The following is a 735,956-nucleotide window of genomic DNA, read 5'->3' as shown; positions in this document are numbered from 1 at the left end:
CTACTGGCGCACCACCTTTTAAAATCACAATCGTTGGCAAAGCTTGTAAACCAATTTGCTGAGCGAGTTGAGATGCCAGCGCTTGTTGGACATCACAATCAATAACGCCTACGGTTATATGCTCACTATAAGCTGCCGCTATCCTCTCCAATATTTGGTCTTGCTGAACACATTCAGGATTTTGATTGCTATAAAAGGTCAGCAATAACGCTTTCTCTGGATTTGGATCGGTTATTACTTGCTGAATGTTTTCAGGGGTTAGTTGGATTTTATTGCTCATATTCTATTTTCTGTCTGAGTAATTAATATGGTTGATATAGTGACACTATCTGAATTTACAACCAAGCCAAGAAAACAATTATGCAGAGCTTGGCTTTCTCTTTCGGGTAAATTTCCCCTTTCTTGCACCACGTTTTTTAAATGCAGGTACAGGAACACCTTTCAGTGCATTCGTATTGATAGACTGAGCGCTGTCAATAAATCCACCTAACTCATCACAAAGCGGTTGCATAAATTGATTATACGACGTTTCCTTATTGGCGATCTTTCCGAGCAATGACTCCCAGAGCGCAGTTCTATCTGGTAATGAAAGTGACTCAGGTAGGGTTTGAATAAATGCTTTTCCCAGCGCCGTAGAATATATCGTCTTACCTTCTCGTCTAAGAAACTGCCGTCTAAACAAAAGCTCAATAATTCCGGCCCGCGTCGCCTCAGTGCCAAGCCCATCAGTGTCTTTCAATACCTTTTTGATAGATTGATCGGAAACAAACCGTGCAATACCTGTCATCGCACCTAATAAGGTAGCTTCAGTGTAATGCTTTGGCGGCTGAGTTTGTTTTTCTTTAACTTCACCTTTCTCGCATAAAAGTTGCTCTCCCACCTGTAACTCCGGCAATAGGCTTTCTTTCTCGACCTCATGACCTTTAAACAGTATCTTGAATCCTTGATCTGTTATTTGCTTCGCTTGTGCTTTGAATTGACCACCACTAATCTCCAACTCCACTTTAGTTTCGTTGTAGCGGTAGGGGTGAAAGAATTGCGCAAGATACTGTACAGAGATGAGTTGATAGACCTGTAACTCTCTATGCCCAAGCTGAGCACTGCGGAGCTTTTTAGTGGTTGGAATGATAGCGTGATGCGCTTCTACCTTTTTATCATTCCAACACGCTCCTTTTAGATTCATGTCAGCTAACTTAATAAACTTACTTTCTATTCCCTGATTGTGCTCGGCAGCCGCAATGACTTGCTCTCTTTCAACAAAATGTTCTTGTGGTAGATAACGGTTATCTGATCTAGGGTAAGTGATCAATTTATGTTTCTCATAAAGTGCCTGACAAATATCCAACACTTGCTGAGCCGATAAACCGTAGCGCTTATTTGCGTCAATCTGCAAAGAAGAAAGGTTATAGGGTAACGGCGGGTTTATCTTTTTTGGTTTTGTTTCAACCTTATTTATTGTTGCTTGCTTTTGACTGATCCGATCCGCAACGTTTTCGGCTAAGGCCTTAACCAGAACACGCCCATCTTCGTCCATATAGGGCTTACATGCTTCACTTGGTACCCACTTAGCTTCAAAAACACCCCAATTTGGTTTATTGATATGTGCAATCACCTCATAAAATGGTTTAGATACAAAGTTCTCTATTTCTAGATCTCTTCTAACAACCAAACCAAGTACCGGAGTTTGCACTCTGCCAACCGACAAAACAGTATTCACTCCCGCTTTTTGCCCGGCCAACGTAAATGCTCTGGTTAAATTCATCCCAAATAGCCAATCCGCTCTAGCTCTTGCAAGTGCAGATACACTTAAAGGAACAAATTCTTGATTAGAACGTGTCGAAGCCAATGCCTTTTTCACAGCTTGTGGGTTTAAATCACTGATCAACAAGCGTCGGATCGTTGCTCTTTTCCGTTCAGGCAAGTTTACAAATTGAAATACTTCGTCCACGAGCAATTGCCCTTCTCTATCAGGATCTCCAGCATGGTAGATTTCATCGGCTTTTGTGAGTAACTTTTTTAAAGTGCTAAGCTGCTTTTTTGTTTTTGGCTTTGCTTTGAACTGCCATTGAGTCGGCACGATTGGTAGATCATGAAAGTGCCATTTTTTGTATTTGACGTCGTAGTCTTCAGGTTCTGCTTGTTCCAACAGGTGACCTATACACCAAGAAACCACATCACCATTCGCGACTTCTATATAACCATCTTGTTTTTTATGTGGTTTTGGTAAGACATCGGCGATTGCTCGGCCTAAAGAGGGTTTTTCTGCGATATAGAGTTTCATGATTAGCTTAACTGTATATAGATACAGTTATCATAGTGAATTTTGACGAAAAACACCATAGCTGCAAAGAGACTGTCTCCAGTCTCTTTGCAAACCAACAAACTTACGTTCTTAATAAGTTAAGTTGCTTGTGTTTTTGTTCGACTATCAGCGTCATTGAACTGGCTGCTTGCTCTACTTCATCTGCGAACTTCGAAAGCTCAGCAGCGGCATCTGAAATGCCCGTCGTATTCGTATTAATTTCTTCGGTAACCATACTTTGCTCTTCCGCAGCCGTAGCAATTTGTGTTACTTCGTTAGAAATGCTTGTCAGCTCAGCAACTAGCGTACTCATTAACCTAGCCGATTCTTGGCAATAACTCACTGCGTCTTCACCTAGCTGCACAGAGCTCTCAATGATCCGGCCTGAGTTCGCGACTTCACTCTGTAGGTTATCTATTAGTTTACTAATGTCGTCCGTCGATGCTTGTGTTTTTGACGCCAAAGCTCGAACTTCATCTGCAACAACCGCAAAACCACGCCCTTGCTCCCCTGCCCTTGCCGCTTCAATTGCTGCGTTTAAGGCCAGTAAATTAGTTTGCTCTGCAATAGCTCTGATCACTTCTAGTATTTTAGAAATATCATCACTGCGCTCAGATACCTTCACGACCGCTTGTTTTGCATCAATGACTTGATCCGCCATTGATTGCACCGTTTCGGTCGTTTTAATGATGCTTTGTTCGCTTTGCTGAACTTGATCTGCGGCCTGATTCGTACTTGCAGCCGCTTTTTCCGATGCCCGAGCCACCTCTGAAGCAGTTGCACTGAGTTCGTTAATTGCAGTAACTACGCTATCTATTTCTAAGTGCTGATTAGCGACTTTGTTTTTGATGTTTATCGCGGCTTCTGTTGTTCGATGCGACTGCTCGTAGGAAGATTCAGCAAGACCTTTGAGGTCATCAATCATCTTTCGTAGTTTATCAGTAAAGCGGTTAAAGCCATGTGCCAAGGCAATCAACTCAGCATGATGACTCACTTCTAGTTCATGCGTTAAATCGCCTTCGCTAGAAGCTAAGTTCTCTACCCGCTCCTGAATATGCGTAAGCGGGCCGATAATTGTGTTCACTAATACCACCGCAATGGCAATGCCAATAACAGCAATAACAATACCGATAATGAGCATCCAGCGACCAACGGAGTTTGTCGACTCCTCCAGCTGACTTTGCAGCGTTGTAGCAGAACTAAGTGCAATTGCCTTAGGTAGTTCGATTACTAGAGACCAAGTGGTGTTTGGTAACGCAATTTTAATCGGTACCGCTACGACTAAGTCTTCACCAAGCTCTTTAATCCCAGAACCTGTGTGCAGCGATTTTAACACCTCAGCCCTATCTGACTTTGTCGACTCAGCAAGTGGGCGGGCTAAATTCTTGTAGTGACTAGAACCCACAACAAGACCCAACTCACTTAACAAGGTTACCTTAGCGGCTCCTGAGTAAAGCGAGTTTGAGAGCTCGTCGACCATGGTTTGGAAAATCGGCAAATTTACATCCACGCCCACTAGGCCTCTAAATTGACGATTGACCACGACTGGTGTGGTCAATGAGGTCATCAGCATTTTGTTGCCCGGAGAAATTTCATATAAATAGGGCTCCATGATACACGGCGCCACTTTATCTTTTGCGCACAGATACCACTCGGCTTCTCGTAGGCCAAACTCATTGATTGCATCGGCATATTTTTCTTCTGCCGACTCAACTTTTTGTTGCATCGGACCATTGGCTTCTTGAGTAAAGTAGAGCTCTAAGGTACCAGCGCCCGGCACAGAGTGACTCGAACCACCTTGATTACTGGCATCATTGCCATCGTAACCATTCGGTTCAAACTGTGCATACATAGAAGACACAAAGCGATTTTGCTTTAGCGCACCATTGACAATTTCTTGCACTTGTTCACGGCTCAGAGGATCCTGCTCGGCGGTATGAGATAGTACACCCGCCAAAGTATAAGGAACACGATAGGCTTCATTGATAAAGCCAGCCACACGTTGCCCATATTGATTGCCTTTAGCGATAAGACCTTGGGATATTTCATCATAAATCGCTTGTTGGACCCCTTCACTTTGCTTGGTATTTTCTGCTGCAAGGTGAAACCACATTGTTGTCACTAATATAACAACCAAACTCGTTACTAATGCTGTTACAAAGAATAAGAGTTTGTTTTTAATCGAAGCTTGTTTCATAACATTCCCAGTTTTTAGACTTAGTATGCAAACAAATTGCACTGCACGTTCATCATCAACTTGATAAAACGAGTGACCCCTATTTTTATCGGCGACTATGAAGTCTTTTTTAACTGTAGCAAAAAATTTAATAACGTACTGAAATTTATGATGCTTGAGTGGGATTATTTAGGGAATAAATTATAAAGTGATGGGTAAAAAAAATAGCGCCGAAGCACTATTTTTTTATCTTGTCTTTGCCTGTCGTCTTTTCATTACTCGGCAAGCGGTGATGTATTGCTGACTTAATCAGCATATATCCAGAAATAGGGGCAGTGAGCAGCAAAAATATTGAAATCAAGATTTCCTTTACACTCACACCATCAGTCGTGGTACTAAAATACACCATTGCCGAGGTCAATAAGCACGCCATTCCAAGCGTTGTGGCCTTTGTAGGACCGTGGAGACGCATAAAAAAGTCAGGCATTTTCACAAGACCAATAGAGCCTATCAATACAAACGCACCACCTAACAGTAATAAAATGGAAATTATCCATTCCGACATATCGCTCTCCTATTCTATGATGTCGCCGCGTAGCAAATACTTACATACCGCAACCGTACTTACAAAACCAAGCATTGCTATTAATAATGCGGCTTCAAAGTACAATGCAGTTCCCATACTCATTCCGTAAAGAATAATAAGCGCAATGGTATTTATGTACATGGTATCGAGCGCTAAAATTCTATCTGGAATTGAAGGTCCAACAACCAAACGCCAAAGATTTAGCAAAAGTGATACACCTATCATCGCAAAGACAATAAGAATTACAGTTTCTAGCATTCAAAAATCTCCTTCAATGGCGCTTCATAACGAGATTTAATAGTATCAATCAACGCTTGCTCATCCGTAAGATCTAACACGTGGATCAATAAGTATTTACGCTCTGGTTTTTCGCCACTTTTTACAGACTCAGGCCAAGGGTATACCTCAGCACTTACGGTGCCAGGAGTTAAAGATACCGTGCTGGCTAAAATAGTGATTGGCATAGCTTGATCTATATCGAGCGGCACCAACACGAAACCGGGGCGCAATTTCTTCGTTGGTCCTAAGATCTTTATCGCAACCTCAACGTTGGCGGTAATGATATCGTAAAGTACCAAAAGCAAATGAGTAAACGCACGCCATGGCTTAATGATCAGTGGCTGCTTAGTTCTAAACCGATAGGTAATAAGCGGGATCACAATCGCTAGAATAGTCGCGAGAATAATATGCCCAGCTGACACACTATTATTCATCAATAACCACACAGTAAATAGCAGTAAGCTGCGAAATGGAGTTGGTAGCCATTTAAACCTTGCTTCTAAACGCATCTATTTCGCTCCTTTTAACACAGCATTCGTCATGCTAGAAAAGTCGTGCAAAGAGTCGGCTGCCGACAATGCGTAATCAGTCAATGGACCGGCAAAAATCACCATTAACGGCGCACAAGTTATCAAGGTAAGAATTGCGATAATTTGGGCTGGGTGCGCTTTTTCTGCCGATTGTGTATCAACCTTACCTGTATGATGCCAAAACACTGTGCTACCAGCTTTTGAGACACTTACTAATACCGCTAAGCTTACTAACAAATACACCGCCCAAAACCAATACGTGTGACTCGACTCGATGGTCGACTTTAAGATCCATACTTTGCCAATAAAGCCTGATAACGGCGGCATACCAATCACAGTGATTGCCGCAATCGCAAACATGATGCCAAGTAACATAGGTTGAACTACTGGGCGACCCGCGGTGATCCTATCAGCGACTTTCCCCCTTTGTTTCCCCACTAAATCAGCAAGTAAAAACAAAGCAGCAGACACTAATGTCGAGTGCACTAAATAGTAAATGGCTGCAGCGCTGCTATTTACCGTTTGTACGGCGACTAATGCCACTAGAGTGCCAACTGACACCACCACTAAATTTGCAGACAGCTTACGCAAATCTTGACTAGCAAGTACGCCAATCCCACCCATGACGATAGTCGCCAGAGCGAGCCACCATAGCCACTCTTGTGCCATATGACTTAATTCACCAGCTTGATCGCCAAAAATCAGTGTATACACACGCATCATAGAATACACACCCACTTTAGTCATGATTGCAAATAAAGCAGCTACAACAGGTAATGCGGTTGCATAGGTGTTTGGCAGCCATAGATGAAGCGGTAGCAAGGCACCTTTTAGCGCAAATACAACCAATAATAACAAGCCGCCAATTTTAGCAAGATAAACATCATCTCCTTGTAAGAAGGTGATCTTATATGCCATATCCGCCATGTTTAGGGTACCAAGCACACCGTACAAGATACCTAATGCAATCAAAAATACCGACGAACCTACTAGATTTAGGATCACGTATTGCAATGAAGCACGGGTATTATGCTTGTCACCACCATGCATTAACAACGCATAAGACGCTATCAACAAAATCTCAAAGAATACAAATAAGTTGAACGCGTCACCAGTTAAGAAGGCGCCGTTTACCCCCATCACCAAAAAGTGCAGTAACGGATGGAAGAAACTTCCTCGCTCGTCGTCTCCGGCACAGCTATACAGCGAACACACAAAACACAACAAAGCGGTTAAGCTTACTAACAGAGTAGAAAGTTGATCAGCAACTAACACAATACCAAACGGTGCTTGCCAGTTACCAATCGCATAAACCTGAATGCCAGACTGCTGAACATGTAGTAAAAGTGAGGCACAAACTGTAAACGTAATTAGCGACATAAGTACTGAAACTTTACGCCTAATCGCTAGGTTTTTACCACACGGTGGCATCAGCAGGATCACCCCTGCCAACATAGGTAATAAAATAGGTAAAGAAGTCATATGTTGGATCATGCTTTACCCTTTTTGTCAGGAACAATGCCATTTACATGGTCATTACCCAAATCAGAACGACCGCGAATAGCTAAGATCACGACAAATGCCGTCATCGCGAACCCGATAACAATTGCCGTCAATACCAAGGCTTGCGGCAGTGGATCTGCATACTCACTGCTATAACCAAGCACTGCTGCTTTGTTTAAGGTCAATCTACCCGATGCGAACAAAAACAAGTTGACCGCATAAGACAACATAGTTAAACCAAGAACAACAGGGAATGTTCTTGCTCGTAGAATCAAAAATACGCCACAGGCTACTAGCAAGCCCACGCACGATGCATAAAGCAATTCCATTAAATATTCACCTCTTCTTTGGGCGCATTTGCCGTTACTTTACCTAGGCTCGCCAAAATCATCAGCGTTGCACCTACCACGGTGATATAAACACCAAGGTCGAATGCGATGGCACTTGCCAACTCAGTTTTACCTACCAATGGGATATCAAAATAATCAAACCATGAGGTTAAGAATGGTTTGCCAAAGAACCAACTTCCCACACCGGTTGCTAGAGAAATAGCGATACCCGTTGCGATAATCTTGCGGTAATTGACATCAAAGCGCTCTGCAATCCAATTCGAACCATGAGCAATATATTGTAAAATAAAGGCTATCGCCGTGATTAGGCCCGCGATAAATCCACCACCTGGTAGATTGTGACCGCGCAAGAAAATATAAACCGAAACCAGCAATGCCAAAGGCAATAAGCTTTGTGAAATACTTGCCAGCAGTAGCGGATATCTCTCTTTTGCCCAAGGTCTGCCTTCACTGTCACTGCCAGGCATAAATAGTGGTAAGTTAATCAGTAACTTATAAATCCCAAGCGCCGCAATACCCAGTACGGTAATTTCACCTAGCGTATCAAAACCACGGAAATCCACTAAGATAACGTTAACGACATTCGTCCCGCCACCGCCAACTTTGGCGTTTGCAATAAAGAACTCAGAAATACTATCCAATGGCCTTGTGATCAAGGCGTAACTGATACTTCCGATGATCACACCAATTGCTGAAGCAATACCCATATCACGGAGTACGCGAATAGAACTAGACTCCTTCGGCGTTCTTTGCGGTAAGAAGAATAACGCAAGCATCAACAGAATAATGGTCACTACTTCTACCGTTAACTGAGTAAGCGCCAGATCCGGTGCTGAGAAGCGCGTAAAGGCAACCGACACCATGAGACCAACAACCGAAATCATTAGCAGTGCAACCATACGAGTACGATGCCAGATAACCGTGCCAATCGCTCCAATCATTAATAAACCAGCACCAATACCGTTATGTACGTCAATTGGCGTCGGCTCTAAATTACCCACTAACTGTGACATTTCAAACAATGGCCAGCCTGCACTCACCAGCACAACGATAAACATCAGCATCAGATAACGCTGTAACGAACCATTTTCTATTGCGTTTACACGCGCGCGACTCCAAGACACTATGTTGTACATAGTGCGTTCAAACGTTTTCTTAGCGTTCATCGGCGGTAATGAAGCTTGGAATTGGAATAGATATTTGCGCTGAGTATAAATTAATAAGCCACCACATACCGCAAGGCCACTCATGAGCAGTGGTAAGTTAAAGCCATGCCAAATAGCAACCTCAAAGGTTGGCGCAGCCTCCCCTAATACCGCACTTGATGCTGTCTTTAACATGCCATCAACGATAAAGTTAGGGAACATGCCGACTATCAAACATAAAGCGACCAAGATTTCGATTGGAAAACGCATATAGCGTGGCGCTTCATGCGGCTCCTTGGGTAAATCAATTGGATCTCCGTTGAAGAATACGTCATGAATAAATCGCGCCGAATACGCAACAGAGAATGCACCGGCGATTGTCGCCAAAATTGGAATCAACCACGACATAGAGCCCAGAAGTTGCTGGTGTAGCGTCTCGGCAAAGAACATTTCTTTTGACAAGAAACCATTAAGTAGCGGCACCCCAGCCATCGCAGAAGCGGCAACCATCGCAAGCGTTGCGGTATAGGGCATAAATCGCCACATACCGTTGAGTTTACGCATATCACGAGTGCCCGTTTCATGGTCGATGATCCCCGTCGCCATGAATAAAGAGGCCTTAAACGTTGCGTGGTTAATAATATGGAAAACCGCCGCAACAGTTGCAAGCTCAGTATCCAGACCAAGTAATAAAGTAATAAGGCCTAAATGACTGATCGTCGAAAACGCCAAAAGACCTTTTAGATCATGCTTAAATAACGCGATATAGGCACCAACGAGCAATGTCGCTAAGCCAGTTAACCCTACGAGGATAAACCACAGCTCTGTACCCGCCAGCGCAGGATAAAAGCGCGCCAGTAAAAATATTCCAGCTTTCACCATAGTCGCAGAGTGTAAGTACGCACTTACAGGCGTTGGTGCAGCCATCGCGTGCGGTAACCAGAAATGGAATGGAAATTGCGCGGACTTGGTAAATGCGCCCAGTAGCACAAGGATTAACGCCACTTCATATAACGCATGGGATTGAATAAGCTCACGACTCGATAAAATCACATCAAGGTTATAACTACCTACAATATCTCCTATCAACATCAAGCCAGCGAGCAGTGCTAAGCCGCCACCGCCAGTGATAGCAAGTGCCATTTTCGCCCCTTTGCGGGCCTCTGACTTATGCCACCAATAGCTAATAAGTAAAAATGAACTAATGCTGGTAAGCTCCCAGAATAACCACAGCTGTAATACGTTATTAGACATAACGATACCAAGCATAGCGGTCATAAAGAGCATTAAGTAAGCATAAAGTTTAGGCATGGAATCATTGGGGCTCAGGTAGTATCTGGCATAGAAGATAACCAGCATACCAATGCCCAAGATCATGAAAACGAACAGCAACGCAAGACCATCCAGTCTAAACGCGATGTTAATATCTAGAAGCGGGACCCATTCAAATGTGTACCGAATAGTCTCTCCTGCGAAAACGGCAGGAGCGAGATCAACAGCAAGTAAAATTGCCACTGCTGGCGCTACTAAGGTTATAGCAGTCGACTGATTACGAGAAAGCTTTCCCGTAAATGCAGAGATAAAACTGCCAATTAAGGATAGCAAGGGTATCCAAAATAAAGTCATAGATGAAACCTTTTATTTGCGTCGTTATGGCTCGTTTAGATTAATGTGACATTCCCCCTTCCAAGTTGGAGCGATCGGTACACATTAACCACACGTACATGAACCCTGTTATACTTGATTAGTGTTTGAGTTGTCTAGAGTTTCACTTTCTAGCTGATGCTATTTTAGCCAACCTTAACAAACTATTCAGAATAAGTTCAAAACTATTCAGCCGAATTAACCGCTATTTTATCTTCTAAACGTATTGAATTCAGTACTGCTAACCACCTTTGACGGTAATTTGCATCTAACTTAATTGATTGATATTCGAGCAAAGAGTGACTATTCGAGGGTTTATATGAGGAAAATTTACCTAACTCGCAAGTGCGACTTGGCACCCAATTGTTCGGTGCGTGGTCACCAACGTAAAGATTTGGTGCCTTTTGCCCTGAAGTCGCGCAAAGCCATTTTGCTTTTTTAGCTGGTACTGGGTATTCATCTTCAAAACCACTAAAGTGCATAAGCTCGTGTACCAGCGTGTTGTAAGTGCTGGCGCCGCTCAAAGTCATGTGCTTACCGCTGACATTAGCAAGCCCCTCCGTTGCCATAAACACCAAGTGATCGTATTTTGACAAGCCCTGCTCGTATCGTAAGTCGCACATTGCAAATCCCCTTTGCCTCTTACAACTAAGTTTGTTCGCCGCATATATCGGTTTAGATAAACAATATACGCCTTTGGCTGGCTCTGGTTGTTGCTCATAAGCATGTTTAAGCACTTGTAAACGCTGCAAACCATCTAAATTACTGGCGATTAATGCAAGATTAAACTGACAAGACGCACTTGAATGCTGACGCTCTGAGAGAGTCTGAAACAGTCTTAAATAGGGATTATTCAAAAATGTCGTAACAGGCTTTCCTTGCCACACCGCGAGCAACGAAGTGAGTTCTGGGTTTAACGCGTAGCGTTTTGAAAGCGCATAAAGCAAGTGATATCGGCCAAGTGATACTAACTGCTCGGACACTTGCTGACGCTGCTGACGATTTAAACGAGACCAAGTATCGAGTAAAAGCAGCTTAGTGCTATTTTTCTGTTGAGCACTCAAATCGCGCTGTAACCGTTCAAACTCCCAACTTGGTTGCTTTAGGCCTGCAATGGCTTTTACTAATTGTGCACTTGCTTGTGAGGGTAACACCTCAAGCGCCGGTGCAATGGCAAAATAGCTATTTGGATTGGCGACGACAAGTGCTGATTTTTGCGCGATAGAGAGGTGTGCATAATTAGGGCTGCTTGAAAACAGCAGCCCTATAAGCATAAAAATAAAAAGGTGTTTAGCTCGCGTCTTGTTCGTCATTCAACTGGGCAAGTAAATCAAGCTCAAGACGGGCGTATTTATGTTCTACAAACTCATATACATTGGTTGCCAATGCGAGCTTAAAATAGCTAATCGCAGAGGCTAAGTCCCCTTGCGTCTGATATTGCTTAGCCAGATAAAAATAGGCCTCACAGAGACGCTGCGCATACTCTTCTTGGGTGCTCACGCCCTCAGAGATCTGCGCAAGAAATGCTTCTTCAGATAAAGTCCCCAAATACAATGCAACTAACTGAGACGACCACTCGTCAGGGTCTAATGCTTGGCTATTTGCCGCCAATGTCTGCTTAGCAAGCGCATCGTCTACTTGCTGCTGAGCAATATACAGCCACATAGCACGGTACGCATCTTTTGGAGCACGCGCCAAAAAGGCTTCAAAATCTTTTACAGCTAAATCGGCTCTTTCACCGTAATACAATGCGATACCACGATTTAAATAGGCATATTCATGTTGCTCGTCGAGCTCTAGCACAGCATCAAACATTTCATATGCCCGGCCATAATTTTGCTCTAGCGTTTGATGAATACCTAGGAAGTTATATACTTCAGCGAGATCTGGCTTAATTTTTACGGCGCGATTGAAGTCAATACGAGCAAGGGTTTGCAAACCAATGCTATCGTACAGCATACCGCGATTGTATAGCAGCTGCGCGCGTTGCTCATTTGCCATATCCGGCTGCAAGAGTAACTCGTTAAATCGAGCAATGGCAATTTCATTACGGAAATTAGCTTGAAGTGGTACTGCAAGCGGAACATTTACAATGTTTTTAGTGGCCTCTGGCTGCGTGCTTTTACATCCTACCAGCCCCATTAGCACTAATGGCACAACTATTTTCGCTAACTTCATTTCCTTCCTCATTCAATGGCATTTGCCCGTTTAGAGTCTTTGCACAGGTATACCAACAATCTGATTATGTAACCTGAGGTTTGGATAAGGAATGTTCCAACTCATTGTTGCTAAAGCACAACTTAGTTTTCTCCTTGTCTAGCCAGAGAGTTTTAGGGAAAACAAGGCGAATTTACGCACCAATAGCTGGCTATTGGAAGTGAATTCAACGCAGTTAGCGCTAAAACTTTCTGCTAGAAAGGCATTAATTATCCGCAGCTCAGGTTATGTACTATAACTTTGCCTAGTTCTCTATTGACCAGATAAACTCAGTTTTGTTTCATCATTTTGAGTCAAACAGCATTAAAGCATAAAAAAAGGGGCTATTCAGCCCCTTTACACTTCTATTCTATGCAAAGCATTGCAAAGATTACTCAGCGCCTTCTTCTTTAGGCTGCTCAGCTTTTTTCTCTTGTGCTTCTTTGATACTTAAGCGAACACGGCCTTGGCGGTCAACTTCAAGTACTTTAACTTTAACTTCTTGACCAACAGTTAAGTGATCTGAAACGTTATTTACGCGCTCTTCACTGATTTGTGAGATGTGCACTAGGCCATCTTTACCAGGAAGTACGTTTACAAACGCGCCGAAGTCTACGATACGGATAACTTTACCAGTGTAAAGCGTACCAACTTCAAGCTCTGCTGTAAGCGCTTCGATACGTGAAATAGCAGCTTGTGCACTATTACCATTCGTTGCAGCGATCTTGATAGTACCGTCGTCTTCGATTTCAATCGTTGTATCTGTTTCTTCAGTAAGCTGGCGAATTGTTGCACCACCTTTACCAATAACTTCAGCAATCTTCTTCGCAGGGATCTTCATAGTGTAGATACGTGGAGCAAACTCAGATAGCTCTTCAGAAGGTGCAGAAATCGCTTGGTCCATCACACCTAGGATGTGTAGACGCGCAGCTTTCGCTTGGCGAAGCGCGATCTGCATGATTTCTTTGGTGATACCTTCAATCTTGATATCCATCTGTAGTGCAGTTACACCGTTTGCTGTACCCGCTACTTTAAAGTCCATATCACCTAAGTGATCTTCATCACCAAGAATGTCAGAAAGTACAACGAAATCTTCGCCTTCTTTCACTAGACCCATCGCGATACCAGCAACTGACGCTTTAACTGGAACACCAGCGTTCATTAGCGCAAGTGAAGTACCACATACTGATGCCATTGAAGATGAACCGTTTGATTCAGTGATTTCAGATACTACACGTACTGAATATGGGAATTCAGCCAGTGTTGGCATTACTGCCGCAATACCACGCTTAGCTAAGTTACCGTGGCCGATTTCACGACGCTTAGGAGACCCTACAAAACCCGTTTCACCTACACAGAATGGAGGGAAGTTATAGTGAAGCATAAAGTGATGCTTGTGAGTACCAGTTAGGTCATCTAGCATCTGCGCGTCACGCTCAGTACCAAGGGTTGCTGTTACAAGTGCCTGAGTTTCACCACGAGTAAAGATTGCAGAACCGTGAGTACGTGGCAGTACACCCGTCATCACGTCTAGCGCACGAACCATATCTGGTTCACGACCGTCGATACGTTTTTCGCCAGCAATGATACGGCTACGTACAATTTTCTTCTCAAGTGAGCTGAATGTTTTACCTACCACTTGCTCGTCTAGTGACTCGCCTTCAGCAACTTCAGCGCCTAGCTTTTCAATGACTTCCGCTTTTGCTTCAGAAAGTGCTTCTTTACGTGCAACTTTGTCAGTAATACGGTAAGCATCACCTACTTTTTGCTCTGCAATTGCAGCGACTTTTTCAGCTAGTGTTAAATCTTTTTCAGGTGCAGTCCAATCCCATGCCGCTTTACCAGCTTCAGCGCGGAATTCTTCGATTGCTTTGATGATAGCTTGTGATTGCTCGTGACCATATACAACAGCGCCAAGCATTTCTTCTTCAGTTAACACTTCAGCTTCTGATTCAACCATTAGTACTGCGTTTTCAGTACCAGCAACAACTAGGTCAAGCTTACTTGTCTCTAGCTCTTTTAACGTAGGGTTAAGTACGTATTGACCATCGATGAAACCAACGCGCGCGGCACCTAGCGGGCCATTGAATGGAATGCCAGAGATAGCTAGTGCTGCTGAAGTACCAATCAAAGCAACGATATCTGGTTGGATCTCAGGGTTTACAGAAACCACTGTCGCGATAACCTGAACTTCGTTTACAAAGCCGTCTGGGAATAGAGGACGAATTGGACGGTCGATTAGACGAGCGGTTAGTGTTTCACCGTCTGAAGGACGACCTTCACGCTTCAAGAAACCACCAGGGATACGACCCGCAGCGTACATTTTTTCTTGGTAGTTAACCGTTAGTGGGAAAAAGTCTTGGCCAGGAGCCGCTTCTCTTCTTCCTACAACAGTAACAAGTACCGAAGTATCGCCAATGCTTGCAAGTACTGCACCGTCAGCTTGACGTGCGATAGCACCTGTCTCTAGAGTCACCGTGTGTTGACCTAGTTGAAATTCTTTAATAATTGCTTGCACAATATTTTCCTTACTAAATTGTTTTCAACGTCAACGGGGACCAATCACAGTCTTAAATAAACTCACCATAATTTACTTAAGCACTACAATTGGAAATCCGATTGACGCTTGTTTAAAAGTATTTTTAAACGGCTGTAAGTATACTGATAGAACAGCCACAAAAAAAGGGGCTAATTAGCCCCTTTTTTACTGTTGGATAAATTTCCAACAAGAAATCAAAAATATTAGCGACGTAGGCCAAGCTCTTTGATTAGTGCAGCATAACGGTCAACGCTCTTGCCTTTTAGGTAGTCAAGAAGGTTACGACGTTGGCTAACTTTACGTAGAAGACCACGACGTGAGTGGAAATCTTGCTTGTGGTTAGCGAAGTGACCTTGTAGCTTGTTGATGTCAGCAGTTAGAAGTGCAACTTGTACTTCTGGTGAACCTGTATCACCTTCTGCGCGTGCGAACTTTGCTACGATTTCTGCTTTTTCTTGATTGCTTAGTGACATAATAACTCCAAAATAAGTTTAGTAATGCTTCAGCCGATCACTAATTCAGCCAAAGCGGAAGCTGGCGGATTATACCAGCATAAACTCCCCTTGCATAGGAAGATTTTATTGTGATTCCGGCTGAGCGGAAGATAGCGCGCGTTTTGCTTTCAATAATCCTTGTGGATTACGCTCGCCAATCCCAACAAACTTACCATCGGCAACCACTTTAACAATACCGTCTGGTAAATTTTCGACAGCAACGGTTTGCCCATGACCAAAAGCAACGCCTTGCTCAGCACTAATATCAACAACGCTCAAATCGACCAAAGCGGTATCCATCGGCAACAATAATTCGTCGAGATAAGTCGAAGGCGCAACTTCTTCCGCTTTTGCTTTCTCAAGTAACGCTTCTAACTCGACTAAGGTAATCATTTTGTCGCTAGGGTAATGACCAACTTCACTACGGTGTAACATAATGACATGCGCACCACAGCCAAGCTTTTCCCCCAAATCATCGACTATCGTACGAATATAAGTGCCCTTAGACACATGCACCGTCATTTGAATTTGTTGAGTTTGCTCGTCATATTCATCTAACGTAATACGATAAACATTAATCTTGCGACATTTTCGCGGTACTTCGATGCCTTCGCGGGCATATTTGTATAGCGGTTGGCCCTGATATTTGAGCGCCGAATACATCGAAGGGTACTGATCAGATTCCCCCAAGAAGCTGGCAATTTCTTGCTCTAGCTGCTCAAGTGTTACATTTACTGGTCGCGTTTCAACAATTTCACCATCAGAATCTGATGTCGTCGTGCGCTCACCCAGCTGCGCTCTCACCACGTAGGTTTTGTCAGTATCAAGCAAAAACTGGGTAAACTTAGTTGCTTCTCCAAAGCAAATTGGCAACATACCTGTTGCCAGCGGATCCAAAGCACCGGTGTGGCCCGCTTTTTGAGCGAAATAAATGCCCTTTGCTTGCTGTAGTGCTTTGTTAGAAGAAATACCTTGCGGTTTATTTAATAACAGAATGCCGTCGATCGCACGGCCTTTGGTGCGACGCGCCATTACTCTTCCTCTTGGTCTTTATCTCCAGACTCAGGACCACGCTTTGCGTTGTCTTCTCTGATCACAGAGTCAACCAAGTTAGAAATACGCATACCTTCCATTAGGGAGTTATCAATAACAAATTTAAGCTCAGGCATGATACGCGCACGGATACGCTTGCCAAGAAGCGAGCGGATATAACCGGTTGCTTCATTCAGAATAGCCGCACTTTGCTTAGTTTTGTCTTCATCACTCGTATTCAACACAGTAATGAATACTTTTGCATAAGAAAGATCGCGTGATACCTCAACAGCTGACACTGTTACCATACCCAATCTTGGATCTTTAATTTCGCGCTGTAGGATCACCGCAATTTCTTTTTGAATTTGCTGTGCTACGCGATCTGTACGAGAAAATTCTCTCATTTTCACCACTTAAAATTTCAAAATCTATGAGATCACAAATGGGGGCTAGTGCCCCCATCTCAAGTATTTTAATAACTTACAATTAAAGCGTACGCTCTACCTGTACAGTTTCAAATACTTCGATTTGGTCACCGACTTTAACGTCGTTGTAGTTCTTAACGCCGATACCACATTCCATACCGCTACGAACTTCAGCAACGTCATCTTTAAAGCGACGTAGTGACTCAAGCTCACCTTCGTAAATAACAACATTATCACGAAGTACACGGATTGGCGCACTACGTTTAACCACACCTTCAGTTACCATACAACCTGCAACAGCACCGATCTTAGGCGACTTGAACACGTCACGAACTTCAGCAAGACCAATGATCTCTTGCTTAAATTCTGGTGCAAGCATACCTGTCATTGCTTGTTTTACTTCTTCGATTAGGTTGTAGATAACGCTGTAGTAACGTAAGTCTAGGTTCTCAGTATCAATAACTTTACGTGCCGAAGCGTCCGCACGTACGTTAAAGCCAACCATAATAGCGTTAGAAGCCGCTGCAAGTGTTGCATCCGTTTCAGTAATACCACCAACACCAGAGCCTACGATCTTCACTTTAACTTCATCTGTAGACAGTTTAGTCAATGAATCAGCGATTGCTTCGATAGAACCTTGAACGTCTGCTTTCAGTACGATGTTCACTTCAGATACGTCGCCTTCAGTCATGTTAGAGAACATGTTCTCAAGCTTCGCTTTCTGCTGACGAGCAAGCTTCACTTCGCGGAACTTACCTTGACGGTATAGTGCCACTTCACGTGCTTTACGCTCATCACGAACTACTGTCGCTTCGTCACCAGCAGCTGGTACGCCAGAAAGACCTAAGATCTCTACTGGAATTGAAGGACCCGCTGATTTAATGTCTTTACCGTTTTCGTCTTTCATCGCGCGAACACGACCATATTCAAGACCGCAAAGTACGATATCACCTTGGTTTAGGGTACCTGATTGAACAAGTACAGAAGCGATTGGACCACGACCTTTATCAAGGCGAGATTCGATTACCACACCAGACGCCATGCCTTCTTTAGAAGCTTGTAATTCTAATAGCTCAGATTGCATTAAGATAGCTTCTAGTAGCTCATCAATACCAAGACCAGTCTTCGCTGAGATATGAACAAACTGCGTTTCACCACCCCAGTCTTCTGGGATTACATCTAGTTGAGCAAGCTCATTCTTAACGCGGTCAGGGTCAATACCCTCTTTATCCATTTTGTTCACAGCAACGATAAGTGGTACTTCGGCCGCTTTCGCGTGTTGTACCGCTTCTTTCGTCTGAGGCATTACACCATCGTCCGCTGCAACAACAAGTACAACGATGTCGGTTGCTTTCGCACCACGAGCACGCATCGACGTAAACGCCGCGTGTCCAGGAGTATCTAGGAAAGTGACCATGCCACTGTCCGTCTCAACATGGTAAGCACCGATATGCTGAGTAATACCACCGGCCTCGCCGTCAGCAACTTTTGCTTTACGAATGTAGTCAAGCGTTGACGTTTTACCGTGGTCAACGTGACCCATTACCGTTACTACCGGCGCTCGTGGCTCAAGAGAACCTTCTTCACTGCGGTCACTTAGTACTTTTTCTTCCAGCTCGTTTTCTTTCACTAGAATAACTTTGTGACCCATTTCTTCTGCCACTAGCTGCGCAGTTTCTTGATCGATAACTTGGTTAATGGTAACCATGTCACCCATCTTCATCATTGTCTTAACAACTTCAGCGCCTTTAACTGCCATACGAGAAGCAAGTTCTGCAACAGTGATAGTTTCACTGATACGTACTTCTTGTTTCACTTCTGCCGCTGGCTTTTGGAAACCATGCTGTAATGAAGTTGGCGCTTTTAAGCGACCTTTTTTGCCTTTCAGCCTCTTCGCATTCGCTTCTGCTGCTTCTTCTTTCGCACTTGGCTTTTTCTTCTTCTTACGACGTGCGCTTTTCTCTTCACGTGCGTCAGACTCATCTTCCGCTTCACGAGCGTAAGTAGAAGTTGTTAGGTGGTGATCAGCACTTTCTTCTCGACGAAGACGCTCTTCTTCTTCCGCCTTCCAACGTGCTTCGTTTTCTTCCGCTAGACGGCGAGCTTCTTCCGCTTGACGTTTCGCTTCTTCTTCTGCCTTTTTCAGGGCTGCTGCTTCTGCTTCTTGACGCAGACGCTCAGCTTCTTGACGTTCTTTAATTTGTTGCGCGCTATCCACTTCTTTACTCTGCTTATCTTTGGCTTGACGTTCAGCATCCGCTTGTCGCTTCGCCTCTTCTTTAGCTTTGCGCTCGGCTTCCTCATCGGCCTTGCGTTCCGCTTCTTCGCGCGCATTGCGCTCAGCTTCTACTTTGGCCTGTTGCTCTGCTTGTTGCTGAGCCATTAACTCTGCTTCTTTGCGCGCAGCTTCCTCTGCAGCTAAGCGTTCTTCCTCTCTCTGCTGCTCGATTGCGCTCTTTTTAACGTAAGTGCGCTTCTTACGGACTTCTACAGATACAGACTTTGCTTTACCAGATGAGTTAACACTTAACGTGCTTTTACTCTTACGCTGTAGAGTCATACGCTCAGGGCCGGTTGAACCAGTGCCACCGTGTTGCTTGCTTAGGTGATCAAGCAACGTCGCCTTTTCGGATTCAGTAACTTGGTCGCCCTCGGCTTTGGTGATCCCTGCATCTTTTAACTGTTGTAGTAATTTATCAACAGTTGTACCAATACTCTCGGCTAGTTTGTTAATGCTCACTTCTGCCATATGTGATGTTACCTCCGTTAATAAATTACTCTTCGCTGAACCAGCAAATGTTACGTGCGGCCATGATTAACTCACCAGCTTGCTCTTCTGATAACTCAGAAATTTCAACTAAGTCATCAATACCTTGCTCTGCAAGGTCTTCAAGTGTAACGATACCTTTGCTAGCAAAAACAAAAGCGGTATGACGCTCAAGTCCTTCAAGTGCTAGTAGGTCTTCTGCAGGTTCTGCATTTTCAAGACTTTCTTCATCGCGAAGTGCTTTCGTAGTCAGTGCATCTTTCGCACGGTTACGTAGCTCTTCAACGGTTTCTTCGTCTAGACCGTCGATTTCTAAAAATTCAGCTACTGGTACATAAGCCACCTCTTCAAGTGAAGAGAAACCTTCGTTAATCAGTAGTGTTGCAAAATCATCGTCGATGTCTAGATTTTCAGTGAATAGATTAACCAATTTATCTGATTCTTCCGAGCTCTTACGCTCCATCTCTTCCACTGTCATTACATTTAGTTCCCAACCAGTAAGTTGGCTAGCTAAACGTACGTTTTGACCATTACGACCAATCGCTTGCGCTAGGTTGTCAGCTTCAACTGCAATTTCCATCGTGCGCGTATCTTCATCCATTACGATTGAAGCTACTTCAGCCGGTGCCATTGCGTTGATTACGAACTGTGCTGGATTATCATCGTAAAGTACAATGTCAACACGCTCACCGCCAAGTTCTGAAGACACAGCTTGTACACGTGCGCCACGCATACCAACACATGCACCTACAGGGTCGATACGCTTGTCGTTTGATTTTACAGCGATTTTAGCACGAGAACCAGGGTCGCGTGCAGCACCTCTAAGTTCAATCATTTCTTCGCCGATTTCCGGAACTTCAATACGGAATAGTTCCATCAACATTTCAGGCTTAGAACGCGTAACAAATAGCTGAGCACCACGCGCTTCAGGCTTCACTTCGTAAAGTAGACCACGCACACGGTCGCCCGGACGGAAGCTTTCACGTGGTAGCATGTCTTCACGGTAAATTACCGCTTCAGCATTGTTACCAAGGTCGATAACGATAGCGTCACGCGTTGCTTTTTTAACAACACCTGTCACTAGCTCGCCTTTTTGATCTTTATATGCATCAACAACTAATGCGCGCTCAGCTTCACGTACTTTTTGTACGATTACCTGTTTCGCCATCTGTGTGGTGATACGGTCAAATTTAATTGATTCGATCTGCTCTTCAACGTAATCACCTAATTGAACGTCAGGCTCATCAACTTGCGCCGCTTCAATCGTGATTTCCGCATATGGATTTTCTAGTGAACCGTCTTCTTGTGGTTCAACCGCTTTCCAACGACGAAAAGTATCGTACTCGCCCGTTTTACGGTCGATAGTAACGCGTACTTCGATCTCACCGCCGTGCTTCTTTTTTGTTGCTGTCGCTAGTGCGAACTCTAATGCTTCAAAAATCTTTTCTCTTGGGACCGCTTTTTCATTGGAAACAGCTTCTGCCACCAACAATATTTCTTTTGCCATAGGTAATGCCTCGCTTGCCCTTGTCCTTCGCACTCAAAGTTAGAATTTTGCGATGATATTGGCACGCTCAATGTTGCTTAACATCAGGATAAATTCCTGAGCGTCAACTTTTAACGTGATCATATCGCCATTAACTGCTACTAAGTCGCCTTTAAAATTACGGCGACCTTCTTGCGGAAGTTTAGTACGCAAACGTACTTCCTCTCCCACTGCTGCTTCATAGTGAGCTTGTTTGAATAATGGTCTGTCAACACCAGGAGAAGATACTTCCAAACTATATTCGTTCGTAATCGGGTCTTCGACATCTAAAATTGCACTAACTTGACGACTCACTTCCGCACAGTCATCTACATTAATGCCGTTTTCATGATCGATATATACACGAAGTGTAGAATGACGACCAGCTTGCACAAACTCAAGACCGAGTAATTCAAAGCCACACGCAGCAACTGCAGGCTCCAACATTTCAGTCAAATCTTGCTCGAGTTTTGACACAGAACTCCTCCATACAAACAAAAAAAGGGCCTAAAGCCCCAAATCATAGCTGCTTGATCTTGGGCTCAGAATACACCTTGCGCCAGATACAACAACGCCCCGAACCAAGCGGGGCGTCACACGAATAACAAACTGTGTGGCCAAAGGCCGTGCTTGGTTTGCGAGCTATCTCAGCCAAATTAATCATCAACTTAAACAAAAAAGCCGATGCTTAAACGCAAAACGCGCATTACAAGGAATGCGCGAAATCAAAGAACTCAATCTTTAACTTGGTTGCGGGAGCCGGATTTGAACCGACGACCTTCGGGTTATGAGCCCGACGAGCTACCAGGCTGCTCCATCCCGCGCCAACACATAAAATTGTTTTACTTCTACTTTTCAAAGAAGTGGAAGTCGGATTTGAACCGACGACCTTCGGCACTTCACAAAATCAAGCGCCCGACCATCTATCAAGCAACTTCATTCTACACCGAAACATAAAATTGTTTTACTTCTACTTTTCAAAGAAGTGGCAATCGGATTTGAACCGACGACCTTCGGCACTTTACCAAATCAAGCGCCCGACCATCTATCGAGCAACTCAATTCTACACCGAAACATAAAATTGTTTTACTTCTACTTTTCAAAGAAGTGGTAATCGGATTTGAACCGACGACCTTCGGCACTTTACCAAATCAAGCGCCCGACCATCTATCGAGCAACTCCATTCTACACCGAAACATAAAATTGTTTTACTTCTACTTTTCAAAGAAATGGCATCTAAAAAATGCCATTTTAATGGGCGATGTATTGCCCATACTTAAAGCCAATTATACTGAAAAACGAAAGTTTCAGTCCGATTGACTAAATATGCTGCGTATTATAAAGACAGTATGCCTAGATAGCAACCTTGATTTAGAACTATCTTCTGACGTTTCAGCTCGTTGCTGAGATGTAATCAGGTATTTTACTTTTCACATACAACACCGTGATGCCCAACTCATCGGTCCAGTTTCGTCTCCTTTCATTTTTTGTAACAAAAAAGAAATATTTAATCCATAATTGGGGACAAGAAAATCACGAAAGAAAGGAAAACCAAATGAGAACGGTTATAAAACCAAGTAAATTGACAGCGCTGTCTATATTTAGCTTTGAAGCATTTGCAGCGCAATGCGAATCGGCAGGACCACAAACACCGAGAGATATTGATAGTTTGCAGGGTCACAACAAACGGGTTTTTGCTATGGCTCCACCAAAAGAAAAACTCAACCTATGTAACATCCATTTTCATAAAAATGCAGAACATAAAGCCAAAGACTTCTCTGTCGTTTCCAATGACCCAAAGTACGGCGGATTCCAATGTAATGCAACTGCAAGCCTCACCCCAGCAGAGCTTGATCCTGTAGAAGATAAAGTATGTAACAACGTAAAGCCCGGCGATACGATTGAAGTACACTGGGTTCATAGCTCTTGTGATGTAAAACCGGGCCCGACCCTCGGTGCTTGCTTAAATGACGGCTGCGCCAACCCCGATCTACGCGTCGAAACTCAGGTGTTTTTAGTGGTTAATGATGAAAATGCGCAAGACTTCACTGAGCTTGATTATCAAGGCCAAGTTGGCGGTTACCATCAAGCAGGTGTTTTACCAAGTAATACAGGCACACCAGTTGAGTTTTTAGGTTCGACGACTGGACCTAGCTATAACAACCAACAGTGCTCACCTTTACAGGTAAGTTGGAGTGTACGCCCAAGCTGTGCCAAAGTTGATATAAATAGTCTCGCGCGTTGGTGTAAAGACAATGCTTTTGAAGAGGACCATGCGCATGGCATTCGTAAACTCGTGACAGATCCACAGTTGCTTTCACCAATTAAGCACTAATATTTTTAAATCAATGTGGGCCGTTACTCAATCTCGGCCTACTATAGCTAGGTCCAGCATATTGAAATTCAATTGATTATTGCAACGTAAGAAAAAGCTCACAAAAAAAATATTAAAAAGTCTCGCATTTTAAAAAAACAGCTATACTCAGACTTAGGCTATTTGTTTTTGAGCAAAGGATCCGCTCTTCAATCAGTTTGAAGAGGCGTCTATGAGCATTACTCCCTATCAATATCAACTTTTAACTCAAACGCTTGCGAGTATTCGTCCGAATTTCCATGGCTTTTGCACTTCTTGGTACAACCAAATTCAACATTACGATTTGCGCATGCAAATTCCAACAAATGTGGGACAACTCATAATCTGGGAGCATCAAATATTTGATTTTGTTCAAAATTGTGTGATGCGTATCCCACAGCAGTCAAACTTATTACATTATCTGCAAAAACAACGCGGTACGCTGTTATTTATGGGAACGTCAGAAAAAGATATCAGTGTCTTGTTGTTTACCTTTACAGCAACGCTGAAAAATCATCTTGGCAGGCATTTTACCACAGCAGCAAAAAACGCTTGGAACAAAGCACTGTTACTCATCGAAAATATGCTGCGCTTTGAATTATTCAAAAAAACCAATATTGTTGGTCTACAAGAGTTCAAAAGAGCGCAGCAACAAGCAAACTAACTTGAGCTGCTAAACGAAGAGACAACGGTAGCCACTAAACATTACTCTAAGATCAAAGTCATGCAGAGCTTACAAAACCAAACTCTGCGTGACTTCTGGCTCTCAGCTCTTTAGACTTTCACAAAATCTTTATATAGGAAGTGATAAAATGCTAAGAGCGATTGCCTTTGCGTCTACTATGGTCGTTTCACTTACCGCATGCGATATGCTGGAAGACTCTAAAGCCCAAATCGAGGCACAATATTTATCTGAACATCAAGAACTACAACAAGTGGTTGAGCAGATCCGTGATAAAGGAATTGAGTCAGTGCAAGCATCAGCAGAGGCTGGCAGTGTTGCAGCTTGCGTTGCAAATAATCTAGATGCCGATCCGATGGGCGCGCTTATTGCGGTTGAAGGCGCATTGCAAGACAGTGCAAATTTAAGCGACCTACTCAACTCTATTTCTCGCCTAAGCCAACAGGAAGTTTCCATCGAACAATTTCCTGATTTGCTTCAGCAAGGTGCTGATACAGTTAGATATTTAAGAACTTTGCTCGAGCAGTATGATTTGGCGGAACTAAAACAGCAAGCGAGCCACTTACTTGAGCAAGGCCAAACCAAAACACAAGACGTTGGTGCTCACTTGCGTACACTTATAGAATCTTGCCAAACTAACTGAGCAATTTAGTTGATCGTTACGTATAGAGTCTTATTCGTTCATGACTGTTAAGAATAAACGTGAAAGTAGGACTCTATTTATTTGAAAACGACTGCCGCCTTAGTGATAACCCCGCACTTACAAAGCTGGCGTCTCTAGTTGATACACTTATCTGCATTTATCTACCCACTGTAAACCTTTGGACGGCTCGCAAAGCGCAGTGCTCAACTTCTTTTGCTGTCGAATGTTATCGCAATCAGACGCTCAACGCCTTGCATCAGTCACTAACGTCACAACAACAGAAGCTGTATATGCTAAGTAACACAGCTCAGCTCAAAGCACTGACTGAGATTATTCATACACAGCAGGTAACTCATATTGGCCGCGCAGCTCATCCAGGATTCGATGAACAAAAGCTTTGGTTAAAATTACAAGATAACTTTCCTTACATTCAATACGTTAGCGCTTATTCTAGTACGCTGTTTGAACCAGATACACTATCACTCAAAATCAGTGAGCTGCCACCGAGCTTTACGCCATTTCGCAAAGCTGTAGAGGAAATTGAACCTAAATCACCTATTGCAACCGCTACGCTTCCACCAAGACCGAATCGGGTTTTAGATTTAGCTGAATTTAAAGCAAACTCTTCATACAATATCAAAGTAGCCGCAGGCGAAGCGCAAGCCCAGCAACAGCTACAACAATACTTCCAAACGGATGCGGCTCTCACATACAAAGAAACTCGAAACGCCTTGTTCGGTGATCATTTTTCCACTCGGTTTAGTCCAATACTAGCCTCTGGCGCTATCAGCTCTAGACAGATCAAGCAAGCACTTACGCAATTTAAGCTACAAAGAGGCGCAAATGAATCAACCTATTGGATTTGGTTTGAACTGTTGTGGCGTGAGTACTTTCATTGGTATGCCCTCAAACATCAACACACGCTATTTTGCTTTTCAGGCGTCAAAGCCAAAACACCAAAAACCAGTTTCTATCCAGAGCGCTTTTTAAAGTGGTGCCAAGGCCGAACGCCCAGCGCGCTAGTCAATGCCATTATGCACGAATTGACTAAAACCGGCTGGATTTCCAACAGAGCGAGACAAATAGCTGCGAGCTACTGTGTTAATGAGCTACAGCTAGATTGGCGCTACGGCGCCGCTTTTTTCGAGCAACATCTTATCGATTACGACGTCGCAGCGAACTGGGGTAATTGGCAGTATATCGCTGGTGTTGGAGCAGATCCTCGTGGCGGTCGCCATTTCAATATCACAAAGCAACAAGCACTATTTGACCCAGATGGTGAATATATAAAATTATGGCAAGGAGAAACTACTCTACAACTCGACAGCCAAGATCATGTTGGTTGGCCTTTGGAGGATAACTAATGACACAACAAAAGCCTCAATATAAAGGCCTCAGATTAATTCTTGGCGACCAACTCAACGCCAAGCATAGTTGGTTTGCTGACGATAAAGCTGAGTACCTTTATCTGATTGCAGAACTCAAACAAGAGGCCGACTACACCAAACATCATATACAAAAAGTATGCGCATTCTTCAAAGCCATGGAAAATTTCGCCATCGCATTGAATAAGGTAGGCTTTCATGTGCTACATCTCACCCTCGATGAGACTCAGGACTATTCTGATCTCCCCGCTTTAATTGCTCATTTATGTGATAAATATCAAGTGTCGAGCTTTGACTATCAACGACCTGATGAATATCGCTTACTGAAGCAAATGATGGAATTAACACTCGACCAGTTACAGGTTCGTTGCTATGACACTGAGCATTTTCTAGTCCCTTACGAAGAGTTGGATGATTATTTAACGCCAGGAAAACACACCACAATGGAGTTTTTTTATCGCAAGCTCAGGCGCCGTTTTAATGTATTAATGGACGACGGTGAACCGCTTGGCAAGCAATGGAATTTCGACAGTAAAAACCGTAATAAGCTCAAGTCAAAAGACATCGACGCTATCCCACAGCCGCTTTGTTTTGCCAACGATGTTAGTGACATTTTAAAGCGGATAAAACGGCATAAAGTGAAGACCATTGGTAACAGCGAAGAATCATTGCTGTGGCCGGCTAACCGTGCGCAAGCTCACGATCTTTTGGCCTTTTTCTGTGAACACCTATTGCCTTTATTCGGTCAATTTCAAGATGCAATGACCTGTAAAAGTGTCGATAAATGGACACTGTATCACTCACGACTCTCTTTTGCGTTGAATACAAAAATGCTTCACCCCAAACACGTTATCGATAGCGCGATAGCGGCTTACCAAGACAACTCACAAATTGATATTGCACAGATTGAGGGATTTGTTAGGCAAATATTGGGCTGGCGAGAGTATATCCGAGCCGTCTATTGGCTCAATATGCCGGACTACCGTCATAAAAATTACTTGCTTGCTCAGCGCAATTTGCCAGGCTATTTTTGGCATGGAAAAACGAAGATGCGCTGTTTAAGTGAAGCTATCAATCAAAGCCTTGATTATGCCTACGCTCACCACATTCAAAGATTAATGGTCACGGGAAACTTTTGTCTGCTAACCGGAATACACCCTGATCAAGTGGATGAATGGTATTTAGGTATATACATCGACGCCATTGAATGGGTCGAAATGCCAAACACCAGAGGCATGACACAATTTGCAGACCACGGCATAGTGGCAACCAAACCCTACTCCGCAAGTGGTAACTACATACAAAAAATGAGTGATTATTGTCAGCACTGCCACTACGACGTCAAGCAAAAATCAAGCAATGATGCATGTCCCCTTAACAGCCTATATTGGCATTTTATGCACCGCCATGAGGATAAGTTTGCCAATAACCACCGTATTGGTATGATCTATCGAAATTGGCAAAAACAAGATGAGAAAACACGGCAAGAGGTGCTTGCAAGGGCTCAGTGGTGTTTAGATAACATCGAGCAACTTTAGGCTACGCTCGCACGCAGCCTTCGGATCAAAAGAGGCGCCAACGCCTTTTTTTTGTTTTTACTTTGTGAACCCAATTCACCTCAATAGTGGTCACAGCTAGCACATCTCGAGACTGCTTTGAGATAAGCTCATAGCTCAAACTTTCATCCGAACTAAAGTCTAGCTCATATTTAAAGGTATCCGCTTTGGCCCAACACTGCAGGATCTTCTTCGATAAACTTTCTCGAATGCAGTAATCCCCTTCGGAAGGCGCATTCACCGTTACTTTGACATCCGCATAGCAAGTTCGCCCTTGGTTCAGGGCTACACACTTGCTCGGCACGGCATGAAGTATTCCCACTGGATTAGTTTCAGCAGCACGGAGTTGTTGGCTCAGTGAAATACTCCAAAACAGCACTGTCCATGTGATTAATTTAGAAAACATATTTCACCCCAGTAAAGAATACTCTGGCGTGACGAGAGCGAACTAAGGGGCTATCTAACGTATCTTGAGAACCAACTAACCACGATGCACCTGCGCTAAACACCCAATCCTCTGCAATTGGGTAATTAAGTTGCATTTGCATAAACGCAGAAGCTGAAGCACCAGGTTTATAGGGGGTTAAATAATCATTGACTTCGGATTCTAAAACACCATAAAAGTAATTATGAAAATTACTAGAATAATAGTTAGCGCCAAAATTAAGCCATAAATCCCAGTTTCTCAGTTCAAAATTACGTGTCGCTTCGAGGTGAAAAACCCAACCGTTTGTTTCCCCAAAGACATCGTAAACAATCTCAGCAACAGCAAGAAATTCACCAACATGACGGTAATAGGAAAAGCCCAATGAATTATCTTGATCGCGTTTACGTATTCCTCTCAGTTCAGGCACGACATCATCAGTGTCATAGTAACCACGTTCAGAAAAAGGCAACATATAACTGCCATAGATAGCATCTATACCCCATTCTCCATTATTGATAATTTGGTAACCTATATCCGAGCCACCAAAAAAATCACCTGAATGGGTATTCAAGTAAAAGCTTTTATACTCTACCTTTGCATCGACTAAAAAAGTGCCATGTTTGAATGTCGAGTCCGTGCCAATTAAAGCAGGCATTGTCATATCAACGTAAAAGGCACCGACACTCAGCTGCCAAGCAAACTCGTCATCAAGTTCGTCACTTTGTTCTTCGCAAATTCCATAAAACGGTAACAATAAACTGATTATTATAAGTAGTTTTTTCATAGTTCCATTCGTTTAGCGCAGGTGTGCCTAAATTCTCCCCGAGATCATACCTGACCCATTTGTGACCAACAAGCATCTTCTTTGAATTTTAACACAATCAAAATTTAACTTTATTTTAATCAAAAATTCACATAAATTATTTTAAATAGCGCACTTCGTTTTTTAAGTAGAAAAATTGCGTTCACACAAATTAAAATTTATAGAGGCAACTCATGAAAAATTATTTACTTCCTATAGCCCTTTTAGTCGCAGCAGGGCAAAGCCACGCGTTTAGTCAAGAGACACATAAGCGCATCGTCATCGACGCCGTAAATTACATGGCACAGAATCCAACTACAACACAGTACGCAAAGTTACAAGCATATGCTCAAGCTAACGGCATGTCAGTTTCTCAACTAGCCAATTTACTGGGCCAAGCTGCGTATGATGTTGATGATTTTGAGGATACATTCTTCTGCGGCGCCATTACGGGTGACTGTGTACAAGCACCGCTTTGGGGTGCAGCTGAAAGCATCGTGAAATACACCAGTTACTGGCACTTCCAAAACCATACTCAAGGTGCTGATACTCACGGCAATGACTTCGGTGGTTATAATTATCAGAAACTTACCGTATCAGGCTCTGTTGATTCAATGGCTGCCACTTGGCTGAAAGGCGATTATTTAGACGATGGTCATGGCGGCGAAACAGGTTGGTTTAGCGCTGATGATACTGAATATGATAGTTATGGGATCACAGAAAAACACTATCGTATCGATAGCCACTCAACGTATAGCATGTACGATGATTTTGAAGAAATGCCTTTTCAGCCAATTGATAACTTAGGCCAGTACTGGTATCAAAGCTATGTACAGAGCGGTAACCCACAGGTACTAGGCTTTGTTTTTCACACTACAGATTTACTTCAACCGCATCATACTTGGACAACATCAGATTTGAATCATGCAGGTTGGGAGTCTTGGGTGAAAGACTACTATGACCAAGAATCATTGAACGATTTTACCTTAGTAAAGCAAGCGATGAATAGTTTCAGCGCTGTTGATAGCAACTCAACAGATATTCGCCCATTACTAACACAAGGCGGTTCTTTCTCTTATTCACAAGGTGGTATCGTGTTAAATTCAGAGGATCATTACGATCGTGTAAATACAGGTAAGCAAGTGATCCCTCACGCAATAGCCATGGTCGTTCATTTGATAAATCATGCGATGGACGTTAGGTAATGCGTCTAGTTCTATTTTTCTTGGTAAGTAGCTTTTGCTTACCAAGTTTTGCCTCACCGAGCATACCTAAATCTCTGACGCATTTAGTTCATCAACTCTATCTTGAGCAAGGCCGAGAGTTATCAAAAAAGCAAACTACTGCGCAATTGCTTGAAAATCAATTCTTGCTATTCCAAGCAAAGCAACTTAATCCAAGTATTTTAGAGCGCCAATCCAGAGTCGGTTTCAGCACCCAATATCATGTCGATAAGTTTCTCGCCAGTTCACTCCTTCACTGGTTTCCTGCACTTACTCAGCTTGAAAAGAAGCATTACCCTTTGGTATTTGATAAGGATCAGATGCTGTCTTTACTAGGACAGTACCCCGCTGACGGGCAATACACTGCTGAGCAATTACTCAAATGGCAACAGCTGCAACTAACAAAATCAGCGCCACTGACACTTGCTCAAGTATTACATAGCCAATCAATGCAAAACCGCTTTAAACTTCACCAAGGAGAGCTCTCGTTATTGCAAGCTATTGTCAATCAACATCTCAATCAACAGGCGCTATTTACCGCCGCAAAACCTTATGTGGCAAAGCAAGGTCTGACAATAGAACAGTTACGACAAGTGGTAACCGCAGAACTATTGAGGCCGAGCATGCTGGCATTTCTTGGTGTTAAGGAAGAGATGCATGGTGCAACGAGCCTCTATGTCGATACCCTAAAAAGTGAAATTCCTGATAGTGCCATCGCGAAGTATTATGAGCGTCATAAGAAGAGGTTTAAATACGTCAAGCAAGTGAGTGCGAGCGCAGCGAAATTTCCCGAACAAAAAACCGCACAGCAATTTAACGAATATGCAAATGCACACTCATGGCAACAAGCCGTCGCTAAATATACCCCTACATTAATATGGCAGACTGAATTAATTCCGCTGACACGCCAAAGCACGCCGAAATGGGAAACACAACTGGCATTTAGTAGTAAACAGGGCAAGATCACGCCTAGTATTCGCACGCCAAATGGCGAGTGGCTAGTATTGTATAGCCAGTCACCGGTATATGATTACTACGATGTGAAAAGTGAGACAGTACGCTACCAAGCGCTGCGAGCACTGACCCAAGAGTTTGCTCAGCACAAATTCGAGCGAGATTATATGGCTTGGAAAGCGGCAAACAACGGAGCGGTGATATGAAGTACTGGCAAGCATTGATTGTCATACTCCTTGGAGCAGTGATCGCTGTATTCACACTGCGTTTTGCCAACATAGGTTGGCAAAACCCCACATATAACGCCCCCTCGCAGGCTGAGCTTGAGCAAGAGGAAAAAGTTGTAGCATTAAGTCCCCCTATCAATACTTATACTGCTATCAAACCAAATGCCGAGACCTCACGCAAAGCCGTCAAGCCAATCACGAAACCTGAATATCTGCCGCCAATAAGCCAAGCCGAAAAGCAAATAGATGATTTTCAGGGCGATTTGTCGGATACCGAAGCTTACCAAGCATATTTGGATCAAAAAGACACCAAGCTAAAACAACAGTATATTGCGGCTGTTGATGGCAAAGTAGAACAAATAGAAACGCTGCTAGCACGTGGGATTAAAGAGGGATTACCACAGCAACAGTTACAAGAAGCAAGAGATAAAATCACAGCACTTAAAGACATGCAAAGTAAACTACGTACTGAATTGAGCGAACGTGATAACAAATAAAGTTAGGCAGTGGCTCCTCTCGCGTCTCCCATACGCTCAGTCATAGAACAAAACGATTAACGTACCTGCAGCTGAACCTTGCCGCTAGCCACATTAGGGTTTTTCATCACCGCATTGAGGACTACATCTTGTTGTCCTCCGTGATAATAGCTAATAATTTCTTCTAGCACTTTTTTGGGAGTACTTGGATTCATGGCAAGTGCTAAGTGCGTAGCAAAGTCTCGTTTTAGACTCAAGTAAGTTAGCGTGTTTGGTGCCGTCGCGGGATTTTGTGCAACAGCAAGATCTATCACATCACCACTTTCAGGCAGATAAGAAACCAACGCTTCAAGTTGCTGAGCTGAAGTGTGGCTGTCTTTGGCTTGTTTTAACACCAAAACATGTTGATTCATGTGTAATAAGATATAAATCGCAATGCTGACAACACCTCCCCAAAGTACTAAGTGTGTATACTTTATGCTCAGAACTAAGCCATCGACATGCATATCATGACGGGCAGCATGCATTTTCAAAAAGAAATAGCTAAAAATGGCACTAAATAGAAAAACCAAGAAGCTATAAATTAGCATCGCGTTTACGCCAATATCCTGCGAGAAGGGCGAAAATTGCACTTGGTGATGAAATTGTGCAGACATGTAAAACAACAAAGTATAAAATCCACCCGCGATGAGTAACGATAACCCACCTGATTTCAACAACAATATCAGCTTATCTTTTAATTCCATTCTTCATCTCAACGCAATATTTTTCTTCTACCATACAAGTAACTCGCTAAAAACACTACTTAGATAAAAACTAAACACAATGATCGAACCGTTAAACAAAGGTGCAATGAGAAAGTGCTGACTCGAATAACGATAGCCCGTCACTTTAAATCCAAGCGCAGTAGCCCCAAGTACAGCAAAGAATGGGGTAAATGTAAAAATCGCTTCTCCCACCACTAATCCAACAATAACGTCATGCAATGCGCCACTCACTATGAAAGTAAACCAATAGCCAAGTTTTTCCCCCACTTTCGCTGCGCATGGACGAAATACGAAGCGCGCCAAGTAATAACTCCAGATAGGATTCCAATACACCCAGAAACCATCGAAAGACCGAGCGCCGAAAGCCCGCCGAAACATGTTTCCTAGTGACTGATTATGACCCAGTGGTACACCATTTCGTCTTTTTACGTATTGTCTTAGTCCAAGTTTCATTTTCTGGGGGATAACGACTGAAGCATAACTTTACTAATAACAAATGCTTTGTATTTAGGCAAAAAAAAAGCCGCCTGACGGCGGCGGGTTGGAAATCAATAAATTAGATTGATATTACTTGCTTTCAAGCAAGTTGCCCGAGCCAATTTCTATTTTTCTTGGCTTCAGTGCTTCTGGGATCTCGCGTTCAAGGTCAATAACCAGTAAGCCGTGCGCTAAGTCTGCACCTAATACTTTGACGTGATCGCCAAGTTGGAATTTGCGCTCGAACCCGCGCTCGGCGATCCCTTGATGAATAAATTTACGCTCGTTGGCTTCTTCAGTTGCTTGCTTTTGTCCCTTTACGGTCAACGTATTGTTTTCTGATTCCAGCGTTAGCTCTTGCTCGGTAAACCCTGCAACAGCCATGGTAATTTGGTACTTGTCTTTACCTAGCGCTTCGATGTTGTATGGTGGATAGCTAGGTTGTTTATCTGTTCTTGCAGCAGCATCCATCATAGAAGCTAAATGATCAAAACCGATAAATGAACGATATAATGGTGATAAATCTACTGTACGCATAATTTTGTATCCTCTTAAAGCTATACATAGGTGCTCACTCTTCAAAAAAGAACCAATAAGCACTTTTAAAACAAATAGTTATTTAATTCATGAGGCCCTGTCGGCGTCCTCATAAAGCTATTTATGGTCAGCAAATCTATTTTCAAGAAAATTCTTTTAAAAATTTTCAACTTTTTTAAAAAACCTATTTAAAACAGATAAGTATATTTTTTCTATCGCATGTAGATCGCTGAGGGATAGATGTTCATTCACTTGATGAATTGAATCATTCTTTACCCCACATTCGATCACTTGCGTTTTTCCGGTCGCAAAGAAGCGACCATCGGAGGTGCCGCCTGCAGTACTTAAACTCGGATACTGCCCCGTTGTTTCCTGAATTGCTTGCTCTACCAGCGTTAAGAAACAGTTTTCTTGCCTCGCGCCGGTATAAAACGACTCACAAGGTCGCTCCCAACTGATCGCTAACATAGCACCGGATTTAGCCAGCGACTCTTGAATATAGTGCACAACTTCTTGGCTCTTATAGGCATGGCTGTAACGAATATTAAAGGTGATTTCACACTCTGCTGGTACTAAATTATCCACGATATTTGGAACTGTGATCCCAGTAACTTGCAGCGTGGTTTGCGATCCCGCTTCATCTTTCCACCAAGGTAAAAGCGCGAGTTGACTAACCAGCTGGCCTGCGATGTGAGCTGCATTAACCGTTTGTTCTGGATAAGCCACATGCCCCGTTCTTCCTTTAACCTGAATACGCCCAGAAATCGCACCGCGACGACCATTTTTAACCGTATCTCCCACTACTTGATGTGAAGTCGGTTCACCTACCAAACAAGCATCTAGCTCGATGCCATTTTCAGCTAATCGCTCTGCAATCAATTTGGAACCAAACTCCGCTTCACCTTCCTCGTCAGAAGTGAGTAACCAGTAAAAGCTTCCTCGTAATTTTTCACGATGCTGTAGTAATGTTTTGGTTGCAGCAAGCATTGCCGCAACGCCACCTTTCATATCAGCAGCACCACGTCCATACATCACGCCATCAATAATCTGCGCACTAAATGGCGGCACAATCCAGCCTTTATTATTTGCAGGCACGACATCCACATGACCAGAAAAAGCAAAAGTTGGTCCAAAAGAGAAACGATAACTTGCAATCAAGTTTTTTACTCCCTGCACCTCAAACTGCTCAATAGTAAAACCCAGCGCGGCGAGTTGCTCTGACATAAAAGCGATAGTGCCTGCATCACACGGTGTAACCGAAGGCGCTTGGATCAAATGCGTTAATATCTCGGTTGCGTGAGACGCGCTAAGATTTTGATTCTGTGTTGCTAATGACATAACTGAGAATGACTTGTAGGTGAAATCTAGCAATTATTTAAAGATGAAACTTTGACCACAGCATTGCAGTTTTAATGCAAATTAATGACATCGAGAAAACTTAATCTAAATCAAACTTTCAAAAATTTCTGAAATCTTACAATTTAAAAATTGATCTAGAACAGTTTTTCATTTTTTGAACCCTTTTAAGATGGCTTCATTGAAAACACACACTGTTTCACAGTTTAAAAATGTCCTCACATAGGGTTAGGAGAAGAAAATGAAAACTTTAAGCGCTGCACTTTTATCTACTCTGCTAGTTGCTGCTCCCTTCGCACACGCAAATTTCAGTGTTAATGTTGGTGCTATTAATGTAAACCCTGACAACACGGCTTCTGCCATTGATCAAGATAACTCGCTAGGCTTAGTCGCTGATTCAAACACCCAGCTTGGTATCACTCTTGATTACCACTACAGCGATAACATCGTATTTGAGCTAGTTGCGGCAACACCATTTTCTCACACCGTAGACGGTGCTGGTGGCTTAGCAGGGGCGGAAATCGCTGACATCAAACACTTGCCACCAACGCTACTTGCGCAGTATCACTTCTTTGATGCAAGCGCTAAGTTCCGCCCATTTATCGGCGCGGGTCTAAACTACACAGTATTCTTCGATGAAGAGCCAAGTGCTGCACTAAAAGCAACACTAAAGACTAACGATGTAGAAGTTGATTTGGATAGTTCTTTTGGTATCGCACTACAAGTCGGCTTTAACTACGACTTAAATGAAAAATGGGGTCTACATGGTATGATCTCTAAAATGGATATCAATACCGATGCAACAGTGTACGCAAACGGCGTAAAAGCATTAACTTCAGACGTAGAGCTTGACCCAATTGTGGCCATGTTCGGTGTGAAATATAAGTTCTAATACCTAAATGGTTTAAATCACAGATTTACTGTTACTTTCTCAATCCCCAAGGCCACAGATGTGGCCTTTATAGTTTATAGATTACTGTTTTTCTTTGCCTCTAACATGGCTTTCCAATGCATAATCTCAGGAGATAAAATAGGTGCTTCACCGTTAAACCCAGCTACTTCGAGCATTTCTTCGACCGCAACCACCCCACCCTTACGCTTGAATACCCCACGCACATAAGCAATTGCATGCAGCCCACGCTCTGAATGAAAACGCTGTTCAATGTAAAAGTATTTATGATCCCATCCCACCACCTTAGTGGTAATGGTAAATTTTTGCAGCGGCTTGATATCGCGAATATAGGTAATCGCTGTAGCGTTAACAATTGGGAACCAGCGGCGTTTCATCACAGCTGCAAATAACCCAACTCGCTCTGTCATCCAAGTACGCGCTAAATCCATAAATGCGAGATATCGTGAGTTGGTCAAGTGCATATTAATATCGCAATCGCTTGGCAGGGCGCGATACTCAATATCTATCGGAGACAAAATGGAATCTGCTGTTTGTTTATTCTGTCTTATTCTCCAAAACAACAGCAGTAAACGAAAATATAAATTCATAACAATGGTCTTACCAGTTAATAATTTTTCGATTCTAGCATAGCAATTCATATTCTAAAGTGATTATTTTGCTACGCTTACGTCTATAACTGATACATTACTTTGCCCTTAGTTGCAGTAATGCAGTCGGTAAACTAGATTAATAACCTGAGCTTCAAAAAATGAACGCCTTTCTAGCATGACCAAAAAGGCCTATAAAATGAGCTTAAAAACAATGAGTTCGGTTACTACATACGCGAACCTCAAATTAAGTAAAATAACTGAAGTGAAGTCGATGAAAAAATTATCCCTTGTTACCTGTTCCACCTTATTTGCCTTTTCCAGTATGTGCTACGCAGACTTTGACTTTAAAGGGGAAGGCACACTAACCTACCCAACCGGTGTAGAGAAAGCGTTTGAGTTTGGTTTTGCTTGGAACAAACAGACTGAACAGTTTCGCATCGGTGCAAATCATTATGATATGTCTGAACTACCAGAGTCTTACTCAGTTGCCATTACACTGAGTAAAGACGATACCCGCGTGTGGATCCAAGAATTCAATCAAGGTTTTATTTCTGAATTTAAGTGGCAAATTGCAGATCATCAAATCTCTCTTGTGAAAAAAGAGTTTAGCGACTCTGTAAAGGGTAATTACGTCTTGACGGTAAATGGGATAGATTACTTCTTTGCGCGAGATAACGTGAGCATCACACTCTCTTTTGAAGAAGATGGCGTTAAGAATATTAAGGTAGATGGCGTGACAAAAGACATGGGAACTAAATCATAAAGGCCACACTCATTGCGTAGCCTTATATATCATACTTTGACTGTTTTTCTATTTATCCCATACTCACGCAGCTTGTTGGCAACGGCTGTGTGGCTTAATCCCAAACGTTTAGCCAGTTGCCTTGAGCTTGGATAAGCGGGGTAAAGCTTGCGCAACAAGGTTGCTTCAAATCTCTTCACGGCTTGATCTAACGTCCCTTCAAAATCAGACTCCAAATAACCTAAGTCATGGGTAAAGGTCGGTAGGTTTAGATGCTCAGTACGAAGCTCTTTATCATCAAGCAACGAAACCGCACGATAAATAGCGTTTTCTAACTGCCTCACATTACCAGGCCACGGGTAATTCTCTAAAAATTCAATGCATTCTCTGGCAAATGTTGGCGCTGGATGACCATTTTGCTGGGCATATTTTTGCACAAAGTGTTCAGCCAAAGGACCGATATCCGCTTTTCTATCTCTCAGCGGTGAAATTTCGAGCGTTAGCACGTTAATACGATAGTAGAGATCTTCTCTAAATACACCTTCTTGAACCATTGCTGGCAAGTCTTTTTGCGTTGCAGCTATGATGCGAACATTGACCTTAACTTCATTCTCATCACCGACTTTTCGGAAAGTACCGTCTTGTAAGAAACGCAGTAACTTAGTCTGTAACTGGGTTGACATTTCACCCACTTCGTCGAGGAATACCGTGCCGCCATCCGCTTGCTCTAATACACCGCGTTTTGGCGCTGCATTTTCTTCATATCCTGCATACCCAAACAACTCGGACTCAGCAACGTCATCAGGCAGCGAAGCACAAGAAAGTGCGATAAAAGGCTTTAATGACCGGTTGGAAGCATAATGACATGCTCTGGCAAGCAGTTCCTTACCAGTACCTGTTTCACCTGTGATCAGAATTGGCGCTTCTAACTGCGCCATTTTTCTGGCTTCACGCACGACTCTACGCATGGCAGTGCTGTGATTATGGATGGTAGCAAAACTTTCTTGTCCATAACGACGAAATGCGCTGACTTGCTGTCCTAATCGCGACTGCGATTTAATGTTAATCACCGCACCGGCTAATACATCGCCTTCAATCCCTTGGGGCACCGAAATTGGCAAAATATCAGCAATAAAATCTTCCCCGCCCACTTCGACACGGGTTGTCTGGCCTAACACCTCTTTACCTTCTAACCAACGAGTAAAGTTAAACCCTTTCAAAAGGTTGTTAATGTTGGCACCGATCACTTCCTTTTCAACCATGTTAAGGTCGCGACAAGCTGCGTCATTGCAATGACGTACCCAGCCTTTAGCGTCGATAGAAATTACACCATCAGGCAACGCACTGAGCAAAGTATTCAGCTCATTATGTTCACGTTCTGACGGTAAAAACGCTGTAGTACGAACATCTTCAACGCCATCGATTAAGCGGATCTCAGGCATAATTTTCTGAAACTGTTCAAATTCGATGGGTGGAAAGCTCACGTACATTCGACAATTTACTGAATCGACTTCTATACCTTTCAAGTCGACACGGTAACTCACCAAGATATTGAGAATTTCTTGGGCAATACCAATACGGTCAGCGCAATGTATCTCTAGACGCATTTGTTCCTCAAAGCGGGTTTTCACAATTGACGAGATCATACTCTAAGAATAGCTGTCCGACTAGAAAAACGTAAAGAATATTGAACAGAATTTTAGCTATCTTCGTAAATTCTTGTCCTATACTAATGAAGAACTGAAAAAAGTTGTTTTTTAAGGCATTTTTCAGCGCTTGTTAAGTTTTTGATTTGGAAACTTACATTCCATTTCAAAGGATTGCAACACATAAAGAGTTACAGATATAATACTAAAGAATTAAATAATGTATCTTTTTTGAAAGCAGGCTGGCCACAATGAAAAAAATCTTAAATGTAGTATTGCTATTTGCACTCACAGCCTGCTCAGTTGAGGACCCAAATGAAACAGGTCCTTCACAAATAGATAAGGATGAAGATAAAAGCCAACAAGATAGGGATAGCGAGACGCCCAATTTAAGCATACTTTTGCACGACACAAATGCAACCCCCATTGCCAATGCTAGCCTCACGATAAATGATCAGTTATTTACCTCAAATAACAATGGTATCTTTGACCTGTCGGCTTTAGCATACGGCGCTTATGTCGCAGAAATATCCCACCCAGATTATTTGCCCTTAGTTTTTACCTTAGCGAATCAAAATAACAATGAGCAGCAGCTCACGCTTGAACTAAAAGCTAAGTCGAGCACGCTAAAAACCTTACTTTTTGCCGGTGATACCATGTTTGGGCGTCGTTATTTCAACCCTGCTCTCATTACTATGGGGAATTCATTGCCCAGCACCCCTGACGGACTTATCCAGCCCCAAAGCGCAGGACCTGATGCCCAAGCCCTAGTGCAGTTTATGCATCCTTTATTTAAACATGTCGATTTCGCTTCGGTTAACTTGGAATCTCCAATCCTAAAAAACCCAACCACGGTCCACCCAAGCAAAGAGTTCGCATTTTTTAGTCTGCCGGAGTCATTAATTGCCCTCAATGATTTGGGTATTGACTATGTAGCACTTGGCAATAACCACGTCTATGACTATCGAGCACCTGGACTGAACGATACCTTGAAGTATGTCGAGCAAGCGGGACTTAAACACAGTGGCGCAGGCACAAGTGCGGCAGAGGCATTTAAGCCCTACAGCCTAAGCCTTGGTGAAACAACGATAGACTTTGTGTCTGCGACTTCTATTACAGGCGATCAACATACCGTCACTTATGTGGCATCAGACGCTAAAGGGGGAGCTGCCGATCTAACAGATACCAATGGCATGAAAGAAACGGTGATGCAAGCCAGTACCAACGGCCGCTTTGTTGTGGCTCAGCTCCACGGTGGCGATGAGTATTCATACGCACCAACGGCGTATATTTCAAATCGCTTTGATTTACTTTCCAAAAATGGTGCTAACTTGATGATTGCGCATCATCCTCACGTTGCGCAAGGGTTTGGCTTATACAATGGCGTACCAAGCATACTTGGGCTAGGCAATTTTGTGTTTGAACAAAATCGTCTTGAAACCTTTTTAGGACTGATAGCTGTGGTAGAGTTAGAAACCGCAGGCACACCTAAAATCAGTGCATTAAAAGCCTATCCTGTTTATCTAGAAGACTATGTTCCTAAGTTTGTAAGTGGCGATCTTGCCAATGCCCTACTAAAACGCATCGCTGAATTTTCTTCACCCGAAGTTGGTATCTCATTGCGCTCGGGATTTGCAGAAGTCACCTTTGATAAACCGGTTCAAGCAAAAGCAACCGAGCAAAAAGTCATTACCTTGGAAGCTGGTGAGCATATTGTCGATTTACGCCAATATTCAAGCAGTGCTGAGTTCCTTAGCAAACTCACGGCTAGTGATGCTCAAGCAGAGATTGTGCTTGGACGGGACTTATTGTTCTTTGGGGATTTTGAAGACTGGGACAGCGATAACGAACAGGGGGAAGTCTCTCGTTGGTTAATTGAGGCCGACGATATCGCGCCCTGCTTAGTCGGCAAATATCGTGGCGTACAAGGGCTTTGTCTACAACGAACACAATTTAACGAAACGCCAACGCGTGTGCCGTTCAAACATACAATTCGTACCATGCCGATTACGCCAGCGCCGAGCACGGCACAGGCTTACCATGAGCTCTCGCTCTTTGGTTATGCCAAAGGAGAGAACGCTGGTGAGTTTAAGGCTGATATTCGTATCTTAACATCAGAAGATAGCCTTATCTTTTCTGAGTCAACGCCCCAATTAAAACCTGCAGGTAGTTATGAGTGGCAAACATTTAGACAAGATATTACCTTACCTGACGATTCCGTTGTGCTTGGCGAAGAAGGATTGCCCGCTCGTGGCGTCCAGTTTGGCCTCTCCATGGCGCCACCAAGTAGCGGTGAAAGTGCCTTATTTTTAGATGATATTGCGATGATTTCGTGGCAGCGTCCAGTGCAACTTCAGAGCGCTCAGTGGCAAAGCGAGCAAATTCATGGCTTAGAATTTATTAAAGTAAAAACAACGAAGACGACTGAGCTGACTCTCACTTTCAGCCAGCAATAAGAGAGTGAAAAAGCATGTCGATTTTTAGTCAATTAAACTTTATAAAACGCCAACGTGAGTTTTGGCTATTTATGAGTTTATTCGCTATTTTGTTGATCGCGTCAGCATCAGGCTTATATAAACAGGTAAACCTAATTGGGTTACAATGGTTTTCCAAGCTCAACACCACGCAAGCAACGCAAGTAGTCGTGATTGAAGCGGAAAACTTACAGCAACAACATCAGCAGTTAGCAAAAATACTCTCTGGCTATCAACCAAAAGCCGTTGTGTTCTTTGCAAATACCGAACTTTCGCCACAACAAAACAATGACTCAATTTACTATCCATTCAATACGCAATCGGTTTGTTTATTGGAGACAGAAAATTGGTACGGCAGCGCAATCAGCCTTGCACCACCTGCAGGTGCGTGTGACATATTGTGGGATAAAATATTTCCGCAGCATGGTGAATACCTCAACAAAATCATAGACTACTCGCTGCCTTATTATTCACTACCAAAATTTAGTGCGCAGAGAGTGCTTGATGGTGACTTATTCACCGCACAACTTAGCGAAAAGGTCATCTTAGTTGCTCAGCACTCAAAATTTTCACGCTTGAATAGTAATGCTTATTTTGGTGCGCAAGAACTTCCGCCTGTTTACCTACAAGCATTTATTGCCAATAGCTTTGCATCCGACAGTTTTATCCAACCTTTAAATAAAGTGACAATAATCGCAGTGATGGTACTGGCATCAATATTTTTCTTAGTGGGCTACCAAAGAAATGCGACAAAAACCAATGTAGTCATTGCAGTATTCACCAGCATGTTACTTATTATGTGTGGCATTGCTGCGCATCATTGGTATTCCGTGTTATTGCCGCTTGGTGAGTTGTTTTCCTTGATATGGCTATCGCTAATTTGGGTGTTTATTTCACTGAAGTGGTCAGAAGAGGAAAACTTAAAATCACTGATAGCCCTAATCCAGCAACGTATGATGGGTCGATACTTACCACGACATTTTCTTGAGCATAATGAACCTTGGGATGCAATCATCCAACTTGTAAATCAACAGCTCAACCTGAAAAGAAGTATCTTTCTCACCCGCTTAGAGGGGGACCACAGAGTAACTGAAATACGTGCAATACACTGTCAGCTCAGCGATATCTTAGAGATGCGGAGAGACTACGAGCGAGTACCCTATTCAGATGCAATCAAAGCGTTTGGTGCCATCAAAATTACCCGCCCTTTCTTCCAACATCTAGCGGAAGATGAGCAGCAGTACATCGCCCCCTTAATGTACGCAGGAGATGTTCGGGGTTTTTGGGCGCTAACCGTCACTCCTCAAGACAACTTTGATGAGCAAGCATTTATTAAAAATGTAAATCTCTTTGCGCATCAAATTGGTGAATTATTATTCCACTATAAGGTGTTTGCTGCTGAGCAAAAAAACCTCAAAAGCACACTGATTCGGGCGCTGACTTTTTCTCTAAAGGAGCCACTAAGTCATAAAATCAAAAATGCAATTAGTGAGATGGATCAAAAACTCACCTCACTGGAGCATGTCTTCAACCAGCTTCACAGTGCCAGTATTTTATATAACTTATTTGGCCAAATTGTGCAGGTAAATGAATCTCTTGAACGCTTTGCTAGAGAACATAAGCTGTCTATTTTCGACATGTCCGCCTTAGACTTACTTTGCCGCTGTACCGAGATGGATAGTGAACAAGCTAAAGGAAAGTTGCGCTATTTAACCCTAAAACGTGGCAAAATCGTATTACCTGTGTATTTAGACAATCGAACTTATTTACTAAGCATTCGCGCCTTACTCAAACAATCAACCAGCCTTAACACCAGTACCCCATTTGAAACCAGCGGGGTGTTGTTTGAATTTATCGACCTTGGCGAGCAATTATCTCAACTAGATGATAAAGAAGCTTTTTTAACACACTTGTCAGAGCAGCTTGCGGTTAACGAGCAACTTTTGCCTGAAAAGTGGGATGACGAATAAATGGACTGGACGCTAATGCTATTCCCAAGTGCGGGCGGACTTGGGCAATCCGTTATCACGTGTGTTTGGATAGGCATCGCGGTTGTTGCATTTTTCAATCTTAGGTTTGGCTTCCCGTTAACTGGTTTAGTGGTTCCAGGTTACCTAGTCCCTTTATTTATCGTGAGCCCAACATCGGCTTGGGTGATCATTGTTGAGGCCATTGTTGTTTATGGCTTAATGCGGTTTTTCGCCAAAACACTTGTTGAGCGACTGGGCTATGCAGAAATGTTTGGCCGTGACCGATTTTTTGCCATCGTTTTGTTAAGCATTATTGTTCGAGTTACCATGGATGTGCTGTTTTGGCCGCTGGTCGCCGCGTACTTAACACAATGGGACATCACTTTTGATTACGCCGCACAGCTGTATAGCCTCGGGCTGATTATCATCGCATTGACCGCCAATGTGATGTGGAATGGCGGCTTTAAATATGGCATAAAAGTCACCGCTATTCAGTTGGTTGTTACCTATATCATCATTCGTTTTGGATTAATGACGTTTACCAACTTTAGCATTGCCAATCTTGCCGTCATGTACGAAGCTGTTGCGGCCTCCATTATTGCAGCCCCTAAAGCTTATATTATCTTGGTGATCACTGCTTTTATCGCATCAAGGGCTAATTTAAAGTACGGCTGGGAATTTAATGGCATTATGCTGCCAGCGCTGCTAGCTCTGCAACTGATGCAACCCACAAAGCTGCTCACATCATTCGTAGAAACAGCGATTATTTTAGTCTTTGGATATGTAGTCTTAAACTTTACTCGTTTAAAACACGCCAATATCGAAGGCGCGCGACTCATGCTGCTGTTTTTTAATATCGGCTTTGTCTACAAACTGATTTTAAACTACGTTGTCGTCGGTTACTTCCCAACCTTAAAAGTGACCGATACCTTTGCTTTTGGCTACATGCTATCGACCTTACTCGCCCTTAAAATTTACCAAAAAAATGCGCTAGGCCTTGTGATCCGTGCAACTTTTCAAACTTCAATTGTTGGTGGCTTTATCGCCATCTGTATCGGTTTTGCAATTATGGTTATTCCAAGCCTATTCGTACAAAGTAATACATTAGCGATAAATGAAACAGCCAGCGATTTAACGCTCGGCCAAGTGATCAGTAATTACAAGAGCCAGCTGTATACTCAAAATGCGGCTAACGTTAATGTCAGCCAATATGTGACCGAGCAGCAACGTAGCCACTTTAAACAAGCAATTAGGTTGCTTAAGCAGGATAGTGAGTCACACTATGCCGAGGCCGCCACCTTACTGCGTCAAGCCGACTTTTCTTTGCAACGTACAACACAATTTTTAGTAATAAAAGACAATCAACAAGATCATAAACGCGGTCTGTTTATCATTAATTTAGCTGCTCAAAAAGCCCATATCATCAGCGTCCCCTACCCCACTGCAGAGCGGCTTGCCAGTGAGGCTGGTGGGATATTGTTTTCCTACTGGCAAAGCCAGGCAATGGCGTTTGGCAATGCGCGACCTAACCAAAGTGGCGATAAGAACGGTAAACAAAGCGAGTTCTACAGTGACTTTTTTATGGCGATGGATATTCCAGAGGTCGTCCAACTCAGAGAAATTAATCGGCAAGTAAGCCAATTGATGCACCAACACAGTTTAAAAGAAGACGCACAGATGTGGATATTTAACAGTGTGCCAAGCTCAGTGCAACAATCTGAACTTGCTACCTTGTTTAACATCAACGATGCACACTTTGGTCTCGCGGCAAATGCGCCTTTACCTTACAGCCAATTCCATGGACAGATGATTGAGGCGTATTTAAGCTCGGATAGCTATTCGTCGTTGCTAAGCGCATATGGCCTGCAACGCATCGACAAAGACATAGATAAAATAAGCACAAGCGATGAGAGCATACAGGCACTTATTGAAGCATTTTCAAGTCACATTAGCGCCAAAGGCAGCGGTGCATTTAGTGCACTGAGCGATACCAGTGCTGCATTATGGGAATATGAAGTGTTAAGGCCGTTATTTGCTATCACCCAAAACCTTGAGATAGTAACAACGCCAGAAACGCTTGAGGTAAGGCTGAGTCAGATAAATCGCGTAGCAAACCTATTACAGTACCAATTAACTTTAGTTGAAAATAATCAAGGGCAATTCGTTGCGCTTTCTCCTTTAGATACCAAATCTGCCTATGATTTGGGTCAAGGGGTGTACTTTATTGCCTTGCTGGCTAAACCATCCCTCACCATTGCGGTGCCTAGACCACTCTTTGAAAGTAACACGCTGGAGTTCTCTGGGCAGTTGTTTACGGCCACCCATGCAAAGTTACTGGCAATCGCTGGTGCTCATCCGTATACCAGCATAGATGCAAATGTAATGGCAGCCGACAACGTGCGGTCATTATTTAATGTGGTGTATCAAAGTGCACAGCGCTACTTTTATGACAACCCCTTACTTAATTTACAGATCCGCAGTCATAGCGCGCCTGCAAGCATCAGACCTTCAGCGCTTGCGTACCAATTTACAACGCCTAACCCTATTCATAATGACACCATTGCTACACTACAAAGGGTGCTAGCTGATCTTGGTGTTAATACTCAAACCGTTTCAGGACAACAAGCAACAAGAGGCTTAGAACTCGGTACCACACCACAGTCGGGATATCAGCTGTTCGCACCAAAAAGTGAGTTAGCGGCACTGTGGTTGGCATCGGATTTTAAATCGCACTTTGCCATTACCAACGATGCTTTATTGCAACGCCTTTTAGCCGTTGCACACACACCTAGGCTCAAAGTAATCGATTTGCTTACTCTCTCTCCAAATGATTGGCATGAAGCCAGTGCGCAATTTATTGACGCACTTAAAGTGGCCACAGGGCGCTATGCCACCACCCAACATTTACCTGTGCTCCAAGCACTTTGTCAGTTTGAAAGCCAGTGTAAAATAAGCGCCTTTAGCACGCATAGAAATGGTGAGCTGGGATTAATGTTTATCCGAGATAACGCACTGCTCGCGCTATACTTACCAAGAAGAAATCGCGTTATTGATTTAGCCACTTATGCAAAAGCGGTTCATGAGGGGCGTTATGTACTGGATTAAGCAGATATTACGATTTGCTATTTTTACGGCTTTGCTGCTACTTTTTGTTTGGTTCGCCGTCACTTTATTTGTGTGGGTAAAATCGGCGGAGCCTTCAAATACCTCGACCTTGTTTAATATTCGCTCCAATGTGCATTGGCTAAAAACCGACAGTGCACTGAAGTTTTCCTTTTCTGCGTCTCGGACCATGTCTCTCCGGGTGTTGTCTAATGGTATATTCGAATCGCAGCCGTTGGATGATCAGCCTGTCAACTATGCTATTGAATATCAGTTACTTGATGCAAAAGGAGCGATTATTTATCGCGGTACTTATCATCATGCAGCTAAAGCTGCCTCGAACGACTTTCAGCAACAGGTAAAACAGATCATTGAAAACCGTGAAGCGTTGGCCGTGGCGTCTGGACAATCCTTTTATTTAAATCGTGAAGAGTTACAACAGGCTGCAACCATCACGTTAAAGCTAATACCAGAAAATGCTCAGCTTAAAGGCGTGGTGGTACGTGTCCATGCTCAAACCAGTAACAGTATTGTCGACCCCGCCAAAGCATGGCTGAAAAGGCCAACCGAATGGCGTGAACGCATGACGAATTACCACACCATAGGTGAAAACGCCTTAACCAACGAAGAAAAATACAATTCGGTCATGTTAGATTGGCAAAAGCTAGCGCCACAGGGCGTGCCTAACATCGACTTTCGTGCTGACTTGTTATATGAGTCACTCCCCTACAATGTGCTTAATCATGATTTTTCGACCCAGCTAGACTTAGACAGTTTGTTGATTTCGGAGCCGCTAAGCGCCAGTTTTCGTGTCTATGAACACACTGAATATTTATTAAGCCATCCCGAAAATGCAAATCTTACTTTTGTTTGGCATGATTTACGCCAACTCAACGCGCCAAAGCGACTAACTCCTGAGACGCTAGCCACTACCCAATCTAGACTGAGCAACTTACCTACAGGCCTTGTTACCATTAGCGCAAACGCCCCCACCAGCATTCGGGTATTTAGCAATGGCGTCGACCCTATAGTCCCGCTGCATAGTTATTATTATATGCTCAACGCGCAAACGCCGGTTTACTATCAAGTCTCTCCTAAAAGCGATATCGCTTTAGAATGGCGCGCGCCCATGGGCAGCACTCTCTCTGTGAGCCTCTATAACAACAATGAGCGGATCAAGGACTACGTTTTTACCGCAACGGCGGAGCAAGCTTTGTTCGATAGACTGATAACTGAAACCACGGAGCGACAAACCTTACCAACCGCAGAGAAGCGTTATTTGGCAATACCAGATAACGTTAATCAAATCAAAATTGAAGCCGAAGATGCGATGGTGAAGCTGCAAGCCCGCAGCCCAACATTTAATTACCTGAGCCATCGTTGCTACCCAGTGTGTGACCCTGAAAGTCCAATTTATCAAGGTATTGATGCATGGTTTAGCCAAAAGGCCGACAACCATTACCTCTTTCACACACAAAAGCAGATAGCATCGGTGCGCTTATTTGAAGCGCCACCAGAAGTACCTGAGTTGCTGCCTCAATACCGCTCCAAAGACTTAGATCAGCTTTTAGCTGTATCGGATATCGCGTTGGTGCCCATTGAGCAAGCTTACTTTGATAACTCAGTACCGCAAATGGAGTTTGAATATCGTCAGGTAGCCAAATCTGCGCTCTTTAAGCTCGGTGAAGCAACAAGCTACCCAAGCAGTGTGATTGTGAAGCAAAAGCGTAAACCAACACTATTTGAAGTTCCGCTAAACAGCTTACAAATAGAGGAGTTAGCTAATACCCAAGCACTTTTCATCAATCAAGGGATCCCAAGAACCGTGCGGAAGATCCGCCTGTACAAAGTGGCAAAAACAACGCCACTTACCGTTGCTGTTAGTGAGAATAACTTGCAACCTAACGCTTTGGTCGTCAAAGTGTTTAGTGCCGAACCTCAAGCTGAAATCACGGTAGCAACCGCTCTGGATAGCACTAAGGTAATCACCCCAAGCGATGAATACACGATTTTAGCTAAACACTTTGTCTTACACCTAAACCCTGCACAAACGAGGATGTTTTTTAACCCTAATCACGCAGAGCTGTACGAGTACCCAAGTATTACTTTGCCACTGTTTCAAGACTTAACATCGCCTAAAACCATGACGCTTCGCTTTTCACATGATGTTTGGATAAGTGTATTAGAGGAACATGAACAGCCTGATGCAACATTAAACTGGTGGCAAGATGAAACACCTTAGTCGCTACGCACTTTACATGGCATTGTGCTTGTCATTGAATGTTAACGCTGCGGTTCCCGACAGCAGCAAAATGGCGCACTGGTTTAACCAACCTGTAGCACTTGATGGCTGGCAATTTACGCACCAAGCAGAGCAGTTTACATTGACGCCAAAGCCTCAAAGTGAAGCGCATGGCGAAGTCACGTATGCGCCTAAGCACCGGCCTTGCGTAGTGTCTGTTCCACATCGCTTTCATGATAAACATACACAGACCATTGGTGAGCACATTTTCCAGCACAGTTGCCAAGTGTTACTGAACAACACAAAACACAGATACGATAACAATGACACAACACAAAGCGCTGATTACGCCAAGCAACCTCACAATATTCACGCTTCAGCTATCGTAGCTTTTACATCTTTATACCCAACAGCAAAAGTGTTCCAAATACATGGGTTTAGTCAGAAGAAGCGAAAAACCGACGGCGGTAAACTAAGCGAAATAATTTTGAGCCAAGGCAAAACAAATGACGACACACTATGGAAGTTGAAGTCTTGTCTTGTTAAGCAAGGTTATCGGGCGCTGATTTACCCTCAAGAAGTGCAAGAACTTGGCGGGACGCAAAATATCATGCATCAGCTTGCGCTTCCTGAATATAGCTTTATCCATATTGAGCTAAGCTATCAAACAAGAAAGCAATTAATTAATAACAATCAACAACTAGAGCAGTTTACTAAATGCGTGCAATCACTTTTATAATGACACTACTGCTGTTTGCAACGATATCCCGAGCCAATGAGGTAGGGATACAAACGGCTGCCCAATGGGTTGATCTGTCACGTATGCAACTTATCCAAGCCAATGCTAACAAGCACTTTGCACCGCAGCAAAAAGCGTGGCTGTTTTTGCCAAGTCACGCGTGGTTAGTCACAACGCCAAGTGCCCTCGACACATTCGAATTTTTTGCGGGGCAAACCCCAGAGCTACGACGTGCCATTCCAACATCCGATTGGTTATGTATTCAATCCCGCTGCCAACTGAGTGCAATAGCACAAAACCGCTTAATTCAGGTTGCTTACACCGGTGATAACGCTCAATCTCTCGCGCTTTGGCAAGGCAGCATGCATAGCCACAGAGATCCGTATCGAAGAGCGCTCAGACTGCCAGGGCTTGACGACCAAACACTGCAATTAGCACAAGATACAGAGCGTTGGTTCCATCTACAACCTACACAAGTGACAAGCGTATTCTTTGAGCACGCCAAAAAGCTCAAACTAGAAGTTCGAAAAGATCTACACGCGATTGCGCAAAATGGTACTGTCACAATTAAAGTCAACGGTGAGGTTATAAGCACCATTGCAATATCAGACATCCAAGCGGATGAGTACCTTGAGCCTAAAGTCGGCTTGTCTAACCAAGATTATATTGCTATCCCGCAAGGTAGTTATCTCACTATCACAACATCGGTGCCTGCCTACCTTAACTTACTACAAATGCACCGTGGTATTTACGACGATAATGCAGGAATAAAGCAGCAAGAGTCGCTATTTAGTCCGTATTGGAATAAACAGCTGAACGAGCAGCTCAGCGCCCTTTACATGAATGGTGATACTTCTCCACTCACTTTTAACGCTTCTGACACGGCGCTAGCGGTCAAACGTAAGCAAATGCTTAACGATATTGCCTCTACGGTGTATTTTTTAACGCCAAGCTCCCCTCAACCGCTCACTCATCATGTTGCGATAAGTGGAGTAACACTGGGCAGCCGCAGCGCCGCTGGGCAAGTGCTGCTCACTTCAAGCGCCCAGCGAGTCAATTACATTACCTCGTCTCAACCACTGAAGTATCATCTTGAGAACATACTGAGAATTGATAATGCAATTACCTTGTATGTTCGAGCAAGAACGCCAGAACGCTTAACCATCACCAGCGAGCATGGCCAACATACGCTGCTTGTTGCGCCTAGCAGTCATTTTCAAAGACTTACCCTACACATGAATCCAGCATCCAAAGTTGTGATGATTGAAGGGGCTAAGCAAGCGCTTGATATCGCTGTAGCAATAAACCGCGTACAACCATTTCCCGACTTCTTAACCATGACGCAAGAAGCGCTAGGTCAAGGGTCATTGGTTCAAGGTCTGCTGGCAAGAAGCAAACAAAATCGAGCGGACACTTACTATTTATCTCTTAGCGGCCTGAGTGCACCGGAACTAAGTGTTAAGACAGACAGCCACGGCCAGTTTACCGCCACCAAAGTGCTTGCGGAGCTGCAAATCGTAGCAAAGACCAAACCACTCATGGCACTTGCGAAACTGAAGCCGTATTTGAGTGGGCATAGTGAGCAAGTTGCGTTAATGGCTTGGCAACTGAATATTACTATTTTGACTCAGCTAGAACGCAGTGGAAACGCCGAGGTATTACTAAAATCACTGCTAAAAAGCACCGCTCAATCTTTAAGAGAGTACGCTGCCAATGAACTACTCTCGAGATATTTAGCACAGAATGAATATATCCAAGCTAGCCTATTATGCGCTGCCCACGAAACTGATATCACGCAATATCAATGCGATGATATCCTGTTGACGTACCTGCTTGACTCTGGGCTTCAGCAAGAAGCGCTGTGGACAAGCCAGCAAATGGCATTAACACCAAAACAGGCCGAACAAGTCGCGGCAATTCAAACAAACGAACTGACCCAGCCTCAATACAGCCTTAATCACTATGGCCTACAAGCCGTGGAGTCACTGGATAATCAAACTGAGCTGTACCCGCTAGGTTCAGGTAAACCCATCAAACTGGTTGCTAAAACGCCTTTGACGGTCAAGCTAAGTGCACGTGCTGCGTACCAAGGACAAGAATACAAAAATACTCAATGGCTGCTATATGAACACAACGCCAAAACCCGGATTTTACCCATATTTAGTGATATTGCAGCAAACTTGCAATTGCAGCCACAAGCGACTCGATTATCTGTTGCATCGCAGCAATATATTCAATTAGCGGCAAATGAAAGCCTCACACTTTTCAGTAGTAATGAGTTGTTTGTAGAGATCCGGGTGCGACCAGAAACCGCTAACACTCCGGCTTTTGCAGATAAGTCTGCGCACTTGGTTAGTAGCACTGATGCGAACATAGCAGATGAACTCAGTGCTAAAGAAATTGCGATAAATGCCTTGTATCAATTGAGTCAGCAAACATTGTCTAACGAAAGCTACAACAGGGTCCTTCAACGTCTGCACCCCAGTTTATCGGATGATGCCGTTTTAACCGATTTATATGCCCGCTTGATGCGCTACGGTCAATGGCTTGCTGCGGAACAATACACAAGTTATGTGGGCACACAAAAGGTAAAAGTTGATACGCTTGCGGCGCAAAGCGTTGGTGACCAGATCACCGCACACCTCACAGAAAGTCAGCCGTCAGGCTTGCCACTCAGAGCAAACGAAATACTGACTATTGATTTTTCTGAGTATCAACAAGTTCAAGTAAGAGTAAAGTTTGCCTACTCTGCAGCCAAGCAAATCGTGGCACCGCCTGCTAATGTAGAGCTGGTGGGGCCAAGTCAAGGTGATGTGATCTCGCTGCAGCCAACGCAACCGCTCTATTACGGCATTAAACAAGTTGAGACGCGACAAGGACTATTGCAATTGCGTTGGCTCAACCCTTTATCGGGGCAAAGCGTTAGCGTACGTCCGCAATACTTTGGCCAAGGTCAATGGCATGATATCCCCTTGGATACGAGGCAGATTTTTTATCGCTCTGATAAAACAACCCCAATCACGGCGAAATTAACTAGAGATAGTCTGATTAAAATTGAAACCTTTGCCGATGGTATTAGAAATGAAGCCACCTATTTTCACCCAGCAGGACAAGTCTCACTAACCGGCCAACAACAGCAAACGTTAGCACGCATGTCTATCTGGGCGTTAAGTCCAACATTGCATCGCGTTAACCTAGTACCTGAAGTGCCAATGTTCTTAAAAGCCAAACAACAGTTAACACCAACAAATGCTGAGCCCAAATTTCAGCAAGCTCGCATTGAAACTGATGAAAGTCGCACTGGCGTCGAAGGATTCTTGAATATTGATAGCGACGACATTGTGCAAACAACGGAGCCTAGCCCTAGCCGTACTACACTCGATTTAGGTTTATCGTTGAGAGTGAAGGATGAGAATAACTGGTACCGCATCGATACTTTCTACACGATGGATAATCATCACCAAGACACCTTCTCTATCAATGGTCAATACGATTGGCTCTCGCAGCAGTCGAACTGGTTTGCAGAAGCGAGGGTGCGTAATCGTTGGCAGGATGCAACGGCTATCAGTGAAACCCATTTAAGCTCTAGTATTTCGGCAAAGTTTGGCCAAATTCACCGTTATAACAGCGGTTTTAGAAGCATTTGGTGGTGGCAGCCTTTTTACACTTACACCAGTATCAGCAAGGACGAATTTATTGCAGATGAGCAAATTGGCCCTGATATGTACACCTTTTACCGTAATAATCATAAGCACGGCTGGCAAGCGCATGCTGGGCTGCGCTATCAGCCTTGGGTTGATAGTTACTTCGGCTCCGGCGTTACACTGACGTCAAATCAAGATTGGCAAACGCTCGACAATGCACTGTTTTCATTTGATTGGTATCAATTTTATCAAGGCCATATTTTCCACGCAGGATTAACATCAAGCTATGTATTTGCCGATCAGAACCGTCCTAATCCAACATGGCAATACTTAACTCAATTGGGTTGGCAAACGGGTTTTGACTTTAGTCATAACACAGCGGGTTGGTTAGGTGTAACTTGGACTCAAGACTGGTTTAACAATACCCATCAGGTTGGGCTACAAGTACGTTTAGGCAATTTACAGCAAACCGCTTTTGCCCCCTATGCTCACGATGAAATTATTTTTGAATCGTTACAGCTAAGTCATTTATTAGAGCAAGATTTACATGAGCGTTGAAGCCTTAAAGAGTCAATTAGAAGCCCTATTTTTTGCCGAAACTGAAAAGTTTTGGCTGAACTTGTATCAACATAAATACAGTGCGTTGATCGACGAATTGTGCGCATGGGAACTCATTTACAATCGCCCTGAAAACGAGGATGAAACCGACTGGCTGGTACTTCAATCTATCGCCTTTTTGCGGCATAAAATTGAGACCCTACATGAGCAAATTTTGCTGCTCGAGGTATCCCACACCGGATTTGTACAGCGTATCGCTAAGTCTGAATTTGCCAGCGAAAAAGAGCTACATATTATCGCCTATGCTCAAGAACTTGGCACCACTAAAGTCGCGTTAGAACAAGATAAAAAAGCATTTTCGCGATGGTTTGACGAAGGCGCTGTAGTTGCTCGATATCAACATCAAGTTGCCACGATAGAACAGCAAATTAAGTTTTTAATTGCCAAACTTGGCGCCCTAACTAACCGATATTTACGTGCTCACCACGATACTCTAGAAAATGCTTGGCAACGTTTGGATTTGCAGCCATTTTGCTTAAATTTACTCGCCCATAGCCAAAATCAACATATTCGTCATGGCTTGATCCGCGCATTGGTGAATATGGTCGCAACCTTGAACAACTATGAGGTTGACTCGGAATTAGACGCAGAGCTTATCGCCAAACTTATTGAGTTGCTTGAGTCTGACAATATGCCCTATCAGGCCACCGTCGATATTTTAGAGATCTTAATACATCAACGCCCCACCTTTATTCGTGCCTACATGTGGGCTTTGCTTGAAGAAGCGAACGACATTGAAAATAGTCAGCAAGTTGATGCCGAAGTACTCTATATTTTGAGTATCTTTCCTAAAATTATTGTCAGCCAGCCAAAGCTTACAGAAAAAGATCTCAATATGCTTTGCGCACTCAGCGAGCACACCTTGCCCAGAGTGCGCCAGGTTACGCTAGAGTTTGTCGAGTTTTATCCCACATCCTTTGCACAAGAGTTAATCGCCAAACGGTTTGAGCAAGAAAGTGAAAATGCCGTACTTTTCACCTTGATAAAACAGTTATCCGCCGACCGGTTTTGCCAACAGGACTTTGCATTTTTACTGTGGCAACGCGTACTAACCAGCAACTTTAGTATGCAGCTAAAGCGCTTAGCGCTTGAGCAAAGCGCACGTATTATGCTGAATATGCAACTTGAATCAAATCAAGCCGAACTCTGCTTCAAACGGTTTATTGATACCTTAAATGACTGCTTATCGAACGAAACAAACATCGCCGTTTGCCGTTATATCACCAGAGCCAGGGAACAGCTAGGTAGCTTCTATCATCAAGCCATCATCGCGCAGCTCAATGCTTCTCTTGAAGCCAACGAACAAAGTGACGCACTGGCAACTTGGTCTCGTGATGAACTGGGCCGCTCACTTTCTTATATTGCACAGCGCGGTCAAAGTCTTAATGCCTCAAAAACAAAAGCTGGCTGGCGTATCCAACAAGGATATCGTCAAGCAAGAAGATTATGGCGAGTAATACACGAAATAAGACAACCAAGTACCGATAAACGTCAAAGCTATTCCCATACCAAAGCGAAAAAGCCCAGCGTATCGATCCACGTCCCTAGCTGCACTACCGCGGAAATTAGCGAAACAAAAGTGCCAGGGGAATTGCTCTTTAATATCGCCGAACAAACGAGTCGACCACATCTACCATTACTCGACTTTTTGCTAAGTGTACTGACTAATGACCACAGTAAAGAAGACGCCAAAACCTATACGCCGGATGGTATTTTAGCCGTTACTCCGCCATCGACTTTGTGGCGACGCCTTAAGGCGTACTGGACCATAACATGGCAGTTTGCAGAGCTAGACCGCTTACGAAAGGGCAACGAACTTGAGCAAGGTAAGTATTTGGATGCACTTAACACGCTGGGGTTTTCGCTACACTTTAGTGCCTATGGCGACATCGCAAAAACGCCATTTCCTGTCGCGAAAGACATTCAGCAACTTTATACTCGCTCTGGTGTCACCTCTGCGCTACTCACCATTTGGAGCAGTTTTAAAGAATACGTCGATGCCATTTATCAAAATAGTATTTCGCAGCTGGTTTTCTTTGTGCTTGCATTTATTAGCTACTTTTGGACTCGGCATATTTATGTCAGTAAAAGAATAAAACAAAATCGAAAACACATTCCGGTGTCCATTGGCGGCTGGGGAACACGAGGAAAATCAGGAACCGAGAGGCTGAAGTCGGCCTTATTTAGCAGTTTGGCGCTGAGAGTCGTGAGCAAGACCACGGGCTGTGAAGCAATGCTTATCTATTCAAAAATTTCTGGTGAGCAATATGAGATCCCACTATTTCGGCCTTTCGACAAAGCGAGTATTTGGGAGCAAGCTGATGTGCTACATTTTGCAAAGCAGGTAAAAGCGGACGTTTTCCTGTGGGAATGTATGGGCCTGACTCCGAGATATGTAAAAATTCTAGTGCGCTGGATGAAAGATAACTTCGCCACCATTACTAATGCCTACCCAGATCATGAAGATATTTTAGGCCCAACAGGCTTGGATGTAGCAAAAGAGATGTCTGCCTTTTTGGGTTACAACACCCAAGTGTTCACCGCCGAGCAGAATATGGCTTCAGTACTCAACTTGGCGGCGGAGCAAAAAAACACGTCACTCATTCAGATTCATTGGGGTGATGGATATCAAATAACGCCTGACATTCTCGCAAAATATCCCTATGTTGAGCATCCGGATAACATCGCCTTAGTCTGCAAAATGGCGCAATATATTGGCATCAATAAAGACTATGTGTTCAAAGAAACGGCCTCTAGGGTTATTCCCGATGTTGGCGTGCTTCAGCAGTTTACGACCGCAAAGATTGGTGCAATCAGTCAAAGCTTTATCAACAGCATGTCTGCCAACGAACGCCTAGCAACGATAGAAAATTGGAAACGCTTAAACATTGTCGAACAGGGAAAGCAGGGGCAAATTGTTGCACTAATTAATAATCGTAACGACCGTGTAGCGCGCTCGCAAGTATTTGCGAACATTCTGGCCAATGATCTGCATTTTGATGCCATTGTGGTGATCGGCACCAATATCGATGGCTTCTTTAAGTACTTTATGGTTGCACTGGAAAATCTCTTACACAGTATTTTCAGCAATAACGACCACAACGCACTGCGCGATTTACTCAGGCGCCTTAGGCTCACATTATCGCGAGATGCGCTGATCGCATCATTAAATACTACGACAGACAAGCTACCTGAGTCTGCGTTTTCAAGCCTCGACTCGCTGCAGTCGCAACTTAATAATGAGGACGACACACATCACCCTACTCTAAAGCGTTTTGAAGCGTGGACAATTGCCCAGTCGCTTTTGGAAGTTGAAGACCTGAGCACTAGGCTTTCGCAAACCGCAGCGCTTGCAGAGCAACTTGCCTCTCTCAAATGTACGTTAGTGCATGATAGCGACATCAAGCCTGATGCTTTAAACCAAATCATCGCAAAACAAGCACTGCCAAATGAACACCAAATTATCGTCGGAATGCAAAATATCAAAGGCGCGGGACTGGGCTATGTTTACATGTGGCAAAAGTGGCAGTTGTTTAATCAGCATTGCGAGCGCCTGAGCCACCGCAGCGTGACACAAACTGAGTTTAGAAATGGCTTAAGTAGAATTTTACAACAAGAGGAACTCAGCGCGATTGAATGCCAATACTTAGCTGACAAGCTCGACTTGTTCGAAGCGTTGCCCAATGCCCAAAGCGAATTTAGCCAAGCCGAATTAACGCAAATAAAGCGCAAACTAGAGCAACAAATACAACGCTTAGGAAGTAAAGATAATACCCGAGCTCGCTCGCCGCTAACACGCTTTTTGAATAAATTGGTCGAGTCATTTTTAGATGCCGGCGCGGCGGTAAAAAGAAAGAAAATAGCAGTTCAGGTATACAAAGATATCGCCGACTTTAGGATCACAATAGAAAAGGCAACCCTTATTTTAAGTGAATTAAATCGTTCGCAAAAACCAGGATGGTTGAAGTTACAAAATGGTAAGCGCCGCAAAAATAGCTCGGCGCTTGTTACCCGACTACCAAAACGTAGATAAGTTTAATGATCAGCGTCACCATTAATAAAGGCAGTACATATTTGGCATACTTTTGCATTTTATCTAGCCCTAAGCGCTGCTGATACTTTTCCAATAACGGTATCAAGACAACCAATGCGATGACTAAACTCACTAATAATATAACTACGTTCATCTTAGCTCCTCTTTCTAAACAGGTATCTTACAACCAGTATTCACTTCAAGCAAAATTCCAGCTATGCTCATAAACACATCTGACCAGTAGAATAACAATGATGAAAACTGCTATCACCGAATTATTTGGCATCGAAAAGCCTATTATATTACCCGGCATGAGCTGGATTTCTGTCCCTGAGCTTGTTGCGGCAGTGAGCAATGCTGGTGGCTTAGGTATTTTAGCCACGGGCCCGCTCAGTCAGGACGAGACACGTCAAGCAATACGAAAAATTCGTGCACTCACCGATAAGCCTTTTGGTATTGGTGTGACGTTAATGATGCCAGGCGCCAAAGAAAATGCCAAAGTCGCATTAGAAGAGCAAGTGCCTGTTATCAATTTTTCTTTAGGAAAAGGCGATTGGCTAGTACAAGCAGCTAAAGCCTACGGCGGAAAAGTCATTGCCACAGTGGTGACGCAAAAGCATGCATTAGCAGCACAAAAATCTGGCGTTGATGCGCTATTAGTTACAGGTCATGAGGCCGCAGCCCATGGTGGTGAAGTGACTTCACTGTGTTTAGTGCCGAGCATAATCGATATCGTCAATATACCTGTAATTGCCGCAGGGGGATTTGCCGATGGTCGAGGACTTATCGCCGCGCTAGCGCTTGGCGCAGAGGGCGTTGCGATGGGCTCTCGTTTTGCAACATCTAAAGAAAGCCCTTTGCATCAACATGTCAAAAATACCGTTGTGGAAAAAGACGTTGAACAGACGATTTATTCCAAAAACTTCGATGGTCTTTATGCTCGAGTAATGAAAACCCCCATGGCTGAAAAGGCAACGCGCCGCCCGATGAACTTTTTCATGGCCATCATAAAATCATTCAAGGCTGCAAAAATGGTCGACATGCCCTTATGGAAGCTACTACTAGGACTGTTATCTCAATTCGATAAAATTAAGATGCTGTCACTCTTTGGTGCCGCCACCGAAAAGCTTGAAGCCGCCACAATCCACGGAGATTTAGACCATGGCGTGCAATTTATTGGTCAATCTCAAGGCTTAATTCGAGAAATCGAATCAGTACAAACCTTAATGGATAACATGATGGCTCAAGCCACTGAGGTGCATTCACGTATCAGCAACAGTACAGCCAAGTAACGGATGTTTGGTATTGATGCGGTAAAAGCGGTATTATTTGCTTAATATCGCTCTGGCCCTAGCTGCGCCATTCAAGTGCTGGCCATAAACTCTGATTTTATAAGTGACTTTCAATGCCTAAACATTATCTTTTCTACATTGAGCAGCCATATAGCTTTGCCATTCTAAGACCCCTCCAAAATGCTATCCGTGCAAACGGTGATGTGGTGAAATGGTTTTTAAAAGGTAAAGATGTAAACTCAAGTTCACTTGCACCAGACGAATCAGAGTTACTGAGCGTAGAGGACGTCAAGGCGTTTAACCCCAGAGCAGTATTTGTACCTGGAAACGTTGTTCCTGACTTTTTTCCAGGCGCCAAAGTGCAAGTATTTCACGGATTGGAATATAAAAAGAAAGGTCACTTTGGGATCCGCGGTTTCTTCGATTTGTATTGTACTCACGGCCCAATTACCACCGTGCCATTTAACCAACTTGCACAAAAACATGGTTATTTCTCAGTGATTGAAACTGGCTGGCCAAAACTCGACCCTTATTTTGATTACACCAAGCAAGAGAATGAAAAGCCAGTCATACTGTACGCTCCCACTTTTTCACCCAATCTCACGTCGCTTGAAGCATTACATGCACAAATCAAACAGCTCGCAGAGTCAGGAAAATACAAAGTCCAACTTAAGTTTCATCCTAAGACGAAACAGCAGTGGCAACAGATGTACATAGAACTTGAAACCATCAGCGACTTTGAAATCGCCGGAAATGACAATCTTATTCCACTCATTCAGCAAGCCGATATGGTGATTTCTGATACCTCTAGCGCCGTTGATGAGTCACTATTAATTGGTAAACCGGTTATCACTTTTAATAATCACCAACCTCAAGATGCCTTAATCAATATTACCGACGCAGGCCAATTATCTGTAGCGGTTGAACAAGCACTCAACCTCTCCGACGCACAAAGTGAACGTATTGAGCAATATATTCAGCAAGTGCACCCTTACCGCGATGGTAAAAGCGCCGAGCGCATACTCGCTGCAACAGAGACCGTAATTGCTGCTGGATTAAAGCGTAAACCGCTTAACTTATTGAGGCGTTACAAAATACGTAAATCATTGAATTATATGAAAATAAAATAAACTGGTAACTTTCGGAAATAAAAAAGCTCACTTTACTGTGAGCTTATGCAAGTTAATTTATCACTAACCTTAACACTCACACTGCCAGTATTGGTTACCAGTTTCCGTCAAAGGCGGACGACAACGAATACCTGTCGCACCACCAGCGATGTTTGGTGTTTGCTCTTGAGGCAAACTTTGTTGTTTATCTAATTGTTTTAATGCTGTTTTTTTAAATTTCAATTTCATCTTCTTATCCTTGAGTTAATCTTAATTTATAAATTATGTTGTTTAAGGTTGATAGTCCAACAAGTAGATTCTCCACCTCATCAGGCTAACCTAAAACACTGCTCGACTATACTAACAACGGCACTGACCGTAATCCGTACCAGTCAACGTTTCTGTTAAACGGCATGGGATTCTAGTATTTGGCTCAGCACCGCCAGCTACTTGAGGCGTTTGCTGTAAAGGTAGGTTTTGGTTTTTATCTAGTTGCTTCAACGCTGATTTTTTTAATTTTAATTTCATTATCATTTCCTTGAAATAGTCGTTTAGTGATCAAAATTTATCACTAATTCTTAAGCTGCCATGAAAAAATAAAAAATTCAACATTATTAACAATAAAATCAACTTTAAAATTCACTCACCACAAATACAACACTTAACCACATGTTAAATAATAACTTCTAACCAAGCACCTCAAAGAAACGCACCATCAAAAACAAACAAAAAATTAATAAGTCTGCAATCTAATGAGATAAGCTTACCTCAACTAGGCATCTTGTTGCTTATCCATAAAATCAGCCATACGCGCGAGTAACTCGGTTTCTGTGAGATCTTCTTTATGCGTGCCAATCGTCCAGACATGACCAAATGGGTCTCGTAGCGTTCCCGCCCTATCACCATAAAACTGATCACAAACGGGCGTGACTTGCTGTGCCCCCAATTCAATTGCCCCCGCAAACACAGTGTCCACATCGTCAACATACAACATCAAGCTAACGGGCGTACCACCAAGCTCACTGGGATCTTTAAAGTGCATATCAGGGCACATATCTGAAAGCATCACATAAGAGTTACCAATCAGCAGCTCCGCATGTGCTATTCCTCCATCTGGTATAGGTAACTGAAGCTTTACGCTCGCGCCAAAAGCAGCTCGGTAAAATTCGATAGCTTTTGCTGCACCAGCCACAATGAGGTAAGGCGTGAGTGAATGATAACCGGAGGGAATTGAAGAAGTCGCCATGATATGGATCCTATAAAGTCCGTTAAATTCCCTCTAAACCTAGCCGATTATTTGAAATATGCGAATTAAAATTGCGATGCTCAGGTTATTGCAGCGATGAGATTTACTCATAACTCGAGTGTTGATTAACGAATTATTTACCTATATGCTAATTTGGTTTTGTTCATAAAACACACAACAACATGTAAGGGATCAGTATGAAACCAACTTCTATATTACGATTGGCTTGGACGAGTGGAGCTCTCATCCTCGCAGGCCAAGCAAACGCCTACGACTGTAGTAATTTAAGCCCTTGGTCTGAACAACAAGTCTACAGACAAGGGGATATCACACAGTCCCAAAACCAAGCATATGAAGCAAAGTGGTATAGTCAGAACGACAATCCAGCAGGCCACTCCGGTCCTTATGATGTCTGGCGGTCATTGGGGACTTGTGCAACGGGGTCAGGTCAAGCGCCGAGTGTCGTACTCACCAGCCCAAATAATGGCGCTGTGCTGGGCGAAAATGACAGCGCTGTTTTTTCCGCTAATGCCAATGATGTCGATGGTGACCTGGCTTATGTCGAATTCTTAGTAAATGGGCAAGTTATCGCTACGGACACTACCGCGCCATTTCAAACCACTTGGAACGCAGTACTTGGCGAATACGATATCAGTGCAATTGCCACCGATGCCCAAGGGCTAACCGGAAGTTCGCAATCAGCACGGATCACAGTAAAACCGGGCGGAGGAAATTTACCACCGAACGTATCCATTGTAGCGCCAGCCAGCGGTCAGCAGTTCTATCAAGGCGATATGGTAGGGGTCAGCATCACAGCTGAAGATAGCGACGGTACTATTGCGAGAGTGGAAATTAGCGTGAACAATCAGCTTGTCGCGAACCTAACAACCTCTCCTTTTGAGTTCCAATTCCAAGCGGAGCAAGTTGGCGTGAACCAACTAAATGTAAAAGCGATGGACAATCAAGGCTTGGTAAGTGAGGCAAACCTTGCCATCGATGTGCTAACAAAAGTGGGAGGTGGCTGCCTAGGCCTTAGAGCATACAGCGCTGGACAAAATTACCAGACTGGTGAACTGGTCGCTCATAATAATCATAAATATCGCTGTGATATTGCAGGTTGGTGTAGCTCAAACGCGCAATGGGCTTATGAGCCTGGTGCTGGCCAGTATTGGACCGATGCATGGAGCGATTTAGGGATCTGTGCAATCGCACCAACCGTAACGTTCGAAAGCCCGTCCAATAATGGTACTGTTTTGGTCAATGCGCCCACCACTATCTCTGTCAGTGCTCAAGATACAGACGGCAGTATTGCTACACTGTCACTCTATGCCGGCAACACACTCCTTGCCACAGCCAATCAAGGAACGCTTAGTCACAGCTGGACACCGACAGCCCTCAATCCGGTGAGTTTAAAAGCCATTGCCGTGGATAACGAAAGTAATCAAAGCGAGCAAACAATTACAGTGAATGTAACAGATAAACCGATTGCCGTTGATTTACTCGCCCCCACTAGCGGCAGCCAAATTACTTTGGGTAATTCCACTCAATTGATTGCACAAGCATCCTCTTTTGTTGGACAAATCACACAAGTGCAGTTTTATGCTGACGGCGTGTTACTCAATACAGACACAACGCCGCCCTACGAATATGGTTATGCACCGGCCTCAATCGGCACAAAAACACTTTATGCCACGGCCATCAACGACAATAATGATCTAGTGTCCAGTAGCGGCGTGACTGTTCAAGTCATCGACAAACCCATCGGTAAAAAGCACAAACTGATTGGCTATTGGCATAACTTTGTCAATCCAGCTGGTTGCCCTATTCCACTTGATCAGATGTCTACTGCTTGGGACATCATAGATATTGCCTTTGCTGAAAATGATAGAAACTCGAATGGCACAGTGCACTTCACACCATTTGAAAAAGACATTCGCTCTAACTGCCCGCCTATCGATCCGGTAAAATTCAAATCCGACATGCAGGCACTACAAACGCAAGGTAAAGTTTTTGTGCTAAGCCTTGGTGGTGCAGAAGGCACAATTACCCTCAATACGGATGCCGATGAAGCGGCATTTGTCAGTAGCCTCACCAATATTATTCAACAATGGGGATTTGACGGGCTCGATATCGACTTAGAGAGTGGCTCGAACCTTGTGCATGGCTCTCAGATCCAAGCTCGGCTGCCAAGAGCATTAAAGCAAATTGAACAAAATATTGGTGGCAATATGGTACTTACCATGGCCCCTGAACATCCCTATGTACATGGTGGCATGATTGCCTATTCAGGTATTTGGGGCGCTTATATTCCACTTATAAACGAGCTACGCGATACATTAGATTTACTTCACGTACAGCTATACAACAATGGCGGCCTACCTAACCCATACGAACCGGGAAGCGCCCCTGAGGGCTCAGTGAACATGATGGTTGCCCATGCAAAAATGTTGATTGAGGGATTTGATCTTGCTGATGGCACCCGCTTTGCACCACTTAGGGATGACCAAGTAGCCATCGGTCTACCTTCTGGTCCACAGTCGGCAAATTCAGGTCAAGCGCCTATCGGCAATATCATCAATGCCTTAGATTGTTTAACCAAAGGTACAGGATGTGGCACTATCCAACCAAGCAAGACTTATCCGAACTTTGGTGGCGTGATGACATGGTCGATTAACTGGGACAAATACGATGGCTATAACTTCTCTCAACCCATTGGTGATAAATTAACGCAGATGAATCAGGGGAATTAATACCAACTGCTCAGGGTGAGATGCCCTGATTGTGTGATTTTTTATACCAGCTATTTTAAGTATTGGAGTATTACTTCAATTGGTATTATTCCTCGAACAGGACTGATACTAAGCCACATAAATATCACTATTGTTTATGAACACAAGGAAGTGTTCATTTTCAAGCTGGCTTTTACAACAGTCCACTCAGCCCGGCAGGCTGGCAAAATGTAGAAATGCCAATCAAGCACAGCTCTTGAAATTTGCAAACTAGCCTGTCATCTTAAGCTAATTCAATACCGACTTTTTACGGTACTCTGTAGGCGTGCAACCCACTCGCTGCTTAAAAATATTATAGAAACAAGATTTAGAGTTAAACCCTGATTCATAAGCTATTGTTGTAACTTGTTGGGCTGGTGATCGCAGTAATAAACGCTTTGACTCTTCTACCCTAAGGTTGTTCATATAATCATAAAAGTTTGAATGATAGATCAGGTTTATCGCTTGAGACACTTCGTGGGTAGTCATCACACACGCATTGGCTAACTCGTTAAGCGTTAAACCGTTGCGCAGATACAATTTCTGCTTCTTAACTTCGCTATCTATTTTAGTAAACACCTTCTCAATGCCCTTTAACGCCTCCTTTTCTACCGTCACTTGAGTATCTAAAGGGGCAATTGCAGAAGGAGCAATAAAATCAACTTTGGTGCTTAGTAACAGAGCAAAAATAAACAACAGCCAATGTGTATCAAGCCAAAAGAGCTGAGGCATAAATGGCGATGTACAGACTAAAATCGCCATCGCCGTAATTAAGTAGAGCCACCACTTAAACCAGCTAACATCATGACGTTGCACGTTTGAGAAGTGTGCCTTAATAGAGTCGAGATATTCCTTCAATAGTGCAAACGTAAACATGAGATATGGCAATAAGCTTCCCAAAAAAAGTAAACTAAAAAAAGTGAGAAACAACCTATTTTGCTGTAATTCTGGATATATCTTTTGAGCGCAAATACTCAGTATGAAAAACATCATAATCGGACTTAAGTGCAGTAGCACTTTACTCCAACTAAAACGTTTACATAGTGCCGATGCATATAAATAGGTCAAAGGCCCGAGTACTAGGTTTAGGCTGGTAATAAGTAACGCCCAATAACCCTGACCTTCCGTCAAAAGTCTGTTTTGAACAAAAAACTCATCCGCCAACAAAGTAGCCAAAACAACAAACAGTCCAATCAGGTGACCCGAGGTATGCTCATCATCAAGCTGAGCATACCTCAATCGCATTAGTCGCACAGCAAGTAGTATGTATAAAATACTGGCAATAAATAGCGGCAAGGTCTTCCAATCTATCAATTTACTTCCTTATTCACTAACCAACGCTTGAGCACCGCTTCTTCCGATTTATAAAGGATCATCACGCCGTAAACAAACAGCGGAAAACACACAATGATAGCAGGAACGGTGGCAATAAAAGAGGCAGCTTCAGCCTTCGTAGGATCATGACCCATAAAGCTAAACCAATTAATGAGTATATGTATAACAATAAGCGGAATTAAGCTTCTAGTTCTTAGGTAACATGCCGCAAACCCCATACCAATAAAGGTCGCATAAATAACCTGTCCAATTATTACACCAATTGAATCCGGTTTTTCAAACACGTTCACCAAATGAACTATACCAAACGAAAGCGCAGAGAAGAATGCAGCTTTCAACACTGGACGCCGAGCGCCACCACTGACATAACAGCAAAGTAATATGTACACTACAATACCTCGGCATAACACCTCTTCTAAAATTCCAGTGAAAAGGGTTGAGATACTACCAATAGCAATTTCCGAAAACGAATGCGGGTACCACTGAGAAATATTGATTGATACGTATGCCAGTGGCAATACAAAAAGATACCAGTATTGTTTGGCATCTACGGTTAACCAATATATTTTTTCCCAGACTTTTAAGTATCTAGCAATCAAAATGACAAACACTACACCGAGTAAATTCTCAGTAAAGTTACGCCAATGTGGAGATCCACTAAACCATCCTGCTAACTCCCACCCTAGTCGCTGTACTAAAATAGCTCCAAGATATGCTAGAAAGACCTGAATATAAATTGCTCGCTGCGAAAAATTGAAACGCATTCTGTTACTCCTTTATAAACTTGAGCAATGAATCTACCGCACTAGCTCAGTTTATACGTCCTGCTAGTTAATTGGAGTAAATATAAAAAAGTAACTTTCTATTTCAATTAGTTAAAAGAGCTTTAACTCATACATTTTCTCCGCCTATGCACTCGTTACTTTGCTTTTTGAGCACAGTTATTTTTAAATGCTGGCCCTAAAGAAGGTTCACTCTCGTTATTCAACGCCTTATCAGATCCCCCAGCAACAAGCTGAAAACCTGAATAAAAATGTACTAGGTAGAACCTAAGCCAAACACCAAAGATTGCTTGGAAATAAACTATTTGTCCCCTACTATTATAGCGTTACACGCAAATCCATAATGAGTCCCAAGGTCGATATGAAATCTTTTCCATCGCTTTATTTAACAAATCTATTCTTAGTCGGTGGGACAGGCCTGCTGACTACTTACTTAGCGCTTTATTTAGGCCAGCACGGCGTCAGTACGTTTTGGATTGGCTTGCTTACCTCGTTTTATTACTTGGGTTTGTTGTTCGGTGCCAAACTAGGCTATCACCTGATCAAATCAGTTGGACATATTCGCGCGTTTGCGGCAAGCACAGCGGCAGTGACTGCCTGCGTAGCAATACATGGGGTGAGTGACAATATCTATCTTTGGCTTGGACTACGACTTGTGGTGGGTCTTGGCATGATGTGTAACTTTATGGTGCTCGAAAGCTGGCTAAATGAACAAGCAGCGCCTGAGCAGCGGGGACGAGTATTTTCTTTTTACATGCTCACCTCCTACCTCGGTATGGTAACAGGGCAATTTGCGCTTTCTAATTTTCCTGAGCTTGGCTATGCGCCGCTGTTTTTAATTGTTGTTGCCTTATCCTTTGGAATTATCCCTATTTCAACGACGAGGCGGATCCACCCTAAGCCACTTAAGCCTATTCAAGTAAGTCTGTTTACCTACTTCAAAAAAGTGCCTCAGTCTCTCACGGCGGTCTGTTTTGCCGGAGTGATTAATGGTAGTTTTTATGGCCTTGCCCCGACTTTTGCCAGCCAGTCAGGATTTAATGCCGAAGAAATTGCTATGTATATGTCGGTAACGATTTTTGCAGGTTTGCTTGCGCAGTGGCCAATGGGCATTATCTCTGACCGAGTTCGCAGAAGTATCTTACTGCGCAGTAACGCTGTTTTTATCGGTTTGATTTCTCTTTGTATATTTTTGCTTCCACTGAGTCCAAGCTACAGTCTCTGGCTGACTTTTGGTTTTGGGTTATTCGCATTTACCATGTATCCACTTTCTTCGGCACTAGCAAACTCCCGCGTTGATGATGAAGACCGTGTTGGCGTTTCTTCTGCACTGTTGGTGGCATTTGGGGGAGGTGCCTGTGTTGGCTCGGCCGCTATTGCACAGATCATGTCCCATTTTGGTCATCAAGCCCTATATGCTTCGTTAAGCGCACTAACCGTTGTCATGTTCTTACTGCTCCACTTTATCAACGCCAGACAAAAAGCTGAGCAACCAGAGCCTAGCGACTATGTTGCTGCGACTTCTGATATTACCAGCTCACCGCTCGCAGCCACCATGGACCCGCGTATCGAAGAAAAAACAGCACACGAACAGCTGCTTGTCGTTGACGAAGACACGCCTCGCGATAACGACGATGAACTCGACGACAATGAGCAAAATAGTGAGCCAACCGAGGAGCTGGACGAAATAACTAACAAACCTCAGCCATAGTCTGACTGATAAACGCTCGTAACCAACGAAGTGCAGGATATTGATGCTGTACTTCGTGCCACACCATAGCGACGTCAAAAGCACAGTCAGGTATCGGATTTTCAACGAGGGTAAAATCTGCTTCGAGTTTTGATGCCTGACGAGCCGGAATAAGTGCAACCAACTCGGTATTTCTCACCAGTTCCGGCACCAATAAAAATGAGGGCACTGACGTCATCACCTGCCTCGATACACCATATTGCTGCAAGATTGAATCAACGAATGTTGAGGTGCTATTTCCTTCAAAAGACACCACAATATGCTCAAGCTTTACATAATCTGCTATTGTCATTTCTGACGTTAGCTGTGGATGGTGTTTTCTGCCAATCAAGACATACTTCTCTTGATATAAGGTTTTAAATCTTAACGAATCAGGCCCACATTCCGGCGACATTAATGCCAAATCGAGTTCTGAGTGTTGTAGCTGGGCTGCAAGTGTTGCTATTGTTAAGTGGCAAAGCACGACCTTGATATTGGGTGCAGCTATTTTTAAACGCCGTATCACCTCTGTCATCACCACCAGCTGTAAATAGTCGGTACATGCCACTTTAAAGGTTAAATTGGCCGTTTCAGGGATAAAGTCTTGATGCTCTACTAACACGTTACTTACAAGCTTCATCGCAGCGCGAAGTTCCGGCAGCAAAGCAAGCGCTTTGGCAGTTGGTAGCATGCCTTTATGAATAGGGACTAATAACTGATCATCAAATAGCCCGCGCAGCCGACTTAGCTGAGTGCTTACTGCTGGCTGGCTGAGGTTCAGCCTATCTGCCGCTTTGGTCACATTGCACTCTTCCAGTAGCACCACCAAAGTCTGAAGCAGGTTTAAGTCCACCTTTTTGCTATCCATTTAATTTATACCTAGGGTAAAAATATTCAATTTCATTTATAGCAAGATTACAGAGATAGTAACAACTCCTATTCGTTACAGAGCACTTATCATGACCAAATCCGCACTAGTGGTATCGGCACATCCAGAGCCGATTTCCTTAACCCAGACACTCGCCAAAACAAGTGTCGAAACCTTAACGCGCATGGGCTTGCAAGTTCAAACTTCAGATCTATACCAAATGGACTGGAAGGCTGTGGTTGACGCAACCGACTTCCCGCAAGATGACTCTCAAGCACCACTTGCGATTATTGCAGCGTCTGGCAAGGCATATCACTCAAACACCCTAACCGAAGACGTTATTCAAGAGCAGCAAAAATTGCTGGCTGCCGACTTGGTTATTTTTCATTTTCCGCTTTGGTGGTACAGCGTGCCTGCCATACTTAAAGGCTGGTTCGATAGAGTCTATGCCTATGGCTTTGCTTACGGTTATCAAAATAAAGGGAACCAATTGCGCTACGGCGAGGGAGTTTTACAGGGAAAACGAGCGTTAATTTGTGTAACCACAGGTGGTGGATACGAGGATTACTCTCCTTTAGGGATAAACGGCACAATGGACGAATTACTATTTCCGATCACGCACGGGACTTTGTTTTTCCCAGGTATGGACGTTCTACAAAACCATGTTATTTTCGACGCAAAAGGCGAGCCTAATCAACGTATAGCTGATGAAATCGCTAATTGGTCAGAGCGCTTAGCACACGTATTTAGTGAACAGCCAATCCCCTATCGAAAGCAAAATAGTGGCGATTACATCAACGGCCAAGTACTAAAAGCCGAAGTCGCCATGGGAAAAGCGGGTATTGCTGCACATATTGCTTAATCAAGGTGTTATCAGCTATGTTTATAGGATGTAGCTGATGATTGATGAGTATTGTGATTTGCAAAACACTTGGATTGCCTTTTGTGGCGTTATGCTGCTCACGGCTTGTACCATAGCCAATAGCTGTGAGCTTGCTGTGCTTGATGGTAGTGTCGTGCTCAATTCCTCAAAGATACAGCCTAAATGTCGTTTTAAACAAGATCAAACCGGCCAATTGTCTGCTGTGGCTAAGTTCACCTCAGTGCTAACTCATCAAACGCCAAATTCTAAAATAAAGCCGCTATCACAGGAGCAAGCTCAGCAATCATGCAACATCGACACTACACTGGGCAGTTTGACTTGTACATTTAATGGTAAAAGCGACCACTTCACGCTGACTAACACCGTTAAACAGGGGAAAATCGCATCAACAAACTGGCAAGATGATGAATATGTTTACCTTGGCTGGATGACCAACACTGAGGTATTAATGGGCTATATTGCGTTTGGCGCGCTTAACAAGCACAGCGCTCCCTTTTTCATTCCCACCTCCCAGTTTTGCCAATATGGTCTAAGCTCGCATATTATCGACCTTGGTAAGGGCGACTTATTGTGCCAAAACCACGAGGGGCTTTGGTCTCATAGCCGTTTACTGCCCCTACCACAGCCCTGCCAACAACCACAACAAATGATCCAAGATAAAGGTGGGATTTGGGCGCTGGAGTTTATCGAAAGTAGCTATCAATGGCGGATCTGCAGATACAACGATAACGCAGGTAGCCTATTAGCCGCATACGAATACAGTATAGATTTAAAGGCAACGCTGGCTCGGTATGACTTACAGCCCAGTGATTACACCCAACTTACTTTTTTATCCAATGGCGATACTAACGCTATCGCGAATTCGGTGGAAATAGATAACGTCTTTCCTGTCAGTGATATTACGCCAGAGCTTGACCCACAGACGATAGAGCTGCCTATTCAGCAGCTACAATACAAACTGACTAAGCTAGATTAGGCCCTAATTGCCACTTACTCTTGTGCTTCACGTAGCACTTGCGTTTGACCATTTTGCTTTCTAAATTGATTTGGCGTGGTTCCAGTGGCGATTTTAAATGCTCTAGTAAATGGTCCAACCGACGCAAAACCACTTTCCAGTCCAACGACAAGTACTGGCCAATGCTGTTTAGCGGGGTCTTGTAACAGCACTTTGGCATGTTCAACCCGCAACTCATTGACCAATTGGCTGAAATTTCGCGCTTGCAGGTTTTGTCGTATCACTCGGCTTATCTTGTATTCAGGTTCATTAAATTGCTGAGCTAAGTCAGCGACTTTTAACCCTTCTTTGAGGAAACCTTTTTGCTCGATAAGAAAGTGTTCCACCTGTTGCTGGAGCGCAATATCATCCTCGGTTTGTGTTGGCTCGTTTGATTCAACGCACCTAACAGATGTAATTGTACGTTGAGATGAAAATCGCCAATACAGTAACACTTGCGCCGTCAATATGATGAGGATAGCTGCGCTTGTCACTGACCATTCTTGAACCTCACGATTATCGGCAAAGCGATTTTCGACTAATTTGGTGCCTGCGACGCAAATAAAATAAGCGGATAAGAATAGCACCCTTTGTGCTTTTTCCTGCCCTTGAGACTGCGAGAACCCTCGGCACCCTTCCCAAAATGCCAGCATGAGTACACTAGATGACAACAACAAAGTAAGCTCATACGCCGCAATGTTAAGCCACTCAACTAATCCGCTAGCAGCCATGTGTAATTGACTGTCGATAAACAAATAGCCTTGCCGCCACACGACTAAGGCAGCAATGGCGATTGCAAACACAATATGCCTTTTTAAAATGGCATGTTTTTCTCTAAATAATGCCCTTGCAAGCAACCAAAACCCATTACAGGTCACACAAGCGCCCATGCCAATTAAATACTGATATCCATTTAAGGAGTCCTGCGTCAGCTTTTTGGTGGTGGCCAAAGCTATTGAGCCACACACCAAAGCAAAGAGTAAATGTGCTGCTTTTTTCTCTTTTACAAAAAGCTGAGCAACAACCAAAGTGCAACATAGGCTAAGCAAAAGTAGGTAATAGTTTTCAATAGTCATGGCGATTGAAGGAATATTGATAGACGCAGAAACTCTAACAGCCACACCAAAAGCATTCAAATTAACTTTGTAAGTAAACTTAACACCAGCATTTTTAAAATTCGGCCTACTTTCTTTGCTTTGATTTTCAAAATCAAAGCGACGAGATAGCAAAACCTTGTCATTTTATATACCAAGTTTATTGATTTATAAGGATAAGTATTTTGTCTTCCCTCAATCTAACCAAAACAACAGGGGTTTTCTTTAGTCCCTTTAGCGTATTGAATGGTGCCGCAAAGAGCTGGGTGTGTGTCGCACTGCTCGGGCAATGGATGTTTGCTGTTTATATCTTAGGCCTATATGCCATCCCGCTTATCGTGGGACTCACAGAGCAAAGTGCAGCGGTTTCACCGGCGAGTGGACACACAAAAGATGCCAAGGTGTTTTTTAGCCATGTTTTACCCGCTGTGATTTTGGCCACCAACGGTTTATTACAGCTTATTCCTGCGGTGCGAAAACGCTTTCCACGCTTTCATCGCTACAACGGACGCGTATTTTTTATTCTCGGTATTTCGGGCGCACTCACAGGGTTATATCTCACTTGGGTAACCGGTCTTAGGCTAAGCGATGTTGGTGCCATTGGGATAACACTCAACGGTATATTAATTCCCATTGCGATATTTTTTGCTTGGCGCGCTGCCATACAAAAAAATATCGCCGCACATCAACGTTATGCCGCACATAGTTTTTTCTTGGTTAATGGGGTGTGGACGTTTCGTCTTTATTTGTTTGGTTGGTACATGGTCAATCAAGGCTTCAATGGCAATACCGCAACCTTAGATGGCCCTGTCGATATATTTATTTCGTTTGCCTGCTATCTGCTACCAATGGTACTCGCAGAGCTCTACTTTTGGGCAAAACGCCAAACCAACGTCAGCGCACCGGTGTGGATAATCGCGGTGATGATGAGCTTAGGTTTTGTGATCACCGCGATTGGTGTCTGCGCGGCCGCTGTCATGATGTGGTGGCCACGCATTTCAGCCGTCTTTTTTAGTTAAATTACAGTTTAATCAGTTAGGAGTAGAAACATGTTTTCAGTCAAAGCGAACAAAATCAACAAAGGCCTAATTACATCGGCAATTTTGCTCGTGATATTAACGCTGATGTGGCAACATTTAAATGGCGAAATAGTGAGTCACCACTTACTTCACAGAGCTGATTTTCCAGCAGTATCTAACGCATGGGGAATTATCATAATTCCCGTATTAGCTTGGCTTACTGCACTGCGGCTACATAAAGCAATTGGCACAGAGCGCATTAAAAAAACAGCACCCGTGGTTATTCCTACTGAGTTTTTGGTCGCATTCTTTGTGATGTTACTCTTTAGCTTGTTGCAATCAGCCCTTTGGGAGTTCGGTTATCAAAGCCTCACCATGTATACAGCCTTAGGACTTTTGATAGCTGGATTATTTTATCCAATCTACCGCGCAGAATGCATATTGGGACACGTGGTCGGTGCTAGTTTTACCTTTGGTTATGCTATTCCACTAGTTGGCATTTTAGTGATGGCAATCGTTTCAGTGTTTTCTCTTTTTTGCTTAAAACCTATCTTTTCTAAATTACTTAAGAAGACACAAACACCAATGAGAATGGAGTAATAGTGATCTTGCAAAGCTCAAGACAACACAAATAATTCCTAGGCGCTGCTATATAACTCGTTCCTTGTCGTTTTGACTCGTGTTAAATTAGTGATGATTTTTAAGCAAGGAACGAGCGGTTATGCAAGCTAGGTTAGTTACTCACATTGTTATCGTGGCTATTTTTACGTTGCTGTCAATTGGTAGCGCTATTGCTAATAAATCAGTAGATTCGAACTCGACACTGCAGCTTTCGTCCGCTTATTTTTCGCAAAAAAGAACGGTTCATATCGTCCTGCCACCAAGCTATGAGCAAGGCAATACAGGCTATCCAGTGTTATATCTAACTGATGGTCAGAGCAATCTTGAACATACCGCTTCAGCGGCTCGCTTCTTGGCACAACAACATAAAATACCGGAACTTATCATTGTTGCCATCGAAACCAACGAACACCGCACTCGAGATCTGACCCCGTCTTATCGCAAAGGTAGCCTTGCGGTACTGGGACATTTTGCAGGTCCAACACGGCAGCAAAATCCGGGCGGTGCAGAAATGCTACTGCAATTTATCGACAAAGAACTCATCCCTTACGTAGACAAGCATTATCGCACATCAGGCTATCGCGCGTTAGCAGGACACTCATTCGGTGGGCTGTTTGCAACCTATGCGCTACTTGAAAAACCCGATTTATTTAATGGTGTGATGTTGGCAAGTCCAAGCCTTTGGTGGGATAAAGAGCGATTATTAAATGACTTACTGGCAAAAGCGTTAATCAACAAGTGTATCTACATCAGCATGGCTGACGAAAGCGCAATCATAACGCAGCCATTTCAACGTCTTAATGATGCTTGGCGAAAGCCAAATGGAATTGACTTCAAAGCGCAGCACTTTAGCGGCGAATCCCATATGAGCGTCGTCTACCCAAGCTATTATCATGGTCTGCAGCACCTCTTTAACCATTATCAGCCATCCTTGAAGGTAGCGGCCGCGGGTGTCACTCAGCTGGAAAATCATGTTGCCATCGCTAAATCGCTATACGGACTCAAGACTTACCCCTACGACGCACTGACTTCGCTCGGGTATGGCGCCCTATTCGAACGTAACTTCACTGCGACCATCAACCTGTTCAGCTTTGTGAGCCAGCACAACTCAGCGTCCCTCAATGCACTGCAGCAATTGGCCATGGCTTATCACCAAAAAGGAGATAAGCCATCACTATTAAAGACCTACCAAGCCATGCTTAAGCTTGAAGGGCTAAGTGAAAGTGAACAAAAACATTTGCTCTCTGAAATCAAAGCATTGCAACACTTACATTAACTGATTTTTTCTAAAGTGATGATACTCACTCAAGGCAAGTGGCACGGAAACCACTGGATTTTGTGAATGCCCCGCGCCCTCGCTAATGCTGTGTCCCCAACGCACATTGGCAGGCGCATGCTGTTCAAGTGCCTCTAATAAACCGCGAAATGACCCCGTAATGATGTCATTCTCAGCACCGCCTATGGAGAGGTAAATATACTTAGGTTTGCCTTGAATATTGGCTAGGCTTTTTGCGAATTCTTTTACGACAACCGAGTCGTCATACCACGCAGCAGGACTAAAAGCAAAGTAGCCATCAAAAAGCGCAGGTTTAGTCACCATGGTATAAAGTACAAAACTTCCACCAGCAGAGAACCCACTTAACACACGGTTGTCGTTAATTGAGTAGTTAGCTTCTAAATAGGGTAACAGCTCGCTTTCAACAAATTGCAAAAAACGATCTGCACGACCAAAAATGGCAGGATCATTGTCACTCTCTGGACGAGCCTCAATCGCAACATCTTGTCGAGCATAAGGCGGTACTAAGTCGCGGTTGCGGGTCTGCGTCCAAAATTGATTGGGAATAGACACTAAAATGGCATCTTCTACCCTACCTTGTTCGGCAAGGCTGCTTAGTACCTCATCCCACCGCGCGAGATTAAAGTTGCCGTCGGTGCGAATAATGAGTGGATAACTATATGCCTTGTCATATCCTTTTGGGAGGCGAATAAAGACCTTTCGATCTTCGTTAAGCACTTGTGAAGACAACACTACATCAACATAATCTGAAGTGTAATGAGACTGGTACTGGGTAAACTTCCAACCAGCAGCGACGATTGCAATTAAACCTAAGAGAGAAAATAGATATCGCTTCATAAAACTTCCTGTCATTGTTTTTATTATTTCGTACTTTTGAATACAGTTTACTTCATCCTACTGTATATTTTTTAGAAACTAAATCGCAACCGCTATAATATCAAGCAGCTAAACATAACATACTGAAAACACTAAAATTCACTTCACAATTCAATGTAACATTATGTTTTAAAAATAAATTATCGCTGTAATGTGGTGTAATGGATAAAATCAGAATCTACCCTACCCTTACGCTGCGAAACAAATTTGCAACCAATTAAGTTCATTTTTTTTACTTTCGCAAATCATGTATCTGCATCAGCAGTACAGCCAGATACTTCTTACACCATTTGAACAATATCTTGTCGCAGCGGTGAGGTTTTCCGATTAGATAATGCAAATGGTATCTTTTGACATGGAGTTCACAATGATGAAAATCATAGTATCTGCCATTGCATTGGCAACCACAATGTCGAGTTTCAATTCGCTCGCTGCGCCTGAATCTTATGGCGTGCTTTTTTTAGACCGTAGTAGTTCAATGAACACGTTGCGCCCAGATGGACAAAGCCGATGTTCATTCTCAAAGCAACAGGCAGTGCAAAAAGTATCAAAGTTCTTTCTAGATGCCACAATTAATGGCCAGCAGCTAAATGTGAAAACGTTTGCTAGTGGCGGTCAAATTCAATCCCTAACTAACGGGTTTGTCGGTTTCAATGCGGCAATGATGGCGCTGATGAGTTGAGAGCAAACTACTCAACGGAAGCCGCTAATGGCGCACTGTTAAGAGTGTATGGCTCTACTGATGGCAGCGAAAATGACAGCCCAATCTCTAGCTGCGGTGGCTCAAATTGGCAAACAAGCGTAACCTCTAAATACCTGTTTGAGCTACCTCCAGTGCAATTCAATGCCACAATCTATACAGGTACAGTGCAAAATATTCTGGCTAATAAAGATAAGATGTATGTATTAGATGTTTCACCTGCATCTCAGTCGGTATCTAGTACCCCTACATTTCAGTTTCTTAAACAGCTGAGTATTGACACCGGCGGTACGTACGAAGAGATCAGCGACTCAGATGGCGGCGACCCAGGCGACTGGTAACTCACCAAATACCAAAGCATATGTAAAGGCCGATAAGGCCTTTTTTCTATTCGCCGTTGAGAAAATACAGAATGTTGTTTTTACACATTATTTAAAATAAAAAAACAATTAAATTACACAAAACGCAAATACCTAAGGATCTTCAACTACACTCTCCGTGGGCATTTGCCCTGTGCAAGTTAAAAGGAGATTGTAATGAAGATTAATGGCAAACAACCGAATTTTCTAATCATTACCACAGATGAAGAGCGTTTCCCTCCACCTTACGAAAATTCACAAGCAAAAGAGTATCGACTCAAGCACAGTGCGTGTATGGCAGAAATGCGCCGCTGTGGCATGGAATTTATGAATCATAATGCAGCAGCGACGGCATGCGCACCGAGTAGAACATCCATTTACACGGGACAATATCCATCCCTACACGGCGTGAGCCAAACTCCAGGAATTGGCAAGTCGTCATTTGATCAAAACATGTTCTGGCTGGCTCCCAATACTGTGCCAACCATGGGATCTTGGTTTCGCGAAGCGGGATATCAAACCTATTATCGTGGTAAATGGCACCTCTCCGATGAGGATATTATCGTGCCGGGAAGTCAGCAAGCGCTGTATAGTAACTCTGAAACTGGAGAGCCTTACCCAGCAAAACAAGCTCTCTATGAGCGCGCAGAGCGTCTAGATAAGTTTGGCTTTAGTCAATGGATAGGTCCTGAACCTCATGGCGCTGCAGAGAACAATTCAGGTACATCTCGAGATCCGGGATTTGCCAATCAAGTTTGTGAAACCCTTAAACAACTTGAAGAAAAGGCACAAAACGGCGACCAAACACCATTTTTACTGGTTTCTTCATTCGTAAACCCTCATGACATTGTATTAATGGGACAAAAAGATTGGTTTTCCAACTTTTATGCCGAAAAAGAAGCCGGTAACCTTCCAAGTGTTGCGCCAGCCCCAAGCCAAAATGAAAGCTTAATGGACAAGCCAAGATGCCAAAAAGACTATCAGCTTATGTACCCGCATATGTATCTACCACAGCCACCAGATGAAACCTATCGACAGTTTTATTACTACCTTATCGCAGAAGTGAACAAGCATATAGAACAGGTAGTTAACGTATTAAAGCAGTCATCATTTTATGAAAATACTATTGTCGTTTTTACCTCAGATCATGGTGAGCTATTGGGTGCTCACGGCGGTCTACATCAAAAGTGGTACACCGCGTATCAAGAAGTATTAAACGTGCCGTTTATTATTTCTAATCCTGTGCTTTTCAATCAACCTAAGCAGCTTGATATCACCACATCGCACATCGACTTACTGCCTACCCTGCTTGGTCTAGCGGATATAGATATTGAGCAAACTCGTACTCAGCTTGCTAAAGATCACAGCGAAGCACAGCCACTCGTTGGCAGAAACCTAGCTAACATCATTTTGGGTGAAGCGTCGCCCAAAGAAGAAGCCATTTACTTTATGACCGATGACAACATCGAAGTTGGTAGTGATATGACGAATATGCTTACCGGTAAAGCTTACAATAGTATTATCCAACCGAACCATATCGAAGCTGTGATAACGCAACTACCGGATATCAGCGGTGACACGAAATGGAAGTTTGTGCGTTATTTTGATAACGCTCGATTCTATGAGCAAGACCCGAACCAAGTTGATCTTGGTGGTAACGATGAGCCTACCACGCAAGCGTCTGTGAGTAATGTCGTTGGCGTCGGCAACCCAGACGGAATAACAACCACTCAGTTCATTCCCAGTGAATACGAGTGTTATAACTTGAGTGAAGATCCGACAGAGGAGAACAACCTGTTAAGCCCGTTTTGCGAAACGCCATTGGATGCGCGGATTTTAAAAGCGCTGCAATTTACGCTACGGGAGCAGCGTAAAGCCAAACGTTTATTACCACAAAACCTCAATGAAGCACCGCAAAAGCCAGTCAACCAGCAAGTGCCGATTAGAAGGTAATCGAAAGGCTCTGCAAGTAGCCCTGAAATATGCGGGCTACTTGCGATATAGATATTTATGCTTTTTTAAACACTACCAACAACTGACTTAGCACCGCCGCAATAATGACACCAATCACCGCACCCAATCCAAGCTTGGCGATAATACTCAAAAGCCAGCTCAATGCAGGGATCAGATTTTCAATAGCGTGAACAATTTCTTCAAGTAAGTGGAACTGGTGAGCCAAAATATCAACGCCAACTAAAAGCATTGCCAGCACACCGGCGACTGACAAAAACTTCATCAGACCGTTAGCAAAATAAAGCAGCCCTTTACCCACCCCACGTTTTATCGCTGCAAGTGTAGTCTTACCTACGTCCTTAATCATGGCTAAACCAATATCATCAAGCTTAACAATCAGGGCCACAATTCCGTAAACCCCGATTGTCAGTGCAAGCCCAATTAACGAAAGGACTATTGCTTGCTTTTCAAAAGGCTGATCAGCAATCGCCCCCAGCGCAATAATGATAATTTCCGCCGATAGAACAAAGTCGGTAACGATAGCGCCCTTGATTTTGTCTTTTTCAAACTCGACTAAGTCAACACGCTCATCCTCAAGCGCTTTGACAAACTCATCGGTTTCTTGCTGTTGCTCCCGACGGTGAAAAATAGCGTGGAGAATTTTTTCACCACCTTCAAACAGCAAGTACAGCGCCCCTAAAATTAGCATAATGGGGATCATAAACGGCGCAAAGTAACTGCAAGCCAAAGCAGCGGGCACTAAAATAAACTTGTTTAGCAAGGAGCCTTTAAACACCTTCCATACCACTGCAAGCTCCCGATCTGGTTTGATCCCGCCCGATAGTTGCTCTGCGTTGACGGCAAGATCGTCTCCTAACACCGGAGCGGTTTTGGTTGCGGCTAATTTTGTTAGCGCAGCGACATCATCGAGCAAGGCAAGTAAGTTTGCGGATGGCATAGCACACTCCTTTCGTTTAAGTTATTCATTAAGTGCGGTTGTCAAATAGCTGCTTATGTTAGCAACAGGCCCTAATACACAATATTTTTATCATAGGCCAAACATGATATTGCAGGCATGACCGCTTCAAGACAACTTAAATGTTGTTTTAATTCTCTCGGCTCGGTAATTTTTTATACCGGATCCAAGGGATCAAAGGCGTAGTGTCGCCCTGCTATGCCGTTAGATAAGCCTCATACCCTTTTATCCAATCACAACAACAGAAGCCGTTAGCAAAAGCAAATAAGGTCTAATTTCAACACTAAAGTTGCCATTAAAGATGCTGCTTTTTTGTTGATTAGACCTTGATAATATTTGCGCGGCAGCGGTTGGCTATATGCGCTCCCTTTTAGTACAACTATCAACAGTCTTAACGCATGCTAATTGACACCGAAATAGCGCAGTGATCACTGAGCATTTTCTCTTCAGACATATCCGCAAAAAAGTGTACGCTGGGGGCGAATTTTACCGTGTTTGCAAGTTTGTTGCTCAGTAATATATGGTCAATCGGCACAGGGTAACGAGGGTGACAACCTGTCAGCGTCTTAGTTGCATTTATCAAAGGTGTAGAGGCGTTATTTTGGTGCTTGGTTAACTGCTGCCAAAATTGATTGTCGCCATGGCTTAAACGATGATTAAAGTCGCCCAACACAATGGTGTTGCTATTTGCGTGTTTCTTCAACCAGGACTTGAGTACTGGTAATTGCTCTGCCAGCAATCGACAGGCTTTTTTATCCGATGTCGAGTAGTTATCAACAAAACAGCCGCTTTTAAGATGGACATTAAGCACTGAAAGCTCACCAAACTGAGTATCTAAGGTCACAACTAGACCATGTCTTAGCCCTTCAACATCCACGCTAAGTTCGCTCACGTTATCCACTTTGCTTGAGGCAAGGCTATTTTTAATTGCAAAAGCGGTTTTCTGCTGTGTAGAGACGTTGCCACTTCCTCTACAGTCGTACGTCGCGCTATCAGCTCTACTTGAAATCAGTAATTGCCATTCACTACTTGGAAAGACCTGCTCTAATGCTTTAACCGATGCGACTTCTTGCAGCGCAATAACGTCTGCATTAAGCCCTTTTGCATAATCGCGCAGTGCGCTTATCTCCTGCTCATCACGAGGCCTACATCCTGTGTTCGATGGATATGCTAAATGCTCCATGTTCCAAGTCGCGATTTTAAGCGGAGCGACGGTTGCTTGGCCACTTACCGCGGAGGTACCGATATTTGTAGGCTCTGACTGGCATCCCAAAAGCGAGAGGCTAAAAATAGCGCTAAATACAAATGCAGTTAATTTTGTTGTCATAATAAATCCAGTCTATGCGATAAAATCTAATGTCAGTAGCAATCGTTTTTCCCCTGTTACTACTGCTGGTGAGCGATGCACTAAGCCACGGCCTTCATTGCCTTCCCAACGCTCGCCTTTTAATAATGCCACATCCCCACAGGCTAGTGATATTGCGTCTGCTTCCGGGACAACAGTCAGTTTGTTGCCATCCCTTGATACATGCTGGTTTCTAAGCCACTCACTGCCAGCGCCTGCTAGTGTAGTCACCAGTCGTACAGGTACTTTATCAACATGAAATTTCGGGCACATTGCAGTCTCGAGCATTTTTAACCGTAAACCAACTATGCGAAGTTCAAATAAACAGCTAAACATATCTACTATTTCAATAATATGCGCCACCATCGCATCGCTAAAATTCAACCGCTTTAACGGCTCACTAACTTCGCAAGTGATATTGCTAGTCGCAATTTGTAGCGCTAATTCTATCTCTTTTGCTGTTTCTAAGTAGTGGCCAAACTCTGCTTTCAAAGCAGGTGATAATGCATGTTGCCAAATCACAATATTGGTGTTGGACTCATAAATCTTGGTTAACACAGTTGCATGTTCTGACTGCTCATGATGCAGAGAGTCCGCATCAAGCAAGGGCTCTATAGGCATAAGGCTATTCATATTAACTCCAAATAGGGTTTTATTTAGTGAAAATTGCGACGCAGCGCATAATTTCGAAGATGAGCGTAGGAGATGAGTATAGAGCCAAGCACTGTGAACAAGGTTTCTCCACCTTGTTCAGCTAAAATAGTTGCTAGCACCAAGAGTGTGCAGCCCACGAGCCCTAAACCCACAACAAGACCTGACTTATGCCGCACATAGCCAAACCCAAGGGCCAAAACGCTAATAGGTATTACTGCTATTAGTAACCACTCGTGAAAAGCTTCATCAGAGAGCGCTAATAAACCCGCGAAGGGAGGAAGTACAAGTAATAAAAAAGGTAATATTAAACAGTGGACTAAGCACAACATAGATAACCCAATTGCTGCTTTGTCTCCAAGCGACTGTACTTTTACGTTCACGCTTTCTCCTTTGTCATGCTCGCCCGCAATTGATACAATATAACATACCAATCAAAAAAGAGTAAAACGTTAAAAGCCATACTACAAAAGAGTGTTCGATACAAAGCCCAACATATAAAAGTGACGTATATTTAAAGCACTCAGAGAGTCAATCTCTACTTGTCGTGATTTTTCTGTGTTGTAGCAAGTACACGCAAAGGCACTTTGGAAGGTGTTTGATAAAATAGGAATGCACTGAATTACAATTCATAAGTTTGAGATTCAGAACAAACCTATGAATTGATGAGTAATCGCCAACTATGGAGCAAGGTTACGCGTTACACCCCATAGTTTCACACTCTGGATACGCAGATGGACAATGCGTTGTCCCACAAAAATAAAAGTCTGTATAACCTCGATTATAACCACCAGCAATTTGCAAAGTGACATTTTTAACAACGTGACTATTGTCTTTATTGAGTACTTTCATGTTCCTTTTCTTAAGGCTTAGTTTCATTTTATTTCCTTGATAATCATTGTTTAAAGTTTCCAAATCGGAAACTTACTAATGACTATACTGGCAGCGGAGAAACAAAAAATCAATATACAAAACATTTATTAAACATATTAATAACGTGATCTCCAAGCCTAAACAATGCTGTAATGTGGCAAGCGCTAAAAGCCCCATGTATGAGCACTTTTGACTCCCTATGAATTAAATAGCTGACACCCACCACTAATTTGCACCTTCTTAAGATTCCGCCTACGCTTTAATTTTGCACTCAAAGGATTGAGGAAACCAAACTATGGCAACTGCTCGTAAAAAACAAATCAGTTTAACCGACACCAAATATTATCACTGTATCTCCCGCTGCGTAAGGCGCGCCTTTCTGTGCGGTGAAGATAAATTTACTGGAAGATAATAAATAGCTGACACCCACCACTAATTTGCACCTTCTTAAGATTCCGCCTACGCTTTAATTTTGCACTCAAAGGATTGAGGAAACCAAACTATGGCAACTGCCCGTAAAAAACAAATCAGTTTAACCGACACCAAATACTATCACTGTATCTCCCGCTGTGTAAGGCGCGCCTTTTTATGCGGTGAAGATAAATTTACTGGAAAATCATACGAACACCGCCGTGATTGGGTTGAAGAAAAGCTCCTGATGCTGGGCTCCGTGTTTTGTATTGATATCTGTGCTTATGCCGTGATGAGTAATCACACCCACATTGTTTTATATGTTGATGATAAAAAGGCTAAGTGTCTGTCGGATAAAGCGATTGTGATACGGTGGCACAAGCTGTTTAAAGGCAATTGGATAACCCATAAGCTCGTTGAGGGAGAACCACTCAATGAATCGGAACAATTGATATTCGATGAGCATGTCGCCAAGTACAGGGAAAGGCTCGCAGATATTAGCTGGTTTATGCGAGTGCTTAACGAAGACATCGCCCGCCGAGCAAATAAAGAAGATAATTGTACAGGCCGTTTTTGGGAAGGACGGTTTAAATCCCAAGCATTACTGGATGAGGCCGCATTGGCAGCTTGTCTCGCTTACGTAGACTTAAACCCCATTAGAGCCAAAATCGCAGCAACGCCTGAGACCTCAGACTACACCAGCATCAAAAAACGCATCGACCACGCTAAGCTGGGCAAACAACCAAAAAGCCTACTACGCTTTGCTGGTAGCCCACGAAAACATATGCCTAAAGGCCTGCCCTTTGAATTCAAGTCCTATATTGAATTAGTTGAGCTCACGGGCAAATGTATTCGCGCCGATAAACGCGGTTATATCAACGAAGCGCAACCTATTCTTACTCGATTAAATATAGAACCTGAAAACTGGATAAAACTCACTACGCAGTTTTCTCGGGTATTCCACGGTGCTGTTGGTCGAGAGCGAACAATAACCGCTTACTGTGAAACACTGCAAAAACGACGACGGACAAACCTAACAAACTGTGAGCGCTTGTTGGCTTAGCAGAGCAAGCTTTTCAACTCTAGAATTTCTTACTGTTGTATTTACAGCGCCTTGTCGTGCGCGATAAACCTGTTTTGTTGAATAGATACGCCTGAGCGCTAAAAATTAGCCTATCTATAAACGTTTTTGACCAAAGTGGTTGAAGTATTTTTATACTTTTTTACTTCACTTCCTCAGCTTGGATATTAATAGTGATGGATGTCACTTATTTCTTACTTTCCTTATTTCTTACTTATTTCTTTTATCTATTTATTAGCTTTCATTGGCCAACTCAATTTGACCACTATTTTTAACCTCAGATGCAGCCTAAATTTGATAAGTCTTTAACTGGCTTTTTAAAGCCTTCAACTTTGCTTCTAGATCACCGTAGATATCCGCATCCTCATTAAAAAAAATAGTGTTACGCGTTAAATAGTCCACCGCGCCTTTGGATTGCTTGACGAGTTCTGAGCTAGCAATCGAGTTTGAATCCAGCTTCTCTTTGAGAAGGGATGCAAAACAGCTCGCTATCTCAGAAGCGTCGAATGGTTCATGATCTGTTTTCATTAGGAAGTCAATGAAGAAGTAAAAGTACGTATTAAATAACACATTAGGCATAACTCTTAGTTCATTTGCCCTTTCAATTACGCTGCGAGAAAATGCTGCTGAAATAGACTCGTTAGACTGGTTAAAAAACGTATTTTTGGCATAAGCTAAATCGGGATCACAGCCATAACCTGAAAGCTGCTCTTGCCATATACTTTCGATTGATTGTGTTTCTGTATTATTCATAAAACCTCTTAATAAAAAGAGTAGAAAGCCTACTCCTGCAGCAATTGATAATTAAGGCTAGTCAAACATGCAGCCGATTTATAGTGATGGGTGTCATTGATTTATTCTTTCTTGTTTTCTGTTTTTGATGCAAATAGTAGTGGGTGTCCCTTGTTTTTCCCTTGTTTTTTCCCTGATGAATCGTAGTGGGTGTCACATGTTTTTTCCTGTAGTGGGTGTCACTTGCTTTTTTGCTTTTCTGATGAATCGTAGTGGGTGTCACATGTTTCTCTTGTCACTGATGAATCGTAGTGGGTGTCACATGTTTTTTCCTGTAGTGGGTGTCACTTGCTTTTTCACTTGCTTTTTCGCTTGTTTTTTCGACACAGATATTGCACCTGACTATTGTGACGCAGTTATTGAGCTGTTTTTACTTGCGACGACTCCACTTCGATGTGACGGCCCATTTGATTTCGCTAATAGCCAACTGAGTAAAGGGCTCAGTGAAAAAGGGCTAGCGTTGAATGGCAGCTCTAACGAGTGGCATACTCCACCTGTAGATGCGTTGTTTATTCACCGCAAACTGGCGGGGTTATATTTAATCGCAGTAAAATTACAAGCTAAGGTAGACTTAACAGCACTGCAAGCATACTTATAATAACGGCCTGCCAGTAAGCAGGCCTTGGGTCATTACAACATGCTTTTTAGCACGCCATCTTTTCTTATAAAGTGATGATAAAGCGCCGCTCCAATATGAACTGCAAGTACTGCAATCAGTAGCAATACAGCAAAATCATGTCCTTCGCGAAATACAGCAAAGTATTCGATGTAAGGCACCATTGCGGCTGGAATGGTGAAAAAGTCGAACACCACTATTGGTCGCGCTGCATAATACTGCATCAACAGGCCGCTAGTCGGTATGATTAACATCAATGCGTAAAGCAGCCAGTGGCTGAATTTGGCCAGTTTGACTTGTATTGTCGACATCCCAGATGGCAAGCTAGGTGTCGATGACTTTATTCTAATAAGAAAGCGCAATAAAAGTAGCAAAAGTGCCAGCACACCAAATGATTTATGTAGCCCAAGTAAGGTAAGCTGCCAAGGCTCAAGCGCACGTACCATCGCAAGTCCGGCAAAAATCATGGCAAAGATAAGTAATGCCATAGACCAGTGAAGCACTCTCATCGCGAGATTAAATCGTGTTATTTGATTAATCATTCACTGTCTCCTCAAGTGCGCCCATCAATTGCTCCTTAGCCCTACGGCGATAAGACTCTGCATAGGCAGCAGAGCGCGCTCTTAGAATTGGATCTTCGGTTGCTTTAACACCGCTAGGTAATATCAAGGGATCAAAATTGAGCGCATGGCAGTTCCCCGATAATTGCGGTTGCCAATGCGTTATGAAGATCTCTCCTGCATCTACCTTCGCGCGGTTACTGGGCCAAAGTTTGGCTGGATTATTTTCATCATCTTCTTGCTTGGCAAATATAAACTGCCAATTGAAGCGTACAGCTCCTTTCTCTAATCGAGTTGCAAATTCTTGCTGTAGCGCGTCTTTGCCTGTGTAAGGATTTTTACTTTCTTCATTTAGTGGCAGCATTTTCCAGCGAATAGCCTGACGCTGCGCTTTTTCATCAACCAAATAAAACGCATTAATACTATGATAAGTCTCAAGGGCAAAACTCGAGCTTGGCGTGTAACTCGCTTTCCATGCCAAAAAATCCGCACTCTCAGGGTGCCCAGCAAAAAAGTCTTTTACTGCCTCTTTGCCCTGCTTCAGAGCAACAATTTGCTGATAAAAATCATGCGGATTCGTTACCGCCATCACTGGAGGCGTATTCATCGCAATATTCCAACGCTGAGCACCTGTTACGAAGCTCAGCGCAAAGCTCCTTACTGGTGCAGTCAACTCCGCAGCGTGCGGATTATTTCCAGCAATGGACAATCGACCAATAAATGGATGCGTGCCGGCTTTAAAAACGGTTGCGTCTGAGTACTGAGATAGCCGCCCATTCGATTTAAACTCTCCTGACACACAAATCCCTTTTGCGTGTGCCCTACGAAACCCAGGGAAGTGGTTTTGTCCTTGTTGCAAATCGACAAATTGCTGGGCGGTGACTTGCTCGGTTTGCGCTTGTGTTAATGGTGAAAGTGACAACGCAACAGCAAGGCTCGCAACATAAAACCCCTTTTCTAACAAGGATACAGATGTGTATTTCACAAAACGGCTCCTAAGTTAAGCCAGTTTGCCGAATTAGTGACTTATATACAGCGCAAACTGGTCGTGAATAACTAATGCCATCAATAGACCTCTAGTACGAACGTTTCCTTTCACTTATTTTGATTGTAATCCTGATGTTTACGCTATGCTTTGTTATCTACCCGCCTATCGTTATTTAACTCGGGGCAATTTAAAAACACGGCGAAATTGCTTAAGCGGAGTAAATACTGTACTCTTGCCCGCCGCCCAATACAGAGTACAAAATCATGAGCTTTAGCCACCTAGGTTTAGCCCCAGAAATAAATCAAGCCGTTGTCGAACAAGGTTACGACAAACCGACTCCCATTCAAGAGCAAGCCATTCCTGCTATTTTAGAAGGCAGAGACGTGATGGCTGCGGCGCAAACGGGAACGGGTAAAACAGCGGGCTTTACATTACCTTTGTTGCAAAAGCTGATTGCCGGTACTAAGCCACGTGCGAACAATGTACGCGCGTTAATTCTAACGCCAACCAGAGAGCTTGCTGACCAAGTATGGCAAAGTGTTTCGCTGTACAGTAAACACCTGCCTATCAGCTCTGAAGTTGTATACGGCGGTGTGAAGATCAATCCGCAAATGATGAAGCTGCGTAAAGGCATTGATGTTTTAGTGGCAACACCTGGGCGATTACTCGACCTTTACCAGCAAAATGCTGTCAAATTTGATGACCTTGAAGTATTGGTATTGGATGAAGCCGACCGTATGCTAGACATGGGCTTTATTCACGATATCAAGCGCATTATCAAAGTATTGCCAAGCCGCAGACAAAACTTGATGTTCTCTGCCACTTTCTCTGAAGAGATTAGAGCATTGGCAAAAGGGCTAATTCATGATCCAGTAGAGATTTCTGTGGCACCAGCAAACAGCACCGCAAAAAGCGTGACTCAATGGGTGTACCCGGTAGACAAAAGTAAACGTACGAGCTTACTCAAGCATTTAGTGCAAACGCATGATTGGCAACAAGTGTTGGTATTCACCCGCACAAAACACGGTGCCAACCGCTTGGTTAAGGATCTAGAAAAAGACAAGATCAATGCCGCAGCAATCCATGGTAATAAAAGCCAAAGCGCTCGCATGAAAGCCCTTGCTGGCTTTAAAAATGGTGAAGTACGTGTACTTGTTGCCACTGATATTGTGGCACGGGGCTTGGATATTCAAGAGTTGCCTCATGTCGTGAACTTTGACCTGCCAAATGTTTACGAAGATTATGTTCACCGTATCGGTAGAACAGGCCGCGCTGGTGCGACAGGTGAAGCTATTTCGTTTGTAACCCAAGAGACCGCAAGCGACTTATTTGGCATTGAGCGATTAATTCAACAGTTGGTGCCGCGTAAAGTGGAGCCTGGGTTTGAACCGCAACTTGCCGTACCTGAGTCAAAATTAGATACGCGCCCAATTAAGCCGAAAAAGCCAAAGAAACCGAAAAAACCAAAGGCGACAGACGCTGAGCAAGCACCTTCCGCTCAGCCGAAAAACAAACCTAAGCAAAATTCAGGTCCTCGCAACAATAAGCCGAGTGGCAACGGTAAACCTGCTGGTAATAACAATGGCAACCGTAGACGTCGCCCATCATCGTCTGCAAACAAGCCAAAGAGACAACACGCTGGAGAAAAACGTACACCACGCCAGAAGCCCACTTCTGGCAATTAATAATTAATGGTGTAAGCAGGTGTAATAGCATTTGCAACACCTTCTCCTAAGCTAAAAAGGCTGTTAATCGTAACAGCCTTTTTTCGTCAAAGGAGCTAGACAATGAATATCTTGAAATTGATACTGTTCACATTGTTTGGTAGTACATTTTTAGCGCACGCTGGTACGCAATATGTGACCCAAGCTGCGAGCAATATCACAGAAACCTCCGCTCAATTAAACGGCTACTCCGCCTCTACTATTGGTTTAAGTGGAGAAACGTTTGATTATGGCCCAACCACTAACTACGGCTACAGCGTACTCGCAACACCGGCTGGTGTGAATGGCCCGGTTAGCGCACAAATAGCGAACCTAGAGTGCGGCAGCGAATATCATTTCCGTTTTCGAGGAGATCCAAAGCCACCTCGCACCACCATTCAAGGGGAAGACTTAACCTTCACTACAGCCCCATGTGGCCCGACGATTTTTACTAATGTGTCGTTTGAAACCGGCGGACAATATTACTTCGTTGCAGAAAATAATGGCGGTAATACAGTAAACGCCAATCGTATTGCGATTGGCCCTTGGGAACGGTTTAATCTTATCGATGTCAACGGCGGTAACCTGTTTGATGGCGACACCATCCACATTCAAACAGCCACTGGCTATTACTTTGTTGCAGAGCAAGGTGGGGGCGCTGAGTTAAATGCCAACCGAACGGTGGCTTCTATTTGGGAAACCTTCACGATTGAGTTGCCGAATAACCCCGGCGCTTTGATCCAAAATGGCGATAAAGTGGCGCTGAAGTCAATCAATGGTCACTATATCCAAGCCGCAGGTAATGGTGGCGCGGGAGCCAATGTGCATCCTACCGTCATAGGCTGTAATGCCACTTATCCCTGTTCATGGGAAATGTTTAAGATTATTTTTTAACGCACTTGGCTGTGGTAAAAAATTTTATCACGGCCTTACACGCGCTATCCGTTCGAGCCATGTTATAATTGCTGTTTTAGAACTACAGAGACAGCGACTTTGACTCAGCCACTTTTTTCAAGTACCTCACTTTCCAGCGCCTTACTCGATAACCTCGCGTCATTGGGGTATCACACCATGACTGACATTCAAGCACAAACCTTACCGCTTATCTTAGCGGGTAAAGATGTCATTGGCCAAGGTAAAACAGGCTCAGGTAAAACCGCCGCTTTCTCTTTAGGACTATTACATAATTTAAACGTGAAACGCTTTCGCGTGCAGGCGCTCGTGGTATGCCCAACTCGAGAGCTTGCCGATCAGGTTGCGGTTGAAATTCGCAAGCTTGCCCGTGCAGTCCATAACATCAAAGTGTTAGCGCTGTGCGGTGGTGCACCTATGGGTCCGCAGATTGGCTCTCTTGAACACGGTGCGCACATCATTGTGGGCACGCCTGGGCGTATTGAAGAGCACCTGCGCAAAGGCCGTTTGTCGCTAGATGAAGTGAATACCTTTGTACTGGATGAAGCGGATCGCATGTTGGAGATGGGCTTTGAAGAGTCACTACAGTGCATCATAGATCACTGCCCTACAGCACGCCAAAACCTGTTATTTAGTGCTACCTACCCACCAAAAATAGAGCAGCTCGCGCAGCACATCATGAAAGATGCAGCCAAAGTCACAGTTGAAGCAACACATGACGATAGCTCAATTGAACAGTACTTTTACGAAGTCGACAATAACGATGCAAGATTGCCTGCGGTACAAAAGCTGTTAATGCAATTTCAACCAAACTCAGCGGTTATCTTCTGCAACACCAAGGCTGAGTGCCAGAACGTATGCGACAGCCTGTATAGCCTAGGTTTTGATGCGGCTGCACTTCATGGTGACTTAGAGCAAAAAGACCGTGATCGCACATTGGTTCGTTTTGCGAATAAGAGCGTGACCATTTTATTGGCAACGGATGTCGCAGCCCGGGGTATCGACGTCGATCACGTAGATATGGTGATCAACTACCATATCGCCCATGACCCAGAAGTACATGTTCACCGCGTTGGCAGAACCGGGCGCGCAGGCAATAAAGGGGTGGCATGCTCTTTGATGAGCTATAAGGAATCACATAAAGTAAACGCCCTCGAAGACTATTTAGGCAAGACCATTGAGCCCAATACCCTGCCAAGCGATCAAGTATTAAATAACAAAATTAACCGGGCACCGATGGTAACCATTCAAATCGACGGCGGTAAAAAAGCAAAATTAAGACCGGGTGATATCTTAGGTGCACTGACCTCAAATCAAGCGTTAAAAGGTGACCAAATCGGCAAAATAAAAGTCACCGCGATGTCATCATACGTTGCGGTTGAGCGCAGTGTTGCCAACGTGGCGCTTAAAACAATCTCAGAAGGAAAAATGAAAGGCCGTAACTTTAGAGCTCGTAAAGTGACAAAATAACAGATAACTTTCCTTTCCCTTCGGTGGTCAACTTTTCCCTGACCACCACGACTTTAGATTAGCTCAGCAATTACTCGCCTATTTATAACCTATTTCCACCACAGGGGTTTAAATCTGCACAATGACCCCAAGGTCTTAGTTAAGCAAACACTTTAAAGGAGTTTATCTATGAAGACCTTAATCATTGGTGCCAGTGGTCAAATTGGAAAAATGACGACAAAGAAAATGCTGGAACAAGGCCATGACGTCGTGGCGTTAGTGCGCAATAAAAGTAAACTAGCTGATCTTCAGTCTGAGCAACTCACTATCATAGAGCAAGACCTCGAAGGCGATTTTAGTTCAGCCTTTGACAACGTCGAGCAGGTAATATTTAGCGCAGGCTCTGGTGGAGAGACTGGAGCGGATAAAACCCTACTTATTGATTTGTGGGCCGCCATTAAAGCCATTAACTATGCTGTGAAAGCAAACGTTAAACATTTTATTATGGTCAGCTCTATTGGTGCTGACGATCCTGATTACATTGAAAGTGAAATCAAACCGTACTTGGTAGCCAAACACATGGCTGACCAACACCTACAGAAAAGTATTGTAAACTACACCATCGTCCGACCGGGTGCATTACAAAATGAGCCTGCAACTGGGGGATTCTCGACCGCACGCCCTGCAAATAGAGAAGATGCCGTAATAAGTCGAGAGAATGTCGCAGACGCGCTAGCTTACCTTGCCACTCAACATCCTCAGAACCTCACATTTGAGCTATTTAATGGCAAGCAGTCAGTCGAACAAACGCTGCGCTAATAGGGCAGCTATGTCTCGGGGTTTAACGCCTCGGGGCAAACTTAGGTGCTTTAATTTGGCTAAGTGTTGAAAATATTTATCGCTTCGCTGACATAAAAAGCTTGCTTTAAAAAATGCAATTCTATATTATCCCTCTCTTGCTTTAACTTCCTCTCAAAATAAAGCAAACCTCAAGTAATGCCTCCTTGCCTTGATCCAGTAAGTCCGCATAAAAAATACAAGTAGAGCTTAATATAGTCAGGCGAAATCAAGCCAATTAAAAAAATTGGTATAAGCTGTCATACCCATATCGGGTCGTTGCGAGGACAGTGTCTTCTGTTCGCTAAACTGTAATGAAGCTCATCTACTATCAAAAGCATCAGCTAATTTGCTGTGCATTATAAAAGTGAGTTTTATTATGTCATATACATATAACGGAACAGAGATCCGTGTTGAGCAACCAATTCGCTCAATTTCGGTGAACAAATCTAAAGTGATCTTTGCTGACGGCACAGGCCGTAAAATCACACAATTCGCCAATGGCGGCGAAGCACGTCAATTTCTGAGCTGGTTAACTTCAGCTCAGTAATCGCTAAAACGTCGAGCTTGCTCGACGTTTGCCATCCTAATAAAACAAATGAACTAAATACTCAGATTCGCAGCTGTTTAATCGCTTTGATTAGGTCTTTGTCGCTGATTCGCGTTGACTTTAATTTGCCGATTAACTTTTTAGCACCTAGGGTATTTCCTTGGAGCATATAGAGCTGGCTTAAACGTAACCGTGCCCAGTTTTTATCTGGACCATCTGTACTGAGCTCAAGTGTTAAATACGTTTGTAATGCTGCGATCCCCTCATCTACATTAACCTCTGAAAACACCGCCGTCCGACCAATTTGGTAAAGCCCCGCAGCGTAATGCTTTGCTTCCTTAATTACTATTAAAGTTCTAAAAAACGCAAATGCACCATCGTAATGTTTGATACTCTGCAGCGCTATTCCAGCTTTAAACAACACTGCTTCATCAATAGTTTTGCGTTCAAGCAAGGTGTTAGTATATGTTATCAACGCTTCATCATTGCCAGTCAGCAAATAAAAGTCGATCCATAGCTTCATTGCGGCATGGGAAGATAAGGCTTCTATCGCCCTTATCTGTCGCACCGCCTTGGCCTCAGAGCCACCTGCAATGCTTGGTGCTGAAAGGTAGAAATAGAACAACCCTTGCAGCGCTTTGATATGCGTTGCGTCTTTGTCTATTGCCGCTAAAAACGCATCTTCTGTGTTGCTGGCATAACTCAGTTTTGAAAATATAGAAGCATGCTTTATCTGCTCTGCATTTACCTTGGCGTACCAATAATACTCATCCGCACTGTTAGGCTCGAGACGCAGTGCTTTTTCAAGGTACTCTTCTGCTTCATCAAATTGATTCGACGCCAACTTAACTCTGCCAAGATAATAGAACGACTCATTTGGATGCGTTTCTTGCAGCGCCAGAAAAGCTTGCTCAGCATCCACTATCGCCTGTTGCTCAAATAGTATTTTGGCATGCTCCAATGCATCGGTAATATTCGGCATCGCAAACACTTTTGGAGTTACCACTAGTATCATCATTAAACAAAGTACTTTATTCATCTGAAACATTATTTGCTCCCCCTTGCTTGACAGTGATTAAGCTGTTTTTTGTAAAACAGGATGCCCAAGGTGCCAACCACAGCGGGTAACAACCATGGCACTAGCTGCCAAGCCCCAGGCATTAGCTGCGCTAACCAATGACGTCCACCCACCGCAAAAAATGCCGTATATACCGCAATCCCAGCGCCTAAAATGGTACTCATATGCTCCAGCACCCACTCTCGTGGTTTGAGTGTTGGTTTAAATATGTAGAACAACATAGTAGCGACAGTAGAGAGCACAATAAGTGAAAATATTAGATAGAGCGTACTGCCAAATGTAAGCGCAGTGTACAACACTCGCCCACCCGTTGCCGCTAAGAGCCCAATCAGCAATAAATGAGACCCGCTTCTTAATCGCTCTCGGTGCTGTTTAGCCGCTAAAACCAAGCTCGAATGACGAATATTTGCCAACACCAATACTGACAGCATCAGTAAAAATTCACTTAATTGACGTTGCTTCAATACCAGCTGTTGCCCTAGCGCCTGATCAATGTGTTGAGAGGGGTAACGGATCGCCAATGGGTCGTAGATCACAATTAGGCACATGACAATGCCACTGACGGAAACTAGCCACATACACCAAGTAAATATTTTTCCCCATAGTCTATGCTGTGGGCTGCCTTTTACGGTCACGACTGGAACCCAAAATACAATTAGCGCAATAGCACCAATAATTATGTGCAAATACAAAGCAAACTGATGAACAATAAGCATAACAATTTCTCTTTTACGATTTTGGTCTTTAGCTTAACGTCACTACATTTGGAGTGCCTGTCCCAGACGTCATGATGTAAAACCATGACTTTTGGCCTATAGGCACAACCTTGTTACTTTGTCATACTTAGTGAAGAAAACGGCACGAGGACATAAGCGTTGGCATTCAGCACATTAATCGCAAATCGAGATATGAGAGACCTACTGGCGCTGATGACTTGGGTTGCCCTTTTCGCTATTTCAGTTTACATAACGAATCAACAGCCTGAAGCGCCCGAAATATCTCTATTTAGCAGCTTCTTCTGTTTTTATGCGCTTGGCTATCTCATTGGCACATGTGAGCAATGTAAACACAAATTACGATGGCTTGCGCTAGTCCTTATGCTATTTTCAGCTTTTGCCTGTGGCTGGATCCTGCAATTTGGATACCTATCCATTCTTACCATTATCTGGGTTGCCGTTGTCGCTTATTTGCTCCCCATTCGCGTATCAGCTTGCTCCACTCTCATCATCGTATTGGCCTGGTTTACAATGCAGAGTGTAAAGCAACAGCATCTACTTTGGATTGAGGGATTACTATATGGCTTGTTTCACTTATTCGCCTTGCTATTAGCCACCACCCATCAACGAGAACAGCAAGCTAGGGTTGAGCTACAAAATCAACATGCTCAGTTGCAATCCACACAACACTTGCTTTCTGAGCTGTCGAAGCACTCTGAGCGCACCCGCATCGCGCGGGACTTACACGATCTGTTAGGTCATCACCTCACGGCACTCAGTATTAAGTTGCAAATAGCGCAAAGAATGACTGCCGACGCACCAGCCCAGCAGCAAATCCTAGAATGTCAAAGCGTAGCTAAGTTACTACTCAATGATGTACGAGATGCCGTGGATATGCTCAGACAGCACAGAGATATTGATTTTCATCAATCGCTTACCTTACTACTCCAACATACTCCTGAGCTAAAAGTGCATGCAACCATTCCACAACATATTGCTGTTGACGATAGCCATATAGCACAAGTGCTGCTGCGCTGTGTTCAAGAAGCAATAACCAACAGCCTAAGACACAGTCATGCGAAGCAATTTTGGATTGTAATGACGCAAGATGAAGAAAAGCTTTTCGTCAATATGCATGATGATGGCTATATCAGTGAACAATGGCAAAAAGGGAATGGTTTAACGGGGATGTCTGAACGCGTATCTGAGTGTGGTGGCCACTTGCATCTCTATGAGCACAATCGTGCCCTACACTATAAAATTGAACTCCCGTTAACTCCACAGTAAGGACGATATTGATGAAAGTAGTCGTGGTTGACGACCAGAAACTCGTAAGAGAAGGCATTGTCACTTTATTACAATTTAACGAAGAAGTTGAAGTGATTGCCCAGTACGACAATGGTCAGATGTTACTTGATGGGCTATCAGAGGTTTCACCTGATATTATTCTACTGGATCTATCCATGCCAATTATGAACGGTATCGCTACTTTGAAGCAGCTAAATAGTCGCGGTATAACGATCCCAGTATTAGTGCTAACAACCTTTGATGACCCCAAACTCGTTCTGGACAGCTTAAGTAATGGAGCCAAAGGCTTTGTACTCAAAGATATCGCTCTGGATTCGTTGGTGAATGCAATGAAAACCATCCTCAATGGTGAAACCTACTTTCAACCGGCAATTACAGAAACCCTATTAAAGTATGCACCAAAACTCGACAATGATTTTTCTGAGTTCAAAGCCACAGAGACGCTTAGCGTACGAGAAATAGAGGTATTGAGACTGGTTGCAAATGGTTATTCCAACAAGGAAATAGCCGAAGCCTTACACAAGTCAGAAGGCACAATCAAAAATCACGTCTCCAATTTACTTTCTAAACTGGGTGTGAGGGATAGAACCCGTGCGGTGCTATTAGCAATCGAGATGGGAATATTACAGTAGCTTAAACAAAGCGCACCAATTTACCCCTGAGCAGATTGGTGCATCGTCACGGCGCTTAGCAATAGTAAGCTTCAACCGTTCCTTTTGATTTAATTAGCAAAGGCTGACCTCGGCGATCTAGCGCTTTTGGCGCAGCGACTTTGATCCAGCCTTCACTAATGCAATACTCTTCAACATCGGTACGTTCTTTTCCATTAAAACGAATGCCAATGTGGTGCTCTAGTATTTCTTTAGCATAATGTGGGCTGCGAGGATTGATAGAAAGTCTATCTGGTAGTGCTGGTTTTTCGATTGAATCTGTCATCGTTTTTCTTCAATTATTTAAGCATGCTGTATTGTAGGTAATCCCACGCGTGCGCTCAATAGCTGAGCGTCTTATAATCGCAATTGAATTAAAAACTGTATCGATTTAAGAGCACTATGAGGCCTCTGAAGTTTAGCTAACGTTATTACTTAGAAATGCCTTGGCACATTCACCCACGTATCGACGGCCAGGATTATCTCCACTCAACCATTCTTCCACAGTAAACAGCTCAAATAGACCGATTTTACACAGCGTTGGGATTGCAAGCTTTAGCTCGTCCTCTACTTGTCCTCGCTCACCAGCATTGTAAAGGTCAATGTTATGCAACATAGTTGCTACTGTACCCGTTTGCACTCTACTACCATCTTTTAATTGTACCGATGGTAAGCACTCACCTTCTCTTACTACCTTTTGATTTACCGCAGCCAACTGCTCAGTGTTTTCTACATTTTTCATCAATATATGCTTCCTATAAATAAAATACCCATCCCCCTTGCACTCTCCACTTTTCTCGATAAGATAAACAATGAAGTTAACACAAGGAAACAAGTATGAAACTTAAATTAAACAAAAAGGCGATTAAGTCCCTTTCAAAAGATTTACAAGACTTACCAATGGCGCAAACCCCAAATATTGCAGGTGCTGGCAATCCACCTTTATACCCAGAAAGCAAGTTCGATCAAGGCTGTCCTTGGTTTACACACTTTCAGGTTCGAACTTGTCCAAATCCGTATTAATGCGCCATTGTGGGTAAGTACTCTTACCCACTAAACTTGTTATAACACCTTTACCATAAAATACTTACAGCCATCTTTAGGGTAATGTTCTTGGATCCATTGGGTCTCATAGCCATGCTTTTCATAAAATGGCATTGCCTGAAAATTTAAGGTATCGAGTAAGCATTTCACGCACCCTCTTTGTTTGGCTGCCGCTTCTAGGCTTTCTAGTATCTGTGAGCCGATATTTTGACCCCTTAGTGTCTCAGAAACCCACAAAGTATCAAGCAACAACCAGTTGCCAAAAGTACGCGCGGCTGCACCTGCAACAACCTCTCCAGACTCACCCTTTACTTCAACCGCCAATGGAAGACGCTCTGTGACCTCCCAATTAGCCCAGTTAAACTCGCTAATTTTACTACTTAAAAAATCGACAAATTGTTGCTCAGGATTTTCTACCACGGATATTTTCACTACTGCGCTCCGGTTGATATCGTTGAACTAAGGTAATTGTTGTTCGCTTTAGTATTGTCACCTATCATAGCGAACAAAGTACCTATAAAGGAATCATCTATGATGAAATCAAAATCTAGCATTGGAAGCTCAATTATATCTATTATCGTGATTGGCATTGTGTTACTTTTTTCCATCACATCTTGCACTAACCCCAGCACACCCGCAGGACATGAAGGCTATGTTTTTGAGCAACCTAGATTTTTTGGTTCTGGTGGTTACCAAGGTAGCTTAATCGGTCCGAGCAACTATGGTTTTTCCCCGCTTAGAAATCAAGTCGTCAATATCGATATGCGTCCAAACACGTATACCGAGCGCTTTGAGATCTTAGCCAAGGATGACTTGAATATCAGTTTTGATTTTCATGCCGTCATTGCAATTAAACCAGGTACAGTAAAAGATGTCGTCGAAAATTATGGTGCAGAGAACTGGTATCAGCGTTTTGTTCGCGAAACTTTCAGAACCTATGTTCGCGACGAAGTCCAACAATACGACAGCGGCGCATTAAAAAGCAAACGCGAACAAATTGCTGAAATCGTCACAAAACGTTTAAAAGGCTACCTACAGTTAGCGCCATTTGATATCAAGCAAGTGGTGATCGGTAACATTAATTATCCAGATATCGTAGCCAATGCTGTAGAAAAGAAACTCGCTGCGCAACAGCTGCTAGCAGAAAAAGAAACTCAAAAGGCCATTGCGAAAAAAGATGCGGAAATTCGGATTGAAGAAGCAAAAGGTATCGCTGAAGCGCAAAAGATCATCAACGCCACACTTACTGCAAACTACTTACAACATGAAGCGATAAATGCGCAGCTAAAAATGGCAGAATCTCCTAACCATACAACGGTTTATATTCCGGTTGGCACCAACGGCATTCCACTGGTTAAAGAGAGTCGATAACAAAGTACCAATAATTCGTTTGAGTTGGGAGTAACAATAGCGAGAAGGTCAGTTGTTGCTCTCAACCAGGGTTATTGAGTAAACTCTTTTTCTGTCGCATTTACCAGCTGTTGAAATGCGCGAGTACTGCCAAGTAGCTCTCGCTTTACCTTGTTCCACTGTGCATTGTGATGACCAAACTTTAATTGCCATTCGCGCTTTTCGTCCACACTTAAAGGGTGCAGCTTTGCGCCCAAGGCCATGAGCTCGCGCTCACAGCGTTTTTGCAGTTGCTCAATCTGCGCAATATGAGTATGAAATGTTTGCTTACTCGCGTCCTCGATTTCCCCTTTTAAGCGCAGTGGCAAACTATCTAACCAATGCTGATTTGCGACGGTCACCCAAGCATCGGGGACACTTTCGAGTAAAGCTACCTGCCCTATCTCGTTTTTAAGCAGATCAGGACCTGCGAACAAACCAATAACGCTAGGGTCAATAACCTCTATATGTTTTGTTCTTGCCATTTTGGCCACTTGCGCCCAAGGCACATCAATAACATTTGCCGACGTCATACTGTAAAAATGACTCAAAACCCTAGAAGCAGGTACTCTTAGCACCACTCCTTTGAGTTTTTCAGGCAAGTTAATTAAGCGGTTGAACTGCTTTGTGCTTGTTAATGTGCGACCCCCAACGAGATGATGCATTAAGATATTCAGTTTTCCTTGTTCACTAATAGGCTTAATAACAAGTGACTGCCATTGTGGCGAACAAATTAGATTGAGAAACGCGCGATTTGAGCTCGCCCAAAATGGGATATTAAGGATATCTAGCACAGGTAACGCCCGAGACAGATTTGACACAGAGATAAGTGCGGCCTCCACATGTCCACGAGTCACTGCCGCCATTAACTCGCGGCCACTTCCAAGCGCGCCACTATGGTGAACATCAACATAGATTTTACCGCGAGTCATAGACTCAACATTCTTCTTAAACACTTGATGCATGTGCGGGATAAAGTCACTTTGATCCGCAGGGTATGGGGAAGCTAATCTTAAAATATGGAGGGCAGCACTGCGCTTAGCCCTTTCTTGTTCTCGTTCATCTTCTGAGAGTAAATTTAGTGCAAGTACTTGGCTAACCGGAAATGAAGCACTCAAACATGCCGCTAGTGAAGCTTCAAGAAATTGACGTCTACTCTTGGACATGGCAGTACAACCTAAATTCCATACCTCAATTAAAGATAGCTGTTTGCTTTGCTGTTTCAACCTATAGTTACATAGCTTTAGCCGCACCTATCACAAAATTCATGCTCCTCTTGCAATTGCTAACAGCGCCAGTCTATCTTCTAATTTATAGAAAATGGAGCCTTATCTATGCGTATGCCTCTTTGCTTTTTTGCTGTTCATTGTGCTCTGAGCTTCAGTGTGCTGGGATGTGAATTAGCTGTTGTAGCAAAAACGATTGCCGTCATCCCTTCAGTTTCAAAACCTGATTGCTATTTTTCACAGGATAAAAATGCAAACCTGCGCCCAGTGCGACAATATGTAGAACCTCTAACGCCAAACTATCCAGATGCTGCAATACCTCTCAATTTCGATAAGGTTCAGTCAGCCTGTAAACTGAAGAGTGACACCATCCATTGCCAGTTTGCTGACCGACAAGGCGCTTTGCCTTTAGCTAGTCAATACCAACGAGGTCGGTTAAGCTATGATCAGTGGCGCGTAGACAACCACTATTTTATTGGATGGGCCTCGCACGACCCAGAAAGACCTGCCGGATTTATGGTATTATCCACCACCAAACCCGCTTATTGGTTACCAGTGGAAGATGCTTGTAAAGCAAGGCTCAGCACACGAGTAGTGACGCTTAATAGCAAAGAGAATCTCTGTCTGAATCATCAGGGTATTTGGCAGCGCAGTAACACACAGTCACTACCTGCGCCTTGTGAAAACCCATACTCTGTTGCTACCGATAAAAATGGGGTGTGGGCTTTGCAGCTAAACAATGAAAATCAAAGTTGGAATATTTGCCACTTTGATCACGCATTACAACTCGTGAAAGCATATCAATATCAACTTGATATACCGCAATCGCTAGCGCCATACAAGCTTGTACCTACGTCTTTTTCTCAGGTTACCGCCTTATTCGGCGAATATGACAATGCGCCAGCATACGCATTTGATATTAGCGCTGTTGAGCCGATGATTCTATCAGCCTTCCCAAGCTCAATACGTCGCATACAAATCCCACTTACACGAGCTAAATATCAATTAAGTGAATGACTCAATAAAATACGTGGTGAGACTTCTTTAGCTTTAATTAGGAAATATGAACAAGCCCAAACCAAACAAATTATATTCATTTCATTTACATATGTAAACAAGTGTGAAATGATACCAAACTTCTTTGTTCATATTTTAATTAAAGGACTTATACTATGAAAAATAAACATATCTTGCCGGTCGCGGCTTTATTACTCTCACCGTTAGTACAAGCAAATAACTCGGGTTACTATATTACTGATGTCGATGTATATAAGTATGGTGAACGTGCAACTATGGTTCCTGAGCAAAACCCAATCCCAATGTTAATTCCTGATCACGTTTTAGTTGGTATTGGTGCTCGAGCTGGAAACACAACGGTAACTACCGTCACCTTGTGGTATCGTCAAATATTAGGCAATGGTGAATTTAGTCCGATTTACAGCAAAAACTACGGCAGCAAACCAAGTCACGAGCTTGAATGTCAGTACGTAAATACATCCGACAATATCGCAATTACAGGTATGGAGTGGCGCATCAATGGTTCAGATGATATTGCAGCGCTGCGGGTGAGTTACCGAAAATTTGATAGTCAAGGAAATCTAGGCTCTGAGATATTCTACGGTACGGGAGTTAAATCAACGAACCAATCAAAAACTTGCTATGACCCTGGAAGTGGCGGTATTGAAGTTTCATATTTCCCACCAGCATCAGGTAATAACTCTGTTGTTACAGGTGTTGGTCTTGTTAATCACAATGAAAACATGGATTCAATGTGGCTATATCGCGGAAACTATGTAAACAGATAATAAAGTGTATTCTTTTCTGATTGAATAAGATCTTTACGCCACGAGCAAATTAATCATCATAAAGCGTTCGTGGCTTATGCTAACACAATGTTTGAACTAAAATTAAAACAACTAAAATACACATCAATTCTAAATATTTTACGTTCGATAACCCTTCATCCAAAACAAAAACTTCCATTTTCACATTCTCTGCACTTTTGCCTGCCAATTTAAAAACTCGAATCACAATAAGGTTTGGAATAACGATGAACAACGCGAACTTTCTACGTGCAATGGCACTTGTTACCGCGGTGGCAAGTTTACCAATAGCAGCACAACATAAGCCTCTACCACCTCCGCCTCCAGGCCAGCCACAACCAAACTCGGCGCTGGATGATGAACTCTCACAAATTATGCGTGCTCGCGGTATTACTGGCAGAGTTGCAGGTGCGCAACAACTGCCGAGGATCTCAGATCCCATTGCTCAGCTCGGCATGCAGTTATTTTTTAGCAAAGCCCTTGGGGGAGAAAAATCAGTCGCCTGTGCGAGCTGTCACGATCCAAGGCTCGGTGGTGCCGATGGCCTTTCGTTGCCAATAGGTACAAACGCAGTAGAAAGTGATGTGATAGGCCCTGGTCGCCAAGCAGTCGACGATGACATCAATATTCCACGTAACTCTCCCACCATTTTTAATACCGGATTTGCCAACAACGCTTTATTTTGGGACGGCCGTGTTCAACGTGTGACGATCACTGACGACCAAGGCAATGAAAGCAGTTTTATCAGTACGCCTGATTCAGGTTTTAACCAACCAGATGTAAACGCGGCAGATTCACTAGTTGCAACCCTGTCTCGCTTTCCTGTCACCTCTCGTGAAGAAATGCGTGGTGAGGCTTTCGAAAGTGCCGAAACCAATGAACAAGTCCGCTCACACTTAGCCCAGCGTATTGGCGATTACGGTGAAGAGGCTGGAGGTTTGGCCACCAATGATTGGCTTCAAGCCTTTAGAGAAGCATTCAACTCGCAAGCTGACGCGCAAACCTTAATTACCTTTGATAGTATCGCTTTTGCACTCGGCCAGTATCAAGCGTCATTTGTGATGGTGGATACCAATTGGCATCGCTATGCCCGAGGTGACCGTGGCGCACTCAGCGACAAACAAAAACGTGGTGCTAAACTCTTTTTTACTCCTATAGCTGAAGGCGGTGCAGGATGTGTTGGGTGCCACAGCGGTGAACGTTTCACTAACGATGGTTTCTTTAACCTCGCCTTTCCACAGTATGGTATTGGTACACAAGATAATCAGGCCGATATCGGACGCGCTGCAATTGACCCCTCGCCTCGCAACCAATTTGCGTTTAGAGTCCCAAGCTTAATAAATGTTACCCTGACTGCGCCATATGGTCACGCGGGAGCCTACGAGTCGTTAGAACAAGTGGTCAATCATTACTCAAACCCTGAGCAAACCGTCGAGCAATTTTTTCAACGTGGTGGTGCTTGTGGATTAAAGCAGTTTTCCTTAACCGCTCAGTGTGACACACTAAACCTACAAGCGAGAGAAAATAGTGAAGCGGCGTTAACGTTACTGCGCCAATCACCCTTTGTTGCCGCCAATTTAGCGCCACAACAAAAGCAGGATCTCGTTGCGTTTTTACATGCCTTGACAGACAAGTGTGCAAAAGACCAACGGTGCGTAAGAAAATGGATGCCAAACCGTCGCACACCAGACCCTGATAATTTACGCTTGCGTGCACAACGTTAACCGGTGGAATAACAACAACCATGAAAATGACCATTCGCGTCAAACTATTGCTGATAATTTTGATAGCCAACACCACATTGGTGCTGGCTATCTATGCCGCCAATAAATTAGCGTTTGAAAAAAGCTTTACGGCCTATCTTGAAAATACCTCTCGGGCGCAACTCAAAGAGGTGGTAACGCAAGTTGCCGAGACTTACGCACGCCATGGTTCATTGGACTGGGTGTATCGAGGCTCAGAGGATTGGGATAGCATAGTACGTAGCTTCTATGGTCTTTCTGAGGATGAGCGCCCACGAGATAGGCTACATTCTCGTCCACCACCAAGACATCGTGAAAGAGGCGAAGGAGGGCCACGAAGACGTGATGGCCCTCCACCGCGTTTGGACAATAAAAAACGCCTGCTGATCAAAGACACACAAGGCAATATTATTATGGGCACACCGAAAAGTAAGCAGACTTCGCTGTGGTTCCCAGTCTATCAAAGCGACCACTTGGCGCAGCCTAAACGCGAACAGATTATCGCCTACTTAGGTGTCGAGCAAAGTGGCTTGGTACGCAATGACTTCGACCAACTGTTTGCAGAGCAACAACGTAAACAGTTCATCATCATTGCGCTCGTCGCCCTGTTGGTTACTTTAGTGATTGCCGTGCCTTTTAGTAAATATATGGTCAACCCAATCGTTTTGTTGCGCCGCAATGCAAAAACACTGACACAAGGAAATTACGATGCTCGCGTCGATATCGCGAGTAAAGACGAACTCGGTTTGCTTGCCAGAGATATGAACCGTTTGGCAGACACATTAGCGCAGAACCAAATAGCTAGGCAGCAATGGATAGCGGATATTTCACACGAGCTACGCACGCCGATTGCTGTGATCCGCGCGGAACTTGAGGGCATGATTGATGGCATTATCGCAAGCAATCCCGAACAACTGATGTCGCTTAACGAAGAGATCCAACGATTGACTCGGCTGGTGGACGATTTACATCAACTATCGCTGTCAGACCGCGGTGCACTTACTTACAACATGGATAAAGAAAATCTTTACGACCTGCTCTCACGCACATTTGCAAAAAGTAGTCACCAAATTGAAAAGCACCATCTTGCTTATTCCTTGCAATGCGATGAGCATATTACCTTAGAATGTGACGAGCAGCGCCTTGGGCAGCTATTCGACAACTTACTACAAAACACCTTGCGTTACACAGACTCCTCAGTTGAACAGCCGGGAAATCTCGATGTAAAAGTCATACAACGACAAGATAAAACGATAATTTACTGGCAGGACAGCGCACCTTCTGTACCACAAGAACAGCTAAACAAACTCTTTGATAGGCTCTATCGAGTAGAGGAAGCGCGGAGTAGAAAAACGGGTGGCTCTGGCCTTGGTTTAGCCATTTGCCAAAGTATTGTTGCTGCCCACAACGGAAAAATCACTGCGGACTTGAGCGAACTGGGTGGTCTCGCTATTATTATTGAACTGAAAAGATAATGAGTTTCTCCCGTGCCAAACAAACATATTTTAATCGTCGAAGATGAACCAAAACTTGCCGATATTTTAAGTAAGTATTTGGCTCAAGCCGAGTATACCAGCCATTGTGTTCACGATGGCGCTTTGGCTGAAGAGGCTTTTAAACAACAGCAACCTGCCCTTATCTTACTCGACCTCATGCTGCCTAATCTTGACGGTATCGAAATTTGCAAGCGGATCAGAGCTTATTCAAACGTGCCAATTGTCATGATCACTGCCAAAGTAGAAGAAATCGATCGTCTTCTTGGTCTTGAAGTGGGTGCTGATGATTACGTGTGCAAACCCTATAGTCCAAAAGAAGTCGTCGCAAGAGTGAAGGCGATTTTAAGACGCGTGGCGCTAAACGAGCGCGGCACAGTGTCAGAAACAGAGAGCAAACTTAAACTAGACGAAGAGAGCTTGTTTGTCTCCTTCCTCGACGCGAGAGCGACGTTCACTTATGTCGAGTTTATGCTCTTAAAGGCAATGTACGGACACCCGTGCCGAATTTATAGCCGCGACTTATTGATGGATCACATCTACGATGACAGCCACATTGTTAGCGACAGAACCATAGATAGCCATATTAAAAATATTCGTAAAAAGTTGCAAAGCATCGCACCTAAATACGATTTTATCCACTCCATTTACGGAGCGGGGTATAAGTTTGAGGCGCAGGAACGTAATTCTTAATCTCTAACCTACAATGAGAGTTGGGTTATACACTAATCCAACGCTCACCTAAGGATTAATTCACCGCTACACCCCATTCCCTTTTATTGGTAAACTCCAAAAAATAACTAATAATTATAAAAAGGAATGGGCATGAAAAGACTTACTTTGGCAGTCATAATCACATTAACAGGCTGCAGTAATAGTAATGTTGTAGAGCGAATAAAATCAGAGTCTTCCGTGGTAAAACATAGCTCTGTAGAAGGGTATGAAGATAGATATTCCAACATCTACAATAAGTTTAAAGATTATCCCGTGACCTGCGAAGAAAACTGCTATCCAGTCACCCAACAAATTCAATGTCAGTCCGAAATGCAAGATTGCACTTACGTTGGCAACAACCCCACTCTCTCGCTCAATACCGGCTTTGCTATCCAATGGCTCGGACATGCGAGTTTTAAAGTCAACACCAAAGATGGGCAACAGTTTTTGTTTGACCCCGTCACGGCTCAATTTGACTGGCCTGTAAACTGGGCATTTCGCCTCTCAGAAGGGTTTAATCGCAAGCAACCTGCACAGCTCAGTCAAACAGAGTTACAACAAACCAATGCCGTAATGTACTCCCATATTCATTACGATCATTTTAACAAGAACGATATCGAAGCGATTGGTACTGGGCCTAATTATCTTACTCCACTAGGATTTGCTGAGCACTTTCCTGAAGATGGATACAAGGTTTCTGAAATGGAGTGGTATTCAAGCAAACAACTTGGTGAAGTAACCGCACACTTTGTGCCTGCAAATCACTTTAGCAGCCGTATTTGGGTGCCGTTTTTATACGAAGATCATGGCGCTGCACTATGGGGAGGCTGGATATTAGAACACCAAGGCAAGACTCTATTTTTTGCTGGAGATACTGGATATTCACCGCACTTTAAAGACATTCAAGAAAAATACGGTGATATTGATGTGTGCCTACTTCCAATTGCTTCATACTACAGCGAAGAACATCCTGATTGGTATCGTAAAGTACACACCACACCAGAAGATGCACTGACTGCCGCAAAAGATCTGGGCTGCAAGGTTATGATGCCTTGGGGCTATGGCAATGCTAGTTGGAAAATGGGAGATAAAACCTCACATTCAGCGCTGTTCCGCTTACTGCATATGCAACAAGTACTAAAAGCCCAAACGCCACTGTATATTTTAAATGAAGGCGAAAAAATCCATCTCTAATCCAAAAAGGCACCATAGTCAGATTACATAAAAATAACATTAAACTATAATTCTAAGTTGTCGATAAAAGATCGTTACCTATACGTAGATAAGGAAATATATGAAGATTATAAATCAACCAAGAGAAACGTTGGTAAACAGTCTATCAACTGTAAGCTCAGATACAGTTGCTCAGACTAAAGTCGAGAGATCCGGAGACGCACTGAAAAATGATACATTTTCTCAAACAGCTAAGCATGTGACCCCACCAGTTTATGAGCGACCAATAACGATAGGTGTATCAAAAGAGGTCGAGCAAACGATAAAAAGTGCAAGCGTTATGACTGGTGAAGCAATCGCCGAGCTTTATCTGGGTGGCAGCATGTTTAAATCGGCGGACAGCATGTCTAAAGAATATGACAAAACACTCTCGGATATTGCCACTGAACGACCTGAACTGACTGAAAATGAGTGGGGGTTTTCAGTCAACGAACAGGGCGAATTGAAGGTGACAGGTAATATCTCGGCTGAAGATATTACTTATTTAGAAGGAAAGCTCAATAGCAATAAGGCACTAGTCAACCTTGCAAATGAAGTAAAAGCCAACTTCTTACAATATACGCAGATGGAACGAGACGATAATGGCGGCACCAGTAAACTCTGGGGAAAGTATGATGTTACTAGCGAAAATTTCGCAGATATAATCGACTTCAAAGCACTGATGGATGGTCCTAGAGAAACACAACAAACGACTCTAGCACTAGGAAGACAATTGACTGGGCATGGGTTTATTCAAAATATTGCTGAGCAGCTGGGACAAAATGCAACGGTTAGGTATTCTTAATCTTTAATCAAGAGGCTCTAATATCCGTTAAAGCCTCTAATATACCTTTGGTCTATGAAGGCGTACTGGAAACTAACCTTTGGTAACATATATGTGCGAAATGTACCCATGGAAAGTTATCACCGCCAACACCTATCAAATCCACTTCTTCATCATCATTTAAGTCAACATTGGTAGGTATCTCGATTCGCCATGCACCTCGTTCAAATTGCGACTCCCAAGTATTTTTATAGCCCATACTATAGTCGACATGCCTAACTCGCGCTTCGTTTTCATCGCAGAGATTCAGATCAACTAGCCCGGAAATTATACCATCCAAATTAGAGGTTTGCTGATAACCTACCATACTGTCAACTGGGTTGTACCAATCCTTTACAAACTTCAATGTAGCCGTAGCTCCCTGAACCGGTGCTCCTGTAGAATCTTGTAGCACTAATGACCAATTCAGTTTGTGATAAGCTTGAGTTGTGAGGTATGGGTTACTAAATGCGGAATAAGGGATGCGAATTACACCATTTTCCCCAGAAACAACGTGATTGCTAAATGAGGTGATGATAGAAGCAACTTGCAAACTGTAGGTGTTACTCGGGTTAGCCGAAATAGCTGTGTTAGCCCTAACCCTGATGTTGATTGGTTGATTTTCCTGCAGACCTGTAACTGGGATATATTTACCTTTATCTATTGGCATCCACCCATTATTGTGAATCTCGAAAATATATTCATTAATGTTTGTACTTTCAAGCTTCAAAGAAAGATCTTGTCCTCGAACAGCTGTAAACTGAAAATAATCTATGTCCGTAATACTATCCATGTTCCCGACAATATTATTTTGTCTATCAGGTAAAATCGTTGATGAAGCGACTGTATCATTGAATTCATTTGCATCAAGCTCAGTCGCAACTGCAGCACCGAAGTTAAATGGTGTACCATCTGATTCCACAACTTCGATATACCAGTAATAATGCCCAGGTTCCGTCAATATAACAACTGATTCATCCTGATTTCCGGGATTTTTCGAAGAACCCAGTAACGTATATGTATCGTCATTGTTATGGCGTAGAATAGAAAGATCTACATTAGTAGCACCAACTTGATCCACTAAAATAGCAGTGGTCTTACTTCGTTCCGTAATTTCAAAATGGTAGCAATTTATATTCCCAGCCTGAGAATTTGTTAACGTATATAGGTTTCCAGTATGTAATGTTGGACATGCTGGTGTTATTTGCGCCACACTCTCTTTAATCGCAAATGATACTTTCTAAAGCGGCTTAACGTTTGATGGATTTGTAAATAGAGTTCGCATTCTTTCATCTACATTAAACTGTCCAATCTCTCCCATTGATGGGAGTTCATGCGCAGCAGCAACACAATTAAAACCCACACCAAAAGCCAAGAGACCAACTAGATGATATGATAATTTCATTTAACTTTCCTTTTAAATATAAGATTACATAAAATAAACAAAAGAACAGGTAATTACAATTTAATTACACTCATTTTATCTAATATTTTATGGTAATATTTAAGCGCACAATATCAGGAGGCACCATACCCGAGTGAGCAGAGCCAAACTAAGTCAAGACGAAAGCTTATCTTTTAAAATCAACTATCAACTCCTTCCCAAAGAGACAAACCAACTCGACCTGTATTTTTCAATCCCAACCGATATGGGGATTAATACCAACACATTGAACGAAGTAGACTACTTTAATGCCAATATAAAAAGTCACAGTGCATATTACTCGGAGCAGCTTCATCTCCCCTTGGTACGTAGCCGCTTTATCAGCCAAAGCAAAGGTCAAAAAACCGATTACCGCGTTAATCTAAACCTATTTTGCTACCAGATCCGCATTGCGCTAGATGCCGATGTAAAACAGACATTGAAGCTAAAAGAGGCTGATGAGTTTTATCCAGCCGCACAATTATTAGTGGAAGAAACCGAACGCCTATTGAAAAAACTCAGGCGTTACACGCCACCAGACAATAAGCTTAAGCCTTACTATCAAAACGCAGATAACTACCTCAGTTGGCATACTGAGCAAGCGTTTTTAAAACTCATCGCTAGCGGGCCTAAGTCAAGCGACTTTAGTCATGAGCGAAGCTGTATTGTTAGTTTCTGTCAACGAGAGAGCCAATACCGCGAGGAGCAGAGCTACAACTCGCAAGTCACGTTGGATGACCCAAACCGCATTACCAATAAAATGAAGTTGCTTGAAAGACTCATTGAATATGGTGTTGTTTTTAACAAACAAACCATCGACTTAAGTACCAACCTAAAGCGTTTAGTTCGCGGAGTGGTTACTGGTATTATCATGGCCTTTGTGATGTTTATTGTGCTCAACGCCCGCTCTAACTTTCAAGAAGTCACCGTCGCCCTTATTGCTTTGCTTGGCGTAATTTATGGCCTTAGAGAAACGTTCAAAGAAGACTTAACCCAGTGGGCATGGCGTCATATTCAACGCGGCCGGCCAAAGTGGCGCAACAAGTTTAAAAATTCAGTAACGGACGCCATCGTTTGTACACAAACGATATGGCTGGAACATATTCGCAAAAAAGACCTACCAGAAGACGTTGATAAGCTGCTAAAAAAACGTCGACAGCAAAATAAACAAGCTGCGCATCTACTGCATTTTTGCTGTAAAAACCAAGTACATATTGATGAGTTTTTACCCGGTTACGAAGAAGTACAGCAACGTATCACCTTTAACATGAGTTCGTTTGTACGCTATCTAAAAAAAGGCGCAGGAAAGCTTTATAGCCTTGAAGGGAAAAAGGTCTCGAAAAAGTCAGTTGAACGTCGCTATCAAATCAACTTGGTAATGCGGTTTAAATCTTCTCAAGGAATACAGTTAGAAAGGTATAAACTCACCATGAACCGCTCTGAAATCGTCGCCATAGAGCTTATGGCAAGCGATTCCGTCTATATTGAAAACGACGCTTAAGCACTGACGCAGCTTCGTATAACCACCGACAAAACGGATTGGAAGCAGGTTTATCCTGCACTCCAATCCCAAATCCAGTGATGCGGCTACTCAAAAGATATTAATGTGCTTTCTTTGGTCCGTAACGAACCATGTCTTTGCCGTTTTCGAACACGTCTTGAGATACCCAACGACCCAACAACAATTGGTGTTTATCATCCAAAATCGCAATAAATGGTCTACCATCGCTGTTGTTCGTTGCCAGCGCCACACCAGCCACGTTTTGTAAACCTAAGCCACCGTTATCAATTAGCAACAAAAAAGCTTCCAGCTCGTCCAAGGTTTCAATGATATCTTTATCGTTGATCATCTCTTCACTCTCACTTACTCAGTATGCCGCGTAGAATACCAGTTCTGCTGAAATGATTGAACCCAACACCAAATGGCGTTTAACCAGTTTGACCCATACTGAAATCCAAAACGAAGCGGGAATGAGCGAGCAACAAATAGCCGAGCTAAATGTAGGGTTGTCGTCGATTCCATTAGGGCGCATGTTACAAGCCACAGAAATACTAGGGCCTGTTGATCTTTCAAGTTTGTTTTTGCAGCAGTTTGATTGGTATTTATACAAGGCAGAGCCAGCGTAGCATAGTCATTCTATGTAAGTCTGGCGATAAAGACTTTGTGCTCCTGCAAAGTCACCTTACCCCACATCCTTGTGGGGCAACACAGAAGAAATGCTAATCAAGCGCTGCCCTTTGGGTTCATCTGAGTGCGCTTTGTTCATTGTTGCTCAACTTTTGCCTAGATTACTAGGCTGCAAGTCGAGCGTCGCGACCAAAACACACTCAGAAGAACAAAAATCAAACAGCAAAGGTCAACAGGCCCTAGCAAGCTTAGACTTTTTAACTGGTGAAGGGTCAACAGCAATGCGCGGCGCGCACATCACTGTTGACGGTGGTTACTGCTTGTAAAAATGTAAGGATCAGTCCGCCGTTGGTTTTACCTCTCTGGGCTGATCCTGCATTTTTTGAAACAGCCAACCAATTCCCACCAAACATAAGCCTAAACCGATAAAAGACAAGGCGCGCAGCAAGCCTTCGAGGTTTGCCATATCGACCACAAAAGCTTTTAAAATAACAATGGCTAGCCCTGCAAAACCGGCGTTAATCAGCACTTTATGCTCTATCCGCTTGGCAACAAAAATTAATACGGTTGAAATCAATAGCCAAACAATCGAATAGGTATATAACTCGGATTGCTCCATCGGCATCGACAGCACAAGGAAACCCTCATGAAATAACGCCCGAATTTCACCATTGATAAACAAGACCCCTAGCAAGGCTATCAGCCCGTATACCAACCGCTTAAATTGCGGTGGTATTAACTTAAACTGGAGCATGAAAGCGAATACGCATGCTGGTACCAACCACTGCAAAAGTAACCAATTAAACACGCCGTCTCCAATATATTGCCTGTCAAAAAACGGATTATTGGCAAACGAAATATCGGCGTGGAGCAACGCGCTTCCAAGTAATAGCAAGCTAGCTGCAAGCGGATAAAGTCTGTTGCCCTTGTCGCTGAGCTGCCCTCGCCACAGATATACAGCGCCAAGCACCAGCCAATTCAAAGCAAGCAACACGGATTCTTGGAAACCGAGATTAGTAAAATCAGGGTAGTCACCAATCAAGAGATAACTTGTTTCGGTCGTAACCAGAAGCGCCACAATATGCATTGCGACGCCCATAAACCAAGTGTTCAGGGCCTTTGAAGGGTTGTATTTGGTAGCAAACCAAATGATGCCCAGCACTAGCGGATAGACCACAAGTGTCCAATGTATAGTTAAAATCGTTTCGTGCTTGTAATCTGCAAGCCAAGGCGCAAAAGTAAGACGGGTAACAACGGCAATAAGTGCAGCCTTATACAACCAATCAGGTATACGCACTTTGTACTTCCAGCTCAAATAACTCATAGACGCTACCTGTGCCGCAATCGCTAAAGTCAACGAGCTTGCCGAGAGTAACATCGTAAAACACAAACTCAGCATGGCATTCGCCAAAATAAGGTAAGTGACCTGCTGAATATTAGTATCCGTTTTCATCGCACAATACGAAGCGAAGAGCCCGATGGCCAACATCTCAACCGCCCATACAGGATATAAAATTGCTTCTGCGACTCTAGGAGAAATAGCGTAGCTTACACCGTAAAGCGCAAGTGGTGCCACGTTCAACAGCATCAAATAAGCGAGTCTTGATGGATATCGCTTAATCATCATCATGCTAAATAACATCGTGATGACCACTGCTACTTGGATAAACAAATACTTACCGGTGAAAGGAAAAAGTACGTCGCCGTAAGTGCCCACTTTGGGCATCAAGTAGAATGAGAGAAGTACAAACAATAGTAAATAAAATGGCCAACTATCCAATGCACTATGTCTATAAGCCGCGCACAAAACCACGCTAGCAAATAAGACATTAGCCCAAATAAGCGTATCGATTTGGGTTTTTATTATTAGCGCACATGCGATAAGTAACAGTGGGAGTAAAATTCCCAATTGCTCTTTTCTTGGCATTAATAGATCTTTGACCGGCAACGGACTTATCATTGAATTCGTCAGCCGCCAACCCAGTACGTCTACCAACACATATAAGTACATAGAGATAAGCGCAAAAATCAGCAGCACCCAAAAGTCGCCGCTTCCACCAACCGCAACCGCGGTGCAAAACCATAAGAAATGCCCAACAAAGCTTTGCCACCACAGCCATTTGCGCTTCACATAATCCGCAACCCAAATCGCAGAGAGTGAAACAAAGCTGATATACAGCAGTAACGCACCGATATTATTTGAACCGGTCGATACCAAAGCAGGCACGACATACGCACCAACGATGCCGATACCTGCGAGCACAGGGCCAAATCTCAGTGCCAAAGAGGTCGCAGCCAATGAAATAATGGCGAGTAAAACAAAGGCCATATTAGCCGGTATAAAATGATAGAAATCAAAAGCAACCAATGTCATGGCAAAGCAAGTGATCACGCCACCACTGGCAAGTGCTGCAGAAATGTATGGCGTATTAATTTTTAGCTTTTCTTTGTAGCGATTTACAACTTCAGCGGCAGTAACCAAGCTAACTCCAAAAAGGGCCCCCAGTATCACTCGCACACTAGGGGGAAGAAGTCCGGCTTCAATAGAGTACTTAGCTAGAAAAACGCCGCCCAAGGCTAGCACTACGGCACCTATCCAAAAAAGTCCATTCCCTTTTAATAAAGAATCTAAAGTAAAGTCAAATTCAAAGGCTGGTTTACTCTTACTAGGCTTGGCTCTTGCGATAGTCACCATACTGTCGCTTTCAGGCTGCTGAGGTTGTGTAGGATTGGCTGTTGCAATGGAGCCACCCAATGCTGTTCGTGCAGTTAATGATGTGCTATCAGCTGTTTCGTCATTCCTTTGTCCACGCACAGAAAGCTTCTTCTCTGAACGTGCTTGATCTGAGAATTCACGACCTTCAAGTGTCGAGATCCGGCGACTTTGCTGCTCTATCGTATTTTGTAACTGATGTACTTTTTTGACAAGTTGCTTAAGCCTTTGTCTATCTTGTAGAGCAAATACAGCGCCAATAAATACAAAAAGATAAAAAATAAAAGAGATAAACTCCGTTTCCATACGATTCCTTATTTGTTTGCTAGACCCTAGCTAACCTGTATTAGAAACAGTATGAGATCAACCACACCAATAAATCAATCTCTCATGATAGGTGCCATAACTTTAGCAAGCCACATTGAAGTATGATGACTTGAAATTTTCTAACATTGGCCAAAAATGCACATGCGCCCCGTTGTCATATTACCTTCTTGTAAATAAACTAAAAAATTATATTTTAGGGACGTTGTTCTAAGGATTTTTCTATGCGTTTTTTATCACTTTTATTCGTTATTGCGGTTTCTGGCTGTAGCTATACTCAGCCGAACTTAAAGCCAAAACAATGGCGTTATGCGACCGATCCGCATGGCAGCCAAGCAATTCTGAACGGCCCGCTTGTTAATGAAGAGCAATTTGCTATTCAGTTTAAACGCGTGCCGCGAGTCGATAAACAAAACAACTCTTGGGTAGAGCTTATTTACGACTTGCCCACTAAACAGCTCCCCTCTCAATTCAACATTGCATTGACGTATAAAAGTGATAACGCTTTGATAGTTAAGTTATCGCAGCAGGAGTATGGCGGCTCAGGTGATAAAAGCTATGCGCACTACCAATCTAAATTACCAGCATCAGATACTTGGCAAACAATCAACGTAGCTCTGAATGATTTTGCCAGACCCAACTGGACACCTGCTTGGTCAAAAGACAAAGGGGTCATACTCAAGCATGTTTCCGCACTTTACTTTGTACCAGACTTGACAGACACAGAAGGTGGCGAAGCAAGCCTTGCAATAAAGAGTCTTCGAATTGAGTAATTTAGCCAATTAAATTGATGTGCATCTACATGTGGGGTATTCCACTTTACTAAACAATCGCTGCCAATTTAAGGTTAAAGCGAATAACGTAAACGCAATGATTTGAATGTGATTTTTCAATAAAGCATAGTGTAGCCAGCTCATATAATTGTTAAATTAATAGCGCTGGCTAATCAGGGAGTCATTAAGCGTTAGATTACGCACCTAACGCAGTTAGCTTTTCTTTTAATTCTTCTTTATTGATTAGACCCATTTCGTGCTGCTTTTTGGTTTTACGAATTTCATCGAAATTGTCTAGTTTCAAACGTGCTTTAGCCAGCTTAGTATCAAACTCGTCTTGCGAGATAACATCAAGCTTTAGCGCTTTTTCTAGCTTCTCTTTTTCACCATCAAATTCTTTTTGGAAAACCGCTTTTTCCTGGATAACTATCTGATCTTTTAGTTGCTTCTCAATAGCGATAACTTCCGCTTCCAGATCGTCTTTACGCTTAATTAACGGATCGATACGCTCGATAGTGTCTTGCAATACAGCTTCAAGATTTGCACCATCGTTTTTGATTAGGTTTTCAATATATTTGCGGCCAATATCTTGGTATGCAATATTAAGTTGACCATCGATTGACGCGATATCTGATTTCAAACCAGCAAGCTTTGCATTGTCTTTCGTTGAAGACACAATATCACCGCTTAGTTTACTGGTAGATTCACCAATACTACTGCCAATAGATTGCGCTTGAGTTTTGAATTTATTTAATAGACTCATGGTTATTTTTCCTTAAATAGATTGAGATTTTCAATTTATGTAATATCTAGTCCAGCAGACAAACAGACAAAATATATTTCAGATTAATTAAGTAATAGGTATTAAACCCAGAGTATCTTGATTTAACTTTAAGACACTCGTTTCTTGCGCTTCGACATGATGCGTTTAGTGCCACTCCACGCCATCCAACAGCCGAATAACACAGCTCCCACGACCAAAGAGTAAATGGCAAAAGAGGCAACTTTAATAATAAAAATGACGAGCAAGGTGATAAATAGCACAACAAACAGCAAAAGTTTTGGTGATTTAGCTAGTTGCTTGGCAATAAAAGAAGGTAAAAACGCACTTAATATGCGCTCCAATCTTTGAGCATTCATAACACTATAATCCTTGTGTTTAAGTGAGATTATTTTGAGACGGGCAATAGGTTATCAGCTTTATTTCTACCTGCCAAATTAATTATAGGTTAATTATCAAACTGAACAATCCCTTTTTTTAAACCAGTTATCAAATGAAACCAACCAAGAAAATAAAAATAAAAATTAAAAATTTACAATAACTTAAAGAAAGCCACCTATAAATTATGGGGTTTAAATCCTTTTCATTTATTCAACAGTCAATAGAATTGAACCACCTTACCCATGATTCAGGTTCTGATAAAATAAATTTGAACGTTTGATTACTCTTTAATGTAATTTGGATCGCTTGAGTTGTAAGAGGAAGCAGTCCTGCGCCTTTGCCAAGGCACTGTTCAACCTTAATCACATCAACGATATCAATTTGATATGGACCTAGCCCCAGCAAGGTATTGAAAGGAGTAAAATGCAGTGTATCTGCCGTCGCCCATAATCTTCCATCAGCACGAGCGACGCCACATTGAACAGTGGCCATTGAAGAAACCGTTGCCATATCCGTCATAAATAAGCCTCATATGAATTACCGATACCCATCACTATCTTAGTAAAGTGATGTCACGTCACCAGTGATAAATCTCATATTTTGACTATGACAATTATCACTGTTCTCACCATAGCGATTCTGTAATAATCGAAAATAAAAACTTTGCGCAGAAATGATGGACTCTCCTATCCGCCATACAACAGACTGGCGTTTTTCAACACTTGCTTCTTGGTTAGGTGTCACACTTGCATGTATGTATTACCGTAACTCTCAGCTCGCATTGGTCGGCCAGCTAATCATTAGCGGTGCCATTTTGACATTGCTGTTTTTTATCATTAACAACCCAAATAAGCGAGTCCATGCGGCAGCCTGTACCTACCTAGTATTGATAGCGCTACTTATGCAGGTATCAACAACTTCATTAGTTTTTATTCATTTGGTCATGTTTTCTGCAATTTTTAGTCCGCACTTTTCATTCCCTAAAGTTCTGTCTGCCGTGTTACTTGCTATGCTGGTATACGGATTTACACACTATACAATGTGGGAAGGTAGCGTACCTTGGATCATCTTTGCTGTTTGGCTATTTTTTTGTGCAATGAACTGGTTTGTCAGCAGACGCATAGTTGAGAGCCTCAATATGCACTACCAATCTCGGCAAAATTACAAAGAGCTTAAAGCCACGCAACACATGATGGAAGCCATATCAGCAGCGCAAGAAAGACTCAATATTTCCCGAGAATTGCATGATTCACTAGGCCATAAACTCACAGCACTGAGTATTAATCTTGATTTCGCAAAAAGAACGGCAAGCGAAGATATAGAGCCAACCCTAGCAAGTTGCCATCAACTAAGCCAAACTTTGCTTGAGGAAGTAAGAAGTATCGTATCCACTCAGCGCCACAATAAAACACTCTTGAAACAAGCACTAGAAGCAATTTTCACGGCTACACCCAATTTGCGCTACACCTTAGAGCTAGACCGTGGTTCAGAACAAATCTCGCAAGCGCATTCACTCTGCGTGATCCGTTTTTGTCAAGAAATGGTAAGCAATACGCTCAAACATACCAAAGCAAATCATATCAATTTTGAGGTCGTAATTGACACAGCAAACCATAATCTAAAAGCTAGCGCCTTTCACAACCAAAGCGAGTCTAGCTTGCCAAAACAAGGCAATGGCTTATCTGGGCTACATGAGCGACTAGCACTACTTAACGGCTCATTCACACAAAAAATTAAAAATCAAAAGCTCATCAGCTCGATAACCATACCTGTACCCGAACTTAACCTTTTATCCGAGAATATTACATGATCAATTGCCTACTCGTGGAAGACCAAACCTTGGTGAGGTTAGGCCTAGCCAACTTGCTTAACCTTGACGAAAACATTTGTATAAAAGGGCAAGCTGAAGACGGTATACAGGCACTTGAGTTACTCGCTTCACAACAATTTGACATCATCTTACTGGATATGCGCATGCCTAATTTAGATGGACTAGGTGTACTTAATGCATTGCGCACTAACGCAATACCCACTCCAGTTTTGATTATCACTACCTTTGAAGATTGCGATGTATTGGTAAAGGCCATTAATCTTGGTGCACGGGGCTATGTACTTAAAAATATTGAACTAGAGGCATTAATCGACGCCATCCAACAAGTGATTGCAGGGAAAAAAGTGCTACAAAGCGCTTTGACGACTTACCTTCTAGATCAGCAATTAGCACCACAAGAAAAATTGACTGAAAAAGAACAAGCAGTGTTGCGCTGTTTATCTCTCGGCATGTCAAACAAAATCATCGCCAACACCTTACACAATTCCGAAGGCACCATTCGCAACCATGTCTCTCAAATACTCGCAAAACTTGAAGTTAAAGACAGAACCCAAGCGGTCATAAAGGCGATTAACCAGAGTTTGATTTAAATGAAGCTTAACCGTGACGATAGCTGGTTATTGAAAGTGAGCTCAATCCGGTTAGCGCCAAAGCTGACGGCTAGGATGGCATTAACTATCCGAAGCTAAGGTTATTTATACAAAAAAGCATAAAACGTGATACGAACTAGGTCCGCATCACGAATCAATATTACATTTCCGTACAGGCAACTTTATCCGTAGGATAGCAAGTGCCGGTAACTAAACATTTTGGACCCATGCTGCACCACTCAGTTTGCTTCACGCCACCTGCAACTTGAGGAGTCGCTTGCGCATTGAGTTCGGTATTATTAGATAGAGATTTAAGTGGTTTTTTTTGTAATTTCAATTTCATTCTTTATTTTCCTTATTGATAATTTGTACCCTTTTTACAAGAGTACCCCAAAGTATCACCTTTAGAGATAAAGAACAATAATTCAGCAAATACTAAAATTGTAAATAATTCTTTCGCTCAGTTTTAACTAAGGGCTTAGCATGCAATCTTTACATATCGGATAATTTGTTGCGTGCAATGGACTGAGCTCAACCCAGTCCAATGCCTTTAAACTAGTATAGTGCTCGGTCTCTTTGCCCATACCCATAATATGGAAAAATATCCCAGCAAAATAAACCATCTTCTCCCACCGCACAGGTTGAGTCTTCCATTAATTTCGTCACATTTTGAATCGAAGGAAGCGTTATCCCCTTTCCTTCATTACTCCCTAAGGGCCAGCAAGATAGACCGTTATCATCTACTGCACAAGCTTGGTAAGTGTATACTTTGAGTTGCGTCGGATTAACGAGTGGTTTGCTATATACATCATTAGCGCGATTCCAGCACACCGCTCTATCAAGTTCTAAAACACATGTTTCTATAGCACCAACTGAGACACTTTTTGTAGTTAATAAGTCACCAGGAACAAACAGTTCTTCATGAGTTCCCTCCTTGATACATTGCACAAAGCGAGAATTAATCTGCTGATAACCTCTAACCATGCAAATACGGTCCTCACTTAAATCCAGAGATAATATGTTATCAAAATACATACTAGGATAACTCCAATCAGCCCCAGAGTTGTCGCTGTCACACAAAAAGCCGCCTGTGTATAAAGCGCATACGCTAATACCTTCCCAACTAAGGTAAGATTTTCTTGCTGCGCTTCCATTACTAATAGAATCTAAATTTGTTGGACGCGCTTGCAGTCGAATTTTAGGGTCTTCTTGGCTCCATTCTTTTACCAACTCGAAACACTCCAACTTACCATTTTCAACGATACATAAGTTGTCATCTCTCAAAGAAATGTCATCAGGATAGTATTGTTTATCAAACAAAACCTGACCGTAAGAATTACTTGAACACTCTAAGCCACTTTCATCAGCAAAGCAGCTAAGAGGATTCTCACCCGTAAAGCTATCAAATGCGACTTGTGTTGGATTAGTCAAATGAGGTAACTCATTGTATATATACTCTGTTCTTCCCCAACAATGTGAACCATTGTCATCAATTGCACAATTGTATTGATCATCGCTAAATATTGAACGAGGATTTGTTAGGTGAGGAACATTTTGGCCCGGATGTTGTTGGTCACCAATACATTTTACACCCGTATCATCTAGCACGCAGATACTTGCATTGTTTACTGTAACTTGACTCGGGTTTTTGAATATGCTCTCTAACTCAACAGGTGTACCGTTTTTCGTCCAACAAGCAACTTTATTGTCACTAATCGCACAAGCAAAGCGGTTACTAATCGTCAAAGAGTGCGAAGCTTTCAGCTCTGGTAATTTAAGTTTTACATTACCGTAATTGTCCCAACAAACTATACCGCTATCGTCTATCGCACAATTTTGAGAGAAGTCGTTCAATTTAACTTCTTTAGGGTTTTGTAATACGACCCTATTGTGAGCAGATGCGTTTTCACCCCAGCACTTCATTCCTTTACTATCTATAGCGCACGATGTTGAACCATCTATCGCGATGAAGCTGGGGTCTGATAATTCAGGAACAGCTAATCGTTCATCTTCACTATTTCCCCAGCATGTGACTCCAACCTTGCTTAAACTACACTGATGCACTGTACCAACTGCTAGCTGCTTAATTTCATCAACTATTTCAGGCTGTTGTGCAATAATTTTATGGCTTCGGTATCTAGTATCACCCCAACAGCTAATACTGCTCCCCTCAACTGCACATAGCCGGCCCCAGTTGCCCGCAATATGTTGGTGTGTTGTGGTGACTTCATTACTTAAACTTTTTACATGACCAACCACTTTTTCTGCAATAAAGTAGGTATTTTGAAAGTCGTTCCAAGCTGCAGGTAACTCAATTGGAAAATTCACGTTTTTGAGCACGTTACCTTTCCTCAAGTGTTGATAGTTTTCATTAGTAACTCCAGACTCCTTTGCATAATAAAGATTATAGATTGCAGTTTGATCGTGTTCCGCAAGATCGAGCTTAATTCTTCCAGGGTAACCTAACCGAACTACAGATAACTGCTCTTTCTTCTCTGGAGCCACTAAAGAAGCCACGGTCGTAACACTAATTGTACAGTTAGCATTTATAGGAGCTGTTTTATAGGTGGTGTTTGTTAGTGCACCACTGCATCCTTCTATCAGGTTAATTTGATACCCAGCATCAGCCGTTACCTCAAAGGTCGCTATTGCACCAGGTTTCACAATTGCGGTTTGAGGGTGAATGCGAACGTGCTTATCTATTTGAGTTGATATCGTAAAGTTGTTTTCACTCTTATTTTGTTGCGGCGACGTCGCTTTACTCTCCTCACTCTCACTGCCTCCACCACAAGCAGCTAAAAGTAGTCCAACTATTATTGTTATAATTATTTTTACATTTACCATACGATGTAGGCTCCTAATTAAGCTGGCATACCAAACTCATGTGTTTATTTTTGGAACGGAAGAATATCAAAATCGCTTTTTTAGTAAATAGATTATTGCAATATACTTCATATAAATTACTTTAAGTCACAATAATATGGTTGCTTTTCATGCAGAAAGGCGTAAGCAATCTCAGCTACTAATGAGGAAATGATTGACTACAAGTGCGGCTACTGTTGTCATATTCTGGCTTGCCATTCCCCCTCATTAACCAGCATCATAATGTGGTCCTAAAATGGAATACCCATTGAGCCGTAGAACAGGTTTGAGTTGAATGGATGAATAAGATATCCATGTTCGTAATGAGCTAATTTGCTCATCAAGTTGACTGCTTTTGTCCTAGCTATTGAATTTTCTTCATTCCTATACTGGAGAACATAATAATAACGACGAAAGGTTACTCAGCATGATTGCAGCAACTCAATCGCACAGAGTCAGTTCAACCAAAGGTATACCACGGCATACACTATCACTTCTGATAGCGGCTGTATTATCAGGCCATAGCTATGCCGAAGCGGAGTCCACGCTAAGCACTCAGCAAAGCAAAAAAATTGAGCGGATCAGCGTTACCGCAACGCGGCAAACCGAAAACCTACAAGATGTCGCGCTTGCGGTGACCGCCCTCTCCGCCTCAGAGCTTGAGAAGATGAATGTACAAGATCTCGGTGATCTGGCCTCTCACGTTCCGAACCTTAACCTGCACTCAGGTGATGCTTCCAACGCCGTCATTTATATTCGCGGAATTGGCCAAATTGACTCTATCTCCTTTAATGACCCTGGCGTTGGTGTGTATCTCGACGACGTATATCTTGGGCGCGTTCAAGGTGCCTTTTTAGATGTTGTCGACCCGGAACAAATCGAAGTATTACGCGGTCCACAAGGCACCCTTTACGGTCGCAACACCATAGGTGGCGCGGTGCGTTTCAGTAGTGCCAAACCTTCGCAAGACAACGAAGGATATGTCAGCGTGGCACTTGGAAATTATAATGCTCGGACGATAAAAGCTAGCGTCAACGGCGCATTGATTGAAGACACGCTCTCTGGACGTTTTGCGATTGCCAAAAGTAGTCGAGATGGTTTTAGTGAGAATCGCTATAACAATAGTGACGACCACGACAAAGACACCTTAGCGTGGCGCGGCAGTTTACTTTATCAACCAAGTGAGAATTTTTCGGCCTATTTAGTCGTCGACGGCTCGAACGCATCCCCCTCAAGCTCACGCACCCCACATAGAGAAACGCCTATCTATTCGGTGGTAAAAGAAGGCTACTATGCGCCCGAGGAAGACCCTTTTCTCGTTGACGTTAACTACAACGATTTAGAAGAGCTCGATACCTTGGGAGCGAGCTTAACGCTTGAATATCTCACGGGCCACTCGGTATTTAAATCCATCACTGCTCGACGCGAAATGGAATACCGCACGCACTTAGACTTAGATGCCACCCCCGATGCATCATTTGGTATTTTTAATTTCGAAGATCAACAGCAGATAAGCCAAGAATTTCAATGGTTATACAAAGACGACCAGTTCTCCTTGGTATCTGGGCTCTATTACTTTAATGAGGACGATCTGAGTTTTGGCGGCTCCGTCGCTCCGGACTTTTTCGTTATGGTAGCACCAGATGTTTACCTGCCTTGGCCTGTGATTAACGCAGGAGAACGCGATCAAGAAAATACCAGCTCAGCCCTCTACGCTAACCTCTCTTGGTCTTTGACTGAAAAGCTCGACGTCACGCTTGGCGCACGCTACACCATAGAGAAAAAAGAAGTCACGTCCAAAGGCGAGGAGTTTTTTGGCACCGGTGTAACAACGGCTGAGGAAATGGAAGCGGTATTCGGCACAGGCATTGGCTATAGCCCTACAGGCTACAGCGCATCCAAGGAGTGGAAAGAGTTTACCCCAAAAGTGGTGTTCGATTACACCATATCTGACGACAGCATGGTTTACCTGAGCGCCGGAAAAGGGTTTAAAAGTGGCGGTTTTAACGGCCGGATCACCTCATTTGCACAACCTTTTGAACCAGAAACCTTGTGGAGCTATGAAATTGGCTCTAAGTCTTTATTGAATAATCAGAATATTCGCTTAAATACCGCGGCTTTTTTCAATGACTACAAAAACTTTCAGCTCAGCCGCTTTTCTATCGACCCCGACACCGGCGCGTTTTTATCACTGTTTGAAAATGCAGGTAAAGCCACTATTTACGGCGCAGAAATGGAGCTCGAAGCCGTGGCTTCCGATAACCTCACTCTGAACCTCAATCTGGGCTATTTAGGGGGCGGCTACGATGAGCTTATCGGCGACTTTGGTAAAGAGGTCAGCGATGAAAGAGAGCTGGTTAATTCACCCAAATGGAATGGCCGTGCAGGCTTTGAATACTTCTTTAGCGCTTTTACGCAAGGCGAATTTTCGCTACGTGGTAGTGCCGCCTATCGCAGTAAAACCTATCTCACCGTGAGCAGTTCTGAGGTACTCGCACAGTCAGGCTACACCCTCTTTGATATGTCACTACACTACCGCTCCGCGGACGATACTTGGGAAGCCAGTTTATACGGTAAAAACTTAGGCGATAAACGCTATCGTCAACACGGCTTCGATCTTAGCGCAGCACCTGGGGTTCAACTTGGTTATTACGGCGCGCCTAGAACGTACGGTATCAACCTTAAATATAAGTTTTAATTATGAAATTAGACAAACAAACACAAGCACTGTTAGACGACCTCGCGGCTCAAGCTGGCGACATTCATGACATAGAAATCTCCATTGAGACCTCTCGACAAGGCGCAAGAGCGATGTTTTTAGGACTCGCGGGAGAGATTGAAGCACAAGTAAGTAGCCAAGACCTACACATTGAACACAATGGTATTCACGTGAGCGTTCGCTGTTACCGCCCAGGGCAGCCTTTGGCAAGCCCCAGTCCCGCGGTGGTGTTTGTCCACGGCGGCGGCTGGTCTTTAGGAGATGTCGACTGCTATGACGGTCTGGTAAAAGACTTATGCCAGCAATCCGGTGTCGTTTTTTTCAGTGTCGAATACAGCCTCGCGCCTGAGCATAAGTTTCCATGCGCCCTGCAGCAAGTGCTCGCCGTAGTAGATTGGCTGCAAGAAAACCACCAGCAGTTGGAGCTAGACCCCACTAAGATTTCACTGATGGGCGACAGTGCAGGTGGTAACTTAGCGCTTGTTGCAGCGCATAACTTACATCAACAACAGCCAAACACCCTAAGTAACTTATACCTAGTTTACCCTGTGGTTGACTCTTTTTCTCCCCATGAAACCTACCCGTCACGCATGCAGTATGGCGATGGAAACTTGTTGCTAACCAGAGAGGCAATTAAAGACACCTGCGACTGGTATCTCGCACCCGAGCAAAGCGCGGCGGACGTCAATGTCTCGCCATTATTTATTGAAGACATGACGCACCTTCCTGCCACTAGTGTGCTGCTTGCCGGCTGCGACCCACTTTACGACGAAGGAATACTGCTCGCCAAAAAACTAAAGCAAGCGGGTGTGCTTAATACCCTAACCTGCTTTGAAAATACCATACATGCGTTTTTCTCCTTTGCCGTGCTCGACGTCTGCAAGCTCGCGCGCAGTAATATCGCCAATCAGTTAAAACATGACTTGACCTAGGATAAAAATATGAAAAACACAAAAACAGCGTTGCGTACTCACACTTATGGATTGCTCGTTTTTATCTCACTTGCAGCTAGTGGTGTAGCGCACGCTTCAGCGACACTTGAAGCCACCTATACCACAGGTATTAACAATGGCTGGCAGAAGGTTGAAAGGTGGCGAGATAGCTCAGGGCATATCGGCAATGAAAGCTTTCCTGCCGACGGCCGTGGCGATCAATCAGGTCAGCGTGCTACTTTCTTTGCATCTAGCCAACCAAGCTCTGCGCAGTTTCTGCTTTATCATGCGCCGGGTTGGGATAGTAACAGCCGCCAAACACCGGTGTTGCTGATCCACGGTGCCAATCAAGATGCTGATTTGGCTTGGGCAAATCCAAACGAGGCCGGTAGTTACGGCTGTGGTCGACAAAACTGCCCTTCGCAAGGCTTAATGCAAGCGCTTGCCAATGATGATTACAAAGTCTTTGCCTTAAATCTGGCGCATAAAAATGGCGATGGCTTTATCTGGGCGGAGCAGATAGCCAATGCCATCGCTCAGGTTAAAAATAAGACGGGGGCAACGCAAGTCGATTTAGTCACTTGGTCAAAAAGCGCATTTAATGCCCGCATGTATATTTCTTCTTTGACCAATGCTTGGAGCACTAAATTCAACAGTGACGTACGCAAACTGGTGATGCTCGGTGCCCCCAACAACGGCATTGATTGGTCATTTCGTCACGGCGTTAATCATACCTATGGTGCTTATTCGCAATGTGGCGGTAGCATAAATGGGCCTACTGCGCATGATCAAATATTATGTTTTGGCCTATGGTATTCGAGTTCCGAGTGGGTTTACGACTCGCCTTACTTTCCCGGCTCCGCGCAGATGCTAAAAGCACTAGATGATAAATATGCACTCCCCACCACAGAGCAAGATTGGTACACCACTTACTACGGTGGCTTAGGGTTTGTGAGCAAAGGCCGAGGTATCGCAGCGTTTACGGTCAACTCACTGGTAGACCAAGTTCGTAGCGCTGGCACCGACAGCAGCGTTCAAGTTTATAATCTTTGTGGCGATCAGGCCGATATGGCATTTATTCACAATGAACATACCGGCCCTTCCGATGGCGTTGTATTTATCAGTAGCTGCATCGACAGCACAGGAATAAGTAACTTGGCGGGCTCAGCGGTTGTGACCACCAACCATCTAGAGCTTGGCTGGGAACCCAGTGCAATCAACCAAATCAAAAATTGGTTAAGTGCTCCCTAGCAGCCCCCTCGGCGGGTGGTGACAAAATACTGCACTAAAGTTGCAACGCAAAACTATTGCTATCTTGAGTTGATGTTGATTAACTGAATTGTTGAGAGTGACAGGATGAGCTTACGTATTTATGTCAAACACCGCTATTGCACCTTGCTACGTGCAATTGATGCAGCACACACTCACCGCAGCAAAACTGGAATTTGCTGCGGTCGCGCAGTATTTGGCTATCAATAAAGCCATTGACGCCCTAGATGCCATTGAGTTTATGCGCGTGATGGAACACTGTGCTGTCGAGCTCAATGACGAAAGTCTAAACCTCAACCGCAAAAAGCTTCTGCCTGGCACCAACGAATTTGTATTCAATAGCCTGCGCCATTGCCGCACCATTACTCAGCTCTTACAGGAGCTTGCCCGTGGCTATAACTTTATCCACGCGGGGACCTACAATTTCTGCGAGGTGTCACACTCTCAAGTGAGTTACATAATTGATGATGCAGCCTTTGACTACGCCACAGCCGCTGACGCACAATTTTCTCGCTGTATGTTAGATAGCATGCTGATATTGATCCATGGCCTCGTAAAATATGTGTGCGCCGAAACCACCCAAGTTCAACTCACACAAGTGCAGACCAAAAGTGACTCAAGCTCGCTGCTAAATTCGGTTATCACCCACATTCCCATTAAACCCGTAAGCAATCGCTACTTACTCACCTATCAATACCAAGAAACGAATCAATCATTGGATTTGGCGAAGCTAGAGCACTTAACGCTCAATACCATTTATCATTCGCTCGCACGTACACTCCATCACCAGCAGTCGATCAACGACCATGCTAACTTGCTCGATAAAGTCTATAGTGAGCTTAACGCGGGAACACTGTGCCAAGAACAAATGGCTGACAAGCTCAATATCAGTCCGGCAACATTAAGACGAAGGCTCGCTGAGTATCAAACCAGTTTTAGACAACTCAAAAATAACGTACAGAACAAGCAGGCCAAACTGCGACTGACTCAAGGCAGTAGTTTGTATGAGGTGGCGCACACGCTACAGTTTTCAGATGAGCGTAGCTTTATCCGTGCGTTTAAGTCGTGGAACGGCATAACGCCTATGCAATTTCTGCAGGGGTTGAGTTCAAAATCCTAACTATTAAATTTTGTTTAGAGCTGCTAATACAACTCATGTAAAAGTTGACGTTAAACAAAACAAAGCACAACAAAAGTGATATTGTGCAACAAGCAAACAGAGTAAAAATGTAATACGTGGAAGGAATATGGAAACACTTCAACTTGCAGGAACGCTACTCGGCGGTTTGGGGATATTTTTAGTTGCGATAAGCATGATGACAGACGGCCTGAAACTAGCGGCCGGTTCGTCACTGCGCCGAGTGCTTGGAGTGTGGACCAAAACCCCTCAGCGCGGTATTGCTGCTGGCTTTTGCATGACAGCCTTAGTGCAGTCGTCCAGCGCGGTTACCGTGGCCTCTTTGGGCTTTGTAAATGCAGGTCTTATTACCATGCATCAGGCGCTTGGTATTGTCTATGGCGCCAATGTTGGCACCACCATCACTGGCTGGTTGGTAGCCGCGGTTGGATTTAAATTTAATATCCAAGCTATCGCACTCCCCTTGATAGGCATTGGTGCCTTAATGAAGTTGCTACTTCCTCGCTCGCGACTGGCATCGGCAGGCATGGCCTTGGTTGGTTTTGGGCTATTTTTTATCGGTATTGATATTCTCAAAGGCGCATTTGAGCATATTGTCGCTGCGTTTGATTTAAGCCAATTTACCGCAGAGGGAATAAACGGCATGTTGACCTTTTTGCTGGTAGGTATGGTGATGACAACCCTTACTCAATCCTCCAGTGCTTCCATCGCCTTGACCATTACCGCCGCTGCTAGTGGCATGATTGGGTTATATGCCGCAGGCGCGATGGTCATCGGTGCAAACGTCGGCACCACGTCAACATCTATTCTGGCATCCATTGGCGCAACAGCTAATGCTAAACGCGTCGCGGCGGCTCAGGTCATATTTAATGTATTCACCGCGATGGTCGCTTTCGCGGTGTTACCTGTGCTGTTTTATCTCATCAACCATTTTACCGCGCTTTTCGGCGTCACTGCTGATCCTGCGTTGTCATTGGCACTTTTTCATACTTTGTTTAATATTTTGGGCGTGCTACTCATCTTTCCACTCAATGACAGGCTCGCGGGCTTTTTAATGAAACGCTTTTGCAATGCCGAGGAGACGGCTTCGAGGCCACGCTTTTTAGATAATACCATCGCCCAAACGCCAGAGCTTGCAATCAATGCGTTATTGCTTGAGTCCAAACTCGTTGCAGATAAGGTGTTGACCCAATTTGATAAATGCCTACTCCCGACCGATAAGCTCGCGGTTGAACAGGCACTTCATGCAGTTCAATCTCTGTGTCAGCAAATTAGCCTTTTTATTGTGTCAGTAGAGCAATCAGCATTATCATCACAGACCACCTCACTACTTGCTAAACTCATGCGTATTGAGCAGTATTTGTTTACTTGTAGCCACTGTGTAGAACAATTAACGGAACACGCTCCATATAAGCAACTCGCAGAGCATCATGACTTGCATGCACAATTGAATGAATACCAAGCCCAGCTTAGCCACTTCATGAAAACCAGCTTACATGGGCAAAGCGTAACACCTGCAGAGCTGTTGCAGGCGCAAGAGACATTGCAACGTTTACATGACGATGTGAAAGACGACTTAATTCTAGCAGGTACTCACGCATCACTGGCGATAGATAAGATGGTAAGCAATATCAATACTCTGGCGGAGATGTGGCAACTTTCACAGCAGTGGCATAAAGCGATGTTGCTGATCCACGCCATTGAAGCACAACTCTCTCCATCGCAAGCAGATTAAGTGTGAATCGATGTAAGCAGATCACGTTTTTTTAATCAGCACACATTCCTATTTTGACGACTTGATGATAAAACGTAATAAATAACTATAAAATAGGGACTAAGTTTTGAGAAAAAAAATTACAAATATTGCGACACTATGTATGCTCACCACCTTTGCTGGTAAATCGATAGCATTAGAAAAAGATCCATACCTATGGCTTGAAGAGATTGAAGGCAAACAAGCGCTAGAGTGGGTAACGGCACAAAACGATAGCTCACTAAAACAACTCAAAAGCCACAGCTAATATAATCATATCTTTCAAAATACATTAGATATTATCAATGATCGGTCTCGTATTCCGTACGCAACTGAACGTGCAGGTTATTACTATAATTTCTGGAGAGATGCGGAGCATGTAAGAGGCATATACCGCAGAACAACTCTTGAAGAGTATAAAAAAGCGGATCCTAAGTGGGAAACCATTCTCGACTTAGATGCGCTAGCAAAAGCTGAAGACGAAAACTGGGTTTATGGCGGAATGAACTGTCACTATCCAAAGTATGAACGCTGTTTGGTGTACTTATCCCGCGGTGGTGCTGATGCAAAAGTAGTGAGAGAGTTCGACATTCCAAGCAAATCTTTTGTAAAAAATGGGTTTTATTTACCTGAAGCAAAAACCTCAGTATCTTGGTTCAACGAGAATTCAATATTTGTTGCAACAGATTTTGGAGAAGGCTCATTAACTGACTCAGGTTATGCTGGAACGGTTAAAGTGTGGCAACGCGGTACGCTGCTGGACGACGCTAAAACGGTCTATCAGGCAAATAAAAGTTCTATCAGTGCCGGAGGCTTTACGGTATACGATCAAGGCAACACAAATCACTTTCTATACGATTCTACAAGCTTTTATACTCGCGATGTCTATAAACTCGAAGGTGATAAGCAGATAAAAATTCCAGTGCCTAGCGACGCAAGCCTCCTCGGATTAAACAATGGCATGCTCTTTATCCAGCTAAAATCTGCTTGGAAGCACTTTTCACAAGCAGAAGTAATATATGCCAACATTAACGATTTGGATTCTAAAAATATCCAGTTTACAAGCTTAATCAAGCCAACAGCAAATCGTTCAATAGAAAATTTGAGTTTTACCAAATCAGCTATACTAGTTACCGTGTTAGATGATGTAAAGAATAAGGTTTTCCGCTATATGCCTAAAGCTAATGGGCAGTGGAAAATAGACCCAGTGAACTTTCCTGATACCGGTTCATTATCCGTTTTTGATACTGATCCCAATAGAGACGACTTTTTTGTCACCTACACGGACTTTTTATCACCGACCAGTCTTTACTTAGTCGATGGTAAATCACTTAGAACAACAAAACTCAAAGGTAATAAATCACATTTCGACGCAGATAAGTTTGTTACCCAGCAAAAATTTGCGACATCAAAAGACGGTACAAAAGTGCCTTACTTTATTGTTCATAAGAAAGATATCAAGTTAGATGGTAGCAATCCTACTTTATTATATGCCTATGGTGGCTTTGAAGTTTCTATGCAGCCGTACTACTCGGCATCAACTGGTAAAAACTGGTTAGAACAAGGCGGTGTTTATGTGCTTGCGAATATTCGTGGCGGCGGTGAGTATGGACCAAGCTGGCACCAAGCAGCACTAAAAGAAAATCGCCACAAGGCGTATGAAGACTTTGAAGCCGTAGCAGAGCAGCTGATAGCAGATAAAGTAACCAAGCCTCAACATTTAGGTATTAAAGGTGGTAGTAACGGCGGATTGCTAGTGGGCGCCGCTTTCACTCGCAGGCCTGAACTTTACAACGCCGTTATTTGCCAAGTGCCATTACTCGATATGAAGCGTTTTAATAAGCTACTCGCTGGCGCAAGTTGGATGGGCGAATATGGTAATCCAGATGTTCCTGAAGAGTGGGAATACATTAAAACGTACTCGCCTTACCATAACCTAAGTAAAGACAAACAATATCCGAAAGTATTTTTCACAACCTCAACCCGAGATGACCGCGTTCACCCAGGCCATGCACGTAAAATGGTTGCTAAAATGAAAGATATGGGATTTGAAGTTCTGTATTTTGAGAATACCGAAGGTGGCCATGCAGGCGCTGCAAACAATGAACAGCGAGCGATGGTAAATAGCCTTGAGTTTGTTTACCTCATGGACAGACTCAAATAGCTTTAAATTTTACTATCTAACCTGAGGTTTGGATAAAGAATGTTCCAACTCATTGTTTCTAAAGCACAACTTAGTTTTTTCCTTGTCTAGCCAGAGAGTTTTAGGGAAAGCAAGGCGAATTTACGCACCAATAGCTGGCTATTGGAAGTGAATTCAACGCAGTTAGCGCTAAAACTGGCTGCTAGAAAGGCATTAATTATCCGCAGCTCAGGTTATCTAGTACGTTAAAAGCGCTCAAGCTCATATTGAGCGCTTTTCTCATTTCACCTACTCGGCAAAACTAAGCTCCTGAGATTCAAGCGAGAATTGCTCACCGGTATCCAGCGAAATTTCAATATAAAATACATGGTTCTGTTTGTAAGTAGGTTCACTGTTCAGTGCAAACTGGATAAATTCGCTCGTTTTTTTATCTTCCATATCTAAAAATTCGGATATTGAAAAGTAGTCTTTTTCACCATTATCCAGCCTACGATAATCAACCTGATTAGAGTAATCGGAACCGATATACACGATGTCGAACACCTCATTTAAGCTTGAACCTGCAGGTAACTCGTCACTAAACGCAGCGCTAGAGGTAATATTTATATCCGTGATTTTTTCATTGGTATACGGGGGAACAGGTGAGCAGGCATAAGCGGTGCTAATTAAAGAAAACTTAAAACTCGGTGCGCTTAACTGCGCTTAACTGCGCTACAGACTGCGTGTCAGCTTTAAACTGAAATACGAGCGTTTGATACGAAATAGGTTCAACGCCATCATATTCAGTGTTAACCCACTCATCTACCTGATCAGCGCTAAACTCACCGAGGTTAAAGCCGGTTATATCAAACCTTGAGTTACCAACACCACCACATTGACCATCATCAGGACCACTACTGTCGCTATTACACCCCACTAACCCTAATGCTAATGCTGCGCTTGCAAATATCAATTTTGCTTTCATTCTGGCTCCGTTTCCAGCAAGATAAAGTCTCTATTTTGAGTCCAAGTCAGGATAAAAATAAAGTCGGTCAGCCACTTTATTTGTTATTAAATGTTCTCGTAACAACGATTCAGCCTGAAGAGTCGCTTTTCTTCAATATTTTAGTAGGCAGAAAATATAGTATAACCACCTGATAAAGCATCCAATGTAGGGATAACAGAATGCACAATAACGCGCGGTTTCATTATATTGATAATATGCGAGGCTTGGCACTATTGCTTGGCGTTGTTTTTCATGCGGCCTTAGCTTACGGCCCATATTTTCATAACCTTTGGATCAGTGTCGATCCAGACAAAAATGTCTTTTTTAATTACCTCGCCATGTGGACGCACCTATTCAGGATGCCACTATTTTTTATCATCGCCGGCTTTTGTGCCGCCCTGCTTATTCAAAAGCGTGGTGGTAAAGCTTATATTCATAACAGGTTAAAACGACTACTCATTCCCTTTATTATTTTCCTACCGCTCACCTTACTGGTGTTATTACATGCGATGCATTGGGGCAGCAGCGTTGCCAGCACTCCACCACCGTTATTTGGTGTTATGCAGCAGATAAAAGAGCCACAGGTGACAAGCATGCATTTATGGTTCTTATGGTATTTAAGCCAGTTCTGTGTGTTATTTTGGCTGTTACACAAGTTTCCAAAGTTTTATCAACACACTCTCGCTATCGTTGTTAAACCAGTCTTTTTATGCGTTATATTGCCGGTTATCATCACGGCATCTATGTCCAATTTGATGGTGCCATTTCCAGCTCCTGATAAACTGCAACCTCATTGGTGGGTTTACGGGTTTTATGGCTCTTTATTTTTGTTGGGAGCAGGACTATTTCATCATCATGAAGTGGTAACTCGCTACTCAAAACAATTCAATTGGTTATTAATTACTGCCTGCACTTCATTGGTTGCATACTTTTACTTTTTGCCGCCATCACCGTCGCTTGAAAAAGTCATCATCGCGATCAAAACAGGCGACGCAACGCCTGAAAAAATCAATTTGATCAGCGTTGTAGTTCAAACCATCGCCATTCTCAGTTGGACTGCTGTCGCTTATTTAGCCGGGTTCAAATGGTTAAATCAATTTAACAAACAAAGTCGCTATATTTCAGACGCATCCTATTGGATTTATCTCATCCATATTCCGCTCCTTGTGTATATTCAACTTCCTCTTACGAACCTTGAAGTACCTGTCTTCATCAAGTTTATTATTGCTCTATCTCTGACGGTGACGATAGGCATTATTAGCTACCGTTATTTGGTTAGAAATACGGTGATTGGTATTTTATTAAACGGCCGAAAAGCCGAGCCAAAAAATGTAAAAGCAGGCATGTTGACGGAGTGAACTTTAGTAGAGGAAGTCGGCGTGCGAAAGTTACTTTCGCAAAAGCCAGAGCAAACCTCTGGCTTTTAAACAGCCTAACCGTAGCTGCGTGCAGCTTGATATGCGGCGCGAGCTTGCACTTTTTCAAGATAAGCCTTGATATTGCCATGCGCTGTGAGCAAACCGACTTTGTCTGCGATTTCTAGCATCACTGTCATCATAATATCGGCGGCGGTAAAGTCGTTGCCTGCGAAATAGCTTTGCTTGGCGAGTGTGGTATCTATATAAGAAAAGTCGACATTGACTTCTTTAGCAATGTAACCATCCATTGGTTTATCGCCTGCACGCTGCTCCATCTTCATCATCAAAGACGCGATCACCGGCAGTGCCAATGACCCCTCAGCAAAGTGCAACCATTCTTGATATTGATAGTACCCAGGAGTCCCCGCACTTGGTCGCAATCTACTGTCTTCTGCCTTATCTAGCAGATATTCCATGATGGCTCCAGACTCACATAAAACTAGGCTGTCATCGACCAACACGGGGGCTTTTCCAAGCGGATGCACCTGTTTTAGGCTTTCGGGCGCAAGGCGCGTTTCAGGATTGCGCTGATGCTTAACAAGGTCATAAGGCATATCGAGTTCATGTAAAAGCCAAAGTACTCTTGTCGAGCGTGATTCGTTTAAGTGGTGAACAGTTAACATCTAATTTTTCCTGATAAATCTAATTATACGAGTTCGTCTGGACCTAAGCGCACGACAAGTTTGCCGAAGTTTTTACCTTCCAATAAGCCAATAAATGCCTCCACTGTGTTATCCATCCCCTCGACTAAGTGCTCTTTGTACTTAATCTTGCCCGCGTTTAACCATGGCAGCATCGCTTCACTGAACTCGTTGTATCTATGTCCATAATCGTCGAATACAATAAAGCCTTGCATTTTCACTCGCTTAATCAGCAGTGTCGCCATCAGCATCGACATACGATCAGGCCCCGATGGCAACTCAGTGGCATTATATTGAGAGATCAACCCACAAAGTGGAACCCGAGCACTTGAGTTAAGCAATGGCATAACTGCATCGAACACCTTGCCACCCACATTTTCAAAATAGACGTCAATTCCCGATGGGCATGCCTGCGCTAACTGCTCAGCGAGATCATCCTTGCGGTGATCAAGACAGGCATCAAAGCCAAGTGTCTCGGTAGCGTAACTGCATTTTTCGGCGCCACCAGCAATGCCTATTACTCTACAGCCTTGTAGTTTTGCTATTTGTCCAACAAGGCTACCTACAGCACCGGTTGCTGCGGCAACGACTACCGTTTCTCCAGCTTTTGGCTGGCCGATATCCATCAGTCCCATGTAAGCGGTAAGGCCTGGCATCCCTAACACGCCCAAGCTATATGATGGGTTGGGTAAATTGTTGTCTAACTTAAGTAAGCCTGTACCATCCGAGACGCTATAATCTTGCCAGCCGCTCATCGCGAGTACCCAGTCACCTTTGGTAAATTTAGGGTTATTTGACGCTTCAACTCGGCATACTGTGCCACCCACCATCGCTTCACCAATAGCAACCGGCTCAGCATAAGATTTTGCATCGCTCATACGGCCACGCATGTATGGATCTAACGACAAAAAGACGGTACGAAGGAGCACCTCGCCCTCTTTTGGCGTTGGGATCTGTGCTTCTTCATAATTGAAATTTTCTTGCGTTGGTGCACCATGTGGGCGTGACGCCAAGGTAATGCGACGATTCGTTTGTGCGTTTTGAGCTTGGTTTATTGCGTTACTCATGATTTATTCCTTTTAATAAGCAGGTTACAGCTGGTTTAGGTACGTCAGCATTTTCTCAGCGACAAGTTCAGAGCTTGCTGGATTCTGCCCTGTAAAAATTAAGCCATCTCTAACAGCAAACACATTCCAATCATCGACTTTCTGGAAATCAGCACCTCGTTTAACCAGCTCATCTTCTAATAAAAATGGCACAACATCAGTCAGCCCAACTGCCGCCTCTTCACTATTCGTAAAGCCAGACACCACTTTGCCTTTTACCAGATACTCACCCGACGTGGTTTTTACATCCATCAGCACAGCGGTTGCATGGCATACCGTACCAACTGGTTTATCTGCTGCTAAAAAGGCGCTTATCAATTGGATTGAATTGGTATCTGTTGCTAAATCCCATAATGGTCCGTGACCGCCAGGATAAAACACAGCGTCAAAATCTGCCGCGCTCACCTCAGTTAGTGGTAGCGTATTTGCCACCAGTTCCCGCGTTTTTTGATCATCAAAATAGCGTTTAGTACTGTCGGTTTGGAAATCAGGCTGTTCACTTTTTGGGTCAATTGGCGGCTGACCACCTTTTGGTGAAGCAAGCGTTACTTCTACCCCTGCATCCACAAAGGCATAGTAAGGTGCGGCAAACTCTTCAATCCAAAACCCTGTCTTCTCACCTGTGTTGCCAAGTTCTGCATGTGACGTTAGCACCATTAAAATTTTCTTTGCTGTCATCAAAGTTACCTCTCATTCTTTCTTAAAACTTCAGGCTATTTAACCTGCGGATAAATATAAAAGTATGAGCTTAAGACAAGTTAAACAATGCAGACAAAAGCTAACTCTTTGTTCAAAAAATTGATACAATCAATTTATCTCAGCCAGTGGAGTAATGTGTGGACATTTCGTTTGAGCAACTCAAAAGCATGGTCGTTTTTGCCCAAGTTATTGAGCAAGGCACCTTAAGCGGCGCCGCCAGGCATTTAAACTTGTCTCGTGCAGTGGTGAGTTATCATGTCAAAAAACTGGAGTCACAGTTAGGCATAAAATTGCTCAATCGCTCGACCCGCACCATTTCACTTACAGAGGCAGGCCGCGAATATTATCAGCGCTGCCGTGTGATTGCAGAGCAAGCCTTTGCTGCAAACCAGCAAATTGAGAATTTAAAGAAAGAACCAATCGGTCTAATAAAGCTTACCTGCCCTGTGAATGTTGGCCTGCAAACCATAGTGCCTGCACTCAATGAATTTAGAGCTATGTATCCAAAAATTCAGCTCGATATCATGCTTACAGATGAAGTCGTCAATATCATCAAAGAAGGGATTGATCTGGCCATTCGAGGCGCCCCACTTCCCGATTCAGGTTTGCAAGCCAGTAAACTTTCAGTGCTAAAAACCTGTCTATGCGCATCGCCAGACTATTTGCAAAAGTATGGTGTCCCCAAACACCCTACCGATCTCTACCAACATCAATGGGTGATTTACAAGCTGACATCGGGGGCACTCACATTGAGTAAAGGGGCTCGAGCTTATAGCATCACGATGAAAGGCGATATAAGCACCAACAATGCCGCCGCACGCACTGCTTTTGTTGAGGGAGGTCACGGTCTTGGACGAATTCCGACTTACGATGCGTTACCAAAAATACAGGCCGGTACCTTGGTTCCCGTATTAGAAGATTACACACTGCCAGACATACATGTTTATGGCGTTTTCCCAGAAGGCAATGCTAACTCTAAAAAAGTGCGACTACTGCTCGATTTTCTAAAAGGGTATTTTCAGCGCCAATTGGTTGAAGCGTAAGCCTCAACCAATTGCATATTTAGCCTAGTAACTTTCAGTGGGTTTAAGCCCGTAGCGCTTTCCCAATTTGATAAGTCTGGGCTCTGCTACGCTTGGTTTTACCGTCAATACTTGGATAGGTAAATCATCTCCAACCTGCAACTTGTCATAAAAATCTTTGTTATCCAGAATAAACTCACCTTCACGACTGCCCTGAAATTGATAGCTGTACTCAACGAAATAGAAAGTCTCCTGATGCTCCACTTCTCGGTCATACTCGTCCCGGTGAACATACGTATTAGATTCAATTCTTTTGTTAGTAATGGTGCCGAAAAGGTGTTTACCAAACTCTTTCGTCAATTCTTTTTCGTAGTAGTAGCGAATACTTGATGGCAGGGAAAAAGCGTACATTCCAAGAGGTATCAAGATAAATATAGCGCCAAAAATAACAGCCCCAATACCTGCACCGTATTGCTCAGTTACCCCAATGTAAATAATGAATCCACCAACAATATAAAACGGAATGCCAACGGAGATAAAACCCAAATGCTTACCAATTGCAGCAAACAAAAACTTCAGCTTTGTAGAGAGTGATAACGATTTTTCCTTGGTCATAACAGACTATGCTCCTTGCATAAGATTTATACTGCCACGATAATAAAATATTTAGCCCTTTTGGTCGAGCAGTACCTCAGCTGCAGGATGAGATACTAATGTAAAGTGACCACACAATGATGAATAGGGATATGCAAGGAGGCTTTCATGAAATATTTGGCACTTATAGCAACGATCAGCATAAGTAATTTAGCGGCTGCACAAGGCGAAGTAGCAGCAGAGTGGCAACTGGGACAATACGCTGTATCCATTGGTGAAAAATGTGTTATTACCGTTTCAACCCCCGCTTCAAAAGAGATAATAGCAAACGGTTTCAATAACGATAAAGCCTGTAAAGTCGCCTATCTAGCCCAAACCAACATTCCCAACGCTTACGTGATAGGCGGTGCACATATTCTTATCGTCGAACAGCAAACTATCCAATCAAAGAGCTGCTGGCGTGTATCAAAGGCACTTTATTTACCAACCGATGGTCAAGCCGCATTGAGCACCACTCAAATAGAAAGCGGCAACTGCGACGGCCATATAGAGCCAAACGGAGCGATGTATTTAATTTCAGCTCTGCAAAACCCAATTTAAAAGACCTGCAGCGTTTAAGGTTTAGTAGACGCTTTAAGCGTCGCTCTAACCGACGAGACAAGCCGACGACTGACGGGAACACTTGCTCCATTGGTTAATTTCAAGTTGCTTTGATTATTATCACTTTCTAATGACACCACTTCATTTAGATTAGTTAAATAAGAACGATGTGTTTTTACAAAAATAGAGGGCAAAGTAAGTTCGAGTTGTTTTAATGAGCCTGTAAACAGCTTCTGCGTGGTGTCTTTCATATGCAGCTCAACGTAGTCCCCTGCGGCTTTGCAAAACGCAATATCCGTGAGCACAACATAGTCAGTTTTACCTGCAATACTGACTTCCAGCTTAGAAGGAGACTGAAGTTGTTTGTTCTGCGCGAGTTTAAACTCAAGCTTGGCGATATGAGCTTGATCACTACTCAACTGTACTTGCTGAGCACGATACTCTTTAGCTTGACGAATGAAAAGGTAGACTAGCAAGACGGCAATGATCACAAAGTGAGTAATTTCGTGGAAGCTTGATGCAACAAATAGCACGGTTGCAGCCACCAACAACTGCACCACAAACCAAGCCGCCAAATTATTGTTTTTCGCGCGTCGCCAACAATAGCCTAGCTGGACTAGGCTAACGAGTAATGGCACAAACACTCCGGCCGTGGTTTTAGAGTCAAAGCCTGGCGCAAAAATAATAACAATAAGCGTGATTAGTGTACCGATATAAATCCAGTGAAGCGCGTGCTTTTCTGCAACTTTTATGGAGCTATATACAAGCAACAAAGTGCCAAATAAAAACGATAAGCCCGTCACGGTCAACAGTCGAATATCATGCCACACATAGCCATAGTCAACTAACCCTCGCGATATTTCAGCACTGAGCTGCATTGCCGCGAGCAGGCACAGTGCGGCAAATATCTGAACGCTTGTATTGCCATAACGACCAAAGCTCAGACTTATAAAGTACAATGCGCCCAACAAAAAGGCACCAACCAGAATCAGGCCCAAACCACTAAATGATTGAATATACTGCTTAGGATCGCCAAATTGCCCTAGCCCAATAAAATGAATTGGGTATCCTAATGAAATAAGGCTATGCTGCGCAGACAGACTAAACACCAGTTGATTGCTTTTCTTTATAAGTGAGTCTGGCAAATAAAATACGCTGTCCATTTTGCCTATTTGCTCAGTTTTATCTACGGCAGGAAAGCCGCTGCTCCCCACCTTACTACCATTTAAAAAGACTTCGCTTGATGATTTAGCGAATAAATACAACCCTACGGGCCTTGGTATTGAGGCTAATTTCGCTCGCTCAAATTCGATTAACACCCAAACAGCCTGATTTTGCGGATCAACCTCAGATAACTTAGCTCGGTGACATTGCGGCTCAGTAAACTGTGGAATTTCTTTTGCCGAGACTGACCATGGGCAAACCGTCACGGCTTGCTCATAAGAAAATGGCAACAAAGGTTGACTGGCATAAGCCTTACCTAGAGCGCCCGAGCAACACACAGCCATCACTAAATAAAGTACAAGATTAATATTCACACTCTACCGCTTTTCCTTTTACCGTTCGTCGGCTTTTTACTACCGCTGAGCCTACAAGCCAATAAATATCGGCCTCTCATAGAAGTTCACTACCCCATAAAGTTGCCATGGTATTCAATAAAAACAAACTATTAAGGAGTAATACTATGCGATCAACACACACATTAATAGCCGCGTTAAGCTTATTCACTTGCTTATGCGTAAGCGCAGAGAAAGGTAGCGATAAGCAAGTGCTGTACAGCAATGAGCAACAAATCGAGTTTCAAGCCAACAGCGGAGAAACAACGGATGCCATAGCTGGGCACCTCTGGGTGCCTGAAAACAGGAATAACCCCAACAGCAACAAAATTAGAATTAACTATGTGCGCTTTCCTGCAACCGGCAGCAATAAAGGTTCCCCTATCGTATATTTATCTGGTGGCCCAGGCGGTTCAGGGATCGCGACTGCCAAGTGGCGAAGATTTCCGTTATTTCAAGCGCTAAGAGAGTTTGGTGATGTTATTGCGCTAGACCAAAGAGGCACGGGGCAATCAGAGCAAGCTGCTCCTTGCGTGTCTGGTGAACTCATTGCGCTTAACTCTGTTACCACTGAAGCGCAAATTGCAGACCGTTACCGCAAAGCCGCATTACAATGCTTTACTCAATGGAAGTCTCAACATATTGATATATATGGTTATAATACCGAGCAAAACGCGCTAGACATAAACGACTTACGAAAACACCTAAAAGCTGACAAAGTATCACTTTGGGGGATCTCTTACGGCAGCCATCTGGCACTCAGTGCCATAAAAGCGATGCCAGCGCATCTTGACAAAGTAATTATCGCCAGTGCTGAAGGGCTCAATCAGACCGTTAAACTACCTCACCAAACCGATCAATACTTTGAAAGAGTTCAAGGAATTATCAATCAGCAAGCACTTAAACAACAAGTTTCGGATCTACCCGCTTTGATGCGCCGAGTGCACAGTAATCTTGAGCAACAGCCTATTGCACTTCAAATTACACAAAAAGACGGCTCAAAAACACCCATGTTATTTCAAAAGCATCATATTCAGTCGTTAGCTAGCATGATGATTGCCGATCCTAACCAATATCTTGCCATGCTAATTCACGTTTATTTAGGTTTAGATAACGGCAATACTGAGCTGTTAAAACATGTTTTGCAGCGTGGAATGTTTACCGATGAGCCCATTACATTCAACTTGATGCCGCTGGCGATGGATGTCGCTTCAGGGATCACCGCTAAACGCCTTGCAAAAGTGACAAACCAATCGCCAACAGCCTTGCTTGGCGACAAGCTTAACTTTCCAATGCCAACACTTCACTTGATAGATAAAAAACTAGACTTAGGTGATGATTTTAGAACCGCTCCCCTATCCAACATCCCAACTTTATTGTTTACAGGTAGTCTAGACGGTAGAACGTATCCGGAAGAACAACTTGAAGCTGTGAGAGGACTTACAAATTTGACCCAGATTATGGTGAACAATGCGGGCCACAACCTTTATACAAGCTCACCCTTGGTGCTCGCCAGAATGCAAACATTCTTAAGCGGAAAACCCGTCAGTGCAGAAGCAATCCAACTACCGCTACCAAAACTTGCGCTGTCAGCACCGTAATTCGAAAAAACGACTCTAAGTGAATTGAAAAAGCAATTCACTTAGAGTGGGCTATCATCAACAAAGTTGTTGATAGCCCATAAGCTTGAGTATAATCAGGCTTTTGGCCTCTTACATCCATAGCATTATGAAAAAGCTCTCAAAAGTACAAGAAAAACAACAAGCCTTGGTACTGACCATTGCAGACAAACTCGAGGAACAAGCTCGTGCAGAAATTCCCGGCATGGTGCAATGTTGGTTTGATGTGGAATATCACTTGTTCCCCGGCTCATTAATACTCTTTTTCCAATTTGAGAATGAACAAGCATTGGAAGCCGCAAAGCCAGACCTTCTTAAATGGCAAAAGCGTTTAAGCGCCGCCATGCTGAAAAAAGGGGTGATTTTAAAGGATATGCGTAAACATTTAACCTTTACTTTGCTTGGTCCCGAGGATTAAAACTGGCGATAAAATCTAGCCGGACAACTGAACGCTATTCGGCTAGTCGATATTAACAGCTCTCATTCGCCATAGTGTTGACGCCACAATTGATTGCTAAAACGATGATTGGGAATGAGTTCTTGCTTTAAAGCAAAAAATGCTTTTGCATTTGGATTGGATTTTTTCAGCTTATTGACTGCAATCCTCCAGCTCCAAAGGTTCTTATCGATTGCAAATTCCATATTGCGTTATTTTCAAGTAAGCTGCTGAAGCTCCTTATAAATCTTAAAAAAGAGGAAAGTACGTTGGATAAGAGAATTGAACCTGAGCTTCCCAGTATTACGCCAGATTTAGATCAGGTTGAAGCCTATAAAAACTCCACCACCCAAGCGAGCCGTAAAACCTCAGCACCAAAAGAAAGTACCAAACAAACAAGCCAGCCCGCCAAAGGTATGGGGATGATGAATTGGTTGGGTGCAATCTCGATTATTGCGTTGGCTGCTGCGGCGTTTGCGCTCTACCAACAAAACTTAACAACCCAGGCACAATTACTCGAGTCAACAAATCGCATTGCCGAGCTTGAACATACCCTCACCGCCACAGATGAAGAGATGGACTTGTCCGCGGGTGCAATGCAAGCAAAATTGAACACACTAACCGAGCGCACAGACGAGCTTTGGTCACAGATGGATAAACTATGGGCGTCAGCGTGGCGAAGAAACCAATCAGACATCAAAAAGCTCGAAGAGCAAGCAAGTAATAACGCTAAAAACCAGACCAGTACGACTACCAAAGTAGAAACACTATCGCAGAGTCAAACAGAGCTTGCTTTAAAACTATCGCTATTAGAAGAACAACAGCAAGCCGCTAGTGTGCTAAAAAATCAAATTGCAGCCATTAATGGCGATGTTGATCAGTTAAAGTCTCAAGCGCAAAGCAGAGACTCTAAACAGATAGAGATCGGCGCAAGCCTTACCCAAATAGAGATGACACAAACCGCACTGGCAGAAAAATTAGAGCGTTTGGAGCGTAAATTGGCAGCAGCCCCCACAACTCAAACGCAACCAAAAGCGAATTAATCCGTCATTATCAATGGTACATTAGCAATATGAGTTGGTAGCGAACTCGCGCAACCAACTCAGCTTTTATTCTCTTCGGCATTCACAAAGTCCCTCGCCAGTTCACAAAATATAACGTAAAATATCCTATTACATTCCTGTATTTATTCGCGCGTAAGCTTTACGCTTAAATCAATACACATTATCTACTCAGGCATACTGTTTTGCCGATTGAGTATTTCTTGCTTGAAGGCAACTATGAAAAAGACATTTGAACTAATTCACCCTAAAATCAAACTTGAAAGACGCGTTGACGCGGTTAAGCATGAACTTAAAAAATACCTAAAGCGCGAGCGCAACAAAACTTTACCAGCGGGCGCTGATTATTGGGATTTTGATTGTAAGTTTGGTAACACAGAAGCTGAAGCCGAGCCGGTGCACCTATCACAACTAAACAAGTTGATTGATAAAACGCAAACTGAAAACCTCACTTCCTTTTATGTTGAGATTTTAGCAAAGCCAGGCTATAGAAAATCAAACGATTTATCTGACGATGAGTTAGAAGACTACTAAGCCCAACTTCTGTAGGTCGAGCTTTAGCTCGACAACATCACCTGCTCTCCCCCAACAATACCAACTGGCACAAAATCACGCGCATGATACAATCGCTCGTCGAATTTTTGGTGGCGCTACTGCCGGTATAGTGAGAATTAAAAAGTATGAGCGAGTCATTTGTAGCAATCGGATTAGTAAACCCTAAATCACCAACCAATGTGGGTGGCGTATTACGGGCCGCAGGTTGTTATGATGCGCAAGCCATCTACTTTAGCGGCAATCGTTACGCAAGAGCTGCAAAATATCATACGGATACAAAAAACGTTGCCGACAACATTCCCATCAAACAAGTTGATGATTTCATCAGTTTAAAAGTAGCAGGCCGTGCACTTGTCTGCGTTGAGCTGGTAGAGGGCGCAATCCCACTGCCACAGTTTGCTCACCCCGACAACGCGTTATACATTTTTGGTCCTGAAGATGGCAGCCTGCCACAAGAAATCGTGGATGCCGCTGATGCAGTGGTGTATGTACCAACCACAGGCTGCATGAACTTAGCCGCGACAGTCAACGTGTTGTTATACGACCGTATGGCAAAACGCTCAACGGGATTTGATGCTAGTCAGATACTCACCAGCCGTGATATCAATAACCGCCTAACAGTTGGATAAGTTTTTGCTGTAAGCATCTTTTTATTTTTGACTAACCCGCTCTTTGTCCGGGTAGTGATTTGCATTTTTTAGGCTTTGTAAGTCATCAAAACGTACTCCGTGCTGAGCCATAACTGGGCGTACTTTTTTACTTATCAATTGCCGAATATAAAACGGTTGATTAGGCACAAAGTGATGAATTGTGTGCGTGCGACCAAAGTCAAAACAAAACAGCTGAAACGGTAAAAACCAGCGACTGGTGATCACATGAGTCTGCTCCAGTATGTTACTCACACCACCATAATAATGCATTGAAGATGTGACGAGGTTCAAAGACGCTGAGCGGATCATATTAGGCACAATCAGCACCACCATTAAGAACTCAGCAACCGCTAGTAACTCTGCTCCCCACCTAGGTAATTCAAATGGTTGTATAAATTGCAGTACGTAATAAGTAATCACACCATATAAAGTCGCAAAATAAGCCGTGGCAAGCGGAAAACCAGCATTAAAGACCTGCAAAAACTTAAAACCCTTGATTTCTCGACTAAACCGCTTGGCATTCAATAATAAACCTAGCAACCCGTCTGTAACCACCACAGCTCGCAACCAAGGAGATTGGATACCATTACCCACCAAGCGCTCCTCTAAGTCTTGTTCAGTACCAGACATTTTATGGTGATGTAAATGAATTTGCCTGCGATACCAAGGGTTCACCGTATTTGGCCGCATAAGCCACACCGTCAACATCATGAAATGATATACAAATGGGCGGTCACTAAAATACTGCCTGTGGATCAAATCGTGCTCAAGTTCATGAGAAATAGAGGTAATAAAAGCCGCCAAGATAATACACAGCCATGCAGGAATAACGGCAAAATAGTAAAGCGAGGCAACACCAATTAGCGCACTTAACGACAACAGCAAAATCACCATAGCAATACCGTTTTGCTGATTTAAAATAGGATAACGCGTTCGAAGCGTTCGCTCTTCAGCTTGAATCGCGGAAACTATCGCTTTGATATTCTGCCTCGCCGTTAATGTTGGCATAGATAACTTAATTCACCTTTTGATATCAATATCATAACGAAAACTCCTACTACCGTAGCAGCGGCTTTACGCCGCGACAGTTTTAAAACTGCAACGAAACACCCAAACTCCGCGCTTCTATTGACTATCGTCCATCTCATATTGTCGTAGCAGCGGCTTTACGCCGCGACAGTTTTTCAAACATCGATACAAAGCAATACCTAAACTCTACACTTCTATTGATTATCGTCCATCTTATATTCCCGTAGCAGCGGCTTTATGCCGCGACAACTTTAAAACAGCAACGCAACACCTAAACTCCGCGCTTCTATTGACTATCGTCCATCTCACATTGTCGTAGCAGCGGCTTTACGCCGCGACAACTTTCAAACAGCAACGCAACACCTAAACTCCGCGCTTCTATTGACTATCGTCCATCTCACATTGTCGTAGCAGCGGCTTTACGCCGCGACAACTCTAAAACAGCAACGCGACACTTAAACTCCAAGCTTCTATTGACTATCGTCCATCTCACATTGTCGTAGCAGCGACTTTAAGCCGCGACAACTTTAAAACAGCAACGCAACGAAACACCCAAACTCCGCGCTTCTATTGACTATCGTCCATCTCACATTGTCGTAGCAGCGGCTTTACGCCGCGACAGTTTTTCAAACATCGATACAAAGCAATACCTAAACTCTACACTTCTATTGATTATCGTCCATCTCGTATTGCTTCAAAATGGCCAACATGCTCTCTGGAATTGGCGATTTATTCCCTGTTTTCATATTAAACATCACCACATTCGCATACCCCGTTGTGCATACTGCTTGTTGCGATTCGCTAAACGCCTCATAGCGCATGGTAAAGCGATCTTCTTTGATATCAGTGATATATGAACCAATATGCAAGGTATCTGGAAACGTAACTGGTCGTTTATATTGCGCGTACGTATCACGTAAAACCGGACTATGGGTAGGTTCTGATAATACAGAAAGTAAGCCCGTTTGAGTCAAAAAATCGATTCGCGCGGTTTCAAAATAGCGAAAATACGACACGTTATTCACATGCCCCAACGCATCCATTTCTCCCCACACCACATTCACTTTGGTGGTGATTGCAAACTTTTCTAAAAATTCCTGCATGATGTTGCCTTTAATTTTGTTTATTGAACTCGAGAGTAACAACTCATCGTACCAGCAACAAGGTTAACGAGATAGTTTAAGGCAACTTGTCAAAACAAAGAAAGCAAAGCCAGCATTTCGCAGTGCAACCTTACGCCCCCGTAGGTCGCCATTTATGGCGAAAAATAATGCCTCAGCTCCCTTCGTTTTCAGCGTAGCTTTAGATACAAACACAATTCAAGCGCAATCCCTATCATTCCATCTCACAAAAAATTGACGCCTTTTATAGGATCAACACCTAAGATAAATCACCAATGATTTTTCTCAATACTTTCAATATATAAGCAAACAGCAGAGCAATATTTATAAGCTTGGTTTAAAAAATGCATCTGAAATCAAAATCAGAATTAAACTTAAGCATGTCACCAATATGAACAAAAGCACAAATACAGTTTATGTGTTGAGCGGTTACGCTAAATGCGCCATCACTCAGCAAGGAAAATACAAACTCGGCAACAAACACTCAATCGGCCTGCTAACCACAGACGAAAACTATGAAGATAACATCAATAAACTTGAGGCCTTTATTAAAGATTTAGGTTGGGAGTCTATTACGTTTTGCATGGTCGAAACCGTTAACGACATCAGCACCCTATCCAACGACGTTTTGATATCAAGCTTTCTTCGAGCTCAGCAAAATGGCCAATCGTTAGTAGTAAACGACCTCCCTATTACCGTCCATTAAGGCGGTAAATGCACGCGTAGGAGCGGCTTCACGCCGCGATCTTTTGATAATCACCATTTGCGGCTACAAACAATTTGTAGTCGCGACTTGTTTTTTGACCCCGCCCTGCAATTTTACCTTTCGCCGCTTTGGCGATGAAAAGCAGCAGACTAATCTATTCAACGCCGAGCTGAATTTGACCGGGTGGGAGCGGCTTTACGCCGCGATCTTTCGTGATTGCCAGCGGCTACAAACAATTCGTAGCAGCGACCTTATGTCGCCTTGCCGACGATCAAAAAGAGAAGCTTAAATTACACGCAAATCACATAATTTAATTAAATTGAACATTTTGCATAGAAAACCACAATATTATCAATAAACTTAAACTTTGAACTCTAACATGTATACATTAAGGGCGAGTGATGCTAAACACAGTTTTGGTAAACTACTTCCAAGTGCTCAACGAGAGCCTAAAAAATTAACAAAAACGACGAAGATGCTGTTGTCCGTTTTCCCTCTCGTGACGCGCCTCCACTTTCTCACTTTGCATGTAAAGTGCAGTAGTTACCCCTACAAGAATATTTGTATTACGCTAAATTCATCATGGACATAGCAAGTTTACTTCTATTTAAGTCTTTCATACATCTTACTTCTTACCTTGTTCCCAATCGTCTACCAAGCCAACAGGTAAATTATTTACTCCATTTGAGCGATAATGTGCAATTTCAAATCCACTGTGTTTTTTAGCTACCTCTGGTGGTAAATCATTATCAACCAATATTATCTGGCAAAGCTTTCCTTTCTCTTCAAAACTCTCGGCTAAATCTAAAAGAGACTCAAACAGATTTTTATATTTATCAGGATCAGACACTCCTTCGTTTTCATCTGCTTTAAGATCCGTATCAAATGCTTCGTCTTCAGGCGTTTTTCCTAAGAACTTTCCGACCGTATCAATCATCATCAAACTAGGTAAGTTTGTGTTGGTATTTAATTTAGCTTCCATAATCGAAGCTAGATAGCCAATTGAAGTAATAGTTCTTAAACCACCAGAGTTAATATTTCTGTATTCAATATTTCTCACTATCGGTAAAAAGCTCTTCTCACTAATAGATACACCAAATTGATTATTAATTTTTACATTTTGTAAGAATAAATCTAAAGAAACTGCCAGTTCAGATAGAACAGAAGACATTGAAGGAGAGCTTTTTAACATTTCCTCCAATCGCTCTTTTAATTGAGTGATATTGGATTCGATACGACCAATATGCTCAGCGATACTTCGTTGTCTATTTCTAACTTTCAACGCGTTTACAAATTTATCTCTTCGCTCAACAAGCTTTGCACTTTCCTTTACCAATACATCTCTTTCAGCCAAAAACGGAGTAACAGCATTCGCTAACTCTTCATCTATGTATTCTTTCGCCTTTGACTTTTCTCTGTAAAGCTCGTTTAGGGTTTGCGTGGTCTCTTCAAGTTCCTTTCTATTTTCTGAAATTAAAGCAGTTACATCTTTAGACCGTCTTACTATAGAGTTTAACTCATGCTTGAGTTTGTTTTCTTCGGAGATATCAAACTCTTCAGAGACATCACTCAGATTTATTGTATTATAACAAATCGGGCAACTTGAAGTCGTATGTTCTTGTTTTCCAATTGCATTTCTTGCTTGTGACGCAGCTTTCAGCTTTTGAATATCGTTTTGATAATCGTTACTTAAACGCGAAAACCTTTCTATGTTTCTCTCAGCATGACTCTTAACATCTTCGAATCTCTTGATATCTAGATTAATAATATCTAATGCTTCTTTAAGTCCACCGTAAAGTTCATTATTGGATACCATTTTGTTGTTAAGTTCTTTTAGCTGCCTATCTAGATCTTCTTTTAACTCATCAATCAGCGTTATCTCTTCATCTATAGCCGATGTTTGCTCAAACTCTATTTCTGACAAAAATTTTGAAATGACCCTATACTGACTTTCCAGGTCCGACTTTTCCTTTGTCTTAGTCGATATATCAACCTCAAGATCTGAAATACTTGTGTCTAAAACATTAAATATGTACTTCAATACTTCCCTATTTTTCACTTCAACAACAGGATTGCCAATGTTAAGCATGTGAGTGCTACCGACATCATCTTGGTTTAAGTACATATATTTGAATAAGTCTAAAAAGCTTAATCTAGCAGTGTCTGAATTGTCTTTTGTAGGTGCTTGTTTTAATTTAACTACTGGAAAATTCAGTTCTTCTAGCAGAAAATCTGAAAGACTTTTCTTTTCATTTGTACTCCTAGAAACTGACGATACATATTTTTCCGGAAAGTTTTCTTCTAACTTGGTGTATCGACATGAATACACCTCGACATCTTTAGTCGAATTGTATAGGTCTCGAATAATACAATATGGCGTTCCATTAATTTCGACTTCTAATACAGCATATTTTACAGATGACGAAATCTCATGGTCTAACTTACTCTGTTTCCCACCTAGTAAATAATAAACAATTCTAAGAATACTAGATTTACCTGTATCAGCATCCCCATAAATTATGTTAACTCCCGGGTAAAAAGGAACTGTATAATTTTTTCTATGGCCAACTAACACTAGTTGCTTTAGTAATAATCCTTGCTGAGTAGTCATTTTTATCCTTGCTTCAAGACTGAATTAATATAAGTACTTATCTTGGATGAGTTTTCTGACTGCAATTTAGCCAAACTATCAATAAAACCATGAATTTTTTTGTAGTAACCATCAGTAAACTCTTCCAATATCGAGAGACCACTGTCATTTAATTCAAGCAAAAAGCCTTCTTTTTCATTAAATGAAACTTGAATATATCCTTTAACCGACAAAGCTTTTATCAACTTAGTAACTTTATCTCGGTTAAATAACTCATCTAGATTTGGTGCTATTGTATCAACAGTAAAGTAGTCAGTTTGTTCAATTAGAAACTGCTTTTTTCCTGCTTTCGATAACACTTTATTCAGGAAAACCGGTCGAGTGACCAAAAAATAAAACGTCTGAATTTTATCAATTGTTAAAACTGCTTTTCCACGCTTGGTTCGAGCTAATTTTCCGATAATTAGCATTAGAATTCCCGCATTGTAGTAAAAGTCTCGCTCTGGCTGCAAAAAAGGTAGGCTACTCATAGCCTTTTTCCTTTAAGTTCTCTTTCATTGACGCAATATTAGTATTTTTGTCCCACCAAATAGTTTCAGCTTCACTGTTAGCTAATTGATGCAGCATTCCTTGTTTATGAATTGCGTTTAAAAATGGAACTAGAGTTTTCAAAAACTCTTTATCTTCTTTCATTATTTGCTCATGAACATCAGCCAATAACAACCCTGAATTAGGAATTCCATCATGAACATATTTGGTATAACTATTTTGATAAACTTTCTTAATTTTCTTGTACAATTCAGCCAATCGTTTCTGATCTGAGGCACTGCTGAAGATTTTTCGAATGTACTCAGCATTTAAGAATACTTCTTTGGCATCGCGTATTGATGTTTTATGGACGTCAGCAGCCAATAGCTTCAATACGAAAAGCTCATCACTGTACTCATCGTCATTGCCTAGAGCCTGAATTTCAAAGCCACTTATTGCAGGATCACCATCTCGATAATCTAAAATCAGTTTTTTAACTGCAACAAAAATCGTAGAGTTTTCGTTATCTGGCTTAGTAATACTTGAGTGGTTTTCATCTACACTAATTACATCTGATACTTCTTTATCTGCAGGTACAGCGCTAGTTTTATCTACAATGCTGTCGCTTGTACCATAGAAGTACTTCGTTGTTGGCCTTAGAGAAGTTTTTAACCAGTAATCATTTAGTTTATGAATAAAGCCATTTAAAGGTTCCAACCCCTCTATTTGTAAATTATTACTTATTAAATTCCCATATGTAGCTAACTTAGCCCCTTGATGGGGTACAGCTAGTGATAGAAACATTTTAACCTTTGACACTGACTTTTCTTCTAGATCTTTAATAATTAGACTTTTAGTTACAAGGCCTCCCATACTGTGGGCGATGACAAACACGGATTCATATTTTTCTAACCTAAATCGAAACTCAGTGCGTAGTAAATTGGAAATTTCTTCTATGCTGGAGTTATTTCTTAATTTCCCATGTGATGTACCAAAAAGTTTTTTCAATAACTTAGATGTATTACTAACTTTAGCGAAAAGATTTGTTAATTTAGTGAAATAGGTGAACTGTGCAATATCAAAGTGATCAGATATTTCTTTGTCTTGAAGTAACAACGTAGGAAAAGAAACTTTACCGTTTAAACTCCATGTGTCAGAGCCTCCAGTGAAGCCATGAACGAACAATATAAGGTTGGAGCCACTACTCTTTTCGGAAATAAACTCGATCATTTTCACCTTCCTTAGTATTTAAGTTGGAACAACAACTCCCAACCTGATAATTTTGTTAACTTATGGTATACAAAACCAACTTTATGTAAAGATTAATAAGACCAAAAACATGAATTAACCTCTCTTAGGGGTCTTGTAAAGACTACCCAGTAAATCCTTCTCCTTATATCGCGCCAGAAAAAATTGATGATCAATATCAGCGTATAGCGAGATTTTATTCCCGACAAATTTCAAGTACTCAATTCCCTTAAGGAAATGCGCTGCAAGCCAGAATGACAAAGTGATCTGCCATTATGACGTTTACGTTTTTATTAATTTTCTGTTTGAAAATTAAGCGTAGCATTGGTGCCGTCGGGATGACTAGCGATCGATGCGTAACGTAGCAACGCAGCGCGAGGAAATGGAGGTATGGATGGCGACCTACGTAGAGATTTGGTGTGAAGTCTAAGTTATGCGTCGTTATAAGGGATCGCGGCGTGAAGCCGCTCCCACAAACCAAGAAAAGAGTCAAACATGAGCCACCACCAAATCCATATCCACATGTGATTAAGTATTTTAAAAATAGACATTTAAAAAATTAACCAACTGATTTTTATATATTTTTTAAAAGCCTATTCTAAGCGAGATAGTATTTAAATTTTAGACATTTTAAATAATTGAAAAATAAGAAAATTATTTCTTGGATTTTCTAGGCCAATAAATGGCTTTTACTCGTTCAGGAAGTAGCTGGTACAACAACTCTTTTTCATGCTTATACAGCCAATAATAGCTCGATTTGACTTTTTTTCTAATATCATTACGAGTAGCGTCTGGGTGTTCATCTATAAAATCCGAGACTCGTTTCGCATGAAACTTTTGCTTTTCAAAATACCAGATGCGCTTTCTTAGCTCTGGAAGCCAAACATGTTTAGTTAAAACTTTCTCAACTGCTCCTACTGACACATTGAACTCATCGGCTATATCCTGTGTTTTTACACCAACAACTAACTTGCGCCAAATGGCTCTCTCAATGAGTTCAGTGATTTTTGATGGCCTTAAATCAATGGCTAAGTTATTCTGCTGAGCTTTTATCTTTATGGTGCTTACTGTTGTTCCTATAAAAAGGGCAGTAGTTCTTAAACTTTTTCCTTCTGAAATCATTTTTAGCCCTTCGTACCAATTAACACTTTGTAGATGGTGTTGTTGTTCGGTAACTGGAGAGTCTTCTTTAATTTCTTCAATATTTGCACTTTGCTTAAAGTCATCCCAAGAATCAAAAAGTGCAGAGATAAAAACAAAGTGTTTTATTGGTTGATGGTTGCAAGCTGCTCTGTAGAACATACTTTCAGACAGTTTTCCATCCAATGCAGCATCGAAAACCTGAGGGTATGGATAGTCAAATTCAGACATACCATCCAAGTGTTGTATTAAATATTCCTTCAGCTGCTTTTGCTTTATTCTCCCTGATTGAGTTAATAATTCCATCTCACCGAGTCTATTAAAATAAGCTTGGTAAGTATCAACTTTGGACCACTGTGCATCATTATCAAATATCTCGCTTTTTATTAACTTGCTTAGCCTTATTTCAAACAAGGAAGATGGATGAATGCATCCAGATAAAGGCGGCATTCGTGGTGTTTTAGTATTACGTTTAACACTTAGTAAATGTATACAATGTGTTTCACATGCGGTAACACCCACAAGCTGATGACTTCTGTGCCAGTATGAAGTCCCAAACTGTTGAGCATCCTTTTCGGCACAAAGTGGACAATATTTTAGTAATTGACCGGGTGTTATTCTGTTGGCAACAGCGCCAATGCGGCTCTGTAAACTTGAAGTATCGCCTCTCTTAAGCTTTTCACAAATCTCACCGTACATGATTTGATCCATGAATGGTTGAAAGTAATGAGCGTTAGTGAAACAAAAAATAAGTTGATCCAAACTCACCCCAGATAGCTCGGATAACTTTTTTAAGTAAGGGGGAAATTCGTTAGCGGGGCGATTGTCCCTGATACCTAATTTTCTTAATGTATCTCTTTTAAAGTCAGCATGGGCTGCAAAAAAATGGAAGCGACAAACCCAGCTATAAACAGTCTCATCTGGAAATGGAGCAGGAAATAGCTGGTTCGTCATTTGAGGTTACACCTGTTAAGTTGTTAGTTCATCAGGAAATAGCCAATAACCAAGCAATATCCAGTGTATCGGAGATCTAATTTTGTATGGATTGTTGATCCCTCTATACAAGTTTCCTATTACCTTGGGAGTGCCTTTGTTTGAAGCTCTCGTATAATCAGTATACAAATAGGCCAGCAATTCGATATTTAACTCACTTTCAAACTTAAAAGTTAATTCATCAGTGTGTTTACTACATTGATGATTCGAAATGCTATCCATGCCCAAAGCAGTTGTAATGCGATTTTTAATTTCAATAAAAGGTAACGAGTTTTCCATCAATTTTTCTTGAACGGAATATAAAAAGTTTTGCCATTTACCTAGCTCTGGTGTTTCCGCCTCTAGCAACTTACACCACTTTTTCACTTGGTGCGGCAGAACTCCTGTTTTCAAATCTACAACAGGATACTTTGCCTTTTCTAACATTGTGTTGTGCTTGTAACACGAATACACGCTTGGGATTTGATGCTGTGTATGCCAATAGCTAGTACCAAAACTATCTATATCCTCCTTTCTACATGTCGGACAACTATGCCAACTTCGGTCAAACTGAAATAACGTTTTTTCTCCGTTACTGTGGTGTAAATCAAGAAACCTATTTTTAAGTAGCACTTTATGATCAAGCTCATGAGCAACAGATATTTGCCATAAAGGAAATAAAGTATGCTCTCTTAACAGGCTATCGCTTTGACCAAAACACTGTAAAAAATGGTTAACCGAAGGATGGATAACTTCATAAGCTTTAAATGTTTCAGAGTTTATCTGATTGCTAGTTAAGTAATGCTTAAATTCAGGGTAAGCACGAAATTGTGAATTCCTTACAAACCATGACATATAGTGTTCATTTGGGAAGATATTTAACGAGGCCAAACTCATATTGGCACCCTCAAATATCCATCTTCTTCGATTAAATCAGTTGCTTCTAACTCAGCCTTCTTGAATAGCTTATCCAGAATTTTTTCTTCTGCCTTGGTAGGTTTATATTCAGGCAAGTACTTTTCTACGTGTTCATAGAGAGACTTTGCTTCAGCCTTACTTAAATTTATGTTGTCGCCAATTTTAATAAGTTTTTTAACCAGCTTTTCTACTTCTTTATCAATATATTGACCTGCACTCATTAAATCATCGAATGCGGCAACATTCCCATGCCTCAACGCTATTATTCCTGTTTTCATAATTGAAAAGCGCTTTTCAAACACGATATCTAAAAGGTCCAAAGAAAATTTAGCTTCACCACTTCTCAATCCTAAAACATTAGCCTGTTCTATGAGGAAAAATAAGCAATGCGGTATTCCTCTCGTCAATTCATAAATTTTCTTTTTATATCGAACTGTTAAAGGTTCGAACTCTGGCAAAAGTTGATAACTCCATGCATATTCCACCAATGTAGTCCAATCGGTATCATTTATTGTATAGTTCTTCCAATCGTAAGGAATGCCTAAACGTCTAGCATTTGAAAACTCACTGTCAGTAAGTTTGTTTGCTTTTGAAGTACCAATTTTTAACGTAGGAACTTTGGCTTCGTTAGTCAGTTTGTCGAAAAACTTAAAAATTAGGTTTTTCTCATTTGCAACGGCGGTACATATATTTTGCATTTCATCAAAAATGATCATCCCAACCAAAAGGGTTGTGCAAATTTTAACCAACCCTTTGATGCAATCAGAGCGGCTTTTGTCACAATACATGGAGTGATAGCTGTCTTTCCCTTTCAATCCTAAAATCCCATCAATTTGCTCAAACAAATCCAAACAAATATCTTTGGTATTAGAATCACCGGGAATATTGACCTTAAGATATACAATTTGAACTCTTTCTTCATTCAGCGGACCATCAGATGGATGGATTAGAACTGGCTCGATTAAACCTAGAACTGAGTCTACAAGGGTCGTTTTTCCTAAGCCTGAATAACCTGTAAATTTTAGCGATGGTGCGGTAGTGCGAGTTCTTTTATATGTTGCCGTAGCTATCTTTTGTTGCCACTTTTTAACATCTTCATTTAAAGGGTTTCTGTTTTTGTAACCGACCTTAATGGTCCCCAATAAATCACAGTACACGTCATAATAAATGGACGTAGTACAAACGGACTCCATGATATTTGACGCCATACCCTCTAGTGTCTCTGTACTAAATTGAGATAAATCTTCAGGTGCATAAGCTTCGTCTTGGACTCTTTCCCAAAAATCATCAGGATTAAGCCTTAACGGCAAACTCTCAATGTATGGGTTACCTTTATAGTCTGGATTGTCCGACGGTGTATATTTTGCAATTTTGTATGTCATATCTTTATCCTCTTCTCCGTTTACTCAATTTTCTTTTTTCGGCAAATAAATTTGCCGTATCTTTAGTTAAGCTATTTTTGATCTGAACTTGCTTCGAAGAAGATTTGTCGTCTATATCTTTATCCTCGTGATAGTTCTGGTTAGTAAATTTATTTAACTGCTCTTGCGACCCTACAATCTCTCTGTCAATTGCCTGTGATCGATTAGATGACACGTCTTGGCTATTTGCCGCATTAACAGTTATTTGGGCTTGTTCTTTTTTTGCATCTTTAACTTTGGCCTTTGCATTTACCGCTGTTTTACTCTGCTCTTGATGGTACTGATCCATTTGCACTTCTTTTTCTGTCGCTTCTTCGATCTTTTTGTCTTGAATACACTCAGCACTCCACCATTCAAAACTCGCATCATTGGGGTGTAAAACGGCTTCCTGAAAACCAAAGTCAGTAACAATCCATATCCGACTCATTGAATAACGCATAAACTTACAGTCGTATGTCTTACCTACTTCCTTCTCATATAAGAAGTTCTTCAAGGCCCAGTCACAGGAGTATTGCAACCCCTGAGATGTTCTGCGCTTTTTAAAGGTTCTGATGTATCGCCCCTGTAGGAATAAACCGTCTCGCTTAACCGTTACTTGAGCACTTTCAAGTAGTTGCATGAATAGCTCATCTTCATCCACTGATTGTAAGTCACCAGCCCTATGAACTAAGCCCCAAAGCCATTTTTGGTTAGGAACATTCTTTACACCGTCTTCTTTCATCTCTTTACTTAGAGGCAACGTTCTTAGCGGGTAAAATTTATTAAAGCGTGTTATAAAATCTATTAGTATTTGATAAAGCTCTCTTATGTTAAGTACAGCGTTGCGTCTGACTCTTCTTGCTAGATAATTCTTTACATACTTTTTACTAATCGCCCCCGGAATTCGCCCAAATAAAAACTCTTCCAAGGTTTTGTGTCTGCGCTCTACTAGCCCTTTTTCCTGTGAATTACCTTCTTTGTTAAACAACACTTCGATATTTGCATCTGCGCTAAAAGCATCTGTTAAAGCAGAAGCAAACTCGGCATTATCTACTATGATCCTTGCAGGCTTGCCCTCAGGTAACCAAGGTTCATTTAGCTTTACACCGATTTCTTTGCAGAACACTTCTTTGTTTCTACAAGATATGAAAATTATTTCTCTTGCAGTGTGAGCCGATGGCTTCGCAAATGTCAGTAACAACCCCACCCACACCCTAGAGAACATATCAATTACAGAGTAACAAGTAGGTCTACCTAACCTTCTATTCCTGTCAAACTCATCAACAAGCTCTATAGCTAAAGGAGTTTCATCAACCTGATAATCACTCCCCGGCGCATCACCAAATATTTCGTGGATTTCACCGCTAAGTCCTTTAATATTTTTGTTATATTCGTCAAAAAGACCTTGCGCTTTCAGTACTCGATGACGGTTATCACTAGTCAAACTATATGCATATTCAAAAAACTGATATTTACTTATAAATAGTTCACCTTTTCTTTCCTCATATTTCAAAAACTCCCCCGTAAACTGGTCATATACGGGGTCACATTGATGCTTATTGTGATATTCAGTCCAACATTCAGTGACAGGAATGGGTGAGTCACACTCGTGAAATTCTCGAACAATTGACTTGATGTGCTTATTGTCTAGTTCCTCTCTCATCCTGCCGTTACAGACATTACCTTCTCGACGTTTAGGCCCTGTTTTATTTAAGTACTTTTTATTCGTACCTTTTCCTGTTCCCGGTTTTCTAAGAAAACAGTTTTTATTACTTCTGCACTTTAAATAACGATAGAGCCACTGATATACTTGATATCTAGTCGTTTGTTTTAAACCATTTTCTTTCGCAAATTCCAGACAATTTTTAACCAAACCTTTTCCATAACTCCCCTTACGTAAAAACAAGTCTAAGTTTTCAACCAACGGTTTGATCACCTCAAATTTTATGTCTCTCTTTGCACGAGCTTCATCATCAAGTAACTCCTCAACTTTTTTCCAATACTCTGTTTTTTCGAAAGATCCCTTTCTAATCTTCCCTTCAATTAGCTCTTCTAACAGCAGTCTATAAGGCATTGCTTTTGGTTTAGTATTGTCACTTAGGCCAATGACAAATACTTTATCTTCCTTGGAATCAATCAAGATAACGATAGAAGCATCTGTTAATTCAGAACCTTGCTCAGGCACAAGCAGATCTTTAACCATTATATTTTGAGTAAGTTCAGTCATGAGCAACCACCTGAATGTCAAAGTCAGACACCAAGTTCTCAAATCTAAGCGGGATATTTAAATTTGCTTTTATCAATTTATGCCAAAGACAATGATTGAATAACGAAACACTTTGATGGTACTCAATCCCCATAGATTCTGAGGTTGCGTTGAGCAAAAAGCTTAATCGTCTTTCACGAGTATTTCTTAGGTTAATTGAAAATGATTTCAACCAGCGTTTTCGAATTAGCTCTAGCTCAAATGAAATTGTTAAACTCTTGGCAAGCTTTACCAAATTTCTTGCAAAGATAGACTTTTTGTAAGTTGAGCTGTGAATTAAGTGATATTTAATCCCTAGCGATTCCCAGAAAGCTCTCTGGATCTTTTCTTTATTTTCTAGATTCTTTTTTTGGCGGTCAGTTAATGATTTAATTTTCTCATCATCTTTAATCGAGTAAACAACTTCATTGCCATCAAATTTTCCACAGTAAAAATCGGATGTCATAACGGCATCTACGTTTGTACCGGGATATTTGGGATGTCTGATCTTCAACCGCTTAGCAATCGCAATGGATCTTTCAATAGGTAAAAGCGGGTATTGCTCTTTCGACCATAGGATTCGGTCATCAAACATTAAAATATAAGCATACAAATTCTCATTGGTTGAGAGAACACGTTTATCTTGGCCTTTATTTTCATAATCAGGGACTCGACCTTTACTCCCATCCGACCTGATATCTCTGGGGTCAATAAAGGGGATGTACTTCGAGCCTTTTGCGTTGGCTGCTTCCCATTCCTTAATTCTTTTATTGCGCTTTGCAACAGTAATGTTTTTGGTGGATTTTCCTCGTGCCATATTAATAAACCATATAAATGAAAACTGCGTACAGTTTTCGCCCTTTGACACCTCTCACCCCCGCAGTGAGTTAATGCAAAATCAATTCTTGATCAATTTTACCGCTTTGTCAAATTCTCACTGCAAAAGTGAGTTTAAGATGGTAACATATAGATATTAAGCAAAGGAGCGTGTCGATGACTGAAGAAAAATCAATAATAAAAGTTAGAACGGGTTGGACTTTTAGTAAGGCAATAGAGAGTAGTGACAAGGGTGAATATCAAGTCATACAACTTAGAGATGTTCAAGATCTCACGCTTGCGGGACTAGGCTGGGCGAATATTACTAGAACCAATATTGAGTCAAGTCGCACAATAAAAACATTGCAAGATAATGAGATTTTACTTGTTGCCAAAGGACACATAAAAACTGCACTTCTGTTGAAAAACTTACCCGACAATGTTGTAGCTAATCAGCACTTTTTGATTATTACAGTTAATGACACTTCAAAACTGTTGCCAGAATATTTAGAAGTATTTTTAAACAGTACGTCTGTTCAAAATTGGTTTACGGTCAATAGCAGCGGAAGTTATCAGAGTACGCTTACCAAAAAAAGGCTTCTCGAACTAAAATTGCCAACTGAACTGCCAATTGAACATCAGCAGATGCTAGTTGATTTAGACACCAGTATTAAGAAAGAAAAGCATTTACAACAGTTACTGATAAAACAAAGAGAACAAGAGCTGGAGAAATTTTCAGAAGCTATCTGGAGTTCACTAAAATGAATAATGATGTAATCGAAAGCCTTGTATCTACCGTCATTCAGTCCTACAAGTATGTTGGGTTTACCAACGATACAATCCATGAACGAGATCTTTATCTTACTCTTCTTACTTGTGTATTAGTAAAATCTCCAAACTTGGATAACTTAATAACCGAATGCAAGCAGAAAAAGTCGAACCATGAGTTTTTGGCAACAGTTAAAAAGTATTCAACCAATGAGTTACTAACTCCTGCTCTAAGAGCTTTTTTAAATGAACTTGTAGAGTTAACCAATAACAGCGATGGAGCACTTGTATTTCACGAAGTTTTTCAATTAAGTGATAATTCAGACATCCAAAAGTTATCTCGGCAGGATCGTGTCACGCTTTACGATAGGGTTTTACAGCGCCTTCAGGCAATGAACTTACCAGATCAATTTGCAGCGGAATTTTCATATCAAGCACTGCCTTTTAATTTCGCCAAGATATATACAAAACTATTGCAACCAAAACCCAAAAGCCGTGTTTATGATCCATACGCAATAGCAGGAGAATCCATAGTTGATTTTGCTCTACAAAACCAGAATTTATCTATAACTACTGAAAGCGTTAATCAATCCTCACGCTATATCAGGCATCAACTGCTTATAGCGGGAGTTCAAAAACTAAACACCATAAACTCGTTTGCACTTACTCCTGTAGCCAACGTCAAAAAGGGTGAATTTGATTATGCGTTAACTTTGCTTCAACCAAGCATATATTCTGAAATAGAGGACATTACTGGTGATAGCAGCAAAAAACTAAAAGGAGACTATGAAGAAAACCGAATTCCTAAAGCTGTTTTGAAGTCTCGCTTTTGGGAGCACGCGTTAATTCATCACATGCTTTATTCGCTAAATGACTCTGGTAAGGCCGTTATTATTACTGCCAAAGGACCGCTTAGCAGGCACTCTGACTTTCATTCTAGAAAACAATTAGTCGATAACAATCAAATTGACGCTATTATTCAACTTCCACCTAAACTGCTTGATGCTCGAACAGTTCCTTTATTCGCTATTGTCCTTAATAAGAAAAGGTCTAACAAGGACAAAATTACCTTCATTGACGCTAGAAATTGCTATGTGCCAGATGCAGGGATAAACATTCTGACGTCCATTGACGAAATCGCCGAAGCCTATCGAAACCAAAACAGTCAATCAATAAAACTTGAATTAGTGACACCAGATATAGTTATCAAACATGGTTATTCTCTTAACGTTGATACCTATGTAGCTCATGACAAACGCGATTATGAAGATATTGATGTTGACGCTGTGCAGCAAGCGCTGTTGAAACAACAGCGACATACCGATCTGATCATCCGAAAACTAAACTCCGTCTTTGCAATTGGCTAAATCATTTTGCAAAGACGCAACTAGCTCAACTGCCAGAAGAATAGAGGAATACACCATTTGAAGGCTTATATTTTCACCTTCTTGATGCTGTCCAAAGTCTCCAAATGGATAAAGAGCATTTATTGCTACATAGGTTGATTTGGAAACTACTTTTGCAAGTGGGTTTGAACGCTCTGGTGTAGTAAGAGCTTTTAATAGTTTTAAGCGCTTAGCTCCTTGGGGAAAGCTAGTTTTAAACTCTTGCAGACTTTCATGTTCTTTATGGTAATTCCAAGTATCAAAATGACCATCGGGGACGACCTTCCCTCCAAATTCAGCATTCCAGATAATGTCAAAGCACTTATCTAAAATCCCCCTAATACCACTTAAACAAACGCTTGGATGGTTTGGTAAATCTTCCAAGCTTCTTTGTAAATACCTATTTAATTCATGATCGATGTTCGATATTTGTAAAAGTCGCTTAGATAAAACATGATTAAAGTTTTGGGCAAACGCTTCTTCACTGCTGAATAGACGGTCAATCGCCCCTTTTTCATTAGCTAAGCCATCTAGATAACTCTGCAATAAACGACTCGGCTTAATCAATTTGCTACCACTAGCCCTTGCAAATCCTTTTTCTACTATGCTCGTTTTATCGGATTGACAAGCTCCTTGAATTTCTGATTCTTCGACTAGTAACCTAATAATATCTTGTGTACTTGGCGAACAATCATGCCAAAGGTCATCTATAAAATTTTGATTTGATTCAAATGAACATGACACAGCTTCTTGTACTAATGCGTTAGTAATCTTATTTCCATCATGTTCATGTAACAAATAATTCAATACTTCTAGCAATACAACAGGGGTTCCATTTGTAGCGTTATACAATTCAGTTAACGCCCCCTTCTCAAACTCAACCAGACAGTAATTGGTTAATATGTCAGCAATCTCATTTTCATCAAAGCAATCAACACGTATTGGTGTCGATAGGAATATATTCCAAAAATCACTCGTTTGTGCATCAGGGTTTCGAATCAACTCCCTAAGAGTCTTTCTGCTAGCCGTGATTAGTGTCAATGATTTATTCTGCGCTAACTCTCGTAATTGGTCCCACAAGTTCCTTGTTAATTTGTCACTAGATAGAGCTTTATCAAACCCATCAAAAATCACTAGAACTTTTGTTTCATCGTTTAATGCATCTAAAACTTCAGCGATATCTTGCTGAAAAGTGTCTTTCGATGATTTTAAATGTTCTGCATAATCAGGAAATTTATCCTTTATTGCCTCAGATAAGTTTGAAGCAAACTGACTTAAAAACTCTAAGTCGTTTTTCGGTGTACTATGACCAAGATCCCATAAAAGTACACACGAATACTCAGTGCTACCTTCTGATGAAACAATTTCCTTTAGTTTTTCCAAAACCACTGTTTTACCTGAGTACCTTGGACCAACAACTTGAATGTGATCTGGCACAGGTTTATTAATTGCCGTTAATATTTCATCAAGAATATTTAAACGACCAATCAGCCTAGATTCATTACCTGTGACTGGAAACTTTCTATTTATCATTGTTAGATCCCTCTTCATTAAGCGCATTTTTTAGTACTACTTCGCTATCTTGATGATAACTAATCCACTTAGCCATCAGCGGCACTTCAATCGCGTAATAGCCAGTTCCATCATCACCAAAAAAATTAACTAATTCTAATTCTCTTAAGTAAGCAATATCAGCTTCTAACTCATCGTCTTTCACATCAACGCCGTTTTGCATTAAATATTCTTGCAGCATCCCAAACGTGCACAAAGGTTTGTTATTAAAATTACTAGATAATGTGCATAACAAAACTTGCCTTCTATATCCGCCGTTAACAGGCCCAAGGCGTGCATAATCCCATAAGCTTGCAAAGTGTTCGTCTGCTACAATTAGCTCATCTGCAATATGATTTACATCATAAGTTTTGATTGAGTGCTCAGCATTCCTAACAGCATAATCAAAAATACGATTACAGATTTTTTGAATAAGATAAGGTTGTCTCGCGGTTAAACTCAGTATCAATTCTACAGCTTCACCAGAATATGCTATGTAATCTTTAACTGGCTCTATTACAACTTTTTCCGCACTAGCTTTGTCCAAAGCACTCACTGTTAGATTCGTGCCTAGACCATATAATGCCGACCAATACTCTTCGCGAAGTCTCTTCAATCTCCGTGAACCTGTTAAAATAGCCGAAAACCTTGAGTAGTTTTGAATTAGATACCGAATATTTTCAGGGAGCTGAGGAGAAGTAACACCATTATCGATACCTTCTTGAAGCTTATCGAATTCATCCAACATCAAAACTATCCCAAGTTTTTTTTCTTCTAAAACAGCAAGCAATACTTCTAAATAATCTCTGAAATCAATAAATGGAGAATCTTCGCCGATGCCAGCTTTGCATGACCTTGCAATTCCGAGTGCTGGCTTTCCTGCTAATATTATTTTTCCATCCGGTAATGGAACATCAACGCCCGTTTTTGTAATAGCAGAAGCGATTGACCGCGCCATTTCACGAAAAACTTCTACTGTAGGAACACCTACTTTGTCTGTTGCACCTTCTGCTCCCTGTAGGCTTGAATATACAACCAACCAATTTGGTATAGTTTTACTTCCTTCTAAATGTTTTAAAATTGACGTTTTACCAGCTCTACGGTTGCCCTCTAATAAAATGACGTTTCCATTACTTTCAATTTGACGAACCACCTGCTGAATAAATGTTTCTCTACCGTAAAAGACTAATGCGCCATTCTCAGGCTCAAGAGGGCTACCAGTTACATATGGGTTACTAGCAGTTTCAAATGACTTAAACTCTTCACTAAGTTGCGTCAATTTTATTGCAAGCTCAGAGCTGCCACTTACCTGTTTCCCAGCAAGAGTTTCTGCTCGCCACATTACAGTAAAGCTAACCCTGTCAGCATCTGTAGTCTTACATGACAGTGAAACTTCCATCGAAGTGTGGTCTGCCAAATAATAGTTATCACCACTGCCAAAATTAGGAGATGTTTCTACCACTACATTCTTTAAAGGAAGAAAACCTTGGTTATCTAGTGAAATAAAAAACTCCACATCGGAATTCTTCTCTAACTCCTTTACTGATGACGACACTACAATGCTGACATTAGCTAATACCATCTCGATGCATCTAACTATCCGTCCTTGAATAAAAGCAAAAACCCGGAGCAACCTCTCCTCTATATTGTAATTTCCAGCGGTTATCTCACGTAGTTGAGCTAATTGCTCATTCGCATCTCGAAATATATTCAATAGAACAGGACCCGGAGGGATTTTGTTTATGTCCTTAAGAACATGCAATATATTCAAGACACCTAAATACCAACTTTTTTGCTGTGTATTTAGTTCATCCACTACTCCGTCAATGCTAAACGCTTTTAAAGAGATCTCACTCAACAAGTTGGTAGACTTTTCAATACTTGTATCATTGCCAACTATTCTCTTAGCTACCTCCGTTTCCATCACATCGACTAGATGATCCACAGCCTTTTCTTCAGACTGTTGACTGTTTTCTTTTAAAAACGCAATTACATCTGTTCCATGCTGTTCATACTGTGCCACAGCACGCTTCTGCATTTCTATTGACGGTAGCAAGATGGGTAACGTTTTTATTACGTCGGTATTTATGTGTTGCTGAACCGCACCTCTTTTTCTGCTATCTAGCCAATCCTGACAAAATGAAGTAGATAAATAGTAAAGCAAGTATTCAGGTAAAACTTTCGCTGAGTTTACTCGTAAAACGTAAAAATTATTACCTGCAAAAGCTCCATCGCCATTATCATCAACTAGCGCAAGCTTCCCTATAGTGCCCGTTTTCGATATTAGAATATTGCCTTTATTTAATCGGTTGCCTGAGTACGCGTGAGCTAAATCCTCCTGTAGCCAAGTAGTGATCTTCTGTATTTTAAAATTTTCAATATCTCGAATACGGATATAACCATATGGATTTTCTATATCAGTTTGTTCCGAACTTCTAACTGACTTGCCTGTATTTATTTGTGCAACTTTGGATAAGTTTTCAACTTTAACTTCATCCCCCACCAACTTTCTAAAGTCGGTTAACAAGAGAGTTAACGCATCATCTTCCTTACGAACAGGGTTTAAGTCCCAATCATTTGTGGCGATTTCATCAACAGATACATCCCAAAAAGCACGGGTTGAAGCTCCTGACCCAGCAGTTCCCTCTTTCACACCCGGAGGTAAAGGAATTGCTTCAGGTAACTTTTCGCGGAATAGCTTATCTAAAATATCATGCAGCAGAACCCTAGGCAGCAATTGAGATGTTTTACTATTCACATGTTGCAAATACGTAGAAAGATCTGCAAATCGAACTTTGTGAGTTCTCTTTTTACTAGAACTCAGTAGAAGTAAAGCTCCACGGATTCCAGAGTCTTCAATTAATGTCTTGGGTGGAATTCTTACTACAGCTTCTATGTAGCCGCGTTCAACCAAATACCTTCTTAATTCTATTTGAGATTTATTTTTACCGAATAACAACCCTTCAGGTACGGCTATTATTGCTCTGCCCCCCGGCTTCAATGAAAATATAGCCTGCTGTATGAACATTCCTACAATGTCGTTAGTGGTAACTGGAAACTGTTTTTCACGACATAAATAACGGTAATCTTCTCTTTTAACCCCAACTGGAGGCTGCGCTAAAACAACATCATACTTAGGGTGCCCGTCACGTCCATATGAATCATATAAACCACTTCTTCTGCTTAAATGAAAGTTAAACGTACCAGATAAAAAGAATCGCACCATCGCAATGAGAATGGCCTCTTCTGATAAATCATATCCAGTAAAAGAAGTATGCGACAAAAAGTCCGTGTCTGCGGCTTCAATAGCGTTGTGAGCAGCTATAAGGAAGTTACCTTCACCAGCGCAAGGGTCTAAGATGGTTTCTCCGCTTTTAGGGGCTGCGATAGCCACTGTCAGTTGTGACAGTAACTTGCTTGACGAAAATTGTGTTGTTTGAGGAGTTCTTGTTTCCTGTAATATTACCTCAAACAATTGTGAAATATCTTTTCTACGATCTAAACGAAGCCCTCCCCATTGGTTAAACCAATAAAGGGCCTCCATGACGACTCTTTTGTCTTTGAATAAGTGGTACTTTGACGAGAAATCGAGTTCACTTAACCCTTCAACTTTTACAGAGTGTCTAAGTAAACTTAGGCTTTCATCGATATGTTGATCGATTTCACGGAAGCTGATGTCTGAAGAAAATAACCTGTTCAACCTATCGGCAAGCTTCAAACTTTCACTTTCACCATTGTATTCAGCAAAACTAATCATCTCATCACGCAACCATCTCAAAAGAAATAGAAGCACTAATAAATTGCGTACATCCTCTTTGCTAACACCAAAAGAATGAAGGCGTGCTAAGATGCTTTTAACGGAACCAATTAATTCTTTATTATCCAAAACTTATACTCTTTCTGTTTTCTACTCTGTTAATTGCACATCCAATGCCAATTTAAAGAACAGGCTACAACCCTTTAATTTCAATAGGTTAATAAAACCAACCACTATCAAGATATAAAATTTAATACATATGTGTAATTTTATTTATTTTTACAATCTTCAAAACTAACAATATTTGCTTTAGCACCATCACCTAAAACAAGTCTCTGGCAATACGCCAGCAGCTTTTCCACCGGGATGACTTTCTCTTTACGCTTAGTTACTTTATTTGTAATCCGTTTTACCGAAGTGTTTAGGTAAGTTGCTAATTCAGTCGCTTGCTGAACTGATAACTCAGATACGCTTTGTTCTCTTAAAATTTGTTCAACCCAAAGCCCTGCATCGCTGATATGCCCATTTATACTTAAATCAGTGTTTTTAACCCACTCAACGTTAAATGCTGTATCTGATAAATCACTCAATAACATGGCTATTTCACTTCTAGGGATAAGTTGATAGCTTTCCAATGTTTCCGCCAACATTGCCTGCCACCCCATAGTGAGTAAGTTAGTTAACTCATCAAGAGTTAAGCTTGTAGTAACTGGGATGAAGAAATTGAAGCGACTATTGGCTTCACAAACAATAATGGTCTTTTCATAGGACTTATATTGGTTATCAATAATATGAGCTTGCCAGCACATAGTTGTGCTATCTAATTTCAATGTATTAACACCAGCTTGTTTACCTGCAAGTGTAGGCAATCTCGGCAGGTCTGCTTTTAGCCACTTTGCTAGAGAGTTTGACGCACCAAACAACAAAGATATTTTTCTACCCATTCGAAATTCCTAGCAACTCTAATTTAACTCTTTCCTTACTCTTATAGCCCACATCAAATGGCACGACTCTTAACTTCAATTTTCGTTCTTCGTCGTAATAAAAGTCGTTCGTTAAAGCTTGTTCAAAGATATCTGTTTTAGGGTAAATCAAAACTAGGTCACCTTGACCTTTCAAGTATTTATAGCCGTAACCGAGCATTTGATAGAAGTCATCTTGCGATAAACCAAACTTATCTTTGCCAGATTTTTTATTTTGATTGATTAACTTCCATTTGGTATCTAATACCGTATCCATGCCTATGAGATCTTTAAGATATAAATCAGGCTTGAGGCGGAAATAGCTCTTATCCCCATAAGTTACCAGTGATTTACTTTGTACTTGAGAAGATAGCTTTTGAGGACTGGAAACTCTTTTCTTCAGGTATTTAGCGACAAAGTTTTCAAACACGGCTTCCATTGGAAATAACAACGAATAAGCATTGTTTTCACCTAACATTGACTGAGGTGAATAGCCCTCCAATATTAACCTTGCCCAACTTAACGGCACATCATAATGCTGCATGCCTCTTTGCAGTTTCACACTAGAAAAGTCGTTCTTGTAATTTGTACTAAGAGGCACATCATCAAAGGCAAACAGCAATTCCTGAGATAGCTTCTTACTTTTATTCACATTGGTATACGAAGCGACAGATTTAAGTGCAGAATGAATAAGTCGGTTTTCTGCTCTATCCATCAAATAAGCATCGTATTCAACGTAAAACTTGTGGCGATTAATAAAATTGTGTTTTAGCTGTTGGCTATGAAGCAATTTACCTTTTAAAAAAGCGTTATTACTTTGCTCTCGAACATAGTCACTCCTAATTCCTTTCTTAACAAGAACATTTACCGCATTTAAAAACTGCGCGATAAAAATTTCCATCAAAGGCATTTTTTGCTTCTTTATGCTCGCAACCTCAGTCTCAATATGACGAAACAGCTTTAATGACTTAAGCATCATTAACAAGGACTTTTGCGCTTCTGTAGCCGCACTTTCCTGATTATTTGCTTTAGCAATTTTAGGAAGTATTTCTATTTGAGTTCCATCAGGGCAAAGAACCACACCAGCATAGTTTTGCACTTGCAGAACTTCCATGCCATGCGCAATTTTTAGCTTTAAAAAGCGTGATTCTGACTCATCACATAAACAGCACTTTTTTAGATATTCGAAAGCATCTTCTGGTATTGCCTCAACATTATCTTTTCTTAACGCCTTAGCGTTAGCACTTAACAGCCCATACTCAAATACGGTGATGTTTGTTGCTTGTCGTCGTTTTAATCCCTTAATCATGCCGAGCAATTTAACCTTTATCCTTTGGTAAGCTGTTAGCGCTATATATGCCTATATAGGTCAAAGGGTCAGTCCAAAGCTCAGAGTCAGCTTTAATCAATTTATAGTCTTGAACGTCATCGGCGATGTCACCAACATCATCACTATCACCAAATAGCTTCTCGTAATCTACATCTGACTGTTCAATGATTTGGTAGTTCTTTGCTTTTTTATTATCTGGCTTTTGATTGTCACCAAGCACTAAACAAATCTTTTGCCAATCTTCAAAAAAGTATTCGGCAAGCAATGGAATAACCTTGTTCTGAAAACAGCTCTTTAATTCGTAAAGCGCTTTATCGTCATTTCCAGCCTCAATTTCTTTCACAACTGACATTAAAAACGCATGGCCGAGCTGATGTTCCCTGTCATATAAAGCGGAAATTCGCTTATTCATTGTTTTAAGTAAACGAACTAAATCAATTTTATTATCGCCTACGCTAACACAGTAAGACTTACCTTGTTCATTACATAAAACAGGGTAATTTGGCATCATTTCTACAAAATCAAAACGGCGGCGAAGTGCTGTATCCATTAAAGCCAAAGATCTATCAGCAGTATTCATCGTGCCAATAATGTAGAGGTTATCCGGCACTGAAAATTTATCGCCGGAATACGGCAAGGCCACTTCGATAGCTTCCGATTTCCCTAAACGTTTTGATGGCTCAATCAATGTAATTAGCTCACCAAAAATTTTTGATATATTGCCCCGATTGATTTCATCGATTATCAGTACAAAGTTTTTACGCTCTTTTTTAGAAGCATCATTATGTGTTTTGAATTTATTAAGGTACTCAATCACAGCGCCGTAATAAGGTTGCAATCCACCTTTGATTTCTTTTTCACCGTTATGAACCGCTCGCAGTGTCTTAACACTTAACGAATGAACTGAGGCTCCTTTGCTTTTATCAAATCTAATTGTGTTATTAGTTATATCTGTAACGGTAAAGTATGTTTTCTTACTCAAAGTATCTATTTTTATTCCGTCATCAGCTTCGGCTAACTCTTCAGAAAACCCCTGCCATTTATCTTCAAAAGTACTTGCAACCGTTTTTGTTTTTGCAACTTGGTGTTCTTTGGCATCTAAACATAACGACTTAAACACACCATCCTTTTCAAAGTAACTAAGTTGATCACCTTCAGTTTTAGCGCTTAACCCCTCTACGAACTCCTCATAGCCATAACTTTGATGAAAAGTAACAAACCTTATGCGCCCTGCGTCATAAAGTCCCTTATAGAGCTTAGTTAACTCTTCACGCTGTAACTCTGTGGTGCCTTTCCGCTCATTTATACCTAGCTTGCTGTACGTTTCAGGTTCTGCCGCTTTAACCGCCGCTTGAATTGAGTGATAGGTTTTTCCTGTTCCCGGTGGACCATATAGAATTTGATTTAGAGGAGATTGATTCTTGCTACTGTTCAGATTGTCCATAACTTGATAACCATCCGCTTCTTTTTCTTTTAATTCACTTACTTCCGAAGAAGGTTGCGCTTCAATTTTTTGGGTGAAAACTTGATATAAGTGCCATATCAAAATATTGCGTTTGTATATGTCGGTATTTGGTTCTATGAATGGAGCAACTGCATCTAACAATGCCTGATTATCTTCAAACCAATGTTTAGTGTGATGAATTGACAACTCGAACTGCGTATTTAATCCTTTGATTATCTCGTTTAGATATTCCTTACCAACAACACTCGTAATATGTTCGGGATCAGCTAAAGAAAACACTCGATGCAACACAGAATATAATGTTCTTGAAAAGCCATCTTGACTTTTCCAATCCTCAAATGCTTTGTCAAATGCAGACTTTGTCGGGTTAGTTAAAATATCTAACGTCAGTTTCTGAAGAAATACTTTATTGTCATCTACTTCCCTTTGATACATAAAGCCATTGCCAACACTTGCAATGCCATTTGCTTTTTTCAGCCATATTCTGTGTAGTAAATCGTCAGTCACCGAATTGGCTGATGTGATATTATTTTTTAAATTACAAGTCGCTTGATAGTCTTGATACCAGCCATCTTCGTTAAAACTATTAGCGCTCAGCCATTTAAACAATATTCCTAAGCTATGCTCATTCTCACCCTGTAGCCAAAGATTATTAATTGTTTCTTCATATTCTGGCTTTATTGATATACCAGAACTTTGTGGACTCCATTGCTGTTCGGGGCAAGCTTTTAAAAGCAATACTTGAGGAACCAACCCTTCATTACAATTGTGTCTTATATCCTCAACTCGAAAATCAATATAAGTACGTTCTTTGGTTGCGTCTTTCCAACACTTATCTATATAACTGGCTTTTGTAACGATACCCTTTGCGATAATACCTCGTGAGCCTTTACCCAGCTTTATAAGGTAAACATGGTCACCCTCTGCTACTTGCCTGCTATGGCAGGACCAGCGAACAACCTCATCTTTTTGATAGTCTAATGTTCCTTGGTCTGAGCCTTCCCCACCTGTTGAGAAGTTTTTTGGATTCCAGCTTAATAAATAGGATGACATATCAACGTCCTTGTTATTCTTGTTTTAAAGTAAGAGTTATAATTCGCCAGCGAAAGATTTTTGGCTTAACGAGTTGAAAGCATTTAATGCTTCCACTGCTGATTTTTGCATTGCTAATTTAGACTTTCGTACTTTAACTACTGCGTCGTGATATTTTTCCACGAGCTTTTCATCAGGCACTAGTACATTAAAGTTTTTCAATTCCACAGGCGAAATATGTGGCACGGTTGTTTCCGTCGGGCAACAGTGTTTTTCAAAAGCCTTAGACAATATGCTGGCATACAAAAAGTCAGTGTATTTTGGGTTTTTGGGTCTTATTCTCGCTACACGCTGGACAAGATACGTATCCCTTTCATTTTCTGGGAATACACAAACTTTCAACCCACTAGAAATCCACGGACGATCCATTGCCAAAATGACATCTCCAGACTTTACTTTATAATTTTGAATTCCTGCTAATTTTTCTTTATTCCAGTATACCGTGTCTTTCCAATCGAAATACCCAGTCAAGGTATTGGCTCCACGACAAAGCCTTACCGAATCTTCACCATCGTCAATATATTCAGCACTTTTAAATGCATATCCAGAAATTACGTCTGAGAGTTCAGTTAACTTAACTTGAGGTAACCCCTTCGGATTTAAAAAAGGATCTCCGAACATATCTAGGAAGACGCTGCGGAGGAAGTCGTCGGCGAGATCGATGGCTTGTTGGCGTTTGCGGCGCACGTTGTCCGCTTTATCTAAAATCGCGGCGATACGTTTCTGTTCTTCGAGTGGTGGAAGAGGGATTTCGAATTCTTCAACTACTTTTTTTGATACTTCCTTAAAGGTTGCACCATTACCTAAAGCATCTAAATGCTTACTATGAGCTAGCATGCAATAGTATAAATACGTGCTATCAACACCTTCTCCAGCTACCAAACTCTTAAAGCCTTGATTAGTACACATATCTTTGCCAGCTATTGCCACATTTCCTATTGGTGCACGTGATGTAAGTAAGATACTTCCTTTTGGCAGTAAATAAGTTGCACATTTATCGAAACCAAGTTGAGATATATATTCTGGTGCGTCTAATAAAGTTTTATCAGTTAAATTAGAGACGTCTTTTGGTGTTACCCAAGGAACGTCATCAGATTCCCAGTACTCAGGCACATTCCTCTTAGGGGTAGCTCCACCAACGACTTTACAACAGTCTTTTAGCTTTACTTTCGGCCAACTCACAGCATCGCCTCCAGCTCTTTAAGGTCAGCTAAGATTTCATTTTCTAGTGATACTAGCTTGCCTAAGATTTCTTTTGGTGGATCGTATTGCTCTTCTTCATAAACCACTTCTTTGTAGCGGTTTATGGAAAGATCATATTTGTTTGAGGCGATGTCTTCTTTACTTACCCAAAATGCCTTTTGGGTTTTATCGTTTTCTTCGCTGGTTGCGATAGCTTTATCGCGAGCTTTAAATTGCGCAACTAAGTCTGGCAGGTCGTTACCTTTAATCGGAGTACGTTTATCATCTAATGAGAAGCCATCGGCTTGTACATCATAAAACCACACATGGTCTGTGGTGCCGCCTTTGGTGAAGATTAAAATCGCGGTTGATACACCCGCATACGGTTTAAATACACCGCTTGGCAGCGATATGACTGCTTCAAGCTGGTTGTTATCGACAAGTAATTTACGCAATTGTTGGTGCGCTTTTGATGAACCGAATAATACGCCATCGGGCACGATGGTCGCTGAGCGACCACCAACACGTAACATACGCTCAATTAGCGCAACAAAAAGCAGTTCGGTCTTTTTGGTTTTTACTTTACGTAAAATTTCTGGGCAAACATCTTCTTCATCCAATGAGCCTTTGAACGGCGGATTGGCGAGAATAATTTCCATGCCTTCTTTTGCTTCAGCAGGAAATTTTTCCAAGAAAGACTGGCTTAAGGTATCTTGGTAGTGGATATCGGGCCGTTTAATGCCGTGCATCACTAAGTTCATCGCCGCTACACGTAACATGGTGGCATCAAAATCGAAGCCGTGAAACATGTCAGTATCGATGTGTTTGCGTGCGTCTTCGTCAATTAAATCGCCTGAATACAAGACGTTTTCTAGCTGTTTACCGTTGCTGTCTAATAGTGGCTTGCCATCGATATCAAATAGTGGCTCGCGTTCAATAGCGTCAGTTGAGGTGTATTTCTCAAGTAAGTACTCGTAAGACACTGATAAGAAACCACCTGTGCCCGTTGATGGGTCGCAAATACGGCTATTTTTATCAGGGTCCATCATTTCCACCATTGCACGAATAATGTGGCGTGGCGTTCTAAACTGGCCGTTAATACCTGCCGTGGTGAGCTTACTTAATAAATATTCGTATAAGTCACCTTTGGTATCTGAGTTTTCTAGTGGTAAGTCGTTGACCATCTCTACCGCTTTCACTAATAGCGATTGCTTTTGGATCATCAACTGGGCGTCTTTCATAAACTCGTTGAAAATCGCGCCCTCAGTTGACTCATCATCATTGGCTTTAGAGAAATACGGAAATAACTCGTCTTTAACTACTTTATAAAGTTCTTCCGCGCCTAAATGACGCAGGTTTTGCCAACGCAAGTGCTGTTCGTTGTCATTAAAGCGGCGGGTAAACGGCTTTTTCGTTCTGGCGAAACGCTTTTCATCCGCTTGCTCATTCATATCAAGCATACGGGCATACATTAAAAAGGTAATTTGCTCAATTACCGTTAGCGGGTTAGTAATACCACCCGTCCAAAATTCTTCCCAAAGTTTGTCTATTTTGCTTTTAAGCTGACCTGTGATCATTTCTCTTTTCCTCGTGTCGAACTGTTTAATTTAACGCTCGACCTACAACTGAATTTCTTTATCTACTGATGTGGATTTTTGTCCAAGCTCCACATCAAACTGTTTAATAAACTGCTCTATCACATCGGCTTGCGCTTCACTGAACACGCCATCTAAGCCCATGTCATGCACTTGGGTAAATGGTGCATCGTAAAGCTGATCAATGTTGATAACGCCATAGCGCACTAGGTGATTTTTTAATAAACCAATAAAACGCTGTTGTTTGGCATTCATATGGGTATGGGTTTGCTGTACGAATTTAGTAAAGCTTTGCTCGATTGCCTCTTTATCCATACCAACAATAGTACGAAGAATTTTGTCTAAGCCTGCCGTTGAATCTGGGTAAAACTCTTTCAAGGTATTTAAATCAACATTCGGGTTTTGAATGTGAACTAAGGCATTTAAGCGAGCAATGTCATCCTCTGTTACTGGGCTACCTGCACGGATTTTTTGTAACACGCTGTCGGTTTCAAATAGTGGTGCTAAGGTTTTCTCCACTTCTTGGCGGAAGATTTGATAGTCAATCGACACTATCTTGGTAGGACGCTCTGTAACCTGATAGTCAGCTTCATCTTCTCTAATGTCTAAGATAACTTCTTGTGAAGGCGGTTGAATGCCTTTTTCTCTTAAGTGAATAACACTACGCAATGCCTTACGACTGGTTTCCAGTGTTTCAAAACCGTCTATTGATGCTGTTAGGTTCTGCCAGTATTCCTCTTTTTGAATATCTGCAATAAAACTTGCCTTTGCACGCACTTCATTTAAGTGCATTTGCAGCTTTTCAATCTTCACCATTAAAGCTTGCCTAGCTAAGTCGATTTGGCTTGGATCGGTGTATAGCAAGGTTTGGATAATGGCGATTTCATTATCAAATTTATACGCTTCTGACTGGCCCATAATGTTGCGCCATTGCATCAGCGGTGCAATATGCTCATAGAGACTTGCTTTAGTTTCTGGGGCAAACTGATTGAGGTATTTTTCGTCTTTGCACGCTTCAACTACCTGCCAATTGTCGCGCACCGCTATGGTATTCATATCAAGCGAACATACGTCCTGATGAATAAGTTTTATCACTTCATCAAACGTTGCGACATCAGCTTTTTTAAGTGAGGTTTCAGCCAATAACAAGCGTGATTCAAATAGCTTTTGAGTTAGCGATTTTGACTGTTTTACGTCCTCTTCTTCAGGGTCCATATCGAAGTATTCGAAGTTTTCCCAGTGATCGAAAATCAAGAAGTGAGTTTTATCTTTACCTGCACCGTAAAGATCTTTACACAAACGCGTACCGCGCCCAATCATTTGCCAGAACTTCACTTTCGACTTAATTGGTTTAGCAAATACGAGGTTTACACATTCAGGCACATCAATACCTGTGTCGAGCATGTCCACCGATACGGCAATACGAATGCTGTTTTCTTCTGTCGATTTAAAATCATCAATTAGCTCTTCAGCACGTTCATATTTCGAGTGAATTACTCGGCAAAAGTTATTGCCCAACTGCGGATACATTTCTGCAAATAGGTTAGCCATAAGTTCGGCGTGAGCGATATTCCGCGCAAAGACAATTGTTTTACCCGGTAATTGACCATCAACATCACGTAAACCTTTTTCCATCAGGTTACGCAGTATCACACGATTGGTATCTTTATTTTTAACAGCTTCATCGATTTGTTTAGCGTCGAAGTCTAACTCGTTAGGGTCAATGCCTTGTTCTTCTAGTTCAGCAATTTGCTCATCGGTGAGATTATCTTTGCTTATCCCTTCGCGCAGGAATTTAGTGGTAAAGCTTACGATTTTGTAGGGTACTAAGTTACCGTCTTCTATCGCTTGCTCTAGCGGGTAATTCGCCGTCGGCATTTTAAAATCGCAACCAAATAGCTGACAGGTTGAACGTGACACCATTTCAACTGGGGTTGCGGTTAAACCGACTTCTAGCGCGTCAAAGTATTTAAAAATATCGCCGTAGATATTGTAAATAGAACGGTGGGATTCATCAGCAACAATCAGATCAAAATAACCGACATCATACTTTTGGAATATACGCATCATGCCCGGATAGGTTGCGATAAAAACACGAGCGCTGCTTGCAGCTTCTTTTTTACTTTTGCCAACCACATATAGCGGCTCTTTGGTAAATTCGTTAAAGGCATTACCCGCTTGCTTACGTAACTCTTTACGGTCACATAGGAATAAAACACGCTTTGCCCAACCAGCATCCAACAGCCGTTTCGCCAGTGCGATAGATACTCGCGTTTTTCCCGTACCCGTTGCTTGTACGATAAGCGATTTACGGTGTTTGTTGGTGAAACGCTCACAGACACGCGATATAGTTTCCATTTGATACATACGACCAGCTACATCGGTATCGATAGGCGTTTGGTTGAGATCTTTTTTCAAAGTTCGTTGCTTAATAAGGTATTGCAACGAGTCTTTTGAGTAATACCCGTAAAGCTTGCGGCTGTTATAGCCTTGGGCATCGTCTAAAATACGAATGTCGTAGCCATTTGAATAGAATATTACAGGGCGCTGACCATATTCTTTTTCCAGTGCATCCGCATAGATTTTTGCTTGCTCGCGGCCTTTCTCAACTGATTCACGAGTACGCTTCGCTTCAATAACTGCCAAGGGCTTGCCATCGTCATCCCAAAGCACATAATCAACATAACCAATACCTGTAGGAGTTGGTTGATGAGCAACTTCTACTTCTTTGCCAATTTCATCTGTACTAGATTCGTCTAGTGATACATTCCAACCCGCTGCACGTAAATCCATATCAATAATGCGGGCGCGAGTTTCAGCTTCATCAAACTTAAAGCTTGATGTGATTTTCTTATTCAGTGATTGCACTTGGCTGACTTTTTCAGAATCAATTGCTTGTTTAAGCTTGGATGCTTCAATTTGTGCAAGTTTTTGCGCTTTTTCCGAGGCTTCCAGTTCCTCTAGTGCTTTCTTTAAACGTGCTTCATTTTCAGCTAGCTGTTTTTCAAGTTGTTTGTTCTTTTTAACAAATTCCGCCCCAGACTGATCAATAGGTTTTGTTTGTTCTGGGATCGTAAACTCAGGACATTCTTCTTGCTGGCCTCCCGCATAAGCCATAAAGAGGTAACTAGCGACAAAGTAACTTTCTTTTAATATCCAGATAGCTTGCTGTTGATCGACTTTGCCTTCATGCGCAGCTTGGTTACCGCTTTTACGGATCGCATGAAGTTTATCTGTTATTAAACTAGGTACGACACTTGTGAAGTCGTCTGAGGTTAACTTGTCATAGATGTTAGAATTGGGGAATACAGGTAGGCGAAGCTCCTTGTACAAATAGCCAACCACTCTCTCAGCAAAGCAACGTAACTTTACTAAAGCACTTTGTGGGTCACTTATTACATAGTCTTCTGCAAATGCAGCAAGCTGATGTAAGTCAGGCCATTTGGTTTGGATGTGTTCAAAATTCATTGATTGCTTCATTCCTGATTATTCCTTGTGTCCTATATCGCAAGCGCAATGCCAAATTCGAATTTATTGTTCTTTTTCATTTTGAATCCCCAATCGCTTCATCCAATTTGTTAGCGTTTGATGGTCTTTTAAGCCCAACATTTGGGTAGCGTGTTTCTTAACATTACCGCTTGCTTTCAATGCTGCTTCAACATACTTTTTTTGATAATTTTCAGTTAGTTGGACTATATCTATTTTATCATTAAAAGACAGTCTAACATCATTATTTTGCTCACCAAATCTTCTATTTATGATCGCGTCAGACAGTTCCTTTTCACCTACCAATTTTGCATCTGTCCAGAGAAAAGCCCTGTTCAATGTGCTCCATAATTCACGAATATTGCCTAGCCATGACTGCGATAAAATAAATTTAATTCCATTTTCGGAAACTTTTTTACTTATATAGTCAGGGTGTTTGGACCCCGACTCATTAATTTGGTCTGTCAGTTGTTCAACTATGACTGGAATATCTTCAAGTCGATCTCTAAGTGGTGGCATATTGATTATGCCAACAGCTAATCTATAAAAAAGATCTTCACGAAAATCCCCTTGTTCAATCAAGGTGGTCAAATCTTGGTGAGTAGCAGCAATAACGCGCACATCGACATTAATGGTTTTTGTATCACCAAGTCTGGTAATTTCACCTTGCTGTAATGCCCTTAGAAGCTTAACTTGTATATCTGGCTTTAATTCACCAACTTCATCTAAAAATAAGGTTCCACCGTTAGCTTGCTCAAATAGACCTGCATAATCTTTATCTGCGCCAGTAAACGCCCCTTTTTTATGACCAAACAGTGTTGAATCAACTAGATTTTCAGCAAGCGCACCACAGTTTACGACTCTTATAGGCTTGTTGCCTCTCAGACTACCTTTGTGAATAGCATTTGCCATTAGCTCTTTACCTGTACCAGTTTCACCTAAAATAAGTGCTGGAACTTCAGATGCCGCTATTCTTTTAGCTTTTTCAACCACATCAGCCATTGTTTTTGACTTGGCAGTTAATTCTGAAAATGCCTTTTGTACCTTAGGTAATGAGGTCGCTGTATGAGCAATGTTCTTTGACGCAGACTTTACGTATTCTTTACCGAAATTCAGTGGTATTTCGACTTCTTCAATAACGTTTTTCGGGGACGATTGCACAAAACGTGTATTGGACTTTCCCTTTCCATGAAGCACAGAAAGAGTTGTCATTGCAGGTGTACCAGAAGTTAGGTTAATTGAGAGAATGTCAGACTCTTCAGATAACTTTGTGATCCACTTTTCTGTTTCGATTGAAATAGATTGGTAGTCAATTGGACTTTGGATTTGCGCTAAGTGGATTTTAATATCTTCAGATGGTCGGCTTATCATCGCCATCCGCTTTTTCAGAAAGCGCTCAAACGAACCCCACTTAGCTTCATCTTTGTTGGAAAGAATGACTATTTTATCAAATGGAACTTCGGATTTTGTCGCAAGTGAAACAATAGCTGCATTCTGCTCCTGTTCCATGTTTTCAATATCGCGATTACCAAGCCACGTAAAAAGTGTATGCACTGTCCAATTGCTTATTTTTATTCATTTGTAAATCATCTTACCTGAAATAAAAATTTTTACCTAGCCGATAATCCCTTAATTTAAACTCGTTTAACTCAAACTTAACAGGTGTTTTGTCCATTCGGCTCTTTTTGAGCGATTACAGTTGTAAAGATCTTCTAAACTTTTGAAATACTCACTGAACACTTTCTTGTTTTTATACCAAATATCAATCATATAGCTTCTAGATCCCGGTAACGACTCCGCCTCAGAAAAAGGCGTCGTATAAACAATCAAAAAATCTCCTTTTTCCATTGTTTGAGCAACCCCCGGCATGTTTTCAACAACTAAATTCTCACCGTACATCTCAATCAGCTCGATAGCTTTTAACCCTAAATCTCGCACCTTTATCATATAAAGCTCTCTTTATTTTTTTCAAAAAATCTTAAGGTAAGAAGTATGTCATCCCTGAACTCATATCTAGTTTTCTATACGGCGTAATATAGACAATGGAATTTTTCTAGCTTCGGCCTTGTTTAGTTGCTTTTCAAACGTGATTTTGACTTTCAACTCAGTAAGCAAAGTCATAATTTCATGAATATATCTGCTAGAAATCGCTTCATTAGGGATAATTACTGTATCAACCTGATTTACCGTCAGCACTTTACTCAACTTATCTACTAATTTCCCAAAAGGTAAAAAGTCAGGGTCAACACACTGAGCGGACAAGTTAACTTGTAATTGCTTGTTGGTAAGAACGTCTTTACTAAATTGTTTGATACTTGAGAATGATTGAGTCTTGAATTTCAATGTTTTCATTTTATTCACCTATTAGTTTTATCACTTTAAAAGTGATAGAAGTTAAAATCACAAAAATCAAGTAGAAACTTTAACTAACCAGTTGTTTTTATTATTATTTAATAAACATTAAAATAAATATATATTTTGATATTTATTAAATCTCAATATTACTAACCCATTAATTTTAATGATTAACCTCATAGTAACGAAACAGTTAAACTTGGCAGCTTTTTACGAAAAAACAGCGGTTTTAAGCCATTTTTTAGTAATAACAAAGTCAATGGGAATTACTTACCCCAGAGTTTTCAGGGAAAAAATTAAAGTAGCTAATACAAATAGAGAGCGTTCAAGACGTCCTTGCTTCCTTCTATATGGCTACGTTTAATTAGCGCCTACCACAACCATAATCAGACATGTGATTTGAGTTGCTTGAATCTGCTATTAATGAAATTGGATGGACTCAATTTTGACTCACAGCTCGGATGTTCGCGGCAATCCATGTGACAGGAAAAATTTCATTTTAACAACTTAAACTAAAACAATTAGTTATGAACATTTAGGGTTAACTACTATAAAAACTCAAGATTACCTCCACGGTTTTGCCAAAGTTTTAAATTTTGTTCGGCTATCATTACCTCATCAACTCAAAGTCATGTGAGCTTTCAGTGAATACAATAGTAAAAGACTGGCACATCGTTTCTATTTTTGACGGTGAAAAACCGATTGGAAAAATTTTATGGGGTATCTGTGTTGATGACATGACATACCGATTCGCTACCAACGATTACATTAGTACATCAAAAATTGTAGAAATCTCTGCTCACAATCAATTAATCAAAACAGCGAGTGGTAGTATTTATCAAGTCATAGGTACAGGCCAAAAAGCTCAAGTGCAAATGAAAGACTTCGAACTACTTCGCCACGGCTTCAGTCCAGAGCAGATTAGCCACTTAAACTCCGCTGTTTGTAATTAAGCACCATTAGGACTTATCAGATTAGTTCCTAAAAGATTATCTGCACTTTATTTTAGGCAAAAAAATAGACAAACCGAAGTTTGTCTATTTTTAAATACAAATGTCTAATTTTTAAATACTAGACTACACACAAAAAAGCCGCTCTTTTTACAAAGGGCGGCTTTTCAATATTTGCTAAGTCGCGCTAAAGCGCGATTTACAAACCCTTACGCGTCGCGGTAAGTATCAACCGCTGGGCAAGAACAGATTAGGTTACGGTCGCCGTATACGTCGTCGATACGGGTTACCGTTGGCCAGAATTTGTCTTTTGCTACGCTTGGTACTGGGAATGCAGCTGCGAGGCGATCATATGCACGGTTCCAGTCGTTGCTTAGTACGTCTGCTTGCGTGTGTGGTGCGAATACTAATGGGTTGTCTTCGATAGACCATTCGCCTGATGCAATCTTGTCGATTTCACCTTTGATAGAAACCATAGCTTCGATAAAGCGGTCGATTTCTACCTTAGACTCAGATTCCGTTGGCTCAACCATTAGTGTGCCCGCTACTGGGAACGACATCGTTGGTGAGTGGAAGCCATAGTCTTGTAGACGCTTTGCAACGTCCATTTCGGTAATGCCTGTGGCTTCTTTCAGTGGGCGAAGGTCAACAATACATTCGTGAGCAACGCGGTCGTTACGGCCACGGTATAGAATTGGGTAGTGCTCGCTCAACTTAGCCGTTAGGTAGTTAGCGTTCACAATTGCCATTTCTGTTGCTTGTTTTAGGCCTTCGCTGCCCATCATCGCGATGTATGCCCACGAGATAGGTAGAATAGAAGCAGAGCCGTAAGGTGCCGCAGAAACCGCGCCGTTACCTACGTTTGTACCTTCTACGTTGATCACGCTGTGGTTAGGCATAAATGGCGCTAGGTGCGATTTAACACCGATAGGACCAACGCCTGGGCCACCGCCACCATGTGGAATACAGAATGTTTTGTGTAGGTTTAAGTGTGATACATCAGAGCCGATTGAACCTGGGCTAGTTACCCCAACCTGCGCGTTCATATTTGCGCCGTCCATGTATACTTGGCCGCCGTGCTGGTGCACGATGTCGCATACTTCACGGATAGATTCTTCGTACACACCGTGTGTAGACGGGTAAGTGACCATGATGCACGATAGGTTTTCAGCTACGTCTGCGGCTTTCGCGCGTAGGTCTTCCATATCGATGTTACCGTTTTTATCACAGTCAACCACAACCACTTTCATGCTTGCCATTTGTGCAGACGCTGGGTTTGTACCGTGCGCTGAACTTGGGATCAAACAGATATTACGGTGACCTTCACCGCGAGACTCATGGTACTTACGGATCGCGATAAGACCTGCGTATTCACCTTGTGCACCTGAGTTAGGCTGTAGTGATACTGCGTCGTAACCTGTGATGTTCACAAGCCAGTCGTGCAGCTCAGTCATCATGATCTTGTAACCTTGTGCTTGGTCGATTGGGCAGAACGGGTGTAGCTCTGCAAACTCAGGCCAAGTCACTGGGATCATTTCTGCGGTTGCGTTTAGCTTCATGGTACACGAGCCCAATGAGATCATTGAGTGGTTTAGTGCTAAATCTTTGTTTTCAAGACGCTTGATATAACGCAGCATCTCGGTTTCGCTGTGATAGCTGTTGAAGTTAGCATGCGTTAAAATTTCGTCGTCGCGCACTAGGCTTGCAGGAATACCTGTGATGTTCTCGCCTGATACTTGTGCGTCTAGCGCATCTACATTTAGGCCGTGGTCGTCGCCTAAAATGATGTCAAATAGCTCAGCTACGTCCGCACGCGTTGTGGTTTCGTTTACTGCAATTGAGTATTCGCCGTTGTGGTTAAGGGCAAAGTTCACGCCTTTTGCTACGGCACGCGCCACAACCGTTTGCTTGTCAGCGTCGTCCGCTTTAACAGTAATAGTGTCAAACCACGTATCGTGCTTAAGTGCCACGCCTTTTGCTTTAAGACCCGTTGCAAGAATGCTTGCAAGACGATTAATACGCTCAGCGATGATCTTAAGACCTTGAGGACCATGGTAAACCGCGTAAAACGCAGCCATGTTCGCAAGTAACACCTGTGCAGTACAGATGTTTGAGTTCGCTTTTTCACGGCGGATATGCTGTTCACGTGTTTGCATCGCCATACGTAGCGCGTCGTTACCTAAACGGTCTTTAGACACACCAATAATACGGCCTGGTAGTGAACGCTTGTAAGCATCACGCGTGGCAAAGAATGCCGCGTGTGGACCGCCGTAACCCATTGGTACACCAAAACGCTGTGCAGAACCAAGCACTACGTCTGCACCTAGTTTACCAGGTGCTTTAAGTAGCATTAAGCTCATGATGTCTGCGGCAACACAGGCAATCGCTTTTTTGTCTTGTACTTGTGCGATTAGGTCAGTAACGTCGACCACTTCACCTGATGTTGAAGGATACTGGAATAGCGCACCAAAAATCTCGTGGTTAGCAGCGTCGCTAGCAGGACCTACTACTACTTCAAAACCAAACTGCTCAGCACGCGTAGATACTACGTCGATAGTTTGTACGTGTACGTCGTCGGCAATAAAGAAGATGTTTGCTTTTTTCGCTTTAGATACACGTTTTGCAAGCGCCATTGCTTCTGCCGCTGCAGTGGATTCGTCAAGTAGTGATGCACTGGCTAAGTCTAGGCCGGTAATGTCCATAGTCAGCGTTTGGAAGTTAAGTAGTGATTCCAAGCGACCTTGCGCAATCTCTGGCTGATAAGGGGTGTAAGCCGTGTACCAACCCGGATTCTCAAGTACGTTACGTAGGATAACGTGAGGTACGTGCGTTGGGTGGTAGCCTTGACCGATATAAGATTTGAAAACCTTGTTTTTGCTTGCTACTGACTTCAGGTAGCTTAGGGTTTCCACTTCTGTGCGGCTTTCACCGATCTGTAAGCCCTCTTCTAAACGAATTGAAGCAGGTACAGTTTGACCGATCAGCTCTTCAACACTAGATACTCCAAGAGCGCTTAGCATCTCGCTCACCTGTGCTGGGCTTGGCCCGATATGGCGGCGGATAAAATCTTGCTTTTGCTCTAACTGTTCAAGAGATTTGGCGTTTGACATTAGTCCAGGTTCCTATGATCCAAATGAAAAAGGTGAATACTGTTTTTATCTAAATGAGATACCTTGGTAACGGCAGTATTCTAAAAACGTTGGCATGATCTCGTCATACCTTGAGCAAGTACCCTTGCCCAAAAAGCAACAATAAAAGCCCCTAAAAAGGGGCTTTTATTACTATCAACAAATTAGTCTTCGTCGATTGAATTTGCGTAGCCTTCAGCGTCTAGTAGGTTATCTAGCTCAGACTCATCAGACGCTTTAATACGGAACAACCAACCGTCGCCGTAAGCATCGTTGTTTACAGTTTCAGGCGCATCTTCTAGGTCTTCGTTTACCGCAATGATAGTACCGCCGATTGGTGCGTAGATGTCTGATGCTGCTTTTACAGACTCAGCAACTGCACAGTCTTCACCCGCGTCAACTTCATCGTCTACTTCTGGTAATTCAACGAATACCATGTCGCCTAGAAGTTCTTGTGCGTGCTCAGTGATACCTACTGTGTACTCGCCATTGCCTTCAGCGCGAACCCACTCGTGTGAAGTAGCGTACTTTAACTCGCTAGGAATGTTGCTCATTTTTTTGTTCCTTTGGTCGGTTGCGATGTCACCCCGTGAGCGACATCAATGTTATTCTATTTATTACCTATAAAAACTAGATAATTGACTTGCCGTTACGAACGAAGCTTGGCTTAACTACTTTAACATCAACTAGCTTCTTACGCATTTCAACTTGTGCAGTCTCGCCAATTGAACGAGGTACACGCGCAAGCGCTACACTGAAGCCTAAAGTTGGTGAGAATGTACCAGAAGTAATAACACCTTCGCCACCTTCTACGATAACTTTAGAACCACCACGTAATACGCCTTTGCTTTCTAGGACTAAACCTACCAGCTTATCAGTGCTTTGCTCTGCACGCTGTTTAGTGATAGCTGCACGACCGATAAAGTCACGCTCCTCTGGCTCCCATGCAATTGTCCATGCCATGTTCGCTGCAAGTGGAGACACCGTCTCGTCCATGTCTGAGCCGTAAAGGTTCATGCCCGCTTCTAAACGTAGCGTATCACGTGCACCTAGGCCAGCTGGACGCACACCTGCGTCTAATAATTTTTGCCATAAGTCCGCCGCACCATCGTTGTGTACTACGATCTCATAACCCTCTTCACCAGTGTAGCCCGTTGTTGCGATAAATAGGTCGCCAGCTTGCACACCAAAGAATGGCTTCATGCCTTCAACAGCCGCTTGTTGTTGTTCGTCTAGGATAGTTGCTGTTTTTGCTTTTGCGTTTGGACCTTGTACCGCAATCATCGCGTACTCAGGACGCTCAGTAACTGTCACTTCAAAATCTGCTGCTACCGCACCGATATGTGCAAGGTCTTTTTCGCGTGTTGCAGAGTTAACGACTAGGCGATATTGCGTTTCAGTGAAGAAGTAAATGATAAGGTCATCAATTACACCGCCCTGCTCGTTTAGCATGCCTGTGTATAGCGCCTTACCAGCCACAGTAAGCTTAGCTACATCGTTTGCAACAAGCTTTTGTAAAAATGCCTTTGCGTCTACACCTTCGATATCAACAATCGTCATGTGTGAAACGTCAAACATGCCCGCGTCAGTACGCACCGCGTGGTGCTCCTCAATTTGTGAGCCATAATTGATTGGCATTTCCCAACCGTGGAAGTCTACCATTTTCGCGCCAGCTTCTAGGTGCTTCGCGTGTAGTACTGTTTTAGAAGTCATACTTATCCTTCACTTTTTTACTCAGCCGCCATCGATTGGCGCTGAGGGGGTTATTGTTATCGCGCTTACGATAACTGCACGGAATTTATGAAACGAGTTTAAAACCAGCGTCAGTGAGCGTCGTTTGCCACTTATCTAACACAGCAGCTTGCGCAATCAACTGATACTGTTGCTGTTCGTCCACCAGCAAGGTCGTAATAAATACTTCACCGCTTTGCTTGCCATAGCAGGCATTTTTATCTGAGATCCTAAGGCCTGGCGTTAACGTAAAGTCACTGACTAAACGCTCAAACGCAAGCTCACCGCTTATGGTGGCGGCAACTAAATCATGACGGCGAACCAGTTCAATATCAAACTCGTCGGCATGGCTATCAATCAGTGTTGCCAGCTCAGCGGCTGCACTTTCACTTGCAACAAAACGGTAAGCCGTTTCACTAAAATAGTACACGGCGAAATTTTCGCCACTGTCTAGTTTGCCTTGAAAACCTAAGCCAGGTGCCATTAACTTATTCAAGTTAAGTGCAAGAATTTGGCTTAAGAAAGGCGTGGTCTCAAAGCCGCTGAAATCGAGTACAACAACAGCATCAGTTGGCATGTAATGGTTTTGCGCCGGAACACTGCCCTGACGGTGCTTTGCAAAGATAATTGGCGTGACGCTCATGGCACTACCTTAGTGAAATTTCGATGAGCAAAAGTATAAGGATGCGCAAACTCAACAACAAATTGTATTTACTTATCAATTGATAAATAATATTAATGTACTTGGGTTTTATAAATTGCATTTCCTTATATGAAAAACTTATCAATTGATGGATTAAGAACGTTGGTCACTGTGGTTGATGTCGGTGGCTTTGCCAAGGCCGGTGAGTTGCTTGGCTTATCTCAGCCAGCTGTTAGCTTGCAAATCAAACGTTTAGAAGACATGCTAGGTTGCAAGCTGTTTAAAAAGCAGGGCCAAAGACAGGTATTGAATCAATATGGTGAGCTACTTTTGCCCCTAGCCAAACAAATGTTGCAGCAGAACGATGCAATTATTCAACAATTTACCTCTGAGAGTGTGACAGGCCGAGTGCGTTTGGGCATTCCCAGCGAATTTGCAGCGAGGATCTTACCCTCGATTATTGGCGATTTCGTTTCTTTATATCCTGATGTGGCGCTGGAAGTTAAATCAAGATTGAGTAAACACTTACTTTCTGTAGTAAGGCAAGACCAGTTTGATTTGGTGCTAGCGCTCAATGAAGAGCTTAGCTCATCCAAGTACCCGGTGTTTATGCAAGACCAACTGGTCTGGGTTGGCGATTTATCGCTTGCGCAGCATTCGGTTGTCACTTTAGTCACCGCGCCGGAGGGCTGTATTTATCGCCGCCGCGCTATCGAGGCGTTGCAACAAGCTGGATTACAATACCGTATCGTATATAGCAACGCCGACTTAACTGGCCTTACCGCCGCTTTAAAAGAAGGACTCGGGATCACTGTGCTAGCCAAAAGCACCGTGCCAGCAGAGCTGCCTTATCAGACCCAAACCCAAATATTACCCGAACTCGGCCAAATCGGTATCAGCCTTGTCAAAAACACCCAAGAATCCGCCCACGCCGTAGATAAACTCGCAGAGTTTATTGCATTGAGGTTAGGTTAAAATATCGCGGGGTAAGCCCGCTCCTACCAACAACACAAAACCCTTGTGGGAGCCGCTTTATGCGGCGAGATTGTTGCAATGATCGCGGGGTGAACCCGCTCCTACCAGCAATATAAAATCTCTGTGGGAGCCGCTTTACGCGGCGAGATTGTTGAAATGATCGCGGGTAAGCCCGCTCCTACCAACAACACAAAACCTCTGTGGGAGCCGCTTTATGCGGCGATCTTGTCCTATATTTACGTGAACACTTATCAATGAACTCAAGGAGAGAGTCATGCCACATAGCTGCCGTTTAAGGAAAGGCCGAGTTTCATCAGCCGGTCAATATTATGCAATCACTATTTGCTGTAAAAACAAAACAGCTGTTTTTAATAACCTCGCAGTCAATCAAGTTGTTATTCATGAAATTTATCACCTTGAGCAGGATAACTTTATCAAATTAATTGCCTACACACTGATGCCAGATCATTTACATCTCCTGTTTCAACTAATGGATGTGTGTTCTTTGTCTGATGCCATTCGGTCTTTAAAAGGAAGAACGGCAACTAAGCTAAGAACAATGAACATTCGACAGCTATGGCAAAAGGATTTTTATGACACCTGTATTTTGCATAACACTATGTTAAAAAACCAAGCAAGATACATAGTTGCAAACCCGCTTCGGGCAGGGTTGGTAAAACAGATTGGTGATTATCCTTATTGGAATTGTATTTATTTAAGCAATGGGATTGGGGATTTATAAAGTTGGTGATACCTGTTTTAGGAAAAGATCGCGGGGTGAACCCGCTCCTACCAGCAACACAAAATCTCTGTGGGAGCCGCTTTACGCGGCGAGATTGTTGAAATGATCGCGATGTAAAATCGCTCCCACCAGCAGCATAAAATCTCTGTGGGAGCCGCTTTACGCGGCGAGATTGTTGAAATGATCGCGATGTAAAATCGCTCCCACCAGCAGCATAAAACCTCTGTGGGAGACACTTTACGCGGCGATCTTTTTATTTACCGCCTATCGCTTCTTTGGCGAACAGGTGTTTGATTGGGCCGAGGTTGTCGACCAAGCTCAGGCCCACACCACGTACTAGCTTTTTAAGCGGGTGACTGCCTTCAAACAGCTCTTTAAGTCCTTGCATCATGGCAATATGCTTTTGAGCATCTGCTTTTCTGCTGCGCTCATATTGGCGCAGTATCCGTGTGCTGGCAAATTGCTCTTGCGGTGCTGATAACAAGGTGATCAAATAGGCAGCGTCTTTTAGCCCTAAATTCATGCCAAGACCTGCAAGCGGGTGAATGGTATGTGCCGCGTCGCCCATTAAAACGATCCGCCCTTGCACCCATTGTTTTGCATAACGCATGGTCAATGGAAAAACATGTCTTTCGCTAATCAATTCACACACACCGCACTGCATATCAATTGCAGCACTCAACGCTTTATTAAACGCCTCGACCGGCATGGCTTGTAGCTGCTTTGCTTTATCCGGTGCGGTAGACCATACAATTGAATGAGTATGTGGATCATCAAGCGGCAAAAAGGCCAGCGGCCCATCAGGAAGGAACACTTGTCTTGCTGTTGCATCATGTGGCGCTGCGGTTTTTATCGTTGCAACCAGCGCATGGTGATCATAATCCCAATACGTGATTGGCATATTAAACTGCTGGCGAATAGCCGAACGTGCGCCATCAGCTGCCACCACTAGTTTCGCCATCACAGGTTCACCAGTCGCTAAGGTTAACAGCACATCGGTGTCTGTTTGGTGCAAGCTTTGGTATTTTGTGTTCCACATCAGCTTGGCCGATTGCTGTGCTTCAAGTGCTGTTAACAAGGCATAGCGAATGGCGTCGTTTTCAATGATGTGACCAAGCTCAGGTAAGTCTAACGAGACATTATCAAAGGCGATTTTACCAAAGCTGTCTTTATCGCGTACATCCATACGAGTATATGCCGCGGCGCGCTGCGCTTTAATATCAGGCCACACGCCCAAGCGCTCAAATAAAGCCTGACTTGCAGCGCTTATCGCGCTCACGCGTGCGCTGTATTCTTGTGCCAATGGTGTTGGCTTTTCACCACTGTCTAGCACTAATACCGAGATATTTTGCTGCGCAAGCCCTAGCGCCAGCGTTAAACCAACACATCCACCACCAACAATACAAACTTGAACTTGTTGCATGCCAACTCCTTTATCCTTTATATCCCATCAATTGCTTGGCCAGCGGCGCCCTTGCTGTTTTGGACAGCGCCATGGTGAGTAGACCTAAACTACGGCCTAAGGCTAAGGTTCTTGATGAGTTTGAAAATAGTCGAACGAGCGCATCGGTTAATGTCATCACCGTATTAATATCTTGCGCTCGCGCCAGTTGATAAGCACGCGTAAATTGAAAACTTCCCCACTCATCAAGCACGTTCGCCTGACATTGTGAGGTTAGGACTTGAATATCTCGTAGACCTAAATTAAAGCCCTGTCCTGCAATGGGATGAATGGCATGCGCCGCATTGCCAATCACCACCACCCGATGATGAGTGAGTTGCTCTACTCGCCCAAGCACTAGCGGGTAGCTTGCTCTCATACCCACTTGCACAAAGCGCCCAGCGCGATAACCAAAGGCTTGCTGCAATGCAGCTAAAAACTCGTGTGCTGTCATCGCTTCAAACTCGCTAAGGTGTTCATTTGGCATACACCACACCAGCGAATAACGATTATCACTCATTGGCAGAAGTGCCATTGGTCCATGCTCAGTAAAGCGTTCAAATGCCTGACCACCATGAGTTGAGTCAATCTGCACATTGGCAATCAACGCGCCTTGCTCATAGCCTATGCTATCAAAGCCGATATTGAGTTTAGTTCGCGTAGGAGAATTCGCGCCGTCAGCAACAACCAATAATCGACTTTGTAATTGCTCACCATTATCGAGGACCAGTTCAACCTGTTCAGGTTGTTGATGTATATGCGCCACTTGGTTTGGGCAAAACAGTGCAATATCAAGATTGCTCAGCTGCTCGTGTAAAAATCTGCCATAGGGATTGACTTCAACTACATAGCCCAACGCTTTTTGGTTGTAGTCTTCAGGGTTTATCCACGCTTTACCGAAGTGACCTCTGTCTGAAACATTCACTTGTGTGATTGGCTCAACGTACTGCCACTCGGGATTAAATAGATTTAGCTCGCCCAAAAATGCGACCGATTGCGCAGCAAGCGCAATACTACGGTCGTCAAAACTTGGATGCTGCTTACCTTTGGGCGCAAAGGCTTCAATAACCGCAATCTTTGCCTGCGGAGAGACTTTTTTTATGGCGATGGCGGCGCTGGCTCCTGCCATACCACCACCAACCACGACGACATCAAACTGTTGCACGCAAAGTGTCCACTAGTTATTCATTAATGCTTCTATTTCTGCGATGGTTTTTGGCACCAGTACGGTTAAGTTTTCATAGCCTGACTCAGTGACCAACAAATCATCTTCGATACGAATGCCAATTCCTTTATACTCATCAGGAACTTGCGCATCTTCGTCAAAATACAGACCCGGCTCAATGGTAAGTACCATGCCAGGTTCAAATGGACGATCTGCTTCATCTAACTTGTATTCACCGACATCGTGAACATCAAGACCTAGCCAATGACCTAAACCATGCATGTAAAAAGCTTTGCATGCCTGTGCTTCTACGAGTTCATTAACGTCGCCCGCAAGAATGCCTAAATCTACTAGCCCTTGAGTCAATACGGTCATCGCAATTTGATTGGCTTTGACTAATGTACCACCCGGTTTTACTTCACCAAAGGCGGCATTTTGCGCGGCCAATACCAACTCATAAATCTTGCGCTGCGCATCAGTAAACTGGCCGTTTACTGGGAAAGTACGAGTTATATCAGCCGCATAGCCTTCAAGCTCACAACCCGAATCAATCAGTACTAAGTCGCCGTCCAGTAGCGCATCACAGTTGTCGGTGTAGTGTAAAATCGTCGCATTGATGCCGCTGCCAACAATGGTGCCATAGGCTGGGTGACGCGCCCCATTCATTGCGTAATGATGATGAATTTCGGCTTCAAGCTGGTATTCCGTTGCGCCCGGCTTGGCAAACTGCATGGCGCGTTTGTGCGCCTCAGCACTGATCCTGCCCGCTTCGCGCATGATGGCGATTTCAGCAGCCGACTTAAATAAGCGCATTTCATGGACGAGTGGACGAATATCTTTGATGATCTCAGGTGCGCGATAGCCCTTTTTCGGTGCACCACGCAATGTGCTTAGTAGCTGCCAAACCTTATCATCAAAGGCGCTATATGTGCCTTGTCCGTAGAATAATACCTTGCGACCATTCACAAGATTTAATAGCTCGTCGTCTAAGTCACTCAGCGCAAAGGTTTGGTCAAGTTCAAGTTGCGATTTAGCTTGCTCATAGCCCATACGGCGACCATGCCAAATCTCAGCAACCTTATCTTTATTACGACAAAACAGCGTAGACTGCGCATTGCCGTCTCTGTCTTTCGTAAGCACCAAAACCGCATCCGGCTCTTTAAATCCAGTCAGGTAAAAAAAGTCGCTATCTTGGCGAAATGGAAATTCAGTGTCGCGGCTACGGGTTAACTCTACGGCCGCAGGAATAATCGCTACGGCGTTGTTATCTAATGCCGCAATAAGACGCGCACGACGTGCTACAAACTCGCTGTTTTTTATCATATTAATGTATCGTCTTTGATGTGCTAACGGACTGGGGTTCTTTACCCATCTCGGCAAAGCATAGCAGTGTAGAAACACGCACATATTCTACCACTTCGAGCAGTGCTTCTTTATCGTCATTGCTGTCTTCAAAACCAGTATCAAGCTTAGTTATTTCGCTAAAATCGTTAATCACTTCTTTAACATCAGCAGATAACTTACCGTAATCTTTTTGCTTTAAACCAAAGCCAAGTAAAAAGCCTGATACCCAAGCAATCAGTGCGTTAGCTTGGTCATGTAATGACTCATCTTCTGGCGGCAAATACAGTTCAAACTGAAACTCGCCGTCGTTGAAGTGCTCGGCAACTTGCTTATATAAATCGATGCAAAATTCTCTAATTGGCGCTGAAAATTTTTGACCGTCGTTAAATACGTCACTCAATAGCCCTAAATACTCTGAATCTTCGATATTCAGACCACAGGCCAATAGCCCAGAAATGGTGCCGTGAACTTCGGCGGGGGCAATAAATAATTCGTGTTTTTCTAATAGCAATTGAGCTTGCTGGTAGTCTTTGAATTCGCTCATAAATACATTCCCAAGCAATTGATACTCCAATGCTACCACCGCAGCCTTTGCAACTCCAACGAATTGTATGATCAACCTCAAGGCTGCTTTAGATTTCACCAATTTGGTAAAACTAATATTGCGAATGAGTGGGCTTATGAGAGATGAAGGGATTTAGGAGCAAGCCCAAAATCCCTTTAACCATGCTGGATTAGCTTTACTTACCGCTCGCGTTGATCTCGATAAGTTCCGACAGTGTTTCTGGATTTTGCGCCATAGCCATAGATAATTGCTGCCCCAGAGCCATCATACTTTGACTTTGTGGTATCGAAACAGATATAGAAAGTGACTCCATTCCATTGGCAAAGTCATTCACAGCCGTTTGAATTTCAGCAGGTAGCATCATCATTTGTAGTTGCTGGGCAACAATCGCCTGAAAGTCAGCCTTGCTCATACCCTGCTGAGCAATTTCAGACTCAAGTAACTGAGGTAAGCTGCCTGCATTGTCAATATTAACAGCCAGCGATTTTAATTCGAGCGATTGCATTGCCGCCATCATTTGCGACTGCACTTGAAGCTCTTGTTCAAGGTTTGGTGTATCACTTTGAATTTTTGATGCCGCTAATGAAGCATCCATAAGGGCCTTACTGTTTCCAAACGCAGCATTAAAAGAGCTCTTTGCAATGCCTTCTGCAGAAGATGCGAATGTAAACTCGCTGGCGCCAGATGCTTCATCATAAGCGAGACTTGTATTCAAATGGTACGTTGCATTCACCAGCTCCGGCGACATCCCTTGGGTAAACTCTTCAGCTTCTTTTGCTAATTTTAAACCGACTAGGTCAAGCTCGGTATAGGGGCTGATTTTGTCTTGCTCGTAACCCACAACATTTAACTTCTCAATGGTAAATATGGGAATATTTTCATCGACTTGTGAAATTGTTAGGTCGGTAATTTCTACACCACGGGTAAACAAATCAACAGAGCTGTTTGCAAAACTCACCGTAAGGCCACTGTCTTGTTCGAAGTTTTCTATTTGCTTGGTGATTTCTTGCTTCACTTGCTCATTTACATAATAGTTGGCGCCAACATACCCTGCGCCCGCTAGTACCACAACGGCAACTGCTAATGTGGACTTATTCATATTTCACTCCATTATTTAAAAAAGTGCCTCAAGCGCTTCGCTAAGGCTAGAGACGGCAACAATTTCCATCCCTTCAATATTTTCTTTTGGTTTATTTGCTTTTGGTACAATTGCTCTTGTAAATCCATGCTTAGATGCTTCACGCAATCGCTCTTGCCCACTTGGCACCGGGCGGATCTCACCTCCTAACCCCACCTCACCAAATACCACCAGCTGCCTGTCTAAGGTTTGGTTTTTAAAGCTTGAAACCAGTGCGGCTATCAAGGCTAAATCAGCACTGGTTTCGGTCACTTTGACACCGCCTACGACGTTTACAAACACATCTTGATCCGACACCTGCAAACCACCGTGACGATGCAGTACCGCAAGTAGCATGGCTAGGCGATTTTGTTCCAAACCAACAGTGACGCGACGCGGGTTGGCGAGCTGTGAATAGTCGACTAGCGCTTGAACTTCCACAAGGAGTGGCCGCGTGCCTTCCCAAATAACCATAACTAATGAGCCTGGTGTTTGCGCTTCACCACGATTTAAGAAAATGGCCGAAGGATTGTTTACTTCCTTTAGACCTTGGCTTGTCATCGCAAACACACCCAACTCGTTTACAGCACCAAAACGGTTTTTATTGCCACGCAATGTTCTAAAGCGGCTGTCGGCACTGCCTTCCAGTAAAATAGAGCAGTCAATACAATGCTCCAGCACCTTAGGGCCGGCAAGTGTGCCGTCTTTAGTTACGTGTCCCACCATGATAATGGCGACCTGATTGGTTTTGGCAAAACGCGTCAAATAGGCCGCGCTTTCACGTACTTGAGAAACCGACCCCGGTGCAGATTGAATATCACTCATATGCATTACTTGAATCGAATCGATGACCATAATGCTTGGTTTTTCACGAAGTGCGAGCTGGCAAATCGTCTCAACATTGGTTTCTGCGAGTGTTTTTAACTTATTTGTAGGCAGCCCCAATCGTGTCGCACGCATGGCAACTTGTTGCAGCGACTCTTCACCGGTGACATACAAAGTGTTCATGGTTTCGGCAAGGCGACACATGGTTTGCAGCAGCACCGTACTCTTACCAGCGCCGGGGCTACCACCGATTAATATTGCACTTCCCGGTACAACTCCACCACCAAGGACACGGTCAAACTCTTTAAAGCCAGTTGAAAATCGCGGTAACTGCTCTAGGTTAACTTCATCTAAGGTTTGTACTTTAGCTTCAACAAGGCCGGCATAGCCTGACGTTGAACCGCCTTGAGGGACCGATTTTGCTGACGGAACGCGAAACTCCGTTACGGTATTCCATGCCTTACACTCCGAGCATTGGCCTTGCCAACGCGCGAATTCGGCACCACAATCGCTACATACAAATGCTGTTTTCTTTTTTGCCATAAATTACAGGTATATATCTTGCTTAAACACAATAATAGGTTAAGAATAAACTAATAAAGCGCCAATGTTGACATAATATTGGCGGTGACCCAACTGGTCACATAAAATGAGCGCGTGTAAAACTGTTTATGCCTGAAGATAGATTACAAAAATATCAAAGCTTAATTGAGGATTTAAAACTGGATCTTGGCGATCCGGCTTTTGATCGCATATTTAAGCAACGTACTGCGGACCTGTCCAAGCCGGACCAATTTCTATTAAAAATGGAAATGTCGCGGCTATCTCAGCCCGTGGCACGATTTATTGACCTCAGAGGACAAGTCGCAGGTCAAGTTAAGCCTTATGAATATGAAGGCAAACAGCATTTTATGGATGACTTGGCCATTGAGGTATTCGAGCGAGAAGTCGCTAAACACGGGGGTTATACCCTTGCAGTTTACGAATCCGTAATGAGTACCGACAATAATTATAAGGTCATGCAAAAGCAGGCCCAAGCACGCGAAGAAGAGGTAGAAAAGGACGCGGTCAATCATAACTACACTAAACTCGTTCGTTTCGCGTCATACGAAAGTCGCTCTGAAGAGCGCATGAATTACTCCATTAAGATCACAGTGGAACTGGCAAAAAATCGTCCTAAGGTTTCCGCTACTACCTCCGATATTTCCCTCAGCGGCGCTAAAATAAAATTACCAACCAATCAGCAAGTAGATCCCGGACAAATCATTTCGATCCGCTTGGTGGGTCTCGAGCAAGACTTTGAACTTGGCTTGAAAGAAGGTATTCAGTATGAAGTTGTCGCCGTAGAACCGGGTACGATTGAATATAATCAAGTTCGCTTAAAACGTACATTTATCGAGAAAAACCAAGGGTTTGATGACTTTTTAAATAGCTTTATTCACGGTAATAAGCGCCGTTATAAAATAAATCTCGACAACACTCTGGACGCCGTTGTTTGTAAGGGCTATGAGCAATACTATCTACCACGGGTCTGCTCTTTGTTTGTTTTCATCAGTGAGAAACAAAAACAACTTTATCCAAGCATGGTGCTTACCAACGAAAATAACGCTTACATCAATTACTACTTTGAAGACGAAAGAAAGCAATCAAGCCTATATTCCGTCTTCAACCAAAAACGAATGCAGCGACTGCTAACGCTTTGTGGCGCGGTAAAAGAAGCGGTATGCCATGTGTTTACTCACTCTAGTCAAGGTAAAATGTACTTTTACTCAGCCTTTGACTTTGAGCTGGAAGAAATGCAGCAGCTAAACGATCTGTTTTTTGCCTTTGGCAGCCAAAAAGACAGCTGGCGCACGTTTAAAGTTCAGTTGATGCCAAGTCACCATGAAGACGCCTTTATCCCACTTTCGCTTCCTGCAAGTGCAGGTAAAAATGTCGAAAAGCTAAATAAACGCCCCACGCCAAGGGTGCAAGGCTTTATCCAAGACGTAAAATATCTCATGTTACTGACAGATATCGGAAACCCGTCTATCACTGAGCGATTCCAACGTCTGAGTTATGAACAAAGCTTAGTTAATCAATTAAAGAAGTTCGGTCACGGCAAATCAGCCACACCTCCTCCACTTGAGGTGGTTGCGTTAGAATACGTTAACTTACGTGCACACAGACGCTATCTTTATAAAACCAATGTCGTCGTTCATATTGATGGTCAAGGCACTTTCAACTGCGTTACCCGTGATTTTTCTGTCATGGGTTTACAAATAGAGTGCGGCCAAGAAATGCCGCTTAATAAAGGTGACTCGATACATTTGGACTTAGTTGATTTACAAAAATTGACAAAGCAGCATAATTTAACGAATTTGCGCTATGAAGTGATGATGGTCAATAAAACTAAAACTATCATTAACTTGAAAGTGCAGAAAATAGGTCAACTCGACCATTCTGCCATGGGGTTCTTTAAAGCCCTTATTGAGAGTAATAAAGACAAGCTAGTTGCTTGTGATGAAGCACCAAAGGTACCGGGACTATCACTTGCACTGCGTAACATGGTGACTAAATCCGTTTGTCAGTTTCCACTTTATTTACACAAAGAGACCTCACATAATGCGGTGGGAGCAATTGGACAGGGGCTTTACCCGACATCCCTTCACCACTTATTGCATTCGTTTAGTGATAATGACGATAACACTTTGGACGCCAAGGCGATTTTCCCCGAGCGTTTCGTCGAAGAAAAGCTAACAGAAATTCTAAAGGCGAAATCGCGACAAGATAAACCGCTTAAATACTTGGTGTTTATTAAGTTCAATCCAAGCCAAACCAATCAACATGAGGCGGTTGGTGCGCAAGTTATCGCTCATGATGAGTCTATTGACAGTTTGTACTTGTATGCTAAAAAAGCACTGCGCAATGACCTACTCTTTGTCTATCAGCTTTATGTATCAAAAACCGGCCGCCCAGATATGGATTACCTTGCGAATGAGCTGCGCTATGTAAGCCACTATGCAATCCACAAAGCAAAAGACCTAGAAGAAGCGCTTTGGTCAGTAACTGGGGTGTGTGATTTGATAGACGTTACGGATTATGTGATTCGGAATATGGGCTTTGATGCGCCGCTTGTTACCAAAATGGAAGAGCAGAAAAAACGCTGGTTAGAGACCAACTTTAAACACTGATTTCAAATGCTCCCTATACGCTTACGGTATATGGAGCATTGTTATAAAGGTAGGTGTGATTTGCAGCTAGGGCTACTCCACCCAACCAAATAGGGTTAATACTGCGATAATCACGAGATAAAACAAAATATTACGTTTCACGAGGCGCATCATACAGCTTGCTTCAAAAGTACAACCTAAAAACTGTTGCTCAATTTGCTCAGCCGCAAGTGCAGTGCTTGTGACGATTTGACGATTTGTGGTTTTAAAATCTAGCACATACTTCAACCAACTTGACGTGCCTTTACTGAAGTTACCGATGATCAAAAAACCAAAGCTTGCGATCCGAGCAGGAAGCCAATTTAGCCAATAAAATAACCGGCAAAACTGCTCAAACACATGCTGTAGTGGCGGATTTTCTTGCTCATGATGCCAATGCACAATCTGCCTTACCATCGCATATAGCACAGCGCCCGGCGCGCCCAACGCCACAAACCAAAAAATAACTCCGCAGTAATGTTGAAAGTTGATCCACGAAAGCGTCTGACCAAACGTCTCGCCGCCCGGCTCATCTTCTAATTTGTCTTGCCCCATTTGTAACGCATAAAGCGTAGCCGCTTCGTTATCACCTCTGGTCAGCGCATTTAAATAGCCTTTATAAAGCTTGCGATATTTTGCACAACCAAAACAGACTAAGAGCACACAGATATTGATTGCAAACTGCCAAAATATAAAGTCACTTAGACTGTAAATAAAAGCAACGACCAATGCAGGAATAACTAACCAAAGCATCACACCGAAATGCGAGCCCAACATGGCATTTGGCTGGGTCCAAGATTTGGTTTTCGCATAGTAACTTTGCAGGTAATAGTCGACTTGCCAGTAATTCGCCCGCGCGCCAAGTCGTTCAATAATAAGCGCGATGATGATAGAAATTAAGATCATGCTTGCCTAGCTCTCTTGGTTATTTAACAAGGTAAAATAATGCTGCCAATCAAATGCAGCCCCCGGATCTGTCTTTCTTCCAGGAGCAATATCATTGTGCCCTACAATACGATCATTCGTCAGCTTTGGATAGTGCTGCTGCAGCCAACGCGTTGTTTTTACTAAACTCGCATATTGTGCTTCGGTATATGGCGTGGTGTCTGTACCCTCCATTTCAATACCAATTGCAAAGTCATTACAACGCGTTCGACCTTGCCACTGCGACACTCCAGCATGCCAAGCCCGTTCAATGAAGGGAACGTATTGGGTGATGCTACCGTCACGACGTATAACGCAGTGCGCCGACACTCTTACTCCCTCTAAGTCAGAAAAAGTTGGATGTGCGCCGCAGTCCAGCGTGCCCATAAATAACTCTTCCACGTACGGCGTGCCAAAGCACCCTGCAGGCAGCGAGATATTGTGGACCACCAGTAAATCTATCTCACACGCTTGTGGTCTTTCATCGTAATGGGGGGATTGCTTGTGTTTAGCAAAAGGTAGCCAATTCAAAGTATTAGTTCCAAGCCTTGGTTTGCATTCGATTATAAAGACAAAATAAGACAAAAGGTAGGGATGGGTTTAGTATAACAATAGTGTCGCGACATCAAATCACAACAAACAACACCTAACCGTAGCAGCGGGTTTACCCCGCGACCTCCGTTTTGGCAGTCAACTCACTCCCTTCAAACACGGCTTTGTATTTCAAATACTCTGTCGCGACATAAAGTCGCTGCTACGAAAACACACAAGGGCTCAACAGTAAACAACACATAACCGTAGCAGCGGGTTTACCCCGCGACCTCCATTTTGGCCATCAACTCACTCTTTACAAACACGGCTTTGTATTTCAAATACTCTGTCGCGACATAAAGTCGCTGCTACGAAAACACACAAGGGCTCAACATCAAACCACAACACATAACCGTAGCAGCGGGTTTACCCCGCGAAATAAAAGCCACCCCGCCAAATTTCGTGATTTCTTCTCCATCAATTGTACTCCTAGGCAAACGCGCGTAAAATTCGGCCATTGCAGAAAAAATGAAAAGACAACCTATGATTGACCAAAACCTTATCAGCCAATTGGTAAAGCAGGCGCTAGACGAAGACCTTAATTATCAAACACCGAACGAAGGTGATATTACCGCAGCCCTTATCCCAGAAACGCAGCAAGCAAATGCCTATGTGATCACAAGGGAAGATTGTGTGTTCGTTGGCAAGGCGTTAATCGAAGAAGTTTTTCAACAAGTTGACCCAAGTGTTAGCGTCAACGTACTTGTGAACGACGGCGATTTTGTTGCCGCCAACACTCGCTTATTTACCGCAAGCGGCTCAGCAAGAGCGGTTCTAACCGCAGAGCGCACGGCGCTTAACTTTGTACAAACGCTATCGGGCACGGCAACCACCACAGCAAAATATGTTGAGATTTTAAGTGGTACGCAAACTAAACTGCTGGATACACGTAAAACCATCCCAGGATTAAGAGCACTACAAAAATACGCCGTTAAATGTGGCGGTGGTAAAAATCACAGAATTGGCCTCTTCGACGCGTATCTTATTAAAGAAAACCACATTGCCGCCTGTGGCAGTATCGCCAAAGCCGTTGCGACTGCGCGTAATAACCACCCAGACAAGCCGGTAGAAGTTGAAGTAGAAAACCTAGGCGAATTACAACAAGCCTTAGATGCTGGCAGCGATATTATTATGCTGGACAACTTCAGCGTAAGTGAAATTCAACAAGCGGTTGAAATCACCCAAGGCAAAGCCAAGCTGGAAGTCTCTGGTAATATGACCATTGAAATTTTGACGACTTACGCACAAGCCGGTGTTGATTTTATTTCAAGCGGCGCACTGACCAAACATGTACAAAGCATCGACCTGTCGATGCGCTTCGAATAACTTTCGCTAAATTTAAAAAAGCGCTCTGATAGGGCTCATTGCCGGGCCCTTTCTTTTTATAGTGCTATCAAGTAACCAGTAAATCACTCACCTCAGCTGATTTTTCCGCTCCTTAAGATATCGGATTTTCATTTTTAAAAAGAATACCACTTTGTACCAGCAAATAGTGTTGCACTCACTCTGTAACCCTCCGTAATAGAGAAAGTTTTCTATTTCGTTGACAAACCTACTTAAAACCCGTTAAATACGACAAAAGAACTAGAGTGTAACAAGATCTTAATGTTCAGTAACGATTAATTCCGTTCGTTTTTTGAACCGATATTAGGAAAGCTTGCGCTATCGCAAGAGAATCAATAATTTATTATTAAAATTTGATTGTAGGCATCAGCGTTTACTATTAAAGTAAATGTTAATTGTGATCGCTGAAACTAAATCGGTGCTACACTTCTAGTTGATTAGGGAACGGTCACAAACTTAACGGGTTTAGCTTTTAAGATTTTTGAATGATGAACTTGTTGCATCTTCTTGGTCACCGTTAAGTCAATTTGAGCACACCAGTTTGTTGATTCGATGGATTGGTAATTATTGCAAAGGTTTTAATAAACGCTTAACTTAAACCTATTATGGTTAAGTCACTTAAAATTTAGGAGACACATCATGACTCAAAAACAACAGGGTGGTTTTACCCTAATCGAACTAATGATTGTTATCGCAATCATCGGTATTCTTGCAGCTATTGCTTTACCTGCTTACACTGATTATGTGAACCGTGCGAAAGCTTCAGAATTACTGGCTGCAACTAGTATGCCGAAAGCATGTATTGAAGAAAGGGCACAGTTAGGCACAGCCCCAACTTCATGCTCTACAGGAGATGCTGCATCTCAATATGTCTCCGCAACGGCGGTAGATTCAGGAGGAGCGATTACAGTTACGGGTCAAGGTGATATGTCAGGTATTTCTCTAGTCCTAACACCATTGACCGCTGCAGATACCCCAGCTGACTCAGATTCATTTGCTACATCTTTTAGTGTATTTGGGTGGCGCTGTACAGCTACTGTTGATGCCGCAAACAAACTAAATTGGTTACCAGGTACTTGTACTGGAACAGTTTCTTAATATCTGTTATAGCGAGGTATAGCTAGACTTTTAAAGCTATACCTTCTTCAATTCTAATGAAATGAAATCAAAAAAAAACGAATCAAACCTTGATACCTTTATTTGGGCTGGCTTTAATAGTCGAGGCAAAAAGCTCAATGGCGAAATGACTGGACAGAGCGTGGCTCTAGTTAAAGCCCAATTACGTAAACAAGGAATCACACCTTCCAAAGTTAAACGCAAGCCTAAACCTCTCTTTGGCTTTTCTGGTACTCAAAAAATTAAAACTGTTGATATTGCAACGACAACTCGTCAAATTGCTACAATGTTAATGGCGGGTGTTTCTTTAGTACAAACATTGGATATGCTTGCTCGTGGCATAAAAAATAAAAGCTTATCTAAATTAATCAGCCATATTTGTGATGAAGTAAAGGCAGGCCAGCCACTTGCTAAATCACTAAGAGCTTACCCTAGATATTTTGATGAACTTTATTGTGATCTTGTCCATTCAGGTGAACAGTCTGGTGCACTTGATACCATATTTGACCGCATCGCACTCTATAAAGAAAAAACAGAAGCGTTAAAGTCTAAAATCAAAAAGGCGCTGTTTTATCCAATTGCTGTGATTGTTGTCGCGCTAATTGTTACTTCAATATTATTGATATTTGTTGTACCTCAATTTCAAGATATCTTTGCTGGTTTTGGTGCTGAACTCCCTGCCTTTACCCTAATGGTTATCGCGATTTCCGAATTTATGCAGGAATACTGGTGGGTATTTGTGCTTGGTATTGGCCTTTTTGGTTATACCTATAAAGAAATGCTTATTCGCAGTGCTGCGGTAAAGCATTTTAACGATCGTATGGTTTTACGTATTCCAGTGATTGGCGAGATCCTGAAAAAAGCGGCGGTGGCGCGTTATGCTCGTACGCTTTCTACCACCTTTGCAGCGGGTGTTCCCCTTGGCGATGCACTAGATTCTGCCGCAGGTGCGTCGGGCAATATTATTTACAAAAACGCAATTAAAGAAATAAAAGCAGAGGTTAACTCGGGTAACCAAATGCACTGGGCAATGCATAACACCAAAGTCTTTCCAGATATGGTAGTGCAAATGGTGTCTATTGGTGAAGAATCGGGTTCTTTAGACGGTATGCTGGCAAAGGTCGCTAACATTTATGAGCAAGAAGTCGATGATGCGGTGGATGGCCTATCTAGCCTATTAGAACCATTAATTATGGTGGTACTCGGCGTACTGATCGGTGGCCTGATTATCGCCATGTACTTACCGATATTCCAACTAGGTTCAGTTATTTAATTTTGTTCACAAAATTACACTATTAAGAGGTGCAGTGCTGTGCCTCTCAATAGTGCTATGTGGTAAACTGCAAAAATCCATACCGAGTATGCCTCGGTAATTTAAACAAAAAAATATAAGCAAGCGCCCAACTTATGCAAGATATTATCAACTTGATGCAAACCCAGTTATGGTATTGGTTACTCACCGTCGGACTCGTCAGCCTTTGCATCGGTAGCTTTCTCAATGTGGTTATTCTTCGCTTACCTAAAATGATGAAGCAGGGCTGGCAATCAGAATGTCGCGTGTTGCTTGCCGATGAGCTACCAACACAAACCACTGAAGCACCCGTATTTAATTTAGTAAAACCAAATTCTCATTGCCCGAGCTGCAAAACGCCGATTAAAGCGTGGCAAAACATTCCACTGATCAGCTGGCTATTATTAAAAGGCAAATGCAACCACTGCGACGCGTCAATCTCTGTCCGCTATCCTTTGGTAGAGCTAACAACCGCCCTACTCTCCACATGGGTTGCGTGGCATTTTGGTGCCACTTTAGAAGCCACTCTGTACATTTTGATTACTTGGGTATTAGTCGCACTTACGGTTATCGATATCGACGAAATGTTGCTGCCTGATCAGTTAACGCTACCAACCTTATGGTTAGTACTAGTTGCCAGTTGTTTTGGTGTTGGCATCGAACCCAATGATGCCATCATTGGTGCGGCGATAGGTTATTTGAGTTTATGGAGTGTGTATTGGCTCTTTAAATTACTCACAGGTAAAGAAGGCATGGGCTATGGCGACTTTAAACTGCTAGCCATCTTTGGTGCATTGATGGGCTGGCAAGCAATCTTAACCATAGTACTACTTTCAAGCCTAGTCGGCGCAATTATTGGTAGTATCCAGTTAAGTGTTCAAGGCCGAGATAAAGCCACCCCAATCCCATTTGGCCCTTACTTAGCCATCGCAGGCTGGATCACCCTAATGTACGGCGAGCAGCTACAGCTGTGGTACGTAAACTTAATAATGTAAAGTAAGACAATGCTAAAAACGAATAATTGGATTTTAGGGGTGACGGGCGGTATTGGTGCGGGTAAAACGGCCATCACTAATCACTTGCAGCAAAAAGGGATAGTGGTTGTTGACGCCGATATCGTTGCACGAGAAGTAGTCGCACTAGGCAGCACTGGGCTACAAGCAATTACTGATGAGTTTGGCAGTGCCATTTTACAGCCTGACGGCAACTTAGACAGGGCTAAGTTAAGAGCCATTATTTTTGCTGATGCCGATAAAAAACAGTGGCTTAATGAGCTACTTCACCCGCTTATCCGTAATGAAATACTCACGCAGTTAAACGCAGCGCAAAGCGATTACGTGGTTTTAGCGGCGCCCCTGCTGTTCGAAAATGGCTTAGAGCGCTATTGCGACGCCACTTTACTTGTTGATGTCGCCGTTGATACGCAAATCGCGAGAACAATTAGCCGTGATTCGGTAGATGCAGCGCAAGTAAACCGTATTATCGAGTCGCAGTTGCCGCGCTCAGATAAACAAGCAAAAGCGGACTACATACTAGACAACGACCGACCGCTAGTTGAAAGCCTGCAAGAGACAGATAGATTACACAATGAGTTTATCAATCTAGCAAAAGTGAAAGTAAGACTAAATAATTAGGCTAGACTTGGCTGTAAAACTTAATCTACACTCACAGTGATAGCTTGGCATTTTTCCAACTTAATGATAAATATTGAATATGCATTCAATGTGAAGGCAAAGAGGTACTATGGAACATCATTCCCCGCTACTGCGTAAATTTATTACCTTAGGGCGAGTTACTGCTGAGCAAATAAAGTCTCGCCAGTCAGAAGCAAACACCACCGCCGAGTTGATTTGCCTAAGTTCAGGAATGAGCTCCAAAGAGCTAGCTGAAGAATGCCTAGACTTATTTAAGGTGCCCTTTTTTAATCTTGATCACTTTAACGTTAGTGAAATTCCACCGGCGCTAGTCAAAGAAAAGCTGATCCGTAAGCACCATATTTTACCGCTGGTACAAAAAGGTAGAAAACTCTATGTAGCGGCCTCCGACCCTACTGATTTCGGCGCATTTGAAAACTTTGAGTTTAGTACTGGATTACAGTGTGAAGTCTTAGTCGCCGACTACAAAAAGCTCGAAGCAAAGATTGATCAGCTGTTTGATGCAACGGGCGGTCTCTCGATCTCTGAAGAAGAATTTAAAGAATTTGCCGACTTAGAAGTTGATGACGAGCCTAAACAGCAAAACACCAACGAAGATAAAGACGATGCGCCAATCATCGTTTATATCAATAAAATCTTAATGGACGCGATAAAAAAAGGCGCGTCGGATCTGCACTTTGAGCCCTACGAAAAAAAATACCGCGTGCGTTTTCGTATCGATGGCCTGCTGCATGAGATGGCAAGTCCACCAAACACACTGGCTACTCGCCTCGCCGCCCGTATCAAAGTGATGGCGCACTTAGACATAGCGGAAAAACGTAAACCGCAAGATGGCCGCATTAAATTAAAGATTTCCGAGCGCAAAAGTATCGACTTTCGTGTGAGTACGCTGCCTACCATGTGGGGCGAGAAAATCGTAATGCGTATTCTAGATTCGTCCAGCGCCATGCTCGGCATTGACGTGCTAGGTTATGAACCTGAGCAAAAGCAGCTTTACCTCGACGCACTAGAGCAGCCTCAAGGCATGATTTTGGTAACCGGCCCAACGGGTTCCGGTAAAACCGTGTCACTTTACACTGGCTTGAATATTCTTAATCAGCCAGAGCGCAATATCAGCACAGCGGAAGACCCTGTCGAAATAAACCTTGAGGGTATTAACCAAGTACAAATCAATACCAAAGCGGATATGACCTTCGCCAATGCCTTGAGAGCATTTTTGCGTCAGGATCCGGATGTCGTGATGGTTGGTGAGATCCGTGACCTTGAAACCGCTGAGATCTCGATAAAAGCCGCCCAAACCGGTCACTTAGTATTGAGTACGCTGCACACCAATTCTGCGCCTGAAACGCTCACCCGTCTATTAAACATGGGCGTGCCGGCATACAACGTAGCAAGCTCGGTGAGTTTGATTATTGCTCAGCGTCTCGCAAGACGCCTTTGCCCTAAGTGTAAAACACCTGAAACGCTGCCGGAAGAAGCCTTGCTAGGGCAAGGCTTTACAGCCGAGCAAATTAAAGAGATTACCCTTTTTGCGCCTAAAGGCTGTGAAAACTGCACCGATGGTTACAAAGGCCGTGTGGGTATATATGAAGTGGTAAAAATCACGCCAGAGCTTTCACACCTGATCATGGAAGGCGGCAATTCTCTTGAGATTGCCGAAAAAGCAGAGCAGTTAGGTTTTGATAACTTACGTAAGTCTGGCCTGAAAAAAGCCGCCGCAGGGGTGACATCGCTTACAGAAATCAACCGCGTAACAAGCTATTAAGACTGATTGATTAAGACAAAAAGATCGCGATGTGAAATCGCACCTACAACTAAGCTAACACCCGTGTGGGAGCCGCTTTATGCGGCGAGCTTGATGAAAAATATCGCGATGTAAAATCGCTCCCACAAATAAGATAGCGCCTGTGTGGGAGCCGCTTTACGCGGCGATCTTTATGTAAAATATCGCGATGTGAAATCGCTCCTACAAATCAGCTATACAAATTTTGCGGTACTTTAAGCACATTAATATGTACCGTGACTTCCTCACGGTCATGATATAGGTGCTTTGCTTGGATCTCATAATCCACATTGTACTTTTGCAGCTCTTCATGGATAAGCGTAAGACATTCATACACGCTATCGAAGCGTTTTTTCATCGGTAGCTTTAAGTTAAAGATCAGTTCTCGAGCGAACGCATTCACCACCCAGTCCACCATTAAATCTGCAACACGCGTTGGCTTTTCGACCATATCACACACCAGCCAATCAATATTGCGCTTTTCTGGGCGATATTTGAATCCATCTTCACGGTAGTGCTTCACTTGTCCCGTTTCCATCAGGTCATCATTCATCGGGCCATTATCGATTGAGGCGACAAACATGCCACGGCGTACGAGTTGGTATGTCCAACCACCAGGACAAGCACCTAAATCAACGGCTCGCATCCCCGCACGCACACGTGTCTCTTGCTGATCTTTAGGCACAAAGACATGGAATGCCTCGTCTAATTTTAGCGTCGAGCGGCTTGGTGCGTCCGATGGCATTCTCAGACGTGGGATCCCCATAAAGAATGGCGAATTGTTATCACTAAACGAATAACCGACATAAGCGGTGTTATTGGCAAGAAACAATACGTGTAATACAGGCTTGGTAGGTTTTAGCTCACGAGTCAGCTTGTTTTGTTTCTCGAGCGCCTTAGACAATGGGGTTGAAAACTTTTTACAGAATTTAGAAAGCTCTTTTCCTTCGTTAGTATCTGGCGTTTCAACGCGCAGCTCACCACACAAAGGAAAACCTTCCACAGCCGCTTTTATCACGCTCACTCTGTCTTCAATCGGCATATGGGTATGTAAAGTGCCAACAAACCACTGCCTTGCAAACACCAGTTTCTTAAAGTCGATTTTCTTCGCTAAGGTCTCAGCATCATTTGGCGAAAAGCACTCAAATGTTACAAAAGCAGTATTCGGCTTAGCTTTTACGTAGCCAGCAATTCCATGCTTTGCAGCATAATGATTAATTTCGGCTGCGGCGTCACTTTCAAAACCACCGCGACAATAGATAACGATACTCGACATTAGATTCTCTAGATTAAAAGGAAGATTTAGCAGCTTGAACTATCAATAAAATCCAAGCAATTAAAAAACAGGTACCACCGATTGGGGTGATTGGCCCTAGCCATTTCATACCGGTTAAGGCAAGTAAGTACAAACTACCACTAAATAGCAATACACCCGCAATAAAAAAGCCACCAGCAACTTGTACCTTGAGGCCCCATTTGATCAAAAACGCGGTGGCAATAATGGCAAGGCCGTGAGTCATTTGGTACTGTGCCGCCGTGTTAAAAATACCAATGGCATAGTCGCTCAAACGTCCTTTGAGACCGTGAGCGGCAAACGCGCCTAGAGCCACAGACAATAAACAAAACACGCTGCCAATAATCAAGTAGAGCTTAGCCATGACAGCGCTCCTTGATAAAATTCGCCGCAATCACGGCAGCATTCGCACGGCTCTCTAACTCGCTTACACCACTCACCTTACGTGGCTTTAGTGAATGGTCGCCATCTTTGAGCCATTTCACCATGACTTGCTCTGGAAAGCACATGGCATCAACCTCTGTACGATTGCCAAAGGTATCACGTTCGCCTTGTAAAATGAGCAGCGGACATTTCAGCTCAGGAAAATGGTCCACTCTGAGCTTTTCCGGCTTACCTGGCGGGTGGAATGGGTAACCAAACGCAAGTACCCCTTCCACTTTTACGGTGGTTTCACAGGCCAGCATAGATGCCATACGCCCGCCCATAGACTTACCACCAATAAAGAGCGGTAAACTTGGCTCTGCTGCTGCCAATACTTGCTGAAAATACGCAAGTAGCTTAGGGGCACGCTCTGGTGGGCGTTTTTTCCCTTCTTGTTTAGCTTGCTGCATATATTCAAAGTCAAAGAGTCCAACTTGAACGCTCTTAGAGGCAAGCAATTTAGCCATTTCTTGCATAAAATCGCTATCGCTTCCTGCGCCTGCACCATGGGCAAAAATAAACTGTGCAACTGGATTTTCAGCATAGTGCCATTCGATATTTACTGCGCTCATAAACTATTTAACTCTTGTTCGTGTTCTACCATATCAAGCATCCATTCCTTGAATGAAACTATTTTACCCAGCTCTGACTGCGACTCTCTAAATACCAAGTAATAGGCATTTTTACTTTCAAGGTGGTGGCTAAATGGAATAACCAGTCGCCCTGCATCTATATCCGGTCTTGCCAGTACGCTATTGCCCAGCGCCACACCTTGGCCGTGAATTGCTGCCTGTAACACCATAGAGGAGTGACTGAAGATAGGCCCAGTATTTACTGCCACATTTCTGACCCCAGCGGTTTTCATCCATGCCTTCCAAGCACGACGCGTGGTGTCATGAAGCAAAGTATGCTGGGCCAAATCGCTTGGCTGATTGAGCGGTTTGGGGCCAGTTAACAAAAATGGGCTACATAATGGCACAAAGTACTCGGTATGTAGCTTATGGGTTTGCACCCCATTCCAATTACCACGACCGTAGTAAATCGCGACATCAACGTCATCCGTTAACGAGTTGTCGTCGTGATCTTGGGCTTTGATCCGTACGTCGATTTCAGGGTGCAACTCGTTAAAGTTACTCAGCCTTGGTACCAACCATTGAATTGCAAAACTCGGCGTCAAACTCACCGTTAACGACCCTTTTGCGCCTCGCGCTAGGAGCTTTTCAGTCGCATCGATTAATTGTGAAAAAATATCTTTAATATCGAGGTAATAGCCCTGCCCTTCCTCAGTTAATAGTAAGGAGCGATTTTTGCGCAAAAACAGTTTTAAACCTAGATGTTCTTCTAAGATTTTAATTTGATGACTAACCGCAGCTTGAGTGACGTACAACTCCTCCGCCGCTTTGGTAAAGCTCAGGTGTCGTGCCGCCGCCTCAAAGGCTTTTAATGCATTTAATGGTGGAACTCGTCGTGACATTCATTCATGCCTATAAAAAACCCGCTAACCGCGGGCAAGTAAAATCCCCAAACAACATCTAATTATGAGGTCGCTTGGGTATAGATTATAAATCAGCTGCGCTGGTGTCCAGTGGCGCAAAACTCTTAACTAGCTCATCTACCGCTTTCATCTGTTGTAGGTAGCCTTCAAGTTTAGCCAATGGCAATGCACAAGGACCATCACACTTAGCTTCATTTGGATTCGGATGCGCTTCAATAAAAAGTCCAGCTAACCCAAGTGCCATACCGCTACGAGCAAGTTCAGCAGCCTGAGCACGGCGGCCATCGGCAGAGTCGCTACGACCACCTGGACGCTGTAGCGCATGTGTCGCATCAAAAATAACAGGAGCCATACGCTTCATATCATCCATGCCCAGCATATCTACGATCAGGTTGTTATAACCAAAGCTGCTGCCGCGTTCACAGAGGATAACTTTGTCATTGCCCGCTTCATTGATTTTCTTAATGATATGACGCATTTCATGTGGCGCTAAAAACTGTGGTTTTTTCACGTTGATCACCGCGCCAGTTTCTGCCATAGCGACAACTAAGTCAGTTTGACGGGCAAGAAACGCAGGTAACTGGATCACATCAGCAACTTCCGCAACGGGTTTTGCTTGGAATGGCTCATGCACATCGGTGATAACCGGTACATTAAAGGTCTTTTTGATTTCTTCAAAAATCTTTAAGCCTTCTTCCATGCCAGGGCCACGGTAAGAATTAATTGACGAGCGATTAGCCTTATCAAATGACGCTTTAAATACGTATGGGATCCCAAGTTTACTTGTGACCTCAACGTAATGCTCTGCGATTTGCATTGCTAAGTCACGAGACTCAAGCACATTCATTCCACCGAACAGGACAAACGGCTTATCGTTTGCGACTTCTCGTCCCGCAACGTTAATAATATCTGTATTCATTTTTTATCCTTTAGCTGCCTATTACACGAAGCAATTGTCCGCATAACCAAGCCATATAAGTACCAAGGGCATAACCGAGCACTGCCAGTAACACACCGACTGGAGCAAGTGCTGGGTGGAACGCCGAGGCCACCACCGGCGCAGATGCCGCACCACCAATGTTTGCTTTACTGCCAACAGCAACATAAAACACAGGTGCTTTAATTAATTTAGCAACGATAAATAACAAACCAACATGCACGGCCATCCAAATAACACCAATAACGACGTATTTAGGCGCCTCAACAATTTTGGTGATATCCATGTGTAGACCAATGGTTGCTACTAAAATATATAAAAAGCTCGAGCCAATTTTTGACGCGCCAACCGCTTCATATTGACGTGCTTTGGTAAACGAAAGTGCCAGACCAATGGTCGTAACGAGAACAATGATCCAAAACAGTTTGCTATGAAGAGAAAACTTCTTCAGCTCTGGGTAATTGCTACTAAAAAATGGCACCAGTAGATCCGCAGCAAAATGCGCAAGCCCCGTAGCACCAAAAGCAAAACCAACTAGGATCATCAAATCTTTGAGCTCGGGTTTTCTTGCGTGCTCGGCTTCAAATGCTTGTACTTTGTCAATTAGGCGATTGATTGAAGAAGTATCCGCCCCGGTTCGCGCATCAATTTCTTTATTACGCGCCGCCATATAGAGCAAGCACGCCATCCACAAGTTTGCGACAACAATATCAACCGTTACCATGATGGTGAAGATTTCTCCGCCTGCGCCGTAAATCTCTTTCATCGCCACCATATTGGCACCGCCACCAATCCAGCTTCCTGCAAGCGCGGCCATACCACGCCATACAGCTTCTGGGCCAGTTACACCTAGTAGCTCAGGCATAAAGGTAGCAGTAAGTAAAAGCGCAATTGGGCCACCAATCACCACACCCACCGTTCCCGTTAGGAACATGATAATCGCCTTTTTACCCAAAGCCGCTATCGATTTTAGGTCAATACTCAGTGTCAATAGCACCAAACAAGCGGGTAACAGATAATACTTTGCTACCGTGTAAACATCGTTATTGTTGCCATCAACGATACCAAAGGTATTTAACAGAGATGGTAAGAAATAACACATCAACAGCGCTGGCACGTACTTGTAAAACTTTGCCCAAACTCCGCTTTTTTGACTCGATGTGTAAAAAACAAATCCCAGAATAACGGCCAATAGGCCCATAATTACCGCGTTATTGGTAACGAGCGCAGCGCTTTGCTCCATAAATCCTCGCTGTTATTATTTTTTATATAACTATTTTTAATGCAAAATATTATTATGATCGGCCAACTCTTTGATCTGATGCTGGATCACTTCAATGGTTGGGTCGTCCGGACATTCATCAACAAAAAATTGTAAGTCGTCTTTTGCCATCTTCGGACAATTTAATTGGTTGAGTAGATAGCCTCTATCACGACGTTCATAAGGATCATCGCCTAAGATATCCATCAATTGCTCGACGCAACTTAGCGCGTGACCAAACTTTTCTGCCGCAATAAACGCCCATTTTTGCTGAGACAAATAAAGCTTTAACGACTCTTCGTTAAAAATAAGCTCCATCGGCTCTTGGTCTTTTTCTTGCTCTTTGTCTTGGTTGTTTTCGTTTTCTGGAATTATGTACCAGCTCTGATGGCCTGAGCTTGGCTCAATGACATAACCTTCTTCCTCGCTAAAAGCGACGTGTACGACAATCTCTCCTTGGCTTAGGGCAAGACTGGCCTCTAATTTCGCTCGTTCAAGCAGATGCACTAAAACAAGACCCAGTGCGGTATTGGTACCACTGCGCATAGAAAGTGCGTAACAAACGCTATTGAGCTTATATTCAGGCACCTTTTGACTGCTACCACTGAATAGCCACAAGGTATAAAAAGCGTCTAAGATTTCATCCAAACATTTATGATTGTTTGTATGCTTATGGCGAATTTCATCCACGGCAAATTCAAGCTCTGCTAACTGACACAAAGTTTCATTGGTGTCAGCTTGTGCATCCCAACTTTGCTCAGCCTTGATACAACGGATCAATGGCGGATAGGAAAATGCATCTGAATTGTCATCGAGAGATAAGTCATTCTCATCTAACCAGATATCATTCTTCATAGAATTCGGTTTCTCTTGAATTGCTTTCATTTAGAACGACTAGTTTACCACTTTTTGTCATATTCCCAAGGGGGGAAATTTAGTAATACCAATCTATCGTTCGCTGAAATAGTAAAAATGTTTACTTATTATGGAGATATAGGAGCGCTCGGTGATAAACCAAGCGCCAATTGAAATGGTTAAGCAAAGAAGCCTTGTTTGCTCACGGCGAGGTGCGCGATGGCCATTAGTACCAATGTTGCAGCGCCTAGCGCCAAATATTTGGTCTTTTTAACACTTGCTTTTGCAATTACAAAGCCCAATGCGATATAACCAAACACCAATACGATTTTTTGTAGTAGCCAAGGTTGTTGTGCAGGATTGAGCCCCGCAGTTACCGCCAAAATGACCGCTGTAACTAACAACAAAGTGTCTACGCTGTGGCTGGTAATAAACACGCCTTTGTTTGTTGCTAATTTACCTGAACCCAAACGCGAAAACGCGCGAGTGTAAAAAAGCACTATGCTCAATACCACAAATAGTAAGTGCGTATGTTTTAACGCCATGTAATCCATATTATTCTCTAATCAGGGAAACGTTGTAGGATCAATTCTAACTCATTAATACAACGGTTGAATACATCCACGAGTTTGGGGTCAAAGTGTTTTCCCTTTTGCGCAGTAATCTCTTTTTGTGCATCTTCTTGGCTCCATGCCTCTTTGTAGCAACGTTTATGGCGTAACGCATCATACACATCAGCTAGTGCTACGATGCGACCATAAAGGTGTATTTCATCGCCTTTTTTACCTTTCGGATAACCGCTGCCATCCCATTTTTCATGGTGGTCACGAGCGATTAGTGCGCCCGCACTGACAATCTCACGGCGAGAGTCTTTTAACAAGTCAAAGCCTTTGTCTGTATGGGTTTGCATGACTTTCCACTCTTCGTCATCCAGCTTGCTAGGCTTATTTAAAATCGCGTCAGGAATACCAACTTTACCCACGTCGTGCAGTGGTGACGCCATTTTCACCAGCTCAGCTTCTTTATCAGAAAGACCCATTTCTTTGGCAAGCGTATGACAAAGATATGCAACGCGCTTAACATGATTGCCGGTATTTGTGGAATGAAGCTCAAGCGCTTCACTTAAACGGATCACCAGTTCTTGCTGGGTATCTTCAATCTCGGCTTGTAGCTGTACATTTTCGTACGCCAATTGCATATTCTGGGCAAAAATATCGATTAAATGACGCTGAGTTTCGGTTAAGAATTCAGGAATACCAGACACAAATAGCATTGAGGCGTGGTTATAGTCACTGGAGCAATAGGCAAATAGATAATTGTCTTTATATACAATGTCTTTATCTTGTAGTGCTTTTAAGCAGGCATCCATTTGATCGCTGCTAAGCACTTCAGAAATCGGCTTACCTTCGCTACTTTCAAACTCTCCACGCCCTGCAAATACAACCAGTTGATCGTTCGTTTGGCCAGCTTCTTTACCGGCCGCAAGTGACGTTGCATACATAGCTTGGTCGACCGTACCTATCAGCGAAGTAAGTTGCTGTAACACCCCCTCAATAAAACTCTCAATTGAGTGAGTAGCAAAAATATCACGGGAGGCTTTAATGATTTTCTCAAGCCCTTGTCTTGATTGATCGATGGCGAGAATGTCACGATATGAACGTAAACTCGACATGACGACAGTAAAGAGCTTTTGCGCGGTGAGTTCTGTTTTTGACTTATAGTCGTTGATATCGTAGTTCACGATAACTTGGCGCTCAGGCGCTTGGCCCGGCTGACCAGTTCTTAAAATGATACGGATATGATTGTTTTTGGCGGTTTCACGAATGTATTTTGCGACCTGCAAGCCAGCATCGTCGGTTTCCATGACAACATCCAACAATACCACCGCAGCATCGGGATTGGCATCGACGATTTTCTTTGCTTCTTCACCCGAATAAGCGCTAATAAATTCCAGACGCTTTTTTTGAAACTCAAAGTCACTCAGTGCTAATTTTGTCACTGCATGCACTTCGGGCTCATCATCGACAATAATAACCTTCCAAGTGCCTACTTTTTCAGGTTCAACTACGTCAGCGGGTTCGTCTGAAAACAAAAAATCATCCATATTGCGGATCCTATTGAAGCGCCTAACTTTCGTGTGAGTTCGTGACTTTACGGCAACATTGCCAACGTCACTCTATCACACCCTGCCATATCTTTTATTGTAAGTATATTAATATACGCCATTTCTGCAAAAAACTGTTGGATCTTATCTGCTTGCTCAAAGCCATGTTCAAGTAGCAAATATCCCCCCGAGTTCAGATGTTGCTTAGCCGTCCTGATGATATGAAAAATATCCGCATAGCCATGGTCATCTGCGACCAGCGCGCTGAGCGGCTCAAATCTCACATCCCCTTGTGATAAGTGATGGTCGGCTTCATCAATATAAGGTGGATTACTCACAATCAAATCAAACTGTTGCTCTGCAACTGCGCTAAACCAATCACTTTGCAAAATCGACACGTTCTTAAAGCCCAACTGAGATTGATTAGACTTTGCAAGCGCCACGGCGTCTGCTGAAGCATCTACTGCGGTGATTTGCCAAGCTGGATATTCACTCGCCAACGCCAGTGCAATCGCGCCAGTACCTGTGCCTAAGTCTAGCACCTGAGCGTCATTTGGCATGCTGAGAGTTAAAACATGCTCAACCAGAGTCTCAGTATCAGGCCTTGGAATAAGCGTGCTGTTGTTCACTTTTAAAGGCAAGCTCCAGAATTCTCTTTGACCTGTGATGTGTGCGACAGGCTCTCCCGTAACACGGCGTGCAATACATTCTTCGAATTGCTGCTGCTCTAGTGCAGAAAGCTCAGCTTCGGGCCAAGTAAAGAGATAAGTGCGGTTTTTATCGATAACATGGAGTAATAACACTTCGCTATCGAGCTTTGCTGACTCGGAGTGTGGTAACAACTCAGAGGTTGCCCAAGCAACGGCTTGGGCAATGTTAAGTGTTGGCATTAATCGCTTTCGCTCATTGCTGCTAATAGATCAGCCTGATATTCAATAACCAGCGGATCGATAACAGCACCCAACTCACCGGAGATCACTTCATTAAGGCGATATAGCGTCAAGTTGATACGGTGATCGGTAATACGGCCCTGCGGGAAGTTGTAAGTACGAATACGCTCAGAGCGGTCACCGCTACCTACTAGATTACGACGTTCAGAAGCTTCTGCTGCTGCACGTTTTTCATCTTCTGCTTGCTGTAAGCGCGCACTTAGTACAGACAGCGCTTTCGCTCTATTTTTATGTTGTGAACGTTCGTCCTGACATTCAACCACAACGCCTGTCGGCAAGTGAGTGATACGAATAGCAGAATCGGTTTTGTTTACGTGCTGACCACCTGCGCCCGAAGCACGGAAAGTATCCACCTTTAGGTCAGATGGATTAATTTCAATTGCTTCTGCCTCTGGGATCTCTGCCATCACGGCAACCGTACATGCAGAGGTGTGAACACGGCCTTGAGATTCCGTTTCAGGCACACGTTGTACACGGTGAGCGCCAGATTCAAACTTAAGCTTGCCATAGACACCGTCGCCACTAATGTTAGCGATAACTTCTTTATAGCCACCGTGCTCGCCTTCGTTAGCGCTCACGATTTCAACGCGCCACTTTTGCGTTTCTGCATAGCGGCTATACATACGGAATAAATCACCAGCGAAAATCGCGGCTTCATCACCACCGGTTCCCGCACGCACTTCCAAGAATACGTTGTTATTGTCTTTTGGATCTTTGGGTAACATCAATACTTGAAGGTCATCTTCAAGCGCAGCAATGGCAGCTTTTGCTTCTTTATACTCTTCCTGTGCCATTTCACGCATGTCTGGATCTGAGTCTTTTAGCATTTCTTCAGCAGTTGCGACGTCTTCCTGAGCCTGTTGGTAGGCTGTAAACGCTTTAACTACGTCTTCCAATTCTGAAAACTCTTTTGACAAGGCGCGAAAGCGGTTCTGATCGCTAATCACCTCAGGCGAGCTTAGCATCGCTTGAACTTCTTCATAGCGCTCTACTAAGGTTTCTAACTTACGATATACAGACTCTTTCATTTACACGTTATTCCTGCTCAATACCTAATGTTTGCTTGAGTTGCGCTAACTTATCTATATCGCCTTCTTTCGCAGCCTCTTGAATGGCGCGTGTTGGTGCGTGTGTTAGTCGATTACTCAGCTTATTTGCTAATTCAATAATAATTTTATCTGCTTCTTTGCCCGATTGTAGCTGATTTATTGCTTTGTCCACGAGCTCATTTTTAATTTCTTGCGCGCTTTGGCGATACTGCCTAATCACATCCACTGAATGCAGCGAACGTTGCCACTCGGAAAACTCTTGCGTGCGTACATCGATGATCTGCTGCGCTTCAATGGCCGCTTGTTCACGACTGGCCAAGTTTTCATTGACTATCGCCTGAAGGTCATCAACTGAATAAAGATAAGCGGCATCCAACTCTGACACTTGGCTTTCGATATCGCGAGGCACCGCGATATCGATAAATAACATTGGTTTATGGCGACGTTTTTTAAGCGCTTGCTCGACCACTCCCTTACCGATAATTGGTAAGGTGCTCGCAGTTGAACTAATAACAATGTCTGCACTTGGTAGCGCATCTGGCAACTGTGCCAGTGAAATAACACTACCGCCAACTTCTTTTGCTAGGTTTTGTGCGCGCTCAATTGTGCGGTTCGCGACTGTGATTGACTTTGGATTATGCTGCGATAAGTGTTTAGCAACTAACTCTATTGTTTCACCGGCACCAATTAACAAGACCTGAGTTTTATCCAATTGACCATAAATATGCTTTGCTAAATTAACAGCGGCATACGCCACTGAGACAGCACTTGCACCAATATCGGTTTCGGTGCGCACTTGCTTCGCCACCGAAAAAGTTTTTTGGAATAAACGCTCAAATGTTGGCTGAATTGCATGGTGTTGTTTGGCCGTACTAAAAGCTTGTTTAATTTGGCCAAGAATTTGTGGCTCACCTAACACCAATGAATCAAGACCGCAGGCAACTCGCATTAAATGGTTCACCGCATCCTGATTCATATGCACATAGACATTTTCTGTTAAGTCTCGTTGCTCTATGTTATGAAAATCTGACAACCAACCGAGTAGTGCTTGGGGATCAGCAGACTCAAGGCTACAATAGATCTCGGTTCGATTGCAGGTCGACACAATCACAGATTCTTTAAACTGCGAAGAATGTTGGAGTTGGTGCAATGCTTCTGTAAGCTGTTCTGGAGAAAACGCCACTTTTTCACGTAATTCTACAGACGCGGTTTTGTGATTGATACCAAGTGCGATGATGGTCATAGATGCCAGTATTGCTCGAGCCCTGCTTTAAAGCCGGCAATTTTACCAAAAATCAATCGAATATGGAAAGTAAGGAAAGGCCTTTGAGACAACTTCATTTGATTTTACTCATATTTTTATTAATTTTAACCGGTTGTGCGCAACAATTACCTCAGCAAAACGTAGCACAAGACTGGCAATCTAGGCTAAAACAACAAAAAAATTGGCAAGCGAGAGGTAAACTTGCATTTATTGCCCCAGACAATCGTCAATCAGCTAACTTTAATTGGTATTTAAAAGAAGATAAACAAAATCTGATTTTAACCAGCTTTGTTGGCACCCGCATATTCGAACTAGAAGAATTAGACACACATTCGGAGCTGACCTTTGAAGACAATGTCCATAAAGGCATGGACAGTAGCGATTTGGTTAAGCGTTTAAGTGGTCTCTCTCTTCCGGTCAATCAAGCCCCTCAATGGCTAACGGGCTTAGTTGAAGCACCAGCCAGTGAACTTGATGATCTTGGCAGAATAAGCAATGCACAGTGGCAAAGCCCATCTGGCCGAGTGTGGCAAATCACCTATCAACAATATAAAATGCAAGACGGAATGTGGCTGCCTAGCCGCATGAAACTCTCGTCGACCAATATTGAGGTCAAAGTATTAATCACTTCATGGCAGTTTAAATGAAGACATTGACGCTAAGCGCTCCGGCAAAATTAAATCTTTTTTTGCATATCAATGGCCGTCGAGAAGACGGCTACCATGAACTAGAAACTTTATTTACTTTCTTAGATTTTGGTGATGAATTAGCATATACGCTAACCAGTAACCAGCAGGAAATCGTCATTTGTGGTGACACCGCAGGTATTCCACTTGAAGATAACCTCATTTATAAAGCCGCCAAAATTCTTGAGCCCTATAAAAAAATAACTGCTGGTGTCGATATTCAGTTAAATAAACGGCTTCCCATGGGTGGAGGTGTTGGTGGTGGCTCCTCCGATGCCGCGACAACTTTATTGGCACTCAATACGCTGTGGCAATGTCAGCTTACTATTCCAGAACTTGCAAAACTCGGCCTCCAACTAGGTGCCGATGTGCCTGTTTTTGTTGAAGGTAAAACAGCTGTAGCCCACGGCGTTGGCGAGCAACTTGAGCCAATTGACATCGCGCAAAAATGGTATTTGGTGGTTGCCCCACCCGTTCATGTCAGCACCGCGTTAGTCTTTACTCACCCAGATTTACCACGCAATACGCCTAAGCTAAAAAGCGGTTGGAAACTCTCGGATACGGGCAACGACTGTCAAACTCTTGTCAAAAAGCTTTACCCCGAGGTTGAAAAGACCCTCGCGTGGTTGCTAAAATATGCACCAACCAAAATGACTGGTACTGGAGCTTGTTGTTTCGCGGAGTTTGAAAATCGTGAGGCAGCGCTGCGTGTGCTCGAAACTCTACCTTCATCTTGGCAGGGCTTTATTGCCCAAAATACAAGTGAGTCAATTTGTCATCGACAATTGCGCGCTTGGCAAAACTAGAAGTAAATTGTTTAAGTTAGCTTGTTTTGACTTTTTTATTTCATGGTCATTGCATGTTAGTCCAAAAAATTCAGTGCCTGAGGAACCCTACCGTGCCCGACATGAAGCTCTTCGCTGGTAACGCAACACCTGAGCTAGCTCAAAAAGTTGCAAAACGTTTGTTTATTGAGTTAGGTGATGCCGTTGTTGGCCGTTTTAGCGACGGTGAAATTAGCGTTCAAATCAACGAAAACGTTCGTGGTTCAGATGTATTCATCATCCAATCAACATGTGCTCCTACAAATGATAATTTAATGGAGTTAATCGTCATGGTTGATGCGCTACGTCGTGCATCTGCTGGTCGTATCACAGCCGTTATTCCTTATTTCGGTTACGCACGTCAAGACCGCCGTGTGCGCTCTGCTCGTGTTCCAATTACTGCTAAAGTTGTTGCAGACTTCCTTTCAAGCGTAGGTGTTGACCGTGTTCTTACCGTTGACCTACACGCAGAACAAATCCAAGGCTTCTTCGACGTACCTGTTGACAATGTATTCGGTAGCCCAGTGCTAATCGAAGACATGAAAGAGCGTAAGTTCGAAGATGTAGTAGTAGTTTCACCTGATATCGGTGGTGTGGTTCGTGCTCGTGCGATTGCAAAACTGTTAGATGATAAAGACCTAGCGATCATTGATAAGCGTCGTCCACAGGCTAACGTTTCTCAAGTTATGCACATCATTGGTGATGTTGCTGGTCGTGACTGTATCATTGTCGATGACATGATAGATACAGGCGGTACTTTATGTAAAGCAGCAGCAGCACTTAAAGAGCATGGTGCAAAACGCGTATTCGCTTACGCAACCCACCCAGTACTTTCGGGCAATGCTGCGGAAAATCTACGCAACTCAGTTATCGATGAAGTTATCGTGACTGATTCAATTCCACTTTCTGATGAATTGAAAGCGCTTGATAACATCAAAGTACTAACACTTGCAGATATGATGGCCGAAACTATCCGCCGTATCAGCAACGAAGAGTCAATCTCTGCGATGTTTCAACACTAATCGGCACCAAAACTGATTAGCCAAAAAGCACCTCTGGTGCTTTTTTTGTTTTATAGGTTTCATTGCAGGTGCGTTAGTGGTATATTGGCGCGCCTTTTTTAGGCAGGGAGCTTGGTCGCGAGCTCTCTGACACATTAACTTAAATTATTTTGGAGACATCCATGTCTGTATACAAATTAGACGCTGAAGTACGTTCTGACCTAGGTACTGGTGCGAGCCGCCGCCTACGTCGCGCTGACAAAGTTCCTGCAATCCTATACGGTGCTGGTAAAGATGCAGTTTCACTAACTCTTGATCACAACAAAGTATTGAAAGCGCAAGAAGACGAAGGTTTCTACACTCACATCCTAACGCTAAACATTGGCGGTGAGTCTGTTGAAGCAATTCTTAAAGATATGCAACGTCACCCGTACAAGCCTAAGATCACTCACTTAGACTTCCAACGCGTTGATGCTTCTCAAAAGCTTCACACTAAAGTTCCTGTTCACTTCATCAACGAAGAGAAAGCAACTAAAGGTGGCAACACTATCGTTCACCAACTAACTGAAATTGAAATCACTTGTCTTCCAGCAAGACTTCCTGAGTTCATCGAAGTTGACGTAGCGACTCTAGCTGTTGGCGAAACTCTACACCTATCTGATATCAAGCTTCCAGCTGGCGTTGTTTCAGTTGAACTTGCTAAAGGTGCAGATCACGACCAAGCGGTTGTTTCAGTAAACGCTCCTAAAGCAGCTCCTGCTGAAGAGTCTGCTGAAGACGCAGCTGAGTAATTGTTCAGGTGTTAACACCTTGAATAATATTCAAATGCTTGTGGGCCTGGCAAATCCAGGCCCCGAATACGCAAACACCCGTCATAACGCTGGCGCTTGGTTTATCGAAGAACTAGCCAGAAGATACAACTGCCTCCTAAAACCAGACGCTAAACATCACGGCCTCACCGGCAAAGTGCTCATCAATAATCAAGAGTTTAAATTGCTGATCCCTACGACTTATATGAACTTAAGTGGTAAAGCGGTCGCGAGTCTTGCCAATTTTTATAAGATCCCCGTCGAGAGTATTCTTGTTGCTCACGATGAAATGGATTTAGAACCCGGTATCGCCAAACTCAAAAAAGGTGGTGGTCACGGTGGTCACAATGGCTTAAAAGACATAATCGCTAAAATGGCAAATAACAAAGAATTTATGCGATTGCGCGTTGGTATTGGTCACCCAGGACATAGAGACAAAGTCACGGGGTGGGTTTTAGGCAAAGCACCACAAGCTGATCAAGAGAAAATTGATGCCGCTGTGGATGAAGCAGTCCGATGTATGGAAATACTCGCAAAAGACGGTGTGTTAAAAGCGCAAAATCGACTACATTCATTTAAACCGTAACAGTTCACTGCTGCGATTGATTGAGTAATACCTAAGCTTCTCGTTCGCCATGATGCGTGCTTGAGATAATACGGTAGAAATTTAGGAATAAACACTATGGGTTTTAAATGTGGCATTGTTGGTTTACCTAACGTAGGTAAATCTACTTTATTTAATGCGTTGACTAAAGCGGGCATTGAGGCCGCAAACTTTCCTTTCTGTACTATCGAACCGAATACCGGTGTAGTACCAGTACCAGATGCTCGTCTTGACCAGCTAGCTGAAATTGTAAATCCTCAGCGTACTATCCCAACTTCAATGGAGTTTGTGGATATTGCCGGTTTGGTAAAAGGCGCTTCAAAAGGCGAAGGTTTAGGTAACCAATTTTTGGCAAACATCCGTGAAACGGATGCTATCGGTCACGTAGTTCGCTGTTTTGAAAATGAAAATATCGTTCACGTTGCTGGTCAAATCGATCCTGCTGAAGACATTGATGTTATCAACACTGAGCTGGTACTTGCAGACATGGATACTGCTGATCGCGCGGTTTTACGTAACGCGAAGAAAGCGAAAGGCGGCGATAAAGACGCGAAATTTGAACTTGTTGTACTTGAAAAAGTAAAAGCGCACTTGGACGAAGGCTTAACGCTTCGCTCACTTGAGCTAAATAAAGAAGAAGCGGCAGCAATAAGCTACCTAAACTTTTTAACGATCAAGCCAACTATGTACATCGCCAATGTTAACGAAGATGGCTTTGAAAACAACCCATTCCTAGACAAAGTACGTGAAATTGCAGCAGCAGAAGACGCGGTTGTGATCCCTGTATGTGCAGCAATTGAGGCTGAACTTTCTGAACTTGAAGAAGAAGATAAGAAAGAGTTTATGGATGACTTAGGCTTAGAAGAGCCGGGCCTGAACCGTGTGATCCGTGGTGGTTATGAGTTGTTGAAACTGCAAACTTACTTTACAGCTGGCGTAAAAGAAGTACGTGCATGGACTATCCCTGTTGGCGCGACAGCACCTCAAGCTGCTGGTAAAATCCACACAGACTTTGAGCGTGGTTTTATTCGTGCACAGACTATCGGCTTTGATGATTATATCGAGTTCCGTGGTGAATCTGGTGCGAAAGACGCAGGTAAAATGCGTCAAGAAGGTAAAGAATACATCGTAAAAGATGGCGATGTGATGAACTTCTTATTTAATGTGTAACTATAGTTACTACACGCTATTTCAATAAAAGGAGCTTCGGCTCCTTTTTAGTTTTATCAACTCTGCTTTTTAATCAAATAAGTACCTTGCTTCTTCAGAGTAAGTTATAGACTTCAAAGGAATAAAAATTCACAGGTTTTGTTAAAAATTTGCAATTGCCCCGCATGATTTGATATAAAAACAAGCCGTTTCGCTTAATTTATCTGCAAACAAACTGTGTTAGCAGATTTTTTGCAAAAAAGGTGTTGACGGCTTGGGGGCATATACGCATAATACGCCCCGCATCAGCGATGATGAGAAGTTAAAGAGATGGCTATGTAGCTCAGCTGGTTAGAGCACATCACTCATAATGATGGGGTCCCCTGTTCAAATCAGGGCATAGCCACCATGCTTTAACTACTACCAAAACTCATCGATTTGTTGTCGCAAAAAATATGCGTAAGTAATGGAATTGGCAGTTGTCTTAATATAGACGCTGGATTTAAGTTCCAATAACTAATGCTAAAAGATGTGCGGAAGTGGCGGAATTGGCAGTTGTCTTAATATAGACGCTGGATTTAGGTTCCAATAACTAATGCCAAAAGATGTGCGGAATTGGCAGTTGTCTTAATATAGACGCTGGATTTAGGTTCCAATAACTAATGCTAAAAGATGTGCGGAAGTGGCGGAATTGGTAGACGCGCTGGATTTAGGTTCCAGTATCTTCGGATGTGAGAGTTCAAGTCTCTCTTTCCGCACCATGTTCTCGATTGGAACTAAAACAATCAAATTTTCGTTGGAGTATCGCCTCGACACGAAGTGGAAGCGGTAAGGCAGAGAAGAGAGAGGTTTTGATCCCTCACTCATCCACCCCCAGATTCAAATCCTGGGTTCAACAATTTAAGTTAGATTTGAGTTTTCGTTGGAGTATCGCCAAGCGGTAAGGCAGCGGGTTTTGATCCCGCCATTCCCAGGTTCAAATCCTGGTACTCCAGCCATCTCTTTTTGAGATGTTAGCTACAAATAAAATATCTACTGTGCGGAAGTGGCGGAATTGGTAGACGCGCTGGATTTAGGTTCCAGTATCTTCGGATGTGAGAGTTCAAGTCTCTCTTTCCGCACCATGTTCTCGATTGGAACTAAAACAATCAAATTTTCGTTGGAGTATCGCCTCGACACGAAGTGGAAGCGGTAAGGCAGAGAAGAGAGAGGTTTTGATCCCTCACTCATCCACCCCCAGATTCAAATCCTGGGTTCAACAATTTAAGTTAGATTTGAGTTTTCGTTGGAGTATCGCCAAGCGGTAAGGCAGCGGGTTTTGATCCCGCCATTCCCAGGTTCAAATCCTGGTACTCCAGCCACATTTCTAAAGTTTCGGAATTGGCAGATGTCTTGAAATAGACGCTGGATTTAGGTTCCAATATACTCTAGATAATAAATGCGGAAGTGGCGGAATTGGTAGACGCGCTGGATTTAGGTTCCAGTATCTTCGGATGTGAGAGTTCAAGTCTCTCTTTCCGCACCATGTTCTTTTAAATCAGAACCCAAAAAGATTTTATTTCGTTGGAGTATCGCCAAGCGGTAAGGCAGAGAAGAGAGAGGTTTTGATCCCTCACTCATCCCCCAGATTCAAATCCTGGGTTCAACAATTTAAGTTAGATTTGAGTTTTCGTTGGAGTATCGCCAAGCGGTAAGGCAGCGGGTTTTGATCCCGCCATTCCCAGGTTCAAATCCTGGTACTCCAGCCAATGGCTATGTAGCTCAGCTGGTTAGAGCACATCACTCATAATGATGGGGTCCCCTGTTCAAATCAGGGCATAGCCACCATTTACAAATGCGGAAGTGGCGGAATTGGTAGACGCGCTGGATTTAGGTTCCAGTATCTTCGGATGTGAGAGTTCAAGTCTCTCTTTCCGCACCATGTTCTTTCAAGTAGAACTCAAACGCTTGAACTTACCTCTATTGCTGGGTATCGTCTCGACACGAAGTGGAAGCGGTAAGGTAGCCTAACTCAAATCTGGGCTAAATAAGATTTGAACTTACCTCTATTGCTGGAGTATCGCCAAGCGGTAAGGCAGCGGGTTTTGATCCCGCCATTCCCAGGTTCAAATCCTGGTACTCCAGCCATCTCTTTTTGAGATGTTAGCTAAAAATAAAATTTCTACTGTGCGGAAGTGGCGGAATTGGTAGACGCGCTGGATTTAGGTTCCAGTATCTTCGGATGTGAGAGTTCAAGTCTCTCTTTCCGCACCATTTAGTAACAGTTTCTTTCCTCTTTATTCATTCCTAGCTCATTTTTATAATGTTACTTTTAAACTTTCTTCATGTTAGGAAAGAAAGTGCTAAAGTCTTTATTTCTTTTATTTTCATTAATCATTTTCAGTATACCTAGCTTTGTAGAAGCGAGGGCTAGCTCAATTTGCTCTCCATCACACATAGAAATAGCACTCAAGCATTTTAGCTACTGTCAGCCCTCGGAGCAGGCAAATAAAGTTTCATTTCAAACTTTTATTAACGATACCTACTCAGTTGTGATTCGCGACAACTCTTCTGAACTAACGTTAAGCTGGATAACTGGCGCTACCGCGCTTGCTGGTCTACCTAACAAGTACGATTTAACACCTCTTGAGTTTATGACACGAGCTTTCAATGGTACGTTTGATATACAGAGTGAAGACATGCAGAAAGTCAGTGCTGAGCTTGGCGTTATAGACGAAGCAAATGTATTTACCGCTACTCACGGAGCAAAACATATTTTTTCTTCTATCAGACCTTCAGGGGTTCAAACTGCTTACATTTTGCAGCCCAACAGTGATTGGTTATTAAGGCTAGATGGAAAATTTGATATTAATACATTGATGTATGTGGTCGATAAGCTAACACTGATGAGATAATCTCGGCACTAAATAATGAAGCGTGCAGTAATACCAATTTATCTTAATACTTGCTCCTTCAAAAAGATCACTTAATTAAGTAACCTGAGCTGCGGATAATTAATGCCTTTCTAGCAGCCAGTTTTAGCGCTAACTGCGTTGAATTCACTTCCAATAGCCAGCTATTGGTGCGTAAATTCGCCTTGTTTTCCCTAAATCTTGCTGGCTAGACAAGGAAAAAACTAAGTTGTGCTTTAGCAACAATGAGTTGGAACATTCCTTATCCAAACCTCAGGTTAAGTAAATTGGTGTAACACGCTCAGTGTAGAGAACAAGGATTAAAAACCAACTCCTCCCATGGCGTGCTTAAGCACTTCTTTTTTCAGCGGCCCAGCTTTATTCGCCACATTCAGCGCCAGATTTCTCAAATGCTTTAACGGTGTTACTTGATTCGAAAAGCCAAAATAACACGCATCCATCATACTCATCATCAAAAGGTTGTCTTTTCTACGCTTTGACTCGTAATGATGTAGTGCACTGCTGTCACCAATATCTTCTTTTGCCTCAATCGCTTCGGCAAGTGCCGCTACGTCTTTAAAGCCAAGATTTACTCCCTGCCCTGCTAATGGATTAATGGTATGAGCTGCATCTCCTACTAATACCACTCGTTCGCTCACGTATTGGTTAGCATGTTGCCTTGCTAAAGGAAAAACCGCCACTTCTTCAATCTCAAAGTCACCGGGTAGCTCAAAAAATGCAGCTTTTACTTCTTGTTTTAGCGCCTGCTTATCTAGTTGCTTAAGTAAATTGAGTTTATTGCCGTTGTCATACCAAATCAGATTGGCATACGGATACTGCATAGGTAAAAAGGCAATGGGACCTGATGGCTTAAATTGCTGCCATGTTTTTTCTTGCTGCGGCGCGTCGAGTTTAATCAGCAGCCCCATACAATGTTGCTCATATTGCCACCCCGTCACGCCTATGCCACTCATTTGTCTGACGATAGAACGGCCACCATCAGCTGCAATTAACAAATCGGTGGTAAAGGATGCTGCTTGATACTCAATCGTCACGGAATCCTCATTATGAACAATGCGCTTTGGGATCCCCTCTGGTGAAACCACTTTGATATCAAATTCCTCAAACTGTTGCCACAATGCTGCTTGAATGAGGTTATTCTCAATTAAGTGGCCTAAGTGCGAGGCGTTTAGCGCTTCACAATCAAATATCAATTGCCCAGGCTTATCCTCATAGGCTTCTAGCTGCTTGTAAACCGCGGCTCTGGAGCTTCTTAACACAGGCATAGCACCGAGTTCATCCAATAACTGCTCGGAAAAGCGATTGATAGCAGAAACGCGAATATCTACCTTATCACTTGCGAGTATTGCATCAGGTGAGATGGGAGAATGTTCAATAATGGTTACGTCAACACCTTGCTTCGCTAGCTTAACAGCACACGCTGCACCAACCATGCCACCACCGACTATCAGAGCCTTGTTTTTCATGCCATATTCCACTTAATTGAGTCTTTGCGCATTGTAACGCATATAAAAACAGATGTTTGCTTAAAACACCCTGTATTGATCCACATTTTGAAAGTTAAAATCTATACTTGGCTAGACAAGATAGGTCATATAAAATACGCGTCCTTTAGGCATAATGATATCAATTCAGCATCGCCTGCACGAGAAACGCGTAGTGCTAAACACCGAGTTGTAAACGAGGCAATATTTAAATGAGTAAAAAACTGCATATTAAAACCTGGGGTTGTCAGATGAACGAGTATGACTCCCAGAAAATGGCGGATCTTTTGGATTCAACAAATGGCTATCAGCTTACAGAAGAAGCTGAGCAAGCTGATGTGATCCTACTCAATACTTGCTCGATTCGTGAGAAGGCACAGGAAAAAGTATTCCACCAACTTGGTCGTTGGAAACTACTAAAAGACACAAACCCTGATCTTGTTATCGGTGTTGGTGGCTGCGTAGCATCACAAGAAGGCGACACCATTCGTCAGCGCGCTCCATTTGTTGATATCGTGTTTGGCCCACAAACATTGCACCGCCTGCCAGAGATGATCAAACAGGTGCAAAGCAAAGAAGGTGCTGTCGTTGATATTTCATTCCCTGAAATTGAAAAATTTGACCGCCTCCCTGAGCCAAAGGCTGAAGGCCCGAGTGCATTTGTTTCAATTATGGAAGGTTGCTCTAAGTACTGTACTTTCTGTGTTGTACCGTACACGCGTGGCGAAGAAGTAAGCCGTCCTTTAGATGATGTGATCCTTGAAGTTGCTCAGCTTGCGGAGCAAGGTGTACGTGAAGTGAACTTACTCGGTCAAAACGTAAATGCTTACCGTGGTGAAATGCACGATGGTGAAATTTGTTACTTCTCTGATTTAATTCGCTACGTTGCAGCAATTGACGGTATTGACCGTATTCGTTATACAACATCTCACCCGGTTGAATTTACACCAGATATTATTGAAGCCTATGCGGATGTGCCAGAGCTTGTTGACCATTTACACCTACCGGTACAAAGTGGTTCAGACCGTATTCTAAACCTTATGAAACGCGGTCATACTGCGCTTGAGTACAAGTCAACGATCCGCAAGCTACGTAAGATCCGCCCGAACCTAAGCATGTCTTCAGATTTCATCATTGGTTTCCCAGGCGAATCAAACGCAGACTTTGAAGCAACGATGAACCTGATTAATGATATCGGCTTTGATATGAGCTTTAGTTTCATCTACTCAGCGCGACCTGGTACACCAGCAGCCGACTTACCTGATGATGTTGCAGAATCAGAAAAGAAAGAACGCCTGTATCTTCTACAGAACCGTATCAACCAAATGGCGCAGGATATCAGTCGCAAGATGCACGATACCGAGCAGCGTATTTTGGTTGAGGGCCCATCGAAGAAAAATCCAATGGAACTGCGTGGTAGAACCGAAAATAACCGCGTTGTAAACTTTGAAGGTCCACACTCAGTGATCGGCCAATTCGTCGATGTACGTATTACTGAGGCATTACCAAACTCGTTACGTGGTGAACTTATCCGTACTGAAGCAGAAATGGATTTACGTCGTGACGTAAAACCGTCGGATATCTTAAATAAAGCACCACAAGAACCTGAAATTAATGAATTAGGTGTTGGTACTTTTACCCCCTAGCATTTTTAAATTGTGCGCTAGCTTCGGCTAGCGTCATTTTTATAGGAAGACATTTTGAGTAATCAGATAAAGAATATAGAAATTTACTTAGAACCCGCAGATAATCACCGCCTTTCTTCACTTTGTGGTCCGTTCGACGAAAATCTAAAACAAATAGAACGTCGCCTTGGAGTTGAAATCGCGCACCGTGACAATTGGTTTAAAGTGACCGGACAAGCGGTAACGGCAAAAGCAGCTGTGGATATTCTAAAATCTCTATATGTTGATACTCAGCCTGTGAAAGGAAAAATGACAGAAATCGAACCGGATCAGGTTCATCTGGCCATCACAGAAGCGAGCGTACTCGAACAAGACGCCCCAACCGTATGGGACAAAGAAGTCTATATTAAGACTCGTCGCGGTGTAGTTAAGCCTCGTAACCCAAATCAGAGCCAATATGTCGCAAATATCTTAACTCACGATATTACCTTTGGTGTTGGTCCTGCAGGTACTGGTAAAACCTATCTTGCTGTTGCGGCAGCGGTTGATGCGCTAGAACGTCAAGAAATACGTCGCATCCTCCTCACTCGTCCAGCAGTTGAAGCTGGTGAAAAGCTGGGCTTCTTACCGGGTGATTTAACACAAAAAATCGACCCTTACCTTCGCCCTCTTTATGACGCCCTATTCGAGATGCTTGGTTTTGAAAAAGTTGAGCGCTTAATCGAAAAAAATGTCATCGAAGTTGCACCTTTGGCGTATATGCGTGGTCGAACACTCAATGACGCGTTTATTATCTTGGACGAGAGCCAAAATACCACGACTGAACAAATGAAGATGTTTCTTACCCGGATTGGCTTTAATTCAAAAGCGGTGATCACCGGTGATATCACCCAAATCGATTTACCTCGTGGTGCGCGCTCTGGACTTCGTCATGCGATAGAAGTACTCAATGATGTAGAAGAGATTTCATTTAACTTCTTTAAATCTCACGATGTAGTTAGACACCCTGTGGTTGCTCGTATCGTCGAAGCCTACGAGAAGAAAGAAGAACAAGAGCGTCTCGCTAAAGCTGAAAAGCATCAGGCGAAACAGCAACCTTCTGAGGAATAAACCATGGACTTAATGCTAGATTTGCAATTGGCTTGTGAGTTTGAAAACTTGCCATCCGAAGCACAATTTCAATTATGGGCAGAACATGCATTAACGCAATTTCGCGAAGAAGCGGAATTAACGATTCGCATCGCTGACGAGCACGAAAGCCAAGAGCTCAATAGCCAGTACAGGGGCAAAGACAAGCCAACCAACGTGTTGTCTTTCCCATTTGATGCGCCACCGGGGATTGAGTTGCCACTTATTGGTGATTTAATTATCTGTCCCCAAGTGGTATACCAAGAATCCATAGAGCAAGAAAAGACCTTTCATGACCACTTCGCCCATATGGTTATCCATGGTTGCTTGCATTTACTTGGATTTGACCATATAAATGAACAAGACGCGGTAGAAATGGAAACAATAGAGAAGCAAATTCTCGCTTCTTTGAATATCGCAGATCCTTACAGAGACGATTGTTAAATTAACGGAGCAGACACAACTAATGAGCGACGATAACTCGCAAAGTAGTCAGGGTTCTTCTAGCAAGACCTGGCTGGGACGCATCACACAGATGCTGCAAGGGGAACCCCAAAATAAAGAAGAATTGGCTGAAGTCATCGCTGATGCGCAAGAGCGCCAGCTGATTGACCCAGAAACCAAAGACATGATGGAAGGTGTACTCAGCGTTTCAGAGCTGAAAGTACGTGACATCATGATCCCACGTTCGCAAATGATTACACTTGATGTAGATGAGCCGCTCAGTGCTCAACTCCCTATGATGGTAGAATCTTCACACTCGCGTTTTCCTGTGATTTGTGAAGACAAAGACCACGTAGAAGGCATCTTACTTGCCAAAGATCTCTTACCTTTGATTTTGCGCGAAGAGCGCGATTTGCCAAGTATCCGCGAATATCTTCGTCCCGCTGTGGTCGTGCCTGAAAGTAAGCGTGTCGATACCCTGCTCAACGAATTCCGTCAAAAACGTTACCATATGGCTATCGTGATTGATGAATACGGCGGTGTATCTGGACTGGTTACTATCGAAGATATTCTCGAAACCATTGTTGGTGAAATCGAAGATGAACATGATGACGACGAAGAACAACAAGATATTCGTCAGCTGTCTAAACATGTTTATACCGTGCAAGCACTCACGCCCTTGGATGAATTTAACGAATTTTTCAAAACCAACTACGACACCCAAGAAGCCGATACCATTGGCGGTATTATTCTTCATGCATTTGGCCATATGCCAAGCCGTGGTGAAACCATAGACATAGATCCCCTTCAGTTTAAGGTAACTAACTCCGATAACCGGAGGATCTTACAAATTCAAGTAAGTGTACCTAAATCTGAACATGTTGAAGACTCTAGTATCTAACCTGAGTAACCTCGCAAAAGATAAGTTTGCATGGCTGGCACTCATTTCTGGCTGTGCACTTACTTTTGCTTATTCCCCTTTTGGTTTTTGGCCCATCGCGTTTGTCAGCTTGATTATAGCGACTTGGCTTACCGATAAACCCAGTCCAAAGCTCGCGGCTAAATATGGCTTTTTATTTGGCTTTGGCTGGTTTGCCCTTGGCATAAGCTGGGTGCATGTCTCTATCGCTGAATTTGGTGGTTTACCCTTACCTGTCTCAGTGCTGTTGATGGCATTACTATGTGCTTATCTTGCCATCTACCCGACATTGGCATTTGCTTTTGCCAGCTACTTTACTCGCACACCTTGGCAACGGGTGCTGGCACTTGTTGCGGGTTTTGCCATTACCGAGTGGCTGCGAGGCCATATGCTCACGGGCTTCCCTTGGCTTAGCTTCGGTTACACATTAACTGACTCGCCATTGGGCAGTTTAGCCCCTTGGATCGGTGAATTTGGCTTAACATTGTTAGTTATTTTAGCGACAACCAGCCTTTACTATCTACTTAAACAACGTGCGATTTATCTCACCATAGTCAGCTTTGCTGGCATTGCCGGTCTATACAGTGTGCCAATCATTCAAGGCCCACTGAAATACTCGGGTGATGAAATTACCACCTTACTTGTACAAGGTAATATCAAACAGAGTCTGCGCTGGGAGCCTGAACAGTTTTGGCCTACCATGTCTAAATATCGAGATATGACCAGACCTAACTGGCAAGGCGTTGATTTAGTGGTGTGGCCAGAAGCGGCTATTCCAGAATTTGAAGATATCGCCTACCCATTTTTAGAAGGGCTGGACAAAGCCGCCGCGTTTAATGGCACGGCGCTAATAACGGGTATTCCCGATTATCAGTTTGATACCAGAACCGCGTACAACACGCTGATCACGCTTGGTAAAAAAGAAAAAGAAGATAGCGAAGGGCAATATCACTATCTGCACAAAAACCGCTACCAGAAGCACCAATTGTTGCCTATTGGTGAGTTTGTGCCGTTCGAAGACCTATTGCGTCCTATTGCGCCTCTTTTTAACTTAGCGATGTCGTCATTTACTCGAGGTGATGCGGTACAACCAAACCTACTTGCAAATGGCTTGCATGTGTTACCCGCTATTTGCTACGAAATCGCGTTTAGCGAGCTTGTCAGAGGTAACTTTACCTCTGAGTCAGATATTCTTTTTACTGTGAGCAACGACGCTTGGTTTGGAGATTCCCACGGCCCGCATCAGCATATGCAGATCGCTCGCATGCGTGCCTTAGAATTACAGCGCCCATTAATTCGAGTAACGAATAATGGTATCACTGGTGTTTACGATCCACTTAGCAAAGTTCAGCATGCCATTCCACAATTCGAAGCCAATATACTGAAAAGTGATGTAAAACTCATTAGTGGAGTGAGCTGGTATGCAGAGCATGGTAATCGCCCCATCTGGTTTATTGTCGCTTTTATTTTGCTGATACTCACCGCCGCAAAGGCAAAGTCCATAGTGCTTAAGCGATTTGAACGCAACTTTTTGTAGTTGCGGTGTTGTACCTGTCGCGATGTAAAATCGTACCTACATACAATAAATAACCTCTGGTGGGAGCCGCTTTACGCGGCGATATCTAATACCATATCGCGATGTGAAATCGCTCCTACACGTAATATATAACGTCTGGTGGGAGCCGCTTTACGCGGCGATATCTAATGCCATATCGTGATGTGAAATCACTCCTACACAAAATATATAACGTCTCGTAGGAGCCGCTTTACGCGGCGATATCTAATGCCATATCGCGATGTAAAATCGCTCCTACATGCAATATATAACTCTGGCCAGAGCCGCTTTACGCGGCGAGCTTTTGCTATATCACAATGTGAAATCGCACTGAATATATTACCTCAGCTAAAAGCAGGTTTGTGTTATTACTCGCAAGGTATAATAACACTCACTTTCAACCCACCTAATTCGCTATGCGCAACGGCAATGCTGCCACCGTGCAATTCAACCAGTTTTTGACAAATAGATAAACCTAAGCCGGAGCCACCAAGATCTCGGCTACGTGATTTATCACAGCGGAACAAACGTTCAAACAATCTCCCTAAAGCTTCATCGCCCACACCTGGGCTTGAATCTTCAATAACACATTGGATCTGCTGGCTTTGATAGCTAATATCCACACAGACTTCTCCCGGCTTGTCAGTATAATTCACACTATTACGAGCCAAGTTATTAAATACCTGAGCGAACCGAGTTACGTCAATGTCGATTTCTAGCTCATCAGGTAGTTCAATATGGGCATTAAACTCAAGCCCTTCATCCGTCACAAAGTCATCAATATCTTCAACAAGACCAATAAAGGCTTGTTTGGCATTGACGCGCTCTAACGCCAAGTTAAGGCTGCCGGTATCTGCCTGCGCGAGTTCGTAGATATCTTTAATTAATGTGTTAAGAGTATCAAGACGGCGGTTAAGCACTTTGTAGCTCTGCTTTGGATTTTCCACCAAATTATGTTCAAGAGATTCAATATGTAGCTTAAGTACGGTAAGTGGTGTTCTTAATTCATGAGAAATATCTGCAAGTAGTTGCTGCTTTAAGTCCAAGGTTTTGTTGAGAAGCTGCTTCTCGAGTTCCAGTGAGCGACGTTTGTTTCTCGCAAGTAGTAAAAATGCGCTCAGTAGAACGACCAAAACTCCCACCACTGCTGCCGTTACTATTTGTTCTACGCGCTGTTCGGCCAGCTCTACATCACGCTGTGTTTTTAGACTTTGTAGCTCATATTGATTTTTCTGGTACTCGGTATCCATCTGATAGGCCAAGGCTTTTTGACTGGCTTCTTTTTCAAGCTGAGAAACCTTAGATTCCGCATATTGTAAGTGATAATTAAGCGCAGACTCAAAATCACCTTTCGCGCTGTAGGCGTCCTTTAACACTCGTAATGCGGTTTCCTTGAGGCCAAGATAAACCTCATCTTGAGCAATAATTTGCTCCATACTTTGAATAAAAAAATCAGCTCGTTCAGGTAAAACAATTTGCGCATAGGTAGTCATCGTCTCTTGATAAAGCACTTTACTTTGTACCGGATCAATTAACTCTAGCGCCTGTTCAACATACTCTTGAGCCTTAGCTTTTTCATTTGCTTTTAATTTAACTTCAGCCAAATTGCTCAGGGCCCAGCCCTGATTTCTGGTATGGTCATTCTCCTCGAAAATCGTAAATGCTTTTTCAAATGACGCTTGTGCATTGTCATATTGGCTGAGTTTCATTTGTTCACGACCAATGCGGATCAACGTGTAAGCTGAATAAACGACATTGCCCGCTTTAATGTCATAGTCATATGCGGTTTGATAGGCTTCAAGCGACTTTTCATGGTCGCCAATCACTTGATGTGCACCACCTAGGTTATAGTAAACTTGTCCAAGTAAAACAGTATTTTCCTGTTTTTGGCTTTTTAGTACAGCTATCGATTGCTGCAGTAATTCAAGTGCCTTGTCCGGTAATGAAAGATCCGAGTAAACATCTGCTAACTGAGTAATCGCAGACACTTGCAAATCTGGGAGTTCATACTTCTTTGCCACTTCAATTGAGAGTTCATAACTCTCTATCGAGTCTTTATAACTGCCATTGCTTTTGTAAGCAGCAGCCCGAAAGCGATAAGCGTGGCTTAACAATCGATGCATATCAAGCGCAGATAGCTGAGATACGGCTAGGTTTAAATAACTAATCGCGTCGCTAAATCTCCCCTCTTTGAGCATGAGGTCACCATACGTTAAAGAGTATTTAGCTTCATATTCGGGTAAATGATGCGAGAGTAATACCTGTTTAAAGCGCTCCGCCCATTTATATGCTTCTTCGAGCTGGAAACCGTTTTTTAATGCAACCGTGGTCTTATGGTGAACGTCTGCAATTTCTTCCGGCGTTAAGCCTGACTCTAATACTTGGTCGACTTTTTGAAGCGCGCTATCACGTGTTTCTTGTTGCTGAATTTCTTTTATAAAAGCATCATATAAACGCTCACTAGCGTGAACTAGTGGGCTTAGTAGTAGGCAACAAGTAAGCAGGATTATCTTAAAGTGCAACACGTTATCGTCTCTTTTTTATTATCATTATAAATTGAGCAAAACAGCAGGCGAATAGGCTATCATATTGCGTGAGCATTAAATAATAAATTGTGGTTCTATGTATGTCGAATAATTGTCTAACTCAGTTTTTGTTAGCGTTAAAAAGCGCGGATATAGAAAAAATAAAAGCCGTGTATGCACAGGTGACCAGAGACGAGCAGATTGAGGTCCTCAAGTTTCTTTTTCAAAGTGCGCAGAGTAACACTGTACTCTATGGCCACTATCAAGATATAGCGAGTGTTTGCTTACAAGCAGCACGCTTTCCAGAGGCGATGATAGCTGCGATTAACTCCTTGGAGAAGTTTGCCTTTTTTTCAACACCATTGATCCAAGCTGAGCAAATCAATAACCTTAACCCGCAAGGAAATAACATACTACATATCCTTTTATCGCAAATGTCCGCGAAAGATAACGGTCTAAATTACCTTAGGACCTTATTGCACTTTGAAAGCAAAGAGCTACTTCAAAATGCGCTGAGTCAAAGAAATGCAAAAAAGTTAACACCTCTAGAATGCTACTTAGCTTTTAATAGCCATACTGCGCCACTGAGCATTCAAGAATTAAGTGCGTTACTTGGCTTGATGGAAATCGAAAGGCGACATATAAGCGCAGTGGAACCCCACAACGCTAAAGTGATTGAATCACACCTCCAACAACAACACCGGCTCAGTGAATATAAACAATTTCTGCTAGCCACTTACTATCAAAGCAATGCAGGCTAACTTTCCTCAGGCTTTAAATTAAGAGGCAGGCAAACTGGCGATGTATTCACTTGCTGTCATGCGGTGATAGGTGACTTGTTTGTAAAGTAAGTGCGCTGGGTTTGGGTCAACCACTTCAATTGGAATTGCTTTGTGCCTTGCTATTTCCAAGGCCATTTGAGTGATATTGACACTAAAGGAAGTGCCCATAAAAATGATTCTATCCGCAGCATACATTCGTGACTGTGCTTCGCTAATACGATACAGATCGGTGTAGTATTCGTCGAATAACAATACATAGGGTTTAAGTGACACGCCTTTTTCTGGGCCTTGTCGCGCGATCTTGAAAAGTGCTAACAACGACTCGGCCAATCGACTTTCGTCTACCTCATCCCAAGGGGCAGTAAAACACGCTGTGGGCTCACCTTGGGTATGAAAGGGAGTCACCTGATCAACGCGTCCATGGATCGCAATAAAATGATTATTTCCCGCTTTACCATCTAAACCGTCGATATTTTGCGTGATCACATTTTTATCACTAAGCCATTGATGAACCTGATTGGGGCCGTGATTACGGTAAGCCACAAAACGATGGTAGTACCATTTTAAGAATTCTGCCGGTTGCGATTTATACATTGCGCGCGTTGCCATTTCTTGAGGAGTGTAATTAGCCGAACCTATCGTCCAAAAGCCATCCTCTCCCCGAAAAGTTGGAATACCACTTTCGGCACTCACCCCTGCACCTGTGATATACAACGTTTGCAACATGACACAACCTCAACTCAAGTAAATTTGACTCACGATAACGTAAAGTAGATACCCAAGGCTAGCAACACAAGTGCACCCGCAAGCCCAAACATAGGCAGTTTGCGACCAATAGATTCTGGTCTTTCGAACACTTCAGAAGGTGATTCAGTCACTACTGTTTCTTCTTCCACCGTTTTTACATCCGGTTTAGTCGACTCATGGGGAGTAGTCTGAGGTGAAGCCTGAGCTTCCGCAGTCCCTTCAAAGGCCGTACAAGGGATCTGCCATTGATACCCTTTTCGTGAAAAGGTTTTGATGGCATCATCACCAAACAAAGCACGTAAATGGCCAATATTTTGAAATACGACCTGATCGGTTACTTTTCTATCTGGCCATACCTTCTCTAAGATGTCTTCTTTACTGTGGATGGTTTGAGGAGCAGATAAAAATAGCTCCAATATCTGAGCAGGTTTTTGTTTTAAATTGAGCTTTCTGTCGTCTTTATAAAGCTTCAGTTCTTTGCTATCAAACAAAAAATCCTTAAAAGCGAATTTCATTTCCCTAGTTCCCAACTTGGTCTTAATTACTGTAATAGTTATTGTTTTATTCGAATTTACTACAACTTAACATTGCATTTATAACGAAACATGCCGCGAAAATATAGGGCAATGTTACATCGGTTTACAAACTATTGATAAAATCGGCTTTAGTATAGAGCGATCACTCAGAAAATCACTACCTAATCCTTAGAATAATTCGAATAGACTCAAAACCTAAGCATATATAAACTGCATTTTCTGTAATTGTTAGGCTGACTCATGTTACTTGCTTTTATCTACTCCATCGTGTTGATAAAAACCTCATTACTCGGGCTGGGACTTGTCAGTATTGTGCTCTCAACAATCTTTATTCTCGCGCTACATCTCAATATACCCACCCTCTCAACCAATGCAAAAAGCGAATTTATTAAATCCTTTAAGTTTGTGACCTTCTCGCACCTGCTCGGTTACTTGTTGTTATTGGGTAAACTTTTGTTTATTGATGGCTGGCAAGACGTACCTATGTTCATTGCAAGTCACTTGATCATGCATCACATATGGAGTGGGCTTATTGCTGCGATTTTGACATTGACAACCATACTAAAATACCAAACGCTCATTGCAAAATCTACGGCAGCTAAAAGTACTTAGCAAGTGCAACTATTTATATTTGTAAAATAAAGAGAACCAAACTAGACGCCTTCTTACACTTTATGACAGCCCCCCAACAGACCTTGACACCCCCGCTATTTATACTGTCCTCAAGTTAACCACAACGGACATTGATTATGAAAATTAAAGCGCTTTTATCTCTTGCATTACTCACAACAAGTTTATCGTCTTTTGCAGAACAAAATAACGAGACGCATCGCGTTGGTTTAGACATCTCTGGCGGCGGCGCTTCTTATAAAAGCTCAAGCAAAGATGGTGATGGTGTAGGCCAAGCATACCTGTATTACAACTATCACTTTACGCCAATTTTGGCGCTTGAATTAGGTTATAACAGCGGTGAAGACTTAGATGATTGGAAGTGTGAGGACGAAAATGATCGCAAGTTTACCTGTACGCAAAACAACAAAACTTTGTTTGGCCTTGGCGCTAACAATTTAGAATTTGATAACTTTGTTGTTGCCGCAAAAGGCTACTATCAAATTTCTGACAACAGCTATTTTTACGGCAAATTAGGTGCGAACTACTACGATTACGAAATCACTCGTGGCCGCACTAAATTAGTTACCGACGATGGCATCGGTTTTGTCGCTGAAGCGGGTTGGCAATATGACTGGGATAACGGCATGGCAGTTAACCTTGGCTATAAGTACCTTGATATGGGTGACTTGGATACATCGAGCCTATCTCTAGGTGTCAGCTACCGCTTCTAATACCCAACCAATAAAAAAGCATGTGAGTCTCACATGCTTTTTTATTCTTTAAAACCTAGGCTTTAATCAAACGCTTTTGTAAGATTTGAACTTGATCGCGCGCTTGAGCTGCTTTTTCAAACTCAAGCTCTTTAGCAAACTTCATCATTTGTGCTTCGAGTCGGTCTATTTCTTTAGCGATCTCTTTCGCATCCATTGCTGGCATACCTGGTTTAAATTTGGCATCGATATCAACCACTTTGTCATCAGCCACTTCCTCACCGAGATCCATCACATCCGTGATCTTCTTATTGAGTGCCGTTGGGGTAATGCCATTGGCCTCATTGTACGCCTCTTGCTTTTCTCTACGTCTTTGCGTTTCATCTATAGCTTGGCGCATTGAGTTCGTCACCCTATCACCATATAAAATCGCTTTACCATGTAAGTGACGTGCCGCGCGGCCAATTGTCTGAATAAGAGAGCGCGTCGAGCGTAAAAAGCCTTCTTTATCAGCATCAAGAATGGCAACCAAAGAAACTTCGGGCATATCCAAGCCCTCTCGTAACAAGTTAATGCCAACGAGTACATCAAAGACACCTTTGCGCAGGTCTCTAATGATCTCCATACGTTCAACGGTATCGATGTCAGAGTGTAAGTAACGTACCTTAACATTATGATCGTTAAGATAATCGGTCAGATCTTCTGACATGCGTTTTGTTAGCGTAGTAACCAGTACACGCTCATTCACTTCCACCCGTTTGTAGATCTCAGAGAGCAAATCGTCAACTTGAGTTGCAACTGGACGCACTTCTACTTCTGGATCTAATAGCCCTGTTGGACGGATCACTTGCTCGGCAACATCACCCGCAGATTTGTTCAATTCATAATCACCAGGAGTCGCCGAAACATAAATAGTTTGCGGCGAAATCGCTTCGAACTCTTCAAACTTTAGTGGCCTATTATCTAGCGCAGACGGTAATCTAAAACCATATTCAACCAAGTTTTCTTTACGACTGCGATCGCCTTTGTACATCGCCCCCACCTGCGAAACAGTAACGTGAGACTCGTCGATGATCATAAGCGCATCATCCGGCAAATAATCTAACAAAGTTGGTGGTGGCTCGCCAGGTGCACGTCCCGATAAATATCGGCTGTAATTCTCAATACCAGAGCAATAGCCAAGCTCGGTCATCATTTCAATGTCGTACTGTGTACGTTGAGCAATGCGCTGCTCTTCGACTAGGCGATTTTTATCCAATAATTGAGTACGGCGGTCTTTTAATTCCACCTTGATACGCTCAATGGCATCAAGGATCTTTTCTCTTGGCGTCACATAGTGGGTTTTTGGATAGATAGTTGCGCGAACTAGGTGTTTCTCAACGGCACCAGTCAAGGGATCAAACAAACTGATCCGCTCTATCTCATCGTCAAACATCTCAACCCGTACCGCAATGGTTTCCGATTCGGCAGGAAAAATATCAATAACTTCACCGCGAACTCGATAGGTACCACGGCTAAAATCCATGTCATTACGCGTGTATTGTAGTTCTGCCAAACGCCTTAACATGTCGCGCTGATCGATAGTTTCACCGACTTTCAGCAACAGCATCATCTTCATATAAGAGTCGGGATCGCCAAGGCCGTAAATCGCTGAAACGGAGGCGACGATGATAGTGTCTCTGCGCTCAAGCAAAGCTTTGGTCGCAGATAAACGCATTTGCTCAATGTGATCATTGATAGACGCGTCTTTCTCAATGAAAGTGTCGCTGGCAACGACATAGGCTTCGGGTTGATAATAGTCATAATAAGAGACGAAATACTCAACCGCATTATGAGGGAAAAACTCTTTCATTTCGCCGTACAATTGCGCCGCTAGTGTTTTGTTATGCGCCATAATGATTGTAGGACGGTTAAGATTATTAATGATGTTGGCCATGGTAAAGGTTTTACCTGTCCCCGTAGCCCCCAGCAAGGTTTGATGTGCAAGGCCCGATTCTAAACCATCACACAGCTGAGCAATCGCAGTTGGTTGATCTCCGTTTGGCTGAAACTCAGAAACTAGCTGAAACTTATCTTCCATTACGCCTCCTTTTGAACCTCGCTTGCTGCAATTTCATTAATTACTTTCTTAAACCAATTGAAGGCTATGGCTGCGGTAAATAAATTCCCCAAAGCAGCGCCTGCAAATAGCCCTGGTAATCCTGCCAACTGTGAGCCTATATAAGCAATAGGTACATAAAATATGAACAACCGGATCACACTTAGAATGAGCGCATTCATCGGTTTATGCAACGCATTAAATGACGAATTGGTTAATATGATCACGCCTTGAAGGCCGTATCCTAGCGGCATGATATAAATAAATAACTGTATGGTTTCAACGACAGCAGGTTCATTACCAAAAGTATGACTGATGTAGTAAGCGCTCAATACCAGTAATAGATAGACCGCAAATTGAAAAGCAAGCACAAATTTAAGTGTTTGGGTATAGGCATCAGACACACGCTGGTATTGTTTTGCACCAAAGTTCTGACTTACAAAAGGAGGCAAAGTCATAGAAAGCGCCAAAACCACGAGACTTGCGATAGACTCGATACGACTCCCAACGCCAAATGCGGCCACAGCTTCTGGTCCATAACTGGCAATAAGTGCGGTCATTACCGCCATTGCCAACGGCGTCAGCATATTTGCGCCAGCTGCAGGCAGGCCGATGGTGAGAATTTTTTTTGCCGCATTTGTGAAGCTGGTGTATTTTGCAGACAGTGAGATAAGACGTTTTTTAACTATCAGCAAATATAAAATAATAGTTACCCCAAGACTCCAAGATAACACACTGGCCACTGCTGCCCCTTTTACACCCATTGCATCAATTGGCCCAAATCCGAAGATTAATATCGGGTCCAGCACCGCATTTACTAATCCCCCGAGTCCCATGACTAAACTTGGCGTTTTGGTATCACCACTGGCACGCAGCACTGAATTACCAATCATCGGCGTTATCAATAAAATCGAGCCAATGAACCACACGGACATATAGTCGTGTATAAATGGCATAACCGCTTCACCTGCCCCGAGGAGAATAAAGATCTCATCGACAAAAATAAAACCAAGAATAGAAAGCAGCGAAACAAAAATGGCAGAGATAATAATAGCCACTGCGGCATCAAACTTAGCTTCGTCGAGCAAATTGCTACCCAAAGCCTTCGCGATAACGGCGGATGTGCCAATACCTAGCCCGATGGCTAAGCTAATTACAGTAAAGGTAACTGGAAAGGTGAAGCTGATTGCTGCGAGCGGCTCGGTGCCAAGCATACTAATAAAGAAAGTATCAACGAGATTAAACATCATCAGCGTGATCATCCCGAATATCATGGGGATCGTCATTCGCTTTAAAGTCGCCCCAATATCACCAAAAAGGATATCGTTGCCATTGGAATTTGACTTAGCTTGAGTCATAACAACCTATTTCTGATACTTTAAGCGGCTCATTGTATGCTATTCAAGATGTTGACGCTATGCGGGAAACGTTAAGAGTCGTTATAAAGTCTAAATTAGCAACAGTTACCTATAAAAAGCTTGTGTTACGTCACAGGATTAAGGTTTAGTGTTGAAAATAACGATTCAGTAAGTTTTGACAAAAAAGTTACAACCTCGCTTGCAAAGTAGCATGTTTTTTGCACAACCAAAAAGGTAAAAAGTTCATAAAAGCTTCACACTGAGCAACAAATAAACAAAAATAACCAATCAAATATAACCTATTGATATTGTTGAAATTAAATTTTTATCGAATTTTACTTGAAACGGCTGCAGCGCCCTAATTTCATAGTCTTGCAATACTTCTCAAATAATAATAAACAATGTTATCCACAGATTCCGTGGATAAGTCGCTCCAAGCCAATAGAATAAAGGTTTTCAGCTTGGAGTAATTTTGATCAACGGCGAGTTTAGTGTGATCATTCTTAAAACAACAACTGGATCAATTTAGATCTCTAGGCTAACCTTGCTTCTGGAAGTAAAAAGCATCTAGCTACTAAAAATAACGAGGATCACATATACAACTGTTTTAATTGAATTTTTTATTAATTTATTGATTCTCACTTTGACGATAGTAACTACTTACTGTTTGCTACACCGCGTTTAAATAGAGATTATCAATATCACACTATTCACCCTCATTGATCTCATTCACGTGACAATTGCAATGATTTAAAGATCTCAAGAAAACATCATAAAATGAGCAGTTAGGGATATAATTCAAACAAAACGTTCAAAAAATACATTAAACAGAATATATCACTGTATAGATAAACAGTAAACACTGTATATGTTAATTTTATTCGACATCCCCCTACATGATGATTTAGGAATTTTATACAACAGCTTCTATTTCATATTTTGCAGCTCTTCATGATATGAGGCTTTTGAAACCGAAACTCACTAAGAGTCATTATATTAACGATGATAAATTACCTATCACTCAACTTTTGCTTAGATTACTAGGCGGCAAGTCGAGCGCCGCGCTCAAAACCCACTCAGGGGAACAAAAATCAAACAGCAAAGGTCAACAGGACCTATATCAATAATACTAAACAAGCTAAAAAGCCAACAAATAGCGCATTAATTCATCGCTTAGTAGAGTTTTTTACGTTTCTGTGATTTTAGTGGTTGACACCTTGCAATGTCGTCATTAATATTTCGCCCCGTTGAGAGATACGCTTCCCCCTTAGCTCAGTTGGTTAGAGCGACGGACTGTTAATCCGCAGGTCCCCCGTTCGAGTCGGGGAGGGGGAGCCAAATTCTCACACTTGACTATTCCCCCTTAGCTCAGTTGGTTAGAGCGACGGACTGTTAATCCGCAGGTCCCCCGTTCGAGTCGGGGAGGGGGAGCCACTCCTTCACCGGAAAGTCAACATTTTATTGTAGTTCCCCCTTAGCTCAGTTGGTTAGAGCGACGGACTGTTAATCCGCAGGTCCCCCGTTCGAGTCGGGGAGGGGGAGCCAATCAATAAGATAGTGCTCAAAAGAGCATTCCTAAAGTTCCAAATTGTTCCCCCTTAGCTCAGTTGGTTAGAGCGACGGACTGTTAATCCGCAGGTCCCCCGTTCGAGTCGGGGAGGGGGAGCCAATTCCACGAAAGCATTAGACTTTTTCCAGCATTTACACTACTCTACAAGCAATATTCTCACTGCATTTGCCCAAATAACAACCTTCTCTGCAATTTATCGACCAGACAAAAATCAAACCGATGAATTTGATAAAGAAATTGGCAATGCACCCGATACTATGGAATAACTCTCTTTAAGAAGCGTACTATGGCTGGTTTTAAAAAACTTATCGTACTCCAAGTCACCTCTTGGCTATTATTCTCCTTGATTGGTAGCTTTTTTTTCGCAACAAGTTTTGACTCTGCAATCAACAAAGCACAACAAAGTGCCCATACCATGGTGACAGAGTATATAAAGGATAAGAAACTCACTGAAGTTACTCCTGAACATATCCGTCAGGCCTTAAATAGCGGGGATGTTTTCTCAACTTTTATCGTACGAGACTTTGACGGCCAAACTGTTTTGCAAGTCAACACACCAAGCAACCTCCCCTTTATCGCCGAACTCATAGAATCAAATATCAATGCTATTCGCCCCCAATTTGCTGTTAACGATACCAAAGACATCAAAATTGAATTCTTGATCAATGCACAAAGTCAGGCGCAATTACTACAACAAGCCCTACTGCTACTTATCGTTATTTCAGCGTTAGTTGCCTTTATTCCTGTTTTCTTTATGCAAGGCGTCTATAAGAAGCTCAATCGCAACGTCAGTATGACCGTGGCCAGTGCGGTAGATTCATACATCACACAAAACCAAGTTACCGACAATATTGAGTTTGATTTTAATGATGGTAAGGTCGCAGAACTCGGGCATGATTTAGTCCCCTCTTTTAAACGATTAGCTAGCTTTTTAAAGTCAAAGCAAGAAGACATTAAAAATGCCGCTCACACTATCAAGCAAGAAGCGTATAAAGATGTAGTCACAGATCTTGGCAACCGCAATATGTTCGTTGAACATTACGAGCAGTATATCGAGTCATCAGCTAAAAAGGCATTTGGCTCGTTGGCGATGATCCGCTGTTCTGAATTGCAGGTCATTAACCAAACTCGTGGTTATCAAAAAGGCGATGAATACATTAAGTCGGTATCGGATATCATCAAGCACGTCACCGGTACTTATGCCGGCAGCCAGGTGTTCCGTTTAAATAGTTCCGATTTTGCAGTGATCTTACCCAATGTGCCAAGTAAAGAAGCTGAAGAGTTTGGTGAAACACTGCAAGCGCGTTTTACTCAGTTCCAGCAAAACCAAGAGCTATCATCGGTTGCAAACACTGGGATTGTACCTTACGAGAACGGTAAACCACTTGGAGAGCTACTCTCGGTTGTTGATAATGCCATGAGTATGGCACAAAGCAAGCAAGCCAATGCTTGGCATATTCAGCGTGAATCTGACCTAGTGAATAACGTTAGTGCTGGATTTGGCAACCAAAACTGGCGTCGCGTGATCCGCGATGTGATCAACAGCAAACGTGTTAGCTTGATGATGCAAAATATCATGCCAATTGGTAAAAATTCTAAGGCCTATGCTGAGATCCAGTCTCGCTTCAAAACTGAAGAAGGACAGATGCTACCAACGGCTTCTTTCCTTGCCATGGCGGAAAAGCTGGAAATGGCCATCGAGATTGATCAGCTGATCATCGACACCTCGCTAGAACTTATCAAAACGCGTAACTTTAATGAAAAGTATTTTGGGATCAATGTCACCGCATCGAGCGCTCATAACGATCAATTTGTGATCTGGTTAGAGCGTCGTTTGTTAAAAGAAACCAATCTCGCCTCTAAACTGGTATTTGAAGTTAGCGAGTTTGGCTTACAGCAAAATATTAAAGCCAGTAAGCGCTTTATTGATATGGTGCATCGTGCCGGCGCTCGTATCACCGTTGAGCGTTTTGGTGTGGGTTTAACGTCGTTTAAGTTTTTTAGAGACTTAAAGCCTGACTATATCAAAATGGATGCAAGCTATACTCGTGGTCTTGAAGAAGACAAGAATAATCAATATTTTATGCGCTTAATGGTTGACCTTGCGCACCGTATCGGTGTCAACGTATTTGCCGAAGGTATCGAGAGCCAAGAAGAGAAACACATAGTCGAAACGCTTTGTTTGGACGGTGTACAAGGCTATTACATCGAAAAGCCGAAAGAAATCTAAGTAACCAGAGCTTGGATAATTCACCTATTATCCAAGCTCACAAAAAGCTCTAAGGGCAGCTTCTTTACCCCTCACTTTCCCGCTGCCATTACGCTGACTTTCGCACACTATCATTTGCCACACCAGTTACAATCTGTGTTACTATTGGCAGGAATTATCATTCAAGTTTGTCCATGGGATCTTAAGAAGTTCACAAAGATAAGCTTGAAGATTATTTCGGCGCTAGCGGTAATCCAATATCTAGCAATAAAATCACTCTATCACCATGATTTTATTGCTAAAAAATCATATATTTAGCCTGATAAGCAAACTCTGAATTAGGATTACTTGCTAATAACTGAATGAAAACTGTCAGCATTACATGACAAGCTACAGCCTCACACTATTTGAGAGGCTAGCTTAAATGATAGCAAAGCACATGTTTTCACTTAAAAAATTCAAAGCGGAACGGTGCTATCGGTTTAATTCTACTAAAAAGTATTTTTAGCAGAATTAAACCCAGTCAAAACTTGCACCTAGTAAGTTCTTTAATACAGTTAACTATCACCTCGATTTGACGGGAAAACCCGCATAAAGTGAATAAGTTATAGAGGCAGGAATGACCGAATACATTTTGTTGCTCATTGGCACCGTGCTGGTGAATAACTTCGTTTTAGTCCAATTTTTGGGCTTATGTCCATTTATGGGGGTATCTGGAAAATTGGATACCGCAGTGGGAATGTCGTTAGCGACCACCTTTGTTCTTACGCTAGCCTCAGTCACCAGCTATTTGGTCAATCAGTATATTTTATTGCCGCTCGATCTCACTTTTTTAAGAACGATGAGCTTTATTTTGGTTATCGCTGTGGTTGTGCAATTTACAGAGATGGTGGTACGTAAAACCAGTCCAACCTTGTATCGGTTACTGGGAATTTTCTTACCTTTGATCACCACCAACTGCGCTGTACTAGGCGTCGCACTACTTAATATCAAAAAAGACCACACCTTTTTAGAGTCTGCAGTCTATGGTTTTGGCGCTGCGGTTGGCTTTTCTATGGTTTTGGTGCTATTCGCCGCTTTGCGTGAGCGTTTGGCTGTCGCTGACGTGCCGACACCCTTTAAAGGCGCATCGATAGCGATGATCACCGCAGGACTTATGTCGCTTGCGTTTATGGGCTTTTCTGGATTGGTTAAGTTTTAGATATGACATTACTTTACGCATTACTTGCACTGGGTGCGCTGGCGCTTATTTTTGGTATTGTGCTTGGCTATGCAGCAGTGAAATACCGAGTTGAAAGCAACCCAATTGTTGAACAAATAGACGCTATTCTGCCACAAACTCAATGCGGCCAGTGTGGCTATCCCGGCTGTCGACCTTACGCTGAAGCGATTGCGAATGGCGATGATGTAAATAAATGCCCTCCCGGCGGTGAAGCTACAGTGAAAAAACTGGCGGACTTAATGGGCGTAGAAGCAAAGCCACTGGCTGGCGGAGAAGACGCAGAGCCGGTCAAGAAAGTGGCTTACATTCGTGAAGACGAATGTATTGGCTGTACCAAATGCATTCAAGCTTGCCCCGTGGATGCTATCGTTGGTGCAACCAGACAAATGCACACCGTGCTCATCGACGAGTGCACAGGCTGCGATCTGTGTGTCGAGCCCTGCCCGGTCGATTGTATTGATATGATCCCGGTTGCACAGACCAAGCAAACGTGGAAGTGGCAGCTAGACGCCATTCCTGTGACACAGATTGATTAAGAGGTTTAAGTGGAAACATTACTTGAACAAATAGAAAGCGGAAAACTGTGGCAGTTCCCAGGTGGCATCCATCCACCAGAGCAAAAGACATTATCCAACCAACAACCGATTGCTCGTTTACCTTTGCCTGATAAACTAATCCTGCCACTAAAGCAGCACATTGGTGCCAATGGTAGCCTGTTAGTTAACTCTGGCGATCACGTCCTTAAGGGTCAAGCATTGACGGCTCCAGGCACGAACTGGTCGCTGCCCATTCACGCCCCCACATCTGGCACCATTGAAGCGATAAAACCGATGCCGTCGGCGCATCCATCCGCGCTACCTGAGCTCAGTATTATTTTGCGCCCAGACGGTGAAGATAAGTGGACACCACTGAACCCAATTAGCGACATTAGCACGCTGGATAACAAACAGCTTATCGATATTATCCACCAAGCTGGTATTGCCGGTATGGGCGGTGCGGGATTCCCAACCTATGTCAAAGCAGACAGCCCAAAGCCCATTGAGTTTTTAGTCGTCAATGGCATTGAGTGCGAACCATATATTACAGCCGATGATCGTTTGATGCGTGAGCACGCCAAAGAAATCATCGCAGGCGTCGAAGTGCTACAAGGTATATTGAAGCCACAAAAAGTGTTGTTTGGCATTGAAGATAATAAACCAGAAGCCATTGTGGCGATCACCGCAGCGGCTCAGCATAATCAGGATATCTTAGTCCGTAGTGTGCCAACCAAATACCCCTCAGGTGGTGAAAAGCAACTGGTCAAGCTATTAACTTCCAAAGAAGTACCAAGTGCTGGAATACCAGCGGATATCGGCGTTCTAGTGCAGAACGTTGGAACACTGTTCGCAATTTGGCAAGCCATTTTTGAGGGTAAACCACTTATTGAGCGTGTAGTTACCGTGACCGGTAATACCATTACTCAGCCAAGCAACGTGTGGGCTTTACTCGGCACTGAAATAAAGCACCTGCTAGACTCACAAGGCTTTTCACCAGTAGAGGCGCAGCGCGTAGTCATGGGCGGTCCAATGATGGGCTTTACCTTGCCATCGGTTAGGATCCCAGTGGTCAAAACCACCAACTGTATACTCGCGCCAGACAACCAAGAACTTGCGATCCCGGGGACGAAAAGGCATGTATTCGCTGTAGTGCCTGTGCAGATGCCTGCCCTCAAAGCTTATTACCACAGCAGTTACAATGGTTTGCTAAAGGCAAAGAGTACCAAAAGTTAGAGGAATACAACCTCTTTGACTGTATCGAATGTGGTGCGTGCTCTTATGTTTGCCCGAGCGAAATTCCCTTGGTGCAATACTATCGTGTAGCCAAAGCCGATATTCGCGAACAAAAGCTCGAACAAGTCAAAGCAGAGCGTGCTAAAGAGCGTTTTGAGGCAAGAAAAGAGCGCTTAGAGCGCGAACAAGAAGAACGCCAAAATAAACATAAACGCCGTTCGGCGGGCGCTGCACCAAAAGCCGCAGATAAAGAAAAAGTACAAGAAGCACTCTCACGCGTTAAAGATAAGCTGTCAGATAAATCCGCGGTCCAAGCTGCGATTGCACGCGCCAAAGCCAAACGAGGTGAGAATGGCGAATTAGAGCCGGATAACAGCGCCATTGCTGAAGAGCGTGCAAAACGCAAAGCGCAGGCGCGTAAATATAAAGAAGAAAAAACTGATCAGCCTGAAAGCACAGATAAAAAAGATGCAGTAGCCGCCGCCATTGCCCGTGCAAAGGCGAAAAAGGCCGCAGCCCAAGCGTCACCTGAGTCTGAGCCAGCAGCAACAGACGATAAAAAGGCAGCCGTAGCTGCTGCAATCGCCCGGGCCAAAGCCAAAAAAGCAGCCGCAGAAGACACAGCTGAACCTGAAGCCAATGCAGCGCCAAGCGATAAAAAGGCCGCCGTTGCCGCCGCAATTGCCAGAGCTAAGGCCAAGAAAGCCGCTAAAGAAGCGGAAGAAGCAGGTGAAAGCATAAGCGAGCAAGCTGAAGCTTCACACAGTGCTCAAACCGATAACGCTGACGAAGATCCACGTAAAGCCGCCGTTGCTGCCGCAATCGCTAGAGCTAAGGCCAAGAAAGCAGCTAAAGAGGCTGAAGAAGCTGGCGAGAGCACAGTCGAACAAGCAGAAGCTGCTCCAACGGAAAGCGCTGAGGAAGATCCACGTAAAGCCGCCGTTGCTGCCGCAATTGCCAGAGCTAAGGCCAAGAAAGCAGCTAAAGAGGCTGAAGAAGCTGGCGAGAGCACAGTCGAACAAGCAGAAGCTGCTCCAACGGAAAGCGCTGAGGAAGATCCACGTAAAGCCGCCGTTGCTGCCGCAATTGCCAGAGCTAAGGCCAAGAAAGCAGCTAAAGAGGCTGAAGAAGCTGGCGCAAGCGTGAGCGAACAAGCAGAAGCCGCCTCAACGGAAAGTGCTGACGAAGATCCACGTAAAGCTGCCGTTGCCGCCGCAATTGCCAGAGCTAAGGCCAAAAAAGCCGCTAAAGAGGCACAAGAAGCTGGCGAAAGCGTGAGTGAGCAAGGCAAAGAAGCAAATGAGCCAACGGCGGGATCAGAAACAGACTCCAGCGGTACAGAGCAAGGTGCTGAGGGCACATCTGAGCAGCAACAAGCCAGCCCTGAAGCACGTAAAAAAGCCGCCGTTAAAGCCGCAATTGCGAGAGCAAAAGCGAAGAAGCAAGCGAAAGAACAAGAAGGAAATGAACCGTCATGAAACTAACCATGGCCTCATCCCCGCACAATCATAGCCATAAATCAGTCAACAAAATCATGATGACCGTCATGGCAGCCTGTATTCCCGGGATCTTAGTCCAAACCTACTATTTTGGTTTTGGTGTATTGATCCAGTTGGCTTTGGCGCTTATTACCGCAAGCCTTGCTGAAGCGCTAGTGCTAAAGCTAAGAGGTCGAGCGATATGGCACAGCCTCAGCGACGGTAGTGCTTGGCTCACTGCTGTGCTACTGGCCATCAGTATTCCGCCACTAGCCCCTTGGTGGATAACTGTCATTGGCGCATTTTTTGCCATCGCAATTGTAAAACAGCTATACGGTGGCCTAGGCTTTAACCTTTTCAACCCGGCCATGGCGGCCTATGTATTATTGCTGATCTCCTTCCCTGTACAAATGACTTCATGGTCACCTATTCAAGCGCTCACGCTAGAGTCGCTAAGCTTTGTCGACCAACTCGCGATGATCTTTACCGAGTCCACCAGCCAAGGTGTCTCACTTGACGTATGGCGTGCAGGGGTGATTGACGGTGCGACTGGTGCCACGCCATTAGACTCGGTAAAAACCGCAGTCTCGCAAGGCTTAACCGTTAATGAGGCGATGAGTAAGCAGGGTTTTGGAGCACTTGCGGGACTTGGTTGGCAATATGTTAACCTGGCCTTTTTGCTAGGTGGTCTTTATCTGCTAAAAGCCAAAGTGATCAACTGGCATATTCCTGTAGCCTTTATTGCCAGTCTTGGCCTTGCTAGCGCAATTGGCTATATCATTGCCCCTGAATCAGAGCCGGGCACCCTATTCCATTTGTTAAGTGGCGGCGCTATGCTTGGTGCCTTTTTTATAGCCACCGATCCGGTGTCGGCCTCTACCACTAACTTAGGTCGCCTGATTTACGGCGCGGCAATCGGCTTAACAGTCTATGTTATTCGTCAATTTGGTGGTTACCCAGACGCCGTTGCATTTGCAGTTGTGATCATGAATATGGCCGTACCACTTATCGATCATTACACTCAGCCTCGTACTTATGGTCATGGAGCAAAATCATGATAATTCAATCGATGCAGAAAAATGGCCTCATCCTCGCGGCATTTGCACTGGCAACAACAGGGGCGGTCGCACTGATTAATGACCTCACCAAAGATAAAATTGCCAGCCAAGAGCAGCAGCACCTGATGCAACTGCTTTCTCAGGTGATTGCAGCAGGTAAGTACGACAATACACTGTATTTGGATTGCACCACCAGCAACGCACTAGAACTCGGCCCTGGCGGCCCGCACACCATTTACAGAGCCAGACTCAATGGCGAACCCTCAGCCCTGTTAGTGAGACACATCACCCCCAAAGGCTACAGTGGCAATATTGATGTCTTAACCGCTATCGATAGACAAGGTCTGATCTCAGGTGTGCGTGTAACGCGCCATGAAGAAACCCCAGGCCTTGGTGATAAGGTCGAGCTGGCAAAATCGGCTTGGGTAACGACTTTCAACGGTGTTCAAGTTGAAGGTGAAGGTGAAGCAGATCCTAAAATGAATGTGAAAAAAGACGGCGGTCAATTTGATTCATTTACTGGCGCAACCATTACCCCACGTGCCGTGGTAACCTCGGTAAATCAGGCCGCATGGTTTGCCAAAACGCATTTTGATGCGCTATTTAACGCGCCTAATACTTGCGAGGTGTCGCAATGAGTCAGTTTAAATCGCTCTTTCAAGAAGGTACATGGCAAAATAACCCTGCACTGGTACAGCTTTTAGGGCTATGTCCGCTCCTTGCGGTGACTTCAACGGTAACCAATGCATTAGGGCTTGGTATCGCCACACTACTGGTACTGGTTGGTTCTAACTTTACCGTATCGGTGGTGAGAAACTGGGTGCCAAAAGACATTCGTATTCCCGTGTTTGTGATGATCATCGCCGCCTTTGTTACGGTTATTCAACTACTCATGAACGCTTATACCTTTGGTCTGTATCAATCCCTTGGTATATTTATTCCGTTGATCGTGACCAACTGCGCCATTATTGGTCGTGCCGAGGCATTCGCTTCGAAGAATAGTCCGCTGTTATCGGTTTGGGATGGTTTAATGATGGGACTGGGTTTTGCACTGGTGCTATTTGTACTGGGTGCAATGCGTGAACTCATTGGTCAAGGAACACTATTTGATGGTGCCGAGCTACTCCTTGGCAACTGGGCAAGTGTTTTGCGTATTGAGATCTTCTCATTCGATCATCAATTTTTAGTCGCAATCCTGCCACCGGGCGCCTTTTTAGGCCTTGGTTTTTTGATTGCCGCTAAAAACATTATCGACGCTCAGCTCAAAGCCAAAGCAGCGCCAACAACCGAAGAAGTAAAAGGCCCAAGAGCACGGGTCACTAACTTAAACTAATGTGGTAATAATAAAGCCAGTTTGCAGCGATACCGTCACTATCGCTGCTTAATGAAAATAACCGCATGCTACCGTCATTGAATTTAGCAAGTAAATCTTATGAATAAACAAAAACGTATAGAAATACTCACGCGACTCAGGGACGAAAATCCGCACCCTGAAACTGAGCTAGAATACTCGTCACCATTCGAGCTTTTAGTTGCCGTTACCCTCTCAGCACAAGCCACTGATGTTGGGGTAAACAAAGCGACACGCAAACTCTTCCCTGTTGCCAACACACCTGAGAAAATTCTGGAGCTTGGCCTTGAGGGCTTAAGAGACTATATCAAAACCATTGGTTTATTTAATTCAAAAGCCAATAACGTCTATAAAATGTGTCAGATCCTCGTTGACAAACACGGCTCCGAAGTTCCTGAAAACCGTGAAGCGCTAGAGGCACTGCCAGGCGTTGGTCGTAAAACCGCCAACGTGGTACTAAACTGCGCTTTTGGCTGGCCGACTATTGCCGTAGACACCCATATCTTCCGCGTCTCCAACCGCACCAAGTTTGCCATGGGTAAAGATGTGGTGGCTGTCGAGCAAAAGCTAGAAAAGGTTGTACCAAAAGAGTTCAAGGTAGATGTCCACCACTGGCTAATCCTTCATGGCCGCTATGTGTGTACTGCGCGTAAACCTAAATGCGGCAGCTGTTTGATTGAAGATTTGTGTGAGTTTAAAGAGAAGACTGAGTAATATTTAAGGTGATAACCTTGCTATGCATTTGTCACCTTACAATTTCATAACACTTTTGTTCATTTTTACTATCCATTTCTTCTCTATATAGCCCATAAAACCTTTGCGCATCTTTTTTCAAATCATATTTTTGGCAACATAATAAAAATCTAAAAATCGCAGCTTGCGAGTGGCGACCAAATCGATATTGTTTCTGCTGCACAAAATCGAAAAAGCGTTCGCATACTTGCTCTGGTTTTTTCTGGCTGGTCAATGCACCAATTAATTCAGCCATTGCAAAGCTATTTGTTGGCTCTATTTTTAATGCTTGCTCCGAAATGCTTTTTGCCATTTCAAACTTATTTTGACGTTGGTAGATTTTGGCTAGCTCCGTGCGAGGGTGTAATCCTTTAGGGTCTAATTCAATATATTCGAGCAACCTCTGTTCGGCCTTTTCAAACTTATTTTGACGTTGGTAGATTTTGGCTAGCTCCGTGCGAGGGTGTAATTGCTTACTGTCTATTTTTAGCGATTCGAGTAAGACCGCTTCCGCATCCCCTAACTTATTTTGACGTTGGTAGATTTTGGCTAGCTCCGTGCGAGGGTGTAATTGCTTACTGTCTATTTTTAGCGATTCGAGTAAGACCGCTTCCGCATCCCCTAACTTATTTTGACGTTGGTAGATTTTGGCTAGCTCCGTGCGAGGGTGTAATCCTTTAGGGTCTAATTCAATATATTCGAGCAACCTCTGTTCGGCCTTTTCAAACTTATTTTGACGTTGGTAGATTTTGGCTAGCTCCGTGCGAGGGTGTAATTGCTTACTGTCTATTTTTAGCGATTCGAGTAAGACCGCTTCCGCATCCCCTAACTTATTTTGACGTTGGTAGATTTTGGCTAGCTCCGTGCGAGGGTGTAATTGCTTACTGTCTATTTTTAGCGATTCGAGTAAGACCGCTTCCGCATCCCCTAACTTATTTTGACGTTGGTAGATTTTGGCTAGCTCCGTGCGAGGGTGTAATTGCTTACTGTCTATTTTTAGCGATTCGAGTAAGACCGCTTCCGCATCCCCTAACTTATTTTGACGTTGGTAGATTTTGGCTAGCTCCGTGCGAGGGTGTAATCCTTTAGGGTCTAATTCAATATATTCGAGCAACCTCTGTTCGGCCTTTTCAAACTTATTTTGACGTTGGTAGATTTTGGCTAGCTCCGTGCGAGGGTGTAATTGCTTACTGTCTATTTTTAGCGATTCGAGTAAGACCGCTTCCGCATCCCCTAACTTATTTTGACGTTGGTAGATTTTGGCTAGCTCCACGCGTGAATTTAAGTCTTTTGGACTAATGTTCAGTATTTCTTTCAATAAGGCTTCCGCATCCCCTAACTTATTTTGACGTTGGTAGATTTTGGCTAGCTCCGTGCGGGCCTGTAGGTTATTACTGTCTAACTTGAGTAACTCTAACAGTATTGCTTCCGCATCCTCTAACTTATTTTGACGTTGGTAGATTTTGGCTAGCTCCACGCGTGAATTGAAGTCTTTTAGACTAATTTTCAGTATTTCTTTCAATAAGACTTCCGCATCCTCTAACTTATTCTGACGTTGATAGATTTTGGCCAGTTCCACTCGTGAATTTAAGTCTTTTGGACTAATGTTCAGTATTTCTTTCAATAAGGCTTCCGCATCCCCTAACTTATTTTGACGTTGGTAGATTTTGGCTAGCTCCGTGCGAGGGTGTAATTGCTTACTGTCTATTTTTAGCGATTCGAGTAAGACCGCTTCCGCATCCCCTAACTTATTTTGACGTTGGTAGATTTTGGCTAGCTCCGTGCGAGGGTGTAATTGCTTACTGTCTATTTTTAGCGATTCGAGTAAGACCGCTTCCGCATCCCCTAACTTATTTTGACGTTGGTAGATTTTGGACAACTCTGTCCTTACATGAAGGCTATTTGTATTAACCGCTAAAAATGTTTCCAATAGTGAAAGAGCTTGATGTTCTTGCCCACTAGCTAGGAAACTCCAAGCGAGTCCTAGGTGCAAAGTCTGGTAGAATTTTGATGATAACTTCACTCGCTGAGCTAGCGGTTCTTTTAACAATAAGGCTGCTAGTTTCCCTAATTCAATATGTTGACTTTGTTCGATATAAACTTTTTTATTTCCGAAAATATTTACAAATGCTTGAACTACAAAAGGATCCGAAAAATCTGTACTACTTAGCAAATCTAACATTAATTCTGTTTTATCTAGATTTGGAAATTCACTAAAAAATATTTCAGATACGATTTCATGCTTGGTTCTAAGCGTTACGCGCTTTTGTAAATCAGCATCTCTGTAATGTTGGATCACTATGGGTTCATTATGCTCTCCTTGAATACGCTCTAGCAGCCAGTTAGTTTGTGACTTATCTGCACCACATACCTTTTCAAGTAAAGGCACAGGCAATTTAACCCCATAGAGGTAAAATAAAGCTATATACTTATAGGCACCTTTATAAGCAGGTATATCGCGAGTTAGTTTATCAAAATCACTCCAATCAAAAGCGTAATCTATTTTCCTCCGCTTTTTCAACTCAAGCAAAATTGAGTAAGTGGCATTCACATAACCAAGGTTGCTATTTAGTCCTTTTGGTATGAGTTCATTACTTACTTCACTATCAAGCGCTAATAACGAAAAAAGTTTTTGATAGACATTTTTCCTTTGTTGGTAAGAATTACGCACAACTATAGGCTCTAACTCTTCCTCTCCATGAAAATGTACCAATGTGTCATCCTGCTTCAAACTATTAAAACGGTGACCACGTTCAGCAAGTACTATATTTACTTGGCTATTATAAGCAGGTATTTGCCTGATAAGTGATTGCAACACATCTGGGTTAGCGGCCGGGTTATCAATACATAGCAGGCAAGGTTCATGCCCTACGGTATATTTTAGTAATGATAAAAGGGCTTTTTCATCATTGTTATTAAATCTATGTTCAAGATTTAAAATAAAAACATACGGATACGTTGAAACAGACTCGATTGCAATACGATTAAGTATGCTTGTTTTCCCAAACCCTCCATTTGCGACTAACCACAAGCTTCTTTGTTGATTAGCACTCTGCAACGTTTTGTGGACTAAATCTAAAATCGTATCGTTTCTGATATCAATGTCGTTACAAACAACTTTGAAAACCAACTCATCACTGTCATTAATTCGGTAGTAATCTAAAGCAAGTTTTTGGCACTCCTCACCACCTAACTTAGCTCGTTCAATCTCTGTGATAGTCACCTGTCTAAATCCAGAAATAGATACTATGGGCAAATAGGGATAATAAGTTGGAATAAACTCTGTCGCATACCGCCATATTTTTTCAGAAATTGTTTCCCAGCCCCAATATTCCACTTTTACAAATTCATTAGACAATTGTTGCGCCAAAAGTTGTAAATGAGCGTCATTTTTAAATGTAGATGCAAAAATAAAGCGACTAGGAGGAATAGGTAAGCTGCCTATGCTGGCAACTTCCTTCTCTAACTCATTCTTTAACACATTCACGATCTTTACATCGTTATTATGTTTAATGTCTTTCAACTTACACTGAAATGTGACAGAGCTATTACTTGGTGAAAACCCATCAATACCGTACTGCGTTTGCCCTCTTCGACCAAAGCATTCTATGCTGGGATCATCTAACTCTCTTCGTAAAAGATCTCTGACTAACTTTTCAAATTGATATTCATCGGCTAATGCTGGTAATTGATAACTCAATTTTAACTTCCTTTTACGAATACGCTGCTCAACGCTACTTATAATAGAATACGAGAAATAAAATAGAATCTAACGATATCAAGCTATTGATTATAATCAAAGTAAAATATCTTAGTATTTAGTCGACTCTGAAAACACTTAATTTCTTGATCTAAGTAGTGTTCTAAATTGTCCCGATATCCTAATTTTGCTAGGTTTCCTTTCTTACAAATTAAACCTTGAAAATAGTGATTAAAAGTAAAGCCAAAAGCGGTTCATGGGAGCACACCTTACTTTTTGCAGCTTTGAAAGCAAGACTAACAGACAACAATCTTTCCCTCTCTTATCACGCCTGAAAAATAATATGGATGAGTAATTTATTTCATGGATGATCTGTGCCGCCGTTTAGTTGCTGTCGCCAAGGTTTCAGATACAGCATTTAAAATCCGCTATAACTGAATGAAAATAAACTGAGATTCTAGCGATATCTGATTGGTCAGCAAATGTGGCTAAACCTATTTAAGTGCCCTATCGCTTGGTAAATTGATTCGGCTATATTGGACAAAGCAGTCTAATGTAATTAAATCTATTGATATCTACTTTCCTTATACTTCGGCGGACCGACTATTACTGTAGACACCCATATATTCCGCGTCTCCAACCGCACCAAGTTTGCTATGGATAAAAATGTGGTGGCAGTCGAGCAAAAGCTGGAAAAGGTTGTACCAAAAGAGTTCAAGGTAGATGTCCACCACTGGCTTATTCTCCATGGCCGCTATGTGTGTACTGCGCGTAAACCTAAATGCGGCAGCTGTATTATTGAAGACTTATGTGAGTTTAAAAAGAAGACTGATAGCTAATATTTGTTTTAGCATAAGCACAACTTTAATTTATGGGGATTGTAGCTACTTTTTTGTTTCGTTGAATTATCTGGAAACATAGATCGCTGCATAAAGCATCTCCTAGACACGATACATAACTTCTGGTGGGATCCGCTTAACGCGGAGAGCTTTTACTAAATCGCGATGTAAAATCGCCCTACATCCGTTTTACAATTTCTAGAACATTTTCAAAGTATTGATTTCACAAATCACTGCGCTTTCTTTATGCTAATGAAAGTCTTTAAATTTTAATGCGAATATCATTATGCTACCTGTCCTTCGTATCTTGTTAATAGAACAAGAGCCAGCCGTATTGCAAGCGCTCTCAAGCAATCTGTCAAAAACGATCCCTAATTTTGAGCGAGAGGATGTTCAAATCGATATTATTGAATGTCTCGAACTTTCAAAAGCCTTGGAGCATGTCACTGAAGATGGTGATATTCAAGCTGTCGTGCTGAGTTGGGATGTGCAACAGAAAAGTGGCGAACAAACCTATAGTCGCTTTATCGAGCAATTAAAAAGTATTCGTCTAGAATTACCGGTTTATGTTATTGGTGATGACACTAAAGGGCTTGAGATAGTCAACGAATCCGAGGAAATCGAGTCTTTCTTCTTTAAAGATGAAGTTATCTCAGATCCTGAAGCCATTTTAGGTTATATGATCAACGACTTTGATGACAGAGCCGAGACGCCATTTTGGACCGCGTATCGCAGTTATGTCGGCGAAGCGAACGACTCTTGGCATACTCCAGGTCACAGCGGCGGTTCGAGCTTTAGAAACTCTCCTTATATCAAAGATTTTTATCAATTCTATGGCCGTAATGTATTTGTCGGAGACTTGTCTGTATCGGTTGATTCGTTAGGTTCACTGTCAGACAGCACCAATACCATTGGCCGCGCTCAGGAATCCGCAGCAGCAACGTTTGAGGTTAAACGCACCTACTTCGTGACCAACGGTTCGTCCACCTCGAATAAAATTATTTTGCAAACCCTACTTCGCAAAGGTGATAAGGTGATCATCGACCGCAACTGTCATAAGTCTGTGCACTATGGCATTTTGCAATCGGCCAGTTTCCCAATCTATTTGTCGAGTATCTTAAATCCAAAATATGGCATATTTGCACCGCCTTCACTGGCCGATATTAAGCAAGCGATTGAACAAAATACCGATGCAAAACTACTGGTGCTCACCGGCTGTACCTATGATGGTTTGCTGAGCGACCTAAAACAAGTCGTAGAATTTGCCCATCAGCATGGCATCAAAGTCTTTATTGATGAAGCTTGGTTTGCTTACTCGCTATTTCACCCTAGCTTGCGCCATTACTCCGCCATTCATGCAGGTGCCGATTATGTCACCCATTCGGCGCATAAAGTCGTATCGGCATTTTCGCAGGCGTCTTATATCCATATTAACGACCCTGATTTTGATGCTGATTTCTTCCGTGAGATTTACAGTATCTACGCCAGCACCTCGCCAAAATACCAACTGATTGCGTCTTTGGATGTGTGCCAAAAGCAGTTAGAGATGGAAGGCTATAAATTACTCAATGCGCTGCTGAACCATGTTGCAGAGTTCAAACAGCAGATGGCCTCGCTCAAACATATAAAAGTGCTTGATAAGCAAGATTTTATGAACATATTCCCACATTTTAGTGGCGATAATATGGGTCATGATCCGCTTAAAATCCTCATCGATATTAGTGAACTGCCATACTCATTAAAGGATATTCATAAGTTTCTGCTAGACGAAATTGGGCTGGAGATTGAGAAATACACGCACAGTACCATCTTAGTCTTACTAACCTTGGGTGGTACACGCTCAAAGATCATTCGTTTATACAATGCCTTAAAGAAGCTCGATGGCGGCAAGGTAAAACTATCGAAGTCAACGCGACGCTCACGCTTACCTGAGAATTTACCCGCTATTGACCTTGCTTGTATTCCTAGTGATGCCTTCTACGGTGAACGTGAATCTGTGCCTATTAGCAAGAGCAACAACCGTATTTGTGCAGGTTTAGTCACCCCGTATCCTCCGGGTATTCCGCTTTTGGTGCCGGGTCAACATATTACCCAAGAGCATATTGAATATCTCAAGGAACTGGCAGGCCAAGGATTGACCATTCAAGGTAGTTTCGATGGTGAGATCTACGTGCTTAAGGAGCAAGAGGAAAAATAAAGCGAGCCACTATCGTTAGTTGACTCACTGAGCAGCGATGTCATTAGACATTGCTGCACCAGCATTATAAAGAGCTGTTAACTCACTGAGTATAGCCTTAACTGAGAAACAATTTGTTTATCAGGCTAATTACTACTAAGAATTATGATCCACCTGAGAACACATAAAAATTTAAAAATCAAATCGTTACCATCAAGTCCTGTATTATTACCCTTTAGCCTAAATTGACTAGCTCTACCCATCTAATCAATACACGCTGATAGAAAGGCACTATCTTTGGCTCAGCTTAAGATATTCCACTGATGATACAAAGTAATCAACCTGAGTCTTGGATAAGGAATAAGCTAACTTATTGTTTTTAAAGTTCACCTTAATTTCCCCCTTGTCCAGCCAGAGAGTTTTAGTGGTAACACTGCTTCCTGTAGGCAAGGCAAATTTACGCACCAATAGCTGGCATAGGGAGTGAATTCAATGCAGTTAGCGCTAATACTAATCCGATAAATAGTATTCTACGCTCGTGACCACACGTACAATTTTGATCTGCGGTGTATTACTGTCTCTATCGCGAATGCTAAATTGCCCTTGTCTTGCTGATTTTATTTTGCCAAGTACAGAGTCGGAATCTTTAGCAAATTTGACCGCCACTTCTCGTGCTTTTTGTGTGGCTTCTTGCACCATTTCAGGCTTAATATCATTAAGGCCAGTAAACAAATATTCAACTCGATTTTGATAATCATCTTTGGTGATGGCAATACCTTGTTTGGCCAGCTCACTTAACTGCCCTAGCGCTTGCGATACCTTATCTGGATTATTGGAGTACACTGTCACACCAGCTTTTGCCACATATCGAAATCCCTGATTATTTTGTCCGTACTCTTGGGCGTATTTATCTGTAATAGAAGGCGCTGATATCGAAAGCTCGGAAGCATCAAAGCCATGTAAGGTTAAGAACGCGCGGATAGCTGCGTTTTTCTTTTCAGTGCGCTCAACCAACGCTTCCAGATCGTTATCTGCATCACGATAAAATACAGGCCAAATCACCGTATCTGCCGTTACTTCCTTTTCCGATAACCCCTTTACACTTACCGTTCGCTCCATTCCTTTTACTTCTAGAATGGTCGATTTTACCATCCAGCCACTCACTATCACCGCCAGTGATAGCAAAGCCGCAGGAGCTAAATATTTACTCATAGTAGACATATCTTTGTCCTCAACGTTACGCCTCAGTCATGGTTTTCGTACAATTATTATAGGGATAGATCAAAGTCTACCTTGATTGCACTCGAAAACTGCGAGCAAAATGGTAGAGTGGTGCTTATGAGCTGCGGCTGAACTAGGAAACAGTATGAGCGTAAAGCGTATTAGCCAATTTTTTAACCCCCAATCTATTGCGGTGATTGGTGCTTCTAACAATCCAGATCGCGCCGGCTTTATTGTAATGCGTAACTTGCTGCAAGGCGGCTTTAAAGGGCCCATTATGCCCGTCAGCCCAAAACATACCGCAGTGCATGGAGTACTTGCTTACAATACTATTAGACAGTTACCCAAAGTCCCTGATCTCGCTGTTATTTGTACCAACAAACAAACCCTAGTGCAAATCATCAATGAGCTTGGCGAAATTGGTTGTCAGCATGCAATCATCATCGCAGCAGGTCTCGATAATCAGCATAAACAACTATTAAAAGAAGCCGCCAAAATAGCCAAAGTCACCTTGCTTGGTCCTAATTGCCTCGGTTTACTCATTCCTCACTTGGGTATTAATGCTAGTTTTTCTCATACGGTTGCAGCACCCGGTAAGCTTGCTTTTATTTCACAATCGGCGGCGGTATGTTCAACCATACTGGACTGGGCACAACATAAAAAAATCGGCTTTTCTTACTTTGTTTCCGTTGGGGATTGCCTTGATATCGATTTCGACGAACTACTCGATTTCCTCGGACGGGATCCAAAAACCCAAGCTATTTTGCTTTATATTGATAATATCGACGATGTTAGGCGCTTTATTTCCGCAGCTCGAGCCGCTGCATTTAGTAAGCCCGTCATCGCCATAAAAACCGGTAAAACCAAGGCTGGCGCAATCGCTGCGCTGAATCACACCGGCGGCAATACCTCCGATGACGCAGTTTATGATGCCATGTTCCAACGTGCAGGTATGCTGAGGGTAAACGATCTTAGGGAGCTATTTGCTGCCACTCAAACCCTTGCTTTACACCCCAAATTGCTTCAAGTAGAACAGCTGACCATTTTAACCAATGGTGGCGGCCCTGGCATTATGGCGGTCGATACCTTACTACAGAACTCAGGCAAACTGGCGGTGCTAAGCGAGCAGACCAAGCAAGCGCTCAGCGCCCTGATCCCACAAACGGATCATGCTTGTAACCCTATAGATATTTTTGGTGATTCCTCGCCAAAACGTTACCAACAAGCACTAGAAGTTCTGTTAAAAGCTGACGAAGTCAAAAACTTATTGATAATTCATACTCCTTCAGCGCTTGCGCCAAGTACCGCTTATGCCGAGATCATTGCACAGACCCTAGCCAAAATTCCAAAAATGGCACGCCCTTATGTGATGACAAACTTTATGGGTGAAGAAGCGGCATATGCTGCAAGGCTTGTATGCGCAAATGCTAAGATCCCAACTTATCGTACACCCGAAGGTGCAGTTGGTGCCTTTATGCACTTGGTGAGCTACCGCCGAAACCAAAAACATCTCACACAGACACCAGAATCCTACAGTGATGAAGACCAGCTGCAACACCTGCAAAGCAAACGTTTAATCAATGACTTTTTAAACTCTGGCGCCAATAAACTCGCGACCCATTTAGCTTCTCAAGTGCTGGCTAATTACGATATAGAATGTATAGAGACGCAAATCGCACTCACCCCCTCAGAAGCAAAAGAGCAAGCTCAGCAGCTTGGCTTTCCCGTTGCACTTAAGCTGATAAGTCATGACATCCCCTCTAAGTCGGAAGTGGGTGGGGTTGTGCTCAACCTCAATGATGCCGAAGAAGTAGAGCAAACCGCATTTTCGATGTTACTACGGATCCGTGAGGCGGCACCCGAAGCTGAAATAGAAGGCTTCTCTTTGCAACGCATGGCAAAACGCGCAGGAGGACAAGAATTACGGATCGCGGTAAAAACCGAACCTGGTGTTGGCCCTGTTATTTTACTGGGTGAAGCGGGCACCGGGCTTAATTTCTCGCAAGCTGCGGTGGCATTACCGCCACTGAATATGAACCTTGCAAAGTACCTGATTGCAGCCGCCCATGACAAAGGCTTTATCAAGGAGCGAGCACTGCCTGAAAAGGTCGATAAATACCGTCTGTGCGCCCTACTCACTCGTGTCTCTCAAATGGTAGTCGACCAACCCGATATTATTGATATGGAACTCAACCCTATTTTGGCCTGTTCGGGTCAGTTCCAAGTACTCGACGCCAGTATTACGCTAAGACGATACGAGCCAGTATCAGGCCGTAAACGCTTGGCCATCCGGCCTTACCCCCGAGAGTTGGTAAAAACCGTGACATTAAAAGATGGCCGCCCTGCAACCTTGAGACCTATTCGTCCTGAGGATGAAAGAGCGCACCAAGAATTTGACCAGTCTTTAAGTAAAGAAGATAGATACCGCCGCTTTTTTGGCGAGCTGCCGCAATTTAATCATGAGCAACTCGCCAAAATGACGCAAATTGACTACGACCGAGAAATGGCGTTTATCGTCACTGTGCCGAATAAATCTAGCTACCAAACGCTTGGGGTATCACGCGTATTGATGGACCCAGATAACCAAGTGGCTGAATTTGCCGTAGTGGTACGCTCAGACTGCCAAGGACTTGGGCTTGGACGAATACTCATGGAAGCTGCTATAAAACACTGTCGTAAACAAAACGTACAAAGTATAGAAGGGATCACTCTGCCAGAAAATAGCGGTATGATAGGTCTTGCAAAAAAGCTCGGATTCACCGTATCTCGAGATTTTGAGGAAGGCACCATTCAGATGGTGTTACACTTAAACTAAACACAAAAAAGATAAGGGATGCTGGCAACTTGATGCAACTTCACATCAGAGAAAAAACGGCTGCGGTGCTCGAGGCTACAGGGCAATACCGCCGACTCGGGCGGGCAGTTGATATCTTCCTCATCACCCTGATTTTAACCAATGTCGTTGCCATCGTGTTGGAATCTGAGCGCGACTTAGCAACTGTGTACCATCACTACTTTCTCACCCTAGAGTTAGTCAGTGTGACCATCTTCGCCATTGAATACTTACTGAGATTTTGGTGCTGTGTCGATAAGCTTGATTACCGCCATTTGGATATACCAAATTGGAAAAAGCGCCTAAAGTATCTGATATCACCGCTGGCGGTGATTGATCTCATCGCTATTTTGCCAACCATATTAATGGCCTTTATCACCTTTGATCTGCGTTTTTTACGTGTTATTCGATTACTCAGGATCTTTAAGCTGACGCGCTACTCTCGGGCCATGCAGTTGCTACTCGCAGCATTTAAAGAAGAATCGAGTTCATTACTTGCCGCCTTTTTTATCATGAGTGTGGTGCTAATCATGGCCTCTTGCGGAATTTATCTTATTGAACACGATGTGCAACCGGATAAATTTGGCTCCATTCCTAAAGCGATGTGGTGGGCGATGGCTACTCTAACCACCGTGGGTTATGGCGATGTTGTGCCTATCACCCCGCTTGGACAATTTTTTGGTGGCCTTATCACTTTACTCAGTATGGGCATGGTCGCGATCCCCACCGGCCTCTTGGCCTCAAGCTTTGCGGACCAAATGCGCAAACGTCGAGATGCATTCAATGAAGCGGTATTGCATGCGTTAGTCGATGGTGATGTCGACAAAAGTGAACAAGCCCATTTAGAAGCCCTTCGTATAGAGCTTGGCTTAAGTCAATTGGAAGCAAACCAAGCAATTAAACTAATGAGTAGTCAACGCGTCCATCATATGTACTGTCGTCACTGTGGTAAAAAGCTGTAGCCAAAGAGACTACAGCTATATTTCAGAGAGTAGCTGCGCGACTTGTTCGCCACTAATCGCCGAGCTGAAACGGTAACCTTGATAATAATCAACTTGCTCTGCTTTGATGCGTTGATACTGTAGATCGTTTTCCACCCCTTCTGCGACACATTTTAATCCCAATCCATGCGCTAAATTTACACATGAGCGAATAATTAAATAGCTTTCAGGATCCTCAGCAATTTGCTGTACAAAGCTTTTATCTATCTTGATGACATCAATAGGCAATTGTTGCAGATAGGTCAAAGAGGCATACCCCGTCCCAAAGTCATCCATATAGATACGACAGCCCAGTGCTTTTATTTCTTTCATCACTTTCACCGCGCTCTCAACGTTAGAAAGCAGAGCTGTTTCTGTTATCTCAAAGGCCACAGAATGACCCGACACTTTACTGCGGCACAGTGCTTGTTGAATATCCTCGACTAAGCTTGAGGATTCAAAATCAATGGCCGAGAGATTAATGGATATATATAGGTCTTGCTTCATGGTTTGCCAGTGTCTCAATTCAACTAATGCCCGAGAAAGGGTTTGTAAGGTAAGCTCGGTAACGACACCGGCATGTTCAGCAGCAAGCGCATACTCCTGCGCACAAAACTCGCTATTTTCAGGCCAGCGTAATAGCGCTTCAAAGCCAAGCAGAGTATCGCTTTCTACATCGACAATAGGCTGATAATGATTACTAAATTCACCATTTTTTAAGGCCCTCATAAGTGCTTGCTCGACTTCTCGTGAACGCCTAACCTTGCCATTCATTTCTTCGCGAAAAAACTGATAACTGGAAATTTGCTGTACATTAACATGCTCAAGCGCAGCCTTTGCTGCTTGGTTTAACTCAAAAGCGTCTGACGCATCGTCGGGATACATTGCAATACCAATGGCAGGTTGCATAAGTACGGTATGCCCTGCGGCTTCAATTGGAGTACTAAATGAGTGAACCAAACACTCAACATACTGATGAACCTGTTCAGGGTTGTCGAGGTGCTCCATCAACACATAAAACGACTTATCATGTCCCGTCGCTAAGCTATCTAACTCACGGAAGCAGCAGCGTAGCTTTGTTGCAAGCAGAGGAAGCAACTCAGCAACAAAGTCTGCACCATAGATATCGTATAGGTTCTGCAAACGGTTAAACTTTATGACCAAAAGTGCGAAATGTGTATGTTGCGAATGCACGATTGCGTGCTGCACTCTATCCATCAATAACGCTTTATTTGGTAACTTAGTTTGTAAATCATAGTTAGCAAGCTGGTATAGCTCTTTTTCTGTGCGCTTTTGCTGGCTAATATCGGTAAGCACCACCACATAACTGTATAGTTCACCATCGCTATTCGCCACGGCACTAATTTTTATAAGTACGTCTCTTTCGTCACCATTGGGCAAACTCACCACTTCCTCAGAGCTTAAATGCTGATGCACAGCCAGCGCCAACGTCTGACGTAGATACATCATACGTTTTTGTCTCGACATCCCAAGCTTCACCGCAGTGCTTGATGATGGGATAGAGTCAAGGTTAAAGGCATTTTGCATCGCCCGATTACAAGCCTGAATACGCAGTCTTTTGTCTAAGATCATTACCCAGTCACGGGTCTGCTCAAACGCCGCCCCAAATAATGCGGCTCGCTCTTCAAATAAACGCTCACGCGTTAAGTTGGTATAGGTGCCTGCCACCTGAGTTGGATTACCTTCATCCCACTCAAGTACCTTGCCAAAGTCCTTATACCAACGCCACTGACCTTTGCTGTCTTTTAATCGATAAGTACAGTCGATAAAGCCTTTGTTCGTTGTGACGAACTCAAGCCACTGTAAGCGAAACATGGCTCTATCCGAGGGATGTATCTTTTGCAGATAATCATCCAAGCCGACACTCTCAAGCTCGTAATCGAGCTCCGTAACTAATCGAGGCTGATAGATTAAGGTACTACCCGCATGCCACTCCCATACGCCGGAGTTACTTCCCTCTAGCGCCATTTTCAACCTAGCTTCGCGGTCTTGTGTTTCCTTATGAGCGGCAAGAATAAGTTGCTCGACGCGATACTTTCGATAGCTCCAAAGAGACAGTAGTAAGAGCGTAAGAAAAACATATCCGGCAATCGCAACAGGTGAGCGCCACGCGGGGTAATTTACATTAATGGTTAATTTTGCAGGCGGTGTATAATCTCCTGTTAACGGATCTTTAGCCCAAACTTTTAACGCATATTCACCGGGATTAAGTTTAGGAAATACCACGCGATTTTGATTACGACTCAGGATCTTCTGACCACCAGATATTTGATACTCATAAATAATCCGATCCTGATAACTAAATGCCATTGCAGAGAATGACACTTCGAGTCCAATGTCATCATGCTCAAGCTCGATGTGATCAAATTGCTTTAATCCGGCTTTTTGATTTGGGCGAGAAATTAAATCCACGCTGGTGATATTGACATGATCAAGTAATGGCTTTTTAGGTCTGTTGTCATCGGGAGAAAACACCACAAACCCTTTCAACATACCATAGGCTATGCGACCGTCTTCCAACATCACCGACGCGCCACCGTTAAACTCATTAGAAAGTATGCCATCTTCGGTCGTGAATTGTTGTAAATGCAAATTATCTGGGTCTAGACGCCAAATACCTTTATGAGATGACATCCAAATCATACCTTCCTTGTCTTGACGCATTTCATACATCAAAGTATCTATTTTATGGGCTTTTAAATCGATGTTATAAATTGGCTCGTAACCATCTAACGTCAGACCAATCAAACCAAAGGATGATAACGACAACCACAAGATATTATTTTTATCTATGGTGTAGGTAGTGATATCGACCGCTAAATGCTTATTTGCTTTCGGCGCTTTATAGATCTCAGTTAGCGTTTCCAACTGCGGATCATATTGCAGCAATACGCCAGCATAGTAGTAAAGGGGTTTAAGCGGCTCGTTTGGAAGTGGTGGGTAGAAGCCATAAGTAAGAAACGGATCGACATTTTCAAATGACTTCGTCAGGTGTGTCAGCTCTGCTGTATTAATATCGTAAACGAACATCCCAACGTCACTATTGACGAAATAAAACTTACCATCAGATAACAACTCCCCACCTTTCACAAAGGATGTCAATATCTCTTTATCTTCTGGATTGTTAGCCTTGGGCCTTGTTACTTCGTGAGTAATAGGGTCAAAGACAAACAGTCCTTTTACCGTCGTGAGCCAAAGCTTATTGTTATACTCCGCAATCTTCCAGATAATAAACTCTGAGAGAATTTCGTCACCCAAGTAACCCTTTAGAAACTGTTTAGTCTCTCTGGTTTTTGGATTGTATCGTGTTAGGCCGTCATTCGTTGCCAGCCACAAAAATTGATTAGATTCATGCATCGCCCAGACATTACTGTGAGAAAAACCTTCACCTTCAACGGTAAGATCACTAACATTATCAAACGCCAGCGTACTGTCTGGTAAGTAAAATGCACCGTCTTCTTTTGTGGCGACCCAAAGGCCACCATAGTTGTCTTTAACAATATCAATAATACTGGTATTTGACGGCAAAAATACGCTTGAAGACAAACGCCTATCTCGAACCGCATTACCATCTTCAATCGTGTAATAAACAAGACCTTTGTCAGTACCAAGCAGCAAGGTATGTTCATCATGCCTGAGCATTTTCCATATGTTTAGTTCGGGAAGCAGCGTTTTAAACGGTACCTCTGCGTCAAAATCTTTTAGTAGTTGAGAAATATCTAGCTCATACATCCCCTGAACCGCACCCACGAGCAAGGTATCCTGGTCTAAAATAAATAGTGATTTAGTATTTGTTTGATAAGGATGTTCAATGGGAGCAAGGTGATCGAGGGTTCTTAATTTTTTCGTTGTTAAATGATATGCAAACAAGCGCTCTGAAGTGGCGATAAACAAGATGTCTTGATGTTGATAAACAGCGCGTATAAAACCACTTTCTTCATCTAACGGTAAAGTCACCTCACTCTTGAGCTTACCTGAGTGGATATTGAGGGTCGCAACATCATTGGTACGCACAACCCACATATGATCATCATCTTTGGTCAAAACAATATTAACCAAATTAGAATAAAACTCGTCCTCTGTAGACGGTGGTTCTATATATTTTCTATACTCATCTTTCATCGGATCGTATCGCAGTAACCCTGCAATACCCGTCGTGATCCAAATCCCACCAAGGTTGTCCTGATAGATATAATTTACCTGCACTTTATCAAGTACGCCATCGGGTCCATTTACATCCAATACCTGATAGCCATCGTAACGGTTAAGCCCACCTTCAGTGGAAAGCCATAGATACCCTTGCTCGTCGATAAGCAGTGTATTGACGTAACTTTGTGATAACCCTTCAGCAGGTGAAAGTCGTGAAATTTGCGCGGCATTTACCAATGCAGTAAATAGGCAAATGCAAAATATAAAACACAGGCGAAACATAAAAGGCCGAGATTGTTAATTAGACGTAATACATTGCCACGAGTTGACGGTTTTGTCCAAGATAACTAGATAAGCGAGAAGCGAGTTCAGACGGTAATTGGCATGAGTTATTTTGAAACCCAAGTGCGGTATAAAAATGACAGAGGTGGCGATATGCAAAGGTATAAACTGTTTGCCCAGGGTTTACACTGCGAAAATGATAAACAGCTGATTCAATTAATTTTTTTGCAACACCTTTGCGTCTAAACTGCGGTGCAACATAAACGCCTACAAGTAACCAATAGCCATCTACAGGCTGTAAACGACAAGCCGCTATAATTTTACTATTATCTTTAACTGCCCAAACGTTGTCGTGTTTTGCAGCTCGTCCTCGTGCTTTTTGAGCATCATAAAACTTATTAACGAGCGGTGTCATTATCGCTGGGAGTAGTTCAACCGAATACATCAAGCAAGCATCAGGCTCAAGTAAAATTCAAACTTTTGCTTCAACGTATCCTGTTCAGAGAGTGGCCTTTGATTGATCGCATCATAGATTGCTTCTCTACTTTTTTTGCCTCGTTTTATTTGGTACGCCCAAAACGATGCTTCATACTCAAGTTGAATTTGGTATTTTTCTTGTCTAGGTAGCAAACATAGGTTGTGGCTCATTACACATCATTCAATTTTAAGTGAAGGGAACCACAAGTGTATCACAAGCCAACACACCTATTGCAGCAAAATCTAGTTTTGATTAAACCGAGATGCTGTGCACTTTTTTGTAAAAATTATGTATACTAATAGCCTCTACTTCTAAGTAAACAGTTGACGGAGTTGGATTGAAAACCGCATTACTATGTTTAATTATGATGATTTCAACGGCGACTCAAGCAGCCACAGATACGCCAAAAGTTATGCATTTCAATCAACCGCCAAAGACCCCGCAAGCACTCTATGTAATTGAACTTATGGGAATGGTTTATCAATCTCTCGACATAGAGCTACGCCTTGAAGAATTTAATCACAAAGGCTCTCTAATTGCAGCTAATGCAGGAAACCTAGATGGACAGTTAGCTCGAGTTGCGAGCGTGGAAAAGGAGTATCCAAACTTGCGTCGTGTTGATTACCCGTTATTTCAGTTTAACTTGCAGCTATTCACCCTTTGTGGCGATTGTAAACTTAGGGAGCTTCAATCCTTAACGGTTCGCAGCGGCTATCCTGTAGCGACCACATATTTGGCTGAGCACCAAATCCAAGCTTATGTTATCGGGGTGAAAAGCGCGGTCGCACAACTCAATTTAGTCATGCAGAAGCAAGTTGAAGGAGCACTTATTCTCGACTTTCACTTGAAACCACATTTAAAAAATATCAATGAAGAAACCCTACAAATAAAAAATTTAGCCGTCGTTGAGAGCTTTCACTTCGTGCATAAGCGCAATGAACACTTAATTCCACTGATTAAAGCAAAATTAGAGGAGTTTGAACGCGAAGGGGTGATACAAATGCTCAAAGCTAAATATCAAATTTAAAGTTTTCTCCTGTTTGCTCATCTGCTTGCTCCGTTTTTGATTTACGTTGTAAGTACCTTTTATATCGTTGCTGACACAGCGCAATAACTTTACGTTTTTGCTCGTTATTAAGATTATTCCACTCAAAGCGCTCTTCGCGACTGCGATAGCAACCTTTACAATAACCGCGATTATTTACCTGACAGATCCCCTTACACGGACTTGGGATCTCAAATATCTCAATTTGTTCCATGTACACTCAACACTTTTGCCCCTTTTCTAAGCATACTGTTTAGTAACTAGTCTGCCAAGGTTATAAAGAGCGAGTTACAACCTAGGGTCCCAAAAACAAAAAAACCCAGCACAAGGCTGGGTTTTTGAAAGCTCAGAAAAACTTACTTTTTCTTCACTGCTTTTTTGTTTGGAAGGTCAGTGATTGAACCTTCGAAGATTTCAGCAGCTAGACCGATTGACTCGTTCAACGTTGGGTGAGCGTGGATAGTAAGCGCTAGGTCTTCACCGTCAGCACCCATCTCTACTGCTAGGCCAATTTCACCAAGCATTTCACCTGCATTGATACCAACCATGGCACCACCGATCACACGACCTGACTCTTTATCAAAGATAAGCTTAGTAGAACCTTCAGTACGTGCAGAAGCGATTGCACGACCAGAAGCAGCCCACGGGAATACCGCAGTTTCAATGCTTAGACCTTGCTCTTTTGCTTCTTTCTCAGTCACACCAACCCAAGCGATTTCTGGATCTGTATATGCAATTGAAGGAATACACTTAGGATCGAAGTAATGCTTCTTACCAGAGATAACTTCAGCAGCAACGTGACCTTCATGAACCGCTTTGTGTGCAAGCATAGGTTGACCTACGATGTCACCGATAGCGAAGATGTGATCAACGTTGGTTTTCATTTGCTTGTCAGTGCTGATAAAGCCACGCTCATCAACATTTACGCCCGCTTTGTCAGCGTCGATTAGCTTACCATTTGGTGTACGACCAACAGCAACTAGTACTTTGTCATAACGAACTTGGCCTTCTGGTGCTTGCTTGCCTTCGAAAGATACGTAGATACCGTCTTCTTTCGCTTCAACAGCAACAACTTTAGTAGAAAGCATCACGTTAAACTTGTCTTTAACGTACTTTTGGTAAATCTTGATAACGTCTTTGTCAGCCGCTGGTACTAGTTGATCAGCAAACTCAACTACGTCAATCGCTGACCCTAGTGAACGGTAAACAGTACCCATCTCAAGACCAATGATACCACCACCTAGTACAAGTAGCTTTTCAGGCACGTCTTTAAGCTCAAGTGCACCTGTAGAGTCGATGATACGCTCGTCTTCAGGAATGAAAGGTAGGCTTACAGGCTGAGAACCCGCTGCAATGATTGCGTTATCAAAGGTCACTGTTTTTGCACCGTCAGCACCTTCAACAGCGATAGTGTTAGAACCTGTGAACTTACCGTAGCCGTTAACTACAGTTACTTTACGCATCTTAGCCATTCCGCCAAGACCACCTGTAAGTTGACCGATCACAGACTCTTTCCATGAACGGATTTTGTCTAGGTCAATTTGTGGAGCACCGAAAGAAACACCGTGAGAAGCCATTTCTGCTGCATCGTCAATTACCTTTGCAACGTGAAGAAGGGCTTTTGAAGGGATACAACCAACGTTCAAGCACACACCACCTAGCGTGTCGCGAGATTCGATTAGTGTAACGTCTAAACCTAAGTCTGCTGCACGGAATGCTGCAGAGTAACCACCAGGACCACCGCCTAGTACAACAACTTGAGTTTTGATTTCGTTGCTCATGTTATTACCTTAACTGTTATTTGAACGGGTTTACTCGTCGAGAGTAGCCGACCCAAAGTGCCTGCCAAACACCCGATTCGGGGCACAGGGCAGAGAGAGTTATTATTGCTCGAAAGTGTATCATTCACACTCTCTATTGTCCCGCCTAATTATCAAGCGGAACAATAAAATACAAGAAAACCGCATCACCTAAGTCATGCGGTTTCTATTCTTACATTACTAGCTGGCGAATATCGCTTAAGTAGTTTGCAAGTGTCACAGTAAAGCGAGCTGCTAGTGCGCCGTCAATGACACGATGGTCGTATGAACAGCTTAGCGGCACCATTAGGCGCGGCTCAAACTCTTTACCATTCCATTTCGGTTTGAAGTCTGACTTAGAAACACCAAGAATCGCAACTTCAGGAGCATTAACGATTGGCGTAAACGCCGTACCGCCGATACCGCCTAGGCTTGAGATAGTGAAACAGCCGCCCTGCATATCAGCAGACGTCAGTTTACCGTCACGTGCTTTCTTAGAAATTTCCATCAACTCGCGTGATATCTCAATGATGCCTTTCTTGTTCACGTCGCGAACAACAGGAACCACTAGACCATTTGGTGTATCAACCGCGATACCGATGTGAACATATTTCTTCAAGATTAAGCTCTCACCATCTTCAGATAGTGAAGAGTTAAACGTTGGGAACTCTTCAAGTGCTTTTGCAGCCGCTTTCATCACGAATACTAATGGCGTGATCTTCACACCCATTTTCTTCTTCTCAGCTAGCACATTCTGTTCTTTACGGAACGCTTCAAGCTCAGTGATATCTGCTTCGTCAAACTGCGTAACATGTGGGATTTGTACCCAGTTACGATGAAGGTTTGCACCCGATAGCTTATTGATGCGAGAAAGTTTCTTCTCTTCTATTTCACCAAACTTGCTGAAATCTACTTTTGGCCAAGGAATAAGACCAAGCTCACCGCCGCCAGTGTTGCCACCTTTTGCGATTTGACCAGATTCAACTTGCTTAACCAGCTCTTTCACGTAGTTTTGTACGTCTTCTTTTAGTACACGGTTCTTACGACCTGTACCTTTAACGCGAGCTAGGTTAACGCCAAACTCACGCGCTAAACGACGTACCACAGGTGAGGCGTGGGCATACTGATCATTGGCCACAAAATCATCTTTTTGTGCAGAGGCTTTTGGTGCTTCAGATTTTGCCGCTGAAGCCGCAGGCTGAGCTGGTTTTGCTTCAGTTTTAGCTGCTGCCTGAGGTGCTGGTACCGCGCCTTTCACTTCGAATACGAAGATTAAAGAACCCGTTGATACTTTGTCGCCGGCATTGACTTTGATCTCTTTAATCGTACCTGCAAACGGAGCTGGTACTTCCATTGAGGCTTTGTCGCCTTCAACCGTGATAAGCGATTGCTCTTCTTCAACGCTGTCGCCAACAGCAACCATGATTTCAGTAACTTCAACTTCGTCGCCACCGATATCTGGTACATGCACTTCTTTTTCAGCTGATGCAGCAGGTGCTTGCTCTTGAGCAGGCGCTTCTGCAGCTTCGTTAGTCGCAGGTGCGTCACCGCTACCTGCCACTTCGAAGATGAAGATCAATGAACCGGTTGACACTTTGTCACCCGCGTTGATTTTCACTTCTTTGATAGTACCTGCAAATGGTGCTGGTACTTCCATTGAAGCCTTGTCGCCTTCAACCGTGATAAGCGATTGCTCTTCTTCAACAACATCGCCCGCAGCTACTAAGATTTCAGTTACTTCAACTTCATCGCCACCAATATCTGGTACGTGAACTTCTTTCACTTCTGTCTTGCCAGAGGCGTTTGCTTCTGGCTTAGCTTCTTCTGCTGGTTGCTCTGCCGGTGCTTCTTCACCTGCCGCTTCAAAAACCATGATCAAAGAGCCAGTCGATACTTTATCGCCTTCCGCTATTTTGATTTCTTTAACTGTTCCCGCCACAGAGGCAGGTACTTCCATTGATGCTTTGTCGCCTTCAACAGTGATAAGCGATTGCTCTTCTGCAACCGTGTCACCTACGCTTACTAGGATCTCGGTTACTTCAACCTCATCGGCACCAATATCTGGAACATGAATTTCGATTGCCATCACTCGTCCTCTTATGCGTAAAGTGGGTTAGTTTTGGTGGTGTCGATATCAAATTTCTTGATAGCGTCAGTCACTACTGATTTTTCAACTTTGCCTTGCTTAACTAGCTCGCCAAGTGCAGCAACTACCACGTAACCGGCATTCACTTCAAAGTGACGACGTAGGTTTTCACGGCTGTCTGAACGACCGTAACCGTCTGTGCCAAGTACTTTGTAAGATGCGCTTGGCATAAATGCACGTACTTGATCAGCGTAGTTTTTCATGTAATCCGTAGCAGCAATTGCTGGCGCGTCACCAAGTACGCTGGTGATATAAGCCACTTTTTGCTCTGCTTCTGGGTTAAGCATGTTGAAACGCTCTGCATCTTGACCGTCACGAGCAAGCTCGTTAAAAGACGTTACAGAGAATACGTCTGAACCGATACCGTAGTCGTCGCTTAGGATCTGCGCCGCTTTACGTACTTCGTTCAGAATAGTACCCGAGCCCATTAGCTGAACCTGTGCTTTGTCGCCTGTGTAGCTTTCAAGCTTGTAAATACCCTTACGAATACCTTCTTCAGCGCCTTCAGGCATTGCTGGCATATGGTAGTTTTCGTTCATGAGCGTTAGGTAGTAGAACACGTTCTCTTGCTCTGGACCGTACATACGACGGATACCATCTTGTAGAATAACCGCTACTTCAAATGCAAACGTTGGGTCGTAAGAAATACAGTTAGGCACTGTACCTGCTTGAATGTGTGAGTGACCATCTTCGTGCTGTAGACCTTCACCATTTAGCGTTGTACGACCGGCAGTTGCCCCTAATAGGAAGCCACGCGCTTGTTGGTCGCCCGCCATCCACGCCATATCACCTACACGTTGGAAACCAAACATTGAGTAGTAGATATAGAACGGGATCATTGGTAGGTCGTTCGTGCTGTATGACGTTGCCGCTGCAACCCATGAAGACATCGCGCCTAGCTCATTGATACCTTCTTGTAGTACCTGACCTGACGTTGCTTCTTTGTAGTAAGAAACGATATCGCGGTCTTCTGGGCTGTAGTTTTGGCCGTGCGGGTTGTAAATACCGATTTGACGGAATAAACCTTCCATACCAAAGGTACGTGCTTCATCAGCAATAATTGGAACAATGCTCTTGCCGATATTCTTGTCTTTTAACAAGATATTAAGCGCACGAACGTATGCCATTGTGGTTGAGATATCACGCTTTTGTTCTTCTAGAAGCGGTTTAAATGCATCTAGTTCAGGTAGCGTAAGCGTTTCTGTGAAGTTAGGTAAACGCTTAGGTGTATAACCGTGAAGCGCGTTACGGCGGGCATGTAGATATTCGTGCTCTTTTGACCCTTCTTCTAGCGTCAAGTAAGGTAGCTCTTGTAATTGCTCATCAGATACCAAGTCATCTAGGCCTAGACGTGAACGTAGGTGTGCTACGTGTGTCATGTCCATTTTCTTAACTTGGTGAGCAATGTTTTTGCCTTCAGCCGCAGCGCCCATGCCGTAACCTTTTACCGTTTTAGCTAGGATAACCGTTGGACGACCTTTGGTTTCTTGTGCCGCTTTAAATGCAGCGAATAGTTTAGATGGCTCATGACCACCGCGCTTTAACGCGAAGATTTCATCGTCAGTCATATCAGCAACAAGCGCTGCTGTTTCTGGGTAACGACCGAAGAAGTGTTCACGTACGAAGGCACCATCTTTTGCTTTGTAAGTTTGGTAATCACCGTCAACTGTTTCATTCATCAGTTGCAGCAATTTACCCGTAGTATCTTTGGCAAGTAGCTTATCCCAACCAGAACCCCAAACGACTTTGATCACGTTCCAACCAGCACCTTTAAATAGGCCTTCTAGTTCTTGGATGATCTTACCGTTACCCATTACTGGGCCGTCAAGACGCTGTAGGTTACAGTTGATTAGGTAGCATAGGTTGTCTAGCTTTTCACGGGCAGCGAAAGAAATCGCACCACGTGATTCTGGCTCGTCCATTTCACCATCACCAAGGAAGGCGTAAACGCGTTGCTCAGACGTATCTTTTAGACCACGGCCATCTAGGTATTTAAGAAAACGCGCTTGGTAGATAGACGCGATTGGACCTAGACCCATAGAAACCGTTGGGAACTGCCAGAATTCAGGCATTAACTTAGGGTGTGGGTATGAAGAAATACCGTTACCATCTACTTCCTGACGGAAGTTATCTAGCTGCTCAGCGCTTAGGCGGCCTTCAACAAATGCACGAGCATAAATGCCCGGAGAGATGTGGCCTTGGTAATACACTAAGTCACCACCGTCTTTCTCGTTTGGTGCACGGAAGAAGTGGTTGAAACACATTTCATAGAATGCAGCTGACGACTGGTAAGAGGCCATATGCCCGCCCAGCTCAAGATCTTTCTTCGAAGCACGAAGTACGATCATAATAGCATTCCAACGGATGATAGAGCGAATACGACGCTCAAGGTTCACATCCCCTGGATACGCAGGTTCTTGATCTGCTGGGATAGTGTTGACATAGTTAGTCGTAGTGCCTGTTGGCATATCTACGCCATCAAGACGCGCTTGCTCTAATACTTGCTCTAACAAGAACTGAGCGCGCTCTACGCCTTCTTCTTTTACGACCGACTCAAGCGCCTGTAACCATTCTTGGGTTTCTAGCGCGTCTACGTCAATTTTATTGACTTCAGACATATGGAGTGTTCCTTATGTTTAAAATACGAATTTATTCTATTTGTGCCAATTCTTACTGAATCAAGTCCGATTACTGCTGTTTTGTTCTACGCAGTGAACGTTCTATTCGCGAACGCTCTTTACCGGCTTCTAATAACGCTTCTTCGATAAAGGCTAAGTGGGCGTTACTAGCAAGTCTTGCTTGTTCAGGGTTACCATTGATCACCGCATCTAATAACAACTTTCTGTGCTCACCGAGCTGCTCACTCACGTCTGATTTTTGCACCAAGACCGTTAAGTTTTGCAACACGTTTTGCTCAAGCAGTGACTGCATCCCTTTTACAAGATGAAGCAGGACGACGTTATGTGACGCTTCTGCAACGGCAAAGTGAAAAGCATTAATTGCCCTTGCCTTTTGCATCAAGTCATCACCTATCTCTGCAATACTGTCAAAGCTTTGTTGTACCTTTGCAAAGTCATTCTCTGTGCCCCTGAGTGCCGCATAATAGGCGGCGATGCCTTCTAATGCATGACGAAACTCAAGTAAATCAAACTGAGATTCTGGATGCTTACTGATCAAGTCGAATAACGGATCAGTCAGCCCTTCTTCTAGCTGATTTTTAACATACGTGCCACCACCTTGACGACGGGTAACAAGCCCCTTAGCTTCCAATTTCTGGATAGCCTCACGAAGTGATGGACGCGACACTTCAAACTGCTTAGCTAGTTCACGCTCAGGCGGCAACTTTGCACCGGGTAATAACGAGCCCTCGAGGATCATATTCTCAAGCTGTTCTAGTATTACGTCGGATAATTTTGCTGCTTTAATCTTTAAAGACATTGAAATAACGCCAATTTTTTATGATGTGACCTAGCCAGACCGCTGACTTATTTTAATCAATTTGGTAAGAATTAACTTCATAGGTAAATTGGTCATACCAAATTTGCACAATACGTTATCAAAATCCATGACAACTGTCAAAATTCAGCCCAATTCAATAATTAGCTGAGTGTAAAAACAACAGTTGGCGTGCATAAACTTTAACCAAGAATCGGGAAAATTTAAAAGACGATTTAAATGGTCAGACCAGATGGATATGTACCATTTAACGTAAAATCAAGCTGCCGGAAAGGTGGTTTGGATAAGGCAAGTCTAAATCTAAAGCAGCCAATGACGATTCAAGATAGTCTTTACGATTGTTGGCTGCAAAGCATGCTCTAAAATCCCACTGAATACACTATTAGGCTTTACGTGTAATAACATTCTTTATGCTTTATAACCGTCAAAATAGCCAACAGGCTATGAAAAACATTAAAAACAAATTTAGATTCTAACTTATGAATGATTTCGCAACGGATCAGGACATTATTTGGTTTTAGCAAAACCAAAAAGCAATCAATCGGTAAACACACGAGAGCAGCGAGCACGATACTGAGCAACATAGTCTTCATCCGCCCATAGTTTTTTAAGCCCTTCGTTATACAACTCGACATATTCACTATGATGCTTATTGATAAGCAAATAGCCTTTTTGGATAAAAGCAGGGATCGCTTGCGCAGCTAATAACTCCGCTTCTTCCGCAGGCAGTTCCTGCTGATAGGACTTCGCCGATTTTTCGTCCATAATCATAATATCTGCACGGTTTCGTAGGATCAGTGCCACATTTTTACTGGTATACGTGGCATATGAAGTTTTGATTTCAAGCGTCTCTATCGCCTCTAGCAGAGAAGGCGGATAAGTTAACCCTTGATTGAGCAACAATCTAAATGGCTTGAGATCTGCGTAACTCGTATAGGTAAACGCTAAATCTCGATGATGATAAAAGCGTGCTGTTTCTTCAGTGAGTGGGTATTGAGTGTAAATATAGTCTTTGCTCCTTTGCTCGCTGTAATACCAATAAGCACTACCAATGTAAGCCGCCTTCATTCCCTCTTGATAGGCGCGTTCCCAAGGCATAAATAAAAATCGGACTTTGATATCAGAGAGCGCAAAGACATCTCGGATCACAGCAGCCACACAGCCTTGATCTTGTTTCGCTTGATCTAAGTACGGCGGCCATTGCCCCGTCGTAATATTCACCTGAGTATCAAGCGCGCTCGCACTCCCGCTCACACAACACAGTAAAATCAACGGCCAAACTACTTTCATCTGTATGCTCTGTTATTTTTTCAAAAAGTATAGGCAACGAATTAGATTATGGGTACATTGTTGTAGAAAAAAGAATGGAAAATCATGCAAATGATATGCTATGACACACTAAAGTAGATGTTATTTAATGCCATGGGAGTAAGCCGATAATCAAATTACCCATTGCCAAGTTTACCGATAATCGAGTATAACCAGAGTCTCTGGGCATGTATTACACAAGGATATCACTTTGGTTTGGCGGGTCTTTGTCCTACTACTTATCATCACGCTGATATTGTTTGCGCTTTATTTTATCTACCCAAGTGCAGCAGCAAACTCGATGAGGTCTATCAAACCTTTATTGACTGAATTAGGCATACAGCTAGACACCCATACCGAAAAACGTTTAAGTCAGCCAGACACCACTCCTCACCTAACGGTTGCACCACCAAAAGTAACAAGACAGCAGCTACCTGAAATACCAGAAAAAACCTTTTATAACCTAAATGGGCACAGTGATCTTGTTAATATGTTCAGCGGTATCTCAACACCTACCTGCGGGGTACTAAAGCGCGAAGTATTTTCCTTGCAAACGCAATTCAACGACATTGAAAATTTTAAACTCAATCTAACGGGTGAACCCGTGAGCCCTCATGTTGAGTATCAGGCGCAGCAAGCCCTCAACGTGGTGTATATGATGTTTAAGCACTTTTTTAACCAGTTAGCGCATAAAAAAGCCTTATCTCCCATCCAGTTGAACATGCATATTGCCGCCAATGACGCTGACTACAATGAGCTAATCCTCTCTCGCGATGCCGAGCCCGCTGGCACCTTGGGCATGTACTTCTTGTTTCAAAACCAAGGCTTTATCAATGGCGGTCGCACTGAAGAAGAAACGCTAAGAACGCTCATTCACGAGTCCGTGCACGCCCTAGTTTTTTACTATTTCGGCGTAACCCCTCGATGGGTAACGGAAGGCTTAGCCGAGTATTTTGAGCACCTAAGAATTACCGAAACAGGTCAATTTTCAGTTTACCTCTCTGACGAAGATTGGTTAACGAAAGAAGGGATTTTGAAATCGCGCTTTGCCAAGCTTGATATTAACACCCTATTCAATAGCGAAAATCAGTGGCAAACCATGCAAAGTAACACCTTATATGCCAATAGTTATCTGTTTACGGGATTTATGGTCGAGCACAACAGCAACGCTTTTTTCGAGTATTTACGACAAGAAAGCAGCAATCCGTGCAATATTGTACCTGCACAAAACATCGAGCTACTCTTTCGTAATTTTAATGAAAATGTCGAATCACAATTTGAGGAATGGCGTAACACACCTCGCCAAATTCAACACGGCGCATGGCAATAACTCTCCCTGTGAGGGTATAGCAATTAAGCTGTTTGTAACAATGACAAAAACTATCAGCATAGCCTCCTAATTAGCATTGCAGATAGTTTTGTAGGGAGGCGGTTCACCCTCCGAGAAGTGTGCTTTTCGGGTAGTCGTAGCCCACGGATAGGCGTCGAAACCTGTCAGGAGGACGGGCTGAATTCACGATAAATTTCGAGAAATCAGCCGTTAGCAAAATAAACCTCCATGTTTAATATCAAAGCGCATCCATGTGCTCCTCGTTCATTCTTTTTAAACGACGAAAAAGAACGAACCAAGAAAACGTCGCCCCAACATCACACTTAATCCTCAAATCCTAAGCCGATATAGTGCAACCGTCTTGTAAGGCACGTCCCTGTACCAGACAAGACTTGGCCGACATCCTGTCGGCACATTGCATATCGGCTTATGCTTTTCGGGTGTGATGGAGGGGGAATAAAGTTGCTTGTGGAATTTCCACTTTCTCAGTAGCAATAGAGTAGTTTATAAGCTCAAAAGCGGCTCCAGCCTCACAGTGTAAATAGTGTTGTGGGAGGCGGTTTACCCGCCGAGAAGTTATGCTTTTCGGGTAGTCGTAGCCCATGAATGGGCTTCGAAACCTGCCAAAAGGACAGGCTGAATTCACGATAAATTTCGAGCAATCAGCCGTTAGCAAAATAAACCTCCATGTTTAATATCAAAACGCATCCATGCGCTCCTCGTTTATTTTTTTTAAACGACGAAAAAGAACGAACCAAGAAAACGTCGCCCCAGCATCACACTTAATCCTCAAATCCTAAGCCGATATAGTGCAACCGTCTTGTAAGGCACGTCCCTGTACCAGACAAGACTTGGCCGACATCCTGTCGGCACATTGCATATCGACTGATGCTTTTCGGGTGTGATGGAGGGGGAATAAAGTTGCTTGTGGAATTTCCACTTTCTCAGTAGCAATAGAGTAGTTTATAAGCTCAAAAGCGGCTCCAGCCTCACAGTGTAAATAGTGTTGTGGGAGGCGGTTTACCCGCCGAGAAGTTATGCTTTTCGGGTAGTCGTAGCCCATGAATGGGCTTCGAAACCTGCCAGAAGGACAGGCTGACTTCACGATAAATTTCGAGCAATCAGCCGTTAGCAAAATAAACCTCCATGTTTAATATCAAAGCGCATCCATGCGCTTCTCGTTCATTCTTTTTAAACGACGAAAAAGAACGAACCAAGAAAACGTCGCCCCAACATCACACTTAATCCTCAAATCCTAAGCCGATATAGTGCAACCGTCTTGTAAGGGTGAGGTTGCCAGAGCCACTGCCTTTAATCGTGATATTGCCTTGGCTTTGAATGAGTTGACTTCCCGCTGGGGCGGTGATGGTGAGATTGTTGTCTGCCTTGAGGTTGATATCACTTTGGATAACACTGCGATGGCTGCGACCCGCCTTAAGGGTGATATTTTGTGTGGCACTTAAGCCAAGGCTCTTGAATTTTGTGGTAAATATATCGAACAAAATATTGCACGATGTATATGCTAACTGTCATGTGCTGTCCTTTGCGTAGAACTGGTTTATAACTTGATTTCGGACTTTAAAAAGTCGTAATAAAAAAGCCCATCCTCTCCATGGTCTTCAAAAATTTCTTTCCCGGCTAACATATAGGCCTTAAGTAAAGCATTTTTACTGCGCTCTTTATCACCTAACTGATAATGACACTGGCCAGCTCTAAAGTGAATAAATGGGTTGTCGAGTGCTTCAGGGTAGTTTAATGCATCCAGCATTGAATCTAGGGATTGTTGATATTCATCAAGCATATAATAACTATCCCCAATAGATACTTTAAGCCAAACGGCTTGCTCCCAATCTTCATCTGGATCAGCGAGTAAATCGAAGGCTTTTTTCCAGAGTGTCATTGCGCCTTGAAAATCTTCTTCATCAAAAAGGTCATTGCCTTGCTCGCAATACTCTTCTATCTGGTCATGTACATTCATTGGTTATACTCATTAAAGAAGGTTTTGTATTTCTTAGGTTGTTCTACAAAGCATCTACCCCGTGAAATAGAATTGGCTTTAGCAAACCATTCATATGCTTGTTTAAACTCTCCTTGCTCAAAGTATAATGTACCTTTTAAAAATAATGGCCCATCATCATAGTCATTTAAATGGTCTGAGTCTAAAAGCTCATTAATAATATTATGGGCTTTTTCGTGTAAGCTTAATTCTCGATACATTTTACAAATTCCGGTAACAAAACTGAGAGTGACATCCCAATCAAATTTCGGTTCAGGTAATAACCTCCATGCTTCCTCAGCTTTTTCTTGGGCGATGTCAACATTTTTGACTTCTAATGCCTTGTATGCAGAAATGTAGAGAGCATCAATTTTATCGCGCAAGTCTATGGGTAAATTTTCCATTATCTTTCCTTATTTTTTAGGAGGTAAATATCTATCGTTAAGCTTAGCACCAGCAGAGCGGTTAATTGCGTAATGGTCGAGAGTATAATTATCAGGATCTAACATCCATTTTCGCACTTCCTTTGATTTTGCGCCGTATTGTCGGCCCGTAGTATTCCACCACTTTACTGCATCTGTCGGGTCATGAGCCATGTCTGCCTGAGATAGGGGGTACCATCTACCATTACTTGCTTTAAATTGAGTACCTTCGAATGATTCTCTTATTTTACCTTGCGCTTTCATTCTTGCAATGACTTCTTTACCGGTGCGAGATGTTTTACTTGGTGTTTTTCCAAGGTATTTCAAGCGGTTCGATATCTTACGAGCTTTCTTAGTTTTTGTATTATTTGAACTATTGTTTTTAGCCCCCGGTAACTCATTCCCTTTTGGTGGTTCCAACTCATCGGCTTTGGCTTTGGTGGGCTTATCGGTAACGCCTCGAATTGGTGGTTGACCTTGATATTCATCCAGTGCTTTATTAACTCGCTGCCCGATTTCTTGGGCGGCTTGTTGCATATGCTGGTCGATTTTGGGGGTGACCTCGTCTAGGCGTTTAACCGTGGCTTGCATGCCTTCGATGGCGGCGTCTGGGAGTAGTAGGTCGTAGTGCCAACTGCTAGACATTTCATCGAGTGAATCGCGCAGGCCTTTGACGATGTTTTTAACTTCCGTGGCGGATTGTTTTCCTAGGTCTTGCCAGCTAATGACTCATAGGTATTTAACAAAGTCGCCTTTACCAACTTTTCTTTGGGTAAAAAGCTGCATCGGCAATCTCCAGCTTTTAAGTGAATTATGGGCTAGTACATCGTCGTTATTGATAATCGATTACTTGGTCGATCATTTACTCCAAATGTAGCCAGTTTAAAAAGAACTGATCTGACTACAATATTCTATTCTTAGTCATTTAAAAGGAAAGGAAAGACTTATCTTCGTCTATTTTCGAGGCATGATCAGTTGCTTCATCTTCATCCGGCTGTAGCGCTTGAAAAAATGAAGATAGGTTCGTAGAAACCTCATAAAATTCCTGTTCGCTTTCACCACTTTCATGATCCCAGCAGTAGACTTTGAGATCTCTTTTTCCCAAACAAAGTTGATCGCCACCACAAGAGGAGCCAAAAATAAAATAGCCTTTTTGCTCAAGTTCTTCGTACATGGCATTTTTCTGGAGTATATTGTTATCTTGATTATCAATACCATAAAGAATTTCCACCGACTGATATCCATCATGATCAGTCAGTGGGGTGGCTTGATTAGGCTTAATTTTTGCACCAGAATCAAAAATAACTGATGAATTAAATAGTGAATAAAGTTCCTTTAGTTCATCTGGTATTTCGAACTTAAATCTATTTTCAAGCTCATTGATATCAATAACTTCATCGCTGCATTCATGCAAAGGTATCGCTCCAAGAGGGTCAAGAACATTCTTAATCATAACTTACTTTCCTTTTCTTAAATCAGAAGCTGATCCTATATGAGGTATATTACCATGCAATTTCGTAGGTATAAGCTGGATTATTGTAGCACTAGCGTGGTGTGGAGTTAAATCTAGCTTACTCAGCAATTGCCTAGCGGCATTTTTACTTTTCAGGCCTTTTTGATCAGCTATATATTTGTATACTTGACCAAAGTCTTGGCATGTACCATTTAATTCATTTGGTGCAAAGGCAATTTGGCCCTTAGACCATGGTGTAAAGTCAGGCCTACCATTTTTAAATATGATTGGCTGACCACCAGTAATTTCATTTACTTCTTTGAGTGTTGATTGCCACGTACCATCACCGTTTAACCATGAGTGGTGCACTTATTATCTGAATTTGGGGATCACTCCTCCATCAAGATCACAATAGATTTGTCTTGCTCTTTGGCATCTCGGAAAGTTCGGTAATAAGCATTTCGAACAATCTCATAAGCGTCTGGGTCTAAGTCGCCTTCGTTTTGCTCAACATATTTAACTAGCTGTTTACCATCATAAGAGTTAATATCGAAGTCTAGATTTTCTTCCATGACATCACTTAAATCGGTAATCATTTCTGAAGGAAAAAAGCCAAAAGAACCATTTATCTCGGCATCAGGAGCAATTAGGTGATTGGGAAAGTAGTGAAATGAACACGCCTCAATCAATTGGCTATTACCAGCAACTTTGTCCCACATGGAAATTGCAGGAATAAAGCCACGCATATTTAATTCAACCGTTTGCCAGCGAATTCCATTACTTAAAGTAATATCAATAAGTTGCTGGTATTTTTGCTGACTGCTTCCTGTTAGTGTTTTTGGAAAAACAGCTTCATCAATGAGATACAAATGAATTAGGCCACTCATTTTTTTCCTTACTAAATTAAATTTAAGAGGTTTAACGGTAAATAGATTGATTCACTAGTACATTCCCACCCATGCATGTCACGACCAAGCTTTGCAAGAGTTAAGGCATTCAAACAAATAACACCTTGCCGGATATCTCTATATTCACCCAATTTTGCTTCGTCAGCGTGCCATTGCAAAGCTTTGTCAATGCCAATTTGCCATTGGGATTTATCACTAGTAATTAGTCCTTTAATTGAGCGTAGTAAAGGCACGATAAATTGTTGAACATCTCTGTCTTTTTCTAATTCAGAAACGTTTAGAGCATTAATTAATGCTGCATCATCAACTTTGAATGTGGTACCAATTTGAATAAGTAGGCGGTCATACAAATAGGATGACTCGTTAATAATGTCCTCGCTCTCTAATTTCCAATTAGAGTCAATAAGTTCGGATTTCAACTCTTTCGTGCCGAAAAGTAAAATACAATTCAAAGTTTCCTGTATGCTCCAGCAGTTTTCTGGCTCTTTCCATAAAGCTTCGAATGCTAACTTAAACTTGTACGGCATAGCTTTTTGAAAGTGTACGATGCTCTTATTGTTTTCTTCAAGCATATAATACGCATAACCTAAATCAAGGTATTCTTCTGCGACAGTAAATAATGCTTCTTTACGCTGCTCCAATGATAATGTTTTATCATCTATTTGTGCCTTCCTATTTTCAATAATAATAGGTGAGTCAGCAATAAGCTCTTCAAAATCTTCTTCATATTGATTGATCTTTAACATTGTAATTCCTAAGGTAAAGGTTGAAGTTTTGATGATACAACAGAACCATTCTTTTCAACCGCCTCTATAACTAAACGACGAACAGGCGGAGTTCCACTTTTCATAGCTCTGAGTAAGTCACTTCCGAGTTGGTTTTTAGATTTGTATTTCTTCGAGTTTTTCATCTTTTTTGCGTTAGCTCTGAGCCAAAATAGAGACATCTGGGTTTGCATGGTTTTTGTTTTTTTCAGCGTAGCTCCAGGTCCTTTAGCTTCTACAGCGAAATATTCGATAATATTTCCTTTACCATCTCTCTTAACCCAAATCTGGTCAATTCCTGGTCCAGGCCCAAAACCCATCTCCATTTGCGCTGGTGGAGGTGGTTTGGAAAAGTGTTTTTCCATATGCATTGCAGCTGCTAACTCACCTTTTCCTTCGGTAATTTTAGCCTTAAAAGCACCGATTTTTCTGGAAGAATCACCATTTCTAATAGCTTGATCCATACGTGATTTATAGTGAGCCATATAAGCTGAAACATCTTTATAATGTTTCTGAAGTCTCGGATCTGTTAATTTGCTAACTTTAGTACCCGGCAGCTCATTCCCTTTTGGTGGTTCCAATTCATCGGCTTTGGCTTTGGTGGGCTTATCGGTAACGCCTCGAATTGGTGGTTGGCCTTGATATTCATCCAGTGCTTTATTAACTCGCTGTCCGATTTCTTGGGCGGCTTGTTGCATATGCTGGTCGATTTTGGGGGTGACCTCGTCTAGGCGCTTTACCGTGGCTTGCATGCCTTCGATGGCGGCGTCTGGAAGCAGTAGGTCGTAGTGCCAACTGGTAGACATTTCATCGAGTGAATCGCGCAGGCCTTTGACGATGTTGTTAACTTCCGTGGCGGATTGTTTTCCTAGGTCTTGCCAATTGATGTCTCTTAGGTATTTAACTGGGTCGCCTTTGCCGAGCTTGCGTAGTACGGCAAGCGCAGCCGAGAGCGATTCTCCAGTATTTTTTAAGATAACCTTGCCTACGCCTTTAACTGCTGAGCCCACAACTGGTACTAAACCAATACCCGTTAGGGTAAAGGCAAGCCAAGCGTCGGTGTCGTTGGCTTCATCATCGTCGGTCAGTAACATGACATTGGCAATGATATCTCGTAAATCCATGACTTGGTCGATAATCGGTATCATGGAAATCAAGGTACCTACCACGATTTGTGACGTAGAGGGGTTTTGATTAAAGTCGCCTTGCAGTGTGCCCCATAACCAATCACCTGCTTGGGTTGCGATGCCATTGGCTTCTATCAGTGGTGCGGTATTGCCGCTGCGTACCATTTCAGCGGCTTGCGCTGGGGTGATTTGTCCATACAGTGGGTTTTTAGGGCGATTATCTTCTGGCAGGTAATCGCGTTTATCCTCACCATATTGCACGGTGTATTGACCGGGTGGTGCATTCTCAATTTTCTATATAAATTCACTAGTGCTTGCTGGAGGTGGTAAACCAAAGGTATCTAATTTTTAAAAGAAGGAGCTTATATAACGCTCAAGGAAATGTAGATGCCGTGGGCTGTAAAAAAATTTGAGAGCTTACGTCATTTGCATATGAAGTAGCTCTCAAAATAAGTGCGCTATTTTACACTAAATTAGTACTTTAAGGCTAACTCAAGCCAGTGTCAGAATAGATATGCTAAACGCACAATAAAGTACTATTCGTCTTCTAATATGCCCAAAATAAAGTTATTAAACCCAACGTGATACTCTTGCTCTACAATTTTATCTAAATTGTTCCAAACTGTAATTACACACTCTCCATTACTGAGAGGTTTCGAGCAGTTGATACAGTAAAGAAACTCATTGTTCACGCTATGGAAAACTACAAGCTCTTTTGGGAGTTGGTCATTACTCCTCTTTTTAAGAGTAAACCAAACAAAATTCGGATATTCTGCATTTATAAAATTAGGTGTTTTAGTTAAACCTAAGATTTCAATCGGGCCTATCGCTATATTTCCCCAAGCTTTCAAGTAGTCTTTAAAACTTTCTGGGAGACGAAGGTTGAGCACTGACTCAGCTTCTTTTATTTCTAAGTCACTATGACTACCTTGATATTCAAATTCGTTTAGTGACTCTAATCTTTGCTTTAACTCATCATGTGTAAAGTTTTTCATAATTAAAATCCTTTGGCTCTATATTTCCAGTACTCCGAGCTCCACTTTATAAATATCTTCTCTGCCTCAGTTTTCTTGATATTACCAAACTGAGTGCTTGGCCATGTTGATTTCCTGCCGTTATGAGCCCTAAAGCTATAATTCTTCCTCTTAAGCCAAGCGCCATTTCTTTTTTCGTATTGAGGAATATGTAGTATTTTTGTCCGCTCTGAATGCAGTTTACCACCAACCTCTGCAATTGTACCAGGCTCCTTTTGAATCAAATGGTGGAGGTTTACCGGCTCACCGTCGAAACCAATAGGAGGTCGTCCTTTCATCATTCGTTCAAGGTTCGTCAAACCATTAAGGTCTTTCTTGTTGATATCGAATAAGTCATTACGCTGGTGTACAAGCCGCCCATCGAACATCGTTTTATGTTTCCACTGGCGAGTATTTAACCTTGAAGATGTCCTATGCTTTTCAGCTGTTATTCTTATTGATGGACCATGATTGATTTTTTTTACATCACGGATACTGGTGTCTAGTTTTCTAATCCGGTCTAGTTGTACCTTTTCAGTTGTACCCGAGCGAGTGTAATTTAAGCGTTTTAACTTGGTGGCTTGAGTGAGCTTTTCCAATGCGCGGGTTGCTTTAACAAAGTAATTGGATTTAGCAATAGCAGAAACTACTGCACCACTACCAAAGGTGGCAAGGGCAAGCAGTATTTCAAACGACAAGCGACCTGCCATTCTGGTGCGTTCAACACTGGAATGGGCGTTAAAGTAACGTGCTGGGAAATTTGCAAGTAAAGTACGCGCTTCTTCATCTTCTGCAATAATAACTAATGTCTCAAACGCTTCAACAATGCCATTAATGGACTCTGAGGCAGTTGACATAATTTGCTGTAACTCTGCCCGTATAGCTTCCACATCGCCAGTTGCAAGATGGCCCAAAATACGGAAAGTTGCTGCGCCAACATCATAAATTGCTCCAGCTGTGCCTTCTACTAAATCTGCGACTCCCGTTACAATGCTTTCTCCTTGCTGATAAAGCCCGTATAAGAATGCACCGCTATAGATAAGCCCTTGCATCCCAAGGTTTTCGTCATCAATCAGACGCTCTTGAATGTCAGCTTGCTTGCGGATTTCTGCAACCATTTGGTCAAGGGCCGTGCGAAGCTCTTGGCGTAACGAAATAATCTTCTCTTCGTCTTCGCCGATGTAACTCACGGTATAATTACCCGCAGGCACATCAATGACTTCTGCGATACCGCCACTAAGCTGGCCGGTGTATATTTTGCCGTTATCCATCACGACTTCGTAATCAATGTCTTCTACTGGTGTGCCATCGCTATAAAAATACGAAAGGTCAATGGTTTTATCAGCAAGTGATGCCGCGCCATCAGCGGTTAACGACAAGCGTTGATTTGCTGCTATCTGCGCTATTTGCGGTACACTCGGCATCGTGGCGCTTTGTTTACCACCAATATCTTGCTCCATGCTGCCGTCAAACACGGTCATGGCTTTGCCTTTTAAGGTCAGTAGCTTGTCTGCAAAGATGTTGACGTTACCACTTGAGTCAATGCTGATTTCACTGCCGCCATTGGCAAGGGTGAGGTTGCCAGAGCCACTGCCTTTTACTGTGATATTGCCTTGGCTTTGAATGAGTTGACTTCCCGCGGGAGCGGTGATGGTGAGATTGTTGTCTGCCTTGAGGTTTATATCACTTTGGATAACACTGCGATGGCTGCGACCCGCCTTAAGGGTGATATTTTGTGTGGCGCTGACGTCAATTTGATTGGCGGTGACGTCTAGGTTGGTTGCTGCATCAGCAATCACCGACTTTTTACTCTCCAGTGCCAATTGTTGTTTGGCGCTGGCAATAAAGGTTTTATTGGTGAGTAGTCGAATTGCACTTTTAACACTGCCAAGTTGTATGTCTTTGGCTGCAAAAATATTCATCGCGCCAAGTTGCGCAAGCCAGTGGATATAAGGCTGCTTTTTATCCCCATGTAACACCAAGTGCTGGTTGCCCGCTAGGGTTTGCAACACAATATGCGGGGTTTTTGGGGTGTCATCAAACATCAACAGGTTTTGGCCGCGAGAGCAGAGCACGTTTTGGGCGTTATTGGCGCTGGTAACAACAGATGGTTGGGTGTCATTAAGGGCAAACCCTAACAAGTAACTTTGGTCAGGGTCGTTGTTCATACAACCGATGAGCACATTACTGTCTGGCAGCAGTGGAAAGTGTAACCCTGTCGGTTGCTTTTGACCACGACAGGCATATTGTGTGAGGCGCTTTACCGATTCAGTCACCTGACTATCAAAATGTACTTGCGTGGCATATTGCCCTTGGGTATCTAGATGAGGATTGGTCTTTGACCCCGACAGTGAACGTACCGTGGCGGTAAACACCATCGGCTTGGGACTATGCTCTGGGGGCGCGATACGTATTGGCTCACCTCGTGGTACACAAACCGACTCGCTATGATATGCAACTTGCTTAGGGTCATTGGCACTGCCTTGCTTATACACCTGTTTACTGCGAATACAGGTATAATCGCCACCTTTTGCTGTGCCCAATTTACCATTTAACGAAAACGAATAACCGGCATTGGCTTCGGCTACGTTCCCTACCAGCGTGACTTCATTTTTACCTTGTTGATAGGCAAGCTCGAGATTGCCAGTGCGCTCAAATTGCTCAGCAGGATTTTGTGCAGCAGGCTCAAAATAACTGCGCTGGGCCGAGCTGACCGAGGTTGGTGGATGGGCATTCATGTGCACTTGTGAGCCACCCATTCTAAAACGATGGCGGCTTTGGCACTGCGTAAACCCAACAAAGCCGGTTTCATGTTCGTGCACCAGACCATCTTTATCCGTTACCGACAGCAAGCCTCGCTCAATATAGGGGCTTGCAAGATTCCCCTCGGCAATCACTATCGACTCAATAAAATCATGGCATTCAAACCAATAAATTAAGCCGTACTTTGCTAAGAGTCGAGTGAAAAAGGTGTAGTCGTTTTCTAGCGCTTGTACGCACTGCGGTAGCGTGGGTAAATCTTTAGTGACTCGCCATTTTATCCGGTCTTGTGAATAGCCGGCTTTTTGTATCAACTTATTGAGGACAGACTGAACATTGGCTTGTACAAAGATTTGGCTTTTTTCAGTTTGCTTAAGTAACTCAAGGCGAGGCTTTAATACCACCTCTGCACCACAGGTGTGCTCAGACACAAAACCAGATTGAATATCAAACAAAGTCCCAGTGAAATACGTCGATATTGCATCTGGTGACTCAATTTCAAACGTGAGCATATTGCCGACAAGTAATTCATCAGCCAGGTCAAATTGGGATTCTAGGTTCGCTTTGAGTAAAAAGCCGCTATTGATACAGGTCGTGAGTTCAAAATCGACGACATGTACAGGATGGTTAGTACCATACACCACAATCCTTGTTTGCATTTTTTATGTCCACTGTTGTTGGTTAAAGCCGTTCCACCAATACACAGTACTACTTCCTAGTGTGCTGCGATTGGTTTTTATTTGCGCGCTATTGTTACATAAAAGGCAAGCATTTTTAACTCATTTTTTTATTCAGCATTCGAATGCTTATCTTTTGGCATAACGATGGTTTTTAAATCTCAAGCCAAATAAAACGGTGTCAGCTTGCCCTCCTTGGCAGATATCAAAGCGCATCCATGCGCTCCTCGTTCATTCTTTTTAAACGACGAAAAAGAACGAACCAAGAAAACGTCGCCCCAGCATCACACTTAATCCTCAAATCCTAAGCCGATATAGTGCAACCGTCTTGTAAGGTACGTCCCTGTGCCTGACAAGACTTGGCCGACATCCTGTCGGCACATTGCATATCAGCTTACGCTTTTCGGGTGTGATGAAGGGGGAAATAAGTTGTCTGTTAGCTGTCCACAAAGCCATCAGAAACATAGTTGCTTGCAAGCACCAAACAAAACTATCAGCGCCTTGTATCTCCCTCATCACACCTGAAAGTAAATTGCCAATGAGTCATTTCAACGCATGGATGCGTGAAAAGCGGTGACAGGGCCAAGGATGGCCCTTACACCGCGGTGACGTTCATATTGGCAATTTACTTGAGGAGTCAGTGTGATGTTGGGAGTGCCCTTTCTTTTGCTTACTTGTTCTTTGGGCATCAAAGAAAAGTATGTCGTAGCCCATGGATGGGCGTCGAAATCCGTCAGGAGGACGGGCTGACTTTACGGTAAATTTCGAGCTACCAGTCGTTAGCAACATAAACCTCCATGTTTAATATCAAAGCGCATCCATGCGCTCCTCGTTCATTCTTTTTAAACGACGAAAAAGAACGAACCAAGAAAACGTCGCCCCAGCATCACACTTAATCCTCAAACCCTAAGCCGACATAGTGCAACCGTCTTGTAAGGTACGTCCCTGTGCCAGACAAGACTTGGCCGACATCCTGTCGGCACATTGCATATCGACTTATGATTTTCGGGTGTGATGGAGGGGGAATACGTTGCTTGTGAGATCTTCTACGATTTTTATGATTAAGTTGCTTGCAAGCATTGCAAAAACTATCAGCGTAGCCTTGTAAATAGTTTTGTGGGAGGCGGTTCACCCGCCGAGAAGTATGCTTTTCAGGTGAAGAAGAAGTGCCTTTTCTTTTGCGCAACGATTCTTTGGGCATCAAAGAAAAGTATGTCGTAGCCCATGGATGGGCGTCGAAATCCGTCAGGAGGACATATCAAGCATCCCTCCTTGGCTCGTATCGACTTAAGAATTGTCGCGTAGATAACGACTTGAACTAGTAGTAAAAAGAAGTAAGTCAGGCTTCAATTTGAAGTTTTAAAGCCTGACTATTTTAAGCATACGCCACTAAGCAGCAGCTTTTTTTCGAGAAAAGTTTTGTCTCGCAACCTTAGTTGTAATTGATAAGACAGCCAACAGTTCAAGACCTAACAGAATACTCTTCATTGAAGAGTAATTATAAAACACCCAATCCCAACCCCAAAACTGCTTGGCAAACTCTTCATTTACTCCTAAATAGTCTAGGTTTCGAATCAGATTTTCCACAAGAGCTAAAGAATCAACGCCAATAAATAACAAGAACAATGTCATCAATGCCATATCTGCGTTAGTCATTAAGACTTCTTTGGTTTCTTTGCCTTTTTTCGCCAACCAGTTTCGAGAAAGCATTGGACGGAAAGCTATTAGTAGAAATGAAGTTATATCTATTAATAGATGTATCAAAAATATGCGGTTATTTTTCCAGAGGTAGAGAGAATCATCATTTAATGAAAATAAGTTAAAATATATGATCGCAAAACCAACAATACGTGTAAAAAACAGTATAAAGCATATATGGCGAATATTAACATCTGAATAGTAAACGGCACCTATAAAAGCAATTGCAGTAAGCATTACTACTTGATCCAATTCAGAGTTAAAATAAAATATGCTAAATGGAATAAAAAGCAGCGCTAATAAATATTTCATACCTTAACCTAATTTGACCTAACCGTTACCTGAATCGTTATTGGCTTCCCTAGGCTTGTCAGCAGTACCCGTGCCACTACCACCTCCATTAACAACTTTAGCTTGGAGGTTAGTCAAAACAACTTCCGTTTGTGGCCTAACGCTAGAGTCAGTATGAGCCCCTTTAGGCTCATTACTATTATGTGCGCTACTTCCACCTGTAACGAGATTAACCTGTTCATTATCTAGTCTATTTGCGTCTTGCTGTTCCATCAGTGTGCTAACGGGCATAACTTCTTTTTTAGGACGTTTCGCATTTTCCGTACCACTCCCTCCAGAAACTTGTTTTGCGTCCATATAAGGCAGCAAACCTTGGAAAGCCTTATTATCTTTTTTTGAGTCAATACTTAAAAAACGAGCGATAAATTCCGACATCAAATTCTTCATCATTAATCTCTATTTTTTTATATCTTCTTGCTCTTTCTCACTCTGCTTAATTTGAGTGATAAGCCCTTTGATATCAACCGAACAATAAATACATATTTCTAAAAATTGGTTAATTCTTGGTTGTCCGACACCGGTTTCCCAATTTTCTATCGTCCTGAGAGACACACCAATTTTATCTGCCATTTGTTGCATGGTGACTCCCTTTCGTTTTCTAAGTGCGCGAAGGTCATCCCCTGAAATGCTATTTTTAAAGAAAAACAACGCAGTTATATCCTTAACATAATATCGTTACTATACGAATGTTAAAGAAGCAGTAAACGAGTCTTACTTTACACGCTTTGCTTCTCCGCCAACTCCGAACCCATTAACGGGAAATAGTAACAAAAAGAAACAAAAGCGCAACATTTTTGAGCTATGTTTTTCGTTAAGTAACAAAGCGTATATTATTTCGGCACACCTAGCAAATATAACAGTTGTAACAAAGATCCTTCACAAATCGCAGCGTCGGCACTTTCTACCACTTTTGGCTTACCATGGATTGCCACACCTAGCTGGGCGTTTGCCATCATCACTAAGTCATTTGCGCCATCACCAATGGCAACGGTTTGAGTCATTGGGATCGCATACTGGGTTGCAAGTTGACCTAGCACTTCCGCCTTTTTGTCGGCATCTACGATATCTCCTAGCACTTTGCCGGTGAGGTGCGCGTTTTCCACCTCTAGGGTATTGGCAAATACAGCGTCTAGCTGGAGTGGCTCTATCAATGATTCTGCAAACCATGTAAAGCCACCCGAGGCGATGGCAAGGTGCCAGTGATGCTGCTTGAGCGCCTGACACAACAGCTCTATACCGGGCATTAGCGGTAAGTTTTCTTTTAATGATTGAATTTGTGATAACGGTACGCCAGAGAGTGACGCAACGCGGCGGTGTAGACTTTCAGAAAAAGAGAGTGCCCCGCCATCGCCTGTGCGGTGACAGAAGCCACTTCATCATATCGGTCGGCCAATCGAGCAATTTCGTCAATACATTCAATTTGAATTGCGGTGGAGTCCATATCCATCACAAGTAGCCCCGGTTCTTCTAAAGTAGGTGCTTGCGTTATAATCGCACCTTGCGCATTAATGCTTTTTGCAAAATCTCTTACTTCAGCCTTGCTCGGCAATTGCGATGCGTTAAAACGCATACCCAATGCAACCGGGAGCTGTTCATGAGGTTGATATGCCGTAAAATAAGTTTGCTCGATAGCAAATGTTCGAAGAAATTTCGCGACTTCCACAAGGTGTTGCAATTGTATATTTGGGCCAAAAAAGCATATTGATTGGGTCGTCAGCTCAGGTAATTGATTTACTTGTGTGAGGCTTGTGTTACCTTGGCAACTATACCAATGATCCAGCGCCATATGTTCCTGAATTGGTGTGTTTAGTTCACGATTAGCGAATTGAATGATTGACGACATAAGTTGCTCCTTGATAGCGTTAAGCCGATTTTTAACATGATTGCGCTAAGCTGTCAGCACTGGACCTTAGCAAAAGCGGGCAATATGCGATAAATATGAAAAATTTACATGTATTAGAAGTGTTAAACTCGACCAGAGGGCGTAGATTATTTCGCCTGTGCATCGCCGCGACGTGTTTAATTATGGTGACTTGGCTTGCGTTTAATACCAGTTTTGAATCTCATCGTTTGCTCCATAATGGCGCAGACCTTACCGCAAGAAGTCTCACCAAGCAGCTCGCAAAAAATGTGGCATTACCCCTCTCTCGCAGTGATACGCCAAGGCTCAGCGCACTGGCAAATCACCTCGCTAGCGATGACTTTGTGCTTCAAGTCGCAATTTATGATTATCAAGGACGCTTTGTTGTTGGTAACGACGGTAATTCCTCGCCCACGGATTATCAGCAGCTACCTCAAACCTTACCTGGGCTCAGTAAAACCAAAAGCATTATTTCTGAACCAGTATATACGCCAACCGGACAGCCTCTTGGGTTCGTCAATATGGTCTATTTGACAGAAGCTGCTATGTCACAAAGCCACTCTCATTTCCACGAACTTGGACGAGTCGTTTTACTGATGCTGGTGATTACGATGGTATTCACATGGCAAATAGGTCGAGCATTAAAACGCTGGGAAGTAAAACGCAAAATTCGCAAGAAAGTAAAGATGCTTCCTGCGCCTGAAAAACGGGCAGAAGAATTAGAGCAGGGGTAAAGCTGTTAGCATTGTAATAAAGTTGATAACATAATAGTTAACCTAAAATAAAATCGAACAACAAAGGATATGAATAGTAAACTTTTTATTACCCCAAAACCCAATCCAAACGCTGAGTTGCGACTATTTTGCTTTCCCTACGCGGGTGGCTCCCCAGCAATATTTACGCCATGGATCGAAAAGGCAAGTGAATGTGTTGAGCTCGTTTTTGTGCAGCTTCCGGGGAGAGGGGCTAGACTGGTAGAGCCAGCAATAGACAACATGCCGGATATTATCTCTGAACTCATGGTACACCAAGACTATATGACCAGTAAGCCTTTCGCGTTTTTTGGACATAGTCTTGGTAGTCGCATTTCATATGAGCTTGCTTTTCAATTATTAGACGCTGGCTTACCTACTCCACGTAAAATATTTGCTTCTGCGAGTCGTGCACCGCATTGCACCTCAACTAAACGCCATTTACACGGTCTGCCACATGATGAATTTATTGCCGAGCTACGTGACTTAAATGGCACGCCAAAAGAGATTCTTGAAAATAAAGAACTAATGGAGTTACTGGTACCATTGCTTAGGGCCGACTTCAAAATAGCAGACACCTATGTCGCAGAGCAGCGAGCTTTACCCATCCCTATCCATGTTTTTCATGGTGTTGATGATGAGATCTTGAATGAACATGTCTCAGCATGGCAAGAGCTAACAGCACAACCATATCAGCTTACTGAGTTTTCTGGTGGGCACTTTTTTATTCACCAATACGCTGATGAGATGATCTCAATTATTAATCAGCAATTGGCTTGAGTATTGTTGGTGTTATGCCGGGAGAGCTTAAAGATCGCCGGGTGAACCGGCTCCTACACCTGCTTTTCTATTGCTGGTAAGTATGGTTTTATATCGCGGTAAAAGCGTAAAGATCGCCGGGTGAACCGGCTCCTACACTTGTTTTTCTATTGCTGGTAGGTATGGTTTTATATCGCGGTAAAAGCATCAAGATCGCCGGGTGAACCGGCATCTACTTTATAAGGTGAACAGCGATGCTACACATCCAAAATAAGCGAGGAGAGAATGCGATTTAACTGAGGTTGGTTAAACTCACCACTTATCTGATAGATAACATCGCTTCCTTTTTTATTAATGTAAACCCTATCGTAGTCTTGATTTTCTCCCATAACGACAAAAGCAAAAATATCGCCGTTTTGGTACACACTCATCGGATTATTTTCGTCTATGTCAAAAGCCGAGCGAAGCTTTGCTATGTTTTTTACTTTAGGATCTGAATGATACAGGGCATGAAAAAATTCGTTTACGCTCATATTCAACTTTTTATGCATATCACCAAGTGAGATTTCCGGTGGGTTTAACGCAATTGCCAACTCATTTTGATCTTGGCTAGTTATAACCGCAGTTTGGTTACTTAGCCCTAAAAAGTTAATTTTTGATAGTGTCGTGCTATCTACACAATAAATCAGATCAACAACTCTGATATGGACCTTATTACTACAAGATGCACTTGGAAAAGGGTTCGCTGTTTGTGACGCAATTACCAAGTTTGAGGTGAACATTAACGCGGCAAGTAAAATTATTTTAAACATAACAACTCAATCCCTGTTGTGATTAATTCTAGTTTTGTTCTGTAACTGTTGGTGATTTCTTAGTTCGGCCTGAGATTAACCCCGTACAAGCGAAAACCTCTTAATGGTATGTTTAAGCTTTTTCGTCCAAAAAATATGAGAATTCAAATTAAGTGTATAAGCATTAACCAGAAGTGAACACGTTAAGGTTATATTATGTTATGTCCTAGAGCGAGGGATGAGATTACTGATCTATATCGCGTTTAAAGCTTAAAGATCGCCGGGTGAACCGGCTCCTACCCTATTTTTCTATTGTTGGTAAGTATGGTTTTATATCGCAGTAAAAGCATCAAGATCGCCGGGTGAACCGGCTCCTACACGGGTTATCTATTGCTGATAGGTATGGTTTTATATCGCGGTAAAAGCATCAAGATCGCCGGATGAACCGGCTCCTACACGGGTTATCTATTGCTGATAGGTATGGTTTTATATCCCATTTGTGATATTGACTCGTAGGTCGAGATTTATCTCGACATCATCAATTTAGCCCAAGCCGAACAACTGTGTGGTATTTCGATAGAGCGCTGAGGCAAGCTCGCTTGGTGTTTCGCTTCGATATTCACAAAGCCTGTCAAATACTTGGACGACTCGCTTAGGAGAGTTCGGCTTCCCCTGATAACCATGTAACGGCATCGACGGCGAATCGGTTTCCAATACTAGGCTTTCAAGCGGCAGCTGTGATATTACCTGCGCTGTTTTTTCGCCTCTTGGATAGGTGATTGTGCCACCTACTCCTAGCTTAAAACCCTGAGCGATATAATATTCAGCCTGCTGTTTTGAACCTGAAAAGGCGTGGATCACCCCGCCATACTGTGGCTTAACACGTTTAAACGCGGCAGCAATTAGGTGATGACTTTTACGGTGATGGACGATTAGCGGAAGCTTTACCTGATTACTCAGTGCGATATGCGCTTCAAACAGTGCAATTTGCCGCTCAAGTGCATCGCAGGTTGTATCAATACCGCACTCTCCTATCGCACACAGTTGGGTACGATTGTGTATTACATACTCTACCAACGCGGTCATATCGTCGTCGCAATGTTCGCCAATAAAATAAGGGTGTAACCCCGCGGCGATTTCACATTGTGGATGATGTGCTTGAAAATCAACAAGCTGTTGAGACTGCTTAAGGGTAACGCCAGGCACCACAAAGCGTTCAACACCATTGCTGCGGGCAGCTTTGATATGCGTAGCTAGGTCATCTGCCAACTCGCTGAAATCGAGGTGACAGTGACTATCTATAAAGGCGAATTTATGGGTTGAGCCGCTCAATTTCCCAACTGCCATCGGCTTGCTTCACATACATAAAGCGGTCATGAAGACGGTGCTCTCCACCTTGCCAAAACTCAACTTTAGTGGGCTCCACGCAATAACCGCCCCAAAAATCAGGTAGTGGAATTTCGCCTTTAGCGAACTTGTCTTTCATGCTACTAAAGGTTTGCATCAAGGCTTGGCGAGATGACACGGGGCGCGATTGCTGAGACGCCCACGCTGCAAGCTGACTTTCTTTTGGTCGTGATAAGAAATACTTGGCAACGCGACTGGTTGGTAACGGGACTGCTTCACCATACACGATAACCTGACGCTCAATTTCATGCCACGGGAAGTGCAAGCATATCTTGTTGTTTTGCTTTAGTTCTTGCGCTTTGCGTGAACCGGTATTGGTAAAGAAGACAAAACCGTGCTGGTCTACATGCTTAAGTAAAACAATGCGTTGAGACGGCTGGCCGTGCTCGTCAACCGTAGCGACGACCATCGCTGTTGGGTCGGTAAACTTGGCATCAATCGCCTGCTGTAGCCAGGTTTCAAACTGCTCAACGGGTGTGTCTTTTAGCATCTCACGACGTAAACCGTCTTTGGTATATTCTCTGCGAATGTCTTCAAGTTTCATCACTATTTCCTTTACAAAAAAGCCGCTATAAAGCGGCTTCTAGTATACCTTAATGCAAGTTAAAACTAACTTACATTTGCTCCATCACTTCGATACCAAGCAAATCTAGACCGGTTTTCAGTGAGTTAGCAACCAGATTACATAACAAGAGACGACTTTCACGGACGTCTGCAGCTACATCATCTTTCAAAATTGGGCACGCTTCATAGAATGTCATATACAAGCTCGCGAGCTCATATAAATAACTACATAATACGTGTGGCGTTGCTTCGCTGATCATCAGATCAAGTACTTCTTCCAATTGCAGCAGTTTGAGCGCAAGTGCCTTTTCCTGTGGTGCTTGAATTTGAATGCGACCAGTTAGGCTAGCGCTATCCATGTTTGCTTTGCGGAAAATACTACGCACACGGGTATAGGCGTACTGCAAATATGGCGCTGTCGCCCCTTCAAAGCTCAGCATCGTATCCCAGTTAAAGATATAATCGCTGGTTCTGTGCTTTGACAGATCGGCGTACTTCACTGCACCAATACCCACTTTACGCGCGATTTCTTGGCGTGCTTCATCAGATAAGTCAGAAGCTCTGTCAGCAAGTTTTTCTGTCGCACGGCTCACCGCTTCGTCAAGTAAGTCTGATAGCTTCACCGTGCCGCCAGTACGAGTTTTAAACGGTTTGCCGTCGTTACCCATCATTGTACCGAACAGGCTCGGCTCGTAGCTGGTTTTGTCTTTTAAAAGACCCGCTTTACGTGCTGTGATCTCAACTTGGTTGAAGTGTAAGCCCTGACGCGCATCAACAAAAATTAGAATACGATCAACATCTAGCTCATTTGAGCGGTAATCACAGGCGGCTAAATCCGTCGTTGAATATAAGAAACCACCACCTGATTTTTGCACGATAAATACGGAAGGTTCACCGTCTTTATTTGCCAATTCGTCAAGGAATACGACTTGAGCGCCCTGATCTTCAACCGCAATGCCTTTCTCTTTTAATAGCTCAATTACACCGGCAAGACGGTCGTTGTAGGCACTTTCTGCCATGATATTATCACGCGTAAGCGTCACATTTAACTTGCCGTATACTTCTTCAGAATGTTTAACTGAGGTGTCGATAAACATTTGCCATAGCTTCTTACAATGCGCATCACCGCTTTGAAGTTTGACTACGTAATCACGGGCTTTATCGGCAAAACCGGCTTCGTCATCAAAGCGCTTTTTCGCATCACGATAAAAGCTTTCAAGATCCGCAAGTGCGACATTTTCAAGGTCAACACCTTGGTTTAGCAAATCTTCAAGGTGTGCTATCAACATACCAAACTGGGTACCCCAGTCGCCCATGTGGTTTTGGCGAATAACGGTATCACCACGGAACTCAAGGGCACGTACAACAGCATCACCAATGATAGTTGAGCGCAGGTGACCTACGTGCATCTCTTTAGCAAGGTTTGGCGAAGAAAAATCTACCACGACTTTGTGAGGCTTAGCATGTTCAGCAACACCTAGCTTGGCATCCGTATTTGCCGCCTCTAGGCTTGTGGCTAAAAACTCAGGCTTGAGGTGAATATTAATAAAACCTGGGCCTGCGATTTCCGTTTTTTCTGCAAGATCAGCAACATCTAGGTTGTCGATGATCTTCTGCGCCAACTCCCTTGGATTGGTTTTTAGTGCTTTGGCAGCCCCCATCGCACCGTTAATTTGGTAATCACCAAACTGAGGACGCGTGCTTTGTGTTACCGCTGGGTTTGTACCTTCAGGGATACCAGCCGCTTGCATCGCTGCATTGGCTTTTTCAATTAAAATACTTTTGATGTTCATCTGTTTTCCTTTAATGCGCAGCGATTAGTGTTCACGAGTTTCATGGAACTTCACGTCAGGGTAACGTTCCATAGATAAATTCAGGTTTACGCGACTTGGTGCGATGTAAGTTAGGTTATCACCACCATCTAGTGCCAAGTTTTGCTCACACTTACGGCGGAATTCAGCCATTTTCTTCTCGTCATCACAGCTTACCCAGCGTGCGGTCTGAACCGTTATACTCTCGTAAATCGCATCCACGTTGTATTCAGACTTTAAACGCGCCACAACCACATCAAACTGCAGCACACCGACCGCACCTACGATCAGGTCGTTGTTGATAAGCGGCCTAAATACCTGTACCGCACCTTCTTCAGAAAGTTGTACCAAACCTTTTAAAAGTTGCTTTTGCTTGAGTGGATCTTTTAGACGAATGCGACGGAATAGCTCAGGCGCAAAGTTTGGAATACCGCTAAATTTAAGCGTTTCACCTTGTGTGAAGGTATCACCGATTTGGATCGTACCATGGTTGTGTAGACCGATAATATCACCCGCAAACGCTTCTTGAGCGCGTTCACGATCACCGGCCATAAAGGTTACCGCATCTGCAATACTGACTTGTTTACCAAGACGCACATGGTTCATCTTCATGCCCTGGCTATATTTGCCAGAAACAATACGCATAAAGGCAATACGGTCGCGGTGTTTTGGATCCATGTTTGCTTGGATTTTAAACACGAAACCAGAGAACTTTTCTTCGTCGGCTGTTACTTCACGGTCATCGGTTTGGCGTGGTAGTGGTTTTGGTGCCCACTCAGTTAATCCATCAAGCATATGGTCAACGCCAAAGTTACCAAGTGCCGTACCAAAGAACACAGGAGTTAATTCGCCAGTTAAAAACAACTCACGGTCAAACTCGTGTGAGGCTCCAATTACCAACTCAAGCTCTTCACGTAGTTGCTCAGCTAAGCTTTCACCCACAGCGGCGTCAAGCTCGCTGTTATCTAGTCCTTTGATAATGCGTTTATCTTGAATAGTGTGACCTTGGCCTGTTTGGTACAAAATCGTTTCGTCACGATGGATGTGGTAAACGCCTTTAAATTCTTTACCACAGCCAATTGGCCAAGTAACCGGTGCACACATGATGTTGAGCTCGGTTTCGACTTCATCAAGTAGCTCCATTGGGTCACGAATATCACGGTCCAATTTGTTCATAAAGGTAACGATTGGCGTGTCACGTAATCGTGTTACTTCCATTAGTTTACGAGTACGATCTTCTACACCTTTTGCTGCATCAATCACCATCAAGCATGAGTCAACCGCGGTTAGCGTACGATAAGTATCTTCAGAGAAATCTTCGTGTCCTGGGGTATCAAGTAGGTTCACCAAAGCATCATTGTATGGAAACTGCATCACGGAAGTTGTTACCGAGATACCACGCTCTTTTTCCATTTCCATCCAGTCTGATTTAGCGTGTTGATTTGAGCCACGGCCTTTAACCGTACCGGCTTTTTGTAACGCCTTCCCGAATAAGAGTACTTTTTCAGTGATAGTGGTTTTACCCGCATCCGGGTGCGAGATGATAGCAAAGGTCCTTCGCTTATTGATTTCATTAAGAAAATCTTGGTTTGCCATGTATAAATTCTTTTAGTTTGTACACGGATTTGTACACACTTTTGGAAGTACTCTCTTTTCAGTTCTTCGCTTGTCAAATCCGTCGTGTTAATCGTAATTGGCCGCTATTTTCGCTGATCTTGACTTTATAAACAATCAATGGTTATCTAATCGGTTACCATTTACTCTCAGCGTGCACCAATGCTCAGTTGTAGCTGTTTGCAATCGTTGCTTCTTCAGCTAATGAACAACTGTGGCTAAACCACAAATTCCTTCGCTACCAGAAATCGATGATAGCTTGTCGTACTACACCGATGATGGTGCAGTTGCCGTTGATCGGTATTGCAGGGTATTGCGGGTTCAAAGGTTTTAGATACTTCTGTTCACCATCAATAACCAACTGCTTAAAGGTTGCTTCTTTCGAATCATCCAAACGCGCAACAACCAATGAACCTGAAGAGTAAGGTAACTCAGGATCAACAACGATCACTGCCCCCTCAGGTATGGATTTTTTTCCGCTTGGATTTTCCATACTGTCGCCTTTTACGCGAAGTGCGAAACAACCCTCATGTGCTTTCCCAGTGACTTCACGCCACTCCTCAGCATCTTCATGGGCAAATCCCTCCGCTATTTCAGTCCAATCACCGGCCTGAACCCAGTTAATGAGAGGAATTCTTCCCTTAATATCAGGCCCGACTTCTACATTACCGACCCCCAAGCCAATCTCGCCATCACCTGTGGCGAGCCAATGAGCATTCACGCGAAGCGCCTCCGCGATCTGCATGGTGTAACGAGACCTAGCCGATTTACCAGAGCAAATCTGGCTGATCGACTGCTGTTTGATACCAATGCGACGAGCCAACTCAGACTGAGTTACCCCAGTAAGCTGCAAGGCATGGTTTAGTCGTTCGGATAAAGTTTTCATAAGCCCGCATTCTACAAATAAAACTGTAGTCTTTCAACAATTTTAACTGTTGACTTATCTACAGTTTAAACTGTAACATTCAATCTTGTAACAGTTATTATTGTAATAGGAGACGGTATGGAAGTGTTCAAAACGACACAAAAACATCTCCGCCGTGCCATTGACTTGGTCGGCGGGCAATCAGCATTAGCAAGAGCCATCAACTCAAAACAGCAAAACGTCTGGTTTTGGTTGAATAAATCAGGGCGTGTTCCCGCTGAATTCGTTTTACCCATCGAACAAGCTACGCAAGGACAGGTAACCCGATCTCAGTTAAGACCGGACATCTATCCCGAATGCCCAAGCGAGCTGAAAGCCAGTAACCAGTAGGATTAAGGGCAAGTAATGGTCAGCATTTTACGTAAACACAGAAGCGAGTACCTCCATGCGTGATTATGGCAAGGTCTATACCCGCTTTTGGCTAAAGCAAAACGTTTTGTCCTGGAGTGACTCTGCGAAGTTGCTAGGACTGTATTTGCTTACATGCCCACATTGTAATTTGCTTGGCTGCTTTCGACTGCCGATTGGTTACGTTGCTTCTGACTTGAACTGGGATGAGCAACAGGTTGCCAAGGCGTTAAGTGAGTTAGAACAAGATCAGTTCCTGATTCGTTGCGAGGGATCTGGTTGGACTTTGATTCGAAGCTTTCTGAAGCACAACCCAATCGAAAACCCAAACCAAGGTAAGGCAGCCTTTCGGTTGCTTAAAGATGTACCTGCCGACTTCGTTGGTATGGCATCGCTTTTGAAATCTCTTGCCGCTTTTCAAGCTCGGCTTCCAGAAGAATTTTCATCATTGTTTATGCCTGATGGCAACCCGGTAAGGGACTCTCAACGGTCGGATGACTCTGAGAGAAGCAATAAACCAACAGTTAAAACTGTTGACCAGATACAGTTTGAAGACTTCTGGGATGTACAAATACGCAAAGAAAAAAAAGCGAAAGCCAAAGAAGAATGGCTACGCATGGGCCTCAATGAAGACCATGAACTCGCCTTGGAAGTGCTAACACGCTGGAAAGAGCAACGAGACAACCGATTGCAGTATCAAGATCGGACTAAGACCCCTATGCCACATAACTGGCTTTTAAACCGGCAATGGGAAGACGAGTACGTTCGCATTGATGAAGTACAGCAATCATCGACGAGCCTAAAGGGCAGCAATCACCAATTGAATATTGAAGAAAGCAATCGCCGCATTGCTGAAAGCTGGGCCGGACCAGGTATTCGGGAGGTTCGTTCAAGTGCAGGAGGTTGATAAACGCGAGTTTGCTGAAATTTGGGGAGCAGCTTGGGCCATGTATGGCAAAAGCGTATCACCGCAATTGCTATCCATCGCATTTGAAGCCCTTCGTGCTTATAGCATTGAAGAAGTGCGAATCGGTCTGACTCGGCATATTCAATCACCGGATACTGGGCAATTTTTTCCAAAGCCCGCTGACGTCATCAAGCATATCGACGGCAACTCAGGTTCAAGAGCCATGGTTGCTTGGAACAAAGTTGACAAGGCTGTTCGTCAGGTTGGCGCTTGGACATCCGTGATGTTTGACGATGCGCTTATCCACCGCGTGATTTCAGACATGGGTGGATGGGTTGAACTCTGCAAGGTTGATGACAGGGAATACCCCTTTAAGCAAAAAGAGTTTTTAACACGCTACCAGGCTTACTTGCTGCGGGACGAAGTGGGTGAATACCCAAGGCTATTACAGGGTATTGCAGACCATCAGAACCAGCAAAAAGGATTTGATATGCAAGCGCCGGTTGCCGTAGGCGACTGGTCAAAAGCGGCACAAGTTTATACGAGAGGCATCGCCGACTTTAGCGCAGTGCCATTAAAAAGAATAAGCCCGAAAGCCATTCAGGCGCTTCTCGGAAATCAATTAGAGGACAAAAATGAAAACGATTAAAGCAAAAACCATTGCCCTAGTGATAGCCATGTCCGCAAGCACTTCAGTCTATGCGTTTCCGGGCTATCAGTGGGAAAAAGCAGCACATAGCGTTGGTATTGATCCAGTCATGCTCTACGCCGTTGCCTTGGCTGAGTCGGCCTCACATCGTGGTCTCAACATGACCAGTCCATGGCCATACGCAATTCGCAATGGTTCAAACGCAACCTACGCCAAATCTAAGACAGAAGCAGAGCAACTGTTAAACCAGGCACTGCAAGAGACTGAAAAATATCAGCTCGATATTGGCCTTATGCAAATCAATTTGCATTGGCATGGGCATCGGGTGAGCTCAGCAGCGGAACTGCTAGACCCCATCACCAACCTTACGGTCGGCTCAAGTATTTTGGCCGAAGCAATCAAGTCTTCACCAAATGATTTAGAGCTTGGCATAGGCCGCTATCACAGTTGGAACGAAGAGCGTGCACGCTGGTATGGGCAAAGAGTGCTTTCTATCTATCGCAATATTTTACATGAACTGGAGGTCCGTCAATGACAACCAATCAACAAGACTTCTATCAATTAAATTTGGCGTACCTACACGCAGCACGAGAATTGGCGCGAATTGATCCGCAAGAGGCCGTCTTGCGCTTTGGACTTACACGCGACGTGGTTGATGCTCTGATTAATGCTGGTGTTGACGACCTGCAACGAGTGGCGACCTCATCATTCATGCTGTTTCAACCAAGGGGTAACCAAAGCCAACTGATTGAGATGGTGAAGAGCAAAGGCACAGGTATCCCAAGAATCGCTTATTTATTATCAACCCTAAACAACAAGGGGGATGCATGATTGATAACCTGTCCAAAAGTGAGCTATTTACCCGAGCCTCGCTGCTTATTAAATACGGATTTCGAACAACCATTATCGCGCTCGATACAGGTTTGCCAATCCACATTATCAGAAGGCTCCACAAAGAAGTGACTGGCAAGTCACCTTGTCCTGGTCAATTGCCAGAATCTGATGCCATCGTCAAAAGCAGAAGAGCATTAGTTGAAGGCTCCCTGCTTATGGCGCTTTATGTCAATATTGGTGGTGATAATGTCTACAAGCAATTAAATATCGATGCTTTGATGAAGGCTTACGATGCGTATTTGGTTGCAAGAAAAGAAGCAGATCTTCCAGCTGAGATCCCCTGGAAAAAACTGACCATCAATGAAGGTTGGGTTCTAGCTCGTGATTTAAGATCACAGCTTGCATCCTTACACCGGTGTCGATGCGGCAGTCTGTATTTGACGGTATCACAACAGCGCATTCAGCTTAAATGTCCTGTGTGTGAGATTATGGCCGAGCAAACCACTAGAGCACTTTTTGAGAACTAACATGCAGATGCATGATTTGATTGTGCACCTCCCGTGCACTTTGAGAGTACTAAGAAGATGACAAACTTACTTAAATCTTTACCAGCACGCTGCTGGTTTATATCACTGGGGCTTTTTCTGGCGACTTTGGCTGCGGCTCATTTCTTTCCTTCAGAAATATTAACGGCATCTGCCAAGTTAGCGGCTTTGCCATTTCTGTTCTGCACCGTCGTTTTTTTCAGCTACTTGGGTTTCAAAGCGACCTGTAATCCCATCGGACTTATAGCCATAATCACTATGCTTGTAGCAATCGCATATTGGCAAGCGAGTTGGACAATTGTTGGTTTGGGACTCTCTTTCTTAGCTATTTGTACTGGAATTAGATTCTTGAGTAGCCAAGTTAAAGATTCGGGTAGAACTTTGAGCATTGAAGAAAAATGGTATTGGTATAAGCTCCATTCGTTTTTTGATGGCTTTTATCCAAGGTATCCCAAAAAGCCAAAAAAATAGCCAGCCAACCACAAGCTGGCTACCTTCTATTTTCAGTTCCTTCCTGATGCCTGGTTATAAGCCCTAATATCGATCAAGTTGTTCTGAGCATAATCTCCCGCAAGCGATGCATTTGAGATCACCGCTATCTGCTTATCCACAAATGCTTTATCTTCTTCAGACACACTGTCAGGGATGTAAGCGCCACTCTCATCCTTTTGACGATACTCATTTAGCATTTGCTCCCTTAGACCTAGCATTTCAGGCGACCAACTCGATGAGTCTTCAGAGTTGAATACGCGTCCCGCCAAACCTTCATTGAAAGCTTGAGCGAACACTTGACTTTGAATCGGGGTCAATCCCATTCTCTGCCCTTCGCTGTATGCTTCCTGTTTGAAATCATCGGCATACTGTTCTAAGAACTCACCATATCGATTGTTAACTGCCGCACCAAATGCCCCCGCCAACATGGCTTCAGACTTAGTGCCCCAGTTTACTTCGGAGGCATACTGCGAACTCGATCCACTGTATGCATCATTAAACGCCGTCAATGGATTTTCCAAAGAGGTTCCGGCATCAACGGCGGCTTTTAACCCATCCCAGGTTGATTTGCTGGCCACCGTTGCGTTGTGCAAGAAACCTCGTGAGCCAGGATCTTCAAGCGCTTGTTCTTTGTAACTCTCATAGTCTTCGCCAAAGTGATTCAAGGTATGCAGAGCTGCATCAGTATGCTTGCCACTGAAATCACCAATAGCACTGGCGCTGTTGAAGAACATTTCAGCACCAGAAACTCCGCTATCATCAGCCATAATGCGTGATCGCCACTGAGATCCAGCTTCACTGTTTAGTCCAGATTGATAGGTACTTGTGTCAGTAGCTACGGCCTGCTGAGCTTGCTGCTGATGCGCATTCAACTGTCCATCTATACCAGACAGATTGGTTTGGTAAGCCGATTGAGCTGCGTTGAACTGAGTTTGAACTGTTGCTGCATCCTCGTAGCCGCCCAATACACCCGATTCAACTTGGCTTTGAGTACCACCAAAAGTAGGTGCAGTTGATGACAAGCCTTCATTTGAGCGCGGCTGAATTGATCGTAAATCGGCTCCGGTAGCCATGGCCATAACCGTCATTGCAGCTTGATAATCATTGTCGCGTTCAGCGGGCGTTGAAGAGTTGCTATAGGTTAAAGACTCCATAGCTGCCGCTACATACGCCTGATTATCATCAGGTAGCAAGCGCTGATACATTGGAAGGTTTTCACGTAAACGGTTACCTGCTTCAACATGCTGGTTCATATAGCGACCTAAATAATCCATGACTTCAGGATTGTCCGCCGCTAATCGGGTTAACGTCGCACCATCAGTATTTCTTTGTCCTGATAGACTGTAGCTGGCCTGATCAAGCTCACTAAAGCGATTTGATGCCGTGACAACGTCTTGTGCTGAACTCTGAAGTGACTGATAGTCTTGGTTAGACAACGACATTTCAACGCCAGAACGTCTTGAATCTGAAAGGTCCTTAACCATCGCATCGCGATACTCAGCACGTCGTGAATCACTTAATGCCAAGCTTTGCATCTCCCCAGTGAGCGTATTTGCGGTCGTAGATCGAGAACTGCCTTCTGACGACTCAACTTGGCCACTAAAGTTACCACCTAAATCCAGCCCTGCTCGTACCCTTGATAGTTTTGGTACACGAGATGAGTCTGGCTTATCGACTCCTGGCAAGTTGCCCTGTGGAGAATCATTGCCGCCAGTACCAAGAAGCCTTCCAAGAAAGCCCTTATCAGCAACTTCTTTCTCACCGGGATTAGTAATGGTTCCATCGCCACCGACCCTTAGGCCTCCCGATAGCACGCCCGATACCAAGCCACGTACAGCATCTTTTTTATCGTCTCCAAAACCATACCGAGTTTGCAGGTCATCAGTAACCTGATTAACAACGGCGCTAGATGCGGAGTTAGAAGAACCAATCTGACGTCCAACCGAAGAAAGGTTGTCGTAACTTAGCTTTTCACCAAAGGTTCGACTCATGGTATTGCCAACCTGACGGCTAAAGGCTTGAGTTGCCTGAGTCATGGATTCTTTTGCAGAGCCGACCATTGAACCCACTGCGTTTCCGACAGAGAAACTGCTTAGTAGGTTTGACGCGCCGGTCATAGCAGAACCAGTGAGGGCTGAATTTTGGAACATTGACTGTGATTGCATTACCGGGGCATTTTTCGCGACATCTGGACTTGCCAGCTTTTCATCAATGGCATCACCGTTTTGTAGACGCCCAGCCAAGTGGGTAGCGGTTATTGCTGAGCCATAAACGAGCATGAGCGAAATCGCCGGAACACTCGACGCCAACATGCCGCCAGTAGCTATCCAGGTTTGCAGCACTGAATCCATCTGCATCATCCCAGCAAAAGATGGCACTTCTGTACCTGCAAAGGCATCAAGAGCAGACATTTTCCCTGCAACGGTTAAATGAATATACAGGTTAATGATGGCCATGACAGGCATCCAAAGTTGAATCCAAAGCAGGATTAACAAGTACTTCCCAGCCATTCGCATCCCGATTTGGCCAAGGGCTATCACAAAGGCCATCAATGGGGTGATGGCGTAAATGAACCCCTCAAAAAACGTCATCATCGGACGAACGATACTCTGGAACAGGGTCTGCTCCGCCGCCCATTGCGTATTACGCTGCTCAATCGCTTGGTTAACCATAACGGCTGCGGTGAAAGCTTGATCATCCATATACTTGCCCGTCACGCTTTGCTCATAAATAGGCAAAAGCACTGACGCGGTCATATACTCTTGGGTGTTAACCGAAGCCAAACCAAGGTTATTCAGTGCATTTCGGATCACGTCATCAGTGTCCGTTGCTGACGAAGTCCCCAATGAGGCTGACAGAACCTGTTTAAGCCTTGGAATGAAGGTTGATTCTGTCATGAGTTTCAGTTGGCTATAGGCATCGGTGCAGTCCAGATCGCTACTGCTACCACTGAGCATGATTCGAGTGCCATAAATGCGCGAATCAAACCTAATCGCTGTCATCGGGTTAGGATCACTCAGCACCTGATCGAGGTTCTTTTGGCCGATGTCGATACCAATCAAGGTGCACTCTTTGATGTAGTTAAACCACGATTGCTCGATGTCCGAGCCGCCGACACGATTTGCATCACCCAACCCAGAGCGATCCATCACCTGTTTTCTCACTTTAATCAGTGACTGTAAACTGGATGCAAAGCCGTATTCCGTCATCGCGGGAGTTGAGAAGGCGGTTTCAAACAATCGCGTGATTTGAAAGCCAACAGTCGAAATCGTACTACCTGCGGCAGCAACACCGATGGGCACATTATCAACCACTCGAACTTGTCCGGTGTACGCATCCTCAATGCTCACTCGGGTACTGGGTCCAAACATGGTTGCAAAGACTAGCCATGAGACTAAAACGTGTTGAAAGTTAATCCCACGACCGCCTTGCATTAAGGCCTGGACAGAGACCATCAATACCCCAATGAGCAAGCCAATGCGAACCATTGAAGTAAAATCGCCTGTACCAGTGATCATCGCGACAGCGTTCAGGACCTGCTCTAAAAAAGCCGAATCCCCGATGGAATAGATTTCCCACATGACCTATTCCCCCAGCGCCGTAGATTTAACGGTGTAATAACGCTGTTTGCGAATGGTCTGTATCACCTGGTTAAAATGTGCCAGCAACTCTTGCTCTGAGCCGTATCTTCGCTGCAACGCGGCGTACTCCTCATTGATTTGGCGACGTGCACGTTCAAGGTCTTCCGTTAATAACTTCGCATAGGCATGATCTTCCACACCGGAGGTACTTCTAGCTGCATTGAGCATGTCTTCAACTAATGCTCGGGCCATCTCAACAGCAATAAATGGTGCCGCTCGTGAAGCAAACGACCTAGCGGCCCCTTCATTTAATGCAGAAAGAGTTCGAATCATGCCCCCAATGCTGGCAGGAGCCGAGGTCATAAAAGCCTTTTCGGTGGCGCTAGCAGCCCCTGTATTTCGAGCAAACTTAAAAATAATGCCGTTACTAGAACCTGTACCAAGAAGTAAATTTTCTACCTGAGTTGATAACCCGGTAAGAGTCACGTTAGTGATTATTGGGTTCAGACAACCGTCTTGCGTCACTGTGTCACATCGGTACATAGCGACGTTACCGCCATGAATTAGATGTTCAATAGTCACTTTATTGCCATTCAGTCTGGTCAGTTTCGGGGCTTTACCTTGACCATCAGCCGCATTCGCTAAATCACCAACGATGATCGAGCCCGTCACGGACATAACCGCTTCAAGAAAACGGTCATCCCCCGATGCAAACCAGCTTGATGCCGAATGACGTTTCAGTGCTCGCCAAACCAAATTACCTTTAATCGTTCTGTTTACATCAGATGCCGCGACACTCGAAGCGTTCTCATATGGGTTCTTACCATTGGACTCACTCCAACTGGTAAAAATGTCCCCAGCCCCTTTAAGTGAGCTCAACATGCTGGCTTCTGTTTGCCCCTTTTTACCAAAAGCAGCCAGGGTATCGTTCACGACTCCCTGAGCCATTTGACAGGAATTACCAAAATACTCGTTCAACTGCTGGATTTTCTTTTGCAGTGTCTCCATGTGCTGAGAGCATTTCTCACACATAGCACTGAGCGCCAATTGGAATGCATACCCCTTGGCGTTTGCAGCAACAGAGCGAAGTAATTGAACAAACTGATCCGCGTTAACAAATGACAAACTTCCCGCGAACATATCAATGCCGCCACAACCGGCTTGGAATGACGGTGGCACCATAGAGACGAGGTTCTCGTTCATGATCCTGTTACGAACAACAACGCTTCCTCCAGATATAACGCCACGCCGCTGACTCTCGAATACACCAGGCGCAGTGGTGTTGGTCATTGAACCAAACAACTGGTTCATCTCCTGTTGCAAGCTTGCTTGGCTCATAGATGAAAAACCAATCGCACAGGCGATTAGCGATACTCGGATTACTTTTTTCATTGTTATAACCCTCCTTGTGCACGCAGATAGCGAACAAGGAACTCAGGGTCCTGTAATATCTTTTCGTTAAGCTCTTGGGCTGACATCGCGAGTGACACGCCGGGTTGAACAGGTCTGGTGGCATAGTAAGTTTGATCGTCAATCCAACCGGCTTGATGGGCTGCGAGAATGATTCGATTATTGAGCTCATCAAGGCTCATTGCGCCTTGTCCAATCGGAGTAATAACGTTAGGCGGGTCAACTAAGAACACGGCAGGGACAGTCGTAACGGACAAGGATTGGGCTTGTCCTGAATCGACTTTGTAATTGGGAAACTCTCCACCGGGTAAAGGCAAGCCATCGACAGCAATAGCAAACACCTCGAACCCATAGTTCAAGGCCATAGATTCGATGATAGGCGCTTGAGCATGGCAATAAGGGCAATCCGAACGATAGAAAAAGAACAAACCAGCCCGCTTCGCTACTTCACCTAAAGCTACATCACGTTGAGTGCCAGCTTCTCGATCCATCCGATTGGCAGCATAGGTCGCCAAGGGTCTGCGACTGATTTCATCCAAAACAGGATCGCCCATGACCACCTGCTGACTAACATCAGCAAACTGTGAGCCCTTATCCATCATGACGCGCTGGAGATACAGATAGGCTCTGACGTTCTCATTCGTCGGCTCATCAATTGCCTTGTCCATGAACGACTGCATGTGCTCACGAAACCAGGCAGCACTGAAAGGCTTTAGCCCGTCCTTAGTGGGCTCCACAACACCAGATTTCGGCTTCATTAGGTCTTCAGACTCGGCTGGCTCGGGAATGACCTGATACCAAAACCAACCTTCCTGACCACGCTGATAGAATTGCCCATCACTAGCATAGGCGGGCAAGATGAATAGAAAGAAAATAATGATTGGGATGGTCACCCATAGGATGAACCAAGGTAACAAAGGCGTTCTCATTGTCAGCTCCAGAAATTTCACAGAGCTAACATGCTAAAGATCCCCGTAAGAGCGATTGGCCAGATAGATGAAGGAATCGTGTGTGTTTCTGACTATCTATTAAACACTGTTACTAACGTAAGTGCTTTGGCTGATGGCACCATCACAAAGTGCATACCAGAGCTCCCATGACACCAAAACTCTGCCTGTACGAAATATTTTTTTGCTTTCTTTGAAGCTATACATTCTGGCAATAAAGATTTTGCCAATTCTGTGCTACACAATTTAGCGCACAAAGCCTTCCAAGGATGCTTAGGTACACCGCCTGAAAGCCGTTCCACAAACCTTTCCAGTGCATGACGAGTCACCACGACAGGCCCAATGTTCGGAACGTTGATGACCTCATCGATTTCTCTCACGGTAGCATTATCGACGCTGTATTCTTCGAAGGAATATGAGAGCCAATCTTCCCGTTTCTCTACCGATATCTGTGCTTCCTGGTATCGAGTGAGCAAAAACCTAGTCAGGCTGTAAAGTGAATGCTGAGTTGAGCGTTGTTTCTGTAACTTTTTGATAGCTCCTTTACTGACCCGGATTTGAAGCCCATTACCGCTTCGGTTACTCCCCATCACCTCTTTCACTGACAGTAGGTGATGAATCGCATAGAGCTCAGCTGCAATTGGCTTTTGCTGCTCAGTTAGCTTGTCGTATTGCTCACCTAAATCGACCTTTAGTTCACCACCTCTTCGAAGGCCGGTCTTCCAGTAAACCGTAAACTCACCATCAATCTGCTTTGTTAACAGGGTTAATACCATCATGTTTGTTTCTCCTATTGGTTATCTATTTTTCATTCTCCATGATTTTTCAAATATGCAAGGCGCAAAAAAAGGGGCCGAAGCCCCTTAGATCAGATATGAACTTTCGGAAAGCCCATGGCTCCGTAAACATTCAGCACATCATTCCAATCCCAACTTTTCACGCCAAGTGACGTTGGTATCGGAGGGATCAGAACTTGTGTCAGAATGCCTTTTTGCCAGGCTTTTTTCTTGAGTTCATTCGCTGCATTCAGGCCGGTCTCAGAGAGATCGTGATCTGCCCAGATGTACAGCATTTTCACATTACTTGGTGGTTCAAACCTAGCCAGTAGCGTTGCATTCACAACCGACCAACATGTCTGTCCCGTAGCTCTGGTAACCGCTAAAGCTGTTTCGATGCCTTCAGAAACACCTAATACCTCACCAGGCTCACCTATCGGAATGGCACCACCAGTGATTGTTCTGTCACTTGGTATCGGCATCATCTTTTTAGGCTTTTCAACCGGCGCTTTGAATCCATCTTCACTTAGGTAGATCCGATGAAACGTGGCCGAACGCCCTTGCTGAGTAACGATTTTACCTAGCAGCGCTGGGTAGCTATCGATAAACAAGCCATCTTCATCATGGTAAGGCAAGTTTGGATGATACCTCAGCACCGAATCCCATTCAGGACGAAGCCGGGTAACAATGCCACGACGATGCATGTAGTTCCAAACTGGTTGCGCACGAGTATCTGCAAGAGAAAACGTTTCTCCCCAGGTTTGATTCAAGCGATGGATAATCGCTTTGTCCTCGTCCTGCTTTCTAGCCTTCCAATCAACTGCGTTACTCGGTATTGGCCGAATAGGCGCTTGTATTTGTCCGGGTTGAATACCAAGAACCTGGCCGATTGCTTCAATAGACTGAGCAAAGTTCCATCCATTAATCCAAGACAACAGTTCAAAACCATCATGAAAGATACCGCAGGTGTTACAAACGCCACCTCCGGTATATTCAGCATCTTTGAATAGCCTAAAGCCATCACGACCGCCATGAACAGGACAAGCCACATGACGGCCCTTTCGAGCAATGGCGGCATCAAGTTCTGGCACCAATACCGCTAATACTTGAAGCCATTGGCCATTAAGATATGGCCTTACTGTTTCAATTTGTAAAGGTAACGCCATATAACCTCCTTAAGTAAAAAGCCGACTCCTACCACTGGTGGTAAAAGTCAGCTTGGGTCCTGCATTGAGCCGTTTGGTTAATGCAGGAACGTTAGTCAAGCTGGATACCATGTCGTCTTAATAGCCACATGATGGAATCACGAAGCACATCAGGATCGACAACCGCAGCCATCGCGCAAACACGAAAGCAAAATGGCGTTAATTCGTCATTTTGAATCCACGACAACACATCCCTTCGCAATCGAGTACTGACACGACCGTCCAGCAATACACGGATCGCATCCAATAGAATGCCTTCGCGTAACTGCCAGATTTCCGTGTCAGACCAAGTGACTGGGGCATCATCAAACTCAAATAGAAATTCGAGCTGTGATGACGTGTGTTGATAGGACTGCTTTTGTGATGAAGGAGAATGGGCAATGCGCCCATTCATTAAAGATAACCGCGTTCGGCAAGCGAAACGCAGCCCTCGGATGCGACCACGACATGGTCAAGCGTTCGAATATCAACAAGTGACAAGGCGTCACGGAGTCGATGAGTGATGCGTTTATCAGCTTCACTGGGTTCAGGATCACCCGATGGATGGTTATGAACCAGTATCACTGCTGCCGCATTAAGTTCTAGCGCTCGTTTTGTTACTTCCCTTGGATAAACGCTCGCTGCATCTAAAGTGCCTTTGAACAGCTCTTCAAATCGAATAACGCGATGCTTTGTATCAAGAAACAGTACGCCAAAGACTTCGTGCTCATACTCGTGCATCAGTGTTTGCAGGTATGAGAACGCCGACGATGGCTGTTCAATTTTTCGACCTTTACTCAATCGACCACGGGCAAGCTTGAGCGCCATATCTAAGATATCCGCTTCAGTCACTTGCTCAGGAACGATGTAAGTACCGGCTTCTTCGCCAGCTAAGAACTTTCTGTTTTTCATAGGAGTCTCCAAAAAAAACGGAGACGAACCCATGCCCAGGCGGGGACGGAATCGTCCCCGCAGGGTGGTAAAATGGATGTGGTTACTGAATTATCAGTTGTTGTGTTACTTCGAATAACTCACGCTTCAGATCTTTGACGTCGTTAATCACGATGCTTCGAGGAAAGAATTTCTCAACACTGCGTGTTTGAATCCCGATCCCCAGCAGCTCAAAGCCACTGCGTCTGCACCGGTCAACAATGTCATGCGTGGCAGCCCAATCATCTGGGTCACCATCCGTTAGCACTATCATTAGCTTTCGCTTCTGTTTTTGTGCCAACAAACTGTTTGCCGCAAACCACATAGCTTGTGCCATAGGCGTACAACCTCTTGGTTTTTGGTCAAAACAGGCGGCCCGATGTCGAACCGATTGCTTGGGCAATAACGCGATAGAAACTTCCTGATGAATACCAGGAAAATAACTGACCGCAGGTACAACACCCGGTATACCTTCCAATGCCATGGCTAAAGCCAAAGCGGCTTCATTGGCAACATGAAAATACTTGCGATTACCTTCGCCAATGGGCTTACCCATTGAGCCCGATATATCGACAAGCAAGTGCACAGCAGCATTAGGCGCAATGCGGGGCTGCCTTTGAATAAACAATCTCGACTCACCTGCTTGTGAAGCGGCAAGACGATGAGTTGCCACTCGAAGACCGTACCGTTTGGCATGATTCCGATTGTCCTGACTGGACTGAACCATGCCCCTAAGTCGGGCTCGAATTTGAGCCGACTCAGACGCCGATAAGGTCAAGATAGCCTCATCACCCAACATAGCTTGCTCTGCTTGGGGCAAACTGAGTGGAGTGACGCCCTGATGTCCTTCTGCTTGTTCCGACAACACTTCTGCCACTTGTGCAAAGGTATCGGGTTCAAAGTGAGCGGCACTGGCCTCTAAGGCTTGTCGCAAATTATCAGCTTGATCAGAGTTATCTGAATCACTCGTTTCAGCAGCATCCCCTGTTGCAGACGAACTTGTTTCCGGGGTTTGACTGTCACTACTGCTATTGCTGTCATTACTCGCATCTTGTCCAATGTCATCACCGCCATCAGCATCAGACTCATCCTGTGGTGGACGAGATTCTTCTTCCAACATGGCAACGATGGCATCGACAAGTTTCAGCACTTCACCTGTAGATGCCAGGCTAGGCACTGCTGTCAGCATGGCGCTTAACCGGCTCATCGCTGCGGCAGGAAAGAGTTGTCTCACTCTTTCATCAACAGCTTGATACAAAGGCGTCAGCGCTTTCTGGCCCAGAAAATGGCATCTCAAGCGAAACAACAACCAGGCTTGCAAGTTAGATGCAGGCTCAGGCTGTTCAGGTACACACATTTGCTGTGTGTCCACCATGTACTCAATCACTTGCGAAATACTGCGCCGGGTTCCGGGGTAATCCTTTGCCAATTCGTTTTCAATGCGCACATCCTCAATAATATTGAGAAGTGCCTTACGGATCGGCTTAGACGACGCCTTCTTCACCATGTCAAAATTGGTATGCCGAATATGCGCCGCTTCATGAGCCAGATAACCCCAAGCTATTTGTTGATAGTGTGGGTCGTCTGGGTTTGCTGTTGGGATCACAATCCGCTCACCATCGGTAAACGCATCTTGTCCTTGAATAAGCACCTTCACACCAAACTTTTCGCCATAAGCGGCGGCAACGATTGGCAGTGCATTTTTTAATGGATGATTCATGGGAGTCTCCTAATCATTAGGGGAATACTCCCTCAGCGGGAGCGTTTCCCCGCTGGGAATGTAAGTGTTTAAACCTGTGCTTTTAGCTTAACCAGGTCGTATTTTTGACCTAACCAAGCCACCAATTGAGCGGTACTCTCGTGCTGCTCAAATGACGTTTTAAGCTGGTCTAAACTCAGGATGTCATCCAATGTCAGACCATACTGGTCTTGTAACTGAGTAGACACCTCGTGTTGATATTGCAGCCAGGCCCGCTCATGAGCGGTTTGCTGCAATGCCATGTTTGGAACAAACACCATGGCCGTTACCCAAACACCTTGCCCGTCCGCATCTGCGATCAATACAGGGTTCTTGGGGATCACGACACTATGTGTTGAGTACGATCGTTGTACTAACGTTCGACAACACGCCACTTCTGGTATCGATTCACTTTCAACCGCATCAGTCACACCACGAAAATGCGGTTCAAACTGGTTCAGTTGGCTGGGGTTATGGATGGTTGATTGCATAATTTCCTCTTACATAGTTCAGAGGACATGCGCCCTTAAGGGCAACATGCCCTCAAGGACGTTAGAAATAAAATGAGTTTGGTACAGTCGAACCAAGGTTTGGTCTGACGGTTGGTTGTGGTATTGCACGTAAGTTATCTGCCTGAGCAGATACTGGCTGTGCGGGTTTAGGTTCAGGTTTGGGCATCAGTTGTCTGATATCCAATTGACCTTCACCGTGCATTCTCATCTTGTCTGGATCAGACAAAATTAAAATGGTCGCCATCAGTTCGTGATAGAGATTGTCTGTCACAGGGCCGGTCTTCGGCAGACGAACAAATAAATTGTCCATCGCTTCAACCATCGGCTGAACTCGATGATCCAGGAATGACAAACCATCCAACTTGTCTCTTAATCGCTTGAGAGGATTAAGGGCACGCTGACTGATTTGATTCTTTCCTGCAACGGAACGCTCAAACAGTTCATTAGCATCACGAGCCACCTCCCTAAATAGGGTGTGTCCCATGCCATTGACCTTGTCATCTAAGCCACCAGCTTGTTCAGCCGGTTGCATTCGATAGATGGCATAATCGAACTGAAGCCGTTGTTCCACGTCTTCGATGGGTGACAGCGCACGCCGAATTGCATCTGCAAATTCCGGGTGTTTCGCAACCCAGTCAAACGTCACCTGATCATAGTTGTCCAAGAACAACTGCTTGCACTGCGCAAACTCCTGACCGATCCTGTCAAGCTCTGGAACAATCTGATCAATTCGGTCTTCAGGGACGGCATAGCCACCTAAAAACCGCACACCGACTTGCTCACACAAGCGCTGCGCTTCTTTCTTAAGCCTTTCAAAGTTCGCCAATGCCTCTGGGTCGCAAATTTTTTTACTCCCTAAGCTGGCAACATCCTTCGGTGGAAGTTGGCTGCCATTGGCTAATCTGAAATCTTCAGGCCTTAGCTTTTTTCTACCGCTCCAGATGGAACAGTCGATGTGACAAATCAACAGTTTGTCGAGGGTTTGAATACTCATAGTGCATCCTCATGCGAGATGGGGACGCACCACTCCCAACAGGAGCAATGGCCCCCGTTTGGGTGGTAGTAGTTGACGCGCTAATGGCAATACCACTATCAGAAATAGTAATTTTGCGAATCAGGCGACGATTGGTTGAGATCGATTTTCACAGGCATTAAGTCCAGTGCTTCAGCTATCGGGCGAACCCGCTCTAAATCACTGCCTAGCAACCGCAATACATCTTTTTCCAACTTCAGTTGGTCGGATACTTCTATCCCTTCAGGACTCGCTACTGTGAGCGAACACAGTGGTGGTAATTGACGCTTAAAAGCCAGTAACAGCAACAATGGCCACGGGCCATCATCAGTGTTAACAATGCCAGCGCCTTCACCTGACACCATGCTGATTTGATTGGTACTAGGTAATCCGCTTTTGCAAAACCCTAATGACCATTCTCCAATCCTGACTTGGTTATCATCAATAACAGCCAAGCCATAGGCTTCAAGCAGCTTTGCCATATCGAACAACGCTTTTTTCGCCAGCGATATTTGGCCATTGACGTCCTTGCGAGTACGAAACTCCCAACTGACGTTATTGACGCACGCGACACTATCTAGCGCATTTGAGAGTTCAAATGGCCGCCCTTGATGATCAATGCCGACTTGTCCAACCAATCGATAACCCTTGTTGATTTTCTCATTGATTCGTCGGTCTGCTTCAGCGTTAGGATCAGTCGAATCAATCAATCGCTGCTGCGACAATTGACCGGCTTTTCCAAACCGAACTTCAATCTCCTGGGTATCCGATCCAACGTAAATGGCCCATTCTTTGGCTGTCCCATCAGAATGACGGTAACGGTAAAGAGCAAAGCACTTATCCATCATCAATCCTCCCAATGGTCACCGAAGACATCAGCGGCAATACGGTGAATGGCTTCTCGTTGCTCCAACTCAGCACGAGCCGTCAAAGACCGAACCAGTGCATACTCCACTGCGTTAGGAGCGCCTTTAAAAGCAAGTGTTAACTTTGCCCAGCGCACCAAGGTCCGAGTGGACATAGTGATACTAAGCTCAGCACCACCATCCGCGCCCCCAATAAAGAGACGACGAATGTCACCAGCCACTTTCACCATTTTTTGGCGAAAGACTTCTGGCAAGCCCGGCGCAACGTTCTCCAGAATGGCTTCCTCTACAGAAGGCTCTGCATAGGTCGCTTCGATGATTCTAAAGCGATCAAGAAAAGCCAAATTCTGTTGGAGCACACCTTGATACAAGCCCGTTTGGTCACCGCTGCCCGCACTGTTGCCGGTAGCGATAAAACGAAACTTGGTATGTGGCATGATGATCTCACCGCCATTTTGTGCGATGACCAACGGGGCACCTTCCAAAATGTCATTGAGCCCAGCCAGTTCAGCAGGCTCAGCAAGATCCATTTCATTAATGATCAGCAAATGGCCATGCTTGACAGCCAGTGCCAGCGGCCCATACACAAAGGTCATGTTGCCATTAACCAGTGTGTGGTGACCGATAAGATCGGACAACTCCAATCGACCGTGCGCAGTAATTTGCTGAACAGGCCAATTCAATCGAGAAGCAACTTGGCAAATTAGCGAGGTCTTACCGCATCCAGTGGGGCCTGTAATATACAAACCGTCACCGTCTGGGTGAGACAAGAACGCCAATACGTCACGTAAGTCTTCTTTTCTAAAAACATACTCGTCCTTGCGAACGGGAATGTTTGGATGGGTAGTGTCGGCACTAAATCCTTCCAGAACGAAAGCATCAGGAGCCGGGACATTAAACGCTTGATTCACTTGAACCAAAAATGGGGATTGTTCTGTCATGGTAAACCTCATTAGTTTTAACGAGGCCCCATGCCCCAACAGGGAATGAAGTCCCCGTCGGGTGGTGTGTTGATTGTGGTATGGCTGTGTATGTAAGAGTTCAGCTCGCTCTATCATTCGTACCCAGCATTGGCTACGAGTGAAACTGCTTTCTGATGCACTCGATGTAAGCGCATGAGAAAGGAGCCGAAATCGGCTCCAAGTGAACGTTAAAAGTAAAATGAGCTCGGCGAGTCACCTGGCAGAACCAAGTTATCTTGCTCAAGACTGATTTTGATTGGTGTTTCAACGGGCTGCTCTGGCTTATTGGTGCTAATGCGCAACCGCTCTTGTGGCGCTTTTCGGTAAGCGGCTAAAACCTGTTCATCCAGCTCGCCTAACTTATCGGTGGCCAATTGCTTATAGTCCACCGTGCCCGCCATCATGTAGCGGCTGAGTTTGACCCCAGCATAGTCGGCATGAGCGTAGTTACCCATCATGGCGACCAATTTTGACTGGGCGTCTCGCATTTCCTCTTTCAAAGATTTAATGTGATTTTCCAGTCGGACCACTTCGGCATGTGCTGAGCAATACTGTCGAGACAGCGATGTCCAACGGTATTGGGCTTCACCCTTGGGAACAAAACAATCTTGCTCAGGGCATTTTGACGGCTCTTTTTTGGTCTGTACTAACTCCCAAAACTGAAGCGCTGTTTCTTGCAACTCAGTTAAGAACGCCGCGTCTCGCTGTATTTCAAACTCAATCAGTTGATCCTCAAAATAGAAAACCAACCAACCTCGCGTGCTATTGGCGACCAGTATTTGATGCTGTACTTGCACCCAATACAACTGGTACGCCTCGCTTTGTTCTCGGTGAGCTTGCACATCCTCAAAAACTGACTGGCAAGGACATTTCAGTTCAACGGGTTCGCCCGCATCGTTGATGCCATCAAAGCTGGCTCGAAAGATTGCGTTATGATCGGCTTCTGCACATGACGGCAGAAGAAAGTCATTATGCGCATTCTCAAATGCTCGCCTTGCTTGAGGCTCCAACCTTATACCACGAAGCACATTTGGATTATTCGACAGGTCTTCCGGTAATACGAATCCGGTTTTTTCTGCCCATAATCGCCAAGGTGTTTTGTAGGGTGAACGCCCCATAATAATTGGGGCTTCAGATGCCGTAACCCCTGCAATGCGCCACTGGTGCCATGCAGGAGTACGTTGTGATAGGTCGATAACCTTCATATTGCCTCCTTTGAAGGGAGACTCCCCTGAAGGAGAGAACTCCCCTTCAGGGTTAAGTGGTTACTTTGCAGCTTGTGCTAACGCTGTTTGGTGCTGAACAACACTTGCTTGAACCGAATCAATTGCCGCTTTACCGGCTTGAATCGAACCTAAGACAAGGGCAACAACCAATACCAAGCGAAAAAGTGAGGCTGATTTAGTCATGGAAGATCTCCAAAAAAAAGACGAGACCTTCCCCCTGACGGGAGAATAATCCCGCCAGGGTTAGTAAAATGAATGCGTGGCGCTAAGAAGCTAAAGGCTGTGTGAGCGCTTTGGCTGCTTGTTGCTGAGCATTAAAGATTTCTTGCTTCGCAAACGTCAGCTCAACACCTTGAAAATGTTCATTGGCATATTCCAATGCACTATTCCAAGCGTTTGAAGCTTCCGCCCGCTCGATAAGCTTGTAAACAAGCCCTCGGGTTCGATCATCAACTTGCTCGGGTGGAATCACAGATGGCTCAACAACGTGTGTTGCTTGGCCTTCGATAATTCGCTCCGCTTCGTCTTGATCGAAAATTCCCACAAAGCCAAACGCAATGCGGGAACACTGGATCATGGATTTATGTCTTAGCATTCGCTTAGTGTGCGTCTGCCATGGACCATCTACACGGTAAGGGCCATTTTTGCCATTACCTTCAAAAGGCGGTCGATAGACTTCATCCAGATACTCAGTGATTTTGACTGGGTGCGAACGGTCGCGCCGATAGATGATGCATTCCATCCATTCAGGGCATTCTTTCGCGCCATCCAGTGAGACTTTGTTTTCTGAAGTCTTGAACTCCATGCCATCAAACTGGTCGTGTTGATTGATGATGCGAGACCATCCATCGACACCTACCACTGGGATAATCCCAGCTTGTTTATCAGGGAACGCAAAAATCTCTTTGGTGAAAGGGTTCAAACCGTACTGATCTGCAACCACCAAGAGCGCCATCATCTGCTCATTGGTCGGTGCACTACCGTCACGTTGCTTGAATGCTGTTGCTTTTAGGGTATCGAACAACTTGTTTGGATCGACACTAAAGCGCTCAGCAAAGCGTTGGATTAGCTTTGGTTTTTCCATTATGGACTCCGACAATCAAAGTGGGAGTCTGCCCCTGACGGGAAAGTACTCCCGGCTGGGTTAAAGCGTTATCGCTCGGTTAAAAATCTGGTTCAGGATAAGTTTGTGCCCAATTAGCTTGGGAGCTCGCATCATCCGCCGGTGATGGCTCAGATGCTTTGTTCACACTATCAAGAAGCAGAAACTCATCCGCGTCCACTTCGGTCAATCGATGCTTAATGCCATCTTTCTCCCATGAGCGCGTGCGCTGAGGCCCTTGAACAAAAAGCTTCGCTCCTTTTTGGATCAAATCTTTTGCTCTTAGCCCTAACTTAAATCCACCACGATCTCGAAAAACGACCCGATGCCATTCCGTATGCTCTTTGAGCTCATTGGATTGACGGTCGCGCCATTTCTCAGAAGTGGCCAGTGAAATGCTGGTCACTAAATCACCTGATGGATAGGCTCGCGTCTCTGGCTCAGAGCCAACGTAGCCTATGAGTGTTACTTGGTTTTTCATGATGTTCTCCTCGTCTTAGTTGAACTCTGTGCACACAGTTGCTTCTACCCGACTGGGCAAAGAAGACTGACGACGCAGATAGGTTGGTATTTCGAGTAAAGCCATGTCGTACTGATGTGGCTCTTTGTAAAACGCAGATGTCAAACGGGGCATACCAGGAGCTTTAGGCACTGCCATTGGACGACGTTTTGATGTTGGTGTGAGCAATCGCTTGATTTGAGTAAGTACAAATCGAAACGGGCGCACGGTTTGACGAGCAAGTAATCGCAAAAGCGACCAGCTCAGTTTTGCAAGCAACATAATGCCTGCGATTTGGATAATAAATCCGAAGATATATTCCATTGGTGACTCCTTAATTTGGTTGTGAAGGAGTCACCCCAACTGGGGAAAACTCCCCCAGTTGGGTGGTGAAAAGGCGAACCGTAAGGAACGCATGGTTGCGCATGTAAAAACATGCAGGCTATTTGTTTAAGGAGGCTAGCTACCTCTTAGTACCACTGAGAAAACTCAGCGGCGGGCTTCCTTTGAGCTCATGCTCTCAGGCGCAGATATCACTGAAACAGATCAGCAATATTTGATAGTCAGTGTAACCGTCTTATCCAGACAGGATAGTTAGAAAGATGCTCAATTCTTCCACCTAGCTGAAAGGCCATTACCGCACAGAGGATTAGGCTAGGGACTGATTATTGTCATATCAGGAGCAAACTTATGGCCCAAGCAAGACCCAATTACTCAAAACCCATCTTTGAACAATCATTCACAATTAATAGCTTACAGGCGCAACGTGTCGTTGACCGTGTTTTTAGACGGACGGTCAGTGCGCTTTACGGAATCGATGTCATCCTGCGCATCATCGGCGATGAGAACGAAATTGATGAAGTGGAACAGATCATTAGCCAGTTGATCGAGGATTGCGCTAAGGCGGTAGACAACGAACAAGCTCGTTTAGACAAATTGATGGAGTCCAACGGTATCGATGAAGTACCTGACTACACCGACCCGATTACCTTCAACGCCAAAATAAGCTCGCCTCAGGTTGGCCAGTTTGTCGGCTTAGTGCGCAAACTCGATGCGTTAATGATCTCAATGGACACTCTCTGGTTGTCTAGCGTGCTTAGCAACAAGCAACGCGTTGATGGCAACTACGCATGGCAACAGCGCATTATCAAACTTGCACGACGCATTATTGATATCGAAATTCGAGCACGAAAATCAGCCCAAGCTAAGGGTAAAGAAGCAGAAGTTGAGCAAGCGGTGCCTTCAACCGATGACGATATCACTGAAGAGGAAACAGATAACCCCGCCAACTAGCCAACTAGGCTCCCATCAACCAGCCCCTCTCGAAGGGGCTCTTCATCTTGCTGTATTTTCTATCAAAATCATTAAAATGAATTTAACTGTCATTTTTGGCCAAGCTACATGAATAGAACTAATTTTTTCGTTACTTTCTTTAGGGTAAGCGGATTAAATGGTTGATCTTACCTTTGCATGAGAGTGAGACAGACCGGCATCTCATCGGATTATCTGGTTGATGCTTCACCTACTGCTGGTGCATGTTTCCTTCGCTAATTCCAGCAAGAACCCCACACGCCTCAACTTCCCGGTCATCGTTGCAACTCGCTCTCAGTGAAACGAGTTGTTTCTCAAGCGCTTGCAGAGCGGTTATCTGCGACCGCACATGAGAGATGTGATCATCGAGCAAGGCGTTGACGGCGGTACAAGGCTGATGAGGGTCGTCCTGATAGCTCTGTAGTTCGTGAATCTCAGCCAGTGACAGGCCCAGGATTCTGCAGCGACGGATGAAGGCCAGCCCCTCACCATGCTTCTCGGTATAGACACGGTAACCGTTGTCCTGCCGATCAGGCGGCGGCAACAAGCCCTGCTGTTCATAGAAGCGGATCGTCTGTGTTTCGACCCCTACCAACTGCGCCAACTGACCAATGCGCATCAGCCTCCTCCCCAACGGATTCTTTACTCTATTGACCTTATAGTAGCTTTATAGTTTTAAATGGTACCACAACATTGTTCAAGTGGAGTCGTATCATGAGCAAATCCTGTGGTGGCGCCTGTGGCGGTGATGCAACGTCCGCAGCGGATACCGATATACAGGCCTCCTCCGAGGCGCCAGGGAGATGGGTCAGTGTTTATGCCGTGCCGAAGATGGACTGTCCATCAGAAGAACGAATGATTCGCCTAGCCCTGAACGGCTTTGAGGAGATTCGGGCGCTGTCCTTCGACTTGTCGAACCGCCGGCTGAAGGTCGTGCATGACGGCGAGGTCGAGCCCGTCACCTCGAAACTGAAGACCTTGGGGCTAGGCGCCTCGCTTCAGGAAACCGTCGCTGCAAATCCGGAGACCATCAAGGCCGCCGAGTTTTCGGCAGCTTCTGCTAAGCAAGAATCCGGGACCCTGCGCTGGTTGCTCGGCATCAATGCACTTCTGTTCGTGGTGGAAATTACTGCCGGTCTGATGGCTCAGTCAACTGGCCTCATTGCAGAGTCCCTGGACAATTTTGCTGATGCGGCAGTGTACGGACTCGCTCTTTATGCGGTTGGGCATAGCGTGAAAAGGCAGGTCCGTGTTGCGCACGTTGCTGGTGTGGTCCAACTGGTTTTGGCTGTTGGCGTACTCGTAGAGGTCGTGAGGCGCTTTGTATTCGGTAGTGAGCCTGAATCGCTGGTGATGATGGCTATCGCATTCGTCGCATTGATTGCCAATACCAGTTGTCTGCTGCTCATATCCAAACATCGGGAAGGCGGGGCGCACATGAAGGCAAGCTGGATATTCTCGGCCAACGACGTGGTGATCAACCTGGGGGTCATCACCGCCGGCGCCCTGGTCGCGTGGACCGGGTCCAATTATCCGGATCTGATTATCGGCACCATCGCGGGGGCATTGTACTTAACGGTGCCAGACGCATTTTGGCGTTGAAGGGTTAAATAATGCTCATTATTGGCAAAAAGCTCTCGCCGTATGCCCTATTGTCCATATCGGGCCTGCTGGCAGCGTCTGATCAGGCTGTAAAGTGGCTGGTGCAGCAATCAATGGCCTATGGCGAGTATGTTTCGGTGACCCCGTTCTTTAACTGGGTGCACCTATGGAACACCGGTGCCGCATTCAGTCTTTTTGCGAATGGTGGAGGCTGGCAGCGCTACTTTTTTATCGGAATCGCGGTAGTGGTCTCGATTTTTCTGATCAAGCTGATCCTTGAAAATCGTCATAAAGGAGAAGCCATCGCTTACAGTCTTATCCTCGGTGGCGCCATGGGCAACCTGATTGACCGGGTCTTTCGCGGCTATGTTGTGGATTCCTTTGATTTCTATTGGCGAGACTGGCATTGGCCGGCCTTCAACCTGGCTGATATTGCAATTGTCCTCGGTGCCTTACTTTTCGTTTCCAGCAGCTTGTTGGGTAAAAAAGCAAACACCAATGCCGAGCCGGATGGATCTGACTGACACCTACGCCTATACAACACCATGACCGAACTTCCCGACAACATCCTTCACCTGCCGCAATACCAAGTACTGGGCTGCAAATCAACCGACGACGAAATGCACTTCCAGGTGGACGTGCCCGATCCCATCGCCTGCGAGGAATGCGGCGTGCAGGGTGAGTTCGTACGGTTCGGCAAGCGTGACGTTCCCTATCGTGATCTGCCCATCCACGGCAAGCGGGTCACTCTCTGGGTGGTCCGCCGCCGATACACCTGCCGGGCCTGCAAGACAACATTCAGGCCCCAGCTACCGGAGATGGTGGACGGATTCCGTATGACACTGCGGCTGCATGAGTACGTGGAGAAGGAATCCTTCAACCACCCCTACACCTTTGTGGCGGCACAGACCGGCCTGGACGAGAAGACGGTGCGCGACATCTTCAACGCCCGCGCCGAGTTCCTGGGGCGCTGGCACCGCTTCGAGACGCCCCGCATCCTGGGCATTGACGAGCTATACCTGAACAAGCGCTACCGCTGCATTCTGACCAACATTGAGGAGCGAACCCTGCTCGACCTGCTGGCCACCCGCCGCCAGGACGTGGTGACCAACTACCTGATGAAGCTGAAAGACCGGCAGAAGGTCGAGATCGTCAGCATGGACATGTGGAACCCCTACCGGGCAGCGGTCAAGGCTGTGCTGCCCCAGGCCCGTATCGTGGTCGATAAGTTCCATGTGGTGCGCATGGCCAACGATGCCCTAGAGAGAGTGCGCAAGGGCCTCAGAAAGGAGCTGAAACCGTCCCAGAGCCGGACTCTCAAGGGAGACCGGAAAATCCTGCTGAAACGCGCTCACGAAGTCTCAGACCGGGAGCGCCTCATCATGGAGACCTGGACAGGCGCGTTCCCGCAACTGCTGGCCGCCTACGAGCACAAGGAGCGCTTCTACGGCATCTGGGACGCCACCACACGGCTCCAGGCAGAAGCCGCCCTGGACGAGTGGATAGCCACCATCCCGAAGGGCCAAAAGGAAGTCTGGAGCGATCTGGTCAGGGCAGTGGGAAACTGGCGCGAAGAGACCATGACCTACTTCGAGACGGACATGCCCGTCACCAACGCTTACACGGAGTCCATCAACCGACTGGCCAAGGACAAGAACCGTGAAGGGCGCGGTTACTCCTTCGAGGTGATGCGGGCACGAATGCTCTACACCACGAAGCACAAGAAGAAGGCACCGACTGCGAAGGTCTCTCCTTTCTACAAGAAAACCATCGGTTACGGACTGCCGGACTTCGCAGAGGAACTCAACTACGGAGTGGATCTATCAACCATCTGAGGGTGGTATCAGATTGATGGGGTGAAGGTGCCCCATCAACCATTAAATCCGTATACCCAAAATAATAAAAGCAGACTTGACCTGATAGTTTGGCTGTGAGCAATTATGTGCTTAGTGCATCTAACGCCGGAGTTAAGCCGCCGCGCGTAGCGCGGTCGGCTTGAACGAATTGTTAGACATCATTTACCAACTGACTTGATGATCTCGCCTTTCACAAAGCGAATAAATTCTTCCAAGTGATCTGCGCGTGAGGCCAAGTGATCTTCTTTTTGTCCCAGATAAGCTTGCTTAGCTTCAAGTAAGACGGGCTGATACTGGGCAGGTAGGCGTTTTATTGCCCAGTCGGCAGCGACATCCTTCGGCGCGATTTTGCCGGTTATTGCGCTGTACCAAATGCGGGACAACGTAAGCACTACATTTCGCTCATCGCCGGCCCAGTCGGGCTGCGAGTTCCATAGCTTCAAGGTTTCCCTCAGCGCCTCGAATAGATCCTGTTCAGGAACCGGGTCAAAGAATTCCTCCGCTGCCGGACCTACCAAGGCAACGCTATGTTCTCTTGCTTTTGTAAGCAGGATAGCTAGATCAATGTCGATCATGGCTGGCTCGAAGATACCCGCAAGAATGTCATTGCGCTGCCATTCTCCAAATTGCAGCTCGCGCTTAGCCGGATAACGCCACGGGATGATGTCGTCATGCACGACAAGGGTGACTTCTATAGCGCGGAGCGTCTCGCTCTCGCCAGGGAAAGCCGAAGCCTCCATAAGGTCATTGAGCAATGCTCGCCGCGTCGTTTCATCAAGCTTTACGGCCACAGTAACCAACAAATCAATATCGCTGTATGGCTTCAGGCCGCCATCCACTGCGGAGCCGTACAAATGCACGGCCAGCAACGTTGATTCCAGATGGCGCTCAATGACGCTTAGCACCTCTGATAGTTGGTTCGAAATTTCGATGGTCACCGCTACCCTCATGATGTCTAACGCGCTGATCACCGGCGGTTGAAAACCGTCCGGTGGATTCGCAGGTTATGCTCCCTCATTTTCATTTCCGGTTTCCTATAGGGCAACTAGGCTGTCCTTGCCGGCGCTTGGAACACAGACGATGGCATCAAATGCCTCGCTCAATTTCGTTTTTACAGAGGCGCTTTGAGACCGCATTCGCTTTGCTTCCATGGGGGCATCTGTCAATGTCAGACATGAATTCTCCGTACCACAGGCGTCGATGACATACTGTTCCATACTATCCTCACGGATTGCATCGGCAGGCGTGGTCACAACAGAGAATCCAAGAGGACTGTCGGGCGATGGGAAATGCATTTCCGGCACGGTGGGTCCAAGATGGGTGAATGCAATCGCACGGTAATTCACCCTCTCTGCGAGGTGCTGCCCCATGGGAACAGCCGTAAGCTCGCCTGAAAAGGAGACTGGGGTTTTTTGTAAATGATTGTTGTGCGCCAGCAGAATTATCTTCACATCCGGATTCGCTCGAACCATTCCATCTACTACGCCCGCCATATACGAGTCACGTACGGAAGTATCTCCCTCAAGAGAGGTACCATCGAAGAAAGTTTTCATTATACGCAAGGTTTCCAACGTATACTCTATCGATTCTATTCGATCAGAGGCTTTTCGGAACAAATCGCTGTTGACGTGTTTTTTCAGTACAGGGGCAAGCGACGCCAAGCGGAGCTTCAATCTGGTTACCCCTGAGATAGCTTTCTCCTGCCGAGCCGTTTCTAGCTCCCCCCATTTTGCCGATGAAATAACCGCCGACTGGCCATCAATGGACGCCAACAAGTGAGTCAGCATATCAACGTGCGGTTTCATGAGGTGATCGATGAGCTGGATAATTTCGGCCAATTGCGCTAGGTCGTCCCTTGGGTTCAGGGTGTTGGGTAAGTCGATTCCGACTAACTGCAGTTTTCTTCCTGATTCGCGGAGATATGATTTCAGCCAGATCAGCACTGAGCCATACACAGAAAAGGTCAGGGTATCCGAAAATCGCTCAAGTTCATGAGCACCGGCTGTTGAGTTGAGCCATTCAGATAACCGGGATGCCTGAATCGCCCCACATTCCAAACCAATCGCATTAAAATCATGCCTTTCGACCAAATAGCGGATAAGACTTGCTCTAGCCAGTGAAAACTCCGCGACAAAATGAGCGCCCTCGCCAATGCCGACAATTCGGGCGCCCTCAATTACGGAAGTAAGAATCTCAAACTCATTGAAGTCCAGATTTTGAGGCTGTAAAAGTGTTCTGGTCGTTCTCCACGTCATTATTTTACCTTTGCGTTTATTACTTTAATCGCCATACGTTCGCTTCGCCAACAACCCGGGTCACAGCATAACGCCGAGTTCAGCGGCAGTTTTTAAGTTGTGGTTTTATGGAATATTTTTGCGCAGCAAAACCATAAAACCACAACTTAAAAACTGTCCAAGGAGCGGAGCGACTGGTGCTGCAACGACTTGTTAGCCTTTTTTCCAAATTTGATATGTATAATTTATATTAGACACAAAAAACTGTTCAAAAACCAAGTTGAAACCTTCAGGTAATATAGGGAATTTAATATCACCTTCAACCTCAACATGAATAGTAGATAGATGAATTATATCTGCTTTTTCAATAAGGCTTTCATAGATTTGCCCCCCACCCGAAATATATACATGATCTGTAATTTTAGATAGTTCTTGCAAAGCATTTTCTATTGAAGGAAAAACCAAGACGTTTTCATTTGACCCTGAAATTCCATTCTTTGACACTACTGCATATTTGCGATTTGGAAGAACTCCCATAGAGTCAAATGTTTTCCTTCCAACAAGAAGCCACTGATTGTATGTGAGCGCCTTAAAGATTAGCTGCTCACCTTTTGCTGACCACGGAATATCAGGACCACTACCGATTACGCCATTTTCTGACACTGCAGAAATCAATGAAATTTTCAATTTAACTCCCGATATGGCTAACTTTGTTTTAGGGCGACTGCCCTGCTGCGTAACATCGTTGCTGCTCCATAACATCAAACATCGACCCACGGCGTAACGCGCTTGCTGCTTGGATGCCCGAGGCATAGACTGTACAAAAAAACAGTCATAACAAGCCATGAAAACCGCCACTGCGCCGTTACCACCGCTGCGTTCGGTCAAGGTTCTGGACCAGTTGCGTGAGCGCATACGCTACTTGCATTACAGTTTACGAACCGAACAGGCTTATGTCCACTGGGTTCGTGCCTTCATCCGTTTCCACGGTGTGCGTCACCCGGCAACCTTGGGCAGCAGCGAAGTCGAGGCATTTCTGTCCTGGCTGGCGAACGAGCGCAAGGTTTCGGTCTCCACGCATCGTCAGGCATTGGCGGCCTTGCTGTTCTTCTACGGCAAGGTGCTGTGCACGGATCTGCCCTGGCTTCAGGAGATCGGAAGACCTCGGCCGTCGCGGCGCTTGCCGGTGGTGCTGACCCCGGATGAAGTGGTTCGCATCCTCGGTTTTCTGGAAGGCGAGCATCGTTTGTTCGCCCAGCTTCTGTATGGAACGGGCATGCGGATCAGTGAGGGTTTGCAACTGCGGGTCAAGGATCTGGATTTCGATCACGGCACGATCATCGTGCGGGAGGGCAAGGGCTCCAAGGATCGGGCCTTGATGTTACCCGAGAGCTTGGCACCCAGCCTGCGCGAGCAGCTGTCGCGTGCACGGGCATGGTGGCTGAAGGACCAGGCCGAGGGCCGCAGCGGCGTTGCGCTTCCCGACGCCCTTGAGCGGAAGTATCCGCGCGCCGGGCATTCCTGGCCGTGGTTCTGGGTTTTTGCGCAGCACACGCATTCGACCGATCCACGGAGCGGTGTCGTGCGTCGCCATCACATGTATGACCAGACCTTTCAGCGCGCCTTCAAACGTGCCGTAGAAGGCACTGTTGCAAAGTTAGCGATGAGGCAGCCTTTTGTCTTATTCAAAGGCCTTACATTTCAAAAACTCTGCTTACCAGGCGCATTTCGCCCAGGGGATCACCATAATAAAATGCTGAGGCCTGGCCTTTGCGTAGTGCACGCATCACCTCAATACCTTTGATGGTGGCGTAAGCCGTCTTCATGGATTTAAATCCCAGCGTGGCGCCGATTATCCGTTTCAGTTTGCCATGATCGCATTCAATCACGTTGTTCCGGTACTTAATCTGTCGGTGTTCAACGTCAGACGGGCACCGGCCTTCGCGTTTGAGCAGAGCAAGCGCGCGACCATAGGCGGGCGCTTTATCCGTGTTGATGAATCGCGGGATCTGCCACTTCTTCACGTTGTTGAGGATTTTACCCAGAAACCGGTATGCAGCTTTGCTGTTACGACGGGAGGAGAGATAAAAATCGACAGTGCGGCCCCGGCTGTCGACGGCCCGGTACAGATACGCCCAGCGGCCATTGACCTTCACGTAGGTTTCATCCATGTGCCACGGGCAAAGATCGGAAGGGTTACGCCAGTACCAGCGCAGCCGTTTTTCCATTTCAGGCGCATAACGCTGAACCCAGCGGTAAATCGTGGAGTGATCGACATTCACTCCGCGTTCAGCCAGCATCTCCTGCAGCTCACGGTAACTGATGCCGTATTTGCAGTACCAGCGTACGGCCCACAGAATGATGTCACGCTGAAAATGCCGGCCTTTGAATGGGTTCATGTGCAGCTCCATCAGCAAAAGGGGATGATAAGTTTATCACCACCGACTATTTGAAACAGTGCCGATAAAAATATATCATCATGAACAATAAAACTGTCTGCTTACATAAACAGTAATACAAGGGGTGTTATGAGCCATATTCAACGGGAAACGTCTTGCTCGAGGCCGCGATTAAATTCCAACATGGATGCTGATTTATATGGGTATAAATGGGCTCGCGATAATGTCGGGCAATCAGGTGCGACAATCTATCGATTGTATGGGAAGCCCGATGCGCCAGAGTTGTTTCTGAAACATGGCAAAGGTAGCGTTGCCAATGATGTTACAGATGAGATGGTCAGACTAAACTGGCTGACGGAATTTATGCCTCTTCCGACCATCAAGCATTTTATCCGTACTCCTGATGATGCATGGTTACTCACCACTGCGATCCCCGGGAAAACAGCATTCCAGGTATTAGAAGAATATCCTGATTCAGGTGAAAATATTGTTGATGCGCTGGCAGTGTTCCTGCGCCGGTTGCATTCGATTCCTGTTTGTAATTGTCCTTTTAACAGCGATCGCGTATTTCGTCTCGCTCAGGCGCAATCACGAATGAATAACGGTTTGGTTGATGCGAGTGATTTTGATGACGAGCGTAATGGCTGGCCTGTTGAACAAGTCTGGAAAGAAATGCATAAGCTTTTGCCATTCTCACCGGATTCAGTCGTCACTCATGGTGATTTCTCACTTGATAACCTTATTTTTGACGAGGGGAAATTAATAGGTTGTATTGATGTTGGACGAGTCGGAATCGCAGACCGATACCAGGATCTTGCCATCCTATGGAACTGCCTCGGTGAGTTTTCTCCTTCATTACAGAAACGGCTTTTTCAAAAATATGGTATTGATAATCCTGATATGAATAAATTGCAGTTTCATTTGATGCTCGATGAGTTTTTCTAATCAGAATTGGTTAATTGGTTGTAACACTGGCAGAGCATTACGCTGACTTGACGGGACGGCGCTTCCCTACCCTCATGGCCGCCTCCCAGGAATCGACCCAGGTGCTTATCGTGGACATAATCCTTTACTCATAAATTGGCACTGTTGCAAAGTTAGCGATGAGGCAGCCTTTTGTCTTATTCAAAGGCCTTACATTTCAAAAACTCTGCTTACCAGGCGCATTTCGCCCAGGGGATCACCATAATAAAATGCTGAGGCCTGGCCTTTGCGTAGTGCACGCATCACCTCAATACCTTTGATGGTGGCGTAAGCCGTCTTCATGGATTTAAATCCCAGCGTGGCGCCGATTATCCGTTTCAGTTTGCCATGATCGCATTCAATCACGTTGTTCCGGTACTTAATCTGTCGGTGTTCAACGTCAGACGGGCACCGGCCTTCGCGTTTGAGCAGAGCAAGCGCGCGACCATAGGCGGGCGCTTTATCCGTGTTGATGAATCGCGGGATCTGCCACTTCTTCACGTTGTTGAGGATTTTACCCAGAAACCGGTATGCAGCTTTGCTGTTACGACGGGAGGAGAGATAAAAATCGACAGTGCGGCCCCGGCTGTCGACGGCCCGGTACAGATACGCCCAGCGGCCATTGACCTTCACGTAGGTTTCATCCATGTGCCACGGGCAAAGATCGGAAGGGTTACGCCAGTACCAGCGCAGCCGTTTTTCCATTTCAGGCGCATAACGCTGAACCCAGCGGTAAATCGTGGAGTGATCGACATTCACTCCGCGTTCAGCCAGCATCTCCTGCAGCTCACGGTAACTGATGCCGTATTTGCAGTACCAGCGTACGGCCCACAGAATGATGTCACGCTGAAAATGCCGGCCTTTGAATGGGTTCATGTGCAGCTCCATCAGCAAAAGGGGATGATAAGTTTATCACCACCGACTATTTGCAACAGTGCCGTTGATCGTGCTATGATCGACTGATGTCATCAGCGGTGGAGTGCAATGTCGTGCAATACGAATGGCGAAAAGCCGAGCTCATCGGTCAGCTTCTCAACCTTGGGGTTACCCCCGGCGGTGTGCTGCTGGTCCACAGCTCCTTCCGTAGCGTCCGGCCCCTCGAAGATGGGCCACTTGGACTGATCGAGGCCCTGCGTGCTGCGCTGGGTCCGGGAGGGACGCTCGTCATGCCCTCGTGGTCAGGTCTGGACGACGAGCCGTTCGATCCTGCCACGTCGCCCGTTACACCGGACCTTGGAGTTGTCTCTGACACATTCTGGCGCCTGCCAAATGTAAAGCGCAGCGCCCATCCATTTGCCTTTGCGGCAGCGGGGCCACAGGCAGAGCAGATCATCTCTGATCCATTGCCCCTGCCACCTCACTCGCCTGCAAGCCCGGTCGCCCGTGTCCATGAACTCGATGGGCAGGTACTTCTCCTCGGCGTGGGACACGATGCCAACACGACGCTGCATCTTGCCGAGTTGATGGCAAAGGTTCCCTATGGGGTGCCGAGACACTGCACCATTCTTCAGGATGGCAAGTTGGTACGCGTCGATTATCTCGAGAATGACCACTGCTGTGAGCGCTTTGCCTTGGCGGACAGGTGGCTCAAGGAGAAGAGCCTTCAGAAGGAAGGTCCAGTCGGTCATGCCTTTGCTCGGTTGATCCGCTCCCGCGACATTGTGGCGACAGCCCTGGGTCAACTGGGCCGAGATCCGTTGATCTTCCTGCATCCGCCAGAGGCGGGATGCGAAGAATGCGATGCCGCTCGCCAGTCGATTGGCTGAGCTCATGAGCGGAGAACGAGATGACGTTGGAGGGGCAAGGTCGCGCTGATTGCTGGGGCAACACGGTTGCCTGATCCACACCCATTAATTCAGCTAGGTGACTTTGCTTCATATGACGAAGCAACCGCGCCCTCCGCACCTGCCGCCCCCTGTCATTCGTCAACATTCTTCAGCACCTCAATGTCGTTCGTAGTGAGCCTCATTTTTTCAAGACCGCCGATGATGAGAGCCAGGCCTCGCTCGAATGCCGCGTCCGGACCGCCTTCGTAGACGATTTTCATCGCGCTCTGTAGGCGCGCCGGCATCGTAGACGCTGAGGTGGTCAACTGATCTTCGCCCCGCTCCTCGGCGTCTGCCTCGCTAGCTTGCTGCTCAAGAACAGCGCCGACGGTGAAGTAGCTGATTGCCATCAACGCATAGGTCGCGTCACCTGCCGAAAAGCCAGCATCGCAAAGGAAGCGAAGCTGCGCGTCGGCTTTTTCCATCTGCGGCGCGGCTGGCCGCGTCCCGGCATGAATACGCGCGCCATCGCGATAAGCGAGCAACGCCCGTCGAAAACTGCATGCATTGCCCTTCAGGAACGAACGCCAGTCGTCGTCATCCCTTGGCGTCGAATGCGTGTGATTTATCGTCAGCATGGCTTCGGCAAGTGCGTCGAGCAACGCACGCTTGTTCTTGAAATGCCAGTAGAGCGCTGGCTGTTGCACCCCGAGGCGCTCAGCCAGTCGGCGCGTCGTTAGACCTTCCATGCCCACGTCGTTAAGCAGTTCGAGCGCGGTTCGGATCACGGCCTCGCGTTGGAGCTTGTTCATTCGCGAATTCTCATGTTTGACAGCTTATCATCGATAAGCTTTAATGCGGTAGTTTATCACAGTTAAATTGCTAACGCAGTCAGGCACCGTGTATGAAATCTAACAATGCGCTCATCGTCATCCTCGGCACCGTCACCCTGGATGCTGTAGGCATAGGCTTGGTTATGCCGGTACTGCCGGGCCTCTTGCGGGATATCGTCCATTCCGACAGCATCGCCAGTCACTATGGCGTGCTGCTAGCGCTATATGCGTTGATGCAATTTCTATGCGCACCCGTTCTCGGAGCACTGTCCGACCGCTTTGGCCGCCGCCCAGTCCTGCTCGCTTCGCTACTTGGAGCCACTATCGACTACGCGATCATGGCGACCACACCCGTCCTGTGGATCCTCTACGCCGGACGCATCGTGGCCGGCATCACCGGCGCCACAGGTGCGGTTGCTGGCGCCTATATCGCCGACATCACCGATGGGGAAGATCGGGCTCGCCACTTCGGTCTCATGAGCGCTTGTTTCGGCGTGGGTATGGTGGCAGGCCCCGTGGCCGGGGGACTGTTGGGCGCCATCTCCTTGCATGCACCATTCCTTGCGGCGGCGGTGCTCAACGGCCTCAACCTACTACTGGGCTGCTTCCTAATGCAGGAGTCGCATAAGGGAGAGCGTCGACCGATGCCCTTGAGAGCCTTCAACCCAGTCAGCTCCTTCCGGTGGGCGCGGGGCATGACTATCGTCGCCGCACTTATGACTGTCTTCTTTATCATGCAACTCGTAGGACAGGTGCCGGCAGCGCTCTGGGTCATTTTCGGCGAGGACCGCTTTCGCTGGAGCGCGACGATGATCGGCCTGTCGCTTGCGGTATTCGGAATCTTGCACGCCCTCGCTCAAGCCTTCGTCACTGGTCCCGCCACCAAACGTTTCGGCGAGAAGCAGGCCATTATCGCCGGCATGGCGGCCGACGCGCTGGGCTACGTCTTGCTGGCGTTCGCGACGCGAGACTGGATGGCCTTCCCCATTATGATTCTTCTCGCTTCCGGCGGCATCGGGATGCCCGCGTTGCAGGCCATGCTGTCCAGGCAGGTAGATGACGACCATCAGGGACAGCTTCAAGGATCGCTCGCGGCTCTTACCAGCCTAACTTCGATCATTGGACCGCTGATCTTCACGGCGATTTATGCCGCCTCGGCGAGCACATGGAACGGGTTGGCATGGATTGTAGGCGCCGCCCTATACCTTGTCTGCCTCCCCGCGTTGCGTCGCGGTGCATGGAGCCGGGCCACCTCGACCTGAATGGAAGCCGGCGGCACCTCGCTAACGGATTCACCACTCCAAGAATTGGAGCCAATCAATTCTTGCGGAGAACTGTGAATGCGCAAACCAACCCTTGGCAGAACATATCCATCGCGTCCGCCATCTCCAGCAGCCGCACGCGGCGCATCTCGGGCAGCGTTGGGTCCTGGCCACGGGTGCGCATGATCGTGCTCCTGTCGTTGAGGACCCGGCTAGGCTGGCGGGGTTGCCTTACTGGTTAGCAGAATGAATCACCGATACGCGAGCGAACGTGAAGCGACTGCTGCTGCAAAACGTCTGCGACCTGAGCAACAACATGAATGGTCTTCGGTTTCCGTGTTTCGTAAAGTCTGGAAACGCGGAAGTCCCCTACGTGCTGCTGAAGTTGCCCGCAACAGAGAGTGGAACCAACCGGTGATACCACGATACTATGACTGAGAGTCAACGCCATGAGCGGCCTCATTTCTTATTCTGAGTTACAACAGTCCGCACCGCTGCCGGTAGCTATTGACTATCCGGCTGCACTAGCCCTGCGTCAGATGGCTCTGATCCAAGGCAAACTGCCAAAATATCTGCTGGCACCGGAAGTCAGCGCCCTGCACCATTATGTTCCGGATCTGCATCGCAGGATGCTGCTGGCTACCCTGTGGAACACCTACATCTGTATTAACGAAGCGCTGGCATTGACCCTGAGTGATTTTTCTCTGGTGCCGCCTTATCACTGTTGAAGGCCACCGCTCATCACGCGTTTGCTGACATTGAGCCCTGCCGGCCGATCGGCCTGAGACTCTCAGCACAGGAGACGGCGGGTGACGAGCGTATACTTTTTCGACGCTTGGTTGCGGTCGCGCTAGGCGTGGCCGCCGACGAACCCGCTGGTGTCGCCCTTGCGGAGCAGCGCAAGGCGGACCTTGCCACGACATCCCCTCGCCCGCCGATCGTCTAAATTCGTCGAGGTTAAGAAATTCCCGCTCCGGCGAGGCCATCACCATCACCGGCGTCAGGTAGTGGACATGGCAGCAGCGCACGCAGGGGCACTGTTGCAAAGTTAGCGATGAGGCAGCCTTTTGTCTTATTCAAAGGCCTTACATTTCAGGGTAAGCGGATTAAATGGTTGATCTTACCTTTGCATGAGAGTGAGACAGACCGGCATCTCATCGGATTATCTGGTTGATGCTTCACCTACTGCTGGTGCATGTTTCCTTCGCTAATTCCAGCAAGAACCCCACACGCCTCAACTTCCCGGTCATCGTTGCAACTCGCTCTCAGTGAAACGAGTTGTTTCTCAAGCGCTTGCAGAGCGGTTATCTGCGACCGCACATGAGAGATGTGATCATCGAGCAAGGCGTTGACGGCGGTACAAGGCTGATGAGGGTCGTCCTGATAGCTCTGTAGTTCGTGAACCTCAGCCAGTGACAGGCCCAGGATTCTGCAGCGACGGATGAAGGCCAGCCCCTCACCATGCTTCTCGGTATAGACACGGTAACCGTTGTCCTGCCGATCAGGCGGCGGCAACAAGCCCTGCTGTTCATAGAAGCGGATCGTCTGTGTTTCGACCCCTACCAACTGCGCCAACTGACCAATGCGCATCAGCCTCCTCCCCAACGGATTCTTTACTCTATTGACCTTATAGTAGCTTTATAGTTTTAAATGGTACCACAACATTGTTCAAGTGGAGTCGTATCATGAGCAAATCCTGTGGTGGCGCCTGTGGCGGTGATGCAACGTCCGCAGCGGATACCGATATACAGGCCTCCTCCGAGGCGCCAGGGAGATGGGTCAGTGTTTATGCCGTGCCGAAGATGGACTGTCCATCAGAAGAACGAATGATTCGCCTAGCCCTGAACGGCTTTGAGGAGATTCGGGCGCTGTCCTTCGACTTGTCGAACCGCCGGCTGAAGGTCGTGCATGACGGCGAGGTCGAGCCCGTCACCTCGAAACTGAAGACCTTGGGGCTAGGCGCCTCGCTTCAGGAAACCGTCGCTGCAAATCCGGAGACCATCAAGGCCGCCGAGTTTTCGGCAGCTTCTGCTAAGCAAGAATCCGGGACCCTGCGCTGGTTGCTCGGCATCAATGCACTTCTGTTCGTGGTGGAAATGACTGCCGGTCTGATGGCTCAGTCAACTGGCCTCATTGCAGAGTCTCTGGACAATTTTGCTGATGCGGCAGTGTACGGACTCGCTCTTTATGCGGTTGGGCATAGCGTGAAAAGGCAGGTCCGTGTTGCGCACGTTGCTGGTGTGGTCCAACTGGTTTTGGCTGTTGGCGTACTCGTAGAGGTCGTGAGGCGCTTTGTATTCGGTAGTGAGCCTGAATCGCTGGTGATGATGGCTATCGCATTCGTCGCATTGATTGCCAATACCAGTTGTCTGCTGCTCATATCCAAACATCGGGAAGGCGGGGCGCACATGAAGGCAAGCTGGATATTCTCGGCCAACGACGTGGTGATCAACCTGGGGGTCATCACCGCCGGCGCCCTGGTCGCGTGGACCGGTTCCAATTATCCGGATCTGATTATCGGCACCATCGCGGGGGGCATTGTACTTAACGGTGCCAGACGCATTTTGGCGTTGAAGGGTTAAATAATGCTCATTATTGGCAAAAAGCTCTCGCCGTATGCCCTATTGTCCATATCGGGCCTGCTGGCAGCGTCTGATCAGGCTGTAAAGTGGCTGGTGCAGCAATCAATGGCCTATGGCGAGTATGTTTCGGTGACCCCGTTCTTTAACTGGGTGCACCTATGGAACACCGGTGCCGCATTCAGTCTTTTTGCGAATGGTGGAGGCTGGCAGCGCTACTTTTTTATCGGAATCGCGGTAGTGGTCTCGATTTTTCTGATCAAGCTGATCCTTGAAAATCGTCATAAAGGAGAAGCCATCGCTTACAGTCTTATCCTCGGTGGCGCCATGGGCAACCTGATTGACCGGGTCTTTCGCGGCTATGTTGTGGATTCCTTTGATTTCTATTGGCGAGACTGGCATTGGCCGGCCTTCAACCTGGCTGATATTGCAATTGTCCTCGGTGCCTTACTTTTCGTTTCCAGCAGCTTGTTGGGTAAAAAAGCAAACACCAATGCCGAGTCGGATGGATCTGACTGACACCTACGCCTATACAACACCATGACCGAACTTCCCGACAACATCCTTCACCTGCCGCAATACCAAGTACTGGGCTGCAAATCAACCGACGACGAAATGCACTTCCAGGTGGACGTGCCCGATCCCATCGCCTGCGAGGAATGCGGCGTGCAGGGTGAGTTCGTACGGTTCGGCAAGCGTGACGTTCCCTATCGTGATCTGCCCATCCACAGCAAGCGGGTCACTCTCTGGGTGGTCCGCCGCCGATACACCTGCCGGGCCTGCAAGACAACATTCAGGCCCTAGCTACCGGAGATGGTGGACGGATTCCGTATGACACTGCGGCTGCATGAGTACGTGGAGAAGGAATCCTTCAACCACCCCTACACCTTTGTGGCGGCACAGACCGGCCTGGACGAGAAGACGGTGCGCGACATCTTCAACGCCCGCGCCGAGTTCCTGGGGCGCTGGCACCGCTTCGAGACGCCCCGCATCCTGGGCATTGACGAGCTATACCTGAACAAGCGCTACCGCTGCATTCTGACCAACATTGAGGAGCGAACCCTGCTCGACCTGCTGGCCACCCGCCGCCAGGACGTGGTGACCAACTACCTGATGAAGCTGAAAGACCGGCAGAAGGTCGAGATCGTCAGCATGGACATGTGGAACCCCTACCGGGCAGCGGTCAAGGCTGTGCTGCCCCAGGCCCGTATCGTGGTCGATAAGTTCCATGTGGTGCGCATGGCCAACGATGCCCTAGAGAGTGCGCAAGGGCTCCAGAAAGGAGCTGAAACCGTCCCAGAGCCGGACTCTCAAGGGAGACCGGAAAATCCTGCTGAAACGCGCTCACGAAGTCTCAGACCGGGAACGCTTCATCATGGAGACCTGGACAGGCGCATTCCCGCAACTGCTGGCCGCCTACGAGCACAAGGAACGCTTTTACGGCATCTGGGACGCCACCACACGACCCCAGGCAGAAACCGCCCTGGACGACTGGATAGCCACCATTCCGAAGGGCCAGAAGGAAGTCTGGAGCGATCTGGTCAGGGCTGTGGGCAACTGGCGCGAAGAGATCATGACCTACTTCGAGACGGACATGCCCGTCACCAATGCTTACACGGAGTCCATCAACCGACTGGCCAAGGACAAGAACCGTGAAGGGCGAGGTTACTCCTTCGAGGTGATGCGGGCACGAATGCTCTACACTACGAAGCACAAGAAGAAGGCTCCGACTGCGAAGGTCTCTCCGTTCTACAAGAAAACCATCGGTTACGGACTGCCGGACTTCGCAGAGGAACTCAACTACGGGGTCGATCTATCAACCATCTGAGGGTGGTATCAGGTTGGTGGGGTGAAGGTGCCCCATCAACCATTAAATCCGTATACCCTTTCTTTATAGCGTTATTCGCTATACCTGCAATTGCAGAACACCCCACATCGTTCAGTCAGGCAAAACGATTTGCCCGAGAAATTTACCAAGACAACCAGAGTACGTTTTACTGTGGATGTAGCTATAGCAATGATGGTGCGATTGATGCTGCATCTTGCGGATATGAACCAAGAAAGCAACCGAAACGAGGTGAACGCTTAGAGTGGGAACATGTAGTCTCAGCTTGGGAAATTGGCCATCAACGCCAATGCTGGCAAAATGGTGGTCGTCGGAACTGCGAAAAGAATGATCCTGAGTTTTCTAAAATGGTTTCGGATCTCCATAACCTCGTACCATCTGTAGGAGAGCTCAATGGGGATAGGTCAAATTTTCGATTTGGCATGATTCCGAATGAACCAAGATCCTATGGTCAATGTGATTTCGAAGTTGATTTCAAAGACCGTCGAGCAGAACCACCAGCTAACCGTCAGGGTGATATTGCTAGAATTTATTTCTACATGCGAGATCAATACGGCCTAAGACTCAGTAGGCAACAAACTCAGCTATTTGAAGCTTGGTCAAGAATGGACCCTGTTGACGAATGGGAAAAAGTGCGTGATTTTAAGATTAAAACTATTCAAGGTAACTCTAACTGCCATGTGTCAAATAGCTGTTAATTGAAACTAGCTGAGACAAACTTGTTGGACAAGGTTCTTTTAGCGAAAATCAGATTAACATTACTAAAATTAATCTGATAGTCGGCAACTGCCAAAGTGGACGTTCGGATCTGACTCGCTTTTGAACCATCATCAGCTTTGTCGAATTAAGTCGAATTTTCAATCAATCGTAATTCCCCCAAATTTCTCTCGTATAGCGTCGTTAATATCTATGCATTTAATAAATTGTCAGAAAGGAACCCTAAGTCACTTTGGAAAGTACCCGTTTATCGAAATTAGCGTAATAGCCTATTGATTCGCACACCACTAATAGTTCACGCCACTCATCGCTTTGGAACAAATGCGCCATAGAAAGTTAATCTTATTCGTATTGTTAAGCATCTATTTGGCGCTAATTTGGCTGGTAAATTAATCTCTGTTTTGCCATTCTTCAACGATTGGCTGCCAGTTTACTTCACGAGGCTCACCTGTGGAGTTAGACCATACGTCCCAAAAGTCAGGATCATCAGACTGAGGCCTTTGCTCTTCACTAAGTTCTTTCATTCGAACTAACACCGGTAGTTCTGAAGCCCATCCGAGTAAAATTGCATGTCGAGATGGTAGCGATGGTAGCTCTCTTAATAGCCCCCTCATGTTATCGGGAACAAGCCTATGAACTTGTTCTTGGTCTCTATCATTGCTAATTCTGTGCAGTAAAAAAGTATTACATTGAGAAAGAACAGTAGGAGATAACTCAGAAGGTCGTTGGGATGATACTACTAGTCCCAAACCAAATTTACGCCCTTCGCGAGCGATTTTTTCAAATACTTTGCAGCACACATCAGAAACTGATTGACTCTCACTTTCTTCTTTGTATCGTTTGATAAATGTATGAGCTTCCTCTGCAACCATTACTGTTGGTAATGGTTTTCCATTCATCTTCCGATATCGTTGAAGAGCTTCAAAAGTCACTCTAGAGATTACTGCTGTTACAAGATGGATAATTTCATTGGGAACTAGTGATAGGTCGATAACAGTGATAGCACCATGAGTATCCTTCCCAAGAAAAGTATCTAGCCAATCAGTTAAACTTATTGGTTCCTCAGAATCTTTAGTAACTGCACTAATTCGGGTGTCACCTAGCATTGTGCGAATTCGAGTCAAAAGAAATTCCATGAACTGCTCAGTTCCCGTTTCTTGTGCTAAAGCTTCGAGATAGGCGACGAAGTCATCACCTTCAAAGCGAATAGGCGTATCTTCACTTTTCGGGAGAAGTTCTTGTTCATCACCACCAAGTGCAACATGAGCTTCTTTTAACTCAGAAATCAACTTATCAGTATCACTGACTTCAGGCTTAGCAGGCCACTGTGCTCCTCTTCTGGAAGATAGGTAAGTATTTATCGTGCTTATTACACTATTGAAAGGTTGGTTGTGGATTTTTTCGTTTAATGTTATGAGGCTAGTTTCCCATGACGTTAAACTTTCAACTAAGCCTTTGGCATGACCACCATTCACATATATCTGCCCTTGACTTGCTAGTTGCCTTATTGAAACTAAAAGTATTCCGCAAAAATGTTTTGCTTGAATTGTCACATCATCTTCTGACAACACATCATTTCTCATCGCCCTCAAAGCTCGTCGTAGTAATGGGAGTTGAACTTTTGAACTTGCCTGAGTGAACGCCCCCCATTCTGAACTGTTCCATAGCCATGATGGTACTTTAAGTTCTAACTCACCATAATCAGAGTTAGCCTCTACGCGCAATAAATTCCCCTTATATTTTGACTTTGGACCAAATGCTCGGCTGTACTCCCCGTTAGGATCAAGTATTATAAATCGAGCGTTCGGAGTTTGGCCCTGTTGTAAAACTGCGTCCAGTGACCATTGAATTAGTCCCGCCACAGAGCAAGATTTACCACTACCTGTGTTGCCTAAAACAGCTATATGTCGCCCAAAAAGCTTATCGGGGTCGATTTTTATTTCTGCATTGTTAGCTAGAGGACTATCTCCTATTTTAACCCTTCTGTTTTCACCTGATTCGATTATTGAGTTTAATTGTTGGTCAGTAGGTAAAAGCACTGAATCACCAACTGAAGGAAATGCATCTGTTCCTCTGGTGAATTTGAAACCATCGTTTTTTCTATCGCTTCTCAATGTACCAACGGGGTTGATACTGAGCTTTTTTAGAGGAAAAGGTAAGTCTATCAAGCCAAAATCTTGCAAGCCTCTTCTTTTGGGGTATGGCGAGTGTTCTACTGCGATCCACTCAACTTGACCAACTAGAAATCCATCATCACTGTTTATAAGCACATAACTGTTGATTCGAGGAAAGTTGCGAGGTGAGCCTCCTTGAAGAGAGACTGAGTCTGGGGAATCAATTTCTAAGGAAACTCTAATTTCACTAGGCGATACAAAACCAACGGTTCCGATTCGTAACTGTTCCAGTCTTTCTATAGGCAAGTAACTCATGATGTTACCTCGGTGGTAGTTGCATTACCTGAGTGTTCTGACTGGATAAAGCCTCGCTGTTTTAGTAATTCGGCCATCTTTATTGATGCTTTATCTATGGCTGGTTTAGGTAGATAGTTATCAACCAAAGTTTTTAGATCCCCCAAATGGTCACCCATTAGTAAAGTGATTTGAGCTTTTCTTCCACTTTTACCAATGAAGTTCATAATTCTTTCTAGCGGATCTCCGAAAGCAATGATGACTAGATGGGTAGATGGAACGGTAAGCATATCTTCAATTACTCTGTTTATATGCTCATCACCAAAGCTATAGCCATACGTGACTAATGTACTGTTTGGACGGCTAGTCGCTGCTGCTAAGTCTCTAAATAACTCTACATAGGGGTACTCAGCGGTTTCTCTATCTTTGACTGAATTAGGGTAAATCATAAGTTGTTCATAACTATCGCTTTCGTGCCCCTCTGCTTCTAGAAACGGTTCAACAGAGCGAGCTCCAAAAGGTAGGCCAAAGCGCCTAATCGCACCATCTTGTTCGTGCCAATCTAGAGAACCGTGAAGTTTGGTAAAACGTGCCACTCCTTCCAAATATCTTGGTTCACCACGTATTCCCGGAGGGTTATAGTGATAATCAACTTCTAATCTTGAGGATCTAAAAACGGGAGCAATACTTCCAACAAAACGGTCTATGAGTCTTAAACCAGCAAGTTCAGCACCAACCTCGATAATTCGGTCATAGTTCGTTGTAAAAATATGCAATCTGTCGCGTGTAGCGGTTCTACTTGCAAAGCTCATTAAGAAACTCACAAGATAATTGAAAGTTTCCTCTTTTCGTTTTTTTTCAGCACTTTTAATTAAGTGTTCTCCTGTACTGACAGATTTTGAAAACTCACCTAGACATCGAGACAATTCCCCCTTAATTGCAGCTAAATCAGCTTTTAGGTCTCTATAGGCTGCATATGGAGCCGGGGGGTTTTCAGGTTGCGGGCTATCCAACACTGTTAAAATTTCAAGACCTTTGATAAGTTCATTAATAGCTCTAATTTGATCTTCTATATTTCCTTGTGCGCGACCAGCCGATTTGGCAGCTTTTGTAGCGAATTCATTTATTTCGCTTTGACAGACCGCTAGATCACTGATCCACCCCATTCCAACGGGTGGCACGCCTGTAGCCGACATTTGAATAGACGTACTTAAACCCGCACCGATCAATAGATTTAAATGTTCGGATTGAAAAAGTGCTGTTAACCAAGGCTCAATATTTTGGCGTAATTTCTCTATTGATATTTTAGAACCCTGTTCTCCCCATGAAGTATTCGTTGATAGGATAAAAGGATAAGAATCACTTTGCTCATTGGAGTTTGGTGTTAGCTCAATAATATCAGGAACACTGCCAACTTTAATTTGCTGAATAGTCATAAATACACTTCTCATATTTGTGTGAAAGATATAGCGTTGGGGACACAAACGTCTGCCATGAATATTTACAACTTAAGCCGTTGGCATTGAATCATCCGTCACAACTATCTGAAATCCTTAGTACATCTTCAATCTCGACACCAAGGTGTTCAATCGTGCTTTCGAGCTTAGCATGACATTTTACAATACAGAACGTTTGCATACATATTTGAGGTATCCAAGCCCAAATATGTATGAATTAAAAATGAAGATATTGAGAAAAGTGGCTTAGCTGGGTTGGTCGATTTTGGTTGGCCACGTCAGTTCCTCGCTCATAGCTATCTGTCCGATGTCCAACTCTATTTATCGAAACTACTACAAACACATTTTTGCAAATTTGTCGCAGTTACATAAATGCATATTGATTATTTTTTCTGCTCCATTAGTCCTGCAAAACGGGGCTAACGGAGCAATTTATTCTAATTGTTCCCCGAGACTTCTTCCGTTGCCTCCTGGCGAAGTTTCTGGGCATCCATTCCGTTTAGCCGTTCAATGGCTCTATCTGCGGCACTCTGACGATTTCCATCAACGTTTAGCGTACTTCCTGAGCCTGTGAGTCGTTCCAGATCCAGTGACGGTACTTCGGGTAGGTTGCCTGTTATCGACAAGATACCTATCCATTCATCGAGATTGACTTGGCTCCAATCTACCTGGTTTAACTGACTCGCGGTCAAACCTTCACAGTTTGGTGACTTGGCACTGCCCCAACCAAGGCCCAATTGAGGGCGTACTTGTTCTTGAATGATCCGTGAAAGTGGCGAAGTAAAACAGCAATATGACTGCCGTTTTTCAACACAGGCACCTAAGAACTTAGACTTGCAGTAAGAGCCTACATAGTGGCAACTCTTCAATACCCGCTTGGCGTTCATTTCAAACTCGCTCTGCTCACATTTCCAGATAAGCTGAATGAGGATCATAGTGACTGAATAAATCATGTAGGCCGTCATAACCGTACTCAGAACCGCGCCCGCAGCGCCCCCCAGGGCAAAGTTACCACCCGAAACGACACCATCGGCTCCAACTGCGCCACCAACGTTACTAAACAGTGCCGATTGTGCCCCCGAACCAAAGGTCGTACCTACCCATTCAGCCGTTTTGTTGGTCAACACCTGCATAAAGCCAGTCGCAGCTTGCTCCGCTCCCGCGCCAGCAGCCGTTGATGGCCCAGCCCCCACTAAAGAGTCCCATGCAGACACAAAGGGCTCTTTGACCGCACTCCAGGTACTCGTGATCGGCTCTCTAAGCGTATTCCACGAACCATAGATTGCCGAAGACGGATTCATAGCCATGACTGCCGTATCAAGCTTGTTAACCGCCACTATCATCGTGATGTAGTCCGATAACGACACGCCACTTGGCTTTTCACAGCAATCCACTATACCGCCAACGGCTTTTTTGCACTGGCCAGCATTACCTTTAAAGACCGTACACTCGACGTTGTCTTGGCCATCAGCGCCCGTGCATGACATATCATTGGTCATAAACTGCGCCGCATTAAGCATCGCTGCGGCTTCTGCAAAGTTAGCCTGCTTGATTGACTCTGGCTCTAAACAATCTGTGCCCATGCAGCGAACTGGCCCCTCACAGTTGTATTGAGTTTCCATTCGTGCATTTTGCACTTCAACGCTTTGTCCGCAGTCATACACCAAACTTTGGATATAACAGAAGCCTTCATGACCAGCTCCGCCTTCAGTGCATTCGGTTCTGACATACTGGCAGGCCGGGTTTTGCTCTAGCGCGGCACACGTATTGGTGGTCGTGTTTTGTCCGTTATTGACGATGGTTTGCGTATTACCATTGGCATCTACCCAGCTATCTGAGCTGCCCATGTTGAACTCTGGATGAGCAGTCGAAGCATTGTAGGTCGCTCTTGCCCTCCAGCATGAGAGCCCCAGTCCATCAGAACTGCCGCGACTGGTTAAATGAGCAGGAGACGAAACAACAGCCGGATAAAGACTTCCAAGATTGGCCAACTCGCCACTACCAACCATTAATCCGTCGATTCGTTTTGTACCCGTATCCAAACACTGCCACTGCACCGCAGTGAACTGATCCGTTTGCATCAAGCATTGGTCTATGCCGGGATCACTTGATTGATGAACAATGTCCTGTTCTAAGTACTTGCCGGAGAAGGTCAATGAAGCGCTCAGTTTCGCAGGAACCAAACACTTCTGGACTTCTCGGCTGCAAGTGTCGAAATCGACTTTATTCCAGCCGGATTCACATCTGGAACGAGTGACTTCCTGAGGTTCATGCCACGAAATAATCGACCCATTAACGACCTTGCACAATGAGCCAACCAAGGTTCCTTTTGGACAGGTCATTTCAGGGTACTTAATGGACGGTTTCGTCTCAGTCACCGTCTCCTTGTTGCCCGTCAATGAGAGTGTCGTTTTCCAACCATTTGCCTTCGATGGCGACTCGGTGATTTGTATCTCAGTATTTTGATTATCAAAAATCCTCAGCGTCGCGTTTCCAGTTTGCATAGTACTGCTGTGCTGTGGAACAAAACTGAGCGTTTCGGAGCTAAAGCAACCGCGCTCAATGGACCAGCTTTGTTGATGGGTTTCAGCGGATACACGTCGCTCTAACTGACACTGAGTAAGCGTACTGATCTTCTCGCACACCTGGTAATCCGGTACATGCTTGGTTTCCGTAAATGGCGTAATCGTCTGAGTAGGCTCACAGGCCTCAAAACTACTTGGCATAAGGTTGGATACCACACACTTTGGATCGCTGGTTTGCAATCCACAGTCATAGGTATCGGTAAAACGAATGCATTCACCTTTATCATTGGTTTCGGCACATTCTGACGACATGAATCCACAGGAAGGATTCGCTTCAAGCACTTGGCAGGCCTGATTTTCAATCCCCTTATAGCTTTCATCATCCACACTAACTTGTACACGCCGACACAAAGGCGATATGCCAGCCACTGGGCTTGGGGCAAAATAGGATTCACAAACTGAAACACCATTGACCACCGTACATCCGTTGGTTGAAGACGGCTGATCCGTGCATTGAATGCTGTAGTCTGAAAACTTCGTCGGGATATCCGCTGCTTGTTCGATACAGGATTGTGGCGACCAACTATCATTCATCACCACCTTGGTTGGATCAAAGCGCACCTTGATGCGAGCATACCCCTCACCACTACCTGTAACCGATACGCGAATTTTTACCGGCACGTCTAAACCTGGCTCTACCGCTTTTAGCTTAGCGGTTAAGTCGGTATTTGGATTGCGCTCCCAACTGGTACTGAGCTCGCAGCGACCTGCCGTTTCTGGTGGAAAGTTATTGTTCGGCCCAGACCAGACTTTCTGATCGCCAAGCCACACTTGCATGTAGTCATCCCATTTTGCGTACTCAAGAACGGCAGAGGTAATCGCATCGGGATTCACGACTTTGAGTGTGATGGCCTGTTCAAATACTTTACAACGGCCACTCCAGTAGTTGTCACCAATTCGCCCTATCCAAACCTCAAGACAACCCTCACCACAAGAGCGAAGGTTCATCGGCCCTGAAACATGCTCAATAATGCCTGCCGTGTAATCGTGAGTAATAGTGCAGCTGTTAACCGCTGTATTGAGCCTGTCACATTGCTGGTAGTTTGGGCTGCCTTCACCTTGAGACTCACAGCCGGGGAAGCTTTGCGTTAATAGATTTGGGTCAGTTTGAACCGCATCAGTTAATGCCCAAAGCGGATCATTGACCATATTTGGCCGAGACCTGTCTTTGATTTGCTGTAGCGAACGAAATGCTTCACCCGTAGCGCCACTTTCGGATGCCATGCTCTCTTGGCGCTGTGTCCCCAATTGATTCATGCTGGCATCAGAGCCATAAACGCCCGTTAAGACATCCAATGAGCCTTGATCCATACCAGGGAAAAGCTCTTGCAGGTTAATGGACTCATTACCACTGCCATTCGGCACCGACAATGTATTGCCATTGAGTGCGGGCATCGTCCAGTTTTGCAGCAATTGCTTACCTTCTTGTTGTCCGCTTAGGCCGGATTGGCGCTGCACATCAGCGGCCACACCATGTAAGGGCAAGCACGCCATAGTGATAGATAAAATACCCGCTAACACTCGGGTAAAAAATGTTGGTTTCATAGCTAACCTCCCGAGTTACAGCAGTCTTGCCAGCGCCACAAAATGTAGAGCGCATCTTCTCCGGCACCGGGGATCGTTCGCCACTCTCCCCATTTCATGGTGCTTTCACCAATGACATGCGCACTTTCAGTTTCCGGTACTGGGAAGAACATACTCATCTTGTATTGAGATTTCGGCAGCATGGGTTCGATAACAGGACGGCATAGCGCACTGTTCCCCATTGTTCGTCTTGCAAGACCACGCCTGTGTTGAGCCGCGATTGCACGCGCCGCTAAATGACTGGTGTTTTCTGCTAATGAACCAAAGGCTAAGGTGTGGCCAGATAACGGATAGAGATGTCCCCAACTGCCAGCACACCAAAACAACTGGTCGATGGGTTTACCAAGCGTTGATGAGGCAGCGTCAGCGGTACAAGCAGAGATAGCTAATGGATTGGCAACGGCAGCCGCTTCAGGCTGAGTAAAAAAGGCCAGTTCATCGTTCAGCCATGTCGGGTCCAATTCCGACAAATACATCAAGTCAAAGTCCATGTAACCATCGGCATTGCAATTGCCATCCATGAACAAATCGAGCATGACCAAAAGCGGAAAGGCGTAATAATGGTAATGGTAGAAAGCGAGATCACCGGTATCGTATTCACCCTCACCATGACCACCTTGCAGTCGCCTATCACCTAACGGTAAGCGAATCCCTCCCAGGGAAGGCGAACAACCTGGCGTTCTGACCAGTTCAATCAAACGCGCTGGCTCCCACATGCTGGTAACAATACCTGGCCTTGGCACACCTAAGTTATCTTCACATAAGCAAAATGACTTGTTTGATGCGCCGCTTGGGACATTGCCAGAGCCAAGAGGAAGACCGGCAACCCGGATAGGAAAAATGCATGACCAGCAAACATCCGTCAGCAACTTGCCGGACAATAACCCCGCGTCTGGGCAGGTCAGTTCGGCTTTTGCAGGAATAGATGCGCTTAGGACAAACATGACAACGAGAGTCCACAACAGACGATACGTATTATTGAGCTTTTTCATGAACAAGCTCCTTTGCTGGAATTTCTTCTATTTCAAACGCGAGTCCCTTTGCTTGAACAAACGATGGGGTGACTTGCAGATCAAAGCGCTGCTTTAGCGAGGCATTGAGAAGGTAAACCGGACTATTCAATGTCTTTTCGAGCGCATTGAGGCGATTCCAGCCTTGTGCACGGTCGAGCTGCGTGGTGATAAGCGTAATGCGGCGCAGTGTCCTATCTTGGCCCTCAAGCCAATGCGCAACTGCGTCCACTTCTTCAGCGTTCGACGCATTAAACACCACAAGCTGCTGAGTAAATGGCAAGGCTTTTAGCGGGTTAATACGCGTTCCTGCTGGGATCAATGTTCGGCCATTGGCATCCAATAGTGGCCGCTGCATGACGATGGTTGGATCAACCGTTCTTATCCGATACTGCGTGGCTTTGGGTAAGTCAGTAAATGTTTGGCGAGACCAGAAACGTTCAATGGCTTTTTTCTTTAATGCGCCCAGGTCAAGCGACTGTAAACGCTGCGTCGCCACTTGCATCAAATCCGGTTCTAAAATCGAATGAATAGGACCGCGTTGACCCAATGATCCGGTATTGCCTGTTTCAATTTGACGTTGCAACCAGTCCTTGCTGTAAACCCCCAGTGCACTTGCAGTCACCTTGTCATCTTCTATGCGGAAAATGGCAGGCACGCTAGTCACCCGCCAGTGCACAAAGGCTTTCGGATCGATTCGAACCTGAGGAACAGGATCAAGTCCCACCATCAGCGTATGCCAATCACGGATAGCCGCCCCCAAGGTCTTTCCTTCAGGAATTCCCCGAAACAACACAATAGCGCCGGTAGCACTGGCCTCTTTAAATAGCTGCTTCAGTGAGGAATCCCCCAGTGAGGACGACGCAAATATCAACCATTCATCGCTGTGTTTGAGCGACGCAGGTTGTTCAATCGGTGAAAAAGGCTCGATAAATTCAGATGAACCATCCACAGCACTTTGTAAAATGCTGCGGCTCATTTCAACGATCTTTTTGTCCTCATCAGACAACGGATAAGGCTCTTGTGCCCAGGAAACTTGAACCCAAGCCAATGGAGCAACCAACAAAAATAAGAGGCATAGTCTTCTCATCATCCACCTCCTACCAAAGCGGCCAAGCGCGACCAACAATCTGCTCGCGCTTAACGGCATTCCAATAGCGGGAGTCAAAACTCGTTGCAGCCTCACCGGAAAACCAATATTCGTTTTCTTGCAGCGTCAATGAGCGGCTAAATTCTGTTTCCGCCACACCAAGACGCTGGGCTAATGCCATGCCGGTAGAGACTTCAGCACCGTTCACCAGCACATGCTCAGGCGTCACCTTGACTTCATCCCCAGGCATCCCTGTTAGGCGTTTCAGCATACGAGTACCGTCTTTATATAACGGAGCGAGTCCTTTTGAGTGGAAGGCATACAAACCATCCTTAACGGGCTCTTTATTCCATAGGTCAATCAGATACACCGTGGTATCAGGCAGGCAGCGCTCTTGCTGGGTATCAATACCTATTCGGTAGCGCATCATGGCGTAGGTGCCTACCAAGGCCATGATTAACGCAAGAACAGTCAACCGGATGAGATATGGCCGCCAAGGCATTCTTTTACGGAGTATCTTCATGAGACACCTCCTTTGAGCCTACTGGCACAAATACGGAATCATCAGCACCCACCACCGCTTGGGCATCCAGCACGATGAAACCGGCTGCTTTTAACTTTTCAATTTGCTGATTGGTCTGAAGCAACCTGGATTCGATGTCTTGTTCGCTGGCATTGGGGCCCAGTGACAACACCGCCTCCCCAAAATCCACGACTGCAATGGGCGTACTTAACGCCAACTGGCTGTGGATGGGTTCGAGTGTTTTCATTAAAAGCCAGCTGGTCATTAAACCGCTACCAGCAATAGACAAAGTAATAGAGGCCATAAATGGCCAAAGCGTGGTCTTATTCATAGCCTCGCTCCTTCAACAACTGAGAGATGGCATCAGCAACAGAAAGGCCTTTGCGCGTTAACTGCTTAATCGCGTTTACATCTTCTGCACGGGACGAGTACAACAGCTTGTGAAACGGATCGACGATAAGGCGGCCAATCCCGGTGCCCATTTCGGTAATAAAGAAAATTTCGGAATAGACACCCGTGACGGTATGAACGGTTTTCAGGTATTCGTAGCCGCCTTCACCTAGTGGCAAGCGACCTTCTTTTTTGAGTGCGTTGATGGTTTCAGCTTTTTGGCCAAGCAGGTACATATTGGCCGAGTTTTCAGCGATGGCTTTACCTGTAGGGCTGTCATACAAATCGTTGACCGACTGCGTTACCGTTACAGCACTGCCGCCATATTTTCGAAATCGACGGTAACCCGTCTCGATAAACTTACCGACATCACCTTGAGTCAGCAGATCCCACGCTTCGTCGATAAACACAATCTTGCGACGATCCCGCTCACCTAAGTACATCTCTTGTTGGATTTGGTAGATAAGCTGAAGCAACACCACTTGTTGCAGGTGCTTACGCCCCTTGAGTTCTTCTAACTCCAGAACGGTGAAACGGTTTTTGAAGCGAATATTGTTGTGGCCATTAAAGAAGCGGCCATATTCGCCCTGTGTCGTAAACGGATAGAGCTGCTCACCCACGTCTTGCACACGACGGTCATCGTGATTTTTCAAAGCCTCTGCCACATCATCAACCAACATGGCACGACCTTTTTTCTCCCACAGTTCACGGGTCTGACGCTTTAGGTTGGCCATCTGAAAATCGGTTAATGACTGCGTAGGTGCGGCCATTGCGGCCAATAACCCAACCAACACATCCGCTTCTTCGTCATAGTCCTCAACGATTTCAAACGGATTTAAGCAAATGCCACTGTCTCGCCCGAACTGTAAGAACTCACCGTCATAGACTTCACACAGCTTTTCATAAGAGCGGCCAACATCAATCACCCAGCATTGCCCGCCTTCAGATAAGTAGGAGGAGATGATTTCGTTCACCAGGAATGACTTACCCGATCCCGATTGCGCCGCGATGCAACAATTGTAATTACTGCCCGAGTCATAAAGGGACACACTCATGATCTGGCCATTACGGGAAACAAAGTTAATCACCGGCGTGCCAGTGCCTTTCCAATCCGCAAACAAAGGCAACAGAGGGATCACATGCCGTGTCGCCATGGTCTTGAATCGAAACAAGTCGTTCATCGCTTGGCGGTCAGCACCAAATGGCAAGGCATTCAGGAAAATGGGTAAACAGAAGTACTTGTCTTCCATCAGCTCAAATCCGAGTTCTTTGAAATAAGTTCGAGCATTTGAAACAGAGCTGATGGACGCTTCTTCCGTTGGTGAAAACAGCGTCAAAGTCATATTGGCCCGAATAGGACGATCACCTTCTTGCAAAGCTTCAAAAAGAACATCAAATCCCTTTTTCTTGGCTGCAAGCACCGGCACAAACTTGAGCATCGGGCCATAGGCCTGATTGACCGCCCACTGACGCTTCGTCTCTAAACGAGATCGCATCGCCTCAGCTGAGGGAAAGTGAATGGTGACATTTAGCAAAAAGCTGCCGCGTAAACCGCGACTGCCCGTCATCATATCGCCCGCAAAACTTGCGGCATGACCAAACCAGATCCGCTCAGGCAAGCGTTTAAACGATAAGGTTTTAACTCGGTAATCGCCCAGCATCAGACCTTGGCTATCCACCTTGATAGCTCGGTCATAATCCAACACTTGCTCCCGAAGTGGTTTATCTGCCTCACTGCGGATTGGTGATGGATTGCGCCAGGAAGCATCTTTTCCCCAGTTAAGCTGAGCACTTATTGCCGCGAGCCAGTTTCGGTCAGTCATCTCAGTGACGCGAAAACCAACCGTTGCCAGCGCTTGCGAGAAAGAAGCCCGAAGCGCGGATGCTCGACTCAACTCACGCTCCGTCGGTATAGGACTTTCCAAAGGCAATTTGCAGGTGACGATCAGTTGAAAGTTGCGAACCTGAGTCTGGGTCGATTCTTCTATCGGTTGAACCGTGCCCCCATCGAGAAAATCCGCACGTTTGCGTATCGACGCCCTGAGTAATGGATCGGATTGACGATGCCGTAAGCCCATCATGCGCTGAAGGTCGGTTTGAATATCAGGCGAGGCGTACAGGCCAAATTGCAGCAAAGTGTCTTTTGGCCAGTCGTTGTTGAGAAGAACATTAACCCTGTCTGCAACAGACTCATCACCACCCGGCAATGGGTCACATAGAAAACCAAAGCCAACACTCTGGTCTTCCATGAAAAACAGTTGCTCATCGTCTGAATAGGCCAATACTGGCAAGAGCTCTGAAGCGCGTTGCCCTGAATACAGAGAGGCTTTCATTAACGCCCCTCCAACCAAGCAGAAAGATCATAAGGACGGCCTCGACTGATGCGACCATCATTGGCGACGATGAAAGGCACACCTTGAATGCCCAGGATTTGAGCCGTCACCAAGGTACGCTGCATTGGCTCTAAGTTGCAGGCATCATCCTGTTCTAGGTTACCAATCCGGCCATTGAGCAATGCATCGGTGGCCGCTTTCTTGTCACGCGCACAGCCAAGCTGGCGAACCTGACGCTCTGAATCAGGACCAAGCACTGGTACAGGGAGTATTTGGAAGGTGTATTCTTTGGTTAACGGTAAGGCTTGTTTCAAAAGCTCATGGCAATGCGGGCACCGGGGGTCAACAAAGACCACCACTTTCTTTTTGCCTTCGCCCAGCGTCAGTGGGTTCAAATCATCCATTTTTAAGCCAAGACGACTTAAGTCCAGCGTGTTCCCCGCTTCACGAATTTCTTCAAGGCTGGTAAGCGGCTTTTTGGACCAGGCATCATAGAGCGTGCCATCAATGACGAACCGGCCACTGTCTGACATGAAAACAATGCGGCCATTGCTTTCGACCGCTTTCATACCCGTGACAGGTAAAGAAACCATGCCGTCAATTTTGCCAACGGGCGACACTTCAGACACAGGTTCAGCTTGAACCAAAGGAGACAGCGCAAGCGCCAGAATGATTGGAGATAGTTTTCGCATGAGGAGTCCTCGTTAATGTAAATCGAGGCTCCAGTCTATGCAGTTGTCCTATGTGGACTCGGTTAGATAGATTGAAGAAATCGCAATCTAACTAGGGGGCTTATAGCTCGTTGAGGTTTGTTATAAACGAATTACTCGGCGTTTGCGTTAACAAGCCAATCATCAAGCACTTGCTTCAATTTATCTAATTGCTCTTGATGTTTTGTTTGATTCTTTGCCAATTTGTTAATGTTCTGCAACTTCCAACGAATCGCTGGCAAGTCCGCTGCATTAGGATAGTCAAACAAAGCCCAGTCAGGTTGCCCTCTTTTGAATGACATAAGGAAAGCATGATCTCTTTCTGTGAAATGTTTTTGCAGTTCAATTAACATCATGGGCCTAACAGAGGCTAAGTCTTCGCATTCAACTTTTTCAAAAGTCATTCCGTCAAATTCTGCCTGAAATTTCTCATTCAGAGGCTGCCAGTTTGGCGACATGACTTCATTAATAGGCCGAGGGTGACTTAATGTATAGGTTAAAAAACCCACCAAAATCTCTCTCGAAATCCCTTCACTGCCAAGTAACATACGCACATCAAATAAGTCGCGAGGATGTTGGCGATCCATTGCAGCACACAATTTCCCACCATACAGATCGGGAAGACTGACTACCTGAATCTCAGCATAACCAAACTCGTCTTCAACAGACTCTTGAACTGGCATTATTTCTGCACTATGCAGTGTACCTCTGGCGACGGGCGACACTTCAATTTTGATCGTCGCAACCGGACTTGATACAACGATTCTCAGTTCATCAGCTTTATTATCCTGAAATGCCGCTCTGATATCTGGTTGAGTATTGATTCTGTCTGTAATGCGCTGCAATGCAGCCCTGACATTAATCAAAGCCTCATCTCTTGGTTCAAGTGGAAGATAAGCAAGATCAATATCTACAGATAGCCGAGGAAAATCTCTCACAAATAAATTAATAGCGGTGCCACCTTTAAGTGCAAAAACCGTCTCTGTTGCTACCACAGGAAGCATTCTTATGAGCAAGGAAACCTGTTTGTAATATGGGCTATCTTTATCCATTATGTTGTTCACCTTTTTTGACGCTTAATATCTCTGGCACTGTGATTTGATATCGCTCATCAAAACGTCCTTTTTCGACAACCTGCCGCTTTCCTGCACCCAATTTAATTCTTGTTTCATCTATGCGATTGACCCACTGGTGATCGTAGTATCGACCCAGAAATAGAAATATTCGGTTTGCCTGAACAGAGCTGCTTCGCTCAAGAATATCTTGTACTTTTCTAGGGCTAAGATTGACTAAACCCTGAAATAATTCTGCGACATGCTCAAATGAAATCAGCTTCCCAATAGCGTCTACCACTTCATAGGCAGCAAGTTCTGCACAGCTGACAGTGAGTTCTTTCTCTTTAACCGTGATCCTTTTCAAATCTTTCTCGGGATTCACTTCAAGCTTATGATTTCCACAGTAAAACCAATTCTGATAAGGGAATTCACGAAACCATTTTGGTAAGGACGACTTATTTTTAACGCAAATCCAAACTTGCTCTTTGTTCAGCTGTAAATAGTGACTCAGTCCTTGGTGAGTTAAGCTGCTCAATCCAGCCAAATGAACTGAAACGCCCAATTGCACATCTAATGCTTGAATGGCATCAACCCAAGTTGGCTTTATATCGCCCTGCGCATCTGGACGATAATACACGCCAGAACATAGCTTCTTTAGCCAACCGTTCTGCGCGTACTTTTGAGCCAAGGAATAGCTCACACCGTTTTCAGTCAGCCATTGCTGAAGTACTAGCGCACCAGGAGAAGTATGAGCAACAAGCCAGTTTATCTTAGATGACATTTTAACACCCAAAGTATGAATATCAAGAACAGTATAAACCATATAGTTTATTGTGACAGTGATTTTAACACTTTAGGTATTAATATACCAAATACTGTAAACCAAGCCCGCTAATGCGGCGTTGTTGAAATGAAAAGGTCTACACAACATCACCAATAACCCGATGTTGTGTAGACCTAGTTTGATTACCTTAAGTGAACTGCCTACTGTGGTTCACATTCAGGTGCCCAGTAAAACGGCGCTGATTGCTGGAACTGTTGTGCCAATGACTTCTTGAGTGCTGGCAACAACAGGTAAGGTTGCAGACATAACACTTTCAACGACTGTTGGTGTGTTGTAGAGACCCATACCGCCACCAATGCCCAAGGCAAAAGCCATCAAGCTTTGGCGAGCGATACCGCCCACAATACCCACCAGAACCATGGCTCCCGCTACGATCCGTCCCAAAGTACCTTGGGTCCAATCTTTTAGGGTATCCCACACATCAGTGAAAGCATCACCACCGGTGCCCGCAAATGAGGGCTCCGAAATCATTAACGCCATCAAACCAAGCGCACCAATGGTCATTAGGCGCTGAGTCTGAATGCTGCGAACTGCATTTGTCATTCGTTAGTTTCTCCGTAGATACTCAAGTTATCGCGCTTACCATCAGCTCCCGCTGAGGCTGAATCGCTTTGAGTCTGAAGTGGACGTAGCACTGGCGAAACCGTTCGAGGTGCGGACACCCCAATATCCCACCGGCGCGGTTCAATTTCGGTAAACACGTAGCTGGATAAATTCAGATCTCCACGGTCATCCTCCCAAGGCGCAATCCAAATTCGCATCACCCTTGAAGGAATGCGAATAGGTGCAGATTGCTGCGTCTCAGGTAATGCTGGATGGCTCAACAGTCCTGTTTCTAAATCAGATTGTGAATACCCAGAGGGAGAACCAATTCGAGTCGCCACAGCATCAATCGTCTTGGGTGCAGCGCCATTACTGGTAAGCTCATAGACTTCACGCGCGGATAAACAGCGCACACCGTCAGGCATACCTGGGCATCCATATTCACTACTCCCAAGACCCAATGAACTACAGCCAGACAATAAGGTTGAGCCGACTGCCAATAAAAGTAATCCAGCTTTAGACCACTGTTTTGACTGGTGCTTTGGGTTGTTCTGCATTGATGTCGTCATGGTTAACTCTCCTCTGGATACACATCTTATTGTCTGAAACGGACTTCGATCGGTTAGCAACATGCAGGATTTTTTCATCTTCTTGCACCTCCCCCTTGCGAAGTAGCCAACGACAACGAGGCACCACGAGTGACTATGACTTCAATTTTCCTCGCAGCGTCTACTTCTATGACTGGGAACATATTTTCAGCCATGTCCAAATAGAACTTGGCCACTCTATCCAATGCTTTACCGGTGCCTTTAATCGCAGCGCCTTGTAATGCTTCTTGGCTCATGACTTGTTGGTACAGCTGAGTATCACCGGCATTACCCGTCTGAATCGTCGGAACAGGATTTACATCAAATGCACCAGCCAACCCCTGAAGGAATCCGGCCATCATTGATTTGGCCACCAGCTGGCCTTGTTTCGACACTAATCGGCCACGAATACCGGCTTTGCCGTCTTCACCCACAGCATAAGAATCCAGTCGCGTTTCAATGACGCCACCATCTTCTCTCACACATGAAATGGTCTCGCCTCGCAAATAAGCACGCTCAGAGCTCAAATCACCGTAACCTGCGGCGATCAAGAAACACTCTTTGATATCCGCTCTAAATCGGTTGGGTAAAATGGCTTCCTTTTGAATTCTCAGCAATGCAGGAAAAGGTTCGCGTCTTGCGGACTCGTGAGTAGGTGCATCCAAACCCGTGATCAAAGTACCTGAGATGATGCTGCCTGCCGGTAGGTACAAAGGCGGCGCTTCTTGCACAACAACCTCTGGTTCAGCAACCACTTCAGGTTCAATCATACGAATCGTGATTGGCGGCAATGGAACATCCCGAGCTCGTGTACCTTGGCCATTGGCTGGCTGCTGATAGAGCGGATCAGGCAGCGGCGCATTGGCAAAATAGTCGTCTGGGTTAGACGGCAGTGGCCTTTCTTCATTAGGCAATTCCATGGCAGATAAAGACACTTCAAAACGGCTATTTGTGCCTTCAACTACTGAATCTCCCCCAGCGCGAACATCATCAAGTTCCGCTCTAAGCCGAGCCAACTCCGCATTGACCTCACTGGGTATAGAAGGCGAACCTGGGCTTAGCCGTCCTGAATCGACGTCACGACGCAAGCGCTCAACTTCACGACGTAACTGTTCATTGCGCTCACTGAGTAGTTTTACGTTCGCAGCCAAACTATCGACCCCAACATCACGAGTATTGGTATCCGTAAGAATGTGCCGGATCGTTTCCTGTCGGTTCCGACTGCTTGAGCCATCGTCAGGATTAGGTGAAAACACCATCACCATCAGGATGAGACCACCAGCAATACCGGCAACCGATAGGCCCCGCTTCATGTTCGGGCTCATTTGTTCCCATTGTGCTTTCATCGTTATTCACCTCCCACAAGAAGCGAAGGTCGCTGACTTTCTACCGCTTCTTCACGATGATTGCGAACAACCACATACAACTCAGTCTTTTCACCCGGTAACAAGATATTGCGAGGCCAGTAAGCGCTTGCCACTATATCTGGTGCATGACAGGCTATTTCACTGGCTTCTATCGGCTCATCGGCAAAGCTTTCAACCAGTCCTACATAGACGGTGAAGTAATGTCCCGTCACAATTTGCCCCTGCTTAAAACCAAACTTTAAGCCTGGCTGAAAACATTTAGGGCTTATGTCAGTTTGGACAGCCAAACGGATGTCATAGCCTTGTGGCAACTCATTTAATGCAAGGCGTCTGAGTAAGTCTCGTAGGTTATCAACGTATGGCTGAGCTGTTTCCCAAGTGGCGGCTTTGCGGTTCACGACGCCCTTAATAGGCCACTGCTGACCATCAATAGCTAAGGTAATTTCACGCGGTGGAATACGACGAGGCACTAAGGTGACAGATAATGCGGGCGCTTCCTGACCAGGCGGAGTGATGTAAAGTGAAACCGGTGATTCTTTGTCCGTGGCTACATATACAACATTCCCCTTGATTTGCGTCTGAGCATCACTGGTTGTTCTCACCTGAGGCGATTCAAACGGCGTCACAATTCGATTCAGATGACCAAGTGCTACAGGGATCAGTTCATTAACCCCCGGTGTCATCAGTAGCGTTGTTGGCGTATCCGCTGCAACCGAATTGCTTTGAACCGGTGGATTTGCAGTAGCAGACTGCTTCATCACACTAGCTGGCACAATCGGCAATTCCACGTCTGCATACGACGCTTGTGATAACAGAACGCCACTCAAGCTGATTGCGATTAAACTTGGTGTCATCCATCGACTAATTTTGGTTCGCATCATTCACCCTCCGGTTTTGCTCTTGGGTCAACTTTTCACGAACGCGCTTCGTTCTAGCTTGCCCCTCATACGTATCCATCCAGCTAAGTTTTGGACGGTATTGCTCAATATCGATGTCAAACTCATAGGTGCGAGTTTGGCGCTGTTCATCTCCAGATGGTCCAGAGACCAAGGAATAACCGGTCACAAAGACATGGCCGGTTTCATACTCATACTCCACTTGTCTGGGTTGGAATTTGAGCGTGACTCGGTCTTCCCGGATTTGTCTTGCCTGAATTTCCAGTGCATCGACCACTTGCTGGTACACCGCTGGAGAAAGCAGCGGCTCGATAGCAACCCGGATAAAGGACACATTGCCCGGCGTCACGTTACCCATAAGCTCTGCCAGGTAGAGTCCCCAGGATTCAAGGTAAGGTTGAGTGGCTTGGTTTCGTGACACTTCAGCCGTTTCAGACAAGGTTGGCGGTTGAATGGCTACCACGGTATTGCGAGAAAATGCCGCTACCGCAAGCAGCAAGTTAGATAGCACCAGCACCGCAATCAGAAACCGTTGCCATCGGTTCTCTAATTGCGTGCCTTGCCATGATTTTAAAAACACGTCGAACTTCACGGCAGATAGCTCCTGATAAATGGGTTAGGGATCGTCTTGGCTTTGGTTGGCAACAGTCCGGCCCAGTAGATGGCGTGAAGAATAAAACCATCCGGGCGACCATCACGAAAACGCCGATAGAGCTTGGTTGTCACCAACCCCAACAGGCATAAAACCAAGGCATTACCGGTAAAAATGCCGATCACTAGCCCCAACAGAATGGGAGCCATCTCGTCGGCACTCCAAAGCAGGAAGTGCGGCGGGTCATCGATATAGGACGGAATACTCACAGGTTCCATAGTCACTCCTCGTTGTTTGAATTGAGAAGTGAAGGATGCCTTGGGATTGGCAGGTTCAGTGGTCAGCTAGATGCCGAATTCTTGAAGGTTTTGAGGGTTCTACTCAGACAATACTAACAATTGATCTTTTTGATGCGGTTGATATGATGGGGATATTGGTCGTGTCGAGACCAGCTGCCCACTTTAGCAAACCCGGACGGGACGACATGCATATCAAATTTATTTTTGCTTAGGTTTTTTCTGCGACCTCGGCAGTGGGCACCGTATTCGCTAATAGGAGAAACTCAATGCAAATTATTAAAATCATTTCCTCTGACACGGTTGAACGTTTAAAGCAAAAAGCACGAAAGCTTAAACGTGAAAAATCCATTACACACACTCAAGCACTCGATGAAATTGCAGTATCTGCTGGTTTTAATCATTGGCATCAGGTTGTACAAGCTAATGACGCACTGAAACCATCAGAAGTGGCATTATCTTCAGGATGTATCATGGCTTTTGATGTCAAAGATGGTATGGATGTCGATACCAGTGATGGGATCTTAATTGAAGACCATTTCTTGGAGATGCTCACTGAAAAGCAGCTATTTGAAATTTATGTCAATTCCCCTGACGAGGACGACGAACAAAACAGGCCGCTAAAAGAAACACTATCGGATTCAGAGCTTCAGGAGTACTTTCGAGATTATTGCTCATTCATGTACTTCCGTCTTGCCGAACCTTACGCAAACAAACCGCTGAAAGAAGTATTGGCTCTTATACGACAGTACTCGTTTTGGATGCCGCAATATATTTGGCTTCAAGGTCACCTTATTGATACTTATCATTTGCCAGCTGAAGACGAGAACGGCAATACCGTAGGCGTAAGGTTTTAGCTCTACAAGATGAGGCCTAACTGGCCTCATATCTTCTTCTGCAAGTGACTTAACGCCAACCCCGCCATCAATGCCAAACCGATGATCAGCGACGGTAACACCACTGGAGGAATGGCCAGCGGGGCAAACAATCCCATAAACAGCAAAATGACGCCTGAGCCCAGGATAATCATGCTGTAGCGGTGAATGATAGGGCTCGAAAAATCAAAGGTTGTTTTCTTAATCTTCCAGGTCATCAAGCCGTCCCACAGCGCCGGTAACATGAGAATAAGCGCAAAGGGCAACCAGACCATCAGCAAAGCAAATCGAGTGAACACTTGGTACAACACATCAAAAAATGCTTGAATACGGTCTTCTACCCAGACAAACCAAAAGCCTCCCATGTTCTCCATCCCTTTAGAACGAAGCCGTTGTTCTTCTGTGGGGATTAAAAAATCACGCACAGATTGCTCCATCTGCGTATCCACAATCCATGATTGATACCAGCGATGGCTTGTTTGACCAATCCAATAGCTTGTTTGAACGCCCAATTGATTTTGGATCATCTGCTTCTCTTTACTAATGACCCGGCCAGTCCAATCACCGGGCACTAACACGCCAATGGCAATAATCTCCAGCATCAGTGCCAGACACAGCAGCCAAACCGACTTATGCTTGCTCATGCCAAACATCCTCTTCTACTCGCGCCAGCATGGCTGCAACGGTTGGCGTCATAATCCGGGCTTTAATCACTTGTTGAAGCCGCTTTGTCGATGTATGGCCACTGACATAACGCACATCGATGCGTCCTTCAGCCAAATACGCCATCCGATTTGGACGATTACGAATCCAGGAGTAGAAATACACACCATCCACGGCGGCCCACTCGAAATGGTCAGGATCACGCAGGCGAATTCCCGTTAAAGCACTGGCGGCAGTCCAGGTCAGCGCCTCAATGAAATGCCACAGGCGTACACTGTCATCATCACAACTGACTTCTTCATAACTACCCAAGCCATTACACAAACACAAATCAAAGATGGAATGGCCATCTAACGTGAACGCATCCGTTAAGTAGTCCGCCAAGCAATACACCGAGGCCAAAGCATGGGGCCAGTCGGTTTCAAGCAGTCTTAAGGTTTCCTTGAACTGGGGGTTATGTTGCTGCCACTGAGCGAGCATTTCTTTACTGGTAAGTGTTGTCATTTTCAGACAGACAGAATGATGCATACAGACTCCTTATGCTGCCTGTGTAGAGCTGGTTAAAATAGGAATGCGGCCTTTGATCACGCGGCCACCTGAAAGCTTGGCGATGTACTCTAGGTTGGGGAGCTGGCCTAATAACTGCGGTGGAAACATATCGCCTTCTTCCTCCATCAAGCGTTCGCCATGATTGCCGGTAAACAGTGCTGGGCTGTCCGAGTTGGACGACATACCTTGAGTTTGCATGATGTACTGCAACCGAGTCTTAGGCAGATTGTCGGTAATGTACTGCTGAGTTTCGGCATCCATCACCCGAAGGGCTATCAAGTTGTTGATGTTACCTAACACCTGGCGAGCCTTAGCTTCACTGCCTGTACGAGCTGCAAAGTCAGCAAAGGTCTGAGTAGCAATCACACAACGCATTTTTGCGCCACGGCCTTTGTTGAGCAGTTGAATGAAGGGATCGTTTACGACTTCAGCCGCCTCATCGATGAAGATATTTACGGGGCGATTTTCAACACCATAGTTATAGCGGTCACCGGCCACGGCGGTGAGATCGGATAAAAGCAACGAACCAATGGCGCTACCAACCATGGCGTCGGTTAATGAATCCAAGCCGATATAGGCCACTTGGGCATTGTTGATAATACGGCCAGAATCCGTAATTAACCGGCTGTCATCCACATCGTTTGCAATCGGTGATAACAATGGGCCTAGTTCACTTGATGTGAGCATATTGAGTACCGGCATCAATGAGGCCACCATCTTGGAATAGTGGGTTCTGTCATGCTCAAACATACTCAATAGCCCCTCTAAATCGGTATTGGCGGCAACGGGCTGAATGCGTTCGTAGTAAAAAAGCAGCATCGCCATAGCTTGTTTAGCTAAGGTATTGGCCTTTTCGGTAAAGCGCTTGATCTCAACACTAAAGTTCGGATACACCTGCTCACCCCAAGCCGTGACGGCTTTTACTACCAAGCCTTCTGGGCCACCTTCCAAGAATCGTCTCAGTGTTTTCAGATCAGGACGTTGTGACGTAAGCAACAGACCTTGCACTATGTTATTCAGTGCCATTTGACCAAAGGCTTTAAATGGATCAGCACCGGTTTCAGATGGGATTAATGCCGCAATTCGGCTGGCAATTTCAGTGCCTCGGTTAAAGTTTCTAAGGGGATTAAGCCGCACCGAATGCTCTGGAAACCCCGGATGAAAATACACAAAGCGCTCAGGACTACCGGCGGCAATACAGGCTCGCTGTGCATTATCCTTAAGTTCCTTGTCTCCCTTAGGGTCAATAATAATCACGGCTTCATTGCGTAAAATGGCCTGAGTGATCATCGCATCAAAGCATCGGGTTTTTCCGGCACCGGTCGTGCCGACAATTAAGGTATGCCCCTCAGTGTGACCAACTGGCTGGTACACATCTTCTTCTTTGGGCTCGACACCATGAATCCAAGTCGAGCCCATTTGCTTGCCGTGACCTTGGTTAAGCAAGGTTTGCTTATCCCGCTTTAGGATTTCATAAGCGCGTTGAGCATGACGTTGGTCCCACTCAAAGCCATACCCTAACCACAATTCATCAGGATGTTTTGCCATCACCTTTTGTAAATGCGACAGCTCCATAAAAGCCAATGGTTTGCCTTTTAGTCCCTTCTGTAACTTATGAAGACGGTAAGCCTCAGGCAGGCGGTACAACGCCATGCCCGAGGAAATCCCTGTCATCCACCAAAATGGCGCAGGTGGTAGCTCAGTCAGCATTTCTGCGGCAATTGCCCCAGTGGCACCAACCAGCCAACCTGCTGCTGCCATGGCTTCATAGTTCGTGCGCCAGGGCATCTCATATGCGTTTTCTTTCATTCATGCTCCGCAAGATAACCGTTTGCAATCGCTTAATTTCAAAAGGATTAACGTTTAGCGTGAGCGGTAAACAAAACCGTTTCCCCCTCATCAAACTGGCATTGGTCACTGGCCGAGATCCCCCGAAGCAATTGCCCGGCTGGAATACCATGCTCATTGGCGACTTGGCGTAAGGTTTGAATCGTGACGCGAATACCATCGGCACTATGATCCACGTCTGGGTAATTGCCATCGGTCAGTAAGATGGGCAAATCTTTCACAAAATTAACCATCTTTTGCCGCTGCGCGTGTTTGGGGTCAGTACTTGACTGCGCATTGGGCGCAATCGGCTTTTGATTACGCTCCGCTCTTGTGGCGGGCTCTTTTGCTTGGGCATTGGTTATCTTAGTTCGACTCGGACGCTGTGAAGCCTCTTCGTTCTGAATTGCTGCCGCTGATTCTGCGTCTTGTTTGGGAAGGTCAATCAGTGCAGTAAGCCCTTTAGAAATCGATACTTTCAGCAGCAACCCTTGCTCCTGAACGCCATCATTCGTAGTAATAGTTCTGGCCTTACGTGTCGGGTTTGCGGGATCTAGTTCAAGCCAATCTAATTGACTGAGTTCAGCAAGCAGTTTTCGGGGAGCACACCAAGGCCTTACGGCATCGGGATAGCGGATCAATATCTGTTCACCAACCATAACCAACGCACTGCTGGCCTCTGGGAGCCACGCCAAAGATTCAGGCAGATTCAATGCTTCTGCATCGTGCTGGTTTACGTTATTTGAGATAGCGCCATCATATGAATTGTTAGGCTTTTCACATCCATCACCTGGAGCATTTTCATTTGCCTGGGGGTTATTAACATCACTGGCATGACGAAGTTCATCATCTTGTTCGGACGAGTTTGTCGATGGTGACTCAGACGAATTGCCGTGTTCAATTGATGATGACCCTTCAGGCAAGTCTGAATGCTCACTGGAGCGACTCTGTGGCTCTTCTTGTGTTTTCTGTGTTGCTTCCCAATCAGATTTGTTAAACAGAGTCACACCACTTGGTACATTCGAGCTGAACAATAAATCGGCCTCAGATATATGCAGCATGGGTAGCCAGATTGGCTTGCCGTCTTTTAGCAGCACTTCAGGGGCAAGGCTTTCGTATCGCTCATTTGAGGCGGATTTAGTGGCTAGTCCTCGCTCAATGAGGATGTCCGCAAGGGTATCGGGATCTCTTGGGATGCCAGGTATCTTGTCTTTGGCCAACAGCTCAATGATGTCTTTAGCCGCGCTTTTCCAAACCAGGTAAAGATGGGTTGATTGATTCGATTTTCGTAACCAGACTCTGGCGTCTCGCTGATTGACCAGCCACTGCGAACCGGCAAGTAATCGCCTCATGGCATCAAGTAGATAGCGTTCGACTGGGACACCAAGGGCATTGTCGTCAACGGAAATGCGTTGAGCTTTCAGGTCTCGCTGGACACTGGTTTGGTCAGCTTCAATAACCAATTTAGACAGGACATGCTCGGGATCAGTATTGCCAATTGCTTCCAGCATGGCTTGCAAAATCTCAGGGCCTGGCTGGGTTAACCAGGCGAGCAACTCAGGTGTCATCACTCGGTTTAACACCAGAATTGAGAATTGCTCGTGCCGTTTGCACCGTCCGTCGCGCCAGCGAATGAAATAGCGTTCAATGCTGTTATTTGTCGTCCACTGAGATAATGTTTCTAAAAAAGGGTTCCACTGATAGCGTCCATCTTCGTCAGTGATGGACAAGTCTGAAACGGGCTTACCAATATCATGGAACAAACCGCCTAATGCCGCCGCAACACGCCACCTTGGCTCTAGCTCTTTTTTCTCAACCGGTGTGCCACTGGCAACAAAGATGATCCCTTCAGCTGCTTGTGCCGCCCAGAAAGCAACTTCCAACGAATGACGTAATAAACCACCAGCACCACTGTGATGATGATGCTCAGAAGCTGGCAACAAATGAACATAAGCAGCCAGATGATCAATGCAGGGCTGAATAAGCCTTTGAAACTCACGCTGATTAAAGCCAAGTACCTGGCGCAGTTTGGCAATTAACTCGTCTTGTGTGGACTGCAAATCTTCAGGTGACGCAGCTGGCAACCCCTTCAGGAATGGCGGATAGCGTGGAATTTCCGCATCCAGTTGCGATGACAGCTCTGGTAGTGCTTTGGTTTGAAAAAATAGGTTTTTGAACATAGTGAACCTCCGACACGATAGTGTGAAGGTTCATAAAATCACCGGCGGTGAATTAGATAAAAGAAATCCAGATCTATTGACACACAGATATTTTGAATAGCATTGCTAATTGATTACAAATGCCGCAGACTTTGTAAACTAACTAGTTACTCGGCTTCTGCTCGGCGCTCTATAAACTTCCGACTCTCCATCGTCTTTTAGATCTATTTCGTATCGACGCCTGTCTAGGACTTCCAAAAATCCCATAATCTGCGAGCTGTCTAAATTAATCTTCCCATCAACTATATTTGTGACAACATTAGTTTTTTCGCAGTAACGTTCTAGCTTATCTTGACTAATGTTTATTGCTTCTGATTGAGATTTAATGGAAGCAATATATCTTGCAGCTCTCGGGTGGTTTTGAGCGTACTGAGATATACTATCAAAGTTAACGAAATCAATTTCACTCGCAATACTCGCAATGTTGGCTGGAACTGCATCCATAATTGCCTTCTGAAGTTGAGCTGTAAACTCTAGGCCACTAGGGCGGAGAATATGAATTAAATCATTCTGAATAATAAAATCGAAGTCATTATCCAATTTGAAAACAGTTTCCTCTAACGACTTTAAAGTATTATCAACATACTGAACCAGCCTATGCCTTTTCTTTATTAAAGTTTTAAACTGAGTTGAACGACGTACAGCTGTTATTCTCTGTTGGTTGTTATCAGTGAGCTTTACAAAGTACGCGAAACATTGATTGATATTGTCAAAAGCACTGCAATCTTCTGGTACATTTTCGGACTCATGAAGAGTTTTAAGCTCTTGTACCAATGGGTCATTGATTGAAAAGGTAAGATATTCAATAGAAGAATATTTTTCTGATGGCTGATACGTAGCCATACTGCTCGCCTTATCCTGCATCTGTGTCTTTGTAAAACTAACCATTTCAACTAATGACTTCTGTACGACTTCATCAACAGGAACAAACACAAAACCTCGATTGGGACTATCCAGACCAAGACCAAACTCAGTTATATTTACATTTTCAAAATCAAAGTTAATAGGCATTATTCATCCTCTAAAAATACCGTTTGGCTAAGCCTGTAAGCTGAAATTTTCTCTCCTTTGACAATATGAGAGCGCTTTGTGATTAATACGACAGGAATTCTGCCACTAATAGAGTTATTTGCTGCATCAGGTTTCAACGTATATACCCTGAACCCCTTCATGGCCCAAAAAATGTTCATATAATGCATATTCAGATGCCAAAACAGAAATACAATGAACGTTATTGCCGCCACATGACCCGCTAAGTCTCTAATACTATCGATATTGACACTATAGAAAGGAAGTAACATAGCAAAAAGGTAAACAAGTAGATGATCTCTGTGATCCTCACAATCGCCAGCGCTCACTTCTCGCCGATCTTTTCTTTTTTTTACTAATATTACGCGGAACCACAAGAATAAATTTGGCACCGTAATAAAAAAAAGGCAGAAAGAAAGAAAATATACTTCCGAAATACCTTTTATTCCCCACCCCTTAATTGCCCAAAGAATGAATAGTGGGGACATACTGCTCAAGACCATTAGTAGTCTAGCTAGCGACAAACCTTCATTATTTCCTGTCATAAAACCACCCTTAAACCTAAATAAATGCTACTCACCAAAAGAATAGATTCTGTAAAATCTATACCATCGAGCAAGCGAGCGGCACTTAAATAGATCGTCATTTTTTATATCTGCCCACCCACACCTTTGAATTTTTCAACAAAAACGGCAATTTTCTGAAAAACCGTTTGCTTCTGGGTTCGGTACTGTGGGTTCAATGGGCTAAGTTTGGGCAGCGCCTCATTAAGAGCAGTGCCATTTTCAGAGGCGTACTCACGTTTGAGTGATGATGCAATATAACGTTTGGCAGCATCGATATTGAGCTTTTCAGAGGCAATAATGGCATCGGCTTCGCGCTTCTGCTCCGCCTGGGCGAATTTGAAGAAAGCGTCGATAATGCTGGCTTTGTCATTGATCTCATCTAGGTTTGTCTGGTTAATAAAATCAACCACTAAGCTCTCTTTCGCTCTATTACCAAGGCTACCACGAATCATACGGCGGACTTCTTCAATCAAGCCTTCTTTGCTCTTGCTCTTCTTATTGTGATCAAAAATCAGTTCCAGAATGTAATCGAGGTTGATTTCTTGCGATTTAAGCAAATCAATTTCAAAGACCACATCGTCCCAGTCTACCGTTGACTTATCTTTGTCCTGGCCTTCTTTGTCGCGGCGTAACCAATCGCGGGTATCGTTGTAGGTAGAGCGATAATCTTGAATAGCACGTTCGCTCGGCATATCGATGGTTTGCATTGCCTCGATGTCAGCATCGTCCAGATAGTACTTTGACTTGAACTCTTCAACAGCTTGTTCATCACTGATATCTAGGCTTTGCAGTGCTTTCAAGCCAGCAAATTCATCGTAGTTTTGTAAAATATTTTCTGCTTTGAGGTATTCACCAAATAGCTTGGCAAATTCCTTTTTATCTTGTTCTTTTTCAATATTTTCTGGGTTTGGAAAGCGTTCTTGCAGCTCTTTTACGATATCAACAAAACCTCGACGCGCCTGCCCAGTAGCAATATCGTTAAAACCTTCCATGTATTCTTTGTAGCTCTTCTCCAACACCACGTTTTTGGTGTTTTTGTCACCAAACAAGGTGATGGCATCAATGGTTGCCTGTTCCAAATCACGGAAGGTAACAATATTGCCAAAGGTCTTCGTCGCATCATAAATGCGATTAGTGCGAGAAAATGCCTGCATCAAGCCGTGATAGCGCAAATTCTTATCAACAAACAAGGTGTTAAGCGTAGGCGCATCAAAGCCCGTTAAAAACATACCGACCACTATGAGCAAATCTATTTCTTGATTCTTCACGCGCTGGGCAAGGTCACGGTAGTAGTTCTGAAAGCCATTACTGTCCACGCCATAGTTAGATTTAAACATGGCATTGTAATCAGTGATCGCGGCGCTCAAAAACTCTTTCGCGCTGCTGTTCATCGCGCTAACTTCAAAGCTCTCATCTAAAATATCACCAATGGCGTCCTGCTCTTCATTGGCAGCAAATGAGAAGATAGTCGCAATGCGTAGAGGTTTACTCGTGGGTCCATTCTCAGCCTCGGCCTGCAATGTCTTGAAGGTTTCATAGTACGCTTTCGCCGCATCAACACTACTTACCGCAAACATGGCATTAAACCCTTTGGCGCCAGAATAGGCTCGATGCGTTTTCTGGTTAAAATGGCTCAGAATATACTGCGAAATTTCACGAATGCGCATTGGATGTAAGAAGGCTTTCTTATTCTCAGCGGCACTAAGCTTCTTTTCATCCTGTTCAGTCTCAATGCTCTTAAACTGCGGACGAACATCGTTATAGTCCACTTTGAACTTGAGTACTTTTTCATCACGAATGGCGTCAGTGATCACATAAGTGTGCAACTGCTGGCCAAACACGCTGCCCGTGGTTTCAGCACCCAAGGCGTTTTCAGGGAAAATTGGCGTACCGGTAAAGCCAAACTGGTAGTACTTTTTGAATTTCTTCTTCAGGTTTTTCTGCGCTTCACCGAACTGGCTTCGATGACACTCATCAAAAATAAAGACAACTTGCTTGTTGTAGATACCTAAATCGCTTTCACTTTTGATTAAGTTATTGAGCTTTTGGATTGTGGTGACGACAATCTTGTTATCGTCTTTGTCCAGGTTACTCTTAAGCCCTGCGGTACTGTCTGAACCGTTCACACTATCAGGCGAGAAGCGCTGATACTCTTTCATCGTCTGATAGTCAAGGTCTTTTCTGTCCACCACAAAAAAGACTTTATCGATACAGTCTAAATCGGTGGCCAAACGTGCCGCTTTAAAGCTGGTTAGTGTTTTGCCTGAACCGGTAGTGTGCCAAATGTACCCGCCGCTCTCGGTGTTGCTCCAATTTTTAGCGTTAAATGCGCTCTTAATCTTCCATAATATGCGCTCTGTAGCGGCAATCTGGTAGGGGCGCATCACTAGCAAGGTATTGCTGACATCAAACACCGAGTAACGCAAGATCACTTCAAGCAACGTCTCTTTCTGGAAAAAAGTCGCTGTAAAGTCTTTTAAATCCTTGATCAGCGTATTGTCTGATTTCGCCCAGTTCATCGTAAAATCGAAGCTGTTTTTGTCGCGCTTGGTGGTATTGGCAAAATAACGCGTGTCGGTGCCATTCGAGATCACAAACAGCTGCAAGAACTTGTACAACGAGTTCTCAGCATTAAAGCTTTCTTTGCTGTACCTATGTATTTGGTTAAACGCCTCACGGATCGCCACACCACGCTTTTTCAGTTCGATTTGCACCAAAGGCAAACCATTGACCAAAATCGTCACATCGTAACGGTTGGCATGGCTTCCCGTTTGCTCAAACTGCTTAATGACCTGCACTTTGTTACGAGCAATGGTCTTTTTGTCGAATAGGTAGATATTTTCTATATGGCCATCATCAAAGACAAAATCAAAGATATAGTCGCTGTGCACCTTACGGGTTTTATCAAGAATATTGTCGCTTGGTGTGTTCAGGTATTGCTCGCAAAAGCGAGCCCACTCGGCATCGGTAAACTCGACCTTATTAAGGGCTCGTAGCTGCTTGCGCACATTCGCCAGCATGGCATCGGGTGTCGTTAGCGCAGGTAAATACTCATAGCCCTGGTTGCTTAGGTCCTGAATCAGTTCACGCTCTAAATCACCTTCGCTTTGATAGCCCTCAGCAATTTGGTCTTGTCGTGTATATTTATCTAAAACAATAAAGTTATTCGATTCTGCAATACTTTTATAGTTGGTCATTGTAATTCCTGCTTCTTGAATCCATAAGTGTTTATTAAGTAACCAACCAGGGCTTCTAATTTATCCTTGTCTTTATCTTCTAGATCCGAGATCTCGTCGCCAGCATGAGCAGAGTGGCTGGATAAATTAAGGATTCTATTGGCGAATGGATCTGGCTTTCCGTCTTGAGATTTTTGAAGAAGTGCAGGCCAATAGTTGTAACCTAGGAAAGTGGCCATTTTCTCAAGAACATTTCTCAGAAGACTAAAATGATACTTTCTGACTTGTCTATCATTAATGGCTTTCTGAAGCTCATTTAGAAGGAATAAGTGATAAGAAAACGGCGAGTCTGTCGGTTGTTCAGGTAGTTCAAAATCACCATCAGCCAGCTTTTCTAATCGGTATTTTTGGAATTCCTTATTTGGCTTATAGATTGGTTTGAAAGTACCATCGGCCTGCTTTTGATAAGCCTTATTATTGAGCTCATTGCAGAGCACATTATAAAAAAGGGGACTATGCGTTGTTATGATAAATTTTAAGTCTGACGAACTAGACTTGATCAAACCTGCTAAATCAACCGCTAATTCAATTAAATGACTATCATCCAATGAACTCACTGGATCATCAATAAATACGTATTCTAAAGCATCAAACTTATCAGTAATTCTATTAGTAGCATCTACCTCATTAAGGGTGGAAACAACTTGTTGTAAAAGAGTGTACATAACACTCCATACAAAGTTACTTTCCTCACCTTTTGAAATTTTTATTACTTCGTATTTACCCTGAACGACATTTTCGACAGCATCAGTCGCGGCAGTATCTAGCTCATAGTTGACAGGTTCATTTGCGGCTACTTGAAAAATGACCTCAGAAAACGCAGGTATCGTTACTTCCTTTTCATCAATTTTAGCTTTATATTTTTCATTAAATATTGGGGTAGCTTTGCTACCCGTATAACGTTGAAAGTTTGTAGCGATGTTGCCGTCTTCGCCCAACTCTTTTAACAAGTCTATCAACCAACCCGTAAAAGTATTTGGTTGTATTTTTAACTTTGGCCTTGAATCTACTTTTAAATCGTTATCCCAATAAAACAGGTCTTCCGTAAAGGCGTTGTAGTACAAGAACTTATCACGAGTTTTCTCTCCATCTCCTTCACTATCATCGTTCTGTGTAGAAGGAACGATTTCCTCCTTAAAAGCTCGTGACAATCGAGTTTTCCCTGTGCCATTAAAGGCATAGATCAACTGTACCTTTTTATTCTTGCTTTTTAAGTCTCTAGCTATGTCCTTTAGTTCCTTACCCATATTAAGCTGCCGCCTCTTCAGGTTTAGGAAAACTCAACAGTAGGTCACGATAATAATCGTATTGCTTTTGGCGCAGTTCAATTTCGCGTGGAAGCCCATCTTGAATTGAGTGACTCAATACATCAAATTTATCTAAAATGGAAACAATGCGATTCTGTTTTTCAATTGATGGTATAGGTATCTGGAACTTCGAAAACTCCGCCTTAGTAATCGTTTTCAAAGTGCTTCCTCTGGCGAATTCTTTTTCTTTATCAAATTTAGCCTTTAGCTGATGTGCAAAATATTTTTTATTTATGTCTGACTTATAATTGGTAAATATAGCTAAAGTTCTATCTACATAACAATCATATTGGGTGATGGCAACACGCCCAATCGTACCTTGCAAGGAAACTATAACAGTACCTTTTTCAACAAATACACTTTTAGGCTGAGCCAGTTTAGAAATTTTCTGTTTCGTTTTTGTATTAAGTTCGAAGCCAAAATCTGCCACATCTGCAACCTGAACAAAAGGCATACAGCCCTCTCCATCAAACCACTCACTGTTTCCATAGGGCTGAGGGAATGAACCGCGCCTAAAAGATGCAACATCCTCTAGGTTCTTCCACTCTACCTCCCCATCATCAAAACTTAACAACTGGTCGCGGTAAAAATTGTATTGTTGCTGCCGCATAATAAGCTCAGCGGTCAGCTCAGCGGTCAGCTCAGCGGTCATAGCGGTAAATACGTCAAGAATGCGCACAATTTCAGCTTGTATTGTCAGCGATTTTTCTGGGTTATCTGGGCATGGGATAGGGATACTAAAGTCTTTGACTTTGGCATCAGAAATAGCTGGATATGCAGATCCACTCTGATTCTCTTCAAGGTACTTTTTAAAATCATTTGAGGAAATCAAATGCAAAATCCACTTAGGTAGAGTCACATCCCTTTTCACTCGCAATACACAATATCCTGTGCTCGCGACTGCTCCATCATATTCCTCATCAATTAAGCAATAGCGCATTTGTGTCGGACGAGTTGTTGCAAATAATACATCGTCTTTTTTTACAAGCTTTTGAGCACGGCTGGGCGCATTGCTAGCTTTTACCTCTGTTGTTTCTATTATTTTTTTTGTATCAACGTTGACTGAAGTTAGATCAATATACTGATGGCTTTCAGAAGTTTCACGCCACTTTATATTCGTAGTTCGCTCAGTAACTTCGCTGATCGGAAGCCAAACCACTTCAACACCATCGAGTAGTTTCTCTACATAGCTAAAATCGTTCATGCCTCAACCTCCTCACCGTCAATTTCCGCAACTATGGCCTCAATATCACTGCGAAGTCGGTCTATTTTCGCAACGGTAATTTTAAGCTCAGCATTGAGCTTATTTATGTCTACTAACTCACGAGTATCTTCGGACTCTACATAACTGCTCACCGAAAGGTTGTAGCTATTGCCTGCTATGATTTCCAATTCAACAGATTTAGCAAAATGATCCACGTTCTCTTTGCTGGCAAACACTTTCATGATGTCTTCAATGTGCTGCTCAGTCAGTACGTTGTTATTGGTTTCTTTTTTAAACAAACCGCTGGCATCGATAAACTGGGTGGTGGTGTCAGTTTTGTGCTTAGACAGCACTAAAATATTCACGGAAATGGTGGTGCCAAAAAACAGGTTAGGTGCCAGTGAAATCACGGTTTCAACATAGTTGTTATCAACCAGATATTGACGAATTTTTTGCTCAGCACCGCCACGGTAAAAAATACCGGGGAAGCACACAATGGCTGCACGCCCTTTGCTTGATAGGTAACTCAGTGCATGCAGCACAAAGGCAAAGTCGGCTTTTGATTTAGGGGCCAGTACGCCAGCGGGCGCAAAGCGGTCGTCGTTGATTAGGGTTGGGTCGTCGCTACCAATCCATTTCACCGAATAAGGCGGGTTAGAGACAATCGCATCAAACGGCTTGTCGTCTAAAAAGTGCGGTTCGGTTAAGGTATCACCCAACTGAATATTGAACTTGTCGTAGTTAATGTTGTGCAAAAACATGTTCATACGCGCTAAGTTGTAGGTGGTGTGGTTGAGCTCTTGGCCAAAAAAACCATCTTCAATGATATGCGCATCAAAGTGCTTTTTAGCTTGTAACAGCAACGAGCCCGAGCCCGCCGCAGGGTCATAAATTTTATTCACACTGGTTTGGCCGTGCATGGCCAGCTGTGCGATCAATTTTGAGACGTGCTGAGGGGTGAAAAATTCACCACCGGATTTACCCGCATTCGCGGCATAGTTTGAAATCAGGAACTCGTAGGCATCACCGAATAAATCAATTTGGTTGTCTTCAAAATTACCGAAGGTTAAACCGGCCACGCCTTTTAACACCGCAGCTAGGCGTTTGTTTTTTGCCTCTACCGTATTACCCAGACGATTACTGGTGGTATCAAAATCCGCAAACAAGCCTTTGATGTCTTTTTCTGAATCATAGCCATTGGCTGAGTTTTCGATTGCCGCAAAAATTGCTGCCAAATCCGTATTTAAATTTTCGTTCTTATGTGCATTGGCCGCCACATTGCTAAACAACTGGCTAGGGTAAAGAAAATAGCCTTTGGTTTTAATGGCATCTTCTTTAGCAAACTTGATGTTTTCATCATCGTCAGACATGGCAGCATAATTAACGCTATCATCTCCGCCTGTGATGTAGTTGACAAAGTTTTCACTGATAAAACGGTAAAACAGCGTACCCAGTACATATTGCTTGAAATCCCAACCATCCACTGAGCCTCGCACATCGTTGGCAATCGCCCATATTTGGCGTTGAAGTTCGGCACGTTGTTGTAAACTTGTCATCTGTTAATTCCTGATTTTAATTCGTCATAATTCATTTATGGGTTGCGCAATGTTCACTGTCGTCGAACATCATTCGTTAAACCCTGGAGCTAAATTCAAATTTCCGACCCCGTAGAGTGTCGGAGTATTCTTTAACCAAAGTTGGTATTCAGTGCCTTGAAGGCTGTGTGCTTTGGAACAATCCACATGCCATTGGCGTAGCAAATACCCAGCGGTTGCTGCTCTAATCTCAACCTTTAGAACGCCACCCGTCATACCATAATCCAATTCAATCGCTTCGCTGTGCTCTATGCGTGGGTGCGGTACTAACTCAAGCTCTACAAATCGGTTCCATTGCCGATCTTGGGTTTCAAGCTCTGTTTCAGACAAAGTGGAATCTTCCAGCACAACCGCTGCTTTAATGCGGGTCAATACAAAGTCACGGAACTCACCATGCTTGCGGTCAAAACCACGAACATGCCAACGCAGGCCATTGTCCACCAGCGTATGCGGTACAATTTCACGCATTGTTTCACCGCTCGATAACGACACATAGGTAATGTTCAAGGCTTTGCCTTTGTGTATGGCCTCAGTAACTTTCGCTACTATCGATAAACTCGGCTTGTTAAGGTGATAAGGTGCTTCACAAGCCAGAGGTGGCTTTACCTTTCCGGTGAAGCCATCTCCGTACCCTTGGCTAATGGTTGCCAGTGTTCTCACAACGTCGTAGTCGAACAAGGGCTCAAAAGCTTCACCACGCTTATGCAACTTGAGCTTTTGGTCATACTCGATGTTGCCTGGTGCAAGCTCTCGGTACATTGTAAAGTCTTTCGTTGCTTGTGTTGGCGCTATACTGAAACGCTCAACCAAATCAGCGCGTACCGCTTCGCCCTTGAATAACAGGGTAAAGTCAATATGCGCAATACGATCACGGCTAGCTTGAGGTAGTTCTTCTAAAAGCGTTTTAGGCTTGCTTCCAGACAGATCATGTTTATTCAGCTTCATGCAACCTTCATCTATTCAACATCTAAGCATTGTGAAGACTTGAGCTTTCTGAGATAAGCTGCCGGATCATGCAAGCCTTGGCTGTCTGTTCCAAGTTCAAGTTTCTTTAATAACGCACTCTTGAGATCTCGACTATGCTCGCCAAAACAAGGGGCATTAGTTGTTTCGTCAATCTCCCGCAGCAAAGCCAATACACCCGAATACGCAAGATACTTTTCTGTTTTGGTTGCATTTTCATGGCTAACAACTTGGATCAGCTCTTCTAAAATAGTGAGCTTTGATAAAAGCTCCATTGATGTATTCATGCGCCCCCTCCAGAAACCAACTCCACCTTGTGTGGTTGCTCACAGCAAGAAAACAATTTGAGTTATACAGCCTAACTAAATTTATTAGGTATCATCCTATCACAAATTATTTTGTAGGGAAGACTAAGCGGCAACTTTTTGATCTGGATTGCAATTGCCGCTCAGGTATGGGCGTGAAGACCTTGTTTGGTGCCATCGATGATAGTTGCTATCAATCAATGCGCTACCCGAACCAGTGACACCACGATGTTACCGCGATGAGATCCCCCTTTGTCCGACTCTGTAGACATCGGGACTCGTTGCTCACTCTCTCGAACGCGCCTAGCAACTTCTGCCTGGGCAGGCAGCAATGGCAGCATCCCTTCAGCAATCGCGTCCGGTGCAGATTCTTGGCCACAGGACATCAAATGCTTCCATGGATCTTTAAGAAAGCGCTCGAACGTGATGCCAAATTCAATGATGCGGGCAGAGACGAAGATTTCGCCCCAGTATTCAATGTAGGTGTCTTGGTACATGGAAAGATTCCTCTTATTGGTTAAACCATGAGTTCACTTTCCATTTTCCAGAGATTTTCAAATATGCAAGGCTTACCTTGTAGAGAGCTACAAAGCTTTAAATCGATTGCGGGCATCTTTGTAGTCATAGTGGGCATGTTCTGAGCCACGATGATACAAATCATCTAGGTAAGTTTGTTCCTGCGGCAACTCGTCTTCGCTGATTTCGCGCCACCAATGTTTGTTGGCACCTTTTACACCGTCATGCCAGCGGTAACCGCGCTCTTTTAAATAGTCCTTTACGTCAAACGGCGCACCAAACGCACGAACTAACACAGTTCGCCTGTCTGCTTCAGACAACAAGTTTGCAACGGACTCGGGCAACAAATGAAACAACCAGGCCATCGCCAAACAATCGGTTGCAGCTCGGTGTCCTTCATAGAACCAACCTAAGCGAAGCAGCAGGTACTCAAGCTTTCGACTTTCAAAACCCAGCGCCTTCCAATCTATGCCACTGGCTGAACAGGCCCAAGATAGATGTCCTAATGCAGCAAACCGCTTTTCAAAGAAAGGACGATCAAACTGTGCATTGTGTGCAACCACCAGCGGATCATCGGATAACCAACTCGCTACCAGTGAATCATCAATGTGCTGGCCTTGCACCATCTCATCGGTGATGCCGGTTAACTCGGTAATCAGCTCGGGGATTGGCTTGCCGGGATCTTCATACAAGCTGATCACATCAACAATCGACACAATCCGCTGAGCAGAGGGGCTGTAAAGCACCTTAACCATACCAAGCTCAATAATGGACTCATCATCGGCAGACAGTCCGGTTGTCTCTGTATCGAGCAGCACCATTGGCTGTTCATCACCGACCACAGGAGAAAGTTCAAGTGGCCAAGACTGCGGCTCACGCGTTAATGGAATACGCTCCAGCAATCTAAAATCTTCTGGTCTTTCTGGGATATCCGCGAGGCGCTCTAGCGGAAATGGCGCAGGGGCTCTTGTCATTGATGGTTTCTCTTCAATTCTATTGTTCGCTTTGGGTTATTTCACTGTGCCACAGGTTTTTCAAAATGCACCTTGAATACCTCAGCGTTTTTTTAATCTTTCTACTGGGTGAACCCATGTATGAAGGCTTTGACTAAGCCTTTCAGAAAGCCTTAGCTAAACCGTTTAGGTAACCCTTACCGATACCCTTTACGTATGGCTTGGCCAACCCCTTTTCAAACGGTTGCAAAAGGTTTGAACTGAGTTCGACTGAGCATTTTAAAGATGCTCCTGACTTCGCTTTAAGCCAGTAAATTCAATACGAAGCAGAATTTTACTAACTGTTTTTAAACCCTTTGCAAAGGGTTCAACAATCCTTGTCTGACGGTTACTTGACCCATGCGTTAACCAGTAGCAGTAACAGGATCAGTAACAGAAACAAGAGCAGTAGGCAGAAGCAGTATTGTCCAAGCCTTGCAGGCTTTGACGAGGGCGAGCAAACCCACATCTAGTTTTCAACACAAAAAAGAAATCACCTACGACACAACGTCTTACTCGAACAACACCAGTTTTACCTACAATTTTACTTGTAGAAATCAGCATAGCATTAGATACTGTATAAACAAACAGTATCAGTTGTAATTTTTCGAGGTTCGTCATGAGTGTCTCGCTGATAGGCCGTAGCGGCGCACTTGCCTTCATCAAAGCCAAGCGCCTTCGTATTCCATTGTTCATGGAACGTGTTTCTGCTGGTTTTCCCTCACCAGCGCAGGATTATGTTGAGCAAACGCTCGACCTCAACGAGCTGTGCATCAAGCGACCGGCTGCAACGTTCTTTGTGCGTGTTGAAGGTGATTCAATGATTGATGCTGGGATTCACCCAGATGATATTTTGGTGGTTGATCGTTCTGTTCAAGCAGAACACGGTGACATTGTCATCGCTGGCATCCATGGAGAACTCACGGTAAAGGAGCTTCAACTAAGGCCGTGCGTCAAGCTGATCCCAAGAAACCAGGCGTATGAGCCCATTCATATTCCTGAAGGGGCAGAGTTAGAGATATTTGGTGTGGTCACCAATGTGGTGCGAAACATGCGCCGTAAGTCGTGACTGTCCCATGCCTGTATTTGCCTTGGTGGACTGCAACAACTTTTACGCCAGTTGTGAGAAGCTGTTTCGTCCTGATTTAAAAGATACGCCGGTTGTGGTGCTGTCCAACAATGACGGCTGCGTGGTTGCACGCTCGCGTGAAGCTAAGTTACTCGGTATTAAAATGGGCGTACCCGTCTTTCAGATCAAAGCCGAAATGCAGCGCCATGGCATTTTGGCATTCTCCTCTAACTATGCGCTTACAGTTGGGAAATACTTTAGACATCACATGTTGTAATGTTTCAGGTTGTATAAATTAGACGTCGAGATGAGGGGTGGTTACAATTTTTACTATTGGTTAAGAAATATCTTGAAAAAGTAGATGTATGAACGCGTAACCCCCTGGGGGAAGGCTTAGCAGTGTGAATAACGGATGATTTAGGTGTTAATGTGATTGAACAAAATAGGTCGTTTCCAGATGACTTCGGCTTTGACTATTGTCTTATGTGGATTAGTACGGAGAAATATCCCTCATTTATAAGTAGGCCACACCCTGACAGTGGCGAGATCATCCATGACGTTAGGGACAACTCAAAACCATTTGCTCATAAACTTCCAATTTTAATAGACCCCGATGGTATCAATGTGGTGCCAGTGAATCTATATCTTCACTCTTTGTTGGCAGATCCAGATATATCCTCCGATAAGACGATTCAATCCCATGCAGTTGCGTTATTGAGCTTCTATCGGTGGTTGAGCACGGAAATCCCCGAACATACACACCCAAGGACTGGCCTTCTGGTTGATGAAAAACCTCCGTTAACAATATATGACTGCACCGAGAAGGTAGAGGAAAGTCCAATCGTGAGATATCGAGACTATTTATTGGAAAACCTTTATACCAAGGATGAAACTGGAAAAGTCGGTGGTTCTCCAAGTACAGCCTCTTCAGTGGTCCACCGAATGCGATTTCCGTCTGCATCTGTTGAAGTTGGGCGACGACGGCTTCTGAGCCTTTACCGGCCTCACATTCAAGGCACAAGAACACCTGCCTTAACAGTTGCTCCAGGAGATTGCATTGTTCATCGTAATGTTGCCACTGGTACTCTTCCACGGTCCGTTTCTGTTTTTTCAGGTAAAGGCAGAGGGTCTGGATATCCCTGTCATTCATGACCTTCAATGCCTGTTGTCTGACTACTGAGAAGGGTTGATTATCATCAATGTTCTCATCCACAAACAGATGCAGTAACTCTGCCGCTTTCGTGACATTGTCCGCGGCTGACTGCCAGGACAGGAACACTGCTTGTTGTGCAAAGGTGTTGGCAGCTTCTTGTTGCTTGCGGATATGGTAAATGAACCCATCAGTTAACCGTTCCAGTGCCAGTTGTATCCGCTCTGTCAGGTGACATAGCAACCATAGATGCTGCTGTGCGCGTTTGAATCGTTTGAGTTTACTACCGTAATAGTTGATGAGCTCACCGAAGTGTTGTCGATTTTTAAGAGACAGATTAAGCCCATCGATAACGCCATTGATTTGCGTGCGCCATGGCGCTAACTGATGATAAAGGGCAAGCTCTTTTTTAAGTTCAGGTACGGTCAGACTTTTTGCACCGCCTCTGAGCTGGTTCAGGCTTAGTCCGTCATCAATGGCTGTTATGCTGTCCAGAAAGACGTGAAGTTCAGGACTGGTGAGTTGATTAAGTTGGTGCGCCAGGTCTTTTCTGACCTGCTGCATCGCTCTGCTTATCAGTCTCTGGAGTACGGTGTACCTAGGGATAGCAATGCTGTGACTGGTTAGGAATTCAATAGCAGTATCAAAGAGGTAACGCGGCTCCAGCCAGGCATTGCCCACCTGAACAAGGTGGTCGAAAAGAGAATTGAAGTGCTGACTTTCGTCCCATTTGTGATAACCAGCAAGGTCTAATACTTTTGCGTAGAGTCGATCTTTTTGTTTTTGTGAGGGAGTGAATGGTCTGAGCCCCTTGCCGCCAAGCAGCTCTTTACTGATGAACATTAAATCCTTAGAAACCTGCGAGTAAGCGATATCTAGGATGACGGGCTTTGATTTGAAGTATCCCAAAATCGCGACAAAGTAACATCTATGAGCTCTGAGACGAATTGACCGAAAAACTGCCAATTCCGCATCGTTCAGAGAAAAGTACAGACGTTGTTCTTCGATTGAAAAAATGGGTGGGGAATAAAGATCTGCCTGTTCTGCTCTCGTGAGAATAGTAATTTCGTTTTTGATGGCCATATCAGGGCTGTTCCGTATTAAATGTACGATATTTACCTAATTTGCCACACTTATAAGTAGTAACCCACCTCCGCAGCCATTTATTGGTGTGGTCTACAGAGGATTAAGTCTTTTTAGAGGGGAAAATCCCTAGAACCCCATCTCCAAACATATCAAGCGTGTCTGTATCCCACTCTATTGTAAACAAGACATTTTTATCTTTTATATTCAATGGCTTATTTTCCTGCTAATTGGTAATACCATGAAAAATACCATGCTCAGAAAAGGCTTAACAATATTTTGAAAAATTGCCTACTGAGCGCTGCCGCACAGCTCCATAGGCCGCTTTCCTGGCTTTGCTTCCAGATGTATGCTATTCTGCTCCTGCAGCTAATGGATCACCGCAAACAGGTTACTCGCCTGGGGATTCCCTTTCGACCCGAGCATCCGTATGAGACTCATGCTCGATTATTATTATTATAGAAGCCCCCATGAATAAATCGCTCATCATTTTCGGCATCGTCAACATAACCTCGGACAGTTTCTCCGATGGAGGCCGGTATCTGGCGCCAGACGCAGCCATTGCGCAGGCGCGTAAGCTGATGGCCGAGGGGGCAGATGTGATCGACCTCGGTCCGGCATCCAGCAATCCCGACGCCGCGCCTGTTTCGTCCGACACAGAAATCGCGCGTATCGCGCCGGTGCTGGACGCGCTCAAGGCAGATGGCATTCCCGTCTCGCTCGACAGTTATCAACCCGCGACGCAAGCCTATGCCTTGTCGCGTGGTGTGGCCTATCTCAATGATATTCGCGGTTTTCCAGACGCTGCGTTCTATCCGCAATTGGCGAAATCATCTGCCAAACTCGTCGTTATGCATTCGGTGCAAGACGGGCAGGCAGATCGGCGCGAGGCACCCGCTGGCGACATCATGGATCACATTGCGGCGTTCTTTGACGCGCGCATCGCGGCGCTGACGGGTGCCGGTATCAAACGCAACCGCCTTGTCCTTGATCCCGGCATGGGGTTTTTTCTGGGGGCTGCTCCCGAAACCTCGCTCTCGGTGCTGGCGCGGTTCGATGAATTGCGGCTGCGCTTCGATTTGCCGGTGCTTCTGTCTGTTTCGCGCAAATCCTTTCTGCGCGCGCTCACAGGCCGTGGTCCGGGGGATGTCGGGGCCGCGACACTCGCTGCAGAGCTTGCCGCCGCCGCAGGTGGAGCTGACTTCATCCGCACACACGAGCCGCGCCCCTTGCGCGACGGGCTGGCGGTATTGGCGGCGCTGAAAGAAACCGCAAGAATTCGTTAACTGCACATTCGGGATATTTCTCTATATTCGCGCTTCATCAGAAAACTGAAGGAACCTCCATTGAATCGAACTAATATTTTTTTTGGTGAATCGCATTCTGACTGGTTGCCTGTCAGAGGCGGAGAATCTGGTGATTTTGTTTTTCGACGTGGTGACGGGCATGCCTTCGCGAAAATCGCACCTGCTTCCCGCCGCGGTGAGCTCGCTGGAGAGCGTGACCGCCTCATTTGGCTCAAAGGTCGAGGTGTGGCTTGCCCCGAGGTCATCAACTGGCAGGAGGAACAGGAGGGTGCATGCTTGGTGATAACGGCAATTCCGGGAGTACCGGCGGCTGATCTGTCTGGAGCGGATTTGCTCAAAGCGTGGCCGTCAATGGGGCAGCAACTTGGCGCTGTTCACAGCCTATCGGTTGATCAATGTCCGTTTGAGCGCAGGCTGTCGCGAATGTTCGGACGCGCCGTTGATGTGGTGTCCCGCAATGCCGTCAATCCCGACTTCTTACCGGACGAGGACAAGAGTACGCCGCAGCTCGATCTTTTGGCTCGTGTCGAACGAGAGCTACCGGTGCGGCTCGACCAAGAGCGCACCGATATGGTTGTTTGCCATGGTGATCCCTGCATGCCGAACTTCATGGTGGACCCTAAAACTCTTCAATGCACGGGTCTGATCGACCTTGGGCGGCTCGGAACAGCAGATCGCTATGCCGATTTGGCACTCATGATTGCTAACGCCGAAGAGAACTGGGCAGCGCCAGATGAAGCAGAGCGCGCCTTCGCTGTCCTATTCAATGTATTGGGGATCGAAGCCCCCGACCGCGAACGCCTTGCCTTCTATCTGCGATTGGACCCTCTGACTTGGGGTTGATGTTCATGCCGCCTGTTTTTCCTGCTCATTGGCACGTTTCGCAACCTGTTCTCATTGCGGACACCTTTTCCAGCCTCGTTTGGAAAGTTTCATTGCCAGACGGGACTCCTGCAATCGTCAAGGGATTGAAACCTATAGAAGACATTGCTGATGAACTGCGCGGGGCCGACTATCTGGTATGGCGCAATGGGAGGGGAGCAGTCCGGTTGCTCGGTCGTGAGAACAATCTGATGTTGCTCGAATATGCCGGGGAGCGAATGCTCTCTCACATCGTTGCCGAGCACGGCGACTACCAGGCGACCGAAATTGCAGCGGAACTAATGGCGAAGCTGTATGCCGCATCTGAGGAACCCCTGCCTTCTGCCCTTCTCCCGATCCGGGATCGCTTTGCAGCTTTGTTTCAGCGGGCGCGCGATGATCAAAACGCAGGTTGTCAAACTGACTACGTCCACGCGGCGATTATAGCCGATCAAATGATGAGCAATGCCTCGGAACTGCGTGGGCTACATGGCGATCTGCATCATGAAAACATCATGTTCTCCAGTCGCGGCTGGCTGGTGATAGATCCCGTCGGTCTGGTCGGTGAAGTGGGCTTTGGCGCCGCCAATATGTTCTACGATCCGGCTGACAGAGACGACCTTTGTCTCGATCCTAGACGCATTGCACAGATGGCGGACGCATTCTCTCGTGCGCTGGACGTCGATCCGCGTCGCCTGCTCGACCAGGCGTACGCTTATGGGTGCCTTTCCGCAGCTTGGAACGCGGATGGAGAAGAGGAGCAACGCGATCTAGCTATCGCGGCCGCGATCAAGCAGGTGCGACAGACGTCATACTAGATATCAAGCGACTTCTCCTATCCCCTGGGAACACATCAATCTCACCGGAGAATATCGCTGGCCAAAGCCTTAGCGTAGGATTCCGCCCCTTCCCGCAAACGACCCCAAACAGGAAACGCAGCTGAAACGGGAAGCTCAACACCCACTGACGCATGGGTTGTTCAGGCAGTACTTCATCAACCAGCAAGGCGGCACTTTCGGCCATCCGCCGCGCCCCACAGCTCGGGCAGAAACCGCGACGCTTACAGCTGAAAGCGACCAGGTGCTCGGCGTGGCAAGACTCGCAGCGAACCCGTAGAAAGCCATGCTCCAGCCGCCCGCATTGGAGAAATTCTTCAAATTCCCGTTGCACATAGCCCGGCAATTCCTTTCCCTGCTCTGCCATAAGCGCAGCGAATGCCGGGTAATACTCGTCAACGATCTGATAGAGAAGGGTTTGCTCGGGTCGGTGGCTCTGGTAACGACCAGTATCCCGATCCCGGCTGGCCGTCCTGGCCGCCACATGAGGCATGTTCCGCGTCCTTGCAATACTGTGTTTACATACAGTCTATCGCTTAGCGGAAAGTTCTTTTACCCTCAGCCGAAATGCCTGCCGTTGCTAGACATTGCCAGCCAGTGCCCGTCACTCCGCGGTCTTCACTGCGTGATCGAGTTGATCGACACCCGCCGTGACACGCTCCATGAAGTGCCTGCCTGCGTCTGTTAGCCGAACGCCCCGCGCATGGCGCTCAAATAGCAGGACACCAAGGTTATCCTCCAGCGCTTTCACACGCGCGCTGACGCTCGACTGGCTGATACCAAGTGCCTTGGCCGCATGCCGAAAATTCAGATGCTCGGCGACGGCGATGAACTGAACAAGGGAAATGAGCGGTATCCTGCCAGACAGGATACCGACATTCACGAGGTTTCGATGGTTAGTGCGCCGCATCGGAGCGGGCCTGCTACCAGTCGTCGGTTAGACGACTGGCGACTTCTCGGTGGCAGCCCCACGGAGCCGAAGGAGCACCAGCCCCAACGAAACCAGTACCGCCATCGCCGTGGCGTAACAGATCACGGGCCACGCTGTGTCACCGTTTAAAAGTGCCACCGCCAATGTCCCGACAATGCTGACTATCAGGCTTTGAACGCAGAAGTAGAACGCGACCGCTGATCCCGCGATGTCGTCGAACTCTGCCAAAGCGCCGTTCGCGGTAACGGACACCGTGAAGACAATACCGACCGCGACAACCCACATCGGTAGGATGAAGGTGAGGAATGACGGCGAGCCGTAAAGTTCGCCGATCCCCAACAGGACCGCTCCGCAAACAAGCAACGCCATCCCACGCGCCACGCATCCTGCGATGCCCCATCTGGCGACAAAGGACTTCGCGAAACGGGTTGTCACGATCATTACAAGCCCGACAGTGGCGAAGGCAAAGCTGAATCCGATCTCGGAATATTCCGCTTGGCCTATGAGCACACGGGGAGCCGTCGAGAAGAAGACGAAGAAGGTGCCCATACCGGCGCTAAAGCCGACAGTGTAAACCCAAAAAGCCGGACTCGCGAAGATCGGCAAGACAGATCGGCGCGTCTTGACTTGATCCAGAGGGCGGGTTTCGTGCCACCTGAAACCCGCATTTAGGAGTGCGAGCATCGCCAGTATAGCCAAAGTAATGAATATCGCCTGCCATCCCAAGAACTCGCCGATCAATGCTCCGGCGATAGGGCCGAGCGCAGGCACGAACGCCAGCATCGAACTGAAAAGGCCGTAGATGACGACACCCTCAGGACGGTTGGCATAAACGTCGCGAACCGTCGCGAACGTCGCCACCAGCATGGCCGACGCGCCCACTGCTTGAAGTAGACGGAAAGCGACAAAGGCCGGTGCAGTTGAAGACCAAGCTGCTCCCAGAGACGCAATGACGAAAGCCGTTGCGCCCGCAAGTAGAATTGGCCGTCGCCCGATTCTGTCTGAGAGCGGACCAAAAATCACCTGGCCCACGCCGAGCATCACCATATAGAGGCTCAACGTGAGTTGGATCATAGCGGGCGTCGTGTTCAGGATGCCGGGCATCGCTGGAACGACAGGGAGATAAATATCCATCGCCAGTGAAGCGAGGATGTCGAAGGGTGCCATAAGCAGCAAAGCTGCCGGCAGGGTGTAGGCCCACGCGGGGCGTGTGTTGGTCATGACGAATCAACCTCTCGAATAGAAAAATACCGGGCGGCGTCTGCTCGTCAGCAATCAGACTAGGGATTGGGTCTTACAGAGCGCCGCAACAACAATACTGGTTGTTGCGGCTTACTTGTCTGCTGACTTGGAATTTCCCATCTGATTACTCCACGCTTACGAATATGAATTGCTACATTTTATCCGATTATCTTTTGCTTCGCAATGCGGCATGGGCGCACTCAGCGTTCCAGCCCCCTCTGCCGCCCTAACTGCCACGACACCGACCCGCCCTGCACGATGCCCATAACCTCGCGGCCGAGTTGGCGGTCGATGATCGGCCGCCACGGGACAAGGGTGAACTCATGGGATTTCTCGACCACGGCGAACTTGCCGCTCGATAGATGCACGGTTCCGGTAAACTTGCCGCTGACGCTCTCGCCGTCCGTGGCGGCGCGGAACGGCAGGCCCTTACTCAAAGCCATATCCGATCCGACGCCGGCTACCTCGCGCTCCCGCAGGATGGCGAGAAGGTTGCGCCGGTAGAAGACGCGGCTGTCCCGGCTGCGGGTGGCGTCGCCCTGTTCGATATGGTGCTCGCGGCGCTGGTCCATGGCTTCGCGGACTTGTTGCCCGAAGCCGGTTGGCGCAAGGTCGGCCGTCTCGCCGTGGATCAGCCGCCGGTCCAGCCAGGTCGCGCCGTCCGATCCGATCTGTTTGTTCAGATCGACCGGGGAAAGGACGCGAACGCTGGCCTGACTGTCTCGGCCGGCGTCATGGGCGGCGGCACGGCTGACCAGATCATCGGGGATGCGCCATTGGTCGGCGTCGATCCGCTCGACGATACCGGCCCGGCGTAGCGCCTCCAGCCGGCGCACATGGGCATCGACATAGCCCTCATAGTCGCCGCCTGGAACGCGGCACGTATAGGAAGAATAAACGCCCTTTTCACCCAAGTCCAACAGCTTTGGACCGCAGTTGACTCTTTCGACACCCCTGCGATGCAACCCAATCCGGCTGACGGGGAGCCAGCAACGCTGAAAATTTACCCTCCTCTTTCCCACTAGCGGCTCCTTTTCCGACAACCAGCACGGCGGATCCCTGCCGCGGCGCTGTGAACGCAGCATTTTGATTGGTATCGTTGGCCTTCAGGCTCGTCAGTCAAACAGACCCAGGAGCAGCTCAGCCGGTGGCGCCCGGCTTTCGGGTAACGCCCTGGTCCCGCTGGTTTCGGCTTTGTGCTTCAGGTGATCAAGGATCTGCTTGATCACTATAGGGTCTTCAATGCAGGCGATGACTTTCATGGCGCCGCCGCAGCCGCTGCAGGTCTCGATGTCGATATTGAAAACACGCTTGAGCCGTTGCGCCCATGTCATCGACGCTCGCCGTTGTGCTGGTGTTGCCGGTTCATCAGCCACCCTGACCTTGTTGCCCCTGCCCCGTTTTGCCGGCGTGACCAACGCCCGGTGCCGACTGTTGGGTGCGAACACCCCGTGGAAGCGGGTTAGGTTGACTCTGGGCTTCGGTACCAGGGCGGCCAGCCTTGCAATGAAATCCAATGGTTCGAAAATGACGTGCGTGGTGCCGTCCCGGTACGGCGTCTTGAGCTGGTAGCGCACGTTGCCGCCTCGTGTTAACGACAGCCGCTTCTCGGATACCGCCGGGCGGCTGATGTACCGGCACAGCCGTTCGAGCTTCTTGCGTTCATCGGCCCTGGCCGCCACGCCGGCGTGCAGGCTGGACCCGGCTACCTTGCCAATCCCGTCACCGAACGGATCACCACTGGTCGGCAGAGTTTGCAAAGTGAACACCTTTCGCCCCGCCTGTGAACCGACAGCGATACGGTAAGTGATCGAGTGCCCCAGCAGGGGTGTCATCGGGTCGTCATCCACCGCATCCGAGGCCAGATAGCTGTTTTCGACATCCCGTTCCAGCAGGCCTTGCCGTTCCAGATAGCGACCCACCCGGTGGGCGATGGTGTGCGTCAGCTGGGTGAGCTCTGGGCTGGTCGGCGCCTTGACCCAGCGGAAACGCGCTGAGCCGTGGGATTGCTCGACATACACACCGTCGAGAAACAGCATGTGGAAGTGAACATTCAGATTGAGCGCCGATCCAAAACGCTGGATCAGGGTGACCGCGCCCGTCTTGGCCACTTGGTGGGTATGGCCCGCTTTCTTGACCAGGTGCCAATACCCATCTTTGTATCAACTCCCCTTCCTGCCCGGCATCCCCGCAATTGATGACTTCAGAACAAGATGCTACCAATTTTTCAATAACAGCAAATTGCCTTTTTACTCCATCGTTATCAATTAGTTTAATGCCAAATTTTTTAGGTACAATTGGCAGATCTTCCAATTTCCAGTATTTCCAATTTTCTTTGTAATCATGGGGTTCATTCAATGTACACAGATGGCCAAAAGTCCAGGTTACCCAATAGCCATTTCCTTCATAAAAGCCGTTGTTGCGTTGTTTTGCACCAATTACTTCGGCAATATCTTTTGCCACAGAAGGTTTTTCAGCTATACATAAAATCATAAGGAGGCAAAGTTAGTAAGGTCGTTGAAGTTTTGAAACCGTTACATACAAAACATTTCAACAAAAACAGTAAGTTTTAGAGTTATTTACGTGTATATTTTTTTATTTCAAAAGCAAAAGCGTGTTTTTCATCAATACCCTGTTTCAGTACAGTTTCACTATTCCACTCAGATTCAGAAAATTTAGGAAAAAAAGTATCTGCGTCAAACACTCCATCTACTTGTGTGATATACATTTCTTGAAGGATGTTTCGCTGCATAACTTCTGCATAAATTTGTCCCCCACCAATGATGAAAACAGTTCTTTCGGTTTCATTTTTATAGAACTCTAAACATTCAGTAAGTGAAAAAAAGACATGAGCTCCTGGTGCTTGATAGCCGATTTGGTGAGTTAAAACGGCATTTTCACGATTTGGCAAGGGTCTAAATTTCTCAGGAATAGATTCATAATTTTTACGTCCGGTTATTACTACATGACCTGTTGAAGTTTCTTTAAAGAATTTCATATCAGCCGGCAATTTCCATAACAAATCGTTGTCTTTACCAATGCCAAAATTTTTATCCATGGCAACAATTAATGATAGTTTCATAATGATCGGTATTGAATAATTAATTTTTTATTTGAGGCATTAAGCACATGCAATAATTTCTCAATTGGTTTTTTCACCTTTTCTTTCAAATGTAACTCATCTGCAGTTTGAATCATACGTATAGGAAGAATAAACGCCCTTTTCACCCAAGTCCAACAGCTTTGGACCGCAGTTGACTCTTTCGACACCCCTGCGATGCAACCCAATCCGGCTGACGGGGAGCCAGCAACGCTGAAAATTTACCCTCCTCTTTCCCACTAGCGGCTCCTTTTCCGACAACCAGCACGGCGGATCCCTGCCGCGGCGCTGTGAACGCAGCATTTTGATTGGTATCGTTGGCCTTCAGGCTCGTCAGTCAAACAGACCCAGGAGCAGCTCAGCCGGTGGCGCCCGGCTTTCGGGTAACGCCCTGGTCCCGCTGGTTTCGGCTTTGTGCTTCAGGTGATCAAGGATCTGCTTGATCACTATAGGGTCTTCAATGCAGGCGATGACTTTCATGGCGCCGCCGCAGCCGCTGCAGGTCTCGATGTCGATATTGAAAACACGCTTGAGCCGTTGCGCCCATGTCATCGACGCTCGCCGTTGTGCTGGTGTTGCCGGTTCATCAGCCACCCTGACCTTGTTGCCCCTGCCCCGTTTTGCCGGCGTGACCAACGCCCGGTGCCGACTGTTGGGTGCGAACACCCCGTGGAAGCGGGTTAGGTTGACTCTGGGCTTCGGTACCAGGGCGGCCAGCCTTGCAATGAAATCCAATGGTTCGAAAATGACGTGCGTGGTGCCGTCCCGGTACGGCGTCTTGAGCTGGTAGCGCACGTTGCCGCCTCGTGTTAACGACAGCCGCTTCTCGGATACCGCCGGGCGGCTGATGTACCGGCACAGCCGTTCGAGCTTCTTGCGTTCATCGGCCCTGGCCGCCACGCCGGCGTGCAGGCTGGACCCGGCTACCTTGCCAATCCCGTCACCGAACGGATCACCACTGGTCGGCAGAGTTTGCAAAGTGAACACCTTTCGCCCCGCCTGTGAACCGACAGCGATACGGTAAGTGATCGAGTGCCCCAGCAGGGGTGTCATCGGGTCGTCATCCACCGCATCCGAGGCCAGATAGCTGTTTTCGACATCCCGTTCCAGCAGGCCTTGCCGTTCCAGATAGCGACCCACCCGGTGGGCGATGGTGTGCGTCAGCTGGGTGAGCTCTGGGCTGGTCGGCGCCTTGACCCAGCGGAAACGCGCTGAGCCGTGGGATTGCTCGACATACACACCGTCGAGAAACAGCATGTGGAAGTGAACATTCAGATTGAGCGCCGATCCAAAACGCTGGATCAGGGTGACCGCGCCCGTCTTGGCCACTTGGTGGGTATGGCCCGCTTTCTTGACCAGGTGCGTGGCAATGACGCGGTAAACGATGCCCAGCACCCACCCCATGATCTCGGGCCGGCTGGCAAACAGGAAACGCAGCTGAAACGGGAAGCTCAACACCCACTGACGCATGGGTTGTTCAGGCAGTACTTCATCAACCAGCAAGGCGGCACTTTCGGCCATCCGCCGCGCCCCACAGCTCGGGCAGAAACCGCGACGCTTACAGCTGAAAGCGACCAGGTGCTCGGCGTGGCAAGACTCGCAGCGAACCCGTAGAAAGCCATGCTCCAGCCGCCCGCATTGGAGAAATTCTTCAAATTCCCGTTGCACATAGCCCGGCAATTCCTTTCCCTGCTCTGCCATAAGCGCAGCGAATGCCGGGTAATACTCGTCAACGATCTGATAGAGAAGGGTTTGCTCGGGTCGGTGGCTCTGGTAACGACCAGTATCCCGATCCCGGCTGGCCGTCCTGGCCGCCACATGAGGCATGTTCCGCGTCCTTGCAATACTGTGTTTAGCAAAAATGCAAGCCGATGAACAACTCGCGATGGCAACAGCTAAAAAATTGGTAGAACAAAAACGCCAAATTGAAAAACAATGTTCTAAATAAATCCACCACTCGCACAAATCCCCCTATTGTGCGAGCCTAAAAACACAGACACCTTATCACTGCTTTTCGAAACCATTAATCAATGCTTCTAAACCAAATAAAAAAGCCTCTGTGCCATCATCTTGATCCATAATTTGCAAAGCATCTTTTAATAGTCGAGGCATCGTATCATCTGCTATTTGTTGCCTATCATTAAGTGCTGCGATATGTTCTTGCTGCTCTAACACAGAACCTAACGTAAAATGACCAACCGCGCTTATTGCATATAACCCACATTTTAATGAAAAACCATTGTCCACCATAAACTGCAACTGCATTTCTACGGTGTCATATTGGTCTGAACTCGGGCGAGTCCCTAAATGCACTTTTGCGCCATCACGGTAACTTAATAATGCATCACGAAAGCTCAATGCATTATTACGTAAAAATTGTTGCCACGTTTCCCCAACTGCGGGTAATGAATGACGATGATTACGCTTTAGCATTTCAACAGATAATGCATCCAACAATGTGCGCTTGTTCTTCACATGCCAATATAGTGTAGGCTGCTCTACGCCCAGTTTTTGAGCTAGTTTTCGCGTTGTCAGCCCTTCCATTCCCACTTCATTTAGCAACTCTAATGCCACTGTGATGATGGTTTCTTTATCTAATCGCGCCATACTGCCCTCTCTTTTTTTCTATTGACACTCTATCACTGATAGGGATATATTCCAACTCTATCAATGATAGAGAAAAAACGATGAATAAATTTGCGATCACCGCTTTAACGATCACCGCCCTAGATGCTATGGGGATCGGCTTGATCATGCCTGTATTGCCTACATTGTTACGTGAATACGTGTCGGCTGAAAATTTAGCAAATCATTACGGTATCCTGCTGGCACTGTATGCCATCATGCAGTTTTTTTTTGCTCCTCTACTTGGCAAATGGTCTGATAAATTCGGGCGCCGACCAATATTACTACTATCTCTTGCAGGCGCTGCTGTGGATTACACTTTGCTTGCATTATCTAGCTCACTTTGGATGCTATACGTTGGGCGATTAATTTCTGGAGTTACTGGCGCAACAGGTGCGGTCGCCGCTTCTGTTATTGCTGACAATACTGCTTCACAAGAGCGTACTAAGTGGTTTGGACGCTTAGGGGCGGCTTTTGGTGTCGGGTTAATCTCTGGCCCTGCAATTGGCGGCTTTACAGGGCAATTCTCAGCTCATCTTCCTTTTATTATTGCTGCCATTTTAAATGCGCTCTCTTTTTTAGTTATTATGTTGATATTTAAAGATAATAAAATCAAAAATACTGAAAAAAACACCACAGAAACAGCAGAAAATTCGCGACCTTTCCTGCAAGTGATCAAGCCAGTCATACTATTGTTATTTATCTTTTTTATGACTCAAATGATAGGGCAAATTCCAGCAACGACATGGGTGTTATTTACGGAACATCGTTTTCAATGGGGCAGTATGGAGATCGGCCTATCTTTAGCGGGGTTAGGCATCATGCATGCCTTGTTCCAAGCATTTGTAGCGGGCGCAATCGCCAAGAAATTCAATGAAAAAGTGACGATTATTGTGGGCTTTGTTGTTGATGGAGCAGCATTCATTATTTTGTCATTATTGACAAAGGGTTGGATGATTTACCCTACATTAATCTTACTCGCCGGCGGCAGTATTGCGCTACCAGCCTTACAGGGGTTAATGTCAGCTCAAGTCAATCAAACTAACCAAGGTAAGCTACAAGGCGTTCTAGTCAGCTTAACCAATACGACGGGGGTGATCGGCCCATTATTATTTAGCTTTATTTTTGGTCAAACACTGGCAAGTTGGGATGGCTGGATATGGATGATTGGTGCGATAATGTATGTTTTATTGATTGTATTTATTTTATCTTTTTATAGAAGCACCAAAAAGATAGTTAAAATAGCGAAGCTACCAGCGAGCTAAGTTTTAGCATATCAATATTAAGTGCTATGATACCCCTATCAGATTTGCTTTTAGCACAAGATATTAAGAGACAAACCCTATGACATTACCCCCTAAAAAACCAAGAACAAAACCTGCGGAAGAAAGGCTAGATGACCTAATGAACGTATAGGAAGAATAAACGCCCTTTTCACCCAAGTCCAACAGCTTTGGACCGCAGTTGACTCTTTCGACACCCCTGCGATGCAACCCAATCCGGCTGACGGGGAGCCAGCAACGCTGAAAATTTACCCTCCTCTTTCCCACTAGCGGCTCCTTTTCCGACAACCAGCACGGCGGATCCCTGCCGCGGCGCTGTGAACGCAGCATTTTGATTGGTATCGTTGGCCTTCAGGCTCGTCAGTCAAACAGACCCAGGAGCAGCTCAGCCGGTGGCGCCCGGCTTTCGGGTAACGCCCTGGTCCCGCTGGTTTCGGCTTTGTGCTTCAGGTGATCAAGGATCTGCTTGATCACTATAGGGTCTTCAATGCAGGCGATGACTTTCATGGCGCCGCCGCAGCCGCTGCAGGTCTCGATGTCGATATTGAAAACACGCTTGAGCCGTTGCGCCCATGTCATCGACGCTCGCCGTTGTGCTGGTGTTGCCGGTTCATCAGCCACCCTGACCTTGTTGCCCCTGCCCCGTTTTGCCGGCGTGACCAACGCCCGGTGCCGACTGTTGGGTGCGAACACCCCGTGGAAGCGGGTTAGGTTGACTCTGGGCTTCGGTACCAGGGCGGCCAGCCTTGCAATGAAATCCAATGGTTCGAAAATGACGTGCGTGGTGCCGTCCCGGTACGGCGTCTTGAGCTGGTAGCGCACGTTGCCGCCTCGTGTTAACGACAGCCGCTTCTCGGATACCGCCGGGCGGCTGATGTACCGGCACAGCCGTTCGAGCTTCTTGCGTTCATCGGCCCTGGCCGCCACGCCGGCGTGCAGGCTGGACCCGGCTACCTTGCCAATCCCGTCACCGAACGGATCACCACTGGTCGGCAGAGTTTGCAAAGTGAACACCTTTCGCCCCGCCTGTGAACCGACAGCGATACGGTAAGTGATCGAGTGCCCCAGCAGGGGTGTCATCGGGTCGTCATCCACCGCATCCGAGGCCAGATAGCTGTTTTCGACATCCCGTTCCAGCAGGCCTTGCCGTTCCAGATAGCGACCCACCCGGTGGGCGATGGTGTGCGTCAGCTGGGTGAGCTCTGGGCTGGTCGGCGCCTTGACCCAGCGGAAACGCGCTGAGCCGTGGGATTGCTCGACATACACACCGTCGAGAAACAGCATGTGGAAGTGAACATTCAGATTGAGCGCCGATCCAAAACGCTGGATCAGGGTGACCGCGCCCGTCTTGGCCACTTGGTGGGTATGGCCCGCTTTCTTGACCAGGTGCGTGGCAATGACGCGGTAAACGATGCCCAGCACCCACCCCATGATCTCGGGCCGGCTGGCAAACAGGAAACGCAGCTGAAACGGGAAGCTCAACACCCACTGACGCATGGGTTGTTCAGGCAGTACTTCATCAACCAGCAAGGCGGCACTTTCGGCCATCCGCCGCGCCCCACAGCTCGGGCAGAAACCGCGACGCTTACAGCTGAAAGCGACCAGGTGCTCGGCGTGGCAAGACTCGCAGCGAACCCGTAGAAAGCCATGCTCCAGCCGCCCGCATTGGAGAAATTCTTCAAATTCCCGTTGCACATAGCCCGGCAATTCCTTTCCCTGCTCTGCCATAAGCGCAGCGAATGCCGGGTAATACTCGTCAACGATCTGATAGAGAAGGGTTTGCTCGGGTCGGTGGCTCTGGTAACGACCAGTATCCCGATCCCGGCTGGCCGTCCTGGCCGCCACATGAGGCATGTTCCGCGTCCTTGCAATACTGTGTTTAGCAAAAATGCAAGCCGATGAACAACTCGCGATGGCAACAGCTAAAAAATTGGTAGAACAAAAACGCCAAATTGAAAAACAATGTTCTAAATAAATCCACCACTCGCACAAATCCCCCCTATTGTGCGAGCCTAAAAACACAGACACCTTATCACTGCTTTTCGAAACCATTAATCAATGCTTCTAAACCAAATAAAAAAGCCTCTGTGCCATCATCTTGATCCATAATTTGCAAAGCATCTTTTAATAGTCGAGGCATCGTATCATCTGCTATTTGTTGCCTATCATTAAGTGCTGCGATATGTTCTTGCTGCTCTAACACAGAACCTAACGTAAAATGACCAACCGCGCTTATTGCATATAACCCACATTTTAATGAAAAACCATTGTCCACCATAAACTGCAACTGCATTTCTACGGTGTCATATTGGTCTGAACTCGGGCGAGTCCCTAAATGCACTTTTGCGCCATCACGGTAACTTAATAATGCATCACGAAAGCTCAATGCATTATTACGTAAAAATTGTTGCCACGTTTCCCCAACTGCGGGTAATGAATGACGATGATTACGCTTTAGCATTTCAACAGATAATGCATCCAACAATGTGCGCTTGTTCTTCACATGCCAATATAGTGTAGGCTGCTCTACGCCCAGTTTTTGAGCTAGTTTTCGCGTTGTCAGCCCTTCCATTCCCACTTCATTTAGCAACTCTAATGCCACTGTGATGATGGTTTCTTTATCTAATCGCGCCATACTGCCCTCTCTTTTTTTCTATTGACACTCTATCACTGATAGGGATATATTCCAACTCTATCAATGATAGAGAAAAAACGATGAATAAATTTGCGATCACCGCTTTAACGATCACCGCCCTAGATGCTATGGGGATCGGCTTGATCATGCCTGTATTGCCTACATTGTTACGTGAATACGTGTCGGCTGAAAATTTAGCAAATCATTACGGTATCCTGCTGGCACTGTATGCCATCATGCAGTTTTTTTTTGCTCCTCTACTTGGCAAATGGTCTGATAAATTCGGGCGCCGACCAATATTACTACTATCTCTTGCAGGCGCTGCTGTGGATTACACTTTGCTTGCATTATCTAGCTCACTTTGGATGCTATACGTTGGGCGATTAATTTCTGGAGTTACTGGCGCAACAGGTGCGGTCGCCGCTTCTGTTATTGCTGACAATACTGCTTCACAAGAGCGTACTAAGTGGTTTGGACGCTTAGGGGCGGCTTTTGGTGTCGGGTTAATCTCTGGCCCTGCAATTGGCGGCTTTACAGGGCAATTCTCAGCTCATCTTCCTTTTATTATTGCTGCCATTTTAAATGCGCTCTCTTTTTTAGTTATTATGTTGATATTTAAAGATAATAAAATCAAAAATACTGAAAAAAACACCACAGAAACAGCAGAAAATTCGCGACCTTTCCTGCAAGTGATCAAGCCAGTCATACTATTGTTATTTATCTTTTTTATGACTCAAATGATAGGGCAAATTCCAGCAACGACATGGGTGTTATTTACGGAACATCGTTTTCAATGGGGCAGTATGGAGATCGGCCTATCTTTAGCGGGGTTAGGCATCATGCATGCCTTGTTCCAAGCATTTGTAGCGGGCGCAATCGCCAAGAAATTCAATGAAAAAGTGACGATTATTGTGGGCTTTGTTGTTGATGGAGCAGCATTCATTATTTTGTCATTATTGACAAAGGGTTGGATGATTTACCCTACATTAATCTTACTCGCCGGCGGCAGTATTGCGCTACCAGCCTTACAGGGGTTAATGTCAGCTCAAGTCAATCAAACTAACCAAGGTAAGCTACAAGGCGTTCTAGTCAGCTTAACCAATACGACGGGGGTGATCGGCCCATTATTATTTAGCTTTATTTTTGGTCAAACACTGGCAAGTTGGGATGGCTGGATATGGATGATTGGTGCGATAATGTATGTTTTATTGATTGTATTTATTTTATCTTTTTATAGAAGCACCAAAAAGATAGTTAAAATAGCGAAGCTACCAGCGAGCTAAGTTTTAGCATATCAATATTAAGTGCTATGATACCCCTATCAGATTTGCTTTTAGCACAAGATATTAAGAGACAAACCCTATGACATTACCCCCTAAAAAACCAAGAACAAAACCTGCGGAAGAAAGGCTAGATGACCTAATGAACGTATAGGAAGAATAAACGCCCTTTTCACCCAAGTCCAACAGCTTTGGACCGCAGTTGACTCTTTCGACACCCCTGCGATGCAACCCAATCCGGCTGACGGGGAGCCAGCAACGCTGAAAATTTACCCTCCTCTTTCCCACTAGCGGCTCCTTTTCCGACAACCAGCACGGCGGATCCCTGCCGCGGCGCTGTGAACGCAGCATTTTGATTGGTATCGTTGGCCTTCAGGCTCGTCAGTCAAACAGACCCAGGAGCAGCTCAGCCGGTGGCGCCCGGCTTTCGGGTAACGCCCTGGTCCCGCTGGTTTCGGCTTTGTGCTTCAGGTGATCAAGGATCTGCTTGATCACTATAGGGTCTTCAATGCAGGCGATGACTTTCATGGCGCCGCCGCAGCCGCTGCAGGTCTCGATGTCGATATTGAAAACACGCTTGAGCCGTTGCGCCCATGTCATCGACGCTCGCCGTTGTGCTGGTGTTGCCGGTTCATCAGCCACCCTGACCTTGTTGCCCCTGCCCCGTTTTGCCGGCGTGACCAACGCCCGGTGCCGACTGTTGGGTGCGAACACCCCGTGGAAGCGGGTTAGGTTGACTCTGGGCTTCGGTACCAGGGCGGCCAGCCTTGCAATGAAATCCAATGGTTCGAAAATGACGTGCGTGGTGCCGTCCCGGTACGGCGTCTTGAGCTGGTAGCGCACGTTGCCGCCTCGTGTTAACGACAGCCGCTTCTCGGATACCGCCGGGCGGCTGATGTACCGGCACAGCCGTTCGAGCTTCTTGCGTTCATCGGCCCTGGCCGCCACGCCGGCGTGCAGGCTGGACCCGGCTACCTTGCCAATCCCGTCACCGAACGGATCACCACTGGTCGGCAGAGTTTGCAAAGTGAACACCTTTCGCCCCGCCTGTGAACCGACAGCGATACGGTAAGTGATCGAGTGCCCCAGCAGGGGTGTCATCGGGTCGTCATCCACCGCATCCGAGGCCAGATAGCTGTTTTCGACATCCCGTTCCAGCAGGCCTTGCCGTTCCAGATAGCGACCCACCCGGTGGGCGATGGTGTGCGTCAGCTGGGTGAGCTCTGGGCTGGTCGGCGCCTTGACCCAGCGGAAACGCGCTGAGCCGTGGGATTGCTCGACATACACACCGTCGAGAAACAGCATGTGGAAGTGAACATTCAGATTGAGCGCCGATCCAAAACGCTGGATCAGGGTGACCGCGCCCGTCTTGGCCACTTGGTGGGTATGGCCCGCTTTCTTGACCAGGTGCGTGGCAATGACGCGGTAAACGATGCCCAGCACCCACCCCATGATCTCGGGCCGGCTGGCAAACAGGAAACGCAGCTGAAACGGGAAGCTCAACACCCACTGACGCATGGGTTGTTCAGGCAGTACTTCATCAACCAGCAAGGCGGCACTTTCGGCCATCCGCCGCGCCCCACAGCTCGGGCAGAAACCGCGACGCTTACAGCTGAAAGCGACCAGGTGCTCGGCGTGGCAAGACTCGCAGCGAACCCGTAGAAAGCCATGCTCCAGCCGCCCGCATTGGAGAAATTCTTCAAATTCCCGTTGCACATAGCCCGGCAATTCCTTTCCCTGCTCTGCCATAAGCGCAGCGAATGCCGGGTAATACTCGTCAACGATCTGATAGAGAAGGGTTTGCTCGGGTCGGTGGCTCTGGTAACGACCAGTATCCCGATCCCGGCTGGCCGTCCTGGCCGCCACATGAGGCATGTTCCGCGTCCTTGCAATACTGTGTTTACATACAGTCTATCGCTTAGCGGAAAGTTCTTTTACCCTCAGCCGAAATGCCTGCCGTTGCTAGACATTGCCAGCCAGTGCCCGTCACTCCCTGTCGTCTGGGCGTTCCTCTGGGCTAAACATCGACATGATCCGGCGCTTAATATCGCCGTCCTTGTTGACCAGCGTCTTGGTCACGAAGGCCGCGTATTCTTTGGCGTTGTCGTACCCTTTCCAGACCTCGTGGGGGTCAAGAGCGTAGGCGCAAACCCGCCCAGCGACTGGGATTCTGACCAAGGCGCGTTCTGTCTCAAGGTGGGGTTCTAGGGATTTTCCCCTCTAAAAAGACATAATCCTCTGTAGACCACACCAATAAATGGCTGCGGAGGTGGTTTACTTTCAGCTTGGAGCCTAATCATCCACTATCGGCCTTGTTATTTCGCCAATATTGGGCAATTTCCCAGTATTAGTGAAGTTATACGTTCCGCTTAAGTTGATATTTTGCCACGCAACGGGCGAAACAGCACGAGTGATACCCGCTTTCTCTTCATCTCCTCTCGCTTCAAAGTGTCCCAGAAGATGACTCAGTATCGCGGAGTTGAAGTAGATGATCGCGTTGGCAAGCAATCTTGCGCATTCATTCCAGATAGCGATTTCAGACTCGTTTTTGCCACGGAACTGATCACCATTCACCGACGCAATGGCTCGTCTAAGGAAGTGCCATGCTTCTCCCCGGTTCAGGGCACGTTGCACATACTGCCGCAAACTGGCATCGTCGATGTAGTCAAGTAAATATTGCGCTTTAACCAGTCGATTATACTCCGTCAGAGCCTGTAATATTGGGTGTCCAGAAGGGTAACCAGACAACTTTCTTACCAGCATTGCTTGTGTCGTCCGCTTTGTCTGAAGTGACAGAACAATACGCCTGATATCTTGCCATCCCGTTGTAATAACATTCGTTCTGATAGGCTTCTTTAGCGCCAGTATGGTGCTGCCTTGTTCACTTTCAGTCACATCAAACAGATCATTGATGACACTACTGAACTGCGCGTATCGCGGTGCAAAACTGTAACCGCATAGATCCAGTAAGGCGAAGTTAACATGATTGACACCGTGTGTATCTGTCGAGAGTACGTCAGGTTTGATTTCACTGCTGTTGGATTGTAACAGGTCATAAATATAGTGTGATTCGTGCTCGTTGGAACCGATGATCCGAGCATTGAGGGCGCTGTGGTTGGCCACCAGTGTCATGGCCGTGATCCCTTTGTTGGTGCCGAAATACTTAGAGGAGTACCGGGTTTTAAAGGTTTCCAGATGGGTTTCGAATTTCTGACCATCCGCACTGGCATGCAGCTGGTCCTCCTGAATATGGTAGTGGCGGAAGATGGGTAGCGCTGCAACCGCATTATTGATCACGTCGCTGGCGTCATGCAGCGTTTCAGGCCGGATATAGTTGGCCTGCACCGTACTCAGGTGTTCATAGCTTCGATCGGAGATCTGCGCCATGCCATACACACCACGGTGAGTGGCGTTGGCAATCAGAATGGCCAGTAAATCATCCTGATGAGTGAACCCTTGTTTTTGTATCGGAAGTACATGAGTCAGACATTTCATGAACCCGGTTTCGCGCTCTACATACCGCAGTACATCCGCGATACCGACCGGTTGCATTCGCTTAAAAAAGGGATTGTTGACCAGAGATGTAGCGCTTTTGGTCGGCAGACGCCAGCGGGTACCGGTACGATTTTTCATGATCACATTTCGATTGTCTCCCTCATCAATATGGAGAGCAACGTCTTTGAGTGCACTTTCCAGCCGGTGTTGTTTCTCCTGTAACAATAACTCTGCGGGCTGTTTTAGTCTGTCCAGTGTTGATGAGGCCAGCAAGGTATCCTGCGATGTCTGGGGGATCAGGTCGTCTTCCAGTGCGCGGTATTTGGTAACATTTGGCAAATAAATGCGTCCATTCAGTCGTGAGGTTAACTGCCGGTAGAGCAGCCATTCGTAACGTTGCGGGTTAACGTTATCCTGTTTAACCAACCATGGGAGGTGCTTTTTCGGGATGAGCGACGTATCCATCGTCTTCAGTGGTCCACCGAATGCGATTTCCGTCTGCATCTGTTGAAGTTGGGCGACGACGGCTTCTGAGCCTTTACCGGCCTCACATTCAAGGCACAAGAACACCTGCCTTAACAGTTGCTCCAGGAGATTGCATTGTTCATCGTAATGTTGCCACTGGTACTCTTCCACGGTCCGTTTCTGTTTTTTCAGGTAAAGGCAGAGGGTCTGGATATCCCTGTCATTCATGACCTTCAATGCCTGTTGTCTGACTACTGAGAAGGGTTGATTATCATCAATGTTCTCATCCACAAACAGATGCAGTAACTCTGCCGCTTTCGTGACATTGTCCGCGGCTGACTGCCAGGACAGGAACACTGCTTGTTGTGCAAAGGTGTTGGCAGCTTCTTGTTGCTTGCGGATATGGTAAATGAACCCATCAGTTAACCGTTCCAGTGCCAGTTGTATCCGCTCTGTCAGGTGACATAGCAACCATAGATGCTGCTGTGCGCGTTTGAATCGTTTGAGTTTACTACCGTAATAGTTGATGAGCTCACCGAAGTGTTGTCGATTTTTAAGAGACAGATTAAGCCCATCGATAACGCCATTGATTTGCGTGCGCCATGGCGCTAACTGATGATAAAGGGCAAGCTCTTTTTTAAGTTCAGGTACGGTCAGACTTTTTGCACCGCCTCTGAGCTGGTTCAGGCTTAGTCCGTCATCAATGGCTGTTATGCTGTCCAGAAAGACGTGAAGTTCAGGACTGGTGAGTTGATTAAGTTGGTGCGCCAGGTCTTTTCTGACCTGCTGCATCGCTCTGCTTATCAGTCTCTGGAGTACGGTGTACCTAGGGATAGCAATGCTGTGACTGGTTAGGAATTCAATAGCAGTATCAAAGAGGTAACGCGGCTCCAGCCAGGCATTGCCCACCTGAACAAGGTGGTCGAAAAGAGAATTGAAGTGCTGACTTTCGTCCCATTTGTGATAACCAGCAAGGTCTAATACTTTTGCGTAGAGTCGATCTTTTTGTTTTTGTGAGGGAGTGAATGGTCTGAGCCCCTTGCCGCCAAGCAGCTCTTTACTGATGAACATTAAATCCTTAGAAACCTGCGAGTAAGCGATATCTAGGATGACGGGCTTTGATTTGAAGTATCCCAAAATCGCGACAAAGTAACATCTATGAGCTCTGAGACGAATTGACCGAAAAACTGCCAATTCCGCATCGTTCAGAGAAAAGTACAGACGTTGTTCTTCGATTGAAAAAATGGGTGGGGAATAAAGATCTGCCTGTTCTGCTCTCGTGAGAATAGTAATTTCGTTTTTGATGGCCATATCAGGGCTGTTCCGTATTAAATGTACGATATTTACCTAATTTGCCACACTTATAAGTAGTAACCCACCTCCGCAGCCATTTATTGGTGTGGTCTACAGAGGATTAAGTCTTTTTAGAGGGGAAAATCCCTAGAACCCCATTGTGATACTTGGTAATCATTCCCCCCACGAAATTTATTGCCATTAACTGAAGTAATAGCACGTTTTAACTGATGGTATGCTTCACCTCTGTTCAAGGCTTGCTGGACGTAATGACGCAACGTTGAATTATCAACATACTCCAAAACATAAATAGATTTAATTAAACGGTCGTACTCATGCAATGCTGACAATCTTCGGCTCTTGCCGTTACTCAACTTTCTAATGATTGTGCTTTGAGTGGTGGTTTTACGACTCAATGAACAAACAATATGCTGAATATTGTCCCATTCTTCAGCAATTAGCTTATGATTAATATCTTTCTTTAATTGAATACGGCCTCCGTTCTCTTCAGTCACTTCAAATAGCTCAAAAAACACCTTTTTCATTTTCGCGTATCGAGGGGCGAATGTGTAACCAAAGAAATCTAATATAGCGAAGTTAACATTATTGGTACCATGCGTATCGGTCGATAAGGTATTAGGCTGTATATCTGAAGAGTTGTTATAGAGTAAGTCAAAAGCAAAGTGACCTTCATATTCGTTAGCGCCAATGACTTGCGTACTCACCGGAACATGACGTGGTCAACCAAAATTGACCAACCCAGTTAAGCTACTTTTTTCAATTTCTTCATGTCCGCCTCATATTGATTTGAAATTTCCATACTTTATCTAATTCATGTTTTTCTAAATTAGCTAAAATGCAACTCAGAAATGTCCAGAAGTGAGTTGTGTGGTGTCGAGTGGAGATTGTACGATTAAGCCCCTAAGTAATTAGTCCGTCAGTCTCCCTCGGTAATCAAATTAGTACATCTTAGCGATCAAATTGGTAAAAAATTAGACATGTAGATGAATGCCCACCTTAAAAAATAGACAGCGGGTTGGGCTGGGTGATTTTTCTGGTGTTAGACGCCAGCAACCCATGCGGCAGAATGGTTGCTCACTTACTCGTCTATTTTTAGCGGGAATTCTTAGCCAACTGTACGCGCTGTATGCAGATTTAAGCAGTCGAGTGATGCGCACTTTGGAGGAGATGGCACCACGAGTAGAGGTTTACTCTATTGACGAAGCGTTTTTGGACTTAACCGGTATTGAGTCTGCCCTATCCCTTGTCGAGTTCGGACAACAAGTGCGAGAGCGCATAGGCCACTGGATTGGGATCACCGTCTGTGTAGGCATTGCACCGACTAAAACACTCGCCAAGCTGGCTAACCATGCCGCCAAGAAATATCCTGCCACTCAGGGGGTTGTAGACCTGACCAATCTAGATCGGCAACGTCGATTGCTCGCATTAGTTCCGGTTGATGATGTTTGGGGCGTTGGTAGACGACTTTCTAAGCGTTTAAATGCGTTAGGTATCACCACAGCCTTAGATCTAGCCAATGCCTCTCCTAGAGCCATCAGAGACCAGTTTTCAGAGGTTTTAGAAAGAACCGTCAGAGAGCTCAATGGTGAGTCGTGCATTGAACTTGAAGAGATCCCGCCAACTAAGAAGCAAATCGTCTGTAGCCGTTCATTTGGCGTAAAAGTGACGCACTTTGAATTTTTAAGTGAAGCCGTATGCGAATACGCAACCCGCGCCACTGAGAAACTTCGCAAAGAACAGCAGCAAGCCAAAGTGCTGACCGTGTTCATACGTACCAGCCCCTTTAAGGACAACGAGCCGCAGTACAGCAACTCTGCATCGGGTGAATTGCTAATCCCCAGTTGCGACACGCGGGATTTTATCGAGCTGGCCAATCACTTACTCAAGCGGATATGGAAGGATGGTTTTCGTTATGCCAAAGCGGGCGTCATGCTGTCTGACTTTTACGATCCTGGCATGTTTCAACCAGGACTATTCGATGACGTATCGACCCGCTCTAATAGCCAGCAGCTAATGTCTGTATTGGACACCATTAACCAAAGCGGTGCCGGAAAGGTTTTCTTTGCTGGACAAGGACTCAAGAAAGATTGGTCGATGAAGCGAGAGCATTTGTCTCCCGCTTATACAACACGCTGGGACCAGTTACCGCGAGTGAAGTAGCGCAGTTGACTCAATACGCATTCACTCTGCGACGCAGCATGTTGAGCTTATCAACCTGGCGTCGAATATCACTGAAGAATTCCTCTTTCTCCATGGCCAGCGCTAGCTCCCATTCTTTGGCCAAACCTTGGCAGTCTAAAAATGCGTATCTCAGCTTCGTCTTTGAGATACGCAGCCCCTTGCTAAAGACCACGCGTTTGCCTCGTTGACCGTGAAAACTGTTGATATACCACTCTATGCCAAAGCCATACTTAAAGTCTCTGATACGGACACCAAGCAGACCCCAGTCTTTAAAGGGCTCATTCTCTCGAACCTTGTAATGGGTAACCCAAAAGTCATCAACTTCAGCTCGTGCCAGCGCTTTTAGCCTGTCCGTTTCTTGCTGAAGTAAATCTGATACATCTGCTTTCCATTGTTCATTGACGATTTCTACCAAACCAATTTCCCCATCCAATTAACCCCTAAAGCCAAAACCACTATCCGTTTGGCTTTTGGATCGAAACGCCAAACGTAAAACTGCCGTCACAATCACTGTTTGGCGTCTCGATATAAATCGACTCGCTCAATCCCATACCCGACAAGGGATACAGGCTGATTTCACTTAAAAACACCTAAAAAGACGTATCGCCATGAAGATACAAACCGTTTGGCAAGTTCAGGCCAGAATGCAAACGACGTTTGGCGTCTCAATTTTTTTGGCTAGGTCACCAGCCGCCAAACAGAGCCTATTCTCATACTTTTGCAAAAATGCAATAGGCAGATAGATGAAAGGATTTGTCACCTTTCTGCCCACCGCCAGTGCACCGAATCCTGATAATGACATTTGAGTAAACCGCCAGAGCACTTGGAAATGCCCAAGCGTGAACAGCGCGGTTGATTGAAAACCGTTAGAGCACTTTGAGTGCACAGGAGATAAGTATGTTTGTACTAGGCGTAGATATCGGTTACTCAAACCTGAAGCTGGCAATTGGCCAATCAGGTAGTGAACCGAAAACCATTATTCTACCTGCGGGTGCCGGTCCAGCGGATCGTATGCCGGAGCGTATCGGTGGAGGCGATGATGAAACTTGTTTGTATGTCTCTGTCGATAATGAGCGCTGGGCCGCTGGTGTTCCTGCTGGACGCCTTCAAGGCTGGGAACGAGAGCTTCACCCGGAATATCCCACCACAAAAACCTATAAGGCACTTTTTCATGCCGCCTTGTTAATGGCTGAAACAGAATCCATCGATTTGGTTGTCACTGGATTACCGGTTTCCCAGTTTCATGAACCACAACGTAAGTCTGACCTTGTGCAGCGTTTAAAAGGTGTCCATCAAGTGACGCCTAAGCGCAGCATCACCGTTCATGACGTCAAAGTACTACCACAGCCTGCCGGTGCCTATATGGATCTGGTTCAAACGGGTGGTGATCTGGGCTTGATTGAAGAAGGTCGTGTCGTCGTCATTGATCCCGGCTTCTTTTCTGTTGATTGGGTTGCCCTTGAGGCCGGAGAAATTCGCTACAGCTCATCAGGAACCAGTCTTCAGGCAATGTCCGTGCTACTGGAAACCATCGATAAGCTGATTTCGGAAGATCATGGTGCCAAAGTCGGAATGGATCGACTTGAAAAAGCCATGAGAACCGGCGACTTACAGGTCCTGCTATTTGGAGAAAAAGTCGATATTTCACCTTATCTGAATGCTGCCATGAAAAAGGTAGCGCCTGTTGCTCTTACAGCCATGCGTCAATCCATGCGTGACGAAAGCATTAATGCGGACTTGGTATTGATCGCCGGAGGTGGAGCCTTGGCTTATAAGGAAGCGGCCAAGGAGATTTTTTCACGAAGCAAGATCATCGTGCCTGAGCAGTCTGTTTTGGCGAACGTCCGAGGCTTCTGGTTTTATGGGGCATGATCATGAGAGTTGTCGTCAACATTCCCCCAGGGAGCCACCCAGAACTACTCAAAGAATTGGAAAAGACGCCACCACGGGAACGCGCTGAGCGTCTGCGGATGCTGGCAACCTTTGGGTTAATTCAAATGAGCCAACCCAATCTATCCACGACATCTGTACCGGTGGATGGCCTTGCACCAGATGGTGAAGTTACTTCTATGAGTACAGCGCCAGAACCCAAAGCAGAAACACGTAAACAATCATTAAAATCAAAACTAGGGCTGGGCTTATAACATGGCGTTATCAGTTAGCTGGCTCGATGCCAGGTTAAATAAAGAAGCAAAAGAAACCGTAGTAAAAGCCGACCGAGATGGGCTAAGTGCTCGGGTATCGCCCAAGGGCAAAATTGTTTTTCAGTTTCGTTATCGGTTCGATGGCAAGCAACAGCGGGTAGACATAGGTACTTACCCCCTTATGAAGCTGGCTGAAGCCAGGAATGAGCTGGATAGGTTAAGGGCAGTACTTGATCAAGGCCGAAACCCCAAGCTTTACCTACAGCAGGAACGGGCTAAGTATTCTGCTAATCAAAGCTTCGAATCGATTTTTCGAGACTGGATAGACTCTGCCGGTAAGCAAGGGCTAAAGGAGAAAACGTGGCACTACCAAAAACGCAGCAGTGAAATATATTTGCTGCCCCGACTTGGCAAGTATCCATTAACTGACATCACTGAATTGTCCTTGCGAAACTGTCTTCGTGAGGTTTCGGAATCGTCTCCGTCAAACACAGAGCGCCTAGTGTCTGTACTGCATAAGTTCTATGACTGGCTGATTGATGAACAAATTTTGGAAATTAACGCTGCCGCTGGGATCACAGCAAAAAAGGTTGGCGGTAAAAAAGGAAAACGAACTCGGGTGCTAAATGACAACGAGATCAGGATACTTTGGCGCTATTTGCATGAGTCAAAAATCACTGAGAAGAATCGCATCTACATAAAACTGCTTCTCTTATTGGGAGGGCGCAAGGGCGAACTCATTCAAGCTGAAAAGCATCACTTTGACTTGCAATCTGCAATGTGGACAGTGCCCATAGAGATCCGCAAACAAGGTGAGAAAATTGGAGCGCCGATCATGCGGCCATTGATTAAGCCAGCTATTGAGCTGATTGAACTGGCGATGCAGATGAGCAAATCAACCTACTTGTTTCCCGCGAACGGACAAGAAGAGCTTGCCACAAATGGCTTTGATACCACTATTCCTAACAATGTGAAAATTTGGGCTCGCAGGTCGCTTAGTGTCGAGATGGAACATTGGTCTATGCATGATCTTCGCAGAACTATGCGAACGCGAATGTCGGCCATCACGACGCAAGAAGTTGCCGAGTTGATGATTGGCCACAGCAAAAAAGGGTTGGATGCTATCTACAACCAATATCAGTACCTGGATGAAATGCGTCATGCTTACGACGTTTGGTATCAACAGCTAGAGACCATCATCGAGCCGACAGGCTTTCCGTTCAACTGGCGTTTCGGACAATAAAATAAAAGAAAGAGGCTCAGTCCTCTTTCTTCTCATACTCCTCCAAATCTTCAATGTGCCACAGCTTGTTTCGTGTATTTCGGTTGATACGAGGTTGCGGCAAGCTGCCATCTTTTATTCTTCGCCAGAGCGTCGTATAGCTAATGTGGTAACGAGCCATCACTTCGTAAGATGTTAGAAAAGGGGTTACCTGGTGCGCTACTGCTGTCATCTGCATTCTCCTGAAAATCAATGTAAAGCTATCATCGCCTGATTCATCACTTGTTGATGGTCAGAAAGATGCATGATTTGTTCAGAAGATCAGCCTTATCGAAACACGAATGTTGCTATTAGGTACTTTTCAGCTCAAACCTATGAATAACAAGGGCTACAAGGCGGTTTGTGTCATGAATAGCAATCAACACGCCTAACGAGAAAAATTTGTACACACTGTTTGTACACTCGCAACAATGACACATCAAAAACCACAATGACGAACCCTTTAAATTCATAAACTTATAAACAAAAAACTAGAGATGATCGCATTTATTCCGCTTTTGTAATGTCGAGACCAAAGTACCAAAAGCAGGAAGTACTTTCTTCATCAAACCCAGTAAACACAAGGCCTACAGCCAGATTTGTGTCATGGAATTTTCACCAAAGGCCTCTAAAACGGAATTTGTACTCAAGTTTGTACACATTTTCCGAGGTTACGCTTGAACATCATTGAAAAGCAAAGAAACGAGAAAAAGACAAAAAGCCTTTAAATTCAGTACGTAGAGATGTGATTGTGGTGTGCAATGAAAGGTGGTTTTAAGCGTTGAAAGGCTGGGCGGCATCAGGGTGCGAGATAATTGCAAAGGTCCTTCGCTTATTGATTTCATTAAGAAAATCTTGGGTAGCCATGTATAAATTCTTTTAGTTTGTACACGGATTTGTACATATTTTCGGAAGCACGCTCTTTCTTGCCCTTCGCTTGTCAAATCCGTCATGTTAATCGTAGTTGGCCGCTATTTTCGCTGATCTTGACTTTATAAACAATCAATGTTTGCTGAATCGCGTACTATTTAACCTGAACTTCGGATAATTAATGCCTTTCTAGCAGAAAGGCTATTTACGCTTATTGTACACCAACCTTGCTATTGAAACCGTCACTTACCTTTTTTGGTTAAACAACATAGCGAAATATTTGTGTAAAGTTAGGAGCTCAACTCCCGTTCCTTACTAGCGACAAGCTACCTATGCCCATATGAGTAAGGCAATAACCTTGCCCTTTAGTAGTTCCAAATAAATGAGAAATATTTAACGCAGTTAGCATCAGATTTGATTCTTCAAATTGAGCAAATAGTAAGACAAATTGGTATTAAACAGCACAGCTCAACTGGCGCTCGTACCAACATTTTAATCGACACCTTAAAAGGTGATGGAATACAACGCATGGGGAAAATTTGTTTTGCAGGACTCAAAAAGAAAGCAGCCCCGAAACACTTGCTTTGGGGCTGTTTCATAGGGGATTAGGCCAACTCTTCAGTTTTTTGTACTAAACGAATTGCTTCATTGATAAAAGATTGTAGTGGGTGTAAGTGAATATCTTCTTTCCAAATAGCCAATAGATCCTCAATAACGTGGTGTTCAGAAACTAGCTCCGTCCCTTGATACTCTCTAATTATTGGATGAAGAAATTGGCTGTGATCTGAAGCCGCGACATTTTCTCTATGGATCCGGTTGGCAGTAAACGGGTCAAAGTCCGCATCTATACCATATTCTAGTGTTACGGTGAAAAACTGTCTTTTCTCTTTTGCTAAAGATTCAAGCACATGATTTATGGGTAAAGAAAAACCATAATGTACTTTGTCACCATCTGGGTAAAAATAATCACCTATAAATCCAGGCTGCTGCCACATAGCACCGGACTCATTAACCTGATCAAGCACGAGTTGAGCAACATCTTCGTTGTTACAGGTAACTTCAGGGTAATGCTCGCCCTGCTTTTTGTTTAATATCGTATTCAATGCTCGACTATTATATCTAAACCCGTGAATAAATCCTGATGTCGCCATTTTATAATCTAACGAATGGGTCAAAGTACCCGCAAAATACATATTTTTTTGATTAACCGATTCAAAATCGTTATTTAATTTTGGATACTTATCTTTGATTGTGAGCTCTGGCTTCGTCTCTTCACTAAACAAACTAGTATCAATAGCAAACCCAGTACAACAAAGTACTTTGTCATACCATAGTTCTTCTAGCTCCCCTTCAGCATGCTTGTATTTAAATAATACTTTAAAGCGTTGATTTACGCATTCAATCGACATAATCTCTGCGTCCAAGACTGCATTTTGCGATTTGAGTTGATAGGTATCAAGCACGTTGTTATTCACCGCTCTCAAATGACCCACGTAGTGTGTTTTCCATGCAAAATTTACAGAATTAGGACTACAAAGGTGGATGATGGCTGCAGAGGAAACTAAGTGATCGGCAGTTTCAAAGGCTGAGTTACCTTTACCAATCACTAGTACTGTTTGGTTTTCATAATCCTTTGTGTCAATTGACATCTCAGTATAGTTTTCAGCTAACTCAATTCCTTTAATCTGTGGGATATGTGGTTTCAAAAAGCCACTTGCAACGATTAACTTCTTAGCAAGAAAAACGTTCCCATTTTGATCTGTTAGCCTATATAGTGCATCCTCCTTATCTATATTAACAACTCGAGTGTTACATCTCACTTTAATGTCAAAGTGATTTACATAATCTTGCATATACGTAACTAAGCTGTCTGCCTGAGGAAAAAACTCCTTATCATAATCTTTAAATAACAAAGAATAATCATCGGACAACAATGAATTCCAGTCATGCCTCATATTGAATTCAGGATTGTCGCTCCCAGTGAATCGCTTATTTATTGAAATTAATTTACGATGCCTCGGAAACTTTTTATAAAAATTCCCCGGTTGCTCACCGGCTTCCAAGATGAGGTAGTCTTTTTGGTCACGCTCAAAGTAATATCCTAATTGTACCCCTGCAGGTCCGGCCCCAATGATAATATGGTCGATATGTTGCGTGTTATGTTCAGTACTATTCACGGTTAAACTCCAAATTTTTGATGACGGTTGAGTCCAAGCAGTGATGCTTAAAAATCTCTACGAGTGAGCAGACTTAATGCATTGGTACGCATTATTTTTTGCAGTTGCACTTCACTCAATCCAGAGTGTAAATAGCGCTCAACTAATGCCTCATAATTGCCACATACAGGCCAGTCTGAGCCAAATAAAACTTTGTCTACTACTTTGGGGTTACTACGAACCAACTCAGTCACCACATCGATTGGTACTAACGCAGTATCAATAAATGCATTTGGGTACTTAGTAATTACTTCAACAGATTCTTTGTACCAGTGCGGCTTACCTGCATGGCACAATACGACTGCCAACTCAGGACATGCCTCAAAAATAGGAATAAAGTCCGCGGGGTTACAGTACATTTGTTCTGTATCTTTTTGAGCCGTAAACCCGGTATGAAACATGATCACCACTCCATGCTGTTCACAGAGTTTATAAATTTCCATCATGTCACTACTTAATGCATCAAAACCATGATCAGCAGGATAGAATTTAAACCCTCTGACTCCAGCCTCTATACTTTTATGAAATTCAGCTATCGGATCCTTGTGATAATTAGGATTAACACTACCAAAAGGCACTAAACTATTGTTATCTTTACAACGGTTAGCGATCATTTCACTGGTAATAGAATAGTTTGTACCCGGCCCACATTCAGCCAGAATAATCCCTGTGCTTACACCCGCGTTTTGAAGGTAGGCAGACATTGCCTCACCATTTGAAAATAGCTTCTTAACATCAGCCCCATCTTCTAACGGAATTTTTTGTATTAAATCTTGGATGTCTTCACGCAGTTGCGGGAAATCACCCGCATGGATATGAAAGTCGATAATATTATTCATGGTATTTCCTTTTGTATTTTTTTATAAACTACCGGTTACGATATGCCTGTCAGTCCCTGTTTCTATCAGCTCTACACAAGAGAAACCCGCCTGGTGTAAAAGAGATTTATACTGCTCAAAGCTACGATGTGCGCCTTCGGTATGGAGCATCATGTTTAAGTGCATTACAGCAGTTGAATAGCGACTTCCAGCAACATCAAAAAGTCTTTCCAAAATGAATACTTTACCGCCATTTCCGGCGGCCAACTGAGCGTGAATTTTAGTGAGGATGGCTACTGATGAATTCTCATTCCAATTAGATAAAACGTTGCTCAGCAAATAGTTATTGCCATTAGGTATCGAGTCTTCAAAAAAGCTGCCAGCTTTAAATCGAATGCGGTGAAAAAGGGGATTATCATTACAATACCTATCAAACTCAGAAGCAACCTCAGGAAGGTCAAATACTGTAACGCTTTGTGCCTTGTTTGCAGCGATCAGCATACTGGCTACTGCACCTGCACCACCACCAACGTCAACAACATCTCCGAGTGCGTCAGGTAAAAATGAGATTAAGGGTTGGCCTGAGCAGTGACTCAGCTCCCACATCGCAGCAGCAAAACTATAGCTTTTGTCTTGGCTGTATATATCATCATATGGCGAGCGAGGCTTTTCTTCACCAGTCAAAAGGTTTTCTAACTTAAATATGGACTTGCGACCTTGATCGCATACAAATTGAGTGAAGTTTCCTAAATAACGTATGTGGGTTTTATCGAAGAAGGGAAGATAATAATCCTCAACAGCGAAGCCATCACCACGTTCCGTGAGAATATCTAGTGCATTAAGCGTCAATAACATTCGATGCAGAGCTTCAGGTGCTAGGTTCAGCTCTTGCGCTAGCTGGCCGATATTTGTTCCTGGTGCCTGAACTAACCGTTCAAATATGTTGTATTTAAAACACAGAGCAAGTAATTCAGTAACGACATAACCATATAAATGCTTGTCGTACTCCTCAAGACTATACAATTCTTTCATTTTCCTTGCCTACCTATAGACAGTACTTGTAATTAATTCGCTAGGAATACTTGAACTGCAGTAAAGAGAAGTCGTTACATCAAGTACTTGGCTACATAGCTTGAAAGCAAGAAGGGCAGAAAACACTCGCCTGACTTTCAGCGTTTAGCTGTTCAATCATGATTAAAAATGTGTCAATAGTGACCAAAACTGAACACTTTGCGAACAGGTTAACATGTTAATTTAATTGATTTCAAGTAAATAAATAATTTACAAATGATACAAAATGGTTCAACTTTTCATATCTGCCATCGCCACTACAACTTTTCTATTGCCGTCGAATTCATCTCGACCATGCGCAATAATGCGGTTATCAACCATTACGACATCTCCTTGTTGCCACGTAAACCGCACAGCGCAGGATTCATAGGCCTCTGCAATCAGCTGCATTGTTTCATCAGAAATAACACTCCCGTCTGCAAATGTAACATTTCGTGGTAATCGATCTTGCCCCAACAACTCAAGCAAAACGGCCCTCACCTGAGGTTCTAGACAAAATGGGTGATGTAGTTGTACTTGGTTGAAAAAGCTTACTTCTTCTGGAGATAAGACCAGTACGCCAGCCGTTGTGAACTCTGTAGTTATCGTATCATCTGCGTCGTGACTAAATGTTAACCCTAGCCGTTCACAAATAGTTTTGACTTCATCAAGGCTGTCTGTTTTGAAATAGTCCTGCCAAGACACGTCGAACCCAGCAGAGAAGTTACGCGTATATTTCAATCCCTTTGCTGAAAAATCCTGCTTGATATGCTCCGGTAAAGCCTTGTATACAGCACGACAATCCACTAATGGCGTTGCCCCTCCAACAGCCGCTGGCTGTTCACAAAAAAAGAATTGTTTTGTTGGCCAAACCCCAGTATTCGAACTTTCATTATGGAAAAGTATTTTCATGTTATTAGGGTATGGTGTGGACTTGTATATTTTCTTACCAACCTCTTTTTTCGGTAAATCGCCATAGTTACCGTAAAGGTCAGGGCAAATGGCTGCGGCAAATGCTTCAAAGTGCTCAGGAGTTGGTAATGAGAAGTCTCTAAAAACCAGTGCAGCATCGCGTTGCAATAAATCTAAAATAGCTTCCCGATTTGTACTTGCCCATAAAACGGGATCTGCTATTGCGATACCGGACAAAAAAGTAGGGTTAGTGACCGAGGACGGCGTTAAGTTGGACTCAATCAACGTCGCGAATGACTTAATATCAGCACCATCTATTATTGTATCTACCATTACTCTCTCCTGAAGTTAGGCCATGCCTACAAGCACTTTCCTGGCACCTTCAAAAGGTTGCCGGCCATGGGTAAAACGTAAGTTATCTAGCAGTAAAACATCGCCTTTTTGCCAATTGAAATGGAACATTTCCTGTTCATAAATTTCCCGGATTTTTGCCAAATCAGCTTCCGGAATGTCACTGCCATCTCCAAAGTAGGTATTTCTTGGTAATCTTTCAGTGCCAAACATTGATAAAAAACTCTGTTTAGTTTCAGGGTCAAGGCTTGAAATGTGGAATAAATGAGCTTGATTAAACCAAACTTTAAAGCCATGTAGCGGGTGTTCAATTGCAGCTTGATTAACCTGCTTGGTCCGCAACTCATTATCAAACCATTCAAATTCAAAACCGTTTTCATGACAAAAACGTTCAACATCCTCTTTACTGTCGGTTTGAAATACTTCAGTCCAAGGCAGATCAATGTCGCTATAGTTTCGTACATACATGATTTGCTTAGATTCAAATTTGGCACGGATCTCCGCTGGTAATTTTTCATATACCGCACGACTGTCAGCCAACGGTGTCGCTCCGCCTTTTCCTGCCGGTAACATACAGAAAAAACCTAATTTTTGAGGCCACTTATTCGCATAAGAACATTCATTATGCTGCGGTATCACTTCGTCATGGTGATACTCAGTGGCAGTGTAAACATTTCCTCTAAGTTCGGTCCTAGGCGTCGAGCGGTATTGATACGAAGCTAACTCACAGCCAAACAACGTGCTAAGCGCTTGCCCAAACTGCTTACTACTCACAACGTTTAAACCTCGAATGAGCAGCATTCCGTGCTCATCTAACATGCCATTGAGTTGCTCCTTATGCTGTGTCACCCAATCGAGTGATTTCATACCTGACAACTCGACTTCAAGTAGTACTTCTCTATCTCGTGCTTCGGGTAGTGGTTTAGTCTTTAACATTATCCAGTTACTCCTTCATTTTTCTTATTCTTTCGCTTTAAACTCTGTTTTATTAGATCGGCTATCATGACTACAGCATCACCTTCGAGTAAACCGGCATGTGTGGTCTCAAATTCATGCACCTTCAGCGGCTGTTTAAAGGCCTGAGTAAATGACGCAGGCTCAATCACCCCGCCTTCTGAAGCAGTCGCTTTAAACAACTCAACGGCTAAATCTAATGGTTCTTGCATCGCCTGAGCAGTCGCCAAACTACGCCCTAAATCAACCCCAAATTGCAACGCTGCGGTTAGCACATCGCGTGAAAGTGGGAAATCAGGTTGTGAGGAAAATATTGACTCAATGATGGCTTGCATCAGCTCATCGTAGCTGTAGCTACAAGTTGGTGCTAATTTCGTGGCGATATGCTTATCAATATAGCGAGCGCTATTTAACAGATAATCATGGTTACTTTTCACTTTTCGAGATGTGCCTATCGGAAGTGAATCTATCATGCCTAAATAGGCAACATTCCGGCCTCGTTGCTGTAACGTAGCAGCAACCAAGTGCGCGAGTGTGCCACCAGCAGACCAACCTATGATCCTATAAGGCCCCTTTGGTTGCGTAACGAGGATTTCTTCTACATAACGCTCAGCTAGTTGCTTTGCAGAATCAAATCGATAGTCAGACTGGTAATTGTATGGCGCTTGTAACCCTAGTAGCTGATATTCAGGCTGCAATTTAGCTGCCAACTGGCGATAGTTATCAACACGCCCCCCATATGGGTGAATCGCGAAGATAACTTCTTCAGCTTGTTGCCCCAATAAAACAACTGACTCTGGCTGTTTCGGTGCTTGGCCTTGACCTTCAACCAATTCCACGACCCCAGCAATGGTATTGATTTTGCTCATTTGCTGAGCTGCTATTGTGATCCCTTGCTTCTTCAACAAGCCAATCACCAAAATCATTTTTACGGAGTCACCACCTAAATCATAAAAGTTTTCTTCGACTCCTATCGTTTCAGCATCGCAGCCCAAATATTGCGCCCAAGCTCGAGCAACGGTTAATTCCAAAGGCGTTTCAGCTCGTTTTTTCTCAACATTCTTTTGCACACTTGGCAATGCACTTTTATCTACTTTTCCGTTGCTTTTTAATGGGATATCTTCCACAAAGACAATCGCACTTGGTACCATGTAGTGAGGTAGCCATTGCTGGGCAAGATTTAATAGATTACTTTGTTGCTCCACAGCACCAGCTTTGAGCTTGATGTAGGCCACCAAAGTTTGCTCGCTGTTAAGTATGACAACGGCGGTACTAACACTAGGTGAGCGCAGTAAAGTTAGCTCGATCTCTTCCAGTTCAACGCGGAAACCACGAACTTTGATTTGATTATCTTTACGTCCGACATATACCAAATCTCCACTTTCATCTCTATATACCAAATCCCCCGTGGCGTAACGACGCGAACTATCGGACGCCCAAGGGTCAAGAGTGAAATACTGATCCGTTAACGACGACTGTCTGATGTATCCTAAAGCAACACCGCTTCCTGATAAGTACAGCTCACCTACGATGCCATCAGGCACCAACTCTTTGTTATCATCCAGCACACAAGCTCGCATTCCTGAAATAGGGCGACCTATCGCTATTGGCTTAGCATCCACATCATTAATAACCTGTGTACATGCCCCAATGGTAGTTTCTGTTGGACCGTAGTGATTAATTACTTCCACGCCATCATTAAGTAGCGTGCGAATGACTTGACGAGCATCGGATTGAATAGCTTCACCACCCACGAATACATGGTTTAGCGATGTCAATTTTCCATCATAATGCGTCAACAGTGCAGCCAATAGACTCGGAGTCAGCTTAATCACATTAATCTCACGTGCAAGGATATGCTGGGTAAAACTATCACCGCTTTGGATCAACTCTCGACTACCTATATCTACACTGCCTGCTGTCGCCAACGCTAGAAGTATCGAGGTGTAACCCAAATCTGTGGCAAATGAAGTAAGGAGAGCAAAGCGACTATGTTGGGCAATCGCGTGTCGAGATAACATGGCATCAACGTAATGGCTTATGTTGCCATGACTCACGGCCACTCCTTTAGGTTTACCAGTTGTGCCCGACGTGTAGATAATATAAGCGATATCATTAGCGTGAGGGATGTCCCCTCAAACTCGATATGTTCAGAAGCTAGTTTTGTTATGCATAGCTGTCGTTGAGACTTGGTCATTGCATGTTGAGTCGTGGGCTCAGTGAGCGTTAGGTCTAGCTGTGCATCTTGAGCAATGAAAGCTAGACGTTCTGTTGGCCATTCCTTTTCCAATGGCACAAATGCAGCGCCAACTTTAAATGTCGCTATAATTGAAGCTAAATAACCCACGCCCTTTTCGAGACAAATTCCAACCCGACTTTGTTTACCGATACCGTTTTCTGATAACTGTGTAGCGATTTGATTAGCAATTGTATTTAATGCTCGATAATTCGTACTTACCCCATGGCTATAAACAGCTTCAGCCTCTGGATAACTGGCAAATTGATGCTTTAAGGTAGCAATAAAGCTCGGGGAAGTTTGTGTTTGTCGGCCATAACCACTGTTCACTAAAACAGCTTGTTGCTGTGCTTTGGTTAGCCAAGCTAATGTCGATATTGGCTTATCTGATCCGTGTGACATGGCCGTAAGGATTTCGCCAAGGCAGCTACGAAGCTGTTCTATCCCGTGTTTTGAATAATGATTACTATGGTACTCGAACTTAATCTTGAGTACCTCGCCATGAGAGGCTATCAAAGAAAGAGGGAAATTGTTGCCTTGCTGCGATTCAATATTTTTGATTTGCAGTGACTGCTCTGTGTGCCTACTCGCATCGGATAAAGAGCGCGGATAGTTCTCAAATACTAATAGGCTATCAAAGAGGCCGCGACCGGCATGTTCACTAGATAACTTTTGAATTTTTGATAACGGAAAATAACTGTATTCATCTCTTTCAATATAATCTGATTGGAGCTGTAGTAACAGCTCAGATACGCTCTGCTCTGAGTCAAGAGAGATGACCGCGGGCACTGTGTTAATAAATAGCCCCACCATTGACTCTACCCCATTCAAATCTGCAGGGCGGCCGGATACGGTTGTACCAAACGTAACCTGTTTACTGCGGTTTGCTCGACTCAACAATAAAGCCCAAGCAGCTTGCAATACAACATTCAGGGTGGTGCGCGTTTGCTTTGCAAGTAGAGTTAACGCATTAGTTTGCTCGACTGTTAGTTGTAAATATTCCCTCGCAACCACATAGTCAGGCTGCTCTAGGTAACGAGAAAAAGGTAAATGACTTCGTTCAGTAATTTGACCCACTTGAGTACGCCAAAACTGCTCAGCTTTATCACTATCTTTACTTTGTAGCCAGGCGATGTAATTTTTGTAAGGCACGGCTGGCGATAGTTGTATATCTCGCTTGTTACTTAATGCATGATAAATCGCTAATAACTCGGAGAAAACAATACCAGAACACCAACCGTCGATTAATGCATGGTGCTGAGTCCACAAAAGCTGATAGTGTTGGGGCGCCAATTGCCAAACCGTTACTCGTACTAAAGGTGGCATATTGACATTAAAGCCTTCCGCCTTGTCTTCAGCACGCATTTGATTGACTATCGCTTGTTGTTCCGCCACATCTAGTTGACTTAAATCAAACTCTTGCCAAGGTAATGTCACCTGTTGATGGACAATCTGATTGATTATTCCTAGCTCTGACGTTCTAAATCCAGTTCGAAAAATGTCGTACCTATCTACCAGACACTGCCAAGCAGCACGCAGATGGCCGAGATCAACCTCACCAATCACTTCCATAAATAGCTGGTTGGCGTATGCACCACGCTCCAAGTTACTATGGTATAGCATCCCTTCTTGCATTGGCGTTGTCGCATAAATATCTTGAATAGCTTGGCCTTGCGTCCAGCTTTTTAGCTCTTGCGGCTGGACGGTTGCCAACGGAAAATCCGACGCCGTAAAAATACCGGCTTCAACATCACAGCAGTGCTGAATAATCTCTTCTAAACTTCTGACAATTAGCTGGTTTAACTTTTGGAGAGACTCGCAGGAGTAACCGTTTTTGTCATAGCTCAAGTTGAACTGTAATTGCTCGGCCAAAATTTTACCGTTGAAGCTAAGCCCGTGTGTTAACTTTCTATGAGGGCTGATAGCTCGCCCGGTACCTTCCTCTACAGCAAACAATAGCGATTGCTCATTGATCACCTGCTTAAATTGGCCTAGATAGTTGAATACAATTTCAGCGTGAGGTTCAACATTACTCCCCAACAGACCTGCCCGAGCTAATAACCCAAAGCCGAGTCCTTTATTTGGAATGGCACGGTATTGCTCTTTTACTGCACAAATTAGCGCTTCAAGATCTCCATCAGGCGCTTCTAATGTAAGTGGGTATGAGGTAGTAAACCAGCCGATAGTGCGACTGAGATCATGGCCGCTATCAAGCTCTTCGCGACCATGCCCCTCTAAATCTATGCGCATGATAGACTGTTCCGACCAAAGACTAAAACCACGTAATAGCGCTGCAATGAGTAGCTCATTTATTTGTGTTCTATAAGTGCTATTAGCTCGTTGCAACAACAAGCTTGTATAATCCTTATCCAATGCAAACTGTAAACTACCAACAAACTCATTACTTATGTATGCCTCACTCGTCTCACCGCGCCGATAACTAGGTACAGGTAGCGCTAACTGCTCTCGCCAATAAGCAATCTCGTTGGCATTCTGTTCTAGATTTGGCCATGAGTCTAAATACTCGCACCATGTTTGATAAGCGGTGGTCTTTTGCCCAAGCTCAAATAGAGCATGATGAGTGGGCTCTTGGCTCTTATCTAAACAGCGCTCAAAGTCTTCCAGCAGAATACGCCAAGAGACTCCATCTATAATAAGGTGATGGCAAATAATCAGCAGACGCTGCTGCTGTTTTGGATCAGTAAACAAGACCACTTTGAATAAGGGGCCAACTGTAATGTTGAGGCTTTGCTGTAACTCATCCGCAATACCTGTAATTGAATTTAAATTATCAACATTGATTACGCTTAGTACTGCGTCAATATCAAAACTTGAAGTGTCAGCAAACTCACCAACCCAACCAGTATCTTGATGTTTAAAACGCAACCTCAGTGCATCATGCTGGACCACTAAGCATGTAACAACTTGGGTCAGAAACTCTTTAGTTAACTGGATTTGGCAACCGAGCATAACAGCTTGATTAAAATGATTTAGTCCAGCCTCATCCATAAAAAAAGCTTGATGAATAGGCAGTAATGGTAAGGTTCCAGCACTTGGCTGCTGTGAGACCTGCTGTACTTGTGAAGTCGAAACATGGGCAGCCAGTGCAGCTATGGTTTGGTAGGAGAACAACTGCTTAACAGAAAAGTACAATCCAACCCTTGCGGCTCTCGACACTAGCTGTATAGACAAGATCGAATCACCACCCAGTTCAAAAAAGTTACTCGTAACACTTAGGTGTTGTGGTGAAAGTCCCAGCAACTGAGCATACAACTCAACCAGTTGATGCTCTATATCATTGCTTGGCGCTTGGTATGATTCTTGTTGCGCCAACATATCTATTTTGGGTAGCGCCTGTTTATCAACCTTGCCACTTTGGGTGACAGGCAGTGCATCAAGCACAGCAAAACCTGCAGGGATCATATAATTGGGCAAACGCTCATGCAGTTGTGCTTTCACCGATGCAATAAGTTCACCGTCAGAGCCAACTACCTCATTGCTCGCTACGATATAGGCTAGCAACCTACGCTGTCCTGCAGCCAATTCTTCAACAACTACTTCTGCCGCGGTTACACCAACAGCTAACAGTAGTTGCTGTTTAACTTCCTCAAGCTCAATCCGGAAGCCTTTAATACTCACTTGATCATCAATACGTCCCAGATATTCAAATTCTCCGCGGCTATTTTGCCGCGCAATATCTCCAGTAAAATACCACCGCCCCGCCCCAAAAGGGTTCGTGATAAATTTTTGCAAAGTCAGCTCTGATTTATTCAAATAACCTAAAGCCAACCCACTTCCCGCTATCACTAACTCTCCACACAAGCCTTTCGGTAAAGGTTGACCGTCGCGACTCGAGACAAATAGCTGGGTGAAATCTACAGGATTACCAATTGTGACCTGATGCTGGGGTTTTAGCTCAGCAATACTGGCACACACTGTAGACTCGGTGGGCCCATACGCATTAAACATAGGGTATCGCCCAGCCCACTGTTCGGCCAAACCTTCATCGCAAGCCTCGCCTCCGACCAACAGAGCTTTAAAATCATAATTATCATGATAAGGAAGGTGACGAAGAAGTGTTGGCGGCAACAGTGTGTGAGTAATACTTTGTTGCTGTAAAAACGAGCTTAGCTGTGCAGGATCGGTTTTACATTGCGGATCGCAAAAATGTAGACTGCCACCATTTAATAATGCCCATTGCCATTCCATGATAAAAGCATCAAAGCTAATAGTGGCAAATTGTAGTACTCGGCAATTAGAGTCAATTGCAAATCGCTGCCCCATATAGAGCCCAAATTGCAAAGCACTTTGCTGCGAAATGACAACGCCTTTGGGATTGCCTGTCGAACCCGAAGTGTAAATCACATAACTTGGTAGTGTAGATGGGTCACCTTGGTGGGGCTCAAAGCCTTCAGTAACATAATGATTTAATATTCGTTGCTCAAAATCATCATCGAAACATATGACCTTGAGGCCATCACGCTTGTCGAGCCCTATCTTTTCTTCCGATGTGATCACCAATGACACTGATGCATCATCAAAAATATACTGTAACCTCGCCTTAGGTAAATCAGGTGAGACAGGTAAATAGGCTGCTCCAAGCTTCATAATGCCCAAAATAGTATATATTAAGCGCTCATTCTGAATCATACTTACAGCCACAATATCGCCAGCACCTACCCCCAACTCTTGAAGATGTATAGCCATTTGTGTCGAGGCGCTATCAACTGTTTGATAGCTAATGTGGTTATTTTGCGATATTAACGCGGTTTGATTATGAAGCTTTTGGGCCTGCGCACTAAAATGAAGATGAACATGATCTGCTAGTGGCTGACCTTCAAACTGCGGTTGGTTGGGAGTAACTAGCTTCGTGCGCTCAGCATCAGTGATCATATTGATGCGACTTAAGGGCAAACTAAGATCATCGCAATTTAATAGGGAGATTAGGGTACATTCAAAAAATTCAGCAAATTGTGTTATCGTTTCAGGCTTAAAAATAGCACTATCATAAACCCATTTGATTTGGCCACCTTGCTCACCCAAAGCAACGTTAATATCTATATCAAATTTAGCTACCACCCCTTTGCGCTCAATAGGTAGTAACTCAAGGTGAGGTAGCTCTAATGCAGTGTTTTGACCGCTCGTTGTACTTAGCAGTACCTGAAATAATGGGGTGTATTGGGCGCTTCTGGCTGGCACGCAATGCTCAACTATCTGCTCGAAAGGAATATCTTGATTAGATTGAGCATCTAAATTAACTTCTTTAATGTGCTCAAGATATGCATTAATACTAGACGCATCGACATTTGCTTTTAAAACGAGAGTATTAACAAAAAAGCCAACCACTTGCTTCAACTCTGATTTCATTCGGTTAGCAGCTGGCGTTCCCACTACAAATTCAGCTTGGTTACTACAGCGTGCCATCATAAGATTCAGCACCGCATGAAATAACATGAATGGAGTCAGTCCATGCTCCTTTGCAAACATCAACGCTCGACGGCTTACGCTGCCTTCGAGTCGTCTGGAAAGTTTAAGGCCTTGATAGCGTTTAAAATCTGGCCGTGGATAATCCATGGGTAGACGATGAACGGCAGGCATTCCTTCAAGTTGATGCTGCCAATATTCAAGTTGCTTTTGCAACACTTGCTGATCCAAGTGTTGGCGTTGCCAAAGTGCAAAATCACCGTATTGTATCTCCGGTTCAACGACACTCGCTGGGCGGTCATCAAGTTGAGCCTGATATTCTGCCACAAATTCACGCGTGACAATTTCCATCGACCAACCATCAGAAGCAATATGATGCATACTAAACAGTAATACCCCAACAGCCCGTTCTTGCTCGCGTGGCAAAGAGATATAACTTGCTCGGAGCATCACATCGGTACTTAAATCGAACGGTTTTTCACATTCGCGCTGGAGTAACTCCTCCATCGTATTCGCATTTGGTGCACATTCGTCACGGCTCAAGTCGTAAACTGTCATTGCAAATTCAGGAGTCGCTTGAATAATCTGAATAGGCTCTCCGTCCTTGTCATCATATGTCGTTCGAAGCACTTCATGGCGAGTGATGATCTGTTGTATTGCCTGTTGGGCCGCCACAACGTTAAACTCTCCTCTAACGGTGAAGCCTCCGGAGATATTATATTCTGCGCCCTGGTCAGAAAGCTTATCGAGAAACCACAGGCGTTGCTGTGCAAACGATAAAGGCAAGGTGTTAGACCCTATTTGCCGAGCTGTAATTTTGCTTTGTTTCTTAGCCAACATCTGGGCGCGCTTTTGCTCTGCCAACTTTTTAATCAGCGCGGCTCGCTTGCGATTTGACTCTGCCACTGACTGTGTATTCTCAATATCCATTTTCGTTATACCTATTTTGTTATGCGCTATATCCGGAGGTGACGATAATTCAAAGTAGCCGTTACTCGTCACACAGCTCCTGATAAAGCTTTTCTATTTCTTCATCAGACATATCTGCTAGCTCAGCTTCAGCGGCCGCCAGCTCGTCTTCATCTAAATGAAGTAAAGCATCAACTTGGTCAGCCAAATCGCATAGTACGGGTGAGCTAAAAATTTCTTTTATAGATAAGTCAACAGGAAAGGTTTCATTAACTTTGGTCACTAGTTGTACCGCTAATAGCGAATGTCCACCCAGTTCAAAGAAGTCGGCATTGATGCTGATCTCCTCTGCCGATAAGTGCAGAAGTTCGGCCCAGATGGTCAGCAGCTTTTTCTGCGTATTATTTTGCGCAGGCGAATATTCACCGGTTAGTGCTGCAAGGTTAGGTTTAGGCAACGCCTTTCTATCTACCTTACCATTACGATTGACAGGTATATGACCAATACTCGTTATCGCATTGGGTTGCATGTAACTGGGTAGTGTTTGAGCCAGTTGTTTTTTAACTGCTGCAACAACCGCCTGTTCGGACTGTCGTTCGCGGATCTGTAAGTATGCAATAAGGAGCTTTTCTTCTCCCTGCTCCTGCCACACTTTTGTGACACAATCGAGTACATCAGGGTGGTGTAAGATCTGTTGCTCTATCTCACTTAGCTCGACACGGTAGCCACGTATTTTTACTTGGTTATCTTTACGACCTACAAACTCTATATCACCATGCTTGTTATAACGCACCACATCACCAGTTCGATATAGTCGCTCTGATTCTCCGCTGTAGAGTTGTCTTGAGAAAAAATGTCCATTGGTAAGCTCAGCATTGTCCATATAACCTTTTGCCACACCAACTCCACCAATGTGCAACTCCCCCTCACAACCTTGTGGTGTTAGGTGCCCATAATGATCCATTACGTAAAGGTTGACGTGACCCGCCGGACGACCAATAGGTGCAACCTGAAAGCTATCATCCGCTTTGATTTCATAGTGACTACTCCAAACTGTCGCCTCTGTTGGCCCATATTCGTTAAAAAATCGAGCCCCTGACTCCATTGGCTTTCAAAATGCAACTGTTGAAGATCTTGCTCTACTCCTTCTCCACCAGTGATCACTAATCTTAACTGGCTTGGTAGCGCAGCCATTAGGTTGGCATACTGTAATAACGCCCGATACATTGTCGGTAAAATCGCCAAGTGAGTAATATCACTTGCCATGATGTACCGGTAAACGGCTCCAATATCGACCACATCACTATCTTTGACGATATGTAGTTCAGCACCTTGTGCTAACACTGAAAAAATACCTAATAAACAAGAGTCAAAATAGATAGATGAAAGAGACAAGAAGCGCCCTGCTGGTACTCGATAAGCATCTAGACGACTCTGTGTTGCAGCGATGATTTGCCGATGCTCAATTTGTACACCTTTAGGTTCGCCACTTGAACCAGAGGTATACATGATATAAGCCAAATCCGTATTGTGACCTCCAATTTCTGGATTTATGTTTGAGCATTGTGTGATTAATTGATTGGTCGCAACACTATCAATATAGGCGACGGCCAGTGCAGGGATTTGTCGCAATATGGGCTCAAATTGCTGATGACTCAGCACTAAATGAACTTTTGCATTGCTAATAATAAATGCACGTCGCGCTTGTGGCTGTTCCGGATCCAAAGGCGTGAAAACTAAACCAGCTTTAGCAACTGCATACATTGCAATTACCATATCACTACATCTCTCCATGCAGATCCCAACCGTTGCTTGACGCGGTAACTCCAATTTGAGTAAGTAGTTGGATAGCTTGTTAACAGCTGAATTTAGCTCCTGATAATTATAGCTCTGTGTATCAGAAACCAGTGCAATCGCCTCTGGAGTTCGTGTTACCTGGTTCTCAAGAAACTGATGAACTTGTTGTATCCTTGTTGGTGCAAGCTCTGGCCCTCGGCTCATTGCCACTAATGCTTGCTGTGTTTGCTCATTGAGCAGATCGATATCACTTAATGCGATCCGTGGATTGTGTGCAACTTGATGAAGGATACGTATAAAGTAGCTCGAGAATCGCTCAATCGTATCTGCATCAAATAACGCAACATCATAGGTCCAGTTGATGACCCACTTTCCTCCAGCAAATACCACCCCAAGATTCAAGTCAGTTTTAGCAATCGTGCTTTGTTGTTCTAACGGGGTAAATTCCAGCCCTTCAATCCCCGCAACAGATTGGCCGATATTGTTCAAGTTCAAAACAACTTGTACTAGTGGCGTGTGACTGCTAGTGCGTAGTAACTTACATAAATCTACGAGTTGCTCAAATGGCACATCTTGATGTGCTTGAGCGTCCAAATTGACCGTACGAATATGCTCTAGAAGTCCATTAAAACTCTCTTGCTGTACTTGAGTTCGCAGAACCAGAGTATTTACAAATAGTCCTATTAGTGGCTCAACTTCAACATTCGTTCGATTGGCGATAGGGCAACCAATAACCACATCCTGCTGTCCACTTAATTTACTAACTAAAAATGCCAAGGCTGCATGAAATAGCATGTACATCGATACATTATGCTGACTCGCCACTTTCTCTAATTGCTGAACTATTTCGCCAGATAAACAACTCTCATAAATTGCTCCTTGCTGTGCTCTGACTGAAGGTCGAGGCCTATCCAATGGCAGGTTATGGATGCTTGGCACATCTTGTAGTTGTGTACGCCAATATGCTAATTGCTCAGCTAAAAATACATCATCCAATCGCTGTCGTTGCCAGTAAGCAAAATCACTATATTGAATACTCAATGCAGGTAACTGCGGATCAACTCCCGCCTCGATAGCCTGATAACAATGGATAAACTCAGACATCAAGATACCCATAGACCATGCATCTGCAGCTATATGATGGAGATTAAACAGCAGTATGCCCTGTTCGCTACTTTGGCAGATATAATGGATTTCAAATGGCGGTTGTTCTTCGAGTACGAATACTCGTTGATAAAAAGAACGTAGCAGATCAATAATGCTATCTTTTTGTTGTTGCTCAGATAAATGAGTTAGATCAGAAACCGTCAGCCTGACTTGCCAGTTTTCTTGCACTTCTTGATATGCCGTTTGGCCATCAAATTGATATTGAGTTCTAAGTACCGCGTGCCGATTTACTAAATACTGCAACGCTTGCTCTGCCACTTGCAGTGCAAACTTTCCTGTTACTTGATACGCTAGCGGCATATTGTACTGATTACTAGGACTTACTTGCTCTACAAACCATAGACGCTGTTGAGCATAACTAAGTGGGATCTGCTTTCCTTTAGGTGCCGGTGTTATTGCCCCCAGACTGGCTTTACCATGATTATCTATATGCTGCGCTAGCAATTGAATCGTGCTGTTTTCAAAAACTGCTTTCAACGCTATCGTCAAGCCAAAAGTCGCCTCAACTTGGCTAACCAAACGAGTTGCTAAAAGCGAATGTCCGCCCAACGCAAAAAAGCTATCTGTAACACCGATTGTTGTCACATTTAATAGACCTTGCCAGATTTCTAGGAGCTGATGCTCTGTCTCTGTACTCGGAACCACTTGCATCTGATCATTTTGGTAAGTGGGTTCAGGCAAGGCGCTGTATTGTAGTTTACCATTGATAGTGAGAGGCCAATTTTCGACGGTAACAAAGTGACTAGGAACCATATAATCAGGTAACTGATCACTTAAATAGACTTTAATCTGTTCAAGCTGTGACGGTTTAACAGCTCGACAACCAACATTAAGATAAGCAATCAACCGTTGTTGTAGTTCAGTGCCTTTGACCAGTACGATCGCATCATCAACTTCAGGGCGGTTGCGCAGTAGACTGGTGATTTCATCCACTTCAACTCGGAACCCACGAATCTTAACTTGCTTATCTTTACGTCCCAAACCAACCAAACGACCGTCAGCGAGATACTTTGCCAAGTCACCGGTTCGGTATGCGCGTTGACCATCATACTCCACAAACGCGGCTTTCGTTTGTTCTGGGCGTAACAAATACCCTGCTGCCACATTACTACCCACAACCAAAACCTCACCTACAGCTCCCGTAGGAACACGTTGTAGTTGCTCATCAACGAGTAATACGTGGTTGTTGGTTATCGCCTGTCCGAGTGTTATGACACCTCGTGCGACATCCTCTTTAATATTACTGTATAGAACATCGGACATAACCTCGGTGGAGCCGTAAAGGTTATAAAACTCCACTTCATCCAGCCATTTACAGCATCGCTCAGCAAGGCTCAAAGACAGTGCTTCACCACTAATAAACCAGTAGCGCAAACTGCTAAGCGTCGAGCGATACTGCGCTCCCGATATTACTAAACTCTGCAAATGAGAAGGCGTAGTAACTATTCTGGTGATTTTATGTTTTTCAATAGCTGCGACGAATAAATTGTTATCTTTCACCTGCTCTCGTGGCAATAAAACAACGGGTTTGATTGCAGCTAAGCTGACGTAAAACTCCCACATACCGCGTATAAACGCCATTGAGGTCATCATCACGGTTACTTCATTTGAGGCCAGTGGAAAACGCTGTAACATCCAACTGACTCTGTTAACTACAGCACCGTGAGTCCCTAACACCCCTTTGGGCTTACCCGTCGAGCCCGAGGTGTAGATTATGTGCGCAATATCATCACTAAAGACTTCAACGTCTGGATTTTCTCCGCTGTATTGGTCCAGCGTGCTTTCTCTCAATAGACTGCTACAGTCCAATGTTACGCGCTCAAAAAATGATGCCTCTGTTTGCTCATCATGTAATAGCAAAGTAATGTCTGCATCTTCTGCTTGCAACTTCAATCGTGATGCAGGCAGTTCAACAGACAATGGAACCAGTGTTGCTCCTGCCTTTAATACAGCAAGCATAGCGATTATCCGCGTGGCGTTTCGCTGGCAATGTATACCTACCGTTTGACCCTTACTGATAGCATGTTGCTTAATCAGATAATGAGCCAACTTGTTGGACTGTTCGTTTAACTCTTCAAATGACAGCTTTTGCTCTGCATAATGTAATGCACCACTAGCTGCGTGCTTACTCAAATTAAGTTCAAATAATTGATGAACTGAGCTGACTTCATGCTCACAAAGAGTAACTGCGGCATTCTCTTTTAGAGGTTGCGACCACTTAAGCTGTGCAACGTTAAGTTGTGGATTTGCTGCAACCTGATACAACGTACTACTAAATTCATTCGCCAAAGCAGTAATGGTTGAGCAGTCAAACAATGCCGCATTGTAAGCAAAAATAAACTTCAACCCTGAGTGAGTCGGTCGCAGATATAAAGTAATGTCGTACTTACTGTCAAACTCTTGCTGTGCGGAAAAAGCACTCACTTCGAGTTGGCTTTCTGTTGACAATGCTAGTTGTTCATTGGCCATATTGATAAACAACTGAAAGATAGGAGCATGTGTCAAGGAGCGCTCCGGATTCAATTGTTCGACTAGTAATTCAAACGGAACCTCACTGTGAGCATGTATCTCCATATGGGTTTGCTTGGCTTTGCGCAGCAATTCACTGATGGGTTGTTGTGTATCAAACTGAGTGCGCACGACTAGTGTATTTAGAAATAAGCCAATCATATTCTGACAGGACTTATTATTACGATTGACCGCAGGCATCCCCATTACAACATCCTGCTCACGACTGAATCTACCTACAGTAACCGCGAACATAGTCTGTAAGAGCATAAACAGAGTGCTTTGGTGCTGCTGAGCAAATAGCTCTAGTTCATTAACGATATCTGGTGCAATGGTTCCATCTACTCTTGCTCCACTGAACTGATCAGGAGCTCGATTACGGTCTAGGGGAATACTATGTAATGGCGGCGCTTGATCTAGATGACTCAGCCAAAAATCAAGTCCGTGTTGCAACCGCTCTCCACCTAGGTAACGACGTTGCCAACTTGCAAAGTCTGCATACTGTATCGTCAATGGCTCCAGAGTGGGTGCTTGCGCTGAGCTTATCGCGTCATAGAATGCCATGATATCGTTAAGAAGAATATTCAATGACCAACCGTCGCAAGCAATATGATGCACCACAATGGCCAATACATAATCATGCTTGCCAAGTTGCAACAACTGAACCTTTAACATGTGGTCACTTTGTAAGTTAAACGGCTGTAAGGCTTGGGCTGCAACATTAGCGTGTGCCTGATTAAGCTTTTCTTGCTCACTGCCATTTAACTCAAGCGTTGTTATCCGTGGCGCAAATGCTGGCAATATAACTTGTTGGGGTTCGCCATCCTGATCGAGCTGGTATACTGTTCTTAGTATCTCGTGACGCTTAATAACTGCTGCGATGGCCTGCTCAAGGGTATTAGTCTCTAATTGGCCACGGATTCTTAACGCCAATGGCATATTGAATTGTGCGTTTGGTTGAGTTGCTAATTGCTCAATAAACCAAAGACGCTGTTGTGCGTAAGATAGCGGTAGGGCTTGACCATCTCGAGGTAACGCTGGGATCTCTGGGTTGTTTTCTCCCAAACCAGATTGCTGCATAAGTACCGCTAAGCGGCGAATACTAGGATAACTAAAGAGTTCTTTGAGACCCAACTGCAGCTTGTAGCGAGCGTTAATCTCGCTGATTATTTTCACTGCTAACAGAGAATTTCCCCCTAACCTAAAGAAATCACCCGTTACACTTAACTCCTCTAGTGGTTGTCGCAGTACCTCTGCCCATATCTCTACCAGCGCTCGCTCTACACTATTCTCCGCCGCTTCATATTCCTGCCCTATCTCCCCAATCTCGCTCGGTAGCGCCCCCCTATCCAGCTTACCATTCGCCGTCAACGGCAAAGCATCTAGCAAACACCAACGACTCGGACACATATAACTGGCTAAACGCGCCGATAACGCACGCTCTAACTCCGCTATAAAAATGCCTTCATCTACTACCTCTCCCTCTGCAACAACATAACCCACCAACGTCGCATCCGCACCCTCTCCTTGCACCAACACCGCCGCCTGTTTCACCACTGCTTGCTGTGCCAAAACACTCCTTATCTCTCCAAGCTCTATACGATATCCCCGCAGCTTGACTTGCTCATCCTTCCTTCCCAAAAATACCAACGCTCCCGACTCCAAGCGCCGTACCCTGTCTCCTGTTCTATACAACCTCGTATCCGCCAACCAAGGAACATACACAAATGACGCCGCCGTCCTGTCCGGATCTCCAACATATCCTTTCGCTACGCAAGGCCCTCCAACATAAAGCTCTCCTACGCCTCCTTTCGCTTGCAGCTCACCCCCTGCATCAACGACATACAACCCTGTGTTCGCCATCGCATACCCTATCGGTATCTCTTCTCGCGTTGAATCCCCTGCCCTTAAATGCGCGCTTGCATCATATAAGCTACAACCTACCACCGTTTCCGTCGGACCATAGTGGTTATAAAGTTGACTTTCACTAAAGGTATCTTGCAACCGCGCAGCCAGCCCCTCCGTTAGCGTCTCCCCTCCTATCACCAGAACATGCCCTCCGCTGACCTTATCCCCATCCAGCAATTCAAGTAATGCCTCACAATGCATCGGCGTCAAACGATATAAACTCGCCTCTGAGCTCCCTCGTAACCGCTCGACTAATCCCTCCAACTCCTCTCCCCAAGGCGCTAAGTTCACGCACCCTCCCACCAAAAGAGGCAAATATAAACTCGGAACGCCTATATCAAATGCATGCGACGTCAACACATAGCTTCCTGTCAACTGCTCTTGATAGTACGCTTTTAAACCATAGCCACAGTAATCTATTAATCCTCTGTGACTTACCTCCACCCCCTTTGGCTTACCCGTCGACCCTGACGTATAAATCACATAGGCGCTATCCGCTAAGGTATGTGTCACTCCCACCGGATGGCTGTCATAACCCGATAAGCCCCACTCATCCTCATCCAGCATTAACACATCTACCCCTGAAACCGGTAAAATTTCTAATAAACATGTCGATACCAAGACCTGAGTCACATCCGCATCGTTAAATATATCTGCTAAACGTGCCGTCTGATTATCCGGGCTCAATGGGATATAGCTCGCACCCGTCGCCATCACCCCTAGCATCGCCACCAAGAGCGTGACATCTCGCGTCATCACCAACGCAACTCGCTCTCCCACCCCTATATCCTGCTCTTGAAGGTAATGTGCCAACTGATTCACGCGACTGTACAACTCTCCATAGCTCAGTGCGTGTGATTCATCCCGTACCGCTATTCTCTCCGGCGTCTGCTGGGCTTGTCTCGCAAACTGCTCTACTACACTTTCTCCCCGCCGATAATCACAGGCTGCACCTACGCTCTCTTCTATCAAGCTTTGACGCATTTCATCGTCATACAAGGCTAAACTTTTGCAGCTACCTTGGGCTCCCTTCGCGATACTCTCCAATAGATACTCAAAGCTACGGGCATACGCCGCTATCGTCGCTTCTGTAAACAAGCTCTGTTGATACCGCCAGTGGCATAGCAACTCGCCTTCTCCCTCCGAGCAAGTCAAATCCAAATCAAACCGTACCTGCTCTTGACTTTGTTGGAGTGGTTTCAGCCTCGCCTCTCCCAAACTCAACCCTTCATCGTCACTGCTGCGATGGTTCTGTAGCACCAACTTAACCTGACACAAGGGGTTATATGCTAAGCTTCTATCTGGGTTTAATGCCTCTACCAACAGCTCAAAAGGGAGCCCTTGATGCTGATAATCTGCCAGCGTATCTGCCTTTATCTGCGCCAATAGCGCCGTAAATGGCTGCGCTAAATCAACCTCTGTTCGACTCACCAAGGTATTGATAAAAAACCCTATTAATGGCGACAATTCACTCTCACTACGCCCCGCTGTCGGTACGCCTAAGACGATGTCCGACTCACCGCTTAAGCGGCTCAATAACACCGCAAAAGCACCTTGCAGTACCATAAATAACGTGACACCTGCGCTTTGCGTTAGCGCTTGTAACCCTGCCAATGTCTCTTTGCCTATCCGACTACGCACATATCCAGAGGTAAATTCTTGCTTGGCTGGTCGCGGCTTATCTAATGGCAATCCGTGTAAGCTCGGCATGCCCGACAACCTAGCCTGCCAATACCTTAACAACTGTGCTTTGTTTTGCTCCGTTAACTGTTGCTGTTGCCAGTACGCGTAATCTCCATATTGGACCGGTAATTCAGGCACATCCGCTTCCCCGCCTGTTATCGCAGCTTGGTAAAATGCATTAAACTCTTTTATTAATAGCTGCATTGACCAACCATCCGATGCGATGTGATGCAACGTGAACAACAAAATATGCCGTGTTTGAGACTGTTTGATGATTTTTGTACGCAACATTAAATCTTGGCTTAGGTCAAAAACTTCTCGTGCCGCATCATCCACTTGCCGCTGCACTTCATCTTCACCACAATCAACCAAATTCACCACTTCCACCGTCACCGCTCGGGCTGGCATTACCCGCTGCATACACACTCCATCGTGGGCTTCGAAACAGGTTCTTAACGCCTCGTGGCGGGCAACTATTTGGGTTAGACTGGCTTCTATGGCTGCAATATCCAGTACCCCATCACAGGCCAGTGCTGCTGCAACATTATAATGTTGACTGCCTTCTAGCTTATCGATTAACCACAGCCGTTGTTGTGAAAATGACGCTGGGATCGCACCACTGCGATCTATGGCACACAAGGGGATACTCGCCACTGACCTCCCTTGCTGCTTTCTCTCAAGAAAGTGCAATAACTGTTCTTTGTGCGTTTTTATTTGCTCTGCTAACTCAGCAGTCATGGCACCTTTTGGTGCTTTCACCTTTAAAGTACCGGAGTCAGAAGATAGCTGAATATTTTTTTGTTGTAGTTGATTAAGCAAATCAATCATTGGGTTAAAACTCCATTTCTTCAAAGGCCTCACTATCCGCCTCTAGCTCCTGCTGTTCTGAGCTATACTGGGACTGTGTTGCATCAATAAACTGTGCTAATTCTTTGATTGTTTGGAAGGCAAACAGGTCTGCAATTTCAAAAGGGTAATCCCAGTGCGATTGGACACGATCGAGGATACTCATGGCATGAAGCGAATTTCCGCCTAGAGCAAAGAAAGACTGCACGGTACTGAGAGGTTCTGTGATACCTAAACACTCTCGCCAGACTTCCTCTAGAGCAACTTCTGTTGCCGTATGTGCTGGAACATATTCAATCTGAGGCTGGGCCGTCACCATGCTGTATAGTGCTTTACGGTCAAGTTTGCCGTTAACAGTGACTGGTAATTCAGTCAATGCGATATAGGTTGCAGGTATCATGTAGTTCGGTAAGGTAGATGCCAGCAACTTAGGTATCACAGCTGAAAGTTCAGCACTGTCCAATGATGTAACACAGAATGCGATAAGCTGTTCACCAGCTTGTAACTCCTGCACACTGACAAATGCTTCTTCCACTTCATCACAGCCTGCAATCGCAGCTTGGATCTCTCCTAGCTCTACACGCAAACCACGGATTTTAACTTGATGATCTAAACGACCAAGGAACTCCAGAGCTCCACATTCTAAACGACGGACCAAATCGCCCGTGCGATAATATCTCTGCTGACAACGGTTTGCTAAGCTCACCGTAATAAATTTCTCCGCAGTGAGCTGTTCCTGCTGAAAGTAACCTCGAGCCAAGCCAATCCCAGATATGAGTAACTCTCCTGGAATACCGATAGGCTGCTCAGCAAAATCCGGACTCACTACTACACAGTTAATGTTATCAATAGCATAACCAATGGGAACACTCGGGGCCGAGGTGGTTTTACTACAATCCCAATAACTTACATCTATTGCTGCTTCTGTCGGGCCATATAAGTTATGTAACTGAGCGGATGACGCTCGTATAAACTGTTCTCGGTGATCGCGCGTTAATGCCTCACCGCTACAAAATACCTGTTTCAGTGTTTGGCATTGCGATAACTCTGCATGCTGCATAAATGCTTGCAGCATTGAAGGTACGAAGTGACAATGAGTAATGCCTTGTCGCTGTATCAACTCTGCTAGATACTTAGGCTCTTTGTGACCCTCGGGTTTAGCTAGAACAATACTTGCGCCAACGGTCCAAGGCCAAACAAACTCCCAGACCGAAACATCAAAACCATAAGGCGTCTTTTGCAGCACTTTATCACTGGCTTTCAGTCCATATTGCTTTTGCATCCACAGTACACGATTCAACAAGGCTTGATGCTCAACCATCACCCCTTTTGGTTGTCCTGTTGTACCTGACGTAAAAATCATATACGCAAGATTTGTCGCGCTTAATTCAAAGGTACTAGGAGTCGTTGCTCTATACTGGAAGAGAGTATCTAGCGTCGCTTCGCTATCGATCACAGTCACTTGATGTGATTGCAAACACTCAGCTTCCGCTAAGTGCTGTTGGGTCAATACTTGTACATCACCCAGCTGGTCTAAGATTGCACTACTGCGCGCGTCCGGCATACTCGGGTCAATAGGTACATAAGCGCCACCCGCCTTTAACACCGCCAAAATTGCAATAACCATGCTACAGTGACGTTCAAGATACAAAGCCACGAAGGATTCTTGCATTACTCCCTGAGCCTGTAGCAAACGAGCCAATCGGTTCGCTGCCTGATTTAACTGCTGATATGTCAACGTTTCTTGAGTATCAAGAACGGCGATGCTGTTAGGTGTTACCTGTGCAAAGTGGTCAACATATTGATGCGGTAGTAAAGCTAAATTGTGGGAACAGAAAGTATCATGTTGCTGCGCCAGTAAATGTTGCTCAGACGTCGATAACAGTGAAATTTCACCCACACCTTGACCATCCGCAAGCTGAGAAAAGATGGCATCAAGATGATGTTGCATTTGCGCTATGGTGTTATCGCTGAAACGCTCTTTACGATATCCCAATGTAAGCTGTAAGTGTTCACTATCATTCACAATAAAAGTCAACGGCACAGCACTATACTCTGCCGTCTCACTACTATTGATAACAACATCGCTGGTATTATTCGCTACACTGCTATTGCTCTCAGTAGGATAATTCTCAAACACTACGATACTATCGAACAACTCAATCTCAGCGGCAATCGCTGTTTGTTGCTGGATCTCTGGCAAAGTTAAAAAGCCGTGTTCTTGACTCTGCAACTGGCTTTCATGTAATTGCTTAAGCTGAGCTTTAAGATCCGTTGATGGAACAAAATCAGCTTTTACAGGTATGGTGTTTATGAATAACCCAACCATCTTTTCAATGTTTTGTACCTCAGATGGCCGACCTGAAATTACAGTACCAAACAATACCTTTTGGTCACCACTGTAACGCTGTAACAAGTATCCCCAAGCCCACTGTATGACCGCATTGAGAGTCACCTTGGCTTCACTGGCAAGTACTCGTAGCTTTTGCGACAGACTCGTACTTATTTGCCATTGTCGCTCAACATAGCCTGATTGAACGTCTAAATTTTGGCTTTCTAACAATGCGGTGGGCGAGTCAAAGTCATGTAAGTAAGTATGCCAATAGTCAAGAGCACTTTGCTTATCTTTACTCTGCAACCAATCATAGTAACCATCCAGTGGGATCGGTTTCGGTAACGATAAGGGTTGCGAGTTAGCAAAAGACAAATAGCTTTGCAATAGTTCTTGGTAAACGGTTTGCAGACACCAACCATCTAAAATTAGGTGATGATGTGTCCAAAGTAATTGATGCTGCATGGAGCCATAGCGCACGATAGTAACTCTATGCAAAGGCGCTTCATTGAGTGGCATTGCCATTTCTCGGTCTTGCTCACGCAACGTGATAAATGCGCTGTGGCGCTGCTCATCACTCAAGTCGCTCCAATCTAAAAAGCGCACAGGAACTTTAATATCTGGTGCAAGCACAAAGCGATAAAGGCTACTTTTTTCTATAGCAAAGCCGCTTCGCAATATTTCATGCCGATTAGTCACATATTGCCATGCTAGCTCCATCGCCTTGATGTTCAATTCGCCACTGATTTGATTTACAACTTGGGTTAAGTAGGCTTTTTTATCAATTTGACTTTGAAAGAATATTCCATGCTGTAATGGTGTTGCAGGAAAGATATTAATGAGTGTACCAAAGCGTTTCTGCCATTCATTAAGCTGAGATTGTTGTAATTCGACATGAGGGACATCAGAGGTTGTTAACATCGGCATTCGGCCTTCACAGTGATTAGCAATATCCTGCAACGCCATAGCTAAATTATTTTTAAGAGCAACCATAGTCTCTGGACTAAACTGCGCAACACTATAGTCAATCATCAAATGCAGTAAGCCTTCACTCACTTGGCCATTGATCGCAATAGCAAACTCCCGTAAAGCTTGCTCGTGTAGATTTGACCCCATACTTTCATTAGCGAGAGAAAAATCCCCATGCTCGTGCTCTGCATTTATCTCAATTTGTCCAAGATAGTTAAATAGCACAAAAGGATCCGCTTGCTCAAAATGCGAACACTCAGAAGTTTGGGAGTAGTATTTTAGTGTTCCAAAGCCAACGTTCGACTCAGAAATAACCCTACGCCGTTCTTTTACAGCAATAATTACTTCTGTAAGCCCTGTGCCCTCTGAACTAAGTAATAGTGGATAAAGTGAAGTAAACCAACCTACTGTTTCACTGAGATCCACATCATCAGAGATAGGATCCCGACCATGGCTTTCCAGTGCAACTGCGACTTGCGATACCGCAAATGTTTGCTGCAGCGCTAAATACAGCCCACTTAACAATAAATCCTCTACTTGCGTGCGATAAGCTTGGTTTGCACTTCCTAGGAGTTGACGAGTTACTGAGTGGGTAAGCTGTAGCTTAACGATTTCACTTTCACTGCGTAAACAGGGCTCTATTTCACTCTCAGATAAAGGCATCATGGTATTTTCAGCGGCTAATTGGGCAAGCCAAAAGACTTGTTGCGCTTGGAAATCGTCGTAATGAAGCGCTAAGGTATCACTCCACTGCCTTATAGATGAGGTTTTTGCTGGTAACCGAGGTATCTCTTGGCGTTGATGCTGACACCAAAGACGCTGTAAATCTTGTACCAAAATTCGCCAAGAAACACCATCTACGACCAGGTGATGCGCTACAAGTAACAACCGAGCTTCACTTTTACCTGAGATTAAGACTGCTTTAAATAACTCACCTTTTGAAATATTAAACCCAGACTGTGCTGCAGCAGCAATTTCAGTTACGGCCTCAGCCGACCAATCAGCAACGAAAACATTCTGTACAACCCGATTAATATCAATTTGTTCAAGCGCAATAAACTCGCCCATCCACCCTGTTGATTTGTGAGTAAACCGCAATCTCAACGCGTCATGCCTATCAAGTAAACATGAAACTGCTTGCCTTAGAAAATCTTGCGATAACTCAATAGGCACTTGCAATAAGATAGACTGATTATAATGATGTACAGCCGCCCCTTTTGAGCGTTGTAAGAATCTCAATTGAATAGGTAAAGGCCTAAATTCTCCGCTTAGGGGAGATTGTTCAGCACTCACTTCTTTACTTGCTTTAACCACCAATGCCTGATCAGCAACCGTAGGTAACTGCATAACTTCTTTTAAAGTTATATGGAGCCCCTCTTCCCGAGCCATAGCAACCAATTGAATTGCTATAATTGAATCCCCTCCTACGGTAAAAAAGTGGTCATTAATACCAATCGCGTCGTTTTTGAGCAATCGCTGCCAAATGAGTAATAACTGCTCCTCTGTGGCATTTCTTGGTGCTATAAAGGCCTCGAGCTCAGTGTTACTATGCAATTGTTTTAGCGCATTTTTGTCAATTTTACCGTTCGGGGACAGCGGCCACTGTGATACCGCAATGTAGCGACTTGGCAGCATGTACTCTGGTAGTAATGCCCGTAGATACTCACGTAGCTGCTGTGCCAACCCCGTCGCTTCTTCTGTTCGGACGTAAGCCTGTAACTGTGACTCTCCTGCCTCTTCTACCACTAACACTAGCGATTCTATTACTGCATCATGGCTATTTAGGTGATGCTCTATTTCCCCAAGCTCAATACGAAAACCTCGTAACTTCACCTGCTCGTCAACGCGCCCTATAAAACACAACTCTCCTTGTTGGTCATATCGAACTAAGTCTCCTGTACGATAAAGTCGTGCATCTGTGTTGTGACTAAAGCGGTCTGGAATAAAACGCTGTGCCGTTAGCTGTGGCTGATTAAGATAACCACAAGCCACGCCCGCACCACCTAAATACAACTCACCCGTTACTCCAAACGGTAACAGCTCTCCTTGTTCTCCCAGTACGTAAGCCTGCGTATTGGACACCGGACGACCTATTCTTGGGGCCTGCTCCGGTGCCGCTGTCATTTCATAGTAAGTGGAGTACGTCGTATCCTCTGACGGTCCATACAAGTTCACAACTCGCCGTAACTCTCGCCCACTAAATAACTTCTCTACTACTGTCTGTGCCAGTGGCTCTCCTGCCAAGTTGACACTCAGAACCGAGCTAGGAAGCCGCTGCGCCGCCAGCAATGCATCTATTCCCGACGGCACTGTATTAATTAGACTAATACCCGCTATGTCTTCGTTTAGCAGAGTCAGAATGTTTTCCACTAAGATTACTTTGCCACCAAAGCTCAGTGGAACGAATAACTCAAACACCGATAAGTCGAAGTTAAGTGACGTGCTTGCCAACACCCCCGCTAACTCTTCCGGCTGATAAAACTCTCCTGCCCACTGCACCATCGCCAACGCATTCCTGTGCGCTATCACTACCCCTTTTGGCTTACCTGTCGAGCCTGATGTATAAATAAGGTAACTTGGCTGGTCGCTCGTAGCTTGCGGATGACGGCCTAAGTTGTCTCTACACTGTTGTGCTAAGTCCTGCTGTAGTTTAGTGGCGTCTAGCTGCCACAGAGCGACACCTGCGATATCCAACAGCCCTTGAGTATGCTCGTTACAAATAACATGCTGCAACTGCGTATCTGCAACAATATACTCCAGTCGCTGTTTGGGATAATTAGGGTCCAGTGGGACATAGCGTCCTCCAGCTTTTAATACAGCCAACACTGCCACAACCATATTCACCGAGCGCGTTAGCAATATCCCTACCGCATCTCCTAGCTGCACTGCTTGATGCTGTAGTTGTCGTGCCAATTGGTTTGCACGTTGGTTGAGCTGACCATAGCTGATACTTTCATTGGCGGTTTCTACCGCCACCGCATCTGGTTGGCTCTTTGCTTGACGCTCAAACAACTCATGCAATAAACAGCTCGGCACCTCAACATCCTGAGCTGTACTATTCAACTCCGTGAGCAAATAAGACCGCTCTCGCTCACTTAAAAGCTCAACCTCCGCAACCTTCAAGGCCTTCGTCAACCCCAATAGCAAACGCTTATAATGTCCGCCTAAACGTGCCAAACTCGCCGAATTATAGTGCCCCGCCCCGCCTTCTAAGCGAATACTCAACCCTTCCGATACATGCGCCACTACCGTTAAGTCGTAGTTCGTCCCTTCCGTTGTCTCCGCTGTCGTAACCTCTAACCCCGACTGCTCATCCGCTTCACTTAACTGCGCATCAACCGGATAGTTCTCAAATACAAATACGCTATTAAACAGAGGCTCTCCCAACGGCGACTGTTTTTGTATTTCATACAACGGATAGTAGCTATGCCCTTCTCGTGCCACTTGCTGTTCGTGCTGCGCCTGCAATAGCCCAAGCACCGTCTCTTCTGCACCGCTCTCTACAACCACCGGTACTGTATTGATAAACAAACCTAATATCGACTCGACACCCGCAAGACTTGCCGGCCGCCCTGACGTCACTGAACCAAACACCACCGCACCTTGGTTGCCATAGCGCTGCAACAACACCCCCCATGCCGTTTGTACGACTATATTTAACGTCGTTCTCGCTTCCGCCGCCAACCGTTGTAACGCCGCCGTCTCTGATACACTAAACTCAATGCGATACTCGCCCTCTCCTGCTCCCACCTCTCCTTGCTCCGCTGGCAACTGAGTATGGCTACTCAGCGGCGCTAACGTGTCTCGCCAAAACGCTACCGTCTCCTCCTTGTCTTGCTCACTCAGCCACTGAGCATAATCTCTATAGCTGTATTCTGGCGCTCCACTTGCTAACGGTATACCCGCACACAGCGCTTCATAACATTGCTTTATCTCCTTAAATACCAACGGAATACACCACCCATCCAGTAGCGCATGGTGGTAACTCCAGAGCAACGTATGTTCATCTCCTACATTAAATAAGCTAAAGCGCATCAGTGGTGCTGCATCTATCGCAAAGGCTTTGCGCTTATCCATACGCTGATAATCGTCTAAATAATGTTGCTGCTGCGCCTGTGACATCTCCCTTAAATCTTCTTCCTTCCAAGGCAGTACCGCATGTGCGCTCACCCTTTGATGCGCATTCCCTTGCTCTATTCCTACAAATGCCGTTCTAAAAATATTGTGCCGCTCTATTACCGCTAACCATGCAGCTTTAAATGCGCTTGCATCCAAATCCTTGAAGCTTATCCGAGTCTGCGTGACATAACTCCCTGCTTCCAACAAACCATGGAATAACAGCCCCTGTTGCATCCCCGTCGCTGGATATAAATCTGCAATATCCGACCCAATATCCCATCGTTCTAACTCTTCCGTAGTCACCCTCGCCAATGGAAAATCACTCGGTGTATAAGGCCCAACGCCCACCGCCTTACAATGCGTAATAACGTCTCTTAAGGCCTGCTCATAAGCCTTCATCAACGTCGATAGCGCTCCCTCGCAATAACACCCTGTGTCATAATTCAGCGTAAAACCTAAACTGCCAAATACCACTTTCCCATTTAACACCAGCTCTTCTTGTGCTATCCGAGCTGCACTTATATGTTGCCCTCTATTTTCCTCTGCTATGTTAAAGGCGCCCGTCTGTTTTACCGTTTGGTCAAACTGTCCTAGGTAATTAAACTGCAAAGCCGGCATCGTCTTATCCGCAAGCTCACTATCACCGCAAAGGTACTTTAATACGCCATAGCCTATTCCCGTATCCGGAACCTGACGGTATTGCTCTTTTACCGCCATCAAAATACCACCGACATCCTCCGCCGCTTGTACGCTTAGCTGCAATGGATACATACTGGTAAACCAGCCTACGGTTTGACTTAAATCTATTACCCCCGTAACTCCCTCACGCCCATGCCCTTCTAGTGTCACCGATAGCGTTTGAGCACCACTACAACGTTGATGAGCTAACCACAAAGCCGCCAAGAGTACTTCATTCACCTGAGTTCGATAACTCTGTGGCACCATCGTGAGCAAAGCCTGTGTCTCATCCTCACTCAATTGGATTTGTAATTGTCGCCGTACACCTGCTTGTACCTGCTCATGACCATAATGCTGTTGCCAACTATTATCTGCCTCTAGTTCCCGCCAATATGAACGTTGCTGCTGAAGCCCTTCACTCTCGCTATAGCGCTGTAAGTGTCTTCCCCACTGTTGATAACTATGTGTCTTATCACCAAGCTGCAATGCTTCTCCCGCTTGGTATTGTTGATAGAGCTGTGCTATGTCTGACAGCAAAATACGCCAAGAAACCCCATCCACAACTAAGTGATGTATCACCAACAGCAAGCGTCCTGTACCCGCTTTGTTCGCCAAATAGACCAATCGTAATAACTCACCATCTATCGGTGATAAGCTGCGCTGCGCTCGCTCTGCAATAGCCGTTAAACTCTCTGCCTCTCCATCCCACTCATGCTGCTCTATGCAGTTTGATAGCGCCAATGCTTCCAAGGCTTGATACCAACCTCGCCACTGCCCCTGTGATTTATCAAAACTGAGCCTCAATGCGTCATGTCTCGTGACCAAAGCTTGCAACATCGGTATCAGGCATTGGGTGTCAAAATCCTCTGGGGTACTTAATAGAACCGACTGGTTAAAGTGGGCTAACGCCGTTTCGTTTTTGAAAAATGCCTGCTGAATAGGCAGCAATGGCATCTCTCCTATCACCGCCTCTTGTGCTATCGTGTATCCTTTGCTCTGCTTTACACACCGTGCTAATGCCACGATGTGTTGATGACGAAACAGGTCTTTAACACTAAAATACAGGCCTTGCTCCGCTGCCCGTGAAACTAGCTGAATTGATAATATTGAGTCGCCACCTAGGGCAAAGAAGTTTGCCTCACAGCTCAGTGACGCTTGCGGTATCTTTAATAAACTCGACCATAATTGCTGCAATTGCGCTTCTGTTTTATTTTGCGGTCCTCGGTAATGTGCTGTCGTCAACTCCGGTTGTGGCAAAGCGCGTTTATCAACCTTACCATTGACTGTAAGTGGAAATTGCTCCAACACCACAAACTGGCTCGGCACCATATATTCTGGTAATTGTTCGGCGAGGTAACGCTTCAACAATGAAGTCTGCTCATTGCCACACAAAGTTGGTTTTAACGTTATATAAAGTAATAACTGAGCACTGTTATTTTTTCCTTCAATAACATGGGCTACGGCTTGTTCAACGCCAGTAAACGCCACTGCAAGCGCCTCAATTTCAGCCAACTCAATACGATAGCCACGAATTTTTACCTGTTCATCGATCCGGCCTACGTAAACTAAGTTGCCATCTTTGCGTTGACGGACAAGATCCCCACTGCGATAGATCCGCTCCCCTTGCCAATTCAGAAACTTTTCGGCTGTGAGTTGGGGCTGCTGTAAATATCCTTTAGCAACTCCAAAGCCGGCAATACATAGCTCACCGACCCCACCTTTAGGTGCCACCTGAAGATATGGGTCAAGCACATAAAGTTGGGTATTTGCAATCGCACGACCTATTGAAACCGCTGCACTAGCGGGCTCTTTCTGGCCAGGAAGTACAACATAATCACAACAGCCAACGACGGTTTCCGAGGGGCCATATTCGTTCACAAAGGTCGCGCCATTGAGCCATCGCTGACACTGTCCCAACAGCTGGCCTGTAAACTGTTCCCCACCCACCACTATCGTATGAGGTGTTGTAATACTCTCACCATGGTGAATAGCGCAAAGCGCCTTCAGGTGGGATGGTGTAAGTTTAAACAAACTAGCAGGGCCACTGCGCAAACACTGATACAGATCAGCTAAAGTATCTTCTTCTGGCAGTATCGTGATGGTTTTAGCGCTGATAAGCGGTGCCAATAACGAAGTTAACGTTGCATCAAAACTCAGTGTTGAACTAACTACTGACCGTAATATACCTGCACAGAGATAATGCTTTGCTGCATAATCAAGATAGTTACTTAAGCCTTTATGTAGTACCTCAATTCCTTTCGGTGTGCCAGTTGAACCAGATGTATAAATAACATACGCGACAGGGTTGCTGTACACCTCAGCTAACTTAGTTTTAGCCGTTTTCTCATAGGTGTTGATATCGACGACAGTAGCAATTGAGACGCCTTGTAGCTTCGACTGCCACTCAGGCTTTGTTATAATGGCTGCCAGCTCCGCATGCTCGGCTATTCTTAACAAACGTTGCTCTGGGTGACTCGGATCCATAGGAACATAGGTCATATCAGCACGCAATATTGCTAGTACTGAAACCAACAAAGACTCACAACGGCCGAGACAAATACCAATTCGAGCATGAGGTGGGAAATGAGTTACTAAGTAGCAAGCGAGATCTTGAACTTGTGCTGCCAAATCCGCATAAGTCATCGTGCTGTTAGAAAACTGCAGTGCTGCCTGTTTTGGTTTTCTATTGACCTGCTGTTGAAACGACTCTTGTAACCTTAATTCTTGCGGTGCTTCTCGCCCAATATATCCCCGTTCTGATGAGGAAAGCGTAAGCTCACTAAGCATCGTCGTTTCAAAAGTACACTCACTTAAGCTTGTTAGCAATGCGGCGAAATCGGCCAGCATTAACTCCATACTACTGGGTAAAAATAAGCTAGTATCGTATTGCAACATCAACACAGGGCAACTGCTACTTAGCTGTACCGCAAACTCTAAGTCATATTTGCATCTATCAGCTGCCACTGGGATAAGATTTGCTTCTACACCACTAAGCGTGAAAGATGAAGACTCCGTATTATTCATGTTCAACATGATCTGAAATAGCGGTGTATATTGAGTTGTACGAGAGTTACAACAAGCATCTACCACTTGTTCAAACGGTACTTCCTGATGTTCTTGCGCTGCAAGGTTCACGTCGCGAATATGCTGAAAGAATGCAGATAAAGTACGCTCTTGAGTATCACTACGAAGCACTAGTGTGTTGACAAAGAAGCCGATCAACGGTTCCAGCTCTGTTTGACATCGATTTGCTACAGGGGTGCCAATCACAACGTCGTGTTCATAGCTATATTTTGATATTAATAGGCTTAATGCCCCATGGTAGAGCATAAAAGGGGTTATATTGGCAGCGGTAGCAAGCCTTTGTAATTTCTCAGCCAACGCTGAGGGTAATTTTCGTTGTAGGCGTTTACCATTACTTAACTTAGCACTCGGCCTAGCGTGATCTAACGGTATTTGGTGCACAGAGGGCAGCCCTTGCAACTGCTGCTGCCAATAATGCAACTGACTACTTATTCTCGCTTGGGTGTCACTCTGTTGCTGCCAATGTGCATAATCACTATATTGTATACTGAGAGGAGGTAAGTCTTGTGGCTGTTGAGTCACCTGCGCCTGATAGATACTACAAAATTCATTAACCAAGACCCCCATTGACCAAGCGTCAGAAGCAATATGATGTACTGTAAAAATAATCGCAAGCTCATCTTCCGCTAAACTTACCGCCGAAACACGTAGCATTTGGTCTAAACTCAGATCAAAAGGCTGACTGTTTTGCTCATGTATCAACCGTTCTAAAGCCAGCTTTTGCGCATCTCCCGTTAAGTGAGTCAATGATAAGTGCTTTATCTGAAAAGGCTTAGTATGATTAACTTTCTGCATCACAACGCCATCAGCCGATTTAATAAAGACGGTTCTTAACGTCTCATGACGCTCAATAAGCAAAGTAAAGGATTGCTGCGCGCTCGCTAAATCAAATTTCCCGCTTAGTTGTACCGCTGAAGTAATATGGTATTCAGAACTACCTTGATTCAGGTTATCTATAAACCACAGCCGCTTTTGTGCATAAGACAGCGGGTGTAATTGTGACTTATCTGCCTTAGCTTGAATCGTCGCGCCAAGAATATAGTCAGCTTGCTCATCAAGACAGTGAGCTATATTTCTAATGCTTTGGGCCTTAAAAATGGTTTGTAAGGACAGTGACTTTGCAAATTCTGCTTGTATTGCAGCTTGCATTTTTACCGCCCGTAGGGAATGCCCGCCTTGACTAAAAAAGCTACTATTTAGGTCTATTTCAGTAACCGGAGTATTTAATATGCTAGACCAAATACTTAACAACTTAACCTCAGTCTCTGACTGAGGCTGCATTATTTGTTCAGCTATAGGCTGATTAACTTTCGCTTTTAGCGCATTTTTGTCAATTTTACCGTTCGGGGATAGCGGCCACTGTGATACCGCAATGTAGCGACTTGGCAGCATGTACTCTGGTAGTGATACCCGTAGATACTCACGTAGCTGCTGTGCCAAACCCGTCGCTTCTTCTGTTCGGACGTAAGCCTGTAACTGTGACTCTCCTGCCTCTTCTACCACTAACACTAGCGATTCTATTACTGCATCATGGCTATTTAGGTGATGCTCTATTTCCCCAAGCTCAATACGAAAACCTCGTAACTTCACCTGCTCGTCAACGCGCCCTATAAAACACAACTCTCCTTGTTGGTCATATCGAACTAAGTCTCCTGTACGATAAAGTCGTGCATCTGTGTTGTGACTAAAGCGGTCTGGAATAAAACGCTGTGCCGTTAGCTGTGGCTGATTAAGATAACCACAAGCCACGCCCGCACCACCTAAATACAACTCACCCGTTACTCCAAACGGTAACAGCTCTCCTTGTTCTCCCAGTACGTAAGCCTGCGTATTGGACACCGGACGACCTATTCTCGGGGCCTGCTCCGGTGCCGCTGTCATTTCATAGTAAGTGGAGTACGTCGTATCCTCTGACGGTCCATACAAGTTCACAACTCGCCGTAACTCTCGCCCACTAAATAACTTCTCTACTACTGTCTGTGCCAGTGGCTCTCCTGCCAAGTTGACACTCAGAACCGAGCTAGGAAGCCGCTGCGCCGCCAGCAATGCATCTATTCCCGACGGCACTGTATTAATTAGACTAATACCCGCTATGTCTTCGTTTAGCAGAGTCAGAATGTTTTCCACTAAGATTACTTTGCCACCAAAGCTCAGTGGAACGAATAACTCAAACACCGATAAGTCGAAGTTAAGTGACGTGCTTGCCAACACCCCCGCTAACTCTTCCGGCTGATAAAACTCTCCTGCCCACTGCACCATCGCCAACGCATTCCTGTGCGCTATCACTACCCCTTTTGGCTTACCTGTCGAGCCTGATGTATAAATAAGGTAACTTGGCTGGTCGCTCGTAGCTTGCGGATGACGGCCTAAGTTGTCTCTACACTGTTGTGCTAAGTCCTGCTGTAGTTTAGTGGCGTCTAGCTGCCACAGAGTGACACCTGCGATATCCAATAGCCCTTGAGTATGCTCGTTACAAATAACATGCTGCAACTGCGTATCTGCAACAATATACTCTAGTCGCTGTTTGGGATAATTAGGGTCCAGTGGGACATAGCGTCCTCCAGCTTTTAATACTGCCAACACTGCCACAACCATATTCACCGAGCGCGTTAACAATATCCCTACCGCATCTCCTAGCTGCACTGCTTGATGCTGTAGTTGTCGTGCCAATTGGTTTGCACGTTGGTTGAGCTGACCATAGCTGATACTTTCATTGGCGGTTTCCACCGCCACCGCATCCGGTTGACTCTTTGCTTGACGCTCAAACAACTCATGCAATAAACAGCTCGGCACCTCAACATCCTGAGCTGTACTATTCAACTCCGTGAGCAAATAAGACCGCTCTCGCTCACTTAAGAGTTCCAACTCTACTAAGGACTGCTCCACAGGTTGTGTTAGAAGGTTGTCCAAAACATTACCGAAGTGCCTATCAAATTGAGTTATGGTTTCTTCATTAAATAACTCGGTATCATAGACCCAAGTGAGTTTGCAGCCAGATTCGGACAGGGAAATGCTGATGTCTAAGTCATACTTGGTAGTAATGTTATCTGATAAGACTTCCTCGAACTCCACTCCCTGAAGGGATAGGCTCGGCTTGCTTGACGACTCACCCTGAAACATACTCAGCATCACTTGGAAAATAGGAGTATGCTGCACGCTACGCTCAACTTGGCAATGCTCTACAATCTGCTCAAACGGTAAATCTTGATAGCTTTGCGCGGCTAAATTGGTATCACGAATATGAGTTAAAAATGCAGCGACAGTATCATGTTTGATAGATGACTTTAAAATTAGGGTATTGACAAAAAAGCCAATTAGCGGTGCCAGTGCTGTGTTTTGTCTATTTGCAAACGGAGTCCCAACAATAAACTCTGATTGGTTACTGTGACGGCAAAGTACAATACTCAGGGCTGCATGAAAAACCATAAAGGGGGTCATTCCATGGCGCATGGCAAAAGCCTCTATAGCCGAAGTAGAATAGCGACTGAACACTCTGGCACCCTCATTACCTTTGCGCTCTGGGCGAGGATAATCCAAAGGTAAACGATGCAATAACAGAGCACCTGATAACTGCTGTCGCCAGTAACGTAACTGCTCCGCTAAGCGACTTTCTGTTAGCCACTGCCGTTGCCACACAGCAAAGTCAATATATTGGATAGCCAATGGAGTAAGTCTGGTTTCTTGTCCCATTTGCAGCGCTTGATACTCAGCAACAAACTCACGTACAAATATATTCATCGACCAGCCGTCAGAGGCGATGTGATGCATATTAAATAACAGAGTATTTTGGTTATCTGGGCCAGCTATAATATAACTCACCCGTAGCATTAGCTCAGTTGCCAAGTCAAAACTCTTTTCTGCATCATATCGGATCAACTCAGCTAATTTACGTTGTTGATACTGTGCCTCAAGTGCAGAAAGATCAATGCGGTTGATCTGAAATTTGAATTCTTGATTTATCTGCTGAAAGGGTTCCCCTTCAACCTCTCCGTAAGTGGTTCGTAATACTTTATGCCGCCAAATCAATTTCTTAATGGCTCGTTCTGCAATATCAACCGAGAAATCACCTGCGACTTTAATCACCTTAGGTATGTTGTATTGTGCACTCTGCCCTTCAAAGCGATCGATAAACCACAGGCGCTGCTGAGCAAAAGAGAGAGGGAAATGACCGTCATGAGATGCCAGCGCAGATATAGTTGACTTAGGATTAGTCTCATTCTTTGTTAAAAAATGAATAATTTCTTGTTTGTTTGCCAGTATTTCTTGCTTGAGATTTTCAGGAAATGAAGCAACCGATAATTTATATTTCAGCTGCCCGCCTTCTGTATATAGGTACACACCTGAAGACGTGGCACTTGCAACTAGCTGACTGATACTCATAGATTATTTTCCCTAATAGGCTTTCATTCTTATTATTGAGCATCAAATAAGGCCTGTCTTACGCACGTGTGACTGCGCAGAAAATTTAGACAACCTCCACTACATGAGCTGTTTTCACACTTATTTTGGCGGCTACTCTGTCAACAAGGGGAATCCGGACAAAATATTAACTTTAATAACACTTAGATACTAACATGTTAATTTAAAACAACCAATATTTAACACAATATCATTATTTGGGCAAACTTTAACCCATTGCATTAGGGAAAGAGGGACGAATTACAACGTCCCTTCCTCTATCACAGTGGCTAAACTGGCTTGTCTGTTAAGGTCTCGTATCGTCAGAAGTTGCCGTACTTTCTCAGCTAATGTAGCGATCTCTGGATGAGCGATCAGCTCTGCTAAGCTTAATTCTAGTGACCAATAATCGTTGATTTCAGCCAGTAATTGGATCAGAAGTAATGAATGCCCTCCAAGCTCCATAAAGTGAGCATCAACACTAATTTGTTCGTAGGGAATACTCAAAAGACGTTGCCAAATACCAGCTAGCGCTTGCTCAATCTCATCACGGGGAGCTTTAACCGCAGATTCCACGTTATCAATTTCATAGCTCAGAGCTGCCTTATTAACTTTACCGCTTGGAAGTAACGGCCATTGCTCAACTGTAATGATGGCTGCTGGCACCATAAAAGCAGGTAAGTTAGTGCGTAATTGCGACTTAATGTGGCTAACAAAATCAGGGCCCACCGTTGTTATCGGCTCTATATAAGCAAGCATTCGATTGTGACCTTGACCATCTTTATCTATCTTGATCACCGCTTTGTTAACTTGCTCTAATAGCGCTAATTGACGTTCAACCTCTCTAGGCTCAATGCGATATCCTCGAATTTTTATTTGTTCGTCAGCTCGGCCTAAATATTCAAGCTCACCACTTTCAAGGTAACGCACTAAATCTCCAGTCCGGTAAAGACGTTTACAAGGGGCTAAGTTAGGCAATGTTACAAACCTTTCAGCAGTAAGCTCTGCTCTATTGATGTAACCTTTGGCTACACCATTACCACCAATGTACAACTCTCCTGCAACACCAAAAGGGCAAAGCTGCTGTGATTGATCCAAGATATATAGCTCAGTATTTGGCATTGCCCGCCCAATAGTGATCTGTTCGTTCTCATAAATTTCAGCAATACTGGCGCACACGGTGATTTCGGTTGGGCCGTAGAGATTAAAAACTGGATAATGACATGCCCAACGCCAGCCTAGCTCCTCATCACAAGCCTCTCCACCTACAGCCAAGGCTGCAAAGTTATAATCCTCTCGAAATGGTAGATGAGCAAGATAAGATGGAGTTAGTAATGTATGCGTAATTTTCTGCTGCACGAGATAGCGTGCCATAAGATCTGGGTTTGCTCTTTCCTGCTCGCCACAAATGTGAAGACTTGCGCCCTGCGTCAATGCCCACACCCACTCCAAAACAGAAGCGTCAAAACAGGGGGTTGAAAACTGCAATACACGAGCATTTCGACCTGTAGGTAAGCGTTTTTTCAAGGCTACCGCAAGTTCAGTCACACTTTGATGCGCAATAGCCACTCCTTTTGGATTGCCTGTCGTACCTGAGGTATAGATAATATAAGCTGTATCGCTTAACTTTCCTCTACTTTGACTACAACCCTCTCCCACGACTGTCTGTACAGCATTTGCAACACAAATACGTTCCAAGGCTAAATGCTTAAGATCAGACTCAAGGGGTGAGTCGGTAAGTACACAAGTCGCCTCCGAATCTTGCAACATGTACTCAGTTCGAGAAATTGGGTAGCTGGGCTCTAAAGGTAAGTACGTACCTCCCGCTTTTAAAATGGCCAGTATTGCCACCATCATATCTGTCGAACGCCCAACATATACGCCTACGGTATCCCCAACTTGGTATATTGAATTTGCGCACAAATGCTGGCTGACAGCTTCCGCACGTTGGTTGAGCTGACCATAGCTAATACTTTCACTGGCTGTTTCCACCGCCACCGCATCCGGTTGGCTCTTTGCTTGACGCTCAAACAACTCATGCAATAAACAGCTCGGCACCTCAACATCCTGAGCTGTACTATTCAACTCCGTGAGCAAATAAGACCGCTCTCGCTCACTTAAAAGCTCAACCTCCGCAACCTTCAAGGCCTTCGTCAACCCCAATAGCAAACGCTTATAATGTCCGCCTAAACGTGCCAAACTCGCCGAATTATAGTGCCCCGCCCCGCCTTCTAAGCGAATACTCAACCCTTCCGATACATGCGCCACTACCGTTAAGTCGTAGTTCGTCCCTTCCGTTGTCTCCGCTGTCGTAACCTCTAACCCCGACTGCTCATCCGCTTCACTTAACTGCGCATCAACCGGATAGTTCTCAAATACAAATACGCTATTAAACAGAGGCTCTCCCAACGGCGACTGTTTTTGTATTTCATACAACGGATAGTAGCTATGCCCTTCTCGTGCCACTTGCTGTTCGTGCTGCGCCTGCAATAGCCCAAGCACCGTCTCTTCTGCACCGCTCTCTACAACCACCGGTACTGTATTGATAAACAAACCTAATATCGACTCGACACCCGCAAGACTTGCCGGCCGCCCTGACGTCACTGAACCAAACACCACCGCACCTTGGTTGCCATAGCGCTGCAACAACACCCCCCATGCCGTTTGTACGACTATATTTAACGTCGTTCTCGCTTCCGCCGCCAACCGTTGTAACGCCGCCGTCTCTGATACACTAAACTCAATGCGATACTCGCCCTCTCCTGCTCCCACCTCTCCTTGCTCCGCTGGCAACTGAGTATGGCTACTCAGCGGCGCTAACGTGTCTCGCCAAAACGCTACCGTCTCCTCCTTGTCTTGCTCACTCAGCCACTGAGCATAATCTCTATAGCTGTATTCTGGCGCTCCACTTGCTAACGGTATACCCGCACACAGCGCTTCATAACATTGCTTTATCTCCTTAAATACCAACGGAATACACCACCCATCCAGTAGCGCATGGTGGTAACTCCAGAGCAACGTATGTTCATCTCCTACATTAAATAAGCTAAAGCGCATCAGTGGTGCTGCATCTATCGCAAAGGCTTTGCGCTTATCCATACGCTGATAATCGTCTAAATAATGTTGCTGCTGCGCCTGTGACATCTCCCTTAAATCTTCTTCCTTCCAAGGCAGTACCGCATGTGCGCTCACCCTTTGATGCGCATTCCCTTGCTCTATTCCTACAAATGCCGTTCTAAAAATATTGTGCCGCTCTATTACCGCTAACCATGCAGCTTTAAATGCGCTTGCATCCAAATCCTTGAAGCTTATCCGAGTCTGCGTGACATAACTCCCTGCTTCCAACAAACCATGGAATAACAGCCCCTGTTGCATCCCCGTCGCTGGATATAAATCTGCAATATCCGACCCAATATCCCATCGTTCTAACTCTTCCGTAGTCACCCTCGCCAATGGAAAATCACTCGGTGTATAAGGCCCAACGCCCACCGCCTTACAATGCGTAATAACGTCTCTTAAGGCCTGCTCATAAGCCTTCATCAACGTCGATAGCGCTCCCTCGCAATAACACCCTGTGTCATAATTCAGCGTAAAACCTAAACTGCCAAATACCACTTTCCCATTTAACACCAGCTCTTCTTGTGCTATCCGAGCTGCACTTATATGTTGCCCTCTATTTTCCTCTGCTATGTTAAAGGCGCCCGTCTGTTTTACCGTTTGGTCAAACTGTCCTAGGTAATTAAACTGCAAAGCCGGCATCGTCTTATCCGCAAGCTCACTATCACCACAAAGGTACTTTAATACGCCATAGCCTATTCCCGTATCCGGAACCTGACGGTATTGCTCTTTTACCGCCATCAAAATACCACCGACATCCTCCGCCGCTTGTACGCTTAGCTGCAATGGATACATACTGGTAAACCAGCCTACGGTTTGACTTAAATCTATTACCCCCGTAACTCCCTCACGCCCATGCCCTTCTAGTGTCACCGATAGCGTTTGAGCACCACTACAACGTTGATGAGCTAACCACAAAGCCGCCAAGAGTACTTCATTCACCTGAGTTCGATAACTCTGTGGCACCATCGTGAGCAAAGCCTGTGTCTCATCCTCACTCAATTGGATTTGTAATTGTCGCCGTACACCTGCTTGTACCTGCTCATGACCATAATGCTGTTGCCAACTATTATCTGCCTCTAGTTCCCGCCAATATGAGCGTTGCTGCTGAAGCCCTTCACTCTCGCTATAGCGCTGTAAGTGTCTTCCCCACTGTTGATAACTATGTGTCTTATCACCAAGCTGCAATGCTTCTCCCGCTTGGTATTGTTGATAGAGCTGTGCTATGTCTGACAGCAAAATACGCCAAGAAACCCCATCCACAACTAAGTGATGTATCACCAACAGCAAGCGTCCTGTACCCGCTTTGTTCGCCAAATAGACCAATCGTAATAACTCACCATCTATCGGTGATAAGCTGCGCTGCGCTCGCTCTGCAATAGCCGTTAAACTCTCTGCCTCTCCATCCCACTCATGCTGCTCTATGCAGTTTGATAGCGCCAATGCTTCCAAGGCTTGATACCAACCTCGCCACTGCCCCTGTGATTTATCAAAACTGAGCCTCAATGCGTCATGTCTCGTGACCAAAGCTTGCAACATCGGTATCAGGCATTGGGTGTCAAAATCCTCTGGGGTACTTAATAGAACCGACTGGTTAAAGTGGGCTAACGCCGTTTCGTTTTTGAAAAATGCCTGCTGAATAGGCAGCAATGGCATCTCTCCTATCACCGCCTCTTGTGCTATCGTGTATCCTTTGCTCTGCTTTACACACCGCGCTAATGCCACGATGTGTTGATGACGAAACAGGTCTTTAACACTAAAATACAGGCCTTGCTCCGCTGCCCGTGAGACTAGCTGAATTGATAATATTGAGTCGCCACCTAGGGCAAAGAAGTTTGCCTCACAGCTCAGTGACGCTTGCGGTATCTTTAATAAACTCGACCATAATTGCTGCAATTGCGCTTCTGTTTTATTTTGTGGTCCTCGGTAATGCGCTGTCGTCAATTCTGGTTGTGGCAAAGCGCGTTTATCAACCTTACCATTGACTGTAAGTGGAAATTGCTCCAACACCACAAACTGGCTCGGCACCATATATTCTGGTAATTGTTCGGCGAGCGCTTCGCTCAAAATACGAGTAGCGCTATCCTCAGACATCTCACCAGATAGCATCACGTAAGCAATCAGGTATTTTTGACTTCCTTCCCCCCAACACAATACTGCGGCTTGCTTAACACCGAAAGATTCATTCAACAATTGCTCAATTTCAGCCAACTCAATACGATAGCCACGAATTTTTACCTGTTCATCGATCCGGCCTAAGTAAACTAATTGGCCAGTATCAGATTGTCGTACAAGATCGCCTGTACGGTATAATTTCTCATGCTCATTCGTTACAAATGGGTTACTCACAAAACGTTCAGCATCTAGCTCTGGACGCTTGATATAACCTTGTGCCACACCTACTCCACCAATATATAACTCTCCAACCGCCCCCTCAGGCAGCAGTTGCTGCTGATCATCAAGAATATAAGTTGTAACATTATCAATAGCAGTGCCTATTGTTACAGACGTATCGGGATGGAGCTTAGCTACAGTGGCACAAATAGTGGCCTCTGAGGGACCGTAAGCGTTATACATTGGATAGTGCTTTGACCACTGCTGCGCCAGTGCGGTACTACAGGCTTCACCACCCACCAATAAAGCGCGAAAATGGTAGTTTTGATGACAAGGTAGATGCTGTAAGTATGCTGGGGTTATGAGTGCATGAGTGATACCTTGATCAACCAAGTAATCTGCCATTTGCTGAGGATGATATTTATCAGCTTCGCTACAGATACATAGCGATCCTCCGTTCGTCAACCCCCACATCCATTCTAGGGTAAAGGCATCAAAGCTAGTAGAAGCTAGTTGCAACACTTTACTACTGTTATCTACTTGGAATTGTCTCCCTAAGTATGCCGCAAAGTTGACAGCTCCTTTATGTGCTATTTTAACCCCTTTAGGTTTGCCACTGGTGCCAGACGTATACACTATATATGCACTTGCCACATCACTATTTAAAATAGGGCTTGGTGGATTGTCTTGGCTATAGTTTGTCAGCGAGGTGTCAGCCATAACACAGCTAAAAGTACCTCTGAGTTCCACAAGTCTTTTTTCAAATTCACTACTGGTGAGTAATAACGATGCTTCAGAATCATTAAGGATGTAAGACACCCTGCCATCGGGGTAACTTGGATCAATAGTCAGGTAAGCACCTCCTGCTTTTAATACCGCAAGAACACTCACAAGCAGTAGTTCAGAACGTGGTAAACAAATAGCGACTGTTTGTTCTGGCGTAAGCTGATATTGTTCGATTAAATACCAAGCCATTGCATTTGCTCGCGCATTTAATTGTGCATAACTTAAACTTCTTCCTGATGACGTAATAGCTAACGCTTCTGGCTGTCGTTCAACCTGTCGTTCGAACAATTCATGTAAACCGCAATTTGCAGCAGGGTAATTTGTATTACCTGCCGCCCTAGTGAGTAATCGAGTAAACTCTTGAGCATCTAGTATATTTAATTGCTTAATGGCAATATCTTGATCTTCATGATGAGCGGCTAACGTACTCAGTAAGTTACACAGATGTCGGTCTAGAGTAGTGATATGCTGGTGAGAAAATATTGCAGTGTCATAGGTCCAGTTGATTGTCACTTCATCTTTATTGATACAAATATTAATATCTAAATCGAACTTAGCTACTTTAACTTTTTGCTCCCGTCGCTCAACAATGAGAGCTTGATTTTGCGGTACAGGCTTCGATGAAAAGTCGTTTTGCGTTGCTAGTAAAATTTGAAATAACGGAGTATGTGAAGCAGAACGTTCACTTGCTAGTTTATCAACTAACTTTTCAAACGGCATATCCTGATGCTGCTGGGCTTCAAGGTGCACTTTCTTCACATGCTTAAAATAATCGCTCAGATCGTTGTAATTGGTATTTACTCTTAATACTAAAGTGTTCACGAACAGACCAACAACCCCATTCAACTCGCCTTGTAGTCGGTTGGCAATCGGCATACCCATCACGATGTCATGGCTACCACTGTGACGCGATAAAACTAAGGCACACAAGGCATGAGACAGCATAAACGGCGTCAAGGCATAATGCTTTGCCAAGCGACAAAGCTTACTCGCTACTTCACTGCTGAGTCGACTTGACACTTGCTCTCCCACGTAGTTCTTATCCGCTGGACGTTTAAAGTCTAACGGTAAGCTATGGACTTGTGGCATTGCAGCTAACTGTTGCTGCCAATACTGCCAATGCGTATCTAGAGTATCAGGCGTTAGCTGTTTACTTTGCCAAAGAGCGTAGTCCGCATATTGTAGGGGTAAAGCTGTAAGTGGGTTTTGTTGGCCTTGAGTAAAAGCTTCATAGAGTGCCCAACATTCGCGGGTCAAAATATCCATCGACCAACCGTCAGTGGCGATATGCGGCATATTAATTATTAAAATGCTCTTATCGACTTGGCATAGCAGTAGACTCACTTTAAGCATTACATCATCTGCAAGGTTAAATGTGTACTTCTGCTGCTCTTCAAGCCTCTGAGTGATTTCCGTCTCTTGTTCTTCACTCTCTAAATGCGTCAAATCTACCTGTTCGATGTTAAAATTGACTGTGTGTGCCGCGTGAATGATTTGCAGCGCTTGCTCATTGGCATGTGCTTGATATGTAGTTCTGAAAATTGCATGGCGCTCAATCAAAGCAACGAAAACACGTTGCAATGCTGAAATATCAACTTCACCACTTAACGTTAAAGCCCGAGTGATATTGTAGGCATATGTGCCACCTTGCAAAGCATCGATAAACCACAAACGCTGTTGTGCAAAAGTCAGTGGAGCACTGTCTAAATTATCTTGTGCCTTAATCTTCTCATATGTGTGTTTTGCTTGAATTTCCTGGTGGCTTTGCAACCACATACCAAACTGACGAATATTGGGATGTGAGAATAAATCACCCAAAGTTACTTCAATGTCGAAATGCCGCTTAATTAACGCACTAAGCTTCACCGCTAACAGAGAATTTCCCCCTAACCTAAAGAAGTCACCCGTTACACTTAACTCCTCTAGTGGTTGTCGCAGTACCTCTGCCCATATCTCTACCAGCGCTCGCTCTACACTATTCTCCGCCGCTTCATATTCCTGCCCTATCTCCCCAATCTCGCTCGGTAGCGCACCCCTATCCAACTTACCATTCGCCGTCAACGGCAAAGCATCTAGCAAACACCAACGACTCGGACACATATAACTGGCTAAACGCGCCGATAACGCACGCTCTAACTCCGCTATAAAAATACCTTCATCTACTACCTCTCCCTCTGCAACAACATAGCCCACCAACGTCGCATCCGCACCCTCTCCTTGCACCAACACCGCCGCCTGTTTCACCACTGCTTGCTGTGCCAAAACACTCCTTATCTCTCCAAGCTCTATACGATATCCCCGCAGCTTGACTTGCTCATCCTTCCTTCCCAAAAATACCAACGCTCCCGACTCCAAGCGCCGTACCCTGTCTCCTGTTCTATACAACCTCGTATCCGCCAACCAAGGAACATACACAAATGACGCCGCCGTCCTGTCCGGATCTCCAACATATCCTTTCGCTACGCAAGGCCCTCCAACATAAAGCTCTCCTACGCCTCCTTTCGCTTGCAGCTCACCCCCTGCATCAACGACATACAACCCTGTGTTCGCCATCGCATACCCTATCGGTATCTCTTCTCGCGTTGAATCCCCTGCCCTTAAATGCGCGCTTGCATCATATAAGCTACAACCTACCACCGTTTCCGTCGGACCATAGTGGTTATAAAGTTGACTTTCACTAAAGGTATCTTGCAACCGCGCAGCCAGCCCCTCCGTTAGCGTCTCCCCTCCTATCACCAGAACATGCGCTCCGCTGACCTTATCCCCATCCAGCAATTCAAGTAATGCCTCACAATGCATCGGCGTCAAACGATATAAACTCGCCTCTGAGCTCCCTCGTAACCGCTCGACTAATCCCTCCAACTCCTCTCCCCAAGGCGCTAAGTTCACGCACCCTCCCACCAAAAGAGGCAAATATAAACTCGGAACGCCTATATCAAATGCATGCGACGTCAACACATAGCTTCCTGTCAACTGCTCTTGATAGTACGCTTTTAGACCATAGCCACAGTAATCTATTAATCCTCTGTGACTTACCTCCACCCCCTTTGGCTTACCCGTCGACCCTGACGTATAAATCACATAGGCGCTATCCGCTAAGGTATGTGTCACTCCCACCGGATGGCTGTCATAACCCGATAAGCCCCACTCATCCTCATCCAGCATTAACACATCTACCCCTGAAACCGGTAAAATTTCTAATAAACATGTCGATACCAAGACCTGAGTCACATCCGCATCGTTAAATATATCTGCTAAACGTGCCGTCTGATTATCCGGGCTCAATGGGATATAGCTCGCACCCGTCGCCATCACCCCTAGCATCGCCACCAAGAGCGTGACATCTCGCGTCATCACCAACGCAACTCGCTCTCCTACCCCTATATCCTGCTCTTGAAGGTAATGTGCCAACTGATTCACGCGACTGTACAGCTCTCCATAGCTCAGTGCGTGTGATTCATCCCGTACCGCTATTCTCTCCGGCGTCTGCTGGGCTTGTCTCGCAAACTGCTCTACTACACTTTCTCCCCGCCGATAATCACAGGCCGCACCTACGCTCTCTTCTATCAAGCTTTGACGCATTTCATCGTCATACAAGGCTAAACTTTTGCAGCTACCTTGGGCTCCCTTCGCGATACTCTCCAATAGATACTCAAAGCTACGGGCATACGCCGCTATCGTCGCTTCTGTAAACAAGCTCTGTTGATACCGCCAATGGCATAGCAACTCGCCTTCTCCCTCCGAGCAAGTCAAATCCAAATCAAACCGTACCTGCTCTTGACTTTGTTGGAGTGGTTTCAGCCTCGCCTCTCCCAAACTCAACCCTTCATCGTCACTGCTGCGATGGTTCTGTAGCACCAACTTAACCTGACACAAGGGGTTATATGCTAAGCTTCTATCTGGGTTTAATGCCTCTACCAACAACTCAAAAGGGAGCCCTTGATGCTGATAATCTGCCAGCGTATCTGCCTTTATCTGCGCCAATAACGCCGTAAATGGCTGCGCTAAATCAACCTGTGTTCGACTCACCAAGGTATTGATAAAAAACCCTATTAATGGCGACAATTCACTCTCACTACGCCCCGCTGTCGGTACGCCTAAGACGATGTCCGACTCACCGCTTAAGCGGCTCAATAACACCGCAAAAGCACCTTGCAGTACCATAAATAACGTGACACCTGCGCTTTGCGTTAGCGCTTGTAACCCTGCCAATGTCTCTTTGCCTATCCGACTACGCACATATCCAGAGGTAAATTCTTGCTTGGCTGGTCGCGGCTTATCTAATGGCAATCCGTGTAAGCTCGGCATGCCCGACAACCTAGCCTGCCAATACCTTAACAACTGTGCTTTGTTTTGCTCCGTTAACTGTTGCTGTTGCCAGTACGCGTAATCTCCATATTGGACCGGTAATTCAGGCACATCCGCTTCCCCGCCTGTTATCGCAGCTTGGTAAAATGCATTAAACTCTTTTATTAATAGCTGCATTGACCAACCATCCGATGCGATGTGATGCAACGTGAACAACAAAATATGCCGTGTTTGAGACTGTTTGATGATTTTTGTACGCAACATTAAATCTTGGCTTAGGTCAAAAACTTCTCGTGCCGCATCATCCACTTGCCGCTGCACTTCATCTTCACCACAATCAACCAAATTCACCACTTCTACCGTCACCGCTCGGGCTGGCATTACCCGCTGCATACACACTCCATCGTGGGCTTCGAAACAGGTTCTTAACGCCTCGTGGCGGGCAACTATTTGGGTTAGACTGGCTTCTATGGCTGCAATATCCAGTACCCCATCACAGGCCAGTGCTGCTGCAACATTATAATGTTGACTGCCTTCTAGCTTATCGATTAACCACAGCCGTTGTTGTGAAAATGACGCTGGGATCGCACCACTGCGATCTATACTGGTAATAGCAACCAATTTCTCTTGTTGGGCACGGAGTAGCGCTATTAATTCTTGTTTGTTTGCTGTTAATTCAGCTTTTAACTCAGCACTTAACTTGCCTGACTTCTTTTTAAAACGCAGCTGTCCCTGCTCGTCGAGAAATAATGTGACACCTTGTAGGCGCGCTTTCTTTAGAATTTCTAGCACCATTATAATACTCCCTCATCTTCAAATTCGTCATTCTCTGCATCGACTGCTTGTAATGCGAATAGTTGCTCAATCAACTCTGCTTGTTGGCGGATAGTCTGATATTGAAATAATTGGTTCATTTGTGTTACGCACGCAAACTGCTTCTGTAGAGCAGCGCTTAATGACATGACAAGCAGAGAGTTACCTCCAGCTGCGAAAAAGTTACAATCTATACTCGGTGGTTGCTCAAGTCGAAGTACCTGTTGCCAGATAGCTACCAATTGCAATTCAAGATCGGTATTGGCCGCAACAAACTCTTTTGAGTCCTGCATGGGTGCCTCAGGTAGCGCTTTGACATTAATTTTACCGTTTGCACTCAATGGTAGCTCAGGCAAGTCAATCAATTGCGCAGGGCAAAGGTAACTAGGAAGGTTTTGTTGTAGCGTCAGCAATATCTGTGACAAAGTGATATCTGGGTCTATATTGGACTGGTTAAGCACAACATATGAGACTAAGCGCCTATGCTCTTCCTCTCCTGCCATTACGGTAACACCTGCCTTAACCTGAGGTAGCATAAGCAACTGCTGGTTTACTTCTCCCAATTCGATACGAAAACCATGTAATTTCACTTGATCATCAATGCGACCCACATAGTATAAGCTGCCGTCATACTGTTGCCGAACAAGATCACCGGTACGGTATAATCGCTCTCCAGGCTGAAATGGGTTGTGAACAAAACGCTGAGAAGTCAACTCCGGTTGGTTAAGATAGCCATTCGCGAGACAGCGCCCTCCAATGTGCAATTCACCTACAACACCAGTTGGTACTATCTGCATTGCTTTGTCTAATACATATAGCTGGGTATTTTCCATAGCGTAGCCAATAGGGAGCGAATCAGCCTGTCCTAGCTCAAAATCATTTAGCCGCGCGATACAACAACCCACAACGGCTTCGCTTGGTCCATAATGATTGTATATGGTGGCATTTGGAAAGGTATGAGTTAATTGGGCGAAAAGCGATACCGGAAACAACTCACCGCCAATCACAAAGACATGCTGACTTTGACATACCTCATCACCCATAATGAACATTAACGCTCTGGCATGCATAGGTGTTAATCGCAACAACAAAGGCTGAGTACTTGGTCGCGCAAGTCGCTTGGCAAGCTCGGTTAAAACCTCATCATGGTGACCACTTAGGTCGACCGTCCCACCGCATAATAATGGTAGAAGTAATGCAGGCAAACTAATATCAAAGCCGTAAGACGTCACCAAGAACGAGCCTACTAACTCAACGTCATAATAATTCTGCAGAGCAAACTGGCAGTAATCGAGCAATGCCCGGTGCGAAACCTCAACCCCTTTAGGTTTACCTGTCGAACCTGATGTATAAATAACATAAGCGGGGGTTTGAGCTTGGTAAACTAAACTGCTTGGCAGACTACTATACTCGTGAAACAACCAATCGCTAAGTGTTAGATCCGTCACCTGGCATGGTTGACTTTGCCAGCGCGCCCAATAGGCTTGTGAAATGAGTGCCATATCAAGCTTTGCATCGTTAACTATGCTATTGAGACGCTCCCCTCGGTTTGACAAATCAATCGGAACAAAACAAGCATTAATTTTCAAAGCAGCGAGAATTGCGACCAATATTTCAGGACCACGATCAAGGTATAAGCCAATTCGGCTACTTTCCCCGACTTGTTGTTGACGCAAGTAGTTGGCCAGCTGCTCTACTTTTTGGGCCAACACTTCATAACTGAACTCCTGCTCATTATAGCGCGTAGCGATAGCCTTAGGGTGAGCAGCTACTTGCTGATAAAATAATGCTAATAAAGATGTATCGCGACCTTTAAGGTTAACAACACCACACTGCTGCGAACGCTCACTTTGTTTCGTAGTTAACTGTAATTGCCCAAGTGCGACTTCAGGGTTGGTCAGCGTTTGAGCCAGTACGTGCTTTACGCTATTCACAACGTTTTGTATCGCTACCGCTTCAAATAGACTCGTATCATAATCAAACTGCAATAACAGCTTTCGCTCGTGCTCTATAACACGCAATGAAAATTCAAACTTACTTTGCTGATCACTAAACTCGATGGGCTTAAGGTGTTCGGTAAAGGTGCTTTCATCTGAGACTAGCGCCTTTTGATACGTAAACAGAACCTGCACCAAGGGGTTATAACTCGTAGTGCGCTGTGTCGTAAGCTGCTCAACTAGCCACTCAAAGGGCGTCTCTTGATTGTCTAAGGCGGCAACATCAGTACTTTTTACTTGTTGTAGGTAATCACTAAAGCAGCACTCAGATTGATAATGAGTACGCAGCACCAAGGTGTTAACAAATAAACCAACCACGCTGTCAAAATCTTTGTGCGGTCGATTAGCCACTGGCGTTGCAATAGCATAATCATCACTGTTGTTATAGCGGCATAGTACGATGCTCAAAACAGCATGTAAGTACATAAATGCTGTCGTATTAGTCGCTGATGTTGCTTTTTTCATTAATTCGAATAATTCACCCTCGACATCTATAGTCATGGTTTGGCTTTTATGTGCAGCAAACTTCCCACGGGGCTTATTCAGTGGCAATGAACTTAGCATGGGCATATCACTTAGCTGCTCTAACCAATATTGATTTTGTCGCGCTAACCGCTGCTGCTGAGCTTCACTGTGCTGCCATAATGCATAGTCAGCGTAATCGACTGTGGGTGCAACTAGTTGATGCGCTTTCCCCTGCTGATAAGCCTGATACAGCGAATAAAACTCTTGAGCAAGCACCTCCATAGACCAAGCATCTGTCGCAATATGGTGGACACAAATTAGCAAGTAACAACTTAGCCCTGTCGTAACATAAGTTGCTCTGATCGGAATGGATGTAGCAAGTTCGAAGGGAAGTTGCGCTAATGCTTTTAGTCGCTCGTCGACTGCGCTTTGGGCGCATAGCTGCTGTTCATTTAGCTCGGTAATAGTAAACTTAGGTCGTGAGACCACGACTTGCGTTATTTCTTCTTCCTGAGTACGGTAAATCGTGCGTAATGCTTGGTGACGCTCTATCAACTCATTCATAACTTGAGTAGCCAGCGCAAGGTTAAACTGTTTGCCAACTTGGAAAAGCAAATGCATGTTGTAGTGCGTACTTTTACCATCGTGAAGCTGATCGATAAACCATAAACGGCGCTGTTGTAATGATAATGGCAATGACTGTTGTGATTTTTTACGTCTCGGAATAACGTGCTGCTGACTTGTTTGCTTTTCATCAATCAACCGACTCAACGCCGCGATAGTATTATGTTCAAAAATATCTCGAAGCGACAAAGTGGAATTGAATTTAGCGTTTAATTCATTTACTAACCGTAAACTTAATAATGAGTGACCACCAATATTAAAAAAGCTGTCATGAACTGAAATATCAGAGTTAAGCCCGAGTATTTGTTGCCAACTCTCCATCACACTGTGTTCACTCTCCGACTCAGCTGGTACAAAATCAATATCTGCAACCACATTCAAGTTAGCTAGCGCTGACTTATCCACTTTGCCATTTGGAGTTAGAGGTAAAGCAGAGACACACTCTATACGGTCAGGGATAAGATAACTTGGGGCACGCATAGCGAGTATATGGCGCCACTGTGATACGCTCTGCTGTTTATCTTTGCATGTGGATGAACACACAACAAATGCGACCAATAATTCGGTTTGACTGCGACATTGTTTAACCACCGCCACTTGCTGACAATCCGCGAACTCGCGAATTAGTCGTTCAACTTCTCCAAGTTCAATACGATGTCCTTTTATTTTGACCTGATCGTCGTTACGGCCAACATAGATGAGCTCACCCGTGTCCTGCCAACGAACCAAATCGCCGGTTTTGTATGCCCTAATAGGTGTCGTTAAAAAGGACACTTCCACAAATCGTTGCTGCGTTAGCTCCGGACGATTTAAATAGCCTGGTGTCACTCCTTCACCAGCAATTAATAGTTCACCCACAGCACCATGTGGCATTAGCTGTTGAAATTCATCCACAACGTAAACTTGAGTGTTCGCGACAGGGGCACCTATCGTGACAGCTTGTGGTTTCACTTTAGCCGCACAAGACCACACCGTACATTCCGTTGGCCCGTACATATTAAACACTCGCTCAGGCAGAAGCGCACAAAGTTGCTGAGCAAGGTCATCACTCAGAGCCTCTCCACCAACCAGTAGCAATTCCAGCTGCTGTAATGCATCTCGACCCGAGTCACTGTGTAGTAATTCACGTATATAGCTAGGCGTCGCTTGAAAGTGTGAAACTTGGTGTTGAACGATTAACTGAGCAGGATCCCAATCGTTCTCAAAACGTTGTGCCAACATATTCGTTTGACAATCGTGCTGTATAAAGCGTTCTTGAATTGTTGCTACACAAGATAACTGCTGCGGTGTGATGGAGGCATGTTGTTGAGACGTGTAAATAACTACAACTGCATTAAAGCCCATCTTGCCAAAGAGAGCTAACTGCGCCAGAGCCATATCACTATCTTCAAGCGTGCAAAGCGCTCCCGTTTGTTCATTGCATTCGCTAACGGGCAGATAGAGTACTCTGCTGCTAGCCGCTTGCTGAATAGTGTTAAATGCCGCAACTTTTGTTGCTAGTTCTGAAAGCTCGCTTCCTTGATATAGCACCGAAAGTCCAGCTCCGCTTCGCGCCGCCTGCTCATATTCTTGCTCCGTGGCGCGACAGTTTAAGCCGAGATTTTCAGTATCAGAATGTAAGCAAGAAACTCGATCACCAACATAGCTTGAAAACTTCGCAACAGATAACTCTTTTGCATCGAGTAATGCCATATCTGATTTGCATAAATGCACCTGTGCGAGCTTTTCACTTGCGATACTCTGTGGTCGCTCTGGCTGGATGATTACCTTAGCTCCAGAGGCTAAGCTCCAGAATAGCTCGAGCACAGAAATATCAAAGCTAATACTCGTGCTAGCTAACCAGGTTATATCTGACGAGTTGCTTGGTAGCGATGTGCTCATCGCGGTAAAAAAGTTAAGTACGTTTCTGTGGCTCACTTTGACGCCCTTTGGCTTGCCCGTGGAGCCACTCGTATAGATCACATATGCCAAGCTATCTGAGGTGAGTTGATTAGTATAAGAAACGGGGTTTGTCGACGCCTGTAAGTCTAGGTATTCAACCAAGTGAAGTGCAGCTGATACATTGTTACTGAATAATGGTTGTAACGATTGCGTCAAAATTAAGTGCTTTAATTCGCTATCTTGAACAATATAATTCAGCCGCTGTGGTGGGTAGCTGGGATCTAAAGGCAAATAAGCACCACCAACTTTTAAAATAGCCAACATATTAATCAGCATAGATAAAGAGCGCGGTTGACAAATCCCAACTAAATCTCCAGGCCGGATCCCTCTTTGATACAACTGTTTAGCAACACATTCAGATTGCGCATTTAACTCTGCAAACGTTAAGTTTTCATTGTTAAAACAGACAGCTACTTTATCGGGCTGCGTAACACTTTGGTATTCGATGGCATGTTGCAGTAACCCCTCACTATCAAACGCTTGCGAGGTACAATTTAGCTGTTGCAACAAATAGTCACGTTGAGATTCTGGTAACAAGTTGTAGTGATAACAAGCTTGTTGTTCAGAATCGATGACGCCATCAACCAATTGTGCAAATTGCGCCATCATCTGCTCGATATATTGCTGATGAAACAACTCAGTACGGTATTCGACTGTAAGCTGCAGACCCTCTGATTGTTCACGTGCATGCCAAGTCAATTCATACTTAGCTACCGATTCTGAATGTAACTGTGGTGTCATGGAAAACGGCAAATCGCCAAGAGGTAACGCTTCGTTCGCCGTATTGTCCAGAATCAACATGATTTGAAACAACGGGGAATAATTCAAACTGCGTTCAGGAGCTAGCATTTCGACCAATTGTTCAAATGGCGTAGCTTGGCGGGACAATGCCTCTAGGTTAACTTGCTTTACTTGTTCTAAGAACGTCCCAAAACTCTGCTTAAGAGAGCACTCCACTTTTAACACTAGGTTATTTATAAAAAAGCCCACAACGTTATCCAACTGCGGGTGACTACGATTTGCAACCGGAGTTCCAATAACCACTTGCGAATGCTGAGTGTGACGGCAAATTAACAGACTCAATAAACCATGCAATACCATAAAAAGCGTCGCATTGTGTTTGCCCGCAAGTTGCTTTAAACCATTCAACTGCTTCTGATTCAATAGCCATTGCAGATTGTTTCCAGCAAACGTTTGCTGATTACTTCTCGCTTGATAAATGGGTAACTGATGGACAGCATCAATATTTGCCAGCTGTGTAAGCCAATAATCTAAGTGCGCTTTATGCTCATTCGACGCAAGTTGTTCATGGTGCCACGCGGCATAATCACTGTATTGAATATCGATCACAGGAAGCGCTTCAGTATCAACACCCAGCTTTTGTTTATAAATAGTAATAAAGTCGCGTAATAGAATATTCATCGACCAAGCATCTGTCGCGATGTGATGTGTAGTGAGGAGTAACGTGCCGTGCTGCTCACCTCGCTTGACATAAGTCCCGCGCAACAGACAATCTCGACTTAGATCGAATGGTATGGTTGCATTTTCTAATCGCACAGTCTCAAGTTGACACTGCTGCTCAGCGATAGACTTTCCAGTCACATCTAGTAATACTAGTTGAAAAGCTTCTTGCGTTAACTGTAGCTGTGGTTGAGCATCTATTGTGACAAAATTCATAAGTAATGCCTGATGACGCTCTAGTAACTGAGTCAAGGCATACTCAGCAATATCGACATCAAACTGGCCGCAGATATCCAACGCAAATGGCATATTATACTGAGCCTGGTTGCTTTCAATCTGCGACAGTAACCACAACCGCTGCTGCGCTACAGAAAGCGGTTTAACCATATCCGTCTCCAGTCGCTTAATTGGTTCAAGCGCTAGATCTTCACTTTTCTGTATAAACTTAGCCAAGTCACGAATAATAGGGTGATTAAAAATATCTTTTAACTGTAGTTTCTTACCCAGCTGTGTACTCACATGGTTGATCAACCTAACCGCTAACAGTGAATGCCCCCCCATTGCAAAAAAGTCACTGTTAGGCGCAATATCTGTTCGTGATAACAGCTGCGTGCAAATATCCAGCAACTGCATCTCAACCAAGCTCTCCGGAGCAAGTCGTGAAGTTTGTTGCAACGTTTTGGGATCAGGTAATGCCCGTCGGTTAACTTTGCCATTACGATTTAGCGGAAAGTCATCAAGCGCAATATAGCAATGTGGTCTCATGTACACAGGTAGCCTAGCAGCGGCAAGGCCTTCTAGCTGGTTGCGCACGGTCTCAACATCTTCATGTTGAGGCACGAAATAACACACAAGATACTCATTTTCTTGGCTTCTATTAACGTGTGCGATTAATCGTTGAACACCATCACAGCCCTCCAAAAGCGTTTCAATCTCGCCAAGTTCAACTCGATGCCCACGAATTTTAACTTGTTGATCATTACGACCAATAAACTCCAACCGCCCTTGACTATTCCAGCGAACTAAATCCCCTGTTTTGTAGTAACGTTCGGACGAGCCGCTCTTTAAAACATCTACAACAAAACACCTAGAGGTTAACTCTGGCCGTTGCCAATATCCCTTCGCCACACCGGTACCTGCAATCCACAATTCGCCGATGCCTCCGGGCACTTGAAGTTGCTGTTGTTCGTTTAATACCAGCAACTGAGTATTGGTCATTGGCAGACCTATCGGTACAGTGCCGTTTCCTAACAATGGTAAATCATTGAATGCATGTATGCAGCAACCCACGACAGTCTCTGTTGGACCGTAATGGTTATATAACAAACTGTTAGGAAACGTATCACCTAATGCTAAAGCTACTCTTTGCGATAGGGCCTCACCACCTATCACCAATACACAAGGGGCAGTGATCACTTGGCCCTTGAGCGCATCGAGTAAGGCCTGACAATGGCTAGGAGTTAATCGCAATAATACCCCTTCAAGCTCAAGTTGCTGTAATTCGTTCAGCAAAGCAAAAATCACATCATCTTGTGGCAATAATGTCACACATCCCCCATGTAATAAGGGTAAGTAAAGACTAGGTACACTGATGTCAAATGCCGGCTCAGTAACGAGTAGAGAGCCCACGAGATGGTCTTGGTAATAAAAATCACTGGCAAAGGCGCAATACTGCTGTAATCCCAAATGAGTAATTTCAACTCCCTTGGGTTGACCTGTAGAGCCTGATGTATAAATTAGATAAGCACTATCACTTAACTGAGTTGGCGGTAGCGAAGATGGTGTAAACTCACTTAGCCAGTCTGGCGTTAAGCAGTCATCCATCAACATTACATCATACCCTTCGCTAGATACTGTTTCGAGAAGTGCACTTTGGGTTATCAATAGTTCGGCATCAACATCTTTTAATACATATTCCAACCTTGTCTTACCACTCGATTTATCTAATGGGATATATACGGCTCCCGCCAGCTGTACTCCGATAAGGGCGACTAATAGCTCCACACTTTTAGGCAGTAATAGCGCAACATGATCACCATGACCTATTTCTTGTTCTGATAAACAGCCAGCTAAACTTTTCGCTTTGGCAATTAATTCGCCATAACTTAGTGTCGTATCACCTGCTCGAGCTGCGATTCGTTCCGGTGCACTCTGAGCCTGAATTAATATCTGCTGTACAATGGGAAGTTCTGTATCAGTAACTTGCTGCTCACCTGTTCCCATTGATAGGAGCGATTGTCTTGTTTCTTCACTCAACAACGAAGGTAATGATTGATTAGATTGGTGTTCAGGCAACGCAGTTAGCAATTGCACCATAGCTGTTGATAACCGCTCCACTGTCACTTGGTCGAATAATTCACTTTTATAATTCCAGTCAAGGATTAGGCTTCCTTGCTCTTCAAATATGCTAAGGTCCAAGTCATAACGCACAGCTCCCTCTCGCAACGGTAAAGCGCGAACAATCAAGTCCGTCAATTCAAATTGAGATTGTTGATAATTTTGTAGTACAAACTTGATTTGGGCTAAAGGGTTGTAGGCTAAATTGCGGGAAGGCTGCACAGCCTCTACGACTTGGTCAAAAGGTACCTCTTGATGACCAAAAGCCTGCTGTACTCGGCTTTTATTTTTAGCTAAAAATTGCCAAAAATCACCATCTTCAGGGATCTCCGAACGCAGCACTATTGTATTGAGAAAGCAGCCGATCAAGGACTGAACTTCCTCTCGTTCTCTTCCCGCCACAGGTGTCGCCATCACAATATCATCACTACCACTAAATCGGCCTAAAACAAAAGCAAATGCAGACTGCAATAAGGTAAAGAGCGTCACATTGTGGCTTTTTGCCAGCTTGACTAACTGCTCGCTCAGTTTCTTGCTCAAAGGAACTTGCATTTGTTTAGATGTAAAATTTTGCTGTTTAGGGCGTGGTCTATCGAGTGGTAGGCTATGTACCTCTGGAGCTTCGGCTAAATAGTCATGCCAAAACTCTAATTTCTGTTCAAGTACTGGCTGATCTAAATGTTGCTTTTGCCAATAGGCATAGTCAGCATACTGTATTGGTAAAGCAGTTAACTGCACTGACTGGCCAGTCGCTAACTGGTGATAACTGGTTACAAATTCTGATGACAGCACTTCCACTGACCAGCCGTCTGCTGCAATATGGTGAACAGCGAAAAGTAAGCAATGCTGTTTGGCATGACGTTTAACAAGCGTTACCCGCAATACTAATTCAGCACTCAAGTCGAATGAGTAACGTGACTCTTTAGTTATCAGCTGTTGTAGTTTAGTCTCATATTCTGCGGCAGAAAGCAGGCTATAGTCTTCTTGAAACAGAGGTATCTCAAAGTCTTGATGTAAAAACTGCAGCGTTTGATTTTGCTGCTCAACGTAACCACACCGGAGCACTTCGTGACGGTTGATTATTTCAGCCAAAGCCTGACTAACCTTATCAACTCGCAACTCACCTTCTAACTCGAATGCTGCAAAAATATTATATTCGCTACTCTCGCCACCACCAAGCTGGTGTATAAACCACAATCTCGCCTGCGCCAAAGACAAAGGTAGATACTTACTGTCAGGACGAGGAGTGATAGCACTAACTTTAGGACGTTGGATACTATGTTGTAGATACTGGATAATATCGTCTTTGTGTGCAGAAATTTCATTCTTTAGCTCAGAGGTCAACGCTCCTTTTGGCGCCGTAAATTTTAGCTTTTGCTCTTCAAGATAAAGTTCGATCCCTGCAGCTAGCGCTTTTTTTATTATTTTTTGAACCATTAAAATTCTCCAGATTCCATATCTTCCGCAAGCTCAGCCTCGGTACTTGCGCTAGTGTTTTTGTTAGCCAGTTCAACAGCTAATGCAATCTCAGCTACGGTTGGATACGTGAATAAAAACAGCAGTTCCAGCTGTACACCGAAACCGTTTTCTATCGCATTTTTAAACGCGACCAGTGAAATAGAACTACCTCCAAGCTCGAAGAAGCTATCATGCACTCCTGGGGAAGTTTGTAACCCCAAAGTCAGTTGCAATATATCCACAAGCTTCTCTTCTAGTTCATTGCTCGGCGCCATATAGCGACTATCACTATGCGCAATGGGGGTGGGTAAATTAGCTTTGTCAATTTTGCCATTATTTGTTAACGGCAATACGTTGAGCACAGCCCACCGACTAGGCTGCATATAATGAGGCAACCTATGCTTGAGCCACCCCTTCACATCACTGATAAGGTCACTATGATCTTGGCAACTGTGACTAACCAACCAAGCGTCAAGGTGCTGATGCTGTTTAGTGGTATTAAGCAGCACTACCGCGCTATCCAACCGCTCATGCTGAGCTAAGTTTTGCTCCACTTCAGGCAACTCAACACGGTAACCTTTATATTTGACTTGAGCGTCTCTGCGACCTAAAAACTCAATGTTTCCGTCATTACGATATCGAGCAATATCTCCAGTGCGATACATTCTTGAACCAAGATCTTGCTCCAGCAAATCTGCAAAAAATACCTTTGCCGTTAACTCATCTTTGTTCCAATAGCCTCGGCTGACTTGATTTCCACCAATATAAATCTCTCCTTTTACACCAGGAAGCTGTAGTTGTTGCTGATTATCGAGTATATAAATACGGTTATTCGCATCCGCTTTGCCAATAGCCAAAATTTCACCATAATAGCCATCAGGCTTTATCTCTAAGTGCGAAACAGTGACGGTGGTTTCAGTTGGACCATAAGAGTTAACTAACTTTGGAAGCTTCCCTTGATGTGCAAACCAGCGCTCAACACAGCCAGCCTGTAACCCTTCACCACCAATAATGACTGTTTCCAGCATATTAGGTAATGACATAGTAGGCGCCTGCATAAGTTGATGGAAAAATGCCGTTGGCAAAGTGATTAGATTGATACGTTGCTGTTCACAAAGCGCCCAAAATGTTGCCGTACTCGATAGCCAGGTATCGTCTCGTAGTACCAACGTCCCACCTGTCATTAAGCTGCCAAATATCTCCTCAATGGACATATCAAAATTTACAGCACTAAATTGCAGTATGCGTTTAGTCGAGTCGAGTCGGTAGCGGTCTATAAAGCCTTCGACAAAAGCAGCTAAATTTTGGTGCTCCACCATCACGCCTTTAGGGTTACCGGTGGATCCTGATGTATATATTAGGTACACCAGTTGCTGTGGGGCGATGCAGATTTGGGGCGCATTCGGTTCATGATCTTGGAATATTGCGTGATCTTCACTTAAATTCTGTATCACATAATCGGATTCTGCTTGTTTGTAACTCTCATGGTCATCACCCTCAGGTAATAACAAAAGCTTTGGTTTACTATCGGCCAAAACATAAAGAGACCTAGCTTTTGGCTGCGCTCTATCCAGCGGCACATATGTCGCACCGGCTTTCATAACCGCGAAAATAGCGACCATAAACATTGCCGATCTTGGCAGGCAGATTGCTACTCGATCTTCTGTTGTAATTCCCTCTTGTAAGAGATAATTTGCGAGCTGATTTGAGTGGGATTCTAACCAAGCATAAGTATACTCCTTGCCATTATCTACTATGGCAATATTATCGGGGAACCGAACAGCATTATTCGATAACCGCTGAGGCATCAACAAAGTTGGAGTAGCTTGCAATACGCTTTGAGGCCGACCGAGTAAACGCCTCTTATCATCATTAGACATAAGTGATAACTCGGCAATGGTTGCATAAGGTTGCGTTACAAAAGCCTTTAAGATCTTTAAGAAATACTCGCTCCATTTGGCAACATCACTAGAGTGGTAAAGCTCATTTAGAAACTCTATATGGCAATCTAAGCCATGTTCTGTTTGCTCTGCAGTTAGCACTAAATCAAATTCTGAATGACCATTCGTCCGTATCAGTTCATTCATTTCGAGAGCTGGTATCTGCGCAGCCTCATACTTATTGTGAAGTGCTAACAATGTTTGGAATACAGGATGCTGATATGAACTTCTTGGCGGGTTCAAACGCTCAATTATTTGCTCCAACGGAGCATCTTGATTGGCAAAAGCAGAAGTGCTTTTCTCACTCACATGAGAAAACAACTCGATAATAGTCATCTCCGACTGTAATTCAACTTTCAAGACAACGGTATTGACGAACAGTCCAATTAGATCAAAGCAAGCCGCATGCTGTCTCCCAGCAACAGGAAGTCCTATCTGTAATGACGAGCTGCCGGTAAGCTTAGCTAGCAAAATAGCCCATGCTGAACTTAACAGCATATTGAGTGTTATCTTTTGATCTTTTGCTATCAGTTCTAATTCAGAGCTAAAAGAAGGCAATAAAGAAAAACTGACTTTGCTGGTACTACCCCTAAGTTTTTCTATTGTCCCGGTGTCGCTAGGCAGTTTTAAATCTTCACCACGCTCGGCTAACTCAGTAACCCAGTAGTCTAGCTGTGACTTGAGCTTTTGTTGCTGCTGACTTGCCAGCTGCCAATCAGCATAATCACTATACTGAATAGCTAAAGGAGGAAGTACCGCAGCCTCCCCTCTTTGCAACCCTTGATAAAGTGCCGCAAACTCTCGATGCAATATCTCTACCGACCAACCATCTGCGATGATGTGATGAAGACTGATCATCAGCACCGCTTCCGTTGCACTTTGCCTGACCAAACTCGCTCTAAATAGTTGCCCTGCTGTTAGGTCAAAACCTCGCTGTCCTTCTTCTGCTTGTAGTGTCTGTATCTTATGCTGCTGTGTTGCAGGCGCTAGTGATGTTAAATCGTAATGCTGTAAGACAAACCTGACCTCACTTTCCACGACTTGCCGAGGCTCACCTTCATGGCTTATGAAACGGCTTCGCAATATATCATGCCGTGCAATAATGCCTTGTAATGCCTGTTCTATATAGTCAGCTGCTATTACTCCTCGCAGCTGTAATGTTGAACTCATCACATAATGCGCACTGCCAGGTTGCATCTGTTCAATAAACCACAAACGCTGTTGTGCATATGACAAAGCCGCCGGCTCTGAACTGCTTCGTTTTGTGATCAATGTTTGTTGTGAGTGTTCCGCTGCGTCTATTGTTGCCGCTAGGCTAACTAAGTCTGGCTGAGCAAATATGTCGCCTAAACCTAGCTCTACTGCAAACGTTGAGCGGATCTCAGCTTGTAGCTTTACACTTAATAAGGAATGCCCACCTAGCGCAAAAAAGTGTTGCTCTAGACCGATATCCCCCGCTTCTATCCCCAACAATTCAGCACATATTTGTACCAATCGTCGCTCTGTTTGACTTGTCGCAGTTATTCGTTTCGTTGCTTGCTGATGTGGACTAGGTAGCGCACTGCGGTCCACTTTACCGTTTGGCGTCAATGGTAAACGCGGTAATGTCACGACCTGTTTTGGTACCATGTATTCCGGTAAGACAGTCGCCAATTGCTGCTGTATGTCACCATGACTGTCTTCTTTGTCACTGACAATATAGGCAACTAAACGGCTCTGCTCCTCTTCGCCCACTACCAGCACCACCGCTTCTCTAACACTTGGTAGCGCTAATAATTGCTGCTCTATTTCCCCTAATTCAATGCGGTGACCACGCACTTTAACCTGGTGATCGGCCCGACCAATCACTTCAAACTCACCTGACACCGTCAATCTGGCCAAGTCTCCCGTCCGATATAATGGTCGTGCTGTGCCGTCTGGGGCAATTCCTGTAATAAAGCGAGTCGCAGTTAACGCCTCTTGGCCGAGATAACCTAAGCTGACTCCCTCTCCACCTATATATAATTCTCCAGTACAGCCATGCGGTTGTAGTTGATAACTATCACTCAGCACATAAAGTTGAGTGTTTGCAATTGCCCGACCAACTGTCACTTGCTCGGAAGTTACTTTACTGGCTGCTGACCAAACTGTCGTTTCCGTCGGCCCATATAAGTTCCATAAAACCTCACCTTGCGCCTGCAATGCTTTACTGAGGTGATTATCAAGTGCTTCCCCGCCACATAAAATTGTTAAACCTGATATGGGCTGCCAGCGCCCTTCCGCCAGTAACATTTTCCAGCTTGCGGGGGTTGCCTGCATCATATTGATATCACCTCGGTGTAAGCGTGAAATCAACGCTCCCGGGTCCCGCCGCATCGCATTATCCGCTAAGTGTACCGTCCCCCCAACTAACAAAGGTAGAAACAACTCTAGTACATGAATATCAAAGCTAATGGGAGTCACCGCAAGTAACTTAGTATCTGAACTCGCGTTCAATAACTCTGCCATTGCCGTTAAAAAATTCACGACATTATGATGGCTTACCATCACGCCTTTAGGTTGGCCTGTGGAGCCTGACGTATAAATAACATAAGCGCATGCTCCACTTTCAAGACGCTCCGCTTCCCACTCTAACGACCCTGCACAACTAAGTAGCTGTTCAACATCATAATATGGCACTGTGCTTGGCAGTTGTTCACAGACCGAAGACTCACTAATTACAAGGCATGCTCCGCTATCGTTAATCATGTGCGTTAAGCGTGCACTCGGATACTCTGGGTCTAATGGAACATAGGCTGCGCCAACTTGCCACACCCCAAGTAAAGTGGGCAATAACATGATGGTGCGTGGTAAACAAACCCCCACCCGTTGACCTCGTTTCACACCAACCTGCCGAAGCCCTTGTGCAATATGTTTCGCATGTTCAAACAATTGCTTATAGTCAAGCTGTTGCTCAAGGCAGCGTACCGCTATTGCATTCGGGTGGCATTGACCCGCCTGCTGTAGCAGGGTTATTACCGTCTGCTGTGGAATGTGACTATAAGGTCCTTGTCCTTGCCGGATAAGATCAGCTTGCTCGTGCTCTGTTAATAATGACAACAGGCCAATATTTTGCTCCACAGGGGCGTGGACTAAAGCCATGAGCAATCGCGCTAAGTGCACCAACAAGGTATTCGCACGTGACTCACTAAAGAGTTGTTGGTTATAAACAAGATTAATAACCAGTTCGGAGTCTTGCCAAAAGGCATTAAAGGTTAAATCATATTCACTAAAGAGTGCTTCTGGCTGGCACTCAGTTATAGTGATGTCAGCAAGATCCAAACTCGCCTGACGTTGGCTGTGTAAATTCAACATGATTTGGAACAACGGCGCGTGCGCTTGACTACGCTCAGTTTGCAATTGCTCAACCAACTTCTCAAAAGGCACAGCCTGATGTGCTTGTGCATCCTGATTTACGGCTCGGATTTGCTGACAAAAATCAGCTACCGACTGCTCCCCATGACAATCTAGCCGCAGAACAACATTATTAATAAAGCATCCAATTAATGGCTCTACTTGGGATGATAAACGATTGGCCACTGGGCTACCGATAACGATATCGCGATTGTTACTGTGGCGGCTCAATAGCATTCCCAAGGCGCCATGTAACAGCATAAATAGCGTCATTTCTTGCTGCTGTGCAAAGGTTTTGAGCTGCTCTGCCTGTTGTGCCAAAAGCACAGTGCCAACCTGTTTGCAGGCAAAGGATTGACTTGTCGGGCGTGCTCCGTCACAAGGTAAGTCATGGCGCTGGGGTAAGTCAGTTAATTGTTCCAACCAGTAATCGACACTGGGTTGTAGTACTTCTTTACCCTGTTGCTGCTGCCAATCAGCATAATCACTATACTGAATTGCTAAAGGAGGAAGTACCGCGGCCTCCCCTCTTTGCAATCCTTGATAAAGTGCCGCAAACTCTCGATGCAATATCTCTACCGACCAACCATCTGCGATGATGTGATGAAGACTGATCATCAGCACCGCTTCCGTTGCACTTTGCCTGACCAAACTCGCTCTAAATAGTTGCCCTGCTGTTAGGTCAAAACCTCGCTGTCCTTCTTCTGCTTGTAGTGTCTGTATCTTATGCTGCTGTGTTGCAGGCGCTAGTGATGTTAAATCGTAATGCTGTAAGACAAACCTGACCTCACTTTCCACGACTTGCCTAGGCTCACCTTCATGGCTTATGAAACGGCTTCGCAATATATCATGCCGTGCAATAATGCCTTGTAATGCCTGTTCTATATAGTCAGCTGCTATTACTCCTCGCAGCTGTAATGTTGAACTCATCACATAATGCGCACTGCCAGGTTGCATCTGTTCAATAAACCACAAACGCTGTTGTGCATATGACAAAGCCGCCGGCTCTGAACTGCTTCGTTTTGTGATCAATGTTTGTTGTGAGTGTTCCGCTGCGTCTATTGTTGCCGCTAGGCTAACTAAGTCTGGCTGAGCAAATATGTCGCCTAAACCTAGCTCTACTGCAAACGTTGAGCGGATCTCAGCTTGTAGCTTTACACTTAATAAGGAATGCCCACCTAGCGCAAAAAAGTGTTGCTCTAGACCGATATCCCCCGCTTCTATCCCCAACAATTCAGCACATATTTGTACCAATCGTCGCTCTGTTTGACTTGTCGCAGTTATTCGTTTCGTTGCTTGCTGATGTGGACTAGGTAGCGCACTGCGGTCCACTTTACCGTTTGGCGTCAATGGTAAACGCGGTAATGTCACGACCTGTTTTGGTACCATGTATTCCGGTAAGACAGTCGCCAATTGCTGCTGTATGTCACCATGACTGTCTTCTTTGTCACTGACAATATAGGCAACTAAACGGCTCTGCTCCTCTTCGCCCACTACCAGCACCACCGCTTCTCTAACACTTGGTAGCGCTAATAATTGCTGCTCTATTTCCCCTAATTCAATGCGGTGACCACGCACTTTAACCTGGTGATCGGCCCGACCAATCACTTCAAACTCACCTGACACCGTCAATCTGGCCAAGTCTCCCGTCCGATATAATGGTCGTGCTGTGCCGTCTGGGGCAATTCCTGTAATAAAGCGAGTCGCAGTTAACGCCTCTTGGCCGAGATAACCTAAGCTGACTCCCTCTCCACCTATATATAATTCTCCAGTACAGCCATGCGGTTGTAGTTGATAACTATCACTCAGCACATAAAGTTGAGTGTTTGCAATTGCCCGACCAACTGTCACTTGCTCGGAAGTTACTTTACTGGCTGCTGACCAAACTGTCGTTTCCGTCGGCCCATATAAGTTCCATAAAACCTCACCTTGCGCCTGCAATGCTTTACTGAGGTGATTATCAAGTGCTTCCCCGCCACATAAAATTGTTAAACCTGATATGGGCTGCCAGCGCCCTTCCGCCAGTAACATTTTCCAGCTTGCGGGGGTTGCCTGCATCATATTGATATCACCTCGGTGTAAGCGTGAAATCAACGCTCCCGGGTCCCGCCGCATCGCATTATCCGCTAAGTGTACCGTCCCCCCAACTAACAAAGGTAGAAACAACTCTAGTACATGAATATCAAAGCTAATGGGAGTCACCGCAAGTAACTTAGTATCTGAACTCGCGTTCAATAACTCTGCCATTGCCGTTAAAAAATTCACGACATTATGATGGCTTACCATCACGCCTTTAGGTTGGCCTGTGGAGCCTGACGTATAAATAACATAAGCGCATGCTCCACTTTCAAGACGCTCCGCTTCCCACTCTAACGACCCTGCACAACTAAGTAGCTGTTCAACATCATAATATGGCACTGTGCTTGGCAGTTGTTCACAGACCGAAGACTCACTAATTACAAGGCATGCTCCGCTATCGTTAATCATGTGCGTTAAGCGTGCACTCGGATACTCTGGGTCTAATGGAACATAGGCTGCGCCAACTTGCCACACCCCAAGTAAAGTGGGCAATAACATGATGGTGCGTGGTAAACAAACCCCCACCCGTTGACCTCGTTTCACACCAACCTGCCGAAGCCCTTGTGCAATATGTTTCGCATGTTCAAACAATTGCTTATAGTCAAGCTGTTGCTCAAGGCAGCGTACCGCTATTGCATTCGGGTGGCATTGACCCGCCTGCTGTAGCAGGGTTATTACCGTCTGCTGTGGAATGTGACTATAAGGTCCTTGTCCTTGCCGGATAAGATCAGCTTGCTCGTGCTCTGTTAATAATGACAACAGGCCAATATTTTGCTCCACAGGGGCGTGGACTAAAGCCATGAGCAATCGCGCTAAGTGCACCAACAAGGTATTCGCACGTGACTCACTAAAGAGTTGTTGGTTATAAACAAGATTAATAACCAGTTCGGAGTCTTGCCAAAAGGCATTAAAGGTTAAATCATATTCACTAAAGAGTGCTTCTGGCTGGCACTCAGTTATAGTGATGTCAGCAAGATCCAAACTCGCCTGACGTTGGCTGTGTAAATTCAACATGATTTGGAACAACGGCGCGTGCGCTTGACTACGCTCAGTTTGCAATTGCTCAACCAACTTCTCAAAAGGCACAGCCTGATGTGCTTGTGCATCCTGATTTACGGCTCGGATTTGCTGACAAAAATCAGCTACCGACTGCTCCCCATGACAATCTAGCCGCAGAACAACATTATTAATAAAGCATCCAATTAATGGCTCTACTTGGGATGATAAACGATTGGCCACTGGGCTACCGATAACGATATCGCGATTGTTACTGTGGCGGCTCAATAGCATTCCCAAGGCGCCATGTAACAGCATAAATAGCGTCATTTCTTGCTGCTGTGCAAAGGTTTTGAGCTGCTCTGCCTGTTGTGCCAAAAGCACAGTGCCAACCTGTTTGCAGGCAAAGGATTGACTTGTCGGGCGTGCTCCGTCACAAGGTAAGTCATGGCGCTGGGGTAAGTCAGTTAATTGTTCCAACCAGTAATCGACACTGGGTTGTAGTACTTCTTTACCCTGTTGCTGCTGCCAATCAGCATAATCACTATACTGAATTGCTAAAGGAGGAAGTACCGCGGCCTCCCCTCTTTGCAATCCTTGATAAAGTGCCGCAAACTCTCGATGCAATATCTCTACCGACCAACCATCTGCGATGATGTGATGAAGACTGATCATCAGCACCGCTTCCGTTGCACTTTGCCTGACCAAACTCGCTCTAAATAGTTGCCCTGCTGTTAGGTCAAAACCTCGCTGTCCTTCTTCTGCTTGTAGTGTCTGTATCTTATGCTGCTGTGTTGCAGGCGCTAGTGATGTTAAATCGTAATGCTGTAAGACAAACCTGACCTCACTTTCCACGACTTGCCTAGGCTCACCTTCATGGCTTATGAAACGGCTTCGCAATATATCATGCCGTGCAATAATGCCTTGTAATGCCTGCTCTATATAGTCAGCTGCTATTACTCCTCGCAGCTGTAATGTTGAACTCATCACATAATGCGCACTGCCAGGTTGCATCTGTTCAATAAACCACAAACGCTGTTGTGCATATGACAAAGCCGCCGGCTCTGAACTATCTCTGGGCTCAATTATTATGGCTTTATTAACACCAAGGGCTGCACTATCAATAAACTGGGCTAACGAGCTAAGCGTGCTGAATTGATATGCTTGAGCTGCAGAGAAGTCAATATTAAAGTAGGTAGCAACGGCTGTTGCCATTTTTATCAAAGAAAGTGAGTGCCCACCCAAACCGAAAAAGCTGCTATCTCGGCCAACAGCTTCACACACAATACCTAGCTTATCAGCCCATAATTCAGCTAACGCAATTTCTGTAGGTGTTATTGGCGGTTGTGTAGTCTGTATCTGTGGTTTTGGCTTTGGTAATCGCTCACGATCTATCTTGCCATTTTGAGTTAAAGGCCAATCAGCAACAATAACGATAGCTTCAGGCACCATATAACTGGGCAATTGTTGCTGCAAGTGTACCCGAAGTAACTCTACTAATTGTTTATCGGTGTCGTTGATGGGCTGAACATATGCAACAAGCTGTTTATCAATAGCGCCTTGCTGTAACACCACCAAACTACTCGCTACACCGTTGAATTGGTTAAGACAACTTCGGACTTCATCCAGCTCTACGCGGAATCCACGAATTTTAACTTGCTGATCTACACGCCCAATAAATGCCATTACGCCTGGGCTAATATAACGAACATAATCGCCCGTGCGGTAGATCATTCGTGGAAGAGTGCTACCCTCAGAATAAAATGGATTCTCCACAAACCGTTCACGAGTCATCTCATCCTGATTTAAGTATCCTAGCGCAAGTCCATGCCCACCAACACATAGTTCCCCTTCCGCACCAAAAGGAGCGAGTCTATCCCCCTGCAAAATATAGACATGATCTCCAGGTAATGCCTTGCCGATAGGAATTGAGGTAGGAGCTACTTCATTAATCAAATGACATGTTGTAAATGTCGTATTTTCCGTTGGGCCATAACCATTCCAGAGCTGAACTTCAGGCAACTTCTGTTGACATAACTTTACAGCAGCAACATCTAACACATCACCACCTGCGATGACATTCTCAAGAGTGTGATGTTCGGGAAGAGACTGAGCCCATTGGCTGAACAAACCAGCGGTCAACCACAAGGTATTGATCTGCCAAAGCGCTAACTGTTGATTTATTTGCTCAGGAGTGACAAATTTTTCAGGGTAAACAACGCAGGTTCCACCGTTAAGTAGCGGTCCCCAAATTTCGAATGTTGCTGCGTCAAAAGCAATGTTTGCACAGTGCAATACCTGTGTCATTGAATTAAGTGGAAAATACTCGGCGTCACAAACTAAGCGTAAAATCCCTTGCTGTGAGGTTAAAACACCTTTTGGCTTACCTGTCGACCCAGATGTGTAAATAACATAAGCTACTTGCTCAGGAGGAGTAGATATTGCGGGCTTGCTCAGCAGCTTAGCGGTATCAATCAATCTTTCCATATAACCATCACAGAGTAGCAGCTTAGTACCTTGGAAAAATGTGAGTGTACTGCTAAGACTTGGTTCAGTTATCACAAGCGACAACTGAGCATCAGTTACAATATTCTCAAGTCGCTGTTGTGGTTGATTACTATCAAGAGGTACATAGGCGCCTCCAACTTTCAGTATTGCCAACATCGAAACTAGCATTTCTACGCTACGAGATACATGTAAGCCAACTAGCATTCCTGATGTAACGTTATACTTTTCAACTAGAGTGTGAGCGAACTGATTTGCTAGGTGGTTTAACTCTTCATAACTATATTTTTTATTCTTTGCAATGACAGCCACTTTATCCGCATATTTCAGCGCAATGGATTCAAAGCGTTGTGATACTGATTGATTTATTGGGTAAGGGATTTGGGCTTGGTTTAAAGTATGGATTAAATAGTCTTGCTCGGACTGAGTTAACATCTCAAGCTGAGCAGTACTGCCCTCATGGTTGCTTAGCAGGCTTCTCAAAAGCTGCCAAAAGTGTTGATCTAAGCTCTCAATTAAGGCATGGTCAAAACAGTTCTGATCGTAATACCAATTAAGACATAGCGTTTTGTGATCAAAGCTAAACTCTAAGTGCAGATCAAACTTTGCTTTACTTTGATGTAGCTGAAGTAAGGATAAGTTTGTTCCAGATAAGAACAGCTGCTCAGGAGCAATCCCCTGCTCAAAATCTTGTTGTTGCGTCAGCATTATTTGAAATAAATTACGCCCTTGCTCTGGAGCTAAACGTCTCACCAGTTCCTCGTAAGAGGCCTCTTGGTTGGCTTGCGCTTGCCTGTTAACATCTTTTATTTGGGCGAAGAAATCGGTAAGTAGCGTATCCTCTACCTGAGTTCTCAACACCAAGATATTGACAAAGAAACCTATTAGACCTTGAGTTTCTAAGGTAAGACGATTTGCAGCCGCCGTACCCACAACAATGTCGGTACTATTGCTATGACGTGCTAATAACAAAGCCAGAACCCCATGAACTAGCATAAATGGGGTCATTTGATTATCTTTTAATTGCGCTTCCAAAGGTCGCTTTAAAGCGTCAGAAATACGACTAGAATATTGACCTTGCTGACCTCGTTGCTCTGCTCGTTTGGAAACGTTTAGATATGCAGTTGTTGGCAAGTGGGCAAGCTGGCTTTGCCAATAATTATATTGCTGAGCCAATTCGTCGCTATTTTCTCTATCTCGTTGCCACAATGCGTAATCTTTATATTGAATTGGCAGCTCTGGTAGTTTTACTTCTTTTTTCTGCAATGCTAACTGGTATGCAGTTGCAAGTGCTTGACAAAAAATCTCCACTGACCAACCGTCAGCGATAATGTGATGTAAATTTATCACTAAAGTGCCTGACTTTACTTTGTCATCACCAACACCACTTTGCAGCAATACATCCACGTTAAAAAGTGTGTCACGGCCGAGTTCAAAATTATATTCCTGTTGTTCTTGAATATACCTTTGTCGAGCTAATTGATAATCTCGCGCTGTAAGCTGGGAGTAATCAATCACTCTTATGTAGTCATCTCGGGGAGCAGAAATAACTTGAACTACAGAGGAGCCATCTTGAACTAGGTTAGTACGTAGGATCTCATGCTGCGTCGCCAAAGCAATCAAGGCTTTATTCAAGCTATGAATATCGATATGTTCAGAAAACTCAAAAGCAGCTAGCATGTTGTATTCACAACTACCACCTTGTAGCTGATCCAGTGACCACAGCCTTAACTGGGCCATTGACAGGGGGTAACGCTCAGCAGAAGGTTGAGGCAATATTGTTGTGAGGTTTTCAGTCGCTTGGCTCGCAGCATTTAGCTGCTCAGTTAAAGCGGCAATCGTTGAAGCTCTGAATAAAGTCGCCAAGTTAATATCAACTTTAAACTCGCGCTTTAATCCCGAGAGCATGCTGACCGCCAGCAAGGAATGCCCACCCAAAGCAAAAAAGTCGCTTTCTGGCGCTAACTTGGCAATAGAAACATTTAACAGCTTTGACCATATCGAAGCCACACGCAACTCCATTTCGCTCAGGCTCATCTTTGAGTTAACACCATCACACAAGGCGATTTGTGGGAGCGCTTTCAGATCTATTTTGCCATTTGCTGAAATCGGCCACTGTTCCAGCAACATAAAACCACTTGGTATCATATAGCTGGGTAGTTCCAATGCTAATGCGCGTTTAATCTGCGCCAATAATTCTTCGGTTTTGTTATCCACAGCTTTAACATAGGCATTAAGCTGAGCTTCAGAGGCTGAGGAATCGAGTACGACGATAACCGAGTCGACACCACTTATCTGTTTAATATGATTTTCAATTTCTCCAAGTTCAACTCGGTGACCACGGATTTTAACTTGCTTATTATTACGCCCTAAATATTCAATGTTCCCATCACTTCTAAAACGACCTATATCTCCGGATTTATACATTCTTGCGTCGAGTTGATTTTGCCAAGGATCTGCGAAAAACGTTCGTGCCGTTAGATCCGGACGTTGCCAGTATCCGCGCGTAACTTTACTTCCTCCAATGTATATTTCTCCAGGTACTCCAAATGGAAGCGGACGTTGCTTTGAGTCTAGAATGTACAGTTGAGTGTTGGGATCTGCACGACCTATTGGTACCCTATCTTGGATATCTCCATTTTTCTCAATCTCAAAACAACAGGCTGAAACCGTTGTTTCTGTGGGCCCATAGGAATTGATTAGCCGAGCTGTAGTATTCGTTTCATTTAGCCATTTTCTGACTTTATCTACCGCTAACGCTTCACCACCTAAAATAATAAGCTCAATACAACTCGGTATCTGACCATCAAGCTCGACTGCAAGTCGATGCCAAAACGCGGTCGGTAAACTAAGCAAGTTAATTTCGTACTTTTGACAAAATTGCCAAAAAGCATCAGCACTTCCCAAGCAGGTTTCACTACGTAACACTAAAGTTCCACCATGTACCAAGGCGACAAAGATTTCTTCTATTGCTGTATCAAAGCTCAATGAAGCAAATTGTAATACTCGCTTACCCGCAGTCATGGAATATTTGTGCTGTAATGGCAGGATAAATGCTGCTAGCTGGCGATATTCAACCATCACCCCTTTTGGTTTGCCGGTGGAGCCTGAGGTATACATGAGATAAGCTAAATCGTCTGACTTAGTAGGGATAGAGACTTGCTGATATTCGTATTGTTCAAGCGTCAGATCATCGCTGTTGATGACGGTGCAACCAAGGCTTTGGTTATTTTGATTTTTTAAGTTAGCAAGCCCTGCATTGTCGGATAAGCACAACACTGGGTCGGCATCAGCAACCATAACTTGAAGACGCGCTAGAGGAAGGGCCATATCACATGGTACATAGACAGCTGCCACCTTCATAATCGCCAGTATATTGACAATAAGTGCTATACTGCGTTGCTGGTAAACTAACACTCGGTCTTGTCTTTTCACACCTAACATTAACAAATGTTGGGCCATTGCATCTGCACGACGCTCAAGTTCGGCGTAGCTAATCGTTTGATCTGCTGCAATCACAGCCGTCCGCGCAGCAAGGTTGTTGCTATGCAAAGCGATTTGCTGATGTAGTAAGGCTTGCTCGGTATCTAACTCGTCAATCGGTGTATTTTTTAGCAGCGCGAACCTTTGCTGATCTTCAGCAGAGAGAATCTCAATATCAGAAACTGGAGTTTCAGCACTTTGTAAGGTGATCTCTTGCATCACGACCATTAGCCTTTCTAACAACTGAGTGCCTTCAATTTCATTGAAATAAGCAAGGTTATGATCAAGCATTAACGCTGGTGATAGTTCCTCACCATACTCCCAATAAGTCACCGTAACTGGAGTTATTTCATGTAGATGTGATACATACTCAAGAGACTCGGTACCATTTTCAAAATTCAGGGAGCTATCCAATTTTAAATAGTTAAAGGCAATATCAAATAGTTGATTTTCTTTGCCTGAACTACCCAATGCATTGACCAAGTGCCCGAAGGGAAAACGCTGATGTCGAAAGCACTTTTTCTGCCGATTTGCGATATCTTTGACTAACTCCAGCAACGACTTCTCACCTGCGCAATTAAGTGTTGTTGGACTGATACTGGTAAAAGCCCCCAGCATCCGCTTTTGTTTAGCACCGTTACGGTTATGAAAAGATAACCCTATGTTCAATTCCGTTAATTGGTAAGCTTTGGAAAAATAGATGCTTACTCCAGCTAATACCAATTGAGCAACACTCACTCCCCATGCTTTAGCTCGAGCAACCATGCTTTTGTGTAACTGCGTAGGAATATCAAGTTGTATTCGGTTACTCGGTGTATGTTGTTGACGCCAGCTTTCTTTATGAATACGGTTAAAAACTCGTGCTTGAGGCGTTATTCCCTGTTCAAGCCAAAATTCTCGATCTCTTTGATACTTTAAACTTGCTACATAATTTTCGTCGTCTGCGACAATTTCAGCCCAGAGCCCCATCTTTGATTGATGTTGTGGGTCTTGACCACGATAATACTGGCTCAATAAATCAGCCCAGTTTGCAAATCCCCAACCGTCCATCATGACATGATGAGCAATCGCTACATACCAGTATTCATTCACGGAAAGCTTGACCAAATAGGCATCGTATAACGGCTGCTCTTCAAGCTGAAACGCTTCTGCAAAACGCTGCTGCAGCCAAACTGTGGCATGCTCAAGAGGAGTTGAGTAGGCCGAAAAGTCGAGTACTTCTAAATTAGTAAATCTAGAGTCACTAAAATACTGAGATATGCCGCTTTCACTCTGGCGCACTCTCATTCCAAATATTTCATGATTTATGACTAGCTTTTCATGAGCTGCTTTAATCCGACTTTCGTCAATCGCTCCCAACTTAATATAGCCACCAACATTATATAGTGGGTGCTCAAGATACTGTTGTTGGTCCAAGTAAATGTCGCGCTGCGTTAAACTCAACGCTAAGTAGCAGGTTGAGCCTTGCTTTTGTCCATCCATCATCATCTTCCTAGCTCATTGGATTATCGCGTTCAACTGGCCACTTAGTTGTTTAAGTTCTGTTGTGGGAGAGGGGTCGGTAGCGATTGGTTGCAAGATTGATAGCTGACCTTGCTCCATTCGGATCACCTTATCAGCGATTTTGAAGTACCTGTCATCGTGGCTTATAACTACTACGGCTTTATTTGCTGACTTTAATTGCGGAAGAATTTCCGTATAAAATATTTCTTTAAACTCGGGGTCTTGATCGGCTGCCCATTCATCAAAAAGGTATAAGCTTTTATCTTCAAGGACACTAACCAAAAGTGCTAATCTCTTTCTCTGCCCATCCGATAACGAAGTCGTTGAAAATGCGTTATCTACAACCTTCACTTTTTCATTAAGATCCAATGCACGAAGCAATTGAGTAATTCTTTCCGGATCCACTTTCAAACCAAAAAGACGCTTAAATAAGTGATAATCAGAGTAAATGGCTGCAACTTCTTCACGGCAACTAGCTAGGCTTTCCATTGTTACTTTTGTGTCACCAAAGTAAATATCGCCTTCTGTTGCTTGATAATGCAGTGTCATCAATTTACTCAGCGTGGATTTCCCAGAACCATTCCCTCCGACAATAAAAACAACCTCACCTTTGCGAATTTCGAAACTCAACGGTCCTACTTTAAATCCGGGTTTATCATCAACACTCAAATATCGAAAACTTACGTCATCAAAACGAATACTTTGCCATTCTGGAAGTGGAGAAATTTTCTCGATAAATTGCTCTTCGGGTAATGTTTCTAGCAGGGTGTTAACTTTCCTAACTGAGACTTTAGCAATCGCAATCTGGGGAATAGCGTTCAAAATCACCGATACTGGACCTGCGATATACAACAACACCATCACTACACCAATCAACTCAGATGAAGATATTTGGTGATAATTGACAAAGACAAAGCTGATCATTCCAATCACCATAAAACTCAAAATATCACCGTAATTCACAGCAACTCGCAGTACGCTTTGCGCTATTTTATCGGAGGCTAGGATATGGCTTTCTTGCTGATGCAATGCATAATCAAAGTAATCGTCACTTTTGGCTCTGTTTAGTTTGAGCTCCTTCGCACCATTAATAATACCGCGGATACCTTCTTGTAAATTATCAACGTGCTTGCGGGACTTTGTTATATATACTCGGCTCACATACATGGGTAATTGATAAGTCACCACACCAAATACAATGCAGTAAGCGACAAACAGAAAAACATCTCTATTGAGATAGTAGAGAAAGATCATCATGCCCAGTAGCGTTACACCATTTGTTAATAAATCAGGTAGCACTCTCGCTCCCATCACGATCCTCTGAACATCCGTCGTTAGCGCTGCAATCAATTTAGCTGAACCTACTTTTTCCAACGCCACTATTGGTGCTTTACGGATGCGATCGTACATGTCCTTACGCATCTGCGTCGTGACCTCAAGCGCAACACGAGTCAGTAATACTTGTGAAAGTGAACGTGTTACAAAAATAAGGGCACATAAAATAGCAAACGCAATTGCAAATTTGGCACTGCTTACCTGCCAACCAAAGAGTTCTAATTGATCTGACTCTGTTGCCAACCCTCCCAACGACGGCTGAAGCGCTTTTAGGACCAATGGAATAAGAAGTGAATAAGCGATGCCCGCCAGCGCTCCGAGAAAGATGGCACAAAATACCTTGTTAGGCGCCTTTTTTGTAAATACATCAAACAGCTTCATAGTTATCCTTAGTTAGACTAATGCCAAGAAAATAGCGTCGTTTTTCATTTCCATGACGTGCCTAATCACCCGCAATCAATTCAACGTAAGCAAGCTGCGATGGTTCTGCATCAAACCTTTCGAACTCTACTCGACTAAACTTCATAACCATGTCATCGTAATGTTCACTGATCGGATTGCCAGACTGTCCAGTTGAGTTCATGTAGAAGTGCTGCTCAGGATCGCCCATCACTATGATTTGCCTCATACCAGCACCAAAGTTTTGCACAAACCCTTGTGATTTGTCGTAATATGAGGCTGCAACATTGACCGAATGTATTGAGCCGCCAGCAGGAGCCCTGCGCTCAAATAAGCCATCCAATACTCTTATATGACTAAAGGGAGTATGAGCATATTCAGTATGTTGCAACTCTCCCCAATTCCATCCAGCAATGTCTTCACCTAGTTGATTTGATAACACCTGCAAGGCTTTTTTAAACGCTTTATTTATAAGTTGTTGACAATTATCACTAGAGGAGTTTGTTGCACTATCCACACACCATTGCGGATGCTGCAGCAACTCAACAACAGTCGTCAGCGGTAAAGTAGATGCAATGTCCTGCAAAATATCTAGCTGCCCTTGCTGATTCCAAAAGCCAGCCAGCTCGTCCTTTAATAGCAACTTTCTTATCTCACGCTGCCACACAATAAAAATGCTTGGCGCCTGACTATCCGCTGACATATTGCCGGTCCAACTTTTCAGCAGCTCTAGCGCTTGACGTTGATGCTCATTCTGCGGTTGAATTTGCTGCGCCAGCGGCAGCAATTTTTTCACTTCAAGATCTAATGTGTCCCCTTGTATGCTCATCATGTCCTTTGCTGTGAGCAGCCTTTCTGGATTTTTTATTAAATCGCTAATCCGCTGACTGCGATAGCTAGGGGCAAATGCATGACTGATAAAATATGGATAAGAATCAAATAACAAACCATCATTGGCTGACACGATAATGCCACTTTCCGGGTTATATAGCTTAGGCATTTGTTGATACGGAATATAGCCAGCCCAATCGGTATTAACCCGACCAGCAGGCAAGGGGATTACCCCTTCACCAACAGCCCTTATAGGTATGCGTCCTGCTCCAGCGTAACCAATATTCCCTTCGGTATCGGCATAAAGCATATTCAGTGCTGGCGCGACTAAAAAGCTGAGGGCATTTTCAAATGATGACCAATTGTTGGCATAGTTAAGCTTAAAAAAAGCCTCATAAGACGTATCATCAGGGTCTAATCCCGTCCACTTTAGGGAAACAGGGTGCATCATTGACTGCTTGATATCACTGATCAAGGGACCACGCTCAGTAGTTCGAACATTGATTTTTACTGGCTTTATACGTTTATTCAGTAATTCTGGAGTGTCAGCTCTAACCTCTATGATCTCAATTCGCTCACTAAGTGGTTGCCATGAACTCCCAGACTCATATAAGCCTTTTTGGTTAATGTTTAAAGTTTCGAAATATAGGTCTTGCACATCAGCCATCATATTAGTCCCCCCCAGCTGATATGATCGTTTTGACCAAAAATAATCAACGGGGTACCAACCAAGCCCATTCCTTTAGCTGATAGATGCTCACCTTGTTGCGAAAGTGCATACCAATATGAGGGGATTTGCAGTCCTAAGTGCGGATCATTTGCCAGAATAGGCATATTATCTTTGCTATGCTTGCCACTTATAACCCACGCATTACTACCAACATATTGACCACCAAAGTTAAATTGTTTTTGTAACTGCGAGTTACGTCGCATCACATTTTCAAGTGCGACTAAAGTAGGTTGTTGATTAAATTCGGAGTATTGAGCAATACTAAACTTACTGGTGATGTCACCAAATAACTGAGTAAGTTGCTTTTCTGGCAAAGACTGAGCGGCAATATAGTTTCGAATCTCATCATTCATATTGCCAGCCAAATTTAGCGCAAACATTTTAACCCAAGCAATAGTATCTATTTCTTGCCATTGCTGTGGTTTTATATCTAGTAAAGTAAACTCAGCTGGATAAACAGTCTGTTGCGCAATCCAATAGTTAATCCCAGCAACATACGCTGTAACTGACTTTTTAGCTTCAGGAGAGAGGTTTTGCCAAGCTTGCTCTGCAGCGCCATAAATTCCAAGGCTTCGTATCCAAATGTCACTTCCTAGAGCATCTCGACCGAGTACTTCGCTCAAGCGTCCTTGAGCCATGCGTTTTTGAAGTTCAAGCTGCCACATTCTATCTTGAGCATGGACAACCCCTGTTGCAAAGAAAATATCTTGATCATCACTACCGTCGAGATAAACAACGCCATTTTGGTCACGATAAACTTTTACATTAGCGCTCAACCATGGAGCCTTTAGCTGCCCTTTGAGTGGCGGGAGGCTTGCCTGAAGATGGTTAACTCCGTATATCAGAATAACGAGTAAAGGTAGTAAGACCACTAAAATTACTCTTGAAATCAATGGGTAACTCTTAAACACGAGCGAACTAATCCTTTTTTATTATAATTTATTTCTAGCACCTGTACTGCTAAACCCAACAACCCCTAAGATCCCCTGAACTCCCAGTGACGACTGCCTCCAGTCACTCGGGCTGTTAAAACGAAATCGTGTTCATGAATGAGCGAGACTTAATCTGTTGAAATTGGCTAAGTCGCTGACTAGGGTAAAATATAACCACAATCAAACTTAACCTTTAGAAAACACAAAATCAACTAAGAAAACAAAAAAATAACACTTGCAACCATTCGTGAAACAAAACAAACTAATGGCTAATTTTTCATCTGTTTTAACATCAGCTTTATAAGTAAAGGAAAAACAGCTAGAGGGTATGTGGTCTTGCCAGTAGTGGTCTACTTCATAAAGCATGTAACCCAAGATGTTAATCGCGAGATATATCAATTCCGGAACAAAAAATTGCAAATGTATCGAAAGTGGGACTTTTGCCTGCTGTAAGTAAAGTCTTTTAAAAATACATAACCAATTGATTCCAATTGACAAATAAAACAAAAGTAGAAGTTGGTATTAAATCTGCTAACCAAGCTTACATCAGAAGATATACGGTAGAGTTCATGGATATAACTATTAATAAAAAGAGTAAGAAAAACGTCAGCAAAAAAATGTGGTTAATTATCACAGCCAGTGCAATGGTCATTATTGTGTTTTATTTATTCTTTAATAGCGGATACTCCAACGCTTCTTATATAGCCAATAATCGTAGTTTACTTTTTGCTAACGTTCAGCAAGGCCAATTCACTATTAACGTGAGAGGCTATGGTGCATTAGTCCCTAAAGAGATCCATTGGATTTCTACTGATATTAACGGCAGAGTTAAACAACTGTGGGTTAAACCTGGAGATAGCGTAAAGCGTGGTGACATTTTAGTTTCTTTGCAAAACCCCCAGTTAATACAAAAAAAGGAAGAAACCACATGGGAGCTCGAGGCATTGATTGCCGAGAAAAAGGCTGAACGCGTGGCATTAGAATCGCAATTATTCCAACTCAAAACAACGCTCCTGGAGACCGATGCCGAGTTTGAATCCACCAAACTGGTACTGGATGCCCAAGAAGCCCTTATAAAAGCTGGTAACTCAACTATTTCAGCACTTGACCACTCGAAAACTAAATTGACCATGAAAAACATTGAGCTGCGTCAAAACTTACAAGCTCAGCAATATAAAAAAATGGAAGAGAATCTCGAAGCTCATATTGCTGGTGCTAAAGCGCGCTTAAATAAAATGCGAAAGACATTACAACAAGTTCAAGGTCAAGTCGACGCATTAGATATAGTGGCGACCTCCGATGGTGTTGTACAAGAGATGGAGCTGGAACTCGGGCAACAATTGACTAGTGGCGATGGCGTAGCCAAGATAGCCCGCTTAAATGACTTTCAGGCCGAGTTAAAAGTACAAGAGCTTCAAGTACAAAATATTCAACAAGGACAAAAAGTAAAAATAGACACAAGGACTTCGACAGTTAATGGAGTTGTTGAACGGATCGATCCCAATGTTGTTGAAGGAACAGTTAAAGTGGAAGTCAATTTGCAAGGAGAACTTCCACCTGAGGCTCGACCAGACTTAAGTGTCGAAGGGACTATTGCGATCGCAGATAAAAAGGACACTCTATTTGTTAAACGCCCAGTATTTGCCTCAGAAAATACACAAGCATATGTCTATCGTGTAGATAACAATTCAAAAACAGCCCAGCGCGTTAAAGTTGAGTTTGGCCAAGTATCAACAAACACCGTTGAAATACTGTCTGGGCTCAAAGCAGGTGACAGAATTATCATTTCAGACCAATCTGCTTGGGAGCAGCATGCGGAAATTATCCTCAATTAGGGAAGCCTTATGACAAATAAAACAATTATTCAACTGGACAATATCGAGAAAAAATTCTCAACGGAAGATGTTGAAACTTATGCATTAAGCCAGATCAGTCTCACTATTAACTCTGGCGATTATATTGCAATTACAGGCCCTTCTGGTTGTGGTAAATCGACACTGCTATCGCTCATTGGCTTACTTGATGTGCCGTCAGCAGGTCAATACGTACTAAGTGGGCATGATGTCAGCCAAATCAGTCGAGATGAGCGAGCCGCCATCCGTAATGAGCATATTGGATTTGTATTTCAGTCTTTTAATTTAATTAGCGATATGACTGTTGAGGAAAATATTGCTCTACCACTAAGTTATCGAAACAACATCGACCAAAAACAGATTAGTCATCTTATTGACTTCGCACTAGAAAAGGTTGATATGCAACATCGCCGTAAGCATTTCCCAAGTCAGCTATCAGGGGGCCAGCAGCAACGTGTTGCCATTGCCCGAGCGATTGCAGGAAAGCCAGCTTTAATTTTAGCTGATGAACCAACTGGTAATCTTGATTCTAAAAACACTGATGCGGTTTTAGAATTACTAAAAAAGTTACACAATGAAGGTACGACGATTGTTATGGTGACACATGACCCGCGCTCAGCTGGACAAGCCAACCGCCAAGTTGAGATGTTTGATGGTAAAATCGTTGCGGATCAAGTCGTAAGCGCAAAAAACTCTGCCGCTTAAGGTGTGCACTATGAATTATTTATTAGATATAAAATACGCTTTTCGACTTTTGGCAAAGTCTCCGCTTTTTACTATTTTGACAACCATCGTATTGGCTGGCGGTCTTGCGGTCAGTATATTCAGCTACTCTTTTTTGCATACCTTCGTCTTTTCTGATTTACCATTACCCGAAGGCGAGTCGATAGTGAAGCTACAAGCGACAGAACAGGGCTATGACCGTATGTTTGATGCCGTTGACTTTGCTGCCATTCGGCCACAAATATCAACGCTAAGTGAATATGGCATGTATTATTCAACTTCAGTGCTGTTGGATATTAATGGTCAAGCTCAGTCTCACAATGCTACTTTTAGTGAATGGAACTTGTTCCAATTCTCCCGCGTCCAACCGCTAATGGGTCGAGCTTTTAGACCTGATGACAGCTCCCCCCGGTCAGAAAAAGTTGCCGTGATAGGCTATGACCTTTGGCAAAGTAAGTTCTTCGGCACGCCGGATATTCTTGACTCCACAATTAAAATCAATGGTAAAAATACCCGAGTCGTTGGCGTTATGCCTCAGGGATATGGTTTCCCTGTTGCTTCAAAATTATGGCTGCCGATTCCTGAGCCCTTGTTTACGACTCAAAATAGGGATCAAGTTTATGTAGATGTATACGCTCGGATAAAACCCGATATAGCACAAAACGTTGCCAATGACACACTATCTCGCATCGCCAAAAACACTTATGAGATGCGTCGTCAAAATAGTGATACTGCAATCGATGACATTTACATCACGACTTTTCAAGCCGCGCAAACCAATGGCGCTGATGGTATTATCGTTTTCACCATTCTAAACATAGTCACCGGATTTATTTTTCTGCTAGCAGCAATTAATGTGGGGAATCTACTGTTAGCCCGCATGAATGCAAGAACCAAAGAGATATCTATCCGAGTCGCCCTTGGTGCGCCGCAGAAACGGCTTATCGTCCAAATGATGTGGGAAAGTATTATTATCTGCGTAGCTGGTGGCGTTATTGCTTTACTTTTATCAGGCTGGGCACTGCAACAAGTTAATCAGTTTTGGATTAACATGAATCTAGCTGATGGATTGGCCTATTGGTGGCACTGGGGACTTGACCTGAATACTATCTTTGCGACTATCATCTTCATTTTTGTCGCTATTATCATGACGGGTGTATTACCTGCGCTACATGTAACAGGTGGCGACTTCAACGCCATTTTGCGAGGTGGTACCAGAGGCGCGGCTAGCAGCAAAGGAAACAAAGTTACTAGAATGCTACTCACTACCGAAATTACTGTTGTTACGGTATTAATGTACCTAGGTATTGTCTCTAGTTTTTTTGCCAATCAGCTGATCAATTTAGATATTGGCTTAAACACCAAAAACATCTTGTCTGCCCAAGTTTCTCTGCCAGCAGAACGTTACGACTCCCACCCTCGCCGCAATGCACTCTACCAAAATATCGCATCTAGGCTACAGCAACAGTCAAGTGTGTCTGATGCAGTTGTCACTACTAGCTTTGGTAAAAATACCTTCATGCAACAAGGTATAAAATACCAGCTGGAGCAAGATAAACCACAAGCTGTGATTAGAAGTGTATCAGGCAACATTCAATTCACAGGTGTCCAGCTACTCACAGGCCGCTATATAGATTCAAGGGACCAAGGGAACACCATGCCTGCAGCAATGATCAGTAAAACTTTAGCACAGACTTATTGGCCTGAAGGATCGGCCATAGGTAAACAACTTAAAATAAGTGACGAAGTAGAAACAGCTAGTACTTGGGCAACAATTGTCGGCGTAGTTTCAGATCGTGTTGAAGGCACTCCAGTTAGCGATCCTAAAAATCTAATGACAATTTATCGTCCAATAAGTCAACTAGATAGCGGTAATATCAATATAGAATACAAGTTTATTGGTTCAGAGCAACAAGCTCGCTCAGTGATTTATGAAACGCTATACGCAATAGACTCAGAAGTACGTATCAGTGCACTTAAAAGTATGGAAGAATTACTCGTAATGCTAAGGGATCTCACTCACTCTGCAACCCAACTATTTTTGAAATGCGGCTTATTTGCCTTGGCATTGGGAGTGACAGGTATTTATGGCCTCACGGCCAATTCAGTTACCCAACGCCAACATGAAATTGGGATCCGCAGGGCATTAGGTGCAAACGATCAAAACATCATCCGCTGGCTCGTTAAACTCGGAGCAAGACCGATGTTAAAGGGTCTAAGTATTGGTTTAGTTTTGTCAGCCATACTCAGCTTTGCCACTTGGCAGATCATCGCGTTAGATATCTATCTCTACGCGATTAGCGCCATGGTTGTAATTGTAATAACAAGCACGGCTGTGTTAAGCGCCATTTACCTTCCTGCGCGCCGCTCAATTCAATTAGAGCCGAGTGAAACACTGCGCTGTGAAGACTGATGTAGCAAACCTCCTAGCTGACGATCTTTGTCAGCTAGGTCCTAAAATCAGACCCTAAGGAGAAGGAAATGTTTACAACTACTGTCATACGCGTCGGCTTTACAGCACTTGTTATGCTCTGCGCGACGTCGCAAGCACAACAACCCGCCCCACAAACCACTTCGCTTGAATCGGCATTTTACAATCGACAATATGAGCAAGTCGCTGAAGCATTAGCGGCCCAAAAAAACAAAGATCTTAACTCGGAAATAATGGCTGTATCCGTTGCAGTAGCACAAGATAGCGACGATAAAGAAGCGATGCTAAATGCCTTGATCAAGCGGCATCCAGAAAATGCCGAAGTGCATTTTGTAGCTGGCGAATTATGGTATCAAATTAAGGAGCAATCGAACCTCTTTAATAAACTTGGTCTAGTGGAAAAATCTAATAAGCATTCAATTAGAGCTGCTGAGTTAGCACCAAACAATCCTAAATATTTAGTTGCTGCTGCAAAAGCTTTAGCTATTGAAAGCGGCTTTTGGGACTCAGAAAAGAAAGCATCGAAAGCCATCGTCGAACGACTGAAAGACATGGATAAACATTATTATTATTTGGCTCTCATGGATTACCTTCAAAACACTCAAAATGAAAGCCTCGCGTTACAAACTGTAGATTTTGTGAATCAACACTACCCTCATGATATTGCCTTAGTAAACCGAGCCGCTAATTTGCTTTGGACTTTTTCGGCCAAAGAACAAGCACAGAATCTGTTCGCTAAAGGGTGCCAAATTAATAATGTAGCCACTGGGTTGTTACCTACTTGGCGAGACACTTGTGTGTCTGCCGCTTATTTAGCATTACAGGAACACGGGGATAAGCAATTAGCAGTTGATGCCATGGAGCGCTTAATAAGCAAAGAACAAGTAGAAGATGAGCAGCACATAGAATACTTAATGCTGTTGGGTGAGCTAAGTCGAGCCGTAAAGGACAACAATAAAGCTAAAAGTGCTTATCAACAAGCGCTAACACTTAGCAATGACAGTTCAACAAAGCGAGATATTCGCCGTGCACTCGATAAAGTAAGCCAATAAGCGACATTAGTAATATAGAGAAGGTAAAAATTGACTTGAAAAAACACAAGTAATTCAGCAAGATGGAGTTATTGCTATTATTTATCCTAGCAAAGGTCATGAGTAAAGATTAAATTTTTATAATGTAAATCATATAGATAAAGATTTTTTCCTTGATACACATGATACCTCGAAGCAGCAAGCGTAATGTTTGTGAAGCAGTTGTTGTTGTAATATCAAATTACCGTTTTAATATAGCAGGCGTTAAATACTAATAACGCCGCTTCAGCTAAGCAAATATATGATATAGATAGTCTTACGGGTTGCATTGTCACCACCAGAGGAGTAGTAAAATGACAAAAATGGCAAGATATGCTCTACGAATTGCTGCCTGTTAATTAGGAAATCACGATGAGTGAATCGATTCTTGTAGCAGATGATAATCCAGACATCATCACCTCTGTACAACTACTGCTTGCTGAGTTTGACTATCAGGTATTCAGTGCTACTACCCCAACAGAGCTACTTAATGCACTGGAAACAAAGCACTTCGATCTAATACTCATGGACCTTAATTATCACTTAGACAGCACCTCAGGTATGGAAGGTCTAGAGTTATTAGCTAATATTCGAGCCAAATGGGACATCCCCGTAATAGTCATGACCGGATGGGCTACTGTAGAGTTAGCAATAACGGCTCTACAACAAGGTGCTAATGATTTTATCCAAAAACCTTGGCAGAACGAACACCTCGCAAACAGCATTAAAACCCAATTAGCCTTAAGCGATAGCCAAAGGTTAAGCAAAAAACTAAGTGCTGAAAACAATCAGTTACGTACGCAACTCAGTAATAATCACTGCACTCTAATCGCAGACTCACCTGCGATGCAGAAATTAATTGCAGAAATAGATCGATTACGAGAAAGCCAATCTAGCATTTTACTTACCGGTGAAAACGGCACAGGAAAAACGCTACTCGCTCGCTATATACATAATGACTCACAACGAAGTCAGCAGCCTTTTATCTCCGTAAATATGGGAGCTATCGCTGATGGTGTGTTTGAAAGTGAATTTTTTGGCCATAAAAAAGGAGCGTTTACAGGAGCAATTACTAGTCGAGAAGGTCTTGTCAAACAGGCTCAATGTGGCACATTATTTTTAGATGAAATAGGGAACACTCCCCTTTCTCAACAAGCTAAAATACTTAGCGTGATTGAAGAGAAAATGTATACACCGGTTGGGAGCACACAGGTATATCACGCTGACGTCAGAGTCATTAGCGCCACTAATATGGATTTAGTCAGAGCGATAATGGAAGGAACATTTCGCCAAGATCTATTTTATCGTCTAAACACTATCGAACTTCGTGTACCGTCACTTAGGGAGCGTTTGGAAGATATTCCTCTTTTAGTAGATCATATGTTAGATAAGCTCATCGCTGAGTATAGCTTCGCACCAATAAGGCTTACGAATTGCGCCATGGAGAAACTTAAAGCACATTCATGGCCAGGCAATATTCGAGAACTTAACCATTGTATTGAACGGGCAGTATTTATGTGTCAAAACGGTGTCATAGATGCACATCAGTTGCACTTAGTTACTGAGCCTGCAGCTACAACAGCAAACGCTGCGGTTACCGCAGCGGTACCATTAAATCTGACTTTGGATGAACTCGAACGACAAGCCATCATCGAAAGACTTGAACATTATGCAGGAAATGTGAAAAAGACAGCAGCATCATTAGGCCTTAGCCGAAGCGGCTACTATCGTAGAATTGAAAAGTACAACCTTTAAAACATAGCAGCTTTGACCTTGTCTACCACACTTAAAACCACAACTGGAATGCTCATAGTATTGAGTTTAGCCTTTTGTTATTTATTAAGCTTACTATCGGTATCTAAATATATCATAGCGTTGACAGGGCTATTTCTACTTCCAGCCTGCCTGTTTTTAACTAACCACATAAAAGCGAGCTATTACAACCAAACTAGAAACATTGCTGTATTACTAGAAGCACTGGTGGACGAAGACTACAACATACGGTCAGCCATCCGTGCTGAAGATGATGAGATGCTAGAAATAAAACAGCTCCTCAATACACTTTCACAAAGGCTAGCACAACAAAATGTTGCCATAAAAGAAAGCCAACTTTTACTGGAAAAAGTGATCACTCACATTGATGTAGGAATAATTGCCACGGATGTTAACTACGACATAACCTTTGCAAACCCCGCAGCTAATGAGCTACTAGGCCTTCAATCGTCACAACAAGGCGCAAACTTAAGCTGCACTACAATCCCTGTAGAACAAGTTACAAGACAGCCACAAAGCTTTACCATTAAAGATGGTGCTGTTAGTAAAACCTATCGAATTGCGGTAGTAAAATACATTCATCATCAGCAGCTCAACTATCTATTTTTTATCAGCGACGTACAATGGTTATTAATAGATAAAGAGCGAGAGAGTTGGCAACGCTTACATCGAGTACTCAGTCATGAAGTTAACAATAGTTTAGCTCCGATCTCTTCTATTAGTGCCACGTTACTGAAACAGCTTCAGAAACTAGAAAGTGCTACACCGGCTCTTGAGCAGGGTCTTACGGTGATCCATAATCGCTCAACTTCGCTCTACAAATTTATTAGCAACTTTCAGAAAATTAGTAAGCTACCTCAACCTAATAAGCAACCGCTCGACATCTGTGAACTTATCGAAAAATGTATTTTACTATTTCCCGATAGCAAAATATCACTACTAAATCCAACGAAATGCCAGCTATATGCTGATCCACACCAATTAGAACAAGTCTTTGTGAATCTTTTAAAAAACGCTCAAGAAGCCATGAGTACAACAACAGGAGAGATTACCATTGAGTTTGAACAAAGCGACAAATATTGCAGTATAAAGATAATTGATGAGGGTGTCGGCATTAGTAATACTGACAACCTCTTTATTCCGTTTTTTTCTACCAAAGTGTCTGGCAGCGGTATAGGTCTAGTGTTTAGCCGGCAAATACTTTTCAACCATTTAGGTGATTTACAAATTCAAAATAGAAACGATAAAAAAGGAGCTGTTGCAATAGTTTCTCTTCCAAGGTTGCAATCGTAACAATTGCTACAGCGTTATATTACTATTTTTAGGTATACACCTTATTGCAGTAGATGAATCATTCATAAACAAAATATCCATCAATTAGCGGGATCGTTCTTGTATTTTTGTAACAAACAAAATAAAGTAATAACGATTTGCATTTAAATTAGTAACGGATGTACGTAGTTGTGCCTACCTCACACACAAAAGCTTTGCGACAGCAAACCCCAGACGTCGCGTCCTTAAGTTCATGTTTCCTTGTTATTGCTATTCATATCGGAGGCATTGCTTTTGCGTGGACAACTACCTCAATACCGGAGCCAATGGAAATATCTTCTCAGCACTCTAGCATTAAGGGCAAGTTTATCAACTTACCATCCCAAACAGAGGTAACGACAGTTCAACAGCCTGAACCTATTGTAGAACCTGAACCTATTGTAGAACCTGAACCTGTTGTAGAGCCTGAACCTGTTGTGGAGCCTGAGCCTGTTGTAGAGCCTGAGCCTGTTGTAGAGCCTGAACCTGTTGTAGAGCCTGAACCTGTTGTAGAGCCTGAACCTGTTGTAGAGCCTGAACCTGTTGTAGAGCCTGAACCTGTTGTAGAGCCTGAACCTGTTGTAGAGCCTGAACCTGTCGTAGAGTCTGAACCTGTTGTAGAGCCTGAACCTATTGTAGAGCCTGAACCTATTGTAGAGCCTGAACCTATTGTAGAGCCTGAACCTATTGTAGAGCCAGCCCCAGTCAGCTCCACTGTTCAATCAGAACAAAGTGATGTTAGTAACACGACAGAGACGGCCACTACTTCTCAGGATCCGAGTTTACCGCCTGGGCTTGTATTACCGCACATGAGCGACGCTAATGCATTAAACAACCCGGCACCTATTTACCCAAGATTATCCCGTAAATTTAAAGAACAAGGGACAGTCTTATTAAAAATTTATATTGAAGCGAACGGCAGCGTCTCTGAGATAGAAATACATGAGTCGAGTGGCCACGGTCGCCTAGATCAGTCTGCAAAAGCAACTGTAAAACACTGGCAATACCAACCGGCAACTCAAGACGGACAAGCGATCGGTTATTGGTACCTACAGCCTGTCAATTTTGCATTAAATTAAATAAGGAACAGTCATGGAGAACCCATACGGAATCGCCGCCATGTGGGCACAAAGCGATATCGTCATTAAAGCAGTAGCGTTTAGTCTGCTGTTTATGTCAATCGCAACTTGGTGCGTCATATTAATTAAAGGCATTAAGCTTTATAAATTAAAACAGCCACTTGTTGGCTCTAAGCAGTTTTGGCACGCACAAGATGTGCAGTCAGGTATTTTATTGCTCGAAACTCCAACGGGCCAAGCGACGCCCTTTAGTTCACTGGTCAACGAAGGCATGCATGCCAAGGCGCATCATGAGCAACACAAAGAAGATTTGCATGGTAATTTACCTATCGCAGAATGGTTAACTGCCAGCTTACGAACTTCTATTGACGAAAGTAAATCGGAACTACAGAGTAACTTAGCGATACTCGCTTCCATTGGTGCCACTGCTCCTTTTATCGGCTTGTTTGGCACGGTATGGGGAATTTACCATGCCCTGATAAGCATTGGCGTTAGTGGCCAAGCAAGTATCGACAAAGTAGCTGGTCCTGTGGGTGAAGCATTAATTATGACTGCTTTTGGCCTTGCCGTCGCTATCCCCGCAGTACTGGGGTACAACGCACTCACTCGGGGAAACAAACGCGTTGTAAACCGCCTGAACCACTTTGCTCACGAATTACACGCATTCTTACTGATGGGCTCTGCACCAAGTGCAAACGCTAAGCGCCCAGTATTTAAATCGGTCGGAGGTAAATAATGGCGTTTGGCCAAGGATTTGAAGATGACGAAGAGGTCATGGCTGAAATAAACATGACACCACTTGTGGATGTGATGCTGGTATTGCTGATCATTTTTATTATCACCATGCCTGTGATCACTCAGTCCATTGAAGTAGAGCTGCCCAAAGCAGCCTTGCAAGAAACCAGCGCAGAGATATTGCCCGACAGCGTTTCTTTGATAGTACAAGCGAATGGTGATATTCAATGGCAGCAGCAAGCCATTACGCTCGCGCAACTTCAACAACGTTTAGTGGAAGTTGCCGCACAATCACCGCAGCCTCCGATCCAATTACAAGGGGCTGCCAAAGTTCCCTATGAAAAAATAGTCGAGGTTATGGCACTGGCACAACAATCAGGCGTTAACTCACTGAACTTTGTGACGCAAACCAAGTAATAAAAACCAAGATAGCGCTAAGCGGGGTGTCGCCTTGTTATAGCGCTATGAAGATAGATAAATAGACAGAACTTAGCTTTTTTAACACAGTGCAACGGGCAGAGATTAGGCACTAAACGACGAAGGATCTCGTTAGACAGTTTAAATACGAATTAATTTCATAAATATTTAAATAAATTAAATTCTCACTCGTCTAATCCAAAACATAATTTTAGTTGAGCTTCTGATAGTCATACCAATTCGCTTAATTAAGTGATCTATTTTGAGGCGAGAAAATCTTGTCGATAACAAGGCGAAAATTTTGCTATTTAGTTGTTCTAAATGAGAAATTTTTAACGCGGTTAGCGTCAGATTTGCTCCTTCAAATTGAGCAAGTATTAAGACTAATTGGTATTAATAGTGCCCTGTCGGTCTTGACGCTCAGCAGGCCCTAGGACAATAGCAGTAGCTAACCGTAACTGTGAGGATTAAGTATGAACAACACATCTCGCTTTTCATTAGTAGGTATTGGCTTCGGACCTTCTAATATTGCACTAGCAATCGCACTTCGCGAGCAAGGTCTAACAGATTGGGCTAACCATGCCTTGTTTATGGAACGTCAGCCGGAGTTTTCATGGCATAAAAATATGATGCTCGAAAACACGCACATGCAAATTTCCTTTTTGAAAGACCTTGTCACTATTCGTAATCCTAAAAGTGAATTTACGTTTATTAACTATTTACACCAAAAAAATCGCTTAGCAGACTTTATCAACCTTCAAACATTTTTCCCAAGCCGACATGAGTTTAACGACTACTTAGCATGGGCGGCTTCGCATTTTAAAGATCAAACCAGCTATGGCGAAACAGTATTTGATGTCCAACCGATTTTAGAAAACGAGCAAGTTGTTGCGCTACAAGTGCATTCCAGAGGTGTTGATGGCAGTGAAAAAGTCGTTGAAACAGATAACCTAGTCGTCAGTATTGGTGGTGGTGGATATATACCAAAACAATTTAGAAAACTGGCGGGCGACACCCGCGTATTCCACAGTAATGATTACAAAGTTGCTATTGAAGCAAATAACACAGCTAAGAAAATTGCCGTCATTGGCGCAGGCCAAAGTGCCGCCGAAATATTTATGGATTTACACGGCCGCGCAGATGATAACCAAGTCGATTTTGTTATTCGTGCAAACTCTATTAAGCCATCGGACGACAGTCCATTTGTAAATGAAATCTTCAATGCAGAATATACTGATAAGGTTTTCTCCAAATCCGATATCGAACGCGAAGCCTTCTTAAAAGAATACCGCCAGACCAACTACGCCTGTCCTGACTTACCCCTTATCGAACAAATTTACGGCGTATTTTACGAACAAAAAGTACGCAGCCACTATCGCCATCGCTTCCTTTCTAGCACAGAAGTCGCAGCGGTTGACGCGGACGAAAACGGTATTCATCTAACCCTCACAAACCGCAAAACTGGCGACACTAAAGTGTGTAGCTACGATGCGGTGGTGTTGGCAACAGGCTATGTACGAGATCAGCACAAAACGCTATTGGCGCCTTTATCAAAATACTTAGGTGACTTTACTGTGGGACGCGACTACCGCATTCAAAGCACGGAAGACTTTAAACCGAATATTTTCTTGCAAGGCGCATGCGAAAGCTCCCATGGACTAAGCGACACTTTATTATCAATTTTGGCAGTCCGTAGCCAAGAAATTGGCGAGGTACTTAAACAACTAAAACAAACATCAACGCCTCAAGTTACTGATAACACGGCGCTAGTGGACTAGCCTCGAACTAAAACGGGTGATTGAGAAAAGCTCTGCTCAATCACCAAATAATTAAATCTGCTTCTCAAAAATAATAAGGAGTCTTTGTGAAACAACAACGCTCAACCCCATTGTTAACCCTATCACCCATTGCTGCCGCCATTTTAGGTTTAACACTGGTATCAACTGCGCATGCTGAAGGTAACTCGCCAAGCAAACTAAAAGCGGTTACCGTTAATGCTGATGCCGACCAAGAAACGGCAACAGGTCCGGTTGAAGGTTACAATGCACGCCGCAGTGCAACTGGCTCAAAAATCGATGTTGCAATAATTGAAGTGCCACAAACCATCAATGTTGTCACCGCAGATAAAATTGAAGCCATTGGCGCAACGCGTGTAACAGAAGCATTATCATATACCGCAGGTGTGAATACCGCACCTTGGGGTGACTTACCACAATACGATTGGTTATACATTCGTGGTTTCGATGCTTATGCACCTGGTTTCTACCAAGATGGTCTTCAGATCCGTAACAGTGGTAACTGGGGTTTATGGCAGACCGAAAGCTACGGTATGGAGCGTATAGAAATTCTTAAAGGCCCCTCTTCGGTATTATATGGTCAAAATGGTCCGGGTGGCGTAGTAAACCTAGTTAGTAAAATGCCAACGCCATTTTCGCAAAATGAGCTGCAGATCAAGCTTGGCAATAACAGCCTCAAACAACTAGCCGTTGATATGTCAGGTCCAATTGACGACGACAGCGAGTATTTATATCGCGTGACAGGCTTAACCAAAAAATCTGATTTGAGTACCGATCCACTAGAAAACGATCGCGACTACCTAGCACTGTCAATGACTTGGCAACCAAGTAGCCAAGGGAAAATTACCTTTTACTCACAATACTACGACATTGAGTCTGGCGCTGCTTGGCACGCCTACCCAACAACAGGTACTATTTTGCCGAACCCTAACGGCCAAATCCCGTTTTCAACATTGATTGGTGAGCCTGATTTCAACCGCTACAACCAAGAGCAGTGGGTGGTAGGTTATAAAGGCGAATATCATTTCAATGACAACTGGCAAATCAAGCAACACGCGCGCTATGCGGAATTTGACGTTGACTATGGCGTCATTTGGGGTAAATGGGCGCAAAAAAATGCTGATAACCCAAGTGACCCTGAAAACTTCCGTTACTTAGCCCGTACTCCACTATCAAGTAAAGAGAAAGTCAGCGGCGCTACTATCGACACGCATTTGATCGGTCAGTTTTCACACGGCAACGTAGAACATACATTACTCATTGGTGCCGATTATCAAGATACAGAGATTGAAGTGAGAGCGCGCTACGGCGGTGTGTTAGCTGATCTTGATATCTTTAACCCGACTTACGGCTCAAGTGTGATCCAACCTGAACCTAATATCAAGGGTGTTTCCAAGCTAGAGCAATTTGGTATTTATATCCAAGACCAAATCAAAATTAATGAGAAGATCATCATTTCTTTGGCTGGTCGTTGGGATGAAGCAAAGCTAAAAAATGAGACGCTAGAAGGTCAAGTAGACCCGACATCAGTGCGTACAGACAGAGAATTTAGTGCTCGCGCCGGGGTTGTTTATTTAGCTGACAACGGCTTAGCACCTTACTTTAGCTACTCTGAATCTTTTGCACCGACAACCAATGTTGACCCTGCTACCGCTCGTCCTTTCTCACCTGAAACAGGTAAACAATACGAAACCGGTGTGCGCTATCAACCAAAGGACTCAACTTCAAGCTATAGTGCAGCGGTATTTGAGATTGAACGTAGTGACTTCACTCAGTGGGTATGGACAACCGAACCTGCTGGCTACAAACAAACGGGTGCCATCGTTGTACGCGGTTTAGAGTTTGATACCTTTGTACAACCAACTGAAAAAATGAACTTAACCGCTTCTTACGCTTATATTCCTAAAGCGGATGTCACTGAGAGTGGTCTTGATCCAAGACTTGCTGACGAAGTCGGCAAACAGGATAAAGCAGTTTCAAAGCATCAGTTTAATATCTGGAGTGACTATCAACTTACTGACGACTTCACTGTAGGTTTAGGCGCACGTTACACGGGTAGTAACAAAGGTACTGGTGAAAAAGCACCTAAAACCGTTGAGGGTTACACCCTGTTTGATGCCATGGCAAGCTATGATCTGGCACAATGGCGCTTTGCACTCAATGTGCGTAATCTAACCGACAAAAAGGTTATCGCTTCATGTGGTGAAACATCCTGCTCCTATGGCAGTCGCCGAAATATCGCATTAACTGCAACTTACCAATGGTAAGTGATAGCAACTAGAAATTAACTCTCACAAAAACGGCGCTACTCAGCGCCGTTTTTATTTCCAAAGACAAACCTTCCAAAGACAAACCTAAAGATAAAAATAAAGCGACCAGAGCCGCTCTATACTTTAACTTTAAACTTCGCTAGACACGTTCTAATACAGTGCGATCTTTAACCACCGCGAAATGTCCAACATCCAAGTCGTGAGACGAAACACTTTGGCTATTCAACCACTCGTACCACCATGCTTTATGCGCTTGCTCTCGACCTTTCATCCAAAATAGTTCAGCCTTACCGGTGTAAACAGGCAGCGTCTCAATATTGACAGCAGCCAAAAATAGCGGTTGGAAGGCCAGATATAAATGGTATAAGTCTTGAGCCGTTAACTGTCCGTAACCCGTCATAAACTCCGTCCTTGGGTGCTCAAACACTTGCTGCATCAACTTTTGAATGCCATCACTTGATATCTGCTGTTGAGCAGTACATTCAGTCAGCGTACTTTGTATTTCAACGTCTTGCATCAAGGCAAACCCACTTTCTTCGCTCAGTAATAAGCTGAAGAAGGTTTGTAGCTGCATCATTGGGCCTATTTGCTCTGCCAGTGTTGAGCGCTGTGCACTTGCATTAGGTGGCGAGTAAGGATCAAGTAAAAGCAGCTGCTCTACTTGCTCACCTTGTTGTTCTAACTCAGCGGCAATAGCGTGCGCCAACACGCCACCTAAAGACCAGCCACATAAACGGTAAGGTCCGCGAGCTTGCACTTTGCGAATTTCGCTCAGATGCGATGCCACCAGCGCAGATAAATCAGCAGCTTGCCCGGTTAAGGGATCAGGCTGATAGGTCAGTCCGTACACCGTGCGCTTGCCATCGAGATGCCTTGCCAAAGTAGTGTAGTCCAACACTTTACCAAAACCATCATGTAAGCAAAATAGCGCACTTGCAGCAGCTGATTTTTGATTCAGTGCGATAATAGGCTCGCTACAAAGTGTATTTCCAGAGCCGGTAGCGCCTTGCAATTCAGTCAACTGCAAGGCTAACTGACTCAGATCTGCGGTTTCAAACATGTGTTTTACCGCCATTTCAAAACCACGTTGGCGCATCAATGACACCACTTTTAGACATGCGATAGAATCGCCGCCAAGCGTAAAGAAATTAGCAAAACGACTGATATTATTGATTCCTAAAACCTCAGACCAGACTTGCGCCACACTTTGCTCCATGTCGTTTATTGGCGCAACAAACTCTCCGCTATCTTGCCAAACCGGTTCCGGTAAAGCGTCGCGGTCAATTTTCCCATTCGGGCTAAGTGGCAAGCGCTCAAGACTCAAAATGCTGTTTGGCACCATATAGTCAGGTAAGACTTTAGCTAAGATGCTTTTTAGCTCATCACTTGACTGTACTTGTTGAGACTGCACATAGCCGACTAAACGGTCGCCTGACGGCGAAGGCTTTGCCAATACAACGGCTTTTTGAATACCGCTAATACTTGCAAGCTGAGCTTCAATTTCTTCAAGTTCAATACGTAGGCCTCGGATCTTAACTTGGTGGTCAAGTCGACCCATGTATTCTATCAGCCCTTCTTTATTCCAACGCACCAAATCACCGGTACGGTAAAGGCGACCACCTGATGCAGATATCGGATCGGCAACAAATCGCTCTGCGGTTAAGTCAGGGCGGTTAAGATAACCCCGGCTCAACCCTACTCCACCTAAATAGAGCTCACCTACTACCCCTTGAGGAACTGGCGTCAAGTATTCATCGAGTACGTAGCAACTGGTGTTTGAGATAGCACGACCGATTGGAATTGTGGTTCGTGGCGCTTGCGTAAACTCCCAGTTGGTCACATGAATTGTGGTTTCTGTTGGTCCATATAAATTATGCACCTTGGCATTTGGCAGCGCAGCGAACATACGTTGACGAAGTTCCGGTGGCGCAGCCTCTCCTCCTACCATAATGTTACGTAAATAGTTCTCTTCATTGGGGTTAGTTTGCTCAATAAAGGCTTGTAGCATCGTCGGTACAAAACTTGCTGTTGTAACTTGTTGCGCCTTGATAAGTGCAATTAATTTGTCTGGATCTTTATGATCTCCGGGTTCAGATACTACAATGCGGCCGCCTTGACTCAGTGGGAAAAATAGCTCCCAACAAGACACATCAAAGCCAAATGGCGCCTTATGTAACACCGCATCCTCCCGTGTAAGCTGATACTCGCGCTGCATCCACTGCATACAGCTAACCAATGAGCGGTGACTAATAGCCACGCCTTTAGGTCGTCCCGTCGAGCCTGAGGTATAAATCACATAAGCCAGCTGCTCTGGGTGAGCATCAACAATGAGATTATCTTGGCTGTATGGCGCTAAGTCTATCTGTTGCCATACACACTGCGTGATCTGCTCAGGGAATGGCGGCAGTGCACCTACCCCTTCAGCATGAGTCAATAGCAACTGTACGCCACTTGACGCCACAATATATTGCAAACGCTCCGCTGGATAATCTAAATCTAGTGGTACGTACGAGGCGCCCACTTTCATGATTGCCAACAGACTTATCACGGTTTCAACACTACGCCACATGCCCACAGCGACTCGGCTCTCTATACCCACACCTCGTGATTGTAGATAATGCGCGAGCTGATTCGCTTGTTGGTTAAGCTCAGCGTAACGCACGTGATTGTTTTTAAATGTGACGGCAATAGCGTCAGGCTGTTTTTGCACCTGTGCTTCAAATAAGCGGTAGACCGCTTGCTGGGTGTTCTCTTTGGTGGTGTTTTCGCTCCACAAGCGCTGAGTTTGCCACGCATTGTCAGTCAACGCTTGCCAATCACCTAGCTGTTTTAGTGCAGGCTCTGCGACAAGCTGAGTCAACGCATTCAGTAAATAGCCACACAACTGCGCAGGTTCAACACTCGGTAGTGTTTGCGCTACGATGTTAAAGCCATCGCCAGCATCGTCAATAGAAACTCCAATAGGGTAATTGGTGCGTTCCTCACCGCCAAATACTTGCCAGCCATCATCGGTAACATAGAGCTTTTTCGAATCACCATGTTTGTGCGCATTTGGGCTATAGCGATAGTTCAACAGCGTCGAAAACAGCGGCGTTCCTTTCGCTACGTTGCTGCAAGATTGTGCTTTGGATAAGCTCGCACTTTCATGGCAAATAAGCGCAGTTAACAGCTGCTGCGCTTGTTGCAATCCTGATTTAAGATCTGCTTGGCGCAATCGAAAACGGATCGGCAATGTATTGATAAACATGCCAACAGCCCTATCGGCGCCTTCTCCACCTTGTGAGCGGCCAAACATCACCGTGCCAAATACCGGATCATTTAGTCCGGTCAGCTTTTGTAGCACCATCGCCCAAGCTAGGTGGAATACCGCCGCAGCACTGGTGTTTTGCTTTACGGCAAGGTGGCGCACTTGGGCGGCCAGTGCTTCAGGCACGGCAGTTTCGTGCGTTAGAATGTCCTCACCTGTGCCCTTAATATCTAACAACCCAAATGGCGCAGTTGGCGTTTCTATATCCCCTAATAATTCGCTAAAGAACGTATTTTGCTCCGCTTCGGCCTCTGGGTTTTGCTGCGCTAGCGCCACAAAATGTCTAAACGGCACAGGCTCTGGCAGTAGCGCTGCATTACCCGCTAAAATCATCTGCACTTCTTCAACGAGTACGTCTAAGCTGGTGTGATCCATCACTAAATGATGACTCGGCAGTTGCAACCAGCAGGTCTCGTCTTGCACTTCGGCAATAGCGATGGCGGCAATTAAAGGTGCACACAGTGTGTTTAGTCTAAAGTGGGTTGGATCTACGGCTTCATTTAAGCGTCTTGCTGCTGCCGTTAAGCCTGCTTCATCAGCAGCTAATGGCGCATCACAGGCATAATCTAACCACTTGATTTCCACTTTGGCCTGACGCTGCACGACTTGCACAGGCTCAGGCAGGCCCTGCCAAAAAATGGCTGTCCGCAGAATATCATGACGGGCAATAACCAGGTTAAGCGCATCAACAAATGCACTTAGCTGCGCGCGGCTTTCAAAACGTAATAGATTAGGCGTAATGTAAGCGTCGCCTTTTTCTTGCAAAGTATGGTGGAATAAAATTCCCGACTGCAGCGGTGCCAGCGGATAAATGTCTTGGACATTTTGGACGCCCCCATCTACTTGCTCGACGACTTTAGCTATCTGATCATTATCTAGACTGACCAATGGCAGCATTTCACTGGTGATAACAGCGGTATCCGTCGCAATCCCTGACCATGCGGTTTCTGGTGCCGTATCTTGGCGGTAAGGCGTAAGGGCAGCCGCGAAGTGTTTGAGCACTGGCTGACTAAATAAGGTTTTCACTTGTGCTTGCCAGCCAGCTTGGCGGGCACGCTCCACCAGCTTAATCGCCAGCAATGAGTGGCCACCTAACGAGAAGAAGTTGTCATCCCTGCCCACTCGCTCAAGGCCGAGTAAATCTGCCCATAGGTGTGCAGCCATGGTTTCAGCCTCACCTATCGGTGCGCTGTATTCTTGCGCTTTGGCCCATTGCGGCTCAGGCAAAGCTTTGCTATCGACTTTACCATTGGCTGTCAGTGGCATTTTATCTAACACCACAAACGCATTGGGCACCATATAATCCGGGACATTTTCACCAAGCGCTTGAGCTAATTGCTGCTCATCTTGAATACTACCAGTTACGTAAGCGACCAATTTATCGCCAGTAGCCAAGTGTTTAACTAAGACTTTGGCTTCACGCACTTGAGGTAAGCGTCTTAACTGCTCGGCAATTTCACCCAGCTCTATTCTAAACCCTCTGATCTGTACTTGGTCATCGCTACGACCTAGGTATTCAATCTCACCGTTTTGATTCCAGCGCGCCAAATCACCAGTACGATACATCCTTTGGCCATTACCTAACACGCTGTCTGCAACAAAGCGTTCGGCGGTTAAATCTGGTCGAGCAAAATACCCTCTGGCCAGCTGGATGCCTCCTATGTATAACTCTCCAGTAACGCCCTCAGGCACGGGGTTTAAACTGGCATCTAAAATATAGGTATGGGTTTGTGAAATACCTTGGCCAATAGGTGCCAAGCTTCTCTTGTCGTTAATAAAAGGCCAGTGGGTTACATGAATTGTGGTTTCTGTTGGCCCATATAGGTTGTTCATCACAACATCAGGCAGTGCCTTGTATGTGTCACGGAATAATTCAGCAGGCACGGCTTCACCACCACACATGATATGCCGCAGCGAGGTGCATTCAGCCACATCAGGTAGCTCGATAAAGGCCTGTAATAAAGCCGGAGGAAACGAGGTAATTGCGACTCTTTGCTGTTGGATAAGTCGCTTCAGTTCGAGTGGATCGCGTTGGTCACCAGGTTTTGCAACCACCACAGACATCCCTTCACTCAGAGGGAAGAAAATTTCCCAGCAAGACACATCAAACCCAAAGGCGGCTTTGTGCAATACCGCTTCCTCAGGTTGTGGAGAGTATTGTCTTGCCATCCATGCCATGCAGTTACTCAGTGCACGATGGCTGATCGCAGCCCCTTTCGGGCGACCCGTTGAGCCCGAAGTATAAATCATATAAGCCAATTGCTCGGGATGAATAGCCACGTCGAGCGGTTGGGCTGACAACGTTTGCCAAGGCAATTGTGCTAAGTTGACGACTGGCAGAGAAGCCAAATGGTGTGTGATCTGCGTATCTTTCAGCACCTCGGTTAATTTCGACTGTGCGTCAGGGTGAGTGATAATGGCTGTGAGTTGACTATTTTCTGCGATGTAAGCCAGTCGCTCTGGCGGATAATCTTGGTCCATAGGCACAAAGGCAGCGCCAGTTTTTAACACGCCTAATAACGTCACTACCGTATCCATACTGCGCTGTAGCGCTACACCGACTCTATCTTCGCGACCAATATTTAGGCTTTGAAGGTGCTGCGCAAGCTGATTTGAACGTTCATCCAGTTGTTTATAGCTCAAGGTTAAATCTGCAAATACCGCTGCCACTGCATCTGGCTGGGTGTCAGCCAAACGGCTAAACTTTTGCTGCACTGGGGTGGTGTCTTCTAGTTGTGGATTTAACCCCCAACGCTGCCATTGCTGCGTTTCACTATCGTCTAGCAAGTTAATGTCACCAAGGGCCATAGTCGGCTCAGTGAGCAAGGCAGCAAGCACTCGCTCAAAGTGCTGACTCATGCGAACAATGCGTTGTGTGGAGATGGCCTTTTGATCGTAAGTAAAGGTCAAAAAGCAAGCGCCTGCTCGGTTTTCATGAGCATCTAACACCAACTCAAACTGCACTTCTCCTGTGGTTGCGGGCAATTCACCCACTTTGAGCCCAGGCAACTGTTGTAACTGGCTTAAATCACCAAACTGATAGTTAAACAATATCTGAAATAACGGATGCACCTCGCTACTTCGCTCAGGTTGCAAGGCTTCAACCAATTGCTCAAAAGGTAAATCTTGATATTCTTGTGCTCCAAGTGTGGAAGTCTTTACCTGTGCTAAAACCTGTTGCAATGAAGTGCGGCTGTCAAAGCGGTTATCCTGCACTTGGGTGTTGACGAATAAGCCGACCAAATTGGCGACTTCAGCCCGTTGTCGATTCGCGATTGGCGTACCGACACGGATCTGCTCCATCCCAGTATAGCGCTGTAGCAATACCTGAAATGCCGTCAGCAATACCATGTAATGAGAAACCTGATGGCTGGTGGCAAAAGTACCTAGCTGCTGCGTTAAGCTCTGTGGTAATTGCCAAGCGTGTGAGGCACCGCGAGCGCTGCCATGCTCTGAGTTTTGAGCTAAACCATTATCCACCTTAAGCTGTAACACTGGCTGTTCGTCACCGAGCTTTTGCTGCCAATACGCTAACTGACGCTCAAGCTCACCGGCCGTCATCCAGTCTTTCTGCCATTTAGCATAATCTCCATAGGCAATATTCAGTGCTGGTAGCGCTGATTGGGCCAGCTGGCTCGATAAATCTCCCGGTGCAATTTCAGCGCTAAGCAATTGGCTATACAGCGCGGCAAATTCTCCCACTAAAATCTGTAATGAACCACCATCGGCAATAATATGATGCACTACCACCACCAGTTGATATTGGTTTGGCGCAAGCGTGAGTAACCCCACACGGATTAAGTTGCCTTGGGTGAGATTAAACGGTGTGTTTAACCATTGCTGACGCACCGCATCAATGTTATCACCCGCTCCTACCTCTACCTGAAAATCATTGGCAATCTCGATTGGTAGCACCTGCTGCTTTACCTCAGCATCAACTTGTACAAATTGCGTGCGAAGCGAACTGTGACGAGCAATTAATAGCTGAAAAGCACGTGTCAACGCACTCAGGTTTACCTCACCTTCAAGCTGTAATCCCCCAGTGATGTGATACGCTGCACTGTCTGGGTCTAAATGCCATAAAAACCACTGACGTTGCTGTGCATAAGACAGCTCAGCAGCCTCAGCTGAGTGATGAAAAGGTAAAACGGGAAACTGACGCATGTTCAGCCCATCGGCTTGCACCTTTTGATAGACCAGCTGGCGTTTATCTTGAGGTAACTGATGAAAGCGCTCAGCAATGCGTTGGATGACCTCACTGCTCATTATAGGTTCTCCATAAATGCTTCTAAGTCGAGCAAGGCATCTTCTTGCTCTGGATTTGTTTGTGCTGAAATAATTGCAGCTAAGTCTTTTAGTATTGGATTCGCAAAGGCGTCGCGCACCGCAATGTCTACACCAAATTGTGCTTGGATTTGACTCAGGGTTTCCACCGCAAGTAAAGAATGTCCGCCAAGTGCAAAAAAGTTGTCGTCACGTCCGACTTTTTCAAGCTGCAGTACTTGCTGCCATATCTCGGCCAGTCCACTTTCGATTTCACCTTGTGGTGCCGCAAACGTTGAAAATTGCTGTAGCGATGGCTCAGGTAAAGCTTTACGGTCTAGCTTGCCATTCACGGTGAGCGGCAATTTTTCAAGCTGCACAAACACACTAGGGATCATATATTGCGGCAACTGAGTAGTGAGTTGCGAGTTAAGCGTATCAGGCTCAAGCTCAGCGCCATTTGCTAGCACCAGGTATGCCACTAATTGCTCGCCACCAACGCTATTTTTCACTAACACCGCAGCATCAACTACATTGGCTAATTGCCTTAATTGGCTCTCTATTTCGCCCAATTCAATCCGCAAACCACGGATCTTCACTTGCTGATCTAAGCGGCCTAAAAACTCAAGTTGACCTTCATCATTCCAAACTACCTTGTCGCCAGTGCGATACATTCTAGCGCCTTGGCTGTTGCTATCGGCAAATGGATTCGCGACAAAACGATCGGCACTGAGATCCGGTCTAGATAAGTAACCGCGCGCCAAGCACTCACCGGCAAGATATAACTCTCCTGCCACCCCTATCGGCACTTGATTGAGTGCACCATCCAATACATAAGCTTGTACGCCAGAGATAGGTTTACCAATTGGAATTACGTCATCTTGCTGGTGACACTGCCAGCTTGTCACCTCTATCGCCGTTTCTGTCGGTCCATAAAGATTGTGCAGTGCCGTTTGTTCAAAGTAGCTAAAAAATTGCTGTTGGGTTTGCAAGGTAAGCATTTCACCGCTCGTAAATACTTGGCGTAAACTTGGGCATAAGGCTTTTCCGCCCAGCGCATCGCGTGAGCTGCTTATCCCCGTCATAAATGCTTGCAACATGGAGGGAACAAAGTGACAAACCGTCACCGCTTCTGTTTCAATAAGTTGCCGAATTTGTGACGGTTCTTTGTGTTGTTCTGGCGCTGCTAATACTAGGCTTGCACCTTGCGTTAATGGCCAGAAGAACTCCCAAATAGATACATCAAAACCAAATGGCGTTTTTTGCAACACCCTATCACTGCCTTGAAGCTGATAGCGAGTTTGCCCCCAAGCCAAGCGATTTGCGACGCCACGATGTACACATGCAACCCCTTTGGGCTTGCCCGTCGAGCCTGAGGTATAAATCACATAGGCTAAGTTATCTAAATGGATTGTCACATTGGGTGCTGTGGTTGGATAAGCGCTTAACTCTAAGTGCTCAAGCCATGTTACTTGAGCGCTGATATTCTCTGCCAGCTGCGCTTTTACTAGAACATGACTCAAGATACATGCACAGGCGCTTTGCTCAATAATATAGTGTAAGCGTGCCTCGGGCAGTTGAGGCTCGATTGGTACGTAAGCCGCACCTGCTTGAAGCGTAGCCAGCATCGCCACCACCATCTCAATGCTGCGCTCAAATAGCAATGCCACTTTCGACTCATGGCTGATATTTTGCGCCACCAAATACTGTGCTAATTGATTTACCCGTTGCTGTAATTCAGCATAGGTGACAGACTCGCCCGCAAACCTTAACGCAATCGCGTCTGGGGTTTTCTGTGCCTGAAGCGCAAATGCTTGAGGTACGCTAAGCAAGCTTGTTGAAGTTTTACCGCCAGATTCAAGCGCCGCTAAAGCCGCTTTCCGCTCAGCACTGTTCAGTAAAAGATCGCGAATTTGAGTCTCTGGAGCTTGGCAAAAGGTGCGCAGGAGCGACTGATATTGCTCGTCAAATGTAGAGATCCAAGCCGTTGAAAGTTTATTGCTATCAACACGCCATTGTAATTGCACGCCACCATCACTTAGCTCGGTTGTATCTAGCGCAAGGTCGCACATTATGCCCTGAGTCAAACTAAAGTAATTGGTCAACGAGGCACCATGCAATTGTGCTAAACCACTGCTGCTATCTTTGAGGTGATTGAACATCACTTGATAAGGCGTTGCGCCCTGCAAGTTAGGTTGAAAACGCTTCATCAGTGAATCTATGGGGATGTCTTGTTGCGCTTGGATTGCTAATGCCTGTTTGGCACAGTTACGCAATAGCTGCTGTAGCGTCAATTCACCAGCAACAGGCAACCGCATCAGCTGTATATTAACAAAAAAGCCGACCACATTATGGGTAGCAAACTGATTCCGATTTGCCACCGGAACCGCCGTCAGCAGCTCATCTTCGTTTGTGTATCTATGCAGCAAAGCTTGATACGCAGTCAATAACACGACGAATAGCGAGACCCCTTGTTCACGCGCAAATTGTGTGACTTGTGCTGCCAATTGCGCGGGTAACTGAGTAACGAGTTGCTCTGCCTTAGGTACACTATTCGCTGAGTTTGCCACACCAAGTTCAACCACAGGCAAGGAACCTGTGAGTTGCTGCTGCCAAAATTGCCACTGCTGCTGTACTTGCTCCGCATCACTGTTAAGCCAATCATTTTGCCACTGAGCAAAGTCAGTATAATCTAGCCGGTTCGCGTCATGGGTGATGGGTTGAGCGAGACTCGCTTTTTGATAAATTTCAACGAAGTCTTTAATAATCAAGCTCTTCGACCACGCATCACTAATTATGTGGTGCATCACGACTAAGAGTACATGCTGCTCTGGAGCAAATTGCAACCACTGCATTCGCATCAAAGGACCGGTCCGTAAATCAAAGGGCGTTGCAGCGAAGCGCGCTAACCTTGCTTTATAAACCTGTTCCTGCGCTTGTTCGCGACTCAGCTCTGTATCATGTGCTTGCAGTGCTGCAACTTCAGCGACTAATTCATGTTGCTCAACCCATTCCAGCGGTAAGCTCTGTGTCGGCAAAACCACTTGCGCAGGTTTGGCGCCTTCCCCTTCAACAAACTGAGTACGCAACCCAGCATGGCGCTCGGCTAAGTGATCTAAGCTTGCACGCAGCGCGCCTTTGTCTAGATGGCCACTTAAACACATCCCCCCACCAAGGTGGTATGCGGTATTTTCAGGGTTGATCAACCACTCAAACCACAGCCTTTGCTGCGCCGCCGATAACGGCGCTTGAAGTTTGCCAAGTTTTTTAATTACTGGCGCACTCGACTGAACTGGCTGTTTATCCTCGAGCTGTTTAAGCATGGCTTTTTTCTGCGCCAGTGTCATATTGCCTTTGCGCGCTGCCAATAGTGCATTGATCGACATGCTTATTTCGCTCCCTCAGCCAGCTCTTCGGCCAGCTCTTGCTGTAGCTCTTGTATTAGAATGGCTTCTATTACTCGAGCAAGCCCCAAAATGGTTGGATCTTTAAAAAAGGAAGCTGGTGACAAGGTCACTTCAAATTTATTGCTTAGTTGCGACATGATTTGTACCCCCATTAAGGAGTCACCGCCCAGCTCAAACAAATTATCGTGAATGCCTATTTGCTCTATCCCCAACATGGCGCTCCAGACTTGCGCAATACCAACTTGTAAATCATCTTCTGGCGCAACATATGGCGTTGATAACTCAGGACGCTCATAGCCACCACTGCGAGGTGCCGCATCTGCCATAGTCAATTCTGCATCTAACAGGTTACCTTTGGTGGCTTCTAATCGTGCAGGAAGGTCGAGCGTTGAAACCGCAACTTGCGGCAATATTGGTGCGCTGAGTATGCGCTCCATAACTTCAATCCCTTGCTGAGGCGCGATGCCGACTCCGTCAGGCATATCCATATCACCAGCCATGCCGACCTCTCGCCAACTGTCCCAGTTAACAGCCAGTATTGGATAACCGCCCGTTTGCACCAATCGCTGTGCGTATTGTTGTGCAATACCATCTAGATAGGCATTAGCTGAAGCGTAGGCGGCCTTAGATAAACCACCTGCAATGCTGGCAAGCGATGAGCACAACACCATAAAGTCCAGTGGCTGCTCGTTAAATAAAGCCAACAAATGTTGCGTACCCACAACTTTGGCAGCAAACATCTGCTCGACAAACGCTGCATCCGTCGAACTAATTAAGGACGTTGCACCACTCCCAGCGGCATGGATCACCCCATTGATCTGCCCAAACTGCTGATGTGCTTGTGTGACAACCTCTGCCATTTGTTCAAAGTCCGCCACATCTGCTTGTTTAACCAGTACCTGCGCACCAAAGGATTGCAATTGTGCTAACTTTTGCTGTTGTGCTTCTGAAGGCGTGCTGCGACCAAGCAAGACTAATTTAGCCTGGTAGTGCTCCGCCAAATGCTCAGCCATTACCAAACCAACGCCACCTAAACCGCCGGTAATTAAGTACACCCCACCTTGGCGATAAATCGCTTCATTTTGCTTAGGTTTGGCCGTCGCTTCAAAGCCCATTAGCCAACGATGATAAGACCGATAAGCGACCACCTCGCCCGCTTCGCCATGTTGCTCTGACAACAACCAATCTATCCAGTCACCATGCAGTTGTGCGCCAAAATCAACCAGTTGACATTGAATGTGTGGGAACTCCTGCGGGATGACTTTACATGGGCCAAGTAACATCGACTGAGGGGGTGAAATCTCATCATTGCCCGACACATCGGCCAACCCTTGGCTCACTACGCTCAAATTAACCGGCTGACCTAACTGTTGCGATTCAAGTGCTTGAGCAAGTGCGATTAGACTCATCATGCCCTGTTGTTGAGTTTGGCTTAAATCAGTAGGCTCGCTGGTCGGCAAGCTCCACAAATGGAATATATGCGATACAGGACCATGAATTTGATTCACGCTTGCAATAAGTTGCTGATAGTCGCTCAACTGAGCCGCGCGGATCACAAACTCATTATCCGATTCTTGGTGATATGCTTGCCCTAATTTGACCCGAATTAGCTTATCGCTCTGCGTGTGCAGGTTATCAAGGAGCAGGTCGCAGGCCTTATGCTCTGTTTCAAATAGCAAAGTACAACCCAGTTCAACGGGCTGAGTTAAATCAGGAACCGAGCGCTTATATGAAGGGATGTAACACCACTGTTCAATCGGTTTTGGTGCTAAGGCATTATGGTTGTTTTGCGCCACAATATTTGCATCAGCTTCAATCCAAAAACGTTTTCGCTCAAACGGGTAAACAGGTAAGGCGACGCGATGAGGTGTCTGCTCATATAAGGCATCCCAATCAATCTCTACGCCCTCAATCCATAAACGTCCCAAGGCTAAGGCAAAGTGTTGCTCTGTCTCTTGCGCTTTTCTTGGGTGTGGTAGCGAAGTGACAATACTCGTTTGCGCTTTTACTTCTGCATCCCGTCCAGCAAGTTGACTTAGCGTATTACTTGGTCCCACTTCGAGTAGCACAGTTTGCTCTAAGCCATTTTCTGACTCTGGATTGTCAAGATTGACGATAGTGCGCAGACCTTGGTTAAAGCGCACCGCTTGTGCTAAATGCTGCGCCCAATATTGAGGGTCGGTCGCTTGTTGGTCAGTTATCCAAGTGCCTGTTACATTCGATACAAATGGAATGCTTGGGGCATTGCACTGAACCTGGGCAATCAACTTAGCCAGTTGATCACCTGCATCACTCACCAAGGACGAATGGAACGCATGGGAAACATGTAAAGGCTGTACTACGACCCCTTGCTTAGTGAGCCTATTTGATAGTGCCGCTATCGCTTGCTCTGAGCCCGATACAACACAGTTTTCAGGGCTATTCACCGCTGCCAGCTCAACTTTATGCCCAAGATTGTCGGTATCAAGATAAGGAGCTAAAGCGGCTTCTGAGAGCGCCACCGATAACATACAGCCCGGTGCTTGCGCCTGAATAAATTCGCCCCGCTTGGCGACCAGGTATAATGCATCCTCTAAACTAAACACCCCCGCAATACACGCGGCGACGTATTCGCCGATACTGTGGCCAATCATAGCACTGGGCTTTACTCCCCACGCCAACCATTGCTGCGCCAATGCATATTCCACAGCAAATAATACCGGCTGAGTGACTGAGGTTTGTTTTAGTTGCGCCGCACCGTGCTCAACGTCCGCTTCAGCAACAAAAATGAGGTCTTTAATATCTTGCCCAACGTGCGCTATCAGGCCCTCCCGACAGTGGTCAAATGCATCTCTAAACACGCTTTCTGACTCATACAGTGCGCGGGCCATATTGATATGCTGCGAACCTTGCCCTGGGAACATAAAGGTAACGGGCCTGTCACCTGAAACCGTTAACTGCCCTTGCGCTCTTAATGTGCCGGTATCGTCAGCCAGTGCTGCAATCGCTTGCTCACTATTTTGCGCCACCACGACGGCACGATGGGTTAGGCCTTTCCTACCCACTTGCAAAGTGTAAGCACTGTCTTGCCACAAAGGCTGGGTGCTTGCTTGCTTAAACCAAGTTGCTAACTGCTCGCGGCGACTGGCCAGTGCAGTTTTGGTGTGGCCCGACAGCGGTAAGATTTGCCAGTTGCGCTGCGACTGCGTCGCACGTTGAACTGGTGGCTCCTCAAGGACCACATGCACATTGGTGCCACCAATACCGAATGAACTCACCCCAGCACGGCGTGGGCCTGTTTCATTTGACCAAGGCGTCAGCTTATCCGCGACATAGAACGGGCTATTGGCAAAGTCAATTTCTGGGTTAGCTTGCTTGTAGTGCAAACTCGGCGGGATTTGTCCGTGCTTCACTGTCAGCGCGGCCTTTATTAACCCGGTAACCCCTGCGGCTGCATCTAGGTGGCCGACATTCGATTTGACTGAACCTACGGCACAATATTGCGTTTGCTCAGTATCCATTCGGTAGGCGCGGGTGAGCGCAGCAATTTCAATGGGGTCGCCAATCACCGTGCCGGTACCATGCGCTTCAACGTAACCAATGCTCTCTGCCGGGGTATCAGCCATTTCCAGTGCTGCGGCGATAACTTCAGCCTGCCCATCCACACTAGGTGCGGTGTAACCTGCTTTAGTATTACCATCATTATTCATTGCAGAGCCCTTGATCACGGCATAAATGGTATCGCCATCAGCCATTGCATCTTCAAGGCGTTTAAGTACCACGACACCAGAGCCAGAACCAATTACCGTCCCTTGAGAATCTGCGTCAAACGGGCGACAGTGACCATCTGGAGACAAAATTGCGCCGGGTTGATATACATAACCGCCCTGATGCAAAAAGTTCAACCATGAGCCGCCAGCCAAGGTCATATCTGACTCATAATTCAATAATGAGCGTGTCGCCATGTGAACTGCAGCCAAGGAAGTTGAGCACGCCGTTTGTACCGTTACCGCAGGGCCCTTTAGGTTTAGTTTGTAGGCCAGTGTCATGGTCATGGCATCTTTGTTATTACCGTTCATCAGCGCTTGTAGCTGCGAGATATTACCAAGATCGCTAAAACGGCCACTTTGCATCAAATTAGAGATTAGATAAGTGTTTACGCCACAGCCGCCATAGACACCTATTGGAAAGTCACACTTGTCACCATCGTAGCCAGCATTTTCCAGCGCCTGCCAAGCGGTTTCTAAAAAGAGACGTTGCTGCGGGTCAAGCTCTTCTGCTTCACGCGGTGAATAGCCAAAAAATGACGCGTCAAACTTGTCTTGATCAGGCAACAACGCACACCGAGGGACAAAGTTGGGGTCAGCAATAGTCGCTTCCGGCACCCCAAGTTCACGTAATTCTGCCTCTGTGAAGGTTTTGATTGATTCCACCCCGTTTTTTAGGTTTTCCCACAGGGCATCTACGTTCTCAGCTCCTGGGAAACGACCTGCTAGGCCGACAATGGCAATATCTGTGCTTGAATAAGTTTCTGTAGTCATGCTTAGCTTTCCACTTTTGTGCGTGTTTTTTTCAAGAAGGCTTGGCGCTGGCGTTGACCACGCGCCGATGCTTTTTTCATTTCTTTGGCAACTGCTTGCTGTGCATTCGCAGCGCCTTCAGGTGTACGTTGTTCAAAGTAAGTGGCCATGGCACTTACGGTTGTCATATGAAACAGTTCTAACATGGTCAATTTACAGCTAAATTCGGCTTCAAGACGTTGCTGAATCTGACCAAACAATAGGGAGTGACCGCCCAAGTCAAAGAAGTTGTCATGCAGGCCAATTTGTTTCGCATCTAGACCTAGCACTTCCGCCCAAATCGCAGCGACTTTATTTGCTAAGCCGCCTGTTGGTACTTGATGGCTTTCACCACTCCCCCACTGAGGTTCGGGTAAGTGATGACGGTCAATTTTGCCATTGGCCGTCACAGGCAAGTTTGCCAATACGGTGATACAACTCGGGACCATGTAGTCTGGTAGTTTTTGCAGTAAACTTTGCTTCAGTGTTTGCGCGCTTGGTAATACGCCTTGGCCATTCGCCTCAGCGCCAACATAAGCCACTAAATGTGTCCCTGAATGACCATGTTGACCATCACCATCTTTGGCCAATACAACCGCTTCTTTAATGTGTGGGAGTGCCATTAATTGCGCTTCAACTTCACCAAGCTCTATCCGGAAACCACGAATTTTGACTTGATGATCGATGCGCCCTAAATATTCCAACTCATCGCGTTGATTCCAACGAACCAAGTCTCCCGTTCGATATAAGACTTCGCCATCGCTACTAAATGGGTTGGCAACAAAACGCTCTGCGGTCAGGGCTGGACGCCCCAAATAACCACGAGCAACACCACGACCACCCACGTAAAGTTCACCGCTTGCTCCTTGTGGTACAGGATTCAGATCGGCGTCTAAAATATAGGCCTCACGCGCACCAATCGGCTTGCCAATTGGTACAGTGCTAACCTCATGTAGCTCACCCGGCAAACTGATCCATGCCGTTGGTGTAATAATGGTTTCAGTTGGCCCATAGGCGTTGACAATCCGGGGCGCGGAAAACGCCCGATGAGCGTCTTGATAATCTGTGCGGCTAAATTCTTCACCGCCAACAATACAGGTGCGAATTTGTTTACAGTCGTGCAAATGCGGCGTCAAAAGGCGCAAATAGGCGGGCGGTAAATGCAGTGCCGTCACCTTGTGCACGTTTATTAACTCACTGACGGCCTCCACATTGAGCTGCGCCTTAGTCGCCAGCACTAACGCACCACCTTTGATCAGTGGTGTCATCCACTGCTCACCTGCGGCATCAAAGTTAATCGAAAAGAACTGCAGCTCCGTGTGCTCGCTATCCACTCCATATACGTCAACCATATTTTGAATATGCATGGACAATGGGCCATGCGTAACGGCAACCCCTTTGGGCAACCCCGTCGAACCTGAGGTGTAAATAACATACGCTAAGTGCTGGGAATGTGATGCAATCGCAGGGTTAGTCGTCGCAAAGTCGCCAAGTGATATATGCTCGTATGCAAGCACTGGGATGGCGTTTTCAGCGTTTGGAATATGCGCCACGAGCGCAGCATTCGTCAGCACCAACTTAACCCCGCTATCCTTCACCATGTGAACAAGCCTGTCCTCAGGGTACGTCGGATCGAGTGGCACATAGGCGGCTCCCGCTTTCCAAATCGCAAATAGGGTGACATACATCTCAATACCGCGCTCAAGCGCCATACCGACACAATCTTCAGGCCCAATACCTCGACTTTTTAAATAGTGCGCGAGCTGGTTGGCTCGTTGATTTAATGCGTTATAACTCACGGTTTGTTGGTTGAAGATAAGTGCGGGCGCATCTGGCGTGCGCTTCACTTGCTCCTCAAACAATTGATAAATGGTAGAGTCATCCGTTGCAACCGCAGGCCCTTTGGCAACCTGAGTCAACCACGCTTGCTCTGCCGAGGTTTGCACACATAGCTGCGCAAGTGGCGTTGCGCCAGACTCAAGCTGGGCATGTAGCAGAGCAACATATTGCTCAGCCATACGCGCTATCGTTTGCGGCAAAAATAGTGCTCTGGGATAAACAAACTCTAGCGCTACTTGATCCTCTTCTAGCTCGTAAGTTTCGAGCGTTAAGTCAAATTGCGGCGCCACTTCTAGCGGCTGCCAAGCGCGGGCTGATAAGTTAGTATCCTTTGCGACCAACGGCTGCCATGCACGAGTATCATGCTCCGTATGGCTAAACATTATCTGGAAAAGCGGATGCGTATCGACGCTCCGTTCCGGCGCTAGCGCTTCGACTAGATACTCAAAAGGAACATCTTGATTTGCTTGTGCGCCCAAGACGGCAGTTTTGACTTGCGCCACAATATCTTGCAAACAAGTCTGACCCGAAAACTTCGCAGGGATCACTTGGGTATTTACAAAAAAGCCTACTAACTCTTGGAGTTGAGGCAAATGGCGGTTCGCAACTGGTATCCCCACTCGAATGTCATGTTGCCCAGTATGACGATAAAGCAATGCATGAAAACTGGCTAACATCACCATAAATAAGCTGGCGTTTTGTTTGGCCGCTTGGCGACGAAGTTGCTTAACCAGTTGGGCCGGTAAGACGACACTGTGATTTGCACCTAACAGTTGCTTATTATTTTCAGGAGAGTGCGCTTTATTGACTCGAGGGAAATCCGTGCACAACTGCAAAATAGGTTGCTCATCGCAGGCGAGCTGTGCTTGCCACCACGTTAATTGTGCTTGCGCTGCATCGGAGGTGAGATACGACCGCTGCCACAAAGAAAAGTCTTGATAGGTGATTGCGCCCTCTCGCACTTTACTCGCACTCAAGGTTCCCAAATAAATATGCGCAAGTTGGTCTAGTAATATTTGCATCGATACGCCATCGGAAACGATGTGATGCATCACTATAATCAGCTGATAGCCTTGCTCACCTAGATTAATTAGCGCCGCGTTGACGACATCCCCTTTAGTTAAATCAAATTCGTATTGGCTCACTGTGGCAACCAATTCAGCCAATGCCGAAGCTTGCTGCGACGCTGCAACATTACTTAAGTCAAATTGTTGCAGCGGCCAATGACCCGTTTGCGCAACCACTTGGATTGCCGTACCAAGTTCATCGGTATCAAAGCGTGTGCGCAGCGCTTGGTGTTCAGCCACCAGAGTATTTAACGCGTCTTGCAAGCGCGTAGCGTCTATATCTGAGTGTAGGTTGATGCGCGCACCAATATTGTAAGCACTGCTATGGGGCTCTAGTTGCCATAAAAACCATAGTCTCGCTTGCGCATGAGACATTGGAATGGCCTGCTCAATTCCATACTCGTTGGCAATAATGGAATTTATTGATGACACGCTGGAAGCTTCTTTAGCCACCAACTGTTGGCGTTGTGACGCGGCCAAAATAGCATCGGCTTGCTCGCCTAAGCGCAAACAATGAAATATTTCTGTGGGGTCAAACTTCACTTGCCAATGTTGCTCAATGGCGTGAATTAACTGCACCGCTTTTAGCGAGTTACCGCCTTCTGCTAGAAAGTGTGCGTCGCGACTAAAATCACTCTTACGATTGAGCACGGCTTGCCAGATATCGGCCAGTGCTTGCTCGTGTTCTGATAAAGGTGCTGGGGCCAAAGTATCTGCCAGTGTTTGACCACGCACCAGCTGATTATGTGCATAAATCGCATAAGCCTTATCAGCATTATCTTCTGACAGTGGCGCAGCGACACTCAGTTCAGCGGCTTGCGTCCACATTTGCTTGCAGGCGCTACGCTGTAATTTGCCACTGGACGTTTTTGGCAAGCTTGCAGGTTGCATCATCAAAACGCCTGTGACGGACTCATCACAATATTCTGCAACGATTTCCTTTAAGCGATTAACCAACAACTGCGGACTCACTTGGCGCTGAACCTTGCGCGCAATTTCTAGGGCTACACCAACGCCTTCGCTATGGTTATCCGTGGCTGCAAATACCGCGATCCGACCTTTACGGGCGAACTCAAATTCTGCTTCGATAATTTTTTCAATATCCTGAGGATAGATATTGCGACCATGAGAAATGATCAAATCCTTGATGCGGCCAACAATGTATAGTTGATTATCTTGCCACACTCCTAAGTCCCCGGTGCGAAGCCAGCGCGCTTGCTCATGTTCTACAAAGGTGGCAGCCGTTGCAGCTGGGTTTTGCCAATAGCCCTGAGCAATACTCGGCCCCGATACCCAAATTTCACCCACATGTCCTGCCGGCAATGCCGCCTTGGTCGTGTTGTCTGTGATCCGTATACTATGATGTGAAGCTGGTACGCCACAGGCTACCTGCTTTACGCCGTGCTCAGCTTGTTGTGCGATACCTTGTGCAAGTGAGGCAGCAGAAAATGACTGTACCACTAGGCCAGATTGTCTTTTTGGCCCAGTAACAAATAAGGTTGCTTCAGCCAATCCATAACACGGGTATATGGCTTGAGGATTAAAACCTGCTGGCGTGGCTTGTGCAAAAAAGCTATCAAGCGTATCAACCCTTACAGGCTCTGCGCCACTAAAGGCCACTTGCCAAGAAGACAGATCCAAGTTCGCCATTGCGCTTGGCCTTATCCTTTCAACACACAAGCGATAACCAAAATCTGGACCACCGCTTGACGTACCTCGGTGTCTAGCAATTGCTTCAAGCCAGCGGATTGGTTTTTCAAGGAAGTAGCGAGGCGACATCAAGACACATTTTGAGCCATTGAATAAAGGCAAAATCAAGCCGGCCATTAATCCCATATCGTGGTAGAGAGGCAACCAAGACACAACAACCTCGTCTGCTATCACCCCACTCCCTTCGCTGATGGCAATTTCATTTGCAATCAAATTACCGTGACTCACCATAACACCCTTTGGTGCTGCCGTTGAGCCTGAGGTATATTGTAAAAATGCCAACTCTTGTGGTTGTGGCGTATGCGCTTGCCAGCAGGTATTCTCTTGATAATTTAACTGGTCAACAAACAGTAAACTTGCAGCACTTAGGCCGCTGTTGTGCATTTCTTGTTTGGCTAGTTCAACTAACTGATGATCTGCAGAATGCGCTAAAATAGCGGTTGCTTGACAATTTAACGCAATCCCAACAACGCGCTGAATATGCTGAGAACGTGAAGATTCGGGAACAAATAAAGGAACCGCGATGAGACCGGCATAAAGGCATGCGAAGAAACTGATAACATACTGTTCATTGTTATCTAGCATCAACAGCACGCGATCACCTTGACGACACTGTAGCTGCAGCTCGGCCGCTAGTCTTTTAATCTGTATATCTAATTCACCATAGGTAAATGAGCGCTCATCCAGCACACCTTCTTTGTCACTAACGACCACCAACGCGGTTTTATCTGCTTGGATCTGGGCAAGGTGTTGTAAACGCTCAACCATGCTGTGGGGCGTCTCGCCCGTGAGATACGGGTTTAGTTGTAATGGCTTGTGTTGCATATTGCAGCTCTACCTCAATTTTTCTAAATGGGCTCGCGACTAGAGACAAGATTAAAAAGCGAACCGACTAATACCAAGTGTTTAATGCTGTGTGATAACCCAAGTCCTCAAGTGCAGCGCTTGGTTTTACTCACAACTACTGACCACAGAAGCCGCTGATGTATTATGGCGACTCAGTGTTTGCTCAAGCGCAGACAACACCGAGGCTTGGGCACTGTGAATATAAAAATGCCCACCAGTGAAACCTTGTTGCGATAATGGATGACGGGCGTGCTGCTGCCAGGCCAGCACTTCGCTAACACTGATTAAGTCATCGTGGCCATAAAAAGTGGTTACCGGCACGGTTATTTGCGAAGGGCTAGATGGCGCAAACGAGCGCAATGCGCGATAGTCAGCGGCCAGCACTTCAAGCGTCATTTCCAATAAATCAGCATTGTCAAATAGCATGTCTGGCGTTCCTCCCTGCGCTCGCAATTCAGCAATGAGCGCTTGCCGATCATTAGGTTCTGGGTAGCGCTCGGGATGAATAAACTGTGGCGCAGGACACGCCGATAGCATCAAGGCGTTAGGCAAAGGTAAATTGCGCTGTTGCAACTGCAGTGTGACGCCATAGGCAAGCAAAGCTCCCATGCTGTGGCCAAAAAAAGCATAATCACCGACCATCTCATGCTGATAACCCTGAAGTATCGCACTCACTTGCTCGTGATAGTTTTCGACTTTCTCTTCAGCTAACTTAGGGCCTCTTCCTGCAAGCTCAATGGGCACTAGCTTTATCCAGCTAGGCAATTGCCGACTCCAACGTAAGTACATTGAGGCACTCGCCCCAGCACAAGGCAGGCACAACAGCTTAATGCTTGGTGTACTCACGCGTCACCTAGTTGCGCTTGCTCAGCCATCCACTGACGCAAAGAGGCAGGTCGCATATCTGTCCAGTGCTCGTTAATGTAGCTTTGCACGTGGGCCTTATCGCCCTGAACACCAGCTACAGCTTGCCAACCCGCTGGTACCGCTTTCCACTCGGGCCAAATTGAATATTGTTCTTCTTGATTAATAAGCACGATGAAGGTTTCATCTTCGCGGTCAAAACAGCTCACTGACATGACATCTCCTGATAAATATTGCACTGCTACTATAGGCAGTCGGTTTACATTCTGATGAGGTTGGGTAGCCATGAGGTATGTATCTCCGTGCTACCTTCTCAACATGCCAATAAATTTGGCGATATTGCCTCTGTAGACGAATAGAAATGCGAATTGTTTAAAGAAAAAAGCGTCTATATTCTGATTTTTTACCAGTGCAGATAATTGAAAGCATATGGGTAGGGATATCGCGGCCTAAATATGCTTAGCCGCTAAGCGGTTATCAAGTTAAACGCAGTGATAGTGTTGGCTTGCACTGCGCTCAACTTTAACCACTCAGGTTATTTATGCAGCTGCCTCTTCACGCTGATAAAGTTGGCCGTGCTCCATTCGCAACAGTCGATCGGCGCAGTCAAAATACTTATCGTCATGAGAGATAACCAACAGCGTTTTACCCTGCGCTTTAAGCTCTGGTAATAACTGGCGATAAAACACCTCTTTAAATATAGGATCTTGGTCCGCCGCCCATTCATCAAAGACTAAAAACGGACGCTGCTCTAAATGGGCTACCACCATGGCTAGTCGCTTTCTTTGCCCTTGAGATAACGCACGCGTTGAAAATGCACCATTGGCAACATGCACTTTACGATTAAGTTGGAGCTTTTCTAACAGTGAGTTTGCGGCCGCATCTAATTCAGCCGAAGGGATATCCAGCAATTCTTCAAACAAATAAAAGTCAGAGAAAATTGCGGTGAAAAGCTGCCTATACTCATCTAGATCTTCTGGGTTAATGGTTTTGCCATCTAAGCGAAGTTGACCAGTATTACTCTTGTATAATCCGACCAACATCTTAGCCAGCGTGGTTTTGCCACTGCCATTACCGCCAACCAAAAAGACAATTTCCCCCGGTTTAAATGATAAATCGATAGGTCCAAGTGTGAATAAATCATCAGAAGGTTCATGATAAAACTGATGTGTTAATCCGCTTAATTCAAGCTGCTTAAACGAAGATGGCGCATTCGGTAAGTGCTTTTCTTTCGCTCCTTCGGATAAATGCGCGGTGACAGCTTCAATGCGCGCAGCTGATGCTTTCGCTATATTGGCCGCGGGCAGAGCTTTTAGTAAGTTCTCTAAGGGCGCAATCATATATATAAAGACCAACGCAAAGCCCGTTAGTATTTGGGTACGCTGCGCTGAATCTGCTACCAGCGCGAACAAAACCGCGCCAATAAATGCGTAGATTAAGAAATTTCCCCAAGCGGTAGAAATAACAAAGACAGACATGCCCACCGTCCGTTGCTTACGAACCGATTCAATGGAATCTCCAAGCACGTTATCTGCAAATCGCTGTCTTTTACCAGCATGTAAGCGTAGCTCTTTGGCACCATCAACCAAAGCACTAAAGTGTCCAAACAAACGATCTTGCTCTTTTGCTGCACTATTTAAATAGCCGATGGCTTTGAGATGAACCAAATGATAGCCAATAGAGCCTAAACCCAAGACCACCAGCGCCATCACAAATACATCCAGCGATAACCAAGCAATGAAAGCCATACAACCAATAACAATTATACCGTTGACAACGATCACCGGTAAACGGACGAAAAACTCAGCGACCTTTAAGCAGTGTTCAGACAGCGCTGATTGCACCTTGGCTCCGCCCACTTCTTCAAGTTGACGATAATCTGCTTGCAGCACCTTATCTGAAATATGCCTTCTCAGCACAGCGTGTGCCTGTTGACTCAATCGCTCAAACAATGTTGATGCCACCACCTGAAAAACCAGCACAGCCACCACCAAGGCCACAAAAATACCAAAAAATTGATTGGCTTCTTGTTGTGATGAATTCAATACCTTATTAATTTGCGTGAGTAACAATACGGCACACACACCGCAGATTGCACTCGTGAACACAGCCGCACCTAACAACCATTTTGATTGACGAATTAAATACCCAAGCACACGATTTCCTCATAATTCAATTACTGAGTCTGATAGCAACAAGACGAAGCACTTCTAAAGTTGTTTAACGAAAGTCTAAAAAAAACTAGATTTATACCAATTTACCTAAATGTTGAGGCCAGAAAATCTTGTCTTTAGTCAGGCAAAAATTTTGCTATTTAGTTGTTCTAACTGATAAATTTTTAACACAGCTCGCGTCAGATTTAATCCCTCCAAATCGAGCAAGTATGAAGTCAAACTGGTATTGTCTGCCTAAAGGCGAGCAACTTACTCACCAGCGGGCAAATTAAGGTGTTGCTTAGCGCCAAAAAAATCACTGAGCACCGTTAAATAAATCTGCTCGATTTCCAGTAAATCACTTATGGGTAAACACTCATTGGCTTGGTGTATCGTGTCGTTTTTAACACCACATTCAATCGTTTGGGTGTGACCATTGGCAAAAAAACGCCCATCAGACGTGCCTCCAGCGGTGTTTACTATGGGGTATCTCGCAGTACACCGCACGATGGCGTTTTCCACTAAGTTTAAGAACGAATTTTCCATATCTGCACTGGTATAGTAGGGGTTACATGCCCTTGACCAATCTAGACTCAGGTTGTCTTTAAATCTTGCTAAGTGATTTTCGATAATGCCGATGATCTCTTGATTACTATACCCATGGCTGTATCTAATATTGAAATTAACCTGGCACGCTTCAGGTACGATATTATCCACATCAGTCGTCGTATTGACGCCCGTGACTTGAAGGGTTGTTTTGACATCTGGCTGGTCTTTTTGCCACTGTAAACCGCACAGTGTCGCCACTATTTTACCCGCGATATGCGCTGCATTGATCGTTTGTTCGGGATAAGCGACATGGCCTGCTTTCCCTTCAATTTTTATGGCACCTGAGATTGAGCCGCGGCGACCATTTCGGATCACATCACCCACTCGATTGTGTGAGGTAGGCTCTCCAACAAGGCAAGCGTCAATCGTTACACCATCTTGACTGAGTCGCTCGACGATTCGCTTGGTACCAAATTCAGCTTCCCCCTCTTCATCGGATGTCAGCAACCAATAGAAAGTGCCTTTAAGCTTTTGCTTCGAAGCCAGTAAGACTCGTGTGGCACTCAGCATGGCAGCAATGCCCCCTTTCATATCGGACACGCCCTGCCATAAATAACATCGTTTACGACAGTCGCTTTAAATGGATCGGAATGCCAATGCTCCTGCTCAGCGGGGACAACATCAACATGACCAGAAAATGCAAAACTTGGACCTTCAGAAAAAACCTGCTTGGATATAAGGTTACGCACTCCATTTTCTTCAAACCATGAGGTTTCAAACCCGAGTTCCTCAAGATATTGGGCGATTGTTAAGATCAACCCGGCATCACAAGGCGTCACAGACGGCGCCGCGATGAACTCCTGTAGAAGACTTATAGAGGTACTTATTTGGGTTATTTTTTTAGTTAGTTCTTGCATGTAGAGCCTAGTTCCCAAGCCGAATATTTGTTTTTGTTGCACACCACTTTTAGGCAGCAACCACGACACTCAGACTAGTGACGAAACTAAACTAAATTTTTTTACATAAGATTATTGATTTGTCGGTGTTCGGTATTTTTTACCCCGCCAAAACATGTAATTTGACCATTAACTGCATTTTCTAGTGCCGTTTTTGGCAGATAACAGCCAAACAAACATAAGCACTAAAGTAATGTGGGAGTTTGAGACTAAAAGGCGGTATTAAATTAATGAAGTTGTGCTTCGTCATTAACCATAAACCTCTATAGCTGTTCGTTTCAATGCTGCCGAATTTAGTGCCTTTTTTTAAACCTCCTTATGATACGTATGCGCAAGGTGTTGACCTCACCCCTTTACGATCTACAGCGACTTTTTCTGAGTTATTAGAGTCACCACATTTTATCGACCACATAACTCGCTTTAGCTTAGAGAGAGGCGTAACGAAATCAAGGGCTCAAGCCTCCGTGTGGCATATGTATTACACCTTCAATATTTTTCCAAGCATCATCGTGAGCCATTCATTATTGCTAACCCCCTTGCCACTAAAGCTTTGCGAATTGAGCTACAACCCTGAGCAGCTCAGCATTTTGCTGCCGCATCAAGGTAAAGCACTTAAAAACAGTGACACAGAAACACGCTATCACGACTTATTGTTCAATCACTTATCACCGCTTCACGACCTGCTACACCAAGCTTTTGGCGTAAAAGAGCGGACGTTATGGAGTAATTGCTTTTATCGCTTGAATGACTTTTTCGACATTATGATGGGGCTTGTGGGTACGCATCCAACATTGCTTCAAGATAAACAAATACTGACTACATCCGCCCACTTAGGGGCGCTAAAGAATCCGCTTAAGTTTGCCGAAATAACCGCACATGATCCGAGTGGCAAATATCAAATCCGCCCTGAATGCTGCCTTCTCCACGACCGAGAAAATGGCAATTACTGCCGCGACTGTCCCAAACACAAGCACAATATGGTGCAAAGAAAAGCCGCGCTAAGTAACCTAAGCAAACTGAGGAAAAACGTCTCGATAGAATGAAGCTTTCTCAGCCATCACTAACGCAGCCCGCTTATGAGGAAAGTCAAACTCAAACTGGCTATGATAACCAAGCTCTGCAATGCGAGTGAGTAGCCGCGTATTATCATGGCGAGGCTCTAGCACAATACGCTGAGTATCTTCATGCCCTAAATAAATAAGGTGACTCAAACTGGTCATCCAAGCACGAAAATTTTCGGGACCTCTACATGATTGCTCGCCAACTAATAAATGGACGCCTCTATCTTTGGGCTGCCACTCATAATATCCCGCTAACTTATCTAACTCAGCCCAATAAACTTCAACATAGCCAAATGGCTGCTCATCAAAATACATGACGAGCGGCAAACTAAAGTTGTCTGCTAAACGTTCGCTGAGATACTGCCACTGCTTTTCTTCTGACCACGCCTGCTGCCAAAAATGTGCAACTCGAGGATCGTTCATCCACTGACAAAATAGTGGTAAATCCGCTTTTGAGATCAGCTTAAAGCGCACAGTCTTATTGAGCTGCGGGTTGTGATACGAGGCAAGCTCTGTACCTTGCAGCGCGGTTTTGTCGGTACAAGGGAATTGCTGCCACAAAGGGTGAATTGAATACATACTTTTCCACTTAAATTACACAAACGACTGTCATTGAAGCGACAAAGCCCGTTTGAAAGATTTAGTAACCGAGTCATGAGGTTACATGCACTCTGTTTAGTAGACGGTGACTAAGGGAATTAATTTAAGGAAAGCGCGATTTGTAGGCACTCTAGTTCATTTTTTTCTGATACATGTGTTTGTCTGCTCGAGAGAATAAACTGGTCATGCTTTCAAACTTACTGTCGCTCTTGGCAAATCCCGCAGAAAAACCACACTTGGGGAGCTTTTTCTTTTTTAACGCCTGATAGAAATTAGCCTCACTTTGAAAAATAAAGTCGTTTACTGCTTCTTCATTATCTCGTTGTACAATAGCCAGAAACTCATCGCCGCCATAGCGCCCAATAATATCATCTTCGCTACTTGCGGCTTTCAAGGCTTCAGCCAAACTTTGTAACACCTGATCTCCAACTTCATGACCATAGCTGTCATTTATCGGTTTAAAACCATCTAAATCAAGAAAGACACAGTAAAGCGCACCACCCAGTTTTAAGGCAATATCACGCTTATGTTCACCGAGTATTTCAGTCGCGCGGCGATTTAGTACTTCAGTCAACGGATCTTGCATCGCTATCGCTTTGATTTTGCTATAGCGCTCAATCATCACCAAATCGTCTTCTAGCATATCGCGTAAGTGCTCTATAAATTCAACCAACGAAGCGTTGTAATTTGTAGGCTTAAAATCCATCACACACAATGTGCCAAACGATTTTCCATTGGGCCAGTGGATTGGTACACCCAAATAAGACTCAAACCCATCATTGGCAACCTCAGGGTTATCGTCCCATTGATAGTTTACGCTGGCGTGCTGCTCATATAGATTGCGATTATTAGCGACAACATGCTTACAAAAGATATTGGTTTCTTGCGGTATAAAACCACCTGCAGGATACGGGTTTTCTTCTTGGTCACTTGCAATCATCACTGCAAAACCGTCTTCTTTTTTTTGTACCACAAACGCAGCAGGCGCCGAAAAAATCTTCGCCATCAAATCGACTGTTTTTTGCCATTTTAATAATGTTTGTTGTGAGGCTTCTGGTTTGAGCAAGTCAGCATACGGCACAGTAATACCATTTAATTCAATTACATTTTATCTAAACAGTATAGCGGACAGCTGAAGAGTGGATGAATTATTGTTTCAAAGGAAAACGGTGTGGGCAACACGCTGACAGGTGCGTCAGCGTGTATTGGGAGGTTACGGCTTTAATGCTACTTTTCTATCGTTGTAATAGGCAATCAAATCATCAACGGTTTGCTGACAATACTCACGGATCCCAGAAACTAACATGTGCTTTTCACCATAACCGACTTTAGTGCCGTTCGACAGCAAGTTAAAACGCAGGTTGATTTTGCCACGTTTGCCTTCATAGCTAAACTCAGGTTTAGCCGCTTCCAATGTTACTTCCGTTACCGATATATCATCCATATGAATAGACATAGATTCGTATATCACCATTGGCCTTGCTGGGTTTATCATTACCTCTTGCTCACCCATCAATGGGATGATCACATGAGGAAAGGTAGTGCCTGAAAATTCTACGTAATTTCTCGTCAAACTATTGATGAGCGTTGGGCACGTGCTGGTTTCGCCAGCGCGCGACACGGACAGCATCACTTTATCATTTGCGGTAATATCAAATTGTGCAGCACCTTCTGGCAATTTAAGGGTTGTTGTTTCATCAACCATGCCCACGAAGCTAAACTCCATATTCTCGCTTAAGCCGTAGTGCTTTAACACTAAGGAGAAAAGTAGATCACCCGGTACACAAAACTTCTTTGCATCGATGTCGTGCAGTGGGTTGTAGTCGTCCGCGACTCCTTTTGCAAATAAACTCCCCTGCTCTCTGGTAATGGTGATCTCATTTGCTTGTTGTTGATAATACGGCTCTAACATCGCTACTTTTCTCTAACCTCTATGATAAAACTGCGCCATGTTACCAGAATTTTCTGAAATAGAGGTCATATCTGTTACGATAATCTGTTAACAAATATTACATTGACCGGACTTGGCACTAAAAGTTAGCGAAGTTATTGAAAACAATACCTCGCTAACCTCTGTTTAGAGTTAAGTTACATTAACCCTTGTAATGGCTCAGCGCCCCACGTAAAGAGTAACAAAGCTGAAAGTGCAATAAAGATAAGGTATGCAACAACACCCGATTTCATGACAGGCGTGCTGACTGCATGTTCTTGCTTACCAGTAACTAATGTCTTTACTAGGTTTTGACCTTTTAGGCGATACACCACAATAGCAAATATATGCAGTGCAATGGCCGCAATTAACAGCTCAATATTGGTGTGATGTATATCACCTGCTAATTCAACTAAGTCGTAAGATACATATTGTGCAAGTGGGCCTTCCACCAAAATATCATCTGTTGTCATCAAGCCAGAAACAAGCTGGACAAGGATCAGCACAAAAAATAGCAGCACCATCAAACTTCCCGCAGGATTATGTCCTACATGGCTTTGTTTTGATTTAATGGCCGATAAAATTGCTTTAGGTGAATGAAATAACGCGCTTAATTTAGCGGTTTGGCTACCAATGACACCCCAAATTAATCGCGCTGCCATCAGTGCTAACAATAAATAGCCAGTAACAAAGTGAAGATCCATCATGCCTTCTTCACCGGTAATATATAAGGTTACTAGTCCTGCTACGAGCAGCCAGTGAAACCCGCGGATAAATCCATCCCACACTTTGGTCATCGTTTATTTGCCCCATAGGTAAAAATCATTGCAATGATGACAGGTTATAAAACTCAGCACAAAGAGTTAAGGTTAAATAACCGCTTATCTTGATTTGGCAGCGCATTTTGAATGCTAATTAAGCACAATGTTCTATAGTAAACTGGTATTTGCTTTGCGGGGTTGGAGCGATAATGAAATATTTACTGCTAATGCTGCTGTTATTTGGTGCGTGCTGCAACGCAAAAATATTGCTGATCTCGAATGAACCTGCCGATGAGCAAAGACTTTTTAGCAAACAAGCCCATAGTTTAGAGTCAGATACCAACAACTTGCTTTTAAACCAGTTTGGCCGAGATTACTTTGACTTTAACATTGTCACCCCAACCAAGCTTAACCAATTACTAGCAAGCGAAGAGCCTGTGTGCGCGGTGTCTCGTCTAAAAACCCCAAGTCGCCAGCAAGCCTTCTTGTTTACCATCCCCATCCACCTATATCCGAGCCATAGATTATATTACTTCAAACAGCACACCCCGATGGATGCCAGCCTTGTGAACGCCACGGGTAAGCTAAAGTCGCTTGCGAGTTTAATGGCTTACTATCCACAGACCACTATCATCAAAGAGGTCGGCAAATCTTATGGCAATACCATTGACTCTGCATTAGCGCTACTTGAACCCAAAAATGTTGCCATTAGACCGTATAAAACCTCAGCACAAACCATTATGGAGCAGTTTAGTGCAGGTAAAGTCGACTTTATATTAGCCTACCCCGCTATTTTTCAGCAAAGCTTTCCAAAGGACAAAGCCCATCTAGTGGGCTCATTACCGATTGCAAATAACCTCCCTCATCTTGAAGGCCATATTGCTTGTAGCCACACCCAAGAAACACGAGCATTTATCGACAAGGCCAACCAGATGATCCGTGCACTATATTCCACCAGTACCTACCTAACCACACACTTAAAATATCTCCCCAAGCAAGATCACGCATTGATCACCAGGCGGCTTGCGATGCTAAGCGCCAAATATCAACATACTCCTGCAAAATAATTTCAACTGCGGTTGCACAAGGGTCATACTTAGTCTAAATTAAATCGTACACGATTAAATCACAAGAGACTAAAAATGACGGCACTTTATCAGTTTGAAGCAAACACGTTACAAGGTCAGGCATATCACTTTACCGACTTACAAGGCAAAGCTGTCCTTATTGTTAACACGGCCAGTGAGTGTGGATTAACACCACAATATGAAGGACTCCAAGAGCTACACCAAAAATACGCGGATCAGGGACTTGTGATCATCGGCTTTCCCTGCAATCAGTTTGGTAAACAAGAACCCGGCGATGCAAAACAAATTCAAGAAGGCTGCTTAATCAACTACGGTGTTGATTTTCAGATGATGGAAAAGATTGAGGTTAATGGCGATAAAGCACACCCACTGTATCAATACCTAAAGTCCGCTCTTCCAGGGCTATTTGGTAATAAAATCAAATGGAACTTCACTAAGTTTTTATTTAACCAGCAGGGTGAACCCGTTAAGCGCTATGCCCCAATCACCAAGCCTGAACAAATAGCCAAAGATATTGAAAAGTTACTAAATGAGTCAATCTAACCCGCAGCTCAATCTCGATAACCAGATCTGTTTTCGGCTATATAGTGCATCAAGACAGGTTACACGACTCTATCAGCCGTTACTCAAAGAAGTTGGGCTCACGTATCCGCAATACATAGTGTTATTGATTTTATGGGAGCAGGACGGACGGCTGGTGAAAGAAATAGGCGAGCGAGCTGAACTCAATAGCAACACCCTAACACCGCTCCTTAAGCGCTTAGCAGAGCGTGGCCTCGTTACCCGTAGCAAAAATCCTGATGATGAACGACAAACCTTCATTCACTTAACTCAAGCAGGTAAAATCCTCGAGCAATCATGCGCTTGTATCCCAGCACAAATGATGGCAAAAGCGGGCTTAAGTATGGAGCAAATTCAACTGTTAAGGCAGTCTCTTGATGTGTTGATGGCACAAGGAAAGCGGTAAACACGATACATTTCGGACAATAAAAAAGCCGCTACATCAGCGGCTTTTACAATACGGTCTCGCTATTATGCAATAGACGGGTACTCACGGTATGCTTTTTCAAGCTTTTTAGCTTGCTTTTTAGATACACCAATATGCTCTAGTGCCACTCTTAAACGCGCACGAGAAAGGTCAGACCCTAACACTTCCATCGCATCTACTACTGAAGTCGATGAGGTTTTGCCTGTAATAGCAACGAAGATAGGCTCTAAGAACTCTTTGATCTTTAACTCATGGTGTGTCGCCACAGCCTTTGCAATAGAGAAGATCTCAGACTTGTTCCACGTACGCAGCTTTTCCAATTCCCAAATAAAGAACTGCAGAGCTTGACGAACCACTTCTTCGTCCGCTTTACCAGCCGTTAATAACGCTGGATCGTATTCAGGTAAGCCCGCCACAAAGTGGCCTGCTAGCCCCACCAAATCAGATAGCGTGTTGATACGCGCCTTGGCTTCAGGAAGTACGCGAGCCAACATATCACCGTTAAACTTCCAGTCGACAAAGCGCTGGATAAGTTCTGCATCGGTTAGGTTTTCGCGGATCCACAGACCGTTTAACCAGTTAAGCTTGTCAATATCAAAGATAGGTCCACCAAGCGATACGCGCTTCATATCAAAGTGTTCAATCATCTCAGCCAAAGTGAACTTTTCACGCTCATCCGGCATTGACCAACCCATACGACCTAAATAGTTAAGTAGTGCTTCTGGTAAGAAACCCATTTCTTTGTAGTAGTTAATTGAAGTTGGGTTTTTACGCTTTGACAGCTTAGACTTATCAGGGTTACGAAGTAGCGGTAGGTGACCAAGTACAGGTGCTTCCCAGCCGAAGTCTTCGTACAATTTTAGTAGTTTAGGCGCAGAGTTGATCCACTCTTCACCACGGAAGATATGGCTAATCTCCATGTGATGGTCATCTACTACGTTTGCAAGGAAGTAAGTTGGGAAGCCGTCGGCTTTCAACAAAACTTGCATGTCTACGTTTTCCCATGGGATCTCAATTTCACCGCGTAGGTAATCGTTAAACTTAAACGTGCCTTCTTCTGGGATTTTCATGCGAATTACGTAAGGCTTGCCAGCTTCAAGGTTTGCCTTTACTTGTTCTTCAGATAAACGTAAGCCACGGCCGTCATATTTAGGGCGTAAGCCTTCTGCCATCTGCTCTTCACGCATTTGGTCTAGCTCTTCAGCCGTCGCAAAGCAGTAAAACGCTTTACCATCATCTACAAGCTGCTGTGCAAACTTTTTGTATAAGTCAGAACGCTCTGATTGACGGTATGGACCAAACTCGCCACCCACATCCGGACCATGATCCCAGTCAAGCCCTAACCAACGTAGGCTGTCCATGATAGCTTGCTCAGATTCAACAGTACTACGTACCTGATCGGTATCTTCAATTCGTAATACAAACTCACCACCTTGCTGCTTGGCAAAGCAATAGTTGAATAAGGCAATATAAGCCGTTCCTAAATGCGGATCACCTGTTGGAGAGGGTGCGACACGAGTACGGATAGTCATCAAAATTCTCTTAAAAATGGATTAGTCGATTAATGGCGCTATGCTAGCATAGCGCCTGATTAGCGCATAGTAAGGCGCGTGAATTAAGCTGCTTTTTCCAGCTTTTCTAGATAAGCAACAATATCATTGGATTCGTACAGCCAAGTGACTTCGCCTTGCTCTTCGATTCGCAAGCATGGCACCTTCACTTTACCACCCTGCTCTAGCAACTCTTGGCGATATTGCTCATCATTTTTGGCATCACGGGTTTCGAGCTTAAGCCCTTCACGCTTGGCAGCGCGGCGCACTTTAACGCAAAATGGACATGCCTTAAATTGGTATAACTTTAAGTTTGCCGTCATAGCATCTAGCTTTTGCTGTTGTTCTGCGGCACGTTTTTTACTGCGCGGGGTAAAAATAAAATCAAAAAGTAAAATCAGACGTCCTAAAAACCATCTTACAAATTGCATAACGTTTCCCAAACCTTTTGCTAAATTCGCTAAAAAATAGGTTGGGGAGTTTAGCATAATCTTTAAGCGCTATATATAAGCGGAGCTTAAAACAACTCTATTTCTGCACATGCGTATTGTGATTCAGCTAACCCTAAAGCGAGGTAGTTGGTAACTTGGTTTCTGCCATTTTCTTTTGAGTGATAAAGCGCAAGATCGGCTTTATGAACTTGCTCAGAAACTTGTAGTGTATCGACCACTTCAGTAAAACCTAGGCTCACAGAAACATGCTCTACTTGCGGAAATCGGCTGGAAGCAATTGTACTTCTCAAGCGCTCAAGTGCTACTGCAGCAGAGTCATCATTGCGACTTTGAAATAGCACCGCAAACTCCTCTCCGCCGTAGCGAAACACATAGTCTTCTGCTCTAAAGTTAGCTTTGATCTTTTGCGCTACCAACAGGATCACTTCATCGCCAATCACATGACCAAAATTGTCGTTTACCTGTTTAAAGTGATCGATATCTACCATCGCTAAATACCACTTGCGGTCTTCACTGTCATCACGGCATACCGTAAACCCGTCCCCATTGGTTATTTCCATGACTTTTTCATCAAACGTTTGGCGATTGAGTAGCTCGGAAAGCGGATCGATACGAGCAAAGTGCAATGTTGCCATTTGATGCGCAAAAACAGTGAGTAAGTGCTTCATTAAAGTCGCAGTGGTGAGATTTACTTGACCTTCTATATATAAAAAACCAACGAGCTGAGCTTGGTGATAAAACGGGATAACACTATCGCCGTGGTATTGAATGAGGTGTTTGTCATCTTGGCGCTGCTGTAATTTATCTACCACGGCATCTACCGGTCCCACCACAACACAAAAGTCGCGATGGCTCACAAATATAGATTTTGGGACTTCTTTTTCCGATAAGCTTTTACTGAAATAAAATGCATAGCTTTCCCCACAAACATCGGAGATAACCCGCTCAAGGGCCTGCATTAGCACCAGTTCACTCTTTTGCGCCAAGAGCTCTAAAGTAAGTTCGTGACCACAGGGTGAATAGCTAATCGACATTCAAGGCCTCTCAATAAAGTTGACTCTTGATAAGTGTAGAACAGCCTTCTGAATTTACAGTAATTTATAGGCTAATTTAATACTTCTTGTTGGCTATGTTGATTTAAGAGCACCAAATTATCGCGATGGATGATCTCCTCTGCACTTTCAAAGCCAAGGCATTGCGCAAATTCACTACTATGACGGCCAATTACCAAACCAAGTTCTTGATTACTTAAGCTAGTTAAACCTTGTGCTTGTAGCGTGCCTTGTTGGCAAAACACTTGAACCAGCTCACCACGTTTAAATTGCCCTTCAATCGACACGATACCTTTTGCTAGTAAACTTGCTCCTTGATTACATACCGCATTGATTGCGCCACTATCACAAATTATTTTACCGGTTGATTTAGGGCCAGACAGCAACCAGCGCTTGCGCCCTCCAACCGGAGCGTCAAACTTCAAAAACGTCGTGCTTGGTGCGGTTTGCGTAAGTACTTGCGGTAAAATGTCGTATTCACTGCCTTTTGCAATCACGACATCAACGCCTGCTCGTTGTGCGATGTCGGCGGCTTGCAACTTAGTCGCCATACCACCCGTGCCAAGTTGTGTGCCACTACCACCAGCAAGAGCTCTAAGTTCGTCGTTTATATGTGTTACTTGCTCTATCAACTGCGCATCTGGATTGGCTCTGGGATCTGCGGTAAAAAGACCATGCTGATCGGTGAGTAATACCAATTTATCGGCATTTGCTAAAATTGCGACGTAAGCCGAGAGGTTATCGTTATCGCCAACTTTGATTTCAGACGTTGCCACCGCATCGTTTTCGTTGATGATCGGCACGACATGATGCTCTAAAAGCTTAGTGAGCATGTCCCGTGCCGTTAGATAACGTTCGCGGTGCTCAAGATCGGCTCGTGTCAGTAGCATTTGTGCCACATTAACGTCGTAAATACTAAACAATGACTGCCATAAATGGATTAATTGACCTTGCCCAATCGCAGCTAACATCTGTTTTTCAGCGAGCGAATGACCAATTTGTTGCTGCAATACACCGCGCCCAGCAGCAACAGCACCGCTAGATACAACAATGACCTGATGACCAGCTTGACGCAACGTTACACACTGCCTTACCAGCTCAACAAGTCTGGGCTTGTTTAAGGTCTGGCTGCCTGCAGTTAAGACACTTGTGCCGAGCTTGATAACAATGGTTTGTTTATTGTTTTTGGTCATAGTATTTGTTGGTTTTTACAGCGATAGAGCTTCGTTATACCACGGACCTTTCCCCCTCCCAAGTAATAATACCAATTGCATTAACTCTCCAACCAATTTGAAGGGTGAAATACCATATTAGCGTCGTTAAAAATTTCTCTTTTAGAACAACTAAATAGCAAAATTTTTGCCTTGCCTATACGGATATAGGTACCTTGGCGGTAGCAGGACGCGAGAGCGGAGCTACTAAAGCTATTCCTCCGCTTCAAATAGCTTATTTAATTAATACAATTGGTATAAACTCATGAATTTTATTTCTAACTCAGAGTGAATTGGTATAATCCACCGCACTGATTTCGATCAAGGCTTTTTTGCACCGCGTGTGAGAGAGTGTTCACCATTCAATGAAAGAATAATTAGCTGAGTTCAGAATGAAAAAACACAAAAAGAACAAAGAGATTATGATGCTACCTTTGCTGTTTGTAGTGATCTTAATGTGTGTGGGTGGCCATTTTATTTTGCAACCTAGCTACAAAGACAGCCACATTGTCGAATACTCTCTAGCTGCACTGCCGTTTTTAATGTTTGCCGTCGTGATTGTCGCTATCAAAATAGCCATAAAAGCAGATAACGATGAAAACAATGAGGGTGAGGGCTAAAGTATCCCTCACATTGGTTATAGAGGATGATAACCAAACCACAAAGGGGTAAGCGGTGTTGATTGGCCACTGTGGGTGAGCTTGATATTTAAGTTTTGATCAAATAAATCGATGGCAAAACAGTCATCTACATCATGTAAATCGTCTTTATGAATATGGCTAAAACCGTTAAGCAAAAACGCTTTTGCCTTCTCTTTTGCTTCATCGGCATTCGTTGCAACGAACAGCCCAAAGTCATGCGCCTCAGCTAAACTATCTGGCTTATATCCTCCCAAGTTCACAAAATACAAATGCTCAGCTTGCTCAACACGCTCTTCGGTAAGTTCAATGGCATAGCCATCGGCATGTTCAATGATTGTGTAGCTATCCATATGCACCGAGTTTTTATCACCAACCCATTGCTGCTTTAATTTGGGATAAGCTTCTTCAATTGTATTTGCCGCGACAAAGCGCACATCATGCATTTCAATATGGCAACCTTGAATACGGCCGCCTAGGTATACAACAAACAACTTCACTTTGACACTCCACTCCTTTAAAACCCAAGTATACTCTCAACGCAAAGACTTGGCTTTATTGAGTTAGATGATTATTCTGAATAAATACTCTCAGTGAAGGACAATATAATGAAAAAAACATTCCTCGCGCTTTTGGCTAGCTTTAGCCTGTCAACAACAGCTCAAGTAACCTTAATTCACAATGTAAATGGCTATACGCCCACTAAATCGCAGCAAATTGAGCGCTTTTCTTCTTTGGTAATTAAAGACGGTAAAGTCGTAAAAACAAGTGCAAAGGATCTGAGTACCCAATACCCGAGTGCAACCAAATTTGATGGTGAGGGAAAAACCCTATTACCTGGTTTAATTGATGCGCACGGTCATATCATTGGCCTTGGCAATAATTTACTCACACTCGACGTGCGCGGTAGCAAAACCATTGCAGAAGTAGGAAAACGGCTTAGCCACTACGCAAAAGCCCATGAAGGTGAATGGATAATAGGTCGAGGCTGGGATCAAACCTTATGGCCTGGCGGACAATTCCCAACCGCAGCCGATCTCGACAAATACGTAAAAGATAAGCCCGTCATGCTCACTCGAGTAGATGGTCACGCTATTTGGGTAAACTCAAAAGCGATGGCGCTTGCAAACATTTCGAAATCAACAAAGACACCGGAAGGCGGTGAAATCATTACACTGAATAGCGGTATGCCGAGCGGGATCTTTATCGACAAGGCAGAAGACCTTATTCGCACTCATGTCCCAGCTCAGTCGGATGCACAAGTAAACAAGGCGCTTAATAAAGCTGGAGAACACTTGCTGAGTTTAGGCATTACCTCAGCTCATGATGCTGGGATTGACCACACCACGTGGCAGGTTTACCAAGCACGCGCCAAGGAACACTCAATGCCTCTGCGCGTCTACGCTATGCTCAGTGCAAGCTCCCCCAAACTCGCAGAGATGTTGGACGTCGGAGTGATCAAAGATACACGAGATCAACTCTCTATTCGTAGTGTAAAAATCTATGCTGATGGTGCACTTGGCAGCCGAGGCGCGGCACTTATTCGCGACTATCATGACCGCAAAGGCCACAAAGGGTTAATGCTCGAAAACCAAGCGACGCTTGAAGCATTGATCACCCAAGCCATACGCAGCGGCTACAGTGCACACACTCACGCCATTGGCGATAGAGCGAATCGCATCGTGCTAGACTCATATCAACACGTTTTTAAAAAAGCAGGTGGTAGACTGCTCAGAAATCGCATTGAGCACGCACAGATTGTCCATCCGGATGATATCCCCCGCTTTAAGACGCTAGATATTATTCCATCAATGCAGCCTGTTCATGCCACATCTGATATGCATATGGCCGAAAAGCGCCTAGACGACAAACAGCTTAGCGGCGCTTACGCATGGCAAACATTCTTAAAGCAAGGAAGTAGAGTGGCGGCGGGTTCTGACTTTCCAGTGGAGCTCGCAAACCCTTTCCATGGTCTGCATGCCGCTATCACCAGACAAGACCATCAAGATTTACCCAAGGATGGCTGGCGCCCAACAGAAAAGCTAACCAGAGAACAAGCACTCCAAGCATTTACTGTTGATGCTGCGTATGCCGCATTTCAAGAGTATAAACTGGGAAGTTTAGAACAAGGAAAGTGGGCCGATTTTATCTTAATAGACCAAGATTACTTTACCGTAAGCGAAGATAAAATTGATGATATTAAAGTCGAGCAGACCTGGATTGCAGGTGAACTTAAATATCAGCGTTGATCTTTTTGTAATTTCACCAAGTGGTAGGTGTTAACTAGTGCCAGTAGACCATTAGTTAACGCCACCGGCCAAGCTTGGATAAGTGCACCATAGGCGGTAAAACAAATACAGCCCATTAAATTGAACCAACGCAACTTAGCAACATCGCTCATCATCAAAGAAACGACCAAAAAAGCAGAGGCTAAATAGCCTAAATATTCCCAACTCATTTGTCCTCTCCCCTAAGTTGCGTTAGCATATAGTTTATGCTCGAATTTACGTATCGAGCAGAATAAAAAGGCTAACCCACAAGCCCCTAGAAATTAGCACCAATAAATTAGCTCTAACACGGGAAGTGGGGGTTTAATGGTAATATCGTTTATTAAATTCTTCGCCACAGCGCTGAGATAAAACCGATACTACTTAAACGGTGTGAGTTAGCGTAAAACTGAAAAATTCATGCTAACGTCATTATAGTTTAATAAATAGGACATTTGTCCGAAGAGCCATCTAGATGTTTCAATATCATTTTTCAACCAATTTGGTAGAACAGTTACTCGCTTTTGCTGGTAATAGTTTTCAGCACAGCAAAAAAGAAGTCTTGATCCACCAAGATGAACCATTGAGTAAACTCATATTGGTGACCAGTGGCACTGTGTCTTTTAGTTATGATGTCGGTAACGGTCGCCGTCTATTACTCGGACAACTGGACTGTAACAACACGCTAATTGGCGAAATCGAAGCGCTGAATCATCAGCCTTGTATTTATACCGTGACTTGCTTGAGCGATGTAACCTATCACCTCATTGAGCTAAAATATTGGCGAAAATTACTGCTTGAGCAGCCGGAGCTGAGCCTATATACCGCGCAAACCATCGCTGCTAAGTTTACTGAAAACCAAAAGATAAACTTAGACAAGTTGCTGTTGCCGCTGAGCTACAACATTGCTAAAGACTGCTTATTACGTGCCGAGAATTCGAATCCAACATTACTTCGTGCCTATTCAACGGTAAGTGCTGAAGCCGAAAGATTTGCGACCACTGAGCGTGCATATCGTCGGGTGGTAAGTGAATTGGTAGAAAAGGGCTTGATAGTACGTAGTAGTGAAGGCTTAAAGCCAGTCGATGTTGACGCGCTTGAGGATTTTGTTGATAGCTTCGCGCAAGCTTAATTTTTCGCGGTTAGAATAACTAGGGCGAGTACTTTCTCGCCCTTGAGTACTGATTAACTTATTTTGCAAATAGGTGTTTAATATTTGCTAAGTCAGACTTTCCTTCCACTAATTCTTCCGGTGTTAAACCTGACAGCTCGTGAGGGAATACCAACCACTCATCAGACTCATGAATAAAATAATCTGGTGTCATTGGTACTTTTTTGTTTGCTGGCTTGTAGTATGGGCAAGCAACACGAATATCGCGAGGCAGGTTCAAGCGCATTAGCTCTGCAAGCTTTTCTTTCAACGCAAAGATACTGCGGCCAGAATCAAACACGTCATCAACGATTAGCAATGAATCGTCAGCGTTTGCATTTTCCACAATGTAATGCAAACCGTGAACTTTGATTTCTTTAGATTGCTTACCAATGCCATAGTAAGAAGAAGTACGTACTGCGATATGATCAGTCTCTATACCTTTGTAATCGTAGTATTCTTGAACTGCGATACCAATAGGCGCACCACCACGCCAAATACCGATAATAAAGTCAGGTCTAAACCCGTCTTCATAAACTTTAGCGGCTAAGCGAAATGAATCTTCTAGCAATTGTTGCGCTGTGATATAGCACTTATCTGACATAAATACCCCGTTAGGAAGCCCGTGTGATGGTGACAAGCAGCAAGCGCTGCCAATTGATACCAATTACAATTGTTTGCAAACCATAGGCACTTGTGTGATTGGTATAACCGAATATTTTAACGTAAAGCGCAATAAAATGCTGCAATAATAGTGTCTTTTTATTTTCATTTTTTGATTTGAGGAGCCATATTCTAAAGTTAAGGATCGCCGGGTGAACCGGCTCCTACGCAAAGTTCAATGGGTGAACAGACACCTACACGGAGTGGTTAATTTGGTGGCAGCGAGTTTACCTCGCGATGGTTTTCAACAGATAAAAATAAGGCCGCGGTGGGCGGCCTGTATCGGTTATTCTTCGGTATCTACGCTGGCGTCATTGTCTTCTGGTGTCTCAACACCATTGTGCTCCAGATCATAGCTATCTACGCGCTGTAATCCGCGCGGTAACTTATTACCTCTGCGCCCTCGCTCACCGTAATAGTGCTCTAAATCACTCGGCTTTAAGGTTAGCTTGCGCTTACCTGCATGTAAGGTAACAGAAACGCCTTCAGGTACTACCGCTAACACTTTGACAAACTCTTCGCGGCTTTGCACTTTCGCGCTAGGGATAGAGATAATCTTATTCCCCTTACCTTTACCAAGCTTAGGTAAATCACGTAATGGGAATAGCAGCATTCTGCCTTCGCTCGAAATCGCCATACACATATCGGTGGCAACATCAAATACCTGGATAGGAGCCATCAAATGCGCACCTTTTGGCACGCTAACGAACGCTTTACCATTTTTGTTTTTGCTCACCATATCAGCAAAGTCACTGATAAAACCGTAACCGCCATCGGTCGCCATCAGATAAGTCGATTTCTCTTCGCCCATGACCACATGTTCAAAGTTACATCCTGACGCTAAGTTAAAGCGTCCCGTCATCGGTTCACCCTGACTCCGGGCTGAAGGTAAGCTATGCGCATCGGTTGCAAAGGCTCGCCCTGAAGTATCTAAGAACACCGCAGGCTGATTACTCTTGCCTTTCGCAGAGGCTTTATAACAGTCTCCTGAGCGGTAGCTTAGCCCTTCGGCATCGATATCATGGCCCTTTGCAAAACGCGCCCAGCCTTTTTCAGATAGCACAATAGTTACAGACTCTGATGGGATCAAATCTTTTTCGCTAAGCGCTTTGGCTTCACCACGCTCAACTACCGGTGAGCGTCTATCATCGCCATACAATTCAGCAGCTTCTTGGATTTCTTTTTTCATCAACGTCGACATACGACGCTCAGAGCCTAAGGTTTTTTCCAATCCATCACGCTCTTTTTCAAGCTCATCCTGCTCACCACGGATCTTCATTTCTTCAAGCTTTGCAAGGTGGCGTAATTTCAGGTCTAGAATTGCTTCTGCCTGCTTATCTGAAAGACCAAAACGCGCTATTAACTCTTCTTTTGGTTTGTCTTCGTTGCGAATGATTTCGATGACTTCATCGATATTCAAAAATGCAATCATCAAACCTTCAAGAATATGCAAACGCGCAAGCACTTTGTCTAAACGATACTGCAAACGTCTACGCACCGTTTCACGACGGAATACTAACCACTCAGATAAAATCTGACGCAAGTCTTTAACTTGTGGACGCCCGTCTAAACCAATCATATTGATGTTAACACGGTAGTTCTTTTCAAGATCCGTCGTGGCAAATAGGTGCGCCATTAATGGCTCGACCTTAACTCGATTTGAGCGCGGTACGATGACGATACGCGTCGGATTTTCATGATCCGATTCGTCACGTAAATCCGCTACCATAGGGAGTTTCTTCGCTGTCATTTGTGCTGCTATCTGCTCTAGCACCTTGGCACCCGAACATTGATGTGGCAACGCGGTGATCACCACTTCGCCTTGCTCTTCGGTGTACACAGCACGCATCTTGATTGAGCCACGACCTGTGGTGTAAAGCTTTTTGATCTCTTCTTGCGGCGTAATGATTTCCGCATCGGTTGGATAGTCTGGCGCTTTGACCAATTCTAGAATTTCTTCTAGTTCGGTTTTAGGCTTATCCAATAACAAACAACAAGCTTCAGCAACTTCACGTACGTTATGCGGCGGAATATCGGTTGCCATCCCCACCGCAATACCCGTCACCCCATTCAGCAAGATATGTGGTAAACGCGCGGGTAACACTTGCGGCTCATCTAAGGTGCCATCAAAGTTAGCGGTCCAATCGACCGTACCTTGGCCAAGCTCTTTCAGCAGTACTTCTGAGAACTTAGATAAACGCGCCTCAGTATAACGCATCGCAGCAAATGATTTAGGATCATCCGCAGCACCCCAGTTACCTTGGCCATCCACCAGCGGATAGCGATAAGAAAACGGCTGCGCCATGAGTACCATGGCCTCATAACAAGCACTGTCGCCATGAGGGTGATATTTACCCAATACGTCACCAACGGTACGGGCAGATTTTTTGTATTTTGCTTGAGCAGATAAGCCCAGCTCACTCATCGCATATACAATACGACGTTGTACAGGCTTCAGGCCGTCACCAATATGTGGTAACGCCCTATCCATGATCACATACATGGAATAGTTCAGATAGGCATCTTCAGTAAAACGCCCCATCGGAAGTTGTTCAATGCCTTGCAAGGACAAGGCTTGAGGATCTGTCATGTTACACCTTACTTGTTGTTGTAGCTGATGCGATATATCGCATTGGCGTAATCATCGGAAACGAGCAGGCTACCGTCGTCGAGTTCTGCAATTGCGGCTGGTCGACCATGGGTTGTTTCGTTTTCCATAAAGCCGGTAAGGAAAGGTTCATAGCCTCTAATTTGGCCATCTTGCACATTTGCTCGCATTACTCGATAGCCCACTTTTTTGCTGCGGTTCCAAGAACCATGTTCAGCAACAAAAAGCTGATGCTTCATTGCCTTTGGAAATTGCTCGCCACGGTAAAAGTGAATGCCCAGCGGTGCAACGTGCGCTTGTAGTGCAAGTGCTGGCATGGCGTAGTCAGTCACCGATTTACCCTCGCCAAATTCAGGGTCTAGCACGCTGCCGCCATGAACATAGGGGAAGCCAAAATGCTGACCAATTTCGTCAACACGGTTGATTTCACATGGTGGAATGTCATCTCCCATCATGTCACGACCGTTGTCGCTGAACCATAACTTTCCAGTTACTGGGTGATAATCAAAACCCACTGAGTTACGCACGCCTTTGGCAATCGTCGAAAGCTTTTTCGTCTCAAGATTTAGTGAAAATATACGGCCAAACTTAGGGTCTTCGGCACAAATATTACAAGGCACGCCAACTGGAATGATCAGTTCGCCTTCCGGCGATACTGTCAGGTACTTCCAGCCGTGGTGACGTTTGTCAGGCAAATCATCGAACACCACTTCTTTTACCGGTGCCTTGAGGTTTTTTGCGATTTGCTTAAAACGCACAATACGCTCAACTTCAGCAACATATAAGTCACCGTCTTTTAGGGCGATACCGGAGGGCATATTCAGCCCTTCTGCAACCAAGATTTTCTTGTCGGCTACGCCATCACGGTTGTTGTCAATGAGTGCGTGAACTTTACCCGCTTTACGAGAGCCAACATACACAGTGCCATCTTTGCCCACCGCCATTTGTCTCGCATTTTCAACATCTTTCGCAAAATAGCTCAGCTCATACCCTTTAGGTACTGAAAGGCGCGAAAGCATATCATTTGCCAGCGCAGGTGAGCTTAATAACGCTACTGCCAGCGTCGTCGCTACCGTGGTCAATTTACTATGTATTTTCATGTTAAACCTCTGCCTTATCTCCGTGCTGCTCAAGCCAAATTTTACGGTCGCTAGAGCGCTTTTTAGCTAACAGCATATCCATCATTTCGAGGGTTTGTTCAGGCTCATCTAATGTCAGCTGAACTAAACGTCTAGTATTTGGATCCATAGTGGTTTCACGCAATTGCAACGGGTTCATTTCACCCAACCCTTTAAAGCGCTGTACGTTGACTTTACCGCGTTTCTTTTCGGCCTCGATACGGTCTAAAATGCCCTTTTTCTCATCTTCATCAAGGGCGTAGTAAACTTCTTTACCAACATCAATGCGAAATAGCGGCGGCATGGCAACAAAAACGTGGCCCTTACGAACAAGCTCTGGGAAGTGCTTCACAAAGAGTGCGCATAATAAAGTTGCAATGTGAAGTCCGTCAGAATCCGCATCCGCGAGGATACATACTTTGCCATAGCGCAGGCCTGATAAATCTTCAGAGTCTGGGTCAATACCTAAGGCAACAGAAATATCATGTACTTCTTGCGAGGCTAAGATCTGTCCAGATTCCACTTCCCAGGTATTTAGGATTTTACCGCGCAGCGGCATGATTGCTTGAAACTCACGGTCTCGTGCTTGTTTTGCTGAGCCACCTGCTGAGTCCCCTTCCACCAAAAAGATTTCTGAGCGTTCAGTTTCACTTCCAGAACAATCGGTTAATTTACCCGGTAAAGCAGGACCCGAAGTGACTTTTTTACGAACCACTTTTTTCGCAGCACGCAAACGCTTTTGCGCATTGCTAATACACAGCTCAGCAAGTAACTCTGCAGTTTCAGTGTGTTCGTTTAACCATAAACTAAAGGCGTCTTTGACAATGCCAGACACAAAGGTAGCGCACGAACGTGATGACAGCTTTTCTTTGGTTTGACCGGCAAATTGTGGGTCTTGCATTTTAACCGACAAGACATAACTACAGCGGTCCCAAACATCATCAGGCGTCAGTTTCACGCCACGCGGGATCAGGTTTCTGAATTCACAAAACTCACGCATCGCTTCAAGTAAGCCCTGGCGTAACCCATTTACATGGGTTCCGCCTTGTGCCGTTGGAATAAGGTTTACGTAGCTTTCAGCGATGGATTCCCCGCCCTCAGGCAACCAATGAAGCGCCCAATCAACCCCTTCGGTTGAGCCACTGAAACTGCCTGTAAATGGGGATTTCGGCAGCACTTCGTAGCCTTCAGCGCTGTCTTTTAGGTAATCCTCAAGACCTGCCTCGTAGTGCCATTCTTGCGTTTCTTTCGTCTGTTTATTTACGAAACGAATTCTAAGCCCTGGACACAATACAGCCTTAGCTTTGAGCAAGTGGTTTAACTTAGTAATTGAGAAGTTAGCTGAGTCAAAATAACTCGCGTCGGGCCAAAAGTGTACTGAGGTGCCGGTATTACGCTTACCAACGCTGCCGGTCACTCTTAAGTCTTCGACTTTATCGCCGTTTTCAAATGCCATTTCATAGATTTGCGCATCGCGTTTAACGGTAATTTCGACCCGAGTCGACAACGCATTAACAACCGATATACCCACCCCATGAAGACCACCGGAGAACTGGTAGTTTTTATTGGAAAACTTGCCCCCGGCATGAAGTTTGGTCAGGATCAATTCAACCCCAGGCACGCCCTCTTCTGGGTGAATGTCCACAGGCATTCCTCGACCGTCATCGATGACTTCAAAGGAGTTGTCTTCATGCAAGATCACGTCAATCTTGGTGGCATGTCCGGCTAAGGCTTCATCGACACTGTTATCGATAACCTCTTGGCCTAAATGATTAGGTCTGGTGGTATCGGTATACATGCCAGGACGGCGCTTAACTGGCTCTAAGCCATTGAGTACCTCAATAGCTTCGGCATTATAGTTTTGCTGACTCATAGGCTAGTTCTAGTTATCTTTTTATCCGCTAGTATATGCACAACATACAGTTTTGAGCAGAGCTTTGTGCATAAATTCTAATTTTTGATAGTTAAAAATTTGGTGATGGTGTCAAAATAGCGTGGAAATTCAACAAAGCTATGATCCCCACCAAACTCAATAATTTGACGACAATGACTATAATAACGCACCGCCTCTGCAAAAGGCAGCACCTCGTCGCCCGTTTGTTGCAATAATAGCAAGTTTTCTGGATTACTCAGCTGCTCGACATACATGGATTTTAACGCATCAATATGTTCATACTGCAGCTCATAATGACAGTCCTGATAAGGATTGTATTGTGGTCCAAGGTAGTCATTTAATAATGAAAAAGGCCTAACTGCAGGGTTTATCACCACCGCTTTACAGCCAAGATGTTGCGAAAAGTAGGTGGCGTAATAGCCGCCTAACGAGCTACCTAATAACACAGTATCAGAATCAATGACGCTATCCAACTGTGCCAATGCGACTCTCGGGTCATAATGTAGTCTTGGGACAAGGTATGGCGTTTGTTTATCCATCATATATTCACCAAACGCCGTCGCTTTATAGGATAGCTCAGAGCTATTAAAGCCGTGAATATAAACTACTTTCCGAGCCATTTTACCTCTGTTGTTATAGCGCTTTTACTAAATACGATGACACGATAAGCGGGACCCAAATCAGACTGATACCAGTCCTTTGTGTGCTTATCAAATTGGATTGATGTTGCAGGCGTAGCGTAGATAGGTAAAGTGCGAAATTGTTGTTGATATTCATTATGCACATGACCATGAAATAGCCCTAAGACTTGCTCTGAATCCACCAACAGGTTTAACAGTGCAGGACCATTTTCGAGCATATGTTTATCTAAATAGCCATCTATCGGCCTAGGATGGTGGTGAGCAAAAACAATCGTATTGTTGTTGATATTATTGTTAAGCTTGTCTTTGAGCGCACCTAAATGTGACTTAGCACACCATCCGGCGGGTGTTTCACCCTTTGAGTTTAACAGTAACATCTGCCCAAACGGACCTGTGATGCATTTATGACGGACGATTTGCCCAGCACTTATTTCTTCGAGTAAAGCTAGCTCGTCGTGGTTACCCGGCACCCAAAGCACCGGACATTGCAACTCACTCTCCCTCACTATACGAGCAAACTCATGATAAGAAGCCGCACTGTGATCTTGTGTTAAATCACCGCCAAACACCACACAATCGAAATGCTCTTTTGCCATCGCGGCGAAAGTGCGTTCAAGGTTAGCGGCGGTATTTACCGCAAAATATTCCCCAGAGGGCGTGGCAAACAAATGGCAATCCGTAAAATGACCAATACGAATTTGCGCTTTATCGAATTGCAGCTCGAGATCAAACCAAGCCATTGTTTACATCCCAGTTTAAATGCACGCGGCCTTTTTCTAAACACACCATAAGCCAATCAGCTAAAAACGCATTTATTTGATACTTTTCATCTTTTTGGTGCATATCAGGATTTGGGTAACCATAGGATGGCTTTATTCGACGATGATAATCACGGTGAATTACTTCAGCCACTTTAGCATCATGGTAGAGGCGCACAGACAACGAAAAGTGTGGCAAATGGGCGCTTACTGTCGCCATCTGCTCGATGTGAATGTCCGTTGTGTATTTACTGACTCCAGCTACGCTCAAACTGTATCGCGCAGAGGCTAAGTCAATCACTCGACTCTCACCGACCACTTCTTCAGGTAGCAATTTTAGCGCCCGTAAATAATTACGTTCGCACAGCGTGATGTAACGGGGCAGAGATTGAATATACTGCTTTGAGCTCAGCACTTGTGACAAAAATACGACTCCTAAACTGCTTCTATATCCGCGCTTTATTTAATGCCAACCATTGTAGACTAATAACAGTGGCAGCGTTATCGATTTCCTCATTATCAAGACGTGCAAGGGCTTCATCAAGTGGCATCACATGCACTTTAATATCTTCACCTTCTTCAGCCAGTCCATAAACCCCACTCGCTTTAGATAAATCAGCAAGCGCTAGATACAAATATAGTCGCTCTGTTGTACCACCTGGGCTTGATAAATAAGAGCGCATATAAATGAGCTTATCAAGCTCAAGTCCAGCTTCTTCTTTGGCTTCTTTTCTTGCAACACTCTCATAGTCTTCGCTCCCTTCTGCCATCCCTGCAATGCATTCCAAAAGCCAAGGAGAGTGTCTTGAAGCCAACGCTCCAATGCGAATTTGCTCAATAAGCAACACATTGTCTGTAACAGGATCATACGGCAATATTGCAACCGCATGACCACGCTCTAATATCTCGCGAGTTATCAGCTCTGATACACCGCCATTAAATAAGGCATGGGTAAATTGGTACTTGTGAATGGTAAAAAAACCATTGAAGATTGTTTCTATTGAAGAAACATTGACGTCGACTTTGTTGAACTGACTCAAAGGTTTCATAAAATAATCCTGTATTTTTTAATAGCAACGGTTTAAAAGCTAACCAATCGCCCTTATAGTAGGGTCATACCTGAATAAGTAAACGAAGTCGTTTACCTTTAACTTTTTCCACTTTACAATACCCAAGTGGTATTAATATATTCTGTTACACTTGTTGGCGATGTTTTACGCATTTGGTCTTTAATTGGGCCGCAAAAACAGGGTAACATGCTGACAGTATAAAAATTGTCTAAGGACTGAGCGAAAAATGAAAAAAACTCTACTATCATTAGTTGTTGGGTTGTCGTGCGCACTTTCAAGCAGCCTGTCCCACGCGGAAGACCTACTGCAAGTATACGACATTGCAACGGCTAACGATCCTACCGTATTAAAGGCTAAAGCGCAGGCTGATGCGCAAAAATATGCACAAGACCAAGCATTAGGCGTATTGCTACCTCAGCTTGGCTTTCAAATGAGTTATACAGACGTTAACTCTGAAGGTCCATCGAGCCAGCAAAATGACTCGACAGGCTACACCATGTTTGAGTCTGACACTGACACCTTTCAGCGTTCAATCTCTCTAAGCCAAACCATTTTTGATATGGCATCTTGGCAGGGTCTTTCAATTGCAGAAAAACGTGCAATGCAAGCATCGACTCAATATGAGCAGCAAAAGCAAACTTTGATTGTCCGTATCGCTGAAGGTTACTTTAATGTACTAAGTGCGTTAGATAGCCTAGAGTTTGTACAAGCCGAGAAGCGCGCTATTGAACGTCAACTAGAGCAGACAAAACAGCGCTACGAAGTAGGTTTGACAGCAATTACAGACGTGCATGAAGCAAGAGCACAATTTGACCGTGCAGTTGCAGACGAAATCATAGCAAGTAATGCAGTTGAAACAGCACGTGAAACATTACGTACGATTACTGGTAAGTACCACGCTAAGCTAGATAAGTTAAACACTGAAAAGTTCTCAACAGTTAAGCCTACGCAGAATACGAACGATTTTATCGAAATTGCAAAAGCGAAGAATCTAGACCTTCAAGTTGCAAAATCTGCGGTAGACATCGCAAAAGATCAAATTGATTTAGCTCAATCTGGGCATTACCCAACACTAAACTTAAACGCTACTTACTCTGATTCTTTAGCTGACAGTGCAGGTAGACAACATGCACCACGTAGCGACAGAACTTCGGTAGGCTTAACGTTAGACGTACCAATTTACACAGGTGGCCGTACAGTTGCAGCAACAGATCAAGCTCGCGCAAACTTTGTTGCTAGCAGCGAAGATATGGAAGCGGCAATGCGTAACATGACACGATCAGTGATCACGTCTTATAACCAAGTGGTTTCAGACGTTGCAACTTACCGTGCGCTAGAGCAAGCGGTTGTTTCAGCAGAAAGTGCATTACAAGCAACTGAAGCGGGTTTTGATGTAGGTACTCGTACCATCGTTGACGTACTAGTCAGCACGCAAAACCTGTATAACGCGAAACGTAACCTAGCTGATATCCGTTATCGCTACGTACTATCATCGCTACGCTTAAAACAAGCAGCAGGTACACTATCTCGTACCGATCTTGAAGCAATTAACCAAGGTTTGATTGAAGGCTAAGTACTTCGATTATCACCTCTGAAAAGGCCAGCTATGCTGGCTTTTTGTATTTTTACAGCAATATAGATAAACTAGCCGCTTCAATTAAGTCTTAGGTATATTACTTTGGTTACTCACTCACCTTTCAAATGGTCATTCTTAGCACCTAAATTTTGGCTGACTTGGCTTGGTGTTTTCGCCCTGTATTTAATCTCATGGCTCCCGCAAGGTGTTCAATTTGCACTGGGTAGAGGCCTTGGACGTCTAGTCCATAAATATATGAAACGTCGCCGTCATATTGCTGATGTCAATTTGAAACTTTGCTTTCCACAGCTAAGTGAAGCAGAACACAAAGCTATGCTACTAAAAAATATGGAAAATACCGGCATAGCAACACTTGAAACGGGGATGGCATGGTGGTGGCCAGAGTGGCGCATCAATCAGGTGGTGGGCTCGATTAAAGGGCTAGAGCATATTGAAGCCGTGCAAAAGCAAGGAAAAGGGGTACTTATGCTGGTTCCCCATATGTTGCATCTTGAGATGGCAAGCCGAGTGCTAGGCACTAAAGTGCAAGGTGTTGGCTTTTATCGCCCACACAATAATCCACTTATGGAGTTTTTTATGACCCGTGGGCGACTACGCTCAAATGAGTATTTAGTCACTAAGCGAGACGTCAAAGGCTTATTGAAAACACTCTCAAGCAAACGCGTGTGTTATTACTTGCCAGATCAAGATTATGGCCGCAAGCGCTGTGAGTTTGCCCCTTTCTTTGCGGTTCCTGATGCTGCAACAACAACTGGTACTTTATTATTTTCTGCTAGCAAAAAGGCTGAGACTTTAAGCTTACACTGTACGAGAGATGCAAAAGGGATGTATCATTTAGATATACAACCTATTTTAGAAGCATTCCCAAGTGGCAATGATCTTGCAGATGTTACTCGCGTCAACGAGAGAATGGAGCAAGCAATCAATTGTGCGCCGGATCAATATATGTGGGTGCATCGTCGCTTTAAAACGCGACCTGATGAAAAGGCACCTTCGTTTTATTAGGGCCTAGAGTCTTGGAGTAGTTTGAAATGGCTAAGAAGAAAAAAAATAAATTATCGTCAATCTGGTTTTGGACTAAACACCTATCACTAGGTGTGTTACTCATTTGGGCTGCCTACTATTTTCTTTTTGGTGCCTCTAAAGATATGAACTTTAGGGAAACCACCAATGTTGCAGCGCAAGGCCTGTCGCAATTTTACGAAAGCTTTCGAAATAGCATGAGCAATCGTGATACCGATCGTGAAAAGTATGTTATCACACTCGGAAAGCCCACCTACCCTCTTGACGATGCGCTAGCACAAAGAGCGCTCGCAGTTAAACCATCTAACCCTAAATGGACCGGTGAAAAACAACCAAGACGCTTTGACACAGGCGATACCTTAAAAGATGTACTTACCAAGCAAGCCAAAGAAGAAGGTGTGGAACTGTTTTGGTATCTAGAGCGTGACTATGTGGTGAAGTATAACTTCCGTCTCGATACTGACTTTGTTTCTGCACTCTATCAGGTTGGAACGGCGATAAACGACGACTTTGAATTTCAAGTCTACACATTTTTCTGCCCGCGAGAGCGTGCTGCGGTTATCACCGAAAACCCACCAATCTATGTACGTGAAAACTGCCGTAAGCTAGCGGGTTAAGCAAGTACCCGCTGCCAAACTTGAGTGACTTGTTGTGCGTGTTGATCAAACGCTTCACGCCCAACAACCCTACCTAATTGGTTTAAGCTATTAAAATGATATTGATCTCTAAACGCACAATATGCAGAGATTAAGTGCTTCATTTCATCACTATCAATCACTTTAACTTCACCCGCTTGCTGTAAAATACGTATATTATCTGGATAAGTACAAAGTGCTGGATACTGACTGCTATATCGCAACACAATGTACTGACTGATAAATTCAATATCCGTCATGCCGCCAATTCCCTGCTTTAAGTCAAAGTGACTGTCACTATCTTGGTTAAGGTGGGCTCGCATTTTTTCACGCATATTGCGAACATCTTCCGCTAATTTAGGCACGTCTCGCTGCTGTATTAGTATTGCATGACGTATTTCCTCAAATCGTGCGGCCATTTTCGACTCACCTAACACCATACGAGCTCTCACTAGCGCCTGATGCTCCCATGTCCAAGCTTGCTCTAACTGGTATTGGTAAAAGCTTTCTAGATTGATAGCGAGTAAGCCCGAGTTTCCTTCAGGGCGAAGTCGAGTATCTAATTCGTAAAGCATGCCAGAGAGCGTTTTGGTATTGAACAAATGCATTAAACGCTGTGCCAGCTTCATATAAAACTGTCTTGAAGAGATAGCTTTATCACCCTGAGTTTGGCTTTCGCCGTCACGATTATGCACAAACACTAAGTCTAGATCTGAGTTGTAACCGAGCTCATATCCCCCAGCCTTGCCATACGCTATTACAGCAAAGCCTTTTTCTTCTATTGTTGCACCTTCAGGCGCACCAAAACGCGCCACCATATGCCCCCAAGCAATATCGACGGCTTTTGCGATAATCGCCTCAGCAAGCGCAGTTAGATGATCGCTCACCTTCATAATATCCAACACGCCAGTGGCGTCTGCAGCCGCGACTTTTAGCTGATGCGTTTGTTTAAATTGTCGCAGCGCTTCCATCTGTAGCTCAACATCTTGCTCATCTATACGTAAAAATGCTTGCTGGATCTCGTTTTTATAGGCCGTTAATGGCAAAGGTTTGTAGAGAGTTTGTGGGTCGATAAGCTCATCAAGGAGGATCGGGTATTTCGCAATATGCTCAGCAATCCACGCGCTATGACAACAAAGCTTGATAAGTTGAGTCAACGCACCGTGATTTTCGTAAAGTAGCTCCAAATATGCAGTACGAGACGCTACTTTATTGATCACACTGAGCACGCGAGCGAGCGCCGGCTCCATGTTTTGTTTACTAAGCTCTCGTAGCAAGGCTGGCATTAACTTATCGAGAATATCGCGACCACGAGTGCCCGCCTGCTTTTTACTTAGCCCTTGTTTAAACTCCATCAAGTCAGTTTGCCAAGTCTCAAAACACGGTGCAGCTCGGCACTGGCCTAGCTGAGCAATTTCTCCCGTTTGCCACGCGTAAACCGCGCTATCGTCTTCATCTAATTCTTCTTCAGGCGGTTCACCAATGACTTGACTAAACTCAGCCCGGATATGCTGCGTCACAACCTTTAGCATTTGCTCAACTTCGGCGTAATCGTTACATTGCAATAAGTGGCTCAGGCGCAGACAATCTAAGTTGTTGTCGGGTAAAGTTTGCGTTTGTTTGTCGTCAAATGCTTGTAGATATTGCTCAACTTTACGCAGCACTAAATAGTTCTCATGCAGACGGTTTTTGACCTCGACAGGGACAATATCAAGCGCTTCAAGCTCTTCTAATGCCTGTAACAATGAAGGGGTTTGTAATGGCGTTTCGCGACCGCCGCGTATCAGTTGCAAAGCCTGCACAATAAACTCTACTTCTCGAATGCCACCAGCGCCCAGCTTTATGTTATTCGTTAAGCCTTTGCGTCTCACCTCTTGGGCAATCATATTTTTCATCTTTCGCAGTGAATCTATCACAGAAAAGTCGATATAACGGCGATAGACGAACGGCCGAATTAAGTCGTAAAACTCTTGCCAATACGGCGACGGTTCACCAATTGGCCGCGCCTTTAACATCGCATAGCGCTCCCATTCTCGACCTTGATCTTGGTAATAATCTTCCATCGCGGCATAGCTCATTACCAAAGGACCACTATCCCCAAATGGTCTTAAACGCATATCGACTCTGAATACTTGGCCATCAATGGTAACTTGATTAAGCGCTGAAATAAGTTTTTGTGCCACTCTAGTGTAAAAAACTTGCGCCTCAATACTGCGCCGGCCACCGGATGTGTCGACACTTCTCGGATAGGCAAAGATCAAATCGATATCAGAGGAAAAATTCAGCTCCTTACCACCAAGCTTTCCCATGCCTAATACCGTCATAGGTATCGAGTTACCAGCCTCATCTTTTGGTGAGCCTGATTGCGCTTCTACGCTTAAGTACGCCCATCGGTACGCATTTGAAATCAAGGTATCGGACAGCTGCGAAATATAGCGAATACTGTCATCAATCTCATTGCCTGCAACCAAATCCAGCCACATCACTTTAAGCCAATACTTTAACCGATAGTGACGCAGCTGCTGCCAAGCTTGTTTTTCTTCAACCAAAGGCGCGGAAAAGTCAAACACATCAGGACAGTCGCGCATTTGCATCTGCGATTCATCGAGCAGCCAAGCTCCCCACTCAGGAAATCGTGTAAGCGTACGCTCGGCAAAATCACTCAGCGCCAGTAACCGTGCCAGTTTGGGCTCCATCGGCGCATCACCATAAATCATTTGGTAACGCTCTTGAGCAAGCGTATTTAGCGCTGCTTGAACAAACAATTCCGACATAAAAAACTCCACGGTAGACTGGCTCTCTTTGTGAGCAGTGTTATAGTAACTCTATCTAAAACACAACCTTACACCGAGTATGAGTTATTTGTCTTTAAACAATATCAACTTTTTAGCGATTTTGATTTGCTTTGTCATTGTCTGCGGTTTAACTATTTTGCTGCGCTTAATGATCCAACGTAGCGCCAACAATCTCCTTGATGACGAGCTCGCACAACGTGACAACTTTGCACTTGGGATCAGCTATGCCAGTCAAGTGACGATGCTGTGTATTTGTGTTGCATACTTATTCAATGACTTAGGCGTGGTGAGGGCGCAGGCACACCCTCTGCAAGTGGCCTTACATATAGGGTTGATCATTGCCTTTGTATACTTCGGCCAATGGATCCATCGCAAATGGATTCTGTATCAGTTTGACGAAGAAGAAGCGATTTTAAAGCAAAATATCTGCGCCGCGATGGTGGACTCCGGCATGTTACTCGGTAACACCATATTGGTGCTTGGTTTATATCATTGGGTGCACCCGAAAGGCTGGAGCGATCTATTAGTCGTAGCCCTCGGCTTTATGCTATTGCAGCTGCTTTATACGCTAGATAGTAAAATCAGAGAAAGTCGCTTTGCCAAGTTCAATCAAGGGGCTTCTTTACAGCAAAATTTTAATCTCAGAAACACTTCTATTGGTATTCGTTATGCAGGCAAATCCATCGGCCTCTCTTTAGCCATGTATGCGGGGCTGCACAGCGCTCCCTACCATGGAGCAAAAGTGGTAGAAAACTTGTTTTCGGTTGTCATGCATTGCGGTGTAATGTGGCTTTTTCTTTACATTGGTAGCTACGTATTGCTGCATTTATCCTTACCTAAGGTCAATATTGGTCTAGAGGTAGACCACCAAGATAACGTTGGCATCGCATGTTTGGAGTTTGCAGTTTTCTGCTCAATAGGCTATTTACTTATTAACTTGTTTTCGGTGTAACGCAATACTGCATGAATGCTTTAAGTGATGGACTTTTACTGGTAGATAGCAATTGGGATTTTAGCCAAGAACTCGTCGAGCATTTGCAAAATGTGCGCTCTAGCCAAGCCAGTAATATAATTATCGCAGGTGACAACACCAAACAAATGCTCAAGATGATGTTTAAAGAGCAAATAAAAGACTACTGTTATTGTGACTTTGACAATGAAATCAGCGTTTCTGAACTTGCCAGCTATTTGCACCGTCATCATAACATTAATGCTGTGCTGCTCTATTCTCTGGACTATCATTTAGCTACCGAGGAGCAGCGCTTTATTTTTGATTCTCTTCACCCACACCGGTTTTTAATCGAACAAACCCCGCAAGGTTTTCAGATCACTAAACAGCACTCACAAGCATTAATCAATCACTTATCTTGTCATCCGGATACCGCGGGCCTCCCCGACCCTGACTTGATGCTTGCCAAGCTCACTGGGTTACTTTGCGGTAAAGCTAAAGTGGCAGGATGATGTAGACTAACCGTGCGCGAGCGCTTACCATTGCCACAAAACAGCAACTGAATAATCGAATTATGCGTATTCCACATATTTATCAAGACTCGCCTTTGGCCATTGGTGTGCCAGTTACTTTGGATGATGACGCCGCAGGACATATAGGCCGAGTGCTTAGAATGACAACCAAAGATAAAGTCAGCCTGTTCAACGGACAAGGCGGCGAGTACCTATGTCAATTAAGTGAAGTTGGGAAAAAGAAAGTCATTGCTGTACCTGAATCATTTGAAGACAAAAATGTAGAATCTCCACTAGCCATACATCTTGGGCAAGGGATTTCTCGCGGTGATAAAATGGACTTCACTATTCAAAAGTCGGTAGAGCTGGGCGTGAGCGAAATCACCCCTTTGTTTACCACACGCTGCGGCGTTAAATTAAGTGGTGAGCGCCTAGCAAAAAAACATCAGCAATGGCAAAAGATAGCAATTGCCGCGGCCGAGCAATCTGGACGTAATACCATCACAGTTATTCACCCGCCGATGGAGTTGTCTGAGTGGCTGGCACAGCAAAGCGACGAGTTAAAAATCACACTACACCCTCGCGCCGAACATTCAATAAAAACACTGCCGTATACCCAGTCTGGGATCCGCTTTTTAGTGGGCCCTGAGGGCGGCTTTACCGATGAAGAGCTAGACGCCACCGCTCAACAGCGGTTTGTGGATGTCCGTTTAGGCCCACGTGTACTACGTACAGAAACCGCAGCTCTCACGGTACTGAGCGCACTACAGCTGCAATTTGGCGATTTAGCACTTTAAATACACAGAGCAACCCCCATATCATGGGTAAACTCAGCAAGCGCAATGGGAGCGTCTATGACGATTAAATTAGGGATCATTTCCGATCCAATCAGTGGCTTTAACATTAAAAAAGACACCGGGTTTGCCATGATGCTGGCGGCACAGCAGCGCGGCTATGAATTGTATTACATGGAAATGAACGACCTTTTCTTGTACCAAGGCGTTGCCAAAGCGACCGCAGCAAAAGCGAAGGTATTTGACGATACTTCCCATTGGTATGAACTAGCTGAGAAACAAGAAATCGACTTAGGCGACCTTGACGTTATTTTAATGCGTAAAGATCCGCCTTTTGACACTGAATATATTTACGCCACTTATATTCTTGAGCGCGCTGAACTTGCGGGATCGCTTGTAGTAAATAAACCACAAAGCCTGCGCGACGCCAATGAAAAGCTCTTTACTGCGTGGTTTAGTGAACATACTCCAGATACTTTAGTTACGCGTAATCAATCACAAATTCGCGAGTTTTTAGCTAAACATGGCGATATCATTCTTAAGCCTTTAGATGGGATGGGCGGCGCGTCTATTTTTAGAGTGAAACAAGATGATGCAAATATTGGCGTGATCTGCGAAACACTTACCGAGCATGGTTCTCGCTATGCGATGGCGCAAAACTATATTCCAGCCATTAAAGACGGTGATAAGCGCGTGTTAGTGGTAGATGGTGAAGTGATGCCGTACTGCTTGGCTCGCATTCCACAAGGCGGTGAAACTCGTGGTAATCTCGCAGCAGGCGGCCGTGGTGAAGCAAGACCTATTAGCGAATCGGACCGTAAAATTGCCGAAGCCATTGCTCCAACGTTAAAGGCAAAGGGCCTAATATTCGTTGGCCTAGATATCATTGGCGATAAGCTCACCGAAATCAACGTCACCGCACCAACTTGCGTAAAAGAAATTGAAGCGGCGTATGACATTTCAATTATGGATAAGTTTTATGATGCGATCGAGCGAAAACTCGACCATACTAAAAACTAACCATTAAGGGGGTCTGGTTATGAAATCACTCGCTAATCACTTTTTAGTGGCAATGCCCAGCATGGACGACCCTTTTTTCAATCATACGGTAACCTATCTTTGTGAACACAGCGAAGATGGCGCGATGGGGTTGGTGGTAAACCACCCTATCGATATCACCGTGGGCGAATTGCTTGATCAAATTGATATCGATAACGACAAATCTAGCCAAGCGGCTAAGGTAAATATCTACGCAGGTGGGCCTGTTCATACCGACAGAGGCTTTGTATTACATACGCCAAAGTTTGGTTACGCCTCAAGCCAAGAGCTTAGTTCCGAAATTATGATCACCACATCAAAAGATGTTTTAGCCTCTTTAACGTCATCACACTCTCCCGAAGGATTTATCATCACCTTGGGCTATGCTGGATGGGTAAGTGGTCAGCTAGAGAAAGAACTGAAAGAAAACACTTGGTTAGTCGTCGAGGCTGACCCCGAAATCATATTTAATACGCCACCCGAAAAGCGTTGGGAAAAAGCAGTGCAAATGCTTGGTTTCGACGTTGCACAATTAAGCTCGCAAGCAGGTCATGCGTAACTAGCCTGTCATTTTGAGCTTAGGTTAATAAACGAAGTATTCATGGAAAACAAAAAAGAAAAAGCGCCTAAAGGTAAACGTAGCGTCATCGGGTTTGACTTTGGCACTAAAAGTATCGGCTTGGCTATCGGCCAAGAAATCACCGCAACCGCATCAAGTTTAGGTGCCGTAAAGGCAAATGATGGCATTCCAAATTGGGATGACATCGCCGTATTTATTAACGAATGGCAACCTGATTTATTGGTGGTTGGCTTACCACTGAATATGGATGGTACCAATCAAGATTTAACATTCAGGGCAAAAAAGTTTGCCAACCGCCTGCATAACCACTTCCGGTTGCCGGTAGAAACACAAGATGAGCGCTTGACGACAGCTGACGCCAGAGCACGCTTATTTGAACAAGGTGGCTATAAGAACCTCGCAAAAGGTAAGGTAGACGGCATGTCCGCTTGTATCATTCTCGAAAGCTACTTTGAGGCAATGTGGGAATAGCCTGCCTAACTCTTGGGCCTGTTGAGCTTTATTTTCCACCAAGTGAATTGATATTTATACACGGTGTAGCGATAACACACTAAAAATATCAATCTAGCGCCGACCTTTAATATCAAAAATTCAGTACTGATATTAAAGGTACGGCTAACTATAAAAGTCCATCATATTTAACGGACTCTCAACGCTTTCAATCACCACCAGTAAGGCAACTCTTATTCCTCTAAACACTATGGTGAAATCGCCGTTTTTGTACAGCTAGCAAAGCAACTCTAGCCGCGAGTAGGCGTATAAATGACTAGCGAAGCTCCTGTACGGGGTTTACGACTTGGTACTTCTTCAAATCAGGTATTAACCCTGCTTGCTGATACGCGCTAGTGATCCGGCCTTGCTCACGTAGTATTGCAAGGCCTTTTTGTAATGCAGCAAACGCTCGTTCACCTTCTGGGTGAAGCCGAGACACCGCAAAATGTCTGCTGTCGTTTAACAGCACGACTAGATGCTCATTAGCAATGAGCTCAACATCTTCCAAAACAAAGCGATTATCTAGCTTCGGCATAAGCGGCATCAACATAAAGTCGACCCAACCTTTGCTCACCATACGCGCTTGTGACATCCAATCTGGTTCAGCATGAAGTTGTTTAAGCGGAAGTGACTCCAAGGTTTGCCAGTCGGTCTGCCATTTAGGGTTGGATACCGAAGTTAACTGAGTGAGCCCTTGCTCCGCTTTTAGCTGCTTTACTTTTTGATTATCTATCCCGTGATAAATACCAGCAAAATACTGACCTTTTTGAATAACGGGCTCACTGATGAAAAGCAGCCGACCTTTATTTTCAAGGTCTGCTTTCCAATAACTATCAAAGTGAAGTAGTTGTTCCCCTTTTTCAAGCAAATTGGATTCACGAAAACTGACAAAACCTGGCGTAAAAATAAATGCTTTGTCGAAGCCACCTTTTTGCAAGGCTTGCTGTGCTATCACCATATCGACAACATCACGGCGTAAATACTGGCCACTAAAATCGGTAATTTTTGTGACGTCGCGCTCACCAACAAAACGTTGATAATCTGCGAGGACATCATCTCTAATAAAAACATTAAGTGCTTCGCTGGCATTAAGTACACCAGCAAAGCTCAGCACGAAAGTGAAAAATAGGTAGCTGCGTTTAGTTCTTCGAATCCAACCCATCTACCGTAACCCCTTGTAGGAAGCCCGCACCTTTTTGTTCATTATTTTGCAGCTTGATCATCAAGCGCAGATCGTTTGGCGAGTCAGCATGATGTAGTGCGTCGGCATAGTTGATCCGCTGCTGCTTATAAAGCTCAAACAACGCTTGATCAAAGGTTTGCATGCCCATGTCTTTCGATTTTGCCATTGCCTCTTTAATCGAGCCAATATCGCCTTTTTTAATAAGCTCGGCAACGAGTGGGGAGTTCAGTAACACTTCAATGGCCGCCTCTCGACCTTCGCCTTTTGAAGAAGGCACTAGTTGTTGCGCCACAATAGCGCGCAAGTTCAGCGCCAAATCGTACTTCAATTTATCGTGCTTTTCTTTAGGGACTAAGTGCATGATACGGTCGATGGCTTGGTTAGCATTATTGGCATGTAAAGTTGCAACGCATAAATGCCCCGTTTCAGCAAAACTCAGTGCATACTCCATGGTTTCTTGCGAGCGAATTTCACCAATTAAAATAACATCTGGCGCTTGGCGTAATGAACTTTTTAAGGCAGATTCAAAACTGTCAGTATCAATGCCCACTTCACGCTGAGTAATGATGCTTTTTTGGTGTTGATGCACAAATTCGATGGGATCTTCAATGGTCAAAATATGGCCACGTTGGTTACGATTGCGATAACCGAGCAGCGCAGCAAGCGAGGTTGACTTACCCGTGCCCGTACCACCCACAAATAACACCAAGCCACGTTTGGACATGATCACATCGGTCAGTACCGACGGCAAACCTAGCTCATTAACATCTGGAATAGCGGTAACGATACGGCGAATAACCATGCCCGCACAATCCCGTTGCCAAAATGCTGAAATACGAAAACGCCCGATATCATTGGCAATCGCAAAGTTGCACTCTTTAGTGTCAAAGAATTCTTGCTTTTGCTTGTCGCTCATAATCGAGGTAACAAGATTCAGTGACTGCGCGGCATCCAGTCTTTCTTCACTTAAGGCTCTAAGTTCGCCATCGATTTTGGCGCTCACCGCAAGCCCTGCCGAAACGAATAAGTCGGATGCTTGCTGATTGGCCATCGTTTGCAAAAACGGTTCTATATTCATCGCTACACCACTACCTAATAGCCGCTATTAAACTGATTTTTATCGTGCGCTTTTGCACGCGCATCTTGCTGTGTGATCAAACCACGGTTTAATAAATTTGTAAGGCATTGATCCATGGTCTGCATACCGTGCATTGCACCGGTTTGAATTGCCGAATACATCTGTGCAATCTTGTCTTCACGAATAAGGTTACGAATAGCAGGGATCCCGAGCATGATTTCATGCGCTGCTATGCGCCCGCCGCCAACTTTTTTCACCAACGTTTGTGAAATCACCGCTTGTAGCGACTCTGACAGCATAGAACGCACCATGTCTTTTTCTTCACCTGGGAACACATCCACAATACGGTCGATGGTTTTTGGTGCTGAGGTAGTATGCAAAGTACCAAATACTAAGTGGCCTGTTTCCGCGGCAGTTAGCGCTAAACGAATGGTCTCAAGATCACGTAATTCACCAACTAAAATAACGTCAGGGTCTTCACGGAGTGCACTTCTCAGCGCCGCGTTAAAGCTGTGTGTGTCTCTATGTACTTCACGTTGGTTAATAAGGCTTTGCTTGTTGTCGTGAACAAATTCTATCGGGTCTTCGATGGTTAGAATATGGTGATGTTTGTTGTTATTAATATAATCCACCATCGCAGCCAGCGTGGTTGATTTACCAGAACCTGTCGGGCCGGTTACCAATACTAAACCACGTGGGTTGTCGGAAATTTTGGTAAAAATGTCTGGTGCCCCCAAATCATCTAAGCTCAGCACTTGATTTGGAATGGTACGGAACACCGCAGCAGGACCACGATTTGAATTAAAGGCGTTAACACGAAAACGCGCCAGATTTGGCACTTCGAACGAGAAATCTACCTCAAGGTTTTGCTCATAGTCACGACGTTGATTATCATTCATAATATCGTAGATGAGGCTGCTGACGTCTTTTGCTTCTAACGGCGGGATATTCACCCGACGTACGTCCCCGTCAACGCGGATCATAGGGGAAACACCCGAAGAAAGGTGTAGGTCAGATGCTTTGTGTTGAACACTAAAAGCCAATAATTCTGTAATATCCATTTATAACTCCACAATGAGCACTAGTACTATATGGTTACAATAGCAGAACGCTTAGATAACGCCTACGGCAGGATAGAAAAAGCCAAACAAAACTGTCAATTCAGCGAAACAGTACAATTACTCGCGGTTTCTAAAACCAAACCTATCGCCGATATTGAGGCTGCAATTGCGGCAGGTCAAACCCAATTCGGTGAATCTTACGTACAAGAAGCGGTTGATAAAGTTGCCTATTTTAAACAAAACAAAGCGCTTGAATGGCACTTTATTGGTCCAATCCAGTCCAATAAATCAAGATTAGTCGCCGAAAACTTTCATTGGGTACAAAGCGTGGATAGAGAGAAAATCGCACGCAGGCTAAATGAGCAAAGACCAACAAACTTGAAGCCACTTAAGGTGCTATTGCAGGTCAATATTAGCGGTGATGACAACAAATCAGGTTGTCATCCCAATGAGGTTGATACGCTCGCGCAGTTTATTAATGACTGTCGTCAATTGGAGCTTCGTGGCTTGATGACTATCACTGAGCAAACCGATGATAAACAAAAGCAATTACAATATTTCCAGCAAATGCGCGCTTGCTTTGATAGACTAAAGGACCAATATCAACAGCTAGATACCTTATCGATGGGAATGAGTGGCGATTTAGACACTGCGATTGCAGCAGGTTCCACTATGGTTCGCATTGGTACTGATATTTTTGGCAAACGACAGTGAGGTGAATAACACAATGTCAAACAAGACAATTGCATTTATTGGAACGGGAAATATGAGCTATGCCATTATCGGTGGCATGATCAAAAGTGGCTTTGACGCGCAGTCTATTATTGCCACCAACCGCAATGCAGAGAAACTTGCCAAAGTCGCAGAGCAATTATCGGTAAAAACAACACAAGATAATCTAGAAGCAGTCGCCGCGGCTGACGTCATTGTCTTGTCTGTAAAACCACAGATGATGGCCGAGCTGTGTCAGACCTTTCAAGATGCAGATATTGATATTAGCAATAAACTGTTTATCTCTGTCGCCGCCGGAATTACCGTTGCACGACTGAGAGAAATGCTCGGCCAACCGGTAAAAATGGTGCGCTGTATGCCTAACACGCCATCGTTGCTTGGACGCGGTGTGTCTGGCTTGTATGGCGTCGACATCAGCGATGAAGAAAAAGACTATGTTGAGCAAGTATTTTCATCCACAGGTATTGCCCTGTGGCTTGATGAAGAGTCGAAAATCAACGACGTTATTGCGGTAACAGGTTCGTCTCCAGCGTATTTCTTCTTATTTATGGAAGCCATTGAAGAAAAGGCTAAAGCCCTAGGTTTTAGTCCTGAGGAAGCCAGAAAGCTTGTGCAGCAAACTGCGCTAGGCGCGGCTGAAATGGCATTATCGCAACCTGAAATTAGCATTGCTCAGCTACGCGCTAACGTCACCTCTAAAGGTGGCACAACCCACGCAGCCGTTGAGTATTTAAAAGCACAGCAATTACCAAAAACCGTAGCGGACGCGATGGATGCATGTATCGCGCGCGCTGAAGCAATGGAAAAAGAAATCTAAAGGTGACCAATGAATGCCATGCAATTTTTAGTCGGGATCGTATTTGATCTATTTTTAATGGTCGTATTACTACGATTCTGGTTGCAGCTTGTCAAAGCGGACTTTTATAACCCGCTAAGCCAAGCGGTTGTTAAAGCAACCTCTTTTGCCGTGAACCCGCTGAGAAAAATCATTCCGGGTGTGGGCGGTTTAGATCTTGCCTCTTTGGTGCTGGCATTCATGATTGGTTTTGCCAAAATGGCGACGCTGATGGCGTTATTCGGTGGTTACTTTGACGCTTTAGGCGCGCTGATTGGTGGCGCTATTACGGTAGTAAAAGAAGCATTTAGTCTGGTGTTCTGGATCCTTATTATTCGTGCCATTTTAAGTTGGGTAGCGCAAGGCTACAATCCAGTCGCCGCCGTGTTCGAGCAATTAACAGAGCCGATGCTAAGACCTATTCGTAAAGTGATCCCACCGCTAGGCGGACTGGACTTATCTATTTTAGTCCTAATTATCGGCATGCAATTTTTGCAGATTCTAATGATGGATTTACTGAGATAGGAGCATCCCAATGAAACCATTTATTATTGTGTTAATAATGCTGCTTGCACCGGGCGTATTCGCTCAAGATGAACAAGGCGGCCAATTTAAAGACTTAGGTCCTTGGGAAGTGCATTATATCGCCTTCCCGTCTACCTTTGTTCAGCCCACAATTGCAAAAGCGTATGGCTTAATTCGTAGTGGTAACAAAGCGATTGTGAATATCTCGGTCTTGGCCGACAAGCCAGGAAAACCAGCAGTTAAGGCACGCGTTGCAGGTAGCGCCAAAAACTTACTTGGTAAAACCGTACAGCTAGAGTTTAAAGAAGTCGTAGAAGGTGAGGCAATATACTATCTTGCCCAATTAGATTACGACGATGAAGATATTTTTCGTTTCGACATTGAGATCAGTGAAGGTAAGCAAAGCCGCAAACTCACGTTCTCACAAAAGTTTTATGTAGAGTAGAGAAAATATGTCAAATAAAGTGGTACTTGCCACGGGTAACCAAGGTAAAGTCAAAGAGCTTAGCGCGATGCTAAATCAGTATGACATTGAGGTATTACCGCAAAGTGATTTCAAGGTGCCAGAGGTTGCAGAAACCGGCACGACCTTTGTGGAAAACGCCATTATCAAGGCACGTCATGCAGCTAAGGTTTCTGGCTTGCCTGCCATTGCCGATGACTCAGGCCTTGAGGTAGACGCGTTAAACGGCGCACCTGGAGTATATTCAGCGCGTTATGCTGGCGCAAACGCCGACGACCAAAAAAATATTGATCACTTACTCGCAGCGCTTGGTGAACAAACTGAGCGCAGCGCCCGTTTTTGGTGTGTTCTAGTTTATATGCGCCACGCTGACGACCCAACGCCGATTATTTGTCAGGCAAGTTGGGAAGGTGAAATCACCACAACGCAACAAGGCCGAGAAGGGTTTGGTTACGACCCAATCTTTAAGGTACAAGGTTTAGACTGCACATCAGCAGAGCTAACCAAGGAAGAAAAAAACGCAATCAGCCATAGAGGACAGGCACTTAAACAACTCGTCAGTCACTTTCAAGGCCTCGCGTGAAACTACCTCCATTAAGTCTTTATGTGCACGTACCTTGGTGCGTGCAAAAGTGTCCTTACTGTGATTTCAACAGCCATGGTAAAAAGGGCGATATCCCTGAAACGGAATATATTCAACATTTGCTCAACGATATCAAAGCCGATCTTCACTATGTTCAGGGCCGTAAACTCAGTAGTATTTTTATTGGCGGTGGCACCCCTAGTCTGCTTTCAGGTGAAGCGTACCGCTATTTACTCAGTGAAATTGAGGCGCTAATTGGTTTTGAGGATGACATTGAAGTCACTTTAGAAGCGAATCCAGGCACAGTTGAGACCGATCGTTTTAAGCATTATGTTGCGGCTGGCATCAATCGTATTTCGATAGGTGTGCAAAGCTTACAACAGGAAAAGCTTACTCAACTTGGTCGTATTCATGGCGAACAAGAAGCGCTCAACGCCGCACAAGAAGCCCATCAAGCAGGGTTAAATAGCTTTAATCTTGATTTGATGCATGGTCTTCCTAATCAATCGGTTAGCGACGCCTTAAGTGATTTAGAAAAAGCCATTGCAATGGCACCGCCACACCTTTCTTGGTATCAATTAACCATTGAGCCAAATACGCAGTTTGCCTCTAAGCCTCCGGGTTTACCTGAGGATGAAACACTGTGGGACATCCAAGAACAAGGTCAGGCATTACTTGCGGAGCACGGCTACCAGCAATATGAGATCTCAGGCTATGCCAAAGCGGGATTTCAATGTCGACATAACTTGAATTATTGGCAATTTGGCGATTATCTTGGGATCGGCTGTGGTGCGCATGGCAAAATCACTTTGCCTGAGCAGCAACAGATCTTAAGAACCGTAAAGGTAAAACACCCTCGTGGCTATATGGATCTGAGTAAACCCTATTTGTATGAGCAGTGGCATGTTGCAAGCGATGACAGACCATTTGAGTTTTTTATGAATGTGTTCCGTTTAAAAACTGCCGCATCAAAACAACAGTTTATTGACTACACTGGTCTTGAACTTAGCGCTATTGCAACGCAAATTGCTGAGGCCGTAGATAAGGGTTTGATTGAGGAAACCAACGATTCATGGCTAGTTACAAATAAAGGCCACCGATACCTCAACGATCTGCTAGAGTTATTTGTTTAATATAGAAATTATGCGGGTGATATTCACTGCAACCCGCATGAAAACCGCCATTCGGCAACATATAATAAAAGGGTATAAAATGCGTAAATTAACCATTTTAGCAGCAGCGGTAAGCGTCGCGCTTTTTGCTGGCTGTCAACAAACCACACACTCTCCAGCACCTGCTCCAAAAGCTGAACAACAAGTCGTAAAAAGTGAAGTAGAAAAGGCAAACGCACTTTTTGAAGCGTCGTTTACCCGTGGCGTAATGCGTAGCCCAGTTTACCAAACTTATATGGGTATCAAACAAGACTACGACAAGTGGGATGACGGCAGCGAAGCGCGCCAACTTGAAGATCTTGAACTGACGAAACAAGACTTAACTGCGCTTAATGCAATTGATCGAAATAAGCTAGATGCCAATACGCAAGTGAGCTACGACTTATTCAAGCAAGGTCTTGAAAACACCATTGCAGATTTTAAATGGCGTTATCACTCATATCCGGTAAATCAGATGTATGGTACACACTCAATGGTGCCTGCATTTTTAATCAACCAGCACCAAATTACCGATGTCAAAGATGCCAAAGCGTATATTTCACGCTTAAACGGTGTACCGGCTGTATTTGATCAGCTCATCGTTGACTTAAAAGCGCGTGCAGATAAAGGTATTATTGCACCAAAATTCGTTTTCCCTCACGTCATTGAATCAAGTGAAAATATCATCAAAGGTGCGCCATTTGCTGCGGGTGACGACTCAACGTTACTGGCTGACTTCAAACGCAAAGTAGCAACACTTGAAGTCAGTGAAGACGAGAAATCAGCGCTGGTAAAAGAAGCAACAGATGCGCTAACAACAGCAGTAAAGCCTGCTTATAACAAGTTGATTGGTTACCTACATAAACTTGAGAAAAAAGCAGACAAACGTGACGGTGCGTGGAAATTCCCTAACGGCGAAAAATTTTATAATAACGCCCTAGCACGTACGACAACCACATCGTTAAGCGCTGAAGAAATTCACGAAATCGGTTTATCTGAAGTGGCGCGTATTCATGACGAAATGCGAGCAATCAAAGAGAAAGTGGGCTTCAAAGGCGATTTAAAAGCCTTTATGGAGTTCATGAAAACCGACAAACAGTTTTACCTTCCAAATACAGAAGCTGGTAAGGCACAATATTTAGCCGAAGCCAAAGCGATGATCGATAATATGAAGTCACGCTTGGATGAGCTGTTTATCGTTAAGCCAAAAGCGGACATGATAGTAAAACGCGTAGAGGCATTCCGCGAAAAATCTGCAGGTAAAGCTTTCTACCAGCAACCCGCGCCTGACGGCTCACGTCCTGGTGTTTACTATGCAAACCTTTACGACATGGAAGCGATGCCAACTTACCAAATGGAAGCCTTGGCTTATCACGAAGGTATTCCAGGTCACCACATGCAGATCGCGATTGCTCAAGAGCTAGAAGATATGCCTAAATTCCGTAAGTTTGGTGGCTACACTGCATACATCGAAGGCTGGGGCTTATATTCTGAACTTGTACCAAAAGAAATGGGTTTATACGAAGACCCCTATTCAGACTTTGGTCGCTTAGCGATGGAATTATGGCGTGCATGCCGCTTAGTGGTAGATACTGGGATCCACGCAATGAAGTGGACACGTCAAGAAGGTATTGATTACTACGTAAACAACACACCAAATGCTAAGTCAGACGCAGTGAAGATGGTAGAGCGCCATATTGTTATGCCTTCACAAGCCACTGCGTACAAAGTGGGGATGTTGAAGATCCTAGAACTTCGTGAAGCCGCTAAGAAAGAACTAGGCGATAAGTTTGATATTCGTGAGTTCCACGACATCGTACTGAAAAATGGCCCAGTTCCACTAAACGTGCTTGAATCATTTGTTGATGAGTGGGTCGCGAGCAAAAAAGGCTAACTCCTACTGCCAATGAACCGAATAAAAGCCAGCACGATCAGTCATGCTGGCTTTTTTACTTTATTTACCTTACATAAGCTGTATTCAGATAAGCAAATCGGTATAAGAAATAACGGCCGCTAGAGCGCGAGTTGTTATCCCGCGCTCAGGTTACTCACTCTTCTATAAAATTAAACTCTGTTCCAGTTAAAATAATATGCAAGCAGGCACCGCCATGCGCAGGGCTTTGCATTTTGATTTCGCCCTTCAACTTCTGTGTTACTAAGTTATATACAATACTCAAGCCAAGTCCTGTCCCCCCGAAAAACGCTTTGAAGTAACGAAAGGCTCAAATATAGCAGGCAATAGCTCTTTATCTATACCGGCACCATCATCTTTAAAATAAAAATGGATATAGTCATTAATTAACACGGTAGATACCACAATATTGAGCTTTTGCCCGTCAATCTTGGCGTGCTTGATGCAGTTGTTAATACTGTACCCAACAACTTGGCTAAACACCGACGGATAGCTTATTAAAGTTAAGTTTTCGGGGATTTCGAGTTCAATGGCATAGTCTTCTTGGTTTAATTCTGATTGGTAGCAATCAAAGACATTTTTAACTAAATGCTTAAGGTTGAACGTACTCTTTTCTTCAAACTCTCGATTCACTGCCACTAGCTTAAAATCATCTACTAACGAGGCTGTACGGTGGAGGTTGTTTTCTAATAAATATAGCGCGGCTTCTGCCTCAGTAATTAGTGTCGTCAAGGTTTGCCGCTGTAACTTCCCAAGTTCAAGTTGCGATTTTAGTGTCGCGACTTGCTCTTTTAAATGCGATTGACTGGTAATAGCAACACCAAGCGGCGTATTAAGCTCATGAGCAAAGCCACTCACCATATTTCCTAAGCTCGCCATTTTGGCTTCTTCAATCAAACGTTGCTGCGCTGCGCTTAGGCGCGCAAGCAAGGTTTCAATAAATGCTAATAGGTCATCGAGTTGATGAGCAATTTGTGCAATCTCATCGTTACCGTCAATATTCACCCTTAAGCTAAAGTCTTCAAGCTTAGCAACTTTTACGAGTACTTTATTAATAGCCAGTATATGCCGTGTGACTTTGCTATTTTGATAATTCAGTAAGATAAGCACAGCAATATTCATCAGTACAATTAAAATGAGGCCATATAAAATGATACTTTCTTTACGTTCTTGCGTAACGGCTTGGGTACGGATTGATACCAGTTCAAACTGGCTTCTTAATTTTTGCTTCTCGGTGAATAGCTCCGCGCGTACGCCTTCACCATCGTGCAAACCTAGCTTTCGCAAAATAGCAACATAGCTTGCAAAACCCGCTTCATAACGTTTAAGCAAGTTGCTTATCTCTTCACTAAGCGCACTGTCTTTGATTAGTTGCTCAGCATGCATGACAAGTTGCTCATGCTGCTGTAAATAACTTAAGTCAGCTCTTAACAAAAAGTCTTTTTCTCGACGCCTTAATTCCAATATGGCAATTTCCAACTGAGGCATAGCCTTACCAGAAATTCGCTCCTGCAAAGCATGGGCGCTACGTCTGAACTCACCATAAATACCTGCATTTTCGTCATAGCCGAGTTGCTCATGCAAACGGATAAGTTCGTCTAGTTTACTAAAGTAGGTTTTTGACAGTTCATCGAGTTGTAATAGCAAAGGCAGCAAGGCCTCTTCATTGGCCATAGAATTAAGCAAGCTACTAAAGCTATCCTGATAGCTGTACTTTAATTGCGGGATGGCAGAAACATCATCTTTTTGTGCTCGAACAAGAATATGCTCTTCTTGATCTATGGTTCGTTGTAGAGCGGTTTGCAGCTGAGTAAGTTGTGCGGTAAGGCGGGCACTACGACTCACTTCGTAATACAAAAACCAGCTGACAAAAATGATCACAATCGCAGAAGTCAACGCGGCAATTTTGAAAAATAGAACTGACTGCTTTAGCTGCACGGCACATTCTCACTTAATTGATACTCTGTAAGCTTAGTATAGTTCTATTGGGTTTCCTGATTTGTTTCCAAAACCTCACTTTCTTTTTGTTGTCGATGCGACAGGTTTTTATCGTAATACATGTTGTGATCAGCGCGAGCCATGAGTTCCGAAACACTATCTTGATTTGCTGAAGGAAAAGCATAACCAACGCTCACCGTCGTTTGAATAGTGTGTCTATCAACTTGTAGCGGTTGCTTTTCAACCTGCTCCTTAATATTTTTTATAATTGAGTTAACCAAAGCGTCCTCTGAAACTCTGTGCAAAATAATAACAAACTCGTCCCCCCCCAATCGCGCGATAAAATCATACACACGCACTGAGTTCATCAAAATTGACGAGACATGGAGTAACAGCTTATCTCCCACTTCATGACCAAACTTATCGTTTACTTGTTTAAAATTATTTAGATCGAGGTTAAGCAGCACAAATGACGGTTGCTCTGAACGACCAAGTAACGTATTGAGCTGTCTAATCGCATAGCGACGGTTGGGCAACTTAGTTAAATCATCTTGCAACGAGGCGGTATGTGCTAAGTGATATGCTCGATAGAGTACTAATAACGAGAGAAACAATATTGAGGCAACAGCAGTAACCAAAATCTGTGCTTGTTGTCTTGCTTTTGCATAAGTGCTCTCGTCAATTTGATAATCAGCCACAAGCTGCCATTCACCAGATGGTAAATTGATTGGGATGACTAAATCTGGTGTTTCAAACAAGGTAGCAGAGCCATAAAAGACATCTCCCTGTTCACCGAGTCCATCTCGACCTCGAATCGCTAAAGTGGCACTGTCCAATTCGTTAATGCCACTGTATTCAAGCAGCTTCTGATAATCTAGAACCACACTAATCGCGCCCCAGTAGTTTTCATTCCTCGGATAATCTGAAAACACAGGAAACCTCGCTATCAAGGCTTCTCCGCCTTGCACTAGTTGTAATGGACCGGCGATAAATACCTTTTGAGAGGTTCTTGCAATTTCAACAGTGCGAAATTGTTCAGGGTTAGTGCGAAAATCGAAACCGATAGCCGCTCGGTTCCCTTCAACTGGATAGACATGACTAATGATATTATTTGGTGCGAGACCGACATGGCGAATCAGCGTCGACTTTTCAACGGCTTTAGCAACCACATGAGACCAATGCTCAATTGCAAAGTTAGGATCGATTGTAACAAAGGTCGCTAAACTCTCAGCCAGATAAGTATCCATAAATATGGCGTTTTCAATTTTAGCGCGGACAAGTGAAATGTTAGACCTTACCGTTTCGGTTCTTTCGCTTACTTCCTGAACCACAATAGAGTGAGAAATAAGCTTTACCGCGTAGAAAGTCAAACTCCAGAACACGATGGTAAACAACGATAACAGCACTATGGTTTGCTTTTCTACAGTTACCTTCATCGCCTCTCTTGCCCAGTAAAATTTAGCTGCTTAAATCTACAATAAACCAATTTAATTACAAAAGCATAGGCAATTTACCGAAAACCGCCAGTTTTGTGGGGAAGTAACTGTCTGTTTAGAAAAATGGGTTGAATCGTGGAGACAGCTTGATTTGTAGCGGCGAATAGCACCGGTGATGTGGCGCTTAAATTAATTCGTCGAGATAAGACCAATTCGTTCGTCGAGATAAATCTCGACGTACAATTCGAGGCATAAAAAAAACCAACCAATTGGTTAGGGTTATAAAAAGTGGTACCAGTGGGCGGGCTCTTAACCTGTATTAGCGCCACCCGCGTGGCGTCCAAGTCCAGTTTCGCAAGAACGGTCTGTAGAGATAAACCAATCCATTGAGATAAAGCCAATTTAGTCGAGATAAATCTCGACCTACAATTCGAGGCATAAAAAAACCCTTGCTAAAAAGCAAGGGTTATAAAAAGTGGTACCAGTGGGCGGACTTGAACCGCCACGCCCGAAGGCAACGGATTTTGAATCCGTCATGTCTACCAATTCCATCACACTGGCATAATTTTTCTTTCATCTTCTAAAACAAGAGAAAATAAAGAAAAACCACTTTGAGCTCAGGCTTTTTTTATTTGCCTTCGTCTCTATGCTTTGCATTATACAAAGGCGATTAAGAACGGCAAGTAATTTTTTTGCAATAAGGCGTTAACTGCTTGTTATTTGCACACAATCAGTTAAATATTGCTCTAAATTCAACTTTATTCATGTCAAAGCTATAAAGACAAGGCATTACTAATCCATTAGTTAACGTAATTCAGTAAACGTTTTATCGGTTTATGTGTAAAATACCCCGCAACCTTGTAATTATGAGAGTTGTTATGTCACATTTTGCTCCAGCGAATTTCAGCCGTCGCTTGGCTTCACTTATATACGACAGCTTAGTGGTCGTCGCGTTCGCAATGCTGACTACCGTGTTATTTTTACTAACTATCAATGCCTTAATTTCATTTAACGTGCTCACGCTTGGTAATCATGAAGACGTATCGGCGCTGATCCAAGCGGATCCCATTTTATATACACTTAGAGCCACTTTATTAGTGTTGGTTTCAGTGCTGTTTTTTGCCTATTTTTGGACTAAGAGCGGTCAAACTATCGGCATGCGCGCATGGCGCCTAAAAGTGCAAAACCCCGACGGAGCGCTGTTAACTTGGCCAAAAGCAATCGCTCGTAGCCTATGCGCACTACTTGGGCTGGGTAATCTGATAGTGTTGTTAGACTTTAAAAAGAAAAGATCGCTCCAGGATATGCTGTGTGGCACTGAAGTGGTAGTACTCAGCAAAGAGGAAAATAAAAAGGTTTATAACAGCTTAGATTAATCTAAGTTTCAAATAGCAGCCTATTCCATTAGCCATGTCCATAAAAAATATAGGCCTCAACATGAGGCCTATTTCTTTATTTAATTCAAAACGTTAATTTTGTTTCTTCAGCAGATGGATAGCCAATCCAATAAATAACAAGCTTGGCATTAACGCGCCAACCACCGGTGGAACTTGATATACCATCACAATAGGGCCAAAAATTTCATTACTCAGGTGGAAGGCTAAGCCTGTTACCACGCCCATAATAATCCGCGCGCCCATACTCACCGTCCTCAGTGGCCCGAAGATAAATGACAAAGCCACTAGTAGCATAACCCCAATCGTCAGCGGCTGCATCACCTTACGCCACAGCGCGAGTTCATAGCTACTTGAATCTTGCTCATTTTGCTTTAGATAAGCGAGAAATGACCATAACCCCGTAAAAGACAAAGCATCAGGCTCTACCGACACGACACCCAATCTGTCTTCGCTTAATTCAGACTCGTAGAGCATTGATTTTGAATAATGCGTTGTAATTTGCTGTTGATCGATATGTACTTCTTCCACGTCTTGCAATTGCCAGCCGTTAGACATACTTTGCGCCGACTGAGCACGTACTATTTTTGCCAGTGTTAGTGAATCATCGAAATAATAAATCGCGATATCTTTAAGCTTACCGTTTTTTTCAACATTACCAATGTTAATAAAATTGCCGCCATCTTTCGCCCAAACACCACGCTGAGCGCTATAGACTTCACCGCCATAAATTGCTTCGTTTTTTAACCGTTTTGCGGTTTGCTCCGCTTTTGGTGCGCCCCACTCCCCAAGCGCCATCATCAGTAGTGCAAGCACCACTGCCGTTTTCATCACCGACATAATAATTTGAAAACGCGACCACCCAGCCGCTTGCATCACAATTAGTTCACTGCTTGAGGCAAGTGCACCAAGCCCAATCAGGCCACCTATCAGCGCAGCCATCGGGAAAAATACCACGATATCGCTTGGCATGCTGTAAATGGTATAGAGCATGGCACCGAGTAAATCATAGCTGCCACGACCAACCGAGCGCAGTTGCTCAATAAACTTAATAAGCGTATTGATCCCAACAAAAACTAATAGCGCGAAACCTGTGGTTTGTAAGATGCTACGCCCTAAATACCAATCTAGCGTCTTCATCATACCGTCGTCTCCCGTTTCATAAATACCGAGCGAACCCACACACCAAAAGGTCTTCCTTTCGCAATTAAATAAACGCCAATAAAGAGCACACTTAAGTGGATCCACCAGAGACCGACTGAGGCTGGTACTTTTTCTTCAGCTAACAAAAACTTGCCTGCATTGAGTAAAATGAAATAACCCAAATACAGGGTAATTGCTGGCACGAGCTTAGCGAATTTGCCTTGTCTTGGGTTAACCACACTCAGAGGCACAGCCAATAGAGTGAGTAACAAAATGGAAATAGGCACCGACAATCGCAACTGAAATTGCGCTTTTGCTTCTGGCGTATCCATTTCAAGTAACTGTAAGCTTGGAATAGCCTCTAATTTACGGCGCTGGTGTTCAATTTCTTGTTCTTTAATTTGCACTTGATAAGTACCAAATTCAGTGCGATTAAGTGCTTGGCTGAAGCCATCAGTCTCGTAACGCTTACCTTCATGAAGGAGTAGTTGCTGCTCACCACTATCAAGCTCAATCACTTCACCTTTTTGCGCATACACTAGACGAGCGGCTTGATTTGAGTCCTTCTCGGGCAATTGCGCGACAAACACTTTGTCTAATTCACGGCCTTGTTCGCTAATGCCGTGAACAAATACCACCGCTTTTTCATTGCCCGTTTGCTGAAACCTACCGGCTCTGAGAGTAGAAAGCCCCGACTCCGCATCGGCTTGCTCTCTTAATTGGTACTCTTTTTCGCTCGCCCAAGGTGCAATATACATACTCACACAAGCGGCCAGTAATGCAAAAAACACACTAGAGACTAAAGTCACCCTAACCACATACCACTCACTGACCCCGCAAGCGCGCAGTACCGTCATTTCACTGTCGGCGTAGATGCGACTATAGGCTAAAATGATCCCTAGAAAGAGACTAAGCGGTAAAATATATCCGGCCAACTGTGGCAGTTTCAACGCAAGCATAGCAAGTACTAACTTACCCGGTATACTCCCTTCAGACGCTGAGCTCAGAATGAGTACAAACTTTTGTGACAAAAATATTGTCATTAAGGTGAGAAAAACCGCAACCTGAGATTTTAGTACTTCACCCGTTAAATAGCGGAAAATAAGCAATGTTCGTCCCTATAAAACGTCTTGTTTCACTGGAATAGTGGGAAAAATTGAGTAAACTGATTATTTTAGTCACTTTATTATATGTCAATGCGCCGGAATATCCTACCTAAGGTTAAAGCATATTCATGACTTTAATGTAGGAAAGTGTGCTGGCATAAAAAGTTCAAAATGACATGACAAAGACTCAGGAGTCGCAATGGAATTCAGCGTTAAAAGTGGTAGTCCAGAGAAACAGCGTAGCGCATGTATTGTTGTAGGTGTATACGAGCCACGCCGTCTCTCACCAATTGGTGAACAGCTGGATAAAATAAGCGAAGGCTATATCTCAAATTTACTTAGACGTGGTGATCTTGAAGGCAAACCAGGACAAGTTCTACTTCTTCATCATGTACCAAATGTACTCAGCGAACGCGTTTTGTTGGTGGGTTGTGGTAAGGAAAGAGAGCTCGACGATAAACAATACAAACAAATCATCTCTAAGACCATCAATACGTTAAATGAAACTGGCTCAATGGAAGCGGTATGTTTTCTGACCGAGCAACATGTTAAGGGCCGTGATACTTACTGGAAAGTTCGCCAAGCGGTCGAAACCACGCAAGATTGCCTGTATACCTTTAATCAACTAAAAAGCAAAAAGAGTGAGGCTAGACGCCCGCTACGTAAAATCGTCTTTAACGTACCAACGCGTCGTGAATTAACAATCGGTGAAAGCGCGATTGAGCACGGTCTTGCTATCGCAGCAGGTAGTAAGCTGTGTAAAGACGTTGCTAATATGCCGCCAAACATCTGCAACCCTCGTTATTTGGGCGAGCAAGCACAACAGTTGGTTGAAGACTTTGATAACGTTACCGTTAACCTTGTTGGCGAACAAGAAATGGAAGAGCTGGGTATGCACTCATACCTAGCGGTTGGCCGTGGCAGTCGCAACGAATCAGTGATGTCAGTTATCCACTATAACGGTGGTGACGAAGGCCAAGCACCAATCGTGTTTGTGGGTAAAGGCTTAACATTTGACTCAGGTGGTATTTCTATCAAACCTAGCGAAGCGATGGATGAAATGAAATACGACATGGGCGGAGCCGCGGGCGTGCTTGGCTTAATGCGAGCTGTCGTACAAATGCAACTGCCACTTAACGTGATTGGCGTTTTAGCTGGCTGCGAAAATATGCCTGGAGGCGATGCTTACCGTCCGGGCGATATTTTAACCACTATGTCGGGCCAAACCGTTGAAGTACTCAATACAGATGCCGAAGGCCGCTTAGTACTGTGCGATGCACTAACTTACGTTGAAGCATTCGAGCCTGAAACCGTTGTTGATGTTGCGACTTTAACGGGGGCATGTATTGTTGCGCTTGGTAGCCATGCAACAGGTTTATTATCGAACCATAACCCGCTTGCCCATGATTTGCTAAAAGCGTCAGAGCAAAGCGGCGACAGAGCGTGGCAACTACCGCTTTGGGATGATTATCAAGAACAACTTGAGAGCCCATTTGCAGACTTTACGAACTTAGGTGGTCGCGCAGCTGGCACAATTACAGCCGCGTGTTTCTTGTCTAAATTTACTAAAAAGTACAACTGGGCGCATTTAGACATCGCAGGTACAGCATGGCGCAGCGGCAAGAACAAAGGCGCTACAGGTCGTCCTGTGCCTATGCTGATGCAATACTTACTTAACCGCGCCAATATCACGGACGCGCAGCAAGACTAATAGTCTAGTCGCGATACTTAACAAGCATAAGTCGCGACATAAAGTCGCTGCTACAAAAGGCTAATCCAAACCGTAGCAGCGGGTTTATCCCGCGACACGTAGCAGCGGGGTTACCCCGCGACATGTAGCATCGGATTTATCCCGTGCCATGTAGCAGCGGGTTTATCCCGCGACATGTAGCAGCGGGTTTACCCCGCGACATGTAGCAGCGGGTTTACCCCGCGACATGTAGCAGCGGGTTTATCCCGCGTCTGCTCACGGCTACCAAGCGATTAAACCTCTCAAGCACTTCTCACCACTTGCCATATTTTATTCTTCTTCGCCTGGTTCTTGATTGATGGTGGTGCCTTTATATGGCAGAATACAGGCTTATTTATGTGCATTTAAGTGGCGCTATAATTAGTTTTAAACTAAGCCGCGCATACTGATTTTCTTCGTCTACGCTATCACGGTAAACAAGATTACAGATATTGAGCAGCTGTGGAGCCTGTGGCAAACCTCAGTACTCCTCGCAATTGGTATTATTATCATGACTATCAAAGCGCGCTTTTACGTGTTAAAACAAAACGATGAGCCGGGGATTAGCGTTCCGGCTCATTTTGATCTGGCAGCACAAACTGCGGCGAGCTTATATCAAGCTGGACACCGTATCTTTGTTAACGTCGATAATACTGACGACGCTCATTTATTCGATGAGCACCTTTGGTGTTTTGACGCAGACAGGTTTGTGCCCCACAACTTACAAGGCGAAGGCCCCAAAGGCGGCGCACCAGTGGAAATTGGCACTATGCCTCCTGCTGCTCGTCGCCCCGTGCTGATTAATCTGGCTCGGGTCGTCCCTGACTTTATTCGTCGCTTTGAACAGGTGATAGATTTTGTGCCTGTTGAAGCCAGCGCTAAGCAAGCCGCACGAGAACGCTTTAAGCAACTTCGTGCACTTGGCGCAACAATTTCCACTGAAGACATTGAGAAATAGCATTTTTAGGGTTCTGTGTAATGGATAAAACCTACAATCCACAAGATATTGAACAGTCTTTGTATCAAGACTGGGAGTCAAATGGCTACTTTAAGCCATCAGGCAATGGTGACGCATATTCGATTATGATCCCACCGCCGAATGTCACAGGTAGTCTACACATGGGCCACGCGTTCCAAGACACTATCATGGACACTTTGATCCGCTATCAGCGCATGAAAGGCAAAAACACACTATGGCAAGTGGGTACCGACCACGCAGGTATCGCCACTCAGATGGTAGTTGAGCGTAAGCTTGCAGCTGAAGAAGGTAAATCACGCCATGATTTAGGCCGTGACGAATTCATCAATAAAATCTGGGAATGGAAAGAGCAATCAGGTGGCACAATCACCAAACAGTTACGTCGTTTAGGCGCGTCTGTAGATTGGGATAGAGAACGTTTTACGATGGATGACGGCTTGTCTGAAGCAGTAAAAGAAGTATTCGTTCGCCTATATCAAGATGACTTAATTTACCGTGGTAAGCGTCTAGTTAACTGGGATCCTAAATTACACACTGCAATTTCTGATTTAGAAGTTGAGAATAAAGACAAGCAGGGCCATATGTGGAATTTGCGCTATCCACTTGCGGATGACGTAACCACTAAAGATGGTAAAGACTACATTATCGTAGCAACCACTCGTCCAGAAACCATGCTTGGTGATACTGGCGTTGCAGTCAACCCGGATGATGAACGTTACCAAGACTTAATTGGTAAAGAAATTCTACTTCCTATCGTCAACCGTCGCATTCCTATCGTTGCCGATGAACATGCAGATATGGAAAAAGGCACGGGCTGCGTAAAAATCACGCCGGCACACGACTTCAACGATAACGAAGTTGGTAAGCGCCATGAGCTGCCAATGATCAACGTGTTCAACAAAGACGCGGCAGTTCTGAATACGGGTGAGTGCTTTACTTTTGATGGTAAGCCACTTGAAGCGATGGATGCACCAATTCCAGAGCGTTTCCACGGCCTTGACCGTTTCGATGCGCGTAAGCAAATCGTTGATGAGTTTGAGCAGCTTGGTCTACTTGAGAAAATCGACGATCACAGTCTAACCGTTCCTTACGGCGACCGCTCTGGCGTAGTAATCGAGCCACTACTTACCGATCAGTGGTATGTTCGCGTTGCTCCTCTTGCTGAGCCTGCGGTAAAAGCGGTAGAAGATGGCGATATTCAATTTGTACCTAAGCAATACGAGAACATGTACTTCTCTTGGATGCGTGATGTTCAAGACTGGTGTATTTCCCGTCAACTTTGGTGGGGCCACAGGATCCCGGCATGGTATGACAGCGAAGGTAATGTATATGTTGGTCGTGACGAAGCAGAAGTTCGTCAAAACCATAACCTTGATGCAAATGTGGCGCTGACCCAAGATGAAGACGTGCTAGACACTTGGTTCTCTTCTGCACTGTGGACTTTCTCAACGTTAGGTTGGCCTGAAAACACAGAAGATCTAAAGGTATTCCACCCTTCAGATACCCTAGTTACTGGTTTCGATATTATCTTCTTCTGGGTAGCTCGCATGATCATGATGACCATGCATTTCATCAAAGATGAAGATGGTAAACCTCAAGTTCCATTTAAGACCGTTTATGTGACTGGCCTTATTCGCGACGAAAATGGCGATAAGATGTCTAAGTCAAAAGGTAACGTGTTAGATCCACTAGACATGATTGACGGTATCGATCTTGAGAGCCTAGTGACAAAACGTACTGGCAACATGATGCAGCCACAGCTTGCGGCAAAAATCGAGAAGAATACGCGCAAAACATTTGTCGATGGTATTGAAGCACACGGTACTGATGCATTGCGTTTCACTCTTGCAGCAATGGCATCAACGGGACGTGATATCAACTGGGATATGAACCGTCTTGAAGGGTACCGTAACTTCTGTAACAAGCTGTGGAATGCTAGCCGTTATGTATTGATGAACACAGAAGAACAAGACTGTGGCTTCAACGATAACGAAAAAGTGTATTCTCTAGCGGATCGTTGGATTTTAGGCCAATTCCAAAATACAGTTAAGGTGTTCTCTGAGCACTTAGATAACTATCGTTTTGACCTTGCGGCAAATACCATTTATGAGTTCACATGGAACCAATTCTGTGACTGGTATCTAGAGCTAACTAAGCCAATTCTATTTAAAGGCAATGAAGCGCAGCAACGTGGTACACGTCATACGCTTATCACCGTATTGGAAGGCTTACTTCGTTTGATGCACCCACTAATGCCTTATATCACAGAGACAATTTGGCAACGTGTAGCACCAATCGCAGGTGTCGAAGCGAAGACAATTATGCTTGAAGCGTTCCCAGTATTCGACGAAAGCAAAGTTGATGCGCAAGCGATGGCAGACCTTGAGTGGGTGAAGCAGTTTATTATTGCTATCCGTAACATTCGTGGTGAAATGGACATCAGTCCAAGCAAGCCGCTAAACGTGTTACTTACTGGTGCAAGCGAAGATGACAAACGTCGTCTAGAAGAAAACCAAGCTTTCTTAAGTGCTCTGGCAAAACTGGAAACGGTAGATTTGCTTGCAAGCAAAGACGAAGCACCAGCTTGTGCGACTGCGTTTATCGGCGACCTTGAAATCATGATCCCAATGGCAGGTCTGATTGATGTAGAAGCTGAACTTGCACGTATTGCCAAACAGCTTGAAAAAGCAGAAAAAGGTCTTGAGCAGGTCGAAAAGAAACTCGCAAACGAAAAGTTTGTAAGTAATGCGCCTGAAGCGGTACTTGCTAAAGAGAAAGCAAAATTAGCTGAGTTTAGCGATGCAAAAACGAAGCTACTTGAACAAAAAGCAAAGATAGAAAGCTTGTAATCGCTTTCTATCTTGGTTGGTTTTATACCACTGCAAAAATTAAAAAAGCCGCATATTGCGGCTTTTTCATTAACTGATTAAAGTATTACTGTTGCTCGAATAGGCTGTCGGTACTTAACCCTTCGTGTTGTAAAATATCCTTCAAGCGTCTCAATGCCTCAACTTGAATTTGCCTTACACGCTCTCTCGTTAGCCCGATTTCGCGGCCAACATCTTCAAGCGTAGACGGCTCATAACCGAGCAGACCAAAGCGTCTCGCTAGCACTTCTCGCTGTTTTGGATTTAACTCTCCAAGCCAATCAACAATGTGCTTATTAATATCGTTGCTCTGCACTTCGGTTTCTGGACCACCGCCCTTTTCATCCGCGATTATATCGAGCAGTGCTTTGTCATTTTCACCACCAATAGGCGTATCAACCGAAGTGATCTTTTCGTTCAGACGCAGCATCTTGCTGACCTCTTCGACAGGTTTGTCGAGACATTCAGCGATTTCTTCTGCGGTAGGTTCATGATCCAACTTTTGCGTCAATTCACGTGCTGTACGTAGGTAAACGTTGAGCTCTTTGACAACATGAATTGGCAAACGAATGGTACGAGTTTGGTTCATGATAGCGCGTTCGATGGTTTGACGGATCCACCAAGTTGCATAAGTAGAAAATCTAAATCCACGTTCCGGATCAAACTTTTCTACAGCTCTTATCAGACCTAAGTTACCTTCTTCAATGAGGTCAAGTAATGCCAAACCACGGTTGTTATAACGACGAGCGATTTTAACCACTAATCTCAAGTTACTCTCTATCATCCGTTTACGTGAGGCTTCACATCCCTTTAACGCTTTACGCGCAAAGTAAACTTCTTCTTCTGCACTGAGCAGTGGGGAAAATCCAATTTCACCTAAATAGAGTTGAGTGGCATCTAAGTTTTTAACCACTTCTTCTTTGGCAAAAACTTCTTCGTCGTCTTCGAGGTCTTCAAGTAATTCGTCTTTCGGTTCGTCAATATTATCATCTTCGAGCTTGTCTAACTCAGGAGTAGATTTTGTAGGTAATTTTGCAGTGTGAGCCATAAGTATTCTCCCCAAGCGAATAAAAGTAAGGGTACTCGAACCAATCGATGTACTCGCATTACTTTATGGCAAGTATTTTGCCGGGTTTACAGCTTGACCTTTAAAACGGATCTCAAACCTAAGCGCCGTCTTAGAAGCATCTGTACTACCCATTTCGGCAATTTTTTCCCCAACTTTAACTTTTTGCTGTTCTCTGACGAGTAACTTAGCGTTGTGGGCATACGCACTTAGATAATCATCTGTATGTTTCAGAATGATTAAATTGCCATACCCACGCAACGCACTCCCTGCATATACAACTACACCGCCAGCAGCAGCCTTAACTGAAGTGCCCAGTTTATTTGAGATCTCCAATCCCTTATAACCATTCTCTTTAACAGAGAAGTGACGAGTCACCTTGCCTTCAGCAGGCCATTTCCATAGTACCTTATTATTATACAAAGCCTTGGTACTACTAGATTTTTGTGTGGCTTGTCTTTGAACATACTCTCGTTGATTTGGCTTATCAAGCTCTTTTTTGGAGGTTTTGTTACTTTTTTGTTTTAAAGACTGAGACTTGTGGTTTACTTTCGTGTATTTTATGTTCTTTTTGTTTTTATTTCTGGGATATTCTAGACGAATGATCTGATTGGGATAGATCGTGTACGGAGGCTTAATTTTATTGATTTTCGCAAGTGTTCTTACATCTTTGTTCGCGCTAAATGCAATTGCAAATAAAGTATCGCCTTTTTTTACTTTGTAACTGCTTCCGTTAATATTAATTTTATGTGACGAGGTGGTCTTACCAGAGTATAAAGTTGTTACAGGTGCAGGCGTATGATTCGACGAACAGGCAACAAGCAGGCCGCTTAAATAAATCGATATGATGACCTGAGACTTGCGCATTACTTATATTTTCCAGTGCTACTATCAACGACTATCATATCAATCTAACTTAATTTTGCTTGGTTTTCACATTCTACTGGAAAAATAGTTATATTTTATGGAGTTGTTTTTAAAACCAGCAAATTAACCGACTTCGCCAGCGATTAAAGGCACAAAGCGCACGGGAGCTAGAGCATGGCGAATAAACTGCTCACCTTGTTTAACAAATAACGTGAGTATTTGCTCTTCAATCCCAATTGGAATGACCATGGCACCGCCATCTTCTAGTTGCGTCAACAAATCATCTGGAACTGATTGTGCAGCGGCTGTAACAATGATCCCCGCAAAGGGCGCTTTTGAAGCCCAGCCCTTCCAACCGTCACCATGTTTCATGGTAACATTGTATAAATCCAGCAAATGCAGCCTTCTGCGCGCTTGCCACTGCAGCGACTTGATCCGCTCGATGCTAAAAACCTGTTCAAACACTTGTGCCAGTATGGCGGTCTGATAACCAGAGCCCGTCCCCACTTCCAAAATGCGCCCTTTAACACCCACTTGTTTTAACACTTCAGTCATTTTTGCGACGATAAAAGGTTGTGATATCGTTTGCCCTTGACCGATAGGAAGTGCAGTATTTTCATATGACTTATGTTTAAGCACTTCATCGACAAACAAGTGTCTAGGCGTGTTAGCGATGGCATTGAGTACCATTTTATCTTCTACGCCTTGCTGTGTTAGCAGTTCCACCAGCGCGTTGGCACTGCCCTGATAATTATTCAGCACATACGCCTCTTAAGATAACCAGCTCGCCACAGCATCTAAGCTCTCGTAAGCCGTCATATCCACCTTGAGCGGTGTGATAGCGGCATAACCATTGTTTACAGCATGAAAATCCGTGCCTTCACCAGCGTCACTTTCATGACCTAACGTGCCATACCAGTACACACTTCGGCCCCATGGGTCGATTTGTTCGGTCATGGTATCCGCTTTATGACGTGAGCCTAGTCGAGTGACTTTAATCCCTTTTAAGTCACTTAATGGAATATCAGGGACGTTGATATTAATGATTTGGTCTTTTGGTAGCGGGTGGTTTGCAAGCTTTTTAATGATCTCTACCGTGACATGCGCTGCAGTTTCGTAGTGGGCTTCATTTTTAGAGCAAAGAGAAACGGCAATCGCAGGCAAGCCCACATGTCGACCTTCTGTGGCCGCCGCAACAGTGCCAGAGTACAGCGTATCATCGCCAAGGTTAGCGCCATTGTTGATCCCTGCAACGACTAAATCCGGCAATTCATCCATCAGTTTGTTCACTCCAAGGTGAACACAGTCGGTGGGCGTGCCATTCACGGAGATAAAACCATTATCTAGCGTAGTCGCTCTGAGCGGGTTTAATAAGGTTAACGAGTTACTCGCACCGCTACAGTTTCTATCTGGACCAATGACGGTTACGTCCGCGATTTGTGATAACGCTTGATACAAGATAGCAATACCCTTGGCGTGAACACCATCGTCATTACTCAATAGGATCTTCATATTTCACCTCTTTTTCTTGTTAGACAATGAGTATCTCACTGCTGTATCGACTCTTCATGTTTATTAAACTTTTTACTGGCATCTTTATGATTAACAAGCTCTCTGAGCAGCGCCGTGGCAAAAGTTCCTTTTGGTAAACTGAATTCTAGGGTGAGCGTACTGTTGTCAGCCATACTCACTTTAAGTGCTTCGGGTATTAATCTAAGCGCTCTACGCTCATTTTTCATCCCAAATTCAGCCAACCCTTCGTGCCATTTAGCGAAAGGAGCCAACCATTCACGCTCTTGCGGCAACAAGCCCTTTTCACCTTTGCCAACCAATGGTGCCGAAAGCAAAATGTCGCCATTCAGTAACCGTTCGATGAGCTCGCAATCAATTTCTGAATCAAAAAAGGCGTTACTACCGCTCAGTAAAAAGATTTCACGATGCCAAGTCGTTGCCAAACCATGCTCTGCCACGCGGCGACTGACGACTTCGTTAAACAGATGAGAGCGGGCGGCTGAAAGCACCAGCCCTCTGAGCTTTTTATCGCGGATCTTTTCGCCGTCAAATAACCTATCTGCCATGGCTAAGTTGTGGCCATCATGACCAAAACGTTGTTCTCCAAAATAATTAGGAACCCCTTGGCGTACGGCATTAATACGCGACAGAATATCAAGTGGAGCAGTCACGTTTCTGAGGGTAATGGCAAAGCGATTGCCCTTATGACAGCCTGTTTTTAACTTTCGATTGTGCCGTATTTGTTGCACCACAAAAATAGAGTCACTATTTAATGCACTAAAATCTACCGACTTTTTAATTGGCACCGGCACACTAAACCACTGCGTACATACGCCGTGTCTGTCTTTAATTCCTGCATAACTGACATCTCGCGGTGAAATTTGAGCAAATTCTGCAAGCTTTTTAGCGACAAATGCAGTGTTTTCTCCCTTTTTTATGATCTGCAAGCAAACGTGCTCACCTTCGCCAGTAAAAGGAATATCTAAAATTTCTTCGACTCTAAAGTCTTCTGGTTGTGACTTATAATCGCCATCAGATAACGGTTTGCCGTAAAGATAATTTAGTGTCTTCATGCTTTTACCAATAGCACCACAGCATGGCTTGAGATCCCTTCCTTACGTCCCTCAAAACCCAGCTTTTCAGTAGTGGTTGCTTTAACATTAACTTGGTCCAGCTGCGCTTCACAGTCGTTTGCGATTTTACCGCGCATCGCATCAATATGTGGTCGCATTTTTGGTGCTTGCGCGACAATCGTGATGTCGATATTGCCTATTTGATAGCCAAGCGCTTTCACTTGTTCCATCACGCGGCGTAATAAAATACGACTGTCGATATTTTCAAATTCACTCGCGGTATCAGGAAAGTGCTTACCAATATCTCCCAGCGCAAGCGCTCCCAACAAGGCATCACACAATGCATGAATTGCCACATCACCATCGGAGTGAGCAATAAACCCCTGTTCGTAAGGAATTTTTTCCCCACAAATCGTCAATGGGCCAGCTCCACCAAATTTATGAACATCAAATCCGTGGCCAATTCTAATCATGCTGTTTACCTTGTTGTTGAATTATAAACTCCGCCAGAGGTAAATCCTCCGGCGTTGTGATCTTAATGTTATCTGTACGCGCGGCAATGAGTTGGACTGGCTGATTTTGTAATTCCATCGCTGATGCTTCATCTGTGATATTTGCACCTTGAGAAAGTCCAAGCTCCAGTGCAGCCAATAACTCTTCATACCTAAACATTTGAGGCGTAAAAGCCTGCCATAACGACGCTCTAGGTACGGTCTCCTGTACCAACTCCGCACCGCGTTTGATGGTATCTTTAACCTTGGCAGCCAGTATGCCACCTTGCTGTTGATCTATACATTGTGAAATCAGCTGATGAATATCGTCCAGCGCAACTAAAGGTCGAGCCGCATCATGAACTAACACCCAGTCAGGGCAACTTGGTGCTAACGCTTTTAGCGCCAATAAAACGGAGTCGGCACGTTCTTGTCCACCTTCACAGTAGCTAAAACGGCTATCAGGTAGTAACGCCGATGAAAAATATCCATCTTCTTTGGAAACGGCGACCATAAATTGATTGACGCACTCAAGTCCGGCTAGTTTTTCCAGTGTATGTACTAAGATCGGTTTACCTAATAGTGGAATATATTGTTTAGGCATCTGCGCCTGCATACGACTGCCAACCCCAGCTGCGGGGATGACGACTGCAAGTTTATCGTTTCTTTTCATGAGGTACTTTCGGTAATACACGGATAAAAGTTTCGCCAGGCTTAATCATGCCAAGCTCATGACGAGCGCGCTCCTCAACACCTTCAAGGCCGAGTTTTAAATCTTCGATATCCGCTTTTAATAGTTTATTTCGTTTACTGAGGTTGGCATTGGTTTCTTGGTGCGATTTAACCACGGATTTTATCCGAGTGTAGTCCTCCACGCCGTTGTGGCCGAACCAAAGTCTGTACTGAATAAATAGCGCTAAAACCAACAGCGCTAACTGAAAAAATCGCATTGCTTAATCCAAACTTCTGTTTTTTGAGTCGATTAGGATCGTTGACTCGTTTTTGTTTTTTGTACTTGTGGCCAATTAATTGCACTGGCAAGTAGCATTTCCCTTAGCGTCAGCCTTCGTGGTACTACCGCCTTGCCAAAGTGCCAAGAATGGCCACAACAGGCAGCTGTCATTAACGCTTTCGTCGGTTTTAGCAGTTGTACACGCGCTTCATCACTTGCTTGTAAGCTATTGCCACTAACACTAAACCAGCCAAATTGGTTGCAGTGCAATTTGTCAGCCTCACCCACTTGGTCAACACTATCGAGCCTCACGGTTGTCCCCGTCGAGTCTGCATATAGCACGGGAACCACCAGCCCCACTTTCACCTTAGTAGTAAAAAATGCTGCGTTGGCAGCGTCATCACATTTAGGCTGTGATTTTTGCTTTGCTAACCAACATCCATTGAAACTATCTAGCTCAAGCGGGACATCACCATGAATAATATGTGTGGCCGCGCGCTCAACATAATACGGCAGGCTGTTTAACAAACGCTGAAGGCGAGTATGATCGGAGAGTTCAGCAAGTTTCGGCAACTCTCTGGCATAAAATACGTTTACAAGCTCGGCAAATACAAGGCGAGATGCTTCGTCATACCAGATTGTATTTTGCTGTTGCTCCAAAACGCCTCCCGTCAATGCAATCTACTTTAGTAGACTGGTGTACATCCTTTATACACTAGCCATGTTTCAAATCAAAGCAAACTGCTCAGTTGTACTTGCTTACGGCTTGGTTCCTAATTTTGCTTGCCCCTCAGCCATAAATTGTACTACCGAACTGCGTTTTTTTCCTATTAAGAAACTACCATCAGTCAAAAACATAAAGTTCTGCCAACATCGCTTAAACACGTCAAAGCGGGTCTCGATCACATCATCTCGAGAGAGACAAAAATACACGGTAGTATTAGCTTGCCAATCAAGAAATTGCTCGATAGTTTCAGGAAATGCTTCTCCAGCTTCCCACGGCTGCTCCCAATTGAGGGTTTCTTGCCATGAGTCCGCTTTACCAACCCAGTCAGTTTTATCAAAGAAATCAGGGTGATCTTTTTCGTTGCTTACCATAGTGCTCCAAAGCACCGCAGCGCGCGCCGCTGACATTGGTTTTATCAATGCCAGGTCGGATTCTTCGATTGGAAGATCTTTATGTTTGAAAACCCAAGCTTTCTTATAATCGTCCAGCGCAATATAATTCATCTTTAAACACCTTCAGTCTTAATGGCACGGATTATAACATTTCAGTCCGTCACGTACGGCTTTTATTTTTTGGAGCTTGAATTAGTGGATATCACACCTGGAATTTACCGCCACTACAAAGGAAAACTTTATCGTGTGCATGCTTTGGCAACGCACAGTGAAACGCAAGAGAAGCAAGTGGTTTATCAAACCTTATATGGAGATATGAGCTTTTGGGTTCGACCACTTGAAATGTTTTTAGAAGACGTTATGGTCGAAGGCGAAGCGGTGCCTCGCTTCACCTTAATCGAAACCGAAGCAGGGTTGGCAGCGAAAAGCTGATTGTGGCAAGATGAACCTATCTCATCTGACCACAAGAAGTTGAATTATGTTTAAAGGTACTGATCAATATATTGCTACCTCTGCACTACAACAGGCCGTGAATGCGGCCATCGTTTTAGAAAAACCACTCCTCATTAAAGGTGAACCTGGTACAGGCAAGACCTTACTCGCCGAAGAATTGGCAAAAAGTTTAGATACCGAACTAATTCAATGGCATATAAAGTCAACAACCAAAGCCCAGCAAGGCCTGTACGAATACGATGCGGTCTCGCGTTTGCGCGACAGTCAACTTGGCGATCCTCGCGTTAATGACGTTGGCAATTACATCATCAAAGGTAAGCTGTGGCAGGCATTTAGCGCCACAAAGCGCCCCGTTCTGCTGATTGATGAAATCGACAAAGCCGATATTGAATTCCCCAATGATCTGCTGTTAGAACTCGATAAAATGGAGTTTCATGTCTACGAAACTAACGAGCAAATAAAGGCAAAGGTGCGCCCCATCGTGATTATCACTTCAAACAATGAAAAAGAGCTACCAGATGCCTTTTTACGCCGCTGCTTTTTTCACTACATCGACTTTCCGAGCAAAGAAGAGATGCAGCAGATTGTAGACGTGCATTTTCCACATATTAAAGCAAATTTAGTACAACGAGCACTCGAAAGCTTTTTCCAATTACGCGACACACCAAACCTAAAGAAAAAGCCAAGCACGAGTGAATTACTCGACTGGCTAAAACTATTATTAGCGGAAGATATTTCCCCTGACGCGTTGCATGACAAATCTAACCAAGGTGGCCTAATGCCGTTATTTGGTGCGCTACTTAAAAACGAGCAAGATGTTTCTTTGGTTGAGAAACTTGCCTTTATGAGCCGCCGCTGATCATGCTCATCGATTTTGTACTCACGCTTAGACGTTACGGTATCAAAGCGAGCCTGCGCGAATTACTAGACTGTTTAGAGGCGCTGGATAAAGAAGTTTGCTTTGCCGATCTGGACGGCTTTTACTTTTTGGCAAAAACCATCTTCGTGAAAGATGAAACCTTGTTTGATAAATTCGACCGTGCGTTTGCTGATTACTTTGAGGGAATAGAGTCAATTGATCTCTTCTCACAACTTCAACAGCAGCAATTGCCTGAGGATTGGTTGCGTAAAGAGTTTGAGAAGTCGCTGTCTGAAGAAGAAAAAGCCAAACTTAACGCCATGGGTGGACTCGATAAGCTCCTTGAAACGTTGAAAGCACGCTTGGCTGAGCAACAAAAACGTCACGCAGGCGGCAATAAATGGGTTGGTACAGGAGGCACTTCGCCTTTTGGCGCTTACGGCTATAATCCTGAAGGGATCCGCATTGGCCAAGATGGAAATCGCCATCGCAGAGCAGTAAAAGTCTGGGATAAACGGCAGTATCGCAATCTTGACAGTAATACCGACATCAGCAGCCGCAATATTAAGCTTGCACTCAAGCAATTGCGTAAATTTGCGCGCAGTGGAGCAAGCGATCAGCTCGATCTTAATGAAACCATTCGCGCTACCGCAAGACAAGGCGGCATGCTGGATGTGAAAATGGCTCCTGAGCGACATAACTCAGTGAAGGTATTGATGCTGTTTGATATTGGCGGCTCTATGGATGACCATATCCAGCTTTGTGAACAACTCTTCAGTGCCGCACACAGTGAATTTAAGCACCTCGAGTTTTTTTACTTTCATAATTGTGTGTACGAACATGTTTGGCACGATAATGACCGTCGTGACAGCGAATTGCTTGATACTTATCAGCTAATTAATCGATACGGCTCAGACTATCGACTAATATTTGTTGGTGACGCGACAATGGGCCCCTATGAAATCACCTATCCCGGAGGTAGCGTAGAGCATTGGAATCAAGAAGCAGGTGCTACTTGGCTGAATCGTTTAACCAATCACTTTAGTAAGGTGGCTTGGCTTAACCCTCAGCCGCAAAGCTATTGGTCTTATTACCATTCGATAGAGCTAATAAATCAATTAATGCAAGACAGAATGTATCCGCTAACAATAGAGGGACTAAGTCAGGCGTTTAAAGAGTTAAGCTAAAGCATCATTGCTTGCAAGGTAAGCACCTTGCAAGCAATGATGCGAAATTAGTCACTCGCTTCGATAGGTTCTAGTTGTAGTTTTGAAGCAATCAATACGGCTTGAGTACGATTATAGACACCCAACTTTCTGAAGATAGCGGTGATATGTGCTTTCACCGTTGCCTCTGAAATATTTAGCTCGTAGGCAATTTGCTTATTCAGCAAGCCTTCGTGTAAATATTGTAGCACTTTATATTGCTGCGGCGTGAGCGAGGCCACTTGTTGGGCAAGCTCTTTGTCTTCACCTTCAAGTTCAGCCACTTTGTCTTTCATGCCTTCAGGCAACCACGTGTCACCTTCGAGCACTTGCTCTATGGCTTCGGTAATTTGTTCTACTGACGCCGCTTTTGGGATAAAACCCATCGCGCCGTATCCCATCACTTTAGAAATGATAGAAAGGTCTTCGCTTCCCGAAACCACAACAACTGGAAGACTTGGGTGATCCTCACGGATCCGAATTAGTCCATATAAATCACCATTGCCCGGCATATGTAAATCGAGCAGGAGTAGGTCTAGTTCTTCTTGTTGTTGTAAGACCGAGAGCGTAGTGTCAAAGTTTTCAGATTCGAATACCTCTAGTCCTTCAAACTGCGCTTTTAGAGCCCCCTTAAGCGCCTCTCGAAATAGAGGATGATCATCCGCGATTAAAAACTGATACATGCTATGCTCCTAAAAAATCGGCTGTTATCGTAAAGATAACAGCCGTTATAGTATGTTTATATTAGGTCGCAATTCAAGTTATTCAGTTAACGATTCAATCTATTCTCGATTAATTCATCAACCACACTTGGATCGGCAAGTGTAGAAGTATCCCCTAACTGTTGATACTCATTGGCTGCAATTTTACGCAAAATCCGGCGCATGATTTTACCAGAACGGGTTTTAGGTAAACCTGGAGACCATTGGATCATGTCTGGGGTTGCAATTGGGCTTAGCTCTTTACGCACCCAATTTCTCACCTCTTTAGTTAACTCGTCAGATACCGTTACCCCTTCATTTGGCGTGATATAGACATAGATCCCTTGACCTTTAATGTCGTGTGGATAGCCTACCACAGCCGCCTCAGCAACCGCTTCGTGAGCGACTAACGCACTTTCGATTTCAGCAGTACCGAGGCGGTGACCTGAAACGTTAAGTACATCATCCACGCGACCGGTGATCCAGTAGTAACCGTCTTCATCACGGCGACAACCATCGCCCGTAAAATAAACGCCCGGATAAGCCGAGAAGTACGTTTGTTCAAAGCGGTCATGGTCGCCATAAACCGTACGGGCTTGTGAAGGCCAACTATCCAAAATCACCAGATTACCTTCGGTCGCGCCTGTCAGCGTATTACCTTCCGCGTCAAACAGTGCAGGAGCAATACCAAAGAATGGACGGGTCGCAGAGCCCGGCTTAAGTGCAGTAGCGCCAGGTAGTGGCGTGATCATGATGCCGCCCGTTTCGGTTTGCCACCAAGTATCTACGATAGGACAGTCACTATTACCAATTTGCTCATAATACCAAGACCAAGCCTCTGGATTAATTGGCTCACCGACCGAACCCAAAATACGTAAACTATCACGCTTGGAACTTGCTGTCGGCTCGTCACCTTTTGCCATTAAAGCACGGATCGCGGTAGGCGCAGTATAAAGGATAGTAACGCCATGTTTATCAACGATTTCACCCATGCGACCAGACGTAGGATAGGTCGGCACGCCTTCGAATACAACTTGAGTACAACCATTTACTAGTGGACCATAAGCAATATAACTATGACCCGTGATCCAACCCACATCCGCGCTACACCAGTAAATATCATCTTCTTGAAGATCGAATACATACTCATGAGTCATTGATGCATACACTAGGTATCCACCCGTAGTATGCACTACCCCTTTCGGCTGACCGGTAGAGCCCGAGGTATAAAGAATAAAGAGCGGATCTTCCGCATTCATCATTTCAGGTTCACATTCGGCTGGCTTATCAGCAACTAATTCATGCCACCAGACATCGTGAGCATTCCATTCAACATCGCCTCCTGTTAATTGATGTACAACCACATGCTCGATAGTGGTGACGCCTGCTTGCGCTACCGCTTCATCAACATTTGCCTTAAGCGGCACACAATTACCACCGCGACGACCTTCATCTGAGGTGATGACCACTTTGGCGCCAGAATCTTTAATACGGTCTGCAATCGCAGAAGGTGAAAAGCCCCCAAACACAACGGAGTGGATAGCACCAATTCTTGCACAGGCCTGCATGGCATAAATTGCTTGTGGAGTCATCGGCATGTAGATAGCGACGCGGTCACCCTTTGCAACTCCTAGGCTCTTGAGGCCATTGGCAAGCTTTGCGACTTCATCGTGTAGTTGTTGGTAGGTAATATTTTCCGTTTGTTCTGGGTTATCACCTTCCCAAATCAACGCAACTTTATCGGCGCGCTTTTCGAGGTGTCTATCGATACAGTTATAAGAGGCATTTAGTACGCCGTCTTCATACCATTTAATATTGATATGGCCTTTATCAAATGAGGTATTTTTAACTTTACTATAAGGTTTGAACCAATCTAAACGTTGACCGTGCTCTTTCCAAAACTCTGCGGGGTCATCAATCGACTTTTGATATAGTTCTTGATATTGCTCGTCGTTGATTAATGCTGCGTTCTTGATTTTTTCAGGAACTGGATAAATGCTCTGTGACATAGTCATCTCCATTATATTTAGAGGTCTAGGTCTGCTAGACACGCTTTTCCTAAGGATCACCCAGCCTTGGGTGTTTAAGTATTAGACCTTAGTTGTAGAACAGCTGCAAACGTAAAAGTTTCATACAACTTACCGACTGTACCTAATTCAAACGTTATGATCGCGTTATCCTCCGCTCATTTACTGTATGCCACCTTAGTCTAATAGACCAATAGGTAATTGAGTAAAAACCAACCTTAAACAACAGTTAGTGATGATTAATATGAATATCGGCTGCTGCCAACTGCAAAGCACAGCTATTGAGGAACTGGATTATGACAACGAATAACATTAATAAAAAACTGCTCGCAGTTGCTATCAGTAGCCTCTGCGCTCTCCCTGCCACTGCGGCTGAGATTGACGATACTAAAGTTAGCTATGGTGGTTATATCAAGCTAGATGCCATTTGGAGTGACTTTTCTGACGGCGCGCTGGGTGCGCAAAATATCGGCCGAGACTTTTACGTCCCTGGTACGACTCCTGTCGGGGTTAACTCAGATAGCGATGCTGTGTTTGATATGCACGCTCGCCAATCTCGCTTTAGCTTCGGGACCGATACTAAGCTTGATGATGGCAGCAGTATCAAGACTAAAATCGAGCTAGACTTTATTTCTACATCTGGAGGCAATGAGCGTGTGAGTAACTCCTACTCACCTCGTATTCGCCAAGCCTTTGTGAGCTACAAAGGCTTCTTGTTCGGTCAAGCTTGGTCAAACTTCCAAAATGTTAGTGCGCTACCAGAGACTTTAGATTTCGTTGGTCCAGCTGAAGGCACCGTTTTCGTACGCCAAGCCATGGCTAAATACACCACGGGAAACTGGTCTTTCTCTATTGAAAACCCTGAAAGCACAGTTACCACTGCAGATAGTGGCCGTGTCGTCACTGATGACGCTAGCATGCCTGATTTCACTGCACGGTACACACACAATGCAGATTGGGGTCATATTGCGGTAGCGGCACTTGCGCGCCAAATTACCTATAAAGTCGGTGGAGCTGATGAGTCTGAAAGCTCATTTGGGGTCAGTGCATCTGGTCGTGTTAATTTCGGTGACAATAATTTGAAATTTATGCTGACCCAAGGTCAAGGGCTTGGTCGTTACGTAGGCCTAAACGTTGCTAATGGCGCGGTATACGACGGTAACTCGTTACATGCAATTGACTCGACATCGGGCTTTATTGCTTATCAACATAGCTGGAATGAACAATTCCGTTCAACATTCTTATACTCTTTCTTCAATGCTGATAACGAAAGCGATTTGCTGGCGGTAACTGGCGATCCGACAAAATCAAGTATGAGTTACAGCGCAAACCTACTTTATTCACCCGTGAAAAAGCTTACCTTTGGTGCTGAATATAAGATGGGCACTCGAGAAACAGAAAGTGGCCTTGAAGGTGATTTAGACAGACTGCAACTTTCAGTGAAGTACGTGTTTTAAGGTTTTGTAATTTTAATAGGCTAGTACCAATTCACTTCCTAACTGCGGCCTATTGGCCGCTTTTTTATTGTTGGTCGCGACATAAAGTCGCTGCTACGATGTATTTTTTCGCGACATAAAGTCGCTGCTACGATGTGTTTTTCCGCTACATAAAATCCGCTGCTACGGTGCGTTTTTTGCGGCATGAAAGATCGCGGCTACTCGTGGGATTTCATCGTCTAACGTTGTGGCCATATCGCGCCAATAAAAAACCCCGCTGGCTGGCGGGGTTTTACAATCATCTCAAAAGCATCATCTTATTGAGCTTTTGCATCCTTCATATAATCAAAGAACTTGCTATCCGGTGATAACACCATAACGTCATTCTTATCTTTAAAGGTATTTTTATATGCTTCAAGCGAACGAACAAACCCGAAAAACTCAGGGTCTTTATTATATGCTTTAGCGTAAATGTTTGCCGCCGTTGCATCACCTTGACCGCGAACCGCGCGAGCATTACGCTCAGCATCTGCAAGCATTACTGTCACTCGACGATCAACATTAGCACGGATGGTCTCCGCCTTCTCTTGACCCTCAGAACGGTGCTCTTTCGCCACAGCTTGACGCTCCGCACGCATACGCTGGTAGATCGAGTTACTTACTTCGTTAGGTAGGTTAATTTGCTTAACACGGACATCAAGTACTTCAATCCCAAGCTCAGTTGCACTTTCAGACGCTTGAACTAACGCTTCTTCCATTAGCTCGCTACGTTCACCAGATACTATTTCTTTAATAGTACGCGAACCGAAGTTTGTTCTTAGACCGTTGTTCACCTTTTGCTTAAGTAGCGTTTCAGCATACTGTTTATCACCACGCGCACGTAGGTAATAAGCACTAAAATCATTCACGCGCCACTTAACGTAAGAATCCACGATCAAGTCTTTCTTCTCGCTCGTTACAAAGCGATCAGGTTGACCATCAAGTGTTTGGATCCGTGCATCTAATTTACGTACTTGGCTAAAGAAAGGCACTTTCAGGTGAAGGCCAGGTTCATACACCAGAGCATCGCCATTCGCGTCTTTTTGTACCTTGCTAAATAGCAGTACAATTGCTCTTTGACCTTCGTTTACTACAAAGATACCAGAGAACGACATGATCACGGCAGTGACTAATAGAAGTAGACTAAAATTCTTCATATTGATTATCTCCCGTTACCAAATCTGTCGCGATTAAATCTATCACCGCCTGAATTGACAGAGCTATTTTGCTGTTGAGTACCTTCAATCGTTCTACGAAGCTGCTCAATATCGCTCTGATTTGGCAAACGTACTGGTGACGAAGCGTTGTTATGGGATTGCATAATCTTATCAAGTGGTAGATACAGCATGTTATTACCACCTTCAACATCAACCAATACCTTTGAGCTACGGCCCAAAACTTGCTCCATTGTATCAATATATAAGCGTTTACGCGTTACTTCTTTCGCAGCTTGGTATTCTGGTAGTAACTTTTCAAAGCGCTCCACTTCACCTCGAGATTCAAGGATTATACGCTCGCGATAAGCTTCTGCTTCTTGCGTCATACGAGTCACTTGACCACGCGCACGCGGTTCAATTTCTTTCGCATAAGCTTCTGCTTCACGAATGAAACGCTCTTCATCTTCTTGTGCAGCAATCGCATCATCAAATGCGTCTTTTACTTCTGAAGGAGGACGCGAGTCCTTAAAGTTAACGTCTGTAACAATCAAACCAAGATTGTATGGTTCGATAATACTGTTTAGCTCTTCCCAAGTGCGCTGACGAACCACTTCACGACCCGTAGTTAACACTTGGTCCATGCGAGAATGGCCCACAACGTAACGTAGAGCACTGTCTAGCGCTTGTTGTAAGCTGTGATCAGCATCGGTCACACTGAAACGATAAAGCGTTGGATCTACAACACGATATTGCACTTCAAACTCAACACTCACGACGTTTTCGTCTTCCGTAAGCATAAAGCCTGAAGCCGACAATGAACGCACCGCTTCAATATCTACAGGAATAACACGCTCGATGAACGTGGCTTTCCAGCGCAGACCCGGCTCAGCAATACGGTCAAATTTACCAAATTGCAACACGATACCGCGCTCAGCTTCTTTTACCGTGTAAATACCACTTAGTGCCCATACGATGGCTGCGATAATAAGTATAAAGACGAAACCAGCACCGCCTAATCCGCCATTACCACCTTTCCCCGGCTTACCGCCGAAAATACCGCCGAATTTATTACCAAATTTACGGAATACTTCATCTAGATCAGGTGGGCCTTGATCCCGCCCCCGCGGTTTTTCCACGGATCGTTATCATTGCCATTATTACCCGGTTCGTTCCAGGCCATAGCTATACTCCATTGTTATTTAAATGAATTAGGTTAAATCTAACAAAATTCGAGCGACTCTCATATAAAAATACGCTCGAAATTGACGATTTTTAACTACCAACAACCAAATCATTGAGATTTCGCCCGAATTCCTTATTGAGCTTTTCCCATTCGATTTTTGGCATTCTTACCGAAACAAGCCAGTTGCCTTGCTCGTCGTAGCCTTTTTCATCCACGGCATTAAGCTCAAATAGTGCACCTCGTAAGCGCCCAAGCGCAGGAGGTACGGCAAGCTCAGCTGTGAAAACGGTTTTTGCCAACAACTCTTTAACGGCGTCGAATAACAACGAAATCCCTTCTCCAGAGTGGGCACTTAACCACACTCTGATCGGTTTTCCTTCATCGTCCCTATCTATTCTAGGCGCAACTTCGTCCATTAGATCAATTTTGTTGTAGACTAAAAGTTGAGGAATGTCATTGGCTTCAATTTCCTCTAGAACCAATTGTACCTGTTCTATATTTTCTTTTCTTCTCGGATCTGCAACATCGATGACATGAAGCTGTAAATCCGCCTCACGAGTCTCTGTTAAAGTCGCCTTAAATGCTGCTACCAAGTCATGAGGTAAATGACGAATAAAACCTACTGTATCTGCTAAGATAACGGGGCCAACATCATCGATTTCGATCTTTCTTAGCGTAGGATCAAGCGTTGCGAACAATTGGTCCGCAGCATATACATCCGCATCCGTAATTTTGTTAAACAGCGTCGATTTACCCGCATTGGTGTAGCCTACAAGAGAAACAGTTGGGATCTCGTTACGACTACGCGCTCGACGCCCTTGCTCACGCACAACGGCTACCTTGTCTAATCGTTTACGAATACTCTTAATTCGCTCTCTTAGTAACCGTCTATCGGTTTCTAATTGAGTTTCACCAGGACCACGTAAGCCGATCCCCCCTTTTTGCCTTTCTAAATGCGTCCACCCTCGAATTAAGCGCGTAGAGATATGCCTTAGCTGAGCAAGCTCAACCTGCAATTTACCTTCGTGGGTACGGGCTCTTTGCGCGAAAATATCTAAGATCAGCGTTGTCCTATCTAACACTCGGCACTTACAAACGCGTTCTAAATTGCGCTCTTGTGAGGGACTGAGTTGGTGGTTAAATATGATGACATCTGCGTTGTGGATGTTGACAATCTCGGCAATTTCTTCAGCTTTACCCGTTCCGACAAACAACTTTGCATGTGGTGCTTGACGGCTGCCTTGCACAACCGCCACACTACTAACACCAGCAGAAGAAACTAGCATTTCCAATTCACGTAGATCTTCGCGATCTCCTTCGTGAGGAAATTCTATATGAACCAAGACTGCCTGTTCGCCGGCTTCATAACGGTCAAACAAGCATTAAGCTCCTACTAATAAGAATTAATAATTACCTTCTTCACCTTGGTCGCCCGCTTCACTTCCGGTTGCATTTTGGAAGTTAACCGCACGAGCTGGAACCACAGTGGAGATGGCGTGTTTGTAAACCATTTGGTTTACTGTGTTTTCAAGCAAAATCACAAATTGGTCAAATGACTGGATCTTGCCCTGTAATTTAATGCCATTCACTAAAAAAATTGAGACAGGAATGCGCTCACGACGCAAGACATTCAAAAATGGGTCTTGTAAAGATTGGCCTTTTGCCATTTTCTTATCCTTCGTTTTAGGTGTTATTATGTCAGGTCGTTGATTTAATCAGAACACGCTGATTTAACAACTACTATTAGCTTAGCGAAGTTAGAACACGTTGCAAGTTTTCTTGACTATCGGTGTCAAGCCAAGTCACATCTTGCCACCCCCTCAGCCAAGTTAATTGCCGCTTCGCCAGTTGTCTGGTCGCTGCGACGCCTTTGAAAACCATTTCGTTATAATCGCACTCGCCAGCTAAATACTCCCACATTTGCCGATATCCGACACAGCGAATAGAAGGCAAATCAGGGTGTAAATCTTTACGTTGATATAAGGCCAAAACTTCATTTTTAAAGCCTTCATCCAACATTATTTCAAATCTTTTCTCTATACGTTCATGTAAGACTTTTCGGTCACTTGGTGCAATCGCAAATTGATGAAATTTATACGGCAATGCATCCTGTTTGCTTTGCTGCAATTGAGTCATCGTTTTACCACTAATGCGATAAACTTCCAAAGCACGGTTGATACGTTGCGAATCGTTTTCGCTGATTTTAGCCGCGGCTTCTGAGTCAATCTCTTTTAACTGTTGATGCAGCGCAGGCCAACCCTTTTGTTCGGCTTCGCGCTCCAATACCGCTCTGATTTCAGCATCAGCCTCTGGTAATGGCGACAGGCCTTCAATCAAGCCTTTAAAATACATCATCGTGCCACCCACTAAAATTGGCACCTTGCCACGCTGATGAAAATCATCAATTAGTTTAATAGCATCAGCACGAAACTCAGCAACCGAATAGCTTTGTGCAGGATCAATAATATCAATTAGGTGATGTGGTGCCTGTGCTTGCTCTTGTGCGCTCGGCTTTGCCGTACCGATATCCATCCCTTTGTACACTAACGCCGAGTCTACACTGATGATTTCGGTATTTAACGCTTGGCATAACTCTATGGCCAATGCGGTTTTGCCCGCTGCTGTCGGCCCCATTAGGGTAATGACAGGTAACTTGTTCACATCTAACCTACTAATAAACTGCACTAATCTCGTATTATAGCTGATAGTACATGGTAATTAATACCTACTTAGGCACGAATTACTGCGAACTTAAAAAACTGACCAACTTCTGGGCATCAATTGTAACCGCACTTTTATGAATACGAGCCAAACATGAGGCTTTTGAAAGTAATTTTTCTTTAACTAAATCAAAATGCTGGCTATCGAAATAGCTACTGGGTGTTGAGACTTCTAGCCACTGTAACCAATCTTGGAGTTCAGCATCTGAGCTTGGTTCCATCATCTGCTTAGAAATTTCACCAACATCTATGCTATAGAGTGACACTGGCAACTTTTTAACTAAAATATGACCATCAAAAATTTCAATCGCAAACCCTAAAATTGCCAACCAAGTTTCACGCTGCTGCAATGCTTCCAGTGCGGCTTTATCTAACTTGATGCGCACGGGTAACAACAACGCTTTGCCTTGCAATGTGCCATCTTGCTCAATTTGCATTTGCCAATATGGCAACAGCCCCTGCCTACAATCACCAAACAACAATTGATTATCTTGCTCAAGCATGACTTTGCCTTGCGGCAACAACATCCAGCTAGATTTACTGGCGGATATCGGGACGCTACTTACTTCATTTGACGGCAATGCAGCTTCTTCAATTTGATCGAAGTGCCGCATCTGTTGATGTGATAGCCCTTGATAGAGCTGGTTTACATTCACCTGCTTTTTGCCACCACCTGTTGCACCGCCATAGTTACTTCGACCGCCACCTGAGGCTGCTCTTGAAGCCTCAGTGCGTTCGCCGAAGGTACTTGGAGCCGAATAGGCCTGTGGTTGCGTTTCGGGCTGTAAGGTTGAACGGTAACTTTGATGATAAGTTTCATCTACCTGTTCTTGGGGCGTAAATAATGGCGATGCGATATCAGGTGCTTGAGTCTCGGTCTCGCTTGCACAAGGTAAATCAATTTGCTCCGTCGCGACCTGCTTTATGGCTTGTACAATAAAGTCGTGAACCAAGCGCGCTTGATGAAAGCGAACTTCGTGTTTCGCGGGATGGACATTAACGTCAACTTGTCTCGGGTCTAATTCAAGATATATGACAAAACCGGGAAGCTCTTCATGCCCGATGGATTCATCAAATGCTTGGCGAATCGCATGCAGGATGAGCTTATCTCGCATCATGCGACCGTTTACGTAGGTATATTGTGTGCCGTTGTTGACCCCCGCAGGTAACACCCAACCGAATAACCTCAGTCCCTCATGCCCTGAGTCGATAAAGCTTGCTTGCTGTAAGAATGCTTTACCACCAACTTGCGCAACTCGCTCAACACCTTTATCAATAGTGCGAGGGCGATATTGGCGAACCACCTTTTGGTTATGAGTGAGCGTGATGGCAACATCAAAACGACTCAATGCAATGCGCTTAACCAGCTCATCGATATGGCTAAACTCGGTTTTTTCGGTGCGTAAAAACTTTCTTCGTGCAGGCGTGTTGAAAAACAGATCTTTGACTTCAATCGTGGTGCCGTCTGGGTGCGCGGTAGGTTGAACCTGCACAGCCATATCTCGCCCTTCGGCAAAAGCCTGCCAAGCAGTTTCTTGCGCTTGAGGTTTAGAGCTCAGAGTCAGTCGCGATACTGAACTGATGGATGCCAGCGCCTCACCTCGAAAGCCAAGCGAAGCAATACACTCCAGATCATCTAAACTTTTCAGTTTACTTGTCGCGTGGCGAGACAATGCCAACATCAGCTCGTCTTTAACAATACCGATACCGTTATCACGGATCCGAATAAGCTTGTGTCCTCCACGCTCAATGTCTATTTGAATGCGCGTCGCACCTGCATCAATACTGTTTTCCACCAGCTCTTTCACGACGGATGCTGGCCGCTCCACCACCTCACCGGCAGCGATTTGGTTGGCTAACCGAGCTGGAAGTATTTCTATCGTCATCATTTACGCTTTTGGAATAGTTAAGACTTGCCCAATAAACAAGGTATTGTTTTTCAGGTTATTTGCTTTTTTCAATTCACTGACCGTAATGCCATAACGGCTAGCCAGCACACTCAATGATTCGCCACTTTTTACTTTATGCGTCACCGGCTTGTTGGATTGCATACGCGCAAAGAGCGAATTATCCGGTGGATTTTTCTCATAATAGCCTTTTATCGAACTAAAAATAGCCCGAGCTAAACGCTCTTGATAATGCGGAGACATTAATAGCTTTTCTTCTTTGGGGTTTGAAATAAACCCGGTTTCCACCAGAATCGAAGGTATATCTGGTGATTTTAGTACCCCAAAGTTTGCAGCTTGCGGTCTGCTTTTGTGCATTTTTGCCACTTTTTTCAGCTCTTTGACGACTTCTTCTGCGACCTGAAACCCGGTTTTCATCGAATGTTCCATCGACATATCAAGTAACGCTTTGGCTAAATATTTTTCGTTGGCCGTATCTTTAATTAAATCGGCTGCACCACCCAATAATTGTGAGTGTTTTTCTTTGTCTTCTAGCCACTTACCTATTTCAGAATTAGCTCTGCGTAGTGATAACACCCAGACCGACGCTCCGCGTGGTTGAGGGCTGGTGAAAGCATCTGCGTGAATAGATACAAAGAAATCCGCTTTTCTTTCGCGCGCTCTTGCGGTTCTCGTATTCAACTTGAGATAATAATCGCCAGTACGAATAAGCTTTGCGCTCATCCCCGGCTGGCTATCTACTAAGCGCGCTAAACGCTTCGCAATTTGAATGGTTACGAGCTTCTCATAAGTACCTGAAGGTCCAATAGAACCTGGATCTTCACCGCCATGACCGGCATCGATGGCGATGACAATATCTCTGTCTTGCGCCAGTGTTTTTCGTGGTATGGCAGTTTTTGTATCGTCATAAGCACTCATCTGCTTACCATACAAATCAACAACTAGTCGATTTTTATATGGACCGGTTGGTGCTAACGCAAAGATTTTTGGCGTAGCGCTACGACTTAGCTCCACAACAATCCGTGCAGAATTGCTGTTTTTTGGTTTGCTTTGGCGCACCTTGTTTACAACTCGATGTTCGTCAGGAACACTCGGAAAGTCTTTTTGTTGCTTGGTGTTTTCAAGATCGATCACCAAGCGCAGTGGATTTTTCAGCACAAAATAGCTGTAATCCGGCTTATCGCTCATATCAAAAACAATACGAGTGCTTTCTGGGGAGGGCCAAACACGCACACTTTCGATGGCGTTTTGGGCGATGCTCTGCATGCTCGTTAAGAGTATGCAGATAAAAATTAAAATATAACTAATAGTCGGCTGATTACGCATGATCTTGTAATTGTTTTAATAGTGCCTCGCCGCGGCTAGACTTGGCCTCAAGTGTAATTTGACGGCCATCACCAGCATACTGCATTGTGACGTCTATATCTGGGTTTGGAATAAAGCCTTCACCTTTTTCAGGCCACTCAACAACACAGATTGCATTACTTGCAAAGTAATCCCGGATCCCCATGTATTCGAGCTCTTCAGGCGAACCTAATCGATATAAATCAAAATGATATATTGAGACATCATCCAGTTCATAAGGTTCAACTAAGGTATAAGTTGGACTTTTTACCTTACCTGAATGACCAAGGCTTTGCACGATCCCGCGAGTGAGCGTGGTTTTACCTGCGCCTAAATCACCGTGTAAAAATAGTACCGCACCTTGACGAATAACATTGGCAATTTTATTACCCATGGCAACTGTTGCTGGCTCATCAGCCAAATCGAATCTCATATGACCTGTCGTCACCCTAAAATACCTCGAATATGTTCGAATAAATCCCCGGCCAACATACCTTTTTCGCCGTCATGGGCGGCCTGCTCGGCAGCTAAACCATGAATATACACGGCTAGGTTTGTTGCAGCAAATGCTTCCATCCCTTGGGCAATTAAACCGCCTATGATACCAGATAAAACATCGCCCATCCCAGCACTCGCCATTCCTGCACAGCCTGAACGATTAATATTTATCCGCTCACCTTCAGATATCAAACTGCCCGGCCCTTTTAGTACCGTAACGGCGCCATATTCATGGCTAATTTTTTTAGCCACCGCGAAACGGTCATGTTCATTTAGCGGTGTCTCTAAGTGGTTCAATAACCGCCTTGCTTCACCTAGGTGAGGCGTTAATACCCAGTTTGATTTTTGCCTCGGTGCATGCGCTAAACAATTGAGCCCATCAGCATCCACAACCATCGGTAATTCAGTTGCCATCGCATGGTTAAAAAGTGTTTTGGCCCAAGCGTCTTGACCAAGCCCGGGACCAAGCACTATCACACTGGCTTTTTTTATCAGTGGCAATAACTCATTCGCACTCTCAACACCGTGCACCATTAATTCAAAACGCCCCTGTAAGACGCTTGCAATATTATCAGGATGAGTAGCGACCGATACAAGGCCAGCTCCTGCACGCAGAGTGGCTTCTGCCGCCAATCGAATTGCTCCAGCCATACCACGATTACCACCAATAAGTAACACATGACCATGTGCATTTTTATAGCTATCTGGTGCTCGCTGCGGCCTTGCTGCCATGAACGTTTGATGATTTAAGTAATTAGATGTTGGCGTTACTAGGGTTTTGAATGCTTCACCAACATCCAAGTCGGCTAACAATAGCGCCCCCACAAAACGCTTTGCCGAGCCGCTAAGTAAGCCCTGTTTTAACGCGATAAAGGTGATGGTTTCGGTAGCTAAAAATGCACTGGCCGCAACTTCTCCTGTTGTGGCATTTATACCGCTCGGTACATCAAGTGCCAACCTAGTAACCGGCAGTTTATTTATTTTGTCAAAACAAAGGCAAACATGGTCAGGCAGCTCACCTCTAAAACCGGTGCCGAACACACCATCAACCACAACCGTAAACTGACTTAACTCTACTTCGTTCAACGAAAAAACCAATGCGCCTTGATATTGAGAAAATGCCTGCTGCGCATCGCCCGTTAAGCTTTCGGGTGCAAATAACGCGAGTACGGTGACGGAAAATCCGGCCTGCTGACATAATTGAGCGACGACAAAACCGTCTCCCGCGTTATTGCCTTTACCTGTGATAATTAAGATATGGCTGGATTTGGACTGGCTGTTTTCAATAAAGCGAAATGCAGCGGCCCCAGCTCGTTGCATTAAGGTACTTAGATCTGTGCCTGATAACTTTGCGGCTTTTGCTTCATATTGCTGCACTTGTTGGGCTGAGTAAGCAAATTGTGGTAAATTGTCCGTGTATTCATTAGCCATTATTTCTTCCCGTGACGACCGATAATATCAATTATAGTGAACTTGCAGCACAAATTAAGCAATGGGGCCAAGAACTTGGCTTTGCAGAAGTCGGTATAACCGACATTGATTTACGCGAGCATGAAGCGCAACTTCAGCGCTGGTTAGACGCAGGCTATCATGGTGAAATGGCGTATATGGCGGCGCATGGAATGAAGCGTGCCCGCCCCGCAGAACTGGTTCCTGGCACTCAACGTATTATTTCGGTGAAAATGAATTACCTGCCACCCGATGCCAGCTTTGCCAGAGCACTTGGTAATAAAACCACCGCCTATATCTCTCGTTATGCATTAGGTCGAGACTATCATAAGGTAATGCGCAACAAGCTAAAGCAGCTCGGACAAAAGATTGAGCACGAAGTCGGTACGTTAGGGTTTCGCCCTTTTGTCGACTCAGCCCCAGTACTAGAGAGACAAATTGCAGAAAAAGCAGGCCTTGGCTGGCGTGGAAAGAACAGTTTAGTGATTAATAAGCAGGCGGGCTCTTGGTTTTTCTTGGGTGAGCTGTTTGTTGATATTCCTCTTCCTATTGATAAACCAAACCAAGAAGAAGGTTGCGGCCGTTGTACCGCCTGCCTAACTTTATGCCCTACTGGCGCCATCGTAGAACCTTATGTCGTTGATGCGAGACGCTGTATTTCTTATCTCACTATAGAGCTTCAGGGTGCTATTCCAGAGGAGTTTAGGGCAAAAATGGGCAACCGGATATACGGTTGTGATGATTGCCAGTTAGTTTGCCCATGGAATCGCTATGGTCAAATAACGGAAGAAGCCGACTTTTTGCCGCGAACTCAACTGAAAGATCAGCAATTGTTGAGCTTATTTGCATGGGATGAAGCAACATTTTTGAAAAACACCGAAGGCAGCCCCATTCGTCGGATTGGACATGAACGTTGGCTACGGAACTTAGCCGTTGGCCTTGGCAATGCACAATACGATGAAGCAATCGTTATAGCACTGGAAGATAAGCGTCAAAGTGCAACTCCCCTTGTTATTGAGCATATCGACTGGGCGCTGGAGCAACAAAGACAAAAGTCAGACCAACATGAACGCAAAAAAGCAAGGCTGATCCGCATTATTGAAAAGGGCTTGCCACGAGACGCTTAGCAGGTTTGTCGCGATAAAAAGTCGTGCTAAAGCACGACCTGCACAAAATGGTTCGAAGGAATCACGATAAATAAGCTGCGCTATAAAAGCTAAAAAGTCGCGCTAAAGCGCGACCTACGGCTGTATTGGAAGTAGGGTTGCTATTCTGAGCGTCGTGAGAGTAGTTTTAAGTCTTCTTCAATATCATGGAAAGCGGTTTTCACTTCTCGCACACTTTCTTCCCGTGCGACTGAGCTTTGAATCGCTTTATCGACGTTTTGATAGATAAACATCTCCTGATCTTCGTCTAGGCCCATTGTCGGAATGCGCTCTTCAAATAACTCTTGTAATGAGCGGAACACTTTTTCGTTTTCTTGACGATTTTTATCAAGCAGCAACACCATGCTGTTAAACTTACCTTGCACCATTTTTATCGCTTCTTCCAGGTCCTCGTGTTGCTGCACCAGCTTGCGTTTAGTGGAAATGGCAATTAACTGTTGCTCCGTTACACTGGCAATAAAACAGATATGATCCCGCAATCTACCGTGTTTATCTGGATCGTCTCCCGGCATATTGAGGATCAAAATACTCAAAAATGGATAGTTAACCAATATGCGATTAGTAAATTCATGTAATCGCCCTTTGGTGTGTAAGATCTCAAATAATTCAATGACGATAGGTGAGCAAATTCCCGTAGTGGCAAAGTGATGCTTTTGTCCCTCAAGCCGAACCTCGACATTACAATTAAGTCCCAGTCCCTTTAAACATTGACATAAAGCTTCCGCCAGTCGCGGGATTGTTTCTATTTCACCTATTTGCTCGATGTAGGTAACGATTTGCCCCATTTCACTGCTATTAGCCATGGCGCTAAATGCTGTGGAGGTTGCATCTTCAATTTGCTGAGCCAGAATATCTTTTTCTAATAGCATTTGGTTCAAGTGCGTGAGCTTGGCTTTTAGCTCACCTTGGCCAAACGGCTTAACAATATAATCTTCAGCCCCCACTGAGTAGCCTTCCATGCGCTCTTCAACAGAGCCTCTTGCAGACACGAACATAACGATAATATGCTGTGTGTTTGGATTGGCTTTAATTGCCTTACATACCTCATAACCGCTCATTTTTGGCATGCTCACATCAAGTAAAATTACTTGAGGGTCAAAGTCTTCAACTACAGCTAGACATTCATGACCGCTTTCAACGGTTTTTAACTCAAAGTCTAAATCTTCTAAAATCTCTTCAATGATTTCTAGATTAAATGGTTCGTCGTCAACTGCTAAGATTCTGCGTAAAGCCATAAATGAATATCCTTCGTCGGTTCGCAATGGGAAAGGCACTGTGGGGAAAATAAGGTAACTTAAGACCAGTGCTTCAACAGCTCCCAATCAAATTGTATTAGTACAAGCTCTACTATTATTTATAGACGCTTACTCAACGCCTTTCCAATTGCAACCATTACACCGCATTACTCTCAAGATGCTCTGTTAACGGCAAACTCACATTGATACATGCACCACCCTCGGGATTATTCTCGGCGTAAATCTGCCCTTTATGCAGTAAAATAAATTCCTTACAAATAGCAAGACCTAAACCCGTGCCGCCGGCACCACTGTCTGTTTTACTGCTTTGCACAAACTTGGCAAAAATCTGTTCCAATTCGTCATCCGGAATACCAACCCCTTGATCGGCAATCTTGATATGAATATCTTGATCTTTACAGCTTAACAGTACACTCACCTCACTCCCTTCAGGGCTAAACTTGAGCGCATTGCCCAATAAGTTTCTGATCACTTGATTCATTTGCTCCGGATCGCAAAAGGTCATCACGCCTTGAGCGGGCTTTTCAAAGCGAATTTTTATCTTTTTCTCAAGCGCAGTGCCTGATACATCTTCAATACCGCTTTGGATCACATTAACGAGGTTGTGAAAGCTTGGATTAAATGGAAAGCGACCTGCGTCTAACTTTGATAAATCAAGCAGATTGTTAAGTAGTACCAGTAGACGCTCACCACTGGTTTCGATACGAGATAAATACTTTTTGAGCTTGTCTGCCGGCACTTCTGGAGCCGTTAACTTATCTAAACCGAAACGTGCAAAACTTAATATAGAGTGCATTGGTGTGCGAAGCTCATGAGACATATTGGCTAGAAATTCAGATTTGGATAGGTTGGCCGCTTCCGCCGCTTCTTTGGCTTTTTGTAACTGTGCCGTTCGAGCTTGCACTTCAAACTCTAGTAACTCTTTGGTTTCTTCTAGCACTTCTTGTTGCTCTTTAAGCTTTGAGACATTTTTAAAAATGACCGCAAATGCCATATCGCCGTGATGATCGATTTCGTTAAACGTTCCCATTAAAGGAATGCTGCGCTCACCCGCTTTTGGCAGACTCAGCTCACAGTTAAAGTGCTTTAACATACCAACATGCTTCATCAAATCGCGTAATTGCGACACGGATATTTCATCAAATAGCTCAAAAATAGAGAGTGGCTGTAGCTCTTCTTCCGTCAGCTCAAACAATTCACAACACGCGTCATTTGCTTCAATAATATGGCCCTGGCGGTTGAACAGCATAATCGGATCCGGGGTATGTTTATAAATTACGCGTAGCAGACTATCGCGTTCAATCAAGGCATCGACCGTATCCTGTAGGCGCTCAACTAACTCTTGGTTATGGCGTCTTAAGAGCTCTGTTTGCCATAATTTATGTAGGCTTTGTAATAAATCGCTCTCATCAAACGGTTTAATCAGAATGTCTTCAACCCCTTGACGCACGGCTTCTAACATATCCACTTGATTAACCCGAGAAGTCATCAATAAGCAGCGGCAATTGTGATGCACTTGACGAACTTTATTAAACACATCTAAGCCAGTGTCTTTTTCTAGATTAAAGTCACAAATAAGAAGATCAACAGGATGTCGCTCGGCAACTTGCATCGCTTCATCAAGCGTCGTCGCGGTCGTCACCGCAAGCTGTGCTCCGCGTAGGCCGTTAGCTAAGGTCTCTAAGCGAGGCGTATGGTGGTCAACCAGCAACACTTTGGGCAGCACTAAGGTATTAGTAGAACCAATTTCCAGTAGGCGTTCAAGTAAGCCAGTAATATCTTTATTGGCAAAGAAGGGGTAGATAACAATGCCATTTGGCAAGGCCCGGTTGATTTCACTGAAAGATTTTAAGTGCTCGGCATTATCGGGTTTAGGTGCCAGCAATACTAACTTATCATGATTCCTCAGTTGATATAACGCTTGGAGCTTACTGGCGGGCACCCCATGAGCAATAACAACAACATCGAATTTATCAAAATCGAGATTTGCTTCCAGACTCCGGTAATGCACATGCTCTACCTCGCCACCGAGTAACTCAAATAATACCTTTACTCGCATCGCTTGCACACTGCTGCTGTCAATAATCAGCACTCGATTCGTCATAACCAGATCCTTTACCGATAATTCTGAGATCCAGTTTAGTAGAAGAATCACAAGACGCTAAAAAATAGCACTATTTTGATATGTTTGACGCCGCGGTCTAATTCACGCAGCGAAAAAAATTCAAACAGCAAAGAGCAACGGCGTATAAAGCTATGGGAGAGATTTGCCCAAAATCGTCAAGCTATAGTGATTACCATCCATGACCGCGACGTTGGGTAATTCTCCCCACTTTTTATAACCGTGTTTTTCAAACAAGCGGATACTGGGGAGATTATGAGAAAAAATAAAGCCTAGTAGCGTTGTAATAAACAAGCTTGGCGCTTGCTGCTCTGCAAAGTCCATAAGTTTGCTACCTAATCCTTGGCCTTGTGCCGTTTTTGCAAGATAGATACTCACCTCAGCCGTGCCATCGTAGGCAGGACGTCCATAAAAGCTGCTAAAGCTTATCCACGCTATCACCTTTTCCGCCAGCTCTACCACATAAATTGGGCGATTTTGCGTATGTGCGGCGAACCAACTTTGCTTTTGTGCTACGCTTACGGGCTCCGTATCCGCGGTGACTTGGCGGCTCGGTATCGTTTCGTTGTAAATGGCAACTATGGCGCAAAGGTCATGCGGTTTAGCGAGTCTAATATTCATGAAAGCTGATCAAGGTAACGAATATTTTCGTATCATAAGAGATAACATAAATAAAAGGAAAGCACTGATGATAAAAAGTCTTTCGATTCTGAGCTTAGCGCTCGGTTTCCTAATCTCGAGTAACGCGTATGCAAAGACATCCAGCTGTGATGATTTTACCAATGTTGAGCTGCGAAAACTGCGTTCTGATGACTCACTTAATCTATGTGAATTTAAAGACAAACCGCTTCTCATCGTAAATACAGCCAGTAACTGTGGATTTACAGGTCAGTTTGAAGGGCTTGAGCAACTACATCAAAAATATCAAGATAAAGGCCTTGTTGTACTTGGTTTTCCCTCAGATGACTTTTTCCAAGAAGAAGACGACGAAAAGGAAACTGCAAAAGTATGCTTTATCAACTACGGCGTAACCTTCAATATGTTTGCTACATCGGAAGTTCGAGGCTCGGATGCTAACCCCATTTTCCAACATTTGAATGAAGTAACAAGCTCTCCAAATTGGAATTTTTACAAATACTTAGTGTCAGCTGATCGGAAAACAATCAAGCGCTTTAACAGTCGCACTAAACCTATGTCTGACGAACTCACTAGCGAAATTGAAAAACTCTTGCCTAGATAAGCTGATTTTTTAACGTACCTAGATTAGAATAAAGTATGAATAATAAATAATCATCGGAGAAATTATGGCAATCGCTAGTGCAAGACACATCCTAGTAGATAGTGAAGCGCAATGCATGGAGCTCAAAGAACGCATTGCAGCAGGGGAAGATTTCGCAGAAATCGCAAAGCAGTACTCCAATTGCCCGTCGGGCCAAGATGGTGGTGCGCTAGGTGAGTTCGGACCAGGCATGATGGTGCCTGAATTCGATAAAGTGGTTTTTTCAGCCCCAATCAATCAAGTACAAGGGCCAGTGCAAACGCAGTTTGGTTTTCACTTGCTTGAGGTAACCAGTCGTAGCGATTAATTCGCTTGCGAAAAGTTAATCACTTCGCCATCATTCCTTAATACCAACTCGCTACATTTACTGGATGAGCGAAAAGATACTTAGTTGAAGGAATGATGGCATGAAACTTATCGGTTCGAACACCAGTCCATACGCCCGTCGAATTAGAATGTGGGCCGCGGCTAAACAGCTCCCAATGAGCTACCAGCATATAGATATATTTTCCGAAGCAGGCCATGACGAACTTATTCGCCATAATCCCGCCCGTAAGATCCCATTTTTAATAGACGATGCACAACTTATTTGTGATTCCAATCTGATTGTTCGCTATCTCCGTGAAAAACATCAACTTCCATTTCCCAGTTGGGATCAAGAAAATTGGCTGATCCTTATTAATGCCTGTAATGATTCTGTGGTGGAACTGTTACTTAGTAAGCGCTCTGGTTTTGATATTGAACAAGATAAACTATTTTTTAATCTACAGCGGGAACGAATTGGTCATACCCTGCACTATCTCAATGAAGAGTGTGTGACAGAAGAGTTTTTACACTGTGATTATCTCCAAATCAGTTTATACTGCCTTATTGATTGGGTTCTATTTAGAGAGCTCGTCGACCTGAGCGATTACACCAACCTAATGGCATTTCATGGCCGTTGGCAAAGCCAAGCAATCGCCCAGCAAACTGATCCACGAAATTGAGAACACCTATGATGAATGAAGAAGAAATTGGCTCAGAAGTCAGTGAGTTTATTGAGCAAGTAAAAAATACTGAAAGCGTTTGGGCACTTAGCTCTGATGACGGTGGCATGGTTGTGGTTGACTCTAACCAGTTTGACGAGACTGATGTGTTATTGCTGTGGGATAGTGAAGAAAAAGCGCAAGCGCAATGTCGCGACGAGTGGAGTGAGTTTTCACCGATGAGTATTGATGTTGAAAGTTTTCTTGACGAATGGGTACTCGACCTAAAAGAAGATGATGCACTCGTTGGTCTAAACTGGAATGATGACAACGTTTGTGTTGAAATCGAGCCCGTTGGTCTTGCTAGACTACTTGTCGATATCGAATAAAAGCACACCGCATCAAAGTGGCGCTCGTCCTTCGTGAGTGCCGCTATTCACCCGGCTTTGACACCAAAGCAATTAAAGTCCCTTCAATGGCTCTTACATAAGCTTGTGTTACTCTGCCCTTTTGGTTTGGTGAGCTTAATGGCTCAGCCCCTGCGGCTACCGCCTTATCATAGCATTCAGGGACATTTTCACAGCTGATGGTAATTTCAAACCCAAGTGCAGGCTGTTTAGGATGGCAACGAATATAGTCTTGCCTAAATTGTGATTGGGCTAATGGATGGCTGGCAAAGGCGAGTTTCACTTCTCCTGTGTCTAACTCACCATAATCCCCCTCATCTGTCATATCAAAAGTGCTCAAGCCAAATGCTTGATAGTAAAAATCCAGCACTTCCTCAACACTTTCTACATAAATCACCGTTTTAGCAAACACCTAAGCCTCACTATCAATAAACCTAATGTAACTTAACCTGAGTTTTGGGTAAGAAATGAGCTAACTCTTTATTTTTCAAGCTTGTCTAAACCATATACTTGTCTAGCCAGAGAGTTTTAGGGATAACTAGGCGGATTTACGCACCAATAGCTGGCTATTGGAAGTAAATTCAACAAAGTTAGCGCTGAAACTAGCTGCTAGAAAGGCATTAATTATCCGAAGCTCAGGTTATATATAACTTAAGCACAAATGTTGGGCAAGGTAAAACAAAGCGAGAGAGTTCAGGGTTAAAGTTAAATATAGTCGAATGTGGAAAAGGAGTTGATTGGATAGATATGGAACTTATGCTCAGCTCGACACACTCACCAGATAGTGTCGAGCTACAATTCCCGCAAAAAGCCTTACGACTTATTGCGGTTTTCTTTTGCGAATGCGCGAAGCTTACGCTTTTGTGAGAGCGTCATTTTGTTTGAACGACCAGCGTAAGGGTTATCCCCTTCACGGAATTCAATCTTAATCGGCGTACCCATTACGTTAAGCGCTTTACGATAGTAGTTCATCAAATAGCGCTTATAGCTATCTGGCAGTTCATGCACCATATTGCCGTGGATAACAATACGCGGCGGGTTATAACCACCTGCGTGTGCGTACTTAAGCTTCACACGGCGTCCACGAACCAATGGTGGCTGGTGATCCGCCTGAGCCATATCCATAATACGACGTAACATTGCCGTACTTACTCGCTTAGTCGCTGATTCATAAGCTTCGTCAATCGACTCAAACAAGTGACCAACACCTGTACCATGTAATGCGCTAATAAAGTGCAAACGAGCAAAATCAACAAAGCCCAAGCGTCTGTCTAGCTCAGTTTTGATACGCTCTTTGACATAGTCATCAAGACCATCCCATTTGTTTACCGCAATAACCAACGAGCGACCCGCATTTAGTGCAAAACCAAGTAGACTCAAGTCTTGATCTGAGATCCCCTCGCGCGCGTCTACAACGAGCAATACCACGTTGGCATCTTCAATCGCTTGCAGGGTTTTGATAACCGAGAATTTCTCTACGACATCGCTGACTTTCTTACGCTTACGTACACCGGCGGTGTCGATTAACACGTATTCTTTATCATTGCGCGTCATTGGAATGTAAATTGAATCGCGTGTTGTACCCGGCATATCGTAAACGATAACGCGGTCTTCACCTAAAATACGGTTAGTTAGTGTTGACTTACCTACATTTGGACGACCGATAATCGCGAGTTTAACAGGCTTGTCTTCAAAACCCGTTTTGCCGTCTTCGGCTTCTTCACCTTCAAGGTAAAGCTCGGCGATATCTTCATCATCATGCTCAAGCTCTTCATCTTGAGCCGTAAGTTCAGCGATAATCGGTTGTAGCGTCAACTCTAATAATTGAGTAACACCACGACCATGCGCAGCGGCGATCTGTTGAACATCACCGAGCGCCAGCTGGTAAAACTCAGCACAGTTGGAGTCAGCATCAATGCCATCCGTTTTATTGGCGACAACAAAGCAATTCTTCTGTTGTTTACGAAGGTGCTGCGCGATAGCTTGATCAGCAACCGTCATACCTGCGCGCGCATCCACCAAAAATAGCACAATATCCGCTTCTTCAATTGCAAGCAGCGACTGCTCCGCCATTTCAGTTTCAATGCCTTCTTCAGAGCCATCGATACCACCCGTGTCTACCACAATAAACTCGTAGCCTTCATAGTTTGCTTGGCCGTATTTACGGTCGCGAGTCAGACCCGGAAAGTCAGCAACTAACGCGTCACGAGTACGTGTTAAACGATTAAACAGTGTGGATTTACCCACATTAGGTCGCCCAACCAGAGCGATCACAGGAAGCATAGACTACCTCTTTTATAAACAACAAAAGGCTTCGCAAAAGCGAAGCCCCATAAAAAATCTAAAAATTCAGAAAGTTACTGCGGAATTTGAACTGCGCTAAGTTCACCATCACGCGTGTAAACAAATACTTTGCCATCGACCACAATCGGTTCGACGAAAAAACCTGAACTATCAAACTCGGTACGCGATACCAACTCACCAGAGCTCTTATCTAGCCAATGTAAGTTACCTTCCTGATCGCCAACCACTACATAGTTGCCAGCAACCGTTGGAGCGGTTAAATACCAACCGCGCAGAGCTGGTTGTGTCCAACGTTCAATACCTGAGTTTTTGTCTAGTGCGTACAGTACACCATCGCTATCAACCAAATAAATTACGTCAAGATCGAGTGTAAGGTCTCGGTAACTACTGTACTCACGATCCCACACTACATTGCCGCTGCGCACATCAATGGCGACTAGTTTACCATTATAGGCGATAGAATACACATATGCGCCGCTTACAACAGGTTTAGTATCAACATCCACCAAACGTTCAAACTCAGAAGCCCCTTTTGCAATTGCAACATCCGAGCTCCATGCGGTAAAACCGTTTTCAGCGATAAGTGCTGTTAACTTACCACTTTCTTCGCCAACCAATACGCCACCATTCGCGCTGGTTGGTGAGCTTAAACCACGTAATGTCAGCGCAGGGACTTCTTGCTCATAGTGCCAACGCTCTTCACCTGTATCTGGGTGTAGCGCAACCAGCTTGCCTGAACCTAAGTTAACGTAAAGAAGACCATCGCCTGCAGCTGGCGCTGACAGTGCTTCACCTGGTACCGACTTACGCCAAACTATTTCGCCGGTTTCACGGTCAAGCGCAAAAACCTGTCCGTGCTCAGAGCCAACATAGAGTTTACCATAAGCTTGTGTGATCCCACCTGACAGCTTCGCACTGTCGCTGTCTTCCCATGGCCAAAAGTTGGTATTCTCACGAACATCAACTTGCCACTTTTCTTTACCTGTTTGTGCATCAAATGCTGTCACTATACCTTCACGGGCAGCTGCAAAAACAGTGCTTTGGTAGCTTGTTGGAGATAAACGCGAAAAGTAGTGCTCAACCCCGTCACCAATCCCTTCTTGCCAAACCACAGAGGCGTCGAATTGATTGTTGATCTCAGGGAGCTTTAACTCTTCTTCATCATCACTAGAAGAACAACCAGCGGTGAGTGCTGCAACACATAAAGCCAATGAGGCCATCGTTAACTTCTTCATGGCAACTCCTTAAACCGTTGTCTTTTGTGCAAGATCATCCAGTTTAATTTGCAGCATAGGGTTGCTATTGCCTTCCGCTGCTTCTAGTGCCGATTGATAAGCACTTCGAGCTTTATCTTTATCGCCTTGAGCAAGGTAAATATCACCTTGGATCTCAGCAAGCTGAGCCTTAAACGCTTCAGGCATAGGCTTAGCGAGTGTTGCCAGTGCTTGTTCGTATTGAGACTGAGACGCTTGTACACGTGCAAGTCTTAATAAAGCCGTTGCTTTTAGCTCAGCGTTAGCAACATTATCAGCCGCCCAAGTTAGCTTCTCTGCAGCTAGCTTAAGATCGTCTTTGTCGATTGCCTCTTTAGCAGCAACGAAAGCCGCTAACACGGCGTAGTTAGAATCAGCATTTGCAGCAACAAAAGCGTCGCTTTTAGCTAGTACATCATCACTTTCAACAACCTGAGTGTATGCTTCTGATGCTGCTTCTGCGCTATCGATCTGGCTTTGGTTATACGCTTTCCAGCCATACAGACCACCTAAACCAAGCACAGCACCAACCACAATCGTTGTACCATTTTCACGGAAAAATCGTTTTATTGCTTCTGCTTGTTGTTCTTCTGTTGAATAAATTTCCATTCTAACCTCTTAGCCTACCAGCTCTGCTAACAGCGTTTTTACTTCTGCAAGTGGTAAGGTGATTTGTTCTTTCTCTTCACGCAGATACTTCACTGTCACTTTGCCTTCAGCGAGTTCATCTTCGCCTAGCACTAGCGCAATAACAGCATCGCTTTTATCTGCACGCTTAAATTGTTTCTTGAAGTTGCCACCGCCACAATGAACCATCACGCGAAGGCCAGCAATATCATCTCGTAATTGCTGTGCAACTACAGGAGCTTGAATCGCCGCTTTGTCACCCATCGCAACGACGTATACGTCAGCATTCCGACGAATATCACCCACACATTCCAGCGTTTGTAGCATCAACACTAAACGTTCGATACCCATAGCAAAACCAACGGCTGGCGTTGCTTTGCCGCCAAGCTGCTCAACCAAGCCATCATAGCGGCCGCCAGCACATACTGTGCCTTGAGAACCTAAGCTTGTTGTCACCCACTCAAATACAGTGCGGTTGTAGTAATCTAAGCCACGTACCAGTTTTTCATTAACTTGGTATTCGACGCCAGCTGCGTCTAAACGTTCACACAAATTAGCAAAATGTTCGCGTGATTCTTCATCTAAGTGTTCAGAAAGCTTAGGTGCATCAACCAGTACAGCTTGCACCTCTGGGTTTTTGCTATCTAACACGCGCAGTGGATTGCTATACATACGGCGCAGACTGTCTTCATCAAGCGCTTCTTTGTGTTGCTCCAGATATGCAATCAGAGCATCACGATATTCAGCACGCGCTTCATTTGACCCCAAAGAATTGAGCTCAAGCTTAACATGGTCTTGAATACCAAATTGCTGCCATAGACGCGCCGTCAATAAGATCACTTCGGCATCAATGTCTGCCGTCGCCATACCAAAGGTTTCAACACCAAATTGATGGAATTGACGGTAACGGCCTTTTTGCGGTCTTTCATGGCGGAACATAGGTCCCATGTACCAAAGGCGCTGTTCTTGGTTGTATAGCAAACCATTTTGATTACCCGCACGGACGCACACTGCTGTGCCTTCCGGACGTAGCGTTAAGCTATCGCCATTACGGTCATCAAAGGTATACATCTCTTTTTCGACGATATCGGTCACTTCACCGATAGAGCGCTTAAATAGATCGGTCGACTCAACGATTGGAAAACGGATCTCTTGATAGCCAAATGCCGCTACTGTGTCTCTTAACACCGATTCTACTTTCTGCCAGACCTGCGTGTCACCTGGCAGACAATCATTCATTCCACGGATTGCCTGAAGTTGTTTAGTCACTGAAAACCCTAACTTAAATTTGTCACCAATCGATTTACTACTACTTGAGCCTTTAACTAAATACGCTCAAACAGTCTCATCGCATTGGTTTTATTTCTTTAATGCCATTTATCGTCGTGCAGTTTAGCACGCCGTGAGAAAGCGCGAAAATTCGCTTATCTTAACGATTACGCCGGTATCAGTCGATGATTTTTACATCGATTTTTTCTTCGCTTTCTTTTTTCTCTACATATTCTCGGATCTGAGATTCTAATTGAGCAACGATATCATCATTATCAATCCGTGTTTTTTGGCGCTCGCCATTGATATAAAGACCTGAACGGCGATTTGCGCCAGCAAGACCTAAGTCACTGACGAGTGCTTCACCAGGACCATTGACCACGCAGCCAATCACAGACACCGAAATAGGTGTGACGATATCTTCTAATCGCTCTTCCAGCTGATTCATCGTATTCACTACATCAAACTCTTGGCGTGAACAACTTGGGCAAGCAATAAAATTAATGCCGCGCGAGCGAATTCGCAGTGACTTTAGAATATCAAAACCCACTTTGATTTCTTGCACCGGATCAGCCGCAAGTGAAACACGTAATGTATCACCAATCCCTTCAGCAAGTAACATCCCTAGGCCAACTGCCGATTTAACCGAACCGGCTCTAAAACCACCTGCCTCGGTGATCCCAAGGTGCAGAGGTTGATCAATTTCTTTTGCCAATAAACGATAAGCGCCAACGGCTAAGAATACGTCGGAAGCTTTTACCGAGACTTTAAACTGATCAAAGTTATGGCGCTGGAGAATTTCGACATGTCGCATCGCAGACTCAAGCAAGGCTTCTGGTGTTGGTTCACCATACTTTTCTTGCAAATCGCGCTCTAGTGAGCCGCCATTCACGCCAATACGAATTGGGATATTATGCTCTCCCGCCGCGTCAATCACTGCACGAATACGATCTTCGCTGCCAATATTCCCAGGGTTTATCCGCAAGCAATCGGCACCGTACTTAGCCACTTGTAATGCAATACGATAATCGAAGTGAATATCCGTAACGAGCGGAATATCCACTTGCTCTTTAATGCTTTTGAATGCTTCAGCTGCATCCATTGTCGGCACAGAAACACGGACAATATCCGCTCCGGCGTCTTGGATAGCTCTAATTTGTGCCACCGTCGCATCAACATCTAGAGTATTGGTGTTCGTCATAGACTGTACTGCTATCGGTGCGCCATCACCAATAGGCACATTACCGACATAGATCCTTGTTGATTTTCTACGCTTTATAGGTGGTTCTGAAAACATGCTGACTACTCTGTTAACGGTAAATTGAATTTAGCTAGACGGTTTTTAGTAAACGCAGGCAAAGACACTGGTTTACCGTCAAGCGTGACCTCTACGGCCTGATGCTTGCCGAGTATAACAGAAAAAGGGGCCTTACCTTCAACTGTCATAGTATATCCCGCTTTTTTAACACCGAACGCGACACGTTCTTGTGTCGCATCAAACATTTCAACCCAGCTTTCTTCGTTGAAATGCATGACTACCGTGCTCAATGCCGAGTTTCGTTTTACCGTTTGCGGTTTCGCTTCAACAGGTACTGAAACCTCCGTTTCACTCATCTGCGGCTCGCTTTGCGGGGCTGTCTCATTATTTTGCTCAGTAGGTAATGCTAACTCATCAAGCTTTGGCGTTGTGGCATTTTCAACTGGCGTCTCAAGCTGAGTGACCGGCGTTTCAGGCACCACTTCTTGCTCTGAGCTATTGGTCTGCCAAAACCAAAATGCCGACGACCCCAGTACAATAGCCAGCACAATGTAGCTCACCATCATTAGGCGGTTATCGTGGGCTTCTTTATGAGTACGGCGAGAAAAGCTTTGCATCCGCTTTTTCTGTGGCGGCAGCTCCGGAGATTGATATCGAGCCAGTACTTCCGTCGGATTCAACCCCAATAGCGCAGCGTAATTTTTAATATAGCCACGCACAAAGGTTTCAGGCCCTAGGTCTTGATAGTCATCCTGCTCGAGCTTGGTAAGTTGGGCATGGGTCATCTTTAAGCGCGATTCAATTTCAGCAAAGCTGATCCCGGCATTTTGTCTCGCCGTTGCTAAAGTTTGCCCGAGTGAAGGCTGCTCTTGTTCAGGTGCTTCCTGCTCTTTCATTGTTTGGTTCATAAAACGTAATTTGTTGGGTCTACAATTAATAATCCGTGGCCTGCTTGCAGCGCCACATCAGGAGTGAGTTTATTCCATCGCATAATTTCATCGATCAACACACCATATCGATCGGCAATACTGAGCAAAGTATCTCCCGCCGCAATTTCATGCACGACATTGGGATTGTTAAGATACACCTTTTGACCTGCGTACAATCTTGCAGATTCCCGCACTTGATTATATTCCATCAATTCAACCATTTTAATGTCGTATTTGACTGAAATACTAAACAGGTTTTCACCTGCAATAACAGTATGAAAAGGTACCTGAGGAGGCGCAACGTCACGATTTAATAACGGTACACTTGAACTGCTGGATGATGTAGTCGCTAACACTTGAGGCTCACGTGAGCGAGGACTAAATGTGACTTCCGATGGGTCCGGTTGATAAAACTCAACCCGAGCTTCAGAGTCCGAGCTAACGTTCACTAAAGATGTGCTTTTTGCCACTTCAGGTTTTGCCGAAGGCGCAGAATTATTGGCCTCAATGGGTGAATCAACGGTGAATGATTGGGTTGAATTCGGTTGCGTTTTCTTACGTTTAATTTTAATTTTTGGATTCGCAACTATATGATTAGGCGACGCCTCTGCAAGCTGATTTAACTGCGCTTCTCGATAGCGATTGCGCAACCGTTCAAATTCACTTGCAGCGATATTATTCGTTAAGATAAGGCCTGCTTGTGCAGATTTAGGGTAGCTTTGCACCAAGGTCGTGGCGATGTCTTGCGCTTTTTGTAAGTGGCCCATTTGCATATGCACTAGGTGCCCAAGCATTAAGCTTCTTGGCGAAATAAATCCACGCTTGGCAACATTATCAAGCACATCTTCTGCTCTTAAGAAATCACTGCGAGCATAGTACAGGCCCGCGAGTGCAAGTTGCGACGACATTTGCTGAGCGTTATGCTTAATCGCATTTAACAGATATTCCTCGGCAAGGGAATACTCGTTTTGCTTCAACGCACATAGGGCTAAGTTTTCATAGCTTGCAGATACCCGCAAATAACTTGGCACCTCTATCGCTTTGAAAAAGTATTTGCTCGCTTTGTCATACTGTCCAACGCGACAAAGAAAAGTGCCATAGTTGTTTAGTGTGTCGGGATTATCTGGCTCAATATCCAAAGCCGCCTGATAGGCATTATCAGCACGTTGTTGCTCGCCCACCTGTTCGTAATAATACGCTAATGTATAATGAGCTTCGGCCAGCTTTGGCGCTAACTGTAATGCACGCTCTAAGTTAAATTTGGCTGAGGTGGTGTTACCAGAATTGAGATATTGAAGTGCAAGCGCAATGCGAGTTCTTGCGGCATTGGTGTTATTGACTTGTTGTTCGGCCACAGGACGCCCATCGGAGCGATAACTACTCTCCGTCACACAACCTGACAGAACTAAACTCGCGCCTGCGAGAATGGATGCAGCCAATCCTGTTTTGCGATAATTTCGCGATTGCATCACTCACCTTTGAATGCCACTGGGTTCTATGTGTGCCCTATATTACCCAAAAGGCTAAGAGATTCATCTCTTTTTTACCAGATAGTCAGAACTTATCTGAGGTTAAGATGAAATGAGCTGAGTAAACCCAGCTCATTTTTAATATTATTGTGCGCTTACATTGACAGTAATAGCATTGTCGTCACGCTGCTTTTTCTTGGCTAAACGTTTGGTTCTATCTACGACATCACCTACTAGCTGTCCACATGCAGCGTCAATGTCATCGCCACGAGTACGACGAACGATACAGGTAAGTCCTGCAGCTTGTAACACCTTAGAAAATCTATCGATACGGCTGTTGCTAGAGCGACCATATTCATTCCCTGGGAACGGGTTAAATGGGATCAAGTTAATTTTTGACGGTGTGCCTTTGAGAACTTGCACCAACTCATGGGCATGATCTGTACTGTCATTCACGTCTTGTAGCATCACGTACTCAATGGTGACATCTTTATTTGCTTTAGAGCCATCAATATAGCGACGACATGCTGCTAGGAACTCTTCAATCGGATACTTTTTGTTGATTGGTACAAGTACATCACGTAGTGGATTGTTTGGCGCATGTAGCGAAATCGCCAGTGCCACATCAATCTTTTCTTTCAAGATATCAAGCGCAGGTACCACACCCGATGTACTTAGCGTAACGCGACGCTTGGATAAACCAAATGCCCAATCGTCCATCATCAGTTCCATCGCCGGTACAACGTTATTTAGGTTTAACAGAGGCTCACCCATACCCATCATAACGATGTTAGTAATTGGACGTTTAGTGCTATCGCCTTTATGCAGACCAATGTCGGTTGCCACGCGCCAAACCTGACCAATGATCTCAGACACTTTTAAGTTACGGTTAAAGCCCTGCTGCGCTGTTGAGCAAAAAGTACACTCTAGCGCACAGCCAACTTGAGAAGACACACACAGTGTCGCTCGGTCTTTTTCAGGGATCCACACGGTTTCAACTTCTTGGCCACCCTCGAGTAATAGAGCATATTTAATGGTACCGTCAGAAGCCTCTTGCTTTACTGAAATTTCAGGCGCCTTAATCTCACACTCAGCTTGCAAACGCGCACGCAGCTTTTTGTTCAGATTGCTCATATCATCAAAGTTGTCAATGCCAAAATGATAAATCCATTTCATCACCTGATCCGCGCGAAACGGCTTTTCGCCATATGATGCAAACAACTCGCGCATCCCCTCGCGATTTAAATCAAGTAAGTTAATTTTTTTCTCAATAGTGGTCATGAACAACCTCGGTTAAAGACGGTAAGAACAGCTAAATTGCCAATAACGCATTGTACAAAAAAGCAGCAAGCATCACAAATAATGTAACGTGTTTTGTGAAGTAGTGTGATTACTTTACAAAGCACGCTTATCCCTCAACTTAGCTACGGGACAAAAAAAGGGCTCGAAAGCCCTTCTTTGGCACCAAGTCTCGAATTAACGAGTACGTGGGCAGATCTCTTCTTCAGCGAAGAAGTAAGCGATTTCGCGAGCAGCAGACTCTGGCGCGTCAGAACCGTGTACTGCGTTCTCGTCGATGCTGTCTGCGTAGTCAGCACGTAGCGTACCAGCTAGCGCTTCAGCAGGGTTAGTAGCACCCATGATTTCGCGGTTTTTACGAACTGCATCTTCACCTTCAAGCACCTGAACCATTACTGGACCAGAAGTCATGAAAGAAACTAGTGCACCAAAGAAAGGACGCTCTTTGTGCTCTGCGTAGAAACCTTCAGCTTTCTCTTGAGAAAGGTGAACCATTTTTGATGCAACGATTTTAAGACCAGCAGACTCAAAACGGTTGTAGATAGCACCGATGTGGTTTTTAGCTACAGCATCAGGCTTGATGATTGAAAAAGTGCGCTCTAAAGCCATCTTTTTTGCTCCAAAATATTATTGTGAATATTAACGGGCGCGAATTATACGTGTTTTGGTAGAAAAAACCTACTATCTCACGCCGCTTTCTTTGCGAAGAAACGAAAATTTGGCGAATTATTTGTCGATTAAATGCGCAGAGTTGCTAGTAGAAGCCTTAACAGTAAGGTCTCTTGCCCTTCCTTGCACAATGTCAAAAAACCTGATCTACATCAAAATTACTTACTTAGCTTTCTTCTATACTGCGCCGCTTTTTAGAATCAGCACACGAAATCACTCAACAGCTGACCCGTAATCAGAGGTAAACCATGTTTGTACCAGAACTTCTCTCTCCTGCCGGCAGTTTAAAGAATATGCGTTACGCTTTTGCGTACGGTGCCGACGCTGTGTACGCCGGACAACCAAGATACAGTCTACGTGTACGCAATAACGAATTTGACCTAAACAACCTCGAAACCGGTATTAACGAAGCCCACCAGCAAAACAAAAAGCTCTATGTCGTATCAAATATTGCGCCGCACAACGGCAAAGTGAAAACTTACTTACGTGATATTGAGCCCGTTATCGCGATGAAGCCAGACGCGCTTATCATGTCCGATCCCGGGCTAATTATGCTGGTGCGCGATAAGTGGCCAGACATGCCAATTCACTTATCCGTACAAGCGAATGCTGTTAACTATGCGGCGGTGCAATTTTGGGCCAAACAAGGGGTTGAGCGCGTTATTCTTTCTCGCGAGTTGTCGCTACAAGAAATAGAAGAAATTCGTACATTGTGCCCAGACACTGAGCTTGAAGTGTTCGTTCACGGCGCCTTATGTATGGCTTATTCTGGTCGCTGTTTATTGTCGGGTTATATCAACAAGCGCGATCCAAACCAAGGTACTTGTACCAATGCCTGCCGCTGGAGCTACGATGTCAAACCTGGTCAAGAAAACGAAACCGGGGATGTTGTCCATAAAGTCGATCCAAAAGCGATTATTCCAACCTTAGGGGAAGGTCAACCAAGCGACGAAGTGTTTATGCTCGAAGAGCAAGGTCGCCCAGGTGAATACATGCCAGCATTTGAGGATGAGCATGGTACTTACATCATGAATTCCAAAGATTTACGTGCAGTCCAGTATGTTGATCAACTGACTCGCATGGGCGTGCACAGCCTTAAGATCGAAGGCCGAACCAAGTCATTCTATTACGTTGCCCGCACCGCACAAGTCTATCGTAAAGCCATTGATGATGCTGTTGCAGGTAAACCATTTGACCCAAGCTTAATGAAAACCCTAGAAAATCTAGCCCACCGAGGATATACCGAAGGTTTCTTGAAACGTCATGTACATCAAGACTATCAAAATTACGACTACGGTCATTCGGTGTCTGACCAACAGCAGTTTGTTGGTGAAGTGCTAGGTCGCACTAATAATGGCCTCGTTGAGATTGAGGTTAAAAACAAGTTCTGTACTGGTCACAGCTTAGAATTGATGACGCCTAAGGGCAATATTCACTTTAATCTTGAACACATGGAAAATAAAAAAGGCGAAGCGATAGATGACGCCAAGGGCTCTGGTCATATCGTCAAAATTCCACTGCCAGAAGACATAGACTTAAGTCACGCCATTTTAATGCGCAATTTGGGCCAAAGTGAGGACACTCGTAATCCTTTTAAAAAGGCATAACGATGGCACTACTTATTAATGATAAATGTATCAACTGTGATATGTGCGACCCTGAGTGTCCTAATCAGGCCATTTACATGGGCGATAAAATTTATCAAATTGACCCTGACAAATGCACTGAATGCGTCGGCCATTACGACACACCAACCTGTGTAAGTGTCTGCCCCATTGATTGCATTAAACCAGATCCAAACCACAAAGAAAGCCTTGATCAGTTAGCCGAAAAGTACCTTCGACTCACTGAATAACAAGGTGAAGCCACGCGCTTCACCTTGTTAATCTCTCAACTCCCCCTCTTCCCTACCTCACGATAAAGATTTCTTACACCTCTTGTCGAAATTTCAAATAGATATACTACAGTTAAAGCAGAGCATTAGGACTTTTAAAGCGTATTTTACTATCGCAGCTTGAGTGCGCTTTTAGCGTCTTAACGGCGGATGTTTTTATATGAATCGGCTTTACGTTGAGGTAAGGAAATAACATGGATTTGAACTCGTTTGAGTCATTTTTTAATAGCGCGTACATGCCGCATGGTCATTGCTATTTGTGGCAACCTCACCTGCTATGGACCAATGTCATCTCCGATATCTTGATAGCCGCCGCCTACTTTTCTATTCCTATGGCGATTATGATTTATGCAAAACAACGCCCTGACGTTGGCAGAAATTGGGTCTTTGTGTTGTTCTGTAGCTTCATCACCTTATGTGGACTCACGCACTTAATTGGCGTTTATACCGTTTGGCATGGCGCTTATGGTATTCATGGCATTTCAAAAGCAGTCACAGCGTTTATCTCAATGGTAACGGCGGTTTATCTTTTTAGACTTATCCCAAGCGCCGTCGCAATCCCAACTCCCAATCAATTCCATGGCGTGACCGCAAGGCTCAAACGTATTACCGATGAAAAGCAAGCGCTTCATTCGCAACTCGACCAACACAGAGTTACCGAGTTTATGCTCGATGCCTTACCCACTAGTACCTTGCTACTTGACCAGCTACTCACCGTGAGTAAGTGCAATCCTTATTTTTATCGCGAGCTTGGGTACGACACGCCAGATGCATTAATTGGGCTGAGACTACACGATATCGTCAGTTTGGATGATCCGTTCTACAGCTTAGAATCCATTAGCCAATCTCTACTCAACCAAAACGATTACAGTAAAGAAGCACTGTGCCATGTGAAAGACAAATTTGGCAATCTAATCCCGATGGAGATGCGCTTAGTACAAGAACCCCATGACGGTGCCAATCTCATTTTAGCGGTGTTTAATAACCTATCGTCACTTAAACGCACAGAGCAAGCACTTGCGGAATCCACCGAACAAATGAAGCGTGCAATCGGGGCAACCGAAGATGGCATTTGGGAGTGGAACGTTGTCGACAACAGCGTCAGCTATTCATCTCGTTTAAAAACCATGATAGGTAAGCGCGACGACGAAAAAGTCACCTATGACGATTGGTTTGCACATATCCACCCAGACCATCAGGGCAAAGTGCAAGATGCCATAGATCATCACTTTGCCACCAAAGATCAATATTTTGTCGAGTACTTAGGGCGAGACAACAAAGGAGAATACGCTTGGTTTTCCGCCGTAGGCAACAGCCAATTTGACGACCACGGTAAAGCATTGGTGATGTCTGGAGCACTTAGAAATATCCATCAGAAAAAATCCCTTGAGCTGCAAGTTGCGGAAAAAAACAAAATTCTCAATGCCATCTACGAAGGTGCAAGTCAGGCTATTTGGCTATTAAAGGTAGAAAAAAACCAAACATTTCGAGTGCTCGAGTACAATAAGTTTGCTTGTCAACGCACTGGCGTCAAACTTGATGAAATATTGGGTAAAACCCTCAGCGAACTAAGGGGGACAGTGTTAGAAGCGGAGCTAGTAGATAGAATCGAAAAAAACTACCAACTTTGTGTTGAGGTCGCAAAACCCGTAGATTACACCGAAATGATACCGTTTAAAAACAAAGAGTATTGGTATCAGACGACTCTTTATCCACTTAAAGACAGTAAAAACCAAGTTGAGCGGATCGTTGGTATCGCCGTCGATATTACTGCGCGAAAATTCGCAGAAAAAGAGCTAGAAGACAACCAACGCTTTTTACAGCGAATGATTGACTCAGCGGTGTGTGGCCTTTATCTCTACGACTTAAAACTCCAAAAAAACACGCGCATAAACAAGCGTTATACCCAACTCCTTGGTTATACAATTCAAGAGTTAGAAAGTTCAAATTTAGAACTATGTTTTCATGAAAGTGAACGCGCACTCATTTACGAGCATATTGATGAAGTGAGAGCCAGCCAAGACGGTGAACTTATCCCGATAAAATATCGCTTTAGACACAAAGAAGGGCATTGGGTTTGGTGTTATTCTGTCGATACCGTGATCACTCGAGATCACAATGGCGAGCCAGAGTTGATGCTGGGTACTTTTGTCGATATGACCGAGCACACCGAATTGCTATTACAGCTGCAAGAATCCAACGCCCACCTTGAGCACTTTGCCTACATTGCGTCTCATGATTTGCAAGAGCCACTCAGAAAGATCACCGCTTTTTCGGACAGTTTGGCGCAAAGAATTACGCCAGATTTAAAAAACTACGATGATGCAAAGTTTGAAATAGAGCGCTTAGTTGATGCCAGTCAACGAATGCGGATCATGATCCAAGACCTACTCAAGTTATCACGCTTACATTCCCATGAGTTGAAGCTACAAACAACTAATCTAACTTTATTGCTAGAAGATATCTGTGAAGTGATGAGCTTTAGTATCGAGGAAAGCGGCGCAGAAATTAAACTCGAGAATGGTGATTTACCTATCAAACTTGATCCCTCGCTTTTTCTTCAAGTGTTGCAAAACTTAATCAGTAACAGCATTAAGTTTAAGTCACAAGAGCTTGCGCCCGTGATCCAAATTTACACCAGCCAAACCGGCCATGAAACGGTGATCCATTACAAAGACAATGGACTTGGGATCCCAAAATCTCGACGCCAGCAAATCTTTGAACCGTTCAGGCGTTTTGGCACCACACAAGAGTATGGCAGTGGTATTGGCCTTGCGCTGTGCCGACAAATCGTAAAACTACATGGCGGCACAATAAAATGCCTGCAAAGTGATGATGGCGCTTTATTTGAAATCATACTGCCAAAAGAAGTTAAGGAGTAATAATGGAACTGTTATTAGTTGAAGATGATCCAGATGATGTTTACTTTTTTAAAAGAGCATACAGCAGTATTACCAATGCGCCAGAGCTTAAAATTTTTTCTGACGGTCATGAGCTGCTACATTACCTCGATTCTATCGCAACTTACGACCAAGTTATTTTGCTGGATTTAAACATGCCAAAAATGAGTGGCTTTGAAGTCATGGAAGCTTTAAAAAATGAACAAGTTGCCGATAAATTAATAACGGTATGCTATACCACCTCCACTCACCACAGTGACATTCGTAAAGCATATCAATTGGGTGCTAAGTCATATATTACCAAGCCTGGACGCTTAAGTGATTTAGAGTCGTTGATCAAATTAATCAAGCAGTATTGGTTTGACAATAACTGTGTCGTGCAAGGGTAACTATGAATACATGGCTGATTTATCTTCTTGAAGACAACGATGAAGATGCTTACTTAGTAAAGCGCACACTTGCAAGTACTGACGGTAGACAAAAGTTTAACGTTAAACATTTTAAAAATTTAGAACAACTTGAAACCGCCTTAAATACAGTCAAGCCTGAAGCCATCCTAATCGATTTGAATATCGATGAGAGTCAAGGTCTTACCACGCTGATTAAAGTAAAGCAGTTACCCGTCAGCGCCCCTATAATCGTGTTAACTGGGGTATCTGAAACGCTGTTTGGCGAAAAAGCAATTCAACTTGGTGCGCAAGATTATATCCCAAAACATGAAGTGAGCGGCCCACTACTGGCACGTACAATTACCTTCTCAAAAGAACGCTACGAAATGCAGCGGAATCTAGAGAACTTGGTGGTTATGGATAGACTCACTATGTTACATAACCGCGGCGCATTTGATAGCGAACTAGAAAGAGCGATTAGTGAATCAGAGCGATATGGTCATGGATTTGGTGTGTTGTTTATTGATCTCGACAACTTTAAACCAGTCAATGATCAACTTGGTCATCAAGCAGGCGACCAATTGCTAAAAATACTGTCGGCAAAACTTAAAATGTATAAACGTGCTTCGGACTTTGTAGCACGCTACGGTGGTGATGAATTCGTGGTTATCGCCCCTCACCTGACCGAAAAAAACCAGTTACGAAAACTGGCTCAGCATAAGTATGACTTGCTCAGTGATAATTACTGTCTCCAAGATGAAAGCGCCAACATCCGCGAAGTAAAGCTAGACTTGAGTATCGGTGCTGTGATTTATCCCACTGACGCAACATCGGCTGAAGAGTTAGTTGCTAAAGCCGACAAAGCCATGTATCACGCAAAAACTAATAAACTACCTTACGCGTTATACTCGGATGCAGGGCTCACGACAAAACAGGAATAGAGAGAGCTATTCAACTCTATTGTGCAAGTATTGCCTATCAGACTTTCGCCTAACATGGTTGCGCCTTTCGACGAGAGGCAAAACATTACTTCGCTGTTTTCGGCGCTCTCCCCCTTGCCTTTCCTCTAGCAACTCTTCAAGCTGAGACAGAGTAATTTGCCTTCTCATAGCAACCTCCACATCACATTAATTTATTTTCTATAGTCGCTTTTACCCTAAAACCCAATCTATCGGATCAGGAACATATGATCCATATCAAAGAAACCATACTGTAAACTTTTATTTTACAAAATAATCACATTTAGGTATAACTTAATTGAACAAAAAACAAACAGAAAGGATACAACATGAAACGCCACTATCTATCAGCGTGTTTAATCGCGCTCCTCTCACATCAGGCAACAGCTGCTGGTCAGCATGACTCAGTAGCTATACCTGAATTTACTGCGGAACACATCAGTGCCTTACCTATTTCTAGTGTAATGGCAGTAAACCCTGAACTGTTTCTTTTCAGCAATGCTTTACAACAAGTAGATTGGCAGCAAGTGCTTGACAGCACGGCACCACATTTAAGTGACAAGCTCGAAGTGCTCTTACACTATGCTGGATATGCCAGTATTAACCCTAAATTGTTGCTGGCACTAATGGAACTTGAATCAGGTGTGATAAACAACCCAGATAAACAATCCCTCTCTGCACCGTTTGGTAAACTCTCTCATGAACAGGGGTTTGATGCGCAAGTAAAAGATGTAGCGCTTAATCTGAGTGCGAGGTACTACGCATTTCAAAAACTTCGCGATGAAGGCAAAGCCAAAAAGTTACCTGCGGTAAACGAAGCAACCGTTGCACTTGCAGATCTAACCCATACATCTGCAAACAAGCTATTAGACACCTATCAAACATTATTTAACGGCGAGTCATTAGCACTAAAAGCGGACAGCAACATCGCTTTTAGTGAGCGGGCTTCAACACAGGCAGTATCGGCTGCTAGCTTTAGCATGAGCTTTCCATGGCCGTCGGGTTACGCTTGGTATAGCGGTGGTGCACACTCAAATACAGGCTCTGGTTACCCTTACTCTTCGCTTGATTTTAATAACGGTTCAGGTGGCTGGGGAAGTAATACACCTTGGGTTCAAGCAGCGCACGGCGGCACAGTGACTCGCTACTCAGCTTGTAATATTCGCGTGACTCACTCAAGCGGTTATTCAACTCAGTATTACCATATGGAAAGTTTGCAATATAACACTGGTGATGTCATTTCTGCAGGCGCTTGGCTTGGCCGTTATGCGGACGATAAAGCAACAGCATTGTGCCAAGGCGGTCAATCAACCGGTCCTCACGTTCACTTTTCGCTACTGTACAACGGTGGGCATATTTCGCTGCATAATTGGTACATCAGTGGCTATCGTATAGATGTGGGTAACTCCAACTATGACGATAACTGTAATCGCTTCTTTTTTGAGAAGAATGGGTATCGTACTTGTGCATGGCGTGCGTTATATAAGTAACGTGAACTTGCACAACCATGGTATTAGGCTCAACTTTTTAGTTTGAGCCTAATAAAAAACTTAAAATTTTTGTAAAACAAATGTATATTAAATTTAATCAGGAATAAAAAAGGATTTAATACTTCTATGTTTGCAAAGGAATATTCCAATAACTCGCTAGCATGGCAAGATCGAGCGTTTTTTATTCTGACTCATGCTCGAGCTAATACCAGTTCCACAAATTATACCGTGCTTATCAAAGTGCTTGAGACACTGGGACATACAGTAAAAGTCGACACTCGACTACCAGAGTCTGCGCAACGCGAACAAATCGCGTTATTTTTGGTAGATACAGAACACCGAGATTGTAATGAACTTATCAGTGCTGAAGTAAAGCTATTGGCGGCTAAGCACAAGGTACTGCTATTTAATGCCAATGAAGACAACGTTAATGAAAAAACGGCGCTACTTGGCAATGTGAAAGGCATACTCTATCGCAACGCTCCGCCAGAGACGTTATTTCAAGGGTTAAGCAGTGTGCTCAAAGGCGAGCTTTGGTTTTGTCGTAGTGCTATTTCAGAGGCGTTTAGCGAACTAATTGCCGCCATGCCACAAGCATTGCCTAACAGCGACATCATCTTAAGTAATGAAGAATTAAATATGCTTACCGGCAGAGAAAAATCTGTGATCAAGCTTATTGCTGCTGGTGCTAAAAACGAAGATATCGCTGATAGACTAAACATCAGTAGTCACACAGTTAAAACGCATATCTATAGCGCATTTAAAAAAACCAATTCACGCAACCGAGTTGAACTTGCTAATTGGGCACTACGCCATATACCGATAGTGAGTTTGAATTAAGAGCTGTGTAAAGACACACAATAAAACCGAGATAAAAAAGAAGTGAATGAATGGCTAGCATAGTACTAGCCATCTGCAGAAAATCGTAGGCTTACGCTACACCATAGCTATCACGGTATGCTTTAACTGCATCTAAGTGCGCATCCATACCACCTTGTTGCTCAAGGTAAGTAATCAAATCAGCCAATTTCACGATAGACACCACTTGAGTATTAAAGTCACGCTCAACTTCCTGAATAGCAGAAAGCTCAGCTTTGCCTTTTTCTTGGCGATCTAATGCGATTAATACACCGGCAAGATCTGCACTATTAGCGGCAATGATCTCCATCGACTCACGAATAGCAGTACCCGCTGTGATCACATCATCAACAAGCATAATACGACCTTCAAGCGCCGAACCAACTAAGTTACCGCCTTCACCATGCTCTTTCTTTTCTTTACGATTAAAGCAATAAGGCACATCTTTGTTGTGATGATCGGCAAGTGCAACGGCTGTCGTTGTCGCAATAGGAATACCCTTGTACGCTGGGCCAAACAACACATCAAACTCAATGCCAGCATCTTCCAATGCCGAAGCATAGAAACGACCTAAACGCGCCAGATCACGACCTGTGTTAAACAAGCCTGCATTGAAAAAATAAGGGCTAGTACGACCAGACTTTAACGTAAACTCACCAAACTTAAGCACCTGCTTTTCTAAGGCAAATTCAATAAACTCTTTTTGATACGGTTTCATGTTTTTCCTACTGAGTGTTGATTACGCTAACGCTTGCTTTTGTAGATCAATGATTTCACGAATTGAATGTTTCGCAAGACCAAGTAACTCATCTAGCTCGTCGAACGAGAACGGTTCGCCTTCAGCTGTACCTTGTACTTCAATCAGTTTGCCAGTTTCAGTCATGATCACGTTCATGTCTGTCTCTGCTTCTGAATCTTCAAGATACTCAAGATCGGTAATTGGCTGACCTTTATAAACCCCAACCGAGATTGCCGCGATCATAAACTTTAACGGGTTTACATTGATCATGCCTTTGGCACGCATGTGTGTTAATGCATCGACCAATGCCACACAAGCACCGCTAATTGACGCCGTGCGTGTACCACCGTCCGCTTGAATAACATCACAGTCGATAGTAATGGTATTCTCACCTAACGCTTTTAAATCAACTGCGGCACGGAGAGCGCGCGCGATTAAGCGTTGAATTTCCATGGTACGGCCGCCTTGTTTGCCACGTGCCGCTTCACGGTTGTTACGCGTATGTGTAGAGCGCGGAAGCATACCGTATTCTGCGGTGATCCAGCCCTTGCCTTGACCTTTCATAAAGCGTGGCACACCCGCTTCTACAGAAGCCGTACATAACACTTTAGTGTTACCAAACTCTACCATTACTGAGCCTTCAGCGTGCATTGTATAGTTACGAGTAAATGTAACCGGCCTGATCTGATTTGCAGTTCTTTCGCTTGGACGCATCCACGTTCCCCCATCATCAAAATTTGCCGTACATTATAAAGGGATCATAGAGACTATGCCACGCGATCCGACTAAAAATAAAATTCACTTTAGGGCTGTGCGGAAATTCGGCTATAATGCCTCGGTTAAACCAAGCTAATTTAGGGACTTTATATGATCCATAGTATGACCGCCTACGCCCGCAAAGAAGTGAAAGGTGACTGGGGCACTGGGGTTTGGGAAATTCGTTCAGTGAATCAACGCTACCTCGAAACCTTTATCCGCGCACCAGAACAATTTAGAGGCTTAGAGCCAGTAATACGTGAACGCCTGCGTAAACACTTACAACGCGGCAAAGTTGAAGTATTCCTAAAGTTCACCGCAAATCCTGCGCACGTTGGCCAACTAACCGTCAACGAATCGCTTGCAAAGCAACTTGTTGAAAGCGCCAAGTGGCTACAATCACAAAGCGGCGGTGATATCAATCCTGTAGATATTCTACGCTGGCCTGGCGTAATGGAAGCCGAAGAAGTCGATTTAGACACCGTAAACAGCGAACTGTTAGGTGGCTTTGATGAGCTAATAGAAGACTTTAAAGCTGCACGAGCAAGTGAAGGCGAAAACCTAGAAACCATGCTCACCACTCGTCTTGAAGGTATTCTAGAGCAAGTTGCCATCGTTGAAGGCTACATGCCTGAAGTCACTAAGTGGCAACGTGAAAAACTTTCACAAAAATTAGAAGAACTAAAAACCGACATCGACGAAGGTCGCCTAGAGCAAGAACTGATTTACCTTGCACAAAAGCAAGATGTTGCAGAAGAGCTCGACCGCCTCAAGTCACACGTCAAAGAAACCCACAAAATCCTCAAAAAAGGAGGCGCTTGTGGCCGTCGTTTAGACTTTATGATGCAAGAATTCAACCGCGAATCTAACACCCTAGCCTCAAAGTCAATCAACAGCGAGATCACCAACGCCGCCGTTGAACTTAAAGTTCTAATTGAGCAAATGCGCGAGCAGATCCAGAATATTGAATAACACGCCGATATTCTATCAGCTTTGAAAAACCGCCTCTCGGCGGTTTTTTATTGGGTTCGTTTTATGGAGTATATTAACCTTCATAGTTTCGCTAAACTTCAACTGTTATTAGAACAAAAAGGCAACCGCATGATTAACCTGTTCTGTACACAAAAACTCATTGCAAAGCTCCCTGTCAATGAAAGAGTTATACCCGCTTGTTCCGATGCAAAACTGACTGATTTAAGCACGCCAGACACTCACCCTTTGTCAGATTGGCATGCTAATTTGCTCACAATACAACGCAGAAACTGTATGCTCCTGATGCATAATCAAACCCGCTTTCCGGTATTTATTATTGGCCTCACCAAACCAGATTTTGCAAAGTTAGATTTTCTATTTGCTGATAGCTTTATGAATACCTTGCTAAAAGTGGGTGCAAGTAACCAGCAATTACAAAAAGCAGCTTCATTACTCGGCCCGCTAACAATCGCCAAAGCCAATAACCGTAGTGTGCAAGGGACGATGAATCAAATGAAAGGCGATATAGAACATCAACTTTGGTTCGACCAAATTAACATCATGGATTGTTCGCCTTATAGAACTGCCGCCTGGTTAGCTGAACGCCCTTGTATGGTTAAAGGACAAAAAGACTGTATTTGGCCCATTAAGGAAATGCTCGCTTTATTAAGCTAACGCTCCAATATCAACCTGCTAAGCCATTGCTAACTTAGCCGCGTGTTTCCACATGAATGCCGGCATGCTATTTCGCAACTGCCAAGTGATACTCATGGGTTGGCTACCAGTATGTGATACATAGTCAACTTCACCGAAATTAACAAACCCCATCGTTTTACCAAATTCATCTTTAGATTGCTCACGAACGAAGAGGAACAAACGTTTGCCTCTTTCTTTGTGAGTTACATACTCTAACCCTTTACCCCTCTCGGGCCTTGCTGAGTTTTGGCTTTGCCAATGGAAGAGGTCTTCATTTATCGCATAATCGTGATACATGGTAGTTGGTGAAAACTGTTTTTCATTTTTATTCAAAGTGACAAACAACAATTCGATATCTTGCTCTTTAATATTAAACACACCTTCTCGAGAATTTGGCTGCTTCTCAAATGTGGTAGCACCAAAGCCAACCAATATTTGCTCTCTGGCATAGCGAGCATGAAGCTTTATCGGGTGATTGCCCATCATGGGCATAGTTTCTTGTTTATGGTGAATTCGATTGATTAATAGACTGGCTAAACGACCCAATTCATCTCGAATGGGTGGCAGGTTCAATTTACTTAAACTTTCTGCGACTGAATTGAAACCAAGTACAGAGCCTGGCTTTTGCCAAAAGTCATAATGCAGCATCAAGGAATATTTTTCAGCCTCAGAGTTACTTACTTTAAATTCGTTACTCGCGATTGACGCAATAAAGTTTAAATACTGATAGTCGTCACAGACCAATAATCTCGTTCTCACCATTCTGGCAAAGTTACGTGTTATTTCTTCATCTAAAGCAGTGGTTATACCTGCTTCGAAGCACAACTCACTCCAGCTAAATTTTTTATAAATATCTTCGAGTTTGACTTGCGGATTCACCTTAATAAAATTCGCTAAATTTAACTCTAATGTTGAATGTTGAGGAAAGTTACGAATAAGACCTATGAGCCTTTGCCTGTTTAATGTCGCCTGCTTAATGTTACGAAGCACCATCTCTTGCGTTTGTTTCGATAGCTCAATTCGACACCCTAAAGGCGCATGAGGAAAGCCATTTTTAATTTCATCACTTATTGCCCCATCAGTTTTACCAACCAAAGCTCTAAACTTATGAGCAAAGTCATATTCAGCATTGGCATTACCGACAAAGTCTAAAATCGTGCACACTTCTTTGCCATCGGCTAAGCGCAAGCCTCGCCCCAATTGCTGCAAGAATATCGTTAAGCTTTCTGTAGGTCGTAAAAATAGTAAAGTGTCGACTTCAGGAATATCGACCCCTTCGTTAAAAATATCCACCACAAATAAAACGTTAATATTGCCAGAACGAAGTGCTTGTTGCTTTTGAGTTCTATCTTGGCTGTTATCACTGGTCAAATAATCGCAAGATATACCTTTAAGCAGGAACTGCTTACACATAAATTCTGCATGCTCCTTGCTGACACAGAATGCCAATGCCTTCATACAAGACATAGACGTTATAAGCTCGTTTAATGTTTGATAAATCTTCTCAACTCGTTGCTGGTTATGCGTATACAAATTGGTTAATGCAGCTATGTCGTACCGCCCTCGACTCCAACTGACACTTCTGAGATCGGTATCATCATCAACGCCAAAATATTGGAACGGACATAAATGGCGACGGTTAATCGCCTCTGGTAAGCGGATTTCAGCTGCAATCACGCCACAAAAGTCATCAAGAATATTTGCACCGTCATGACGCTCCGGCGTTGCTGTTAATCCTAGCAAAATACTCGGCGTAAACTTATTTAAAATACTGCGATAAGAGCTGGCAGCAACGTGATGCACTTCATCAATGACAATATAATCAAAGTAGTCACTAGAAAGGGATAAGTTGTTAAGTTGGTTATTTAACATTTGCACCGATGCAAACAATTGTTCATAGCGCTCAGGCGTGTAGTTACTCACCCAAAGCTCGCCAAAGGTCGAGTTTTTTAAAACACCTCGATAAGCCTGACGCGCCTGTTTAAGAATTTCTTCTCGATGGGCAATAAATAAAAAATTAGCATCGGGTTTGTGTTTGAGAAACTTTGCAAAATCAAAGGCCGAAATTAACGTTTTACCCGTACCGGTTGCCGCCACAACTAGGTTTTTAAAGCGCTTGTGTAAAGCTCGCTCAACCTCTAATTGCTCTAAGATTTCTTGCTGATGTGTAAATGGCTTAATTTCAAAATAATGGTTTGGTTCTTGAACGCCGCCCATTTTGGCATTTTTGAGCGCTATACTGAGCTTTTCTCGTGCCTTAACTTGACCATCAAAAACTTCAAATTCCCTCGAATTCCAGTAGCTTTCAAATGTATTAATTGAACGCTCAATAATGTGCGGAATTTCTTGTGACGTGATCTTTAAATTCCACTCAAGGCCACTGGTTAAAGCGGAGTGCGATAAATTAGACGAACCAATGTAACCCGTATTAAAACCAGTATCTCGAAGAAACAAATAGCTCTTTGCATGCAGTCGCTCACGCTGAGTATTATAGCTGAGTTTAACCTCTGTATTGGGCAGTGAAGCCAAAAATTCAACCGCTTTGGCATCGGTTGCGCCCATGTAAGAAGTGGTGATGACTTTGAGCTGCTTACCGCTGCGGGTAAATTCTTCTAGCTCATTTTTGAAAATCCTGATCCCCGCCCATTTTATAAATGAGACCAGCCAATAAATTTTGTCTGACGATCTTATTTCGCGCTTCAACTCACTCTCGAGAGATAAACCTGCATTGCTGCCACAAAATAATTCGCTTTGTGTTAAGCCCGTTAGCGGAAATATATCTTCAACATACTTCTTTAAATCGGCGGCAACAGGATTTTCAATTTCGTATAAAGCCGTAAGTATTTTTCCTTGTCCTGCTAGTAAGTTTTCATCGAAGAATTCATCTTCTCGGACCCTATCTTTAAGCCATAATATCAATTGATTTGATAACTCAATTTGACGCTGTAATTGGTCGTCTCCGGCAGGCAAGCAATTAACCGCATACTCAATGATCCTGCTTAGAAACCGAGATAGCCATATTGCAGCTTCGGCTTGTTCAAGCACACGCTCCCCAATGTAGAATTGCTCTTTATTGAGGCGACCCGTGATCAAGTTAGTGATCATTTGCTCATAAATGCCAGTTTGATTCATAAGTACTGCTATTCCTTTAATTATGAAAGATAAATTTACACGCTCTCGCATTTAGTTAAAAGCGTGGTGTGGTTTTTTAAGTGCTTTTTAGCCATTAACACCTCTACCACCTGCACGTTTAAAGCCAACCCAATTAAGCGCTCGTAGTCATGCATTAAGCTAAGAGCTAGCTCTCCAACCTGGCTCTTAATATTTATAAACAAGCATAAAATTACTTCTAAGGGTGATAGCGTTACCACGGCTAAAATTACAGCTACGCCGCACGCCAATACGAATGTATCGCGGAAATTCTCTGCAGGTATCTCGCAAATAAGTAAAGAACATAAATGGACTGCGGCCAAAGCCAGTTTTGGCCTTTACCTCAGGCAAGCGCAAAATCCGCTGCTGACGCGCTGGATATACTGAGTTTGTGGGCGATTATGTGGTTGAGTTCATCGTTTCTATTTTTTCAAAATAAGCCTCACTGATCTGTTAAGTTCAGTTAGGAGTTTGCCCCACTAGTATTAAATAGTTAAACGGAGGCAGTAGGCAGATAAATGCTCAGATCGTGCAGCTTTCTGAGGGTACAGGTAGCTACTTGCCCCAGTTTGTAGATAGTGCCCCAAATAATAAATGCTCTGTGGGTAGGGTTAGAGTGTGGCTAAGTGACGTGAATTAAGGTCTTGCCCAAACTGCCCCTAAAGCCCAAGAGGTAAGTGCCAACAACCTTATCAAAAAAGAGAAAGCCTTTCTCAACTAGAACGAACACCACCACACTTTTATGCGCGATAAAGAGTGCAATGCAAGTTGAGTACTCCTCTATGCGTTTTACCGAACGGTGGAATGCTGAGGTTAGAGGTCTACACAAAGTGACTTTATGGGTAACAATCTGTAGACCTTTTGATGGGCGTACAACCTTCAATCAACCCTAAATCAGTTTTTTACTCACGTCATTTGGCCGACCTATAGCCTCATCGTTTAAAGCAAATCACTCAAACGATTTAACAATGCTTTACGGCTATTATTCGCCACAACAAAGCGCTTAAAGCGTTGTTCAAACGCCGCTTCATCTGCTTTGAACTGATAGGCCTCACACAGCTGATGCAAATAGCGTGATGCCGCATCGTAACCACTGGCGCAAGTTCGATCCGCTTGCTCTTTTGCTTGCTGCCAGTAGTGCTCACGCCGATTGTAAACATCCGTCAACGCTTTTTCTTTTTCTGCTTTTTCGATGGCTAATTTTTTTGCGAGAGCTGCGGCTTGCTCTTGCTGTAATTGACTTTGCGCTTGCTCGATGAAAGGGGAAATTACCTCGGGAGTTAACCAGTATTGATAGATCTCGTCTATGTTGGCAGGTTCTTTTCGCGTCAGCGCTAAAGCTTGGTGACGGGTAAGTTGGCCCTGCTCAAACAACATGCGTAATAACGTGTCTTTCTCTGCTTCTGAGAGACTATGGAGCCATGTATCAAAATGAAACTGGGTTTGTTTGGCTTGGTGACTGGGTTGTGCGTTCAGCACCATGGCGAGTGTCTTAACCAATGCTAAAGGAATATCATACAGCGCTGCAAACGCCTGCTCCTCTTCACTGAGGCGCTCAAAATCGAATTGAATTAACGGCACTCGCTCGACGTCATCATTAAAATCAAACGCTTTGAGCCACATAAAGTACACAAGGCGCCAATCCCCTTGCATTAACCCGCTGCGTAAAGCGGCTAAATGCTGGAAAAAGTCGTCAGCATGCTCATCGTCAAAATACTCGTCATACTCCTCAAGGGAAAAGATCAGCAACTGCCACTCATCGTTTTCGTGAACATGAAGCCCATCACTTGAAAAGCCAAGTAAAGCTTCAGGGAGCGTTCCTGCTGGTAGCTTGATGTAGGTATCGATTGAGCCCCAATCGGCATAGTAAAAACCGATATCAAAGTATTTTAACATCAGCTCAAAAGGCTCTGCCTTTAGATCACTGTAGGTGTAATACACCTGAAAGGACGTAGCGCTGATCTCGGCACGGCTTGAAATGGCTCTGAGTGCTTTACGTGCTTTAGCATCTAAATACCCATCCAGACGCTCAAATTTATAGTATTGATATTCGCTCACGATGACCTTGCTATGTATTTTTTGTGAATTGAAAAGTTTGTTTTACTGTCATTGAAAAAGCGCTGCATTTTCTTGTTTGCGCTGCTCCAGTGTTTTAGTAATCGCAGATGCTGTCGTTTTACTGATCCCTTGCTGCTGTGCAAGATAAGTAAATTGACTGATGGCTTCTGCAACTTCTTCAATGACTTGCCTTGCATCATGCCAACTCCCATAGCCAGCACTGGTCGCTAGTTTTTGCATCACTTTAAGTGGTGGCGCTGTGCCATAACCTCCGAACGCAGTGGCGTGTTCGTTGAATGGATGTGGGCTGTAAGTAACATCGTAAAAAGGGGCAGGATCCCATTGACCGTCATCCACTTGCAAAAACGCCCAGTTTTTACTGTGGTCGTCTTGATTAGACGACAGCAGGTTAAAAACGGCGCGGCGAAATTGCAGTTGCCCAGCGGCTGGTGATTTACACAACTGACGGCTGGCTTTGATCAAGTCAATGTAATCTAAACTTGGCGTTCTAAAGTCTGCATCCAGCAGCCCGCAAGCGCTGTGCATATGCAGGCGACCTGAACTGCGATTACCGCTTAAATTGGTCTGCTCCGTGACATAATCAAAACGCTTAAGCGCCAACCAGGCAGACGCACCGCTTGTAGTTGGTGCTTCAATGAGTTGCCATTGCGGCGGTTGACACTTAGCAAGTTCTGCCATTTGTAAATAAACCGCCTCACACAAGCCTTCTTCATGGCCGAGCGCTAGATTCTTCGAGGTAAATTTAATCAGCCAAGCCTCATCTCCAGGCTGAGCAAAGGTTCGACAATGCTGAGTTTCCCCAGCAGGCATATAAATCTGCGCTTTTGGCCTTGCCCCACCCGAACTACCACCCGCGACTAATGCAGCCAGCACCTGCTGAGTATGTCCATCTAACTCATCGTGATTATCATCCATATAATCTGACATTGAAGAATCGAACAGCGTTTGCGCTTCTAAGCCTAAAGTAGCTAGATCAATGTCAGCGTTCGTCGTGGTTGAAAACTCTGACACCGGAGAAAAAGACAGCGCTCCCATGCCTTTATCACCGACAAAGGCTAACCTATCCATCGCCGTTAATAGATTAGGCAGGATGCCCCTTTGCCGGAAAATACGATCTTGCAACAGCATGCCCCAGCCATCGGGCAAACAATCTCCAAATACGCCATGTACACCTTGATGCGGCGCTTTAGGTGCGACTTGAACTTGTGTGCTCGACTGCAAAGTAAAAGGTGATAAATTGCCAAACTTCTGCAAATAGCTGTCTGCATACTGAAAAAAAACGCCTTGCCGATTCTGCGCCAAGACCCCTACAGCAACCTGCTCGCCTGAGCTTAACGTACGAGTTACCATGAGTTTTTGAATGGGTTTAAAACTCATCTTTTAGCACCTCATCAATACTCGTGGGTATAGCAGCGCGTTCTTTGCTAGGTTGTGTGAGCTGATAAAGCCTATCCAATGAATCGAGGGTCTGCCATAGCAACAGCAATTGGCGAAATGAAATTTGCCCGGTCAACTCAAACTTCTTAATGGTGGCAGCAGGTACACAGCTTCGCTCAGCCAATGCAGATCGTGACAGTTTTGCCTGCTTTCGTAACTCACGCAAATAAGCCGCATAAGCTTGGCTTACATCGGTATCATCAAGTAAGGTAAAATTCATCCGCAAAGACCAAATGGATATAGTTATATCCATTATAGCGAAATAAAGCAGAAAGTAGATACTATTGTATCCAAAAAATAAATAAAGTGTTGAAAAATCACTCGATAAAGCCCTTCAAAACCTCTATTTTTAAGTCCTAACAGCAGCATAAAAACGGCACTGTTTTTCCGTAGTCATAGCCAAGGAGCACCACTAAGATTTAGTAAAAGCCATAGACAAGTGGTGGGCAGTTTGGTGGGAAAACAGGCATTTTTGAGCGGTTTCTTTTCGGTAAGTTTTTGAGTTTTTAAATGTTTAGATTGCCACCCGAGGGTGGCATTTTCATTTTACTCTTCTTTATTTTCGAGTGCTTCTTCTCGGCGCAGATAGGCGCCGGCTTCATCACTACTTGCACGCAGTTGGTGGTTTTGATCCACCGCTCTCGTTTGCTGATTGAGTTGGTACACTTGTGAGGCATTGCCTAAATCACGCTCGCTGGTAATTGCGGCAATGGATTCTCGGTCTTTTAAGAAGCTAATCACATCTTTACGGATGTCGCTTAGCTGTGCATCGTCTTTATGCATTTCTAAAATATGTCTTGGGTGCTCTAGGTTTTTCATGCCCGTTGCAGCGAAGGTCGTTGATACTATTCTCGACACCACTACCCAAGGGGTAATACTGCTGCGTACTAGCGTATTTTCAGAGCGTGTGGAATCGTGAATGCCAGTACCTGTTGATATTTTAGACTCAGTAAATGTCCCTTCACATTTAAAATAAACCAGCAGAGATTCAAACTGCATCTCGGCATAGAATACGTGTGCAGCATTGGTTAGCATTGATGCAAACGATTTAATCAATAGGCCACTTAGCAGTAAATGTACGGCTACCATAACAACGGCGCTAAATGACGCGATGTTTTCGTCGCTGAAGGCACTAGAAAAATTACTGATATTGGCGCTCGTTACATAGTGGTAAATATCTACTACGGCATAAGCAAAAAAGACGCTTAATCCAAGGGTTACTAGCAGCAGTAAGTTACCACCAAGCAAGGATAAAAACCTAAAGCGTTCAAACGATTTACCTAAATCTAGGGGCAGAACTTTAGGTTGTACTTCTTGGATCATTTCGCCTTTAAAGCCACCTTTACCATCAACTTGTTCTTGCAAGCTGGGATCTAGCTCACGATAAACTCGGTTTGGTACTTCTTTATATCGGCGATTAGCCATCACCAAGTTGTCTAAGTTAATAAATATCTCATTTGGATGTACTGATTCTTGCCAGTTTTCTCTTAACTCAGACACTTCAACCACTGGGTTTACTTTGTCTAAACGCGCTTTAAGCATAACAGCAATAATGGCGCTACAGCCAAGTGCAAGCACGATAACGCCTGTGAGATAAGCCCAAGTATGAAGACTAGGTAACGGCGCAAAAAAGAGCTCAATATCGGCTTTACTTAACTTTCCTTCATCCATGATGTAAGACAAAGTTAGACCTATCAAGATTGGTAGCACAAAAGAGAGCGAAATCACTTTAGTGAGGGTCGCACTCCCCAAAGATTCAATAGCATGTTCCGCTTTGCGTGAAATCGGTTTAGCCGCGCTATACCAGCATGACAAAATATATATCATCAGTAAGGTGCTATAGATTGGAAAAGTCAGCTCCCCAGCATCACCGGCAAAGCCCGACAGCGATACAAACGCCACCACGCCATAAAGCACAAGTGCGGTTAATGTACTCACCCATGCACCAAATAAGCGTTGGCTCATATTTCTGATAGGATAAGGGAGAAAGAGTAATTTAGGTGCAATGCTGTGAAGTAAACGCGATAAGAATCCCTTAGGCTCTACAAAAGTACTATTCTTTCGGCCAATCAACATTTCTTCTAGCGTTTTCGCCGCATAAGCGACATCAGCCTTTTCTTGCTTGGCAGTTGAAGTTTCTGATTTACTGAAGTTATAAGCTAAAGAGGTGGGATGGTTACGACCCACAAAAAAGCGCAGCGTTGCATATATTCCTTTTGCAAGAGAAGTGATCCCAAAGCCTAAAATCAACATGCCAAATAGCATGATGATCCAACCCATACCCGCATCGCTCTTAACGGAGCTGGCGGCAATCACCAGTAATGCAATTCCAGCAATAGTTTGTATTGCACCACGAATAGCTGTGATTTTACCTTCCGTTTTAAATGGGTTTTTAAGCCCTAAATCAATAGAGCCATAATCAAAAGCCACTAGCAGCCTCCTTGTATAAACAGTCCAATGTCGGTGGCTAGGAGGTCGTCTAGTTTACGTAGCGTCCAGCCACACCTTTTAATTTCTGCAATACTCTGCACAATAACTTGTTAAGTTGCAACGAGTTTCGTTTGAATTCAAAGAAGTTCCCACTTCCTGTTATCAAATCGTCTAACTTCGTTACAATTAGGCGAAATAGACAGAAGATAAAGCCACTCGTTTTCTACCAATTGTTTTACAACTGGGTGTGCTGCCATGATTTGCTCTAGTGCTTCGGTTGGTGCTTGTACAATTACGCTCAAACGCTGTGGGGTATGCATCCATTTTTCACCGTTATGAACGGATTGCATTGGCAGGCCAATTCGCAAATCTCCGCCATTGCCTTCAAACACTCCTATTCTCCCCCCCACTACATTATGCAACACCTTGTTACCACTGCCGTATTTGTGGATATCGGTTACCGAAGCGTTATATTGCATATTGATCCAGTTAGTGACGAGCATAGGGGCGGTTAAAATAGCGGTTAACTGACTAAAGTCTTGGTCTTGCTCCGCGCTGTATTCATGCAAAAAGACTCGGCCTTGCAAGTCAATTCCCTGCGTAACTTGTCTCGGCGCGACCACAAATGCTGCATTGTTGGCAAGGCCCCATTCCGGCCTGACTTGAGACCAATCTTTAGTACGGGCTATAAATCGCTGCTCTAATTGCTGCTCGGATAACTCTTTACCAGTTATCGCAAGCGTATGAGCGCGCTCTACTCTAGCCAGACGCGATGCCTGCTTTAACCAGCGGGTCATCTCTGTATCTATTTCGCCATAGGGGGTAATTGTTTCAGTGGTGGTATTATGTAGCGCTGCAACAAAACGGGTTTGCGACGGAATAGCGATGCCTAGCGCGATTAATTCTGCGCGTACCGCTTGGTCATTAAGAAGTTGCGCGAGTACTTTAACATTCACTTCTCCCGATTGGCCGCCACATGCACCACATTGCAGTCCGGCTTCATGTAAATTATTGGTGGTATGTGCTCCGTGGCCAACCAATAGGACTGTATCAGCAAATTCAGTCAGTCCCATCCCTTTTAATATGCCAGCTGCGAGTTTAGCTTGCTCCAAAACAGTAACTTCGTGTTCGCCCTGTTTTAATTGCCACTTTCTTGAATCAATATGACTATCGACGGGATGATGAGTTTTTTGCAGTGAAAACACTTTGCTAAATAGCTGATAAAAGTAACTCATCCCCATCGACTCCACCATCGAAAATGAAGCAGCCGCAGAGTGAGACCAGCTATGCCAACGGCCAGCTTGCTGCCGTTTTGTGGCAAGCTGCTGGGTTGCGGGCGTTTGTATTGCGGTGATTGGTGCTTTTAATAATCCGGGTAACTGTGGCCGACTAAAACGGCAGTTAGTAGCATGATAATCAATAGGTAGGCCAAAAAAACCAGCATAGCCTATGGTTTGAATGCCTGCGTTTTGAGTTTCTAACGCACGGCGGATCACCTCTGAGCGCACATCAATACAAAAAGCCGCTTGTAAGGTTGGTGTAGCTTGCTCACGAGCCTCCTCAGATTTTACCTGCTGAGTCTTTAGCTGCCCCACTAAAGTGACTTGATAACTGAGCTCGAGTGCCCGCTGAAATACCAGGCGCGGCAACAATGCCTTTTTATGTTCAATCACAATCTCAGCAAGTTGCTGCTTTTGCTTGTTCCAATGGTATTGAATACGGGTAAAGGTCGTTGGATGGCGCTCACTCACATAACGCCAAATCACCAGCTCCCACGCCATTCGAATTGCCAGTAGCGCACGCATATCGGAAGCTGGATGCTGGGCAAGATCTGCTTGCCAGCGTTCGTAAGCCGCCCAAGATGCCCAACCATTAATGTCTAGCAGTAGCATGTGCGCATAATCACTCAGCTCATTAAAACCAATCTCTAAGGTGTCGACAGCGAGTGCAATTAAAGACTCAGGAGACGTTGGCAAAGCCTTAAAGTAATCCACTAAGCCCGACTCCCCCATGACGATGCTTATCCCCAAGTCTCGCGATACGGTTTCATGCCAGTGGCGATACAAACAGAGTTTATCCTCACCTTGGGTTTGTTTGAGAATAGGCTGCACCTGCTGATAATGCGCGGCGCAAAATTGGCTAATTTGGTGGCTGATCTCCTCCTGCCAAGGCATCTTATGCTCAGAGCGATAACGGTCAAGTAAGTCCGCTAATGTATGCCAATGTGGCAACTCGCCGCAGTGACTTTTTTTGAGCCAATTAAGTAGCGCATTGGTACTGCGATCCACCGCATAATGTGCCGCAGATTGCTGCAATGCTTGCTCTGAAATCGCCTCTTGCTGCCATTTTTCAAGATAAAATGCCACGGGCATCAGCATTCTAACCTGTGCCAACGCACTCATTTTATTGACCACCGCATCAAAGGGCAGATCGCGCATTCCCCAAAATGGATTCACTGCGATCAATTGATCGAGTGGCCAAGTTGGCGCAATGCGTGTTTCAGCACTCAGGAGTTGTTGCTGTTGCGGCTTAGATAGCTGAGTCTGTTTGTTGTCTTGTGTCTCTATCATTACTTCTGCTCCTCGTGCCCCGCAGCATAGCGATGAATGGCTAGGTGTTTCTGCTTTTTAATACTTGGCAAATGGACGGGCCAAAGTAATATGGTTAATCGCGTCATCCACTCGTCTAAGTACAGGCCGGCATACAACACTCGAGAGAGTTTTTGCACTGTTACCAAATGTGCGCGGTAATAGAGCAAATAATTTACTACGATAAGTACCACTACTAAGCTGAGCAACCAAATATCAGCACCATCGAGTGCTTGCGTTCTAAGATCATTTGGTAGCGCGACCACCAAGTGCAATAGCCACTTTTGCGCACTATAGGCTGCCAATAACACAACGGCTGCGGTGATAATTCTAAAATAGCTACTAGGGGCTTGCGCCTCAAAACGCAGCGCTAGCCACACCGTTAATGCGCCAACCATTAATCCCCAAATACTGATAGGACCTTGATATTCAATAACGACTGCAGCTGCTGTAGTGAGGCCAGTTGCCACGGCAAGTGCAATGAGCCATTGCCACAAGGGCGGTTCAAGCTGGTCGCTCAAGCGACGAGTCAAATCTTCATGGATCCACTGGCTTGAGTTTAAAAATGCGTGGGCTTTGTAGGCTGAATGCGCCAATAAGTGTAGTAACGCTAATTCATATAGCCCCAAAGCACACTCCACTAGCATCAACCCCATTTGTGCACAGGTTGACCAAGCCAAGCGCACTTTTAAACTGATCCGCGTTGTCATGATAAGCGCGGCCAATAATGTCGTTATTCCTGCCACGATCAAGATCAGCCATTTCGCAGCTTCTACGCGTAAAATCAAAGGGCCAAACACCATCACCAAAAAACCACCCAGATTAATGATCCCTGCATGCAGCAGCGCACTTACCGGTGTGGGTGATTCAACCACTTGCATCAACCAGCCATGCACTGGCAGTTGCGCGCATTTTATCAGCGCCACGATTGCGAGTAAGCCAGCTGCTGATTGCTCTAGCACAGTCAGTGTCGTTGAGTGAGTTAAGTAATAGTCGGTGATGTCATTAAGCCGGAGCATGCCAGTGCTGAGGTAGATACAAATGAAAGCCCCCAGCAATGCACTTTCTGCCAAGCGCGCCAAAATAAACTTTTTGTGTGCGGCCAATGCCGCTCTCGGGCGGTTAGGATAAAACAACAGTAGACGGTGTAGGCTCAAACTAATGCCAACCCAAGCCAACCAAAATAGGATTAAGTGATTACTGAGCACCACAATAGTCACGCTCAGTAATGTCGTGAGTAGATAGCGAAAATAGCGGCCCCGGTGTTTTTCACCATGTAAATAGTGAATAGAGTAACGCAGTAAAATAAAGCTCATAAAGCCAATCAATGACACCACGCTAAGCCGTAAAAAGTTTATTTCAAACAGGCTACTGGCAATATCACCTTGTGTTGCCCAACTCCCCCAGCCAAAAGCGATACAAATTGCCACACCAATAGCAAAACCGTTCGCGATACGAAATAACCCAGCGTTACTACGAGACGCTTTGCTCATGAAAGACGCAGCAATCAAAAAGTGTAATAGCAACAACACCACTAAGATATTAATCATCACTTTCTATGCTTCTCACCTAAGTCTTGAATTAGGTCATTATTCCAACCTTTTTAATTTAATAAAAATAGATATAATTTAACTATTCGTTCTGTTTTACTTATATATAGATGAGCCGACTTAATTATCACCACCTTTACTACTTTTGGCAGGTTGCCAAGCTCGGAAACCTGACTCAAGCCGCTAAAGAATTACATGTTTCGCAATCTGCGCTCTCTGCGCAAATCAAACAGTTGGAACATAATGTCGGGGTATCACTATTTGAGCGCGTAGGCCGCAGTCTAATGCTGACCGATCAGGGTAAAAAGGTGTTGAGCTATGCCGATGATATTTTTACCACGGGGCAAGAACTCGAAGCCTTGCTAAGCAAAGGCGTACAGTCAACCACCCACGTAACTATTGGGGTGTTGACCACTCTGTCACGTAACTTTGTAGAAGCTTTTATTAGCCCTTTGATGCGGCGCAGCGATGTGCAATTTAAATTAAAGTCAGGCAGTATTTCTGAGCTGCTCAACGGCTTAACCAATTATGAGCTGGACTTAGTACTTACCAACCGAACAATAAACCTAGATACTTCAGATCCCTATTGGCAGTGCCAACTAGTTGCCAAGCAACCGCTGGCGATCATTGGTCCGCCTGCCCTCAAGCCAAGCACGCCATTTCCACAAGGCTTTGAAAAAACACGCTGGATCTTGCCACCTGCCAACTCAGATTTACGCACCGCATTTAATGCGCTGTGCGCTCAGTATCAGTATTTCCCCAACATTTTGGCAGAGGTCGACGATATGGCGATGATGCGACTACTGGCACGAGATAGTGGCGCAGTGGCCGTTTTACCTGCCGTAGTAGTAAAAGACGAAATAGCCCAAGGGGTGCTACAGCAATATCAGGAACTACCTAATATTTATGAGTATTTTTATGCGATTTCAACACAGAAAAAGGTTGTTCCTGAAGCAATTAAAATCCTGCTGCAAGAAGCGCGAGATAAGCCCGCACATTTTTAAGCACGCTGATTTTTATTCACCTGAAAGTATTAGAAAATCACGATTTATTTCTGTTTTTTAACTTAACCCATATTAACGTAAGAAAATTGGCCTAAGCACTTGACCAATTGATGTTTATTTAGCAAGCTGAAACTATAGGATAAAAATTCGACGAGGCAGTTATCGTGTTCAAGCTTGCGCACAATGGCAATATCTTAATGGATGTGAAGTCTGCTTCACCGCCAAGTGCTGCGTTTGTGATTGAAGCCCTTGAAAAATCACAATTTGCCGACTGTGAAATTGATCACGACTCGATTAATGCCTTTTTCCAGAGCGACTTTCCAGAGAGCCAAATCGTCGTTGCTAAACAACATGATGCCGAATTTGAAGTCACCTTAAGTGACGATAAAATGCAGGCCTTTGGGCAACTTAAAACGGCTCGTGGTGGTAAAGCCGTATCATTAGAAGAGGCAAAAAAAGCCATTGTTAAAGCGGGCGTCAGCCGTGGTTATAAGCAAGCTTACCTAGAAAATATCCTGCGCAAACAGTTTGAACTTCCACCTGGCGAAGAAGCATCTGGATTAATCGCCCAAGGCCGACCACCACAAGACGGCCAGTCAGCAAAATTACTGCCGCATGTACAAACTTTAAAAGAGAGACTCAAACAACCTAGAATGCGTGAAGATGGCACCGTTGACATGCGTGATTTTGGCAAGCTTGCAAGCGTTGCACCGGGCGATTTACTGGTCACTCAAAAGCCCGCAACACCAGGCAAAGAAGGCTTTACAGTTAGCGGTGAAAGTATTGAAGCGAAGCCCGGCGAATCGTTCCAGCTTATGGCGGGTGAAGGCACCGAGATCAACCCCAACAACCCACTAGAGCTTATCGCAACCATTGCAGGTTGCCCCTCAGATATCGCCAACGGTATGCGCGTGGATGATGTATTTACGATTGCCGATGTCACAGTAAAAAGTGGTCATGTCGACTTTAATGGCAGCGTTGTAGTTACCCATAATGTGGAGCCGGGTATGCACGTGACTGCACAAGGCGATATCACAGTGCTCGGCACGGTGGAATCTGGAGAACTTATTGCAGGTGGTCATATTGAGGTACGAGGTGGCGTTATCGGCCACGTCGACCATCAAAATAATGAGCAAGGCTTAACCTGCAAGCTTATCGCCAAAGGCAATATTGAGATTGCCCATGGACAATATACTTACCTTGAAGGCGATAACATTATTATCAATAAGCAGAGTAACCACTGCGATATTAAAGCGCAAAAGCTGATACAAGTTGGCACTGGCGATCATCCAAGTGGCAAGTTAATAGGTGGTTCGATCATAGATGCGCAAATGGTGGTAGCGGGAGAGATTGGCAGTGAATCTGGCGCTAAGATGATGATTTATCTTGCACGCAAAGGCCTTAAAATCACCCAAGAAACCGACACCCTGTTCAAAGAAGTCGCCGCCACCAATGATTCTTTAGATCAACTACAGCAAGCGATTGAAAAAGCAGAGTTAGTAAAAGACGCAGCTAAAAAGCAACAACTCAAAACTAAAATTGGCGCAACACAGATGCACTACTGCCAGCAAGCCGAGCACCTTGAGCAAAAGCTCAGCCAGCTTGATCACGACTTACACGATTTGCTCGACAACACGAAACTTGCGGCAAACAAAGCGCTTCATTCAGGGGTTGAAATTCATATCTTTGATCGCGTGTATAAAACAACCCGCAGTTACCCCCCTTGCTCAGCAACGCTACAAGAAAACCAAGTCAAGATAGACTTTAAAACCGCGGGCTCCTAGCCTGCACTTTGCTCTAGCGCTGACACTTAGCGCAATACACTGTGCTGCGCTGCCCTAGACGTATTTCTTTTAATGGCGTTTCGCAGCTTACGCAACGCTCACCTTTGCGACCATACACAAGTAACTCTTGAGCAAAGTAACCCGGCTTACCATCACTTTGAGCAAAGTCTTTAAGTGTCGTTCCCCCTTGTTTGATAGCTGCACTTAAGGTTTCCTTGATGATCGGTGTCAGTAATTGGTAGCGTTTAAGTGAAATTTTGCCTGCTTCTTTTTTGGGATGGATCCCTGCTTTAAACAAAGATTCATTGGCATAAATATTACCCACACCAACCACCACATGATTATCCATAACAAATTGTTTAATCGGCTGTTTTTTGCCTCTGCTTTTTTCAAATAAGTACTCTGCAGTAAAAAGCTCGGTCAACGGCTCAGGACCCAGCTTTTCAAAAACGCTATGATCTTCGCCTGTACCTTGCCATAAGAAGGCACCAAAGCGACGCGGGTCGTTCAATCTGAGCGACTTACCTGAGGCCAGAATGATCTCCACATGATCATGCTTTTTTAGTGGCTCTTTGCTATCAACAACACGTAAGTTTCCTGACATCCCCAAGTGCAAAATCGCAGTGCCATGCTTGGATTCGATAAGCAAATATTTTGCCCGTCGCTTAACCGCAAGCACCCTCTCACCTTCGAGCAATTGTACTTCCTCTGGTACAGGCCATCTCAGCTTACCATTGTGCACTTTTACGCTTTGGATAATATGTTGCTCTAAATATGGTTGAATGCCTAAACGGCTCACTTCGACTTCTGGTAACTCAGGCATAATTCACTCTATTACTGTGTGGTATTACAATTCTATCGGTAGAAATAATGCTTTGGCTTGCACACTATCAAGCTCAAACCAACGCTGTTGTTGTTTATCAAATAATACAAAGCCATTATCGCTAGGATACAGCTGATAGCTAAGGGGAAGCTCTTGAGTTGCTAGCCAAAACTGCGCTGCGCTCAGCGCTGGCTCCAACTGCTTTGGCGCCTCAACAACCAATAGCTGTAAACTTTGCCACTTGGCAACAAGCGCACCTAAGGCATCTTCACTAAAGCTCTGGTTTGAGCCTTGCGGTAACTCTATACGCCAGCTCGTGCCAATGCGTTCAATTTTATAGCCAGGAAATGCCACAGTTAAGACAAAGCTTTGCTCTGGTAGCACAGCTTGTATCTTTGCTTTGTCGTCACTGGGATTCAATTTATAGTGAAGGCCGTTGAGAAAAAAGATCATCAGTAACATGGAAAAGATCACCACGTTATTCCAGCCCTTACGGCTCATTTGAATCATACCCATCTCCTAAGCGTTTGAGCGGTTAGTGTATAATACTAATTTACATTTATACATGCTCAATTAGCCCTTGCTCACCGAGGCTATTTCGCCTAATTCAACAATCTGTCGTTACCGTCCCCTATCTACGCCAAATTGCGCATTTACACTATTTAAATGACAAGTTATTTTGCTAGAATGTGGGCAAAATTTTAAGGAGTTCCGTCAATGGCAATGTATGTAGTGGGTCATAAGATCCCTGATTCAGATTCAATCTGCGGTGCAATCGCACTTGCTTATTTAAAAAACCAAATTGGTGAAGAAGCAATCCCAACGCGTTTGGGTGAAGTCTCACCGGAGACTCAGTTTATTCTTGACCGTTTTGGTTTTGAAGCACCAGAGCTTAAGATGAGCTATGCTGGCGAAGATGTGTATATCGTTGACCACACTGAAAAAACGCAAGCACCAGACGACATCGATAAAGCAACTGTAGTTGGCGTAGTTGATCACCACAAACTAGGCGACCTTACAACTTCAACACCACTTGAGTGTTGGATCCGCCCTGTTGGCTGTAGTAACACGATTATTAAAATGATGTACGACTTCTACGATGTAGAAATCCCAGCAAATATTGCTGGCATCATGATGTGTGCAATCCTAAGCGACACAGTCATCTTCAAATCACCAACTTGTACTACTGCGGATATCAAATGTGTTGAAGCACTTGCAAAAATCGCGGGTGTTGATGATGCTAAAGAGCTTGGCATGGAAATGTTCAAGGTGAAATCAGCAGTTGAAGGCACACCAATTCGTGACCTGGTCATGCGTGATTTCAAAGACTTTAATATGAATGGCAACCTTGTTGGTATTGGCCAGCTTGAAGTGGTTGATCTTGCTGTATTTGACAAGATCAAAGATGAGCTACATGCCGATATCGCAAAATTAAAAGAAGAAGGTAATCGCCACAGTGTAATGCTGCTACTTACTGATATCATGAAAGAAGGCTCACAAATGCTGATCGCTTCTGATGATGAAGCGATCATCGCAAAAGCATACGACGTTGAGCCTGAAGCTAGCAAAGTATGGTTAGACGGCGTACTGAGCCGTAAAAAGCAAGTTGTACCACCACTGCAAGACGCATTTTCTGGTTAATACTGCTCGCCGAGGCGAAAGTCTCGGCTGTTTTTATGCTGCACCTCACTCCGGGTATATTCGCCTCCTTTGTCAAAGACTTGAATGCCGCGCGCCATTCACATCACCTTATTCAAATCAACCTACCCGTGAGCGACTGTATCGCGCAAGTCGGTGACAAAACGCTATTTGGCCCAAGCGTAATTGCTAGTGGCGTAGAACATAGCTTAAAAATGACCTCAGGCTGGGTGATATTAGTCGAGCCAAAAAGCGTGTATGGCAAGCAACTCCAGAGCAACAGCTGCGCAGCAATCGAGATAAATACCGCACCAAATAGCAATGCCAAGCTTGCCGAGTTAATACGCACAGTAGGACTTACCGAGCTACCAACGACGGATTTAGATCCACGAATTGACCGTGTATTGGCGCAATTAGATGCTTGTTTTAACGCACAAACTTGCCTTAAACCCAGTCACTTCAGCGCAAATACGATTGCCGAGTCACTTTATCTCTCACCAAGTCGCTTTTTACATCTGTTTACGGAGCAAGTGGGGATAGCATGGCGACCTTATGTGCTGTGGCGCAGGCTGATCTGCTCAGTTGTCGCCATACAACAAGGCAACAACCTTACACAAGCAGCCATGCTCGCGGGGTTTGCAGATAGCGCTCATTTGAGCCGAACATTTAAACGGCAGTTTGGCATTACACCGACTGAGGCATTAAAAACACAAACTTAGCCAGTTTATTCAAGCTTAGTTACCTAAGTTGCATCACACTGCTACCAAAATAGGAGCATAACCATGAAGCAATTTTTAGTAACTACCCCTTTAGTTGATTATCAACATTCAGAGATCCAAAGCTTAATAGAAGCAAAAGGTTGGCGGCAGCTTGATGAAATCACAGCAGCGGAGCAAATCTATAACTTCATCAAAGACGACATAGAGTTTGGTTATAGTGAGACAGATACACTAACTGCAAGCCAAGTGCTTAAGCAAGGCTATGGACAATGTAATACCAAAGGAACATTACTGGTCGCATTGCTAAGGGCTTGTGATATTCCCACCCGAGTTCATGGGTTTGAGATAGCCAACAGTCTTAAACAAGGGTTAATTCCTACCCTACTGGCGTGGTTTGCTCCAAAAAGTATTATCCATAGTTGGGTTGAAGTTTATCTAGAGGAGCGCTGGGTAGAGCTTGAAGGTTACATAATAGATGACGGCTACCTTAAGCAGGTTCAGCAACAGTTCCCGATGGCAAAAAACTTTACTGGGTTTGGTATTTCTACTCCCTGTTTACAGCAACCCGATAATCGCTTTTCGTTAAATGGTGCATATATTCAAAAACAAAGTATCACACGCGATTTAGGGCTTTATACAAGTCCAGATGCGCTGTATCAGCAACACAAAAATCTAACTGGCATCAAGCAATGGCTCTATGCACACTGCTTTAGACATTGGATAAACCAAAGGGTAAAGCGCGTCAGAGCCGGACGCTTCAACTAACTTGAGCGTGCAATAGCAAATTGGCTGCGATTGTGGTTAGTGTATTCAACGCCACCTCTATTGCGCGGGGATCACGCAGTTGCGGCCTGCAGCTTTGGCTTGATATACCGCGTGATCAACGGCTTTTAATGAATGACCAAAAGGCAAATTGGTATTGACTGCTGCGACCCCAAAGCTTGATGTAATGGTGATCTCCCCTGATGGCGTAGAGATAACCGATTGCTCTATTTCTTGTCGCAGGCGCTCGGCGATCACCATCGCTGAATTTACCGGTGTGTTAGGTAACAGCACAATAAACTCTTCCCCCCCTAAGCGACACATACAGTCTTCTAACCTTAAGGTATTTACACAGATCTCAGCAAAGCTTTTTAACACTAAATCACCGGTTTCATGGCCGTGATTATCGTTGATTTTTTTAAAGTGATCTATGTCTAGCATCATCATACTAAATGGATGGTCAAAGCGTGCATGACGACTGATCTCACGTTTTGCGTTATCCATTAAAAAACGTCGATTACTCAATCCAGTGAGTGGATCTTTAAACGCCATGTCAGTAAGTTGCAGCTGTAACTGCCATAACTCTTTAACCAGTAATCGGCGACTGCAGCAGTCTGCAATCATCTCCGCAAAAGCAATTTCATCTTTGTGCCACATACGTACGCCATTATTCCCTTCACAGCACACCACTCCGTGAGGAATACCATTTTTAAAGATCACCGTATCTAACATGGTCACTATGTGGTTTGGGGTTAAATAACATTCTTTAAATTCGGACGTTCTGGGATCGGCGGCAGCGTCATTCGCATCTATCGATTGACCACTGTTGATTGCTGAAAAATAAGCGGGGAAGTTTTCATATGTTAAGGCTGGCAATTGCACCGGTAACTCGTCACCCTGCCAATCTGTATTAGCAACATTGATAAGCTCAGAAGGTTTGTCAAGATCATCAAACAACCAAACGGAAACCCGAGTGACGTCTAAGATAAGCTTACCTTCATCTAGTAAATCAATCAGGAAGCTTTGAAATGTTCCCGATACATCAAGCTCTTGCGAGCTGAGCCGCCTAAGCCTCTGAGTGACATTGCTAAAGTTCTTCAACATAATACGAAGATTTTATTCTTTTCTGCTAGCATAACGCGCCATAATTTTTAAGCATAGTCTTAAATACTAGAATTAACCTATGTTTTGGAATATTTTCACACGATTATGTAAGAAATAAGAATATAAGTAGAGTAATCCGTAAAGGAGGTAATGCTAAAAGGTAATAAGCCTGAGATTATTAAAGTGGCGCGAGGCCACTTTATTCTTTGATTATTTAATATATTTTGCGAGGTATTTTTTAAATACCGGATCTGACATTGCCAATTGGCGTTGCTCATCCATGATTTCTTTAAGCAAAGACTCTGATGTCAGAGGGTTGGCCAAAACCACTCGAAATACCACCGTGGGTTGGCGGTCGTATCGCTCTGGCGTTAAGCGTGTTCGAGAAACAAAAGAGCGGCCCGCTTCACGCTGACGCTTTTGCATACTCGCAGTAAAACGGTTAAGTGCAGCATAAATCTCTATCTTTTCTTGCTCATCCGCTTGTGCGATTGCCGCTTTTATTTGCTCAGGCACATAGCGGTAAGTCAGCAAACATAGCTCAGGTTCAGAGATCAGCTCAAAATCAGGGGTTTGTTTAATTAGTTCAGCAAAATACCGCGCCTTTTCAATCCCTTTATCAATAAGCATCTCATAGCCTTGACGACCAATGACACGCAGACATGCGTGCACTAACATCGCCATACCAGGACGACTCCCCTCTAAAGTATGACTTCCCAGATCTTTAGAGCCTTTCCGTAAGATGTATTCGGCGTGATGTTCAATTGCATCAGATGCCGCCGGGTCTTTAAATAACACCATACCCGCTCCCATAGGCACGTACATTTGCTTGTGCGCATCTATGGTTATTGAATCTGCTCGCTCCACCCCTTTCAGAAGGTAGCGGTTGTTATTCGATAGTAGTGTTGCCCCACCCCAAGCGGCGTCGACATGAAAGTGGCAATTGAGTTCTTCAGCTAAATCAGCCATCTCTTCTAGAGGGTCAATATTACCCGTTTCGGTCGTCCCAGCAACACCAACCAAAGCCAGTACTTTTATCCCTTGCGCTTCAAGCTCATTAGCTTTAGCTCGCATGGCGTCAACATCAACCTTATTGTTGCCAGCCGTTTTGATTGAAATGAAGTTATCGCGGCCAATACCTAGCACATCTGCGGCCTTACCCAACGAATAATGGCCTCTTTCAGAAACCAATACCGCTAAGCCTCGGTAACCATAATGTAGCATTGCAGCCACAATACCCGATGCACCAATACCTTTAAATTCACCATCCGCTTTTAATAAGCGGTTTCTTGCAATCCAAAGCGCGGTTATATTCGCAATTGTGCCACCCGAACAAAAAGCACCTAGTGACGTTTTTGCGCTGTGCATCCACTTATCGTAGAAAGCATCATCGCTGCCGTAAACCAAGTGATGCATCATTCCCAATACTTGACGTTCAAGCGGAGTAAAGGCTTTTGACGTTTCAATTTTGACTAGGTTCTGATTGAGTCCCACCATCAACTTCGACAGTGGCAACACAAAATGCGGTAAAGCTGAGGTCATATGCCCAATAAAGCTTGGGGCTGCGGTATGCACTGAGTGGGCAACTAATTGCTCCATGATATCTTGCGCATAGTCGGAGACAAACATCGGCACTTCGGGGATCACCGCCGACTGAAAGTCTTTTTCAACTTCGTGCAGTGGCTTTTCAACTGCCGCAATATTCTCATTTAAAAAGCCAGCCAAATTGCTCGAGATTTCTTGCTCGATTCTGCTTAAAGTTGAATCAGGCGCCTCAGGCACGGTAAATATACGCATTAAGCTTTCTTCAGACGCAACGGCGCAACGCTTTGGACCCATCAATACTACCTAAACATCAAACGGTGCAGTAGCTTACCTACCCATTTTAGAGATTGAGTAGATACAAATTGCACAAGAGATTGTGATACATGAAATGGCTAACTTTACTGTAAAGAAAGGGAATTGTCTTCTATTGTCTAGTTAAAATTCATGAAACATTGACAATTTTATGAAAACCCAACGAAAGTTCAGTGAAAAATACCTTAGTTTCTATTTTACATTCTCGTCAAAAATAAGGTATAAAATGGGGACATAAACCCAACAAAACGGTATATTACCGACTTGCTCGCAACAATGCATTTTATTGATCATTGGTGAGGAAATTTTTTGCTTTATTTCTTCTCAAGTCATCAATTTATGTTGTATTGTTTATATTATGTAACAAAGCAGCTGCCACGCTTACGCTAGTTAGGCATTTTGATCGTCGTTAAATCGCGATATTGTGGATAAAGGATTATCATGAATACTCGGAGTATAGCTCAACCCCTCAAAGCTAAATCTAAGCAGCCTACGACAAAAGCAACGCCGCTTTTAGGGCTCACAGGTTATACTTCCCGACTCCCCGTTGCTTGGCTCGTTTTAGCCTCTTTTATCTTTTTAGCTGCCCTATCGATTTATGTTATCGCCAACTATTATGATACGCGTCGCGATATCATGGCGAGGATCGACGCCCAGCTAATCAATGCAGCCACCAGCGCCAACGTCATTGTAGGCAAAAAGTATCACGAGTCACCAGAGCAAATAACCCCAGCCGAGTTTAAACAAAAAAGCCATGCCCTCACCGAGCTTGCCCGTGCTTTAAATGTTGAATACGTCTATACCATGGTGCTTAAACCACCTTACGTGCACTTTACCGCGTCCAGTTACACCCGAGAAGATCTTAAACTCAACCGACTAACACGTTATCAAGATGTTTATTCCGAGGCTTCGATTACCCTAAAAAGCGCCTTTCACTCTACCGAACCTGTGTTTGAAATAGCCAAAGACAAATGGGGCCACTTTAAAAGTGTGTTTATTCCTTTTGTGCTACCCGATGGCACTACTTATATAGCAGGTGCAGACTTAACCATTCACGATTTAGAAAGTCAGTTACAAGAAAGTGTAATGGATGCCGCCATTGACGCTAGTTTCTTCTTTGTGATGTTTTTGGTTGTCGTGAGCTTGTACTTTATGTACTACAAGAAGACCTTAACAACAGATAGCCGCACCGGATTTGGCAACCGTATCGCCCTTGAGCAAGCACTTAAATATTCTAAATCGCAACACCTATGCTTAAGCGTAGTATGGGTGAAGGAGCTTGAGGATATCATTAGCTTCTATGGCACGGAAGTCGGCGATAACGTTATGGCAAAAGTCATGAGCTACTTTAGCGAGTTTACCCATCCGTTTGAGGTTTACCGCCTTACCACCTCTAAAATTGCGCTAGTTACCAGCATCGAAAATGGTGAGCATTATTTGGCGAACTTAACCGAGTCATTCCCTTGTGCAAAACCCATATACGACGCGCCGCATTTATACGTTAATTTGTGTGCGGGTGTTGCTAAAGGCAATTGCGCGTTGTTACTTGAAAATGCCTTTCTCGCGCTACGTCAGGCCCAACAGCAAAATACCCAAGTGTGTTATTTTGATTCTCAGCTGCAAATAAACCCCCAGCAACAATCAAAAAATCTCCACCTCACCCGTTTACTGCAAAGCGCGTGTGAATCAGACCGCATCATTCCTTTTTTTACGCCGCGTAAAGCTTGTCACGACCATGCTGACATTCAGTACCACTGCACGGCACGCGTCCTTAACGAGCGCGGCGCTATCATCGATGCCGAACATTTTTATCCAGTGATGAAGCAACCAAAACTCCGCGCACAAATTAGCATGAAGCTACTTGAGTTATGCATCACCCGTTTTCGTAAATCAAACCATGCTTGGAGCATGCAATTGAGCCACAGTGAAATCGCGGATGCAGAATATTTTGAATATATCAGCCAGATCCTACGCCGTTACCCGCAGCCACAACTTATCACATTTGAGTTTAATGAAACGGATGTGCTAAAAAACTTCAGCGATATGAGCTTAATGATGCAGTCGTTAAAAGCAAAAGGTGCAAATGTTGCAGTAACGGGTGTGAATAGTGGTTTTCTTACCATCAATCGGATCTTAAAACTCCCACTTGATGCCATTTGTTTAGAAGCCAGTATTTGTGAAAACTTGGATGAAGATGAGATGCTGCTGAGCTCCATTGAATATCTTGCAAGTCATTGCAATGCCAAGCGGATCGACTTGATTGTACCCTGTGTTGCCACCAGCAAACAGGCAAAACAATTGGAAGCAGCAGGCGTTGCAAGATTAGAAGGTAGCTGGATAGGCAAAGCAAGCGGCCATCTTTAAGCCGCTTTTATCAATTTGAAGTGTAGATCTGTAATAGGTTAAATTAAAGCGTTACGACGAGGCGGGTACTAGATTGGCCACTTGCCCAATACTTACGTTCAAAGGGTGTAATAGCCTCATCACTTTCGTAGGCTTCCACTGCAACATCAACACCGCTAAGCGCCAAAGCTCTGGCAAACTCTTTTACATAAATATCCCAATTACTGCGCAGCTCCAACTTGCCGCCTAACTTGACGATAAAAGGGAACACCGCGCTACCATGCCAGCGTCTTTGAATATGTTTAGCTTTCGGCCACGGATTAGGATACAGCAAATAATGGTGAGTTGGCTGCCAATCGGCTTCCAGCGCTAATCGCCAAAAGTCATTGAGATCGGCTTGCACCAAAATATATTGGCCTTGTTCTGTTTGTTTATATTCAACATCATGTTTATCTAGTCGATGCGCAGACTTGTCGATGCCAATTACCAACGCATCAGGGTGTCGCTTCGCCAAATTTGCCGTACTTTCACCAACACCACAACATGAGTCCAAAATAATCGGTCCGTTATAGGCCTGTACTCGCGCATTAACCTCATCGAAAGCGCTTTGTGTATGTGCCGCAATGGGTTTTTTAAACTCAGCGGTTAGATGCTTAGTAACGATTTCATCGAGCTTTTCGTGTAGCCCTTGTTGATTAGTGGTGATACTACGAGAGTTTGCTTCTGTCATAACCAGTCATTATTAAGGGGGAATGGTAAGGATTTTACCTGAAATAACGCAAGAGCGCTGCAATTGATAGCAGCGCTCATTCTTTATCCTGCGGTTAGTGTCTTAGCCCAACACCGCGTTTAATTAAGTGCAGTGACAACCAAAATAGACCACATATAAATACACCTAATACCGTAAAGGCAACGCCAATATCAACGTCCGAAACACCTAAAAAGCCAAAACGGAAGGCATTTACCATATAAATGATTGGATTTACCTGTGACACACCTTGCCAAAACTCCGGCAGCAATGTGATTGAGTAAAATACGCCGCCCAGGTAAGTCAGGGGTGTAAGCACAAAAGTCGGAATAATACTAATATCGTCAAAGCTGTTGGCAAACACCGCATTGATCAAACCACCTAATGCAAACACAGCTGACGTTAAAATAACCGTAATAACGATAACCGCTAGATTGTGAATTTGAATATCCACAAAAAACAGACTGACGATAGTAACAATAAGCCCAACGAGCATGCCTCGCGCCATACCACCGCCCATATAGCCAAGTACAATAATATAGTTAGGCACAGGTGCAACGAGTAGTTCTTCAATGCTCTTTTGAAACTTGGTGGAATAAAAACTCGAAGCGACGTTAGAATAGGAGTTGGTGATCACCGACATCATGATTAAGCCAGGTACAATAAACTCCATGTAGCTAAAGCCACCCATATCACCAATGCGCGAGCCGATTAAACTGCCAAATATCACAAAATAAAGTGTCATGGTGATCGCTGGCGGTACTAAGGTTTGCACCCAAATACGTAAAAACCGAATACACTCTTTTATCCAAATACTTTTTAACGCGACGCCATATTTCAACACGATTATGCCCCTCTCCCCTGCTCCAGTAAGCCAACAAACAACTCTTCCAAACGGTTAGCTTTGTTACGCATACTTAATACTTGATTACCTTGCTCTGTGAGTTGTGTGAATACCCCATTGAGCCCTTGCGACTTAGCTACCTCTACCTCAATAGTATGGTCATCTACGGTGGTAAATTGGTAACCATCGAGTGCCACAGGCTGCATGGGCGGCTTAAGATCAAGTACAAACGTTTCTTTATCCAACTTTGAGAGTAATGTCTTGATGGTCGTGTGCTCAACAATCGTGCCTTTATCAATAATCGCAATATTACGGCACAACAGCTCTGCTTCTTCTAAGTAATGCGTTGTGAGTATAATCGTTACGCCTTGCTTATTAATTTCACGCAAAAAATCCCACATAGAACGGCGTAGTTCTATATCCACACCAGCCGTAGGTTCATCTAAAATAAGGAGCTTAGGCTCATGCATCAATGCTCTTGCAATCATCAAGCGACGTTTCATACCGCCGGATAACGTGCGAGCTTGCTTATCTTTTTTATCAAATAATCCCAGCTGCTTGAGATACTTCTCGGCTCGCTGATGGGCAACGTCTCTTGGCACACCATAATAGCCCGCCTGAGTCACTAGAATTTGGTTTAGCGTCTCGAATTGGCTAAAGTTGAACTCCTGTGGTACTAAACCTAAGTTCGACTTAGCGTCTTCCAAATGAGTATCAATACTATGACCAAAAACCTCTACACTGCCTTGGGTCTTATTCACCAGTGAGGCAATAACCCCTATTGTGGTAGATTTACCAGCCCCGTTTGGACCAAGTAGCGCAAAGAAGTCCCCTTCTTGAACTTCGAGATCAATGCCTTTAACGGCTTCGACGCCGTTACTATAAACTTTTTTTAACCCTTTGATGTTCAGTGCTATTGTCATATTTTATTATTCTCCATAACCCCAGCGCTTAGCTAAGGTATGCTCGATGTGTAGATGATCTAAAATGCGGGCCACCATAAAGTCGACCAAATCGTCGATACTTTGTGGCTGATGATAAAAACCTGGTGCTGCAGGCATGATAGTCACCCCCAAGCGGCTAAGCTTGAGCATGTTTTCAAGATGAATTGGACTAAAGGGCGTCTCACGCGGCACTAATATTAATTGGCCACGTTCTTTGATCACCACATCTGCTGCGCGCTCAAGCAAATTGTCAGATGCCCCAAGTGCAATGGCTGACACGCTTCCTGCGCTACACGGACACACCACCATCTGCTTTGGTGCGGCCGAGCCAGATGCCACAGGGCTAAACCAGTTATCTTTACCAAATACCTGAATTTGCTTATCTTTAGCACAGAAAAGCGTCTGTAGTTGCTCTGTTGCTTTTTGTTCATTTCCTGAGAGTTTTAAATTCGACTCAGTATCCAGCACCACTCTGGCTGCGCTCGAGATTAGCACGTAAACTTGATAGTTTAACGACACCAATACCTCGAGTAATCTCAGTCCGTAAGGGGCGCCCGACGCACCACTAAAGGCCAGCGTAATTGGCCCATTAAATGTTTGTTCTGACATAATGATTACTTTTTCAATGCAGTTAAAAGTTTGTCGTGGATGCCACCAAAACCACCATTACTCATAATCAACACATGCTGGTTTGGTGCTTGATTTGTCACAACCTGTGCGACAATCTCATCCACACTTGCAAAACACTGACGACCCGCGGCTTCAGCTTGTGCTTTAAGAGACCAAGATAGGCCATCTGGTTCGAATAGATACACTTCATCTGCCACATCAAGGGATTGCAATAAGGTTTCTTGATGAATGCCAAGCTTCATCGTATTTGAGCGAGGCTCTAAAATAGCAATGATAGGTGCATCTCCAACTTTTGCTCTAAGACCTGCGAGGGTCGTTGCTATTGCCGTGGGGTGATGTGCAAAGTCATCATAGACAGTAACGCCATTGACCTCCCCTTTAATTTCCATACGGCGTTTAGGAGAAATAAATTGCCCCAGCGCTTCGATACTCACCTCGATTGGAATGCCCACATGTCTTGCCGCCGCAATCGCCATCATGGCATTTTTCACATTATGCACACCAATCGCTTGCCAATTTACTTCGCCTTTTTCTTCGCCCTCAAATAATACCGTAAAGCGAGAGCCGTCAGCCTTGAGCAAGTTATACGACCATTCTTTACCAAGGGATTCCTGCTCGCTCCAAAAACCACGTTCAATGACGTTTTGTAGCGCAGTATCATCCGCTGGATATACGGCTTTACCTTGGCTGGGTAGCGTGCGAATTAAATGATGAAACTGGGTTTGAATGGCATTTAAATCTGGAAAAATATCAGCGTGATCATATTCAAGATTGTTGAGTATTAACGTGCGAGGTAAGTAATGGACAAACTTGCTGCGTTTATCGAAAAACGCCGTATCGTATTCGTCGGCTTCGATAACAAAGAATGGCGTATCTGAAGTGCGCGCCGACACACCAAAGTTTTGCACTATGCCACCAATCAAAAAGCCCGGGCGTAATCCTGCGTATTCGAGTAACCAAGCCAACATACTCGCAGTGGTCGTTTTGCCATGTGTACCGGCAACTGCCAACACCCATGACTGGCGTAATACATGGTCTTTTAACCATTCAGGGCCTGAGGTATAACGCATACCCTTTTCTAAAACATATTCAACGCACGGATTACCACGGCTCATGGCATTGCCGATGATCACCACATCAGGCTCAACATCGATGAGTTGCTTAGGGTCGTACCCTTGAGTTAGTTCAATTCCGAGTGATTCAAGTTGTGTACTCATCGGCGGGTAAACATTGAGATCTGAACCTGTGACTTTGTGCCCCAATGATTGAGCGATGGCTGCGATCCCGCCCATAAAGGTACCGCAAATCCCTAAAATATGTACGTGCATGATGTTAGCGTTCTTTATTATTTCATTGCCATTTAGATTAACATACTCAGCTTATTGGTGGCTGACTTTATTGTTGAATCTCATGCACCAGTATTATTCTTTATTTTAAAGTGGGTAGTGTGAGAACGTGCTCAAGGTTGTATCGTTCTTAAAATTTTTGTCGCGCTAAAGCACGACCTACGGTTAGTGGTGCGTGCCACGCAAAAGGGAGCGTTGTGGTAAAGGTTTGTCGCGCTAAAGCGCGACCTGCGATGCGGTAGCTGCCGACCACACGCCTTTTTCGATACCCTGTTGTACCATCAAAGTCAGCGCTTTTTCTATCGCTTGAGTTACACAAATGTGCATCGGTTCGTTATCGCTAAAACCCGCTTCGGCTTCAGCCAATCGTTTATAACTCACATATCGGAAAAACCCTGCCCGAACCTCCATGGATAGCACTTTTTTACTACTCGCGACAGAAAGCAGCACTTGCCCGGTACGAACATCAACTGCGCGCATATAAATAGAGATAACATCCTCACGATAAAGCTCAGATGCACCTATGCCAAAATATTCCATCCCCAAACCGCCTGTGCGGATATTAGAGTCATAGCTGATGATCCCGCCTTCTAAAATAATCTTTGCGGTCATTAATGGTGGCAAAGCGCTTGTATCATTATCATCACTTGCTGCACGAATAATTTTGCGCTCAGTCAGCAAGTTTTGCAGCCCTTCACGTTCTACCGGAATAAACCAATCCGTTTCGTGTAGTGCCTGCATTAAAATCGAGTTAGCGCCTTGAGTCACCGCTGTTGAAAATGAACTCACATTATCTTGTGGTTTATATTGCCCTGTTTGGTCGCGAAATGAATAAACCGAGACAGGAATTCGCCCCTTAGGTGTGGGTAAATTTTTTAGTTCTGCAAAGGTTTCGGTATCGGTCAGCTCAATAGCCACACTTTGCGCCGGTGGCAACACACGTGACATGCTAGAACAACCACTAAGTAGTAACAACAATACCAATAAAGTTACGCGGAGCATTTAGTATCCTCCACCAGCCGAAGCGGCAAACCTGGGTACTTCAAGAATGGTTTCTTCACCCGATGCTGTATTTGTTATTCTAACCGTAATGGTGTCGGGTGTACTGGTGATCACTTGGATTTGATAGTCGCCACTCATAAACGTCGCGTCTTGATCAAAAATACTGTCTTTGATGTCATCACCAAACGCTACATCCGTAATTTCTCTTACCAAGCGGTTGAGATACGTACGCTCGAGTGATTCTTGAAACTTTTCATCATAGGTCTTTTCTATAATTGGCGCTCTGTGTTTATTTTGAGATTGCGCTTTACTCAATAACATATTGGCGTTTAACGGGTTACCACCAAATGCGGGGTTAATTGGTTTATATACCAGCTCCGTTGCTGCCACATGAGCACCGCTAAGTAGCATTAAACCAGCACACACGATTGTTGTTTTTATTGTTGCCATGTTACCACCCACTTGCTGCTAAATCTTCTGAGCCATTCTGTTGATATTGTTCTCTCGCCATCGCATCCATAATAGTAAAGATGGCAGTCTCAACTCGCTCATCAACAGAGCCACCTCTCCTTCCCATCGCTGTTGCGTAGACTGCGCGATTATTCATTAAAACTTCTAACCGAGTGCCTGCTCTTGGTAAAACCGTTTCTTTAACCGTGATATTAATTCCCGAGGTGTTAGGAACATCTCTCCAAAGCTGTGAAAATTGAAAGTAAAACTGATGACCAAATCGGCTAATACTCTGATCCATCACTAAACCATCAATTTCTACATCTTCTTGTGCACTCAGTGAAAATGTAGAAACGAGCATGGCGCTCAAGAATGTTATTATTCTTATCATTATTTGTTTACTCACGGCATAGAATATCTTTACTGACGAGATTCACATTGATATTTTGGTTAGCTGAATAGTACAAAATACGGGGGCTGGTGTTGCCCCTGTCTAAATTGCTTAGCTATTACTTAGTTATTGCTGAGTGATAGTCGCAACGTTGTTGTCACCAACCTGAGTTACGGTAATGTTTTGACCACTACCTGTAATTCCACCTTGAACTAAGTTGCCATCACCAATTTGGCTTACTGTAAATGCATTATCATCACCGTTGATAATGAATGCTTCTGAGCCCATACCCATCACAAAGTTGTTGCTACCATTTTGTGTGATGTCTAACATATTACGGCTGCCTTCAAGCATTAAATCTATCGCGTTAAATTCGCCTGATTGCGCAATATCTACTTGGTTTGAACTGCTATCGAACACACTGCTCATCGTCACAACAACACCATTGCCAGTGCCACTTTGTGAGATATCAACGGCGTTGTCATTGCTTGCAAGGCTAACGTCTGGGTAAGATGATTGCACTACCACCTCGTTTTCATCACCCGTTTGGGTAACATCAACATCGTTATCACTACCGTTGAAATTCGCAACATGTGCGATGTTCGCATTACCTACTTGAGTCGCTGAAAACTCATTGTTTTCACCAGCAACGCCAAGGTACATCTCGTTGCCATTGCCAATTTGCATCGCGGTAAATTCGTTATTATCACCAACAACGTCAGCTTGAACTTTGTTCTCATCACCACGCTGTTCAGCCGTCACTTCATTATCACTACCAACTAATAAATCTGACGCAAAGGTGTTAGTTGAGCCTTCCTGATCGATACTAAGCTCGTTATTGTCTCCAGTAATTTCAAATACGTTAACCGTATTGCTATCACCTTCCGACTGCTCAATCTCAATTTGGTTGTCATCCCCAATCACTGTCTCTACGGCAATAACATTGAAATTGCCGCTTTGGCTCGATTCAATTTCGTTTTCATTACCCTGTAGACTAATCACTTTATATTGGTTATACACACCATCTTGGTCCAAAGTAATTTGGTTCATATCACCTTGTACAGACTCAAGTGTGGCTTCGTTCCACATACCTGATTGTGTCGCTGATACCTCGTTTTGGCTACCTTGCATATTTAGGTTGTAGAACCATTGACCGCCAGAACCTTGAGATACCGTAATAGTATTTTGATCGCCATTAATGATATTGATGGCTTCGTTGTTAATCCCAAGGATCCCGCTACCTGACTGCTGAATGTCAATCGCGTTATCGTCGCCAGTAACTTCCGTTAATGCGCCGTTAGATTCACCATCTTGGCTATATACTTGGTTATTGTTGTTACCAGTTGTTGTTATAATAGCGACGTTACCAGTACCATTTTGATCGGCTTCTGTAATGTTGTTGTCGCCAACCGTAGTCACATCTGTCAGATTAGATGTTCCCAGTTGCACAGAAGCTAACTCGTTGCCACCTTGACTACCTGAAGTTTGTGAAAGCTTAAGCTCATTACTTGTTCCACTTACACGTTCTACTTGTGAAAGTGCAGAAGTTGAAAGTGGTTTATTATCTGATTTTGCCTCAGCATGTGCTGTAATAGAATGTGTTAGCGCAAGTGCGATCGCGCAACTCACGATTGATTTTGAAAACTTCACACTGTTCTCCTTAGAGATTTATTATATTATTTTTCAATTAAGTGCTTAGTGCAGGCTTTGAGCTGTTGCCGAACTCAGCCAACTGCAACCTTTCACTTAACTAACGTCCTGTTATGACTCATTACTCTTGAGTCGCTCCCACCTGTGCCAGTTACCAGAGTGTTACATTTTTAATGAAAAACGTAATCTATATCAAAGTCAGCAAATCAATATGATGAAATAATATATTTTATTACGTCTAGTCATCTTTAACTCTAAGATGGGAACAACCGAAGATAAATAAGAAGATTTTATGAAAAAAATATCCTTTATTTTTCATTACGATACAAAGCTAAACTTACACAAAATTACGAACAAAAAATGGAGATACAAAAAAAGTATGGTTAAAGTTCAAACGCACCCATTTACATACATCCCATAAAAAAGAACCAAATAATTCATTCCGAAACCTCCTACCCAGTAAAAAATCCTGATTTTATTAATTAACGCTTTTTTTACATTGCACTGCTGAATATCTGCGTCTAGGTTTTAAGACGTTGCCAAAAAGACCACAGCCACTACCAGAAAAATTACCAACTCAAAAAATCGTGTATCGATGGATACGCTTGAAATTAAAAAGGTTATTAATATGAGATCTAAACTTTCTGCATTGTCTTTGGCTTTGCTACCAGCACTTGCTTTCACGGCTCAAGCGGCAGTTCAAATTGAAACAACAACCGCGACTGCAGACGACAGCATCCTAGTTGTATTTAAAGAAAATACCTCTGCAGCACTTCGTGCAAATGCAAGAAACCTAGTAAAAGCAAAAATGGCAGATTTAAATGCTGACGGTGTTGATGATAAATACCGTCATGTTTTGAAAGGTCGTTTAGCAAACTTTAAGCTAGATAGCATTACAGCAAAACAAGCGATTGAAAAACTGGCTAATCATCCAGCGGTTGCATATGTTGAGCCTGACTATCAAGTAAAAGCACTTGGCATTCCCGATGACAGTCGTTTTGACGAATTGTGGGGTATGCACAACACAGGTCAAACTGGTGGTACAGCAGATGCCGACATTGACGCTCCTGAAGCGTGGGATATTACGGTTGGCTCACGTGATGTTATCGTCGGTGTGATCGATACCGGTGTTGATTATACTCACCCAGATCTAGCCGCAAATGCATGGTACAACCCGGGTGAAATAGCTGGGGATGGTATTGATAACGACGGTAACGGTTATATTGATGACGTTCACGGTATTAACGCGATTACTGGTAGTGGCGATCCGATGGATGACCAAGGCCACGGTACGCACGTTTCGGGTACTATCGGTGCTTCAGGCAACGATGCAACGGGCGTTGCTGGTGTAAACCATGAGGTGTCTATCGTAGGCTGTAAATTCCTCGATGCATCAGGCTCAGGCTCAACCTCAGATGCGATTGAGTGTATTGACTATATGGTTGCGCTTAAAAACGCGGGTCATAACGTTCGTGTTACTAATAATAGTTGGGGTGGCGGCGGCTTCAGCCAAGCACTTTCTGATGCAATCACAGCCAGTGAAAATGCGGATATCTTATTTGTTGCCGCAGCTGGTAACAGTGCGGTAGATAACGACGTAAACCCTCACTATCCTTCAAGCTATGAACACGACAGTGTATTCTCTATTGCAAGTACAACACATACCGATGCGATGTCTTCATTTTCTCAATGGGGTTTAACGTCTGTTGACATGGGCGCACCAGGTAGCGCAATTTTATCTACCGTTCCAGGTGGTGGTTATTCAAGTTACTCAGGTACTTCAATGGCGACACCTCACGTTGCAGGTGCTGCTGCTCTGGTACTTTCTATCAATCCTACACTAAGTGCTATCGAGCTTAAAAACCTACTGATGCAAAGTGGTGATGTTAATGCTGACCTTACAGATAAAACAGTATCTGGTAAGCGCTTAAATGTGAATCAAGCAGTAATCGATGCAGACCCAGAGCCTGGCTTTAGAGTGTCAGCTCGTCCTGCTAATCAGGAAATCACGGCGGGCGATACTGCAACATACGAATTTACTTTTGCTTCGGTCGCTGACTGGCAGGGTACTATAGACTTGTCTGTTACCTCACCAATTGCTGGTGCGACATTGTCTGCGACTACCGCAATGCCTGGCGATACTGTAACACTTTCAGTACCAACTACGGCTTCGACTCAATGGGGCGAATATAGCTTTACACTCAATGCAACATCAGGTGAACTTGCAGATCAAGAGCAGGTAGGACTATATGTATTACCTCAAGGGTTAAGCGATTTCAGCTATGAAAATACTACCGCGGTAGACATCCCTGATAACGATGCTTCTGGTATTACTTCTGTGATCACTGTAGCTGATACGGTTACTGTGTTTGATAGTAATACCCTAGTGGATATTACACACACCTACATTGGCGACTTAATTGTTACACTTACCTCTCCAGCTGGAACAGTAGCAACACTGCATAACCGTCAAGGTGGTGCCGCAGACAACATTAACCAAACCTTTAACTCAGCTGCATTTAATGGTGAAGTTGCAACAGGTGATTGGACATTGTCTGTCTCGGATAATGCAGGTATCGATACTGGAACATTGAACAGTTGGACTCTAAACCTAACAGGCCTTGGTGAAACATCTCCTCAACCTCCAGTTGCGGGCTTCAGTTTTGCAGCTTCAGGCTTAGCCGTGACATTCACTGATGAAAGCCGCGACCCGAACGATGACATCGTTAGTTGGGCATGGGACTTTGGTGATGGCAGCATCAGTACTGACGCCAGCCCGATCCATGAGTTTGCAGCATCTGGTGAGTACAGCGTTTCTCTGACTGTTACTGATAGTGAAGGCAACAGCCACACAACAACCCAATCTGTTATTGTTAGTACTGATGAAATTGAGCTATCGCTAGTTCGCGCAAATAAGTCTCGCTTAGGCTTTATCCGCGTAGAACTTTCATGGCAAGGCAGCAGTGCAGATGAAGTAACGATTTACCGTGATGGACAAGCGATTGAATCTGTCTCAAATACTGGTAAATTCAGAGACTTCTCTCGTGATTTAGAAGCTACCAGCTACACGTATAAAGTGTGTCAATCTAGTGAAATCTGTTCAAATGAAATCACAGTGAACTTTTAATCACTCTATCCCCAAAAAATAATCTAAGCCCCGGAAGGGGCTTTTTTGTTCTTATTATCCAATTTAATGTACTGGTTAAAAATAGCCGAATAAAATAGATATGATATTTTTACAGATCGCGATAGAAAACAGTTGTAATATAAGCTAACATTGCTTTGATGAGATAACGATGCAACGCTTTCACATTCAACCCACATTCCTGCCGTAAAGTCGACTTGATAAAAAATTAAGCCGAATTTTGTACTTCACTAGATAGCGTCCCTAATGTGCAAGATGAAATTAGTTTGGCTTCTTATGTACAGTAACTCTCAATTGAGATATGGAAAAGCGTTGAAAGATCAAAGTGGTAACCTCCAAAATCAGTGCTCATTCAGCTCTCGTCGTTCATGATGTTTTCATTCGCCTAATAGCTTGTACAAATAGCTCCAAAATAGCGAAAAAGCGAAGTAACGGCATAAAATGAAGTATTAGAGTATACTCCTGAATACTATTGGAGAAATTGCAACTTAATCTGGTTTGCAACTTTTATATGAAGCGCTACAATGCAGGGTGAAAATTGGAAACTAGTCAAAATATGGACTTTTTATGAAAGCAGTTATTCCTGTCGCGGGTCTTGGTACTCGCATGCTCCCAATGACCAAAGCCATTCCAAAAGAAATGTTGCCTTTGGTAGATAAGCCACTCATTCAATATATAGTCAAAGAATGTGTTGCAGCAGGTATCAAAGAAATTGTGTTAGTGACTCACTCATCAAAAAATGCAATTGAAAACCATTTTGATACCAGCTTTGAATTGGAAGCAACCCTTGAAAAGCGTGTAAAGCGTAAACTTTTACAAGAAGTACGCTCGATTTGCCCTGAAGACGTCACTATTATGCATGTTCGTCAGGGCGAAGCCAAAGGTCTTGGACATGCTGTGTTATGTGCGCAGCCTATTGTTGGTGACAATGACTTTGTTGTTGTATTACCTGACGTAGTTTTAGACGAATATTCTGCGGATCAAAGTAAAGAAAACCTTGCTGCAATGCTTTCTCGTTTTAACCAAACAAAAACTAGCCAAATTATGCTAGAACCGGTTCCACAGCAGGACGTATGTAAGTACGGTATCGCTGATGTTAATGGTATTCAACTTAGCGCTGGCGAGAGTAGCGCGATAAAGCATATGATCGAAAAGCCAAGCATTGAAGAGGCTCCTTCTAACCTAGCAGTGGTTGGCCGCTATGTACTTTCTAAAAATATTTGGCCCCTATTAAGGAAAACACCTGTCGGTGCCGGTGGCGAGATCCAGTTAACGGATGCAATCGATATGTTGATGGAAAAAGAAACCGTTGAAGCTTTTCATATGAGTGGACGCTCACATGACTGCGGAGATAAGCTGGGTTATCTTAAAGCTATCGTTGAATATGCGATTCGTGACGAGCAGTTAGGTGAAGAATTTTCACAATTCTTAAAACGCTTTCATCAATTAAGCCTAGCTTCTTAGTTTGTCGCGGGATAAACCCGCTGCTACTGGTTTTTGCACATTCGTAGCAGCGACTTTAGGTCGCGATTCTTTTATGACTTCACGTCGCGACGCTTGTAAGATTTAATATCACGACTCACACCAACCCTGGTCGCGGGATAAACCCGCTGCTACCGGTTTGCACATTCGTAGCAGCGACTTTAGGTCGCGACGCTTGTAATGACTTTCAATCACCTTAATAAATCACACCCATATACAAAACCAATATGGATATTCACATACCCGCGTAACAAGGTTAGCCCTTATTGGATTCTGAATTATATACCTTGCTTGCTCTTTTAAATCATCTTCGCTTCGAATCAAGTGTTCATAATAACCTTTTTGCCATAAGCTAAAGACACCAAATGAGCGTAAACGAGTCGTAATTCGACCCTTTATGGCGCGAATTGCATCTGACAAGCTAAGGGAGCCATTTAGCTGTATGATTAAGTGCAGATGATCCGGCATTAAAACGAAAGCAATAACTTTAAAAAGGCGTTCCTTTTCGCAAGCCATGATTGTCTTAGCGGCCTCAGCACAAATCGAAAAGGAGTTAAAGTACGACTTTCTATCTTTGCACGTTACGGTAATTGCATAGAAATGATTTACGAGTGAGACCCGCTTATTCCTCAAGTTTTGACTTTTGTACATGTTATATCCTTATAACTCTACGTACATAAAGAATAGAGCAGATTTGAAAGAGAGCAAACTTGAAAAGTATATAGGAATCAACCCTGGTCGCGGGATAAACCCGCTGCTACCGGTTTGCACATGCGTAGCAGTGACTTTAGGTCGCGATTCTTTTATGGCTTTAGGTCGCGACTCTTTTAAAATTTAATATCACGACTCACACCAACCCTGGTCGCGGGATAAACCCGCTGCTACCGGTTTGCACATTCGTAGCAGCGACTTTAAGTCGCGACTCTTCTATGGCTTAGGGTCGCGACGCTTGTAAGATTTAATATCACGACTCACATCAACCTTGGTCGCGGGATAAACCCGCTGCTACCGGTTTGCACATGCGTAGCAGCGACTTTAGGTCGCGATTCTTTTATGACTTTAGGTCGCGACTTATTTAACGATTTTATGCTGAGATTTACAACCTTTGACGCGGAGTACCCCGTTTCTACCGATATACGTCACTTTTTTCAATCACTTCAATATCATACCCATCAGGATCTTTGATAAAAAAGAACCTTGCTACCAATACATCGTGATTATAAAAGTCCTTGATTGCTTGAGGATTGTAGTTACTTTTTTGGGCTTTATCGTAAATTACTTTCAAATTATCTACAGCAAATGCAAGATGCCCATAGCCATTACCGATGGTATAATCTACAGCCTCATGATTCCAAGTCAGCTCTAATTCAAAGGACGTTTCTTCATTGCCAAGATAGATAAGAGAAAAGCCACTAAAATCTAGTCGTCGCTTCACTGTCAATGCAAATACATCATGATAAAATTTAGTTGAACGATCAGCATCTTTCACTCTGATCATTGAATGGATCATTTTTGCCATTACTTTACCTATGGAATTTATATGTGTGAGCTCTACGCATCAACCCCCCCTCACTGCTACGAAGTAGATAAGCGATCTATCCGAATTCAAGGTGCTGTTACTAGCCTTGCTTTAGAGAACGAAATTTGGCACCTGCTAGAAAACATAGCTAAGAATGAACAGCTTACTTTAGCTGAGTTTATTTCAACTCTTTATCAAGAAGTAATTGAACGCCATGGTGAGATTAAAAACTTGGCGTCAATGTTGCGTATTACCTGCTTAACTTACCTTGCAAATAATAAAGCAAACGATCTACACAGTGGTAGTAGCTGAATACTACACTTTACTGTCGCTCTAAAAAGCGTTGCCATGTAATATTCGGATTGATAACTCGGATTGGTGAAATGACCTGCTTCAGTAAGCAAAGAGGAGGACGTTTCACTTCATGGCCATCTTGCTTGAGACCCAGCAAATATTGGAAGCTGCTTTTTGTACCGAGCTGTATAGCTGAAATTCTAACTTGCTGCTCAAAATTCAAACGCAGGCTGCTGATCGCAGTTTTCATGCCTTGCTGGTCAACATTAGGTAGACCACACTTCTGCAAGTACCCTTGCCTTTCCCCTTCACCAGAAAACCAAATTCTGACTTTCTCACTGTAGCGCCCAGTCTTAGCTGGTAAATCAAATAGTATGCGATGATGAGCTTGTTGTTTGACTAGTGCTAAATACTGCTCTAACCCGCTTTGCCATAAAGCAGAATGAATGGGCACAATACGTGGTTGAATTTTACCGTGAGTATTAAAATGAAACACATGAACATGATCTTCATAATGAATATCATCAAGTGTAAGAGAACCAATTTCATCACTGTAAGCCCCCGTATAATAGCTCAGCAAAGGTAACCAAAAATGCCAATGCTTGGGTTGCTCACGCTTCAACTTTTCATCCGAGTATATATAGCCATTGAACAAAGTATGAAGTTCCATAGAGGAAAACGCTCTTCGGCCTAAATGAGATTTCATACTGTAGTCAACGTATTGAGTATACTAAAGACCTTAAGTTTAACGGTTTTTAGTCTTTTTCGGAAGTTTGATAGTTACCTTCTCCTCAAAGCAGCCTGTTTATCCTGCGATAAGCGCGTAAAGAAAAGAGTGGTGGCATAAAACAATAATAGAGAACCACGACCTAAAGCCATAAAAGAGTCGCGACCTAAAGTCGCTGCTACGCCATGTTTGTAGCAGCGGGTTTATCCCGCGACAAGCGCGTAAAGAGAAGAATTGTGGCATAAAGTCATAAAAAAGAGTCGCGACCTAAAGCCATAAAAGAGTCGCGACCTAAAGTCGCTGCTACGCCAAGTTTGTAGCAGCGGGTTTATCCCGCGACAAGCGCGTAAAGAAAAGAGTGGTGGCATAAAATCATAAAAAAGAGTCGCGACCTAAAGCCATAAAAGAGTCGCGACCTAAAGTCGCTGCTACGCCAAGTTTGTAGCAGCGGGTTTATCCCGCAACAAGCGCGTAAAGAAAAGAGTTGTGGCATAAAACAATAATAGAGAATCGCGACCTAAAGCCATAAAAGAGTCGCGACCTAAAGTCGCTGCTACGCCAAGTTTGTAGCAGCGGGTTTATCCCGCGACAAGCGCGTAAAGAAAAGAGTTGTGGCATAAAGTCATAAGAAAGAGTCGCAACCTAAAGCCATAAAAGAGTCGCGACCTAAAGTCGCTGCTACGCCAAGTTTGTAGCAGCGGGTTTATCCCGCGACAAGCGCGTAAAGAAAAGAGTTGTGGCATAAAACAATAATAGAGAATCGCGACCTAAAGCCATAAAAGAGTCGCGACCTAAAGTCGCTGCTACGCCAAGTTTGTAGCAGCGGGTTTATCCCGCGACAAGCGCGTAAAGAGAAGAATTGTGGCATAAAGTCATAAGAAAGAGTCGCAACCTAAAGCCATAAAAGAGTCGCGACCTAAAGTCGCTGCTACGCCAAGTTTGTAGCAGCGGGTTTATCCCGCGAAAAAAGTGATAACGAGTAATACCTACATGTATATATTTAATTGAGAAAAGAAAAAAGCCGCGTCTCCGCGGCTTAACTGATTGGACTAATCATTCTTTTCTTAGCTACCCGTTACAGTGTCACACGCTACTGAAACATCGATGGTCTCATCTGTTCCGTCAGGCGTAATAGACGTCGTGAATGGTGCCGAAATTCGAGGATCTACGCTAACAGCATATGATGCGATATCACCATTAAGTGCAGAAAGTGCAAAAGTACCGTCACCATTATTCGCTGCTGTGCGGAATGGCTTAGTAGTACTAGCTCTATACTTTACAATCGCACCTGGGATAACTTCTGTTACCGTTGTATCGTTAGAACAAACTGCTCTAACAGTTACATTTTCATTAACTGTAGTTTGAATTGGGTTTGCTAGCGCGATCGAAATTGGGCCATCACATACCGGAACTTCGGCATTCGTTGCAGAAGCATTCCCCCACACGTTACCTGCTGCGTCACGAATGACTACACGTGCTGATGCCGTTGAGCTAATACCGTAACGAGCTGAAGTGCTTGCTGAAACGACTGTTTTTGACGTACTACCACCACGTAAATAACTTGATACGCTTGCATCTGCTGAAGTCATACTCACGTATAGACCTGAGCTCGGAACAGTATCACCAGTCACATTAACGGTAATACCTTGCGTACAGATTGGAACTGAACGAGACAATGTAAAGAACGTAAGGTGGTCGGTTTTAAAAGATGCTTTATAAGCCGTACCTTCAGCATTTAACGCACCAACAGTTGCTTTATTCGTTTCTGACTGCCATTTACCTGTATCTTCATTATTCGAAGAAACATCAAACAGGTCTCCTGTTTGAATTGTTCTATCACCCGATGGTGCTAAGGTTGCGACAGGAAGTGAAACAGAAACATCAATCTCTTGACTAAATTGCTTGATCTTAGTTCCATTGTTATCTTGCATCACGATATTGCTTACACCAACTGGCTTTTTAACGCTGGTTGTACTATCTGCACTCAATCCAGCTGGCAAAACAGCGGAGATCTTGCTAGATGTAGGATCCGCAGAGCCAACAGTTAATGAAACAGAAGTACCTGTAACTGCATTACCGCTTGCATCTCTTAATTGCACGCCGGCTGGAATAGTGACATCAGAGCCTGCGTTACCTTTTGCTGCCGCAGCAGTAACAGCAGATGCAGTTGTTGCGTTAGCCACACTTTCAGAAACGCTTGCTTCAACAACTTCATCACCGCTTTTTGACACAAGCGCCAATTCAGCTTCTAAAGTTGCTTCAGAGTCTTCGTTACTTAAATCAATTTCAAAGCTTTTTGAAAAATAGCCGTCAGCAGTTACAACCGCAGTTACGATCCCAACGTCTGCACCTTCTTTTACAGTAAAGGTGTAGCTACCATCTTCTGTTGCAATCTGTGTTATTGCATCACCATTGACGTTAACCAAGTTTGAGGCAGGCTCTCCATCCTCAAAAAAGGCAATTGTCGCTGGCGCAACGATATCAACAGTATCAATATCAACTACGTTACCGCTTACAGCAAATGCTAGAGCGGCTGGCGTTTCTGGCGCCACAATCACAGGGTCTGTTGGTTCTGGCGGCTTAACAACTACATTATCATCATCATCGCTAAAACAGCCAGATAATGCTAGAGCTGAAGCTACAGACAAAGCGAGTAAAGATTTTTTGTTCGAAATCATGATTGGTCCTTGTTCCCTTTTTTGAAAGCGCCAGGCGGCACCGTCGCGCGTTTTAATACATCGAAGTTTAAATATAGAGAAGGTTTTAAGATTGTCCAGCTTGATAGTAGAAGTTTTTGATAATTTTTAAAGATTTTCGTATACAAAGTTACTTCAAGTCCCCTTAATAGAAGCAAGCGTATAACAACCGTAATATTACTTTAATAATATTTATGACGTCCAAACTTAGCTAAGCGTACTTATGTTAGGATGTTTGTAACTTTTTTGACAACAAAAAAAGCCGCTATTCAGCGGCTTTTTTAAGGCTTAATAACAGACGTTATTAAGAACCTGTTACTGTCTCACAAGCCATTTTTAGCTCTTGATCTGCAACTTCATCACCCGCTTCAAAAGTAAACGATGTAGCTTGGCCTTCTGCAACGTCTAGTGATAATGGATCAATGCTCACAGTGTACGTCTCGCCAACAACTAGGTTATTTAACGAATATGTGCCTTCAGCATTTGCAGCAAGGTATGTTGCTTTGTCAGCACGACGGTAAGTAATCACTGAGTTTTGTACTGGAACAGAGACCGACTCATCATTAGAACAAACACCCGTTAAGTCAAATGATGCTGTTGTGTACTCAACTGCTGGCGCTTCTAACGTTGCTGCAACAGCTTCACCACATACTGCTACTTCATTTTCAGTATCAAACCAAACTGTACCTTCAGCATCACGAAGTACAATACGTGCTGTCGCGTCTGCACTTACGTTATTTTTACCCGCGTTTTCCGCAGTGTAAATAACTTTAGAAGTTGCTCCTGAAGCAATGAACTTAGTTGCATTGATATCAGATGATTGCACATCAACAAATAAGCCGCCTGCAGGTACGTCACCAGTGATGTTTACAGAAACATCATTATTACATACAGCAACTTCATCAGTTGCGGTGAAGAATGTAAGGTGGTCGGTCATAAACGAAGCTTTGTACGCAGTTCCTGCTTCGTTTAAAGCACCAACAGTAACTTCATTATTAGTCTCTTTAGTCCAAACGCCTGTATCTTCGTTATGAGATGAAAGACCTAATACATCACCAGTTTCAACAGCGCGGCCTTCAGATGCTAGTACAGTATCTTTTGGAATAGAGATTGAGATAGAGATTGGGTTGCTGAACTTTTTGATCTTAACGCCATTCTCATCAGTCATTGTTACGTTAGCAACACCAACTGGAGCTGCCAAAGTCGCAGCGCTATCTGCATTCAGTCCTTCAGGAAGCACTGCACCGGCAGCTGAAGATGTAGGATCTGCAGAACCAACGTTTAGTGATACTTTTGTACCAGTGATAGCTTCACCATTTGCGTCACGAAGTACAACGCCTGCAGGAATTACCACGTTAGCACCAGCTTTGCCTTTAGCTGCTGTTGCTGTGATTGCAGCGTCTACAACACCGCCTTCAACTTCAGTTTCCACAACTTCTTCAACAGTTGAATCAGTATTTTTAGAAACAAGTGCTAGTTGAACTGCAACTTCAGCAACATCATCTTCCGTAGTTAGATCAATGTTGAAGCTCTTTGAGAAGTAACCGTTCGCTGTAACAACGGCTGTTACTTGAGAAAGCTCAGCACCTTCTTTAACAGTAAATACAAAATTACCAGCATCACCAGTTTCAACTGTTGCAGTTACTTCGCCTTTGGTATTTACGATGTTTTCAGAAGCTTCACCATTTTCTAGGAATGCGATTGTAGCAGGAACAACATTAGTGCTGTTTTTGTCAACAACGCTACCATTCACAACTAGAGAAAGAGCATTAGGAGCATCAGGAGCTACTACTACAGGATCTGTAGGCTCTGGTGGTGGAGTTGTTGTGTTATTGTCATCGTCGCTGAAACAGCCTGAAAGCGTCAACGCAGATGCGACTGACAGCGCAAGAAGAGATTTTTTGTTTGCAATCATGATTAGTCCTTGTTTTCTTTTTTATTAACAACGCCACGTTAGCGTGTTAACACACAAAAAAAAGCTTCATTGCTAGCAATGAAAGCTTTAAATTAAAAATTTGTATGGTAGACAGGGACTAAGTCACTCCCTGACCCGATTCAACGCGAGCTTTGTAGTCAAAACTATGACCAAGATATAAACAGCCCACGATGACCCCGCTAATTTATCACAGTAAAGCGTTAGATCCAACCGCTTGATTTAGTTTGAAAGTAGGATACCGTTGGTACACTAAATACACAATGAATGAAGTTAAATTTATCGTAAATAATTGCAACATAATGGTTGTTTATTAACGAGGTATAAATTGTAAATGTGTAGCGATAGCTTCAGTGCAGCTATCGTCACGAGATAAAATAAAAAAAAGAATCGCGATCCGTAACCGGGATTTATCCCGTAATAAGAGCGTCGCGACATAAAGTCGCTGCTACGAATACATAGCCCCGCGACAGCAGCACCGAAACACCACACCCGTAGCAGCGGATTTACCCCGCGACAGCAGCAACGAAACACCACACCCGTAGCAGCGGGTTTATCCCGCGACAGCAGCACCGAAACGCCACACCTATAGCCGCGGATTTACCCCGCGACAGCAGCACCAAAACACCACACCCGTAGCAGCGGGTTTACCCCGCGACAGCAGCACCGAAACGCCACACCCGTAGCAGCGGGTTTATCCTGCGACAGCAGCACCGAAACACCACACCCGTAGCAGCGGGTTTATCCCGCGACAGCAGCAACGAAACACCACACCCGTAGCAGCGGGTTTATCCCGCGACAGCAGCAACAAAACACCACACCCGTAGCAGCGGGTTTATCCCGCGACAGCAGCACCGAAACGCCACACCTATAGCCGCGGATTTACCCCGCGACAGCAGCAACGAAACACCACACCCGTAGCAGCGGGTTTATCCCGCGACAGCAGCACCAAAACACCATCCCCGTAGCAGCGGATTTACCCCGAGATAACAGCATCGCGACATAAAGTCTCTGCTACGAATACATAACCCCGCGACAGCAGCACCGAAACACCGACCCCATAGCAGCAGGCTTACCGTGACCATCTCTTATTTATAGGTCAAATACACTTCTCTTAGTCGAGCCAAGTTACTATATACATAGCTGCTCGATAAACGACCTTGATTGAGGAATGTTTTATCAATATTAACCGGCGTATTAACTAAATGGCCTCGACCAATCGCAATAGCATTTGTTGATTCACCAATTCGCGTACTTGCAGCATGACGCCACGCCTCATTTCCTTTAATTTGACCATAACGTGTTGGTGCCATGTCTTTTCTAGGTGTAAGTGGAATGCTAAAAGATATACCAGCGATTTGCACATCTGTATCTTGCGCAAATATGGACACGTAACTGTCACCAAACCAAAAGCGCGTTTCTAGCTTAACGCCACTATCCTCATAAAAGAACTTACCTGCTGTGGCATGAAAACTAACATCTTGCTCAACCCAGTTATAACGATAAGACAAGGTTTGATAATCCTTATCTAAGTCATAATCATCGTACTCAAAGTATCCAAGCTCTGCTGAAAATTGATGACGACCATTGCCACTCAACCAAGTTGTTTCGTTCTTAATACCTGTGTAATCATTAAACTCTTTAAAAAAGCCGATATGTGTTTGGTTATAAATACCATAAGGCAGTGCAAATGTTTGATAAATAGTCGCCTGTGTTAAGCCACTTTGTTTAGCCAAACGACCAAATGCTTTTCCATCATCGTAGTCACTCGTATTCGCAACTTCGGTTTCAGCACTTAAATTAATACCACCGCCATACCACATTGGTACATCAACATCAGCTTTTAAGGCGAGTGAGAAATCATAAACTCCCAGCTCCGTTGCCAACCTTGAGTCTAGTGCAGGACCAACTGTTAATCTTGGTTTAAAGTACGCGCTATTTGCCTTTGGCATACCAACCCAAGACACACTACCAATTGGGTCCATTTCGCCTCGACGAATATCCATATCAGGTGTAGTGCCAGTATTTACGAACTCTCTATAATTATTAATGTGGCCTCTCAATGCCAACATTGGAATGCCACGATTTAGCAATTGAACAGTAAACTGCGCGTTCGGCTCGTTCACATGTTCAGCAATACGGCCTAATACTAAACCAATTGCATCTATGTCATTGCGATTAAAAACATAGTTTTCAAAACTCACGACAACATGAGGGTCTCGATTGAAGCCAACACTTACCGACTCAAAGCCGTCTTCCAAGAGCGCCGCTTTTAAAGCGCGCGTTTGCATTGTTAGAGATTTTTTATATTCATCACGCTCTGTGACTTCTTTTTTCGCTTCTGGAAGAGGTTTACGGGCGAGACGGCGCTGCTCCTCATAATGAGCTTTAAATGCCGCTTCTCGCTTGGCGTCTGCGTCAAGCGTTGGCGCTGGAGCTGCTTCTAGTGGGTCATTTAATGTTGCCTGCTCAAACAAAGGCATGGAGAAGTTTATACCCCAAAAGGTGTCTTTTTCAGCGTGATCAGTATTACTGTAAAACTTACTGGTAAGCGTTAAAGTACCCACATCATAAATCCATGCTTTTGGTACTGTTAGGCGCAAACCGGCATTAACCGCATCAGCATCGTGTTCCACTTGCACAGCTAGCCAGTCTAGTGGCTGCCACTCAATACCCGCGAATGCGCCATCCATTTGCCCGGTTGCGCGATCGCTTACCGCAAAACCCGCTGAAAATCTAAAGTCGTTCCATTCACGAGAACCTGCCAAATAATAGGTTTCATATTTATTAGCGGCACCGCCAAGGTCTTTACCACCTACAGCTAAGTTAAACCACTCTTTAGGCACAAAAGGGAGTTGGTATTTTAAGTTAAACGAAAGGTCGCGAGTTTGATTTTCACCATTAGCTTTAGCAGTAAAAAGATTGTCGTGCATTGTATTAGAAGCAATCATACCGCTTACCTCTAAACCGTCAAACACACCCGCTGAGAAAATATAGTTGTGACCATCGAAGTAGCCATTGCCACTGTGATCAAGTTGGTTATTGTAACCAATATCTATACTTCCCTTTTCAAGTACCTCAGCAGTAGGGGTATTAAAAATACCAGTGTACCCCGCAAATGCAGTGTAGTTATTTATTTGGGTATCAGCTAAAACAGGTATGCTTGCAAGCGCAATGCTACCTGCAAGAATCGTATTTATTTTTGACATGTGCGCAGACCGATTTTTATTTTCAATTCTTGAATTAAATGTGGCAGAGCAAATTAACCAGCTCAGCCACCGTTATAAGTATTATGTAGACATCGTACAATGAAGTATAGAAAAACCCAACCTCGTAACCGCGGATTTACCCCAAGATAAAAAATCGCGACATAAAGTCGCTGCTACGAATACATAACTCCGCGATAAGATCGTTACACGTTTCTTAAATTAACCACTTTCTGCTCGGACTCACGTTGCGCTTCAAGCACTTGGCGTTTTTCATTCCACACCAAATCACAAATACCGTCTGTAGGATTAAAGCCTGTAGGCGCCTCTAGCAACAGTTTACGAATAAGCTCATGATCAAAATTATGACAAGCCGTGTCCATTGCACTCATAAAAGACTCTAGCTCTACCATTGGCAGTTTTACCTCGTTGGCCGTCATGATCCGTGGATGAGAGGTTTCTTCTACATTGTCACCAATCAATAACTCTTCATATAACTTTTCACCTGGGCGCAATCCTGTGCATTCAATTTCAATATCGCCATGAGGGTTTGACTCTGATTTAACTTCTAAGCCAGAAAGATGCACCATTTTGGTCGCTAAGTCTTTGATCTTAACAGATTCACCCATATCTAACACAAATACGTCACCACCCTTACCCATGGCACCCGCCTGAATAACTAACTGCGCTGCTTCCGGTATGGTCATAAAAAACCGGGTGATATCTTTATGCGTTAAGGTAATTGGTCCACCTTCTTTAATCTGCTTACGGAATAGAGGCACAACTGAACCACTAGAACCAAGCACATTACCAAAACGTACCATGCAAAAACGGGTATTTTTAGACGTTACTTTACTTTCAGCCAAGGCTTGTAACACTAACTCTGCCATACGCTTGGTTGCACCCATTACATTGGTAGGGCGCACCGCTTTATCTGTAGAGATTAATACAAAGGTCTCTACTCCTGCGTTAATAGCGGCTTTAGCCGTGTAATAAGTACCAAATACATTATTACGAACACCCTCAACAACATTTTGCTCTACAAGCGGTACATGCTTGTAGGCTGCGGCATGATAGACAGTTTGCACCCCAAAGGCTTTCATGCAAGTTTCAATACGGTTGATACGTTGCACCGATCCCATCACTGGTACTATTTCCAATGATACGCCTTTATTCAATGCAAGCTGATTCAGCTCCTTTTCAATGCTATATAAACCAAACTCAGACACCTCAAAAAGCACCAGCTTTTTAGGTCCATTTAATATAATTTGCCTGCATAGTTCAGAGCCTATAGAACCGCCTGCACCGGTTACCATAATGACTTTATCTTTTATATTTGCAGCCATCAGCTCTGCTTGTGGCGCTACTGGGTCTCTGCCCAATAAGTCTTCAATTTCAACTTCTTTTATCTCATTAAGCTGCGCTTTACCGTCGATAACATCTGCCATACCTGGCACCGTCATCACCTCGAGCGGCAGTTTTTCTAACTTAGTGAGTATTTCTTTACGGCGAGAGCGCGATACGCTTGGTAAAGCAAGCAAAACCTTATTCACTCGCTTTTTATCTATCAAATTATAGATTTCGTCAAAGGCAACAACGGGGATCCCTTGGATAATAGCATTATGTTTGGTAGCGTCATCGTCTAAGTACGCCGTAACATAATAGTCAGGCCCTGTTGCTAGCGCAGTAGCTAACTGCCGGCCTGCATCTCCAGCGCCATAAATAACCACTGGGGTTTTAGTAAATGAGGTTAATCGCCAAATAAGTGCTCTTACCAAAATACGCGAGCCACCTACTGAAAGTATCATCAACCATGCATAAATAAAGGGCATAGTACGAGGAATGGCGGTTTGCGTAAAAAATGAAGACAACACTAAAATCACAGTACTAATAACTGTACCAAGTACAACAGCACCTACGGCATTTGCCCCAACGTAACGGAGCACAGCGCGATATAAACCAAGTTTTACAAATATCACCAAGCTAATGGGGAGTAATAACGCGAGGATTAACCAGTTATTAAAATTAGCCAGTGGTGCTAGGCTATCGAGGCGAACAATAAGCGCTAACCAAAAGGCGGAGACTATAAAAACTGAATCTAATACGAGCGTGAGAAGTCGTTTTTGGCTACGAGAAGCGCCAAGTAAAGCGCGAAACCAACTATCCATTGTGTTCCCTTTTTATTCCAATCCGAATTAAAACCGCAGACGAACTAAAGCATAGTACATGTTGCAGTATACACAAAAGTAGCAAAAATGTATGAGGAAAATATGGAGGATGCGTGCGCATCCTTCCTATTTATAGTGATGCTTTGTGAAGTACTTGCTTTACTACCTCACAAGTTTTGCTGATTTCTTCAGTGGTAAGCGTTGGATGTACCAAAAACATTAAAGATGTTTCACCTAACTCTACTGCATTCGTTAAACGCTCTTTTGGTCGCCAAGGCGTACTATCAAAGGCTTTTTCTAGGTAAACTTCTGAGCAGCTACCTTGAAAACAAGGCACGCCAAGCGTGTTGATTTCGTCGACTATGCGATCTCTTGTCCAACCTTCCCTAAGCGCCGCAGAGTTTACAAACAAATAATGTTTATACTCTGCATGCTCAATATAATCCGGCACGCGCACTGTACGTACCACATTAAATGCTTTTGCAACTTGATCTATTGCCTGAGCATTGCTTTGCCTTTTAGCCGTCCAGTCTGACATACGAGTAAGTTGAATACGCCCAATCACCGCTTGCATTTCTGTCATACGCCAATTAGTGCCAAAACTCTCATGCAACCAGCGAAATCCAGGAGGGTGTTCACGATTGTAAATGGCATCAAAGCTTTTACCGTGGTCTTTATAACTCCACATTTTTGACCATAGGTCTTTGGAGTTTGTAGTAACCATTCCACCTTCACCACCAGTGGTCATAATTTTATCTTGGCAAAATGACCAAGCACCTATATGACCTATTGTACCAACCGAACGCCCCTTATACTTAGCACCATGTGCCTGAGCACAGTCTTCTATAACATAGAAGCCATGCTCTTTACTGAGGGCCATGATTGCATCCATTTCAGCAGGCATCCCAGCTAAATGCACCACAATAAGTGCTTTTGTTTGAGGTGTTAAAACCGCTTTAATAGACTCAGCAGTAATAGCTTGGCTATTTAAGTCAACGTCGGCAAATACAGGTGCAGCTCCCGCTGTAACAATACTACTTGCAGAAGCTAAGAAAGTACGAGGAGTAGTAATAACCTCATCTCCTTCGCCAACATTCAATGCTTTCAACGCAATATCTAACGCTAATGTGCCATTACCAAGTGCAATCGCATATTCAGCACCAGTCCAAGCTGCAAACTCTTTTTCAAATTCACGCCCTTCTGTACCTGTCCAGTAATTCACTTTGTTAGAAAGTACAACTTTACTTACTGCGTCTGCTTCTTGCTGAGTAAAGCTAGGCCAAGGGGAAAACGGGGAATTTAACATCTTAATCCTTCACAACTTTAGCAGGGTTACCATATGCTGTAACACCTGCTGGAACATTTTGTACAACAACAGAACCGGCACCAATAATCGCTAGTTCTCCAACTTCAATCAACTGTTTAAAAGAGCTCCCAATACCTACCCACACTCCACTGGCAATTTTACAGCCGCCGGCAATGGCTGAACTTGGGCATATATGAACATAGTCCTGTATAAAACAGTCGTGCTCAACTGTCGCATTCGTGTTGATAATAGAGCCCCGACCGATTTGAGCAAAAGCGTTGATCACTGCACCAGCCATAACGACTGTACCTTCACCAATGTTAGCTAATTTACTTACCGTAGCACTCGGGTGAAGCAATGCCGGCGTTTTAGCTCCAAGAGCTAACAGTTTCTCTAGCTTCTCTTTTCTAATTTGATTATTACCAATAGCAACTATTACGCCTTCGTAATTATCGAGTCTTTGAGCTAACGCTTCCGAATCTCCAACTACAGACCAGTGCTCAAGCTTGCTCTTAACTTCAAATGCATCATCAAAGAACTCGACGTGATAACCATTTAATTCAGCGATTTCCGCTATTACTTTTCCGTGACCACTTGCCCCTAAAATAGCCAGATTAGCCATCATTTTGATTTCCTTTGAACGGCTCCATAGTCACGTGTCCATCACCACTTATTCCTTCGCGTACAAAGACTTTTTTTACGGTCAAAAAGAGTATTTTTATATCGAGTAAAAAGCTTTGGTTTTCTACATACCAAACATCAAGCTTAAATTTGTCTTCCCAGCTAATTGCATTACGGCCATTCACTTGTGCCCAACCAGTAATCCCAGGACGGACATTATGGCGACGCGCTTGCTCAGGACTATAAAGAGGTAAGTACTGAACGAGTAAAGGTCTAGGTCCAACTAAGCTCATATCCCCTTTAATCACATTTAGCAACCCAGGTAGCTCGTCTAAGCTAGTTGAACGTAAAAAACCGCCAAATTTGGTCATACGCTGGTCATCTGGCAATAAGTTCCCCTGCTTATCTTCAGCATCTAGCATGGTTCTGAACTTCATCATTTTAAAAATTTTACCATTCAAACCAGGGCGGTCTTGGGTAAATAATATAGGTGAACCCAGTTTTAAGCGTATAAGCAAAGCAACTACAATTATTACAGGCAGTAAAGTCAGTATTGCGCACAGGGCAACTAAAAAATCAAAGATACGTTTCATTAATTTAATTCCATAATCTTCAAAAGTTCCGTATTAACCTTATGAACATCAAACTTATCTTCAACCATTGCTCTACTTGCATTTGCCATTCTTTGCCATTCACTTTGGTTTTCTATAAACCAAATCATTTTTTCGGCAAGCTGTTCTGCATCGCCTTTTTTAACTAACCAACCATTCTCACCATTTGTAACAGTTTCTCGACAACCTGGAACATCTGTTGTCAATATTGGTCGACCAGTAGCCATCGCTTCTAAAACAGTTCGTGGTAATCCTTCATGATATGAGGGCAGTACGAAAATACTGCAACTTTCTATATAAGGCCTTACGTCGTCTGTTTCACCTAAATACTTAACGGCACTATTACCATTTAAACATTCGAGCTCTTTTAAAGAAATACCATCTGGCGAAGGATCTACAGGGCCGACTAATTGAAACTCTGCCATTGAATACTTTTCCTTCACTATTCTGGCCGCTTCTATATACTCACGAATACCTTTATCACCCAGCAAACGAGCAATAAGTAAAAACTTCGGGAGGCGAGGTAAAGGCTTAACATCAAAGTGCGTGATATCGACACCGGAGCCATTAACAACTACAGTTTTATTTTCAGGAACTATTCCCAGTTCAACAAAAACCCTCTTGTTATCTGGATTTTGAAAAATAACCTTGCTTGAACGCTTCAATGCAACTTTATATAGAAAAACAACCAATTTCATTAACAGATTTTTCTTCCAGCTTCCCTTTTGGAAAGCGAAGCCTAAACCTGTAACCAGAGCATAGAAGCGGCAATTAGGAATATAACGCGTAGCAAACGCCCCCCAAATGATAGGTTTTATTGTATATGCTAAAATTATATTAGGGTTTTCAGCTTGGAAAGTTCTTCGAAAAAAAAGAAAAGTATTTAGATCTTGGATAGGGTTTAAGCCATTTCTGCTCACTGGATAATCAATATAGTCAATTCCTAATTTCTTTATTTCCTTTTCTTCTAAAGTACTCGAACCATTTGCTAAGCCTGTAACTTTAAAATTACTATTTACTAAAGACCTAACTAGCTCACCTCTAAAGTTGACAATAGAGCGTGGCAATGCACCGATTAACATAATATATTGCATTACAATCTACTTGATCTCTTTACATCTGCATCTAACCATGCTTGAACCATAAGAATATCCCATAATTTGGCAGCGTTATTTTCTTCGTATCTAAGGTGATTAATTAGCGCTTCTTGCACCAGACTAGGATTATACAACCCCTGAGCTTTTAAGCGTTCAAATGATAATAAATCTTGAGCCCACTCTTTTAACTCCGCTCTAAGCCACTCATGTATAGGAACACCAAACCCCATTTTTGGCCGCTCCATCATGTCTCGAGGTAAGTACTCATATAATATTTGTTTCAAAGGCCACTTCCCTACTTTTCCTTTCTGCTTTATAGAAAGAGGCATTCTCCAAGCGGCACCAACAACGTTTGGGTCCAAAAGAGGTATCCTCCCCTCCAAACTCACATTCATAGCTGTTCTATCCACCTTAGTTAAAATATCTCCAGCTAGATATGTCACTGAATCTAAGTACATCATCCACTCACCGAATTCATCAAATTTAACGTCATTGGTTGACAAAAAATCATGTAAATACGGATAATTAGCACCTTCGACCAATACATCATTTGATTTCCAGTGAGTGATAGATTGCTTGTAAAAGTCCTCTATATCTTTAGCTTCAAGCCAAGTTGAAAGTGTTTTTATTTTAGAACCAATCGGCCCTTTTCTTCCATAACTTTCTGCTTTTTTACTTAGAAAGAAAAATAATTTATTTAGCACCGAAACAGGCATTGCTTGTAGGGTACGAGCAATCGCTTTTCTAGCTGGTATATTAGAAACTTTACGCCAAATGTCTGGGGTAGCAGTATATCGATTATAACCACTAAATAATTCATCCCCACCATCACCACTCAACGCAACTGTTACTTTTTCTTTTGCCATAGCACTAACTAAAAAAGTAGGCATTTGAGAAGCATCTGAAAAGGGCTCATCAAACATAGCCCCTAACCTTGGCACTAAGTCGAGCACATCGGCAGGAGAAAAATACTTTTCATGATGTGCCGTCCCTAGTCTATTAGCCACAGCCTTAGCAAACTCAGCCTCGTTATAGTCTGGTACATCAAAACCAATTGAAAAGGTATTTATTGGTTTATCCGATTGCGACTGCATTAACGACACAACTAAACTAGAGTCAACTCCGCCGGATAAAAAAGCCCCAAGCGGTACATCGGCAGCCATACGTAACTTAACCGCTTTTTTCAATTCGCCATGTAAGCTATCTACTGCTTCAACTTCATTGCTAAATTGGTTGTTACGACCTCTATCAACAATCTCACTAAGAGACCAATAATATTTAACCTCTCCTAAACTACCCGACTTGTACTGAATATAGCTTCCTGGCATCAGTTTATTTATTTCACAGTAAACTGATAGGGGCGCAGGAATATATGACACCGAAGCCTGCTTTGCGATTGCATCTCTATTAATACTCAGGTGCTCACCAAACTCTGCCTCAATACATGTAAGCTCAGATGAAAAAGTAAAATGCTCATTAATAACACCGTAATATAGCGGCTTTTCACCAAATCTATCTCTGGCTAAAGTCAAGCATTGTTCATGCTTATCCCAAAGAGCAAATGCAAACATACCATTGAACAGTTTTAAGGATTTTTCGACACCCCAAGTTTCAAATGCATGTAACATGACTTCTGTATCAGAAGTGCCACGCCAATTAATTTTGGGTAACTGCTGTCGTATTTCTTCAAAATTATAAATTTCACCGTTGAATACAATTGTAAATCTACCTGTGATGCTCTGCATTGGTTGATGACCAGCCGCACTCAAGTCGTGGATAGATAAGCGCCTGTGACCCAAAAACACATTACCTTGTTCCCAAACGCCGTGATCATCGGGGCCTCTATGCTCTATTTTATCGAGCATATTTTGTAAAGCATCCAGCGAAAAATCAGGGCTAACAACGCCAACTAAACCACACATAAATATCCTTTATACTTCTAAAAAACGTCTTGCAATTGTCTCAATTGAAAAATTTGTGCGCACATGCATTGTTGTTTTCAGTGCAACTTTTTCTTTAACTTCAGGCGGGAGTGAAATAAACCTAGCTATACAACCTGCTAGCTTTGCATCATCTTTAACTGGGGCAATATGATCACTGTTATTGATTATATAAGGCGCATCTCCAACGTCTGTTGAGAAAACAGCACAACCATAGGATGCTGCTTCTGCCAATACATTCGGAAAGCCCTCTGTTTTAGATGAGAGTATGAACACATCTATACCTTGATAAAACGACGGCATATCATTCACTTCACCTAAAAGTGTCACATCGTCAAGGCTAAGCCCTAAGCTATCAAGTAAAGCAATGAGTTCCTTATTTTGCTCGTTCATGCCGCGGCCACAAACACGCAAATCAACACTTAATCTTTGCGCCTTTAAACGCTTTACGACGTTAAATAAAGTACGATAGTCTTTTGCTTCATGAAAGCGCCCAGCCGCACCTAACACTATCGGCGTATTATTATAGTTTTTAGCTTGAAAGTCATGAAAGGCATAGCCATTAGGCACATACACCGATTTACACGGTGAATTATAACCGAACTGTTCATGTTGCATTTGAGCTTTCTGAGAGCAATATATTACTTTATCGGGGACAAAGTTTAATAATTTACTAATTTGAATTGCTAACTTTGTACTCCTTTTTTCTCCTGAATAATCATCAAGGGAATGCCGCACCCCCCAAACCAAGTGAGCTTTTTTAAATGATAATAAGGATGCCATCGCTGAAATGGCATTAGCGTGGTACATCCAAGAGTAAACTTTTAATGGCGCATCTCTATTTATATTCGCGGCAAGTTTAAACGCGGTTCTCAATAAGGATAAAGCATTGTTTGATCCCAATGCAATTACTTCGCAATTTGGATGCGTTATCCTATCAACCATATCTAAGCTTTTCGCCATCAATGATATCACTTTAAAAGGGGTACTTTGACTATTATTTATAACTCTTATCAACGCAGATTCCGCACCACCTAACTCTGTGAAATTTGTTATAACATGATATATAATAGCTCCATTACTTTTCATTAACATCACCTAGTCAGCAGCTTTCGAATGCAGTCGATCATTACAACCAATAGAACAAATACAAATACTGACCATACAAAGTTAAAGTACTGCCCTACCCAGCCATGGAATAGTAATAAGCAAACCTTCAAAAATACGAAATTTTTTGCCAAATCAGGGGCCTCTATCAACTTCAACAAAGTAATTGGTAACGCCACCATTACAAGAATATAAAAAAAGAAGAGTAAACCATCGAATGTACCACTTAATCCCCATGCGTATAAGCCAGGACTTACATTCCAACTAGATTTTCCAATAACATCTGAATAAAGTATTGACGGTAAAAAGTTACCCATTGGTGTTGCATTTTCAAAGAACATGCTACCCAATACATTACGGTGAACGCCTTCGAAATAGAAAGGGTAGATCAGTCCTAAATCAAAGTACATCGACACTTCTTCGCGATGAACCCAAATAGAATAGTTTAGATAAAACTGCTGCAACCTTTCAACCAATTGAAAGTAACTAAAAAAAACATATTCAAAAACATTTGTCAGCCCTGTTGACAAAAGTAATGTATCAAAAGTCACTTGCACCCCAGCTGTCCCTATCCGAAAATAAAACCTCAGATAGTATATAACAGGGTAAATTAAGAGGATAACGGCCATGATGGAAAATACTTTTGACCACTGTAGTGTACCCTCTTTTTCTTTCTTAAACAGGTATAAAATAAAGAACACCAAAATAAACGATGTCCAACCAAGCAAAAGAGATGTAGTACAAAATACTAGAGCATTGAGCTTCCACAGACGAGCATTATAACAACATACCAAATATACTAAACTTATATTTTGGACCTGAAACACTGCTAAAAAGTAACTGAATGCGCCCGAAAATACCACATCTTCCTTGCCAGCTGAATATCCTGATGAATATGATACAAAGTAATTAGTTAGGATAAGGGTTAATATGCCGATGCCTAGAATATCCTCACCAAAATGGTTAATCGTATTAAGGTTTAGATTAAACCGAGGTATAGATACTCTAAGTAAAAAGTGATAGTAATACCAATAAAGACCAAACAGCGAAAATAACATCATTGAAATGACAAGCGTCATATCTAAGAAGTTTACATTTACCCCATTTGCGCCTTTAGTCGCCTCTCCCCCAAAAATGAAGTAGCAATAACCTATGATGTTTACAATCGAAAAAAAAGCAACTATAAATTGCCTGACCTTAAATGCCATCTTTTTGCTTTACCTTAGCTGGAATGCCAACAGCTATAGAGTTATCAGGGCAATCACGGAATAAAACTGAGTTTGCCCCAATAATCACTCCATTACCCACCTCCACTGGTCCCAATACCTTTGCACCTGTGCAAATTATGACATCGTTACCAACTTTAGGTTGGTTTCCTATGCTAGGCGCAAACAAATCTTTATTGCCTAAGGTAACACCATTAAAAATCCTCACATTTTCCCCAATTTGAACATCAGCACCAATGACAATATCATGACCATGAGTAAAAACTAGGCCCGGCCCAATTTTTGCCGCTAGAGAAATATCAGAAGAAAACAGGATCCTAATAATATATTCGAAAAATAACCTCAGAAAACGACCAATTAATGGTAGCTTCATTGCCGACTGGCCTATTCTTAAAAGTAACACCAATTGTTGTGTATGGCCTACCAATGAAATAATTATAACTTTAAACGTGCTCACACCTTCTGGGGCTGAGCGGCGAAGATCTCTTTTTAAATAACTAATCAATTTCACCCCCTAGGTAATCTTAAGGATTTTACTGTATTAAGATTTGAAAACAGATAATATGGCGCCTTAAATATCGAGACATCAAAGCGGACTGTTTTTAGTATATTTTTAACACACAACCAGTTGCGATTTTTTAGTTCAACCATAAGCATCAATATAAGTGCGGCGTTTACTCTATGACGGTATTTTGGATATTTACTAAGGAAATGCCCCATCGTTTTCAATAAGATCATTTTACTTTCTGAATTAGATGAAGATATCCCGACACCAGCTCTGTACAATGCCAACCTCTCTTCACTCGCAAATGACGCGTAGCCACTCCCTAAAAGCTCTACATTTGAATAGTAATCAACTACCGGTAACTCAGTGTCATCAATAGTCCTTGCTCTATACATCTTGGTACTATTCATGCCAATGGATATAAGTTGTAAAACATCCCCTCGATAAAACTTTTGATTCGCAATACCTTGTGTTATCCGATCAGGTAACCTAACTCCCCCAGAAAATTCAACATCTACTCGAGTCCAACTCACATTGCAATCAGGGTTATTTTGCATATGGCTGACCTGCGCCTCCAACTTACCAGGATACCAAAAATCATCACCGTCACAGTGGCAAATTAAATCGCCCTTAGCCTGTTCATGCACAAATAAAAAATTATTGTAAGGACCTAGATTATTCTCCTGAAAATGCAGCTTTAAGTTTTTATTATCACGGAAAGAATCTAATATTTTACGCGTACCATCTTTGGAACCATCATCACTTACAATGACCTCTAGCTCAAAGTTTCCTTCCTGACTTAATATACTCTCGATACACTTTTTAATGTAGCGCTCTTGATTGTAAGTGACTACGCATACTGAAACAGTTACTTTTTGATCCATTATTTTACGGCCTTAAACTTTCGAACAAATTGTGCTCTTATACCATTCGAGCATACAATAGAAACAAAAAGGCTAATAATCGCAACCAATATAATTTGAATTACCTGCATTAACACACTTAACTTGTTATCTATTATAGTGCTCGAAAATATTGATGTGACAATGGCTGTAGGTAATAAAATTAGTAACACATCCGTTACTAACCAACTATACACAAGTTTTTTCGCTAACTTCGAATGTACAAATGAAGCCCATACAATTAAATAAAATAAATTAACTGATAGCCAAATCCAACCTGCCCCACTCCACCAAAATGCTTAGCAGCGTAAATAACGAGTGGAATCAATATCATTACCATCAGGGCATTACCAATCAAATGATAACGCAGGTTACCCAGTGCGTATTGTAAATAATAAGGAAAAGCAGATAAGGCTAACAGGCCATTACCAATGGCGTACAGCTGGAGAATTGGCGCTGAATTCTCGACAAGCTCTTGATTACCAGTCCACAAATAAAGCAACGGCTCAGCACACACCGCGATTACAATAGCAGCAGAACCCGCCACTATACTTACCAGCTGCGTGCTATTGCGATAAACCTTAAACAACTCATCATTTTTATTCTCTGCATGAAGCCTAGCCATACGCGGCATGATTGCACTGCTAACAGGGCCGCTTATGACCATGATGCCACTTGCAACTAAAACAGCAAGCGTAAAATAGCCGTACTCTTCTAGTGGCAGTATGCCAGACAAAATTAATTTATCGGTCTGTGTTACAAACACCCAAACAGATGAAGTGAATGCGATCGTGAGTGAGAACTTTAAAAGTGGCGCTACAGGCTTGAAGGACCAGCCGATGGCTTCTTGGCGTTTATTAATTTTAGGCGTCAGCTTTTGAGCCATTAGCCACACCCCGATCAGTTCAACCAAAGCAACAATTATTTGGTGAACAAAAAATACAGTTGGTGTAAACCCATATAGCCACATGCTGCCAAATACCGCAACAAAGCGCAGAGTCGCTATAATTACATTAAATGCACTAAGCCAAACTAGTTTTTCACTCCCCGTAATAACCCCTCTGTATAAACCGCATAGCCAACGCAATGCCACACTTAGTGACATTACCTGCACAGAGAATGTCACTTCCTCTAATGAAAGCCGCTCAACTGTCAACCAATTGCTTGCTATCAATTCAGAACTTAACAGTAAAACACTTCCACCTATGGCAGCTATCGAAAAAAATATCATACTGAGCGCTCTTTGTAAGCGCCTAAATGCCAACGCTGACATGCTTCCGCCCTTGTAGCGCGCGGTCTCTCTTGAAATTGTTGGTGTCAAGCCTAGGTCAAGTAGTGTAAACCAGGCTTGTAGCATCGCAAAAAAACCTACTAATCCGTAGGCTTCAGCCCCCATATATTTAATGTATAGGGGTAAAATAAGTATGCCAACACCTGTAACATACAACTGGCTAGCATAATTTGCTATTATATTTTTCTTTAACGTTGACATAATTTAGATTTGTTTAATCCACTTATTATAGATGTCACTATATTTTTGATCTAAATTTGGCGAAAACTCACCGACCTCATAAGTTGCATTGTCAACATTACCATTCGCGACATGTACTCTTTTATGCGAAAACCAATCTACAAGCTGTAGTAAACTAATCACTTGCTGTAAGAAAACCCTATGGCGCAACTCGGCAGTGGTGCTTTGCGCATTTTTTGGAAATGCGGCCTGTAAGACGGGAAGGCCAGTATCCATACCTTCATCAATAAAATGTGCTGTGGAGCCAATAAATAAGGCACCACTTTTCAAAGTATCACCGAACCCATCCATACCAGGACAGGCTGGTAGAATAGAAGGATGAAAGTTAATCACTTTTCCCGAATGAATTTTTAAAAAAACATTACTCAATAAACGGGTGTAAAACGAAACAAATAAAATATCATCTGCAACAGGGTACTCCCTAGTTAAAAGTATAGAAAACTCACTTCCTGTATTAGCAGGCAATACTTTGTAGCTTAAGTTATTGACCTCTGCAAATTCTATGAGCCCACATGGCCTATCACTTACAAACTCAATATCATAACTAGCCAATAAAGATGTACTGAGCGCTTTTTTTATGACACTTCCATTGGTGGAGCATATAAAGACTATTTTCATTTTAAAATAGCTCGTATTGGTCTAGGAGTTGCTTTACTTGTTCTTTGCTATTCCACATCAGAACATCAATCATTGAAAGATAAGGTACAAACTCATTACTTGCTTGAGTGTATTCATCGGCATTCATTTTTATGAATGAGAGGTCAATACCACGCTCTTTGAAGTAGTCCTTTTGATACAATTCAACACCACCTGGACTATTAATATAATGTGTGCACTCAAGCTTTTTCGATATTGCAATCAACTTATCAGCAGCAGAAATATTTCTGTCATAATCTAAATGACTTGAAATAAAATAATTTTTTTCCAAACCTAAGTAGACAAATACCTTTTGTATACTTAATTGGCAAATATAAGGTACTGAACGTTCAGCAGAAGTAAGCACTTCTTCAACAAGCTCATAAACAGGCTCGAAATAAGGTGCCTTTTTATATGATTGTTGAATTGTTTTAAGAGTTTTTCTTACATCATTTGAAAATTCAAAAGTATTTATTTTTTCATTTTGAGTAGCGCCTGGAACAGGAATTGTAAACCTTTGAGCCCATCCATTAACCAAAATATTATTTCTGTTGATATAACCTCTTTTAATAAAGTTTACATCATCATAAAACACAAAATTATCTACAGAATGTACGAGCTGGTAATACCCTAAATAAGGGAACAAGTAAGGCTGCATTATTGCGCACGACATCATAACCCCTTTTTAACTGTTGAAGTTACCTTCAGCACATCTTCACGCGTAAGATTAAAGTGTAAAGGCAGACACAGAACTCTTCTTGAGATATCTCGTGAGACTTCCAAATTACCATGTCGAACTTGCGGGAAAACGGAGTCTAAAGAAGGCTTAAAGTATGGTCTATATTGAATACCACTCTCACTCAGCTCTGCTGCCACCGCAGCCAACTCTTCTGTACTATTAAGGCAGATTGGTAGATAAGCACCATTAGTATTCGCAAGCGAGTGCCATTGGGGTAGATCCACTAAGCCAGTCAAATTATCTTGATACAGTGAAAACAGCTCGGCTCTGTGACTAAGTATATGATCAATATCATCTAAAATAGTTAACCCCACAGCACACTGATACTCATTCAACTTAGCGTTTATACCTACATCTGTAATCTCACCATTTACAATTGCAAAGTTTATCAATTGCTTCGCTTTTTCATAATCAGCTTTGCGCTTAAATACGATTGCGCCACCTTCAACTGTATGAAAGACCTTTGTTGCATGAAAACTAAGTATGCTTGCATCACCAAAATTTAAAACTGATTTACCATCAACTTTAATGCCAAAAGCATGAGCTGCATCATAAACCACTTTAATATTATGCTTGCTTGCTAACTTATCAAACCCTTCTACATCACACGGGTTACCATAAACATGGGTTGCTACAACTCCATTTACGTCTGGCGTCTGGTTCAAGGCTTCTTCAACTTTGCTTACGGACAGATTGTAAGAATAATTATCAATATCACAGAATTGTGTGTCGATGCCCTGCCACAATAAGGAGCTTGTCGTTGCAACAAAACTAAAAGGCGAGGTGATAGCACTTTTAATCCCTAGCGTTTTATAAGCAACCTGCAATGCAAGTGTACCATTAGAGACCAAAAGTAAATTTTCTACACCTAGGTATTCTTCCAGACGTTCTGTAAGCTGCTGATGTAAAGGGCCAAAGTTAGTGTACCAACCGCTTTCGTTAACTTGTTTTAGGTAGTTTGTAAGTTTTTCTAAATCAGGTGCTATAGGGCTATTTAATGAAATAGTCATAATTACTCTTTAATTAAATCCATTAAATATTGACCGTACCCATTTTTTAATAATGGCGCTGCAAGCCTTGTAATATCGTCATGAGTTAACCACTGTTGGTTAAACGCAATTTCCTCCAAGCAAGCTATTTTGTAGCCTTGCCTTTTTTCAATTGTTTCAACAAACTGCGCTGCCTCTAATAGGCTTTCATGAGTACCTGTATCTAACCAAGCAAACCCTCGACCTAATAGTTCAACATTAAGGCTATTTTTTTCAAGATAAGCGTTGTTAACACAAGTTATTTCTAACTCACCTCGTGCTGAAGGAGTGACATTTTTAGCAATTTCAACAACTGAATTATCATAGAAATACAACCCCGTCACTGCGTAATGACTTTTCGGTTCTTTAGGCTTTTCTTCGATTGATATTGCTTTGAAGTTGTCGTCGAATTCAACCACACCAAAACGTTCTGGATCTTTGACTTGATAGCCAAAAACAGTAGCGCCTTCATTATTTTTAGCCTTGCGCACAGCTTCAATAAGCTTCGGAGAAAACCCTTGCCCATAAAATATATTGTCGCCGAGAACTAAACAAACATCCTCTTGACCAATAAACTTCTCACCAATTATAAAAGCTTGCGCTAGACCATCTGGATTAGGTTGAATTGCGTACTCTAAATTGATACCAAAATCACTGCCATCACCCAACAGTCGTTGAAATGAAGACTTATCATCTGGTGTTGTGATAATTAAAATATCTTTGATACCCGCAAGCATTAGCACGGATATCGGATAATAAATCATTGGCTTATCATAGACCGGAAGTAGCTGTTTTGAAACACCTTTAGTAATTGGATAAAGTCTCGTACCTGAGCCTCCCGCTAATATTATCCCTTTCATAACTAATCCTTTACTCCAACACCTAATCTTTCAAGTTTATATTCACCTGAAAGAACATTATTACACCACTGTTCGTTCTCTAGATACCAAAGAACTGTTTTTTTCAGGCCTGACTCAAAAGTTTCTTTTGGCTGCCAATCAAGTTCATTTTTGATTTTACTTGCATCAATGGCATAGCGCATATCATGCCCTGGCCTGTCTTCAACAAAGATTATCTGTTCACTATACTTTGTGGGCTTTGGTTTTATTTCATCTAAAATCAAACAGATCTGCTGAACAACTTCGATATTCTGCTTTTCATTGTGACCACCAATGTTATAAGTCTGTCCAGCAACACCCTCGGTTGCTACTTTTACAAGCGCTTCAGCGTGGTCTTCTACATATAACCAATCACGGATCTGGTTACCCTTTCCGTAAATAGGTAGCGATTTACCAGCTAAAGCATTTAATATCACCAACGGGATAAGCTTTTCTGGAAAATGATAAGGTCCGTAGTTATTTGAGCAATTAGTAATTACAGTTGGTAAGTTGTATGTCCGAGCCCAAGCTCTTACTAAGTGATCAGAGCTAGCTTTACTCGCAGAATATGGACTACTTGGGTTGTAAGCTGTTTCTTCAGTAAAAAGTGGAAGTGGTTCATCCGCTTGCTGTTCGTCCGGATGTGGCAAGTCACCATAGACTTCATCTGTAGAGATATGGTGAAATTTAAACAGCGCTTTCTCATCAGCTTCAAGTTGAGACCAATGGTGCCTAGCTTGTTCCAGCAGAGTGTATGTGCCTACAATATTAGTTTTTATAAACTCACCAGGACCGTCAATTGAACGATCCACATGGCTTTCAGCAGCCAAGTGCATCACTATATTAGGTTTATATTGCTCAAATACACGCTTTAATTCGAGTGCATCACAAATGTCTACTTGTTCAAATGTATATCGGCCACTATCAGCGATACTCTCAAGCGATTTCAAATTTCCCGCATATGTTAACTTATCAAGATTTATCACTGAATAGGACGTATTATTGATTATATGGCGGACGACCGCAGAGCCAATAAACCCAGCTCCTCCAGTTACCAAAATTTTCATTCTATTGTTCACCCAAAAATTCGAGGTACCACGGCATTGCCTTTTTGATACCATGTAATATTCTATATTCTGGTGCGTATCCTAAATTATTAACCGCTTTATTTATATCAGCTTGAGAATGGCGAACATCCCCTGCTCTAAAATCGCGGTAAATTGGCTCTTGGGTATGCTCTACATCACACTCTTTAAGTGCAGACTGTATTGATTTATATAAATCATTAAGCGTTGTTCTATCTCCAACAGCTACATTATAAACATTATCTTTAGCGTCATCAGATGCAGTAGCTGCGAGAATATTCATTTGCACTGTGTTTTCTATAAAGCAAAAGTCACGACTAGTTTCACCATCGCCATTAATGTAAACATCTTCCCCTTTTATCATGGCCGCAGTCCATTTAGGAATAACCGCTGCATAAGCGCCATTGGGATCCTGCCGTTGACCAAATACATTAAAATAACGTAAGCCAATTGATTTAAAGCCGTAGGTTCTAGCGTAAACACCTGCGTAAAGTTCGTTTACATATTTAGTTACAGCATAAGGCGATAGTGGATTACCTATGTTCTCTTCCACTTTAGGTAAAGCTGGATGATCACCGTAAGTCGAGCTGCTTGCTGCATAGGTAAAGCTTTCCACGTTGGCTTCTTTCGCAGCTTGGAGCATATTCAAAAAGCCCGTGATATTGGCAGCGTTGCTGGTAATTGGATCTGCGATTGATCTGGGCACTGAACCCAATGCGGCTTGGTGTAAAACGTAATCAACGTTACTTACAGCAGTTTCACAAGTGGCGTAATCTCTAATGTCACCTTCAATAAAAGTAAACCGCTGCCACTGCTCTGCAGTCACTAGGCTTTGTACTTCATCTAAATTATGTTGGTGGCCCGTGGCAAAGTTATCTAGTCCTATTACTTTTTGGCCTAGCTTTAATAGCGTTTCAAGTAGATTGGAGCCTATAAATCCAGCCACACCAGTGACTAGCCAGACTTTTGGATTGTTTTGTAGTTCAGCTTTAACTTCTTCGTAACGAGACATGAGAAACTCTTCGGGTTTTTAGTTCAAAAAAATTAAAAAGGGTTATTAACAAACCCTTTTCCTCGGCTAAGGTCCGCTTTTTATAGGCGCATATCCACGGCTTGTTTTGGTAGCACATATTTTAAGTCGTACAACACGTGCTCCTTTTTGCCTAGTTTTTTGATTTCCTCAGCACCAAGCTCTTTAAACTCATTGTGACCAACAGCTAGAATAATCGCATCGTAGTGGCCTTGCTTGTGTTCAGAAGTCAATGAGAGACCATATTCATGTTGTGCTTCTTCATTTGAACACCAAGGGTCTACAATATCTACGTTGATATTATATTCACTAAGCTCTGTAATAATATCCACTACTTTGGTATTTCTAAGATCTGGGCAGTTTTCCTTAAAGGTTAATCCCATCACCAAAACATTTGCGCCTTCTACCTGAATGCGTCTTTTCAGCATTTTTTTGACTAGCTCAGATACAACATGTTTACCCATACCATCATTTAGACGACGCCCGGCCAAGATCATCTCAGGATGATAACCAACACTTTGTGCTTTATGGGTTAAATAATATGGGTCAACGCCAATGCAGTGTCCACCCACTAAACCCGGGCGGAATGGTAAAAAGTTCCACTTAGTGCCTGCCGCTTCAAGTACTTCAAGAGTGTCGATATTGAGTTTATTAAAAATAATAGAGAGCTCGTTTATCAAGGCAATGTTTACATCACGTTGAGTGTTTTCTATTACCTTGGCCGCCTCTGCAACTTTAATTGAGCTCGCTTTATGTGTACCTGCTGTAATAATTGACTTATACAACTGATCTACAAACTCGGCAACGTCAGGTGTTGAACCACTAGTTACTTTTAAAATATTGGTTACTCGGTGCTCTTTATCACCAGGATTAATTCGCTCAGGTGAGTACCCAGCAAAAAAGTCTTGATTAAACTTAAGACCAGAAACTTGCTCTACAACAGGTAAACATGCTTCTTCTGTTGCACCAGGATATACAGTGGACTCATAAACAATGATATCGCCCTTATCAACGACCTTTCCTAGCATTTCACTGGCTTTGATTAATGGTGTTAAGTCAGGCTGTTTGTGCTTATCTATTGGAGTAGGTACAGTTACGATGTATAGATTGCACGCTTTAAGATCGCCTACGTTATAAGAGTATTGCAAGTGTGGTGCTTCTTTTAGTTCTTCATCACTGACTTCTAGCGTTGAGTCATGCCCTGCTAGTAATTCATTTACTCGGTTTTGGTTAATATCAAAACCAAGTGTTGCATATTTTTTTCCAAATTCTACCGCTAGAGGAAGGCCGACGTAGCCTAACCCTATAACACCAATTTTTACTTTATTTAAATCCATATACATCTCGCTTGGTGAATGTTTAATTTTGATTTCTTTAGAAGAAAGTTAAGGAATATGTCCGACCGCTCTTGTCGTTTTATTTGGCCGCAATTTTAATTTTTGTTACGAGTCGCGACGTAAAGTCGCTGCTACGGGTCGTAACATAAAGTCGCTGCTACGAGTCGTAACGTAAAGCCGTTCTACGGGTCGCGACATAAGGTCGCTGTTACGGGTCGTAACGTAAAGTCGTTGCTACGAGTCGTAACGTAAAGCCGTTCTACGAGTCGCGACATAAAGTCGCTGCTACGAGTCGCGACATAAAGTCGCTGCTACGGGTCGCGACGTAAAGTCGCTGCTACGAGTCGCGACATAAAGTCGCTGCTACGAGTCGCGACATAAAGTCGCTGCTACGGGTCGTAACGTAAAGTCGCTGCTACGGGTCGTAACGTAAAGCCGTTCTACGAGTCGTAACGTAAAGTCGTTGCTACGAGTCGCGACATAAAGTCGTTGCAACGAGTCGTAACGTAAAGTCGTTGCTACGAGTCGTAACATAAAATCGTTGCTACGAGTCGTAACGTAAAGTCGTTGCTACGAGTCGCGACGTAAAGTCGCTGCTACGGGTTGCAGCGACATAACCTGCTATGCTTTATCTGATTTGTACTCGTAGTTGTAGTAGCCGTAGTAACCATAGGCATTAGTTGATTTACGAACAACACCGTTGAATACCACCCCTTTTACATCAATACCATTTTGCTCAAAACGATTTCGTGTAATTTCTAGCTCTTTTGCATGGTTTTGACCAAAACGGGTTACTAGTAATGTTGTGCCTGCATGGGCACTCACAATTGCAGGGTCTGTCACCGCTAAGATTGGAGGAGTATCAACAATAACTAAGTCGTACATTTTGCTCACTTCACCAATCAACTTGCTAAAGTTTTCATGCATTAGTAGCTCTGAAGGGTTAGGCGGTATTTGGCCTCGGGTCATTACTTGCAAACCTTCAACTTGGCTTGGCTTAATCACCTGCGCTAAATTCAATCGGCCAGAGAGGTAATCACTTAAACCGTCATCCCATTTCATGCCAAACTGAGTTTGCAGGTAGCCTTTACGCATATCAGCGTCAATAACAAGAATGCGTTTGCCACTTTGTGCCAGCACAGTGGCAAGGTTTACGGTAATAAAAGATTTACCCACGCCAGGACTTGGGCCTGAGATAGCAATAACATTATTTTTTGCTTCTAGCATAGCAAAGTGCAAGCTAGTACGGAGGCTACGTAGCGCCTCAACGGAAAGGTCTGCAGGGTTATCCATGGCGAGTATCGATTTCGCCTTTGCCACTTTGCCCTTGCGCGCCTTTGCAAAACCTGTGAGTTTTACTTGGTACTCTGAGAATGGCACGCTGGCATATACTGGCAAACCTAATGCTTCTATTTCCGCAGGGTCTTCAATACCTTTGTGCAGCGCTTTTTGCACCAGTACAATCGCAACGGCTAACATTCCGCCCAACATGGTTGCCATCACAACGATTAGTGCTTTTTTAGGTTTGACTGGCTGAGTAGTATTTACCTCTGCGTAATCCACTATGCGAACGTTGCCTACCGTACCCGCACGCACAATATCTAACTCTTGCGTTTTACCCAAAAGCAGCGTGTAGATTTCGTTATTTACTTCTACATCACGTTTTAAGCGTAGCAGCTCGCGCTGAGTCTCTGGTAAGCCTTGTACTTCACCAGCTAATTCGTTACGTTGGCGCTTTACGGTATCAATTTGCTCTACCACACCTCGGTAAGAGGGGTGTTCACGCTTAAATTTACGGCCAAGCTCTAAACGCTTTAGCTCTAACTCTTGCAGTTTAGTTTCTAGTTTTACAATTTGTTCTAAAACGCCCTGTGTTTCTAGGCTAATATCAATGGATTCTTGGCGAATTTGGTAGTCATTAAAGGCTTTTTCTGCACGTTCTAGGTTACGTTTAACTTCTGGAAGCTGCACCTCTAAAAACTCAAGAGACTGCTGCGCCTCCGCGCTATTACGCTCCACGTTGCGACGCACATAAATACCAGCTACTTTGTCCAGCACTTTCTCGGCATATTCAGGACTAGCACTCTGAAGTGCCAAGTTAATAATACCTGAGTCTTTGCCCTTCTCAGACGCTGATATTGCACTTTGCAGGTCTAAAATAGTCTGAAGACGGTTACGTTTAACGATTGAAAACTCGGTCTCTGGACGTGCTATCAAAGTCTTAATGGTCAGCTCAAATTGACCTTGCTTTACTTCTTCGCCCACTTTACCTGCAAGTACTTCGTCACCATCACTTGTTAATAATGCAAATGACTCTTCCGCTCTTGCTTGTAAAACGAATTCTTCACCGATTGCACTACTTGGCACTTTAAATCGGTGTATTTCAACTTGCTCACCACCCCACGCATAAGAGCTTGCGCCAAGGCTTGACTCTGCTACTTCGCCTTCACTTTGTGCAACAAATTTACGGAAGCTGCGGCCACCAAATAGTGGAAATAGTTTTGGCTCAACAACGGTATCTAAATTTAATGTGTCGACTGCTTCACCAATGACGCTTCTAGATTTTAGTAGCTCAATTTCGGTTACTGCGGCAGAGGTACTTTCAAACATACCAGACATATCATCAAAACCGGGAACAGAACCGCCCTTTTCCTCTACCTGTACCATTGCAGTTGCTTGGTAGATTGGCGTGCTAAATATTGCGTAGGCTATACCTAACAGCATAAATAGTGCAGTAATGCCTGCGATAAAAAACTTAGCATCTAATAATGCGCCAACTAGCGCCATTAAATCGATTTCTTGCGTCTCTTCTTTTGATGACTTTTGATTAGAGATAAGATTTGGCTGAGCATTCATATACTCACGGATCCTTATAAATACTGTTGCCAAGCGCCACAGGCGCTATCGATAAGCTCATAAACATGCTCAAACGCTTCACGTGATTGGCGATACGGATCTGGAATTTCTTTATCGCCAATCCATTTACCAAGTAAAAAGGTTTTGCCACGAGCTTGAGGGTAACGGCTGCAAAGGTCAGTTAAATGCCTTTGCTCCATTACGAGGATGAGACTATTTTGTGCGACCAAGGTACCAGTTAACTGGCGACCTTGGTGCTCACTCATGTCGATTCCTTGTTCTTTCGCCAACTCCTGCGCTAATGCATCAGCGGCTTTTCCTTCTAGGGCGGTTAATCCAGCTGACGAAACAGCTACATTTTTGCCACTTAGTTTGTTTTTTAGCAGATACTCTGCCGTAGGACTGCGGCAGATGTTACCTGCACAAACCATTAAAACACTATCAAACATGAGTACTCACAATTACTGATTTTCTATATCTTGAATCGCATCCACTGTAGACAGTGAAGGCAATAATAAACTGATAACTTTGTTCCAACGAGCAAGTGGCGCGCTAGTCACATACACAATATCTTGCGGCTCAAGTTCAAACTGTTCAGCAAGTACTAGAGAGGCTACGTTTTTAGCATGTAGCTGATATACATCTGCAAGCACACCATCTTTTTGCAGGTCGCGCTTACGCAAGACAAAAACACCGTTTGCGTCTGCTGTACGCTCGTTAAAGCCACCAACATCCGTTAGTGCTTCAGCTAGGCTTAAACCATAGCGGTTTACGTCTACTTTGCCCGCTTTAATCACATCACCCAACACATACACGTTGCGTTTATCATTACGACTTACGTGTACAATATCACCGTGTCTAAGTAAGCGGTTTTGTGAAATATCACCTTCGGCATAAAAATCATCGAGTTGAATAACTTCTGTTTTGTCACCACGAGTAAAGGTTACCGTTTCCCAATCTGCGCTTTCTGTTAAACCGCCGGCTTGGTTTATAGCATCAATGAGTGTCACTGGAGTTTCTGTGATTGGATACACACCAGGTTTTGTAACTTCACCAGTTACATATGCTTTTTGGCTTTTAAAACCAACCACTTTTACGTCGATTTGCGGTTCTTCAATAACACGACTTAGTCTTTTTGCAAGGTCAGTTCTAAGCTCGGTTACTGTGCGACCAGCAGCAGGAACCTTTGGCGCATAAGCAAAGTTGATTGTACCATCGGCTTGAACACGGAAACCATCAAACTCTGCTGTTCGTTGTACAGCTGCTGGAATGGTGAGTTCAGGATGATCCCACACACCAATGGTGATTACATCACCTACGCCAAGGCGATATTCATAATTTGAAACATCAATACCCGCGAGCGACGAGTGATCAATTTGTTTCGCTCGTTTGATTTTATGTTCTTGCACCAATTGCGAGTCGATAATATGAATATTTACTTTTTCAAGATCTCGCTCAAGGTTTGCAGTTTGTTCACCAGAACCTATTCCTTCGAAATGGCCACCTGGAACGAGTGTACAGCCACTCATTGCAAGTAATACAGTTGAAGCAATGATAGTTTTACAGCGTAGCGCCATTGTATCTTCCCAAAAGTGTTTATAGTCTTTTCTTTTAATTACTTTTATTGCCTTTTACTTAATAACGTAAAGACAACAGAAATTTCGTGGGCTAATTAAAGCATGCACGATTGTTAATCGCAAGTGAGTACTAGGTTTTGCAGCTGTTCTCACTCTATATTCTATGTTTTTACCTTGAGGTATGAATAAAAGCCTTTATCAAGTTTGAGCTCGTTTTTTAGATTGCTGTTTTTGTTATTTCTTAATTTGCAATTTAATCTTTGGTCCTTGGCCGCGGCGTAAAACTGCTACGTCTGAGTTTGAATCATTTTGTCGCGACATAAAGTCGCTGCTACGGTATTCAAGCACGCTTCCGCCCTTAGGTTGCAGCTCCTAAATGCTGTTTTCAGTTTATGTAAAAGATCACGAGGTGAACTCGCTCCTACCGCGTTGACCTGAGGCGTTTATGTTGTCGCGACATAAAGTCGCTGCTACGGTATTCAAGCACGCTTCCGCCCTTAGGTTGCAGCTCCTAAATGCTGTTTTCAGTTTATGTAAAAGATCACGAGGTGAACTCGCTCCTACCGCGTTGACCTGAGGCGTTTATGTTGTCGCGCCATAAAGTCGCTGCTACGGCATTCAAGCACGCTTCCGCCCTTAGGTTGCAGCTCCTAAATGCTGTTTTCAGTTTACGTAAAAGATCGCGAGGTGAACTCGCTCCTACCACGTTGACCACACTCTTTATATTTTTGCAGCGTAAAGCCGCGCCTGAACCATTCTGTCGCGACATAAAGTCGCTGCTACGAACTGGTTTGAGCTTTTAAGTTACAGCTACAAAATTGCAAACGTTCCGCTATGCTAATGTAATCTTTCTAACAACGTGAAGAAGTTTACAGCCAGACCAGAGTACACCCTTTTTATAACAATTAAATAAGAATAAAGGATGAAGTTTTTATTGTACCTTTTTTATTGTACAGTTATCAACAACGATTTGTGCATAATGGTTAAGCAGTTTAATTAATAAAATGCTACGAAGTTCTCCATCAGGTTGTTGATATATGGCCTGAATGTCTTTGTAACAGCCGTCTGTTAACTGAACCAAGTCACCTTCTTGAAGGTCGAACTCATCCGCTATTTCATTTTTATTCATTAGTTGAGCGACGAGTTCATCTGGCACCATTTGCAGATCGGTACCATAACGAATAAAGTCAGAAACACCGCGAGTGTTTTTTACAGCAGAAAAGTGTGAAGAATGTGGATCTAGCTTAACAAATAAATACCGTGGAAACAGCGGTTGCTCCACCGCCTTTGAGCCAGAGGTTTTTCTTTTTACGAAAGTTGGGAAGCAAGACTCTATCCCTTGATTTTGAAGATTTGACTGTGCTCTGTGTTCTTGTTTTGGTTTACAGTAGAGCAAATACCAGCATTCCATGCGTTGCGTTCCCTAAAAAATAAGCCTAACGAATTAGGCTTACTATTATACGTATATTCTCAATTAGGTCTAGCCTAGTCACTGCCAAAAAGGTCTCTTGTGTAGACTTTTTCGGTAACGTCTTGTAACTCCTCAACCATGCGGTTAGAGATGATTACATCACAGCTATTTTTGAATACATTTAGGTCATTAAGTACCCTAGAATTAAAGAAGCTTTCTTCTTCAAGTACTGGCTCATAAACAACGACTTCAACACCTTTCGCTTTTATGCGCTTCATCACCCCTTGAATAGATGAGGCTCTAAAATTGTCGGATCCTGCCTTCATGATCAGGCGATAAATCCCTACAGTTTTGGGATTACGCTTTAGAATAGACTCAGCGATAAAGTCCTTTCTTGTTGTGTTTGCATCAACAATCGCTTGAATGATGTTGTTTGGTACGTCTTTGTAGTTCGCTAGCAGCTGCTTGGTGTCCTTAGGTAGGCAATATCCGCCATATCCGAAAGACGGGTTATTATAATGATCACCAATTCTTGGGTCTAAGCACACCCCTTCGATAATTTGCTTTGTGTTTAAACCATGAGACTCTGCGTAGCTATCTAACTCATTAAAATAAGCTACTCGCATTGCTAAATACGTATTAGAAAACAGCTTAATTGCCTCAGCTTCTGTCGAGTCAGTAAATAAGGTTTCAATATTTTCTTTCTCAGCACCTTGTTTTAGCAATTGTGCAAATACTTCCGCTTGCTTAGAGCGCTCACCTACTATCACCCGAGATGGATACAGATTGTCGTAAAGTGCCTTACCTTCTCTCAAAAACTCTGGCGAAAATATGATCTTATCAGAATTAAATTGGGCTCTGGCTTTTTCGGTAAAACCTACCGGGACGGTTGATTTGATCACAATAATTGCATCACTATTGTAATGCTGAACATCGGAGATAACTGATTCTACGGACTTTGTATTGAAGTAATTGCTTTCAGGGTCGTAGTCGGTTGGTGTTGCGACCACCACATATTCAGCATCTTTATAGGCAAGTTGCTTATCAGTGGTCGCCACGAGGTTAAGGCGTTTGCTCGATAAATACTCTGAAACTTCTTTGTCCACTATTGGTGATTGTTTTTTATTGATCAGATCAACTTTCGCCTCATCAATGTCTAATGCAACGACTTCGTTGTGCTGAGCCAACAATACAGAATTGGAGAGGCCTACATAACCAGTACCTACAACTACAATTTTCATTAATAATTCCTAAAGTTATATCCGTGTTTTTAACTCAACGTCTAACTGTTGCGCGACTTGATTGGCAGCGTAATGTTTAACAGAGCTCCGTGTATTTGAGCTAAGCGCATCATACTCTTGAGGGCTCATTGTTAGTATCTGTACTATTTTATCCGCAATTGACTCTTTGTTCTTCACATCAAAAAGTAGTCCATTTTTACCGTCAATCACAACTTCATTGACCGGACTAATATTTGACGCCAAAACGGGCGTGCCACATGCCAGCGCTTCAACAGCAACCAAACCAAAGCTTTCTCTATGAGTTGGAAAAATAAACGCATTCATCTCACTATACTTGTCTACCAGTTCATGCGGTTTTAAGGCACCGAAATAGCGAACGAGTGATGCTAATTCAAGCTTAGCAATTTGCTCTTGCAAAGCGGGAACCTGTGCACCGGTACCATACATTTTTAAACTAAAACCACTAAGCAGCTCAGGGTTTGCAGCTTTAATGATGGCAAGTGCTTCAAGCAACTCTTGCCACCCTTTTCCTTCATCTATCCGTGATACATACCCAAGTGTGAATCCGACTTCAGATGGCATAACCGTCGGCTTAAACAGCTCAAAGTCAACACCGCCTGAGGGCGAAACGACAATTTTGCTTTCTTGATACCAAGGATATAATTCAAGCAACTTAGCTTTAAAGTATGAAGAGGGTACGACAACGGCAGCACTGCGCTTTAATATCAGCGATGATGCAAAGCCCATAATCTTGTGTATGGGAGTGTCCCCAACCAGATCATCACCGTGAATATTCACTACATACTTGGGTCGACTAAGTAGCAGAAAAGGCAACAGGCATAGCGTTGAATAAGTTAGATAGTGAAAGTAAATATAATCGTAGTTACGCTTGGCAATCGCCCTTATGCCCTGAGCAACAAACCTGGCGTAACAAAGCAACTTCTCAAAACCTGAAGCTCTATAGTCAATCACGACTTTATTTACTATTTGATTTCCCTGAGCCTCCAATTGCTCATAGTTTTTCCCGACAAAGCTACCAAACGAAGGGTCCTTTTTAGAAGGAAATAAGTTTGCGATAAAACAAATTCTACTCACTTTCATCCCTTTTAAAGAGTTCTAAGCGTTTTCTAGCAAGCTTGGGAAATAACGAGGCCAACCAAGCTCTAAGCAATTTAGTGGCAATAGCAGGAGTAAAAAACTTTATCACAGTAACAAAGCCGACTTTACGGCCTTCACTGTAATGCATCAAAAAGTCAAAACACTTCTTGTTTGACTTCGACATTAAATACCCATAGCGCTCATAAAACTGCTGAAATCCAACCATACGATTATTAAGACTATCGGTAATTCTGGGTTTATCATGTGCTGTATGAACTATATATGAAGGTGTGCTGATCCTTTTGCCTGCTCCATATTTCAGTATCATTCTCGTCCACAATTCCCAATCTTGTGATGACACTATCGACTCATCAAATAATCCTGCCTCTACCAGTCTCTCACGCTTAGTTAGCACTTGGTTTGACGCTTGATTAAAATTGAGTTGAGCGTCTATCCCAATGATTAAATTTGAATCCAAAAGAGAACGCTGAATTTTGCCATAATCCCAAATGTAGCCACTACAAACAAAAGCATAACGCTCGTCAAAAGCCTCAACCAACTCTGCAATTCTATTAGGTAAAAACTCATCATCATCGTCAAGCCCCGTTGCATACACCCCATGAGCGTGCTGAATCGCATAGTTTCTCGCTCGGCAAGCACCTTGATTAGTGTCAAAGCAGTGGATTTTAACTCGCGAGTCCTGCGCACTGAGTTGTTGCAAATATTCTACGGTTCCATCCGTCGAACCATTATCAACTATAAACAACTCTAAATTTTTGTATGTTTGATTTTGTACCGACTTTACCGCTCGCTTCAGCAATGATAGTCGATTACAAGTTGGGATCCACACAGTAACTAGGGGTAAAGATGAATTCACGAGTTACTCCTTTTCTCATTATCAACCCATAATAATGAAACAAAACACCCAAATGATATCCCTAGCGTACCAGAAATCCAAACATGACCACTTAATTGTGCTAAAAATAGCAAAATAAATGTACCAACAACAACACTTGGACTGTAAACAGCATTACATTTAACAAACTGTGAGGCAGCCTTAACGAACGTTAATATATAAAAGGCAAAGCAAATTAGTAACCCAAAAAAGCCAAAATAGGCCAGTACGTCCACCGCATCAATTTCGGCAGCATACTTAATGGGAAGATACTCTGCAATACCAGCGGTTCCGACTCCAATGGCCTGCTGCCAGAACGCTAAATAGTCAACATAGACGACCAACAAATCTCGTGCATATTCGTCTCGGCCGGATAATACAATACCTAATATTCCTTTTTGACTGAGCACCCACATAAAGCGATCATACAAGCCTAGTGCTTCAAGTAAGTCGGTAATAACCAGTGCAATAATAACAACACCTATAGTCATAGGAACCAGCATATAGAGCTTAAGCTTTGTCATCTTAAAAAAGCGCTCTCTTTCATTGGCCAACGGAATAACAAAAACCAGTAATGCCGCTGCAAGCATCGCTGTTTTGGTTGCCACCAGTAAACCACAAAGCACAGTAAACAACGAAAGTACGGGATACCAGCGACGATAGTTGTTCCAACCAATATGCAGTACAAAAGAAAACAACACCACCATTGTTGCACCTAACTCATTTGCGGCATAAATATAACCATTGGAACCTGCTGTTTCGCCATCTCTGAGTTCATAACTGGAGCGGCCAAAACCAAGCGCTCCGAGTAATAGGTTAAAGCACAATATTGCAAAGTTGGTAAGTAGGATCTTTTCTAACCACTTGGCAGTGAATGACTTCCAACGTGTTGACAACAGGCCAAAGTACACAAAAATGGATATCGGCATAAGCATCTTGTATACATTTGAAAAGTCATTAATGAACGCGCCGCCATCTGCTTCATTGGCAAGCTGAAAAATAGGACCAATAAGGAGTATTGCCAGCAAAGAGAGTAAAGCAACAAAATACCTAGCGTCCAGCAGTAACACTAGCACTAAAATCAAGACTGTTAATGGCAGTTTATATAGTAGCGACAGCTTAAGGTTGAGACCAAGCTGGATCACCGTAAAGCCCGCAGCAATATCCGCAAGTAAGTAGACGCTCATCATCAGCAAGCACAACTTATGCGCTAGAGATGGGGCTTCATTACTGACAAAAAACTGCTTTAACATCAGAAATTACCGGGTTCTTTTTCGAGCTTAGCTCTATATGTGCTCACATATTCTGCTGTGGCTTTTATCACTTTAGCAGGGTTGCCCGCTGCTACCATGCCCTCTGGAATGTCTTTCGTTACAACACTGCCTGCGCCAATAACACAATTATTGCCAATGTTCACACCGGGTAAAACGATACTCCCCCAACCAATAAATACATTATCACCTATTGTGATTGGCGACCGATACGAGCGCCTTGAGCCTTTTTTATAACTTTCAGGATGAATAACAAGCTCTTTAATAAAAAGCGTTGGAGAAGCATCATGACCGAGTAACGTTGCCCCTGTAATAGTACAATCTCGACCAATAAAAAAACGATCCCCCTTACTAGATGAAGATAGTTTGGTATCAATAATGATGGTGTTTTCACCAATTTCAGCACCCTGAGCACGGTACTTATCGATAATCAGCGTATAACCTAACTTATCAACTTTCTCCTGCAACAACGTGGATCTAATAAAGCGATTCGCAATTTTCAATATTAGGTATTGTAATTTAGTCTTCACTTGCTAACTCCCTAGCCAGTTTATTCCAACTAAATTTTTGCTCTGCTAACGTTCTATTTTGCTGTTGCAACAGAGCATAGTCACTATCTTCAAGCGCCATAAGGGTTTTCATCCCTTCGGCAAACGACTCAGCTGAGTGTGCGTCGAGTAGTATATTGTTAGTAGATGATAGGATCTCACTTGTGGCTGTTATCACCTTGTCACTTGCACAAGCTCCCACTATCGGTAAGCCGCAAGATAAGGCTTCTAGAATGGTTTGTCCAAGCGGCTCATAAGTTGATGACATAATAAAAAAGTCAGCAGCCTTATAATATTCCTCAGGGCAACTTTGGCGTCCTAAAAACTTAACTTTGGCGTCCACATTAAGGCGGTTACATAACGCGCGAAGCTCTTGTTCTTCAGTTCCCTCGCCCAATAACCACAACGTTGCATCACCGTCTAGCAATTTTAATGCTTCAATTGCCGTATCAAAGCCTTTGGCCTTTACAAACCGGCCAATACATAAAAACACTTTACCATTATCAGCAACACCTAATCGTTCTCTTAATTGGTGCTTTTCGCTTCGAGAAACCAGGCTAAAGCGTGATAAGCTAACGCCTGGTTTACACGTTCTGATGGCTTTATCCTTGTTAATTTTTCTGACTTGCTGCAACATATTTTCACTAAATACAAATAGCTTGTCAGAGCAAGAAAATGCCCAGCGCTGCATTAATTTATGCAAGGAAAAAGACAACGAACCTTTCACTTTTCCTAGAAAAGTAGTTTGCTGTCGTAAACTGGCCTTGGTCTCGTTTTCCACTACACCAGGCACCAAATATACAAGGTTTTGATACCCTAGTGCCTTTAGGTACACCACATTGAAGTGAAAACGACAAACCGCAAGCTCTGGGTCATGTTTTTTTAGTACGGTTTTATAAAGTGAAATAGCATTGCGAATATGCTTTATCCCTCGTCCAACCCCTTGATCACGGCCAGTTTTATATCGATAAATAGTTACGCCATCTTCAACTTCGACGTCCGGTAGTGACTTGTTGTCTGGGTTTAAGTCGCTGGTAACGATAATAACCTCATATCCTAACTGGATATATTCTTGAGAAAGATGGTAGAGCGAGTTTTCAATCCCACCTATGTTTGGCTTATATTGGTTACTTGTCAGCAGTACACACGGTTTTCTAGATGAGGTAATTGTCATAACCAACTACGCCTTCGATCTAAGCGCTAAAATAAATGCAACAATCAAAGACAATAAGCCACCGATAAAGGTAATTCCTAAACAGATCAGCGCACGTGATGGCCCCGATTTTTCTTCAGGATAGATAACAGGAGACAAAGGTTTTACCAAGTGATAGTCACCAATAGACGATAATAATTTTGAACGGGTTTGTTCTGCTATTAACTCGTAAAATACAGTACGTAACTCTGCAACGCTGGTTTCTGCGGCTTTTTGTTTTAAATACTCTATCGCCTCTTCAGCTTCGTGCTTGTCTTTTGTACGCCAAAATTCATTTATATCTTCAACAAGCCAGTTGGTTATATTCACTGATAACTCAGGTGCTAGGGTAGTGACTTTTAGCTCTACCAGACCTTTTTTCTTCATATACAAAACATCTATGCTGCCTAACAGAGAAATATAACCTTCCCATGCTGATGGAATAACTTGTTTGCCAGGAGGGGCGCTTCTTACCCAAGTTTTTGTTTCAACATCGTAAAGCTCAGGGTTGTAGATATAGCCGTTATTATTTGAATCCCATTTCTCAAGTGCGAGAATTTCAGGTAATAAGGTACGCTTGTCAATAAATGGCTGCAAAAAGCCGCGACTTTTCATAAATTCAATCGCTGCATCAACATCATTTCCTTCTGAGCCACCAAGAGAAATTCCCGCCATACTAGCTAGACCACCGAACTGACCAGCCAGCTTAGATAGTCCTCCGCCTTCTTTGGCGTTAGATGGTACTAAGTAAACTTTAGCGGTATATTTATTGGGTTGTTCCATCGCTACAAATACGGAGAGTGCGGCTGAAAGCAGTGTTCCAACAATAACGACCCATTTGTATTTCATTAACTTAGCAAATGTGAAGTTTATACTCTGTTCTGCGGCTACAACATTACTTTCCATGGAGTTTCTCAACCAGCTTTGACTAACTAAAAGGTGGGCATTATAGCAAACGAAATGTTTATTAAAATAGTATTTTTAGCGTTAAATTGTAGCCAAATGCAACCCATTAAAAGCGACAATCCACCTACAGCAAGGCCCACATATCGGTAACTAAAGCCTGTCGGAATACCTTACTTTTGGTCAACTTTGCTCTAGCAGTAACAGTTGCTTAAAAAGCGAGTGTATTTTATGGGTTATTATTTACAAAAAGAAACGAAAGAGGCTACATTATTCGTGTATCCTAACTACTAATTTAGCCAGCATTGATAGACGAATGTGACTAAACGCTGGCAATGCGTTAACATAGCTCGTTTGCATGACTTTTTATTAGATAAATTATGTTTATAGACACGCTCTGGTTTGCGCTTTGATATCGGCTACTTTTTGGTTCAATCTAATTTTAGGCACTGTTTGAAGTGATAATAAATAATATAAGCGTCTTTTTTGCTACATTCATTAGTCTGTTTTTGTTCAGAAAACTGGCAAAGGTGATCAATCTTGTCGATACACCGAATGAAAGAAAGGTACACTCTGGTACGGTGCCTTTGGTCGGTGGTTTGTCTATTTTTGTTGTAGTCTTTAGCTACTTATATGTTTTTCCTAACACTTTATCTCATTCATATATTTATTTATGTTGTGCTGGCTTCTTGTTGCTGATAGGTGTGTGGGACGACCTAAAAGACTTAAGTTTTAAACTCAGGCTGCTTATCCAAGCACTGATGTCTCTGATTATGATGATAAACGCCGATCTCATTTTGATTGATCTGGGTTCACTTTTCGGACCCTCCGATGTCAGCATTCCTTTTCTTGGTTATCTGCTTACCTTTATTGCCGTCATTGGTGCAATCAACGCATTTAATATGGTAGATGGGATAGATGGTTTGCTTGGAGGAATGGCAACCGTTACATTTGGCGCAATGTCGGTGCTCTTTCTAATGTCTGGCCACACTCAGCTGTTGTCTTTTTCATTTGTGATCGTTATTGCAACTATCCCCTATATTTTAATGAATGTTGGTGTCCCCTTTGGACAAAGGTTTAAAGTATTTATGGGTGATGCTGGCAGTACAGTCATAGGCTTTTCTATCGTATGGATGTTGATAGAAGGCTCGCAAGGCGAAACTCGTTCATTTAGTGCTGTAACAGGGCTTTGGATTGCCGCAATTCCTATTATGGATGCACTTTCTACTATTATAAGGCGAATAAAAAAGGGCCAGTCACCTTTTATGCCTGACAGAGAGCACTTACACCACATTATCATGCGGTTAGGTTTGTCTTCTAGACAGGCACTATTAACTATTTGTTTTATCGCTTTACTGTTTGCCACAGTTGGTGTTGTCGCTGAGTTTATAGGCGTTCCAAATTATGTGATGTTTTGGAGTTTCGTCGTGATCAATCTCGTCTATTTCTATATAATGAGCCGGATCTGGCGAGTAACTGTTAAGATACGCAAATATTTTGGAATCACCACAAAACTAAATAAAAAGCAGTAAATATGTCAAAGCAACCCGTAGTTATCCTAGCTTATGGCGAAGGAGGGCATAAAAAAGAAATGACCCTTCTGTTAGATCATATAGTAGGATCCGAACTCAATTTCGTTTCATTGGGGCCTACACCAATTCACCAGTCCATCACGCATTTTACGCTTGGTGATGTACGTCATAAGCAAAGCCGCATTAAATCCGTTGGAATGGCTATTTACGGTTCAATTAAGGCGCTAACTACGACTCTACAAGTCTGCCGCCAATACAAAGTAACCGGCATTATCTCTACCGGCCCTGGTATCGCTATACTTCCGTCCATTGTTTTACGGCTGTTCGGCAAGAAAGTGGTATTTGTTGAAACGTTTTGCCGCTTTTACACCCGTTCCTTCACCGGCAGGGTAATGTCCAAGTTATGCCATGAGTTTTGGGTGCAAAACAAACAGCAGTTAGCGCTATATAAAAATGCAAGGTACTGCGGAAGACTATGAAAATATTAGTAACGGTTGGTTCTTCTTCATTTGATACATTGGTTAAAGCTGTCGATGAGGCTGCGCAAACTCTCCCCCAACACCATTTCACTTTTCAGATAGGCAAAGGTGACTTTCAGCCACGTAATGGTGAGTATTTCGGGTTTTCGAACCACTTTTCAAACACATTAAAAGATGCCGATCTTATCATCACACATGCTGGGGCAGGAACCGTGTTCGAATTATTGGAAATAGGTAAGAAGTGCATTATTGTTCCTAACTTCGGAAGAGTTGATAAGCATCAATCAGATTTAGCAGACTATGTCGACAAGCATAATTATGCAATGGTTTGCACACAAATAGACTCGATTGCTCAGCTCATCAATGGTGCGAGTAATTACCAGCCTTCGGCTTATGTAAAAGAACCTTTTTTTCTGGCTGAAGACTTAGTGCGACTCTTTTCACAACCATAAAACTCATAAGCTATGGATTGTATATTCACAACCCCCTGAATTTGTTGGACAGGCTTCTTACGAGTACAAAGCTTCCGAGAGATTTTACAGCTCGCTCGGAAGGAGCTTTCGCTATATTAACGATAAAAGGATGCCAAAGCGTTATTTAGCTGATTAAACTACTATAACTCTCTAAGATTGCAGCCGTATTCATTTCTGACGAAAATAAATGGCCGACCTCAGCACGTTCAGTTTCTGTAAGTGTCGCTCGATTTTCAAATAAATGACTGATTGCAGCCGCAATGGATTTTGCATTCTTTTGCTCTGCTACTTTCACCGCAGCTGTGTTTGTCAGTCCTGCCAGCTCGGTTAACCCGCCACAATCTGAAACAACAGTAGGTAACCCGGTCGCCATTGCCTCTAAAGCGGCAACACCAAATGATTCTTCTTGAAATGTTACTTCGTCGCGAATTGAAGGCTGCACATAGACATTATGTGATGCAAGTAAAGATGGCAACTTAACGTGCTCTACCTTATCGATAAAATGTACTTGCTCACTCATACCTAGTTGTTGAACCTGCGCTTTGAGTTGCTCCTCAAGTGCCCCGCCTCCAACTAAAGTTAATGTTGCATCAGGAAATTGGGGCAGCAGTATAGACAAAGCATCAATGAGGAATTGATGCCCTTTACAATTTATAAAACGACCGACAGAAATAATGCGTAAATTATCGAATGTAACCTTCGCTTTTTCGTTCAAAAACATCGGATTGAAAGCATTATGAACCACTTTAATTTTAGCGGCGGGGACGCTTAGATTTAGCGTTGTTTTATGCTTTAAAAATTCCGAAGGAACTGTCCATTGAATAAAGTCTTTCTTTCCCGCTGCAGCAAGAACAGCACGATACTTAGGTCTGATCAAAGGTTCACTGTTTACATCAGAGCCATGTAATGATGCAAGCGTGGGGATCTTAATACCCAGTTTATCACTCACGTGCATCCAAATTTTTACTGCATTCCCAGTATGGCAATGGATCACATCAGGTTTAAATTCATCTATTACGCGCGCCCAAGTTTTGTAATCAATCATGTAAGGCAACAACTGCAACCTAAGTGCAAGTGCTTGTGTCACTCGCTCATTAATGACTGACTTGATTGGTGATAGGTAAACTTTATCAAATGGGCGACTCGTTTCATTCATTCTATTTGCAGTTAGGATCGCAGACTGTACGCCACTTTGCTCAATCGCAACAACCTGATCATAAATAAAGGTTTCCGTCGTTATTGAAAAATTGGGTATGCAGTGAAGTACTTTCATGAATGTTCCTTTGCTAGTCGCGTTAAAATCAGCGGTAACTTGCATATAATTGTCAGTAAATACTGAATAAAAATCGAGATCACCACGCCCCACAACTCAATCTGTGTACCTAGTATTAAAATACCTATACACAATATGATATTAGAGAAAAGCGTGATCATAAATAACCGCTTCACATACCCTAATGCTAAGAATATCGGATGTATTGGTGTAAAAGCCGTCGCAACCGCGTGAATAAACAAAAACGTAATAATATGCCACTGATAAGCCAGTAACTCTTCTGAAAAGATTGCCGGTATCCAATAATTTGTCGTAAAACTTGCCAACGCGACAACAACCAAAGAAGGGAGGAGTAAAAGCAGGATGATTTTCTGCATTGCGCCTTTAACTTTGCTATAAGCTTTCTTTGCTAATAACGCATTCACTTCAGGGTACAGCACTTGATTCAAGGGACCTGTCACTTTTGTTGAAATCGTCGCGATTTGTTTTATCACGCGATAAGCGCCTGCGGCTCCTACAGATACCACCGCACCCACTAAGATATTATCGAGCTGTTTGACAGGGATATCTGCCAGTGCAGTCATATGAACAGTGAAATTGAAGCGTGTGAACTCTTTTATTCGAGCCAGAGAGAGCGCTTCGATTGTACTCTCTTTGTTCTTTAATAAAGAAACCACTTGGCTCAAGCATAAGCACTGAATAAAAACGACGCCCAACCCTAAGGTGATGAGATAGGTTGCAACGTAAAAACTCACCGTTAAGTTTTTCCAATAGCCAACTAAGGCACAGGCAAAAAAGAGTACTGCACTAATCACGCTCTGTAACGCTAACGCTTTATAACGCTCTTGGTAGCGTAGTATACCAATTGCGACACTGGTTTGGTTTAGCAATATATATATCGAACACCACTTTAGTAACTCGCTGTACTCACCAAGCCCAAAGCTAGCAGCGTAGAGCTCAGCAAATAGAACAGCGATCCCCGTACCTGCAACCGCACACAAAAAATCATATTTGAGCGTTGCTACAATTAATCTTGCTTTATCGCTTTCGAGGCTAAAATAACGTATCAATCCCTGCCATGCCTGAGGGTTGAAGCACAAGCTAATAACCAATATGTATGCTTGCAATAAGGTCACTTCACCAAAGGATTTAACCCCTAGGGCTTTTAATGAGATGGCAACGGATAAAAAGTTAAGAATAGACGCTGATAGGTTACCACCTAACAGGATCCCCGCCTGACGAATTAGTTTTTGTAGCATAGTCGTTCTATTTTTCGTTCAGAAAAGAAGCCAGTGGAGAAAGCCTGTAATTAGCCTTACAGCCCAGTGCTTTCTTCACTTTCGTTTTGTTCTTGTTTTTGCGAAATACCTAATAGTTTGCGTGCAAATACAGTTAACTTCCAAATATTGAGCATAATTTGGTTGTAAACTACCTGGCAAAGAATAAAGCCATAAAACATGAAGTAATCAGGGATCTCATTAAGTTGGGCGAGTATACCAATGAGCGCAAAGAGACTAGCAATTGAACAAATAACAAGCAGAGTCATTTTTGGTCCAACACCTAGTCGTTGTAAAATATGATGCAGATGCTCACGATCTGGTTTAAAAGGCGACTGCCCTTTTTTAATTCTTCTCATTATGGTGGAGATAGCATCCATGATCGGGATTGCAGCAATCCACAACGCGGTCACTGGATTGATGGCGATAATCTCGCCTTGAGATCCCTCAAGTAGCAGCCAAACCACAGTAAAGCCAATCACCGTACTACCGGCATCGCCCATAAATACTTTGAATCTTCGACCTAATGGGATCCCTAAATTCATTAAAATATAAGGTAATGTCGCCACCACAATCGCGATAGAAAATGCAAATAGTTCAGTAAGTCCTGCAAGATAAAACAACGCAGCCATGGAACTAAAGGAGACCGTCGCCAGCCCACCTAACAAGCCATCGATACCATCGACCATATTAAATGCGTTGATGGCTCCAACGACAGCAATCACCGTAGCAGCTACTCCAAACGTGCCAATATTAAGAGCAAAAGATCCAAGTAACTGACCAACCTGAGAGAGCATTAAATCAGCAAAGAAAATCATCGTAAAGGCGACACCAGCTTGCACAATCAGGCGCAACTTAAATGAAACGTCAATTAAATCGTCAATAACACCAATGATAAGTAAGCTAACGGCGCAAATAAGATAAACATCTACATTGGTCATACCATTGCCAGATAGCCACAAGTAACAAAACACAATAACGAAAATAGCAACTCCCCCTACTAAAGGGATGCGACCTTTATGATTTTTTCGCTCATTTGGCGCGTCAACTAAATTGATAATTTTTGCCAGCTTTCTGAAAAAAAACAGACTAAGAAAAGCTGCAAAAAAAATGATAATGTTACTTAATACCACTTAAAATGACCTATATGAGAATAATTCATCACTTGCCGGATAGGCGCAAGCAAGGACGCATTATATAGCAAGCGCTTATAAGAGTCACTTATGTAGAATGTCTCAAATTTGTATAAAAAAATCCTTAAATGGAAAGTATCCAGTTGGAGACTGGCTATTTCTGCTTGACGCCTAAAGTGGTAGAATAGCGAAAAATTTAATGTTGTTATTCCTAATTATGCTGAAACAGCTTGTCAGAAATGCCGCCAACCATTTTGGCTATCACCTTACCGTTACGCCTGTTACTAATACGCCAATACAACAACGAGCAGCATTTGTTCATATTGGAAAATGTGGTGGCAGCGCCATTGATCATGCCCTGCGAAAAGCATTGGCCACGCCTTCTGACAACCGTTTATGTAGAGATACAAGTATCGCGGCGAGCATTGGAAGTTTTGGCAGAGACATCAACACACTTGAAGACCAATGCGAATTTGGACATCATCACCTCACTCAACTCCAAGGCTTAATGCGCTATTTTCTCTCTCTTGAGCGTGGTTATATTAGCGGCCATTGGGGGCTCAACAGAGCGATTTTAGATGAATATCGCCAAGTACAATTCATCACTGTACTTAGAGATCCGGTAGCTAGACTAAAATCAAATTATATCTTTAATAAGCTTACGAATAATTTAAAGATAATGCCGCCAACCAACCACCCAACAGATGACTTAATCGCAGAAGCCGATGCCATCATCTTTGGCGAAAGAGGTTGGCAAATGGCAAACACACAGAGTGCCTTTATTTACGGGCATTACC

General features: G+C 44.2%; 565 protein-coding genes, 17 tRNA genes and 16 pseudogenes (2 of these 598 running past the window's edge). 229 read left to right on the top strand and 369 right to left on the bottom strand.

What is annotated here, in order from left to right; all coding sequences use genetic code 11:
• The 19 genes from GSF13_RS10920 to GSF13_RS10830 all read right to left on the bottom strand — a co-directional run.
• A protein-coding gene (locus GSF13_RS10920) for a tetratricopeptide repeat protein (RefSeq protein ID WP_211868268.1) crosses the window boundary here: on the bottom strand, nucleotides 1–280 show its beginning. Its footprint begins 578 nt before the window's first position; the window shows 280 of its 858 coding nt (coding positions 1–280); its start codon is at nucleotides 278–280; its stop codon lies beyond the left edge, outside the window.
• A gap of 78 nt (nucleotides 281–358) precedes the next feature.
• A complete protein-coding gene (locus tag GSF13_RS10915; protein ID WP_211868266.1) occupies nucleotides 359–2,281 on the bottom strand; it encodes a DNA topoisomerase III in 1,923 nt (640 codons plus the stop codon).
• Between the two features lie 103 nt (nucleotides 2,282–2,384).
• Nucleotides 2,385–4,499 (bottom strand): methyl-accepting chemotaxis protein, encoded by a 2,115-nt coding sequence (locus GSF13_RS10910; RefSeq protein ID WP_010607878.1) that lies wholly within the window; start codon nucleotides 4,497–4,499, stop codon nucleotides 2,385–2,387.
• 217 nt (nucleotides 4,500–4,716) lie between these two features.
• Nucleotides 4,717–5,043: a Na+/H+ antiporter subunit G gene (locus tag GSF13_RS10905; protein WP_010370840.1), complete on the bottom strand. Its 327-nt coding sequence runs from the start codon at nucleotides 5,041–5,043 to the stop codon at nucleotides 4,717–4,719.
• A 9-nt stretch (nucleotides 5,044–5,052) separates the two neighbouring features.
• Nucleotides 5,053–5,322: a K+/H+ antiporter subunit F gene (locus GSF13_RS10900; RefSeq protein ID WP_010370838.1), complete on the bottom strand. Its 270-nt coding sequence runs from the start codon at nucleotides 5,320–5,322 to the stop codon at nucleotides 5,053–5,055.
• A complete protein-coding gene (locus tag GSF13_RS10895) occupies nucleotides 5,316–5,852 on the bottom strand; it encodes a Na+/H+ antiporter subunit E (protein ID WP_010607877.1) in 537 nt (178 codons plus the stop codon). The genes GSF13_RS10900 and GSF13_RS10895 overlap by 7 nt, the downstream gene beginning before the upstream one ends.
• Nucleotides 5,853–7,367: a monovalent cation/H+ antiporter subunit D gene (locus tag GSF13_RS10890; protein WP_211868264.1), complete on the bottom strand. Its 1,515-nt coding sequence runs from the start codon at nucleotides 7,365–7,367 to the stop codon at nucleotides 5,853–5,855.
• A complete protein-coding gene (locus tag GSF13_RS10885; protein ID WP_010370832.1) occupies nucleotides 7,364–7,705 on the bottom strand; it encodes a Na+/H+ antiporter subunit C in 342 nt (113 codons plus the stop codon). The genes GSF13_RS10890 and GSF13_RS10885 overlap by 4 nt, the downstream gene beginning before the upstream one ends.
• Nucleotides 7,705–10,497, bottom strand: coding sequence for a monovalent cation/H+ antiporter subunit A (locus GSF13_RS10880; RefSeq protein ID WP_130164624.1), 2,793 nt, complete (start codon nucleotides 10,495–10,497; stop codon nucleotides 7,705–7,707). Before GSF13_RS10880 ends, GSF13_RS10885 begins: the two co-directional genes overlap by 1 nt.
• A 203-nt stretch (nucleotides 10,498–10,700) precedes the next feature.
• Nucleotides 10,701–11,828: a hypothetical protein gene (locus tag GSF13_RS10875; protein ID WP_211868262.1), complete on the bottom strand. Its 1,128-nt coding sequence runs from the start codon at nucleotides 11,826–11,828 to the stop codon at nucleotides 10,701–10,703.
• Nucleotides 11,806–12,693, bottom strand: coding sequence for a lipoprotein NlpI (gene nlpI / locus GSF13_RS10870; protein WP_010607873.1), 888 nt, complete (start codon nucleotides 12,691–12,693; stop codon nucleotides 11,806–11,808). The genes GSF13_RS10875 and nlpI overlap by 23 nt, the downstream gene beginning before the upstream one ends.
• A gap of 409 nt (nucleotides 12,694–13,102) precedes the next feature.
• The gene (gene pnp / locus GSF13_RS10865) at nucleotides 13,103–15,229 is read right to left on the bottom strand and encodes a polyribonucleotide nucleotidyltransferase (RefSeq protein ID WP_010370826.1); all 2,127 of its coding nucleotides are present in this window, start codon (nucleotides 15,227–15,229) and stop codon (nucleotides 13,103–13,105) included.
• A gap of 224 nt (nucleotides 15,230–15,453) precedes the next feature.
• Nucleotides 15,454–15,723 (bottom strand): 30S ribosomal protein S15, encoded by a 270-nt coding sequence (gene rpsO, locus GSF13_RS10860; protein WP_010370825.1) that lies wholly within the window; start codon nucleotides 15,721–15,723, stop codon nucleotides 15,454–15,456.
• Between the two features lie 105 nt (nucleotides 15,724–15,828).
• Entirely contained in the window at nucleotides 15,829–16,776 is a 948-nt protein-coding gene (truB, locus tag GSF13_RS10855) for a tRNA pseudouridine(55) synthase TruB (RefSeq protein WP_045989551.1), read from the bottom strand.
• On the bottom strand, nucleotides 16,776–17,180 hold the full coding sequence (gene rbfA, locus GSF13_RS10850; protein WP_010370823.1) for a 30S ribosome-binding factor RbfA: 405 nt from the start codon (nucleotides 17,178–17,180) through the stop codon (nucleotides 16,776–16,778). The genes truB and rbfA overlap by 1 nt, the downstream gene beginning before the upstream one ends.
• A gap of 82 nt (nucleotides 17,181–17,262) precedes the next feature.
• Entirely contained in the window at nucleotides 17,263–19,950 is a 2,688-nt protein-coding gene (infB, locus tag GSF13_RS10845) for a translation initiation factor IF-2 (RefSeq protein WP_010607871.1), read from the bottom strand.
• A 25-nt stretch (nucleotides 19,951–19,975) separates the two neighbouring features.
• On the bottom strand, nucleotides 19,976–21,475 hold the full coding sequence (gene nusA / locus GSF13_RS10840) for a transcription termination factor NusA (RefSeq protein WP_010607870.1): 1,500 nt from the start codon (nucleotides 21,473–21,475) through the stop codon (nucleotides 19,976–19,978).
• A 39-nt stretch (nucleotides 21,476–21,514) separates the two neighbouring features.
• A complete protein-coding gene (gene rimP / locus GSF13_RS10835; protein WP_138582542.1) occupies nucleotides 21,515–21,970 on the bottom strand; it encodes a ribosome maturation factor RimP in 456 nt (151 codons plus the stop codon).
• A gap of 270 nt (nucleotides 21,971–22,240) precedes the next feature.
• Nucleotides 22,241–22,317 (bottom strand) — tRNA-Met (locus tag GSF13_RS10830).
• Nucleotides 22,318–23,048: 731 nt separating this feature from the next.
• On the opposite strand from GSF13_RS10830, the gene GSF13_RS10825 reads away from it, so the two are divergent.
• From GSF13_RS10825 to GSF13_RS10805, 5 genes are all read left to right on the top strand, one after another.
• Complete coding sequence (locus GSF13_RS10825; RefSeq protein ID WP_010607869.1) at nucleotides 23,049–23,828, top strand: delta-class carbonic anhydrase; 780 nt, start codon at nucleotides 23,049–23,051, stop codon at nucleotides 23,826–23,828.
• A 211-nt stretch (nucleotides 23,829–24,039) separates the two neighbouring features.
• On the top strand, nucleotides 24,040–24,510 hold the full coding sequence (locus tag GSF13_RS10820; protein ID WP_010607868.1) for a hypothetical protein: 471 nt from the start codon (nucleotides 24,040–24,042) through the stop codon (nucleotides 24,508–24,510).
• 148 nt (nucleotides 24,511–24,658) lie between these two features.
• A complete protein-coding gene (locus GSF13_RS10815) occupies nucleotides 24,659–25,171 on the top strand; it encodes a hypothetical protein (RefSeq protein WP_211868260.1) in 513 nt (170 codons plus the stop codon).
• 59 nt (nucleotides 25,172–25,230) lie between these two features.
• Nucleotides 25,231–26,535, top strand: coding sequence for a DASH family cryptochrome (locus GSF13_RS10810; protein WP_211868258.1), 1,305 nt, complete (start codon nucleotides 25,231–25,233; stop codon nucleotides 26,533–26,535).
• On the top strand, nucleotides 26,535–28,094 hold the full coding sequence (locus GSF13_RS10805; protein ID WP_010607865.1) for a cryptochrome/photolyase family protein: 1,560 nt from the start codon (nucleotides 26,535–26,537) through the stop codon (nucleotides 28,092–28,094). The genes GSF13_RS10810 and GSF13_RS10805 overlap by 1 nt, the downstream gene beginning before the upstream one ends.
• Nucleotides 28,095–28,119: 25 nt before the next feature.
• Here the strand turns inward: GSF13_RS10805 and GSF13_RS10800 are convergent, their stop codons facing one another.
• Both GSF13_RS10800 and GSF13_RS10795 read right to left on the bottom strand, forming a co-directional pair.
• Nucleotides 28,120–28,518 (bottom strand): DUF3019 domain-containing protein, encoded by a 399-nt coding sequence (locus GSF13_RS10800; RefSeq protein WP_010607864.1) that lies wholly within the window; start codon nucleotides 28,516–28,518, stop codon nucleotides 28,120–28,122.
• Nucleotides 28,508–29,323, bottom strand: a complete 816-nt coding sequence (locus tag GSF13_RS10795; RefSeq protein ID WP_174170746.1) for a MipA/OmpV family protein — start codon at nucleotides 29,321–29,323, stop codon at nucleotides 28,508–28,510. Before GSF13_RS10795 ends, GSF13_RS10800 begins: the two co-directional genes overlap by 11 nt.
• Nucleotides 29,324–29,535: 212 nt before the next feature.
• On the opposite strand from GSF13_RS10795, the gene GSF13_RS10790 reads away from it, so the two are divergent.
• Genes GSF13_RS10790 through GSF13_RS10780 form a run of 3 tightly spaced genes read left to right on the top strand, consistent with a single transcriptional unit; the run spans nucleotide 29,536 to nucleotide 32,242 of the window.
• Nucleotides 29,536–30,546, top strand: a complete 1,011-nt coding sequence (locus tag GSF13_RS10790) for a phospholipase (protein ID WP_102056357.1) — start codon at nucleotides 29,536–29,538, stop codon at nucleotides 30,544–30,546.
• Nucleotides 30,546–31,724 carry a peptidylprolyl isomerase gene (locus GSF13_RS10785; RefSeq protein ID WP_211868256.1) on the top strand — a complete coding sequence of 393 codons (1,179 nt, stop codon included), beginning with the start codon at nucleotides 30,546–30,548 and terminating at the stop codon, nucleotides 31,722–31,724. The genes GSF13_RS10790 and GSF13_RS10785 overlap by 1 nt, the downstream gene beginning before the upstream one ends.
• Nucleotides 31,721–32,242, top strand: a complete 522-nt coding sequence (locus GSF13_RS10780) for a hypothetical protein (RefSeq protein WP_102056355.1) — start codon at nucleotides 31,721–31,723, stop codon at nucleotides 32,240–32,242. The genes GSF13_RS10785 and GSF13_RS10780 overlap by 4 nt, the downstream gene beginning before the upstream one ends.
• A gap of 56 nt (nucleotides 32,243–32,298) precedes the next feature.
• Here the strand turns inward: GSF13_RS10780 and GSF13_RS10775 are convergent, their stop codons facing one another.
• The 4 genes from GSF13_RS10775 to dapE (GSF13_RS10760) all read right to left on the bottom strand — a co-directional run bounded on the left by GSF13_RS10775 (nucleotide 32,299) and on the right by dapE (GSF13_RS10760) (nucleotide 35,340).
• On the bottom strand, nucleotides 32,299–32,967 hold the full coding sequence (locus GSF13_RS10775) for a hypothetical protein (protein WP_010607859.1): 669 nt from the start codon (nucleotides 32,965–32,967) through the stop codon (nucleotides 32,299–32,301).
• A 27-nt stretch (nucleotides 32,968–32,994) separates the two neighbouring features.
• On the bottom strand, nucleotides 32,995–33,291 hold the full coding sequence (locus GSF13_RS10770; protein WP_010607858.1) for a hypothetical protein: 297 nt from the start codon (nucleotides 33,289–33,291) through the stop codon (nucleotides 32,995–32,997).
• A 264-nt stretch (nucleotides 33,292–33,555) separates the two neighbouring features.
• Nucleotides 33,556–34,002, bottom strand: coding sequence for an Hsp20 family protein (locus GSF13_RS10765; protein ID WP_010607857.1), 447 nt, complete (start codon nucleotides 34,000–34,002; stop codon nucleotides 33,556–33,558).
• A 156-nt stretch (nucleotides 34,003–34,158) separates the two neighbouring features.
• Nucleotides 34,159–35,340: a succinyl-diaminopimelate desuccinylase gene (gene dapE / locus GSF13_RS10760; RefSeq protein WP_211868254.1), complete on the bottom strand. Its 1,182-nt coding sequence runs from the start codon at nucleotides 35,338–35,340 to the stop codon at nucleotides 34,159–34,161.
• Between the two features lie 259 nt (nucleotides 35,341–35,599).
• Between dapE (GSF13_RS10760) and GSF13_RS10755 the strand changes: the two genes are divergently transcribed.
• Nucleotides 35,600–36,250, top strand: a complete 651-nt coding sequence (locus GSF13_RS10755) for an OmpW family outer membrane protein (RefSeq protein WP_010607855.1) — start codon at nucleotides 35,600–35,602, stop codon at nucleotides 36,248–36,250.
• A gap of 74 nt (nucleotides 36,251–36,324) precedes the next feature.
• On the opposite strand, the gene GSF13_RS10750 is transcribed toward GSF13_RS10755, so the two are convergent.
• Nucleotides 36,325–36,858 carry an acyl-CoA thioesterase gene (locus tag GSF13_RS10750; protein WP_174170749.1) on the bottom strand — a complete coding sequence of 178 codons (534 nt, stop codon included), beginning with the start codon at nucleotides 36,856–36,858 and terminating at the stop codon, nucleotides 36,325–36,327.
• Between the two features lie 199 nt (nucleotides 36,859–37,057).
• Here GSF13_RS10750 and GSF13_RS10745 point away from each other — a divergent pair, with 199 nt between their 5' ends.
• Nucleotides 37,058–37,624 (top strand): hypothetical protein, encoded by a 567-nt coding sequence (locus tag GSF13_RS10745; RefSeq protein ID WP_039841562.1) that lies wholly within the window; start codon nucleotides 37,058–37,060, stop codon nucleotides 37,622–37,624.
• A gap of 29 nt (nucleotides 37,625–37,653) precedes the next feature.
• Here the strand turns inward: GSF13_RS10745 and tyrR are convergent, their stop codons facing one another.
• Nucleotides 37,654–39,210 carry a transcriptional regulator TyrR gene (gene tyrR, locus GSF13_RS10740; protein WP_010607852.1) on the bottom strand — a complete coding sequence of 519 codons (1,557 nt, stop codon included), beginning with the start codon at nucleotides 39,208–39,210 and terminating at the stop codon, nucleotides 37,654–37,656.
• Nucleotides 39,211–39,500: 290 nt separating this feature from the next.
• Between tyrR and GSF13_RS10735 the strand changes: the two genes are divergently transcribed.
• Genes GSF13_RS10735 through GSF13_RS10705 form a run of 7 tightly spaced genes read left to right on the top strand, consistent with a single transcriptional unit; the run spans nucleotide 39,501 to nucleotide 58,071 of the window.
• Complete coding sequence (locus GSF13_RS10735) at nucleotides 39,501–41,705, top strand: CapA family protein (protein WP_249122766.1); 2,205 nt, start codon at nucleotides 39,501–39,503, stop codon at nucleotides 41,703–41,705.
• A 14-nt stretch (nucleotides 41,706–41,719) separates the two neighbouring features.
• A complete protein-coding gene (locus GSF13_RS10730; protein ID WP_206472616.1) occupies nucleotides 41,720–43,693 on the top strand; it encodes a hypothetical protein in 1,974 nt (657 codons plus the stop codon).
• Nucleotides 43,694–46,798, top strand: a complete 3,105-nt coding sequence (locus GSF13_RS10725) for a poly-gamma-glutamate biosynthesis protein PgsC/CapC (RefSeq protein WP_211868252.1) — start codon at nucleotides 43,694–43,696, stop codon at nucleotides 46,796–46,798. It abuts the gene before it with no gap.
• Nucleotides 46,785–49,037 (top strand): hypothetical protein, encoded by a 2,253-nt coding sequence (locus GSF13_RS10720; RefSeq protein ID WP_211868250.1) that lies wholly within the window; start codon nucleotides 46,785–46,787, stop codon nucleotides 49,035–49,037. The genes GSF13_RS10725 and GSF13_RS10720 overlap by 14 nt, the downstream gene beginning before the upstream one ends.
• Nucleotides 49,024–49,776, top strand: coding sequence for a hypothetical protein (locus tag GSF13_RS10715; RefSeq protein ID WP_211868248.1), 753 nt, complete (start codon nucleotides 49,024–49,026; stop codon nucleotides 49,774–49,776). The genes GSF13_RS10720 and GSF13_RS10715 overlap by 14 nt, the downstream gene beginning before the upstream one ends.
• Nucleotides 49,755–53,978 (top strand): hypothetical protein, encoded by a 4,224-nt coding sequence (locus GSF13_RS10710; RefSeq protein WP_211868246.1) that lies wholly within the window; start codon nucleotides 49,755–49,757, stop codon nucleotides 53,976–53,978. Before GSF13_RS10715 ends, GSF13_RS10710 begins: the two co-directional genes overlap by 22 nt.
• The gene (locus GSF13_RS10705) at nucleotides 53,968–58,071 is read left to right on the top strand and encodes a poly-gamma-glutamate synthase PgsB (protein ID WP_211868244.1); all 4,104 of its coding nucleotides are present in this window, start codon (nucleotides 53,968–53,970) and stop codon (nucleotides 58,069–58,071) included. The genes GSF13_RS10710 and GSF13_RS10705 overlap by 11 nt, the downstream gene beginning before the upstream one ends.
• Here the strand turns inward: GSF13_RS10705 and GSF13_RS10700 are convergent.
• The gene (locus tag GSF13_RS10700) at nucleotides 58,046–58,225 is read right to left on the bottom strand and encodes a hypothetical protein (RefSeq protein WP_010370747.1); all 180 of its coding nucleotides are present in this window, start codon (nucleotides 58,223–58,225) and stop codon (nucleotides 58,046–58,048) included. The genes GSF13_RS10705 and GSF13_RS10700 overlap by 26 nt on opposite strands.
• 100 nt (nucleotides 58,226–58,325) lie before the next feature.
• On the opposite strand from GSF13_RS10700, the gene GSF13_RS10695 reads away from it, so the two are divergent.
• Together GSF13_RS10695 and GSF13_RS10690 are read left to right on the top strand one after the other, a co-directional pair.
• Nucleotides 58,326–59,363, top strand: coding sequence for a nitronate monooxygenase (locus GSF13_RS10695; protein ID WP_211868996.1), 1,038 nt, complete (start codon nucleotides 58,326–58,328; stop codon nucleotides 59,361–59,363).
• A 113-nt stretch (nucleotides 59,364–59,476) separates the two neighbouring features.
• On the top strand, nucleotides 59,477–60,493 hold the full coding sequence (locus GSF13_RS10690; protein ID WP_174170754.1) for a UDP-N-acetylglucosamine 2-epimerase: 1,017 nt from the start codon (nucleotides 59,477–59,479) through the stop codon (nucleotides 60,491–60,493).
• Nucleotides 60,494–60,562: 69 nt separating this feature from the next.
• Here GSF13_RS10690 and GSF13_RS10685 read toward each other — a convergent pair whose 3' ends face one another.
• The 3 genes from GSF13_RS10685 to GSF13_RS10675 form a co-directional block, all read right to left on the bottom strand.
• Entirely contained in the window at nucleotides 60,563–60,721 is a 159-nt protein-coding gene (locus tag GSF13_RS10685; RefSeq protein ID WP_167310207.1) for a hypothetical protein, read from the bottom strand.
• Between the two features lie 111 nt (nucleotides 60,722–60,832).
• Nucleotides 60,833–61,000, bottom strand: a complete 168-nt coding sequence (locus GSF13_RS10680; RefSeq protein ID WP_017217813.1) for a hypothetical protein — start codon at nucleotides 60,998–61,000, stop codon at nucleotides 60,833–60,835.
• A 244-nt stretch (nucleotides 61,001–61,244) separates the two neighbouring features.
• Nucleotides 61,245–61,718 carry a VOC family protein gene (locus GSF13_RS10675; RefSeq protein ID WP_010607842.1) on the bottom strand — a complete coding sequence of 158 codons (474 nt, stop codon included), beginning with the start codon at nucleotides 61,716–61,718 and terminating at the stop codon, nucleotides 61,245–61,247.
• A gap of 197 nt (nucleotides 61,719–61,915) precedes the next feature.
• Between GSF13_RS10675 and GSF13_RS10670 the strand changes: the two genes are divergently transcribed.
• The gene (locus tag GSF13_RS10670) at nucleotides 61,916–64,468 is read left to right on the top strand and encodes an Ig-like domain-containing protein (protein WP_211868242.1); all 2,553 of its coding nucleotides are present in this window, start codon (nucleotides 61,916–61,918) and stop codon (nucleotides 64,466–64,468) included.
• A 267-nt stretch (nucleotides 64,469–64,735) separates the two neighbouring features.
• Here GSF13_RS10670 and GSF13_RS10665 read toward each other — a convergent pair whose 3' ends face one another.
• Together GSF13_RS10665 and GSF13_RS10660 are read right to left on the bottom strand one after the other, a co-directional pair.
• On the bottom strand, nucleotides 64,736–65,800 hold the full coding sequence (locus GSF13_RS10665; protein ID WP_174170755.1) for a helix-turn-helix domain-containing protein: 1,065 nt from the start codon (nucleotides 65,798–65,800) through the stop codon (nucleotides 64,736–64,738).
• The gene (locus tag GSF13_RS10660; protein WP_102056341.1) at nucleotides 65,797–66,585 is read right to left on the bottom strand and encodes a CPBP family intramembrane glutamic endopeptidase; all 789 of its coding nucleotides are present in this window, start codon (nucleotides 66,583–66,585) and stop codon (nucleotides 65,797–65,799) included. The genes GSF13_RS10665 and GSF13_RS10660 overlap by 4 nt, the downstream gene beginning before the upstream one ends.
• Nucleotides 66,586–66,964: 379 nt before the next feature.
• Here GSF13_RS10660 and GSF13_RS10655 point away from each other — a divergent pair, with 379 nt between their 5' ends.
• Nucleotides 66,965–68,314, top strand: a complete 1,350-nt coding sequence (locus GSF13_RS10655) for an MFS transporter (RefSeq protein WP_174170756.1) — start codon at nucleotides 66,965–66,967, stop codon at nucleotides 68,312–68,314.
• On the opposite strand, the gene GSF13_RS10650 is transcribed toward GSF13_RS10655, so the two are convergent.
• On the bottom strand, nucleotides 68,295–69,200 hold the full coding sequence (locus GSF13_RS10650; RefSeq protein WP_174170757.1) for a LysR family transcriptional regulator: 906 nt from the start codon (nucleotides 69,198–69,200) through the stop codon (nucleotides 68,295–68,297). The genes GSF13_RS10655 and GSF13_RS10650 overlap by 20 nt on opposite strands.
• Nucleotides 69,201–69,291: 91 nt before the next feature.
• Between GSF13_RS10650 and GSF13_RS10645 the strand changes: the two genes are divergently transcribed.
• Together GSF13_RS10645 and GSF13_RS10640 are read left to right on the top strand one after the other, a co-directional pair.
• Nucleotides 69,292–70,062 (top strand): NAD(P)H-dependent oxidoreductase, encoded by a 771-nt coding sequence (locus GSF13_RS10645; protein WP_211868235.1) that lies wholly within the window; start codon nucleotides 69,292–69,294, stop codon nucleotides 70,060–70,062.
• Between the two features lie 37 nt (nucleotides 70,063–70,099).
• Complete coding sequence (locus GSF13_RS10640; RefSeq protein WP_211868233.1) at nucleotides 70,100–71,059, top strand: hypothetical protein; 960 nt, start codon at nucleotides 70,100–70,102, stop codon at nucleotides 71,057–71,059.
• Nucleotides 71,060–71,073: 14 nt separating this feature from the next.
• Here GSF13_RS10640 and GSF13_RS10635 read toward each other — a convergent pair whose 3' ends face one another.
• Nucleotides 71,074–72,306: an AraC family transcriptional regulator gene (locus GSF13_RS10635; RefSeq protein ID WP_211868231.1), complete on the bottom strand. Its 1,233-nt coding sequence runs from the start codon at nucleotides 72,304–72,306 to the stop codon at nucleotides 71,074–71,076.
• A gap of 50 nt (nucleotides 72,307–72,356) precedes the next feature.
• Here GSF13_RS10635 and GSF13_RS10630 point away from each other — a divergent pair, with 50 nt between their 5' ends.
• From GSF13_RS10630 to GSF13_RS10620, 3 genes are all read left to right on the top strand, one after another.
• A complete protein-coding gene (locus GSF13_RS10630; protein WP_211868229.1) occupies nucleotides 72,357–73,190 on the top strand; it encodes a DUF2306 domain-containing protein in 834 nt (277 codons plus the stop codon).
• Between the two features lie 30 nt (nucleotides 73,191–73,220).
• Nucleotides 73,221–73,790 carry a hypothetical protein gene (locus GSF13_RS10625; RefSeq protein WP_211868227.1) on the top strand — a complete coding sequence of 190 codons (570 nt, stop codon included), beginning with the start codon at nucleotides 73,221–73,223 and terminating at the stop codon, nucleotides 73,788–73,790.
• A 121-nt stretch (nucleotides 73,791–73,911) separates the two neighbouring features.
• Nucleotides 73,912–75,087, top strand: a complete 1,176-nt coding sequence (locus GSF13_RS10620) for an alpha/beta hydrolase-fold protein (RefSeq protein WP_211868225.1) — start codon at nucleotides 73,912–73,914, stop codon at nucleotides 75,085–75,087.
• Here GSF13_RS10620 and GSF13_RS10615 read toward each other — a convergent pair.
• Nucleotides 75,079–75,945, bottom strand: a complete 867-nt coding sequence (locus GSF13_RS10615; protein WP_174170763.1) for an alpha/beta hydrolase-fold protein — start codon at nucleotides 75,943–75,945, stop codon at nucleotides 75,079–75,081. The two genes, GSF13_RS10620 and GSF13_RS10615, sit on opposite strands and share 9 nt — an antisense overlap.
• A gap of 406 nt (nucleotides 75,946–76,351) precedes the next feature.
• Here GSF13_RS10615 and GSF13_RS24725 point away from each other — a divergent pair, with 406 nt between their 5' ends.
• The 3 genes from GSF13_RS24725 (at nucleotide 76,352) to GSF13_RS10605 (ending at nucleotide 78,996) form a co-directional block, all read left to right on the top strand.
• Nucleotides 76,352–76,666, top strand: a complete 315-nt coding sequence (locus GSF13_RS24725; RefSeq protein WP_249122765.1) for a hypothetical protein — start codon at nucleotides 76,352–76,354, stop codon at nucleotides 76,664–76,666.
• Entirely contained in the window at nucleotides 76,663–77,025 is a 363-nt protein-coding gene (locus GSF13_RS24720) for a hypothetical protein (RefSeq protein ID WP_249122764.1), read from the top strand. The genes GSF13_RS24725 and GSF13_RS24720 overlap by 4 nt, the downstream gene beginning before the upstream one ends.
• A 195-nt stretch (nucleotides 77,026–77,220) precedes the next feature.
• Nucleotides 77,221–78,996 carry a sulfatase-like hydrolase/transferase gene (locus GSF13_RS10605; RefSeq protein ID WP_211868223.1) on the top strand — a complete coding sequence of 592 codons (1,776 nt, stop codon included), beginning with the start codon at nucleotides 77,221–77,223 and terminating at the stop codon, nucleotides 78,994–78,996.
• Nucleotides 78,997–79,051: 55 nt separating this feature from the next.
• On the opposite strand, the gene GSF13_RS10600 is transcribed toward GSF13_RS10605, so the two are convergent.
• From GSF13_RS10600 to GSF13_RS10580, 5 genes are all read right to left on the bottom strand, one after another.
• Nucleotides 79,052–79,954, bottom strand: coding sequence for a DUF808 family protein (locus tag GSF13_RS10600; RefSeq protein WP_211868221.1), 903 nt, complete (start codon nucleotides 79,952–79,954; stop codon nucleotides 79,052–79,054).
• 409 nt (nucleotides 79,955–80,363) lie between these two features.
• Complete coding sequence (locus GSF13_RS10595; protein WP_211868219.1) at nucleotides 80,364–81,299, bottom strand: endonuclease/exonuclease/phosphatase family protein; 936 nt, start codon at nucleotides 81,297–81,299, stop codon at nucleotides 80,364–80,366.
• 12 nt (nucleotides 81,300–81,311) lie between these two features.
• Nucleotides 81,312–81,950 carry a DUF1826 domain-containing protein gene (locus GSF13_RS10590; RefSeq protein ID WP_211868217.1) on the bottom strand — a complete coding sequence of 213 codons (639 nt, stop codon included), beginning with the start codon at nucleotides 81,948–81,950 and terminating at the stop codon, nucleotides 81,312–81,314.
• Between the two features lie 23 nt (nucleotides 81,951–81,973).
• On the bottom strand, nucleotides 81,974–82,351 hold the full coding sequence (locus GSF13_RS10585) for a MerC domain-containing protein (RefSeq protein ID WP_211868215.1): 378 nt from the start codon (nucleotides 82,349–82,351) through the stop codon (nucleotides 81,974–81,976).
• Nucleotides 82,352–82,661: 310 nt separating this feature from the next.
• Complete coding sequence (locus tag GSF13_RS10580) at nucleotides 82,662–82,847, bottom strand: hypothetical protein (protein ID WP_029215937.1); 186 nt, start codon at nucleotides 82,845–82,847, stop codon at nucleotides 82,662–82,664.
• Between the two features lie 289 nt (nucleotides 82,848–83,136).
• Between GSF13_RS10580 and GSF13_RS10575 the strand changes: the two are divergent.
• Both GSF13_RS10575 and GSF13_RS10570 read left to right on the top strand, forming a co-directional pair.
• Nucleotides 83,137–83,250: pseudogene (locus GSF13_RS10575) on the top strand (transposase); the annotation flags it as partial.
• 93 nt (nucleotides 83,251–83,343) lie between these two features.
• Nucleotides 83,344–84,315: a transposase gene (locus tag GSF13_RS10570; protein ID WP_211868213.1), complete on the top strand. Its 972-nt coding sequence runs from the start codon at nucleotides 83,344–83,346 to the stop codon at nucleotides 84,313–84,315.
• Nucleotides 84,316–84,621: 306 nt separating this feature from the next.
• Here GSF13_RS10570 and GSF13_RS10565 read toward each other — a convergent pair whose 3' ends face one another.
• Nucleotides 84,622–85,086 carry a hypothetical protein gene (locus tag GSF13_RS10565; RefSeq protein WP_010607246.1) on the bottom strand — a complete coding sequence of 155 codons (465 nt, stop codon included), beginning with the start codon at nucleotides 85,084–85,086 and terminating at the stop codon, nucleotides 84,622–84,624.
• 301 nt (nucleotides 85,087–85,387) lie between these two features.
• Between GSF13_RS10565 and GSF13_RS10560 the strand changes: the two genes are divergently transcribed.
• Nucleotides 85,388–85,723 carry a hypothetical protein gene (locus GSF13_RS10560; RefSeq protein WP_211868211.1) on the top strand — a complete coding sequence of 112 codons (336 nt, stop codon included), beginning with the start codon at nucleotides 85,388–85,390 and terminating at the stop codon, nucleotides 85,721–85,723.
• Between the two features lie 32 nt (nucleotides 85,724–85,755).
• On the opposite strand, the gene GSF13_RS10555 is transcribed toward GSF13_RS10560, so the two are convergent.
• Both GSF13_RS10555 and GSF13_RS10550 read right to left on the bottom strand, forming a co-directional pair.
• Nucleotides 85,756–86,283 carry a cytochrome b gene (locus tag GSF13_RS10555; RefSeq protein WP_211868209.1) on the bottom strand — a complete coding sequence of 176 codons (528 nt, stop codon included), beginning with the start codon at nucleotides 86,281–86,283 and terminating at the stop codon, nucleotides 85,756–85,758.
• Nucleotides 86,276–87,286 (bottom strand): catalase family peroxidase, encoded by a 1,011-nt coding sequence (locus GSF13_RS10550; RefSeq protein ID WP_211868207.1) that lies wholly within the window; start codon nucleotides 87,284–87,286, stop codon nucleotides 86,276–86,278. Before GSF13_RS10550 ends, GSF13_RS10555 begins: the two co-directional genes overlap by 8 nt.
• 266 nt (nucleotides 87,287–87,552) lie before the next feature.
• Here GSF13_RS10550 and GSF13_RS10545 point away from each other — a divergent pair, with 266 nt between their 5' ends.
• From GSF13_RS10545 to GSF13_RS10525, 5 genes are all read left to right on the top strand, one after another.
• A complete protein-coding gene (locus GSF13_RS10545) occupies nucleotides 87,553–88,974 on the top strand; it encodes a DEAD/DEAH box helicase (RefSeq protein WP_211868205.1) in 1,422 nt (473 codons plus the stop codon).
• Between the two features lie 102 nt (nucleotides 88,975–89,076).
• Nucleotides 89,077–89,886, top strand: coding sequence for a peptidase S8 (locus GSF13_RS10540; RefSeq protein WP_010370681.1), 810 nt, complete (start codon nucleotides 89,077–89,079; stop codon nucleotides 89,884–89,886).
• Nucleotides 89,887–89,985: 99 nt separating this feature from the next.
• Complete coding sequence (gene dbpA, locus GSF13_RS10535; protein ID WP_045989590.1) at nucleotides 89,986–91,374, top strand: ATP-dependent RNA helicase DbpA; 1,389 nt, start codon at nucleotides 89,986–89,988, stop codon at nucleotides 91,372–91,374.
• 168 nt (nucleotides 91,375–91,542) lie between these two features.
• Entirely contained in the window at nucleotides 91,543–92,172 is a 630-nt protein-coding gene (locus GSF13_RS10530; protein ID WP_211868203.1) for an SDR family oxidoreductase, read from the top strand.
• Between the two features lie 397 nt (nucleotides 92,173–92,569).
• Nucleotides 92,570–92,740, top strand: coding sequence for a hypothetical protein (locus GSF13_RS10525; protein ID WP_099642116.1), 171 nt, complete (start codon nucleotides 92,570–92,572; stop codon nucleotides 92,738–92,740).
• A 61-nt stretch (nucleotides 92,741–92,801) separates the two neighbouring features.
• On the opposite strand, the gene GSF13_RS10520 is transcribed toward GSF13_RS10525, so the two are convergent.
• Together GSF13_RS10520 and GSF13_RS10515 are read right to left on the bottom strand one after the other, a co-directional pair.
• Entirely contained in the window at nucleotides 92,802–93,788 is a 987-nt protein-coding gene (locus tag GSF13_RS10520) for a tetratricopeptide repeat protein (RefSeq protein ID WP_211868201.1), read from the bottom strand.
• Nucleotides 93,788–94,534 carry a hypothetical protein gene (locus GSF13_RS10515; protein WP_010607254.1) on the bottom strand — a complete coding sequence of 249 codons (747 nt, stop codon included), beginning with the start codon at nucleotides 94,532–94,534 and terminating at the stop codon, nucleotides 93,788–93,790. Before GSF13_RS10515 ends, GSF13_RS10520 begins: the two co-directional genes overlap by 1 nt.
• A gap of 159 nt (nucleotides 94,535–94,693) precedes the next feature.
• Here GSF13_RS10515 and GSF13_RS10510 point away from each other — a divergent pair, with 159 nt between their 5' ends.
• Complete coding sequence (locus tag GSF13_RS10510) at nucleotides 94,694–95,821, top strand: histidine kinase (RefSeq protein WP_010607255.1); 1,128 nt, start codon at nucleotides 94,694–94,696, stop codon at nucleotides 95,819–95,821.
• 11 nt (nucleotides 95,822–95,832) lie between these two features.
• Nucleotides 95,833–96,474, top strand: coding sequence for a response regulator transcription factor (locus GSF13_RS10505; protein ID WP_211868200.1), 642 nt, complete (start codon nucleotides 95,833–95,835; stop codon nucleotides 96,472–96,474).
• Nucleotides 96,475–96,529: 55 nt separating this feature from the next.
• On the opposite strand, the gene GSF13_RS10500 is transcribed toward GSF13_RS10505, so the two are convergent.
• Entirely contained in the window at nucleotides 96,530–96,778 is a 249-nt protein-coding gene (locus GSF13_RS10500) for a DUF3297 family protein (RefSeq protein WP_102056316.1), read from the bottom strand.
• Between the two features lie 132 nt (nucleotides 96,779–96,910).
• Nucleotides 96,911–97,234 (bottom strand): hypothetical protein, encoded by a 324-nt coding sequence (locus GSF13_RS10495; RefSeq protein ID WP_010607258.1) that lies wholly within the window; start codon nucleotides 97,232–97,234, stop codon nucleotides 96,911–96,913.
• 95 nt (nucleotides 97,235–97,329) lie between these two features.
• On the opposite strand from GSF13_RS10495, the gene GSF13_RS10490 reads away from it, so the two are divergent.
• The gene (locus GSF13_RS10490; protein WP_010607259.1) at nucleotides 97,330–97,515 is read left to right on the top strand and encodes a hypothetical protein; all 186 of its coding nucleotides are present in this window, start codon (nucleotides 97,330–97,332) and stop codon (nucleotides 97,513–97,515) included.
• 39 nt (nucleotides 97,516–97,554) lie between these two features.
• Here GSF13_RS10490 and GSF13_RS10485 read toward each other — a convergent pair whose 3' ends face one another.
• Nucleotides 97,555–97,968 carry a GNAT family N-acetyltransferase gene (locus GSF13_RS10485; RefSeq protein ID WP_029215910.1) on the bottom strand — a complete coding sequence of 138 codons (414 nt, stop codon included), beginning with the start codon at nucleotides 97,966–97,968 and terminating at the stop codon, nucleotides 97,555–97,557.
• A 102-nt stretch (nucleotides 97,969–98,070) separates the two neighbouring features.
• Here GSF13_RS10485 and GSF13_RS10480 point away from each other — a divergent pair, with 102 nt between their 5' ends.
• The gene (locus tag GSF13_RS10480; protein WP_029215911.1) at nucleotides 98,071–98,907 is read left to right on the top strand and encodes an SPFH domain-containing protein; all 837 of its coding nucleotides are present in this window, start codon (nucleotides 98,071–98,073) and stop codon (nucleotides 98,905–98,907) included.
• Nucleotides 98,908–98,978: 71 nt separating this feature from the next.
• Here the strand turns inward: GSF13_RS10480 and dctP are convergent, their stop codons facing one another.
• Entirely contained in the window at nucleotides 98,979–100,091 is a 1,113-nt protein-coding gene (gene dctP, locus GSF13_RS10475; protein WP_029215912.1) for a TRAP transporter substrate-binding protein DctP, read from the bottom strand.
• A gap of 168 nt (nucleotides 100,092–100,259) precedes the next feature.
• On the opposite strand from dctP, the gene GSF13_RS10470 reads away from it, so the two are divergent.
• The 7 genes from GSF13_RS10470 (at nucleotide 100,260) to GSF13_RS10440 (ending at nucleotide 107,940) form a co-directional block, all read left to right on the top strand.
• On the top strand, nucleotides 100,260–101,168 hold the full coding sequence (locus GSF13_RS10470; RefSeq protein WP_211868197.1) for a hypothetical protein: 909 nt from the start codon (nucleotides 100,260–100,262) through the stop codon (nucleotides 101,166–101,168).
• Between the two features lie 155 nt (nucleotides 101,169–101,323).
• Entirely contained in the window at nucleotides 101,324–101,956 is a 633-nt protein-coding gene (locus tag GSF13_RS10465) for a hypothetical protein (protein WP_211868195.1), read from the top strand.
• 245 nt (nucleotides 101,957–102,201) lie between these two features.
• Complete coding sequence (locus GSF13_RS10460; protein WP_211868193.1) at nucleotides 102,202–103,698, top strand: cytochrome c peroxidase; 1,497 nt, start codon at nucleotides 102,202–102,204, stop codon at nucleotides 103,696–103,698.
• Between the two features lie 20 nt (nucleotides 103,699–103,718).
• The gene (locus tag GSF13_RS10455; protein ID WP_211868191.1) at nucleotides 103,719–105,191 is read left to right on the top strand and encodes an ATP-binding protein; all 1,473 of its coding nucleotides are present in this window, start codon (nucleotides 103,719–103,721) and stop codon (nucleotides 105,189–105,191) included.
• A gap of 12 nt (nucleotides 105,192–105,203) precedes the next feature.
• The gene (locus tag GSF13_RS10450; protein ID WP_206473651.1) at nucleotides 105,204–105,902 is read left to right on the top strand and encodes a response regulator; all 699 of its coding nucleotides are present in this window, start codon (nucleotides 105,204–105,206) and stop codon (nucleotides 105,900–105,902) included.
• A gap of 132 nt (nucleotides 105,903–106,034) precedes the next feature.
• On the top strand, nucleotides 106,035–107,117 hold the full coding sequence (locus GSF13_RS10445) for an MBL fold metallo-hydrolase (RefSeq protein ID WP_206473649.1): 1,083 nt from the start codon (nucleotides 106,035–106,037) through the stop codon (nucleotides 107,115–107,117).
• Nucleotides 107,118–107,217: 100 nt separating this feature from the next.
• Nucleotides 107,218–107,940 (top strand): hypothetical protein, encoded by a 723-nt coding sequence (locus GSF13_RS10440; protein ID WP_102056310.1) that lies wholly within the window; start codon nucleotides 107,218–107,220, stop codon nucleotides 107,938–107,940.
• Between the two features lie 52 nt (nucleotides 107,941–107,992).
• On the opposite strand, the gene GSF13_RS10435 is transcribed toward GSF13_RS10440, so the two are convergent.
• Nucleotides 107,993–109,171 (bottom strand): hypothetical protein, encoded by a 1,179-nt coding sequence (locus GSF13_RS10435; RefSeq protein WP_211868189.1) that lies wholly within the window; start codon nucleotides 109,169–109,171, stop codon nucleotides 107,993–107,995.
• 27 nt (nucleotides 109,172–109,198) lie between these two features.
• A complete protein-coding gene (locus GSF13_RS10430) occupies nucleotides 109,199–109,363 on the bottom strand; it encodes a hypothetical protein (RefSeq protein WP_211868187.1) in 165 nt (54 codons plus the stop codon).
• A 133-nt stretch (nucleotides 109,364–109,496) separates the two neighbouring features.
• On the opposite strand from GSF13_RS10430, the gene GSF13_RS10425 reads away from it, so the two are divergent.
• Nucleotides 109,497–110,882 (top strand): hypothetical protein, encoded by a 1,386-nt coding sequence (locus GSF13_RS10425; protein WP_102056308.1) that lies wholly within the window; start codon nucleotides 109,497–109,499, stop codon nucleotides 110,880–110,882.
• Between the two features lie 100 nt (nucleotides 110,883–110,982).
• Here GSF13_RS10425 and GSF13_RS10420 read toward each other — a convergent pair whose 3' ends face one another.
• A complete protein-coding gene (locus tag GSF13_RS10420; RefSeq protein WP_130126743.1) occupies nucleotides 110,983–111,231 on the bottom strand; it encodes a hypothetical protein in 249 nt (82 codons plus the stop codon).
• Nucleotides 111,232–111,283: 52 nt separating this feature from the next.
• Between GSF13_RS10420 and GSF13_RS10415 the strand changes: the two genes are divergently transcribed.
• Together GSF13_RS10415 and GSF13_RS24715 are read left to right on the top strand one after the other, a co-directional pair.
• Nucleotides 111,284–111,508 (top strand): hypothetical protein, encoded by a 225-nt coding sequence (locus GSF13_RS10415; protein WP_227387340.1) that lies wholly within the window; start codon nucleotides 111,284–111,286, stop codon nucleotides 111,506–111,508.
• A 90-nt stretch (nucleotides 111,509–111,598) separates the two neighbouring features.
• Entirely contained in the window at nucleotides 111,599–111,835 is a 237-nt protein-coding gene (locus GSF13_RS24715) for a hypothetical protein (RefSeq protein WP_249122763.1), read from the top strand.
• Nucleotides 111,836–111,846: 11 nt separating this feature from the next.
• Here the strand turns inward: GSF13_RS24715 and GSF13_RS10405 are convergent, their stop codons facing one another.
• A complete protein-coding gene (locus tag GSF13_RS10405; RefSeq protein ID WP_211868185.1) occupies nucleotides 111,847–114,528 on the bottom strand; it encodes a DUF2339 domain-containing protein in 2,682 nt (893 codons plus the stop codon).
• A 242-nt stretch (nucleotides 114,529–114,770) separates the two neighbouring features.
• Here GSF13_RS10405 and GSF13_RS10400 point away from each other — a divergent pair, with 242 nt between their 5' ends.
• Nucleotides 114,771–115,319 carry a carbohydrate binding domain-containing protein gene (locus tag GSF13_RS10400; RefSeq protein WP_211868182.1) on the top strand — a complete coding sequence of 183 codons (549 nt, stop codon included), beginning with the start codon at nucleotides 114,771–114,773 and terminating at the stop codon, nucleotides 115,317–115,319.
• A gap of 196 nt (nucleotides 115,320–115,515) precedes the next feature.
• Here the strand turns inward: GSF13_RS10400 and GSF13_RS10395 are convergent, their stop codons facing one another.
• The 3 genes from GSF13_RS10395 to GSF13_RS10385 form a co-directional block, all read right to left on the bottom strand.
• Nucleotides 115,516–116,082, bottom strand: a complete 567-nt coding sequence (locus tag GSF13_RS10395) for a hypothetical protein (RefSeq protein ID WP_017217868.1) — start codon at nucleotides 116,080–116,082, stop codon at nucleotides 115,516–115,518.
• 128 nt (nucleotides 116,083–116,210) lie between these two features.
• Nucleotides 116,211–116,459, bottom strand: coding sequence for a hypothetical protein (locus tag GSF13_RS10390; RefSeq protein ID WP_010370628.1), 249 nt, complete (start codon nucleotides 116,457–116,459; stop codon nucleotides 116,211–116,213).
• 232 nt (nucleotides 116,460–116,691) lie between these two features.
• Nucleotides 116,692–117,000, bottom strand: a complete 309-nt coding sequence (locus GSF13_RS10385; RefSeq protein WP_174170791.1) for a hypothetical protein — start codon at nucleotides 116,998–117,000, stop codon at nucleotides 116,692–116,694.
• A 154-nt stretch (nucleotides 117,001–117,154) separates the two neighbouring features.
• On the opposite strand from GSF13_RS10385, the gene GSF13_RS10380 reads away from it, so the two are divergent.
• Both GSF13_RS10380 and GSF13_RS10375 read left to right on the top strand, forming a co-directional pair.
• Nucleotides 117,155–118,291 carry a histidine kinase gene (locus tag GSF13_RS10380; RefSeq protein ID WP_248298756.1) on the top strand — a complete coding sequence of 379 codons (1,137 nt, stop codon included), beginning with the start codon at nucleotides 117,155–117,157 and terminating at the stop codon, nucleotides 118,289–118,291.
• Complete coding sequence (locus GSF13_RS10375) at nucleotides 118,288–118,902, top strand: response regulator transcription factor (protein ID WP_010607277.1); 615 nt, start codon at nucleotides 118,288–118,290, stop codon at nucleotides 118,900–118,902. Before GSF13_RS10380 ends, GSF13_RS10375 begins: the two co-directional genes overlap by 4 nt.
• 160 nt (nucleotides 118,903–119,062) lie before the next feature.
• Here GSF13_RS10375 and GSF13_RS10370 read toward each other — a convergent pair whose 3' ends face one another.
• Both GSF13_RS10370 and GSF13_RS10365 read right to left on the bottom strand, forming a co-directional pair.
• Entirely contained in the window at nucleotides 119,063–119,245 is a 183-nt protein-coding gene (locus GSF13_RS10370) for a hypothetical protein (protein ID WP_010607278.1), read from the bottom strand.
• Nucleotides 119,246–119,457: 212 nt separating this feature from the next.
• Nucleotides 119,458–121,746: a hypothetical protein gene (locus tag GSF13_RS10365; RefSeq protein WP_206473639.1), complete on the bottom strand. Its 2,289-nt coding sequence runs from the start codon at nucleotides 121,744–121,746 to the stop codon at nucleotides 119,458–119,460.
• 445 nt (nucleotides 121,747–122,191) lie between these two features.
• Here GSF13_RS10365 and GSF13_RS10360 point away from each other — a divergent pair, with 445 nt between their 5' ends.
• From GSF13_RS10360 to GSF13_RS10335, 6 genes and pseudogenes are all read left to right on the top strand, one after another.
• A complete protein-coding gene (locus GSF13_RS10360; RefSeq protein ID WP_211868180.1) occupies nucleotides 122,192–124,462 on the top strand; it encodes a TonB-dependent receptor in 2,271 nt (756 codons plus the stop codon).
• 2 nt (nucleotides 124,463–124,464) lie between these two features.
• A complete protein-coding gene (locus GSF13_RS10355; protein ID WP_211868178.1) occupies nucleotides 124,465–125,415 on the top strand; it encodes an alpha/beta hydrolase in 951 nt (316 codons plus the stop codon).
• Nucleotides 125,416–125,424: 9 nt separating this feature from the next.
• Nucleotides 125,425–126,666, top strand: coding sequence for a lipase (locus tag GSF13_RS10350; protein ID WP_211868176.1), 1,242 nt, complete (start codon nucleotides 125,425–125,427; stop codon nucleotides 126,664–126,666).
• A 121-nt stretch (nucleotides 126,667–126,787) separates the two neighbouring features.
• Entirely contained in the window at nucleotides 126,788–127,804 is a 1,017-nt protein-coding gene (locus GSF13_RS10345) for a helix-turn-helix transcriptional regulator (protein ID WP_211868174.1), read from the top strand.
• A gap of 127 nt (nucleotides 127,805–127,931) precedes the next feature.
• On the top strand, nucleotides 127,932–129,557 hold the full coding sequence (locus GSF13_RS10340; protein ID WP_211868172.1) for a Na/Pi symporter: 1,626 nt from the start codon (nucleotides 127,932–127,934) through the stop codon (nucleotides 129,555–129,557).
• A 142-nt stretch (nucleotides 129,558–129,699) separates the two neighbouring features.
• A pseudogene (locus GSF13_RS10335) lies at nucleotides 129,700–131,739 on the top strand (prolyl oligopeptidase family serine peptidase).
• Between the two features lie 267 nt (nucleotides 131,740–132,006).
• On the opposite strand, the gene GSF13_RS24995 reads toward GSF13_RS10335, so the two are convergent.
• On the bottom strand, nucleotides 132,007–132,384 hold the full coding sequence (locus tag GSF13_RS24995; RefSeq protein ID WP_349251767.1) for a hypothetical protein: 378 nt from the start codon (nucleotides 132,382–132,384) through the stop codon (nucleotides 132,007–132,009).
• 10 nt (nucleotides 132,385–132,394) lie between these two features.
• Complete coding sequence (locus GSF13_RS24705) at nucleotides 132,395–132,682, bottom strand: hypothetical protein (protein WP_249122761.1); 288 nt, start codon at nucleotides 132,680–132,682, stop codon at nucleotides 132,395–132,397.
• Nucleotides 132,683–132,882: 200 nt separating this feature from the next.
• On the opposite strand from GSF13_RS24705, the gene GSF13_RS10325 reads away from it, so the two are divergent.
• Nucleotides 132,883–134,061: an acyltransferase family protein gene (locus tag GSF13_RS10325; RefSeq protein WP_211868170.1), complete on the top strand. Its 1,179-nt coding sequence runs from the start codon at nucleotides 132,883–132,885 to the stop codon at nucleotides 134,059–134,061.
• A 74-nt stretch (nucleotides 134,062–134,135) separates the two neighbouring features.
• On the opposite strand, the gene GSF13_RS10320 is transcribed toward GSF13_RS10325, so the two are convergent.
• From GSF13_RS10320 to GSF13_RS10310, 3 genes are read right to left on the bottom strand one after another with little or no spacing between them, the layout of a single operon-like run.
• Nucleotides 134,136–134,744, bottom strand: a complete 609-nt coding sequence (locus GSF13_RS10320) for a glutathione S-transferase family protein (RefSeq protein WP_206471323.1) — start codon at nucleotides 134,742–134,744, stop codon at nucleotides 134,136–134,138.
• A gap of 23 nt (nucleotides 134,745–134,767) precedes the next feature.
• Nucleotides 134,768–135,829, bottom strand: coding sequence for an NADP-dependent oxidoreductase (locus tag GSF13_RS10315; protein ID WP_206471322.1), 1,062 nt, complete (start codon nucleotides 135,827–135,829; stop codon nucleotides 134,768–134,770).
• A gap of 24 nt (nucleotides 135,830–135,853) precedes the next feature.
• A complete protein-coding gene (locus tag GSF13_RS10310) occupies nucleotides 135,854–136,546 on the bottom strand; it encodes a type 1 glutamine amidotransferase domain-containing protein (RefSeq protein WP_211868168.1) in 693 nt (230 codons plus the stop codon).
• A 158-nt stretch (nucleotides 136,547–136,704) separates the two neighbouring features.
• Here GSF13_RS10310 and GSF13_RS10305 point away from each other — a divergent pair, with 158 nt between their 5' ends.
• Nucleotides 136,705–137,610 (top strand): LysR family transcriptional regulator, encoded by a 906-nt coding sequence (locus GSF13_RS10305; protein WP_010607291.1) that lies wholly within the window; start codon nucleotides 136,705–136,707, stop codon nucleotides 137,608–137,610.
• A gap of 24 nt (nucleotides 137,611–137,634) precedes the next feature.
• On the opposite strand, the gene GSF13_RS10300 is transcribed toward GSF13_RS10305, so the two are convergent.
• Complete coding sequence (locus tag GSF13_RS10300) at nucleotides 137,635–138,204, bottom strand: hypothetical protein (protein WP_010607292.1); 570 nt, start codon at nucleotides 138,202–138,204, stop codon at nucleotides 137,635–137,637.
• Nucleotides 138,205–138,351: 147 nt separating this feature from the next.
• Here GSF13_RS10300 and GSF13_RS10295 point away from each other — a divergent pair, with 147 nt between their 5' ends.
• Nucleotides 138,352–138,783 (top strand): hypothetical protein, encoded by a 432-nt coding sequence (locus GSF13_RS10295; RefSeq protein ID WP_211868166.1) that lies wholly within the window; start codon nucleotides 138,352–138,354, stop codon nucleotides 138,781–138,783.
• Nucleotides 138,784–138,797: 14 nt separating this feature from the next.
• On the opposite strand, the gene GSF13_RS10290 is transcribed toward GSF13_RS10295, so the two are convergent.
• The gene (locus tag GSF13_RS10290) at nucleotides 138,798–140,321 is read right to left on the bottom strand and encodes a LytTR family DNA-binding domain-containing protein (protein WP_211868164.1); all 1,524 of its coding nucleotides are present in this window, start codon (nucleotides 140,319–140,321) and stop codon (nucleotides 138,798–138,800) included.
• A gap of 146 nt (nucleotides 140,322–140,467) precedes the next feature.
• On the opposite strand from GSF13_RS10290, the gene GSF13_RS10285 reads away from it, so the two are divergent.
• Both GSF13_RS10285 and GSF13_RS10280 read left to right on the top strand, forming a co-directional pair.
• Nucleotides 140,468–141,940 carry an alpha/beta hydrolase gene (locus GSF13_RS10285; RefSeq protein WP_211868162.1) on the top strand — a complete coding sequence of 491 codons (1,473 nt, stop codon included), beginning with the start codon at nucleotides 140,468–140,470 and terminating at the stop codon, nucleotides 141,938–141,940.
• A gap of 127 nt (nucleotides 141,941–142,067) precedes the next feature.
• Nucleotides 142,068–142,376: a hypothetical protein gene (locus tag GSF13_RS10280; protein WP_102056286.1), complete on the top strand. Its 309-nt coding sequence runs from the start codon at nucleotides 142,068–142,070 to the stop codon at nucleotides 142,374–142,376.
• Nucleotides 142,377–142,438: 62 nt separating this feature from the next.
• Here the strand turns inward: GSF13_RS10280 and GSF13_RS10275 are convergent, their stop codons facing one another.
• Entirely contained in the window at nucleotides 142,439–142,600 is a 162-nt protein-coding gene (locus tag GSF13_RS10275) for a hypothetical protein (RefSeq protein WP_158299106.1), read from the bottom strand.
• Between the two features lie 63 nt (nucleotides 142,601–142,663).
• Between GSF13_RS10275 and GSF13_RS10270 the strand changes: the two genes are divergently transcribed.
• From GSF13_RS10270 to GSF13_RS10260, 3 genes are all read left to right on the top strand, one after another.
• Nucleotides 142,664–143,437: a hypothetical protein gene (locus GSF13_RS10270; RefSeq protein WP_010607297.1), complete on the top strand. Its 774-nt coding sequence runs from the start codon at nucleotides 142,664–142,666 to the stop codon at nucleotides 143,435–143,437.
• Nucleotides 143,438–143,674: 237 nt separating this feature from the next.
• Nucleotides 143,675–143,989: a DUF6172 family protein gene (locus GSF13_RS10265; RefSeq protein WP_010370561.1), complete on the top strand. Its 315-nt coding sequence runs from the start codon at nucleotides 143,675–143,677 to the stop codon at nucleotides 143,987–143,989.
• Between the two features lie 146 nt (nucleotides 143,990–144,135).
• Nucleotides 144,136–144,639 carry an RNA methyltransferase gene (locus GSF13_RS10260; protein WP_010607298.1) on the top strand — a complete coding sequence of 168 codons (504 nt, stop codon included), beginning with the start codon at nucleotides 144,136–144,138 and terminating at the stop codon, nucleotides 144,637–144,639.
• A gap of 21 nt (nucleotides 144,640–144,660) precedes the next feature.
• Here GSF13_RS10260 and GSF13_RS10255 read toward each other — a convergent pair whose 3' ends face one another.
• Together GSF13_RS10255 and GSF13_RS10250 are read right to left on the bottom strand one after the other, a co-directional pair.
• Nucleotides 144,661–145,668 carry a fatty acid desaturase gene (locus tag GSF13_RS10255; protein ID WP_174170821.1) on the bottom strand — a complete coding sequence of 336 codons (1,008 nt, stop codon included), beginning with the start codon at nucleotides 145,666–145,668 and terminating at the stop codon, nucleotides 144,661–144,663.
• 686 nt (nucleotides 145,669–146,354) lie between these two features.
• Entirely contained in the window at nucleotides 146,355–146,792 is a 438-nt protein-coding gene (locus tag GSF13_RS10250; protein ID WP_206471316.1) for a thioesterase family protein, read from the bottom strand.
• Nucleotides 146,793–147,201: 409 nt separating this feature from the next.
• Here GSF13_RS10250 and GSF13_RS10245 point away from each other — a divergent pair, with 409 nt between their 5' ends.
• Nucleotides 147,202–147,516 carry a hypothetical protein gene (locus GSF13_RS10245; RefSeq protein ID WP_211868160.1) on the top strand — a complete coding sequence of 105 codons (315 nt, stop codon included), beginning with the start codon at nucleotides 147,202–147,204 and terminating at the stop codon, nucleotides 147,514–147,516.
• Nucleotides 147,517–148,141: 625 nt separating this feature from the next.
• Here GSF13_RS10245 and GSF13_RS10240 read toward each other — a convergent pair.
• The 8 genes from GSF13_RS10240 to GSF13_RS10205 form a co-directional block, all read right to left on the bottom strand.
• The gene (locus tag GSF13_RS10240; protein ID WP_211868158.1) at nucleotides 148,142–150,127 is read right to left on the bottom strand and encodes a hypothetical protein; all 1,986 of its coding nucleotides are present in this window, start codon (nucleotides 150,125–150,127) and stop codon (nucleotides 148,142–148,144) included.
• Between the two features lie 2 nt (nucleotides 150,128–150,129).
• Complete coding sequence (locus tag GSF13_RS10235; RefSeq protein WP_211868156.1) at nucleotides 150,130–150,636, bottom strand: ABC-three component system middle component 4; 507 nt, start codon at nucleotides 150,634–150,636, stop codon at nucleotides 150,130–150,132.
• The gene (locus GSF13_RS10230) at nucleotides 150,629–151,864 is read right to left on the bottom strand and encodes an ABC-three component system protein (RefSeq protein WP_211868154.1); all 1,236 of its coding nucleotides are present in this window, start codon (nucleotides 151,862–151,864) and stop codon (nucleotides 150,629–150,631) included. Before GSF13_RS10230 ends, GSF13_RS10235 begins: the two co-directional genes overlap by 8 nt.
• Nucleotides 151,865–152,536: 672 nt before the next feature.
• Nucleotides 152,537–153,976, bottom strand: coding sequence for a TnsD family Tn7-like transposition protein (locus GSF13_RS10225; protein WP_211868147.1), 1,440 nt, complete (start codon nucleotides 153,974–153,976; stop codon nucleotides 152,537–152,539).
• Between the two features lie 15 nt (nucleotides 153,977–153,991).
• Nucleotides 153,992–154,849, bottom strand: a complete 858-nt coding sequence (locus tag GSF13_RS10220; RefSeq protein ID WP_211868144.1) for a TniQ family protein — start codon at nucleotides 154,847–154,849, stop codon at nucleotides 153,992–153,994.
• Nucleotides 154,850–154,887: 38 nt separating this feature from the next.
• On the bottom strand, nucleotides 154,888–156,294 hold the full coding sequence (locus tag GSF13_RS10215) for an ATP-binding protein (protein ID WP_211868135.1): 1,407 nt from the start codon (nucleotides 156,292–156,294) through the stop codon (nucleotides 154,888–154,890).
• 4 nt (nucleotides 156,295–156,298) lie between these two features.
• Nucleotides 156,299–158,539 carry a DDE-type integrase/transposase/recombinase gene (locus GSF13_RS10210; protein WP_211868133.1) on the bottom strand — a complete coding sequence of 747 codons (2,241 nt, stop codon included), beginning with the start codon at nucleotides 158,537–158,539 and terminating at the stop codon, nucleotides 156,299–156,301.
• Entirely contained in the window at nucleotides 158,532–159,374 is an 843-nt protein-coding gene (locus GSF13_RS10205; RefSeq protein ID WP_211868130.1) for a TnsA endonuclease N-terminal domain-containing protein, read from the bottom strand. Before GSF13_RS10205 ends, GSF13_RS10210 begins: the two co-directional genes overlap by 8 nt.
• 176 nt (nucleotides 159,375–159,550) lie before the next feature.
• Between GSF13_RS10205 and GSF13_RS10200 the strand changes: the two genes are divergently transcribed.
• Together GSF13_RS10200 and GSF13_RS10195 are read left to right on the top strand one after the other, a co-directional pair.
• The gene (locus GSF13_RS10200) at nucleotides 159,551–160,138 is read left to right on the top strand and encodes a restriction endonuclease subunit S (protein WP_211868128.1); all 588 of its coding nucleotides are present in this window, start codon (nucleotides 159,551–159,553) and stop codon (nucleotides 160,136–160,138) included.
• Nucleotides 160,135–161,508 carry an N-6 DNA methylase gene (locus tag GSF13_RS10195; protein ID WP_211868126.1) on the top strand — a complete coding sequence of 458 codons (1,374 nt, stop codon included), beginning with the start codon at nucleotides 160,135–160,137 and terminating at the stop codon, nucleotides 161,506–161,508. The genes GSF13_RS10200 and GSF13_RS10195 overlap by 4 nt, the downstream gene beginning before the upstream one ends.
• Here the strand turns inward: GSF13_RS10195 and GSF13_RS10190 are convergent.
• The 11 genes from GSF13_RS10190 to GSF13_RS10140 form a co-directional block, all read right to left on the bottom strand.
• Nucleotides 161,482–163,059 (bottom strand): ATP-binding protein, encoded by a 1,578-nt coding sequence (locus GSF13_RS10190; protein ID WP_211868124.1) that lies wholly within the window; start codon nucleotides 163,057–163,059, stop codon nucleotides 161,482–161,484. The genes GSF13_RS10195 and GSF13_RS10190 overlap by 27 nt on opposite strands.
• A complete protein-coding gene (locus GSF13_RS10185) occupies nucleotides 163,049–166,963 on the bottom strand; it encodes an N-6 DNA methylase (RefSeq protein ID WP_211868122.1) in 3,915 nt (1,304 codons plus the stop codon). Before GSF13_RS10185 ends, GSF13_RS10190 begins: the two co-directional genes overlap by 11 nt.
• A 140-nt stretch (nucleotides 166,964–167,103) precedes the next feature.
• Nucleotides 167,104–167,778 carry an amino acid adenylation gene (locus GSF13_RS10180; RefSeq protein ID WP_211868120.1) on the bottom strand — a complete coding sequence of 225 codons (675 nt, stop codon included), beginning with the start codon at nucleotides 167,776–167,778 and terminating at the stop codon, nucleotides 167,104–167,106.
• Nucleotides 167,771–168,910 carry an McrC family protein gene (locus GSF13_RS10175; RefSeq protein WP_249122760.1) on the bottom strand — a complete coding sequence of 380 codons (1,140 nt, stop codon included), beginning with the start codon at nucleotides 168,908–168,910 and terminating at the stop codon, nucleotides 167,771–167,773. Before GSF13_RS10175 ends, GSF13_RS10180 begins: the two co-directional genes overlap by 8 nt.
• A gap of 205 nt (nucleotides 168,911–169,115) precedes the next feature.
• On the bottom strand, nucleotides 169,116–171,644 hold the full coding sequence (locus GSF13_RS10170) for an AAA family ATPase (protein ID WP_211868116.1): 2,529 nt from the start codon (nucleotides 171,642–171,644) through the stop codon (nucleotides 169,116–169,118).
• A 36-nt stretch (nucleotides 171,645–171,680) separates the two neighbouring features.
• Nucleotides 171,681–172,865: a restriction endonuclease subunit S gene (locus GSF13_RS10165; RefSeq protein ID WP_211868114.1), complete on the bottom strand. Its 1,185-nt coding sequence runs from the start codon at nucleotides 172,863–172,865 to the stop codon at nucleotides 171,681–171,683.
• Nucleotides 172,862–174,442, bottom strand: coding sequence for a class I SAM-dependent DNA methyltransferase (locus tag GSF13_RS10160; protein ID WP_211868112.1), 1,581 nt, complete (start codon nucleotides 174,440–174,442; stop codon nucleotides 172,862–172,864). Before GSF13_RS10160 ends, GSF13_RS10165 begins: the two co-directional genes overlap by 4 nt.
• Before the next feature lie 42 nt (nucleotides 174,443–174,484).
• Entirely contained in the window at nucleotides 174,485–177,940 is a 3,456-nt protein-coding gene (locus tag GSF13_RS10155) for a DEAD/DEAH box helicase family protein (protein WP_211868110.1), read from the bottom strand.
• A 51-nt stretch (nucleotides 177,941–177,991) separates the two neighbouring features.
• A complete protein-coding gene (locus GSF13_RS10150) occupies nucleotides 177,992–179,500 on the bottom strand; it encodes a sigma-54 dependent transcriptional regulator (protein WP_211868108.1) in 1,509 nt (502 codons plus the stop codon).
• 90 nt (nucleotides 179,501–179,590) lie between these two features.
• On the bottom strand, nucleotides 179,591–179,893 hold the full coding sequence (locus tag GSF13_RS10145) for a hypothetical protein (RefSeq protein WP_211868106.1): 303 nt from the start codon (nucleotides 179,891–179,893) through the stop codon (nucleotides 179,591–179,593).
• A 66-nt stretch (nucleotides 179,894–179,959) separates the two neighbouring features.
• The gene (locus GSF13_RS10140; protein WP_211868104.1) at nucleotides 179,960–180,298 is read right to left on the bottom strand and encodes a hypothetical protein; all 339 of its coding nucleotides are present in this window, start codon (nucleotides 180,296–180,298) and stop codon (nucleotides 179,960–179,962) included.
• Nucleotides 180,299–180,945: 647 nt separating this feature from the next.
• On the opposite strand from GSF13_RS10140, the gene GSF13_RS10135 reads away from it, so the two are divergent.
• Complete coding sequence (locus GSF13_RS10135) at nucleotides 180,946–181,254, top strand: hypothetical protein (protein ID WP_211868103.1); 309 nt, start codon at nucleotides 180,946–180,948, stop codon at nucleotides 181,252–181,254.
• Nucleotides 181,255–181,460: 206 nt separating this feature from the next.
• Here GSF13_RS10135 and gcvP read toward each other — a convergent pair whose 3' ends face one another.
• From gcvP to GSF13_RS10115, 4 genes are all read right to left on the bottom strand, one after another.
• Complete coding sequence (gene gcvP / locus GSF13_RS10130) at nucleotides 181,461–184,361, bottom strand: aminomethyl-transferring glycine dehydrogenase (RefSeq protein ID WP_211868101.1); 2,901 nt, start codon at nucleotides 184,359–184,361, stop codon at nucleotides 181,461–181,463.
• Between the two features lie 182 nt (nucleotides 184,362–184,543).
• A complete protein-coding gene (gene gcvH, locus GSF13_RS10125) occupies nucleotides 184,544–184,933 on the bottom strand; it encodes a glycine cleavage system protein GcvH (protein ID WP_095727220.1) in 390 nt (129 codons plus the stop codon).
• 76 nt (nucleotides 184,934–185,009) lie between these two features.
• A complete protein-coding gene (gcvT, locus tag GSF13_RS10120; RefSeq protein ID WP_174170824.1) occupies nucleotides 185,010–186,092 on the bottom strand; it encodes a glycine cleavage system aminomethyltransferase GcvT in 1,083 nt (360 codons plus the stop codon).
• Nucleotides 186,093–186,177: 85 nt separating this feature from the next.
• Nucleotides 186,178–186,753, bottom strand: coding sequence for a hypothetical protein (locus GSF13_RS10115; protein WP_174170825.1), 576 nt, complete (start codon nucleotides 186,751–186,753; stop codon nucleotides 186,178–186,180).
• Between the two features lie 129 nt (nucleotides 186,754–186,882).
• Between GSF13_RS10115 and GSF13_RS10110 the strand changes: the two genes are divergently transcribed.
• Entirely contained in the window at nucleotides 186,883–187,728 is an 846-nt protein-coding gene (locus GSF13_RS10110; RefSeq protein ID WP_010370532.1) for a LysR family transcriptional regulator, read from the top strand.
• A gap of 274 nt (nucleotides 187,729–188,002) precedes the next feature.
• Entirely contained in the window at nucleotides 188,003–188,470 is a 468-nt protein-coding gene (locus tag GSF13_RS10105; protein ID WP_174170826.1) for a transposase, read from the top strand.
• Nucleotides 188,471–188,723: 253 nt separating this feature from the next.
• On the opposite strand, the gene GSF13_RS10100 is transcribed toward GSF13_RS10105, so the two are convergent.
• From GSF13_RS10100 to radA, 6 genes are all read right to left on the bottom strand, one after another.
• Nucleotides 188,724–189,893 (bottom strand): FAD-dependent monooxygenase, encoded by a 1,170-nt coding sequence (locus GSF13_RS10100; RefSeq protein WP_211868099.1) that lies wholly within the window; start codon nucleotides 189,891–189,893, stop codon nucleotides 188,724–188,726.
• A 10-nt stretch (nucleotides 189,894–189,903) separates the two neighbouring features.
• A complete protein-coding gene (gene ubiH, locus GSF13_RS10095) occupies nucleotides 189,904–191,076 on the bottom strand; it encodes a 2-octaprenyl-6-methoxyphenyl hydroxylase (RefSeq protein ID WP_174170828.1) in 1,173 nt (390 codons plus the stop codon).
• A gap of 12 nt (nucleotides 191,077–191,088) precedes the next feature.
• The gene (gene pepP, locus GSF13_RS10090) at nucleotides 191,089–192,399 is read right to left on the bottom strand and encodes a Xaa-Pro aminopeptidase (protein ID WP_211868091.1); all 1,311 of its coding nucleotides are present in this window, start codon (nucleotides 192,397–192,399) and stop codon (nucleotides 191,089–191,091) included.
• Nucleotide 192,400: 1 nt separating this feature from the next.
• The gene (locus GSF13_RS10085) at nucleotides 192,401–192,964 is read right to left on the bottom strand and encodes a UPF0149 family protein (protein WP_026000986.1); all 564 of its coding nucleotides are present in this window, start codon (nucleotides 192,962–192,964) and stop codon (nucleotides 192,401–192,403) included.
• A 196-nt stretch (nucleotides 192,965–193,160) separates the two neighbouring features.
• Nucleotides 193,161–194,084 carry a DUF945 family protein gene (locus tag GSF13_RS10080; protein ID WP_010607334.1) on the bottom strand — a complete coding sequence of 308 codons (924 nt, stop codon included), beginning with the start codon at nucleotides 194,082–194,084 and terminating at the stop codon, nucleotides 193,161–193,163.
• Between the two features lie 15 nt (nucleotides 194,085–194,099).
• The gene (gene radA / locus GSF13_RS10075; protein WP_010370516.1) at nucleotides 194,100–195,470 is read right to left on the bottom strand and encodes a DNA repair protein RadA; all 1,371 of its coding nucleotides are present in this window, start codon (nucleotides 195,468–195,470) and stop codon (nucleotides 194,100–194,102) included.
• A 128-nt stretch (nucleotides 195,471–195,598) separates the two neighbouring features.
• On the opposite strand from radA, the gene GSF13_RS10070 reads away from it, so the two are divergent.
• A complete protein-coding gene (locus tag GSF13_RS10070; RefSeq protein WP_211868089.1) occupies nucleotides 195,599–198,100 on the top strand; it encodes a PilZ domain-containing protein in 2,502 nt (833 codons plus the stop codon).
• A gap of 72 nt (nucleotides 198,101–198,172) precedes the next feature.
• Here GSF13_RS10070 and ampE read toward each other — a convergent pair whose 3' ends face one another.
• Both ampE and ampD read right to left on the bottom strand, forming a co-directional pair.
• Nucleotides 198,173–199,024 carry a beta-lactamase regulator AmpE gene (gene ampE, locus GSF13_RS10065; protein ID WP_211868087.1) on the bottom strand — a complete coding sequence of 284 codons (852 nt, stop codon included), beginning with the start codon at nucleotides 199,022–199,024 and terminating at the stop codon, nucleotides 198,173–198,175.
• Between the two features lie 6 nt (nucleotides 199,025–199,030).
• Nucleotides 199,031–199,573 (bottom strand): 1,6-anhydro-N-acetylmuramyl-L-alanine amidase AmpD, encoded by a 543-nt coding sequence (gene ampD, locus GSF13_RS10060; protein WP_010607337.1) that lies wholly within the window; start codon nucleotides 199,571–199,573, stop codon nucleotides 199,031–199,033.
• Nucleotides 199,574–200,116: 543 nt separating this feature from the next.
• On the opposite strand from ampD, the gene nadC reads away from it, so the two are divergent.
• The 6 genes from nadC to pilB all read left to right on the top strand — a co-directional run bounded on the left by nadC (nucleotide 200,117) and on the right by pilB (nucleotide 206,804).
• Nucleotides 200,117–200,959 carry a carboxylating nicotinate-nucleotide diphosphorylase gene (nadC, locus tag GSF13_RS10055; protein ID WP_211868994.1) on the top strand — a complete coding sequence of 281 codons (843 nt, stop codon included), beginning with the start codon at nucleotides 200,117–200,119 and terminating at the stop codon, nucleotides 200,957–200,959.
• A 657-nt stretch (nucleotides 200,960–201,616) separates the two neighbouring features.
• A complete protein-coding gene (locus GSF13_RS10050) occupies nucleotides 201,617–202,075 on the top strand; it encodes a prepilin-type N-terminal cleavage/methylation domain-containing protein (protein WP_130126778.1) in 459 nt (152 codons plus the stop codon).
• A gap of 61 nt (nucleotides 202,076–202,136) precedes the next feature.
• Nucleotides 202,137–203,366: a type II secretion system F family protein gene (locus GSF13_RS10045; RefSeq protein WP_211868085.1), complete on the top strand. Its 1,230-nt coding sequence runs from the start codon at nucleotides 202,137–202,139 to the stop codon at nucleotides 203,364–203,366.
• Nucleotides 203,367–203,500: 134 nt separating this feature from the next.
• Nucleotides 203,501–204,379: an A24 family peptidase gene (locus GSF13_RS10040; protein WP_211868083.1), complete on the top strand. Its 879-nt coding sequence runs from the start codon at nucleotides 203,501–203,503 to the stop codon at nucleotides 204,377–204,379.
• A gap of 9 nt (nucleotides 204,380–204,388) precedes the next feature.
• A complete protein-coding gene (gene coaE / locus GSF13_RS10035; RefSeq protein ID WP_211868081.1) occupies nucleotides 204,389–205,018 on the top strand; it encodes a dephospho-CoA kinase in 630 nt (209 codons plus the stop codon).
• A 109-nt stretch (nucleotides 205,019–205,127) separates the two neighbouring features.
• Nucleotides 205,128–206,804, top strand: a complete 1,677-nt coding sequence (pilB, locus tag GSF13_RS10030) for a type IV-A pilus assembly ATPase PilB (RefSeq protein WP_010607343.1) — start codon at nucleotides 205,128–205,130, stop codon at nucleotides 206,802–206,804.
• Between the two features lie 208 nt (nucleotides 206,805–207,012).
• Here pilB and rlmM read toward each other — a convergent pair whose 3' ends face one another.
• From rlmM to hemA, 12 genes are all read right to left on the bottom strand, one after another.
• Nucleotides 207,013–208,098: a 23S rRNA (cytidine(2498)-2'-O)-methyltransferase RlmM gene (gene rlmM, locus GSF13_RS10025; protein WP_010607344.1), complete on the bottom strand. Its 1,086-nt coding sequence runs from the start codon at nucleotides 208,096–208,098 to the stop codon at nucleotides 207,013–207,015.
• A 13-nt stretch (nucleotides 208,099–208,111) separates the two neighbouring features.
• The gene (locus GSF13_RS10020; protein ID WP_017217933.1) at nucleotides 208,112–208,480 is read right to left on the bottom strand and encodes a DUF423 domain-containing protein; all 369 of its coding nucleotides are present in this window, start codon (nucleotides 208,478–208,480) and stop codon (nucleotides 208,112–208,114) included.
• Nucleotides 208,473–209,111, bottom strand: coding sequence for an alpha/beta family hydrolase (locus GSF13_RS10015; RefSeq protein ID WP_211868079.1), 639 nt, complete (start codon nucleotides 209,109–209,111; stop codon nucleotides 208,473–208,475). The genes GSF13_RS10020 and GSF13_RS10015 overlap by 8 nt, the downstream gene beginning before the upstream one ends.
• On the bottom strand, nucleotides 209,108–210,013 hold the full coding sequence (locus GSF13_RS10010; RefSeq protein ID WP_128725963.1) for a transcriptional regulator GcvA: 906 nt from the start codon (nucleotides 210,011–210,013) through the stop codon (nucleotides 209,108–209,110). Before GSF13_RS10010 ends, GSF13_RS10015 begins: the two co-directional genes overlap by 4 nt.
• Before the next feature lie 85 nt (nucleotides 210,014–210,098).
• Complete coding sequence (gene kdsA, locus GSF13_RS10005; RefSeq protein ID WP_010370475.1) at nucleotides 210,099–210,953, bottom strand: 3-deoxy-8-phosphooctulonate synthase; 855 nt, start codon at nucleotides 210,951–210,953, stop codon at nucleotides 210,099–210,101.
• A gap of 10 nt (nucleotides 210,954–210,963) precedes the next feature.
• The gene (locus GSF13_RS10000) at nucleotides 210,964–212,214 is read right to left on the bottom strand and encodes a DUF819 family protein (protein WP_010607347.1); all 1,251 of its coding nucleotides are present in this window, start codon (nucleotides 212,212–212,214) and stop codon (nucleotides 210,964–210,966) included.
• A 36-nt stretch (nucleotides 212,215–212,250) separates the two neighbouring features.
• Complete coding sequence (locus tag GSF13_RS09995; RefSeq protein ID WP_017217935.1) at nucleotides 212,251–213,117, bottom strand: tetratricopeptide repeat protein; 867 nt, start codon at nucleotides 213,115–213,117, stop codon at nucleotides 212,251–212,253.
• Between the two features lie 149 nt (nucleotides 213,118–213,266).
• The gene (locus tag GSF13_RS09990; protein ID WP_029215915.1) at nucleotides 213,267–213,641 is read right to left on the bottom strand and encodes a SirB2 family protein; all 375 of its coding nucleotides are present in this window, start codon (nucleotides 213,639–213,641) and stop codon (nucleotides 213,267–213,269) included.
• A gap of 8 nt (nucleotides 213,642–213,649) precedes the next feature.
• The gene (locus GSF13_RS09985; RefSeq protein ID WP_102056258.1) at nucleotides 213,650–215,191 is read right to left on the bottom strand and encodes a response regulator; all 1,542 of its coding nucleotides are present in this window, start codon (nucleotides 215,189–215,191) and stop codon (nucleotides 213,650–213,652) included.
• A gap of 47 nt (nucleotides 215,192–215,238) precedes the next feature.
• A complete protein-coding gene (gene prmC, locus GSF13_RS09980; RefSeq protein WP_211868077.1) occupies nucleotides 215,239–216,081 on the bottom strand; it encodes a peptide chain release factor N(5)-glutamine methyltransferase in 843 nt (280 codons plus the stop codon).
• Entirely contained in the window at nucleotides 216,081–217,169 is a 1,089-nt protein-coding gene (prfA, locus tag GSF13_RS09975; protein WP_010607352.1) for a peptide chain release factor 1, read from the bottom strand. The genes prmC and prfA overlap by 1 nt, the downstream gene beginning before the upstream one ends.
• 7 nt (nucleotides 217,170–217,176) lie before the next feature.
• The gene (gene hemA, locus GSF13_RS09970; RefSeq protein WP_069022217.1) at nucleotides 217,177–218,433 is read right to left on the bottom strand and encodes a glutamyl-tRNA reductase; all 1,257 of its coding nucleotides are present in this window, start codon (nucleotides 218,431–218,433) and stop codon (nucleotides 217,177–217,179) included.
• A gap of 83 nt (nucleotides 218,434–218,516) precedes the next feature.
• Between hemA and lolB the strand changes: the two genes are divergently transcribed.
• From lolB to GSF13_RS09880, 18 genes are all read left to right on the top strand, one after another.
• Nucleotides 218,517–219,101, top strand: a complete 585-nt coding sequence (gene lolB / locus GSF13_RS09965) for a lipoprotein insertase outer membrane protein LolB (RefSeq protein WP_157234650.1) — start codon at nucleotides 218,517–218,519, stop codon at nucleotides 219,099–219,101.
• On the top strand, nucleotides 219,098–219,946 hold the full coding sequence (ispE, locus tag GSF13_RS09960; RefSeq protein WP_211868076.1) for a 4-(cytidine 5'-diphospho)-2-C-methyl-D-erythritol kinase: 849 nt from the start codon (nucleotides 219,098–219,100) through the stop codon (nucleotides 219,944–219,946). The genes lolB and ispE overlap by 4 nt, the downstream gene beginning before the upstream one ends.
• 92 nt (nucleotides 219,947–220,038) lie before the next feature.
• Complete coding sequence (locus tag GSF13_RS09955; protein WP_010370444.1) at nucleotides 220,039–220,986, top strand: ribose-phosphate pyrophosphokinase; 948 nt, start codon at nucleotides 220,039–220,041, stop codon at nucleotides 220,984–220,986.
• Between the two features lie 161 nt (nucleotides 220,987–221,147).
• Nucleotides 221,148–221,756, top strand: a complete 609-nt coding sequence (locus GSF13_RS09950; protein ID WP_010607355.1) for a 50S ribosomal protein L25/general stress protein Ctc — start codon at nucleotides 221,148–221,150, stop codon at nucleotides 221,754–221,756.
• 19 nt (nucleotides 221,757–221,775) lie between these two features.
• Nucleotides 221,776–222,360 (top strand): aminoacyl-tRNA hydrolase, encoded by a 585-nt coding sequence (pth, locus tag GSF13_RS09945; protein WP_010607356.1) that lies wholly within the window; start codon nucleotides 221,776–221,778, stop codon nucleotides 222,358–222,360.
• Between the two features lie 96 nt (nucleotides 222,361–222,456).
• Nucleotides 222,457–223,548 carry a redox-regulated ATPase YchF gene (gene ychF, locus GSF13_RS09940; RefSeq protein WP_010370435.1) on the top strand — a complete coding sequence of 364 codons (1,092 nt, stop codon included), beginning with the start codon at nucleotides 222,457–222,459 and terminating at the stop codon, nucleotides 223,546–223,548.
• A 311-nt stretch (nucleotides 223,549–223,859) separates the two neighbouring features.
• Nucleotides 223,860–223,936, top strand: a tRNA-Met gene (locus tag GSF13_RS09935).
• A gap of 267 nt (nucleotides 223,937–224,203) precedes the next feature.
• Nucleotides 224,204–224,288: transfer RNA gene (locus GSF13_RS09930), tRNA-Leu, on the top strand.
• Nucleotides 224,289–224,450: 162 nt separating this feature from the next.
• Nucleotides 224,451–224,525 (top strand) — tRNA-Gln (locus GSF13_RS09925).
• Nucleotides 224,526–224,566: 41 nt separating this feature from the next.
• Nucleotides 224,567–224,651, top strand: a tRNA-Leu gene (locus GSF13_RS09920).
• Nucleotides 224,652–224,813: 162 nt separating this feature from the next.
• Nucleotides 224,814–224,888 (top strand) — tRNA-Gln (locus tag GSF13_RS09915).
• A 79-nt stretch (nucleotides 224,889–224,967) separates the two neighbouring features.
• Nucleotides 224,968–225,052 (top strand) — tRNA-Leu (locus GSF13_RS09910).
• Between the two features lie 148 nt (nucleotides 225,053–225,200).
• Nucleotides 225,201–225,275, top strand: a tRNA-Gln gene (locus GSF13_RS09905).
• A gap of 2 nt (nucleotides 225,276–225,277) precedes the next feature.
• A tRNA-Met gene (locus GSF13_RS09900) sits at nucleotides 225,278–225,354 on the top strand.
• A 9-nt stretch (nucleotides 225,355–225,363) separates the two neighbouring features.
• Nucleotides 225,364–225,448, top strand: a tRNA-Leu gene (locus GSF13_RS09895).
• A 131-nt stretch (nucleotides 225,449–225,579) separates the two neighbouring features.
• A tRNA-Gln gene (locus tag GSF13_RS09890) sits at nucleotides 225,580–225,654 on the top strand.
• 41 nt (nucleotides 225,655–225,695) lie between these two features.
• A tRNA-Leu gene (locus tag GSF13_RS09885) sits at nucleotides 225,696–225,780 on the top strand.
• Nucleotides 225,781–225,866: 86 nt separating this feature from the next.
• On the top strand, nucleotides 225,867–226,421 hold the full coding sequence (locus GSF13_RS09880) for a hypothetical protein (protein WP_206471296.1): 555 nt from the start codon (nucleotides 225,867–225,869) through the stop codon (nucleotides 226,419–226,421).
• A gap of 317 nt (nucleotides 226,422–226,738) precedes the next feature.
• On the opposite strand, the gene GSF13_RS09875 is transcribed toward GSF13_RS09880, so the two are convergent.
• Complete coding sequence (locus GSF13_RS09875) at nucleotides 226,739–227,905, bottom strand: FAD-dependent oxidoreductase (protein WP_211868074.1); 1,167 nt, start codon at nucleotides 227,903–227,905, stop codon at nucleotides 226,739–226,741.
• A gap of 230 nt (nucleotides 227,906–228,135) precedes the next feature.
• Between GSF13_RS09875 and miaB the strand changes: the two genes are divergently transcribed.
• From miaB to lnt, 5 genes are read left to right on the top strand one after another with little or no spacing between them, the layout of a single operon-like run.
• Nucleotides 228,136–229,569 carry a tRNA (N6-isopentenyl adenosine(37)-C2)-methylthiotransferase MiaB gene (miaB, locus tag GSF13_RS09870; RefSeq protein WP_010607359.1) on the top strand — a complete coding sequence of 478 codons (1,434 nt, stop codon included), beginning with the start codon at nucleotides 228,136–228,138 and terminating at the stop codon, nucleotides 229,567–229,569.
• A 54-nt stretch (nucleotides 229,570–229,623) separates the two neighbouring features.
• Nucleotides 229,624–230,658: a PhoH family protein gene (locus tag GSF13_RS09865; protein WP_211868072.1), complete on the top strand. Its 1,035-nt coding sequence runs from the start codon at nucleotides 229,624–229,626 to the stop codon at nucleotides 230,656–230,658.
• A 3-nt stretch (nucleotides 230,659–230,661) separates the two neighbouring features.
• Nucleotides 230,662–231,120, top strand: a complete 459-nt coding sequence (gene ybeY / locus GSF13_RS09860) for an rRNA maturation RNase YbeY (RefSeq protein ID WP_010370421.1) — start codon at nucleotides 230,662–230,664, stop codon at nucleotides 231,118–231,120.
• Nucleotides 231,121–231,142: 22 nt separating this feature from the next.
• Complete coding sequence (gene corC, locus GSF13_RS09855) at nucleotides 231,143–232,021, top strand: CNNM family magnesium/cobalt transport protein CorC (RefSeq protein WP_010607361.1); 879 nt, start codon at nucleotides 231,143–231,145, stop codon at nucleotides 232,019–232,021.
• Nucleotides 231,999–233,576: an apolipoprotein N-acyltransferase gene (lnt, locus tag GSF13_RS09850; RefSeq protein ID WP_010607362.1), complete on the top strand. Its 1,578-nt coding sequence runs from the start codon at nucleotides 231,999–232,001 to the stop codon at nucleotides 233,574–233,576. The genes corC and lnt overlap by 23 nt, the downstream gene beginning before the upstream one ends.
• 386 nt (nucleotides 233,577–233,962) lie before the next feature.
• On the opposite strand, the gene GSF13_RS09845 is transcribed toward lnt, so the two are convergent.
• On the bottom strand, nucleotides 233,963–236,119 hold the full coding sequence (locus tag GSF13_RS09845; protein WP_211868070.1) for a tetratricopeptide repeat protein: 2,157 nt from the start codon (nucleotides 236,117–236,119) through the stop codon (nucleotides 233,963–233,965).
• Nucleotides 236,120–236,220: 101 nt separating this feature from the next.
• On the opposite strand from GSF13_RS09845, the gene GSF13_RS09840 reads away from it, so the two are divergent.
• On the top strand, nucleotides 236,221–236,880 hold the full coding sequence (locus tag GSF13_RS09840) for a hypothetical protein (RefSeq protein WP_174170849.1): 660 nt from the start codon (nucleotides 236,221–236,223) through the stop codon (nucleotides 236,878–236,880).
• A gap of 18 nt (nucleotides 236,881–236,898) precedes the next feature.
• Here the strand turns inward: GSF13_RS09840 and GSF13_RS09835 are convergent, their stop codons facing one another.
• Entirely contained in the window at nucleotides 236,899–237,627 is a 729-nt protein-coding gene (locus tag GSF13_RS09835) for a Sir2 family NAD-dependent protein deacetylase (protein WP_211868068.1), read from the bottom strand.
• 29 nt (nucleotides 237,628–237,656) lie between these two features.
• Nucleotides 237,657–238,163 carry a winged helix-turn-helix domain-containing protein gene (locus GSF13_RS09830; RefSeq protein WP_211868066.1) on the bottom strand — a complete coding sequence of 169 codons (507 nt, stop codon included), beginning with the start codon at nucleotides 238,161–238,163 and terminating at the stop codon, nucleotides 237,657–237,659.
• 261 nt (nucleotides 238,164–238,424) lie between these two features.
• Between GSF13_RS09830 and GSF13_RS09825 the strand changes: the two genes are divergently transcribed.
• Together GSF13_RS09825 and GSF13_RS09820 are read left to right on the top strand one after the other, a co-directional pair.
• Nucleotides 238,425–238,796 carry a hypothetical protein gene (locus GSF13_RS09825; protein ID WP_211868064.1) on the top strand — a complete coding sequence of 124 codons (372 nt, stop codon included), beginning with the start codon at nucleotides 238,425–238,427 and terminating at the stop codon, nucleotides 238,794–238,796.
• Between the two features lie 137 nt (nucleotides 238,797–238,933).
• On the top strand, nucleotides 238,934–239,527 hold the full coding sequence (locus GSF13_RS09820; RefSeq protein ID WP_010607368.1) for a porin family protein: 594 nt from the start codon (nucleotides 238,934–238,936) through the stop codon (nucleotides 239,525–239,527).
• 55 nt (nucleotides 239,528–239,582) lie between these two features.
• On the opposite strand, the gene uvrB is transcribed toward GSF13_RS09820, so the two are convergent.
• Entirely contained in the window at nucleotides 239,583–241,586 is a 2,004-nt protein-coding gene (uvrB, locus tag GSF13_RS09815) for an excinuclease ABC subunit UvrB (RefSeq protein ID WP_010607369.1), read from the bottom strand.
• Nucleotides 241,586–242,962 carry an MATE family efflux transporter gene (locus GSF13_RS09810; protein ID WP_211868062.1) on the bottom strand — a complete coding sequence of 459 codons (1,377 nt, stop codon included), beginning with the start codon at nucleotides 242,960–242,962 and terminating at the stop codon, nucleotides 241,586–241,588. Before GSF13_RS09810 ends, uvrB begins: the two co-directional genes overlap by 1 nt.
• A gap of 1,261 nt (nucleotides 242,963–244,223) precedes the next feature.
• Between GSF13_RS09810 and GSF13_RS09805 the strand changes: the two genes are divergently transcribed.
• The 12 genes and pseudogenes from GSF13_RS09805 to nth all read left to right on the top strand — a co-directional run bounded on the left by GSF13_RS09805 (nucleotide 244,224) and on the right by nth (nucleotide 254,333).
• A tRNA-Asn gene (locus tag GSF13_RS09805) sits at nucleotides 244,224–244,300 on the top strand.
• A gap of 19 nt (nucleotides 244,301–244,319) precedes the next feature.
• Nucleotides 244,320–244,396: transfer RNA gene (locus GSF13_RS09800), tRNA-Asn, on the top strand.
• Between the two features lie 34 nt (nucleotides 244,397–244,430).
• Nucleotides 244,431–244,507 (top strand) — tRNA-Asn (locus GSF13_RS09795).
• Between the two features lie 47 nt (nucleotides 244,508–244,554).
• A tRNA-Asn gene (locus GSF13_RS09790) sits at nucleotides 244,555–244,631 on the top strand.
• Nucleotides 244,632–244,818: 187 nt separating this feature from the next.
• The gene (locus tag GSF13_RS09785; protein ID WP_102056243.1) at nucleotides 244,819–246,762 is read left to right on the top strand and encodes a GGDEF domain-containing protein; all 1,944 of its coding nucleotides are present in this window, start codon (nucleotides 244,819–244,821) and stop codon (nucleotides 246,760–246,762) included.
• Nucleotides 246,763–247,360: 598 nt separating this feature from the next.
• Entirely contained in the window at nucleotides 247,361–247,942 is a 582-nt protein-coding gene (rsxA, locus tag GSF13_RS09780) for an electron transport complex subunit RsxA (protein ID WP_010370383.1), read from the top strand.
• A 2-nt stretch (nucleotides 247,943–247,944) separates the two neighbouring features.
• Nucleotides 247,945–248,499, top strand: a complete 555-nt coding sequence (rsxB, locus tag GSF13_RS09775) for an electron transport complex subunit RsxB (RefSeq protein WP_010370380.1) — start codon at nucleotides 247,945–247,947, stop codon at nucleotides 248,497–248,499.
• A gap of 9 nt (nucleotides 248,500–248,508) precedes the next feature.
• Nucleotides 248,509–251,210, top strand: a pseudogene (gene rsxC / locus GSF13_RS09770) (electron transport complex subunit RsxC).
• Nucleotides 251,207–252,268 carry an electron transport complex subunit RsxD gene (gene rsxD / locus GSF13_RS09765; RefSeq protein WP_211868060.1) on the top strand — a complete coding sequence of 354 codons (1,062 nt, stop codon included), beginning with the start codon at nucleotides 251,207–251,209 and terminating at the stop codon, nucleotides 252,266–252,268. Before rsxC ends, rsxD begins: the two are co-directional and overlap by 4 nt.
• Complete coding sequence (gene rsxG, locus GSF13_RS09760) at nucleotides 252,265–252,906, top strand: electron transport complex subunit RsxG (protein ID WP_211868058.1); 642 nt, start codon at nucleotides 252,265–252,267, stop codon at nucleotides 252,904–252,906. The genes rsxD and rsxG overlap by 4 nt, the downstream gene beginning before the upstream one ends.
• Nucleotides 252,903–253,601: an electron transport complex subunit E gene (locus tag GSF13_RS09755; protein WP_211868056.1), complete on the top strand. Its 699-nt coding sequence runs from the start codon at nucleotides 252,903–252,905 to the stop codon at nucleotides 253,599–253,601. The genes rsxG and GSF13_RS09755 overlap by 4 nt, the downstream gene beginning before the upstream one ends.
• Nucleotides 253,602–253,700: 99 nt before the next feature.
• The gene (gene nth / locus GSF13_RS09750; protein WP_211868054.1) at nucleotides 253,701–254,333 is read left to right on the top strand and encodes an endonuclease III; all 633 of its coding nucleotides are present in this window, start codon (nucleotides 253,701–253,703) and stop codon (nucleotides 254,331–254,333) included.
• Nucleotides 254,334–254,364: 31 nt separating this feature from the next.
• Here the strand turns inward: nth and GSF13_RS09745 are convergent, their stop codons facing one another.
• Nucleotides 254,365–258,051, bottom strand: a complete 3,687-nt coding sequence (locus GSF13_RS09745) for a tetratricopeptide repeat protein (RefSeq protein ID WP_211868053.1) — start codon at nucleotides 258,049–258,051, stop codon at nucleotides 254,365–254,367.
• A 575-nt stretch (nucleotides 258,052–258,626) separates the two neighbouring features.
• Here GSF13_RS09745 and GSF13_RS09740 point away from each other — a divergent pair.
• Both GSF13_RS09740 and GSF13_RS09735 read left to right on the top strand, forming a co-directional pair.
• Nucleotides 258,627–258,890 (top strand): annotated as a pseudogene (locus GSF13_RS09740) (endonuclease III); the annotation flags it as partial.
• Between the two features lie 286 nt (nucleotides 258,891–259,176).
• The gene (locus GSF13_RS09735; RefSeq protein WP_010607380.1) at nucleotides 259,177–261,087 is read left to right on the top strand and encodes an aminotransferase class V-fold PLP-dependent enzyme; all 1,911 of its coding nucleotides are present in this window, start codon (nucleotides 259,177–259,179) and stop codon (nucleotides 261,085–261,087) included.
• A gap of 489 nt (nucleotides 261,088–261,576) precedes the next feature.
• On the opposite strand, the gene GSF13_RS09730 is transcribed toward GSF13_RS09735, so the two are convergent.
• Entirely contained in the window at nucleotides 261,577–262,287 is a 711-nt protein-coding gene (locus GSF13_RS09730; protein WP_010607381.1) for an SIMPL domain-containing protein, read from the bottom strand.
• 145 nt (nucleotides 262,288–262,432) lie between these two features.
• Here GSF13_RS09730 and GSF13_RS09725 point away from each other — a divergent pair, with 145 nt between their 5' ends.
• Together GSF13_RS09725 and GSF13_RS09720 are read left to right on the top strand one after the other, a co-directional pair.
• Nucleotides 262,433–265,102 carry a bifunctional acetate--CoA ligase family protein/GNAT family N-acetyltransferase gene (locus GSF13_RS09725; RefSeq protein ID WP_010607382.1) on the top strand — a complete coding sequence of 890 codons (2,670 nt, stop codon included), beginning with the start codon at nucleotides 262,433–262,435 and terminating at the stop codon, nucleotides 265,100–265,102.
• A gap of 32 nt (nucleotides 265,103–265,134) precedes the next feature.
• The gene (locus GSF13_RS09720; protein WP_102056235.1) at nucleotides 265,135–266,082 is read left to right on the top strand and encodes an ion transporter; all 948 of its coding nucleotides are present in this window, start codon (nucleotides 265,135–265,137) and stop codon (nucleotides 266,080–266,082) included.
• 15 nt (nucleotides 266,083–266,097) lie between these two features.
• Here GSF13_RS09720 and GSF13_RS09715 read toward each other — a convergent pair whose 3' ends face one another.
• From GSF13_RS09715 to GSF13_RS09705, 3 genes are read right to left on the bottom strand one after another with little or no spacing between them, the layout of a single operon-like run.
• Nucleotides 266,098–270,552, bottom strand: a complete 4,455-nt coding sequence (locus tag GSF13_RS09715) for an EAL domain-containing protein (protein ID WP_249122759.1) — start codon at nucleotides 270,550–270,552, stop codon at nucleotides 266,098–266,100.
• A 19-nt stretch (nucleotides 270,553–270,571) separates the two neighbouring features.
• Complete coding sequence (locus GSF13_RS09710; protein ID WP_211868051.1) at nucleotides 270,572–270,997, bottom strand: GNAT family N-acetyltransferase; 426 nt, start codon at nucleotides 270,995–270,997, stop codon at nucleotides 270,572–270,574.
• Nucleotides 270,997–271,200 (bottom strand): DUF3283 family protein, encoded by a 204-nt coding sequence (locus tag GSF13_RS09705; RefSeq protein WP_010607386.1) that lies wholly within the window; start codon nucleotides 271,198–271,200, stop codon nucleotides 270,997–270,999. Before GSF13_RS09705 ends, GSF13_RS09710 begins: the two co-directional genes overlap by 1 nt.
• Before the next feature lie 167 nt (nucleotides 271,201–271,367).
• Here GSF13_RS09705 and GSF13_RS09700 point away from each other — a divergent pair, with 167 nt between their 5' ends.
• Nucleotides 271,368–272,057: a hypothetical protein gene (locus GSF13_RS09700; protein ID WP_174170857.1), complete on the top strand. Its 690-nt coding sequence runs from the start codon at nucleotides 271,368–271,370 to the stop codon at nucleotides 272,055–272,057.
• On the opposite strand, the gene GSF13_RS09695 is transcribed toward GSF13_RS09700, so the two are convergent.
• From GSF13_RS09695 to GSF13_RS09670, 6 genes are all read right to left on the bottom strand, one after another.
• Entirely contained in the window at nucleotides 272,041–272,289 is a 249-nt protein-coding gene (locus GSF13_RS09695; protein WP_010607388.1) for a DUF1289 domain-containing protein, read from the bottom strand. The two genes, GSF13_RS09700 and GSF13_RS09695, sit on opposite strands and share 17 nt — an antisense overlap.
• A 142-nt stretch (nucleotides 272,290–272,431) precedes the next feature.
• A complete protein-coding gene (gene lpdA / locus GSF13_RS09690) occupies nucleotides 272,432–273,856 on the bottom strand; it encodes a dihydrolipoyl dehydrogenase (RefSeq protein ID WP_010607389.1) in 1,425 nt (474 codons plus the stop codon).
• A 211-nt stretch (nucleotides 273,857–274,067) separates the two neighbouring features.
• Nucleotides 274,068–275,960, bottom strand: coding sequence for a pyruvate dehydrogenase complex dihydrolipoyllysine-residue acetyltransferase (aceF, locus tag GSF13_RS09685; RefSeq protein WP_211868049.1), 1,893 nt, complete (start codon nucleotides 275,958–275,960; stop codon nucleotides 274,068–274,070).
• Between the two features lie 11 nt (nucleotides 275,961–275,971).
• The gene (gene aceE, locus GSF13_RS09680) at nucleotides 275,972–278,638 is read right to left on the bottom strand and encodes a pyruvate dehydrogenase (acetyl-transferring), homodimeric type (protein ID WP_206471282.1); all 2,667 of its coding nucleotides are present in this window, start codon (nucleotides 278,636–278,638) and stop codon (nucleotides 275,972–275,974) included.
• Between the two features lie 70 nt (nucleotides 278,639–278,708).
• A complete protein-coding gene (gene pdhR, locus GSF13_RS09675; protein WP_010607393.1) occupies nucleotides 278,709–279,458 on the bottom strand; it encodes a pyruvate dehydrogenase complex transcriptional repressor PdhR in 750 nt (249 codons plus the stop codon).
• Between the two features lie 555 nt (nucleotides 279,459–280,013).
• Entirely contained in the window at nucleotides 280,014–280,766 is a 753-nt protein-coding gene (locus tag GSF13_RS09670) for a transporter substrate-binding domain-containing protein (RefSeq protein WP_206471283.1), read from the bottom strand.
• 319 nt (nucleotides 280,767–281,085) lie between these two features.
• On the opposite strand from GSF13_RS09670, the gene GSF13_RS09665 reads away from it, so the two are divergent.
• Nucleotides 281,086–282,114, top strand: a complete 1,029-nt coding sequence (locus GSF13_RS09665; protein ID WP_249122758.1) for a DUF1570 domain-containing protein — start codon at nucleotides 281,086–281,088, stop codon at nucleotides 282,112–282,114.
• A 1,241-nt stretch (nucleotides 282,115–283,355) separates the two neighbouring features.
• On the opposite strand, the gene GSF13_RS09660 is transcribed toward GSF13_RS09665, so the two are convergent.
• From GSF13_RS09660 to serB, 15 genes and pseudogenes are all read right to left on the bottom strand, one after another.
• Entirely contained in the window at nucleotides 283,356–283,616 is a 261-nt protein-coding gene (locus tag GSF13_RS09660) for a hypothetical protein (protein WP_211868045.1), read from the bottom strand.
• A 56-nt stretch (nucleotides 283,617–283,672) separates the two neighbouring features.
• Nucleotides 283,673–284,092, bottom strand: a complete 420-nt coding sequence (locus GSF13_RS09655; RefSeq protein WP_039491886.1) for a hypothetical protein — start codon at nucleotides 284,090–284,092, stop codon at nucleotides 283,673–283,675.
• Nucleotides 284,089–284,514 carry a tetratricopeptide repeat protein gene (locus tag GSF13_RS09650; protein ID WP_211868043.1) on the bottom strand — a complete coding sequence of 142 codons (426 nt, stop codon included), beginning with the start codon at nucleotides 284,512–284,514 and terminating at the stop codon, nucleotides 284,089–284,091. The genes GSF13_RS09655 and GSF13_RS09650 overlap by 4 nt, the downstream gene beginning before the upstream one ends.
• A gap of 9 nt (nucleotides 284,515–284,523) precedes the next feature.
• Nucleotides 284,524–285,177 (bottom strand): GH-E family nuclease, encoded by a 654-nt coding sequence (locus GSF13_RS09645; protein ID WP_211868041.1) that lies wholly within the window; start codon nucleotides 285,175–285,177, stop codon nucleotides 284,524–284,526.
• Between the two features lie 280 nt (nucleotides 285,178–285,457).
• Entirely contained in the window at nucleotides 285,458–285,985 is a 528-nt protein-coding gene (locus GSF13_RS09640) for an SMI1/KNR4 family protein (protein WP_211868039.1), read from the bottom strand.
• 3 nt (nucleotides 285,986–285,988) lie between these two features.
• Nucleotides 285,989–286,354: an HNH endonuclease gene (locus GSF13_RS09635; protein WP_206473750.1), complete on the bottom strand. Its 366-nt coding sequence runs from the start codon at nucleotides 286,352–286,354 to the stop codon at nucleotides 285,989–285,991.
• Nucleotides 286,355–286,374: 20 nt separating this feature from the next.
• Nucleotides 286,375–286,872 carry a hypothetical protein gene (locus tag GSF13_RS09630; RefSeq protein WP_069023622.1) on the bottom strand — a complete coding sequence of 166 codons (498 nt, stop codon included), beginning with the start codon at nucleotides 286,870–286,872 and terminating at the stop codon, nucleotides 286,375–286,377.
• Nucleotides 286,873–286,883: 11 nt separating this feature from the next.
• Nucleotides 286,884–287,639 (bottom strand): Imm49 family immunity protein, encoded by a 756-nt coding sequence (locus tag GSF13_RS09625; protein WP_069023620.1) that lies wholly within the window; start codon nucleotides 287,637–287,639, stop codon nucleotides 286,884–286,886.
• 8 nt (nucleotides 287,640–287,647) lie between these two features.
• Complete coding sequence (locus GSF13_RS09620) at nucleotides 287,648–288,463, bottom strand: hypothetical protein (protein ID WP_211868989.1); 816 nt, start codon at nucleotides 288,461–288,463, stop codon at nucleotides 287,648–287,650.
• An 857-nt stretch (nucleotides 288,464–289,320) separates the two neighbouring features.
• Nucleotides 289,321–289,779 (bottom strand): SMI1/KNR4 family protein, encoded by a 459-nt coding sequence (locus GSF13_RS09615; RefSeq protein WP_039491845.1) that lies wholly within the window; start codon nucleotides 289,777–289,779, stop codon nucleotides 289,321–289,323.
• Nucleotides 289,780–289,781: 2 nt separating this feature from the next.
• Nucleotides 289,782–293,216, bottom strand: coding sequence for a contractile injection system protein, VgrG/Pvc8 family (locus GSF13_RS24695; RefSeq protein ID WP_249122757.1), 3,435 nt, complete (start codon nucleotides 293,214–293,216; stop codon nucleotides 289,782–289,784).
• A 1,407-nt stretch (nucleotides 293,217–294,623) separates the two neighbouring features.
• Nucleotides 294,624–295,244, bottom strand: a complete 621-nt coding sequence (locus GSF13_RS09595; protein ID WP_206471855.1) for a hypothetical protein — start codon at nucleotides 295,242–295,244, stop codon at nucleotides 294,624–294,626.
• An 18-nt stretch (nucleotides 295,245–295,262) separates the two neighbouring features.
• Nucleotides 295,263–295,673 carry a hypothetical protein gene (locus tag GSF13_RS09590; RefSeq protein ID WP_206471854.1) on the bottom strand — a complete coding sequence of 137 codons (411 nt, stop codon included), beginning with the start codon at nucleotides 295,671–295,673 and terminating at the stop codon, nucleotides 295,263–295,265.
• 6 nt (nucleotides 295,674–295,679) lie between these two features.
• Entirely contained in the window at nucleotides 295,680–295,862 is a 183-nt protein-coding gene (locus GSF13_RS09585) for a helix-turn-helix transcriptional regulator (RefSeq protein ID WP_010379156.1), read from the bottom strand.
• A 251-nt stretch (nucleotides 295,863–296,113) separates the two neighbouring features.
• Nucleotides 296,114–297,126: pseudogene (gene serB / locus GSF13_RS09580) on the bottom strand (phosphoserine phosphatase SerB).
• Nucleotides 297,127–297,221: 95 nt separating this feature from the next.
• Here serB and GSF13_RS09575 point away from each other — a divergent pair.
• Entirely contained in the window at nucleotides 297,222–297,878 is a 657-nt protein-coding gene (locus tag GSF13_RS09575; RefSeq protein WP_010379158.1) for an AhpA/YtjB family protein, read from the top strand.
• 69 nt (nucleotides 297,879–297,947) lie between these two features.
• On the top strand, nucleotides 297,948–298,676 hold the full coding sequence (locus GSF13_RS09570) for an alpha/beta fold hydrolase (RefSeq protein WP_010604439.1): 729 nt from the start codon (nucleotides 297,948–297,950) through the stop codon (nucleotides 298,674–298,676).
• Between the two features lie 236 nt (nucleotides 298,677–298,912).
• Here the strand turns inward: GSF13_RS09570 and GSF13_RS09565 are convergent, their stop codons facing one another.
• From GSF13_RS09565 to GSF13_RS09540, 6 genes are all read right to left on the bottom strand, one after another.
• On the bottom strand, nucleotides 298,913–299,467 hold the full coding sequence (locus tag GSF13_RS09565; protein WP_174171071.1) for a hypothetical protein: 555 nt from the start codon (nucleotides 299,465–299,467) through the stop codon (nucleotides 298,913–298,915).
• A 522-nt stretch (nucleotides 299,468–299,989) separates the two neighbouring features.
• Nucleotides 299,990–300,793, bottom strand: coding sequence for a TatD family hydrolase (locus tag GSF13_RS09560; protein WP_010604441.1), 804 nt, complete (start codon nucleotides 300,791–300,793; stop codon nucleotides 299,990–299,992).
• Nucleotides 300,759–301,400 (bottom strand): pyridoxamine 5'-phosphate oxidase, encoded by a 642-nt coding sequence (pdxH, locus tag GSF13_RS09555; protein ID WP_199539682.1) that lies wholly within the window; start codon nucleotides 301,398–301,400, stop codon nucleotides 300,759–300,761. The genes GSF13_RS09560 and pdxH overlap by 35 nt, the downstream gene beginning before the upstream one ends.
• A gap of 67 nt (nucleotides 301,401–301,467) precedes the next feature.
• Nucleotides 301,468–303,210 carry an arginine--tRNA ligase gene (argS, locus tag GSF13_RS09550; RefSeq protein WP_010604442.1) on the bottom strand — a complete coding sequence of 581 codons (1,743 nt, stop codon included), beginning with the start codon at nucleotides 303,208–303,210 and terminating at the stop codon, nucleotides 301,468–301,470.
• 24 nt (nucleotides 303,211–303,234) lie between these two features.
• The gene (prfC, locus tag GSF13_RS09545) at nucleotides 303,235–304,824 is read right to left on the bottom strand and encodes a peptide chain release factor 3 (protein ID WP_206471848.1); all 1,590 of its coding nucleotides are present in this window, start codon (nucleotides 304,822–304,824) and stop codon (nucleotides 303,235–303,237) included.
• A 256-nt stretch (nucleotides 304,825–305,080) separates the two neighbouring features.
• Nucleotides 305,081–305,728 carry a LexA family transcriptional regulator gene (locus tag GSF13_RS09540; protein ID WP_000854920.1) on the bottom strand — a complete coding sequence of 216 codons (648 nt, stop codon included), beginning with the start codon at nucleotides 305,726–305,728 and terminating at the stop codon, nucleotides 305,081–305,083.
• A gap of 117 nt (nucleotides 305,729–305,845) precedes the next feature.
• On the opposite strand from GSF13_RS09540, the gene GSF13_RS09535 reads away from it, so the two are divergent.
• From GSF13_RS09535 to eexS, 7 genes are read left to right on the top strand one after another with little or no spacing between them, the layout of a single operon-like run.
• Nucleotides 305,846–306,097 carry a helix-turn-helix domain-containing protein gene (locus GSF13_RS09535; RefSeq protein WP_024015942.1) on the top strand — a complete coding sequence of 84 codons (252 nt, stop codon included), beginning with the start codon at nucleotides 305,846–305,848 and terminating at the stop codon, nucleotides 306,095–306,097.
• Between the two features lie 55 nt (nucleotides 306,098–306,152).
• Nucleotides 306,153–307,022, top strand: a complete 870-nt coding sequence (locus GSF13_RS09530; protein ID WP_024015941.1) for a hypothetical protein — start codon at nucleotides 306,153–306,155, stop codon at nucleotides 307,020–307,022.
• Nucleotides 307,009–307,671 carry a DUF6475 domain-containing protein gene (locus tag GSF13_RS09525; RefSeq protein WP_024015940.1) on the top strand — a complete coding sequence of 221 codons (663 nt, stop codon included), beginning with the start codon at nucleotides 307,009–307,011 and terminating at the stop codon, nucleotides 307,669–307,671. The genes GSF13_RS09530 and GSF13_RS09525 overlap by 14 nt, the downstream gene beginning before the upstream one ends.
• Nucleotides 307,658–308,206: a lytic transglycosylase domain-containing protein gene (locus GSF13_RS09520; protein WP_024015939.1), complete on the top strand. Its 549-nt coding sequence runs from the start codon at nucleotides 307,658–307,660 to the stop codon at nucleotides 308,204–308,206. Before GSF13_RS09525 ends, GSF13_RS09520 begins: the two co-directional genes overlap by 14 nt.
• A complete protein-coding gene (locus tag GSF13_RS09515) occupies nucleotides 308,203–308,502 on the top strand; it encodes a flagellar transcriptional regulator FlhD (RefSeq protein ID WP_000210563.1) in 300 nt (99 codons plus the stop codon). Before GSF13_RS09520 ends, GSF13_RS09515 begins: the two co-directional genes overlap by 4 nt.
• On the top strand, nucleotides 308,499–309,032 hold the full coding sequence (locus tag GSF13_RS09510) for a FlhC family transcriptional regulator (RefSeq protein WP_000566755.1): 534 nt from the start codon (nucleotides 308,499–308,501) through the stop codon (nucleotides 309,030–309,032). The genes GSF13_RS09515 and GSF13_RS09510 overlap by 4 nt, the downstream gene beginning before the upstream one ends.
• Nucleotides 309,033–309,089: 57 nt before the next feature.
• Nucleotides 309,090–309,521: an entry exclusion protein EexS gene (gene eexS / locus GSF13_RS09505; protein ID WP_024015938.1), complete on the top strand. Its 432-nt coding sequence runs from the start codon at nucleotides 309,090–309,092 to the stop codon at nucleotides 309,519–309,521.
• A 32-nt stretch (nucleotides 309,522–309,553) separates the two neighbouring features.
• On the opposite strand, the gene GSF13_RS09500 is transcribed toward eexS, so the two are convergent.
• From GSF13_RS09500 to GSF13_RS09420, 17 genes are all read right to left on the bottom strand, one after another.
• Nucleotides 309,554–313,123, bottom strand: coding sequence for a conjugal transfer protein TraG N-terminal domain-containing protein (locus GSF13_RS09500; protein WP_064497034.1), 3,570 nt, complete (start codon nucleotides 313,121–313,123; stop codon nucleotides 309,554–309,556).
• Nucleotides 313,124–313,126: 3 nt separating this feature from the next.
• On the bottom strand, nucleotides 313,127–314,515 hold the full coding sequence (locus GSF13_RS09495) for a conjugal transfer protein TraH (protein ID WP_064497420.1): 1,389 nt from the start codon (nucleotides 314,513–314,515) through the stop codon (nucleotides 313,127–313,129).
• Nucleotides 314,516–314,517: 2 nt separating this feature from the next.
• Nucleotides 314,518–315,462, bottom strand: coding sequence for a thioredoxin family protein (locus GSF13_RS09490; RefSeq protein ID WP_053410251.1), 945 nt, complete (start codon nucleotides 315,460–315,462; stop codon nucleotides 314,518–314,520).
• Between the two features lie 92 nt (nucleotides 315,463–315,554).
• On the bottom strand, nucleotides 315,555–316,259 hold the full coding sequence (locus tag GSF13_RS09485; protein WP_024023022.1) for a hypothetical protein: 705 nt from the start codon (nucleotides 316,257–316,259) through the stop codon (nucleotides 315,555–315,557).
• Between the two features lie 89 nt (nucleotides 316,260–316,348).
• Nucleotides 316,349–317,422: a primase-helicase zinc-binding domain-containing protein gene (locus tag GSF13_RS09480; RefSeq protein ID WP_024023024.1), complete on the bottom strand. Its 1,074-nt coding sequence runs from the start codon at nucleotides 317,420–317,422 to the stop codon at nucleotides 316,349–316,351.
• A gap of 91 nt (nucleotides 317,423–317,513) precedes the next feature.
• Nucleotides 317,514–317,855 carry a hypothetical protein gene (locus GSF13_RS09475; RefSeq protein ID WP_024023025.1) on the bottom strand — a complete coding sequence of 114 codons (342 nt, stop codon included), beginning with the start codon at nucleotides 317,853–317,855 and terminating at the stop codon, nucleotides 317,514–317,516.
• Nucleotides 317,855–318,352 (bottom strand): DNA repair protein RadC, encoded by a 498-nt coding sequence (gene radC, locus GSF13_RS09470; protein ID WP_000797298.1) that lies wholly within the window; start codon nucleotides 318,350–318,352, stop codon nucleotides 317,855–317,857. Before radC ends, GSF13_RS09475 begins: the two co-directional genes overlap by 1 nt.
• A gap of 82 nt (nucleotides 318,353–318,434) precedes the next feature.
• Nucleotides 318,435–320,090 (bottom strand): VWA domain-containing protein, encoded by a 1,656-nt coding sequence (locus GSF13_RS09465; RefSeq protein WP_053410252.1) that lies wholly within the window; start codon nucleotides 320,088–320,090, stop codon nucleotides 318,435–318,437.
• A gap of 68 nt (nucleotides 320,091–320,158) precedes the next feature.
• Nucleotides 320,159–320,599 carry a hypothetical protein gene (locus GSF13_RS09460; RefSeq protein ID WP_024023027.1) on the bottom strand — a complete coding sequence of 147 codons (441 nt, stop codon included), beginning with the start codon at nucleotides 320,597–320,599 and terminating at the stop codon, nucleotides 320,159–320,161.
• Between the two features lie 61 nt (nucleotides 320,600–320,660).
• Nucleotides 320,661–321,614: a DUF3150 domain-containing protein gene (locus GSF13_RS09455; RefSeq protein WP_000027441.1), complete on the bottom strand. Its 954-nt coding sequence runs from the start codon at nucleotides 321,612–321,614 to the stop codon at nucleotides 320,661–320,663.
• A 98-nt stretch (nucleotides 321,615–321,712) separates the two neighbouring features.
• Complete coding sequence (locus tag GSF13_RS09450) at nucleotides 321,713–322,480, bottom strand: hypothetical protein (RefSeq protein WP_053410253.1); 768 nt, start codon at nucleotides 322,478–322,480, stop codon at nucleotides 321,713–321,715.
• Nucleotides 322,480–323,439, bottom strand: coding sequence for an AAA family ATPase (locus GSF13_RS09445; protein WP_024015927.1), 960 nt, complete (start codon nucleotides 323,437–323,439; stop codon nucleotides 322,480–322,482). Before GSF13_RS09445 ends, GSF13_RS09450 begins: the two co-directional genes overlap by 1 nt.
• A gap of 209 nt (nucleotides 323,440–323,648) precedes the next feature.
• Nucleotides 323,649–324,665 (bottom strand): lambda-exonuclease family protein, encoded by a 1,017-nt coding sequence (locus GSF13_RS09440; protein WP_024015926.1) that lies wholly within the window; start codon nucleotides 324,663–324,665, stop codon nucleotides 323,649–323,651.
• Between the two features lie 60 nt (nucleotides 324,666–324,725).
• Complete coding sequence (locus GSF13_RS09435) at nucleotides 324,726–324,869, bottom strand: hypothetical protein (RefSeq protein ID WP_015066581.1); 144 nt, start codon at nucleotides 324,867–324,869, stop codon at nucleotides 324,726–324,728.
• An 82-nt stretch (nucleotides 324,870–324,951) separates the two neighbouring features.
• Nucleotides 324,952–325,770 (bottom strand): phage recombination protein Bet, encoded by an 819-nt coding sequence (gene bet, locus GSF13_RS09430; RefSeq protein ID WP_000414662.1) that lies wholly within the window; start codon nucleotides 325,768–325,770, stop codon nucleotides 324,952–324,954.
• Nucleotides 325,771–325,849: 79 nt separating this feature from the next.
• Nucleotides 325,850–326,269 carry a single-stranded DNA-binding protein gene (ssb, locus tag GSF13_RS09425; RefSeq protein WP_012368368.1) on the bottom strand — a complete coding sequence of 140 codons (420 nt, stop codon included), beginning with the start codon at nucleotides 326,267–326,269 and terminating at the stop codon, nucleotides 325,850–325,852.
• Between the two features lie 15 nt (nucleotides 326,270–326,284).
• The gene (locus tag GSF13_RS09420) at nucleotides 326,285–326,611 is read right to left on the bottom strand and encodes a hypothetical protein (protein ID WP_048608521.1); all 327 of its coding nucleotides are present in this window, start codon (nucleotides 326,609–326,611) and stop codon (nucleotides 326,285–326,287) included.
• 366 nt (nucleotides 326,612–326,977) lie between these two features.
• On the opposite strand from GSF13_RS09420, the gene GSF13_RS09415 reads away from it, so the two are divergent.
• On the top strand, nucleotides 326,978–327,580 hold the full coding sequence (locus tag GSF13_RS09415) for a hypothetical protein (RefSeq protein ID WP_048608523.1): 603 nt from the start codon (nucleotides 326,978–326,980) through the stop codon (nucleotides 327,578–327,580).
• 229 nt (nucleotides 327,581–327,809) lie between these two features.
• On the opposite strand, the gene cadR (GSF13_RS09410) is transcribed toward GSF13_RS09415, so the two are convergent.
• The gene (gene cadR / locus GSF13_RS09410) at nucleotides 327,810–328,217 is read right to left on the bottom strand and encodes a Cd(II)/Pb(II)-responsive transcriptional regulator (protein ID WP_004364961.1); all 408 of its coding nucleotides are present in this window, start codon (nucleotides 328,215–328,217) and stop codon (nucleotides 327,810–327,812) included.
• A gap of 95 nt (nucleotides 328,218–328,312) precedes the next feature.
• On the opposite strand from cadR (GSF13_RS09410), the pseudogene GSF13_RS09405 reads away from it, so the two are divergent.
• From GSF13_RS09405 to GSF13_RS09395, 3 genes and pseudogenes are all read left to right on the top strand, one after another.
• Nucleotides 328,313–329,208: pseudogene (locus GSF13_RS09405) on the top strand (cation transporter).
• Between the two features lie 3 nt (nucleotides 329,209–329,211).
• Complete coding sequence (gene lspA, locus GSF13_RS09400) at nucleotides 329,212–329,724, top strand: signal peptidase II (protein WP_004863699.1); 513 nt, start codon at nucleotides 329,212–329,214, stop codon at nucleotides 329,722–329,724.
• Nucleotides 329,725–329,745: 21 nt separating this feature from the next.
• On the top strand, nucleotides 329,746–331,035 hold the full coding sequence (locus GSF13_RS09395) for an ISL3-like element ISPpu12 family transposase (RefSeq protein WP_004574636.1): 1,290 nt from the start codon (nucleotides 329,746–329,748) through the stop codon (nucleotides 331,033–331,035).
• Between the two features lie 132 nt (nucleotides 331,036–331,167).
• Here the strand turns inward: GSF13_RS09395 and GSF13_RS09390 are convergent.
• The 3 genes and pseudogenes from GSF13_RS09390 to dfrA32 all read right to left on the bottom strand — a co-directional run bounded on the left by GSF13_RS09390 (nucleotide 331,168) and on the right by dfrA32 (nucleotide 333,977).
• A pseudogene (locus GSF13_RS09390) lies at nucleotides 331,168–332,006 on the bottom strand (AadA family aminoglycoside 3''-O-nucleotidyltransferase).
• Nucleotides 332,007–332,090: 84 nt separating this feature from the next.
• Entirely contained in the window at nucleotides 332,091–333,311 is a 1,221-nt protein-coding gene (gene ere(A), locus GSF13_RS09385; protein WP_032084014.1) for an EreA family erythromycin esterase, read from the bottom strand.
• Nucleotides 333,312–333,503: 192 nt separating this feature from the next.
• Entirely contained in the window at nucleotides 333,504–333,977 is a 474-nt protein-coding gene (dfrA32, locus tag GSF13_RS09380; protein ID WP_032084013.1) for a trimethoprim-resistant dihydrofolate reductase DfrA32, read from the bottom strand.
• Between the two features lie 157 nt (nucleotides 333,978–334,134).
• Here dfrA32 and intI1 point away from each other — a divergent pair.
• Nucleotides 334,135–334,932, top strand: a pseudogene (gene intI1 / locus GSF13_RS09375) (class 1 integron integrase IntI1); the annotation flags it as partial.
• Nucleotides 334,933–334,984: 52 nt separating this feature from the next.
• Here intI1 and GSF13_RS09370 read toward each other — a convergent pair.
• The gene (locus tag GSF13_RS09370) at nucleotides 334,985–335,689 is read right to left on the bottom strand and encodes an IS6-like element IS26 family transposase (protein ID WP_001067855.1); all 705 of its coding nucleotides are present in this window, start codon (nucleotides 335,687–335,689) and stop codon (nucleotides 334,985–334,987) included.
• Between the two features lie 129 nt (nucleotides 335,690–335,818).
• On the opposite strand from GSF13_RS09370, the gene GSF13_RS09365 reads away from it, so the two are divergent.
• The gene (locus GSF13_RS09365; RefSeq protein ID WP_000018329.1) at nucleotides 335,819–336,634 is read left to right on the top strand and encodes an aminoglycoside O-phosphotransferase APH(3')-Ia; all 816 of its coding nucleotides are present in this window, start codon (nucleotides 335,819–335,821) and stop codon (nucleotides 336,632–336,634) included.
• A 189-nt stretch (nucleotides 336,635–336,823) separates the two neighbouring features.
• Here the strand turns inward: GSF13_RS09365 and GSF13_RS09360 are convergent, their stop codons facing one another.
• Complete coding sequence (locus GSF13_RS09360) at nucleotides 336,824–337,528, bottom strand: IS6-like element IS26 family transposase (protein WP_001067855.1); 705 nt, start codon at nucleotides 337,526–337,528, stop codon at nucleotides 336,824–336,826.
• Between the two features lie 113 nt (nucleotides 337,529–337,641).
• Here GSF13_RS09360 and aac(3)-IVa point away from each other — a divergent pair, with 113 nt between their 5' ends.
• A complete protein-coding gene (gene aac(3)-IVa, locus GSF13_RS09355) occupies nucleotides 337,642–338,418 on the top strand; it encodes an aminoglycoside N-acetyltransferase AAC(3)-IVa (RefSeq protein ID WP_001199192.1) in 777 nt (258 codons plus the stop codon).
• Between the two features lie 152 nt (nucleotides 338,419–338,570).
• On the opposite strand, the gene tetR(C) is transcribed toward aac(3)-IVa, so the two are convergent.
• The gene (gene tetR(C), locus GSF13_RS09350) at nucleotides 338,571–339,230 is read right to left on the bottom strand and encodes a tetracycline resistance transcriptional repressor TetR(C) (protein ID WP_001038045.1); all 660 of its coding nucleotides are present in this window, start codon (nucleotides 339,228–339,230) and stop codon (nucleotides 338,571–338,573) included.
• 92 nt (nucleotides 339,231–339,322) lie between these two features.
• Between tetR(C) and tet(C) the strand changes: the two genes are divergently transcribed.
• Entirely contained in the window at nucleotides 339,323–340,513 is a 1,191-nt protein-coding gene (gene tet(C), locus GSF13_RS09345) for a tetracycline efflux MFS transporter Tet(C) (RefSeq protein ID WP_053409934.1), read from the top strand.
• 55 nt (nucleotides 340,514–340,568) lie between these two features.
• On the opposite strand, the gene GSF13_RS24990 is transcribed toward tet(C), so the two are convergent.
• Nucleotides 340,569–340,697 (bottom strand): type VI secretion protein, encoded by a 129-nt coding sequence (locus GSF13_RS24990; protein ID WP_001260374.1) that lies wholly within the window; start codon nucleotides 340,695–340,697, stop codon nucleotides 340,569–340,571.
• Between the two features lie 62 nt (nucleotides 340,698–340,759).
• On the opposite strand from GSF13_RS24990, the gene GSF13_RS24690 reads away from it, so the two are divergent.
• Together GSF13_RS24690 and GSF13_RS09330 are read left to right on the top strand one after the other, a co-directional pair.
• Nucleotides 340,760–340,951, top strand: coding sequence for a hypothetical protein (locus GSF13_RS24690; protein WP_009873362.1), 192 nt, complete (start codon nucleotides 340,760–340,762; stop codon nucleotides 340,949–340,951).
• 11 nt (nucleotides 340,952–340,962) lie between these two features.
• Nucleotides 340,963–341,241, top strand: coding sequence for a tyrosine-type recombinase/integrase (locus GSF13_RS09330; protein WP_000015696.1), 279 nt, complete (start codon nucleotides 340,963–340,965; stop codon nucleotides 341,239–341,241).
• Between the two features lie 229 nt (nucleotides 341,242–341,470).
• Here GSF13_RS09330 and GSF13_RS24925 read toward each other — a convergent pair whose 3' ends face one another.
• On the bottom strand, nucleotides 341,471–341,593 hold the full coding sequence (locus tag GSF13_RS24925) for a hypothetical protein (RefSeq protein ID WP_001297045.1): 123 nt from the start codon (nucleotides 341,591–341,593) through the stop codon (nucleotides 341,471–341,473).
• 102 nt (nucleotides 341,594–341,695) lie between these two features.
• Nucleotides 341,696–342,103, bottom strand: a complete 408-nt coding sequence (gene cadR / locus GSF13_RS09325; RefSeq protein ID WP_053409935.1) for a Cd(II)/Pb(II)-responsive transcriptional regulator — start codon at nucleotides 342,101–342,103, stop codon at nucleotides 341,696–341,698.
• A 95-nt stretch (nucleotides 342,104–342,198) separates the two neighbouring features.
• On the opposite strand from cadR (GSF13_RS09325), the gene GSF13_RS09320 reads away from it, so the two are divergent.
• The 4 genes and pseudogenes from GSF13_RS09320 to GSF13_RS09305 all read left to right on the top strand — a co-directional run bounded on the left by GSF13_RS09320 (nucleotide 342,199) and on the right by GSF13_RS09305 (nucleotide 345,636).
• The gene (locus GSF13_RS09320; protein WP_053409936.1) at nucleotides 342,199–343,095 is read left to right on the top strand and encodes a cation transporter; all 897 of its coding nucleotides are present in this window, start codon (nucleotides 342,199–342,201) and stop codon (nucleotides 343,093–343,095) included.
• Between the two features lie 3 nt (nucleotides 343,096–343,098).
• Nucleotides 343,099–343,611: a signal peptidase II gene (gene lspA, locus GSF13_RS09315; protein ID WP_003821921.1), complete on the top strand. Its 513-nt coding sequence runs from the start codon at nucleotides 343,099–343,101 to the stop codon at nucleotides 343,609–343,611.
• Between the two features lie 21 nt (nucleotides 343,612–343,632).
• A pseudogene (locus tag GSF13_RS09310) lies at nucleotides 343,633–344,920 on the top strand (ISL3 family transposase).
• A 2-nt stretch (nucleotides 344,921–344,922) separates the two neighbouring features.
• Entirely contained in the window at nucleotides 344,923–345,636 is a 714-nt protein-coding gene (locus GSF13_RS09305) for an endonuclease (RefSeq protein WP_232015275.1), read from the top strand.
• 408 nt (nucleotides 345,637–346,044) lie between these two features.
• On the opposite strand, the gene GSF13_RS09300 is transcribed toward GSF13_RS09305, so the two are convergent.
• The 17 genes from GSF13_RS09300 to traL form a co-directional block, all read right to left on the bottom strand.
• On the bottom strand, nucleotides 346,045–348,084 hold the full coding sequence (locus GSF13_RS09300) for a DUF87 domain-containing protein (RefSeq protein ID WP_004249372.1): 2,040 nt from the start codon (nucleotides 348,082–348,084) through the stop codon (nucleotides 346,045–346,047).
• Nucleotides 348,081–349,499, bottom strand: a complete 1,419-nt coding sequence (locus GSF13_RS09295) for an SIR2 family protein (RefSeq protein ID WP_004249371.1) — start codon at nucleotides 349,497–349,499, stop codon at nucleotides 348,081–348,083. Before GSF13_RS09295 ends, GSF13_RS09300 begins: the two co-directional genes overlap by 4 nt.
• Before the next feature lie 458 nt (nucleotides 349,500–349,957).
• A complete protein-coding gene (gene traN, locus GSF13_RS09290; RefSeq protein ID WP_211868036.1) occupies nucleotides 349,958–353,650 on the bottom strand; it encodes a conjugal transfer protein TraN in 3,693 nt (1,230 codons plus the stop codon).
• 2 nt (nucleotides 353,651–353,652) lie between these two features.
• Nucleotides 353,653–354,681, bottom strand: a complete 1,029-nt coding sequence (locus tag GSF13_RS09285) for a TraU family protein (protein WP_096036058.1) — start codon at nucleotides 354,679–354,681, stop codon at nucleotides 353,653–353,655.
• Nucleotides 354,665–355,789, bottom strand: a complete 1,125-nt coding sequence (locus GSF13_RS09280; RefSeq protein ID WP_211868985.1) for a TrbC family F-type conjugative pilus assembly protein — start codon at nucleotides 355,787–355,789, stop codon at nucleotides 354,665–354,667. Before GSF13_RS09280 ends, GSF13_RS09285 begins: the two co-directional genes overlap by 17 nt.
• Nucleotides 355,790–355,799: 10 nt before the next feature.
• Entirely contained in the window at nucleotides 355,800–356,312 is a 513-nt protein-coding gene (locus tag GSF13_RS09275; protein ID WP_211868034.1) for a S26 family signal peptidase, read from the bottom strand.
• The gene (locus tag GSF13_RS09270) at nucleotides 356,296–356,643 is read right to left on the bottom strand and encodes a plasmid-related protein (protein ID WP_211868032.1); all 348 of its coding nucleotides are present in this window, start codon (nucleotides 356,641–356,643) and stop codon (nucleotides 356,296–356,298) included. Before GSF13_RS09270 ends, GSF13_RS09275 begins: the two co-directional genes overlap by 17 nt.
• Entirely contained in the window at nucleotides 356,636–359,035 is a 2,400-nt protein-coding gene (traC, locus tag GSF13_RS09265; RefSeq protein ID WP_211868030.1) for a type IV secretion system protein TraC, read from the bottom strand. The genes GSF13_RS09270 and traC overlap by 8 nt, the downstream gene beginning before the upstream one ends.
• Nucleotides 359,035–359,727 (bottom strand): DsbC family protein, encoded by a 693-nt coding sequence (locus GSF13_RS09260; RefSeq protein WP_001228924.1) that lies wholly within the window; start codon nucleotides 359,725–359,727, stop codon nucleotides 359,035–359,037. The genes traC and GSF13_RS09260 overlap by 1 nt, the downstream gene beginning before the upstream one ends.
• A 131-nt stretch (nucleotides 359,728–359,858) precedes the next feature.
• On the bottom strand, nucleotides 359,859–360,797 hold the full coding sequence (locus GSF13_RS09255) for a nucleotidyl transferase AbiEii/AbiGii toxin family protein (RefSeq protein ID WP_211868028.1): 939 nt from the start codon (nucleotides 360,795–360,797) through the stop codon (nucleotides 359,859–359,861).
• On the bottom strand, nucleotides 360,790–361,581 hold the full coding sequence (locus tag GSF13_RS09250; protein WP_002026815.1) for a type IV toxin-antitoxin system AbiEi family antitoxin: 792 nt from the start codon (nucleotides 361,579–361,581) through the stop codon (nucleotides 360,790–360,792). The genes GSF13_RS09255 and GSF13_RS09250 overlap by 8 nt, the downstream gene beginning before the upstream one ends.
• Nucleotides 361,582–361,800: 219 nt before the next feature.
• Nucleotides 361,801–362,187 (bottom strand): TraA family conjugative transfer protein, encoded by a 387-nt coding sequence (gene traA / locus GSF13_RS09245; protein ID WP_004249359.1) that lies wholly within the window; start codon nucleotides 362,185–362,187, stop codon nucleotides 361,801–361,803.
• Nucleotides 362,184–362,756 carry a type IV conjugative transfer system lipoprotein TraV gene (gene traV, locus GSF13_RS09240; RefSeq protein ID WP_001944091.1) on the bottom strand — a complete coding sequence of 191 codons (573 nt, stop codon included), beginning with the start codon at nucleotides 362,754–362,756 and terminating at the stop codon, nucleotides 362,184–362,186. The genes traA and traV overlap by 4 nt, the downstream gene beginning before the upstream one ends.
• Nucleotides 362,757–362,830: 74 nt before the next feature.
• Nucleotides 362,831–364,120, bottom strand: coding sequence for a TraB/VirB10 family protein (locus tag GSF13_RS09235; protein WP_211868025.1), 1,290 nt, complete (start codon nucleotides 364,118–364,120; stop codon nucleotides 362,831–362,833).
• Between the two features lie 2 nt (nucleotides 364,121–364,122).
• The gene (locus GSF13_RS09230; RefSeq protein WP_175080744.1) at nucleotides 364,123–365,019 is read right to left on the bottom strand and encodes a type-F conjugative transfer system secretin TraK; all 897 of its coding nucleotides are present in this window, start codon (nucleotides 365,017–365,019) and stop codon (nucleotides 364,123–364,125) included.
• Nucleotides 365,003–365,629: a TraE/TraK family type IV conjugative transfer system protein gene (locus GSF13_RS09225; RefSeq protein ID WP_000667170.1), complete on the bottom strand. Its 627-nt coding sequence runs from the start codon at nucleotides 365,627–365,629 to the stop codon at nucleotides 365,003–365,005. The genes GSF13_RS09230 and GSF13_RS09225 overlap by 17 nt, the downstream gene beginning before the upstream one ends.
• The gene (traL, locus tag GSF13_RS09220; protein WP_000433891.1) at nucleotides 365,626–365,907 is read right to left on the bottom strand and encodes a type IV conjugative transfer system protein TraL; all 282 of its coding nucleotides are present in this window, start codon (nucleotides 365,905–365,907) and stop codon (nucleotides 365,626–365,628) included. The genes GSF13_RS09225 and traL overlap by 4 nt, the downstream gene beginning before the upstream one ends.
• A 287-nt stretch (nucleotides 365,908–366,194) precedes the next feature.
• On the opposite strand from traL, the gene GSF13_RS09215 reads away from it, so the two are divergent.
• Nucleotides 366,195–366,782, top strand: a complete 588-nt coding sequence (locus tag GSF13_RS09215) for a plasmid-related protein (protein ID WP_211868023.1) — start codon at nucleotides 366,195–366,197, stop codon at nucleotides 366,780–366,782.
• Between the two features lie 26 nt (nucleotides 366,783–366,808).
• On the opposite strand, the gene GSF13_RS09210 is transcribed toward GSF13_RS09215, so the two are convergent.
• The 14 genes from GSF13_RS09210 to GSF13_RS09145 form a co-directional block, all read right to left on the bottom strand.
• On the bottom strand, nucleotides 366,809–367,444 hold the full coding sequence (locus GSF13_RS09210) for a DUF4400 domain-containing protein (protein ID WP_211868021.1): 636 nt from the start codon (nucleotides 367,442–367,444) through the stop codon (nucleotides 366,809–366,811).
• Entirely contained in the window at nucleotides 367,431–367,991 is a 561-nt protein-coding gene (locus GSF13_RS09205; protein WP_211868019.1) for a conjugative transfer protein, read from the bottom strand. Before GSF13_RS09205 ends, GSF13_RS09210 begins: the two co-directional genes overlap by 14 nt.
• A gap of 9 nt (nucleotides 367,992–368,000) precedes the next feature.
• Nucleotides 368,001–369,821, bottom strand: coding sequence for a conjugative transfer system coupling protein TraD (traD, locus tag GSF13_RS09200; RefSeq protein WP_211868017.1), 1,821 nt, complete (start codon nucleotides 369,819–369,821; stop codon nucleotides 368,001–368,003).
• Between the two features lie 47 nt (nucleotides 369,822–369,868).
• Nucleotides 369,869–372,019, bottom strand: a complete 2,151-nt coding sequence (gene mobH / locus GSF13_RS09195) for a MobH family relaxase (RefSeq protein WP_211868014.1) — start codon at nucleotides 372,017–372,019, stop codon at nucleotides 369,869–369,871.
• Nucleotides 372,020–372,157: 138 nt separating this feature from the next.
• The gene (locus GSF13_RS09190; RefSeq protein WP_211867998.1) at nucleotides 372,158–373,069 is read right to left on the bottom strand and encodes a Kiwa anti-phage protein KwaB-like domain-containing protein; all 912 of its coding nucleotides are present in this window, start codon (nucleotides 373,067–373,069) and stop codon (nucleotides 372,158–372,160) included.
• Nucleotides 373,069–373,632, bottom strand: a complete 564-nt coding sequence (locus GSF13_RS09185; protein ID WP_211867997.1) for a hypothetical protein — start codon at nucleotides 373,630–373,632, stop codon at nucleotides 373,069–373,071. Before GSF13_RS09185 ends, GSF13_RS09190 begins: the two co-directional genes overlap by 1 nt.
• 104 nt (nucleotides 373,633–373,736) lie before the next feature.
• Nucleotides 373,737–376,850 (bottom strand): type I restriction endonuclease subunit R, encoded by a 3,114-nt coding sequence (locus tag GSF13_RS09180; protein ID WP_211867995.1) that lies wholly within the window; start codon nucleotides 376,848–376,850, stop codon nucleotides 373,737–373,739.
• Nucleotides 376,847–378,136, bottom strand: a complete 1,290-nt coding sequence (locus GSF13_RS09175) for an anticodon nuclease (RefSeq protein ID WP_211867993.1) — start codon at nucleotides 378,134–378,136, stop codon at nucleotides 376,847–376,849. Before GSF13_RS09175 ends, GSF13_RS09180 begins: the two co-directional genes overlap by 4 nt.
• 1 nt (nucleotide 378,137) lies before the next feature.
• Nucleotides 378,138–379,400 (bottom strand): restriction endonuclease subunit S, encoded by a 1,263-nt coding sequence (locus GSF13_RS09170; protein ID WP_211867991.1) that lies wholly within the window; start codon nucleotides 379,398–379,400, stop codon nucleotides 378,138–378,140.
• Nucleotides 379,397–380,956, bottom strand: a complete 1,560-nt coding sequence (locus GSF13_RS09165; RefSeq protein WP_211867989.1) for a type I restriction-modification system subunit M — start codon at nucleotides 380,954–380,956, stop codon at nucleotides 379,397–379,399. The genes GSF13_RS09170 and GSF13_RS09165 overlap by 4 nt, the downstream gene beginning before the upstream one ends.
• A 69-nt stretch (nucleotides 380,957–381,025) precedes the next feature.
• Entirely contained in the window at nucleotides 381,026–381,940 is a 915-nt protein-coding gene (locus GSF13_RS09160; protein WP_211867987.1) for a WYL domain-containing protein, read from the bottom strand.
• 11 nt (nucleotides 381,941–381,951) lie between these two features.
• Complete coding sequence (locus GSF13_RS09155; protein ID WP_211867985.1) at nucleotides 381,952–382,245, bottom strand: hypothetical protein; 294 nt, start codon at nucleotides 382,243–382,245, stop codon at nucleotides 381,952–381,954.
• Between the two features lie 215 nt (nucleotides 382,246–382,460).
• Nucleotides 382,461–382,760 carry a hypothetical protein gene (locus GSF13_RS09150; protein WP_032479286.1) on the bottom strand — a complete coding sequence of 100 codons (300 nt, stop codon included), beginning with the start codon at nucleotides 382,758–382,760 and terminating at the stop codon, nucleotides 382,461–382,463.
• Between the two features lie 87 nt (nucleotides 382,761–382,847).
• Entirely contained in the window at nucleotides 382,848–383,753 is a 906-nt protein-coding gene (locus GSF13_RS09145) for a 3'-5' exonuclease (RefSeq protein ID WP_211867983.1), read from the bottom strand.
• A gap of 637 nt (nucleotides 383,754–384,390) precedes the next feature.
• Between GSF13_RS09145 and umuD the strand changes: the two genes are divergently transcribed.
• Nucleotides 384,391–384,840 (top strand): translesion error-prone DNA polymerase V autoproteolytic subunit, encoded by a 450-nt coding sequence (umuD, locus tag GSF13_RS09140; RefSeq protein ID WP_000116661.1) that lies wholly within the window; start codon nucleotides 384,391–384,393, stop codon nucleotides 384,838–384,840.
• 7 nt (nucleotides 384,841–384,847) lie between these two features.
• Nucleotides 384,848–385,081 (top strand): annotated as a pseudogene (locus GSF13_RS09135) (DNA polymerase V subunit UmuC); the annotation flags it as partial.
• A gap of 684 nt (nucleotides 385,082–385,765) precedes the next feature.
• On the opposite strand, the pseudogene GSF13_RS09130 reads toward GSF13_RS09135, so the two are convergent.
• Nucleotides 385,766–387,073: pseudogene (locus tag GSF13_RS09130) on the bottom strand (Tn3-like element ISShfr9 family transposase); the annotation flags it as partial.
• A gap of 470 nt (nucleotides 387,074–387,543) precedes the next feature.
• Between GSF13_RS09130 and sul2 the strand changes: the two are divergent.
• Genes sul2 through GSF13_RS09115 form a run of 3 tightly spaced genes read left to right on the top strand, consistent with a single transcriptional unit; the run spans nucleotide 387,544 to nucleotide 390,059 of the window.
• The gene (sul2, locus tag GSF13_RS09125) at nucleotides 387,544–388,359 is read left to right on the top strand and encodes a sulfonamide-resistant dihydropteroate synthase Sul2 (RefSeq protein ID WP_001043260.1); all 816 of its coding nucleotides are present in this window, start codon (nucleotides 387,544–387,546) and stop codon (nucleotides 388,357–388,359) included.
• A gap of 60 nt (nucleotides 388,360–388,419) precedes the next feature.
• On the top strand, nucleotides 388,420–389,223 hold the full coding sequence (aph(3'')-Ib, locus tag GSF13_RS09120; RefSeq protein ID WP_001082319.1) for an aminoglycoside O-phosphotransferase APH(3'')-Ib: 804 nt from the start codon (nucleotides 388,420–388,422) through the stop codon (nucleotides 389,221–389,223).
• Nucleotides 389,223–390,059 carry an aminoglycoside O-phosphotransferase APH(6)-Id gene (locus tag GSF13_RS09115; RefSeq protein ID WP_000480968.1) on the top strand — a complete coding sequence of 279 codons (837 nt, stop codon included), beginning with the start codon at nucleotides 389,223–389,225 and terminating at the stop codon, nucleotides 390,057–390,059. Before aph(3'')-Ib ends, GSF13_RS09115 begins: the two co-directional genes overlap by 1 nt.
• A 106-nt stretch (nucleotides 390,060–390,165) precedes the next feature.
• On the opposite strand, the pseudogene GSF13_RS09110 reads toward GSF13_RS09115, so the two are convergent.
• From GSF13_RS09110 to tetR (GSF13_RS09075), 8 genes and pseudogenes are all read right to left on the bottom strand, one after another.
• Nucleotides 390,166–390,570, bottom strand: a pseudogene (locus GSF13_RS09110) (IS91 family transposase); the annotation flags it as partial.
• A gap of 111 nt (nucleotides 390,571–390,681) precedes the next feature.
• Nucleotides 390,682–390,987 (bottom strand): LysR family transcriptional regulator, encoded by a 306-nt coding sequence (locus GSF13_RS09105; RefSeq protein WP_001255015.1) that lies wholly within the window; start codon nucleotides 390,985–390,987, stop codon nucleotides 390,682–390,684.
• Nucleotides 390,988–391,014: 27 nt separating this feature from the next.
• Entirely contained in the window at nucleotides 391,015–392,229 is a 1,215-nt protein-coding gene (gene floR, locus GSF13_RS09100; RefSeq protein WP_211867981.1) for a chloramphenicol/florfenicol efflux MFS transporter FloR, read from the bottom strand.
• A gap of 221 nt (nucleotides 392,230–392,450) precedes the next feature.
• Entirely contained in the window at nucleotides 392,451–393,335 is an 885-nt protein-coding gene (locus tag GSF13_RS24685) for a DUF3363 domain-containing protein (RefSeq protein ID WP_001447541.1), read from the bottom strand.
• A gap of 30 nt (nucleotides 393,336–393,365) precedes the next feature.
• Nucleotides 393,366–394,394 (bottom strand): annotated as a pseudogene (locus tag GSF13_RS09090) (IS91-like element ISVsa3 family transposase); the annotation flags it as partial.
• 431 nt (nucleotides 394,395–394,825) lie between these two features.
• A complete protein-coding gene (locus tag GSF13_RS09085) occupies nucleotides 394,826–395,338 on the bottom strand; it encodes a dihydrofolate reductase (protein WP_086371372.1) in 513 nt (170 codons plus the stop codon).
• Between the two features lie 345 nt (nucleotides 395,339–395,683).
• Complete coding sequence (locus tag GSF13_RS09080; protein ID WP_001120888.1) at nucleotides 395,684–397,177, bottom strand: IS91-like element ISVsa3 family transposase; 1,494 nt, start codon at nucleotides 397,175–397,177, stop codon at nucleotides 395,684–395,686.
• A gap of 177 nt (nucleotides 397,178–397,354) precedes the next feature.
• The gene (gene tetR, locus GSF13_RS09075) at nucleotides 397,355–397,957 is read right to left on the bottom strand and encodes a tetracycline resistance transcriptional repressor TetR (protein WP_000113092.1); all 603 of its coding nucleotides are present in this window, start codon (nucleotides 397,955–397,957) and stop codon (nucleotides 397,355–397,357) included.
• An 80-nt stretch (nucleotides 397,958–398,037) separates the two neighbouring features.
• Between tetR (GSF13_RS09075) and tet(59) (GSF13_RS09070) the strand changes: the two genes are divergently transcribed.
• On the top strand, nucleotides 398,038–399,240 hold the full coding sequence (gene tet(59), locus GSF13_RS09070; RefSeq protein ID WP_010604481.1) for a tetracycline efflux MFS transporter Tet(59): 1,203 nt from the start codon (nucleotides 398,038–398,040) through the stop codon (nucleotides 399,238–399,240).
• 378 nt (nucleotides 399,241–399,618) lie between these two features.
• On the opposite strand, the gene GSF13_RS09065 is transcribed toward tet(59) (GSF13_RS09070), so the two are convergent.
• Both GSF13_RS09065 and tetR (GSF13_RS09060) read right to left on the bottom strand, forming a co-directional pair.
• Entirely contained in the window at nucleotides 399,619–401,112 is a 1,494-nt protein-coding gene (locus tag GSF13_RS09065; protein ID WP_001120888.1) for an IS91-like element ISVsa3 family transposase, read from the bottom strand.
• 178 nt (nucleotides 401,113–401,290) lie between these two features.
• Nucleotides 401,291–401,893: a tetracycline resistance transcriptional repressor TetR gene (gene tetR / locus GSF13_RS09060; RefSeq protein ID WP_000113092.1), complete on the bottom strand. Its 603-nt coding sequence runs from the start codon at nucleotides 401,891–401,893 to the stop codon at nucleotides 401,291–401,293.
• Between the two features lie 80 nt (nucleotides 401,894–401,973).
• On the opposite strand from tetR (GSF13_RS09060), the gene tet(59) (GSF13_RS09055) reads away from it, so the two are divergent.
• A complete protein-coding gene (gene tet(59) / locus GSF13_RS09055; RefSeq protein ID WP_010604481.1) occupies nucleotides 401,974–403,176 on the top strand; it encodes a tetracycline efflux MFS transporter Tet(59) in 1,203 nt (400 codons plus the stop codon).
• A 378-nt stretch (nucleotides 403,177–403,554) separates the two neighbouring features.
• Here tet(59) (GSF13_RS09055) and GSF13_RS09050 read toward each other — a convergent pair whose 3' ends face one another.
• The 3 genes from GSF13_RS09050 to GSF13_RS09035 form a co-directional block, all read right to left on the bottom strand.
• Nucleotides 403,555–405,048 carry an IS91-like element ISVsa3 family transposase gene (locus GSF13_RS09050; RefSeq protein WP_001120888.1) on the bottom strand — a complete coding sequence of 498 codons (1,494 nt, stop codon included), beginning with the start codon at nucleotides 405,046–405,048 and terminating at the stop codon, nucleotides 403,555–403,557.
• Between the two features lie 417 nt (nucleotides 405,049–405,465).
• On the bottom strand, nucleotides 405,466–408,444 hold the full coding sequence (locus GSF13_RS09040) for a Tn3 family transposase (RefSeq protein ID WP_000985631.1): 2,979 nt from the start codon (nucleotides 408,442–408,444) through the stop codon (nucleotides 405,466–405,468).
• Nucleotides 408,445–408,557: 113 nt separating this feature from the next.
• The gene (locus GSF13_RS09035) at nucleotides 408,558–409,151 is read right to left on the bottom strand and encodes a Tn3 family transposase (RefSeq protein WP_000107352.1); all 594 of its coding nucleotides are present in this window, start codon (nucleotides 409,149–409,151) and stop codon (nucleotides 408,558–408,560) included.
• A gap of 283 nt (nucleotides 409,152–409,434) precedes the next feature.
• Here GSF13_RS09035 and umuC point away from each other — a divergent pair, with 283 nt between their 5' ends.
• Nucleotides 409,435–410,607 carry a translesion error-prone DNA polymerase V subunit UmuC gene (umuC, locus tag GSF13_RS09030; protein WP_065274791.1) on the top strand — a complete coding sequence of 391 codons (1,173 nt, stop codon included), beginning with the start codon at nucleotides 409,435–409,437 and terminating at the stop codon, nucleotides 410,605–410,607.
• A gap of 10 nt (nucleotides 410,608–410,617) precedes the next feature.
• On the opposite strand, the gene mobI is transcribed toward umuC, so the two are convergent.
• Entirely contained in the window at nucleotides 410,618–411,061 is a 444-nt protein-coding gene (gene mobI / locus GSF13_RS09025; protein ID WP_000348524.1) for a conjugative transfer protein MobI(A/C), read from the bottom strand.
• Nucleotides 411,062–411,525: 464 nt separating this feature from the next.
• Here mobI and GSF13_RS09020 point away from each other — a divergent pair, with 464 nt between their 5' ends.
• From GSF13_RS09020 to GSF13_RS09010, 3 genes are read left to right on the top strand one after another with little or no spacing between them, the layout of a single operon-like run.
• Nucleotides 411,526–412,500 (top strand): ParM/StbA family protein, encoded by a 975-nt coding sequence (locus GSF13_RS09020; RefSeq protein WP_000497807.1) that lies wholly within the window; start codon nucleotides 411,526–411,528, stop codon nucleotides 412,498–412,500.
• 2 nt (nucleotides 412,501–412,502) lie between these two features.
• The gene (locus GSF13_RS09015) at nucleotides 412,503–412,772 is read left to right on the top strand and encodes a hypothetical protein (RefSeq protein ID WP_001995600.1); all 270 of its coding nucleotides are present in this window, start codon (nucleotides 412,503–412,505) and stop codon (nucleotides 412,770–412,772) included.
• Nucleotide 412,773: 1 nt separating this feature from the next.
• A complete protein-coding gene (locus GSF13_RS09010; RefSeq protein WP_065274792.1) occupies nucleotides 412,774–414,015 on the top strand; it encodes an integrase family protein in 1,242 nt (413 codons plus the stop codon).
• A 16-nt stretch (nucleotides 414,016–414,031) separates the two neighbouring features.
• Here GSF13_RS09010 and GSF13_RS09005 read toward each other — a convergent pair whose 3' ends face one another.
• The 16 genes and pseudogenes from GSF13_RS09005 to GSF13_RS24665 form a co-directional block, all read right to left on the bottom strand.
• On the bottom strand, nucleotides 414,032–414,226 hold the full coding sequence (locus GSF13_RS09005; protein WP_000127614.1) for a DNA-binding protein: 195 nt from the start codon (nucleotides 414,224–414,226) through the stop codon (nucleotides 414,032–414,034).
• 1,282 nt (nucleotides 414,227–415,508) lie between these two features.
• Nucleotides 415,509–417,080 (bottom strand): NAD(P)-binding domain-containing protein, encoded by a 1,572-nt coding sequence (locus tag GSF13_RS09000; protein WP_010604445.1) that lies wholly within the window; start codon nucleotides 417,078–417,080, stop codon nucleotides 415,509–415,511.
• A gap of 47 nt (nucleotides 417,081–417,127) precedes the next feature.
• On the bottom strand, nucleotides 417,128–417,958 hold the full coding sequence (locus GSF13_RS08995) for an amidohydrolase family protein (RefSeq protein ID WP_174171068.1): 831 nt from the start codon (nucleotides 417,956–417,958) through the stop codon (nucleotides 417,128–417,130).
• Nucleotides 417,959–417,979: 21 nt separating this feature from the next.
• Nucleotides 417,980–418,969, bottom strand: coding sequence for a methyltransferase (locus GSF13_RS08990; protein WP_102056221.1), 990 nt, complete (start codon nucleotides 418,967–418,969; stop codon nucleotides 417,980–417,982).
• A 270-nt stretch (nucleotides 418,970–419,239) separates the two neighbouring features.
• Nucleotides 419,240–420,232 (bottom strand): TauD/TfdA family dioxygenase, encoded by a 993-nt coding sequence (locus GSF13_RS08985; RefSeq protein WP_211867979.1) that lies wholly within the window; start codon nucleotides 420,230–420,232, stop codon nucleotides 419,240–419,242.
• Between the two features lie 15 nt (nucleotides 420,233–420,247).
• On the bottom strand, nucleotides 420,248–421,186 hold the full coding sequence (locus tag GSF13_RS08980) for a TauD/TfdA family dioxygenase (RefSeq protein ID WP_010604449.1): 939 nt from the start codon (nucleotides 421,184–421,186) through the stop codon (nucleotides 420,248–420,250).
• On the bottom strand, nucleotides 421,186–423,303 hold the full coding sequence (locus GSF13_RS24920) for an AMP-binding protein (RefSeq protein ID WP_282961470.1): 2,118 nt from the start codon (nucleotides 423,301–423,303) through the stop codon (nucleotides 421,186–421,188). The genes GSF13_RS08980 and GSF13_RS24920 overlap by 1 nt, the downstream gene beginning before the upstream one ends.
• Complete coding sequence (locus tag GSF13_RS08970) at nucleotides 423,258–429,794, bottom strand: non-ribosomal peptide synthetase (RefSeq protein WP_211867969.1); 6,537 nt, start codon at nucleotides 429,792–429,794, stop codon at nucleotides 423,258–423,260. The genes GSF13_RS24920 and GSF13_RS08970 overlap by 46 nt, the downstream gene beginning before the upstream one ends.
• Nucleotides 429,795–429,855: 61 nt before the next feature.
• The gene (locus tag GSF13_RS24915; protein WP_282961469.1) at nucleotides 429,856–430,806 is read right to left on the bottom strand and encodes a non-ribosomal peptide synthetase; all 951 of its coding nucleotides are present in this window, start codon (nucleotides 430,804–430,806) and stop codon (nucleotides 429,856–429,858) included.
• Entirely contained in the window at nucleotides 430,737–439,664 is an 8,928-nt protein-coding gene (locus GSF13_RS24670; protein WP_282961462.1) for a non-ribosomal peptide synthetase, read from the bottom strand. The genes GSF13_RS24915 and GSF13_RS24670 overlap by 70 nt, the downstream gene beginning before the upstream one ends.
• 4 nt (nucleotides 439,665–439,668) lie before the next feature.
• Complete coding sequence (locus GSF13_RS08935) at nucleotides 439,669–455,244, bottom strand: non-ribosomal peptide synthetase (RefSeq protein ID WP_211867965.1); 15,576 nt, start codon at nucleotides 455,242–455,244, stop codon at nucleotides 439,669–439,671.
• 279 nt (nucleotides 455,245–455,523) lie between these two features.
• Complete coding sequence (locus GSF13_RS08930) at nucleotides 455,524–466,602, bottom strand: non-ribosomal peptide synthetase (protein ID WP_211867963.1); 11,079 nt, start codon at nucleotides 466,600–466,602, stop codon at nucleotides 455,524–455,526.
• Entirely contained in the window at nucleotides 466,602–476,882 is a 10,281-nt protein-coding gene (locus GSF13_RS08925; protein WP_211867961.1) for a non-ribosomal peptide synthetase, read from the bottom strand. The genes GSF13_RS08930 and GSF13_RS08925 overlap by 1 nt, the downstream gene beginning before the upstream one ends.
• Nucleotides 476,882–492,766 carry a non-ribosomal peptide synthetase gene (locus GSF13_RS08920; protein ID WP_211867960.1) on the bottom strand — a complete coding sequence of 5,295 codons (15,885 nt, stop codon included), beginning with the start codon at nucleotides 492,764–492,766 and terminating at the stop codon, nucleotides 476,882–476,884. Before GSF13_RS08920 ends, GSF13_RS08925 begins: the two co-directional genes overlap by 1 nt.
• 9 nt (nucleotides 492,767–492,775) lie before the next feature.
• Nucleotides 492,776–494,497 carry a cyclic peptide export ABC transporter gene (locus GSF13_RS08915; protein ID WP_174170297.1) on the bottom strand — a complete coding sequence of 574 codons (1,722 nt, stop codon included), beginning with the start codon at nucleotides 494,495–494,497 and terminating at the stop codon, nucleotides 492,776–492,778.
• A gap of 61 nt (nucleotides 494,498–494,558) precedes the next feature.
• Nucleotides 494,559–496,948: pseudogene (locus tag GSF13_RS24665) on the bottom strand (penicillin acylase family protein).
• A 629-nt stretch (nucleotides 496,949–497,577) separates the two neighbouring features.
• Between GSF13_RS24665 and GSF13_RS08900 the strand changes: the two are divergent.
• The 11 genes from GSF13_RS08900 (at nucleotide 497,578) to GSF13_RS08845 (ending at nucleotide 512,463) form a co-directional block, all read left to right on the top strand.
• Nucleotides 497,578–498,843, top strand: coding sequence for an HlyD family efflux transporter periplasmic adaptor subunit (locus GSF13_RS08900; RefSeq protein WP_102056211.1), 1,266 nt, complete (start codon nucleotides 497,578–497,580; stop codon nucleotides 498,841–498,843).
• Nucleotides 498,844–498,852: 9 nt separating this feature from the next.
• The gene (locus GSF13_RS08895; RefSeq protein WP_206471356.1) at nucleotides 498,853–499,566 is read left to right on the top strand and encodes an ABC transporter ATP-binding protein; all 714 of its coding nucleotides are present in this window, start codon (nucleotides 498,853–498,855) and stop codon (nucleotides 499,564–499,566) included.
• Nucleotides 499,567–499,576: 10 nt separating this feature from the next.
• A complete protein-coding gene (locus GSF13_RS08890) occupies nucleotides 499,577–501,997 on the top strand; it encodes an ABC transporter permease (protein ID WP_211867954.1) in 2,421 nt (806 codons plus the stop codon).
• Between the two features lie 68 nt (nucleotides 501,998–502,065).
• Nucleotides 502,066–503,067: a hypothetical protein gene (locus GSF13_RS08885; RefSeq protein WP_174170299.1), complete on the top strand. Its 1,002-nt coding sequence runs from the start codon at nucleotides 502,066–502,068 to the stop codon at nucleotides 503,065–503,067.
• Between the two features lie 390 nt (nucleotides 503,068–503,457).
• A complete protein-coding gene (locus GSF13_RS08880; RefSeq protein ID WP_211867952.1) occupies nucleotides 503,458–504,840 on the top strand; it encodes a sigma-54 dependent transcriptional regulator in 1,383 nt (460 codons plus the stop codon).
• Nucleotides 504,841–504,858: 18 nt separating this feature from the next.
• Nucleotides 504,859–506,151 carry an ATP-binding protein gene (locus GSF13_RS08875; protein ID WP_102056207.1) on the top strand — a complete coding sequence of 431 codons (1,293 nt, stop codon included), beginning with the start codon at nucleotides 504,859–504,861 and terminating at the stop codon, nucleotides 506,149–506,151.
• A 305-nt stretch (nucleotides 506,152–506,456) separates the two neighbouring features.
• Nucleotides 506,457–507,248 carry an energy transducer TonB gene (locus GSF13_RS24660; protein ID WP_249122756.1) on the top strand — a complete coding sequence of 264 codons (792 nt, stop codon included), beginning with the start codon at nucleotides 506,457–506,459 and terminating at the stop codon, nucleotides 507,246–507,248.
• A 13-nt stretch (nucleotides 507,249–507,261) separates the two neighbouring features.
• Nucleotides 507,262–507,984, top strand: coding sequence for a MotA/TolQ/ExbB proton channel family protein (locus GSF13_RS08860; protein ID WP_211867948.1), 723 nt, complete (start codon nucleotides 507,262–507,264; stop codon nucleotides 507,982–507,984).
• Entirely contained in the window at nucleotides 507,984–508,400 is a 417-nt protein-coding gene (locus GSF13_RS08855; protein ID WP_128726730.1) for a biopolymer transporter ExbD, read from the top strand. Before GSF13_RS08860 ends, GSF13_RS08855 begins: the two co-directional genes overlap by 1 nt.
• Nucleotides 508,401–508,873: 473 nt before the next feature.
• Nucleotides 508,874–510,178: a lysine N(6)-hydroxylase/L-ornithine N(5)-oxygenase family protein gene (locus GSF13_RS08850; RefSeq protein WP_010607670.1), complete on the top strand. Its 1,305-nt coding sequence runs from the start codon at nucleotides 508,874–508,876 to the stop codon at nucleotides 510,176–510,178.
• 86 nt (nucleotides 510,179–510,264) lie between these two features.
• Nucleotides 510,265–512,463: a TonB-dependent siderophore receptor gene (locus tag GSF13_RS08845; RefSeq protein WP_206471360.1), complete on the top strand. Its 2,199-nt coding sequence runs from the start codon at nucleotides 510,265–510,267 to the stop codon at nucleotides 512,461–512,463.
• A 142-nt stretch (nucleotides 512,464–512,605) separates the two neighbouring features.
• Here GSF13_RS08845 and GSF13_RS08840 read toward each other — a convergent pair whose 3' ends face one another.
• From GSF13_RS08840 to dapE (GSF13_RS08805), 8 genes and pseudogenes are all read right to left on the bottom strand, one after another.
• On the bottom strand, nucleotides 512,606–520,039 hold the full coding sequence (locus tag GSF13_RS08840; protein WP_211867946.1) for a non-ribosomal peptide synthetase: 7,434 nt from the start codon (nucleotides 520,037–520,039) through the stop codon (nucleotides 512,606–512,608).
• A complete protein-coding gene (locus GSF13_RS08835) occupies nucleotides 520,039–523,422 on the bottom strand; it encodes a non-ribosomal peptide synthetase (RefSeq protein ID WP_211867944.1) in 3,384 nt (1,127 codons plus the stop codon). The genes GSF13_RS08840 and GSF13_RS08835 overlap by 1 nt, the downstream gene beginning before the upstream one ends.
• A 2-nt stretch (nucleotides 523,423–523,424) precedes the next feature.
• Nucleotides 523,425–527,963 carry a type I polyketide synthase gene (locus tag GSF13_RS08830; protein WP_211867942.1) on the bottom strand — a complete coding sequence of 1,513 codons (4,539 nt, stop codon included), beginning with the start codon at nucleotides 527,961–527,963 and terminating at the stop codon, nucleotides 523,425–523,427.
• A gap of 2 nt (nucleotides 527,964–527,965) precedes the next feature.
• Nucleotides 527,966–533,422, bottom strand: coding sequence for a non-ribosomal peptide synthetase (locus tag GSF13_RS08825; RefSeq protein WP_211867940.1), 5,457 nt, complete (start codon nucleotides 533,420–533,422; stop codon nucleotides 527,966–527,968).
• A 126-nt stretch (nucleotides 533,423–533,548) separates the two neighbouring features.
• Complete coding sequence (locus tag GSF13_RS08820; protein ID WP_211867938.1) at nucleotides 533,549–534,289, bottom strand: thioesterase; 741 nt, start codon at nucleotides 534,287–534,289, stop codon at nucleotides 533,549–533,551.
• Nucleotides 534,286–534,522: an MbtH family NRPS accessory protein gene (locus tag GSF13_RS08815; protein WP_211867936.1), complete on the bottom strand. Its 237-nt coding sequence runs from the start codon at nucleotides 534,520–534,522 to the stop codon at nucleotides 534,286–534,288. The genes GSF13_RS08820 and GSF13_RS08815 overlap by 4 nt, the downstream gene beginning before the upstream one ends.
• A 324-nt stretch (nucleotides 534,523–534,846) precedes the next feature.
• A complete protein-coding gene (locus GSF13_RS08810) occupies nucleotides 534,847–536,463 on the bottom strand; it encodes a cyclic peptide export ABC transporter (RefSeq protein ID WP_206471366.1) in 1,617 nt (538 codons plus the stop codon).
• Between the two features lie 267 nt (nucleotides 536,464–536,730).
• Nucleotides 536,731–537,926, bottom strand: a pseudogene (gene dapE, locus GSF13_RS08805) (succinyl-diaminopimelate desuccinylase).
• A gap of 320 nt (nucleotides 537,927–538,246) precedes the next feature.
• On the opposite strand from dapE (GSF13_RS08805), the gene GSF13_RS08800 reads away from it, so the two are divergent.
• Nucleotides 538,247–539,008: an IucA/IucC family C-terminal-domain containing protein gene (locus GSF13_RS08800; protein WP_211867928.1), complete on the top strand. Its 762-nt coding sequence runs from the start codon at nucleotides 538,247–538,249 to the stop codon at nucleotides 539,006–539,008.
• Here GSF13_RS08800 and GSF13_RS08795 read toward each other — a convergent pair.
• The 4 genes from GSF13_RS08795 to GSF13_RS08780 all read right to left on the bottom strand — a co-directional run bounded on the left by GSF13_RS08795 (nucleotide 538,973) and on the right by GSF13_RS08780 (nucleotide 542,353).
• Complete coding sequence (locus tag GSF13_RS08795; protein ID WP_211867926.1) at nucleotides 538,973–539,605, bottom strand: GNAT family N-acetyltransferase; 633 nt, start codon at nucleotides 539,603–539,605, stop codon at nucleotides 538,973–538,975. The genes GSF13_RS08800 and GSF13_RS08795 overlap by 36 nt on opposite strands.
• 151 nt (nucleotides 539,606–539,756) lie before the next feature.
• A complete protein-coding gene (locus tag GSF13_RS08790; RefSeq protein ID WP_211867924.1) occupies nucleotides 539,757–540,707 on the bottom strand; it encodes a sensor domain-containing diguanylate cyclase in 951 nt (316 codons plus the stop codon).
• Between the two features lie 132 nt (nucleotides 540,708–540,839).
• Entirely contained in the window at nucleotides 540,840–541,538 is a 699-nt protein-coding gene (locus GSF13_RS08785) for a DUF3581 family protein (RefSeq protein WP_211867922.1), read from the bottom strand.
• A gap of 176 nt (nucleotides 541,539–541,714) precedes the next feature.
• Nucleotides 541,715–542,353, bottom strand: a complete 639-nt coding sequence (locus GSF13_RS08780; RefSeq protein ID WP_010607684.1) for a cytochrome b/b6 domain-containing protein — start codon at nucleotides 542,351–542,353, stop codon at nucleotides 541,715–541,717.
• A 173-nt stretch (nucleotides 542,354–542,526) separates the two neighbouring features.
• Between GSF13_RS08780 and GSF13_RS08775 the strand changes: the two genes are divergently transcribed.
• From GSF13_RS08775 to GSF13_RS08765, 3 genes are all read left to right on the top strand, one after another.
• Nucleotides 542,527–543,384, top strand: a complete 858-nt coding sequence (locus GSF13_RS08775; protein ID WP_010607685.1) for a transporter substrate-binding domain-containing protein — start codon at nucleotides 542,527–542,529, stop codon at nucleotides 543,382–543,384.
• Nucleotides 543,385–543,459: 75 nt separating this feature from the next.
• On the top strand, nucleotides 543,460–543,948 hold the full coding sequence (locus GSF13_RS08770; protein ID WP_211867920.1) for a glutathione peroxidase: 489 nt from the start codon (nucleotides 543,460–543,462) through the stop codon (nucleotides 543,946–543,948).
• Nucleotides 543,935–544,372, top strand: coding sequence for a MarR family transcriptional regulator (locus GSF13_RS08765; protein WP_211867918.1), 438 nt, complete (start codon nucleotides 543,935–543,937; stop codon nucleotides 544,370–544,372). Before GSF13_RS08770 ends, GSF13_RS08765 begins: the two co-directional genes overlap by 14 nt.
• 65 nt (nucleotides 544,373–544,437) lie before the next feature.
• On the opposite strand, the gene gltX is transcribed toward GSF13_RS08765, so the two are convergent.
• The 4 genes from gltX to proB form a co-directional block, all read right to left on the bottom strand.
• Nucleotides 544,438–545,925 (bottom strand): glutamate--tRNA ligase, encoded by a 1,488-nt coding sequence (gene gltX, locus GSF13_RS08760; protein WP_010607688.1) that lies wholly within the window; start codon nucleotides 545,923–545,925, stop codon nucleotides 544,438–544,440.
• Between the two features lie 83 nt (nucleotides 545,926–546,008).
• Nucleotides 546,009–546,374: a glutaredoxin gene (locus GSF13_RS08755; RefSeq protein ID WP_026000901.1), complete on the bottom strand. Its 366-nt coding sequence runs from the start codon at nucleotides 546,372–546,374 to the stop codon at nucleotides 546,009–546,011.
• Nucleotides 546,375–546,460: 86 nt separating this feature from the next.
• Nucleotides 546,461–547,429: a GGDEF domain-containing protein gene (locus GSF13_RS08750; protein ID WP_174170313.1), complete on the bottom strand. Its 969-nt coding sequence runs from the start codon at nucleotides 547,427–547,429 to the stop codon at nucleotides 546,461–546,463.
• Between the two features lie 71 nt (nucleotides 547,430–547,500).
• Nucleotides 547,501–548,640 carry a glutamate 5-kinase gene (gene proB, locus GSF13_RS08745; protein ID WP_102056186.1) on the bottom strand — a complete coding sequence of 380 codons (1,140 nt, stop codon included), beginning with the start codon at nucleotides 548,638–548,640 and terminating at the stop codon, nucleotides 547,501–547,503.
• A 410-nt stretch (nucleotides 548,641–549,050) separates the two neighbouring features.
• Between proB and GSF13_RS08740 the strand changes: the two genes are divergently transcribed.
• Nucleotides 549,051–549,278 (top strand): hypothetical protein, encoded by a 228-nt coding sequence (locus GSF13_RS08740; protein ID WP_010379194.1) that lies wholly within the window; start codon nucleotides 549,051–549,053, stop codon nucleotides 549,276–549,278.
• A 17-nt stretch (nucleotides 549,279–549,295) separates the two neighbouring features.
• On the opposite strand, the gene GSF13_RS08735 is transcribed toward GSF13_RS08740, so the two are convergent.
• The gene (locus tag GSF13_RS08735) at nucleotides 549,296–549,796 is read right to left on the bottom strand and encodes a DUF1543 domain-containing protein (RefSeq protein ID WP_010607693.1); all 501 of its coding nucleotides are present in this window, start codon (nucleotides 549,794–549,796) and stop codon (nucleotides 549,296–549,298) included.
• 108 nt (nucleotides 549,797–549,904) lie between these two features.
• Between GSF13_RS08735 and GSF13_RS08730 the strand changes: the two genes are divergently transcribed.
• A complete protein-coding gene (locus GSF13_RS08730; RefSeq protein ID WP_211867916.1) occupies nucleotides 549,905–551,545 on the top strand; it encodes an amidohydrolase in 1,641 nt (546 codons plus the stop codon).
• On the opposite strand, the gene GSF13_RS08725 is transcribed toward GSF13_RS08730, so the two are convergent.
• On the bottom strand, nucleotides 551,536–551,754 hold the full coding sequence (locus GSF13_RS08725) for a YgjV family protein (protein ID WP_010379202.1): 219 nt from the start codon (nucleotides 551,752–551,754) through the stop codon (nucleotides 551,536–551,538). The two genes, GSF13_RS08730 and GSF13_RS08725, sit on opposite strands and share 10 nt — an antisense overlap.
• 284 nt (nucleotides 551,755–552,038) lie before the next feature.
• Here GSF13_RS08725 and GSF13_RS08720 point away from each other — a divergent pair, with 284 nt between their 5' ends.
• Nucleotides 552,039–552,695 (top strand): Crp/Fnr family transcriptional regulator, encoded by a 657-nt coding sequence (locus GSF13_RS08720; protein WP_010607695.1) that lies wholly within the window; start codon nucleotides 552,039–552,041, stop codon nucleotides 552,693–552,695.
• A 58-nt stretch (nucleotides 552,696–552,753) separates the two neighbouring features.
• Here the strand turns inward: GSF13_RS08720 and GSF13_RS08715 are convergent, their stop codons facing one another.
• From GSF13_RS08715 to GSF13_RS08680, 8 genes are all read right to left on the bottom strand, one after another.
• On the bottom strand, nucleotides 552,754–553,317 hold the full coding sequence (locus tag GSF13_RS08715) for a phosphoribosyltransferase family protein (protein ID WP_010607696.1): 564 nt from the start codon (nucleotides 553,315–553,317) through the stop codon (nucleotides 552,754–552,756).
• Between the two features lie 345 nt (nucleotides 553,318–553,662).
• A complete protein-coding gene (parC, locus tag GSF13_RS08710; RefSeq protein WP_211867914.1) occupies nucleotides 553,663–555,966 on the bottom strand; it encodes a DNA topoisomerase IV subunit A in 2,304 nt (767 codons plus the stop codon).
• 8 nt (nucleotides 555,967–555,974) lie between these two features.
• Nucleotides 555,975–557,084 carry a PQQ-dependent sugar dehydrogenase gene (locus GSF13_RS08705; RefSeq protein WP_174170316.1) on the bottom strand — a complete coding sequence of 370 codons (1,110 nt, stop codon included), beginning with the start codon at nucleotides 557,082–557,084 and terminating at the stop codon, nucleotides 555,975–555,977.
• A gap of 1 nt (nucleotide 557,085) precedes the next feature.
• Entirely contained in the window at nucleotides 557,086–558,975 is a 1,890-nt protein-coding gene (gene parE / locus GSF13_RS08700) for a DNA topoisomerase IV subunit B (RefSeq protein ID WP_010607699.1), read from the bottom strand.
• Nucleotides 558,976–559,052: 77 nt separating this feature from the next.
• Nucleotides 559,053–559,616, bottom strand: a complete 564-nt coding sequence (locus tag GSF13_RS08695; RefSeq protein WP_174170318.1) for a YqiA/YcfP family alpha/beta fold hydrolase — start codon at nucleotides 559,614–559,616, stop codon at nucleotides 559,053–559,055.
• A complete protein-coding gene (locus tag GSF13_RS08690; RefSeq protein ID WP_211867912.1) occupies nucleotides 559,601–560,377 on the bottom strand; it encodes a metallophosphoesterase in 777 nt (258 codons plus the stop codon). The genes GSF13_RS08695 and GSF13_RS08690 overlap by 16 nt, the downstream gene beginning before the upstream one ends.
• Nucleotides 560,364–560,819 carry a DUF1249 domain-containing protein gene (locus GSF13_RS08685; protein WP_010379051.1) on the bottom strand — a complete coding sequence of 152 codons (456 nt, stop codon included), beginning with the start codon at nucleotides 560,817–560,819 and terminating at the stop codon, nucleotides 560,364–560,366. The genes GSF13_RS08690 and GSF13_RS08685 overlap by 14 nt, the downstream gene beginning before the upstream one ends.
• Before the next feature lie 22 nt (nucleotides 560,820–560,841).
• A complete protein-coding gene (locus tag GSF13_RS08680) occupies nucleotides 560,842–561,444 on the bottom strand; it encodes an NUDIX domain-containing protein (RefSeq protein ID WP_211867910.1) in 603 nt (200 codons plus the stop codon).
• 247 nt (nucleotides 561,445–561,691) lie between these two features.
• On the opposite strand from GSF13_RS08680, the gene tolC reads away from it, so the two are divergent.
• From tolC to GSF13_RS08665, 3 genes are all read left to right on the top strand, one after another.
• The gene (gene tolC / locus GSF13_RS08675; RefSeq protein WP_010607703.1) at nucleotides 561,692–563,038 is read left to right on the top strand and encodes an outer membrane channel protein TolC; all 1,347 of its coding nucleotides are present in this window, start codon (nucleotides 561,692–561,694) and stop codon (nucleotides 563,036–563,038) included.
• A 105-nt stretch (nucleotides 563,039–563,143) separates the two neighbouring features.
• Complete coding sequence (gene lpxL, locus GSF13_RS08670) at nucleotides 563,144–564,067, top strand: LpxL/LpxP family Kdo(2)-lipid IV(A) lauroyl/palmitoleoyl acyltransferase (RefSeq protein ID WP_211867908.1); 924 nt, start codon at nucleotides 563,144–563,146, stop codon at nucleotides 564,065–564,067.
• Between the two features lie 26 nt (nucleotides 564,068–564,093).
• Entirely contained in the window at nucleotides 564,094–564,702 is a 609-nt protein-coding gene (locus GSF13_RS08665; protein ID WP_017217000.1) for a TcpQ domain-containing protein, read from the top strand.
• Here GSF13_RS08665 and glnE read toward each other — a convergent pair.
• Nucleotides 564,699–567,494, bottom strand: a complete 2,796-nt coding sequence (gene glnE / locus GSF13_RS08660; RefSeq protein ID WP_211867906.1) for a bifunctional [glutamate--ammonia ligase]-adenylyl-L-tyrosine phosphorylase/[glutamate--ammonia-ligase] adenylyltransferase — start codon at nucleotides 567,492–567,494, stop codon at nucleotides 564,699–564,701. The genes GSF13_RS08665 and glnE overlap by 4 nt on opposite strands.
• A gap of 79 nt (nucleotides 567,495–567,573) precedes the next feature.
• Between glnE and GSF13_RS08655 the strand changes: the two genes are divergently transcribed.
• From GSF13_RS08655 to ruvX, 6 genes are all read left to right on the top strand, one after another.
• A complete protein-coding gene (locus tag GSF13_RS08655; protein ID WP_029215930.1) occupies nucleotides 567,574–568,467 on the top strand; it encodes a hypothetical protein in 894 nt (297 codons plus the stop codon).
• Nucleotides 568,468–568,478: 11 nt separating this feature from the next.
• A complete protein-coding gene (locus GSF13_RS08650; protein ID WP_010607708.1) occupies nucleotides 568,479–568,976 on the top strand; it encodes a hypothetical protein in 498 nt (165 codons plus the stop codon).
• 62 nt (nucleotides 568,977–569,038) lie between these two features.
• Nucleotides 569,039–569,773 (top strand): 16S rRNA (uracil(1498)-N(3))-methyltransferase, encoded by a 735-nt coding sequence (gene rsmE / locus GSF13_RS08645; protein WP_211867904.1) that lies wholly within the window; start codon nucleotides 569,039–569,041, stop codon nucleotides 569,771–569,773.
• A gap of 57 nt (nucleotides 569,774–569,830) precedes the next feature.
• On the top strand, nucleotides 569,831–570,790 hold the full coding sequence (gene gshB / locus GSF13_RS08640; RefSeq protein ID WP_211867902.1) for a glutathione synthase: 960 nt from the start codon (nucleotides 569,831–569,833) through the stop codon (nucleotides 570,788–570,790).
• A 19-nt stretch (nucleotides 570,791–570,809) separates the two neighbouring features.
• Nucleotides 570,810–571,367 carry a YqgE/AlgH family protein gene (locus tag GSF13_RS08635; RefSeq protein WP_010607710.1) on the top strand — a complete coding sequence of 186 codons (558 nt, stop codon included), beginning with the start codon at nucleotides 570,810–570,812 and terminating at the stop codon, nucleotides 571,365–571,367.
• 42 nt (nucleotides 571,368–571,409) lie between these two features.
• The gene (gene ruvX / locus GSF13_RS08630) at nucleotides 571,410–571,859 is read left to right on the top strand and encodes a Holliday junction resolvase RuvX (protein ID WP_211867894.1); all 450 of its coding nucleotides are present in this window, start codon (nucleotides 571,410–571,412) and stop codon (nucleotides 571,857–571,859) included.
• A gap of 295 nt (nucleotides 571,860–572,154) precedes the next feature.
• On the opposite strand, the gene GSF13_RS08625 is transcribed toward ruvX, so the two are convergent.
• The 3 genes from GSF13_RS08625 to GSF13_RS08615 are packed head-to-tail and all read right to left on the bottom strand — an operon-like array spanning nucleotide 572,155 to nucleotide 575,202.
• Nucleotides 572,155–573,042 (bottom strand): hypothetical protein, encoded by an 888-nt coding sequence (locus GSF13_RS08625; protein ID WP_206471374.1) that lies wholly within the window; start codon nucleotides 573,040–573,042, stop codon nucleotides 572,155–572,157.
• Entirely contained in the window at nucleotides 573,020–574,141 is a 1,122-nt protein-coding gene (locus GSF13_RS08620) for a PilT/PilU family type 4a pilus ATPase (protein ID WP_211867892.1), read from the bottom strand. Before GSF13_RS08620 ends, GSF13_RS08625 begins: the two co-directional genes overlap by 23 nt.
• Before the next feature lie 14 nt (nucleotides 574,142–574,155).
• On the bottom strand, nucleotides 574,156–575,202 hold the full coding sequence (locus GSF13_RS08615; RefSeq protein ID WP_010379026.1) for a type IV pilus twitching motility protein PilT: 1,047 nt from the start codon (nucleotides 575,200–575,202) through the stop codon (nucleotides 574,156–574,158).
• 30 nt (nucleotides 575,203–575,232) lie between these two features.
• On the opposite strand from GSF13_RS08615, the gene GSF13_RS08610 reads away from it, so the two are divergent.
• From GSF13_RS08610 to GSF13_RS08580, 7 genes are all read left to right on the top strand, one after another.
• Complete coding sequence (locus tag GSF13_RS08610) at nucleotides 575,233–575,916, top strand: YggS family pyridoxal phosphate-dependent enzyme (protein ID WP_010607714.1); 684 nt, start codon at nucleotides 575,233–575,235, stop codon at nucleotides 575,914–575,916.
• A 13-nt stretch (nucleotides 575,917–575,929) separates the two neighbouring features.
• Nucleotides 575,930–576,751 (top strand): pyrroline-5-carboxylate reductase, encoded by an 822-nt coding sequence (proC, locus tag GSF13_RS08605; RefSeq protein WP_174170326.1) that lies wholly within the window; start codon nucleotides 575,930–575,932, stop codon nucleotides 576,749–576,751.
• Nucleotides 576,752–576,760: 9 nt separating this feature from the next.
• On the top strand, nucleotides 576,761–577,294 hold the full coding sequence (locus GSF13_RS08600) for a YggT family protein (RefSeq protein ID WP_010607716.1): 534 nt from the start codon (nucleotides 576,761–576,763) through the stop codon (nucleotides 577,292–577,294).
• A gap of 10 nt (nucleotides 577,295–577,304) precedes the next feature.
• Nucleotides 577,305–577,739, top strand: coding sequence for a DUF4426 domain-containing protein (locus GSF13_RS08595; RefSeq protein ID WP_211867890.1), 435 nt, complete (start codon nucleotides 577,305–577,307; stop codon nucleotides 577,737–577,739).
• 7 nt (nucleotides 577,740–577,746) lie between these two features.
• Nucleotides 577,747–578,340, top strand: a complete 594-nt coding sequence (locus GSF13_RS08590; protein WP_174170327.1) for an XTP/dITP diphosphatase — start codon at nucleotides 577,747–577,749, stop codon at nucleotides 578,338–578,340.
• The gene (hemW, locus tag GSF13_RS08585; protein ID WP_211867888.1) at nucleotides 578,337–579,473 is read left to right on the top strand and encodes a radical SAM family heme chaperone HemW; all 1,137 of its coding nucleotides are present in this window, start codon (nucleotides 578,337–578,339) and stop codon (nucleotides 579,471–579,473) included. The genes GSF13_RS08590 and hemW overlap by 4 nt, the downstream gene beginning before the upstream one ends.
• A 79-nt stretch (nucleotides 579,474–579,552) precedes the next feature.
• Entirely contained in the window at nucleotides 579,553–581,385 is a 1,833-nt protein-coding gene (locus GSF13_RS08580; protein ID WP_010607720.1) for a DUF885 domain-containing protein, read from the top strand.
• Between the two features lie 279 nt (nucleotides 581,386–581,664).
• On the opposite strand, the gene GSF13_RS08575 is transcribed toward GSF13_RS08580, so the two are convergent.
• From GSF13_RS08575 to GSF13_RS08565, 3 genes are all read right to left on the bottom strand, one after another.
• Nucleotides 581,665–583,341, bottom strand: a complete 1,677-nt coding sequence (locus GSF13_RS08575) for a HAMP domain-containing sensor histidine kinase (RefSeq protein WP_249122755.1) — start codon at nucleotides 583,339–583,341, stop codon at nucleotides 581,665–581,667.
• 44 nt (nucleotides 583,342–583,385) lie between these two features.
• Nucleotides 583,386–584,777, bottom strand: coding sequence for a diguanylate cyclase (locus tag GSF13_RS08570; protein WP_211867886.1), 1,392 nt, complete (start codon nucleotides 584,775–584,777; stop codon nucleotides 583,386–583,388).
• A gap of 476 nt (nucleotides 584,778–585,253) precedes the next feature.
• Nucleotides 585,254–585,338 (bottom strand) — tRNA-Leu (locus GSF13_RS08565).
• Nucleotides 585,339–585,655: 317 nt separating this feature from the next.
• Here GSF13_RS08565 and GSF13_RS08560 point away from each other — a divergent pair.
• The gene (locus GSF13_RS08560) at nucleotides 585,656–586,153 is read left to right on the top strand and encodes an RDD family protein (protein ID WP_102056163.1); all 498 of its coding nucleotides are present in this window, start codon (nucleotides 585,656–585,658) and stop codon (nucleotides 586,151–586,153) included.
• Between the two features lie 93 nt (nucleotides 586,154–586,246).
• Here the strand turns inward: GSF13_RS08560 and lptG are convergent, their stop codons facing one another.
• Nucleotides 586,247–587,314 carry an LPS export ABC transporter permease LptG gene (gene lptG, locus GSF13_RS08555; RefSeq protein ID WP_102056162.1) on the bottom strand — a complete coding sequence of 356 codons (1,068 nt, stop codon included), beginning with the start codon at nucleotides 587,312–587,314 and terminating at the stop codon, nucleotides 586,247–586,249.
• On the bottom strand, nucleotides 587,311–588,423 hold the full coding sequence (gene lptF, locus GSF13_RS08550; protein ID WP_102056161.1) for an LPS export ABC transporter permease LptF: 1,113 nt from the start codon (nucleotides 588,421–588,423) through the stop codon (nucleotides 587,311–587,313). The genes lptG and lptF overlap by 4 nt, the downstream gene beginning before the upstream one ends.
• A gap of 196 nt (nucleotides 588,424–588,619) precedes the next feature.
• Here lptF and pepA point away from each other — a divergent pair, with 196 nt between their 5' ends.
• The 3 genes from pepA (at nucleotide 588,620) to GSF13_RS08535 (ending at nucleotide 593,977) form a co-directional block, all read left to right on the top strand.
• Nucleotides 588,620–590,131, top strand: coding sequence for a leucyl aminopeptidase (gene pepA, locus GSF13_RS08545; protein ID WP_211867884.1), 1,512 nt, complete (start codon nucleotides 588,620–588,622; stop codon nucleotides 590,129–590,131).
• Nucleotides 590,132–590,660: 529 nt separating this feature from the next.
• On the top strand, nucleotides 590,661–591,107 hold the full coding sequence (locus GSF13_RS08540; RefSeq protein ID WP_010377414.1) for a DNA polymerase III subunit chi: 447 nt from the start codon (nucleotides 590,661–590,663) through the stop codon (nucleotides 591,105–591,107).
• A gap of 20 nt (nucleotides 591,108–591,127) precedes the next feature.
• Complete coding sequence (locus GSF13_RS08535) at nucleotides 591,128–593,977, top strand: valine--tRNA ligase (RefSeq protein ID WP_206471399.1); 2,850 nt, start codon at nucleotides 591,128–591,130, stop codon at nucleotides 593,975–593,977.
• Nucleotides 593,978–594,062: 85 nt separating this feature from the next.
• Here GSF13_RS08535 and rpoS read toward each other — a convergent pair whose 3' ends face one another.
• The 10 genes from rpoS to GSF13_RS08485 all read right to left on the bottom strand — a co-directional run bounded on the left by rpoS (nucleotide 594,063) and on the right by GSF13_RS08485 (nucleotide 601,186).
• Complete coding sequence (rpoS, locus tag GSF13_RS08530) at nucleotides 594,063–595,043, bottom strand: RNA polymerase sigma factor RpoS (protein WP_010605635.1); 981 nt, start codon at nucleotides 595,041–595,043, stop codon at nucleotides 594,063–594,065.
• Between the two features lie 63 nt (nucleotides 595,044–595,106).
• Nucleotides 595,107–595,928: a peptidoglycan DD-metalloendopeptidase family protein gene (locus GSF13_RS08525; protein WP_102056159.1), complete on the bottom strand. Its 822-nt coding sequence runs from the start codon at nucleotides 595,926–595,928 to the stop codon at nucleotides 595,107–595,109.
• 123 nt (nucleotides 595,929–596,051) lie between these two features.
• Nucleotides 596,052–596,690 carry a protein-L-isoaspartate(D-aspartate) O-methyltransferase gene (locus tag GSF13_RS08520; protein WP_010605637.1) on the bottom strand — a complete coding sequence of 213 codons (639 nt, stop codon included), beginning with the start codon at nucleotides 596,688–596,690 and terminating at the stop codon, nucleotides 596,052–596,054.
• Nucleotides 596,691–596,699: 9 nt separating this feature from the next.
• A complete protein-coding gene (gene surE, locus GSF13_RS08515; protein WP_010377409.1) occupies nucleotides 596,700–597,440 on the bottom strand; it encodes a 5'/3'-nucleotidase SurE in 741 nt (246 codons plus the stop codon).
• Nucleotides 597,441–597,475: 35 nt separating this feature from the next.
• Nucleotides 597,476–598,513, bottom strand: a complete 1,038-nt coding sequence (locus tag GSF13_RS08510; RefSeq protein ID WP_010605638.1) for a tRNA pseudouridine(13) synthase TruD — start codon at nucleotides 598,511–598,513, stop codon at nucleotides 597,476–597,478.
• Complete coding sequence (ispF, locus tag GSF13_RS08505; RefSeq protein ID WP_010605639.1) at nucleotides 598,510–598,986, bottom strand: 2-C-methyl-D-erythritol 2,4-cyclodiphosphate synthase; 477 nt, start codon at nucleotides 598,984–598,986, stop codon at nucleotides 598,510–598,512. Before ispF ends, GSF13_RS08510 begins: the two co-directional genes overlap by 4 nt.
• On the bottom strand, nucleotides 598,979–599,677 hold the full coding sequence (gene ispD, locus GSF13_RS08500) for a 2-C-methyl-D-erythritol 4-phosphate cytidylyltransferase (protein ID WP_211867882.1): 699 nt from the start codon (nucleotides 599,675–599,677) through the stop codon (nucleotides 598,979–598,981). Before ispD ends, ispF begins: the two co-directional genes overlap by 8 nt.
• Nucleotides 599,661–599,954: a cell division protein FtsB gene (ftsB, locus tag GSF13_RS08495; protein ID WP_010605642.1), complete on the bottom strand. Its 294-nt coding sequence runs from the start codon at nucleotides 599,952–599,954 to the stop codon at nucleotides 599,661–599,663. The genes ispD and ftsB overlap by 17 nt, the downstream gene beginning before the upstream one ends.
• A gap of 32 nt (nucleotides 599,955–599,986) precedes the next feature.
• A complete protein-coding gene (locus tag GSF13_RS08490) occupies nucleotides 599,987–600,631 on the bottom strand; it encodes a hypothetical protein (RefSeq protein WP_010605643.1) in 645 nt (214 codons plus the stop codon).
• 84 nt (nucleotides 600,632–600,715) lie between these two features.
• On the bottom strand, nucleotides 600,716–601,186 hold the full coding sequence (locus GSF13_RS08485; protein WP_045962078.1) for a DUF2947 domain-containing protein: 471 nt from the start codon (nucleotides 601,184–601,186) through the stop codon (nucleotides 600,716–600,718).
• A gap of 84 nt (nucleotides 601,187–601,270) precedes the next feature.
• On the opposite strand from GSF13_RS08485, the gene GSF13_RS08480 reads away from it, so the two are divergent.
• From GSF13_RS08480 to GSF13_RS08470, 3 genes are read left to right on the top strand one after another with little or no spacing between them, the layout of a single operon-like run.
• Entirely contained in the window at nucleotides 601,271–601,507 is a 237-nt protein-coding gene (locus GSF13_RS08480; RefSeq protein WP_010377401.1) for a DUF1653 domain-containing protein, read from the top strand.
• A gap of 43 nt (nucleotides 601,508–601,550) precedes the next feature.
• Nucleotides 601,551–602,387, top strand: coding sequence for a MoxR family ATPase (locus GSF13_RS08475; protein WP_211868981.1), 837 nt, complete (start codon nucleotides 601,551–601,553; stop codon nucleotides 602,385–602,387).
• 2 nt (nucleotides 602,388–602,389) lie between these two features.
• Nucleotides 602,390–603,574, top strand: a complete 1,185-nt coding sequence (locus GSF13_RS08470; protein ID WP_010605646.1) for a VWA domain-containing protein — start codon at nucleotides 602,390–602,392, stop codon at nucleotides 603,572–603,574.
• A gap of 47 nt (nucleotides 603,575–603,621) precedes the next feature.
• Here the strand turns inward: GSF13_RS08470 and GSF13_RS08465 are convergent, their stop codons facing one another.
• Nucleotides 603,622–604,275: a response regulator transcription factor gene (locus tag GSF13_RS08465; RefSeq protein WP_010605647.1), complete on the bottom strand. Its 654-nt coding sequence runs from the start codon at nucleotides 604,273–604,275 to the stop codon at nucleotides 603,622–603,624.
• A gap of 86 nt (nucleotides 604,276–604,361) precedes the next feature.
• Nucleotides 604,362–606,302 carry an acetate--CoA ligase gene (gene acs, locus GSF13_RS08460; RefSeq protein WP_211867880.1) on the bottom strand — a complete coding sequence of 647 codons (1,941 nt, stop codon included), beginning with the start codon at nucleotides 606,300–606,302 and terminating at the stop codon, nucleotides 604,362–604,364.
• A 314-nt stretch (nucleotides 606,303–606,616) separates the two neighbouring features.
• Between acs and GSF13_RS08455 the strand changes: the two genes are divergently transcribed.
• On the top strand, nucleotides 606,617–607,777 hold the full coding sequence (locus GSF13_RS08455; RefSeq protein ID WP_211867878.1) for a DcaP family trimeric outer membrane transporter: 1,161 nt from the start codon (nucleotides 606,617–606,619) through the stop codon (nucleotides 607,775–607,777).
• 296 nt (nucleotides 607,778–608,073) lie between these two features.
• Here GSF13_RS08455 and hflC read toward each other — a convergent pair whose 3' ends face one another.
• The 9 genes and pseudogenes from hflC to GSF13_RS08410 all read right to left on the bottom strand — a co-directional run bounded on the left by hflC (nucleotide 608,074) and on the right by GSF13_RS08410 (nucleotide 618,035).
• Nucleotides 608,074–608,952: a protease modulator HflC gene (hflC, locus tag GSF13_RS08450; RefSeq protein WP_010377388.1), complete on the bottom strand. Its 879-nt coding sequence runs from the start codon at nucleotides 608,950–608,952 to the stop codon at nucleotides 608,074–608,076.
• Nucleotides 608,953–608,957: 5 nt separating this feature from the next.
• Nucleotides 608,958–610,132: pseudogene (gene hflK / locus GSF13_RS08445) on the bottom strand (FtsH protease activity modulator HflK).
• Between the two features lie 92 nt (nucleotides 610,133–610,224).
• Nucleotides 610,225–611,514, bottom strand: a complete 1,290-nt coding sequence (gene hflX, locus GSF13_RS08440) for a ribosome rescue GTPase HflX (RefSeq protein ID WP_010605651.1) — start codon at nucleotides 611,512–611,514, stop codon at nucleotides 610,225–610,227.
• 24 nt (nucleotides 611,515–611,538) lie between these two features.
• A complete protein-coding gene (gene hfq, locus GSF13_RS08435) occupies nucleotides 611,539–611,802 on the bottom strand; it encodes an RNA chaperone Hfq (RefSeq protein ID WP_010377383.1) in 264 nt (87 codons plus the stop codon).
• A 76-nt stretch (nucleotides 611,803–611,878) separates the two neighbouring features.
• Nucleotides 611,879–612,769 (bottom strand): tRNA (adenosine(37)-N6)-dimethylallyltransferase MiaA, encoded by an 891-nt coding sequence (gene miaA, locus GSF13_RS08430; RefSeq protein ID WP_249122791.1) that lies wholly within the window; start codon nucleotides 612,767–612,769, stop codon nucleotides 611,879–611,881.
• 106 nt (nucleotides 612,770–612,875) lie between these two features.
• A complete protein-coding gene (gene mutL, locus GSF13_RS08425) occupies nucleotides 612,876–614,741 on the bottom strand; it encodes a DNA mismatch repair endonuclease MutL (protein ID WP_249122790.1) in 1,866 nt (621 codons plus the stop codon).
• Nucleotides 614,742–614,744: 3 nt separating this feature from the next.
• Nucleotides 614,745–616,088, bottom strand: a complete 1,344-nt coding sequence (locus GSF13_RS08420; protein WP_211867872.1) for an N-acetylmuramoyl-L-alanine amidase — start codon at nucleotides 616,086–616,088, stop codon at nucleotides 614,745–614,747.
• A complete protein-coding gene (gene tsaE, locus GSF13_RS08415; RefSeq protein WP_211867870.1) occupies nucleotides 616,081–616,554 on the bottom strand; it encodes a tRNA (adenosine(37)-N6)-threonylcarbamoyltransferase complex ATPase subunit type 1 TsaE in 474 nt (157 codons plus the stop codon). The genes GSF13_RS08420 and tsaE overlap by 8 nt, the downstream gene beginning before the upstream one ends.
• Nucleotides 616,551–618,035 (bottom strand): NAD(P)H-hydrate dehydratase, encoded by a 1,485-nt coding sequence (locus tag GSF13_RS08410; protein WP_211867861.1) that lies wholly within the window; start codon nucleotides 618,033–618,035, stop codon nucleotides 616,551–616,553. The genes tsaE and GSF13_RS08410 overlap by 4 nt, the downstream gene beginning before the upstream one ends.
• A gap of 11 nt (nucleotides 618,036–618,046) precedes the next feature.
• On the opposite strand from GSF13_RS08410, the gene queG reads away from it, so the two are divergent.
• A complete protein-coding gene (gene queG, locus GSF13_RS08405; protein WP_211867859.1) occupies nucleotides 618,047–619,180 on the top strand; it encodes a tRNA epoxyqueuosine(34) reductase QueG in 1,134 nt (377 codons plus the stop codon).
• Nucleotides 619,181–619,320: 140 nt separating this feature from the next.
• Here queG and GSF13_RS08400 read toward each other — a convergent pair whose 3' ends face one another.
• From GSF13_RS08400 to GSF13_RS08390, 3 genes are all read right to left on the bottom strand, one after another.
• A complete protein-coding gene (locus GSF13_RS08400) occupies nucleotides 619,321–620,454 on the bottom strand; it encodes a response regulator (RefSeq protein ID WP_211867857.1) in 1,134 nt (377 codons plus the stop codon).
• A gap of 157 nt (nucleotides 620,455–620,611) precedes the next feature.
• Entirely contained in the window at nucleotides 620,612–622,579 is a 1,968-nt protein-coding gene (locus tag GSF13_RS08395) for a hybrid sensor histidine kinase/response regulator (protein WP_010377369.1), read from the bottom strand.
• Between the two features lie 150 nt (nucleotides 622,580–622,729).
• Nucleotides 622,730–623,218 carry a GNAT family N-acetyltransferase gene (locus tag GSF13_RS08390; protein ID WP_211867855.1) on the bottom strand — a complete coding sequence of 163 codons (489 nt, stop codon included), beginning with the start codon at nucleotides 623,216–623,218 and terminating at the stop codon, nucleotides 622,730–622,732.
• 67 nt (nucleotides 623,219–623,285) lie between these two features.
• On the opposite strand from GSF13_RS08390, the gene GSF13_RS08385 reads away from it, so the two are divergent.
• The 4 genes from GSF13_RS08385 (at nucleotide 623,286) to GSF13_RS08370 (ending at nucleotide 625,230) form a co-directional block, all read left to right on the top strand.
• Complete coding sequence (locus GSF13_RS08385) at nucleotides 623,286–623,837, top strand: glutathione peroxidase (protein ID WP_026000907.1); 552 nt, start codon at nucleotides 623,286–623,288, stop codon at nucleotides 623,835–623,837.
• A 64-nt stretch (nucleotides 623,838–623,901) separates the two neighbouring features.
• Nucleotides 623,902–624,183 (top strand): peptidylprolyl isomerase, encoded by a 282-nt coding sequence (locus GSF13_RS08380; protein ID WP_010377362.1) that lies wholly within the window; start codon nucleotides 623,902–623,904, stop codon nucleotides 624,181–624,183.
• Nucleotides 624,184–624,283: 100 nt separating this feature from the next.
• Nucleotides 624,284–624,862, top strand: coding sequence for a glutathione S-transferase family protein (locus GSF13_RS08375; protein ID WP_211867853.1), 579 nt, complete (start codon nucleotides 624,284–624,286; stop codon nucleotides 624,860–624,862).
• An 11-nt stretch (nucleotides 624,863–624,873) separates the two neighbouring features.
• Nucleotides 624,874–625,230, top strand: a complete 357-nt coding sequence (locus GSF13_RS08370) for a DUF2750 domain-containing protein (protein WP_010605663.1) — start codon at nucleotides 624,874–624,876, stop codon at nucleotides 625,228–625,230.
• A 43-nt stretch (nucleotides 625,231–625,273) separates the two neighbouring features.
• Here the strand turns inward: GSF13_RS08370 and GSF13_RS08365 are convergent, their stop codons facing one another.
• The 10 genes from GSF13_RS08365 to ndk all read right to left on the bottom strand — a co-directional run bounded on the left by GSF13_RS08365 (nucleotide 625,274) and on the right by ndk (nucleotide 636,265).
• Nucleotides 625,274–625,660: a VOC family protein gene (locus tag GSF13_RS08365; RefSeq protein WP_010377356.1), complete on the bottom strand. Its 387-nt coding sequence runs from the start codon at nucleotides 625,658–625,660 to the stop codon at nucleotides 625,274–625,276.
• Nucleotides 625,661–626,061: 401 nt separating this feature from the next.
• Nucleotides 626,062–627,531 carry a ribosome biogenesis GTPase Der gene (gene der / locus GSF13_RS08360; RefSeq protein ID WP_010605664.1) on the bottom strand — a complete coding sequence of 490 codons (1,470 nt, stop codon included), beginning with the start codon at nucleotides 627,529–627,531 and terminating at the stop codon, nucleotides 626,062–626,064.
• 74 nt (nucleotides 627,532–627,605) lie between these two features.
• On the bottom strand, nucleotides 627,606–628,787 hold the full coding sequence (bamB, locus tag GSF13_RS08355; protein ID WP_010605665.1) for an outer membrane protein assembly factor BamB: 1,182 nt from the start codon (nucleotides 628,785–628,787) through the stop codon (nucleotides 627,606–627,608).
• Nucleotides 628,788–628,796: 9 nt separating this feature from the next.
• Nucleotides 628,797–629,414 (bottom strand): tetratricopeptide repeat protein, encoded by a 618-nt coding sequence (locus GSF13_RS08350; protein WP_010605666.1) that lies wholly within the window; start codon nucleotides 629,412–629,414, stop codon nucleotides 628,797–628,799.
• 9 nt (nucleotides 629,415–629,423) lie between these two features.
• On the bottom strand, nucleotides 629,424–630,701 hold the full coding sequence (gene hisS, locus GSF13_RS08345) for a histidine--tRNA ligase (RefSeq protein ID WP_211867851.1): 1,278 nt from the start codon (nucleotides 630,699–630,701) through the stop codon (nucleotides 629,424–629,426).
• A 178-nt stretch (nucleotides 630,702–630,879) separates the two neighbouring features.
• Nucleotides 630,880–631,998: a flavodoxin-dependent (E)-4-hydroxy-3-methylbut-2-enyl-diphosphate synthase gene (ispG, locus tag GSF13_RS08340; protein WP_010377346.1), complete on the bottom strand. Its 1,119-nt coding sequence runs from the start codon at nucleotides 631,996–631,998 to the stop codon at nucleotides 630,880–630,882.
• Nucleotides 631,999–632,003: 5 nt separating this feature from the next.
• A complete protein-coding gene (locus GSF13_RS08335; RefSeq protein WP_249122754.1) occupies nucleotides 632,004–632,855 on the bottom strand; it encodes a RodZ domain-containing protein in 852 nt (283 codons plus the stop codon).
• A gap of 8 nt (nucleotides 632,856–632,863) precedes the next feature.
• Complete coding sequence (pilW, locus tag GSF13_RS08330; protein WP_010605670.1) at nucleotides 632,864–634,357, bottom strand: type IV pilus biogenesis/stability protein PilW; 1,494 nt, start codon at nucleotides 634,355–634,357, stop codon at nucleotides 632,864–632,866.
• A gap of 144 nt (nucleotides 634,358–634,501) precedes the next feature.
• A complete protein-coding gene (locus GSF13_RS08325) occupies nucleotides 634,502–635,638 on the bottom strand; it encodes a bifunctional tRNA (adenosine(37)-C2)-methyltransferase TrmG/ribosomal RNA large subunit methyltransferase RlmN (RefSeq protein WP_102056140.1) in 1,137 nt (378 codons plus the stop codon).
• Between the two features lie 195 nt (nucleotides 635,639–635,833).
• Entirely contained in the window at nucleotides 635,834–636,265 is a 432-nt protein-coding gene (gene ndk / locus GSF13_RS08320) for a nucleoside-diphosphate kinase (protein WP_010377338.1), read from the bottom strand.
• A gap of 308 nt (nucleotides 636,266–636,573) precedes the next feature.
• Between ndk and yegQ the strand changes: the two genes are divergently transcribed.
• From yegQ to GSF13_RS08285, 7 genes are all read left to right on the top strand, one after another.
• The gene (yegQ, locus tag GSF13_RS08315; RefSeq protein ID WP_211867847.1) at nucleotides 636,574–637,932 is read left to right on the top strand and encodes a tRNA 5-hydroxyuridine modification protein YegQ; all 1,359 of its coding nucleotides are present in this window, start codon (nucleotides 636,574–636,576) and stop codon (nucleotides 637,930–637,932) included.
• Nucleotides 637,933–637,934: 2 nt separating this feature from the next.
• The gene (locus tag GSF13_RS08310; RefSeq protein ID WP_010377334.1) at nucleotides 637,935–638,180 is read left to right on the top strand and encodes a YfhL family 4Fe-4S dicluster ferredoxin; all 246 of its coding nucleotides are present in this window, start codon (nucleotides 637,935–637,937) and stop codon (nucleotides 638,178–638,180) included.
• A 233-nt stretch (nucleotides 638,181–638,413) separates the two neighbouring features.
• The gene (locus tag GSF13_RS08305) at nucleotides 638,414–641,101 is read left to right on the top strand and encodes a PAS domain-containing sensor histidine kinase (RefSeq protein ID WP_211867845.1); all 2,688 of its coding nucleotides are present in this window, start codon (nucleotides 638,414–638,416) and stop codon (nucleotides 641,099–641,101) included.
• A gap of 2 nt (nucleotides 641,102–641,103) precedes the next feature.
• Nucleotides 641,104–641,508 carry a response regulator gene (locus tag GSF13_RS08300; protein ID WP_010605674.1) on the top strand — a complete coding sequence of 135 codons (405 nt, stop codon included), beginning with the start codon at nucleotides 641,104–641,106 and terminating at the stop codon, nucleotides 641,506–641,508.
• 2 nt (nucleotides 641,509–641,510) lie between these two features.
• The gene (locus GSF13_RS08295; protein ID WP_010605675.1) at nucleotides 641,511–642,449 is read left to right on the top strand and encodes a GGDEF domain-containing response regulator; all 939 of its coding nucleotides are present in this window, start codon (nucleotides 641,511–641,513) and stop codon (nucleotides 642,447–642,449) included.
• Between the two features lie 347 nt (nucleotides 642,450–642,796).
• The gene (locus GSF13_RS08290; protein WP_211867843.1) at nucleotides 642,797–643,957 is read left to right on the top strand and encodes a M23 family metallopeptidase; all 1,161 of its coding nucleotides are present in this window, start codon (nucleotides 642,797–642,799) and stop codon (nucleotides 643,955–643,957) included.
• 126 nt (nucleotides 643,958–644,083) lie between these two features.
• A complete protein-coding gene (locus GSF13_RS08285) occupies nucleotides 644,084–644,797 on the top strand; it encodes a response regulator transcription factor (RefSeq protein WP_102056135.1) in 714 nt (237 codons plus the stop codon).
• Nucleotides 644,798–644,888: 91 nt separating this feature from the next.
• On the opposite strand, the gene pyrE is transcribed toward GSF13_RS08285, so the two are convergent.
• Both pyrE and rph read right to left on the bottom strand, forming a co-directional pair.
• Nucleotides 644,889–645,533, bottom strand: a complete 645-nt coding sequence (gene pyrE, locus GSF13_RS08280; protein WP_010605678.1) for an orotate phosphoribosyltransferase — start codon at nucleotides 645,531–645,533, stop codon at nucleotides 644,889–644,891.
• A 21-nt stretch (nucleotides 645,534–645,554) separates the two neighbouring features.
• Nucleotides 645,555–646,268 carry a ribonuclease PH gene (gene rph / locus GSF13_RS08275; protein ID WP_010377321.1) on the bottom strand — a complete coding sequence of 238 codons (714 nt, stop codon included), beginning with the start codon at nucleotides 646,266–646,268 and terminating at the stop codon, nucleotides 645,555–645,557.
• Nucleotides 646,269–646,421: 153 nt separating this feature from the next.
• Here rph and GSF13_RS08270 point away from each other — a divergent pair, with 153 nt between their 5' ends.
• Entirely contained in the window at nucleotides 646,422–647,282 is an 861-nt protein-coding gene (locus GSF13_RS08270) for a YicC/YloC family endoribonuclease (protein ID WP_010605679.1), read from the top strand.
• A gap of 63 nt (nucleotides 647,283–647,345) precedes the next feature.
• Entirely contained in the window at nucleotides 647,346–647,957 is a 612-nt protein-coding gene (locus tag GSF13_RS08265) for a hypothetical protein (RefSeq protein WP_010605710.1), read from the top strand.
• 18 nt (nucleotides 647,958–647,975) lie between these two features.
• Here GSF13_RS08265 and GSF13_RS08260 read toward each other — a convergent pair whose 3' ends face one another.
• The 7 genes from GSF13_RS08260 to GSF13_RS08220 form a co-directional block, all read right to left on the bottom strand.
• A complete protein-coding gene (locus tag GSF13_RS08260; protein ID WP_211867842.1) occupies nucleotides 647,976–651,110 on the bottom strand; it encodes a DEAD/DEAH box helicase in 3,135 nt (1,044 codons plus the stop codon).
• A gap of 957 nt (nucleotides 651,111–652,067) precedes the next feature.
• Nucleotides 652,068–653,186 carry a hypothetical protein gene (locus GSF13_RS08245; RefSeq protein WP_211867840.1) on the bottom strand — a complete coding sequence of 373 codons (1,119 nt, stop codon included), beginning with the start codon at nucleotides 653,184–653,186 and terminating at the stop codon, nucleotides 652,068–652,070.
• A gap of 48 nt (nucleotides 653,187–653,234) precedes the next feature.
• Nucleotides 653,235–654,584: a type II toxin-antitoxin system HipA family toxin gene (locus GSF13_RS08240; RefSeq protein WP_211867838.1), complete on the bottom strand. Its 1,350-nt coding sequence runs from the start codon at nucleotides 654,582–654,584 to the stop codon at nucleotides 653,235–653,237.
• Nucleotides 654,574–654,864 (bottom strand): helix-turn-helix transcriptional regulator, encoded by a 291-nt coding sequence (locus GSF13_RS08235; RefSeq protein WP_010605716.1) that lies wholly within the window; start codon nucleotides 654,862–654,864, stop codon nucleotides 654,574–654,576. The genes GSF13_RS08240 and GSF13_RS08235 overlap by 11 nt, the downstream gene beginning before the upstream one ends.
• A gap of 326 nt (nucleotides 654,865–655,190) precedes the next feature.
• Entirely contained in the window at nucleotides 655,191–657,074 is a 1,884-nt protein-coding gene (locus GSF13_RS08230) for a hypothetical protein (RefSeq protein ID WP_211867836.1), read from the bottom strand.
• 137 nt (nucleotides 657,075–657,211) lie between these two features.
• Complete coding sequence (locus tag GSF13_RS08225) at nucleotides 657,212–659,644, bottom strand: DUF2309 domain-containing protein (RefSeq protein WP_211867835.1); 2,433 nt, start codon at nucleotides 659,642–659,644, stop codon at nucleotides 657,212–657,214.
• The gene (locus tag GSF13_RS08220) at nucleotides 659,644–661,212 is read right to left on the bottom strand and encodes an NADH-quinone oxidoreductase subunit L (RefSeq protein WP_211867833.1); all 1,569 of its coding nucleotides are present in this window, start codon (nucleotides 661,210–661,212) and stop codon (nucleotides 659,644–659,646) included. The genes GSF13_RS08225 and GSF13_RS08220 overlap by 1 nt, the downstream gene beginning before the upstream one ends.
• A 110-nt stretch (nucleotides 661,213–661,322) precedes the next feature.
• Between GSF13_RS08220 and GSF13_RS08215 the strand changes: the two genes are divergently transcribed.
• Together GSF13_RS08215 and GSF13_RS08210 are read left to right on the top strand one after the other, a co-directional pair.
• Nucleotides 661,323–662,216, top strand: coding sequence for a LysR family transcriptional regulator (locus tag GSF13_RS08215; protein ID WP_010368484.1), 894 nt, complete (start codon nucleotides 661,323–661,325; stop codon nucleotides 662,214–662,216).
• A gap of 164 nt (nucleotides 662,217–662,380) precedes the next feature.
• A complete protein-coding gene (locus tag GSF13_RS08210) occupies nucleotides 662,381–664,000 on the top strand; it encodes a FapA family protein (protein ID WP_010605721.1) in 1,620 nt (539 codons plus the stop codon).
• A gap of 13 nt (nucleotides 664,001–664,013) precedes the next feature.
• Here GSF13_RS08210 and mutM read toward each other — a convergent pair whose 3' ends face one another.
• Both mutM and GSF13_RS08200 read right to left on the bottom strand, forming a co-directional pair.
• Nucleotides 664,014–664,823: a bifunctional DNA-formamidopyrimidine glycosylase/DNA-(apurinic or apyrimidinic site) lyase gene (gene mutM / locus GSF13_RS08205; protein WP_211867831.1), complete on the bottom strand. Its 810-nt coding sequence runs from the start codon at nucleotides 664,821–664,823 to the stop codon at nucleotides 664,014–664,016.
• A 24-nt stretch (nucleotides 664,824–664,847) separates the two neighbouring features.
• Nucleotides 664,848–665,333, bottom strand: a complete 486-nt coding sequence (locus tag GSF13_RS08200) for a hypothetical protein (RefSeq protein WP_211867829.1) — start codon at nucleotides 665,331–665,333, stop codon at nucleotides 664,848–664,850.
• Nucleotides 665,334–665,540: 207 nt separating this feature from the next.
• Between GSF13_RS08200 and GSF13_RS08195 the strand changes: the two genes are divergently transcribed.
• The 3 genes from GSF13_RS08195 (at nucleotide 665,541) to GSF13_RS08185 (ending at nucleotide 667,945) form a co-directional block, all read left to right on the top strand.
• Entirely contained in the window at nucleotides 665,541–666,464 is a 924-nt protein-coding gene (locus GSF13_RS08195) for a manganese-dependent inorganic pyrophosphatase (protein WP_211867828.1), read from the top strand.
• A 35-nt stretch (nucleotides 666,465–666,499) separates the two neighbouring features.
• Nucleotides 666,500–667,180 carry an AraC family transcriptional regulator gene (locus GSF13_RS08190; protein ID WP_211867826.1) on the top strand — a complete coding sequence of 227 codons (681 nt, stop codon included), beginning with the start codon at nucleotides 666,500–666,502 and terminating at the stop codon, nucleotides 667,178–667,180.
• A 63-nt stretch (nucleotides 667,181–667,243) separates the two neighbouring features.
• Nucleotides 667,244–667,945: a transglutaminase family protein gene (locus GSF13_RS08185; protein ID WP_102056124.1), complete on the top strand. Its 702-nt coding sequence runs from the start codon at nucleotides 667,244–667,246 to the stop codon at nucleotides 667,943–667,945.
• A gap of 57 nt (nucleotides 667,946–668,002) precedes the next feature.
• On the opposite strand, the gene GSF13_RS08180 is transcribed toward GSF13_RS08185, so the two are convergent.
• Together GSF13_RS08180 and panP are read right to left on the bottom strand one after the other, a co-directional pair.
• On the bottom strand, nucleotides 668,003–669,046 hold the full coding sequence (locus tag GSF13_RS08180) for a sensor domain-containing diguanylate cyclase (protein ID WP_211867824.1): 1,044 nt from the start codon (nucleotides 669,044–669,046) through the stop codon (nucleotides 668,003–668,005).
• 210 nt (nucleotides 669,047–669,256) lie between these two features.
• Complete coding sequence (panP, locus tag GSF13_RS08175; RefSeq protein WP_174170374.1) at nucleotides 669,257–670,885, bottom strand: pyridoxal-dependent aspartate 1-decarboxylase PanP; 1,629 nt, start codon at nucleotides 670,883–670,885, stop codon at nucleotides 669,257–669,259.
• A 459-nt stretch (nucleotides 670,886–671,344) separates the two neighbouring features.
• On the opposite strand from panP, the gene GSF13_RS08170 reads away from it, so the two are divergent.
• Nucleotides 671,345–673,267 carry an EAL domain-containing protein gene (locus tag GSF13_RS08170; protein ID WP_010605729.1) on the top strand — a complete coding sequence of 641 codons (1,923 nt, stop codon included), beginning with the start codon at nucleotides 671,345–671,347 and terminating at the stop codon, nucleotides 673,265–673,267.
• Nucleotides 673,268–673,310: 43 nt separating this feature from the next.
• Here the strand turns inward: GSF13_RS08170 and GSF13_RS08165 are convergent, their stop codons facing one another.
• From GSF13_RS08165 to GSF13_RS08125, 9 genes are all read right to left on the bottom strand, one after another.
• A complete protein-coding gene (locus tag GSF13_RS08165) occupies nucleotides 673,311–673,976 on the bottom strand; it encodes a methyltransferase domain-containing protein (RefSeq protein WP_211867822.1) in 666 nt (221 codons plus the stop codon).
• A 94-nt stretch (nucleotides 673,977–674,070) separates the two neighbouring features.
• Nucleotides 674,071–674,838 (bottom strand): ABC transporter permease, encoded by a 768-nt coding sequence (locus tag GSF13_RS08160; RefSeq protein ID WP_010605731.1) that lies wholly within the window; start codon nucleotides 674,836–674,838, stop codon nucleotides 674,071–674,073.
• Between the two features lie 2 nt (nucleotides 674,839–674,840).
• The gene (locus GSF13_RS08155; RefSeq protein WP_211867820.1) at nucleotides 674,841–675,761 is read right to left on the bottom strand and encodes an ABC transporter ATP-binding protein; all 921 of its coding nucleotides are present in this window, start codon (nucleotides 675,759–675,761) and stop codon (nucleotides 674,841–674,843) included.
• A gap of 6 nt (nucleotides 675,762–675,767) precedes the next feature.
• Nucleotides 675,768–676,391, bottom strand: coding sequence for a flavin prenyltransferase UbiX (locus GSF13_RS08150; RefSeq protein WP_010605733.1), 624 nt, complete (start codon nucleotides 676,389–676,391; stop codon nucleotides 675,768–675,770).
• A gap of 5 nt (nucleotides 676,392–676,396) precedes the next feature.
• Complete coding sequence (gene mpl / locus GSF13_RS08145) at nucleotides 676,397–677,740, bottom strand: UDP-N-acetylmuramate:L-alanyl-gamma-D-glutamyl-meso-diaminopimelate ligase (protein WP_010605734.1); 1,344 nt, start codon at nucleotides 677,738–677,740, stop codon at nucleotides 676,397–676,399.
• A 234-nt stretch (nucleotides 677,741–677,974) separates the two neighbouring features.
• Nucleotides 677,975–678,760 (bottom strand): CsgG/HfaB family protein, encoded by a 786-nt coding sequence (locus GSF13_RS08140; RefSeq protein ID WP_174170378.1) that lies wholly within the window; start codon nucleotides 678,758–678,760, stop codon nucleotides 677,975–677,977.
• Entirely contained in the window at nucleotides 678,761–679,210 is a 450-nt protein-coding gene (locus tag GSF13_RS08135; protein ID WP_010605736.1) for a curli assembly protein CsgF, read from the bottom strand.
• 1 nt (nucleotide 679,211) lies between these two features.
• On the bottom strand, nucleotides 679,212–679,601 hold the full coding sequence (locus tag GSF13_RS08130) for a CsgE family curli-type amyloid fiber assembly protein (protein WP_029215819.1): 390 nt from the start codon (nucleotides 679,599–679,601) through the stop codon (nucleotides 679,212–679,214).
• A 126-nt stretch (nucleotides 679,602–679,727) separates the two neighbouring features.
• A complete protein-coding gene (locus GSF13_RS08125) occupies nucleotides 679,728–681,251 on the bottom strand; it encodes a curlin (protein ID WP_211867818.1) in 1,524 nt (507 codons plus the stop codon).
• Between the two features lie 628 nt (nucleotides 681,252–681,879).
• On the opposite strand from GSF13_RS08125, the gene GSF13_RS08120 reads away from it, so the two are divergent.
• Entirely contained in the window at nucleotides 681,880–684,378 is a 2,499-nt protein-coding gene (locus tag GSF13_RS08120; RefSeq protein WP_349251766.1) for a S8 family serine peptidase, read from the top strand.
• A 585-nt stretch (nucleotides 684,379–684,963) separates the two neighbouring features.
• Entirely contained in the window at nucleotides 684,964–685,860 is an 897-nt protein-coding gene (gene galU, locus GSF13_RS08115; protein ID WP_211867814.1) for a UTP--glucose-1-phosphate uridylyltransferase GalU, read from the top strand.
• 222 nt (nucleotides 685,861–686,082) lie between these two features.
• On the opposite strand, the gene GSF13_RS08110 is transcribed toward galU, so the two are convergent.
• Entirely contained in the window at nucleotides 686,083–686,529 is a 447-nt protein-coding gene (locus GSF13_RS08110) for a transposase (protein ID WP_211867812.1), read from the bottom strand.
• 475 nt (nucleotides 686,530–687,004) lie between these two features.
• Nucleotides 687,005–687,397 (bottom strand): VOC family protein, encoded by a 393-nt coding sequence (locus GSF13_RS08105; RefSeq protein WP_174170381.1) that lies wholly within the window; start codon nucleotides 687,395–687,397, stop codon nucleotides 687,005–687,007.
• Between the two features lie 21 nt (nucleotides 687,398–687,418).
• On the opposite strand from GSF13_RS08105, the gene GSF13_RS08100 reads away from it, so the two are divergent.
• Nucleotides 687,419–687,709, top strand: a complete 291-nt coding sequence (locus GSF13_RS08100; protein ID WP_102056111.1) for a ribbon-helix-helix domain-containing protein — start codon at nucleotides 687,419–687,421, stop codon at nucleotides 687,707–687,709.
• Between the two features lie 10 nt (nucleotides 687,710–687,719).
• Here the strand turns inward: GSF13_RS08100 and GSF13_RS08095 are convergent, their stop codons facing one another.
• From GSF13_RS08095 to GSF13_RS07930, 34 genes are all read right to left on the bottom strand, one after another.
• Nucleotides 687,720–688,397: a hypothetical protein gene (locus tag GSF13_RS08095; protein ID WP_174170382.1), complete on the bottom strand. Its 678-nt coding sequence runs from the start codon at nucleotides 688,395–688,397 to the stop codon at nucleotides 687,720–687,722.
• Nucleotides 688,398–689,482: 1,085 nt separating this feature from the next.
• Entirely contained in the window at nucleotides 689,483–691,096 is a 1,614-nt protein-coding gene (locus GSF13_RS08090) for a hypothetical protein (protein ID WP_206471452.1), read from the bottom strand.
• 322 nt (nucleotides 691,097–691,418) lie between these two features.
• Entirely contained in the window at nucleotides 691,419–693,029 is a 1,611-nt protein-coding gene (locus GSF13_RS08085; protein WP_206471453.1) for a hypothetical protein, read from the bottom strand.
• A 1,106-nt stretch (nucleotides 693,030–694,135) separates the two neighbouring features.
• Nucleotides 694,136–696,256 carry a YjbH domain-containing protein gene (locus GSF13_RS08080; RefSeq protein ID WP_211867810.1) on the bottom strand — a complete coding sequence of 707 codons (2,121 nt, stop codon included), beginning with the start codon at nucleotides 696,254–696,256 and terminating at the stop codon, nucleotides 694,136–694,138.
• A 203-nt stretch (nucleotides 696,257–696,459) separates the two neighbouring features.
• Nucleotides 696,460–698,421, bottom strand: a complete 1,962-nt coding sequence (locus GSF13_RS08075) for a nucleoside-diphosphate sugar epimerase/dehydratase (protein WP_211867808.1) — start codon at nucleotides 698,419–698,421, stop codon at nucleotides 696,460–696,462.
• 130 nt (nucleotides 698,422–698,551) lie between these two features.
• Nucleotides 698,552–699,727 carry a DegT/DnrJ/EryC1/StrS aminotransferase family protein gene (locus tag GSF13_RS08070; RefSeq protein ID WP_211867806.1) on the bottom strand — a complete coding sequence of 392 codons (1,176 nt, stop codon included), beginning with the start codon at nucleotides 699,725–699,727 and terminating at the stop codon, nucleotides 698,552–698,554.
• 1 nt (nucleotide 699,728) lies between these two features.
• Nucleotides 699,729–700,352, bottom strand: a complete 624-nt coding sequence (locus GSF13_RS08065) for an acetyltransferase (RefSeq protein ID WP_211867804.1) — start codon at nucleotides 700,350–700,352, stop codon at nucleotides 699,729–699,731.
• Complete coding sequence (locus tag GSF13_RS08060) at nucleotides 700,342–700,941, bottom strand: sugar transferase (protein WP_211867802.1); 600 nt, start codon at nucleotides 700,939–700,941, stop codon at nucleotides 700,342–700,344. The genes GSF13_RS08065 and GSF13_RS08060 overlap by 11 nt, the downstream gene beginning before the upstream one ends.
• Nucleotides 700,941–702,053 (bottom strand): glycosyltransferase family 4 protein, encoded by a 1,113-nt coding sequence (locus GSF13_RS08055; RefSeq protein ID WP_211867800.1) that lies wholly within the window; start codon nucleotides 702,051–702,053, stop codon nucleotides 700,941–700,943. The genes GSF13_RS08060 and GSF13_RS08055 overlap by 1 nt, the downstream gene beginning before the upstream one ends.
• Nucleotides 702,053–703,978 (bottom strand): asparagine synthase (glutamine-hydrolyzing), encoded by a 1,926-nt coding sequence (asnB, locus tag GSF13_RS08050; RefSeq protein WP_211867798.1) that lies wholly within the window; start codon nucleotides 703,976–703,978, stop codon nucleotides 702,053–702,055. The genes GSF13_RS08055 and asnB overlap by 1 nt, the downstream gene beginning before the upstream one ends.
• A 9-nt stretch (nucleotides 703,979–703,987) precedes the next feature.
• Nucleotides 703,988–705,085, bottom strand: coding sequence for a glycosyltransferase (locus GSF13_RS08045; RefSeq protein ID WP_211867796.1), 1,098 nt, complete (start codon nucleotides 705,083–705,085; stop codon nucleotides 703,988–703,990).
• A gap of 5 nt (nucleotides 705,086–705,090) precedes the next feature.
• On the bottom strand, nucleotides 705,091–706,311 hold the full coding sequence (wzy, locus tag GSF13_RS08040) for an oligosaccharide repeat unit polymerase (protein ID WP_211867794.1): 1,221 nt from the start codon (nucleotides 706,309–706,311) through the stop codon (nucleotides 705,091–705,093).
• On the bottom strand, nucleotides 706,301–706,834 hold the full coding sequence (locus GSF13_RS08035; RefSeq protein WP_249122753.1) for a serine acetyltransferase: 534 nt from the start codon (nucleotides 706,832–706,834) through the stop codon (nucleotides 706,301–706,303). Before GSF13_RS08035 ends, wzy begins: the two co-directional genes overlap by 11 nt.
• Nucleotides 706,835–706,836: 2 nt before the next feature.
• The gene (locus GSF13_RS08030; protein WP_211867792.1) at nucleotides 706,837–707,718 is read right to left on the bottom strand and encodes a glycosyltransferase; all 882 of its coding nucleotides are present in this window, start codon (nucleotides 707,716–707,718) and stop codon (nucleotides 706,837–706,839) included.
• A 259-nt stretch (nucleotides 707,719–707,977) separates the two neighbouring features.
• Nucleotides 707,978–709,228, bottom strand: coding sequence for an oligosaccharide flippase family protein (locus tag GSF13_RS08025; protein ID WP_249122752.1), 1,251 nt, complete (start codon nucleotides 709,226–709,228; stop codon nucleotides 707,978–707,980).
• A gap of 3 nt (nucleotides 709,229–709,231) precedes the next feature.
• Complete coding sequence (locus tag GSF13_RS08020) at nucleotides 709,232–709,885, bottom strand: formyltransferase family protein (RefSeq protein WP_211867790.1); 654 nt, start codon at nucleotides 709,883–709,885, stop codon at nucleotides 709,232–709,234.
• A gap of 1 nt (nucleotide 709,886) precedes the next feature.
• Complete coding sequence (locus GSF13_RS08015; protein WP_249122751.1) at nucleotides 709,887–710,498, bottom strand: WbqC family protein; 612 nt, start codon at nucleotides 710,496–710,498, stop codon at nucleotides 709,887–709,889.
• A 77-nt stretch (nucleotides 710,499–710,575) separates the two neighbouring features.
• Nucleotides 710,576–711,652, bottom strand: coding sequence for a DegT/DnrJ/EryC1/StrS family aminotransferase (locus GSF13_RS08010; RefSeq protein WP_211867786.1), 1,077 nt, complete (start codon nucleotides 711,650–711,652; stop codon nucleotides 710,576–710,578).
• Between the two features lie 2 nt (nucleotides 711,653–711,654).
• Entirely contained in the window at nucleotides 711,655–712,530 is an 876-nt protein-coding gene (gene rfbA, locus GSF13_RS08005) for a glucose-1-phosphate thymidylyltransferase RfbA (RefSeq protein WP_211867784.1), read from the bottom strand.
• Between the two features lie 2 nt (nucleotides 712,531–712,532).
• Nucleotides 712,533–713,615 carry a dTDP-glucose 4,6-dehydratase gene (gene rfbB / locus GSF13_RS08000; protein WP_211867782.1) on the bottom strand — a complete coding sequence of 361 codons (1,083 nt, stop codon included), beginning with the start codon at nucleotides 713,613–713,615 and terminating at the stop codon, nucleotides 712,533–712,535.
• 1 nt (nucleotide 713,616) lies between these two features.
• Nucleotides 713,617–714,645, bottom strand: coding sequence for an NAD-dependent epimerase/dehydratase family protein (locus tag GSF13_RS07995; RefSeq protein ID WP_211867780.1), 1,029 nt, complete (start codon nucleotides 714,643–714,645; stop codon nucleotides 713,617–713,619).
• Between the two features lie 80 nt (nucleotides 714,646–714,725).
• The gene (gene tviB / locus GSF13_RS07990) at nucleotides 714,726–716,000 is read right to left on the bottom strand and encodes a Vi polysaccharide biosynthesis UDP-N-acetylglucosamine C-6 dehydrogenase TviB (RefSeq protein WP_211867778.1); all 1,275 of its coding nucleotides are present in this window, start codon (nucleotides 715,998–716,000) and stop codon (nucleotides 714,726–714,728) included.
• A gap of 363 nt (nucleotides 716,001–716,363) precedes the next feature.
• Entirely contained in the window at nucleotides 716,364–716,534 is a 171-nt protein-coding gene (locus GSF13_RS07985; RefSeq protein WP_211867776.1) for a hypothetical protein, read from the bottom strand.
• Nucleotides 716,535–716,621: 87 nt separating this feature from the next.
• The gene (locus GSF13_RS07980) at nucleotides 716,622–718,856 is read right to left on the bottom strand and encodes a polysaccharide biosynthesis tyrosine autokinase (RefSeq protein WP_211867773.1); all 2,235 of its coding nucleotides are present in this window, start codon (nucleotides 718,854–718,856) and stop codon (nucleotides 716,622–716,624) included.
• Nucleotides 718,857–718,870: 14 nt separating this feature from the next.
• Complete coding sequence (locus tag GSF13_RS07975) at nucleotides 718,871–719,305, bottom strand: low molecular weight protein-tyrosine-phosphatase (protein ID WP_010605767.1); 435 nt, start codon at nucleotides 719,303–719,305, stop codon at nucleotides 718,871–718,873.
• Between the two features lie 12 nt (nucleotides 719,306–719,317).
• Entirely contained in the window at nucleotides 719,318–720,433 is a 1,116-nt protein-coding gene (locus tag GSF13_RS07970; RefSeq protein ID WP_010605768.1) for a polysaccharide export protein, read from the bottom strand.
• 931 nt (nucleotides 720,434–721,364) lie between these two features.
• Nucleotides 721,365–721,844 (bottom strand): transcription/translation regulatory transformer protein RfaH, encoded by a 480-nt coding sequence (gene rfaH, locus GSF13_RS07965; protein ID WP_206471473.1) that lies wholly within the window; start codon nucleotides 721,842–721,844, stop codon nucleotides 721,365–721,367.
• 74 nt (nucleotides 721,845–721,918) lie between these two features.
• The gene (locus GSF13_RS07960) at nucleotides 721,919–723,085 is read right to left on the bottom strand and encodes a nucleotide sugar dehydrogenase (protein ID WP_211867771.1); all 1,167 of its coding nucleotides are present in this window, start codon (nucleotides 723,083–723,085) and stop codon (nucleotides 721,919–721,921) included.
• A gap of 15 nt (nucleotides 723,086–723,100) precedes the next feature.
• A complete protein-coding gene (locus GSF13_RS07955; protein ID WP_211867769.1) occupies nucleotides 723,101–724,180 on the bottom strand; it encodes a glycosyltransferase family 4 protein in 1,080 nt (359 codons plus the stop codon).
• Nucleotides 724,173–725,060 carry a glycosyltransferase gene (locus GSF13_RS07950; protein ID WP_206471476.1) on the bottom strand — a complete coding sequence of 296 codons (888 nt, stop codon included), beginning with the start codon at nucleotides 725,058–725,060 and terminating at the stop codon, nucleotides 724,173–724,175. The genes GSF13_RS07955 and GSF13_RS07950 overlap by 8 nt, the downstream gene beginning before the upstream one ends.
• Nucleotides 725,057–726,331 (bottom strand): O-antigen ligase family protein, encoded by a 1,275-nt coding sequence (locus GSF13_RS07945; RefSeq protein ID WP_206471477.1) that lies wholly within the window; start codon nucleotides 726,329–726,331, stop codon nucleotides 725,057–725,059. The genes GSF13_RS07950 and GSF13_RS07945 overlap by 4 nt, the downstream gene beginning before the upstream one ends.
• Nucleotides 726,331–726,879: a DapH/DapD/GlmU-related protein gene (locus GSF13_RS07940; protein WP_206471478.1), complete on the bottom strand. Its 549-nt coding sequence runs from the start codon at nucleotides 726,877–726,879 to the stop codon at nucleotides 726,331–726,333. Before GSF13_RS07940 ends, GSF13_RS07945 begins: the two co-directional genes overlap by 1 nt.
• Nucleotides 726,869–728,071, bottom strand: a complete 1,203-nt coding sequence (locus tag GSF13_RS07935) for a glycosyltransferase family 4 protein (protein ID WP_211867767.1) — start codon at nucleotides 728,069–728,071, stop codon at nucleotides 726,869–726,871. Before GSF13_RS07935 ends, GSF13_RS07940 begins: the two co-directional genes overlap by 11 nt.
• 6 nt (nucleotides 728,072–728,077) lie before the next feature.
• Nucleotides 728,078–728,995, bottom strand: a complete 918-nt coding sequence (locus tag GSF13_RS07930; RefSeq protein ID WP_211867765.1) for a Wzz/FepE/Etk N-terminal domain-containing protein — start codon at nucleotides 728,993–728,995, stop codon at nucleotides 728,078–728,080.
• A 506-nt stretch (nucleotides 728,996–729,501) separates the two neighbouring features.
• Here GSF13_RS07930 and wecA (GSF13_RS07925) point away from each other — a divergent pair.
• From wecA (GSF13_RS07925) to pssE, 3 genes are read left to right on the top strand one after another with little or no spacing between them, the layout of a single operon-like run.
• The gene (wecA, locus tag GSF13_RS07925; RefSeq protein ID WP_248298644.1) at nucleotides 729,502–730,524 is read left to right on the top strand and encodes a UDP-N-acetylglucosamine--undecaprenyl-phosphate N-acetylglucosaminephosphotransferase; all 1,023 of its coding nucleotides are present in this window, start codon (nucleotides 729,502–729,504) and stop codon (nucleotides 730,522–730,524) included.
• A gap of 2 nt (nucleotides 730,525–730,526) precedes the next feature.
• A complete protein-coding gene (pssD, locus tag GSF13_RS07920) occupies nucleotides 730,527–731,003 on the top strand; it encodes a PssD/Cps14F family polysaccharide biosynthesis glycosyltransferase (RefSeq protein ID WP_206471481.1) in 477 nt (158 codons plus the stop codon).
• Complete coding sequence (gene pssE, locus GSF13_RS07915) at nucleotides 731,000–731,455, top strand: PssE/Cps14G family polysaccharide biosynthesis glycosyltransferase (RefSeq protein WP_211867764.1); 456 nt, start codon at nucleotides 731,000–731,002, stop codon at nucleotides 731,453–731,455. The genes pssD and pssE overlap by 4 nt, the downstream gene beginning before the upstream one ends.
• A 145-nt stretch (nucleotides 731,456–731,600) precedes the next feature.
• Here the strand turns inward: pssE and GSF13_RS07910 are convergent, their stop codons facing one another.
• Genes GSF13_RS07910 through wecA (GSF13_RS07900) form a run of 3 tightly spaced genes read right to left on the bottom strand, consistent with a single transcriptional unit; the run spans nucleotide 731,601 to nucleotide 735,159 of the window.
• Nucleotides 731,601–732,749 (bottom strand): glycosyltransferase family 4 protein, encoded by a 1,149-nt coding sequence (locus GSF13_RS07910; RefSeq protein WP_206471483.1) that lies wholly within the window; start codon nucleotides 732,747–732,749, stop codon nucleotides 731,601–731,603.
• Nucleotides 732,746–734,008 (bottom strand): oligosaccharide flippase family protein, encoded by a 1,263-nt coding sequence (locus GSF13_RS07905; protein ID WP_206471484.1) that lies wholly within the window; start codon nucleotides 734,006–734,008, stop codon nucleotides 732,746–732,748. Before GSF13_RS07905 ends, GSF13_RS07910 begins: the two co-directional genes overlap by 4 nt.
• 56 nt (nucleotides 734,009–734,064) lie before the next feature.
• A complete protein-coding gene (gene wecA, locus GSF13_RS07900) occupies nucleotides 734,065–735,159 on the bottom strand; it encodes a UDP-N-acetylglucosamine--undecaprenyl-phosphate N-acetylglucosaminephosphotransferase (protein ID WP_206471485.1) in 1,095 nt (364 codons plus the stop codon).
• Nucleotides 735,160–735,358: 199 nt separating this feature from the next.
• Between wecA (GSF13_RS07900) and GSF13_RS07895 the strand changes: the two genes are divergently transcribed.
• Nucleotides 735,359–735,956, top strand: the 5' portion of a protein-coding gene (locus tag GSF13_RS07895) for a hypothetical protein (protein WP_206471486.1). The gene runs 302 nt beyond the window's last position; only the first 598 of its 900 coding nucleotides appear in the window; its start codon is at nucleotides 735,359–735,361; the stop codon falls past the right edge of the window.

The sequence above is a fragment of the Pseudoalteromonas sp. M8 genome, from assembly GCF_018141365.1.
In the GTDB taxonomy this organism is placed as follows: domain Bacteria; phylum Pseudomonadota; class Gammaproteobacteria; order Enterobacterales; family Alteromonadaceae; genus Pseudoalteromonas.
The sequence above is the reverse complement of the archived record's forward strand: the minus strand, read 5'-3'. Positions and strand labels throughout refer to the sequence as shown.

Excerpts from the sequence above, each read along its gene's own strand:
- GSF13_RS10590 (WP_211868217.1), bottom strand. The coding sequence starts at position 81,950 with ATGAATAGCCTTATGCCTATAGAGCCCTTGCTTGATGCGGACTCTCTG.
- rpoS (WP_010605635.1), bottom strand. The coding sequence starts at position 595,043 with ATGGCTCACACTGCAAAATTACCTACAAAATCTACTCCTGAGTTAGAC.
- GSF13_RS08295 (WP_010605675.1), top strand. The coding sequence starts at position 641,511 with ATGAATACATGGCTGATTTATCTTCTTGAAGACAACGATGAAGATGCT.
- GSF13_RS10680 (WP_017217813.1), bottom strand. The coding sequence starts at position 61,000 with ATGAAATTAAAATTAAAAAAATCAGCGTTGAAGCAACTAGATAAAAAC.
- GSF13_RS08600 (WP_010607716.1), top strand. The coding sequence starts at position 576,761 with ATGAATGCCATGCAATTTTTAGTCGGGATCGTATTTGATCTATTTTTA.
- GSF13_RS08140 (WP_174170378.1), bottom strand. The coding sequence starts at position 678,760 with ATGCTCCGCGTAACTTTATTGGTATTGTTGTTACTACTTAGTGGTTGT.
- GSF13_RS08195 (WP_211867828.1), top strand. The coding sequence starts at position 665,541 with ATGGCAATGTATGTAGTGGGTCATAAGATCCCTGATTCAGATTCAATC.
- lspA (WP_004863699.1), top strand. The coding sequence starts at position 329,212 with ATGCTCATTATTGGCAAAAAGCTCTCGCCGTATGCCCTATTGTCCATA.
- GSF13_RS08720 (WP_010607695.1), top strand. The coding sequence starts at position 552,039 with ATGTTTCAATATCATTTTTCAACCAATTTGGTAGAACAGTTACTCGCT.
- GSF13_RS09490 (WP_053410251.1), bottom strand. The coding sequence starts at position 315,462 with ATGAGAACGCCTTTGTTACCTTGGTTCATCCTATGGGTGACCATCCCA.
- GSF13_RS08130 (WP_029215819.1), bottom strand. The coding sequence starts at position 679,601 with ATGATAAGAATAATAACATTCTTGAGCGCCATGCTCGTTTCTACATTT.
- GSF13_RS08695 (WP_174170318.1), bottom strand. The coding sequence starts at position 559,616 with ATGGCTCGGAAAGTAGTTTATATTCACGGCTTTAATAGCTCTGAGCTA.
- GSF13_RS09210 (WP_211868021.1), bottom strand. The coding sequence starts at position 367,444 with ATGAGCAAGCATAAGTCGGTTTGGCTGCTGTGTCTGGCACTGATGCTG.
- GSF13_RS08920 (WP_211867960.1), bottom strand. The coding sequence starts at position 492,766 with ATGATGATGGATGGACAAAAGCAAGGCTCAACCTGCTACTTAGCGTTG.
- GSF13_RS10720 (WP_211868250.1), top strand. The coding sequence starts at position 46,785 with ATGTACTGGATTAAGCAGATATTACGATTTGCTATTTTTACGGCTTTG.
- GSF13_RS09465 (WP_053410252.1), bottom strand. The coding sequence starts at position 320,090 with ATGAATCATCCATTAAAAAATGCACTGCCAATCGTTGCCGCCGCTTAT.
- GSF13_RS09840 (WP_174170849.1), top strand. The coding sequence starts at position 236,221 with ATGTCGAATAATTGTCTAACTCAGTTTTTGTTAGCGTTAAAAAGCGCG.
- GSF13_RS08100 (WP_102056111.1), top strand. The coding sequence starts at position 687,419 with ATGTGTGAGCTCTACGCATCAACCCCCCCTCACTGCTACGAAGTAGAT.
- GSF13_RS10250 (WP_206471316.1), bottom strand. The coding sequence starts at position 146,792 with ATGCAGGAATTTTTAGAAAAGTTTGCAATCACCACCAAAGTGAATGTG.
- GSF13_RS08680 (WP_211867910.1), bottom strand. The coding sequence starts at position 561,444 with ATGAAACCTTTGAGTCAGTTCAACAAAGTCGACGTCAATGTTTCTTCA.
- GSF13_RS07985 (WP_211867776.1), bottom strand. The coding sequence starts at position 716,534 with ATGTTACGACTCGTAGCAACGACTTTACGTTACGACTCGTTGCAACGA.
- GSF13_RS10910 (WP_010607878.1), bottom strand. The coding sequence starts at position 4,499 with ATGAAACAAGCTTCGATTAAAAACAAACTCTTATTCTTTGTAACAGCA.
- ftsB (WP_010605642.1), bottom strand. The coding sequence starts at position 599,954 with ATGCGATTTTTTCAGTTAGCGCTGTTGGTTTTAGCGCTATTTATTCAG.
- GSF13_RS10640 (WP_211868233.1), top strand. The coding sequence starts at position 70,100 with ATGATTGATGAGTATTGTGATTTGCAAAACACTTGGATTGCCTTTTGT.
- GSF13_RS10045 (WP_211868085.1), top strand. The coding sequence starts at position 202,137 with ATGAAATCAAAAAAAAACGAATCAAACCTTGATACCTTTATTTGGGCT.
- GSF13_RS10280 (WP_102056286.1), top strand. The coding sequence starts at position 142,068 with ATGAAAAAGCTCTCAAAAGTACAAGAAAAACAACAAGCCTTGGTACTG.
- GSF13_RS10395 (WP_017217868.1), bottom strand. The coding sequence starts at position 116,082 with ATGAGTCTATTAAATAAATTCAAAACTCAAGCGCAATCTATTGGCAGT.
- galU (WP_211867814.1), top strand. The coding sequence starts at position 684,964 with ATGAAAGCAGTTATTCCTGTCGCGGGTCTTGGTACTCGCATGCTCCCA.
- GSF13_RS10145 (WP_211868106.1), bottom strand. The coding sequence starts at position 179,893 with ATGATAAAGGTGCGAGATTTAGGGTTAAAAGCTATCGAGCTGATTGAG.
- GSF13_RS08860 (WP_211867948.1), top strand. The coding sequence starts at position 507,262 with ATGGAGAACCCATACGGAATCGCCGCCATGTGGGCACAAAGCGATATC.
- GSF13_RS08220 (WP_211867833.1), bottom strand. The coding sequence starts at position 661,212 with ATGATTAATATCTTAGTGGTGTTGTTGCTATTACACTTTTTGATTGCT.
- ispG (WP_010377346.1), bottom strand. The coding sequence starts at position 631,998 with ATGTTTTCAGAACCACCTATAAAGCGTAGAAAATCAACAAGGATCTAT.
- GSF13_RS08800 (WP_211867928.1), top strand. The coding sequence starts at position 538,247 with ATGCTGCCGAATTTAGTGCCTTTTTTTAAACCTCCTTATGATACGTAT.
- GSF13_RS08750 (WP_174170313.1), bottom strand. The coding sequence starts at position 547,429 with ATGTCGATTAGCTATTCACCCTGTGGTCACGAACTTACTTTAGAGCTC.
- GSF13_RS10100 (WP_211868099.1), bottom strand. The coding sequence starts at position 189,893 with ATGCAACAAGTTCAAGTTTGTATTGTTGGTGGTGGATGTGTTGGTTTA.
- lspA (WP_003821921.1), top strand. The coding sequence starts at position 343,099 with ATGCTCATTATTGGCAAAAAGCTCTCGCCGTATGCCCTATTGTCCATA.
- GSF13_RS08170 (WP_010605729.1), top strand. The coding sequence starts at position 671,345 with ATGAATACTCGGAGTATAGCTCAACCCCTCAAAGCTAAATCTAAGCAG.
- GSF13_RS10625 (WP_211868227.1), top strand. The coding sequence starts at position 73,221 with ATGTTTTCAGTCAAAGCGAACAAAATCAACAAAGGCCTAATTACATCG.
- GSF13_RS10385 (WP_174170791.1), bottom strand. The coding sequence starts at position 117,000 with ATGACGGATATGGCAACGGTTTCTTCAATGGCCACTGTTCAATGTGGC.
- GSF13_RS10670 (WP_211868242.1), top strand. The coding sequence starts at position 61,916 with ATGAAACCAACTTCTATATTACGATTGGCTTGGACGAGTGGAGCTCTC.
- GSF13_RS10795 (WP_174170746.1), bottom strand. The coding sequence starts at position 29,323 with ATGAAAAAACTACTTATAATAATCAGTTTATTGTTACCGTTTTATGGA.
- GSF13_RS08775 (WP_010607685.1), top strand. The coding sequence starts at position 542,527 with ATGAAATATTTACTGCTAATGCTGCTGTTATTTGGTGCGTGCTGCAAC.
- GSF13_RS08290 (WP_211867843.1), top strand. The coding sequence starts at position 642,797 with ATGAAACGCCACTATCTATCAGCGTGTTTAATCGCGCTCCTCTCACAT.
- GSF13_RS08825 (WP_211867940.1), bottom strand. The coding sequence starts at position 533,422 with ATGCAACACAAGCCATTACAACTAAACCCGTATCTCACGGGCGAGACG.
- prfA (WP_010607352.1), bottom strand. The coding sequence starts at position 217,169 with ATGAAAGAGTCTGTATATCGTAAGTTAGAAACCTTAGTAGAGCGCTAT.
- GSF13_RS10255 (WP_174170821.1), bottom strand. The coding sequence starts at position 145,668 with ATGCCAACATTAACGGCGAGGCAGAATATCAAAGCGATAGTTTCCGCG.
- GSF13_RS10905 (WP_010370840.1), bottom strand. The coding sequence starts at position 5,043 with ATGTCGGAATGGATAATTTCCATTTTATTACTGTTAGGTGGTGCGTTT.
- GSF13_RS10285 (WP_211868162.1), top strand. The coding sequence starts at position 140,468 with ATGCGATCAACACACACATTAATAGCCGCGTTAAGCTTATTCACTTGC.
- GSF13_RS09480 (WP_024023024.1), bottom strand. The coding sequence starts at position 317,422 with ATGGCGTTACCTTTACAAATTGAAACAGTAAGGCCATATCTTAATGGC.
- GSF13_RS08390 (WP_211867855.1), bottom strand. The coding sequence starts at position 623,218 with ATGAATATTAGACTCGCTAAACCGCATGACCTTTGCGCCATAGTTGCC.
- tetR (WP_000113092.1), bottom strand. The coding sequence starts at position 397,957 with ATGGCGCGATTAGATAAAGAAACCATCATCACAGTGGCATTAGAGTTG.
- GSF13_RS10825 (WP_010607869.1), top strand. The coding sequence starts at position 23,049 with ATGAGAACGGTTATAAAACCAAGTAAATTGACAGCGCTGTCTATATTT.
- GSF13_RS08065 (WP_211867804.1), bottom strand. The coding sequence starts at position 700,352 with ATGATGGCTAATCTGGCTATTTTAGGGGCAAGTGGTCACGGAAAAGTA.
- GSF13_RS08895 (WP_206471356.1), top strand. The coding sequence starts at position 498,853 with ATGACAAATAAAACAATTATTCAACTGGACAATATCGAGAAAAAATTC.
- GSF13_RS09455 (WP_000027441.1), bottom strand. The coding sequence starts at position 321,614 with ATGAGTATTCAAACCCTCGACAAACTGTTGATTTGTCACATCGACTGT.
- GSF13_RS09985 (WP_102056258.1), bottom strand. The coding sequence starts at position 215,191 with ATGGATGATTTTTTGTTTTCAGACGAACCCGCTGACGTAGTTGAACCT.
- GSF13_RS09995 (WP_017217935.1), bottom strand. The coding sequence starts at position 213,117 with ATGAAAGCAATTCAAGAGAAACCGAATTCTATGAAGAATGATATCTGG.
- GSF13_RS08795 (WP_211867926.1), bottom strand. The coding sequence starts at position 539,605 with ATGTATTCAATTCACCCTTTGTGGCAGCAATTCCCTTGTACCGACAAA.
- tyrR (WP_010607852.1), bottom strand. The coding sequence starts at position 39,210 with ATGCGTCTAGAGATACATTGCGCTGACCGTATTGGTATTGCCCAAGAA.
- GSF13_RS10565 (WP_010607246.1), bottom strand. The coding sequence starts at position 85,086 with ATGAATAATACAGAAACACAATCAATCGAAAGTATATGGCAAGAGCAG.
- GSF13_RS08090 (WP_206471452.1), bottom strand. The coding sequence starts at position 691,096 with ATGATTTCGAACAAAAAATCTTTACTCGCTTTGTCTGTAGCTTCAGCT.
- GSF13_RS10495 (WP_010607258.1), bottom strand. The coding sequence starts at position 97,234 with ATGAAAAATGTAGAAAACACTGAGCAGTTGGCTGCGGTAAATCAAAAG.
- GSF13_RS08850 (WP_010607670.1), top strand. The coding sequence starts at position 508,874 with ATGAACAACACATCTCGCTTTTCATTAGTAGGTATTGGCTTCGGACCT.
- GSF13_RS10685 (WP_167310207.1), bottom strand. The coding sequence starts at position 60,721 with ATGAAATTGAAATTTAAAAAAACAGCATTAAAACAATTAGATAAACAA.
- GSF13_RS10115 (WP_174170825.1), bottom strand. The coding sequence starts at position 186,753 with ATGAGCGTCACGCCAATTATCTTTGCAAAGCACCGTCAGGGCAGTGTT.
- GSF13_RS09530 (WP_024015941.1), top strand. The coding sequence starts at position 306,153 with ATGCGTGATTATGGCAAGGTCTATACCCGCTTTTGGCTAAAGCAAAAC.
- GSF13_RS09145 (WP_211867983.1), bottom strand. The coding sequence starts at position 383,753 with ATGACAAGAGCCCCTGCGCCATTTCCGCTAGAGCGCCTCGCGGATATC.
- GSF13_RS09715 (WP_249122759.1), bottom strand. The coding sequence starts at position 270,552 with ATGTTTCGCCTGTGTTTTATATTTTGCATTTGCCTATTTACTGCATTG.
- GSF13_RS09595 (WP_206471855.1), bottom strand. The coding sequence starts at position 295,244 with ATGAAATATTTATTAGCGCTGCTTTTTATTCCATTTAGCATATTTTAT.
- parE (WP_010607699.1), bottom strand. The coding sequence starts at position 558,975 with ATGAGTCAGCAAAACTATAATGCCGAAGCTATTGAGGTACTCAATGGC.
- ychF (WP_010370435.1), top strand. The coding sequence starts at position 222,457 with ATGGGTTTTAAATGTGGCATTGTTGGTTTACCTAACGTAGGTAAATCT.
- GSF13_RS08105 (WP_174170381.1), bottom strand. The coding sequence starts at position 687,397 with ATGGCAAAAATGATCCATTCAATGATCAGAGTGAAAGATGCTGATCGT.
- GSF13_RS09450 (WP_053410253.1), bottom strand. The coding sequence starts at position 322,480 with ATGATGGATAAGTGCTTTGCTCTTTACCGTTACCGTCATTCTGATGGG.
- ispD (WP_211867882.1), bottom strand. The coding sequence starts at position 599,677 with ATGAAAAGAAACGATAAACTTGCAGTCGTCATCCCCGCAGCTGGGGTT.
- radC (WP_000797298.1), bottom strand. The coding sequence starts at position 318,352 with ATGAAAAACAGAAAGTTCTTAGCTGGCGAAGAAGCCGGTACTTACATC.
- GSF13_RS09585 (WP_010379156.1), bottom strand. The coding sequence starts at position 295,862 with ATGCAACAAATGGCAGATAAAATTGGTGTGTCTCTCAGGACGATAGAA.
- GSF13_RS10235 (WP_211868156.1), bottom strand. The coding sequence starts at position 150,636 with ATGAGTAGCCTACCTTTTTTGCAGCCAGAGCGAGACTTTTACTACAAT.
- rph (WP_010377321.1), bottom strand. The coding sequence starts at position 646,268 with ATGCGTCCAAGCGAAAGAACTGCAAATCAGATCAGGCCGGTTACATTT.
- GSF13_RS08990 (WP_102056221.1), bottom strand. The coding sequence starts at position 418,969 with ATGAAAGAATTGTATAGTCTTGAGGAGTACGACAAGCATTTATATGGT.
- GSF13_RS08985 (WP_211867979.1), bottom strand. The coding sequence starts at position 420,232 with ATGGTAGATACAATAATAGATGGTGCTGATATTAAGTCATTCGCGACG.
- GSF13_RS09160 (WP_211867987.1), bottom strand. The coding sequence starts at position 381,940 with ATGAAGCTGAATAAACATGATCTGTCTGGAAGCAAGCCTAAAACGCTT.
- ispF (WP_010605639.1), bottom strand. The coding sequence starts at position 598,986 with ATGATTAGAATTGGCCACGGATTTGATGTTCATAAATTTGGTGGAGCT.
- GSF13_RS08915 (WP_174170297.1), bottom strand. The coding sequence starts at position 494,497 with ATGAAGCTGTTTGATGTATTTACAAAAAAGGCGCCTAACAAGGTATTT.
- GSF13_RS10040 (WP_211868083.1), top strand. The coding sequence starts at position 203,501 with ATGCAAGATATTATCAACTTGATGCAAACCCAGTTATGGTATTGGTTA.
- GSF13_RS10880 (WP_130164624.1), bottom strand. The coding sequence starts at position 10,497 with ATGACTTTATTTTGGATACCCTTGCTATCCTTAATTGGCAGTTTTATC.
- traC (WP_211868030.1), bottom strand. The coding sequence starts at position 359,035 with ATGAAAGCCTCTCTGTATTCAGGGCAACGCGCTTCAGAGCTCTTGCCA.
- asnB (WP_211867798.1), bottom strand. The coding sequence starts at position 703,978 with ATGTGTGGTTTAGTTGGCGTTGTTAGCCCTGATTTTTCGCTGGATGCT.
- GSF13_RS10320 (WP_206471323.1), bottom strand. The coding sequence starts at position 134,744 with ATGTTAACTGTTCACCACTTAAACGAATCACGCTCGACAAGAGTACTT.
- gcvH (WP_095727220.1), bottom strand. The coding sequence starts at position 184,933 with ATGAGCAACATTCCTAGCGAGTTAAAGTACGCTACTTCACACGAGTGG.
- GSF13_RS09365 (WP_000018329.1), top strand. The coding sequence starts at position 335,819 with ATGAGCCATATTCAACGGGAAACGTCTTGCTCGAGGCCGCGATTAAAT.
- GSF13_RS07945 (WP_206471477.1), bottom strand. The coding sequence starts at position 726,331 with ATGTTAAAGCAGTTTTTTGTCAGTAATGAAGCCCCATCTCTAGCGCAT.
- GSF13_RS09395 (WP_004574636.1), top strand. The coding sequence starts at position 329,746 with ATGACCGAACTTCCCGACAACATCCTTCACCTGCCGCAATACCAAGTA.
- GSF13_RS24705 (WP_249122761.1), bottom strand. The coding sequence starts at position 132,682 with ATGAAAGCAAAATTGATATTTGCAAGCGCAGCATTAGCATTAGGGTTA.
- hflC (WP_010377388.1), bottom strand. The coding sequence starts at position 608,952 with ATGAAGAATTTTAGTCTACTTCTATTAGTCACTGCCGTGATCATGTCG.
- GSF13_RS08470 (WP_010605646.1), top strand. The coding sequence starts at position 602,390 with ATGCTCATCGATTTTGTACTCACGCTTAGACGTTACGGTATCAAAGCG.
- GSF13_RS09950 (WP_010607355.1), top strand. The coding sequence starts at position 221,148 with ATGTCTGTATACAAATTAGACGCTGAAGTACGTTCTGACCTAGGTACT.
- GSF13_RS09175 (WP_211867993.1), bottom strand. The coding sequence starts at position 378,136 with ATGGGTAAGGAACTAAAGGACATAGCTAGAGACTTAAAAAGCAAGAAT.
- GSF13_RS09570 (WP_010604439.1), top strand. The coding sequence starts at position 297,948 with ATGAATAGTAAACTTTTTATTACCCCAAAACCCAATCCAAACGCTGAG.
- GSF13_RS08150 (WP_010605733.1), bottom strand. The coding sequence starts at position 676,391 with ATGTCAGAACAAACATTTAATGGGCCAATTACGCTGGCCTTTAGTGGT.
- radA (WP_010370516.1), bottom strand. The coding sequence starts at position 195,470 with ATGGCAAAAAAGAAAACAGCATTTGTATGTAGCGATTGTGGTGCCGAA.
- GSF13_RS08420 (WP_211867872.1), bottom strand. The coding sequence starts at position 616,088 with ATGCGTAATCAGCCGACTATTAGTTATATTTTAATTTTTATCTGCATA.
- GSF13_RS10445 (WP_206473649.1), top strand. The coding sequence starts at position 106,035 with ATGAAAAGACTTACTTTGGCAGTCATAATCACATTAACAGGCTGCAGT.
- GSF13_RS10265 (WP_010370561.1), top strand. The coding sequence starts at position 143,675 with ATGAAAAAGACATTTGAACTAATTCACCCTAAAATCAAACTTGAAAGA.
- tviB (WP_211867778.1), bottom strand. The coding sequence starts at position 716,000 with ATGGATTTAAATAAAGTAAAAATTGGTGTTATAGGGTTAGGCTACGTC.
- GSF13_RS09255 (WP_211868028.1), bottom strand. The coding sequence starts at position 360,797 with ATGGATAAAGATAGCCCATATTACAAACAGGTTTCCTTGCTCATAAGA.
- GSF13_RS10295 (WP_211868166.1), top strand. The coding sequence starts at position 138,352 with ATGAAATATTTGGCACTTATAGCAACGATCAGCATAAGTAATTTAGCG.
- GSF13_RS10885 (WP_010370832.1), bottom strand. The coding sequence starts at position 7,705 with ATGGAATTGCTTTATGCATCGTGCGTGGGCTTGCTAGTAGCCTGTGGC.
- GSF13_RS08200 (WP_211867829.1), bottom strand. The coding sequence starts at position 665,333 with ATGATTCAAATGAGCCGTAAGGGCTGGAATAACGTGGTGATCTTTTCC.
- GSF13_RS09820 (WP_010607368.1), top strand. The coding sequence starts at position 238,934 with ATGAAAATTAAAGCGCTTTTATCTCTTGCATTACTCACAACAAGTTTA.
- hfq (WP_010377383.1), bottom strand. The coding sequence starts at position 611,802 with ATGGCAAAAGGCCAATCTTTACAAGACCCATTTTTGAATGTCTTGCGT.
- gcvT (WP_174170824.1), bottom strand. The coding sequence starts at position 186,092 with ATGACTTCTAAAACAGTACTACACGCGAAGCACCTAGAAGCTGGCGCG.
- GSF13_RS08765 (WP_211867918.1), top strand. The coding sequence starts at position 543,935 with ATGAGTCAATCTAACCCGCAGCTCAATCTCGATAACCAGATCTGTTTT.
- GSF13_RS08930 (WP_211867963.1), bottom strand. The coding sequence starts at position 466,602 with ATGGTGCTAGAAATTCTAAAGAAAGCGCGCCTACAAGGTGTCACATTA.
- GSF13_RS07935 (WP_211867767.1), bottom strand. The coding sequence starts at position 728,071 with ATGACAATTACCTCATCTAGAAAACCGTGTGTACTGCTGACAAGTAAC.
- GSF13_RS09725 (WP_010607382.1), top strand. The coding sequence starts at position 262,433 with ATGAGCGTAAAGCGTATTAGCCAATTTTTTAACCCCCAATCTATTGCG.
- GSF13_RS10695 (WP_211868996.1), top strand. The coding sequence starts at position 58,326 with ATGAAAACTGCTATCACCGAATTATTTGGCATCGAAAAGCCTATTATA.
- GSF13_RS09575 (WP_010379158.1), top strand. The coding sequence starts at position 297,222 with ATGAAAAATTTACATGTATTAGAAGTGTTAAACTCGACCAGAGGGCGT.
- GSF13_RS08385 (WP_026000907.1), top strand. The coding sequence starts at position 623,286 with ATGATAAAAAGTCTTTCGATTCTGAGCTTAGCGCTCGGTTTCCTAATC.
- GSF13_RS08570 (WP_211867886.1), bottom strand. The coding sequence starts at position 584,777 with ATGAAGGTAACTGTAGAAAAGCAAACCATAGTGCTGTTATCGTTGTTT.
- GSF13_RS10710 (WP_211868246.1), top strand. The coding sequence starts at position 49,755 with ATGCGTGCAATCACTTTTATAATGACACTACTGCTGTTTGCAACGATA.
- gcvP (WP_211868101.1), bottom strand. The coding sequence starts at position 184,361 with ATGTCAAACGCCAAATCTCTTGAACAGTTAGAGCAAAAGCAAGATTTT.
- GSF13_RS08485 (WP_045962078.1), bottom strand. The coding sequence starts at position 601,186 with ATGAATTATATTGCGCTGGACGATTATAAGAAAGCTTGGGTTTTCAAA.
- GSF13_RS08325 (WP_102056140.1), bottom strand. The coding sequence starts at position 635,638 with ATGACCACTATTGAGAAAAAAATTAACTTACTTGATTTAAATCGCGAG.
- GSF13_RS09170 (WP_211867991.1), bottom strand. The coding sequence starts at position 379,400 with ATGAACGATTTTAGCTATGTAGAGAAACTACTCGATGGTGTTGAAGTG.
- pepA (WP_211867884.1), top strand. The coding sequence starts at position 588,620 with ATGGAATTCAGCGTTAAAAGTGGTAGTCCAGAGAAACAGCGTAGCGCA.
- sul2 (WP_001043260.1), top strand. The coding sequence starts at position 387,544 with ATGAATAAATCGCTCATCATTTTCGGCATCGTCAACATAACCTCGGAC.
- GSF13_RS07970 (WP_010605768.1), bottom strand. The coding sequence starts at position 720,433 with ATGGCGCTACGCTGTAAAACTATCATTGCTTCAACTGTATTACTTGCA.
- GSF13_RS09630 (WP_069023622.1), bottom strand. The coding sequence starts at position 286,872 with ATGAGTGGCCTAATTCATTTGTATCTCATTGATGAAGCTGTTTTTCCA.
- GSF13_RS08835 (WP_211867944.1), bottom strand. The coding sequence starts at position 523,422 with ATGTCGATCAATGCACTATTGGCAGCGCGCAAAGGCAATATGACACTG.
- GSF13_RS09435 (WP_015066581.1), bottom strand. The coding sequence starts at position 324,869 with ATGACTAAATCAGCCTCACTTTTTCGCTTGGTATTGGTTGTTGCCCTT.
- GSF13_RS09415 (WP_048608523.1), top strand. The coding sequence starts at position 326,978 with ATGGCCCAAGCAAGACCCAATTACTCAAAACCCATCTTTGAACAATCA.
- GSF13_RS09115 (WP_000480968.1), top strand. The coding sequence starts at position 389,223 with ATGTTCATGCCGCCTGTTTTTCCTGCTCATTGGCACGTTTCGCAACCT.
- GSF13_RS10245 (WP_211868160.1), top strand. The coding sequence starts at position 147,202 with ATGAACAAAAGCACAAATACAGTTTATGTGTTGAGCGGTTACGCTAAA.
- gshB (WP_211867902.1), top strand. The coding sequence starts at position 569,831 with ATGACGATTAAATTAGGGATCATTTCCGATCCAATCAGTGGCTTTAAC.
- GSF13_RS10155 (WP_211868110.1), bottom strand. The coding sequence starts at position 177,940 with ATGAAGCAATCAATGAATTTTGAACACATCCAAACCAAATGGCCTGAC.
- GSF13_RS10210 (WP_211868133.1), bottom strand. The coding sequence starts at position 158,539 with ATGACTGAACTTACTCAAAATATAATGGTTAAAGATCTGCTTGTGCCT.
- rsxA (WP_010370383.1), top strand. The coding sequence starts at position 247,361 with ATGACCGAATACATTTTGTTGCTCATTGGCACCGTGCTGGTGAATAAC.
- rsmE (WP_211867904.1), top strand. The coding sequence starts at position 569,039 with ATGCGTATTCCACATATTTATCAAGACTCGCCTTTGGCCATTGGTGTG.
- GSF13_RS10010 (WP_128725963.1), bottom strand. The coding sequence starts at position 210,013 with ATGTCACGACGAGTTCCACCATTAAATGCATTAAAAGCCTTTGAGGCG.
- GSF13_RS09655 (WP_039491886.1), bottom strand. The coding sequence starts at position 284,092 with ATGAATGTACATGACCAGATAGAAGAGTATTGCGAGCAAGGCAATGAC.
- GSF13_RS10020 (WP_017217933.1), bottom strand. The coding sequence starts at position 208,480 with ATGGCTAAGCTCTACTTGATTATTGGCAGCGTGTTTTGTTTATTGTCT.
- ybeY (WP_010370421.1), top strand. The coding sequence starts at position 230,662 with ATGGACTTAATGCTAGATTTGCAATTGGCTTGTGAGTTTGAAAACTTG.
- GSF13_RS10225 (WP_211868147.1), bottom strand. The coding sequence starts at position 153,976 with ATGACGAACCAGCTATTTCCTGCTCCATTTCCAGATGAGACTGTTTAT.
- traN (WP_211868036.1), bottom strand. The coding sequence starts at position 353,650 with ATGAAACCAACATTTTTTACCCGAGTGTTAGCGGGTATTTTATCTATC.
- GSF13_RS08155 (WP_211867820.1), bottom strand. The coding sequence starts at position 675,761 with ATGACAATAGCACTGAACATCAAAGGGTTAAAAAAAGTTTATAGTAAC.
- GSF13_RS08085 (WP_206471453.1), bottom strand. The coding sequence starts at position 693,029 with ATGATTGCAAACAAAAAATCTCTTCTTGCGCTGTCAGTCGCATCTGCG.
- GSF13_RS09235 (WP_211868025.1), bottom strand. The coding sequence starts at position 364,120 with ATGAAAGCACAATGGGAACAAATGAGCCCGAACATGAAGCGGGGCCTA.
- der (WP_010605664.1), bottom strand. The coding sequence starts at position 627,531 with ATGCTTCCTGTGATCGCTCTGGTTGGGCGACCTAATGTGGGTAAATCC.
- GSF13_RS08540 (WP_010377414.1), top strand. The coding sequence starts at position 590,661 with ATGACTATCAAAGCGCGCTTTTACGTGTTAAAACAAAACGATGAGCCG.
- GSF13_RS09590 (WP_206471854.1), bottom strand. The coding sequence starts at position 295,673 with ATGATGAAGAATTTGATGTCGGAATTTATCGCTCGTTTTTTAAGTATT.
- GSF13_RS08855 (WP_128726730.1), top strand. The coding sequence starts at position 507,984 with ATGGCGTTTGGCCAAGGATTTGAAGATGACGAAGAGGTCATGGCTGAA.
- gltX (WP_010607688.1), bottom strand. The coding sequence starts at position 545,925 with ATGACTATCCGTACTCGTGTCGCACCCTCTCCAACAGGTGATCCGCAT.
- GSF13_RS08780 (WP_010607684.1), bottom strand. The coding sequence starts at position 542,353 with ATGACCAAAGTGTGGGATGGATTTATCCGCGGGTTTCACTGGCTGCTC.
- GSF13_RS10765 (WP_010607857.1), bottom strand. The coding sequence starts at position 34,002 with ATGCGTACAGTAGATTTATCACCATTATATCGTTCATTTATCGGTTTT.
- GSF13_RS10000 (WP_010607347.1), bottom strand. The coding sequence starts at position 212,214 with ATGGAGCAAAGCGCTGCGCTCGTTACCAATAACGCGGTAATTATGGGC.
- GSF13_RS09670 (WP_206471283.1), bottom strand. The coding sequence starts at position 280,766 with ATGAAAGTAGTTTGGCCGTTGATTTTACTGTGTTGTGTGAGCGGGAGT.
- GSF13_RS10730 (WP_206472616.1), top strand. The coding sequence starts at position 41,720 with ATGTCGATTTTTAGTCAATTAAACTTTATAAAACGCCAACGTGAGTTT.
- GSF13_RS08615 (WP_010379026.1), bottom strand. The coding sequence starts at position 575,202 with ATGGATATTACAGAATTATTGGCTTTTAGTGTTCAACACAAAGCATCT.
- GSF13_RS08270 (WP_010605679.1), top strand. The coding sequence starts at position 646,422 with ATGATCCATAGTATGACCGCCTACGCCCGCAAAGAAGTGAAAGGTGAC.
- GSF13_RS10465 (WP_211868195.1), top strand. The coding sequence starts at position 101,324 with ATGAAAAATAAACATATCTTGCCGGTCGCGGCTTTATTACTCTCACCG.
- GSF13_RS10645 (WP_211868235.1), top strand. The coding sequence starts at position 69,292 with ATGACCAAATCCGCACTAGTGGTATCGGCACATCCAGAGCCGATTTCC.
- GSF13_RS07980 (WP_211867773.1), bottom strand. The coding sequence starts at position 718,856 with ATGAATGCTCAGCCAAATCTTATCTCTAATCAAAAGTCATCAAAAGAA.
- pepP (WP_211868091.1), bottom strand. The coding sequence starts at position 192,399 with ATGATAAAAAACAGCGAGTTTGTAGCACGTCGTGCGCGTCTTATTGCG.
- bamB (WP_010605665.1), bottom strand. The coding sequence starts at position 628,787 with ATGAAGAAGTTAACGATGGCCTCATTGGCTTTATGTGTTGCAGCACTC.
- GSF13_RS24685 (WP_001447541.1), bottom strand. The coding sequence starts at position 393,335 with ATGCTGCGTTCACAGCGCCGCGGCAGGGATCCGCCGTGCTGGTTGTCG.
- GSF13_RS10715 (WP_211868248.1), top strand. The coding sequence starts at position 49,024 with ATGAAACACCTTAGTCGCTACGCACTTTACATGGCATTGTGCTTGTCA.
- GSF13_RS08840 (WP_211867946.1), bottom strand. The coding sequence starts at position 520,039 with ATGAGCAGTGAGGTCATCCAACGCATTGCTGAGCGCTTTCATCAGTTA.
- GSF13_RS10605 (WP_211868223.1), top strand. The coding sequence starts at position 77,221 with ATGAAGATTAATGGCAAACAACCGAATTTTCTAATCATTACCACAGAT.
- kdsA (WP_010370475.1), bottom strand. The coding sequence starts at position 210,953 with ATGAATACAGATATTATTAACGTTGCGGGACGAGAAGTCGCAAACGAT.
- GSF13_RS10750 (WP_174170749.1), bottom strand. The coding sequence starts at position 36,858 with ATGAATTTATATTTTCGTTTACTGCTGTTGTTTTGGAGAATAAGACAG.
- GSF13_RS08410 (WP_211867861.1), bottom strand. The coding sequence starts at position 618,035 with ATGGCTAATGAATACACGGACAATTTACCACAATTTGCTTACTCAGCC.
- GSF13_RS08030 (WP_211867792.1), bottom strand. The coding sequence starts at position 707,718 with ATGGATCAAAAAGTAACTGTTTCAGTATGCGTAGTCACTTACAATCAA.
- GSF13_RS09165 (WP_211867989.1), bottom strand. The coding sequence starts at position 380,956 with ATGACAAGTTTACAACAACGTGCCGAACTTCAACGCCAAATATGGGCG.
- GSF13_RS10325 (WP_211868170.1), top strand. The coding sequence starts at position 132,883 with ATGCACAATAACGCGCGGTTTCATTATATTGATAATATGCGAGGCTTG.
- GSF13_RS08535 (WP_206471399.1), top strand. The coding sequence starts at position 591,128 with ATGGATAAAACCTACAATCCACAAGATATTGAACAGTCTTTGTATCAA.
- GSF13_RS09875 (WP_211868074.1), bottom strand. The coding sequence starts at position 227,905 with ATGAAAAACAAGGCTCTGATAGTCGGTGGTGGCATGGTTGGTGCAGCG.
- traV (WP_001944091.1), bottom strand. The coding sequence starts at position 362,756 with ATGACGACATCAATGCAGAACAACCCAAAGCACCAGTCAAAACAGTGG.
- GSF13_RS24990 (WP_001260374.1), bottom strand. The coding sequence starts at position 340,697 with ATGCGCACCCGTGGCCAGGACCCAACGCTGCCCGAGATGCGCCGCGTG.
- GSF13_RS08770 (WP_211867920.1), top strand. The coding sequence starts at position 543,460 with ATGACGGCACTTTATCAGTTTGAAGCAAACACGTTACAAGGTCAGGCA.
- GSF13_RS10530 (WP_211868203.1), top strand. The coding sequence starts at position 91,543 with ATGAAGACCTTAATCATTGGTGCCAGTGGTCAAATTGGAAAAATGACG.
- GSF13_RS09535 (WP_024015942.1), top strand. The coding sequence starts at position 305,846 with ATGGAAGTGTTCAAAACGACACAAAAACATCTCCGCCGTGCCATTGAC.
- prfC (WP_206471848.1), bottom strand. The coding sequence starts at position 304,824 with ATGGCAAACCAAGATTTTCTTAATGAAATCAATAAGCGAAGGACCTTT.
- ruvX (WP_211867894.1), top strand. The coding sequence starts at position 571,410 with ATGGAAAACAAAAAAGAAAAAGCGCCTAAAGGTAAACGTAGCGTCATC.
- nusA (WP_010607870.1), bottom strand. The coding sequence starts at position 21,475 with ATGGCAAAAGAAATATTGTTGGTGGCAGAAGCTGTTTCCAATGAAAAA.
- uvrB (WP_010607369.1), bottom strand. The coding sequence starts at position 241,586 with ATGGAAGATAAGTTTCAGCTAGTTTCTGAGTTTCAGCCAAACGGAGAT.
- mutL (WP_249122790.1), bottom strand. The coding sequence starts at position 614,741 with ATGACGATAGAAATACTTCCAGCTCGGTTAGCCAACCAAATCGCTGCC.
- GSF13_RS09300 (WP_004249372.1), bottom strand. The coding sequence starts at position 348,084 with ATGAGTTACTTGCCTATAGAAAGACTGGAACAGTTACGAATCGGAACC.
- GSF13_RS09295 (WP_004249371.1), bottom strand. The coding sequence starts at position 349,499 with ATGACTATTCAGCAAATTAAAGTTGGCAGTGTTCCTGATATTATTGAG.
- GSF13_RS09720 (WP_102056235.1), top strand. The coding sequence starts at position 265,135 with ATGCAACTTCACATCAGAGAAAAAACGGCTGCGGTGCTCGAGGCTACA.
- GSF13_RS10085 (WP_026000986.1), bottom strand. The coding sequence starts at position 192,964 with ATGAGCGAATTCAAAGACTACCAGCAAGCTCAATTGCTATTAGAAAAA.
- GSF13_RS10355 (WP_211868178.1), top strand. The coding sequence starts at position 124,465 with ATGAAATTAGACAAACAAACACAAGCACTGTTAGACGACCTCGCGGCT.
- GSF13_RS10755 (WP_010607855.1), top strand. The coding sequence starts at position 35,600 with ATGAAAACTTTAAGCGCTGCACTTTTATCTACTCTGCTAGTTGCTGCT.
- GSF13_RS10600 (WP_211868221.1), bottom strand. The coding sequence starts at position 79,954 with ATGCCATCCGCAAACTTACTTGCCTTGCTCGATGATGTCGCTGCGCTA.
- lpdA (WP_010607389.1), bottom strand. The coding sequence starts at position 273,856 with ATGAGCAACGAAATCAAAACTCAAGTTGTTGTACTAGGCGGTGGTCCT.
- GSF13_RS10365 (WP_206473639.1), bottom strand. The coding sequence starts at position 121,746 with ATGGTAAATGTAAAAATAATTATAACAATAATAGTTGGACTACTTTTA.
- GSF13_RS08305 (WP_211867845.1), top strand. The coding sequence starts at position 638,414 with ATGGATTTGAACTCGTTTGAGTCATTTTTTAATAGCGCGTACATGCCG.
- GSF13_RS10580 (WP_029215937.1), bottom strand. The coding sequence starts at position 82,847 with ATGAAACTAAGCCTTAAGAAAAGGAACATGAAAGTACTCAATAAAGAC.
- GSF13_RS10140 (WP_211868104.1), bottom strand. The coding sequence starts at position 180,298 with ATGAAAACATTGAAATTCAAGACTCAATCATTCTCAAGTATCAAACAA.
- GSF13_RS10160 (WP_211868112.1), bottom strand. The coding sequence starts at position 174,442 with ATGATCACAGGTCAGCTTAAAAGCAAAATAGACAAACTTTGGGAAGAA.
- GSF13_RS08890 (WP_211867954.1), top strand. The coding sequence starts at position 499,577 with ATGAATTATTTATTAGATATAAAATACGCTTTTCGACTTTTGGCAAAG.
- lnt (WP_010607362.1), top strand. The coding sequence starts at position 231,999 with ATGTTGAAGACTCTAGTATCTAACCTGAGTAACCTCGCAAAAGATAAG.
- cadR (WP_004364961.1), bottom strand. The coding sequence starts at position 328,217 with ATGCGCATTGGTCAGTTGGCGCAGTTGGTAGGGGTCGAAACACAGACG.
- GSF13_RS09810 (WP_211868062.1), bottom strand. The coding sequence starts at position 242,962 with ATGACTCAAGCTAAGTCAAATTCCAATGGCAACGATATCCTTTTTGGT.
- pilW (WP_010605670.1), bottom strand. The coding sequence starts at position 634,357 with ATGCAATCGCGAAATTATCGCAAAACAGGATTGGCTGCATCCATTCTC.
- GSF13_RS10735 (WP_249122766.1), top strand. The coding sequence starts at position 39,501 with ATGAAAAAAATCTTAAATGTAGTATTGCTATTTGCACTCACAGCCTGC.
- eexS (WP_024015938.1), top strand. The coding sequence starts at position 309,090 with ATGACAAACTTACTTAAATCTTTACCAGCACGCTGCTGGTTTATATCA.
- GSF13_RS08010 (WP_211867786.1), bottom strand. The coding sequence starts at position 711,652 with ATGACTATTTCATTAAATAGCCCTATAGCACCTGATTTAGAAAAACTT.
- GSF13_RS09360 (WP_001067855.1), bottom strand. The coding sequence starts at position 337,528 with ATGAACCCATTCAAAGGCCGGCATTTTCAGCGTGACATCATTCTGTGG.
- GSF13_RS08080 (WP_211867810.1), bottom strand. The coding sequence starts at position 696,256 with ATGTCAAAAATAAATACGATTCTTGCAGGTAGCATTGCGCTTGCAAGC.
- GSF13_RS10545 (WP_211868205.1), top strand. The coding sequence starts at position 87,553 with ATGAGCTTTAGCCACCTAGGTTTAGCCCCAGAAATAAATCAAGCCGTT.
- GSF13_RS10555 (WP_211868209.1), bottom strand. The coding sequence starts at position 86,283 with ATGATTAATCAAATAACACGATTTAATCTCGCGATGAGAGTGCTTCAC.
- miaB (WP_010607359.1), top strand. The coding sequence starts at position 228,136 with ATGAGTAAAAAACTGCATATTAAAACCTGGGGTTGTCAGATGAACGAG.
- GSF13_RS10220 (WP_211868144.1), bottom strand. The coding sequence starts at position 154,849 with ATGTCATGGTTTGTAAGGAATTCACAATTTCGTGCTTACCCTGAATTT.
- GSF13_RS10405 (WP_211868185.1), bottom strand. The coding sequence starts at position 114,528 with ATGGAAACGGAGTTTATCTCTTTTATTTTTTATCTTTTTGTATTTATT.
- GSF13_RS08020 (WP_211867790.1), bottom strand. The coding sequence starts at position 709,885 with ATGAAAATAGTCTTTATATGCTCCACCAATGGAAGTGTCATAAAAAAA.
- GSF13_RS08815 (WP_211867936.1), bottom strand. The coding sequence starts at position 534,522 with ATGTCAGTGAGCTGTTTTGACCGCGAAGATGAAACCTTCATCGTGCTT.
- GSF13_RS09565 (WP_174171071.1), bottom strand. The coding sequence starts at position 299,467 with ATGTTTAAAATAATTTTACTTGCCGCGTTAATGTTCACCTCAAACTTG.
- GSF13_RS08190 (WP_211867826.1), top strand. The coding sequence starts at position 666,500 with ATGCTGCACCTCACTCCGGGTATATTCGCCTCCTTTGTCAAAGACTTG.
- tolC (WP_010607703.1), top strand. The coding sequence starts at position 561,692 with ATGAAAAAAACTCTACTATCATTAGTTGTTGGGTTGTCGTGCGCACTT.
- traL (WP_000433891.1), bottom strand. The coding sequence starts at position 365,907 with ATGGAACCTGTGAGTATTCCGTCCTATATCGATGACCCGCCGCACTTC.
- GSF13_RS10390 (WP_010370628.1), bottom strand. The coding sequence starts at position 116,459 with ATGAATGCTCAAAGATTGGAGCGCATATTAAGTGCGTTTTTACCTTCT.
- lptG (WP_102056162.1), bottom strand. The coding sequence starts at position 587,314 with ATGATGAAGACGCTAGATTGGTATTTAGGGCGTAGCATCTTACAAACC.
- GSF13_RS09990 (WP_029215915.1), bottom strand. The coding sequence starts at position 213,641 with ATGGATTACATGGCGTTAAAACATACGCACTTACTATTTGTGGTATTG.
- bet (WP_000414662.1), bottom strand. The coding sequence starts at position 325,770 with ATGGAAAAACCAAAGCTAATCCAACGCTTTGCTGAGCGCTTTAGTGTC.
- GSF13_RS09180 (WP_211867995.1), bottom strand. The coding sequence starts at position 376,850 with ATGACCAACTATAAAAGTATTGCAGAATCGAATAACTTTATTGTTTTA.
- nadC (WP_211868994.1), top strand. The coding sequence starts at position 200,117 with ATGATTGACCAAAACCTTATCAGCCAATTGGTAAAGCAGGCGCTAGAC.
- GSF13_RS10345 (WP_211868174.1), top strand. The coding sequence starts at position 126,788 with ATGTCAAACACCGCTATTGCACCTTGCTACGTGCAATTGATGCAGCAC.
- GSF13_RS10820 (WP_010607868.1), top strand. The coding sequence starts at position 24,040 with ATGAGCATTACTCCCTATCAATATCAACTTTTAACTCAAACGCTTGCG.
- rbfA (WP_010370823.1), bottom strand. The coding sequence starts at position 17,180 with ATGAGAGAATTTTCTCGTACAGATCGCGTAGCACAGCAAATTCAAAAA.
- hemA (WP_069022217.1), bottom strand. The coding sequence starts at position 218,433 with ATGACCATCATCGCACTTGGTATCAATCACAAAACCGCGTCTGTAGAA.
- GSF13_RS10080 (WP_010607334.1), bottom strand. The coding sequence starts at position 194,084 with ATGAATAAGTCCACATTAGCAGTTGCCGTTGTGGTACTAGCGGGCGCA.
- GSF13_RS10775 (WP_010607859.1), bottom strand. The coding sequence starts at position 32,967 with ATGGAATTAAAAGATAAGCTGATATTGTTGTTGAAATCAGGTGGGTTA.
- GSF13_RS09830 (WP_211868066.1), bottom strand. The coding sequence starts at position 238,163 with ATGAAATTCGCTTTTAAGGATTTTTTGTTTGATAGCAAAGAACTGAAG.
- GSF13_RS08525 (WP_102056159.1), bottom strand. The coding sequence starts at position 595,928 with ATGCGCAAGTCTCAGGTCATCATATCGATTTATTTAAGCGGCCTGCTT.
- wzy (WP_211867794.1), bottom strand. The coding sequence starts at position 706,311 with ATGGCATTTAAGGTCAGGCAATTTATAGTTGCTTTTTTTTCGATTGTA.
- GSF13_RS08110 (WP_211867812.1), bottom strand. The coding sequence starts at position 686,529 with ATGTACAAAAGTCAAAACTTGAGGAATAAGCGGGTCTCACTCGTAAAT.
- GSF13_RS24660 (WP_249122756.1), top strand. The coding sequence starts at position 506,457 with ATGGAAATATCTTCTCAGCACTCTAGCATTAAGGGCAAGTTTATCAAC.
- GSF13_RS10595 (WP_211868219.1), bottom strand. The coding sequence starts at position 81,299 with ATGACAACAAAATTAACTGCATTTGTATTTAGCGCTATTTTTAGCCTC.
- panP (WP_174170374.1), bottom strand. The coding sequence starts at position 670,885 with ATGGGTCCAAAGCGTTGCGCCGTTGCGTCTGAAGAAAGCTTAATGCGT.
- GSF13_RS08510 (WP_010605638.1), bottom strand. The coding sequence starts at position 598,513 with ATGAAGACACTAAATTATCTTTACGGCAAACCGTTATCTGATGGCGAT.
- proC (WP_174170326.1), top strand. The coding sequence starts at position 575,930 with ATGTCAAACAAGACAATTGCATTTATTGGAACGGGAAATATGAGCTAT.
- GSF13_RS10650 (WP_174170757.1), bottom strand. The coding sequence starts at position 69,200 with ATGGATAGCAAAAAGGTGGACTTAAACCTGCTTCAGACTTTGGTGGTG.
- GSF13_RS10070 (WP_211868089.1), top strand. The coding sequence starts at position 195,599 with ATGCCTGAAGATAGATTACAAAAATATCAAAGCTTAATTGAGGATTTA.
- GSF13_RS08075 (WP_211867808.1), bottom strand. The coding sequence starts at position 698,421 with ATGGATAGTTGGTTTCGCGCTTTACTTGGCGCTTCTCGTAGCCAAAAA.
- GSF13_RS09320 (WP_053409936.1), top strand. The coding sequence starts at position 342,199 with ATGAGCAAATCCTGTGGTGGCGCCTGTGGCGGTGATGCAACGTCCGCA.
- pdhR (WP_010607393.1), bottom strand. The coding sequence starts at position 279,458 with ATGTCTTTAAAGATTAAAGCAGCAAAATTATCCGACGTAATACTAGAA.
- GSF13_RS10560 (WP_211868211.1), top strand. The coding sequence starts at position 85,388 with ATGTTTTTTCCTGTAGTGGGTGTCACTTGCTTTTTCACTTGCTTTTTC.
- GSF13_RS10380 (WP_248298756.1), top strand. The coding sequence starts at position 117,155 with ATGATGGACTCTCCTATCCGCCATACAACAGACTGGCGTTTTTCAACA.
- GSF13_RS08970 (WP_211867969.1), bottom strand. The coding sequence starts at position 429,794 with ATGGATATTGAGAATACACAGTCAGTGGCAGAGTCAAATCGCAAGCGA.
- GSF13_RS08635 (WP_010607710.1), top strand. The coding sequence starts at position 570,810 with ATGAAATCACTCGCTAATCACTTTTTAGTGGCAATGCCCAGCATGGAC.
- GSF13_RS10690 (WP_174170754.1), top strand. The coding sequence starts at position 59,477 with ATGCCTAAACATTATCTTTTCTACATTGAGCAGCCATATAGCTTTGCC.
- GSF13_RS09155 (WP_211867985.1), bottom strand. The coding sequence starts at position 382,245 with ATGAATACATCAATGGAGCTTTTATCAAAGCTCACTATTTTAGAAGAG.
- GSF13_RS08725 (WP_010379202.1), bottom strand. The coding sequence starts at position 551,754 with ATGAGTTGGGAATATTTAGGCTATTTAGCCTCTGCTTTTTTGGTCGTT.
- rfbA (WP_211867784.1), bottom strand. The coding sequence starts at position 712,530 with ATGAAAGGGATAATATTAGCGGGAGGCTCAGGTACGAGACTTTATCCA.
- GSF13_RS10440 (WP_102056310.1), top strand. The coding sequence starts at position 107,218 with ATGAAGATTATAAATCAACCAAGAGAAACGTTGGTAAACAGTCTATCA.
- GSF13_RS09040 (WP_000985631.1), bottom strand. The coding sequence starts at position 408,444 with ATGGCCATCAAAAACGAAATTACTATTCTCACGAGAGCAGAACAGGCA.
- GSF13_RS08655 (WP_029215930.1), top strand. The coding sequence starts at position 567,574 with ATGAGTTATTTGTCTTTAAACAATATCAACTTTTTAGCGATTTTGATT.
- GSF13_RS08335 (WP_249122754.1), bottom strand. The coding sequence starts at position 632,855 with ATGAAAGAGCAGGAAGCACCTGAACAAGAGCAGCCTTCACTCGGGCAA.
- GSF13_RS10500 (WP_102056316.1), bottom strand. The coding sequence starts at position 96,778 with ATGACAGATTCAATCGAAAAACCAGCACTACCAGATAGACTTTCTATC.
- GSF13_RS10895 (WP_010607877.1), bottom strand. The coding sequence starts at position 5,852 with ATGCGTTTAGAAGCAAGGTTTAAATGGCTACCAACTCCATTTCGCAGC.
- GSF13_RS08715 (WP_010607696.1), bottom strand. The coding sequence starts at position 553,317 with ATGTCAGATAAGTGCTATATCACAGCGCAACAATTGCTAGAAGATTCA.
- GSF13_RS10620 (WP_211868225.1), top strand. The coding sequence starts at position 73,912 with ATGCAAGCTAGGTTAGTTACTCACATTGTTATCGTGGCTATTTTTACG.
- GSF13_RS09015 (WP_001995600.1), top strand. The coding sequence starts at position 412,503 with ATGAGAGTTGTCGTCAACATTCCCCCAGGGAGCCACCCAGAACTACTC.
- mobH (WP_211868014.1), bottom strand. The coding sequence starts at position 372,019 with ATGTTCAAAAACCTATTTTTTCAAACCAAAGCACTACCAGAGCTGTCA.
- rlmM (WP_010607344.1), bottom strand. The coding sequence starts at position 208,098 with ATGTCGAGTATCGTTATCTATTGTCGCGGTGGTTTTGAAAGTGACGCC.
- GSF13_RS08785 (WP_211867922.1), bottom strand. The coding sequence starts at position 541,538 with ATGTTAGAGCCGTATTATCAACAACAAGCAAATGAGATCACCATTACC.
- truB (WP_045989551.1), bottom strand. The coding sequence starts at position 16,776 with ATGGCGCGTCGCACCAAAGGCCGTGCGATCGACGGCATTCTGTTATTA.
- GSF13_RS10700 (WP_010370747.1), bottom strand. The coding sequence starts at position 58,225 with ATGAACGTAGTTATATTATTAGTGAGTTTAGTCATCGCATTGGTTGTC.
- GSF13_RS10615 (WP_174170763.1), bottom strand. The coding sequence starts at position 75,945 with ATGAAGCGATATCTATTTTCTCTCTTAGGTTTAATTGCAATCGTCGCT.
- GSF13_RS10800 (WP_010607864.1), bottom strand. The coding sequence starts at position 28,518 with ATGTTTTCTAAATTAATCACATGGACAGTGCTGTTTTGGAGTATTTCA.
- GSF13_RS10570 (WP_211868213.1), top strand. The coding sequence starts at position 83,344 with ATGGCAACTGCCCGTAAAAAACAAATCAGTTTAACCGACACCAAATAC.
- GSF13_RS09495 (WP_064497420.1), bottom strand. The coding sequence starts at position 314,515 with ATGAAAAAAGTAATCCGAGTATCGCTAATCGCCTGTGCGATTGGTTTT.
- GSF13_RS24715 (WP_249122763.1), top strand. The coding sequence starts at position 111,599 with ATGCTAATCAAGCGCTGCCCTTTGGGTTCATCTGAGTGCGCTTTGTTC.
- yegQ (WP_211867847.1), top strand. The coding sequence starts at position 636,574 with ATGTTTGTACCAGAACTTCTCTCTCCTGCCGGCAGTTTAAAGAATATG.
- mutM (WP_211867831.1), bottom strand. The coding sequence starts at position 664,823 with ATGCCTGAGTTACCAGAAGTCGAAGTGAGCCGTTTAGGCATTCAACCA.
- GSF13_RS09620 (WP_211868989.1), bottom strand. The coding sequence starts at position 288,463 with ATGTCTACCAGTTGGCACTACGACCTACTGCTTCCAGACGCCGCCATC.
- GSF13_RS10890 (WP_211868264.1), bottom strand. The coding sequence starts at position 7,367 with ATGATCCAACATATGACTTCTTTACCTATTTTATTACCTATGTTGGCA.
- GSF13_RS09730 (WP_010607381.1), bottom strand. The coding sequence starts at position 262,287 with ATGTCTACTATGAGTAAATATTTAGCTCCTGCGGCTTTGCTATCACTG.
- GSF13_RS08880 (WP_211867952.1), top strand. The coding sequence starts at position 503,458 with ATGAGTGAATCGATTCTTGTAGCAGATGATAATCCAGACATCATCACC.
- ssb (WP_012368368.1), bottom strand. The coding sequence starts at position 326,269 with ATGAAAAACCAAGTAACACTCATAGGCTACGTTGGCTCTGAGCCAGAG.
- GSF13_RS08235 (WP_010605716.1), bottom strand. The coding sequence starts at position 654,864 with ATGAATTTTACCTTACTTGATGATACCGATGTAAGCCAAGCTTATGCG.
- GSF13_RS08595 (WP_211867890.1), top strand. The coding sequence starts at position 577,305 with ATGAAACCATTTATTATTGTGTTAATAATGCTGCTTGCACCGGGCGTA.
- GSF13_RS09835 (WP_211868068.1), bottom strand. The coding sequence starts at position 237,627 with ATGTTGCAAACGTTGTATATCACAGGTGCAGGGGTGAGTGCCGAAAGT.
- GSF13_RS08560 (WP_102056163.1), top strand. The coding sequence starts at position 585,656 with ATGTCACATTTTGCTCCAGCGAATTTCAGCCGTCGCTTGGCTTCACTT.
- GSF13_RS09190 (WP_211867998.1), bottom strand. The coding sequence starts at position 373,069 with ATGCCTATTAACTTTGATTTTGAAAATGTAAATATAACTGAGTTTGGT.
- GSF13_RS08045 (WP_211867796.1), bottom strand. The coding sequence starts at position 705,085 with ATGAAAAGTAATGGAGCTATTATATATCATGTTATAACAAATTTCACA.
- GSF13_RS08375 (WP_211867853.1), top strand. The coding sequence starts at position 624,284 with ATGAAACTTATCGGTTCGAACACCAGTCCATACGCCCGTCGAATTAGA.
- GSF13_RS07975 (WP_010605767.1), bottom strand. The coding sequence starts at position 719,305 with ATGTTTGATAGTGTTTTAATGGTTTGTGCAGGTAACATCTGCCGCAGT.
- traD (WP_211868017.1), bottom strand. The coding sequence starts at position 369,821 with ATGAAAGAAAACGCATATGAGATGCCCTGGCGCACGAACTATGAAGCC.
- GSF13_RS10275 (WP_158299106.1), bottom strand. The coding sequence starts at position 142,600 with ATGGAATTTGCAATCGATAAGAACCTTTGGAGCTGGAGGATTGCAGTC.
- GSF13_RS09515 (WP_000210563.1), top strand. The coding sequence starts at position 308,203 with ATGACAACCAATCAACAAGACTTCTATCAATTAAATTTGGCGTACCTA.
- GSF13_RS08060 (WP_211867802.1), bottom strand. The coding sequence starts at position 700,941 with ATGAAACGTATCTTTGATTTTTTAGTTGCCCTGTGCGCAATACTGACT.
- nth (WP_211868054.1), top strand. The coding sequence starts at position 253,701 with ATGAATAAACAAAAACGTATAGAAATACTCACGCGACTCAGGGACGAA.
- proB (WP_102056186.1), bottom strand. The coding sequence starts at position 548,640 with ATGACCAAAAACAATAAACAAACCATTGTTATCAAGCTCGGCACAAGT.
- surE (WP_010377409.1), bottom strand. The coding sequence starts at position 597,440 with ATGAAGATCCTATTGAGTAATGACGATGGTGTTCACGCCAAGGGTATT.
- GSF13_RS08580 (WP_010607720.1), top strand. The coding sequence starts at position 579,553 with ATGCGTAAATTAACCATTTTAGCAGCAGCGGTAAGCGTCGCGCTTTTT.
- GSF13_RS10455 (WP_211868191.1), top strand. The coding sequence starts at position 103,719 with ATGAAAATGACCATTCGCGTCAAACTATTGCTGATAATTTTGATAGCC.
- GSF13_RS10515 (WP_010607254.1), bottom strand. The coding sequence starts at position 94,534 with ATGCTTATTGTTCATCAGTTTGCTTTGTATTTGCACATAATTATTGGT.
- cadR (WP_053409935.1), bottom strand. The coding sequence starts at position 342,103 with ATGCGCATTGGTCAGTTGGCGCAGTTGGTAGGGGTCGAAACACAGACG.
- mpl (WP_010605734.1), bottom strand. The coding sequence starts at position 677,740 with ATGCACGTACATATTTTAGGGATTTGCGGTACCTTTATGGGCGGGATC.
- GSF13_RS09065 (WP_001120888.1), bottom strand. The coding sequence starts at position 401,112 with ATGCCTCATGTGGCGGCCAGGACGGCCAGCCGGGATCGGGATACTGGT.
- GSF13_RS08180 (WP_211867824.1), bottom strand. The coding sequence starts at position 669,046 with ATGTTGAAGAACTTTAGCAATGTCACTCAGAGGCTTAGGCGGCTCAGC.
- GSF13_RS09285 (WP_096036058.1), bottom strand. The coding sequence starts at position 354,681 with ATGAAAAAGCTCAATAATACGTATCGTCTGTTGTGGACTCTCGTTGTC.
- umuC (WP_065274791.1), top strand. The coding sequence starts at position 409,435 with ATGCCCACCTTAAAAAATAGACAGCGGGTTGGGCTGGGTGATTTTTCT.
- GSF13_RS10725 (WP_211868252.1), top strand. The coding sequence starts at position 43,694 with ATGGACTGGACGCTAATGCTATTCCCAAGTGCGGGCGGACTTGGGCAA.
- glnE (WP_211867906.1), bottom strand. The coding sequence starts at position 567,494 with ATGTCGGAATTGTTTGTTCAAGCAGCGCTAAATACGCTTGCTCAAGAG.
- rfaH (WP_206471473.1), bottom strand. The coding sequence starts at position 721,844 with ATGGAATGCTGGTATTTGCTCTACTGTAAACCAAAACAAGAACACAGA.
- GSF13_RS08740 (WP_010379194.1), top strand. The coding sequence starts at position 549,051 with ATGAAAAAACACAAAAAGAACAAAGAGATTATGATGCTACCTTTGCTG.
- GSF13_RS09825 (WP_211868064.1), top strand. The coding sequence starts at position 238,425 with ATGTTACTTGCTTTTATCTACTCCATCGTGTTGATAAAAACCTCATTA.
- GSF13_RS24670 (WP_282961462.1), bottom strand. The coding sequence starts at position 439,664 with ATGATTGATTTGCTTAATCAACTACAACAAAAAAATATTCAGCTATCT.
- GSF13_RS08070 (WP_211867806.1), bottom strand. The coding sequence starts at position 699,727 with ATGTTAAATTCCCCGTTTTCCCCTTGGCCTAGCTTTACTCAGCAAGAA.
- GSF13_RS08755 (WP_026000901.1), bottom strand. The coding sequence starts at position 546,374 with ATGCAATTTGTAAGATGGTTTTTAGGACGTCTGATTTTACTTTTTGAT.
- GSF13_RS08260 (WP_211867842.1), bottom strand. The coding sequence starts at position 651,110 with ATGAATCAAACTGGCATTTATGAGCAAATGATCACTAACTTGATCACG.
- floR (WP_211867981.1), bottom strand. The coding sequence starts at position 392,229 with ATGACCAACACACGCCCCGCGTGGGCCTACACCCTGCCGGCAGCTTTG.
- GSF13_RS09205 (WP_211868019.1), bottom strand. The coding sequence starts at position 367,991 with ATGCATCATTCTGTCTGTCTGAAAATGACAACACTTACCAGTAAAGAA.
- ampE (WP_211868087.1), bottom strand. The coding sequence starts at position 199,024 with ATGATCTTAATTTCTATCATCATCGCGCTTATTATTGAACGACTTGGC.
- nlpI (WP_010607873.1), bottom strand. The coding sequence starts at position 12,693 with ATGAAGTTAGCGAAAATAGTTGTGCCATTAGTGCTAATGGGGCTGGTA.
- GSF13_RS10105 (WP_174170826.1), top strand. The coding sequence starts at position 188,003 with ATGCCACATAGCTGCCGTTTAAGGAAAGGCCGAGTTTCATCAGCCGGT.
- GSF13_RS07910 (WP_206471483.1), bottom strand. The coding sequence starts at position 732,749 with ATGAAAGTACTTCACTGCATACCCAATTTTTCAATAACGACGGAAACC.
- GSF13_RS08730 (WP_211867916.1), top strand. The coding sequence starts at position 549,905 with ATGAAAAAAACATTCCTCGCGCTTTTGGCTAGCTTTAGCCTGTCAACA.
- GSF13_RS10175 (WP_249122760.1), bottom strand. The coding sequence starts at position 168,910 with ATGGAAGTTCTGCAAGTGCAAAACTATGCTGGTGTGGTTCTTTGCCCT.
- GSF13_RS10675 (WP_010607842.1), bottom strand. The coding sequence starts at position 61,718 with ATGGCGACTTCTTCAATTCCCTCCGGTTATCATTCACTCACGCCTTAC.
- GSF13_RS09625 (WP_069023620.1), bottom strand. The coding sequence starts at position 287,639 with ATGTTAAAGATCAATCAATATGAAGAAGATTTTGAAGAGCTTATTGCT.
- GSF13_RS10375 (WP_010607277.1), top strand. The coding sequence starts at position 118,288 with ATGATCAATTGCCTACTCGTGGAAGACCAAACCTTGGTGAGGTTAGGC.
- traA (WP_004249359.1), bottom strand. The coding sequence starts at position 362,187 with ATGACAAATGCAGTTCGCAGCATTCAGACTCAGCGCCTAATGACCATT.
- GSF13_RS10900 (WP_010370838.1), bottom strand. The coding sequence starts at position 5,322 with ATGCTAGAAACTGTAATTCTTATTGTCTTTGCGATGATAGGTGTATCA.
- GSF13_RS08055 (WP_211867800.1), bottom strand. The coding sequence starts at position 702,053 with ATGCAATATATTATGTTAATCGGTGCATTGCCACGCTCTATTGTCAAC.
- rsxG (WP_211868058.1), top strand. The coding sequence starts at position 252,265 with ATGATAATTCAATCGATGCAGAAAAATGGCCTCATCCTCGCGGCATTT.
- GSF13_RS08665 (WP_017217000.1), top strand. The coding sequence starts at position 564,094 with ATGGCTAAGAAGAAAAAAAATAAATTATCGTCAATCTGGTTTTGGACT.
- GSF13_RS08610 (WP_010607714.1), top strand. The coding sequence starts at position 575,233 with ATGGTTACAATAGCAGAACGCTTAGATAACGCCTACGGCAGGATAGAA.
- GSF13_RS10430 (WP_211868187.1), bottom strand. The coding sequence starts at position 109,363 with ATGAAATTATCATATCATCTAGTTGGTCTCTTGGCTTTTGGTGTGGGT.
- GSF13_RS10415 (WP_227387340.1), top strand. The coding sequence starts at position 111,284 with ATGATTGAACCCAACACCAAATGGCGTTTAACCAGTTTGACCCATACT.
- GSF13_RS10200 (WP_211868128.1), top strand. The coding sequence starts at position 159,551 with ATGACTGAAGAAAAATCAATAATAAAAGTTAGAACGGGTTGGACTTTT.
- GSF13_RS10310 (WP_211868168.1), bottom strand. The coding sequence starts at position 136,546 with ATGACAGCAAAGAAAATTTTAATGGTGCTAACGTCACATGCAGAACTT.
- GSF13_RS08400 (WP_211867857.1), bottom strand. The coding sequence starts at position 620,454 with ATGGCTTTACGCAGAATCTTAGCAGTTGACGACGAACCATTTAATCTA.
- GSF13_RS07905 (WP_206471484.1), bottom strand. The coding sequence starts at position 734,008 with ATGCTACAAAAACTAATTCGTCAGGCGGGGATCCTGTTAGGTGGTAAC.
- GSF13_RS09275 (WP_211868034.1), bottom strand. The coding sequence starts at position 356,312 with ATGAAGATACTCCGTAAAAGAATGCCTTGGCGGCCATATCTCATCCGG.
- GSF13_RS08620 (WP_211867892.1), bottom strand. The coding sequence starts at position 574,141 with ATGAATATAGAACCGTTTTTGCAAACGATGGCCAATCAGCAAGCATCC.
- GSF13_RS09705 (WP_010607386.1), bottom strand. The coding sequence starts at position 271,200 with ATGAGCCACAACCTATGTTTGCTACCTAGACAAGAAAAATACCAAATT.
- aceE (WP_206471282.1), bottom strand. The coding sequence starts at position 278,638 with ATGTCTGAAGTCAATAAAATTGACGTAGACGCGCTAGAAACCCAAGAA.
- GSF13_RS10240 (WP_211868158.1), bottom strand. The coding sequence starts at position 150,127 with ATGACTACTCAGCAAGGATTATTACTAAAGCAACTAGTGTTAGTTGGC.
- GSF13_RS10505 (WP_211868200.1), top strand. The coding sequence starts at position 95,833 with ATGAAAGTAGTCGTGGTTGACGACCAGAAACTCGTAAGAGAAGGCATT.
- GSF13_RS09560 (WP_010604441.1), bottom strand. The coding sequence starts at position 300,793 with ATGGCAGTTGGGAAATTGAGCGGCTCAACCCATAAATTCGCCTTTATA.
- GSF13_RS08225 (WP_211867835.1), bottom strand. The coding sequence starts at position 659,644 with ATGATAGAGACACAAGACAACAAACAGACTCAGCTATCTAAGCCGCAA.
- GSF13_RS09475 (WP_024023025.1), bottom strand. The coding sequence starts at position 317,855 with ATGAATGGGCGCATTGCCCATTCTCCTTCATCACAAAAGCAGTCCTAT.
- GSF13_RS24690 (WP_009873362.1), top strand. The coding sequence starts at position 340,760 with ATGAATCACCGATACGCGAGCGAACGTGAAGCGACTGCTGCTGCAAAA.
- GSF13_RS08980 (WP_010604449.1), bottom strand. The coding sequence starts at position 421,186 with ATGTTAAAGACTAAACCACTACCCGAAGCACGAGATAGAGAAGTACTA.
- GSF13_RS09330 (WP_000015696.1), top strand. The coding sequence starts at position 340,963 with ATGAGCGGCCTCATTTCTTATTCTGAGTTACAACAGTCCGCACCGCTG.
- GSF13_RS08165 (WP_211867822.1), bottom strand. The coding sequence starts at position 673,976 with ATGACAGAAGCAAACTCTCGTAGTATCACCACTAATCAACAAGGGCTA.
- dctP (WP_029215912.1), bottom strand. The coding sequence starts at position 100,091 with ATGTCCAAGAGTAGACGTCAATTTCTTGAAGCTTCACTAGCGGCATGT.
- GSF13_RS10655 (WP_174170756.1), top strand. The coding sequence starts at position 66,965 with ATGAAATCTTTTCCATCGCTTTATTTAACAAATCTATTCTTAGTCGGT.
- ispE (WP_211868076.1), top strand. The coding sequence starts at position 219,098 with ATGAAGACATTGACGCTAAGCGCTCCGGCAAAATTAAATCTTTTTTTG.
- rpsO (WP_010370825.1), bottom strand. The coding sequence starts at position 15,723 with ATGTCACTAAGCAATCAAGAAAAAGCAGAAATCGTAGCAAAGTTCGCA.
- infB (WP_010607871.1), bottom strand. The coding sequence starts at position 19,950 with ATGGCAGAAGTGAGCATTAACAAACTAGCCGAGAGTATTGGTACAACT.
- GSF13_RS10170 (WP_211868116.1), bottom strand. The coding sequence starts at position 171,644 with ATGTCATCCTATTTATTAAGCTGGAATCCAAAAAACTTCTCAACAGGT.
- GSF13_RS08650 (WP_010607708.1), top strand. The coding sequence starts at position 568,479 with ATGAATGCTTTAAGTGATGGACTTTTACTGGTAGATAGCAATTGGGAT.
- GSF13_RS09500 (WP_064497034.1), bottom strand. The coding sequence starts at position 313,123 with ATGTGGGAAATCTATTCCATCGGGGATTCGGCTTTTTTAGAGCAGGTC.
- GSF13_RS09540 (WP_000854920.1), bottom strand. The coding sequence starts at position 305,728 with ATGAAAACTTTATCCGAACGACTAAACCATGCCTTGCAGCTTACTGGG.
- GSF13_RS09710 (WP_211868051.1), bottom strand. The coding sequence starts at position 270,997 with ATGTATTCGGTTGAACTACTCCCAGCGATAATGACACCGCTCGTTAAT.
- GSF13_RS10660 (WP_102056341.1), bottom strand. The coding sequence starts at position 66,585 with ATGCGTTTCAATTTTTCGCAGCGAGCAATTTATATTCAGGTCTTTCTA.
- GSF13_RS08120 (WP_349251766.1), top strand. The coding sequence starts at position 681,880 with ATGAGATCTAAACTTTCTGCATTGTCTTTGGCTTTGCTACCAGCACTT.
- GSF13_RS08215 (WP_010368484.1), top strand. The coding sequence starts at position 661,323 with ATGAGCCGACTTAATTATCACCACCTTTACTACTTTTGGCAGGTTGCC.
- corC (WP_010607361.1), top strand. The coding sequence starts at position 231,143 with ATGAGCGACGATAACTCGCAAAGTAGTCAGGGTTCTTCTAGCAAGACC.
- GSF13_RS08380 (WP_010377362.1), top strand. The coding sequence starts at position 623,902 with ATGGCAATCGCTAGTGCAAGACACATCCTAGTAGATAGTGAAGCGCAA.
- miaA (WP_249122791.1), bottom strand. The coding sequence starts at position 612,769 with ATGGGGCCGACAGCAGCGGGCAAAACCGCATTGGCCATAGAGTTATGC.
- GSF13_RS08455 (WP_211867878.1), top strand. The coding sequence starts at position 606,617 with ATGACAACGAATAACATTAATAAAAAACTGCTCGCAGTTGCTATCAGT.
- GSF13_RS08900 (WP_102056211.1), top strand. The coding sequence starts at position 497,578 with ATGGATATAACTATTAATAAAAAGAGTAAGAAAAACGTCAGCAAAAAA.
- GSF13_RS08925 (WP_211867961.1), bottom strand. The coding sequence starts at position 476,882 with ATGGTTCAAAAAATAATAAAAAAAGCGCTAGCTGCAGGGATCGAACTT.
- GSF13_RS09640 (WP_211868039.1), bottom strand. The coding sequence starts at position 285,985 with ATGATTAAGAATGTTCTTGACCCTCTTGGAGCGATACCTTTGCATGAA.
- GSF13_RS09050 (WP_001120888.1), bottom strand. The coding sequence starts at position 405,048 with ATGCCTCATGTGGCGGCCAGGACGGCCAGCCGGGATCGGGATACTGGT.
- GSF13_RS10460 (WP_211868193.1), top strand. The coding sequence starts at position 102,202 with ATGAACAACGCGAACTTTCTACGTGCAATGGCACTTGTTACCGCGGTG.
- GSF13_RS07995 (WP_211867780.1), bottom strand. The coding sequence starts at position 714,645 with ATGTCTCGTTACGAAGAAGTTAAAGCTGAACTACAAAACAATCCAAAA.
- GSF13_RS10790 (WP_102056357.1), top strand. The coding sequence starts at position 29,536 with ATGAAAAATTATTTACTTCCTATAGCCCTTTTAGTCGCAGCAGGGCAA.
- GSF13_RS09785 (WP_102056243.1), top strand. The coding sequence starts at position 244,819 with ATGGCTGGTTTTAAAAAACTTATCGTACTCCAAGTCACCTCTTGGCTA.
- GSF13_RS10875 (WP_211868262.1), bottom strand. The coding sequence starts at position 11,828 with ATGACGAACAAGACGCGAGCTAAACACCTTTTTATTTTTATGCTTATA.
- GSF13_RS09185 (WP_211867997.1), bottom strand. The coding sequence starts at position 373,632 with ATGACAGGAAATAATGAAGGTTTGTCGCTAGCTAGACTACTAATGGTC.
- GSF13_RS08285 (WP_102056135.1), top strand. The coding sequence starts at position 644,084 with ATGTTTGCAAAGGAATATTCCAATAACTCGCTAGCATGGCAAGATCGA.
- GSF13_RS10340 (WP_211868172.1), top strand. The coding sequence starts at position 127,932 with ATGGAAACACTTCAACTTGCAGGAACGCTACTCGGCGGTTTGGGGATA.
- GSF13_RS09650 (WP_211868043.1), bottom strand. The coding sequence starts at position 284,514 with ATGGAAAATTTACCCATAGACTTGCGCGATAAAATTGATGCTCTCTAC.
- GSF13_RS08370 (WP_010605663.1), top strand. The coding sequence starts at position 624,874 with ATGAATGAAGAAGAAATTGGCTCAGAAGTCAGTGAGTTTATTGAGCAA.
- GSF13_RS10360 (WP_211868180.1), top strand. The coding sequence starts at position 122,192 with ATGATTGCAGCAACTCAATCGCACAGAGTCAGTTCAACCAAAGGTATA.
- GSF13_RS24725 (WP_249122765.1), top strand. The coding sequence starts at position 76,352 with ATGATGAAAATCATAGTATCTGCCATTGCATTGGCAACCACAATGTCG.
- rfbB (WP_211867782.1), bottom strand. The coding sequence starts at position 713,615 with ATGAAAATTTTGGTAACTGGAGGAGCTGGGTTTATTGGCTCTGCGGTC.
- umuD (WP_000116661.1), top strand. The coding sequence starts at position 384,391 with ATGAGTGTCTCGCTGATAGGCCGTAGCGGCGCACTTGCCTTCATCAAA.
- rsxB (WP_010370380.1), top strand. The coding sequence starts at position 247,945 with ATGACATTACTTTACGCATTACTTGCACTGGGTGCGCTGGCGCTTATT.
- GSF13_RS08625 (WP_206471374.1), bottom strand. The coding sequence starts at position 573,042 with ATGGGTTGGATTCGAAGAACTAAACGCAGCTACCTATTTTTCACTTTC.
- GSF13_RS09370 (WP_001067855.1), bottom strand. The coding sequence starts at position 335,689 with ATGAACCCATTCAAAGGCCGGCATTTTCAGCGTGACATCATTCTGTGG.
- GSF13_RS08265 (WP_010605710.1), top strand. The coding sequence starts at position 647,346 with ATGGAGTATATTAACCTTCATAGTTTCGCTAAACTTCAACTGTTATTA.
- GSF13_RS08240 (WP_211867838.1), bottom strand. The coding sequence starts at position 654,584 with ATGAGTTTTAAACCCATTCAAAAACTCATGGTAACTCGTACGTTAAGC.
- GSF13_RS10780 (WP_102056355.1), top strand. The coding sequence starts at position 31,721 with ATGAAGTACTGGCAAGCATTGATTGTCATACTCCTTGGAGCAGTGATC.
- GSF13_RS10805 (WP_010607865.1), top strand. The coding sequence starts at position 26,535 with ATGACACAACAAAAGCCTCAATATAAAGGCCTCAGATTAATTCTTGGC.
- GSF13_RS09105 (WP_001255015.1), bottom strand. The coding sequence starts at position 390,987 with ATGCGGCGCACTAACCATCGAAACCTCGTGAATGTCGGTATCCTGTCT.
- GSF13_RS10260 (WP_010607298.1), top strand. The coding sequence starts at position 144,136 with ATGAGCGAGTCATTTGTAGCAATCGGATTAGTAAACCCTAAATCACCA.
- GSF13_RS09695 (WP_010607388.1), bottom strand. The coding sequence starts at position 272,289 with ATGGAACAAATTGAGATATTTGAGATCCCAAGTCCGTGTAAGGGGATC.
- GSF13_RS10050 (WP_130126778.1), top strand. The coding sequence starts at position 201,617 with ATGACTCAAAAACAACAGGGTGGTTTTACCCTAATCGAACTAATGATT.
- GSF13_RS10705 (WP_211868244.1), top strand. The coding sequence starts at position 53,968 with ATGAGCGTTGAAGCCTTAAAGAGTCAATTAGAAGCCCTATTTTTTGCC.
- parC (WP_211867914.1), bottom strand. The coding sequence starts at position 555,966 with ATGACAGATCCTCAAGCCTTGTCCTTGCAAGGCATTGAACAACTTCCG.
- GSF13_RS09010 (WP_065274792.1), top strand. The coding sequence starts at position 412,774 with ATGGCGTTATCAGTTAGCTGGCTCGATGCCAGGTTAAATAAAGAAGCA.
- aceF (WP_211868049.1), bottom strand. The coding sequence starts at position 275,960 with ATGGCAATCGAAATTCATGTTCCAGATATTGGTGCCGATGAGGTTGAA.
- GSF13_RS09020 (WP_000497807.1), top strand. The coding sequence starts at position 411,526 with ATGTTTGTACTAGGCGTAGATATCGGTTACTCAAACCTGAAGCTGGCA.
- GSF13_RS10110 (WP_010370532.1), top strand. The coding sequence starts at position 186,883 with ATGAAAAACTTATCAATTGATGGATTAAGAACGTTGGTCACTGTGGTT.
- GSF13_RS09420 (WP_048608521.1), bottom strand. The coding sequence starts at position 326,611 with ATGGAATATATCTTCGGATTTATTATCCAAATCGCAGGCATTATGTTG.
- GSF13_RS10180 (WP_211868120.1), bottom strand. The coding sequence starts at position 167,778 with ATGGGTAGAAAAATATCTTTGTTGTTTGGTGCGTCAAACTCTCTAGCA.
- GSF13_RS09735 (WP_010607380.1), top strand. The coding sequence starts at position 259,177 with ATGCTACCTGTCCTTCGTATCTTGTTAATAGAACAAGAGCCAGCCGTA.
- GSF13_RS10300 (WP_010607292.1), bottom strand. The coding sequence starts at position 138,204 with ATGACCAAGGAAAAATCGTTATCACTCTCTACAAAGCTGAAGTTTTTG.
- prmC (WP_211868077.1), bottom strand. The coding sequence starts at position 216,081 with ATGCCAACACTTAACATTGCCCAAGCCGTTGCTTGGGCAACCTCTGAG.
- GSF13_RS10490 (WP_010607259.1), top strand. The coding sequence starts at position 97,330 with ATGAAACTTAAATTAAACAAAAAGGCGATTAAGTCCCTTTCAAAAGAT.
- GSF13_RS09665 (WP_249122758.1), top strand. The coding sequence starts at position 281,086 with ATGAGGTCTATCAAACCTTTATTGACTGAATTAGGCATACAGCTAGAC.
- coaE (WP_211868081.1), top strand. The coding sequence starts at position 204,389 with ATGCTAAAAACGAATAATTGGATTTTAGGGGTGACGGGCGGTATTGGT.
- GSF13_RS09440 (WP_024015926.1), bottom strand. The coding sequence starts at position 324,665 with ATGAAGGTTATCGACCTATCACAACGTACTCCTGCATGGCACCAGTGG.
- GSF13_RS09215 (WP_211868023.1), top strand. The coding sequence starts at position 366,195 with ATGCAAATTATTAAAATCATTTCCTCTGACACGGTTGAACGTTTAAAG.
- GSF13_RS09485 (WP_024023022.1), bottom strand. The coding sequence starts at position 316,259 with ATGATGGTATTAACCCTGTTAACAAAGCAGATTGATGGTGAGTTTACG.
- GSF13_RS10230 (WP_211868154.1), bottom strand. The coding sequence starts at position 151,864 with ATGATCGAGTTTATTTCCGAAAAGAGTAGTGGCTCCAACCTTATATTG.
- GSF13_RS08995 (WP_174171068.1), bottom strand. The coding sequence starts at position 417,958 with ATGAATAATATTATCGACTTTCATATCCATGCGGGTGATTTCCCGCAA.
- GSF13_RS10420 (WP_130126743.1), bottom strand. The coding sequence starts at position 111,231 with ATGATCAACGATAAAGATATCATTGAAACCTTGGACGAGCTGGAAGCT.
- GSF13_RS10915 (WP_211868266.1), bottom strand. The coding sequence starts at position 2,281 with ATGAAACTCTATATCGCAGAAAAACCCTCTTTAGGCCGAGCAATCGCC.
- GSF13_RS08590 (WP_174170327.1), top strand. The coding sequence starts at position 577,747 with ATGTCAAATAAAGTGGTACTTGCCACGGGTAACCAAGGTAAAGTCAAA.
- GSF13_RS08465 (WP_010605647.1), bottom strand. The coding sequence starts at position 604,275 with ATGTATCAGTTTTTAATCGCGGATGATCATCCTCTATTTCGAGAGGCG.
- GSF13_RS08705 (WP_174170316.1), bottom strand. The coding sequence starts at position 557,084 with ATGAAAATACATAGTAAATTGACCACGGTAGCGACGACGCTGGCAGTA.
- GSF13_RS08135 (WP_010605736.1), bottom strand. The coding sequence starts at position 679,210 with ATGGCAACAATAAAAACAACAATCGTGTGTGCTGGTTTAATGCTACTT.
- GSF13_RS09445 (WP_024015927.1), bottom strand. The coding sequence starts at position 323,439 with ATGACAGAACAATCCCCATTTTTGGTTCAAGTGAATCAAGCGTTTAAT.
- GSF13_RS08935 (WP_211867965.1), bottom strand. The coding sequence starts at position 455,244 with ATGAGTATCAGTCAGCTAGTTGCAAGTGCCACGTCTTCAGGTGTGTAC.
- pssD (WP_206471481.1), top strand. The coding sequence starts at position 730,527 with ATGTCAAAGCAACCCGTAGTTATCCTAGCTTATGGCGAAGGAGGGCAT.
- acs (WP_211867880.1), bottom strand. The coding sequence starts at position 606,302 with ATGTCACAGAGCATTTATCCAGTTCCTGAAAAAATCAAGAACGCAGCA.
- GSF13_RS09250 (WP_002026815.1), bottom strand. The coding sequence starts at position 361,581 with ATGTCATCTAAGATAAACTGGCTTGTTGCTCATACTTCTCCTGGTGCG.
- GSF13_RS10525 (WP_099642116.1), top strand. The coding sequence starts at position 92,570 with ATGTCATATACATATAACGGAACAGAGATCCGTGTTGAGCAACCAATT.
- GSF13_RS09230 (WP_175080744.1), bottom strand. The coding sequence starts at position 365,019 with ATGCGAACCAAAATTAGTCGATGGATGACACCAAGTTTAATCGCAATC.
- GSF13_RS09150 (WP_032479286.1), bottom strand. The coding sequence starts at position 382,760 with ATGTACCAAGACACCTACATTGAATACTGGGGCGAAATCTTCGTCTCT.
- GSF13_RS08185 (WP_102056124.1), top strand. The coding sequence starts at position 667,244 with ATGAAGCAATTTTTAGTAACTACCCCTTTAGTTGATTATCAACATTCA.
- GSF13_RS10370 (WP_010607278.1), bottom strand. The coding sequence starts at position 119,245 with ATGAAATTGAAATTACAAAAAAAACCACTTAAATCTCTATCTAATAAT.
- GSF13_RS08350 (WP_010605666.1), bottom strand. The coding sequence starts at position 629,414 with ATGGAAATTTATTCAACAGAAGAACAACAAGCAGAAGCAATAAAACGA.
- GSF13_RS09510 (WP_000566755.1), top strand. The coding sequence starts at position 308,499 with ATGATTGATAACCTGTCCAAAAGTGAGCTATTTACCCGAGCCTCGCTG.
- GSF13_RS08300 (WP_010605674.1), top strand. The coding sequence starts at position 641,104 with ATGGAACTGTTATTAGTTGAAGATGATCCAGATGATGTTTACTTTTTT.
- pssE (WP_211867764.1), top strand. The coding sequence starts at position 731,000 with ATGAAAATATTAGTAACGGTTGGTTCTTCTTCATTTGATACATTGGTT.
- ndk (WP_010377338.1), bottom strand. The coding sequence starts at position 636,265 with ATGGCTTTAGAGCGCACTTTTTCAATCATCAAGCCTGATGCTGTAGCT.
- GSF13_RS08025 (WP_249122752.1), bottom strand. The coding sequence starts at position 709,228 with ATGTCAACGTTAAAGAAAAATATAATAGCAAATTATGCTAGCCAGTTG.
- tetR (WP_000113092.1), bottom strand. The coding sequence starts at position 401,893 with ATGGCGCGATTAGATAAAGAAACCATCATCACAGTGGCATTAGAGTTG.
- GSF13_RS10785 (WP_211868256.1), top strand. The coding sequence starts at position 30,546 with ATGCGTCTAGTTCTATTTTTCTTGGTAAGTAGCTTTTGCTTACCAAGT.
- GSF13_RS07960 (WP_211867771.1), bottom strand. The coding sequence starts at position 723,085 with ATGAAAATTGTAGTTGTAGGTACTGGTTATGTAGGCCTCTCCAATTCT.
- GSF13_RS10190 (WP_211868124.1), bottom strand. The coding sequence starts at position 163,059 with ATGATAAATAGAAAGTTTCCAGTCACAGGTAATGAATCTAGGCTGATT.
- GSF13_RS10540 (WP_010370681.1), top strand. The coding sequence starts at position 89,077 with ATGAATATCTTGAAATTGATACTGTTCACATTGTTTGGTAGTACATTT.
- GSF13_RS08885 (WP_174170299.1), top strand. The coding sequence starts at position 502,066 with ATGTTTACAACTACTGTCATACGCGTCGGCTTTACAGCACTTGTTATG.
- GSF13_RS10195 (WP_211868126.1), top strand. The coding sequence starts at position 160,135 with ATGAATAATGATGTAATCGAAAGCCTTGTATCTACCGTCATTCAGTCC.
- GSF13_RS10520 (WP_211868201.1), bottom strand. The coding sequence starts at position 93,788 with ATGTTTCAGATGAATAAAGTACTTTGTTTAATGATGATACTAGTGGTA.
- GSF13_RS09080 (WP_001120888.1), bottom strand. The coding sequence starts at position 397,177 with ATGCCTCATGTGGCGGCCAGGACGGCCAGCCGGGATCGGGATACTGGT.
- GSF13_RS09460 (WP_024023027.1), bottom strand. The coding sequence starts at position 320,599 with ATGCAATCAACCATCCATAACCCCAGCCAACTGAACCAGTTTGAACCG.
- GSF13_RS09280 (WP_211868985.1), bottom strand. The coding sequence starts at position 355,789 with ATGAGAAGACTATGCCTCTTATTTTTGTTGGTTGCTCCATTGGCTTGG.
- GSF13_RS09645 (WP_211868041.1), bottom strand. The coding sequence starts at position 285,177 with ATGTCTAGCAGTTGGCACTACGACCTACTACTCCCAGACGCCGCCATC.
- GSF13_RS09755 (WP_211868056.1), top strand. The coding sequence starts at position 252,903 with ATGAGTCAGTTTAAATCGCTCTTTCAAGAAGGTACATGGCAAAATAAC.
- dapE (WP_211868254.1), bottom strand. The coding sequence starts at position 35,340 with ATGTCATTAGCAACACAGAATCAAAATCTTAGCGCGTCTCACGCAACC.
- rsxD (WP_211868060.1), top strand. The coding sequence starts at position 251,207 with ATGAAACTAACCATGGCCTCATCCCCGCACAATCATAGCCATAAATCA.
- GSF13_RS08095 (WP_174170382.1), bottom strand. The coding sequence starts at position 688,397 with ATGAAATCTCATTTAGGCCGAAGAGCGTTTTCCTCTATGGAACTTCAT.
- GSF13_RS10350 (WP_211868176.1), top strand. The coding sequence starts at position 125,425 with ATGAAAAACACAAAAACAGCGTTGCGTACTCACACTTATGGATTGCTC.
- GSF13_RS10745 (WP_039841562.1), top strand. The coding sequence starts at position 37,058 with ATGAGCTTAAAAACAATGAGTTCGGTTACTACATACGCGAACCTCAAA.
- GSF13_RS10015 (WP_211868079.1), bottom strand. The coding sequence starts at position 209,111 with ATGAGCGCAGTAAATATCGAATGGCACTATGCTGAAAATCCAGTTGCA.
- GSF13_RS24695 (WP_249122757.1), bottom strand. The coding sequence starts at position 293,216 with ATGCAAACAAGGATTGTGGTGTATGGTACTAACCATCCTGTACATGTC.
- pyrE (WP_010605678.1), bottom strand. The coding sequence starts at position 645,533 with ATGAAACCGTATCAAAAAGAGTTTATTGAATTTGCCTTAGAAAAGCAG.
- GSF13_RS10815 (WP_211868260.1), top strand. The coding sequence starts at position 24,659 with ATGCTAAGAGCGATTGCCTTTGCGTCTACTATGGTCGTTTCACTTACC.
- GSF13_RS09270 (WP_211868032.1), bottom strand. The coding sequence starts at position 356,643 with ATGAATAAGACCACGCTTTGGCCATTTATGGCCTCTATTACTTTGTCT.
- GSF13_RS10470 (WP_211868197.1), top strand. The coding sequence starts at position 100,260 with ATGCGTATGCCTCTTTGCTTTTTTGCTGTTCATTGTGCTCTGAGCTTC.
- GSF13_RS10315 (WP_206471322.1), bottom strand. The coding sequence starts at position 135,829 with ATGAGTAACGCAATAAACCAAGCTCAAAACGCACAAACGAATCGTCGC.
- GSF13_RS08690 (WP_211867912.1), bottom strand. The coding sequence starts at position 560,377 with ATGGCTTGGTTTGATCTCGAGCTGCAATTCGATAAAGCGCAAATTCGT.
- GSF13_RS09520 (WP_024015939.1), top strand. The coding sequence starts at position 307,658 with ATGAAAACGATTAAAGCAAAAACCATTGCCCTAGTGATAGCCATGTCC.
- GSF13_RS10480 (WP_029215911.1), top strand. The coding sequence starts at position 98,071 with ATGAAATCAAAATCTAGCATTGGAAGCTCAATTATATCTATTATCGTG.
- GSF13_RS08310 (WP_010377334.1), top strand. The coding sequence starts at position 637,935 with ATGGCACTACTTATTAATGATAAATGTATCAACTGTGATATGTGCGAC.
- GSF13_RS09260 (WP_001228924.1), bottom strand. The coding sequence starts at position 359,727 with ATGCGAAAACTATCTCCAATCATTCTGGCGCTTGCGCTGTCTCCTTTG.
- GSF13_RS10215 (WP_211868135.1), bottom strand. The coding sequence starts at position 156,294 with ATGACATACAAAATTGCAAAATATACACCGTCGGACAATCCAGACTAT.
- pilB (WP_010607343.1), top strand. The coding sequence starts at position 205,128 with ATGGAACATCATTCCCCGCTACTGCGTAAATTTATTACCTTAGGGCGA.
- GSF13_RS07930 (WP_211867765.1), bottom strand. The coding sequence starts at position 728,995 with ATGGAAAGTAATGTTGTAGCCGCAGAACAGAGTATAAACTTCACATTT.
- GSF13_RS10205 (WP_211868130.1), bottom strand. The coding sequence starts at position 159,374 with ATGGCACGAGGAAAATCCACCAAAAACATTACTGTTGCAAAGCGCAAT.
- GSF13_RS08830 (WP_211867942.1), bottom strand. The coding sequence starts at position 527,963 with ATGACTACAGAAACTTATTCAAGCACAGATATTGCCATTGTCGGCCTA.
- GSF13_RS09615 (WP_039491845.1), bottom strand. The coding sequence starts at position 289,779 with ATGAAAAACTTTACACATGATGAGTTAAAGCAAAGATTAGAGTCACTA.
- GSF13_RS08395 (WP_010377369.1), bottom strand. The coding sequence starts at position 622,579 with ATGACGAATCGAGTGCTGATTATTGACAGCAGCAGTGTGCAAGCGATG.
- argS (WP_010604442.1), bottom strand. The coding sequence starts at position 303,210 with ATGAACATCAAAAGTATTTTAATTGAAAAAGCCAATGCAGCGATGCAA.
- GSF13_RS09005 (WP_000127614.1), bottom strand. The coding sequence starts at position 414,226 with ATGACAGCAGTAGCGCACCAGGTAACCCCTTTTCTAACATCTTACGAA.
- GSF13_RS10400 (WP_211868182.1), top strand. The coding sequence starts at position 114,771 with ATGCGTTTTTTATCACTTTTATTCGTTATTGCGGTTTCTGGCTGTAGC.